This window comes from Sphingomonas aliaeris (assembly GCF_016743815.1).
GTDB lineage: Bacteria > Pseudomonadota > Alphaproteobacteria > Sphingomonadales > Sphingomonadaceae > Sphingomonas > Sphingomonas aliaeris.
This window is the reverse complement of record NZ_CP061035.1, coordinates 808817-1731562: the sequence shown is the minus strand read 5'-3', so window position 1 is coordinate 1731562 and position 922746 is coordinate 808817. Positions and strand designations below refer to the sequence as shown.

Here is a 922746-nt window from a genome sequence, read left to right as displayed (position 1 = left end):
CCACGCCGTCCGGGACCTTCATCAACGACGATGCCGGGACGTTGCGCGCGGTTGAATAGGCGCCGTGCGTCGGGCCGAACGTGCCGACGCGATCGCCGACCGCGAGCGTATCGACGCCCTCCCCCACCGCCTCGACCACGCCGACGGCCTCCGAGCCCAGACCGGTGGGCAGTTGCGCGGGATACAGGCCAGTGCGGAAATAGACGTCTATGTAATTCAGCCCGACCGCAGTGTTCCGCATCCGCACTTCACCCGGTGAAGGATCGGGCAGATCGACATCGACCCATTCGATCACCTCCGGGCCACCGGTCTTCGTGATGCGGGCTGCGCGGTCCATCGGTCGATCTCCTGAAGCTGTCGGATGAACGTAGGCTTCGCGTTTCAGGTTGCAACCGATCCCGCCCCGCGCCATCTATTCGTCCAAGCGTACCGCATCTTCGAAAAAACATGGAGACGATCATGAAGAGCTATCTCAAGCACTATATCGACGGCGCGTGGGTAGAGAGCGAGGGCGGGACGCGGCACGAGGTAATCGATCCGTCGACGGAACAGCCCGTCAGCGAGATCACGCTGGGTAGCCCGGCGGATGTCGACAAGGCGGTGGCCGCCGCCAAGAAAGCGTTCCGGAGCTATTCGCGAACATCGGTCGAGGAGCGGGTGGCGCTGCTGGAGCGCGTCATCGCCGAATATAAGGCACGGATGCCCGATCTTGCCGCGGCGACCAGCGAGGAAATGGGGGCGCCGATCGGCTTCGCCAATGCGGCACAGGCTCCCGCTGGTCTCGGCTACTTCATGGGCACGCTCAAGGCGTTGCAGGAGTTCGAATTTTCGGAGCGGATCGGCAAGAATCGCGCGGTGCACGAGCCGCTCGGCGTCGTCGCGATGATCACGCCGTGGAACTGGCCGCTCAATCAGATTTGCGCGAAAGTCGCCCCTGCACTGGCCGCCGGCGACACGATGATCCTTAAGCCGTCGGAAGAGGCGCCGGGGTGCGCGGTCATTCTGGCGGAAATTCTGGACAAGGCGGGCGTTCCGGCGGGCGTGTTCAACCTGGTCAATGGCGACGGTCCGGGCGTGGGCGCGGCGCTGTCCACGCATCGCGACGTGGACATGGTGAGCTTCACCGGGTCGACGCGCGCCGGAATCGCGGTCGCGCAGGCGGCCGCCGCGACGGTCAAGCGCGTGCATCAGGAACTGGGTGGCAAGGCACCGAACCTCGTCCTCGAAGGCGCGGACCTTGCCACGGTGCTGCCGCCGACGGTGGCGGGCGTGCTCGTCAATAGCGGACAAAGCTGCATCGCGCCGACGCGGCTGCTGGTCCATAAGAGCCAGACCGCGGAGGCGACCGAGATCGTCAAGTCGATCATGGAAAAGACGCAGGTGGACGGCGCGAGCGTGATGGGCGCGCATATCGGCCCGGTCGTCAACAAGGCGCAATATGAGAAGATCCAGGGCCTGATCCAGTCCGCGATCGACGAGGGCGCCACGCTCGTCACGGGTGGGACTGGCCGTCCGGATGGGCGCAATTCCGGCTTCTTCGTCCGGCCAACCCTGTTCGCGGACGTGACGCCCGAGATGCGCATCTACCGCGAGGAAGTGTTCGGCCCGGTGGCGACGATCACCAGCTATGACGATGGCGAACAGGCGGTCGAGATGGCCAACGACACCGATTACGGCCTGTCCGCGACGATCTCCGGCGACCCGGCGGAAGCGGCGAAGGTCGCGCCGTTGCTGCGCGCGGGGATGGTGACGATCAACGCCTGGGGCGGCGGCGGCGGAACGCCGTTCGGCGGCTACAAGCAGTCGGGCAATGGCCGCGAAGGCGGCAAATACGGGCTGGCCGACTTCATGGAATTGAAGGCGATCGTCGGCGAGCCTGCCTGATCCGGACTACGGGGGGCGCATTGACCCTGACAATCCGCCCCCTAGCCTTTCCGTATTATGTCGAAGTCGATCACCTATCGCAGCTATCTGGGGCTGCCCGAACTGCTCGCCTGCCAGCGCCCGCTGACCGAGGCGCATGACGAGCTGTTGTTCATATCGATCCACCAGGCGTCGGAGATCTGGCTGAAGCTGGCGCTGCACGAACTCCGTGCGGCGCGGCGGCAGATCGTATCCGACGATCTTGCGCCCGCGTTCAAGATGATGGCGCGTGTGTCTCGCATCCAGGCGCAGATGATCCAGAGCTGGGAAGTCCTCGCGACGATGACGCCGGCGGACTATACGGTGATGCGCGGGCGGCTGGGCACCAGTTCCGGGTTCCAGTCGGACCAGTATCGCGAGATCGAGTTCATGCTGGGCAACAAGAATGCCGCGATGGCCGACCTGCACCTGGACGAGCCGGAGGTGCATGAGCGCTTGTCGCAGGAACTGAACGCGCCGAGCCTGTATGACGAAGCGCTGCGGTTGCTGGCGCGGCGGGGGTTTGCGATGCCCGCGGATCGGCTGGAGCGCGATTTCACCCTACCCTATATCGCTTCGCCCGAAGTCGAGGCGGCGTGGGTCGCGGTGTATGCCGAACCGCAAAAGCATTGGGATCTGTACGAACTGGCCGAGAAACTGGTGGATATCGAATATCACGTCCAGTTGTGGCGTTTCGGGCATCTGAAGACCGTCGAGCGCGTGATCGGGTTCAAGACGGGGACCGGCGGAACGGCAGGGGTGCAGTATCTGGCGAAGGTGCTGGAGACGACGTTCTTCCCGGAATTGCTGAGCGTGCGGACGCGGCTTTAGGTTTTTGCCTTGGGGCGCGGGGGTGGTCGCTTGTTTCTCGACTTCGCTCGAGACGAACGGTGGGCGGTGGTGGCGGGGTGGCACGAGTAGCCGGTGGTTATTGACCGCAAATCCTGATCCAAAACCGTTCGTGCTGAGCCTGTCGAAGCACCTGTCCTGCGCTACCCGCCCTTCGACAAGCTTGTCTGTCTGGAATGGTGTAATCGGCAAGGTGCCTGAGCCGGGTGGCCACCCGGCTCAGGCGGCGGATGTGAGGCCGTTCGACAAGCCGGTCGACAAAGACCGTTCCTGAGCAGGGCCACATCCGTCTTCCCAAACCCCGGACAGTTGCCTGGGGCCGTGCTTACGGACCCCGCATGACAAGCTTGGGAGACCGGATCATGTCACACTCCGACCTCTTTGTCGGCATCGATGTTGCCAAGGACGAACTCGTTATCCACGCTCATCCGGCAGGAATGCTCTGGCGGGTACCCAATACCAAGACCGGCATTGCCGCACTCGGCCGCAAGCTTGTCCGGCTTGCCGGTACGGCGTGCCTGCGGATCGGCTTCGAGGCATCGGGCGGTTACGAGCGCAAGCTCGCCATCCTGCTCGATCGGATGGACGTTACAGCCTATCTCCTCGATCCGGCACGCGTGCGCAGTTTCGCCCGTGCCGAGCGACAACTCGCGAAAACCGACCCACTCGATGCGGCCGTCATCGCGCGGTGTCTGGCAGCACTGCATCCCGAACTGACGCCCTATGTCCATGATCCCGAGGCCGTGAGGCTGGCCGAGCATGTCCGCATGCGCGATCTTGCCGTCGCCCAGGCGGTCCAGTTCGGCAATCAGTTGGAGAGCATCGCCGATCCCGCCATGCGCCGCCTCGTCGTCGCGCAGGTCGCACGGCTCAAGGCCCTGGTTCTGCGCATCGAAAAAGCCATTGCCAGCGTCATCGCCGCCTCGCCCGATCTGGCCGCTCGCGAAGCCCTGCTCCGCACAGCACCCGGCGTCGGGCCGGTCGTTGCCGCATGCCTGCTGGCACGCATGCCAGAACTCGGACGCCTCTCCAGTCGACAGGTCGCAGCGCTTGCTGGCCTCGCCCCCTTCGATCGCCAAAGCGGCAAGACCAGCCGGCCGGGGCGATGCTCGGGCGGCAGGCCCAGCATCAGGCGTTGTCTCTATCTGGCCGCGCTCAGCATCGCGCGCTCGGGCAAGGGGCAACTCGCCGCTACCACCAACCGCCTGCGAGAGGCCGGCAAACCCTTCAAGCTTGCCATCGTCGCCACAATGCGAAAACTGCTCGTAACCCTCAACGCGATGGTCAAAAACAATACCGAATATCGCACCGCGTGAACACAGTTGCTCAGGACGAACGGGGGTTTGGGTGAGCATTTAACAGAAGCCCCTCCCCGTTCGTTTCGAGCGAAGTCGAGAAACCGTCGGTGGGTATTCGTGGCCGGTTTCTCGACTTCGCTCGAAACGAACGGGGCTGGGATGGCGGCGGGCGCGCTCCTCATGCGTCGGAGCAGACGCGAGCAAGATTTCCGGCCTATTATTGCTCCCTTCTCACCGCCAAGACGCTGGCGTGTCGCGGGAAACATCGTCACGGTCGCGCTTATGTCGATCGAAATGCTCATCGCCCGGTATGGGCTCGTCGCGGTGTTCCTCGGTGCGGGGATCGAGGGGGAGACGATGGTCGTGACGGGCGGTTTGCTGGCGCATGACGGGTTGATGCCGGTCGCGGGCGTGGCGATCGCGGCGGCGGCGGGGTCGTTCGTCGCGGATCAGGGATTCTTTGCCGCGGGTCGGCGGTTCCGCGATCATCCGCGGGTCAAGCGAATCGAGGCCAAGCCCCCATTCGCCAAGGCGATGGCGCTGTTCGAGCGGCATCCGACCGCGTTCGTCTTCGGATTCCGGTTCCTGTACGGGCTGCGCACCGTCAGCCCGATCGCGATCGGGACGACGAGCATCCGCACGCGCACTTTCGCCGCGATCAATGCGATGGCGGCGATCGTCTGGGCGGCGTTGTTCACGGGGATCGGTTTCGTCTTTGCCGACGGGATCGAGGAAATCTTCGGCCGGATCAAATCGATCGAGCATGTCGTGATCGGCGTCGGCGTGGCGGCGGCAGTGATATTCGGAACGGTGCAGTTGATCCGCTGGCGACGCGGCCGCGATCAATAATCCTTCGACACGCGGACGTTGGCGCTCTGGCGTCCGAGCGTCGAGATGCTGGACAGGAGCGATAGCCAGCGCGTGACCTGATATTCGACTTGCGTCGCGGAATAGCCCTGACCGTCGGTGATGATTTCCGCGAACAGGCGGCGCGTGACGTATTTGCCCGCCGCGACCGAGGTGCCCTGCCCGGTCTGCGGATCCGCCGGCAGAATGCGCAACCGGTCCAGCCCGGCCGCGCGGCGCACGGCGTTGATCGGGTTCAGCCCGCCGCTGCCATCCTGCAAGGCGGCGACCGCGGCGGCGAGCTGCAACGCCTCCGGCGCCGACAGGTTGGTGATCGAGGTGCCGAACAGCAGGCGCGAGAGCAGTTCGTCCTCCGGCAATGCGGGCACGCTGGAGAAGCTGATCTCGGGCTTCAACGCATTGCCGGTGACGCGGATCGTGGCGTTCAGCCCGGTCGTGCCTGCGTTTGCGGCGATATCCAGCGAAGGATTGGCGGGCACCGACCCGTCGAACAGGATGATCCCGCGTTCGAGATCGAATTCGCGTCCGGAAAATTCGTAATTGCCACGGATGAGGTCGGCGCGGCCGGTGATCGCGGGATTGTCCGGCACGCCACCAATCTTCAGGTCCGCCGACCATTCGCTGGCGAGACCCAGGCCGCTGACGCGCAACGCCTTGGTCGCGCGCGCGCGGACGTCGAGGCGCCAGGGCTTGCGGACCACATCGTCCGCGCCGTCCAGATCACCCGGTACGTTGATCTCGCGCAGGTTCAGTTTGGGCACTGCGCTGGCGACGGTCGCTCGGCCGAGCCGGTAGCGGCTGTCGTTCAGCCGCACATCGCCCGATATGACGCCTCCGGACCCGTCGGACTTGAAGCTGAGCGGGCCGGTGACGGTGGCGGCGATATCGTCGCGGTTGATCAACGCGGCGTGATCCGCCTGGACGTTCAGGTCGATCCCGAAGCCGTTCGCGGCGGACAGGTCGAACGTGCCGCTGCCCGTCACCTTGCCGCCCTTGCCCGCATCGGCAGTGAAGTTGGGGATGCTGAGCCGCGATCCGGCGAACTGACCGTTCGCCTGGACGTTGGTGAGGACGGTGCCGGTGGTGCCGCTCTCGATCTTCGCACCACGCGCCTGAACGACGCCGCGGATGCGCGGATCTTCCACCTTGCCGGTCAGATCGGCGGCGATCGCGACCGGCCCGGTCAGGTCGAACAATTCGATATTGGCGAGCCGCCACAGCGTATCCGCGGGGCCGGTATAGCGGAATTGCGCGAACAGATCGGCCTTGGTCAGCCGGGTGGCGAGATCGCCTGGGCCCAGCGGCATCAACCGTGCCTGCGCACGGCCCACCGTCTTGCCGCCACTCGCCATCACGGCGCGGGCGACGGCCTTGTCGGGTTGCAGCACGGCGGCGATGCCCACGTCGATCGGTTGCGACGACAGGACCAGCCCCGACCGAGTCAGGCCACGCACCGTCATGTCGACCCGGCCGGTCGGCGCCTGTCCCGCGCCTTGCGAGAAGGTGAGCTTGCCGGATGCGTTGCCGCCCAGGCCGAGCCCCGGATAGCCGATATCGAGAATGGCGAGCGGCATGCGTGTCAGGCTGGCGTCGATCGTGCTGGACGTCCCGGTGAAGCGGCCGCCGATTTCCGCCGTGCCGCCGGCGAAGCTAAGCTGTGTCGGTGCCACGCGCCAGCCATCGCCGTCGCGGGTGATGATAGCCGGCGTGAGCAGCTTGAGCGGGCGGCGATCGAGCGTGCCCTGTGCCGACACGCTATAGCTGTCCGGCGTGACCTGGGTCACCGACTGGATGTCGAACGCGCGACCACGATTGCCGGCGATCGATGCCGTCACCTGCCCGACGCCGCCGCGCAGCCGGGCATTGGCAGCGAAGCGACCGACGGTCAGCGCGCCGCGTCGCAGGCCGTTGCCGGTGATTGTCGCCTCGACCGAGGTGCCCGCGGGATCGAGCAAGGCGACCATATCGATCCGCCCGCGCCGGAGCGTGAGCATGTCCGCGAGCCGGGCCGAGCGTGCGTCGATATGCGCCTCGATCCGCTGGATATCGCCGACGGGCCGGAACAGAAGTTCGCCCGACAGCCCCCCGCCGGCCACGGCGAGCCGGCCGTCGAACCCGCCATCCACGACCTTCAGGGCGCCGTTCGCGCGCGTACCCGAAACGTCGAGCCGGGCGATCGCGATCGTCGCATCGCCGCCGCCGGGGGAAGCAGGATCTGGCCGTCGCCACTGAACGGCCCGAGCCGCGATTGCCCCTGTGCGACGAAGTCGAAGCCGGCGGGGGTCGGATCGAGGTGTGCGACAACGTTGCGCAGGCCCAGCGTGTCGTTCGGGCGTTCGAAGACGAGGTCTAGCGTCGGCTTTTCGATCCGCCCGTCCAGTTTCAACGTCAGCGAGCCATAGGTCGCCTGACGCCCGCCACCTTCGAAATGGAAGGTCCCGTCGCGACGCCGAAAACCGTTGCCTCTCAACTGGATTTGCGGGGCGGTCAACACCAGGTTCGAGAAATGCAGGACGCCGTCCGTGGTGCGTTCCAGCGCGGTGACGATGCGAGGCAGGCCGCCGGTGAGCGACCGGAAGAAGGCGTTGTCGAGCCGCACCATCTGCGCCATACCCGTACCAATGACGCGGGTGCCTTTGCCGTTGACGCCCGGCACGACGCGCAGCTTCGTCGTGACATCCACGACGCCGAGGCCGGGGATGAGGTAGCGGCCTAGGGCGCCGTTCAAGCCAACCTCGTACCGGCCGGTCTTCAGATCCAGTATGAGGTTGATGCGGCCCTTCAGCTTGTCCGACGACAGCTTCAGGTCTGTGCCGGTGAGTTCGGCCGCGGTGACTTTCAACACGCCGGATACGCTGAGATTGCGCAGGATGCCGCCCGCGACATCGCCGACGCCGGTGACGCGTTTCGCGACGAACACGATCGGCACGCTGACGGGCGCTTTCGAGAAGCGGCCCTTTCCGGCGGCATAAGCGGATTCGAACCCGGTATCGTCGAACGCGAACCGCTCGGCGGTGAGGCGGTAGTCGAAGCCGGCACTGTCGAACGCGCCGTCCAGGATCGCGCGCAGGGCGATCGCGCGGCCGGTCATATTGGGGAACAAGGCGGGCGGCTTGAGCAGGGTGGCGGCGATCCGGACGTTGCGAAACGCGCTGGCGCCGAGATCGACCGTGCCGGTCGTGTCGACCACCAGCGCAGCGGATCGCAGCGCGAGCTTGCCCTCAAGCCGGCGGTTGGCGAGCGTGGCATTGCCGTTGACCAGGACGCGCGGCGACGTCAAACGGGCGAGCTTGCCCTTGGTGAAGGGAGCCGGAGTCAGCGTGCCGCCAAGCATGTAGGCGCCGCTCTTCACACCCAGTTTCAAGTCGACCGCGCGGACGTCGCCTATATCCGCTTGCGCGGCGCCCTGCCACGCGGACCAGTTTCCGTCGCCCGAGACGTCGACCGCGATCGGGCGCTTTAGCCCCGACATGCCGGCCATGACGCCCTCCGCCGTTCCGCGCGCGCGGACGTCGAGATCGAAGCGGTTGCGGTCGGGTTCCGCATCCAGCTTGATCGCCAGCGTATCGGTGCCCTGCACGACGGCCGACAGGTCGACCAAGGCACGCCCGGCATGGATGTCGGCGCGACCGGCGATGCGTGCGGTCCGCGGCGTTCCGGCGACGGCCTTGCCGATCGTCAGGCGATCGACCTTCAGCATGCCGATGCGGATGTCGAAATCGGGAAGGATCGGGCGTTTCCGTCCGGTCTTGATCGTCAGCGGCACGCGCGCGAAAACCGCTCGGGGGATGATCAGGCGGCTGATGTCCAGCCGGTTCGACAGCCACGCGAACGGAGTCCAGTCGAGTTCGGCGCGCGGGGCGAAGAAGAACACGCCCTGCGGATCGCTGATCCGGACGTCGATCAGGACCGCCTTCGAATAGAGCGATCCGTCGATCCGTCCGACGTTGTAGCGCAAGCCGTTCGACGGGCGCTGCCCCGCAATCTGGTTCGCGACCCAGCGGTGCCCGACGCCGGTATCGAGGACGAGCAGGACGAGCGCGACCAACGCCGCCGCGCCGAGCAGGAGATAGAGCGGCCAGCGCCACCAGCGACGCGGGCGGCGGGACGCGGGGGTTGGCGTTTCGTCGGTCAAAACGCCTGGCCCAACGAGACGTAGACCGCGATGCGCGCGTCGCCCGGTTGCGGATTGAGCGGCGTACCGACGTCGACGCGGATCGGGCCGAAGTTGGAATAATAGCGCACGCCGAGACCCGCGCCGAAGCGGAATTCGCTGAATTTGGGCAGAGGCGAGGTGTAGATGTTGCCGCCGTCGATAAAGGGCACGACGCCGAAATTACCGAACGCCTTGACGCGCGCCTCGAGCGAGAATTCGGTCAGGCTGCGACCGCCGATCGGATCGTTGTTCGGATCGCGCGGGCCGATATCCTGATAGCCATAGCCGCGCACCGATGCGCCGCCACCGGCATAGAAGCGCCGCGACGGTGCGACCGCGTCGCGCGGGGCGCCGACGATCGTACCGAGCCGGACGCGGCCTGCGACGATCAGCGATGGCGTGACGGTCTGATACGCGCTGCCGTCGAACTGCACGCGGGTATAGCCGAACACCTTCCCCTGCAGCGACAGTTCGGGTGACAGCCGCCCGCCGAGCCGGAAGCCGCGCGTGGGATTCAGCAGGTCGTCGGATCCGTCATAGGTCAGGCTGGTGGGCAGCGCGCCGATGAAGAAGGTCCGCCGCCGCGCCGCGCCGGTATCAAGCAGCACGTCGCGTTCGTCTGTCGCGACCAGTTCGGCCCCCAGCGACCAGGTCCAGGTCTTCTGGAAGAAGATATTGGTCTGGCGTTCCAGCGTGCCGGACAGCGAGAAGCTGGTCGCCTGATAGGCATCGCGTTGCAGGTTGGAGGCGACTGCCTGGAACGTCAGCACCCGGTCGCGCGCCTTGAAGTTGTTGCGGCGGAAGACGACGCTGCCCAATTGCTCCTTCGTCCCCATCACGCCGCGCAGCGTCAGCGCGCCTTCGGGCGGGAACATGTTCCGATGCGTCCAGCTGACCTCAGCGCGGGCACCTTCGCCGGTGCCGTAGCCAAGTTCGCCCGCGATCGTCCGCGGGGGCGCCGGGGACAGCCCGACCGCAATGTCCACGACGCCCGGATCGGTCGCCGGGACAGGCTTGATATCCACGGTCGAGACCAAGCCGGTCTGGATCAGCGCGCGGCGAAGATCGGCGATCTGCGCATCGCTATACGGATCGCCGGGTGAGAACCGCGCGATCTCGGCGATATGGCGCGCGTCGAACACCTTGTTGGGCGGACTGGTGATCCGCCCGAAGCGCTTCTCCCCGCCGGGAACGACCGTCATGTCGAGCGTCGCGGTGCGGGCGGCGCGGTCCACGACGATCTCCGGATCGCCGACCTTGGCGAAGGGGAAACCCTCCTCCCCGATCCTGCGCGTCAAGTTCGTCTGGCCGGCGACGATCGTGTCCGCATTGACGGGATCGTCCGCCTTCACGCCGAACGCGCTGCGCAGGTCGTCGGTTTTCGCGCCGGCATCGGACAGGCCGTTGATCGTGACGCCGGCGAAGCGGTACAACGTGCCCGGTTCCGCCTCCAGCGTGACGAGCGGTTTGCCGCCGCGCGGTTCGATACGGCTCGTCACGCGCGCGTCGTAATAGCCTTCACCGCGCAAGAGTTCGGTGAGCAGTTCGACATCCTCGCCCGCTCGCCTGTCGAGTTGGGCCGCATTGGCGGGCGCATCGGCATGCTGCTTCAGGGTGGAAAGCTCGTCGAACCGTTGTTGCAGCAACGGGCTGGCGACCGCGTCTATCCCGCTCACCGCGTAGGAATAGCGTGCCTCCCCGACGAGTTCGAGCGAGGCGGCGGGGTCCGCGGGCTCGGCGGGGGCCTTGTCCAGGTCGGGCCAGTCGACGCCGAGATCTGGCAAGGGCGCGAGCGGTGCATTCGGATCGAGCTGCGTTTCGTCCGGAGCACCCTGCACGGCGACCTGCGGGCCGACTTGTGCCCGTGCGTCATTGGCCGTGACGGCAAGGAGAAACACGGCGGCACCATACATCGCGCCATGCCGTCCGACCGGAAGAGACATTTGCCCGTCCTAGCCGCAGTCTTTCCCCAGCGACAGGCCCCAAACGGCCGTTTTCGCGTGAGTCGTGTTAGTGGACCGTACCCACGGCACGATTGACCGACAGGAGGATGATCAGCCGCTCGATCTGGCGCCAACGGCAGAAGTGGACGTGGTTACCCACGTCGCGGCTGCGATCGGCACGCGCGGCCGCCTCGAATCCGGCATCGTCACCGAAGGTCGTCATCAGATCCGCCGCGTCGAAAACTTCGGCGCGATCGGCAAGGTACGGCAAATAGGACATCAGGTTTCCCGGCATGTTCAGCAGCTTAACTGCATCCGGCATGCCAGACCGGCAAAAACCAGCCGGTCGGCGGCAGACGAAGGTAAACGATTTTCGCAAGGCAGCCCCACCGGTCCCGGCGTGGGACGCTGGCGTGCCGGAGCGGGACATGGCAGGGGGTGTGAATGGCAAACCAGTCCCCCAATCGTACACCCGGCAGCCAGGCCGGTGGCTTCCTGATCGCCGTCGGCGCGCTGCTCGGCGCGTGCATCGGATTCCTGATCGGACAGGCGACGCCCGGCTTCCTGATCGGATCGGGGACGGGCATCGCGCTGGCCGTCGTGATCTGGCTGAGGGATCGGCGGCGGGGTTAGGCTCGGCAGGTTTTTGCCGGGCTTTGGTAGGTCGTGTCGGTTTCGTGCTTGCCATTACCGTTCGTCATCCCGGCACAGGCGGGGATGACGGCGTCCGCGAGGATGATGGCGTTTAGCGGGTGGTCACACCGACGTTCAACGCAATGCCCGGGAGAGCCAGACGACCTTGCCGATGATCTCGACCTCCGCCGCGTCGCGGTCGGGGATGGCGGGATAATCGGGATTGGCGCTGGAGATCGACAGCCGCGCGCCGGTCCGCGTCACCCGCTTGACCATCAGCACATTGTCCAGCCGGATGACGTAGATCGCGGCGCGAGGACCGACGCGACGATCGCCTTCGTCGACCATGATGCGGTCGCCATCCTCGATCACCGGGGCCATCGAGATCGCCCGCCGCGTCGATCATCGCCAACCTGGTCGACCGGATGCCGAGCGCCTCCAGCATCGCGCGATCGAACGGCACGGTCGCGGTCGATCGTTCCGCGTCGACCAGCCGGCCCGGCCCGGCCGACGCGGCGACGTCCAGCAGTCGCACCGGGATGGTCGGCGCAACCGGCGCGGTCGCGGGACCGCCCAATACAGCCTCATTCACACGGAAATACGCCGACAGGATCCGCCGGTCGCGTTCCGCCAGGACACGCGGCGTACCGCGCTTCACGAATTGCTGGAGATACGCTTCGTTCCGCCCGAGCATGCGCGACAGAGCGGCAAAGCTCTCCCCGGCCCCGTCGACCAGAGCCTCTAAAACATTGCGCGGATTGGATTGCTCCATTCCTGATCCATACCGCTAGGATTTTTCCTAGACAAGTTGGATATTGCGGAACATTTCGGGAACATCATCGAGACTCGAGACGGAGGAGAGACGTGATGTCGCTGATGAGTAAGATCGAGGCCTATCTGCGCACCCGGAAAATGAAGGAGACGCGCTTCGGCCGTCTTGTGGCGAACGACCCGCGGCTGGTGCGCGACATGCGCAACGGGCGAGAACCGGGCGTGCGGATGTGCAACCGGATCGAGAACTTCATGTCCGACTGGAAACCGCGATGAGCCGGGGGCCGGATATCGGCACGTTGCTGGTGCGGACAATCTACCGCGATTCCATAGCAAAAAAGTGCCCGGTCGAGATCATGTCGTCGGACTGGGTTCGCTGGGCGAGCGCGACGTTCGTCGGTGCGCGACATGCGATGACGTGGACCGGATCGCCCTCTCCTGCGCTGGACGCGTGGATAGCCGGGCTGTCCGATGCGCAATTCGACCTGCGCGGCCATCTGCTGGCGGACCTGACGATCCGCGCCGTCAGCCGCACCGCGACGAGCGTGGGGATCGAAGTCGAGGCGTTGACGGTGGAGGCCTGACGCCTCAGCGCGCGGCCAGCTTGCGGAGTGTCGACAAAGCCTCCTGAAGCGAATCGTGAGGCGGCGGCGGCGGTGCCTTTCCGTCCGGCCCAGGCTCGCGCTGGGCGACGCTCTTTTCGAGGCGGTCGAGCAGGGAGTGGATCGTCGCGGATGCGTCCGTATCCGGTCGCGCGCGATCCGATCTCGGGACGGCGGGGCGGAGTTCGAATGTCTCGAACCGCTCGGTCGGCGCGAAGGTCTGCGGACGGTCATGCTGAAGCGGGGCGGACTGGACGGTGGGCGCCATGGGGATGAACCATTCGAGCGGTTCGTCCGGAATGGCATGCGGGTCGAAATTGGCGAGCGGCTGATCGAGGTCGGTGGGCAGGTCGGCTTCGATTGGCGGAAGAGCGGGGACCCGCGGAAGAACGGCGACTTCCATCGGTTTCGGATCGGGGACAAGTTCCTCTTCGGCGGCGGAATCGGGCGCGGCTTCCAGCGTCAGGGCGACCGGCGCGCGCACGTCGAGGAACGGCGTACCTAGATCGCTTTTCGCAAAAAGAGGCCGGCGCGCGGGGGCGTCGGGATGGGCATCGGCACGACGCAGCACCGGAATATCGGCGGTCAGCATCCTGTCGCGCTTGCCGAACAGCCGAACCCTGCGCGGCCCGATCAGCAGATACAGGCCGTACCATAACGCCAGCCCGGAGCCGCCGCCGGCCGCCAGCATTAGCGCAAGCCGGGCCGTCAAGCCGAGCGGTGGTTCGGCCGCCGGGATCAACGCGGCGATACCGCTGTCCGAGACCAGAGTGTCCAGCACGTCGTCGGGCAGGATACCGAAAAAGGCTGCGACGGTGACGGCCACGCCCGCCGCGATCAGCGGCGCGGCGGGAACGGTCAGGCGTTTGCGACGGAGGATTTCGACCATGTTCCGGATGCTACGCCAGCGTCCGTGAGTTTTTGGTAAACGGGCGCGTAACGCGCTACGTTAACCGACCAGTTGCGTTCGTTTTCCACGAAGGCGCGGCCACGTTCGCGGCGGGCCTCCCAGACGTGGCGGTCCGCCAACAGGGTGCCGAGCGCGCGCGCCATCGCGGCGGGATCGTCCGGCGGAAACAACGTCCCCGTCTCCCCGTCGCGGATCAGTTCGCGGTGGCCGCCGACATCGGATGCCGCGACCAGCCGGCGCTGTGCCATCGCCTCCAGCGGTTTCAGCGGGGTGACGAGGTCCGTCAGCCGCATGTTCTTGCGCGGATAGGCGAGTATGTCGATCAGGCTGTAATAGCGGTCGACCTCGGCATGCGGGACGCGCCCGACGAAGCGGATATGATCCGCGACGGGCGATGCGGCGGCCTGCGCGCGCAAAGCGGGTTCCATCGGTCCGCCGCCGACCAGCACGAGATGCGCCTCCGGCCGCGACGCGACGAGCATCGGCATCGCGGCGATCAGATCGTCCAGCCCTTCATAATCGTAGAAGCTGCCGATAAAGCCGATCACGTCCTTGCCCGTCAGCCCGAGCGACAGCGCAAGCGGTGCGTCATAGTCGAGCGGCGCGCCGAACATCTCCAGATCGACGCCGTTGGGTGATACGAGGATCTTGTCCGCCGACACGCCTCGTTCGACCAGATCGCGACGCAGTCCTTCGCAGATCACCGCGACTCCGTCCGCCTTGTTGACCGCCCAGGTCTCCAGCGCGCGGATCGACTTGTATTTCAGGGATCCCTCCGTTCCAGTGCCGTTGCCGACGGCGGCATCTTCCCAGAAAGCGCGGATTTCGTAGAGCAGGGGCAGACCGCGAGTCTTCGCCACCCGCAGCGCCGCCAGCGCATCGAGCACCGGCGAATGGGCGTGGAGGATATCCGGGCGGAACGTGTCGATCGCCTTTTCGATACGCCGGGCAAAGGCGGAGATTTCCTGCAATTCGCCCAACGGGCTGGGCAAGGCGCGCCTGGCCGGGGTGCGGTGGAAATCGATTCCGTCGATCGTCTCCATATCCGCATCGTATGCGCCGTGCCGCGGGCCGGTGACGGCAGCGACCTGCCACCCGCGCCGCATCTGGCTTTTAAGGATCGCACGTGTGCGAAAGGTGTAGCCGCTCTGCAGGGGCAAGCCGTGATCGAGGATATGGAGGATGCGCATCGTGATCCTGTCCTGCCACGCCAAGGTTTAACGGCGCGTCAACCCGGCGGGCGTAATAGTCCTGCCTCAACCGACAGGAACCGGGCCGCTTAATGATCGACAATCTCGCGCTTGCGATCAGCCATGGCCTGATGCTGCTTGCGGCGTGGCTGCTGCTCAAGCGCCCCGATCTCGACAAGGATGACGCCCCGCGCACCCCGCCGGCCAAGCCGCCGGTCCGAAAGGGTCGCCGGGGTGCGTGATCTCGTCTTCGTTGCTTTCCTCGCCGCGTTCTTCGCGTGCGGGTTCAAGCGGCCGTTCATCTTCGTCCTGTCGTACGTCTATATCGACATCGTCAGTCCGCAGCGGCTGACCTATGTGCTGTTGAACAGCGTGCCGATCTCGCTGATCGCGGTGGGACTGGCGGTCGGCGGCTGGGCATTGACCGACAAGAAGACTGACGTCCGCGTCGCACCGCGACAGGTGCTGATCGGCGTGCTGCTCGGCTATTGCTACCTGACGACGATCAGCGCCGACTTTCCGATGGAGGCGCGCGAGAAGTGGGACTGGGTGTGGAAGGCGCTGGCCTTCGCCGCGTTCCTGCCGCTGACGCTGCGCACGCGGTTGCGGATCGAATCGCTGTTGCTGTTCATGATCCTGGCGGCGGCGTCGATCATCATCGTCGGCGGTATCAAGACGATCGCCTCGGGCGGCGGGGGATACGGCCAGCTCGACCTGATGGTCTCCAACAATTCCGGCCTGTACGAAGGCAGCACGATCAGCACCGTCGCGATCGCGATCATTCCGCTGATCCTGTGGTTCACGAAATACGGGACGGTCTTTCCGCCGGACTGGAAGGTCAAGGCGTTCTCTTACGGGCTGGTCTTTGCGTGCCTGCTGATCCCGGTCGGCACGTCGACGCGCACCGGGCTGCTGTGCATCGGCCTGCTCGCGGTGCTGATGTTCCGCGATACGAAGCGCAAGGTGCTGTATCTCGGCATCGTGGCGCTGCTGGGCGTGGCGGCGATCCCGTTCCTGCCGAGTACGTTCACCGACCGGATGAGCACGATCAAAACGTATAAGGGCGACGAATCCGCCTCCACCCGCCTGGCGGTGTGGAAGTGGACCTGGGCCTATGTGCAGGATCATCCGCTGGGCGGCGGGTTCGAAATGTACCGGCAGAACCAGATACGGTACGAAACCGATCTGCTGGAACGCGGCGACGACGGCCAGCAGCGGATCGTCCACAAGGTGCTGGTCGACAAGGCGCGCGCATTCCACAGCGCCTATTTCGAGACGCTGGGCGAACAGGGTTTCCCCGGTCTGATCCTGTGGCTGATCATAAACCTGACCGGGCTGGTGCGGATGGAAGTAATCCGGCACCGCTATCGCAAGCCCGAAGAGGGCGAGGAATGGATCGCGCCGCTGGCGGGCGCGCTGCAGGGTGCGCAGCTCTGCTACCTGCTGGGTGCGACGTTCATCGCGATCGCGTTCCAGCCGTTCATCTACATGCTGCTCGGCGCGCAGATCGGGCTGGACACTTATCTTACTCGCAAGCGCAAGGCGGCGAGTTATCGCCCGATGCGCAAGGTGCGGCCGGCGCCGCCCCGGGCGGTACCCGCATGAGCGCACGCCCCGAATTGCGCGCGTTGACCAGCGTGCGCGGGCTGGCGGCGTGGTTCGTCGTGCTGTTCCACATTCGCGGGTCGATCGCCGGCCTGCCCCCGATCGCGGCGGCGGCGCTCGCCAAGGGATATCTGGCGGTCGATTTCTTCTTCATGCTGTCGGGTTTCGTCATCTGGCTGAGCTGGAGCGACACATTGCGCAGCGGCGGATTGGCCGCGGTGCCGGGGTTCCTGCACAAGAGGATCGCGCGCATCTGGCCTTTGCACCTGTTCGTACTGGGCTGCACGGTCGGCCTGGTGACGGTGCTGCTGGCGAGCGGGCGACATGACGGAGCGGAATATCCGTTCGACCTGCTGCCGCTGCATGTCCTGCTGATGCACAATTGGGGGTTTACGGATCGACTGGCGTGGAACGACCCAAGCTGGTCGATCAGCGCGGAGATGGGCGCGTATCTGCTGTTCCCGCTGTTGACGATGGCGATCGACTGGCGACGCGTGCCGACCGCGGCGATCCTCGGCACGGTCGTGGCGCTTGCAATCATCCTGAACGCGGTGTTCGCGGCTTCCGGCTTCGAGACGCTGGGGGCGGACATCGCTCGGTTCGGGTTGATCAGGTGCCTGATCGAATTCAGCATCGGAACTGCCATCTGCGCGCTGTACCTTCGGTGGCGCGACCGCTCTGCCCGACCGGCGATCGTGGCCGCCGTCATTGGTGTGGGCTTCGGATTGCTGTCGTATGCGGGGCTGCCCGAACCGCTGGCGTTACCGTTGGCGTTCGCATCACTGCTGCTCGCACTGGCGCTGACATCTGGCATGCGTGCCAACCCGCTGGAGGGGAAAGCGCTGCATTATCTGGGCGAGATTTCCTATGCGACGTATCTCGGACATTTCGTCCTGTTCGTCGTGTTCAAACTCGTCTTTGTCCGTGATGTGGACGACATACCGGTCCCATTGATCGGATCGTACCTGCTGCTCGTCCTGATCACTTCTATCCTGCTATATCACGGGGTCGAGCGCCCCGCACAACGCTTCGTCAACGCCCTCGCCTTGCCCGTATTCCGGAGCAAGGCGAGGCCGGTGTCGCGCTAGGCGATCAGGCTTCCGCAGGCACCTTTTCGAGCGCCGCGATCAGCGCCTTGCTGAATGCGGGAATGTCGTCGGGCTTGCGGCTGGTGATGAACTGGCCATCGACCACCACTTCCTCGTCTACGACGTCGGCGCCCGCATTGGCGAGATCGGTGCGGAGCGACGGCCAGCTGGTCATGCGTGCGCCGTCAACGACGTCGGCCTCGATCAGCAACCACGGTGCGTGGCAGATGGCGGCAACCGTCTTCCCGTCATCGACGAATTCCTGAACGATCTCGACCGCGCGATCCTCCATGCGCAGCGCGTCGGGGTTCGCGACGCCGCCGGGCAGCAGCAAAGCGGTATAGTCGTCGGTATCCACGTCGTCCAACGTGATGTCCGGCGTGATCGTCTTGCCCTTTTCGTCATGCTCCATGCCCTGGATCGGGTCGGTCGCGATCGAGGCCAGCGTCACCTTGACGCCGGCGTCGAGCAGGGCCTGGCGGGGATCGAACAGTTCGGATTGCTCGAACCCATCGGTCGCGAGGATCAGGACATGGGCGTTCGAAAGATCGGCCATAGATAATTCCTTGGATTCATTGGGATGAGAGCAGCCCGAACACCTGCCGAACGCCCGCGGTTCCGGGCAATTCCGGAACGAAGCGACCAGCCGCGCATTTCCCAAGACGATGAGCGCACGCATTATCTATCACGACGATTCCGAACCCGGCATCACCCGCAAGAAGATGTCGCATGGCTGGGGCTATTTCGCCCCCGACGGCAGCCGCATCACCGATCGCGACGAGATCGACCGGCTGAATGCGATCGGCCTGCCCCCCGCTTACCGCGACGCGTGGTTCTGTCCCAACCCGAATGGCCATATCCAGGCGGTCGGATGGGATGAAAAGGGCCGCAAGCAATATCGCTATCACCTCGGTTTCCGTGAAAAGCGCGATCTGGAGAAATACGATCTGTGCGCGCCGTTCGGGCGGGCGTTGCCCAAACTTCGGGCGCGGGTCGAAAAGGATCTGAAACGGCGCGGGCTTGGCAAGGCCGCCGCCGTCGCCGCGATCGTCCGGTTGCTCGACCTGGGCCATGTTCGCGTCGGGAACGAAGGATATGTGAAGGAAAACAAGAGCTATGGCGCGACCACGCTGCGCAAGCGGCACGCCAAGCTGAAGGGCCAGACGCTGAAGCTGCAATATAAGGCGAAATCGGGGAAGCTGCGCACGCTGACCATTACCGACGGATCGCTCAGCCGGTTCGTCAAGAAATGCTCGGACCTGAACTGCCAGCATCTGTTCAGCTGGGTCGACGACACGGGCGGGTGCCATCCGGTCACGTCATCCGACGTCAACGACTATATCCGCGAGGCGATGGGCGAAGATTACACCGCCAAGCATTTCCGCACCTGGAGCGCCAGTGCGATCGCATTCGAGACGCTCGCCATTGCCGATCACGACATCGGCCTGAAGATGCTGCTGGAGCCGGTTACCGAAGCGCTCGGCAACACGCCGGCCATCGCGCGCAAGTCGTACGTTCACCCTATGCTCATCGCGCTCGTGAAAGAGGGACAGTCCGAATTCCGCATGGGCCTAAAGCTGCCGCGGCGGTCGCAATATCTCTCCCGCGCGGAACGGGGTCTGATCGATTTCCTCGAGCGCGCCAAACCGGTGCGTACCGCCAAGGCCGCCTGAAAGACTTTCGAGTATCCCTATGACCAATACGACCGCGAACAGCACAGCGGCGAAGCCGATCATCCCGGATGCGGATATCGGCACGCAGGCGCAAAGCCTGCTGAATGTCAGCTTCGCCTGGATCCAGACGCACTGGTTGCAGATATTGATCGCCGGCGCGGCCGGGACCGCCATCTTCCTGGCGCTGCATACCGCGCGAAAGTTCGGCGAACGGATCGGCGAACGAAGCAAGTCGCACGAAGGCTGGGGCCGCGTGATCGGGCGCGCGATCGGAAAGACCGGCAACTTCTTCATGCTGATGGTCGCGATAAAGCTCGTCACCGGCTATTCCGACCCTCCCCCGGAAGTGGTGACGACGGTCAACTTCCTGTTCACCGTCGCCGCCGTTTTCCAGGCGGCCTATTGGGCGCGCGAGATCATCCTGGGTGCGATCGGGCACCGCACCGCGTCGGAACATTATTCGGGCGAGGCGCTGGGCAGCGCAATGAGCATCATCCGGTTGCTCGTGACGTTCGCGGTCTTCGCGATCGCGCTGATCGTGGTGCTCGACAATCTGGGCGTGAACGTCACCGGGCTGATCGCCGGCCTCGGCGTCGGCGGCATCGCGATCGGTCTGGCGGCGCAGGGCATATTCGGCGACCTGTTCGCGGCGATCGCGATCATCTTCGACCGGCCGTTCCGCAAGGGCGACGCGATCACGTTCGGTACGTCGTCCGGGTCGGTCGAGGCGATCGGCGTCAAATCCACCCGCATTCGCGCGCCGAGCGGGGAGGAACTGATCATCGCCAACCGGCTGCTGCTGGACAAGGAGATCGTCAACAATACGCGGCGCGAATATCGCCGGATCAAGTTCACGCTGGGGCTGGTGCAATGGACCCCGGTCGAGGTGATGGACCGGCTGCACGATATCCTGAAGGAAGAGATCGAGCGGTGCGGCGTGAAGTTCGTCCGTGCGGGCTTCCTGAATTTCGGGGCGAGCAGTTACGATTTCGACGTCGAGTTCGATTCGGAGACGGCGGCGTTCCAGGACTTCTTCGATGCGCGCCATCTGGTCGGACTGGCGATCATCCGCCGGTTCAATGCGGAGGGGATCGAGCTTGCGTATCAGACTCAGACGACCTTCACCGCCGCGCCGCAAGGCGGGATGATCATGCCCTATGCCGCCCGGCCGCCAAAGGACCGGGCACAGCCGGAGGTGGACGAGCCCGCCCCAACGCCGCGGCCCCGCTCGTCTGATCGCTCCGCCGTCGACGGTTGATCGTCGCATCGATCGCTACGAATCGGGGTTTTCGAATATCGGGTCCGGTCATGGTGCGCTGCACCCCTCTCGTATAACGGGTGGAGAACGGTACGGGATGCTGATGCTTCCAGCTTTCGGTCGGGCCGGGCTTGCGTCGCGGCGGTCGGGATGTCATTTGCGCGCAGACCAGCGACAGATGAGGAACACGCATCGTGACGACGATCACCGCACAGGAAATGGCCGGCCGCATCGGCCAGGAAAGCGTTTCCGAATGGGTCGAGGTGACGCAGGAGATGATCAACAAGTTCGCCGATGCGACGGGCGATCACCAGTTCATCCATATCGATCCCGAAAAGGCCGCGATGACGCCGTTCGGCGGCACGATCGCGCATGGCTTCCTGACCCTGTCGCTAATGCCGTTGCTGTCGTCCAAGATCATCGATCCCGTCACCGTCTCCGGCGTGAAGATGGGCGTCAATTACGGCGGCAACAAAGTCCGTTTCCTGACCCCGGTTCGTTCCGGCAAGCGGGTTCGCGGCCGGTTCAAGCTTCTGGAATTCGCCGAAAAGCGCCCCGGCCAGTGGCAGCAGACGAACGAATTCTCGGTCGAGATCGAAGGCGAGGACAAGCCGGCAATGATCGCCGAATGGATCAGCCAGATCTTCGTGTGACCTGATTTCCCGGATCGGCGTCTTGCAACGCCGCTCCCACCCCCTCCCCGCCTCCGCCGAAAACGGTGGAGCGCACGACAAGAAGGACCAAACAATGCGTTCAGCCGTCATCGTTTCCACCGCCCGTACCCCGATCGGCCGCGCTTATCGCGGTGCGTTCAACAACACGCCGTCGCCGACCCTGGCATCGCATTCGATCAAGGCCGCGGTCGAGCGCGCCGGGATCGAGGGCGGCGAAGTCGACGACGTCGTGTTCGGCTGCGCGCTGCAACAGGGCCATCAGGCCGGCAACATCGCGCGCACCTCGCTGCTGCGCGCCGGCCTGCCGGTCACCGTGTCGGGCATGTCGGTCGACCGCCAGTGCGCATCGGGCCTGATGGCGATCGCCACCGCCGCCAAGCAGATCGTCACTGACAACATGGACATCACGATCGGCGGCGGCGTCGAGAGCATCTCGCTCGTCCAGACCCCGCAGATGCGCGTCGCGCCCGATCCCGAACTGATCGCGATGCACAAGGACGTGTACATGCCGATGCTGGGCACCGCGGAAGTCGTTGCCAAGCGCTATGGCATCAGCCGCGATGCGTGCGACGAATATGCGTTCCAGTCGCAGATGCGCACCGCCGCCGCGCAGGCCGCCGGCTATTACGACAAGGAAATCGTGCCGGTTACCGCGAACATGGCGATCGTCAACAAGGAGACCAAGGAGGTTTCCTACAAGGAAGTGACGCTGTCGAAGGACGAGGGCAACCGTCCCGAGACCACGCTGGAAGGCCTGAAGGCGCTTCAGCCGGTCATGGGCCCGGGCATGAACGTCACCGCCGGTAACGCATCGCAGCTGTCGGACGGATCGTCCGCATCGGTCCTGATGGAGGAATCGCTGGCATCGAAGCGCGGCCTGCAGCCGCTGGGCCGCTATATCGGCATGGCCGTCGGCGGTACGGAGCCGGACGAAATGGGGATCGGCCCGGTCGTCGCCATCCCGTTGCTGCTCAAGCGTTTCGGCCTGAAAATGGACGATATCGGCCTGTGGGAACTGAACGAGGCATTCGCCGTGCAGGTGCTGTATTGCCGCGACAAGCTCGGCATTCCGGACGAGCTGCTGAACGTCAGCGGCGGCGCGATCTCGATCGGCCACCCCTACGGCATGACCGGCGCGCGCGCGACCGGCCACGCGCTGATCGAAGGCAAGCGTCGCGGCGCGAAGCATGTCGTCGTGACGATGTGCATCGGCGGCGGCATGGGCGCGGCCGGTTTGTTCGAGGTGCTTTGAGGCAATCTTGAATTTTCAGCTCAATACGATATGTATTGAGAAGGCGACGTCATAGGCGCCTTTCTGTGAGCCCCGGTTGTGTCAGCGACCGGGGTTCACTCGTTTCAGGGCGGGAGTTGAGAGCCTGCCCCCCCTTTCCGTTCGTTTCGAGCGAAGTCGAGAAACCTAGGCGTTGGCATCGAGGCATGTTTCTCGACGGCGCTCGAAACGAACGGGCGCTGGGGGGCCCTTTCTGCGATCGTTACGCCCCCGAGGAAACCCTTTGGCTCCTGCGCGTTGTCCTCCCGAACCCGTTCGAGGAGCACCCCGTGACCGATACCGCAAAGATCAAGCAAGACCTGTGGGACAAGATGGCCGACAGCCCGTACGTGATGGTCGGCCTGACTGGATCGGGCGAACATAGCGAGCCGCTGACCGCGCAGCTCGACAAGGATCTGGTTGACACGTTGTTCTTCTTCGTGGGCAAGGATAACCGGCTCGCCAAGGGCGGCGACGCGATGGCGCAGTTCGTGTCGAAGGGGCACGATTTCTTCGCCTGCATGAGCGGGAGCGCCAAGATCGACAACGATTTCGCGATGATCGAGAAGCTTTGGAACAAGCAGGTTGAAGCCTGGTTTCCGGGCGGCAAGAACGACCCGAACCTGGCCTTGTTGCGCTTCGATATCGACAGCGCGGAATTGTGGGAGGCGGACGTGTCGCTGACCGGTCGTCTCAAGATGCTGTTCGGCGGCGATATCAAGCCGAGCGAAGCGGGCAGCCACGCGAAGGTCGACACCACCGCTGCCTGATTTTATTGAGGCACGCGACAGGCTGGGAAGGTCGGCGGGGTAAAAACCTCCCGACGTTCCCGGCTTTTTTAGTATCCGCCAAAGATGGGGGTTTGTTTGTCCCGGCGGATATCGGCCATCCCGCCCGCCTTTGGCAATCGGGCAGGGTTACCAGCCGTTCGTGCTGAGCGTGTCGAAGCACCTGTCCGTTTCTACCCGCCCTTCGACAAGCTCAGGACGAACAGGTGGAAGCGGGTTGGCGTGGAGCAATAACTCTCCAACCCCAACCCGTCAGGCGTTGGTTTCCATCCATTTTTCCAGCACGGGGGCGATGCGGTCGCGCCATTTGCTGCCGTTGAAGATGCCGTAATGCCCGGCACCTTCGGCCATGTAATACTTCTTCTTGGCCGCGGGCAGCTTCGTCGCGATCGTCAGCGCGGCCTGCGTCTGGCCCAGACCTGAAATATCGTCTTTCTCGCCCTCGATCGCCAAGATCGCGATATCGGTGATCGCGGCGGGATCGACGCGACGACCGCGGTGCATCATCTCGCCCTTGGGCAAGGCATGATCCTGGAACACGACGTCGATCGTCTGGAGATAGAATTCCGCCGTCATGTCGCAGACCGAGCGATATTCCTCGTAGAAATCCTTCGACATATCAGCGCTGTCGCCGTCACCTTGGACAAGGTGTTTGAACATCTCGTAATGCGACATCATGTGATTGCCGAGGTTCATCGACATGAAACCGGCAAGCTGCAGGAAGCCCGGATAGACGCGGCGGCCGGCGCCCGGATAGGATGCCGGGATCGTCGCGATGACGTTTTGGCTGAACCAGCTGTGCGGGCGTTCCGTCGCCAGCGTGTTGACCGCAGTCGGTGCCTCGCGCGTGTCGACCGGGCCGCCCATCAGCGTCAGCGTCTTGGGACGGTTGGGGTGCTTGTCCGCGCTCATCAGGCAAATGGCGGCGTAGCACGGAACCGATGGCTGGCAGACGGCGAGCATGTTCGGGCGCTGGCCCTTCGCATCGCCGTCCCCGCCCTTGCCGATCACGTCGAGGAATTCGATCACGTAATCGACATAGTCGTCCAGATCGAACTTGCCGTCCGATAGCGGCACCAGCTTCGCGTCGCGCCAGTCGGTGATGTAGACGTCCGCGACCGGCAGCATCCGTTCGACCGTACCGCGCAACAGGGTCGCGTAATGGCCGGACATCGGGGCCACGATCAGCAGCTTCGGCCCACCGGTGACGCCTTCGCGCTTGAAGCGCTTCAACTGACCGAACGGCTTGCGCAGCACGATCTCCTCGACAACCGGGACGTCGCGCCCGTCAATCGTCGTGCTGTCGAGACCGAAGGCCGGCTTGCCGCGCGGCGCGGCGGCGTGCGCGAACACCTCCAGTGCGGAGGCCATGACGGTGCCGCCGCCCATGTAGGAGAAGGGATTTGTCGGATTGTTCAGCCAGCCAGCGCCGAAATCGGCCATCGCGCTCGCACCGGCGAGCATGGATTTCTGAATTTCGTAAGCATTATAAAGCATTACATACCCAACTTTTGAAAACGGGTTATTTCGCACCTGCGGCATAAACCTGTCTGACAGCGCTTGCAATGCGCACTTGGTTCCCGGGGATGGCCCGTTGAGGGACTGCGCGCACCCTGCTAGCGCGAGCGGATGGCCGACACACAGACCGCATCGCTCCCGTCATCCGCACCGGCGGCCGATCCTGCGCCGAAGCGCCGCCTCAGCGATCTGGCGATGGTGTGGCGGCATGCCAGTAAATATCCGCGCCAGATCGCGACCGCCGGGCTTGCGCTGATCTTCACGTCGGCGGCGACGATCGGGATCCCGTACGGCTTCAAGCGCGTGATCGATCGCGGGTTCGGCCCGGGCGAGAATGGCGCGGTGGATTCGTCGTTCCATTATCTGCTGATGATCGTCGTGGTGCTCGCACTCGCAACGGCGGTGCGCTTCTATTACGTCTCCTGGCTCGGCGAACGCGTCGTCGCGGACATTCGCACGTCGGTTCAGGCGCACCTGCTGACGCTGACCCCGCGCTTCTTCGAGGAGAACCGCCCGTCGGAAATCGCCTCGCGACTGACCTCCGACACGACGTTGATCGAACAGGTCGTCGGCACGACGGTGTCGGTCGCCCTGCGCAACAGCTTCACCGGCGTCGGCGGATTGATCTACCTGTTCGCGATCTCTCCAAAACTTGCCGGGATGCTGATGCTCGGTATTCCCGTGATCATCCTGCCGATGGCGTTGCTCGGCCGGCGCGTCCGCAACCAGTCGCGGCAATCGCAGGACCGGGTCGCCGATCTCGGATCGATCGCGGTCGAGACTTTGGGTGCGATGAAGATCGTGCAGGCGTTCGGGCAGGAAAGCCGCGAGGCGAAGCGCTTTTCGGACGCGGTGGCCGAGACGTTTGCCGCCGCCCGCCGTCGTATCGCGCTGCGGTCGGTGATGACCGCGATCGTCATCGGGCTGATCTTCGGATCGATCACGCTGGTGCTGTGGGAAGGCGCGGTCGATGTCGCGGCTGGCCGGATCAGCGGCGGATCGATCGCCGCATTCGTGCTGACCGGCGGTATCGTCGCGGGCGCGTTCGGGGCGTTGACCGAAGTCTATGGCGACTTGCTTCGCGGCGCGGGCGCAGCGAGCCGGTTGGCGCAGTTGCTCGCCGAGCAGCCCGAGATCGCGCCGCCCGCCAATCCGGTTCCCCTGCCCGTCCCCGCGCGTGGCAGTGTGTCGTTCGATCATGTCGAATTCCGCTATCCGACGCGGCTCGACATGCCCGCCCTGCACGATTTCTCGCTCGACATCGCGCCCGGTGAGACGGTCGCGGTGGTCGGGCCTTCAGGCGCGGGCAAGACGACGTTGTTCCAATTGATCCAGCGTTTCTACGACCCTGCCAGCGGCGAGATCCGGATGGACGGCGTCGCGCTCCGCGATGCGGACCCGGCGGAGATCCGCCAGCGGATCGCGATGGTCCCGCAGGAAACGGTGATCTTCGGCGCCTCGGCGCGCGACAATCTACGCTATGGCAAATGGGACGCGAGCGACGACGCGCTCTGGGCCGCGGCCGAGGCTGCAAACGCCGCGGAATTCCTTCGCAAGCTGCCCGACGGGCTGGACACGTTCCTGGGCGAAGGCGGCGCACGACTGTCCGGCGGCCAGCGTCAGCGCGTCGCGATCGCGCGTGCGCTGCTGCGCGATGCGCCGATCCTGCTGCTCGACGAGGCGACCAGCGCGCTGGATGCGGAGAGCGAACGGCTGGTGCAGCAGGCGCTGGAACGGCTGATGCAGGACCGCACGACGATCGTCATCGCCCACCGCCTCGCGACGGTGCGCGCGGCGCAACGGATCATCGTGATGAGCGACGGGCGCATCGTGGAATCGGGGAGCCACGCCAACCTCATCGGGCAGAACGGCCTGTATGCGCGTCTCGCCAGCTTGCAGTTCAACGACGCCGCTTAGAGCGCACACGCCCCTTAAACTCCCCTCCCGCTTGCGGGAGGGGCTGGGGGAGGGCATGACTGCACCATACCGCGCGCGATGAGCCTCCCCGGCCCGTCCCGCAAGCGGCAGGGGAGCGAACATGGCAAAAGACTTCGACATCATCGTTTACGGCGCCACCGGCTTTACCGGTCGCCTCGTCGCGGAATATCTCGTCCAGACGGGCGCGACGCGCTGGGCGATGGCGGGACGTTCGCTCACCAAGCTGCAGGAGGTTCGCGACGAGATCGGCGCGCCTGCCGACACGCCGCTGATCGTGGCGAATAGCGATGACCCCGCGTCGCTGAAGACGATGTGCGAACGCACGCAGGTCGTGCTCACCACGGTCGGCCCCTATCAATTGTACGGCAACGATCTGGTCGCCGCCTGCGCGGAAACGGGTACGGCCTATGTCGACCTGTGCGGCGAGCCCGCCTGGATGCGCAAGATGATCGACGCGCATCACGAGACGGCCAAGCGGACCGGCGCACGTATCGTGTTCAGTTGCGGGTTCGATTCCATCCCGTTCGATCTGGGCGTACTGACGCTGCAGGAGGCGGCGAAGGAAAAGTTCGGTCAAGCCGCCCCGCGCGTCAAATGCCGTGTCCGCAAGATGCAGGGTACGTTCTCCGGCGGCACCGCGGCGAGTTTGAAGGCGACGCTTGCCGCCGCCGCGCGCGAGCCGAGCATCCTCGGCCTGTTGATCGATCCCTTCGCGCTCGCCCCCGGCTTCAGCGGCCCGAGCCAGCCCAAGGGGATGCTCCCCGAATATGACAGCACGATCGGCGCGTGGGTCGCGCCGTTCATCATGGCGCCGATCAACACCAAGAACGTCCACCGCACCAATTTCCTGCTCGGCCAGACCTATGGCGCGGATTTTGTCTATGACGAGATGATGGTCGCACCCGGCATCGGCGACATGGGCAAGGCCGCGGCGGAAGCGATCGCGCGGATCAATCCGATGACCAGCGACAAGGGCCCGAAGCCCGGCGAAGGCCCGTCGAAGGAAGAGCGCGACGCCGGCTTCTACGACCTGCTGTTCATCGGTGAATTGCCCGACGGCCGCCGCATCGATGCGGTCGTCACGGGCGACCGCGACCCCGGATACGGATCGACCAGCAAGATGATCGCCGAAGCGGCCCTGTGCCTCGTCCACGACGTGCAGGCCGAGGGCGGAATCTGGACGCCGGGCGCGATAATGGCCGCGCCTTTACGCAAGCGGTTGATCGACAATGCCGGGCTGACGTTCACGGCGGGGTGAGACGCGAGTCCTCCCCGGCGTGGGGAGGTGGCGCGCGAAGTGCGACGGAGGGGGCTTTCCGCGGACAAGCCGCTTGTGGAGCCCCCTCCACCCCTCGGCTGAAGAAGCCGAGCGGTCCCCCTCCCCGTGCCGGGGAGGATTAATTACCGCACGGCTGCGGCAGCGCGCTTGAGATACGGTTTCACATCCACCAGCCCATATCCCGGCACCGTCGAGGCGAAATGCCTCAGCCAATATCCGTGACCTGCGCCGTAGACGACCAGCACCCGGTCACCCGGTTTCGCGACGTTCATCAGCTTGGCGAAGATCTTCGCATTGCGCAGATACCACATCGCATTGAGATCCGCCCCCGGCTGGCGTTCGCCGTCGCCGAACCCGAGCATGCCGTAGGAAACCTGCTGCCCCCCGGTCGGGGTCGTGTCGTCATTGTAATGCAGAAGCAGTTGCGGGATCGTCTCCGTCCGCTGTCGCGCCTCGGCGGCTTTCGCTTCGACCTTCAGCGGCGCGAAGATCGCATCCAGCCGCGCTTCCTCGCCCTTGCTCTTGGCATAGACCTGAACCTTGTCGAACGGGAAATAATCCGGTTCGTCGCCGGTCGGCTGTTCGTCGATACCCTGAACGGACTTCAAACCGGCGCGCGCGGCGATGCGGAAACCGAGCTGAACCGTCTCGTCGGCATCCTTCGCCAGCAACGCCGGGGTGAAGTTGGCATAGTCCTTCACCTCGAAACCGGGGCCGGGCCGCTGCCGTTCGACCATCACCCGCGTCGGACGGAACGTCGCGATCGCATCCGCCAGCGCAGCGAGTTCGCGCTGCCGCTTCGGGGTGCGGACATCGTCGGCCTTGATGTTCACGACGTCGCGGCCGGGATTGTCGAAATGATAGCTGCCCAGGACCATCACCTGCACGGGAGCCGGCGGGGGTGCAGCGGCCGGTTGCGCCACCACCGCCGCTGCGGCCATCACTATCGCGATCATTTCATTCTCCCAGGTGTTCTACACTAGTAATACACATGGTGAGCGTCATGTCGAGCTTCATAGTAGGCTGATACGGTTGGGAGATGACCCGGTTCGCCAAAGTCGACCGACCCTACCGCTTCTTCCCCTGGTGCCGGATATTCGCCGGTCGCCCCCGCCGCTTGATAACCCGCGCAGGCTTGACCCCGGTGTCGCGTTCGGGCCGTTCCGCCTTGCCGTCGACCATCTCGAAGCGCAGCCCGCCGGTCACCGGATTCGCCTCGGCCAGCCGCAGTTGCAGCCGCTGTCCGCTGGCGAAGGTCGTGCCGGAATGCTCGCCGATCAGCGTGCGCGCCTTTTCATCGAAGCGGAAATACTCGCCGCCGATATCGCGGACCGGCATCAACCCGTCGCCGCCGATCCCCTCGACCGTCGCGAAGAAGCCGAAGTTCGTCACGCCGGTGATCCGCGCATCGACCACGTCGCCGACCCGCTCGGCGAGATAGGCGGCGACATAGCGGTCGATCGTGTCGCGTTCCGCCTCCATCGCGCGGCGTTCCAGCGCTGATATGCCTTCGCCGATCCGCTCCATCGCCGCGGCCTCGCCGTCGGTCAGCCCGCCCGGCCCGAGCTTGAAGGTCGCGACCAGCGAGCGATGCACGATCAGATCGGCATAGCGCCGGATCGGCGACGTGAAGTGCCCGTAGCTACCGAGCGCGAGCCCGAAATGGCCAAGATTGGCAGGCGCGTAATAGGCCTGGGTCTGCGTTCGCAGCACCTGTTCCATGATCTGCGGGCGGAAGTCCACGTCTCCGACCCGGTCGAGGACATGGTTGAACGTTCGCGGCTGGATCACCTGCCCCAGCGCGAATTCGACGCCGAAGGTCTTGAGGTAATCCTTCAGCGCGACCAGTTTCTCGCGGCTTGGCGGTTCGTGAACGCGGTACATGACCGGTGCCTTCTTCGCCTCCAGCGCCTTCGCCGCCGCGACATTGGCGGCGATCATATAATCCTCGATCAGCTTGTGCGCATCCAGCCGCTCACGCGGCGCGACCGACATGATCCGCCCCTTCTCGTCGAGCACGACGCGCCGTTCGGGCAGGTCGAGATCGAGCGGACCACGCTTTTCGCGCGCCTTGTACATCGCCTGCCAGCACGCCCAGAGCGGGGTGAGCATGGGTAGCAAATCCCCCTCCCGCTTGCGGGAGGGGTTAGGGAGGGGATTTCAGCGGGCTCTGCTCTCTCTTCCGACGCCCCTCCCCGGCCCCTCCCGCAGGCGGGAGGGGAGCAGAGGCGGCATCGATCGCCGCTTGCGCGTCCTCGTACGCAATATTAGCCGCCAGCCGCACGACCGCACGCGTGAAGCGCCAGCTTTTCAGCTCGCCATTCTTACCGACCTGCAAATGACAGGCGAGTGCCGCGCGATCGACGCCCTCCTTCAACGAACAGACGTCGGCGGACAGGATTTCGGGCAGCATCGGCACGACGCGATCGGGGAAGTAAACCGAATTGCCGCGCCGCCGCGCCTCGCGGTCGAGATCGGAGCCGGGGCGCACGTAGAAACTGACGTCGGCGATCGCGACGATCGCCTTCCATCCGCCTTCGTTGCCGGGATCGTCATCCTCCGCCGCCCAGACCGCATCGTCGTGATCGCGTGCATCGGCGGGGTCGATCGCGACGATCGGGATCGCGCGCAGATCCTCACGATCGTCGCCCAAAGCCTGCGCGGCCATCCGCGTCGCCTCGGCCAACGTCTCGGGCGTGAAGACCGTGGGAATGCCCAGCTTGTGGATCGCGATCAGCGAGAAACTGCGCGGCGCGAACGGATCACCCAGCACTTCCGTCACGCGAACGGTGATGCGCGGTGGGCGCCCGCCTTTCTCCGCCAGCACCAGATCGCCGGCCTCGCCATCGCCTGCGTCCGCGACCAGATATTCGCTACGGTCGCGCTTCTCGACGCCGGTCAGCCACATCTTGCCGCCTTCCTGGCGCAACACGCCGAGCACCAGCTCCTCGCCCTTGGCGAGCGCCTTCATCGGATGCGCGATCCAGCCGTTCCCCGCTTCCTCGGTCCGCGCGAGGATGCGGTCGCCGATGCCCAGCGCGCCACGCCGCCCCTTTTCCCGGACACGCAGCTTGGGCGGCGGCGTCTCCGCCTGCCAGTTCTCCGGCACCGCCCAGATATTGCCGCCATCGTCCGCATCGACGATGCGCAGCACCGTCACCTTGGGAACGCCGCCCATCTTGTGGAACGATCGCCCCGGTGCGCTGTCGATCAGGCCTTCGTCGGCCATGTCCTTCAACAGCGCCTTCAGCGCGATCTTCTGCTGCGCGGTCAGGCCGAACGCCTTGGCGATCTCGCGCTTGCCCGCGGCGGTCTTGGATGTGGCGATGAAATCGAGGATCTGTTCGCGGGTCGGCAGGTGGGGCGTGGGTTTAGGCATGAACCGAGCCTAGAGCCTCACGCCGCCCGCGTCATCCGATCAGTTCCTTTGAACACACCGACCCAGATCAGCCGGATCAGATCACCCTTGGGCGACCAGATCCTGCCGCCGCTTCAGGATCACGCCCGCGCGCCAGTAATGGAAGATCGCCCACGGCGTTGCGCCGACCGCAACGATCAGCGCCCAGCGCAGCGATTCCGCCTTGCCGACATAGGGGACGAACAGGTCGCTCAGGATACCGATCGACGTCGGCCCCAGGCCCAGCCCGACCAGGTTGATCACCAGCAGCGTGATCGCCGCCCACATCGCGCGCATCCGCAACGGCGCCAACCCCTGCAACATCGCAAAGGTCGGGCCGAGATACGAATTGGCGAACACCATGTTGAACGCATACGCGCCGATCGCCACCGCCGGGACATCCGTCGTGAAGAACAGGATCGTGAACGGCAGCGCCGCGCATTTCAGCAGCCCGACCATCCAGCTTTGCGCGTGGATGCCCCAACGCTTCGCGGCCCAATCCGCCACGCGCCCGCCGGCGACGCCCGATACGGTGCCCAGAACCGCCGCGATCGGCGCGACGATCAAAGCGACCTGCCCGACCGTAAAGCCAAGCGATCGTTGCAGATAACTCGGTCCCCAATAGGTCGTCGCATAGCCGATCAGCGAGGTCAGCGTGACCGCCAGCACCAGATGCCGCGCCGCCGCGTCGCGCCACATATCGGTGAAGGCGGACCAGACGCGCGGCATTTCCCCCGCATCCGCCGCGCGCGACGCATCGGACAGGCCACGGCGCGGCTCGACCACGAACAGGCGCACGATAATCGCCAGGATGATGCCGGGAATACCGATCGCGATGATCGCGAAGCGCCAGCCATATTGGCTCGCCAGCCACCCGCCGATCATCGTGCCGAACCCGCCGCCCAGCACGACACCCAGCGAATAGATCGCCATCGCACTCGCACGCTTTTCGACCGGATACAGATCGGCGATGATCGAATGGCTCGGCGGGCTGGACCCCGCCTCCCCCACCCCGACGCCGATCCGCGCCGCGAGCAGCTGAAAGAAGTTCTGCGCCAGCCCGCACAGCGCCGTCATCAGGCTCCACAAGGCGAGCGACACGGCGATGATGTTGCGCCGGTTGGACTTGTCCGCAAAGCGCGCGACCGGAATGCCCAGCCCGGCATAGAATACCGCGAAGGCCAACCCGCCGAGCATCCCCATCTGCGTATCAGACAGCTTCAGGTCGGCCTTGATCAGCTCAACCAGGATCGAGAGGATCTGCCGGTCCATATAGCTGAAGAAATACACCATCGTGAGCAGCGCCAGCGTCATCGTCCGACGCTTTATCGCCAGCGTATCGGCGATCTCGGGATGCGTTCCGGCAAGGGTCATGCGGTCACTCTCTTTTACGCCAAAGAAAAAGCCCGCTGTTCGGGGTTACCGAACAGCGGGCTAACATTTACCTTAATTCCAGCTTGTTACCAGCCGGCGTTCGAACACGATCAGAACTTCCCACGCACCGTCACACCGTAGGTCCGCGGCTCCGCCAGGAATTGCGAGAAGATCTGGCGACCGCCGGGATATTGCGGATCGGCAAATGCGGTGGTGGTCGAGACACCGCCCTCCTGGAAGGGCGAGTTGAAGGCGACCTGCGCATATTGCTTGTTGAACACGTTCTGGCCCCAGAATTCGAGCGCCCACGCATCGTCCGCACCGCGAATACCGACGCGGGCGTTAACGAGCGCGAAGCCGTCCTGGCCCTTTTGCGGGAACAGATCGGACCCGGTGTTATAGTCGCTCGACATGCGGGTATCGACATAGAACAGGCCGGAAAGCCCGCTGCTGCCGATGTCCGGGGTCCAGGCCGCCGAACCGGTCACCACCACTTGCGGCGCGTTCGACAGATTGTCGCCCGGCAGCTTGCGGAGCGACTGGTTGAGTGGGCCGCCTGCATTGTTGCCGACCAGATTGTCGCGATACTTGGTGTCGGCATAGGTCAGACCGGCGCTGACGCGGAAGTTGCGTGCCGGAACCAGCGAGGCTTCGAGTTCGACGCCCTGCGAGACGACGCCATAGCCGACCTTGCCCTGCGCACAGGTACCTGTCGCCGCCGCGGCAGCATTGTAGTTCGGCGCGCCCGTGAACTTGCTCTGGTCACGGTCACCGCCATTCAGGCTGTCGCCGCAACCGTTGATGTTCTGCACGATGAACACCGTGCCGTCGAAGGTGTTCAGCTGGAAGCTGCTGAATTCCTGACGGAAACCGGCAACCGACAGGCTGAACGGGCCGGTCGCGTATTTCGCGCCGATCTCGAAGGCGTTCACCTTTTCCGGATCGAACTGCAGGTTGCCGACCAAAGCCTGCGCACCTGCGGCGCTGTTGCCCCCGCCGAAGCTCGCGAAGCTCTGGATCGGGCCCTTCAGTGCCGAACGGTCGAAGTTGAAACCGCCGGCCTTATAGCCGCGCGAATAGCTGCCATAGACGAGCAGATCGTCGATCGGCTTCCACGAAATGATCGCGGTTCCGGTCAACTGGTCTTCCTTGCGACGATCGGCAATGCTGATGCCGTTCAGTTCGGAGGTCGAGTTGCCCTGGCACGTCAGGCTGATGATGCCGCCAGCCGTGCCGGCCAGCGCGGTCGACAGGAACGGTGCCAGAGCAGCCTGCTGCGCCGGGCACGCGGTATTGTCGTTGCCGAACGTCGCGGAGAACTTCTTCTTCTCGCTGGTGTAGCGCAGGCCCAGCGTGACATCGAGCGTGTCGGTCAGATGCACGATGTTATGCGTGAACGCAGCGAAACTGCGGCTGTTCTGATTGTAGAAATCGACCGTGCTGCCCTTGTCGCTGATCGAGGCAAGGCGATCGAATGCGCCCAGCAGGATCGCGCCACTCGCGGCCGATCCGGTGACGGCGCCACTGGCGACCGCACCGCGACCTGTGGCGGAAAGGCAGCCGGCCGTCGTCGGCGAATAGAAGGCGGCGAGGCCGCCCCCCGATACCGCGCGGCAAGCGGCAAACTGGCCGTATTGCCGGTCGAAACGCGAATTGCTCTTTCCGCGGAACTTCTCGTTCGAGAAGAAGCCACCGACCAACCAGTCGAGTTTGTCGTTGAACAGGCTGCCCTGAAAGCGCAGTTCCTGCGTGAACGTCTTGAACGCACGCCGGTTATTGCCGTCGGCCGCGCTGTAGAGGATGTCGACCGAGCTATAGTCGGTGTCGGACCCCTGCGCGTTGTAATAGTCGCGGTACGCCGTGATCGAGGTCAGGTTGACCCCACCAAGCGCCCAGTCGATCTGGCCGGACACGCCCCAATCCTGTGTCTTGCCGTCGAACGACCGCCCACGGGATACAGAGATATCGCGCGAATAGCCCTGGTTGAACGCGCCGATATTCTGACCGAGATCGCGCATGACGTTGATGATGTTGTTGCTGGTGCCGTTCAGCACGATGCCGCCGGTCGCGGTCTGCGGCGCGGGATCGTTCAGATTGCCGACATAGGGATTGACGCTCCGGTCGACATACGTCGCCGCACAGCATGCTTCCTTGCGCTTGCTATAGTCGCCGATCAGCCGGATCTTCAGGTCCGACGATGGCTCGAACAGCAACTGGCCGCGCACGAAATAGCGATTGCGGTTGTTCACGTCGACATTGTTGGTCGTGTCGCGATAGAAGCCGTCGCGCTTGAAATAGACGCCATCGACGCGCGCCGCGACCGTTTCGCCCAAGGGCACGTTGACGTTGGCGGCCAGACGGATGGCATCGAAATTACCATAGGTCGCTTCGCCGCCGGCACTGAGCCCGGTGAAGCTCGGCGACTTGCTGACGATGCTGATCAGACCGGCGGTCGAGTTGCGTCCGCCGAGCGTTCCCTGAGGCCCGCGCAGCACTTCGATCCGGTCGATCTCGCCGAGTTCGTTCAGGCCGATGCCGGCACGCGAGCGATACACGCCGTCGATGAACACCACGACCGAGCTTTCGAGGCCGGGATTGTCACCGACCGTGCCGATGCCGCGAATGCGTGGCGAACCGTTCGCTTCGTTGCCCGTGGAGGAGACGAGCAACGACGGCGCAACCTGGTTCAGCTGGCGGATGTCGTTCGCGCCGGAATTCTGCAGCGTCTCGCTGGTCACGGCGGAAATGGCGACCGGAACGTCTGCCAACGCCTGTGAACGGCCCTGTGCGGTGACGACGATGTTGCCCTGATCGGACGCGTCGTCGGCCTGAACGTCGGCGGCGGCGGGTGCCGGCGAGGTGGTCGAGGCCACCTGCGCATATGCCGGCGACGCCAGACCCAGAGCAAGGACCGTAATGGCGCACGCCGACATGTATTGCTTCTTGAGCATCACTCTCTCCCATTTTGGTCAAAGCGCTAGTTGGCTCCGTACCTCATCCTCGAAATGGCAGGGTGACACCCTAGGCGTCAAGCAGAACTAACGTTTCGAAACGCTACGGATAGAGGCGTGTTGCCTAAAAGTCATAGTCAGGAAACAACCGGTCCGGCCAGAACGCACATTCGAAACGCGTCCCGGCCGAATTATTGGATTGCCGCAGTGCATCAATATCCGTTGAGCCGGGCGAATCGTTCGCGGTGGAAGGCCGCATTGCCCCACATCGTTTCAAGCACGTAGGCGCGTTTCAGGTACAGGCCGGCATCATGTTCGTCGGTCATGCCGATGCCGCCATGCAGCTGCACCATCTCCCGGCTGACCAGATGCAGCGTATCGCTGGCGATCGCCTTGGCGAGGCTGACGGCCTGATCCACGTCGCTTCGTCCGGCGTCGATCGCCTCCAGTGCCCCCTCGACCGCGGACCGCATCAATTCCAGTTCGGTGAACATCTTCGCCATCCGGTGCTGCAACGCCTGGAACGTCGACAAGGCCTGTCCGAACTGGACACGAGTCTTCAGATAGTCGTTGGTCACGGCGAACGCCTGTTCCGCCATACCTAGCATCTCCGCCGACAGCGCCGCCGTCGCCAGATCGACGACCTTGGCGGTGAGTTCCGGCCCGCCCAGCTTCTCTGCCTTGGCACCGTCGAACCGGACCTGCGCATGGCTGCGCGAATCCGCCATGCGTCGCGTGGACCGTGTCACGCCTTCGTCGCCCGTCACCAGGTACAGGCCGCCGACCGCGGCCACGACGAAGACCTGCGCGGTATCGCCTTCCGCGACGAATTCCTTCGTTCCCGTCAGCACGCCGCCCGATACGCTGGCCGCGATCTTCGACGGGTCGTGATTGGGGCCCTCATCGATCGCGAGCGTCGCGATGACTTCGCCCGCCGCGATCTTCGGCAGCCAGTCGGCCTTTGCCGCGTTCGATCCGCCGAGCGCGATCGCGCTGGCCGCCGCAGCGGTCGATGCGAGCGGAGACGCCGTCAGGTTGCGTCCCAGTTGCTCCAGCACCAGCCCGAGCGACAGATATCCGAAGGCCGATCCGCCGAATTCCTCCGGCACGACGATGCCGCCCCAGCCCATCTGGCCCATTTCGCCCCACGCCGCGCGATCGAACCCCTCGATCGCGCCGGCATTGCGAACTTTGCGAAACGCCGTGACGGGCGCTTCGTTATCGGCCCATTCGCGCGCCATATCGCGCAACATCGTCTGTTCTTCGTTCAACGCCGCCATTGTATATTCCTTCTCCCCGCCGGATCGTGGATCGGGGAAACGGAGTGTCGTCCACTCCTTTCCGTGCGACCGGTCCTGGCGTCGTTCGTCTGTCCGCCCTCCCCCCGCCGGGGAGAGGGCCATGCCTTACTGGTGGTCCAGCATCCCCAGGATGCGCTTGGCGATTACGTTGTTCTGGATCTCGCTCGACCCGCCATAGATCGAGACCGCCTTGCCCCACAGCCAGGTACGGGTCTGGTTCAGCTCCGCCTCGGTAAAGCCTTCGCCTTCCCAGCCGAGCCCGTTCATGCCCATGATCTCGATGCTCAGTTCCGCGCGGTCCTGCGTGATGCGGGCGCCGACATTCTTCATGATCGAGGTCGCGGCCGACGGCCCCTGATTGGATTTCGCTTCCATCGCCGCACGCCGCAGCGTCAGCGCGAAGGCGCGCGAATCCATTTCGTGCCGTACGATCCGCATACGCAGGTCGCTGTCGCTGACACGCCCCTGCTCGTCGGTGCCGCGATAATCCTTCGCCAGCGCGCCCATCGGCTTGCCCGCGAACATCCGCGCGGTCGATCCGCCGCCGGACAGGCTGGAACGCTCATGCTGCAACAGCCGCTTGCCGATCGTCCAGCCTTCGCCCTCGCGCCCGACCAGATTGCCCTTCGGCACGCTGACGTTGGTGAAGAACGTCTCGCAGAACGGCGAGGAGCCGGAGATCAGCCGGATCGGCTTCACCTCGACGCCGGGGCTGTGCATGTCGATCAGCAGGAAGCTGATGCCTTCATGCTTCTTCGTCTTGTCGGTGCGGACCAGCGCAAAGCACTTGTCCGCCCACTGCCCGCCCGACGTCCAGGTCTTCTGGCCGTTGACGATGTAGTGATCGCCCTTATCCTCGGCGAACATCTGCAGGCTGGCGAGATCGGACCCGGCGCCCGGCTCCGAATATCCCTGGCACCAGCGGATCTCGCCGCGCGCGATCGGGGGAATATGCTCCTGCTTCTGCTCTTCCGTGCCATATTCCAGCAAGGTCGGGCCGAACATCATCACGCCCATGCCGCCGATCGGGTTCCACGCCCCGATCCGCCCCATCTCTTCCTGCAATACGCGGATCTCGGCCTTGCTCAGACCACCGCCGCCATATTGCTTCGGCCAGCCGGGCACGCCCCAGCCCTTTTCGCCGACCGCCGCCTTCCACGCCGCCTCGTCCGGAGACAGGTCGGTCGGCCCGTCGATCGCTGACATGGCATTGTCCTTGCCCTTCAGCGCGGGCGGGAAGTTCGCGGCAAGCCAGTCGCGCGCGTCCTTGCGGAAAGTATCGATCGGGCTGGCGGGAGCGTCGAGTTCGGCAGCAAAAGCCATAATCCTCATCCTCGTTCTAAAATCTGAATATCGGGTATGGCGCCGGGATGACACAAAATGCCGCCATTGCAAAGCCAAGGTTGTGAATCCGCCCGATGACCGGCGCGCCGGGAAGCGATTGGCTCTGCCAGAGCGCGAACACGCTCCTTCGTCAGTGTCGCGCAGGTGGCGATCGATAGTCGATTCGATGATCGCACGAGGACCAGCGCCGGGATGATGGTCGCCTTCGCCCTCGCACAAATCTTGTACGGTCCGGACGTTCGGACCAGGCTTCATGATCAGCGCCGCTCTCGAGGGCGAATGCGCGCTTGAGATTGGCCCCCGCCCTTGCCAGTGCGATCCTGATCAACGTCCGCAATCACGCACCGCGGCTTGGGAACCCGGCGGATGAGGCGGGTTCTGTGTCGGCAACATAAGCGTCAGGACCAGCCGACCCGGCATAGAAAACAAAAGCCGCATCATGCCACTTTCACGCGAACCCCTACATTTCCCGTGCTGGTCGCCGCGACAATCCCACGTCGAGATGCGCGCCGGCATCGATCAGCATCGTCTCGCCGGTGATCGCGCGAGCGTCTGGGCCGAGCAGCATGACGATCGGGCCGGCGATATCGTCCGGGCCCGCAGCGAGGCCGAGCGGGGTCTTGCTTGCGATTGAGGCGTTGAGCGCGGCGAAACCGTCCTCGCCCAGCCGTTTCTCGAACCAGCCCGTGCCGACATAGCCGGGCGCGACGGCGTTGACGCGAATTGCGGGGGCCAGCGCACGGCCCAGGCTTTTCGTCATCGTCACCAGTGCGCCTTTCGAGGCGGCATAGGCGACCGACGATCCGTTACCGAACACGCCCGCGACCGACGCGACGTTGACGACCGCCCCCGCGCCGTTCCCGGCCTCGAACCCGGCCTGCATGGCGGCCGTGCAGGCGCGCACCATCTGGAACGGCCCGATCGTGTTGAGCCGGTAGATGTGGATGAAGTCCTCCGCAGTCAGGTCATCCATCGCCTCGTGATTGGCGAATTTCGTCCGCCCGGCATTGTTGACCAGATAGTCGATCCGTCCGAACGCCTCGACCGCCGCCGCCGCCAGCGCGCGGCAGGCGGCATCGTCCGCGACATCCGCCTGCACCGCGATCGACCCGTTGCCGACCGCCGCCGCCAGTGCTTCCGCCTCGTCACGGCTGGAGGCGTAGTTGACGACGCAGCGCACGCCGCGGGCCGCAAGCTTGCGCACCACCGACGCGCCGATCCCCGTACCGCCGCCGGTTACGATCGCGACCTTGTCCTGCATCATGCCGTCCCACTCCCTCGATTCCGTTTTTCGAACATCGCGTATGGCATTTCATCCCGCGCTGGCCTAGCGATCTCGACCTATGGCAACCGACCCCGACACCTTTTCGCCCGATGCTGCCACGATGCTGGCCAGCGACTTCGCCACTCTGCCCGACCTGATCCGTGCGCACGCACGCGGCCAGGGCGACAAGATCGCACTGGCGGAGGCGGGCGGCGAACTCGATTATGCCGGGCTCGACGCGCTGATGGACCGCGTCGCCGCCGGCCTGCAACGCGACGGCATCGCGCAAGGATCGCCCGTCGCGATCATCGCCGCCGCGAGCATCGAATATGCCGCCGTCTTTCTTGGCGCGCTGAGGGCCGGATGCGTCGCCACCCCGCTGGCGCCGTCATCGACCGGGGAAGCGCTGGTCGCGATGGTCGCCGATTGCGGCGCGGCGATCACCTTCATCGACGCGGACGCCGCGACCACGCTCGCCGGGCAACACGTGCCGGGCAAGCTGGTGCATCTGAAGTCGCTGGCGACATGGCTCGCGCCCGAAGGCAGCGTCCCGGCCCCGGTGACGATCGCGCCGCAGGACGGGTTCAACATCATCTATTCGTCCGGCACGACCGGCACGCCCAAGGGCATCGTACAGAGCCACGCGATGCGCTGGGCCCATATCGCGCGCAACGCCGCCGCCGGGTTCGACAGCGCGGTGACGATGATCGCCACGCCGCTCTATTCGAACACGACGTTGGTCAGCTTCCTGCCGACGCTCGGCTGGGGCGGCACGGTCGTGCTGATGAAAAAGTTCGATGCGCGCGGCTATCTGCAACTCGCCGAACGTCACCGCGCCACCCACACGATGCTGGTGCCGGTGCAATATCACCGCATCATGGCGCTGCCCGATTTCGACAGTTTCGACCTGTCGAGCTTCCGGTTGAAGACCAGCACCAGCGCACCCTTCTCCGCGGCGCTAAAGGCGGATGTCGTGGCGCGCTGGCCGGGCATGCTGCTGGAATATTACGGCATGACCGAGGGCGGCGCCTCCACCGGCCTCAACGCCACCGCGCACCCGGACAAGCTGCACACGGTCGGCGTGCCGCTGCCCGGTCACGAAATCCGCCTGATCGACGATGAGGGCAACGAAGTCGCGCCGGGCGAAATGGGCGAAGTGGTCGGTCGCAGCCCGACGATGATGACCGGCTATCACGGCCGCAGCGAAGCCACCGCCGCCGCCGAGTGGCACGATGCGGATGGCAACCGCTACATCCGCCACGGCGATGTCGGACGCTTCGACGAAGACGGTTTCCTGATCCTGATGGACCGCAAGAAGGACCTGATCATCTCTGGCGGGTTCAACATCTATCCGACCGATCTGGAAGTCGTCCTTCGGCAACACCCGGCGGTGTCGGATTGCAGCGTCATCGGCGTGCCGTCCGAAGCCTGGGGCGAGACGCCGGTCGGTTTCTACGTCCTCGATACCGGCGTCGCGGCGAGCGCGGAGGAAATCCGCCAGTGGGTCAATACGCAGCTCGGCAAGACGCAGCGTTTGTCCGAACTGCACGCGATCGAGGAACTGCCGCGCAGTGCGATCGGCAAGGTGCTGAAGCGCGAATTGCGCGATCGTCTCGCGGGAGAGGATGCATGACGTCGCTGATCGAAATCCTTGCCGCCGCCGCGCCGACCGAAACCGGCTTCACCGCGACGATCCCCGCCAACTGGCTGCAGGGGCGCACCGCTTATGGCGGCCTGTCCAGCGCGCTCGCTCTGCATGCGGCGCAAGCCTGCGAGTCCGACCTTCCCCCGCTCCGCTCCGCGCAAGTGTCATTCATCGGTCCGCTGGCGGGCGACGTGACCGTGACCGCGACCAAGCTGCGCCGCGGTCGCAACGCCGCCTTCATCCAGTCGGACATCACGTCCGAGGCGGGTCTGGGCTACCGCGCGATGTTCGTGTTCATGGCGCCGCAATCGTCGCGCATCGACCTCGACCGCGCCACGCCCGCGGCGCTTAAGCCGCCCGAAGCGGATACCAAATTCTATGTCGGGCCAGAGGGATTCTTCACCGGCAATTTCGAATTCCTCGACCAGAAGGAAGGGCTTGGCGACGCGGAATGGCTGCGCTGGGCGCGGTTGCGGGATCGCGACGGGCTGGACCCGATGGTCGAGGTTATGACGATCGGCGACGCATTGCCCCCGGCGGCGCTGAAGCTGTTCGGCAAGGATTTCGTGCCGTTGTCGTCGTTGACCTGGATCGTCAACCTGCTCACGCCCGCCCCCACGACGACGGATGGCTGGTGGCTGCTCACCGCTAAATCCGATTTCGCGCGGAACGGCTGTTCCAGCCAGACGATGGCGGTGTGGAATGCGGACGGCGTCAAGGTGGCGGAGGGCATGCAGAGCGTCGCGATCTTCGGGTAAGTAGCAACTTACGCCCCTTCCTACTTCTTACTCCCCTCCCTGGAAGGGAGGGGTTGGGGGTGGGTGGATGACCGCGTTACGGCTGCGATAAGCCTGTCGCTCCGGTACGCCCGGACGCCACCCACCCCCTGCCCCTCCCTGAGAGGGAGGGGGGAAGAAGTGGTTCTCTGCGACAAGCTGGGACCTCCGGATAGGCAGTCGACTTAGGCCTCCCACCTTCCTGCTCCCATCCCTTCCAGGGAGGGGATCAGTGCCACCTGCGACAAGTTGCGACACTTTTCCCCACCCGCTGACACATGCCAGTGACACCCCTGCGGCATTACGCTTCCAGGACGCGGATTGGCCGCGTTGCCCAACAGGAAGTCCAGGGTCATGAAGAAGCTTATCCTCGCCGCCGCTCTTGCCGGAACGATCGTCTCCGGTGCCGCCATCGCCGCGCAAAACGCCCCCGCCGCCCAGTCCGCGCAAAAGCCCGGCCGCATGGCACAGGCGGATACGAATGCCGACGGCACGATCACCCGCGCAGAATTCCTGGCCCAGGCCGGAACGCGCTTCGATGCGCGTGATGCCAACAGGGACGGAACGATCGCCGGCGACGAACTCGTCGGCCGTAACGGGCAGGCCCGCCCCGACGCCAAGCCGATGAGCCGCGCCGCCGCGATGGAACGCGCTGCCACGATGTTCGACCGGCTGGACACCAGCAAGGACGGCAAGCTCGACGCCACCGAACGCCAGGCGATGCGCGGCCGGATGGGCGCCAACCGCCGCGGCGGGCCGGATGGCCAGCACGCGATGCGTGGGGGCCATCACGGTATTCGCCTCGCCAAGGTCGATGCGAACAAGGACGGCCGCATCAGCCAGGACGAGATGCGCGCCCGCGCCGACAAGCGCTTCGCCCGGCTGGATGCCAACAAGGACGGCTTCATCGACAAGGCGGAAATCGCCACCGTTCGCGCGAAGATGAAGCATCGCGCGCCGGGTGCCGCCGCGCCGCGCCAGTCCGCCACCAACGGCTGATCGACCGACCGGGCCGGGCGGGACCATCCCGCCCGGCCCTTCCCTGCGGATCCCCCGCCTTTCCTGCTGGAAATATCATGCTAAGCCCCGATGCCATGGGAGACCTGCCACACCTGCTGCTCGTCGATGACGAACGCTCGATCCGCGAACCGCTCGCCACCTATTTCGGCAAGCAGGGGTTTCGCGTGACACAGGCGGCGGATGCGGAAACGGCACGGACGCGGCTTGCCGCCTACGCCATCGACCTCGTCGTGCTCGACATCATGATGCCGGGCGAGGACGGGCTCAGCCTGACGCGACACATTCGCGAGAATGGCGAGATACCCGTCATCCTGCTCACCGCACGCAGCGAGGAGACGGACCGTATCGTCGGGCTGGAAATGGGCGCCGACGATTATGTCGTGAAGCCGTTCTCGCCGCGCGAACTCGCCGCGCGGATCAAGGTGATCCTGCGCCGCGCCGCCGCCGGTGGCACGCGGCAGCACGCGCCCGACAGTGGGTCGTTCGCCTTTGCCGGCTGGGTCCTCAAATCCGGCGAACGGGCGCTGGTGGACCGCGAGGGCGTATCCGTCCCGCTGTCGACCGGTGAATATAATCTGCTGCACGCGCTGGTCACGCGCCCGCGCCAGGTGCTGACGCGCGATCAGTTGCTCGATCTGACGCAGGGGCGTGAAGCCGCCGCGTTCGACCGCGCGATCGACAATCAGGTCAGTCGGTTGCGGCGCAAGATCGAGGCGGATCCGAAGAACCCCGATCTGATCAAGACCGTGTGGGGCGGCGGCTATACGCTCGCGGCCGAAGTGACGCGGCTTTGATGCTGGTGTCGCAACGGGCGATCCGCGCATGATCCGCCGCCTGTGGCCGCGCAGCCTGGCCGGGCAGATGGCGCTGATCATCGCCGTCGCTTTGTTCTTTGCGCAGGCGATCAACTTCGCTCTACTGCTGCAGGAACGGAAGAATTTCCGCTACGAACAGGCGACCGGCCCCGCCGTCGCGCGGATCGTCGATGCGGTCGAACGCGCCAATGCGGGTGCGACGCTCGCGCGCAACAATGGTCGTGTCCGCGTGATGGACGCATCCCCGATCAAGCCGGGCGCCGAACATCGCGCGGAAATCGAACAGGGCGTGCGCGAGGCGTTGACCGAGGCCGGACTGTCGGTCGGGCGAATCCAGACCGGCGTTCGCGATATCCGCCCGGGCAGTCCCAGGTTGAAGGGTGTCAGTCCCCGCGTTGCGCAACGCATGGTCCGGCGCGGCGGCGAACTCGTCATCGCGGTCGAGCAGCCCGACGGTCGCTGGCTCGTCCTCAGCTCGCCCTGGCCGCGCGCCGATATGGAGATGGTGTGGCGCACGATCGCGCAGACGCTGATCCTCTACGGCATCGTGCTGATCCCCGTCCTTTGGATCGGCCGTCGCATCTCGCGCCCATTGCGCAGCCTCGCGGTCGCCGCGCGGGAATTTTACGCCCGGCGATGTCGACACGCCGATCGTGGAAGACGGGCCGCAGGACCTGCGCGACGTGGTCAGCGCGTTCAATGCGTTGCGGCTGCGCGTCACGGCGATGCTGGACGAGAAGGACCGCATGCTGGGCGCGATCGGCCACGATCTCCGCACGCCGCTCGCCGCACTGCGTGTCCGGATCGAATCGGTCGAGGACGATGCCGACCGTACCAAGATGGCCGACACGATCATGGAAATGGATCGCACGCTCGACGATATCCTGAGCCTCGCCCGGCTGGGCTGCCCGAGCGAAAAGATGACTGAGGTCGATCTTGCCGCTTTGGTCGATGCCGTGGTCGAGGATTTCCGCGATCTCGGCGCCGACGTTTCGTTCGACGAGGATACGCCGCGACTTCAGATGCGCCTGCGCCCGTCGCTGATGCGCCGTGCGGTCCGCAATCTGATCGAGAATGCCGTGAAGTACGGCACGTCCGCCGCGGTCACGATCGTCGCCGCGCCCGGCAAGGTCGAGATCGTCGTGGCCGATCAGGGGCCGGGCATACCGGAGGACCGTCTGGGCGACGTGTTCGATCCGTTCACGCGACTGGAGACGTCGCGCAACCGCGACACGGGCGGTATCGGCCTCGGCCTTGCTTTGGCGCGCGCGATCGTCGGCGATGCGGGTGGCGAGATCCTGCTACAGAACCGCACCGGCGGCGGGCTGAACGCGATCATCGCTCTGCCGCGGTGACTGGCCTGTATCTGAAAAATGTGGTGCGGGCGGTCGGAATCGAACCGACACTCCTTTCGGAACCGGATTTTGAGTCCGGCGCGTCTACCAGTTCCACCACGCCCGCATCGGCCAGGACGGAAGAGCGTTGCCGCTCCCGTAATCGCGAGCGGCGCAGATGGCATATCTCGCCGCGCCGCGTCCAGCCCCCTTTCGCCACGATCGCACGCTCGTCGGCTTTGACCGCAGGATCTGGAATGCGTGGTGCGGGTTATTCGCGCTATCCGACGTGGTAAGGAGGATCGTCCGATGACCTATGCCTACACGAAGATGCCGTCCCTGGTCGGCGAGCTGACCCTGATCGCCAGCGACACCGGCCTGACCGCGATCCTCTGGCCGAACGATCCCCCGTCACGCGTCCCCGCGCGCGACTCGGTCGAGGCCGACGACCATCCCGTACTGACCGAAGCCAAAAGCCAGCTAACCGCCTATTTCGCCGGCGAACTGAAGGTCTTCACCATCCCGCTCGACATGATCGGCACCGATTTCCAGAAGAGCGTCTGGGCCGCTTTACTCACGATCCCGCACGGCGAGACCCGAAGCTATGCCGACATAGCCCGCCAGATCGGCCGCCCCACCGCCACCCGAGCCGTCGGCGCCGCCAACGGCCGCAATCCCCCTCTCGATCATAGCCCCCTGCCACCGCGTCATCGGCAAAAACGGCAGCCTGACCGGGTTTGCCGGCGGACTGGAGGCGAAGGAGATGTTGTTGGCACTGGAGGGGCGGCGGCTGGTTTAGGGTTCGGAACGGTGGAATGAGAAGGTCTGCTTCTGACCAATAGTGGACGTCCGCGAATTAGGCGATTAACGGAAGCAACGGGGAGTTCCTTTGAATGCTACGTAGAATTACCGAACTTGTGGATAGAGACGTAGCGGAAAATTCCAAGCCAATCTCGATGGTCGGGGTAATCATCCCGTTTCTTCCGTTCATGATCTTTGTCGATGGGGCGCCTCTCGACAGCCATCCGATATTGGGAAGCTTAGCGTTCGCGGCAAGTATATGTTGGTTGCTGTTCGTGATGTGGCGGTATTTGAGGCACACACGGAGTAAGCTGGAAGGCTATGGAATCGTGATCGGTTCTCTACGTTTTTGGCGTCTGGTAATCGGGACGGGACTGCTCATCTCGTTCGTCACTGCCGGGATAATGTGGTTCGATAAAGATTAGGCTGACATGTTGGTATAGGCCGGTCCGCCGTCCGCTCTCCACAACCTCCCGACATCCCCCTCAACTCCGCGGAGCCTGTCGCCGGTAGCTGAGCGCCTCCGCCACGTGTAGCCGCCCTACCCCGTCACTCCCCGCCAGATCGGCGATCGTCCGGGCCACCCGCAGGATCCTCGTATAGCCCCGCGCCGACAATCGCATCGCCTCGCTCGCCTGCGCCAGCAGCTTGCGGCCGGCCTCGTCCGGCGTCGCCACCGCCTCCAGCAACGCGCCGTCGATCTCGGCATTGCTGCGCACCGGGTGATCCGAATACCGACCAGTCTGGATCGCGCGCGCCGCCATGACGCGCGCGCGGACCTCGGCCGACCCCTCCGCAGGCGGCGGCAGGACGAGGTCGGCGGCGCTCACCGCCTGCACGTCGATGTGCAGATCGATCCGGTCCAAAAGCGGCCCCGAAACCTTCGCCTGATAATCCGCCGCGCATTTCGGCGCGCGTGAGCACGCCAGAGCCGCATCGCCCAGATGCCCGCAACGGCACGGGTTCATCGCCGCGACCAGCTGCACCCGCGCCGGGAACGTCACATGCGCATTCGCCCGCGCGACGCTCACCGTTCCCGTCTCCAGCGGCTGGCGCAACGAATCGAGCACGGCGCGCTGGAATTCGGGAAGTTCGTCGAGAAACAGCACGCCGAGATGCGCGAGGCTGACCTCGCCCGGCTTCACCTTCAGCCCGCCACCGACCAAAGCCGCCATCGATGCGGAATGATGCGGGCTGCGATACGGGCGCGTTCGCGTCAGCCGGCCGTTCTGCAAATTACCCGCGACGCTCGCCACCATCGACACTTCCAGCGCATCGGCGGCGTCGAGCGGCGGCAATATGCCCGGCAGACACGCCGCCATCAGCGACTTTCCCGCGCCCGGCGGCCCGACCATCAACAGGTTGTGCCCACCCGCCGCCGCAATCTCCAGCGCGCGCTTGGCGGTCTCCTGCCCCTTCACCTGCCGCAGATCGGGTCCGGAAAATGCCTCCTCGGCATCGCCCGGTTGCGGCGGCGAGAGCAATCCGTGGCCCTTGAAGTGATTGAGCAACGACAGCAAATCCGGCGCCGCGATCACCTCGACCGATCCGGCCCATGCCGCCTCCGACCCCTGCGCCGCCGGACAGATCAACCCCTTCCCCTCCGCCGACGCATGCAACGCCGCAAGCAAAACCCCCGCCGACGGCGCGATCCGCGCGTCCAGCCCGAGTTCGCCCACCGCGACATATCCGCTCAGCGTCTCGGCATCGACCACGCCCATCGCCCCCAGCAGGGCGAGCGCGATCGGCAGGTCGTAATGCGATCCTTCCTTCGGCAGGTCGGCGGGCGACAAATTGACCGATATCCGCTTGGGCGGCAGCGCGAGCCCCATCGCCGCGATTGCGCCGCGCACCCGCTCGCGGCTTTCCGCCACGGCCTTGTCGGCCAACCCGACGACGATGAAATTCGGCAATCCGGGCGCGAGCGAAACCTGCACCTCGACGCTGCGCGCCTCCAGTCCGAGGTAGGCGACAGTCGATACGATCGCGACCATCCGCTTCATTCTCCCCCCGAAACGACTCGGTCTTTAGCTGTATTTTGCGAGGTGGGAAGACGTGTTCGCCCAAGCGCCGGCCAGCCAATTATACGCTTCGGGAAAAGCCCTTCTTTCTCAACGCAGTCGCGATCGCATTGCAACGCTGTCTTGTACAAACAAGACACCTGCACCACATGCCGCAGCGTGACCGAAGCGCCTTACACCCCCGGACGACCGGTCCAGCGCCATCCCGTGCGGCGACAGGCGGAACTGATCGGCGGCATCCTGCTCGTCATCTTCACGCCCGCGGTCGCGATCCTTCCCGGCCCCGGCGGCACGTTGGTCTTCGCCGGCGGAATGGTCCTGATCCTGCGCAACTCGCGCCTGGCGCGAAGGCGCTGGGCCCGCATCAAGCGCGGCTATCCGCGGATCGGCGGCTTCGTCGATCGCATGATGCGCCGGGGCAGCGCGTTACGGCGCCGCGCACGCGATAAAGCGTTGCAGGAAGGGGCGGCTGCGAATTGACTTTCACCCCGCCCTTGCCTAATGGCACCGCGATCAAGGCCGTCCCCGGGGCGGCCGTTTTTATTAAGAATACCCCCCAGGGTAAGAATTCTAGGGAATGACCGATGAAGCGGACCTTTCAACCGAGCAACCTGGTGCGCGCACGTCGCCACGGCTTCCGCGCACGTTCGGCAACTCCGGGCGGTCGCAACGTCCTGCGCGCTCGCCGCAACCGCGGCCGGAAGAAGCTGTCCGCCTAACTGATCCTGCCGGTTCCGTGCCCGTCACGGCGCCTGCGGAACCTGCCAACCTGACGACCCTCGCCGTCCGCCGCGATTTTCTCGCGGCGAATGCAGGCAAGCGTGCACCGATGCCGGGTTTCGTCCTGCTGGTGCGCGATCGTCAGGACGGTTCGCCCGATATGCGAATCGGCTACACCGTCACCAAGAAGATCGGCAACGCCGTCGTCCGTAACCGGATGAAGCGGCGGCTCCGAGAACTTGCGCGCGATCTGCTCCCGACCAACGGCATTCGCGGCGCGGATCACGTGCTGATCGGCCGCAACGGCGGTATCGAACGCGATTATGCGCTGCTGCGGACGGAACTCGCCAAGGCGCTGGCGAAGGTGATGCGGTGAGACGTCTCCACTCGCCCCACAACCCGTCCGTGCCGAGCCTGTCGAAGCACTGCCTTCCTTGTCCCGCTTCGATAGAAGAACGATCCTTCGGCGGGCTCGGGACATGCGGAGCCCGGGTCGGCGTCTGATGCTAGCTCGCCTCCTCATCCTCGTTGCGCGCGCGTGGCAGCTCGGCCCCTCGGTCGTCCTTCCACCCACGTGCCGATACGCGCCAAGCTGTTCGGCCTATGCAATCGAGGCACTTCGCCGCTATGGCGCGCTCAAGGGGGGTGGCTCGCGCTGCGCCGTATCGGGCGCTGCCACCCTTGGGGCGGCTCCGGCTACGATCCGGTTCCCCACCATCCCGGCGCATGCCGACCGCACGATGACGACAGGATTTCCGACCGGTGAAAGACGACAAGCAGAATTTCATCCTGTTCGCGGTAATCGCGGCGCTCATCCTGTTCGGCTGGCCGTATGTGCAGGGCAAGTTCTTCCCGACCGCCAATCCGCCGGTGACGCAGATCGTCGACGGCAAGGCGAAGGTCGTGCCGAATCCGGCCGCCGATCCCGCCGCGGACAGCCCTGCGGCGACGCGCGACCGCCAGCTTGTGCTCGCCGAAACCCCGCGCATCCGCATCGCCACGCCCACGCTCAGCGGCTCGATCAACCTGAAGGGCGCGCGGATCGACGATCTCGTGCTGACCCGGTACAAGGAAACGATCGCAAAGGATTCCGCGCCGATCCGCCTCTTGTCGCCGGCCGGATCGCCCGACGCCTATTTCGCCGGTTTCGGCTGGCAGGATAACGGGTTGAAACCACCCGCAAAGGATGCCGTCTGGACCGCGACGGGCGATGTGCTCGCGCCCGGCAAGCCCGTCCGCCTCGACGCCGCCAACGCGCAGGGCCAGCGCTTCCGCATCGAACTCGCTGTCGACAGCGGCTATATGTTCACGATCCGCCAGACGGTTCTCAACACCTCGGCTAATGCAGTGCCGGTGGCGAGCTATGCGCTGGTGAACCGCTCGGGCCATTCGAAGGACCCGACGTCCTGGACGACGCATGTCGGCCCGATGTCGGTGCATGACGGCGGCGCGCATTACGGTCCCAACTTCACCGATCTGGACGAGACGGCCGACCCCGGCTTCTCCGTGAAGGGCGGCTGGCTCGGCTTCACCGACAAATACTGGCTGACCGCCTTGATCCCGGATCAGGGTCAGCAGGTGTCGGCGCAGTTCCAGAAGGGCGGCAACAACACCTATCAGGGCAATTTCGCCAGCACGCCGCGTCTGCTCGGTTCCGGACAGGCGCTGACCCAGACGAGCCGTTTCTTCGCCGGTGCGAAGGAAGTGAAGCTGCTCCAGACGTACGAGAATGACGGCAAGATCCTCATGCTCGACAAGGCGATCGACTGGGGCTGGTTCGAGATCGTGGAGAAGCCGATCTTCACCTATCTCGACTGGCTGTTCCGGATGGTCGGCAATTTCGGCGTCGCCATCATCCTGCTCACGCTCACGATCCGCGGCCTGATGTTCCCGATCGCGCAGAAGCAGTTCAAGTCGATGGCCGCGATGAAGCTGTTGCAGCCCAAGATGAAGGCGCTGCAGGAACGCTACAAGGACGACAAGCCGCGCCAGCAGCAGGAGATCATGGCGCTCTACAAGACGGAAAAGGTCAATCCCCTCGCCGGCTGCCTGCCTACGCTTCTGCAGATCCCGATCTTCTACGCGCTGTACAAGGTGTTGCTGCTGACGATCGAAATGCGTCACCAGCCGTTCGTGCTGTGGATCAAGGATCTGTCCGCGCCCGATCCCGCGACGATCCTCAACGCGTTCGGCTATCTCAACTTCACCCCGCCGCACTTCCTGGCCATCGGTATCGTCCCCGTCCTGCTCGGCATCAGCATGTACTTCCAGTTCAAGCTGAACCCGGCACCGATGGACGATACGCAAAAGCAGATCTTCGCGATCATGCCGTGGGTGCTGATGTTCGTGATGGCGCCGTTCGCAGTCGGCCTGCAGGTCTACTGGATCACGTCCAACTGCCTGACGATCCTGCAGCAACGCCTGCTCTACGCACGCCATCCCGGCATGCGTGATCCGGTGGTGAAGTAAGCGACGCAGTATTCGCCAACGTCATCCCCGCGAAGGCGGGGATCCATAAACTCCGCCCGGAATGTGGATCGAAAAGACAGCCAGTATGGATTCCCGCCTTCGCGGGAATGACGTGTATGGGTCGGAAGCGATAAGCGCCGAATTGAACGGACCGAAACGATGACCGACGACCAGACCCCAGAAGCCCCCACCCCGGAAGCCCCCGCAGCCGAAACGGAAAAGTTCACCCCCGAACTGCTCGAACGGTCGCGCAAGATCTTCTCCGGGCCGGTCACCTTCCTGAAATCCGCGCCGAAACTGGAATTCCTGCCCGACGCGCATGTCTCCGAAATCGCCTTTGCCGGTCGCTCCAACGTCGGAAAATCGTCGCTGCTCAACGCGCTTACCGGACGCAAGGCGCTCGCCCGCACCTCGGTCACGCCGGGACGTACGCAGGAACTGAACTTCTTCGACGTGGGCGAACCGCTCGCCTTCCGGCTGGTCGACATGCCGGGCTATGGCTTCGCCAAGGCGCCCAAGAATATTGTCAAGCAGTGGCGGTTCCTGGTGAACGACTTCCTGCGCGGTCGCCAGGAATTGAAGCGCGTCCTCGTCCTCATCGACAGCCGCCACGGCATCAAGGATGTCGATCGCGAGATACTGGAAATGCTCGACAAGGCCGCCGTCAGCTATCGAATGGTCCTGACCAAGGCCGACAAGATCAAGGCCAGCGAACTGGCCGACGTCTATCGCCGCACACAGGAAGAAGCCCGCAAGCGCCCCGCCGCGCACCCCGACATCCTGCAAACCTCCAGCGAAACCGGCCTCGGCATCCCCGAACTCCGGGCGGCGGTGATCGAGGCGATCGGGTAGCGCGGCCGACCCCTCGTCATTCCCGCGAAGGCGGGAATGTGGATTCACGTTTGAAGTGCACCGTTTGAGAGAGCGATGAATGCCTCGGCGGGTGTCTGGAAGTCGAGGCATTTTCTGGGGGTATTGTTGAGGCGCTCGGCATAGGCACGGAGTTGCCGGTGGGTGATCGTGTCGAGGTCGGTCTTGCGGGGCAGGACGCGGCGCAGCCGGCCGATGGTATTTTCGACCCCGCCTTTTTGCCAGGGGCTGCGGACATCGCAGAAGAAGGTGGCGACGCCGAGACGATCGTGCAGGCGATAATGCTCGGCGAACTCGGTGCCGTTATCGAAGCTGATGGTGCGCCGCATGTCGCGGGGGATGGCGCGCAGGTGCGCTGCGATACGGCTGGCGGTCAAGGCGCCTTTGCGGTGCGGTGGCTTGTCGAGGATGGTGAAGCGGGTTGTCGTTCGTGCATGACGAGGATGTTGTGGCCGTATCGGGCGAACAGCATGTAGTCGGCCTCCCAGTGGCCCGGCTGGTCGCGCCGGTCGGCCTCTGCGGGCCGTTCGGACAGGGGTATACGGTGCTGGATGAAGCTGGCCGGACTGCCGCCGCGGCGTGCATATCGCCCGCGCCTGAACTTCGCGCGGGGCAGCAGGCGGTGCCAATGGTCTTTCTGCGCCGAGCGGTGATAGACGTAGCGATAGATTGACTCATGGCTGATCACGGTGCGACCAGCATCACGCGCCAGCCGGCCGGCGATCTGTTCGGGGGAATGTCCCATCGCAAGGCCTTTCCTCACGATCTCTCGCAGGTCCGGCTGGCGTACCAGCTTGAAGCGGCCGTCCCAGCGCCGCCGCCGTGCCGCCAGCGCATGCGCCCGCGCCGGGGCATAGCCCCCATCCCAGACCTTCGTCCGCTGGCTGTTGCGCCGCCGCTCGCGACCGATCGTCGTATGATCCCGGCCGATCGCCGCCGCTATCGCACGATCCGACAGCCCGGCGGCATGCAACCGCGCAATCTCGATCCGCTCGTCTAGGCTGAGCTGCCTGTATCTTCGCCCCATCGCACTACCACCCTAGCAGTGGTGCACTTCTTTCGTGAGTCCAGGGATTCCATACTGGCGAACCTCCCGAATATAATCGAAATCTCAGCGATTATAGATTCCCGCCTGCGCGGGAATGACGAGGATTCGGCCAATTCGACGGAAGGTAAAAGACCTCCGACCGCCTGCGGCTTGGCCCCGACTGTCCTACAATGGCCGCCTGGGCTAGGTGAGGGGCAGTCAACCCGAACCCCACCGGACCCCCGTCGCGACCCCAGCCCCGCCCGCGCATATCCCCCAATACCGTGTGACCTTGTGTGAACTTCGGCCCCGCCCCCTCCCTTGAGAAGCCCGGCCCCAGGCGATAGGGCTGAGCGATGAAGCTCATCATCGGCAACAAGGCCTATTCGTCCTGGTCCCTGCGCGGCTGGCTCGCCTGCAAGCAATCCGGCCTGCTCTTCGAGGAAGTCGTCGTCCCGCTCTACGACGAGGAATGGGACCGGGTGCGCGAGGGCGACGAATTCGCGCCATCCTCGGGCAAGGTGCCGATCCTGTGGGATGGCGACGCGGTGGTGTGGGACAGCCTCGCCATCGTCGAATATCTCGCCGAAAGGACGCAGCGCGACCTGTTCTGGCCGGAAGACCCCGCCGCCCGTGCGATGGCGCGATCGATGGCGGCGGAGATGCATTCCAGCTTCACGGCCCTGCGCCGCACGCACAGCATGAACGTGCGCCAGATCTTCCCCCAAACCCCCGGCGCAGGATGTCGTTGCAGACCTCACCCGCATCATGGAATTATGGGCTCAGGCCCGCGCCCGCTTCGGCGGCGACGGCGATTTCCTGTTCGGCGCGTTCGGCGCGGCGGACATCATGTACGCGCCGGTCGTCACGCGCATCATCACCTACAGCCTGCCGATCGCCCGCTTCGCCACCGGCTATATGGACGCGGTCATCCATCACCCCTTCATGCAGGACTGGATCGCCGCTGCGCAGGAAGAGGAATGGGTGATCGAAAAGTTCGAGACGCCCGTCGCGTGACCGCAGTGCAACCGGACGTCGTAGAACTCGCCAGTGCGCTGATCGCCTGCGACAGCGTGACGCCCGCCACCGGCGCGGTGTTCGATGTGCTGGAGGCGGCGCTGGTGCCGCTTGGTTTCCACGTCGATCGCTTCATCATGGGGGAAGCCCCGGACGGCCCGGTCGAGAACATGCTGGCGACCCGCGGTACGTCGGGCCGGCACTTCGCCTTTGCCGGGCATCTCGACGTCGTGCCGCCCGGTTCCGGTTGGACCAGCGGCGCGTTCGTGCCGGAGGTGCGGGACGGCCTGCTCCACGGCCGGGGCGCAGTGGACATGAAGGGCGCGATCGCCGCCTTCGTCGCCGCAATCCCGCCTGCCTCCGATGGCATGATCAGCCTGATCATCACCGGCGACGAGGAAGGCCCTGCAACCTACGGCACCCCGGTCATCATAGACCGCATGGCAGCGCGCGGGATCAGGCCGGACCTGTGCCTTGTCGGCGAACCAACCTCGGCCAAACATCTGGGTGATATGATCAAGATCGGGCGGCGCGGCTCGGTCAATATCTGGATCGACGTTCCCGGTCGCCAGGGTCATGTCGCCTACCCACACCTTGCCGACAACCCGATCCCGCGCCTCGTCGCCGCACTTTCCGAGATCGATGCGATCGTTCTCGATGAAGGGAACGCCTGGTTCCAGCCGTCGAACATCGAGGTGACGGATATCACGGTCGGCAATCCCGCAACCAACGTCATTCCCGCACACGCCTCCGCCCGGCTCAGCATCCGCTTCAACGACGAACATACGGGCGCAGACCTCGCCGCGCGCATCGAAGCGGTGGTTCACCGTCATGCGCCGGAGGCGAAGGTCGTGGCGCGCATATCGGGCGAGGCATTCCTGACCCCGCCCGGCGCATTCTCCGCGATGATCGCCGATGCGATCACCGCCCGCACGGGGCTGATACCAGACTTGTCCACCACCGGCGGCACGTCCGACGCGCGCTTCCTGTCGGCGCTGTGCCCCGTAGTGGAGTTCGGCCTGCTCAACGCCACGATGCATAAGCTGGACGAGGCCGTCGCCGTCGAGGACCTGCGCAGCCTCCGCGATATCTACGCCGACATCCTGGCGCGCGCCCTCGCCTGACGGCGCGCGTCAGAAGTCCTTCGAATACCGCACGCTCACGTTCGATCCGCCGAACGATCCCGCCTGCGACAGCAACGACAGGCTCTTCGTCAGCGCGATCTGCAGTTGCGTCGCGGTGAAGCCACGCGAGTCGGTGATGATCTCGACATAGATATTGTCGGTCAGATACTTGCCCGCCGCCAACGATGTCCCCCGCCCGGTCGCCTCATCGGCGCCGAGGATGCGCAGTCGATCGAAGCCGGTCGCCGAGCGCAGCTTGCCGAGCGGGTTGAGCCCGCCGCCGCTGGACCCACGCAGCGAATTCAGCGCCGCCGCCAACTGGATCGCCTCGGTCGCGGACAGGTTCGTCACCGACGATCCGAACAGCAACCGGCTGAGCACCTCGTCCTGCGGCAGCGACGGGGTAGACGTGAAGGCGATGCGTGGGTTCTGGCCCGTGCCGGTGATGTTGATATTGACGGTGATGCCGTTGGTCGTCGTGCTCGCGGCGATCGCGATCTGCGGATCGGTCAGCGCGCCGCCATCGAAGCGGATATCGCCACTGGTGATCTCGAACCGCTTGCCCGAGAAGCTATAGGTGCCGCGCACGATCTGGATACGCCCGACCACCTTAGGCGCAGCGGACGTCCCGCCGACCTGCATGTCCATCTCCCATTCGGACTCCAGCCCCATGCCGCTGACGTACAGTTGGTTGTTCGCCCGCACCCGCAGGTCCAGCTTGAACAGCCCGGCGGGCGTCGCCGCGGGACGATCCGTCGGTCGCGTCACCAGATCGCTCTTGCGCCGCACGCCCGTCAATTCTGGTACTTCCGCCTGTCCCTGCGTCACGATTGCGTAGCGAGCTTCCGGGATGATCAGGTCGCCCTTGATCAAACCGCCGTCGCGCGCCGAATTGGTGATTGCGATCGTGCCGGTAGCCGTCGCACTCAGGTCATCGCTGCGCGCCAACCGCGCATTGTTCAGCCGCGCCTGGATGCTGATCGGGAAGCCTTCTGCCGCAGCGAACCCGACCGAACCCTGCGCCTGAACCGTCCCCTCACCCGCATTTGCCTGCAACTGCGTGATCTGGAGCCGGGTATTATCGAAACGCCCGGCCAGCTTCATGTTGGTCAGCCGCGTGCCATAGACTTCGTTCTCGTACGTCAGCTTGTCCGCACGCAGCACGCCGTTCAGCGTCGGCGCATCCACGCGACCGCCGAAATCCGCTGCCACGGCAATGCCGCCCGTCAATTGCTGGCGCGCTTGCCCCGCGAGGCTGAACAGCACGCCGGCCGGGCCGTTATACCGGATACCGCCCGAAAGTGGCCCCGCCATGAGCCGTTCCGACCAGGACGCGCCGGCACCCGGACGCACCGTCGCCACCATCCGACCGACCGTGGTCGGACCGCGCTTGACCAAGGCACGCGCATCGCCGCCGCCATTCGCCAAACGTCCGGCGAATTCAATGTTCACTGGTTCGGACACGGCAGCAAGGCTGGACCGGGTGAAGTTGGTGATCGTCATCCGCGCATCCGCTGTCGGCGCGGCGGCACCGGCGGCCTGCGCGAAATCCAGACTACCCGTCGCCGATCCGCCCAGGCCGAGGTTCGGCACCAGCGCATTGGCGATCGACAGGTCCAGCTTATCCAGCCGCGCTTGCAGCGTCATGCCCCGCCCATACGTTCCCGCAACCCGCGCGGTCCCCTGATCGAAGTCGATCCGCGTCGGCAGCAATCGATATTCAGGGCCAGCAATCTGGATCCGGGCAGGATTGCCAGTCCGAAAACCGATCCCGTTCGCGCGCCCCTGCGCCGCCACCAGCCACAGATTGGGGCTGAGCCGCGAATTGACCGCGATATTGAAGGGTACGCCGTTGGACCCGGTCGCGACCGCCTGTGCCGTGCCGCTGCCACCCGCATAGTTGATCTTCGCGCGTGCCGAGGACAGCACGGTCGGACCATAGCGGAGGTCCGCGACCTGCACGTCGGCCCTGACCGCTGGCTTGTCGTACAGGACTACGTTCGCGGCGATGATCGCGCGGCCGATCGTGAAATCTACGTTGCCTGGTATCTTCGCTGCATAGGCCCGCGCGGCGATCTCGGCCCGCTGGTACTTGCCCTGTGCGCCCAGATTGGCGGCGCCGGTGATGCCCGATCCGGCGAACTGGATCCGCCCGGCGAACGGCCCGGCGGGTAGTTGCTGTACGCGACCGCTGAAATTGACGCCGGCGAACCGCGCGGTTCGGATATCGACCGCCAGCACCGCGCTCGGCCGGACCAAGACATCGGCGGAGAACGGCCCGTAAGTCGTCCCGCCGGTCGCGACGATGGCGTAGGACGTTCCGTTTCCGCGAACGCGTGCTTCCAGGTTGACCAGTCCGACGCCGACGCCGGGCCGGGGTGCGCGCAGCAGTACCACTGGTTGGGTCGCGCTCCCCGTGATGCGAGCGGCCAACGGTCCGTATTGCGTCGAATAGGCGTCCGCATTGACCAGCAATGCTCCGGTCGGATCGTAGCGACCCGAGCCGTTCTTGACGCGGAACTGCGGAGCGCTGAGCCGCAGATTGCGGAACGTAATGATGCCCTCGGGATCGTATCCGATATCCGTCCGCACGATCGCATTGCCGCCGAGGAAGTTGGCGACGCCGGAATTGAAGATCTGCGATGTGCGTGCGACGACACGACCGGTGATACCGAAGCCACCCTGTGGTGCGGCGACTAGCTTGGCGTCGGTCTGCAGGTTGATGATGCCGATGCTCTCGACGCGGAAATTGTTCACGCGCCCGTTCAGGCCACCGGTATATCGACCGGTCTGCATATTCGCCGCGATGATGGCGGTCGCATCGATCCGCTTCGACCGGATGCGCAGATTGTCCGACAAGATATTGACGCCCGAGATCGCGAGGTCGCCCTCGATCGCCACGTTATCGAGCAGGTCGCCCGCCGCCGCCGGCAATCCGGCGATCCGCCGCGCCCGCGCCTTGATCGGCACCAGGATGTGCTTCGAATCGACCTTCGCCAGCCCCGATGCATAGAGATCATCGACCCGCGTCTCACCGAAGCCAAGCGCGCGCGCCTGAACGACGTAATTGACGGTCGGCGTCGCAAACGCGCCATCCAGAACGACGCTGGCGGCGACGTCACTTCCGTTGAGGTTCGGCAAGATCGCGCCCGGCGTGAGCAGGCGCGCATCGACCTTCAACTGCCCGAAACGGCTCGTCGCGAGATCCACCAGCCCTTGGCCGGCTACCGCAAGCGCGTCGGACTTCAGGCGGAATTGCGTATTCACCTTTCGCTGATCGAGCGTCGCATCGATCGCTAGCTCGAGCTGCGGCGCGGTAATCGCGGCGAGCGGATTCGTCGCATCGGGCTGTTGCTGACGGCCCGCGCGGACCTGCGCGACGCCTTCGGCAGGCGTGTCTGCGTACAGGGCCGGATGTGCATTACCGCGGATTTTGAACTTGCCGTCGTTCGCAGCCAGGTCGAGATCGGCAAGCGACTTGCCCCCCAGGCTGGCAATCGCCTTGCCACGCCAGGCCTTCCAACTGCCCTGCCCGGTCACGGTAGCATCCAGCGCCTGCTTCAACCCGCCCATCGTCGCGACCACGCCGTCGGCAGGTGCCGTCAGCCGGGCATCGAGGTCCAGCTTGTTCTGGTCCGGCACCGCGTCGAGCTTCAGCGTCAACCGGTCACCGCCGGCAATCCCAGGGCCGGTCAGCGCCATCGCATTCGCGGTCAGCTGCGCGCGCGCGTCCGCGATATGTACGCCGCTGTCGAACCGGACGATATGCGGCTGGCCCGAAACCGCCTTGCTGACGACAAAGCGATCGACGGTCAGGCGGCCGATATCGATGTCGAGATCGGGCAGCAGCGGCGCATTGGGGTCGCTCGGCGTCTGCTTGAGTTCCGGAGACCGTTGCAGCGTGATCAGCTTGGCCCCGGCCGATCGGACGTCGACATGGTTCTTCAGGAACGCGAATGGCCGCCAGTCCACGTCGAGCCGCGGCGACGTCAGGAACACGCCCCTCGGATCGCTGACGCGTACGTCGGTCAGTACCATCTTGCCGTAGATCGATCCGTCGATCCGCCCGACCTTGATGTTCAGGCCGGACGCCGTTTCATATCCGCCGATATAGTTCGCGATGATCCGACGGCCGGGCGACGTGTTCACCCCGAGCAACAGCAACGCCGCCAGCACCAGCAGGCCGAGGATCGTCAGCGCGATCCATTTCAGGATGCGGGCCCATATCGGCCGCTTCTCGGTCACGACGGTCTTAGAGCCGCGATCCATTTCCATCTCGCCGGTCATCAGAACGCCTGTCCGATCGAGATGTACAGGGCGACCTTGCCGTCGCCCGGCCTTGGATTGAGCGGGGTTGCGACATCGACGCGCATCGGGCCGAAGTTGGTATAAAACCGTCCGCCGATGCCCGCGCCGTAGCGCAGGTCGCTGCCCTTGGGCGTGATCCCCTCATACGCGTTGCCGCCGTCGATGAACGGCACGATGCCGAAATTGCCGAAGCGGTAGCGTGCCTCGAGCGAGAATTCGTTGATGCTGCGTCCTCCGACCGGATCGCCGTTGGGGTCGAACGGCCCAAGCCGCTGATAGCCATAGCCACGGACCGATCCGCCACCGCCGCCGTAGAAACGACGCGATGGCGCGAGATCGTCACGCGCGATACCGGGGATGGTGCCGGCGCGGATACGCCCGGCCAGAACGATGCTTTCGGAGACGGGCTGGTAGATGCTGCCTTCGACCAGGACGCGGGCATAGGGCCGTACGCCGCCGCTCACCGAGGCTTCTGGGCTCAGGCTGAACTTCAGGCGATACCCCTTCGTGGGGTTCAGCAGGCTATCGGACGTGTCGAACTGCACCTGCGACGGCAAGGCGGCGATGCCGTAGGTCCGCCGGGCATCGCGACCGAGGCCGAAATCGTAGACGCTTTCGTTCGTGCCGACGAGTTCGACACCGAATGCGTAGGTGAACTTCTTCTGCCAGATCGGCGTGGAATCGTAGCTGATGCGCGCCGACAGCGTACCGGTGAACGCGTTGAACGCGTCGTAATTGCTGTGGTTCGCCGCCGCCGTGATCGTCACCGTCCGGTCGCGCTTGCCCGCATTGGACCTGCGGAACGTACCGCTCAGCCCCTGCTCCTGCGTTCCCGCGATGACCGTGCCGATCAGAGCACCTTCGGGCGGGAAGACGTTGCGATGCGTGAACGACCCCTCGACCTTGATCCCCTCACCCGTTGAATAGCCCGCCGTCGCGGCCAGCGAGCGCGGTGGCCCGGCCTCCTGCCGGACGAGCAGATCGACTTTCTCGGTACCATCGGCTGCGATCACGCCGGTACGTCGCGGCTCGACCGATACCGTAGAGAACAAGCCGGTCGCGACGAGCGCATCGCGCAGGTCGTCGACCTTGCGATTGTCGTACAGTTCGCCGTCCTTGAAACGCGCAAGCACGCCGACATGCTTCGCGTCGAACGCCAGCTTGCCCTCGGTCGAGTAGGTGCCGAACGACGATCGGGGTCCGGTATCCACAGGCAACGTATAGTCCCCGGTCCATTTGGCATCGTCGAGCAGGATGTCGCGCTGCCCCACCGCGACGAACGGATAGCCTTGCTGCGGTAATTTCAGGGCGAGATTGGCCTCGGCGCCCTGGATCCGATCCGCTTCGATACGATCGCCGATCTTCAGCGGCAGTTCGCGGATCAGCAGGTCCGGCGGCAATACCGGTCCGGCATCGATCTTGACCGACGACAGCGTGTAGACGTTGCCCGGCGTCGCGCTGACGATGGCGCGGATCGGATCGCCGGCGTTCGCTGGCGGCTGTTCGATCGTCGAGATCGCCGTGCCGTCATAATAGCCCTTGGACTTCATCAACCGGACGGCCAGCGCCTCGTCCTCTCGGGCGCGCGCCGTGATCATCGCAGCATTCGCCGCCTTTCCGCCGCCTTCCTTCAGCGCGGAAAGTCCGTTGAACTGGCCGGTCAGGTCGAGATCGTCCAGCCCCCGGACAACGGTCGTGTAGCGAATGACGACATCCTTGTCGTCGATATCGGCCACTTCCGTGGGCGGCGTCGAATCGAAGGTTCCGAGCGGCGGAAGCGGTGCGGTCAGTTCGGGCGTCTCAGCCATGACCGGCGCCAGCGCTTCGTTGGCGCCGGTGGGTTGCACGTTACCGGACGGGGCCGCGCCCGGTGCCGCAGGCATCGGTTCGAGCGGCGCGTTGATGTCGTCGCTGAGTACCGGCAGCGCGGAATCGAATTGCGGATCGGACACGATCGGCTTGTCCGCCTGCGGATCGACCGGTTGAGCCTGCACCGGAGCGGACGGCTGCTGAACCTGACCCGCATTGGACTGCTGCACCTGACCCGCCAGTGCCAGGACCAACCAACTCGACGTAAACCACAAACCAGTCAAAACGCACGCTTCCCCTTTGGGGAGCGGCCTAACGGCCGTCTGGTCCCCACCTTTTCAACCTTACGCACGGTATTCCGAATGGTTCCGCGGATTCCGCGTCGAGATTGACCCAGGTTAGCGATCAGCCGGACGCCTTCAGACGCAGCCGGAATTCATGCAGCAATGGCTCCGTGTACCCGCTCGGCTGCTCGACGCCCTGAAACACCAATGCACGCGCCGCCTGATAGGCGAGGCTCGCATTCTCATTACCGGACATCGGGCGATAGAGCGGATCGCCTTCGTTCTGACCATCGACCTTCTTCGCCATCCGCCGGAGCGCCGCGTCGACATCCGCCTCGGTCGCGACCCCGTGCAGCAGCCAGTTGGCCATGTGCTGCGACGATATTCGCAGCGTGGCGCGATCCTCCATCAGTCCGATATCGTGGATATCCGGCACCTTGGAACATCCGACGCCCTGATCGATCCAGCGCACGACATAGCCCAATATGCCTTGCGCATTGTTGTCCAACTCCGCGCGGACTTCCTCCGCCGTCCAGTTGCGGCCACCCGCGACGGGAACGTTCAGCAGACGATCCAGTCCGGGCACAGGCTCGGAGGCGATCGCCTTTTGCGCGGCGAAAACATCGACGTCGTGATAGTGCATCGCGTGCAGCGTGGCCGCCGTCGGCGACGGCACCCAGGCGGTGTTCGCACCCGATTTCGGATGTGCGATCTTCTGCTCCATCATATCGGCCATCCGGTCCGGCGCGGCCCACATGCCCTTGCCGATCTGCGCCCTGCCGCTCAGTCCGGCAGCAAGGCCGATGCGGACGTTGCGATCCTCATACGCCTTGATCCAGTCGCTGGACTTCATCTCTGCCTTGGGGATCATCGGCCCCGCACGCATCGCGGTATGCATCTCGTCGCCCGTCCGATCGAGGAAGCCGGTGTTGATGAACACGATCCGGTCCTTCACCGCCGCGATGCATGCGGCGAGGTTCGCAGACGTCCGCCGCTCCTCGTCCATCACGCCGATCTTGACGGTATGCCGATCCAGCCCAATGAGATCCTCGACCGCATCGAACAGGGCATTGGCGAACGCACATTCCTTCGGCCCATGCATCTTGGGCTTCACGATGTAGATCGAGCCTGCGCGGCTGTTCCTGAACCGACCGAGACTCCTGAGATCATACAGACCGATCGTGGACGTCAGGATCGCGTCCAGGATGCCCTCGGGCGCTTCGCCGCCGCCTGGCAGGGTTACCGCCGGCGTGGTCATCAGATGGCCGACGTTGCGCACGAACAACAGGCTGCGCCCGGCGATCGTCACCGTGCCGCCTTCCGGCGAGACATAGTCGCGATCCGCCTCCAGCTTCCGGACGATCGTCCGGCCACCCTTTCGAAGCTTTCCTCGAGATCGCCGCGCATCAGGCCCAGCCAGTTGGTATAAGCGGCAACCTTGTCGTTCGCGTCGACCGCGGCAACCGAATCCTCCAGATCGACGATCGTGCTCAACGCCGATTCCAGCAGCACGTCGGCGATACCGGCCGGATCGTCACGCCCGACCGACGAAGCGCGATCGATTACGATCTCGACGTGCAGTCCGTTATGCTTAAGCAGCACCGATGCGGGGTTGGCCGGATCGCCGCGATATCCGGCGAGAGCCGCGGGATCGGCAAGCGCCGACGCACCCTGAACGGTCAACTCGCCCTGCACGATCGCAAGTCCGGACACGTCGCTCCACGACCCCGACGCGAGCGGCACCGCTTTGTCGAGAAACGCCTTCGCCGCCACGACGACCTGAGCGCCCCGTTCGGTATCGTATCCGCCCGCCCGTGCTTTCCCCGGCAGCGCGTCGGTTCCGTAAAAGGCGTCGTACAGACTGCCCCAGCGCGCGTTCGCCGCGTTCAGGACGAAGCGCGCATTCAGGATCGGCACCACCAACTGCGCGCCGGCCATCGTCGCCACTTCGGCGTCGACATGCTCCGTGCCGATCGTGAACGGGGCAGGCTCGGGCACAAGATAGCCGATCTCGCGCAGGAACGCCTCGTCCGCCGCACCGCCAGCGGTATATTGCGCGTCGATTTTCGACTGTAGCGCTTCGCGCTCGGCCAGCAATTGGCGGTTTTCCGGCGTGAACCGCTCGAATATCCCCGCAACGCCCCGCCACCAGCCATCGGCAGTAATACCGAGGTCCGGCAGCACCTTGTCCTCGACGAAACGCACCAGCGGCTCGGCAACGGATAATCCGGCGCGGTCGATCATGTCGGGCATTCAGTCCTCCTTGGAATATGGTCGTGCATGCCTGGGGAGGGCCTGGCGCATCGCCTAACCGGCGGATACGATTCCCGCAACGTCCATGTCGTTGGTCAATGACCGCTATTCGGGATCCATCTCTGCCGCGGAAGCCTCCAGCCGATCGAGCAAAGTTCGAAACGCCGTCAGTTCCTTCGCGGAAAAACCGCTGAAGACCTGCGCTTCCAGCTCCAGCGCCTTGGGGGCCACGTTATTGTAAAGCGCCCGCCCCGCCGCCGTCAGGGACAAAAGGTGCGAGCGCTGGTCCTGGGCGTTGGGTTGACGCGCAACCAGGCCGCGATCGACCAGCGCGATCGCCGCGCGGCTGACCGTTACCTTGTCCATCCGCGTCGCCAGCCCCAGCGCCTGCTGCGTCATCCCGTCGCCTTCCGCGATGACCGCGATCAAGCGCCACTCGGCGATCTTCAGGCCGAACAGGGATTGATAGGCGGTCGCGACGACCGAGGACACACGGTTGGAAGCGATCGACAATCGATAGGGGAGGAACTCGTCGAGTTTCAGCGTCGCCATATTCGGCGTCTTATCGCTACGACCTGTCGCCGTCATGCCCCGAAAGCACGACGAAGACGCGGAGAGATGCTGGACGCACCCGTAATCGCTCGATATAGTATCATCCGAAACCACTTCCCGGAGAGCGATCATGTCCGCAGTCCAAGAATCGACCGTCGAGAACCCGATGGGCCTGAACGGCTTCGAATTCGTCGAGTTCACCTCGCCCGATCCGGAGGCGCTGGCGGACCTGTTCGTGAAGATGGGCTTCACGCATGTCGGCAATCACAAGTCGAAGAACGTCCGCCGTTATGCGCAGGGCGACATCAATTTCCTTCTGAACATGGACGAAGCAGGCCAGGTCGCCGGCTTCCGCAACGCCCACGGCCCCAGCGCCAATGCGATGGCGTTCCGTGTCGCGGACGGCGAACAGGCGCTGAAGCTCGCGCTCGATCGCGGCGCGGCGGCGGTAAAGGGCGAACACGGACCGGGCGAACTCGATATTCCGGCGATCGAGGGTATCGGCGGCGCCAACCTGTATCTCGTCGATGAAAAGTCGAAGATTTACGAAACCGATTTCGAGCCTGTCGCAGGCACATCGCCCGACGATCACAGCGTCGGCCTGCACACGCTCGACCACCTCACCCACAATCTCCAGCGCGGCCGGATGGATTATTGGGCGAACTATTACGAGAGCATCTTCAACTTCCGCCAGATCCGCTATTTCGACATCGAGGGTCAGGCGACCGGCCTGTTCAGCAAGGCGATGACCGCGCCCGACGACAAGATCCGTATCCCGCTGAACGAAAGCCAGGACGAGCATTCGCAGATCGAGGAATTTATCAAGGATTACAAGGGCGAAGGCATTCAGCATCTGGCGCTGGCGACCGATGACATCTTTGCAACCGTCGATCAGTTGCGCGCGAACGGCGTCAAGTTCCAGACGACGCCGCAAACCTATTTCGACCTGATCGACAAGCGTCTGCCGGGCCACGATCACGACGTCGAGGAAATGCGCAAGCGCGACATCCTGATCGACGGCGCACCTGAAACGGGTGGCGGTCTGCTGTTGCAGATCTTCACCGAGAATATGGTCGGTCCGATCTTCTTCGAGATCATCCAGCGGAAGGGCAATGACGGCTTCGGCGAAGGCAACTTCAAGGCCCTGTTCGAAAGCATCGAACTGGACCAGATCCGTCGCGGCGTCGTTCCCGGCGCGGTCGAGGCCTGAACGACCCGGTCGTGCTGAGCTTGCCGAAGCACGTGGCCATCAACACGTCCTTCGACGAGCGAAGCATGAACGGAGTTTGATATGTCCGATCACGACTACATGACCGGGTTCGGCAATCACTTCGCGACGGAGGCAGTGGCCGGCGCACTGCCGGCCGGACGCAACTCCCCGCAGAAACCGCCGTTCGGCCTGTATGCCGAACAGCTGAGCGGGACGGCATTCACCGCGCCTCGTCACGAAAACCGGCGGTCATGGCTCTACCGGTTGCGACCAAGTGCCGCGCACCCGGCTTTCATCCGCTATGATGGGGCCTCGCTGTTCGCGCCCGGGACAAGCGAGGCGCCACTTGCGCCCAACCGTCTCCGTTGGGGGCCGCTGGAGATTGGCCCGCAGGACTGGCTCGACAGCCTGACGACGATGGTCGTCGCGGGTGAAGGGCCGGCGACGCAGACCGGCGTCGCTATCCACATCTATCGCGCGCAGAAAGACATGGAGAATCGCGCGTTCGTCAGCGGCGACGGCGAGATGTTGATCCTGCCCGAACATGGCGCGTTGACGATACTGACAGAACTAGGCCGGTTGGATATCAAGCCGGGCGAGGTCGCGCTGATACCGCGCGGCGTTCGTTTCCGCGTGACGCTGCCGGATGGCGAAGCACGCGGATATGTCGCCGAAAACCACGGCGCGCCGTTCCGCTTGCCCGACCTCGGGCCGATCGGATCGAACGGTCTGGGCAACCCGCGCGACTTCGAAACGCCTGTAGCGTGGTTCGAGGATGTCGAGGGCGAGTACCAGCTCGTCCAGAAGTTCATGGGCCATCTGTGGGCGACCGATCTCGGCCGCTCGCCCCTGGATGTCGTCGCCTGGCACGGCAATTATGCGCCGTGGAAATATGATCTTTCCCGGTTCAACACGATCGGCAGCATAAGTTTCGATCATCCCGATCCCAGCATCTTCACCGTGCTCACCAGCCCGTCCGATATGCCGGGCACCGCGAATGTCGATTTCGTGATCTTCCCGCCGCGTTGGATGGTGGCGGAGGACACGTTCCGCCCGCCCTGGTTCCATCGCAACACGATGAGCGAGTGCATGGGCCTGATCACTGGCCAGTATGATGCGAAGGCTGACGGCTTCCGCCCCGGCGCATTGTCACTGCACAATCAGATGAGCGGTCACGGTCCCGACGTGGCCAGTTGGCAGGGCGCGACGGCGGTGGACCTTAAGCCGCACAAGATCGACGGTACGATGGCATTCATGATCGAGAGCCGCTGGATTTTCCAGCCGACCGATTTCGCGCTGAGAACGAGCGCGCTGGACGAGGATTACGATCAGGCCTGGACCGGGTTTCCCAAGGCAAAGCTGCCTGACTAACTCAGATCAGTCGCATTTCGGGGAACGTCTGCAGCGGCTTGGACGTCTTCCCGCGACATGCCAGCACCCGCTACCCCTCTTTTCAAATGGCAGCACGACGCTCAGGCTCAGCTTGAAGCGATGATGCATGACCATGTCGCCGATCCTGCATTCCCCTGTGTCGGCGCCAAGGCGGCACTCGCCAAGGGAACGCTCCACGTCCTCGCGTGCAACCGCATCGATAGCGGCTGGGACGATCTCCGGATCCATGACGGCTTGCTTCGGTTCGCCGAGGCGTATCGCGAGGATCCGTCGCTGTTCCGCAGCTTCGCCGTGATCTTCGAAGGCCCAGACGATCTGTCCGAGAAAGCATTCGAGGCTCTGTTATGGAAGCGCGTCCAGTCGCTGTCCGACAAGGACGTCTGGCGTGGGCAATCCTATGACGAAGCGGTCAGCCCGGACCCTGAAAACCCGCATTTCTCGCTTAGCTTCGGTGGCGAGGCTTTCTTCATCGTCGGGCTGCATCCGCAGGCCAGCCGTCCTGCGCGCCGTTTTCCGCGTCCTGTGATGGTTTTCAATTTGCACGACCAGTTCGAGATCCTGCGTGCGCAGGGTAAGTATGAGAATATGCGAGAGAAGATCATGGTGCGCGACGAGGCGCTCGCGGGCACCCGCAACCCGATGCTGCAGCGTCACGGCGAGGGGAGCGAGGCGCGGCAATATTCCGGTCGCGAAGTCGGCGACGGCTGGAAGTGCCCCTTCAGCTATTCCGGATCCGCAAAGTGACCGACGCCATCGAAATTCCGGAACGCAGTGGGACAGCCTTCACGCTGAAACAGGGCGACACGCTCGTCGTGATCGATCCGCGTGGTGAGCAGGTCGCCGATCTGCTGGCATTCAATGCCGAGGACCTGAACGAGGTCATCTCGTCGGGCCGGACGCTTGACTATGCCGAGACGATATACCTGACGACCGATCACATCCTCTATTCCAACCGCAGCCGGCCGATGTTGACGATCGTGGACGATACGGTCGGACGGCATGACTTCCTGCTTACGCCGTGCTCGTTCGACACGTTTCACCACTTCTACCCGGATTTGCCCCCGCACCGCGGATGTTTCGGCAACCTCGCCACCGCGCTCGAGCCGTTCGGCGTTCAACCCGATCGCATCCCGACCGCGTTCAATTGCTTCATGAATGTCCCGATCGATGGCGAAACCGGCAGGCTGAAGGTTCTGCCGCCGATCAGCAAGGCGGGAGACCACGTCACGTTTCGCGCCGAGATGGACCTGATCATCGGCCTGACCGCCTGCTCGGCGCCGGACAGTAATGGGGGCACGTTCAAGCCGATACACTATCGGATCGAAGCCGCCTGCAGCCCGGTCACTACGCGCGTAGCAACACAGACCGACACTAGAAAATCGCGGTGAGTTCGCCTACATGCGCGACTTCTCATGGCAACGATACTCCCTCCCCGCCGAAGATCGGCATGGTTTCGCTCGGCTGTCCGAAGAACCTGGTCGACAGCGAACGTATCCTGACGAAGCTCCGGTCGGACGGCTATGCCATGTCCGCCGATTATGCCGGCGCGGATGTCGTGCTGGTCAACACGTGCGGCTTTCTCGATTCCGCCAAGGAGGAATCGCTCGAGGCGATCGGCGAGGCGATTGCGGAGAACGGCCGCGTCATCGTCACCGGTTGCATGGGCAAGGAAGCGGAGATGATCCGCGATCGGTTCCCCAACGTTCTCGCGGTCACCGGCGCGCATCAATATGAAGAGGTCGTCGGCGCGGTGCACAATGCCGCCCCGATGCCGCCCAGCGCGTTCCTCAATCTCGTTCCCGACAGCGGCCTGAAGCTGACACCGCGGCATTACAGCTATCTGAAGATCAGTGAGGGGTGCAATCACCGCTGTTCGTTCTGCATCATTCCGTCGTTGCGCGGCGATCTGGTCAGCCGCCGTCCCGACGCCATCCTTCGCGAGGCGGAGAAGCTGATCGAGGCCGGCACGCGCGAATTGCTGGTCATCAGCCAGGACACGTCGGCATACGGCGTCGATATCAAGCATCACCCCCGCATGTGGCACGGCAACGAAGTACGCGCGCACATGACCGATCTGTCGCGCGAACTCGGCAAGCTGGGTGCATGGGTGCGCCTGCATTACGTCTATCCCTATCCACACGTCGATCAGGTCATCCCGCTGATGGCGGAAGGGCTGATCCTTCCCTATCTTGATATCCCGTTCCAGCATGCCAGCCGGAACGTCTTGAAGCTGATGCGCCGGCCCGCGAACGAAGCGAAGGTGCTGGAGCGGATCAAGAACTGGCGGACCATCGCACCGGATATCGCGATCCGGTCGACCTTTGTCGTCGGCTTCCCCGGCGAGACGGAAGACGATTTCCGGTATCTGATGGATTGGCTGGAAGAGGCGCAATTGGACCGGGTCGGCGCGTTCCGCTTCGAACCGGTCGAGGGTGCCGCTGCCAACGATCTGCCAGACGCTGTGCCGGAAGAGATCAAGGAGGAGCGCTACGCCCGCCTGATGGAACTGACCGCGCGCATTTCCGCCGAGAAACTGCAGGCCAAGATCGGTCGCACGCTGGATGTGATAGTCGATGCGGTCGATGAGGAAGGCGGCGCGACCGGCCGGTCCAAGGCCGATGCACCCGAAATCGACGGAGAGGTTTTCCTGCGCGATGCCGGGCATCTGAAGCAGGGCGATATAGTGGCCGTCGAGATCGAGGATGCGGACGATCACGACCTGTACGGCGTGCCCGTCTGACGCGATTGCAAGACGCCGCCGCTCGGCACATTCCGGAGATGCCCGCATCGATGACCGATTTCGCCACACTGCTCCAGCCCGATCGTGGACAAAGCGCACGCACGATCCATGTCGTCCATCCCGACGCCTATGACGCGTGGCTGGCAAAGCAGCCTGCCCGCACGCGCACCACGGTCGCAGCGCACCGCCTGACCGGAAAGGCCGGAAATCGCGCGGTTCTTCCGGCAGACGCTGCCGACGACTGGTCGATGCTGCTGGTCTGCAACGAAAGCGTCGAATCACCCTGGCGTATCGCGTCGCTCGGCGAACAGCTACCGGCCGGAACCTACCGTCTGGCGGATGGCGAACCCGGAGCCGCGATGCTCGGCTGGGCGCTCGCCCAATATCGCTTCGATGCGTATCGCAAGGGCGACGATGTTGGCCCACGCGTCCTGCTGACCGGCGAACCGGCGAAGATCGAGGAAACGGTGAGGCTTGCCACCGCGACGGCGCTGGTCCGCGATCTGGTCAACACCCCCGCCTCCGACATGGGCCCGGCCGATCTGGAGCGACACGCCGACCTGCTGGCCAAAGCACACGGTGCGACGCTGACGGTGACGAAGGGCGAGGCACTCGCCAAGGGTTATCCGATGATCCACGCGGTCGGACGCGCCGCGGCGCAGGATCGCGCGCCCCGGCTGATCGAGGTCGAATGGGGCGATCCGAAACATCCCCGCATCGCGATCCTCGGCAAGGGCGTGGCGTTCGACACGGGCGGGCTGAACGTCAAGCCCGGCGGCGGCATGGCGCTGATGAAGAAGGATATGGGCGGCGCGGCGCATGCGCTGGCGCTGGCGAGCCTCGTCATGGCGGCCCGGCTGAAAGTGCGGTTGCATCTGCTGATCCCGGCCGTCGAGAACAGCATTTCGGGGAACGCGTTCCGGCCGGGTGACGTGCTGAAATCCCGCAAGGGGCTGACCGTCGAGAACACCAACACCGATGCGGAGGGTCGGCTCGTCCTGGGCGATGCGCTGACCAAGGCGGGCGAGGATTCACCGGAACTAATCATCGATTATGCCACGCTGACCGGGGCCGCGCGTGTCGCTTTGGGTCCGGACCTGCCCGCTACGTTCAGCAATGACGACGCGTTGGCCGACGAACTTCTCAAGGCCGGCATCGCCATCGGCGACCCGTTGTGGCGCCTGCCCCTATGGGACGGCTATGACGACATGCTCAAATCCGACATTGCCGACATGGTGAATTCGGCGGAGGGCGGCTATGCCGGCGCGTCGACCGCCGCCTTGTTCCTCCGCCGCTTCATACCGAAACATGTCGCATGGGCCCATTTCGACACGTTCGCGTGGCGGCCCACTGCGAAGCCGGGGCGGCCAAAGGGTGGCGATGCCCTTGGCCTACGCGCGGCATGGGCCGTGCTGAAGGAGCGGTACGGCTGACCCGACGGATTAAAGACGCGCGCCGGCCTCCACGATCGGTACGAACTTCGCGGCGGTGAGGCTTGCGCCACCGACGAGCGCGCCATCGACATCGGATGCGCCGAGCAGTTCTGTGGCGTTATCCCCCGTCACCGAACCGCCGTACAGCAGGCGCATCGCATCGGCTTCGGCACCGATCAGTTCGCGCAGCTTGGTCCGGATCGCTTCGTGCATCGCCGCAACATCCGATACGGTCGGCGTCCGTCCGGTTCCGATCGCCCATACCGGTTCGTATGCGATCGACAGCCAGTCCGCCGCCGCACCCTCTGGCACGCTCGCCGCCAATTGGCCGGTAACGACCGCGACTGCCTGCCCCGCATCGCGCTCGTCCAGCGTCTCGCCGACGCACAGGATCGCATCCAGCCCACCCGCGTGCAGCGCCTCCGCCTTGGACTTTACCTGCGCATCCGTCTCGCCGTTATCCGCGCGGCGCTCGCTGTGGCCTATGATCGAAAATTCCGCCTTGGCCTCCGCGATCATCGCAACCGAGATGCACCCCGTGTGTGCGCCCTTGGCGGACCAATGAACGTCCTGCGCCCCGATGCTCAGCCCTGGCGCGGCGGCGATCGCGGGCGCGATCAACGTCGCCGGCACGGCGATCGCGACGTCGATGCCGGGTGCATTCTGCGCCGCGATCGCGATACCGCCCAGTTCGGCGAGCGATGCCAGATCACCGTTCATCTTCCAATTGCCTGCAATCAGCTTGCGTCGCGTCATCACCGCCCCCGAAATTCCATAAGTGTTACGCACAGACCGTTAGAGCGCCGCCCCCGGTACACACAAGCCCGTCCGCACAACCCTGGCCAGACATGCTTGAAGCCGCCGGGTCCTGCCCGTAAAGCGGCTGCTTCTTGCTTTTCCGGCAATCAACAGATCGGTTCTCCATGCTCAGCGTCATCCGCGGTATCATTCACTCGAAGGTCGGGATCGTCATCGCCTTCGCGCTGCTGGCGATGCTCGTCCTTTCCTTTGCAAGCGGCGATATCAACAATCTGGTCAACAGCGGCGGCGACGCGAAGTCGGATACCGTAGCGACGGTCGGCAAGGAGAAGGTCACCGTCCCGGCCCTGACGCAGGAATTGCAGGCGCAGGTGCAAAACTACGCTCAGCAGCAGCCAGGTCTGGATATGATCAAGTTCGTGTCCGGCGGCGGGTTCGAACCGACGCTCGATCGTAGCATCACCGAACTCGCGCTCCAGCAATTCGGCGAGAAGCAGGGACTGGTCGTCAGCAAAAAGCTGATCGACGGACAGATTGCGAGCATCCCGGCTTTGCAGGGGCCGGACGGCAAGTTCAGCCAGGCGGCGTACGAATCGCTCCTGTCGCAGCAGGGCCTGACCGATCGCGAGGTCCGCCTTGGCTTGATGCGTCAGTTGATCGGTCGGCAATTGGTGTTGCCGATCCTGCCCGCCGCGCAAGTATCGCAGGGGCTTGCGCTGCCTTATGCGTCGCTGTTGCTGGAAAAGCGTCAGGGCGAGCTTGCCTTCATTCCGACCCGCGCGATGGGTGAAGGCGCGCCCGCCACCGATGCGGAAGTGAAGGCGTGGTACAAGCGCAACCTCGCGCGCTACATGATCCCGGAACGTCGGGTGATCCGCTACGCGATGGTCACTGCCGACCAGATCAAGGCACAGACCGTGCCGACCGAGGCCGAACTCGCCGCCGCCTATAAGGCGCAGGCGCGCACCTATGCCGCGACCGAGAAGCGCGATCTGTTGCAGGTCATCGTGGTGGATCAGGCGGCGGCCAACGCCTTGCTCGCCAAGGTGAAGAGCGGCACGGCGCTGGACGTCGCAGCCCGCGCCGCCGGTCTGGAACCGACGATGCTGAGCGCGCTCGACAAGATCGGCTATGCCGCGCAAAGCTCACCTGCCGCGGCGGATGCGGTATTCGGCGCGGCCAAGGGTGCGCTGGTCGGGCCGGTCCGGTCCACGATCGGGTTCGCCATCGTTCGCGTGGACAAGGTCGAGCAGAGCGCGGGCAAGACGTTCGAACAGGCCAAGCCGGAACTGGTCGCCGCTGCCACCAAGACCAAGACGCTGGAAGTGCTCGGCCGCATCCACGATGCGATGGATGACAACATCGGCAACAACCGCGCCACTTTCGACGACGTCATCGCCCAACAGAAGCTCTCGGCCACCGCCACGCCGCCACTGTTGTCCGATGGTCGCGACCCGAACGATCCGTCGAAAAAGGCCGCAGCCGACTTCATGCCGATCGTCGCCGCTGCCTTTGCCGCCGCACCCAACGATCCGCCGCAGATGGTTCAGGTCGATCCGACCGGCGGCTTCGCGGTCGTCGCTCTGGGTCAGGTCGTGCCCGCCGCCGCTCCCCCGGTGGCGCAGATTCGTGCCGCCGTCGCGCGCGACTTCCAGCTCGACCGTGCCCGCCGCGCCGCCCGCACCGTCGCGAACGATGTCGTCGCGAAAGTGGGCAAGGGTCAGCCTTTGGCCTCGCTGATCGCGGCCAGCGGCGTCAAGGCGCCGCCGGTCGAACCGCTCGCATCGTCGCGCGCGCAGATGGCCGCCAATCCGCGGGGCGCGCCACCGCCGCTGGTGCTAATGTTCAGCATGACCGAAAACAGCGCCAAACTGCTTGAAGCGCCGAACAACGAAGGCTGGTTCATCGTCAAGCTGAACAAGATCGACCGAGGCAACGCAGCGGGCAATGCCGCCGTGATCCGCGCGACGCAGGACGATCTCGGCAAGCTCGCCGGCCGTGAATATGCCGAACAATTCACCAATGCGGTGAAGTCGATCGTCGGCGTCAAGAAGAACGCAGCCCGGATCAACGCGCTGAAAGCGCAGTTGCTCGGCCAGGCTGCAGCAAACTGACGCAGGTGAGCGAACCGAACGGTCCTATCGATCCGCTGGCGGAACTGGCGGCGGATCGCCCCGCGCTGGTCTGGCGCCGGCAGATCGCCGACACGGAAACGCCCGTTGCGGCGGCGCTGAAGCTTATCGAACCGGGTCGCGGCGATTTCCTGCTCGAGATCGGTCGAGGGCGGGGCGACCCGTGGGCGCCACAGCCTGATCGGTCTCGCCCCGGATCTTGTTTTTCGCGCGCAGGGGAATGCCGCCGAAATCAATTACGATTGGTTGACCGACCGCGAGGCTTTCTCCCCCTGCGAAGCACCGACGCTGGACGCGCTGCGCGCGCTGGTAGCGGATTGTCGCATGGCCGTTCCCACGGAACTGCCTCGCGCGCTCGCCTGCCTCGTCGGCTATTTCGGCTATGAGACGATCGGGCTGGTCGAGCGCCTGCCGGAACAGGATAGCGACCCGCTCGGACTGCCGGACATGATCTTCGTGCGCCCGACCGTCGTACTGATCTTCGATCGCCTCGCCGACGCGCTGTTCCTGGTCGCGCCAGTCTGGCCCGACGAGACGCGCGATCCGACCGCAATCGTTGCGCAGGCGGAAGAGCGTATCGATGCGGTAGCGGCACGACTCGCGACCGCCGGCCTTCCCGCCCCCGCGCGCTTGCCCGACGCGCACGACGTCGCCCTGACGCCCGCGCTGCCGGCCGGCCGATATGGCGAGATGGTCGCACGGGCGAAGGACTATATCGTCGCCGGGGACATCTTTCAGGTCGTCCTCGCGCAACGTTTCACGGTTCCGTTCCCGCTACCCCCGATCGAGCTTTACCGCGCACTCCGCCGTATCAACCCGTCGCCGTTCCTTTATCATCTCGATCTGCCCGGCTTCACGCTGACCGGCTCAAGTCCCGAGATCCTCGTCCGTGTGCGCGACGGCGACGTAACGATCCGCCCGATCGCCGGCACCCGCCCACGCGGGAAGACGCCGGCCGAGGATGAGGCGAACCGCGCGAGTCTGCTCGCCGATCCGAAGGAACGCGCCGAACATCTGATGTTGCTCGATCTCGGCCGCAACGATGTCGGACGGGTGTCGTCGGCCGGCACGGTTACGGTGACGGACAGCTACACGGTCGAATTCTACAGCCACGTCATGCACATCGTGTCCAACGTCGTCGGCCGCCTAGACACCCCGCACGACGCGGTCGACGCGCTGCTTGCCGGATTCCCGGCCGGCACCGTCAGCGGTGCACCGAAAGTGCGGGCCTGTGGAATCATCGCCGAACTCGAATCTGAAAAACGCGGCGCCTATGCCGGCGGCGTCGGCTATTTCTCCCCTGACGGATCGATGGATTCGTGCATCGTCCTGCGCACCGCGGTCGTGAAGGACGGGACGATGCATATACAGGCCGGAGCCGGCATCGTAGCCGACAGCAACCCGGCCTATGAGCAGCGGGAGTGCGAGGCGAAGGCCGGAGCGCTCCTGGCGGCCGCCCGCGAGGCGATCGCCCGCGCCACCGAAAGTCGCTTCGGACAATAGATCGGCGTGGCAGCGCCGATCGGACGAGCTCGTCAGGGGACGGTTGTCGCCTTGCGCCGCTCTTCCAGCTTTTCCGCCGTATATTCGCGGATCAGACGCTGGTTGCAGCCGGTCTGGCCACCGGTACCGACCGAAGAGCATGTATCCGGTAAGCCTCCCGCCACGCGCCCGACCTCGTCGATCGTCGCCGCCCGGTTCACCCAACTCTGGGTCGCCGCGCTGGGTTTGGTCTCGCGCAAAGTCTTCGGAATCCGATACGGCTCCTCCAGCGTGCCGCACACCACGATCTCGTCCGCCGCGCCTTTGGGACAGGGTTCGCCGGCCTTCAACTGAACGTTGCGGATGCGCTGCACCGGCGCGCTTCCGTCCGCCGCAGTCCCCGCCGCCGGAGCCGTCTGCGCGAATGCCGGTGCCGCCAGGGCTAGCAAGGCGGTAGCGGTGATGAGACGGATCATGGTGGGGACCTCCTGGGGGCTAAGCTGGATAAACGTCCGATGCCGCCGATTGCTCCACGCTGAATGACGGACGATGGAGCCCGAAACAAGGCACCGGAAAGGCACGAGCCGCGGCGTGGTTGCGCTGCCCCGCCCATCGGCTATGGCGCGCTGATGATACTCGTGATCGACAATTACGACAGCTTCACCTGGAACCTTGTCCATTACCTGATGGAACTGGGGGCAGAAGTGAAAGTCGTGCGAAACGATGCGCTGACCGCGCGGGATGCGATCGCCAGCAATGCGCAGGCGTTCCTGATCTCGCCGGGGCCGTGCACCCCAACCGAGGCGGGAATCAGCCTGGATCTCGTCGCCGCCTGCGCGGATCAGGGGAAACCGCTGCTCGGCGTTTGCCTCGGCCACCAGGCGATCGGGCAGCATTTCGGCGGCAACGTCGTTCGCGGCGGGCTGATGCACGGCAAAACATCCCCAGTGGAACATGACGGTACCGGTCTGTTCGAAGGCCTGCCCTCGCCCTTCACTGCGACGCGCTATCACTCGCTGATCGTCGAGGATATTCCTGCGGACCTGATCGTCAACGCGCGCAGTTCCGATGGATCGGTCATGGGCGTGCGCCATGCAAGCCTGCCGATCCACGGCGTGCAGTTTCATCCCGAAAGCATCGCGACCGAACATGGGCATGCGATGCTGGCGAATTTCCTGCGCATCGCTGGTCTGCTGGTGACATCTTCTCCCCGCCCGCTCGCGGGAGGCGCCGGGGGAGGGCAGTCAGCCCTATCGCCCGCGCTTGGGATTGCGTCCCCTACCTTAACCCCTCCCGCAGGCGGGCGGGTAATAGAGTGACTGCCCTCCCCGATCCGATCAGCCCGCTGTCGCGCGAAAGCGCAGCACAGGCTTTCGCGGACATTCTCGATGCCCGCACGTCCGAGGAGGCGATCGCCGACTTCCTGCTCGCTCTGTCCGATCGCGGCGAAACCAGCATCGAGATCGCCGAGGCCGCCCGCGCACTGCGCGCCCGCTTCATCCCGATCGATGCGCCCGCCAATGCGATCGACGTATGCGGTACGGGCGGGGACGGGCATCACACGCTGAACGTGTCCACCGCCGTCAGCCTCGTCGTGGCGTCTTGCGGCGTACCTGTCGCCAAGCATGGCAACCGCGCCGCATCGTCCAAGGCGGGTGCGGCGGATACGCTGGAGGCGCTCGGTCTCGACATGGAACGCGCGGGCGCGATGGCGCAGCAGACGCTGGACGATCTCGGCATCTGTTTTTTGTTCGCCGCCAATCATCACCCGGTGATGCGGCGTATTACCCCGATCCGGCGTCGCATCGGCAAGCGCACGATCTTCAACCTTATGGGGCCGCTCGCCAACCCGGCGCGCGTGACGCGCCAGCTGATCGGCATCGCAAGGCCCGATTACACCGGACTGTATGCCGAGGCGCTGGAACAACTCGGCACGGAAGCGGCGATCGTTGTGTCGGGCGAGGAAGGGTTGGACGAACTGTCGGGTGCGGGGCCCAGCGTCGTCGTCAATGTCGGGACCGCCGACCTGCAACGCCGCATCGTACCAGAGGATGCCGGCCTGCCCCGCCACCCGATCGCTGCGATCCACGGAGGCGACCCTGCATATAACGCGCTCGCGCTTCGCCGCCTGTTGAAGGGTGAATCCGGCGGGTACCGCGACGCCGTCCTGCTAAACGCCGCCGCCGCGCTTGTCGTCGCGGGCCACAGCCCTGCCCTGACCGAAGGTGCCGCCGTCGCCGCCGAAGCGATCGACTCCGGGCTGGCGAATGCATTGCTCGATCGATGGATCGCTTATTCATGACCGATATTCTCGAACGCATCCTCGAAACCAAGCGCGCGGATGTTACCGTGCGCAAGGCGACGACAAAATTGTCCGATCTCGACGCTCTGGTTGCGGAACAGAGCGCCCCGCGTGGCTTTCGCGCCGCACTCGATGCGAAGGCCGCGACCGGGCATGCGTTAATCGCCGAGATCAAGAAGGCCAGTCCCTCCAAGGGCCTGATCCGCGAGGATTTCGATCCTCCCGCACATGCTCGCGCCTATCAGGCCGGTGGTGCAGCATGCTTGTCGGTGCTGACCGACGAACGCTGGTTCCAGGGCGCCGACCAGTACCTCGTGGAGGCGCGCGCGGCCTGCTCACTGCCGGTGATCCGCAAGGATTTCATGGTCGATCCGTGGCAGGTGCCGGAATCGCGCAGCCTGGGTGCAGACGCGATCCTGCTGATCATGTCGGCATTGGACGACCACCTTCTGGCGGAGATCGAGGCGAGCGCGATCGAATACGGAATGGACGTGTTGGTCGAGGTCCACGGTCAGAAGGAACTCGATCGCGCGATGAAGCTGAAATCGCGGCTGATCGGTGTCAACAACCGCAACCTACGCGATTTCTCCGTCGATTTCGCGCGCACTTACGAACTGGTTGCGAAGGCGCCCAAGGGCTGCACGTTCGTCGCGGAAAGCGGGCTGACCGTGCGCGCGGATCTGGACGCAATGGCCGAACACGGTGTCCGATGCTTCCTGATCGGCGAAGCGTTGATGCGACAGGACGATGTCGAGGCTGCGACACGGGCGCTGGTGGGATAGCCCCCTCTCTCCGGTCGTTTCAAGCGAAGTCGAGGAACTGGCGCCGGGTACGATCCTTCGCGCGAAATAAACGGATAGGTCCAGATATGACGACCCTCACCCACCTCGACTCCGCCGGCGCCGCCCACATGGTCGACGTGTCCGACAAGCAAGTCACCGCCCGCGAGGCCGTCGCAGAGGGGCGCATATCGATGTCACGCGAGGCCGCAACCGCGATCCGCAGTGGCGCAGCGGTCAAGGGCGACGTGCTCGCGGTCGCACGCATCGCCGGGATCATGGCAGCCAAGCGCACCAGCGACTTGATTCCCTTGTGCCATCCGCTTCCGCTCACCCGCGTCGCGATCGATCTGAGTGCCGACGATACCGGCGTCACCGCCACCGCAACCGCCCGCACCGACGGAAAAACCGGGGTCGAAATGGAGGCGCTGACCGCCGTGTCGATCACGCTGCTGACGATCTACGACATGGGAAAGGCGATCGACAAAGCCATGACGATCGACGGCATACGCTTGATCACCAAGACCGGCGGCAAGTCGGGCGACTATCGCGCCTGACTTCGCGGGATCGAGTGCGGTCGCACTCACGCCCGATTTACAAAAAGGGGCGGCGTACCGAAGCACGCCACCCCTTCAACCATGCGATAAGCCGAAAGGCCCGGATCAGAACTTGCCGTTCAGCGACACGCCGATCACGCGCGGTTCGTTGAACACCGCTGCGGTGAAGTTCTCAATCACACCCTTGAGGTTCTTTTCATTGGTGATGTTCCGCGCGAACGCGGCGATCTCGTACTTCTTGTCCGGCGTGGTGTAGCCGACCTTCAGCCCGCCCTCGAAATTGCCGTCGGCGTAGAATTCAGCCGTTTTGTAGAGCACGAGGTTGGTATAGCCCTGCACGTTCCAGTCCGTTGCGACGAACATGTTGCCGCCGGTCCACAACGGAATGTCGTAACGGATCGCCGCGTCCAGCTGCCACTTCGGTGCATTCGGCAACGGGTTGCCATCGATCTGCGCGAACGTGGTCGGGGTGCCGAACACCGTGCGGACGATCGTCGGATCCTGAACCGTGCACGTCACGAACGACCCGATTGCGCAGACCTGCGCGAAGACGTTCTTGTCCTTGATCTCGGTATGAAGCGCGCTGCCGCCCAGCGAAATGCTGATGTTGCGGATCGGGCGCCATTCCAGTTCGGCTTCGAAGCCGTACGCATTGGCATGATCGGCATTGAACAGCACGCCATTGCCGTTGGCGTCGTTGCCGTTCAGCTGGATGTCCTTCACCTTGTAGGTGAACCCCGTGACGTTGAACGTCATGTTGCTGAACGGACGGGTCTTCAGACCGGCTTCGTACGACATCACCGTTTCCGAATCCGCCGTGGTGAAGGCCGAACCGAACACGGCCGAGCGGCCCTGGATCGTCGGGCCGCGGAAGCCGCGGGCGACGCGGCCGTACAGGCTGACATCAGGATTCACTTCGTACAGCGCGGACACGTCGAAGCTCGGCTCCTTGCCCTTCAGGCGAACGTCGCGCGGCGCGGTGGCGGGGAAGTTGACCGCCCCAGCCTGCGTGAAGGCCGGCGTGACGAGTACGGTGCGCTTCTTATCCTCGGTATAGCGACCGCCGGCCGTCAGCGTCAGCTTGTCGCCGATCTTGTAGCTTGCCTGGCCGAACACCGCCCACGACGTGTTGACGTCGCGAAGCTGGACGAAATTGCGCGCATTATAGGCCGTGTTCGTCGGCAGAAGCAGCGACGCACGTTGCTGGAACTCGGTCAGGTCGCGCTGGTCGAAGTAAAAACCCCCGATCTGCCACCGGAAGGCGCCGGTGCCGTTGCTGGCAAGGCGGACCTCCTGCGTCCACTGGTCGAGATCGCGGATACGGCCCTGGCTCTGGCCGGGATTGCCGAAGCCGGGGAAGTTGACCGCGGCACCGCCATCCGTGTCGCCACGGCTGTAACCCTTGGTCGTCTCATAGGCGGTGATCGAGTTCAACGTCACGCCGCCGAAATCCCATGCGGCATTCACCGATGCGCCATACGTCTTGTACGCCTGCGGGTTGCCGACGGCTTCGTCGAGCGATACGCTGTCGCGCGGCTCGCGCTGTACGTTGTTCGATCCGCGAACGAGCGCCGCGCGGTGGAAGATCGTCGACGTGCCCTTGTAATCGCGCGCATGGCCGGAAACGTTGATCGACAAGTCGCTGGTCGGCGTGAACAGCAATTGCAGCCGCACGTCCTTCTCGTCGAACCCGCCGAGCGCGTTCTTACCGCCCCGCGTGCCGTCCGGGCCGGTGCCGTCGAAGGTGTTGTCGACCCAGTCGTCGCGATGCTGGTACAAACCGGAGATGCGGAAAGCGAGCGTGTCGGCGATGATCGGCCCGCCCACGCCGACATCGGCCGTCACCGTGTTGAAGCTGCCATAGGATGCCGATCCGCGGCCCTGGAACACCTGGCTCGGGCGGATCGTGTCGAACTTGATGATGCCTGCAGTCGTGTTGCGGCCGAACAGCGACCCCTGCGGCCCGCGCAGCACCTCCACCTGGTTGACGTCGAACACCGGGTTCGACTTCAGCACGACATGTTCGAGCACGACATCGTCCTGGATGATCGACACCGGCTGCGATGCGCCGAGGTAGAAATCGATATTGCCGAGACCACGAATGTAGAAACGCGGGAAGATGCGTCCGGTCGTGCTTTCGGCATATAGGCCGGGCACGCGACCGGCGAGCGACAGGATGTCCTCGCCGCCCGACTGGATCGTACGCAGCGCTTCGCCCCCGACGACCGCGACCGATACCGGCACGCGCTGCAGGTTCTCGCTACGGCGCTCCGCGGTCACGACGATCTCGCCGATTTCCTCGCCCGCGCCGTCGCCTGAAGTCTGCGCGACGGGTGCCGCCCCCGCGTCCTGCGCAAAGGCCGCTGCCGGGATCATCATCGCGCCGATTGCCGTGCCGACCAGCAAGGCGGATTTCGCGAAAGTCGTGTTCAACATCATGTGTCCTTGGATAAAAATTCGATTCGACCGCGTCCTTCACGTGCGGCGACGGGCTTCCCGGTAAATCCGGATGCCCTCGTCTCGTCACATGCTTTCGGCCGATCCCCGCCCGCGACCGGCGCCTATGATCCGATTGAGACCGAATCGTGACACCGGTCGTTCCGGCTTGCGAATTGCCGCGGTGTGTGACGTCTTGGACACACTTCAGAAACAATTGATCGCAGGGTCTTAGCCTGTTTTCCGAACACCCCCTGTCGCCACGACTAGGTTCGTGACACTGGTTCATCGATGCACCCCACCCTCCTCCCCGTTGCCGAAGCCCAGACGCGGCTGTTCGCGCTCGCCCGCCCGCTCTCGACCGAAACCGTGCCGTTGGCCGGGGCCGCGGGGCGCTGGACCGCGGAGGCCGTGGACGCGAACCGTACGCAGCCGGACAGCGATCTCTCCGCAATGGACGGATACGCCATCCGTCATGCGGACCTGCCAGGGCCATTCGCGCTGATCGGCGAGAGCGCCGCGGGGCACGCCTTCAGCGGCACCGTCGGGCTGGGGCAGACCACCCGCATCTTCACGGGGGCCGCGATGCCCGGCGGGACCGATTGCGTCCTTGTACAGGAAGATGCGGAACGCCAAGATCTCACGATCCGGCTGTCAGGCGAAGGACCGCCGCGCGTCGGCAGCAACGTCCGCCCGCGCGGGCTGGATTTCTCGACCGGTGACGCCCTGATCGAGAAGGGCCAACGCCTCACACCGGCCGGCCTCGCCCTCGCCGCGATCGCCGGACACGCGACCCTGCCCGTCGCGCGCCGCCTGACGGTCGCGATCGCCGCGACCGGCGACGAGCTCGCGCCGCCCGGCACGCAGGACCCGGGCAAGTTGCCCGAAACCAACGGCCTCATGATCGCCGCGATGCTTCGCGACTTGCCGGTCGAGATCGTCGACCTCGGCATCATACCGGACGACCTGCCGACGATGACTGCCGCCTTCGCCGCCGTCCGCGCCGACATATTGGTCACGACGGGCGGCGCGTCGGTCGGCGATCACGACCTCGTCCGCCCGGCGCTGTCGGCGGCAGGCGGGTCGATCGATTTCTGGCGCATCGCCTTGCGTCCGGGCAAGCCGATGATGGCCGGGCGGCTGGGCGATGCCGTCGTCCTGGGCCTGCCGGGCAATCCGGTCTCCGCATTCGTGACCGCGCACCTGTTCCTTCGCCCGCTGATCGCCGCCATGTCCGGCGCGACCGATCCGCTGCCGCGGCCCTTCCCCGCACGGCTCGGCGAACCGATCCGCGCGAACGACCACCGGCAGGACTATCTGCGCGCCGAATTGCGTGACGGACTGGTCTTCGCATCGACGGTGCAGGACAGTTCGATGCTGCGGACGCTCGCCCGCGCGAACTGCCTTCTCGTCCGCGATCCGCATGCGGCGGCCGGCCAGATCGGCGATGCGGTGGAGATCCTGCCGATCGCTTGACTTCCCTACAAGTGTTCCATAAAAGTTCCGCGTCTGTTCTGACGGAGGAACGCGAATGCTCACGCGTAAGCAGCATGAACTTATCTGCTTCATCAACGATCGGCTCGAGGAGTCCGGTGTCTCGCCCTCGTTCGAGGAGATGAAGGAGGCGCTCGATCTGAAGTCGAAGTCCGGCGTCCACCGCCTGATCAGCGCTCTGGAGGAACGCAAGTTCATCCGCCGCTTGCCGAACCGCGCCCGCGCGCTCGAGGTATTGAAGATGCCGGAGCGCGGCGAGGTCACCGCAAAGGTCAAGCTGGAAACAGCCGAGCCGTCGAACCTCCGTCCGCTGCCGCAGCCCGCTAACGACGTGATCGAAATCCCGCTGCACGGCCGGATCGCCGCCGGTGTGCCGATCGAGGCATTCGAGGGCAGCGCGATGCTGGCCGTGCCTGCCGCCCTGCTCGGCGGCGGCGAGCATTATGCGCTGGAGGTTTCGGGGGATTCGATGGTCGAGGCCGGGATTCTCGACGGCGACTATGCGCTGATCCGCCGTGCCGACACCGCGCGTGACGGCGAGATCGTCGTCGCTTTGATCGAGGATAGCGAGGCGACGCTGAAATACTTCCGCCGCGAAGGCGCTATGATCCGGCTGGATCCCGCAAACCGCGCCTATGATCCGCAGCGTTACGCCCCGCAGCAGGTTCGCGTGCAGGGTAAGCTCGCCGGTCTGCTCCGCCGCTATGTCTGAAATCCTGCGCTCCGGGGACCGGTATCCGCCACGGATGCCGGTCCCCGGTTTGCATCACCGTGACGACCTTTTGCCGCGACAGGGTGATCGCGACCCCACCCGTTTCCGAAAGCGCTGGCCGGTCCAGCTTCAGCCATCGGGGTTTGCACGGTCCCGGCAAGCGCCGTTCGCTGACCACGATGTCCGCCGTCGCGCAGGCCGCGACAAGCTCCTGCACCGGCATCAGGTAGATGCTGCGAGTTGCGAGTATCCGCCATGTGCGGCCTCCCGCCGTCCGGTCGATCGCGCATAGGTCCCGGTTGCATCGCGCATCCCGCTGTTCCGACAGGAGAAGCGGCACGCCATCCATGCCGCCATTCTCGGCCAACATGCTCGACGTATAGTCGCCGGCCCGGTCTCGCAACATGGCCAGCCCGCCGTTCGTCATGCGCACCGCAAGATGTCGCCCGTCGCCCGTGACCAGAAGATCCGGCGCCGGTGTCGCCAGCGCCCAGACGAGCCCCGCCCCAAGCGGTATCACGCCCAGACGCCGCCACCGCGTCCGCCACAATGCGATCCACAATCCACCGATCACCATCGCGGCAAACGCCCCGCCCGGCATCGCCGGAAGTGCGGCAACCGAACCCGGCGCTTCAGCGGTCGTCCGCGCGATCCACAGCAACACGGCCAATGCCTTGCCCGTCAGCCACCAGAACGGTGCGCCAAGACCAACCGCATCGAACGCAAGGGCGAGCGCTTCGAGCGGCATGATGACGAACGTCGTCAGCGGGATCGCCACGATATTCGCCGCCACGCCGTACAATCCCGCCTTGTGGAAATGGTACAGGCCAATCGGCAGCAACGCGATCTCGACCGCGAGCCCTGTCACCACCAGCGCCCCGATCGCGCGCGCGAACCGTCTCCATCGCGCCTCTTCGCGCGCGGATATCAACGCCTTCACCCCCGGATGCTCGTTCAGAGCGACGATCGCGGTGATCGCGGCGAACGACAATTGGAAGCTCGGCCCCGCCAGCGCTTCCGGCCACATCAGCAGCACGACGACGGCTCCCGCCGCGATCAGCCGCAGCGTCATCGCCTCCCGCCCCATCGCCAGCGCAACCAGCACCAGCAACGCCGCGACGCACGACCGGATCGTCGGCACCTGCGATCCGGTCAGCAACGTATAGCCGATCGCCGCCCCTGCCCCGGCCGCCGCGGCGATCAACGGCAGCCTGAACCGCAAGGCGAGCCAGGGGCTGAGTGCCAGCAGGCGCAGGACGATCATCATCGTCGCCGCCACCACCGCCGTGATATGCAAGCCGCTGACCGACAACAGGTGCGCCAGCCCGGAGCGGCGCATTGTCTCCGCGTCCGCCTCCGAGATCGCGCCCTCGTCCCCTGTCGCCAGTGCGCTCGCGATCCCGCCTGCGCTTCCGCCGAGACTGTGCTCAATATGCTCCGACAGCCGCTGCCTGAGTCCCGGACCATTGCTGTCACCGCCCGAGAGTATGCGAACCGGTGCGAACCCGCGCCCGGTGCCACTGATCCGGTCGAACCACGCCACGCGGGCATAATCATAGGCGCCCGGCACGGCGGGTTGCGGCGGCGGCATCAATCGCGCCCTCAATGCGATGATCGAACCGGTCGAAAGACCCGCGGGGACATCGGCCAGTGCCAGATTGACCCGAATAAACGCGGGCAACACTGTCAACCGGGCGCGGACACGCGAACCGCTCGCGCCCGCATCGATCACCCGCGTCGGTGCCAGCCGCAATCGCACCAGTTCGCGCGCCGGAAGCGGCTCCAGCCGTTCCACTTTCGCTTCGAACGCCACGATCGTCGGCCGCGTCAGAACAGCGCCGCCCGCCCTTTCCGCGCGCGCCCACACCGACGCCAGCCCGATTAGAAACGCCAGTGCCGCGATGAGGACCGCGCGCGATGCACGATCGCCCCGCCCGATCGCCGCCGCGCCCAATGCCACCGCGCCCGCCAGCAACATCGCGACGATCCACGCGGCTTCATCGGGCAAAAGGAACCACGCCGCGATCCCCGCGCCCAGCATCACCGGCAGCCACAGGATCAACTGGTCCCGTTCCGCCTCCAGCCAATCCGCAACGCTGCGGCGCCGTGGAACCCGATGACGCGCGACGATTTGAAGCGGCCATGGTCGCATGCTAGGGGGCTGTGCGGCTGTACTGGCCATCACATTCAAGTCTGGGAGCAAGCGCGGTTGGGCGCAACACAAGAAGCAGGGGCCGCCGATCTGGCGACGCCCCCGGCCAAGAAGGTCGTCACCCGGTTTGCGCCTTCGCCGACCGGTTTCCTGCATATCGGCGGGGCCCGTACGGCGCTGTTCAACTGGCTGTACGCTCGGCACACCGGCGGCGATTTTCTGTTGCGGATCGAGGATACGGATCGCGCGCGCTCGACCCAGCCTGCGATCGACGCGATCCTCGATTCGATGTCGTGGCTCGGTCTCGATTGGGATGGCGAGACGGTCTATCAGTTCGCCCGTGCCACGCGTCATGCGGAGGTCGCCAACGAGCTTCTGGCCGCCGGCAACGCCTATAAATGCTATGCCACGCCCGAGGAACTGACGGCGCTGCGTGAGTCGCAAAAGGCCGCCAAGCAGCCGATGCGCTACGACGGCCGATGGCGCGATCGTGCGCCCGAGGACGCACCCGAAGGTGCGCCTTTCGTCGTCCGCATCAAGGCCCCGAAGGACGGTGCCACGACGATCGACGACAAGGTGCAGGGTCCGGTTACGGTCCAGAATGCCGAACTGGACGATTTCGTCCTGCTGCGTTCGGACGGAACGCCGACCTATATGCTCGCGGTCGTCGTCGACGATCATGACATGGGCGTGACGCACGTCATTCGCGGCGACGATCATCTGAACAACGCGTTTCGTCAGCTTGCGGTCATTCGCGGCATGGGCTGGGAAGAACCGGTCTACGCGCACATTCCGCTGATTCACGGCACGGACGGCGCGAAACTGAGCAAGCGTCACGGCGCGGTCGGGGTCGATTCGTACCGCGACGAACTCGGCATCCTGCCGGAGGCGCTCGGCAACTATCTGCTCCGGCTCGGCTGGGGCCACGGCGATGACGAAGTGATCAGCCGCGACCAGGCGATCGAGTGGTTCGATCTGCCGGGCGTCGGCAAATCGCCGTCTCGCTTCGACCTGAAAAAGCTGGAGAACCTCAACGGCCAGTATATTCGCGAAGCCGATGACGCCCGGCTGGCCGATCTCGTCGCAGGCAAGCTGGACCCCGCGCCTTCGCAGGCGCAGCACGACCTGCTCGTCCGGGCGATGCCGTCGCTGAAGCCCCGCGCGGCGAACCTCAACGAACTGGCCGCCGCTACCGCCTTCCTGTTTGCGGTACGGCCTCTTCCGATCGATCCGGCGGCGGCCGATCTCATAACGGGCAGCGCGCCCGCCATTCTCGCAACTGCACACAGCGCGCTTGACGCGCTGGACGGCTGGGATACGGAGAAACTCGAAGACGCGGTTCGGCATGTTGCCGAACAATCCGGGGTCAAACTCGGCCAGGTTGCGCAGCCCCTGCGGGTCGCTCTGACTGGCAAGAAGACCTCGCCGGGAATTTTCGATGTGCTCGTATTGCTCGGGCGCGAGGAAAGCCTGGCCCGGATCGCCGATCACATGAACGCCTGAACGGGCCCCGCGAGGAAAAGGACGTAGTATGAGCGACACCGCAAAGCTGCCCGCAACCCTGAATGTCGAAGGCAAGGACATCGACTGCGCAGTCATGTCCGGCACCGTCGGCCCCGACGTTATCGACATCCGCAAACTGTATGCCCAGACGGGCAAGTTCACCTACGATCCGGGATTCACCTCGACCGCGTCGTGCGACAGCGCGATCACCTATATCGATGGCGACGAAGGCGTTCTGCTGCACCGCGGCTATCCGATCGGTCAGCTTGCCGAGGATTCGAGCTTCATGGAGGTATCGTACCTCCTGTTGAACGGCGAACTTCCCTCGAAGGACGAACTCGAGGCGTTCAGCCACACGATCAGCCGCCACACGATGCTGCACGAACAGCTTGCGACTTTCTATCGCGGCTTCCGTCGCGACGCGCATCCGATGGCGATCATGTGCGGCGTCGTCGGCGCGCTCAGCGCCTTCTACCATGATTCGACCGACATTACCGATCCGCAGCAGCGCATGATCGCCAGCCATCGCCTGATCGCGAAAATGCCGACGATCGCTGCGATGGCGTACAAGTACAGCGTCGGTCAGCCGTTCCTGTATCCGGACAACAACCTGTCCTACACCGGCAACTTCCTGCGCATGACGTTCGGCGTTCCGGCCGAGGAATATGTCGTCAATCCGATCGTCGAAAAGGCGATGGACCGCATCTTCATCCTGCATGCCGATCACGAACAGAATGCATCCACCTCGACCGTGCGTCTCGCCGGCTCGTCGGGTGCGAACCCGTTCGCCTGCATCGCGGCTGGCATCGCCTGCCTGTGGGGCCCGGCGCATGGCGGCGCGAACGAGGCCGCGCTCAACATGCTGCGCGAAATCGGCACGGTGGACCGCATTCCTGAATATATCGCCCGTGCGAAGGACAAGAACGATCCGTTCCGCCTGATGGGATTCGGCCACCGCGTGTACAAGAATTACGATCCGCGCGCGACCGTGATGCAGCAGACCGTCCGCGAAGTGCTCGGCGAACTGGGCGTGACCGATCCGGTCTTCGACGTCGCGCTGAAGCTCGAGGAAATGGCGCTGAGCGATCCATATTTCGTCGAGAAGAAGCTGTTCCCCAACGTCGATTTCTATTCGGGCGTCATCCTGTCGGCGATCGGTTTCCCGACGACCATGTTCACCGTCCTCTTCGCGCTCGCCCGCACCGTCGGCTGGGTCGCGCAGTGGAACGAGATGATCAGCGATCCGGCGCAGAAGATTGGCCGTCCGCGGCAGTTGTACACCGGCCCGACGCAGCGCGACTACGTCCCCGTCGGCGAGCGATAAGACATGCGCGTCACTCAGGTTCTGGTCCTGATCGCGGGCATCGCCGCGGTCCTGATGGGGCTGCTCTGGATCGGCCAGGGCCTGGGCTACGTACATTGGCCGGCGAAGGGCAATTTCATGCTCGATCAGCGCGAATGGGCGGTCAAGGGCGCGCTGCTGGCGGCGATCGGCGTCGGGGCGATCTGGTGGTCGCGGCGGCGATAGTTCGGCCGGCGCATAGGCCACAGGTGCGGTTTGCTACCCTTGATACGGTAGCGTGAAGACGAACCGTGCGCCATCCCCCGGGGCGCTGTCGACCGTGATGTCCCCGCCCATCGCCCGCGCCAGCCGGCGCGCGATGTACAGGCCGAGCCCGCTCCCGCCCGGCTCGCCCGGATCGACCCGTTCGAACTTGTCGAAGATCCGCTCCTGATCCTGGATCGCGATACCCTTGCCCTGATCGGCGACGATCACCATTGCAGCCTCGCCCGCGCGCTCCGTATGGATCCGCACGATCCCGCCCGCCGGGGAATATCGCACCGCATTGCCGATCAAATTGACCAATACCTGCAACGCGCGGCGGAATTCGCCATGCGCGGGCGCCACGTCATCGGTCTCCGATCGGTCGATCGATACGAGGGACGCGCTAGCCCGCACTGCCAGCAACCCGGCCGCTCGGCGCGCGACGTCGCCCAGGTCGATGGCTTCAGTCGTGACGGCAAAGTCCGGCCGTTCGATCGCCTGCAAATCGACCAGATCGTCGATCAACCCCATCAGATGCCGCCCCGCGCTTGCGATATCGGCGGCATAATCGACGTAATCCTGACGCAGCGGTCCCTCCGACTGCGCGTTGATGCTGTCCGCATTAGCGATGATCCGCCCCAGCGGCGTACGCAAGGCGGCATCCAGTCGAACCGCGAAGGAGCCGGGCAGCCCGCCCGATGGAACGATGTCCGGCTCGGCCTGACGCTCCGACGGGACGACGCTCGCCAAGACGTGAACGGCGCCGATAAAGCCTGCGAATCCGCCCATCCGGTCGGTACGCGGCGTCGCGGTCAGCCGGACGTCCTGACCGGTCGGACGAAGGATCGCCCGTTGATCCTCGAACCGCTGCCGTTTCGCCAGGCCGTTGAGAATGGGAAACGCCCCCTCCCCGTCCTCGCCCAGCGCGAACAGTCCGGTCAGCGGTTGCCCCATCAGCGCCGTAGGATCGAAGCCATGACGCGTACCCGCGCCGGCAGACACATACGTCAAACGAAGCGCGGCATCCGTCTCCCACAGCCAATCCGCCTTGCTGCGAACGAAATCGCCGTCGCGATTGCCGGCCGATACACCGGGAATCCACGCCGTGCGCAATTGCCATCCCGTGATTTCAAGCTGCACGCCATCCGACGTCGGATCCGCCTTCACCCACAGTTCGAGGTCGCCATCGGCATCGCCCGCAATGACGGCGCGCGTCACGGGAATACCCAACCGCTTTGCCAGCCGGGCGACGCTAGCGATCTGCGGCACCGCCACGCTTTGGCCGATCGCCCCGCCGGCGCGCACGTTCAGTTCGTCCAGGCGTGTATCGGCCTCCCGCAACCGCCCATCGGGATCGATCAACCCGCGGACGGCGGCAAAATCGACCTCGCTCATCGGTATGCTTGCGCCCCGTGCATCAGAGCGGAAAGCGCCGCGCGATAGTCCGGATGCAGTTTCATCGGAGCCAGCGCCTGCCGGGCACGCGTCGGCGAAACGTCCGCAATGTCGTCCAGCGAATCGGCGAAATCCTCCAGATCGCGTCGCGCATCGGCTTCGCACAGCGCCAGACCGATCCGCGCGATCGTCCGCCGGTCACAGTCCAAAGCGCGCAACACGAGCCACAAGCGGCCCGTATCCGGATCGCACACGATCTCACGACCCTGTTCGTAATCGAGCCCCACCGCCTGTGAGAGGAAGGCGGTGAACAGCGCAATCCTCCGGTCGCCGATCGCCTCGATCAGCAATGACGGCAGTTCCTGCGGTCCGGCTTCGAACGCGACCGCCAGCCGCATCGCCACCGCTTCCAGCCGGTCGCGATCGTCATGTGCGGACAGACTGTGCAGCGCCGCTTCGGCAAGCGCCGCATCCAGCACCGCCACCTCCTGCCCCGATGCATCGCATCTTTCGCGTACTGCCGCCGCCACCCACCAGACCAATCGCTGGTGCAATCCGGCGGGTAGGTCCTTCTGCGAGATGCACTCGATGACGCCACGGCGGCGACTTTCCGCCATGAACAACCCGGTGGAGGCTTCCGCCACGATACGGTCGGGATGGTTGGCAAGGCGCGCCAGCAGGCTCGGCGAGATCGAGTTCCGCCGGGCTGGTGGCGGGCAGTGCATCGCCGATCGCTTCCATCCGGACGCGCGCGATCACTTCGCTCATCAACTCGCTGTCCCGCAACAGTCCGGCGCCGACGAGCCGCTCCAGAATGGCGCGTGTTCCGCCCGTCAGCCGCATCGCAAGTTCGGGTTCCTCACGCGCCACGAGCAAGCGGGCGGTATGCTGGATCAACGCCGCCTCGACCCCGGCAACCAGGCCCGTCAGAGCATCCGCGATTCCGCTCCGCATCCGGTCGTCGAGCCGGGCGACGTCGGGCAGGAAGAAGTCCTCGATCGCCGCGGAGACACGCATCCGGCCGTGGACATCGGCGGTCGCAGCCTGCGTGATCAGCGCGCCGGCAGCGCTTCCGCGCATATCATTCATTTCGCGAACATCGGTCGACATGCGGCCGTTCTAGGCACGTGTCGTTAAAACGAGCCTAAGGCTTTTCGCGGAAGCCCTCGATCGCCGCGGACAGGGTCGCGGTGGCGTAGATCGCCGCCAGCGACAAGCCGATCAGCGGTAATTCGGCCACGGCAAAGGGCAATATCGTCAGCAGATAGGCGACCGGACTGCCCCACCAACGCCGGCGCGTACCGGGACGGGCCGCGCGCTGCGTCAGCGCTCCGGCTACGACCAGCGCGATTCCGAGCGTCCAGCCCGTCGCGGTGCCCAGCGCGATACTCGTCACGTGTCCGATGGTCAGCGCGACCGAAGCCGCCAGTCCCGGGATCGCAACCGTCTGAAACTGCGCCAGACCCTCCTCGTCGCGCAACCAGGCGAGCGCCGCTCCGATCGTGAAGACCAGGCTTGCGCCGATCGCCACCACGATCCCCGCCCAGTCCTGATCGAACAGAATGGCCGCGATCGCGATCAGTCCGAGCAGCACGCCCGCCGCGCTGACTGCCCAGCTCGGCACGACCCGCGCCATCAGGTGCGGCAAGGCCAAACGGGCGAGCGGCGCCAGGATGTATCGGTCCGCCCATTCGATCGGCTTCGAAACCAGCGCCGCCAGAATGATATTGCCGCGTTCGGCCAGCGTCCGCAGAATCGCGTTCGATGCCGTGGGCGCCGCCCGCCGCCCCCGGCAACAGCGCGATATGCTGTGCCCGCGCCTGCGCCGCCACACGCAGCAGCGTCGACTGAAAATCATAATCCTTCGGCATCGCCGCCACCTCGGCGATCCGCTTCGCCTCAAGCCGCGCGAGCCCGGCCCAGGCGGTTTCCGCCCCGACCCGCTCGAACCCCGGCGACGCCTCGCGTTCCGATACGGTCAGCAACGCATCGCCGCCATCCTTGGACAGGACGGCGATCACATCGCCCGTCGTGACCAGTCCGTCAGCGACGACCAGCACGCGCGCCAGCGGATGCAATTTCTCCGCCGCCTCGCTGGCGGATCGCACGACATCCACCGATGCCCCGCGCCGACCGACGCGCGCGATCGCACCGAGCAATTCCGGCGTCAGCCGGGCGACGACGACGATGATCTGGCTGACCCCGGCGGAAACCAGCAAACGCGCCTGAAATTCGATCAGCGTCAGCCCGCCGAACGGCAGGGTCGCCGCCAGCATGCCCGGCCGATCATCGGCATCGTCCGTCGCGAAAATCAGTCCAGCAAGCATTTGTCAGGCTGTTAGGCGGTCGGGCCGGAATTGGCAAAGGCTCCGCACCACGATCGGTACGGAGCCTGCGAAAAGCGATCGGTCCGGAGCAACGCCGAAACCGTCGCGTGCTGATCAATGCGCCTTGGCGATATCCGCAGTAACTTCGGCCATCGCCTCGTCTATCCCCTTCAGCGCCTCGGAACGCGCTTCGCTAGACATATCGCGATTGTTCTCGATCGATGCGCGCGCGCTGCGCAGTCCCGCCATCGCGGATCGCAGGGCGTTGCGTTCGATATCCGCGCTGTTGGCGGCGACCTTCGTACCCTCGGCAACGGCCTGCTCGATCCGGTTGGTGCAGATGATGATATGCTTCTTCTGACCGCGTTGCTCGTTGATCACCATCTGCTTGGCATCACCCTTGGGGCAGTTGGCGGAGGTGACCTCGGGCATATTGCGCAGTTCGTCCATCCCGCGCCAATCCTCGGTGATGACCTTACCGTCCTTGCCACGCGTAATGACCTTGACGCGCTTCACCACCTTGCCATCCGTGACGGTCGTGGACGACTGTATATTCCGGTCCTCGCCCGGTCCGGGTGGCGGCAGGTTCAGCGCCTCGGGCTGTTCCGGCGGCGCGGGCGGTGCGGGCATCTCCGCGACCTGCGCTTCGGTATAGGGCGCCGGCTCGGCAGGCGTGACGGTTTCGAACTGGGCCAGGTTCACGCCCGTCACCGTCTCGACTTTCGAACGCACGGTCTCTGCCGCCTGCGTACCCGACGCGGTCAGGCCCAGCCCCGCCACCCCGATCGCCGCGATCGCCGCCGCGCCGCCGATAAGGCGAGACCGGCTGGTCTTGTTGGTCGTCAGAATCTTCAGTCTCCCTTTGAGGTCGTTGATCGTGTGGAGGTGGCAGGCGGCCGACACCGCGCCGCCATGCGCCGATTTGACGATCGCGCAGGCATAGGCATGCCGCGCCATCGGACTGAGTCCCGCAAGCACGCGCGCATCGTTGGCGATTTCCTGATCGGCGCGGAACGCCCGGAACGCGCGCCACGCCACCGGATTGAACCAGTGCAGCGCAAGTACGGCGAGCGCGAACCAGTTCGCCGCAAGATCGTGCCGGGCATGATGTCCAAGCTCATGCGCCAGCGCCAGATCGCGCTCGTCCTGATCGTAGCGCGAGACGAAATCGCGCGGAAAGGCGACGTATTTGCGCAGCACGCCGAAGGCCAGTGGGCCGTTCGCCGCGTCGGTCTCGATCAGGTGGATTCCGCCTTCCATCTGCGTGCCGCGCACCTGTTCGTCGAGCATGCGGCGGCAAAACGCGCAAATGCTGGACCGCGTGCCAGCCGAGAAACACCGCCGCGCCCACGATCCACAATCCCGCCATGATCGGCCCGAACATCGCGAAGTGATCGACGGACGAGGACACAGCTTTACCCCCGCTGAACGGCTCGACCACATAGACGGTGATCGTATTGCTCGCTGCGGCGATCGGCGCAGTCGCCGCTTCGCGCCACGACACCGGCAAAGGCGGCAATATCATCCGCAGCGCGGGCAATGCCCATAAGGCATAGGCGACGTCGGGGCCGAACGCCCGGCGCACCGGCCCGCGCAGCATCAGGACCAGCGCCATCAGCAGGGTCGATGCGATCAGCGTCTCGATCCCCCAGCCGATAAACCCGGCGCTCACGATTTCAGCCCCTTCAGCAGCGCCTCGATCTCGGCAATGTCGGTCGCGGTCAGTTCGTCCCGCTCGGCCAGATGCGCAACCAGCGGCGTCAGCTTGCCGCCGAACAACCGGTCCATCAGCTTGCGGCTTTCCCCGGCGACGTAATCGCCCCGCGCGACGAGCGGGCGGTACAGGTACCGCCGCCCCTCTTCCTCATGCGCGATGATGTTCTTGGCGAGCAAACGGCCGAGCAATGTCTTCACCGTATTCGCGCTCCAGTCGCGGGTCGACGGGATGCGCTCGGCCACGTCCTGCGCGGTCAGTGGGCTTTCGTCCCACAGTACCTCCATCACCGTATGCTCCGCATCGCTGATCCGTTCGGCCATTCGACTCGCTCCCGTACTGACTACGCCTGTAATCGCAGTGATTACGGTTGTAGTCAAGTCGATAGGTAAGGCTGGTCAAAATGATCGCGTCGCATAGACTGCGGGAAAAACAGGAGAGCTCGATGAACCAGTTGACCACGATCGCCACCGGCCTGCGTTTTCCCGAAGGCCCGGTAGCGATGCCGGACGGCAGCATCATCCTCGTGGAGATCGCGGCGGGCCGCATCACCCGCATCCTGCCCGATGGCGGGAAGCAGATTGTTGCCGAACCGGGCGGTGGACCCAACGGCCTCGCGATCGGACCGGATGGCAAGTTGTACTGCTGCAACAATGGCGGCTTCGAATATCTCGACCGGAACGGCCTGCTGATCCCGCACGGGCAGGCACGGGACTATTCCGGTGGCCGGATCGAGCGGATCGATCTGGAAACGGGCGCGATCGAAACCTTGTACAAGGACGGTGATTTCGGCTGCACTCTGCGCGGTCCGAACGACATCGTGTTCGATGCGCATGGCGGCTTCTGGTTCACCGATCACGGCAAGACCCGCCAGCGCGAACGCGACGTCACCGGCATCTTCTACGCCAAGGCCGATGGCAGCTTCCTGCAAGAAGTCGTTTTCCCCAGCGAGAACCCCAACGGCATCGGCCTCTCGCCCGACGGCAACACGCTGTACGCCGCCGAGACCTATACCTGCCGGCTGATGGCGTTCCGCGTCACCGCGCCGGGCAAGGTCGATCAGACCGCGGGCCTGGGTGGCGCGGGCATCCCGCTCTATCGGCCCGCCGGGTACAAGTTCTTCGACTCGCTGGGCGTGGACTCCGCCGGCAACATCTGCGTCGCGACGATCGGGGAAAGCGGCATTTCAGTCATCTCGCCCACCGGCGAGTTGGTCGACTTCGTCGCGACGCCCGATCCCTTCACGACAAATATCTGTTGGGGCGGCCCGGATCTGCGCACCGCTTATATCACGCTATCCGGCACCGGGCAGCTGGTCAGCATGGACTGGCCGCGCCCTGGGTTGAAGCTGAACCACTGACCTTCGACCGACGCGCATTGACCAGCCCCGCCCCGCGTGGCTATCCGCGCTGGCAACATCCTCCCGGAGTCTCGCGCCGATGAAGAAGCTCTATCCCGATGCCGCCGCCGCGCTCGACGGCGTCCTGTTCGACGGCATGACGATCTGCGCGGGCGGGTTCGGCCTCAGCGGCATTCCCGAACGCCTGATCGATGCGATCCAGGCAGCGGGGACGAAGGACCTGACGATCGCCAGCAACAATGCCGGCATCGACGGAGAAGGTCTGGGCAAGCTGCTCCGCACGCGTCAGGTGAAGAAGATGATCTCGTCCTATGTCGGCGAGAACAAGGAGTTCGAGCGGCAATATCTGTCCGGCGAACTCGAGGTCGAATTCTGCCCGCAAGGCACGCTCGCCGAACGCTGCCGCGCGGGCGGCGCAGGCATCCCCGGATTCTACACCAAGACGGGCGTCGGTACGCTCGTTGCCGATGGCAAGGAGGTGAAGACCTTCGACGGAGAGGACTATATCCTGGAACGCGGCATCCGCGCCGATCTTGCGATCATCAAGGGCTGGAAAGCGGACGAAAGCGGCAACCTCATCTTCCGCAAGACGGCGCGCAACTTCAATGCGCCGATGGCCACCGCGGGCAAAATCTGCGTCGCCGAAGTCGAGGAGATCGTGCCCGTCGGCAGCCTCGATCCGGACTGCATCCACCTGCCCGGGGTCTATGTGAACCGGCTCGTCATGGGCGGCCCGTACGACAAGAAGATCGAATTCCGCATGACCCGGACCCGCGCCGAGGCATGAGCCGCACCGCCATCCTGACGGCTGCGCTCGCGCTGGCGTGTGGGTCGACAGCGTCTGCCCGGACCGCGGCGCAAGCCGCGCCGATTGCGGTTCCCGATTTGCCGCGGCCGTCGCCCGGCATCCCGGCGCCCGCACCGATGCAGTATCTGTACGGATCGGGAGAGGCCGCAGCGAACACTCGGGCGATCTGGCGGGGTCTGGTCGATTACGTCCGCGCGAACCGGCGCAATCCGCGCTCGGTCGTCCTCGCGGATGGCGCGTCGCTCGACGCACCGCGCTGGTCGGATTGCGGCAAACGTCCGCAAGCGGTGATCTTCGACGTTGACGAAACCGTACTGCTTAACGCCGGCTTTGAATATGATGCTGCAATGGGCGCGCCATACAGCGACAAACGCTGGCAGGAATGGGAATATCACGGCACCAATAAACCCGTCGCTACGCCGGGTGCGGTCGCCGCTTTGAACCAGCTTCGCGCGATAGGCGTCCGCGTGATCTTCAATTCCAACCGCCTGACCGCTTTCGCGGATCGCAGCAAGATCGCGATCGAGCAGGCCGGGCTCGGCACCGCCGATTACCAGTCCGACCCCACACGCTGGGCGGATCAGACGCTGTATCTCGCCGAAGGCACCGGCGAGGACCAAAAGAAAAAGGATGCCCGTCGCGCAGCAGTCGCGGCGCACTACTGTGTCGTTGCGATGGGCGGCGACCAGTTGGGCGACTTTAGCGATCTCTTTAACACCGGCCGCAAGCCGCAGGATCGCCGTGCGCTGGCCGACCTTCCCGGCATCGCCGACCTTTGGGGCGCCGGCTGGTTCGTCTTTCCCAATCCCGTTTACGGATCGGCGCTGAAGGGCACCGCGCAGGACGTGTTCCCAGTTTCCGTACGGTGGCCCGATACGCCCGCCGATACCGCCCAGGAGAAGAAGTGATGTCCGACGAAAAGACCGGCTGGACCCGCGACCAGATGGCCGCCCGTGCGGCGCAGGAATTGCAGGACGGTTTCTACGTCAATCTCGGCATCGGCATCCCGACGCTCGTCGCAAACCATATTCCGGAGGGCGTCACCGTCACGCTCCAGTCCGAAAACGGCATGCTCGGCATCGGCCCCTTCCCGTATGAAGGCGAGGAGGATGCCGACCTGATCAACGCCGGCAAGCAGACGATCAGCGAACTGCCCCAGTCCGCTTATTTCGGGTCCGACCAGAGCTTCGCGATGATCCGCGGCGGGCATATCGACCTGACCGTCCTCGGCGCGATGGAGATCAGCGAGAAGGGCGACATCGCCAACTGGATGATCCCGGGCAAGATGATCAAGGGCATGGGCGGCGCGATGGACCTGGTCGCCGGCGTGAAGAAGATCATCGTCGTGATGGAGCAAAACTCCAAGGCGGGTGATCCGAAGTTCATTCCCGAATGCACCCTGCCGCTGACCGGCAAGAACGTCGTGGACATGATCATCACCGAACTCTGCGTCTTCCAGCGCCCCGATCACGAGAGTCCCTTCAGGCTGATCGAATGCGCGCCCGGCATCACCCCGGAAGACGTCGCCGCCCGCACGACGGCGCATTACGTCAGCTGACGCCATGCCCTTCACCCTGATCACCGCGAACCGCAATTACAGCAGTTGGTCGCTGCGGCCGTGGCTGTTGATGAAGGCGCTGGGCATCCCGTTCGACGATCGGATCGAGCCGTTCGCGGCGGCGGACAATTTCGAAGCGTTTCGCGCCTTCTCGCCGACCGGACAGGTTCCCGTCCTGATCGACGGCGATCGCACGATCTGGGACTCGCTCGGCATCGCGCTGTATCTCGCCGAGCGGTTCGAGGGCGTCTGGCCGAAGGACGAAGCCGCGCGCGCCTGGGCGATGAGCGCGACGGCGGAGATGCATGGCGGCTTCTCCGCGCTGCGCAACGATTGCACGATGAACGTCGGCGTTCGCGTCACGCCGAAGCCCGCCTCTGCCGCGCTCGGACGCAACATCGCGCGACTGGCGGAACTGTGGGCGGAGGGGGTCGACCGCTTTGGTGGCCCCTGGCTCGCCGGCCCAGAATTCAGCGCGGTCGACGCCTTTTACGCACCCGTCGCCTTCCGCGTCCGCACCTACGGCCTCGACGTCGGTCCGGCGGGCGCCGCCTGGGTCGCGCACATCCTTCAGCATCCGGCAATGCGCGATTGGGAAGCCGCCGCGCTCACCGAGACGTGGCGCGAGGCCGAGCATGAGACGGAACTCGCCGCGGCCGGCACGATCACGGCCGATTACCGGGCGGAATGATGCGCGTACTGCTGACCGGATCCAGCGGTTGGCTAGGACGCTACCTCGCACCTCGCCTGCATGCGGAAGGTCACACCGTCATCGGGCTGGACGTCGCCCCCGGCCCGCACACCCGCATCATCGGGTCCGTTGCCGACCGCACACTGGTCGATCGGACGTTCGACGATCACGGTATCGATGCCGTCGTCCATGCCGGTGCGCTGCACAAGCCCTACATCGTCCGCTATCCGCGCCAGGCCTTTATCGACGTCAACACGAGCGGCACGCTCAACCTGCTGGAGGCCGCGGTCGCAGCGAATGCGTCCCGCTTCGTCTTCACCTCGACCACATCCTTGATGATCTCCACCGCGATCCGTGAAGCCCGCGGCGACACGGCGGTCTGGATCGACGAGGATATGGCTCCGCTCGAACCGCGTAACATCTACGGCATAACGAAACTGTCCGCCGAGCATATCTGCCGCTTGATCCATGCCGAACACGGCATGCCAATCGTGATCTTGCGAACCTCCCGCTTCTTCCCGGAGGACGACGATACGCATCGCGCCCTGTCCGGCGAGAATATGAAGGCCAACGAACTGCTGCACCGCCGCCTGACCGTCGAGGATGCCGTGGAAGCGCATGTCGTCGCGCTCGCCCGTGCGCCGGAAATCGGCTTCGGCACGTTCATCGTCTCCGCGCCGACGCCCTTTACGCGCACAGATGTCGCAGACCTCAAGCGCGACGCCCCCGCCGTCATCGCCCGCCTGTATCCCGATGCGCGGGAGCTATACGCCCGCGTGGGCTGGTCGCTGCCTGCCAGCATCGACCGCATTTACGACGCCGGTCTTGCCGATCGCGTGCTCGGTTTCCGCTGCCAGACAGACTTCGCAGAGGTCTTGAGAGCACTTCGGGAGGGCCGGACTTCACCTGTGGCGCATGATCCCTCCTATGTCTCGCCAAAGGAAAGCCATTAGCGCCAAGCCTTGCGAGCACGCGCAATAAGCGTAAAGCGCGTTACATTATGGCCAGCCGACCACTCACCTTGTACGAAAAGATCTGGGCAGACCATGTCGTGGAGCGTCGCGACGATGGCACCTGCCTGATCTATATCGATCGCCATCTCGTCCACGAAGTGACCAGTCCTCAGGCGTTCGAAGGCCTGCGTGTCACCGATCGCAAGGTCCGCCGCCCCGATCTCACGCTCGCCGTACCGGACCACAATCTACCGACCAGCGCGCGCGTCGACGAACAGGGCCGCGAACTGCCGATCGCCGACCGCGAAAGCGCCGCGCAACTCGACGCACTGCGGCGTAACACGAGCGAGTTCGGCATCGACTATATCGACGCCATTTCGATCAATCAGGGTATCGTCCACGTCGTAGGCCCGGAACAGGGCTTCACCCTCCCCGGCACGACCCTGGTTTGCGGCGACAGCCACACCTCGGCGCACGGCGCACTCGGCGCGCTGGCCTTCGGCATCGGCACCAGCGAGGTCGAACATGTTCTCGCGACGCAGACGTTGCTGCTCGGTCAATCGAAGACGATGGAAGTACGCGTCGATGGCACGCTCGGCTTCGGCGTGTCGGCGAAGGACGTCATCCTCAGCATCATCGGCAAGATCGGCGCGGCGGGCGGCACCGGTTATGTCATCGAATTCACGGGTGAAGTCATCCGCGCGCTGTCGATCGAGGGTCGCCTGACGATCGCCAACATGTCGATCGAGGGCGGCGCCCGCGCCGGCCTGATCGCGCCCGACCAGACGACGTTCGACTATACCAGGGGACGCCCGATGGCCCCGAAGGGCGCCGACTGGGACAAGGCCGTCGCCTATTGGAAGACGCTGCCGAGCGATGCGAACGCGACCTACGATCGCACCGTCACGCTCAACGGCTCTGATATCGCTCCGGCGTTGACGTGGGGCACCAGCCCGGAGGACGTCGTGTCGATTACCGGCCACGTCCCCGATCCGGAAAGCTTCGCCGATCCCGCGAAGCGCGTCGCGGCACAGAAGTCGCTCGATTACATGGGCCTGACGCCGGGCACCGCGATGCAGGATATCGGGGTCGACTACGTCTTCATCGGCAGCTGCACCAACAGCCGGATCGAGGATATGCGCGCCGCCGCCGCCGTCGCCAACGGTCGCTCCGTCGCCGACGGCGTCCGTGCGCTGGTCGTACCCGGTTCCGGCCTCGTCAAGCGACAGGCGGAGGCGGAGGGGCTGGACCGCATCTTCGTTGCCGCCGGCTTCGAATGGCGCGAACCCGGCTGTTCGATGTGCCTCGCGATGAACCCCGATAAAGTACCGCCCGGCCTCAGATGCGCTTCCACTTCCAACCGGAACTTCGTAGGACGCCAGGGTCCGGGCGCACGTACGCATCTGGTATCGCCCGCAATGGCGGCCGCGGCGGCCGTGACCGGGCGGTTAAGCGATGTCCGCGACCTGATGGGCGCGGCATAATGGGGGCATCAAAATGAAGCGCGTTCTGGCTCTGCTCGTCGTCGGCACCGTGATCAGCGGTATCGCCGCCTATGCCGCGACCGCGCGCACCCTTCCCGCGCCCAGGGTTTCCGCAACCCGATAACAGTCTGGCCGGAAGTGCCGGTCGCCGTCCGAGAGGCCTCCAGATGAACCCCGTCAAACAGGTTTCCGGCCGCGCCTATCCGTGGGGCGCGAAGAATATCGACACGGACGTGATCATCCCGGCGCATTGGCTGAAGACGATCACCCGCTCCGGCCTCGGCAAGGGCGCGTTCGAAACGGTTCGCGCGGTCGAGGGGAATATCTTCGACGATCCGCGTTATGCCGGCGCACCGATCCTGATCGCGGGCGACAATTTCGGTTGCGGGTCCAGCCGTGAACACGCCGCCTGGGCGCTGGCCGACATGGGTATCGTCGCGGTGCTGGCGCCCAGTTTCTCGGATATCTTTTCCGGTAACGCGTTCAAGAACGGAATCATTCCGGTCGTCCTGCCGCAAGAGGCGATCGATCGACTGGTCGAGGTCGCGCAGACCGATACGGTCACCGTCGATCTCGAGACGATGACCGTCACCACCCCCTATCAGGATCGCTTCACCTTCGAACTCGATGCCTTCCGTCGCCAGTGCCTCATGGAAGGGCTGGACGAGATCGGCCTGACGCTGGCAAGGGATACCCAGATTTCGAAATACGAAGCCGGGGTAAACGAACACCGGCCGTGGATGAGCGGAGAACGGGCACATGCGAGCACTTCTGTCGACAGCGCCGGGCGGACCTGAAACACTAGTGATGGACGAACTGCCCGATCCGGTCGCCGGTCCGGGTCAGGTCGTGGTGGCCGTGAAGGCCTGTTCGATCAACTATCCCGACGTCCTGATCATCGAGGACAAGTACCAGTTCAAACCGGCGCGCCCGTTCGCACCCGGCGGTGAAATCGCCGGCCTGGTCGAAAGCGTCGGCGACGGCGTGACCGAATGGCAAATCGGTGACCGCGTGATCGGCATGGTCGGTCATGGCGGGCTGGTCGAAAAGGTCGTGGTCGATGCGTCCAAGCTGTATGCGCTGCCCGAAGGCCGAAGCTTCGCCGAGGGCGCGGCCCTGATCCTGACGTACGGCACGACGATCCACGCCTTGCTCGATCGCGGTCACATCACTGAGGGACAGACGCTGCTCGTGCTCGGTGCGGCGGGCGGCGTCGGGCTTGCCGCGATCGAACTCGGCAAGGCGTTCGGCGCGCGCGTCGTGGCGGCCGTCTCGTCGGACGAAAAGGCGGCGGTCGCGAAGGACGGCGGCGCCGACGAAACCATCGTCTACGCCCGCGCGCCGTTCGACCGTGATCAGTCCAAGGCGCTCGCCGAACAGTTCAAGGCGGCTGGCGGCAAGGCGGGCTATGACGTGATCTACGATCCGGTGGGCGGCGACTATGCCGAACCCGCGCTCCGCTCGATCGGCTGGGAAGGCCGCTATCTGGTCGTCGGCTTCCCTGCCGGCATCCCGAAGCTGCCGCTCAACCTGACCCTGCTGAAGTCCTGCGACGTCTGCGGCGTGTTCTGGGGCGCGTTCGCCGCGCGCGATCCGAAGGCGAATGCTGCGCATGTCGCACGCCTGTTCGACCTGTGGAAAGACGGCAAGATCGCGCCGCGCGTCACCGAAACCTTCGCGTTCGAGGATGGCGGCAAGGCGATCGCCAAGATGGCCGCCCGCGCCGCGATCGGGAAACTCGTGGTCGAAGTCGGCTGAGCCGACCATGATAGCCCGGCCGTCATCACGCGATGACGGTCGGGACCGCCCTCCCCACCCGCAGGTTGCGCGTCCGCCCTGCCCGCCCTATCTCATCGGACGATAGACAAGGCCCGAGGGGAAGAGCCACATGACCACGTTCGACGACCGCGAGCGCGCATTCGAAACCAAATATGCCCGTGACGAGGAAATGCAGTTCCGCGTCACCGTGCGTCGTAACCGGTTGCTCGGGCAATGGGCCGCCGAGAAGATGAAGCTGACCGCCGAAGAGACAGACGCCTATGCGAAGGCCGTCGTTCAGGCCGATTTCGAAGAAGCCGGTGACGAGGACGTGATCCGCAAGCTGGTCAGCGATCTGACTGCCGCCGGCGTAGAGGTCGACGAAAGCGTCGTCCGTCGCGCGATCGAGGATCATACGGTCGAGGCGCGCCGTCAGTTGATGCAGGCGGAATAATCATGGCGATGGCAGCGGACGAGATCGAGGCGTTGATCGTCGGCGGCATTCCCGGCGCGCGCGTCGAGATCACCGATCTGGCGGGCGATGGCGATCATTACGCCGCCCGTGTCGTATCCGAAAGTTTCCGCGGGCTTCCCCGTATCAAGCAGCACCAGGCGGTCTATGCGGCCTTGGGGGGCCGGATGGGCGGCGTGCTGCACGCCCTGCAATTGACCACTGCCGTACCCGAGTAAGGACACGAAGATGACTGACGATACACAGGCCCGCATTGCCGATCTGGTCGCGAAGAACGACGTCTTGCTGTTCATGAAGGGCAGCCCGCTTTTCCCGCAATGTGGTTTCAGCAGCCGCGCGATCGCCATCCTTAACCACCTCAACGCCGAATTCGATAGCGTCGATGTGTTGCAGGATCAGGGCATCCGTCAGGGGATCAAGGAATTCTCCGACTGGCCGACCATTCCGCAGCTGTACGTGAAGGGCGAATTCGTCGGCGGTTCGGACATCATGATGGAAATGTACAGATCGGGCGAACTCGCCAAGCTGTTCGAAGACGAAGGCGTCGTCCGCGCCGCGTAATGCCTGGGCGGGGAGCCGCACTCCCCGTCCGTCTCGGGCTATGCCCCTCCGTTCGTTTTCGCGCCATAACTCCCCCGTTCGTTTCGAGCGAAGTCGAGAAACCGGTTAGCGGGACGATCGGTCCGCGACGTGATCCAAGGAAAAAGCCGGGTGCGGGCGGGCCAGCGGAACATTCTCCGCGGCCCGCCCTGCTGAAGCGTGGAAACGCTCGGCTGCCTGTAGTGTAGCACAGCGCGTGCCACTTTCCAGCGCCCACGTATTTCCGCACCACGCGATGGTAAACGAAAATTTCCGGCAGCGAAAATTGTCAGGAATCCCGACACTCCGCCCCCCTGTTCAGCATTCACGACCGGCGCTAGACCAGCGGGCATGACCGAAAAACGTACCGGCGGCCGCATCCTGGTCGATCAGCTCGTCTCGCAGGGTTGCGATCGTATCTTCACCGTTCCCGGCGAAAGCTTCCTCGCGGTGCTGGACGCCCTGCACGACACGCCGGAAATCGATCTCGTCGTCTGCCGGCAGGAAGGCGGCGTCGGGTTCATGGCATGCGCGGACGGCGCCTTGACGGGCCGTCCCGGCATCGCCTTCGTCACGCGCGGTCCCGGCGCGACCAACGCCTCGATCGGCGTCCATGTCGCGCGTCAGGACAGTCAACCGATGATCCTGTTCATCGGCGACGTCGATCGCGGCACGAAGGACCGCGAGGCATTCCAGGAAATCGATTTCGCAGCGATGTTCGGGCCGCTATGCAAATGGGCGGCGAAGATCAACGATGCGCGCCGCATTCCCGAATATGTCGCGCGGGCCTATGCCACCGCGATGAACGGACGGCCCGGCCCGGTCGTGCTCGCCTTGCCGGAGGACATGCTGCTCGAAGCGGTCGAGGCGATCGACCGCCCCCGCGTTGCTCGTGTCGAACAGGACGCTTTGGTCGAAGCGGCCAGCACCGCGAACGATATGTTGAAGGCGGCGAAGCGCCCAGTCGCGATCATCGGCGGCGCAGGATGGTCGCCGCACACCGCCGCTGCGGTCGAGGCGTTCGGTGCCTCGTCAGGCGTCCCTCTGGCGGCAGCGTTCCGGCGTCAGGATGCGATTGCGAACGCTTGCTCCGCCTATGCCGGCAATCTCGGTTACGGTCCCAATCCGAAGCTCGTCGCGCGTATCCGGGACGCCGACCTGTTGATCGTGCTTGGTGCGCGCCTCGGGGAAGCGACGACCGATGGCTATACCTTGATAACGCCCGACCATCCCGGTCAGTCGCTGATCCACGTCCATCCCGACCCGGAGGAACTGAACAGCACGTTCCGCGCCGATCTTGCCATCTGTGCCGATGTCGAACGGTTCGCGAATCTGATGGAGTTGCTCGGTGCCGAGGACACGCCGATCCCGGCGGGTGCTGAGGCGCATGCCGACTATCTCGAATGGTCCACGCCCGCCCCGCGCGATCTTGCGCTCGATCTTGGCCCCTGCGTCGCAGCGATGCGCGAAAAGCTCCCTGCCGACAGCATCATCTGCAACGGCGCCGGAAATTATTCGGGCTGGTGGCACCGGTATTGGCACTACGCCAGCCAACCTAGCCAGCTGGCTCCGACCGCCGGAGCGATGGGCTATGGGGTGCCCGCCGCCACGGCCGCAGCCTTGCGCTTTCCCGACCGCATGGTCGTGGCGCTCGCAGGGGACGGCTGCTTCCTGATGAACGGTCAGGAAATCGCCACCGCCGTCGCCCACGGTGCGAACATGCTCGTACTTGTCGTAGACAATGGCTGGTACGGCACGATCCGCATGCATCAGGAACGCGAATTCCCCGGACGCGTCACTGGCACCCGCCTGCACAATCCGGACTTCGCCGCGCTCGCAAGGGCTTACGGCTGCTGGGCCGAGACGATCGAAAGCACGGCGCAGTTCGAACCGGCACTCGACCGGGCGATGACTCAAACCGGTGTCCGGCTGCTCCACCTCAAGACGGATGTGGAGGCGATCACCGCCGGAACCACGCTCAGCGAGGTTCGCGGCGACTAAGGTGCCGTCATGGCGGCGATCTAACGATCAGATATCGTCGCCAAGCATCCCCTTCAAATTGCCTTTCAGCTGCTCGCCCTTGCCGCGCGTCTCCTGCCTCGCGCCGTCGTCGCGGGTCGCCGGATCGGCGCTTTGCTCTTTCACCTTGCCAACGGCTTCGTTGACGTTGCCTTTGATCTTGTCGGTCAGCTCGCCCATCTCGCTTATCCTCATCCACCCGCAATAGCGCCGGGAATCGTCGCCTTGGGGGCTTGGGTAAAAACGGATGGAGCCACCCGCCGGTTCCGGCTTGGCGTGGCCCATCCGTCCTCGATCGTGATCACATCGGCTTGGCGCCCGGCGTCTTGCAGCTCGCAAACTTGCCGTTCAAACGGCATTTCGTCGGTTTGGGTGGGCATTTCGTGAACTTGCCCTTCGCATCCTTGCACGGCGCGGCAACGGCCGGCGCTGCACTGGCGACGAAGGCGAGCGCCGTGGCGGCGATGATCAGTGAACGCATAACCAGTCTCCCAAGCCCCCGAACAGGGCCGGAGCAGACGCTAGACCCCTCAACCACCACGTCAAATGTCAAATCGTTCACGTAACCACCTCATGACGTTGGCTTTACCTGGGGAAAGAACACGCCCCTTTCGCCCCGACGGTTTCTTCCGGTACAGCGGGCGTCATGACATCGCCGATCGCCATCGCCATCAAACGCCTGCCGCATGGCGCGGGCCTCCCCCATCCCGCTTATGCCACTGATGGCGCGGCTGGAATGGACGTCGTCGCCGCCGAAGACATGACCCTCGCCCCCGGCCAGCGTGCCGCGATCGCAACCGGCTTCGCCGTCGCGATACCCGCCGGCTACGAGATCCAGGTCCGCCCCCGTTCCGGTCTCGCGCTTAAATTCGGCATCACCTGCCTCAACTCGCCCGGCACGATCGACAGCGATTATCGCGGGGAGATCAAAGTCATACTCGCGAACCTCGGGCAGGAACCGTTCGCCGTCGTGCGTGGCGAGCGTATCGCCCAACTCGTTCCCGCCCCGGTCCAGCGCGCAACGTTGGACGAGGTCGAATCGCTCGACGATACCGCCCGCGGACACGGAGGATTTGGGTCTACGGGCCGATGATGCTGAATCTACTACTTCTTTTGCAAGCGGCTGCGCAGCCGCCCCAGGTGCCGCCACCACCGGTCGCCGGACACGTCCCGACCGACTGGGCAGCCTTGGCGCCGGTGCCCTACATCAAGCCGCCCGAGATGACGCCCGGCCTGTCCGGCTTCGTCGCGGGGGAGATCGCCGCGGGACGCTGCCCGGTGTCGCGCCCGGCAGATGGCCATTACGTCGTCAAACTCGACATCGCGACTTTGGTCGATGCCGACGGCACTGTCCGACGCACCGTGCCGCGCGCCATCCAGTGCCCGACGGTCGAGCAATATGGCGCCGGCCTCGTCATCAGCTTCGCGCGCGCCAACCTCCGCGCCGGCGCGGCAGGCGACCGATGGTATCGCGCCACCATCGTATTCGATTGGCAGGGATGATCCTCTCCAGCACAGAACTCGAGCGCTATGCGCGTCACATCGTGTTGCAGGATATCGGCGGCAGCGGACAGACGCGCCTGAAGGCCGCGCGGGTGGTGGTGATCGGAGCCGGCGGCATCGGCAGCCCGGCGATCCAGTATCTTGCCGCCGCGGGAGTCGGCCGTCTCGTGCTGATCGACGACGATGTGGTCGATCTCTCCAATCTCCAGCGCCAGACGATCTTCGGCACGGACGATCTCGGCCAGCGCAAGGTCGCCGCCGCCGCGATCGCCGTCAGCCGGCTCAACCCCAATGTCGATGTCGAGATGAATGCCGTCCGCATCGACGCGACCAATGCCGCCGATCTGATCGCCGGGGCCGACGTCGTGCTCGACGGCTGTGATAACTTCGCCACCCGGCTCGCGGTCGCGGACGCCGCGCACGCCGGGCGAATCCCTTTGGTCTCCGCCGCGGTCGGACAGTTCGAAGGCCAGCTCGCCACATTTCGCGGCTGGGAAAAGGACAAACCCTGCTACCGTTGCTTTGTCGGCAACGATCCCGACCGTGCCGATGCAAGCTGCGCGGATCAGGGCGTACTCGGCGCGATGACCGGCGTGCTCGGCAGCCTCGCCGCGCTGGAAACGATCCGCGCGATCACCGGCTTCGGGGACGACGTCGCCGGCAAGCTGCTGCTCATCGACGCCCTCGCCTTCCGCTTCCGCACGATTACCTTGCCCAAGGACCCCGGCTGCTCGTGCCGATAAACGCTTTCTGAAATACGACGCGGTTAGCCCCGCCTTAAACCATTGCCGTTACCCAGTACGGCATGACCGCCCCCGCACCCCGCAAAATCCTCGTCGTCTTCGGCACCCGTCCGGAAGCGATCAAGCTTTTCCCCGTCGTCGCTGCGCTGAAGGCAACGCCCGGCCTCGACGTGCGCACCTGCGTCACCGCTCAGCATCGCGGGTTGCTCGATCAGGTGCTGTCCATCGCCGGCCTGACGCCCGACGTGGATCTCGACATCATGGAGCCGGGCCAGAGCCTCGACCGCCTCACCGCCCGACTCCTGACGGCACTTGGCGAGGTGATGGACAGGGAAAAGCCGGATCGCGTCATCGTGCAGGGCGACACGGCGACCGCTATGGTCGGCGCACTGACGGCCTATTACCGCAAGATCCCGGTCAGCCATGTCGAGGCGGGGCTTCGGTCCGGCAACATATACCAGCCCTGGCCGGAGGAAGTGAACCGCCGCATCGTCGCGCCGATTGCGGACCAGCATTTCGCCCCGACCGAAACCTCCGCGGATGCCCTGAAGCGCGAGAATATCGATCCGTCGACTATCCACGTCACGGGAAACACGGTGATCGACGCATTGTACGCGACCCAGGCCAAGCTCGCCGCCGATCCGACACTTGCCGCAGGCCTGGACGATATCGCGGCGCGCTTCGCCGACAAAAGCATCATCCTCGTAACCACGCATCGGCGTGAAAATTTCGGCGACGGCATGGCCAATATCGCTCGCGCGATCCAGCAGATCGCCGATCGCCCCGATACCGCGATCCTGTTCCCCGTCCATCCCAACCCCAATGTGGTGTCCGTAATGGACGAAATGCTCGGCGACCGCCCCAACGTCGCCCGCGTCGATCCGCTCGATTACCCGCATTTCGTCCGCGCGCTCGGCCTGTGCCACATCGCATTGACCGATTCCGGCGGCGTGCAGGAGGAAGCACCCGCGCTCGGCAAGCCGGTTCTCGTCATGCGTGAGACGACGGAAAGGCCGGAAGGCGTGACCGCGGGCACCGCGAAGCTGATCGGTACCGATTCCGCCCGCATCGTTACCGAAATTTCAACTCTCCTGGACGATACGGATGCCTATTCGGCCATGGCCCGCGCCCACAATCCGTTCGGCGACGGCCATGCGTCCGCAAGAATTGCAGGGGTGATTGCCGATGGTTTCGGATGCTGAACTGAACGTCGTGGTCGTGGGCCTTGGCTATATCGGCCTGCCCACCGCCGCCGTCATCGCCCGCACCGGCGCGCAGGTGCTCGGCATCGACGTCACCCAGTCCGTGGTGGACACGGTCAATTCCGGCAAGGTCCATATCGAGGAAGTCGATCTGGATGGCCTCGTCTCCGGCGTTGTCGCACGCGGCAATCTGCGCGCGTCGATGCAGATCGCACCCGCCGATGTGTTCGTCATCGCCGTGCCCACGCCCTTCGCCGACGATCACGCGCCGAACATCGGCTATGTCCTGCGCGCGGCAACGACGATCGCCACCGTGCTCAAGGCCGGCGACGTCGTCATTCTGGAATCCACCTCGCCCGTCGGTACGACCGAAAAGGTCCGCGATCTGCTCGCCGAGCTTCGCCCCGACTTGAAGGTCCCCGGTCGCACCACCGAGATCCCCGACATCGCGATCGCCTATTGCCCCGAGCGCGTCCTGCCGGGGCGGATCCTCGTCGAACTGATCGACAATGATCGCGTCATCGGCGGCATCACACCGCGCTGCGCCCGCAAGGCGCTCGGCTTCTACCGTCGCTTCGTGCGCGGTGCCTGCGTCACCACCACGTCGCGAGCGGCGGAAATGACCAAGCTGACCGAGAACGCCTTTCGCGACGTCAACATCGCCTTCGCCAACGAACTCAGCCGCGTCGCCGATACGATGGACGTCGATGTCTGGGATGTGATCCGTCTCGCCAATCGCCACCCGCGCGTCAACATCCTGTCGCCCGGCCCCGGCGTCGGCGGGCATTGCATCGCGGTCGATCCGTGGTTCCTGGTCCATGCCGATCGCGACAACACGCCACTGATCCGCACCGCGCGGGAAGTGAACGACGCGAAGTGCGATTATACCGTAGATCGCGCCGCGGACCTCATCGCGGCCAATCCGAACCTGCCGGTCGCCTGCCTCGGCCTCGCGTTCAAGGCGAACATCGACGATTTCCGGGAAAGCCCCGCGCTGAAGGTCGCGACCGAACTCGCGCGCCGATTCGGTGATCGTATCCATGTCGTCGAACCGTATGCGGCGGCGTTGCCGAGCGAATTCGACGGTACCGGAGCGAAACTGACCGATATCGATACCGCGATCGAAAGCTGCGGCATCATGATCGTGCTGGTCGATCACGACGTGTTCAAATCGGTTCCGGTCGACGAACGTGCGGACAAACTCGTCTACGACACGCGTGGCATCTGGCCGGATCAACCACGGTCAGTGGTCCGACCGGAACCGCTACGGCTCGTCGTCTGAGTGCTACATTGCGCTATGGGATCATAGCCGTACCAAAGATAAGAACGACGACGACATCTGGCCCAACGGGGGTTTGGCCATTTTCCAGGGGGCGGGTCCGACATCATGAACGCTGCGCACGGCAATGCTGACACTCGACCGGCTTCCCTGAACGTCGCGCTACCCCCTTGCGCGCTCGTGCTGTGTCTCGCACTTGCCGCATGTGGCGGCGGGGGAGGCGGCGGCGTCAACAGTACGCCGACTCTGATCGCCGCCCCCCGGCGACACCGGTGCCCAATCCCGCACCCAGCCCCGCCCCATCGCCGTCGCCGACCACGATCAATTACGACACGTCCGAATATCGCGCCACGGTTGGCGCGGTGTCGATGAATGCCCTCGCGGCCTATCAACGGAACGCGACGGGCGCCGGGATCACCGTCGGCGTGATCGATACGGGTTTGGACACCGGCAGCGAGGAATTTCCCGGCCGCATTTCCAGCGCGTCCGCCAATGTCGCGGGCGGCACCGGCACGGACGACGATGACGGGCACGGCACGGCCGTCGCTTTCACGCTGGCCGGCCGACGGAACGGCACCGGCGCCCATGGCGTAGCCTTCGACGCGTCGCTGCTCGTCCTGCGCGCCGACACGCCGGGCACCTGCGCGACCGGAGGTTCCGAAGCGGACTGCTCGTTCACCGACAATGCCATAGCCCGCGGCGTGGACCTTGCCGTCACCAGCAAGGCGCGCGTCATCAATATGTCGCTGGGCGGTTCGGGCGCGAACGCCACCCTTCTCGCGGCAATCAATCGCGCGACGGCGGCGGGGATCATCGTCGTCATTTCCGCCGGCAACGAATTCGACACCGATCCGGCCGGCGCGGTGAATCCGGATGCCTTCGCCCAGATAGCCAATAACAGCGCCGCGCGCGGCCTCGTCATCGTCGCAGGGGCCGTCAACACCAACGGAACCATCTCCGCCTTCAGCAACCGCGCCGGCAACACTGCCAGCCATTACCTGACGGCAGTCGGCGAACAGGTTCGCGCACCCTGCGAGAACAGCAGCATCTGCCTGTGGTCCGGAACATCCTTTGCCGCACCACAGATTTCCGGAGCGGTCGCCTTGCTGGCCCAGGCCTTCCCGAACCTCAGCGGAAGCCAGATCGTCAGCATCCTCTTCTCGTCCGCGCGCGACGCCGGAACGACCGGAGTGGATGTGACCTATGGCGGCGGCATACTGGACCTCACGCGAGCGTTCCAGCCGATCGGGACCGCATCCGTGGCGGGTGCTGCCATGCCCATCTCGCTCGACGCGAACGCGACGCTTTCCGCGCCAATGGGGGACGCGAAGCAGGGCGTACTGGGTGCGGTGATCCTCGATCGATACGATCGCGCCTTCGCGATCGATCTGGCCCGCACGGTCAACCGCACCGGACTCTCGCGCGGCTTCGTCAACTCGCTGCAATCCACCACGCGCAACATCGCGACGGCGACGAAGGACATGGCAGTGGAGGTAACGCTCGCCGCCCGATCCGGCGCGTTCCGATCCGACGACCGGACGCTCCTTCCCGGTCAGGACGGCGTGCGAGCGCGGCCAGTCGCCGGGCTGGTCACCCAGCGCCTCGGCGCCGACGCGCAATTCGCGATGGGTTTCGCACAGGGCGGCGGCACGCTGTCCGCACGTCTGGCCGGCCGCCGCGAACCAGCATTCCTGGTCGCCCGCGAGCCGTTGTCCGAACAGGGTTTCGACGGCCGGATCAAGGGTTCCGCGGCGTTGCGCAACCGCCTTGGCTCGTGGGGCGTCACCGCCGCGATGGAAAGCGGAACGGTCGTGAATTTCGCCGAAACCGGGCCCCTGCCCGGCGCTCGTCCGGCATACCTGCGCTCGGCCTATGACCGTAGTTCGCTGACGGTCGATCGGCAGGACGGCGCGCTCGTTTCCGCCATATCCTTCTCTCGACTCGGTGAAGGCGACAGCGTTCTCGGTGCGCATTTCGGCAATGCGTTCGGTGCGAGCCGTGCCACAAGCTGGTTCGTCGATGCGGTCGCCCGGCTCGATGCCGGCGGTGGCTGGTATCTCGGCGGATCGACGCGTCAGGGATGGACGATGGCCGACGTCCGCGGGGGGCTGTCAGGTTCGGGACTGATCCGCACGATGGCCTTCGCTGCCGATCTCGGCCGTGACGGCCTGTTCGCCCGCGACGACAGCTTCGGGCTGCGTCTTGCCCAACCGCTTCGGGTCGCCAGCGGCGGGATCGACCTGCGCCTGCCGGTCAATTACGACTATGCGACCGGCGCACCCGATGCGTGGCTGACGCAGCGCTTCAACCTGGCGCCCGATGGCCGGGAAGTCGACATCGAGGCGCGCTACAGCATCGGGCTGGGCGGCGGCGTGCTGCAGACCAACCTGTTCTGGCGTCGGCAGCCCGGCAATTACGCCGCTCTTCCCGCCGATCGCGGCGGCGCCATCCGTTTTGCCCTCGGCTTCTGATGCCGGCTGGCGGGCGGACAGCATTTGTCAGGAAACGGCGGATAAAACTTCAATTCACCAAGCGCGACGGCAAATACGACGCGCTCGTCATCGAACGCGACGACGGCACCACCGAATCGATCGCGTGCCCGAAGCAGGGCATCATCCCGCACGACATGGTGCACTATGCCGTCGAGAGCGTGCTGCACCATAGCGGCTTCCTGTCGCTCGCCGGCAAGGAAAGGACGAGCGCGCCGCCATTGGTGCGGATAGCGAGGAAGCGATCGAGCGTCTCGTCGAGACATTCCAGGCAGAGATGTGGGGCGGGCAGGTCCCGGCCGCCGATCTGATCGCGACCTACGAACACGCGTGCGAAGCGCGACGGCACACCGCGTTACCAGTTTCAGAATTCGACATCGATAAGATCCGTAAGCGTTTAGAAACACTCACGAATCAATGATCTGCGGTATCGATCAACCAGACCCTGACGCTGGAATTCCCTCTGCACTGAATAGCGGTCCAATGCTGAACAGCGGAGCAGATCGACACCAGGCGAGGTCGGCCGTTAGCCTTCGGCAAGCCAAAAGCGTTTACTAAGGTCACACTAGGGTCACACTATCTGCGTCTTACCGTGATGAGTATGGGCAGGTGTTCCAGCGATGTGAAATAGCGCTGATAAGCCTACCCGGCCCGGGCCATGTAGGACAGCGGCGCCACATCGTGACCGGACCGGACTGTAGCCGATCCAGCCGCGGTCAAAGGCTATGTCCGGTCAAAACGACCAGCCAGAGCCAGTCGTCTTACTGTCCCGGAGCCGGAGTTGCCGCGCCCGGCATCCCGCCCGGAGCGCCGCCCTGCTGCTGCATCATCTGCTGCTGCATCTGCATGCGACGAACGGTTTCGACCGGCAGGAATTCGACCAGCTCGACGTCGAACGTCAGTACGTTCTTGGCCAGCTTCTCCATCTGCGGATCCATCGGCGGCGCACCCTCGGGGCGCGGCGCGCCGTATCCCAGCGTCGGCTTGATCCAGAAGCGGTACTTCGCACCCTTGTTCATCAGCTTCAGCGCTTCGGAGAAGCCCGGAACGACGCCGGTCACCGGCATCGGCGTCGGCTGCTGCGACTTGTCGAACGTCGTACCGTCGGGCAGCTTGCCCTCGTAATTGACGAGCGTCACGTCGGTATCGGTCGGGCTCGGCCCGACGCCCGGCGCGATGATCTTGTACTGGAGGCCCGATGGCGTTTCGACCACGCCCTTCTGGCGCTTGTTCTTCGCCAGGAAGTCGACGACCGGATCGCCGGGAGCCGCGGCGGCGAGCAGGAACGCGGCACCGATCACGGCGACCAATCCCACCCACAGGGCCATGATCACGCCGCGCTTGGTCGGCTGCAACGGAACTGCGGTAACGGTCGACATGTCGGGCTGCTTTCGCATCGACGGCATAGTGCCGGTCGGTATTCGGGAAAAATCGGTAACACGGCGCTGCGGGCGGCGTGATCGCCACCCGCACCACCGGAGATAGGCTTACCGTGCGCCGTCACGCTCCAGGCGCTTGCGCTCCAGCTTACGGGCGCGACGGACAGCGGCCGCACGCTCACGTGCACGCTTTTCCGACGGCTTCTCGTAATGCCGGCGCAACTTCATCTCGCGATAAACACCTTCGCGCTGCAGCTTCTTCTTGAGGGCGCGCAGCGCCTGATCGACGTTGTTGTCGCGAACGATGATTTGCATGTTGTGTAGACGCTCCGATCAATAGCTATTATCGTCGCAGACAGATGCCAGCGCCGGGAAGGCGTGCGCCCTAGCAGCGACCGTCGGCGGTTTCAAGCATTAGTGCCCCACGCCCGGCGCTTACGCCGCCTGCCCCGGGGCGGCGGGCGTTTGCACCGCCGCCTCAGCCCGCTATGGCGTGCGCCATGACCGCCACGCCCCTCACGCTCTATAACAGCCTCAGCCGCAGCCTGGAGACATTCGTCCCGCTCGATCCCGCCGACGTGCGAGTCTATTCCTGCGGGCCGACCGTCTACAATTACGCGCATATCGGCAATCTGCGCGCCTATGTCTTCACCGACACGCTCAGCCGCGTGCTGACGTGGAAGGGCTATCCGCTCACCCATATCATCAACATCACCGATGTCGGCCACCTGACGTCGGATGCGGATGCGGGCGACGACAAGATGGAAGCCGCCGCGCGCGCGCAGTCGATGAGCATCTGGGATATCGCCGCGCATTACACGACGGCCTTCAAACAGAATCTGAAGGACCTCAACATCCGCGAGCCGAGCCGCTTCCCGCTCGCCACCGATCATATCGAGGAGATGATCGCGTTCGGCGTGAAGATCGCCGCGAATTGCTACGAACTCGACAGCGGCCTGTATTTCGATACCGGCACCGTCCCCGATTACGGTCGCCTCGCCGGTACGCGCGAGGATGATCGCGAAGGCCGGATCGATCCCGTCGCGGGCAAGCGCAACCCGCAGGATTTCGCGATCTGGCGCAAGAGCGAACCCGGCGAGAACCGCCAGATGGAATGGGATTCCCCCTGGGGCCGCGGCGCACCCGGCTGGCATCTCGAATGCTCGGTAATGAGCCAGAAGTATCTCGGTGCGAATTTCGACATCCATACCGGTGGCATCGATCATCGCGAGATCCACCACCCGAACGAGATCGCGCAGAACCAGGCGCATTGCGGCTGTGCGGATACCGGCGCGACCTTCTGGATGCACAACAATTTTCTGGTCGAACGCTCGGGCAAGATGAGCAAATCGGGCGGCGGTTTCAGGACGTTGCAGAGCCTGATCGATCTCGGTGTCCACCCGCTCGCCTATCGCCTGATGTGCCTCAGCGCGCATTATCGCAGCGAACTCGAATTTTCGCTTGAAAACCTGATGACGGCTTTAACTAGGCTGAAGCGCTTAATCGGCATGATCGAGAAATTAAAGCCCGATGACAACTTTGATAAATGGCTAGAATTTTTAAGTGGAAAGCCCTCGTTTCAACAGCAGCTTGATCAAATTCTTCCAATACCGAGTTACGCTAAGGACTGCCTCTTCTTTTTTGATGATTATATGTCCAAGGACCTCGGAACCGTTGGCGCACTAACATTTTTAGATGCTCTGTTAGGTGACCGCGAAATGCCTGACGGCTTGAAATTAAAGGCGGTCGGTATGATGGACACTGTTCTGGGGTTACGATTAACAGAACTGACACGTCATGATCTCCGCCTTCGCCCCAAATCAGCCGGGATCGACGAGGCGGAGATCGAAGCCCGTCTCGCCGAACGTCGCGAGGCTCGTGCGGCGAAGGACTTCGCCAGGTCCGATGCGATTCGTGACGAACTTGCAACACTTGGCGTAGAAGTGATGGACGGCGACCCGCTCGGCTGGGATTGGCGCCTTTCGCTATAGAAGAGTAATGGATCCTTCTGATACGCCTTAGTAACGAATTGCCGGATCACGCGGCGATCGTGGAAGAGCGGATGCCCGGAAACTGAACCGGGGGATTTTTACTGATGCTCGTCTACACTGCACGTTCGTTCGCTCGTTCCCGTCGCCTTGCCATCGGCGCTTCCGTCCTTGCGATCATGTGTGCAGCCACGCCCGCGATCGCTGCCGATCCGGACCCGGTACAGGCGGAGGTATCGCCCGACGAAATCACCGTCACCGCCAGCCGCCGCAGCGAAGCCAGCAAGGACGTGCCCGTCGCCGTCAGCGTGATCGGGGGCGAAAAGCTCGACGTGCTCAACTCCAGCGGCCTCGACATCCGCTTTCTCTCCGGCCGCACGCCCAGCCTGTTGGTCGGATCCTCGTTCGGCCGCACTTTCCCGCGTTTCTATATCCGCGGCCTCGGCAATACCGATTTCGACCCGACCTCGGCGCAGCCCGTCTCCGTCGTCTATGACGACGTCGCGCTCGAAAACCCGATGCTGAAATCCTTCCCCGTATTCGATCTCGCCAGCGTGCAGGTGTTGCGCGGGCCGCAAGGCACGTTGTTCGGCCGCAACACCCCCGCCGGCGTGATCAAGCTGGACTCGCAGAAGCCGGGCGACGTCCTGTCGGGCCATGCGAGCCTGTCCTGGGCCACGTTCAACACCGTCAATGCGGAGGCCGCGATCGGCGGCCCGCTGGGCGGCGGCTTCGGCCTGCGCGTCTCGGGCATCCTGCAACGGCGTGACGACTGGGTTACCAACACCGCCACGACGACACTCGGCAGCCGCAAGCTGGAGGGGTATCGCGACGTCGCAGGACGCGTCCTGCTCAGCTACGAGAGCGGCGATTTCGATGCGCTGCTGAACGTGCATGCACGCGATCTCGACGGCTCGCCCCGCGTCTTCCGCGCCGGCATCTTCCGGAAGGGCAGCAACGATTTTGTCCCCGGCTTCGACATCAAGAAGGTCGCGCTGGACGGCCTGACCAGCCAGAGCCTGAACTCGTTCGGCACCAATCTGAAGCTCAACTACACGTTCGACGGCGTCGGCACGCTCCACTCCATCACCGCCTATGAAAAGGGCAAGGTGGAGAGCACCGGCGATGTCGACGGCGCCAGCTGCTACGCCTTCATTCCCGGCTGCACCCTCGGCAACATCAATGTCGGTGGCTTCCCCGTGAACACCGGCGGCACGACCAAGCCGAAGGAGTTCAGCCAGGAGCTGCGCTTCGAAACCGCGCAGATGGGCGCATTCCGCGGACAGGTAGGCGCCTATTTCTTCCACCAGAAGCTGACCTATGACGAACTCGCCTATGACGGCGCGGGCGCGGTCACGCAGAACGTGCTGCACGATAACAAGAACGAGAATTTCGGCCTGTTCGCCTCGGGCGAATATGCCGCGAACGCCGACCTGACCCTGCGCGCCGGCGTCCGCTATTCCAACGATCGCAAGGACGATTTCGTCGGCGGTCTCGCGAGTTTCCCCGGCAGGCCCTTGCCGATCCGCACGAAAGCGAAGGGTGACAACGTCTCGTGGGATATCGGCGCGACCTACCGGATCGATCCTTCGGTCAATCTCTACGCCCGCTTTGCCACCGGCTATCTCGGCCCGTCGATCTCGGACCGCGTCAACTTCGGTGACTTTCCGACCACCGCGCCCAAGCAGACGACGATCTCGGGCGAGGGCGGGATCAAGACCGAACTGCTCGCCAACGTGCTGCGCTTCGACCTGTCCGGCTATTACTTCCGGACGAAGGATTTCCAGGCGACGGCAGTCGGCGGCGTCAACAATTCGGCGCAATTGCTGACGATCGACAAGGTCGTCGGTTACGGTCTGGAGGCGGAACTGAACGCCCGCCCCATGCCGTCGCTCGTTCTCACCGCCGGTCTCAGCTACAACTTCACCGAAATCCGCGATCCCTCGCAATCGATCGCGGTGTGCGGCGGCGGCTGCACGGTCACCAACCCGCTGAACGCGGCTGGTCGCGCGATACTGAACGGCAACGATTTGCCACAGGCTCCGCGCCTGATCGCCAACTGGACGGTGCGGTACGCCGTGCCGCTGGGCGACGGCGAACTGTTCGCCTTCACCGACTGGGCATATCGCAGCAAGGTGAACTACTTCCTCTACACCGCGGCCGAATTCCGCGGAAAATCCCTGCTCGAAGGCGGTTTGCGCGGCGGATACAAGTTCGATTCCGGGCTGGAGGTCGCGGCGTTCGCCCGCAACATCACGAACCAGATCCGGGCGGTCAGCGCGATCGACTTCAACAATCTGACCGGCATGGTCAACGAACCGCGCATCATCGGCGGCGAAGTGAAGTTCCGGTTCTGACCTGACCGACACAGGCGGCGGCCTTCCGGCCGTCGCCTGTTCACCCCGGCATCTGTACGACGCGCGTTCCCAGACGCTCCGCTTCACCCGCGTCATGGGTCACCATCAGCACGGGCAGGCGCACGACGTCGCGCAAGTGTTCGATCACCCGAATGATCTCTTCGCGCCGCGCCGCATCCAGCGACGATAGGGGCTCGTCCAGCAACAGGAATGCCGGGTCGCTCAGCAGTGCGCGCCCGATCGACACGCGCCGCGCTTCGCCACCGGACAGGCTAAGCGGCCACCGGTCGAGCAGGTGTGCGATATCCAGAAACGCGATCGCCTCGTGGTCCAGGCCCCTCGCCCCCGCTCCGTAGGTCAGGTTCGCGCGGACCTTCAGGTGCGGGAAAAGCCGCGCCTCCTGAAAGACGTAACCCGCCCGCCGCCGCTCGACCGGCACGTCGATCATCAACGCGGCATCGAACAGCGTCTCGCCGCCCACGCGGATCGTCCCGGCATCGGGCCGCAACAGCCCGGCGACCATGTTCAGCACGCTCGTCTTGCCCGCCCCGGACGGCCCGAACAGGATCGTCACGCCCTCGCCCGCCGTGAGGTCCAGCGCGATCCGGGTGTCGCCCAACCGTTTCGAGACGGAGATATCAAAGGACATGCAGCCTCCGGCCGCTGCGCCGCGCGAGCATCTCCGACGCGACCAAAGCCGCCAGCGACAGCGCGACCGAAATCGCCGCCAGCCGCAGCACCATCGCCTCCCCGTCGGGCCGCTGCAACGCGCTATAGATCGCCAGCGGCAACGTCTGCGTCTGTCCCGGCACGTTCGCGACGAAGGTGATCGTCGCGCCGAATTCCCCGATTCCGCGCGCGAACCCCAATACCGCCCCGGCCAGCACACCCGGCAGGCTGAGCGGCAAGGTGATCGTCGCGAAGATACGCCACCGCCCCGCGCCCAACGTCGCCGCGGCATTCTCCAACCGCCGGTCCACCGCCTCGATCGACAGCCGCATCGCCCGCACCATCAGTGGCAGGGCCATCACGCCCGATGCGATCGCCGCGCCGGTCCAGCGGAACAGCACGCTCGTCCCGAACACCGCCTGGATCGCCGATCCCGCCAGACCCGAGGGTGCGAAAGCGACCAGCAGCAGCCACCCGGTCACGACGGGCGGCACCACCAGCGGCAGGTGAACCGCGGCGTCGAGCAGCAGCTTGCCCGGAAAGCGGACCCGCGCCAGCACCCAGGCCAACGCAAAGGCGATCGGCAGCGTCACCAGCAACGCCACCCCGCCGACCCGCAGCGTCAACGCGACGATGCCCCATTCCTCCGGGGTCAGCACCGCGCGCCGCCCGTCACCGCGCGGAGAAGCCGAACTTCACGAAAATCGCCTTGCCTTCGCGCGACACGAGGAACCGGCGGAAGGCCTCCCCCCCCCGCGTTGGTCGATTTTGCCAGCCGCGCGATGGGATAGACGATCGGCGGATGGCTGGCCTGTGGGAAGACGCCCGCCACGCGCACGGCGTGCGACGCCCGCGCATCGGTGGCATAGACGATCCCGAACGGCGCCGCGCCCCGCTCGACCAGTGCCAAGGCCGCGCGGACATTCTCCGCCTGCACGACCCGCGGCGCGACCGCTGGCCATGCGCCGAGCCGCTCCAGCGCGGCCTTGCCGTATTTTCCCGCCGGAACGCCGCTCGTATCCGCCATTGCCAGCGCACCACCGCCAAGCACGCGCGCCAGCGCGGCCGCCGGGCGCAGCGGGATCCGCGAACGTCGCTCGCGCGGTTCGATCACGACCAGCCGGTTGCCGAGGAAATCGCTCCGCGTTCCGGCGACGATCAGCCGTTTCGCCGCCAGCGCGTCCATCCATTCCTCGTCCGCCGATACGAACAGGTCCGCCGCGCCGCCCGCCAACACTTGCCGCGCCAACGCCGAAGACGCCGCGAAGGAGATAACCGGCCTGGGGTGCCCCTTCTTCGCCCAGACGGCAGCGGCGGCGGTCATCGATTCCTGCAGGCTCGCCGCAGCCAGCACCAGCGGCGGTTGCGCCTGCGCCGACGCGATCCCGGGCGTCAGGCACAACAGCGCCAGCATACCGCCGATCATCCGGATCATCCGCATCCCTACACCCCCACCCGCGAAGCGCGTCAGCCGTCGTCACCCATCCGCAGGGCCGCGATGAACGCCTCCTGCGGAATGCTGACGCTGCCATATTCGCGCATCTTCAGCTTGCCCTTCTTCTGCTTGTCCAGCAGCTTGCGCTTGCGGCTGGCGTCGCCGCCATAGCATTTCGCGGTCACGTCCTTGCGCATCGCGCTGATCGTCTCGCGCGCGATCACCTTGCCGCCGATCGCCGCCTGGATCGGGATCTTGAACAGATGGCGCGGGATCAGTTCCTTCAGCCGTTCGACCATCCCGCGACCGCGCACTTCCGCCGTTCCGCGGTGGACGATCATCGACAGTGCATCGACCGGCTCTTCGTTGACCAGAATGCTCATCTTGACGAGATCGCCCTCACGGTAGCCGATCTGGTTATAGTCGAAGCTGGCATAGCCCTTGGACAGCGATTTCAGCCGGTCGTAGAAATCGAACACCACTTCGTTCAGCGGCAATTCGTACGTCGCCTGCGCACGACCGCCGACATAGGTCAGGTTCTTCTGGATACCGCGACGATCCTGGCACAGCTTCAGGATCGACCCGAGATATTCGTCCGGCACATAGATGACCGCCTCGATCCACGGCTCGCTGATCACCGCGATCTTGTTGGGTTCCGGCATATCGGCCGGGTTGTGCAGTTCGATATGCGTCGTGCCGGCGGGGTCGGGATGCGTCAGCTCGATCTCGTACACCACCGACGGCGCGGTCGTGATCAGGTCGAGATCGTATTCGCGCGTCAGCCGCTCCTGGATGATCTCCAGATGCAGCAGCCCCAGGAACCCGCAGCGGAAGCCGAAACCCAATGCAGCGCTCGTCTCCATCTCGAACGAGAAGGAGGCATCGTTCAGCCGCAGCTTGGAAATGCTCTCACGCAGTTTCTCGAAGTCGTTGGCATCGACCGGGAACAGCCCGCAGAACACCACCGGCTGCACTTCCTTGAAGCCCGGCAAAGCCTCGGTGGCGGGACGCTTCACATCGGTGATCGTGTCGCCGACGCGGGTCTGCGCGACCTCCTTGATCTGCGCGGTGATGAAGCCGATCTCGCCGACGCCCAGCTCGGTCAGCTGTTCGATCCGGGGCCGGAAACAGCCGACCCGATCGATCAGATGCTGCGTACCGGTCGCCATGAACTTGATTGCCTGACCCTTTTTCAGGGTCCCCGCCACGACGCGGACGAGGATGACGACGCCGAGATACGGATCGTACCAGCTGTCGACCAGCATCGCCTTCAACGGCGCATCGGGATCGCCCTTCGGCGGCGGAATGCGCGTGACGACCGCCTCCAGCACCTCGCGAATGCCGATGCCCGATTTGGCCGAGGTCAGCACCGCCTGCGACGCGTCCAGCCCGATCACTTCCTCGATCTCCGCCTTGACCTTCTCGGCGTCGGCGGCGGGCAAGTCGATCTTGTTGATGACGGGCACGATCTCATGATCATGCTCGATCGACTGATAGACGTTGGCGAGCGTCTGCGCCTCGACGCCCTGCGCCGCATCGACGACCAGCAACGCACCCTCACACGCCGCCAGCGACCGCGACACTTCATATGCGAAGTCGACGTGACCCGGCGTATCCATCAGGTTCAGCGTATACGTCTGACCATCATCCGCCGTGTAGGCCAGGCGCACCGTCTGCGCCTTGATGGTGATGCCGCGCTCCTTCTCGATGTCCATATTGTCGAGCACCTGCTCCGACATCTCCCGCGCGGACAGCCCGCCCGTCTCCTGGATCAGGCGATCGGCAAGCGTCGACTTGCCATGATCGATATGAGCGATGATCGAAAAATTACGAATGAGTGCGAGCGGCGTGGACACAGGCAGGGATGAACCTTCGAAAACGGGATGCGCGCCGTTAGCACCGATCGTTGCCGATGCCAAAGGCGGGACGCATGTCGCTGATCGGTCGCACGGGCGTGACGTTCGACATGGCAGCAGGCAAAAATCGCCGGATCCGACCCGGCGCGCCTGCCATCACCTATACAGTGATGGAGCAGTGGCCGCGCTGGCCGAACCGCAAGCTACAATTGGTGTCGGACAGTGCTCCATTCGGCCCAGTAAGGATGCACCATGATCCTCGGCACCTTCGTTTCACCCGACCCATCACTCGAAGCGATCTCCGATCTCGCGACGCACCTCGGCGTAAAGATCAATTCCGGATATCGCGCGCTGCCAAACGCGCAGGAATTCAAGGGTCGCAACCGATTCTTCGATTTGATAGCGGATCGGTCCAGCACGATCGAGCTCGACTGCGAAGATCAATGCTCAGCGAAATATTATTTCGACCTGGTACAAACCCTACGCGATCTCAACGGCGAATTCGGTCGCGTCGTCGAAGTCGGCGTCTATATGGGCGGGGCGTCGAGCGTGATCGCGGGCTGTATCGAACATTTCCATTTCGATCTGGACCTGATCGATACTCATCTTCCGCATCTACTCTTCGCATATGAACGGATCCGGCGGCTCTATCCCGAGTCGATCGGGCGCGTCCGGCTTTTCCATGGCGACCTGCCGTCTTATGTTCGCCACGTTCTGGACGAACGCAGCGATAAGTACGTCATCCATCACGATGGATCCCACAACTTCGAGCAGGTCGTTCGCGACATGGCGTCGTTGTCGTTCATACAACAACGGCTATGCGCTATAATTGCGCAGGATACTCATCTGCGCGGTGCCGTGAAGTACATGAGTTTCGTCGATATGGCGATGTACGCGGTTTTCGGTCTGGATCTGAAGTACGCACCGATCGGCACTGCCTATGCGGCCCATGACTCCCGTACCGACCCGAACCAGTATGAGGGCAACTATTTCATGCCGGACGCACCGGAAGGCTTTGTGCTACCGATGGCCGTAAACCGGTTCCAATATCCTCATCCCACGATGGATATGGACCAGTTTCTGCCCCCTAAAGTTATTCTGCCGCTTGCCGTTGCGGCCTGACGCGAGGCTTCGATGTCAAAATTGTCACGGCCAGTCCTGCAGTGATGATCGGCAAAGTCACCGTTGGGGAGTTCCGGCGCGGGCTGGTTTTGCGTTCCGAAACCCATTGCGGGTAAAGCCGAGTTACCTGCATTCCCCATATTCGACGGCGGCTGCATCCCTTATTGTTGCAGCACCGAATCGAACAGGGGGATGCAAGATGTTGAAAACGACCGTTCAGCTGGCGACCGCGCTTGCCGTGATCGCCGGCACGCCCGTCGCGGCACAGGCGCAGGCCAGGAAATCCGGCGGGCAGCGCATGCAGGAGGCGGCGCAGAACGATGTCCCCCGCTGCACGCGCAAGCTCGGCACGCTGTCGATTGTCGATGGCGACGATCCCTCGGGCTGGACGCAGAACAGCCTCGCGCCGCCGCAGAAGCTGCTCCGCGCGCTGGTGCAGCGTTCGGGCTGCTTCAATCTGGTCGATCGCGGTTCGGGGCTGAACGCGGCGCAGCTCGAGCGCAACATCGGCGGCAATCTGGGGCTGCAACGCCGCTCGAACGTCGGCCAGGGGCAAATCAAGGCGGCGGACTACGTCCTGGTCGCGGAAATCGCCGGCGCGAACAGCAATGTCAGCGGCAGCGGCATTGCGGGCGGTGTCGGTGGCCTGCTCGGCGGGCGCGTCGGCGGGCTGCTCGGTGGGTTGAAGAGCAAGAAGATGGAGGCGAACACCGTTCTTTCGCTGACCAACGTGCGCACGACGGAAACGATCGCGGTCGAGGAAGGCTATGCGGTGAAGAACAACCTGTCGTTCGGCGCGGGCGGCTTCTTCGCGGTCGGCGGCGCGGTCGGCGGCGGCTACGACAATACCGATATCGGCCGCATGGTGACGCTGTCCTTCATCCAGGCCTATACGAAAATGGTCACCAGCCTCGGCCTGGTCAATCCGGGCGATGCGGGCACGGCGGAAGCGGCCCCGGCCAAGACCTTCACCGCGCAGGGCCCGGTCGCGATGCGCACCACCGCCGCCGCGACCGGCCGGGTGATGCGGACGCTCCCCGTCGGATCGATCGTCTACCCGACCGGCAAGCAGGCCGGCATGTGGTGGGAAGTCGCCGACGAGAACGACAATGTCGGCTGGGTGCTGAATTCGAAGCTCGCGCCCTCGCGCTGAACGAGCAAGCCGCGGAAAGCCTTGCGAAAGAGGGGCCGGGTATCGATCGCCCGGCCCCTTCCCGCCGCCCCCCGCGCAGTATAGGGTAGGTTTTCACACCCGGAGACCTGCCATGAAGCGCCTTTCCCTTCTCGCCGCCTGCGCCGCCCTTTTCATCGGCGGTGCCGCGTCGGCAGCGCTTCCGGTCGGCGCCACTGCGCCCGACATCGTCACCAAGGCGGCACGCGGCGGCAAGATGTTCGATTTCGCGCTCAAATCGGCGCTGAAGAAGGGGCCCGTAGTGCTCTATTTCTTCCCGGCCGCCTTCACCAGCGGCTGCACCGTCGAGGCGCATGCCTTTGCCGAGGCCGCTGCCGAGTTCCAGAAGAACGGCGCGACGTTGATCGGCCTGACCGGCGGCAATGTCGAACGCATCGCGGAATTCTCCAAATCCGAATGCCGCGACAAATTCCCGGTCGGCGCAGCGACCCCGGCGGTCGTTTCCGGTTATAACGTGTCGCTTGCGGCCAAGGCCGGCTGGACCGATCGCACCAGCTACGTCATCGCGCCCAACGGCAAGATCATCTACGTTCTCAGCCAGATGAGCCCGGCCGGTCATGTCGAGGGCACGCTGGACGCTGTGCGCAAATACAAGCTCGCCCACAAGTAAGGGGCGCATCCGACCCGGCCATTCGTGCGTTATGCGCGAATGGCCGAGACGATCGAAGATGTACGCCTCGCGATGGAGGCCGCCGCCGATGCGCAGGATTTCGCGCTCGCGGCGTCGCTTCGCGACAGGATCAGCATAATGCGAGGCCAGGCCGCCGATGCGGATACCGGCCCGATCGATCCAAGCGGGCTGACCCGCCAGCAACCCGGCAAGATGGGCATCGGGACCAGCCGTCAGCGCGTGACCCCGCCCCCAGGTTGGAAACCCCCGCCGAAGCCTGACCTGATGACCAGCGGCATCACCCGGCCACGCAAACGCGACTAATTCGCGACCGAACCGGCGACGTTTAGTGTCAGGCCAGACCGGCCGCCTTCACCGCCGCCATCGCATTGGCGAACCGGGCGTCCCCCTGCCCCGCGACTAATGCCCAGGCGACACCTCGCCGTTCCAGTTCCGCCCTCGACAGGTCGAAGAAGCGCCGCCGATCGTCGACGGATCCGAACATCCGCGTGCCATCCTCGACCCAGGGCAGGTCGATATCCAGCAGTAGATACAGGTCGGCCGTGCCCGTCCACGCATCGAACCACGGGTCCCGCTTCCCGAACAGCATGTCCGCCCACACCGCCGTCATCAGCGGATCGGTATCCAGGATCAGCGGATCGATCCCGCCCGCGGCCATCGCGCGCGTGATACCGTCGTGCGTTTCGGCGATCGTCACGAGATCGTTCATAGTGAATTCCAGGCCATTCGCCTCTGCGAAGGTGCGGCCATACTCATCCACCACCGCGCCCCCCAACGCCCGTGCCAATCGCGGCGCGAGCGTCGATTTTCCGGTGCTTTCAGGCCCATGAAGGCAGATCGTACGTATCATTGAACTTCCGATCTTCGCCAATCCAGCAACCCCCACACCGATATCGCCAGCAACAGAATGTAGAGGATGGTCGTCGGCCACAGGCCCTTGGCGGCATACAGGCCGATCGCGACGATATCGACCGCGATCCACAGCACCCAGTTTTCCAGTTTCTGCCGCGACAGCAATATCTGCGCCGCGACACTCGTCATGGCGATCCCCGCATCGACGAAGGGAAAGGATGCATCGGTAAGCCGGTGCATCAGTGTCCCCCACGCCAAAGTCGCGAAAGCTATCCCGAAAAGCCAGCCGCCCCGCGCCGCCGCGCTCAATCGCCCGACCCGGACTTCCCCCGCCGTGGCGATCCCGTGCGACCATTGACGCCAGCCATAGAGGTTCACGATGACGAAAAACAGTTGCAGCCCCGTGTCGCTATACAGTCGGGCCTCGAAGAACACCCAGCCGTAGATCGCGGTACCGGCGATCGCGAACGCATAGTTCCAGATGCTGCGCCGTGCGACGAGCACGACGTTGGCGACGATCAACAGGGAGGCAAGCACTTCTAAAGAGAACACCGCTTGCCCATAGCAAAGCCGCCCCGAACGTCGAGCAGCAAGACGTACAAAACGGGTGGGCCGGGCGACCGGCGATGCGCATAGGCTATTTTACGGGGTAACGGCGTCGGGCGGCCGTTCGGTGCGATATCGGGGATATCGCTGCAATGGTCGGGGCGATAGGATCTGAACCTACGACCCCTGGACCCCGAGACCAGTGCGCTACCAGACTGCGCCACGCCCCGACACATTGCAGGGGGAGCGCCTAGCTGTCCGTCCCGGTGCGATCAAGTCAAAAGTAGCGGCGTACCTCATTTCGCTGCGCAACCGGCGCGCTGCACCGGAACTGCACATACCCCGCACCGAAGCGACACGGCCAACCCGGCCAGCCCCGCACGACGCCGCGCCATACCGCCCGTATCGGATCGGGAAGGAACGGCGTGATGACGACAAGACATGGGTTCGGCGCGAAAGTCGCCGCGATCATAGTATTGATCGCGTTGGCCGACACGCTGGCGTTCGACGGATGGGGCGCGATACCGGGCATCTTTGCGGTCGCATGGTCGATCGTCCTGCTCATGACGGTAAAACCGTTCCGGCACCGCGCCGGACTCGCCGCATCGGTCGCGGCCGTAAGCTTCGCCGTAATCCTGCTGGAGGATCCAAGCCTGCTGGCTTGGACGATGTTCTGGACGTCGCTTTCGCTTGCCGCCTTGCTGACGCGCCATCGCTTCGACGATGCATGGCGCTGGACCCAGCGGCTGGTGCTGCACATCGTCTGCGGCATCGTCACACCGTTTCGCGACATCCGCCGGCTGGCGAGCGTCAGGCGGCCAGCCGGACGGCTCGATGTGCCTGCGATCGCAAAAACACTCGTCATTCCGGTCATCGGCAGCGTGCTGTTTTTCACCCTGTTCGCCGGCGCCAATCCGCTGATCGGTGCCGCGCTCGCTCGGCTGGAACTTCCGTCCTTCGCCATACTCCTGTTTCACGCACTGCTGTGGGTCTTCGTCATGTTTGTCGTCTGGCCGAGCCTGCGTCCCCACCCGCGTGCCACGCGCCTGCCGCTGCTACGGCCAGCGCCCCGGATCACCGACCTTCCGGTTGGCACGCTCATCCTGTCGCTGATCGCGTTCAACCTCGTCTTCGCGTTGCAGAACGGTCTCGACCTCGCATTCCTGTGGAGCGGCGCGGAGTTGCCGAAGGGCGTCTCGACGGTCGAATACGTCCATCGCGGCGCCTACACATTGATCGCGACAGCCATTCTGGCCGGGCTCTTCGTCCTGATCGCACTCCGGCCAGACAGCGCGGCGGCGCGTAGCCCAGTCGTCCGTCGCTTGCTCGTGATATGGGTGGCGCAGAACTTCATTCTCGTCGCCTCCAGCGTCCTGCGCGTGCTGGACTATATCGAGACCTCGATGCTGACCGTGCTGCGGATATCGGCGCTGGCATGGATGGGACTGGTGGCGACCGGGCTGGCGCTGATCTGCTGGCGACTACTCGCCAACCGCAGCAGCGCGTGGCTGATCAACGCCAACGCGCTCGCCGCGACGATCGTCCTGACGACGGCCAGCGTGGTCGATCTGGGCGCGGGCGCGGCGGACTGGAACGTGCGGCACGCCCGGACGGGAAAGCATCTCGACCTTTGCTACCTTCGCGAACTCGGCCCGTCCGCATTGCTGCCGCTGATCGCGCTGGAGCGTCGCGCGACGGGGGCCGCATTCAAGGACCGCGTCGCCTTCGTTCGCGAGCAAGCTTACGACAAGTTGTCCTTCGCCCAATCCACTCCGAAGCTAGCTACATGGCGCGGTGCCCGGCGGCTCGAAACGGCGAAACGCCTGCTCGGGCCCACCCGGCTCAAGTCCCGCGGATCAAGCGTTGGCCGATCCTGCGACGGCACGATCATCCCGCCGCCGCCCGCGCCGCCCCCGCCCCCCGCAGCCGTACAGACGACCGCCCCGTTGACCTCGGCTACCGAACAATGATCCAATGCCCCATGCCCAAAACGATCCTGGTCGTGGATGACGACGCGCATATCCGTCAGTTGCTCGTCTTCGCGCTCGGCAAGGCCGGTCTCGACACGATCGAGGCGACCGACGGGGAGGCGGCGCTGGCGGCGGTGGAGCGCAGCGCGCCCGATCTGGTCGTGCTCGACATCAACATGCCCCGGATGGACGGGCTCGAAGTCTGCCGCCGCCTCCGTGCGGCCGGCGACACGCCGATCCTGTTCCTCTCCTCGCGAGACGACGAGATCGATCGCGTGCTCGGCATCGAACTCGGCGCGGACGATTATGTCGTCAAACCCTTCTCTCCGCGCGAAGTCGTCGCGCGGGTGATGGCGATTCTCCGCCGCACCGCGGGTCGCCCGCCAGAGGTTGAACGGTCAGGCGCTGGCATCGCGCACAATCATCTGTCGCTCGACACGGACGGCTGGCGCGCAAGCTGGGCGGGGACGGACGTTCCGCTGACCGTCACCGAATTCTCGATCTTGCGCACGCTCGCGTCGATGCCCGCCAAGGTGTTCAGCCGCGACGCGATCATCGACCGGCTGCACGGCCCCGGCTTCGCCGTCACCGACCGCACGATCGACAGCCACATCCGCAACCTGCGCCACAAATTCGCGGAAGCCGGCGGCGTGGACCTGATCGAGACGCGCGCGGGCATCGGCTATCGTCTAGGTGCCTGTTGCGGCGGATGAAATCATGGCTGAAGGCGCACTGGCCCCGCCTCCGGCTGCGCACGTTGCTGTTCGCCACGCTCTTTCTAGTCGCCGCACTGCCCGGCTTCGGGGCGGTATTCCTCCGCGTTTATGAGAACACCCTCGTCCGCCAGACCGAGGCGGAGTTGATCGCGCAAGGGGCGGCGCTGTCCGCCTCGGCCGCCGCGTCCTGGCCAGGCGCGGTTCCCGTCATGCCGTCGCCGACCGATTTCCGCCCCGAACTGCCGCGCATCGACCTGAACGCCACCCCTGTGCTGCCCGAACGCCCCGATCCCGTCGGACCGGCGACGCCCGTCGATCGCGAAGCACAGGCCGCGAGCGCCCGCATACTGCCGGTCATAGCCAACACCCGCCGCACCACGCTGGCCGCCATCCTGCTGCTCGACTCGAAAGGCCGCGCCGTCAGCGGGGACACTGCGGGGTTCAGCTATGCCGCTCTGCCCGAGGTGAGCGCCGCGCTCGCCGGACGACCGATGACGGTGCTGCGCCGTAATGCCGAGTACCGCGCGACCTATGCGTTCGAATGGCTCTCGCGCGCCGCAACGATCCGCGTGCACCTCGCCCGGCCGATCGTCGCCGACGGCCGCGTGGTCGGCGTCCTGCTGCTGTCCCGCTCGGCCCGTGCCCTGTTTCGCGGCATGTACGAGGATCGGGGGAAGATCGCGATCGGCGTAGTGGCCATCTTTTCGCTGTTGATCGTCCTCAGCGGGCTGTTGTCGCGCGGGATCGCCCGGCCGATCGAGGCGCTGGGAGCCGCCACGCGCGAAGTGGCTACCGGACGCGGCAACATCCCCCCGATCCCGCAGACCGCGACGATCGAGATACAGGGCCTCTATGCCGACTTCGCCGCGATGGCGGTCGCGATCGACCACCGGTCCCGCTACCTCCGCGACTTCGCGCATGCCGTCAGCCACGAATTCAAGACGCCGCTGGCGGGCATCAAGGGCGTGCTCGAACTGCTCGCCGACCACGGCGACGAGATGAGCGAGGACGAGCGCGCCCGCTTCCTCGCCAATGCCGATGCCGATGCGGGGCGGCTGAGCCTGTTGGTCACGCGCCTGCTCGACCTTGCCCGTGCCGACATGACCGCTGGCGACGCCAATGCGGTGACCCCCATCGGCCCGGTATTGGCCCGGATCGCGGACGCATACCGCGCGCCCGGCTTTGACGTCATTCTGTCCGCGGCGCCGCATTGCCTCGTACGGTCGACCGAAGCCACGCTCGAAACCGTAATTGGAACGCTGCTGGACAACAGCCGTCAGGCGGGGTCGAGCCGCGCCGACATCGCGGTAGCCAGCGACGACGGCGTTGTCGGTATCACCGTATCGGATGACGGTCCGGGCATCCCGCCGGCCGACCGCGACCGGATCTTCGAACCCTTTTTCACCACCCGGCGCGCCGACAACGGCACCGGTCTAGGCCTGCCCATCATCCGTTCGCTGCTCGCGACATCGGGCGGCACGATCGTGCTCGGCCGTTCAAATCGCGGCGCCTGTTTCGAGGTCACGCTCGCGAAAGCCTAGTACCGGCAGCGCCTTACGCCTATGATGTTCCCGAAATGTCCCAGACCGAGTCTCCCCAGCGCAAGGTCATCCATGTCGACATGGACGCGTTCTACGCGAGCGTCGAACAGCGCGACAATCCCAGTCTCAGGGGCCGTCCGGTCGCGGTCGGCGGGTCGAAGGCGCGCGGCGTGGTCGCCGCCGCCAGTTATGAGGCGCGGACGTTCGGGGTGAAGTCCGCCATGCCGTCCGTTACCGCGTCACGGCGCTGCCCGGATCTGGTCTTCGTATCCCCGCGCTTCGACGTCTATCAGGCGGTCAGCCGGCAGATCCGGGCGATCTTCGCCGATTATACGGATCTCATCGAACCATTATCGCTGGACGAAGCCTATCTGGACGTCACCCAGGACATTCGCGAACTCGGGTCCGCGCGCGCGATCGCCGAGGAAATCCGCGCACGGATCAAGGCGGATACCGGGCTCACCGCATCGGCCGGCGTGTCCTACAACAAGTTCATCGCCAAACTGGCGTCCGATCAGAACAAGCCGGACGGGCTGTGCGTGATCCCGCCGCACAAAGGCGCGGCGTTCGTCGCGAGCCTGCCGGTCCGCCGGTTCCACGGCGTCGGACCGGTCACCGCGGCCAGGATGGAGCGGCTCGGCATCCTGACCGGGGCCGACCTGCGCGCGCAATCGATCGACATGTTGCGCGCCAACTTCCGCAGCAGCGCAGAATATCTGTTCAATGCCGCGCGGGGCGTGGACAACCGCCCCGTGCGCGTCAACCGCGCGAGCAAGTCTGTCGGCGCGGAACGCACGTTCGATCGCGACTATTCGGACCGTGAGGACCTCGTCGCGCAACTCGACCGGGTGGCGGATGCGGCGTGGGTCCGGATCGATCGCCATCGCGTGCGAGGACGGACGGTAACGCTGAAGATGCGCTATTCCGATTTCCACACCATCACGCGGGCGCGATCCTTTTCCGCGCCCGTGGCCGACAAGGCCGCCTTCCTTGCGGCCGGAATCGGCCTGCTGGAGACGCAATTGCCGGTGGACAGCGGCATCCGGCTGCTTGGCCTGACCCTGTCGGGTATTTCGGACGAGGACGAGATCGAAGCCGTCGATCAGCCCGCTTTGCCGCTATAGCCTATCCAGGCCCAGCGCCCGCCGTCCCAGCACGATCGCCCCCAACGGGCCTGCGCTGTTTCCCAAGGCCGCCGGAACGACATAGGCTTCCACCGGAGCGATATCGCCCGATGCGCCATATCCGCCCAGGCTCTCGACCAGCCGGGTGCGGATCATCGGGAGCAGGTGCGGCATCCCGGTCATCACCCCGCCCCCCATCACGACGCGGCGCGGGATGCCCGTCAGGACCAGGGTGTGCAGCAATTGCGCCAGCGTATGCGCGACATTCGCCCATGCGGAATGGTCCGTCGGCACGTCGGGTGCCGGTATCCCGGTACGCCGTTCGATCGCGGGCCCCGACGCCATTCCCTCCACGCAGTCGCCATGGAACGTGCAGATCCCAGGCCAGTCGTCGCCCGCCACCCGCGTGGTGCGGAGGTGGCCAAGTTCCGGATGCGTCATCCCGCTGGTCGGCTCCCCGCGCATGACGAGGCCAACGCCCACACCGGTGCCGACCGTGATATAGGCGTGGTCGGCCAAGCCCTGCGCCGCGCCCCACTTGCCCTCACCCAGCGCCGCGCCCGCCACGTCACTGTTGAACCCGGTCGGAACGCCCATGCGCGAGGACAGCCGCACCGCGACGTCGGTGTTCGTCCACCCCGCCTTGGGCGTAGCGGTGATGAAGCCATAGGTGCCTGAATCACCGTCGATCGACACCGGCCCGAAGCTGCCGATTCCAAGCGCATCGAACCCCTTCCAGCGATCCAGCACCTGCTCGATTGCCGACAAGGTTTGCTCCGGTGTCGTCGTCGGAATGCGCACCTCGTCGCGTATATCGTCCGGCCCGGTGGCGAGGATGCAGTTGCACTTCGTCCCACCCAGTTCGACTCCCGCGATCAGTGGCGCGCTCACACCAGCTCCTTCAGCACTTCGTTCGTATCCGCCAGGCGCGCCGGATCGGGTGAAGATCCCGCCAGCACCAGCGACCGCCCCTGCACGTAATCCCGCGTCGCATTGACGCAATCCAGCGCGATGACGTGACCGCCGCGCAGATAGACCAGCGAAAAACTGCGCTGTGCCGGATCGCCGCGCAGCACGGTCTGATCATAGCCGATCGACAGCCCGACCGTCTGCAACTTCAGGTCGTACTGGTTCGACCAGAACCAGGGGACGGCATGATAGGGCTGCGGTTCATCGGTATCGCCGGCGACGATCATCTTCGCCGCGCACGTCGCCTGATCGTTGGCATTCTGCACCGACTCCAGCCGGATCGGCGCACCATCGGCGAAATCGTTGGCGTGGAATGCGCAATCGCCGACCGCGAAGACGTCGGGCAGGCTCGTGCGGCAATGACGATCGACATTCACGCCGTTCCCGCCTTCCGCGCCCGCCGCGATCAACGCCGCGACCTCGGGCACGATGCCGATGCCGACGATCACCATATCCGCGGGCACGATCTCGTCGTCGATCAGGCGCACGCCGGTGACGCGTTCCCCCTCCCCTTCGATGGCCGCGACCATCACGCCAAGCCGCACATCGACACCGTGCGCCCGATGTTCCGCCTCATAGAAACGGGACAATGGCTCGCCCGCCACACGCGCCAGAACCCGATCCTGCGCCTCCAGCACGGTCACGTGCTTGCCGAGCTTCGTCAGCACCGCCGCCGCCTCGAGCCCGATATACCCGCCGCCGATCACCACGACCTGTCGTGTCGCGGCGAGTTCGCCCATCATCGCATCGACGTCGGCCCGCGTTCGGACGGAATGGACGCCGGAATAGTGATGCCCGTCGCACGTCAGCCGACGCGGACTGCCACCTCCCGCCCAGATCAGATGGCCGTATCCGATGGCGTCCGCGCCGATCGATACGGTATGTGCTTCCGCATCGACCGCTGTCACCCGTTGCCCAAGCAGCATGACGACATCGCGCTCGGTCCAGAACGCGGCAGGGCGGATCAACAACCGCTCGAACGGCTTCTCGCCGGCAAGATAATCTTTCGACAGCGGGGGGCGTTCGTATGGCAGGTCTGGCTCGTCGCCGATCACCGCGATGCTGCCGGTGAACTTGGCTTGGCGCAATGCGATCGCCGCCTGCGCGCCGGCATGGCCCGCCCCTACGATCACCACGTCGTATCGGTTCATCTGCCCCCCGCTCCCAAGCCGCTCCGCATGCCACTTGACGTGATCCGCCATGAACGTCGAGATGAAATAATAGCTGTGATCGTATCCCGGCTGCATCCGTAGCGTCAGGTCGATACCCGCCGTGTCGCATGCCGCTTTGAGTAATTCCGGTTTCAATTGTTCGCTCAGGAACTGGTCCGCATCACCCTGATCGACGAGCAAAGCCGCCACGCGGGCGCCGTCCTCGATCAGGGCGCATGCATCATATGCCCGCCATGCGTAGCGATCGGCGCCGAGATACCCCGTCAGCGCCTTCTCACCCCAGGCGCAATTCAGCGGTGATACGATCGGCGCGAAAGCCGAGATCGACCTGAACCGGTCTGGATTCCGCAAACCGATCGTCAGCGCGCCGTGGCCACCCATCGAATGGCCGGTGATCCCGTGCCGCGTCATATCCGCCACGGGGAACGCCGCAGCGATCACCTCCGGCAATTCCTGCTCGACATAGGATCGCATGCGAAAGTTCGTCGCCCACGGCGCTTCCGTCGCATCGACGTAAAAGCCGGCGCCCTTCCCGAAATCGTACGCATCGTCGTCCGGCACGTCGTCACCCCGCGGTGAGGTATCCGGCGCGACGAAGATCACGCCATTCTCGGCACAAGCGCGGCGATAATCGCCCTTGTCCGTGACGTTTGCATGCGTGCAGGTCAGGCCCGACAGATACCAGAGGACCGGCAATGTCGCGCCGTCCTCGTGCGGCGGCACGAAGACAGAGAAGATCATGTCGGTGCCGGTCGACCGCGACGAATGCCGGTACACGCCTTGCGTGCCGCCATAGGCCTGATGCGATTCGACCAGATCGAGCGATTTTTCGGATATCACGTCCATCTCCTCAGGATCGTTCGCGACGCAGGCGATCGCGCAGCAACATGAACGGGCGCAACGGTAAACGCAGCCAGCCCAATCCCGGCGGCAAACCGTTCGCGTCGAAGGTCCGGGGCGCCAGAACCAGCAGCTTGATCAGGTCGCGACGATATCGCCAGCTGCGCGCCATCGTGAACTGCACGGGCACCTTTTGCAAAATCGAACCGATCGGCGGAGCAGAAGCATGTTCGGCAGGCGCGACCAGCGCCTTCAGCGAAAGCCTTACTATTCCGTGTCCCGCACGCCGGTCCGCGATCGGGACCGTCCCGGCTATGCCGAACACATGGTCGACAAGGTCGATCGCGCTGATGAAGATCCCCTCTGCCCCGGTTTCCCGCGCCCGCGCGATCGCCTGTGGTGCGATCTCCGGATATGCGGGCAGCGTCACGATACGCGCGATATCCTCAAGCCATTTCAGCCGGAACCACAGGTGCTGCGCTCCGTGCGCGCAGAGATATAGAAACGTATCGGCCATCGACAGCGCGGGGACGGCGACGGCCCCCAGCATCACCGTCTCGCGCCGCGCCCATACCGCTTCGAACGACAGCGGAAGCAGCGCCTCGACGTCCAGCAGGCGGGTATGCATCTCCACCTCCACGCCGTGACCGAAAAACGTCCGGTGCTTGTTGTCCGCTTCCGTATCGCCCCTGCCCGTCTCGGTGCCGGTTTCGATAAAGCCTATCGAGCCGAGGATCGCCGCAGCATCGCCGATCGCGGCGGGATCGACCAGCAGGTCGAGGTCCTTGCTGTCCCGCGCACCGACATCGCCGTAGATCTGTTGCGCCAGTACCGGCCCCTTGACGCCCAAATGCCGGATGTTTGCGGCGGCGAGCCGCTGCGATATCGTCACCATCCGGTCGGTCCTGCCGAGAGCCGCGAAGCCGCGATCGCGCGCCCGTACCGTCAACCGTTCGGATAGCACCGGATCCCGATCGCGAAGCGCAATTCCCAGTACTGCGATAGCGCGCGTCGAGATGCGATGCCGGCGCACCATCGCGAAAATCGCGGCCGGGTCCGCCGGATCGAGCGCAGCCACCGGCTGGTCCGACGCGACCCTGCCACAGACCGCCGCGACGTACCGAAACGCGCGTTTGTCGCGTTCCTGATGATCGTCCGTGTCGCGCATGGGACCGTAATGTAGCGCCCTGCGCGCCCGCGCAAGCGTTCGCCCGCCGCTTGCCGTATGTCACTTTCCCGGTAAAGGGGCCGGAAATGGATAAGTTAAGGACGCCGGTAATGGCCGAAGGCAAGAATGTCGTAGTGGTCGGACTCGGATATGTCGGGTTGCCGCTCGCCGTCGCGCTCGCCAGGTCCGCCGCGACATGGGGCCTGGACGTCGATTCAGGGCGCATCGCGGAACTGCACGACGGTCATGACCGGACCGGCGAAATCGATCGCGACCGCCTCACCGCTTCGACGCTTCGCCTGACTACCGATCCCGCCGAATGCCCCGATGCCGATTTCTACATCGTCACCGTCCCGACTCCGGTCGATGCGGACAACAAGCCCGATCTGTCGATCGTCATGGCCGCAACACGAACCGTCGGGGGCATGTTGAAAGCGGGCCGGAAATCGATCGTCGTTTATGAAAGCACCGTCTATCCCGGCGTCACCGAAGACATGTGCGGTCCCGAACTCGAGCGGATAAGCGGGCTAGTTTGCGGGGAGGATTTCTTCCTCGGCTACTCGCCCGAACGGATCAATCCCGGCGACCGCGAACATACCGTCGATCGCATCACGAAGGTCGTATCCGGACAGACGCCGGAGGTGCTGGACCAGGTGGCCCAACTGTACGGCCAGGTGACGACCGGCGGCGTATTCCGCGCCGCCTCGATCAAGGCGGCGGAAGCGGCGAAAGTGATCGAAAACGCGCAGCGCGACATCAACATCGCGTTCGTGAACGAGATCACGCAGATCTTCGCGCGGATGGACCTGTCGGTCTACGACGTCCTCGCCGCCGCCGGCACGAAATGGAACTTCCTGAAGTTCGAACCTGGCCTCGTCGGCGGGCACTGTATCGGCGTGGACCCCTATTACCTCGCGCACCGCGCCACGGAACTGGGCTGCGATCCGCGCATCATCCTCGCCGGTCGTGACACCAATGACGGCATGGCGAACTGGGTGGCGGAGCAGGTCCACGCCTGGAACGGCGCACGCGCCGGCCGCGTTCTGGTGCTCGGCCTCGCCTTCAAGCAGGACGTGCCCGATTTGCGGAACTCCAAGGTCGCCGAATTGGTCGCCGCCTTTGCAGGGCTGGGCCACACGGTCGACGTCCACGACCCGCTCGTCTCTGCGCCCGAAGCGCAGCACGAATATGGCATCGACCTTCTCGACACGCCCGAAGGCCCGTACGATCTCGTCATCTTGGCCGTACCGCATCAGGAACTGCTGGCCGGCTTCGGACGCTTCACCGCGATGGTCGCACCGGAAGGCGGCATCGTCGATCTGAAGAACGCGCTGGCGGCTTCCGGAAACGTACCGGGCGACATACGGGTATGGACGCTGTAAGCGCCGCACCTACATCATGGCGAGGCGAGCAAACCCGCCGCCAGTATGTGTGCGTTGTGGTCGAGGTCCGTTTGTTCAAGAATCTGTTTCGTAAAATCTCGGCGAATATGGCGGCACCGGACTATGCGGGGCCGGAGGGACAGCGTGTCTATGCAGTCGGCGACATTCACGGCCGGCTCGACCTGGTCGATGATTTATTGGGCCAGATCGAGGACGATATCATCGCTCGCCCGCTCCCGACGATCGGCCTGTGTTTCCTGGGCGACCTGATCGATCGCGGCCCGGATTCGGCCGGCGTCATCGAACGCCTTCTCTCGCTTGGATCTTTTCCCGCCAAGACCTTGTTCCTGATGGGTAATCATGAGGAAGTGCTGCTCCGTGTCCTAAATGCCGAGCCGCACCTCGCTTATGACTGGCTGGGCTTTGGCGGCGATGCCTGCGCCGAGAGCTACGGCGTATCAGCCAGCGCGCTACAGGCGATGAACGAGGATCGCGTCGCCGAAGCATTGCGCGCCGCCATGCCGCCGGCTCATATCCGCTTTCTCCAGGATATGGGCGATACGTTCGGCTTCGGCGACTATCTGTTCGTTCACGCCGGTATTCGGCCGGGCGTCAAGATCGAGGAACAGCAGCCGCAGGATCTACGCTGGATCAGACAGCCATTCCTGTCCGACGGGCACGACCACGGGTGCATGGTCGTTCACGGTCACACGATCAGCGAAGGGGTCGAGCGGCGGGCGAACCGGATCGGTATCGACACCGGCGCATATCGTACTGGAATACTTACCGCGGCGGTGATCGAAGGCACCGATCTCCGCTTTATGACGACCGCCCGATAGGCGCACGGGTTGCGACACGAGACCGTTGATTGTAAGAGTTAGACCCGCATCGGGTAGGATGCGACGTGATTGCAGGGCTATTTGGTATGACGTGGCGCAGATTGATTGTCCCGATCACTGTGGTTGGTCTGGCTTTGCAGCTGGCCGCCTGTGCCGGCAGCCGTGGCGGGGCAATTCCGTATAATGTAAGTAATTTCGGAACGCCGGATGCGCCGAAAGTTGCTGCCGCGGACGATCTGTACAAGCTTGCTCCATTGGATACGATCACCGTCAGTGTATTTCAGGTCGCCGACATCAGCCGCGATTACGCCGTCGATCAAAGCGGACGCATCACCATGCCGCTCGTCGGCCGGCTGGACGCGGTCGGGCTGAGCACCGGACAGCTTGCGGGAGTCATCGAACGCAAGCTTGGCGAGAAATATCTGCGTAACCCGAACGTCACGGTCACGCTGAAGGAATCGGCAAGCCGCGTCGTCACGGTGGACGGATCGGTGCGTCAACCGGGCATCTTCCCTGCCGTCGGCTCCCTCACCCTGATCCAGGCGGTGGCGTTGGCGCGCGGTACGGACGACCTGGCCAATCCTAAGCGCGTGGCGATATTCCGGACGATCGACGGCAAGCGCATGGCCGCGGCCTTCGACCTGACCCGCATCCGGCGCGGGATCGAGGAGGATCCGCAAATCTATCCGGGCGACACCGTCGTCGTGGACGGATCGGCGATCAAGAAGGCGCAGCGCGACGTGTTGCAGGCCCTGCCGCTGACGACGCTGTTCCTCGCCTTCTGACCTTCGAATTCTGATTTAGACTCTAGGACTTCCTTTACATGGCAAGCATCGGGCCGACGGCCCCGACGAATCTGACGGTCGGCCGCGAACAATCGCGCGATCTGGCCCTTCCGAGCGCAGGCGCCGGTTACGGCAGCTACGGCTCGGCCAAGGGCGGCCGCGAATTGTCGCTGGCGCTGATCTGGCGGGTGCTCGTCGAATGGCGCTGGTTGATCCTCGCCGCGATCGGCGTGGGCGTCGCGGGCGCCGTGCTGGTCACGTTGCTGACGCCGCTGAAATACCGGTCGACCGCGACGATCGAACTTACGCCGCCAGAAGTGGAAGTTATCTCCGGCGAAGGAAGCAAAGGCGGCCGTCAGACGTCGGCGATGCGCGACACGAACTTCATCGGCACGCAATTGGGCCTGCTCAACAGCCGCGCGCTGGCCGAGCGCGTGGCACAGGATCTCAATCTCGCCAGCGATCCGACAATCGCCGGAAAGAGTGGCGACCGCACGGCTAATACCAAAGTAGCCGCGAACGCCGTGCAGAACGGTACGAAGGTCAAACTGCGCCCGCAAAGCCAGTTGGTGGACATCAACTTCGTCGCACGGGATCCGCAGCTTGCGGCTCGCGTCGTCAACGGCATCACCGATGCCTATGTCTCGACCAATCTGGAGCGGCGGTACGCCTCGTCGTCCTATGCACGCGATTTCCTCCAGCGCCAGATCGTCAACACCCGCCGCGATCTTGAAAAGTCGGAACGCGAACTGACGGCCTATGCCCAAAAGCAGGGCCTGATCACCACCGGCAGCACTGAGACCGGCGGCGATACAAACTCGCTGACGGGCAGCACGCTCGTCGCGCTCAACGGCGCGCTTGCCACGACGCAAGCGAAGCGGATCGCGGCCGAACAGCGGTATCGCGAAGCAGTGCTTGGCGGCGCGACGACGGAAGGCAGCGAAAACGCGGCACCGCTGCGTGGGCAAATCGCCGCCTTGGACGCGGAATATCAGCAGAAGCTGCAGACCTTCCGCCCCGATTATCCTGACATGGTTGCGCTGCGTGCGCGCATTGATGCGCTGAAATCCTCGGTGATCAGCGAAACGCGCACCGCCAAAAGCGATCGCGTAGGGACGCTGCGTCAGGAATATCAGGCGGCGCAAGGCGAGGAAAATCGCCTGCGCGCGCAGGTGGCAGGGCTCAGCTCGTCCGTGCTCGACCAGCGCGGCCGTCGCATCCAGTATACGATCCTGCAACGCGACGTGGACACGAACCGCTCGCTCTACGACGCGCTGCTGCAGCGCTACAAGGAAATCGGTGTCGCCAGCGGCATCGGCACCGCCGTGGCATCCGTGGTCGATCGCGGTCAGGTTCCGGGCGGGGCCTTCTCGCCGAACCTGTATCTCAACCTGATCATCGGCGCTGCCTTGGGCCTCGTCGCAGGTATTCTCGCCGCGATCGCGCTGGAATTCATTAACGATACGATCAAGACGCCGGACGACGTGCGCGACAAGATGCAATTGCCCTTCCTCGGCGGCATCCCGAACGCAAAACAGGCCAAGCCGATCGAGGAACTGAAAGATACGCTGTCCCCGGTGACAGAGGCATATCTCTCGACCGCGACTGCGTTGCAGTTCGTCGCGGAAGGCGGCGCGCCGAAGACCTTGTTGATGACCAGCACGCGACCCGCCGAGGGCAAGTCGACCTCCGCCTGGGCGCTGGCGCAAAGCTTCACACGTTTGGGCAAAACGGTGTTGCTGATCGACGCCGACATGCGTCGCCCTGCATTCGTCACCGGGAAGGATGAGGTCGGTCTGTCGCACATCCTGACCAACGCCAGTTCGCTCAGCGAGCATGTGTTGCGGACCGAGGTCGAGGGTTTGTGGATCATGCCCGCCGGCACCGTGCCTCCAAGCCCGCCGGAACTTATCGCCTCCGCGCGTTTCGCGTCGCTGTTGGCGGACGCGGCCGCGACGTTCGATCATGTTGTGATCGACGGCCCGCCGATCCTTGGCCTTGCCGACTCGCCGTTGCTGTCGACGATGGTGCAGGCAACGCTGATGGTCGTCGGATCTGGGCGCACGCGCACCCGCGCAGTGGTCGAGGCGCAAAACCGCCTGCGCACTGCCGGTGCGCACGTCATAGGCGCGATCCTTACCCGCTATCAGGCGCAGGCGTCGTACGGCTACGGTTACGGCTATGGCTACGGCCAAAAGAACACCGAGTATCGTTACGTTGCGGACAGCAACGACAAGAAGCGCCGGATCATGTTGAACACGTCGCATGAGGAGTAACGTGCCGTCGCGCGCGCGTGGGTTGGTGACCGCGCTGATCATTGCAGTCATCGGTATCGCGATTACCTGGGCATGCGTTCGATCGGCGATGGTGCGCTTGCTTCCGCCCGCGACCCCGGCTTTGGCGACCCTGGCCCCGCAGGATCCCAATATCGTATTGACCCGGGCAACGGTGGCTTTGGTCAGGCAGCGCGGAATCCTGCCGCCCGAAACGCTCGCCGCTGTCCGCCGCGCTGCACAGGATGCTCCGCTGGATGCGCGTGCATTCGTCATCCTCGGCCACCAGCAATTGCTCGACGAGCAGCCGCAACGTGCGGTCAAAACGCTGGAGGCCGGACAACGGCTCGATCCGCGCGAGTCCCTCGTTCATCTCTTGCTGCTCGATCGGTATCTTCGCACCGGTCGATACGCCGATGCTGCAGCACAATTCTCGGTCGCATCGCGATTGGTCGGCCCCGCGCAGGGTGCCATCGCCACGGCGTTGGCCCAGATGAGTCTCGATCCTGAAACAAGCGTCGCGGTCCGCCGCACGCTACAGACTGATCCCGCATTGGAGCGGGCCGTGCTGACCACGCTTGCCAAGTCCCCGACGGCGCCCGCCACCATCTTCGCCCTTGCCAGTGCTGCTGCGCGCCGCGACGCCGGCAATGAGGGTAATTGGGGCCCTACACTCGTCAACCGTCTTATCGAAGAGCAGCGTTTCGCGACCGCGCGATCGGTGTGGCAGACGATCTATCGCGTCCCCGCCGCACAGGCCGCCGCGCCGATCTTCGATGCCGGGTTTAAGGAAGTTCCGGCTTCGGCACCGTTCAACTGGACGCTTATTGCGGGAAGTTTGGGTGCCGCGGACATGCGCGATGGCGCGCTGTCGATCAATTATTACGGTCGCGAGAATGGCGATCTGGCGAGCCAGTTGCTCGTGCTCGCGCCCGGTGCGTATCGTCTCGCCTTCACCGTAGAGGGTAGCAAGACCGGTACCGGTCCGTCACTCGCATGGACACTGAAGTGCGTGACCGGCGGCAAGGCGGAACTGCTCAACGTCGCCGCCACCGCGACCGGCACGCCCAATCGCATTGCCGCCGCGTTCACCGTTCCATCCGGCTGTCCTGCGCAGCAATTGACCCTGACCGGAAGCGGCGGAGAGTTTCCCGCACCGATCACGCTGACGCTGCGCGATCTCGATCTGCGCGCCGCAGGAGCCACGCGATGAACCGCATGACCGTGCGCCACGGGCTCGTTCCCGCCTATCTTCTGCTCTGCCTCGTGCTGGGTGGAGCGAGTGCGGCGGGGCTAGTCGCCAATCTTGTCTTGCAAATCATCGCACTGCCGCTGATCGGCTGGGCAGTCTGGCAGTTGCTCCAGACGGGTCCGGCACCACAATTGCGCAGTGCCGTGATCCTGCTCGGCCTGCTCGTCGGGGCCGCGTTGCTGCAACTCATACCGCTTCCGCCGGCCCTGTGGACGCTCTTGCCCGGCCGCGGCCCGGTTGCCGAAGGGTATGCGCTTATCGGCGTTCCCCTGCCCTGGCTGCCGCTGTCGCTCGCGCCGCACAACAGCGTCTACAGCCTGTTATGGCTGTTGCCGGCCTTTGCCGTATTCCTCTGCATCATCGCACTCGGTGCCTTTCGGGCTCGCTGGGTCGCAACCGTGATCGTCGCGGTGACGCTGCTCGCGGTCACCGTCGGCGCGTTGCAGGTGATCGGTGGAGAAAGCGCGTACTTCTATGAAGTGACGAATTTTGGCGTGGCGGTTGGCTTCTTTGCCAACAGCAATCACAATGCCACCTTGCTGCTGGTGTGCATTCCATTCCTGGCCGCGCTCCAGGCGACGTTGCTCCGGCGCAGCGGGTCGGCGCGCAATGCTTCCGCAGCCCGGTTTCTTGTCGGTGCGCTTTATGCGGTGACCTTCGTCGGATTGCTGATCAACTCGTCGCTCGCGGGCATCGGTCTTTCCGTTCCGGTCGCGCTCGGGACCTGGCTGACGTTCGGGCGGCAAAAACCGGCCTTGCGCCGCACTCTGTTGATCGGAACGATCGTCGCATCGGCGGCGGCCATACTGCTGATCGCGGTGGGTCCGTTCGGCAACAATCTGTTCGGTCACCAGACCGCCAATGTCGAGCAATCCCGCCAGACATCGTTCGCATTGACCTTCAAAGCTGCGCTCGAATACTTCCCGATCGGATCTGGTCTCGGCTCGTTCCAATCTATTTATCATACCCAGGAACCGCTCGGGTCTGTGACCGGCACGTTCATGAACCACGCGCATAGTGACTGGCTCGAACTGCTGCTCGAGACCGGGCTGCCCGGATTGGCTCTCATTGCTGCATTCCTGTACTGGGGAATGCGTCGCGCGCGTGCCATCTGGGCCGCGGAAGACCGGGATCCGTTCGCTCAGGCTGCGGTAATCGCCGTAACGGCGATGTTGTTGCACAGTTTCGTAGACTATCCGCTACGCACGGCGGCACTATCCGCCGTGTTCGCGGCCTGCGTCGCATTGATCGCAGGCGCCCGCCCCTATGCTCGTCCTCGCTCGGCCAAATCGACCGCTAGACATCTGAATCTGTGATTGAAATGCCTGCCCGGGCGATCGCATCGAGATAGCGCGCCTCGACCACGGATACGTCGAATTCCCGCTCCGCGATCGCCCGCCCCCGCGCGCCCATCTCCTCCCGTTCGGCATGCGTCAGCGAAACCATCGACAACATAGCCTCCGCCAGCGATTCCGCATCCCGCACGCGGCACAGGATCGCATTCTCCCCTGCGCGCGCAATCTCTGTGCAACCGGGCACGTCCGTCGCGATCAACGGCCGGGCCATTGCCGCCGCTTCCAGCAACGACCGCGGCATCCCCTCGCGGTACGACGGCAGCACCACCGCTGTCGCTCGGGCCAGATGCGGCCGTACGTCCGACGCGGCCCCAAGATAGCGCACGACGCCTTCCGCTTCCCAGCGCTCGACTTCGGACCGGCTGATCGCAGTGCGATTCTCGACGTCCAGAAACCCAAGCAGATGGAACTCCACATCCGGGTGCGTTGTCCGGACGATCCTTGCCGCCTCTACGAATTCGATCACACCCTTGTCGCGCAACAAACGTGCGACCATCAGGAACACCAACGGCTGATGCTCGGGATTGGCGCTGACCGCAGCGGGTTTGAATTGCGCAAGGTCGATCCCGGAACCGGGCAGCAGCTTCGTGATTGCAGCCGGCACCAGACGCTGGCCGACGAACAGATCGCGGTCCTCGCGGTTCTGGAAAAACACCGTCGTCGATCGCGACAGAGCGGTCCGATACAATCGCCGCACGATCCGCGTCAAAAGGTTGACCTTGATGAATGCGGTTCCGAGCCCGGATATGTTGTTGATCACCGGAATGCCAAGCACATGGGCCGCCAGCGACCCGTATACGTTCGGCTTGATCGTCCAGCCGAGAAACGCGACCGGTTGCAAGCGCCGGAGTATCCGCCAGTATTGAAGCGCTAGCGTGAGATCGCCCACGGGAGACACACCCTTCGGATCCACGTCGATCGGAACGTGCCGCACGCCAAGTGCGGCGAGCGCCGTGACATGTGCATCGTTCGGAGAGATCGCAACGATGTCGAACCCCTCGCTAAGGAGGCGGGCGATCAAATTGCTTCGAAAATTGACGAGGTTCCAACTCGAGTTGATCGACAGAACGATTGTCTTGCGCATACGGCTCCATCGGCGACCACCACCGCCCCGCGCTTTATGCGCTGGACCCCGCCGTGACGAGGGCTATATCGTCGCCTGCCTATCCGGCTTGTCGGGCCGGCCGATCTCGACAGGAGCTGTGTTTGTTACCTTACTGGCTGCTGTTCGCGCTATGGGCCGTAGGTGCGGTTCAGGCTGAAAGGCGATCCAACCAGACGCTGCAACCGATATTTTTTATTGCAGCATGCGTTCTCACCACCTTGATGATCGGTCTACGCCTCGAAGTCGGCGGCGACTGGGGTGCCTATCAGCGCATGTACGAGGATATCTATTTCCTCGCGCTTCCGGAAGCATTGGGCACGACGGACCCGGGCTATGCGATGGTCAACTGGCTCGGCGTGCAATTCGGCCTCGGAATCGGTTTCGTTAATACCGTTTGCGCTACCATTTTCATGGTCGGGGTGGGTCGATTGGCTTGGAAACAGCCTAATCCGTCACTCGCGATGCTTATTGCCGTACCGTATTTGGTCATTGTCGTGGCGATGGGTTATACGAGACAAGCTGCCGCTATCGGGCTGATCTGTCTTGCCGTGGCCGATGCATCGGAAACCAAAATCCTGAGATTGGTGTTCTTGTCTGCGTTCGCAGCTCTTTTCCATAAAACCGCGATTTTGATCCTTCCGCTGCTGCTTGTACCGGTACTCCGCCGCAATATCGTATACGGCGCGATAGGCGCGCTCGCGTTCATCGCCGTGTTCGTAATCCTGCTGCGGGATGCTTCCGACGAACTGATCACCAATTACGTCAACAGCACCTACGATTCCCAAAGGGGCGGCGATAAGAGTGGCCATGACCATTGTCCCCGGCATACTCTTCCTGATTTTGCGCGAGAAATTCGTAGTCCCCGATTTCCAAAAGAGTTTTTGGACCGTATCGGCGTTTGCGTCAGTCCTTCTGGTCGCCGCGTTGGCAGCATCGGCTGCATCTTCGGGCGTTGATCGAATGTCACTATACTTCATCCCGTTACAGTTTTTCGTTTACTGTCGGCTGCCTTACATTTTCGGGCAGGATGACAAAGCGTTGCCTTCCGTTTTGCTCGGAGTGATCGCTTATTGCGTTCTCATCCAATTCGTGTGGCTGAACTACGCCGACAACGCGAACTACTGGATGCCATATCAGCTTAACGTCTGATCGTCGGGTCGATCATGATGTGATCGACCGCAAAACCGGGTTCCCATCGGTTAATCACGCGTCGCTTGGATTCCGCCGTAAGTACGGTCGGGCACTTCGCCGCGCTCTGGACCGATAGGCTTATGAGCGGGTTGAGTTTCCTGCTCTCCCCCTGCTAAGCGGCCCCGGCGCATGCCGATCCGGCCGCGCTTGATCGAGCAAGGGCGAAAATGAAGACGATCATTGATGAGAAGGCCGCAACCGTTACCGTGACGGACGACACGGGACGGGATGAGACCTTCCCGATGGCCAGTGCAGAAGGCTTCAAGGCTGCGTCAGACGCGTGGTTGCGGGTCGGCTGGGACGCCAAGCATGTCTATTCATTTACCTGGATGGGTCGCCCGATCATCCAGTTGCCGGAGGATATGGTCCGTCTTCAAGAAGTCATCTGGACGTTGAAGCCCGACGTGGTAATCGAGACCGGCGTCGCTCACGGCGGGTCTCTTATTTATTACGCTTCGCTTTTCGAGGCGATGGGACATGGCCGAGTCATCGGCATCGATATCGAAATCCGCGCGCACAACCGTACCGCGATCGAGGCGCATCCGATGTTCAAGCGCATCGACCTCGTCGAAGGATCGTCGACGGCACCCGAGATCGTCGAGCAGGTTAGGGGCCTGATGGACGGACAGGAACGTGCGCTCGTCATCCTCGATTCCAATCACACTTACGCACACGTGCTGGATGAACTGCGCGCCTATGCCGACATGGTTCCGGTCGGCAGTTACATCGTCTCTACCGACGGTATCATGCAGCAAGTTGTCGGCGCGCCGCGCAGTCAGGACGATTGGGGCACCAACAACCCGCAGCAAGCCGCTCGCGATTTTGTCGCAGAAGATAGCCGGTTCGCGATCGAGGAGCCCGAGTGGCTGTTCAATGAAAGCACCGTGACCGAACGCGTTACGTACTGGCCGTCATGCTTCGTCAAGCGCGTTCGCTGACGCCAGGCTGAATCGGGAGACGGCGCGTGAAAGTGGTGCTTCTTGCAGGCGGGCTCGGCTCGCGGCTTTCCGAGGAGACTCATCTTCGGCCGAAGCCAATGGTGGAGATCGGCGGCAATCCCATCCTGTGGCACATCATGATGATGTATGCTCGGCACGGGTTCGACGACTTCATCGTCTGCCTCGGCTACAAGGGATATTTCATCAAGGAATATTTCGCCAACTTCGTGCTGCATCGCTCCGATCTGACGGTCGACCTTGCAGATGGGTCGATCACCTACGCGCGTGGCGACGACGTGCCGAAGTGGAAGGTGACACTGGTCGATACCGGCGCCGAAACGATGACTGGCGGCCGGTTGAAGCGCATCCGTCACCTGTTGCCGGAAGATGAGCCTTTCTGCATGACGTATGGCGACGGTGTGTCCGATGTCGATATCGGCAAGCTGGTCGGCTTTCATAAGGCGCATGAGCTCGACGCGACGGTCACCGCCGTCCGGCCCCCGGGCCGTTACGGGGCAACCGTGATCGAAAACGACCGCGTGCTGCGTTTTGAGGAAAAGCCGGCCGGTGACGGCGGACGCATTAATGGCGGTTTTTTCGTGCTCGAACCGAGAGTCCTGGACCGCGTAACGAACGATGCGATGCCGTTCGAAGCCGAGCCGCTGACCGGACTGGCAGCGGACGGGCAACTCGCCGCCTTCCTCCACGACGGCTTCTGGCAGCCGATGGATACGTTGCGCGACCGCAGCCAGCTTGAGGAGTTGTGGGCTGGCGGCAGCCCGCCCTGGAAGACATGGTGACATCCGACGGATCGATCGATCCCACGTTCTGGCAAGGCCGCCGAATATTGTTGACCGGCCATACCGGGTTCAAGGGCGCCTGGGCCGCCTTGTGGCTCAAGCGGCTCGGCGCCGACGTTCACGGCTATGCGCTTGGACCGGAAACAGATCCTGCCTTGTGGCCGCTTCTCGGAAGGAACCTGGTATCCAGCGAGACGATCGCCGACATCACGGATCGCGATAGCGTCGCGCGAGCGGTTCAGACTGCGCGTCCCGAGATCGTCCTGCATCTCGCGGCACAGGCGCTTGTGCGCCGCAGCTACGCCGATCCGCTGGGTACGATCGCCAGCAACACGATGGGCACGGCCTCCCTGCTTGATGCGCTGCGCGAATGCCGGGAATTGAAGGCGGTCGTCGTCGTCACGACGGATAAGGTTTATGCCAATAATGACAGCGGCCGTGATTTCGTCGAAGACGATCCTCTTGGCGGTCACGATCCCTATTCCGCATCCAAGGCCGCGGCAGAACTGGTGACGCGAAGCTATGCCGCCTCCTATTTCGACAAAGCGGGCGTCGCGGTCGGGACGGCGCGGGCCGGCAACGTGATCGGCGGTGGCGACTGGTCAGCGGACCGGCTGATCCCCGATATCTGGCGTGCAATGAAGGCGGAGCGCCCGCTGGAACTTCGCTATCCCGACGCGACGCGGCCGTGGCAGCACGTTCTCGAGCCGATCCGCGGCTATCTGCTTTACGCGCAGGCGTTGGCCGAAAACGCGAACGCACCGCGTGCGCTGAACTTCGGGCCAGTTCCGGGTAATCCAATGACGGTCGCGGCCGTTGCCGATACGATCACCGCAGAGATGCAGTTGCAGCGCGCTTGGCAACGATCCAGCGGAGACCATCCGCCCGAAATGAAATTGCTGTCGCTCGATCCGGGCTTGGCGATGCGCACGCTGGGCTGGCAGCCTCGGCTGGATGACGTCGCAGGGGTTGCGTGGACTGCACATTGGTATTCGGATTTCGCCGCCGGGGGCGACGCCCGTGCGCTTTGTGATGCGCAGATTGATCAGTACGAGGCTTTAGCATGACGACCGATACACTCCCGGCTTGCCAAGGCTGCGGCGCTCCACTTTCGCGGACGCTCGTCGATTTGGGCATGCAGCCGCTGGCCAACAGCTATATCCCGATCGATCGCGGTGATGCGCCGGAACCAATCTATCCGCTCCACGCCCGCGTGTGCGACGTCTGCCTGCTGGTTCAGGTCGATGACGTGGTGCCGGCGGAGGACATCTTCGATAAGGACTATGCCTATTTCTCTTCCTTCTCGGAAAGCTGGCTGGCCCATTGCAAACGCTACGCTGAGGATATGGCCGCAAGGTTCGAGTTGGACGCGGATTCACGCGTCGTGGAGATCGCGAGCAACGACGGATACATGCTGCAATACTTCGTAGCGATGGGCGTGCCGGTGATGGGCATCGAGCCTGCTGCGAACGTTGCGGCAACTGCCGTCGCAAAGGGAGTGCCGACGGAAGTCGCATTTTTCGGAGAAGCCACCGCGCGCCGCATGGTAGCGGAAGGTTGGGCAGCGGACTTGCTGGCCGCCAAGAACGTGTTGGCGCATGTCCCCGATATCAACGATTTTGTCGCCGGCGTGCGCGAGATCGTGAAGCCCGAGGGTGTCTTTACCGTCGAATTCCCGCATCTCCTGAACCTCATCGAACAGGTTCAGTTCGACACGATCTATCACGAGCATTTCACCTATCTGTCGCTACTGGCGGTGAAGACCATTGCCGAACGGCAGGGCTTGCGTATCTTCGACGTGACGAAGCAGCCGACGCATGGTGGTTCGTTGCGCGTATTCATGGCCCGTCCGGATAGTTCCCACGCGATCACGCCCAATGTGCAATCGGTGCTGGACGAAGAGATCGCGGCCGGACTGGATCGGCCAGCCGGTTACGAGGGATTCGACGAACGCGTCCGCGCCGTGCGGTCGGGCCTGTTGGAATTCCTCGCATCGGCGAAGGAAGCCGGCAAGCGCGTGGTAGCGTATGGCGCCGCAGCAAAAGGCAATACTTTGCTGAACTATTGCGGCGTGACCGCCGCCGACATCGATTTCGCCGTGGATCGGAACCCGGCGAAGCAGAATACCCTGCTGCCGGGAAGTCACATCCCCGTCCGGACCGTCGACACTTTGATCGCGGCGCAGCCCGATCACGTGCTGATCCTGCCTTGGAATATCAAGAACGAGGTGATGCGCCAGTTGCTCGAAGTTGCGGGCTGGGGCGGCGATTTTGTAATCGCTGTGCCAAATATCCAGGTTGCGACCGGTGCGGTTTGAGCCCACCCGAATTCCAGGCGTCGTCCTGATCCGGCTGGACGTGAAGACTGACGCGCGCGGAGCATTCGCGCGCACGTTTTGCGCTGATGAAATGGCGGCGGCCGGACTTCCCTTCACCGTGGTTCAGGCAAACCTCTCTCGGAACACCGCGCAACACACATTGCGCGGGCTGCACTATCAGCGTGAACCTCATGGCGAGCCGAAAATCGTCTCATGCCCTCGCGGCAGCATCTGGGACGTGGCCGTAGATATGCGACCGGATTCGCCCGCCTACCGCCAATGGCTGGCGTTCGAGCTATCCCCCATGAGCGACACTGTTCTTCACCTGCCGACCGGTGTTGCGCATGGCTTCATGACGTTGGAGCCGGACAGCGAGGTTCATTACCTGATGGGTGCCGCGTACGTTCCCGGTGCCGCAACCGGTGTGCGCTGGGACGAACCCGCACTGGGCATCGACTGGCCGGCGATACCATCCGTCGTTTCAGATGCCGACCGGCATTATGCTCTTCTGGGGGCCGCGTGAGCGCCGTTCCGACCGTCGTGATCGGGGCGGCGGGCTTCGTTGGAAGCGCGCTTGTCCGTAGATTGCGGGACGACGGACGGAACGTTATGGAGGTAAATCGTGGCGATCCCCTGCCGCGGGTTGCTGGCGATGTATATCAATGCGCTGGGCTAACGGCCGACTTTCGAACCCGACCGTACGATACCGTCGTTGCACATGTTAGCTTGGTCAACGAATTGCTGTCACGATGCGATTTCAGCTCGCTTACTTATCTGTCTTCGACGCGCGTCTATCAAAAAGTTTCTTCCGGGCGTGAGGACGCAAGCTTATCGGTCGATCCAAACGATCCCTCGGATTTATACAATCTGTCGAAATTGACCGGTGAAGCGGCCTGCCTGACGGATTCGCGAGAAACCGTGAGAGTCGCGCGATTATCGAACGTTTTCGGGCCGAACGCGGGCAGCGACAACTTTCTAGACTCCGTATTGCTTGAGGCACAGCGCGACGGGCGTGCAATCATTCGCTCCGGCGCAGCAACCGCGAAGGATTATGTAGCATTGTCCGACGTCATCGGCGCACTCGTCCGATTTCCCTCGCACGCGAAAAGTCGTCTTATAAACGTTGCTAGCGGAGTAAATACGACCAACGCCCAAATCGCCACACTAATTGAAGGTGCCCTCGGAACTCCCGTCACGTTTGCAAGCGATGATCCTGGTACGCGTTTCCCGAATATCGAAATTGCCCGGATGACTAGCGAGCTTGGAATCGTGCCCCGCCCTTTTCAGACGGCTTTCACGGAATGGATCAATTCATGAGTGACTCTCTTTCGATTCATGAATCCGCCTGGGTTAGCGAGGATGCGAGGATATTCCCTTCGGTGAGAGGGACCCGGATCGTTATCGGAGCGAACAGCAATATCTTCGAATTTGTCGTAATCCGCTGCGTCGGAGGTTCCGGCGATATCGTTATCGGGGACCGAGTGAATATTAACCCGCATTGCGTGCTGTATAGCGGGAACGGCATCACGATAGGCGATGACACATTGATAGCAGCAGGTGTCAGCATCGTCCCCGCCAACCACGCAATCACCGATCGCACGCGCCCCATCCGCGAACAGGGTTTCGCGCCAAGCAAGGGCGGCGTCACGATCGGTCGCGATGTCTGGATAGGGTGCAACGTGACCATACTCGACGGAGTAACTATCGGAGATGGCGCGGTTATCGCTGCCGGCGCTGTTGTCACTCACTGCATCGACCCACATGAGATATGGGCAGGCGTTCCCGCGCGAAGCATTGCCGTTCGCTAAATATCTCCCAACAGGCCCAGCGAGTTTATTGATGATCCTAAATCTCGGAAGCCCTGCTTTGCGTCGACCCCACGATTGCCATGTTTGAAAGTTAAACCAGCTCGAATGACACAACGCCCATCGAAGATTTGGCGCGACGTATTGGTGACCTACGGCGCCCAGGCCTGGATTGCGGTCATGGCTATCGCGTTCGTCCCGATTTACATCCAATATCTCGGGATTGAAGCTTACGGCTTGATCGGACTATTCGCAACATTGCAAGGCATCCTGATCGTTCTGGACCTCGGAATGACGCCAACGGTAATGCGCGAAATCGCGCGGTTCACCGGGGGCGAACGACACGTTACAGATGTGCGCGATCTGCTGCGCAGCATAGAGATCGCATCAGTCTCCATCGCCATCTTCACCATGTTAGCCATTTGGGCGTCATCTGATTGGCTTGCGCACTCCTGGTTCCGATCGCAATCCATACCCGCGAGCGAGGTTGCCAGGGTGCTGATCATCATGGGGTTCGTTTCTGCGTTACGTTTCGTGGAAGGTATTTTTCGCGGTGCCATCCTCGGATTGCAGCAACAGGTCCTGTACAATGTCATAGCTGCAACGATGGCCACACTGCGTGCGATCGGAGCGATCGCAGTGCTTGCTGGGCTGTCGAGAACTCTGCACGCTTTCTTCATTTGGCAGGGCATCATATCGCTCGTGTCCTTAACGGCCCTGGGTATCGCCACATATCGTGCGCTGCCGCGAGGTGAACGCGGAGGAAGGTTTTCGATCGCGGTGTTGAGGGACATCCGGCGCTTTGCCGCTGGCATGATCGGGATTTCGGTGCTCGCGATGTTGCTGACGCAAATCGACAAAATTCTCCTGTCACGATTGCTCGGCCTTACCGAGTTCGCACACTATATGCTCGCGACAGTGATCGCCATCGCGCTGGAAACGATCGTTGCCCCAGTATTCCAGGCTGTTTCGCCTAGGTTATCGCGACTACACGCGGCGGGCGACGAGGCAGGCTTTATCGACCTCTATCACGGCGCAGCCCAATTGGTTTCCGTCACGGCTGGAACGGCCGCGTTCGTGTTAATCGGTTTTTCGGAAATCGTGCTGCTCGCGTGGACCGGCGACGCGGCCCTTTCGAAAGAGGTCGCGCCGCTATTGAAGCTGCTGGCCCTTGGATATCTATGCAATATATTGATGTGGATGCCTTATCAGGCACAACTTGCTTTCCGCTGGACGGGTCTGACCCTGCGCATGAACATGGTTGCCGTCGTCGTCATTGTCCCATCCTTGCTGTGGGCCGTTCCTCGCTATGGCGCTATCAGCGCGGCGTTCGCATGGGTGACTTTCAATTTCAGCTATGTCGTAATCGGCATCTATTTGATGCATCGACGTATTTTGAAAAGTGAGAAATGGCGCTGGTATCTCGGCGATGTCGCGGCGCCGCTAGCAAGTGCTGCCCTAGTTCTATTAGTTTCGGGCTGGCTTTTCTCTTCATTGGCTACCAATCGGCTGGGCCAGATCGCATTTCTCGTTGTTTCGGGAATACTCGCCCTTATCGGCGCGGCGGTCGCCGCCCCCACTCTGCGAAGCCACGGCTACCAGATGGTACTTCAGCGGCGCACTCGGAGAGCTGGCGTCGAAGTGCCTCGCATTTAGGTCCGCACTATCCGCTGACGTATCCTGCGCAATGTCCAAAGCATTTTCGTAAGAAACGACCCCCGTCGAACCGGGAGATAATACCGCAACGTCAATTGCAAAAGTCGCCGCAGTCGCTTGGCGTCTGGGCGATCGCCAAGCAACGCGGCAAATGCGATATCATATTCCCGCGCGAACGCCGTCCAGTCCTCTGCTGCGTCAGCCCGGCCCGTCAGTCGCTCCATATAAGGATTTCGCTCGACGCGATCGGCGAATGTCCGCCGCATGTAGAGGATATCCGGAAAGGTAGCGAAGGGGCCACGAAAAGCCAGGTGGGACAAAAGGATACGGTCGGTGCCGACCACGTCGGTGAACCTGCAGTTGCCCAGCATAGACCGACGTATCACGCTGTTAGCGGCGATGTTGTTCAGGTTTCGTCCGATGGATCGGAGATAGCGTTCGGCATCGTCCCTACCCCCGCCGTCGAGCGCGCCGTCCTCGATCCGCTCGACTAACCGGTCTTCCGTATCTATCCAGGCATGCGCCGACTGCGAGACGCTGACTTCCGATCGCGACTCGAGCAATGCTATGTGACGTTCAAGCATACTCCGCTCGATCAGATCGTGCGCGCCCATCCACAATAAATACTTGCTATTAGTATGATCGGCAACGAAATTGAAGTTTCGACTTGATCCGATGTTGATTGGCTGCCGGTGGTAGTGAAAGCGACTGTCGCGCTTACAAAAATCCCGTGCTATATCTCCAGTACCGTCGGTCGATGCATTGTCGCTGATCAGGACTGCGAAATCCGAATAACTTTGACTCGCCAATGATTGCAAAGTCCGCTCAAGAAAACCTGCCTCATTATAACAGGGCACGCCGATGATTAGCAGCGGATGAGTTAGCAAAATCGCTCCTTGAGATTCACCGCTCTGCGCCTGAAGCATCATCATTGTTCCTTCATGCCTTACGTCCGCGGCCTGTCCGGGTTTCCGTATCAGATGGAACAGAAATTGCCCATGTGCTCTTTACAGTGTCGGTTTTGACTGACAACCGGTCCCGACATGACAATCTCGCGCCGCCCTTCTGCCAAGCCCCTGCTGTTCATCAGCCCCTCGCTTGGAGACGTTTCGGGTGGTCGCGCCATGCTGACCCATCTCCACAAAGGTGTTTTGGGCGATTTGCTCGGGGAGGATGTCACCTATCTCCCCCTTGATGGACGTGATGTTCGCGGTTTCCGTCGGCTCACTGGATACATCGATGGCGTATCGCCGGCGGGTATCGCACATGCTCTCGAAGCGATTGACAGACACAAGACGAAAACGGTTTGGCTGGACGGTTCGAATCTTGGACGGTTGGCGCAAGTGTTGCGACAGCGGCGGCCGAATCTGCGTATCATAACCTTCTGTCACAACGTGGAAGCCCGCTTCTTCCTCGGCGCGCTTCGCCGATCGCCCGGCGCGCGAGCGGCCGGGGTACTTATGGCGAACTATGTCGCAGAGCGCCTTTCCATGCGTCACAGCAGCGAGATCATTACGCTTAGCAGTCGCGACAGTGCCGGGTTGAAACGGCTATACGGCCGCAGCGCGGACCACATCCTGCCGATGGCGCTGACCGACCAACTGGACGTGCCCCCCGCCCCGATACAGAATAGAGATATCGCTCCGTTACTTTTCGTCGGGGGCTCATTCTACGCGAACCGGGCGGGCATCGAATGGTTCGCCCGTGAAGTTGCACCGCGAATCAATACCCCCACGCAGGTTGTTGGCCAAGGGATGGACGACATGCGCGACACACTTGAGCGCGTGAAGAATGTGCAAGTTTTGGGTGCGGTGGATCGCCTCGCTCCGCTGTATAACGAGGCCCGGCTCGTCATTGCCCCGATCTTCGATGGATCTGGCATGAAAACCAAAGTCGCCGAAGCGCTGATGTTCGGCAAGCATGTCGCAGGAACGGCGGAGGCTTTTTCGGGATATGCCGCCGATGTCGTCGCGTCGAACAGTCTCTGCAACACGGCCGACAATTTCGTGGCGGCAGTGAAGGCCCCTGCCCCACCAGCCTACGATCCTGCAATGCGGGCGCTTTACGAGCGAGATCACTCGCCCGAGGCTACGCGCCGGCGGCTCGCTTTAATCCTCGGGATCGATCAGACGAGTTCGGCGTAAATCGCGGCGACCTGCCTCGCCAACACGTCGAAACCGAAATCACGCACGCGCGCATCGCCGAACCGGCGCTGACGCTCGCGCTCGCCGGCGTCGCGCCACACATGCGCGATCGCCGTCGCCGCCGCCTGCGCATCGTCAACCGGGAAGTACACTCCTGTGCCCTGCGTCAACTCACGGAAAACGGGCGTGTCGGCCAATACCATGGGCTTGCCCGCCGCCATCGCCTCCAGGATCGGAATGCCGAATCCTTCGTATCGCGACGGAAACGCCAGCAGGTCACACCCGGCATAAAGCGCACGCACGGTCGTATCGTCCGCACCGTGGATCATCGTGACGAAATCGCCCAGACCCAAGTCAGCGATCCGGTCTTCGATTGCGTGCTGCTGCCCGCCATCATTACCGACAATCACCAACGGCCGTGGCGTGTCTGCGTCTCGCAAAACACCGATTGCGTCCACAAGCAAACCGAGGTTCTTGCGCGCTTCTAGATGGCCGATAGCCAGCACATACCGATCCGGTACCCCGTACCGCGTCCGCACCTCGTCGACGGCAGCCGAACCCGGTGAAACAAAGCCGTCCGGGTCGACGCCATTATAGACGGTGGACACCATAGCAGATGGGTGAAACGCGAGGATTTCGTCTTTCACCGCGTTCGAAACGGCAATGATGCGGTCGGCCCGCCCGAACGCGCGGTGCATGATAGACCGAGCGATGCGGCTTCGTAAAAAAGGCTCATCGGGGGACAACGGCCTCAGATCGTGGATTGTTAGGATCGTCGGACATTCCGCTGCCTCGACGAGCGGCAGGTGAAACGCCTCGAACACGTCAAGCCGGTCGGCCCGCAATTGCTGCCGCCAATAGCCAAATCCGGCGCGAACCCGTGCCAGGCGTCCGACGCTCGGCAACGGCGTGCGTCGGACGCTGACGTTGGCCGCCCCGCAAAACCAGTCTGCGATGCTTTGATCGGCAGGCTCGTATATAACGAACTCAATATCCGGACGCTGCCGGATCAGCGTTCCGTAGATAGCCCGAAAACGCTGGTTGGCGCCCGACGGCCGGGTGTTGAAACACGTGGCATTCAGGCCGACTCGCATGATCAGGCAGCGATCCCAAGCAGTTCGAAGTGCCGTCGGATCACGACGTCCTGATGGAACGGGCGCACACCCTCGGCAAGAATTTCGGGCGCGATCGGGTGATCCAGCGCCCGCGCGATTCCAGCCGCCAGATCAGCCGGATCTTTCATCCGGGTCAAATATCCGTAACGCCCTTCCTGCAAAACCTCGCGCGGACCGGTCGGACAATCAACCGATACCGGCGTGCATCCCGCCATCATCGCCTCGACAAGGACATTGGGAAGCCCCTCGACATGCGATGACAAGGCGAAGACATCGGCGCGGGCGAAATGCGCCAGGGGATTGTCCGTCCGTCCGGGCATGCGAACATATTGCTCCACCTCGAGTTCGCGGACCAACGCCTCAAGCGCAGGCCGCGAGCCACCTTCTCCCAGGATCACCAGCCGCACGGGCTTTCCTCCCTTGATCAGGATATGCACCGCGCGGATCAGATCGTCGAAGCCCTTCCACGGCATCAGGCTGCCTGCGCCGACGATCAGCGGCAGGGACTTATCGTTGAACCAGGGATCCGCGACGGGCAGTCCTATTTTCGCGCGCGCGGACGGCTGGTCGACGATGTTATAGACGCAGACGTGTTTGCTACCCGGGAACACGTGTCGGTATTGGTCGACCATGTCGTGGGATACGCAGGTCAGCGCATCGGCCCGCCATGCGACCATCCTCGCCATGATCTTGAGCAACCAGCGTTTCGTGAATACCTTGTTCGAATAGGTGTCGTAGGGCGTGACGCGCGACGAACCGCTGATCTTTGCTTTCGAGCCCGTCAGGATCGCGGCAACAAGCACGATCGTATTCAGATGGTCCTCGGCCGAAAACACCACGTCGGGCTTATCGCGCCGAAAATACCGTAAAAGATACGCGAACATGCCACGGGTCTGTCCGCTGCCCAGTACGGACAGACGTACTCCGGCCGAGGGGGGAACGTGTAGGTTCGGGTCGCATCGCCCAATGATGAGATCGACGTCGTGGCCGATAGCGGCAAGGGCCGCCGCGAAACGCCACTGCGCCAGGGGCACCCCCGATACCGCATAGCGCGGCGTGACAACCGCGATCTTCAGACGCTTCATCGACCGAGAATATCCCGATACCGACCGGCTGAAATATGGCGGCCCGCAAGGAATAGGAAGTTGTTGAAATACTGTCGGCTTTTGTTTTCAAAATCCGCAATGACCTGATGGCGTTGCGGATCGAATTCTGCCAGCGGCGCCAACTTGCCCGATCGCAAAAAGAAACCATCATAGCCGAGCGATGTGATGCGCGCGAACGACTCTCCGATCGGCCGCGTAAGATGCCGTTGTTCGATTTCGATCAGCAAGGCCGGGGCGGATGCGGCTATCGTCTCGAGCGCGCCTTCGATAACGCTCAGTTCATGCCCCTCGACATCGATCTTTATCAGTGATGCGTCGCGGAAACCGAAACTGTCGAGCGTAGCGATCGGAACGGTCTCGAGCCGTACGTCGGCTCCGACACCGTGTTCGATCGACGCCGACGCGTCGTGCTCCACACCAGCGGCGTCGATCGGAATGGCAAGTTCGGCGGTGCCACTGCTGGCCGATAGAGCCACCGCATGCACATTGACCGAACTGCGGTGCGTGGCCCAATCGCGCAGTACGCGTAAGCAGACCGGATTGGGCTCGAACACTTCGACGCGCGCACCGAGCGTGTCGAAGCGATATGCGTATGTGCCGCGATTACCGCCCACGTCTATGACGCGATCTCCCGAAGCCACCAACGCCGGCAACAGCGCCATTTCCGGTTCCAACTCATGGCGCAGGCGTCCGTAATGATACTTGACCGGCACTTGCAGCCTGAGCGGCAACATGTCGCGAACGACGCCCTTTAAACCTAGCATTCTAGTTCCTCGTGAGAAGCGGCAGCCGTTAGCTTATAAACGGCCCCGCCCGATAGTCTGGATGCGCCGCCATGCGGCCGCGTGTCTGGACTTTCAGTCTTTATTCGGCTTTCGCACAGTAGATACGAAATCGCTAGTTGGGTCAGGGATGGCCTGCCGACAGCAGCTTCAAGGTAATATGTATGTGCGGCATCGCCGGTTTCTGGAGCACGACGGATCAGGCGGTCGATGCGAAGCCGATGGCGGATGCCCTGCTGCACCGGGGCCCCGACGCCGGCGGCGCCTGGTCGGACGAAGCTGCGGGCATCGCGCTGGCGCACCGGAGGCTGGCGATCATCGACCTGTCGCCAGCCGGCGCCCAGCCGATGACATCGCCGGAGGGGCGCTACGTGATCGTCTATAATGGCGAGATATATAATCATCTGGACCTGCGCGCGGAATTGGAATCCACCGGGCCGATCGCTTGGAATGGCCATTCCGATACCGAGACTTTGGTACATGGCATCGCTCGCTGGGGGCTGGACGCGACGCTGAAGCGGGCGGTCGGGATGTTTGCGATCGCAGTTTGGGACCGGCAGGATCGCACTCTGTCGCTTGCGCGCGATCGCATGGGCGAGAAGCCGCTTTTCTATGGTTGGGGCAAAACCGGGCTGATGTTCGGATCTGAATTGAAGGCGCTTCGGCAGGCGCCCGGGTTCGACAACCCGGTCAATCCCGACGTGCTGTCACTGTATCTCCGCTTTAATTACGTGCCTTCGCCCTGGTCGATCCTGCATGGCATTTTCAAGTTGGAACCGGGCGTGATCGCTACGTTTGACCGGTCCGCACTGGAGGGGCCGCCCGCAGCGCCGCTGACCGCCGATGGCCCGCAACCGCGCGGAATGATCTGCCGGCGATATTGGTCGCTCGACGCCATAGTTGCGAAGGGCGCGGATGCCGGCATGACCGAAGCGGATGCACTGTCCGGACTGGAGCAGCGCCTGACGGAAGCGGTTCGGCAACAGGCGATCGCCGACGTGCCCGTCGGCGCGTTCCTGTCGGGCGGGGTCGATTCGTCCGCGATCGTCGCGTTGATGCGCAACGTTACGAATGCGGAGGTAAAGACGTTCACGATCGGCTTCGCTGAAACCGGTTTCGACGAGGCGCCACATGCGCGCGCAGTCGCAGAGCATCTCGGCACCGATCATCACGAGATGTACGTCGATGCGGAGGATGTCCGCGCCGTCATCCCGGACCTGGCGCGCATCTATGACGAACCGTTCGCCGATTCGTCGCAGATTCCGACGGTATTGCTCAGCCGGCTGACGCGCCGTTCGGTGACGGTCGCGCTGTCGGGCGACGCGGGGGACGAACTCTTTTGCGGGTATAATCGTTACCTGGTCTCGCGGGGCACATGGGATGGTATCGCGCGTATTCCGGCGCCGGTACGGGGCGGGATCGGCAAGGCGCTGACCTCCGTGTCGCCGTCGACTTGGGACAAGCTCGCGGGTGTCCCGCTGGTGCCGAAGATCTCGATGCTGGGGGACAAAGTCCACAAGCTCGGCCGGATGCTGCAGAACCCGCTCTCCACGGCCGATATCTATCGCGCGTCGAGCGAGGAATGGGCGGGCCGTCTGCCACTGTCATCCACGCGCCGGCTTCAAGCCGGTATCGATCCGCCCGCCACACTGCGGAACACGGCGCAAGAGCAGATGATGCATTGGGATATGCAATCCTATCTGCCGAACGACATCCTGACGAAGGTCGATCGCGCGGCGATGTCCGCCAGCCTGGAAACGCGCGTGCCGTTGCTGGACCACCGCGTCGTAGAGCAGGCATGGCGCACCCCGTTGCAATTCAAAATGCGCGACGGGCAAGGAAAGTGGGCGCTGCGACAAATCCTCTATCGCTACGTTCCCAAGGCGCTGATCGAGCGCCCGAAAGCTGGCTTCGCCATACCGATCGGGGCGTGGCTGCGCGGTCCATTGCGCGACTGGGCGGAAGGACTCTTGTCGGAGGCTGCCCTCGCCGAGCAACCCGCGCTGGATGCTCCGGCGATCCGCGGCGCGTGGGCGCAACACCTCGCCGGCACGCACGATCGCACCGCCTCGCTGTGGGGCGTGCTGATGTTCCAGGCGTGGTCGCGCGAATGGGGTGCACGCTGAACAAGACACGCCCCATCCCCCCTTGCCGCCCCGCACCGTCTATCTCTAGGAAACAGCCGACCACAGGAGTGTCCCCATGAGAGTTCTCGTTACCGGCGCCGCCGGCTTCATCGGCTTCAACGTTTCGCGACATCTGCTGGCGCGCGGCGAACAGGTCCTCGGTATCGACAGTCTGAACGACTATTACGATGTCAGGCTCAAGCATGACCGGCTTGCCGAACTCGCCAAGGCGGGCGGTGCGTTCCGTTTCGCGCAGGTGGACTTCGCAGACGACGCCGCACTCGACGCGGTTCTGGACGGCCAGCAATTCGACCGGATCGTGCATCTCGGCGCGCAGGCAGGGGTACGCTATTCGATCGAGAATCCGCGTGCCTATCTGCGCTCCAATCTCGCCGGCCATCTCAACCTGCTCGAGGTCGCGCGGCACCGGCAGGTCGAGCATATGGTCTATGCCTCATCCTCCTCGGTCTATGGCGGCAACGACACACTGCCCTTCCGCGTCGAGGACCGGGTCGATCAGCCGCTATCGCTCTATGCCGCCACGAAGAAAGCCGACGAATTGATGAGCGAGACCTACGCCCATCTCTACCGCCTGCCGCAAACCGGATTGCGCTTCTTCACCGTCTACGGACCCTGGGGCCGTCCGGACATGGCGATGTGGCTATTCACCAAGGCGATCTTCGAGAACCGTCCGATCAACGTGTTCGGCGAGGGGCAGATGCGCCGCGACTTCACGTATATCGACGATATCGTCGCCGGGATCGTCGCCTGTCTCGACAATCCGCCCGCCGATGACGGCACGCCAAAGGCCGGGGGCAGCATCAGCCCGCACCGGCTCTACAACATTGGAAACAACAGGTCGGAAGAGCTCGGCGAGATGATCTCGCTGATCGAGAAGGCGTGCGGCCGCCCCGCCGAACGCAATCTGATGCCGATGCAAGCCGGCGACGTGCGCGATACCTTCGCCGATATCAGCGCGATCCAGCGCGACCTCGGTTTCGAGCCCCGCACGACGATCGCGGAGGGTGTGCCTCGGTTCGTGGACTGGTACCGGACCTATCACGAACGCTGAGATAATTGGTCAATTGTGGCGCAGATGTCACACACCGGAATGATACTATTTGCCCACGCGCCAATCGGAACCTAAGCGATGAGGGCGAGTTTGGGCTTTGGTAACCTACGCTCGCTAGTTTAGTACGGACGTAAGCGTTTTGGGGTGGACAGATTAAGCTTCGATACGCTACATCAACAATGAGATTCTGGAGCTGAAGGGCTCTGAAAGGGAGAAGCAAAGTGAAGTTTAAAGGTCTCTACACGGCAATGACGGCAGCATCGCTGCTGGCAGCCCCTACCCTAGCATCGGCCGCACCGGTCGCTACACCGCTCACGCAGCCTGCTGCTGAGAAGGTCAGCGGCGATAACTCGGCTGTTGAAGGTTCGTCGCTGATTATCGCACTTGCCGCTGTGGCTGCTATCGGTCTCGGCATTTATGTCGCGGTCGACAAGGACGACACGAAGGCAACCGGCCCGACGCCGCCGAACCCCGTCAGCCCGTAAGCTGAGTTAAAGGTTAGATAGAAGAGGTCGTCCGAGCATTTGGGCGGCCTTTTTTATTGCCTGCGCGCTTCTGGCGAGTAGCAGGGTATATGCGCTTTCAGGTTTCCTTCTTGTTGCTGTCCAGCTTGACGATCACGTCAGCCATAATCCCAACGGCATTGGTGGCGGCCCCGAATCTCATCGCTGATGGCGCAAAAGACCGCCCGGCGCATTCGTCGTCCGCAACATCACTCCCTGATCCGTATCTGGAAGGCCGCGCTGAGGACGCGCGCGTAGCTCGTATCAGCTACCGTCTGACGACGGTCGGAGCGAAACGCTGCCTTATGCTAGAACCGAACATCGGTCTGGTTCTCCAGCATCTCTCCCAGTTCGAGCAGAAAGATCGGGCCGAGATAATAGCGGCATTGCCGCTGGATCGCGGTCCGGGCGTGATTGCTATCGTTTTAGGCGGCCCCGCCGCCGAAGCTGGAATACATCCCGGCGACATACTACTGGACGTAAACGGAGTGCCGATCCCATCGGAGCCCGGTCTATCGCAGCCCTTTGACGCCGGTCGCGCACATCGCCGTAACGACACCGTCACCGACCTGCTGGAAAAAGCGCGGATGATCACCGTCTTGCGAGAAGGTGCCGCCCGTACCCTGACGATCGCACCCGTTCCCGCTTGCCTCTCCAGGGTCCATCTGGCCCGATCGGGACAGCGAAACGCCTTTGCGGATGGTCGTCATGTTTTCCTGACCACCGGCATTCTCGCCTTGCTCCGCAACGACCACGAACTCGCCTTCTTCATCGCGCACGAAATGGCGCACAATATACTTGGGCATGCCGCGGCGATGCGTAGCGGCGCGGTGGAAAGTCGCAAAGCTGTGCGACAGATCGAAAGCACAGCAGATCTTCTCGCCGGCAATCTGATGATCGATTCGGGGTACGATCCGGTAGTTGGTGCCGCAGCCCTCAAGCGCGTGGGGGCACCGATCTCGGCCTGCGACTGTTCGCCAAGCACGAGCCAGCCGCGACGCGAATCGCTGCCATGCGCGCGCTCGCTCAACGGCGACGCGCCCAATGACGCAACGCAATTACTACCAGATTCTCGGGGTCCGCCCCGATGCGACACAGGTCGATATTCGCGCGGCGTTCGTCCGCCTTACCAAGCTGCATCATCCCGATATCGTCGGTGATGACGGTGATTTACCGTGGCGCTTGCAGGACGTGCAGCAAGCCTATCGCTGCCTGTCGGTCAGCGCGTCCCGCGATGCCCATGACGCGGTTCTGGCAGAAGCGGAACGCCTGCACTTCGCCCGTCAGCGCGTCGTGCAGTCTCGCCTGAAGCGGTACGACCGGCGACATCCTCACGCCCTGCCCCGTCGATATCGTCGCCGTCGATGGCCTTTGATACTCTTGATCCTGATCGGAGTAGGCGGGCTGGTCAGCCTTCACCTGCTCGCCTGACCTATTTGGCACCGAATCCGGTCAGCACAATACCGACTGTCCTGAGGGCGATTAGCAGGTCGAGCCAGGATGAGAAGAACTTGATGTAATAGAAATCGTAGTGAAGCTTCACCAACACGTCGTCCAGGCCAGCCACATGCCCCTGATTGACTTGCGCCCAGCCGGTGATCCCCGGCCGAACGATGTGGCGATAGGCGTAGAACGGCAGTTCGCTTTCATACCATGCGCTGAGCGGTACCGCCTCGGGCCGCGGTCCGATCCAGCTCATCTCGCCGCGCAGGATGTTGATGATCTGAGGGAGCTCGTCGATCCGCGTCCGCCGAAGGAACCGGCCGATGCGGGTGATCCGGTCGTCGCTGTCCTGCGTGATTGCGGATTGGCGGACGGCATTGTCGTCGTTTCCGTGATCGTGCTGAACCATCGTGCGGAACTTCAGCACGTCGAACGGGATGCCCCGATATCCCATGCGCCGCTGACGAAATAGTATTGGGCCGGGCGAGCTCAGCCTGACCATTAGCGCTACGCCGAGCAGCGGGAGAATCAGGATTGGCAACAAGACGATGCTCGCCCCGATATCGATGGTGCGTTTGATCCCGCGATACCCGAGCGCCGGTAGAAGCGAACCGAAACTGTTTTCCGAAAGATGCTCGATCTGCACTCGCCCGGTCAGGGATTCGCGCAACTGCTTGGTATGATAGACCGGAATGCCGGCGATCGCGGCCTGTGCCAGCATCCGCTCCCATTCCGGCGAATGCGTGGTGCGCAAATCGGCGACGATCGATACGTTTGGATCGCTCGGCACGGTCGGCGAGTCCAGCCTGACCCACTCGATTTCCGACGCGTCGGTGACGATGCCGATATTGCCAGCGGGAACGTAATACATTCTTCGCGGTGCCGCACGCTGCCCGAAATATCCGAGCAGAAACGTCACTCCTACCGACGCGATATAGCCTGTCAGCAACATGGCGCCGCTATAATCTTCGCGAGAGAAAAGCAGGATCGCAGCGGCCAATCCGAACGTCGTCGAAAAGGCCGGCAGGATGAAACCGAACGCACGCGTACCCGGATAGATCGTAACACGCCGGTACAGGAACAGCGCCGTCACTGCGGAAATTAACGAGGCGATCTGCGTATTAATTGTACCGGGCAGGGTCTGGGCAAGCGTACCGAATGTTACGAGCGGCGCCAGAAGCGGGACGAAATAGGCCGTCAAAGCAACCGCCAGCAACGACCGCAACGCGCGTCCCAAGGCATGACTTGCCCGGCTGGACCCTCCAAGATCGCTTGTTATTAGCAAGAAAGCCCCTCAATACAGGGCTAAAGCCCAAACTACTCAACCCGCGCAGATCCGTGGCAATACCGGCCTGTCAGCGGCTGCCTTTACCCTGCGATCCGGGGATTCGGCAAGCCGCGGCGGAATTGCGTCGGCCCGGCCGACGCCCGCGTATCCAACGCTGGACGCCTGCACGCGAAACCAGCATGGGCACCGGATGTTCTTTGTCATCCTCGATTGGGAAAACTTCAAGGTGTGGCTGTCGGCACATTCCGGGCTGTCGCATCACGACTTTCATCTCATCCTCGGGCTGGTGCTGACGTTCGGCATCACGTGGGTATTGCGCCGTCCGCTCGGGTCGTGGCTTCCCCTCGGTATCGTTCTCGCGCTCGAACTGATCAATGAGGCGTTCGACCTGATCCGCAACATCGTGCCCGGATGGCCGCTGCTATGGGGCGAGGCACTGATCGATATCGCGATCACCATCGTGCCGCCGCTGCTCATCGTTCTGACCGCGCGGTGGAACTCACGCCACTACTATCGTTTTCGCCGCCGCGATACGATCGTCAACCGAACGGTCCGCACCTGAGCCCGGCGATCCGTCACTCGACGGTGACGGATTTCGCCAGATTGCGGGGCTGATCGACGTCGGTGCCCTTAATCACGGCAACGTGGTACGCCAGCAACTGCACGGGCACCGCATAAACCAAAGGTGCGATCAGCGGGTGGACCTTCGGCATCGTGATCGTCGCCATGCAGCCTTCGCCGGCCGCCTGAATACCGTCATAATCGCTGATCAGGACGACGCGGCCACCACGTGCCTGCACTTCCTGCATGTTGCTGACCGTCTTCTCGAACAGCGGCCCTGATGGAGCGATGACGATGACGGGCACGTTCTCGTCGATCAGCGCGATCGGGCCATGCTTCATCTCGCCCGCAGCATAACCTTCGGCATGGATGTAGCTGATTTCCTTCAGTTTCAACGCGCCTTCCAGCGCCAGCGGGTAATCGGTGCCGCGGCCGAGGTACAGCACGTCGCGGGCGCCTGCGATGTTGTGCGCCATCGCCTCGATCGCCTCGTCATAAGCGAGCGCGCCGTTCAGCGCCGCTGGCGCCTCCGCCAGATGCTTGACGATCGCTTTCTCGGCGGATGCATCCAGCTTGCCTTTCGCGCGCGCGAGGTTCGCGGCAAGCGCGGCCAGGACCGCCAGCTGGCATGTAAACGCCTTGGTCGATGCCACGCCGATTTCCGGACCGGCATGCGTCGGCAGCAGGATATCTGCCTCGCGCGCCATGCTGCTGGTGGGGACGTTGACGACTACCGCGATCGTTTGACCCTCGGACTTTGCATGTCGCAGTGCCGCCAGTGTGTCCGCCGTCTCGCCCGACTGGCTGATGAACAGAGCGAGCCCTCCCTCCTCCATCACCGGCTCGCGGTACCGAAACTCGGATGCAACATCCAGGTCGACCGGCACGCGCGCGAATTGCTCGAACCAGTATTTCGCGACCATGCCGGCGTAGAAGCTGGTGCCGCATGCCACGATCGTGACACGCTTTATCTTCGACAGATCGAATTCGGGGATAGGCAGCGTGACGCGCTCTTCCATCCGCTGCAGGTATGAACGCAGCGTCTGCGCGACGACGATCGGCTGCTCGTATATCTCCTTCAACATATAGTGCCGATGGTTCCCCTTCGACACCAGATCGCCGGTCACGCCTGATATCGTGATCGCGCGTTCGACCGGCTGATTATCGCGATCGTAGATTTCCGCGCCTTCCCGCGTCAGGACGACCCAGTCTCCCTCGTCCAGATACGCGATCCGCTGCGTCAGCGGGGCAAGCGCCAGCGCATCGGACCCCAGATACATCTCACCTTCGCCATGCCCGACGACGAGCGGCGAACCCAGTCGCGCGCCGATCAGCAGATCGGGATGCTGACGGAACAGAATCGCCAGGGCGAATGCGCCGTGCAGCCGGGGCAACACGTCACGCACCGCATCCTGCGGCGCCATTCCGGCCTCCACCTTCTCGCTGATCAGGTGGGCGACGACTTCGGTATCGGTCTCGCTCGTAAACGTCCGGCCCCGTGCGATCAACTCGTCGCGCAGCGGTTTGAAATTTTCGATGATGCCGTTGTGCACGACCGCGACTTCGCCGGTCGCATGCGGATGCGCGTTGTTCGTGGTCGGCCCGCCATGCGTCGCCCATCGCGTATGCGCGATACCGGTGCGGCCGGGCAAAGGATGCGCGGCCAATTCCCTGGCGAGGTTGATCAGCTTCCCCGACGCGCGCCGCCGTTCGATCTGCCCGCCGTGATCCGTCGCGATTCCGGCGGAATCATAGCCGCGATACTCAAGGCGCTTAAGTCCGTCGAGCAAACGATCGGCCACGTCTTCCATGCTCAGGATGCCAACGATTCCACACATTTGCTTCGTCTCCGTGCCCGCGGGCCTTCAGTTCTTGGCAACTTTCTTGACAAGCATCGCATTACGAAAACGCTTTGCCCAACCCGGCTTCGATACCTGTACCGGTCGAACGAGACACAGCGCATCGGCTTCGACGTCCGCCGTCACGACCGATCCGGCGGCGACGATCGCTCCTGCGCCGATCGATACCGGAGCGACCAGCGCGCTGTTCGACCCGATAAAAGCACCCTCGCCAATGACGGTCTTTGCCTTGAAGAAGCCGTCATAGTTGCATGTGATCGTACCCGCGCCGATGTTCGCGCCCGCGCCGACCTCCGCGTCTCCGAGATACGACAGATGGTTGGCTTTTGCGCCTTCACCCAGAACCGCCTTCTTCATCTCGACGAAATTGCCGACCTTCGACTTATCGCCCATCACGGCACCTGGCCGCAGTCGCGCATAGGGGCCAACCTCAGCCTTCGCGCCGACGGTCGCGCCCTCGATATGGCAGAATGCCCGGATCGTCGCGCCATCCGCGATGGCCACGCCGGGACCGAAAAACACGTTTGGTTCGATCAGTACGTCGCGGCCGATCACGGTGTCATGCGCGAACCAGACGGTATCCGGCGCAATCAGCGTGGCGCCCCCGGCCATTGCCTCGGCTCTCCGACGCACCTGCCACGACGCGTCGACCGCCGCCAGCTCGGCGCGGCTGTTTACGCCTGCGACTTCGTCCGCGTCCGTTTCCGTGACCACGGCGAAACCGCCCTCGGCCTGCGCGAGCATCACGACGTCGGGAAGGTAATATTCGCCGGCCGCATTGTCGTTGCCGACGCGCGACAGCAATCGGAACAGATCGGCGGAACGCACGGCCATCAGTCCGGAATTGCACAGCGTTTCCGACAGTTCCTCGGGCGTCGCGTCCTTCGCCTCCACCATCTTGATGATCCGTCCGTCCGGCCCGGCTATGATCCGGCCATATGCACCGGGCACGTCCGGGCGGAAGCCAAGCACGACAGCCGTCGGCGCATCTTCGGACTGCAGCATATCCAGCATCCGACGCATCGTTCTTGACGTCACTAGCGGGACATCGCCGTAAAGGATCAAGACGTCACCGTCGAAACCGGACAGCGCGCTTTCCGCCTGCGCCACCGCATGCGCCGTGCCGAGTTGCTCCGACTGTACCGCGGTCGCGATTCCAAGCGGCGCCACCGCTGCCTCCACCTGCTCGCGTCCGGCGCCCGTCACGACGATCGTGCGCTGCGCCCCAAGATCGGCGACCGCCTGCGTAAGATGCAGGAGCATCGGCCGCCCGGCTATGGGATGCAGCACTTTGTGCAGATCGGACTTCATGCGCGTGCCTTTGCCGGCGGCAAGCACGATGGCGGCGATTGGCTGAGTCATCGCAGCGCCCTGCCACGACGATATTGCTAATTCCATAGCGATGCTGTCAGGCATGCCGATCATGACACACTTTTCATTCGATATCGTCGGCTTCGATCTGGACGGAACCTTCATCGACACGAGCGGGGACCTGACCGCGGCGGTCAACGAAACGCTAGCGTTCGCCGGTCGCCCCATCCTGACGGTGGAGCAGGTCAAGCCGATGATTGGCGGCGGGGCCAAGCATATGCTGACGCTTGGGCTGGAGGCGACCGGCGGCTGCGAACCGGATGAATTCCGCGCGCTCTACAAACGTATGCTGGGATATTACGAGGCGCACATTTCCATTCACTCGCACCCCTATCCCGGCGCGATGGAGGTGCTCGACCGGTTTGACATGATGGGCGTGAAGGCAGCGATCGTCACCAACAAGTTCGAGAGCTTTGCCGAGAAACTTCTCGGCGAGTTGGGCCTCCGGGACCGGTTCGCGACGCTGATCGGCGGCGACACGATGGGGCCGGGATTGTCGAAACCACATCGCGCGCCGATCGACGAAATGATTCGCCGATGCAGCGCAGACGGCAGCGGCACGCGCGCTGCGTTTATCGGAGATTCCATTTACGACATCATGGCCGCAAAGAACGCTGAGATCCCGGCCGTTGCGGTAAGCTTCGGCTTCATGATGCAGCCCGTCGAAGAACTCGGGGCGGATGCGGTCATCGACGGATATGCCGAACTGATACCAGCGTTGGAGCGACTTGGCGGTCGTCGACAGGACTGAGGTATGCTTGGTAAGCCGCCAGAACGACCGCGCAAAAAATGAGGCGTCCGAATTACCGGACGCCCCACATTTATACACACCAAATACGCGGTACAGCTTACACGCCAGATAAGCGGCAAAAACGTTCGCTGGACGACAGGCTTACTTGTTGTCGTCCTTGACGCCCACGACCGGTACGTCGATCGTCTTGGTTTCGGTCTCGACCTTCGGCACTTCGACCTTTGCCTTGCTCGTGCCAACGACGACTTCCTTGGAATCGACATCGACCTTCGGCATTTCACCGCCCTTGACCGACACGTCCGGCAATGCCCCTTCCTTCACGTCGGCGCTCCAGAACCCCGTCGCGAACAGCAAGCCAACGATGACCAGCGCGGCCACGACGATGACGGCGATCACGGTTCCGCCGCTGCGGCGCTTGACGACGACGGTATCGCGGTCCGTGCTACGATAATCCGACATGTGAACTCTCCCTCTGTTTGTAACGGAGCAGAAACATTACGGTAAGATTATTGTTCCGTAAGTTCCTGCTGTGCCAAAATTTTCGCAGGGGCTTTGAACTCGCGGGGCTTGGTCAGCCCCAGCATCTGCATGCGGGCGCGCGTCGCCTCCTGCGACCGCATCATGCCGTGCGCGATTTCGCGGACGGTGCGTCCCGCGGCAACCTGCTCGCGCAGATCCGCAACGTCTTCCTCAGTCCATCGTCTATTGGCCATGACACGACCCTTCCTACTATTGTTCGTAGGCCGGTTTTAGGCGGGGAGCAGTTACGACGTGCTGAACCCGTTAGTCAGCTTAGTGAAATGAAATACTTCAGGCGCTGCCACGATCTGCCGCGCCCTTGCGCCACTTCGTCCAGAGATGCCGGGCCAGCATCGTCGGCGGCATGCGTATCCAATGCGAGCGGATGTAGAATGCCTGTCGGACGAGCATGCGCCGGGGCCGGCCCCAGCCATCTCGAGCGGTCATACGCCGTAGATATAGCCAATCGACCGGCGATACTCCTTCGGCATCTCCGTAAAGGGCGCTCGCCAGTCGCAGTGCGCGCTTCATTTCGCGACCGAGGCCATGCTGCTGCGCACGTACCATGAGACCATCGCTGCCATATTCTTCGATAAGGCAATGCACATCCCACAGGTTCCGCATACCGCCGGCGAGATCACCGTCGGCAAACAGATGCGCCGCCGCATGCACCAGCATGTCGTTCGGTGAGAGCGTCCGGACGCCCGGCGCGATCTCCACGCTATCGTCCAGCAGAGCGTCCGCGTCCGGGGTGATGCGCGCGGTCAGCGGCAGTATTGTGTGATGGACGTCGATCATCCGATCCCGGTCGCGGTGGATCAGCGGCGGCAGTTCATGCATCCATCGCCGGTAATACGCATCGTCATACGGATCCGGCTTGACCCATTCCCACCCGTTGCGAAGCAACGCCTTTTCGACCGCATCGATGGCTGCGCGTGGCACGAGGATATCGAGATCGCCGATCGACCGGCCCTGCCCTGCCTTGAGACCGGCGGCGACGAATGCGGTTCCCTTCAAAAGAACGACCGGTACGCCCAGCGGAGCCAGCACCCGGCGGGCGACTTCCGCCTCCCAAAGAGCAGCCACGCGCCCCTGCTCGGCGGAGGCGCGCGCGTCGGTCAGGATACGCTGCACCGAACCTGGCAGTTCGAGCGCGTTCAACCGGTGCGCCAACGTTCCGATCATCTGCTCGGCTCGTGCGATCGCGAGCAGGTCAGTCCAGGCGCCGGCGTCCAGTTCCAGGGTCTGGCCGGGCGAACGAAGTGCACGAGCGAGCAGCCAGCCGTCACTCATGCCGCGCACCCCGCGGCCCCGGCGTTTGCCCAGGCATCCTCGACCAAAGCCACTGCGGTGTCGGTGTCGGGATAATCGATCGCCAGCGACGGGACGCGCTTGACCAGATCGGTCAGGGCGGAGAACCCCCGCTCCCCCATTGCCACATAGTTGGTCGAGGCCTGGGTCAACCGAACGAACGACTCGATCTGCGGTATCTGGCGCGTTGCCGGCGCGTATCCGTAGCTCGGGAACAGGATCAGCGCCGGCCGGGCCGGGACTGACATCGCGGCGATCGCAGCTGGATCCGGCACGAGATGCCGGATGTCGCCCTTCGGGGTGCCGGCCATCAGTGGCCCGAAGCGGTGGCCCGCCGCGGCGCGTTCGACCACGCCTATCGCCTTGTTCTTGAGGCTGACGAGCCGCGGAAAGGCGTGAACCATGCCTGTCGCCGGATCGAGCAATGCGAATTCGTCCCCCATCAACCGCCAACCACGCAAGGACAACAAGGCGGCAAGCGTCGATTTCCCCGCCCCCGACACGCCCGTCATCAAGAGTGCGCGCCCGTCCCGTTCGACCGCCGACGCATGCAGCAACAGATAGCGCCGCTGGCCCAGCGCCATTTGCAGGTTCATGCCCATTTCGGCCGCGAGCAAACCCTGCGCCAAGGGGAGCGGCGCGGCATCCGGCAGCATGAAATCTCCACCGATCGTCACCGCCGGGCGGATGAATCGCCGCCACGGCCGCGCCGCGAACAATCGAACGTTGAAATCGGCAACGCCGTCATCGGGCGGCGGATAATCGCGATAGAGGTCCGCAAGCTGGTCGATCGGCGCTCGCCAGTCCGATCCGACGCGAAAACCGACCGGCCCGATCCTGACCGAGAAAGCGTGCCTCATTCCGCGAGCACCAGTCCGGCGGATGCCAGTTCGTCCAGCCTTGCGGACAGCGCCTCGACATCCAGATCGGGCAAGTCAAATTCCACGGCGAGCGCGCCCGCCAGCGCGTCGAGCGTCATGCCCGCCTCGCCCAATGCCGCCAATATCTCCGGTGCCGGGGCGTTCAGCAGATGCGTGATGCCGGACGCGCGATGATAGACAAGGGTGAAATCGTCGAGAAAGGCGATCCGCAACGTCTCGGCGCGGACGCTGCGGAACAGGCGTTCGGCCAAGGCCTCAGCCGCGCGGCATCTGTAGCGAGGCGAAGCAGGTAAAGCCGCTGGTGCCCGACTGCAGCTTGCGGATGTAACGCATATAGGCGCGGCTGGTATCGTAATCGGTGCCCGGCAACTGACCGCCGGACATGGCACGCTTCACGTCGGCGGCCTTGAACACGCGGCCATTGGCGGCGAACGATCCCGGCGTGCCCGAAGGGACCACGGATCCGTCGGCAGCGATCGCGGAGCCGGCGCGCGCCGGATCGGGGATCGGTATCTCGCACGCCATGACGGAGGCACTGGTCTGGGCAAGAGCCGGGCGGATCGAGATGATCGCCGACGCGCCCACTGCGCCAAGCATCAGCGCGCGGCGGCGCGTCGTACCTGCATCGGCTTCGTTCTGGACCTTGTCGTCGCTCATGAAGCCAGCCCTTTCACAATCGTACGGCCCACGCAAGCGGGCCTATCCGGGTTAACCACGTTTGCGCTAAGGCGTCCCATAATGGTTCAGGGGTTCGGCATCCGCACAGCATTCGCGATCGGCATCGTCGCCGTGGCGGCGATCGCCGTTTTCCTGCTGGGACAGGACATACAGCCGACGCTGGTGACGCTGATCGGCGGGATCGCGGCGGTTCTCGCCGCCGCCGGGACGAGCGAGGTCGCAGGCGAACCAGTGCCGCCCCTTTCCGTCGCCGAAGCACCACCGCCGGGGCTTGAGGACGTGCTGGAAGCGATCGTCGAGCCCATCCTGATCGTAACGGAAGGCCGGGTGACGCATGCGAACGCCCCGGCCAGGGCGCTGCTCGGCGGGCATATCGTCGGGCAGAACGTCCGCCTCGCCATCCGTCATCCCGCCGCCGCCGAACGGCTCGTCGGGCCGCTGGTGCCAGGCAAGACGGAGCCGATCGACCTGGTCGGGCTCGGCACGCTGGACCAGCGCTGGCAGATGCGCGTCGCGTCCGGCGCGGCGGGCCAGCGCATCGTGCATCTGATCGACCAGACGGGCAACTATGCGGCCGAGCGGATGCGTGTCGATTTCGTCGCCAATGCCAGTCACGAACTGCGCACCCCGCTGGCATCGATCCTCGGCTATATCGAGACGTTGCGCGACGAAGCTGGCGAGGACGCCGCGGTGCGCGGCCGGTTCCTCAAGATCATGGACGATGAGGCGCGCCGGATGCAGCGGCTGGTCGAGGACCTCATCTCGCTGAGCCGCATCGAGGCCGAAAAGTACCGCCTTCCCGATCGTGCCGTCGATCTCGCCGGCCTGATCGGCGAGGTCCGGGCCGAGATTACCAAAGGGGACGTCGTGCTGGATCTGGCCGAGCATGTCCCGCCCGTCGCAGGAGACCGCGTGCAGCTGAGCCAGGTTCTCCACAATCTGATCGGCAACGCGATCAAATACGGTCGCACCGACTCGGCGGTGACGGTGAAGCTGTGGAAGGATGCGGGCAACATGGTCCGCCTGAGCGTCGCGGACAAAGGCGACGGGATCGCGGCGGAACATATCCCCCGCCTCACCGAGCGATTCTACCGCGTCGATCCCGGCCGTAGCCGTGCGGGCGGCGGAACCGGCCTCGGCCTCGCGATCGTCAAGCACATCGTCGAGCGCCACCGCGGACGGCTGGACATCTCCAGCATCGTCGGCACGGGTACCACCGTCTCGATCGTCCTGCCGGCGCATGAGGCGAAGGGCTGACTCACCGCCGGAAGTTTACGCATAAGGTCACACTAGGGTCACACTGTCGCGATGGTGCGGAAGAGCGCCGAAGTTCACAGAAAGTCACACGGTATCGGGGCTGATGCGGGCTTAATGACGCGGGCAGGGTCAAGAAATTCGATGGTGTCAAAGAGCATCAACGCGCGTAGCGGGTTTGGAGCGAGTAGGACATCACAACGTTGTGTCGGTGACTTGCAAACGTAAGGGTTAGGGTGATCATCTGGCAGCACCTCTGATAATGATTGGTCAAACCACGATGCCGGCAACCCTTGCCTTCAGCCTTTATGGGTTGCTCGCTATGACGGCGGTGATATCGCCCGGCCAGTCTTACCGAATTGCGGAAACTTTTGCTTCGGCACCTCGCACTTGTGCGATCTTGCAAGCGGCATACACCAAGGCCATTGGCGGTACGGCGACAGCATATCCAAACGACGTGCGCTCGTCTTCCCGAAGACTGGAACTTGTTAAAATAGTGCCCGAATATCGCGTCAAGATGGGATTATCTAAGAAGGAGTATGACGACCTTATAGTTCAGGAGGCTTCTTACGGCTCGGCGGACTTCAGACCGAGTTGCAGTTGGAAAGGTATTGCCGGCCCGGCACAAGACGCCGAGGGACATGCGACCTTTGTGTCATTCACCACCCCGATTTTCTCTACGAATGGCCGTTTGGCCGTAGTGGAGACGTCATTTCTTGAAAGAAAGGATTTCGGCCACGGTTTAGTCTGCATTGTCCGCCTGAAGGACAAGAACTGGACTGCACGATGCTTGCCAGGTTGGATTTCCTAAACGGCAACCTGCAGGTGGCACGACAAAAACATTTTTTCATGTCCGTCATATGGAGCATCGGCCGCCGTTCCCCATGTCATAAAACGGCAACCGAACTGTCACACAGCCGCAGGAGCGGCGAGCTAGGGCGAGAGTCGCCGGGCCGATCGTCGCCTTCGCTGGAGACGTTTCACACGTGCCGAGACTGCTGCCTTTTCTGCTCGTCCCGCTCGCGCTTTCGCTGGCGGCGTGCGAGGATCAGGCGAGCGGCGGGGGTGCGGGCTCTCGCGATCATATCACCGTGGTGGGGTCTTCCACGGTGTATCCGTTCACCACGACCGCGGCGGAACAGTTCGTCAATTCCGCGCCCGGCATCAAGGCGCCGGTGATCGAGGCGACCGGTACGGGGCCCGGGATGAAGCTGTTCTGCGCCGGGGTCGGCGCGGCGCATCCGGATATCGTCGATGCATCGCGCCGAATGAAGGCGTCGGAATATGCGATCTGCGCCAGAAACGGCGTGCGGGACATTCTGGAAATCCAGATCGGGCTGGACGGGATCGCTTTCGCGGAGGCGAAGAACGGCCCGCGAATGCAATTGACCCCGGCCGACCTGTACAAGGCGCTTGCTGCGACACCGGGCGGCCGGCGCAATACCGCGCGCATTTGGTCGGATGTGAATCCGGCGCTGCCCCCCTCCCCGATCCAGGTCTACGGCCCGCCCGCGACCAGCGGAACGCGCGACGCGCTGACCGAACTGATCCTCGACAAGGGGTGCGAGACTGTCTCCCCCGCCGCACATGCGATGAAGGAGACGGACAAGGACGGCTATGCCGCCCTTTGCACGCGGATACGCGACGACGGCGCCTATATCGACGCGGGCGAGAACGACAATCTGATCGTCCAGAAACTGCAATCGAACCCGAATGCGATCGGTATCTTCGGCTATTCCTATCTCGAGGAAAACCGCGACAATGTGAACGGCGTTCCGCTGAACGGGGTCGCGCCGACCTATGCGACGATCGCGGACAATGCCTATCCCGGATCGCGCCCGTTATATCTGTACGTCAAGGCGGCGCATCTGACCGCGATCCCGGGTCTTGCCGATTTCCTGAAGATCTATGCCGGGTTGTGGCAACCGAACGGCCCGTTGACCGCCAAGGGGCTGATCGCCTCGCCCCCTGCCGGCCGCGCGCAGGCGGCGGCGGTGGTGGCCGGGCGGACGCGGATGAACCCCGCGGACCTGCACTGATGTCGGCACCGACGCTTCTATTCCTGATCGCGGGGCTGGGCCTGATCGGCTGGCTCGCGGCGCGGGCGCGAGCGGCGACGTTCCGGCGGACGAGCGGCGCGCGGTTCAGCTCTCTGCCGTCGCACCACGGCACCTATGTCGCTTTGTGGACGCTGCTGCCCGCGATGCTGTTCATCGCGATCTGGGCGTTCACGTCGCCGGCACTCGTCACCGATCGCGTGCTGACGGTGCCGGCCGCGCAGCAACTGCCGCCAAAGGGTTTCGAACGCGCCGCGATCTTGTCGGAAGCGCGCAATCTCGCGAATGGCCGAGGGTTCGGCGCATTCCATCCGCTCAGCGAGACGCTCGCGCCTGCCTATGACGAGGCACAATCCCGGTATGACTGGATCGGCAGCGCGGTGGCTTTGCTGCTGGCGTTTGCGAGCGGGGCATGGGCGTATCTCAGGATCAAGGCGGGGTTTCGTGCGCGTACCCGGATCGAGCGCGTCGCGATGCTGATGCTGCTGGCGGCGTCGCTGATCGCCATTCTGACGACGATCGGCATCGTCGTGTCGCTGGTGTTCGAAAGCGCGCGCTTCTTCCGCATCGTGCCGATCACCGACTTCCTGTTTGGAACGCACTGGAGCCCACAGGTCATATCCGCGCGGGATCCGGGCGCGTCGCTGGGCGCGGTGCCGCTGTTCTGGGGGACGTTCTTCATCGGCGCGGTGATCGCGATGATCGTGGCGATCCCGTTCGGGCTGATGAGCGCGATCTACCTGACGCAATATGCGAAGCCCGCCGTGCGCAAATGGATGAAGCCGATCCTGGAGATGCTCGCGGGCGTGCCGACCGTCGTCTACGGCTATTTCGCCGCACTGACGGTTGCCCCGGCGGTGCGCGATTTCGCGGTGTGGATCGGGGTCAGCTGGGCGAGTTCGGAAAGCGCGCTGGCCGCGGGGCTCGTCATGGGGGTGATGATCATCCCGTTCGTATCCTCGATGGCGGACGATTCGATCGCCGCCGTGCCCGCGGCGATGCGCGACGGCAGTCTGGCGATGGGCGCGACCAGTTCGGAGACGATCCGCAAGGTGCTGCTGCCCGCCGCGTTGCCTGGCGTGGTCGGCGGCGTATTGCTGGCGATCAGCCGCGCGATCGGGGAGACGATGATCGTCGTGATGGCGGCATCGGGCGTCGCGACGCTGACGCTGAATCCCTTTGCCAGCACGACGACGGTGACGAAGCAGATCGTTGACCTGCTGACCGGCGAGGCCGAGTTCGACAGCGCCAAGACGCTTGCCGCCTTCGCCCTGGGGCTGACCCTGTTCGTGGTGACGCTGATCCTCAACATCGTCGCGCTGGGCGTCGTCAAACGGTACCGGGAGGCGTATGACTGACAGCCTCGTTGCCGGTCTGCCGACTGGTCCCGCACCTCTGCCGGAACGCGCGCCGACCGACTGGCGCACGCAGGCGATGCAGGCGCGCATCCGCAAGCGCTATGCCGCCGAACGCCGGTTCCGGCTGCTTGGGCTGATGGCGGTCGTAATGTCCGCGGGGTTCCTCGCGTTTCTGCTGATTACGATGCTTATCAACGGTTTAGGCGGATTTTCGCAGACGGAGTTGAAGCTGCGGATCGATTTTCCGCGCGCCGGGCTGACGATCGATCCGGCGCGGTTGAGTGGACCGGGGGCCGACTTCGCGCTGGCCGCCGCCGGGATCGAGCGCGCCACCGATGCGGCGGCGAACGCGCAGTTCGGTGCCGAGGGCTACAAGCTCCTGTCGGATGGCGCGTGGCTCCGCGTGCGCGCGGCGGTGAAGGCCGATCCGTCGCTGCTGCGCCATGCCGCGATCGTTCCGGTTCCCGCGTCCGACGCGATCGACCTCGCCGCCAAGTCGGAGGGATCGCCCGCGGCGGAGGCGATCGTCACGCGGATGAAGGCACAAGGGCTGATCTCGACCCGCTTCAACCCGAACTTCCTGACCTCGGCAGATTCGACCGATCCGACGATGGTCGGCATCTGGGGCGCGCTAAAGGGATCGCTGTTCACGATGGTCGTGACGTTGCTGATCGCGTTTCCGGTCGGTGTCCTGTCCGCGCTGTATCTCGAGGAATATGCGCCGAAGAACCGCTGGACCGACCTGATCGAAGTGTCGATCAACAACCTTGCCGCGGTGCCGTCGATCATCTTCGGATTGCTCGGGCTGGCGGTGTTTCTCGGCACGTTCGGGCTGCCCCGGTCGGCGGCTTTGGTCGGGGGGCTGACGCTCGCGCTGATGACGATGCCGGTGATCGTCATTGCCGGGCGCAACGCGATCAAGTCCGTCCCGCCGTCAATCCGCGACGCCGCGCTCGCGGTCGGAGCCAGCCCGATCCAGGTCGTGTTCCACCACGTCCTGCCGCTTGCGTTGCCCGGTATCCTGACGGGTACGATCATCGGCATGGCGCGTGCGCTGGGCGAGACCGCGCCGCTGCTGATGATCGGGATGCGCGCGTTCATGGTCGCCCCGCCCGACCGCATCACCGATCCCGCCACGGTCCTGCCGGTGCAGATCTTCCTGTGGTCCGACCAGGTCAATCGCGGCTTCGTCGAGAAGACCAGCGCGGCAATCATCGTGCTACTCGTCTTCCTGCTCGCGATGAACGGGCTGGCCATCTACCTCCGCAATAGATTCGAGACCCGCTGGTCATGACCACCAAGATGTCCGCCCATAACGTCAACGTCTTCTATGGCGCGAAACAGGCGATCAACGACGTTTCGATCGATGTCGACCGCGACAATGTCACCGCGTTCATCGGGCCGTCCGGCTGCGGCAAATCCACGTTCCTGCGCACGCTGAACCGAATGAACGACACGGTCGCAAATGCCCGCGTTTCCGGCGACATCCGGCTGGATGGCGAGGATATCTATGCGCCCGACATGGACGTGGTGCAGTTGCGCGCCCGCGTCGGCATGGTGTTCCAGAAGCCCAATCCGTTCCCCAAGTCGATCTTCGAGAACGTCGCCTATGGCCCGCGCATCCACGGGCTGGCGGCGAACAAGACCGATCTTGCGGGGATCGTCGAGAAATCGCTGAAACGCGCCGGGCTGTGGGAAGAGGTGAAGGATCGGCTGACCGAAAGCGGCACGGCCCTGTCCGGCGGGCAGCAGCAGCGACTGTGCATCGCGCGGGCGATCGCGGTCGATCCGGAAGTCATCCTGATGGACGAGCCCTGTTCCGCACTGGACCCGATCGCGACCGCACGGATCGAGGAACTGATCCACGAGCTGAAGGGCCGGTACGCGATCGTGATCGTCACGCACAACATGCAGCAGGCGGCGCGCGTGTCGCAACGCACAGCCTTTTTTCACCTCGGAACGCTGGTCGAATATGGCGCGACGTCGGAGATCTTCACAAATCCCCGCGCCGAACGGACCAAGGATTACATCACCGGCCGCTACGGCTGACAGGATCACGGACATGCATACCCACACAGTCAAGGCATTCGACGAGGAGATCGGCGATCTGCGCGCACTGATCGCGCAGATGGGCGGGATGGCCGAGGAGGCGATCCGTGCCGCGGTCGTGGCGTTGCGCCGACACGATCTGGCCGGCGCGGCGGCGATCGTCGCTGGGGACAAGGCAATCGACGCGCTCGAGATGGAGGTCGAGCAACTCGCGATCCGCATCATCGCCCTGCGTGCGCCGATGGCCGACGACCTGCGCGAGGTGGTCGCCGCGCTGAAGATTGCAGGCGTGATCGAACGGATCGGCGACTATGCCAAGAACATCGCCAAGCGCGTTCCGCTGATCGATGCGCAGGGCGATATCGAGCCGCTGTCGGTGTTGCCCGCAATGGCCAATCTGGCGATCGCGATGGTCCATGACGTGCTGGATGCGTTCGCCGCGCGCGATGCCGAGGCGGCGCTCGACGTGTGCGAGCGGGACCGGCAGGTCGACGATTTCTACAACAGCCTGTTCCGCGTGCTCGTCACGCACATGATGGAAAACCCCAAGACCATCGGCCAGATGGCGCACGTATTGTTCATCGCCAAGAACCTGGAACGGGTCGGCGACCACGCGACCAACGTCGCGGAAATGGTCTATTATGCAGCGACCGGCAAACACATGGCCGAGCGCGATCGCTCTTCATTCAAGATGACGGAGGCCTGACATGGCACGCGCGAAGATGTTGCTGGTGGAGGACGATGCCGCCCTTGCCGAACTGCTGGTCTATCATTTCAAGCGCGAGGATTTCGAGATCGCGCACACGCCCGACGGCGAGGAAGCCTTGCTGCTCGCCAAGGAGAATACGCCCGACATCGTCCTGCTCGACTGGATGGTCGAAGGCCTGTCTGGAATCGAGGTGTGCCGCCGCCTGCGCCGCATGCCCGAGACGCAGAACGTGCCGATCATCATGCTGACCGCGCGTGGTGAAGAGGAAGATCGGGTTCGTGGCCTGGAAACGGGTGCGGACGATTACGTCACGAAGCCGTTTTCGCCGCGCGAACTGGTCGCGCGTGTCGGCGCGGTGCTTCGCCGCGTCCGCCCTGCGCTGGCCGGCGAACAGCTGACCTATTCCGATATCGAGATGGATACGGTCGGCCACAAGGTTCGGCGCGGCGGCGAGTTCATTCCGCTGGGGCCGACCGAATTCCGCCTGTTGAAGCATTTCCTGGAACATCCCGGCTGGGTGTTCAGCCGCGAACGCCTGCTCGACGCGGTATGGGGGCATGACAGCGATATCGAGGCGCGGACGGTCGACGTGCACATCCGCCGCCTGCGCAAGGCGATCAACGGCGAGGACCGGCCGGACATCATCCGTACGGTACGATCGGCGGGTTATGCACTGGATACGGGTGCGTAGGCGAAACGATCCGGCCGGGCGTGCGTTGGAGGCGGCGGAATACACGACAGGAGAATTCCGATGAAGACGATATTGTTCGCTGCTGCTGCACTGATCGCAATGCCCGCTCTGGCCCAGACCGCCCCGCCGCCGCCCGCCGATGCGGCGCCGATGCAGACTGCCCCGGCCGCACCGGACGCAGCGACCCCCGCGCCGGGCGCCCCCGATGCGGCAATGCCCGCCCCGGCTGCCCCAGACGCGGCGATGCCCGCACCGGCGGCCCCGCCAGCGTCCGAAGCCACGATGCCGAGCCAGCCGACCGCCGCGGCGCCGATGTCATCGGCACCGATGCCTTCGACGAAGACGTATCCGTTGTGCTCGAAGACGGTGACCGATTCCTGCCGCCAGCGCGGCGGTCGCTGATAGACTGCCAGGAGGGGGCGGTGTCGTCGCGACACCGCCCTTCCCGAACCAACTGCCGAACAGCCAGCGGGCGGCCGTGGCTCCGCGACAACTAGCCGGGCCGTTCAGCCCCCGCATCGCTCGCGACATATCCGAACCGCAGAAAAAGCTGGTACGACAAGCGCATACCGTACGGCGGTCGCCGAAAGTTTCCGGCCGCTTGCCGTAACGGCAAGCGCGGCGGTCTCCAAACCTCCGCTTGCCAGCGCCAAATCACGGCCTAGGAAAGCGCTCACCATTTTCACGGGAGCGCTTTTCCATGTCTATCCGCTTCGACGATAAAGTCGCCATCGTAACCGGCGCAGGCGGAGGCCTAGGCCGCGCCTATGCGCTCGAACTCGCCAAGCGCGGCGCGAAGGTAGTCGTCAACGATCTGGGCGCGTCGCGTGATGGCACCGGCCATAGCGACGCCGCGTTGAAGGTCGTCGAGGAGATCAAGGCGGCGGGCGGCACTGCCATGTCGAATGGCGGCAGCGTGACCGAATATGAGCAGATGGTCGAGATGGTCGCCAAGGCCAAGGAAGCCTGGGGCGGCGTGCATATCGTCATCAACAATGCCGGCGTGTTGCGCGACAAGAGCTTCGCCAAGATGGAACCGGCCGATTTCAAGTTCGTCGTCGACGTTCATCTCAACGGATCGGCCAACGTCACCAAAGCGGTCTGGGAAATCATGCGCGCGCAGAATTACGGCCGCCTGCTGATGACCGCGTCGTCCACCGGGCTGTATGGCAATTTCGGCCAGGCCAATTACGGCGCGGCCAAACTCGGCCTTGCAGGACTGACCAAGACGCTGGCGATCGAGGGTGCGAAGAACAACATCAAGGTCAACACGATCGCGCCGACCGCCGGCACGCGCATGACCGAAGATCTGTTCCCGGCCGAAGCATTCGCCGCCTTCTCGCCCGACAAGGTCGCACCGGCGGCACTGTTCCTCGTTTCAGAAGACGCGCCGACCAACATGATCGTCGGCGCAGGTGCCGGCGTCTTCCAGGCGGCCTATGTCACGCTGACCCAGGGCAAGTTGCTGACAGGCGACGACCTCTCGCCCGAAGGTATCGCCGCCAATTGGGCCGCGATCACGGACCGGACCGGCGAAATGACCCCGCAATCGGGTTCGGAACAGTCGATCAGCATTCTCGGCAAGCTGCAGGGCGGCTGACGAGTTCGTGACGGGGCCGGCAGACGCCGGCTCCCATGTCCCGATTTGAAACTTCAACCTGATTGATACTTTCCCGTAATAAGCTTAACACCTTGTTATCACTATCCGCAGGGGACAGGCGGATGGAAATGTAACAGGGGAGTATCCATGAAAAAGCTGATGATTGCGGCCGCGACGTTCGCCGCAGCACTGACGTCGAATATCGGCCATGCCGAGACGATCAACGTGACCAACTGGTCGTGGAATCCGGGATTGGTCGTTGGCGACATCCGCAATCTGACGCCGGCTGCGCCCGACTATCTCGCGCTCAATAATCTGGGGATCGGCCGGTTCGAACTCACCGGCACGTCTTCGTTCAACATGCCCGTCGATCTGTTCAGCTACTGCATCGATCTCTATACCCCGATGTCGACCGGCACGTATACGTACGTCACCGGATCGACCCTGATCCCGGACGCCGCGCGTCGGGACCTGCTGGGTACGTTGCTATCCAATTCGGCTGGCCTGCTCGCGGGTGCCTCCGGCAATCAGGCGAAAGTGATTTCGGCTGCAACGCAGATGGCGGTGTGGGAGATCGTCTACGAATCGGCGACAACCCCGTTCAACGTCACCGGCGGCGACTTCCGCGTCGGTAATTTCCAGACCGGGCCCGGTGACACGAACATGGCGGCAACCCAATCGCTCGCCAATACCTATCTGTCGAACACCACCAACGGTCAGTGGCAGTCCGCCGCCGGTTCGCAATTGAAGTACCTGTTCGGCAACAATGCCCGCCAGAGCCAGGTCTATGTCGCCGCAGTGCCGGAACCGGCAACCTGGGGCATGATGATCCTGGGCTTCGGCTTGCTCGGCGGCCTGCTGCGTCGCGGTTACAAGGCGATCAAGGGTCAGCTTCTGCTGCGCTGGACCCCCGCCCTGCCCGCCGCCTGAACCGTCCCGCAACGACCTGACCGTCCCGCCGATATAGTGTGTTGTAACAACAATACACTCATGATACACTCCTCCCGGGCAACAGGAGGATCCATCAATGTATAGCGAAAGCGATATCGACGGGGCGGTAACGGCCGGGGCGATCAGCCCCCAGGCCGCAGCCGCGCTGCGCAACCACATCGCCGCAGGCCGCGCGGCACCCGCCGTCGATGAGGAAAGCTTCCGGCTGCTCACCGGCTTCAACGACATCTTCGTTTCGATCGCTGCGGTCGCGGTGCTGCTGGGTATCGGCTGGCTGGGCCAATCCGTCGCCTATGCGGTAGGCGGCATCGCTGTTGCCGTGGCGAGCTGGGGCCTGGCAGAGTATTTCACGCGACGTCGTCGCATGGCGCTCCCCTCCATCATCCTGCTGATCGGCTTTATCGGCGGCGTGGCGGGCGCGTTGCTTGGCATCGTCGCGGCCAATGCGGACGCGCTGGCATCGTTCGTCAAGACCTCGCTGGGTGGGCATGAGGAACCGCTGGTCGGGGCGATCGGCGCGATCGTCGCAGCCGTAACCGCAGGCGCGGCCTGGCTGCACTGGCGCCGGTTCATGGTGCCGATCACCGTCGCGGCCGGGGCAGTCGCGGTCGTCGGCACGGTGATGGCGCTGGTCGTCGGGTTCATCCCCGCCGCGCGCGATGCCTTGTTCTGGCTGGTGCTTGCCGCTGGAGTCGCGATGTTCGCTTTCGCGATGCACTGGGACATGAGCGACCGCGAACGCCGCACCCGCCGTTCCGACGTCGCCTTCTGGCTGCACCTCGCCGCCGCGCCGATGATCGCGCACGCTTTGTTCAACATTCTTGGCGTGTTTCAGGGGCAGATCGGGATCGGCATGGCCGGAATGGTCATCGCCCTGTATCTGCTGTTCGGCTTCGTCGCGCTCGCGGTGGACCGCCGCGCCTTGCTCGTCTCCAGCCTCGCTTATGTCCTCTACGCATTGTCTTCGCTGTTCGAGACGGCGGGCGCGGTGGAATTGGCCTGGGCGTTCACGGCATTGGTCATCGGTTCGGCGCTGCTGACGCTCTCCGCCTTCTGGCACCCGATGCGACGGCTGGTGGTCGGGACGCTGGGCGAGATCGGAAGTCGCCTGCCACCGGTCGGGACGCTGGTGCCTGCTGCTGCTTGAGCGCAACGGATGAAGCCCTGGCGGAACACAGTTCCCTCAGGGCTTTATGCGTCCGGCGTCTCGTCAAAACGGCCGATTGATCGCGGTCGTCCTCGCTGGAGTGATCGTAGTCCGGGTGGAAGCAAGAGCAGACGTTAGTCGTACCGGGCTGTGGACGAGATTCGTCCCCGACATCCGATCGTCAGTCCGCGACCAGCTTCATCAACCGCCGCTCGACGGGTGCTAACACAGGCGCCAGTTCGTGCCCGCGGCGCAGCACCGCTCCCGCTTCGCCGATCAGTGCCCACATGCCCTGTCGGTTGCGCAGCGCAGGGCGTTTCTCGATGCGGAATTCGGGGCGCTCGGCGGTGCGGCGGAAGGCGGAGAAGACCGCGGCGTCGCGGCCGAGGTCCATCGCATAATCCTTCCAGTGCCCGGCGGCGACCATCCGGCCGTACAGATCGAGGATGCGCATCAATTCGGCGCGTTCGAAACCGACCTGAACCGCGCCCGGTTTCTGCGGAGTCGGAAATGGCGTGACGACACCCATCAGTCGGCGATCATCCGCTTACGCACGATCGCGTGCCGCAGGCAGGTCGACATCCTGCTTTTCCGCCAGCAGCGCGTCGAGCCGCTTGCGCATCGTTTCCAACTCGCAGCGGAGAAGCTCGACCTTCTGCGTCTGTGGATCGAACATGTCGCTGCACGGCGTGCCGTACGCAAGGAAGCCCGGCTCCTTCTGGCCGCCCTCGACCATCGTGGCGCGGGCCGGGATTCCGACCATCACGGCGCCCTCGGGCACTTCCTTCGTCACGACGGCGTTCGCGCCGACGCGTGCGCCCTTGCCGACGAGGATCGGCCCCAGCACCTGTGCGCCGGACCCAATGATCACGCCCTCCGCCAGCGTGGGGTGGCGTTTGCCCGCCACGCCATTATCGGGGCTGGTGCCGCCCAGTGTAACGCATTGATAGATCGTGACGTTGTCGCCGATCTCCGCCGTCTCTCCGATCACGACGAAACCGTGATCGATGAAGAAATTGCGACCGATCGTCGCGCCCGGATGGATATCGATCGCGGTGAACATTCGCGACCAGTGATTGACCAGACGGGCGAGGAAGAACAATCGTGCCTTGAACAGGCGGTGCGCGACGCGATGATATCCGAGCGCCCAGACGCCCGGATAGGTCAGGATTTCCCACCGCGACCGCGGCGCCGGATCGCGTAGCTTGATCGAATCGAGATAGGCGAACAGCCGCAATATCATCGTCAGTCCCCTTGTTCTCGCGTCCAATCTAGTCGTTCGCATCGCCGAATTAAAGAACCGTCCCATCCTAACTTTCCGGGTGCAAACCCTATCTTCCTTGTAGGAGATGGGAGCTTGGGCGATCCATAGTGCGTTAGGCCGGGGGTACCGGGTCCGCATGCGGGCCCAAACGTGGGAAATGCTTTGCAAGATTTTCTGTCGATCACGACGCTGGAAGCCCTTTTGCCGTTCATCGCCGTGGGCTTCGCCGCGCAGATGGTCGATGGCGCGCTGGGCATGGCGTTCGGGGTGATCTCCAATTCGCTTCTGCTGTTCATGGGCGTGCCCCCAGCCGCGGCGTCGGCCGGCGTGCATACGGTGGAGACGTTCACCACCGCGGTGTCCGGCATCAGCCATGCGATCCACCGAAACGTGAACTGGAAGATGTTCTTCCGCTTGATGATCCCGGGCGTGATCGGCGGCGTGCTGGGCGCGTATGTCCTGTCCAACGTGGATGCCGGGACCGCAAAGCCGTTTATCCTCGTCTATCTGAGCTGTATCGGCGTGTACCTGCTGTTCCGCGCGCTCCGGTATCCGCCACGTGAGCGTGAGCCGAAGATCGTCGAGCCGCTGGGTCTGGTGGGCGGTTTTCTCGATGCGGCGGGCGGCGGCGGCTGGGGGCCGGTGGTGACGAGCAATCTGCTGGTGCAGGGCGCCTCGCCGCGCATGACGGTCGGCACGGTCAACACTGCGGAATTCTTCCTGACGTCGACCATTTCGGCGACGTTCATTACGCAATTGGGCTGGGCCGCGTTTACGCAGGCAACCGTCGGGCTGCTGATCGGAGGCGTGATTGCTGCACCGTTCGGCGCGTTGCTGGCGCGTCGCGTGCCTGCCAAGACGCTGATGTTCCTGGTCGGCATCATCCTGACGCTTACCAGCCTGTTCAACCTGTATCTGGCGCTTGCCCGGTGAAGGACACCCGCTGGCGTGAAAGACGCCAGCGGGTGTCGGCAGGTCAGTTCACCGCAGCGTGGACGGTAGCGACGGCCTTCATGACAGCACCGATCCGGACCGAGGTCTGGATCGCCTCGGCGCTGACTCCGGCCTTTTTCAGAGATCTGTTCGTGGCTGTCGATGCACATGCCGCAGCCGTTCATCGCCGATACCGCGAGGCTGAACAGTTCGAAATCAACCTTGTCGATCCCCGGCTGCCCGATCACGTTCATCCGCAGCTTGGCCGGCATGCGGCTATATTCCTCGTTCCCCGCGAGGTGCGTGAAGCGATAATAGACGTTGTTCATCGCCATGACCGCGGCCGCGGCGCGCGCCGCATTGGCCGCTTCCGGCGTCAGCTTCGGCGCACATTCGGCTTCCGCTGCGTCGACCAAAGGCTTGTAGCCCGAACCGTGCGCGCAGGTGAGCAACAGGCCGTATTTCTGCTGATCCGGCAGATGCGCCTCGTTCAGCAGCGACCCGACGTTGAGGCGGATATCCTTGGCGAAATCCGGGAGCGTCCCGGCAAAATCCTTGAGCGACATGGGGTACCTTTCTTCGCCCTCCGCGCGGTGCGGAGGGCCTGAAACAAAAGGAGGGCGGTCCATGTGGACACGCCCTCCCCTAGCCCCTCCCGCGTGCGGGGGGGAATCGTGCTTTTACGCCGCCAGCTGGAGGACGTCGTCGCCCTTGTTCCAGTTGCATGGGCACAGCTCGTCGGTCTGCAGGGCGTCGAGCACGCGCAGCGTTTCCGCCGGGTTGCGGCCGACGTTCAGGCCGTTGACCTGCACCGCCTGGATGACGTTGTCCGGATCGATGATGAACGTCGCGCGGAATGCGACATGCTCATCCTTGTCCAGAATGCCGAGCGCCGATGCCAGCTTGGCGCCATTGTCGGCGATCCACGGGAAGTCTGCTGCCGCCAGATCCGGGTCGGACTTGCGCCATGCGAGGTGGACGTGCGCGGTGTCGGTCGATGCGCCGATCAGCACGGCGTCGCGGTCCGCAAAATCTTCCTTCAGGTTCGCATAGCCGACGATCTCGGTCGGGCAGACGAAGGTGAAATCCTTCGGCCAGTAGAACAGCACCTTCCACTTGCCGGGGAACGAATCGTGGCTGAGCGTCTCGCCGGCCGGAAGCGCGTTGGTACCCTGCTGAACGGGAACGGTGAATTCGGGGAGCTTGTCGCCGATGGTGAGCATTGGAATGGCCTTCCTTCTTGAAAAAGTCGGCCTTCGCAGTGCATCCTCGTGGTTGCGGGCGCTTCGTGGCGCCATCGTCGTTACCGGCCATATATAGGATAGCCTTTGATCGATCCAATAGGTTATTTTGCGTATCGTGATCGACTGGAGCGATTGATGGCCACCTACCTACCGACGTTGAAACAGTTGCAATATCTCGTCGCGCTGAAGGATCACGGACATTTCGGCCGTGCGGCGGAGGCGTGTTTCGTCACGCAATCCACGCTGTCCGCGGGCATCCGCGAGCTGGAAACGCTGATCGGCGTGGTGCTGGTTGAACGGACGCGCCGGGTCGTCCGTTTTACCCCGCTCGGCGAACGAATCGCCGACAAGGCGCGTCGCGTCCTGCGCGAGGCGGAGGAACTGGGCGATCTGGCGCGCGCCGCCGGGCGGCCATTGTCGGGCGACATGCGGATGAGCGTTATCCCGACGATCGCGCCCTTCATGCTCCCCCGCATCCTGCCGCGACTGCGCACCGACTATCCAGACCTGAAGCTGTTTCTGCGCGAGGAACCCAGCGGTGCCGCGTGCGAGGGATTGCATAACGGGCGCACGGATTGCGTGCTGCTCGCGCTGCCCTATGCGTGCGGCGAGATATCGAGCGCATTGCTGTTCGAGGACCGGCTGTTCGTCGCGGGGCCCGAGGCGGAACTGGGATCGCCGCCGACGATCCGCGCGGCCGATATCGACGAAACGCGGTTGCTTTTGCTTGAGGACGGGCATTGCCTGAAGGATCATGCACTGGCGGCGTGCAACCGTCCCGAGATGCGCGCCGAGGCGACGATGATGGGCACGTCGCTGCACACGATCGTGCAGATGGTGGACAATGGTCTGGGTGTCACAATGCTCCCGGAAATGGCTCTAAAAGCTGGAATTCTTGACCATACCGGCCTTACCGCAAGGCCATTGGAAGCCGATGCCCCATCGCGCCAGATCGCCCTGGTCTGGCGTCGGGCTTCACCCCGGGAGAAGGACTTCCTGCTGCTTGCCGACGTCCTGGCCGAAGCGCGCTGACGGAACCCAAAGCTCGGCTGGATCGTATTTCCGGTGTGCGCCCGCCTGGCGCAACCCATCGATCCGGAGAGAAAAATGACTTTCACAGCCAAACTTCCGCTGGTCGCGCTCGTCGGCGCCCTTGCCATCGCGCCCGCCGTTTCGGCACAGACCGCGACGCCTGCCGCCCCGACGAACACGGCACCCGGCCGCACGTCGACGGCGCCGGCGCAGACCGCGCCGGCTCAGACCGCGCCCGGCCAGACCGCTCCCGCAGCAGGCGCACCGGCAGCACCTGCATCCACCGCGCCGAATCCGGCGGTCGGCGGCGCAGCGATGGACGCGAGCAAGACGATCGTCGCCAATGCCGCAACGGCACCAAACCTGACGACGCTCGTGTCGGCGGTGAAGGCGGCAGGCCTTGCCGAGACGCTGTCCGGCGCCGGCCCGTTCACCGTCTTCGCGCCGACCAACGATGCGTTCAGCCGCTTGGCGCCCGGTACGGTCGATACGTTGCTGAAGCCCGAGAACAAGGCCACGTTGACCAAGGTGCTGACCTACCACGTCGTGGCGGGAACGATCACCGCGGCCGACTTGATTTCGCGCATCGACGCCGGTGGCGGGAAGGCCGTGCTGACCACGGTCGAGGGCGAGCCGCTGACTGCCGCCAAGGAAGGCCAGGCCGTGTCGCTGACCGACGTCAACGGCAACAAGAGCTATATCGAGGTGCCGGATGTCCGCCAGTCGAACGGCGTCGTGCACGTCGTGAACGGCGTGGTGCTGCCGAAGCTGAACTAATCGTATGACGGGCATCGCGGCATTCCCGCGATGTCCGCAAGAGATGAAGCTGCCGCCGTCCCGGACCTGACCGGGGCGGCGGTTCTTTATGCGGGAAGGTCGCTCCACCGCGCCGAGGCGGCATCGTCGGTCTCGCGCGGTTCGACCCATGTCGCCTTGTCGTGGCGAGTCTCCCGCTTCCAGAACGGCGCGTCCGTCTTCAGGCGATCGATCAGGAACGCGCATGCCTCCAGTGCCGCCGATCGGTGCGCGGCCGATACGCCGACGAAGACGATCCGTTCACCCGGCCGCATCACGCCAACCCGGTGTACGATCGTTGCGGAGAACAGGTGCCAGCGCGCGACAGCGGTCTCGGCCAGCGCGTTCAACGCCGCCTCGGTCGCGCCGGGATAATGTTCCAGTTCGAGCGACCCGACGCCGTCGTCTGCGCGCACCAGTCCGGTGAAGCTCGCCACCGCGCCGACCCCGTCTCGTTCCAACGCCGTCAATTCGATTGCCGTGTCGATCACGTCACCATTGACGAAGATGCGGATCATCCGCCGGTGACCGGGGGAAGATCGCAATCTCGCGTGCCTGTCCGAGCGGGGTATCGAGCCCGACGAACACCTGATCCACCGCCGCGCGCAACCGCCCACGATCAGCGAAAGCGTGCGCGTGGCGCTCGCTCGTCGCGCTCAGCCAGTCGATCAGGTCGGACACCGTGCGGACCTCCGCCGGGGGATCGACTTGCTCCTGCCCGGCGCCGACACGCTCGCGAACCCAGGCGAAATACAGCATCTCGATCGCCATCGTGCGGTTTAGTCCATGTGCTTCACACCGACGCGCAGGTAATCCCAGCCGGTGATGAGAGTCAGGATCGCCGCACCCCACAAAGCCACCAGTGCGACATCGTGGAGCATGGGGAATGCGGGGAGCCCGCCTGCGAGGATCAATCCCCCCAGTGCGACGAGCTGCAACGTCGTCTTCCATTTGGCGAGTTTGGAGACCGGGACGGACACGGACAATTGCGCCAGGAACTCCCGCAAGCCCGACACCGCGATCTCCCGCAACAGGATGACCAACGCCGCAATCTGGTGGATGCCGGGGATCAACGCCGGCTCACTGTCACGCGTGCCGACCAGCAGGAGGATGACCGCCGCGACCATGATCTTGTCGGCGATCGGGTCCAGAAACACGCCGAGCTTCGACACCGCGCCCTGCGCCCGTGCGAGATAACCGTCGAAATAGTCCGTAATGCCCATCGCGCAGTACAGGACGAACCCGAACAGATAGCCGTCGGCCCAGCTTGGCCACCACAGCAAGGCCGCCAGCAACGGCACCGCGACGATTCGCGATAGGGTCAAAACATTAGGCAACGTCCACATACCGTTGCTCTAGACGCCTGCTCCGACATGCGAAAGCCCGACGCGGCGGACACCGCTTGAACCGGACGCGGCTGATCGACGTCAAAGACGAGCGCTGGTGTGTTGGTTGCACCTCCGGTCGTATCCGAAGATGCCACGGCCCTTCGCGACCAACCGGGGTGCCCAAAGCTTAAATAGGATAAGCAGTTGCCGCACGCACGGGCGCTCGGCTATGTCCCCGCCACGCTTTTGCCACTTCCGGGGCCATTTTCGACTATGCTCAACGCGCTCGGCCTACTCAAAGAGCGCCGGTTCCTGCCATTGTTCACCACCCAGTTCCTGGGCGCGTTCAACGACAATCTGTTCAAGCAGGCGATGGTGCTGTTCGCCACCTACAGCATCTTTCAGGACGCCAAGGCGGAACAGGGGTTCAACGCACTGGCGACCGGCCTGTCGACGCTGCCGTTCATCCTCTTTTCCGGACTGGCCGGACAGCTTGCCGATACGCACGACAAGGCGAGGATCATCCGCATCGTCAAGACGGCGGAAATCTTCATCATGCTGGTGGGCGCGGCCGGGCTGCTGATGGCGAAATCGGGATATACCCAAACGGGTATCGTTCTGATGCTCGGCACGATCTTCCTGCTCGGCATGCATTCGACATTTCTCGGGCCGATCAAATACGCCATTCTGCCGCAACATCTGGACGGGCCCAACGTGCTGGGCGGCACCGGCCTTGTCGAGGCCGGTACCTATATCGCGATCCTGATGGGGACGATCCTCGCCGGCTACATCTCGATCGAGGCAGCGGCAGTGGGGGTACTCATCGTCGCGGCGATCGGTTGGTTCAGCGGGCGCGAAGTGCCCCCGCCCCGCGCGAGGGCGCGGTGCTTCAGATCAACTGGAATCCTTTCACCTCGTCCTGGCGGCTGATCAACCAGACGATGCACATCCCGCGGCTGTTCCTGGCGATCTGCTCGATCAGCTTCTTCTGGACGATCGGCGCGGTGCTGATCATCATCTTCCCGCCACTGGTGAAAAATCTGCTGACGACCACGCAGGAGGTCGCGAGCCTTTTCACCGCGACGCTTTCGGTCGGCATCGCGATCGGATCGGTCGTCATCAACACGCTGCTGAAGGGCAACATTTCCGCCAAATACGGCCCCGTGTCAGTGATCGCGATGGGCGTATGCGTCGTGATCTTTTCGACCCTGGTGCGCGCCTGGACGCCCGCCGCGGCGGGGCATTTCTACGACTGGAAGGACTTCATCGCGGAGCCGCTGGCGATCCCGCTGATGCTTAGCCTGCTGGCGATCGCGGTGACCGGGGGCATGTTCGTCGTGCCGCTTTATGCGTTCCTGACGACCACCGTGACCAAGGACCAGACGGCGCGGACCGTTGCGGCGAACAATGTCGTGAACTGCGCGGCGATGACGATCGGCGCGGTCGCGGTGATCTTCATCTCGTCGCTGGGCGTCACGCCGGAGAACATGCTCCTGCTGGTCGCCGCAATGTGTCTCGTCGCAGCGTGGCTAGCGCAGAAGCTGCATCGGGCTTGTGACTGAAGAAGACTCAGAAGATGAGTGTGTAGATACAGATGAAGAAGGCGGTGAAGCTGAGGGCGAAGAGCTTCAGGTCGCTGTCGTCCGGATTGGCGGCGCGGGCGCGCGGGGGGGCGATCAGGCGGGCGCGGAGCGGGTGGCGGGGCGCGCGGTCGGAGCGGAGAGTCTGGCTTGGCATGGCGACGAGTTAACGCGCTTTTAACGGTTCCGGCCACAGGCAAATCATGGTTATCAAAGTCCTAACGCGGGACAGTGTACGCGCAGAGATCGCAGGACCGGCCCCGACCGGCCACCCACAGCATTTCGGCCCGACGAGCGCGTTAACCCTTGCCCCTGCCCGCCCCCCATCGGCCACACGGTCGCGCATGACGGTGCGCGTGGACATGGGGATGGATTCGGGGGGCGCCTCCGTATCCATGGACCTCGAGGAGTTGCTGGCGACGCGCCTGCTCGTCCAGGGAAATTCGGGCTCCGGCAAGTCGCACCTGCTGCGTCGCCTGCTGGAACGCAGCGCGGGCCACGTGCAGCAGATCATCATCGATCCCGAGGGCGATTTCGTAACCCTCGCAGGCCCTTACGGCCATGTCGTCGTAGAAGCTGTGAACTATTCGGCGAACGAGATCGTCCGCTTCGCGCAACGCTGCCGGGAAGCGCGGGCGTCGGTCGTGCTCGATCTGGAAGGGTTGGATGCGGAGGGGCAGATGCGTTGTGCCGCGGCGTTCCTGGGCGCGCTGTTCGATGCCCCGCGCGAGCATTGGTATCCGGCGCTGGTCGTCGTCGACGAGGCCCAGGTCTTCGCGCCGTCCGTCGCGGGCGATGTCGCCGAAGACGTGCGCAAGGCGTCCCTGGCCGCGATGACGAACCTGATGTGCCGCGGGCGCAAGCGCGGGCTGGCCGGGGTGATCGCGACCCAGCGTCTCGCCAAACTCGCAAAGAACGTTGCGGCGGAAGCCTCCAACTTCCTGATGGGACGCACGTTCCTGGATATCGACATGGCGCGCGCGGCCGATCTGCTCGGCATGGAACGGCGGCAGGCGGAGGCGATTCGCGATCTGGCGCGCGGGACGTTCCTCGCGCTCGGTCCGGCGGTTTCGCGGCGGCCGGTGGCGATCCGCATCGGTTCGGTCCAAACCTCCGCTCGCAGCAGCAGCCCGGTGCTGGTGCCGTTGCCGCAACAGGGCGGGCGCGACATGCAGGAGATGCTGTTCGCGGAGGTCGAGCAACCGCAATTCATCATGCCTGCCGCTGCCCCGCGCCCGGTCGCGGCGGACCGCGTGATGCAGGATCTGGATCGCGAGGACACGCCGCCGGAGCGCGCGCGCCCCGAACTCCCGGAGATCGATCCCGCGCCCGTCATCACCGACGTGTTGCGCGCGATCGTCGAGGACCCCGAATCCGCGACGCGCCCCGCCGCCGTGCTGTTCCAGGATTTCCAGGTCCGGTGCCGGATGGCGGGCGTCACGCGTCCACCGCTCGACCTGTCCGCATTCTCCCGTCGGCTCGCCGCCGCGCGCGCGGGGATATTGGAAGGGCTGGAGGACGAATGGGCGCCGGTGATCGACGCGGCGCACGATCTTCCCGACGATATGCTCGGCGCGTTCCTGCTGATCGCGCGGGCGGCGCGCGAAGGCGAGCCGTGTCCGTCGGACGAGGACGTCGCCCGGATCTACGGCACGAGTTCACTCGGCCGGGCGCGGCGCGTGATGAGCTATATCGAGGGACGGAACATGTTCGTTACCCGTGTGGACCTGTCGGGCAAACGTTCGATCACGATCCCGCGGCTTGGCTGGACGACCCAACCTGCGGACGCTGCCTGAGGGCGGGTTTAAGGTGTGGCGGGATGATCAAGGGGTCTTGCGCTTGGCCGATGCGGGTTTGCTTCGCGCCCCCTGCCCGTCCGTTCGTTTCGAGCGAAGTCGAGGAACTGGTTTTCCGACCCTGCCATCATTCGTCACCCCGGACTTGTTCCGGGGTCCACGGTACACCGACTTCATCGCTTTGAGCCTGTCAGCGATCCGCTTGCTGCCCGGTGGACCCCGGAACAAGTCCGGGGTGACGGGGGGATGTCCGGTATTTGGTCTCTGGCCGGGGGGGATGGGGGACGCGGGCGGACGAGCCACGGGTTGCGGACCACGGGGCCGGTTTCTCGACTACGCTCGAAATGAACGGTGAGAGCAGAACCGAACGGTGAGAGCGGGGAAAGATTGGGGGGCCGGTGTGCCCGGCGAGGCGTCGATTCTCTTCCCCTTCGTCCTGAGCTCGTCGGAGGGCAGGGTGAAGGACAGGTGCTTCGACAAGCTCAGCACGAACGGGGGAGACATCGGCAGGTCCGGACCACCTGGCCGGTTTCTCGACTACGCTCGAAACGAACGGGGGTCGGGGGAAGCTACAACGGACGGGCTGATGCGGAGGCTCGAAACGGACCGGCTGTGTGGAATCTCGAAACGAACGGAGGGCGGATGCCACCGCCGGCCTTCGCGTCGGGCGGATACAGGGTAACTTTCGAAACGAGAAGGACCGCCCTTCCCCTCACGGCGAACCAGAGGGGAAAAGACGGTCCTGTCGTCCGTCCCGCCAACGCGGGAACGGTCAGCGGATCAGAAGGCGGCGGTTACCGAGAAGACGACTTTGCCCGACGAGATGCTCTTGCCGTCCACGGCGGAGAAGTTCGGCTGGAGGTATGCGCCGTCGGCCTTGCTGATGTCGGTGTCGACATAGGCGGCGCCGAAGGTGACGGGACCGAGCACGAGATCGGCGCCGAGCATCCAGTCCCAATATTTGCCGGTCGGCGCGACGCTGGTGCCGTTCGGGCCGAGGCCGGGATTGCCGTCCGAATAGCCGATATGCGCCTTCAGCGTGACCGGCGTGTTCGGTATGCCGGCGTTGGCGTCGCCCCAGAGGTACAGATTGTCTTCCTTGTCGCCGGGCTTGTCGTACGCGCCACCGGCAAGCACCGCCTGCGCATTGGCGCCGGTGAACGACCAGTTGCCCAACGCCTGCTGCTTCGGCGCATAGGCGACACCGGCGACCAGGTTGAGCGGGCCGGCCGTGCCGGACAGCTTCACATAAGGCTCGGCAAAGTCGGTCTTATCCGCGCCGCCCGGATACATGTACCACGTCAGGCCGACGTCCAGCGCACCGCCTTCGCCGATCGGCATCTTGTAGCCGCCGACCAGATCAAGTTCGAGATTGGCGCCGCCGAACGTACCCCAGCCCGCGAGGTTCGAGGCCCAGACCGCGGCGTAGAGACCGCTCTTGTGAGTCGCGGTGATGCCGCCCTGCAAGGCGAGGTCGTTGTCCGACTGCGAAACGCCGCGGAAGCGATAATCGGTGACGAGTGCCACGGATCCGGAAACGACCAGATCCTTCGGCGGATCGGTCTGGTCCTGCGCCAATGCCGGCGTGGCAAACAGCATGGCAGCCAAACCGGCAGCGGTGAGAGACGTTTTCATGAAACCTCCGAGTAGAAAAAGGAGAGAGGTTCCATCCTGCTGTCGGCTCGCCACCGCCTCTTCCGACCACATCTGGCGGAGGGCAACGATCAATCCGGACCGCTGCAAATTATTCGAAACGCCTTTTTGTCGATCCGTCTTTTGTAACGAAACATTGCTGAGGGTCACTCGGGGTTCAAATCCGGGCTGGTATCGACGCCGGGATCTTTCGGCCTTCCCAAATATCGCCTGAGGTTTCTCCAATAGTTTCAATGGATAAGTAGCGATGACCGCGACACCCACGTGATCTTCATCGCCAAAGTGTCACGAAAGACACGCTCGAACGAAAAAGGGCCGCGCTGTGAACGCGGCCCCCATTCCTCTGCGTCGATACCGCGAAACTAGGCGGCGGCTTCCAGCGCGGGGAGATCGGCCGCACGCCGCGCACCGGCGGGCAGCGCGACCGGCAGCGGCTGATCCTCGACCATCGGGACGAAGCGGCCGGTGGTGCCGTCCAGACCAAGCGTCACGCCGTGATGGATGTCGAAGAACCAGCCGTGCAGCGACAGCTTGCCCTGACCGATCGCCGCCGAAACCGACGGGTGCGTCCGGATATTGGCGATCTGCGCGACGACGTTTTCCATGCTGGCGACGCGAACCGCATCGCCATTGTGGAGATCGGGATAGCAGGTATCGACGACCGAACGCGCGGCGGCGCTGTGCTTCAGCCAGGCGGCGACGTTCGGCATGTTCGCCAGCATGTCCGGATTCATCAGCGCCTTCATCGCGCCGCAGTCCGAATGACCGCAGATGATGATGTCGCTGACGCCCAGCGCCATGACGGCATATTCGACCGTCGAGGACACGCCCCCGGTCATGTTCGAATAAGGCGGAACGATGTTGCCCGCATTGCGGCAGACGAACAGATCGCCCGGTGCGGCCTGCAGCAGATGTTCGGGCACCACACGCGAATCCGCGCAGGAAATGATCAAAGCCTTGGGGCTCTGCCCCTCGCCGGCCAGCTTGGCGTACAAGGCGCTCTGGTTCGGGAAAACCTGCTTTTCGAAGCTGATCACCCGGCCGATAAGTTCATTCACGCCTGTATGGTCTGTCACGATTGTCTCCTGTCATGCTCCGCGCGTCGTGGCGCGGTTGTGCATTCAGGATATAGCTGCCGGCCTTTGCTGCGGTCCGGCATGTTCGTAAAGATTCATGTCTGTCATTCGTGGCAGCAGGATTGCGGCACGCAGGCCGTGCGGCGAACGGTTCGACAAGATCAGCCGGCCACCGATCGTTTCCAGCGTGCGCACCACGATCGGCAAGCCCAGCCCGAAGCCGACCGTATCGCGGCCGCGCGCATCGTCCAGCCTTACGAACGGCTCCAGCACGCGCGACAGGTCGCGTTCCGGGATGCCCGGACCGTCATCCTCGACCGCGATCGTGACGTCGCCATCGTCCTGCGACACGCGCACCCAGACTTTCTCGCCGTATCGGACCGCATTGCCGGTGAGGTTGTTGATCGCGCGCTTCAGCGACATGGGCTTGATCGTCAGTTCCAGATGATCGGGGCCTTCATACCGCACGTCATGGCCCGCATCGCACAATGCATCCACGATCGTTTCCGCGGTCACGGCGAGATCGATGCGCACGGGCCGTTCGGGATCGTCATTGCCGCCGAGGAAGGCCAGCAGCGAATCGACCATCGCGCTCATTTCCGCGACATCGCCTTCCATCGCCTGACGCAGGGCTGCGTCCTGGATCCCGTCGGCGCGCAGCTTCAGCCGGGCAAGCGGCGTGCGCAGATCGTGGCCGACCGCCGCCAGCGCCTGCGTCTGATCCGAGATGAGGCGGCGGATGCGTTGCTGCATGCGGTTGAACGCGGCGGTGACGCGGCGCACGTCGCCCGGCCCGGCCTCGGGCACCTCGTCCACGTTCGCCGCGCCGAAATCGTCCGCCGCCGCCGCCAGTCGCCTGAGCGGGAACAGCATGCGCCGGACGAGCAGGATGGCGACGATCATCATCGCGATGGCGGGGATCAGGGTCAGCAAGATGCGTTCGAACGCCAGGTTGACCGTGACGAGCGGTTCGATCGTGCGGAAATACAGCCAGCTGCCATCGGGCAGTTTCAGCCCGCCGGTGACATAGGGATTGCGCCCCGGCGACACGAGCTGGACGCGCAGGTCCGACCGTTCCAGCGCGGGTTCCCATGCCAGGATCTGCGCGCGCATGCTATCGAGCGAGGGCGAGATGGGCGGCGGCGGCGGCAAGGCGCGTTCCCAGCGCAGGGCATAGCGATCGGTGGTGAGTTCGGCCGCCTCGTCCGCGCGCTTCTCGGGCGGTTCGTCGGCGATCAGCTTGCGGCTGATGACCAGATGTTCGGCGAGCCGGTGCGCCTCGTCCTCGCGCACGGCGAAGCGGCTCGCGCGTTCGTACAGCAGGGTGCTGACCCCGAATTCGAGCAATAGCGTCAGGAGCAATATGGCGACGATCCGACCGGCAATGCCGATCGAGGGCCGCATCAGGCGCTTCAACTGCGGTTGACCGCGACGTTCAACATATAGCCGACGCCGCGCACCGTGACGATCGGCGCGGGCTTGCCGTCATGGCTGAGCTTGCGGCGCAGGCGGCTGACGAGCACGTCGACGCTGCGGTCTGAACTGTCGCCCAGCCGCGTGCGCGACAGTTCGATCAACCGTTCGCGCGCGATGACGCGGCCGGCATGGTCGAGCAGGCTGATCAACAGGTCGAATTCCGCCCCCGTCAGTTCGACCTGCGCGCCCGATGGCGACAGCAGTTCGCGCCGCGACAGGATCGCCTGCCACCCGTCGAAGGTCAGGATGCCCTGTTCCGGCCGGCCGTGGCGCCGGTCGAGGGCACCACGCCGCAGCACAGCGCGCACCCGGGCGACGAGTTCGGACGTGCCGAACGGCTTGGCGATATAATCGTCCGCGCCCAGTTCCAGCCCGACGACGCGGTCCGTCTCGCTGCCCTTCGCGCTGATGAAGATGATCGGGACGTCGCTTTTCTGGCGCAGCGCGCGGCACAGGTCGATACCGTTGGTGCCGGGCAGCATGATGTCGAGCAGGACGAGATCGGTCGGACCGGCCTCCAGCGCCTGCCACATCTCCGGCGCGGAACAGGCCGGGCGCACGACATAGCCGTTCTGCTGCAGGGCGCGCGTCGTCAGCGTGCGCAGCGCGGGATCATCCTCGACCAGAACGATCGAGGACGGGCTTTCCGGGGTGTCGAGATGTGGAGTCATTATCGACAGGAGGTAAGGGTGGGGCCGCTTCGGGTCAACTTTTGCCGCCCGCCGACGAATTTTCCGGCAACATTTCGTCACATAGACGCGTCACGCGAGACACCGAACCGCTGTATCGATGGTCGTCGTCGGGAGCCCTCTCCTGACAAGTCCTGGCCACGTTCGCCGTTGCGCGTCACCCCGACGCGCTCCGGTGTGCAGGGCCGTTCGGTGCGTCGGCGCTTCCCGCGTCGGTGTCGGATGGTCCGGACAGGATGACTTCTCTCGGAAACGTTCCTGGCCGATCCGGGAACGACCTTCCGGAGACACGTCCCCCCGAACTATGCGGCTCCTTCCCGAACGGGCGGGGGCCGCTTTTTTTGGGCGCGGCTCGCGGTCGGTTACGGTGCTGGCGAAGGTGACATCGCATCTCTACCACGGTGGCTCCAGATCATCGCAGGATGCCGCCATGTTCACCGCCGCTTTCGCCGCCTTGCTGCTCGCACAGACGACACCCATCCAGGACATGCCGAAGGGCACCGGCCTGCCGCCCCCGGCACGGACGAGGCGTCGGTCATGGCGCCGGTCAACGCGCTTTTCGCCGGCATCGCGGCGGCAGATCCAGCGGCGATCGCACGGACGTTGCGGGAGGGCGGCAGCGCGACGGCGGTGGACGAAAAGGCGGATGGCACACGCACCGTGCGCCGGATCGACTTCGCCACCCTGCCCTCCCGGTTCCAGCCGGGCGGGCCGCGCATGGAGGAACGAATGTCCGACCCGGCGATCGAGGTGGACGGCGACATTGCGATGGTGTGGGGACCCTACGTCTTCCTGACCGACGGGAAGCTGCACCATTGCGGCGTCGATCACTTCGATCTGGTCCGCGAGAATGGCAGCTGGAAGATCGCCAATCTCACCTGGTCGTCGCGCACGACGGGCTGCCAGTGACGGGCGCGATCTTCCGGGTCGCGATGCGCGAGGATCTGGAAGCGATCGTCGCGTTGCTGGACGATGACGAAAGCAGCAAGGGTCGCGAGGATCCGGGGCTACCGCTCGATCCGCGCTATATCGCGGCGTTCGAGGCGATCCATGCCGACCCCAATCAGGAAAGCATCGTCGCAGAGCTGGACGGCCGGCTCGTCGGTACGATGCAGTTGACCTACATTCCCGGCATCGCGTTCCGCGGGTCGTGGCGCGGTTTGATCGAAGCGGTTCGGGTTTCCGGCGATATGCGCGGGCACGGCATTGGCGGGCAGATGATCGACTGGGCGGTCGAGCGCTTCCGGGCCCGGGGATGTTCGTTCGTGCAGTTGATGTCGATGCGCACGCGGGAGGATGCGCACCGCTTCTACGAACGGCTCGGCTGGACGAAGAGCCATTACGGATTCAAGCTGGCGTTATAGGGTCCGCCTCAGACGGTGAAGCTTTCCCCGCAGCCGCATGCGCCCTTGGCGTTCGGATTGGCGAAGACGAACCCGGCGGCGAAATCGTCCTCGACCCAATCCATCGTGCTGCCGATCAGGTACAGGATCGATCCGCCGTCCACGAACAGCGTCCCGCCCGCGGTGTCGATCCGCTCGTCGAACGGCTTGGCTTCAGTGACGTAGTCGACCGAATAGGCCAGGCCAGAACAGCCGCGACGCGGGGTGGACAGCTTCACGCCGATCGCCTCGGCGGGCGCCTTGCCCATCAACTCGGCGATGCGCGCTTCGGCCGATGCCGTCAGGATCAGCGCGGCGGGGCGTGGTCGTGCGATCGTCGCCATTACAGCATCCCCAATTCGAGCTTCGCCTCGTCGCTCATCTTCTGCGGATCCCATGCCGGATCCCAGACAAGGTTGACCTCGGACGATCCGACGCCGGGAACCGCGCCGACGCGCAGTTCGACCTCCATCGGCATGGATTCCGCGACCGGGCAGTTCGGCGTCGTCAGCGTCATCGTGACGACGGCATGGCCTTCGGTCGTGACATCGACGCCGTAGATCAGGCCGAGATCGTAGATGTTGACCGGAATTTCGGGATCGTAGATTTCCTTCAGCGCCTCGACCACCGCCTCGTACAGAGCGCCGCCCGGCTCGCCCGGCGCATCGCCGACGGGCTTCTGCGCGAGGAACCCTTCGAGATAGTCGCGCTTACGCTCTGCCGGCGCTGGTGTCGTATCGACGCGCGCCTTGGGTGGCGCCTCGACCGACGTCACTTCCTCGACTACGAACCTGTGTTCTTCGTTCATCCGAAGATCCTCGTTACCCGCTGAATGCCTGAGACGAGCGCATCGACGTCCGCCGCCCCGTTATATACGCCAAAACTCGCCCGCGCGGTCGCATCCACGCCGAGCATCTCCATCAGTGGCTGCGCGCAATGATGGCCGGCGCGGATGGCGACCCGTGCCTCGTCCAAGATGGTGCCGACGTCGTGCGGATGCACCCCTGGATCGAAAAACTGACGATCCCGGCCGCATCTTCCGGCCCGAACAGGCGCACCGAATTGATCTGCGCCAGCGCATCGCGCGTCTTCGCGACCAATGCGGTCTCGTGCGCATGGATCGCGTCCAGCCCGATACCCTCGACATAATCGATCGCGGCGTGCAGCCCGAGCACCCCAACGATATGCGGCGTCCCCGCCTCGAACCGGCCCGGCGGCGGCGCATAAGTCGTCTTCGCGAACGTGACGCGGTCGATCATCGCGCCGCCCCCCTGATAGGGCGGCATCGCGTCGAGCAGGTCGGCCCGGCCCCACAACACGCCGATCCCGGTCGGACCGTAAAGCTTGTGGCCCGAAAAGACGTAAAAGTCGCAACCGATCGCGGCGACATCGACACGCATGCGCGGCACGGCCTGGCATCCGTCGATCAGAATCTTCGCGCCGACCGAATGCGCGATCTCGGTCGCCTTCGCCGCATCCAGCACCGATCCCAGCACGTTGGAAACGTGCGCCAGTGCGACCAGCTTATGCGCAGGCGTGATCATCGCGCGCATCGCGTCCAGATCGATACGGTGATCGGCAGTCAGCGGGATTACGTCGATCGCGGCGCCGACGCGTTCCGCCACCATCTGCCACGGCACGATATTGCTGTGATGTTCCAGCATCGACAACAGGATGCGGTCGCCCGCCTTCAACTGCGTGCCGGCCCAGCACTCTGCGACCAGATTGATCCCCTCGGTCGCGCCGCGCACGAAGACGATCTCGTCGGGCGTCGTCGCGCCGATGAAGCTAGCGACCCGACGGCGCGCCGCCTCATAGGCCAGGGTCATGTCGGCAGAGCGCTGATACACGCCGCGATGCACGGTGGCATAGGTCGTGTCGTAGCCGCGCGTGATCGCGTCGATCACCGGCTGCGGCTTTTGCGACGTGGCCGCGGTGTCGAGATAGGCCCAGCCCTCCGGGATCGCCGGGAAGTCCGCGACGACGTCGAGGGGGCGGGTATCCTGCATCACGCTCACTGACTCCCCTCCCTGCAAGGGAGGGGTTGGGGGTGGGTGGAAGCCTGGCGATACGGCTGGGTCGGGCTTGCCCTATCGGTATCGCACGACGCGACCCACCCCGGCCCCTCCCTTGCAGGGAGGGGAGAAGACCATGCTCGGTCACAACATCCGCTCCAGCGCCGCAAGCGCAGCGGCCTCTACCGTCGCGCGTTCGCCCTCGTCCGCGATCTCCGCGAACGCGCCCGCGACGAATGCCTGCAACAACAACACCTTGGCCTCAGCCGGCGCGATGCCGCGTGAGGCGAGGTAGAACAACGCCATCGCGTCCATTTCACCGACCGTTGCACCATGCGCGCACTTCACGTCGTCGGCGAAGATTTCGAGTTCGGGCTTGGCGTTGGCGGTTGCCGTGCGCGTCAGCAGCATCGCCTTGACGCTTTGCGAGGCATCGGTTTTCTGCGCGGCGCGCGACACCGCGACCTTCCCGAGATACGATCCGGTCGCGCGCCCGCCCAGCACCGAGCGGACGACCTGATTGCTCGTCGCATTCGGCTCGATATGGTTGAGCGTGGTGACGATCTCCAGCGTCTGTTCACCACCACCGAGCATCGCGCCGCCGAGTTCGAAATGCGATCCCTCATGGCAGGTCACGTCGATCGTCACGCGCCCCAGCTTGCCGCCGGTGTTCAGCACATGGAACGTCGCGGTCGCGCCCTTGTGCAGCACGACGCGGTAATCGCGGATCGCGACGGCATCGAGGGCGGCGTCCTGCACGATTACGCGCGAGACGTGTTTGCCGGCCGGCACCTCGACCAGTTCGGCGGCGGGAACGGGCCAGACCGAGGCGACAGCCTCCAGATCGCTATAGCGCCAGGATTCGTCACGACGGGTCGGAAGCGCGGTCATCGGCGATCCTCCCCGGCACGGGGAGGGGGACCATTCGCCCCTTCCGGCGAATGGTGGAGGGGAGCGCCGCGGGCGAAACGCTTGTGGAGAACCCCTCCACCGCTTCGCGGTCCCCCTCCCCGTTCCGGGGAGGATCTGCACGGCGCTCATGCGGCGACTGCCCCATAGCCTTCGGCTTCGAGTTCCAGCGCGAGTTCAGGCCCGCCGGAACGGATGATCCGGCCGGCGGCGAGGACGTGGACGAAGTCCGGCTTCACATAGTCGAGCAGCCGCTGATAGTGCGTGATGAGGATCACCGCCTTGTCGGGCTTGCGCATGATGCGGTTGATGCCGTCGCCGACGACGCGCAGCGCATCGATGTCCAGCCCGCTGTCCGTCTCGTCGAGGATTGCCAGCTTCGGGTCGATGATGCCCATCTGCACCATCTCGTTGCGCTTCTTCTCGCCGCCCGAGAAGCCGACGTTCACCGGACGCTTGAGCATCTCCTGATCCATCGACAGCGCATCGGCCTGCGCGCGCGCGAGCTTGAGGAATTCACCACCCGACAGCGGCTTTTCCTCGCGGCCCTTGCGCTGCGCGTTGAGCGCCTCGCGCAGGAACTGAACGTTGGACACGCCGGGGATTTCGACCGGGTATTGGAAGCCGAGGAACAGGCCGGCAGCGGCGCGTTCGTGCGGTTCGAGTTCGAGCAGGTCGGTGTCGTCGAACGCGACCGATCCGCCGGTCACTTCGTATCCGGGGCGACCACCGAGGACATAACCGAGCGTGGACTTGCCCGCGCCGTTCGGCCCCATGATCGCGTGGATTTCACCCGCATTGACGGTGAGGGACAGGCCCTTGAGGATTTCCTTACCGTCGATTTCGGCGTGGAGGTTTTCGATTTTAAGCATAGTCATCCTTCTAGCCCCTCCCCTTCAGGGGAGGGGTTGGGGTGGGGCCTCGCCCAGCGGGCCGGTGCCGCGTTCAGCGCCGCGACAATAGCAGCGGCGACCCCGTCCAAATTTCGCACCACGTCCTGATTGGTCACCCGCAATACGCGATACCCCTGCCCCGCCAGCACATCGTCCCGCAGCCGGTCCTTGGCATCATCATGCGTATCGCCGTCCACCTCGATTATCAGTGCTTTTTCCGGGCAGAGGAAATCGGCGATGAAACGGTCGATCACGGCCTGACGGCGAAACTTATGGCCTTGCAACTGACGGTTGGACAAAACGCGCCAGAGGCGTTTCTCCGGCTCAGTAGGAACACGACGCATTTCGGCGGCCCGCTGGTGCAACAGCGCCAAATACTCTGCGGAGAGTCCCCACCCCCGGCCCCTCCCCTGAAGGGGAGGGGAGTCAGTGCGCCGGTCGGTATCTTGCGGCGTCAGATTCACCCCACGCTCCCCTCAAGCGAGATTCCCAGCAGCTTCTGCGCTTCCACCGCGAATTCCATCGGCAATTGCTGCAAAACCTCGCGCGCAAACCCATTCACGATCAGCGCCACTGCGCTCTCCGAATCCAGCCCGCGCTGCATAGCGTAGAACATCTGGTCGTCGCTGATCTTGGACGTGGTCGCTTCATGCTCGATCTGCGCGGACGGGTTGCGCACCTCGATATACGGCACGGTGTGTGCGCCGCACTGGTCGCCGAGCAGCAGGCTGTCGCACTGCGTGAAGTTGCGCACGCCCTCCGCGGTCGGCGCGACGCGGACGAGGCCGCGATAGGTGTTGTCCGAGCGGCCGGCCGAAATCCCCTTCGACACGATCGTCGAACGCGATCCCTTGCCGAGGTGGATCATCTTCGTGCCGGTATCCGCCTGCTGGCGATTGTTCGTGACGGCGACCGAGTAGAACTCGCCGACGCTGTTTTCGCCCGAAAGAACGCAGGACGGGTATTTCCACGTTATCGCGCTGCCGGTCTCGACTTGGGTCCAGCTGACCTTGCTGTTCTTGCCGGAGCAGAGCGCGCGCTTGGTGACGAAATTGTAGATCCCGCCCTTGCCGTTCTCGTCGCCCGGATACCAATTCTGCACGGTCGAATATTTGATCTCGGCATCGTCCAGCGCGACCAGTTCGACCACGGCGGCGTGCAACTGGTTCTCGTCGCGCATCGGCGCGGTGCAGCCTTCGAGATAGGAGACGTACGACCCCTTGTCCGCGACGATCAACGTCCGTTCGAACTGTCCGGTATTCTCCGCATTGATGCGGAAATAGGTGCTGAGCTCCATCGGGCAGCGCACGCCTTCGGGAATGTAGACAAACGTGCCGTCGCTGAAGACCGCGCAGTTCAAGGCAGCGAAATAATTGTCATGCGCGGGCACGACCTTGCCGAGCCATTTGCGAACCAGATCGGGATATTCCTTGATCGCCTCGCTGATCGACCGGAAGATGACGCCGGCCGCCTCCAGTTCCTTGCGGAACGTTGTCGCGACGGAGACGCTGTCGAACACCGCGTCCACCGCGACGCGGCGCGCGCCCTCGACCCCGGCGAGCATCTTCTGCTCCTCGATCGGGATGCCTAGTTTTTCGTAGACGCGCAGGATCTCGGGATCGACCTCGTCCAGCGAGCCGAGTTTCGGCTTCACCTTCGGCTCGGCGTAATAATAGGCGTCCTGATAATCGATCGGGTCGAGTTGCAGCTTCGCCCAGTTCGGCGCCTCCAGCGTCAACCACAGGCGATATGCCTTCAGCCGCCAGTCCAGCATCCATTCCGGCTCGCCCTTCTTGGCCGAGATGAAACGGACGGTATCCTCGCTCAATCCCTTGGGCGCGAATTCCTGTTCGATGTCCGAATGGAAACCCCATTCGTACGTCTTGTTCGCGGCGGCATGCGCCTCGGCATTCTTCGTGGCCATCAGTTCATCACCCCGGCGGCATGCGCCATTTCGCTGGCGCCAGGCGCCATTTCAATTTTCGGCGGCGAGGACAGGCGCGCCAAGGACACCCCGGCCAGTGCGCCGCGCATCGCTTCGTTCACGGCGTTCCAGTGCGGCCGGACCTGGCACTTTACCTCGTGTACGCAGTCGTTCCGCCCGCTTTCGACGCACGATGTGAGCGCGATCGGCCCTTCGACCGCCTCGATAATATCGGCGAGCGAGATCGCCGCCGCCGGGCGCGACAAACGGAAACCGCCGCCGGTGCCGCGCGTGCTCTCGATCAGGCCCGCGGACGAGAGGCGGCTGACCAGCTTCTGCACGGTCGGCAGCGGAACGCCCGTCTCGCCCGCCAGCGTCGTCGCGTTCAGCCGCGCCGAGCCGCCGCAATGGCGCGCGGCGGCGGACATCATCACCACGGCATAGTCGGCAAGACTGGATAAGCGCATTGTTGCGAGTGACTCTCAAATCGGATCAATTCCGTCCGATTGCATGTGGGGGCACCGGCCCTCGCGGTCAAGCCGCGCGATGACGATCAGGCATCATGCGTCGGCGGGTGGCCCTGTCCGCCCAGCGCGGCACGTTGCGTTATCGTCAGATGTCGCAGGATCGTCGGTTGCGCGCGCAATTGCCGCGGTGTCAGCCCGGTGAACTGCTTCACCTCGCGGATCAGGTGCGACTGGTCGTAGAGATCCACGCGCGATGACGTCGTCGATCGCGATCCCGTCCAGCGTCAGGACGGACGCCGCGCGCAAGGCCCGGTACTTTCGCGCCAGCAGCTTCGGCGGGGCGCCATACGCCGCCTTGCAGCGCCGCTCGACCTGTCGGCGCGACAGGCCCGTCGCGGCGATCAGATCCTCGATATCCGGCGATGGCGATCCGGCCAGCCAATCCTCGATCTGGCGGATGAGATCGGACACGCCCGGATGCCCGTTGCGCACCAAATCCCGCACCAGCGCCTCGCCGATCGCCACGCTTTCCGCCAGATCGGTCGTCCGTTTCAGCGCCTTCGTCGCCGCCCGCAATCGCGCCGCGCCGAAGATCGTGTTGGCATCGATCACGCGGTTCAGCGCCGACGACGCCTCGCTGCCGATCATCGCGGTCCAGCCCGCCGCGGTCAGGCCCATGCCGAACACCCGTGCCGGTCCGACGACGCTGGATCGGACCGGTCCGCTGGTCGGTCCGATCACATGCGCGGGTGCCGGACAATGCACCGAACCGTCGAAGAATTCGTAGCGAGTCGCGCCATCGGACAGCCGGAACCGCAATTGCGCGTTATACGGCCGCTCGGCATCCTCGAATAACGGCACGTCCGCCGAAAAGCTGTAGAACAGGGTTACGTAATCGGACAGATCCGCGGCCGGCAGTACGTAATCCAACTGTATCTCTGCCAAGATCGCGCCCCCGCTGTTCTTTCGACTCGAGCGGTATCCGCAGGGTCCCGGAAAGAAAAGTGGCCCGGACGGTAAACCGGCCGGGCCAAAGGTAAAGAACCCCCTGTTGCGAAAGGATTCTTTGGGTCGCAGCGCGTATAAAGCACCGATTCGGCCTTTTGTATTGTACGAAAGCGCCATTCCACCCGGTATGGCTTCGATCAGACCCGCTTTGACCGGATCGCGTCGCGGTGCCATTGCCTCGCCATGCTTTTCCCGCTCGCCCGCCCCGTTCTTTTCGCCCTCGACGCCGAACGTGCGCACGGGCTGACGATTCGCATGTTGTCGACCTGGGGAAGCAGCGGCACGCCGTTCGCGCGCGTGGTGGACGATGCCCGCCTGCGATCCACGGTGGCGGGGCTGGATTTCGCCAATCCGGTCGGGCTGGCAGCGGGCGTCGACAAGGACGGACATGCGATCGACGGATTTTTCGGGCTCGGCTTCGGCAGCGTCGAGATCGGGACGCTGACTCCCCCTGCCCCAGCCGGGCAACCCGAAGCCGCGGATATTCCGGCTGGTTCAGGATCGCGCGATCATCAACCGGCTGGGCTTCAACAATGGCGGCATCCAGGCGGCGATGCCGCGCGCGCAAGCTGCGAGGCGGAACGGCATTCTGGGGGTCAATGTGGGCGCCAACAAGGATGCGGCCGACCGGATCCTCGACTATCGCATCGGCGTGGAAACGGCGGCGCAGGTCGCGGATTACATCACGATCAACATCTCCTCGCCCAACACGCCGGGCCTGCGCGATCTGCAACACGGCGCGGCGCTGGCCGAATTGCTCGCGGCCGCCGATGCCGCGCGACACGTGCCCGTCCGACGGCCGCTGTTCCTGAAGGTCGCGCCCGATCTGAACGCGCACGAGATCGACGGCATCGCCCGCGCCGCGATCGATCACGGCATCGACGCGCTGATCGTCAGCAACACCACGTTGTCGCGGCCGGCGCTGAAATCGGACAATGCCAAGGAGACGGGTGGCCTGTCCGGCGCCCCGCTCGCCAAGCTGGCACGCGCGCGTCTGGCCGATTTCCGCAAGGCGACCGGCGGCGCGATCCCGCTGATTTCCGTCGGAGGGATCGACAGCGCCGGGGAAGCCTATGCCCGCCTTCGCGCCGGGGCGAGCCTCGTCCAGCTCTATTCGGCGCTGGTGTTCGCGGGGCCGGGTTTGCCGCACCGGATCGTCACCGGGCTGGCCGCCTTGCTGGAACGCGACGGGTTCGCGTCGGTGGCGGATGCGGTTGGGGTGGACGGGTAAAGCCCGCCCCCCGTTCGTTTCGAGCGTAGTCGAGAAACTGGCCCAGCGGACAATCGCGAGGGTTTCTCGACTTCGCTCGAAACGAACGGGAAAGGGGATTTTGCGGCTCCGCTGCTAGAGTACCGCCACTCTACCGGGCGGGCGCAGCCTCGATCAGGAACCGGCCCTCGCGCCGCGGATCATAGCCGCCATCGACCACGCCGCTGCGTACGATGACGCCCTGCAATCCCGAATCCTCACCCTGCCCCGGCCGCAACTCGATGCCCAACGCACGCAGCCCGCTGAGCAAGGCCGGGGAGAACTTCGTTACCTCGCCCTGGAACGATGAACCGCGCGCGACGAGATTCGGCAGCGCCAGCGCGTCCTGCATCGGCAATCCCCAATCGACCGCACCGACCATCGACTTGCCGACATAAGCGAGGATCGAATTGCCACCCGCAGAGCCGAGCGCGCCCGCGAACCCGCCCTGCGCATCCAGCATGATCAGCGGCGTCATCGACGATCGCGGGCGTTTTCCGGCGGCGACCGCATTCGCCATCGGCCGGCCCTGCGCATCGCGGGGCGCGAACGAGAAATCGGTCATCTGGTTGTTGAGGAAGAAGCCGTCGACCATCCGCCCCGTGCCGAAGATCGATTCGACCGTCGTCGTCATCGACACGACATTGCCCTGCGCATCGCCGACGACGAAGTGCGACGTGCCCATCGGCTCCAGCGTCCGGTCGCGCCCCGCGACGGTCGCACCGGCGGGCTGGCCCGCAGGCGGCGCGGCACCGGCGCGATCGCCGATCAGTTTCGCGCGCGCATCGACATAGGCCGGGTCGATCATCCCCTTCACGGGCACCGACACGAACGCTGGATCGCCGACATATTGGTCGCGGTCCGCATACATCAGCCGGCTCGCCTCCGCGAACAGCATCCACGCCCTGGGATCGGTCGGCCCACGACTTGCGATGTCCGTGCGTTCCAGGAGCATCAGCAATTGCAGCATACCGACCCCGCTGGACGGCGGCGGCGGAACGCACACGACATAGACCCGGTACCGGCCGCACAGCGCCTCACGCTCGATCGGGCGATAGGCCGCCAGATCGGCCAGCGTCATAGTGCTCGCCAATTCGCCTTCGTGGACCTTCGCGACGATCCGGCGTGCGGTCTCGCCCGTATACAGCGCATCCGGACCCTCCGCCGCCAACCGCCCCAGAAATTCGGCGAAGGCAGGATTGCGCAGGCGATCGCCGGGGCGCAGCAACCCGCCGCCCTGCCGCGCGAAATACTTCAGCACGTCGGGCGCGTTGCTTTCCGGGAAAGCGCCGCTGGCCAGGAACCGGCCCAGTCGCGGCGACACGATGAAGCCGTCGCGCGCGGTGCGTTCCGCATCCCCGAACAACGTCCGCCACGGCAATACGCCATGCTTCGAATGCGCCAGTGCCAGCATCTTCACCGCGCCGAGCACACCCGTCGCGCGCCCACTCAACACCGCCTGAGCATAGGTCAACGGTTTCCCGGAATCGTCCAGAAACATGTCCGGTGTGGCACCCGCCGGTGCCGTCTCGCGCCCGTCGAAGATCGACACGCGCTTCGTCTTGCCGTCATAATAAGTGAGAAACGCGCCCCCGCCGATACCCGAGCTTTGCGGTTCGGCGAGCGACAGCATCGCCTGCATCGCGATCGCCGCATCCACCGCGCTGCCGCCCCGCCGCAGGACCGCCATGCCCGCTTCGGTCGCCAGCGGATTTGCGGCCACGGCGAAGATCTTCGCATCGCTTTTCGGTGCCGCAGCGATCGGGGCGTCCGCCCGGCGCTCGACCGAAACGCAGGAGGCCAGCGACAGCGATACGCAGGCCGTCAGGAGTGTCCGAACCAACTTCATGCAACTTCTCCCGCAGGCCAGCCGCCGGGCGATACCGCGCCGCCGCGAGGTCGTCCACGGCCTTAAGACTGGCGGACCAGAACCACTCACCGTAAGACCTTCACAAACAACAGTCGCCCGACGCAGAATTGGGCATCCCAGGAAGAGGCCCATGCGCACGCTCGAACATTTCCCCAACCTTGTGACGATGTTCTTCACGCGGGCGGCGTCGGAAGGCGGCAAACCGTTCCTGTGGCACAAGGCGGGCGGGAACTGGGTGTCGCTAAGCTGGGCGGACGCGGCGACGCAGGTGGCGAGCCTTGCCGCCGGGCTGCGCGCGATCGGGCTGGAGCGCGGCGACCGCGTCATGCTGGTCAGCGAAAACCGGCCGGAATGGTGCATCAGCGATCTGGCGATCATGGCCGCGGGGTGCGTCACCGTCCCCACCTATGTCACCAACACCGAACGCGATCATGCGCACATCATCGAGAATTCGGGCGCGCGCGCGATCATCGTGTCGAATTCGAAGCTGGCGAAGACGTTGCTGCCCGCCGCGATCCGGTCCTCCGCGGCGAAGATCGTCATCGGCATCGACGAAATCCGTCCGACCCAGGGGCTGGAATGCCATGTCTGGGCGCGGCTGATCGAACAGCATCCCGCCACCGCCGCGGATGCCGCCGCGCAGGCCGATTTCAAGCGCGAGGATCTGGCCTGCATCATCTACACCAGCGGCACCGGCGGCGCGCCGCGCGGCGTGATGCAGCATCACGGCGCGATCCTGCACAACGTGAAGGGATGCGCGGCGGTCATTTCCGAGGATTTCGGCTGGGACGACGAGGTCTTCCTCTCCTTCCTGCCGCTGTCGCACGCTTATGAACATACCGGCGGGCAGCATTTCCCGATCGGGCTTGGCGGGCAGATCTATTATGCCGAGAGCCTCGACAAGCTGGCCGCGAATATCGAGGAGGTGCGCCCGACGATCATGTTCGTCGTCCCCCGCCTGTTCGAAGTTCTCCGCACCCGGATCAGCAAGGCGATCGAGAAACAGGGCGGTATGGCGTCCTACCTGCTCGACAAGGCGCTGGAGATCGGTGCGAAGGAAAGCGAAGGCCGCGTCGGGCTGATGGACCGTCCGGCGCAGCTGATGGTGCGGACTTTGTTCAAGCCGAAGATCGCGAAGAAGTTCGGCGGGCGGATGAAGGCTATGGTGTCCGGCGGCGCGCCGCTGACACCGGAAGTCGGGCTGTTCTTCCAGTCGCTTGGTGTCACCTTTCTCCAGGGGTACGGCCAGACCGAGGCTGCGCCGGTCATCTCCTGCAACCGGCCCAAGGCGGGGATCCGGATGGATTCGGTGGGTCCGGTGCTGGTCGATACCGAAGTGCGCATCGCCGAGGATGGCGAGATCCTGGTGCGCGGCGAACTGGTGATGCACGGTTACTGGCGCAACGAGGCGGAAACCGCGCGCGTGCTGAAGGACGGCTGGCTGCACACCGGCGATATCGGGCTGATCGACGAGAACGGCCGGATCAAGATCACCGATCGCAAGAAGGACATCATCGTCAACGACAAGGGCGACAATGTCGCGCCGCAAAAGGTCGAGGGCATGCTGACGCTGCAGAACGAGATCGTGCAGGCGATGATCTACGGCGATCGCAAGCCGTATATGGTCGCGGTGCTGGTCCCCGATCCCGACTGGACGCAGGAATGGTGCGCGCGGGAAGGCGCCACGTGCAATTTCAGCCGGCTCGCGGAGAACCCCGAATATCGCGCGGCGCTGACCGCGGCGGTCGAGCGCGTCAACAAGGACCTGTCGGTGATCGAGCGCGTCCGCCGCTTCATCCTGGCGGACGAAGGCTTCACGATCGAGAACGAGCAACTGACCCCGTCGCTGAAGATCCGCCGCCATGTGCTGCGCGAAGTGTATGCCACGCGGCTGGACGCTTTGTATAAGGGGTAGTCTGCTTAAAAGCCCCTCCCCTTCAGGGGAGGGGTTGGGGTGGGGCAGTGCGGCTAGACCAACGCTGCGGGAGGGACGAGACCTTCGCCAAGATCGCCTCGAGCACGCCGTCCATGTTCTGCATCACGTCGAGATTGGAAACGCGAAACGTCGTGAGACCGAGGCGTGCCAGTCGGGCATCCCGTCTCGCATCGGCGGACGGGTCGTGCGTGTCCCCGTCGATTTCCACTGCCAGACCTAATGCCGGGCAGAAGAAATCGACGATCGCCTGCGCTTCATACACGACATGCTGGCGGCGGAACTTGAAGCCCGCGAGTTGCGAGTTCGAGAGCCGGCGCCAGAGCCGTTTTTCGGGCTCGGTCGGGTTTCTGCGCATCTCTATTGCGCGCGCGTTTAGTTCGGCTTCTGTTGCCATCTGGACGCCCCCACCCCAACCCCTCCCCTGAAGGGGAGGGGCTTTAGAAAGAGATCAGCGCCCCTCTACGCGCTTCTTCACCCCGACGGCCGGCTTGGCCTTTACCGGCGTCGTGGCGGCGGGGGCCACGGTAGCGGGCGCGGGCGCCAGCGCGACCGCCTTGCCGTCCGGTCCGCGCGGTACGACGGCCATCGTCCAGTCGACGTCGGGCTTCAGGTATTTTTGGGCCACGACCTGCAACATCGCCGAATTCGCGCCGCCCAGATCGCGGAACATCTGGCGCAGGCCCTCGACGCGCCGGTCGTCATAGGTGCCGTTCTCGACCTGATTGATCCAGAACGTATTGCCCGTCGCCTGACGCAGGACGAGCTGCTTCATCGGTTCGATCGTGCGCTTCATCTCGTCGTCGCTGATCGGATTGGCGTACAGGTCCGACGCGATCTCGCGGGACATCTTGAAGAACAGGTTGACGTTGGCGGGCGTGACCTGACCGATCGCGAACAGACGACCGCCGGATGCAAGACCGTCGGGCCACTGGCTCTGCACGCTCGGCGAATAACTTGCGCCCGCCTCGCTGCGCAGCCGGTCGAACAGCCGGTCGCTGAACACCTGCGCCAGGATGTCCAGGTACGTGCTGTCGGACTGGTTCTCCATCCCGCCGCCGGTCGGCCAGACGATCACGGCAACCGCCTGATTGTCCGGCCCCCCATGCGTCTCGATCAACGGAGTGGCATTGTGCGCGGGGAAGCGGACTGGCGGCGCGGCGGTCGGCGGCGGGCTACGCTTCGGCAGCGCGCCGATGCTGGCGGCGACCGCGCGGATCGTCGCCTCGGCATCGATATCGCCGAACACCTGCACCTCGACCGGTCCCTGCTGGAGTAACGGTTCCCACAGCTTGCGGGAATCGGCCGCGGTCGTCGCGGTCACTTCCTCGCGCGTCGGCGTGCCCCAGCGCGGGTCGCCATCGTGCAACAGCCCTTCCAGATCGCGCGCCAGGACACCGCTGGGCGACGAATCATAGCCGGCATATTGCGCGAGCGTGACCGACTTGATCCGCGCGAGCGGGTTCGGATCCCAGCCCGGCGCGGACATATAGCCCGCCATCAGCTTCAACTGGTTCGCCAGATCGGTCGGCGAGGTCATCGCCGAGAAGACGAACGCGTCGTCGTCGATCCCGAAATCAAGCCCGATCCGGCGTCCGGCGGTCATCTGGTCGATATCGCCCTGACGCAGCTTGCCGACGCCGCCGCCGACGATCGCGCCGTCCGCCGCCCAGATCGGCGAGCGCCGATCCGCCGGCAGCGAATTATACCCGCCGCCGAAGCGCACGCGGACATAGACGCGCGTCTCCTCCGCCGGGCTGACGCGCAGCATCAGGCGGACGCCGTTGGAAAAGACCACCTTCTCCATCTCGAAATCGTCGATCTTTTCGCGGCTGACGACCGTCGCCGGCTTGCCGAGCTTCGGAAGCTTGGAGAAGTCGACCTTGCCCTGCCGCGTGCGCTTCCCCGCGAGACCCGACACGTCTTCCTGCAACACGGCGGCCAGCTTGGTCACCGCGCCATCCTCGGGCGTGGGCGTGTTCAGCAAGGCGCGCTGCGCGGTGCCGGTGAAGATGCGCTGCGTCGATTCCAGCACCGTCTTCGGCGTGAACATCTTCTTCTGGATCGCGTCGCGCAATACGGCGTAGATCGTCGCGGGCGCGGTCGTCGTCTCGCGGATATCGACCGCCTGCACCATGTCGTCGGCCTGCGCCGCGCCGGCCTCCGCCTTCGCCGTCTCGACCGACGTGCGCATGATCGTGTCGATGTCGGACAGTTCGCGATCGATCTCGGCCTGGCTCGGTGGATTGACCTTCGCGTCCTCGATCACCGCGCGGACATCCTTCAGCGCCGCCGCCCAGTCGTTGCCGATCGGCACGATCGAGACATAGGTGATGTCCGCACTGCGCGATTCGTTCGACGTGTTGACGGATGCGCTGATGAAGCTGCCCCCCGCCCGCGCCCGCGTTTCCAGCCGGCGGCTGATCACCGAACCGGCGACCGAATCCACAAGTCGCTTCTGGTTCATCAGGATCGTATCGTCCTGATATTTCCACGGACGCAGCACGGCGAACCCGACGATCGCAGGCAGGCTGGGTTCTGATACGACGGCGGTCGACGGCTTGGACGGGTCGGGCTTGCCGAAATCGGGTTCGGCCGGCTTCGGGCCGACACCCTTCCAGTCGGAGAAGTTCTTCGCGACCAGCCGTTCGAACACCGCCGGATCGAAATCGCCGGAGATGACGACGACGGCGCGCTCCGGGCGATACCAGCGATCGTGGAACGCGCGGACGCTTTCGGGGGTCGCACCGTTCAGCTTGTCGATCGTGCCAATGGGCGAGCGGTCGGCGAGCGGCTGTCCGGCGAAGAACGTCGCCAGCCGCGCGTCGCTGAAGCGGACCTGCGGCCCCGGCGCCTCGCGCTGCTCGGCCAGCACCGCGGGACGTTCGGCGTTCAGCGCCGCTGCCGTGATGCTGGGGTTATCGACCATGCCCGCCAGGATCTTCAGGCTTTCGTCCAGCCCGGCCTCGGTCGCGCTGGGCAGGTCGAGCTTGTAGGTCGTGCCCGTCGGCGTCGTCTGCGCGTTGGTGTCCGACCCGAAGGTCGTGCCCATACGCTGCCAGATCCGCTTCGCCTCGCCATCCGGGACATATTCGGAACCGCGGAAGGTGAGATGCTCGACGAGATGGGCGAAGCCGCGCTCGTTATCGTTTTCCATCAGCGATCCGGCATCGATCCGGACGCGTACCGCGACCTGCCCGGGGGGAACGCCGTTGCGGCGGACGGCATAACGGACGCCGTTGGGCAGCGTGCCGTAGTGCCAGGCCGGATCGGGCGTGATGTCGCTGCCGACATAGAGCCAATTGGTCCGGTCGATCTTGTCCGCAGCAGCCGCCGCTGCGGAACCCTGCGGGGCGGCGGGCACGACATTCTGTCCGCTGGCCGGCAGCGTCAAAGCGAGCAGGAGGGAAAGGATCAGCGGACGGCGCACGGCGCGCGAAGAAACATGCATGGCGCGACTGATAGCGCCCTTCACCTGAACCCGCCAGTAACCGCGGGCCGTTTGCCCCCGCCTGAATCGCGCCCCTTCACGCCATGTTTTGGACCCATAGGATCGATACGGTCGTTCTTGCACGATGCGGGGGCGCGGGCCGCCGGAACGTGAGGATTACGGAAAAATGCCCGGCGGCGTCATGTTGCCGGGAACGAAGGCAGGAACCGACGTGACACTGCAAACCACCGCATCGTCCGAAATGTGTCGGGATTCGGGCAACGCGTCCGCCCAGGGCACGATCCGCGTCCCCGATCTGAATGTGATTTCCGGTGCGCCCGCCCCCGGTGCCCGCATGGAGGCGGAACGCAACCGCCCGTTCCTGATCAAATACGGTAAGCACCTGCGCAGTTTCTTCGACCGGCTGATCGCATCGTCGTCGCTGGTACCGAACGATCCCGTCCTCGACGTGCGTGAGTTCGCCTGGACCGCGATCCTGCGCGACAATTGGCAGGTGATCCGCGACGAGGCCGTCCGCGTCGCCATGCAGGGCGAAGCCGCACCCAGCCTCGCGACGATCTCCCCCGATCACCGCTCGATCGCGGAAATGAACAAATGGCGGTCCTTCTTCCTGTGGGGTTATGGCTTCCCGATCCACGACAACCTGGAACGCTGCCCCGAGACCGCGAAGATCGTCGAGCGGATCCCCGGCCTGAACAGCGCCTTCTTCTCGATCCTCGCGCCCGGTACGCATATCCCCGATCACCGCGGCGTGACGAAGGGCCTGATCACCTGTCATCTGGGCCTGATCGTTCCGCGCGACGGCGACGTCCGCATGCGCGTCGATACCCGCATCGTCCGCTGGGCGGAGGGCGAGACCCTGGTGTTCGACGATACGTACCAACACGAAGTGTGGAACGACACGTCCGGCACCCGCGTCGTCCTGCTGGTGCAATTCGAACGTCCCTTACGCAATCCGGGCAAGGCGATCGCCGGCTTCTTCCTGCGCGTCGTGCGCAAGTCGGCCTTCGTGCAGGAAGCGCGCAGCAACATCTCCAAGTGGAACGACGCGATGAAGGCGCTCGACGCTTAAAGCGTGCTATTGAGCCCCTCCCCTTCAGGGGGAGGGGTTGGGGTGGGGCAGTGCAATCTCATCGAGACAGCCGTTAGTTGATGCTGCACGGCCCCACCCCAACCCCTCCCCTAAATGGCAGGGGCTTTAAGGCACCACATAAACCGACCGTTTCCGCTCGAAACCTTGCGCACGCGCCCCGCCCGCGCCACATGCGGTCGCATGCTGATCGAAACTGAAACCACGCCCAATCCCGCCACGCTGAAGTTCCTGCCGGGCCGCACCGTCATGGATGCGGGCACCCGCGACTTCGCCACGCCGGAGGAGGCCGAGGCCAGCCCGCTCGCCGAGCAGTTGTTCAACCTTGGCGACGTGACCGGCGTATTCTTCGGTAGCGATTTCGTATCGGTCACGGCCGCGCCGGGCACCGACTGGGCGTTCCTGAAGGGCGACGTGCTTGCCACGTTGCTGGATCACTTTTCCGCCGGCATGCCATTGTTCAAGCCGAGCAACGCCGCCGGTTTCAGCGTCCCGACCGAAAGCGAGACCTTCGCCGAAAACCCGGAGGATGCCGACATCGTCGCGCAGATCAAGGATCTGATTGAGACACGCGTGCGTCCGGCGGTGGCGAATGACGGTGGCGACATCGTCTATCGCGGCTTCGATCAGGGCAAGGTGTATCTGAAGATGCAGGGCGCATGCGCCGGGTGCCCGTCGTCCAGCGCGACGTTGAAGAACGGCATCGAACAGCTGCTGAAATATTACGTGCCGGAAGTCACCGAAGTCCGCGCCGTCTGATCCCCACCGACTTCATTTCCGAGGTATAGCCATGACCGAGAAGCTGTCCGACGCGGCGCTCGATACGATCTTCCGTACCGCGCGCTCCTATAACGGCTATACCGATCAACCCGTCGCGGACTCCGACCTGCACGCGATCTGGGACCTGATGAGATGGGGGCCGACCTCCGCCAACCAGATGCCCGCGCGCCTCATCTGGGTCGTCAGCGACGAGGCGAAGCAGAAGCTGGCCGATTGCACCAGCGCGCAGAACGCGCCCAAGATCCTGAAGGCGCCGGTCAGCGTGATCATCGGCATGGATACCGAGTTTCACGAATACCTTCCCGAACTTTTCCCGCACACGGACGCCAAGGCGTGGTTCGACGGGAATGCGGAACTGCGCGCGGTATCCGCGATGCGCAATTCGACGTTGCAGGGGGCGTATTTCATCATCGCCGCGCGGGCGCTTGGGCTGGATACCGGGCCGATGTCGGGGTTCGACAATGGCAAGGTCGATGCGGCGTTCTTCTCCGAAACGCCGTCGGTGCGCAGCAACTTCATCTCCACGCTCGGCTATGGCGATCCGTCGTCTATCTACGAGCGCCTGCCGCGTCCGGATTTCGCGAAGTTCAACACGATCGCATGATCATGGGCGTCGGCGGTGCGCTTGTCGCGGCGCCGATCTGCGGTAAGGACGGCGCGAAGCCGGCACATGCCGGCCACGAACGGCTGGTGACAATTTCACGATGAAAATCCTGGTCATCGAAACCTCGACCGCCGCCTGTTCGGTCGCCCTGATCGGATCCGGCGCCGTGATCGCACGCCGGCACGAAGTCGTCGGACGCGGCCATGCCGAACGGCTCATCCCGATGATCGCCGAACTGCCGGATGGCGGGCGCGCCGACCATATCCTCGTCGATTGCGGCCCCGGCAGCTTCACCGGCGTGCGCGTCGGTATCGCCGCCGCTCGCGCGCTCGCGTTCGGATGGGGCGCGGAAGTCCGCGGCTATTCCACGCTTCCGCTGATCGCCGCTGCCGCCTTTGCCGAGCGGCCGGACCTGTCGGCGCTTGCCGTAATCATGGTGGGCGGGCACGGCGAGGTCTTCATGCAGGCGTTCACCAAAACCCCATTCGCCGCGACTGGGCCGTTCGCCTCGCTGCGTCCCGATGCCGCTTTGGCCGCATTGGAAGGCCGCGCCGCGTTCGGGACTGGCGTGCGTCATCTCGAATCGCTGGCGCCGGGCCTGGACGCCTTCGAAATGCTGCCCGACGCCGCGACTGCGATCCTGCTGGACGGCGATTTCGCGACCCTGCCCGCGCGTCCGATTTATGGTCGCGCACCCGACGCCAAACCGCCCGCCCCGCGGATGGGAGTTCCCGCATGAGCACCGTGCTGAACGTGATCGAGCTGCGCACCGGATCGACGTCCGATCTCGCTTTGGTCGAATCGCTGATGGCCGAATCGTTCGACCCCCGGTTCGGCGAAGCTTGGACGCGCGGCCAGTGCCTCGGCATCATGGCGCTACCGGGCGTGTGGCTGACGATCGCCTCGATTCAGGGTCAGCCGGCCGGCTTCGCTTTGTCGCGCCTGACCGTCGACGAGGTCGAACTGCTGTTGCTCGCCACCGCCCCGGCGATGCGGCGGCGTGGCGTCGCCGCGGCGTTGCTGCGCTCGGTCATCGGCGATGCGCAGGACAAGCGCGCGGTCGCGCTGCATCTGGAGGTTCGTGACGGTAACGAAGCGATCAAATTGTATCGCAATGCCGGCTTCGCCAAGGTGGGACAGCGGCGCGCATACTATCGCGGCACAAGCGGCTTAGTTTCCGATGCCTTCACCTATCGCCGCGAGCTTTGATGAGACCTGTATTCTTATCTTTTGTTACTTGCGTGGCCCGACCCATCGGCCGATAGGCTTGGTCACGGCTGCGCACGCAATGCAGCCGATAAAAAATGGGTCGAAGGAATTATAATGGATATGCATACCGATCTGCAGGATACGCTTATCGCGTTGACTGCCGATATCGTTGCGGCACACGTCAGCAACAACAGCGTCGCCGTCGCTGATCTCCCTGTTCTCATCTCGAATGTTCATGGTGCGCTGACCGGTCTCGGCAGCCCGACCGAGCAGCCCGAACTGCGTCAGGAACCTGCCGTTTCGGTGCGTTCGTCGATTAAGCCGGACTTCATCGTCTGTCTCGAGGATGGCAAGAAGTTGAAGATGCTGAAGCGTCACCTGATGACTCACTATCAGATGACCCCGGAGCAGTACCGCGCCAAGTGGAACCTGCCCGCCGACTATCCGATGGTCGCACCGAACTATGCCGAGCAGCGTCGCACCCTGGCCAAGAAGATCGGCCTGGGCACCACGCGTCGCAAGGCTACGCGCTGAGACGGATCCGCCCTTCCCCGGATGCGGGGAAGGGCGATACGGCGCTTATTGCGAATCACTCTTCGCTTTATCAATAAGCTCGAAGCGCCTACACGGGGGCATGGCCCGCAAAATCGATCTCGAAGCCCTTTGCAACGAAAAGGGTCTGCGCATCACCGAGCAGCGCCGCGTCATCGCGCGCGTGCTATCCGAAGCCGAAGACCATCCTGATGTGGAAAAGGTCTACGAACGCGCCAGCGCGATCGATCCCGGCATCTCGATCGCCACCGTCTACCGCACTGTCCGCCTGTTCGAGGAAGCGGGCATCCTGGACCGGCATGATTTCGGCGATGGCCGCGCGCGGTACGAACCCGCGCCCGAGGCGCATCACGATCACCTGATCGATGTCGAGACCGGCAAGGTGATCGAATTCGTCGATCCGGAGTTGGAACAGTTGCAGAAGGCGATTGCGGAACGTCTCGGCTTCCGGCTGGTCGATCACCGCATGGAATTGTACGGCGTGGCGCTCGATCGCAAGCCTTGATCCCGTGCCGCATGTCCGTCCGCGCGCCGCTCGGTCGGCGCACGTGACATGACCCTGCCCCCTGAGCAGCGCGCAGCGATCGCCGCCGGGACGCCGCTGCCGATCGATGCCGCCGGAACGTTCCGTCTCGTCATCCGCGCGACCGGCCTGCTGCTCGCGCTGATGCTGACCGTTCCGCTGCATTTCCTCTGGCGGCTGCTGCGAATGTCATCACCTTGGCCGAGGATATTCCTCCGCTGGACCGGACGGCTCGCGGGTGCGCGGGTGTCGCGAGTCGGGGTGCCGTTGCGGCGCGACGTCTTCTATATCTCCAACCATATCAGCTGGATCGATATCCTCGCCATCGCCGGGCAAAGCGGCAGCGCGTTCGTCGCCAAGCAGGAGATTCGCGAGGCCCCCGTGGTCGGCTGGCTCTCGACGCTCAACCGCACGGTGTTCATCAAGCGCGAGAACCGGCTGGGCGTGGCGGAGCAGATCAACACATTGCGCGACGCGCTGGAGGATAACTGGTCGGTCACCGTCTTCCCCGAAGGCACGACGACCGACGGGCATTCGCTGCTGCCGTTCAAGACGCCGATGCTGCGCGTTCTGGAGCCGCCCCCGCCCGGCGTGATGGTCCAGCCGGTGCTGCTGGATTATGGCCGCGCGGCGGAGGAGATCGGCTGGGTCGGCGACGAAACGGGCATCGACAATGCGAAACGGATCATGGCGCGCAAGGGCAATTTTCCGGTCCGCGTGCATTTCCTCGAACCCTTCTCCCCCGCCGACTTTCCCGGCCGAAAGGCAATCGCTGCGGAAAGCCGCCGGCGTATCGAGCAGGCGTTGGTCGCGACGCTAGGCAAACCGCTCCGCCCGTTCGCCTATCTGCCGGTCGATCCTCCCCGGCACGGGGAGGTGGCAGCCAAAGGCTGACGGAGGGGCCTCTCCCCAAACGTAAAGCTCGCGTCACGCCCCCCTCCACCATTCGCCGAAAGAGGCGAATGGTCCCCTCCCCGTACCGGGGAGGATTTGCTACAGGCCCCGCATGAAATCCTCTCCCAAGACCTTTGCCGTCAAATCCTTCGGTTGCCAGATGAACGTCTATGACGGCGATCGCATGGCGGAACTGATGGCCGCGCAGGGCCTGACCCCCGCCGACGCCGCCGACGCCGATCTGGTCGTGCTCAACACCTGCCACATCCGAGAGAAGGCGACGGAAAAGGTCTATTCGGACATCGGCCGCATCCGCAAGGACGCGGGCAAGCAGGGCCGCGCGCCGATGATCGCGATCGCCGGATGCGTCGCGCAGGCGGAAGGCGCGGAGATCGTCCGGCGCGCCAAGGTTGACGTCGTGGTCGGGCCGCAAGCCTATCACAACCTGCCCGATCTGGTCGCGAAGGCCGCGCGCGGCGAGGCTGCGCTGGACACAGACATGCCGGTCGAAACCAAGTTTGGCCACCTGCCCGCACGCCGTCGCGTGCCGCCATCGGCGTTCCTGACCGTGCAGGAAGGATGCGACAAGTTCTGCACCTATTGCGTCGTCCCCTATACCCGCGGCGCGGAAGTCAGCCGTCCGTGGGGCGCGATCGTCGACGAGGCGCAGGCGCTGGTCGATGCCGGCGCGCGCGAGATCACGTTGCTTGGCCAAAACGTCAACGCCTGGACCGGCACCGATGCCAGGGGCCGGGACGGCGGGCTGGATGCGCTGATCCGTGAACTGGACACGGTGCTCGGCCTCGCGCGGATCCGCTACACGACCAGCCATCCCAACGATATGACGCAAAAGCTGATCGACGCGCATGCCGATGTCGAGAAGCTGATGCCGTTCCTGCACCTGCCCGTACAGGCGGGCAGCGACCGCATCCTGAAGGCGATGAACCGCAGCCACAGCCGCGATTCCTACCTGCGCATTCTCGATCGCGTCCGGGCCGCCCGTCCGGATATCGCGCTGTCGGGCGACTTCATCGTCGGTTTCCCCGGCGAGACGGACGCCGATTTCGCCGAAACGCTCAGCCTGGTGGACGCGGTCGGCTATGCCCAGGCGTTCAGTTTCAAATACAGCCCCCGCCCCGGCACCCCCGCCGCCGGCATGGACGACCAGATCGCGCCGGAGGTGATGGACGACCGCCTGCAACGCCTGCAGGCCGCGCTCAATCGCGATCAATCCGCGTTCAATGCCGGCGTCGTCGGGCGGACGTGCGACGTGCTGATCGAACGCAAGGGCAAGCTGCCCGGCCAGATGCTCGGCAAGTCGCCCTGGCTGCAATCGGTGCACCTGATCACCGACGCGGGGGTCGGCGACATGGTCGAGGTCGATATCGTCCGCGCCGATCCGAATTCGCTGGCGGGTATGGAACGGGTCAAGATCGCGGCCTGAGCGCTCCCGCCTCCCACATCCTCTCTCCGTTGGCAGAACGGTAGATCCGCGCCATCTTGAAGTCCCCCTCCCGCTCCCCAAATATTCACCGGCGCCACCAAATCGCGCTGTCCTACTTGCCGCCCCTCTGTCACACTCATCGGTGGATGCAGCCGACTCGTCTCTCCAGCCAGATGCGCGGAACCGACCGCAGCGATTGCCCGTTCCGATGGGGCAACAGGGCCGTACGTAGCGTCAACTTCGTCAACTTGAACACTTCCGCGACTCGCGTCGCCACCCCCGTCCTGCCTTCAGAAGGAACCGCATGAGCCGCAAGCCAGTCCCCGCCCAATCCGGTGAACGCAGTCGCGCGGAACTGGTCTTCGATCGACCCCAGCTCATGTCCCAGCTTTTCGGCGAGTTCGACCAGAACCTGCTGCAACTCGAAAGCCGGTTGGGCGTCTACATCACCGCACGCGGCAACAAGGTCGGCCTCGAAGGCCGGGCCGAGGCGGTGGCCGAGGCGCGCGACGTATTGCAGGGACTCTACAACCGCATCTCGCGCGGCGAGCGGGTCGATCAGGGCATGGTCGACGCGGTGATCGCCATGTCGGTCGAACCGACGCTTGCGGGGATCATCGCGGCGGATTCCGGCGCGCCCAGCGTCATGATCCGCACGCGCAAGAAGACGATCGTGCCGCGCACGCTCGCCCAGGCGCATTACATGCGCGAACTGGTCAATAACGACGTGATCTTCGCGCTCGGGCCGGCAGGTACGGGCAAGACCTATATCGCCGTCGCTCAGGCCGTGTCGCAGCTGATCACCGGGAGCGTGCAGCGATTGATCCTGTCGCGCCCGGCGGTCGAGGCGGGCGAAAAGCTCGGCTTCCTGCCCGGCGACATGAAGGAGAAGGTCGATCCGTATCTTCGTCCGCTCTACGACGCGCTGAACGACTGCCTGCCCGCCGAACAGGTCGAACGCCGCATCATGTCGGGCGAAATTGAGATCGCGCCGATCGCCTTCATGCGCGGCCGCACGCTGGCCGACGCTTTCATCATCCTGGACGAGGCGCAGAACACCACGCCCGCGCAGATGAAGATGTTCCTGACTCGCTTCGGCGAGAACAGCCGCATGGTCGTGTGCGGCGATCCGAAGCAGACCGATCTGCCCGGCGGCATGAACGCATCCGGCCTCAACGACGCGGTCGTCCGGCTGGACGGCGTCGAGGGAATCTCGATGTGCCGCTTCGGTTCGGGCGACGTCGTGCGTCATCCGATCGTCGGTCGCATCGTCGAAGCCTATGAGGGCGTCGATGCTTGAGACCGCCTTGTCGATCGAACCCGTCTGGCCGGATACGACCGATTGGGAGGCGCTCGCCTTGCGGGCCGCGTCGGCCGCGCTGGAGCGAACGACGCACGGCGAATGGCTGACGCTGCCGGTCGGGATCGAGATATCGATCCGACTGACCACGGACGACGAGGTCCAGACGCTCAACGCGCAATATCGGCAGAAGGACAAGCCGACCAACGTGCTGAGTTTCCCGATGGTGCAGCCCGACCTGCTCGACGGAATCGCCAATACCGATGATGGCGAAGTGCTGCTCGGCGACATCGCGCTGGCCCGCGGCGTGTGCGAACGCGAGGCGGCGGAGAAGGGAATTTCGGTCGAGGATCATGCGACGCATCTGATCGTGCATGGCACGCTGCACCTTTTGGGCTATGACCATCTGGAGGATGGGGAAGCCGATGCGATGGAAGCGATCGAGATCGATGCGCTGGCCGCGCTCGGCCTTTCCGATCCGTATCTGATACGTGAGGACTGAAACGGTATATGCCCGAGGGGGACAGTAGCAGCTTCGCTGCGGAGGGGTCGAACGAGACCAGTATATGGCGCGGCCTGAAGGCGATGATCTTCGGCCAGCCCGGCGACGAATCGCTCCGGCATCAGCTGGAAGAAGCGATCGACGCGCATGAGGACGATCCGGCGCCCGACGCGAAGGGCGATCTGTCGCCGATCGAACGCACTATGGTGCGCAACCTGCTTCATTTCGGCGAACGCGATGCGGGCGATGTCGGCGTGCCCCGCGCCGATATCGTCGCGATCGAGGAAAAGACGCCCTTTGCCGATCTGGTGAAGATCTTCGCCGAGGCGGGGCACAGCCGCCTGCCCGTCTATCGCGAGAAGCTCGATACGATCATCGGCATGGTCCATATCAAGGACGTGTTTGCGATCCTCGCGACCGGTGCCGCGCATCCCGAAACGCTGGATGCACTGATCCGGCAGCCCTTGTTCGTACCGATGTCGCGCGGCGTGCTCGACCTGCTTGCCGACATGCGCGCCAGCCGGGTCCATCTGGCCGTGGTCCTCGACGAATATTTCGGCACCGAAGGCCTGGTGACGATCGAGGATCTGATCGAGGAAATCGTCGGCGATATCGAGGACGAGCATGACGACGCCCCGACCGCGTTGCTGATCCCGCTGGACGGTGGTGCGTGGGACGCCGATGCCCGCGTCGAACTGGAAGATGTCGGCGAAACCGTCGACCCGCGACTGGCCGAGGTCGATGAAGATATCGACACGCTGGGTGGTCTCGCCGCGCTGCTGGCCGGGCATGTGCCCCAGCCGGGCGAATGTCTCGATCACAAAAGCGGCTGGAAATTGGAAGTGACGGAGGCGGATACGCGCCGTGTTCATCGCCTCCGCCTGCATCCGCCTGTTCCCGAACCGGAATCGGAGGATTGACCGCCACTGATCGATTTTGCCGCTATCTGCGATCACTTTAACTCATGGTGTAAATCAATGCCCGATGAGGCATGGTCTTTCCAAGAGATTGCAGAGCGGCCCCAGCCGCCCGAGCGATTCACGAGACCCGCCCCCCTTTCAAGGAGCCAGGATGATGGACGCAATTACCGAAGGCAGCCCGCTTAGCGATCCGAACAAGGAGCCGGCCGCGCTGCGCACGTTGCTCGGCCGCACCAATCGCGACTGGTGGCCGAACCAGTTGAGCCTCGAAATTCTCCAGCAGAACGGCCTGTCGGGCAATCCGATGGGCGACGACTTCGATTATGCCGAGGCGTTCAAGTCGCTCGATTACGACGCCGTGAAGCAGGATCTGGTCGCGCTGATGACCGACAGCCAGCCGTGGTGGCCAGCCGATTACGGCAATTACGGTCCGTTCTTCATCCGCATGGCGTGGCACTCGGCCGGCACGTATCGCACCGGCGACGGCCGCGGCGGTTCCTCGTCCGGCTCGCAGCGGTTTGCGCCGCTCAACAGCTGGCCGGATAACGGCAACCTCGACAAGGCGCGCCGCCTGCTCTGGCCGATCAAGTCCAAGTACGGGCAGAAGCTGAGCTGGGCCGATCTGTTCATCATGGCCGGCAACGTCGCGATCGAAAGCATGGGCGGCCCGGTGTTCGGCTTCGGCGGCGGTCGTCAGGACGTGTTCGAGCCGCTGAAGGACATCTACTGGGGCACCGAGGAGGAATGGCTCGGCGCGACGCGTATCGACGAGGAAGCCAGCAAGGCGCTGGAAAACCCGCTCGCCGCGATCCAGCTCGGTCTCATCTACGTCAATCCCGAAGGTCCGGGCGGCTGCCCCAACCCGCTCGGCTCGGCACGCGACATGCGCGAGACGTTTGCGCGCATGGGCATGAACGACGAGGAAACCGTCGCACTGACCGCTGGTGGCCATACGTTCGGCAAGGCGCACGGTGCGGGTGATGCCTCTTTGGTCGGTGTCGAGCCGGAAGGCGCGGACATTGCGACGCAGGGCCTCGGCTGGGTCTCCAGCCATGAGAGCGGCATGGGCGATCACACGATCACCAGCGGCATCGAAGGTGCATGGACGCCGACGCCGACGACGTGGGACAACACCTATTGGGACATGCTGCTCGATCACGAATACGAACTCGTGAAGAGCCCCGCCGGCGCGCATCAGTGGCAGCCGGTCGGCAATCCCGAAGAGACGCTCGCGCCCAAGGCGCACACGCCCGGCGTCAAGGTGCCGACGATGATGACCACCGCCGACATGGCCCTGAAGAAGGACCCCGCATACCTCGAAATCAGCAAGCGCTTCCGCGACAATCCCGACCAGTTCGCGGATGCCTTCGCCCGGGCATGGTTCAAGCTGACGCACCGCGACATGGGTCCCCGTGCGCGGTATCTCGGCCCCGAAGTTCCGGCGGAAGACCTGATCTGGCAGGATCCGATCCCGGCGGCGGACTATCCGCAGATCGACGCGGGCGACGTACCGGGTCTGAAGCAGGCGATCGCCAATTCGGGCCTGTCGGTCGCGGAACTGGTGACGACCGCTTGGGCGTCTGCCTCGACCTATCGCCAGTCGGATCACCGTGGCGGCGCGAACGGCGGACGCATCCGGCTCGCCCCGCAAAAGGATTGGGAAGTCAACCGTCCCGATCAGCTTGCCAAGGTGCTGGGTGTCTATGAAGGCATCAAGGCGGACTTCGACGGCCAGGGTGCGAAGAAGGTTTCGATCGCCGATCTGATCGTGCTCGGCGGATCGGTCGGGATCGAGGCGGCGGCGAAGGCGGCCGGTTCGTCGATCGAAGTGCCCTTCACCCCGGGTCGCACCGATGCGAGCGCCGAACAGACCGATGCCGAAAGCTTCGACGTGCTCGAACCCAAAGCGGACGGTTTCCGCAATTACCTGTCGGTCAAGTTCAGCGTGCCGACCGAGGAATTGCTGGTCGATCGCTCGCAGTTGCTCGGGCTTAGCTCGCCCGAGATGACGGTACTCGTCGGTGGTCTTCGCGTTCTGGGCGCGAACCATCCGAAGGCAGAGAAGCACGGTGTGTTCACCGATCGTCCAGGCCAGTTGACCAACGACTATTTCGTCAACCTGCTCGATATGCAGACCGCGTGGAAGCAGCTGAGCGACGATAGCGACGAAGAGTATCTCGGCACGCTGCGCGAAACCGGCGAGGAGAAGTGGACCGCATCGCGCACCGATCTGGTGTTCGGCGCGAATTCGCAGCTTCGTGCATTGGCAGAGGTCTATGCAAGCGGCGATGCCGGCGACAAGTTCGTCAAGGATTTCGTCGCCGCCTGGACGAAAGTGATGAATGCCGACCGGTTCGACATAGCGTCGGGCCACGTTCGCGGCGAAGCTGCCGTAGCGTAAGGCGATGTCCCACCGTCACCCCGGCCCGGCCGGGGTGACGGATACGGGCCACGCCCCATTGCCGCTTATCCCTGCGCGACTTAGGTAGGGACAATGCGCAAACATATCCTCATCATCCTCGCCATCCTGATCGTGATAGCCGGAGGCGTGATCTTCTATCTGACCCGCCCGGACGTCGCGCAGGTCGATTTCGCCGCCGTCACCGGTGCGCAGCCGAAGCTGGTCCAGCCCCGCGCGCAATTGCTGCCGACCGTCAAGGTTGCCGACGCGATCGGGTGGAAGGACGGACAGAAGCCGATCGCCGCCGCCGGATTGAGCGTGGCGCCGTTCGTCACCGGCCTGGATCATCCGCGCTGGCTGTACCGCCTGCCCAATGGCGACGTGCTGGTTGCCGAGAGCAATTCGCCACCGCGCAAGGGCGGCGGGATCACCGGTTGGGTAATGGGCGTGCTGATGGGGAAAGCCGGCGCCGGCGTGCCGTCCGCCAACCGAATCACGCTCGTTCGCGACAGCAATGGCGACGGGGTTGCCGAGAGCAAGTCGACCTTCATGATGGGCCTCAACTCGCCATTCGGCATGGCGCTGATGGGCGACTGGCTGTACATCGGCAACACCGACGCGCTCGTCCGCGTACCGTACAAGACCGGCGATACGGCAATCACGGCCAAGCCCGAGCTGGTGGTGAAGCTGCAGGGCGGCGGCAATCACTGGGCGCGCAACGTCATCGCCGATCCCGATGGCAAGACGCTGTACGTGACGGTCGGTTCGTCGAGCAATATCGGCGAAAACGGCATGGACCGCGAGAAATATCGCGCCAACATCCTTCAGGTCTATCCTGACGCGAAGACGTTCCGCGTCTACGCGGCGGGCCTGCGCAATCCCAACGGCCTCGCCTTCGAACCCCACAGCAAGCAGCTTTGGACCACGGTCAACGAACGCGACATGATCGGATCCGATCTCGCGCCGGACTATATGAGCCAGATCGAACTGGGCGATCACTTCGGCTGGCCGTGGTATTATTGGGGCGGCTATCCCGACAAGCGCGTCGAGCCCACCAATCCCGCCTTGCAGGAATATTCGAAGCGCCCGGACTACGCCCTCGGCCCGCACGTCGCGGCGCTCGGCCTGGCATTTGCGGGCGATGCGAAGCTCGGTGCGAACTTCGCGAACGGTGCGTTCGTCGGCGAACACGGATCTTGGAACCGGTCGCCGGTATCGGGCTACAAGGTCGTTTACATCCCGTTCGGCGCCAATGGCTTCCCGGCGAAGGGTGCCAAGCCGGTTGATGTGCTGACCGGATTCCTGAACACGGCGGGCGACGCGCAGGGAAGGCCAGTCGGCGTGATCACCGACGCGAGCGGCGCGCTGCTCGTGGCGGACGATGTCGGCAACGTGATCTGGCGGGTGACGCAGGCCCGGTAGTCACCTCTCCTGGCCGTTCTCCCTGAGCCTTCCCAAATGGCAGGCTCAGGGCGAACGGAGACGGTTCCTACTCCAGCAACTTAGGAGCGTCCTTGGCGAGTTTCGCGCGGATCTTGTCGGCGAACAGCGCCAGGAACGGCGGCAGGTCCACCACCGCGTGCACACGGTCTTCGAAAACCTCCACGCTGCTTGCAACGCGCTGACCCATTCCTTCGATCGTGAAGTGCAGCGTGTCCCCATCCCAACGGTGATCCGCAACGACGCCGCCCGGAACGACCCCGGCGATCTTGCCCACGCCCCGGTCCAGCTTGGCCCGTACCGCGTCGCGCCCTTGCTTGTGCGGTATGTCCATCGTGATCGGCTCGGTCATCAGGTGTCCTTCATGTCGCAAACAGCATCGCGTCATCCGCAAACGCCTTGAACTCCAAGGCGTTGCCCGATGGGTCGCGAAAGAACATCGTCGCCTGCTCGCCCGGCTGCCCCTTGAAGCGGATATGCGGCGCGATGCCGAACGTTATGCCCGCCGCCTCCACTCGTGCCGCCAGCGCCTGCCAGTCCGGCATCGTCAGCACGACCCCGAAATGCGGCACGGGCACATCGTGTCCGTCGACCGGATTCGACACGACGACGGACTGCGCCTGCGGATCGAGATGCGCGACGATCTGATGGCCGAACAGATCGAAGTCGATCCAGCGCTCGCTGCTCCTGCCCTCCGCACACCCCATCACGCCGCCGTAAAAGGCGCGCGCCGCGGCGAGATCGTGGACGGGAAAGGCGAGGTGGAATGGGCGTATCATCCCGCAGGAATAGCGGTCGCACCGCCGCACGTCACCCCGCACTTGTCGCGCTGACCCACGCACCGCATATGCGGTCCCGATGCCGATGATGCCGTTCGCGCAAACCGGCAATGTGTAAGGAAGACCTTGGTCGATACGAATTCGAGCGCCGCGACACGCTTCGCTCCTCTCCTGTCGCTCGCACTCGGCGCGCTGTCGGCGACCGGGTTTGCGCCGCTCGACTGGTGGCCCGTCACGCTCGTCTGCCTCGGCGCCTGGTTGTGGCTGGTCTATGATGCGCGCACCCTGCGGCAGGCGCTGTTTCGCGGCTGGCTGTTCGGCGTCGGCCAATTCACAATCGGCAATGTGTGGATCCAGCGGGCGTTCACGTTCCAGGATACGATGCCGCACTGGCTGGGCTATGGCGCGGTCCTCCTGCTCGCTTTGTATCTTGCGGTCTATCCGTTGCTTGCGGCGGGCTTTGCATGGCGACTGGCAAGTCCGCGTTCGGCCGGGGACGTCGGGACCCCGCCCGGCGCTGCGTTCGCGCTGGTATTCGGCGCGGGCTGGGCCGTTACCGAGTGGCTGCGCGGAACGATGTTCACCGGCTATCCGTGGAATCCGCTAGGGATCATCTGGCTGCCGGTAACGGGCGTCGCCAACGTGGCCGCCTGGGTCGGCACCTACGCTTTGTCCGGCCTCACGATTGCCGCCGCAGGACTGATCCTGCCGCTCCTATGGAGGCGGTGGAAGCCCGCGCTTCTCGCGATCGTGCCGCTCGCTTTGCTTGCGGTTGTCGGTCTTGCCAATTCACCGGTGCCGACGGCTTCCACCGCCGCCACGCCGCGCGTTCGCGTCGTCCAGCCGGATCTCGATCAGGAGGAACGCCCGCAGGACGACTATGCCGAGATGAACCTGCAGGCGCTGCTCCGGCTGAACGGCAAGCCCGGCCCCGCGCCCCGCCTGATCGTCTGGCCAGAGGGCGCCGTGCGCTTCATGCTGGAGGACGGCTATCCGCCCGAAGCCTATTGGCAAGGCTATGCCGCAACCGCGCGTCGCCGGATCGCCGCTTTGCTCGGCCCGAGCGACGTCGTGCTCACCGGCGGCAACGCGATCCAGTTCGACCGCCGCGGAGAGATGGTATCGGCAACCAATTCCGTCTTCGCGATCGACCGGTCGGCACGCATCCTCGGCCGCTACGACAAGGCGCATCTGGTGCCCTATGGCGAATACCTTCCGGCCCGCCCCTTGCTCTCCCGCATCGGCCTCAACCGCCTCGTCCCCGGCGACACGGATTTCATCGACGGTCCGGGCCCGCGCGGGCTGACCCTGCCCGCCTTCGGGACGATCGGCATGCAGATCTGCTACGAGATCATCTTCTCGGGCGAGGTCGTGGACCTGGCAAAGCGCCCGGCGATGCTGTTCAATCCGTCGAACGATTCCTGGTACGGCCCGTCCGGCCCGCCGCAATTCCTCGCGCAGGCACGATTGCGGGCGATCGAGGAAGGACTGCCGATCATACGCTCCACGCCCACGGGCATATCCGCGATCATCGCCGCCGACGGCCGGCTGCTCGCGACGGTGCCGAGCGACACATCGGGCGCGATTGAACTGCCGATGCCCGCCGCGCTTCCGCCGACAGTGTTCGCACGCGCCGGTAACTGGATGGTGCTCGTCGTAGCGGCCATGCTGATGTCGTTCGCAATTGCCTTCCGTCGCCGGCGAGGCTAGTGCCGGTCATATAAGGAAAGCTTTATATGCGGCGCCGGCCCCGATCGGCCCGCGTCCAGCCAAGGGTTATCAGATGCGCGCTTCGTTTCTCTTTACCTCCGAATCGGTTTCCGAGGGTCATCCGGACAAGGTCGCGGACCAGATCAGCGACACGATCGTCGATCTGTTTCTGGCCAAGGACCCGCAGGCGCGCATCGCCTGCGAAACGCTGACGACCACCCAACTCGTCGTGCTGGCCGGCGAAATCCGCGGCAAGGGCATTTACGAGAATGGCGAATGGGCACCGGGCGTGCTCGAAGAGATCGAAGCTGCCGTCCGCAACACCGTGAAGGAAATCGGTTACGAACAAACCGGCTTCCACTGGAACAGCTTCCGTTTCGAAAACAATCTGCACGGCCAGTCCGCGGAAATCGCGATGGGCGTGGACGAAGGTGCCAACAAGGATGAAGGCGCAGGCGATCAGGGTATCATGTTCGGCTACGCGACTGACGAAACGCCGGGCCTGATGCCGGCCACCCTGTATTACAGCCACAAGATCCTCGAGCGGATGGCGGCCGATCGCCATTCGGGTGCGGCACCGTTCCTGGAACCGGACGCAAAGAGCCAGGTCACGCTGGAATATAAGGACGAGAAGCCGGTTCGCGCGACCGCGCTGGTCGTCTCTACGCAGCACAAGCCGGGCTATTGCCTGCAAGGCGACAACGCCAATCCGGAACTGTATCAGGAACTGCACGCCTATGTGACGAAGGTCCTGACCGAGACGCTCCCGGACGGCTTCGTGACCGAAGAGACCAAGACGTACATCAACCCGACCGGCGCATTCGAGATCGGCGGGCCGGACGGTGATGCGGGCGTCACGGGTCGCAAGATCATCGTCGACACGTACGGCGGGGCAGCTCCGCACGGCGGCGGCGCGTTTTCGGGCAAGGATCCGACGAAGGTCGATCGCTCGGCCGCCTATGTCGCGCGATATCTCGCGAAGAACGTCGTCGCGGCGGGGCTCGCCAAGCGTGTGACGATCCAGCTTTCCTACGCGATCGGCATTGCCGAGCCGCTGTCCGTCTATGTCGATACGCACGGCACCGGCACGGTCGCCGAAGCGAAGCTGGAGGAAGTGCTGCCGCAGCTCGTTCGCCTGACCCCGAAGGGTATCCGCGAACACCTGAAGCTCAACCAGCCGATCTACAAGCGCACCGCAGCCTATGGCCATTTCGGGCGCGATCCCGAGGGTGAAGGCTTCACCTGGGAAAAGACCGATCTGGTCGATGCGCTGAAGGCCGCAGTCGCCTGAAGGCTTCGCTTTGAACGATCCGACGACGATCCGGCGGCTTTACGGTCGCCGACAGGGACATAAGCTTCGCCTCGGCCAGTCCGCACTGGTCGAGGAGTTGCTGCCGCGGATCAGCGTGCCTGAAACGGGCGCGCTCGATCCGCATACGCTGTTCGGCGACGATCGCCCGTTGCAGGTGGAAATCGGTTTCGGCGCCGGCGAGCATCTCGCCGGACAAGCGAGCGCGAACCCCGATACCGGTTTCATCGGGTGCGAACCGTTCCTGAACGGCGTCGTCGGTGCGTTGGGGCACGTCCGTGATGGCGACCTGACCAACGTCCGCATTCATATGGGCGATGCGCTCGAAGTCGTCGAACGGCTTCCCGACGCCAGTCTCGACCGGCTGTACCTTCTGCATCCGGATCCCTGGCGGAAAGCACGGCATGCCAAGCGGCGGATGATCAATCACGGCCCGCTGGATCTGATCGCATCCAAGCTGAAGACCGGCGGGATGTTCCGCCTCGGTACGGACGATCCGACCTATTGCCGCTGGTCGATGATGATCATGAACGCGCGTCGAGACTTCGTCTGGCAGGCACGCAACCCGCAGGACTTCTTGAACCGGCCGGACGACTGGCCCGAGACGAGATACGAGCGCAAGGCGCGCCGACAAGGTCGCGAAGTCTGGTACTTTGAGTACGTTAAAGCAGAATCCTAATAGTTTCGGGATATCATCAGCCGACACCGCCGTCGAAACATTGTCGAAATACTGTAACGCACAACAAACTTATCGCGACGGCACAAGAATGTGTCGCTGCTGCTTACATACATATTAGCGTAAATTTAATTTTGTCTGAAAACTGCGAGTGGCACGGTTTGTGCAACTCTCGTTGCGAGTATCTGTGACCAACTTGGGAATAGTCCCAGACAATGAAGAGAGAGCTCCGCCATGAGTTTCATGTCCAAGATCACGACCACACTCGCAGTTGCAGCATTTTCGGCAGCCGCAATTCCGGCCAGCGCTGCAGTTGTCTACAGCGTCACCGGCGACACCAGCGGCGGCCCCGTCTACAACCGTCCTATCGCGGATACCCCGCCCACGCAGATATCGGGCACGGGTACCAGCGTTGCGTACAACACGTTCCTGTTCTCGCCGATTGCCACCGGCAGCTACACGTTCCTGCTGACCAGCACGAACACAGCCTACGATCCGTTCCTAGTTCTCTACGCTTCGCCGTTCAACCCGGCCTTGCCGCTGACCAATGTGATCGCCGCTAACGACGACCTCCAAGGCAGCCTTGCTTTGTCGGGCTTCACGCAGACGCTGCTGGCCGGCACGGTGTACACCGCGGTCATCACCGGCTTCAACAACTTCGATTTCGGCACGTACCAGCTGACGATTTCGAACGCGGCAGCCGTTCCGGAGCCGGCAACCTGGGGCATGATGCTCGCAGGCTTCGGCATGGTCGGCTTCGGCATGCGCCGTCGCGCAAAGCCTTCGGTACGCGTTACCTACGCCTGAACCAATGGCTTAAAACCAAATTTGGCCTCCGCCTCGAAAGAGGCGGAGACCATTTTTGTTTGGCCGGTCCTTGCTGATAGAAACAAGATACCGCCACTGACGGTCAGTGCGTGACTTTCTGCGTCTGTCCGCTCCGTTCCCAGATACGACGGAGCGTCCGGCCAAGCATCGCCGGTACGCGCGGCCGGATGAGCAGCCAGTCGCGGATCGCCTGGCCACGTTCGGCGCCGATCGTCTGCTTATAGCCGCTATCCCCCGCACCCCAGTCGACGCGATGGATACCGTCGGTGCGGGCCCGGACCAGATTCCGGTGATAGAGGAGCTTGCCCGGCGACGATTTCGCAAAGGCCGGATCGAAGCTGTTGGCGATCGCGTACTTCAGGCCCGGCACGTTGATATCGAACGAGAATGCCGCCGCCTTGCCACCGACGCGCAGGACAGCGGCCCATAGCATCCCGGCAAGAACGGGGTCGGTCGCGACGCTTCGCCAGAACGCGCCGTGTCCGGTCGCGGTAAATTTGGCGTCGGCTCCATTGGTTCGCGCCGCTATCCAGCTGGACGCCTCCACCGCCGCCATCGCATCGAACGCGGCGGAATCGATCGTCTGCCCCGTCAGGAACTGCCAGTCGAGCGTACCGTGTTCCGCCAACGTCTTTTCGTGGTACCGGTTCTTGCGCAACGTCGATGTGCGCGGCTGCCCGCCTTTGCCGGGGCCATCCATGTCGAGCACATAGGTGTCGGCGATGAACCGATCCAGCACGGCCCACCCCCTGCCCGCGCGGCCTGGATCAATCTCATGGCCGACGGATCATCGTCATGGATTGGCCCGATCCGGAGAACGTTGACGTCGCCGCACAGCCGTTCGAGCAACGCATCATACGCGCCGGCCCCCGCATCGATGTCCGCCGGAAAGCTGCGGAACGGCCAATAGCTTCCGGGCACGGCCGCACACCGGGCGAGGGCCGGCCCGAACCGCACCATCGGCAGCGTGATCACGGGTTCGCCACCCGCCTCCACGACGATCGTGCGAGCGCGACCGCCATAGGCAGACAGCGCAGCGGCGTACCACTGATAGCGGAGGAAGCGATGGGTGGGCGCGCTGCGCTCGGCGACGTGATCGATCAGACCCGACAGCCCTTCTAACGTCACGGCGCGCACCACCGGCGACAGCGTCTGAAACTGGGAAGGCATGATCGGCGCATTCATAACGACTTGCGGTAATCGCTATGGGTTACCAACCGGTTCGCGCTTGACCATGCGGTCGGCACCCCGCCACAACCACACCTATGTTCTCCATCCCCGCCGTCACCACCATCGCGCAGACGATTCAGCTTTCGCTCAGCCCCGTTTTCATGCTGGCCGGTATCGGCGCGCTGCTGAACGTGCTGGCGGGTCGCTTGTCCCGCGTCGTAGATCGGGCGCGGGCGGTAGAGCAACTCCATCCGCGCTCGACCGGGCCGGAGCACGACCGTCACGTGTGGGAATTGCGGCTGTTGAACAAGCGCATTTCGGTCATCAACGCCTCGCTGGTGCTGGCGGTGTCCAGCGCGGTGATGACCTGCCTCGTCGTCGCGTTGCTGTTCGTATCCGAACTGATCAAGCTGCATATCGGGACGATCGTGGCCCTGTCCTTCATCCTGGCGATGATGCTGCTGATCGCTTCGCTGGCGTCGTTCCTGCTGGAAGTCCGCATGTCGCTGAACGCAATCCGCATCCGGCCGGAATTGCTGGAACGTGATCAAGCCTAGCGACGTCCGTCCAGCCCCTGCCCTGCATCGGCGACCGGCAGATATCGCGGCGGAACGCGCGATTTGCTCGCCTGTTCGTACGCATAGCCGGCGTTCAGCACGCGCTGATCGTCGAACGCCGTGGCGATGAACGACAGCCCGACGGGCAATCCCTTCGCCAGCCCCATCGGCACGGTGAGATGGGGATAGCCGGCCACCGCAGGCATCTCGCTAGCACTGGGGCCGGTCGATCGATCTCCGGACACGGTATCGCTCAGCCACGGCAGGCCATAGGTCGGCGCGACGAGGCTCGCTGCATTCGCGGTCTTCAACATCGCGTCGATCCCCTCTGGTCCGGACAGGCGCAGCGACTTAGCCCGCAGGCCGAGATACTCGGCATCGGCCAGCCCTCGGGTCTCGGCCGCCATCTGGAAGATCTCCTGCCCGAAAAACGACATCTCGCTTCCCGCATTGGCGGCATTGTAGGCGATGACCTGATCCAGCGACCGCGTCTTCACGCTTGCCGGGGTCGTCGCAAGATACGCATCGAGATCGGCCTTCAACTCGGTCTTCAGAACGTCGAACTCGGCATCCCCGAGCCCGTCGGCCTTCGGCGCCCCGACGTCGATCAGGATGGCGCCCGCTTTCTTCAGATCGGCGAGCGCCGCGTCGTACACCGGCTTCATCGCCGCCGGCATGTCCGGGCGAAGTACCGCGACACGAACGCCACGAAGCGCGTTGGTCGACAGAGTCCTGGTGTAATCATGCGCATATCGCCCGGCGCCGGCGGTGGAAGGGTCGGCCGGATCCGCCCCTATCATCGCCGAGAACAGCAGCGCGACGTCGCGAACGTTGCGCGCCATCGGTCCCGGCGTATCCTGGCTATGGCTGATCGGAACGACATGCGTGCGGCTGACCAGCCCGATCGTCGGTTTCAGCCCGACCAGCCCGTTCATGGCCGACGGACAAACGACCGAGCCATCGGTCTCCGTTCCCAGCGCAGCGGCGGCGAAACTGGCGGCAATCGCTGCGCCGGATCCGCTGGACGATCCGCACGCCGTGCGGTCCAGCGCATAGGGGTTGCGCACCAAGCCACCGACGGCGCTCCACCCGCTGATCGAGGCGGTGGATCGGATGTTGGCCCATTCGCTGAGATTGGTCTTGCCAAGGATCACCGCGCCAGCCGCGCGCAGGCCCGCGACGACGGGCGCATCGCGGTGCGTGATATTGTCCTTCAGGGCGAGACTGCCCGCAGTGGTCGCGACTGGATCCAGCGTTTCGATATTGTCCTTGATCAGGATCGGAACGCCGTCCAGCGGCCCCAGAGACTTGCGCGCGCGGCGCCGGGCATCGCTGGCCTTTGCCTGTGCCAGCGCATCGGGATTGATCGCGATGATCGAGCGAAGCGTCGGCCCCGTGCGATCCATCGCAGCGATGCGGCCGAGATAGGCGCGCGTGATCGCCTCGCTGCTCGAAGTCTTCCCCATCATCGTCTGCAGGTCGGTGATCGACCGTTCCTCGACCGACACCTGTGCCTGCGCCGGAGCGGCACCAATGGCAGTCGTAAGCAACAGGATGGGGGCGATGCGCATATGTCGGCCTTGCATTCGTCGGCGGAACGGAACCGTCCGCCGGATGCGCCAGAGTGAAACAGGCAGAAGGGGTCGGCAAGAACGAATATCCGGCAAACCGCGCTACGGAAGATGATCGACCGTCGCGATCATCCCGTCGACCGGAACCGACAAAAAACATGGTTACGCATCGTTAACGATATTTCCCGTAAGTCGGTCACATGGCGAAAACCGACGATCAGATGCTGGTTGAAATCGCCCGTGCCGAGCAGGCGCGGATGAAGGCGGCCCTGTCGAAGCTGCAGCCGGGCGGCGCCATGCGTGTCGAACGCGAACAATTCCTGATGCTGGCCAATCTGATCGATCGCCTGGCGACTCGTACCGCCTGTGCGGGGGAAGGATGTTTCCACGAGCCGATCGACGGCATCCGCTGGTGGGTCCCCCTTCCCGAATTCGAACGCGCCCGCGCGGCCGTGGACGATGCAAGACTGGGAACCGGCGATCGTGAGCAATTGGCCGTCGCTCGGGGCCTTTACTGACCGGCGCCTTAGTGACCGGCGCGATCATCGGACTGAATCGGGAACACCATCGCCAGGCCCAGAAATGAAAAGAGGCTGCCGGGGTCTCTCGACGCCCCGGCAACCTCCTGACATGGTCAGCGGCCGGAAGCTCCAGCTTGGAGGACCATGCGAACAGCTAAGCTCCGATAGGCGGGGGCGTTGGCTGGGGGAGAATACCCCCGTCCCGCTATCGATGGGTTTCCCCGTAGAGCTTAAGCGTGCGTCCCCCGAACGAACTGAACCGACCCCTTTGCTGAACCATGAGACATCGGATCACCTCCTTTCGCATTGTTAAAACGGCGTACCCTGCGTTGGGTACGATGCGAATGTGAGTCATTCGGCCGCGCGATACAAGTCTTGTATTTCGGCAGCATTTCCGCGACATTCTTGCCCCTGCCGGAGTCGCCGCAGACACGCCGACCGGCTTCGATCGCCGCAGCCCTTCGACGAAATTTACCGGCGACAATCCTCGACCACGCGACCGATTTCCGCCCAACTCGGCAGGACGAGAGTGGTCGCGCCCGCCTGTTGCACGACGAACCGTCCGCGGCTGAACGCGATCGCATCCAGAACGGTATCGCGAGGCGTCACCACCGCCGCCACATAGGACGACGTCCCGCCCGTCGGTTGGGCCGCCAGCGATCGTAGCAGCGTCGACGTCCGCACTTGCAGCGGGGCGTTCGCGGCGCCGGCGCGGGACAGATAGATCGCGCCGGCCTGCCGATCGCACCGAATCGTGAACTGCGCATCGGCGCCCGGCACACCGAACAGCGCGATCGAACCACGTGCATCCTGCCGATACACCCAGTCGCCCGGCGTATAGGGCCAGTCGCGCCAGTCGTCGGCCAAAGGCTTCGGCTGCGGCAGGGAAACGGCTGGCGGAGGAGCCGGGGGTTGCACCGGCCGCGCGGGTTTTGGTGCAGATACACAGCCACTTAACCCCGCCAGGACGGCAAGCGATACTGTCATGAAGGGGACGGTGGAAGCAGAAGCCAGGGTAAAACGCATCCTCATCCTATGCGCGAAGCGACCGGCCCGCTCAACCGCGTAGCGACGATTCCGCTTCACATGCAGGCCGAGGTGCGCGACGAACGCGGCCAAGGGGGCTGTCGTCGCCGCCCCGGGGGATTTGCGATGGACACGAAACGGCTGAAATCGATCGTCGGCGGATCCGCCGGCAACCTGGTCGAATGGTACGACTGGTATGCCTATTCGTCCTTGTCCCTCGTGTTCGCCGCGACATTCTTCCCCAACGGCGACCTGACGGCGCAATTGCTCGGCACGGCTGCCGTCTTCGCCGTCGGCTTCCTGATGCGGCCGATCGGCGCCTACGTCATGGGGCGCTATGCCGACACGCACGGCCGCAAGGCCGGCCTCGCTCTGTCCGTAGGGCTGATGTTCGCGGGATCGATGATGATCGCGGTGGTGCCGGGCTACGCCACGATCGGCATCGCCGCGCCCGCCATCCTGCTGCTCGCCCGCATGTTGCAGGGTCTGTCGGTCGGCGGCGAATATGGCGCGAGCGCGACCTATCTTTCGGAAATGGCCACCCGGAAAAATCGCGGTTTCTGGTCGAGCTTCCAGTACGTCACGCTGATCGGCGGGCAATTGTGCGCCTTGGCCGTCACGCTGACGCTCCAGGCGGTGTTGAGCAAGCAGGACATGGCGTCCTGGGGCTGGCGTATCGCATTCGTCATCGGCGCGGTCTTGGCGCTGGTCGTGTACATCATGCGGCGCAACCTGTCGGAAACGGCATCGTTCAAGAATATGGCGAAGGATCGGCCCAAGTCGGGTTTCCTGGCGCTGTGGAAAGCGCATCCACGCGAATTCATGCTGGTCGTCGCGATCAGTGCGGGCGGCGGCCTCGCCTTCTACGCCTACACGACGTACCTCCAGAAATTTCTCGTCAATACCAGCGGTTTTCCGGTGCAGACCGCGACCCAAATCATGACCGCTGCCTTGGTCGTGTTCATGCTCAGCCAGCCCTTGTTCGGCCACCTCGCCGACCGTTTCGGGCGAAAGCCGATGCTGCTGACGTTCGGTATTGGGGGAATGATCGTGTCCGTCCCCGTGTTCAGCCTGCTCGCGGTCGAAACGAGCGCAATCACCGCGTTCTTCACCATCATGCTGCCGTTGATGCTGCTCGGCTGCTACACGTCGATCAGCGCGCTGGTGAAGGCGGAACTGTTCCCGGCCCATATCCGCGCTCTCGGGGTCGCCTTCCCTTATGCGATCGGCAACGCCGCGTTCGGCGGGACCGCGGAATATGCGGCCTTGTGGTTCAAGAAGGCGGGGATCGAGGCCGGGTTCTACTGGTACGTCACCGGCTTCCTCGGCATCGCGACGATCGCGTTCCTGCTGCTGCCGGAAACCAAGCATACGAGCAGAATCGAGGAAGACTAGGAACCTCGTGGCGGGCCGGCTGTTTCGATCCCGACACAAAGGAACCCAGATCATGTCCAGCCCCGCAGAACCGACCCAGCTCCTCATCCAGTCCAACAAGGCGGACACGATGCCGGTGCGGAGCCGCGACGGCGACAAGCTGGGCTATGTCTATGCGTTCATGGTCAACAAGCGCACCGGCCAAGCGATGTATGCCGTGCTGACGATCGGCGGCTTTCTGGGCATGGGGAAAGCCTATTATCCCCTGCCCTTCGCGCTGTTGCAATTCGACGCGACCGCCGACGCCTATGTCGTCACGATCGACCGCCGCGTGCTCGAAGGCGGCCCGAGCTGGGCCGCGAACGCCCCGGTCTTCGACCAGGCCTATGCCGACCGCGTCGCGAGCTATTACGGCGTAGGCCGCGAAGACCTGTCGCTTGAAGCATTCGCGTCCGAAGCGCCGCGCCCGTCCGCTTACTGATCTGCCGACCGGATGCCGGCGGGTCTAGACCCGCCGGTTGCTCTTGAATTTCTGGCTCTTGCCGTAGCGCGTCTTGCGCGTGCCCGGCTTGCCCTCGTTGCTCCGCCCCATGATCGGCAGCTTCTGCTGATCGACCGGCAGGCCAAGCTCTTCCTGCTCCAGCGCGCGGATCTCGTCGCGCAATCGCCCGGCGGTCTCGAATTCCAGGTCGGCCGCGGCGGCGCGCATCTGCTTTTCGAGGTCCTCGATATAGACGCGCAGGTTGTGACCGACCATGTGCGGCCGGTCCTCGTCGATCTCGACCGTGACCTGATCGCGGCTGGCCACATCCTTGATGATGTCGCCGATGTTGCGCTTGATCGTCGTCGGAGTGATGCCGTGCGCCTCGTTATACGCACGCTGTTTCTCGCGACGACGCTCCGTCTCGTTCATCGCGCGTTCCATCGATCCCGTGATGCGGTCCGCATACAGGATCACGCGTCCGTCGACGTTGCGCGCCGCACGGCCAATCGTCTGGATCAGCGAGGTTTCGCTGCGCAGGAACCCCTCCTTGTCGGCATCGAGGATCGCGACCAGCCCGCATTCCGGGATGTCCAGCCCCTCGCGCAGCAGGTTGATGCCAATCAGCACGTCGTACACGCCCAGCCGCAAGTCGCGGATCAGCTCGATACGCTCCAGCGTTTCCACGTCGCTATGCATGTAGCGGACCTTGAGGCCCGCCTCGTGCATGAACTCGGTCAGATCCTCCGCCATCCGCTTGGTCAGCGTCGTGACGAGCGTGCGATACCCCGCCTCGGCCGTCTTGCGCGCTTCGACGATCAGGTCCTGCACCTGTTCCTCGACCGGCTTGATCTCGATCGGCGGATCGATCAGCCCGGTCGGGCGGATGACCTGTTCGGCGAACACGCCGCCGGTCTGCTCCATCTCCCACGTGCCGGGGGTCGCCGACACATAGGTCGTCTGCGGCCGCATCGCGTCCCATTCGTTGAAGCGCAACGGCCGGTTGTCGATCGCGCTGGGCAGGCGGAACCCGTATTCGGCCAGCGTCAGTTTGCGGCGATGATCCCCGCGCGACATGCCATTGATCTGGCCGATCGTCTGATGGCTTTCATCGACGAACAGCAACGCATTTTCGGGGAGATATTCGAACAGGGTCGGCGGCGGCTCGCCCGGCATGCGGCCGGTGAGGAAGCGGCTGTAATTCTCGATCCCCGCGCACGATCCGGTCGCGGCGATCATCTCCAGGTCGAAGTTCGTACGTTGCTCCAGCCGCTGCGCCTCCAGCAGCTTGCCCTCCGGCACCAGTTCCTTGAGGCGTTCGGCGAGCTCGAACTTGATCGCTTCCATCGCCTGCTTCAGCGTCGGTCCGGGCGTGACGTAGTGCGAGTTGGCGAACACGCGGACGAAATCCAGGCTGGCGACCTTCTTGCCGGTCAGCGGATCGAACTCCACGATCTCCTCGATATCGTCGCCAAAGAACGATACGCGCCACGCCGTATCCTCGTAATGCGACGGGAATATCTCGATATTGTCGCCCTTCACGCGGAAATTGCCGCGCTGGAACGCCGCGTCGTTGCGCTTGTACTGGAGCGCAACGAGCTTGCGGACGATCTCCCGCTGATCGACCACCTGACCTTTTTGAGGTCGAAGATCATCGCGGAATAGGTTTCGACCGATCCGATACCGTAGAGGCAGGATACGGATGCGACGATGATCACGTCGTCGCGTTCCAGCAGGGACCGGGTCGCGGAGTGGCGCATCCGGTCGATCGATTCGTTGGTCGAGGATTCCTTCTCGATATAGGTGTCGGACCGCGCGACGTACGCCTCGGGCTGGTAATAATCGTAATAGGATACGAAATATTCGACGGCATTGTCGGGGAAGAACGACTTCATCTCGCCATAAAGCTGCGCGGCGAGGATCTTGTTCGGCGCGAGGATCAGTGCCGGGCGCTGGACCGCCTCGATCACTTTCGCCATCGTGAACGTCTTGCCCGATCCGGTGACGCCGAGCAGCACCTGATCGCGTTCGCCCGCTTCGGTCTGCGCGACGAGTTCCGCGATCGCGGTCGGCTGATCGCCCGCCGGGGTGTAGTCGCTGACGATCTTGAACGGACGGCCGCCTTCCGACTTGCTCGGGCGGTTGGGGCGATGGGGTACGAAAGTCTGACCGGTTTCCGGTTCGTCGAGCGTGGTACGTATCTGAATGACCATCGCCCGAATATGGGGCTGGGGCCGGGATGAAGCAACGCCGGAACGCTGGGGATTTTAGGGTTATGAATCCGTGCCTTCGCAGGAACGCCTTGACCCCGGGGGCACACGCCCCAGTTGAGAATACATCGCAATAACGCGTCAGGTGCGGGTATGCCGTAACAGTCGGAACGATGGCCAACTATCTCGCACATGCAGCAAATCTTGCGCGGCCACGTCTTGCATCGACCGCGTCACATCGTGCAGGGACACCCCCATGAATATCCACGCCCGCCCGCCGGTCCTGATTCCGGATCTTAGTGCATTCTCCACCGCCAACGTGCTGTGGGTAAAACACTGGAACGAGCATCTGTTCAGCTTCGCGATCACGCGGCCGCCGAGCTTCCGTTTCCGTTCGGGCGAGTTCGTGATGCTCGGCCTGCCGACGGAAGGTGGCAAGCCGATCATGCGCGCCTATTCGATCGCCAGCCCGGATTATGCCGAGGAACTGGAATTCCTGTCGATCAAGGTGCCCGACGGCCCGCTGACCGAGCGGCTGCAGACGATCGTCACTGGCGATCAGGTGTATCTGGGCAAGAAGCCCGTTGGTACTTTGGTGTGCGACGCGTTGCTGCCGGGCAAGCGGTTGTTCTTCTTCTCGACAGGCACAGGACTGGCGCCGTTTCTCAGCCTGGCGCGCGATCCGGCGGTGTACGACATGTTCGAAGAGGTCGTGCTGGTGCATTGCGTGCGCCGCGTGAGCGACTTGGCCTATCATGACGAGCTTGCCGGGCAGCTTGCGGACGATCCGTTGGTGGCCGATCAGGCGCAGGAGCAATTCCACTACATCCCCACCGTCACGCGCGAGGACTTCCGCACGACGGGCCGGATCGGCGCGCTGATCGAGGATGGCCGGTTGTTCCTGCCGCCCGTCACGGGCGAGGCTGCGCTTAACCCGGAGACCGACCGGATCATGATGTGCGGCAGCATGGCGATGATCCGCGATCTCGGCGCCATGCTGGAGTCGCAGGGGTTCATCGAAGGATCGAACTCCAATCCGGGGCAGTACGTGATCGAGCGCGCCTTCGTCGACTGACGGAACGACGGTTCCAGCGCTTTGCGGGTTGCCAATTTTCGCGCGAGGATCGAAGGGTCGCCCATTCAACTGGGGATCAATCTTATGCGCACGTTCATCGCCCTGGCGGGCACCGCCCTGCTCGTCACCGCCTGCGGCACCGGAGACACCGGCCCGGTAAAGCGTCAGGCCGGCAGCTGGAGCCAGAAGATCGAGATTCTGGAATTCGCCGGACCGGGGATCAAGCCGGAGCAGAAGGCGCAGATGCAACAGATGATGAACATGATGGCCGGCGCATCGGTGTGCATCACGCCCGAGCTGGCGGCGCAGGAAGATCCGGAAAAGAACCTGACCGCGATGGGCGGCGCGCAGGATAATTGCAAAGTCGCCAACAAGGACTTTTCCGGCGGCAAGATCGCCTTCACCGCGAATTGCACCCAGCCGGGCAAGACGGTCAAGCTGACCGCCGATGGCAACACGACCGCCACCGAGCAGAACATCAAGATGACGGTGGAATCGACCGGCGCAGGAAACGACGGCGGCAAGCTGGTGATGAATGTGACCGCGAAGCGCGATGGCGACTGCAAGCCGGGCGAGTTCACCCCGCCCGTACCGAAGCCTGCGCCTTCGGCTACCGCCAAGTCGTGAGGCAATCCGGCGTCCTCCAGTTTGCTGGGGGACGCCCGGGTGCGACGATAGGCAGCTTCTACCACCCCCGGCCATCTTCCGAACGGGGGATCGGGCGCTGAACATAGCGTCCGGCCGCTACGCACTCTATCAGACGCGCCGTCTTCCATCGACGCCCCCATGCGCGCATAGCGCGCCCCGATGATCACTGCTCAAGCGCAAACTAACGACGCCTCCCCAGCAGCACCTGCTAGCGAGCCAGCACCGCCGCTCGCGCTCTACGTGCACTGGCCATTCTGTGTTTCGAAATGCCCGTATTGCGACTTCAACAGTCATGTCCGCGACTCCGTCGATCAGGCGGCGTGGCGGGCGGCGCTGCTGACGGATCTGGCGCATGAGGCTCGATTGACGCCGGGGCGCCGGTTGGGATCGATCTTCTTCGGCGGCGGCACACCGTCCCTGATGCCGCCCGAGACGACTGCGGCCATCATTCGTGCGGCGGGGGATGCGTGGGGATTCACCGACGATATCGAAATCACGCTGGAGGCCAATCCGTCTTCGGTCGAGGCCGCACGCTTCGCCGATATCGCCCGCGCGGGCGTAAACCGCGTGTCGCTGGGGCTACAGGCGCTGGACGATGACGCGCTGCGGTTCCTGGGACGGGCGCACGGCGTGGACGAGGGACTGGCGGCGCTGGACACTGCACAGGCGGCGTTTGCGCGAGTCAGTTTCGACCTGATCTATGCGCGACCCGGCCAGACGCTGGCGGCCTGGGATGCGGAACTGGCGCGGGCTTTGTCGTTCGGGACCGAACATCTGTCGCTGTATCAACTGACGATAGAGCCGGGCACCCGCTTCGCGACCGAGGCGGCGGCGGGCCGTATCGTCATCCCGGACGGCGACAGCGCAGCCGACCTTTTCGAGGCGACAAGAGCCGCGACCGCGGCGGCGGGGTTGCCTGCTTATGAAATCTCGAACCATGCGCGGATCGGTTCCGAAAGCCGCCACAACCTCGTCTATTGGCGGTATCAGGACTATCTCGGCATCGGACCTGGCGCACATGGGCGACGCGGCGGTCTGGCGACGGTGCGTCGCAAGAAGCCGGAAAACTGGATGGCCGCGATCGCGCGCAACCAGCACGGCATGCAAGTAGAGGAACCGCTCGCGCCGCATACCCGCGCGACCGAGGCGTTGCTGATGGGTCTGCGGCTGCGTGAAGGCGTTGATCTTGCGAGGATCGCGCGGATCGGTCGGACGCGCATTCCGGATCTGGTCGATCTGCCGGCGCTGGCGAAGCTTGCCGATCAGGGGCTGGCGGTGCGCGACGGCGATCGGCTGGCGGTCACCGAAGCGGGTATGATCCTGCTCGATGCGATCCTGCCGATCGTGGTGCGGACGCCGCCGACCGAGTGACCCCGGCCACGCGGCCTATTTCGCGAAGCCGGTCGGGGCGGGCGAAACGACCACAGTCGCTCCGCCGCGGATTTCCTGAACTTCCAGCGCCCGCTCGGCGATATTGTCCCGACCGAAGCGGAATGCGCCGTCGATCCCGCCGAACCCGCCACGATCCTTCAGCCGGTCTTCCGGGAAGGCCGTGCCGACGGTCCAATCGCGAGCGATGCGAACGGTCAGCAACACCGCGTCATAGCCGAGGCTCGACAGGCGGAATGGTGCGCTGCCGAAGCGCGCGCGATATTTGGCGGCATATTGGCGATAGAGATTGTCGGGCACGCTGGCGAACCACGCGCCGTTCATCGCCGGCTTGCCATTGATCGACGCATCCGAATTCCACAATTCGGTGCCAAGCACGCGCGCGGAACCCCCACCATTCCTGCGCAACAGCGGAACGGCCGCCGCTGCGTTGTTCGCGCCATCCGCGATGAGTACGGCCTGATAGGGCGAGGTCTGCCCCATGCGTGTGATCGCGGCGCTGATCGATCCCGGCGCGCGATCGTAGGTCTGTAGCGCGACCACCTGTCCGCCCGCACCCTCGACCGCGCGAAGGAAGGACGTGGATGCGCGTTCGCCGTACAGACCGTTCGGGACGAGGCCCGCGAAACTCGACATGCCCTGCCCCCGCGCATAATCGACGACCCGCGTGATCGACTGGCCCGGGACATAGCCCATCAGATAGGCGCCATTCCCCGCCGCGCTCGCATCGTTGGAGAAGCTGACCACCGGCACGCCGGATCGCCGTGCGACGGGAGACACCGCCTTGACGTCCTCCGCCAGCAACGGCCCCAGGATCAGGCGATTGCCATCGTCGATGGCCCGCTGCGCCGCATTGGCAGCACCGAGCGCCGCCGTATCGTAGGTCGTGATACGGAGACGTTCGTTATTGGTGTCGAGCAAGGCAAGCTGCGTCGCGTTCGAAATGCTCTGTCCCACGCCCGCGTTCGATCCGGTCAACGGAACCAGCAAGGCGATGCGGTGGCGCGCGGTGTCCGTCGGGATACCGGGATCGATCCGCGCGGGTCCGCTCTGCTGCGGACGCGTCGGTTGCGGACCGACGGACGGCGCGGGTCCGCGCGGAACCACGGTCTGGCAAGCGCCCAGAACCAGAGCCGCCGCGACCGGCATCAGCCGAATGAAACTCACGCGGCCGATCATGCCCCGTTGCGGTATCGATAAGCCCTCTGCCATGACACTTCCCATGATTAACGCCGAACTCGTGCCCGGTCTTGCACCCGGCCTGTATATCGTCGCCACCCCGATCGGCAATCTCGGCGATCTCTCGCCGCGCGCCGCCGAGGTGCTCTCCGGTGCTGCCGTGATCGCGGTAGAGGATAGCCGGGTGACCGCCAAGCTATTGAATCACATCGGTATCAAGCGGCCGATGACTCCGTATCACGATCACAATGCCGAAAGCGTGCGCCCCGGCCTGATCGCGCGCATGAGCCGCGAGGCGGTGGCTTTGGTATCGGATGCCGGAACCCCCTTGATCTCCGATCCGGGCTATAAGCTGGTCCGCGATGCACGCGCGGCCGGGCATCTGGTGGTGACGATCCCTGGGCCCTGTGCAGCGATCGCGGCGCTGACATTGGCGGGGCTGCCGACCGACCGCTTCCTGTATCTCGGTTTCCTGCCCCCGAAGGCGGCGGCGAAGGCAACGGCCATTCGCGAAGTCGCAGGCGTGCGGGCGACGTTGGTTTTGTACGAATCCGGACCCCGTCTGGGTGCCACGCTCGCCACGCTGGCCGCGGAACTCGGCGATCGCGATGCCGCCGTGACCCGCGAGATCACCAAGCGGTTCGAGGAAGCGGTAACGGGTTCGCTATCCGATCTGGCGGCGCGCTACGCCGACGCGCCGCCCAGGGGAGAGATCGTCATCGTCATTGCCCCGCCCGGTGAGCCGGAAGCGGCGAGCGCGGACGATGCCGATACCGCGCTGGCCGAGGCTCTGACACGATTGTCGACCGGTCAGGCGGCAAGCGAAGTGGCGAAGAAACTCGGGGTGGATCGCAAGGCGCTGTACGCCCGCGCGCTGGAGTTGAAGGGGAGCGGGCAAAGCTGAAAACAAAACTCCCCTCCCTGCAAGGGAGGGGCTGGGGGTGGGTCGCGTCCGGGCGATACGGTAAGCTCAGGGTGTTCGGCACCAGTATGGCCCGGTCTCCACCCACTTCCCGACCCCTCCCTTACAGGGAGGGGAGCAGAATACGGCGTGGTAGCAACCGACTGAACGATCATTACGCTTGCGGATCGACCGCCACATCAGCAATCAGGCTGGCATGCCAAGCCCCACCCGGAGTACCGCACAACGCCGCGTTGCCGAAGCCACCGGACGCCGGGGTGAGCGGCTCGCCGGATGGTGGCTGCGACTGAAAGGCTGGCGCATCCTCGATCGCCGCGTGCGTACTCCTGCGGGCGAGGTCGACCTGATCGCCCGCAAGGGGAATCTGGTCGCATTCGTCGAGGTAAAAACGCGCAAGACCGCCGCCGAACTGGATTTTGCGATCGACGAACGACGTCTCGCGCGCGTGGCCGCGGCGGCAGAGATATTGATGCCGGTCTATGCCGGACCCGGCGACGACATCCGCGTCGACGTGATCCTGATCGCGCCGGGCGTCCGCCCGCGACACATAGAGAATGCCTGGATCGGATAGGGCAAACGGCCCAAGCGACGTGACAATCCCCCTGCCCGTCCCTACCTCCGCCTCAACAACCGAGGACATTTCCATGCCGCTGACCGTCGCCGTCCAGATGGATCCAATCGAGTCGATCAACATCGCAGGCGATTCCACGTTCGCGCTGATGCTGTCCGCACAGGCGCGCGGGCACCGGCTGTACCATTACGCCGCGGAAGACCTGAACTACGCCGATGGCCGGGTATGGGCGAAGGCGTATCCGGTTACCGTTCAGCGCGTCGTGGGCGATCATTTCTCGTTCGGCGAAGCTGTCAGTCTCGATCTCGGCGACGAGGCGGATGTCGTGCTGATGCGGCAGGACCCGCCCTTTGATCTCGGCTATATCACCGCGACGCATCTGCTCGAACGGATCGCGCACAAGACATTAGTCGTCAACGATCCCGCCAGCGTCCGGAACGCGCCGGAGAAGGTCTTCGTCCTCGACTATCCGCAATTCATGCCGCCGACCCTGGTGACCCGCAGTCTCGAAGAGGCTCGTGCGTTCCTGGCGAAGCACGGCGAGATCGTGATCAAGCCGCTGCACGGCAATGGCGGCAAGGCGATCTTCAAAATCGGGGCGGACGGCGCGAACCTGTCCGCACTGATCGAGGTGTTCAACATGACGTGGCGTGAGCCGCACATGATCCAGGCTTTCCTTCCCGATGTCGCGATGGGCGACAAGCGCATCGTGCTGGTCGATGGCGCAGTGGTGGGCGCGATCAATCGGCTGCCCGGCGAAGGCGAAATCCGGTCCAACCTCGCGGTCGGTGGTTCGGCGGTTAAGACCGAACTGACGGAAGACGAACGCAACATCTGCGCCGTGCTTGGCCCGGAACTGAAGAAGCGCGGGCTACTGTTCGTCGGGATCGACGTGATCGGTGGCAAATGGCTGACGGAAATCAACGTCACCTCGCCCACCGGACTGGTGGCGATCGACCGGTTCGACGGCGTTGATACCGCGGCGATGATCTGGGAGGCGATCGAGGGGAAGGTCGATCGGTAAGGGACCGGTCTTCGGACTGCGGTGGGGCCAGGCGCCGAAGTCGCGGGACCTCCTTCGGGTGACCCCCGGAACGAGTCCGAAGGGACGGTGTTTGATGCGATACGCGTCTCGCGCGTAGTCGTTGTCATCGCGAGCCTTCTTCCGCTTCCAGCCCGCGGCCTGCACGCCCCACGATCGAACGGACCCATGACCGACATCATCGTCAACTTCATCGCATGGGGCGGCTACTTCGGTATTTTCCTATTGATGGCGGTCGAGAATATTCTTCCGCCCATACCGTCCGAAGTGATCATGGGGCTTGGCGGAATAGCCGTTGCGCGCGGACAGATGGAGATCTTTCCGTTGATCGCCGCGGGGACGATCGGGACCGTCGGAGGCAACTTCTTTTGGTATGAACTTGGCCGACGCGTCGGATATAAGAGGTTCAAGCCGCTGGTCGATCGATACGGCCGCTGGGCCGCTGTCGAGTGGGCGGATGTCGAGCATATCCACGACTTCTTCCGGCGCCGCGGGCAATGGGTGATCTTCGTGTTCCGCTTCATGCCGGCATTCCGGACGATCATCTCGCTACCGGCCGGCATGGCGCATATGCCCCGGTGGAAATTCGCTGTCTGGACGGCGGGCGGCAGTACGATCTGGAACTGCGTGCTGGTCGGCGCGGGCTATTATCTCGGCAGCAATTTCCAGCAGCTCGACCGTTATGTCGGTCCCGCCTCGATCGCGGTTATCGTGCTGATGCTGGGCCTGTACGGCTGGCGCGTGCTTACGTGGAAACCACGCGACCAGAGGTAAATGAATCGAGTTCGCGCGCTATCGTGCGGGCGAAACCGTCGATCGCATCGCGTACCTTGCTGAGGCTCGTTTCGCGCGGCGCCGGGTCGATCGCGCATAAGGTGCCGAAAAAGCTGCCGTCCTCCCGAATGATCGGCACCGAGATATAGCTTTTGAAGCCGTACATGATCGGCGTCGGGTGTGTGTTCCACGCCGGTTCCTGCCCGACATTGTCGATCAGCACCCCTTTGTGGTCGGACCGTATCTCGTCGCAGATGGTCGTCCGAACTTCCAGTTCGTCGCCGGCATCCAGGCCGAACCCGATATCGTCCTGCACCTGGCATGCGATCCACCGGTCCTCGGTCACGCGCGCGACGGCCGCGAAGCCCATGCCGGTCAGGCGGCAGACGTCGGAGAGAAGGGCTTTTATCGTATCGATACGTTGCACGCGGGCGATGTCGGCAAGCAGATCGGGATCGAGCGGGAGAGAAGAGGTCACGATCTCACCTTTCACCCGCAAATCGTTACGGCGTCAACCGATCCTTGGCGGGGGTCAGGCTCGCGGATGCGCGTTGCGATAGACGTCCATCAGGAGCGCAGCGTCCACCGCGGTGTAGATCTGCGTCGAGCTGAGCGAGGCATGACCGAGCAATTCCTGAAGCGACCGCAGATCGGCACCGCGTCCGAGCAGGTGAGTCGCAAAGCTGTGGCGCAAGGCGTGCGGCGTCGTGCGCTCCGCGAGCCCCAGCCGCCCGCGCGCCGCCCGAACAGACCGCCGTATGATCGCGGCATCCAGCACGCCGCCCTTCGCCCCCCGAAACAGCGGATCGGTACGCGTGATCGGCCAGGGGCATAGTCGCACATACGCTTCGATCCCGTTGCGAACCTGCGGCAATAACGGGACAATGCGGGTCTTCGCACGCTTGCCGGTGACGCTGAGTGTTTGCCCAAGCGGCAGGATTGATCCGGTTAACGCCAACGCCTCGCCAATACGAAGGCCCGCGCCGTACAGCAGCATCAACACCGCCCAATCGCGTGCGGCGATCCAGGGTTCGGCTGCGACATCGGCGATATCCTCCGTCAGCGCGACGGCTTCGTCCGGCGAGATCGGCCGCGGTACGCCCTTCTTGACGCGCGGCCCCTTCAGCCGCGGCGTCGCGCCCTCGCCTGCTGCGAATCCGAGAAAATTGCGCACCGCCGAAAGTTCGCGCGCCGCGGATGAATTGCCCAGCCCCCCTGCGCGCCGAAACGCCAGATAGGCACGCAAGTCGCTCGCATCGATACGGCCGAGCCGATCCGCTACGACCGCCTCGCCCCAATGTTCGCCGAGGAACGCGGCGAGACGGTGCGCCGTCGCCACATAAGCGCGCACGGTATGCGCCGAACGCCGGCGATTTTGCGCAAGGTGATCTGCCCAGGCGAGGATAAGTGTCTGCATCGCCCATTCCTCCTAACGAGCCGGACCGATGGAAGCGAGGACCTACGCCCAGCCGAAGCAACGCCGTTCGGCCAATCGGAATTTTTTCAAAATCCTGCGTTAAGCCGTTCTAGCTTGATACAGATAAAGACGAGTTGTTAATGCGGTTCGCTTATCACCCTGGCATGACCCCGCTGACTGAAATGCCCCCGCTTCATCCCACCGACGAGGATCGCCGCCTTGCCGCCTTGCAGGCGATTACGCTGCTCGACTCGGAACCCGAAGGTGCCTTCGATGCGCTGGTCGCCCTGACCGCGCAGCGTTTTGATTGCCCGGTTTCGATGCTGAACCTGATCGATCGGGACCGCCAATGGGTGAAGGCGAAGGTCGGGACCGACATCACCGAAACCGACCGCGAGGTGGCGTTCTGCGATCATACGATCCGGGGCAGCGAACCGATGGTCATCGAAGATGCGACGCTCGACACCCGGTTCGCGGCGAACCCGCTGGTCACGGGCGGCCCCAAGATACGTTTTTATGCCGGTGCGCCGATCCACGTTACGGACGATCATGGCCGGCACGCGATCGGTACCTTGTGCCTGATCGATGCCAAGCCGCGCACGATGACGCAGGAGCAGGTCGATGCGCTGGCGCATGTCGCCATCATCATCGAAACATTGATTTCCTCGCGTGCGGCGGCGCTCGAGGCGATTGCGATCGCCGAAGCCGTACAGGCGCAGGCGCGGCAGCTGCGCCGGCAGGAAACCGTCTTCCGGCAGGTCGAGCGGATGACAATGATCGGATCGTGGCGGCTCGACTTGCAGACCGAGTCCGTCACCTGGTCGGACGGGGTTTACCGCATCCACGAACTGGGCCCGGGGGAACAGCCCAACCTGCATGGGGCACTGGACTTCTATCCGCCACGCGACCGGGCGGCGATAACGGAAGCGCTGACCGGGACGATCGAGACCGGGACACCCTATGAGATCGAAGTCGATTTCATCACCGCGAAGGGCAAGCGCCGCCGCGTCCGCAGCCGTGGCGAACTGGAAATCGATAACGGTAGCGCCGTGGCGGTGGTCGGCGTCTTCCAGGACGTCACAGATCGGCACCGCGTGGAACGCAAGCTGCGCGAATCCGCTAGTACCGACGAGGTGACCCAAATTGCCAACCGCGCCGAGTTCAACCGCGTGCTTGAGGCAGAATTGCAGGCCGCGCGCAGGGGCAAACCCGTCGTGTTGGCGTTGATCGACCTGGACGATTTCAAGACCACGAACGACACGTTCGGACACGTCGCCGGCGACGACGTTCTTCGCGCAGTCGGCCAGCGGCTACGCGCGCCTTATCTGAAAGGCAGCTTCGCCGCACGGCTGGGCGGCGACGAATTCGCTCTGCTGCTGACCGATCCGGAACTGGTCGCTGACGCTCCCGCCGTTATCGGTACGTTGCTTGAACTGCTGAAGACGCCGGTCCAGTCACGCGACGTGCTGCTTCCGGTGTCCGGAACGATCGGGTCGGCCCGCCCCGGTCCGGGAGCGGAAACGGTACGCGACCTGATGCACGCCGCTGATATTGCCTTGTACACCGCCAAACGAAACCGTCGCGGTACGGCGCACGCCTATGTTCCGCCTGCTTTGGCTGCGGGCTGAGACGTGATCGAAGAGGTATCGATCTCGGCCAAAGGGTCAACCTCCCTTTCCTCTAGGCGTGTGCGCCGCCATATGCACGCTCATGTCCTCCCGCGCCCGTGTCCTGGTGATGAACTCCGCGCTCGGCCCGCTCGATTACCGCGTGCCGCACGGCATGGCCGTCGAGCCGGGGTCGATCGTCGTCGCGCCACTGGGGCCGCGCCAGTTGATGGGCGTGGTTTGGGAAGCGGATCGGATGCCGTCCGATGCGGAAGTCGGCGACAATCGGCTGCGCAACCTGATGGGCGTCATCGACACGCCGCCTATCGCCAAGCCGCTGCGCCGGCTGGTCGAATGGACGGCCGACTATTACCTCGCGCCGCCCGCCGCCGTGGTACGCATGGCCATGCCGTCAAACTCAGCGCTGGAGGGCACCAAGACGATCACCGAGTATCGCGCAACAGGTGAGGTTCCGGCGCGCCTGACGCCGCAACGGGAGCAGGCGCTGGAGCGGATCGGCGTGCGACAGGGGTTGATCCGCGAACTCGCCGCAGTTGCCGACGTGTCCGACGCGGTGATCCGCGGTCTCGTAAAAGCGGGTGCGCTGGAGGCGGTCCAGGTCGATATCGACAGCCCCTATCCCATGCCCGACCCCAAGTTTGCGCAGCCCGCCCTTTCCCCGGATCAGCGCGCGGCGGCGAGCGTGCTCGTCGCCAACGTCGCGGCGCATGAGTTCCAGCCGACTTTGCTCGACGGCGTGACCGGTTCGGGCAAGACCGAAGTGTATTTCGAGGCGGTGGCGGAGGCGATCCGGCAAGGTCGCCAGACTTTAGTCCTGCTACCCGAGATCGCGCTGACCGAACCGTTCCTGCAGCGCTTCACCGCGCGCTTCGGCTGTGCGCCGGTCGCGTGGCATTCGGGCCTTCGCCAGTCGGAGCGCCGCCGGGCGTGGCGCGCGATCGCCACCGGACAAGCGTTGGTCACGGTGGGGGCGCGGTCCGCATTGTTCCTGCCCTATGCCAATCTGGGGCTGATCGTGATCGACGAGGCGCACGAGACTAGCTTCAAACAGGAAGACGGCGTCCATTATCACGCTCGCGACGTGGCGGTGATGCGCGGCAAGTTCGAGCGCGTGCCGGTCATCCTCGCCTCCGCCACACCGGCGATCGAGACGCGGCAGCAGGTCGCGAGCGGGCGCTATGCCGAACTGAAGCTGCCCGGTCGCTGGGGCGCGGCGGAGATGCCCGCGATCGAGGCGATCGACCTGATCCAGGATCCGCCGGAGCGTGGCCGGTGGATCGCCCCCCGGCTGGTCAAGGCGATGGGCGAGACGCTGGAGCGGCGCGAGCAGGTCCTGCTGTTTCTCAACCGGCGCGGCTATGCCCCGCTCACCCTGTGCCGGACGTGCGGGCATCGGTTCCAGTGTCCGAACTGCACCGCCTGGATGGTCGAGCACCGGCTGATCGCGCACATCACCTGCCACCATTGCGGCCATGCCGAACCTACGCCACGAGCTTGCCCCGAATGCGCGAACGAGGATACTTTGGTCGCGGTCGGGCCGGGGGTGGAACGCATCGCCGACGAGGTGAAATTGCTGTTCCCGGAAGCGAAGACCGCGGTCGTCACGTCCGATACGATCTGGTCGCCGGCAAAGGCTGCGGAGTTCGTCGCGCGAATGGAGGCGCATGATATCGACATCGTCGTCGGCACGCAGTTGATCACTAAGGGCTATCACTTCCCGAACCTGACCCTGGTCGGCGTGATCGACGCCGATCTGGGGCTGAACGGCGGCGATCTGCGCGCAAGCGAGCGGACATTCCAGCAGATCATGCAGGTCGCCGGGCGCGCCGGGCGCGGCGAGAAGCCGGGGCATGTCTATATCCAGACGCACAGTCCGGACGCGCCCGTGATGCGCGCGTTGATCACCGGCGACGCCGATGCATTCTACGCCGCCGAAACCGAAAGCCGACGGGAAGCCAATGCCCCGCCTTTCGGGCGCTTCGCCGGCATCGTCGTGTCTTCGGAGGACAAGGCCGCAGCGTATGAAACCGCGCTGGCGATCGGGCGCTCCGCCCCGCAGGTGGAAGGGATGGAAGTCTATGGCCCCGCCCCCGCCCCGCTCGCCATGCTGCGTGGTCGTCACCGCTTCCGCCTGCTGGTCCACGCCAGGCGCGCACTCGACGTGCAGGACGTGATCCGGGCGTGGCTCGGCCAACTCGATTGGCCCGGCAAAGTCCGCGTCGCGGTGGATGTCGACCCGTACAGCTTCGTTTAGGATGGCGCGGGCGGACGGGAGGGCGATATGCCGTACTTGCCCGTTAATTGGCCGATCGCTAGCGATGATACGATGACCCGTCTGCTCCTTTCGCTCCTGCTGCTCCTCGGCAGTATCTGCCCTGCCTATGCCGACGACATATCCGCCTCCGCGCGTAGCGTCGTGCGGGTCGTGACGGTGGCGGTGGTGGATGACGAGGTCGTCGGCTTCGGGCATGGCAGCGGCTTCGCGGTCGCGCCGAACCGGATCGTGACCAATGCGCATGTCGTCGACCTCGCAGCGCGCTATCCCGACAATGTCGTGATCGGCATCGTGCCGTCGGAAGGCAGCCGGTCGTATCAGGGCAAGGTAATTGCGATCGACACGCAGCGCGATCTGGCGCTGATCGAATTCAGCGGCGTCAGGCTGCCGATGCTCGCTCTCTATACCGGGCCGGTCGATGAAGGCAGTTCTGTGACCGCGCTTGGTTATCCTGGGAATGTCGACATGGCCACGGCACGGTCGGCGGCGGACTATATCAGGCCCTTGTCGCCGATCCGGTCGGAAGGCGTATTTTCCGGGCGGCGCACGCTGTCGGATGTCGAGGTTCTGCTGCACACGGCAGGGATCGCGCGAGGCAATTCCGGCGGCCCTTTGCTCGATCCCTGCGGCCGTGTCGTCGGGGTCAACTCTGCACTGACGCGGGGAGAGGACGGGGACACGAGTTTCGGCTTCGCGATCGCGGATACGGAATTGGCGTCATTCCTGCGCAACGCTAAACAGACGTTCGCCGGGGTGGGCACGGCGTGCACGAGCATTGCCGAGCAATTGAAGCTGGACAGCGACGCGGATGCGCTTGCCGCAGCGGATGCGCAGAAAGCGAAGCTGGAGGCGACAAGCCTCGCCGCTACGGCCCGCGACAAGGCGATGGTCGCGGCGCGTGACCGGGCACAGCGCGCGCGCGAGAACTTTATCGCGGTGTCGGTCGGATTGCTCGTCCTCGGCATGCTTGCGGCGGGCGGTGCGGCAATGCTGGAACTGCGCGGCTTGCGCCCTTGGGCGTTCGGCGTCGCGGCGGTCGGGGCGATCGCTCTGGTCGGTGCACTCGTCGTATTCGTGATGCGGCCGGCGGGCGAGCCGGTCCTCCCGCCGGTGATCCCCGAACCCACCACCTCCGCCGTCAGCAGCACCTCCGCCATCGGACCGATGGTCTGCACGGTCGTGCCCAATCGCAGCCGCATCACCGTATCCTCGCTGGAGGATGTGAAACTCGACTGGGGCACCGCGGGCTGCATGAACCGGCGGACGCAATATGCGGAGAATGGCAGCAAGTGGGACCGCATCCTCGTACCCGCCGAAGAGCAGACCGTGTCCGTCCTGCAATTCGATCCGGCGACGCGGATCTACTCCGTCGCGCGCTATCTGTTGTCCGCAGCCCAGATGGAAGCCGTGCGCAAGGTACGGTCGCAAGTGTCGTTGAAGGCATGTTCCTCGGACATTGCTGCGCGTGCGAACCTGTCATCGCAGCAGGCGGCCATTCGCGCGACGCTGCCCCCGCTGCCGAACGAGAAGATCGTCTATTCGTGCAAGCCAGCGCCCTGATCCGCGATGCGACTGGTGGAGTAGCGTCGGCGGATCACTCGCCTTTCTCTCGCAGCAGCAACGCCGACTTGCGATCGGTACCATAAGCATAGCCACCCGTGCTGCCGTCGCCGCGCAACACGCGATGACACGGCACGGCCACCGCGACGGGGTTGGCAGCGCAGGCGCTGCCCGCCGCGCGCACCGCACCGGGTTTGCCGATTGCCGCGGCGAGTTCGGCATAGGATCGCGTCTCGCCCGAAGGGATGCGGCGGAGCGCCTGCCAGATCGCCTCCTGAAATGCCGTACCCTGAACGTCGATCGGCAAGTCGCGGTCACGTGAGGGAGATTCTACGCTCGCTACGACGCGTCCTGCCAGATCCGCGAGCGCTTCGCCGCCCGGCACGATATCGGCCTTGGGGAAGCGCGAGCGTAACGCGGTTTCGTCCTCATCGAAAGATACCCGGCATAGCCCCTTGTCCGTCGCCGCGATCAGCATCGGGCCGAGACTGGTCGTAGCAATCGTCCAGCGGATCGTGACGCCCGCCCCGCCATTCCGCCACACGCCCGGAGTCATCCCGAGACGCCTGGCGCCGTCCTCGTAGAAACGGCTTGGCGCGGAATAGCCCGCTTCGTAGATCGCCGCCGTCACGCTGATGTCGCCATCCAGCGCGGTGGCGGCGCTGCGTGCTTTTAGGCCACGGGCATATTCCGCGGGCGTGACTCCCGTAGCGCGTTTGAACAGACGGTGGAAATGGTGCGGGGCGTATCCCACTGCCGCGGCCAGCGCGTTCAGCCCGATCACATCCTTCGCCGTCTTAAGCATTTCGACTGCGCGCGCGACCGCGACCCGGTCCCGCCCGACCTCATCCGGCTTGCAGCGCAGGCAAGCGCGATACCCGGCCGCGCGTGCCGCCGTCGGATCGGCATGAAAGGACACGTTCTCGCGCTTCGGGTGCCGCGCCGGGCAACTTGGCTTGCAGTAAATTCCGGTGGTTCGAACCCCGACGATAAACCGACCGTCGAAGCTTCGGTCACGCGCCTCGAACGCGGCCCAGGCGATATCCGCGTCGATGTCAGTGTCGGGATGTTCGATCATGTCCCGGTCCTAGTCGTGCCGCTCGCCCTCAGCATCCCGCGCTTTGCGGCCAAAAGCGATCAGCCGCCATTGGCCCGAAACAACTCCAGCGTCCGCGCCTTGGCAAGGTCGCAGCTTTCCTCGTGGAAATCCTTGCGCCGGTCCGAATTGAACCCGTGTCCCGCCTCGTAGACATAGACGGTGGCGTTCGGATGATCGGCCGCGATCACCTTCTCGACGCCCTCCATCGGGATGCCGGTATCGTGCTGCCCGAAATGCAGGATGACGGGGACTTTCGGCACTTCATCGGCCGCGCCCGGGACAAGGCTGCCATAATAGCTGCTCGCCGCCGCTACACCGTGGAGGCGCGTCGCCGCGAACCAGGCGACCGACCCGCCATAGCAATAGCCGACCACGAACACCGGACCCTTTGACTGCAATGAATCGACGCAGGTCTGAACATCCTTGAGGCTCAGATCGAAGGGATGAATCTCTCTTGCGAGTTCGACGGCGCGCGCGAAATCAGGGCCGGTATAGCCGGCTTCGAACCCCGGATGCTCGCGATCGAACAGCGCGGGCGCCAATACCTCATACTCGTCGGCCGCATATTCCTCCGCCATCTCGCGGATGTGGTCAGTTACGCCGAAGATTTCCTGCACCAGCACAACGCCACCGCGCCGCTGGCCTTCGGGTTGCGCGTGATAGACCGAAACTTCGGCTCCGTCCGACATCGTCATCGTTTCGAATGCGCCAGCCATGCCTCTCTCCTCTTATACTGCGCTTGGCTAACGGGCGGGCGGACGCCCGGCAAGCTTGGCCAGCGCCGATTCCAGTACGGCACGTTCGCGACTCGACAGTCTCGCAAACAGTGCGGCATCGCTCTCCGCCCCCGTTTTCGCCAGTTCGGGCACGAGCAGCGCGCCGGTGCCCGTCAGCCCGATGATCTGGATACGCCGATCGCCGCCCCCGCCCCGGCCGCGCACCAGTAACCGCTTCGCCACCAGCCGATCGACGAGTTTTGATACGGCGCCGCGGGTGAGGCCCAACCGTTCGGCAAGGCGGGTCTGCGGCACCGCGCCTGCCGCATGGAGATCGCGCAACAACAGCCATTCCGCCGCGGTCACACCCTGCGAGGCGACCGCACGCGTTAGCGACTGATGCGCGACGCTGGCAGCCAGCCGAAGGTCATGGGCGAGATCCGCATCGGACGAGGCAGGCATAGTGGCTTCCGCTGCTGGAAATACCTCCAATGCACCCTGACATGTTTCCAAGTCAACCAACGGCCCGTCCCGGCTTGCATCTCGGGCGGCCCGATGCTAACCGCCCGGCAACCCATCGGGAGGTGCTGTACCGGCGCCTCTTTTTCATATGGGCATCTGTTTGGTTTACGGGGAATTGGATCGCGTGGAGACTTCCAGCGGTAATATCGGCGGCGCCAATTTGGGCAGCGGCATCCAGGCCAGCTTGAGCGGCCGTTATGCCACCGCGCTGTTCGAACTTGCCGCCGATGCGCATGCGATCGACATGGTCGAGGCCAGCCTGACCCGCGTCCGCGCCGCGATCGACCAGTCGGACGAGTTCGCCGCGCTGATTGCAAGCCCGGTCGTCTCGCGGGCCGACGCGGCCAAGGCGGTCGCCGCCGCTGCCGAGATGATCGACGTGGACGACACGACCACGAAGTTCCTTGGCGTCCTGGCGCAGAACCGCCGCCTGTCGGAATTGCCAGCGATCATCCGCGCGTTCCGTGCGCTCGCCGCCAATCACCGTGGCGAGACGACCGCCGAGATCGTTTCCGCACACCCACTGACCGACGATCAGGTCGATGCGCTGAAGCAGCAGCTTCGCGCTCGCGTCGGTCGTGAAGTCGCCGTCGACCTTTCGGTCGACCCCTCCCTGCTTGGCGGGCTGGTCGTGAAGATCGGTTCGCAGATGATCGATTCGTCGATCAAGACCCGTTTGAACTCCCTCGCGCACGCGATGAAAGGCTGAAGGCTAGAATCATGGATATCCGCGCCGCTGAAATCTCGAAGGTCATCAAGGACCAGATCGCTTCGTTCGGTTCCGAGGCCCAGGTCTCCGAAACGGGCCAGGTGCTGTCGGTCGGCGACGGCATCGCGCGCATTCACGGACTGGACAACGTCCAGGCCGGCGAAATGGTCGAATTCGCCAATGGCGTTCAGGGCATGGCGCTGAACCTCGAAGCCGATAACGTCGGCGTCGTGATCTTCGGATCGGACAGCGAGATCAAGGAAGGTGACGTCGTCAAGCGCACCGGCACGATCGTCGACGTTCCCGTCGGCAAGGGCCTGCTCGGCCGCGTCGTTGATGGCCTTGGCAACCCGATCGACGGCAAGGGCCCGATCGTTTCGGATCAGCGCAGCCGCGTCGAAGTCAAGGCCCCGGGTATCATCCCGCGCCAGTCGGTGTCGGAGCCGATGCAGTCGGGCCTCAAGGCGATCGACGCACTCGTTCCCGTCGGCCGCGGCCAGCGCGAACTGATCATCGGCGATCGCCAGACCGGCAAGTCCGCCGTCGCGATCGACACGTTCATCAACCAGAAGACGGCCAACCAGGGCACGGACGAATCGAAGAAGCTGTATTGCGTGTATGTCGCAGTCGGCCAGAAGCGCTCGACCGTCGCACAGCTCGTCCGCACGCTGGAAGAGAATGGCGCGATGGAGTATTCCATCGTCGTCGCCGCTACCGCTTCGGAGCCCGCTCCCTTGCAGTTCCTCGCGCCCTACACCGGTACTGCGATGGGCGAATATTTCCGTGACAACGGCATGCACGCCCTGATCGTGTTTGACGATCTGTCTAAGCAGGCCGTTGCCTACCGCCAGATGTCGCTGTTGCTGCGTCGTCCGCCGGGTCGCGAAGCTTATCCGGGCGACGTCTTCTATCTCCACTCGCGCCTGCTGGAGCGTGCGGCGAAGATGTCGGACGCGAACGGCGGCGGATCGCTGACCGCACTGCCGATCATCGAAACGCAGGCCGGCGACGTGTCGGCCTACATTCCGACCAACGTGATTTCCATCACCGACGGCCAGATCTTCCTTGAAACCGATCTGTTCTTCGCCGGCATCCGTCCCGCGATCAACGTCGGCCTGTCGGTCTCGCGCGTCGGTTCGGCGGCACAGACCAAGGCGATGAAGAAGGTGTCCGGCTCGATCAAGCTGGAGCTGGCCCAGTATCGCGAAATGGCTGCGTTCGCGCAGTTCGGATCGGATCTCGATGCCTCGACGCAGAAGCTGCTCAACCGCGGCGCACGCCTGACGGAACTGCTCAAGCAGGCCCAGTTCTCGCCGATGCCGTTCGAAGAGCAGACCGCTTCGATCTTCGCCGGTACGCAGGGTTATCTGGATGACGTGCCCGTCGACGCCGTCGTTCGCTACGAGCAGGCGATGCTGGCCGATCTGCGCGCAAACCATTCGGGCGTACTCACCAAGATCCGCGACACGCGCGATCTGGGCGACGAAGCGAAGTCCGGTCTGAAGGCGGCACTCGACGCGTTCGCCAAGACCTTCGCGTAATTAAGGGCGTTCGATGGCCAGCCTGAAGGCACTCAAGGTACGGATCAACTCGGTCAAATCGACCCAGAAGATCACCAAGGCGATGAAGATGGTCGCCGCCGCGAAGCTGCGCCGTGCGCAGGAAGCGGCGGTCGCCGGCCGTCCCTATGCCGAGCGTCTGGAAGCGGTGATGGCATCGCTCGCGTCCAAGGTCAGCGTTTCCGAATCCTCGCCCAAGCTGCTTGCGGGTACGGGTCGGGACCAGACGCATCTGATCATCGTCGCGACGTCCGAGCGCGGCCTTGCGGGTGCGTTCAATTCGAACATCGTCCGCGCGGCGCGCAAGAAGGCGGTCGAGTTGGAAGCGCAGGGCAAGACGGTGAAGTTCTATATCGCCGGCAAGAAGGGCCGCGTGCTGAAGCGCTTCTACCCGACCCAGATCGCACACGATCACGAGATGAGCCAGATCAAGAAGCTGGCCTTCAGCGACGCGCGCGAGATCGCCGACGACGTGGCACAGCGTTTCTTCGCCGGTGAATTCGACATCGCGCATCTGTTCTACGCGCGCTTCCAGTCGGCTTTGGTCCAGGAACCGGTTGGTCGCCAGATCATCCCGGTCGCGATCTCGGCCAATGCCGAAACGTCGCAGAAGACAGGCGCCGAAGCGGCCGTGACGTACGAGCCAGACGAGGAATCGATCCTGGCTGATCTGTTGCCGCGGAACATCGCGATCCAGATCTTCCGTGCGCTGCTGGAAAACGCCGCCTCGGAACAGGGCAGCCGCATGACCGCGATGGATAATGCGACGCGCAATGCCGGTGACATGATCAAGCGGTTGAGCATCCAGTACAACCGTGCTCGCCAGGCCGCGATCACGACCGAACTGGTAGAAATCATCTCGGGCGCCGAAGCGCTCTAAACACATCCTGCGCGTCAGCGCGTTAGATATTCGAAGCAAGGACAAGCACATGGCAACCGAAGCCCCGATTGCAGAAAAGCCCGCCCGCAAGCCACGCGCTGCCAAGCCCGCCGCCGGCGACACCTCGCCCGCGCTGGTGACGTCGAACAATGTCGGCCGCATCAGTCAGGTCATCGGCGCCGTCGTCGACGTGACCTTCAACCAGGGCCAGCTGCCGGCGATTCTCGCGGCGCTGGAAACCAGCAACAACGGCGCCAAGCTGGTACTCGAAGTCGCGCAGCATCTGGGCGAGAACACGGTTCGCACGATCGCGATGGACTCGACCGAGGGCCTGACCCGCGGCCAGACCGTCACCGATACGGGTTCGCAGATCCGCGTACCGGTCGGCCCGATGACGCTGGGCCGCATCCTGAACGTCATCGGCGAGCCGATCGACGAGCGTGGCCCGGTCGGTCACACCGACACCGCGCCGATCCACGCATCGGCTCCCGCCTTTGTCGACCAGTCGACCGAGAGCGCGATCCTGGTCACCGGCATCAAGGTCATCGACCTGCTCGCGCCGTATGCGCGCGGCGGTAAGATCGGCCTGTTCGGCGGCGCGGGCGTCGGCAAGACGGTTCTGATTCAGGAGCTGATCAACAACATCGCAAAGGGTCACGGCGGCGTGTCAGTGTTCGCCGGCGTCGGCGAGCGTACCCGCGAAGGTAACGATCTGTATCACGAATTCCTCGATGCCGGCGTCATCGCGAAGGATGCGGACGGCAACCCGACCCCCGAGGGTTCGAAGGTGGCGTTGGTATTCGGCCAGATGAACGAGCCGCCCGGCGCCCGCGCACGCGTCGCGCTGTCGGGTCTGACGATGGCGGAATATTTCCGCGACGTCGAAGGCCAGGACGTGCTGTTCTTCGTCGACAACATCTTCCGCTTCACGCAGGCGGGCGCGGAAGTTTCGGCACTGCTCGGCCGTATTCCGTCGGCCGTGGGCTATCAGCCGACGCTGTCGACCGACATGGGCGCGCTGCAGGAACGCATCACCTCGACGAACAAGGGCTCGATCACCTCGGTTCAGGCCGTGTACGTTCCGGCCGACGATCTTACCGATCCGGCGCCTGCAACGTCCTTCGCCCACTTGGACGCGACGACCGTTCTCAACCGCGCGATTTCGGAGCTGGGCATTTACCCGGCGGTCGATCCGCTCGATTCGACGTCGCGCGTTCTGACGCCGGCCGTTGTTGGGCAGGAGCATTATGACACGGCACGCCGCGTTCAGGAAACGCTGCAGAAGTACAAGGCGCTGCAGGACATCATCGCCATTCTCGGCATGGACGAGTTGAGCGAGGAAGATAAGCTTACCGTCACGCGCGCGCGCAAGATCCAGCGCTTCCTGTCGCAGCCGTTCCACGTCGCCGAAGTCTTCACCGGCATCAGCGGCAAGTTCGTTGCGATCGAAGACACTGTGAAGTCGTTCAAGGCCGTCGTGGACGGCGAATATGACCACCTGCCGGAAAGCGCGTTCTACATGGTCGGCGGCATCGACGAAGCCGTCGCCAAGGCCGAGAAGATGGCGCAGGACGCCTGAGTTCAATCCCCCTCCCGCTTGCGGGAGGGGTTAGGGAAGGGACAGTCCGGACCGGATGATCTTCTTCCTGATAAGGCCCTCCCCCGACCCCTCCCGCAACCAGGAGGGGAGAGAGAATTGAAATGCTACACTTCGAACTCGTCACGCCAGAAAAGCTTGTCCGCAGCGAGGACGTGTACATGGTCGTCGTTCCGGGAACCGAAGGCGACTTCGGCGTGCTGGAAGGCCATGCCCCTTTGATGTCCACCGTCCGCGACGGCGCACTTTCGATCTATCGCAGCGAAAAGGGCGAGCCCGAGACGATCGTCATCATCGGCGGCTTTGCCGAGGTCAGTGAAACGGGGCTGACTGTCTTGGCGGAAAGCATCGGCTAACGAAGCCGATGCACGCGGGCGGACCTGACTCCACCTCGCGGATTATAGACAGAATTATCCTTAACTGAACGCTAACCGGGGCGCCGCCATAGATGCGGTGATGACGGTACAGTATACAGATTGGACGCCCGCTGCTTCCCGGGGTCCCCTTTCCGGCGTGGTCCGGCGCGAGTGGGTCTCTGCAGCCGGACTATTGCTTGCCGCCGCATTCTTTCTGCGGGGCTGGGAATTCGGCAATTCCATCAAGGGGCTGGACGAGCAATTCTACCTGCTGATCGGCGACCGCATGTGGTCGGGTGCCGTTCCCTATGTCGATATCTGGGATCGAAAGCCGATCGGCCTGTTCCTGCTGTTTGCCGGAATCCGGATGCTGGGCGGCAACGGCATCGTACAGGCCCAGATCGTAGCGACAGTATTCGCCGCGACGACCGCCTTCATCGTCTATCGTATCGCCCGACGGCATGTAGATAGCCTACCGGCGATTCTCGGCGGGATGACGTATCTTATCGGCGCGCACCTGCTTTGGGGCGGCAACACCCAGACGCCGGTCTTCTACAATCTCTTCATTGCTACCGCGGCGTGGCTCGTGCTGCAGACGGCACCAAGCCTGAACGCGCCCGGTGACCGCGGGCGCGCGACTGCCGCGATGCTGCTCGCCGGGCTGGCTATTCAGATAAAAACGAACGCCGCGTTCGAGGGCGGCTTTTTCGGCGTCTGGCTAGTTTGGCGCCTCTATCGCGCCGGCGCTCCGTTACCGCGAATTGCAACAATCGGAAGCTCGCTTGCGCTGACCGGGCTGTTTCCCACTCTAATCGCAGGCGCAAGTTACGCCGCGATCGGACATTTCGACGCCTGGTGGTTCGCCAATGCGGTATCGCAGCTTATCAAACACACAGATCATCACGCCGCGATGCTCCGGCTGGGCGAAACCACTGCGCTGGTCGCGCCCGTCATTCTTCTGGTCGCAATCGGCCTGTTACGGATGACCGACCAATTCAGCCGCTGGTCGTCCGACGCGCTTTTCCTCGGCGCATGGGCCGGCGTCTGCATGGTCGATGGCCTCGCGCTCGGTGGCTTCTGGGCGCATTACATGCTCCCACTGGTCATACCGGCGGCGATCCTTTCCGCGAGCGCCTATGCCACGCCCCGCTTCGGACTGCTCGGCTTCGCGATCTTCTCTACCTATCCGATCGTCGATGCCACCTTGCTCGATCACATCTCCGCGACAGACGAACGCGCCCATGCCGAAGCGACTGTCGCCGCAATCCCCGATGACGTCACGACCGAATGCATGTTCATCTATCAAGGTCCGGTCATCTATTATCATCTGAAGCACGCATGTGCGGTCACGAAGTTCATGTTCTCCGACCACCTGCGTTCCGCCGCGGAGGCCGATGCGCTTGGGGAAGACGCCTCAACGGCTTTGCGGTCGGCCCTGGCGAAGCGACCGGGCGTAATCCTCGATGTCGAGAATTCGCTGTGGAAGGAGCCGAACCGCACCAACAATGCGATCCTCGCGGCAGAACTGCGCCGCAACTACACCGCGACCGCGAGGCTCCCGCAAGAGCATCATCTTTCCGGCAAGGAATGGCTGATCGTTTGGCGTCGTAACGATCTGGTCTCGCGCGGTAATCGTCCGCGGAATGGTTAGTCAATTATCAAGCCTTCGGCCGTATCGCTTTGCGAAGAGTATGAGGAAATCAGCGGCATGAGTGCATTTGGGCGTCGACCCGGGGCCACGTCGGGGCTTGGAAACAGGCCCGCGTTCGGCGTTGCGCGCCCGATGCAGGGTGGCGGGACGATGCGCCCGGCCGAGCCCGAAGCAGGCGGCGAACAGTTTCCACCATTGCCGGTGCCGGGCGAAAGTTCTAACCCCCTCCCCCCGCCGCCGGGCAATACCGCCGGTGGTGCCAATCAGGATGCGCTGCAACGATTGCAGGATCGTCAGGCCACGTCTGGCGACGCCGGCAGTTCGAAGGTCGAGGGTTTCGAAAGCTCCGTTCACAAGATCAAGGAACAGGTGCTCCCGCGCCTGCTGGAGCGGGTCGATCCAGAGGCCGCCGCCACGCTCGACAAGGACGAACTGGCAGAAGAATTTCGCCCGATCATCGGCGAAGTTCTCGCCGAGCTGAAGCTGACGCTGAACCGCCGCGAACAGTTCGCGCTGGAAAAGGTGCTGGTCGATGAACTGCTCGGGCTTGGACCGTTGGAAGAATTGCTCAGCGATCCGACGATCACCGACATCATGGTCAACGGCCCCGACCAGACCTATGTCGAGCGCAAGGGCCAGCTCGTGCTCGCGCCAATCCAGTTCCGCGACGAGGAGCACCTGTTCCAGATCGCACAGCGTATCTGCAATTCGGTCGGTCGCCGCGTCGACCAGACCACGCCGCTGGCCGACGCCCGTCTGAAGGACGGATCCCGCGTCAACGTGATCGTGCCACCGCTGTCGCTTCGGGGCACGGCGATCTCGATTCTGTAAATTCTCCGACAAGCCGATCACGCTCGATATGATGGCGGGCTTCGGATCGATGAGCCCGAAGATGGCCACCGCGCTGAAGATTGCGGGCGCAAGCCGTTTCAACGTCGTCATTTCGGGCGGTACGGGTTCGGGCAAGACGACGATGCTGAATGCGCTGTCGAAGATGATCGACCCGGGCGAGCGCGTGCTGACGATCGAGGACGCGGCCGAACTCCGCCTGCAACAGCCGCACTGGCTGCCGTTGGAAACGCGACCCGCCAACCTCGAAGGTCAGGGCGAGGTCAGCATCCGTGATCTCGTCAAGAACGCTCTACGTATGCGTCCGGACCGTATCATCCTGGGCGAAATTCGTGGCTCCGAATGTTTCGACATGCTCGCGGCCATGAATACCGGTCATGACGGATCGATGTGTACGCTCCACGCCAACTCTCCCCGCGAGGCGCTCGCGCGTATGGAGAACATGGTGATGATGTCGGACATCAAAGTGCCGAAGGAAGCTATCTCTCGTCAGATCGCCGACTCGGTGGAACTGATCATCCAGGTGAAGCGCCTGCGTGACGGCTCTCGCCGGGTCACCAACGTCACCGAAGTCATCGGCATGGAAGGCCCGGTGATCGTCACACAGGAATTGTTCAAATTCGAATATCTGGACGAGGGTGCCGACGGAAAGATCATCGGCGAGTACCGCTCGATGGGTCTTCGCCCTTATACGCTGGAGAAGACCCGCCAGTTCGGGTTCGATCAGGCGTTCTTGGAAGCGTGCCTGTGAAGTAGCTTGGCACCCGGCACGCGTGCCCTACAGGCCGCGCGTGCCGTAGAACCGCCGTCACTAGGGACGCAGGGCGGTATCGTCGCGATCGGCGATTTCTTCGTCATCGACGTCGCCATCCTCGAAATCTTCCTGAAGGTCGTCTTCGTCGTCGTCATCCTCGTCGGCAACGTCTTCGTCGTCATCGACGCCGATCTCGTCGCTTTCCATTTCAAGGTCGTCCTCATCGCCATCTTCATCGTCGCCGACGTCTGGCGTCAGGTCCGTCAGGATCGTACCATCGGTGGGGCCGTCACGCGTGACCTCGAGTATCTCCGCGCGCTGGCTCTCGTCATAGCCATCCTCGTCGAAACCGTCGTCGCCCGTACCTTCGCCGGGGATTTGATAGCCGCCCATTACCATCGATCATCTCCATGCCCCGCCTGATCGCGGGGTTTCACGGACTCGAACACCGCGTGGTGCGTGGCGGTTCCGCCACGCTCCAACGATTCCGGCTATGCCGATCGAAACAGCCTGCCGCGTTCCGCCACCGCGACGATCAGGATGGCGATGCTGCCTGCAACGAAGAAGCCGACATAGAGTGGAACGGTCGTGCCGTCGAAGCTCTGACCGATCAGCGCGCCGATCAGCGCGCCGCCGGTGACGGTGATGAAGCCCTGAACGCTGGAAGCCGTTCCCGCGATATGCCCCATATTCTCCATTGCCATTGCGCCGAAGTTCGAAGTCGCCAGACCAAAGCAGCCCATCAACAGCGCCTGCAGGATCGCGAACGTCCATAACGTCTCGAATCCGCTCAGCGTCACGACGAGATGCACGGCGGCGAGCGCGATAAGCGCGATGAGAGCGGTATGCGAAATCCGGCGCGTGCCGACGCTGACGACGATGCGGGAATTGAGCAGATTGGCCACCGCCATCGTTCCCGCGGTGATCGCGAAAACCGGAACGAGCAGAGTGGGCCGGTGAAACGTATCGGCCAGGATCTGCTGGATCGAGTTGATATAGCCATACAGACCGCCGAGGAGGCAAGTCGATGCCAGCGTGTATCCGATCGACCAGCGATCGGTCAGCGCCAGCCGCATCCCCGATAACAGGAGCCCCGCGGACAGGGGCTGGCGATCCTCAACATGCTGCGTTTCCGGCATGCGGATCCAGAACCAGATCAGGATCACGGCGCTGACCCCGGCGATGCCCCAGAAGATCAATCGCCAGTTGCCGAACTGGAGAACCGCCATCCCGAAGGCTGGAGCGATGATGGGTGCCGCCATGAAGACGATGAAGGCGAGGCTCATCACGCGCGCCATTGCGCGTCCGGAATAACAATCGCGAACCAGCGCAACCGTAACGACGCGCGACGCGGCGATCGCGGTGCCGCCAACGAACCTCGCGATCAGCAACAGGACGAAGCTGCCGGAAAAAGCGGCGACGACGTTCGCGACGACATAAGCGGCGAGTGCTATTCCCAGCACGGGCTTGCGACCGAAACGGTCGGCGAGTGGCCCGTGCACGAGCTGCGCGACCCCGAAGCCGATCAGGAACGCGGTGATCACGAACTGGCGTTCGTTGGCCGTAATGACATTCAACGAATGGCCGATGGCCGGCAGTGCGGGCAGCATGGAGTCGATGCCGAGCGCGGTCAGCGCCATCAGCGCCGCGATAAGCGCAACGAATTCGCGAAAGCCGAGTGGAGGCGTATCTTTGGGGCGGTCGTCGATTTGGGGGGCGGGGTGGTCATGTCATGGCGCTCTTCGCAGATGCAGCACGGGCCGTCACCCCTCTACAGTGTCGGGGCTCGAGCGTCGCGGGAACGTACCGGGTTGCCAACGATTACAGCTACCCACAACAAAGGAGACGGACGATGAGCGTATTCGGCGCGATCAAAGATGCGATTTTCGGTAGCGACGACAAGCCGGCAGCGACCCCTTCGGCCGCTTCTCCCGCACCCGCACCAACGGCAGCAGCACCCGCCGCCCCTACCGCCGCCCCCGCTCCGGCACCGGCCGCGCGGCCCGCGCCAACCCGAGAAGCAATCGAGGCCGTGCTCGAGGATCGTGCAAAGGCGCGCGGCGAGACGTTGAACTACAAGACTTCGATCGTCGACCTGATGAAGGCGCTGGGCACCGATTCCAGCCTGGAAAACCGCAAGAAGCTGGCGGGTGAACTTGGCTATACCGGAGATACGAACGACAGCGCGGCGATGAACATTTGGCTGCACGAGAAGACGATGGAACGTCTGCTACGTCCTTGATGAGCCGGTGAGTTCCTAATTCGATCGACTTCCAGCCGGATGTCGATCGATTTCCCGGACCTATCAGAAAATCGAAATGCTGAAGATCACCGTGGACGCTGAAAATTTTATATGATCGGCGTCCACCTTTATCCCGGATCTATCGTCAGCGGGATGACCATGATTGCTGCAGAATGCGGCGCTCTTGGGGAAACAGCCGCCTAGTTAAGCTGGCTTAGGAGGCCCGCCCGGACGTCGTCCGTACTTAGTCTTCGACGCCAGGGTGACATCGGGGTTCAAACCGCAGAGAACGGGTCAAGCGGAACGCGTATAGAAAAGATATCGAGCTGGATTGCGCACTCGTCGGCGACGGTAAGTCAAAGAACAGGGACACGGATACGAACAAACGAGGTTTGTCGCACCCTGCACGTCTTCACATCGTCAGTCGCGATCGCGATCTCGGCTCAGGCTTTCGACCTCGCCCATGATCGTATCGAGCGCGGTCATTCCCGGTTCGTTGCTGTGCGTGCGACGCGACGGTAGCGAACCGTCCCCGAGAATGGTTTCCAGCGCAACACGACCACGCGCGACGCGGCTTTTGATCGTGCCGACCGCGACCCCGCAAATCTCTGCCGCCTCTTCATAGGCAAAGCCGCCCGCCCCGACGAGGATCAACGCCTCGCGTTGCGGCTGTGGCAGATGCAACAGCGCACGCTGCATATCGCCCAGTTCGACATGCCGGTCCTGACTCGCCGGAGCGGCTAGAATCTTGTCGGCAACAAGATCGTCCCATTCGCCTTTGAACCGCGCGCGGCGCATCTGGCTGAGATACAGGTTGCGGAGGATGATGAAGGTCCAGGCGCGCATGTTCGTGCCGGCCTGAAAGCGCTGGCGGGCGGCCCACGCCTTCATCAGCGTTTCCTGGACGAGATCATCGGCCAAATCGCGATTACCGGACAAAGAGCGGCCGAACGCACGCAGATGTGGAATGACCTGCGCGAGTTCCTTTTTGAACTCGGGATCAGACAAAGCGACGTGCTCGACGACTTCCTCGCCGACGTCCTCGTCGCTCGTTTCGATTTCAGTCATGAACACCCGCTTTTCGCCTTGGCCGGTTCCGAACATAGTGACTGCGCTGACGTTATGCCAGCGCACCCGAAATATCGGACGCTTGGAAACCTATTCCATGAACAGATAGGCGAAGGCCAAGATCACCAGGATAAGAGAGATGGCCAGAATATACCGCGTGATATGCGGGGTAGCGCCGGCTCTCGCATCCTGGGCAGAGACATGGATCTTTTCGTTTGGATCGGTCATGTCGGCTAAACCCGCGAAAACCGTTTTGGGTCCGTATCGTTGGGAACTTTCGATCAGACGATCGACATTTTCCCCGGCCTCCGTGCTGCTCCCGCCTCTGGATGATGAAGCGGAAGCAGTCGGATCGATGATTAGAGCGCGGGGACGGTGGCAGAGTCGAAGAACAGCGCCTGTGCGATGGCAGCCTTCACCGTCGAACGCTGGAACGGTTTCGTGATCAGGAAAGTCGGCTCGGGACGCTCGCCGGTCAGCAGGCGTTCCGGGAAGGCGGTAATGAAGATTACCGGCACCTGGAATTCCGCGAGGATGTCCTTCACCGCGTCGATACCCGAACTGTCGTCCGCCAACTGGATGTCGGCGAGGACCAGACCCGGCCGGTCGTCCATAGCCAGCGCGACCGCCTCGTCCCGCGTCACGGCGACACCCGTGACGTCATGACCGAGATCACGAACGATCGTCTCGATGTCCATTGCGATCAACGGTTCGTCCTCGATAATCAGCACGCGGGCGCGAGTCTGCTTCTCGATCTCGGCCAATGCTTCGGCGACGAGCGAATCGACTTCCGACACTTCGACCTCGATCAGGTACGCCGCGTCCTCGGGCGTGAACCCCTCCATAGCCGTCAGGAGCAATGCCTGACGCGACAGCGGGGTCATCCGGGCCAGACGGGCGCGCGCGATCGATTCCTGGTCGTCGCCGTCGCTCGCCGAGGCATTTTCCATCGTTTCGTCGTAGTTCGTCGAGTTCCAGATCGCCTGGAACATGCGGTACAGACCCAGCCGGGGATCGACATCGCGCGGAAATTCCGTCGGCGCGGCGACGATCGCTTCCAGTGTCGCACGAACATAGCGGTCGCCATGCGTCTGGCTACCGGTGAGCGCCCGGCCATAGCGGCGCAGGAAGGGGAGATGGGGGGCAAGCTGCTGTCCAAGCGACATGGCTGTCGGGGTCTCCTGACGTAAAAATTCGCCGTCCTTGTGGAAGCGGCTCGGGCTGTTTGCAATGCGATTCAATACCGTGGATTTATTCGCATCGCAGGTGGAACAATCGGGGCGCTATTTGGTTTCATGCACTCGTCGCACGCTGTACGTGCGGTCTATCGGCATGTCTTGCAGGCGTGACGTTTTAACCCGACCGGTTTACCGGTATGTCATTTCGTACCCGGCAGCCGCCGGAATTTTCAGGGGGACGGCTTTGCGTTCGGGCGACGAGTCTTCGAAGTCTTTGAAAAAACCGGGTTCGGCCGGAAAGACCAATGTACAGAGCAAGGATCGCGACATGGGCGCGGCTCTTCGTACCGTATATCAGAAGACGGTCGAGGAAGACGTTCCTTCCGATCTACTCGACCTCCTGGGTAAACTCGATTGACCGAGTAGTGACAGACACGACCAAAGGTTCTCCAGCCAAATCACTGCCTGCCCATACGTCCGGTGCGGATTCGCCCGACGGGTCGCTCCCCAAGAAAGCCAGTCGCGCCTCGATCTGGCTGACGCAGATACCGACCGGCGCGAAGGTTTTCCTCATCCTCAGTGCGGCTTTGCTGCCGCTCGCCGTTATCGCCTTCTTCGCAACGCTGAATACGGCCCGCAATGCCAGCGCCGATGCTCGGGCACGTGTTCGGGTCGCGTCCTCGGAAAGCGCGCGAAAGATCGCGATCGAGATGATCGGCGACATGACCGCACTTCGCGTCGCGTTGAACGCGCTCGGCAGCGATGCCGGCGACGCGCCGAGCTGCGCGCGTGCGCAAGGCGTCTTCGCCCAACAGGCGGCCAGCGGCGCGCGATTCGCCATTGTCGACGCCAATCGACGCGTGCTGTGCGGCACGGCATTGCCGCGCGATCTCGTCTTGCTCCCCCCCCCAGCGATGAGCCTATCGCTGCGCGCGTGGTGCCGGGACGCGGCGTCGTGATGGCGATCAGTGGGGGAGTAGCGGCGCCAGCGCCAACGCTTTCTTCCCGACACGCTTTCTCGCCGAAATCGGGCAGCCAAGCGGATTTCCGATTCCCGTTCGAGACCAGGCTGGAAGATGGCGACGACGAACTCGTCCTGACCCCCCTGCCCGATCGGGCCGCGCTGGAACGGCGGGAGACGCAGCGGGTCGCACTCGGCGTCGGCAACCTCGATCTCGAAATGACGATCCGCAGCCAGCCGATTACCCCCCTGTGCTCATCGCGATGCTGTTCCCGATCCTGATGTGGTTCGCGGCCGCCAGTATCGGTTGGTTCATCGTCGATCGACTGCTGATCCGCCCGCTGCGTCAGCTGCGCACGGCCGTCGCTGCTTATGTCCCCGGCGAAGAGATCGATCCGGACGAGGTCCGCGCGCTTCCCGCGCAGGAGATACGCGAACTCGGCGACACCTTCCGGACCATCAGCCGCACCGTGGCGGCGCACGAGGCCGGACTCGCCGAGGGTTTGGTCCGGCAGACGCGGTTGACGCGCGAGGTGCACCACCGGGTGAAGAACAATCTGCAGGTCATTTCCAGCCTGATCAACTTTCACGCACGGAGTGCAAAGTCCGTCGAAGCGAGCGCCGCCTATGCCGGGATCCAGCGCCGCGTGGATGCGCTCGCCGTCGTTCATCGGCATCACTTTGCCGAGATGGAAGAACATCGCGGCCTTTCGCTTCGCTCGGTGATCGGCGAGCTCGCCTCGAACATTCGCGCTACCGCGCCCGAGGGGTCTTCCGGTCTGGGCATCTTGCTCGACGTGGAACCCTGGCTGGTCAATCAGGATGTCGGAATCGCGATCGCTTTCCTGATTACCGAGATCGTCGAGCTGGCCATGAGCTGCAATCCGGAAGCGCAGATACGTATTACCGTAAAACCGGGAGATACAAGCGATCGTGCGGTGTTGCGGGTCAGTTCGCCGTCTTTGGTCGATTGCGACGCTTTCCAGTCCGCGGTCCGGGATCGCTACGGACGCGTGATGGAAGGCCTCTCCCGCCAGTTGCGATCCAAACTGCATCACGATCCGCTGATCGGTGCCTATGAGATCAGTATCGCAGTCACGGGCCGCGATTGAGCCAGCAGTCCCGACATTTTCGGAAAATGTCAGATTTATCCAAAAAGTCGGGAACCGAATAAACGGTAGGCCGTTTTGAATTTCGGATAGCGAATTTATGCCCCCCGCTCTCGCTATCCAGAACATGGGCCCGGAAGCGTCTACCCCTCCCCCCCGGAGGCGCTTCCGGGCCCAATAATTTTTCAGATATATTGGTTGCCAGTGTTCACCCGTCGGTGAGACAGGAATGTCTTTCGTGCGTGTAAAACCGCGTCGAGGCCGGAACGAACCGGTGGCCCGATCATTTCCTCGTCAGGTATCCGCGACGCTTGCCGCCCCGGACCGATGTTTCACACCCAAGGAGAATTCGAATGCGCAAGATCGTAGGACTCGCCGTCGTCACCGCCGCACTGATGGTCAGCGCATGCAACACGATCGAAGGCGCCGGCAAGGACGTCTCGTCCGCCGGTAAGACGGTCGCAAAGACCGCCGACGACGCGAAGTAAGTCCAGCTTTCGTTGGATCTTCAAAGGCCCTCTCCCGAACCGGGAGGGGCCTTTTTCGTATCAGGCGACTTCCTGCGTATTAGCCGCGATCTTCGCGCGCTTTCGCTCCGTGAACCAGATGCCGATCAATGCCATCTCGTACAGGAATACCAAAGGTATCGCGAGCAGCAGCTGCGATCCCACGTCTGGCGGGGTCAGCACCGCCGCGATTGCGAAGGCGGCGACGATCGCATAGCGCCGTGCCGCTACCAATTGCGTGCGGGTGACGATCCCCGCCCGCTCCAGCAACATCAGCAACACTGGCAGCAGAAACGACAGCCCAAACGCAAACAGGAATTGCATCACGAAGGACAGATAGCTGGTGACCGTCGGCAGCGCCTCTTGGCGAATCCCACCTAGATCGCCCTGATAGGAAAGCAGGAACTTCAGCGCCATCGGCACAGCGATGAAATACGCCATCGAAGCACCCGCGATGAACAGGACAGGGGTGGCGAGCAGGAACGGCAGCAACGCCCGTTTCTCCTGCCGGTACAGGCCGGGCGCGACGAATTGCCAAAGCTGGTTGGCGATGACCGGGAACGACATCATCATCGCGGCAAAGAATGCCACCTTCACCTGCACGATGAACCCGCCGAAGACCTCGGTCGAGATGATCGTCTTCTGGCCCGCCATCACCAGCGGGTGGACCAGAAAAGCGAAGATCGGGCGCGAGAAATAGAATCCGACGAAGAACGTCAGCAGGATGGCGATCGCGCAATACAGCAATCGCCGACGCAACTCGATCAGATGGTCGAGAAGCGGTGCGCGCGATGCGTCGATCTCGCTGCCATCGTCGCTCACGATGCGGCTTTCGGATCGGTGCTGTTCGTATCGGCTGCCTTCGCGCGGGATTTGCGCGGTTTGGTCGCTTTCGGCGCAGGCGGTACCGTGTCGGGTTCAAGCGCGAATTCGAGCTCGGCTGCTGCGACGACGGCGGGGTGCTCGATCATCACGGGCTGAGACACCATCACAGGAGGCGCATCATCGGCGGCATGATCGTCGGACGACGTTGTGGCATGCGGCGCCGATCTGAACGGTGCGGCGTGCTCGCGCATGATCCGCTCATTCTCCGCCGCCCACTTCTTTTCCATCTCCTGCAGTTCAGCCTCGCGCACCATCGTATCGAAGCCGGAGCGGAACTGGCCCATGACCGCGCGACCCTTGGCGACCCAATGCCCCACGAAGCGCATTGCCTTCGGGAGATCTTTCGGTCCGATGACGACCAGGGCCACGACCGCGACGAGCATCAATTCGGTTGGCGCAATGTCGAACATTCTGGCGGTCTACTATTCTACGACAGGATGAATGGAACGGTCGGCCCGGCCCCGGCATATCCGCTCGTCGCGAAACCGGGGTGTACGCGACCGACGCATCGATGAGGTGCAGGCAGGGCGGCCGAGGGGCAAACTCCACCCCGCGCCCGCTCGAACCCGACGACCTCGTTAGATGCTCAGCGCTCCTCGCGCAGCTTTTCGCCGTCGCGGTCGAACGCGGGATCGGCAGCGGGCTTGGCGTCGATCCGCGAAGGCTCAGGCTTAACGTCTTCCTCCGCCATGCCCTTCTTGAACTGCTTGATGCCCTTAGCGACGTCTCCCATCATATTGGAAAAGCGGCCGCCGCCAAGGACGAGCACCATAACGACGCCCAACACCAGCCAATGCACGAGGCTGAAACTACCCATGAAAATTCTCCTTGGAGTTACCCCCTATCTAATCCTCATCGGCCTCATATGCCACCTCAAGTTGTTCCCCACGCTGATCGAGCGCCAAATCGACCGGATCGAGTAGACCTGCGGCCTTCAGGTCGTCGAGGCCGGGCAGGTCGCGTCGGCTCGTCAGCCCGAAATGAGCGAGGAATTCCGGCGTCGTAGCATAGAGCAAGGGCCGCCCGGGCGCCTCGCGCCGCCCCGCCGGACGAACCCAGCCTGCCTCCATCAGCACGTCGATCGTGCCTTTCGATATCTGGACACCGCGAATCGACTCGATCTCGGCACGGGTCGCGGGTTCGTGATAGGCGATGATCGCCAGCGTCTCGATGCCCGCCCGGCTGAGTTTGCGGGACTCTTCCCTGTCGCGGCGAAGCAGATGCGCCATGTCCGGCGCGGTCTGGAAATGCCACCGGTCTCCGCGCATGACCAGTTCGACCCCGCGGCCGATATAGTCCGCCTGCAATCGGTTCAGCGCTTCGCGAATGCCCGTGGCATGATTCAGATGCGCGGCGATTGTGGCGGACGTCATAGGCTCCGGCGCGGCGAACAAGACCGCTTCCACCGCACGCATGATATCGTCCGGCGGCGTCACGCCGGCGCGCGCAGATATAATGGCGCGAATGGACCTTTCTGGCGCAACTCGACCCGCCCCTGCCGCGCGAGTTCGAGCGCCGCGAGAAAACTGCTGGCCAGTGCCGACTTGCGGAACGCGCCGGCGGTCTCCGGCAGGAAGGTTTCGATGGCAGCCCATTCCACGGTTATGCCCAACAACCGCGAGACGCGCTCCAGCGCCGCTTCGAGCGTCATGACGTGACGATCGGCGACGACGTGCATCACCGGGCGCGATCGCGCGGTAATACGGCCATAGGCGGCGATCAAATCGAATATTTCCGCCTGCCACAACGCCTTGCGGATGGTCCGCAATCCCTCCGGCGCACCGCGGGTAAAAACGTCGCGACCGATCCGGTCCCGCGCCACCAGTCGCGCGCCGGCATCGCGCATCGCGTTCAGCCGCTCCAGCCGCAACTGCAACCGCAGCGCAAGCTCCTCGGGATCAGGCTGTGCTTCCGGATCTCGCGGCAACAGCAAGGCGGATTTGAGATATGCGAGCCACGCGGCCATCACGAGATAATCCGCCGCAAGCTCCAGTTTGATCGCTCGCGCTTCTTCCACGTAGCGAAGGTACTGATCCACCAGCGCTAGGATCGATATCTCGCGCAGGTCGACCTTTTGCCGTCGCGCCAGATCCAGCAGGAGGTCGAGCGGACCTTCCCACCCTTCCAGATCGAGCGTCAATTGTTCGGGTTCTTGGGTCACCAACGGATCATAGCCGATCCAGGATGGCGAGGGGAGGATCGTTCAAACTACGGCGAGAAGCGCGTCCCGCTTCGCGATCAATTCCGCGAGATCGCCCTGCGGAACGACGTCGGCAATCGTCGCCATCGCCCGGTCCAACCTTGCCCGCGCTATATCCGAAATTCCACCGACGCGTCCGGCGATATCTTCCATCTCCGTCATCCGGGCCCAGCAATCGAGCACCACATCGCAGCCGGCCGACAAGGCACCCGCCGCCTTGTCGCCCGCGCTGCCCGTCAGCGCCTTCATGTCGATATCGTCCGTCATCAGGAGACCGTCGAACCCTATCCGGGTACGAATGATGTCGTTGATCACGATCGGGGACAGTGTCGCTGGCCGTTCCGGGTCCCACGCCTCGAATACGATGTGGGACGTCATGCCCATCGGCGCGTTTTTCAGAGCAATGAACGGCGCGAGATCGACCTCGAGTTCCGTCTCGGTCGCGGTGACGGTGGGCAGATGGTAATGCGTATCGACGATCGCGCGGCCGTGGCCCGGCATATGCTTCACCACGCCGACGACGCCGCCACGCTGTAATCCTTCAAGGATCGACCGACCCATCGCCGCGACCCGCTTCGGCTCGCTGCCGAGCGCGCGAGTGGTGATAGCCGCCGTCGTATCGGGCTGCGAAACGTCGAGCAGCGGGAGGCAATCGACCGTGATCCCGACCTCAGACAGCATCAGCGCGATGCCCTGAGCGTTGACCCGCGCCGCCTCTATCGCGGATATCGGGGCGCGCTCGTACAGCGCGTCGAACGCCGGGCCTGCCGGGAATTCCGGCCATTCCGGCGCCCGCATCCGGGCGACACTACCCCCTCCTGATCGATCAGGATAGGCAGGTCGTCGCGCCCCGACAGCGCGCGCAATTCGTCGGTCAGCGCCCGCACCTGTGCGCGGTTCTCGATATTGCGTTTAAACAGAATGTAGCCCGCCGGCGCGACGCTTGCGAAGAAGCTGCGTTCCGCGGGGGTGACGGTGAGGCCGGACAGGCCGAAGATTACGGGGATCATGATCCCTGCCCTAACAAGCTCGAACCGTCCTGAGTAGGGGGAGCGTCCCCGCCAACCCGCTGGCCCGTCAGTCGTTGGGTATGAAGCACGCCTCGCCCGCGACCTTCAGCTTGCCGCACAATGCGTTCGCCTGCCCCGCGCTGCCGGCGTTGACGCGAAGGCGATATACCGTCCGCCCGTTGACTTCTGCCTTCTGGACCGATTTGCCCAGCGGAGCGAGATAAGTGAAGCGCTTCGAGGATCTCGTCCACACACCGTTCGCCTCCGCCTCGCTGGCGAAGGATCCCAACTGAACGAGCGATCCACCGGACGTGCCACTGGCGATCGCGATCGCAGGACCAGTGGGTGCCGCCTTCAGCTTTCCACCGGAGGCCGGGACAGCCGCCACCGTCTTGACGGCTCCGGCGGTCGGCACCGGAACTGGCGCCGCTGCGGCACTGGTCTTGATCCCCTCGACCGGGGCTTCCGGAGACGCGTTCAGGTTGATCACGCCGTTGCTGCCGCTCGCCCCGTCGCTCGTCGCGATCGCGGCATCGCCCTCGCCCTTCACCTTTAAGCCGCCGGGATCGTCCGGCTTGACCTTGTAATCGCCTTCCTGCGCCTCGATCAGAGCACCGTTTCCGTCGGCACCGCGGTTCTGCTTGTACTGATGGTAGCCGAAGATAGCGGCAGCGATCACGGCCAGTCCGATCACGATTATCCCGATGATCCGCGCGATGCTGGGACCGTGATCATAATCCTCCTCGACCGTCTCCAGCCAGGGCAGCCGATCCTCGTCACGCGGCGCGTGGGTGTCGGAGGTTGCCATCACTTCATCTCCTGGACCGCCTGCACCCCCATGATGCCAAGTCCGTTACGGATGATCTGCCCGATTGCGTCGGCCAAGAAAAAGACGGGCGCACGTCACGCCGGGTTCCTCGACGATCAGGAAACGGCGCGACGGATCATCGTTTCCGGCATTCCACAGCGCGTGGAAAGCCGCCGCCAAGTCATAGAGATAGAAGGCAATTCTGTGCGGCTCACGCGCTGCGGCGGCGGTATCGACGACGCGCGGGAACTGCGCCGCCAGTTTCACCAGCGCGAGATCCTCCGTTTCAAGCTGGGACAGGTCGATCCCGACACAGGCGATTTCCGCCTCCTTCGCCCGGCGGTGCAGCGACATGATGCGCGCATGGGCGTACTGCACGTAGAAGACCGGATTGTCCTTCGACGCCTCGACGACCTTCGCAAAGTCGAAATCCATCTGCGCATCGGCTTTCCGCGTGAGCATCGTGAATCTCACCACATCCTTGCCGACTTCGTTGACGACATCGGCAAGCGTCACGAAGTTACCGGAACGCTTGGACATTTTCACCGGCTCGCCCGCCCGAAGCAGCCGTACCATCTGCACCAGCTTCACATCGAACTTCGTCTTCCCTCCAGTAAGCGCCTGCACCGCCGCCACGATCCGCTTTACCGTGCCGGCGTGATCCGCGCCCCAGATATCGATCAACGCGTCGGCCGACTGCGCCTTCTGATAATGATAGGCTAGATCGGCACCGAAATACGTCCAGGCGCCGGTCGACTTGCGGATCGGACGGTCCTGATCGTCCCCGAACTGGGTCGAGCGGAACAGCGGCAGGACGACGGGTTCCCAATCCTCCGGTGTCTCGCCCTTCGGTGCCTCGAGCACGCCGTCATAGATCAGTCCCCGCGCGCGCAACTCTGCTTCGGCCGCTTCCGGCTTTCCGGCAGCCTGTAATTCAGCTTCCGACGAAAACAGGTCGTGATGGATGCCGAGCAACGCCAGATCGGCCTTGATCAGCACCAGCATCGAAGCGACGGCACTCTTGCGGAACAGCGGCAGCCACTCGGTCTCCGGCGCATCGACATATCGGTCGCCGAATTCCTGTGCCAACGCCTGACCGACCGGGATCAGATAATCGCCCGGATACAGGCCTTCCGGAATCTCGACCGTAGCGCCCAGCGCCTCGCGGTAGCGCAGGTGAACCGACCGCGCGAGGACATCGACCTGCCCTCCGGCGTCATTGACATAATATTCGCGGATCACCGTATTGCCGGCGAATTCCAGCAGGCTGGCCAGCGCGTCGCCGACGACCGCGCCGCGGCAATGCCCCATATGCATCGGCCCGGTCGGGTTGGCCGAGACATATTCGATATTGACCGTCGTGCCGCGTCCCCGCGCCGAACGACCGTAATCCGCGCCCCCGTCAGTAATCGCCGCGAGTTCCGCGCGCCACGTATCCTCGGTCAGCGTCATGTTGATAAAGCCGGGTCCTGCCACCGACACCGCCTCGACCTCGTCCAGTTTCTCGAGTCCGGCTGCGATTTTTTCGGCCAGCGCGCGCGGGTTCGTCCCCGCCGGCTTGGCGAGCACCATCGCCGCATTGGTGGCCAGGTCCCCGTGCGTCGCGTCGCGCGGCGGTTCGACCGTTACTGCGGCCCGGTTCAGCCCCTCTGGCAAGTCGCCCGATGCGACCAGCGTATCGAGAGCCGCATCCAGATGCGCGGCAAAGCGGGTATAAAGCGTCATGAAAAGGTCCGAACCTGATAAGAAGCGCGCGCCTTAGCGGAATGCATGCGGTGACTCAAACGACGCGAGGGAATTAGCAGTCGGCACCGTCGCGCGACTGCGTTTCGTGCAATTGGTCGCGCAATCTTTGCGATTGGCATCATGCTGCAGTGCAATACGATCGCTGCAACAAGATCGTACCGGCAAATTTGACAGGGACAGGATGCTGATCCGGCTTCGCAATTCGAAGGGATTAGACAATGACCAAGCTTTTCGCCGTAGCCGCCTTGATCGCATCCATCGCCGCGCCCGCATTTGCCAAAGATGCTCCGCAGCAGAAGACTTTCACGCGTGACGGTGAGACGTTCACCTACGTCGCGACGGAAAAGAACGATGCGACCATTCTTACCGGTCGCAGCGCATCCGGCCGCGATTTCCACCTCGTCGTTCGGAACGGCTATGTCCACGGTTTCTCGGGCAATGTCCCCGTCTCTTTCAGCGTTCCAAAGGCGACCGCACGGCCGAGCGTCGAACTGGCCGCTCGCTGATCCAACCTGACTTATACCGGGTCCTCCCCGCTTTGGGGGACCCGGTGGCAGGACGGCGTGCATACATCGCCACAAGTCTTGCCAGCGTAATAATCCTGCCTTAGCGACAGCAGATGATAAACGCCTCCACTATCGTCGCCGAACTCGACACCCTGTACCGTGCATCGGTCGACCGGCTTCAGGCTGCGCTTACTGCCTATATCGCCGACGGCACCATCCCGGATCCAGCATCGCGCCGCGACGGCAGTTTTGCCTATCCCGAAATCCGCCTGACCTACCGCGGCGGCAGCGACCGGCCCGCCCCGATGCGATCCTTCGGCCGTCTGGTGACGGAAGGCGAGTATAAGATCAGCGTTACCAAGCCCGCGATCTTCGCCGACTATCTGATCGAACAGCTGACGCTGTTGATCGAGGATTACGATGTCGAGGTCGAGGCGGTCGCCGGACGTCAGGAAATCCCGTTTCCCTATGTGATCGATCCGGGTCACGCGCTTAGCCTCGACGAGGTTTCCGCCTCCGAACTTGCCCGCTTCTTCCCGGCCACCGAACTTGCACATATCGGCGACGAGATTGCGGACGGTCTGTGGGTGGCGCATGACGATACGCAACCGCTCGCGTTATTTGACGGCCTGCGGACCGATTTCAGCCTCGCCCGGTTGCGCCACTACATGGGCACGCCGGCCGAACACGCACAGCGCTATGTGCTGTTCACCAACTATCACCGCTATGTGGACGAGTTCGTACGCTGGGCCGCGAGCCAACTTGGCCCGGATGCGGAAGGGAATCCCAGCCGCTTCACCGGACTGTCAGGCGCTGGCGGAATCATGATCCATGCCGGCGACGACGCGGACAAGATCGTCAGCGACAGCGCGTGGCGGCGCCATCAGATGCCCGCTTACCATCTGATGGCGGAGGATGGCACCGGCATCACGCTCGTCAATATCGGGGTTGGACCATCCAATGCGAAGACGATCACCGATCACCTTGCGGTGCTGCGGCCCGAGGCGTGGTTGATGATCGGCCATTGCGGTGGGCTGCGGCCAAGCCAGCGGATCGGCGATTATGTCCTGGCGCATGCCTATCTGCGCGATGACCACGTACTCGACGACGTCCTGCCGCCGGAAATCCCGGTGCCGGCGATCGCCGAAGTGCAGGTCGCGATGGCACGCGCCGCTGAAACGATCTCGGGGCAATCGGGTGAGGAACTCAAGCGGCGCCTGCGCACGGGAACGATCGTCACGACGGACGATCGCAACTGGGAGTTGCGCTACAGCCGCTCCGCGCTGCGCTTCTCGCTCAGCCGCGCGGTCGGCATCGATATGGAGTCTGCGACGATCGCGGCGCAAGGCTATCGCTTCCGCGTGCCGTATGGCACATTGCTGTGCGTGTCGGACAAGCCGCTGCACGGGGAATTGAAGCTTCCCGGCCAAGCCAACCGCTTTTACGAACGCGCGATCAACGAACACATGCGGATCGGGATCGAAACGTGCGAGGAATTGCGGCGTGAGGGCGAACGCCTGCACAGTCGTAAGCTACGGGCCTTCAACGAGCCTCCCTTCCGATAAATTCGTCCGCCGGCAGCTACGAATATGCGTGCCAGGGAAACCACGAGCGAGTTATGCGTTACGCTCGCTCAACGAGTTTCCATTATTTCTGAGGAGTTCCTCGCGATGGCCACCCCGCCGAAAAAGCCGACCGACGGCACCAGCAAGCCGCCTGCGCCGCGTAAGCCGGCAACGCCTCGCAAAACCGCGGTTCGTAAGACCGCCGCAAGTTCGACGCCGAAACCCGCCGCACGCAAGACCGCTGCCGCCGCCACGCCCGCCGCAGAGAAACCGGCAGCTGCCCCTGCCCCACGTAAGACAACCGCAAGAACGACGAAGGCATCCGCCGGCAAGTCGGTGACGGCGAAAGCGCTCGGCTCGGCCAAGGCTGCTGTCACCGGCAACAATCGGAACTGGGGCATCGCCGCGCTGGTCGGAACCGTAGGTGCCGCCGTGACGGCCGGCGTTCTCGCGCTTCGGGGCAGCACCCCGGCCAACGATGTCGCCGAGCCGAACAAAGGCAAGAAGGCGCATCAGGCCAATGGGCAGGATTCGTCCAAATCCTTCCAGGCCGGCATCGCCGACGAGGGCACGATCCCGGAATAACACGCGCAGAAGGATCCTCCGGGAAGGCGTCGCAACGTCTCCGGGCGGATAGTCTTTGTCGCGCCTCTAGTAGCAAGGGGACTTGGAAGCCCGCCGCTGTAGCAATGACGGGTCGCGCCACATCGACATGATAATCCGCGCTAAAGGCCGTCGGCGTTGCCGACGGCCCTCACGATCACCAGCCGGTCGGCTTTCCCTTATTCTGCGTGTCCAGCCACTTCTTCAGCGGCGCGAAATACGAAACCATGGCTTTGCCAGACATCTGACGGCTGCCGGTGAACGCCTGCAGCGCGTCGGGCCACGGTTTGGACTGGCCCATTTCGAGCATGGCGTTCAGCTTATCGCCTACCGCCGTGTTGCCGTAGAAGGAGCAGCGATGCAGCGGGCCTTTCCAGCCGGACTGCTTGCACGCTGCTTCGTAGAACTGGAATTGCAGCAACCGGGCGAGGAAGTATCGCGTGTACGGAACGCTCGCCGGAACGTGGTATTTCGCACCGGGGTCGAACCGGGTCTCGTCGCGTTCGACCGGCGGAACGATGCCCTGATACTTCAGGCGCAGGTCGTTCCAGCCCTTTTCATACCCAGTCGCGGGGATCTCACCCGAAAAGACGCCCCAGCGCCATTTGTCGATCAACAGCCCAAACGGCAGGAACGCGACCTTGTCCATCGCTTGACGCAGTAGCAGCCCGATATCCTTGTCCGCGCTCGGCACCTTCGCCTTGTCGAGCAAACCGATCTGAACGAGGTAATCGGGCGTGATAGACAATGCGACGAAGTCACCGATGGCTTCGTGGAACCCGTCGTTCGCACCGTTCATATATAGCATCGGCTGCTTCTGATACGCGCGCTGATAGTAATTGTGGCCGAGCTCGTGGTGGATCGTGACGAAATCGTCGCCATTCACCTTGGTGCACATCTTGATGCGCACATCGTCCTTGTTATCCAGATCCCAGGCGGAGGCGTGGCAGATGACTTCGCGATCCGCGGGCTTGGTGATCTGCGACCGGGCCCAGAACGTATCCGGCAAGGGCTTGAAGCCGAGCGAGGAATAGAAGCCCTCGCCGGCCTTCACCATCTTCAACGGGTCATAGCCCTTCTGTTTCAGCAGGTCGGTCGTATCGAAACCGAGATCGCCCGCCCCCTTCGGCGCGACGATATCGTAGATGTTTCCCCATTCCTGCGCCCACATATTGCCGAGCAGATCGCTGCGGATCGCGCCGGTCTTCGGCTGCACCGCATCGCCGTATTTCTCGTTCAGCTTCCATCGCACATAGGTGTGCAGGGACTTGTACAACGGCTCGACCTCCAGCCAGAGCTTGTCGGTCAGCTTGGCGAACTCTTCCGGGCTCATATCGTAGCCCGATCGCCACATCGCACCGACGTCTTTGTAACCGAGCTCGACCGCGCCCTTGTTGGCGATGTCGACCGTCGTCGCATAATCCGTACGCATCGGGGCGCCGACATTGTCGTGCCAGCTGACCCACATCTCCTTCAGCTTTGCAGGATCACGTTCGGTGCCCATCGCGGCCTCGATATCGCTCCCGTTGATTGGCTTGCCGTCCAGCGTGCCTTTGCCCTTGCCGTAGGAGGACGACATCTTCGTCACCAGGGTGGACAATTCCGTCGCCGCACCGGGCGTCGTCGGCGCGGGCAGCGTGATACTGCCGCGAAGCAGATCGAGCTTACGCCGCGTGTCGGGCGCCAGGCCCGCGACCTTGTCGTACTTTGCCGCCTCGAGCGCGAGCTTGACCGCGATCTCGGTTCCCTGCGCATTGATCCGGGAGGCCATCGCGTCCGTATCGTCGGTGATGTAGGTCGCGTTGACCCAGTTGATCTGGTTCGATTGCAGCGTGAAATCGAAATAGGTCTTTTCCGACTGCGCGATGAAGGCGTCGGCGTCGGCAGGCGTTGGTGCCGCATTTTGTGCGGAAACGGGCGTCGACGCCATCGCAAGCGACAGCGCCACAATCGAAATACCGGTGCGGATCATGATTACCCCTGGGCAGTTTTGCTTATGCCCAAGACTGCGCCGGTACCCGCCGCGTGGTCAAGCGCGCGGCGTCAATTGCCAAGGAAATCCGCAATCTCGCGGCCAAGTTCGGGCTTCACCACCGCGCTCATATGACCGCCGGGCACCGCCCGATAGAGACCGTTCGGCAACAGTTCCGCCAGTTCGGGCGCCGGGCCGTTATCCTCATCCTCCTCGCCCGACACTACGAGCACGGGTTGAGTGATAGCCGCAACCGTTTCGCGGGGCGTATCCACGAACGTGTCCAGCACACGGACCAGCGCCTCGGGATCACCGCTGGTCGTCTTCAGGAATGCCTCGGTCAGCCATTCCAGCGTGCCCCGTTCGAAGGTGCCCAGATTGGTCAGGATGCGTCGGAAATACCCGCCCCGCCCCTCGGTATCGGTCAGGCCGCGCAGACCCATGCCCGACAGGACGACGCGCTTCGGGCTGGCGCCGTTCGCGAGCATCCGCACCGTCGTTCGCGCACCAAGCGAATAGCCGCCAAGGTCGTAATCCGTGAGTCCGAGATGCTCGATCAGTGCGAAGCCGTCGCGCATCAGCACGTCGGGCGGATAGCTGGCGTCGTCGTGCGGCCGGGCGCTGTCACCGTGTCCGCGAAGGTCCGGCATGATGACCCGGAAGCCCTTGGCCGCGACCGCCTCCGCATGGCCGTAGCGGATCCAGTTCGTCTGCGCGTTGGAGAAGTACCCGTGGATCAGGACGACGGGGCGCCCTTCGCCGAGTTCGTGATAGGCCAGCCTGGTTCCGTCGAAGCTGTCGAGGAAGCGCGGTTCAATCGGGGAGTTTGCCAAGCTTTTCCATCCAGCGGTCAACGGTCGAAGGATTATCGGCCACCCGCGTAGCAGGCAAATGCCGCGTGTCGAGCCATTCGGCATGCCATGTCTCGGGCGAGAAATGATGCGTCGGCTTGAAGTGATAGGGATCGTCGAAACTGCCGACGGTGACGTCCATGCTGTCGCTGCCTTCGAGGAATTCGAACGTCAGCGGTGTGCCGCAGGCGGAACAGAACCCACGAAGCGCGATCGGCGAGGATTGGTAGCGATCGGGCTCCTGCTGCCACGTCACGTCCGCGCGCTTCATGCTGCGGAACGCGATCGATACCCCGCCGGTGGCGCGCTGGCACATCCGGCAATGGCAGAGATATGCCTCATCGCTATCGACTTCAGCCACGTAACGGATACGCCCGCACTGGCACCCGCCGGTCATCTGGGTCATGCCATTAATTCCATGCGCTGCCCATGTTCGCCTGATGCAACGGTATCGAAGAACTTTCGATCCGCGGTGAGCAGGGCGCAGTCCCGATCGATCGCAAGAGCGAGATACAGGCAGTCGTAGACGGCGTGACGTAAGCCGATCGACAACCTCAAGGCGGCGGGCAGAAGCGGCAAGGTCGGCGTAAGGTCGGGAATGATCATCGGCAGGGCCGCCAGATACTTTTCCGCGACATCGGCCGGCAGACCCGCATAGCGGACCTTCTTCGACAGCGCGCTGGCAATCTCAACCGAAAGCCAGTCCGGGCCGATACGTTCCGGTTCGAGCGCCAGCCGATCGGTGGCGAGATCCGAGCCGACCTCCTCCGTCAGCACTTTGACGACGACGCTGGCGTCGATCACCAGCATCAGCGTTCGTCGCGGTCGGCTCGAATCAGATCGGTGCTGTCCGTACCTCTCGCAGATTGCGGCGTCATCGCCCGGAGGCTCTTCGAAAAGGATACGAACCGCTCGCCGGACATCGTCGCCTTGGGGCGGGCGCTGGCAAGGACATCGCGCAACTCCGCCTCCAATGACCTGCCCTTCGCCTTGGCCGCTTCCCGATACTCGGTCAGCAACGCGTCATCGAGATTGCGGATAAGAACCTGTCCCATCCGCAATCTGATATCACGATGCTATCAGCCCCTCAATCAGCCTTTTTCAGATGGCGACGACCGAGCAATTCGGCGATCTGCACCGCGTTCAGCGCTGCGCCCTTGCGTAGGTTGTCCGACACGCACCACAGGTTCAGGCCGTTCTCGATCGTCGAATCCTCGCGGACGCGGCTGATGAAGGTGGCGAATTCGCCGACGCATTCGATGGGCGTGATATAGCCGCCATCTTCGCGCTTATCGTACAACATGATGCCGGGCGCCTCACGCAGGATGTCCTGCGCTTCCTTGGCCGAAATCTCGCGTTCGAACTCGATGTTGATCGCTTCGGAATGGCCGACGAACACGGGTACGCGAACGCAGGTCGCGGTCACCTTGATCTTGGGATCGAGGATCTTTTTCGTCTCGACGACCATCTTCCACTCTTCCTTGGTCGAACCGTCGTCCAGGAAGCTGTCGATATGCGGAATGACGTTGAAGGCGATCTGCTTGGTGAACTTCTTGGGCTCGGCGCTATCGCCGACGAAGATGTTGCGGCTCTGTTCGAACAGTTCGTCCATACCCTGCTTGCCGGCACCGGAAACGGACTGGTAGGTCGAGACGACGACGCGCTTGATCTTCGCGGCATCGTGCAGTGGCTTCAGCGCGACGACCATCTGCGCGGTCGAGCAGTTTGGATTGGCGATGATGTTGCGTGCCTTATAGCCGTCGATCGCCTCCGGATTCACTTCGGGCACGATCAGCGGCACGTCGGGCTCCATGCGATAGAGCGACGAATTGTCGATCACCGTGCAACCGGCGGCGGCGGCGACGGGGGCGTATTTGGCGGTCGCTTCGGAGCCGATCGCGAACAGCGCCATGTCCCAGCCGGTCCAGTCGAAATGTTCGATATTCTGAACCTTGAACTGCTTGCCGGTGTCGCCGTAATCGACCGTCAGCCCCTGGCTGCGCGACGAGGCGACGACGGCGATCTCGTCCGCCGGGAATTCACGCTCCGCCAGGATATTGAGCATCTCGCGCCCGACATTCCCGGTCGCACCCGCGACGACGATTCTGTAGCCCATGTCATATCCCCGTAATCAGTGTCGTCGCGCGCGATAGCAGAACCGGGCGTGCGGGGAAGATAGCTTTGCTATCGAATGCAGCGTCGAAGTTCACACAAAGTCACACGGTATTGGGTTTTCCGAGTACGTCACATGCGCGACGAGGGAGGCAGCGATCGGACATCAGCAGATAGGGACATGATGAAACGCGCATCGTGGCCGTATCGCACTACTCACGGCGTGTAGGACAGCGGCAGGCGATCGACCGTCGGCATTTCCGCCTGTCGCTATCGGCGGGCTTCGGTCAAAATTCTGATCCCCAGTTCCGTTCCGCGTTCCCCGTTCCCTGCTCGCGGAATGGTTCGGGGTCCGGGACGGGCGGTTTGAAAAGGCGCGGCGGAGCAGTATCCCTGCCCCGCCGCAGCCGATCAGTATTTCACGCGCAGGCGGGTGTAGTAGAAGCCGCCGTTGAAGCCGAACGGTCCGCCGTTACGTGGATAGACCTGACCATCGATCGCGCTGCCGGTCAGCGGGTAGATCGGGATCGTAGCGGTCGGGGCCAGACGATCGGGACGTTCGTCGGTGAAGTTCTGCGCACCCACCGCCAGCGTGAAATGTTCCGCGAACGTATAGCTGAGTTCCAGATCGGTGGTGAACTTCCCGCCGAACCGCTGATTCGGCACACCGTTCGTCTGCCCGTAGTCCTGAGCGCTGGTGAAGGAGCTGTAATAGTTCTCGCGAACGTTGAAAGTCAGGTTATCCAGCGACCAGCTCGCGTTGAAGACGACGCGATGCTTCGGCGCGAGGTTTTCGGCATCGATCAACTGCGCGACACTTATGACGCGAGCGTTCGAGGACAGCACCTTCGTCTCGTTGTAATTGTAGGCCAGCGAGAAGTTGAGCAAGGCCTCGCTGAGCCGCGTGCGCCACGTGCCGACGACGTCGATGCCCCGTGTCCGGGTTTTGAAACCGTTGGTGAAATATTGGACCTGGCCACCGAGTCCAACCGGTAGCAGGGCCGATTGCGCCACGAGATCGGCCGCGGTGACAGTGAAGGGCGACGTGACCCCGATCCGGTTGCGCAGGTTGATCTGATAGCCATCGACGGTGATCGTCATGCCCTTGACCGGCTGGACGATGAAGCCGAGCCCGTAATTGGTCGATTTTTCCGGGGTCAGGTCTGTAGCGCCGTAATAGCGCGCGACAGCCGTGTTCGTTGGAAACGTGCCGCTTTGTCGTGCGAGACCTGCGATGAAGGCGGTCGTGACGATCGAAACGTTGGATTGGCCCGGCGATGGCGCATGGAAACCGGTGCCGATGCTGCCGCGGACCGAGAAGGCATCGGCAAGCTTGTAAAGTGCGTTGACCTTGCCGACCCAGGCGTCGCCGAACGTGTTGTAATGTTCGTAACGTCCCGCCGCGCCGACGGTCAGCGCGTCGGTAAGATCTGTTTCCAGCCCGACATAGGCGCTGTAAGCTTTCTGGCTGAACTTACCCGCGGTCGCCACGCTGGTGCCGGCATATCCACTGGCACCCACGCCCTGGGCGGCGGTGGTACCGGAGGCGGTGTACACGCCGGGCGCAGTCAGCGTGTACAGGTTCTGGGCGACGGAATAAGGGCCTGCGCCATAGGATTGCGGATCGCCAGCCGTCTGTTCGTAGGTTTCCTTGCGGAATTCACCGCCCGCCGAAATAGTCAAAGGCGAGGCGAGGCCAAGTTCGGCTGCATAGGTGAAGTCGGCGTTGAAGTTGAGTTCGCGCTGGATCAGGTCTCCGAAGTCGAAGCTGGTTTGCGTGGTCGGGCCGTAGGAAAAATTGGCCGAGTTATACATCGATAACGACAGCTTGTTCCGCGCCATCGTGCCCGACACGTCGTACGTGAAGTCGCCGCTCGTGCCCTTGAACCCAAGTACGCCATAGATCTGCTGGGTTTCACCCACGAAACGCGGCGTGAAGCCGGCTGGATAGAGGGTCGCGAAGCGGAACGTGTTGGTATCCTGCACGAACCCGCCGGCAGGGCAGGTGGCGTTGCCCGTCGGGCAAGGCGTCAGGAAGAAGGTGTTGTTATACACCGCATTGGCGTTCTGCGCGCGCACGACGCCGTTCGTATCGACCGCGGTGCTCGAGACGGAGGGGCGATACTGGAAGCTTTGGTCGCCCTTGCTTTGTGCGTAATTGGCGAATGCGTAGATCTTGCTGTTATCGCTGACATTGATCGCCGCGTTCACGACCGATTTGAAACCGTGCGAGGGTGAATTGCCCCAGAACTGCACTGGTCCCGGCGCGTTAGGCAGTTGCGATGCGAGCGCCGGGAAAGCCTGAGCGAAGTTGACTGCCGAAGGACGGGTGGCGCCACGGCTGGTCTGTGCTTCGTCGACATATTCGCCGGTCACGTTGAGGAAGCCCCAGGGTCCCTCGATCCCGGCATTGCCCGCGATCTGATAACTTTCGCCGTCGCCCGCATAATATTGCCCGGTCCGGCCGACCAGTTCGATGCCCTGGTCCTGCCGCAAGCCATAGTTGAGCACGCCGGCAATCGCATCCGAACCATATTGCGCGGTCGCGCCCTCGCGCAGAACCTGCAGGCTGCCGATGGCGAGCGACGGGATTGCGGAAATATCGGGACCCTGCGCACCACGGCCGAGGCCGGTATCGCTGCCACCGTAAACCTGAACCAGAGCGGAGCGGTTGTACCGCTTGCCATTGATCATCACGAGCACTTGATCGCCGGACAGGCCGCGCAGCGAGGGCGAGCGGACGAAGGTCGAGGCGTCGGAAATCGAGTTCTGGCCGGCATAGAAGGACGGCACGATGTTTTTGAGCTGGTCTATCATGTTGGCGGCAGGCTGCGTGGTCAACTCCGCGGCGCTGATGACATCCACCGGCGACGCGGAGTTGGTCAACGTGCGGTCGGTGCGACGCGTGCCGAGAACGACGATCTCGCCGGCCGGCTCTTCAGCCGCGACCGGGGCCGCGTCCTGCGGTGTTTCGGTCGGGGATGTCGCGACCATGTCGGCGATCAGCGGGTCTGGCTGTGCGGCGGCGTGTGCGGCGGTTCCGGAAAGGAACGCGAATACCAGCGCGATAGTCGAAGTCGTGTATTTGATCATGTGAGCCCCCGTGGAAAGTAGCTCTCAGGCCCTGCCCCGTAAGTCTCTGTATCCGGCCGTCAATTGAGCAAGGCGCGCCGGGTGGACTGTTCATGTTTCCTGCTAATACGACGACGTCGTTATTCGCGTCGTGTTGCGCACCTAATGGCGCAACTAAAACCGTGGTGGCAAGCGTGCGTATGAAATTAAATTATGCTTGAGCCACAATGCGGCGTATTATCCAATAATACCAAATCGGTGTCACAATAAGTTCATAAGTTTTACTTGTTGTAGAACGCGATGCCTGGTGCGCCGGTTTTCTACGGAGCTATCGGTCGGCAAACACTGAACCAGCGAAAAAGGCCCGGGGATTGCTCCCCGGGCCTCTCGCATCCTCTCCGCAAGGACGTTACGGCTTTTGCCGTTTTGGTAGATCGCGTCGGGACCGAACCGCGTTGCCTCGAGCCTTCCGGGTCTCGCCCCGGAGTGCGCAACCAGCGCCAGACCGACCGCGTTACGCCGCGAACTGGTTCATCGTGTTATGCGCGCCGCCAGCCTTGAGCGCTGCCTCTCCGGCGAAATATTCCTTATGATCGTCGCCGAGATCCGAACCGGACATGTTCTGGTGCTTCACGCAGGCGATGCCCTCGCGGATTTCCTTGCGCTGGACGCCCTTGACGTAGCCGAGCATGCCCTGGTCGCCGAAATATTCCTTGGCCAGATTGTCCGTGGACAAAGCCGCGGTGTGATAGGTCGGCAGCGTGATAAGGTGATGGAAGATACCGGCGCGGGCCGCCGCGTCCTTCTGGAAGGTGCGGATGCGTTCGTCGGCTTCGTCCGCCAGTTCGGTGCCGTCATAATCGACCGACATCAGCCGCGCACGATCGAATGCGGACACGTCCTTGCCGGCTTCCGCCCATGCATCATAGACTTGCTGGCGGAAGTTGAGCGTCCAGTTGAAGCTGGGGCTGTTATTGTACACCAGCTTCGCGTTCGGCACGACTTCGCGGATGCGATCGACCATGCTCGCGATCTGCTCGATATGCGGCTTCTCGGTCTCGATCCACAACAGGTCCGCACCGTTCTGCAACGAGGCGATGCAGTCCATCACGCAGCGATCCGCACCGGTACCTTCGCGGAACTGGAACAGGTTCGACGGCAGGCGCTTCGGGCGCAACAGCTTGCCGTCGCGGTTGAGGATGACGTCCCCATTGCGCGCGGTCGTCGGGTCGATCTCCTCGCAATCGAGGTAGCTGTTATACTGGTCGCCGAGATCGCCCGGGGTCGTGCTGACCGCGATCTGCTTCGTCAGGCCGGCACCCAGCGAGTCGGTGCGCGTGACGATGATGCCGTCCTCGACGCCGAGTTCGAGGAAAGCGTAGCGGCAGGCGCGGACCTTCGCGAGGAAGTCCTCGTGCGGCACGGTGACCTTGCCGTCCTGATGACCGCACTGCTTTTCGTCGGACACCTGATTCTCGATCTGGAGCGCGCAGGCACCGGCCTCGATCATCTTGCGGGCGAGCAGGTACGTCGCCTCGGCATTGCCGAAGCCTGCGTCGATATCGGCGATGATCGGCACGACGTGCGTCTGGTGGTTCTCGATCGCGTTAAGCAGGCGCACTGCCTCGATCTCGTTATTGCCTTCGCGGGCATGATCGAGTTCGCGGAACATCATGCCCAGCTCGCGCGCATCGGCCTGGCGCAGGAACGTGTAGAGTTCTTCGATCAACGCGGGGACGCTGGTCTTCTCGTGCATCGACTGATCCGGCAGCGGGCCGAATTCGCTGCGCAGTGCAGCGACCATCCAGCCCGACAGGTACAGATAGCGGCGATCGGTCGTGCCGAAATGCTTCTTGATGCTGATCATCTTCTGCTGGCCGATGAAACCGTGCCAGCAGCCCAGCGACTGCGTGTAGTTGGCGGGATCGAGATCGTAGGCGGCCATGTCCTTGCGCATGATCGCGGCGGTGTAGCGCGCAATGTCGAGACCAGTCTGGAAACGATTCTGCAACCGCATGCGGGCGACCGCCTCCGCGTCGATGCCGTCCCACGTGCCGTTATGGCTGCGGATCAGATCCGTCGTCTGGGCGATATGCGTCTGGTAGGTCATCGGTCGGCTCCTGCGAATTGGATGCCGTCTAGCTATACAAATTTACACCGGCTGACAGAGGCGGTGACCACATCGCAGGGTAATCCTGTGGCCATAGTGGTAGTTAACGCTGTCGGGTTGCAAATTATTTACAACGGAATGTGATGACTCCGAGCGCGATACGCTTGCGCCCGATCTCGTCAGAAGGCGCCGGGTACCTCGCGCTGGACGGTGCTGGGGCGATCGGGCTGCAGAAGTTCGACACGGTTGCGGACCGCAAGCGTGCGCTGGCCGGAGGATTGCCCGATCGGCGTACAACTGCGCCCCGCGATGAAGTCGAGCGCCTGGCGGGTCGACCCTTCCTGGGGATCGCCCATCGGCTTGCTCAGATCGTCGGGCGCCTGGCAGCTCGCCTCCACCGTATTGGCAAGGCCGTCATAATAGGCACCCTGGCGGGCGGCGTTCTGTAGCGAGAATGCGATCACGCGGAGCCGATCGCCGCAGCCGGTATTGTCGCGCGCGATCTGTCCGACGGGCTTGCCATAGGTGTTTGTGCCGATCAGGGCCGCGTTGCCGTGGAGGTACGGGATCATCGCCGCGATCACCAGTTCGCTGGCCGACGCGCTTGCCCCCGTACCGATGAACGCGACTTTCATCGGTGCGATCGATTGCGATTGCGGCGCGAAGGTCCGGGTCGAATTGTTTGCAGATTTCTCACTGCGATAGGTCACATAGTCGAACACTTCGGATGTCGAACGATTGGCGCCGAGCAGGTCGCCCATCAGTTCGGCGATCGATAGCAACCCGCCGCCATTGTAGCGGAAATCGACGATAACGTTCGTCACGCCCTGCGCGCGGAAGGACGCGAAAGCGCTGCGCAATGCCGGGTCGGCGGTACTGATGAACGTGCGCAGATTGACGTAGCCGACCTTGCGACCGTCATCGTCGATCACCTTCGCGCCGTAGCGGGAGGAAACGGGCGTCAGGGTATAATCCGCCTTCGCGATCGTCACGTCGCGCGTCGTGCCGCCACTCGACACCCGCAGGACGCGCGTGGTGCCGGCCGTGCTTGGGCCGAGCGCGTCGGTGACCGCTGCCGAGCCGCCGGCGGCGATGATCGCGGAAACCGTGCGCAAGTCGTTGGCACTGGTGCCGATCGCCAGGATTTCGGCACCGCGGTCGATACCCGCCGCCAGCGCGGGAGCCCCTTCGAATGCCTCAGAGATATAGGCGCGTCCGGCGGGAGCATCGACGGACAGGCGCACGCCGAATCCGGCGCTGGACCCCGAATTGTAGAACGCCTCCTCCTCGGCAATCGACGTCAGATAGGTGAAGAAGCGATCCTTGCGCTGCGCCCGCGCGGTCGCCGTGAGCGCATCCAGGAATGTGTCGACACTGGTGTAGGGCATCGGATCGAGGCTGGCGGGCAAGGTATCGGGGAAGAGATACCATTCGCGCATCTGGCCTGCGACCCAGTCCTGCCGTGCACGGAGCGAACAACCGGACGCGGTCGGGGTGGTCGGCGTCGCGGGTGCCGCCGCGGACGTCGAGCCGGCACCGGAGTCGCCGCCGCCGCCGCATGCAGACAAGGTGGCAGCCAGCGCGAGCAGGCATGCCAAGGGGCGGCGTGTGGCGGATGTGGTCATGCGCGCACCATAGCGCGTGGCAGGGCCGGTGTCGCCGGGGATCGAAGGCGTGCTTCGGGCGCTAGGGGGCGCTGAGTGGTGCTATCGTCGGGACGCCAAAGGTCTTACGGTGCAGGATGCGTTCAATACCTCCAGCGCTTGCGGCGCCCATACTCGCTTTGTCTCTCCTGATGCCGGTGCCTGTCATGAGCTTGCCTGTCGATGCGCCTACCCTTCTGACCTGGCCTGACCTGACGAAGCGGGAGCAGCCGAAACCGGATGCGACGATCGCGTACGGCCCGGACGGAATGCAAAAAGTGGATGTCTGGTTGCCCGCCGCCCGTCCCGCGGCCGGCAAGCGCTTTCCGACGGTGCTGATGGTACATGGCGGGTGCTGGACGACGAGCATCGCGGATCGCAGCCTGATGAACTGGATTGCGGACGATCTGCGCAAGGCCGGTTATGCGGTGTGGAACATCGACTATCGTGGCGTCGACCGGATAGGCGGTGGTTATCCGGGGACGTTCCTGGACGCGGGCATGGCGGCGGATGCACTGCGGAGCCACGCCGCGGCCTATCATCTGGATATCAAGCGGATCGTCGCGGTGGGGCATTCGGCGGGCGGTCATCTCGCCTTGTGGCTGGCGGCGCGCGGCAAGCTGCCGACATCCAGCCCGCTACATGCCACCAAGCCGCTGAAGATCGCGCATGTCATCAGCCTGGGCGGTCTTCCCGATCTGGAAGCGGCCGCCGCCAGCCCGGACAATGGTTGTGGCGTCGAGGTTATCAGAAAGCTGGTGGGGCCGACGGGTGCGACACGGGCGGACGTCTATGCCGACACGTCGGTGCCAAGGCTTCTTCCGATCGGCGTGCCGCAGGATCTCGTCAATGGAGTGGAGGATCGCATAATTCCGATGCGACTGGCGACGGGATATGAGATGCAGGCGCGGTCGGCGGGCGACCGGGTTTCGCTGCATGTGGTTCCGGCGACCGGACATGTCGAGTTGGTCGCGCCGGAAAGTGCCGCCTGGGCCGAAACGAAACGCCTGATCCGGGCGGCACTGGACCAGAGATAAACGCTGTCGGGGCGCGCGACGCCTAAAGGGCAGCGGGCGGGATGAAGCGCCAGCGGAGCGGAAGAGCCCGCTGCCATAACGCCGCATCACGCTGTTCGGGCGTCATCCCCTCGGTCAGCACGGCAATCTGCCGCCGGGTCAGGCCGGAGCGTTCGCAGAAATAGGGACGCTGCGGCCTTTTCGCGAAATAACTGAAGAACAGGGCCGCCCGGTCCTGTTTCGTCGCGGGTTTGCCGCGGTGGAAATAGCGTGCGGTATCGGCGAAGACGATTGTCCCGGCCGCCCCCTCGCAACTGACCGGTGGCGCGGCGCGAAGATCGGCATCGGCCTTTTCGCGGAGGTAGAAATTACCGTCCGCGCGTTCCCCGGGAAGCAATTGGAACGGCCCGCCCGCTTCGTCGACATCGTTGAGGTAGATGGCCAGCTTGACCATCCGCCGGTCTTCGCGATCGCGGTGCCAGTCGCGGGTCGAGACTTCCCGGCCATCGGCCATGGTGTACTGAACGGTCACGCCGTCATACGCGACCGGCAGGCCGATATGTGCCTCCGCCAATCGCAACAGGACGGGATTCAGACCGAAGCGGAAGATTTCGGGGCGGGCGGCGATTTCCGTCGCGGGTACCATCAGAAAATCCATCCCGGCCTGCGCTTGCGACCGGAGCCTCGGGCGCCAGTCGTCGATCAACGCCGAAGCCGATGCGAACATCGCGTCCGCCCCGGGAAGAGCCAGCGCGCCGAGCGCGGACTGTGCGATACCCCGGTCCCGAAGCATGATGGCGATCGCATTCCACGAATCGTCCAGCACCGGCAGCGAGGGCTGGTGGTGCCGAAGCGAGCGATCGTAGCGGCGCTGGCTAACGCCAGATACCAGGGGGTTCGGGAAACATAGTCAACGGCTTGCCACGGCACGGCGCGCACCCGGCGGGTGACGCCATGCCACAATCTGCCATTCAGGATCGATCCGTTCCGAATGCCATTACTCGCATTGCCAGCGCCAGGGAGTCTCCACCGTATCATAAGACCGCATTCCGCCGTGCGACCAGAGACACGTTGCCGGAATGTTGCCAGCAATCGCGATCGTCGTCCTTCATTTAGGTAAGATCGATTGACCGATGCGAACGGACGGCTCACGATCTCCTACTGGCGCGATGGGCATTGGAGACGATGATATGCGGACGATCTGGGTTTCGCTGTTCCTGCTCCTCGGTGCGTGCAGTCGATCCGCCGAGGTGGCCTCGGAGCCTTCTAGGGAGGAACAAGCACCATCCGGACCTGGGATCGCGGTCACGGCCGCACCCGGCGTCGCTTTTGCCTATGCCTATGCGTTCAGCCTGCCGCCGACGCGCATCGCCGCAGCCCAGGAGACGCATGCCGCCGCGTGTGAAAGGCTGGGGGTTGCGCGGTGCCGGATCACGGGCATGCGATACCAGTTGGTTGGCGAGAACGACATAAGGGGGATGCTGGCCTTCAAGCTGGATCCGACGCTGGCACGCGCTTTCGGCAAATCGGGAATCGCGGCGATCGAAGCCGCGGACGGTCGGCTGGTCGATGCCGAGATTAGCGGCACCGACGCCGGTTCGGCGATCCGAAGCCTCGAAGCGGGCAAGGCCGCGGCGCGGGAAGAGCTGTCGCGGATCGACCGCGAACTGGCGCGCACGAACCTGCCCGCTAGGGAACGGGCCGAGTTGCAGCGACAGCGCGCCGACGTCGTCGCGAGTATCGCGCAGACGAATGCTGGTACCGCCGAACAGCGCGAAACGCTGGCGAGCACGCCGATGACGTTCGATTATCGGTCCGGCAATGCGGTTCGCGGGTTCGACCCGAGCGCCCCGCTGAAAAGCGCGCTGGATACCGCGATCGCTTCGGCACAGACGACGCTGGCGATCCTGCTGGGCGGGCTGGCGATCTTCGGGCCGCCCGCAATCCTGCTGTTCCTGTTGTGGCTTGGGTGGCGGCGCGTGCGTCACCTTTTGCCCAGGAGGAAAGCGAGCACCGTTGACCCCGTCGCGTAATTGCGCAGCGCACGGGCTTTCGATATAGCGCGGCTCTTCCCGCCCCGGCCCTGCGAATCCCGCGTGGCCGGGGCGCTTCTTATCAAGGGGTAATGCCGCATGGCTCGCCGCCGCCAGATCTACGAAGGCAAGGCCAAGATCCTGTACGAGGGTCCGGAGCCGGGAACGCTGATCCAGTATTTCAAGGATGATGCGACCGCCTTCAACGCGCAGAAGAAGGGCACGATCAGCGGCAAGGGCGTGCTGAACAACCGCATCAGCGAGCATGTCTTCACGCTGCTGGGGCTGATCGGCGTTCCGACGCACTTCATCCGCCGCCTTAACATGCGCGAGCAGTTGATCCGTCAGGTCGAGATCATCCCGATCGAGGTCGTGATCCGCAACGTCGCGGCGGGATCGCTCAGCACGCGCCTCGGCATCGAGGAAGGCACGCAGCTGCCGCGCACGATCATCGAATATTATTACAAGGACGATGCGCTCGGCGATCCGATGATCACCGACGAACATATCGCCGCCTTCGGCTGGGCCAGCCAGGAGGAGATGCACGACATCGCCGACCTGGCGATCCGCGTGAACGATTTCCTGTGCGGCATGTTCGCGGCCGTCGGCATCCGGTTGATCGACTTCAAGCTGGAATTCGGCCGGCTGTGGGACAATGATTATGCCCGCATCATCCTGGCCGACGAGATCAGCCCGGACGGTTGCCGCCTGTGGGACATGCAGACCAACGAAAAGCTCGACAAGGACCGGTTCCGCCGCGACCTGGGCGGCGAAGTGGAGGCCTATCAGGAGGTCGCACGGCGTCTCGGCCTGTTGCCGGAGGGTGCGGACAGCGCCGTTCTGGATCTCGAAAAGCACCGCAAGAGCAAGGGCAAGTAAGCCATGAAACTGCGCATCATCGTCACGCTGAAGCCCGGCGTTCTCGACCCGCAGGGCAAGGCGATCCACAAGGCGCTGGAAGGCCTGGGCTTTGCCGGTGTCGAGGACGTCCGGCAGGGCAAGCTGATCGAACTCGACGTCGCCGACGACACGAAAGATGCGAGCATCGACGAAATGTGCCGCAAGCTGCTCGCGAATACCGTGATCGAGAATTATCGGGTGGAACGCGCATGAAAGCGGCCGTCATCGTCTTTCCGGGGTCGAACTGCGACCGGGATCTCGCGGTGGCGATCCGCGATATCGGCGGTATCGCGCCAGCGATGGTGTGGCACGGCGATAGCGAGTTGCCCGAGGGCCTCGACCTGATCGGCGTGCCGGGCGGGTTTTCCTATGGCGACTATCTGCGATCCGGCGCGATGGCGGCGCGGTCCCCGATCATGCGCGCGGTGGCGGATGCGGCGGAGCGCGGTGTCGCTGTGCTGGGTGTCTGCAACGGGTTCCAGGTGCTGACCGAAGCGGGGATGCTGCCAGGCGCGCTGATGCGCAATGCGGGGATCGATTTCGTCTGCCGCGACGTGCCTTTGGTGGTCGAGAATGCCGACAGCATGTTCACGGGGCGCTATGCCAAGGGACAGACGATCTCCGTGCCGGTCGCGCATCACGACGGCAATTACTTCGCCGACGATGCGACGCTCGACCGGCTGGAAGGCGAAGGCCGCGTTGCGTTTCGTTATGGCGAGCCGGTCAACGGATCGGCGCGCAACATTGCGGGCGTGCTGAACGCGAAGGGCAATGTGCTGGGCATGATGCCGCACCCGGAGCGCCGGATCGAGACCGCGCATGGCGGAGCCGACGGGCGTGGGCTGTTCGAGGGGTTGCTGGGACTGGTTTCGGCCTAAGTCCTGTCCCACCGGTCGCGCCCATCCGTGCAGGCGCCCGTTCGCAATCTGGGGCAAACGGCGAAAGCGTGATCCGGCGTAACGGCTTATCGACCTAGCGCCCGCCGAACAGCTTGGTCCTGCGCGCGAGCAACAGGATAACGCTCGGCCAGAACAGAGTATTCCAGACATCATGCAGGTTCGCGCCGTAATTCTGCGGTATGTGGCCCGAATGACGGTCGCTGATATCCCATAGTTCACCGGCCACCGCCGCCACGGCGACGACCAGCCAGGGACCCCAACTGCGCAGGCGCCATCCGAACAGCAGCGCAGACCCGAAGAACAAGGTCAGCGCGACATAGATGTGCAGCGCATCCTTGGCGAGGTGCATGTGCTGGACCAGCCACAGCTTGACCGTCTGGAGCGCGCTCACACCTGCGTCCGGAACGGCGTGAAATCGGTGCCTTCGTCATAGACGTCGAGGCCCTCGCGGCGCTTCAGGAAGCCGACGACGATATAGGTCAGCGGCGTCAGCAACACTTCCCAGCCGACCTTCAGCACCCATTGCGTGACCAGCACCTTCAGCACGAGGTCGGTGGTCCAGCCATCGGCATAGAGGAAGGCGAGCGGGTAGAAGATCAGGCTGTCGACGCCCTGCCCCGCGATCGTCGACCCGATCGTGCGGCTCCACAGATGCTTGCCGCCGGTCCACAGCTTCATCCGGGCGAGAACGTAGGAGTTGACGAACTCGCCCGCCCAGAAGGCGCAGAGCGAGGCGAAGACGATGCGCGGCACCTGTCCGAAGATCGTCTCGTACGCCGCCTGATTGCCCCAGTCGGGCGCGGGCGGCAGTTCGACCACGACCCATGACATGAATGCCATGAACAGCACCGCGATCGACCCGGCCCAGATGACGCGGCGTGCGCGGGCATAGCCATAGACTTCGGTCAGGACGTCGCCGATGACGTAGGAAACGGGGAAGAAGAGTATGCCCGCGCCGAACGGCCAGTATCCAATTCCGGGGAGCCAGATTTGCGCGACCTTGCCCGCACCGATGACGTTCGACAGAAGGATGATCGCGACGAACGCGGCCATGACGAAATCGAAATAGCGCAGATTGGCGGTCGCCAGATGGCGCGCGTTGATCGGTGCCGGCACGTCCGCTTCCCCCGTGGTCTTCGAAAGCGACTATGAAGCCGGTTTCGCGCGCCCGCAATCCGCGCTAAACGAGCATCCGTGCGCGCCCGTAGCTCAGTTGGATAGAGCAAGGAGCTTCTACCTCCTCGGTCGGGGGTTCGACTCCCTCCGGGCGCGCCATTCCTTTCCGCTTTCAGGAGGCCGTTGCCGATGAGGATTCCGCTTTCGATCGCCGCGATGTCGATCATCGCGATTTCACCCGCGCAGGCGAAGCTGTCCGCGCCCGAGGCGGTGATGGCGAAGACGGTGGATGCCGAATATGGGCGGTCGGTGGCGTTGTTGCAGCGACTGGTGGACCAGAATTCGGGATCGATGAATTTCGCGGGGGTCGAGGCGGTCGGACGGATGGTGCGGGCGGAACTGGAACCGTTGGGCTTCACCGTCGTGTGGAAGCCGATGGCGGCGGCGAAGCGGTCGGGACACATCATCGCGACGCGGACCGGCAAAGCGGGCGCCAAGCGGCTGTTGCTGATCGGGCATCTGGACACGGTGTTCGAGAAGGATTCGCCGTTCCAGAAATTCGTCCGGCGCGGCGAGGAAGCGGAAGGCCCGGGTGCCGGCGACGACAAGGGCGGGATGGTCGTGATGATCTCCGCCCTGCGTGCGATGAAGGCGGCGGGAACGCTGGATGCGGCGAACTTCGAGATCGTGCTGACCGGCGACGAGGAGGATTCGGGCGATCCGATCGACGTGGCGCGCGCGGACCTGATCGCAGCGGGCAAAAGGGCCGACGCGGCGCTCGATTTCGAAGGGCTGTTCGTCGAGGATGGCAAGGACATGGGGTCGATCGCTCGGCGATCCTCGAACAGCTGGACACTGACGACCAAGGGCAAGACGGGCCATTCGTCGCTGATCTTCAACGCGACGTACGGCGACGGGGCGATCAACGAACTGGCGCGCATCCTGGGCGCGTTCCGGAACGAATTGCCGGAGCCGAACCTGACGTTCAACACGGGCATCGTCGCCGGTGGCGCGACCGCTGCGCTGGACGCGGACGGCGTTCGCGCGACGGCGACGGGCAAGAGCAACGTCATTCCGTCCACCGGCATCGCGCGCGGCGATTTCCGTACGCTGTCGGAGGAGCAGACCGCGCGCGTCAAGGCGAAGATGACCGCGATCGTCGCGAAGCACGCGCCCGGCACGGATGCTGAGATCGTGTTCGAGCAAGGCGGCTATCCGGCGATGGCGCCGACTGCGGGTAATCGCGCGTTGCTGGCCAAGCTGAACGGGGTGAATGCCGATCTGGGCTTGGCGGAGATGCAACCGCTGGACCCGTTGCGGCGTGGCGCGGGCGACATTTCGTTCGTGGCGAACGACGTGGACGGGCTGATCGGGCTTGGGCCAGCAAGCCGCGGCGATCATGCGCCGGGCGAGACGGTGGATCTGTCGAGCATCAGGCGGCAGGCGAAGCGTGCGGCGATCCTGATGACGCGGCTGGGCAGCGGGCGCTGATCGCGGGCTGACGGATCCGGGGCGAACGGAACCGGGGCGGGTTGATCCAGGCGGATGACTCGCCTGTTTCGGCGCGCTAGACCCGGTGCATGGCCAAGACACACACGTTCCATTCGATCCACAGCCACGGCCTGATCCGCGTCGGCGCCTGCACGCCGCAGGCCAGCGTCGGGGATTGCGCCGCCAATGCCGCCGCGACGATCGCGCTTGCGGAACGTGGGCATGAGGCGGGTGCGGACCTGCTAGTCTTTCCCGAACTGAACCTGACTTCCTATGCGATCGACGACCTGCACCTGCAGACCGCGCAACATCAGGCGACCGAGGCGGCGATCGAAGCCGTTGTCACCGCCAGCGCGAAGCTGAAGCCGGTATTGCTGGTGGGCGCCGCGCTGCCGAGGAACGGGCGGCTGTACAATTGCTGCGTGGTGATCGCGCGCGGGCGCATCCTGGGCGTCGTTCCCAAGACGTTCCTGCCCAATTACCGCGAATATTACGAGAAACGCTGGTTCGCATCCGGCGCGGAGATTGCCGGGGAAACGATCACCGTCGCGGGCCGGACCGCGCCGTTCGGCATCGACCTGCTGTTCGCGGCGGACGACCTGAAGCAGTTCATATTCCATGCCGAAATCTGCGAGGATTATTGGGCCCCCACCCCGCCATCGACGATGGGTGCGCTGGCGGGGGCGCTGATCTGCTGCAACCTGTCGGCATCGAACGTGACGGTCGGCAAGTCGCGCGAGCGCATGATGCTGTCGGCGTCGCAAAGCGCGCGCGCGACATGCGCCTATGTCTATGCCGCCGCAGGTCCGGGGGAGAGCACGACCGACCTGGCATGGGACGGGCAAGGCACGATCCACGAACTGGGTGAATTGATCGCCGATCGAATCGCTTCGGACACGACCCCGAGATCATATCGGCCGACGTGGATGTCGAGCGGATCGAGCAGGAGCGGATGCGCAACGGCACGTTCAACGACGCCGCCCGGATTGCTGGCCATCCAGAAAAGGCGTTCCGGCGGATCGCGTTCGAGCATCAGCCGGACTTTGCGGATACCGGCTTGCTTCGTGAGATCCGCCGCTTTCCGTTCGTGCCCAACACGCCGGAAAAGCTGGACGAGGATTGTTACGAGGCGTTCAATATCCAGGTCGAAGGATTGTTGAAGCGCTTCGTCGCGGCCCGCGCGGAACGGCTGGTGATCGGAGTATCCGGCGGGCTCGACTCGACGCATGCGCTGATCGTCGCGGCGAAGGTGATGGACCGGCTGGGGCGGCCGCGCGATCATATCCTGGGCTTCACGATGCCCGGATTCGCGACCGGCGACGATACCAAGGGCAATGCTTGGAAATTGATGCGCGCGCTCGGAATTGCGGGCGACGAGATCGATATCCGCCCGGCCGCGCGGCAGATGCTGGGCGATATGAGCCACCCGTTCGCGGCGGGCGAGCCGACCTATGACGTGACGTTCGAGAATGTTCAGGCGGGGTTGCGGACGGACTATCTGTTCCGGCTGGCCAACCAGCGCGGCGGGCTGGTGGTGGGCACCGGGGACCTGTCGGAGCTGGGCCTTGGCTGGTGTACGTATGGCGTCGGCGACCAGATGAGCCACTACGCCGTGAACGCAGGCGTGCCCAAGACGCTGATCCAGTTCCTGATCCGCTGGTGCGTCCAGACCGACCAGTTCGACCGCGAGACGGATGCGGTGCTGGAAGCGATCCTAGGCACCGAGATTTCTCCCGAACTGGTGCCGGCGGGGGCGGACGGCGCAATCCAGAGTACGGAGAGCAAGATCGGCCCGTATGCGCTGAACGATTTCTTCCTGCACTATACGATCCGGCATGGGCTGGCGCCGTCGAAGATCGCGTTCCTCGCCTGGCATGCATGGTCGGATGCGGCGGCGGGGCGCTGGCCGAAGAATTTCCCGGCAGCGGCGCGGGCGGAATATGATCTGCCGACGATCGTGTCGTGGCTGGAGAAGTTTCTGGTGCGGTTCTTCGTCACCAGCCAGTTCAAGCGGTCGGCTATACCGAACGGACCGAAAGTGTCGGCGGGCGGCGCCTTGTCCCCCCGCGGTGACTGGCGTGCTCCGTCCGACGGGACGGCGGCGGTGTTTCTGGAGGAGTTGCGGCGGAACGTGCCGTGATGGGCGTACGATTATGCCTATACGACGCCTGAAGAGGCAATCGCACCACTGTTCCCAACCGTTCACGCTGAGCTTGTCGAAGCGCGTGCCCTGGGCCTGTCCTTCGACAAGCTCAGGACGAACGGGATAAACATATCAGCGGTTCCTGCTGCCGACGATCAGGTCGGCCCAGAACCGATCAGCGCTTCGCCTTGCGGGCGGCGTAGCGGGCGTCGCGGGCGGCCTTGGCGGCGATGTCTGCGTCGATCAGGCGCTGCTTCTCGGCTTCGATCGCAGCGGCGGCGGCTTCGGCCTTGGCGATCTTGTCCAAACGGGCCTGCTCGATCGCAGCGGCCTTTTCCTCACGCTTCTTGACGAGGGCGGCTTCTTTGGCCTCGCGCGCGGCGGCGCGCGCGGCGGCGACAGCCGGATCGACCGGCGGCTTCGCCTTCAGCTTCTCGATCGCCTTCTGCTTCGCCTGGGCGGCGAGCGCCGCGCGATCCTGGAAGGTCGGTTCCTTATACGCCATTCGTCTTGGGGCCTTTCGGGCACTGTTCTTCAATCGATACCGTGGCGGAGAGGGTGGGATTCGAACCCACGGTACCCGTGAGGGCACGCCGCATTTCGAGTGCGGTACATTCGACCACTCTGCCACCTCTCCGCGAGGTCATAAGATGCAGCCAAGGACATGATCCTGCGGCCGGCACCGGTCGATGAAGGCGGGCGTCTAATGAACTATCCCGGCCCTTGCAACCCCGCCATTCACATCGCAGGCAACTCGCATCGAGCGTGGCGCGCCACGAAACTTGTGCCGCGCGGAAAGCGCATTAGATTACGCGCATGTCCCGTGCCCATATCCCAATGACCCCCGCGTCCACCGAAATCCCCCTGCCCCCGGTCGCCACCGCGCAATTCGGCATCGGTGAAGTCGTGCGGCATCGCATGTTCGATTTCCGCGGCGTGATCTTCGACGTCGATCCGATCTTCGCCAATACCGAGGAATGGTATGACGCGATCCCGCTCGACCTGCGCCCGCGCAAGGACCAGCCTTTCTATCACCTGCTCGCGGAGAACATGGAGTCGACCTATGTCGCCTATGTCAGCCAGCAGAGATCTGATTCCCGACGATAGCGACGAGCCGGTCGATCATCCCGCGATATCCGGGCTGTTCATGGATTATGCCGACGGACGGTATACTTTGCGGCCACAGCACAAGCATTGAAGGCGGATGCGATCGATCGATTTGCGTCGCTTTCGTGACGTGAATCGGTTGACAGCGACGCCCCCCCTTGCATAGGTGGCGCTTCTTTCCCGCGCCGGGTTCGCTCGACGTGGGGTTCGTTATTTTGAAAGTGATGTAAGGCCATGTTCGCAGTCGTGCGCACAGGCGGCAAGCAATACCGCGTCGCCGCCGGAGACAAGATCGTCGTCGAGAAGCTCGATGGCGAAGCAGGTTCGTCCATCTCGTTCAGCGACATTCTGCTCGCTGGCGAAGGCGCCGAACTGAAGTCGGTCGAGGGGCTGACCGTCTCCGCCGAGATCATCGCCCAGGCGAAAGCCGACAAGATCGTCGTCTTCAAGAAGAAGCGCCGGCATAACTATCGCCGCAAGAACGGCCATCGCCAGCAGCACACGATCCTGAAGATCACGGCGATCGGTTCGGAAGAGAAGAAGAAGGCCGCCCCCAAGAAGGCCGCAACCGAAGCGACGGGCGCAGAAGCCCCGGCCGCTCAGGCGTAAGGAGTAGTTCGAGATGGCACATAAGAAAGCAGGCGGTTCATCGCGCAACGGTCGCGATTCGGCCGGTCGTCGCCTTGGCGTCAAGAAGTTCGGTGGCGAATCGGTCGTTCCGGGCAACATTCTCGTGCGTCAGCGCGGCACCAAATTCTATCCCGGCACCAATGTCGGCATTGGCAAGGATCACACCCTGTTCGCGCTGACCGAAGGTCGCGTGACGTTCAAGCAGGGCAAGCTTGGCCGAAAGTTCTGCTCGGTCGAGATGCCGGCAGCGATTGCCGCCGAATAACATCGGGTAACCGGACGGGTTGCCCACCAGGGTGACCCGGGTCCGCGCAAGCGGTCCGAACAAGGGAGACGGGTCCACCCCGGCTCCCTTTTTTATTGCTCCCTCCCCTGCCCTGTCGCCGGTTCGTCACATCGACGTGCTTAGGCGGCGTCGCGACGAGGAGAGTAGACAATGTTCGCTCGCACGAAGAGATTGACGTTACGGCCGGGCTGGCCGGAAGATGCCGCCGCACTGACCCGCGCGATCGGGCATGCCGACGTGGCGGACAAGCTTGCGCGCGTTCCCTGGCCTTATGGGCTTGGCGATGCGGAGGCGTTCCTGTCCCGGGCACGTCCGTTCGACGCCCCCGGTTTCCTGATGTTCGAATCGCCGACCGTCGCGCCGCGGCTCGTTGGCGGGATCGGGTTGCAGCCGGGCGAGACGCTCGGCCAGTATGATCTCGGCTATTGGGTCACGCCCGACGCATGGGGGCGCGGTTACGCCACCGAGGCGGGCCGGCAGGTGATCGAGATCGCGCGCCATGCATTGCGGCTGAAGCGGCTCACGGCGTTCCATTTCGTCGACAATCCGGCGTCCGGTCGTGTTCTCGAGAAGCTTGGCTTCCGGCCGACGGGGCGTGTCGAGCCGCGTCCTTCGCTCGCGCGGGGCGGGTTGGCGCCATCGGTGATGATGGAGCTCGATCTTGAGGTCGAGCGATGCTGCGAGGAACTGCTGGCGGCTTGAGGCTGGGTGGCCGGGGTGCTTGGCAGCTGCTCGGCGAGCGCCTGTCGAGGCTGCGTTTCCTGTGATCGTCATTCCCGCGCAGGCGGGAATCCATAGTGGCTAACATTTCGCTTCAAGGCGAGACAGCGTGCTTATGGATCCCCGCCTGCGCGGGGATGACGGGGGGATGAGGGCCCGCGGGTGCGCCGCCTTGCACGCCCTCCCCGACGACCATCAGGCCGGTACGGGCGTCTTCGCCGCACGCGGCAGTATAGCCGCGGCATAATCGCTTTCCGCCAGACCGATCAGTTCGCGGTCGTCATGCTTCCACGGGTGGAAGCCGGGCAGAAAGAAAGCGATCCACGCGCCGAGGATCTTGCGCGCCATGCCGGGGTTGCCGAACGCATACCACGCCATCCGCGCCCAGACCTTCGGACCGGTCAGGCCGTCCTGGCGCAACAGTTCGATCATGCCGCGGCGACGGCCCTGGAAGAACTTGAACGTCGTCGCCACCATGACGATCGACTTGATCTTCCAGCGTTTCCAACGGGTCCAGTCCCTCGTCGCGTGCATCCACGTGTCGTAGGCGACGCCCTTATGCTCGATTTCCTCGGCGGCGTGCCAGCGCCACAAAGCCGCTGCCTGTTCGTCGCCGCCGGCGAGATGCTTCGGATTGGCGATCAATTCGTGGGCCAGCATTGCGGTAAAATGTTCCAGCGCCATCGTCGCAGCGAGGCTTGCAATCTGCGGCTTGCCCTTAGTGAGCGCGAGCGCGCGATCGACATCGCGTTCCAGCGGCGCGACGTCATAGCCCTGGTCGACGACATGGCGGTTGAACGCGACGTGTTCACGGGTGTGGATCACTTCCTGCTTGATGAAAGCCTGGATTTCGGCCTGCAGGCGGGGCGGCGTTCCTTCACGAAAATTACGAACGCTATCGACGAAAAAGCCCTCACCCTTCGGAAAAGTGACCGACAAGGCATTGTAGAAGGCGGTCGCGATAGGATCGTCGTTGAGCCACCAGCGCCGAATCGCAGAGCCGCGCCCGAAGCGCAGATCGCGGGGCGTGATCGTCAGATCGGCGGGAGTAGTTGCTTTCGCCACGGAAACCTCCAGAAAGGACTATCGATCGTTTAACTTACAATGATGTAAATAGGCTCTACTGACAAAAGTGTCAACAATTCGCAAACGCCTGTCCCCCGAACAGTCCCGCGATGCCGCGATCGAGGCGGCGCGTGCGCTGCTGGTCGAAAGCGGCCCGCAGGCCGTCACGCTGAAGGCGGTCGCCGCACGGATCGGTCGCACGCACGCCAACCTGCTCCACCATTTCGGGTCGGCGGCTGACCTGCAGAAGGCGCTGATCACGCACCTGGCGGATACGATCACCGCGCAGATCGGCGAGGCGGCGAAACGCGCGCGCGCGGGCGACCAGAACCCGCGAGAAGTGGTCGACATGACGTTCGACGCCTTTGCGCGGGGCGCTGGCGCGATGGCGAGCTGGATGATCCTGAGCGGCAACCAGGACGCGCTAGACCCGATTCTCGAAGCGATCCATCGGTTGGTCGATGATCTGTCGGAGGGGCACGAGCCGGGGCGGTCTTCGATACACGAGGAGACGTTGCAACTCGTGTTGACCGCGCTGGGCGATGCGTTGCTCGGCGGGCCGATGGCCAAGGCGCTGGGATTACCGCGCGAGACGGCGCGAGAACTGGCGTTGAAGTCGCTGGTGATGTCGCATCTGAGTTCGCCGGCGGTTTAGGCAGGGGCGCGCAGCGCGCTTCGGTCTCGCTTTAGCCGCGCTAAAGCGGTAGGCAGCGCCATGCATTTTCTCGACCAAGCAAAGATCTTCGTTCGATCGGGCGCGGGTGGCCCCGGGGCCGTCAGTTTCCGGCGCGAAAAGTTCATCGAATATGGCGGGCCGAACGGCGGCAATGGCGGCAAGGGCGGCGACATCGTGTTCGTCGCGGTACCCGGCCTGAATACGCTGATCGATTTCCGTTATACGCAGCATTTCCGCGCGCCGCGCGGACATGGCGGCGCGGGATCGAACATGACCGGCGCGGGTGGCGACGATCTGGTGATCCAGGTTCCTATCGGCACGCAGGTGCTGAGCGAAGACAAGGACGAGGTCCTTGCCGACTTCACCGAGGCGGGCGAACGTGTCGTGTTCCTGCGCGGTGGTGATGGCGGGCGCGGCAATGCGAGCTACAAGACTAGCACCAATCGCACGCCGCGCCAGCATGGTACGGGCTGGCCTTCACAGGAAATGTGGGTCTGGCTGCGGCTGAAGCTGCTCGCCGATGCCGGGCTGGTCGGGCTTCCCAATGCGGGCAAATCGACGTTCATCAACGCGGTCACCAATGCACAGGCGAAGGTCGGCGAATATGCCTTCACGACCACGCGTCCGCAGCTTGGCGTCGTGCGGCACAAGAATAACGAGTTCGTCGTCGCGGACATTCCCGGCCTGATCGAGGGCGCCTCCGAAGGGGCCGGAATCGGCGACCGGTTCCTTGGACATATCGAGCGGTGCCGCGTGCTGCTGCACTTGGTCGATGCGAACGACGAGGATGTGGCCGAAAGCTACCGCATCGTGCGCGACGAACTGGAAGCGTATGGCGGGGGGCTGATCGACAAGCCGGTGGTCGTCGCGCTCAACAAGATCGATACGCTGGACGACGAGCTGATCGCAGCGCTGTCCGCCGAACTGGAAGAGGCGAGCGGTGCGGAGGTCATTCCGATCTCGGGCGCGGCCGGAACGGGCGTGGACTGGGTGCTCGATCGGTTGCTGGAAGCGATCGGGCCGAAGGGCGGCGTGGTGGGTCCCGACGACGAAGGCGAGGACGAGATCGCTTGGTCGCCGGTCTGATCGGTTTGCGTCCGGGCGCGTGGTCGCGCCGCCGCCCTTGCGGATCCGTGGGGCAGCGAGTGGCACGACTGGCGCCCACGCGCTACCGCATCGTCTGATGTCGCTCTTCCCGCCCGAATCCTGTCCGCGGCTGATCGTGAAGATCGGGTCGGCGCTGCTTGTCGATCCCGACGGCGGCGTGCGGCGCGACTGGTTGGCCGGGATCGCCGCCGACATCGCTGCGCGCGCGCGAGCCGGTCAGCAGGTTGCGGTCGTCTCTTCGGGCGCTATCGCGCTTGGCGCGCGCCGCCTTGGGCTCGCAAAGGGCGGACGGGCGAGCCTCGAGGATGCGCAAGCTGCCGCCGCGGTGGGCCAGATCGCTTTGAGTCAAGTCTGGGCAGAAACGCTCGGCGCCGAAGAACTGACGGCGGCGCAGATACTGGTCACCCTGGACGATCTGGAGGACCGTCGCCGGTATTTGAATGCAGCCGCGACGCTGGACCGGCTGTTGGGGCTGCGTGTGGTGCCCGTGCTGAACGAAAATGACAGCGTCGCGACCGAGGAAATCCGCTTTGGCGACAATGACCGCCTGGCGGCTCGGGTAGCGCAGGCGGCGGGCGCGCAGGGTGTCGTTTTGTTGAGCGACGTGGACGGATTGTACGACCGCAACCCCGCGCTGCCGGATGCACAGCATATCGGCCGGATCCAGCGGATCGACGGCACCATCGAGGCGATGGCGGATCGTGGATCGGCGTCCGGCATGGGATCGGGCGGGATGGTGTCGAAGATCGCGGCGGCGCGCATCGCGAATGCGGCAGGCGCGCATCTTGCGATCGCCAGCGGACGAATCGATCGACCGCTATCGACTGCCGCGCGGCACACGCTGTTCGTCGCGGAAAAATCCGCACCGGCGCGCAAGGCGTGGCTGGCGGGCGGACTGACCGCTCGCGGCACGGTGCATATCGATGCTGGCGCGGTCGCGGCGTTGCGTGCAGGCAACAGCCTGCTGGCGGCAGGCGCCACGCGGATCGAGGGCAGCTTCGCGCGCGGCGACCTGGTTGCGGTGGCGGGTCCGGACGGCGCAGTGCTCGCACGCGGGCTTGCGGAATACGATGCGGCGGATGCGGTTCGCATTACGGGACAGCGGAGCGGCGCGCTGGCAGAGATACTCGGCTATGCGCCGCGGGGTGCGCTGGTGCATCGCAACCATATGGCGATGCTGTGACCATGCTGGCGATCACCGGTGGCACGGGCTTCATCGGCAAGCGGCTGATCGATCTCGCCTTGGCGCGCGGTTACGGCGTGCGAGCGTTGACCCGCCGCCCCCAACCGGACGCGAATGGCATTGCTTGGGTCGAGGGTAGCCTCGACGATACCGAAAGCCTCGCGCGGCTGGTGGAAGGCGCGGACGCCGTCGTGCATGTCGCAGGGGTGGTCAACGCCCCCAGCCTGCCCGATTTCCTGCGCGGCAATGCGGGTGGAACGGCCAATATGGTTGCGGCGGCGGAGCAGGCCGGGGTGCGCCGGTTCGTGCACGTATCCTCGCTGTCAGCGCGCAAGCCTTTGCTTTCCCATTACGGACAATCGAAGCAACTTGCCGAGGCTGAGGTCCGGGCATCGAAACTGGATTGGACGATCGTCCGGCCTCCGGCGATCTATGGTCCCGGCGACATGGAGATGCGCGACGTGTTCCGCATGGCGCGGCTGGGGCTTGCCCTGCTTCCGCCGCCGGGCCGAATGTCGATCGTCCATGTCGACGATCTCGCACGGCTGCTGATCGCCTTGGTCGATCACGATCCGGGCCGCATCATCCTGGATCCCGACGACGGCGTCCCCGGCGGCTGGTCGCACGAGGACTTCGCCCGCGCGGTGGGCGCGGCGGTCGGACGCAAGGTGATGCCGTTCGCGCTGCCGACCAAGGCACTGTCGATCGCCGCGCGGATCGACAGGATGGTGCGGGGTGCGAAAGCGAAACTGACGCCTGATCGGGTGGGCTATATGGTGCATCCGGACTGGACGATCGACCCTGCGCACCGGCCCGACAAGGCTTTGTGGACGCCGGAAATTCCGACGCGCGCCGGGCTCGCCGCGACCGCCGACTGGTACCGGGCGAACGGCCTGCTCGGCTGACCCCGCCCCCTTCCCGCCGCAATCCCTTGGCAAGGCCGGGGGCAAGCCGATAAGGACTTTGCATGACCGACCGCACCGCCATCTTCGACACCGTCGCCGCCCAGATCGAACCCTTCGACAAGAAGGGCGTCGAGATTACCGATGCTACCACGTTCCAGGGCAATCTGGAATGGGACAGCCTGACCGTGATGGATTTCGTCGCTGCGATCGAAGACGAGTTCGACATTATCATAACGATGAACATGCAGGCGGAGATCGAAACGGTCGGCCAGTTGGTCGATGCGGTCGCCAAGCTGAAGGGTTGAGCGGATGACCGACGCCGGACTTGTGACCGAGAAGCTGCCCGTCGACCCCGTGGCCGTGCCCCCAGAAACCGACCTGATGTCGAAGTTCGATGCGTTGATCGCCGAGCGCAAGGCGCTGATCGATACCGGCGTGACGGACCCGTTCGCGATCGTGATGGAACGGGTCAAGTCGCCGACCGAAGCGGTAATCGCGGGCCGCGACACGATCCTGCTGGGCACGTACAATTACATGGGCATGACGTTCGACGAGGACGTCATCAAGGCGGGGAAGGATGCGCTCGACCAGTTCGGATCGGGCACCAACGGCAGCCGGATGCTGAACGGCACGTTCCGAGACCATATGGACGTCGAGGAGGCTTTGCGCGACTTTTACGGCGTGTCCGGCGCCATTGTGTTCTCGACCGGATACATGGCCAATCTCGGCATGATATCTACATTGGTCGGCAAGGGCGAATACGTCATTCTCGACGCCGACAGCCACGCGTCGATCTATGATGGATGCCAGCAGGGCAATGCCGAGATCGTGCGGTTCCGGCACAACAGCGTCGAGGATCTCGACAAGAGGCTTGGCCGGTTGCCGAAGGAACCGGGCAAGCTGGTCGTGCTGGAGGGCGTCTATTCGATGCTCGGCGATATCGCGCCGCTGAGGGAGATGGTCGCCGTCGCGAAGAAGCACAATGCGATGGTGCTGAGCGACGAAGCGCACTCGATGGGCTTTTACGGCCCGAACGGACGCGGCGTGTATGAGGATCAGGGCTGCGACGTCGATTTCATCGTCGGCACCTTCTCCAAGTCGGTCGGGACGGTCGGCGGCTTCTGCGTGTCGAATCATCCGAAGTTCGAGGCGATCCGGCTTGCGTGCCGTCCGTACATCTTCACCGCATCGCTGCCGCCATCGGTCGTCGCGACGGCGGCGATGTCGATCTGCAAGCTGATGACCGCGACGAAGAAGCGCGAGCAACTGTGGGATAACGCCCGCAAACTGCACGGCGGACTGAAGTCGCTCGGGTTCCGCCTGGGGACGGAAAAGCCGGACAGCGCGATCATCGCGATCATCCTGGAGGACCAGGAACAGGCGGTCACGATGTGGCAGGCGCTGCTGGACGGCGGGCTGTACGTCAACATGGCGCGCCCGCCCGCGACGCCCGCCGGCACGTACCTGTTGCGCTGCTCGCTATGTGCGGAACATACGCCCGCCCAGATCGACACGGTGCTCGGCATGTTCGAGTCCGCGGGCAAGGCCGTAGGCGTCATCGGCTAGACCGTTTGCGCGTCTTTCCACGAGTCGCGGGAGCGTGTATACGGCCTGAACGATGAGGGGGATCGAGGGCGACATCTCTGCTCCTGGGGAGCGCAAGACCGCATGGCGGACCAGGATGCTGGTCGTGATGGCAGTGTCGGGTGCCGCCGTGCTGTTTGCCCTGACGCTTACGCTCGGCGAGGCCAATCGTCAGCGCGACCGGGCGCTGCGGCTACAGTCGCACAGCTACGAAGTGATGATCCTCGCGCGGACGCTGTCGAGCACGATCGCGCAATCCGAAGCATCGCTCGGCCGCTACGTGATCAGCACGGACAAGCAATTGGGGCGGTTGTATTCGGAGGAGTGGAAGAAGGCAGGGAATCTGATAGGGAAGCTGGACCGGGTTACTCGGGATAATGGCGTCCAAAATCAGTCGGTTGCGCAGCTTCTTGAAGCTTATGACGCGCGCGGGTCGGAATTGTCGGATACGGCACTCAGCACCAATTACGGCAAGAACGACATGGCGCTGAAGCGCTTCTACCGCGCGGGGACGGCGGTGTCGCTCGTCAGAATCAACGAGCTGCTCGACAGGATCATCGCACAGGAACGCAGCCTGCTGGACCAGCGGACCAGCAGCGCGATGCAATCGGCCGAGCGATCGAACCGGTCCGCGGCGGTGCTGGCGGTGTTCGGCATGCTGATCGTGTTCGGCGCGATCGTGCTCGGATGGCTGACGGTCAACGCCTTGGGCGAGCGGGCCGCGGCGCGCGCCGAAGCGGACCAGGAACGCGAGCGGTCGCACGAACTGCAATCCGCGGTCGAGCGCGCGACGAACGAATTGCGCAAACAGGAAAGCAAACTGCGCCAGGTCCAGAAGATGGAGGCCGTGGGCCAGTTGACCGGCGGCATAGCGCACGATTTCAACAACATGCTGGCCGTGGTTCTGGGCGGACTGGAACTCGCCAAACGCAGCCTGGACAAGGATCCCGAGGCGGCGCCGCGTCACATCGACAATGCGATGGAGGGCGCGAACCGCGCCGCCGCGCTGACGCGCCAGTTGCTGGCGTTCAGCCGCGAGGAAACGCTGAAACTGGAGCCGATCGCGGCGGGCGAACTGATCACGGGCATGTCCGACCTGCTGGATCGCACGCTGGGCGATGCGATCACCGTGGAAGCACGCGATCGTGGCCGCGAATGGCTGACCTGCGCCGACCGGCATCAGCTGGAGAACGTGATCCTGAACCTAGCCGTCAATGCACGCGATGCGATGAAGGGTCGTGGGCGGCTGACGATCGTGACGGCGGGCACCCATCTGGCGGAACATGCGGTCGGACGCTGCCCGGCGGGGCAATATGTCACGATCGCAGTGACGGACACGGGCCACGGCATGACCCCCGAAGTGATGGAGCGCGTGTTCGAACCGTTCTTCACGACCAAGCCGATCGGTCAGGGCACGGGCCTTGGCCTGAGCCAGATCTTCGCCTTCGTCCGGCAGGCGCAGGGCGAGATCGGGCTGCAATCGCGGCCCGGCAAGGGAACGACGGTGACGTTGTACCTGCCCCGCCACATCGCGCAGCCGCAGGAGATTGCGGACAGCCCCGCCCCCCTGCCCGACGTCCGCCCGGCCACCGCGCTCGACATCCTGGTGGTCGAGGACGATCCGCGCGTGCTGACCGCGACGATGGGCGCGCTGGAGGATCTGGGGCATCGCCCGATCGCGTGCAACGACCCGCGCGAGGCCCCGGCGATGCTGGCGACGGCGGGCCCGGTGGACCTGATCGTGTCGGACGTGCTGATGCCGGGCCAGACCGGACCCGAACTGATCGCCGAGGTGACGCAGGATTACCCGCAGGTCGCGGTGCTGTTCGTCACCGGATATGCGGGCGAAGCGGGTGGCGAGGCGGAATTCGGCGGACACCATGTGTTGCGCAAACCGTTCACGATCGCCGGGCTGGAACGTGCGGTCGGCATGGCGATGGCGGCCGAACGGCCTGCGCCGGAATCGCTCCGGCCCCTGCCGATCGATAGCGTCGCGGCCGAATAGGCCATTTAGCGGCTGACGTGGCCGTATCGCACCGATATAGCGGCCTTCCCGCCCCCTCCCGTCCCCCTCCCGCATCATCCTGCGCCCCAGCCGAAAGCCTCGCACAGCCCCATGAAGTCGATCGATCGCTACATGGTCCGGCTGATCCTGGTGCCGCTGCTGTCGACGCTGGTCATTTCGGCGATGCTGCTGGTGCTGGACCGCATGTTGCGGCTGTTCGACTTCGTCGCGACGGAGGGCGGACCGGTGACGGTGGTGTGGAAGATGCTCGCCAATCTGCTGCCGGAATATCTGGGCCTCGGCATTCCGATCGGGCTGCTGCTGGGGGTACTGCTGGCGTTCCGCAAGCTGGCGACGAGTTCCGAACTGGACGTGATGCGCGGCGTGGGGATCAGCTATTGGCGGCTGCTGCGCGTGCCGTACATGTTCGCGATCGTGCTGGCGCTGGCCAATCTGGCGATCGTCGGGTTCATCCAGCCAAAGGCGCGCTACGCCTATGAAGGGCTGCGGTTCGAGCTGCGCACGGGCGCGCTGGGTGCGTCGATAAAGGTCGGCGAATTCACGCATTTCGGCGAGAAGATGACGATCCGCATCGAACGGAGCCGCGAGGAAGGCCGCAAGCTGTCGGGCATCTTCGTTCAGGCGGTGGGCAAGGACGGCACGTCGTTCGCCGTGACGGCGGAAAGCGGCAAGTTCCTTGCGACGGACAATCCGGACGAGATCGTGTTCCAGCTGACCAACGGCGTACTGATCAGCCAGGCGCCGAACATCCCGACCCCGCGCGTGCTGACGTTCACGACGCATAACCTGCCGATCCCGCTGCCGAAATACGGCAATTTCCGGCAGCGCGGCGAAGGCAACATGGAACTGACGCTGCCCGAACTGGTGCGGATCGGCAGCAATCCCGCGACCAGCGAGGAAGTGCGCGACACCAGCCGATCCGCCTTCCACTTCCGCGTGGTGGAGATTGCGACGATGTTCCTGCTGCCGATGCTGGCGCTGGCGCTGGGCATACCGCCGAAGCGATCGACCTCCGCGCTGGGCGTTTTCCTGGCGATCGTGATGGTCGTCACCTATCACAAGATCAACCAATATGCCGAAGCGATCGGGGGCCTGGGCAAGATCGACCCGCTGATCGCATTGTGGGCGCCGTTCGCGGTGTTTGCGGGGCTGGTCGGCTGGATGTATTATACGATCGCATATGTTCCCGACGGCCAGCCGATCGGCGCGCTGGAACGCGTGTTCGGCAAGATCGGCAAGTGGATCGTCCGTCGACTGCCCGGCCGTCGCCGCGATCCGATCGCGGACGAACAGGCGGCTTCCACCGGGGCAAGCGCGGTATGAACTTCTTCCCGTCCCGCGTCGTCGCGATCTACATGGCGCGCCTGTTCGTCGTCCGCACCTTTGCAGTGATGGCGGGGCTGGTGCTGGTGTTGCAGGCGCTGGACCTGCTGGGCCAGTCGGGCAACATCCTGGCCTATCCCGGCAACGGCGACGCGCAGGTGTGGCATTATATGAGCCTGCGCGCGCCGCAGATCATATCGTTCGTGCTGCCGTTCTCCGTGCTGCTCGGCACGATCCTGACGCTGACGCAGATGAACCAGAATAGCGAGATCATCGCGCTGAAGGCGTCGGGCCTGTCGGCGCATCAGGTGCTGGCGCCACTGATGCTGGCGAGCTTCGTTGTCGCGATCATCTCCTTCACGTTCAACGACCGGATCGTCGCGCGCGCGACATCGGCGCTGAACCAGTGGCAGCAGGTCAATTACGGGCCGATGCCGATCGATCGCGGGGATCGGTCCAACGTGTGGGTGCGCGACGGCGACGATCTGATCCAGGTGGACCAGATCAAGGGCCGGGGCGATGCGGCACAGCTTGGCGGGGTGACGCTGTACGATCGCGAGAACGGCAATCTGGTCGGGATCATCGAGGCGAAGCGCGGGCGCTATGCCGCGCCGGGCTGGCAGATCTTCGGTGCGACGCGGTTCGACGTGAAGAGCGGGAAGCGGTCGGCGATCGGCAATCCGGTGGTCGCGAAGAGCGTGCGGCCCGACCAGTTCACGCTGGCGAAGGTCGAGGCGGAATCGCTGTCGTTCGGGGCGTTGCGCAGTGCGATCGGCGATCTTGCCGATGCGGGGCGCCCGACGAAATCGCTGGAGGGGGCGGCGTGGCACAAATTGTCGGGGCCGCTGTCGTCGATCCTGATGCCGCTGCTGGGGGCGGTCGCCGCGTTCGGGCTGGCGCGATCTGGCAAGCTGTTCCTGCGCGCGGCGATCGGGATGGGGCTGGGCTTTACGTATTTCGTCGCCGACAACTTCGCCTTGGCGATGGGCAATCTGGGGGCGTATCCGCCGTTTCTGGCAGCCTGGGCGCCGTTTTTGCTGTTCTTTTTGATTGGTGAAGCGGTTTTGGTTCGGACTGAGGAATAGCGCGCGGGGCGGGGTGATGTGGCCGCTTGCGGCCGGTTGACGGCATCCGTCGCCGAGTTCGTGATTTCCGAGAGCGGTCGGCCGGGGCGTTGCAAAAGGTGTCCCTTTCACACCCGTATCCTGAATGCCCTGATCCGGTGGAAGCCGACGCGAACTGGCGTGCGGTAAACGCAAAAAGAGCCGCCAGCCGGATGGTGGCTGACGGCTCTTCCGATCTCGAAATGCCTGATTTCGCTTAAGCGAAGCTGACCTTCGTGCTGATGCGACGACGACGCAACACGCAGCCGGTCAGGCCAAAGCCGACGATCATCATCGCCCATGTGGCAGGTTCTGGCACGGCCGCCGCCGATGCCAACGAGTCCACGCTGATCGAGTAAACCGCGAGATCGTTGATCGTCATGACGTAGGATTCAAAAGGCAGACGGTGCGTTGGATTCCAGAGCAGTCCATGTGGATAGCCCGAATAAGACAATGAATCCGAAAAGGTATCCATATAGGACTCAGCGTAGCCAGGCCGCTCTGATAACACCAAATCGCTTCCGGCGTAAACGTTCGATACGCGCTGGTCCTCAGAGTAAAATGGGTAAAACTCTGGCCTTAAGATACGATCGGTCGTGAAATTGAAAATGAAGGAATCATAGCTGTCCTCGCCAGCATTGCCACCGGCAGCGGTTACGCCGTTGAGTGGGTTATACCATCCCACGACGGCGCTAACTTGCATGCTAGCCGACGTGACATGCATAATGGTGAAGGTTGGCCCCTTGCCCGAGACGATCGCGTTTAGTTCGGAGGGATAGGGCCAAAAGCGTTTCTCTCCTGTTTCCGCGTAGTGCTTGTTGCCCCAAAGGCCCAAGTCAAAAATGCTGGTGAGCGTCAGAGACCCTTTTCCAAGCCATCCGGTGAGTTGGTTGGTGTAAATGCCCGGCTGACTGGCCTCCGCAGCGGCGAATCGATCGAAGGGGCTGTCGGTAATGACCTTGGTGGCCTGCGCACCGGTAGCGGCGGTCAACAGGCAGACGCCCAAAGCCAACTTCGCAGCAACCCGATTGATCTTTTTCATAAACCCCAGCCCTAATTCCAGCGGCCGCATAGCCCCCGCTTTCGCGTGACGCGCAGTAGCAGCACTTACTCGCAAGCGCTGTAGGTCAATGACCTACAAGACCGGGTCTCTCCTGGGCATTGTGTCCCCGATCGGGTCACTGCGCCGTTGCCCGGACGACGGTGACGCGCTGCCGGAAGGCTGTTCCCGACACACGGATCGACCACCCGGCGTCAGTTCCGTCGCACAGGGGTTCGCTTTTGCACGATCACCGACCAGCCGAAAAATCAGTGACTTGACTGTTGCAAAAGGCTGTCGCGGAATGCCCGCTTCGCTATGGGACGTCCCCAGAGGCCGCCAGTCCGCTTGCGCCGAAAACGGACCCTACCCCTGACTCAGCGGGCGACCATCGTGCTGCGGGCGATCTTGGCGACCAGCCCCGGCAGGCCGGGATAGCTCGCCTTGTGATAGGGCGATTCCTGCTCCAGCGCGGCGGAGATGCGGCGGTGGGCCTCTCCGAGGGCATGATAGGGCAGGCCCGGCAGCAGATGGTGCAGCGCATGATAGCGCAGGCCGACCGGCGCCCACAGCATCGGCAGCAATGCCGGCGGGGGCACGTTGACGGTGTCGAGATATTGCGCGGTGACGGTCATCGCCTCGCCCTCATTCTCCCACAGATGCGCGACGAGCGTGCGGACCTGATTGATGACCATGACGGCGGACGCGATGCCGAGGCCGATCAGGAAGGTGCGGAGCGGAACCGTGCCGGTCGCGACCATCACGACGATCGCGATCGCCCATACGCTGGCCAGCACTTCCTGCCACAGCCATTGCGTGCGCGCGGCTCCTTCGGGTGCACGGCGGCGGAAGCCGGGGTTGATCGACAGCGACGAATAGCGCTCGATCACCAGACGGCGCACGGCGGGGATGATCGACAGCGGCGTCAGCACGGCGAAGCGGAACACCAAGGCGACCGGACCGAGCGCCGAGATCACGATGAACAGCGGCAGCGTCCACGGCTTCATCAGCGCGAGCGGGAGATATTCGGGATCCTCCGCGGTGCCGTAGCGCGTGCGGGCGTGGTGGAGATTGTGCACCCCTTCGTACATGAAGCTGGGCACGAGCAAGGGGATGCCGGCGATCAGGTTCCACGCGACGTGGAAGCCGGGCACCGCCGATGGCTTGAAGTGCGTCAGTTCGTGGATGAACGATCCGGCGCGGTAGAGTGCCAGGACGGACACGATCGCGGCGAGGATCGCCCACGCGCCGGGTGCGATCACGGCCGCGGCGAAGGCGGCGTACCCGACGACGGCCGAGGCGATCAGGTCTGTCCAGTAGATCGCCGGGCGATGCGCGAGGATATCGCGGGTCAGATCGGCGGCGGCGCGGAGCATCGCGCGATCGTCGGCGATCCGTTCCCGGGTGGCGCGCGCCTCTATGGCTGGAGCCGGGCGCGAGCGGCGATCGAGGGCGACAGAGCTTTCCATAAGGCGTTCCATTAGCCCTAGATAGTGGCGGCACCGTGGCAGCAACAGGGGTGCGGTGGCGCTGCGACCCGGCACGCTTGACAGCGGGGCGCGCACGCGGGACTGACACGGCCAGTTTTCGCATCCCGTCCTTCGCATGAGGCGCGCCTTGACCGACCCACTGCTCACCATCCGTCCGATCAGCAGCAAGGCCGATCGGAAGGCGTTCATCGATCTCGCATTCCGGCTGAATGCGGACGATCCGAACTGGGTGCCGCCGCTGAAGGGCGAGGCGCTGGGGCTGATCACGCCGGAGAAGAACGGGTGGTTCAGCCATGCCGAGGCGCAACTGTATTTGGCCGAACGCGGCGGGAAGGTCGTGGGGCGGATTTCGGCGCATATCGATACGCTGGCGCTGACGCTGCCGCCGGAACAGGGGTTCGGGCCGGGGGTCGGCTGTTGGGGACTGCTGGAGGCGGAGGATCGCGCGCTGGCGCACACGCTGATCGCGACGGCGGAGGAGTGGTTGCGCGGCAAGGGGATGGTGCGTGCGCTGGGGCCGATCAGCATGTCCGTCTGGGAGGAGCCCGGGCTGCTGGTGGAGGGGTTCGATCATCCGCCGACCGTGATGATGGGGCATCACAAGCCGCATTATCAGGAATGGATCGAATCTGCCGGCTATCACGTCGTGAAGACGCTGTTCACGTACGAGCTGGATATCACGAAGGAGTTTCCACCGATCTGCGGGCGGATCATCGCGAGCGGAGAGAAGAATCCGCGGATCCGTATCCGGAAGGTCGACAAGTCGAAGTTCGACGAGGAGGCGCGAATCATCCTGTCGATCCTGAACGATGCATGGTCGGACAATTGGGGCTATGTCCCGCTGACCGAACCGGAAATCGCGGACGTCGGGGTGAAGCTGAAGCCGATCGTCTATGAGGATCTGATCCGCATCGCGGAGGTGGATGGCGAACCGGTCGCGTTCATGATCACGCTGCCCGACCTGAACGAGGCGATCGCGCCGCTGAACGGCAGCCTGTTCCCGTTCGGCTGGGCGAAGATCCTGTGGTGGTTGCGCAAGCCGAAGGTGCGGACGATGCGCGTGCCGCTGATGGGCGTCGTCAAGCGGCTGCAATCGTCGCGGTTGGCGAGCCAGCTGGCGCTGATGATGATCGAATATATCCGCCGCGCATCGGTGAAGGATTATGGCGCGTCGCGGGGCGAGATCGGCTGGATCCTCGAAGATAATCAGGGGATGCGGTCGATCGCCGATATCATCGAATGCACGGTGAACAAGAAGTACGAGATTTACGAACGGACGCTCTGACGGAGCGATGCCCGCGGCGGGCGAAACCACCGCGGGCCGATCGGATCATTTGGCGAGCGGATCGAAGCCCTGTGCAAGCCAGTCTGCGCGGGTCTGGCAATGCTTCACCGGGATGCGCGAACCGGTGAACGTCTCGATCACGCAGTAGCGGACCGGCTTGGCGGCACGGGCGGCGGGGGCCGGGGCGGCTTCGGTCTGCTCCGTGGCGGGTTCCGGCGCGGTCTTGGCGGGTTCTGCAAAGGCGGCGGGGGCGACGCTCATCAGGGCGGCGGTCAGGGCGAAAGCGGCGGTCTTGATCATGGTGTCCTCCATCGATCGATCCGGCTTCATGCCGGTCGTAACCGTGTTAGTGCATTAGTCATGCCAAACACCTGAACCGTGCTAGATCAATGGCTTAGCCGATTTTGACCGCCGGAAAGGGCGTGTGGCGTGCGAAGATCGAGGACTGGACGCCAACGTTCGGGAAATTTTTCAGAAGTGCTTCGACACGCCGAGATAAAGTTCGAGATCGGGCGAATTGTGGTTCAGTCCGGCATTCGCGCCCGCATCGAATTGCAGCGTCTTGCCGACCATCGAGGCGAGCGACAGCCCGGCGAGTGCCTGCGTCGTCCCACCGGTCGGATCGTCGTCACGCGAAACCTGAAGTTCGGCGGTGGCGGTCAGCGTCTTGCTGAGCGCCCAGGCGAGGCCGGCGGTCTCGCTATAGGCCAAGTGGCGGCCGTGCCCGTCCTGATCGACGGCAGCATCGACCTCCGACGTGGCCTCCAGATTGAGCGCGTCGTTCAGATCGTAGGTGACGGGCACGAGCATGCCCGCGCCCCAATCCCCTGCCCCGACCGGCTGGCGGCCGACCGGAAGCGTCGCGAACGGCTGTAGCGCGACGGACAGGCCATTGCCGTCCGGATTGCGCAGATTGAGCTTGGCCCCCAACAGCGCATCGCCGACGCGGTTGGCGCGATCCACATCGCCGCTGGCCTTGTCCCGCGACCGCATATGGCCGAACGGCGTGAACCCCGCCTGCAATTCCACCGCGTTACCGACGCCGATCCGCACCAGGGTGTCGCCGATCAGGACGGTATCGCTGCGCTGATCGGAATTGTCGTCGCGGGTCCAGTCGCCGAGCGCAGTTTCGACCGAGACATGGCCCGGCGCAATCGTGCAGGCGGGCGTGCCCAGCCCGGATCGATTGGGGCAGTAATCCCGATCCTGCGCCAGCGCGGGCGTGGCCGAGGCGATGAGAAGTCCGGCCAGCATCCAACGCATGTTCATGTCCTTACGAGCGCAGTTTGACCCAGGTGGGGGCATGGTCGCTGGCCTTTTCGCGACCGCGATAGTCCTTGTCGACACCGGCGTCGGCCAGCCGATCGGCGGCGACGGGCGACAGGAGCAGATGATCGATGCGGAACCCGGCATCCCGCTGCCACGCACCCGCCTGATAATCCCAGAACGTCCACACCCCGCCCTTCGGGTAGCGCGTGCGCAAGGCATCGGTCCAACCCTGTGCGACGAGACGACGAAACCCTTCGCGGCTTTCGGGCTGCATCAGTGCATCGTCGGACATGGCGCGGACCGAAAACGTATCATCGTCGTTCGGGATGACGTTGTAATCACCCGCCAGCACGACGGGCTTTTCCTCCGCGAGCAGGACGCGGGCACGATCGGCAAGCCGATCGATCCAGCGCAATTTGTAATCGAACTTCGGACCCGGCTGCGGATTGCCGTTGGGCAGATAGATGGAGGCGACGACGGTGCCGTCGATGTCGCATTCCAGATAGCGGCTATGTTCGTCCTCCGGTTCGCCGTCCAGACCGCGCTTGCGCTCGACCGGGTCGGCGCCCTTGGCAAGCACGGCCACGCCGTTCCAGCTTTTCTGTCCGTGCCAGACCGCGCCATAGCCCGCGGCGCGGATGTCCGCTTCGGGGAAGGTTTCGTCGCTGGTCTTCAATTCCTGCAGGCACACCACATCGGGTTGCTGCTCGGCAAGATACTCGACCAGACGCGGCAGCCGCGCCTTGATACCGTTGATGTTGTAGGTGACGATCTTCACGTAGCGGCGCGATCAGACCGAAAAGCTGGAGCCGCAGCCGCAACCGGACGCGGCGTTGGGATTTTCCACGCGAAACGCCGCGCCGCCGAGCGATCCGACGTAATCGACGGCACAGCCGCGAACGAGATCGAGGCTGATCGAATCGACAACCAATCTTACCGCCCCGGTTTCCGCGACGACATCGTCATCCGCGACCGTGTCGGCGAGCTCGAACTTGTACTGGAAGCCGGAGCAGCCGCCGCCATCGACAGCAAGACGCAGAATGGCGGGCTTGCCCTGCCGCTCGGCAATCGCCGCGACGCGAGCGGCAGCGGACGGGGTCAGCGATACGGGAGCGGGAGCGATGGTGGCCATAGGGTGGAGATAGGCCGTCGCGCGGGGATCGGCAACCGGGGCCGATCCCTGACGATCAGTCAGCGGAAGCGACCGCCGGACCGCCCATTGCGACCGGGGTCATCTTCACGCCGTTCTGCGTGTTGTTCAGATAATCGGCGGTCTGCAGGAATGGGATCGGATTGACCGCGTGACCGTCGATGCGGACTTCGTAATGGAGGTGCGGGCCGGTCGAACGGCCGGTCGAGCCCATCAATGCGATCAACTGGCCGCGCTTCACGCGCGTGAAGGGTGCGACGAGGATCTTGGACAGATGGCAGTGGCGCGTCTGGATACCCTTGCCGTGATCGATCTCGACCAGATTGCCATAGCCGCCCGAACGCTCGGCGCGATCGACATAGCCGTCGGCCGTCGCATAGATCGGGGTACCGACGGGACCGGGGATATCCACGCCGGCGTGCATTGCAGCGGTGCCGCGGAACGGATCGGAGCGGACGCCGTAATTGCTGGTGAAGCTGAGCCGTTCCACCGGCTGTGCCGACGGAATGGCGATGACGGTCTGTTCGAGCGTGTCGAGTTTCTTCCAGGTCATGAACAGCGAGCGGAACTGCTGGTCGGCCTGAAGATCGATGCTGGCTTCGTTGCTGTCGGCGGCTTCGAACGGACCACCCACCGCGACGGTCTTCGCTGCGACGATGCCGGTGGAGGCTGCAGCGCCTGCCGGGGCGTTGGGGACGGCATGGGCAACGCCGCAAGCCGATACGCTCATTGTGACGGCTGCGATCATGTTCCGGGCGGTGAACCAGGCCCGGCCTTGCGCGAACGTACCAGCGGCATTTTCCGCGGTATCCGCGATAGAAATCTTGGTCATTAATCCCCGGCGATCTTGCTAGGGACACCGGAATATCCGGCATCCGAACCTTGAAGTGTCGAGATCGCAGCCCCTCCGCGTTCTGACGCAGCCTTTCTGACCCGCGAAGTAGTTAACTAACAACCCTGTCGGTTGGAATGAGCGGCCAACCGCAGGACTTAAGCGGTGAGTCGTTAAATCGTGGGTGAACGTTTCGCGAACTTCATGATGCGCCGCAAAATCTTCATGGGCAGGATCGGTCGTTTCGTTCGACCGATTTGCGACGTTCGCGGTGGTTAATCGCGCGTCAGGCGGATGCGCGCGCGACGTCCAGAACGGCCGCGGCGTGACCCGGCACCTTCACCTTGCGCCACGACCGGACGAGCGTTCCGGCGGCATCGAACAGCCATGTCGACCGGTCGATGCCCATATAGGTCTTCCCGTACAATTGCTTCTCGCCCCAGACGCCGAACGCCTCCGTCACCGTGCCGTCCATATCGCTGGCGAGCGGTACGGCGAGATCGTATTTCGCGGCGAATTTCACATGCTTGGCTGGCGTGTCCTTCGATACGCCGAGCAGTTCGAACCCAAGTGCCCGGAACTCCGGATAGAGCGCACCGAATTCCTGCGCTTCCTTGGTGCAGCCCGGCGTGTCGTCCTTCGGATAGAAATACAGCACCAGCGGCTTGCCGATGAACGTGCGCAGCGCGAGGTCCGTCCCGTCCGGTCGGACGAGCGTGACGTCCGGCATCGTATCACCCGTTTCGATCGTCATCGCCACCTCCGACATCCGCCCAGAATTGCATAACCTCCTGCCGTGTGCGGTCGAACGCGGCAAGCGTCGCGGGCCAGTCGGGAAGCCCGACGGCACGCGCGACCAGCGCCTGCGTGGTCCGTTCGGGCACCTGCGCGTCGGGGGCGACGAGCCTGAGGGTCACGATCAATCGTGTGAGCAGGTCGTGGCAGGCCCGCATGTCCGGCGGCGCATGCCCGGCGGCGATCAACGCGTCGATCGCACGACCCAGATTAGGGTCGAAGCCGGTGCGATGCGTGAGCTGCGCGAGATGCGTGGCGAATTCGAGATCGACCAGTCCACCGGGGGACAGCTTGGCATCCAGCGGACCGGCGGGCGGCTTGTGCGCGGCCATGTCGGCGCGCATCTTGGTGCCGTCGGCAATCAGGTCGCGCTCCGGACGGTCGCCGTTCAGTACCGCGTCGATCACGCGGATCGTTTCCGCGCGCGCCGATGTGGAGCCGAAAACGGGGCGTGCCCGCGTCAAGGCCATATGCTCCCACGTCCATGCGCTTTCCCGCTGATACCGCGCGAAACCGTCGAGCGAGACGGCGAGCGGCCCCTGCGTGCCCGATGGGCGGAGGCGGGTATCGACCTCGTACAGCGGACCGGAGGCGGTGGCGACGGACAGCGCGCCCGTCAGGCGCTGTGCGAGGCGGTTATAGTATAGCACTGCACCGAGGCGTTTTTCGCCGTCGGACTCCGCAGCGAAATCGCCGGTGAAGAGATAGATCAGGTCGAGATCGGAAGCGTGCGTCAGGGCGCCCCCGCCCATCCGTCCAAGTGCCAGCACGACGAGTTCGCTGTCCGCCACACGCCCGTGTTTCGATGCGAATTCGGCGACCGTCGCCTCGGCCAGCACGCGGATCGCCGCCTCCGCCACGCGCGCATAGCCGGCCGATACGTCTAGCGGATCGGAGACGCCGGCAACGATCTGCGCGCCCAGGGCGAAGCGCTTTTCGCCAACGACCTTGCGCACGTGATCGAGCCGCGCCTGATAGTCCGCCCCCTCCCCCATTTCGGCGGCGAGCGCGTCGATCGATCCGACCGCCTCCAGCGCGGTCGCGTCGATCAGGCCGTCGAGCAGTTCGGCGCGGCGGCCGAGTGCGTCCGCCAACGGCTCGGCATGGCTGAGGATCGCGCCGAGCAACCGCGCGAGCGCGGGGCGCGCCTCAAGCAGGCGCAGGAAGTTGATCGCGCTGGGCAGGCGCGCGAGCATCGCGTCCAGCCGCAGGATCGCGGCGTGCGGATCGGGCGCGGTGCCGAGCGCGTCGATCAGGCCGGGCAGCACCGCCTCCAGCGCCTGCAACGCCGCCGGGCTGCGCAACGCGGCATAGGAGCCCGCGCGCCACTGTTCGATCCGCTGTACCGCGCCGGTCGTGTCGGCAAATCCGGCAGCGGCGAGCTGATCGGCCAGCCGCGCGGCATCGTGCGACAGCCCGTCGGTTTCGCCAGGTTCGATCGAGATCGTAGATGCGGGCGGTGCCGGCGACGTGCGGGCGCAACAGATCGAGCAAGGCGGGCCCGTCCGGCAGGCCGTGCAACCGCGCGACGCCGTCCAGCGCCGGACCGGTCGGCAGGCGATGCGTCTGGCGGTCGTCGATCATCTGCACGCGGTGTTCGATCGTGCGCATGATCGTGTAGCTGTCGGCCATCGCCCTTGCTTCGTCCGCGCCGATCCATCCGGCGCCGGCGAGCGCCGACAGTGCGTCGCGAGTGGCCGGGGCGCGCAGGGCGGGATCGCGGCCGCCGTGGATCAACTGATGGATCTGCGCGAAGAACTCGACTTCGCGGATGCCGCCGCGCCCGCGCTTGAGATCGAAGCCGGGGCCGAACGCCTGGCCCTGCGCGTGATGATCCCGGATGCGGCGCGAGATGCCGCGGATTTCGCCGATCGCGCCGAAATCGAGCGCGCGGCGCCAGACGAACGGGCGGATCGTGTCGAGGAAACGCCGCCCGAGCGCGACATCACCGGCGGCGGCGCGGGCGCGGATGAAGGCGGCGCGCTCCCACGGCAGCGCCTGCGATTCGTAATAGCCGATCGCGGCGTCGATCGGCAGCGCGAGCGGCGTGGCTTCCGGAGACGGGCGCAGGCGCAGGTCGACGCGCAGGACATAGCCGTCGCCGTCGCGCGCCTGGAGCAGTTCGACGACGCGCTTGCCGATGCGTATCGCCGCTTCCTGCGCATCCTCGCGCGGGCGGCGGGGCAAGGTCAACGGATCGAACAAGAGGATCGGATCGATGTCCGACGAGTAATTGAGTTCGTGGCTGCCCTGCTTGCCGAGTGCGATCGCGGTGAAGCCGACGGGCTCGGCACCCGGCGTGCGTTCCTCGATCGCGGTGCGGATCGCGAGATCGAGCGCGCGGTCGGCAAAGTCGCTGAGCGCGCGGGTGACCGCGGTCAGATCGAGCAGCCCGGCGAGATCGCCGATCGCCACCAGTACCGAAATACGGCGTCGCGCGAGCCGCAACGTGCGGGATACAGGCTGATCGTCCGCGATCGGGAGGGGCAGGTCGAACGGCGGAAGGTGGCCGGCTTCGAGGTCGGCGGCGAGATCGGTTTCGCGGCCCAATGCCATCGCCAGGAACGGCGATTCCGCCCGCGCCCGTGCGAGGGCTTCGATGATCCGGGGGTCTGGCGAGCGGCTGTTCATGCGACGAAGCATTGCATCGGCGCTCCCGCTGCCGGTTGGCAAGCAACAAATGGCCTTTTCGGCCGTTTTAACGTGCATGATGTCTCACGGCCAAACCATATCGACATACGACGCCGCGGAGGGCTCAGTGCTTGTCGCGACGCCTTATGCCGGGGACGTCGTGTCCGGCGCGCTGCATTGCGCCTATGACGGGCGAGACGAGCTGCCGGACGATTGGATGTCGCTGCTGGACTGCCTCGACCGGATCGATTGATCGACATATTTCCGTTCCGCATGCGTCGCTAACGCCGCTCTGTTCGTAGCGCCGTCGAGACGATATGCTGCGTCATCATTTCGAAACGGATCATGTAAGATGCTCGACACACCAGCCGCCCAGGTTCCCGCTTTATCGTTGAAGGACGAGGCCGCCGACCCGGCCGCCTTCGCCGCGGCGCTGGGCGGATCGTTCGAGCGGTTCGGGTTTGCGGTGGTCTCCGATCACGGTATTTCCGATGATCTGATCGCGCGGGCCTGGGAAGAAACGAAGGAGCTGTTCGCGCTGCCGGATGAGGAGAAGCGCAGCTACTACACCGCCGCCGGCGGCGGGCAGCGGGGCTATACGCCGTTCAAGACCGAAATCGCCAAGGGCGCGAGCGCGGTCGATCTGAAGGAATTCTGGCATGTCGGGCGCGGCCTGCCCGAGGGGCATAGATATTCCGACGTGATGCCGCCCAACATCTGGCCTTCGCGGCCAGAGGGGTTCCGCCCGGTGTTCGAGGAATTGTTCGCGGCGTTCGATACGGCGGGCGACCGGCTGTTGTCGGCGATCGCACGGCATCTGAAGCTGGACGCACACTGGTTCGACCCGGCGGTGAAGGACGGCAATTCGATCCTGCGGCTGCTCCATTATCCGCCGATTCCCGTGGATGCCGAGGGCGTGCGGGCGGGCGCGCATGAGGACATCAACCTGATCACGCTGCTGCTGGGTGCGGAAGAGGCGGGACTGGAACTGCTCGGCAGCGACGGCATGTGGTTGCCGATCAAGCCGCCGGAAGGTGCGATGGTCGTCAATGTCGGCGACATGCTGCAACGGCTGACCAATCACGTCCTGCCATCGACTACGCACCGCGTCGTCAACCCGCCGCCGGAACGCCGCGGACATTCGCGCTATTCGATGCCGTTCTTCCTGCATCCCGCACCCGATTTCCTGATCGAGACGCTGCCGTCGTGCATCACGCCGGACAATCCCAACCGCTATCCCGAGCCGATCACTGCGCACGATTATCTGCACGAACGGCTGGTCGAGATCGGGCTGGTGAAAAAGTAGCGGAGCTTCACGCTTGCGGAACTGCCCCACCCCAACCCCTCCCCTGAAGGGGAGGGGCTTTTCAGGGGTGGGCTGCCTCGCTTAGGGCATCGGCTTGAATTCGGGGGTATGGCCATGACAACACCTTTACGCATCGCGCTTGCCGGTCTGGGCACGGTCGGCGGCGGCGTCGTTCGCTTGCTGGATGCCAATGCCGCGCTGATCGCGCGTCGCGCGGGTAGGCCAATCGAGATCGTCGCGGTGTCCGCGCGCGACCGGTCGAAGGATCGCGGCGTTGACCTGTCGCGTTTCGAATGGGTCGACGACACGAGCGCGCTGGCGAGCCATGCGCAAGCCGATGTCGTGGTCGAACTGATCGGTGGATCGGATGGCCCTGCCCTGACGCTGGCGCGCGCGACGTTGAAGTCGGGCAAGGGGTTCGTCAGCGCGAACAAGGCGATGATCGCGCATCACGGGCTGGAACTCGCGCGCACGGCGGAAGAGTCCAAAGCGGCGCTGAAGTTCGAGGCGGCGGTGGCGGGCGGCATTCCCGTGATCAAGGGGCTGCGCGAAGGCGCCGCGGCGAACGAGATCGCGCGGGTCTACGGCATCCTGAACGGCACGTGCAATTTCATCCTGTCGAAAATGGAAGCGGAAGGCCGCGATTTTGCGGAAGTGCTGAGCGAGGCGCAGGCGCTGGGCTATGCCGAATCCGACCCGACGTTCGACATCGACGGCATCGATGCGGCACACAAGCTTGCGATCCTGTCGAGCATCTCGTTCGGTACGCAACCGGCTTTCGGCGGCGTGGTCGCGAACGGCATCCGCCACGTAATCGCAGCGGATATCGCGGAGGCGGCGGCGCTCGGCTATCGCATCCGCCTGCTCGGCATCGCGGAGGATGGCCCGCACGGATTGTTCCAGCGCGTGCATCCGCATCTCGTCCCCGTCAGCCATCCGCTGGCGCATGTCACCGGCGCGACTAACGCGGTGGTGGCGGAAGGGAATTTCGTCGGCCGCCTGCTGTTCCAGGGGGCGGGTGCCGGTGACGGGCCGACCGCATCCGCCGTCGTCGCGGACCTGATCGACATTGCGCGTGGGGAATATGGCCCCGCCTTCGCGATGCCGGCCGATTCTGCTAGTCGAGCAGAAACCCGCCGACGCGGGCGAGCGCCGCGGCCGTGCGTACGTCCGCTTCACCGTGGCGGACAAGGTCGGCGTGCTGGCGGAGATCGCCGCAGCGATGCGCGACGCGGGCGTGTCGATCGAAAGCCTGATCCAGCGCGGATCGGGCAGCGAGGATGGCAGCGTGCTGGTCGCGATCGTGACGCATGAGGGGCCGGAACGCTCCGTCGCGCAGGCGCTGGAGAAGCTGCGCGGATCGCAGAGCCTGCTGGGCCAGCCGGTATGGATGCATATTCTGGGGTAGGATCGGGGTCGCTGGCTGTGAGCCTGAGATTGCCCCACCTTTTCCGTTCGTTTCGAGCGTAGTCAAAAAAGCTGTTCCGCGTGCCCGCCGGGCCTGTTTCTCGACTTCGCTCGAAACGAACGGATCAGGATGGATTGTTCGAACGGGCCGGGAGATGGACGCTGCGCTCGAAACGAACGGAGGGGCGAATGGATTGTCCGAACGGACCTAAGGATGGGTGCAGAATGTGCTCTTATCGGCGGCTTGTCAGCGGTGGGCTAAGCGGCGTTGGCTTGAGCGGCATCGATCAGGCCGCATAGAGCGTCGCGGCGTCAGGGCAGGATCACGCTGGCCGGCATCGGCGCGTCGAGATCGATCGGTACGCGGCCAGTCTTATCCGGTTTCTTCGCGAAGGCCCGTTTGGCGAGATCGACCGCGCCGGCGATGATCGGCACGATGGGTGGGCCGAAACCGACCGTGCACCCCCTCATCTGCGTGGTGCAGGGCGCGTTTTCCGCGTTCATCGCGGTGGTCGCGCGCATGTCGGGATTTGACGGCTTTGGCCCTTTGGGGATCACCTCGTTCGGATAGGGCAAGGTCTGCGACGGCAGGGGCTGGCCGCAGACGATGATGTCCTGGTCCTTTTCGACGGTGGAGCTTGCCGGACGGCACGGCTCGTTTCCGACCGGCTCCAGGATCGACCAGGACTCGCCCTTGGGGTTGTCGGCGCCGGATGCCGTTGCGGCTTGCGCCAGAAGGATCGCCATTAGCATGACCGGAGGATGCGCGGCAATCGTGGCGAGATTCAGGCGTCGGCCGGAACCCTAGCGACGCCGAGCGCCGGGATGTCGATCGCCGGGCAGCGGTTCATCACGACCTGCAGGCCCGCCGCCTCGGCTCGTGCCGCCGCATCCTCGTTGACGACGCCGAGCTGCATCCAGACCGCCTTCGCGCCGGCTGCGATCGCCTGATCGACCGCGTCGCCCGCCGCTGCCGAATTGCGGAAGATATCGACGATATCGATCGGGTCGCCGAGTTGTTCGAGATCGCGGAAGACGAATTCGCCGTGAATATGTTCGCCGGTGATCTGCGGATTGACCGGGATGACGCGGTAGCCGTGGTCCTGCAGCGCCTGCATCACGCGGTAGGATGGGCGGTCGGGGCGGTCCGATGCGCCGACCATCGCGATGGTGCGGGCGTTTTCGAGCAGCGTCTTGATCTCTGCGTCGGATGTCAGGGGCATCGTGAAATCTCCTATCGGTCCGGCGGGAGCGCGGGCATCAGCCCAGCCACGTGTCCACCTTGGCCGCCACTTGCCTGAACGCAGTCGCTTCCGCCCCGTTCCCCGACACCGGGGGGACGCCCGCATCCGAGGCCATCCGAATCGCGATGTCTAGCGGAATGCGGCCAAGGAACGGGATGCCCAGCACGCCGGCCGCCGCCTCGGCTCCGCCATTGCCGAACGGGTCCGATATCTCGCCGCAATGCGGACAGGCATAGCCGGCCATATTCTCGACCAGCCCGATGATCGGTACGCCGGCCTTGACGAAGAAGTCGATCGCGCGCTTCGCATCGATCAGCGACAGGTCCTGCGGGGTGGAGACGATCACCGCGCCCGCCGGACGGTGTTTCTGCACCATCGTCAACTGCACGTCGCCGGTGCCGGGCGGCAGATCGACCACGATCACGTCCTGGTTGCTCCAATTGGCATCGAGCATCTGGCCGAGCGCCCCCGCCGCCATCGGCCCGCGCCACGCGACCGCCTGATCCGCGGCGACCAATTGCCCCATCGACAGGATCGGCACGCCGTATGGCGTCGAGACGGGTTGCAACTGCTTGTCGTGCGCGGTCGGCTTCGTGCCTTCCACACCCATCAGCATCGGCTGGGACGGGCCGTAAATGTCAGCATCGACCAGCCCGACGCGCCGTCCGAGCGCGTGCAGACCGAGTGCGAGATTGGTCGAGACGGTGGATTTGCCGACCCCGCCCTTCCCGCTCGCCACCGCGACGATCCGGCGCGTGGTGCGCTGGCTCGTCTGCGCGACGCGGACGGTCGCGACGCCCGGAACGGCGAGCGCGGCGGTGCGGACATCGGCTTCCAGTGCTTCACGTTGCGGCTCGTCCAACCCGGTGACGTCGAGGATGATGCTCGCGCGGTCATCGTCCATCCGTACGGTCGCGCGGGTTCCTGCAATGCGTTCAAGAGCATCGGCGATTGTAATATTCTGTGCCATCGCCGCGCAGATAGGACCGTTAAGGGTGCTTGCCACTGTTTTTCGTAAACACGCACCCCTATAAAGACTGCATGACGATCCTTACCGGCTGGCTCCAGCGCTTCAATATCCACTTCTCCGATGCGCCGAAAAGCCCCTGGGGTAATGGCAATGGCGGTAGCAACAACACCGGCGGCGACGGCGGTGGGCCGCGCAATCCGTGGGCGGTTCCGCCCGGCGGCGCGCGGGGCAGCAAGCCGACCGCACTCGACGAATTCCTGCGTCGTGCGCGCGGAACCGACGGCGGCGGCGGTGGCGGCGGTTTTTCCGGCATGCCCGGCACGCCCGGCGCGCGGAACCTGTGGCTGATCGGTGCGGGTCTGATCCTGCTGGCGTGGATACTGCTGACCAGCGTGTGGCAGATCGGGCCGCAGCAGCGCGGCGTCGTGACCAGCCTGGGCCGGTATTCGGGTACGCTGGAACCGGGTATCCGCCTGACCCTCCCCGCGCCGTTCGCGAACGTGTTCAAGGTGGACGTCCAGAACATCCAGACCGACGATTTCCCGAGTGGTTCGGGTGGCGAGAATCTGGTCCTGACCGCAGACCAGAACATCATCGATCTCGCTTATTCGGTGCGCTGGGACATTTCGAACCCGCAGGATTTCGTGTTCCAGATCGCCGATCCGAAGGAAACCGTGCGTGCGACCGCCGAGAGCGCGATGCGCGCGGTGATCGCGACGACGCCGCTGGACGATGCGATCGGTTCCGGGCGCGGCGTGGTGGAGGCGCGTGTCCAGCAGCTGATGCAGGAAGTGCTCGACAGCTATAATTCCGGCGTCCGCATCCGCGGTGTCGCGATCCGCCAGTCGCAGGCGCCGAACGCGGTGATCGACGACTTCAAGGCGGTGTCCGCCGCGCAACAGGCGGCACAGAGCAACATCAACCTTGCGCGCGGTTATGCGCAGCAGACGTTGGCCTTCGCACAGGGTGAAGCGACGTCGTTCGACAAGGTGTACGAACAGTATCGCCTGGCCCCCGAAGTGACTCGCCGCCGTATGTATTACGAGACGATGGAGGCCGTGCTGGCCAAGAGCGACAAGACGATCGTGGAAGCGCCCGGCGTGGTGCCGTATCTGCCGCTGCCGGGGGCTGCGCGCAGCCTGCCCGACGCGGCGCCCGCCCCTGCCCCGGCCAAGCCGACGCCCGCGCCGACGACGGGAGCCGCCCAGTGAACGCCTTTCCCCGCAATCCGATCGTCGCGGTCGCCATCGCGCTGCTGGTCCTGATCCTGATCGCCAGCACGATCAGCATCGTTCCGGAAACCAAGCAGGTCGTCGTGCTGCGCTTCGAACAGCCGTATCGCACGGTCAATCGCTGGCAGCCGAACCAGCCGTTCGGGCGGACTGGCGCGGGCGTCGTATTCCGCCTGCCGTTCGCGGATCGTCTGGTCTGGGTCGACAAGCGCATCCTCGATGTCGAACAGGGCGATACGCAGGTTCTCTCGACCGATCAGCTGCGTCTGTCGGTCGATGCGTTCGCGCGGTTCCGGGTGGTCGATCCGCTGAAGGCGGTCGTCTCCACCGGCAGCACGAGCAATACCGAGGAACGCATCATCGCGCAGCTCAGCCCGCTGCTCGGCTCGGCGCTACGTAACGAACTCGGCAAGCGGCCGTTCGCGGCACTGCTGAGCCCGGAACGTGGTCAGGTGATGGATAATATCCAGGCGGGATTGCAGCGTCAGGCGAGCCAGTACGGCGTGCAGATCGTCGACGTGCGGATCAAGCGTGCGGATCTTCCGGACGGCAGCCCGCTGGAAAGCGCGTTGCAGCGCATGCGGACGGCGCGTCAGCAGGAATCGGCGACGATCACCGCGCGCGGCCAGCAACAGGCGCAGATCATCCGCGCCGAAGCGGATGCGGGTGCGGCGAAGATTTATGCCGAGGCGTTCAACAAGGATGCGGATTTTTACGACTTCTACCGCGCTATGCAGTCCTATCGTTATACGTTCGGGGCAAATAACGACGGCAAGCCGCGTGGGAATACTTCGTTGGTCTTGTCCCCGAACAATGCCTACCTACGTGAATTCCAGGGCCGTGGTCGATAATCGGCAAGCTGTCGGTCCGTTCACATTCAATCTCCGTTCAGCAACCACCGGCGAAAGGTCCGGATGTTGCCATCCGGCAGTCGAGAGGAAATGACCCACGTGCGTTATGCTTACGCTATCACCGGTGCACTGCTCCTGAGCGGCACCGCCGCGACGATGATCTACAACCCGACCGCGTCCGCGCAGGTCGCCCAGAACGAACCCGGCACGATCCAGGCCGCCGCACCCAAGCCGGGAGCTCCGATGAGCTTCGCCGACATGGTGGCGAAGCTGCAGCCGGCGGTGGTCAACATCTCCACCACGCAGAAGATCACGCAACAGGCGCAGCCCAACCCGTTCCAGGGCACGCCGCTGGGTGAATTGTTCGGCCAGATGAACGGCGGCCAGGGCGGCCCGGTGACGCGCGAGGCCAGTTCGCTGGGGTCGGGCTTCATCATCTCGCCCGACGGTTATGTCGTGACGAACAACCACGTCATCGCGCCGGGCGCGAAGGGCGCGACGGTCGAATCGATCAAGGTGATCATGATCGATCGCAAGGAATATACCGCCAAGCTGATCGGCCGCGATCCTGCATCCGATCTGGCGCTGCTGAAGATCGACGGTGCCAATTTGCCGTTCGTGAAGTTCGGTGAGTCGGCGTCGGCGCGCGTCGGCGACTGGGTGCTGGCGATCGGCAATCCGTTCGGGCTGGGTTCGACCGTCACCGCAGGTATCGTCTCCGCATTGCATCGCGCGACCGGCGCTGCGGGCGCCTATGACCGCTTCATCCAGACGGATGCGTCGATCAACCAGGGCAATTCCGGCGGCCCGATGTTCGACCTGAACGGCAACGTGATCGGCATCAACAGCCAGATCATCTCGCCGACCGGCGGGAGCGTGGGCATCGGCTTCGCTATTCCCGCCGAGGACGCCAAGCCGGTGATCGATACGCTGCGCAGGGGCGTGGCGGTCAAGCGCGGGTATCTGGGAATCGGTATCCAGCCGATGACGGCGGATATCGCGGCGGCACTGGGACTTCCCAAGGATCGCGGCGAAATCGTCTCGCGGGTCGAGCCGGGCGAAGGTGCGGCGAAGGCCGGGCTCAAGCAGGGCGACGTCGTCGTCCGCGTCGCGGGCAAGGACGTCACGCCCGACCAGACGCTCAGCTATCTGGTCGCCAATCTGACGCCGGGCAGCTCGGCCAAGCTGGACGTGATCCGCGACGGCAAGCCGGTGGCGCTGAATGCGACGATCGGCACGCGTCCGACCGAGGATCAACTCGCGGCGCTGAACGGCGGCGGTGACGATGACGGCTTGCCAGACACCGACGACGAACAGAGCGGCCAGGCAGCCGGCGCGAACGCGCTTGGCCTGCAGGTCGTCCCGCTGACGCCCGCGATCGCGCGCAGCCTTCAGCTGGAAGCAACGGTGCAGGGCGTGGTCGTCGCGGCGGTCGATCCGTCGAGCGACGCCGCGACCAAGGGCCTGAAGCGTGGCGACGTGATCGTCTCGGTCAACCGGGTGCCGACGCGCACTGCCAACGACGTGGCATCGGCGATCGCCGCCGCCAAGTCGGCCGGTCGCGATCAGGTGCTGGTGTTCGTCCAGCGGCCACGTGGCGCAGGCGGCTTCATCCCGCTGAAGATCAAGAAGTAATCGTGCGCGGGAGGGGCTTGCCCCTCCCGATGCATTTGCCGGGCCGGCGGTCGAGCGACGGATCGCCCTCCCGCATTTTAGTTTCCCTCCCTCGCCAAACGCGCGATAACCCACGTCAAGTATAGCGTGGGGATTAATTATGGCGGACGGACCTATCTTCATCGGCAGCGGCCCCGGCGGCGTCGATCCCCAGAATCTGGAACTCAAGCGCGCCAACCGGCACGGGCTGATCGCGGGCGCGACCGGCACCGGTAAGACGGTAACGTTGCAAGGCATCATCGAGGGCTTTTCGGCACGCGGCGTGCCGTGCTTCGTCGCCGACGTGAAGGGCGACCTGTCTGGGCTGGCCATGGCCGGCTCCCCTACTGCCAAGACGCATGCCATCTTCGCCGCGCGCGCCGCGGAGATCGGGCAGACCGACTGGACGTATAGCGACAATCCCGTGCAATTCTGGGATCTGTACGGCGAACAGGGCCATCCGATCCGCACCACCGTCAGCGAGATGGGGCCGCTGCTGCTGTCGCGGCTGCTCGATCTGAACGAGGTGCAGGAAGGCGTGCTGAACATCGCATTCCATGTCGCCGACAAGGACGGACTGCTGATCCTAGACCTGGACGATCTGCAGTCGATGCTGGTCCATTGCGGCGAGCGTGCGGATGAACTGACCACGACGTACGGCAATGTCAGCAAGGTGAGCCTCGGCACGATCCAGCGGTCGCTGCTGCAATTGCGCAGCCAGGGCGGCGACCATTTCTTCGGCGAGCCTGCGCTCGACATGGACGATTTTATCGGGGTGGACGATACCGGTCGCGGCATCGTCAACATCCTCGCCGCCGACAAACTGATGGCGTCGCCCAAACTGTATTCGACGTTCCTGCTGTGGCTGATGAGCGAGTTGTTCGAGCATCTCCCCGAGATCGGCGATCCCGACAAGCCGACCCTGTGCTTCTTCTTCGACGAGGCGCATCTGCTGTTCGACGAGGCCCCCAAGGCGTTGCTCGACAAGATCGAACAGGTGGTTCGCCTGATCCGGTCGAAGGGCGTGGGGGTCTATTTCATCACGCAGAACCCGATCGACATTCCCGATACGGTCGCGGGCCAGCTCGGCAACCGCGTGCAGCATGCGTTGCGCGCCTTTACCCCGCGCGATCAGGCGGCGGTGAAGTCCGCCGCGACGACGTTCCGTGCCAACCCCGACATCGATGTCGCGACCGCGATCACCGAACTGAAGGTCGGCGAGGCTTTGGTGTCGCTGTTGCTGCCCGACGGATCGCCCTCCCCCGTCCAGCGCACGCTGATCAAGGCACCGCGTTCGCGCGTCGGTCCCGTCACCGCGGTCGAACGCGGGGTGCTGATCCAGACCGATCCGATCGGCAGCAAATACGACACGCTGATCGATCGCGAGTCCGCCGAGGAAATCCTCGCCGCGAAGACGAGCGAGGCAGCAGCCGCCGCCGCGGAAGCCAAGGCGAAGACCGAGGCGGACAAGGCCGCCGCGGTGCAGGCGAAGGCGGATGCGGTGGCCGCGAAGGAAGCGGAACGGAAACGCGTCGCCGATCAGCGCGAGGCGGATCGCCAGGCGAAGCTGGCCGCGCAACAGCAGAAGGCCGCCGAACGCGAGGCCGCGAACAGCCCGTGGAATCGCGCCGTCACGTCGGCCACTCGGAGCGCGTCCTCCGCGGTCGGCCGAACCGTGGCCAACGAAGTATCCAAGGCGGTTTTCGGATCATCGCGCAGCGCGGGCTCCGGAATCGTCGGCGGTCTCGTCCGCGGCATTCTCGGCGGGTTGTTCAAGGGACGGTGACGGCGCCGTCATCCTGATCCGACATAGGGTTACATCCGGGCGGCGCAGGGTATAGCTTTGCACCATCAGCAGAAACCGAGCCCCCGGAGCCTTATGAACGACATCACCGCAGAAAGCCGCACCGACTGGACCGCCGTCGGCGAAGCGCAACTCGCCGATGCCGTCGCATTGCGGCGCGCGATCCATGCCGATCCGGAAATCGGGCTGCAATGCCCGCGCACGACGGACAAGATCAAGGCGGCGCTGGCCGGCCTGCCGCTGGAGATCCGGGACAGCACGTCCACGACCGGCTTCGTCGCCATCCTTCGCGGTGGGCGGGATAATGGCCGGACCGTTCTTCTTCGGGGCGACCACGACGCATTGCCGATGCAGGAGGAAACCGGACTGCCCTTCGCCAGCACCGTGCCGGGCGCGATGCATGCGTGCGGGCACGATCTGCACACCGCGATGCTGGTCGGCGCGGCGCGGGCGCTGTGCGCGCGGGCGGCCGATTTGCCGGGAACGATCGTGTTCATGTTCCAGCCGGGCGAGGAAGGGTATCACGGCGCACGCTTCATGATCGAGGATGGGCTGCTCGCCGATCCGAAGCCGGAGGCGGCGTTCGCCTTGCACATTTCGCCCAACATGCGATCCGGCGTGTTCGTCAGCCGTGCGGGGGCGCTGCTGGCCTCCACCGACGCGATCAACATCACGGTGCGCGGCGCGGGCGCGCATGCCGCCATGCCGCAGGACGGAATCGACCCGATCCCGGTGGCATGCGAGATCGTCACCGCATTGTCGACCTTCGTCGCGCGGCAGATTGCGGTTACCGACCCCGCCGTCCTGTCGATCACGAAGATCACGGCGGGTTCCGCCTACAATATCGTGCCGGATGAGGTGCAGATGATCGGCACGCTGCGCACGCTGTCCAACGCGACGCGGACCAAGGCGAAGGCCGGGTTGCAGCGGATCGTGGAGCATGTCGCGGCGGCGCATAATTGTGTCGGCGAATTGCGCATCGACGAGGGGTATCCGGTGACGCAGAACGATCCGCGCGCGGTCGCGATGATCCGCGACATCGCGGTCCGGCTTGGCGGCGACGGCAGCTATGTCACGATGCCCGCGCCGATGATGGGCGGCGAGGATTTCTCGTACGTGCTGCGCGACATACCCGGTGCGATGGCATTCGTGGGCGTGGCGCCGGAGGGCACCGATCCCAACACCAACCCGCCGCTGCACAATACGAAGATGACGATCGACGAGCGCGTGATGGCCAAGGGTGTCGCGATGCATTGCGCGTTGGCGGAGGCGTTCCTGAACGACGGGCTGGGCGACTGAACGCGCGGGGAACGGCGAATTGAGGCTGTTCCCTACCCCGCCGCCGTGCAACGGTGGCGTAATGACCGATACGCGATCCGCCCCCGCCGCCAGCGCACACCCGCTTGCCGAACTTACGATCCGGGGCGTCGTTCTCGGCGCGTTGATCACGGTGCTGTTCACCGCGGCGAACGTCTATCTCGGACTGAAGATCGGGCTGACCTTCGCGACGTCGATCCCCGCGGCGGTGATCTCGATGGCGATCCTGCGTTTCCTGCCCAATTCGAACATCCTGGAAAACAACATCGTCCAGACGATCGCGAGCGCAGCGGGCACGCTGGCGGCGATCATCTTCGTGTTGCCGGGCCTGATCTTGGTCGGCTGGTGGAGCGGATTTCCGTTCTGGACGACGGCGTTCGTCTGCATGGTCGGCGGCATCCTGGGCGTGATGTTCTCCGTACCGCTCAGGCGGGCATTGGTCACCGGATCCGACCTGCCCTACCCCGAAGGCGTCGCGGCGGCGGAAGTGCTGAAGGTGGGGACGGAGTCCGCGGGCGGCGATGTCGAGAATGCCAAGGGGCTGCGCGTGATCATCTTCGGATCGATCGTGTCGGCTGGCTATGCGCTGCTCGCCGCGATGAAGCTTGTCGTGGCGGAGGCGACGAAGAACTTCCGCTTCGGCGGCAGCGCGAGCGGGATTTCGGGCAGCTATTCCATGGCGTTGATCGGCGTGGGGCATCTGGTTGGCCTATCGGTGGGCCTGGCGATGTTCGTCGGGCTGCTGATCGCGTGGGTCGGGCTCGTGCCGTATCTGACCGCGGGCAATGCCTTTACCGAACCGCTGGATACGATCGTCAGCGGCGTGTTCCGTGGGCAGGTGCGCTTCATCGGCGCGGGGACGATCGGCGTGGCGGCGATCTGGTCGTTGCTGCGCATCGTCGGGCCGATCTTCGGCGGATTGAAGTCGGCGATGGCGGCATCGCGGGCGCGCGCGGCGGGGTCTACGCTGGACGTGACGGAACGCGACCTGCCGATCGGCATCGTGGCGGGTGCGGTGTTGCTGACGCTGCCGCCGATCGCGTGGCTGCTATGGAATTTCTCCGCCGGTGGGCCGGTGCACGAAGCACCGTTCGCGGTGATCGGCGGGACACTGGTCTTCATCCTCATCGCCGGCGTGCTGATCGCAGCGGTGTGCGGATATATGGCGGGCCTGATCGGTGCGTCGAATTCGCCCGTATCGGGGGTCGGCATCCTCGCGGTGCTGGGCGCGTCATTGCTGCTCGTCGCGGTGTTTGGCCACGGTACCGATCCGTCGCGCGCCAATGCGCTGGTCGCCTATGCATTGTTCACGACCGCTATTGTGTTTTCGGTGGCGACGATATCGAACGACAATCTGCAGGATCTGAAGACCGGGCAGCTGGTGGGGGCGACGCCGTGGAAGCAGCAAGTCGCCCTGGTGCTGGGCGTCGTCTTCGGGTCGCTGGTGATCCCGTTGGTGCTGAACCTGTTGAAGGATACGTTGGGTTTCGTCGGTATGCCCGGTGCAGGGCCGAACGCACTGTCGGCGCCCCAGGCAGCGTTGATCTCCAGCCTGGCCAAGGGGGTGTTGGGCGGCGATCTGGACTGGACGCTGATCGGGTCGGGTGCGCTGATCGGCGTATTGGTCGTCGCGGTCGACGAGATGCTTGGACGCACTGGTAAGATGCGCCTGCCCCCGCTTGCGGTCGGCATGGGCATCTATCTGCCGATGTCCTTGACATTGCTGATCCCGATCGGGGCGGTGATCGGGTACTACTACAATCGCTGGGCAGAACGGTCGCGCAATCCGGAGTTCGCGGAGCGGATGGGCGTGCTGGCCGCGACCGGGCTGATCGTCGGCGAGAGCCTGTTCGGGGTGGCGTTCGCCGGCATCGTCGCCTGGGTCAACCGAAGCGGGCCGGTGCCGGCCATCGATGCGCCGTTGGCCGTGGTGGGCGCAGATTTCGAACATGTCGCGCTGTATGTCGCGCCGGTGTTGTTCGTGGCGCTGATCGGCTGGCTGTATTCGCGGACGCGCAAGCTGGCAGGGTGACGACCGCAGACTGATATAGGCCGGGTTACGTGATCCGACCCGAACCCACCGTTCGTCCTGAGATTGTCAAAGGGCGGGCCACCGGTACAGGTGCTTCGACAGGCTCAGCACGAACGGGTTAGAGTGAGGTCGCCGACCTCAAGGACGTCGACACCGGCTGCCTCGACACGGGGTGATCCACCACCCCAACCGATCACTCGCGTGCCATTTCCGCCAGCATCGTGCTGATCGGGATGAACGCGAAGGCGACGGAACTGTCGGCCACGCCATACGGCACGAACAAGGTGTCACCGTGGCGGATCGCGCCGCAGGTGTAGACGACGTTCGGGACATAGCCCTCGCGGTCCTGATCGGCGGCGGCGAGGATCGGCTGGATCGTGCGGCCGATGACCTTCGACGGATCGTTCTTGTCGAGCAGGACTGCGCCGATCGAATATTTGCGCATCGCGCCGACGCCGTGCGTCAGCAGCAGCCACCCTTCCTCCAGTTCGATGGGGGGCCGCAATTGCCGATCTGGACCAGTTCCCAAGGATATTTGGGTTCGAGCAGGCGCGTGCCCTCTTCCCAATGCGTCAGCGTGTCGGATTCGAGCAGGAACAGGTTTTCGCCGTCCTGACGGCCGATCATCAGATACTTGCCGTTCACCTTCTTGGGGAACAGCGCCATGCCCTTGTTGCGGCTTGCCGGGCCGGACATCGGGACGAGATCGAACGCGCGGAAATCCTTGGTGCGCATCAGTTCGGACTGGATCTGCGAGCCGTTGTAGGCGGTGTAGGTGCCAAGCCATTCGACGGCGCCGTCCTCATGCGTGAACTGGACGAGGCGGAGATCCTCGAGCCCTTTCGACTGCGCCGCGGTGATCGGGAAGATCACCGTGCCCGACAGCGTGGAATCGCGGTGGCGATAGACGGTGATCGGACCGACGGGGAGCTCGTCCTCTTCCTTGCCGACCGCGTCGGTGGCGGTGGCGAAGGGTGGCTCGGGCGCGAGTTTCAGCTGGTTCTGGTCGGTGATAATGCCTTCGCGGAAGGCGACGGACGAGATGTGTCCCTCGCCCACCGCGCGCAGGCTCATGAGTATACGGAGCGATCCAGGCGGCATGCCCGACTGGTCGAAATGCGGTGTGGCGCTGGGGTTCATCAACGCGGCGGCAGCGTAGGAATATTCGTGGCAGAAATATGCGCCGATCAGCTGACGCTTCTCGTCGCCGATCTCGCTGCCGTCGAGATCGAGCATCGCCTCTATCTCGTCATAGCGCGTCATGAATACGCGGCGGGTCTGCCAGTGCCGCGCCTCGAAATCCTTCAGAACGACTTCCAGCTCCGCTCGGGTCTGCTGGATGTCCATCTCGAGCACCTCGCGGACCAGCCGTTCGGTTCTGCTGCCGCCGTTGCCCGCCCATGCGAGATGGAACGGGCGGACGACGACGCGAGAAGGATCGGCATGAAGCCGCAATGCGTGGTGGAACAGCTCTGACACAGACTTCCTCGCTTCAACGCCCCGGTAGCGGCGTCGGTAGCGAGGCTAGGCGACGGCGCTAGATGGTCCTGCCACGCTTTCGACGCGCTTTGAAAGCCCAGAAATGGCGCAAGAGGCCAATTGCAGCGCCAGAATCGACTCGGCGCCCTGATTCCGGTTCAAACCGGTCGGCATCAGGCCGTCGAAACAGCCCCCGTCCGACATGGTCGCCAGCGGCATGTCGAGATCGTTCTGTCCGAGATACCAGAGATAGGCCCGGTTCGCTTCATCGAACCAACGTACGTCGGCGGTCGCATCATAGGCCGCGACGCACGCATCCACGGTCGCCTGCGCTTCCAGCGGCTGCTGGTCGAAGGGCAAGGGATCCGCATAGACGCGGCCGAAGCTTTCCGTACCGACCGCGCGGAAGCGTCCCTCGGGCGAAGTCTGCTTGGCGATGATCCAGTCGAGCGTGTCCAGGCCCGACTTGACCAGGTCGGCGCGCTTCAACGCCGTGCCGGCGCGGATCATCGCTTCCGGCAGACGGGCATTGTCGTAGGCCAGGACGATTTCGAACCATTCCCATTCCGGACGGCGCGCTTCCGCAAGCAGGGCGAGCAGTTCGTCGGAGAAACGGGCGAGGATCTGTTGCGCCATGACGTGGCCCGGATGCGCATCGAGAACAGCGGCGGCGCCGAGCATGCAAAAAGCGTGCGCGCGGGGGCTGCCGAGATCGAGCGCGAGCGATGCCGTCATGTCGAACATCGACATCGCCCAATCGCGATGCTTCGCCTGCTTCGCATCGCGGGCCGTAACGCCGAGCGACCAGAGCGTGCGGCCGTTCGAATCCTCCGACCCGAACTCCTCGCACCATGTGCGGTCGAAATTCATGAAATTGCGGAAGCGGCGCACGTCCGGGTTCCACGCATATTGGATGAACGACTGATAGATCGTCATCCACTTGTCGCGCGTCACTTCGTCGAGATCGTCCATCCGCGTGAGCAGCATCAGCGCTCGGACGTTGTCATCGATGCAATATCCGTGACGGCGGTCGGGGATGGAATAGATCGAATGCTGCAACATACCGGTCGAATCGCTCATGCGTTCAACCGCGGAAAAATCCGGCTTCAGGACCGCGACGGTGTTGCTCTTGGGCAGACGGCGCGGTTTGGACGCGATCATCCCGACGATCTCGCGCATCGCGGTTTCGACGAGAACGGGCCAGATCATCGTCCGGCCGCGATCATACGCACGCTGCGACAGACGCTGGCGGTTGCGATCACTTCCGAGCAACAGATTGATCTCACGGGCGAATGCCGCGCTGTCGCCGAAATCGACCAGCACACCGTGCCCGTCCGCGAGAATTTCGGTCGCGTGGACGTACGGCGTCGATACCACCGCCTTGCCGACGCCGACGGCGTAGCTGAGCGTGCCCGACGTGATCTGAGCCGGGTTGTTATAGGGTGTCGCGTAGATGTCCGCGCCCTGCAGATAATCGATCAGTTCCTCATGCTCGAGGAACTGGTCGATGAACTCGACATTCGCGCCGACGCCGAGGTTCGCCGCCAACGTCTTCAGGCGATCACGATACTTCTCGCCCTCATGCGCAACGAGGTTCGGGTGGGTGGCACCGAGCACCGCGTAAAGCACGTCGGGATGTTCTGCGACGATGGCGGGCATTGCCTCGATCAAAGTCTCGATGCCCTTGTTGGGGGCGAGAAGGCCGAACGTCAGGACGACCTTACGGCCTTCCCAGCCGAACTTCGATTTGAGCGTTTCGGGGTCCACCAGTGCACGGTCCGGAACGCCATGCGGGATCATGACGATCAAACGGCCGCTCGCACCATAGACGCGCTCCAGAATCTCGCGACCGCGCTCGGCCATGACGATGACGCGCGATGCCCGGCGCAGCAGGCCCTCCATCACGCGACGCTCATCGGCGCTCGGCTTTTCGAGGATCGTGTGCAGCGTGACGATGACCGGGATCGACACGCGGTCGAGCAGGGAGAGAATGAGCTCCCCCGCCGCACCGCCGAAAATGCCGTATTCGTGCTGAAGCCAGATCGCCTTCGCACCGCTCGCCTCGATCGCGCGGGCGGCGGAAAGATAGGCCGTCCGATCCTTGTCCGGGATGCTCATCGTCACTTCGGAGGGATAGTCGTATCGGCCGGGATGGTCGTCCATCGCATAGACGTCGACCTGCATTTCCGGGAACCGATCCTTCAAGGCGGTGAAGGTATCTGTCGTATATGTTGCAAGGCCGCATTTGCGCGGCAGGAAATTGCCGATCAGTGCGATGTGATCGATGCCGGAACCTACTTCTGTCGCGAGCGCCATCGAATTACCTCAACATGAAATGGGGGCTGGGAGCCCCGACTCTGCCTCCCTCGAACGGCTTCATGAGAATATGGTTGCAATCATGTTGCAGCGCAACGTGCGAATCTCGATAGTTCGCATCGTTGCTGCGATGAAATTTTGAAATATTGATTGAAATCAACCACGTCCCCGGTAGCCGGGAACGTCCTGCGGCGGCAGCCAAAGTCCTTCCGGCGGCATTCCCGATTGCCAGAAGACGTCGATGGGAATGCCCCCGCGCGGATACCAGTATCCGCCGATCCGCAACCATAGAGGTTGCATCTCGGAAAAGAGGCGTTCGCCTATTCCGACGGTGCAATCCTCGTGAAATGCCTGGTGGTTTCGGAAGCTGCCAAGGAACAGCTTGAGCGACTTGGATTCGACGATCGTTGCTGCAGGTGCGTAATCGATCACGAGATGCGCAAAATCGGGTTGTGCGGTGACCGGGCATAGCGACGTGAATTCGGGCGCGGTGAAGCGCACGAGATAGGGCCGTCCGGTCCGCGGATTGGGGACGTAATCGAGGATCGCTTCCTCGGGCGATGCGGGGAGCGCGCTGGTCTTGCCCAGATGGGCCATTGTGTCTGGAACGGTCATGCGCGCCTATCTAGGAAATGCGGCGCATAATTGGAACCGACGCCGGACCGACGCGCCCGGTCGGCTCCAGTCGCGGCAGTGCCCGAGCCCGATCTTCCGCCGACGCCCTCACTCGACGGGACGTGCGGCACTGGCTAGGGAAGGCGGGAACGGAATTTGGAGAGACGGCATGGACTCGCTGGTAACGACGGAATGGCTGGCAGGCGAATTGGGCGCAAACGACCTGCGCGTCGTGGACGCGACGTATTTCGCCGGCTTCGGGGACCGCGATGCCGCGGCCGAATATGAGAAGGCGCATATTCCAGGCGCGGTGTTCATGGATCTGGGCGAGATCGCCGATACGTCGAGCGATCTGCCGTCGATGCTGCCCGCCCCCGAAAAGTTCGCCAGCCGCATGCAGTCGCTGGGGCTCGGCGATGGCAGCCGGATCGTGCTGTATGATAACTCGCCCTATCACACGGCGGCGCGCGCCTGGTTCATGCTCCGCACATTCGGCGCGCACGATGTCGCGATCCTGGATGGCGGCTTCGCGAAATGGCAGGCCGAGGGGCGCGACGTCGCCAGCGGCAAGGAGCAGCTGCGCCACCGCCACTTCACCGTCTGGGCCGACGACAAGGGCGTCCGCACCAAGGACCAGCTGAAGGCGAATATTGACAGCAAGGCGGAGCAGGTGGTCGATGCCCGTTCCGCTGCCCGCTTCACCGGCGAGGAACCCGATCCGCGCCCCGCGACGCATGCCGGCCACATTCCGGGTTCGAAGAACCTGCCGGTCGGCCAGTTGTTCAACGATGACGGCACGTACAAGACGGGCGACGCATTGAAGGCGGAATTCGAGGGCGCGGGGATCGACGTCGCCAAGCCGCTCGTCACGACCTGCGGTTCGGGCATCACCGCGTCGGTGCTGGCGTTCGGCGCGCACCTGCTCGGCAACGAAGCCGCCGTCTATGACGGTAGCTGGTCCGAATGGGGCGCCGCGAGCGACACGCCGAAGGCTACCGGCGCGGCGTGAGCCGCGATAGCGACCGGCCCGTCAGCGACGCGACACGCGTCGTATCGGCGGGCCGGCGTCCGGAATGGACGCAGGGGATTGTCAGCCCGCCGGTATGGCGCGCCTCGACGATCCTGTATGACGATGTGGCGAGCCTGCGCGAGCGCGGCTCGAACACGCATCACCGTCTGTTTTACGGCCGCAAGGGCACGCCGACGCAGTGGGCGCTCGCCGATCCGCTGACCGAACTGGAACCGGGGGCTGAGGGCACGTTCCTCTATTGCTCGGGCGTGGCGGCGGTGGCGGCGGCATTGCTGTCCGTCCTGTCGCCCGGCGACGAATTACTGCTGCCCGACAGCGCCTATGATCCGACGCGCGGTCTAGCGCTCGGACTGCTCAAGCGGATGGGCATCCGGACGCGGTTTTACGACCCGATGATCGGCGCGGGCATTGCCGACTTGATCGGCGACCAGACCAGGGCGATCCTGCTGGAAAGCCCCGGCAGCCTGACGTTCGAGGTGCAGGACGTGCCCGCGATCGTCGCCGCCGCGAAGGCCCGCGGCGTCACCACGCTGATCGACAATACCTGGGCCACCCCCTGCTGTTCTCGGCAATCGCGTCGGGCGTCGACCTGACGATCCTTGCCTGCACCAAATATGTCGTCGGGCATTCGGACGTGATGCTGGGCTCCGTCACCGCGGCACCCGGCCATTTCGGACGCCTGCAGGATACCAGCTTCCAACTCGGGCAGGTCGCGAGTCCGGACGATTGCTGGCTGGGATCGCGCGGCTTGCGCACGATGTCGGTGCGGTTGAAGCAGCACGAGGCGAGCGCGCTGAAGATCGCTCGCTGGCTGGCGGAACAGCCGCAGGTCTCGACCGTGTTGCATCCCGCTTTGCCCTCCTGCCCCGGCCACGAGTTTTTCGTGCGCGATTTCAAGGGATCGTCGGGGCTGTTCTCGTTCGTGCTGAATGGCGGCGGAGAGGCCGAGCGCGCGGCGTTGATCGACGGGCTGGCGCTGTTCGGCATCGGCTATAGCTGGGGCGGATTCGAAAGCCTTGCGCTACCGGTCGATCCGCAACGGTATCGCAGCGTCACGCGGCGGACCGATGCTGGGCCGATCGTTCGTTTACAGATCGGGCTGGAAGATCCGGACGACCTGATCGCGGATCTGGCGGCCGGACTGGAAAGGTTCGGGGCTGCCCTTGGGTAAGGCTTGCGACCTTCGGACGGTGCTACTCACATACATCCGTTCGTTTCGAGCGTAGTCGAGAAACTCGGGGTGGCCCGTTAGCCGGTTTCTCGACTTCGCTCGAAACGAACGGGTGGGTGAGTAGGGCCGTGTCAGAAACTCGGGCGACATCGGACGCCTGAGGCCATTCCAACCCAACGAAAAAGGGGCCGCCTCGCCGGCAGCCCCTCTACACATTTGGGTAGCCGAACAGACCGGAGCCAGTCCGCCCGAACCGTTCAGTTCTTCGGCGTCGCGCTTGCCCGCGCATCCTGTCCGTCGCCTTCCGGCGCGGCGACGATGTCGCGCGTGGTGCCGGCCTTATCGACGACGACGGTGCCCGGATCGCCGGCGTCGGAACGGATACCGTCCGCAGTCGCATCGCCGCCGGCCGCATCGACGACTGCGGTTTCGGACGCGCTACGCGCCGAGGTGCCGCCGAACAGCGCGTCGAGCGCCTGCGCGTTGGGGTTGCCGGCCGTCGTCGCCGCCGCGCCGGGCGTGGGGGGACGAGCGAGAAATCGGGCGGGATGACCAGCGGGGCCTGACGCGCGACGGCGAATTCGTCCGGGCGTGCGCGGTCATAGCCACGCTTGCCGCAGGCGGAGAGCGATGCGACCAGCGCGAGGCCAGTGGCGACGATAACGAATTTACGCATTAGAATTCTCCACTGGCGCCTTGCCGGCGTCCTGCACGTCGCTTGAATTGGTCTTGTCTGTATCGCGGATCAGAAGCGCGCGCACCAGCAAGATGATGACGCCGATCGTAATCGCGGCGTCGGCAAGATTGAAGACCAGAAATGGTCGCCAGTTCCCGATGTGGAAATCCGCGAAATCGACGACGTAGCCGAACCTGATCCGGTCGAGGATATTGCCCAGCGCGCCGCCCAGAACCAAGCCCAGCGCCATCTGATCGTAGCGGTTGCGTTCGCGCGTCATCCAGATCGCGACACCGATCGCGATCACCGCGGTCAGCGCGACCAAGGCCCAGCGCGTCGTATCGCTGTTCGCCTGAAGGAGCCCGAGCGAGATGCCGATGTTCGGCACAAAACGCAGGTCGAAGAAGGACACGATCTCGCGATACTGGCCGAGCCGGTCGATGCCGAGCGGCCCGACGACGATCGCCTTCGACACCTGATCCGCGACGAACAGCGACACGGCGGCGATCACGCCGGCTTTCGGCATCCCGTTTTGTGGCAGGCCGCTCATGCGACGACTTTCGTGCAGCGATCGCAGAGCAAGCCGTCTGTATCCACCTCGGGAAGGTGGCGCCAGCAGCGGCCGCATTTGTGATAGTCGGTCGGGGTCACGCCGATGCCATCGGCGGTCGAGACTTTCGCGACGATGAACAGTTCGGCCAATGCTTCCTCGGACAGGATCGCATTCGGCACGGTCACTTCCGCCTCGAGGCTGGAGCGGACGCGCTTTTCGCGGCGGAGCGGCTCGATCGCTTCCGTCACCTGGACACGCAAGGCACGGACGTCGCTCCACTGCGTCGACACGGCATCGTCGCCCGGTAGCGCGGGCAGTTCCGGCCATTCGAGATAATGCACCGATCCGTCCTCGCTCGGAAAGCGCGCCTGCCACGTTTCCTCGGCGGTGAAGCAGAGGATGGGCGCGGCGTAGCGGACCAGTGCGTGGAACAGGATGTCCAGCACCGTGCGATACGAGCGGCGTTTGATGTCGTCCGGCGCGTCGCAATAGAGCGAATCCTTGCGGATATCGAAGAAGAAGGCCGACAGGTCCTCCTGCGCGAAATCGGTCAGCAAGCGCAGGTAGCGATTGAACTCGTATCCGGTCGCCGCCGCACGCAGTTCGACGTCGATCATGCCCAGCCGGTGGAGAACGTATTTCTCCAGATCGAGCATATGCTTCACCGCGACCTTTTCGGCATCGGTAAAGCCGTCCAGCGCGCCGAGCAGATAGCGGAACGTGTTGCGCAGCTTGCGATACGCATCGCCCGCCGTGCCAAGCACTTCCTTGCCGATCTTCACGTCGTCGAAATAATCGGTCGACGCGACCCACATGCGCAGGATGTCGGCACCCGATTCCTGGATGATCTTGAGCGGATCGACCACGTTGCCGAGAGATTTGGACATCTTGCGCCCCTGCCCGTCCAGCGCGAAACCGTGCGTCAGGACCGCGTCATACGGTGCCCGCCCGCGCGTTCCGGACGATTCGAGCAATGACGACTGGAACCAGCCGCGATGCTGGTCGGACCCTTCGAGATACAGGTTGGCGCGGACGCCCTCGCCGTAGCGCGCCTCGATCACGAAGGCATGCGTCGATCCGCTGTCGAACCAGACGTCGAGAATGTCGTTGATCACCTCATACTCGGCGAGATCATAATCGGCACCGAGCAACTGCTGGTGATCGGCGGCGAACCACGCGTCTGCGCCGCCGGCCCTGAATGCGTCGAGAATGCGCGCGTTCACCGCAGGATCGTTCAGATATTCGCCCGTCGCGCGATTGACGTACAATGCGATCGGCACGCCCCAGGCGCGCTGGCGGCTGATCACCCAATCCGGGCGCCCCTCGACCATCGCGCGGATGCGGTTTTCGCTGCGCGCCGGGACCCAGCGCGTGCGGGCGATCGCGTCGAGCGCGACCTCTCGTAACGTCGCGCCGTTGCCGGGGCCGGTATCCTCGAAGGCCGGAACATCGACGTTCGTCGGCGATCCCTCTGGACCGGACAGGGCCGCGCCGGGCAGCGCCTGACCGGTACCGGCCGTATCGCGGTCCATGGGGATGAACCATTGCGGCGTGGCGCGGAAGATGACCTTCGCCTTGGACCGCCAGCTGTGCGGATAGGAATGCGGGAAATCGTCGCTGGCCGCGAGCAACGCGCCCTTCGCGCGCAGGTCCGTGCAGATCGGGCCATCCGCAGCCACGAACTTCTTGTTGATCACGCTGCCCTGACCGCCGAGCCACGCCCAGTCGGCGCGGTACATGCCAGCGCCGTCGACCGCGAAGACCGGATCGATGCCATATCGCTTGCACAGCAGGAAGTCGTCCTCGCCGTGGTCAGGCGCCATGTGAACGAGGCCGGTGCCGGCGTCGGTCGTGACGAAATCGCCCGGCAGGAACGGGCGCGGCTTCTCAAAGAAGCCGCCGAGTTCGTGCATCGGGTGACGGGCGGTCGCACCTTCGAGTTGCGAACCCTTGCCCCGCCATGTCACGTTTTCAATGCTTGAAAACTCTTCGTCGCCGAACAGCGGCAGACCCAACGGACTGTTGGCTCGCAGACGAGCAAGAAACGGACGCCACAACTCCGGGCTGATTAAGTATCTGCCCCGGCTTCCACTCTCGAAGCGAACTTCGACAACAGCGTATTCAATATCCGGCCCATAACTCAGCGCCTGATTGACCGGAATCGTCCACGGCGTCGTAGTCCAGATCACCGCATGCGCGCCGACCAGTTCGGGCGCGTTCGGCGCGTCCGTGATCTCGAACGCGACGTCGATCTGCGTCGATACGACGTCCTCATATTCGACCTCTGCCTCGGCCAAAGCGGTCTTCTCGACCGGGGACCACATCACGGGCTTCGCGCCGCGATACAGTTGGCCGCTTTCGGCGAACTTGAGTAGTTCGCCAACGATCGATGCCTCGGCGTCGTATTTCATCGTCAGGTAGGGATCGGCCCAGTCGCCCATCACGCCCAGCCGCTGGAACTGTTCGCGCTGCACTGCGACCCATTTCTCGGCATAGGCGCGGCATTCGGCGCGGAACTGCGCGACGGGCATCTCGTCCTTGTTCAGCTTCTTCGCGCGATACGCTTCCTCGACCTTCCATTCGATCGGCAGGCCGTGGCAATCCCAGCCCGGAACGTAAGGCGCATCCTTGCCCATCAACGATTGGCTGCGGACGATGATGTCCTTCAGCACCTTGTTCATCGCATGGCCCATATGGATGTCGCCATTGGCGTAAGGCGGGCCATCATGCAGGATGAAGCGTTCGCGGCCTTTGCGCTGTTCGCGCAGCCGATCGTAAATGCCGAGTGCCGCCCAGCGCGCCAGGATCGCGGGTTCCTTTGCGGCAAGACCCGCCTTCATGGGGAAATCGGTCTTCGGCAGGAAGACGGTGTCGCGCCAATCGGCTTGGCTGTCGGTGCTGTCGGTCATAAGTGCTGCGGCTTTAGCGCGGGATATACCGCGCGTCATCTATTCCGTAACGGTCCGGAAACGCCGTCTTACGCGGCGCCGTCCGTCAGGATCGCGCGCGCGCGGTCGCAATCGGCATCCATCTGGGAGGTCAGCGCGTCCAGCGTATCGAACTTCGCCTCCGGCCGCAGGAATTCGATCAACTCGACCTCGATCTCCTGCCCGTACAGATCCTCCGCAAAGTCGAAGAAATACGGTTCGAGCAATTCCTTGGGCGGGTCGAAGGTCGGGCGAATGCCGAGATTGGCCGCGCCATTCACCACGCGTCCGTCGGGCAGCCGCCCGCGGACCGCATAGATGCCGTAAGCGGGGCGAAGGTACTTGCCCATGTCGACGTTGGCGGTCGGGTATCCGATCGTGCGGCCCAGCTTGTCGCCATGCTGCACCGGTCCGCGAATCGCGAAGGGGCGGGTCAACAGACGCGCCGCCTCGCGCGGGTTGCCGGCGACGAGCGCCTGCCGGACCAATGTCGAGGACACAGCGGTCCCGTCCAAGGTCACGGCGCCGACCGTTTCCGCGGAGAAGCCGAAGTCTGCACCGAATTCGGCAAGCGTTTGGACATTGCCCTGCTTGCCCTTGCCGAAGGTGAAGTCCTCTCCCGTCACCACGCCGCCGACATCCAGGCAGGCGATCAGCCGATCGGTGACGAACTGTTCGGCGGTCAGTTCGGCAAAGGCGGCGTCGAACCCGAACACGACCATCGCATCCGCGCCGGCCGCCGCGAACAGTTCCTGCCGCTGGTCGAGCGTGGTCAGGCGGAACGGCGGGGTATCGGGGCGGAAATAGCGCACGGGATGCGGATCGAACGTCGCGACGATCGCCGGGCGACCCTCGGCCCGCGCACGGTCCACGGCACGACCGACCACCGCCTGATGGCCAAGATGAAATCCGTCGAAATTGCCGAGCGCGACGATGCCGCCTGCGAAATGCGAAGGGACCGCCGCGCTGCCGTCCAGCCGCTGCATAGTCGCGCTATAGGGTGGCGGATTGCGGCGCGCCAGACTCTCCGTACCGGGTACCGTGCTCAGTCAGGGCCGGGGCGCGATCCCGGCGCGGATCACGCGCAGCACGTTGCCGCCCATCACCTTCGCAATGTCGCCGCGCGCAAAACCACGGTCCATCAACGCCTGCGTCACCGCGGCCAGCTTGCTCGTATCACACCCCGTCGTCACCGCGCCGTCGAAATCGGACCCCAGACCGACATGATCGATCCCGCCAACATTGCGGGCATGCGCGATCGCATCGGCGATCTTCGCAGGCGACGTGCCACAGACCGCGCCGTCCCAATAGCCGATACCGACGACTCCGCCGGTCGCCGCGACACCGCGGATCTCGTCGTCGGTCAGGTTGCGGTTGACCTTGCACGTCGCCTGCACGCCGCCGTGGCTGGCGACGACGGGACGCGTTGCGATCTTCAGGATCTCGGCGACTGTTTCGTGGCTGGAATGCGCGATATCGACGATCATCCCGATCTTCTCCATCCGGGCGATCACCTGTCGACCGAGCGGGGTCAGCCCGCCCTTGCGCTCGCCATGCATCGATCCCGCAACTTCGTTGTCGAAGAAATGCGCCATGCCGGCCATGCGGAACCCGGCCTTGTACAGCGTATCGAGATTGGCGAGGTTGCCCTCGATATCCTGCAAGCCCTCGATCGACAGCATACCGCCGGTGATCTTGGCCCCTTTTGCGCGTTCGGCGAGCAATGTGTCGAGGTCGCCGGGCGAACGGATTACACGCAATGCACCGTTCGAGGCGGCGGCGAAGCGATCGAGCTTGGTCGCATGCCACAGGGATCGCTGGAGCAAGGAATTCCAGGTACGGATCGGCTGGAGATCGGCGATTGCGAGGGTGGTGATGTTATCCGTGTCGGCGGAATTCGAGTCGTAATTCTGCCCCTTGGGCGTCTTGGTGACCGAGGAGAATATCTGGAGCGCGACATTGCCGTCCTGCAGCCGCGGCAGATCGACCTGTCCTCGCGTCGATCGTTCCAGCAGGTCGCGCTTCCACAGCAGCGTGTCGGCATGCATGTCGGCAATGTCGAGGCCGAGATGCACCTGCCGTGCCGCCGGGGTGATCTTCAGCGCCACAGGCACGACCTTGTTCATCGATCGCTCGGCAATACCGGGTGCAAAGATCAGGAACGCAGCGAGCGCAACGACGACTAGCGCCACGATACCGTACAGCCACTTCCGCATGCATTCCCCCGTGTGTCAGCCGCGCCCCAGCGTTACGAAGCTGTAAGCGGGCCGATCTCCTTCGGCGGGCATATCCTGCCGTACGACTTCGTGCCAGCCTTCGAACGCGGGGACCAGCGCATCGCCCTCGGGCGTCGCATGTACCTCCGTCACTTCGATACGATCCGCACGATCGAGGAACAGCGCATAGACTTCCGCGCCGCCAATCACGCTGACATCCCCCCTCCCTGCCAGTTCCAGCGCCTCTTCGACGGACTGCGCCGGCTCCGCGCCCGGAGCCGACCAGTCGGAATCGCGCGTGAGCACGATATGCCGCCGTCCGGGCAGCGGCGCCGGGAAGCTGTCGAACGTCTTGCGGCCCATGATCATCGGCTTGCCGGCGGTCAGCGCCTTGAAGCGTTTCAAGTCGGCCGGGAGGTGCCAGGGCAGCTTTCCGTCACGACCGATCACACCGTTTTCGGCACGGGCAAGGATGAAGGTTATCATACCGCTTCATGCCCCGGGCGCCGGACGAAGGCGAGCCTTCCGTCGATCAGGCGGCGTGCTTCTTCACATAATCGTCGGGGTCCTTGTCGACGACCTTGACGCCGTTCAGATGCTGCGCCTCGAACGTCGCGAACTGCACGGCCAGCTCATGGCGTTCCTCCAGCGTCGCGTGCTGGCGGAAGTCGGTCAGGCCCTGACGTTCCTCCTCGGCCATATGATCGCTGTTCGCCTTGTTGCATTCGCCGACCGCTGCGAACCATTCCGGCGACCCGACCGGGTGCTTCTGTACCGCCTCGCCGGTATCGCGGATGTCGTTATGATCCTCGATCGCGTCCTCGGTTTCTTCCGCCGCGGAAGGCGCGTCGTTTCCGCCCGTGCCGATCTTCATCAGACGCGGGTAGAAGAAGCGTTCCTCCGCCTCCGCATGCGAATCCAGCAGGTTCTTCAGGCGACCCCAGATGGCGGTGAGCGCCTCGACATTTTTTGGATCGATGCTGTCGATCTGCGCGAACAGGCTGCGCTGCTGGGCGTGTTCGTCCAGGATGAGTTGGGTGATGTCCATGATTGCCCTTCCGTAACGGTTCGGGCGGTCAACCGCGAGTGATGTCGCACGGTTCCTATTGCGATCTCGCTTTCGTTTCGCAGGGGCCAGGAAGCGTGGCAGTGGCAAAGGGGCGTAGATCGCAAGTTGCGGCCCGGCGGGAGCAGGTCCCCCGCCGGACCGCCGCAGGTTCAGATCATCGCTTCCATGCCCATGGCGGTGAGAACGCCATTCTGGATCGGCGCGACGGCGGCGTTGATCTGCTCCACGCCGAAGTCCATTCCATCCGGCATCACTACGGTGCGCAGCGGCCGGCGATCCGTCGCATCGACCAACGTGGCAATCGCGTCGGCAACCAGTTGCGGGCGCGGCGGGTTAGCGGGATCGAACTGCTGGTCCGAATGTTCGCGAATCTGCCCGGGGACGGCGGCCACGTCGCCATAGGCTTCGAGCACTTTTGCATCCGATGGCTGCGGGCTGGACGAGATCAGGTTGCTCGGGAACGGACCCGGCTCGACGATCACGGAGTCGATGCCGAAGCTACGCAGTTCGTAGCGGTAGGTTTCAGCTAGCGCCTCCAGCGCGAACTTGCTGGCCGCATAGACACCGAAGAACGGGACCGTGAAGCGCCCCATCAGCGACGTCACCTGCACCAGCAACCCGCTGCCCGCGGCGCGCATGTAGGGCAGGACGGCGCGATCTGTACGGACGGCGCCGAATACGTTGACCGCGAACAGGCGTTCGACGTCCGCGACCGTATACGCTTCCGTCACGCCGATCGGCATCAAACCGGCATTGTTGACCAATACATCGATCCGACCGTGCTGCGCGATGACGGCATTGATGGCCGACTGTACCGACGCGTCGTCCGCGACGTCCATTTCCAGCACATGCAACGGATTGCCGTCCGCCTTCGCGGTGTCGAGCAACTCGTCGCAAATCGCGCTGTTCCGTCCGTCGGCATCCCGCATCGTCGCCACGACGGTATGTCCGCGTCGTGCGAGTTCCAGCACCGTAAGCTTTCCGAAGCCGCTGCTCGCGCCGGTTACGACCACCACTTTGTTGCTCATGTGGACTTTCCGTTCATTCGTTGAAGAATGACGACGGAGTAGACAGACCTGTCTACTCTTGCAATAGCAATCGTCGGAAGGCTCGGGCGGCGTGCGTTGCGTCACCCGAGCGATGCGGAGTAGACAGCGCGACATGCAGGACTTGATCGATTTGGAGGCCCCGCCGCTCGCGACGCTGCCGGCCCGCGAGCGCATACTGAGGACCGCGTCCGACCTGTTCTATCGGTACAGCGTCCACACGATCGGCATCGACCGGATCATCGCCGAAAGCGGCGTCGCGAAGATGACGTTCTACAAATACTTTCCATCGAAAGCGCAGCTGGTCGCCGATTATCTGCGACATAAGACGGTCGGCTGGCTGGGTATGCTTGCCGCCGCGGCGGACCAGCCCGGTCTTTCGCCCATCGCGAGGGTCGAGGCCATTTTCGATGCCCTGGACGGGCCGTTCCGGACGCCACCGTTTCGCGGCTGTCCCTTCGTAAAAGGGCTTGCCGAGTTCGGCCCCGAGGCGGATTCTCCGGACGTGAAAGCGACGATCGCGACGTATTTCGAAAAGTTGCACGCGCTCGTCGCCGGGGTGATCGCTCCGTTAAGTTTGGCCGAACCGGAGAAAGCGGTGTTGCAGGTCCTGACGCTGGTAAACGGATCGATCGTGTTGGCGCAGGCGACGGCGGACCCGGGGATCGCCAGTGCCTGCAAGGACGCGGCCAGGACCTTGCTCGAGGCGGCACCGAAACGGTAGGACGAAGGCCGTTGGCCGGATTTCCCTCGTTCAGCCGAGCGCGCCGGCGAAATACAATATCGCGCCTGCTGCCGATGCGCCGAGCAACGTCACGATAACGTTCGCGCGCAGGACGAACACCGCGATCACCGCTCCGAACGCCAGTATCCCCGCCCACGGATCGATAGTGGACAGGACCGGCGCGTCGAAGCGGATCGGCCCGATCGCCAGCGCGCTGGTCTGGCGAAACAGCGTGTGGAGCGCGAACCAGACCGCGAGGTTGAGCACGACGCCGACGACCGCCGCCGTGATTGCGGAAAGCGTAGCGGCGACAGCTAAGTTATTGCGGAGGCGTTCGATTATGGGGGCGCCAAGGAAGATCCAAAGGAAGCAGGGTGTGAAGGTGACCCAGGTTGCGAGCAGGCCGCCGAGAGTGGCGGCGAGCAAGGGGGACATGCCGCCGGGGTCGCGGTAAGCACCGAGAAAGCCGACGAATTGTAGCACCATGATCAGCGGCCCGGGCGTCGTTTCCGCCATGCCGAGACCGTCAAGCATCTCACGCGGGGCGAGCCATCCGTACTGCTCGACCGCTTGCTGAGCGACATATGCAAGCACCGCATATGCACCCCCGAACGTCACCATCGCCATCGTAGAGAAGAAGGTCGCGATGCGGCTGAAGACATGGTCGGGACCGAGCGCGATCAGCAGGGCGGCGACCGGCACAAGCCACAAGGCGAGCCAGACCAGCGCGGTCCGCACTGTCTCTCGCCAGCCGGGCCGGGCATGTGCCGGCAGGTCCTCGCCCAGCAGCGTGTCGGTATCGGCGACGCCCCCGCCCTTTGCTCCGCCATGTCCACCGCCGCGAAAGGCCGCATATCCCATGCGACCCGACCACCAGCCGATCAGGCCGGCACCAAGGACGATCAACGGGAAAGGCGCGCCGAGGAAGAAGATGAGGACGAACGCCGCCGCCGCAAGCAGTCGTGCGGGCGTGGTGGTGAGCGCGCGGCCGCCGATCCGCACTACCGCCTGCAGCACGATCGCGAGCACGGCGGCTTTAAGGCCGAAGAACAATGCGGAGACGATGCCGACGCGGCCATACAGCACGTACACCCAACTGAGCGCCATGATCGAAACCACGCCGGGAACGATGAACAGCACGCCGGCGACGATGCCGCCCCTGGTTCGATGGATCAGCCAGCCGATATAGGTGGCGAGTTGCTGCGCCTCGGGGCCGGGCAAGAGCATGCAATAGTTGAGCGCGTGCAGGAATCGCTGTTCGCCGATCCAGCGTTTCTCATCGACCAGGATCCGGTGCATCACGGCGATCTGTCCGGCCGGCCCGCCGAACGACAGCAAAGCGATGCGCAACCACACCCAGAAAGCCTGGCCGAGCGTGACCGGTTCGGGCCGCGAAGCAGCGACGGCCGGTGCGATCGTCGCGGCGGTCATGCGGACACCTTTGCGCGCGGCGGCTGATGCGAGGTCCAGTTGTGCGTTTCGCCCTGCGCATCGCGGCACCATCGGTACAGCGCATCATAGATCGCCATGCCGGCGTCGAGCTGGGCATGATCGTCGCCATGCAATCGCGACAGGCCGAGCGAGATCGCCAACAGGCCGGCCGCTTCGGGCGCGACGTCCAGCCGGTCCGTGTCCGCCCCGCGCACGATTGCAGCAAGGCGGACCAGCGGCTCATGCGTTGCCAGGCCGAACGCATCGACCATGACGTCGAACGTGCAAAGATCGCCACGATGGCTCCAGAACACGCCGTCGTCGGCAATGTCGAACGGTTCGGCATCCCGTTGCCGCGCGACCGCCAGCACCTCGCCCGGCGGGACGAACAGGAAGCGCGCGTCGGGATCGACGAAGCGGCGGATCAGCCACGGACAGGCGATCCGATCGACCTTGGGCCGCGCCCGCGTTACCCACCACGTTCGGCCATCGTCATGCCGTGCCGGTAGATGCTCCAGCGACATCGTCGGGAGCCCAGCCGCCGTCCAGCCGGAAAAGCCGCCGACCAGTATCTCCGCGGCGCGCCCGTCACTGCGCAGGATCGCAGCGGTCGCGACCGCCTGCGCCCCGCCGTCGTGATCGACGACCACGATCGACCGGTCGGGGTGCGTTGCCCATCCCGCCGGTAGACCCGAGGCAGCGAAGCGCGATGCGGGGATCGCCGTCTCGCTTTCACCACGCAGATCGAGGATGCGCGGCGCATCGGGCGCGGCCAGAAGGCGGGCGAGTTTATCGGGCGTGATGGCGTTCAGAGCAGGCATGGCGCGTCCTTGGCATATCGGGCTGGACGCGATTCTTCGGCTGACGCCTCGTGGGGAGATCGCGGTCCCCATGGCGATAATCAGCCACGATCGGAACGGCGTGTCAATATTCGTCCGTCTGCGGTCGAAGAGGCGCGAGCGGCCGCCGCAACGGACGCTTCGATATCAGACGGCGACGTCCGCCTTGATCGCGGGATGCGGGTCGTATCCCTCCACCACGAAATCGCCGATGCGATAATCGTCGATGCTGTCGGCGTGCCTGATCAGGCGCATCGTCGGGAAGGCACGCGGTTCGCGCGATAGCTGTTCGCGCGCCTGATCCAGATGATTGAGGTACAGATGCGCGTCGCCGGCAACCCAGACGAGTTCGCCGGGGGTCAAGCCCGCTTGCTGAGCGAGCATCAGTTGCAGCGCGGTCGCGCCGACGAAGTTGAACGGGGCGCCGAGCAGCAGGTCCACGGATCGCTGGAAGAGCAGGCAATTCAGGCGGCCGTCCGACGTTACGTGATACTGGTAGACCATATGGCAGGGCGGCAGCGCCATCTGACCGAGTTCCGCGACGTTCCAGCCGTGGAATAGCATGCGGCGGCTTGCCGGATTGGTTTTCAGCGTATCGACGAGCGTAGCAATCTGGTCATGTTCGCTGCCGTCGGACCCGAGCCAGCGGCGCCATTGCTTGCCGTAAACGGGGCCGAGATCGCCCCACCGCGCCGCAAAAGCGTCGTCTTCCACGATGCGCTGTTCGAACGTGAGCTGATCAATCTGCTCGCCCGTCTCCCGCCGATAGGTCGCAAGCGGCCAATCGCTCCAGATGCGGACGTCCTCACGAAGGAGCGACTGGATATTGGTGTCGCCGGTCAGGAACCACAGCATCTCCTTGACCGCCGGTTTCCAGTAGACTCGCTTCGTGGTCAGGATCGGCACCTGCCCTTTCGACAGATCGAAGCGGGTCATCGCCCCAAACAGGGACCGCGTACCGACCCCGGTGCGATCGATCCGCTCATCGCCGCGGTCGAGTACATCCGCAACCAGATCGAGATACTGGAATTCCTGAGTCCGCATTCCACGGCTTTGGCATCGGCCGGATGCCGACGCAATCCGGGGATTGCCGGCAGAGGTTAGCGCAGCAATGGACCGGGCTGCGCTTTACCCGCGACACCGGCGTCGCCCAGCCTTGAGTCGTGGCCAGCGCGCACATCATTTCGACGCAAATCCGCCACGTGCGCGATGCCGAAAGCGCCCGCGCGCTGTTCGCGACGATCGCCGCACTGTCGTATGAGATGGTCGCCCTGGCCTATCTTGATCCGGATCGGAGGTTGTTGGGCATGCGGCATGCGTTGCCGGGTGATGAGGCGGCCGCCGAGGTTCCGGTGCGCCTGATCCTGCGCGACGCGCTAGGGATGGATGCGGCGAGCGTCGTGATGGCGCATAATCATCCGGGCGGCGACCCGACCCCTAGCACCGCCGACCGCGCAGTCACGCGCCGGGTGGCGCGCGCGCTGGGCATGGTGGACATTACGCTGATGGATCACATCGTGCTGGCCGCGCAGGGATCGTTCAGCTTTCGCGCGATGGGTTTGTTGTAGGTGGCGTCGGTCGGTTTCGGGCGCGCGAGATGGCTGTCGAAGGGTTGCCCGGCCCGCCCTTCGACAAGCTCAGGACGAACGGGGAGGGGCGACGGCAAAGAAAGACGCCGCGAAAGGAGCGTTGTGTCGGGACCCGCGATGACACGGTGACTCGTCGTCGGAGCGAGCGCATGAGCGTCTTACGCCCGTTCGTGCTGAGCTTGTCGAAGCGCCTGTCCCTTCTTCCCGCCCTTCGACAATCGGAAGGACCGGGGGGTGCCCGTCGCGGTGATGGTGGCGTTAGCGTTGTCGGCACACCACCGCCGCGGCGTCAGGTCGCGACGAGCTTGCAGGGCCGGATCGAGCGGGGATCGGGGCGCTGCCCTTCGACGCGGAACGTGGCCATGTAGCCGCCGGCGGATGGCATGTTCGTGGTATCGACCAGCGCATAACCGACCGCAGCGAATTCGCATTTCAGCAATTCGGGCGGCGTGCCGTGATCCTGCGTGCGGCGATCGGCATCGACCACGACGACTAGCCCGCCGGGACGGAGCGAGGGACGCATGCGCCACAGGAATTCGTAGGGCTGCTCGATCTCATGATACATGTGGACCATGAAGATGCGGTCGAAACTGTTGTCCGGCAGTTTCGGGTTGGACGGTTCGCCCAGGCGCACACTGACATTATCGAGCCGCTCACGGGCGACGCGTTCGGCAAGCGTATCGCGAACACTGGCGACGATATCCTCCGCCAGGACGCGACCGTCCTTGCCGACACGCTGCGCCAGGCGGATCGTGTAATAGCCCTCGCCGGCGCCGATATCCGCCACGGTCATGCCCTTGGTGATGCCGGATTTCGCCATCACCTGCCCCGCTTCGTTGAGGCGATCGCGCGCCTCCTCGGTCGACCAGCGCGACGACACGATATGGGCGACGGGCCGATCGGCGGCCGGGAACGGGCCGACCTTGTCCTTGACGGGCTTGATGACCGGCGCCGCCTCGCACGCCGCGAGCAGCGCCAGCGTAGCCGTCATCCCGAAGGCCGCGAGCCGCCGCACGATCAATCCACGTCCTCGATCTCTACGGCTTCGCCCGTCACCCGCTGCGAAAGGGCCGCGGCCATAAACGCATCCAGATCGCCGTCGAGCACGTCCGACGGTGCGGTGGACGTGACGCCGGTGCGCAGGTCCTTCACCATCTGATACGGTTGCAGGACGTAGCTGCGGATCTGATGCCCCCAGCCGATATCCGTCTTGGAGGCGTTTTCGGCATTGGCGGCCTGTTCACGGATCGCGAGTTCACGTTCGTACAGGCGCGCGCGCAACTGATTATACGCTTCCGCCTTGTTCTTGTGCTGCGACCGCTGGTTCTGGCACTGCACGACGATACCGGTCGGGATGTGCGTGATGCGCACCGCGGAATCGGTGGTGTTGATGTGCTGACCGCCGGCGCCCGACGCGCGATACGTGTCGATGCGCAGGTCGCTTTCGTTATAGTCGACCTCGATATTCTCATCGACCACGGGATAGACCCAGACGGACGCGAACGACGTGTGACGACGCGCCGCGCTGTCATACGGGCTGATGCGAACGAGGCGGTGCACGCCGCTTTCGGTCTTGGCATAGCCGTACGCGTTCTCGCCCTTCAGCAGCAACGTGGCCGATTTAATCCCGGCCTGCTCGCCCGAATGCTGATCGACCAGTTCGACCTTCAGGCCGTGGCGTTCGCCCCAGCGCTGATACATGCGGCTCAGCATTCCGGCCCAGTCCTGGCTTTCCGTGCCGCCAGCACCGGCGTTGATCTCGACATAGGTGTCGTTGCCGTCGGCCTCGCCCGCGAGCAGCGCCTTGACCTTGTCCTTGTCGGCACGCGAGGCAAGTTCGGCGAGCGCGGCGACGCCGTCCGCCTCCATCTCGGTATCGCCTTCGGCCTCCGCCATCTCGATCAGCTCGACCGTATCGCTAAGCTCGCTCTGGATCGCGCGGGTCGCGGTGATCGCCTCGTCCAGGCGACGGCGTTCGCGCATCACTTCCTGCGCGGCCTTCGGATCGCTCCACAGAGCCTGATCCTCGACGCGGGCGTTGAGTTCGTCCAGGCGGCGGAGCGCGCGGTCCCAATCGAGGAAGCGACGCAGCAGCGCCAGCGCCTCGTTGATCGTATCGACATGTGCCTGCGCTTCGGCGCGCATGGGTATTCTCCAGTATCCATCCCGGCATGGGCCGGGGCCTTTTGCGGCATGTGCCGCGCTGTTTTGTCGCGCCGGTGCCGGACGCTGTTTAGTCGCGCCGGTGCCGGCCGATGCCGGTGCGCGTCGCTTAATGGGAGGCGCTAGTAGATTCCGCCCTCTCTCTGCAAGAAATCGCTGTCGCGGCGTTGTTCGATGCGGGCGGCGGCGGCCTTTTCCTCGCGCGCCTTGGCAGCGGCGACGGCGGCGGCAGGATCGGCCAGCACGCCCGGACGGCGGATTGCGCGACGCGGTTCGCTTTCCGGCTTGAACGCTTCCCAGATCACCGCGGCCTTCGGATCGGACGTGGGCCAGGCACCGAAAACGGGCTTCCCGCTTTGACGATCAATGCGCACCATGCGGACGCCGGGCGGCGCGCGGAAGGGCAGCTTGTCCATCCCCTCATAGGCCTTGATCGCCCATTGCTTGAAGATCGGCGCGGCGATCGTCCCGCCCTGCGCATAGCCGCCGAGCGACCGGGGCGTATCGTATCCGATATAGACGCCCGCCACCATCTGCGGCGTGCCGCCGATGAACCAGACGTCGGTCGGGCCGGTATTGGTGCCGGTCTTGCCGAACATCGGGCGGTCGAGATCGCGCAGGACGGTCGCGGTGCCGCGCTGGATCACGCCTTCCGCAATGTGCACCATCTGATAGGCGCTGATCGCGTCGAGCACCTGCTTGCCGCGGATCACCGGGCGCGGCATCGCCTTGCCGTTCCAGTCGGCCGCATTGCAATTGTCGCAGGCGCGCCAGTTGGCCGGCCAGACGACCTTGCCGTGGCGATCCTGCACGAAGTCGATCAACGTATAGGGATGCGCGCGCCCCTGATTGGCGAGGATGGCATAGGCGTTGACCATGCGCGACACGGTCGTCTCACCGGCGCCGAGCGCGAAGGACAGATAGGGCGCGTATTTGCCGACGCCGATCTGGTCCATCAGCGACACGACCTTGTCCATGCCGGTCTGGCTGGCGGCGCGGACCGTCATCAGATTGCGCGACTGTTCGACGCCCCAGCGCATCGTGTGCGCGCCGGAGCCGCCGCCGCCGAAGTTGCGGAAGCACTTCTGCCCGAGCCGCGCGCCCTGATAGACGCAGAACGGGCCGTCGACGATGCTGGACGCAGGCGTCATGCCACCGGCGAGTGCGGCGGCGTAGACGATCGGCTTGATCGTGGAGCCGGGCTGGCGCTGCGCCTGGGTGGCGCGGTTGAAGCTCTGGATGCGACTGTCGAACCCGCCCTGCATCGCGAGCACGCGACCGGTGGCCGGTTCCTCGACGACGAAGCCGCCGGAGATCTTCGGGATGGCGCGCAGCGCGAACCCCGACCCCTCGGGTGCGACGGCGATGATGTCGCCGGCCTTCAGCGCATTGAACGCATTGCCGCCCTTGCCGCGGACCGGCATCTGCGCGCCCCAGCGCGGCAGATCGCCGGTCTGGCCGTTGGAGAAGCCGATCCGTGCCGCGCCGCCATCGCGCGAGATGACGATCGCCGCGCGCCAGTCGCGATAATCGAGCCCGATATTCGTGTTGAGCATCGCCGACTGCCAATTCTCGCTGTCGATCTCGACATGACGGATCGGGCCGGACCAGCCGCGGCCGCGGTCGAAGCGGAGCAGGCCGTCCTGCAATGCTTCCTGCGCATATTCCTGCTGCTTCGCGTCGAACGAGGTGCGCACCCACAGGCCGCCGCCATAGACGCTGAACGGGTTGCGGCCGTCGTCGGAATTCTCGCCGAACTTGTCGATCAGCTGGCGGCGCACTTCCTCGACGAAATAGCCCGAACCGGCAACCTCGGCCTTGGGCGTCTGGCGCGGGACGGTGCCGAGCGGCTGGGCATTGGCTTCGGCGAACTGCGCCTGCGTGATGAAGTTGTTCTTGACCATCTCCCGCAGCACATAGGACCGGCGGGTGAGCGCGCGTTCGGTGTGGCGGATCGGATCGTAATTGGACGGCCCCTTGGGCAGGATGGCGAGATAGGCGATCTGCGCGAGATCCAGCTGGCTCAGTTCCTTGCCGAAATAGGCGTAGCTCGCCGCCTCCACGCCGAACGCGTTGCGACCCAGCGCGATCTGGTTGAGGTACAGCTCCAGGATCTGCGGCTTGGTCAGCGTATCCTCGATCCGGTAGGCGAGGATCGCCTCCTTCAGCTTGCGGCTATAGCTGGGCGCGTTGCCGATCAGCAGGTTCTTCGCGACCTGCTGCGTGATGGTCGAGGCACCGGCGGGGCGCTTGCCACTGCGGAAGTTGTTGATCGCCGCGCCGACGATGCCGGGATAATCGACGCCGTGATGTTCGAAGAACGTCTTGTCCTCCGCCGCGAGGAACGCCTGCACGACCAGCTTCGGATATTCGGCATAGCTCAACTCGACGCGGCGTTCGCGGGCGTAGGAATAGATGGGCGTGCCGTCGATGCCGCGGACGTTGGTCGGCAGCGGCGGTTCGTAGGCGCGCAATTTGTCGACCGAGGGGAGATCGCGCGCGAACAGCAGCCAGATCAGCAGCACACCGAGCAGCCCGAGGCCGATCAGGATCGCGATCCCCTTCACCCACCAGCGCCGCCACAGGCGGGTCAGGAAAGACGCTTCCTCCTCCCGGCGAATACGGACTTCGAAATTGGGGGAGTCGGGTTGGGCCATACAGGCCCCAGCCTCTAGCAAGTTTCGCGAGGCTTGCCAGCCGCCGATTGGTCGCGGGCGGGCCGGCCCCAGGCAGACAAAGAAAGGGCGGCACCCACCGGGGGTACCGCCCTTCCCTTCAGAGACTTAGAGTCTGGTCAGAACCTTAACGGCCCGTCCCCTTCTTAACGGCAACGCGTGTCGTTATTGCCCTTGTCGATCGCCTTGCCGCCGAGCGCACCCGCGGCGCCGCCGATCAGCGCGCCGAGCAGGCCCGAGCCACCCGGAGCGATCGCCGCGCCCAGCGCGCCACCGGCCACGCCACCGACGATCAGGCCGGTCGTGCCGTCGTTGCGGCGGCAGTAATAGCGGCCGTCATTGCCGCGATAGACCCGGTCGTTCGACGACAGGCGACGCTCGCGATAGCGGCGGTTGTCCTCGCGGTAATAGCGGCCCGCATCGTAGCCGCCGTACGCGGGATCGGGGCTGTTATAATCGTAGCGGCTATAGTCGCTGGCATAGCCCGGACGGCCGCTGCCGTAATCGTTGCAGCCCGCCAGCAGAGTGGAAACGGCGAGGACGCCGATGGTCAGAGCGCGCATAAGAGGTCTCCCTGTTGAGTGATGCCCGTTTAGCAGTGAAGGCCCAATGCACGGGGTGGGCAATTCGTTGCGTAACCGGATGAGCGAGATCAGTTAGACGCGCCGGTCTGCGAATTCATCTCGCCCTGTTCGGCGACGAGCGAGGGTGCGGGACCAGTGGCGGGCCGCAACGCCTCGCGCTCCGCCTCCGACATCGGCGCGTCCATGTTGGGGCGGAAATCGAGCGGCGCGCGATCGTTTTCGGTCGGGTGCGGCTTGTCGGCGGCGAGATCGGGCGTGGCATGTTCCGCCGTGTCGTTGGCGGCGGCTTTGGTCTTGAGGCTGGAGACCTCGTTCGAAATCTTCGCCGCACCATCCGTGGCCCAGGCCGCGATCTGGCGGCGTGCGAGGAACCCGGCAATCCCCGCCCCGATCGCCAGCACCGCCGCCCCGGCGGACAGCGCGCGGTTGTTGGTGGACTTGGGGCTAGCCTTGCGCGGCGGGGCGCGGCGGTTGGCGGGTTTGCGGGGTGTGGTGGATTTTGGGGCGGTGGTGGCCATTGGGGGGCTCCGATGATTGGGGTTGCATCGGTAACCAGCGGGAAACGTGGGCGTTCCGGCGCAGGGCGTATAAAGTCACACTAGGGTCACACTATGCGGGGTGTTCCGTGGGGCTTGGCGGGTGCCGAAGTTCATAGAAGTTCACACGCTATGGGGTGTTCCTTGGGGCTTGGGTGGATAACGAAGTTCACAGAAGTTCACGCCCTACAGAGTGTTTCGTCAGGCATGCCAAGCCGGGATGGGGAGGACGGCGACACGAGCCGCGACATTGGCCTGCCGTTGAAGAACGCGTCTGCCGCTACCACGCGGAGCGCGCTGGCTAGGCGTTGCGACGACCGGTGGCGAAGCGGCGGCGTGGGTGGTTTGGTCGGGATGGTCTGGCAAGTTAGGCATCCGGTCTGGAAGGGAAACGGATCAGATATGCCGGATCGGAACGTGTAGGACAGGCCTGTTACGCGATAAACGAGCGCAGGACGTTCCGAGGGGGCCAGCACCGCGGCTGCAGGTGTTGCTTGCATTTGTCTTGGCGCTAACCTTGCGCTGCGGAGCGCGGCGGGTGGCGGGCTTGGGGGTCGTGGTGGACTTGGGGGCGGTGTTTGGCCCTTGGGGTGCTCCGATGATTGGGGTTTCATCGGCAACCAGCGGAGCGTGGGCGTTCCGGGTGGGGCCAGGAAAAGTCACGTAAGTTCACGCCCTACAGGAACCAGCATCCCCTTTGCCGAAAACGGTCATGTAAACTGACAGGCTACCCGAAGCGTCATCACGCAATTACTGGGACCGAAGGTCGCAAGATCACGCTGTACACCGAGCGCCGTCAGCCCCACGGGAGCCTGACTGTGTTCGGATGGAACGACGGATCATGGTGATCACCTTTCGTCCGGACCGGAAAATTGATATGTCCCGCCTCCAGCGTGGGCCATGAGGCAAACCAAATATCCCGGATCGAGCGTGAGGACAGTCCCGCGGATAACCTTTACGCAGCAAATTGGGAGCTTATCAGCCCCAACGACCGTTACGATCAAAATTTAATAACTATTATGCGACGATGACCCTATCTCAAGTCTAACAGCCACAATCACGTTCAATTCTCGAATTTGGTTCAAACTTTGATCGAAACATCAACCGTGATTATATTTTACTCGATCGTTGCGACAAAGTCTCTGATGTTTGGCTTCTGCACATCTAGCTGAGTCTGATTAACGGTAATTTGTCTTCCAAGTAAATTTCTAGATCCCGACAATAATCGCATAATTGGAATCCCCAACGCACCCGACATTACAGATGCCGTATTGGCGTCTCTAATCTCAGCTTGAAACATCCGCTTAAATTCTAATCGCGATCTCGGGGCGGGCGCACCTGAGGGATGGACCGCAAAAAGAGATGGATTAGAAGTCCATACCGAATAAATTTCTGCACCAATCTCGTTTACAACAGTGCGAAATGCACTCGCGGTACTTAGATTCGCTGATGTCAATCTGTTACCGACATAACTATATATTTCAGGCACAGACATTCTAAATCTTTGGGAATTGAGATAATATTCCGACTGCCCCCCAGCACCCAATCTACGCACTCCATATAGCAACGCTAAAACTGCCCTCACAGCGCGCTTAGAAGAACCATCTGCCGAAAATGGTATAATAAGTCGGTCAGATGCCGACATCGCTAATTCGGTATAAATCGAGAAACTTGGATTACAATCAATAAAAACAGTACTGTTTTCAACGTTCCAAGATCGACGAATGTCCGCAATTAGATCCGATATCCAAAGGTGTACAATTCGCCAAGCCTCGCCTGGCCCAGGATTAGTTGCCCCCTGCACTCGGGACGCTAGGACTTCAAGCTCTTCATCACCAACAACGAGATGAAGATTGCTCGGTATCCATTGGTTGAAATCGCTAACCCTTTGCGCATATTGCGATCCGACATTTGGATTTACATACGGACTCAGAATTCGCTCGGCGATGTATCCAGCAATGGTGCGTTTTGGCGACCCGCTAGCCAGCTCGTTGAGCACCCTTTCACCACCCTCAATCCCACCAAGCAGCATGCTAGAGGAATTAGCCTGTGGGCACAGATCGATCACAAGCACGTTTTCTGAAGGATGCGTACGGGCATATTCCGCCGCAATCTGGAACGTGAGGTAGCTTTTACCCACGCCGCCTTTGTTGTTCCAGAGTGCATAAACCGCCACTTGAGTCTCCCTCGTAATCTGAATTGATCAATGGCAGAGATCAAAGTGCTAGTGTTAGTTTTTTTACGTCGCTATGGGCGATCGGGTTAATGCCGCCCCCAACAGCGGCTTCAAATACCGCCCAGTAAAGCTCGCCTCCACCTTCACGACATCCTCCGGCGTGCCCTGTGCGACGATCTCGCCGCCCTTCACGCCGCCTTCGGGGCCGAGGTCCAGCACCCAGTCGGCGGTCTTGATGACATCCAGATTGTGTTCGATTACCACGACGGTGTTGCCCTGTTCGACCAGTTGGTGGAGGACTTCGAGCAGCTTGCGGACATCCTCGAAATGCAGGCCGGTCGTGGGTTCGTCGAGGATGTAGAGCGTCTGGCCGGTGGCGCGGCGGGACAGTTCCTTGGCGAGTTTGACGCGTTGCGCCTCGCCGCCGGACAGGGTGGTGGCCTGTTGCCCGACCTTTACATAGCCCAGGCCCACCTCGACCAGCATCGCCATCTTGTCGCGGATCGGGGGGACGGCCTTGAAGAATTCGACCGCGTCCTCGACCGTCATGTCGAGCACGTCGGCGATGCTCTTGCCCTTGAACTTCACCTCCAGCGTCTCGCGATTGTAGCGTGCGCCGTGGCAGACGTCGCAGGTGACGTAGACGTCGGGGAGGAAGTGCATCTCGATCTTGAGCAGGCCGTCGCCCTGGCACGCCTCGCACCGGCCGCCCTTGACGTTGAAGCTGAACCGGCCGGGCTTGTAGCCGCGCGCGGCGCTTTCCGGCAGGCCGGCGAACCAGTCGCGGATCTGCGTGAAAGCGCCGGTATAGGTGGCGGGGTTGCTGCGCGGGGTGCGGCCGATCGGCGACTGATCGATGTCGATCACCTTGTCGAGATATTGCAGCCCGGTGATCTTGTCGTGCTTGCCCTGCACGATGCGCGCGCCGTTCAGTTCGCGCGCGGCGGCGGCGTAGAGCGTGTCGATCGTGAAGCTGGACTTGCCCGACCCGGACACGCCGGTGATGCAGGTGAAGGTGCCGAGCGGCAGGCTGGCCGTGACGCCGCGCAGGTTGTTGGCGACGGCGTTGTGGACGGTGATCTTCTTGCCGTTGCCCTTGCGGCGCGTCTTGGGCACGGCGACCTCGCGCGTGCCGTTGAGGTAATCCGCGGTGATGCTGCCCTTGGTCTTGAGGACCTGTTTCAGCGTGCCCTTGGCGACGATCTCCCCGCCGTGGACGCCCGCGCCCGGCCCCATGTCGATGACGTAGTCGGCGGTGCGGATCGCATCCTCGTCATGCTCCACGACAAGCACGGTGTTGCCGAGATCGCGCAGGCGGCGCAGCGTCTTGAGCAGCATGTCGTTATCACGCTGGTGCAGGCCGATGCTGGGTTCGTCGAGCACGTAGAGGACGCCCGACAGGCCTGATCCGATCTGCGACGCGAGGCGGATGCGCTGGCTCTCGCCGCCGGACAGCGTGCCGCTGGTGCGGTCGAGGTTGAGATAGTCCAACCCAACATTGTTGAGGAAGCCCAGGCGTTCGAGGATCTCCTTCAGGATGCGTTCGGCGATCGCATTCTGCTGGTCGCCGAGTTCGGCGGGGATGTTCTGGAACCAGGTCAGCGCATCGACCACCGACAGGCGGGTGACGCTGGAAATGTCGCGCATGCCGACCTTGACCGCCAGCGCCTCGGGCTTGAGGCGGGCGCCGTGGCATACCTCGCACGCGGCGCTCGACTGGTACTTGCTCAGTTCCTCGCGCATCCAGGCGGATTCGGTCTGCATCAGGCGGCGGTTGAGGTTACCGATGACGCCTTCGAACGGCTTCTTCACGTCGTACGACTTCTTGCCGTCGACGAAGGTGAGCGTGACGGGTTTGCCGCGCGTTCCGTGCAGGATCATGTCCTGTATGTCGGCGGAAAGGTCAGCCCAGGGGGTTTCGAGGCCGAAGCCGAATTCGCGCGCCAGGCTGCCCAGCACCTGCATGTAATAGGGGCTGGGCGGGTTGGACTTGGCCCAGGGGAAGACGGCGCCCTTCTTGATGCTGAGCGCGTGGTTGGGGACGACCAGATCGTCGTCGAACAGCATCTTCTCGCCAAGGCCGTCACAGGCCGGGCATGCGCCTTGCGGGGCATTGAAGGAGAAGAGGCGCGGCTCGATCTCGGCGATGGTGAAGCCGCTGACGGGGCAGGCGAATTTCTCGCTGAAGACGATGCGGCCGGGGGCGCATGATCGCCCAGCACCGCGCTGCTCGGCGTGTGCGGTTCGACGGGATCGGCGGGGTCGACATAGGCCAGCCCCTCGGCGAGCTTCAACGCGGCCTCGAAGCTTTCGGCGAGGCGGGTGGCGACGCCCTCCCCCACCACGAGGCGATCGACGACGACCTCGATATCGTGCTTGTACTTCTTGTCGAGCGCGGGGGCCTCGTCGATCTCATGCACCGTGCCGTCGATGCGGACGCGGGTGAAGCCGGCCTTCTGCCACTCCAGCATCTCCTTCTTATACTCGCCCTTGCGCGCGCGGACGACGGGGGCGAGCAGGTACAGCCGCGTCCCCTCGGGCAGCGCCATGACGCGATCGACCATCTGGCTGACGGTCTGCGCGGCGATCGGCTCCCCGGTGGCGGGCGAATAGGGAATGCCGACGCGCGCCCAGAGCAGGCGCATGTAGTCGTAGATTTCGGTCACGGTCGCGACGGTCGAGCGCGGGTTGCGCGACGTCGTCTTCTGTTCGATCGAGATGGCGGGCGACAGGCCCTCGATATGATCGACGTCGGGCTTCTGCATCAGTTCCAGGAACTGGCGAGCATAGGCTGACAGGGACTCGACGTAGCGCCGCTGGCCCTCGGCATAGATGGTGTCGAAGGCGAGGCTGGATTTGCCCGATCCGGACAGGCCGGTGATCACCGTCAACGTGTCGCGCGGAATGTCCACGGAGACATCCTTGAGGTTGTGTTCCCGCGCGCCGCGGACGGATATGTGAGTCAGCATGGGGCGTCGTGTTCCATATTTGTTCGGATCGGGCAAGCGCTTGCGGCGATGTGTGCAGATGGGTTCGGGGGGCGGGCAAGGCAAGGTTGGATCATGATGCTGGCCATTGCAGCAACGCGAGCCTGCATTGGACAAGGTCGGTCCAAGCCTTCATGTTTGTCGCCTGGCGATAGGTGTATCGCCGCGGGGTACCGAACATGTCTAACATCGCACTTATCGTCGCAATCGCGGTCACCGGCCTTCAGGTGGCGACGCCGAACGAATCCTCCAAAGACGTAGCCTGGAAGCCCTCGGGACCGTGGTTCGTCGAATACGCCGACAATATGTGCGTGCTGAACAGGAATTATGGAACGGGTCGCGAACGGTTGCTGTTGGGGTTCCGACCATCCCCGATGGGCGAGCGGATGGAAGTCGTTACGATCACTTCCGAGGCGCGGGGCGTTACGATGCGGGGAACCGGCAAGGTAGATATCCTGCCCGACGGTCGATCCGTGCCATCGGATTTCGTGTCATGGCGTCCGAAGGACCGGCCCGACACCCGAGTGACAATGTTCGAGCTGTCGGAGAAAGACATCAACGACGTGCTTTCGGCGGGCCAATTCAAAATGAGCGGCGCCGGTCTGAAGACCGTTCAAGTCGCACTGAAAGGCACGACCGCGGCGCGAGACGCGCTGCGGAAATGTTCGGACGACCTCCTGCAAAGCTGGAAGATCGATCCTGCGGAGCGTAGCCTTATGGCCCAACGCCCGCTTGCACTTGGCATGGCGAGTTGGGTTAGGGACAACGATTACCCGATAGCAGCCCTGAAAGCCGGTGCACAAGGTACCACCTCAATCATCTGGCGGGTCGGCATTGACGGCAGGGTTACGGATTGCAGGGTGGTGCGCAGCAGCGGGCATGCCCTTCTGGATGAGACTGCCTGCAAGCTCGCCGTAAAATACTCGCGGTACAAGCCGGCGGTCGGCAAGGACGGAAAGCCGATGGCCGCGCATGTCTCGCTGAACTTCACTTGGATGCTCTAGCGCTGCAGAGGTCAGGAACGAGCCACAAAGTGCTTGCCAAGCCCGTATTACTTGCTTAACACACCATGACGACTACAAGCGTAGTCGTCTGGATTGGGTGGTGTGATGCAGCAGGAGATGATGGCGACGTTCGGTCGAGGGCTTGGCCTGACGATCGGTGCGATCGGGGCGCTGGCGTCTCCGGCGGAGGCGCAGATCACGGGTGCGCCGGTAGTCGCCGAGCAGCCGTCTCAAGATGCCGCCCTGCCCGGTCCGACCAACGCCCGGCGAAGCTATGACGCGGCATATTTCGCGAAGTACGCGCCCGCCACGGCGTTGCAGATGGTGGAGCGCGTGCCGGGATCTCGTGATCGAATCGGTCGATCCATCGGTGCGCGGGTTCGGGCAGACGGCGGGTAACATCGTCATCAACGGGCAGCGGCCAAGCGCCAAGGGCGAGACGCTGCAGACATTGCTGTCGCGCATCCCCGCTAGCCGGGTGGCGAAGATCGAGGTTGGGCCGGGCGACCTGTTCGGCGCGGACTATACCGGCAAGTCGCAGGTGTTGAACCTGACCCTTATCGCGGGCGGCGGGCTGGCGGGAACGGTCGAGGCGTCGGCATCGCGAGACTTCACGGGCAAGATCCGTCCGGCGGGCAGCGCATCGGCGTTGATCAAGCGCGGCAAGTCCACGTTCAATGCGTCGGTCACCGTCGAGAATAGCCAGACGACGGAAGAAGGCACGGACCGTGTGGTTTCCGTGCCCGATGGCCGATTGCTGGAATTCCGCCGCAAGGTGAACACGACCGACGAGCCAAACATCGCGGTTGCCGGATCGTGGGAGCATAACGATGGCGCGAACAAGACGGCGCATTTGAACGCCCGCGTGTTCGTCGATCGGTTCCGGCTGACGCAATCGAACATCGTGACACCACTGGCGGGGCCGGTGCGCAACGATCCGCTGACTCAGCGGCTGAATTACGACAGTTACGAGTTCGGCGGCGAGGTTACGCGTCCGCTGGCGGGGGGCGGGCTGAAGCTGATCGGGCTCACGACCCGGCGCGACAGGTTGAGTCGGGATGCGTCGTACAACCGCGTCGGTGACGCCACGATCGGTGGGTTCACGCAGCAGTTGAAGGACCGGCTGACCGAGACGCTGGCACGCGCGGTGTGGAGCCGGCCGAACCTATTCGGCTGGTCCGTGGATATCGGCGCGGAAGGTGTGATCAATCGGCTGACCAGCAAGGTCGACCTGTCGGTAATCGATGGCAGTGGGGTAGCGACGCCGATCGCGTTGCCCGTGGACGATGCGGTGGTGAAAGAAGTTCGTGGCGAGGCCTTCATCAATGCCGGGCGCGCGATCAATTCGAAGCTGCGGATCGATCTGGGCCTGACGCAGGAGATGTCGCGCATCACGGTGACGGGCGATGCGAAGGCGGAACGATCGCTGAGCTTCCTGAAGCCCAAGGTTACCATCGACTGGCGACCCGACCAGCAATGGCGCGCGCAGTTGTCCGTGCAGCGAACCGTCGCGCAGTTGCAGTTCGAGGATTTCATCAGCGGGGCCGAATTGTCGAACAACCGCGTCAATGGTGGCAATGTCGATCTGCTGCCGCAGCGGTCATGGGAAACGCTGCTCACTGTCGAGCGGAAGCTGCTCGGCGACGGACTGTACAAGCTGGAACTTGGCTACAACAAGGTGTCGCTGGTGCAGGACCGGGTGCCTACGCCGGAAGGGTTCGACGCGCCCGGCAATCTGGGCAACGGCCACGTCTTCATATTCCGCAACCGGATCGACGCGCCGCTCGGCAAATTGGGTATCAAGGGCGGGCGACTGACACTGCTTGCGTCCTATGTTTCTACGTCGGTGATCGATCCGTACACACTGCGCTCGCGACCCTTTTCCGGCAATTCCGCCTTTGTCGGCGAGGCCAACTTTCGACAGGATTTTCGGAAATTCGCCTGGGGGTTCGGGCTGAGCGGTGGAACGTCCGGGACGTTCTACCGGCTGGACGAGACCGATCGCAATTTTCAGGAGGTGCCGCAGGTGACCGTTTTCGGCGAATGGCGGCCGGATGCGCGGACAACCGTGAACCTGAGCATCAACAATCTGACCAACCGGGCCGGTCGCCGGGTGCGGACCTTCTATCTGCCGGACCGGCGCAATCCGAGCGCCTCATCGATCGAGTATCGGGATCGCAACTCGCACGTCGTGCCGCTGCTGACGTTCAAGCGTAGCTTGGGGTAGTTTCCGACGTTTTGAGTCGGTTTCGAAGGTGCAGCATTGCCGTTCGAGGAAGCCGGTTGGAGCCGGGAACAGCGGGCTTATGGATCCCCGCCCTCGCGGGGATGACAAAGTTGATTTACGCCCCTCCCCGTTCGTTTCGAGCGTAGTCGAGAAACCGTTTCCGGGTTTGGGGGCTTGTTTCTCGACTTCGCTCGAAACGAACGGCGGAGAGGGTACGAATTTCAGTTTGGGTTTTGCCGCGGCGGCTGATGTCGGCGGGATTTGACCGGCGACAGGGCTGACGGACGGCACGGCCGCCGGACGGCCCGCATCCGCGAGCCGTCCGGTCGATCCGTCGATCAGGCCTGGAGTTGCAGCTCGGGCGTGGGCATCTTGCCCTGCGTTACCTGCATGCCGAAAATCTCGCGCATCAGCGACAGCGAGAACAGGTGTGCGTACAGGAGCGGCAGCATGCCATTCTTGTGGATCTTGCGAAGCTGGTCACCGCGCAGGTCGTTCAGCTTCTCTTCGTTGACCATCTGGAAACCGCGATAGATGAACGGCTGCTCGTTACCTTCCTGCTGGATGGTGACTTCGCCGTCCATCAACAGGCCCATTTCCTCAAGGTCCTTCATGAAGTTGCCGGTACGTGCGCCGGCTTCCTCGAAGGTTTCGTTGAACTTGAGCACCGAAGTGACGAACTCGCTGGGCTTGCCATCCTCGAACAGCGGCTCGCCTTCCTCGAACGCGCCGATCAGGTCGGTGGTCGGATCGAAGCAAAGCGACAATTCCTGCGCATCGGGATGCAGCTTGGCGAGCATGAAGGGATAGCGGCGGATATAGGCCGGGATGTACATGCCGTTCTGGGCGAAGCCGCCTTCGTTATCGACGAAGACGTTGACGCCTTCGTTCATCCCCATCAGGCCGATCGGAACGGGATTTTCGCCGACAGTGAAGACGATCGGCATATAGCGCTGAACCAGCGTGAATTCGTCCACCGTGAGCGGAATGGCATGCTGGCCGACGACGAACTTGGCCTTGTCCGCCGGACGCAGCTTGTAGTTCGCGTGCGCCTCCGACGAAAGCGGCTCGAGCGCCTGATAGAAGAGGGGAAGCTGGGACTGCGGCGCGCTGGCCATTATGTTCTCCATCGAAGTCGACAAACTGCCGCGCGGCCCTCCCCCACGGCGAATGGCCGTTGGCTCTATGGCTTGGGGGCATCCGGCGCAAGAGCAACGAGCTTCCCCGGGTTCATCAGGCCGAGCGGATCGAGCCCTGATTTGATCGCGCGTAACGCGGCCAGCCGCGCAGGGGCGGAGAGGCGTTCGAGTTCGCCGCGCTTCATCTGGCCGATGCCGTGTTCCGCCGAGATCGATCCGCCCGCCGCGACTACCAGATCGTGGACGAAGCGTGTCACGACCGGCGCCTGGTCGGCATACCAGATCGCGGGATCGGTGCCGGGCGAGGCGCGGACATGGAAATGAACGTTGCCATCGCCCAGATGCCCGAAACCACTGGCGTGCGTGCCGGGAAACGCGGCGTCGCAAGCGGCGGCGGCCTCGATCATGAAACGCGGCATGACCGCGACCGGCACCGAGATGTCATGTTGCGCGGCGGGGCCGAGCGCACGTTCGGAGGCCGAGATCGAGTCCCGGATGCGCCAGAAAGCCTCCGCCTGCGCCTCGGTCGTCGCGATGGTCGCGTCCGCGATCAGTCCGGTGTTCAACGCGGGGGCGAGTAGACGTTCGAGCAAGGCGGCCGGCGGCTCCTGCTGCGCATCGGTTGCCACCGCCTCGATCAGGACGTGCCACGGATGCGCACCCGATAGCGGTGATCGCGTTTGCGGCACGTGAGCGAAAACCGCGGCGAGCGATTCTGGCCGGCAGCAGTTCGAAACTCTCGATCGCCCGGGTCTGTGCCTCCATCTGCCGGAGCAGGCGGAGCGCATCGTCCGGACTGGCCAGTCCGACCCAGGCGACCGCGCGGGCGGCGATCGCCGGCGCGAGCCGCAGCGTCGCGGCGGTGATGATGCCGAGCGTCCCCTCCGCCCCGATCAGCAGCTGGTCGAGGTCATAGCCGCGATTGTCCTTTTTCAGCGCGGACAGGCCGTCATGCACCTGCCCGTCGGGCAGCACCGCCTCGATCCCGGCGATCAGCGCGCGCATCGTGCCGAAGCGCAGCACTTGCGTTCCGCCGGCATTGGTCGAGGCAAGCCCGCCGATCGTCGCGCTTCCCTTCGCGCCGAGCGTCAGCGGGAAGCGGCGGCCGTGCGCGATCGCCGCGTCGTGCAGATCGGCCAGGATGACGCCCGCCTCCGCCACCGCGAGATTGTCCAGCGGATCGATCGAACGGATGCGGTTCATCCGGCGCAGGGACAGGATCAACGCGCTGCCATCCGCAGGCGGCGTCGCACCGCCAACCATCGACGTATTGCCCCCTTGCGGAACGAGCGGAACGCGGTGTTCGGCGGCGAGCCTGACGATCGTCGCGACACCTGCCGTATCGGCAGGGGACAGGATTGCGGGCGAAACGCCGTCATACCGCCCGCGCCAGTCATGCAGCCACGGATCGATCGCCGCGGGATCGGTCGTGACGGCCTTGTCGCCGAGCGCGGCGCGGACCGCATCGATCAAACAGGATTGAGGTGAAACCATGTTCCGGCGGTATCATGGCGCGCAGGGGCCGACAATTGTGGCACCCGTCGCCACAATTCATGCACCGTTCAAGCGAATGGGGTAACACCGGCGGATCGATGCCGAATCCCTTTCTCCCTTCCGTTGTGATGTTGCTTACCCTGCCCGGAGCCGCCCTGGCGCCGGTCGAGGATATGGACGGCTTGGAAATCGCGCAATTGACGATCCGGCAGCGCATCGTGATCCGTATTCCGACCCCGCCCGCCCGCGCCCAGTCCTTGCCGATCCCGCGCCCGGTGCGTCCCGAAATGGAGGAGCATAAGGGCCCGCGCTGTGTCGCGATCGACACGCTGGCCGGATCGGGCGTCGCGCGTACCGACAGCGTCGATCTGGCGATGACGGACGGCAAGCTGCTGCGCGCGAAGCTGGCCGACAATTGCCCGGCGCTCGATTTCTACGCCGGCGTCTATGTGAAGCCGGCGCCCGACGGGTCGCTTTGCGCCAAGCGCGATGTGATCCGTGCGCGATCGGGGCGCGCCTGTGCGATTTCGTCGTTCAAGAAATTGAAGCTGAAACGCTGAATATAGCCGCTGTTTGGTGAGTAAAACTTGACATTCGCGCCCTTCTGCGCAAGCGCGTGGCGGCTGGCCCGGCCACGTTGCCCAGGCCCTTTATTTCCGGATACTGCATGACCTTCGCCGATCTCGGCCTTTCCGACCAGCTTCTAAAAGCCATTGGCGAATCCGGCTATACGGAGCCGACTCCGATCCAGGCGAGCGCGATACCATCCGTCCTGATGATGAAGGACCTGGTCGCGATTGCGCAGACCGGAACGGGCAAGACCGCCGCGTTCGTGCTGCCGATGATCGACATCCTGGGCGAGGGCCGCAGCCGTGCGCGCATGCCGCGATCGCTGATCCTTGAGCCGACGCGCGAACTTGCTGCGCAGGTCGCCGAGAATTTCGAGAAATACGGCAAGTATCACAAGCTTTCGATGGCGCTGCTGATTGGCGGCGTATCGATGGGCGACCAGCAGAAGGCGCTGGAAAAGGGCGTCGACGTGCTGATCGCGACGCCGGGCCGCCTGATGGACCTGTTCCAGCGTGGCAAGATCCTGCTGACCGGTTGCGACCTGCTGGTGATCGACGAGGCGGACCGGATGCTCGACATGGGGTTCATCCCGGATATCGAGGAAATCTGCACGAAACTGCCCAAGTCGCGCCAGACATTGCTCTTCTCCGCGACGATGCCGCCACCGATCAAGAAACTGGCGGACAAGTTCCTGAACAATCCCAAGACGATCGAGGTCGCCCGCCCGGCCACCGCGAACGTCAACATCAAGCAGTGGGTCGTGCCCGTCACTTCGGCGAAGAAGCGCGACAAGCTGATGGGCCTGCTGCGCGCGGAACAGGTAAAGACGGGGATCATCTTCTCTAACCGCAAGACGACGGTGCGCGAACTGAACAAGGCGCTGCAACGTGCGGGCTTCGCGTCGGGCGAGATTCACGGCGACATGGAGCAATCGCAGCGCATTGCCGAACTGGAGCGCTTCAAGAAGGGCGATATCAACCTGCTCGTCGCGTCCGACGTCGCGGCGCGCGGGATCGACATCAAGGGTGTCAGCCACGTCTTCAACTTCGATGCGCCGTGGCATCCGGACGATTACGTCCACCGCATCGGCCGCACGGGTCGCGCGGGCGCGACGGGCATCGCATTCACGTTCGTGACGCCGGACGATGCCGAGAATATCGAGAATATCGAGAAACTGACCGGCATGAAGATCGAGCGCTACGGTGCCGATACGGCGCCGGATGCGGACGAAATCGCCGAAGCGGCGCCAGAGGCGCGAGAGGAAAGCCGTCCGCGTCGTGGACGTGGCCGGTCGACCGCCAAGGCTGCGGTCGAGACGGTAGCGGTCAAGGACGACGTCGCCCCGCGAGAGTCGCGCGAACCGCGGGTGCCGCGCGAGGATCGGCCGGCGCGCGAAGACCGCCCCGCCCGCCAGGCTCGCGAAAACCGTCCGGCACGTGAAGAGCGGGCCCCGCGCGAAGAACGTCCGGCACGCGAAGACCGTCCGGCGCGTGATAGCCGTCCGCCGCGCAACGAGCGGTATGACGACCGTTCGGCTCGTGGTTCGCGTGCGCCGCAGATGGAGAGCGAAAGCGATGACGCCAGCGGCTGGAACGGCCCGGTGCCGAGCTTCCTGAGCGCGAAGCTGACGACAGACTGATCGCACGTCGAATGGACGATGACGATCCGTTCGAACGCGTACCTGTCGTCGCGATTGCCAGCCCGTGCGTGAACCGGTGCGAGTTGGACGATGCGCGCAATCTGTGTCTCGGCTGCGCGCGGACGATCGACGAGATCGGCGGCTGGAGTTCAGGTAGCCCCGAATGGCGGGCCGATGTGATGGCGGCTCTGCCCGCGCGGCTGGCTGCGCTTGAGGATCGTTGACGGCAGGACCGGTCTAAAGTAGATCGGGTGCGACGGTGCTTCGACAGGCTCGGCCCGAACGGTTGGGTGTTAGATCATTGAAATGGGCCTGTTTCTCGACTTAGCTCGAAACGAACGGGGTGGAAGGGATAGCAAACGAGAGCGAGCTAAGCTGCTGGCCACCCACTTACGTTCACCCTGAGCGTTTCGAGACTCCGGCCTTTTATCTCAGTCGGTCAAAGCGACTTTTCGAACAGGGCGAGCATGCGGCCCCATGCGCGGTCGGCCTGCGCGGCATTGTAGACCTTGCTGTCGGGCGGGCACCAGCCGTGCATCGTCCCGGCATAGACCTCGATTTCGGCGGGCAGGTTCGCTGCGGCGAAGGCCTCGCGGACCTTGTCCTTTTCGGTCGGATTGCGCGCGTCGTCATTCTCCGCCACCGCGAACAAAAACGCCGCCTTCATCTTCGGCACCATCAGGTGCGGACTATCCGGCTTGTCCGTCGCCAGACCGCCGCCGTGGAAAGAGCCACCGGCGCGCACCCGATCGGGGCGCAGCGCGGCGGTGATCATCGTCATCGGGCCGCCCATGCAATAGCCGGTGCTGGCCATACCGCGTTTGGTATCGACCGATTTTTGCTGGTCGAGAAAATCGGTGAACGCCTGCGCGTCGCGTGTCGTCGCCTCGGTCGTCAGCAATGCGCGCCACGGCATGATCTTGGCCCGCACTTCGGGCTGGTCGAAACTTTCGCCCGGTTTCAGGAACGGCGCCTTGGTCGAGCGGTAGAATTGGTTGACGACGAGTACCGCATAGCCGGATTCGGCGAGACGCTTCCCCATCTGCTGAAAAGCGGGGCGAACGCCCATGATGTCCGGCCAGATCAGGACAGCGGGGTGCTTTCCGCTGCTAGGGGCGACGAACCAGCAATCCGCAACGCCATCGGGGGTCTTGATCGATACCGATTTGCCGCGCACGACGGCGGCATTGGCGGGGCTTGGCAGGAGCATCGCGATACCGGCCGCGCCGGCAGCGGCTCCGAATTGGCGACGCGACAAACCCGACAGAAACTGCGCGTTATCTTCGGCGGTATGCTCGTCGCACATTCTACTCTCCTGACGATTCGCCGAGGCGGCGTTGATCGCAGGCTAGCGGGTCGGGACCGGATCGTCACCCCGTGCGGGCGTGGTATCGATCAGCTGCGGGGATGAAGCATCGCGATCGTTGGGCCTGCGACAACCGTGGGTTCGAGCGCATTATTCCGGTCGAGCAAGTGGATATACTGAAGCAACGTCTGTTCCTGATCGGTCCCAGCCGCCGAACGGTTGCTGGGATGACCGGCCTCAGGCGCGCCGATATCGACAAAACGGCTGCCCCAGCGATCGGCGAGCGCGAGGACCTGTTCCACATACGGAGTCACTTCGCTCGCCACGATCGACGCGAACGGCAAGGCTTGCGTCGGGCCGGTACTCGCGCTGGCGGCGATCGGCGCCTGACCGAACCCTACATGAAGGGGGGAACGGAAGACCGCGCCCTGAACCGACCGCAAGTAGCTGCGTGGGGAAAGCTGCGCCCACCAGGCGACGGCGAGACAGGCGACGCCGTGCGCGAGGATCACAGCAGGCGCAGACCGCCTCGCGAACGCTTCGTCCAGTTGCAACGCCCAGCGGCCGTTGGGAAATTTGGACAAGTCGAGTTCGATACGGGAGGCGGTCGCCGACTGAATGAGCGGCTGATACGTATCCCCCGCTACGGTAACGAAGACCGGGTCGGCGCGTTCTATCGAAGTATCGTGAACCAGGTCCATGACTGCTCTCCCATGCCCTTATGCGGGTGCGGCGTGCTGCATCGGCACACCGATTCTTGTGATGCGATAACGCGAGACTATTCCCATCGGATCCATAGACAATGCACATTCGCCGGAAAGCGGCGACGAAACGCCGAAGCGATCGGAAGAACCGGGAAAAGAAAACGGGTCCGGCGCGAAGGCCGAACCCGTAGGTTACGCTTGGGAGCTTACCCGGCGTGTCTCGTTACCGCCGTTAGGAGGAAATCTTAAAGGGCATTGCCGGCCGCGACGGCGTTGTCTGCCGTCATGTTGTCGACGGCGGGATCCAAGGGGGTCGCGGCGTTCGCGTCGAGGGCATCGGCATCGTTGCCAAAACCGTTCTCGGTCGCTGCGGTCTCGTCGTTCAATGCGACATCGCTGACGGTCAGATTGTTGCCCGCGTCTCCCTTGGGCGAGCAGGCGGCAACGGCAAGCATGGCGGCAAGGGCTGACGGGACCGCCAGATTGATCTTCTTCATGGATACTCCTTCTTGGGTTGAAATCGTTGAGCGCGAGAGAGTTATTGGCAGGCGGAAGAGGTTCGAAGCGACGTTCCGACCAGCGAGAAGAAGGCTCGACTCTGCGCCGAGCGATCCACATCCCATTCGGGATGCCACTGCACTCCCAGCACATCCGCACCGCACGGGCGGGCCGAAACCGCCTCGATCAAGCCGTCATCCGCTGCGACCGCCTCGACTGACAGGCCGCCGCCGAGCCGGTCGATGCCCTGTTCGTGGACCGAATTCACGGACATGCGGTGCCGACCCGTGGCGGTGGCGAGTAACCCGGCGTCATTCAGTTCGACATCGTGGCAATGGCCGAACAGGTCCTCGAAGCATCCGTCCCACGACCCGCGATGGTGCCGTCCGTGACAAGCTTCGGTCGACAGCGTACCGCCGAACAGGACATTGATCTCCTGCAAGCCACGACAGATGCCAAAGACGGGCTTGCCCGCCTTGATCATGCGATCGGCCAGCGCGAGCGCGACGGCGTCCCGCTGCGGATCGACCTGTTGGCCCGCAGGCAAAGGCGGGCCGCCATATCGATCGGGCGAGACGTTGGACCGCGAACCGGTCAGCAACAGTCCGTCGAGGATCAGTGCCATCGATGCGATATCGACCGCCTCCGTCACCGCCGGAACGAGCACGACGGTAGCATCCGAAAAGCGCGACAGCGGCGCGACGAAGCGCGTAGCGACGGACTGGATCGGGCGATCGATCGCCTCGTTGCAGCACAAGACGCCGACGACCGGGCGCGGACCTATCATTCCGCCGCCGCCCGCAGCAGCACATCGCGTAAGGCGAGCCCAGCTTCGGCATCCAGCCGCTGCGCCTCGGGCTGAACGAGCACGCTGTCCTCCGGTACGTCCGACAACAGCCAGACATTGCCACCGATCGTCGTCCGCGCACCGATGGTAACCCGACCGAGAATCGTCGCACCGGCATAGATGACGACGTCGTCGCCGACGATCGGGTGGCGGGCATGCCGTTCGCGCACGTCGTCGCGCGCGGCGCCGGCGGGGCTGCGGGCGCCCAGCGTGACATGCTGGTACAATCGGACCCGCGCCCCGATGATCGCGGTTTCGCCGATCACGACGCCGGTTCCGTGATCGATGAAGAAGCTTTCACCGATCGTCGCACCTGGGTGGATGTCGATCCCGGTGCGCTCGTTTGCGATTTCCGAGATGAGCCGCGCGACGATCGGCGCACCGAGATCGTACAGTTCGTGCGCGATGCGGTAGTGCAGGCTGGCGATCGCGCCGGGATAGCAGACCAGTATTTCGTCGACACTGCGCGCCGCGGGATCGCCGAGGAACGCCGCCTCGACATCGCTGTCGACCAGCCGCCGGATGTCACCGAGCGTGGCGGCGAACAATCGGACGATCGTCGACGCCTGATCGCTATCGAAAAGGCCTGCTTCCGGCTGCCAATAGCCGAGTTCATTGCCGATCTCGCGCTCCAGATCTGTGCTTGCGGCGAGCAGCTTGGCGGCGACGAAATTGTCTTCCTCCGCCGGTCCGCCACGAAACTGTCCAAGACGGCGGGGATACAGGGCAGCGGCCAGTTGGGCGACTACTTGTTCCAGTGCGGATCGCGAGGGGAAGCTGACGACGTCGCGGGATTCGTCCTGACGCTCCCGCCATGCCGACCGTGCCGCGCGGAGATCGGCGATCGCATCGCCGATCGTGAACGACCCGCGCGATGCGCCGGACAGGTCCCGATCGGTCTTCAATGGGTATGCGCTCATGGCTAACCTCCGACCACGAGCATATCCTATCGGAGCGGTGGGAATTGAAAGAAATGCTTCGATGAAGGGAAGCGGGCCTTTATGGATGGGCTTTCCGCCTCACTATCCGCCATCGCCCGTTCGTTTCGAGCGTAGCCCTTCCCCATACGTACCGATCGTCTACACCGACGCGCTGGGGGCAAGATGATCGATCTGAGCAACATCGTGGCGGACATCGCGGCCGAAATGGCCGCCGCGCCGGATCGTGGCGAAGTGGCCAGCTATATCCCGCCTCTTGCCGCGATCGATCCCGCCCGGTTCGGCATGGCGATCGTGACGTCCGATGGAGAGTGCTACGAGGCCGGCGATGCGGGATCCCCATTCTCGATCCAAAGCGTATCGAAAGTGTTCGGGCTGACGATGGCGCTCGGTCAACATGGCGAGGCTTTGTGGCGGAGGATCGGGCGCGAGCCGTCAGGCAGCGCGTTCAACTCGATCGTCCAACTAGAGTCCGAACACGGGATTCCGCGCAACCCGTTCATCAATGCCGGGGCGATCGTCGTCGCGGACCTGTTGCTGGGGCGGAGCGAGCCAGGCGAAGTACTGGGTGAAGTGTTACGCTTCGTGCGAACACTGGCGGGGGACGACGCGATCTTCATCGACGACACGGTGGCTGAGGCGGAACGGGCGACGGGGTTCCGCAACGTCGCGCTGGCGAATTACATGAAGGCGTTCGGCAATCTGAACAATTCCGTCGATCGCGTGCTGGGCGTCTATTTCAACCAATGCGCGATCGCGATGACGTGCCGGCAACTGGCGCAAGCCGGCGCGTATCTGATGCTGGGCGGACGCAATCCCGAGACCGATCGCAACGTAGTATCAGTGCAGCGCGCACGACGGATCAACGCGCTGATGATGACGTGCGGCCATTATGACGGGTCGGGCGAATTCGCATTCCGCGTCGGTCTGCCGGCCAAATCGGGGGTCGGCGGCGGCATATTGGCGATCGTGCCGGGCACGGCGAGCATCGCAGTCTGGTCGCCGGGTTTGAACGATCGCGGCAATTCGCAACTCGGTTCGCTCGCACTGGAGCGGCTGGTTCAGCGGACCGGCTGGTCGGTGTTCGATCCGCCGGCCTGCTGACGGAGGTCAGTCGCCCGCGCCGATCTGGAGCAGTTCTGCCATCGCGCGGGCGATATTCTCGAGCGTGTAGGGTTTTTGCACGACGATGCGGTTGCGATGCTCCCTCGGCAGCTGCGCCTGCTCGCCATAGCCGGTCGCGAACACGAACGGGATGCCGAGCTCCAGCAGACGATCCGCGATCGGCAGGCTGTTGCGGTCGCCCAGATTGATGTCGAGCATCGCAACGTCCGGGCGCGCCGCGTCGATCAGTTCAAGCGCGGCATCCACAGTTGCAGCGGTGGAAATCGTATCCGCGCCGAGCCGTCCGACGATATCCTCCGCGTCGAGCGCGATGATCAGGCTGTCCTCGACGACCAGGACGTCATGGCCCGCCAACATGCGCGGCGGTGGGGTCTGCGGATGGCCGATCGACGGGCGCGTGAACTTAATCGCCGGGCCAGCAAACGATTTGGGTTCGGACACGTGTCTCGCAGGGATACGGAAGCTCGCCTCCACCCCGGTGCCGAGATAGTCGACGGTCGCGGTGCCGCCGAGATCATAGGGAACGGAGCGATGTATGATCGTCGTGCCAAAACCCTTGCGGGTCGGCTTGCGAACCAGCGGCCCGCCGCTTTCGCACCAGCGCAGCAGCAGGTCCCCGGCCTCGTTGCGGGTCCAGTCCAGCTTCACGCGGCCTTCCGGGACCGAAAGGCTGCCATATTTGGTTGAGTTCGTCACCAGTTCGTGCAGCACCAGCGCCATCGTCGAGAAGGCCTGCGGGTTAAGCAGAACGGGTGCGCCATCCGTTTCCACGCGGTCCTTCTCGTTCACGAAGGCCGCGGTCTCCGCATCGATAAGGGCCTGCATCGGTGCGGGGCCCCAATGATCGTCGGTGATCTGGTTATGCGCGCGGGCCAGCGCGTGGACGCGCCCGTCGATGACCTTGACGAAATCCTTCACCGCTTCCTCGCTTGGCTGCGACTGACGGATCAGTCCGCGGATCACGCCCAGGATGTTGCGGACGCGGTGGTTGAGTTCGGCGATCAGCAATTCCTGACGGGCGCTGGATTGCTGACGCTCCGCCGACGCCTCGTCCGCCAGGCGCAGCACGACCTCGATCAGCGTCGCACGCAGCGTTTCGGCGACACGCACTTCCGACGGCGTGAAGGGTTGCGAGCGGCCCTGCACCAGTTCCTTCCACTCGGCAAAGCTTTCGCGGGGGGTAAGGCGCGGACCATTGGGACCGAGCACCGCCGGCTTGTGTGGATCGCCGCCCCAACGCACCGACCGCACCAGTTCGGACCGGAACAGGACGACATAGTCGCGCGGCGACCGGGAAATCGGGATCGCCAGCATGCCGGCCGCGTCGGAGGCGAAGCTTTCGGCGTTGGATACGATGCCTGCGATATGATCCGTCGCATACACCTTGCCCGCGGCGGTACCGTTCAGCGCGCGGACGATGCGCCGAAAATCCTCCAGCGGCGGGGTGACGCCCGAAAACGCGCTGTTGCCCGCGATCCAGACCGCGACGCCGTCCGCCGGAATGGCGTGCGTCAGGATATCGCCCAACCAGTCCGGATCCTTCAGCAGCGTTTCGTCCGATGCCACCGCGCCGAGCAGTTGGTCCGAAATGTCGCGCGCGCGGCGTTCATATTCGACGGTTTGTTGGCGCTCGCGGCTTTCCAGCCGCATCGCGAACATCTGCGCGAACAACTCGCTGACCGATCGCCGTTCGAACGTCGGACAACGCGGGGCGTAATGGTGGCAGGCGAACAGGCCCCAAAGCTTGCCTTCAACGATGATCGAGATCGACATCGACGCCTCGACGCCCATGTTCTTTAGATACTCGATATGGATCGGGGACACTGATCGCAGCACCGACAGCGACAGGTCCAGCGGTGCATTCATCTCGTCACGCTGCGGCACGATCGGGACCGGCACGGCATTAACGTCGGTGATGATGCGCAACAGGTTGCGACGATAGAGTTCGCGCGCTTGCGCCGGAATATCGCTGGCCGGATAGCGCAGCCCCATGAACTTGCCGAGCCCGGCCCGCACCGCCTCCGCCACGACTTCGCCCGATTGGTCGGGGGCGAAGCGGTAGACCATGACGCGGTCAAACCCGATCAAGGCGCGGACCTGACGTGCGCCTTCCTTGAAAAAGGCCGGCATGTCCGCGCACTGGTCGAGACGCGTGATCATCGATCGGACCATGCCGCCCGCATCGCCATGCTCGCCCGACGCAGGTTCGGCTTCGATAACGATCTGCCCGCCGGACAGATGGACCGCGATGTCGTAGCATCGTCCATCGCCCTGCAGGTCGAAGTTGAAGACACGCTCGACCGAGTCCGGACCGCGCAGCATAGCGGTGCGATTGCGAAGATCGTGCACCGTGGCGCTTGGCCAGATTTCGGACAGTGGTTTTCCGATGACTTCTTCGGGCGACCGATCGATGAATTCGGCGATGTTCGCCGATACGCGCGCCACCAGCCAGTCGGCGGTCAATGCGACGAGGAAGCCGATCGGCTGGATCGCGCCGAGGATGTGGATCGGCTCGCGATCGCAATTGGTCAGATCGACCTTGGGAATTCCGTCCGCCACCTACTCTACCCTCATACTCGCCCGGCCAGCGCGTTCGAACATGCCGAACACCTGCCGTGCCGCCGCTACCGCTTCGTCGATCTCGATCGCAGCCACCAGATCGCGGTCGATCACCTGCATCAGAGTGCGCCACGACCCGGGCAATGATGCACCCAAAAACTTTCGCGGCAGTGAACCGGGCACCGATCGCACCAGCATCGCGCCGCCAAGCCGAGATCCTTCAAGCACATAGATGGCGCCGAGGATTTCCGATGCAGTTCGAAACGACGGTTCCGCCCTCAAACCGCCGCTGTCCGACGCAGATATGTTCGATCCGATCTTACGCAAGTCGTCGCGCAATAGGTCGGCGCGGCGGCGCAATGGCCAATCGGGCAGGATGCGCTCCGCCTGCGCGCAATCCAGGGCCACTTCACACGGCAGGTGCGCCGCCGCCTGTGCCATGAGAAACGCGGCATAGTCGTCATGCGTATCGAGCCGAAACGTCGAATAAACCGAATCGACGGCGTCGTGCAGGTCGCGAGTTTCCCGCCGTAAAACGTCCCTCGCGCCGGTCATGCGTGCAGCGGATCGTCCAAGCGGCGCGCAGATCCCGAGGTGTCGGCCACACCGGCCGACACCGGCAGGCCACCGCCCTTACGACATTGATCGGGCAATATGATGAATATGCGACCGGTTGCCATCTCTACGGGCGGGTCCGGAGGCCGAGCCAGGCCCGATTTGAAGTCAAATGCATGAGGGCGGGTTAGCAGCGCGGGCAAGCGACGACATCATTTTTTATGTTTATCGAACGTTTCTGGAACGTCGGACATACAATCGGTTGTCGGAACCATTGCATGTTTTGGTACACGAGGAGGCGTTCGGTAGCTCGTGCGGCATGCGTCGAACTTCGATTTCGTGCGTTGCGGCTGTCTTAACTTCTGTCAGGAACTTCAATTGATGATCTCGAACAAGGCCATACTCGCTATCGTCGCGCTCAGTCTCTCGGTGTCCGTGCAGGCGCAGGAGAAGAAGAATACGGCCGATGTCGCCGGTGACATCGCCAGCCAGCCTGTGCGTGACGTGGGTATCGCCAAGACGTCCATACCGCCGATCCTGAAGTCCGCGGCGGCCGCGCCATATGCATCGATCAAGGGCTGTTCGCAGATCAACGCGGCGATCCGCGACCTCACCCGCGTTCTTGGACCCGATCTGGATTCGGGGAGCAGCGCGCCACGTGCCGGGATCGCCGAAGTCGGTGGTCGTGCGGTCGTGAATTCGCTGATCCCGTTCCGGGGCGTCGTGCGCGAAGTTTCTGGTGCGGCCGGGGCGCAACGGCGGCTCGATTCGGCAATCAGCGCCGGCTATGCGCGCCGCGGATATCTGCGCGGGCTGAAAAGCGTTCGCGGCTGCCGCTGATCCGCGGATGAACGTTTAGGCTGCGCTTTCATTGTTCGTCATCCCCGACAGACGGGGATGACGAACAATGCTTTTGGGATCAGATCAACCCGCTAAGAGGGCTTGATGGGTCGGCGTACATTCGCTTGCCCATACGGCCTGCAAGATAGGCCAGCCGCCCCGCCTCGACCCCGGCCTTCATCGCGGCGGCCATCAGGATCGGGTCCTTCGCTTCGGCGATCGCGGTATTCATCAGCACGCCGTCGCAACCGAGTTCCATCGCCGCTGCCGCTTCCGACGCAGTGCCTACGCCCGCATCGACGAGCACGGGCACGGTGGCGCCTTCCACGATGAGACGGATCGTCACCCTGTTCTGGATACCGAGACCCGAACCGATCGGCGCGCCGAGCGGCATGATCGCCACCGCGCCGACGTTTTCCAGCCGCTTCGCGGCGATCGGATCATCGACGCAATAGACCATCGGCTTGAAGCCTTCCTTGGCCAGGATCTCGCACGCACGGAGAGTCTCGACCATGTCGGGATACAAGGTGCGCGCTTCGCCCAGTACCTCCAGCTTGACCAGATCCCAGCCGCCGGCCTCGCGCGCCAATCGCAGCGTGCGGATCGCGGATTCGGCGTCGAAGCATCCAGCGGTATTCGGGAGATAGGTGATCTTCTTCGGATCGATGAAGTCGGTCAGCATCGGCGCGTTGCGATCCGATACGTTGACCCGGCGTACGGCGACGGTGACGATCTCCGCCCCGCTCGCTTCGACCGCCGCAGCATTCTGGGCGAAATCCTTGTACTTGCCGGTGCCGACAATCAGGCGCGAGGTGAAGGTGCGGCCCGCCACCGTCCAGCTATCGGGCTTCACACCGGTGCCATGATCGCCGCCGCCGACGAAGTGCACGATCTCCAGTTCATCGCCATCCTCGACGATGACGTCTCCCAGCGTCGAGCGCGGTACGATCTCGAGATTGCGTTCGACCGCGACCTTCTCCGGCACAAGGCCGAGATCGGCGGCGAGTTGCGCGATCGTCAGGCCGGCGGCGATACGGCGGTGTTCGCCATTGACGCGGATCGATACGGTGTCGTCGGAATGCATCTCTAATCCTTGCCGTTCGGTTCGAGCGAAGCCGGGAAGCCAGCCCCCCGAAGCCCGTATCTCGACTTCGCGCGATACGAACGGGTATGGGGAGGCAGACGCGATATAGGCCCTGGGGCTATCGTCGCAACCGAAAGGCCCGGAAACTTGCCCGATACCGTCCCCGCCGCCACATCCCCGACGATCTATGTCCTGAACGGACCGAACCTAAACCTGCTCGGTATCCGGGAGCCGGAAATCTACGGACATGACACGCTAGACGATATCGCCGGCATGCTGGAGGATCGGGCGCGCGAGATGAACCTGAAGATCGACATGCGCCAGTCGAACCACGAGGGTCACATCGTCGACTGGCTGCACGAGGCACAGGCCGAGGGGGCGAAGGCGGTGATCCTGAACGCCGGTGCCTATACGCACACGTCGGTCGCGATCCTGGATGCGATGAAAGGGATCGTTACGCCGGTAATCGAGGTTCATCTGTCGAACCCGCATATGCGCGAAAGCTTCCGCCATCACAGCTATATTAGCAAGGCGGCTAAGGGAACGATCGCAGGGTTCGGCGCGCTTTCCTACGTCCTTGCGCTTGAAGCCGCCGCGCGTCTCTGACAGGACGCGGCCAGTATAAGGGATGTCTATCCCGTAGAAGGAGTTCAGGGTCGAATGACCGACGCAAATTCAACTGAGGCGATGCGGATCGATGTCGATCTCGTTCGCCAGCTCGCGCAACTGCTCGACGATACCTCGTTGACCGAGATCGAGGTCGAGGATGGCGGGCGCAAGATCCGTATCGCACGCAAGGCGGCTGCCCTCGCTGCGCAACCGGTTCAGTATGCGGCACCGCCCGCCGCGGCTCCGGCTGCGTCCGCAACCGCGCCAGCCGCCGCCGAAGTCGGTGCATCCGCCCCCGCAAGCACGGCGGATGCGGTCAAGTCGCCGATGGTCGGCACGGTGTATCTTTCGTCCGATCCGACCGCCAAGCCGTTCATCGCGGTGGGCGACACGGTCGCGGCCGGTGCGACGCTGCTGATCGTCGAGGCGATGAAGGTGATGAACCCGATCGTCGCTCCGAGCGCGGGCACGGTGAAGGCGATCCTGGTGCAGGACAAGCAGCCGGTCGAATTCGACCAGCCGCTGGTCGTGGTCGAGTAACCAGCCTTGCCCCAGATCAAGAAACTGCTGATTGCCAATCGCGGCGAGATCGCATTGCGCATCCACCGCGCGTGCCACGAAATGGGTATCCAGACGGTTGCGGTGCATTCCACCGCCGACGCCGATGCGATGCATGTTCGGCTGGCCGACCAGGCGATCTGCATCGGTCCGCCGTCCGCGACCGATCCTACCTGAACATCGCCAATATCATTTCCGCTGCCGAAATCAGCGGCGCGGATGCGATCCATCCCGGCTATGGCTTCCTGAGCGAGAATGCGAAGTTCGCCGAGATCGTCGAGGCGCACGGCATCATCTTCGTCGGGCCGAAGCCCGAACATATCGTCACGATGGGCGACAAGGTGGAGGCGAAACGAACGGCGGGTGCGCTCGGCCTTCCGCTGGTCCCCGGATCGGACGGTGCGATCAGCGATATCGATGAGGCGAAGGAAATCGCCAATCGCATCGGCTATCCCGTCATCATCAAGGCGGCATCGGGCGGCGGCGGGCGCGGCATGAAAGTGTGCGCGTCCGAGGACATGCTGGAAACGCTGATGAGCCAGGCGGGCAGCGAGGCCAAGGCGGCCTTCGGCGACGCGACCGTCTATATGGAAAAGTATCTCGGCAACCCGAGGCACATCGAGTTCCAGGTGTTCGGCGACGGCAATGGCAATGCGATCCACCTGGGTGAGCGCGATTGCTCGTTGCAGCGGCGTCACCAGAAGGTGCTGGAAGAGGCCCCCTCGCCCGTGCTCGGCGAGGCGGATCGCGAGCGGATGGGCGCGGTGTGCAGCAAGGCGATGGCCGATATGGGCTATCGCGGCGCTGGCACGATCGAATTCCTCTGGGAAGACGGCGAGTTCTATTTCATCGAAATGAACACCCGGCTGCAGGTCGAGCATCCGGTAACGGAGATGATCACCGGTCTGGATCTCGTGCGCGAGCAGATCCAGATTGCCGAGGGTCGCCCGCTGACGCTTCGGCAGCAGGACGTGGTGTTCCGCGGCCATGCGATCGAATGCCGCATCAATGCCGAGGATCCGCGAACCTTCGCCCCCCCCCCGGCCTGGTGAAGATGTTCCACGCGCCGGGCGGGATGCACGTTCGCGTCGATAGCGGCTTGTATGCCGGATACCGCGTGCCGCCTTATTACGATCCGATGATCGCCAAGCTGATCGTGTACGGAACCACTCGCAACGGTGCGCTGCGTCGGTTGCGCCGGGCGCTGGAAGAGTTCGTCATCGAAGGACCGACGACGACGATTCCGTTGCATCAGGCGCTGCTGGACGATCCCGATTTCCAGGCTGGCGACTATACGATCAAGTGGCTGGAGGAATGGCTGGCGAAACAGGACGTCGCCGGGTGAAGGCGACGATCTGGCACAATCCTCGCTGTTCCAAATCGCGCGAAACGCTCGCGATCCTGAACGGGACGGCGGGGCTTGAGGTCGAGGTGATCGAGTATCTGAAGCACCCGCCGACACGCGAGCGACTGGCGGACTTGTACGCCCGCGCGGGCCTTTCCCCGCGTGACGGGCTGCGCAGGGGCGAGGCGGCCGCAAAGCCGTTGACCGACGCAAGCGACGACACGGTGCTCGACGCGATGGCCGCCGACCCGATCCTGATCGAACGGCCGCTGGTGGAAACCGACAAGGGCGTGCGGCTCGGGAGGCCCCCGCAAGCGGTGTGCGAAATCCTGTGAGTCCGCTCGAACCGGGGCGCAATTGCTGGCGGATCGAGGCGGCGACGCGCGCAACGGTGATCATCGATGCCGACCGCTACTTCAAGGCGGCGCGCGCGGCGATGCTGAAGGCGCGACACCAGATACTGCTTGTCGGCTGGGATTTCGACGCGCGGATCGACCTGACGCCCGATGGCGATCCCGGCGACGGTGCACCGCGCACGATCGGCGATTTCATCATGTACTTGGTCGAGCGAAATCCGGACCTCGACGTCTACACGCTGCGCTGGGACACGGGCGCGCTGAAGACGCTGGCGCGCGGATCGACGATCATTACCGTCGCCAAATGGATGATGCACAAGAACATCCATACCAAGCTGGATGGCTATCATCCGGTCGGCGCCTCGCATCACCAGAAGATCGTCGTGATCGACGACTGTCTCGCCTTTGCCGGTGGAATCGACATGACGTCGGAACGCTGGGACACGCGCGACCATCTGGACGACCAGCCGTTCCGTACCCCGCCGGGCGGGCGCAAACAGTATAAGCCGTGGCACGATGCGACGACGGCGTTGGCCGGTCCGGTCGCCGCCGCGCTTGGCGAACTGTGCCGCGATCGGTGGGTGCTGGCGGGCGGAAAGCCGATTCAAGCGCCGAAACCGGTGCACGAATGCTGGCCCGACGATCTCGACGTGGATTTCCAGGATATCCGCGTCGCTATATCGCGGTCGGAACCCGAGATGCCAGATCATAAGCCGGTGACCGAGATCGAGAACCTCTATCTCGATCTGATTGCCAGCGCCGAGCGGCATATCTACGCGGAGAGCCAGTATTTCGCTTCGCGTCGTATCGCCGAGGCGATCGCCAAGCGATTGGACGAGCCGAACGGCCCCGAAATCGTCATCATCAATCCGACGACCGCACAGGGCTGGCTGGAACCGATCGCGATGGATACGGCGCGCGCTCGGCTGTTCGAGGCGCTGAAGCATCGCGACACGCATGGTCGCCTGCGCATGTATCATCCGGTGACCAAAGGCGGCGAACCGATCTACGTCCACGCCAAGATCTTGGTGATCGACGACCGGATCCTGCGGGTGGGGTCATCGAATTTCAACAACCGTTCGATGCGGCTCGACACCGAATGCGATGTTACGATCTCGGTCGCTGGCGGCGCCGATCCGGCCTGTATCATCGCGATTCGAGATGGCCTGATCGCCGAGCATCTTGCCGCCGAACCCAAGGCGGTGGCGGCTGCGATAGCGGAAACGGGTTCGTTGATCACGACGATCGATCGCCTGCGCGCTGCCGGACGAACGCTGATCGACTATGAGGTTCCCGACCTGAATGATGTCGAGGCCTGGCTGGCGGATAACGAAGTGCTCGATCCGGAAGGACCCGCCGAGGTGTTCGAAGTGCTCAGCAAGCGCGGGCTGTTCCGGCGCATGCATTTGTGGCGCCGGCGAAAAGCGTAACGGAGGGGTCGGACTGGCGCAGCACAGGATGCGGCCACCCTACCCACCCATTTCCGCCGTGATATCCTGCTTCGTGCCGTACAGCATTACCGCGCGGCCGTTCCGCTTCTGCACGTCGGCGTTCAATCGCATCCAGCGAAGCCCGCCATCGACCCGCCGGATCTGCGCCTCGAAAGTGAAGCTGCCGCACGTTTCCAGCGCCTCGGTTCGCAGGCGTTCGAGCAAGCGTCGCGATTCAGGCACATAGAATTCCAGCGTCGACCGGCGATCGATCGTGGAGCCGCTGGGGAGACCGAACAGGTCGAACACGCCCGTCGACCAGCTCAGTTTCTCGCTCGCCAAGTCGCATTGCCACGCCGCGGGCAATGCCGGCAGGGTCGAAGGCTCCTCATCTGTCGGTAACGTCAGCACAGCGGCCGGCGCGCAGGCCTGACGGATCCAATGACGTTCCTGATGCAAGCTCATCCCTCCCCTTCGCCGGTCGTGCGTTAAAGCGAGGTTAGCCAGTGCGTCGATTTCTGCCGCGCCGCGCATCACGACCGTCAACCACGGGGTGACGAATTGAACCGGCGTCGCTAAAGCGCGGACATGAGCGAAACCAGCCCGCAGATCACCGCCGCGATCGTCGCCGAACACGGCCTGTCCCCGGAAGAATATGAGCGCGTCCTGCACGCAATGGGGCGCGAACCGAATCTGACCGAACTGGGCATCTTCTCGGTCATGTGGTCCGAACATTGTTCGTACAAATCCAGCCGCATCCATTTGAAGAAGCTTCCCACAACCGGGCCCCAGGTGATCTGTGGACCGGGCGAGAATGCCGGGGTGATCGACATTGGCGACGGGCAGGCGGCGATCTTCAAGATGGAGAGCCACAATCATCCGTCCTATATCGAGCCCTATCAGGGCGCGGCGACGGGGGTCGGCGGCATCCTGCGCGATGTGTTCACGATGGGCGCGCGGCCGGTCGCAAACCTGAACGCGTTGCGGTTCGGTTCGCCCGATCACCCCAAGATGAAGCATCTGATCGCGGGCGTCGTTCACGGCATTGGCGGGTACGGCAATTGCGTCGGCGTGCCGACCGTCGGTGGCGAGGTGAATTTCCACCCGGCCTATGACGGCAACATCCTCGTCAACGCGATGACCGTGGGCGTCGCGGATCAGGACAAGATCTTCTACTCGGCCGCCAGCGGTGTAGGCAATTCGATCGTCTATGTCGGCGCGAAGACCGGCCGCGACGGCATTCATGGGGCAACGATGGCGTCGGCTGACTTCGGCGAGGATGCGGATGCGAAGCGCCCGACGGTGCAGGTCGGCGATCCGTTCACCGAGAAATTGCTGATCGAGGCGTGTCTGGAGCTAATGTCGAGCGACGCGATCGTCGCGATTCAGGACATGGGCGCGGCGGGACTGACATCTTCATCCGTCGAGATGGCGAGCAAGGGCGGCGTCGGGATCGAACTGATCATGGACGACGTGCCGCAGCGCGAAACCGGCATGACGCCGTACGAGATGATGCTCTCCGAATCGCAGGAGCGCATGCTGATGGTGCTGAAGCCCGGTCGGGAGGATTTCGCAGAGGCGATCTTCCGCAAGTGGGAACTGGACTTTGCGGTCATAGGGCATGTCACCGAAACCGGGCGAATGGTGCTGAAATGGAAGGGGAACGTCGTCGCGGACATTCCGCTCGCACCGCTTGCCGACGAAGCGCCGCTATACGATCGTCCGCATGTGCCGACGCCACCGGCAAAGGCGCTCGTCGATGTGCCGGAAAGCAAGGATATTGCCGCCGACCTCGTCAAGCTGCTGGGATCGCCGGATATCGCCTCGCGTCGCTGGATCTGGGAGCAATACGACCACATGGTCGGTGGAGACACCGTGCAGCGGCCCGGTGGCGATGCAGCGGTTGTGCGCGTTCACGGTACGCCCAAGGGGCTGGCAATGACGACGGACTGCACGCCGCGATATTGCTTCGCCGATCCGTATGAAGGCGGAAAGCAGGCGGTGGCGGAGGCATGGCGCAATCTGAGCGCAGTCGGTGCGAAGCCGCTGGCCGTCACCAACTGCCTCAATTTCGCCAACCCGCAGCGTCCGGAGATAATGGGTCAGATCGTCGGGTGCCTGGAGGGGATGAGCGACGCCTGCCGCGCTCTCGACTTCCCGATCGTGTCAGGCAACGTCTCGCTATACAACGAATCCAAGGCGACGGGCGGCGGCTCCGCGATCCTGCCGACGCCGGCGATCGGGGGCGTCGGCCTGTTGGCGGATTGGTCGAAGAGCGCGACGATCGCGTTCAAGGGCAGCGGCGATATCATTCTGGCAGTCGGAACGCGACGCGGCGATCTCGGCCAGTCCTTATGGCTGCGCGAATGTCACGCCCGCGAGGAAGGGCCGCCGCCGCGTGTCGACCTCGACCTCGAGCGGAAGGCGGGCGACCTGATCCGCGAAGGCGTGACCAAGGGACAGCTGACGTCGGTACACGACGTGTCCGACGGCGGTATCGCGGTCACGATCGCCGAGATGGCGCTTGCCGGAAACATCGGGGCGATGATCGACCGCAAGCAACCGTTCGATTGCGCGCACAGCTTCTTCGCAGAGGATCAGGGCGTGTATATCGTCACGGTCGAGGACAGCGCCCTGATGGATTTCCTGGGAGCAGCGCACGCGGCCGGGGTGGAAGCCGAGCCGATGGGTCGGACAGGCGGCAAACGTTTGATCTTCGAACGCCCGAATCGCGATGATGTCGTGACACTTGAGACGTTGCGAAGCGCGCATGAGGGATTCTTCCCGACACTGATGGGGTCGGCTGCCGCCTGATCCGGGAGCAGATGAATGTCTCTGGCATTCATCCAATACCGAACGGTCGCCAGGGTATCGACCGGTCATAATGCGAGTCATGCGCAAAAGCGCTTGCGATCAATTCGCATTAGCCCTAGTTTGCTCCGCGAGAGGTGGAGCATCACATGGTCGTTTGCGTCTGTAATGCGATTAAGGAAACGCAGGTTCGCGAGGCGGCCCGCAACGGCGCGACCAGCGCGTGCCAAGCTTATCGCAGTCTAGGACGGCAGCCGAAATGTGGTCAATGCGTGCCGTTCGCGCGATCCATTATCGATGCGGAACGTGCTGCTGCGTAGCGTTCTCACTCGCTAAAAACCGCGGAAATCCGCCATTTTTTGGCTGGGCGGGACAGGTGAATTGAGCTATTCGTCTCCGTAACGAACGGAGACATAACATGCGCGGCGATCCCAAGGTTATCGATTATCTGAACGAGGTGCTCAAGAATGAGCTGACGGCCATCAATCAGTATTGGCTGCATTATCGGCTCTACGATCACTGGGGCGTTCGGAAGCTGGCCGAATTCGAGAAGCACGAATCGATCGACGAAATGAAGCACGCGGATATGGTTGCCGAGCGCATCCTGTTTCTCGACGGCCTGCCGAATTTCCAGCTGCTCGGTCGTTTGCGTATCGGGGAGTCCGTACAGGAAGTGCTGCAAGCGGATCTGGACCTCGAACTGGAGGCCCTGCCCCCGTTGCGCGACGCGATCGAGCATTGCGAAAAGGTCCGTGACTATGTCAGCCGTGATCTGTTCCGCCGGATCCTCGACAGCGAGGAAGAGCATGTCGACACGCTGGAGCGCCAGTTCGAGATGATCGGCCGAATGGGCATCGAGAATTACGTCCAGCTGCAAAGCAGGCCTGCGAACGAAGAGATTTAAGCTTTGCCATGATGTCACTGTGACGTGGGGCTGGTGCGATGCGCCGGCCCCTTTTCTTTGTGCCGTTTTACGATCCTAAACCGGGGCAAACCCTTCGATGTCGACGGTCTTCTTATAAACCACCCGGAGGTCGTGATCGCGCCCGGCACACCAATCGAACGCTGGTGCCTGAGCGCGACCGACATCGATCGTATGAGAGCGATTGCGGCTTTGCCGATGATTGCCGGTGTCGGCGCGATTTGGGCAAGCACAGAAACGAAAGCGATCGAAGCCGCCGGCATACTAAGCGCGGCGCACGGCTTGGGCATCCAAGTTGCCGAAGACCTTGGCGAGAACGACCGGACTAGCACCGGATTTCTGCCACCGTCCGAATTCGAACGCGCGGCGGACGCATTTTTCGCGCAGCCCGAAACCAGCGTTCGTGGCTGGGAACGCGCTGTCGACGCCCAGGCGCGCGTGCACCGCGCGGTAAGCCGGATCGCCTCCAGTCATGTGAACGGCGATCTTGCGATCGTTGCCCACGGGGCTGTCGGCACATTGCTGTTTTGTATGCTGGCAGGAAGCCTGATCAATCGATCGTTCGATCAACCGTTTCAGGGCCATTTCTGGCGGGCGTCCTTGCCCGACCTGCGCCCCATCGAGGGCTGGAAGCCGATCGCGCCCCGGGCTTAGGAGCTCACACCGAAGCGAGCCACGAACCCGGCTTAGAGGGTGCGGCGTCCAAAGCCGGTGCCGGGACGGCGCGGCACCAACGGATTGGCTTCGCGTTCCAGCAATGCCAAAGTCTGTTCGAACATCGGGCGCAGCTGGACGACATGCTCCAGCGCCTCATCGGGAGTGTCGTGATTTTCGACACAATCGCGTGCGATCGATCTCGATCACCTCTGCGAGCGCACCGAGCGGTTCGGCACCGAACTGACGCGCCTCCCCTTTCAGAGTATGCGCCGGGATAACGAGAGCGGCCGCATTGTTCGCGCGCATCGCAGTCTCGATCGTCGCGACGGACTTTACGCCGTCCTCCCGGAAATATCCCAGGATACGAACGAACCCTGCGCCAAGCTCGGCGCGGGAACGCTGAAAGGCGGCCCAATCCACCAAAGTGCTGCCTTCGAACGACACCGGTATCTCCTCCATTGGCACGACATGCCGTTGAGATCACCCGATCCTTCTATCGTCGGCGAGTAAACGTAAGGTTGACGTCCGGCATCTTTCGACCGCTGCGAATACCGGCCCAAGCAATTGATACTTGAGAAGCTTTATTACGCAGACGGTCAACAGCCTACCGGTCGAACGGGTTCTTGGGCGCGCGCAACGTCAGGCGCACCGGAACCGCCCCGAAGCCGAGATCTCGCCGAATTCCGTTGATCAGATAGCGCTGATAACTCGTCGGTAATTGATCGACGCGTGTGCCGAAAAGGATGAAGCCGGGGGGCCGGGTTTTGGCCTGGGTGAGGTAGCGCAGCTTGATCCGCTTACCGCCGGGTGCGGGCGGCGGATTGGCCTCGACCGCCTTTTCGAACCAGCGGTTGAGCTCACCGGTCCCGATCCGCTTCGACCACGCCTCGCGCGTTTCGAACGCGACCTTGATCAGCATGTCGAGGCCCTTGCCCGTCGCCGCCGAGACCGTGAGCACCGGCACGCCCTTGACCTGGCTAAGCCCCTCTTCGAGCGCCGCCTTGACGCCGTTGAACAGCGAACTGGCATGTTCCGCCACGTCCCACTTGTTGAGTGCGACGACCAGCGCGCGCCCTTCTTCGAGCGCGGCAGAGGCGATGCGTAAATCCTGCGCCTCCAGCCCACGAGTCGCGTCCAACAGAAGTACGACGACCTCCGCGAAATCGATCGCGTGCAGTGCGTCCGCAACGGAGAGCTTTTCCAGCTTGTCCTGTACGTTCGCGCGCTTTCGCATGCCGGCGGTATCGATCAGCCGGACGGCGCGCGGTTCACCGTCCTCGTCGTGCCACGTCCAGTCGACTGCGATAGAATCGCGCGTGATGCCGGCCTCTGGCCCGGTGATCAGCCGTTCCTCACCCAGCATGCGATTGATGAGCGTCGACTTGCCGGCATTGGGTCGTCCGACGATTGCCAGCTTCAACGGTGCACTGAGGTCGTCCTCGCCATATTCCGGCTCCTCCTCAACATCCTCGCGGTCGATATAAGGAAGCAAAGCCTCGAATAGGTCGCCCATGCCCTCGCCGTGCTCAGCCGAGAGCTGGACCGGGTCGCCATAGCCAAGCGCGAGCGATTCGAGGATGCCGGCCTCGCCTGCCTTGCCCTCGGCCTTGTTCGCGACAAGTACGATCGGGGTGTCGGAACCGCGCAGCCAGCGGGAAATCTCCTCCTCCAGCGGTACGACGCCAACGCGCGCATCGATCATGAACAGGGCGACATCGGCCTGCGCGACGGCGGCCTCGGTCTGCTGGCGCATGCGGCCGGGCAGCGTGGCGGCGTCCTCGTCTTCATAACCCGCGGTGTCGATCACGCGGAAATCGACGCCGACGAGCGTCGCATCGCCCTCGCGCCGATCGCGCGTCACGCCGGGGCGATCGTCGACCAAAGCGAGCTTCTTGCCGACGAGGCGATTGAATAGAGTCGACTTGCCGACATTGGGACGGCCGATAATCGCGACCACGGGGAGCTTGGACATGCGCGCGCCTTAGCCCGGTTGGCACAAAAGGTCACGCGGTGTGACGTCCGTATTACCAAGGGGGTGGCCCGCACCGTGAGGTGCGGGCACCGATCGCTTACCGGTAGGTGGCGATCCGCCCCTTCATGTCCAGCACGTACAACGTATTGTTTGCAACGATCGGGGCAAGATTGAACGGAGCGCCCGACTTTACGACGGTGCCCGGTTCACCTGTCGTGACCGCGACGGAAACGATCTCGCCCTCCGAATTCGTCAGGATCAGACGACCGCCGGCGAGCACCGGGCCGAACCAGGTGATCGTGCCCGAACGCTTCTTCTCGTTGGTGAACGCCCGCAACTGGCTGATCCAACGGACCTTGCCCGTCGCACGCGACAGACAGACCAGACGGGCATCGTCGGTGACGAGAAACAGCCATTCGCCCGCGATCCACGGCGTGGAAATGCCGGCAAAATTCTGTGCCCAGACGCGGCGACCTGTGGCGATATCGATCGCGACGGTACGACCGCCCTGCCCGACCGCATAAACGCGACCCTGATCGATTACCGGCGACGCATCAATGTCCGACAGCGACGAAACCGAGGTGGAAATTGCGGAGCGCGACAGTGCGTCCTGCCACAGAGCACGACCATTTTCGTAGCGATACGCGTTGAGTTCGCCCGACGAGAAGCCGGCAACGACCGACCCCGATCCCGCGGCCGGGGCGGCAACACCGAACACGCCTTGCGATTCGAGGCTGCCCGAGGACTGCCATGCCGTTTTGCCGTCCGACTGGTTGAGCGCAAAAAGCTGGTTGTCCTGGCTCAACACATAGACGTTGCCGTTGGAAATAGTCGGCGCACCGCGCAACGGGCCACCGGGCTTGCTGCGCCACAATTCCTTGCCGTCCGCCGCATTCAGCGCGACGACGTCGCCAAGGCCGTCCGTCGCAAAAACCTTGCTATCGTCGAAGCTTACGCCGCCGCCGAAACGGGCTTCCTGATTCTTCTTGCCGCTGGTCAGCGTGACCGACCAGACGCGCGCGCCGGTGTCGGCTGCGAAAGCGTGGACCGTCGCACTGACGTCCATCGCGTAAAGCCGCCCCTCGCCTACGACGGGCGGCGAAGCGAGACGCTGGCGATTGCTGCCGCCGTCGATCTGCGCGGTCCAGCCGCGCGACAACGTTTGGCCGAGCGCCAACTGGCCCATCGACTTGGCCGCGTTACCGCCCGGCTGCGTCCATTCGGTATTTACCTCGGGCGCCGGCAGCAGGACTTCGACCGCGGCAATCGTCTTGTCTGCCTCAACCGGCGCTTCGGACAGCAGGATCGGCACGCGATCGCCCAGGACGGGAGTCTTCTTCCCGCCGCCCTTGAAGATGCCGCAGGCGCTGAGCGCCATCAGCGCCGCGATAGCGAGCGACGCCCTGGTCCGTGTCATCATGGTGCTTTCGTTTCCTTAACGGTATCGACCGCGTCGATCCCCAATACCCCGGCCATCTGAACCGCGCGTTGACGGATCGTTGCGGGGACGGCCTCGTCCTTCGCGATCTGCGCAAACATCGGCCCGGCAAGATCGTTGCGGTTCATGCGCAGATAGGCGGCGCCGACCAGTTCGCCGGCACTTCCGAACCACGGGTTGCCTTTGACTACCAGTGGCTTGAGCCGCGTCACGACGACATCGGGCTTCAACGTATCGAATTCGGCCGAAGTCTGCCGGATCAGCCCGAGATCACGGAATGGCTGCGCCAGGGACTCGTCTGCGGCGATCTCGCCGAACTTGGCAGCGGCACCCTTCAGATCGTTCTTCTGCAGCAGGATGTTACCCTGGCTGAACTTTGCCGACGCGCGCACGCCATCGACGTCCGATGCAGCCAGCTTCGCGAGCGAACCTGAAGCGGCATCGACCCGCTGAGCGGTCAGATCGTCCAAAGCGGCGGTCAGTTGCTCTCCGGCGACGCCGGCCGCTTCGGTCTGACGGTGATTCCAGTATAACGCGCCGCCGAACAGCGCGAGCGCGATCACGATACCGCCGACGAGCCAGCGCCCGTAACGCGTCCAGAAACTGGTCAGCTGATCGCGGCGGAGTTCTTCATCGACCTCACGCAGGAAAGCTTCGTCGGTGTGCGGCGTGACGGCCAAGGCAGGCTCCAGATCGGGTCGGGGAATGGGAAGGCGCGGACCTTAGCGATGCGCGCCCGTCAGGGAAAGGGGCGCGGGCGCAAGCTGTTTGCGGGTCGGCCCGAGCAACTCAGTTTTTGGGTTGATAGGTTTGTTCCGGCCCCGGAAAGGATCGCGACCGGACGTCCGTTGCATAGGTCTCGACCGCGGCAGAAATACGACCAGCCATATCGTCGAATTTCTTCACGAACCGCGCCGTGCGTTCGAACAGGCCGAGCATGTCTTCGGTGACCAGAACCTGACCATCGCAATCGGCCGATGCTCCGATCCCGATCACGGGGCAGGATACTTCCGCCACGATCGCACGGGCGAGTGGTTCGATCACGCCTTCCGCGACGATCGCGAACGCACCCGCCTCCGCAATGGCCTTGGCATCGGCGATGATCTTCGCATGTTCGGGAGCGCTACGGCCGCGCGCGCCATATCCGCCGAGCGCGTTCACCGCCTGCGGCGTGAGGCCGATATGGCCCATGACCGGAATGCCGCGCGCCGACAGGAACGCGACGGTCGGGGCCATCGCCGCGCCGCCCTCCATCTTGATCGCCGCTGCGCCGGTTTCGGCCATGACGCGCGATGCGGACAGGAACGCCTGTTCAGGGCTCGCCTCGTAACTGCCGAATGGCATGTCGATGACGACGACCGAATGGTACGATCCGCGGACGACTGCCGCCCCGTGCGCGCACATCATGTCGAGCGTCACCGGCAACGTGGATGGCAGGCCGTAAATCACCTGACCCAGACTGTCGCCGACGAGCAGCAGGTCGCAATGCGGATCGAGCAGTTGCGCCATCCGCACCGTATAGGCCGTCAGCATTACCAGCGGTTCCTTCCCCTTGCGGGCCAGGATAGCGGGAACGGTCAGGCGCTTCATCGGCGCGGGCGTGGGGTTGGCACGGCTGGTCGACGTGTCGATCGTGAAGGTCGTAGACATTGCCGTCGGTTAGCCCATCGCCGGAGTTGACGCCAGCCGCACGCCGCTCACGATGTCCACCCTCGTCGGCGTGCCAACCCGGCGAACCAGATCTGGAATATCGCGATAGCGGCGATCAGGATGGGGAACAGAGCCGCAGTTGCGAACCCCTTGACGGCGATCAGGTCCGTAACCGCAAAGATGTATCCGAACATCACGACGATCAGGACGAGTGACAACACGAACAGGGGGCGACCCAGGCCGGACCGCAGCAGCAGGGCAATCGTGCCGATGAGCCCGCTCCACACTGCCGCACCGTAAACCCAGATGAACCAAGAAGGGCGACTGGCCAGCAACGCACGATCATATGCGCTGAGGCGCGCCAGTTGCTCGGGCGTCGCGGAAACGTCCTGATAGAAAGCGACGACGCCCATCACGCCCCAGAAGAGCAGCAGGAAGCCGACCAGCCAGAACCACAGGGGTGCCCTGTTGCGTCGCATCGTCATCGCACTCCCCTCCCGTTTATCTGGCGGCAGAGTGCGCTGACGATTGGAGAAATGCAAATCCGTGCGCGGATGACCGGCAACGGGTCAGCCGACCTCGACCCCCTTCCAGAAGGCGAACCGGCCCTTGATCTCCGCAGCCGCAGCTTTGGGATCGGCATAATACCAGGCGGCATTCGGGTTCCGCTCGCCATCCACGACGATCGTCTTGTAGCTGGCATCGCCCTTCCACGGGCAGTGCGTGTGCGTATCGCTATCCTCGAACAAGGAGGCATCCACGCTGTCCGCCGGAAAATAGTGGTTGCCTTCGACCACGACCGTATCGTCCGATTGTGCGATCACTGCGCCATTCCATCGTGCCGTCGTCATACAGAAGGTCCTATCAGCTTATGCCGGATTCCAGATAGGTATCCGGCTTGAACCCTGCCAGCAGCACGTACCCGGATTGCAGGATCGGGCGTTTGATCATCGACGGCTGCGCGACCATCAAGGCGATCGCCTTGTCTTCGTTCATATCGTTACGGTCGGCATCGGGCAGTTTACGGAACGTCGTACCCTGTCGGTTGAGCACAGTTTCCCAGCCAAGAACGCCACACCACTGTCGCAACGTCTCCGCGTCGATCCCGGCTTTCTTATAGTCGTGGAACGCATAGGCGACCTGGTGGTCGTCCAGCCATGTGCGGGCCTTCTTCATCGTGTCGCAGTTTGGAATGCCGTGCAGCGTCACGGTCATTTGGCGGTCCTCTGCTTGGCGAAGTCGGTCGCGAAGGCCGCGCGGGCGTCCCGGACCATCTTTGGGAGAACCGCCCGATCGATCAGGGTGTTGCTGGCTACGCGGCTCAGCAGATCGACGGACTCCGGGTGGAACGGCAACACGATATCGGCCTTCATCGCGCCGAGCCGGTCGAAGCTTTTGCGGAAATCTGCGACGATGCCCGGATATCGCCGGTTCCCAACCAAGCAGTTGCCAGCAACGGTAAGGCTGCATGCGAACAGCACGTCGAGCGGCCGCCGGTTCTGGACGATGCGCACCGACCAACTCGTGCAGCCGGGCGTGTGACCTGGCGTTGACACGGCGCGCAACGTGACGTCGCCGAGGGTCACGCGATCACCGTCGCGTACCGCACGATCCACCGGGACGGCGGGGAAGCGGATTACGCCATAGCTCGTCTCGCCCGGTGGTATGCCGCTCTCCAGCGCGGCGCGGTCGCCGGCACCGGCGACCAGCTTCGCGCCCGTCATCCGCCTCAGCGCCGCGATCGCCGCGACGTGATCGAAATGCGCATGGCTGGCGAGAATCAGCTTAACGTCGCGCAGCTTGACGCCACGCGCCGCGATGTTGCGCGCAACGACGGGGGCGTTCTCCTCCATCGTGCCGTCGATCAGGATCGCACCGCCGGACGTGTGGATGAGATAGGCCGCGAGCCCTTCGGTGCCGACATAATCGATCGGCCCGATCACGCGGAACGGCGCGATCGGACGCGTCCAGGCAGGTGGATTCTTCGCCACTGCCGGCTCGGCCAGGGCGGCGACCGCAACGATCGCGAGACCGATCCGCCCGATCATCGCCGCGTCATTCCCACTCGATCGTGCCCGGCGGCTTCGACGTATAATCGTAAGTGACGCGGTTGATGCCGTTCACCTCGTTGACGATCCGCGTCGCGACACGAGGCAGGAAATCGCCGGGGAACTGGAACGCCTGCGCGGTCATACCGTCGGTCGATGTCACTGCGCGCAGGGCAAGCACGAAATCATAAGTCCGCCCGTCGCCCATCACGCCGACCGTGCGCACCGGGAGCAGCACGGCGAACGCCTGCCAGATCGCGTCGTACAGGCCTGCGTTGCGGATTTCCTCAAGGTAGATCGCGTCGGCCTTGCGCAGGATATCGCAGCGCTCCTTGGTCACCTCGCCCGGAATACGGATCGCGAGGCCCGGTCCGGGGAATGGGTGCCGCCCGACGAACGCCTCGTTCAGCCCGAGTTCGCGGCCGAGCACGCGCACCTCGTCCTTGAACAGTTCGCGCAAGGGCTCGACCAGCTTCATGTTCATGCGTTCGGGCAGACCGCCGACATTGTGGTGGCTCTTGATCGTTACGGACGGACCACCGGTGAAGCTGACGCTCTCGATCACGTCGGGGTAGAGCGTACCCTGCGCGAGGAACTCCGCGCCGCCGATCTTCTTCGCCTCGGCTTCGAACACATCGATGAAGGTCGCGCCGATGAACTTCCGTTTCGCTTCCGGATCCGTGATGCCGGCGAGCCCGTTCATGAACAGGTCCTGCGCCTGAACATGGACAAGCGGGATGTTGTAGTGGTTGCGGAACAGGCCGACGACCTGCTCGGCCTCGCCAGCGCGCAATATGCCGCCGTCGACGAATACGCAGGTCAGCTGATCGCCGATCGCTTCGTGGATCAGCAGGGCCGCAACCGAGGAGTCAACACCGCCGGACAGGCCGCAGATTACCCGGCCCGTACCCACCTGCTTGCGGATTTCCTCGATCTTGGCGGCGCGGAAGCCGGCCATCGTCCAATCGCCTTCCAGCCCGCAGACGTGGCGGACGAAGTTGCAGATCAGCTTGGCTCCGTCCGGCGTGTGGACGACCTCCGGGTGGAACTGCATCGCGTAATAATGCCGGTCGTCGTCGGCGATGACGGCGAAGGGGGCGCCGGGGCTGGCGGCGACGGGACGGAAGCCGGGGGCAAGCGCGGTGACCTTGTCGCCGTGGCTCATCCAGACCTGATGATTTTCCTGTGTCGTCCACAGCCCGTCGAACAAAGCGCAGTCGTCGGTCACCTCGATCACGGCGTGACCGAATTCGCCGCTGTCGCCGAGCGTTACGGTACCGCCCAATTGATGCATCAGCACCTGCTGCCCATAGCAGATGCCGAGGATCGGCAGTCCGCTGTCGAGGATCGCCTGGGGCACACGGGGGGAGCCGTCGTCGAGCACCGAGGCCGGGCTGCCCGACAGGATCACGCCCTTCGGCTTCATCCGGTCGAACGCTTCGGCGGCATTCTGGAACGGGGCGATCTCGCTATAGACCCCCGCCTCGCGGACGCGCCTGGCGATGAGCTGGGTCACCTGGCTGCCGAAATCTACGATGAGGATGGAGTCGGGATGCTGGATCATGGCGCCAGATAGCGGGAGCCGGCGCGAGATGCCAGCCCACGCCCTTCCCGGCGTGCAGGGAAGAGCGTGGGGGCGGTTCGGTTACTGGACGGGCTTCACCTGCAAGCCGGTCCATTTGGCGGCGAAGGCCCAGTTATCGGCGGCTTCCTCGATCACCTTGTCGGTCGGTTTGCCGCTGCCGTGGCCGGCGCGGGTCTCGATGCGGGCAAGGTGCGGTTTGTCGCCGATATCCGCCGCCTGCAGCGCGGCGGTGTATTTGAAGCTGTGGCCGGGGACGACGCGATCGTCCGTATCGGCCGTCGCGACGAGGATCGCGGGATACGCGCGACCGCCCTTGATGTTGTGATAGGGCGAGTAGCTGTACAGCGTACGGAAGTCGGCCTCCTTCGACGGGTAGCCGTAGTCATCGACCCAGTAGCGGCCCGCCGTGAAGCGGTCGAAGCGCAGCATGTCCATGACGCCGACCGCAGGCAGTGCTGCGGCGAACAGATCGGGCCGCTGGTTGGTGACCGCACCGACGAGCAGGCCGCCATTCGATCCGCCCTGGATCGCGAGACCGTCCTTCGTCGTGATCCCCTGCGCCTTCAGATACTCGCCCGCCGCGATGAAGTCGTCGAACACGTTCTGTTTATTGGCGAGGCGTCCGCCGTCGTGCCACGTCTTGCCATATTCGCCACCGCCGCGAATGTTCGCGACCGCGAGCACGCCGCCCTGTTCCATCCAAACCAGCCGGGTGGCGGAGAAGCTGGGGGTGGTCGAGATGTTGAACCCACCATAAGCGTAGAGCAGGGTCGGCGCAGGACCCTTCAGCGATTTCTTGCGGACGACGAACATCGGCACCTTCGTTCCGTCCTTCGACGGATAGAAGACCTGCGAGACGTCATAGGCTGCGGGGTCGAACGCGACCTTGGGCTTGGCGAATTCCTCGACCCGGTTGGTCTTCGCATCGTAGCGCAGGATCCAGGCCGGATAGTTGAAGCTGCTGAACGCGAAGAAGGTTTCGGAATCGGTGCCGTCACCGCCGAAGCCTGAGGTCGTACCGATCGCGGGCAATGGCACCTTGCCTTCCGCCTTGCCATCGAGCGAATAGCGGCGGACTTCGCTCTTCACGTCGACCAGATAGGTCGCGATCAGCTTCCCGCCGATGATGCTGGCACCTTCGAGCACCGCCTTGTCCTCCGGAACGATGTCGGTGACCGGCGGGCTGGCCGAGCGGGCGAACAGGTTCATCATCACGATCTTCTGCCGTGGTGCGTCCTTGTTCGTCATCCAGTAGAAATTGCCGCCGACATTACCGGCCAGCGACCATTCGTTCTCCAGACCCTTCACGATCGTCCGCGGCGCGGGCGTCGGTGCGGTCAGGTCGATGACGGTGATCTGGTAGCGGTTGTCGGTACCCTGCGTCGTCGTGATGACCAGCCATTTGCCGTCGTCCGTCACCTGCACCTGATGCCCGTATTTCGGGTTTTCCGGCGTGGCGTAGACCATCGTATCGGCGGACTGCACGGTGCCCAGCGTGTGGAAGAATACCTGCTGGTTTTCGTTCAGCGCCTGGAACTTGGCGCCTTCCGCGGGGGCGGCGAAGCGCGAGTAATAGAAGCCGGACCCGTCCTTCGCCCAGGCAATGTTCGAGAATTTGACCCACTCGATGGTGTCGGTCGCGACCGTGCCGGTAGCGACGTCGAGCACCTTGACCGTGCGCCAGTCGGTGCCGCCGTCCTGGATCGCATAAGCGAGCTTCTTGCCGTCGTCACTGGGCGCCCATTCGGCGAGTGCGGTGGCGCCGTCCTTCGCCCAAGCATTCGGATCGATCAGTAGGCGCCCCTCGCCGCGCAGCGTATCGCGGACGTAGAGCGCGGCTTGATTCTGCAGACCGCTGTTCCGGCTGTAGAAATAGCGGCCGCCCTTCTTCACCGGAACGCCGAAGCGTTCGTAATCGAGCAGCTGCTTGATCCGCGCCTTGAAGATGTCGCGGCCGGGCAATGTCGCGAGATAGGCATTGGTGACAGCATTTTCGGACGCGACCCAGGCGGCGACTTCCTTGTCGGTTCGGACGTCGTTTTCCAGCCAGCGATAGGGATCGGCTACCTTTACGCCGAATTGCTCGTCGACCTGATCGACCTTGCGGGTTTCGGGATATTGCATCGGGAAGGCCTTGATCGGGGTGGGAGACGCCTGGGAGAATGCGGGTGGTGCAATGGCGATCAGGGCAATCAACGGAACTACGCGGCGCATCCAAGACTCCAGACATGCAAAAGGAGCCGCACTCTATCGAGTACGGCTCCTTTTGGAAGGCTTGTCCTGGCGGTGACCGGGTGCCGAGAGCGGATCGCCCGCGGTGGGCCCCCTCCACCACTCGGCTGAAGGAGCCGAGCGGTCCCCCTCCCCGTACCGGGGAGGATCAGGAATTATGCCGCTTCGTTGTAATCGTCGTCCGAATAGACTGGGCCCGAATCCTGGCCCTTGGCATCGACGTCGCGATCGACGAATTCGATGACCGCCATCGGCGAGGCGTCGGACAGGCGGATGCCGGCCTTGATGATGCGGGTATAGCCGCCGTTACGGCCGGCATAGCGATCGGCCAGAACGTCGAACAGCTTCACGAGCTGCGCATCGTCGAGCAGGCGGGCATGCGCGAGGCGACGGTTGGACAGGCCACCCTTCTTCGCCAGCGTGATCAGCTTTTCGACGTACGGACGCAGTTCCTTCGCCTTGGCGACGGTCGTGGTGATCTGTTCGTGCTTGATGAGCGCTGCCGACATATTACGGAACAGGGCTGTACGATGGGCCGAGGTACGCTGAAGCTTACGGCCGCCTACGCGATGACGCATGTTTTATGTCCTTCTTCGTTCGTTATGGGGCCGTTTGACGGAACCCCGTACCAGGCGGTGCGAAACGGGCCACCGCCCAAAACCCTTGGAAGTTAACGGAAGGTCACACGGTATGAGCCGTGCCGTCTTCCGAAGTTCACAGAAAGTCACACGGTATCGACCACTGTGACTTCCGGTGTTGCCGGGCCGCCGTGGCAAAGCCACGTCGTCGGATGGAGCCTTCGGCACCACCGGCCGGGCTGGTTTCGTCTCCGGCGCAGCTTTCGCTGCGCCGGTGCGAAATCAGCCCATGATTTCCTGTTCGAGCTTCTTGGCCATCTCTTCGATGTTTTCCGGCGGCCAGCCCGGAATTTCCATCCCGAGGCGGAGACCCATCGACGAGAGGACTTCCTTGATTTCGTTGAGCGACTTGCGGCCGAAATTCGGCGTGCGCAGCATCTCGGCCTCGGTCTTCTGAACCAGATCGCCGATATAGATGATGTTGTCGTTTTTCAGGCAGTTGGCCGAGCGAACCGACAGTTCGAGCTCGTCGACCTTCTTGAGCAGGTAACGGTTGATCTGCTGCGTATCGCCAGCCACTTCGCCCGTCGATGCCGGAGCAGCGTGGCCGATCGGTGCCGAACGTGCGACGCTGGAATCGTCGAAGTGGACGAACAGAGCGAGCTGGTCCTGAAGGATGCGACCGGCATAGCCGACTGCGTCTTCCGGGGTGACGGTGCCGTCGGTTTCGATCGTCAGCGTCAGCTTGTCGTAATCAAGTTCCTGCCCGACGCGGGTATTCTCGACCTTGTAGCTAACCTGCTTGACCGGCGAATACAGCGCGTCGACCGGGATCAGGCCGATCGGCGCATCGGCCGGACGGTTGGCGACCGCAGCGACATAGCCCTTACCAACATCGGCGGTTAGTTCCATGTTGAGCGTCGCGCCATCGTCCAGATGGCAGATGACCAGAGCCGGGTTCATCACTTCGATGTCGCCCGACACGGCGATGTCACCGGCAGTGACGGTTGCAGGACCGGTCGCCGACAGCTGGAGACGCTTCGGGCCTTCGCCCTGCATGCGCAGTGCGATCTGCTTCACGTTCAGGACGATGTCGGTCACGTCTTCACGAACGCCGGCGAGCGACGAGAATTCGTGCAGCACGTTCTCGATCTTGATCGAGGTCACCGCAGCACCCTGCAGCGACGACAGCAGGACGCGGCGCAGCGCGTTGCCGAGCGTCAGGCCGAAACCACGCTCCAGCGGCTCGGCAACGAAGGTCGCCTTGCGCTTGCCGTCTCCCGACTTCTTCTCGAGACCGTTGGGCTTCTTGAGTTCCTGCCAATTCTTTGCATTGACGGACATGGGCTTCCCCTTGGTTTTGGACCGGTGCGGGCGGGCCCCGGCCATGAGAGAATCGGCTGCGCGGCGTGATCAACCGCGCGCAGCCGAGAAACGAAGATCAGACGCGACGACGCTTCGAAGGGCGCACGCCGTTGTGCGGGATCGAGGTGACGTCGCGGATCGAGGTGATCTGGAAACCGACAGCCTGGAGCGCGCGCAGTGCCGATTCACGACCCGAACCCGGGCCCTTCACTTCGACTTCAAGCGTGCGGACGCCGTGTTCGGCGGCCTTCTTGCCAGCGTCTTCCGCTGCGACCTGCGCAGCATACGGGGTCGACTTGCGCGAGCCCTTGAAGCCCATCATGCCGGCCGAGGACCACGAGATCGCGTTGCCCTGGGCATCGGTGATCGTGATCATGGTGTTGTTGAAAGACGCATTCACATGGGCGACGCCCGAAGTGATGTTCTTGCGCTCACGCCGCTTAATGCGTTGCGGTTCACGTGCCATTTTAAATTCCTAATCCCTGATAAAGGTAAGCGAGCCGCCGCAAGACGCGACGGCTGCGAGCTTACTTCTTCTTGCCGGCGATCGGCTTTGCCTTGCCCTTGCGGGTACGGGCGTTCGTGTGCGTACGCTGACCGCGGACCGGCAGGCCCTTACGGTGACGCAGACCACGATAGCAGGCGAGATCCATCAGGCGCTTGATGTTCATCGCGACCTGACGACGGAGATCACCCTCGACGGTGTAATCGGCGTCGATCGTTTCGCGAATCTGCAGCACTTCCTGATCGGTCAGGTCCTGCACGCGACGCTCTGGCGCAATGCCCAGCTTTTCGGTGATCGCCTTGGCATGCGTGTTACCGATGCCGTGGATGTAGGTGAGCGCGATGACGACGCGCTTGTTGGTCGGGATATTTACCCCGGCGATACGAGCCATGAATTAAATTCTCCTGCTCCACGGGGCAGCATGGCTGCAGCCCCATCTCATAGCGTTGATGCACATCCCTAAACGCAAGAACGCGGCGCACGCAAACAGCGCCGCCGGGACCGGTGTTTCGGAATGATCGCCAGATAAGGTTGCGACACGCACGAGTCAAGCGATGGGTTCCACCCCATTCCGCAATTCGATGCGGCGCAGTTTAAGCCATTTGTTGAACGCGACCGCGGTCCAGGCAAGTTCGACGAGCCCGAACGGCCAAGCCCCCTGCAAAAAGCCGTAGGCCGACCCCATCAGGCACCCGGCGGCGAAGGCGAGCGTCCACCAATGGCTGCCCGCCTCCTTCATATAGCAGACCAGCATGAAGGTGACGGCAAACAGGCCGAACAGGGTCAGTGCGTCCATTCCGTCCCCATGCCCCGTGCGGATCGCCCCGCCAAGTCCGAGCCGCGACCGGACCACGAAAATTCCACCCATAATACACGTCGATCGGGTACAAAATCATCCGATCCGGTTCACTTACTTTCGATTAACCCCGAGACGGAAGAATGGCCGTCCAAGAAGGGACGACAATGCATTCTATCGTGAATAACGTGAAGCTGGGCTTTATCGAGGTGACCGTCGAGGGTCTATGGACCGAACATCATTTCGAGCAGTTCGCCGCCGATCTTCGGGCCGCGATCGTCGCCTTTCCCGATATCGGCTGCCCGCCAATGACGCTGTACAACTATACCGGCGCATCGATCCAGACCCAGTCGATCGTCGCGCGGATGCAGGCGCTGGCGCACCACCCCGCGATGATCGACCGTCGCGTCGCGATGTACACGGAAGGCTGCCTCGCCCGCCAGCAGGCCAAGCGCGTCGCGGGCAATCGCACCAACATGCGCGTATTCGATTCCCGCGAGTGCGCGTTGGCGTTCCTCGCCGAAGGGTTCAACCCGGCAATGCCCGATATCGCGCATCATGCCGGCGCGGCGACGCAGGTTGTGCAGAGCGCCACCGGCTGATCATCGCGGCACGACGATCGCGGCTATCAGTCCGGGCGCATTGTCGCCGAGTTCCAGCCTGCCGCCATGCAACCGCGCAACCGCGGCGACGAGCGACAGTCCCAGCCCCGCCCCGGGAATCGTCCGCGCGCTGTCGAGACGGCCGAAGCGGCTGAGCGCCTGTTCGCGGTCCGCCTCCGCTATACCGGAACCGCGATCCTCGACTTGTAGACGGATTTCATTCGTCCCGGGCACGAACGCGGCCCGCAAGGTGATCTGTCCGCTCTTTCCGGCGTGACGCAGCGCATTGTCGATCAGGTTGGTGATCGCCTGCGTCATCAGTTCACGATGCATGACGATATCCGGCAGGTTAGGTTCGACTTCTGCCGTAAGGACTATCCCGGCATCTTCGGCCACGGGTTCGTAGAGTTCAGCGATCTCCTCGATCAGCGCGGCGGGCGCGATCGTCGTGAAGCGATTGCGCGAGACCGATTGCGAGCGCGTGATCTCCAATAAGGTCGACAGCATCCGCATCACGAGATCGGTTTCGACCAGCAATCCGGACAGCGCCACATCGCGCTGCACCGGATCGGTGACGAGGATCGCGGTCTCGGTCTTCGCGCGCAGTCGGGCGATCGGGGAGCGGAGGTCGTGCGCGAGACTGTCAGTGACGATGCGCAGTTCGCCCATCAGCCGTTCGACCTTGTCGAGCATCGCGTCCAACCGGATCGACAGGCGATCGAATGCGTCGCCGCCGCCCGCGACCGAGCCGACCCGTTTGGTCAAATCCCCCTGCCCCACCCCCTCGATCACCGCGGCGATCGCGTTCAGCCGGCGTCCGACGTAACGGGCGACGACCAGCCCGCCGCCGATCCCGAACATCAGCGACAGCGCCGTCGCGAGCAACAAGGCCCGTTCGATCCCGCGCCTTTCCTGCTGCCAATCGTCCATGAGATGCCCGCTTACGAGACGATAGGCGCCGATCCGTCGGACGGTATACCCCGCCTCCTGCCCCGCCCACGGCTCTTCGTCACCCAGCGCGCCGACGCGGAAACCATCCCGGCGCGGTGTTTCGATCGACAGATGGTCTGGGCCGATACCGCTGCGCTTGCGGCCTGTGTCGTCGATGACGAGTGCGATGAGCGAGGTGTCGGACGACCGGGCAGCGTCGTCGATCGCTGCGATCAAGGCGGGCATGCCGCCCGATCGATATACCGAAAGGAACGCATCGGATTGTTCTGTCGTGTCGCGGCGCACCGCCTCGACCGCGTCGCTATGGATCTGTTGCCACAGGAAGGCGGCGAGGACGAGGTTGGTGGCCATCGCCAGCGCGATCGCCAGCAGCGCGATCCGCGCGGTGACGGAAAGGCGGAGTGCGCGGGTGCGGTTCAAGCGTCGAGCGAAAGGCGATAGCCCGCCCCGCGCACGGTGTGCAGGATAGGCTGGGCAAAACCGTCCTCCAGCTTGCGGCGCAGGCGGCCGATATGCACGTCGACCACGTTCGATCCCGGATCGAAGTGATAGTTCCAGATCTTCTCCAGCATCATCGTGCGCGTGACGACCTGCCCCGCGTGACGGGCAAGATATTCGAGCAGGTTGAATTCCCGCGCGCCGAGCGGGATAGCCCGCCCCTGCCGTACGACGGTGCGGGCGAGCAGATCGATCTCGAGATCGCCGACGCCGAGCCGCGTGGTCTGCGCCGACGCTTGCGGGCGCTCGAAACGGCGCAACAACGCCTCCACGCGCGCTGACAGTTCCGCGAAGGAGAAGGGTTTGACCAGATAGTCGTCGGCGCCCGCATGCAACCCGTCGACGCGATCATCGACCGTAGCGAGCGCGGACAGGACCAGCGCCGGCGTACTGACACCAGCGGCGCGGACGGCGTTGATCATCGACAGACCGTCCAGGCCGGGAAGCATGCGATCCGCGATGATGAGGTCGAAGATCCCCTCGCTCGCCAGGAACAAACCGTCACGTCCGTCGCCGCACGTTTCCACGGCGAAACCCGCCTCGGCGAGGCCCTTGGCGAGGTAGGCCGCGGTGGCGGTGTCGTCTTCGACGATCAGGATCTTGCGCGTCATGAGGCGTATCCGGCTGGACCCTGTGTGTAGAATAGGAAGAGGCCGGCGGAAAGCGTGCACTTTCCGCCGGCCTTCGGCACGCCCAGGGGTCGCGTTCGCGCCGAAGTCGCTATGCCTGCACCTTCCGGGCGATGCATTACCGGAAGACGGGGAGTCGGCAGTCGCTGCCTCTGTCGACCGGTGTACCCGTTCGGCCTTGCCGGATCGGTGACGCGCCGATGAAAAAACCGTCATGTGGAAAGGTTCGACGTGTCGATAAGACGTCGAACTCAGCCCGCCCGAAGCCCTAGCCGCAGGCTGATCGCGCCACGTTAGTGCTTTTGGTAATTATCGGGACGGGGCGGTCCCCCCGCCGCTTACTTTGCGTCGAGGATCGTTACGATCGCGGCTGTCACCTGATCGATATCCGCCATGCCATCGACACGACTGACCAATCCGCGCGCTTCGTAGATCGGCAGGATCGGCGCAGTCTTGCCGCGATATTCCTCCATGCGCGTCCGCACGGTTTCCTCGTTGTCGTCCGGGCGGCGCTTGAACTCTGTGCCCCCGCACGTGTCGCAGACGCCAGCGACCTGCGGCTTGTGGAACTCGTCGTGATACCCTGCACCGCAATTGCCGCAGGTATACCGGCCAACGATCCGTGCGACGAGCGCATCCTCGTCGACTTCGAGTTCGATCACGTGATCGAGCGTCCGACCGCGATCCTGCAACAGCGTGTCGAGCTGCTGCGCCTGCGCTGCGGTGCGGGGATAGCCGTCGAAGATCACGCCGCCGACCGTATCCGCCTCGTCCAGTCGTTCGCCGATGATGCCGGAAACGATGTCGTCCGACACCAGTCCGCCCGATTCCATGACCGACTTCGCCTTCAAGCCGGTCGGTGTGCCGGCCTTGACCGCGGCGCGCAGCATGTCGCCGGTCGAAAGCTGCACCATGCCGTAGCGCGTCATCAGCCGTGCGGCCTGCGTGCCTTTGCCGGCACCCGGAGGGCCAAGAAGGATGATATTCACGACAGCATTCCCCTCACGTCGTCACGTTCGATCCGCTTAGCGGAGCCGCCCGCCCTTCAGCTTCGCCTTCTTGATCAGATCGCCATACTGGTGTGCCAGCAAATGCGACTGGATCTGCGTCACCGTATCCATCGTTACGTTGACCACGATCAACAGGCTAGTCCCACCCAGGTAGAACGGGATGCTGAGCGCCGATACCAGATATTCCGGCAGCAGGCAGATCACCGTCAGATAGGCCGCACCGATCACGGTGATGCGCGTCAGGACGTAATCGAAATACGTCTCGGTATTCTTGCCGGGGCGAATACCGGGAACGAAGCCGCCATAGCGCTTCAGGTTGTCCGCGGTTTCTTCCGGGTTGAACACGACCGCGGTGTAGAAGAACGAGAAGAAGATGATGCCGGCGCCGTACAGCAGCATGTACACCGGGCTGCCGTGCTGCAGATACTGGTTCAGACTGATCACGAAATCGCCCCAGCGGGATTCACCGGCAACGCGCTGGCCCGCAAACTGGCTGATGGTCAGCGGCATGAGCAGCAGCGACGATGCGAAGATCGGAGGGATCACGCCCGCGGTGTTGATCTTGAGCGGCAGATGGCTGCGATCGGCCTGCATGCCGCGCTGCGTCTGGCGCTTGGGATACTGAATCAGGATGCGGCGCTGCGCGCGCTCCATGAAGCAGATGAAGAGCACGAGCATCACGACCGCGGCGATGATCGCGATCAACGTGCCGCCGCCCATGCTGCCCGAACGTCCGCCCTCGAACAGGTTGAACAAGGTCGTCGGCAGGCTGGCGACGATGCCGGCCATGATGATCAACGACATGCCGTTGCCGATGCCGCGTGCGGTGATCTGCTCACCCAGCCACATCAGGAACATGGTACCGCCGACCAGGCTGACCACCGCGACGATGCGGAACAGCATGCCCGGATCGACCACAGCCCCGCCCGCTTCATACCCGACGGCGAGGAAATAGCCCTGCACCGCGGTGAGCGCGACCGTCCCGTAGCGCGTGTATTGGTTGAGCCGCTTACGACCGCTTTCCCCGTCCTTCTTGATCGCGGCGAGCGCGGGCGACAGCGAGGTCGCGAGCTGCACAACGATCGACGCGGTGATATAGGGCATGACGCCCAGCGCGATCAGACTGGCGCGACCGAGCGAACCGCCCGAAAACATGTTGAAGAAATCGAGCACGCCGCCGCTGGTGCGGTTGGCGAGGTTGACCAGCTTGACCGCGTCAATCCCCGGCAACGGCACATAGGACAGCATCCGGAACACGATCAGCACGCCGATGGTGAACCACAGGCGCTTCTTGAGATCGGTCGCCTGCGCGAATTTCGAGAGACTGAGGCCTTGGGCCATCTGGTCGGCTGCGGATGCCATTCTGATCTATCGTCCCAAATACCAGCCCGATCTACCGGGCCGGGAAACAAAAGCGGCGGGAAACGTTATCCGCCCCCGCCGCCCATATAGTCACGCTTCGAGGCTTGTCTAACCTTCCGGGAAATTAGTTCCCCTCAGGCATTCGCCGAGGTACGCCCGAAAGACTTTACCGGACGGATAGTCGCGCCAGACCGGCGCGATCCGTCCAACCGTTCCCCGACTCGCGTCGGGGACGGCGATCAGGCCTTGAACGATGCCTTATGCGCCTTGCGCTCGGCGTACTTCGTGCCCTTCTTCGCGGCAGCCTTGTCGGCAGCTGCGACGACTTCGATCACCGAAACCGAACCGCCAGCCTTCTCGACCGCTTCGATCGCGCCCTTCGACGCGCCGGCGACGGTGAAGGTCAGCTTCGACGACAATTCGCCCTTGCCGAGCAGACGGACGCCGTCCTTGCCACCACGTGCCAGGCCAGCAGCCTTCAGCGCGTCATGGTCAAGCGAGGCGCCAGCCTCGATCTTGCCGGCGTCGATCGCCTTCTGGATCGCGCCGAGGTTCACTTCGGCATAATCCTTGGCGAAGATGTTGTTGAAGCCGCGCTTCGGCAGACGCATGTGAAGCGGCATCTGGCCGCCTTCGAAGCCGGCGATGCTGACGCCCTCGCGGCTCGTCTGACCCTTGATACCGCGACCCGAGGTCTTGCCCTTGCCAGAACCGATACCACGGCCGACGCGCATGCGGGACTTACGGGCACCTTGATTATCGCGGAGATCGTTCAACTTCATGATATGCACTCGCTTTCGCTTTTTTCGCGCTGATGGGATGATTTGGAAGCGGCGCGGTTAGCGGACCAGGCCGAGCCTGTCACGCGCCAAATGGCCGCATCCGGGGCAGTCCGCAGACCATGCCCCAAAACCGCAACCCTCCCCCGCCGGAGCGGGAGAGGGTCAGGGATCTTACTTTTCGACGCTCAACATGTGCGAGACCTTGCGGATCATGCCCCGGACTTCCGGAGTATCCTCGAGTTCACGCGTCTTGTGCATCTTGTTCAGGCCGAGACCGATCAGCGTCGCGCGCTGGTCCTTCTCGCGGCGAATCGGCGAACCGGTCTGCGTCACTTTGATGGTAGCCATTGTCGTTTACTCCACGATCGCTTCGGCGTCGGCCTGCGGCGCATCAGCGCCACCACGACCGAGCAGGTCCGCGATCTTTTTGCCACGACGCTGCGCGACCGACTTCGGCGAGACCTGTGCAGTCAGCGCTTCGAAGGTCGCACGGATCATGTTGTACGGGTTGGACGTGCCGACCGACTTGGTCACCACATCGCCCACGCCCAGCGATTCGAACACGGCGCGCATCGGGCCACCGGCGATGATGCCGGTACCGGCAGGAGCCGAGCGAACCGTGACGAGACCGGCACCGAAGTGACCGCGACCGTCATGATGCAGCGTACGTCCGTCCTTGAGCGGAACGCGGATCATGGCCTTCTTCGCGGCCGCAGTGGCCTTGGAGATGGCTTCAGGAACTTCGCGTGCCTTGCCGTGACCGAAGCCGACGCGGCCCTTGCCGTCGCCGACGACGACGAGTGCTGCGAAGCCGAAGCGCTTACCGCCCTTCACCGTCTTCGAGACGCGGTTGATGTGGACCAGCTTCTCGATCAGCTCTTCGCCGCCATCGTCGCTGCCGGGACGGCCGCCACGATTGTCACGACCGCCGCGATTGTCGCGACCGCCACGATTCTGGCCACCGCCACCGGGACCGCCACGACCACGGCCGCCGCGGGGTGCGCCGCCGGGACCACGGTTTTCCTGGGGAACCGGCGCACCGTCTGGCGAAGCTGCTGCTTCGGTCGGAATGATGTCGTCAGCCATGTCTTAGAACTCCAATCCGGCAGCGCGGGCGGCTTCCGCCAGCGCCTTGACGCGACCGTGGAACAGGAAACCGCCGCGGTCGAACACGACCTGCGTCACGCCTGCCGCCTTGGCCGCTTCGGCAACGCGGGTACCGACCGAAGTCGCCGCGTCGATCGTCGCGCCGGTCGTGCCGCGCACGTCCTTTTCCAGCGTCGACGCCGAGGCCAGGGTCTTGCCCTGTGCGTCGTCGATCACCTGGGCGTAGATGTGGCGACCCGAACGGTGGATCGACAACCGCGGGCGGGTGCCGCCACGCGAACGAAGCGCGGTGCGAACGCGAAGACGGCGCTTCGCGAAGAGGGAGAGACCTTTGGTGCTCATTACTTCTTCTTCCCTTCCTTGCGGAAGATGAACTCGCCGTCGTACTTGATGCCCTTGCCCTTGTACGGCTCGGGCTTACGCCAGCGACGGATTTCCGCGGCCAGCTGACCGACCTTCTGCTTGTCCGACCCCGAAATCTCGATCGTCGTGTTGTCCGGCGTCTTCACCTCGATGCCTTCCGGCACGTCGATGTTGACGTCGTGGCTGTAGCCGAGCTTCAGGTTCAGGTTACGACCCTGCGCTGCCGCACGATAGCCGACGCCGGTGATCAGCAGCTTCTTGGTGAAGCCATCCGACACGCCGGTGATCAGGTTCTGGACCATCGTCCGCTGCATGCCCCAGAAGGCACGCGCACGCTTGGTCTCGTTGGCCGGCTGCACCGAGATGCCGCCTTCTTCCATCGTGTAGCTGATCTCGTCGCGGAGCGGCATGGTCAGGGTGCCCTTGGGGCCCCTCACGCTGAGAACCGCGCCTTCGATGTTCGCCGTCACGCCCGATGGGATCGTGACCGGCTTCTTGCCGATGCGGCTCATCAGAATACCTCCGCCAGGACTTCGCCGCCGACATTCTGTTCGCGCGCTTCGGCGTCGGACAGAACGCCGCGAGGCGTCGATACGATGGTGATGCCCAGGCCGTTCATGACGCGGGGCAGTTCGGTCGAACCCGAATAGACGCGGCGACCCGGCTTCGAGACGCGGGCGACATGCTTGATCGCGGGCTGGCCCTCGAAATACTTCAGCTCGATGCGGATGCCGGCCGCGGGGCCCATCTGCTCTTCGCTATAGCCACGGATATAGCCTTCGCGCTGCAGCACGTCGAGCACGCGGGCCCGAAGCTTGCTGCCCGGAGTCAGGACGGAGTCCTTCTTCGCGCGCTGGCCGTTGCGGATGCGGGTGAGCATATCACCCAGTGGATCGGTCAATGCCATCTTCGGATCCTTACCAGCTCGACTTCGTAACGCCCGGGATCATGCCCTTGTTGGCGAGATCACGAAGCTGAATACGGCAGAGGCGGAACTTGCGGTAATATGCACGCGGACGACCGGTCGTCTCGCAACGGTTGCGAATACGCGTCGGATTACCGTTGCGGGGAATCTCGGCCATCTTCAGACGGGCTTCGATCCGCTCGCCGTCCGACAGCGACTTGTCGCCGGCGATCGCCTTGAGCTTCGCGTACTTCGGCGCGTACTTCTTGACGAGCTTCTTGCGAAGTTCGTTCTTGTTGATGGAGCTTACCTTAGCCATCTTATGCCGCCTTCTTTTCGTCTGCGGATTCTTCCTGCGGGAACGGGAAACCGAACAAGCGGAGCAATTCGCGTGCTTCCTCGTCGGTCTTCGCGGTCGTCGCAACGATCACGTCCATGCCGCGGATCTGATCGACCTGGTCATAGCTGATTTCCGGAAAGATCAGCTGTTCCTTCAGACCGCAGGCATAGTTGCCACGGCCGTCGAACGACTTGGGGTTCAGACCACGGAAATCGCGGACGCGCGGGAGAGCGATCGTGATGAAGCGATCGAGAAACTCGTACATCCGCTCACGACGCAGCGTAACCTTCACGCCGATCGGCATGCCTTCGCGCAGCTTGAACTGAGCGATCGACTTCTTCGCCTTGGTGACGACGGGCTTCTGACCTGCGATCAGCTCCATCTCGCCAGCGGCCTTGTCGACCTTCTTCTTGTCCTGCGTGGCTTCGCCGACGCCCATGTTCAGCACGATCTTGTCGATGCGCGGAATTTCCATGACGTTCTTGTAGCCGAACTTGTCGGTCATCGCTTTGATGATCGTGTCGTCGTACATCTGCCGCATGCGCGGCTTCGCGTTGGTTGCCTCAGCCACCGACTTTCTCCCCGGTCTTGACGGCCACACGGACCTTCTTGCCGTCCTGGGTCTCGAAACGGACGCGGGTCGGCTTGCCATCGGCAGTCACGTGAGCGACCTTCGAGACGTGCATCGGCGCTTCCGAACGGACCAGGCCACCCTGCGGGTCGCCCTGGGTCGGCTTGGTGTGACGAACGGCGACGTTGACGCCCGACACGACGACCTTGCCGTCGCGCGGCAGGGCCTGGGTCACTTCGCCGGTCTTGCCCTTGTCCTTGCCGGACAGGACGATGACGCGGTCACCCTTCTTGATCTTCGCAGCGGCCATTACAGCACCTCCGGCGCGAGACTGATGATCTTCATGTGCTTCTTGCCGCGCAGTTCGCGCACGACCGGGCCAAAGATACGGGTGCCGATCGGCTCCTCGTTCTTGTTGACCAGCACGGCTGCGTTACCGTCGAAACGGATAACGGTGCCATCGGCCCGGCGAATGTCCTTCGCCGTACGCACGATGACGGCACGGTGCACGTCGCCCTTCTTCACGCGGCCACGGGGGGCAGCTTCCTTGACGCTGACGACGATGATGTCGCCCACGCCTGCAACACGACGCTTGGAACCGCCAAGCACCTTGATGCACTGAACCCGCTTCGCGCCGCTATTGTCAGCGACGTCGAGATTGGATTGCATCTGGATCATCGATCCGCTTCCTTCTCACTATGACACCGATTCCGACCGGTGCCGCCTACACATGGCCTTGCGGCCGTTGCGTGCTTCGGGCCGTTAGGCCGAAGCGTCTACATCGACCCGTTCCGGCGTCGCATGGGTGTTAACCCGATCGATCACCTTCCAGGTCTTCAGCTTGGAGATCGGCGCCGTCTCTTCGATGCGCACCGTTTCACCCTGCTTGTATTCGTTGCCCTCGTCATGGGCATGATACTTCTTCGAACGACGGATGATCTTGCCGTACAGCGCGTGCTTTACCTTGCGCTCCACGTTCACAACCACCGTCTTGTCGCCCTTGTCGGAGACGATCAGCCCCGTTAGCACGCGCTTCGGCATGTCTAAATCCTTACTTGGCAGCCGCGTCGCGCGAGCGAGCGGTTTGCAGCGTCTTGATGCGAGCGATGTCGCGGCGGACTTCGCGAACCCGGCTCGGCTTTTCGAGCTGGTTGGTCGCGGCCTGGAAACGGAGGTTGAACGCCTCGCGCTTCAGGTTGCCGAGTTCTTCACCCAGCTGGTCCTCGGTCTTCGCCTTGAGGTCGTCGATGCGGGCCATGTTATGCAACTCCCAGATGCGAGGTGTCGCCGAGACGGGCAACGACCTTCACCTTGATCGGCAGCTTCATCGCTGCGCGGCTGAACGCCATTGCAGCGATATCGCCCGGCACGCCGTCCAGTTCGAACAGGATGCGGCCTGGCTTGACGCGGGCCGCCCAATATTCCGGCGAACCCTTGCCCTTACCCATGCGGACTTCGGCAGGCTTGCCGGTGACGGGCAGATCAGGGAACACGCGGATCCACAAACGACCCTGACGCTTGATGTGACGCGTGATCGCGCGGCGAGCCGCCTCGATCTGACGCGCGGTCAAACGCTCCGGTTCCATCGCCTTCAGGCCATACGACCCGAAGTTCAGCGTGGTGCCACCCTTGGCATCGCCATGGATCTTGCCCTTGAACGCCTTGCGGAACTTTGTCTTTTTCGGTTGAAGCATCTCTTCAGTCCTTAGCGGCGGTCATCGCGCGCCGGGCGCACGCCGGAGGTCTGAGCCTCCATCATGATCCGGTCGGTCGCCATCGGGTCGTGACCCAGGATTTCGCCCTTGAAGATCCACACCTTCACGCCGCACACGCCATAAGCGGTGTGGGCCGAGGCTTCGGCATAATCGACGTTCGCACGCAGCGTATGCAGCGGAACGCGACCTTCGCGATACCATTCCGACCGTGCGATTTCAGCACCGCCAAGACGGCCGCCGCAGTTGATCCGGATGCCTTCGGCACCCAAACGCATGGCCGACTGAACCGCACGCTTCATAGCGCGACGGAAAGCGATACGACGCTCGAGCTGATCGGCGATACCCTGTGCGACGAGCTTGGCATCGACTTCCGGCTTGCGGATCTCGACGATGTTCAGGCTGACATCCGACGAGGTCATCTTGCCGAGGGTACGGCGAAGCTTCTCGATGTCCGCGCCCTTCTTACCGATAATCACGCCGGGGCGTGCGGCATAGATGGACACGCGGCACAACTTCGCCGGACGCTCGATCACGACCTTGGAGATCGCGGCCTGCGGCAGCGTCTTCATGATGTACGCGCGCATCTTGAGGTCTTCGAGAAGGAGACGACCATAGTCGGCGCCTTCCGCATACCAGCGGCTGTCCCAGGTGCGGTTGATCTGCAGGCGCAGACCGATGGGGTTCGATTTCTGACCCATTACGCTTCTTCTTCTTGCTGTTCGCGAACGACGATGCGCAGGCGGCTGAAGGGCTTGAGGATGCGCGTCGACTTGCCGCGACCGCGCGTGGCGAACCGCTTCATCGTGATCGACTTGCCGACCGATGCCTCGGCGACGACGAGCGCGTCGACATCAAGGTTATGGTTGTTCTCGGCATTGGCGATCGCCGATGCGAGCACCTTGCGTGCGTCGACGGCCATGCCCTTGGTCGAGAACTGAAGGATGTTCAGCGCGTCGCCGGCCTTCTTGCCGCGGATCAGCGCGGCAACCAGGCCGAGCTTCTGCGCGGAACCGCGGATCTGCGTGCCGACCGACAACGCTTCGTTATCGGCCACCTTGCGAGGGGATTTAGGCTTGGACATCAGCGCTTGCCCTTCTTGTCGGCGGCGTGGCCTGGGAAATAGCGCGTGGGCGCGAATTCACCGAGTTTCATGCCCACCATGTCCTCGTTCACCGTGACGGGAACGAACTTGCGGCCATTGTAGACGCTGAACGTCAGACCAACGAACTGAGGCAGGATCGTCGAACGACGCGACCAGGTCTTGATCGCACCGCGCGCATTGGTTTCCTGCGCGGTCTCTGCCTTCTTCAGCAGATGCAGGTCCACGAACGGACCCTTCCAAATGGAGCGAGCCATTTACTTCTTCCTCGCGTGGCGCGAACGGATGATCATCTTATCCGTCGACTTGTTATGACGAGTGCGGGCACCCTTGGTCGGCTTGCCCCATGGCGTGACCGGATGACGGCCGCCCGAGGTCCGGCCTTCACCACCGCCGTGCGGATGGTCGACCGGGTTCTTCGCGACACCGCGGGTCAGCGGGCGGATGCCCTTCCAGCGGTTGCGACCAGCCTTGGCGAGGTTGGTGTTGCCGTTGTCCGGGTTGGACACGGCACCGACCGTCGCCATGCAGTTCGCATGGATGTAGCGCTGCTCGCCCGAGTTCAGGCGGACCATCACCATGCCCTTGTCGCGACCGACGACCTGCACGTACGTGCCGGCGGAACGGGCGATCTGGCCACCCTTGCCCGGCTTCATCTCCACGTTGTGGACGATCGTGCCGACCGGCATCTGGCCCAGTTCCATGGCGTTGCCCGGCTTAACGTCGGTCTTCTTGCCTGCGATGATCTTGTCACCGACGGCGAGACGCTGCGGCGCGATGATGTACGCGACGTTGGGCTTGCCCTCGTCCGTGTCACCATAGTTGATCAGCGCGATGAACGCGGTGCGGTTCGGATCGTATTCGATCCGCTCGACCGTGCCTTCGACGTCCCAGACGCGACGCTTGAAATCGATGATACGATAGCGCTGCTTGTGACCGCCGGCGATACCGCGCGACGTGACGTGACCCTTGTTGTTACGGCCACCGGTCTTGCGCTTGCCTTCGGTCAGCGCCTTGACGGGGCCGCCCTTGTGCAGGCCGGACCGGTCGACGAGGATAAGACCGCGTCGTGCCGGGCTGGTCGGATTATAATGCTTGAGTGCCATTACGCGCTGACCCCCTGCGTCACGTCGATCGACTGGCCATCGGCCAGCGTGACGATCGCCTTCTTGATGTCGGACTTGGTGTAGGGAACGCCCTTCCACCGCTTGGTCTTGCCCTTCTGGACGATCGTGTTGACCCCCAGAACCTTGACCGAGAACAGCGCCTCGACGGCAGCCTTGATCTCGGGCTTGGTCGCGTCGTTGCTGACGCGGAACACGACGGCGTTATTCTCGCTGAGCAAGGTCGCCTTCTCGGTGATGTGCGGCGCAACGATCACGTCGTAATGACGCAGATCGATATCGCCTTTCTGCTTCTTAGCCATTGAAGCGCGCCTCCAGCATTTCGACGGCAGCGCGGGTCAGAACCAGCGTGTCGTGCTTCAGGATATCATAAACGTTGGCACCGGCAGCGGGCATCACGTTGATCGTGTGGACGTTGCCCGCAGCCAGCGCGAAGCTCTGCTCGACCATGTCGCCGTCGATGACCAGCGCGGTCTTGCCCGCACCGAGGTTGGCCCAGTTCGCCAGCAGCGTCTTGGTCTTGTTCTCGGCAACGGTCAGGCTGTCCATGACGACCAGGGTACCGGCCGCAGCATGGCTCGAAAGCGCCATCTTGAGACCGAGCGCACGAACCTTCTTGTTCAGCGACGGGTTGAAGTCACGAACGCGAGCGCCGTGTGCCTTACCACCACCGATGAACACCGGAGCGCGGCGATCGCCGTGACGAGCCGTACCGCCGCCCTTCTGGCGACCGAACTTCTTGCCCGTGCGAGCCACGTCGGCGCGCTCACGCGTGCCGCGTGCGGTCGCACGACGCTTTTCGAGCTGCCAGGTGACGACCCGGTGCAGGATATCCGGACGGGGCTCGATACCGAACACCTCGTCGTTGAGTTCGATGTCCGCGCCCTTGGCGTTCGCATCGAAGGACTGAATGGTGACCTTCATGTTCAGCCCTCCTGGCCTTCGGTCGCTTCGACGGTCGAGGTGTCCTCGGCAGGCGTGTCAGCGGCGGTGTTAGTGTTCGCGGCCTGCTTCAGGCCAGCGGGGTAAGGCGCGTCCGCATGGCGGGCGACCTTGACCGAATCCTTGACGAGCAGATAGCCGCCCTTCGAACCGGGGACCGAGCCCTTTACGAAGATCAGGCCACGCTCGACGTCGGTCGATACTATTTCGAGATTCTGCTGGGTGCGGTTCTTGTTACCCATCTGGCCGGCCATCTTCTTGTTCTTGAAGACCTTGCCCGGATCCTGACGCTGACCGGTCGAACCGAGCGAACGGTGCGAAACGGAAACGCCGTGGGTAGCGCGCAGACCGCCGAAGCCCCAACGCTTCATGCCGCCTGCGAAGCCCTTACCCTGGGTCACGCCCTGGATATCGACGATCTGGCCAGCGACATAATGATCGGCCGAGATAGTTGCACCGACTTCGAGGAGCGCATCCTCGGCGACGCGGAATTCCGCGACCTTCGCCTTGGGTTCGACTTCGGCCTTGCCGAAATGGCCACGCTGCGGCTTGGCGACGTTCTTGGCCTTGGCCGAACCTGCACCCAGCTGTACTGCGGTGTAACCATCACGGTCGGCCTCGCGAACGGCCACGACCTGCAGATTTTCCAGTGCAAGGACAGTGACGGGCACGTGGCGCCCATCATCCTTGAACAAGCGGGTCATCCCCATTTTCTTCGCGATCACGCCAGTGCGCATGATCATGCTCCTTCTACAGAGGCACCCCGGAACCATTTCCGAAGGTGCGTGCGGAACCCCGGCGAAGGCAAATGCCGCGCCAGGAACCCCTGGTGGCTCCCCGATCGAAGTGAACTTCGACTAGTTTACCGTCAGCCCAACAATTTTATACTGCCGCCCCGACCCGGGCTGGTGCCTCCCTCGGGAGGCGTGTCGGGGGACGCAGACCCGGGCTAGCCCGGCGGTATCCCTATCTGATTCGCCCTGCGGCCGAACCGAATCTCGTTTGAGAGCGCCGCTTTTAGGCCAGCTTGATCTCTACGTCAACGCCGGCAGCCAGGTCGAGCTTCATCAAAGCGTCCACGGTCTGCGGGGTCGGCTGGACGATATCCAGCATGCGCTTGTACGTGCGAACTTCGAACTGCTCGCGCGACTTCTTGTCGATGTGCGGGCCACGGTTGACCGTGAACTTCTCGATGCGCGTCGGCAAAGGGATAGGACCGCGGATCAGTGCGCCGGTGCGACGGGCAGTATCGGCGATGTCGCCGGTTGCCTGATCGAGCACGCGATGATCGAATGCCTTCAGACGAATCCGAATGTTCTGCGTTTCCATAGTCCCTACCGATGCGAAAGAGCGGGCCGTCTGTGACGGCGCTGGTTGTTCGAAAAGTTGAGCGGCACCTGAAAGATGCAGCCCTCATAAAATAGCAACCGCCCGATCCCCTGCCCCGCGAGGGGACAGGGAATCGGGCGGTGGCGGCGTCTATATTACGCGGTAATGCCGCTGACAATCCCCGAACCAACGGTACGGCCACCTTCGCGGATCGTGAAGCGCTGGCCCACGTCCATTGCGATCGGTGCGATCAGCTTCACGCCAAGTGCAACGTTGTCGCCAGGCATGACCATTTCCGTGCCCTCAGGCAGTTCGACGGTGCCGGTCACGTCCGTGGTGCGGAAGTAGAACTGCGGGCGGTAGTTGGCGAAGAACGGCGTGTGACGGCCACCTTCGTCCTTCGACAGCACGTACACTTCCGACTGGAAATCGGTATGCGGCTTGATCGAACCCGGCTTGCAGAGAACCTGGCCACGCTCGACTTCTTCACGGCCAACGCCGCGGATCAGCGCGCCGATGTTGTCGCCAGCCTGGCCCTGATCGAGCAGCTTGCGGAACATTTCGACGCCCGTGACGGTGGTCTTGCGAACCGCAGGCTGGATGCCGACGATTTCGACTTCCTCACCGACCTTGACGATACCGGTTTCGACGCGGCCCGTGACGACCGTACCGCGACCCGAGATCGAGAACACGTCTTCGATCGGCATCATGAACGGCTTGTCGAGCGGACGCTCCGGCTGCGGCAGGTACGTGTCGACGGCCTGCATCAGCTTCAGGACGGCGTCATGGCCAATTTCCGGGGTCTTGTCTTCGAGAGCGGCAACAGCCGAACCCTGGATGACCGGGATGTTATCGCCGTCGAAGTCATACGACGACAGCAATTCGCGGATTTCCAGCTCGACCAGCTCGAGGATCTCGGCGTCGTCGACCAGATCGACCTTGTTCATGAACACGACCATCGTCGGCACGCCGACCTGGCGTGCGAGCAGGATGTGCTCGCGGGTCTGCGGCATCGGGCCGTCGGTCGCCGAAACCACCAGGATCGCGCCGTCCATCTGAGCGGCGCCGGTGATCATGTTCTTCACATAATCGGCGTGGCCGGGGCAATCGACGTGTGCGTAGTGACGGGCTTCCGTCTCATACTCGACGTGTGCGGTCGAGATCGTGATGCCGCGCTCGCGCTCTTCCGGAGCCTTATCGATGTTGGCGTAGCTGGTGAACGTGGCGCCACCGGTTTCTGCCAGCACCTTGGTGATCGCTGCGGTCAGCGACGTCTTGCCATGGTCGACGTGACCGATGGTGCCGATGTTGAGATGCGGCTTGTTCCGCTCGAACTTTGCTTTTGCCATTTTCGCCTCTTCTTGATTCAGATTCGCGGCCATGGGGCACCACGCGAATGGCGCCCCTTAACGACCTAGTTTCGATTACACCAGCCCAATGGCACCCCTATTCGAAAACAGGGGCGCGGATCAGGCAAGCTTTGCCTTCACTTCGTCGGCCACGTTCGACGGAACTTCGTCGTAATGGCTGAACTGCATGCTGTACTGCGCGCGACCCTGCGTGAACGAGCGCAGCGCGTTGACGTAGCCGAACATGTTGGCCAGCGGCACCATCGCCTCGACCGTCTGCGCGTTGCCGCGGCTGTCGGTGCCCTGGATCTGGCCACGACGGCTGTTCATGTCGCCGATCACGTCGCCCAGATAATCCTCCGGGGTGACGACCTCGACCTTCATGATCGGCTCGAGCAGGGTGATGCCCGACTTCTGCGCCGCTTCGCGCATTGCGCCGCGCGCACAGATTTCGAACGCCAGCGCCGACGAGTCGACGTCGTGATAGGCGCCGTCATACAGGTTGATCTCGAAATCGATGATCGGGAAGCCGACCAGCGAGCCCGTGGCAGCCGTTTCGCGGAAGCCCTTTTCGATCGCGGGGATATATTCCTTCGGAATGTTACCGCCCTTGATCTCGTCCTTGAAGACGATGCCCGACCCGCGCTCGCCCGGCGTCAACTTCACCTTGACGCGACCGAACTGACCCGTGCCGCCCGACTGCTTCTTGTGCGTGTAATCGATGTCGACCGGCTTCTTCAGGTATTCGCGATAGGCGACCTGCGGCGCGCCGACGTTCGCCTCGACCTTGAACTCACGCTTCATGCGATCGACCAGGATCTCGAGATGGAGCTCGCCCATGCCCTTGATGATGGTCTGGCCGCTTTCCGCATCCGAGGTCACGCGGAACGAAGGATCCTCGCGCGCCAGGCGATTGAGCGCGACGCCCATCTTTTCCTGGTCGGCCTTGGTCTTCGGCTCCACCGACAGCTCGATCACCGGCTCGGGGAATTCCATCCGCTCGAGGATGATCGGAGCGTTCATCGCGCACAGCGTGTCGCCCGTCGTCGTGTCCTTCAGGCCCGCCAGAGCGACGATATCGCCGGCATAGGCCACCTGGATGTCCTCGCGCTCGTTCGCATGCATCAACAGCATGCGGCCGACCTTTTCCTTCTTGTCCTTGACCGAGTTGGTAACCTGCGACGCGGTCTCCAGCTTGCCCGAATAGATGCGGGCGAAGGTCAGCGTACCGACAAACGGATCGTTCATGATCTTGAACGCCAGTGCCGAGAACGGAACGTCGTCTGAGGACGGACGCTCGTCCGGCGTCACGCCGTCGAGCTTCAGACCCTGGATCGCGGGAACGTCGAGCGGCGAAGGCAGATAATCGACCACGGCGTCGAGCAGGGGCTGGACGCCCTTGTTCTTGAACGCCGAACCGCAAACGACCGGGACGAACGCCATCTCCAGCGTACCCTTGCGGATCAGCTTCTTGAGATCGGCCGTGCTCGGCTCGTTGCCCTCAAGATACGCTTCCATCAGGTCGTCGTCCTGCTCGACGGCCATCTCGATCAGCTCGCTGCGATACTTGGCGGCCTTCTCGGCCATGTCCTCGGGGATGTCCTGATAGACGAACTTCGCACCCAGGCTCTCCTCGAGCCAGATAATCGCACGGTTCTCGACCAGATCGACGAGACCCTTGAACCCGCCCTCGATACCGATCGGGAGATACAGGACGGCCGGACGCGCGCCCAGACGATCGATGATCGAATTGACGCAGAAATAGAAGTCGGCGCCGGTACGGTCGAGCTTATTGACGAAGCACATGCGCGGCACGCCGTACTTGTCGGCCTGACGCCACACGGTCTCCGACTGCGGCTCGACGCCGGCAACGCCGTCGAAGCAAGCGACGGCACCGTCGAGCACACGCAGCGAACGCTCGACTTCGATCGTGAAGTCGACGTGGCCGGGCGTGTCGATGATGTTGATCAGATGTTCTTCGCCCTTGCCCTCTTCGGCGCGCCATTTGCACGTCGTAGCGGCGGACGTGATCGTGATCCCGCGCTCCTGCTCCTGCTCCATCCAGTCCATCGTCGCCGTGCCTTCATGCACTTCGCCGATCTTGTAGGACTTGCCGGTGTAATAAAGGATACGCTCGGTCGTCGTCGTCTTGCCGGCGTCGATGTGCGCCATGATGCCGATGTTGCGGTAACGGTCGAGCGGATGGCTGCGGGCCATGATCGTTGTTCCTTGAAGATATGGGGAGCCGGCCGAGGCCAGCTCCCCATTATATAGGGTTGGATGTTACAGGTGAAAGTCCACCGGTAGCATGATTACCAGCGGTAGTGGCTGAACGCACGGTTGGCTTCCGCCATACGGTGCGTGTCTTCCCGCTTCTTGACCGCGTTGCCACGGTTGTTGGCGGCATCCATCAGCTCACCCGACAGACGGGCGGCCATTGTGTTCTCGCTGCGCGACCGTGCGGCCGAGATCAGCCAGCGGATCGCCAAAGCCTGCGAACGTTCGAAGCGGACTTCGACCGGGACCTGATAGGTCGCACCACCGACGCGGCGGCTGCGCACTTCGATGTTCGGCTTCACGTTGTTCAGCGCGTCGTGAAACACGCTGAGCGGATCCTTCTTCGCACGGGCTTCGACGGTTTCGAGCGCACCGTACACGATCAGTTCGGCGACGGACTTCTTGCCGTCGAGCATGACCGAATTCATGAACTTCGAGAGAACCTCATCACCGTACTTAGGATCGGGGAGGATGATACGCTTTTCTGGGCGACGACGACGTGCCATTTCAATTTCCTTCTAAACTTCAGCCATCTGGGATCGGCCAATTTGGCCGACCGGCTTACTTCGGACGCTTGGCGCCGTACTTGGAACGCGACTGGCGGCGGTCCTTCACGCCCTGTGTATCGAGCACGCCGCGAAGGACGTGGTAACGAACACCGGGAAGATCGCGCACACGGCCGCCACGGATCAGGACCACCGAGTGCTCCTGCAGATTGTGGCCTTCACCCGGAATGTACGAAATCACTTCGCGCTGGTTGGTCAGGCGAACCTTGGCCACCTTGCGCAGAGCCGAGTTCGGCTTCTTCGGGGTCGTCGTGTACACGCGCGTGCAGACACCGCGCTTCTGCGGGTTCTGTTCCATCGCAGGGACCTTGGACTTGGCCTTCTGCGGATCGCGGCCCTTGCGGACCAGCTGGTTAATCGTCGGCATTGAAGCCTTCACCTTTCAAATGGTTACTTTGCTGGAGCCTTTGAGGGCGCCTAGGAATACAAAAAGGACCGCTAGGAACGGAAATGTCCCCCGGGCCCTGGAATGCATCCAGCAATGTTCAAGCTTGCCCAGGGGGGACGGAGGTCCACCGAAGCAGCGGCGCATATATACGCCGACTCACTACGGGTCAATGTGGATACGTCATCCAGTTCGCGCGCAAGTTGGGCCGGCACGCTTTTATCCACAGGCGGGTGGTTATGCCCCCGCCCCTCCGCTACATGACAACGGTGACTTACGATATCCTGATCATCGGCGGCGGCATCAACGGCTGCGCCATCGCGCGCGAAGCGTCCCTGCTGGGCCTGAAGGTCATGCTGGTGGAGCGCGACGACCTGGCCGGTCACACCTCGTCTGCATCGACCAAGCTGATCCACGGCGGCCTGCGCTATCTGGAATATTACGACTTCAAGCTGGTCGCGGAAGCGCTGCGCGAACGCGAACGGCTGGTGAAAGCGGCGCCGCACATCATCCGGCCGATGCAGTTCGTATTGCCGCACGAAAATGCCGTGCGGCCCTGGTGGATGGTGCGGATCGGCCTGTATCTGTACGACTTCCTGGGCGGAAAGATGAGCCTTCCCCGCTCGCGCGGCCTGCGCAAGAGCGACACCCTGTACGCCGCGCCGCTGAAGCATGGCGGCAGCGGGTTCGTCTATTCGGATGCGTTCGTGGACGACTCCCGTCTCACCGTGCTCAACGCGATCGACGCGGCGGATAATGGTGCAGACGTCGCCGTGGGCGTCGCGGTCGAGTCGGCGCGTCGCGAGGGCGGCATATGGCGCGCGACCCTGTCCGACTGGCGCACGGTCGAGGCGCGCGCGATCGTCAACGCCGCCGGCCCTTGGGTCCACCAGATGCTGGGCAGCCTGGGCGTCAATGCCAGCAGCAACGTCCGCCTCGTCAAGGGCAGCCATATCGTCGTGCCAAAGCTGTTCGAGGGCTCGCACAGCTATATCCTTCAGCAGCCCGACCGCCGCATTGTCTTCGCCATTCCCTATCAAGGCGACTTCACCGAGATCGGGACGACGGACGTGCCCGTCGATGCGCCCGAAGATGCACGGATCGATGATGACGAGATCGCCTATCTTTGCGAGGCGGTGAATCGGCATTTTACCACGCAGATCACGACCGCCGACGTCACGTCCACCTGGTCCGGTGTGCGGCCGCTCTATGACGACGGCGCGAGCGAGGCCAAGGCGGTGACGCGCGACTATGTGCTGGAACTCGACGCCAATGGCCCTGCTTTGCTGTCGATCTTCGGTGGAAAGATCACCACCGCCCGTCACCTCGCGGAAGAGGCGATGGAAAAGCTTGCCCCTTCAATGGGCTTCAGGGCCCATCCGGTCAGCCGCGCGCGCGTCTTTCCCGGTGGCGCGATCGCTGATTTCGATACGTTCCACGCTCAGGTCGTCGCGACGTGGCCGTTCCTTGGCGAGGCGCGCAGCCTGCGCATGGCGCACGCTTACGGCCAGATGCTGGCCGAGATGCTCGGCGGCATTACCGACGAAGCAGCGCTTGGTCCGAATCTGGGCGGCGGGGTGACCGAAGTCGAGGCGCGGTGGCTCCACGATCGCGAATGGGCACGCACCGCGGACGACGTCCTGAAACGCCGTAGCAAGGTCGGCCTGCATCTGAGCGCCGCGGAAACCGCGGCGTTCGAAGCGCGCTGGAATGCGATGTTTCCGCGCGAACCGTCCTACGCCTGAGCATTTGACGACAGATGATGGCGTCCTACCTTTGACGGACACCCCGCATATCCTCTAGCGAGCCGCCATGCCCCCCGCTCCCATCCGTGTCGCTGCACTGTATCGTTTCGCGCGCTTCGAAAACCCCGCCTCCATGCGCGGATCATTGCTGGATGCCTGCGTCGCAAACGCGATCAAGGGGACGCTGCTGCTCGCGCGCGAAGGCATCAACGGCACGATCGCCGGCACGCCGGATGCGATCGACGCGATTTTGGCGCACATCCGCGCACTGCCCGACTGTGCGGGTCTGGAGGTGAAATTCAGCGCCGCGGACACCCTGCCGTTCCACCGGATGAAAGTGCGCATCAAGCGCGAGGTCGTGACGATGGGCGAGCCCGATATCGATCCGCTGAAAGGCACCGGGCATTACGTGAAACCCGCCGACTGGAACGCGCTGATCGACGATCCGGACACCATCGTCATCGATACGCGCAATGATTACGAGGTGAAGGTGGGCACGTTCGCGGGCGCGATCGATCCGCAAACGCATAGCTTCAGCGAGTTCCCCGACTGGTTCCGCGCGCACCGCGACGAACTGTCAGGCAAACGGATCGCGATGTTCTGTACCGGCGGTATCCGGTGTGAAAAATCCACCGCCTTCCTCAAATCCGAAGGGATCGAGGACGTCCATCATCTGGAAGGCGGCATCCTGAAGTATCTGGAACAGGTTCCTGCCGCCGAAAGCCGTTGGGAAGGCGAGTGCTTCGTCTTCGACCAGCGCGTCGCAGTCGGTCATGGGCTGGAGATCGGAACGCACGGCCTGTGCCACGCCTGCCGCATGCCGGTCAGTACGGAGGATCGCGCATCGCCGCTCTACGAGGAGGGCATTAGTTGCCCTGCCTGTCACGATTCGCGCGACGACGCGCAGCGTGCGGGCTATGCCGAACGGCACCGGCAAGTCGTGCTCGCCGAGGCGCGCGGTCAGGCGCATGTCGGCGCGGTGCGATCGGAACAGCGCGGCTCCTAGTTCAAAGGCTTACCTGAGTTTCACAGCATCCAGACGAGCACGTTCCCCAGCAGAACCAGCGACATCACGAGCAACAACACGCCTTTCTTCCGATCCCGCTTCGTCGCGATGAGATAAATGCCGCCGGCGATGCAGGCGAACATGCCCAGCATCGCGACGGCGGGGGCGGCGGCGCCTATGCCGGTCAAGGTTTGCGTGTTCATTGCCGTCCATTACTCGCTGGTTTCGATCGAAGTCGAGCAACAGGTTCGACTGGCTCGTTCGGGCTTTGCCGTCTCAGTCGTCGCCCGCCAACACCCGGCCATAAGCCTCGCGATCGACGTTACCGCCGGACAGCAGCACAAGAGTCCCCGCACTCGCATCCGCTTTCCCCGCGAGCAACGACGCCAGTGCCACCGCGCCGCCGGGTTCCACGACCAAGCGCAGGCGCTCCGCCGCCCAGCGCTGCGCGGTGCGTATCTCCGCCTCGCTGACCGCGACCCCTCGCACGCCGCGCCGCGACAGCACATCGAACGTCAGCGGCGACACACGCATGGTCTGCAGCGCATCGCACGCCGTCGGGGGAGGGTTCGCCCCGACCTCCTCGATCCACCGGGCGTCCAGCGACCGGCCCATATCGTCCCACCCTTCCGGCTCGACGACCGTAATCGTCGCATCTGGCAGGCCCAGCGCGATCCCTGCGGCAAGTCCGCCGCCGCCACATGGCACCAGCGCCTGCACGACCGGACCCAGCCCCATCGCCTCCATCTGTACGGCGGCCTCCAGCCCCGCGCTCCCCTGCCCCTCGATCACCCAGGGATCGTCGAAGCTCGGCACCAGCACCGCGCCGCGCGCCTCGGCCAGACGTGCCGCGATCGACTCGCGACTCTCGGTGCGCCTGTCGTACGAGACGATCTCCGCGCCGAGCGCCAGCGTGCCGTCGCGCTTCGATTTCGGCGCATCGGCCGGCATCACGATTGTCGCGGGCATTCCCAATCGCTTAGCTGCCCACGCCACGCCTTGCGCGTGATTGCCGGACGAGAAGGCGACGACGCCGCGATGACGCAGGTCGGGATCGATCGCGGTCAGCCGATGCCATGCGCCACGCAGCTTGAACGCGCCCATCGGCTGGAGTGACTCCGCCTTGAAAGCGATTGAAACTCCACGAATCTCAGACACGAACAAAGGCGATGGGGCCACCACTTCGGCGATCTTCGCCGCGGCATCGCGGACCCCGGCGCGGGTGGGCTGTCGCACAAACGTCACACTTCATCTCCGCAGCGGGGTCGGGGGGTCCAATACCGCTTTACATCGCAGAAACACGACCCTATTTCGCGCTTCCGCTGCCCCATGGGACTTCCAACCGCAAGGCAGTGTTTCGTGAACTTGTCTTCGGACATTGGAGGTCCCTTGAATTGCACAAGCATCATAACGCGCTGGGGTTAGCGACCACCCGTCAGACTGCCGTATCCGCAGCCGACATCGCTAAATCTCGACCGGTCCAGCCGGTCACGCTCATTCGCCCGCATGCCGCGGCGCGTGCCGCCCGATTCTTCGTGGAGAAGTTTCCGGGTCGCTCGCTTTATGCGGTAAAGGCGATCCGTCGCCGGATCTGATCCAGATCCTGTGGGACAGCGGCATCACGCATTACGACGTAGCCTCGATCGCGGAGGTGCGACTGGTCGCGCGTCTGCTTCCGGAAGCGACATTGTGCTTCATGCATCCGGTCAAGGCACCGGAGGCGATTGCCGAGGCGTATTTCACGCACGGTTGCCGCACCTTCAGCCTCGACTCGATCGAGGAACTGGACAAGATCCTGGAGGCGACGCGCCATGCGACGGACCTGACCTTGTGCGTTCGCCTGCGCGTTTCGTCCGAGCATTCGAAGCTCAGCCTCGCATCGAAGTTCGGCGCCGCGCCCCATGAGGCGAAGGAATTGCTGTTCCGTGCCCGTCAGGCGGCGGATGCTCTGGGCATCTGCTTCCATGTCGGATCGCAGGCGATGACGCCGGAGGCTTATGCCAATGCGCTGGAACGCGTTCGCGCAGCCATCGTCGAGGCGGCCGTCACGGTCGACGTGATCGATGTCGGCGGCGGCTTCCCCAGCGTCTATCCGGGCATGGAGCCTCCCCCGCTGGAACGCTATTTCGAGACGATCCACCGTGCGTTCAGATCGCTGCCCGTCAGCTATTCGTCCGAACTGTGGGCCGAACCGGGCCGGGCATTGTGCGCGGAATACAGCTCGCTGATCGTTCGCGTAGAGCGTCGTCGCGGCGACGAACTCTATATCAACGACGGTGCATATGGCGCGCTGTTCGATGCGGCGCATGTCGGCTGGCGTTTCCCGGTGCAATTGCTCCGCGAACCGGACAGCCGCGCCAAGGACATGGAGTTCAGCTTCTACGGTCCGACCTGCGACGACATGGACCACATGGCCGGTCCGTTCATGCTGCCTGCCGACGCGCAGGCCGGCGACTATATCGAGATCGGCATGCTCGGTGCCTATGGCTGCGCGATGCGCACCGCGTTCAATGGCTTCGGCTCGGACGAAACGGTGATCATGGACGACGAACCGATGGCATCGCTCTACGTCGAGGCCGACGAGATGGTCGCGTCGAACGTCGTCACGCTGTAATAGACTAAAAGTATCGCGCTCTTCTTCCCCCCTCCCGCTTGCGGGAGGGGTCGGGGGAGGGCTTGAACATTCGGGAGCGGCACGACTGCCCTCCCCTAACCCCTCCCGCAAGCGGGAGGGGAAGAAGGAAGAAAAATGACCGAACCCCTTAACACTAACCGCAAGGCGGAACTGCTTTCGACGACGGTCGAGCATATCGACATCACCAAGTTCGACGCCCGCCCCATTGTCGACGCGATGAAGAAGATGAGCTTCACCAGCCGCGACCTCGGCCGCGCGACGGACATCTACAACCAGATGCTCGCCGATCCGGATTGCTCGATCTTCCTCGTCATCGCCGGCTCGACATCGGCCGGCGGGTGCATGGACCTGTATGCGGAACTGCTGCGCAACAACATGATCGACGGCGTGGTCGCCACCGGAGCGACGATCGTCGACATGGATTTCTTCGAAGGCCTTGGCCACAAGCATTACCAAGCGCTGGAAGTGCCGGACGACGACACGCTGCGTTCGCTGCTGATCGATCGCATCTACGACACGTATATCGACGAAGAGCAGTTGCAGCACGTCGATCACACCATCTTCGAGATCGCAGAGACGCTGGAGCCGCGGCCCTATTCCAGCCGCGAGTTCATCCGCGAGATGGGCAAGTATCTGGTCGAGCATGGCAAGAAGGACAACAGCCTGGTCAAGCTCGCCTATGAGCATGACGTGCCGATCTTCTGCCCGGCGTTCGTCGATTCTTCGGCGGGCTTCGGCCTGGTCAAGCATCAGGTGGACCGCGCCAAAGCCGGCAAGCCGTACATGGTCCTCGACGCGATCGCCGACTTCCGCGAACTGACCGACATCAAGATCAAGGCCGGCACCACCGGCCTGCTGATGATCGGCGGCGGCGTGCCGAAGAACTTCATTCAGGATACTGTCGTCTGCGCCGAGATCCTGGGCCATGACGACGTGCAGGTGCACAAGTATGCGGTACAGATTACCGTCGCCGATGTGCGTGACGGCGCCTGCTCATCCTCGACGCTGCAGGAAGCGGCGTCGTGGGGCAAGGTGAACACCGGCATCGAACAGATGGTGTTCGCCGAGGCGGGGTCGGTCATGCCGCTGCTGGCATCCGACGCCTATCATCGCGGCCTGTGGAAGGACCGTGCGAAGCGTCGCTGGGGCGCCAGCTTCGACTAAGACGCGCGCGCAGCCCGACGATTTCGGGCTGCGCGGCGACGAATCTTTACGCCCCAGCACGATTGGTCACCGCATCACGCTCCAGACGGTCCGGTTGCGGTGGCACCGCGAATAAGGCACCTCCCCTGACAAACAGGGGGAGGTTTTTCATGCATAGCGAGATTCTGCAGCCGATCGTCGTGCTCGTCGGCTGGACGATGGTCATGTGGGCGTACATGGTCGCGACCCGTCTCCCGGCGATGAAAGCCGCCGGCATCGATCTCTCGAAAGTGAGCGGCAGCAAGCCGGGCCAGCTTGATGCGATTCTGCCGCCCAAGGCGCAGTGGCCGGCGCACAATTATATGCACCTGATGGAACAGCCGACGGTGTTCTACGCCTCCGCGCTGGTCCTCGCCGTGGCTGGCGTCGGCAACGGCATCAATGCGTGGATCGCCTGGGCCTATGTGGCTTTCCGCATCGTCCACAGCATCGTGCAGGTCACGTCGAACAAGATCAGCATCCGGTTCGTGTTGTTCGTGCTATCCAGCCTCACGCTGATTGCGCAGGTGCTCCATGCGGCGATTGCCGTGTTCCACTAACTGGACCCCGCCTTGGAGCGGGCAAGCGCCAGTGCCTAGCCGAATATCCGCTGCATCGATCGTTCCAGCATGACCAATTGCCACAAGGTGCGGCCATGATCCGCACGCCCGGCGCGATGGTCGGCGGCGAGCTTGGCGATCGGGGCGGGATCGAACCAGTTTGCCAGCACGCGCGATTTGGCGAGCCGGCCAGCCTCGTCCGCCAGCGCGCCGTGGAACCACGCCGCGATCGGCGTGACGAAGCCCATTTTCGGCCGGTAGAGGATATCCTTCGGCAGATAGCGCTCCATCGATCGCTTCATCAGCCACTTCCCCTGCCCACCGCGCAGCCGCATCGAGACCGGCAGCGACGCGGCGAATTCCACCAGCCGGTAATCCAGCAACGGCTCGCGCGCCTCCAGACCGACGGCCATGCTGGTACGGTCGGTCTTGGTCAGGATGTCGCCCGGCAGCCAGTGCTGGAAGTCGGCATATTGCGCACGGTCGATCGGATCGCGCGCGGGGGCATCGCGCATCGACCGGACGTAGCGATCCTCCGCCCGGTGTCCGCCGAGCTCGCGCTTCGCCGCGGCCGAAAATAACGTCGCGCGCAGCGCGGGCGTGGTGACGCCGACGGCGCGGGCATAGGCCTCGGCACCATCCTCGCCGAGCGCCAGCAACGTCGTCTTGGCGCGCAGCGGCCGGGGCGCCCAATCCGCCTTTGGATAGTAGCGCCCAAGCGTGCCGAACACCTGCGTGCGCAAATGCGACGGCAACAGGCCGCGCACGCGTTCCTCCGCCGCCTGGAACTTGTAGCGGCGATACCCGGCCATCGCCTCGTCTGCGCCGTCGCCGGACAGTGCGACCGTCACCCGCTCCCGCGCCAATTCGCAGACGCGATACGTGGCGAGCGCCGAAGCGTCCGCAAACGGCTCGTCGAAGGCCGCGACCAATGTGTCGATCAGTGCGAAATCGTCTGCCGCGACGACGCGCTCCCGGTGATCGGTGGCAAAGCGTTCCGCGATCGTCTTGGCATAGGACCGCTCGTCATGCCCAGCCTCGTCGAAACCGATCGTGCAGGTCTGTACCGCGCGTCCCGTCGTCTCCGCCATCAGCGCAACGACGGCTGAACTGTCCACGCCCCCCGACAGGAAAGCCCCCCAGCGGCACGTCCGACACCATCCGCGACCGAACCGCCTCCCGCATCAGGGAGACGAGTTGTTCCTCCAGCGCCTTGACCGAGCCCGTCGCTCGATTCGAAAAGTCGACTTGCCACCACCGCGACGGCGCGGGCACGGGCTTGCCGCGTTCGATCAGGAGCGAATGGCCGGCAGGCAGTTTGCGTACCCCGCTGACGATGCAGGCGTCGTCGGGCACGTAGCCGAACGCCATATAATCCTCGATCGCGGAAACGTCCGGCTCGCGACGCAACAGGGGATGGGCGAGCAGGCCTTTCAATTCGGAGGCGAAGGCCACGCCACCGTCCGACAGTTCGGCATAATGGAGCGGCTTCACGCCGAGCCGGTCGCGGGCGAGGAACAGGCATTGCCGCCGCGCGTCATGCAGCGCAAAGGCAAACATGCCGTTCAATCGGTCCAGCATGGCCGGGCCCCATTCGGCCCAGCCGTGCAGCAACACTTCGGTATCGCCCGACGTCAAGAACACCGCGCCCCGTGCCTGCAATTCCGCGCGCAACTCCGCGAAATTATAGATCTCGCCATTATAGGTGACGGTCAGCGCGCCATCCGCGCTCGCCATCGGCTGCGGCGATCCCGCCACGTCGATGATCGACAGCCGTCGGTGGCCCAGTCCCACGCCCGGCCCGGTCCACACGCCCGATCCATCCATCCCGCGATGCGCCTGCGCATCTGCCATCGCACGAATGCGCGCCGGATCGACGGGCTTGGGCGTCGCTGGATAATAGAGGCCGGCAATACCGCACATGACTTCAAACCACCGTTCGTTCGCGGCCTGTTGGCGGACCGTCCGCCCCGATAACAGAACAGATCGGACTGGTGGAGGGCGTCACCACACGAAACCTATACAAGCAGCTTATTGGTGCAGGGACGGCGGCGTACCGACGATTCGATCCACCAGTCGATCGAGCGGACCGAGTGTCGCGACGAACCGGGCCATTGCGGCGCGCGCATCCATTCCCGGCACGAATTCCGACGAGACGTGCACCGCAACGGCGCGTTGCGGGCCGCCGAGCAGTTTCGCCCTCAACGTTTCCAGCTTCACGACGCGTTCGTCCTGCGTGACGACAGTGCCGATCACATACCATGTGGCGACCTGCCGCTCGACCGGGCCGGGCGCAGTGATGCGCATGGTCGACCCGCCAGCCAGATCGGGCAGGTCCGCAACCCGCAGCCAGATGTCGTCCTGACGCAGCACACCGGTGCCGAAGGAGACTAGTTCCTTGCCCTCCCGCTGATCGCCATAGACGGCGATCGCAAGATCGACCGCGCTACCACTTACGTCACCGTAGCGACCGATCAGGAAATGATCAGCGCCGGGATAATATGGCGACCAGGGGGCGCGGGTGCTCATCGGCATGCGGTGCCAACCCGCTATCTGCGGCAGCTTTATTGCACGTGGCAAAACCTGCGCGCGGCTTGCGACGATGCCGCCCCATGCAGGGAATATTGCCGCAACCGTCAGGGTCAGGGCGGCGGCAAGCAGCAGGTCGGTTCGCCGCACAGGCACGGCCCCCGCTCTTGCCGGATCGAAAGCGGGATCGTCCGGCGCGCGATCGAACCAGCGCCAGCCGATACCGATCACTGCCGCCATGACCAGCCCGAAGAATATCCAGCCATAGACGATGTGGTCGAGCCCCGTCGCGCGCTCGACCGATGTCAGGTGGGCGGCATAGATCGTACCGAAGGCGCGAAGGCCGTTGGCGATCACCGGAACCACAAGCGCCACGACCATGAAGACCGCCCGCCGCCGCCACGACACGAAGCAGACGTTCGCGACGAGCGTCCCATAGGCGATCATCGCGATGACGAACTTCGCGCCCGAACATGCTTCCGCGACCTCGAAATAGCCGTTCGGGATCGTGATCAGCACGCCGTCCACGGTGGCGGGCACGTCGAAAAGGTGGAGCAGCGGCATCGTCATGCCGACGGTGATCGTCTGCAACGGCGATTCCAGCCCTTCCCCGAAAGGCACCATGAAAATGGCGTAACAGAGTGGAAAGAGCAGACCGCGTGCGACGATCGGTCCGAGGATCGTCAACACCGCCCCCTGAAGCATCAGGACGAGTCCCAGATGCCTGGCCAGTGCGACACTTGCGGCATCGCCGAGAAGCCAGCCGAACCCACCCACGGCGACTAATATGACGCCGGGCCACCAGGACGTCGGCTTCAGTTCCGCGAGTTGCGCGCGACGCTGCCAGACGAGCCAGCCGATAACCGGCGCGACGAACAGGCAGTGCCCGAACGTCGTGCTGGTCCACCAGATATGAGTCAGGTCACCCACATCCCTGCGGAACAGCAGCAGCAGGATCATCGTCGTGCCAGCCAATACGGCCAAGTGACGCTGCCAATTTGTCACCGTCCGGGAAACGGCGAACCTATCCGCCGGGAGAGCGATCGTCATGCGGCGTCGCGGTGCGCGCGCGGCCCGATCGCCTGGGCGAGCAGCGCAGTCAACGGCGAAAGCCGCGCGTCCCAGCCATAACGCTGCATCACCTGCCGCCGCGCGGCCATACCGCGAACTCGGGCCGCATCGGGATCGGATAGTATGGCGATGATCTGGGTCGCAATTTCCTCTGCGGTTTCGCCGACGGCGATCGTATCCGCATGGTCAATGCCTTCCGCCGCCGGGGCGGACGCCACGATCGGACGTGCCATCGCCATCGCCTCCAGCACCTTGTTCTGGACACCGCGCGCAAGTTTCAGCGGCGCGACGATTGCCGCGGCCGCCGCGAGCCAGCCGCGAACGTCAGTCACTTCGCCAGTGACGAGGATGCCGGGACGCTTGCCCAGCGCCTTGACCGCGTCGGTCGGCGCGCGACCGACGATCGCGAAGCCGGCATCGGGATAGCTCTTGCGGACCAGAGGCAAGATCTCATCGGCGAACCACGTCACCGCTTCGACATTGGGACGGTAATCCATCTGTCCCGTGAAAACGATCGTACGCGGCGGCAGGTCGATCGGCACGAAGCTGGCATCGGGATCGAAGGTGTCGGTATCGATCCCGTTTTCGATCGCGAAGACCCTCTCCGCTCCGGTCTGGTCGCGGAACAACGCTGCTTCCGCGTCGCTGACGAACAGGCTGGCATCCGCTCGTGCAGCGACCTTTGCCTCATAGGTACCGAGCAGCCGCCCCTCGCGTCGCATCAGCCAGCCCATCGGCCCCGCCTGGGTACGGCCGTAACCGGCGAATTTGGCGGAATCCATATCGACGAAATCCATGACGACGCGCGCTGTCGTATCGGTTGGCACGTATTGCGCCATCTGGCTGGAGAAGACGTAGATCGTGTCGATGTCGTGTGTCGTCAGCACCGTCGAAACCGCCGCGCGGACCGCGTCGTCGTCGAATGCCGCGAGCGAGACCGGTCGGTTGGTCAGCATCGCCTGCAACGCGGCCACGGCACGCGATTTTCCTCGCCAGATGATACTGGTGTGATCGGTCAGCCCGCTGTCGCTACCCATGTCCCGGCGATCGTCGGCGAACGCGACGAGGTGCACGCGTTTGCGCGCCGCCAGGAACTTCAGGACGTTGAAGCCGCGGATCTTGTCGCCCCGATCGGGCGGATAGGGCACCCGGTGGGCAAGGAAGAGAATATCACTCATCGGACGGCCTCAGCCGAGGCCCTTTGCGATATGCGGCCCGACCGCGTTGGCCACCCATAAGGGCAGTTTCTTCCATGCCGCGATCTTCAACGCGTAGCGTGGGTCGAGCGGATTGATCTCTCTCGGGGCCTGTCCAGCCGCGGCGCGCTTCGCATAGCTCAGCGGGGTACCGGCAAAACCCCAGTTCTTCTTGTACGCGGCGGGTCCGGTGCCGACTTTCGACCGCCCGAAGTCGAAGCGGGTGCAGCCGCGCGCCCGGGCATGGCTCATCAAGGCGAAATACATGCGGTCATTGGCACGCAGGGACCGCGCATCGGATGTCCCGCCGCCCCAATAGGGATATGCGGTGCCATTGAAGTATAACGTCAGGACGCTTGCGTGTGGCGTGCCGTTCGCCTTGACCGTCAGGATGTCCGCATCCTCGCCGAACTCGGAGAGCACCTCGCGGAACAGTTGTGCGGGAAAGACGGGTGTGCCCAGATTGCGAACAGACTGCGCGTATACGGCGTAATGGGCGCGTGCCGCCGCGGCGTCGCGGCCGACCGTTACTTCCAGGTCGGAGGCGAGACTCTTGCGAACTTCGGCGCGCTGCTTGCGGGGAACGGCGAGCAGTTCCGTATCGTCGTTGGCCGCAAGGTCGCGGACGAAACCAAGGTAATTGCCTTCGTCCCGCAACCACTCCGTGCCCTCCGCCGGGCCGCCGCGCAGTTCGAGCGTGGGGCAGCGCAGTTCCTGCGCCAGCGCCCACGCCGCTTCGCCCAACTGGCGGATCGCATTCGGCTCCGTCGTCAGGATACCGCCATCGACTGCAAACCCGTTCGACACCAAGGCGCGGCCGAAAAGAGGGGACGATATTTCGGTCATCGGCAGCAGCCCCGCGAGGCTGTTGTCCGAGCGTTCTGCGATCAGCGTATGGCTGATGTGGCCGCATGCACGCGCAACTGCGACACTCCATGCCGGGAGGTGGAAAGGAGTCGCGCCTGCTTGTGCGCGCACCCAGGCGTCGATCCGCGCGCGTTCGCCGTCGCAATTCAGATCCGCGAACCGCAACGTCAATGGAACGTCCAGATGCATCATGTTCATTGCAGACGCGACCGGGCGGCAGCGACGACGTCATCCATCCGGCCCCAGTCGTGGCGACGGATAAGCTCGCGCAGCTTGCCCGACATCGCCCCCAAGCGGCTGTAGTGCCGCACCTTCGATCGCAGGGGCGCGTTGAGGACACGCGGCTGGCCCGGATCGATCTCCCACGGATGAAAATAGAACACTGCCGGCTGGCCGTCGCCGGACACCTGTCCCACCGCGAAGTTCATCAGCGCGGATGGCAGGAGGCGGAAAAAACCGCCCCCGGTCGCCATACGACGCCCCGCCAGATCGGCGACCGTCACCGGCACCTCCAGCAGATCGGCGTCGGCCAGCGGGCGGAACGCATAGCGCGGTGCCTCGGGCCAGCCATAATGATCATGCTTGAGCGGGGCGACGCTGGACGAATAGGTATAGCCGGCCTCGGCCAGTTCGACATGCGCCCAGGGCGTTCGCGCGTCGATCGAGAAGCTTGGCGCGCGGTAGCCGGTCACCGCCTGCCCGCCCGCATCCTCCAGCACCTTGCGCGCCCGCGCCAGATCGGCCCGGAACGTCGCCGCGTCCATCGTGAAGACGCGCTGGTGATCCCAACCGTGGCTGGCGATTTCGTGTCCTGCGTCCGCGATCCGGCGGATCAGCGCGGGATGACGTTCCGCGACCCAGCCCAGGGTGAAGAACGTCGCCTTGACGCCGGTCTCGCTGAACAGTCCAAGCACCGCGTCGGTATTGCGCTCCACGCGCCGTTCCAGCGTTTCCCAATCGGCCTTGTCGATGACCTTTTCGAAGGCGCCGACCTGGAACCAGTCCTCGACATCCACGGAGAGCGCATGGCGCATCGGGGGATCAGCCGGCCATCGCGACGAAAGCGGTTTCGCTGCGCGGATCATGTTCGACCCAATCGACCAGCAACGTCAGGACACGCCGCAGCGCTTCTTCCTGATTTTCTATCCGTGCTTCCAGCGCCGCGATACGTCCCGTGGGCGAGAATTCCTGATATACCACGCTCGTTCCATCCTCGCTCTCCACTGACTCAGGTTGGCCGTCGGCGACGATGGCGGGTTCGTTCTCGACGATCGTAGCAGACCGGCTTTGCAGCGGTTCGACCTCGCGCAGATTAGACGTCGGCAGGATCACATTCTGGGTCGTGGATGGCGTATCGGCCGCCATATCCGCGAGTACCTCGGCTACGACTTCGTGATCGATTGTGCCGAGTTGCTCGATCGCACCGAACAGCAGGACGCGGCCAGCCAACTGGTTCAGCCGGCGCGGGACGCCATCGGTCGCATCGTACAGCGCACGGAACGCATCCGGCGTGAACCGCGGATTGCCGGCCCAGCCGACCAGCGACAGGCGGTGAACCATATAGGGCTCGACCTCTTCCGCGCCCATCGGATCGAGATGATGCATCGCAATCACGCGCTGACGAAGCTGCTCCAGTCGGTCGGAGCCATGAAGCCGCTCGCGAAATTCGGGCTGGCCGAGCAGGAATATCTGCAACAGCGCATGCCCGCCCGCCTGGAAGTTGGACAGCATCCGCAACTCTTCCAGCGAGGAGACCGGCAGCGCCTGTGATTCATCGACGATCAGCAGCGTGCGCTTGCCCGCACGCGCCGTCGCGTGCAGCCCACGTTCGATCGCGGTGAGCAGTTGCGCCTTGGCCAGACCATCGGAATCAATGTTCAGCCCGTCCGCCACCAGCCGCAGCAGATCGTCTGCCTCGATCTGCGTCGAGACGATCTTGATGACGTTCAGCCGTTCGCGATCGACCGTCGCCATGAGGTGCCCGACCAGCGTCGTCTTGCCCGCCCCGACATCGCCGGTGATGACGATAAAGCCCTCGCCCTGCGACAGGCCGTAGCCGAGATACGCCATCGCCTTGCGGTGCGTCGCGGTCTCGAACCAGAAACGCGGATCGGGCGTCAATTGAAACGGTCGTCCGGTCAGGCCATAATGGTCGTCGTACATCGTCACCACCTCAACGGGCGCAGGATTTATCTACGCCACCAAGTCTATCCGCAATCGGTTAACCGATTGGTCACTGCCCATTGGTGCCGGATATTGCGGCACTCCATGATCGTCAGAAGCTGTATCGCACTCCAACCTGAGCCTGTCCGGAGGTCTGGTCGTCCAGACCTTCCTGACTGAAATTATAAAGGCCCGCGGTCAGCGTCGTGCCGACGCGCCCGAAATTCCGGTAATAACTTGCCGTCGCGCCCGTCGAGAAGACCGCCGGGGCATCGGGCAACCCGCTTTGATAATAGTTCAGGAACAGGTTGCCGCTGATCCCGGAATTCCGATCGAGCGTCAGACTGGCGAATCCCTGGCCATAAAAGCTTTCGTCATCCGCGCCGTCGACGGTGAAGCCGACTCCACCTGGCGCGTAGAGCTTGCGGCTGGCATAGCCCGCGCCGATACCGAAGCTGAGCGGACCGCGATTGGCTGAGATCACCGCATCCACGCCGCGCGCCCGGTAGCTGGCGGTCGAGATCGACTGGAGCACGCCGTTCAGGCAACTGCCCGCGGCGATGTTCGACTGACCGAATGTACAGCCGGAAAATTGTTGGCTGAACGCGTCGCGCTGGTCGATGAAATTTGCCGGAAGGGCACTGATGCCGTTCCGCAACTGGCGCCCGAACGTATCCACGCTGTCATAGACGTTGATCTGGATACCGATCGACCGGCTCGCGGCATAGCTGAGCGACCCCGTATAAGTCATCCCGCCATAGCGTTTCCCGATGCGAGTCTGCAGCGTCGTGCGGGGGGACGGCTTCCACACCAGTCCCGCGTCGTAGATCAGCCCGTCCGTCTCGTAGGCGATGCGCCTAGGCGATGCGGGGTCGGTCACGAAACGGTTGTTGGCATCGACCACCGGCTGTCCGGTCGCAGAGTCGGTCAGCGGGTCCTTCTGCGAGACGGTGATCTTTTCGTATCCTGCACCCGCGGTCAGCGCGAGGCTTCGCGTGACCGGAACGAGGACGTCGCCGCGGACGAAATTGCCTTCGTACCGCTGCTTGAGCTGGCTCGCATCGTCTCGTTCGTAGGCGCCCGAGACCGTGAGCCCGACCGGTAGCCCCTGCCCCGGCCCGACCCCGATCGACGCCTGAACCAGGTGGTTCGTGGAGTCGTCGAACGCATCGAGACGCGGGCTGTTGGGGGCCACGCCGGTCGCCCCAGGTGCCTCGACCTTGGTATAGCCGAAGCGATAGCTGGCCTTCAGGTTCGCCGCCCCGACCCGCGTCGCGACGCTCGGCCCGACATAGGCGGAATATATTTGCGTCACATTGTCCTGCGAGCCGACCAGAAGAGCCGGCGCGGCACCGCGGATATCGGACCGCGCCCGTGTCGCCAGTGCGCCGCCCTCAATGCTCAGTCCGGGCGCGACGCGCACGGTGGCGCGGGCCAACCCCGAATTCACATCGTCGTCACCATAACGATCGTCCCAGGAGAAGTTGTGCTGGTAGTTGTAACTCAGCTGCACTTCGATGTTGCGCGTGCTGACCACCGCATCGACCCCCGCCGACGCCGTGGAATAGGTGAGGACGTCGCCCGTCTGGAGATTACCGGTAAGCACCTGCCCCAGTTCGATATAGGGCGTGATCGACGTGCGCGGCCCCGCCACTGCCGGACTGGCAACGATCAGCATCATGCTACCTGCCGCCAACAGGGATGCGCGGATCACTTGGCCTCGCCCTGCGCGTAATAATCGCCGTAGCGGCGGCCGCCGGGATTGAACGACACTGCATTCAGGATCAGTTGGATATGCTCGCATGCATCCAGTTCGGCGACCGCTTCGCGCAGATCGCCGTCGACCGTGCTGTCGGCGCGAACGACGATCAACACCTGTCCGACCTCGGCCGCGAGGACGGAGGCGGGCGACGCGGCCAAAGCGGGTGGCGAGTCGAAGATCAGGATCCGGCGCGGATCGGCGGCGAGCAGTTGCACGATCAACTCGCGCGTCCGGTCGCTGGCGAGCAATTCCGTGTCCTGGTTGGTCTTCGTACCGGCCGGCAACAGGCTGAGCTGAGGGATATCCGTCCGCACGACGCAGCTTTCGACGTCGATCCGCGGATCGCCCAGCGCATCCAGCAATCCGACGCTATCGCGCAAGCCGAGCCGCTTCATGACGTCGGGCTTGGCGAAATCGGCATCGATCAACAGCACTTCGGTGTCGCGTTCCGCCGCCATCGAGATCGCCAGATTGACCGCACAATAGGTCTTGCCCTCGTCCGGCTTCGCAGAGCAGATGAGGATCGTACGCGCGAGATCGTGCGCGCCCTCGGCATCGCCCGACCGAACGGCGCGTGCCGTGTTGAGCATCTGACGCTTCACCTGGCGAAACTCTTCCGCCAGCGCACCAATTGCGGCGCCCGGAACAAGCAAGCCCTTGTCTTCGAGCATGGCCCGATCGATCGCGACCCCGCCGGACGCGCGGAGGGGCGATGGTGCAGCGAAGACCACAGGCGGAACTGGCGAAGGTTCACCATCGAACACAGTGCCGATCACCGACCCGTCGGAGCCTGGAACGCCCGGCACGCGCAGATGAGCATCGAAGTCGTAGACCTCTGCCGCGCGTTCGAGCAGCGAAGACTTGATCTTGCGCATCTCGTTCACGCCGCAAGCCCCCGCGAAACCATCTCGACGCCGAGCAGCGCCACATAGGCGGCACCGAGCGCCGCCGCGCCGCCACCGAAATACATCAGGTTGCGACGACGGGCCGCGATCTGCACCTGCGTGACGGCTTCGCCGATCGATCCGATCACCGTCATCCCGGTCGCGCGTTCCAGCCGGGCGGCCGTCGCGAACGTCGTTCGCAACTGGCCGAGAGCGAAGGCGGCGCCGATCCCCCCGCCGATCGCGACGATCAATACGCCCGTCAGCAGCATCGGGCGGTTTGGCGCGCTAGGCACACGCGGCGCGCTGGGCGGGTCGATGACCGTGAACTTGATCGAGTCCGTCTGCGTCTGCGCTTGCCCGCGCAGCTTGATGTCCTCGCGATCGGCGAGCAACTTGTCGTACTGATCCTTCAGCACGGCATAGTTGCGTTCGATCTGCCCCTGTTCGGCAGCAACCGCAGGATCGCCAGCCAGCTTCGAGTTGATCGTGTCCAGATCGCCCTGCAACTGCGCCTTGCGCATCGAAAGCGCGGCGACCTGCGCCTGCTTGTCGGCCTGCATCGATCGGAACGACAGATACAAGGGATTTGCCGAAGCGCCGCCCGCCCCCGCGGACCCAGCCGGTTCGTTGCGCGCAGCGGCGGTCGCCGCGACCAACTGGCTTTTCAGTGCGATCATGTCGGGATGATTGTCGGTAAAGCCCCGCGAACGGGCATCGGCGATCTGGCCCTGGATCGCAGACAACCGCGCACGTGCCGGACCGCTGGTCACCGTGCCCGGCGCGCCGGCGATCGTCGGCGATGTTCCCGCCATCTGCCCGTTCACTGCGGCGAGGCTCGATTGTGCGGCGGCGAGATCGCTTTCGACCTGGGCCATCGCACTGCGGGCCGTGCCCATGCGATCGGTCAGCGACCCCGTGCCGGGCAGCGACCCGAGATAGCGGTTCTGGAAGTCGGTGCGCTTGGATTCGGCATCCTGCAATTGCTTCTGCCGTTGCTCCAATTGCGCATCGAGAAAGCGCAGTGATTGGCTGGTCTCGTCACGGTCGCCCGCCAAATTCTCCTCGACGAAGATATCGATAAGCTTCTGGACGATGGCACGTGTGATCTTCGGGCTTCCGCCCCTGGCCGTGATCTCGAACAGATTGTCCTGCTGCGCGGTGATCGTGATCGCCTTTTGCAGCCCGGCCACTCGGTCCGCGACGTCACGATCTGTCTGGACCGTCGCGGCCAGATCGGTGCCGCGCACGACCTTTTCCAGATTGACGGCGGACGTCAGAGTCTGACGAACACGATCGACATCCTTCTGCTGGTCGGCAGTGGTGATGCCGACCGCCGATGGCAGGATCGACTGCATCTGGACGACGACGCGCGCCGTCGATTCGTATGTATTGGGTATCTGCGAAACGAACAGCCAGCCGACGATCGCGATCGCCCATGCGACCGCCATTGCCAGCCAGCGCCGTCGCCAGATCGCGTGCAGCATCACGCGAACCTCGTCGTAAATACCGCTCATCTCAGAACATGCTTTCCGGGATGATGATCACGTCACCCGGTGCGAGCCGGACGTTCGCCCGCGAGTCCCCGCTCTTCAACAGGCTGGAAAGCTTGAGATTATATTCGACCTGCTTGCCGGTACCACGATCGTAGCGGACGAGCCGCGCCTTGTTGCCCGCGGCATATTGGCTGAGACCGCCGACGGCGATCATCGCGTCCAGCACGGTCATATTGGCGCGGTACGGGATCGATGCCGGCTTCTCCGTGGCGCCGACGATGCGCACCTGTTGGCTGAACGTCCCGCTGAAATTCTTGACGATCACCGATACGATCGGATCCTTGATATACTCGCCCAGCGCGATCTTCAGGTCGTCCGCGAGCATCGCCGGGGTCTTGCCGACGGCTGGCATATCGCTGATCAACGGGGTGGTGATACGTCCGTCCGGCCGCACCTGGACGTCGGACGACAGTTCCGGATTGCGCCACACAAAGACCTGCAACTGGTCGAGCGGGCCGATGACATACTCCTCGCCCGGCTGTTCCTGAGTCGCTACGAAGCTGGCGGGCGGAAGCTCGGTACGACCGCCACTGCTGGCGCATGCCGACAAGGTGGTGGCGGCCATAAATGCCACGCTCAACGCCCTGATACCCAAACCCACACGCATCGTACTGATCTCCTGCCGTTTCCGGCGGAGACGTCTCTCCACACGGGTCACGGGTTGCGACCGCTGCTATGCGTTCCGGCAGGTAAAAATAGCGTTAGGACTGACGCAGATTGGCGAGCAGCTCGGCTGGCAGGGGGTGGCCGAGAAAGGCGGTGGGGCTGGCCGAGCGCCCATAGGCGCCGGCCATGAACACCGCGACGATATCGCCTACGCCCGCAATCGGCAGGGTAACGCGATCGGCGAGCCGGTCCAGCGGCGTGCACAGGCAGCCGACCACGCTGACGGTTTCGGTGGGGGCGCCCGGCGCGCCCGTGGCGATCGCGACCGGATAATTGCGTTTCACGACAGTGCCGAAATTACCCGAGGCGGCGAGTTGATGATGCAGTCCGCCATCGACGATAAGGAAGGTCTCGCCGCGACTTTCCTTCCGTTCGATCACGCGGGTGAGGTAAACGCCGCATTCCCCTGAGATAAAGCGCCCGAGTTCGATCGCGAACCCAGATTCGGCGAGGGTATCAGGGCGGTGATCGAGTTGCGCCGACAGGGCATTGCCGATCAGCGGAAGGTCGATCGGGGTATCGCCGTTGAAATAGGGAATTCCGAACCCACCGCCCAAATTGACCAGTGGCGGCGCGACGCCGATCTCGTCCGCCAGCTTTCCGGCCAGCGCGATCGTCGCGGCCTGCGTTTCAATGATCGCCGACGAATCCAGCGCCTGCGATCCTGCGAAGATGTGGAAACCGCGCCAGTCCGCACCAGCCGCGCGCAGGCGAGCGACGACATTCGTCGCGTCAAGGATGTCGATGCCGAACGGCGAAGCGCGTCCCCCCATCTTCATCCCCGACCCACGCAACTCAAAGTCGGGGTTCACCCGCACGGCGAGGCGCGGCGTGATCCCCAGTCGCTCGCCGATCGCCAGCGCCCGGTCGCATTCGCCGGAGGATTCCAGGTTGATCGTCGCCCCCGCGCGGATCGCAGCCTCCAGTTCGCCGTCGCGCTTGCCCGGCCCGGCAAAGCTGATCGCGGATGCGGGCTTGCTGTCCAGAGCCACCGCCAATTCGCCCGATGACGCGACGTCGAGGCCGTCGAACAGGGGCGACACGGCGGCAACGAAGGCAGGCAGCGGATTAGCCTTGATCGCATAATGTATGTCGAGGGTTTTCGGCAGCGACGACCGCAAAGCCGCCGCCCGCGCGCGGACGATGTCGATGTCGTAGACGAACAGCGGGGTGTTCCCCTCACCGGCCCATTGTTCCGCCGACTTGCCGCCAATTTCCAACGGGTTCGCCATGCCGAATTCCGGAGGGATCGGGCCCATCGGCTTCATGACAAGAACTCTTTCTTCAACGCTGCACGATCCAGCTTTCCGTTGGCATTCCGCGGCAATTCGTCGCGCCAGATATACTGTTGGGGTTGCATGAAGCCGGGAAGATCGGTGCGAAGCCTGGCCCGCAATTTCGGTTCGGCATCGCCATCACCGCGCAGGACGACCATGATCGCCTGCCCGAGACGGTCGTCGGGGAGACCGAACGCGACCGCTTCGGTCGCCTCGCCGCCCGACAGGATCGCGTCCTCGATCTCGTTCGGGCTGATCCGGTTTCCGGCCGATTTGATCATCTCGTCGTCGCGTCCGACGAACCGGAACAAGCCATCCGCGCCCTCGATGACCGTGTCGCCCGACCAGACCGCCTTTCCGCCGGCGTCCGCCCAGTCGGGCGCATCGCGAAACCGGTGTGCCGTCCGTTCGGCGTCGCCCCAATAGCCCTGCGCGACGAGTGGCCCCGCATGCACCAGTTCCCCCGCCTCCCCCGGGGCGGCGCGAGAGCCATCGGCACGCGCCACGCGGACTTCGGCGAACGGTATCGCGCGCCCCATCGCGTCGGGATGTGCGTCGACCAGATCGGGCGGCAGATAGGTCGATCGGAACGCCTCGGTCAGTCCGTACATCGGATACAGGTCCGCTTCGGGGAACTGCCTGCGCAGCGCCCGGACGAGCCGCGGGGTCAGAGCGCCCCCGGAATTCGTCAGCCGCTTCACCTTCGCGGCGATCTCGGGCGGCCATTCCGCCTCCAGCAACTGGACCCAGAGTGGCGGCACGCCTGCGATCGTGGTCGCGCCAACGCGATCGACCGCTTTCACGACATCCCGCGCAGTCAGGTAATCGAGCGGCGCATAGGCGCCACCCGCTGCCCAGGTCGAAAAAAGCTGGTTCTGCCCGTAATCGAAGCTGAGCGGCAGCACGCCGAGCACGCGATCGGCGGGCGATATGTTCAGGTAATGCGCGACGGAAATCGCGCCGAGCCATAAATTCGCATGGCTCAGCATCACGCCCTTCGGCTTCCCGGTCGATCCAGAGGTATACAGGATCGCGGCGAGATCGTCGGGGCGGGCATCGGACGGCGGCAGGACGTCGTCCGCGGTAAGTTCATCCTCGATGACGATCCTGCACTCCGCCGGTACATCCCCCGCCACGAGCGTCGAAGCGCGTGCCGCCTGCGTCACCAGCAAACGCGCACCGCTGTCGTGCAGGATATGCGAGACCTGCGCGTGCTTCAGCCCGGGATTGATCGGAACGTGCACCATGCCCGCCCGCGGCGCGACCATCGGCATAACGCAGGCAGTGCGCGTCTTGGGCAACCAACTCGCCACGCGATCCCCAGGCGCCAGCCCGACTGCAGAGATGGCCGCCGCGAGGCGCCCGGTAAGCCCTTCCAGTTCCTCGAAACTCAACGCGCCGTCACGGGCGATCAATGCCACGTCGTGCCGGCCCCCGCGCGATGGCAGAATGTCGATCGGATACGGCGTGGGATCGAGCGGGATCATGGCCCCTGATACGCAGCGCGGTCTCGACTGCAAAGGGCCGCACTTGGCATCGGGCGCCCCAACCTCTAACGGGCGTGCCTGAATGATGGGGTTCGACCGTGCTGCCAGACGATATCGATCAGATCGACTTGACCGTTCGCGCGACGTTACGCGACATACTCGGCCTGAGCCAGGAGCGCGTCGACGCGTTTCGCAGCGAAACGCCGCTGTTCGGTGCGTTGCCCGAACTCGATTCGATGGCGGTGGCCGGACTGTTGACCGAGTTGGAAGAACGGCTCGGCATCCTGATCGAGGATGACGAGGTCGACGGCGAAATGCTCGAAACGTTCGGCGCGCTGGTCCGCTTCGCCACCTCGAAGATCATCGTTTGAATAACATCAGGTGAGGATCGGTCGGTACGATTGGTCCGGCGGGTCGGAGGCGATGTTGCGGTTCGGGCCGGAAACGGGTCCGGTCGTGATCGCGTCCCTTCCGTTTTTCGAAGAGGCCAATCGTACCCGCGCATTCACGGTGTCGATCCTGCGTCGTCTCGCCGAACTGGGCGTTGCATCTATCCTGCCCGATTATCCCGGGACGGGGGACAGCCTGATCCCCACCCGCGCGCTATCGCTGCACGATATCCAGCAGGCATACACAAGCGTCGTGAGAATAATCGTATCCGAAGGCCGCAACGCTTATGCGCTGGGTCTGCGGAGCAGCGCTCTCATCGATCGCGAAGCAACCCTGAGCGGTCGCTGGCACCTTGCCCCGCAATCGGGCGCCGAACTGATCCGGGACCTCAATCGCGTCCGGATCGCTCAACTGGACGATCCGCGTGGGCGTTCCGATTCCGGACTGCGTCCAGCGCCGGGCCAGGACCATGTCATCGTCGCGGGGAATGCGATCCCGGCCAGCTTCCTAGCCGAACTCGAAAGCTGCGAACCCTCACCGCGACAGGACACCCGCCACCGGATCGCACGACTGAGTACGGATACGAAAACCGCAGACGTGAAGCTGGGCGGGATCGCGCTGTGGCGACGGTCGGAACCAGATAGCGACATCCCGTTCGCCCAGGACGTTGCCGACGACGTCGCAAGCTGGATCGCAAGATGCGGCGGGTGATCGCGTTCGAATGCGCGGGCGAGACGCTTGTCGGTACGCTGGACGAAGCGGATGCGACGACCGGGCTGCTGATCGTCTCCGGCGGAAACGAGATTCGCGCAGGCGCGCACCGCAGTATGGCGGCGCTCGCACAGCGTCTCGCCAAAACTGGTATCCCCGTCTTTCGCTACGATCGCCGCGGCGTCGGCGATTCCACCGGAGCGAATGCCGGCTTCGAACTTGCCGCGGACGATCTGACCGCCGCGGTGAAGGCATTCAAGAGCCTTTGCCCTCACGTCACGCATATCGTCGGGTTCGGCAATTGCGACGCAGCGACGACGCTGGCCCTGTTCCACCGTCAGGCGGGGATCGATTCTCTCGTGCTGGCAAATCCGTGGACGATCGAAACGCCCGATGCGCTTCCCCCCGCCGCCGCGATCCGGGCGCGGTATGTCGAACGCCTTCGCGATCCTGCGACCTACGTCCGGCTGTTGCGGGGCGGCATCGACCTTCGCAAACTGGCAAAGGGCCTCGGCAAACTTTCCAAGACGCCCGATAATTCGAGCAACAATCTGGCAGTTCGCCTGGGCCGGTCACTCGTATCGACCGACACCCCCGCCCGGATCGTCCTCGCAAGAGGCGATGCGACCGCCATCGCGTTCGGGGCATCCGCCGCCGGGGGCGTGCTTCCAGCCGACTTTATCGAAACCAACAGCCACAGTTTCGCCGCGCCGGAGGATCAGGTTGCGCTCGAATCCTTGCTGCGTTCCGCCCTCGCCGCGGCGTAGCCGCTACCGGCTTACTCCGCGGCCTCGGCCATTTCGAACTCCGCCTCGGCCAGGAACCGTTCCGCATCCAGCGCCGCCATGCAACCCGTTCCGGCTGCGGTGACCGCCTGGCGATAGACCTTGTCCATAACGTCGCCGCACGCGAATACGCCCGGCACGTTGGTCCGGGTGCTGCCCGTCTCCACGGCGATATAACCGTCGCTGTCCAGATCCAGATGGCCGCGGAACAGTTCGGTCGCCGGGTGATGCCCGATCGCGACGAACCCGCCCTCGACGTCCAGCCGGGACATTTCACCCGTCACCGTGTCGCGAAGCTCCAGCGCGACTAGGCCGGTGTTGCCGCCGCCATCCACGAACTGCGCGACTTCCTTGTTCCACAACACGCTGACGCTTTTGTGCGCGAACAGCCGCTCCTGCAGGATCTTTTCCGCGCGGAAGCTGTCGCGGCGGTGGATAAGCGTAACGTCCGGCGAGTGATTGGTGAGGTACAGCGCTTCCTCGACCGCAGTGTTGCCGCCGCCGATCACCGCCACTTTCTTGCCGCGATAGAAGAAGCCGTCGCACGTCGCGCACGCGCTGACGCCCTTGCCCTTCAACGCTTCCTCGCTGTCGAGCCCGAGCCATTTGGCCTGCGCACCCGTCGCGATCACAAGCACGTCGCCTTCATACACATCGCCGCCGTCGCCGATCAGCCGGAACGGACGGCGGGTCAGGTCGACCTCGACGATCGTGTCCCACATCAGCCGCGTACCGACATGCTCGGCCTGCGCCTGCATCTGTTCCATCAGCCAGGGACCCTGCACCACATCCTTGAAGCCGGGATAATTCTCGACGTCGGTCGTCGTGGTCAGCTGCCCGCCCGGCTGGATGCCCTGCACCACGATCGGCGCCATTCCGGCGCGCGCGCCGTAAATCGCTGCGGACAGGCCGGCGGGGCCGGAGCCGAGGATGAGCATCTTGGTCGTGTGCGTCGTCATGAAATGCGGTCCGTCTTTGGGTTCGGCGCTTCTAGGGGGCGCGGGGTCAGGGATGCAACATGGGAGGCCACGACCGCGCATGAAAGGCGAGCGATTCTTGTGGATGGCGTAGTCGCGATTTGCGACGCTGTAGCGGATTGAGGAGAGACTGATGGTTCCGATGATTCTTGCCGTGATGTTGGCGGCACAGGGCGTTACGGCCCCGACGGCGCTCCCCGCACCTATGCCAACACCGGGACCTGCGCCCGCCCCCACCCCGGCAACCGTCCGCGTCGCGCTGGAGACGACGGAAGGCCGGATCGTGATCGATCTTGAAAAGGAGCGTGCGCCGATCACGACCGCGAACTTCTTGCGGTATATCGACCAGAAGCGACTGGATGGCATCGGTTTCTACCGGACGGCAAAGGCCGGGCCGCGCTTCGGCTTCATCCAGTTCGGCGTACAGAATGCTCCGAAACGCGTACTGCCCGCAATCAAGCACGAACCCACGACCATGACCGGATTGAAGCATATCGACGGAACGCTCTCGATCGCCCGCTATGCGCCCGGGACCGCGAATGGCGATTTCACGATCATGGTCGGCGATCAGCCGAGCCTCGATGCCAACCCGGCGGCACCGGGCGACAATCAGGGCTATGCCGCGTTCGGTCACGTCGTCGAGGGGATGGACGTGGTCCACAAGATCTTCGACTCGCCGACGTCCGCGACGCTGGGGGAAGGCGTGATGAAAGGGCAGATGATCGCGCCGCCGATCCTGATCAAGGCGGCGCGGCGTGTTCCCGTAACTGCACCAAAGATGTGAAGGGAAACCGCGAGTGGTAGCGAAGGAGGGACTTGAACCCCCGACCCCAGGATTATGATTCCCGTGCTCTAACCAGCTGAGCTACTTCGCCGTAACCGGAGCGTTCCGGCAACGCGTTTCCACTCGCGAGGCGCGGGCTATAGGAACCGCGTCGTTGGTGGTCAAGCGAACATGTGACGTGAAAGCGGCTCCCACGGTCCGCCACGATAATACCAAGACGCCAGACCCGCGATTGCCACCGGGCGTGGGCGGAAATCCGCCTCCAAGGCGACTTGCAGCGCCTTGGCCTGATACGGCTCAACCTTGTTCTGCACCGTGACGTGCGGACGCCAGCCCGCCGCATCCTGCGGCGTCAGCATCGAAGAGAAGGCGTCCGCCAGCCGATCGCGGATGTCGGCAAGTTCGGACGATTCGATCCGGAATGCAACGCCGCGCCCCAACGACATGAGCCCCGCGATCCGCGCCGATGGCATCGGCACGCCACGAGTCTCGTTCGACAGGCGCTGTTTCAACTCCGCCTCCAGCAACGGCGACAGGTGATGAAACATTGTCAGGTGCGCCGACAGGTGATTGCGTTCGGGCGGGAAATGCTCGCGCCGGAGCGTATCGAAATAGGCCGCGTCCGACTTTCCGAACACGGCGGTCACGATGATGGGAGCTGGGCCCGACGATTCGGTCAAATTTCGACCTGGCTGCCGAGCTCGACCACGCGGTTGGTCGGCAGGCGGAAGAATTCCATCGCGCTTTCGGCGTTTCGCAGCATCCAAGCGAACAGCTTCTCGCGCCACAGCATCATTCCAGGCCGCGCGGAGGCTAGGAGGGTTTGGCGGGAAAGGAAGAAGCTGGTGTCCATCATGCGGAAGTCGGCACCGCATTGGTGAATCCGTGACAGCGCCGTCGGGACGTCCGGTTCCTGCATGAAGCCGTATTTCAGGACCATGCGATGGAAGCCCTGGTCGAGGTCCTCCAGATGACAGCGCCCGTCGTCCGGTTGATACGGCACGTCCGTGATCTTCACCGTCAGCAGGATGATACGTTCGTGCAACACCTTGTTATGCTTGAGGTTGTGCAGCAACGCGTGCGGCACGCCTTCGGGCGAGGAGGTCATGAACACCGCGGTTCCGGGCACGCGCGTGGCGGAGGTGGCGGCGGACTGGATGAACACCTTGATCGGCATCGCGGCCTCTCGCATCCGCTCGATCATCAATTGCCGGCCCTTCGACCAGGTCGTCAGGAACGTGAAGATCACCAAGCCTGCCAGCAGCGGGAACCAGCCGCCCGCGGGCACCTTCGTGAGATCTCGCGGCGAAGTACGCCCCGTCGACGATGAAGAACAACGTGAGAAGCGGAATCGCGTAGCGGCGCTTCCAGCCCCACAGCTTGAACAGCACGACCGACAACAGGCAGGTGTCGATCAGCATCGCCCCCGTCACCGCGATCCCGTAAGCGGAGGTCAGGTTGGACGACGTGCGGAAGAACATGACGAGCAGCAGCACCATCGTCAGCAACATCCAGTTGATCAACGGGATGTAGATCTGCCCCGCCGTCGCGGCGCTGGTATGTTCGATGCGCAGGCGTGGCATGAAGCCCAATTGTATCGCCTGCTGCGTCACCGAAAACGCGCCCGAAATCACCGCCTGCGACGCGATGACCGCGGCGCAGGTAGCCAGGATGACGAGCGGCAATTGCAGGTTTTCGGGTGCCAGCATGTAGAATGGGCTGACCAGAGCGGCGGCACCCTCGCGCGACAGCAACGCCCCCTGCCCCATGTAATTCGCCATGAGCGCCGGCAGAACGAAATAGAGCCACGACACGCGGATCGGGTTGCGCCCGAAATGCCCCATGTCGGCATACAGCGCCTCCGCGCCCGTTACCGCCAGGACGACGGACCCGAGCGCCAGGAACGCGCGGATCGGATCGAGGTAGAAGAATTCCAGCGCGTAATGCGGTGAGAAAGCCCAGAGTATTTCCGGCGTCTTGAGCACGCTGATCACGCCCAGGGTCGCGATCACGGCGAAATAGGTCAGCATGATCGGGCCGAAGAACAGGCCGACCTTCGACGTGCCGCTACGCTGGATCGAGAACAGCCCGATGATGATGACGACCGCGATCGGCAGGACGAGGCCGCTGAACGCCGGCGCCGCGACCGCAATGCCCTCCACCGCCGACAAGACTGACACCGCCGGGGTGATCATGCTGTCGCCGTAGAACAGGGCGGTGGCGAACACGCCGAGCAAGACGATGCCGCGCGACCAGCGCTTCATCTGCGTCCGCCCGGAGATCAGCGCCAGCAGGGCAAGGCTGCCCCCCTCGCCCTTATTGTCGGCGCGCATGATGATCGTGACGTATTTCAGCGTCACGACGACCATCATCGACCAGAACATCAGGCTCACGACGCCCATGATGTGCGCCTGGTCCAGCGTGAGCGGATGATGGCCGTGGAAAGTCTCGCGGAATGCGTAGAGCGGACTCGTGCCGATATCGCCGAACACGACACCGATCGCGCCGAGCGCGAGCCGCACGATTCCGTCCTTGTGATGGGGATGGTCGCCGGCATGCGGCACCACGGTCGCGGGTTGATCCACGACGGGTTCGCTGCTGTTCACAGCGACAGCGATCTTTTCCGGGACTTCAATGGATTGTTCATCGTAATGATCGCAACGCGCCCCCTGGGCCCAAGGTTGCGCGCTCTACACGCGTGCGCATGGCCTCGCAACGGGGACCTCATGATGCCGCGCCGAACAGCGCATCCGCCTCGCCCCGTGTCGGGACGGCGCGCAGGACGAAACTGCTGCTGATCGTGTTGACGCCGGGCAGTCGGCCGAGATGTTCGCGGTGCAGGCGTTCGTAATCGTCGAGGTCGCGACACACGATCTTCAAGCGGTAATCCTGCGCGCCTGATACCAGCGCACATTCGACGATCCCGTCGATCGCCGCAACCGCCGCCTCGAACTGGGCAAGATCCTCCCCGACCTGCGTACCGAGCGTGATATCGACCAAGGCGGTCACTCGAAATCCGAGTCGGCGGTGTCCGAGATGCGCGCCGTAGCCCAGAATATGGCCTGACGACTCCAGCGCCTGTATTCGACGGGTACAGGCGGATTGCGACAGACCGACGCGGGTGGCGATTACGCTGACGGGTGATCGCGCATCTCCCGCGAGATGCTGCAGTATTGCGGTGTCGATCCGATCTATTTGCATGCAATCTTCGCCGTACTGCCGCCTCACGCTGAAGCTATGCGTTTAATAGCCGTTTCGCCACATCATTTTGCAGGGATTTTCAACCGCCGTTCGATTAGTGTCCGGTATCGTTTGTTACGAGGAGAACCCCAATGCGTGTCGGTGTCCCCAAGGAAATTAAGAACCACGAATATCGCGTCGGGCTGACCCCGCCGTCGGTGGTCGAACTCGTCGCGCAGGGCCATTCGGTCGCGGTGCAGACCGGCGCCGGGCTGGGGATCGATTTCGAGGATCAGGACTATATCGACGCCGGCGCGACGATCATGCCGGACGCGGCGAGCGTTTTCGCCGCCAGCGACATGATCGTGAAGGTCAAGGAGCCGCAGCCAAGCGAGATTGCCTTGCTCGAGTCGCGCCACCTGCTGTTCACCTATCTTCATCTCGCCGCCGACAAACCGCAGGCCGAGGGGCTGATGAAGTCCGGCGCGACCTGCATCGCCTATGAAACGGTGACCGCAAACGATCGCTCGCTGCCGTTGCTCAAGCCGATGTCCGAAGTCGCTGGCCGCATGTCGATCCAGGTCGGCGCGCATTATCTGGAGAAGGAACAGGGCGGACGCGGCGTTCTGCTCGGTGGCGTACCCGGTGTGGCCCCGGCGCGCGTTGCGATCCTCGGTGGTGGCGTATCCGGCGTCAACGCGGCGCAGATGGCGGTCGGCATGCGCGCCGACGTGACGATCTACGACATCTCCAACGCGCGCCTTGCCGAACTCGACATGTTCTTCTCCAGCCAGATCAAGACGGCGTATGCATCCAAGGCGGCGATCGCCGCGGCGGTGAAGAACGCGCATCTCGTCATCGGCGCGGTGCTGGTGCCCGGTGCCGCCGCGCCCAAGCTCGTCACGCGCGAGATGCTGAAGACGATGAAGCGCGGTTCGGTGCTGGTCGATATTGCGATCGACCAGGGCGGCTGTTTCGAGACCAGCCACGCCACGACGCACGAAGATCCCGTGTTCGAAGTGGATGGCGTGATCCATTATTGCGTCGCCAACATGCCGGGCGCGGTGGCGCGGACCAGCACGTTCGCGCTCAACAATGCGACGCTGCCGTTCGTGCTGAAGCTCGCCAATCTGGGCGCGGAGGGTGCGATGAAGGCCGATCCGCATCTTGCCAACGGGCTGAACGTCTACAAGGGCAAGATCGCGTTCAAGGCGGTCGCCGACGATCTCGATCTGCCGTTCGAAGCCTGGTCGGCCTAAGCGGAACATTCTGGGAACACGAGGGTTTGGTCGATCGAAGGAGAATTCCGATGACCGACCAAGCCAACCCCAAGGACCACCCGACCGGCAATGCCGAAAAGAACCCCGACGACTGGACGACGGGCGACGAGGCGATGACCGGCGCGCAGGCCAGCTATCTCAAGACGTTGAGCGAAGAGGCGCATGAAGAGTTCGACGATACGCTGACCAAGGCGGATGCCTCGAAGCGGATCGACGAATTGCAGTCGAAGACCGGTCGCGGCACGAACTGAATCGAGAACGGGGGTTTTAGGGCCCCCGTTTTTTGTACCACCCACTCATTCATTTGGCGCGCCGTTAAGAAACTTAGCCGCGCCTGCGTGGCGTCGGTTTCTCCACTTCGCTCGAAAAGAACGGGGTTAGGACTTTTCCGGCGATCCTACCTTTGCACGCCGCTGCAGCTCCAACGCAGACAGGAACCGATCGAGCAGCGCCAGCCGACCCGCCAGTTCCGGATAATAGGACATCGTCTTCGGCGTCAGCGCTACCGCCTTCGCCCAATAGGGCCGCGCTTTGGCGAACTCGCCAGCCTGGACGTAAGCGAGGCCGGTGAAGAATGGAGGTGCGGGTTGCTGCGGGGCAAGCCGTGCCGCCTGCTGGAAGGCGAACGCCGCAGTCGGCGACATGCGATTGCCGTCATGCGCGATCATCGACATGCCAAGCCCGGTCCATAACGCATAACTTTGCGGGTATTTATTGATCCCCGCCAATATCCACTGCACCGCGCTGCCCGTCGCACCGATCCGAGTCATGCCGTCCGCCGCGATCAGATATGCGCCGTCGCCCGTGAATCTTCCGGTCATCGCATCGCGGAGCGCGATCAGGTCCGGATCGAGCGGGATCGGATCGGCATCGGCCTTGACCGGATGGCCGGCGAGCGTCGGATTACCCTGAAGTGCATAGCCCGTCGCGCCGAGCATCAGTGCGGACCCGACGAAGGTCCACAACCCGCGCGGCAGACCGATGCGCCAGAGTACGGCACTTGCCAGCGCCGCGATCGCGATCAGCATTACCCAACCCATCAGCCGCGCCTCCGCCGGAACGACCCGCGGGCCAGCCACGTGCCGATGCCCGCGAGGACCAACGGCATCAGCCACAACGGCGCGGTCAGCCAGTTGAAGGGCGGGTCGTAGCTGACATACTCGCCATAACTGGAAACCAGCGATTCGCGGATCGCGTCGGGGCTTTCGCCGGCCAATATCCTTTTGCGTACCAGCGAGCGCATATCGCCCGCCATCTCCGCGTCGCTGTCGGCGATCGACTGACCCTGACAGACGAGGCATCGCAGCGTGCCCATCAGGTCCTTCGCGCGCGCCTCCTGATCGGGATCGCGCAACTGGACGTTAGCATAGTCGGCCGGCGGGAGCGGACTGTCGGCGATCGCGGGCGTGGCGATCGCGAGCATCGTCGCGAGACCGAACATGCTTGGGCGCATCACTTCGCACGCTCCAGCGCGGCCATGATCTCGGGCAGATCGTCTTCCCGGATGTCACCGACATGCTGCAGGACGATCCGGCCCTTTCCATCGATCACGAACGTCTCGGGCACGCCGGACGAGCCCAGAGCGACCTGCACCGCGCTTTGCCGGTCGTCGCCGATCCGCTGATACGGATCGCCGTTACGCGTCAGGAAATCGCGGATTGCCGTCGGCGTATCGCGGATCGCCAGCGCGTCGATGCGGACGCCCGACTGCTTCAGCCGCAAAAGCATCGGTGCCTCGGCGATGCACGGAATGCACCAACTGGCGAAGACGTTGAGCAGCCGGGGCTTGCCGTCCGTAAAGTCAGTGTTGCTCAACCCCGAACGGTCCGGCAGCATCGGGGGGACGGTGAAGATCGGCAGCGGCTTTCCGATCATCGCGGATCGCACCGTCCGATCGGCCGGCCAGAAGAGGGCGTAGACGATCAGCGCGAAAACCAGAGCGAAGCCGGCGAGCGGCAGCCACACCACACCCCGCCTCATGCATACCCCTCACGATAAGCGGGTTTGCGTTCGCGGCGGATGCGGCCAATCATCGACAGCGCGCCACCCAGCGCGATCAAGCCGCCACCAAGCCAGATCAACGTCACGAATGGCTTCCACCACAAGCGGAGCTGCCATCGCCCCTGCCCGTCCGATGCGCCGAGCACGGTATATAGCTGGCCGTCGAGCATCGTCGCGATCGCGGACTCGCTGGTTACGGTCGGCGGGGACGAGAAATAGCGCGATTGGGGGCGAAGGACGAACCAGTCGCCGTGCTCCCCGCGCCTCACGCTCAGATGCGCCTGTAAAGCCGACCAATTCGATCCGACCGCTGGCGAGATACCGTCCAGCCGAACGGTAAAGGGGCCGACGCGATGCGGTTCGCCGACGCGCGCGGCGACCAGCGTTTCCTTCGTGAAGGCGCTTTCCGATGCCATGCCGGCGAGGCTGACGGCGATACCGAGATGCGCGATCACCATTCCCCAGGTGAAGAGGGGCGTGCGGCGCAGGTTGCGCTTCCACAGCGGCGCGACGCTCGCCGCGGCAAGCCCGGCCGCGAGTGCGATGCCCAGGAACGGCAGGATCGCGATGCCCCCGGTCGCGATGAACACCCCCGCCCCGGCCAGCGCCGCCACCGCGATCGGCAGCATCATCCGCTCGATCAGGTCGTTGCCGTCGTCGCGACGCCAGCGCAGCAGCGGCCCCGCGCCCATGATCGCCACCAGCACAAGGGCGACCGGCCCCGCCGCCTTGTTGAAGAACGGCGGTCCCACCGACAATTGTACGCCAAACGATGCGGCGACGATCGGATACAACGTACCGATCAACACGATGCCGAGGATCACCGAGAGGAGCAGGTTGTTGGCGACCAAAGCGCCTTCGCGGCTGATCAGGTCGAACGTCCGCCCCTGCCGCACGGTCCCGATGCGCAGGGCGAACAGCACGAGCGCGCCGCCGATATACAGCGCCAGCAGCGCGAGGATGAAGCTTCCGCGCTCCGGATCGACCGCGAATGCATGCACGCTGGTCAGTATACCCGACCGGACGAGAAACGTGCCGACCATCGACATCGAGAACGCCACCACCGCCAGCATCACCGTCCACGCGCGCAGGCCGTCGCGCGTTGCCAGTACGCTGACCGAATGAAGCAATGCCGTCGCTGCCAGCCACGGCATCAGTGACGCATTTTCGACAGGATCCCAGAACCACCAGCCGCCCCAGCCAAGTTCGTAATAAGCCCAGTAGCTGCCCGCGGTAATGCCGAGCGTCAGGAACACCCAAGCGCCGAGTACCCACGGCCGCATCGCGCGCGCGAAGGCGGGGCCGACGTCGCGCGTCACGAGCGCCCCGACCGCGAAGGAGAAGGCGACCGAAATCCCGACATAGCCGATGTACAAAGTTGGCGGGTGGAACGCCAAGCCCGGGTCCTGCAACAAAGGGTTCAATCCCGCCCCGTCCGGCGCCGCGGGGTCAAGCCGCGCGAACGGGTTGGAGGACATCAGCAGGAACGCATAGAAGCCGAGCGCGATCACCGCCTGCGCGCCCAACGTCGCGATCAGTGCCGGCTTCGGCAGATTGTGCTCCAGCATCGCCACCGCCGCACCGGCCGCGCCCAGGATCGTGACCCATAGCAGCATCGACCCTTCGTGGTTTCCCCAAGCGCCCGCGATCTTGTACATCAACGGTTTGTCCGAATGGCTGTTCTGCGCGACGAGCAGGACAGACATATCGGATTGCACGAACAGCGTGATAAGCAGGGCCAGCGCCAGCAGCGTGAGCAGTCCCTGCACGAACGCGACCGGGCGCACCGCGGCCATGATGTCGTCCCGCGCCTGTGCGATGCCGATCCACGCCATCGCGAACTGCAACGCGGCGAATGCGGCGGCCATCCACAATGCGCCGAGACCGGCCTCCGCGATCATCGTTCCAGCGTCTTCGTCTCGTGCATAGTGCCGCCTGCCGCCTTGACGGCCTGCGGCGGCATGTAGCGTTCGTCATGCTTGGCGAGCAGGTTGCTGGCGGTAAAGCTGCGGTCGGCGTTGAATTGCCCCTCCGCCACCACGCCCGATCCCTCGCGGAACAGGTCCGGCGTCACGCCGCGGAACGTGACGGGCACGGTCGCGGCGCCGTCCGTGACGACGAACGCGATCGATACGCCGTCCGGCTGGCGCTTGATCGACCCCTGCTGCACCATCCCGCCCAGACGCACGCCGCGCCCGACCGGCGGCGCGGCCTTCGCGACGTCACCGGGGGCGTAGAAGAACGCCGCCTGATCCTTCAGCGCGGACAAAGCGAGCAGCCCCGCACCGATCACCGCGGCGACCGCGAGCAGGGCCAGCGTCAGGCGCTGGTGCTTAGCCTTCACCGCCGTTCCGCCCGGCGCATCGCCAGATAGCTGACCAAGGCGAGGATGCCGCCGCCGCCCAACGTGACGATGTAAGCGGCGATGATGAAGGGCCAGTGGTTCATGCGCCGACCCATTCGCTCGCGGCCATCCGGCGCATCCGCGCCTCCGCCTTCGCCACCGCCAGCATCGCGCGCATTCGCATCAGCACCACTGCACCGAAGAACAGGCTGAACCCGGCGAGCGTGAACCATAGCGGCCACAGGATCGACGGATCGATCGACGAACTGGTCAGTCCGATGCTCGGCCCCTGATGCAGCGTATTCCACCACACCACCGAATAGCGGATGATCGGCAGCAGCACCGATCCCGCGACGCCGTAGATTGCGGGTATACGACCGTCGCCACCGCGATCCGCCTCCGCCCGCGCGAGCGCCATGTATCCCAGATAGACGAAGAACAGCAGCAACATCGACGTCAGCCGCCCGTCCCACTGCCACCAGGTGCCCCAGGTGGGACGGCCCCAGATCGCACCGGTGATCAGGCACAAGGCGGCGAACACGGCGCCGGGCAGCGCGATCGCGCGGGCTGCGACGCCCGCAAGCGGATGACGCCAGACGAGAAAGACGATGCTCGACACCGCAATACCGGTCCAGCCGCCCATGCCGAGCCAGGCGGTCGGCACGTGGATGTACATGATACGCACCGAATCGCGCTGCAGGAAGTCGGGCGGCGTCTGCGTCAGCCCCGCCCACGCTCCGAACGCGATCAGCGCCACGCCGGCCCAGAAGAGGATCGGCGTCAACGGCCGCGCGATCTTCAGGAATCGGGCAGGATTGGCGAGGATGTGGAGGCTGGGCACTATGCGCTGCGTCTAGAGCGTGTTGCCGTGCTACTCAACCGACCAGAAGCGCCCGAAGTGTCGGCCATGCGACCTTATCGTCGCTGATCGGTTTAGCCCCCGACCCTTCGCCACCCAAAAGGCCATTTCCACATGAAGAAACTCGTCGCCTTCGATCTCGACGGAACGCTCGCGGAGAGCAAGCAGGCGATCCAGCCCGACATGGCGGCATTGCTCGCGCAGATGACGCAACATGTGCCGCTCGCGGTGATATCGGGGGGCGACTGGCCGCAATTCGAGAAGCAGATCGTTGCCCGCCTGCCCGCCGACGCGAAGCTCGAAAACCTGTTCATCATGCCGACGACGGGGACGAAGCTGTATCGCTACGACGGCGAATGGAAGTCGATCTACGCAGATGTTTTTTCGCCCGACGAACACGACCGCATCCTGAAAGCGCTGGACGACGCGATGCGCACGGCCGGGTTCGCGGATCAGCAGACCTGGGGCGAGAAAATCGAGGATCGTGGTAGCCAGATCACATTTTCGGGGCTCGGGCAGGATGCGCCGATCGATGCCAAGAAAGCCTGGGATCCGGATTTCGCCAAGCGCAAGAAGCTGCAGCAGATCCTGCAAGGCGAATTGAAGGGGTTCGCGATCAATGTCGGCGGATCGACGTCGATCGACATCACGCGGGAGGGTACGGACAAGGCCACCGCGATGACCAAGCTGGCCGACCATTCCGGCATCTCGACAGCGGACATGATCTTCCTAGGCGATGCAATCTATCCAGGCGGGAATGACGATCCAGTCCGCGCGGCGGGGATCGACACGATCAAGGTTCGCGACCCGGAGGAAACGATGACGGCGCTTCGCGGAATGCTGGCGTTTATGGGGTAGGATTGTCGCGCCACCGATTGCGATACGTAAACATGTGCCAAACGCGTCATCCCCGCGCAGGCGGGGATGGGGATTCACGTTTGAAGTGCACCGTTTGAGAGAGCGAGGAATGCCTCGGCGGGTGTCTGGAAGTCGAGGCATTTTCTGGGGGTATTGTTGAGGCGTTCGGCATAGGCACAAAGTTGGCGGTGGGTGATCGTATTGAGATCGGTCTTGCGGGGCAGGACGCGGCGCAGCCGTCCGATGGTATTTTCGACCCCGCCTTTTTGCCAGGGGCTGCGGACATCGCAGAAGAAGGTGGCGACGCCGAGACGATCGTGCAGGCGATAATGCTCGGCGAACTCGGTGCCGTTATCGAAGCTGATGGTGCGCCGCATGTCGCGGGGGGATGGCGCGCAGGTGCGCTGCGATACGGCTGGCGGTCAAGGCGCCTTTGCGGTGCGGTGGCTTGTCGAGGATGGTGAAGCGGGTTGTCGTTCGTGCATGACGAGGATGTTGTGGCCGTATCGGGCGAACAGCATGTAGTCGGCCTCCCAGTGGCCCGGCTGGTCGCGCCGGTCGGCCTCTGCGGGCCGTTCGGACAGGGGTATACGGTGCTGGATGAAGCTGGCCGGACTGCCGCCGCGGCGTGCATATCGCCCGCGCCTGAACTTCGCGCGGGGCAGCAGGCGGTGCCAATGGTCTTTCTGCGCCGAGCGGTGATAGACGTAGCGATAGATTGACTCATGGCTGATCACGGTGCGACCAGCGTCACGCGCCAGCCGGCCGGCGATCTGTTCGGGGGAATGTCCCATCGCAAGGCCTTTCCTCACGATCTCTCGCAGGTCCGGCTGGCGTACCAGCTTGAAGCGGCCGTCCCAGCGCCGCCGCCGTGCCGCCAGCGCATGCGCCCGCGCCGGGGCATAGCCCCCGTCCCAGACCTTCGTCCGCTGGCTATTGCGCCGCCGCTCGCGACCGATCGTCGTATGATCCCGGCCGATCGCCGCCGCTATCGCACGATCCGACAGCCCGGCGGCATGCAGCCGCGCGATCTCGATCCGCTCGTCTAGGCTGAGCTGCCTGTATCTTCGCCCCATCGCACTACCACCCCTAGCAGCGGTGCACTTCTTTCGTGAGTCCAGGGGATCCATAATCTCCGACGTTTACGTGCAACTTACAGGCGCCAGCCAGTACGGATTCCCGCGTTCGCGGGAATGACGGGGTTGATAAGAGCGACAGAATGCCCGGTTCAGCTCCGGCCGATCAGCCGGCGAGCGAGCATGTCGGCAACGTCGGAACTTGGCGAACCGCTGCGATCGGCCTCATCCCAGACCTCGATCAACCGCGTGGGGATACGTTCGATCCGCGCGGTGACTTCGGCTTCGTCCCCCTGCCCGAGATATTCGAGCGCCACGTTGATGATCCCGCCCGCATTGATGACGTAATCGGGCGCGTACAGGATACCGCGTTCCGCCAGCCGCGCGCCGTCTTCGCGCGTTTCGAGCTGGTTGTTCGCGCCGCCTGCGATCACCTTGGTCTTCAGCGCATCGATCGACTGCTCGGTCAGGATCGCGCCCAAGGCGTTCGGGCTGACCACGTCCGCCTCGACGCCGAGGATCGCCTCGGCCCCAGCCGTCGCCGCGCCCAGTTCGTCCGCAAGCGCCTGAGCCCGCCCGGCATTGACGTCTGCCAGCGTCAGCCGCGCGCCGTCCTTGGCGAGCAACTTGGCCAGCCCGCCGCCGACGCTGCCCACGCCCTGGATCGCGACATGCACGCCCTTCATCGAATCCACGCCGAGACCACGCTTCGCCGCTGCCTTCACGCCCAGATACACGCCATAGGCCGTATACGGTCCGGGATCGCCACCCGCGCTGCCCGCCGCGACCGGCAGTCCGGACACGTGGCGCGTCTGCGTCGCGATGATCTTCATGCTCGCTTCGGACATGCCGACATCCTCGGCCGTCACATATTTACCGCCGAGCGACTCGACCGCGCGGCCGAAGGCCTCAAGCTGCGCCTGCGTGATCGTATCCCCAGGATTCGACGCCAGAACGACGCCCTTGCCGCCGCCCATCGGCAGGCCGGCCATCGCATTCTTGAAACTCATGCCGCGCGACAGGCGCAGCGCGTCCGTGATCGCCCGGTCGCTATCGGCATAATGCCAGAAGCGCACGCCGCCCGCCGCAGGGCCGAGATGCGTGGAATGCACCGCGATCACCGCCTGAAGCCCGCTCGCCGCATCGGTGAACAGGTGTACGCCTTCATGCGCATCGAAATCGGGGAAACCCCAGTTGCTGATCATGACATGCTCTCGGGGAAGAAAGGGGGATACGGCGTGGTTCAACCGAACCGGGGATGCCGGTATTCCGTTGCCCGAAGCCAAGGAAACTCTGGGGCGACCGACGGGACTTGAACCCGCAACATCCGGCATCACAAGCCGACGCTCTAACCAATTGAACTACGATCGCCGCAGAGCCAGCGCCCCTAGCGGCTGGCGGGTGGATGCGTCAAGATTGCTGATCGCCTTTATGAACGACGAAGCGCGACAAGTTCGCCTCTCCGCAGATCGCGCCCGGCGTCAGAGCGTGCCCTCGACCGCCAGCGTATAGCCCTGCGGCGTTTGCTGAAACCCGCTCGTCACCAATCGCGGAGCATCGGCGGGGTCCGCCACCCTGATCGTCAGTTCGGCGCGGAACCGGCCGCTCGGCCACAGGCGGATCGCCGCCAGTTCGTTGCCTGACTGGCTCGCCAGCGGAAGCAGCAGCGCGCCCGATCCGCACTTCGCCGTCCCGCTCAACCCCTGCGCCAATGCGAGGCCGCCGACATCGCCCGACAGCATGGCTTTCACCCGGCCCTCTGCGCGCTCACACGTTCCGTCCTTGAAGCGCGCCGTCACCGCATCGAGGTCGATCCCGGTGACCGGTACCGGTGCGAACACGGTACCGGCGGACAAGGCGCCCGTAACGTCGTCCAACCCGAAACTGTGGCGGCTGACGATGATCGCGCCGTTCAGCGTGCGCGCGTCGCCACGACTGTCGATCGAAACTTTCGCGCGGCCCAGCAGCAACTGGAACGGCGATAGTCCCGCATCCAGATCGCCCACCGCAAGATCGCCGAACCGTGCCTCGGTCAGCGTGCCCCACCAGACGCTGCCGTCGACGGACCGCGCGGCCATCCCCTGATCGCCCAGCCCGATCCAGCCGAGCACCAGTCGCATCGGCAAGAATGCGATCAAGGCGACGACGAAGGCGGCGCCGAATAACAGGCCGGGGCCAGTCGCGAGACGAATCCGTCTCATTGCCCGCGCGCTTTCAATGTCATCTGCACCGCCACCGTCTTGTCGCCATTATCGGTGACGTTCAGCGTATCGACGAGGATGCCTGCCCCCTCCAGATCGGCGATCCAAGATAGCAAAGCCGCCGGCCGTGCCGAATTGATCGCGATCTGAACGCGGCCATTATCAACCGGTGTAGCGGCCGACAGCGGGAAACCCGCCTGTTCCGCCCGCGTCCTGACGTTCGCTTCCAGCGGGCCGGACAGTGCGGCGGGGCGGTTCTGTTGCAGCGCCTGAACCGCCGCCACGCGCGCCTGCGTATTGCCGAGTCGAACGACGGCACCGGCATAGCGTTCGCGCGCGGACGACAGGCCATCGGTCACCGGGCGGATGATGCCGCCCCAGACGAGCGTCAGGATCGCGAGCGCGCCCATAACGAGGATCAACCGTTTTTCGCGCAACGACCGCGCATCGAACCAGGTTTTCAGACCGGCCATCATTTCGCGCTCACGGTGATCTGACCTGTGACCCGCCCACCGGACGATGCCAGCGTGCTGAGCCGCGCAGTGAAGCCCTGTGCCTCGACCCGGAGACGAACGTCGGTCGCCTGCCCTTCACGCTCGGTAGACAATGTCGCGCGAACATCGCCGTTCGGATCGAAGGCGAGCGTGGATATCTCCGCACCCGGTACGGCCCGAACGGCGGAAAACAGCGCCGCGCCGGTGCGCGTGAAGCCCAGTCCGGCGCCACGTAGCCGCGACAGGCGCTCGTCCAACTGCCGATCGGCATTGTTGACCGTTTCGCCGCGCGGCAGACCCTGGCGCGCGAGTAGGTCCGTCCGCTGTTCGACCGCATCCGCGGCGAAGCTGTATTTCAGCAGGGATACGAGCGAGATACACAAGGTCACCGCAAGGATTGCGGCGGAAAGCCATCCAAGCCGGCGCACCAGCGCCCAATCGATCGCGAACCTGCGGCGACGGGCGAACACGCCCTGCCGCAGGTCGAGCGGGGGATTGGCCACCGCCGCGACGATCGCCGCCTCCAGTTCGTCGCGCCCCAAAATGACGGGTGCAGCGCCCCTGGTGACGAGTTCGGTCAGCCGCGCCTCGTCCGCAAACCCGCTGGTCGGGCCGCGCACTACGCCCTCCCCGCCCAGATCGGCGCGCAGGAAACCCTCGTCGGGCCGCGGCAACAGCATCGGTGCGGGCAGGATCGCGGCGGGATCGACGCCGTTGGCCGCAAGCGTCGCGAGCCATCCCGCCATCTCACGCATGCCGACCACACCGATCGGACGTTCGACCACGTCGCCTTCCCGGCCGACCGCGACGTGCAGGTCGGCGATCGGCGATGCGCTGGCATCGGCGGCGAGGATGCGCGCTGCCGTCACCGACTGCGCAACGGACCGATCCGGCAATTCCGCCCAATGCAGCGTCACCGCATCGGCGGGGGCAATGGCGATCGGTGGCGGCGCGTCCAGGTCGATGGAATCAGGAAAGCCTTCGCCCCGCGCCTGCACGACATCGCCCGCGATGCGCAGCCAACGCCACGGAAGCTCTTCTCCCGGCAGGAACAGGACAAGCGTATCGTTCAAGACGGTTCGCCCCACGACCTTGAAACGAGGCGCGCGGGCAAGCGTGTCGCGTCGATCATCGACCGCTCCTGCAACTCCGCCCCGCCGGTCGTGACATCGACTTGCAGCGCGAACCACTTGGTCGTGATCGCGGTCTGCGCCACCGCATCGGGTGCGGCAGTGATCGCATTCTGCGCCGGGATCGCCCAGAAAGCGCTGGTGCTTTCGAAACCCTGTGGCGGGCGCTTCAGCAGGATCTGCCGAGCGGCGTCGACGCCGAGCGTGTCGGGGAGCAGCATTGCGAACAAGGGGGCCTGCTCCGGCAAAAGCGTGTTGACGTTGATCACCGACGGCTTTGCCACCGGCAGCGTGCAGAGCCAAGGGCGCAGCTTCGTATATATTTCCGGCGTCACCCCGTTCACCGCACGCAATTCGCTGATATCGGTCATCAGCGTGCCCGACGTGCGATACGGGGTCGCAGCCCCCGTGTAAGCACCATCCTCCGCGCCGCCGGGCAATGGTTCGTTGTCGGTGTCGATCCAGTCTGACGCCGCATCCGCGATCCCGGCGGTGACCGATGTAGGAACATCCACCAGCCGCATCAGCCGTGCGAACTGGACGCGCGCCGCCTGGTTGGTGACGTAGATACCCGACGCCTCCTCGGTCACCAGGCCGTTGAGATTGAAGCAATTGCCGCCGTCCGTCACGCGCGCGGTCGCAACGCCGTTCGGGACGGGCAGGCTGAAGGGACGCCCGCTCCAGTCGCCGGCCAAGGTCACGCGCTGCTGCGACCGGCCAAGCAGATCGCTGACGCGCGACAGGGCCAGCGTCTCCGCGGCATAACCGTAAGCGCGGGCCTGTTCCCCCGATACGGCATTGCCGGCGAGCCGAGTCGACAGGCGAAGTTTCTCCAGCGCGGTCGCCGCCAGCACGGCGATGACCGACACGAGCAGCAAGACGGTGAGCAGCGCCGCACCGCGCTCCTGCGGGCGATCACCGGGGGACATCGACGGCATCCGCTGGAGTCGGGCGATATCCGGTGCCGACAAGGAAAAGCTGGCGAAACTCCCGACCATCGGTACGGACGAGGCGCATCTCGACCAGTTGTGGCAGCGGGTTGGTCGGCGGTCCCTGCCAACGATCGCTCCACGCCCCGTCCGTGCGATAGCGCAGCGCGACCTGCCGGACATCGGTCAGCAGCACGGCGGGCGGAAGGGCCTGCGCACCGTCGAGCATTGGAAAGGCAACCCGCTGCAGCGCACCGTCGGTCAGGCGATATTCGACCTTCTGCTCGCCGGCGCGGGGGCGGCATCCAGATTGCTCCAACCGCCACGCACCAGTCTCAACATCGGCGCGGCCCCGGAGCCTGCCTCTCCCGTAAATGCGGGCAACGGGTCGCCCGCCTCGTTGCGCGTCCGGCGATCGCGGGCCTGCGCGAAATCGGCGGACATGACGGCGGACAGGCGGGCCAGTGTGGACACGTCGTCCAGCTTCGCGCCGGTCGCCCCTTGCGCGCGGACACTGAACGCAAGCAACGCCACGCCCGCCGCCGACAACATTCCGAAGATCAGCAGCGAGATCATCACCTCGATCAACGTGAAGCCGTGTTCGCCTGAACGTTTCGACGGAGTGAAGCCGTGTCGGGCGGAACGTTTCGAAGGTGTGAAGCCGTGTTCTGCGGGTTGCGGCTTCATGACGTGGCCGCCGGACGGACGACAGTCAGCCGCCCCTGAACATTGCCCACAGCATCGGCGACCGCGACATCGATGCGCAGGATGCGCGCGTCGCCGGTCGCCTGCGTCTCGCGCGTCCATGACCAGACACGGCCACCATTCTGCTCCGTGCCACGGGCCTGTCCCAGCGTCGGCGGACGCGCGTCGGTCATCGCCTCGAACGCGACGTTCCGCGCGACCATTTGCGCCACGAACGTCGAATCGAGCAGGCCAGCACCGCGAATGGTCGCGCTTTCCAGACGGATCAGGGCCAGCGCCGCAAGACTGAAGACAGCAAGCGCCACCATGATCTCGATAAGCGTGAAGCCGCTCTCGCGCGTCGAGGTCCGCGGGTCAGCCACCGACGCGCACCGACCCGTCCATGTCGATCTGCACCGATGCGGTGTCGCCCTCGCGCGTCAGCCGCAGGTCGAATGCCCGGTCCGCCAGCCCGGTCGTGTCGAACACCAGTCGGTCGCGCGCGGTCGTCAGCGACGGGCGCACGCCCTTGCCCCACGTGGCCACGCGCAACGGCTTTTCCCCGATCGCACGCCATTGTCCGCCACTGCGTTCGTCGAAGCCATAGCCACCGGGCGACACCCACAGGCTGACCGGTCGCGCCTCGACGATCGCGGTGTCGTGCGCCGCCCGCGCGCGTGCGGCGAAGGTTGTCGCTTCGTCCAGCAACCGGCCACGCGGATCGGGAAGTGCCCACATAACCGCCGCCGACGCGACCCCGATGATCGCAATGACGACCATCAGTTCGATCAACGTGAAGCCGTCTTCGGCGGAACGTCGCACGTGCGTGAAGCCGTGTTCGGCGGACCGCTTCAGGGAAGCCTTACTGCCAGTTGGTGACATCGGCATCGCCGCCCTCGCCGCCTTCCTTGCCGTCCGCACCATAGGTCCAGATATCGACGTCGCCATGCGTACCGGGCGCCGCGTACAGATAGGGGCGATTCCACGGGTCGATCGGCAGTTTCTTGATATAGCCGCCGCGTTGGTATTTCGTCGCGTCCGATCCCGCAGGCGCGGTGACCAGCGCCTCCAGCCCTTGCGAGGTGCTCGGGTAGCTATCGTTCTGGAGCTTGTACATGTCGAGCGCTCCCTCGATCGTCGCGATATCCGATTTCGCGCGAACGGACTTCGCCTTGTCACCCTGTGGAATGACATTGATCGCGACGATCGTCGCGAGCAATCCGAGAATGACGATGACGACCATCAGTTCGACCAGAGTGAAGCCGTGTTCGGCGGAACGTCTCACAGGCGTAAATCCGTTCTCGGAGGAACGCCTCATGGGCGTGAAGCCGTCTTCGGCGGAACGCTCTGGAACAGGACTGGCGTTATTCGAACGCATGGACATCAAAAACCTCATTGGCCGGCAAGGGTGTTGAGTTGCAGGATCGGCAGCAGGATCGACAGCACGATCGTCGCGACGACGCCACCCATCACGACGATGATCGCGGGTTCGAGCAGGGAAAGTGCCGTCGCGGTGAAGCGGTCGAATTCGCGTTCCAGATATTCCGCCGCACGTTCCAGCATCTCGTCCAGCCGCCCCGCCGCCTCGCCGCTTGCGGTCAGATACGTCAGCAGCGGCGGAAAGACGCCCGTCCGCCGCATCGCCGCGGACAGGCTGCCGCCGCCGCGGATCGCATCCACGATCTCATCCGATGCGACGCGCAACCGGCGGTTATGGATCGTCCCCGCCGTCAGCGTCAGCCCTTCCAGTAGCGGCAGGCGGCTGGCGACCATCGTGGACAGCGTGCGCGCCATCCGCGCCGCATGCAGGTCGCGCAGCAACCGCCCAAGCAGAGGGACGCGCAGGACCCAGCTGTCGAACGCAAGCCGGATCGGCGGCTGTTTCAGCGCCTGCCAAGCAAGCAGCCCCGCGGCCAGCAGGACCAGCAGCATCACCCACCAATAGGATACGAGAAAGTCCGACAGGCCGATCACGATCCGCGTCAACAACGGCAATTCCTGACCCACCGTGTCGAATTGTTCGACCACCTGCGGCACGACGAACACCATCAACGCCGTGACGACGCCGATCGCGACGACCGACAGGATCGCGGGATAGGCCAACGTAGTGACGATCTTGCCGTTGATCTCCGCCTGCCGCTCCAGCAGCACCGACAGGCGGTCGAGTATCACTGGCAGGGATCCGGACCGTTCGCCCGCGGACACCATCGCACGGTACAATGGCGGAAAGCTTTTTGGCTCGCGCCCCATTGCCTCGGCCAGCCGCCGCCCCTCCATCACGCCGGCATGCACCGTCGCGACGATCTCCCGCACGCTTTCCTGCTCAGTCTGGCGCGTGATCGTCCGCAGCGACTCCTCGAGCGGCGACACCTGGTTCAACGTCGCAAGCTGGCGCGTGAACAGGGTCAGTTGCTTGACGCTCATCTTGCGCCGGGTGAGCGACAGCCCGGTGACGAGCGACTTCGCCCGCGGCGGCGCGCCGGAGCCGGGTTCGATCCGGACGACATACATCTTGCGCCGGTCCAGTGCGACGCGGGCGGCATCGATCGTGTCGGCAGCGATATGCCCGCGCTGCTCGCGCCCGGCCGTATCGATGACGAGGTAATCGAAGTCAGCCACCGCCCGCCCCGTCGGCCACCATCGGCGCCTCGATATCGGCCATGTCCCGGCGCGACACGCGGACCGCTTCTTCCGGCGTGGTAAGGCCGTCACGCACCAATTGTCGTGCGGCGGAACCGAGGTTTGGCGAATGCAGGAAGGCGTGACGTGCGATGATCGATTCGTCGCCGCCGTCGTTGATCAGGCGTCGGATCGTATCGTCGATGCGAATCGCCTCGAACACGCCGATCCGCCCCTTGAATCCCGTCTGCGCGCAATGTTCGCAACCGACCGCTTCGTATACCACGGTGCCCGGATCGAATCCGAGCAAGGCGGAGACGGATCCCGTCGCCTGGACGGGGCGGCGGCAATGTTTGCAAAGTTGCCGCACGAGGCGCTGTGCGATGACCGCGCGGAGGGTGGAGGCGAGGAGAAACGGCTCGATTTTCATGTCGCGCATGCGTGTAATCGCGCCGACTGCGTCGTTCGTATGCACGGTAGAGAGCACGAGATGCCCCGTTAGCGACGCCTGCACGGCGATTTCGGCCGTTTCGCGGTCGCGGATTTCGCCGACCATCACGACGTCCGGATCCTGTCGCAGGATCGCGCGGAGCCCGGCGGCGAACGTCAGCCCGACCTTCGCATTCACCTGGGTCTGGCCGACGCCTTCCATCGCATATTCGACCGGATCCTCGACCGTCAGGATGTTGCTGCTGCCGTCGTTCAGCAGGCGAAGGGCGGCATACAATGTCGTCGTCTTGCCCGACCCCGTCGGCCCGGTGACGAGGATGATGCCGTTCGGTTCGCTCAACGCCTGTTTCAGCATCGTGTTGATCGCCGGGGTCAGGCCCAGCACGTCCATGTCGATGCCGGCATTGTCCTTGTCGAGGATACGCAGCACGACCCGCTCCCCCGCGCGGCTCGGCAAGGTCGAGACGCGAACGTCGAGCAATTTCCCGCCCAGCGTCAGGCCGATGCGGCCGTCCTGCGGCACGCGACGTTCCGCGATGTCCAGCCGCGCCATCACCTTGATACGGCTGACCACGACCGGCGCGACATGCGGCGGCATGCGCAGCGTTTCGCGCAGCACGCCGTCGATCCGCATCCGCACGACAAGCCCGGTTTCATAGGGCTCGACATGGATATCCGACACGCCGTTGCGCGCGGCGTCGGCGATGATGCCGTTGATCAGCCGGATCGCCGGCGCATCGTCTGCCGTGTCGAGCAGATCGTCCGCGGTCGGCATGTCGCCGGCGAGCATGTCGAGTTCATCGCCCAGCCCCAGCGTCCCCGCCGCGACCGCCGCCGCCTGCCCATCCATCGCGTACCGGTCCGACAAGAGCCGGTCGAACGCGTCGGTCGCGACGAACTCGACGTCGAACGGCCGCGCCAGATGACGGCGCAGTTCCAGCAGCACCTTCGGGTCGGAGCCCTCGCGCATCGCGATCTGCGCGTGCGTGCCTTCGCCCCCTGCAGCACGACGCCGAACCGGCGGGCGAACGCGTAGGGAATACCGACCATTTCCATGATTTCTCCCCGCACGTTTGCGGGAGAGACCGGGGAAGGGTCGTGGCGAGCACGACGCCATCCCCCGACGCGCCCTCCCCTAGCCCCTCCCGCAAGCGGGAGGGGGGATTGTTCGCCCTCGATGCCCGCGCGGATTTGCATCAGTCGCCCTTCTTCCGGATGATACGGGTGGACTGGCGTTGCACCGGAACGGCGATGCGCGGATCCTCGATACTGCCGTCCTTCCCCGCCACCGGCAACGGCGCCGCGGCCCCCAGATAGTCGCGGACGAGCTGGTCGATGCTCGGTTCCGCATCGGGATTCTGCCCCGCCTGTTGCAGGCGTAGATAGCCGTAGCGCTGCTCCGTGACACGACGCTGGTCCTCCGGCGTGCGCAGGATCGTCGGGCGGATGAAGATCATCAGATTGGTCTTGGTCCGCTGGCGCGCTTTCGAGCGGAACAGCTGCCCGATCGCCGGTATGTCGCCGAGCAACGGGATCTTCTCGATCGTCCGGCGTTCGTCGTCGCTGAGCAAGCCGCCGATCACCGCGATCTGGCCATCATCGACCGTCAGCGTCGTCTCCACCTCGCGCTTGTTGAGGATCAGGTCGCTATTGTCGCCGCTCACCGGGCCGGCGATGCTGCTGACCTGCTGATGCAGGAACAGCTTGATCGCGCCGGAGGAATTGACCTGCGGCTTGACCTCCAGCTGGATGCCGACATTCTCACGCTGCACGGTGCGGAAGGCATTGTCGAAATTGGTACTGAGCGCCTGACCGGTCGTGATCGGGATTTCCTGGCCGACCAGGATACGCGCTTCCTGATTGTCCAGCGTGGTCAGGCTAGGCGCCTGGAGCAGGTTCGACGTCGTGTCGCTCTTCACCGCGTTGATGATCGCGCCGAACACCGCATCCTTGCCGATGTTGAACGCGCCGCCGCCGAACCCGCCGGTCGCGCCCAGGATCGATCCGATCGCGGACTGCGCAAGCGAATCGCTGACGGCCGAATTGGTGCTGGTGGTGACGGTCGCCCCGTTGATCGTCGTGGTCGTCGTATTCAACGACCGCGCGCCGATCGCCCCGGCGATCTGCAACAGGTTCGGCGCTGCGTTGCTGTACGTCGACGCGAAGCTGGGGATGCCGCTGCCGGGCAGACCGGCAAGGAGGAACTGTACGCCCAGCCGGCTGGCGGTCGCGTCCGAAACCTCCGCCACGATCGCCTCGACCAGCACCTGTTCGCGGCGCGTATCCAACTGGCGGATCACCTCGGACAATTGACGCTGCACTTCGGCCGGGGCGGCGATGACGATCGCATTCGCCCCGGCGAAGCGCGTGACGACGGATGCGGTCCGGCCACCCTCGGCGACGATCGCCGCTTGGCCCGGTGTCGCCCCGCTGGCGATCTGCGGCGCCGGCTGCTGCACTTGCGGCTGGTTGACGGTGTTGCCGTTGTTCGCGTTCGTGCCGCCGAAGTTCGAGCGCGACAGCGTATTGCCACTGGTCGTCGGCTGGGTCGGCGTCTGACCGACAAGCTGTTGCAACACCGGGAGCAATTGCTCGGCATCGGCATTTTCGAGGAACTGGACCTTGATCTCGGTCCCGTTCTTCGCGCGCGCATCCAGATCCAGCGCGACCGCGGCGAGCCGGGCGACGGACGCAGCATCACCCCGCAAAGCGACCGAGTTCGAACTCGTCACCGCGACGACGCTGACGCCGCCGGTGGCATTGCCCTGCCCACCCGCCTGCCCGGCGGTGAGCGCGTTCAGCGCGGTCGCGATCTCGCGCGCACCGGCATTCCTTAAAGCAATGACGCGCGTGGCGGCATTGTCGGTATCGATCCGGCGCAGCACCTCGCGAACGCGGCGGACGTTATCGGCGAAATCCACCACGACCAGGCTGTTACCGGTGCGATTGGCGCTGACCGATCCCTGCGCGCTGACCAAAGGTCGGACCGTCTCCAGCGCGGACTGCGCATCGACGGATCGCAGCCGGACGATCTCGGTCACGAGGCTGTTGCGATTGGCACCCGCCACACCGACGCGGCTTGGCTGGCTCGCGGCATTGTCGACCGGCTGGACGCGGAAGGCGCCGCCCGCCGTCGGCACCGCGACCAGCCCGTTGGCGCGAAGCGTGGAGAGAAACACCTCGAAATATTCGGACCGGCTGAGCGGACGATCGGTGACGACGGTCACCTTTCCGGCCACGCGGCTGTCGATGATGAAGGTCCGCCCGGTGACTTTCGCCGCATCGGCGATGAACGCACGGATATCGGCATCGCGCACGTTGAGCGTCGTCTGCGCCACGACCGGTGCGGCGAGCATCAGCGCGATCGCAGCCATCATCGTCGGCGCGAGGATCGGTTTTTTCATTGGCCCGCAATCGTGATGGACAGAGGAATCGTATCGGTACCGCGCTCTACAGTCAGCGGCAGCGTGCCGCCATTACCATATTGCGCGGCAAGACGATCCAGATCGCCTTGTCCGGTCACCGGTCGGCCGCCGATCGCGGTGACGATATCGCCTTCGCGCAAGCCGATCTCGCGGAAGGCCGCGCCGCTGCCCTGCGATCGCACGACCAGACCGCTGACGCGTCCGGCATCGACGCGCGGAATGAAGCCTATGTCCGCCTGGACCTGGCTCAAACGCAACCCGCTCGCCCCCGCCAGTGGCCGCCCCGATACCGCCGGGCCCAGCGTCACGCCAGGCGGCGCATCGGACGGGACCGCAGGCGGGACTGCACCGGACTGATCGATGAACAGATCCTCGTCCGCCGCCCCGCGCGAGATCGTGACATGATCGAACGCGACCGATTTGAGCCGGACGCCCGGGCTGATCTCGTCGCCGACCGCAACGCTCGTCTGCACGCCGTCCGGCCCGGCGATGATCGCCGAACCGCCACCGGTCGCATCGTCGATCCGCGTGCCGAACAAAGTGAGTTGCAGCGACGTCACCACGGCGGGGGCGGCATCGCCCGTGCTCAGCCGAAAGAATGGATCGAAGCCGCGCAGGATCGCCGCGGGCGACCCCGAGACACCCGGCTCCGTCGGTCGCCAGTTGCCCAACGGCGTGACCGGCGTCACGATCACCCATACCAGCCGCGCGCACTGCACCGCCAACGCAGCGAGCAGGATCAGCTCCAGCGCGGAGTACAGGTTGGTGCGCGGCAACCGCCGTAGCAGGCGGCGCGCGCGGGCGTCGAATTCGAGGCGCATCGATAATCCCCTGGGATTCCACTCTGCTAGGGCGCCCGTGTTACAGTCGGATGTCGATGTTGTGAACTGATTGTGACAGTCGGACGCGCTATTGGCTCCGGTCCTGTACCGCAGGACGGTATAAAACGCATGCGCACGTCCCGGCTACCCGGCCAAACGATCACCGCATAGGCCGGATGTTTGCAATGTACGCGACCTGGGGGTGAGCCGTTGAGCCTCACCCCCTGCCCCGCGTCAGAACGTGGTGCTCACCCCGACCGAGAACGTCCGGCCGACCGCATAGCGGTTCGTGAACACCTCGTTTCCGCCGGCGAACGTCTGCCCTTCCTGATAGCGCGTGCCGGTCAGGTTACGCGCCTCCAGCTTCAATTCCCACTCGCCGCCGACGACCTTGAACCCCTGCCGCGCGACGAGATCGAGCCGTATACCGGGCTTTTCGATCACGTCCGGCTGGAAGCCCACGCCGCTCAGGTTCGACGGCCCGCGATTGGTGACGCGGTTGCTGGCATAGTTGAACAGCAAGGTGACCTGCGACAGCGATGCCTTGTCCTCGATCCCAAGCTGGACGTTGACGAGGTGATCCGACTGACCGGTCAATGGTGCGCCGTCGCGGAATTGCAGCCCGGCCGGGCCGAAGCCGGGCTGGCAGCCGCCCAGCGTCTGGCCGAGCACGTTCGGAGCGCACTCACTGCCGGCGGAGATCGACGATTTCGAGTAGGTATAGTTCGCGATCACCAGCGCGCGGCGCGACGCGAAGAAGTCGCCGGACAGGAAATCGAGCGGGAAGTATTTCTGCAATTCAACTTCGCCGCCGTACAGCTTGGCCTTTGGCAGGTTTGTGAAGCCCGTCTGCAGGCGATCGTCCGCGCCGGTGTAGAAGCCGACCTGTTCGACCGGATTCTTGATGTTCTTGTAGAAGCCGCCGAGCGTGAAGCGCTGGTCGCGAGCGAAGAACCATTCGTAACGCGCCTCGAAGTTATACAATTCCGAATCGCTCAGCAGCGGGTTGCCGAAGAACAGGCGATCCGATTCGGGGTCGCGGAACTGCTGCGGCGCGAGTTCGCGGAACTGCGGGCGCGAGATCGTCTTCGACCCGCTGGCGCGCAACTGCATGTCGCGGGCGAAATTCCACGTCGCGGTCAGCGCGGGCAGGAAATAGTCGTTCTTCAACCGGGTGGTCGCCGAAGCCACGGGCGTGACACGCTCGTCCGCCGTTTCGTATCGCACGCCGATCGTCGCGCGAACGCCGTCGAGCAATTCCGCCTCCGCCTGGCCATAGCCGGCATGGATCCGCAGCCGCGCGTCATACGCATAGGCGCCGAGCGGGGTGCTGAACTGCAACTGGATCTGGTTGGCGAGGATCGAGTCGATCGACAGCAGATAATCCGGCCGCAGCAGATTGTACGGGAAGCCGGGTGCCGTGCCGCCACCGTTCGCGGTCTGGTAGTTGAATTGCAGACGCTCCGAATAACGCTCCGTATCCGAATGATAATAGCCCGCCGACAGCGTAACCGGACGGCCCAGATCCAGCTTGTAGGTCATATCCGCCTGACCGCTGTACAGATTCTCGTTCAGCCGGCTGAAGATGATCGAGGCGAAGGGCGAGAAGCGCTGCGTCACCTGATACGCGCCGTTGCACTGGAAGCCGCCGACATCCGGGCCGGGATCGGTGATCGTGATCGGCAGGCCGGTTGTCGTGGCAGGCGCGCAGAGATAGTCGAACTGCCGTTCATACGGCGCATTGCGCTTGGAATTGGCATACGCGCCGCGCACGTCGAGATGCAGGTCGTCGGTCAGCTTGAACTCGCCGACCAACTGCCCTTCCACCAACTGGCGTTCGAACCAGTTGGTGTTCTGCTGGAAACGCAGGCCGCTGGCATTGTTGTACAGGATCGCCGCCGAGCCGCGGCCCTGCTTCAGCGTGTCGTGGATGTAGACGCCCGTCGCACGGATCGTATTGGGCCCAAATTCATAGCCCATGCCGAGCAGGGCATTCGCGACGACGCGATTGTCGGTCAGCAACGTGCGATAATCGTTACGCAGCGTACCGTCGGGGGAAACGCTGTCCTGCTGCATCGTCTCGCGCGTGCGGAACGTGTTGCTGCCGCTGACCGACGCGATCAGGCCGAGCCGGTCGCCGCCCAGATCGAACACCGCGCCACCGCTGACTTCACCCGACCAGTTGACCGGCAGATTGTCGTTGCGCTGAAGCAGGGTCGTCTTCGCGTTCGTCAGCTGCGCGACGTCGTTGCTGCCGATTATGCCCGAACCCTTGGGCGCGTTGCTGATGAAATCGGGCACCTTGCGCGCGCCGCTGTCATACCCGCTCCAGTCGCTCTTGCTGCCGCGATAGGTGTAGCCGAGCCCGCCGGTCGTCACCGTGTCGCCCGAGATCGAGGCGCCGGCGGTCAGGAAGTTCTTGGTCGGGATCGCCTTGGTCGTCAGGTTGATGATACCGCCGCCGAATTCGCCGGGATAGTTCACCGAATAGGTCTTCTGCACCAGCGCCGACCCGACGATGCTGGTCGGGAAGATGTCGAGCGGCACCGAACGGCGAAGCGGCTCCGGGCTCGGCAAGGGCGACCCGTTGAGCATCGACGACGAATAGCGGTCGCCCAGGCCGCGGACATAGACGAAGCCGTTGCCCACGACGCTGAGGCCGGTGACGCGCGACAGGGCACCCGCGATATCGCCCTCGCCGGTCCGCGCGATGTCCGCGCCGGACAGGATCGACACGACCTGCGGGGTCGCCTTCACGACGTTCGGGATATTGCGGCCGACGACGACGATCTCGTCGCCCGCATCGGCGCTTACGCCCGGCGCCGAAATCTCGACCTGCTGCTGCGGATCGCCCGCCTGATCGGTGGTCGCGGCCGGCGTGTCAGCGGGCGCGGTCTGAGCGGCGGACGGCGGCGGGGCCGAAGGGGCGGGCGCAGGCGTGCCTTGCGCAAGCGCGGCGGGCGCGGTCAGCGTGGTGGTAAGGAGAAGAAGCGTTCCGAACGCGCGGCGGCTCTGCATGGCCTGGATCCCTGAGTCGATTGTCATAGGCGAAAGCCGGGGCGGCGCGAAAGCGGCCACCCCGGCATCGTGCGCATTGAAGCGGCGGACCGCCTCAGCGGCCCTGGCAGCTGAAGTAGACCGAGTTGAACACCGGCGGACCGACGTCCTGCAGCGCGGCGTCCGCGGGACGAACCGTGGTGCGGCCGCCGGCAGTCTGCTGGCCAGCGATGATGTTGACGCAACCGACGGTCGCCGGGGTCTTCACGATCCCGTTGACGAAGGTCATGTCCGCACCGCCGCGAAGGCGGATGGCAGCGGGTGCGAGCGCCGTCTGGATGAAGGTGAAGTTCGCGTACCGGCCGAACGTGCGCGGGAAGAGATCTTCGGCATTGTTCGAGTCGATCTCGGTCGAGAAGGAATCCGCAGTCGCACCGGTGCTCTTCTGCGCGGTGATCATGAACTGGATGAAACCGCGATAACCGTTGTCGATATCGAACCCGTCATCGTCCGCGCCGGTCATCACCATATATTTCATGTTGGTGGTGCCGCCAAAAATCTCGACGCCGTCATCGGACGAATTGTGGCTCTGCACGTGATCGATGACCGTACCCGAACCGGTGCCGCCAAGCGTCAGGCCCTGCAATTCGTTACCGTCGCTGATCGCTATGCCGCTGAAGCGGATCTGGACGTACTGGAAATTGCCGCTGCTGTCCGCGGCGGTCGGACCGCCATAAAAGCGTCCGGTGACGCCCTCGATCGCCTGCTGGCAGGTGGTGCTGGTTCCGGCGGCATTGTTCGGCCCGGTGCCGGCTGCGCAGACGCCGACCGGCGCACGGCCGAGCAGGATCACCCCGCCCCACTGCCCCTGCACTGCGTCGCTAACCCCGTTTGTGATCAAATTCGCTTGCGCAGTGAAGATGATCGGGTTGGCGACGGTGCCGACCGCGTTGATCTTTGCGCCGCGGTTGACGAGCAGCAGATCGCTGGTCGGTTCGGTGGAATCCGCAGCGATGACGACGCCAGGTTCGATATTCAGCACTGCGCCCGAGTCCGCGCCGGTCGTCCCGACATCCGTGCCCACTTCGGTCTGGCCGCGCAGACGATAGAACACACCGGCAATCTTCGGCAGGTTCAGCGTGCCGGTAATGACCGTCGGCAGACGACAGGCTTTGAATCCGGTGCTGGCAGTCCCGTTCATCAGGACGCCGTCGTCGATCGTGCCGGTCGGGCACACCGCCGTCGCACCGCCCGAACCGATCGCCGGAACCGAGGTGCATCGCGCACCCGACCCGCCGAAGTCGGCCGTGGTCGAATTGCAGGTCCAGCCCTGGAACGCCGTATCGGTCGGGCCGTTCAGCGCACCGACGAAGTTGGTGCTGGTGAAGAAAGCGTTGATCGTCGACGGGTCCATCGCCGGGGTCAGCGAGGTCGCGACGGTCGGGTACACGCCGTTCAGCATGTTCGTGCCATTGACGTTGTTGTTCGTGCCCGCATTGACCAGCGCAAGCTGTTCCTCGGCAGTGATCGTGATATCGTTCACGGTGGTGGCCGCAGCGAACTGCGCGGCTGTGATCGCGGTCGGCGTCGTCGGGGTCGTCGGCGGCGTGGTCGGCGTGGTCGGCACGTTGATTACGACCGAACCGGCACCCGGCGAGGCGACGTCGCTGGCGCCGCTGCAACCGTTGAGCGCGAGGGCCGCACTGCTGCTCATCAGGACGAGGCCGAACCGCTTGAAGCTAGACATGAATTTCTCCGATCCGGCTGTTTCGCCGGGTTGCACCTGGCGGGCACGCTGCCCGGCAACACGACTCGGATCATCCCCCTGCCGGCTGCAGGACGCGACTAGGGGCGCGGTGTGACGGCAGGACGCGGTTTCGAAGACGGAGAGATGACGTCGGCATGACGGAATTGTTACGGTTGTTACGGGGGTGTGACGGTTCGGCGGGTAAGGTGCCGGACTCGGACGGTTGGCAGGCGGTTTCTGGCATGCGGCCTGTCGATAATCTTCGGATCTGTTCCGTAACCGCCCCCTCCCGTTCGTTTCGAGCGCAGTCGAGAAACCATCCGGCATCCCATTGGACGGTTTCTCGACTGCGCTCGAAACGAACGGCGGGGGGCTGAAAGTTGGATGGTTTGGAAAGAAGGCAGATGCCGCCTTGATCGTGCGACAAACACGACAGCGAAAACGCAAAAGCCCGCCGGTCGCGAACGACCGGCGGGCTTTGTCGGATGGTGGGCGCGACAGGGATTGAACCTGTGACCCCACCCGTGTGAAGGGTGTGCTCTACCGCTGAGCTACGCGCCCATCCGTTGCACCGTTCGGGCCGCGCATCATTCGATACGAGGCCCGGAACGGAACAGGGCGACGTTGCCGCCGCCCTGATGAAAACGCCTTAGTGCCTGCGCGGCGGATTTGTCCAGCCCCGCATGCACGTCCGATCGATCAGTTCACCGCGTCCTTCAGGCCCTTGCCAGCCTTGAACTTCGGCTGGGTCGATGCCTTGATCGTCATCGGCTCGCCGGTGCGCGGGTTGCGCCCGGTCGACGCCTTGCGCTTGCTGACGGAAAACGTACCGAAACCGACGAGGCGCACTTCGTCGCCCTTCTTGAGCGAGGCAGAGATCGCATCGAAGACCGCCTCGACGGCCTTGCTTGCGTCGCCCTTGCTCAGGCCCGACGTATCGGCCACCGATCCGATCAATTCCTGCTTGTTCATGCCAAAATGCCCCCGCTAACGATACTGAGAATGATTCCCGGCCCGAAGCCGGTGGCGCAATAAGGCCGTTCGTAACGGGGCTGTCAAAACAAAATGACGGGGCCCCGTACGCTTGATCGCACAAATGCGGCGCGCCGTGGTCGACGCGCCGCAGTGTTTATCAGTGGTGGAGTTCCCCGCCGGCCGGCGCGACACCCGCCGGCGGCAACGCCGCCAGCTCGTCCGCATCGGTCCAGTCGATCGCCGTCAACGTCTCGGTCAGGGCCAGCTTGAGCACTTCATCGACATGCTTGACCGGAATAATCGTCAGCCCGTTCAGGATGTTAGCGGGGATGTCCGCCAAATCCTTCTCGTTTTCCGCCGGGATCAGCACTGTCTTGATACCGCCACGAAGCGCCGCGAGCAGCTTCTCCTTCAGCCCGCCGATCGGCAGCACGCGACCACGCAGGGTCACCTCGCCGGTCATCGCGATCTCGCGACGCACCGCGATTCCCGTCAAAGTGGAAACGATCGCCGTTACCATGCCGATACCCGCGGATGGCCCATCCTTGGGCACCGCACCTTCGGGAAGATGGATGTGTATGTCCTTGCGATTGAGGAGACTCGGCTTGATTCCATAGCTCGGAGCGCGCGCCTTGACGAAGCTGAGCGCGGTGTCGATCGACTCCTTCATCACGTCGCCCAGCTTGCCGGTGACCTTCGCATGGCCCTTGCCCGGCACGGTCACGCTCTCGATCGTCAACAACTCGCCGCCGACCTCGGTCCAGGCCAGCCCCGTGACGGCACCGATCTGGTTCTCCTCCTCGCCAAGTTCGTGGCGGAATTTCTTCACGCCGGCGAACTCGGACAGGTTGTCGGGCGTGATCGTCACGCTCTTCGTCTTGCCCTCCAGGATCTGGCGCAACGCCTTGCGCGCCAGCTTGGCGATCTCGCGCTCCAGCGTGCGAACGCCGGCTTCACGGGTGTAGAACTGGATGAGCGCGCGCAGACCTTCCTTGGTCAGCTCGAACTCGCCTTTCTTCAGTCCGTGCGCCTCGATCTGCTTTTCCAACAGATGCCGTTCCGCGATCTCGACCTTCTCGTCTTCGGTATAGCCCTCCAGCCGGATGATCTCCATGCGGTCGAGCAACGCCTGCGGCAGGTTCAGCGAGTTCGCCGTGCACACGAACATCACGTCCGACAGGTCGTAATCGACCTCCAGATAGTGATCCTGGAACTTTGCATTCTGTTCCGGATCCAGCACTTCGAGCAGAGCCGAAGCGGGATCGCCGCGGAAATCCTGACCCAGCTTGTCGATCTCGTCGAGCAGGAACAGCGGGTTCGACGTACCGGCCTTTTTCAGGTTGGTGACGATCTTGCCCGGAAGCGATCCGATATAGGTCCGGCGATGGCCGCGAATCTCGGCCTCGTCGCGCACGCCGCCCAGCGACTGGCGGATGAACTCGCGCCCGGTCGCCTTGGCGATGCTCTTGCCCAGCGACGTCTTGCCCACGCCCGGCGGGCCGACGAGGCACAGGATCGGCCCCTTCAGCTTGTTGGTGCGCGCCTGGACCGCAAGATATTCGACGATCCGGTCCTTGACCTTCTCCAGCGCATAATGGTCCTGATCCAGCACCGCCTGCGCCGCCGCAATGTCCTTCTTGACCTTGGACTTCTTGGCCCAGGGCAAGCCGAGCAACACGTCGAGGTAATTGCGGATCACCGTCGCCTCGGCGCTCATCGGCGCCATCGTCTTCAGCTTCTTGAGTTCGCCCGTCGCCTTGGTGCGCGCTTCCTTGCTCAGCTTCAGCGTCGCGATCTTCTGGGTCAGCTCGGCGATCTCGTCGCCTTCGCCTTCCTCGCTCTCGTTACCGAGTTCGCGCTGGATCGCCTTCAACTGTTCGTTGAGGTAATATTCGCGCTGCGTCTTCTCCATCTGGCGCTTGACGCGGCTCTTGATCTTCTTTTCGACCTGAAGAACGCCAAGTTCGCCTTCCATGAAGCCGAACACCATCTCCAGCCGGCGCGCAGGATCCATCTCGGTCAGCAGCGACTGCTTGTCGGCGACCTTGACGGAGATGTTCGCGGCGACCGCATCGGCGAGCCGCGACGCATCGTCGATCTCGTTCAGCTGCACCGCGGTTTCCGCCGGCAACTTGCGGTTCAGCTTCGCATAATTCTCGAACTGGTCGACGACCGACCGCATCAGCGCGGCAAGTTCATTGCTCATCGAATCGGCGGCGGCGTCGAGTTCCTCCGCGCCGTCATCGCCGTCCAGTGTCTCGACGGACGCGGTCAGGAACGCATCACCCTCGACCAGACTATCCAGACGCGCGCGACGCTTGCCCTCCACGAGCACGCGAACGGTGCCGTCCGGCAGCTTGAGCAATTGCAGCACGGTGGCGGTCACGCCCAGGTCGTACAGATCGTCGCGCGAGGGATCGTCCTCGGCCGGATCCAGCTGGGCGACGAGGAAGATTTCCTTGTCGGCATTCATTGCCGATTCCAGCGCGGCGACGGACTTGTCGCGTCCGACGAACAACGGCACGATCATGTGCGGGAAAACAACGATGTCACGTAATGGCAAGACAGGATAGGATTGGGTCATGCATACTCCGGTGCGCCCAACGGGGCGCTTTACGTATCTTATATGGTGATGGTTGCCGATCCATCAATCTCGCTTCGCATTCGCCGTGCGATGCTGGCGGTGTCCGCCGCGACGCTGGTGACGACGCTTCCCGCCGCCCCGGGATCGGCCGAGCGCGGCAAGCCCGACATCACACCGCAGACGCAGAAGTCCGGCGGCCCGGTCAATCCGGAACAGATGCGGCAACAGCTGGACAGCGTCGATCTCGCGATCGAAATCATGCCCGAGACGGAGACGATCGGGGCGGTCGGCACGCTGAATTTCACCGCCCGCGCGCCGCTGTCGCGCCTGATCGTCGATCTGGACCGCAACCTGCCCGTCGACGGTATCGATATCGATGGTGTCGCCCTGCCGTTCAAGGCGTGGAGCAACCCGGACGGCGTGCTGACGATCAAGCTGCCCCGTCGCGTCGCCGCCGGCGGGAAAGTCACCGCGCGGATCAGCTATGGCGGGCGCCCGCATGTCGCCGTGCGTGCGCCGTGGGACGGCGGCTTCGTCTGGTCGCATACGCCGGACGGGTCCCCCTGGGTCGCGACCGCGGTGCAGGGCGAGGGATGCGACCTGTTCTGGCCGTGCATGGACACGCCGACCGCAGAGCCGGGGGTGATGGACCTGCACATCACCGTGCCGAAGGGCCTGAAGGCGCCATCGAACGGCGTGTTCCTGGGCATGTCGACCTTGCCCGATGGGCGCACGACGTGGAACTGGCGCGTCAAGAATCCGAACGCCTATGCGCCCGCCCTTAATGTCGGGCCGTATGAGGTGATCGAGGGCGGCTACAAAAGCCGTTTCGGCAACACGATCCCGATGTTCTACTGGTATCTGCCGGGCGAACGAAAACAGGCCGAGGCGCTGTTCGCGGAATTCGCCCCGACGCTCGATTTCTTCGAAAGCGCGGTGGGCCCCTATCCGTTCGGCGACGAGAAGGTCGGCGTCGTCGAAACCCCGCACAAGGGCATGGAACACCAGACGATCAACGCCTACGGCAACGACTATGCCAAGGCGGCGGAGGGGTTCGACTGGCTGTTCCAGCACGAATTCGCGCATGAATGGTTCGCCAACCAGATGACCGTCGCCGACTGGGACGATATGTGGCTGCACGAAGGATATGCGTCCTACATGCAGCCGGCCTACGGCAAATGGCGCGAGGGCGATGCGCGCTATCTCGCGATGCTCCAGAAATCGCGCGAAACGGTGCTGAACCTCGCCCCGCTCGTCTCCGGCAAGCCGCGGACCGAGGAAGACGTCTATACCACCGATCGCGGCGGGCCGGGTGGCGATATCTACGTCAAGGGATCGTGGCTGCTGCACACGTTGCGCAACCTGATCGGCGACAAGGACTTTTTCGACGTCACGCGGCTGGCGGTCTATGGCCGGACCGATCCGCGACCCGGCAACTTCACACCCCGCTTCACCAATTCGCGCGAATATGAGCGGTACGTCGCGAAAGTGACCGGCAAGGACTATCGCTGGTTCTTCGACGTCTATCTGCGTCAGGCGGCGCTGCCGGAGCTGATCGAGACACGCAGCGGGGAACGCTGACGCTCTCATGGAAGACGCCGAACGCCCTGCCCTTCCCCATGCCGATCGAGATCGAAGTCGACGGCCGCGTGCAGCGGCTGGCCATGACGGGCGGCAGGGACAGCGTGTCCATCGCTCCGGACGCGCATGTCGTCATCGACCCGATGGCGCGCGTGTTGCGGCGATCCGTCGCGATCGAAGGCATGCAGGCGTGGCAAGCGGCGCAAAAAACCAAGCCGAAGGATGGCCAATGATCAGCCGCACATTCCCCGTCGAACGCTGCGCACCGGGGTTTGCCTGACATGGCGAAGGCAGACCGGCTCGAACAACTCGATCTCCGCCGCGAGGCCGAGGAACAGGAATATCGCGCGCTTCTGATCACTGCGCTGGAGGATTGCGCGCGCGGGCGCTGGGGCTTGTTCGGCCATACCAGGGACAAGCAGATGGCGGCGCGCGTCGCCCCCGTGCTTACCGAGCTGGACGATCTGGCCGGGTCGATCGACAAGATGCGCGGACAATTGGGGATCGAACCGTTCGCCCTTCACCCCGCCTTTCTCGCGTCACGCGGCCGTGCGGATGCCAGCGCGGTCGGCGAGCCGAAACAGGCGAAGGCGTGGCTGGAGCGGCTGGCGGCACAAGGCAGCCCCGACTAGCTGCGTCGGGGGCTCACGGCACGATCGTGGTGAACAGATACGCCGCGAAGATCACCAGATGCACCACGCCTTGCAGCACCGTCGTCCGCCCCGTTCCCAGCGACAGGATCGACACCATAAGCGACAGCGCGAGCAGCGTGATCCCCTTCGAATCGATCCCCAACGTCAACGGCAGATCGAGGATGAGCGAAACGGCGGCCACGCTCGGAATCGTCAGCCCGATCGTCGCGAGAGCCGATCCGAGCGCGAGGTTCAGGCTGGTCTGGAGCCGGTTACGTTTCGCCGCGCGGTAAGCCGCAAGGCTCTCGGGCGCCAACACCAGGGCCGCGATGGCGACACCGACGAGGGTCAGAGGCAAGCCCGCCCCGCGCACCCCGGCTTCCAGCGTCGGCGCGAGACCCTTAGCCAACAGCACGACGGCGACCAGCGCGACCAGCAACAGGCCGAACGCCACCCATGCGGTGTTCGCCGATGGCTGGTCCGCATGCGCGTCCCGCGGCAATGCCCCGGTGGTCGAGGGCAGGAAATAGTCGCGGTGCCGCACCGTCTGGACCAGCACGAACGTGCCGTAGAGCAATAATGACGTGATCGCGACGAACACCAACTGGCTGTTCGAATAGACCGGCCCCGGCACCGTCCAGGTGAAGTTCGGCAGGATCAGCGACAGCACCGCCATCGCGGCGAGGACCGCCAGCGTCGCGCTCACCCCGCGCTGCACGAAACGCTGTTCGTGATGTCGCGCCGCGCCCGCCAGCAGGCACAGGCCGACGATGCCGTTCAGGATGATCATGATCGCGGCGAACACCGTATCCCGTGCCAGCGTCGTGCCCTGCGCGCCTTCCGCAAGCATCAACGACACGATCAGCGACACCTCGATCACCGTCACCGATACCGCCAGGACCAGCGTCCCGAACGGCTCGCCGACGCGGTGTGCGACGACCTCGGCATGATGGACCGCGGCGAGCACCGATCCGATCAGGATCAACGCCGCCGCCGCAACGCCGATCGCTCCCATCGACCCCAGCGACAGGAACACCGCCAGAACGCCGAGCGGCGGCAAGGCGAGGGACCAGATCGGCTGTAAGGGCGAACGATTCATGACGCGAAACCTAGCATAGTGAACGGCGATACGAACGCGACCCGATTGGAGTCGCGAATGTAAGACAAACGACGATGAGCAAAAAAGACCCGCGCCGACCACATGGTCGACGCGGGTCCGGTATGGCGTTGGAGGGCTGGCGGGGATCAGGCCGCGCCGCTCTTTTCCTTCTTGGCATAGACGCGGATCGGCTCCTTGCGGCCCTCGATTACGTCGCCGTCGATCATCACCTCGTCGACCGAATCCATCCCGGGCAGGTCGAACATCGTGTCGAGCAGAATGCCTTCCAGGATCGAACGCAGGCCGCGCGCACCAGTCTTGCGATCGATCGCCTTCTTGGCGACCGTGACCAAGGCGTCGTCGGTGAAGCCGAGCTTCACATCCTCCATGTCGAACAGCTTTTGATACTGCTTGACCAGGGCGTTCTTCGGCTCGGTCAGGATCGTCACGAGCGCAGGCACGTCGAGATCCTCCAGCGTCGCGATGACCGGCAGACGACCGACGAACTCCGGGATCAACCCGAACTTCAGCAGATCCTCCGGCTCGACCGACTTGAGCACTTCGCCCGTGCGACGTTCTTCTGGAGTCGCGACATAAGCCCCGAACCCGATCGACTTGCCCTGCTGACGATCCGCGATGATCTTCTCGAGACCCGAGAATGCACCGCCGCAGATGAACAGGATGTTCGTCGTGTCGACCTGCAGGAATTCCTGCTGCGGATGCTTGCGGCCACCCTGCGGCGGGACGCTCGCGGTGGTGCCTTCCATCAGCTTCAGCAACGCCTGCTGCACGCCTTCGCCCGAAACATCGCGCGTGATCGACGGGTTTTCGGCCTTACGGCTGATCTTGTCGATCTCATCGATATACACGATGCCGCGCTGGGCACGCTCGACGTTGTAATCCGACGCCTGCAACAGCTTTAGGATGATGTTCTCGACATCCTCGCCGACATAGCCGGCCTCGGTCAATGTCGTCGCATCGGCCATCGTGAACGGCACGTCGAGGATGCGGGCCAGCGTCTGCGCCAGCAGCGTCTTGCCGCAGCCCGTCGGCCCGACAAGCAGGATGTTCGACTTGGCAAGCTCGACGTCCGCGCCCTTCTGGCCGTGGTTCAGGCGCTTATAGTGGTTGTGCACCGCCACCGACAGCACGCGCTTGGCGCGCTTCTGGCCGATGACATAATCGTCCAGCACGTCGCAGATTTCCTGCGGCGTCGGAACGCCACCGTCCTTTTTGCTGACGAGAGCCGATTTGGTCTCCTCACGGATGATGTCGTTGCACAGCTCGACGCATTCATCGCAGATAAACACGGTCGGGCCGGCGATCAGCTTGCGCACCTCGTGCTGCGACTTGCCGCAGAACGAGCAATAAAGCGTACTTTTCGAATCGCCGCCGCTCAACTTGGTCATTCAATCCATCCTTCGCGCGAATTTCCGCGCGCTAGTGCGGGCAGCCATCTTAGGCCGCCCGCCTTCGATCGTACAATAGCAATAACGGTCTTAAAAATCAGCGCCTTACGTCGATGGAAGGGCCGGCGTGCTGCCGCTGTCGTCCGCGACGGCAGGACGCTTGTCGAACACCTCGTCGATCAGGCCGAAGGCCTTGGCCTCGGCTGCTTCCAGGAACGTGTCGCGATCCATCGCCTTCTCGATCTCCTCGATCGGCTTGCCGGTATATTGCGCGTACAGCGAATTCATCCGGTTCTTGATGCGCTGGATTTCCTGCGCCTGGATCTGGATGTCGCTGGCCATTCCCTGCGCACCGCCCGAAGGCTGGTGGATCATGATGCGGGCGTTGGTCAGCGCGACGCGCATCCCCGGCTCGCCCGCAGCCAGCAGGAAACTGCCCATCGACGCGGCCTGCCCGATGCACACCGTGCCGACGCGCGGACGGATGTACTGCATCGTGTCATGGATCGCCATGCCGGCCGTCACCACGCCGCCCGGCGAGTTGATGTACATGAAGATGTCCTTCTTGGGGTTTTCGGACTCCAGGAAGAGCAACTGTGCCGTGATCACGGAGGCCATATGGTCCTCCACGCCGCCGGTCACGAAAATGATGCGTTCGCGCAGCAGGCGCGAATAGATGTCGAAGCTACGCTCGCCGCGGTTCGATTGCTCGATCACGATCGGCACGAGGCCGCCGGTGATAGGATCTGCGCGGAACCCCGGAGGTGCGAAATTACCGGTTTCGAACGGATTATGCATGGAGAGTTTCAGTCCTTATGCCCCAAAGGTGCCATAACGGCGAAACGCATACATCGGCCTTGGCGGAAACGAGTTCAAGTCCTGCGGTCGACACCACCCGGCGCGCGGTGCGACAGATAGGCCAGCCGGCGCATTTCCCGCCGCCCCCGCACCACCGTGTCCAGGATCAGCCCGGCAAAGATGTTGAGCGCCGCCAGAATGCCGAGCCCGGTGATCAGGATAGCGGTGGGGAACCGCGGTACCTGCCCTATGTCCATATAGGTCAGAATCAGCGGTATCGACAGGATCAGCGCGACGGCCGCGAAAATTGCGGCGATGACGCCGAAGAACAGCACCGGCCGTTCGATCCGGTACAAAGTGGCGATCGTGCGCAGGATGCGGAAGCCGTCGGAATAGGTGCTCAGTTTCGACACGGACCCCTCGGGCCGGGCGAAATACGGCGTCTCGATCTCGCCCGTCGGCATCTTCAGTTCCAGCGCGTGCACGCTGATCTCCGTCTCGATCTCGAACCCGGCCGACAGCACCGGGAAGCTCTTGACGAAGCGGCGCGAAAATACGCGATATCCAGAAAAGATGTCGGTGAAACTGCGACCGAACAGTTGCGCGAGCAGCCCGGTCATCGCGCGGTTGCCCAGTTGGTGTCCGCGCCGATATGCCGCCGTCTCCTGCGTGACGCGCGAGCCCACCACCATGTCTAGCTGCTCGTCCAGCATCCGCGCGATCATCGCCGGCGCCGCCGTCGCGTCATAGGTCGCGTCGCCATCCGCCATGATGTAGATATCCGCATCGACATCGGCGAACATCCGCCGGACGACGGCGCCCTTGCCCTGGATCCGCTCCAGCCGGACGATCGCCCCGGCCTCCCGCGCGACCTGCATCGTCCGATCGCGGCTGTTATTGTCGTAAACATAGATGTCGGCCGTCGGCAGGACCGACCGAAACCCCGCCACCGTTTGCGCGATGGCGGCTTCCTCATTGTAGCAGGGAAGCAGGACGGCGATCCGGGGCGGGGCAATCATATCGTTGGTCACCCCGGCCCTCGTCGCTCCGACCGGCGGGGCGCATCTGAAATCAGTCGATTACGCAAGCGTAACCGGAAGGTCTCAAGATGTCCCTGCCTGTGAGATTTATGGCCGTATTCAGCCCTTGTCTGCCGCCGGCTTCTTCGCGCGTGGCTTCTTTACCGGGGCGTCGGCGGCTTCGGTGCCTTCCGCGGCCTCGGCCGCGACCGGCGACGATGTCGTCAGTTCGGTCGCGACATCGGCCGGAGCTACTGCTGGCGCCTTTTTGGTAGCCGCCTTCTTCTTCGGTGCGGCCTCGACCAGCTCGTCGCCAGGTGCGGCGGGCTCGATATCGGCCGCTTCGGTCTTCTTGGCTGCGGCCTTCTTGGCCGGCTTGGCCTTCGCTTCGGTCGGTGCGTCGGCACCGGCGTCCGCTGCGGCTTCGCCCTCGGCAGGCTCGGCCTTCTTCGCCTTCTTGCCCTTCGGCTTGTGATTGTCGTGATCGTGCGTGTGCGTGCCGGACGAGAAACCCTCTTCCGATTCGATCGCCGCTTCCAGCTCTTCGCGCGTCACTTCGCGGTCGCTGATCTCTGCCTTCTCGAACAGGAAATCGACGACTTTGTCCTCATACAACGGTGCGCGAAGCTGCGCGGCCGCCATCGGCTCCTGCTGGACGTATTCGATGAAGCGCTTGCGATCTTCCGGGCCGTATTGCTGCGCGGCCTGCGCGATCAGGCGGTTCATTTCCTGCGAGGAAACCTCGATCCCGTTCGCCTGGCCGATCTCGGACAGGAGCAGGCCCAGGCGCACGCGGCGCTCGGCGATCTTGCGGTAATCGTCGCGCTCGCCTTCCATCTCGGCCAGCGCAGCTTCCGGATCTTCTTCATGCGTCGCTTCATGCTCAAGCTGCGACCAGATCTGCGAAAATTCGGCCTCGACCATCGACGGCGGCACCGGGAAATCGTGACCCTCGGCCAGCTGGTCGAGCAGCTTGCGCTTCATGTACGTGCGCGTGAGGCCGTTCAGCTCCTGCTCGATCTGGCCCTTCAGCAAGCCCGAAAGCTGTTCGAGGCTTTCGAGTCCCAGCGACGTCGCCAGCGTATCGTCGATCTTGGTGTCGCCGGCGGTCTTCACCGACTTGACGACCAGATCGAACGTCGCGGGCTTACCGGCGAGGTCCTTCGCCTGATATTCTTCCGGGAATGTCACAGAAATCTGCTTCTCGTCGCCAGCCTTCACACCGACGACCTGATCCTCGAAACCCGGGATCAGACGGCCCTGCCCGATCTCGATCGCCATGTCGGAACCGGTGCCGCCCTCGAACGCGACGCCGTCCATCGTCTTGCCGACGAAATCGACCGTGACGAGATCGCCCGTCTTGGCTTCGTAGCCGGCGTCGGCATCATCCCACGACTTCTGCTGGTCGGCGAACTTCTGCAACTGCGACTGGACCGAAGCCTCGTCCGCCGGCACCGTCAGGCGCTCCAGCTTCAGACCGTCGATCGAAGGAGTCGGCACGTCCGGCAGGACTTCCATCTCTACCTTCACCGCGGCGTCCTGGCCCGGTTCATAGTCGTCGAGGCTGACCGAAGGCTGCATCGCGGGGCGGATGCGCTGTTCGGCGATCAGCGTCTGAATGCCTTCCTGGATCGAGCTGTTGAGCGCATCCTGCATCAGCGACGGCCCGTGCATCTTGCGCACAAGGTTCGCCGGCACCTTGCCGGGGCGGAAGCCGGGCATACGCACTTGCGGCGCGACGCGCTTCAGTTCGGCATCGACCTTCGAATCGATATCCTTGGCGGTGATCGTCAGGGTGTAGGCGCGCTTCAGGCCTTCGTTCAACGTCTCGACAGTCTGCATTTCAACTCTCACGCCTTTTCAGGAATATTTCTTGCGCGGCATCCTTCGCCCATAACGCGAAGGACTGGTGCGGGCGAAGGGACTCGAACCCCCACATCTTGCGATACTTGGACCTAAACCAAGCGCGTCTACCAGTTCCGCCACGCCCGCACATAGGACACCGCAGGTCGGCGGCGTCTATAGCAACAGGTGGGCCGGGGGCAAGCTGCATCGCGCATTGGCCTTTTCCCCACCGTGCGGCCCTGCTTTCGCCGCCCTCGGCAACCCTCCCCGCCGCGGTGCGTTGGGTGCGCAGAGGAGACGATCATGGCCACCACGCCCCCGACCGAATTGCCCCCGTTCCCGACCCAGCCGGCCCAGCCCGATCCTGCTCCGACCGAGCTGCCGTCTCCGCAACCGGACATCGACGTGCCCGACGCGACACCCGATGCCAACCCCGGCGTGGCCCCCGCACAGCCCTATGACGAAGCGCCCTTCGCGCCCAACGCCTGAGGAACGGACATGACCGAAGACTCCAACCAGCCGACCGACAGCGCGGACGACCGCAGCGACCTGCAACAGATGGTTGATGCCCGGAAGGATGCGGTGGAACGCGGCGAAGGCGGCAAGGAACCCGACGCCTTCACCTCACCCGGCGATTTCGACGGCGTTGGCGGAACCGGCGGCGTCGTCAAGAACCAGGACGACGACGCGCAGTAATTGAAAAGGAGCCATCAGCCAGATGGCTCCCTTTTATGATCCTGTCGTAAGATCGATCATCCGGTCGCGATCATAGCGAAACACCCCCGACATCTCGGGAATCCGCGTGATCGTCAGCCCGAAATAGTTCGGCAGTTTGCCCACCGGCATGAATTTGGCTGCAACGACGGTCTGGTTAATTATTCGCGGATCAAGCGTTTCGCCAGGCCCTGCCGACCGGAACAGCGGTTTCTCCCCGATCAGTACCGGCTGTGACGAATCGCCCGAAACCTTCTCGACCTTGTCCGCCTTATCAATCACGCCGAGGTCAACGATCTTACCGGCTGGGGCATCGAACTTTACGCTGCCCATGCAGAAGCAACTACCTCCAGCTGTGCCGTTCATCACCAGCATTTGACCATATACGCGGTATGTCCCCGGCGTAACTTCCTGCAGATAGGTCGATACATCCTTCGATTTCGAAAGTCGGTTGGTAGGGCCGATACCAACACTGGCCAACATCTCAAACGGAACGAATTCGAAGTTCGCGTCGGTCGGCTCGACCGGTTCTTCGGGAACGCTCAAACCCGGTGTCTTCACCGCCTCGGCTTTCGCCTTCAGATAGCTCGCCTGCTTTTTCTCGTACTTCTGGCGCGCCTCGACAAAAGCTGCAGCGCGGGTTTTATCATAAAGCGCCTGATCCTCCGCAGTCGGCACCTTCATCAGGTACAGCGGTACCGGATTATCGCTGCGCAATAAAATATAGGCCTTGGCAGGATCGATCGTCACGACCGGCTTGTCCTTCACCGGCGCAGTGACGACGAAGACAGGCGGCTTTTCTTTTGCGAACGCCGGGGTGACGGTAGAAACCGCCGCGATCGCGGCAAGCATGATGATCTTCACAGGCCCAACACCTTTCCCTGAAGATTGCCTGACGAGGCGACCATCGCCTGCTGCTTCAGATACATATATCGCTTCTTCTCGGTGACGCTGCCGATCCCCTCTTCGAAATTGAATTTGTCCCAGACGTCCTTGGACAGACCATATCGGTTATAGCCCTTGAAGTGCATGCAGGTGCGCATGTTGACCCGCCGCAGTCGACGTTTTTCGGCCGATCCGAAGATCAGAACAGCCATCGCATTGCCGATCGCGCCGCCGACTGCCCCCGCCATCGTCCCGACATAAGGGTATGGCGTCGCAACATACCCGATCCCGCTCTGCAATCCGCGCGCGTAGCTGTCGCACTCCGCGATATCGGCATAAGCCGTTTTGAAGTCGGTATTGGCACGCCGGAAAGCGTAATATTTGTCGAAATTGGCATCGGTCGTCACGTCCGCCTTGAAGGCCAGATCGGGCATCGCAATTTTGGCATCGTCATCAGCCGCTGGCGGCGGTCCGAACGGCGAAGCACTATCCGCAAGATAGGTCGCTGTCCCGCCAACAGTCCCGGCCTTTTGCGCCGTCACCGACGCCTCACCCAGCACGAGCGTCGCAGCCGCAAACGCGGCCGAGTAATTCCGGATCCTCATTGAAATCCCCCTATTGCGCAAACACGATTCGTGCGCCCCGGGGATCAGAATAATGCCGCGCGCGGGCGCCGCAAGAGGATCGAAACTCTCGTCCTGCTGATACCGGCCTTATCCCAAGGCAGTCTTCAGCAAGTCGTTGACGACGCCCGGATTGGCCTTGCCGCCCATCGCCTTCATCGTCTGGCCGACGAAGAATCCGAACAGTTTGTCCTTCCCGCCGCGGTAATCGGCGACCTTGTCGGCGTTTGCGGCCATCACGTTGGCGATCACCTTTTCGATCTCGCCCGTATCGCTGGTCTGTTTCAGGCCGCGCTCCTCGACCACGGCACCGGCGCCCTGCCCGGTCTCCAGCATGATCTCGAACACCTGCTTGGCGAGACTGCCCGACAACGTGCCGTCCGCAACCAGGGCGAGCAGTTCCGCCGCGCCGTCGGGCGTGATCGGGGAGCTGCCGATATCCTTCCCCAGCCGGTTGAGCGCGCCGAACAGTTCGGACGTGACCCAGTTCGCCGCGGCGACCGGCTTCGCGCCCGTTTCCAGCAGACTGTCGAACCAGCGCGCATTCTCGACCTCCGCGGTCAGCACTGCGGCATGATAGGGCGTGACGCCCAGCGCCTCGTACCGCGCACGCTTGGCATCGGGCAGTTCGGGCAGGCTCGCGCGGCATTCGTCCAGAAACGCCTGGTCGAGTTCCAGCGGCAACAGGTCGGGATCGGGGAAGTAGCGGTAATCGTGCGCGTCTTCCTTCGACCGCATCGACCGCGTCTCGTTGCGATCGGGATCGTACAGACGCGTTTCTTGAACGATCTTGCCGCCATCCTCGATCACTTCGATCTGGCGCTTGGCCTCCTGCTCGACCACCGCCATGACGAAGCGCACCGAATTGACGTTCTTCGTCTCGGTCCGTGTGCCCAGCGGCTCGCCCGGACGACGCACGCTGACATTAACGTCGGCGCGCATCGACCCCTCTTCCATATTGCCGTCGCACGACCCGACATAACGCAGGATGGCGCGCAGCTTGCGCAGATATGCCCCCGCCTCGGCCGGCGAGGCCAGATCCGGCTTCGACACGATTTCCATCAGTGCCACGCCCGACCGGTTGAGATCGACATAGGAGCGGGTCGGATGCTGGTCGTGCATCAGCTTGCCGGCATCCTGCTCGACATGGATGCGTTCGACGCCGATGCGCTTGCCACTGGCATCGGGGTTCTTCTCGTCCAGGCTGATGTCGATCGCGCCCTCGCCCACCAGCGGATGATAGAGCTGGCTGATCTGATAGCCCTGCGGAAGATCGGCGTAGAAATAGTTCTTCCGGTCGAAGCGGGACCAGGTGTTGATCTGCGCATCGATCGCCATGCCGGTCCGCACCGCCTGCCGGATGCACTCGCGGTTCGGCACCGGAAGCATGCCGGGCATTGCCGCATCGACGAGGCTGACCTGCGTATTCGGCTCTGCCCCGAATTCGGTCGCCGCGCCCGAAAACAGCTTGGCGTTGGACGTGACCTGCGCATGGACTTCGAGGCCGACCACGACCTCCCAATCGCCGGTATTGCCGCGAAGAGTATATGCGCTCACCACCAAGCCTCCGCCCGCGCGGTAAACCCGGCGCGTTCTTCCAGTGCCAGTCCGGCGTTCAGCACGCCCTGTTCGTCCAGTGCCTTGCCGATGATCTGCAGCCCCAGCGGCAAGCCATTCGAATCCAGCCCGCCCGGCACGCTCATCGCGGGCAGGCCGGCGAGCGAGGACGGCACGGTGAAGACGTCGTTCAGATACATGGCGATCGGGTCCGCACTCTTCTCTCCCAGCGCGAAGGCGGCGCTTGGTGCGGTCGGGGTCAGCAGCAGGTCGCACTGTTCCCATGCCCGGTCGAAATCGCGCGCGATGAGCGCCCGGACCTTCGACGCCTGCGTGAAATATGCGTCGTAGAAGCCCGCGGACAACACGTAGGTGCCGATCATGATGCGGCGCTTCACCTCCGGTCCGAAGCCAGCGGCGCGCGTTGCGGCGTACATGTCCTGCAACCCCGCCCCCTCTGGCAGGTCGCGCAGGCCGTAGCGCACGCCGTCATAGCGCGCGAGGTTGGACGACGCCTCGGCCGGGGCGATGATGTAATAGGCCGGCAGCGCATATTTGGTGTGCGGCAGGGAGACCTCGACGATCTCCGCGCCCGCATCCTTTGCCCAGGCGATCCCCTGCTGCCACAGCGCGTCGATCTCGGCGGGCATGTTGTCGACGCGGTATTCCTTGGGGATACCGATCCGCTTGCCGCGAAGGTCGCCCGACAATCCCGCTTCCCATTTGGGCACGGCGAGATCCAGTGACGTTGCGTCCTTCGGATCGAACCCGGACATCGCCTCCAGCATGATCGCGCAATCGCGCACGTCGCGCGCCATCGGCCCCGCCTGGTCGAGCGACGATGCGAACGCCACGACGCCCCAGCGCGAGCAGCGGCCATAGGTCGGCTTGATCCCGGAAATCCCGACGAATGCCGCCGGCTGGCGGATCGAGCCGCCCGTATCGGTGCCGGTCGCCGCGGGGCACAACCGCGCAGCGATCGCGGCGGAAGACCCGCCCGACGATCCACCCGGCGCCAGTGCGGCATTACCGCCATCGTTGCGCCGCCACGGCGAGATGACGTTGCCGAACGCCGACGTCTCGTTCGACGATCCCATCGCGAACTGGTCCATGTTCAGCTTGCCGAGCATCCCCGCGCCCGCGTCCCACAGCTTGCCGGAAACGGTCGATTCATAGGGCGGGGTAAAGCCCTCCAAAATCAGGCTCGCCGCGGTCGAGGGGACGCCCTTGGTGCAGAACAGGTCCTTCATCCCGATCGGCACGCCCGCCAGCGGCTTCGGCGTTTCGCCAGCGGCACGTGCGGCGTCGGCGGCATCGGCGGCGGCAAGCGCGTGGTCCGGCGTCTCGACCAGAAACGCGTTCAGCACCTTCGCCTTGGCGACGTTCGCGTTGAATGCCTCCGCCACTTCCCGCGCGGAGAACGTTCCCTCGCGCACGCCGTCGCGGATCGCGGCGACGCCCAGATTTGTCAGTTCGGTCATTATTCGATCACCTTCGGCACGGTGAAGAAGCCGTGTTCGGCTTGGGGCGCGTTGGACAGGACGGCATCGCGGACGCCGCCATCGGTGACGACATCGTCGCGCAGCCGCAGATGGTTCGGGATCACCGCGGTCATCGGCGCGACGTCGGACGTGTCCACCTCGCCCAATTGCTCGATCCAGCCCATGATGTTGTCGAGTTCCGGCGCAATCCGCGCGGCCTCTTCCTCGGTGATCGCGATGCGGGCAAGGCTCGCGATCTTCTTCACGGTTGCGATATCTACTGACATGACGCGCGGCTAGCAGAGCGCGCCGCGCCCGCGCAACCTATTCGAACGCTTCCGCCCGCCGGAACCCGCCGCCCGTTCCGGATTGCAAGGCCCGCAGCGATGCGGCACGGATTTCGCCGCATGCCGCGCAACCGTATCGCCGCGCCGCATCATGGAGTTCGACGGTGGCCCGCAAGTTCCTCTATGTCTTCGCATGTCTCGTCGTGCTGACGATCGCCGGCGCCTTCGCCTACCGTCTCTACGGCGTGGAGATCATCCGCTGGTGGGCGGTGCCCTCCGCGCAGTTCGGATCGCAGGCTCCGGTCGCGGCCAATGCCTATGCCGATCCGAAGATGTGGCCCGCTTACCCTCGCCGCGCGACCGATGCGGCGCGCTGGACGCCGCCGGGGTACAAGCCGGATCCAAAGGCGCCGGCCGCGGTCTTCTACATCCACCCGACATCGTTTCTTGGCACGAAGCACTGGAATGCGAAGCTGGACGATGCGGAGACGAATGCCCGCGCGGAACTGTTCCTGCGTGGTCAGGCGACTGCGTTCAACGGCAGCGGCGCGATCTGGTCGCCGCGCTATCGCCAGGCGACGTTCGGCGCGTTCCTGACCGATGCCGCCGCCGCCAATCAGGCGCTCGACCTTGCATATGGCGACATATCCGCCGCGTTCGACCAGTTCGTGAAGGAAGCGGGCGATCGCCCGATCATCCTTGCCGGACACAGCCAGGGCGCGCTCCACCTTACCCGCCTGCTTCGCCAGAAGATTGCCGGCACCCCTTTGGCGAAGCGCATCGTCGCGGCCTATGTCGTCGGCTGGCCGGTGTCGCGCACCACCGATCTGACCGCGCTGGGCCTGCCCGAATGCGCGCGGGCGGATCAGGCCGGCTGCATCCTGTCCTGGCAAAGCTTCGCCGAGCCCGCCGATCCGAAGATGATCCTCGACACATACGACCGCACGACCGGCTTCGACGGCCGATCGCGCCGCGGCACGCCGATGGTCTGCACCAACCCGCTGACCGGAACCGCCAATGCCAAGGCTCCGGCACAGGCGAACCTCGGCACACTCATTCCATCCGCGAAGCTGGACACCGCGCAGGTACAGGCGGGTGCGGTGCCGGCGCGCTGCGATCCGCGTGGCTTCCTGCTGATCGGGGAGCCGCCCGCGATGGGCAATTACGTGCTGCCCGGCAACAACTACCACGTCTACGATTACAGCCTGTTCTGGGTGAACGTCCGCGCCGACGTCGCACGGCGGCTGGCGGCGTTCGAGGCGGCCCGGTGATCACGACGGATCGCCTCGCCTTCCACGCCGCGCTGCCCAACGCCGGGCGGCTGATCGGATTGGACGTCGGCACGAAGACGATCGGCACGGCCTTGTGCGATGCCGGCTGGAGCTTCGCCTCCCCCGCTTTGCTCATCCGCCGGACCAAGTTCCAGAAGGACAAGACCGCCCTCGCGCAACTGATCGCGGAGCAGCGCGTGACCGGCATCGTCATCGGCCTGCCGCTCCACCTCGACGGCAGCGAAAGCCCGCGCAGCCAGTCGAGCCGCGCCTTTGCCCGCAACATGGAGGATCTGAACCTGCCGATCCTGATGTGGGACGAACGCTGGTCCACCCAGGCCGTCACCCGCACGCTGATCGAACAGGACGCCTCCCGCGCGAAGCGTGCCGAACTGGTCGACAAGATGGCCGCCGCTTACATCCTGCAAGGCGCGATCGATGCGCTGGTGACGATCGGCTGAGCGCACTGCCCCCCACCCCGCACCTTGCGCGCCAGCCCCGCCGCCGTTACCGCGCAGGCTTAATGTCAGCATCGGATCACAGCCCCGCGACGCTCCTTCCGGGCAGCGCCGTTTTCCCGCACCGGCATCTGACCGGCATTGCCGGCCTGATGCCGCATGAGATCACCTTCCTGCTCGACGAGGCGGAACACTGGGTCGAGATCGAACCGGTCGACCAAAAAGAACGACAAGCGCCTGCGCGGTCTCACGCAGATCAACGCCTTTTTCGAAAACAGCACGCGCACCCTGCTGTCGTTCGAGATCGCCGGCAAACGCCTGCGCGCCGATGTCGTCAACATGCATGCCGCCCAATCCAGCGTGAAGAAGGGCGAGACGCTGATCGACACCGCGATGACGCTGAACGCGATGCGCGCCGACGTGATCGTCATCCGGCACGGATCGTCGGGCGCAGTCCGGCTGATCGCGGACAAGGTCGATTGCCCGGTGTTGAACGCAGGCGACGGATCGCACGAACATCCGACCCAGGCATTGCTCGATGCGCTGACGATCCGCCGCCGCCGGGGCAGCGTGCACAACCAGCGCGTGGTGATTTGCGGCGACGTACTGCACAGCCGCGTTGCCCGGTCGAACATTCTGGCGCTTACTGCGCTCGCCGCGGATGTCCGCGTCTGCGCGCCTTCAACATTGATGCCTGCCGGGATCGAGCGGATGGGCGTCACGCCCTTCACCGATTTCGACGCCGCGCTGGAGGGGGCGGACGTCGTCATGATGCTGCGGCTGCAGAACGAGCGGATGGCGGGTGGCTTCGTGCCTTCGAACCGCGAATTCCACATGCGCTACGGCCTGACGCTCAAGCGCCTCGACAAGGCGAAACCCGGCGCGCTCGTCATGCATCCCGGGCCGATGAATCGCGGGGTCGAGATCGATTCCGCCGTCGCCGATCATGCCGAACAGTCCGCGATCACCGAACAGGTGGAGATGGGCGTCGCCGTCCGCATGGCCTGCCTCGACGTATTGACCCGCCGGGCGCGCGGCGTGGAGGGCTGGGCATGAGCCGCGATGTCGCGCTGCTGAACGCAGAACTCGTCTGTCCTGCAGCAGGAACCAGCCGGGGCGGCGTGCTCGTCCGCAATGGCGAGATCGTGGCGACCGGCACGTTCGAAATTCCTGGCGACGTCCCGACGATCGATTGCCGGGGCAAGACACTGGCGCCCGCGATCATCGATCTGGGCGTCTTCACGATCGACATTCCCGCCTTCCACGCCGGCGGCATCGTCCGCGTCGGGCTGATGCCGGACCAGACGCCGGTGCTGGACGAACCGGGCGTGGTGCAGCGTGCCGCGTTGATCGGCCGCCCCGGGCTATGGATCCACCCGATCGCGGGCGCCACCCGCGGTCTGGCCGGCAAGGATCTGGCCGAAATGGCGATGAACGCAGCCGCCGGCGCGAAGGCGGTCGGCACCGGCGAACGCTGGATTGCGGATTCGGGCGTGATGCGCAAAGTGCTGGCCTATGCCGGCGATCTTGGCCTGACCGTCGTCGCACAGGCGGAAGATGGCGGCATCATCGGCACCGCCGTCGCCACGGCAGGCGAAACCGCGACCCGGATGGGTCTGCCCTCCGCGCCCGCGCTGGCCGAACCGCTCGCCATCGCGCGCGACCTGATGCTGGCGGAGGATACCGGCGCAAGACTGCACTTCCGTCAGGTCACCACGGCGGCGGGCTTCGATCTGATCCGCGCGGCCAAGCGGCGCGGCGTTCACGTCTCGTGCGGAATCACGCCCGCGCATTTGCTGCTGTCGGATATCGCGATGACGGATTTCCGCACCTTCACGCATCTGTCGCCGCCGCTGCGAGACGAAGCCGATCGTCAGGCGTGCCTTGCCGCATTGGCGGACGGGACGATCGATATCCTGTGTTCGGGCCACGACCCGCGGGGTCCGGAGGAAAAGCGCCTGCCCTTCGCCGATTCGGCCAACGGCATGGCTGGGGCCGAGACATTGCTCGCGCTGTCGCTCGGTATGGTGCGGGACGGTGTGATCACGCTGGAACGGCTGGTGACGATGCTGTCCGCCACCCCCGCGCGCATCCTCGGGCTAGAAACCGGGACGCTTGGCGTCGGCATGCCCGCCGATCTGATGCTGTTCGACGCGGGCGCACCGTGGCTGGTCGATGGCGACAAGATGGTTGCGTTGGCCGGAAACACGCCGTTCGACGGCCTGCCGGTGCAGGGCAAGGTGCTGCGGCTGTGGAAAGGCGGGACCGCTTTGGTCTGACCGCCCGTGCCGGTCAGCCCTTTCGGCTGCCCTTCGATCCCGACGTACCAGCCACCATGGCCGGACGCTTGAGCGTCGCCACAGGCGCCTTTAGCCACGCCGCGGCGCTGTCGCCCGCCCCGGCGCGGACGAAGCATTTGCCGCCCTTCGCACGATAGGTCCGGCACATTGCATCCGCTTCGCCGCGTGCGAAGCCGCCGACCGACAAGCGATAGAATGTGCCCGTCTTGCTTGCGAAGTTCACACCCGACGGCGCCTGTCCACCGAAGGTCGCAACGCGGCGTGCCCGGACCCACGCATCCTTTGCGACGGCGGCATTCTCGAACGCACCAAGCTGAACGAAATAACCGCCCTTGGCCGGGGCTACTGTAGCGCCCGGCGCAAACTTGGGCTTTGCAACGACGAAGGCGGCCGCCGCTGACTTCGACCGTGCGATGATCGCATCCGCAGACGTCGGCTGGATCTTCGCCGCGACACTGTTCACCGCCCGCGCCGGTAGCATCTGCACCACCTCGCGACGCGGCGCGAAGCTGACGCTGGATACCGATGCCATGACCGGCTCGGACGTTTCGGGAACCGGCCCGGTCTGTTCCGCCGCGACGGTCATCGCTTCGGGCTGGGCTTTTGCTTCGGGCTGGGCCTTCGGCATGAATGTATCGACCGGTACCGCAGCGGCGAGCGCGACGTTCCGGTCGCCCGCCGGAGCCAGTGCCAGCGCGACCGGCTGGCCCGGATCGACCACGGGAACGACGCCCAGAAGCGATGCGACCTGATCCGACGCCGATGTCGGGTTGGCGAACGCCGCCCATTGCAGGATGCGGGCGTCCAGTTGATCCGGGGCGACGTCCATCGCGGCGACGGTCTTTGCGTCCTGCCACCGACCGGCCAGGGCCAGCGCAAGGGCGAAATTCTGTCGCGTCTTCGCGTCTGCGTCGGGTGCCCGGACCGCGGTGCCGAGCAATTCGACCGCGCGCGCAGGGTCACCCGCCAGTGCGATCGCCAGGCCACGGTCCCGGACCGGGATCGTCGCGGCATGCGCATCCAGCGTCCGCCGCGCGCCGTCCCAGTCGCCCACGGCAATCTCGGCCAGCGCCAGGTTCAGCGCCGCCTTGCCATTGGTCGGTTCCAGTACCAGCGCATCGCCGAACGCTGCGCGGGCGGATACGAACCGGCCGGCCTTCAGATACGCCTGGCCCAGCATCACGCGATAGCCGACCATGCCCGGATCGTACGTCACCGCCGCCTCGCCGAACGTCACCGCCGCCTCCGCATCGCCGCGCGCCAGAGCCTTGCGCGCAAGGTCGTTCTTCTGCTGCGCCATCTTGGTCGGGTCCGACGCACCGGCAAAGGCGCTGCCTTCGCCGAATGCCGCCATCGATCCCGCAAAGGCGAGGGTGGACAGACCGAGGGTTAGGAATGCGCGGGTCTTCATCTGAAATTCCCTGACTGTATCGTCGGTTCGGGTCGTCGGGTGATCACTTCGCCGCGCGGGTCGGAACCTGGCTGGCAAGCTCGGCCACATCGGGCAAAGTGCTTAGGAAAGCGTCCAATGCGTCGGTGACGAGCATCTGCGCGGACCGGTTCTCCAGCGCGCTGGCGAGCCGAAGCAGCAGATGCCGGTCGGCGTCCAGACGCAGCGTGAATGCCGATTTCGCATCCTTCTTATGCCGTGCGCGCGTTTCCTTCCCGATTCGCGTCGCGGTGGCGACGGACACCGACTTGCGCGGTGCTACCGGCGCCGCCTGCACGAGCGGCGTGGCGACGACCGCCGGGGCCTCGGCTTCGATCACCGGCTGGGACTGAGGCGCGGGAACGGGAACGGTTTGAGCCACGGGCCCCGCGAATTCCTCGTGCAACGCCTCGCGCTGCACAAGTACCGGCGGAACGGGCGCGGCGACGGGCGGCGGCGCGAAGTCCGGATCTCCCATATCGTTCCAGCCGAGATCGTCATGCACGCCCTGCGGCGCACCGAAGCCGCCGAATCCCTGCGGCCGCATTGCGGGACGGGCAGTGCCCTTCCGCGCGAGCAACGTGGAGGACAAGGACGCGAGTGGTTTTTGCGTTGCTGCCATCACCCCCTCCTCAGCTCACGACCCGGCGGCCGAAGCCGCCAGAGGCGGTGCGCTGCGGAACGTATCCGCCCGCACCCGGTGCTGCGAACACGGTACGGCGGAAATTCTTCTCCAGCCGGTCCGAAATGTACGACCACAAGGCCTGTACCTCGCCGGCCGAACGGCTCTTGGGATCGCATTCCATCACAGTGCGCCCGTCGATCATCGATGCCGCGAAATCGGTGCGGTGATGCAGCGTCACCGGTGCCACCGTGCCGTGCTGCGACAGCGCGACCGCGGCTTCGCTGGTGATCTTGGCCTTGGGCGTCGCGCCGTTGACGACGAACAGCAACGGCTTCCCCGCGCGTTCGCACAGGTCGACCGTCGCGCCGACGGCGCGCAGATCGTGCGGGCTGGGACGGGTTGGGATGACGATCAGTTCCGCCACCGCTATGACGCTCTGGATCGCCATCGTGATGGCCGGGGGCGTGTCGATCATCGCCAGCTTGAAGCCCTGCTGACGCAGCACCTCTAGGTCCGACGCGAGCCGCGCGACGGTAGTTTGCGCGAAGGCGGGATATTCCGCACCCCGCTCGTTCCACCAGTCGGACAGCGACCCTTGCGGATCGATATCGATCAGCACGACCGGGCCCGCCCCCGCCAGTTGAGCCTGTACGGCAAGATGCCCGGATAGCGTGGTCTTTCCAGACCCGCCTTTCTGTGATGCCATCGCGAGAACGCGCATGTGTCCCAACAACTCCCCAATTCGCAGGGTGTTGAATGCCACGGCACCTCTCAAGAAGCCGTTAACGGCACACGCTAAGTATCCGGGATTCCGCGGTTCGGGTAACGATGCATTTACCACATTCGCGTAGGCAGACGGCCGTGGTCGGAAGTCTGTCGATAGGAATGTCATGCGCACTCGCCCGTTGATGGCGCTCGCCCTGCTCGCCGCGGCGATACCCGCGTCCGCCTTCGCCGACGTCAAGCACGGCATCGACCTGTGGAATGCCGGCGACTATCGCACCGCGATCGACGAATGGCGTCCCGCCGCGATCGCCGGCGATCCGCAGGCGCAGTTCAACCTCGCCCAGGCCTACAAGCTCGGACGCGGCGTGCAGACCGACATGAGCCTCGCCGAAAGCTGGTATCGCAAGGCCGCCGTGCAGGGCCTGCCCCAGGCCGAGGTCAATTACGGACTAGCATTGTTCGACCGCGGAGACCGCGACGCAGCGCTGCCGTGGCTGGAAAAAGCCGTCGCCTGCGGCGAACCGCGCGCGCAACTCGTGCTCGGCACGATGCTGTTCAACGGCGACGGCGTCACTCGCGATTATCCCCGCGCCTATGCGCTCATCCTTCGCTCCTCCGCCGCCGACATCGCCAAGGCATCGCAGGTCCTGTCGCAGATGGACCAGTATATTCCGCAGGAGGATCGCCGCGCGGGGATGCTTCTCGCCCGCCAATATGAGGCGGACTCCCGCCGCACCGAACTGCCCCCGCTCGAACTGGCGGACCAGGCCGAACCGCGCGCCGTCGCCTCGACGACCGCATCCCGCCCGGTCGCGGCAAAGACCGCAGCAGCCCCGGCAAAATTACGCGTCGCGGCAAAACCCGCTGCGAAGATCGTCCCCGCAACGGGCCGCTGGCGTGTCCAGCTCGGCGCGTTCGGCGATCCGGCGAACGCCCGCAAGCTCTGGTCGCAGGTCGCCGCCCGCTTCCCCGGCCGGTCCGCATCCTACGTCAAGGCCGGCCCGGTCACGCGCCTGCTGGTCGGCCCCTATCCGACGAAATCGGATGCCGACCGGGCCTGCGCACCGCTCAAAGCCTGCGTCCCGTCGGAACGTTGACCGCTACGGAAGCCGGAGGAGTCAGTAACTCCGCCCCACCAGCACCCGCTCCACCGCCGGGTCGCCGGTGAACACGCATGGGCCATCGACCGCCTGCTGATCCATCGGAGCATTGCGCAACGTCAGCTTCAACGCCTTCAGCTTCTCCACCACCGCGTCCAGCCCGGCGCCGGTCGGCTTCGACCATTGCACTTCCAGCCAGCCTGGGTTCTTCCGGCCATCCGTGAAATGCGCCTCGACGCTCGCGAAATCGGATGCCGGGACGATATTCGCCTCCAGCCGCGCCCGCGCCTCCGCGTGCAGCGACTCCTGGATTCCGGCCAGCATCGCCGCCGCGCCGCCGACGAAATCCGTCTTCGCCACCACCGCGCTGTCCAGCTTGCCGTCCTCGCGGTACAGCCGGTCGCGGCGAATGACGGAGACGTTGCCCCCCGCCACGTCGCGCCCGCCGACCTCGACAATCACCGGCGCGCCCTTCTTCACCCAGCCCCAGCGCTTGGTCGCTGCCTTGCCGAACTTCAGGTCGAGCAACGCACGCACCGGTTCGCTGAGGGCCGATTGCTTGGCCAGTTCCGCCTGCAACGTCTTGCAATAGGCGATGATCTCTTCGTCCTCGGGCTGGTCGCGCAGCATCGGCACGATCACCACCTGCCACGGCGCGATCACTGGCGGCACGCGCAGCCCGTCATCGTCGCCATGCACCATGATGACCCCCCGATCATCCGCGTCGAAACGCCCCAGCTCGTCGTATTGGCGAATTCCAGCTCGCCCGCCGCATTCTGGAACCGGATGTTCTGCGCGTGTGCGAAATTGGTGCCCAGGAAGTGCGACGTGCCCGCCTGCAGCGCCTTGCCATCCTGCATCATCGCTTCGATCGAATAGGTCGCGACGGCCCCCGGAAAGCGCTCATTCTCGGGCTTCTCGCCCGCCACGACGGGCAGCGCGAGGCAGTCCTCGGCGAAGCTGCGATAGACTTCCAGCATCTTCAGCGTCTCTTCGCGCGCCTCGTCTGCGGTCGCGTGCGCGGTATGCCCTTCCTGCCACAGGAATTCCGACGTGCGCAGGAACATCCGCGTGCGCATTTCCCAGCGTACCACGTTCGCCCACTGGTTGATCAGCACGGGCAGGTCGCGCCACGACTGCACCCAGCGCGAGAATGCGATCCCGATTACGGTCTCCGACGTGGGCCGGACGACCAGGGGTTCCTCCAGCTTGGCGGTCGGGTCCGGTGTCAGTCCGCCCTTTCCGTCCGACACAAGCCGGTGATGCGTGACGACCGCCATTTCCTTGGCGAACCCCTCGACATGCTCCGCTTCCTTCTCGAAATAGGATAGCGGGATGAACAGCGGGAAATAGCAATTCTCATGCCCGGTCGCCTTGATGCGATCGTCCAGCAACCGCTGGATCCGCTCCCAGATGCCATAGCCCCACGGCCGGATGACCATGCATCCGCGCACGCCGCTTTCCTCGGCCAGATCGGCCTCGGTGATGACGGATTGATACCAGGCGGCGAAATCGGCTTCGCGGGTGACAGGGAGTGCGCGTTTGATCATGCGCGCAGGCACTAAGCCCGTCCGCACTATCCGGCAAGGATCGGCGATGTCACGTTCGCCGGGTGCTGGTTGATGGCGGAACGATCGCCCCAAGCCATCCCCGGACGCGATCCCCCACTCCCCGCTGCCAATCGCCCAGCCAATGTGTAGAAGCGGCGCGACCAGCCCAGTGCACCCTGCAACGGTGCTGGAGGAACGAAAGGCCGTGATGGCGACCGCATCCCCCGACCGGATCCCGCTTGCCGTCGCGTTGCGCCTGACGTCCGTCCTCCTGTTCGCCGGGATGAACACGCTGATCAAACTCAGCGAGGCGGCGGGCGCGTCGCTTGGCGAAATCCTGTTCTTTCGTCAGGCGGGCGCTGCGGCGCTGATGGTCGTGGTCATCTCGTCCGGGCCGGGAATGCGGTCCGTGGCGACCAGACGAATGCCCGCGCATATCCTGCGCGCGGTGATCGGCCTGTCCGCAATGGCGCTCACCTTCACCACGATCCTCGCCCTGCCGCTCGCCGAATCGACGACGATCGGCTTCACCATGCCGATCTTCGCGACGATCCTCGGCGCGATCGTCCTGCGTGAACCGACCGGCTGGCATCGCTGGGGCGCGGTATTGATGGGCTTTGCCGGCGTGCTGATCGTCGCGCAGCCGGGCACCGGACACTTCCCGCTGATCGGCGCGATAACCGGATTGAGCGCCGCGTTCCTGACCGCCAGCGTATCGATCCTGTTGCGGAAATTATCCCGCTCCGAAAGCACGACGACCACCGTCTTCTGGTTCTCCACACTGTCGCTCATCCCGCTCGGGATCGTCTATGCGATCGTCGCGCAGATGCATGCCCCGCTCGTGTGGCTGCTGCTGGCAGGCGTCGGTTTGCTGGGCGGGGCTGCGCAACTCGCGATGACCGGCGCGCTTCGCTTCGGACCGGTGTCGGTGGTCGTACCGATGGATTATTCCAGCCTGTTATGGGCGACGATGTTCGGCTGGCTGGTGTTCGGCGTCCTGCCCGATGCCTGGACTTGGGTCGGCGCGCCGGTGATCATCGCCAGTGGATTGTACATCGTCTGGCGCGAACATGTCCGCCGCCGTGTCGAAACCGCACAAGCCGTGGTGGAGGGCTGATCAGACCGCAGGCGTCTCGCGCGATGCGCCGCCTCGCCGTGCCGCATCCAGAAGGCGTTTCGCACGCAGGTACATTTCCAGCCGCGTGGCGGAAAACAGCCCCAGTGCGAGCGCGATCAGCACATCCGTCACGACCATCGCGTTGAGATGAAAACCGTATCCGCCGCCGTCCGCCAGGATGCTCTTGGCGCCGAAGCGGATTACGATCAGCGCGACGATGAACAGCAACACCGCGGGCGACCCTTTCTGGTTCAGCCGGTGCGTCTCGGGATCGACATGGATTTCCATCATCTTGCCGCGTTGCCAGCCGATCGCCGCGCCGGCGAGCAAAGCGACCGCGCACACCGCCCACGCAATACCCGTCGGGGGAATTCATAGAACATCACGCTGGCGAAGATCAAATAGAGCACGGGGACGATCCACAACGTCTCCAGCCGCAACGGTTTCATCCTGCGCATCCCACGCAACCGCAGCGCCATGACGACGACGATGACGACCGCCGTGATCGCGAAGCTGATCCATTCACTCGATTGGCCCGTTTGCCCCTGCATGCGCGTTCCCCGTCACGAAAGGGCGCATAATACCATATCCCGGGCTGAAAGGGAGGGGCCGGGTACGGGCGACCCTCGTTGAAGGATCGCCCGCCTCCCAGCCTCGTACGCTATTCCGCCGCCTCGGCGAGCGGCGCGTCCTTCCACACCAGCACCGGCTTGCGCGCCGCTAGCGTTTCATCCAGCCGCGACCGGGGGCGAAATGCGGAGCGCTCTTCAACGCCGTGTCGCCCGCCTTGGCGCGTTCCGCCACCGATCGCAGCGCGCCGATGAACTGGTCCAGCGCCGCCTTGCTCTCCGTCTCGGTCGGCTCGATCAGCATCGCGCCGTGGACAACCAGCGGGAAGTACATCGTCATCGGGTGATACCCCTCGTCGATCAGCCCCTTGGCCACGTCGATCGTGGAGAAACCATCGGCAAGGTTGTCGTCGCTGAACAATGCCTCGTGCATGCACGGCCCCGACGCACCGAACGGGGCGACCAGCGTCTTGTCCAGACTGCGAAGCACGTAGTTCGCGTTCAGCACCGCATCCTCGGCGACCTGACGCAAGCCGTCCGCGCCGTGGCTTAAAATGTAGGTCAGCGCACGCGTGAACATGCCCATCTGGCCGTGAAACGCGGTCATCCGGCCGAAGCTGTCGAGCTTGCCTTCGAAATGCTCGTCCGAAAATTCCTCGGCGCGCTCTTCCTCGATCAGGTGAACATGGCCGTCGGCCGTTCGCGCCGTATAGGGTAGCGGCGCAAACGGGCTCAGCGCTTCCGACAGCACGACCGGGCCGGAACCCGGACCGCCACCGCCATGCGGGGTCGAGAAGGTCTTGTGCAGGTTGATGTGCATCGCATCGACGCCCAGATCGCCCGGCCGCACCCGGCCGACGATCGCGTTGAAGTTCGCGCCGTCGCAATAGACGTATCCGCCGGCGTCATGCACCGCGTCCGAAATCTCCTTCAGGTCGCGCTCGAACAGGCCGCAGGTGTTCGGGTTGGTGATCATCACCGCCGCCACGTCCGGCCCCAGCCGCGCCTTCAGCGCCGCCGTGTCGACCCGGCCATCGGCATCGGCGGGGATATCCTCGACCTTGAAGCCTGCGAACGCCGCCGTTGCCGGGTTGGTGCCATGCGCGCTCTCCGGCACCAGCACGATCTTGCGATGCCCCTCGCCGCGCTTCTCAAGCGCCGCCTTGATGCACAGGATGCCGCAAAGCTCACCATGCGCGCCCGCCTTGGGACTCATCGCCACGCCGTGCATCCCGGTCAGCTTGATCAGCCACGTTGCGAGTTCGTTGATGACCTCCAGCGCACCCTGCACCGTATCGACCGGCTGGAGTGGATGGACGTCGGCAAAGCCCGGCAAGCGCGCCATCTTCTCGTTCAGCCGCGGATTGTGCTTCATCGTGCAGCTGCCGAGCGGGAACAGGCCCAGGTCGATCGCGTAATTCTGCCGACTAAGACGCGTATAATGCCGCACCGTCTCCGGTTCCGACAGCCCCGGCAGGCCGATCGCCGTGTCGCGCGCCAGCCCGCCCAGTCGCGACTTTACCTCGACCGGTGCGGCAACCTCGACCCCTGTCGTCGTCGTGTCGCCAATCTCGAAGATCAGCGCCTCTTCCAGCATCAGCGCCTTGTTACCGGTAAATGTCGGGGCGGCGCTATTGCCCTGCTGCGGCGCTTCCGGGCGCCATCCGCTTGCGTTGATGCTCATGCCAGAACCTCCTGCAATGCGGCGGCAAGGGTATCGACATCCTCTGCCGTCGTCGTTTCCGTCACCGCTACGACCAGCCCGTTCGCCAGCGCGTCCTCACCCGGATACAGCCGCCCGAGCGACACGCCCGCCAGCACGCCCCTGTCGGCCAAAGCGCGGACGATCGGCCGCGCTTCCTGCCCCAAGTCCAGCGTAAATTCGTTGAAGAATGCGGGCGTCACCAGCTTCACGCCCGGAACCTGCTCCAGCCGTTCCGCCGCCGCCACCGCACCTGCATGGTTGGTCGCCGCCAGCGCGCGCAACCCCGCCTCGCCGAGCAGCGTCATGTGGACCGAGAACGCCAGCGCGCACAGGCCAGAATTGGTGCAGATGTTCGACGTCGCCTTCTCGCGGCGGATATGCTGCTCGCGCGTCGACAGCGTCAGCACGAACCCGCGCCGGCCATCCGCGTCCTGCGTCTCCCCGCATAGTCGGCCCGGCATCTGGCGAACATATTTCTCCTTGCACCCGAACAGCCCGACATACGGTCCGCCGAACTGCAGGCCAACGCCGATCGACTGCCCTTCGCCCACAACAATGTCGGCGCCCATCTCACCCGGCGAACGGATCGCGCCCAGCGCCACCGGTTCGGTGACGACCGCGATCAGCAGCGCCTTCTTCGCCTGGCACGCCGCCGCAAGCTCGGAAAGGTCGACGATACGGCCCAGAATGTCGGGATACTGCACGACGACACACGACGTGTCTCCGTCGATCGCCGCGATCAATTCCGAAATGTCGCCCTCAGCCGAAAGCTTAGGTGCCGATGTTTCCAGCACGTCCCCAGTGAATTTCGCCATCGTCTCGGCAACCGCGACATAATGCGGATGCACCCCTGACGACAGGATCGCCTTCGCGCGCTTCGTCACGCGCCGCGCCATGCCGATCGCCTCCCAGCATGCCGTCGATCCGTCGTACATCGACGCATTCGCCACGTCGGTGCCGAGCAGACGCGCGACCTGCGTCTGGAATTCGAACAGCATCTGCAACGTGCCCTGCGCGATTTCCGGCTGGTACGGCGTATAGGCGGTCAGGAACTCGCCGCGCTGGATCAGGTGATCGACGCTAGCGGGTACATGATGCCGGTAGGCCCCGCATCCGAGGAAGAACGGCCCATCCCCCGCCGCGATATTCTTGCGGGCAAGCGCAGTCATGTGGCGTTCGACCGCCAGTTCGCTGGCATGCATCGGCAGGTCATGGATCGGTCCGTCGAGACGCGCCGCTTCGGGCACATCGACGAACAGATCGTCGATCGAGGACGCGCCGATCACGGACAGCATGTCGGCACGGTCGGTATCGGTCAGGGGCAGATAGCGCATTCAGACGACTCCTCCCCTCCCGTCGGCGGGAGGGGCTGGGGGAGGGAATGTCCCACGATACGATCGGCGGATGGCAGGACGGGCCGTCCCCCGACCCCTCCCGCATGCGGGAGGGGAGATAAACTTACAGCTTCGACACGAACGCCGCGTAGGCGGTCTCGTCCATCAGGCTTTCGAGTTCGCTCGGGTCGCTCAGCGTAATCTTGTAGAACCAGCCATCGCCTTCCGGATCTTCGTTCACCAGTCCGGGCGTCGCAGTCAGGTCGTCATTGCTTTCGACCACCGTGCCGCTGGCCGGCGAGTAGACGTCGGACGCGGCCTTGACCGATCTGACCACCGCGGCCTCATCGCCCTTGGTCAGCTCCTTGCCATCTTCGGGCACGTCGACGAAAACGATGTCGCCAAGCTGACCCTGCGCATATTCGCTGATCCCGACGGTGCCGACATCGCCATCGACGTCGATCCATTCATGGTCTTCGGTGAAATAGCGGCTCATTTCACGACTCTCCTGCTTATTTCGCTGCGCGCACGTAGCGGTGGGGAATGAAAGGCATCGCGGTGACGGTGCCGGTGTGCACCTTGCCGCGCTGCGAAAGCTGAATGACGGTGCCGATCTCTTCCATCGCCAGCGGAACATAGGCCATCGCGATCGGCGCACCCAAACTTGGCGCGAAGCCACCGCTGGTGACCTTGCCGACTTGCGTGCCATGCTCGTCGACCACGGCGGCGCCTTCGCGGACCGGCTGGCGACCGTCGATCACCAGCCCGACACGCTTGCTGGCCGGACCCGATCTCGCGCTCCTGCAGGATTCGCGTCGCACCGGGGAAATTAGCCTCCTCGCGGCGTCGCTTGCTCGCCACCGCAAAACCCAGGGCCGCCATGATCGGCGTCGTTTCCGTATCCAGATCGTGGCCATACAGCGGCAAGTCCGCCTCGAGCCGCAGCGAATCGCGCGCGCCGAGGCCGATTGGCTTGACCTCCGGTTCGACGCACAGCGCATCCGCGAACCCCGCGACGTCCTCAGCGGGAATCGAAATCTCGAAACCGTCCTCGCCGGTATATCCAGACCGGCTGATCCAGATCGACTGGTGCCGCCAGGTGAACCGGCCACCGGTCATGAACACCAGATCCTGCACCCCCGGAACGAGCCGCGACAGGGCATCGACCGCCTTCGGCCCCTGCAACGCGAGGAGCGCCTGATCCGACATATGGTTGATCGTGATGTCGTCGGGCAGATGATCCAGAAGATGCGTGATGTCGTCATACTTCACTGCGCCGTTGACGACCATGTACAGGCCGCTTTCCCAGCGCGTGAACATCAGATCGTCCAGGATGCCGCCGGCGTCGTTCAGCAGCAGGGAGTATTTCTGCGCGTTGAGTTTCAGGCTTTTCACATCCGCCGGAATCAGCGCCTCGATCGCCTCGTCCAACCCGTCGCCAGACAGGTACAGCTGCCCCATGTGCGACACGTCGAACAGCCCGGCATTCTCGCGCACCCACAGATGCTCGGCCATGATGCCTTCGTACTGGACCGGCATCTCATAGCCCGCGAACGGAACCATCCGTCCGCCCTTGGCCCTATGCCACGTGTCCAGCGGCAACAGTTCGTTCTGAATTTCGGGCCCGTCTTCCCCGCCATCATGTTGGGCGCCAGTGTTATAGTCGCTCATCGATCGGTCTCCGTCCGGGGTGCAACGAATCGCCAGCGCCTATGCGCCATCGCATCGCTGCCCCCTCTGTCACGGAACCTGAGAGCTTTGACCACGCGAAAGCCGCGCGGCTTACCCCTTCGGTGGCTTCCACTGGCGCGGAAGCGCTTTCCAGAGTGTCGTTAAGCCCGCGCGGTCCGGTTGCCTGAGAGATTCCGGGGCGGTTGCTCCTTCGGCGGCGGGTCGATCCTGAAAGAACCGCCCGCGCTCTCCCGCGCGTGCCCATGCCGGTTGCCCGCCATCGACGCAGAACGTCTGACGCCGCGCAGCATGCGAGTCAATCGGTTTGGATCGCGCGCTCACCACATCCGCAAATTAGCGCGTGGCGTTATACTTCAACTGCTCGTCGGTCAGCTGGAACCCGACCAGCGCCTCGAAGCTCGCGCTCTTCACCGCCTGGCGGATTTCCGGCAGGCTCAGCGGATCGACCGCGGCGTCGGTGTCACCCGCCTTGCGCTTCTCGGTCAGTTTCTTTCGCACGTCCTCTGGCAAAGTCGCGGCGGATCGCGCGATGCTCGACGTCACCTGGCCGGTCGTCGATGCCCGCAACTGCGCGGCGTCGAAATGTAGCGTAACGCGACCGATCCGCTTGGCGGTCACGGCCGTTCCGCCACGAACGATGGCGATAAAGTACGGCAGCGTCACGTCGCGCGCCGCACCGGCATTAATCCGGCTCGCGCGGATTTCGAACGTCACGTCGGTCTGGATGTCGGCACCGACATCGTTGCACGTCGATCGCACGTTCGTCATCACCGCCGTCACGTCGATCGCGGCTGCGTCGCGGCTGGCCGGCGGATCGAACAAGGTGATGTCGCCGGTCGATGCCGGAATACCGACATTGGGGCAGGCGGACCGGACCGACGTGATGCCGACACCGCCAGCCAGATCGATCTCGCCCTTCGATGAGCAACCGGCCAGCAGAACCGCCATACCGGATGCAATGATGGCGGGCGCCCGGAAAACGGGAAGACGGGAAGTCCGGGTTGTCACGGGTAAAGGCACCTTAACTCAAGGGTTGGGAGCCGGATGCACGTCGCACTGCCCCGCGGGAATGGCGCGCACCATAGGAACCGGCTTTCGCCCGCGCAAGCAATCGCGTAGTGCGAGCGCCATGGCCAACGCTTCAAAACCACCGCTCGAATTGCTGATCGCCGCTCCGCGCGGCTTCTGCGCCGGGGTGGATCGCGCGATCCGGATCGTCGAACTGGCGATCGAGAAACACGGCGCGCCGGTCTATGTCCGGCATGAGATCGTCCACAATAAATACGTCGTGGACACGCTGCGCTCGAAAGGCGCCGTCTTCGTCGAGGATCTGGACGCCGTGCCGCAGGGCGTGCCGGTGGTGTTCTCGGCCCACGGCGTGCCCAAATCGGTGCCCGCCGCCGCCGAGGATCGCGGCCTAACCTATCTCGACGCGACGTGTCCCCTAGTGTCGAAGGTGCATCGCCAGGCCGAGCGTCTGGTCGCGCAGGGCAAGCATATCGTCTTCATCGGACATGCAGGCCATCCCGAAGTCATTGGCACCTTCGGTCAGGTTCCGCCTGGCGCGATGACGCTGATCGAAACGCCAGCGGATGCAGAGAAGTTCGTACCGACCGATCCGAACAACATCGCTTTTCTGACGCAGACGACGCTGTCGGTCGACGACACGGCCGAGGTTGTCGCCACGCTGCAACGGCGTTTCAGCGCGATCCAGGCGCCGCGTCCCGACGATATCTGCTACGCCACGTCGAACCGTCAGACCGCGGTAAAGGCGATCGCCGCCATGTGCGACGCGATGCTGGTGATCGGCGCGCCGAACTCGTCCAACTCCGTCCGGCTGGTGGAAGTGGCGGAACGCGAGGGCACGCGCGCGATCCTGATCCAGCGCGCCGACGTGCTCGACCTGTCCTTCCTGGATGGCGTCAAGACACTCGGCATCACCGCGGGCGCGTCCGCCCCCGAAATATTGGTCCGCGAAGTCGTCGCACGCCTGTCGGAGCATTTCGACGTCACCGAACGCGAGGTCGAAACCAACCGTGAAACGATCTCCTTCAAGCTGCCCCGCGGCCTGGAAGCCGCCGCGGCCTGATCGTTGCACCTTATGCCTGCCTTGCCGTCATCCCCGCGAAGGCGGGGATCCATAATCGCATCGGCATGCTTTAGACCGAAAGTGACTGCCGGTATGGATTCTCGCAGTTGCGGGAATGACGGATACATGAGGCTTATCGATGTCACGACGACGGACAGAAACTGATGGCCGTCTACACCCACGTTTCCGCCGAAGCCCTGTCTACATTCCTCACTCGCTACGATGTCGGCGACCTCGTCTCCGCAAAGGGCATCGCCGAGGGCGTGGAGAACAGCAATTACCTCGTCGATACGACCAAGGGCCGCTTCATCTTGACGCTGTACGAAAAGCGCGTCGATACCGGCGACCTGCCCTTCTTCTTCTCGTTGCTTGATCATCTGGCCGATCGTGGCAACCCCGTTCCGCCTGCGATCAAGGATCGCGAGGGCGTGACGATCCAGACGCTCGAAGGCCGCTCCGCCTGCCTTATCAAATTCTTGCCCGGCATATCGCTGTCGCATCCGACACCGGCGCAGGCGCTGTCGGCCGGCGCGGCTATGGGACGGATGCACGATGCTTTGCGTGATTTCCCGCTCGAACGGCCCAATTCGATGGGCGTCGAAACGTGGCAACCTCTGTTTGAACGCTGCGGTCACAGCCTGAACGAAATCGCGCCTGGCCTGTACGACGATCTCGGCCGAGCGGTCGACGGCGTTACGCGGCGCTGGGATGCCGACGCGCACGATTGCTCCGTCATCCACGCCGATCTGTTTCCCGACAACGTGCTGATGCTTGGAGACGAGGTCGGTGGCCTGATCGACTTCTATTTCGCCTGCACCGACATCCGCGTCTACGATCTTGCGATCATGCACAGTGCTTGGTCGTTCGACGCCAAAGGTCATGGCTATGACGCCGCCGTCGGCGACGCGCTCGTCGCGGGTTATGAACGCAATTTCCCACTCAGCGACTTCGAGCGTGCGCAATTCCCCCTGCTCGCCGGCGGATCGTGTTTGCGATTCGCTTTGTCGCGCGCCTGGGATTGGCTCAACACGCCGGCCGATGCGCTGGTGACGCGCAAGGATCCGCTCGCTTACTGGCGACGGCTTGCCCATTACGATCCGGAACTGACGACCAAATGACCGAACTCTCCAAAGTCGAAATCGCGACCGATGGCGCCTGCAAGGGCAATCCCGGCCCCGGCGGCTGGGGCGCGCTGATCCGCGCGGGGGACAAGGAAAAGGAATTGTCGGGCGGCGAACGGCTGACGACCAACAACCGCATGGAACTTACCGCAGCGATCGAGGGGCTGAACGCACTCAAGCGTCCCTGCCGCGTCACCCTGTCTACCGACAGCCGCTACGTCATGGATGGGCTGACGAAGTGGATTAAGGGGTGGCAGAAGAATGGATGGAAGACAGCTGCGAAGCAGCCGGTGAAAAATGCTGATCTTTGGCAGGCTTTGCTCGATGCGGCCGCGCCGCACCGGATCGACTGGGTTTGGGTGAAAGGCCATGCCGGACACCCGGATAACGAACGCGTCGACAAACTCGCCAGCGACGCCGCGGTGGCTGCAGGACGCTAATTCCAGCGATCGGGTGCGTAGGTCGTCGGATCGATCCCTGCCAATCCTTCGTCGGGGGCGACGCCCAGCAGCAGCGCGGCGGCAAGCGACGCGGCGGCGGGTGCGGTCTGGATGCCGAATCCGCCCTGTCCCGCGCACCAGAAGAAGCCCGGCATGTCGCGGTCGAACCCATAAACCGGCAGCCGATCGGGCGCGAAGCTCCTGAGGCCCGCCCAGCGCCGCTCGACCGCCGTCACGCGCCAGTCCACCACGCCCTCGAACCGGTCGATCGCCACCGCGACGTCGTACTCCTCCGCCTGCACGTCATGCGGATCGACCGGCGTTTCGTCATGCGGGCTGAGCCACAGCCGCCCGCCCGCTTCCTGCTTGAAGTAGAAGCCGCCATTGATGTCGGCGACAAGCGGAAAGCCGTCCGGCGCCGGAGGATCGGTGCGAAGCTGCACCATCGTCCGGCGGTACGCCTGGATACCGATCGCGCGCACGCCGGCGAATCGCGCGACGGAATCCGCCCACGCCCCGGCCGCATCGACGATCACGCCTGCTTCGAACGCGCCCGCCTGCGTAGCCAGCCGCCAGCCATTGCCGACCCGTTCTGCCGCGAGCAAAGCCGCACCCGACACAAGCACCACCCCCGCCCGCTTCGCCCGCGCGAGACTGTCGGCATGCAAGGCGGCGACGTCGATATACGCGCTGCTCCCCTCCATCACGCCGAGCGTCCATTCCGCGCGCAGGCCCGACACGAAGTCCGCCGGATCGACTAGCTCAAGCGAAACGCCGGTTCCCGCAAACTCGGCCCGAAACGCCTCGACCGCAGCCCGATCCTCGCTGCGCCCGACATGCAGCGTCCTCATCTGCCGCAGGAAGCCGCCGTCTCGAAGCACTGGCCCGGACGCGGTCGTCAGCGGCTGGATTCCCGGTCCGCCATAAGTCTCCGACCAGAAGGCCGCCGACCGCCCGGTCGCGTGATAGCCGGGCGTATCCTCCGCCTCCAGCAGCAGCACCGATGCCCGCCCGTCGATCGCGGCGGCAAGGCTTGCGCCCGCAATCCCAGCCCCCACGATCGCCACGTCGTATCTCATCGCGCGGCGCGTCCGTCGGGCGCAGCGCGCGCCAGAAATGCATCGATCGCGGCCAGCGCCCGGTCGCGCACCCCGTCCGCCTCGCGCAGAACCTCGTGCGCCGACTCGGTCCCGAAGCGGAGCACTTCGGCATGCGGCAGCCATTTTGCGATCGCCAGCGCCGCCGCCGGGTCGACCAGTTTGTCGGCTTCCGCCACGATCAGCAGCGTTGGGACCGTCATCGCCGCCAGCCGCGGATCCGCTCGCGATACCCGCGTCGATGCGAACGCCTCGATAAGCCAGGTCCAGCTTGGCGGCCCGAGTACGATTTCCGGCACCGTCTCGTGCCAGAACAATTCGTCCCGGTACCGATCCGGATCATGCGTCAGCAACGCCTCGCGCGAGGTGATCGTCGCCGGCCGCTCATTCCCCTTCCAGGCTGCACGCGCCGGATCGCCTATCCCCCGACGATCCGCGCCAGCCGCTCGCCCAGTCGCGCGCCAAGCGGAGAATGCAGCCCCAGCATCGGAGCGATCAGCACGGCCGCATCGGGCTTCGCGGCGCGCTCCGCCATGCCGCGCAAGGCAAGATGCCCGCCCATCGAATGCCCCATCAGTACATGCGGACCGGGTGTGTTCGCCTGCCATTCCGGCCAGAACGCCGCGAGATCGGCGATATAGGTTTCGAAATGGTCGATGTGGCCGACATGCCGGTCTGGGGACATCCGGCCCGAACCGCCCTGCCCGCGCCAGTCGAGCGCGCTGACCGACCAGCCGGCATCGTGCCACCGGGCGAACGCTTCCAGATATTTCTCGAAGATATCGCCCCGTCCGGTCTGAAACAGGATGCTGCCCCGTGCCGTCCTCGCGTCGATCTCCCCGCCCGTACCCGCCGGCCAATCGAAACGCCGCATCGTCCAGCCGTCCGGTGCCTGCCACGTGGTGATCGCCGCATCGGCAGGGATCAGGCGGCGATAGTGTTCGGGCGGAAAGGACATTGTCTGATGGTTACTTTTTGGAAAGGCAGATAGTCTAGGAAATTCCCCGATGGACTGGGAAAATCCAATCTTTTTTGCTGCTCGGCACGTTGGTGCTGCTTCTGGTTTCGGCCGGGATCCAGGACGCACGCGTCCGGGAAATCGCGAACTGGAAGAATGCGGCCATCGCGCTGCTCGCCCCCTTGTGGTGGTTAGCAAGCGGCCTGTCACCCTGGCCCGACATGGCAGTCCAGATCGGCCTCGCGCTGATCGTATTCTCCCTGTTCTGCTGCGCCTTCCACTTCGGGTGGATGGGCGGCGGCGACGTGAAGATGATCGGGGCACTCGCTTTGTGGTTTCCCTTTACGCAATTGTCGTCGCTGTTGGTCGTCATGTCGCTGGTCGGCGGCGTGCTGACGATCGTGATGATGATCCACCACGCGGTGTCGAAAAAGGCCGGAAATATTGAAGTGCCGTACGGCGTGGCGATTGCAATCGCTGCCTTATTTTCGATCCGCGAACCGATTTTTAATCAATTTACGTGAGTGATTAACGCGGGATCAACCGATCCGCGTCCGAGAGGTACGAAGCGTCATGGATACCCGTAAGATCGTCCTGCTGGTGGGTGCGCTGTTGATTGCAGCCGTCACCGCGTTCATGGCCAGAAGCCTGATCGCAGGCAGCGCCGCGCCACAGGCGAATGCGGCGGCCCCCGGTGTTCCGATCGACGGACCGGAGGTCCTCGTCGCGACCCGCGCACTGCCGGTCGGCACCATTCTGGATGCCACGGCGCTGAAGTTTCAGCCCTGGCCGAAGGATCTGGTCGAGAACGCCTATTATCTGAAGGCCGGCACCGATCTGAAGGCATTGCAGGGCACGGTGGTTCGCGCCGCAATCACTGCAGGCCAGCCGCTGACGCAGGGATCACTGGTCAAGCCGGGCGATCGTGGCTTCCTCGCCGCCGCGCTCGGGCCGGGCATGCGCGCCGTGACGATCCCGATCTCCTCGCAGGCGGGCGTTGCAGGGTTCGTCTTTCCGGGCGACCGGATCGACTTGATCCTGACGCAGACGGTGAATGGCGGTGGCGATGGCCCCCCGCTCAAGGCGTCGGAAACGATCATGCGCAATCTGCGCGTACTCGCAACGGACCAGCGTACGGACAATACCGTCGGCGAAGACGGCAAGACCGTGGTCCGCGGCTTCTCGAACGTTACGATCGAAGCCTCGCCGAAACTCGCGGAACAGATCGCCGTCGCCCAGACGCTCGGCAACCTGTCGCTTTCGCTGCGCTCGATCGCGGACAATACGTCCGAACTCGAACAGGCGATCGCCAGCGGCGATATCAAGGTGCCCGAGGGTAACGATCCAAAGGCCGAAAAGGCCATGCTCGATCGTCTCGCCAGCCAACCGTCGACCGGCAACAACACCTATGCAGTCGGCGCAGACGTCTCGCGCTTCCAGCGCCGCACGGTGCCCGGCAAGAGCGCAGCACCCGCAATGTCGGCACCGACGGGCGCACCCGTCGCGGTCGTCGCCTATCCGGGCGGAGCGGTGTCGACAGGGCCCACAGTGCGCATCGCGCGCGGCAATAGCGTGACCGAAGTTGCGGTCGGGGGAAGAAGTAATGCGTATCGCGAACATGGCCGCAGGCTGGCCGCTCGCCGCCACCCTGATGGCGGCAACCATCGCCGGCACGGCATCGCAGGCCCCGGCGCAAACCGCCGCCGCAGCACCCGTGCTCCAGGTCAATACCGGTCGCGGCCGGCTGATCACCCTGCCCCGCCCGATTACCGATATCTTCGTCGCCAGCGATGCAGTCGCAGACGTCCAGGTAAAGTCGCCGACGCAAATCTACGTGTTCGGCAAGGCGACCGGGGAAACGTCCATTTCGGCCACCGGACGCGGCGGCGCGGTGGTCTATTCGGCGACGGTCCGGGTCGGCAACAATCTCGACTCGATCCAGCAAATGCTCAATCTGGCGATGCCGGAATCGCAGATCACCGCCACCCCGATGAACGGTCTGGTGCTGCTGACCGGTGTCGTCCTGTCGCCGTCCGATGCGGAAGAGGCCGCGCGACTCGTCCAGGCCTATGTCGGCGACAGCACGAAAGTCCTCAGCCGCCTGAAGACCGCGACGCCGCTTCAGGTAAACCTGCAGGTCAAGTTCGCCGAGGTCAGCCGCAGCTTCATCAAGAATATCGGCACGAACTTCTCCACCGTCGATCGCACCGGCGGCACAACCAAGTTCGGCGCGACCCGCGGCACACCGGGCAGCACGTTCGTACCGGGCGGACCGCTCGGCGTCGGCTTCTCGGAAGTCCCCTCTGGAGCCAGTCAGGTCAAAAGCGGCGCAGGCACCGTGCTGGGGCTTGCCGGCAAGGTGCTGGGCCTCGACCTTCTAGGCTCGCTCGATCTAGGTGAGACGGTCGGACAGGTCTCGACACTGGCGACCCCGAATCTGACCGCATTGTCCGGCGAAACGGGTACGTTCTTGGTCGGCGGGGAGGTTCCGATCCTGATCAGCCAGGGCCAGGGCGCCGTTTCGGTCGAATACAAGCCGTACGGTATCAGCCTGACCTACACGCCGACCGTATTGGCCGACGGCCGAATTTCGCTGCGCCTGCGCGCCGAAGTGTCCCAGCTGACGGCGGCGGGTTCGGTGCAGCTCAACAATACCGTGATCCAGGGCATCAGCACGCGGCGCACCGAAACCACCGTCGAACTCGGTTCGGGCCAAAGTTTCATGACTGCCGGATTGCTTCAGAACAGCCACGACAATTCGATCGACAAGACGCCGGGCCTTGGCGACCTGCCGATCCTGGGTGCGCTGTTCCGCTCGAACGGTTTCCGGCGCAACGAGACGGAACTCGTCATCGTCGTGACGCCGTATCTCGTGAAGCCGGTCAACGCGAACGACATCGTGCTGCCGACCGACGGTATCGAGGCCCCGACCGATCTGGAACGCGTGCTGCTCGGCAAGCTGGGCGGCGGGAAGACCGGTGGCGATCGTCCGAAGCCGACAATGGCACCGCCCACGACAGCGACCCCAGCCTTCGGCGCCGTGGCTCCGACGCTGCCCGCCCCGAAGGCGGACGTCCGCCGCGAGGAAAAGGCCGAGCCGTCCAAGTCGAAAAAGGGCGCGGCTCCCGCACCCGGATTCTCGTTCAATTGACCGCCGTCAGCAGGAAGAAACCCATGATCTCGCCCAAGTCAAAGCGCAGCATCCTGATCGCTTCCGCTCTTGCCCCGGCCTTGTTGCTGGGTGCATGCGGCACGCCGAACAGGGGTCTCGAAACGGTGCATCAGCCCGTCGTTGCCCGCACCGATTACGTCTTCGACGTCGGCAGTGCCGGCAATCGCCTGGCACCGGGTGAGGCGCAACGCCTCGCCGGCTGGATGGCCGGGCTGCGGCTCGGCTACGGCGATCGGGTTTCGGTGGACGATCCGTCCGGGCCGGGCAGTGGCGTGCGAGACGACGTGCAGACGCAGCTTGCCCGTTACGGCCTGCTGGTCTCCGAAACGGCACCGCCGACCAACGCTCCGATCGCACCGGGCATGATCCGCGTCGTCGTCAGCCGCATGAAGGCGACGGTACCGGGCTGCCCCGATTTCAGCCGCGTGTCCGGCATCGAATATGAAGGCAACATGTCGTCGAACCAGGGGTGCGCGACGAATGCGAATTTCGCCGCGATGGTCGCCAATCCGGCCGATCTGGTGCTGGGCCAGGTGGGCGCCGATTCCCCGGACACCGCGGTCGCGACCAAAGCCGTCGATTCGTACCGCAAGGCCACGCCCAAGGGGGGCAAATAAGCCATGAACGCACCCTTCAACCCTGGCAAGCTCGGCAACCGCGACCCGTTCGTCGCCTTCGTTTGCGATGAGACGACGGCCGAGGCATTGCGCCCGGTCGTCGGCGAAATGGGCTGGGCACCGGAAAAGGTGAACAAGGGCGGGCTGCGCAACGCGGTCCAGTCCCTATCCGTCTCCGCCTCGCCGCAGATCCTGTTCGTGGATTTGTCGGAAAGCGGTGATCCGCTGAACGACATCAACGCGCTGGCCGAGGTCTGCGAACCTGGTACCGTCGTGATCGCCGCCGGCCAGATCAACGACGTCCGCCTGTACCGCGATCTCGTCGTCAGCGGTATCCAGGATTATCTGCTCAAGCCGCTCAGCCCGGACATGCTGCGCGAGGCGTTTACGCATGCGCAAACGATCCTGAACGCACCGAAGGCCGCCGACGCCAGTGTCGAGCGCCCGCATTGCTCTACCGCGATCATTGGTGCGCGTGGCGGTGTCGGTGCGTCGACCGTCGCGACCTCGATCGCCTGGCTGCTCAGCGACAGGGGCAAGCGCACCACCGCTTTGCTCGATCTCGACGTGCATTTCGGCACCGGTGCGCTGGCGCTCGATCTCGAACCGGGCCGCGGCCTGACCGATGCGATCGACAATCCCAGCCGCATCGACGGCCTGTTCATCGAACGCGCGATGGTACGCTCCAGCGATATGCTGTCCGTGCTGTCGGCGGAGGCGCCGATCAACTCGCCGATCATGACGGACGGCAGCGCTTTCTATCAGCTGCAGGAGGAGATGCGCGCCGCGTTCGAATGTACCGTGGTCGATCTGCCGCGCGGCATGCTGGTCCAGCATCCGCACCTGATCGCGGACGTGCAGATCGCCGTCCTGGTGACGGAGCTGACGCTGGCCGCCGCGCGCGATACGATCCGCATCCTGTCGTGGCTGAAATCGAATGCTCCGCAGACGCAGGTGTTCGTGCTGGCGAACCGCGTGCATGCCGGTCAGTTGGAGATCACGCGCAAGGATTTCGAAGGCTCGATCGAGCGCAAGATCGATCACGTCGTGCCCTTCGATCAGAAGCTGGCGGCGCAGGCGGCCAAGCTCGGCAAGCCGATGGCCGAAGCGGGCAAGGGCTCGAAGACGGTCGCTGCGCTCGGCGACCTCGCCACGCAGTTGATGGCGTCCGGCGACGCGGCCAGCGAGGACGCTCCGCCGCGCAAGGGCGCTGCGAAGCAAGGCGGGTCGTTGATCGGGAAGTTCGACCTGAAGGCGATGCTGTCCAAGAAGCCGAAGAAGTAGAATTTCGCCGCCTGGTGCAGGTCGCGCGACGTCGATTGACGCCGCGGTAACGAAACGGAGCGCATGATACCGCGATGGAAATGATGCCGTTCATGATGTTGGTCGGGGGCGCGGGCGCCGTGCTCCTGCTGCTCGTTCTGGCCTTTTCGGGGCCATCGGCGCAGCGTGCGCAAGCGCGCCGTCTCACGTCGCTCCGCGCGCGCCACAGCGATGTAGAAAACGTCGTCGAGGCGCAGATGGCACGGCGGATCTCCGCGGCGCGCGCCAATCGGATGGACGGATATGCGTCGCAGTTCCTGCCGCGGCCCGCCGAACTGAAAAAGCGTCTGGCGAAAACCGGGAAGCCGTGGACCGTCGGGCAATATGGCCTCGCGACGCTTGGCATCATTGTCGTGGTTGCTGGGCTCGGATGGCTGAAGGGGCTGCCGATATTGCTGGCCCTGCTCGTCGGCGTGATGCTGGGCGCTGGCATCCCGCACTTCGCGGTCGGGTTCTTCATCAAGCGCCGGGTTGCGCAATTCACCACGAAATTGCCGGACGCGATCGAATTGCTGGTGCGCGGGCTGCGGTCCGGCCTGCCGATCACCGAGACGATCGGCGTGGTCGGCAGCGAGATGAAGGGGCCGGTCGGTGTGGAATTCCGCACCGTCACCGACAAGATGAAGATCGGCCGCACGATGGATGCGGCATTGCAGGACACGGCCGACCGGCTCGGCACGCCCGAATTCCAGTTCTTCGTCATCTCCATCGCGATCCAGCGGGAGACGGGCGGCAATCTCGCCGAGACGCTCGCCAACCTTGCGACCGTATTGCGCATGCGCGGTCAGATGAAGCTGAAGATCAAGGCCATGTCGTCGGAATCCAAGGCATCGGCGTACATCATCGGATCGCTGCCATTCATCGTGTTCGGCATGATCTGGATGATCAATTCCAGCTACATGCAGACGTTCTTCATCGATCAGCGACTGATGGTCGCAGGCGGCGGCGGGCTGTGCTGGATGGGCATCGGGGCCTTCATCATGGCCAAGATGATCAATTTCGAAATCTGAACAGGGCAGCGGGTAACGATCATGGGCGAAGGCGCCGGACCTAAGATCCTCGGGGTCGATGTGATGATGGTGGCGACGTTGCTCGCCGGTGTCGCCGCGTTCGCCGTGCTGCTGGCGATTTACGCCGCGACGACGGTACGCGACCCGATGACCAAGCGCGTCAAGGCGCTGAACGAGCGGCGCGAGCAATTGAAGGCGGGCATTACCGCCTCCACCAAACGCCGTGCCAAACTGGTCACGAAGAACGAGACGACCGACCGGATCAAGTCGCTGCTGTCGGGCATGAAGGTGCTGCAGGACAGCCAGGTGAAGGCCGCGCAGATCAAGCTGATGCAGGCCGGCATCCGGTCGAAGGAATATGCGGTCGCGGTCATCTTCGGTCGCCTGGTGCTGCCGATCGTGTTCGGCGCGCTGGCGATCTACCTCGTCTATATCGCCGAGATGTTCCCGGAGTACGGGTCGCTGAAGCGCTACGGTATTGTCGCGGGTACGTTCATCCTCGCCTACAAGGCGCCCGACATCTTCCTGAAGAACAAGATCAGCAAGCGATCGGATGCGATCCGCAAGGGGTTGCCCGATGCGCTGGATCTGCTCGTCATCTGCGCGGAAGCGGGCCTGACGGTCGATGCGGCATTCCAGCGCGTGGCCCGCGAACTGGGCCGCGCCTATCCCGAACTCGGCGACGAATTCACGCTGACTGCGATCGAACTCGGCTTTCTGGCGGAGCGGCGGCAGGCATTCGAGAACCTCGCGATGCGCGTCAACCTGGATGCGGTGAAGGGCGTCGTCACGACGATGGTGCAGACGGAAAAATACGGTACGCCGCTTGCGTCCGCGTTACGCGTCCTCTCGGCCGAGTTCCGTAACGAACGAATGATGCGCGCCGAGGAAAAGGCTGCGCGGTTGCCGGCGATCATGACGGTGCCGCTAATCCTGTTCATCCTGCCGGTGTTGTTCGTGGTCATTCTGGGTCCGGCGGCATGCTCGATCTCCGACGCGTTCAAGGGCGGGATCTAACCCGCCTGCTGAACGGTTGAGCGCGCGAGGACCCGGCCAGAGGATCGGGACCGCGCGCCGGACGATCTCCGGCTGATCGGGCCGGAGCGACCATGATGCTGTTCACCACCTTACCGCAATTGATCGCGCTAATCGTCCTGTTCGCGGCGGGGCTGTTCCTGGGATTGGGACTGCATCCCGGCGGACGGAAGTGGAAGACACGGTACAAGGAGGAAAGCGACAATTACGCTGCGTTCCGCCGCGAGGCCGACGCGACGCAGCGGAATTCGAACCAGCGTATCAAGGATCTGGAGACGGAGCTCGCCACGGCGCGCGAACAGGCGGCGAACCGACCGGATGGACGTCGCGCCGATCCGACCACCTACGTCACGACGGCGGCGCCCGTCGCGGCCGCATCGGCGGCGGCGTCGGCACGAGCAACGACCGATCTTGATAGCCGCGACCTGACGCGGATCCGGGGCATCGACGTGCCTTTGGCGCGCCGGCTGAACGACCTCGGCGTGACCCGCTACGAGGACGTCGAATCGTTCAACGATGAAGATGAAATGGCGCTGGAAGAACGACTTGGCTTGCCGGCAGGCTATATCAAGCGTGAGCGGTGGCAGGAGCAGGCACACTTGCTGCGCACGGGCCGCGACGGCGAGCATTCCGAGCGCTTCGTGAACCGGTAATTACCGCGCCGTCATCCCGGGCCGGACCGGGATGACGGCACATCGGGTGACTTACTTCTTGCTGGCGAGCGCTGCCTGCGCCGCCGCAAGCCGGGCGATCGGCACGCGGTAGGGCGAGGCGGAGACGTAATCGAGGCCCGTGGCTTCGCAGAACGCGATGCTGGCCGGATCGCCGCCATGTTCCCCGCAGATGCCGAGCTTGATACCGGGGCGCGATGCCCGGCCGCGTTCGGCGGCGAGTTCGATCAACTGGCCGACGCCCTCGACGTCGAGGCTGACGAACGGGTCCTTGGCGTAGATGCCGCGTTCGACATAAGTGGTCAGGAAGCGCGCGGCGTCGTCGCGGCTGACGCCCAAGGTGGTCTGCGTCAGATCGTTCGTACCGAAGCTGAAAAACTCCCCGATTTCGGCGATCTCACCGGCCATCAGCGCGGCGCGGGGCAGTTCGATCATCGTGCCGACGAGATATTCGATCGTCCTGCCCATGTCGGCGAAGACCGCCTGTGCGGCCTTGTCGACGACCTGCTTCATCAGTTCCAGTTCGCGGCGCGTGCCGACGAGCGGGATCATAACTTCCGGAATGGGTGCGTCACCGGATTTCGCCGCGACCTCGACCGCCGCCTCGAAGATCGCTCTCGCCTGCATCTCGTAGATTTCGGGATAGGTCACGCCGAGGCGGCAACCGCGATGGCCGAGCATCGGGTTGAATTCGTGCAGTTCCGCGGCCCGCCGCTTGAGCACGTCGACATCCACGCCCGCCGCCTTGGCGACTTCGGCGAATTCGGCTTCCTCATGCGGCAGGAATTCGTGCAGCGGGGGATCGAGCAGGCGAATGGTGACCGGCAGGCCGGCCATCACCTCGAACAGCTGGATGAAATCGGCGCGCTGTTCGGGGAGCAGGCGATCGAGCGCGACGCGGCGGCCGGCCTCGTCCTCCGCGAGGATCATCTGGCGAACCGCGGTGATCCGCGCGGCATCGAAGAACATGTGTTCGGTACGGCAGAGACCAATGCCCTCCGCGCCGAACTCGCGTGCGACCTTCGCATCCAATGGCGTTTCCGCATTGGCGCGCACCTTGAGCCGGCGGACACCGTCGGCCCAGGTCATCAACGTGCCGAAATCGCCCGACAATTCGGGCTGCACGGTCGGCACCGCACCGGCCATCACCTCGCCCGTCGTGCCGTCAATCGTGACGATATGGCCGGCGCGGATCTCGCGACCGGCGACGCGCATCACGCCCGCCTTGGCATCGATCGCGATCGAACCGGCACCCGAGACGCAGGGGCGGCCCATGCCGCGGGCGACGACCGCCGCGTGGCTGGTCATGCCACCGCGCGCGGTGAGGATGCCCTTTGCCGCGTGCATGCCGTGAATATCCTCCGGGGAGGTTTCGGTGCGGATCAGGATGACCGATTCGCCCGCCGCCGCGCGCTTTTCCGCAGTGTCGCTGTCGAACACCGCCATGCCGGATGCGGCACCCGGCGATGCGGGCAGGCCCTTGGTCAGCACGTCGCGGATCGCCTTGGGATCCAGCGTCGGGTGCAGCAACTGGTCCAGCGCCTGAGGCTCGACGCGCGACACGGCTTCCTCGCGCGTGATCAGCCCTTCCTCGGCCATGTCGACCGCGATCTTCAGCGCAGCCTTCGCGGTGCGCTTGCCCGATCGGGTCTGCAGCATCCACAGCTTGCCCTGCTGCACGGTGAATTCGATATCCTGCATGTCGCGGTAATGCGTTTCCAGCAGGTCGAACACCTTGGCGAGTTCGCCATACACTTCCGGCATCGCCTCTTCCATCGAGGCGGGCTTGGCCCCTGCCGCCTCGCGCGCGGCGACGGTCAGATATTGCGGCGTGCGGATGCCGGCAACGACGTCTTCACCCTGCGCGTTGATGAGGAATTCGCCGTAATAAGCGCGGTCGCCCTTGGCCGGATCGCGCGTGAAGGCGACGCCGGTGGCCGACGTATCGCCCATATTGCCGAACACCATCGCCTGCACGTTAACTGCGGTGCCCCATGCGGCAGGGATGTCGTTGAGGCGGCGATAGACCTTCGCGCGCTCCGACTGCCACGATCCGAACACCGCACCGACCGCGCCCCAGAGCTGATCGTGCACGTCCTGAGGGAACGGCTTGTCCCACTGCTTTTCGACCAGGGCCTTATATTCGGCGACCAGCGCCTGAAGATCGTCGGCGGTCAGTTCGGTATCGAGATAATAGCCCCGATCTTCCTTCGCGATCTCCAGCGCTTCCTCGAACGCGCCGTGATCCAGTTCGAGCACGACATCCGAATACATCTGGATGAAGCGGCGATAGCTGTCCCAGGCGAAGCGCGCGTCGCCGGACGTTTCGGCAAGGCCCTTCACGGTTTCGTCGTTGAGGCCGAGGTTGAGGACGGTGTCCATCATGCCCGGCATCGAGGCGCGTGCCCCGGAGCGGACCGAGACGAGCAACGGATCGGCGGCGTCGCCGAACGTCTTGCCGGTGATCCCCTCGATATGCGCGATGCCCTTGGCGACCTCGTCGCGCAGCCCCTGCGGGAAGGCGCGGCCCTCGTCATAATAGACCTGGCAGAATTCGGTCGAGATGGTGAAGCCCGGCGGGACCGGCAGGCCGATCGACGCCATCTCCGCCAGGTTCGCGCCCTTGCCGCCCAGCAGGTTCTTGTCGCCCTTGCCCCCGTCCGAGACGCCGCCACCGAAGCGATATACGTACTGACTCATCTTGATCCCCGTTTGTATCGCCGGGCATACCCGGTATTCTGAAATTGACTAAGTTGACAACACGTATGGCTTGTTCAGCCCCCCTCGATCTTCGAAAAGTCCGCAACGGCGTGCACGGCAGCACGCACGCGGGCGAGCAGCGCAAGCCGCGCCTCGCGCTTTGCGGGATCGGGGTCGTTCACGATCACGGTGTCAAAGAACGCATCGATCGGCGCGCGGAGGCTGGCCAATGCCGCCATCGCGCCTTCGAAATCCTCCGCCTCGACGGCTGCCTGCGCACGGGGGCCGGCGTCGTAGAGGGCGGCGATGAGGGCAGCTTCGGCTATTTCGGGCGTGTAGGACAGGGACTTCTCCTCCCTCTCCCCGCTTGCGGGGAGAGGGTCGGGGAGAGGGGCAGTCTCGGAAGACGGCGCTTGTGACTGCCCCTCTCCCCTGCCCTCCCCCGCAAGCGGGGAGAGGGAGTATTGCCTTCCTTTTTCAGGATGTTGGCGGCGCGTTTGTAGCCGGCGAGGAGGTTGGTGCCGTCAGGGGTGCCGACGAACGCCTGCAGCGCGTGGACGCGGGCGAGCAGACGGACGAGATCGTCCTCCTCGCCGAGCGCGAAGACTGCGTCGATCAGGTCGTGGCGAACGCCGGCTTCGCGTTGCTGGACTTTCAGGCGGTCGGCGAAGAAGTCGAAAAGTTGATCGGGGGTATCGTCGCTACCGACCTTATTGTCCCAAAACCCCGAGACCTCATGACGTCCGATGACATCAATCAATCCAGCTCGCAGATTATTCCTGACGATCAGCGATACGATGCCTAAAGCTTGCCTGCGAAGCGCAAACGGATCCTTAGACCCTGTGGGGCGCTCATTTGCAGCGAAAAAGGCGATCACTGAGTCCAGCTTGTCGGCCAGCGACACGGCCACCGTTACCGGAGCGGTCGGAACGTCATCGCCCTGCCCGACCGGTTTGTAGTGGTCGCGGATGGCTTCGGCGACTTCGGGGTCTTCGCCTTGGGCGAGGGCGTAATAGCCGCCCATCAGGCCCTGGAGTTCAGGGAATTCCCCGACCATTCCGGTGACGAGGTCCGCCTTGGCGAGGCGGGCTGCGCGTTCGGCTTGGTCGGCGAGCTTCTTGCTCCCCTCCCGCTCGCGGGAGGGGTTGGGGGAGGGCGTGGCCGCGAGGGGGGCGCTTTGGGTTGGCGCCCCTCCCCGGCCCCTCCCGCAAGCGGGAGGGGAGAAGAATAAGCGACCCCTTCCGCCAGCGGGACAACGATGCCTTCTTCGACCAGCCATCTTGCCAGCTTGGCGACGCGATCGACCTTGTCGGCGACGGTGCCCAGTTTTTCGTGGAAGACGATCTGGCTTAGCTTCTTCGCCTGTTCCTCCAAATCGACCTTCAAATCGGTGTCGTAGAAGAACTTCGCGTCGGACAGGCGTGCGGCGAGGACCTTGCGGTTGCCTTCGACGATCTTGGCGCCGCCGTCGGCCGCGACGATGTTGGCCGTGCAGATGAAGGCGTTGGCGAGTTTTCCGTCGGCGGAGCGGCAGACGAAATACTTCTGGTTCACGCGCGCGGTGAGCTGGATGACCTCGGGCGGTACGTCGAGGAAGGCGGCGTCGAAGCGGCCGAGCAACGGTACCGGCCATTCGGTGAGGCCGGCATTCTCCGCGACCAGGCCTTCGTCCTCGATCAGTTCCAGCCCTGCCTCAGCGGCGAGCGCGGTGGCGGCGTCGCGGATGATCTGGCGGCGTTCGTCCTGATCGACGATGACGTGGCAGGCGCGCAGTTTCTCGGCATAGTCCGCCGCCGATCCGATTGTGATGATGCCCGGATGGTGGAAGCGGTGGCCGACGGTCGCGGCGGAGCTTTTGATGGTCGCATCGGCGGACGGAAAACCGGTTCCCGCTTTTCCTGCCGATGCTCCGGCGGCGATCTCGAACGGCACGATATCCTCGCCGAGCAGGGCGACGAGGCCTTGCAGCGGGCGGACCCATTTCAGGCTTTCGGTCGAGGCGCTGGCGGCACCCCAGCGCATCGATTTCGGCCAGGGGAAAGCGCGAACGATCGCGGGGATCGCTTCGGCCAGCACATCGGCGGTGGCGCGGCCGGGTTTGTCGATGACGGCGAACAGGATGCCGTCCCGCTCGACCAGTTGCTCGCGGGTCAGGCCGGTCTTGCGCAGGAAGCCTTCGAGCGCCTGGGGCGGGGCGCTGGTCTTGGGGCCCTTGGTTTCCTCGGCGGTCGCGGCTGTTTCGGCGGGCAGGTCGCGCGCGATCAGCGTCAGGCGGCGCGGGGTCGCGTAGGTGGTAATAGCGGGCGCGGCGATGCCGGCCTTGCCGAGTTCGGCGACGAACAAGCGGGCAAGATCCTCCCGCGCCTTGTCCTGCATCCGCGCGGGAATTTCTTCGGAGCGAAGCTCGAGCAGGAAATCGGTCATGAGTCAGTTCCTCCCCGGCACGGGGAGGTGGCGCGCGAGGCGTGACGGAGGGGGCGTGCCAGCAGCGTGACGCTCGCGGAGAGGCCCCTCCACCCTTCGCGTGAAGGACGCGAACGGTCCCCCTCCCCGTTCCGGGGAGGATCTGAACGAAGACCCATCATGCGGCCCACCCCGGATACTTTGCCTGCCAGCCTTCGCTATTGTGGTCGATCCACGCCTGGCAGCTGCCTTTCGCGAGATCGCGGACGCGGCCCATATAGGCCTGGCGTTCGGCGACGGAGATGACGCCGCGGGCTTGCAGCAGGTTGAAGACGTGGCTGGCCTTGATCGCCTGTTCGTAGGCGGGAATCGGGAGTTTCGCGTCGAGGCTGTTCTCGCATTCCGCGACATGCTTGCGGAACAGGTCGAACAGGGCATCGGTGTTCGCGACCTCGAAATTCCATTTCGACATCTGCTTCTCGTTTTCGAGGAAAACGTCGCCGTAGCTGACGCCCGCATCATTGAAGGCGAGATCGTAGATGCTGTCCTTGTTCTGGATATACATGGCGAGGCGTTCGAGGCCGTAGGTGAGTTCGCCGGCTACTGGCTTGCAGTCGAAGCCGCCCATCTGCTGGAAATAGGTGAACTGCGTGACTTCCATCCCGTCGCACCACACTTCCCAGCCGAGGCCCCAGGCGCCGAGCGTGGGCGATTCCCAGTCGTCCTCAACGAAGCGGATGTCGTGGACGGTGGAGTCGATGCCGATCGCGGCCAGCGAGCCGAGGTACAATTCCTGCAGATCGGGGGGCTGGGCTTCAGGATGACCTGATACTGATAATAATGTTGCAGGCGGTTGGGATTCTCGCCGTAACGGCCGTCCGTGGGGCGTCGGCACGGCTGGACGAAGGCCGCATTCCACGGTTCCGGGCCGAGCGCGCGCAGAGTCGTGGCGGTGTGAAACGTGCCCGCGCCCATCTCCATATCGTACGGTTGCAGGATCAGGCAGCCGCGTTCGCTCCAATAGTCGTGGAGCTTCAGGATCATGCGCTGGAAGCTGAGCGGCTGGCTCAAAAGTAAAACCCCGTAAAAGACGCGTTCGCAACTGCGAGATGACAAGCGCCGACGCTTTGGCGCAACGCCGATACAGGGTCAACCGGCGCACGGTGAAGGAACTGGATGACCTTCTATGGTTAAAAGCCGTGCGTTGCATCCGCGGGGCGGACGGGTAGAGATCGGCGCATGACCCTACGCCATTCGCTGACCGCCATCGCCCTGCTGTTTTCCGCGCCGTCGGTCGCGCAGACGGCCGCTCCTGCCCCTGCCGTCGCGCCCGCGTCCACCGTCACGCCGATACCGGCGGACCCGGCCTTGTGGGTGGTGAAGGATGCGGACACGACGATCTATCTGTTCGGGACGATCCACGTGCTGAAGCCCGGCGTGCAGTGGTTCGACGAGGCGGTGAAGACGGCGTTCGACGCCAGCCAGCAACTGGTGCTGGAGATGGTCGCGCCGGAACCCGCGGCGATGCAAGCGCTGGTGATGAAGCTGGGCGTGTCCCCCACCGGCCCGACGCTGACCGAACGATTGCCGGCGAAGGACCGCCCCGCCTTCACCAAGGCGGTGACGGACATGGGCATCCCCGCGGGCGCGTTCGACCGGTATCAGCCGTGGCTGGCGGCGACGAACCTGACGCTGCTGCCGATCCTGAAGATGGGGTACGACCCGACCAACGGCCCGGAGACGGTGCTGACTGCGGCGGCGAAGAGCGCGGGCAAGACCGTGACGGGGCTGGAAACGGCGGAACAGCAGCTCGGCTATTTCGCGAGCCTGCCGCCGAAGGTTCAGGTGAAGTTCCTGACCAGCACGGTGCGCGACCTGCCGCAGGTCGAGCCGAAGCTGAACGAGATGGTGACCAACTGGACGCATGGCGAACCGAAGGCGCTGGCCGATTCTGATGAATGCGGACATGAAGGACAGTCCGGAGGTCGCCAAGGTGCTGCTGCTGGACCGTAACAAGCGCTGGGCGGACTGGATCCGGAACCGGCTCGACCAGCCGGGCACGGTGTTCGTCGCGGTCGGTGCGGGGCATCTGGCGGGCAAGGGCAGCGTGATCGAGGAACTGAACAAGCGCCGCGTCCCGTCTGCGCGCATCGCATATTGATCGGGTGCGCGCGCTGGCTGCTGCTGGCGCTCGCGCTGACGGGCTGCGGCACGTTGGCGATCGAGGCGCGCCCGGCGATGTGGCGGGTGAGCGACGCGGATACCGAGATCTGGCTGCTGGGCACGATCCATGCGCTGCCCGGCAACGTTCATTGGGAAACGCCGGCCGTGTCGCGCGCGATCGCGGCGGCCGATACGCTGGTGACGGAGATCGCACCGTCGTCGCCCGACGAGGCGGGGGCGGTGTTTGCGCGATATGCGGCAGCGCAAGGGTTGCCGCCGATATCGGAGCGGGTCGATCCGGCACGTCATCGGGCGCTGAGCGAGGCGGCGGAGGCTGCGGGTGTATCGATCGCGGCGTTGAACGGGCTACGGACCTGGGCGGTGGCGGTGACGCTGGCGGCGGGGCAGATCCGGGCGGCGGGGGCCTCCACCGATCACGGGGTGGAGGCGACGCTGGCGGAGACGTTCGCGGGGCGGCGGCGGGTCGCGCTGGAGACGCAGGCGGAGCAACTGGCGATCTTCAACGCGCTGCCCGAATCGGCGCAACGGATGATGCTGGAGCGGGCGCTGGCCGATCGGGATGCGTTCGCGGTGACGATGCGGGCGTGGGAGGCCGGCGACGTGCGCGCGCTGACGGCGAGCCTGGAACCGGGGGATCGCGAGGCGCCGGAGTCGCACCGGACGCTGGTGACGGAGCGGAACGCGCGCTGGGCGGGCTGGATCGCGCGGCGGATGCGGGCGCCGGGCCGGGTGCTGGTGGCGGTGGGCGCGGGGCATCTGGTGGGGCGGGATTCGGTGGTGGCTATGCTTGGTGCGCGTGGGGTGAAGGTGGAGCGGGTTCAGTAGGGGTTTTGAGGCCGGTCGCTTGCTTCTCACCTCCTTGAAAGGAAAGGTCTTCGCCTTCTCCCCTCCCTGGAAGGGAGGGGTCGGGGGTGGGTCGCGTCCTGGCGATACGGTGGGTTTGGGGTTTGGGTTGGCGGTATCGCCTGGCCTCCACCCACCCCCAGCCCCTCCCTTCCAGGGAGGGGAGTCAGAGGGGCAGCCCCTCCCTTCTAGGTAGCGGAGTCAGCAAGGAGTGCCCCGCCTTGCTTATTCCGGTCGTTTCCTCTAGAGGCGCGCGCTTCCGTGTCAGGGTCATCCCTGGAGGCCTGGGGCGGAATTTGAACCTGCATTTCGGAGCATTATGATGAGCGAACAACTGACGCTCGCAGCCGAGACGCGCGAACAGGTTGGCAAGGGAGCCTCCCGTTCGTTGCGCCGCGAAGGCCGCGTACCCGCCGTGATCTACGGCAACAAGCAAGACCCGATCTCGATTCACCTCGAAGAAAAAGAGCTGATGCGCGCTCTGATGACCGGGCATTTCATGAATTCCACGGTGTCGATCACGGTCGGCGGCAAGGCCACGCTGACGCTGCCGAAGGACGTTTCGTTCCATGCGGTGACCGATCGCCCCGTTCACGTCGATTTCCTGCGCATCGGCGAGCACACCACGGTGCACGTATCCGTGCCGGTCGTGTTCACCGACGAGGAAGAGTCGCCGGGCATCACCAAGGGCAACGGCGTCCTGAACATCGTCAAGCACGAGATCGAACTGGTGTGCGACGCGTCGCAGATCCCGGGTGAGATCACGGTGTCGCTGAAGGGCCGCGAGATTGGCGATTCGATCCACATTTCGAACATCGACCTGCCCAAGGGCGTCGAGCCGGCGATCACCGACCGCGACTTCACCATCGCGACGATCGTCCCGCCGACCGTTCCGACCGCGGAAGACGAAGCGCTGGACGCCGAAGTCGCCGAGACTCAGGCTGCCGAAGCTGCTGAAGCGGCCGAGGAAGCCGAAGCCGAAGCTGCCGACGACGCCGAAGGCGACAAGGCCGAGTGATGTAAGGCCCCTCTCCTTCGGGAGGGGGGTTGGGGTGGGAAAGTCACGAACGTCTTCGTTCCGGACTTCCCCTCCCCCAGCCCCTCCCCGAGGGGGAGGGGAGTTTTAGCGATGCAACTTTGGGTTGGCCTGGGGAATCCCGGCACGCAATACGCGCTCAACCGGCACAATGTCGGTTTCATGGCGGCGGATACGATCGCCGACCTGTACGGCTTCTCTCCCGTCAAGAAGCAGTTCCTCGGCTGGACGCAGGAAGGCCGCGTCGGCAACCAGAAGGTGCTGCTGCTGAAGCCCGGTACGTTCATGAACGAAAGCGGCCGATCCGTCGGCGAGGCGTTGCGCTTCTACAAGCTGGACGTCGATGCGCTGACCGTCTTTCACGACGAACTCGATCTCGCGCCGTTCAAGGTGAAGGTGAAGACCGGCGGTGGCACCGCGGGGCATAACGGCCTGCGATCGATCGACCAGCATCTGGGACCGGATTTCCGGCGCGTGCGGCTGGGCATCGGGCATCCGGGGCATAAGGATCGCGTGCACGGCTATGTGCTGGGCAATTATGCGAAGGCGGAGATGGACCCGCTCGCCGATCTGCTGGGGGCGGTCGCCGCCGAGGCGCCGTGGCTCGCCGCGGGGGACGATGGCCGGTTCATGAGCGACGTCGCCGTGCGGCTGGCCTGAACGACGCACGCGCTACGCCTGCACGACGCCCGCGCCGGGCGGGGTGACCGGTGCGCGATCGCCTGATAAGGCGCACCCGATGACCATAAGATCGCTGTTCGCCACCCGCCTGTATGAAGCCCCGCTGGGCGACGATGCCCTGATCGCCGATCTGGATCGCGCCTGCCGATCGCTGTCGCAGGAGGATCATGCCGGACGCGCGTGGTCGAAAGAGCATGGCTATCGCGGATACACCTCCTACGCCTCGCTGGACGACCTTCCGTACCGCGACCCCGCGTTCGGCGATCTGGTGCGCCAGTTGAACAAGCATGTCGCCGCCTTTGCGCGCGACTGTGCATTCGACCTGCGCGGCAAGAAGCTGAAGCTGGATAGCCTGTGGGTCAACGTCATGAAGCCCAAGGGCGCGCATAGCGGGCACATCCATCCGCATTCCGCGGTGTCCGGCACGATCTACATCGCGCTGCCCGACCGCGCCGCCGGCCTGAAGCTGGAAGATCCGCGCCTGCCGATGATGATGGCCGCGCCGACCCGGACCGACGACGCGCCGGAGGACCTGCAAAGCTTCGTCTACGTGACCCCCGAGCAAGGCACGATCCTGTTGTGGGAAAGCTGGCTACGTCACGAAGTGCCCGCAGGCGACGGCAAGGAAGACCGGATCAGCATCAGCTTCAACTATCGATGAGCCGCGTCTGATCGACATCAAGGCGAAGCAGGCCCCCGCCTCGTAAGATCGCGCGCCATGCTGAAAGGCCCGCTTGATGTCGATCTTCTATTTCAATCTCAGCGATCACACGGTCGATCCGGATGATGAAGGCACCGAGTTGCAGTCCGTCGCGGAGGCGCGTGCACAGGCGATCATGTTCGCCGGCAACTATCTCGGCGATAATCCCGACCTTCTGGATGAGGGCGCGACATTCAAGGTCCAGGTGACCGATGCGGACAGGAAGCCGTTATTCTCCGTCGTGATCACCATAGATGAAGCTGGACCCATATGACTATGTTTGGAACATAAGTTGTGAGAGATCGTTCTTCAGTTATCGTCGTTACGCGTTCATAGGCCACGACGACTGAGAGACGTGGTTGCGCTCCCGCCTTTGGAGGGAATATGCACCGGTACTTCTTCCACCTAATAGAGCGAGGACAGTTCATCGAGGATCTCGAGGGACTGATGCTCGCGGACGAAGAATCCGCGATCGAAGAAGCCAAGCGCAATGCGCGCGGCATCGTGGCGCATGAGATTCGCGACACCGGAACCGCATCGCTGGATCGTGCGATCGAGATCGTCGCCGAGACCGGCGATTTCCGCTTCCGGGTGCCGTTCGACGCGGCATTGTCCATTCGATCCTGAAGCAGCGCAACATATGTTGTGGTGTTGCATTATCGTCCAAATCAACGACCGGACCGTGCACATGAATTAGCTTTGATAGCTACGGAATTGCCGGCTCTGCTGCGGAGCCAGCCGCCTCTTCCGGACAGGAAGGAAGACTGTGGCCAACAAAACGCCCCTCGAGATATTGTACAAACGACTGAATTCCAATTTCAAGTTGGGCGCGACCGAACAGAAGGCGTTAAGCGCACTGGAAATGTCGGTTCGGGAGTTCGAGCCGGGGCAATATATCCTGCGCGAGGGGGATCGCCCGCGTTATTGTGCCTATCTGACCGACGGATATGTTTACCGGCACAAGATCGTCGGCGATGGCGGGCGCCAGATCGTGTCGATTCATGTCCCCAGCGATTTCGTCGACGTGCAGAACATTCTGCTCGATTATGCCGACCATAATATCCAGGCGCTGACCGCGACCACGCTGATCACCGTCCCGGTCGACGATCTGATGAAGGTCGCGATGGAACATGGTTCGGTCAACCGCGCGCTGTGGCGCGAGACTTTGGTCGAGGCGTCGATCATGCGCGAATGGATCGCCAATATCGGGCGGCGCGACGCGCGCAGCCGTACCGCGCACATGCTGTGCGAGGTGGCGCTGCGGCGCGAGAAAGCGGGCCTTGGCGCCCGCGAGACGTTCGACCTGCCGATGACTCAGGAACAGCTTGGCGATGCGCTTGGGCTGACGGCGGTCCACGTCAATCGCACGCTGAAATCGCTGGAGAATGACGGGCTGATCGTCCGCAGCAAGCGGTCGGTGACGGTCGCGGACTGGAACGGGCTGCAATCGGTCGGAGACTTCACGTCCAACTATCTGCATTTCCCACCGTCCGCGTAATAACCGCCTGAAAAATAAGGGTTTTATTTACCGATGTCGCGGCACACTTAAACGGATCAATGCACGGGCATGATCCGCTGCCTATTCTTGTCCTGCCAATAAGGACAACGATCATGCGAGAGGAAGACCTGACCTATCATCACCGCCGGTCGACGATGCAGCGCACGCTTGCCGAGCGCGCGGACAGCCCGGCGATCGCCAAGCTTCATCGCGAGCTTGCCCGGCTGCATGACGATTGCGTGCTGGAGCCGATCGGGCGACGCCGCACGCTGAAGATCGTGGTGCCGACCTGATCCCGATCGTTCCGGCCGCGCCGATATAGACGTGAGGCTGGCTTTGACGGGCGGAACCCCTTATCGGGCTGGCGCAATCGCCGGCGTGGCCGGCAGCACTGATTGCAAGGCGACAAGATGGGTTTTCGTTGTGGTATCGTCGGCCTGCCGAATGTCGGCAAATCGACCCTTTTCAATGCATTGACGGAGACGGCGGCGGCGCAGGCGGCGAATTACCCGTTCTGCACGATCGAACCGAATGTCGGTAACGTCGCGGTCCCCGATCCCCGGCTGGAAAAGCTGGCGGCGATCGCCGGATCGCAGAAGATCATCGAGACGCAGCTGGGCTTTGTCGATATCGCCGGGCTGGTCCGCGGCGCGTCGAAGGGCGAAGGGCTGGGCAACCAGTTCCTGGGGAATATCCGTGAAGTGGATGCGATCGTCCACGTGCTGCGCTGCTTCACCGAGACGGACGTGACGCATGTCGAGGGCAAGGTGGATCCGATCGCGGATGCCGAGACGGTCGAGACCGAATTGATGCTGTCGGACCTGGAGTCGCTCGAAAAGCGCGTTCCGGCATTCCAGAAGAAGGCGACGCAGGGCGACAAGGAAGCGAAGGTCGCGGCCTCTGTCCTTGGCCAAGCGCTGGAATTGCTGCGCGACGGGAAGCCGGCGCGACTGACGCAACCGAAGGACGAGGACGAGGCGCGCGTGTTCGCACAGGCGCAATTGCTGACCAGCAAGCCGGTCCTGTACGTCTGCAACGTCGACGAGGGCGATGCGGCGAACGGCAACGAGCTGTCCGCACGCGTGTTCGAGAAGGCGAAGGCGGAGGGTGCGCAGGCGGTTGTCGTATCGGCGGCGATCGAGGCCGAGATCGCGACGATGGCACCGGAGGAACGCGGCGAGTTCCTGGGCGAGCTGGGGCTGGAGGAAACGGGGCTCGCGCGCGTCATCACCGCCGGCTATTCGCTGCTCCAATTGCTGACCTTCTTCACGGTCGGGCCGAAGGAGACGCGGGCCTGGACAACCCATGTCGGCGCGACCGCGCCACAGGCGGCAGGCGAGATCCACAGCGATTTCGAGAAGGGCTTCATCCGCGCCGAGACGATCGCGTTCGACGATTTCGTCACGCTGGGCGGCGAATCCCGCGCGCGCGAGGCGGGCAAGCTGCGTGCCGAGGGCAAGACGTATGTGGTGCAGGACGGCGACGTCATGCACTTCCTGCACAGCTGAGTGGCGGACATCTGCCCTTCATCTGCCCTGTATCTCCCGACTGCGGGTTAGGCTAAGCATCCCGCGATGCTCGCCCGCCTGATCCTTGCGCTGCTGCTGGCCGCCTTTGCGCTGCCGGCGATGGCGGTCGTGCCGTGCCACGACCAGCAGGGTGCGATGCGCGATATGCCGGCGGGGATGACGATGCGTCACGATGCTCCGGCGTCGATGCCGGAGCATTACCGGAATGCGATCGCGGTCCATGCCTGTGTCGGGTGTATTCCGCCGGTGAGCATCGCGCATCCGGTGTTCGCCGCGCCGCTGCGTCCCGAGGCGATGCTGCGCGCGCCGTCGCTTGCCCGGTTCGACGCGGGCCGATCCACGCCGCCCGCGACGCCGCCGCCACGCCGGGACGCCTGACCGACGGGGAGTGCGCTCCCCGATGTTCGACGTCCTTGCGTGAAAGTATTAATCATGAAGACCCTTATGGTCGCGGCCGGTGCCGCGGCGATCCTGTTGCCCGTGCCCGTTCTGGCGCAGGCGATGGACCATTCGATGCACGGCATGAAGATGCCCGCCCCGCCAGCCGCCAAGCCGAAGCCGAAACCGAAACCGGCAGCGAAGAAGGCGAAACCGGCGGCACGGGCAGTGCCTGCCCCTACCCGTTCACAGACACTGATCGCGCCGCCGGTTGTGTTCATACCTCCGATACAGGCCCCTGCCCCTGCTCCCGTTCCTGCGGAGACCATCCCGCCGCAGGCAGCGCCTGTAGACCATTCCACGATGGATCGCGGCGCCATGAACCACGCGCCAGACTCCGGCGGGATGCAGGGCGGCATGATGATGGGCATGGGCGGCACCGATTATGCGGAAGGGTCGGGCACGTCGCGCCTGCCCGCGCGCGAGGGGATGATGCGCGGCGTGCATGTGATGACGGGCGACTGGATGCTGATGGCGCACGGCTATGCCTGGGGTTCGTATACCGACCAGGGCGGGCCGCGCGGCGCGAACGAGGCGTTCGTCCAGTCGATGGCGATGGTCACCGCGGAACGGCCGCTGGGTGACGGCCTGCACCTGAAACTGCAGACGATGCTGAGTCTGGAGCCGCTGATGGGCGCGCGGGGATATCCCAATTTGCTCGCGACTGGCGAGGTCGCGAACGGTCAGGCGCTGGTCGACCGGCAGCATCCGCACGATCTGTTCATGGAATTGTCCGGGCGGATCGACGTGGATGTCGACGCGGACAGCAGCGTGTTCCTGTATGGCGGTCCGGTCGGCGAACCGGCGCTAGGGCCATCGGCGTTCATGCATCGCAAATCCGCGCAATATCAGCCGCTCGCGCCGATCACGCACCATTGGTTCGACAGCACGCACATCACCTATGGCGTGATCACCGCGGGCTATTCCGCGCCGAAGTTCCAGATCGAGGCGTCTGCATTCAGGGGACGCGAACCGGACGAGCGGCGCTGGAACATCGAAACACCGCGGCTCGATTCGTGGAGCGTCCGGGGCACGTGGACGCCTTCGCCAAGCTGGGCGCTGCAGGTCAGCCACGGACGATTGAAGGAACCGGAGGAACTGGAGCCGGGCGTAAACGAGCAGCGCACCACCGCCAGCGTCCATTATGCGACGGGTCCGCTGACCACGACGCTCGCCTTCTCCGCCAAGAACAAGAATCCGGGGCGCGTGCTGACGGCGTGGCTGGGCGAGGTGAATTACGACCTGGATACGCATCACAGCGTGTTCGGGCGGTTCGAGAGCGTCGCGAACGACGAGTTGTTCCGCGATCCGACAAGCCCGCTGCACGATCGCAAATTCCGCGTCGGCAAGATCGAGGGCGGATATGCGTACCGCATGCCGATCGCCGGGCCGCTGGGGCTCGCGGTCGGCGGGACGGTCGGGACCTATGCGATTCCGGGCGCGCTGAAGGAAGCGTATGGCAAGATGCCGGTCAGCTTCACGCTGTTCGCCAAGCTGGCACTCGGTAACTGACGAACGACGCATGCCGCTCGGCCGGGCTTGTTCCGGCATCCATCGTACCGCAGAGACGATCGCGAGATCGCGGGCGGGTGGATGCCGGGCGGGCCTGAACATGGCCCGTTGGCCCATCGTCACGATGCTGTCGCAGATCGAAGCGAAGGAACGGTGATGCACTGGATTCGACATATCGCCGCGCTCGCCGTCTGCGCCGGGCTTACCGCTTGCACCACCCCGTCCGCATCGCCCCCGCGCACCGCCAGCACGATAGAGGCGCGCGCCCCGGTGACGATCCTGGTGTCGATCGACGGGTTCCGACCGGATTATCTGCGCCGGGGGTATACGCCCAATCTCGACGCGATGGCGGCGGGCGGGGTGCAGGGCGAGATGCGGCCGAGCTTCCCCTCGCTTACCTTTCCCAATCACGAGGCGATGATCACCGGCCTGTACCCAGATCATAACGGAATCGTGTCCAACACGATGTACGACGTGCGGCGGCCGGACGCGAAGTTCACGATCAGCGACGCGCCTCAGGCGACCGATCCGTTCTGGTGGGATGGCGGCGAGCCGTTGTGGATCGCCGCGGAAAAGGCGGGGATCCGGACGGGGGTGATGTTCTGGCCCGGCGTGGAGGCGGCGTTCGATGGACAGCGCCCCAGCGAATGGTCGCGATACGATGCGAACTTTCTGGGCGACCAGCGCGTCCGGACCATGCTGGACTGGATGCGCCGGCCGGCGGCGATCCGGCCGAAGCTGGCGATCGCCTATTTCGATCTGGTCGACAAGATCAGCCACAAGAAAGGCCCGATGGCGCCCGGAACGTTCGCGGCGGTGCGGACCACGGACGAATGGATCGGCGAACTCGTCGCGGGGCTGAAGGACCTGGGCCAGCCCGCCAATATCGTCATCGTTTCCGACCATGGCATGCGCGAGGTTGATCCGGCGCGATCGGTGCTGATCGGCAGCATGCTTCCGAAGGGCAGCTATCGCTGGGCGCAATGGGGGCCATTCGGCGGGATCGATGCGATGCCGGGATATGAGGCGCAGGTCGCCGCCGCGTTGCTGAAGCCCAATCCGCTGATGCAATGCTGGCGCAAGAGCGAGCTGCCCGCGCGTTTCCATTACGGCACGCATCCACGCGTCGCGCAGTTCATATGCCTGGCGCAGCCGGGGGCCGAAGTGGTGGACACGCCCCCGACCAACCATGGCGACCACGGTTACGACCCGGACGATCCCGACATGGCGGCGACGTTCATCGCGAACGGACCGGCGATCCGCGCGGGTGCACCGGCGCCCGCAAAGTTCGACAATGTCGACATATATCCGTTGATGCGCCGCTTGATCGGATTGCCGCCTGCCGCCAAGATCGACGGGAGCGACGCGCCGTTCCGCGGCGTCCTGAAGGAATGACGATGCAGTATTTCGAGGACATCACGGTCGGCACGAAAAGCGCGTTCGGCAGCTATACGGTGACGCGCGAGGAAGTGATCGCGTTCGCCGAACGGTACGATCCGCAAGCGTTCCACCTGTCCGACGAAGCCGCGGCGGAGACCCATTTCGGCCGGTTGTCGGCCAGTGGCTGGCACACCTGCGCGATGACGATGTCGATGCTCGTCGGTCATTTGAAGGCCAGCGAGCAGGCGGGGCTCGGGTCCCCCGGACTGGACGAGTTGCGCTGGCTGAAACCGGTCTATCCGGGCGACACGCTGCGGTGCGAGACGGAGGTGCTGGACAAGCGCGCGTCGAACAGCCGGCCGGAAATGGGGAGTTTCCGCAGCCGGATGACGGTGTTCAATCAGGATGACGTGGCGGTGCTGACGTTCATTTCGATCGGGTTGATCCGTACGCGGGGGGCGTGATGGCTGGATTGCGGGGTTGGTACGGGACAGGTTTCTCGACTTCGCTCGAAACGAACGGTGGACGGGGATGAGGGCGAATCCGTTACCTGCCCGTTCGTTTCGAGCGTAGTCGAGAAACCTTGGCGTCGGTCTCCGCTATCGATTGCCTAGGCGTCGCACGTGGGACAGGTTTTAGGCTTCGCTCGAGACGAACGGAGCGGGGTGGTGTCGCCTTACCCCGCCCGTTCAAGCACTCAGTCCGAACTAGGCCGGCGACCACCGCCACGGCCGCCTGTCTCCTGCGGCCGCCCCTGGAAGGACCGCTGGCCCATGCCTTGACGGTTCTCGCGCTGGAATTGCGGGCGCGCAGTCTGGCCGGGTTGGAAAGCTTGCCCGTTACCGCGCCAGCCCTGCCGACCCGCCGTCCGATCCCGGCCACGATCGCCGCCGACATTGCCGGTGAAGGCGGGACGGTCGGGACGATTGCCACGATCGAAGCCGGGCCGGTTGCGGCCGTCATTTCCGTTCAGGCCCGGACGGTTGCGATCGCGATCGAAGCCCTGCCAGTTCGGGCGGCCCTGACCATTGCCCCAGTTGCGGTTCGGGCCACGACGCCCTTCCCAATAGCGGCGCTGCTGATCGTTCCAGCGATAGGCGCGGCGATCGCGGCCGTAGACGTAATAGCCCGAGCCGGGATAATAATAGTCGCCGTGCCAGCCGTAATAGCCGCCGCCGAACCCGGCGGGATAGAAGCCACCCGCGCCGTAGCCGCCATAATAGCCGTCGCCATATCCGTCATAATAGCCGCCGCTGTTATAGCCGACATTGACGCCGCTATAGCCGTAGCCGTCGGTACAGCCGCCCAGCCCCACCGCGGCAATGAGACCGAGGGCGGCGAGCTTCAATTTCGTGGCGACCATTTCACATCTCCCAAACGCGGAGAGCAGCGTCATCGACGCCGCGTACCTGCGAGACAAAACAGGGGGCGGAACGTTTTCGTTCCGCCCCCTGGCTGTACTCTACGTCTTGAGATCAGGTCTGAATCCTGGTCCGCCCGCAGGCGGATCAATGCTTAACGTTACGCCAGACGTTCTGATACGCGCCATAAGCGAGGAAGCAGAAGACCAGCAGGAACAGCATCGCCGCGAAGCCAACCGTGTGGCGCGCCTGCAACTTCGGTTCCGCAGTCCAGGACAGGAACGCCGCGACGTCCTTCGCCATCTGGTCCACCGTCGACTTTGTGCCGTCCGTATAGGTGACCTGTCCATCCGCAGTCAGCGGCGGGGCCATCGCGATGTTGAGGTTCGCGAAATACGGATTGTAGTGAAGGCCCGCCGGGGTCTTGGCGTCCGGGAACTCCTTCAGCAGCTTTGCAGGCTGGTTCTGGTAACCGGTCAACAGCGAGTAGATATAGGCCGGGCCCTCGTGGCGCGCCTTGGCCATCAGCGACAGGTCTGGCGGCAGCGCGTTGTTGTTGGCGGCGCGCGCGGCGACTTCGTTCGCGAAGGGCGACGGGAAGCGATCCGAGGGAACACCCTTGCGCGTCGCGGCTTCGCCCGTGTCCGGGTTGATCGACGGGATGTTGTCGTAGCTGGCGGCGAATGCCTTCACCTGGCCATCGCTATAGCCCATGTCCTTGATGTCGCGGAACGACACCAGACGCAGCGAGTGGCAGGCGGAGCAGACTTCCTTGTACACCTGCATGCCGCGCTGGACCTGGCGCATGTCGAACTTGCCGAGCGGACCATCGCTGGCCAGCTCCAAATCCCTCGGATGCTTGTGGAATTCATGCTCGGCGGTGGGCGGCGGCGGTTCGGTGATGACCCCCGAAATGCTGCCGAACAGCGCGATCGCGAGAACGCCGGCAAAGGCGATCCCCACGAGCATTGCGATAAAGCGAACCATGTCGATACCCCTCTTGTTCGCTTACGACTGCGTCGACAGCGCGGTCTGCGCCGGGCTGGTCCCGCCGTGCTTCGCCAGCACCGCTTCGGTGATCGAATTGGGCAGCGGCAACGGCCGTTCCGAGCGCGAGATCATCGGCAGGATGATCAGGAAATGCGCGAAATAGTAGATGGACGCGATCTGGCTGGCGATGACGTAGGCCGGATCCGCCGGCGAACCGCCGCAATAGCCGAGCACGAGCACGTCGAGCACCAGGATCCAGAACGCGATCCGCGCCTTTGGCCGGAAGTTGTTCGAACGAACCGGCGAGCTGTCCAGCCATGGAAGGAAGAACAGCAGCAGGATCGAGCCGAACATCGCGAGCACGCCCCACAGCTTCGCCGGAAGGATGAAGTCCGCGGTGAAGGCGCGCAGGATTGCGTAGAACGGCCAGAAATACCATTCCGGAACGATGTGCGCAGGCGTCGAGAGCGCGTTGGCCGGAATGTAATTGTCCGGATGGCCGAGATAATTCGGATAGAAGAACAGCAGGCCGGCGAACACGAGCAGGAAGATGCCGAGCCCGAAGCCGTCCTTCGCGGTATAGTACGGATGGAACGGGACGGTGTCCTGTTCGCCCTTCACTTCGACGCCGGTCGGGTTGTTCGATCCCGGAATGTGCAGCGCCCAGATGTGCAGGATGATCACCGCGGCGATCACGAACGGCAGGACGTAGTGCAGCGAGAAGAAGCGGTTCAGCGCGGCATCGTCCGGCGCGAAACCGCCGAGCAGCCAGACGCGGATCGTCTCGCCGACGCCGGGTATGGCGGAGAAGAAGCCGGTGATGACCTGCGCACCCCAGAAGCTCATCTGGCCCCAGGGCAGCACGTAGCCCATGAACGCGGTGGCCATCATGAGCAGGAATATCACGACGCCGAGCAGCCACACCATCTCTCGCGGGGCCTTGTAGGAGCCGTAATAGAGGCCGCGGAAGATGTGCAGGTACACGACGATGAAGAACATCGACGCGCCGTTGGCGTGCGCATAGCGCAGGAACCAGCCCGCATTGACGTCGCGCATGATGTGTTCGACTGAATCGAACGCCACGCCGCCATTCGCCGCATAATGCATCGCCAGCACGATGCCGGTGATGATCTGGATACCGAGCGCCGCGCCCGCGAGCACGCCGAAGTTCCAGAAATAGTTGAGGTTGCGCGGCACGGGATAGCCCGCGCCGACGGCGTTGTAGACGAGACGCGGAACGGGCAACCGTTCGTCCATCCACTTCATCAGCGGATTGGTCGGTGCGTAATGCTTGGCCCAGGGAAAGCTCATATCTGGATCCTCAACCGACGGTCACGGTCGTGTCTGACGAAAACGTATAGTCCGGCACGTGCAGATTGGTCGGCGCCGGGCCTTTGCGGATGCGCGCCGCGGTATCGTAGGCCGATCCGTGGCACGGGCAGAAATACCCGCCGAACGGGCCGCGATTCTCGCCCTCGCCCGCGCCCAGCGGGACGCAGCCGAGATGGGTGCAGACGCCCATCGTGATCAGCCAGTTCTTCTTGCCTTCCTTCGTCCGCTCGGCGAGCGACTGGGGATCGCGCAACTCGCTGAGCGGCACGGCATCCGCCGCGGCGATTTCCGCCGGGGTCAGGTTGCGCACGAACAGCGGCTGCTTGCGGAAGCTGGTCTTGATCGCCTGGCCGACCGCGATCTTCGACAGATCGATCTCGGTCGTGGCCTGCGCCAGCACGTCGGCGCTCGGATTCATCTGGTTGATGAGCGGCAGCACGACGGCGGCACCGCCGACGCCGATCCAGGCGACGGCTGCGATATTAATGAAATCCCGACGACGGGGGTCGGAGACCTCCTCGTGATACGGGGCCGGATCTTCACCGGGGGGTACAGCGGTATCCACACTTGCCATGCACTTGCCCTTGCAACTTAACCGGCGATTCATCGGAGCCGCATATGCGACGAAAAGATACGCGTCCCCGATCCTCCGTTCCCGCGGAGGCTGGCGTGCTGATAGACGCGGGAGTGCGGCTTTGCCAACAGCATTTTAGCCGGGTTGTTACAGGTATGTCGCATGTGCGAGTGGTTCGCAGATGCGCATCGCCCTGTACCAGCCCGATATTGCCGGCAATGTCGGCGCCATCCTCCGCACCGCGGCCTGTCTCGGGCTGGGGGTCGACCTGATCGAACCGATGGGGTTTGCGTGGAGCGACAAGGCGTTGGCGCGCTCCGGAATGGACTATGTCGGGTCGGTGAACGTGGTGCGGCATGCCGACTGGGACTCGTTCGTCGCGCAGGTTTCGGGGCGGATCGTGCTGCTGACGACCAAGGGCGCGGTGCGGCTGCACGACGCGAAGTTCCGCGCAGACGATATCCTGCTGATGGGCAGCGAAGGTGCGGGCGTTCCGGACGAGGTTCATGCCCGATCGGACGTGCGGGTGGTGATCCCGATGCGTGCGGGAATGCGGTCGCTGAACATTTCCGTTTCGGCGGGAATCGTGGCGGCTGAGGCTTTGCGGCAGACGGGTGGCTGGCCCGCCTGATCATAGCCCCCGCTCTGTCCGTTCGTGTCGAGCGTAGTCGAGACACCATAATATGGCAGGCGGCTCCGCGACAACGAACCCAGCGACGGGTCGGCACGAGTTCTCGACTTCGCTCGAACCGAACGGATAAGGAGCGGGTATGACCGCGAATCTTTTGCTCGACCAAGAACAGACCATTGCCCGCACCTGGTTCAGATCCCTGCGCGACCAGATCTGCGCCGAATTCGTCGCGATCGAGCGCGAGGCGGGGTCCGATGCCGACTTCACCTACATTCCGTGGGACCGGACCGACCCGTCGGGCGAGCCCGGGGGGGCGGCGTGCGCGGCGTGATGAAGGGCAAGGTGTTCGAAAAGGTCGGCGTCAACGTCTCGACGGTCGGTGGCACGTTCGAAGGGGATTTTGCCAAGTCGATCCACGGGGCGGCGGAAAACCCCGCTTTTTTCGCCACCGGCATCAGCCTGGTCGCGCACATGGCTAATCCGCATGTTCCCGCGGTGCACATGAACTGCCGCTTCCTTGTTACGACGAAGCGCTGGTTCGGGGGCGGCGCGGACCTGAACCCGCCGCTGCCGCGCGACGAGGATACCGGCGATTTCCACGCGACGCTGAAGGCGGCGTGCGACGCGCATCCGGTCGGGGACTATGCGCGCTTCAGCAAATGGGCCGACGATTACTTCTACATCCCCCACCGCCAGGTGCATCGCGGCGTCGGCGGGATCTTCTTCGATCATCTGGAGGGCGATTTCGCGCAGAACTTCGTCTTCACGCAGGACGTCGGACGATCGTTCCTGGCCGCCTATCCGCGAATCGTCCGGCGCCGGATGAACGAACCGTTCGACGAAGCCGATCTCGCCGCGATGCGGGCGTGGCGCGGGCGTTATGCCGAGTTCAACCTGGTCTATGATCGGGGCACGCTGTTCGGGCTGAAGACGGGCGGCAATATCGACGCGATTCTGATGAGTCTGCCGCCGGTCGCGACGTGGGATTGATCGACGCGAAATGACTTTGCTCCAACCCGTTCGTGCTGAGCCTGTCGAAGCACCCGTCCTCAGCTCACGTCCTTCGACAAGCTCAGGACGAACGGTTGAGTGTGGGTGGTTGCAGTCTCACGTTGGAGCCGAGGGATAAAATGGCGCTGATTCCCGTAGAGCCCGAACAGGTGGCGACGATCGTCACCACGCTGGAGATGACCCGGCGTCCCCCGGCCCGGCCGATCCCCGATTCGCGGTTGCGGCTGAACCGGTGGGAGGCACCCGCGCCCGACAAATATCGCGCGCTGTTCCGTCGGGTCGGTGCGCCGTGGCTGTGGTTTTCACGGCTGGTGATGGACGATGCGAAGCTCGTATCGATCATCCACGATCCGCTAGTGCGCGTGTTCGCCGTCACCGACCCGGCAGGGATCGAGGTCGGGATGCTGGAACTCGACGACCGTAACGCCGGCGCGTGTGAATTGTCCTATGTCGGGTTGATACCGGAACTGACCGGACAGGGTCATGGCCGCTGGCTGATGGCGCAGGCGCTGATGCTCGCGTGGGGCACGGGGGCAAAGGGGGGCAAGGGGGTCGAGCGGGTATGGGTGCACACCTGTACGCTGGACCATCCTGGCGCGCTCGGCTTCTATCGCGCATCGGGATTCACCGCGATATCGCGCACGATCGAGACGTTCGCCGATCCGCGGCTGACCGGGGCGTTGCCCGCCGACGCCGCGCCTCAGATCCCGTCCTTCACCCCCAACCGCCGATAGGTCGCGACCTGGATCAGGATCGCGGCGAGCAGGCTTGCCGCGACCGCCGCCGCGGCGCCGATATCGACCATCGTGATCGCGACCGGATTGGGTGCGGTGGCGCGCAGAGCCCTGTCGATCATGATGAAGGGCGCACCCAGCAGGACGCCGCCCAGCACGCTGATCGACGCCAGCGCTGTGACGGCAAGGCCGTTGCCCTTGGTCAATTGCCAGCTGCGCGCGATCGCCGCACGCACGCCGACGGGTGCCCCGGTGGAGGCTTCGGCAAGGATCGGCGCGGTCAACATCAGCCGCCCGACGAGATACAGAGCGGGGATCAACAGCAAGGTAGCGAACAACCCGACGCCGAGCGGCAGGCCGACGATGATCATTGCGAGCAGGAAGCGGGGAAACGGGCGACTGCGCCGGCCATCGCCGTCCTGACGTCCGGCCGGTCGCGCCGCAAATACAGCGCGAGCAGGGCCAGCGTACCGAACTGCACCAATATCGTCGCGGCGAGATGCCAGCCGCCGTTCGCCGCGATCCAGTCCGCCAGCACCTGCGCCAGCGCGCGCTGCTCCGTCTCGGTCATGTCCGCCGTCAGCACGATCGAGGGCATCGGCGGGACGATCAGCAGCAAAGCGAGCTGCGGAATGAACATGAAGACGGACGCGATGCGGATCAGCAGATCGGCATCACCGCGAAACAGCGCCCAGGCATCGTTCAGAACTCTGATGACGTTGAGTTTCATGCCGATTCGGCGGCCGGCTGATGCAGCGCGCTTTCAGCCGGATCGCGTGCGTCGCGTACCGCAAGATACAGTTGCGCGCAGAAAGCGGACGCCAGTACGACGAAGATCGCCTGCACGATCGCCAGCACGACAGCCGTGAGCACGGTGGCGGGCGTGATCAGCCCCTCCCCGCCCAGCACGATCCGCAACACCGATCCGAACACCGTCCGCGCGGCCATCATCGCGACGAGCACGACGATTCCGTACAGGATCGTCACGCCGATGATCTTCCACACCATTCCACGCGTGAGCGCGAACGACCGGCGGATCACACCAATTCCGCGCCGTTCCGCGACGATGACGGAGGTCAGCAGCAGCAATCGCGCGGTGACGAAGATCATCAGCGGTATAAGAACGATGAGATAGACCGTGATGAACCATCCCGCGGACGGGGACACCGTGGGCTGCGGGTTGATCATCGCGGCGCGCATATCGAATCCGGTGGCGATCAGGGCGATCGGCACCGGCAGCATCAGCGCGAAGACGGCGAGCATCAGAATGACGATGATGCCGATCAGTGGCAGCAAGCGGGAGCCGGCGACCCGCATCGCCGCGCCGCGGCCCGCGCCCGGCTGCAAAGCGAGCGCGACGACGAATAACTGCCCCCAGATACCGACGATGCCGAGGATCAGCGCGGCGAGATTGACCATCACCGCAGCCGACGCGCCGGCCCGCGCCACAGGCTCGATCAGCGTGGACAAAGCGGAGGGAAGGACGATCGCCAGCAGCGCGACGGGCACGATCGTGGACAGGTGATCGCCGAGAAATTCCGTCGTGCGGTCCCAGACATTGCCCATGCTGATACTGATCTTCACGAACTTCCCCATTTCACCTCGGCCCAGCGCGTCGAGACGCCACCGCAAGGCCTACTTCAGGCCATAAGGCGCGTTAGACCATGACGAATGCGCTTGCCAGTGGTTCGGGGCGGGGCCGGCGGGGCGGCCGCGACTTGCGTCCCCGGCCGCGCATGCGCACATGCGGGTTTGTATATGCCCCACACATCCGGACCCCGCGCTTGACGCCCCGCCCCGCCCCCGAATGGTGCATATCGCCAGGATTGACGGACTATGCGTCCGCGTTGGCCGAGATGGAGGCGCGCGCCGCCGCCGTTGCCGCGGGGGACGCCGGGGAGCTTATGTGGATGCTGGAACATCCGCCGGTCTACACTGCGGGGACGAGCGCCGCGCCGGACGAGCTGATCGATCCGCGCTTCCCCGTCGTCTCGGCCGGGCGTGGTGGGCGCTATACCTATCATGGCCCGGGGCAGCGGATCGGGTATCTGGTGCTCGACCTGAATGCGCGCGGCCGCGACGTTCGACATTTCGTGCATAGCCTGGAGGGATGGGTGATCGCGGCGCTGGGCGAAATCGGGATCGCGGCGTTCCGTGCGCCGGGGCGGATCGGCATCTGGACGATCGACCGCGGGCAGGAGGCGAAGATCGGTGCGATCGGCGTGCGGGTCAAACGCTGGATCACGATGCACGGCTTTTCGGTCAACCTGTCCCCCGATCTCGCGCATTTCGGGGGCATAGTGCCCTGCGGCATAGCGGACTTCGGCGTGACCAGCGCGGCGTCGCTTGGCCAACCAACTGATTTTGCAACCTTTGATGCCGCACTCGCGTTTCATCGCGATGCGTTTCTTGAAACAGTTTCTTGTGGCGCACAAAACTCCGCTTGAGGCGGATTCGTAATCAGACTAAACGTTACAGTCGGTTTGGGTATCAATAAGCCAGCAGGCGTTTCCAAATCCGTTATCTAGGGAGCTTTCCAAATGCGTGCACTCATCTCCAAGGTCCTCACCGGTTCCATGATCGCCGGCGCAGCACTGATGGTTTCGGCCTGCGGCCCGAAGACCGACACGGCCACCGAAAACACGATGGTCACCGATCTCAATGCAACCGAAGGCATGGACACGATGTCCGACAACATGACCGCCGTCGACGGCGCCATGGACAACGGTGCGGCGATGACCAACGACACGATGATGTCGAACGACACCATGATGTCGAACTCGATGTCGAACACGATGTCGAACACCACGATGTAATCAGCCCGTTCGGGACTGATATATCGATGGGGCCGTCCGGGCGACCGGGCGGCCCCTTTCGATTCCGTAGTTCCGGGCGAATCCGCCGTGGATCGGGCGGGCGGCGGCGGTTCGTCGTATTACTGTTGAGAAACCATAAAATGGTTGGGTAGATACGCGAAAGGCCCTAATCGGGCGGCGCGGTTGCGATTTGGTGAGGGTGTTTCGAGATGACAGTGTTGCGTTCCGTTTTGGCATTTTCGATCGCCGCGGCGACGCTTGCCGCTAGCCCGGCATCGGCCCAATTTTTCATGAAATCCCATGACTTCAGCGGCGCACCCGTGCGCGGCGACGAACCGGGCATCGGGCTGGACCTGCCCGATGCGACCGAGGCGGAGCTGACCGCCGGCCTCGTCTGGAACCTGCGCGCGGCGCTGAACATCGCGGCTTTGCAATGCCAGTTCGAGCCGACGCTGCTGACCGTACCGCAATATAATGCGATGATGCTGGATCATGCGGGCGAACTGAAGACGACCTATGCAACGCTGACGAAGTATTTCGCGCGCAAGAACAAGGCGCCCCGCGCCGCGCAGAACGCGCTCGATCAGTTCGGCACGCGCATCTATGGCGGTTTCTCGACGACGGCGGCGCAGTTCGGCTTCTGCCAGGTCGCATCCAGCATCGGGCGCGACGCGATCTTCATGCCGCGCGGCTCGCTTCACCTGCTCGCCAAGCAGCGGATGCGCGAATTGCGCAACTCGCTGGTGCCGTGGGGCGAACAGCGTTTCCCGCGCGGCATCGGTTTCGATCGTACCGTACTGCTTCCGCGCATGGACAAGAAATGCTGGAAGAAGGACGAGTGGAACGTCAAGGCCTGCGGCCCCGTGCAATGGGTTGCGGGCTGAACGGGCTTGATATCGGGGGGGGCCGCTGACCCGCCCCCTCAACCGATCGACTTTAGGTTAGCGCAGGCCGAGCAGCTTGTGCGTCTGGATCGTCAGGCGCCATTTGGGCCGCGCCATCACGACATCGATCGCGGCTTCATGGTTGGCCTCGGCACGCGCATCGTCCATCGGCTGGAGCAGGAAGTTCGCGAAGTCCCACTGCTCCATCGCGTCGATATCGCTGCCGGGTTGGGGCCAGACCAGCTTGAGTTCGTGACCCGAGCGCTGCACCACTTCGCTGCCGGCCTTCGGGCTGATGCACACCCAGTCGATGCCGGGATGGACCGGCAGGGTGCCGTTGCTTTCGATCGCGATCTCGAAGCCGCGATCGTGCAGCGCATCGACGATCGCATCGTCCACCTGCAGCATCGGCTCGCCGCCGGTCAGGACGACGAAACGGTTGTCGGCCCCCTCGCCCCAATATACCGCCGCTTCATCCGCCAAAGCGACCGCATCGGCGAACTTGCCGCCGCCCAGCCCGCCCGTGCCGACGAAATCCGTGTCGCAGAAACGGCAAATGGCGGTCGCCCGATCCTGTTCGCGGCCCGACCACAGGTTGCAGCCGGCGAAGCGCACGAACACCGCGCGGCGCCCGGCATTGACGCCTTCCCCCTGCAAGGTGAGGAACATTTCCTTGACCGCATAGCTCATCGTCAGGCGGCGTAGACCGTCGGATCGGGCAGGCCCGCATCCTCGAACCCCTTGGACCGCAACCGGCAACTGTCGCACTGCCCGCAATGGACCGATCCCGGCGCCGGATCGTAGCACGACCAGCTGACCCCGGCATCCAGCCCGAGCCGCGCCGCTTCGCGCACGATATCGGCCTTGGTCATATCCTGCAGCGGCGCGTGGATCTTGAACGGATGGCCTTCGACGCCCGCCTTGGTCGCCAGTTCGGCGAGCTTTTCGAATTCCGCGATGAATTCCGGGCGGCAATCGGGATAGCCCGAATAATCGAGCGCATTCACCCCGATATACAGGTCGCGCGCGCCCATCGCCTCGCCCCAGCCGAGCGCGAGGCTGAGGAAGATCGTATTGCGTGCGGGGACGTAGGTGACGGGTATGCCGCCACCATCTTCGGTGCCGATGCCGTCCTTGGGCACGTCGATATCGGCGGTCAGCGCGGAGCCGCCGAAGGCCGACAGATCGAGCGGCAGGACGATGTGACGTTCGGCGCCGAGCATCGTCGCGATGCGGCGTGCGGCGGCCAGTTCGACCTGATGGCGCTGATTATAATCGATCGACAAGGCGAGGACGCGGAATCCGTCCTCCCTGGCGCGGGCGGCGGAAACCATCGAATCCAGGCCGCCCGAGACGAGGACGACCGCAAGGGGTGCAGGAGATGTCATGATGCACGCGCGCTAGGCCGATGCCGCGCGGATCGCAACCCCGCCAAGGCACAGGCGTGGCACGGACAAAAAAACGGGCCGCCCATAAGGCGACCCAGGAGTGGCTTGTTCAGCCGTGATAAGGGAGAAATCCGTGCCCATGACGACACCGGACCTGTGTAGCCAAAGGTCCTAAACAAAGGATTAACAGAAGCGCTCAGTTGCACGTTCCGATGCGACGCCCCTCATATTCCGCGTCGAATGGAGCCCCGTCCGCGATACCCTGCGTGCGCAGCCTGATCAGCCGGGGGCCTTCGACCGAAATGTCGGTGCGACCGTGGCCCGCACCCGGGCAAGTGTAATGCACCGTCGCCAATCGGGGTTTATCCTCGACCACGAAGCGCGAGCATTGCGCGCCGGGGTGGCGGAGGTGGATCAACGCGCGCGGGTCGGCGACGCACAGCAGCGTCTTGTCCGTCCCGCCAATCTCTCGCAGCGCCCATTGGCCGGGCTCGATCCGGTTCAGTGCGACGAGCGAGGGTGCCTGTGCCGGCGCCGCGACGGCGCACACGGCGATTGCGGACACCAGCCCCGATAACAGAATACGCAATTGCATCGCCCCCGCCCCCGGATGCCACCGACGGCGCGTCCGATCGCGCGCGTCGTCAGGCACCGACCGGACACTATTTGGGAACGCCAACCTCGATCGACAATAACGGTTACGAAACGACGTCGGCGACCGGGACGGGAAACTTGCTGGCGCAGAACTGGCAATCGACCACGATCATCCCGTTTTCGTCCGCCATCTCGCGCTGTTCCTCGGGCGGAAACTGGCCCAGCACCTGCGCGATGTATTCGGGCGAGCAACGGCAGCCACGCGACATGCCGACCTGCGCCAGCAGCCGAACCTCATCCTCCTCGTTGAACAGGCGCCAGACGAGCGTCTCGAGCGTGAGGACCGGATCGGCGAGTTCGTCAGCACCCATCGTCTGCCCGAGGATCGCGACATGCTCCCATTCAGGATGATCCAGCCGCACGTGCAGCCGTTCGCGCCCGTCCTCCCCCTCCGGCAGATGCTGGAGGAACAGGCCACCGGCGACATGCCGACCGTCTGGCTGACGTTGGATGCCCAGCTTCAGCAAGGTCGGGATCTGCTCAGACTGCACGAAATAGCTTTGCGCGGCATCCGCCAACGTATCGCCATCCAGCGGGACGATGCCCTGATAGCGTTCCTTCGTCGCGGCCTGATCGAACGTGATCGCGAGATATCCCGCGCCGAACAAAGCGAACAGGCTCGGATCCTCGGGGCCTGCGGCGAGGCGATCGGCGTCATACTGCACGTAACCGCGCAGTTCGCCGCCCTTATAGTCGCACACCAGCAGCTTGACGATGCCGTTATCCGTCTGCGCCTGAAGCGTCAGTTGCCCGCCCGCATCCTTGAGCGTCGACCCGATCAACGCGGCGAGCGTCAGCGCCTCCGCAAGCAACGCCTCGATCGGCGGCGGATAGGCGTGCGCGGCCAGGATCGTATCGAGCGTGGGCCCCAGCCTCACGATTCGGCCCCGCGCGTGGCGGGCGGGAATGGTGAAGCCGAGCGCGCGGTCGGTATCGTTCAGTTTTGGGTCTTCCATCATCTTTTCCACCGCCTGCCCCCGTTCGTTTCGAGCACCGTCGAGAAACCGGCCGAACGGAAATGCGGACGGTATTTCTCGACTGCGCTCGAAACGAACGGGTGGAGGCGTATTGAGCAAGACGGAGATGTGGGAATTCGGGACGCCCCGATCAACCGATCCGCCCGAAGCACCACAAGAGGATCGATTTCTGGCCGTAGAGGCGGTTGGCAGCTTCCTGCCAGATCAGCGACTGTGGACCGTCGATCACGGCTTCCGACACTTCCTCGCCGCGATGCGCGGGCAGGCAATGGAGGAACTTCGCATCCGGCTTCGCGATCGCCATCAAATTATCGTTGACCTGATACGGCCACATCGCGGCCAGCTTGGTTTCGGCATGCGCCTGTCCCATCGATATCCAGGTGTCGGTGACGACGACGTCCGCGCCCTCCACCGCCTCGCGAGCGGTGCCGACGATGCGCGCGCGACCCGCGCCGCGTGCGACATCCAGGTCGGAGGGCATGAACCCCTGCGGACAAGCGGCGACGACGTCGAACTGCATTAGTCCCGCCGCCTCCATGATCGAGGCGAGGACGTTATTGCCGTCCCCTAGCCACGCGACTTTCAGGCCGGGCAGCGCCTTGCCGCTTTCGATGATGGTCAGCAGATCGGCGATGATCTGGCTGGGGTGCGACGCGTCGGTCAGGCCGTTGATAACCGGTACGGTCGCGTAATGCGCCATTTCCTCGATCTTGCCGTGATCGTCGGTGCGGATCATGATCGCGTCGCAATAGCCAGACAGGACGCGTGCCGTATCCGCGATCGTCTCGCCCCGGCCGAGTTGGGTGGTCCCGGCATCCAGAACGATCGATGATCCGCCGAGCTGCCGCATCGCCATGTCGTAGGACACGCGAGTGCGGGTGGAATTCTTCTCGAACACCATGCCAAGGACATGGCCGGCGAGCGGCGCGTCCGCATCCGCTTTACCCTTCGGCCAGCCGGCCCGCAGCGCCTTGCGGTCGAGCGCGTCGGCGATCATCGCGGCGATACCGTCGGCGCCGGCATCGGACAGGTCGAGGAAATGGCGATAGGTCATGAGATCCTCCCCGGTACGGGGAGGTGGCGCGCGAAGCGTGACGGAGGGGGCTCTCCCCCAGCGTCCCGCTCGCGGCACGCCCCCTCCACCACTACGTGGTCCCGCTCCCCCGTTCCGGGGAGGATCGAATGCGGCGGCACGCGAAGCCCGTGTCACTCGGCGATCACCGGAACATAGGTGCGCGCGGCGTCGCTCAGGCGTTCCACGAACTCGGCGACATGGCTTTCCTCGATCACCAGCGGCGGCAGGATGCGGACGACGTTCTCGCCTGCCGCAACCGTCAGCAGGCCGTGATTGTCGCGCGCATGCGCCACGAATTCGCGCGCCACCGCGTCGTCCTTCAGCTTGATGCCGGTCATCAGCCCACGTCCGCGCACGCTGTCGAACACCGTATCGTGATTGGGGATCAACTGTTCCAGCGCGGAACGGAGACGTTCGCCCATCGACGCGACATGATCGAGGAAGCCGTCCTTCGTGATCACGTCCAGCACCGCCTCGCCCGCGGCCATTGCAAGCGGGTTGCCGCCATAGGTTGACCCGTGCGTGCCGGCGATCATGCCATTGGCCGCTTCCTCGGTAGCGAGGCAGGCGCCGAGCGGGAATCCGCCGCCGATTCCCTTTGCCACGGACATGATGTCGGGCGTGATGCCGGCATGTTCGTACGCCCACATCTTGCCCGTGCGACCGTAACCGCACTGCACTTCGTCGAGGATCAGCAGCAGGCCGTGTTCGTCGCACGCCTTGCGCAGCCCCTGGAGGAACTCGTCCGTCCCCGCCGTTACGCCGCCCTCGCCCTGGATCGTCTCGACCAGGAAGCCTGCGGTCGTGTCGTCGACCAGCGCCAGTGCCGCCGCCAGATCGTTGAACGGCGCATATCTGAAGCCCGGCAACAACGGTTCGAAACCGTCGCGCATCTTGGGCTGGTTGGTCGCGCTGATCGTGCCGATCGTGCGGCCGTGAAAGGCGTTGTTGAACGTGATCAACGTATGCCGCTGCGGATTGCCGTTGGCGAAATGATGGCGCCGCGCGGTCTTGATCGCGCATTCGACCGCCTCAGCCCCCGAATTGGTGAAAAACACCGTATCGGCGAAGCTGTTGTCGACCAGCCGCTGCGCGAACTGCTCGCCTTGCGGGCTGCCATACAGGTTCGACACGTGCATCAGAGTCGCGGCCTGCTTGGCGATCGCCTCGACCAGTTTGGGATGGCCGTGACCGAGGCAGTTGACTGCGATACCGCTGGCGAAATCGAGGTATTTCTCGCCATGTTCGCCGAACAGGTACACGCCCTCGCCTCGCACCGGGCGTACGCCGCAACGCGGGTACACGGGCATCAGGGGGGTGATCGGCACGAGAGGTCTCCCGAAAAAGCAAAGGGCGACCCAATCGGTCGCCCGACCCGCTTTTTACGAGCCCGCCGCCGTCAGCGCAACACCGGCGTCGCGCGGCTCAATTCTTGATCTTCCAGCCCGAGCGCAGCAGCAGATAGCAGGCGACCGCAAGGACCGCGTCGATCGCGAAGATCACGATGCTGCCGACGAGGATCGGCGAATCGGCGGTGCCGAGGAAGCCGTAGCGGAAGCCGGAGATGATGTAGAAGAACGGATTGGCATGGCTGAACGCGCGGAAGGCCGGAGCGAGCTTGTCGACCGAATAGAAGGTGCCCGACAACAGGCCGAGCGGCGTGACGATGAAATTCGTCACCGCCGCCGCGTGATCGAACTTGTCCGCCCAGATCGACGTCATCACGCCGAGCAGGGCGAGGAACAACGTGCCCATGAAGCCGAACCACAGAACCGCCCAGAAATGCACCGGGACGAGGTGGACGCCGTACAGCATCATCGCCGCCCAGACGACGACGCCGACGACGAGTGCGCGGGTCATCGCCCCGCCGACCAAAGCCGCGAGCAATTCCATCGTCGACAGTGGCGGCTGCAGATAATCGACGATCGTTCCCTGGATCTTGCCGACCATCAGCGAAAAGCTGGCATTGGCGAAGGCGGGGCCCATCATCCCCTGGCTGATGATCAGGCCGGGCGCGATGAATTCGGCGAATGGAATTTCGACTCCGCCGACATGGACGGGCAGTTTCGCGCCGGTCGCGATGCTGAAAACGATCAGGAACAGCAATGTCGTGATCGCCGGCGCCCACACGGTTTGCAGGTGGACCTTGAAGAAACGCCGCACCTCCTTGATATAGAGCGTACGAAGACCGCCCCAATTGACGTTCCTGATCACGGGAACGCCGGGGGCATTCATCACGGCGCGCTGCGTGCCGGTCGTATTTTGGCCGATTGGGGGCTGGCTGCTCATGCTGCACGCGCTAAAGCGTGTCGGCACGGCCCGCAACCCGGCATGGGCATTTGAGGATCTGAGTATGAGCTGGACGGACGAGCGTATCGATACGCTGCGCAAGATGTGGGAAGGCGGCAGCACCGCCAGCCAGATCGCCGAGGAACTTGGCGGCGTCAGCCGTAACGCCGTGATCGGCAAGGCGCACCGCCTTGGCCTGCAATCGCGTCCGTCGCCGGTGAAGCCGAACGACCCGAACGCGGTGAAGGCGGAGAAGCCGGCGCCCGTCGCGGCAGCAGCCCCGCCCGTTGCCGCCGCACCCGCGCCGGTCGAGGCGAAGGCACCTCCCGCTCCGAAGACCGCCCCCGCGCCGAAGCCGGTCGAGCGCGTTGCCGCACCGGCCCCTGCGCCAGAGCCGGAAATCGAGGACGAGGATGAGGACGAGATCGATGCAGCGCCCGCCGCCGCCGCGACTCCGGCCGCGCCACCACAGCCGATCATGCGCTCGGTTGGTCCGGGTGGTTTCCTGCGTCAGGCACCCGGCGAGCAGCAGGCACCGATCACGCCCGCACCACCGCGCCGGCTGGTGCCCGCCAAGCCGTCGCCCGAAATGGCGAACAAGACGAGCCTGCTCGATCTGAACGACAAGGTCTGCAAATGGCCTTTGGGCCATCCGGGCGAGCCGGACTTCCACTTTTGCGGCGACAAGGTGAATCCGGGCTTCCCGTATTGCGTCGCGCACTGCGGTCACGCCTATCAGGCGCAGCTGCCGCGTCGTGATCGCCGCCCGCCGCCGCCGCTCCCGTTCGGTGGCGCGCGCGTCCGCTGAACGATCCCATCGCTCGGTAGAATGAAAAACCCCGCTGCGGAACCTGTCCGCAGCGGGGTTTTTCGTGTCGATCCTCGCGGGCAACGGAAAGCTAGATTGCTGTCCGAGCCAAAACCCGGTGCGGCCGCGCGATCGAGCGCCCCGACCATCCGGCCGGGGCACCTTCACGTTCTCAGAAGCGGAACTGTGCCGTGGCACGGACGCTGTGGAAACGGAACTTGTCGTCGCTGCGCACGAAATCGGTGCCCGATGCGCTGCCGCCATTGGCTGCGTTCGTGAACGGCGTTCCCGCCGGGCCTGAAAGACGCAGCTCGCTGTCGTCCTTGTACTGCGTGTACAGATATTCCAGGCCGATGGAGAAGTTGCGGCCCAGCTTCTGCTCGATACCGCCGCCTGCGACATAACCCCAGACGTCACGATCGCCGGTGAAGCTCGCGGTGTTCGTCACGTTCGAGCTGGAATAGCTGCGATCGAGCTTGGCATAGGCGCCGCCGCCCGTTGCGTAGAACAACGTGGTGTTTGCGGCATAGCCGAGACGCAGACGTGCGTTCGCGTTATAATCGATCTCGCGCGTCAGCGTGTAGTTTGCAGGCGTCGTGCTGAAAGCGCTGACGCTGTCGCGGATCTGTGACTTGCCGAATTCGCCGACTGCACCGAACACGATGTTGCCGAACTGCTTGTCGAAGCCGATCCGTGCCGAATAGCTGATATTGTCCTTGTCGTTGCGGCAGCCGGTGCTGCCGGTCGAAACGGCGCGGCCGTTGCAGAAACCTGCGCCCGGCTGTGCGGTCGTCGCTGCAAATGCGTTCTGGCCGAGGCCGTTCAGAACGGTGTCGCCATAGGTGCCGTCGAGGTTGCGGTCGAACAATACGCGTTCGCCCACGTCGTTCGGCTGGGCATCAAAACCGATCGTGCCACCGACATAGATGCCGCTGAAAGGTGCTTCTTCGACGTCCTGCGCGAAAGCAGGAGCAGCGAAGGACAGCGCGGCGGTGCCGGCTGCGAGGGTAACGAGAAACTGGCGGCGCATCGTGATCTCCAAATGTGCGTTGCAGGGCAGGAACGATGCGGACCGCGTTTGGGTGCACTGCAATAAACATTTGCCGGAACTGTCACATTATGGCCACAGCGGACCGAATTGCCGGGGGCGAAACGATCATCCCACGCGCTTGATCGTCGCGCTTTGCACCTCCGCGAACGTGGCCCTATAGCCAGGACATGGCCGAAGACCTGTTCGCTTCCAAATCCACCGTCGGTACCGATTACGATGCATCCTCGATCGAGGTGCTGGAGGGGCTGGAACCCGTCAGGCGTCGTCCCGGCATGTATATCGGCGGGACGGACGAACGCGCGCTGCATCACCTTGCCGCCGAAGTGCTCGACAATGCGATGGACGAAGCGGTCGCGGGCCATGCGACGCGGATCGAATTGTATCTGGAACCCGGCAACCGGCTGACCGTGGTGGACAATGGGCGGGGCATCCCGGTCGATCCGCATCCGAAATTCCCGGACAAGAGCGCGCTGGAGGTGATCCTGTCCACGCTGCACTCGGGCGGCAAGTTTGACGGCAAGGCCTATGCGACCAGCGGTGGCCTGCACGGCGTCGGGGTGTCCGTGGTCAACGCACTATCTTCCGACACGGTGGTCGAGGTCGCGCGGAACAAGACGGTCTATCAGCAGCGTTTCTCGCGCGGCCAGACGCTCGGCCCGCTGGAGGCGCTGGGCCCCACGCCCAACCGACGTGGAACCTCCGTCAGTTTCGTGCCCGATGTCGAGATTTTCGGCCCGGAACTGCATTTCAAGCCGTCCCGCCTTTATAAGCTCGCGCGGTCGAAGGCATATCTGTTCGCCGGGGTCGAGATCCGCTGGAAATGCGCGCCGGACCTGATCACCGACGACACGCCGGCGGAGGCCGTGTTCCAGTTCCCCGGCGGACTGGCCGATCATCTGAAGGACCAGATCGCCGGTCGCGAATGCGCGACGGCCGATTTTTTCGCCGGATCGCAGGACTTTCCGGGCGAGAACCAGGGTCGCGCCGAATGGGCGGTCGCGTGGCCGCTATGGAGCGACGGCTCATACAGCTGGTATTGCAACACGATCCCGACGCCGGACGGTGGCACGCACGAGGCCGGACTGCGTGCGGCACTGGTGCGGGGGTTGCGCAGCTTCGGCGATCTCGTCGGAAACAAGAAGGCGAAGGACATCACCGCCGACGACGTGATGATCGGCAGCGAATTGATGCTGAGCGTCTTCATCCGCGAACCGCAATTCCAGAGCCAGACCAAGGATCGCCTGACCAGCCCGGAGGCGGCGTTAATGGTCGAACGGGCGATGCGCGATCATTTCGATCACTGGCTGAGCCGCAACATGGACCGCGGCAAGGCGCTGCTCGGCTATATCCTGGAACGGATGGACGAACGCCTGCGGCGCAAGGCGGAGCGCGAGGTCAAGCGCAAGACCGCGACCAGTGCGCGCAAGCTGCGCCTGCCCGGCAAGCTGACGGATTGCTCGTCGGACGATCCCAAGGGCACGGAATTGTTCATCGTCGAGGGCGACAGCGCCGGCGGCAGCGCGAAACAGGCGCGCGATCGCAAGACGCAGGCGATCCTGCCCATTCGCGGGAAGATCCTGAACGTCGCCTCCGCGACATTGCAGAAGATCGCCGCCAATTCGGAGATCGCCGACCTGATCCTGGCGCTCGGCTGCGGCACGCGGAAGGACTGCGTGGCGGACAATCTTCGCTACGAGCGGGTCGTCATCATGACCGACGCAGATGTCGACGGCGCGCATATCGCGACGTTGCTGATGACATTCTTTTTCCAGGAAATGCCGGAACTGGTGCGGCGCGGACATCTGTATCTCGCGCAGCCGCCTCTGTACCGGCTGACCGCTGGAACCAAGTCGCTCTACGCGATGGACGATGCCGATCGGTTGCGGATCGAAAAGGGTCCGTTCAAGGGCAAGAAGGTCGACGTCGCACGCTTCAAGGGGCTGGGCGAGATGAACCCGATGCAGCTTCGCGAAACGACGATGGATCCGAAGACACGCAGCATGCTGCGCATCACGTTACCACAGGAATATGAGGAACGCGCGGGCGTGAAGGATCTGGTCGATCGGCTGATGGGCAACAATCCGGCGCACCGCTTCGCCTTCATCCAGGAAAATGCCGCGCGGATAGACGAGGATGCGATCGACGCATAGATCAAGGGCACGCCAGCCACCGCTCCTCCAGCAGCAATGGGTCAGAAGGACAGGATAATGCGTTCGGTTTCGGGTATCATCCTCGCGCTTATAGCGGCAACACCAGTTGCGGCTCAAACGACTGCCACGGCGCCGCCGACGGCCAGCGGCCCGGCGCAGCCCTCCCCTGAGTTCAGGCAGCGTCTCGAGGAGATCGTTCCGCTGTTGAACGGTGGCGGCGAATACAGTGCGACGTTCGCTCCTGCCTTCGTCGCAGCCGTGCCGAAGGCTGCGTTCGACGGCTTCAATACGCAATTCGCGACGACCGGTGGCAAAGCCTTGCGGATCAAGAGCGTAATGCCGGTGACGCCGTGGAGCGCGAATATAGTCATCGCTTACGAACGTGGCGACGCGACTGCCCAGATCATCGTCGATCCGCAAGGTACCCATCAGGTCACGGGGTTGCGCATCACGGGTATGTCGGCACGTGAAGCATCCCTGTCGGAGATCGATGCACAGCTTGCAAAGCTTCCTGGCCGGACCGGTTTCGCGCTGGCCAGGCTGGATACGACGGGGCCTCGGTTGCTCACCGCCCGGGGCAGCGATGCGACCTTCGCGATCGGATCGGAGTTCAAGCTCGTGATCTTGGCGGAACTGATCCGTCAGATAGAGAGCGGCGCGCGGCACTGGACCGATACGATCAGCCTCGATGGACGCCCGCTTCCCGGCGGCGCGTATACGGCGGCAGCGCTGGGGACCGCGATATCGTTGTATGACGTCGCGGAAAAAATGATCTCGGTGAGCGACAACAGCGCCACCGACATCCTGTTGCGGACGCTTGGCCGCGACAAGGTGGAAGCGATGCTGAAGGTTGTCGGCATCAGGGATCCGAAGGGAATGCAGCCGTTTCTCGGTCCGCTGGAAGTGTTCAAGCTGAAGGGAAGCCCGCTCGGTGCGCGGTGGGGCGCACTGGACATCAAGGCGCGGCGTGCATTGCTCGACGGCGAGATCGCGGCGATGCCGAACGACGCGATCGACAAGAAGCTCTTCGTGGACGGCAAACCGGTGCTCATCGAGACGCTCGAATGGTATGCCTCGCCCGCAGATATGATCCGCGTGATGGACTGGTTGAGACGACATACCGAAACGGGGCCCGCCGCGCGTGCACGTGCGCTGCTGGCCAAGAACCCCGGGGCCGGTGCCGACGCGTCTGCACGCTGGGCCTATCTCGGTTATAAAGGCGGATCGGAACCGGGCGTGATCGCGATGACGTTTCTCGGTCAGGCGAAGGACGGCAACTGGTATGCCATGTCGGCAAGTTGGAACGATCCGACGGCAGCGGTCGATGACCTCCGCTTCAGCAGCTTGATGTCACGTGCCGTGGAACTCGCCGCGCCGCAGTGATCGCGCGCGGCGACGTGCCGCTACCCGATCACGCCACGTCCTGACCCTGATCCCCCTTCATCCGGCGTGCGTGATACAGCGTGCGGAAGGCCATGCCGGCAACCATGTTGAACGCGCCCAATGCGAGCGCGGCCGCGGGGATGGCGATCGGCATGACCGGCCACCAGATCAGCCGCGCGACGACCAGCAGGACACCCAGAATGGCGAAGGCCAGCCCGGCAAACCGCAGCGGGCGCGCGACGTAGCGCAATTCGCGGCGATAGGCAGCCAACTGTGCGGGATCGTTCAGATCGGGTGGCGTCATCGGTCGGTCCATTCCTTTGCGAGCAGGCCCCACAGGATCGTATCCCGTACGCCGATATGCGTTTCCCATTCGGCGCGCAAATAGCCTTCCCGGCGGAAGCCGAGCGTCTCCAGCAGCGTATTGGAGGCGACATTGTCGGGATCGGTATCGGCGAACACCCGCCGATTGCCTTCGTCGCGCACCAGCAGGTCGATCAGCCGCGAAACCGCTTCACGCGCATAGCCCCGCCCCCAGGCCGAACGAACGAGCAGATAGCCGATCTCGACCACGGCGGCGCGACGCTGACCCGCGGATACCGTTCCGATCACGCGGTCGCTTTGGCGCTCAGTTATACTCCAGGTTCGCCAATCACTTCTATCGACGCGGGGTGCCATATAGGCCCGCGTTTCCTCCAGATCGGCGTGCGGGCCGCTGGACCAGTAGCGCATCAGTTCCGTGTCGCCATAGGCTTCGAACAAAGCCTCGGCATCATCCAGCCGCTGCAGACGCATCGTCAGCCGCGCGCTTTAGAACGTCTGGCTCACACCCCGCCGGTGGCCCCGGCAAGTGCATCGACCAGCGCCCTGACCTTCTTCTGCCGCCATTGCGGCAACGGCGCGACCAGCCAATAGCCTTTGGCGGAGGGTGTCGCCTCGCCCACCATCGTGACACGCCCGGCGGCGATGTCCGCCGCGGCGAGGAGTTCGGGTACGGTCGCGCGGCCCAGTCCTTCGGCGGCGGCATCCAGCGCGAGACCGGCATCGCCGACCCGCACCAAGGACACCGAATCGTCGTTCAGGCAGCCGGGCCATGAAATGCGCGTGTCGATCCCGCCGCCGGGCCTTTCGACCGTCACCATCCCTTCGGATTCCAGTGCCTCGCCCTCATGCGTGCCCGGCCCGTCGCCCCAGCGGATCGCGAGATCCAGATTGGCTTCGGTGAAGTCGATATCCTCGTCCGCGGAAACGAGCGCGAAACGCAACTCGCCGTCACCGCGCGCGATTTCCGCCAGACGCGGCATCAGCCATTTTTCGGTCAGGTCGCGCGGCGCGGCGATCGTCAGCGACTTGGATGTCTGGCCCGCCTGCATCGCGCGAACCGCTTCCTCGAATTCCAGGAAGCCCTGTCGCAACGGGCCCAATCCCGCCTCGCCCTCGGGGGTCAGTTCCAGCCCCTTGGTCGTGCGGCGGAACAGGACGACGCCCAGCGTATCCTCCAGCGCGCGGATCTGTTGCCCGACTGCGGCCGGCGTCACCGCCAGTTCGTCCGCGGCGCGGGTGAAGGACAGATGCCGGGCCGCGGCGTCCAGCACGCGTAGACCGTTGAGCGGGAGATGAGTGCGTTTCACTTGCTCCCCTCCCGCGTGCGGGAAGGGTTGGGCGAGGGCAACGCCGCAGGCCTACGGTTCGAAAGGGAGAAGTTCCCTCCCCTAGCCCCCCCGCGAGCGGGAGGGGGATGAAGATAGCGCTCACGCGCCGACCGCCGGCGCGAGCAGCGCGAATTTGGGAATCTCCACCTCGAACGCCGCGCCGTCTTCGCCGATCATGTGATAGGCGCCCTGCATCGCACCGCTCGGCGTCGCGAGCGGGCAGCCGGAGACATAATCGAAGCTGGCGCCCGGCGAGATCATCGGCTGTTCGCCGACCACGCCTTCGCCTTCGACGGTATGGCGGGCACCGCGGCCGTCGGTGATGATCCAGTGGCGGGTGAGCAGTTGCACCGCCTGCCGCCCCTCATTCTCGATCCGAACGTGATACGCCCAGAACCAGCGCCCGCGCTGCGGTTCGGATTGTTCCGGCAGGTAGCTGACCGACACCCGCACGACGATCCCCCGCGTCTCCGCGACGTTGGGGAACAGCGCCTTCACTTGCGGCCCCCGGTCACAGGCCGACCTTCGTCAATGCCTGGTCGAGATCGGCGATCACGTCCTCCGGATCCTCCAGCCCGACGTTCAGCCGCAACAGATTCTCCGTCACGCCCATCTCGATCCGCTTATCCTCCGCGACGCCGTAATGCGTGGTCGAGGACGGATGCGTCATCAGCGACCGCGAATCACCGATATTGTTCGAGATATCGACCAGTTCCAGCGCGTCGAGCAGCCCATGCGCCTGTGCGCGGCCACCCTCCACCTCGAACGCGAAGATCGGGCCGCAAGCGCTCATCTGGCGCATCGCGAGGTCGTGCTGTGGATGACTGGGAAGCCCGGGGTGCAGGATGCGGGGCACGCGCTTTTCCAGAAAACGGCCGACCTTCAGCGAATTTTCGCTCTGGCGGTTGATGCGGAGGTCGAGCGTTTCCAGACCCTTCAGCACCACCCACGCATTGAACGCGCTGAGCGTGGGACCGGTGTTGCGCGTGAAGGGCAACAGCACGTCGTTAATGAATGTGGCCGTCCCGCACACCGCTCCAGCCAGGACACGCCCCTGCCCGTCCATCATCTTGGTCGCGCTATAGGCGGTGACATCCGCGCCGAATTCCATCGGGCGCTGCAAGGCCGGGGTGGCGAAGGCATTGTCCACGACGGTGGTGATGCCGTGCCTTTTGGCGATGTCGCAGATCGCGGCCATGTCGGCTATATCCATCGTCGGATTGGCCGGGGTTTCGAAGAAGAAGACCTTCGTCTTCGGCTGCACCGCGTCCGCGAACGCCTGCGGATCGCGCGCATCGACGATCGTCGTTTGTATGCCGAACTTGGGCAACAGCGTGTCGGTGAGCCAGCGGCACGACCCGAACGCAGCACGCCCGCCGACCAGATGATCGCCCTGTTCCAGCTGACAGAGCAGAACCGCCGTCATCGCCGCCATGCCCGTGGCCATAGACCGGCACGCCTCCGCCCCTTCGAGCAACGCGATACGATCTTCGAGCATCTGCACGGTCGGGTTCTGCAGCCGCGAATAGGTCATCCCGACCTGTTCGCCGGCAAACCGCGCCGCGGCGTCGGCAGCACAATCATAGGCGTAGCCCGACGTCAGGAAGAGCGCTTCCGACGTCTCGCCGAATTCGCTGCGCGCGGTGCCGCCGCGGACGGCCTGCGTCGCGGGGCGCCAGGTGCGGGTGATGTCGGGATTCTGTCCGGTGCGGCGTTTCATGGCGCACGCTTTGCCGGGAGGGGGAGGCCACGTCAACCTCTACCGGGTTGGCGGTCCACGCCGCCGCCACGTCATCCCGCGGCGAACCGTGGGCGTCGGGCGCGGTGGAAGACGACCAAAGCTTGTAAGACGGCGGGTAAGCAGGAATAGCGGGACGATGGCTGCCCCCCGACCCCGCCCGATCATGATCGCGACGGCGATCGGCGCAGCGGCGCAATTCCTGTTCACGCTCAACATATCGCGTCCGAGCATCCTGCTGTTCGACGAAGTGCATTACGTTCGTGCGGCTCGTATCCTGATGACGCTCGACGGGCCGGCGAACATCGAACATCCTATGCTCGGCAAGTCGCTGATCGCGCTCGGCATCCGGCTGTTGGGCGACAATCAATATGGCTGGCGGCTCCTGTCGAGCGTCGCGGCGACGGCGGTGGTGCTGGGGGTCTTCTGGATCCTTTGGGAACTGTTCCACCGCGTCCGGCCGGCGGCCATCGGGGCGTTGCTGGTCGTGCTGAACGGCACGGTCTTCGTCCAGGCGCGGATCGGCATGCTGGACGGGTTCATGGCTGCGTTTCTCATCCTCGGCATGCTCGCGCTGATACGATCCGCTTTTGCGCCACCGGATCGGGCGTGGCGCCACTGGATATTGGGCAGCGTGCTGTTGGGGCTGGCGGTCGGGGTAAAGTGGACGGCCGCGCCCGATATCGCGTTTGCGGGCATCGGTTTCCTGCTTGTCCGCCGGTATGACGCATCCCGCGGCGGGGTGCATTGGCAGGGGATGCGACCGATCCCGGCGCTTGCGACGCTCGGTCTGGTCAGCGTCGTGACCTATCTGCTGACGTTCGCGCCGGCGTTCTTCTACGCGCGCGATCCGCTGACGCCGTCCACGCTGCTGCCGTTCCAATGGACGATGTACCTGCAACAGACCCAGGTCCTGCCGGCGCACACCTATCAATCGAGTTGGTGGACGTGGCCGCTGATGATCCGCCCGATCTGGTATCTCTACGAGCTGGTCGACGGGGCGCAGCGCGGCGTGCTGCTGATCGGCAATCCGGCGGTGATGTGGGGCGGCCTGGTCGCTGTCGCCTATTGCTTATGGGCGGGGTGGCGGCGCCGGTCGGTGACGCTGCTGGGCATCGGATCGGTCTGGGTCGCGTCGCTGGCGATCTGGGCGATTATCCCGAAGTCGTTGGGATTCTATTATTATTACTATCCGTCGTCGATCTTCCTGTGCCTGGCATTGGCTGCGGCGCTTGACGATCCGCGAGGCCGCGGCAGGCATTGGGATACGGCGTCCGTGGCCGTATCCGCGGTGCTGTTCGTGTATTTCTACCCGATCCTGTCCGCGGCGGCGCTTCCCGATGCGGAGGCGTTCCGCCGCTGGATGTGGTTCCCGACCTGGCCTTAAGGGCGTGATGGCCCGTCGCGAACGGGTCGGGGAGAGCCTAACGTCGCCCGATGATCAGTATCGGCCCCATGTAAACCGCGACGACAGCGCGTAATTCCACACCGCGCTGACCGCGATCCCGGCCAGTGCCGATACCGCCCAGGTGTCCGCCTTGGCATCGTACAGGAATGCCGCAACGCCGATATTCGCGACCGCGCCGACCGAGCAGACGAGGCAGAAGGTCAGCCAGCCGTCGAGCAACTGTCGCGCGCCCTTCAGGCGGCTGTCGCGGTACGTCAAAGCGTTGTTGAGGAAGAAGTTGAACGTCATCGCGACCATCGTGGCGACGATCGTCGCACCGAGGAAGCTCATGCCGAATTCCTTGAACAATGGGCCGAGCACGATGAAATGGACCAGGGCACCCAGCGCGCCGATCGCGGAGAACATCGCGAAGCGCACGGGGATGATCCGCCCGAACATCCGGTCGTAGATCGCGATGAGATATTCCATCGCGACGACGTGATCGAGCTTGCTCTCACCCTCGGTACGGACACGGAAGGTGTAGGGCAGCTCAAGGAATTTGAGCGGGCGCGGCGACCCGGTCATCAGGTCGAGCAAAATCTTGAACCCGATCGCGTTCAGGTGCGGCGTGAGTTCGCGGACGATTTCCGTGCGGATCATGAAGAAACCGCTCATCGGGTCGCTGAGATCGGCCTTCAGCACCTGGCGCGACAGCTTCGTCGCGAAGGCGGACTTGGCGACGCGGTCGCTGTCCCAATCGCCGGTGCCGCCGCCCGACACGAAACGCGACCCGATCACCACGTCGAGCGCCGCGTCGGCCTGCAACGCGTCGAGCATCGCAGGCAGGATCGTCTCGTCATGCTGAAGATCGCCATCGATCACCGCGACGACGGGGGCGGCGGTCGCGCACATCCCCTCGATACACGCGGACGACAGACCGCGCCGGCCGATCCGCTGGATCACGCGAACGCGTGGATCGCGCCGCCCGATCTCGCGCGCGGCATCGGCCGTGCCGTCGGGGCTGTTGTCGTCGACGAAGATCGCTTCCCAGTTGCGTCCCGCCAGCGCCGCATCCAGCTTCGCCACGAGCAGGGGTACGTTCTTCGATCTCGTTGAAGGTCGGGATGACGACCGATAGTTCCAGCGTATCGCTCATGCCTTTAGCCCCTCAAGCGCGGCCAGCACCGCGTCGCCCATTGCCCGCGTCGACAGCGAGCCCCCCAGATCCGCAGTCCGTGCACCATCAGTCAGCGCCTTGCCGACCGCAGCCTCGATCCTGTCCGCCGCCGCATCAAGTCCGAGCGAGTGGCGCAACAGCATCGCCGCCGACAGAATTGTTGCGCAGGGATTGGCCTTGCCCTGTCCTGCAATGTCCGGCGCGCTGCCGTGGATCGGTTCATACAGCCCCTTGCCGTTCGCATCCAGCGAGGCGGAGGGTAGCATGCCGATCGATCCGGCGCACATGCTTGCCTGATCGGACAGGATGTCGCCGAACAGATTGCCGGTGACGATCACGTCGAACTGGCCCGGGTTGCGCACCAGCTGCATCGCGGCATTGTCGACATACATGTGAGTCAGTGCGACGTCGGGGTACAGCGCCGAAACCTCGATCACCACGTCGCGCCACAGCTGCGACGTTTCCAGAACGTTGGCCTTATCGACGGAACAGAGTTTGCCGCCGCGTTTCTGCGCGGTGCGGAAGCCGACATGCGCGATGCGCAGCACCTCCGCCTCGTCATAGGACATGACGTCATAGCCTTCGCGATTGCCCGCCGCGTTCGTCCGAAAGCCCTTTTCGCCGAAATAGACGTCGCCGTTCAGTTCGCGCACGATCACCATGTCGATCGCCGCCGCCACCTCCGGTTTCAGCGCAGACGCGTCCTCCAGCCCCGGGAACAGCTTGGCCGGGCGCAGGTTCGCGAACAAGGCGAGTTCCTTGCGCAATCCCAGAATCGCCTGTTCGGGCCGCAGCGACCGTTCCAGCGCGTCGCAACTCGGATCGCCAACGGCGCCGAACAGGATCGCATCGGCGCGCTTGGCCAGATCGAGCGTTTCAGCCGGAAGAGGATGGCCGGTCGCGTGATACGCCGCCCCCCCGACCAAAGCCTCCTCGAACGTCAGGTCGAGCGACAGCGCGTCGAGCACGCGCACAGCCTCGGCAGTCACCTCGGGGCCGATCCCGTCACCGGGCAGAATCGCGATCAAAGCCATGTGAGTGCCCCCGAAACAATATGCCGTGCCTTTGCCCAGCCCTCGCCCCTCACGCAACCGCCCTTTTCAGCCGTTCGATCAGGCGCGCGCGTCCGCTCAGCGTCTCCGCGCGCCGGTCGGTCAGGATATCCGCCTCCAAACCGGCGCCCGTCACCTTCAGTGCGGCCATGATATCGGCCCATCCCGCCTCGCCCCCGGTGCGCAATATCTCCGGCAAATCATCCATTTCCGGGCCATAGCCGAGTTCCGCGAGCATCAGCAGTTCGTACCGCGCCAGCGCCACCGCCCAGCCACGCGCTGCCGGAGCCGCTTCGATCGCGCCGATCACACCGTCGAGTGCGGCATAAAGACGGGGATAGGGCAGCCCCTCCGGCAAAGCCGTCGCGGTCAGCGCGGTGACCCATTCGAGCGCCGCGGCCGGCAGGGGCTCGGCATACAGCGGAGCGCGGCTGTGGATCAGCTCCACGGTCAGCCCGGCCAATTGCTCTTCGGTCCGTGCGCGCCACTCGCCCAGCACCAGGTTGGCGGGCTGCAGGATCGGCCGGATCCGCCGCGACCGCCCGCCGCGAACATAGCCCGCCTGTAGACCATGCGCCGCGGTCAGGGCGCGGACGATGGCGTGATTCTCCCCGTGCTGACGGATCGACAGGATCAGGGCTTCGGCGCGCAGGTGCATGCCGTCGTCCTATACCAGCAACAGCGATCACGCGCGCCGGATCTTCCGCACCAGACCGCCCAGATCGTGCTTTCGAACCACGCGCTTGGCAAACGCCGTGCCGCGGTCGAACGAGCCGATCGCCAGCATCGTCGCGCGATTGGCGATCGACGGTCGCAACAGCAGCAGATCGACGCAGGCGACACCCCCGGTCGAAAGCTGGCGCTTGTGCTGTCCCTCGCCTTCCGTGAAATCAAAGCGGGTCAGCCCTCCCTCGTCGTGCAGGTCTCGCATCGCCGCCAGATGCAGCACGCTCCCCGGCGACAGGTCGGCGAAGACCGGATCATGCCCGACGAACTGATAGATAACCGTACCATCATGAATCGGACAGTATAAGTACGCTGCCGGCTTTCCGCCGATGTATAGCAGCCACGCGCGGATGCGATCCGCCGCCGCCATCTCGTACATCCGCCGGACAAAGCCGGCATCGTCGGGCAGGCCGGAACCGAGCAGCTTTTCCTGATAGGTCGTGGCGGAGATACCGCGCGCGATCACATGGAACTCGCCCATATCCTCTGTGGCACGGAACCGCCGTACGCAAAGCTCTCCGCCCGAAAGCCCGGCGATCTTCTTCGTCTTGCGCTTCAGCCCGCCGCGCGTGTTCCCCGACAGCTTCGCCAGATAGGCGTCGTGGCCGATCGACAGGTCGGCATGGTAGCGAACATACCGTTGCCGGACGAAGGCGATCTTCCCGCTGCCGACGAAGCGCATCGCGTCCAGCCGGTCCTCCGGCAACGACGTGATCAGATATCCGTCCGCCGATGCGTCCAGCGGCGGCAGCATCGGCAAGCGGCCGTCCAGCACATCCGCCAGATCGAGCGGAACGCGCACCAGCCTTCTCGGGATCGAGCCTAGCGTCCGCGCCCCGATCTGGAACCTCAGCGGAAGCGGCACGGCTCCGGGGGCGACCCCGGTCACGCGGCGCGTTCCTCGATCACGTTCGACCATAATTGTTCGGCGTGCCGCCAGCTCGCGCGCAACGGATTGGGGCCGAGCGGCTCGTCCGCGCTGTCCAGGCGCAGGTCCGCATCGGCGAAATGGGTCGTCGGCAGCCGGGCGGTGCGCTGCGCCAACATGGCGCACAGCCCCTCGAACCGGCGTACATGTACGCTGTTCGCACGTGTGCCCGACCGGTTGGCGAGTTCGAAACTGTGGCTGACGATCGTCACCGCGGCATGATCGTGATCCACCGCATGATCCAGCGCGGCCAGCATCTCGCCGCTCGACAAGGCACATATCTGGAAGTTTCGCAGTGAACCGGGCCGGTCCTCGATCACCGTCACCGGAACTTCGACGACACCCTGATGCGCGACAGGCGCGATTTGACGCAGCGGCAGGTCGATCAGGCTGGGCCAGGGATGTTCGGCGCCGTTATGGCTGCTGTCATAGCGCAAGCCGTTGCGATGCAGCGCCCGCAATGTCGCGTCGTTCGCGGCATAGCTGCCGCTGCGATACGCCACCGGCGCTTCCGCGCCCGCCGCCATCAGCAGATCACGCGCGCCGGCGATCAACGCCGCCTGGTCGCCTTCGTCATATTCGACCATCTCGAAACGGGCATGCGCCGCCCCGCGATCGCCCCTCTTCGCGCCCGTCCAATTGGGATGCAGATGCAACTGAACTTCCTGGCCCGCATCGCGGATCATGCCGACCAGTCGCTTGAACGGCTCCAGCCCGAACAACAAAGCGGGCATCGGATCGACGAAGAAGCACGCCTTCAGCCCATACCGATTGAGCATGCCCAATTGGTACGTGACGCCGACCCCTGCGGGTTCGATCGATCGCTCGAACAGGGTCGGCATTTCGAGCCCCGCGACGTGATGTCGCCACGCAATTTCGGTGTCGATGGTCAGGAAGACGGAGGCCATTCCACGGGGCGTAATCCCGCGAGGTGAAGATTCTCCGAACGACTCCTACGGTGCGATGCCGAACCGTGCATAATCGCGATCGACCGACGGGCGGATCAGCCGCGCCGCCGCCAGATCGACTTCGGCATTTTTCGCATCGCCCTGCTTCTTGCGGATCACCCCGCGCATGAACAGGCTGGCGGACAGACTTGGATCCTGTTCCAGAGCGGCATTCAAATCGGACAAAGCATCATCCATCTGGCCCATCCGGAAATAGACCAGAGCGCGGCTGTCCAGTACCTTCTCCGCCGAGTCCGCCAGCGCGATCGCCTTGGTGCAATCCTTCAGCGCGGTATCCAGCATCACGTTCATCGTGCCTTTCAGCCAGCACCGGCTGTTGAGCAGATCGGGATCGCCGGGTTTGGACGCGATCGCCGCATCGATCGTCATGAGCGCATCGTCGGTGCGGCCCGACAGCCCAAGCAGCTCCGCCTTGCCGATCATGAAGCTGGCCTTGTCCTTGCCGCCCTCCTCGATCCGGGCATCCAGCATTGCCAGACCTTTGTCATATTCCTTGCGGTCGCCGTACAGGAAGGCGAGCCGCTGGATCACGGAATCGGATGCCGGATCGATCTTGCGCGCCTCCAGCATATCGGCCAGCGCCTTGTCCATCTCGCCGATGCTCCAATACAAGCGGCCACGCCACAGGTGGCTGTCCGCCGTCGGATCGATCGCGATCGCGCGGCCGATGTCGTCGATCGCCGGACGCCATTCGTAAATACGCTCCAGGAACCAGGCGCGGTTGGTGAACGGCTCCGCTTTTTCCGGCTGATCGGCAATGCCTGCTTTGTAGACCGACAGGATCGCGTCGAAACGGTGCGCGGGCTTGCCTGCCCGCACGACCTCCCATGGCGCGGGATAATTCGCCGGCGCGACCAAGCGGATCAATTGCTGCTTGGTCTGGGCCAGCTTCTGCCGAGCCGCCGGAATGTCGGCGGCTGCGATCTCCCCGCCGTCGGTCTTGATCGCGATGTCGCTGGTCACCCAGCCGTCGGCTAGCGTCGCGGTCCGATCGACTTGCCCGCCCGCAAGGATCGCGGACAGCTTCGGATTGCCTTCCATCGCGAAGCCCTTGCCACCATCCGGCAGGCGAACCTTGGCATGAAGGACGATATTGGCCTTTTCACCGGTGCTGAGCGGGATGTCGCGCCACGCTACCCGGCTCCGGTCCGCCTCCAGCTTCATCGATTTGAGCCCGAAATCCATCGTGGTGCGATAGCGTTCGTTCTCGCGGTCCCAGTTCGGATAGGTCACCCCGGCGATCGTCATCGTCGCCGTTCCCGCAGCCGGATCGAAGACCAGCGCGCGGCTTACGTTGGTGGAGGAACCGACATAGGTTTCGCCCAGCTTCGCCGCCATTCCGGCCAACTGGTCCTTGCTCATCTGACCCTGCGCGGCGCGCAGCACCTGCGCCAACTGCCCCCGAAACGTTATCGCGAGCGTGAACGGCGCGGGGAAGCCGACGCCCGCGCTTTCGTCGCGCGTCAGTGTCGTGGCGAAATCGGGCCGGCTGTTGAAGCTGAGCGGAACGGCGATCAGGCCGGAGCCGGCGGCCTTCAACGGCAGGACGTTGCGGAACGGCGGGATGTCGCGAATGTCGGCGAGCAGAGAACCGCTGCCCGTACCGTCGAGCCACAGGCTGTCCGCCCCGATCGTGGCACGGACGAGGACATGATCGAACGCGCCGGGCGAGGGCAGACGCTGCGGCACCCAGTCACCGAACTGACTGTTGGCGAGCACCGCCTCCGCCTCGATCCCCAGGCCGCGCAGCATCGCGAGCAGCAACAGCGTCTTCGCCTTGCAGTCGCCGTAGCGCACCGTCCATGTCTGCGTCGGCGTTTGAGGGACGTAATTGCCGCCGTCCATGCCTTTGAACAGATAGCGGACCTTGTCCTGCACGAGTTCCAGCGCCAGTGCGGCGCGCTTGACCGGATCGGGCGTCGCGGCGGCAATCTTCGCGACTTCGCCCGCAAGGGGGCTACCCGCAACGATCAGGCCCGTCGTGTCGTACAAGGGCGCCATTACGCGGGAGACGCCCGCCCAGTCCGTAAAGCTTGTCGCTTCCAACAGGGGCAGATGCCGATAACGCGACGGCGAATCCCCCGGCATTTCGGGCTGCTTGGCCAGCGGTACCGTGATCGTCAGGTCCGAAAAGCCGCCGGCCTTTGTCACCACGGGCGTAACGCCCGCCGCATCCGCTTTCCACTTCACGTCGCGATTGACGGGCCAGATCATCCGCACGCGACCGAAATCGGCACGGAACGGATCGGCGGCGAGCTGCGCAAAGGCCTGCACCTCTCCCTTCAGCGCCGCATCCTTCTGCGTCGTCGAATAGCGCAGGTGCAGCACGTCGCCGACGCGCAGGCCCTCGACCGGCATCGTCGCGGTCAGCAGGCCGTTCAGCATGCGCTGTTCCAGTTGCGCCTCGCGCCGCAGGACGGAGAAGCGCTCGCCCGTCTTCAACAGGTCGATCCGCTCGTTCCCGCGCACGATCTCGGCGGTATGGATGATCAGGTCGCCCTTGTCCGGCTGCCACGGCAGCGTGACCGTACCGAGCGAATCCAGCACCTGCGTGGACGCGACCCGCGCCGCGGTTTCGGCATAGACCGTCACCTCGTCGCCCTGCAGCCGCTGCTGGCTGTCCATGATCAGGAAGATGGGGGTGTCGTCCTTGATCTTGGACGTATCGATCGGCGGCGCCGGCTTCACCCAGTCGGGCGCAGGCGCGTAAAGCGGCTTGTCCCCCGCCTGCGCAGCCCCCGCCGATGCGAGCAGCGCGAAGAACATCATATGCCGAACCATGAAACGACCCCCGTCTATGTCGCCAGTCTACAGCCGAGCCGGGGGCGGCAAGCAGGCAGGCGAAAGAAATAGCACGTGTGGGACTGTTGGGGTGGCGTCTCGCTGAGGTGGCTAGTTCCTCTGAAACCCCCGCCGAGAGGTAGAGGGCACTCCCTTTCTTGCTCCCCTCCCTGAAAGGGAGGGGTTGGGGGTGGGTAGCGTCCTGGCGATACGGAGGGGCCTGGTCTGGACTGGCGGTATCGCCAAGCCTCGACGCACCCCCGACCCCTCCCTTTCAGGGAGGGGAGCAAGGAGGATCAGCGCGCCACCTTCCGGAACAGCCAGCCCGACGCGAGCCAGATACTCACGAACACCAGCGTCGCCGCGACAACCTCCGGTCGGAGCAGCGTCTCGCGGGCGCCCGGGATCGCGTTATAGGCGATCACAGGAACCAGCGCCTGCGCCACCGCCATTGCCGTCATCACGCGGCGCATCCCCGCCGCGCGAAACCGCGTGAGGGTCGATCCGACAAGCCCGACCGCAAGTACCGCCGCGAACAGCAGGTTCGCATCGTCGCGTTCGTCCCCGATGATGCCGACTGCGCCGTTGATCACGAGCAGCGCCACGCATCCGCCCAGCGCGAGCGCCATCGCGGCGCGATAGGCCCGGTCATCCGTCACCCGAACCAGTATCTCCATCGCGAGCCCCGCGCCGCCCAGCAGCACGCCCATCAGGGCGAAATCCGACAGCGTCCACGCCACTTGCTGAGTGAACTGATTCGCCACTAAGGGAACTGCCAGCGCCACCCCGATGATCGCCCAGCCCGCGATCCGCCAACCATTGCCGCCACCGATCAATCCAGCCCGTTCCATCCGTCCGCTCCACCGTTTCGATGCGGACAGGCTAGATCAGACGGTGAGGAACGCCAGTGTTGCTTCGGCACGATGCCGGTGCAGATCCGGTGCAGATGCGCATCAGCGGCCGTGGTAAAAGTCGTACACCTGCTGCGCCACCGCCGCCGAAACGCCGGGCGCCTGTTGCAGGTCCTGAAGGCTGGCATTCCGCACCGCACGCCCCGTACCGAAATGCATCAGCAACGCCTTCTTCCGCGCCGGGCCGATACCCGGCACTTCGTCCAGTGGGCTCGCGCCGATCGCCTTGGCACGCTTGGCCCGGTGCGCGCCGATCGCGAACCGGTGAACCTCGTCGCGCAACCGCTGGAGATAGAACAAGACCGGCGCGTTGACCGGCAACTGGAACTCGCGCCCGTCCAGCATGTGGAACACCTCGCGCCCGTCCCGTCCGTGATGCGGCCCCTTGGCGATGCCGACCAGACACACGTCCTCAATCCCCAGATCCTCCAGCACCCCGCGCGCCGCGTTCAACTGCCCGCGCCCGCCATCGATCAACACGAGGTCCGGCCAGTCGCCCGAATCGCGATCCGGATCCTCGCTCTGCGCGCGCGCGAAACGGCGCTGGAACACCTCGCGCATCATTGCGAAGTCATCGCCGGGCTTGGTGTCCGGGTTCTTGATGTTGAACTTGCGATACTGGCCCTTGCGGAACCCTTCCGGCCCCGCGACGACCATCGCGCCCAGCGCGTTCGTCCCCTGGATATGGCTGTTGTCGTAGATCTCGATCCGGTCCGGCGGTTCGGGCAGGTCGAACAGGTCCGCCACCTCGCGCAGCAACTTTGCCTGGGTCGTACTCTCCGCCAGCCGCCGCTCCAGCGCCTCGACCGCGTTGCGCTGCGCCTGTTCCAGCAAGCGCCGCCGCGTGCCTCGTTGCGGCACCGACAGGCTGACCTTGAACCCCACCGCACCGCCCAAAGCCTCGCCCAGCAGATCCGCCTCGGGCAGATCGCGGTCGAGCAGGATCGTCCGCGGGGGCGGCACCTCCTCGTAGAATTGCATCAGGAAACTGGTCAGCACCTCGTCTTCCGCGACGTCGTTCGTATGCTGCGGGAAGAAGCTGCGATGCCCCCAATTCTGCCCGCCGCGAATGAAGAACGCCTGGATGCCCATCACGCCGTTGCTGCACGCCAGCGCGAAGATATCTGCATCGCCCACGCCCTCCGCATTGATCGCCTGCGTTCCCTGGATGAACGTCAGCGCGCGCAACCGGTCGCGCAGGATCGCCGCGAGTTCGAAGTCCATCGCCGCCGCCGCGGCTTCCATCTGCTTGCCGAGTTTCGCCTGCACCTGCGTCGATTTCCCGCCCAGAAACGCCTTCGCGTCGTTGTTCAGTTCCGCATAATCCTCCTTCGAGATGCGACCGACGCAGGGCGCCGAGCAGCGCTTGATCTGGTACAGCAGGCACGGCCGGTCGCGCGTCTTGAAGAAACCATCGGTGCAGGATCGCAGCAGGAACAGCTTCTGCAACGCGTTCAGCGTGTTGTTCACCGATCCCGCGCTGGCGAACGGGCCGTAATAATTGCCTTTCGCCCGCCGCGCGCCGCGATGCTTCTGGATGCGCGGAAAGTCGTGGTCGCCGCGCAGCAGGATGAACGGGAAGCTTTTATCGTCGCGCAACAACACGTTGTACGGCGGGCGATACCGCTTGATCAGTTGCGCCTCTAGCAGTAGCGCCTCGGCTTCATTGTTCGTCGTGACGATTGTCATCGACCGGGTCTGCGCGACCATCCGCTGCAGCCGCTTCGACAGCCGATCGATCTGCGTATAGTTCGTCACGCGGTTCTTCAGCGCCCGCGCCTTGCCGACGTACAACACGTCGCCACGCGCATCCTGCATCCGGTAGACACCCGGCCGCGTCGGCAATGTCGCCAGCACGTTGCGGATCGCAGCTACGCCCGCCTCGATATCCGGCGCATCGCCCCCGCCACGCACGGCGAAAGCGGACTTTTCCTCGTTGAACCGATCGGGGAATTGGGCGCGGACATCTCAATCGATCTAGGGACTCCGGGCCGTTCAAACCACCCGTATCCGGGCCCCCGTCCACGAGAATTTCGTGTCGCACGCGGCCGGCGACGCGCCCGGCCCGACCGCGCCTGCAAAGCCCGGCACGTGATCCGCGCGGTCTATTACAGGCTTAGCCGGCGTGGATCACTTCACCGCCGCAAGATCGGTCTTCACCTTCGCCAGAACATCCGGAGTCAGTTTGTCGGCTGCCATCGGCGCGATCTGGCTCAGGCTCATGCCCTTGAACTGATCGTACATCGGATGGGTCGTCGTACCCGGCAGATCCTTGTCGATGATCGCCTTGCCGGCGGGATCTGCGACGATCGTCTCCAGTGGCGTATCGAGCGTGAACTTCGCGGCCGGTATCGTCGTCGGCGCAGGCGCCGCCGGAGCAGTTTGCGCCGCCACGGGGGCTGCGGACAGGATCATCGCGATACCGATAGTGACCGACTTCATAAGGCAAACTCTTCAAAGGGCGGCGTGATTGGCCGCATTGGCCGGAACGTAGCGCGGTTCTTTTGGTTGCCAAATCAATTTGGTTTGGAGGGGAGATGTAGGCCGGGATTGAGACAGCCGGTCTATCAGCCGTCATAAGCGCCCCTAGCGCGGAAACCCCTGCTAAGCTCCCCTCCCTGGAAGGGAGGGGCTGGGGGTGGGTGGCGTCCAGGCAGCCCCGGCAGTCTAGGTGAGCACGCGCCGTATCGTGGAGCCGCCAAGTTAAATCGGGCCGTGTGTCGCACTGCCCATTATCGTTTCCGACGGCTCCGGGGATTCCAGCCCACGCTTTGATATACGTATACCAAATATCAGGCAGCGAAATTCGTATGAGCACGCGACCCACCCCGGCCCCTCCCTTTCAGGGAGGGGAGCAGCTGGGCGCGACTATGCGAGCGATATCGGGTCGATAAGATAGCGGAAAGGTTGGCGTGGCTCCGGCACCATAATTGGCCAGCCACTCGGCTAACAGCATAATTTGAAACGGCCGCCTCGACGCTAAAGCCGAACATCCGTTACCAACTAACCCGAAGCCATCCCTCCGAGCCAGCCTGCCCGGCCCAGCCGGCCAAGTGCAGCACTCAGTTCAGGCGACCAAGCCCGGCAATCGTGCGGTCCACAACCGCCTTGTCCGCCGCGGCGTCATGCTTCTCCGCGATGATCGAAGCAGCGGCCTTTGCGGCTGCGTCCGCTGCATGGGCGCGCACCTCGGCGATAGCGAGCCGTTCCGCGGCCGAAATCTTGTCCTCGGCCATCTTGCCGCGCCGGGCGACCAGTTCAGCCGCATCGGCTTCGGCCTTGGCGAGCATTGCCTTCGCCTCGGCTTCGGCATGCGCGACGATCGCGGCGGCATCGCCGGCACTTGCTGCGTTGCGCGTCTTGGCCTCTGCCAGCTGCGTTTCCGCCTCGGCACGCAGCTTCGCAGCCTCGTCGAGATCATGGCGGATCGTGGCGATCTTGGCGTCGAGCATGCGCCCGATCATCGCCGGGACCTTCTTCCACAGGATCAGCGCGATAACGACCAGCATCGACAAAGCGACATAGCCCGGTGCGCTGATGCCGAACGCCGCCGGCTCGTGATGCATCTCGACCACGCCCGTCTGCGCGACCGCCTCGATGGGATGACCTTCAGCCATGCGCCAGTTCCGCCTTCACTTTCTGCTCGACCGATGCGCGATCGACCTGCACGCCGGACAGCTTCGCGACGATGTCTTGCACCGCCTCGACCGTCGCCGTCTGGATTTCCGAAGCCGCCGTGGCTTTCGCCGCGTCGATCCGGATCATGGCCGCGGCGGTATTCGCCGCCGCCGCTTCGTCGCCGGCCTTTACGGTAGCCTCGGCGCGGCCGGTCGCCTGCGCCTTGGCTTCTGCCGCCGCCTTGAACGCCTGGGCGCGAGCCGTGTCGAGACCGGCCTGATAGCTGGTCTCGAGCCCGGTCGCGGCCTGGTGTGCCGCCTCCGCCTTGGCGAGGTCACCCGAGACGCGCGCGGTACGATCTTCGATCGTCCGTTCGATCTTGGGCACCATCGCCTTGCCGATCCCGAAATAGATCAGCGCGAATACGATCGCGAGCCAGAACAGCTGCGAGGCGTAGATTTCACCGATCTGGGAAAGCTGCGGCATTGGGGGATGCTCTCTTTGTTGTCGTTCAAGTCGTCAGAATTACTTGACGACGAACAGGATCAGGATCGCGACGACGAAAGCGATCAGGCCCAACAGTTCCGACGCGGCGAAACCGATGAACAGACGACCCTGCTGGCCATCGGCAGCGCCCGGATTGCGCAGCGCGCCTTCAAGGAAAGAACCGAAGACGTTACCCACGCCCAGTGCCGCCATGCCGACGCCGATCGCTGCGAGGCCGGCACCGATGTACATCAAACCCGTATCAGTCATGTCAAAACTCCCTAGTCAATTCAGTATGGTTGTTAGAAAATCGTACCCAGATCCTAGTGCAGGTGCACCGCATCGTGGAGGTAAAGCGAGGTCAACAGCGCGAAGACATATGCCTGGATCGCGCAGACCAGCAATTCCAGCGCGCTGACGCCGATGATCATGACGAAGCTGAGCGCGCTGACCAGCCAGCCGAGCGGACCGCCCGCATTCAGGCCCTGCACCACGAAGCTGCCGAACACTTCGAGCAGGATGTGGCCGGCGGTCATCGCGACGAACAGTCGCAACGCCAGCGAGAACGGGCGGACCATGAACGACACGAATTCGACCGGGATGATGACGGGCATCAACCAACCGGGCGCACCGTGCGGCACGAACAGCGAGAAGAACTTGAAGCCATGCTTCGCCAGGCCGACGATCAGCACGATCGCGAACGACACGAACGCCAGGACGGCGGTGACCGTGATGTGGCTGGTGACCGCGAAGGTGTGCAGCCCCGGCACGATGGCCAGGGGCAGGACGCCGACGAGGTTGGCGAACAAGATGAAGAAGAAGAGCGAGAAGATGTACGGGGCGAATTTCTTGCCGCCGGAGCCGATGCTGGTCGACACCATGTTGTCGATGAAGCTGACGGCGCCTTCGGCCATCACCTGCCACCGGCCCGGAATCAACTGACGGCGCAGCCCGCCCGACATGAACACCGCCAGCGCGATGAACACGACGATCATGAACAATGCCGAGTTGGTGAAGGACACGTCGTAGCCGAACAGCTCGATGTGACGGCCGAGCACCGGCTCGACCATGAACTGTTCCATCGGATCGATTTTGCCGGCGCTCACTCTGCGCGCTCCTTCGACATCTTGATGATATTCATGAAAGCCCCGATTACCGCCAGCGTCAGCACGATCAGCAAGGCCCAGGGAGACGTCCCCAGCCACTGGTCGAGCGCCCAGCCCATTACACCGCCACCGAACAACGCGCCCAGCAACGTCGCCAGCACGCGCGACCCTTGCGAGTAGCCCTTGGCCGGCTTGCCCAGCCTAGAGTCTCCCGCCCGCGCCTGTTCATTCGCACGCGCTTTCGCGATGCGGCTGTTAAGGTCATCGTTCGGGCGATCTTCAGCCAACGCGTTCAAGGTCCTGATAAGAAAACGCCGCCACACCAGAGGCGCAGCGACGAGGGACTTGGGAGCGGATGCCCCCGTTGCGGCGCCCGTTTAGAAAAGGGGTGTCACCGAGTCAACCGCTGTGGGACCCGGTGTTTGGGTAATGCAGATCTGCCGCCGTGCCCGCGACGGGCGAACGGCCAATGAAATCTCCCCTCCCTGCAAGGGAGGGGAGCAGAAAGGTCTTAGACGCAGCTTGGGCTGCGTTCCGGGGCGGCGGCGGTGCGTGTCTTCCAGCTGCCGTCGGGCGCCTTGTACTTCTCGCCCGGCTGCGTCTGTGCGATCAGGTTGCAGCCGAACGTCACGCCGTAATCGTTGATCGTCACGCCGGACGCCTGCGCCTTCTCGGCATAGGTCGCTTTCCGCTGGATATTGATCTTGTCGACGATCGCCTGCACGTCCGGGCCGCCGCTGACTACGCCGAGATAGCCGTTGGGCTGTTCGCCGATCTTGCCCGCCGCGCGCGCCGCGGCATAGGCCGGATCACGCTGCGCGAACGCCGTACCCGTGACGGCTGCGATCATCACCGCGCCCGCGATCCAAAATCTACCTTGCTTCGTCATCAGAAAATTCCCGGATTCGCTTTGATGGTCGATTTCGCCTCACCATCGAGACGATATACGACTTCCTGCTTCACGTTGATATTCAGATTGATCTCGATCGGCTTGTCCGGCGCGCTGACATTGACGCAGCCCGAACTCATCCCGATCCCGATCACTCCTGCCATCGCCACGAGGCGTCTTCTCCACGGTTCTGATGCGGTCATGGCACGGTCTCGCTTTCTTGAGGCTGAACGGATGGCGGTTTCAGGCGTCGGTCGCGCTCTTCGATCAACGCCGGAAGGTTGCGCTCGATCAGACGGGCAGGCTCGTAGAACGAGCGCGCCGAATCGAACAATCCGCGGAATGGCGCCTTGATCTTGACGTTGAAGACGAACGGCAGCCGTTGCAGCCGCCGGATCAGGAAATTGCTCTTGGCGCCCTCGCCCTGATTCAAGCCGGCAAAGCGCGCCTCGGTGATCATCTCGCCCGATAGCGGCCCGTTCATGACGAGGTTGAGTTCGCGATAGCGCAGGGACCGCAGCGCCTGGAACGCCAGATTGCCCCACACGCCAAGATTTTCCTTCGACACCTCACCCAGATAGGCGATCGTCCCGCCGCCGGCCCGCGCCTTCAGCGTGCCGTTCTCGATCCGCCCGCCGGTAAAGTCGAAGATCATCGGCAATTGCCCGTCGAACACGCCCGTCGCCGCCAGATTGTCGAATTCGAACTGTTGCAGGAACTTCGCCGCCTCCATGCCCGTGACGGTCAACGTCATGCGCCGTTCCTGCTTGTCGGAGAAATCGAGCAAGGTCGGCTCCAGCACCAGATCGCCACCCGCAAACGGCCAGCGCCCGCGTTCGATGCGAACCCGCGCATTCGGCAGGGTCTGATATCGGATGACGCCGTCATTCACGACGATGCCGGTATTGATCGCCTTGATCGTCGCCACCTGACCCGGCGCACTTTCCAGCCCGAGCAGGTCGGTGAACCGGATCTCGGTCGTGATTCCCGTTACGGGGCCAAGCGCGGCGGCAAGGTTCATGCCGGTGGTGCGGAACACGCCGTCGCTCGTCACCCGCTCCGGCGACCAAAGTATATGCCCCTCGCCCGTCACCGTGCCGACCACGTTCGCGATGACGCCTTCGGTCAGTCGCGTCAGGTCGTCGGGCTGCAACCCCTTGTCGGCAAAGGACAGGCCCGGCACCGTCAGATCCGCGCTTCCGGTCCCGGTCGAAAGTTCGTGCCGGATCGCGACGGTCGCGACCATCGCCGGGCTATCGGGGTGGAAGAGTGTTCCCGTCGCACCGATCACGCCGCGCTTCAGGCCCAGAGAAACGGTTCGCGCGGCAAGCGGATTGAATCGCGGAACCTCCGCCGCATCGCTGACCGTCATCGCGCCCGTCAGCCCGAGATCGCCGTCGAAGTCCCACACGCCCGTCGCCGCGGACAGGACCAGCGGAACCGCGCCGATCTGCCCGCCACCGCCGGTGAAGCTGCCGGACACGCCCTTGGCCGATCGCTTGCCTTGCAACGCCGCGAAATCGAGCCGCGTGACGCGGTCCTGCGCGCCCATCCGCACCGCGACGTCGCGCAATTCGAAGCCGAGGGTTCGCAAAGACAACACCGCGTCTGTCGCGCCCAGCGTAACGGGCGAGTTGCCCAAAGTTCCCGCAAGGCGCGGCGCGGCGAGTTTCAAACCGCCGCCCGGCCTGCCGTTCGTCAGCGTCAGCATCGCACCGTCGACCGGACACGCGCGCAGGCTGGTGGTGCGGAGGTTCAGGCTGGAAATCGTCAGTCTTTCCCAGCCGATCGCCGCACAATCCGGGTTCACGACCAGCCGCCCGCCCCCGTTCCAGATCCCCTGCACCGGCACCGTCAGACCGTCGATCCGCCCACCCGATCCAAGCGGCCCGGACATCGTGATGCGCGTCGCGAACCGGCTGTTGCCGCGCGGGGTCATGCCGAATCGCAGCGGCGTGAAAGCGAGACTTGCCCCGCCTGCGGCATAAGGCCGACGCAAGCTGACCGATCCCGTCATCGCGCCACCCGCTACGGCTTGCGACAGGCGGAAATCGGCTTCCGGCATGCCGCCCCCGCCGATCGCTCCCGCGCCCGCGACCTTCAACGTGCCGCCGTTCGGATCGTAGGCGATATCCGCATCGTTGATTGCACCCCTGACGCCTGATGCGCTCGATACGACGATCTGCCCGATCCGAACCGGTCCGCCGCTCTGCCAGCCTAACCGGACATCGCCGCTGAAGTCCCGTGCCGCTGTCACGCTCGCGCGTGCCAGTGCGGCGACGAGCGGCGCGACCGGAGTCCCCGCGCCCGCCGCCCCCAGCGCGCTCAACGATGCCAGCCGCGCCGAAGCGAGGCGCGCATGTGCCACGCTCACATAGCTGCCCGGCATGATCGTGAGTGTCCGTCCGATCGTAGCCTGCCCGGCGAGTTCGACCGATGCGCCCGAAATGTCGGCACTGGAGAAGCGGCCGGACGCCAGCTTCGTATCCACCCGGGTCACCGCCTTCGTCCCGTCGAACCAGATTTGCCCGGCGATCGATTCGGTCCGCACGATCGCGCGTCGCGCCGCGCCGGTGGCGATCCGCGCCTGCCCTTTCCACCGGTCCAGCCCCGCCCCGAGCGCAAGGTCGAGATCGGCGCCAACGGTCGCGACCGTCGCACCGGCGCACGCCACCGATCCCGCCCGCACCGGGCCACGGAGCGACGGGGCGGCCTTGTCCACGCCGATCGTCATGACCGCGGTCACTGCCTCGGCCACGCAATCCCCGGTGGTCAGCCGATCGGACACCGCCGCCAGGCTTCCACGAAAACCGTCGTCCAGCCGTCCGCGCCCCGAGAGTTTCAGCCCCACCACACCCTGCGGCGTTTCCAGTCGCATCCGTGCATCGGCGACGTCCAGGTTCAGTTTCGGCAAGGTGAACGGCTTGCCGCTCGGCGCGGGCATCAACCTGTCGAGCGCGCCCAACGACAGGACGCTGCCGACCAGTTTGCCGCGCAATCGCACCGCCCCCGCCTTCACCGCGAGCACGCTGGCGCCCGACAGCCCGACATCGGTACGCAACTCGACCCAGTCGGCGACCAGATCGGGCCGCGCGGGATCGCCGATCACGACGTTCACCAACCGCTGACGCCCCAGCCCCAATTCGGTGATGTCGTAGGTTGCGGGCACGCCGTTCGCCGCGAGATACCGGTCGACATAGCCGCTCGCGATCGGTTTCCGCTGCGTCCACAGGCCGACCAGCACGATCAGCAGCACGATCGCCACACCCACCACGATCCGCGCGCCCCGCCCCAATTCCGGCAGGCGGCGACGTCGCCTCACACTGTCATCGCCCTCCGCCGTCACGCCGTCTCTTGCTCCAAATCAACGCCAGCATAGGGGCGGAGCCGCGGCATGCAATTGCGCGCGACGCGATGCGTGCGTAATCCTGCGCGCCGATGGCCGTTCCAGACCCCGACCCGATCGCCGCGATCGCGCCCGATACGGCCGGCCACCGTGCCAGGTTGCGCGGCCGGTTGCTGGACAATGGCGGCGACGCCTTGCTCGATCACGAACTGATCGAATATCTGCTCGCGCTGGCCATACCGCGGCGCGACACCAAACCGCTGGCCAAGCTGTTGTTGCGGGAATTCGGAGGAATCGGGGGATTGCTGACGGCCGATCCCCGGGCGCTCGCGCGCGTGCCGGGCATGGGCGACACGTCGATCGCCGCGCTGAAGATCGCGCATGCCGCCGCGATCCGGCTGGTCAAGGCGGAGATCGTGGATCGGCCCGTCCTCGCCAACTGGCAGGCGCTGCTCGACTATCTGCGTGCCGACATGGCGCATCATCCGATCGAGCGGGTGCGCGTGCTGCATCTGAACACGCGCAACATGCTGATCCGCGACGAATTGATGAACGAGGGGTCGATCGATCAGGCCGCGGTTCACATCCGCGAAGTGATCCGCCGGGCGATCGATCTCGGATCCGCAGCGATCATCCTCGTCCACAATCATCCGAGTGGAGACCCCGCCCCGAGCCGCGCGGATATCGACCTGACGCGCAACATCATCGAAGCCGGAAAGCGACTCAACATCGCGGTCCACGATCATATCATCATCGGAACCGGTGGCTATTCCAGCCTGCGCGCGATGGGGCTGATGTAGCGAATCGCGCCTTCGTCGCGCGACCGTTTGAAGCCGCGCGCCGTCCCTGCTAACGCGCCCTCGCATCGCGGCGTTCCTTTTCGGATGCCGCGCCCGGTCCACCAGCCCCGAACCTTGAGGAACCCGCATGGTCCCCCGCTATTCCCGCCCTGACATGGCCGCGCTCTGGACGCCGGAAGCGCGCTTCCGCATCTGGTTCGAGATCGAGGCGCATGCCACCGACGCGCTGGCGGAACTGGGCGTGGTGCCGAGGGAAGCGGCGCAAGCATTGTGGGCGTGGTGGAATACCAATCCGGCGATCGACGTCGCCGCGATCGACGCGATCGAGGCGGTCACAAAGCATGACGTGATCGCGTTCCTGACCTGGGTCGCGGACAATGTCGGCGATCAGGCGCGCTTCATGCATCAGGGCATGACCTCGTCCGACGTGCTCGACACCTGCCTGTCGGTGCAGTTGGCGCAGGCGAGCGACCTATTGATCGCCGATCTCGATGCGCTGCTCGTCGTGCTGGAACGCAAGGCGCGCGAGCACAAACTGACGCCGACGATCGGCCGCAGCCACGGCATCCATGCGGAGCCGGTGACGTTCGGGCTGAAACTCGCCCAGGCTTATGCCGAATTCGCCCGCAACCGCGCGCGCCTCGTCGCCGCACGCGCGGACATCGCCACCTGCGCGATCTCGGGCGCCGTCGGCACGTTCGCCAATATCGACCCGGCGGTCGAGGCGCATGTCGCGGAGAAGATGGGCCTGTCGATCGAACCCGTCTCGACGCAGGTCATCCCGCGCGACCGGCACGCCATGTATTTCGCGACCCTCGGCGTGATCGCCTCGTCGATCGAGCGGCTCGCGACCGAAGTACGCCACTTGCAGCGCACCGAAGTTCTGGAGGCGGAGGAGTTCTTCTCGCCCGGCCAGAAGGGGTCGTCCGCCATGCCGCACAAGCGCAATCCGGTGCTGACGGAGAATCTGACGGGTCTGGCGCGCATGGTGCGCGGTTATGTCACGCCTGCGCTGGAGAACGTCGCTCTGTGGCACGAACGCGACATCAGCCATTCGTCGGTCGAACGCTATATCGGTCCGGATGCGACGATCACCCTGGATTTCGCGCTCGGCCGGCTGACGGGCGTGATCGACAAGCTCGTCGTCTATCCGGCGCGCATGGAGAAGAACCTCAACAAGATGGGAGGCCTAGTCCATTCGCAGCGCGTGCTGCTCGCGTTGACCCAGGCCGGCGTGTCGCGCGAGGATTCCTATCGCCTTGTGCAGCGCAACGCGATGAAGGTGTGGGATTCTGGATGGCGAACTGTCGCTGCTGGAATTGCTGAAGGCGGACCCCGAAGTCACGGCGGCGCTGTCGGTGCAGGAGATCGAGGACAAGTTCGATCTTGGCTATCACCTGAAGCATGTCGACACGATCTTCGACCGGGTGTTCGGCGCCGCCTGACACCCGCCATCGCTGGTGGTCTGTAAGCGACCAGCGTCAATCGTTTGTTAACCGTAACAAAAGTGCAAAAATTGCATTCGCGATTGCGCGCAACAATATTGCGTGGAAGGGAAATATTCCTATTTGAGCCGTACCGGACTTATCCGGCACTCTCGGAGACTATCGATGCGTAATTTTGAAGCCGTCGTCAGCGCTATGCTGGCCCTTGCGGCTCAATCGCTGGTGGTCGGGGCGCTCTTCGCCTTCTGATCCATCGGCCAAGGCCGCCCTTTTCGACAAACCGGAAGGGGCGGACACGGCCTCCGTCTCCACGATATTCCTGCACGTTACGCCAATCCCGATTGGCTCGCTGTCGGCGACCCAGCCGCATCTTAAACGCGGCAATTATATTCAAGACCGTTCGTGCCGAGCATGTCGAAGCACCTGTCCCGGTTTTCCCGCCCCGTCGACAAGCTCAGGACGAACGGTGGGTGCCGGTCGAACCGCGCCGGCGCTCAGCCAGACGCGGCTCCGGGCATCACCCCCAGGCGCTCTTCATCTTTTGGAAGAAGCCTTCGCTCTGCGGATTGCACTCGCCGGTTTCCGTTTCGCGGAACTGTTCCAGCAGCGCCTTCTGCTTGGCGCTCAGCTTGGTCGGCGTCTCCACTTCGATCCTGACGACCAGATCGCCGCGGCCGCGGCCTTGCAGGACGGGCATGCCCGCACCGCGCTGGCGCAGTTCGCGACCGCTCTGCGTGCCGGCCGGAATCTTGATCTGGTGATTGACGCCATCAGGTCCGGGGATGTGGATTTCCCCACCCAGCGACGCGGTCGTGAAGCTGATCGGCGCGCGCGCGTACAATGTCGTGCCTTCGCGTTCGAAGATCGGATGCCGCGCGACGTGCAGGAAGATGTACAGGTCGCCCGGAGGTGCGCCCCGCGCACCTGCCTCGCCCTCACCGGTCAGGCGAACGCGCGTCCCCTCGTCAACGCCCGGCGGGATGTTGACGGTCAGCGTCTTGGTCTTCTCGACCCGGCCTTCACCGTGACAATTGCCGCAAGGATCGGCGATCACCTGACCCGCGCCGTGGCAGGTGGGGCACGTCCGCTCGACGACGAAAAAGCCCTGCTGCGCGCGAACCTTGCCGTGCCCGGCGCAGGTCGCGCAATGCTTGGCGCTGGTGCCCGGCTTCGCACCGGTGCCGTGGCAGGAGTCGCACTGCGCAGAGACGTCGACGGTGATCTCGCTCGACTTGCCCTGGAACGCGTCCTCCAGCGTGATTTCCATGTCGTAGCGCAGGTCCGCGCCGCGACGGGGGCCACGCTGCTGGCCACGTTGCCCGCCCATGAATTCGCCGAAAATGTTCTCGAAAATGTCGCCGAAATCGCCGAAGCCGGCACCCTGGCCGCCACCACCGCCGCCGCCATTGCGGAACGCGTCGTGGCCGAACCGGTCATAGGCCGCGCGCTTCTGCGGATCCTTCAGGCAATCATAGGCTTCGCTGATCGCCTTGAAGCGACCTTCGCTATCCTTGCACCCGGCATTCTTGTCCGGGTGATACTTCATCGCAAGCTTGCGGTAGGACGACTTGATCGTCGCATCGTCCGCGGTGCGCTCGATTTCGAGCAGTTCGTAGAAATCGACTTCGCTTGTCATATCCGGCCCTTAAGCCCTCTCCCACAGGGGAAGAGAATTGGAAAAGGGGCAGCGGGCAGTTCGATATGTGCCACTACCCCTCTCCTGCCTTCGCTTGGTTCGACCGCCCTCCCCGGATCCGGGGAGGGCGAATGTCTTACGACTTCTGGTTGTCGTCGACTTCCGAGAATTCGGCGTCGACCACGTCTTCCTTCGGCGCTTCCGCACCGGCATCGGCATCCGGAGACGCTTCGGCCTGCGCCTGCTTCTCGTAGATCGCCTGACCCAGCTTCATCGCGACCTGTGCGAGCGCGTCGGACTTCGTCTTCATCGCCTCCGGATCGTTGCTTTCGACCGCGGTCTTGGCTTCGGCGATTGCCACCTCGATCTCGGCTTTCAGGCTCGCATCGACCTTGTCCCCATTGTCGGCCAGCTGACGCTCGGTCGTGTGGATCAGGCTGTCGGCGTTATTCTTCGCCTCGGCCGCCGCACGGCGCTTCTTGTCGTCCTCGGCGAACTGCTCGGCGTCGCGGACCATCTGGTCGATGTCCTTGTCGCTGAGACCGCCCGAAGCCTGGATGCGGATCTGTTGTTCCTTGCCCGTGCCCTTGTCGCGCGCCGACACGTTGACGATGCCGTTGGCGTCGATGTCGAACGTGACCTCGATCTGCGGCACGCCGCGCGGTGCCGGCGGAATGCCGACCAGATCGAACTGGCCGAGCATCTTGTTGTCCGCCGCCATCTCGCGCTCGCCCTGGAACACGCGGATCGTCACCGCGCCCTGGTTGTCGTCGGCGGTCGAATAGGTCTGGCTCTTCTTGGTCGGGATCGTCGTGTTGCGATCGATCATGCGGGTGAACACGCCACCCAGCGTCTCGATGCCCAGCGACAGCGGCGTCACGTCGAGCAGCAGCACATCCTTGACGTCGCCCTGCAACACGCCCGCCTGGATCGCGGCGCCCATCGCCACGACTTCATCCGGATTGACGCCCGAATGCGGTTCCTTGCCGAAAAAGTCCTTCACGACCTGACGCACCTTGGGCATGCGCGTCATGCCGCCGACAAGCACCACTTCGCTGATGTCGCTGGCCTTGACGCCCGCATCCGCAAGGGCCTTCTTGCACGGTTCCAGCGTACGCTGGATCAGCGTTTCGACCAGCCGCTCCAGATCGGCGCGGGTGATCTGCTTGACGAGATGCTTCGGGCCGTTCTGGTCGGCGGTGATGAAGGGCAGGTTCACTTCCGTCGTCGCGGCGGACGACAGTTCGATCTTCGCCTTCTCGGCCGCTTCCTTCCAGACGCTGCAGCGCCAGCTTGTCCTTGGTCAGGTCGATGCCTTCGGCCTTCTGGAAATCGCTCGCCAGGAAGTTAAGCAAGGTGTTGTCGAAATCCTCGCCGCCCAGGAACGTATCGCCGTTGGTCGCCTTCACTTCGAACACGCCGTCGCCGATCTCCAGGATCGAGATGTCGAACGTACCGCCGCCAAGGTCATAGACCGCGATCGTCTTGTTCGTGTCCTTGTCGAGACCATAGGCGAGCGCCGCCGCCGTTGGCTCGTTGATGATGCGCAGCACTTCCAGACCCGCAATCTGCCCGGCATCCTTGGTCGCCTGGCGCTGCGCGTCGTTGAAATAGGCCGGTACGGTGATGACCGCCTGCGTCACCGTCTCACCGAGATAGGCCTCGGCGGTTTCCTTCATCTTCTGAAGCGTGAAGGCGCTGATCTGCGACGGCGAATAATCCTTGCCGCCGGCCTGTACCCATGCGTCGCCATTCTGGCCCTTGACAATGTGGTAAGGAACCAGCTCCGTATCCTTCTTGGTGATCGGATCGTCGAAGCGACGGCCGATCAGCCGCTTCACCGCGAACACCGTATTTTCCGGATTGGTCACCGCCTGGCGCTTCGCCGGCTGGCCGACCAGCCGCTCGCCATCCTTGGCGAACGCAACGATCGACGGCGTGGTGCGTGCGCCCTCGGCATTCTCGATGACCTTGGGCTTGCCGCCCTCCATCACCGAAACGCAGGAGTTCGTCGTGCCGAGATCGATACCGATAACTTTAGCCATGGTCCTGTTTGGTCCCCGTCTCTTTAAAAAATTACATCGCGGCCACGGAACCTTTTCACGGGGCCGCGGCACTTCACTGAAGGCGATATAGGGCGGCTTCCGCTTGCCGCAAGATTGTCCCGACCGTAGAGTCGCTTGAAGCTTCCCCCCAAACCATCCCAAAGCGGGAGACGATCACCGTGCGCGTCCCATTGCCCCCGACGTTCGCGTCAGCCCTGACGATCGCCGCGCTCGCGCTCGCCGGATGCAGCCCGCCTGCGGTCGTTTCCGTTGACAATGCCTATGTCCGCCTGCCCGCGGTCTCGCGCGGTGCCGCCGCCGGTTACTTCACGCTGAACGGCGGCGCGACGGACGCCACGTTGCTCAGCGTCCAGAGCAATGTCGCGATCCGTGCGGAAATGCATGAATCGATGAAGTCCGGCGGCATGATGGCGATGAAGCCGCTCGCCTCCGTCCCCCTGCCCGCGCATGGCGAGGTGAAATTCGCACCCGGCGGCAAGCACGTCATGCTGTTCGATATGAACCCAGGTATCAAACGCGGGTCGAAAGTGCCGCTGCTGCTGACTTTCGCCGATGGCCTGCGCGTCCGCACCAACGCCGTCGCGATCGCCGCCGGCGACCCCGTACCGGAGGAATGACGGCCCGTCCGCTCACCCCCGGCGAGACCGAGCTCGCGCGTGGCATGTTCGGTGCCGCGATCGATTACGCGCCCGTCCGCATCATCCAGAAGAAATGGGCCTTCTTCCAGCCGCGCGATACGGTGATGGCGCCGACAGGCAACATCCACTTCCACCCGCACGGAACCCTCTACCGCGACGATTTCGCCGTCGCCGACCGCGCGATCCAGGCGCTGTTCCTGCACGAGATGACGCATATCTGGCAGCATCAGAAGGGTATCTTCCTGCCGCTGAAACGTCATCCCTTCTGCCGCTACGATTATGCGATCCGCCCGGGACTGCCGCTTCATCGCTACGGGCTGGAACAGCAGGCCGAGATCGTCCGCCACGCCTTCCTGCTCCGCTGCGGCTGCACCGTCCCCGGCGCACCGGCGCTTCAGCAGTACGAAACGATCCTGCCGTTCACGCGCGGCGGCTGACGGAGCGAAATACGACATTGATCGGTTAATGGTCGCCGCAGGAGAACGCTCATGCTGAAAGACAAAACGTCATCCGCCATCGTCGCTGTCCGTGACCTTGCGACAGCGCGCCGTTTTTATGGCGACACGCTGGGGCTGACGCATACCAGCGCCAGCGACCACGTCGTCCAGTATGATACCGGCGGCACCACGCTCGTCGTCTATGTCTCCGACCAGGCCGGAACGAACCGCGCCAATTCCGTGGTCTGGGACGTGGGCGACGATATCGAGCGTATCGCGGCGGAACTTGCCACGAAGGGCGTGACGTTCGAGCGCTACGGCATGCCCGACACGACGTTCGCAGACGGCGTCCACCGCACCGGCAATTTCAGGATGGTGTGGTTCAAGGATCCCGATGGCAACATCCTGCACCTCAACAGCGGTTGAGGACGCCGATCACAACGCCGCCAGATCGATCTCCGTATGCCGGTCGACCTTCGCATTCGCCGGCGGCATCGGGTATTTGAGCCCCGTCGCACAGTTGAACAGCACCGCGCTCTCATCCTCGTCGATCCAGCCGAGCCGCAGCGCCTCGCGGTACGCCGCCAACGTCGCACCGCCTTCGGGACACAGCAACAGCCCGTCCTTCTTCGCCGCGTCGTCCACCGCCTGCAGGATCGCCGGATCGCCCACCGCCATCGCCTTGCCGCCGCTTTCGCGCACCGCACGCAGGATGAGGAAATCGCCGACCGCCTTTGGCACGCGAATGCCTGCCGCGACGGTCGCTGCATCCTCCCACCGTTCTGCATGTTCGACGCCCTCGTCGAACGCGCGGACGATCGGCGCGCAGCCGCTCGCCTGCACCGCATACATGCGGGGCCGCTCCGGCCCGATCCAGCCGAGTTGCTCGAGTTCGTCGAACGCCTTCCACATCCCGATCAGTCCGGTGCCGCCGCCGGTCGGATAGAAGATCGCCTGCGGCAGCTGCCAGCCGAACTGCGCGGCCAGCTCCAGCCCCATCGTCTTCTTGCCCTCGATCCGGTACGGCTCCTTCAGCGTCGAGAAATCGAACCACAGGCCCTGCGCCGCGCCGCGGCCGACGATCGCGCCGCAATCGTCGATCAGCCCGTTCACGCGGTACACCCGCGCCCCCTGCACCGCGATCTCGCGCACGTTGATCTCGGGCGTGTCGTCCGGACAGAAGACGATCGTCTCGATCCCGCACCGCGTCGCATAGGCCGCGAGCGCCGCGCCCGCATTGCCGTTGGTCGGCATCGCGATCTTCGTCACGCCCAGCGCCTTGGCCATCGCCACCGCCATCACCAGCCCGCGCGCCTTGAAGCTGCCGGTCGGCAAGCGCCCCTCGTCCTTGACCAGCACGTTCGGGCCGCCGGACCGGGTCAGCGGTATCAGCGGAGTCTCGATCTCGCCCAGACTAACGATATCGCTCGTCCGTCGCACCGGCAGCAGCTCGCGCCACCGCCATAGATCGGTCGGCCTCGCCTCCAGCATCGCCTTGGGCAGGGACGCCTTGATCGCCGGCAGGTCGTAGCGGACGAGTAAGGGGCGCCCGGCACTGGACAGGCCATGCAGCCGGTCGGCCTCGTACCGCTCACCCGTCAGCGAACATTCGAGATGCGTGACGAACGTCGGGCGATCGGTGGTGAGGTTTGGATTGAGCATAGCCGGACTCACTACCATGCACCTGTTTGTTCGAGCGCCTTCAGCAAGGCGCGTTTGCTCTCCGTGCCATACCTCCCGGAGTTGCGCGGTATTTCGACCGGACCTACCACTTCCCTACGACACGCCATTTCCGATGCATATTCCGCAAACGGGATCGCCCCGGATTCCGTCGAACATTCAATCATAGTTCATGTCTTCCTTGGCGAACGTCGTTCGCGACATCCCCGATTAAACCGATCAAGGCATGCGGCATTTCGGTCAAATCCGCCGTTGAACGGGATCGGGGATAATAGCGATCCACCGCAAAACCAATGCCTAAGCCGGCTAGCATGATCTTTCCCTCGGCCTCGACGCAATCGATGACGGACATCAGATGTCGATCCAGCAGGCTTGGCCCGTTATGGGTCAGTGTAGCATCGTCGACCGGCGCGCCATCGGACAACATAACGATCAGCTTGTGCGGTTCGGGGCGATCCGCAATCACCGAAACCGCCCATTCGAGCGCCTCGCCATCGACGTTTTCGCGAAGTAGATCGGGGTGGGTCATCACTTCCCAATCCTGCTCGGACAGCGTTTCTCCGAACGTCTGATATTCAATATGCAGCAAGGCGCACAATCTACCCGGGCGCCTCGGCTGCTCCTGCCACAACCAATCCTGTCGCGCCCGGCCGCCTTTCCACCCAACGGTGGAGAAGCCCAGCACCGCCACTTTGGTGCCTGCGGCGACTAGCGCATCGGACACCCCGCGTGCCGTCGCCGCTGTGTAGATGATTGGGTCGTCGCGCATCGATCCGGAATGATCGATCAGCAGGCAGATAGCCCAGTCGTCCGCTTTGGTGTCACGGAACATCTCCGCGATATCGCCTGCCAGGGATGCCGAGAAAGAATGCGATATCTCGCGAGCCATATTCGCTTTTCGTTGCCAGATCGCCTGATCCTGCAACACCCAGCCTTTAGCGACGAGATACTCGTCCGTTGCGAGCGTGCGCGGCACATCCCGCGCACGCAATGTCAGGTCGTGGGCTGTGGTGTATCGCCGATAGGGTTCGTCCTTTCGGCTGTCCTGAACACTCCGTTTATGGCCCTTGCGACGAGCAAAGGCCCAAAACAGCCAACCGAAGAACCCCGTGGTCAGGACGATCTGGCCAAGACCTCCCCAATAAATTTCGTTGGGACTCAACCCGCCTTGGCCACGCCCACCAATGCCGGACGCAGCAGGCGGTCCTTGATCATATAGCCAGCCTGCATCTCCTGGACTACCGTGCCGGGCTTCTCGTCGCTCGGCAGTTCGAACATCGCCTGGTGGCGGTTCGGATCGAGCGTTTCGCCCATCACGGTCATCTTGGTGATGCCGTGCCGCGCGAACACCGAATCCAGTTCGCGGCCGGTCGCTTCCAGCCCGGCGACCAGACCCTTCATCTTTTCGTCGCCACGCAATTCGGCCGGAATGGCTTCCAGGCCACGTGCGAGATTGTCCGCGACCGACAACAGGTCGCGCGCGAACGCCGTCGCGGCATAAGCGCGCGCGTCCTGCGCTTCCTTCTCGGCGCGGCGGCGGATGTTCTGCGCCTCGGCATGGGCATAAAGCAGCGACTGCTTGGTCTCGGCCAATTCGCCTTCCAGTTCCTTCACGCGGTCGTGCTGCGCCACTTCGGGTGCCGCTTCGGCGGTTTCCTCGCGCAGGTCCGCGCCGTCTGTCGCAATCTTGTCGTCTTCGATCATCGTGCTCTTCCGAAATCCCAAAATCTAAGCGCCGCGGCCCACCAGTCTGGCGAGCGTCGCGGCCGTGAAATCCACCATGGGCACGACGCGGGCATAGTTCAACCGCGTCGGCCCGATCACGCCGACAACGCCGACCACCCGGCCGTCCAGTCCGCGGAACGGTTTCGCGATCACCGACGATCCGGACAGGGAGAATAATTTGTTCTCCGCGCCGATGAATATGCGCGTCGCGTCCCCCGCGCTCGCACTGTCCAGCAGTTCGGCAATCTCCTGCTTGCCCTCCAGATCGTCGAGCAATTCGGTGATCCGCTGCAACTGCACCGCATCCGCCGCGTCGATCAACCGCCCCTGACCGCGTACGATCAACACCGGACGGCGATCGCCATCCTCGCTCCACACCGCCAGCCCACGCTCGATCAGCGTGCGCGCGGCATCGTCCAGCATCGCACGCTCCTCGCCGATCTCCCGCCCGATCTTCTCGCGCGCCTCGGACAAAGTCAGGCCCGACAGCATCGCCGTCATGTAGTTGCCGGCCTGCACCAGGACGGACGGATCGACGCCATGTGCCAGGTCGATCACGCGATTCTCGACGGCACCTTCCTCGCTTACCAGCACCGCGAGCGCCTTGTCCTGCGATAGCGGGACGAAGCTCATCTGCCGCAGGACGAGTTCGCGCTTCGGCACCATCACCAGTCCGGCACAGGCGGACAGGCCCGACAGTGCCGCCGTGGTCGCGGCCAGCGCCGCCTCGACGGGGCCGGGCTGCGTCACCTGCCGCTCGATCGCGGACCGTTCTTCCGCATTGGGCTCCAGCGCCTGCATCATTCCGTCGACGAACAGCCGCAGCCCGGATTCGGTCGGCAACCGCCCCGCGCTGGTGTGCGGTGCCGCGATCAGGCCCAGTTCCTCCAGATCCTGCATCACGTTGCGGATCGACGCCGGCGACAGGTTCAGCCCCGACCGCTGCGCGATCGTCCGCGACCCTGTCGGCGCACCGGTGTGCAGGTAACTCTCCACCACCACGCGAAACACGTCGCGGGCGCGGTCGTTCAGGTCGCTGATCGGTGGAACGGGCATGCCGATGATATGGGGGAGATCGTCGGCAGGCTCAACGGCACATCTCCCGCGCGATGTCGCCGGCCGACGATGGCCGAGTGGACTTGCAATGTTGGTAAATCGTTGAAACGGTACTGCGCGGTCCAACGAGTGCTGTGGCTCGCTGGATGCGTTGGAGAGGACCGATACCGTGTGACTTTCTGTGAACTTCGCCGGCTGCTCCGTGGGGTGACCCGGGGGTGACACGGTCAACGGCACCCACTACGGCACGGCCAAACTATTGCCTACGGAGATATATCATGCGCCCATCCGGCCGCACGCCCGACCAAATGCGCAGCATCACGATCGAACCGCGCTTCACCAAGCATGCCGAGGGGTCGGTGCTGATCGGCTTCGGCGATACCAAGGTGCTGGTCACAGCTTCCGTCGAGGAAAAGGTGCCGCCTTTCATGCGTGGCAAGGGCGAAGGCTGGGTTACGGCGGAATATGGCATGCTGCCGCGCGCAACGAATACGCGCAACAATCGCGAAGCGGCGAAGGGCAAGCAGTCCGGCCGGACGCAGGAAATCCAGCGGCTGATCGGCAGGTCGCTGCGCGCCGTCACCGATATGAAGCTGCTCGGCGAACGCCAGATCGTGCTCGATTGCGACGTGATCCAGGCGGACGGCGGCACGCGGACCGCGTCGATCTCGGGCGCATGGGTCGCCTTGCGGCTCGCCATCGACGGACTGCTCGCCAGCGGCAAGCTGACCGCCGATCCGCTGACGCAGAAGGTCGCGGCGATCAGTTGCGGCATCTATCAGGGCACGCCGGTGCTCGACCTCGATTATATCGAGGATCTCGTCTGCGGATGCCGACGCCAATTTCGTATTGCTCGAAAACGGCAACATCGCGGAGGCTCAGGCGACCGCAGAGGGCGCGACCTATGACGAGGAAGCTCTTTTGCGCCTGCTGCGTTTGGCTCGTATCGGCTGCGCGGATATCTTCGCGGCACAAGCGAAGGCAGTGGCAAAATGAGCGCAAGCGATGGTTCTCTGGGTGACATCCCGCAGGCGATCCGAAAGCTGAAACCCGGCAAGCTGGTGATCGCCAGCCACAATGCGGGCAAGGTTCGCGAGATCCGCGAACTGCTCGGCCCCTTCGGGATCGAACCTGTTTCAGCGGCCGAACTCGATCTGCCCGAACCCGAGGAAACCGGCACCACGTTCGTCGCAAATGCCGAACTGAAGGCGATGCAGGCGGCCGACCTGTCGGGCCTTCCCGCGCTTGCCGACGATAGCGGCCTGTGCGTCGACGCGCTGAACGGCGACCCCGGCGTCTATACCGCCAACTGGGCCGAAACGCCCGATGGCACACGCGACTGGATGTTGGCGATGGGCAAGGTCGAGGACAAACTGGCCGCCTTGGGTCCCGATATCAGCCGCCGGGCGCATTTTGTCAGCGTGCTCGCGCTCGCCTGGCCGGACGGTCACGTCGAATGGTTTGAAGGACGCGCAGATGGCATGCTGACCTGGCCGCCCCGTGGCGATCTGGGCTTCGGCTATGATCCGGTATTCGTGCCGGATGGGCAGGCCCAGACCTTCGCGGAGATGGATCAGGCGGCGAAGCAGGCGATCAGCCACCGCGCAGAGGCGTTCAAGCAGTTGGTAGCCGCCGTACTCTAGGCGGTCGCGGGGGCGACGCTACAGCGCCCCCGCCAAGGCCAGCACGACCCCGATCGCGACCAGGATCAATCCCACGCCTTCGCTGCGTGCCATCCGCTCGCCCAAATAGAAATGCGCGAACGCCATCGTGAACGCGATCTCGACCTGTCCGACGATCCGGACCAGCGCGACCGGTGCCGATGCGAAGGCCGTGAACCAGCACGCAGATCCAAGCGACGACATCAAGCCGACCTGTCCGGCGACGCGCCAGTTGGCGAATACCAAGGCGACCTGATCGCGTTCGCGCCACACCAGATAGCCGCCCTGCAAGACCGTCTGGATCAGCACCGTCGCAGCCAGCGTGAGCACGCCGGCGCGGATATGGTCGTCCGTCCCGATCTCCATCGTCGCGCGCCGGATACCGATCGTCGTCAAGGCGAAGAAAAGCCCCGACGCGATGCCGTAGATTGCGCATCTCTGACCGATTGCGCGAAACAGCTCACGCGGCCCCATCCGCTTGCCCCCGGTCGACAGGATCATCACCCCGGCCACACCGCTCGCGATTCCGAGCCAGACCAAGGGGGCAAGCCGGTCACCCAGCAGGACGACCGACAGCAACGCGCTCTGCACCGCCTCGGTCTTCGAATAGGCCGTACCCACGACGAAGTTCCGTTCCTCGAACGCCATCAGCAACAGGTTGGTCGCGATGATCTGCGCGATCCCCCCGGCGGCGCAGAATAGCAGGAAGTGGCTGCCGATACTTGGGAAGTGCGGCAGCGGCGCGATCACCCATTGATATGTTCCGGCGATCGCGACGGCAAACGGCAGGCCGTACAGATAACGTACGAGCCCCGCCGCATTGACCGACATGCCCTTGCTGACACGGCGCTGCACCGCCGTCCGCCATGCCTGCAAAGCCCCGGCGAACAGGGTCGCCGGGACCCAGATCATCACGCCCGCTCGAGCAACCGCTCGCGCGCGATCTTCTCCTTCCACACAAGCGGCGCCAGTTGATGAACATTCTGGCCTTCACTATCGACCGCCACCGTCACCGGAAAATCCCGAACCTCGAATTCGTAGATCGCTTCCATGCCGAGGTCGGCAAAGCCCACGACCTTGCTGCCCTTGATTGCGCGAGCGACGAGATAGGCGGCGCCGCCGACAGCCATCAGATAAGCAGATTTCGCTTCGGCGATCGCATTGGTCGCATCCGCGCCGCGTTCCGCCTTGCCGACCATCGCCAGCAGCCCCTGACCGAGCATCATCCGGGTGAACTTGTCCATACGGGTCGCCGTCGTGGGACCGGCCGGTCCGACCACTTCTTCGCCTACCGGATCGACCGGACCGACATAGTAGATCACGCGGCCGGCGAACTCGACCGGCAGCGGCTCGCCCGCATCCAGCATGTCCTTGATCCGCTTGTGCGCCGCATCGCGTCCGGTGAGCATCTTGCCATTCAACAACAAACGGTCGCCCTGCTTCCAGGTGGCGACGATCTCAGGCGTCAATGCGTCCAGATCGACGCGGATCGCTGCCTGATCGGGCTTCCAGTCGACCTTCGGCCATTCGTTCAAATCAGGCGCTTCGAGTAAAGCAGGACCCGAACCGTCCAGCGTAAAGTGCGCGTGTCGGGTCGCGGCGCAATTGGGGATCATCGCGACCGGCTTGCCCGCGGCATGACACGGCGCATCCAGAATCTTGACATCCAGGATCGTCGAAAGCCCGCCTAGCCCCTGTGCGCCGATGCCGAGTGCGTTCACCTTGTCGAATATCTCGATGCGCAGCGCCTCGATATCGGTCTTCGGTCCGCGCGCCTTGAGCGGCCCCATGTCGATCGGCTCCATCAGCGCCTGCTTGGCCAGCAACACGCAATGTTCCGCCGTGCCGCCGATGCCGATGCCAAGCATGCCGGGCGGGCACCAGCCGGCCCCCATCTGCGGCAACATCTCCAGCACCCAATCGACGATGGAGTCGCTGGGATTCATCATCTTGAACTTCGACTTGTTCTCGCTCCCGCCGCCCTTCGCCGCAACGTCCACCGAGACGGTGGCGCCGGGAACCATCTCGACGTGGAGGACGCAGGGGGTGTTGTCCTTCGTGTTGCGCCGCGTGAATGCCGGATCCGCCAGAACAGATGCGCGCAGCTTGTTCTCGGGATTGAGGTAGGCGAGCCGCACGCCTTGATCGACGATCTCCTGCAACGACCGGCTCGTGTCGTCGAAGCGGCAATCCATACCCCATTTGACGAATACGTTTACGATGCCGGTATCCTGGCAAATCGGTCGATGCCCCTCCGCGCACATGCGGCTGTTGGTGAGGATCTGCGCGATCGCGTCCTTGGCGGCGGGCGATTGCTCGGCTTCATACGCCTCGCCGAGCGCGCGGATGTAATCCATCGGATGGAAATAACTGATAAACTGCAACGCGTCGGCGACGCTTTCGATCAAGTCGGCTTCACGGATGATGGTCGTCATGGATAGTCCTCGGGCGTACGGATCGACGTCTCCATATGCGGGAGCGGCGGCGGGGCCAAGTATTTCACCCGTTTTGGTGGCGTAACTTCCTTTTAACCAGACCCGGAAAGCATTTCCCAAACCTGTTTCGTTACGCCAACGGATAGATGCGCAGCCTCCCATCCCCATCATCGATCCCTCTCATCGCCAAGAAGGTGTGGAGCGACCTGATGCTCGGCGCCGACGAGGAGCGCATATCGGAAACGCAACAGCACCAATTCGCGCAATTCGGCGGTGGATGGCCGGCCGCACTGATCGCCCAAGGTCTTGCCAGTGCGCTGATGCTGTGGACGGCGGCGCAGCAACGGGACGAGCAAGCCACGCTTCTGCTCAGCCTCTATGCCGCCATAACGCTGATCCTGGGGATCGCGGCGCTGGCGGTCGCGAAGATCGGGGCGGTCCGCCTTGCGCCACATCTGCAGGTGAGGCTGGTCGCGGCAGCGGGAGCCGGGCTCGGCGCCGGGCTGTTCGCGATGCTGTGGATGGCGGCCGATATCGACATCGTGATCTGGCAACTGGCGAACTTCATCGCGGTGTTCGGCGCCATCGTCGTGACGATCACGGTTATGCAATCCGTTCGCGCGGCCTTGCTGAGCTTTGCTGCGGCGATGGTCGTCGGGATCATGGTTGCGGTCGGTATCGGAGTGATGAGCGGTATCGCCATCACCTTCTTCGGTTGTCTCGCATTCACGATCGCGGGGATGGCGCGGCTGGATCATATCAAGGCGGCGGCGCGTGCTGCGCAGAGCAATCAGGACGCGTTGGCGCGGCGGCTGGTCCATGAATTCGAGGATCACGGCAGCGGCTGGTTCTGGCAGACCGATCGCCACGGGCGTCTCGTCTATCTGTCGACCAAGGTGGCAGAGGAAGTGGCGGCCAACGGCGCGTCCGCGATCGGGCAGTTGCTGACCGCGGTCTTCAAAGTGGATAGCGCGTCCCCCGACACGGAACGGACGCTGGGGTTCCATCTGTCGTCGCGCACGTCGTTTGCGGACTATTCCGTGCGACCGGTCGCCGACGTTGCGGAGCGGTGGTGGTCGATTTCGGGCCGACCGATGATGGACGCGATGAACCGCTTCCAGGGCTTTGTCGGCAGCGGCAGCGACCTGACTCAGAAGCGGCAGTCGGAAGCGGAGATTACCCGCCTCGCCTTGTTCGACGGGTTGACCGGGCTGGCCAACCGTCAGCGCATGCGGCTGTCGCTGGACCAGACGCTGGCAGCGCCGCAATCGGGAACGCGCGCGACGTCCCTGTTCCTGCTCGATCTCGATAGGTTCAAGGCGGTGAACGATACGCTTGGCCATCAGACGGGCGACACGTTGTTGAAACAGGTGGGACAGCGATTGCAACGCAGCGTCGGCGATGCGGGGCTGGTCGGGCGACTGGGCGGCGACGAATTCAAGGTCGTGCTGCCGCGCGAAGCCAATCGTGATCGGCTGGCGGAACTGGCACGGACGATCATCGCGTCGTTGTCGCAGCCGTATTTCATCGATGGATCGTCGATCACGATCGGCTGTTCGATCGGCATCGCGATCGCGCCGGAGGATGGAGCGGATTCGGAGACGCTGGTTCGCAATGCGGATCTGGCCCTTTACGCGGCGAAGGCGGATGGGCGCGGGATCCACCGTTTCTATCGTGCCGAACTGTTGCTGGGCGCGCAGAAACGGAAGCAGCTGGAGGACGACCTGCGCAAGGCGCTGGCGCAGGACGAGTTCCATGTCGCGTATCAGCCGGTCGTCTGCACGCGGAGCGAACGGATCGTCGGGTATGAAGCGCTGCTGCGGTGGGATCATCCGACGCGCGGTGCGGTATCGCCGGCGGACTTCATCCCGGTCGCGGAGGATTGCGGGCTGATCGAGGCGATCGGCGAATGGGTGCTGCGGACGGCCTGCGAGGATGCGGCGACATGGCCGAACGGGATCCGCGTCGCGGTGAATGTATCGCCGATCCAGTTCGCCAATCCGGCATTGCCGGCGATCGTCACGAGCGCGCTGGCGCGGTCGGGCATTCCCGCCGAACGGCTGGAACTGGAGATCACCGAAGGCGTGTTCCTGAACGAGAGCGCATCGTCGGACAACATGTTCAGGGCGCTGAAGGGGATCGGCGTGCGGTTGGCGCTGGACGATTTCGGGACCGGATATTCGTCGCTCGGCTATCTGAAGAAGGCGCCGTTCGACAAGATCAAGATCGACCAGAGCTTCGTCAAGGGCGCGGCGATCGCGGGCAACCGCAATGCGGCGATCATCAAGGCGATCGTCACGCTGGCCGATACGCTGGGGATGGAGACGACCGCCGAGGGCGTCGAGGTGCAGGACGAGATCCAGCTGATCCGCGACCTGGGGTGCAGCCATATCCAGGGCTATGTGTATGGCAAGGCGGCGCGCGCGGCGGTGGTGATCGAGCATCTGCAGGCGACGGGCGGGATGGCGACGGCGGTCGGATTCCGGGCGAGCCGCAGCCCGCGATCGTCGATGCTGCGCAGCGCGCGGATCACCACCGAGGGGGCGGAGGGCGAAGTGCGGATCCGCAACATGTCGGCGACGGGCGCGATGATCGACGGGATCGAGATCGACGGCGACGCGGCGGGGATCGATATCCTGATCGAATTGCTGGAGGACCAGATGTTCCCGGCGAAGCTGCGCTGGGCGGCGGATGGCAAGGCGGGGATCGAATTCGCCCAGAACTTCAACATGGAGCGGCTGAGCCAGCCCGCCCCCGCCGCCGCCGCGATCCGCCGATCCGCCTGACCCCCGCCCGCGTCAGCCGCGCGGCCGGGGCTTGATGTCGGCGGATTGAAGATGCCAGCTCTGGTCCGCCTTCACGTCGCTGACGCCGGGGACGACGCGGTGGAGCACCACGGTGCCGAGCATGTAGACCGGCTTCGCATCCGCCTTCAGCCGGCCATAGACCTGCACCGGGACGGTCACGCGGCGCTGGCTCATGCCCGAATCGATGCGGCCGGGGGCGCCGACATTGGCGTGATATTCGCTGTATTTGTCGAAGCTTGCGGCGAAGGCGTCGGCGGACATGCCCGAATCCCTGCCGCCATTGCCCCACAAGGCCCAGGCCTGGCGGTACTTCTTCTCGCCCAGCAGCGCGTAATAGGTCTGGACGACGTTCGCCGCGCCCTGCGCGCTGTCCGGGGTGAAGGGCGCTTCGGAGATCGGCGTGCGATCATCGGGCAGGCCGCCGGGCGTGCCGGGCGCGGGCGGATCGAGCGGGGCGAGGCTGGCGGCGGGCGTCGGCCGGGGTCCCGTCGGCGCGACGGGCGCGGCCTGGTTCAGACCGGGTGCCGACGGGGCGATCGCATTGACGGGCACGCTGTCTTGCCCGGTGGCGGGCGTGGTCGCGGCGTAATTGTCGATGCTGGTCTGCGCCTGCTCGGCGGCGGTTTCGATATCGACGCTGCTATTGGACGAACTGCCCTGGGACGAGCAGCCGCCGAGCAACAGGATCGCGGCCGGCATGACCACCGGCAGGAGCGCGGGAACGATGCGCATGGGGGAAACCTCAATTCAAATCAGGAAGTTGGCCATCTTAACGCAAGGCAAGCCGCCGTCGTTCCACCCGCCGCACACTCCGCCCACCGCGACCGGGGATCATTTCGCCTGCTGCTCCAGTGGGACGGGGGTAAGTTCGTAGACCGTCAGCAACGCGGTGGCGTCGGCGGGCGCGAGCGTCAGACGCCAGCGGAACGGCGCGACGCGTTCGACCAGGCCGAGCGCATTGCGCGCGCCGGGCGCCCCGTATGACGGCGCCTTCACGTCGCCGCGCGCATAGGTGCCGAGGAAGACGTAGCGATCGCCATCGGGATAGAGCCAGCCGACCGGACGTTCGTCGCCGGTCTGCTTGCTGAAGGACAGGTTCGCCCCCTCCCCCGGACATAGCAGAAGCCGGGCGGGAAGGTGCGGAACGCGGCGAGCCGACGCGGGCCGCCGAGCTTCACGACGCGGCAGCGATAGGAGCCGGGCGGCAGCGCGACGTGATCCAGCGTGACGGCCGGATCGAGCAACGCCCCCTCCTTCGCCAGCGCGGCGGCGTAGCGCGGGCGCGCGGCGGCGAGCGCGGGCGTCCATTGCGCGGCGAAGCCGGTGAGCCGCGCGGCATCGGCGGGCAGGATGACGCCCTGCCACGCCTTGTCGGGCACGACCTCGCTCGACACGCTGGGGCGCGATTCGGTCGTCGTGGCGCAGCCGGAAAGCCCCGCAAGCGCGAGCCCGGCGAGCATGAGCGGAACGGCCCGCCGCGCGTGGCGAAAGTTGATCCCAAACAGCATGGATTTCCCCCAAGAAATTCCCGGTGCGGCGCTGGTGGCCAAGTCCTTAACCGAGCTACCGGTCGAGAGGTTAACAGAAGGTAAACGATTCGGCTGCCCCGGCGGGGATGGTCGAAGCGCGGGACGAAGCGAACGTGGAGGTTCGTCGCCTGCCCGATCCGGTCGGTGGCGTCGGGTGTCGTCGGATGGTGGATGGTGCCGCAGGATGGCGTGATCGGGCGGCGGGCGGAGGCTTCTGCGCGAGGCGAAGTTGACGAACTTGACGCTACGTCCCGCCCTTTGCCGGCCCCTTGCGTGCGCCGGCGGGGGATCGGCATCGTGTGAGGGTTCGCCGGGGTGGAGCAGCGGCGTGCCGGCGTCCGTTCCGGATTCCCGGCGGACCTGCGCCTCCCATTCCTCGCGCTCGATCGCGGACCATGCGTCCTCATCGTCCTCCGCGCGCAGTTCGGCGTCGATCGCATCGCCCTCGACCGCCTGAAGCGCAACGTCGAGATCCTGCGCGGCCTCGTCCAGATCTGGTTTCGGCATCTGGCTGTCGCGCGCGCGGCCGTAATAATGCGTGTCGCGGTATCGCATCAGGAACATGACGAGCCGTTCGTCGTGCCGGACGCGTTCGCCGACCTGTTCGCCCTGGAAGAAGATCGGGGTGACGACGCCGTTCAGCGCGCGCGAATAGGCATTGTCGGCGATGCGCCGGATCGCGACGGTCAGCGCGCGTTCCCAGGCGAGGCGAAAACTGGCGGCGCGCGGATCGGTGCGCAGGCGGTACGCCGCCTGCCGCGACTTGCCGACCGCCGCGCATGCCTCCGTCACGCAGCCCGATTGCGCGAGCGCCTCGATAAAGGCGACCTGCCGCTCGGGCGTCCACCCGTCGCTGCGCTGGCACCCGGGGACGGGCACGAAGGCGCGGGGTTGCACCGGCTTGCGCGGTTTCGGTGCGCGACGACGTCTGGCCATGCTTCGCTCCCCTCGGGCGGTGGAGGGGCGGGGTTTAACCAGATGGGTTGGTGTAGGACAGGGGTGTGGTGTGGGGGTTAGGCGGGGTTTGTGCGGGTGGGTGGTGGCAAGGGTGCGGGTGAGTGTGTGCGGGCGGGTGTGTCGCCTCCCCACCACCGATCATGCTGAGCTTGTCGAAGCATCGTCTTTCTCGTTGCGCAACCGGGATGCGTGGCACGAAGGAAGGCAGTCCTTCGACAGGCTCAGGACGAACGGGGTGTGGTTGGGGCGGCTTACTTCCCCGCATTAGATATCCAAGAAGAGCAAACTACCCGCTTCTAGGTGGATTTTAAACCCACCCAACGCCGAAATTTAATTTCATCAAGATAGAAGGTATATTCGAGACATTCGGGACCACAACTTAGGCACTCGGCCCCTGTACTAACATAGCAAGATGCCCCATAAAGCTATTGACTGCTCTAAATGCTTCGACGGCCTGCTCCTCAGAATAGGTTTTTTTCGGATGCATCGTCCCGTTACGCCACGCTTGCTTTACGTGATAAAGATGAACATGACTTTCAGACCATTTGTCCTTATTTTCTCCCTTAGGCAGATCTTTTATCTTGGATTCCATAGCACTTAGCAGCTTCCCCCAATCAAGGTCCACGTTTACGATATCTAGATGTCTGCATAGAACCTTTACCGCCCCCTCCATGCCTCTCATCAGGTGAAAAACCGACGCTGTGAACCTGCCAAAGGCCAAGCACTTTGACGCTTCCTCCAAATCTTCAATGGTCTGCGGGAAGGCGTCTTGAATAGACTTTTTTATCTCAGGAGAAAACATTCTCGCCTCGTCGCCCGATAGAAGAATAATACTTCTCGAACTGATCTCATCCTGCAGCCTTGAGGTAACCTGTCCCAGCCATAGTGCCAAGGTTGCGGCATCGGGAATCGCGACGTAATCGCAAATCTTGATCAGCTCATCTAATGCACCAATAGTAGCCGGAACGTTAGCATGCAGCAGATGCTTGCGCAGTATAACCGAGGTCTGCTTTATAGCTGCCAACCCAGATTTATTCATCTTGACATCTTTGCCTATCATAAAGCACCCCTCTAATCGGGCAATATATGAAAGCGTCGATATGAACCACTTACCGCTGGAATTAAGCATACATTGAAGCCTAATCTTTATTACATCGACGATATCGCCGCTATTATCGGCTAGCGTCGAGCGTCATTCAAAAAATATCAAAACTCTTGAGCGAGCCTCGCGCCAAGCTAAACTTTAGCGTCTGGATTTTTTCGGGCGGCAACTAAAGCCGGCATTGAGAAAGTGTAAAGAAGTACAGCTCGGCAAAATTGATGAATAGCGACTACATCCTCTCGAGTCTCAGGATCATTACCGTGAACGGACTCGTTGCCGTCGATACGAACCTCGTGGGCCCACGCGGCTAAATCAGACGTAAGCCTTCCGCTTTCACGAAGGAGATTAATCCTTTGAGACAAATTCTTATTTGAAAAGGAAGGGTCTATTATCTTAGTTCCCACGTCCAGCGCCTTTCTAAACATGGCACCTGCGGCGTCCCAATGTTCGGCACGCTCATTATTCGTTCCCTGCTCGAAAAATTTTGCAACATTATCTGGCAAATCGGGAGGAGTATCTCCTCCCGTTGACGGCCAAATATCGGCTATTGCAAATCTATCTCCCGGGAAATCCGTCTCAAATTTCGTCAAGTCTTTCCCGACGCCAAGACTAGAATACTTGAAATCAAAGCAACGGTATAAAGACGGAAAGTCACAAACTCCGCATATCGCAATAACAAAGTTTATAGCTTTATCTGAACGTAAAACATGCTGAGCCATGACACGAAAGCCCGCGCGTCTGGTGCTACAATGCGGACAATCGTGCTGAAAAGACGTACTCACTCAGCCGCCACGCCAGCGCGCGAGAACATATCCCCCTCGCCGCTCGTCGGATCCTCGTTAGCGGCAGGCCCAGCCTTCGCCTTCTGGCGCTTGTCGAAGCCGTCCCAGACTTCGTTCCAGTTGCCCTTGGTCGCGGCCTTCGAATATTCGGTGGCGCGTTGTTCGAAGAAGTTGGCGTGTTCGACGCCGTTGAGCATCGGGGCGAGCCAGGGCAGCGGGTGTTCGTCGACCATGTAGATCGGCTTCAGGCCCAATTGGTTGAGGCGCCAGTCCGCGATGTAGCGGATGTACTTCTTGATCTCCTTGGGCGTCATGCCGTTGACCGGGCCCATTTCGAACGCGAGGTCGATGAAATTGTCCTCGAGATGGACGGTGTGCTGGCACATCTCGCGAATGTCGGACTTGACCGATTTGGTGAAGCAGTCGCGTTCCTTGCAGAAGGCGTGGAACAGCTTGATGATGCCTTCGCAGTGCAGGCTTTCGTCGCGGATCGACCAGGTGACGATCTGGCCCATGCCCTTCATCTTGTTGAAGCGGGGGAAGTTCATCAGCATGGCGAAGCTGGCGAACAGCTGCAGCCCTTCGGTGAAGCCGCCGAACATGGCGAGCGTCTTTGCGATATCCTCGTCGCTGTCGACGCCGAATGTCTGAAGATAATCGTGCTTGTCCTTCATCTCGCTATATTCGAGGAAGGCGCCATATTCGCTTTCGGGCATGCCGATCGTGTCGAGCAGATGGCTGTACGCGGCGATGTGTACCGTTTCCATGTTGCTGAACGCGGCGAGCATCATCTTGATCTCGGTCGGCTTGAAGATGCGGCCGTATTTCTCGTGATAGCAATCCTGCACCTCGACATCCGCCTGGGTGAAGAAGCGGAAGATCTGCGTGAGCAGATTGCGTTCGTGATCGCTGAGCTTCTGCGCCCAGTCGCGGCAATCCTCGCCCAGCGGCACTTCCTCCGGCATCCAGTGGATCTGCTGCTGACGCTTCCAGAAATCGAACGCCCAGGGGTATTCGAACGGCTTGTACTGCTTGCGGGCTTCGGTGAGGGACATGGGGGTTACTCCGAGAGAAGGTGGGAAAAGGTTGTTTTACCGCTGAACAGGAGCGCGGCGTTGAGGATGGCGATTGATAGTAGGAACAGGCCGGTAAGGAGATAGCTGACCCGCCTCATCTCTGCGTCGTAGAAGCTACCCAGCAACACCAGCAGACCTCCGCCGCCGAAGATCAGCGCGGCAATCGCACGCACAGTCTTCGTTGCGGGTGGTGTCGTCCTAACCCAATCGCCAAAGCCGGTAAGAGAAGACACCAGATGAAACGATCCGAGGATCGCGAGGAAAATTCCGGCTGAACGTAGTCGAGGCCACGCGCGCATCACGACGGCGTGCTCCAGTCCCACATCGCGAAGGCGGACATGGCGAGGACGATGCCGCCGGACAGCGCCATGATGCCGACCATGCGGTAGACATAGACCTTGGCCGGGCCGGCCGGGCGGGTGAGCGAGAGGAGCAGGCCGGCGCCGACCAGCGCCAGCACCGCGCCGACCGCGAACATGATGATGACCTGCCAGCTCATGCGGCGGCTCCGCTGCGCGCGGCGTATCGGTTGGCGCGACCGGGGCCGGATCCGGGGTAAAATCCGCGATGCCTCATGACCGTGCATCCAAACCGGCGGGCGCGCGTTCAGATGCCGCAACCGTAACGAAGGAGCTACGACGATGGCCGATCTGAGCGCAATCAAGGAACATATGGAAGTCATCGGCGCGGACGGCGTGCATGTCGGCACCGTCGACCATGTCGAGGGAGACCGCATCAAGCTGACCAAGAAGGACAGCGGTGCCGAGGTCTCCGAAGGATCGGGATCGCATGAGGGGCATCACCATTACATCTCGGGCGGCCTCGTCGCCGGCGTCGAGGGTGACCAGGTGCGTTTGAGCGCCAACGCGGACGTCGCGGTGGGTTTCGAAGAAGAAGCCTGAGCCGATCCGTCCTGCGCCCCGGCGCGCAGGGGTACAGGCCCCGGTCCGCACCATGCGGGCCGGGGCTTTTGGCGTCAGGGGACCCGCCTTACTGACAGGCGAGGCATTCATCGTAATCCTTCGATTCGACTTCGAACTTCGGCGCGTCGATCGTGTTGTCGGCTTCGACGCCACCGGCGAAACCGGCGCGTTGGACGGACTTCGAGCGGAGGTAATAGAGCGACTTGATGCCCAGTTCCCAGGCGCGGAAGTGGAGCATGAGCAGGTCCCACTTCTCGACGTCCGCCGGGATGAACAGGTTCAGCGACTGCGCCTGATCGATATAGGGCGTGCGATCGCCGGCGAGTTCGAGCAGCCAGCGCTGGTCGATCTCGAAGCTGGTCTTGTAGCAATCCTTTTCCTCCTGGCTGAGGAAATCGAGATGCTGGACGCTGCCGCCCTGTTCGAGGATCGTGTTCCACACCGCGTCGCTGTTCTTCGATTTCTCGCTGAGCAGCTTTTCGAGATACGGGTTCTTGACCGAGAAGCTGCCCGACAGCGTCTTGTGCGTGTAGATGTTGGCCGGGATCGGTTCGATGCACGCGCTGGTGCCGCCGCAGATGATCGAGATGGAGGCGGTCGGCGCGATCGCCATCTTGCAGCTGAAGCGTTCCATCACGCCCATGTCGGCGGCGTCCGGGCACGGCCCGCGTTCGACCGCGAGCTGCATCGAAGCCTCATCGACCTGCGCGCGGATGTGCTTGAACATGCGCATGTTCCACGATTTGGCCATCGCGCCTTCGAACGGCAGGCCGCGCGCCTGGAGGAAGGAGTGGAAGCCCATCACGCCCAGCCCGACCGAGCGTTCGCGCGCGGCGGAGTAAGCGGCGCGTTCCATGCCGGGTTCGGCGCGCGCGATGAAATCCTCCAGCACGTTGTCGAGGAAGCGCATCACGTCCTCCACGAAGCCCTTCTGGTCCTTCCACTGGTCCCACGTCTCGAGGTTGAGCGAGGACAGGCAGCAGACCGCGGTGCGTTCGTTGCCGAGATGATCCTTGCCGGTCGGCAGGGTGATTTCGCTGCACAGGTTCGAGGTCGACACCTTGAGCCCGAGATCGCGGTGATGCTTCGGCATCGCCTTGTTCACGTGATCCGCGAAGACGATATACGGCTCACCCGTGGCGAGGCGGGTTTCGACCAGTTTCTGGAACAGCGACCGCGCATCGACCGTAGCGCGCACGGTCTGGTCCTTCGGGCTGAGCAGATTCCATTCTGTGCCGTCGCGAACCGCCTCCATGAAGGCATCGGTCAGCAGCACGCCGTGGTGCAGGTTGAGCGCCTTGCGATTGAAATCGCCCGAGGGTTTGCGGATTTCGAGGAATTCCTCGATCTCCGGATGGCTGATGTCGAGATAGCAGGCGGCCGATCCGCGGCGCAGCGAGCCTTGAGAAATGGCGAGCGTCAGCGAATCCATCACGCGGACGAACGGGATGATGCCGCTGGTCTTGCCGTTCAGGCCGACCGGTTCGCCGATGCCGCGGACATTGCCCCAATAGGTGCCGATGCCGCCGCCGCGCGAGGCGAGCCAGACGTTTTCATTCCAGGTGTCGACGATGCCGTTGAGGCTGTCCGGCACGGAATTGAGGAAGCACGAGATCGGCAGGCCGCGACCGGTGCCGCCGTTCGACAGGACCGGCGTCGCGGGCATGAACCAGAGCTGCGAAATGGCGTCATACAGACGCTGCGCATGCGCGGCATCGTCGGCATAAGCGGAGGCGACGCGGACGAACAGGTCCTGGAAGCGTTCACCCGGCAACAGGTACCGATCGGTCAGCGTGTCCTTGCCGAAATCGGTGAGCAATGCGTCACGCGAATGATCGACCTCGACCGGGTAAAGTTGCGGCTTCACTTCCTTGGAGATCGCCGCGCGTTTCCAGCTTGCGATCAGCGCCGCCCTTATCGCCCAGCAGCGCCGCACCGGCCGCCGCGACCATCGTCTGCACCGCTTCCATCGTCTCGCCCATCGTATCGCCTGCCATCTGTCCGCTCGCTTCCTGGCTGTCCCTGAAATCCATCGCTCACGTCCTCACTGAAACCGTATCAGCGGATCGGTGTTCCCGATCCGTTCGAATCAGGGGCGAACCCCTTTGCTACCATTTGCGGGTCATATCCAAGCACGAATTCTGACCCTGTCCGGGGACCCGGCGACGGCGCGGTGCTTCCCCCGCAACATGGTGATGCGGGTTGGTCCATACCAGTCCTTGGGTCCGCCCCCGAACTCAACCCCAACAGATTGTGCCCATTCGACAGCCGATGCAAGCCGGTAAATGAATGGTTAACGGATCGGTTCGTCGCTGGAAGGCGTCGGTCCACGGCGCTCGATGGATGCTGTGGCGCAGCGACGCGTGGTCAAAGCTGGCTTTGCGCGAACGCAAGACTCCGACGCCGATTTTGAAATTTATTTTGCACCTCAAAACGGCCCTAAAATATCAGGCCGGCCAGTCCGGTGATCGTGTCGGCGCGGTAATCCCAGGATTGTTCGAAGTCCGCATCGGGCGCGCGTGCCCCGCCATATTCCATCGGTCGATCGACATAGGCGGTCATCAACCCGGCGGCGCGCGCGGCGGCAAGATCGCTGTGGTGCGCGGCGACGAGGCAGAGGTCTGACGGCGCGATCCCGAGAATGTCGGCGGTTCCCAGATAGCTGTCGCGCAACGGCTTGTAGATACCGGTCGCCTCCGCACCGAGGATAGCGTCCCACGGCAGCCCGGCGCGGCGCGCCATCGCCATCGTCAGCGCGATATTGCCGTTGGACAGGGTGACGATCGGTACATGCGCCTTGAGCCGGACGAGTCCCTCCACCGCATCGGGCCAGGGATCGAGCCGACGCCAGGCAAAGGCGAGGTCGTCCAGCCTGTCGTCGCCGATCGCGGCGGGATCAATGCCGTGCCGACGGAGCAGTTGGTCGAGCGTTTCGCGGTTGAGGATATCGAGCCGCGTATAGGGGCGGCGGCCGGACCGACATTCCTCCATCGCCGGCTGGTAGAGGCCGCGCCATTCGTCGGCGAAGACGTGCGGATCGAGATCGCCGCGCCCGATCTCCGCCAGAAACGGCGCGGCATCGCGCGCGATGCCGGATCGCCAGTCGACCACAGTGCCGAAGACGTCGAAGGCGAGCACTTTCGGCACGGTCATGATTGACTTCTCCCTACCGTGTTCGCTGCGTGCATCGGCCGATGGTCCACCGGAGTCGCCCGCGCGCCGCCTGTCGGTCGAACGCCGATGGCCGATCCGGACGGGTTAGCCGGCCGGTCAGAGGTCGCTGGACGCCTTCGGACTGCGCGTCTGCGTGCGGGCTTCGCGCGCGGCGTCGGCGATGGCGGTGGCGGACTTGGCCGCGGCATCGGGGGTCAGCGACACGGCCAGCCCGTCCGGACCGTCGAGCATCACTTCGCCCGCTTCGGCGCAGGCGGAAGTCGGCGTATTGTGCGGCGTTCGTGACATTCGCTTTTCCCGGTGTATTGAAGTGGTCCAACGCGCCGTTCGACGGGTGCGTTCCGGCGATGGCCGGTCAGTTTTTCGCAGAGAGGTTCGCTTCAGTCCTATGGTCATGCGCTTGTTCCTGCAGACGCACCGGAAGCCGGTCCTGTCGGACGACGATATCGCGAGTCTGGAGGCGGCGGCGGGGAAGACGGTCGATTACGCCGCGAAGCGCGTGATCGTTCGCGAGAACGTGCCGTTGACGCAATGCACGCTGTTGATGAGCGGCTTCGTCGAGCGGTTCAAGGATACGCCCGACGGACGACGGCAGATCCTGGCGATCCACGTGCCGGGCGATTTTGTCGATCTGCATTCCTATCCGTTGAAACGGCTGGAACATTCGGTCGCGGCGCTGACCCCGGTGACGGTCGTGAACTTTCCGCACGCCGACATACGCGCGCTGACCGCGAAATCGGCGACGCTGACCGAGTTGCTGTGGCGATCGACGCTGATCGATGCGGCGATCAATCGCGAATGGATCGTATCGGTCGGCGCGCGCGGCGCATCGGTGCGGCTGGCGCATCTGATGTGCGAGATGTTCGTGCGGCTGGAACGGATCGGGCTGACGCGCGGCGAGGAATTCGATTTTCCGGTGACCCAGATCGACCTGGCGGATGCGACCGGGCTGACCGCGGTGCACGCGAACCGCATGCTGCGCCAGTTGCGCGAGCGCGGGCTGGTGGAGTTCCGCCAGGGTCTGGTGAAGATCCTCGACTGGCCGGCGTTGAAGGATTTTGCCGGGTTCGATCCGCGATACCTGTTCCTGGATTGACCATGCAGCCAGCCAAGCTGTCGGCGCTGGCGGTGATGCTGGCCTGTAGCGCGGCGATGGCAGCGCCCGCCCGCACGGTCTCCCCTACCCGGCCGACACCTACCGACGTGCTCGCGCCGGATGCAGAGGGTCGCTGGGTGCCCTTCGACCTGACGCCCGGCAACCAGATCCGCTTCACGCTGGACGTGGACGGCGTGGCGGTGACCGCGATCCTGGATACCGGCGTGAGTTTCAGCGTGCTGTCGCGCGCGTTCGTCGATGCGCGGCGGCTGAAGGTGCGCAGCGGCGGCACGGCGAGCGCGGTCGGCGGATCGGTGCCGATCGGGTGGATCGATACGAAGACGATCCGCTTGGGCGGGCTGACGCGGCAGGGCGGCAGCATCGGCGTCACCGCTTTGCCCGCGACCGCGACGGGCAGCGCGCGGCCGATCGAGATGCTGGTCGGGCGCGACCTGACCGAAGGCTATGCGCTGGACGTGGACTATGCCGCGCGGCGGTTCCGGCTGATCGCCTCCGGGCGGATGCCGTTCACCGGGGCGATCGCGCCGCTGACGGTGTCGCGCGACCGTTTGGTCTATTCGGGCGAGATCGTGCTGAACGGGCGGCGGCTGCGCCCGCTGATCGTCGATACGGGGGACGGCAATGCGGTGACGCTTTCGGCCGAAAGCTGGGCGACGGCGCGGCTGATCCCGCCGGCGCGGACGACGACGATCTCGTTCGGGCTGGGCGGTGCGATCGTCACCGATCTGGTCGTGCTGGACGAGATGACGACCGGCAGCCTGACCGCGCGGAACGTGGAGTTGCAGATCGAGCCGGCGGGCGGTTTCTCGCAGCGGATGGGGATGGCCGGGCGGATCGGATCGGGTTTCCTGCAACGATACCGCGTGTTGCTGGACCCCAAAGCCGGGCGGATGGTGTTGCAGCCCGGGCCGGACGCCGATGCGCCGCCGGTCAAGTCGACCAGCGGCGTGCTGGTGGCGGCGGAGAAGGACCGGCTGCGCGTGCTGCACGTGATGCGCGGCAGCCCCGCCGAGCGCGCCGGATGGCAGAGCGGCGAGACGATCTGCATGATCGACGGCACCCCGATCCCCGCCGACTATCCGGGCAGCGCGCTGTCGGGCTGGTCGATCGGCGCGACCGGGCGGGTGGTGGCGTTCGACATGTGCGACGGGACGCGCCGGACGCTGGCTTTGCGGCCGTTTTATTGAGGGTTGGGTTGGGGTTTTGCCCCTGACCTTGCCCTCCTTCCCTGCCTTACCCGTTCGTTTCGAGCGTAGTCGAGAAACGGGCCGCGTGGACCTCCGCGCCTGTTTCTCGACTTCGCTCGAAACGAACGGAGGCGGGGAGGTGTGGAACTGGGAAGGGACGCCGCTGCGCATCTATCCCTGACCGTTCGTTTCAAGGCGGATCTTTACCCCTTCCGTTCGTGCTGAGCTTGTCGAAGCACCTGTCCCATGGGCACGCCCTTCGACAGGCTCAGGGCGAACGGGGACGAGGTGGGCACGCCCTTCGACATGCTCGAAACGAACGGATTGGGGGTAGTGGCGCGCGGTTGGACGCGGGGCGAACCCGCGCCCCCGCGTCAGACGTGCCAGGCGATGATGCCGAAGATCGCGACCGCGATGAGCGCGGCCATCTGGACGGTGGGCCAGTCGACCCAGCCGACGCGGTCGAGATCGACGCGGCGTTTGCGGCGGCGTTCGCCGAGGCCGGCCAGCACGGCGACGGCGAACGCGACGGTGCCGGCGATCAGCCAGGGCATCGCCGCTTCGCCGACCGGCAAGCCCAGCGGGTTACTGATTCAGCTTCTCGATCTTGTCGTTGAGCTTGGTGAGTTCGGCCTTCAGTGCGGCGATCTCGTCATCCTTGGTGGATGGCGTAGCAGGGGTCGCGGCGGAGGTTGCGGCGGGGGTGCCGTCCGCCGCACCGGGGACGGAGCCGGGTTTGAATGCTGCAGTCGCGGCCTCGAACATGGCGAGGTTGCGCTTGGCGATTTCGGCGAAGGGCGAGTTGGCGAACGCGCCCTCGACCGCCGACTTGAACTGTTCGTGGTTGCGGCGGAAGCTGTCCATCGACGCCTCCAGATAGCCCGGGACCATCGCCTGCATCGAATCGCCGTACATCGCGATCAACTGGCGCAGGAACGGCACGGGCAGCATCGTCTGGCCGCGCGATTCCTCCTCCATGATGATCTGCGTTAGTACGTTATGCGTAATGTCGTCGTCGGTCTTCGCATCGACGACCTTGAAGTCGCGCCCTTCGCGAGTCATCGCCGCGAGATGTTCGAGCGTGATGTAAGACGACGTCTCCGTGTTATAGAGCCTGCGGTTGGCGTATTTCTTGATGACGACCGGGCCGTCGCCCGCGCTCTGCTTTTTCACCACGAAAGGCTCCCCTGATCTTGCTTGATCCGCGTCTATCACCCTTTCATGCCGCACCGCAACACGGGCCGCGACCTTTACCGTTGTTTCTCGACATGTTGCGCAGCGAAACCGCAACATCGCCCGAACGGCGCGCGGCCGCGCTGGCGGGATTGCGCGCGTATCAGGATGCGCCGCGTGACCGCGTGCGAAAACCCGCACCCGCGCGATATCGCAAGGGCCGGGCGCGGTTGCGCGATTACGGGACGAAGGGCGACGGCAAGCGGCCGGTGGTGTTCGTGCCGTCGCTGATCAATCCGCCGCACATCCTGGACCTGATGCCCGACGTGTCGCTGCTGCGCTGGATCGCGGCTGAGGGGTTCCACCCGTATCTGCTGGACTGGGGATCGCCCAAGGCGGCGGACCGGGGGATGGACCTGACGGCGCATGTCGAGCGCGTGCTGGTGCCGTTGATCGCCAAGCTGGACGCGCCGCCGGTGCTGGCGGGATATTGCCTGGGCGGTACGCTGGCGCTGGCGGCGGCGAGCGTCGCGCCGGTCGCGGGCCTCGCGCTGATCGCCGCGCCGTGGACGTTCGACGGGTTCGGCGCGCGCGCAAGGAGCGAGATCGCCGATCTGTGGAGCGCGGCGAAACCGATGTGCGCGGCGATGGGGATGGTGCCGATGGAAGTGCTGCAATCCGGCTTCTGGCGGCTGGACCCGGCGCGGACGATCGCCAAATACGAAGCGTTCGCGGCGATGGAGCCCGGCAGTCGCGAGGCGCGGCTGTTCGTCGCGATGGAGGATTGGGCGAATGCGGGCGCGGCTTTGCCCTATGCCGCGGGCGAGCAATTGTTCGACTTCATCGCGTCGAACCCGACAGGCAAAGGCGACTGGCGCGTCGGCGGGCGGATCGTCGACCCGAAGGCGCTGCCCTGCCCCGCGATCGATTTCGTGTCGCTATCCGACCGGATCGTGCCCGCCGCCAGCGCCGCAGACCTGCCCGACCGGCGCAACCTGGGCGCCGGGCATGTCGGGATGATCGTCGGGCGCGGCGCGCGCGCGCAATTGTGGGAACCGCTCGCCCACTGGATAAGCGGGCTGCCAGGGGCTAGATGACAGGCGACATTCTTACGCCCCCGATCAAGGAGCCCGATCCATGGACATCGTCATCACCGCCGCGAAGCGCACGCCCGTCGGCAGCTTCATGGGCGCGTTCGCCGCGACCCCCGCGCACGAGCTTGGCCGGATCGCGATCGAGGCGGCGCTGGAGCAGGCGGGCGTCGACGGCGCGGACGTCTCCGAAGTGATCATGGGCCAGGTGCTGACCGCGGCGCAGGGCCAGAACCCGGCGCGGCAGGCATCGATGGCGGCGGGCGTGCCGAAAGAGATCCCGGCCTGGGGCGTCAACCAGGTGTGCGGATCCGGCCTGCGCGCGGTGGCGCTGGCGTGCCAGGCGATCCAGGCGGGCGATTCTGACGATCGTCGTGGCGGGCGGGCAGGAATCCATGTCGCTGTCCGCGCATGCGCAAAACCTGCGCGGCGGCACCAAGATGGGCGAGGTCAGCCTGGTCGACACGATGGTGAAGGATGGCCTGACCGACGTGTTCAACGGCTATCACATGGGCATCACCGCGGAAAACCTGGCCGAGCAATATCAGGTGACGCGCGCGGACCAGGACGATTTCTCCGTCCGGTCGCAGAATCTGGCAGATGCGGCGCGGTCGTCGGGCCGGTTCAAGGACGAGATCGCGACCGTGACGGTCAAGGGCCGCAAGGGCGACACGATCGTCGCGGACGACGAATATATCCGCGCAGGCGTGACGATCGACAGCGTGTCGGGCGTGCGCCCCGCGTTCAAGAAGGACGGCACGGTGACCGCCGCCAATGCAAGCGGCCTGAACGACGGTGCCGCCGCCTTGGTGATCATGAGCCGCGAGGAAGCCGAGAAACGCGGCAGCCCGATCCTCGCCACGATCAAGAGCTGGGCGAGCGCAGGCGTCGATCCGTCGATCATGGGCATCGGCCCCGTCCCCGCCACCCGCCGTGCGCTGGAGAAAGCCGGCTGGACGATCGCCGACCTGGACCTGATCGAGGCCAACGAAGCGTTCGCCGCGCAGGCGCTGTCGGTCGGCAAGGAACTCGGCTGGGACGCGGACAAGGTCAACGTCAATGGCGGCGCGATCGCCATCGGCCACCCGATCGGCGCGAGCGGCGCACGCGTGCTGACCACGTTGATCTACGAAATGCAGAAGCGCGATGCGAAGAAGGGCCTGGCGACGTTGTGCATTGGCGGCGGCATGGGCATCGCGATGTGTTTGGAGCGGTAAGAACCGACCCCAAGATCCCGGTTATGTTGCATTTTCGCTACAACGAAACTGAAAACAGCCCGACCGCCCCATGAACCTTAGATTAATATTTGTAGAAATTCCCCGGCGCGCCAATAGCGAGGCAGCCGCACAGGAAATCTGTGCAAATTCTAGGGGATGTAACTCATGCTTAAGACCCGCCTCTTGGCGGCCACCGCGTTGGCCGTCGGCGTCACCATGTTGCCCGCAACGGCGTTCGCGCAAGTTCCGGCCACGCCCGATGGCGGCAAGGTTGCGCAGGATTCCGCCACGCCGCTGAGCGATGCCGCGGACGACACGGTCACGCGCCCGAAGAATACCACGAATACGAACGATGAGGACGGCGACATCGTCGTCGTCGGCTCGCGCATCCGCCGTGCATCGAACTATAACAGCTCGGAGCCGATCACGGTGATCACGCGTGAAGAGGCGACGCTCGCCGGCTTCAATTCGACGACCGACGCCCTGCAGAGCACGGGTGTGACCGGCGGCGCTGCGCAGATCAACAACGCGTTTGGCGGGTTCGTGACCAACGGCGGCCCGGGCGCCAACACGCTGTCGTTGCGTGGCCTCGGTGCGGAACGTACGCTTGTGTTGCTCAACGGTCGTCGCGTCGCACCCGCAGGGTCGCGCGGCTCGGTCGGATCGGCGGATTTGAACGTCCTTCCGACGTCGATGATCGATCGTGTCGAAATCCTGAAGTCGGGCGCGTCGTCGGTATACGGTTCCGACGCCGTGGGCGGCGTAGTCAACATCATCACCCGCAACAAGGTCGATGGCCTGACGCTTGAGGGGCAGCATAACATCACGCAGGATGGCGGCGGCGAATCCCGGCGTTATTCGGCAGTTGCCGGGTTCAACAGCGATCGTTTCCATGTTTCCGGATCGATCGAGTACCTGCGCCGCGAGGAGTTGACCCTAGGTGATCGCGATTTCACGCGCTGCCAGACCGACTATCGTCGCACCGCGGCGAACCGGACGCCCGGTTCGGGCGACTTCATCGATCCGCTGACGGGTCGGTCGAAATGCTATCCGATCACCGGCACGGGCGATAACGGCGTTACGATCAACACGATCAGCCTTTCGACGTTGAACGCCCTTGGCAACCCGACCGTGCTGGTTCCCGCCGTCGGCGCCGCCGGTTCGGTTGGAACTGCCTTCAACCGGTTCCGCCCGAACGCGGCGGTAACGACCGGGGTGGTCGGCTTCGAGGGCGTTGGCGGGGGCGCGAACAACCTCAACGTTCGCGATACGCTGGACCCGCGTATCTATAACACGTCGCTCATCTCGCCAGTCGAGATCTTTACCGGGTACCTGCAAGGCAGCTACGAGACGGAAGTGCTCGGCGGTGCCGAGATATACGGTGAGCTGTTGCTGAACCGTCGCAAATCCAGTCAGGTCGGCTTTCGGCAGCTCAGCCTGGATTATATCAAGGGTAGCCCGCTGATCCCGGCCAACCTTCAGTTCAGCACGGTTGGACTGCCAGGATTCTCGCTGAGCAATCCGACAGCAACCGTCGGGGTGCGCGCATTCATCGGTCTGGGCAACTACAACAGCAACCAGGAAGTCGATTTCGCAAAAGCGGGCGGCGGCGTTCGCGGCGATTTCAACCTCCTGTCCGGCTGGCGGTACGATGCGTATTTCAGCCGCACATGGTCCGACTCGACGTACACCAGCGACCAGGTTCTTGCCGATCGCCTTGGCAACAGCCTTCAGGTCGTCTCGAACGGTAGCGGTGGGTTCAACTGCGCCAACCCGGTCGGCGGTTGCGTCGCGGCGCCTGCCCTGACGCCAGCCGTCATCGGAGGCAATCTGCCTGCCGCGTTCGTGAACTACATCCAGGTTCCGGACACCGGTTCGACGAAGTTCCGTGAAACGGTCGTCAACGTCGCGTTCAACGGTCCGTTGTTCAACCTGCCGGGCGGCCCTGCCCAGATGGTCATCGGCGGCGAATTCCGTCGCTCGACGATCGACGATACGCCTTCGGTAAACAGCCAGTCGGGCAATCTGTACAACTTCAGTGCCTCGCTTCCGACGCGCGGTAGCGACCAGGTGTACGAAGCGTTCGGTGAATTGGAGCTTCCACTCATCCGCAACGTCGCCGGCATTTACGATCTGACGCTGTCGGGTTCGGCTCGTTACACCCACTATCGTTCCTATGGTGGCCAAGAAACGTATAAGTTGGGCGGGGTATATTCGCCGTTCCGCGCGCTCTCCATTCGCGGCAGCTATGGCACGTCGTACCGCGCACCCGCGCTGTTCGAGCAGTTCCTGGGTGCGACCAGCGGCTTCCTCAACCAGAGTGGCGATCCGTGCAACAACTACGATGCGCCGGACGTCAATCCAACGCGTGCCACCAATTGCGCGAGCGAAGGCCTCCCTGCGGGGTTCCAAGCCAATACCGGCATTCGCAACCTTGCAGGTGGCGGTGCTGCTACGGGCCTGGGCGCCGAAACGTCACGCAGCTGGACTGCCGGCGCGGTGTTCCAGCCCAAGCTGGGCTCCTTCGGTGACATTTCGCTTGCTGCGGATTACTTCGATACGACGGTGAAGAACGGCGTTGCGCGTGCGGGCGCGGGTGCCATCCTTCAACTATGCTATGACGACCCGCAGTTCCGGTCGGGCGGCGGCTTCTGCAACCTGGTATCCCGCAATGCCTCGACGGGTGCGCTCACCGTCAACGACAACTACGTCAACCTTTCGGAAGACAATGTCCGCGGCATCGATATCACCGGTCGTTACAGCATCAAGGTGTCGAACGACACGACGTTCCGTCTCGGCGCGCAGCTGACCAAGTATTTCGAGCAGTCCAATCGCCTGTTCGAGACAGATCCGCTGGACGAATATAACGGTAGCCTGAATACGCCGGAATGGACCGGTACGTTCGAGGCTGCGATCCAGAGCAAAGGGTTCCTCCTGCGCTATGGCCTGGAATGGATAAAGGGTACCGAGAGCTACACCTTGTATGGTCTCAATAGCGCGACAACTCCATTTTATCTGGAAGTTCCCGATTACTACCTCCACTCGTTGTCCGCGCAGATTCCGGCGGGCGATCGGTTCGGACTCACGGTCGGCGTGCGTAATCTCCTCGACAAGGAGCCGCCGCAGATTTCGTCCGGTGTCTACAACCGTGTCGGCAACGCTCCGTTGTACAGCGGCTACGATTACCTTGGCCGTCAGTTCTTCGTGAACGTAAGCGCGAAGTTCTGATCGACCGTTCGGGCTGAAGCTCGAAGGGCCTAACGAAAAGCCCGCGTCCTACCCGGACGCGGGCTTTTTTGATGTGCGAGCCATGACACGGAGGTGATCCTGTCGCGCGTCGGACAGCTTAGATCGTAAAGCGCGTGATCGTAAAAGCGTGCGGGAAAGGCTGTCGCGCCGGGTCAGCCCCACCACCGCGCATACCGGCCACCAAGGCCGGTCAGCAGTTCGTATTGCGACAGGCCTGAGCGTGCGCTGGCTTCTGGCAATGCATAGTCGATCGGGAGCCAGTCGCCTTCCTGCAGGTGCGGCGCGGCGGAGATGTCCAGCGCGACGAGGTCCATCGAGACGCGGCCGATGACGGGGACGGTGCCGCCGCACGCGGTGCCGCGATCGGAGAAGGTGCGGAGGTAGCCGTCGGCATAGCCCAGGTTGACGATCGCGACGTCGGTGTCGGCGGGGGCGGTCCAGGTGGCATTGTAGCCGACCGTCTGGCCGGCGGCGACGCGGCGGCGCTGGAGGATCTGGGCTTCGGGGGTGACGACCTGCCGCAGCATCCCTGCAAATTGGGCGCGCGGGATGCCGCCGTATAGCGCAAGGCCGGGACGGGTGAGATCGAAGGCGTAATCCGGGCCGAGCGCGATCGCGGCGGAGTTGGCGAGGCTCATGCGGGCGGCGGTCGTCCGTCCCGCCAGCGCGGCGAAGGCGGAACGCTGGTCGGCGTTCATCGGCACGTCCTCGTCCGCGCAGGCCAGGTGGCTCATCAGCGTGTGGATATCGAGACCGTCCAGCAGCGCGAGATCGTCCGCCGACAGGCCGAGACGGTTCATGCCGGTATCGATCATCACGTCGCACGGGCCCCCGCCCGCCTGCTTCCACCGGGCGACCTGGACCGGCGTGTTGAGCACGGGGCGCGCGATGCCGGTGGCGGCGGCGGGCATGTCCTCCGCGCGGACGCCGTGCAGGACGGAGACGGACAGGCCGAGCGGCGCCAGCGCGGATGCCTCAGCCCAGGTGGCGACGAAGAAATCGCGGCATCCCGCATCGGCGAGGCGGCGCGCGACTTCGGGTGCGCCGAGCCCGTAGCCGTTCGCCTTGACCGCCGCGCCGCACGCGGCAGTGCCGCTCATCCGGGCGAGCGTGCGCCAATTGTCGGTCAGCGCGGCTGTATCGAGGCGGAGGCGGCTGGGGGCGATCACGCTCAAGCGGTTAGCGGTGCGCGGCGGGCTCCGCCAGCCCCAGAGCGCGGCGACCTATGTATCCGTTCGTGCCGGGCCTGTCGAAGCACCTGTCCTTTTCCGCCCGCCCTTCGACACGCTCAGGACGAACGGTCGGGGGGTCGGACGGCTTCAAGTCACCCAGCCCTAGTCGGCATAGGACCGGCCCGGTTTCGGCTCCTTCAGCCCGATCAGCGTCACGACCAGCGCCATCGCGACGACGCCCCAGGTGTACCACAGGCCTGCATAGGGATCACCGCTGCGCGCGACGATATACTGGCTGATAAAGGGCAGGAAACCGCCGAAATAGCCGGTGCCGATATGATAGGGGATCGACATCGAGCTGTAGCGGATGCGCGGCGGGAACATCTCCGCCAGCAAGGCCGCGACCGGCCCGAAGGTAGCGCCCGACAGCGCGCCGAGCACGAGGATGGCGAGCAGAATGACCGCGATGTTGAGCGGCGGCGGCACGACCTTTTCGAGCTGATAGCCCGCCGCGGTGAGCGCTGCGTCGAGGCCCGCCGGGCTGGTGTCCGTCACGACGTCGCCGCCGATCGCGACGATCGTGGCGGGGGTGCGGCCCTTGGTATAGGGTACGCCTTTCTTCGAGAAGTGATCGAGCAACTGGCCGCAGCGATCCGCCTGTTTCGCGGCGAACGGATCATAGGCGCAGTGCGGGCCGGAGACGAAGACGGGCGCCTGCCGTGCCGCGCGGGCCATTTGCGGGTTCGCCGCGCCGCCCATCGCCCAGAAGACCGGGAAGAGCAGCACCAAAGTGGCGAGATATCCGACGACGATCGGTATCTTGCGCCCGATGCGATCGGACAGGCGGCCGAACATGACGAACCAGAACAGGCCCGATGCGGCGCCGACGCCGACGATCAGTTGCGCGGCGGTTTCCTGCACGCGCATCGTCTGTTGCAGGAACGACAGGACGGTGAACATCGCGGTGTACCAGATCACCGTCAGGCCGGCGGCGATGCCGAACAAGGCGACGAACAGGCGCTTCAGGTTACCGGGATAGGTGAAGCTTTCGGTGAAGGGATTGCGCGCGGTCTCGCCCGCCGCCTTCATCCGCTTGAACACCGGGCTTTCGGATAGTTTCAGGCGCATCCAGAGCGAGACGGCGAGCAGGACGAGCGAGAAGACGAACGGCAGGCGCCAGCCCCAATCCTCCCACACCGCGGTCGGCAACAGGCCCTTGGTGGTGAGCACGACGACGAGGCTGAGGATGAACCCGCCGACGACGCTGGCCTGGATGAAGCTGGTGAAGAAGCCGGATTTTCCGGGCGGCGAATGTTCCGCGACATAGATCGCCGCACCGCCATATTCGCCGCCGAGCGCCAGTCCCTGCAGGATGCGCAGGAAGATGAGGATGAACGGCGCGGCCAGCCCGATCGACGCGGCGGACGGGACGAAGCCCATCCCCGCGGTCGCGATGCCCATCAGCGTGATCGTGACGAGGAACGTGTATTTGCGCCCCAATCGATCGCCGAGAAAGCCGAACAGAACGGCGCCCAAAGGCCGGAAGCCGAAGCCGACAGCAAAGCCCGCCCAGGCGAACAGCGTCTGGAGCAATTCCGACCCGCCGGGGAAGAAGGTGCGACCGATAATGCCGGACGCGGCGAGCGTGCCGTAGATGAAGAAGTCGTACCATTCGAACGCCGTGCCGAGCGACGATGCGGTGATGACGAGCTGGATTTCCTTGCGCGTCGGTGCGGGTGCGGCGTCGTCGGCATCGGTCATCGTCTTCTCCCCTTGGCGAAGAGGTTTAGCGCGATTGACCGGGGCGGCAAGCGGAGTGGTGCGACCGGCGGCGCATGGCGTGCGCGAATCCGGTCCGGCAAAGCAGGGTGGCATGAAACTGCCACGGAACCGTCACGGCTGCGTAACGGGAGGCCGTTAACCGGCCGTTAACTCAACGGGGGGACTGTTTTCATGCGTTCATTCATTCTGGCGGCCTTGTCGGCGACGAGCGTCTTCGCTTCTATCCCTGCGCAGGCGATCGAATTCGTCAACGCGCTGCGGATCCAGAACGTCGTGACCGGCGCGAACGACGCCAACCGGTTCGGCGGCTTCGGATCGGATCTGGTCTACAACGCAACCGACGGCCTGTATTACGGCCTGACCGATCGTGGCCCCGGCGGCGGCCTGCTCGATTATGCCCCGCGCATCCAGTCCTTCTCCCTGAACGTCGCGACCAGCGGCGCGGTCTCCAATTTCGCGGCACGGGCGCCGATCGTCTTCACGCGCGACGGAGTCGCATTCAGCGGCCAGAATCCCGGACTGCTCGCCGGTGACAAGAGCGTTCTGGGGCGGTCGTTCGATCCCGAGGGGCTGGCGATCCGCAGCAACGGCAATTTCATCGTGTCCGACGAATATGGGCCGTCGATCTACGAATTCGACAGCCAAGGCCGCTATGTCCGCGACTTCACCGTTCCGGCCAACCTGCTGCCCAAGCAATCCAATGGCACGCCGAATTACGTCGATGGCCGCCCGACGATCACCGGGGGCCGTCAGGACAATCGCGGGTTCGAGGGGCTGACGCTGTCGAACGACGGGACCAAGGCCTATGCGATCCTGCAGGATCCGCTGGTCAACGAAGGGCCGGTCAATGGCGGCGAGGCGCAGGGACGGCGCGGGCAGAATCTGCGGATCGTGGAGTTCGACGTCGCGACGGGCACGGCGACGGCGCAGTTCGCCTATACGCTGGAGCGGAATGCCGACATCAACGCGCGCATCCCGGGCACGGCGAACGATTTCACCGCCACGCAGCAGGGCCGGTCGATCGGAGTATCGTCGATCACGCAACTGCCCGATGGCCGTTTCCTGGTGATCGAGCGCGACAATCGCGGCTGGGGCGTGGACGACAGCGCCAACCGCCTGCCGGTCGGATCGAAGCGCGTCTATATCGTCGACAAGACCGGCGCGACCGATATCAGCAACCTTTCGCTCGCCGGGCTTTCCGTTCTGCCGCAGGGGGTTACCGCGGTGAGCAAGGGCAGCCAGCCGTTCCTCGACATCCAGGCGCTGCTCGTCGCCGCGGGCGTCCCGATCGCCGAGAAGCTGGAGGGGCTGTCGTTCAGCCCGGTGCTTGCGGATGGCGGCCGCGCATTGTTCGTGATCAGCGACAACGATTTCTCCGTCACGCAGTTCGACGGGAGCAGCACGCAGTTCGAATATTGCACCTCCGGCCCGGAGGCGAATGCGGTGTCCTTCACCCCGGCGCTCGGCACGCCCTGCCCCGCCGGCACGTCGCTGATCCCGACCTTCCTCTATTCGTTCAAGCTGAGCGCAACGGAAGCGGCGGCGCTGGGCTTTGCGACGTCGGCGGTGCCGGAGCCGGCAAGCTGGGCGATGATGATCGGCGGGTTCGGGCTGGTCGGCGGTGCGATGCGGCGCCGGCGGCGGACGACGGTCCGCTACGCCTGACCCGGACGGCGTGCCACCTGCGCCGGGGCGGTCGACCCCGGCGTGGGGATGGCGCATGTCCGTTTGGGCGGAGTTGACCGGCCCGGGAGGCCTGGCTAGCTGAAAGCCAGTACTTCAAGGTTATGCGATGCTGCCGCCCACGACGACGATCTTCCACGCGCTCGGCGATCCGACGCGGCGTACGCTGTTCGAAACGCTGACTCGCGACGGCGAGCGCAACGTTCGCGCGCTGACCGTGACGGCGGGCGTGTCGCAGCCGATGGTATCGCGCCACCTGGCGATCCTGACCAAGGCGGGATTGGTCGTGGCGCGGCGGGCCGGGCGCGAGACGCATTTCACCGCGCGGCCGGAAGGGCTGGTGCCGCTCGCCGGGTGGATGACGCGACAAGGCGGGTTCTGGAACGTGCGGATGGACGCGCTGGAAGGGTTTACCGACGAGCGCGACTAGACCGCGCTAGGGCGTATCGAGATTCACGCGTGCCCCTCCGGCGAAGGCCGGAGCCCAGTCGCGGGAAGTATGTAACGAGCTACAGCCCCTCAATACGGCAGCTTTCCTAACTGGGCCCCGGCCTCCGCCGGGGTGGTGTGGAGGCGCAACTGCCTTCCGCAGTTGAATGTCGACCGATCCTAGATCACTTCGTCCGGGAGCAGTTCCGTGTCGATCTGCGCCTGCATCGCTGGGGGATAGCGGTTGCCGGAGACCGCGCCGGACGCGAAGATCGCATCGACGTCGGCCAGAGTGGCGGGATCGAACGTCATCGTGGCGGCGGCCATATTCTCCTCCAGATGCGCGATATTGCCGGTGCCGGGGATCGGCACGATATTCGCACCGCGCGACAGCACCCAGCCGAGTGACAATTGCGCCGGGGTGCAGCCGGCGCTTGCGGCGAGCGCATCGAACCGCCTGGCGAGCGCGAGATTGTACGACAGCGCGGGTTCGACGAAGCGCGGCATCGTCGCGCGGACGTCGCCCTTGGCATAATTCGGCCCGTTGATCGCGCCCGCGAGGAACCCGCGCGCGACGGGGGAGAAAGCGACGAAGCCGACGCCCAGATCACGGCAAGCGTCGAGCACCGCGACTTCCGGATTGCGCACCCAGGGCGAATATTCGGTCTGCATCGCGGTGATGGGATGCACGGCGTGCGCGCGGCGCAGCGTGTCGGCGGACATTTCGCTGAGGCCCAGCGCGCGGATCTTTCCCGCTTCCTTCGCACGCGCGAGCGCGCCGACCGACTCCTCGATCGGCACTTTCCGGTCGAGGCGGTGGAGATAATAGAGGTCGATATGATCCGTGCCGAGCCGCAGCAGCGCCGCATCCAGCGTGCGCGCGATCGATTCCGGGCGACCGTCCAGCACGCGCTGTCCATCGACCGCGTCGAGCACGCATTTGCTCGCCAGCGTGAATTCGGCGCGCCGGTGCATCACCGCCTTGCCGAGCAGCCGTTCGTTCGCGCCCATCCCGTACAGCGCCGCGGTGTCGAGGAACGTGCAGCCGAGATCGAGCGCGCGATTGAGCAGGCGGGCGCCCTCCTCCTCCCCCGGCGGCGTGCCATAGGCGTGGTTGAGGTTCATGCAGCCGAGGCCAATCGCGGACACGGAAAAGGGGCCGATCTGACGCGTGGGTAAGGTCAAGGCTGATCTCGCAAAGTTGGGAAGAACGATACCGATATAGCGCGATGCGGCGCGGGCGGAAGGACGCGCGCAAAACGGCCGTCCGATCTGCGCAAACGTTTTGCTTATCAACAGGAGACGCGAACAATTCCCGCCGATGACTTGGGGCGGTGCAAGGGATGTCGTTCAGTCCAATAGCGGGTGGCTTGCGGACCCGACCGGGGGGACGATGGCCCTGATCTGTTGCCAGGAAGAGCGGCAGATACATGGGATCGTATTGTCGGGATACGAACCGGCGCGTCGTTTATACCGAATTCCGAATATCGCTATCGAATTTGGCGTATTTTTTGTACGTAATGAACTATACGATTTCGAATTAATCCACTATGTGAGGCTCGTCGGGGGTCGACGTTCAGTTTTTGTAAAATGAAGGTAGAGCTACATGTCCGACGAAGCACCCTGGAACGCCGTGGAATTGGCGACCGAACTGACGATCGCCTGGCTCGGAAACCCGAACAACCGCGCATCGTCGGACGAAGTGCCCAACTTCCTGCGGGCGATGCATGCGACGGTCAGCGAACTCGGCAATTCGACCGGAACCGAACAGGCCGGCACCCCCGCCGCCAGTGAGGAATATGTCCCCGCCGTCTCGGTCCGCCGCTCGCTCGCGTCGAAGGATCACATCCTGTCGATGATCGACGGCAAGCCCTACAAGGCGCTGCGCCGCCACCTGACGACCAACGGCCTGACGCCGGACCAGTATCGCGAACGCTATGGCCTGCGGTCGGACTATCCGATGGTGTCGGAAAACTATTCGGCGGCGCGTCGCGACATGGCGTTGCGCATCGGCCTGGGATCGAAGGGCCGCAAGGCGAAGGCCGAGGGCGGCAGCACGCCGGCCGCCGCGCCGAAGCGTCCGGGCCGCAAGCCGAAGGCGCCGGAATAAGATCCAGCCCGATCACGGTCTGAAATAGAAGAAGCCGCCGATCGCAGGATCGGCGGCTTTCTTATTCCTGTCATCTAATGCCGCTATTCCGAACCAGACAGAGGCGGTTTCGCCGCTGGCTGCGGATCAACGAATCGGATTTTTAAAAAACGATCAGCGGCACGATGACGAAGCCGGCCCACATCACAGTGGAGATCAGCCCGGCGGCCACGATGCCGCGAGCGATGCCAACGCCTGATTTATCAGGGATAAATTGCTGCACGACCCATCTCCTAATCTTATTTTATTAACGTTATAACGCCGTTGGCGCATTTAAGTTGCGCTCTTGTCCACACCCTTGCCTTGGTTAATGGAGTACGTCAAATAAATCGGCGGGTGGGTGGAACAATAATGCGATTCGCATTTCTGACATTGGCTGCGTGTGTGCTGGCGAGTTCCGCAACGGAAGCGCGGGTCGCACCGTATTCCGCGACCGTCACGGCGCCGTCGCGCGACGCTGTCCGGCTTCGCGCGGTGATGCTGGACATGCATAATCAGGCGCGGATCAGGGTCGGCGAACGGCCGCTCGCGTGGGACCCGCAGCTTGCCGCCTCCGCCGCCAGCTATGCCGACTGGCTCCGGCGCAGCGGCCGGTTCGAACATTCGGAACAGTCGACGAGCGACGATGCGCAAGGCGAAAATCTGTGGATGGGCACGCGCGGCGCCTTCAGTTTCGAACAGATGGCCGATGGCTGGATCGAAGAGCAACGCCATTACCGCCCCGCCCCCGTGCCCGCATCGAGCACGACCGGCCGCTGGTCCGACGTCGCGCATTACACGCAGGTCGTGTGGCAGGATGCGACCGCAATGGGCTGCGCCATCGCCAGCACCGACGAAGACGACATACTGGTATGCCGTTACTCGCCGCCCGGTAACGTCGTAGGCGAAATGCCGTACCGCTGAGCGCGAGACTCGCTATTTCGGGACGGTAATGTGGAATAAAGGCGAGACCTGCGGTCGATCGCAGATTGCCTTATACCATAGGTCTATTAGATCACGGTAACGATGCCGGCGCGTGCATGAGATACCAAGGGGGCTGACGTGGTTTACGTATCGACGATGGACAAGGCGACCGGCTTCATGCCGCCGATGGGCGATCAGGCCATCGGAACCGAGCTGACCCAGACGTATAACGAGGGATCGCCCTTCCCCCATATCGTCATCGACGATTTCCTGCCGCCCGAGGTGCTGGAGACGGTGCTGGCGCATTGTGACGACCTGCAGATGAACGAAGACGCGTTCGAGTTCGACCGCGCGCAGGAGCGGTTCAAGCGCAGCTATCAGCCGGACAGCCTGCCCGACCCGCTGCGCACCCTGTTCTATTCGTTCAACTCGCGCCCGTTTATCAAGATGCTGGAGAATATCACCGGCATCAAGGGACTGATCCCCGACCCCTATTTCCTGGGCGCGGGTATCCACGAGATCCGGCAGGGCGGCCATTTGTCGGTCCATGCCGATTTCAATCATCACAAGATCATGAACCTGGAACGCCGGATCAACGTGTTGATCTATCTCAACAAGGACTGGAAGGCCGACTATGGCGGCAGTCTGGAATTGTGGGACGAGGCGATGACCACGCGCGAGCAGGACGTCGTGCCCGAATTCAACCGCTGCGTGATCTTCAACACGACGTCGAACAGCCAGCACGGCAATCCGCAACCGATCAATCACCCCGCTGGCATTTCGCGGAAGTCGATCGCGCTGTATTACTACACCTCGACCTGGGACGGGACGAAGCGGGCGCACACGACGCAGTTCCAGGTGCGGCCGAAGTCTGGCGACGAACGCGACTGGCGGACGCGGGTTGACGAATTGCGCGACGACCTGCTCCCGCCGTTCATTGCACGACTGGTGAAGCGGGTCTTCTAATCCGCTCCGTCCGTCGTTTCAGGCGACGGCGGGCCGCCCGCTTCTGGTATCGAACATAGAAAAGCCGCCGGCCTTTCGGCCGGCGGCTTTGCAGTGGCCGCAGGATGAACCTTAGGCGAAGCTGACCTTCGTGCTGCGACGACGCGAACGCATCCCGGCGCCCATCATGCCGAAGCCCGTGATCATCATGCCCCAGGTCGCCGTTTCCGGAACCGCGGCAGAAGCCACGAAGTCACCCACACCGGTGAAGTTTGCGGTCACCGGGTTGCCGTTCAGCGTCAGCGTGAACGTCGAATTGTCGGTCGAGATGAAGTCACCGGTTTCGTTGTCGAAACGGATGACGTTCGAATTGATGCCGTTGGCGAAACCCGAATAGCCCGCCGAAGCGCTGGTGTAATAGTTGAAGCCGGTGCCGGTGAAGATGAACGTGTTTCCGAGCGATACGACTTTCAGGCCTTCCAGCAGATAGACGTCGAAGAAATTGGTCCCCGCGTTGTTGACCGGCGCGTCCTGCGCGCTGACCCCAGTGAAGGTCGCTAGCTGCGGACCATAAGGATCGCCGTTGTAGAGGCCCCGGACTTCACCCGTTACGGTGATGGTCGTCGCCGCCATTGCAGGCGAAGCAGTGAGAGCAGTGGCAGCGAGAGCCGCCAGCATGATGTTACGCATATTCGTATCAGACCTTATGTATAGAGTGGAGACAAGACGTATGGCTTCAGGAAAAAGCCACGCTTCGACCCGATCGATGAGCGATTCTTCGCTTCGCTATTAAGTTCCTGTTAATCTTGTACTTCGAAAGAATCCATCGATTTTTTAATGATTTGGAGATGTATTCTCAATTTCGGACATTTACGACACTGCTGTTCGGCGTAATCGCCCGCCATCAACCAACATTTGTTGCTCTTACTTGCGGGATGCTGGCAGTCTGCCGCGGTATCAAAGCTCGTCGACAGCCGGTACTTCCACGCCGTCAGCGACGGCGACGCCTTGATCGCTCCGCACGAGTTATTTCCAAGTAGGCAGACTTGGCGAACAGCGTCCCGGCGATCAGGACGGTGGCAATTCCGATACATACGGTTACGTTTTCCATCGGACATCTCGATTGCGTTCTGAAGAAGAGCCGGCCTTTTTCTTCGGCTGGCGAGCGTAGTTCACAAGGCGTCTCGTGAATCAGATCAGGCGACTGAAATCCTCGCGACATTGTCGGGACGGCGCAAGATCGCTGCACCAGCAGGACCGAACACGGACAGTATCGCAAACGCTGCCGGTAGCGCGCCCGTCATGATCGTCATGTAGATCCCCGATCCTATCTTAAGTTCTTCATCGGCTTTTAGGCGTCCAAACGCTCAACCTTCCGAAGAACATCGCGCTGTTAGCGTATGGTTATCGATCCGTCTTACGTTATTTTTTACAAAACCGTTTTTCTTCACGACCTTACAAAACGGCTTTGTAACGATCGAGTGATTGGCCCGGTATGTGGCGGAGGGCTGCACGGCGCCGGGAAGTCGCTGCTCATTGAAGATTCAGGGACCGAACCGCCCCGGCTGCGGAATGACTTCCCCGGGTGCCGGAAGCGGCCGCCGCGGACATATCGTTACCGGATTGTTTACCTTGTTCGGCGAAAAGGAGGCCAGCCACCTTTTCGCGACGGACCGATCCATGAAGATTCCCGAGGATATCGAACAGAAGCTGCACGAGGCGTTTGGCGGTACCGGCAGCGCCGATGACGCGCCCGCAACGCCGCCGCAGGACGATAGCGGCGTGGTGGCGCTGGCATTGCTGCTGTCGATCCACCAGACATCGGTCGATGCGGTGCAGCTTCGTCACGAACTGGGCCATTCCAATCCGCTGACGTCCGCCGATATCGTGCGGCTTGCACGCCGTCAGACCGGCGTGCGTGCGAAATCGGTCGCGGTCGCGCCGGGGCGCCTGTCGGGCCAGCCCCTGCCCGCTTTGGCCAGCGGCCCGGACGGCTGGTTCATCATCGGCCGGCTGGTCGAGGACGGCGTGCTGGTGCAGCGCCCCGGCCGCCCGGTGGAGAAGGTCGGCCGCGCCGACCTTGATGCGATGTGGGACGGCAGCCTGGTCCTGATCACGACGCGCGAATCGCGTGGCGCGACGGGCAAGCGTTTCGACCTGACCTGGTTCATCCCGCAGATGGTGCGGTATCGCCGGTTGATCGGCGAAGTGCTGCTGATCACCTTCACGCTGAACCTGCTGGGCCTTGCCGCGCCGTTGCTGTTCCAGAACGTGATCGACAAGGTGCTGGCGCACAATGCGCTGTCCACGCTGAACGTGCTCGCCTTCGGCTTCGTCGCGATCTCGCTGTGGGAGACGATGTTCGGCTGGATCCGCAGCCGTCTGTATTCGGAGACGAGCCAGAAGATCGACGTCGAACTGGGCGCGCGACTGTTCCGCCACCTGCTCGCGCTGCCGCTCAGCTATTTCGAGAAACGCCGCGTCGGCGACACGGTGACGCGGGTTCGCCAGCTGGAAACGGTGCGCGAATTCCTGACCACCGCGTCGCTGACCGTTTTGGTCGATCCGCTGTTCACGATCGTCTTCATGATCGCGATGGTGATCTATTCGCCGCCTTTGTTCGCGATCGTCGCGGTCAGCCTGGTCGGTTATGTCGCCGTATCCCTGTTCGTCACGCGTCCGTTGCGCGCGCGGATCGAGGAGAAGTTCGAACGCGGCGCGGCGAGCAACGCGCTGCTGGTCGAGAGCGTCACCGGGATCCAGACCGTCAAGGCGTCCGCCGTCGAGCCGCAATGGCAGGACCGGTGGGAGCGTCAGTTGGCCGCATACAGCGCGTCGGCGCTGCGCGTGACCAATCTGGGCACGACGGGCAGCCAGGCGGTCGAGCTAATCTCCAAACTGTCCTTTGCCGCGATCCTGTTCTTCGGGGCGAAGTCCGTCATTGCGGGCACGCTGACGGTCGGCGGGCTGGTCGCGTTCAACATGTTCGCACAGCGCGTGTCGGGCCCGGTGATCCGCATGGCGCAGCTGTGGCAGGACTTCCAGCAGGTGCGCATCTCGGTCGAGCGGCTGGGCGACATCCTGAATCATCCGGCCGAACCGCAGTCGCCGTCCAAGCTGGACATGCCGGCGATGAAGGGCGCGGTGACGTTCGAGAAGGTGCGCTTCCGCTACGCGCCCGACCAGCCACCGGCGGTCGAGGAAGTTTCGCTGTCGATCGCGCCGGGCCAGTCGATCGGCATCGTCGGATCGTCCGGATCGGGCAAGTCGACGCTGACCAAGTTGTTGCAGAAACTGTATATCGCGGAAAGCGGGCGCGTATTGGTCGACGGGATCGACGTCGCGCAGCTGGACCCCACCTGGCTCCGCCGCCAGATCGGTGTCGTGTTGCAGGAGAATATCCTGTTCAACCGGTCGATCCGCGAGAATATCGCCTTGGTCAGCCCGGCCATGCCGTTCGAACGCGTGATGAAGGCCGCCCGGCTTGCCGGTGCGCACGAATTCATCCTGCAACAGCCGCAGGGGTATGACACGCCGATCGTCGAGCGCGGCGTCAACCTGTCCGGTGGCCAGCGCCAGCGGATCGCGATCGCCCGCGCGCTCGTCACCGATCCGCGCATTCTGATCCTCGACGAAGCGACGTCCGCGCTGGATGCCGAAAGCGAGGAGATCATCCGCCGCAACCTGAAGGCGATATCGAAGGGGCGCACCGTATTGGTCATCGCGCACCGCCTGTCCGCCGTGCGCGATTGCGACCGGATCATCGCGATCGAGAAGGGACGGATCGTCGAATCGGGGTCGCATAACGAACTGATCGCCCTGGGCGGTCGCTATGCCGAACTTCATCGCCGCCAGTCGGGCGTGCAGGGAATTGCCGCATGAACGCGTTGACCACCAACTGGGCCGTGATCCGCGCGACCCTGGCCGAAGAGAAGAAGCGCGACCTGGGTCGCCTGCGCGTCGAGGAAACGGGTTTCCTGCCCGCCGCGCTGGAAGTGATCGAGCGTCCCGTCTCCCCCACTGCGCGCGTCACCGCCAAGGTGTTGATGGGCGGCGTCGCTTTGCTTGGCCTGTGGCTGACGTTCGGGCGGACGGATATCGTCGCCTCCGCGCCGGGCCGGATCGTGCCGACCGGCGCGGTGCAGCTGGTGCAGCCGGCCGAGGCGGGCGTCGTTCGCCGCATCCTGGTGCATGACGGCGATCACGTCACCAAGGGGCAAGTGCTCGTTCTGCTCGACCCGACCGTTTCCTCCGCCGAAGCGACGCAGGCGCGCAAGGCGTATGAGGCGGCGGCGTTCGCGGTGGCGCGCACCCGCGCGGTGATCGACGGGCTGGACGGCAAGGGCTTCGTCTTCACGCCCCCGGCCGGTGCGGATGCGGCGACCGTCGCGGCGCAGCGTGCGCTGGCACAGGCGCGGCTGGCCGACGTGCAGGCCTCGATTTCGGCGCAGGTCGCCAGCGGGCAGATCGCGCAATCCGATATCGCGACGGCGCGGGTCGAGGTCGCCAAGCTGACCGAGACGCTGCCGTTGCTGGACGAACAGATCGCGGCGAACGAGCAATTGCTCGCCAAGGGATTCGTGTCGAAGCTGAAGGTGATCGAGATGCGCCGCCAGCGGCTGGCGCAGGCGCGCGACCGCGAATCCGCGCTGCAATCGATCCGTCGTGCCAGTGCGCAATCGGCCGGTGCCGCCAGCACGCTGACCAAGGCGCGGACCGAAGTGCGCGCGGCGTTGTTCGACGAACTGGTGAAAGCGAATGCCGACATGCAGTTGCGGCAGGAGGAACTGGCCAAGACGCAGACCCGCGCCAACTTCCAGGAATTGCGTGCGCCGGTCAGCGGCACGATCGGGCAATTGTCGGTGCATACCGAGGGCGGCGTGGTCGAGGCGGCGAAACCGATCATGACGGTGGTGCCGGCGGACGGCAAACTGGTCGCCGAGGTCAAGTTGCTCAACCGCGACGCGGGCTTCGTGTCGGTCGGGCAGAAGGTCGACGTCAAGCTGGAGGCATTCCCCTTCGCACGATACGGATCGATCCCGGGCAAGGTGATCGCGATCAGCCCCGATGCGGTGGACGACGAGAAACTTGGGCCCGTCTATGTCGTGCGCGTCGCGCTGGACCGCACGCGCATCGACCGCGGCGATCGCAGCGTGCCGGTTACCCCCGGCATGTCGACCGTCGCCGACATCGTGACGGGCGACCGCAGCTTCCTCAGCTATCTTACCAGCCCGATCGACGAGGCGAAGGGCAGCGCGCTGCGCGAGCGGTAGGCGATGGGGGGTGACCGGCCGCAGAGCCGACGATCGGGTGGTGGCGTCGACCGGATTTGCGCCTTACACGACGGCGGAAGACCGCTACGCTCCGACGGACCGGTCCCGCCCGAATGAAGGACGCATCGTCGTGACGAACAACCCCGAGACGATCTTGATCGTGCTTCCGGTGCCGCTCTATTCGGTCGATGGGACGCTGTTCTACGATACGCAGGCGTGCAACGGCCTGCGACTCTGGCTCGAGAATTTCGATCGCGTCATCCTGTGCAATCCCGTCCTCACCGCGAGTACGCCGCCAGAATCGACGCGCGACATCGTCGCGATGTTTAAGGACGCCAATCTGGACCTGCGTCCGTTACCGACGGCGTGGACGCCGGTCGAATTCGCGCGGAAGCTGCCCGCCACGCGCGCCTTGCTGCGAACCCTGATCCGCCAGGCTACGCATCTGCAATTCGCCATCGGCGGATTATGGGGCGACTGGGGCGCGGTCGCCGCGATCCTGGCCGCGAATGACGGACGCAAGGCCGCGATCTGGACGGATCGGGTGGAATCAAACGTCATGCGATTCCAGGCGGCGGAATATTCGGGCGCACGGCGCGCCTATCGTACGGTAACCGCGTGGCTCGCGTCCCGGCTGGAGCATTACGTCATCAGGCGATCGTCGATGGGCCTGTTCCACGGCATGGACACGTACCGGGCCTACGCCCCGTCGAGCCGCTCGGCGCATCTGGTCCACAATATCCATCTGGGTCCGGAAGCGCGGATCTCGGCAGATGATCTTGCCGCGAAGATGGCACGCGGGCCGGATCGGACGGTGCGCATCGTCTATGCCGGGCGGGTGCATCGCGACAAGGGCGTATCCGACTGGATCGACACGCTGGCGCTGCTGGCCGACCGCAAGATACCGATCGAGGCGACATGGTATGGCGACGGGCCGGAACTGGCCTTTGCGCGCGACAAGGTCCGCGATCTGGCGCTGGAGAGCGCGATACGGTTCGTCGGATCGGTCAACGATCGCGACACGCTGATGCGGGCGTTTCGCGACGCCGATATATTCCTGTTCTGCCACAAGACGCTGGAGTCGCCGCGCTGTCTGATCGAGGCTTTGCTCTCCGGTACGCCGATCGTCGGGTATGACAGCCCCTACCCCCGCGACCTGATCCAGGCGCATGGCGGCGGCGTTCTGGTCGCGGGCGAGCCGGTGGCTCTTGCCGACGCCGTGACGGGGATCATCGAGCAACCTAGGCGGTTGGCGGAACTGGCCGAGGCTGCGGCGCGCGACGGGCATCCGTTGATCGACGAGGAAGTGTTCCGCCACCGGTCGGATTTGATCAAATCGCTGCTGGCGCCATCCGTCGCGGCGGCGTGACGCCGATCACCGTCGGCTTGCGGCCATCCGGGTGATCGACGCGTCGTAATATCCGAACGTGCGCGCAGCCGCTGCCTCGCGCCACGATCCGGTTGCGCTTATCTCGGTCTGGACCGGCGAGCGATCGAATGACGGGCATGCGCCGCGCAGGCACTGGCCGAGATCGCTGTAACGCCGCGGCATGATCTCTACGACGACGATGTTCGCATAGCCCGACAGCGTGCTCCACGGCTGGACCGCCCCGTCCGGCAGGCGCCGGACGCCGCCGCCCTGCGCCAGCCATTGGTTGGCGCGGCGCTGGCTCAGGTAGACGGTTGGGAAATAGCCATAGGCGTATGTGTCGGCGCCGACATAGACGATCGGCGTGTCGGCGGGCAGGCCCTGTCGCGCGGTGGCGATCGCGTTCGCCGGGCCGTGCACGTACCAGTCCGCGCGAAGGAGGAAGATCGCGGTCGATATCGCCGCGCCGAGCGCCAGCGCTGCGACCGACGGTTGGACTCCGCGCCTGATCCACACGCCCCGCTTTGCATTCAGGCCCGCACCCGAGCCCGCGCCGGACCGGGCCGCATAGCGCGCGCCCGATGCCATGATCAGCGCGAGGACGGGCAGCAACCAGATGCTGTAGCTTGGCTTCAGCGTATCGAACGAGTGGATGAAGAAATGCGGCAGGACCGTTGCACCGACCCCGAGCAGGGCCACGACGACCATGTGATCGACGGGTTCGGTCCGTCGCGCCGCCAGCCGCATCGCCGCGCCGATCACGCCCAGCGACAGCAATACGAGACAACCGGCTATGAACAGCGCACCGGCGACCGGCAAGACGAGATAGGCCGACCCGGCGAACAGTTGCAGGACGTACTGGACGGGGCTGGTGCCGATGACCGGAACATTCGACAAAGCGGTCGCGCCGGTGACGAAGGGTTTCAACCCCAGCGTCGGGATCATCGTCGCCACGCCGGCAATGACGATCCGTGCCGGCGAGGTGCGCAGGAACCGGAGCAGCAGCGCGCCGAAATAGGCGCAGGTCGCGACGACACCGAAGAAATGGATGAAGCATGTCGCGATGCATACCAGGCCGAAAATGACGAGCAACCGCGTCGTCGGGGCAGTGCGCGCGGCAACCATCCGCAGGAACAGCGTTGCCTGGATGCAGGCCATGGCGAACAGCATCGGATATGCGCGCAATTCCACCGCCAGCTGGATCGTCTTCGGCGACACGACGAGAAAGATCAGACCGATAACGGCCCAACGCCCGCCGAGATAGGTCCGCTCGACCCATGCGAACAGGCCGAGCGCCGCGACGACCAATGCGCCGTGGAACAGTCGCAAGCCGGTGACGGACTGGGAGACGCCGTTCCACCATGCCGAATCGATCAGATAGCCGAGCGGCGGCATGCGGTCGCCGGGCACGCCGAACCGGCTCGTATCCGCACCGGCGAGCCACTGCAGCAATGCACCCGGCGACAGCGTGATGCCCGACAATTGGGTCGATTCATCGATCCAGATATTCTGACGCGGGGCGAACCACAGGCAGGCCAGGGCGAAGCAGAGGATCAGCGCGATGGATATCCACGGCGGGGTCACGCCGCGCGAACGTCTGTCGATCACTGGAACCCCCGTCGTCCGCCGACCCAATGTGCGGCGTTTAGCGTCTAGGCGGTGCAACGGGATGCTGGCAAGCGTGTCGGCCTACTGTACTTTCGTCGCGGGATGTGGCGATGGGCAGGACACAGGTTTAATTTCCGGGGTGCGCACCAGGTATGATTTCCGCCGAGACGCCCGATTGGAGCCGAGAACGCGGCACGGGATGGAATCCTGGTCGCGCACTGCTTGCCAGCATTCGTGATTACCAGCGCGCGGCCGGACGGTCAGGGCCGTTTGCGCGCTTCGCGAAGCTCAGGGCGGTCGCCAGGTATAGGTTCTGGTCTGCCGTGTCGGGCGCGGACATCCCGTTGGTCGCCAATATAGGGGGTGGCCTGCTGATGCCGCACCCTAACGGCATCGTTATCCATCCCAACGCGGTCATCGGGCCTAATTGCATGATCCTTCAACAGGTTACGCTGGCCATCAAGAACGGCGGCGCCCCCGGATCGGCGGGCATGTCGATATCGGAGCAGGCGCGAAACTGCTCGGCCCGATTCATATCGGCGCGCATGCGAGGATCGGCGCGAACGCCGTCGTCCTGTGCGACGTCCCCGAAGGCGCAACCGCCGTGGGAAACCCGGCACGGATCGTGCGCTAGCGGCTTCCGATATATGGGAGCGACTGTCTCTCAGGCCTTTTGAATCATGCCGACGTGAAGCATCGCGGCCGGAGTCGCGAAGAGGGCGACGTTCGTCGCCAGGTTCAGCTGCACCGGTGTTGAATATCCGGCGGACCGATGGGTCCGCCGGATGGTTCGCCTGGCAGGCCGGATCCGCCTTAGAGGATGAAGTCGCGTGGCAGCAGCGGCGTGCTGCCCGCGTTTACGGTAATGCTGAAGTCGGCGACACCGTCGCCATTCGTATCGCCCGTCACGTCCCAATATCCGCCGCTGAACTGGATCCGCAACTCGCCGGCCGTGCGCGTGAAAGCGGACTGACCGATAAAGTTGAATGCGTCGCGCGATGCCGTCGAAGTGCGAGCGTCCATGTTGGACAGGTCGATCACATCGCCCTCATTACTGTAGAAGTAGATGAGATCCGCATTCGCGCGCGTATTACCGGTATCACCCGCATAAAAGACAAAACGATCCGCGCCGGCGTTGCCATCCAGCGTGTCCTTGCCCGCGCCGCCGACCAGGATATCGTTACCCGCCCCGCCCGAGAGCCTGTCGGTGCCCGCTCCACCATAGATCAGGTCCGCTCCATCGCCGCCGTTCAGCACGTCGTTTCCGATATCCCCGTACAGCGTATCGTTGCCGCCGCCGCCCGAAAGCCAATCGTCGCCGGCAAAGCCCCGCAGGATATTGTTGGCGTCGTTACCAGTGATCTGATTGTTCAACTCGTTTCCGGAGCCGTTCAACGCAGCGGTACCTTTCAGCAGCAGATTTTCCACGTTGGCGGTCAACGTGTAATCGATGATGCTGCCGACGGTATCAGTTCCGAGATTGGCACCTTCGACCACCACGTCACCGACATTATCGACCTCGAAACGATCGTCGCCGCCGCCGCCGTTCATCAGATCGGCGCCCAGTCCCCCATCCAGGAAATCGTTGCCACCACGACCGTAAAGCGTGTCGTTGCCCGCATTGCCGTACATCGTGTCATTGCTCATTCCGCCGGTAATGAAATTATCGAGCGCGTTGCCGGATCCGTAGAAAGTGCCCAACCCGGTGAACGTGAGATTTTCGACGTTATTGGCGATGCCCGAACGGGCAAGCGATGTCCGGATCGTGTCCACGCCCTCACCGGCCAGTTCGGTCACGATGTCACCGGCATTATCGACAATGTAGGTATCATTGCCCTGCCCACCGCGCATCGCGTCGGCACCGGCGCCGCCATCGAGCATATCGGCGCTGGCCGACCCGACCAATCGATCGTCCCCGTCACCGCCATAAAGCGTTGCCGGCCCGCCCGTCGCCGTCAGGACGTTGGCCAGTTCGTTACCGGTCCCGACGAGCGTCCCGGCGCCCGTAAACGTCAGGTTTTCGACATTCGCCGATAGAATGTAGCTGCTCAACGAGGTTCGGACCTCGTCGACGCCACCTTTCGACAGTTCGACCACGGCGTCACCGACATTGTCGACGGTATAGATATCGTCGCCGTCACCGCCGATCATTAGATCCGCCCCGAGGCCGCCATCGATCGTGTCGTTGCGCGTGCCGCCGAGGATGGTATCGCTACCAGCACCGCCATACAGCATATTGAACGAATTTCCGCCGACGATGGTGTTGGCGAGATCGTTACCGCGCCCGTTGAACCCGCCCGTACCGGTATAGGCCAGCGTCAGCTGGTTCGCCGCGAGCGTGTACGTCGCGGCACCCGTCCGCACGTTTACCTGCGTCGCGTCCACGCCGACCGCCTGGCTTGCCTTCGCCGCCTGCGATGCGGCAACAAGCGCGTCATAGCGGGGGCTCGACTTGTCATAAATGCTGTCCAGCGTGCCCCAATTGCCCCATTTCGACGACGGCACCGCATCGGAAAACGCCACCAGTCCGGATCCGCCGGACTTCGCGAACTCGTCCACCATTCTGGTGTAGAGCGCGCCCATGCGCGGATCTTTCGCCAACACGTCGAAGAAGGCGGTAACTGCCGCCTGGTCGGCTTCGGGGAATGCGGCGGACGTGACGTGCAGTCCACCTTCATACGCCGCCAATGCAAGGCCGTTGCGGGCGGCTACGCCTTGCTGATACGCATAAATCTGTAGCGCACGATCAAGGTCAGCGGACATTTCGGCGAATGCCGCATCGACGCCCGCCTGCCCCGATCGAGCCCACGCCGTTACCGCAGCCTTTCCGGGGCGGTCCAATCCGAAATATGTGGTGACCGCATAGGTGTCGAACAACGATTCGACACTCCCCAAGTTGGCCTTCTGGACGCCTTTCAGGACATACTGTTCCTGTCCGAGATAGCTTGTCTGGCTCGAGATGACGTTCTGAAGCCTGCCGGTCTCAGTGTTCGCGAACACGTCATTGGCGATCGCGGCGATCTGGGCGGAGCGATAGCCGTAATATTGCAGGTATCCGCCGGTTAGCTCTTCACTGGTATTGAAATCGATCCGTCCGTTGCCGTTAAGGTCCGTTCCCCACAACGCCGCAGCTTTATCGCGGGCGGATCCTGTCTGCTGGAACCCCCAGTTCCAAACCTCGTTCGAATATTCTACCTTGACGCTGAGCCCCGACGCGAGGTTATCGCGCACATAGGCCAGGGTATTGCGAACATAAGTGTCGTCGGCTTCGGCCGGGATATTGATCCACATGTCCGTGCCGGTCTTGTTCGCCAGCGCGACCATGATTTCGATAGGAACGCTAGCCGTCGGCGAAATTCCGTTCCAGGATCCGCTATCTACGCGTGTGCGCTGATCCCAGGACACCAGCTTGTTGTTATTGGTATAGCCCCAGTCCATGTATCGCAGTTCGGACCATTGCGACGCCTTTTCGATAAAGGCGGGATTGAAGATCTCCCCGCTCTTATAAAGAGCCACCTGATCTTCGCGAACGATGTGCATCTCTGTAACCGGGTCGGCCGGGTTCACGTTCCTCATGCTGACGTTGGTCCCATGGCCGGTGCCGGTGTACCGAAACACCACCCGACCGGGTTCCGACGACAGGATTGTACCGTTCAACACGCTGATAGTGGCAGTGCCTTTGTAGGTAATGACGTAGACATCCGGCATGTCCAGAGCGACAGGATCCAACGCGAAAGCCGCGTACATATTCGACGCTCCCGCCGGCATTCCTACGGGAAACCCATTCGCATCTACCGGAATGGCATTCGTCTGCAGTCCGTTGGGAAACTGCGCTACCCATTTGGTCGACGTCTTGAACCTGTCGAGGAATGGATGTTGCGTGCTGTAAGAGCTTACGCCCGCCAGGTTCATCCCGATGTCCATCGTATTCACGCTGCCCGTGGCACCCAGCGCGGTTCCGGTCACCGTTGTCGTTGTCAACGGCTGCGTGGATGAAACGCCCGCGACACTGGCCGTTCCTGTATCGGCCGTGTCGACCTTGACGACCGAAACCGCGGCGGTCCCCTTGTCGGCGGCGATCCCGGTCGGTTCGGAGGTCGTGGAGACGACCTTATCGGTGACGGGCGTCGTGGCCGGAACGACGGGCTTCGACGCCGTCTCGGATACTGCGGCTACGGGCGCCGCAGCGGTCGGCGCGACAACCGCCGTGCCGACGTTGGTCATCGTGCCGACAAACCTCGCCGTGTTTGTTTTTGCCAACACCTCGCTGTCGGTCGGGTCGCCAGAAAAAATGCTCAAAATCTGAATTTTTGCCATGATTGTCCCGCTCAATAGTTGAGACGGTCTTAGTCATTGACGTTCTTACCGAGTCCGAAAACTATTGGTAAATTTGGCCTTAAGCATTGTTTTTTAGGCAAATTCTGACCAGCCGGACGGCATGCTCACGGTGCGGACGGCGTCTCGACGGGCAGGCTTCGGCGTAACCGAAGTTTCGTGTTCAGAAATTTGCGAGAGGGCAGTTCGACCAGCCGATAAGTGAGATAAGAAACCGCCAGCACACATGAAAAGAAAACGGGAATGTACATTGCCGGGCGCAACGTGATGAACGGTGCGGCGCGGCTCGCGAACAATCCCCAGAACGGTGTCACGAGGATCAGAAGGCAAGCGTGATTGAGGTATACGGAATATGAAAGTTCGCCCAGAAATTGAAGCGGCCTCGTCCCTGTAAGCCAGCCGAGCAGCCCGCGATCCCATATGGTCGACATGACCAGCAGGACAAACGCCGGGATGATCAACACGTCGTTCGATCTGACGTGCTGCAGAGATGCCGCGGCAGGATCGTCCTTCGCCGTTATCCTACTGCCGGAACCTTGATCGGTTCGACCGCTAGATTAGGCGACCGTGCCGATCCAGCGCGTGTCGCTGACTTCCGTCGGTGTCCAGCTAGCGCGAGCAACGGCCCAGTCATAGCGAGACCGATTGTCGGCCACACGAGCGCGCGGACGGTTGTTGAGGTAAATATCAGCCCAATCATACTTACGACCAATATCGTCTCAGGCACAATCTGAAGGCCGGACGCCGTGTCACGACCTACCGGTGCCCCGCGTTTCCATGATGCAGCGAACGGTGTCCCCCAGATCAAAATCCAGACTGCAAGCCCGACCAACCCACTGGTGAGTGCGACGTAGAGATGAGCGTTCACAAAATCGAGAATACCCTGCCCCTGGATAAGGTGGCTCATGCTCACGTACAAATCCGTAACCGATTGTCCAAAAACGGGATGCAACTTGATCTGCCCTATTCCAGATTCCAGCAACAGTCCGCGATAATCGGCGGTTCCGGCAGCAGCGCCAGAGCGTCCAAGACTTTCCGCCAGCCGACCGTTTTCCGGCAGAATATATTGAGCGACGAAATACACTACCACCGCGCCAAGCAACGCGCCGATCGCTCGCGTCCTGAGCCCCCTATACGCCCAACACGCGCAATATCCGGCAGCACATGCGATCCAACCGCCTCGCGACTGCGTGGACAACAGACCCAACAGCAACAGCGCGGTAAGCGCATGATAACCAGCCTTGTGGAAATATGACCGGACTCCCCACAGGCCGGCGGGTAGAACCGCGAGGAAAAGCGCGAATGCGGTAGGATTGAGCAGGGGGCCGCCCGACCGCATGAAACCAGCCCTGATATTCAGAACCGAGATGCCCTGCATTGCGACATTGAAGTGTGCTGGAATAACGTCGTACAATGCCCAATGACGGCTCGCTTCGAAGATCGCGATAATTGCCGCAAGAGCGCCGGCAAGGTAGAGGCGCGAGATCACCGAGCGTGCGTCTTGCTCGCTCCCGATGCTGCGGGATACGACGATATACGGCGCGCCTACGGAAAGTCCGTTGTCGATAAATGCGCGAAGGAAGGTCGTCGCAGGCATTCCATGCGCCGTCATGATCGTCAGCAGAAACACGAGTGCGAGCGCCGCCAAATCATACTTGCCCGTGTGCAGCTTCGTCGTACGACGGGTCCATATCAAACCGAGCAGCGCACCTACGGCCATCGCCAAGGTGGTCGATAATTCAGTGATATAGACACCGCCGACGCTGTATTCCACGCCGAGTTCGGGCACCATCGCGAGCATCAGGAGATAGCCTGCGCACAATTCCGGCCTGCTCGGCGCGAGCATCACGATAATCGCCACACAGGCATAGGCCATTTCGATTTTCGGTACGATCATCAGCAGCGCGGGAACGAGCAGTACGATCGCGATCATGCGGCCATTGACGAGGCCTTTCAGCCGACTGGCGAGCGCCCAGCGGAAAAACAGCAGCCCGAGGGCGAGCAGTCCATCGAGATAGATCAGGCTTTTCAAGGTCAGGATCACGGGCAAAACGCTTCTGTTCGCGATTGCGGCGATGGCATTCGCAGGATCGAAAAGGCTCCAGCGCGCAGGCTTGCCCCCGGAAGATGATGTCGGCACCTACCCAAAATAGCAAGGCGAAAGCTGCGCGTTCGGGTGGGACACATGACGATGCGCGCTTCAGTATTGCTTATCCTGTTGCTTGCCGGCGCCGGCATCGGCGTGTCGTCCTGCACCATAACAAGGATGCGAAGCCCGCGACGTTATGGTCCCCGGCAATGGCCGAACATCCTGCGCCCGCCGTGATCCGGAACTCCGTGACGCCGGTCCTCGCCCGACCGAACCTCGGCGCCGCAATTCCGCGGTTTATGACGCGACCGAAGCCCTATGCTGGCCGGTTTTGCTCGTCGTATGACGTGTCTTGCCGAGGCCGAGCTTGACCTCCAACCCGTAACGGCCCGCGATCTTCGCGATTATGACCGGAATCAGCAACCCTCCGACGACGCAGGTTATCAGCAGGATCAGCGGATCCTCAACGCCCGCGCGGGCCAGAATGGTTCGCAGCAACGCCGCGATGATGGTGTGCAGCACGAAAATCGCCATCGAGACTTCGCCCAGGGCCGTGAGCCATGGCATGCGCGACCCGATCATCCGGGAGAGCATGACAACGCCTGCAATTCCAAGCCATGCCCGCACCTGAATAATGAATGCGAAGTCGGTCGGCGGGAAATACGTCAACCAGACCAGGGCGATCAAAGCCGCAGTCGCGCCCGCGTAATGCAGAGTCGCGCTCCGACGCGATGGGCCCACAGCGCCACTTCCGGCGGAGGATAATAACATTTTCGAGGCCAGCATGCCGACCACGAAGAACGGGAACGCCATCGCAAATTGCTTGATCATCGGATAGTCGAACGGCAGCGGTGCGATGATCATGACCAGTGCGAGGATGACGTTGACCGCGAAGACACGGCCGAAAGCCGCCGCGACGATATGGCAGAAGAACAGGACGTACAGGAACCAAAATTGCAGGATGGGCTGATAGACAATCGAGATCAAACTTTCGAGGCCCAGGGGATTGTTGACGTATTTGCCCGCCGACGCCGAAAGACACCAGGACGCGATCGACCACAGGAAATACGGATAGGCGATGGTCAGAAGCTTGTCCCGGAGATTGGTCTGGAAGGACCGCCCCCGGATCGCCTTTACCGAAACGATGCCCGAGATGAAGAAGAATAGCGGCATGTGAAACGCGTAGATCAGCGCATCCTGGAACGGCCCGTCCCAGGACACAGGCACGAGGCCGCGCGTAGCCTGCGCCCTCATCTGGTGCGCGTAGACGACCAGGATGATGCCGATCCCGCGGGCGGTATCCAGCCAGGCGAAGCGGCGGTTCGGCGCGTCTGCCGCTATGGTCGTGTGTTCGGTCAACCGATCAACCTCATGCCAACCGCGTTGACCGCCAGACCAAGGCCGTAGCCGCCCAGCGCGACGAACAGGAACATCGCTTCCTTGACGACGCTTAGGATCCGCATCTGCGCGAGGACCACCCAGCAATAGAGCTGTGCGACGATCTCGACCGCGACGAGGCCGTATACCATCCCGATCGCGCCGAAGGTCAGGAACCCGACGGTAAGCCCGATGGCGAACGTCACCGCACGCACGATGTTGAGATACAGCAAGCGGCGTGCATCGTGCGTGCTCAGGATCGCCTGGCTCGCGATGATGATCGACAGGCGGAAAACCGCCGTCATCGCCAGCAGACCGAGGAAGACGTCGGCGCCGTGATAGCGCGCATCGTAGAGGGTATGGATGATCAACGGCGCGCAGGCGACGAACCCGCCGCACAGGAACATGTACCCCATGCGGATCGTCCAGCCGCACCGGTAATAGACCTGCGCGAGCATTGCCGGATCTTCGTTATAGGCCCGGCAGAATTCCGGATAGACGATCCGATCGCCATACGAGCCGGTGAACAACTGCATGACGTTGGCGATGTTGTACGCGAGGACGTAGGTCGCGAAGAGCTGCAGCCCCATGTAGCGCGAGAAGGCCACCTTGTCCGCCTGGGTGATCAGCAGGAAGAGCAAGGTCGATCCCGCGACGTAACGGCCGTAGCGCCAGACATCCTTCGCCCGCGGTGCGCTCCACCGCCAGTTCCGTCGCGTCTTTTCGAACATGACGTAGCTGATCACGGCGCGCACCACCCCGCTCAGGACCATCGCCCAGACCAGAGCCCAGTAGGAGCGGAGGTACAATGCCAGGAGGATCGCCAATGCTACTTGCGAGATTGCCGGGATGAGATCGAGCAGCGAAATGCGCGCGATCTGGCCGCGCTTCGCCGCCGTGGCGAACGACATAGACGAGCAGCCGTCGATGATGACGACCAGCGAGGACACCATGATCGCGGGTACCAGATCGGGCTGTTGGACATAGGCGGCGAGAATCGGGGACAGGGCGATGATCACGCCGGTGATGACGACCGACCGCAGCAGTCGCAGCGTCCAAATCTCGTCCAGCATCTCCTCGGTTTCGTTCGCCTGGCGCACGACATACGAGAAGAAGCCGAGATCGGTCATCTGGACGAAAATGATGTTGATCGTCGTCAGAAAGCCCATGATGCCGAACGACTTCACGTCCAGCAGCCGGGTCAGGATAACGGAACTGACGAGCCTGATCGCGGCCATGAGGATATTGTTGCCGAACACCAGCACCGATTTCCGGCGCGCAAAACCAGCCGCGAGCGCGATCGCCGATCGCACAGCGCCGGGTTTTCCGGAAAGGGTTGATTCGGAATCCATTCGTGCGACCTGTTATGCTTTTGGCTGATGTGTATCAGCTTTTGGTTTCGACCAGCGAGCCACGAGCAGAAATATTTTCGGACCCTCGATCAGATAGCGTCGGGCGAGCCGCCGGGGGTCACTCGCCAGGCGCCACGCCCATTCAATTCCAGCACGTTGCACGACTTTTCGGCGCGCGGCGCTGTGCGCCGACGATGAAGTCTATCGACGCCCCGATGCACAAGGCGGTGCCGGAAACCGTACCGTCCTGCGCCATTTCACGGGCGAGCATTTCCTGCTGCGGCGCGCCGACGGCGAGCAGGATGACGCGCGCATTCGCCGCTGCCGCCGCTCTCACCGCTTCCGCGCGCGCTCCTGCATCGCGGCGCAGACCCATCGGGGGGCATGATGAACCTGGTCGAGATCCGGATATTTCGCGCGCAGCCGTTTCGCCAGCTCATCGCTGCCGCCGATCAGGCAATAGCGGTCGCCCGGCGCCAGCACGCGGTCGAACAGCGCGACAACCAGATCGCTGCCCGGCACGACGGGCAAGTCGATCCCGCGCAATTTCGCAAGCTTTGCCAGCACCCTGCTGTCGCACAGGCGGAGCGTGGCGTCGTCGTACAGGGGACGCAGATTGACCGGATCCCCGGCGATCTGGACGATGTGATCGACGTTCGGCGTCACGACATAGGCGAAGCGGTCGCCCGCGCGGCGCCGTTCCAACCATGCGACCATCGCCTCGAAATCAAGGCGATCAAAGGCCATATCGAGGAAGATCGCTTGTCCAGCCGAACCCGTGGTCGCCGATGATCCGGTCATGAAATCGCTTGCCCCGCCGAACCCATATCGTCCCTGCCCTTCGCGATCCGCCGGACCTGGTGGAAACGGCCTGCCCCTTTAGAGGGCAAATGCCGCAGTGCAACCAATTGACAACCGCCTATGTGTCACACCTATGAACGACGTCCAGCGAAAGTGAGTTAATTGCCGCACCACGAAGAGAATCGGCGTCATGAACAGGATCGGCTGGGTATCGTCGTGATCGGGCGCAACGAAGGCGACCGGCTTGTGCGGTGCCTCGATTCCCTGCCCGAGGGCGTGTCGTGCGTCTATGTCGACTCCGCATCGTCGGACGACAGTGTCGCCATGACGATGTCGCGCGGCGTGCATGCGATCGAGTTGACCGCCCCGCCCCGCCTGTCCGCCGCCCGCGCACGCAATGCCGGATTGGCCTATCTGGTCGCGCAAAACCCGGCACTGGAATACGTCCAGATGGTGGATGGCGATTGCGAGATGCAGCCGGGCTGGCTCGAGGCCGGCATGGCAGCGCTGGACCGCGATCCCGCATTGGCGCTGGTGTTCGGCCGCCGCCGCGAACGCTATCCCGACCGCTCCATCTACAACGCCTTCTGCAACGACGAATGGAACGTGCCGGTCGGGCCGGCATCGGCCTGTGGCGGCGACGTGCTGTGCCGGGTCGCGCCGTTGCAGGCGATCGGCGGCTATGATGCCGGAATGATCGCCGGTGAGGACCCCGACATGGCGGCGCGGCTGCGCGCAGGGGGATGGCGGCTGGAGCGGATCGACAGCGAAATGACGCTGCACGATGCCGCGATCCTGCACTTCGGGCAATGGTGGATGCGGTGCAAGCGCGCCGGGCATGCCTTTGCCGAACTGGCCAGCCGCCACCCGGAACTGCGCGATCCCGATTATCGTCGCAATTGCCGCCGCATCCTGATCTGGGGATTGGCGATGCCGGTACTTTTCATCGTCGCTTTGCTTGCCGCAATCCTCTCGGGCAGCGTCGTGGCGTGGCTTGCCGCGGCGGCGCTGTTGCTCGTGTGGCCCGCGAAGATGGCGCAGATCGCGCTCGCCAAGTCCCGCACGCTGCCGCCGCGCATCGCGGTGGCGAGCGGCATCTTCCTGATGCTGGGCAAGTTCCCCGAGTTGCTCGGCCTGCTCCGATTCCGGCGCGACCATGCCGGTGGCAGGAAATCCGAACTGATCGAGTACAAGCAGGCGGCGAGCCGATGAACGCCGACCTGCCCCTGTTCGCGCAGATTCGCGAAGACTGGATCGCGCATGGCCGCGACTGGACCAAGCCCGGATTTCGGGCCGTGGCCGTGCATCGCTTCGGCGTGTGGCGGATGAGCGTGCGCCCCAAGTTGCTCCGCGCGCCGCTCAGCATACTGTATCGCGCGCTCTTCCGCCGGTGCCGGGACGTCTATGGCATCGAACTGCCCTATTCGGTCGTGCTCGGCCGGAACGTGGTCGTCGAACATCAGGGGGGCATCGTCGTTCACGGCGATACGGTGATCGGCGACGATTGCATCATCCGGCAGAATTGCACGCTGGGCATCCGTCGGCTCGACGCACTGAACGACGCGCCGGTGCTGGGGCGCGGCGTGCAGCTTGGCGCGGGATCTGTCGTGCTCGGCAAGATTACGCTTGGCGACGGTGCGATCGTTGGGGCAAACGCAGTCGTGTTGGTCGATGTGCCGGCGCGGGCGCTGGCGATCGGTGTTCCGGCCACGATCACGATGCGCGGGGAACCAACGTCTTGATCATGCCTGAAGCGCGAACCGGGGCGACATCCGTCGCCGCGGTCATGGTGAATTTCCGCACGCCGGTTCTCGCGCTGGACGCGGCCCGAGCGCTGGCGAGCGCGCGGGCTGAGTTCCCCGACCTGCGGCTGGTGATTGCGGACGGCTTTTCGAACGACGACTCGGTCGAGCGGCTGGAGGCGGGGGTTGCGGGAAGCGACCTTGCGGATTGGGTTACGGTGCTGCCGCTGGCGGTGAATGGCGGGTTCGGCTGGGCCAACAACCAGGCGATGCTGCGGTTGATGCAGTCCGACAGTCCGCCGGATTATATCTATCTGCTCAACCCCGACACGCAAGTAACGCCGGGCGCGGTTTCGGCGCTGGTCGAGACGCTGGACCGGTATCCGCGCTGCGCGGCGGTGGGCAGCCTGTTGCTGAACGACGATGGCAGCCCGTCCGGTTCCGCTTTCCGCTTTCCATCGGTCGGCCGCGAATTGTTGCGCGGTGCCCGGACCGGGGGAATCGGGCGTTTGCTCGGGATCGAGCCGATCGTGTTCGACGACGGGCATGCGGGCGAGGTCGATTGGGTGACGGGCGCAAGCATGATGTTCCGCGCCGCAGCGTTGAAGCAGACCGGATTGTTCGACACCGCCTTCTTCCTGTATTTCGAGGAAGTCGAACTGACGCACCGGCTGCGCAAGGCGGGCTGGACCGTCCGCCACGAACCGGCGAGCAAGGTCCACCATATCGGCGGCGCATCGACCGGGATGGCGTATAATCGCAAGGACCTGACGATCGGGCCGCCCTTGCCGCGATATTGGTTCAGATCGCGCCGGCGCTGTTTCTCGCTGATCGGTGGGCGCAGCACGGCGATCGCGGCGAACCTCGCCTGGATCACGGGCCATGCCTTCTACATGACGCGCCGGATGATCGGGCGGGGCGGGTATCACATCCTGAACCGTCGCGAGGGGCGCGATCTTATCGGCTGCGGGGTCCTGCCGAGCCGGGCGGACGTGACATCCGATCATACCGCATGGGACGAACCGTTCGACCGGACGCCGGCATGGATGCAGCGGTCAAAGAGTATTTGATCGGTGTCTCAGGCCAATCCAAACCCCAGAATAGCCAGCGTTTCGGGAGCAGTTCGATGAGCGATATACTGGCCAGGTTCGATAGCGTGCGGATCATCAATCTGCCCGAGCGGACGGATCGTCGGCGCGAGATGACGAGGGAGCTTGAGCGCGTCGGTGCGAATGGAAATCCGCGGATCGCGTTTTTCGACGCGGTGCGGCCAACCGATCCTGCGGATTTCCCGAGCCTCGGCGCGCGGGGATGTTTCATGAGCCATCTGGAGATCCTTCGTGAGGCGCGCGCCGACGGGGTCCAGACCGTCCTTATACTGGAGGACGATCTCAACTTTTCGGGTGATTTCCAGTCCGAGGGGCGCTCACAGCTCGATCGCCTGTTCGGCGGGGACTGGGACATCTTCTACGGGGCGTATCGATTGCACGCGCCCCATCCCGGGGGCGCGGATACGCCGTTGCCGGCCGAGCAGGCAGTCGAAACGACGCCGTTCGTTGCGTTCAATGGCCGCGTGATACCGCGCGTTATCGACTTTCTGGAGGGCATTCTCACCCGCCCCGCAGGATCGCCCGACTACGGTCCGATGCATGTCGATGGTGCATATTCGGTGTTCCGGATGCTGCATCCCGATGTCGTTACCTATGCCGCATCGCCCAAGCTTGGCTATCAACGATCGTCGCGGTCCGATATCTCGGATACGCAACCGATGATCGACCGGATCCCGGTGCTGCGGACCTTCGCCAATATTGCGCGACGGTTGCGGTCAATCCTGGAACCGTCGCGCGACTGAAGCTTCAGGGGCGGTCGACCCGTTCCGTGCGGACCCAGGCGACGGAGCGTTTTCCCCCAAGAATGCGGGCGTAGAGCGCGAGTTTCCAGGCGATGTAGAATGGCAGGCGGATCAGCGTCATACCGCTAATATGGCGGCGGCCTTCCACCGCCCATGCGGCGGCGACCGCGACGATCAGCGCCCACAGCAATCCGCCGCCGATGAGGAGCGGCGTAACCATTCCGGTGCCGAGTGCGAGCAGCGCCGCGAGCAGCGTTACAACGACGTTCGCAAGCAGCAGCAGCGTCAGCGGGGGAACGAGCAAATGTGCGCCCATCCAGATCTTGGACCAACGCCGCTGGATCAGTCCCGTCCCGAGCAGACGCGGTGCGACGCTGCGTGCCGTGGCGAGGAAGCCGCCCTCCCAGCGGGCGCGCTGCGTTTCGGTGCCCGAATCGCCGCTGCTGTCGGACCATACCGTCGCGCCGGGTTCGAATACGGGCGGCAGGCCGCGTTCGATCAGTTCGATCCCCATGACGAGATCCTCAACGACATTTCCCGTCGCGAGATCGAGCGCGGCGAACGTGCTCCACGGGAAGGCCATGCCGGATCCGGTCAGGATTGCCGGGCCGCCGAGCCGCGCGATCCCCCGCTGGCGGACTATGTTCTTCGTCGCAAACGCGAAATTGGAGATCTGCACCGCCGCCGATGCATGCAGTGCGGGGCGGAAGACATAGGCGGCCTGGACGACGCGATCGGTGATCGTCGCGCGCTGGACGATCCGGGTCAAAGCGGCCCGGTCGATCGCGCAATCCGCGTCCAGTATGACGACGATATCGGGCGCCGATTTCGCCAGTTCGTCGCGCCCGAAGGCGAGCGCATAGCCCTTGCCACGCCGGTCGGGATCGGTGCGCTCGACCACCTCGAGCCCAGCCTCCCTCGCCGTTCGTGCCGTACCGTCGGTGCAATTGTCCGCGACCAAAAGGACGCGCGCGCCGCTCGACTTCAGGTCCAGCAGGCCGGGCAGCATCGCGGGCAGACTGGCCTCTTCGTCATGCGCCGGGATCAACAGCGCGACGGACGATCTGGGCGCCGCACGCATCGGTTTTACGCTGCCCGCGAGACCGAAGAGGATTTCGCTGAGGAAAACGGTATCGATGACGATGATCGGTACGAGCAGGACGATCGCCAGTATCTGCAGCACACCGGTCATGCCACGTCCTGCAAAAGAGCCGCGAGATCGGCACCGATCTTTCCGGATTCGTGCCGCTCCAGCACGCGTGCACGCCCCGTCCGCCCTTTCGCGGCGAGCGTTGCGGTATCGCAGTCGAGTGCGTCGTCCATCGCCTGGACCAGCGCGGGAACCGACCCTGCCGGTATGACCCAGCCGCAGTCTTCGGTGACCAGTTCCGGCACGCCGGCGATCGCCGTGACGATCACCGGCGTTTCCAGCGCCAAGGCTTCCATGATGACCACCGGCAGCCCTTCGGCAAAACTGGGCAGGACCATCGCGCGGCTGGACAGCAAGATGTCGCGGACCTGCGCTGCCCCGACAAAGCCGGTGATCGAGACGATTTCCGACAGGCCGCGGTCCACGATCATGCGCTCGATCTCCGCGCGCATCTCGCCATCGCCGACCAGGACGAGGCGGAAGTCGGATCGTCTGGAGGCAAGCTCCGTGACCGCCTCGATAAGGAGCGGAATACCCTTTTGCGCGCTCAACCGGGCGACGCAGCACAATGTCTTTCCGTAATCGGCACGCGGCGCGTTTGCTTCGGTGAACACCCGGTCCACGCCGCACGGCACGACCGCGATTTTCGACCAATGACCGGGATCGCTCCAGCGCATCAGCTGGCTGCGGCCATAGGAGCTGATCGCCATGACGTGCCGTGCGTCCGCGATCTTGCCGGCGATATCTAACGCGCCCGGCGCGTCGAATTCGTCGGGCCCGTGAACGGTGAAACTGTACGGAATGCCGGTCAGCGCGCCGATCAATCGCGCGACTGCGGCGGGATTGGTGCCGAAATGTGCGTGGAGATGATCGACGCCGCGTAGCTTCCGGGCGAGCCAGCATGCCTCGACGAGATAGAATAACTGGCGCCAACCACGGCGCGGTTCGTCGGCGAACGCTTTGAGCGCGATACGCAAGGCATGGAAGAAGCGGGCGGGACTGGTTATCAGCATCTTCAGCGTCGCGGCGAACAACGCCGCGATACCCTGGCTTACCACCACTTGGGTGCGGTCCGCTTCCGCCCGGTCCGCCGGATCCGGGAGGTTCTGGTCGAAGGGCCGGATAGAGAAGCGCTCGACCGACGCGCCCGCAGCCTCCAGCGCCAGGATTTCCCGGCGGATGAAGCTGTGGCTAACCGCTGGATAGCGATTGATCAGATACGCTATCTTCATTGCCGCAATTCCATGCATGCGCGGGACGACACCGTGACCGGGTCACCCGGATCGACCGATCGCCCGCGCCTTAAGCCCGATGTGTTACGTCAGGAATAATAGGCGTCGTAATAGCGTTGAGTCCCGTAGCCGAAGCCATAATCGTCCCCGCCGATCCCACCACGATAGCGGTTCAGGACGGTCCCGAGGCACGGTGCCGGCTTCAGCAATTCGATGGCATCGCGCACCTGATGCGCGGTCGTCATGCCCTCTTCCACGACGAACAGATAGCCGTCGATCTCGCGGAGAACGATGGCGGTATCGTCATTCGCGAAAGCGGGCGGAAGATCGCAGATGCAGATCACGTTTTCAGACAGCCCGCGCATCGCCTTAACCAACGTCTTCAGGCGGCTGCCCGACAGCAGTTCCGCCGAGGAATCGTCGGTGGGGAACGATGGAAAGATCGTGAGGTTGGTCCCCTGAATGTCATAGGCGGCCGCATCGAGGGAATCGATCTCCCCCGACAGGAAGGAGTTGATCCCCGGACCTTCGGGAATGTCGAACGTCTTCGCAATCGACCCGCGGCGCAGATCGAGATCGAACAGCAAGGTCCGCGTGCCCGGGATGCGCGACATGGATGCCGCCAGGTTGCTCGCCATGAACGATTTGCCGACGCGCGGCGTGGCGGAGGTCATGCCGATGATCTTGTAGTTGTTCGCCGTCATCAGCTTCGAAACCTGCGCGCGCAGCAGGTTGAACGGCCGCGAGCGGCGGTCGCGACTGTTGAATCCGAACACGCCGCGCTTGGTCGAATCGAACCGCTCCAGCGATTCGGTCGATTCACTGCGTCGAAGTACCGACGCGGGCGAGACCGGCCGGTCGCCGGTACCAGAGTCCCATTCGCTTGCCTGGGTCACGCGTATTGGCCCTCTTCTTCGAGCTTTTGTTCGGTCGGCTTCTTCTTGCGCGAGAACCAGGCCCACCGGCCCCCGGTCTTCGGACGCTTGTGCGACAGCACGGGAACGACCGCGAGCGGGGGTGCGCCGGTGAGCGCCGTCAGCGTTGCAGCGCTGCGGATCGGACGAAGGACGAGCTCGATCAGGAAGGCGAGCACGAAGCCCAGCCCCAGTCCGGCCGCGATCCCGCCAAGGATCAATGCGGGACGATTGGGCTTGGTCGGCCGATCCGGCGTGTTCGGCGGATCGATCAGCGTCAGACGTTCGCCGCGCTGCTCCTCGGTCAGCTTGGCGAGCGACCGGGCGTTGAGCAGGTTGGACGTCACCTTGCCGAGGTCGTTGCGGATCTGGTCGGCACGCGCCTGCAATTGCGACACCTGCTGCGCGACGACCGGACCGCGAGCCTGCGCCGCCGCCATCTGCATCGCGCGGCTCTGCGACTGGCCACGTGCGCTGTTCAGGTCAGAGATCGCCTTGTTGTTCGCCGCGATCTGCTGCTGGATGGTTCCCGCGACATTGTTGGTCTGGAACTGCGATGCGGCGGTCTTGGCAGCCGCCAGGCGTGTCTCCGCCAGCTTCACATCGGGATGATCGTCCGAATATTGCGCCCGCACGGCCGCGAGCTGCGCCTCGGCGGCAACCACGCCGGGATCGCGGCCGACACCTGTCTTGCCAAGTTGCGCCTGCAATTGCAGGTTTTCACGACGAAGGGATGCGATCTGTCCTTCGAAATCGCCACCACCGGTGCTGATCATGCCCATGTTCGCGCCGCTCGAAAGCGCCGCGCCGTTCTGGCCCGTGACGCGATTGACCTGCTGCTCGACCGCATCGACCTGCGCCTGGAGGCTGCTCTGCTGATCTTCGAGGAAGCGGACGTTGGTCTGTGCCTGCGACTGCGATTCGGATGCATCCAGCTTCAGGAGGCGATCGACGAAGGTCTGGGCGACCAATTGCGCCTCGGCCGCGCGCGGATAATCGAAGGTCAGCGAGAAGGCGATCGATCCCTGGCCACCCTGCGCACCGCGCGTGATGTTCGCATCCACCGCACTGATGTTGGTTGCGGCGCGCATCTTCTCGACAAGCGCCGACAGCGGTTCGGACCGATCGGAGGCGTTGTAGAGATTGTTGTTCTGGATCAGCTCGACCAGATCGGGACGCGCGAGAATCTGCTGACGGATCTTTGCGATGCGGCGATCGATCACGTCGTCGGCCGGCCCGGCGGTCGTGCCGCCCGGCAGGTTCTGCGACTCGACCAGCAAAACGGCGCTCGACTGATAGCTGCGCGGCAACAGGAAAGCCGCAGCCGTCGCCGCGATCGCGACGATAACAGCCGGAATGATGACGAACCATTTCCGCTGCCACAGGATCAGTGGCAAACTACCCATAATGCCAGAAGATTGTTCCTCCTGGCCGGCGGGATATCCCGCGCTGTCCGTCATCTAGCATCCCCGATCTTGTACGTCACGCCAACCTGGCCGCCATAATCCGCCCCACGATTGCCGCCGAAGCCGAAAACGTCGCGGTACCGCGTATTGGCTGTCATACGCAGCCGTTCGTTGATGGAACGTTCATATCCGACTGTCGCAGAAATATATTCGTTGCCGCCGAACAGCAGCAGCGGGTTGTTGTTGTCGTTCTTCGAATAGGCCGCGTTCGCGAAGATCGTTCCGCGTTCGGAAATACGGTTCGAGTAATTCAGCCCGATCGACGTCTGGGTCAGCGTGCCGGCAAAGCCCGATGGAACCACAGAGCGGATAAAAGACAAGCAAAGGTTGGACAGTTCCGACAATCGGCAAAGATTGACGTTCCCGGACAAGGTCGCGCGCGAACCGCGTGTCTGCTCGTCGATGAAGGACACGCCGATGGCGCCGTTTACCTTCCAGCGAGGGCTGAACGTATACGACCCGGTTCCGCGCACGCTGTAGACGGTGGAGTCACCCGCCAGCCCTTGATAATCGTATTTGGACGCGGACCCCTGCAAACCGAGCTGGAGACGCTCCGACACCTGCCGTGAATATGCGAGCGTGCCACCATATCCGTCATAATTGCCCTGCGAGAAGCGGCGATAGCGGGACCGGACGAAATAGGCGCTGGGAGTGATCGTATCGCGCGGCGACAGGACGAAATTCAGGTCGCCATTGACGCCGATGGTGGACCGTCGATCGCGCGTCCCGAACAACGCGAGATCCGATCCGATGACCGGGGGAATTTCCGGCTGCGTCGGATCGAACGGGCCAACAAATCCCCGGTTCGAACCGAGGATGGAATTATCATACGTTACGCCGAGATGCGTCGTGAGATGCTCGCTCGGCGTGCCACTGTAATCCAGCGCCACCAGATAATTCTGCGCATCGTTGTAGCGGCGGAAATACTTCTGATATTGCGCCGAGCCGGAAAGTACGATGACGCTGCGTTCGCCTCGCAAGGTCGCGCGCGGACGCACCTGAATATCGGCGACACCGCTGCCGGTATCGTCGCCGATCTCCGTGAACGGGTTGGTCGAATAGCCGATATTGCCGGCGACGTCCGCCGCAAGCTCGATATCGCTCTGAGCATAAGCGACGCCCGGCAGCGTCGAGAGGACACTCGCCAGGACAAGATGCCGACGCGTACGCTGCCCGCGCGTCATGGTACGATCACCGTATCACCGCTTTCCAGCTGCGGGATGCCCGCCAGGTCGCGATCCGTCGGATTGCCCTTCAGCACATCCGTCAACCGCACCTTGATCGCCGACAGCCGGCCGCCCGACTTGCGCAGGATCGTGACTTCGGAGAGATTGGCGAAGTCGGCGGGGCCACCGGCCATCGTCAGCGCTTCCAGCACGTTGATGTAGCGACCCGGCGTGAACGCGCCCGGGCTCCGCACCTTGCCGGCGACACTGAACTGCAGGCCAGTCGCGGAACGGACCGAGATCGTGACCTTTGGCACCGTATCGCGATACTGGGTCTTCAGGCCGTTCGAGACTTCAGCCTCGACGTCCTTCGGAAGCTTGTTCAGCGCATCGATCTGCCCCACGAGCGGGAACGAAAAGGTGCCGTCCGGCAGGATCTTGACCGTACGCTGCAGGCGTTCTTCACCCCAGACATAGACCTCGATCTCGTCGCCCGGATTGATGCGATATGCGCGCAGCGGGGCCGTCGGGCCGTTCACCAGAATGCCGCCCGACTGCGCACTGGCCGAGGCCCCTGCGGTCAAGCCACCAATCGCGATGGCACAAGCCGCCAGAGTAGCGGATAAGCGCATTTTAAGCCCCCTAATGTTTAATCGCCACGGCCTTAACCCATCACGCGACCGCTGTGCTAGGCGAAAAGAGAGTAAACTCGCGGAGATGCGCAATTATCGGACGGGCCGTGACGTCGTGCAGCGATGGAAATCGCGTTGCACGTTCGGCCATGTGCCGCGAAACTTATAGATTATTACCGATTTCGAGTATGTCGAGCTTCATGCAGTATAAACGCCGACTGATCCCCGCAGTCCTGACCACCCTCGTCATCGCCGGCGCGATGGCCGGCTGTACGTCGCCGGACAAGACCGCCGCCAAGGCCGCAGCCGAGGCGGACATCGCGTTCCAGCAGGGCCGGACGCAGGACGCGCTACGGCTGGCCCATCAGGCGGTGGCGGCGCGTGACGACGTCGGCGACTACTGGCTTCTGCTTGGCCGGATAAGCCTGGCTGCGGGGGATTACGGTGGCGCGTTCAACGCTTATGAAAACGTGATCCAGTTCGATCGCGGCAATGTCGAGGCATTGCGCCTGCTAGGCCAATTGGGCCTGTCTGCGAAGCAACCCGACAAGGTCGACAAATATGCCGACCAGTTGCTGCTGCTGACCCCCGGAGATATTCTCCCGCTGGTCATGAAGGGCGGAGCGGCGCTTCAGCGGGGTGAGAAGGACGAGGCGCTCGCATTTGCGGAGCAAGCCCTGGCCAAGCAGCCGACCGATCTCGGCGCGCAGATCCTGAAGGCGCGCGTGCTTGCGGCGCGGGCGCATTTCAAGGAAGCGGCGGAACTGATCGAGGGATCGCTGAAAGTGACGGCGGACGCGACTCTACGGCTGGCCTTCCTGAAGGACCTGTACGGCCAGTCGCTCGATCGTCCGAACTATATGGCGACGTTGAAGCGGCTGACCGCGGCGACGCCGGACGATTTCGACATCCAACTGGAATATGCCGACATGTTGTTTCAGGACGGGCAACAGGCGGCGGCGAACCAGATCATCCGGACGGTGATGGAGGAGCGGCCGAAAGACATCGCACTGGCAGGGACCATTCTCGAATTATTCCTGGCCCAGGGTGGATCTGCGATCCCGTTGGACACGATCGCGTCGCAGGCGGCGAACGTCACGCTGGAGATGAAGTCGGTCTATGCCCAATATGCCAGCGAAGTCGGCCGCCCGGATATTGCGGTCGCGATCCTGAACGGCGCGATCGACGGGCCGGTATCGTCGGAGAATGCCGATGCAAAGGCCGCCTATGCCTACGCCGTGGGACTGCAGGGCAGACGCGCCGATGCCATGTCGCGATTGAACGAGATCATCGCGTTCGACCCCAACAACCCACGCGCGCTGATCGCACGCGCCAGGTTCCTGGCCAAGGACGGCAAGGCGACCGAAGCGATTACCGACGCACGCACTGTGGTGACCGGCGATCCGCAAAACGCGACCGCCCGCCTGACCTTGGCAAACGTGCTGACGGCGCGCGGCGATCTGGATCTCGCCCTTGCTGCACTGCGTGAAGGCGTTCGTGCGAATCCGGGCGATACGCGGCTGAACGCGCGGCTTGCCCGGACGCTGATCGGGACCGGGCGCCGCGATGCCGCCAACGACGCATTACGGGATATGACCCGCGCGGTGCCAAACAATCTGCGCGCGCGGCGCCTGCGCCTGTCGATCGACCCCACAGCGGTACCCGAGAAGCCGAAGACACCGGAACCGATGCCTGCGCCATCCAAACCGGTGGCAACGACTCCGGCGGCGGCAAAGGCGACGACAGGGACCTGAAGGCGCTAAGCCGCCTCGCACGGCTTAGCGCCGGCATTCCGATTTTGGCACCGACGGTTTGGGGGCGGGTTGCGATATCCCCGCGATGCGATCGTTACGATCGCATTCGCTTGCCCAATCCATTGAAAACCCGGCGATACTGATATCGCCGGGTTCCTAAATCAGGCCTTCGGGGCGGCCCCGGCTGCAGGGGCGCCGGGCTTGACCCCGGCGGGCGGCGCGAAGCCGGGCTGGTATTCGATCTTGGCGGTCGAGCGCGACTTCGCGACCTGCTTGCGCATCGCCTCGGCCAGCGCCTGCTGACGCAGCACGTTGAGCGCGGCGGGCTTCGCCTGATCTTCGGGCGTCGCGACCGCTTCCGCAGACTTGATCACGCTGGCGACCAACCGTCCATTGTCCGGGATCAGGAACGGCTCTCCGGCGGGAAGCGCGGCGATACGCGACGCGACGTCCGGCGGCAGCATGCCCGAATCGACCTGACCGTTGCCGCGCTGGAACTGGATGCCCTTCGCGGTCAAAATCTGGGCGATGGCTTCGAGCGAGTGAGCCGGCTGAAGGTCCTTGATCACCGTCATGTCGGTCGGCTGCGGGAAGACGATCTGGTCGAGCATGTAGCGCTTGCGGCCGGCGAACATCGTCGGGTTGCCCGCGATGAAGTTCGACACAGCGGAATTGTCCGGCAACGAGATGTTCTTCGCCATCTTGCCCGCGAGCATGTTCACGAGCAGCGATTCCTGCTGGCGACGCGCCTGCTCCAGATAGGCCGGCGACTGGTCGAGACCGTCAGCCTTGGCCTGCTGTACCAACAGCGTGCGATCGACGACGCGCTGCAGAAGCTGCGCCATGATCGCCTTCTTGTCCGCGCCGGGCTGCAATTGCGCGCCGTTCAACTCCGCATTGAGCTGCTGCTGGGTGATTTCCTCGCCATTGACGACCGCGACCACCTGGCCGCCGACCTTCTTTTCGCAACCCGACAGCAGCACGAGCATCGCTGCGGTCCCGGCCACGAACTTCAATTTCCTGTTCACCCTAGTTTCTCCCTGTGACGCCCGCACGGTCGCGGACGTAAGACCGATCGACGAATCGTTTAGCGCGGCCCGACGAGCACGCTTCGCATGGTAGTTCCAACCGATGCGTAAAGATCGCGTGCGAAGGCATCCAGATCGGCCGCACCGACATCGGGCGAGACGCTGGAGATGCGCACAAGCAATCCATCGGGGATATTCCCCTCCAGATTCTGCTCAAACACGGCCAGACGCTGTTCCGACCATTGCCGCGGGAACGCCGTGCCCAATCGCGTCCAATAGATGATCTGTTCCCGGCGCATGCCGGTTTCGGCGACGATGAAGCGCGACGGCAGCGTGATATCTTTCGCGATCGGGATCGCATGCTCGTCGATCTGGGTCAGCTTGAACCCGCCGGCGGGGTAGCAGACCTCCGGGCGATGCACCTGGACGACGCCGTCCTGCGATCCGTTATACGCGATCAGCAACATCATCTGCACGCCGCGCGGGTTGGTGTAGGTGCGGGTCAGCAGCTGGCTGTACAGCTGTTTTTCCAGCTGATCTTCGGGCGGCAGGACCAGACCGCTGGCCGCGACGAAGCTCCAGTCGCCGATCGTGTTGGGCACCAAGGTCTCGATATTGCCTTTGCCCAGCATGTTCAACTGGTTGCGCGGCTTCATGGCAAGTGCGGTCGCCGCAGCGACCAGGAAGCCGCCGCCGATCAGCAGCTCGCGTCGCGATCCGACGAACCCGGGCCGCGAGGCGGTCCGGCGCGTGCCGCCGACGCCGGTCTTCACCACCGTATCGCTCATTTCGCACGCCCCTTCGCGGCCAGCCTGTGGCGCAGTGGGGTACCGAGCCAGTCGATGAAGAAGATAGCGATGAGCGCGGAGGCGAACATGCTGAGACCGGCCAATTCATGGAAGAAGCCCTGCCCCGCCGCTTCGCCGAAATGATAGGTTATGAGTAGCAGCAACAGCACGCGCACCAGGTTCGCGACGACCGCGATCGGCAGGATGAAACAGATCAGCGCCAGCATGTACGGGAAGTTCGAGCTGTGCCGGATATAGCTGTAGAACATGCCCAGCGCCGTCAGGCTGAGCAGCGAATTGAGACCCGCACACGCGGCGGCGACCAGCATCTGATACTGCCCGATCTGGATCATCACGCCCGATCCGGCGATCGGATAGCCCAGCGTGTGGAGCAACGACACCGCGGTCTGCGAGATGAAGATCTTGAGCGGCTGCGTCATCATCGCGAACAGGGTGTCCGGCGGCGGGAACACGAACAGCATGTAGACGAGCGGGAACCACACCGCGCGCAACACCGCGCCGCCCCAGATGCCGTATGCGGCGATGATCAGCCCGGCATACATCGTGAATCCCTCGATTTCGATGATGCCGGAAATGCGGGCGAGCGTGTACACGATCAGGCAGGGGACCAGCAGCGCGAACGTCAGCAGCCCGTTGCCACGACGCATACGGGGCCGCGACGCGCGAAGTTCGCGCACCAGCAACCAGATACCGGTCAGCAGAACGATCGGACCATGCGCGCCCTGTTCCGTCGACCAACTGATCCGCGCGACGTCGAACATCGTCGGACCGGCGAAGCAGACTGCCGCCAGCGCAATCAACAGGCCCGGTCTGGGCATGGCTGGCGAATCGATACGTCGATCCATGACCAGTGGACTTTGAACGTTAATCGTACGTCTCCTGATCACGCCGGATCATCATCACTCTCGCATACGCCGATAGACCTGCCGCCATCTTTATACGTGGCGCACGCTAATAGCGTATTACTATGCCTTCGAATAGCGGGCGCGCGGCGGCGATTATCGCGGGCCCCCGCTTGACGCTTGTTATTTCTTCCAGTGCTCCAGCGGCTTGAGCACGTACCATACATAGATACCGATCCCGGCGATCGCCAGCCAGGCGAGCACGTGCTGCTCGTGATTGCCCAGATAGTTGGCGACCGCGCAGCCGATCGCGGCAGGAAAATACTGCCACATCTTGTCTTTCGGTTCGTCCGCGCTCGACCGTTGCAGGAACAAGGTGATCAACCCGCCGAAGATGGCGACGGTCAACCAGTCGTATACAGTTTCCAAAACCCCGTCCCCCGAACCTAAACTAAACGTCGACTGTTCCGACGGCGTAACGGGCTTTTGTTAAATACCGGTATCGCCAGACACTCGATATCCTAAAAAAAGCCCCAAACGATATACTTGCAGCCACTAATCAAAACGCGTTGGGATGCACAAGTACCCGAATCGTGGCCGCAAGGATCGCGAAGTCGCGCCATAGCGTCCATTGGTTCAGATATTCCAAATCGGCCTGCAAACGCCGGACGAGATCTTCGCGCTCATGGGTCGCGCCGCGAAGCCCCGGACCTGCGCCAGCCCGGTGATGCCGGGCTTCAACGAATGCCGGTGCCAGTAGCGCTGATCGACTTCCCAGAAATGTTCGTAGCCCGCAAGCGAGCCCAAAGCGTGCGGACGTGGCCCGACCAGGCTCATGTCCCCGTGCAGGACGTTCAGCAATTGCGGCAGTTCGTCGATGCTCGTCGCGCGGATCAGCCGCCCCACGCGCGTGATCCGGCGATCGTCGCGGGTCGCCGATTGCTTGCCGTCGGCGTCCGAATCCTCGACCCGCATCGAGCGGAACTTGTAGACGGAAAACAGCCGGTTGCCGCGACCCATGCGCTGCTGACGGAAGAAGACCGGCCCGCGCGTTTCCAACTTGATAGCGATCGCGACCAGCAGCAGCAGTGGGGACAGGAAGACGATCGCGGGGATCGTCATCGACAGGTCCATGCCGCGCTTCAGCATGCGACTGCGCAGGTCGAGCGGACCGGATGCGACCTGCATCACGCACTGCCCATGATACCGGCTCAGGCTGTTCGCGCCGACCTCGTCGAATTCGGGCGCAAGCAAATGCCCCTGCACGTCGGTGCCCTTCAGCAGCAGCGACCAGGCCGCACGATCTTCCACCGGGCAGCAGACGAGCACGTAATCCGCGCCGAGCACCGCGTTGCCCAACCGATCGAGCATCTTGGGATCGCGCAGATTGGGACGCAGGCCATATGCCGCAGCGTCGATCACGCGGGCATCGCCGAAATCGAACGGTTCGCAATTGTCGACGATGACCAGTTCGGCGCGCAGGTGCTGGTCGCTGGTCTTGTTGACGACTTTCTTGAAGGCATAGCGCCCGGCGACCAGGAAGATCGCCCCGCTGATCGAGCCGACGCCGTAGACGACGCGCGAGAAGTCCAGCGAAGACCGTGCATAGAATGCGACGAACAATACCGCGACGACGGCAAGCACAAAAGCCATCATGGCCTTGCTCAACCCCTGCTTCCAGTCGATCAGCACCTGATAACCGTACGCTTGGCTATTGAATGCGAACAACAGGAAGATCGGGGTGATCAGCGCGGCAAGATAAACGCCATTAGCGCCGAAGACCGCGCCATTGCGCAGCAGCCCGGCCAGAAGATAGGCGAAGACGATGCAAACCGTATCGACGACCGCCAGAAGTGCATAGAGCTTGAACCGGTGAGCTTGCTTGGACATCGCATAGCCGAGGGCGGAAAAACGCTGATAGGCATCCCCCTCGCCATCACCATCCACTAAGTCCATACTACCATCCTCGATGGACAAAACAGGTGTCTAATTCCGGATTGCCGGAATACCGATGGCGCCGACGCGGCGAAACCAGAGACGAATCAACCTGCGTTCGGCAACATGTCGGAAGGATTAATGGCTCGTTCGCCATCTTTCAATTCGACGACGTGCACCTATCACGGATTGCCGATTTTGGAGCCGCTATTTCTTACAAAAAGAGGAATAAACCGCCGCCTGCCGCAGCAAAACCGGCCAGCAGACCGATATAGCCGCAAGCGACCGAAATAGTGTGGAAAACGTCGGTCGGCGCTTCGGGCAACTGCACCGACACGGATGGCGCGGCGAGACGAGAGTCCGTAGGCCCGACCAGACCGCTGTAACTCAATACCTTAGCTTCGAACGCAATTGGCGCTGCGCCGTTCGCAAGGGGCTTTTTCGCTGCTGCAGACCCGCCAACCATGCCGACATCCTCTGATTTCGAGTCAGGGATTAGGGCGGCATTGGTTTATTAATCGTCAACAAGCCGCGTCGTTGTCGAAAAGGCCGGTATGCGCTTTAGCCCGCGCGGATCAGCCCTTGGGTATGCCGTAACTGTTCATCAGATCGTAGAGCATCGGCCGCGAGATATCGAGGTCGCGCGCCACGGCGGACAGGTTGCCGTCGTTCGCCGCAATCGCTTCCGCAATGGCGAGCCGGTCGGCGCGCTCTCGGGCGATGCGCAACTCGGCGCGCTTGGCGGGCAATTCCGGATCGCCGAGATCGAGATCGCGCGCGGTGATCATCGGGCCGTCGGCCATGATCGTCGCCCGCTTCACGCGGTTCTCCAGTTCGCGGACGTTGCCAGTCCACGGCCATGCCGTGATCGCGGCGATCGCATCGGGGGTGAAGCCCTTCGCCTTGGTGCGCTTCGCATCGCGGTAATGTTGCAGGAAATGCCGCGCGAGCAGCAAGGCGTCGCCGTCACGCTCGGCCAGTGTCGGAACCTTTACCACCAGCTCGGCCAGCCGGAAGTAGAGATCCTCGCGAAACTCGCCCTCGCGCATCATCCGTTCGAGATTCTGGTGCGTCGCGGTCACCACGCGCGCGTCGATGGGGATCGCCTTGCGACCACCGATCCGTTCGATCACGCGTTCCTGCAAGAACCGCAACAACTTGACCTGCGTCTGTGCCGGCACATCGCCGATTTCGTCCAGGAACAGCGTGCCGCCCTGCGCCATCTCGATCTTTCCGACCGTCATCTTGACCGCGCCGGTGAAGGCCCCGCGTTCGTGCCCGAACAGCTCGGCCTCCAGCAGCGTATCAGGGATCGCGGCACAGTTGATCGCGACGAAATTCCCCTTTGCGCGCGAGCTTTTCGCGTGGATCGCCTTGGCGAGCAATTCCTTGCCCGTGCCCGATGCACCGAGCAGCATGACCGTGGCGTCGGCATCCGCGACCTTGTCGATGGTTCGCAGCACGTCCATCATCGCGGCGGACCCGGTGATGATGCCGTTGGCCGATGTCGCCGCCGCCGGCCCCTTCTGGTTCTCCGCCTCCAGCGCATGGATGTGGAATGCGCGCGCGACGATCAGCCCCAGATCGGCGATGTTGATCGGTTTGGCGTAGAAATCGTGGGCACCCAGAGCGATCGCGGTCTGCGCACTTTCCCGCGCTTCATGGCCGGACGCGACGATCACCTTCGTCTCAGGGCTGATCGCAACGATCTCGCGCAGCGTTTCCAGACCCTCCGTCGCGCCGTCGGGATCGGGCGGCAGGCCCAGGTCGAGCGTCACGACCGGCGGCTTGTGGTTGCGTATCGCCATGAGCGCCGCCTTGCGATCCCCCGCGACGATGACGTCATAGGCCTCGAAAGCCCATTCGAGCTGACTCTGGAGGCCGACATCGTCCTCCACGATCAACAATTTCTGCTTTGCCACCCGTTATATCCCGATCAAATACCGTCATCGTCCGATGAACGAAGCAGGGGAAATCTTAGCGCGAAGCGGCTTCCCGAACCCTTAACGCTGATAACTTCCATATCCCCGCCCATCGCGATCACCAAGGACCGTGCCTCCGCAGCGCCGATGCCGAAGCCATTCTTCTTCGTCGACGCGAACGGCTTGAACAGTTCCTTGCGGATGAACTCCGGCGTCATGCCCTCGCCTTTGTCCTCGACGGCGATCACCACCACGCCGTCCCAGATCGTCAGCGATACCGCGACCGTGGCGTTCGGCGGGCTGGCCTCGATCGCATTGGTGATCAGATGTTCGATGGCGATCGATAACTGTTCCGCATCCGCAAGGATCACGCAATCCTGCTCGATCGACAATATCACGACCCCCGGCGCGTAGCTGTGCTGGGCGACACCGGTCAGTAGCCGGGTAAGATCGACCTCGACCATTTGCGGCTCGGCAATCGATCGCTCGGTCGACAGGCGCGACAGCATCGTCGTCATCTTGCCGGTCGCATTCTCAAGCGTCTTGGCCATCGCGGCTTGGAACTTGGGATTCGCGCCGTGTTGCGCCGCGTTGCTCGACACGAGCGACAATTGGCTCACCACGTTTTTCAGGTCGTGGATGATGAAGCCGAAACGCCGGTTGAACTCCTCGAACCGGCGCGCTTCGTCGAGTTCGGCCTGATTCTGTGCATCGGTCAGATGCACCGCGACCTGCTGGCTGATGACGCGCAACAGATCGAAATCCTCCCAGTCGAGATCGCGATCGAGTTGCGGACGGCCGAGCACGATAATGCCCACCAATCGCCCGGACCGCGCGAGGGGAACGACGACCCAGGCCTTGTTCTCGCGCAACAGCCAGTCGGGCACCATCCGATCCTCGTCGGTCGATCCCCCGGTCTCGCGAATCTCGTCGAGATTCAGAATACGCCCGCTATGCGCAAGATCGTCCAGCCATTGCGCCTCGACCGGGAGAGCGTGCGAAAACGGATCGGACGTATACCATTGCCAGCACCCGGCGAGCGCCATCCGCTCCCCCCGTTCCGCGAACAGAAGCACCCCGCCAAGCGATTCCGTGACATCCGCCACGGACCGGATCGCGCGCTCCTCCGCCGAAAGGTTGGGCATCGTCCTGTCCGCAATCGTTGCGCTGAACCTCAGCCATTCGCTGCGATAATCGTAACGATGTTCGAACAGATGGCGGACGAACATCGCCTTCACCCGCGCGCGCAATTTGGGCAGCAGACCGATCGCCAATATCGTCAGTGCAAGGATGACCGCGGCGAGCAAACGCGCAAGATCCGCGCCGTGCCCCCCCGCCCAGATCAGCGCACGCGTCGCGGCGGAGATGACCACGAAATAGCTGCCGATGGCGACGAAGAGCAACGACCGGGTGGTCGCCTGACGCGAAAGCGTGACCTTCCACCGCTCCTTTCGCCGCGCCGCCAAAGCGAGCGCCGGCACAAGCCCCAGTGCCAGCACGCCCATGCCCTGCAGCAGCAGGACCGCCAGCGGATAGCCGAGCAGCATCAACGTGTAGAGATTGAGGTTGTATGCCCACAACACGCCCAGCGCGATGACGATGAGGCGAAATCCCGAAGCCGAGGCGGAAGCGGACGCGCGATAAAGAAAATGCGCAAAGGCCACGCCCACCAGCGCGAAGACCCAATGCGCCGAAAACATGGCGATGGTCAGGTCGACCGCCGCGAAATATGCTAGGCCGCCCTGCGCGATCAGCAGCGACAGTGCGGTCCTGACGACGATAAGCACGCCGAGGCTGATGCAGAACCGACGGATCGTCCTACGCGCCTCGTCATCCTGTTCGAACGTGCGCGTCGTCAATACGATGTAAGCGAGCCATCCCGCATCCCGCATCGGTTCGCTGACCACCATCCAGGCCGACACCCCCGACAGCATGGATGCGGACCACAAGGCCATACCAGTGAAGGCCAGACCGAGATGCAGCGCGCGCGGGTGACGCCGAGTGATCAGCAGGCGCCAGATGGCGAGCCCGGCATAGAAAATCGTAGAGAGTACGACGCTCCAGAAACTCAGCGACGGCATTCGGCGCCTCGTCCGGAAGCGGCTGTGCGCACGGTCGGTCGGCAGCCGTATCCGTCCCCGTCGTCGTTCATGATCCCCCGCCCCTCCGTTCGCGCCGCTTTATATCACAATCGGGTGGGTAAAAACCTTAATCCTTTCGCCCGTATGACCGCGGTGGCGGGTAAGATTGTCCGATCCGTCGGAGTGATCGCGGGCAGAACCACCAATTCATTGCAAATCGGTTTTTTCTGGACGGCTATCTCGATCAAGACTTTGCGAACCTCTATCAGGACTGTGAAAGCCGGATGAAGCACGTCGTTTTCGGTACTTGAAATCTTGATATCGCCTCCGTATAGGAATTTTTGAAGGGTTCGCTCCTTAGTCATCAGACGTTTTCGTCGCGCAATTGCTGCATGTGCGAAGACAACCAGTGATCATCGTGCATCTCCGGATAAAGTATTTCGCACTTTTGAACGCAATCGCACCATGCATGGATACGCAGCATGACGATCTTGGATCGTGAACACTCTAGCTCGCGACTGACCGCGCAGGTCTATCTGGACAGCCGTGCCGCCCCGCGATTGCAGGCCGATCGCCAGGTCACGATCCGCACCGATCGCGAGGAACCGGTCGACGCGCTGATCGAGGATCTGTCGCTGACCGGCTTCGGCATGTCGACGATGGCCGACCTGCCCGTGGGGTCGGTCGTCGGCCTTAGCATCGGTGGTGCGCTCCGCCGCCGCGTGAAGATCGTGCGGCGCGCCGGTCTTGCCTACGGTTGCGAGTTCCTGGCCCCGCTCAGCGACATGGAAGTGAGTTCCGCGCTTCGGTCCGGGGATGTCGTCGCGGCCAATTTCGTCACCGAACCACGGATGGAAAAGGTCGCGAAGCCCGGCGGCAGGCGCTTGTCGTATCTGGCGAAACTCTATGTTCTGGTCGGCATCCTGGTCACGCTTTGGGCGATCGTTATCTACGGCGTCGTTCACCTCCGCTGACTCAACGGTGGCCGATAGGTGGGCTGGGCCCGGTTGGCGTGGTGCCGCCGTCTGAACGGATAGAGTAGCGGTCGAACGAGGTAGCGACGCGAGCTTGGCGCCGAGAGGCTGCGCAGTACGCGTTTATATACGCCGCTTCGTGTCAGCAGATCGCCTCAGAAAGGACGCCCGCTGGGCAGGTTCGGTTGGCGGCCCGCGCTCGTTAAGTCGCAAGTTAACGCGATCCGCTGTACCGTGAACTGCGTGCAGGATCGCAAGTCCTGACGACACCCCCGCCCTCGCGATGATAGCCGGCGCGTTCGAGCGCTGAATTTCGCATTCAAAAGCCGCTGCATCCACATCTGGCCGGCGTGCCGATGCGATCTCCGCAAGACTATCGATTTCTGCAATTGAAACGGGAGCGGTTTCAAAATAAGTATCGTCGAGGGTCGTAGAGTATTGCCGTAACGCTCGCGAGTTTAGCCGTCGTCCGCACCGAATACGGTCATCCCACCGTCAAGTATAGGCGTAGGGGGCTGAAAGGGCCCTCGTTCCTATAAGGCCGACCGAACGGATGCGGCAAGGACATACGACCGACGGGCCCCTGAAAGAGACCGTGCAACGCACTGACCGGTATCGAAAAAAGGATATGCCGGGATACTTCGCGGCCCGGGGGTCGCGTTTCTCTTGCCAGCATCCTCACCTCGATCGTTATCGATCAATCATGTTGCACATGCTTAACGCATGTTGCGTGCCAATTGCCTATCATATTGAAATGTAGTCATATTATTTTTTAGCGTCACAAGAGTGTAATCCTATCCGACAGGTGCAGGGCGTCGGACGCCCGTGGCGTCCGACGTGCCGTGCCGTAAAACCGACGCTATCCGCGTCGACCGATAAAATGCCCGGCCAGCATGGGCCGGTCGTCAGATAGCCCCCGTGCCGCCGTTCGCGCCGAAGATGCTTCCGCTGGTGAAGCTGCTGCCCGGATCCGCGAGCGTGACGTACAAGGATGCGAGTTCGCCCGGCTGACCAGCACGACCCAGGGGCGTGTCCTGTCCGAATTCGCCCATCTTGCCGGGCAATTGCCCGCCAGCCACCTGCAACGGCGTCCAGACCGGACCCGGAGCGACGCCGTTGACCCGTATGCCCTTCTTTCCCAGCTGCTTTGCCAGGCCCTTGGTGAAGATCGCGATAGCACCCTTCGTCGTGGCATAATCGAGCAATTCCTCGCCGGGATTGACCGAGTTCACGCTTGCCGTGTTGATGATGCTGGAGCCGGGCTTCATCAGCGGCACTGCCGCCTTGGTCAGCCAGAACATCGCATAGACATTGGTCTTCATCGTACGGTCGAACTGCTCGTGCGTGATATCCGCGATCGATGCCTTGGATTGCTGATAGGCGGCATTGTTGACCAGGATATCGAGACCGCCCAGCTGGCGGTTGGCATCCGCGATCAGCTTCGTGCAGAACTTCTCGTCGGTCAGATCGCCCGGCAGCAGCACGATCTTATGCCCTTCGGCGCGCAGCAGCTTCGCGACGTCCTGCGCGTCAGGCTCCTCGGTGGGGTAATAGTTGATCGCGACGTCCGCGCCCTCGCGCGCGAACGCGATGACGGCGGCGCGACCGATCCCGGAATCGCCGCCGGTGACGAGCGCCTTACGACCGCGCAGCCGGCCCGATCCACGATAGCTGCGTTCGCCGGAATCCGGGACCGGCTTCATATCGCGCTGAAGCGCAGGCCATTTCTGCCGCTGCTCGGGGAAGGGCGCGGTGGTGAACTTGTTTTGCGGATCGTCCAGTACGGGCGTGGCCGTCTGCGCCATGGCCGGGGCCGCGGCGATCGTTCCGGCGACGGCGGTTGCTTTCAGGACGTCACGACGATTTGCATCGGCCATTGCGAATTCTCCAATCAGTGTCGGATGGACAACTCATTGAACTCGCAACGGTTTCAGTAAATTACAGGCAGCCGTGAAGTTGCCCGTCTCACGTCAGTCACCGAGCTTCTTCGCATTGCGGTCGGCCCAGGCCTTCCCCTCGTCACCACCCCATAACAGCCATGCAATGAAACCGGCGGAGGGATCGTCATCGGAATCCCACCGGTGCGCCTTCCCGTCCTTGTCGACCGCATGACGCGCGAAATAACTGTGCATCGCCTTCAGATCCTCGACCGTCACATCGCCGCGATCGGCGAGCTGATGCGCGCGCTTCACGCCGACATCGGTGCCGCCGCGATTGAACTTCTCGCGCAGTTTCAGCCCGCGCTTTGCATTCGCTGCCATTTTCAGCGTCGGTTTGAAGACCTGTTCAGCCACGGCGTCGCATCCTTTGTTACTCTCGGCTGCAACGCCCTGCCCGCGTTCGGGTTCAACCGAGGACGGGCAACAACGGGTAGGATCGGCATCCTTCGCCATCGACCGTGATCCACCGGTCGGCAGTCAGAAGGGCGCGCATCGTGTGCGATCGCTGGTCGGCGAGAATCTCGATTTCGCCCGCGGCCGTATGCCGGGCCTTCAGGACGACGGTCGTATCCGGCCGTGGCGGCAGATCGATCGCAACCGGAATGCCCATTTCCGGCGGCAAGCCGAACATGGCGCGGATCGCTGCCATCACGAGGAAGCGGAATCCCAGCGCCGCCGCCACCGGGTTGCCCGGCAAGCCAAAATACAGCGCGCCATTCGGCAAGGTCGCGAACATCACCGGCTTGCCGGGGCGCATCGTGACGCCGTGGAAATGGACCTTGCCGCCGAGTTCCGCGACGATGCGTGGGATATGATCGTGATCGCCCACCGATACGCCACCGGTCGAGATCAGGATCGCAGCCGGTGTGGCGGCAGCATGCGACAGGATAGTGCGGATCGAGGCGGGATCGTCACCTACGCTGAACCGGTCGGGCGCGTTCATCCCCAGCGCCCGGACCATCGCAGCGATCATCACGCCGTTCGCATCGTGGATCGCATTCGGCCCGGACAGTTCGTCGCCTGTGGAGATGATGCGGATGGCCGGCAATCGTGCCGCATCGATTATGGTCACGCCGTAACAGGCAAGCGCCCCGACGATCATGGGCGTGATGACGCGCCCCGCGGGCAACACGATATCGCCGCGCTGCGCATCTTCGCCGCGTTTCCGGATGTTTCGTCCGGCAGCGACCGTCTGGGTCAGGAGCAAAGTATCGCCTTCGATCGTCAGATATTCGCGGGCGATCACCGCGTCGTAGCCGGTCGGGATCACGGCGCCGGTGCTGATGCGACACGCCGCACCGGTGGATACGATCGGAACGGCCGCCCCCGCCCGCGCCTCCCCCCGCAACGGCAGATCGACGGGGGTTTCCGGCGACGCCATGAGACTGTCGGCCGCCGCCAAGGCCACCCCGTCCATCGCTGCCATATCGGCCAGCGGATAGTCGGCCACCGCCACTACGTCCGCGCCAGCTACCCTGCCCAGCGCCTGGTCGAGGTCGATCCGTTCGGACGGCGCGCGGGGCGTCACCGCGGCCACGATCCGCAACGCCTCGTCGAAAGCCGGGCGTTTCCGTCGCGTATCGTCAGTCACGCTCGCGGATCCGCAGCGCATCCAGATCCTCGGGTCGGTTGAGGTTCGGGATCGACACACCCGCATGAATGACACGCGCCCCCATCGTGTCCGCCCAGCGCCGGATCGATCGGTCCTCACTCGTCTCGAGATGCGCCAGCAACGGGCGTGCCAGAGCGATCGGCCAATGCCCGATGATCGGCGCTTCGACGAGATATGCCGGCCCGGCCTCGCCAAGCAGGCGTTCGATCACAGCGCGATCAAGCCGCGGCGTATCGCACCCGATCGACAATAGGGCATCGTATCCGAGCCGCTCGGCATGGAGCAATGCACCGCAGAGCCCGCCCAACGGTCCCAGGTCACGTCGCGGCACGTCGGGCACTGTCGTCCGCCCCGGAATACCGCGATCATGCCCGGCGATGACGACGTCGTCGCAGACCGCGCCGAGGATATCGATCGCATGCGACAACAGGCTTCGACCGTGCAGCTCCGCCATCGCCTTGTCGCTGCCGAACCGGACGGACCGCCCGCCGGCCAGAACGACGCCAAGCAAAGTCACGCCCCTGCCGCCGTTCCGGCGTCGAGCATCGCATCGGACCGGGCGAGCACGATCAATCGCAGACCGCAGGCTTGTGCCCGGTCGATCGCGAGGTCCGTCGGCGCGGATACGGTCACCAGCGTCGGGCACCCGGCCAGCGACGCCTTTTCCACGAGTTCGTAGGAGCAGCGCGACGACAGGAGCGCGAAGCCCCCGTCCCAGTTCGCACGCTCGCGACGCATGGCCCCGATCAGCTTGTCGAACGCATTATGCCGCCCGACATCCTCCCGCACCTGGGCGATGCTGCCATCCGCCCGGCAACGGGCCGCGGCATGGACCGCACCCGTCAGCCGATTGAGCGGCTGATGATCGCGCAGGTCGGCGAGCGCTCGGAACAGCGAAGCCGTTTGCGGTGCCGGCCCCGCCTCCACCATCGGCAGGGCGCGCAGGGCCTGATCCAGATTTTCTATCCCGCACAGCCCGCACGACGATCCCGACACGCGGTGGCGGGCGCGGTCGAACACACGCTCCGCACAATCCGGGGACAGGGTCACGCGAAGGACGTCGCCGCGGTCGGTCGCATGCCGGTCGATATCGATCACCGAGTCCGCATCCGTGATCAGCCGTTCGCTCAATGCGAAGCCGACCGCGAAATCATCCAGATCGGTGGGCGTCGCCATCATCACGGCATAGCCGATGCCGTTGAATTCGATCGCGATCGGACGCTCTATTGCCACAGGTCGATTGCGCGCGGATCGGGTGCTATCGGGCAGGATGCTGTCGAATGAAAAGGTCCGCGTGGCATCGTCTGGACTGGCATCGGGCATGCCCCCTCCCTGCACCAACGCCCCCCGCCCGGCAATCGCCGGTCCGGATATCCTGACGCTCCGATTACCGGTCGACCTGCTGATCTGGATCAGTGAAGTATCTGTAATCGCTTCGGAAACGACCGGAACATCCACGACGATCAAGCGATTGGCCTCCGACTTCGCAATCGGAGGAAGGACGTGTCTCACCAGGAACAGACCGACGATGCACCGCTTTCGGCATCGAAACGCGCGGATGCAGTGGATGAAGCGACGGGATCGCTGATCGAACCGAAAGGGGACCAGCTGTTCGGCCGATCGGTGACGATCAATCGCCCGGTGGCCGAGCTTTATGCGTATTGGCGCGACTTCGGAAACCTCGCGACATTCATGGACAATATCGTCGAGATATCGGCGATCGACGACAAGCGTTCGCACTGGGTGGTGAAGGCGCCGGGCGGGCGCGTGGTAGAGTGGGACGCGGTCGTCACCGAAGAGCGCGAGAACGAATATATCGCCTGGGCTTCGGAAGAGGGCGCCGACGTCCCAAACAGCGGCCGGATCGACTTCCGCGATGCCGGAACGCGCGGGACCGTCGTGACCGCGACGATCCTGTACGATCCGCCCGCGGGCGTGGTCGGGAAGGTCATCGCCAAGCTGTTCCAGCGCGAACCGGCGATCCAGGCGCGTCGCGACCTGCGCCGGTTCAAGCAACTGATGGAAACAGGCGAGATCGCCACGTCGTCCTTCACCCGCAAACAACTGGAAGAGGAGCAGGCCTGATGCGCGCGCTCACATGGCACGGTAAACACGACGTCCGCGTCGATACGGTCGACGATCCCGAAATCCTGAACCCGCGCGACTGCATCATCAAGGTGACGTCCACCGCGATCTGCGGGTCCGATCTCCATCTGTACGACGGCTATATCCCGACGATGCAGGCGGGCGACATATTGGGCCACGAATTCATGGGCGAAGTGGTCGAGACCGGCCCCAAATCCACGCTGAAGAAGGGCCAGCGCGTCGTCGTGCCGTTCACGATTTCGTGCGGCAGCTGCTACCATTGCGGCAAGCACCAATATTCGGCGTGCGAGAACGGCCTGCCTGCGGACAACCAGGATATCGCGCAGGAATTGTACGGCCATCCGATGGCCGGCCTGTTCGGCTACAGCCACATGACCGGCGGCTATGCCGGGGGCCAGGCGGAATATGTCCGCGTGCCGTTCAGCGATATCGGCCCGATCGTCATTCCGGAGGGCGTGTCCGACGACAAGGTCCTGTTCCTTTCGGACATCCTGCCGACGGGGTGGATGGCGGCGGAGAATGCCGACATCGAACCGGGCGACACGGTGGCGGTGTGGGGTTGTGGCCCGGTCGGCCTGTTCGCGGTGCAATCGGCGTTCCTGATGGGTGCCGAACGCGTCATCGCGATCGACCATTTCCCGCGCCGTCTGGAACTGGCGAAGAAGTTCGGGGCCGAGACGATAAACTTCGAGGAAACGGCGACCTATGAGGCGCTGATGGAAATGACCGGCGGGATCGGGCCGGATGCGGTCATCGATGCGGTCGGACTGGAGGCACATGGCCTGTTCGTCGACAACGTGGTCGACCAGATCAAGGCATCGACGTTCCTCGGGACGGATCGTCCGCATTCGATACGGCAGGCGATCATCGCCTGCCGCAAGGGCGGGCGTGTGTCGATGCCGGCGGTATATGGCGGCTTCGTCGACAAATTCCCGCTCGGCGCCTTCATGCAGAAGGGTCTGACGCTGAAGACCGGGCAGACGCACGTGCAGCATTATATGCCTGCGCTGCTCAACGCGATCATGGAAGACGAGATCGATACCGAGTTCCTGATCTCGCACCGCATGGCACTGGAGGATGCCCCGAAGGGGTACAAGATGTTCCACGACGATCAGAACGAGGTGACGAAGGTCGTTTTGAAGACCGACTTCGAACGCGCCTGAGGAGAAGACCGGACATGGCTGACCAATTCGCGATCATCACGGGCGCTTCGAGCGGTATCGGCGCCGAACTGGCCAAGCTTGCGGCAAAGGACAATTACGACCTGTTGCTGGTCGCGGACACGCCGTTCGCCGACGGTGCCGCCGATCTGCAGGGCGACGGTATCGCCGTTCAGACGCTGGAGGTCGATCTTTCCACGTTGGACGGCGTCGATCGCCTGATCGCCACCGCCGGCGGGCGGCAGGTCGATCTGCTCTGCGCCAATGCCGGACATGGTCTGGGCCGCGCGTTCCTCGATCAGGATCCCGCCGACTGGAAGCATGTCGTGGATACCAACATCACCGGAACGATCTATCTGCTGCAGAAGGTCCTGCCGCAGATGGTGGCGCGTGATGCCGGCAAGGTGCTGGTGACGGGTTCGATCGCGGGATACATCCCCGGTGCGTTCCAAGCGGTCTATAACGGAACCAAGGCGTTCGTGGACAGCTTCACCGCGGCGCTGCGCAACGAAATCAAGGACTCGAAGGGCGTCACGCTGACGACGTTGATGCCGGGTCCGGTCGATACCGAATTCTTCGAACGCGGGGACATGATGGACACGTCCGTCGGCACCGATCCGAACAAGAGCGATCCCGTCGATGTCGCGAAGGATGGCTGGGATGCCGTGATGGCCGGTAAGGCGTCGATCTTCTCCGGTTGGAAGACGAAGCTGCAGGGCGTCATGACCAATGTCACGCCCGATGCCGTCCTGGCGGAGCAGCATCGCAAGATGGCGGAACCGGGCACGGCGGAGAGCTAAGCGGCCCTCAAAGAGCGGCGAACCAATCGGCATATGGCGTATTGCGCGCCATGTGCCGATTAAGGTCCGGCGCGCCGTCGTCCCACCAGACCGGCCCGCGTTCGCCCAGCAGGCGCTTTACGACATCCACCTCGGCGTGCGCCGCTGCTTCGGCCGATGGATCGTCGGCGTGTTTCGCCTGCTTCACTGATCGCCGCGCGGTCATCAGGCGTTTGACGAGCGCATCCCGCTGCGTCTCCGAAAGCGACGGGTCGGACAGGCGCCAGAGCCGCCCCCGCACCACGAAATAGCGCCCGTCCGGCGTGACAGGATGGTCGACCGACATCACTCGCCGATCAGGTGCAACGCCACAGTTCGCCGATGGGGACGACGGCGGTGTTCGAACAGGTAGATCCCCTGCCACGTTCCCAGCATCAACTGGCCGCCGAACAAGGGGATCGACAGGTGCGTGTCGGTCAGCGCCGTGCGGATATGCGCCGGCATATCGTCCGGTCCTTCGTCGTCATGGTCGTACGCATTGCGGTCTTCGGGTGCGATCCGCTCGAAATAAGCCGCCAGATCGTCACGCACCTCGGGTGCGGCATTTTCCTGGATCAGCAAGGAGGCGGAGGTGTGCCGGCAAAAGATCGTCAGCAGCCCCTCGGCCATGCCCTGTTCGGCGACCCACGATGCGGCGCGGTCGGTCCACTCCACCAGCCCCTTGCCGCTTGTCTCTATCGTGATCGAGCCGCTGGCCTGCCTCATCGGTCGCTCCCTGCATTCACCTTCCACGCCAACGCACGCGTCGGTCGCGCGATCCCGCATCGGTGCGAGGTCCAGGCAGGGCTGCTGATGTCGATCAGCACCCTTGTCGGCAACGAAAGCTGGCACCGAACATTATGAATTCATTGGCCTTCTAATCAGTTTCCGATCCGATATCGACGTCTGTGGGATAGCAATCGTGCCGCAATTCTTCCTTCACCTCCACGAATGTGGCCGAGTCACGCGAGACGAAGAAGGGTTTGAATTTGCCAGCGTGGACGACGCCCGCCAGGAAGCGATCCGATCCGCCCGCGATATCATGTGCGGAACGATGCATGACGGTACCCTTTGCCTTGGCTGTCATATAGAAGTCCAGGACGCCCGGGGCGGTCCGTCCTTCGTCGTGCCATTTCGGGAAGCGGTGCGCGTTTCGGAGGATTGATGCGGGAAGGATAGCGCATCACGGAACATCGGGCATGTCGAAACGCTGAACGTCAGATCGACACTATCAGACGGATATCATGAACGAAGCACGTACCGGCTTATCCCTTTGGCTCGATCGTCTCACGTTGCGATCGGCGCTGGGTTCGGAAGAACGCGAAGCGGTGCTGGGCCTACCCGGCGAGATCGAGACCATCCGCGCGAACCGCGACTTCGTTCGCTTGGGCGAGGAGGTGACCCGGTCCTGCCTCATCCTGTCCGGCATGGCCGGGCGTTTCGGCCAGGCGCGGAGCGGAGAACGATTGACGACTGCGATCCACATCGCCGGCGACATGGCCGATCTTCACTCCGCCGTGCTTCCGAAAGCGGCGTCGGCGCTCCAAAGCCTTGGCGAGACCGTCATTTATCGCGTCCCGCACGACGCCCTGATGGAGGCATCCGAACGCTATCCGGCATTGGCTCAGGCGTTCTGGCGTGATTGCACGGTCGATGCGGCAATCCTGTCGCAATGGTCACTGACGAATGCGCGACAACCCGCGATGGAACGTATCGCGCATCTGTTCGCCGAATTGAGCATCCGGTTCGACATTGGCGAGACGCGCGAAGGGACCGATTTCGAATTCCCGCTAACGCAGGTTCAACTCGGCGACGCGACCAATCTGACCGCAGTCCATGTCAACCGCATGCTGCGTGCGCTGCGCGAGACCGGCGTGGTCGACGTCCGAAACAAACGGGTTCGGGTACTGGATTGGAAGAAATTGTGTTCGGTCGCGGATTTCGACCCCACATACCTGCACCTGCGCAAAGGCGGATGACGACTGCACGGCGACTCATTCGAATATCGTAGGGCGCGGGCTTTTGTGAAGCCCGCGCCTTTCGATCAGGCCGGTTCGGTAACCGCTTCGGCCTTTGCGTTCAGCTTCGACTTCGCCATCGCGGTCAGCTTGTCGTCGGTGGCATATTCCTCGTCCAGCGTCTGCTGGAGGATGCCCGCAATGTCGCTACGCCCGAGCTGTTCGGCCCAGGTGACCAACGTGCCGTAGCGCGTGATCTCGTAATGCTCGACCGCCTGCGCGGCCGCGATCAGCGCGGCGTCGAGCACGGCCTTGTCCGAAATCTCGCCGGCAACCTCATTCGCTTCCTTGATAATGCCGTCGATCGCCGGGCAGGTAACGGCCTTCGCCTTTTCCCCGAGCAGGTCGAACACCTGTTCCAGCCGCTTGATCTGTCCCTCGGTCTCGCTGAGATGCGTCTGGAAGCCGGCCTTCAGCCCGCCGTCCGTCGCCTTTTCGATCATCTTGGGCAGCGCCTTGGTGATCTGATTCTCGGCGTAATAGACATCCTGCAGTTGATGCAGGAACAGGTCGTCGAATGTCGCGATATCCTTCGTGAACAAGCCCATAGCTGCCTCCGTTATGTCATGTGAAATGGTCGCCGAACGCATGGATTCGCGCCCGGCGTGTCTCACCAACGGACTGCAACCCCGGCGGTTGCGTACCGCCGGCGAATATCGTCGTAACTTCGATCAGGTTTAGCGCACGGTCAAAGCGTTTGCGATCGACCCTAAGCGCTAAGCCGAGCCTTCCGGTCGAGCATCGGGCTTCGAACCCTCATTGCCCAACCCGGCATCCGGATGGAGCGTTTCGTTTATCTTGGCCGATTTTGGAGAAAGGTAGCGCTTCAGTTTCAAGCAGTGCTTTTCGACGCCGTGCCAAGAGAGTGCCGCAAAGAGCGCAGTCGCAGCCAGGGCCGCAGGGGCGGCAAAGACCAGGCTCGTTTTGAGCGCGGGTATCGCTGTCACGAGTGCTTGGGTGACCGGATATCCGTACAGATATATGCCATACGAATAATCCCCGGTTTTTAAGAGCTTGAACTGCCTCATCGGGAAAAGGCCGATAAAAACCGTCATATATGTTAGAAGCAAAGGATAGATGAAAACGGTTCTTGGCGACATCATCAGGATGTAGCAGACTATGGCGCACGCAACGAATATCGCCTCGTGGAAAATAATCTTTTCTCGCCACAGGAAAAACATCATGCCGGCCAAAAAGTAATATATAAGCATGAACCCGCTTAAATGCGCAGGAACAACCTGGAATTCAATTGAAAAGCTGAGGACAAGAGACACCACGGTGACGCAAAGAAACATCACTGTTAATATTATTCTATTTCCAAGTAGCCCGGCCACGATAACGAGCGACATAGCCAGATAGCAATAAAATTCCCATGGCAGTGTCCACAAGTTTGCGTTTACTATCGTCGATCTATTCTGCTCGAAAACGCCGGGCAAATGAAACTGGACATGCCCTACGATGTTCCAGAAATAATTCCAGAAACCTGCCGACGAATAGTAAGCCGAAAGATCCAATGTCGTAAATACCGCCCCGAGAATTACAGCGGAAAGCGCAACCTCTACGAAAAGGGCTGGCAGCAGGCGAAGAACACGCAGTCCTAAAAAAGGCAGCAACTTGCGCGTGCGGAGGGCACTCCCAGTCACAAGAAATCCGCTCAGGGCGAAAAACATCGGCAAGTAGGATAGCGTGATTGGACGCCCCAGTCCGGTCAATCCATAAGGTTCATGTCCTGGCGTAGCGACAGCGGTCGCATTGATTGTGGCAGCAGAAGCGATCTTGGCGGCACTGTCGCCATCGATCTGGAATATCCAGTTCATAATCGCGGTGATCGTACCGTTCGTTCCGATGATGCCGGAGGTATGACTCAGCAGAATAAGAACTGCGAGGCCCAGACGAATGACGTCGAATCCAAGGCCCATGCCACGGTTCAGGTCCAAAATGTCCTTGAACGATTTACCGCGAAAATTGGATAAGCTCATCGGCTTCAAGACTTCGCTCATGATCGCTTATGCACCCCGCCCAACTATAAAAGGACCAAGAACCAATACCGACCGGGAAGTTAATCTCGCCTAAATCAAACTTGACCGAAAATCGTCCCGCTGGCCCGGCAACGGGTTGATCGCAGAACCAGTTCGTTTCCGCGTCGAATCATCGCCCCCAAGCTTGGCGATAAGGACGAACCGATCGAAACACAATCCGGTGATGGATGATATCGCGGTCGCGGATACGTCGGCTGACCGTCTGCGTCTTACGAACTTGGCCAGGCGTCGATATTCCGCGCTTTGATCCCGACCCACATCGTTCGCGCATCGATAGAACAAGATCGATGGAAGAGGTAAGTCCGCGGGATGCGGATGTAGCCGATATTGTTTCGCGATCACCAGGTCGTAAGCACCTACAAATTTGCGTTTGTTCGGGCGGGCTTTGCCTTGCCCTTGATCGGCGCGCCCAGATGCTGCCTGAACCAGCCGACCACGCGATCGATGACCGGCGCCTGATACCAGGGGAGGTCGCCATGCCCGGCGCCTTCGACCAGCACGTATTCGACGAAATTGTTGCCCGCTTTCAGCGCCTCGTAGAGATGCGCGCTTTGCATAGGCGACACCAAAGTGTCCGCGGTGCCGTGCATGATGAGGAAGGGTGGCTTTTTTCCCTTCACGTGCCCGATCGAACTCGCGGCGAGCGCCTTTTCGGGCGTGCTGGTCACCGATGCACCGACGAAGCGGCCGAACGCCGGGCCATTCAGGAGCAGGGCTTCGGTTACGGCGAGCGACTGGTGGACCTTTTGTACGTCCTCCGGGAAACCTTCGCCGATGCTGCGGAGGTCGGAGATGCCGTATAGCGAAACCGCGGCCTGCACATCCGACGATTTGTCGAGGAACACACCCTGGTCGAATTCCCGCTCGCCATTGGTCGTACCGACCATCTGCGCGACGTATCCGCCGGCGGAATCCCCGATCACCCCGATCCGCGCGGGGTCGATGCCATATTCCTCGGCATGTTCGCGGAGATAGCGGACGGCAGCTTTCCCATCCTGAACCAGCGCAGGAAACTTGTCCGGTACGACGCGATATTCCGCCGCGGCGACGATGTAACCGGCCTTGGCCAGCGCCGTGCGCATTTCGGAGTATTTCTCGTAATCCGCCGAGGTGAAGCCGCCGCCGGGGAAATAGACGATGGCGGGCTTCAGGTCGTCGTTTCGGGGCACGAGCAGCGTCATCCGAAGCTGTCGAATGGCGCGCTGGGACTTGATCTGTGAATAGATCACGCCGCCGATCGTGTCGATTTGCCCACCCGTGACCTCGACGCGCATAATCTGCGCGCCCTCGGTATAGCCGGGCACGGTGGATTGCGCCGATGCGACGCCGGTGGTCGACACACTCATCAGTAGAACTCCAGCCGTCAGCAACCGAGTCGCTTTCATCTTCATTCCCTTCAAAATCACCCGGATAAGCCCTTATCTTGAGAAGTTATCCTGCCCGGCGACGTTGTTTTCGGCCGGCGATACATGCCAGTCTTTAGCAGATGCGACGGAAAAGCGCGCTTTTTTGGCCTTCGGATTCTCACTCCGCGAGTTCCCGCATCACCTTGATAAGATCGGACTTGCCCTCGAAACCGATGCCGGGAAGTTCGAGCATGGTGATGTGGCCGTCGATCACCTTCACCCCGTCCGAGAACCCGCCATAGGGCTGGAACAGGTCGGGATAGCTCTCATTGCCGCCCAGCCCCAGACCGGCGGCGATGTTGAGCGACATCTGGTGCCCGCCATGCGGAATGCAGCGCGACGGCGACCAGCCGAACTGCTTGAGCACCTCCAGCGTGCGAAGATATTCGACCAGCCCGTAGGACAGGGCACAGTCGAATTGCAGCCAGTCGCGATCGGGCCGCATGCCTCCATGGCGCAAGAGGTTGCGCGCGTCCTGATGCGAGAACAGGTTTTCGCCGGTCGCCATCGGACCCGGATAATATTCGGAAATCGCCGCCTGCAACGAATAGTCGAGTGGATCGCCGATCTCCTCGTACCAGAACAAGGGATATTCGCGGAGCATCTTGGCGTAGGCGATGCCGGTTTCGAGGTCGAAGCGGCCGTTTGCATCGACCGCCAGTTGCGCCTGCGACCCGATCTCGTTCAGCACCGCCTCGATCCGGCCGCGATCCTCCTTGATCGACGCGCCGCCGATCTTCATCTTCACGACGTTGTAGCCGCGATCCAAGTAGCCGCGCATTTCCGCACACAGCGCGCTGTTGTCCTTGCCGGGATAGTAATAGCCGCCGGCGGCATAGACGAACACGCGCGGGTTCGCGATGCGGTCGTGCCGCTCGGCGAGCAAGCGGAACAGCGGCTTGCCCTCGATCTTCGCAACGGCGTCCCAGATCGCCATGTCTAGCGTGCCGACCGCGACCGAGCGTTCTCCGTGCCCGCCCGGCTTCTCATTGGTCATCATCGCCACCCAGATCTTGTGCGGATCCAAATTTTCGCGTTCGTCGTCCAGCAGGCTTTCCGACGCCGCTTCGAGGATCCTGTCGCGGAACCTCTCCCGGATCAGGCCGCCCTGGCCGTAGCGGCCGTTCGAGTTGAAGCCGTAGCCGACGACGCGCCGTCCGTCGCGCACCACGTCGGTGACGACCGCGACGAGGCTGGCGGTCATCTTGCTGAAGTCGATATAGGCATTGCGGATGGGGGACGAGATGGGCTGCGTGATCTCGCAGACGTCGATGATGCGCATGATGGCTCCTTCTGGATCGCGGTAATGCGTGCTTTTCCGATCCGTGATCGGTCCTCGATAGGGGTGCTTGCCGCGCGCCATCAAATGCCGATAACGAGTCCATCGGTGCCGGATCGGCATAAAGATGTAGGCGACTATCGGGGTCGGTCGCACAACGAGCGGGGTTCCAAGGCGATGCAACTGGAGTGGCTCGAAGACTTCCTGATGCTTGCGGACGAGCGCAACTTCTCGCGCGCAGCCGAACAGCGCAACGTCACGCAGCCGGCATTCGGCCGCCGCATTCGATCGCTAGAACAGTGGGTGGGCACGCCCCTGTTCATCCGGACGAAATCCGGCACCGACCTGAGTGCCGCCCGCCAGCACTTCCGTGGATAAGTTCAAGGTTCAGTTCGCGACCTGTATCGCGCCCGAAGCGTGGCACTGGAGGTGGCATCGCAAGGCGACGCGGTCCTTGCCATCGCCGCGACGCATGCGTTGTCCTTCAGCTTCTTTCCGCAATGGATCGTCGATCATGCGCCGCATGAGGCGATTAACCTCAAATCGGACAGCTTGACGGCGTGCGAACAGATGATGCGGCACGGCGAGGCATCGTTCCTGCTGTCGCATCATCATCCGCTTATGACGACGACGCTGGACACGAAGGATTTCATCCGCGTGGAGGTCGGACAGGACCTGCTCGTGCCCATCTGTCGGCCAAACGACGCCGGGGAGCCGCGATGGACGCTGGAGCAGGACGATGTGCCGTATCTCGCCTATAGCCTCGAATCGGGGCTGGGCCGGATCCTGGCGGCGGACTGGGCATCGCGCGAGTTGGAACCGCGACTGACGGTCGTGTTGCAATCGCGGCTCGCGGCGGCTTTGCTGTCGATGGCGATCGACGGGCGGGGCGTCGCATGGGTGCCGCAATCGCTCGCGGCATCCGCGTTGGCGGCCGGCCGGATCGTCTACGCCGCTCCGCAAGCCTATTGCACATCTGTCTCGATCACGCTCGTGCGGCCGGCCGGTGCCTTGTCGAAGGTATCGGAGACGTTGTGGTCCGCGGTCGCGGAACGAACAAGGCCGGCGGTGTCGGTCGATCGGGGGCAGTAGGAGTTTCGCCACGACATCGGCACGCGTTTCGGAATTGCCGGCGTTCTACAGGCGTAGGAAACAAAAAAGCCCTGGTAGCCGGTCGGCTACCAGGGCTTTCCATGGTGGGCGTGGCAAGGATTGAACTTGCGACCCCTGCGATGTCAACACAGAGCCTATTCGCTAAGCGTTGAGAATAATGGCATTTTCCGCCAACTCGCCACTCGAACGAACCGGGAATAAAACCAGAATATCAGCCGTTTACACCGGAGCTACACCGGAGCTGGAGCGGCTGCGCTTTCCTGAGAAGGTCCGCGTGGAAGACCCGTCAGATACGGCATGATTCCGATGGCAGGCGACGCCGAGCGGTTGACCATGCTGTTGGGGCGGCTGCCCTATATCCACCGTAATGCCGGCTGTACGCTCGTCGCCGACTAACCGCTGTGCACTCTGTCAGTCAGGCCGATTCGCGAGAACCGCCTCGAGCAGACCGGGGAACCGCTGATCGAAATCGGAGCGTCGCAGCGTGTTTATCATCTCACGCCCCGCCTGTGTGGTCTCTATCAGCCCCGCTGATCGCAAGAGCTTGAGATGGTTCGACAGCGTACTCTTAGGGATCGTCTCGCAAGGAGCCGCGTCCGTGCAGCTTAGCCGCTCGGTCGCGGCCAGTCGCGCGACCATGCCGAGGCGGTTCGGATCGGCCAAGGCGTGCAACGCTAGATCGAGCGGCACATCCTCGAGCCTGGGATGGGTGAAACGTGGCATAACCAAGATATAGGGAGACGAGCATCATTTTAATAGTTCGGGATTGTTGAACCATTGCCGAGGCGCCCCATCTTCCTGTCTGCCAACAGCGCATGAAGGCGTGACCGCAGGGCACATTTTGGAGATACGATATGTCACTTCAGGGCAAGAAGGCGCTCGTCACTGGCGGGTCGCGTGGTATTGGCGCAGCGATCGCCAAAAGACTGGCCGCTGATGGAGCATCCGTTGCGATCACCTACGCCGGAAACAAGGCCGCCGCGGACGCTACCGTAGCGGCGATCGAAAGCGCGGGCGGCACTGCCTTTGCATTCCAAGCCGATGCTTCTGACCCAGCTTCCCAGCGCGCAGGAGTCGAGCAGGCGGCGGCAGCGCTCGGCACGATCGACATCCTGGTTCACAATGCCGGAGTGGCCGAGTTCTCCGTCGTTGCCGAGGACACCGACGAGACCTTCGACCGCCAGTTCGCGGTCAACGTGAAAGGGTTGCATGTTGGCACACGTGCGGCGCTTCCACACCTCAGCGATGGTGGGCGGATCATCCTGATAGGCAGTATCTCAGGCGAACTCGCCTTCCCGGCGACCTCGGTCTACAGCGCGACGAAGGCGGCGGTCGCGGCGCTGGCACGCGGCTGGGCAAAGGACCTCGCTCCGCGCAATATCCTCGTCAACACGGTACAGCCGGGCCCAATCGATACCGACCTGAATCCGGCCGACGGCGAGTTCGCGCAGCAGATGCTCGGCGCCATCCCGCTCGGCCGCTACGGGAATGTAGAAGAGATTGCTGGTGCCGTCTCCTTCCTTGCCGGGCCGGATGCCAGCTACATCACCGGCGCCACGCTCAACATCGATGGAGGTGCTGCGGCCTGAGCGACAGCGGGCGGCCCCTCCGGGAATGGAGGGGCCGATGCGATCGTCACCTCGCCGCCCACGGCGTATTCGCCTCGTCCGGGCATTTCGATGCGGTTGAAGCGGTCGCACGTCTTGGGGTGGCGGAGACTGGCGGGCTCCTGGAATCGGACTGGGTCATTTCATGCAGGCGTCATCAAAAGAGTGCGTTCTGGGCCGTAGCTTGGAAGCCAGAATTGGCTGGAGAGACAATGACCGAGGCACAGGGCGATACCTTTGGCAGCATCTGTGTACTCGTCAGCACGGGTCTCCTGCTGTGGGCGGTACACCTCGCAAGCGGCTCGAGTCATGCCCGCGCAGTAAGGTGCCTCATGGTTCTGAGCGTGGTCTTGTCTGTGTCGGGTGTTGCTATGGTCATTTATACGTAATCTATGGCTACTCTAATTCTTCTAAGAATAATCAGGCGGCTGCCTTCATCCGCCTCGGGGTAGTTCCTTAGGGCGAAGTGGCGGTCGGGCGCGCGCAAACTTTGCGTTTGTAAACTGATGAACCAACCACAACCGTCATCGGCATCTTTCCCCCATTCTCATGCGTGTACAACATTCAGAATAAGCGCTCTCAATTCGAGACTGCTGGGGCATTCGCGCGGATATGCTCGATGAAGGCTCGGAGGGGCGGCGGCAGCAAGCGGCGACCTGAATAATAGAGGTATGGGCCCGAGAACGCCTGCCACCACTCCGGCAGCACCGGTTCCAGCACACCGCGATCGATCGCCGGTCGAAGCCAGTCCTCGAACAGGGACACGATGCCGCTACCTCCGATCGCCATGTCGACCAACAGATCTGCCGCGCCGGCAACGCTCGCGATCAGGGGACCCTGCGGCTCCACCCTTACGATTTCACCATCGCGCTCGAACTCCCATGGGCTGGTCAGCGCGCCACTGGTGAATCGGCCTCGAAGACAGGCATGTGCGAGCAGGTCGCGGGGATGACCGGGACGTCCCCGCGCGTCCAGATAGGCGGGCGAAGCGGCCGTGGCGAAGCGCTGCACGCGCGGCCCGATCGGCATGGCGATCATGTCCTGTTCGAGCCGCTCGTCGTAGCGAATGCCAGCGTCGCATCCTGACGCTACCATGTCCACAAAGCCGTCGTCGGCAACGACTTCAATCTGAATGTCGGGATAGTCTGCAAGGAAGCCGGGCAGGATTGCTGGCAACACCAGTCGTGCCGCGCTGACTGGCACATTGAGTCGCAGCGTTCCCGCGGGACGGTCGCGGAACAGGTTGATCACATCGAGTGCCGCCTCGACTTCGTCCAGCGCCGGCCTCAAACGCTCTACCAGCCGCATGCCTGCTTCGGTCAGCTTGACGCTTCGCGTCGTACGGTGGAGCAGGCGGACCCCCAACCTGGTTTCCAACCGCCTCACGGCTTCGCTTAGGGTCGATGCACTTGATCCTACGTTGCGGGCCGCATCTCGGAACCCCCGAGCCTGCGCAACGGCAAGAAAGGCATTGAGGTCGCCAAGGTCAGCCTTCATCGTTCGGTTTTCCGTACAGCCCGTACGGATCACTCCGACTTATCTGAGTAATCCGCAACTCGTATCTACGCGTCATAACAGGAGACTGATGATGACGATTGAAACCGCCGGTACTTACTCACTGGCCGGGCGCAGCGTGAAGCGGATCGGGTATGGCGCGATGCAACTCGCTGGACCGGGCGTGTTTGGCCCGCCGCGCGACCACCAACAGGCGCTGGACGTTCTGCGGGCGGCAATTGCGGCCGGCGTCAACCATGTCGATACGAGCGATTTCTACGGTCCCCACGTCACCAATCAATTGATCCGGGAGGCGCTGTCGCCTTATCCCGACGACCTGCTGATCGTGACCAAGATCGGTGCACGCCGTGGGCACGACGCTTCGTGGCTGCCGGCGTTCGGGCCGGACGAGCTAAAGCGCGCGGTGGAGGACAATTTGACCAACCTTGGCCTCGAAACGCTCGATGTCGTCAACCTGCGGCTGATGTTCGACGTGCATGGCCCAGCAGAGGGTTCGCTCGCGGCTCCGCTGAGGGCTGTTGCCGATCTTCAACGCCAAGGACTGGTCCGCCATATCGGCCTGAGCAACATCACCCCTAGCCAGTTCGAGGAAGCCCGCGGCATTGCCGATATCGTCTGCGTCCAGAACCAGTACAACATCGCGCACCGCACTGACGATGCGTTTATCGAGAGACTGGCTGGCGAGGGCGTCGCCTATGTCCCGTTCTTCCCGCTTGGCGGTTTCAATCCGCTTCAATCGGCCGCGCTGTCGAAAGTCGCGGCGAGACTTCATGCAACGCCGATGCAGGTAGCTCTTGCCTGGCTGTTGCAGCACGCCCCTAACATCCTGCTCATTCCCGGCACGTCGTCCGTGGCGCATCTGCACGAGAACCTCGCCGTGGCATCGCTGACCTTGCCCGAAGATGCGATCGCTGAACTGAACTCGATTGGATAGTAAGATGGGTCTTGCCGCCATGCATAGGCGGGCAAGATCCACTTGCGATCACTCTGAGCTAATCTCGACACCCCTAAAAGCGGACATCCATTCATGGTTCCAGGCACGCTTGGCTTACCGACGTTCATGGAAGCGACGCCACGTCCTTGGGGTCGTTGACTCGCGATTGATGACGGGAATAAGTTCCATTCGAACGGCACTTCTTACGCTCGCTTACGTCCGAACACGGGCCGTGTGGCCATCTGTTCTGATCGATGCGCCGCTGTCAGCACAGCACGTTCTGTCAGGTACCTGCCCATTATTTCGTCAGCATCGAAGACCGAAGACGTTGCGGTAATATCCGGCGGCGATACGGCATCAAAGGCGGCGACTGACGCGGTCGAATGCCCTTGACCCTGGAGATGCAGAAAGCGCGACATCAGGCCGGCGAGCTCACGCTCGCCGAGTCCGAGCAAGTCGACGGGGATATACATCTTACGAGAGCCGCCGAGCCGGTTGCGATATCCCTCGACGACGAGGTTTCGGGTGGCCCCGCTGCTAAACAACACCTTGAAGTTGAAGGCCGAGGATTTGCGAACCTCGATGTCCGCGACATCGTCCCACAGGATGGTGTTCTGCCGAAGCAGCCCGCTGACCGTGATGCTTTCCCGATCGTACTTCAAGATTGTGCGGTCGCCTACAAGCCGGGCAACTATGAGCATTGCAAGCGAGAGGTACAGGATGCCGCCGATCGCGAACGGAAGCATGTATCCGATTGCACTGGTCGGAAACAACAGGATGGCGGGCACCGCCGCCTTCGCGGCCGCTCGCCCTGCCGCCCCCGGCGCCAGGTCGTAGCTTTCCGGCGAAATGCTGGTGATGTCGATACGAGAAGGCGTGGCCACGACATCCCGCCAGGCGCGATCACGCTTGTCCCGCCTGCTACGCCGCCAGACGAAGAAGGCGAAGATCCCGGCAAAGGCGAACAAAAGGCCCGCCGGTCCAGCGTGGCCGATCACGGACATGACAAAGCCAAACCCGAACATCACCATGACGGCACGTCCGAAGAACTGCGCCGTGCCACGCCCCACGCCGCGAGCACCCTCTATCGCAACAGCATGAACGTCACGAATGGTCGTAACGGTGCCGCTCTCGCGAAAATCGCGGGCGTCGGGCTTCCGGATCATCCTAGGCGGCCTTTGACGCCTGCTTCAGAGCAGCGAGCCGCTGCGCGACACTTGCATTCTTCTGCATCGCGTCGATCTCCGCAACGCTGTTCAGTGCCCCAACGTCGCCACGCGCAAATCCGACCCCACCTGCACCGCTCATCGCCCGATCGAACGCTGCTTCGGCCTGTTCGACCTTATGCTCGACATGCCGGGCCTGGCTGAAACCACCGTCGCCCCCCATCGATGCGTCAGCCCTGGCGATCTCGAAGGCGGCGAGTGCCTCCTGCATCTGCGCCTTGCGTCCGCGCAAAGCCGCGAGACTCTCGTCGAGCTTCGCTTCCTCCTCGCGTGCCAGATCCTGAACGTCGGCGAGATTGCTTGTTTGCTGTTCCAGGTCGATCTGACGCTTCAGCGCGCCCTCGGCAAGATCGTCGCGTCCGCCATCTACAGCAAAGCGCGCCTTCGCGGTCAGCTCCTCTACCTTGCGGGCGATCATCTCGGTCTGGCGGGCGGCCTGAAGCCGGCGTGTCATTGCGCGTTCCTGATCACCGCGAACGGCATCGATCGTGCGATCTACCTCGCGGATCGCTTCGCGCATCACGCCGTCGTTGTTCGCCCGCTCCATTGCATCAACGCTATCCTCGATACGCGCAGACAACAGTCGCCGCACTCGAACCAATATTGATTCCGCCACACGTACCTCCATCACTATTGCGATCAGCATCCGCCCCGCCCGTTAAAAAGACGTGAAGCCTGGCCGCGATAACGGCTTGTGAACCAACGGCCCTTACCCTTGGCGGCGATACCAAGCGGGAGCGTACGTGATGATACTCATATGGATCGTGCTGGGTCTTCTTGGATCGATCGCCGTCGCGCTCTGGTGGATCGTGCTGACCTACGCACGGACGAACAATACCCTGATCGCCCTCGACCAGAGGTGCGATACGGCATTTGCCGATATCGACGTTCATCTGAAGCACCGCCACAACATCATACCTGGTTTGGTAGAGGTCGTCCGCGGCGTCGCCGAGCACGAGCGCACCTTGATCCTCGGCGTAGCCGAGGCGCGAGCCACTGCTCTCGCCGCTGTGGCGCCTGGGGCAAGACTGAAGGCCGAACGCGACCTCAGCTTGAAAGTCAGCACGCTATTGGCCGGCGCGGAGGGCTATCCCGAGCTGCGTGCCGTACCCGAATTTGGACAGCTGCGGCAGCAACTCGTCGACTGTGAAAACCGGATCACTGCATCGCGCCGGTTCTTCAACCTGGCAGTCGAGGAATATAACGTCATGATGCGGCAGTTCCCGGGTAGCTACATCGCTTCCAAGCGTCGCATGAACAGCCGCCAGCCCTACGATCTGGGCATCGAGCGTGTGCTGGTGGACGAGCCAGTCTCCTTCGCGTTCTAACGGCGATGGGAGCGACAGGCCTGTATGGCTGGATCCAAAGCAATGATGGAAGATCCACCGGGCTCTTCCTCCTTTTTCTACTGGCGATACAGGTCATTGCGCCATTCGCGCTTATCCTGCCCCTCGTCATGCTCGACATCGATCATGCACCGCTCTTCAGCTGGTCCGGATACGCTTTGCGGTATGCACCCTTGGTGCTTGCAGCCTCCATCGTGTGGTTCGCAGCGCAATTGTGGTGGCACGTGGAGACCGTCAAACGTGCGGTGGGGTTTCAGTTCGTCGATGACGCCGATGAACCGCGACTGTGTCGCACAATCGAACCCCTCATCATTCTAGCCGGTTTGCCAACGCCATTTGTGGGCGTGATCGAAAGTGACGCGCGTAATGCCTTTGCCTGTGGCGTCGGGCACAAAAAGGCCGTCGTCGTGGTAACGCGCGGCCTGATCGATGCGCTTTCCGACGCGGAACTTGCCGGCGTCCTGGCGCACGAGCTCAGCCATGTGAAAAACGGCGACATCAGATTGATGGCGGCCGCCAACATCTTCATGTCGGCGCTTACCCGGTTGCACGCTCGCAATGCCCTGCGCTTCTCTCCGGTACACGGACTGGTCGCCTTGGCGATACCAGCGGTCCTACCGCTGTCGCTGGCAGCAACCCTGATCGGGCGCATCGCGCTGCGCGCTGGCCAGGTCTCGCGCCTCTTGATCGCATCGTCGCGTGAGTTCGTTGCCGATGCACAGGCCGCGGGGTGGACAAAGGATCCAGCCGCTCTCGCCTCGGCGCTGCTCAAGGTTGATGAGCGTTACCGGATCGACAGCTCACGGGCCGAGGACGATGCGATGATGATCGCGGGGGAAAGCAGTGGAACCGGCGCAACCCACCCTACGGTCTCTCAGCGTGTGGCGGCCTTGGCACGTGTCACCGGCTCGATGGTCTGGAACGCCCCTGCGAGCCCGACCGACAGAGACTGGACCGCCAACACGACGCCCGCCACGGTTGCACGAGCACGGTTTGGTCGGCGGGGACGTGCGATACAGGCTATCGGGCGGGTACGGCAGGGCGACCGCGAGAACTTTCTGGGCCTGACCTCCTGGAATACCTTTGCCCTGGTGCTGACCGTAGGAGCACTGATCGGGATACATTGGCCTCAAATCGGCGACGCGCGCGCCATGGCGGCGAAGTTTGACCCGCGGCCGATTGGCACGATGATCGGCGCGCCGATGTCGTGCGAACTCAGTCCATTTTCCTCCACCTTTAAACGGCGGTGTAACGCTGGAATGACTGCGGGCGCGTATCGGGAATACGAAGGGCAGCAAGGAACTTTGGCCGGGTACATCGCGGACTGGAGCAAGGCGAGGCGCAATCGCGGCCTGATTAATGCCGATCTTTCGGTGGCAAGTTTCGGACATGATCACGTGCAGGAATCCTATCGGGGGCAAAGTGGGCGAATGGATCAGGCCACGGTGTTCAGAACCGGCGACGGCATGTACATCGACGCAGACGGTCATGAAACCTTTGCCCCGCCCGTCGACCTGATAATCGCCGAAACGACGAAGCTAGGCTGCTTTGTACGCGACCCGAGGCCGATCGAACGTGGTCCAGCTAAACCGCCCAACCGGAACGACATTGCAAGTATCGCATCCGACCTAAACCGTGCCGCATCCGAGACGGCCTCCGGCACACCGGATTTTGCGTCGATCTCCTATTATCTCGATCGCCGAGAAACCTTAATAGACCGCGCTTGGGCCCTCTACCGGCAGCCCGGGCTGGATGCGCTACGCGCGGCTCTTGACGACCAGCAGCAGAGTCGCGCTGTCGAGCGGGTCCGCGCCACGGTAGCTCAGCTAGGCTTCCCTGCGGATATGAAGCCAGTCGATCGTGCAAAGCTTCGCGAATTACTTCAAGACCCGGCCGCGTTCGTACCCTGCCGAAGCCTGCGAGCCACGTGACTTGGAGCAGCAATAGCGTGAATTTTAGCGAACAGCAGTTGTGGATGTAATCCAAACGGGAGTTGATCCCGCCACAGAATACATTGTTGTCCTGATGCCCCCTTCAGAGGTGCCGTGAAAGGTCGCCGTAAGCAGCAAAAACCCAATTTCACCTGCCAAACGCGCGCCTCCGGCCAATCGTCCCGCCATCCAGCTTTTTCCCTGAACCACACACCCATGTCAGCGCACCTATATGGTGGTGAGGCGAAACGGGAAGCTGGCAATGGCGGCCACGCTGGTGCTTGTGCCGACCGTCGCTCTCGATGCTGCGGCAACCCCATGGGAGCATCGGGCCGACGCTTGGACGCCGGCCCTCGAGATGCGTTGGGTTGCTGACCCGCCGGTGCCGCCGCAACCGCTGAAACTGCAGAGCGGCACGCTGTTCGATGCGCCTTTCCGCGAGTCCCTTATTGCTTCCTGAGCGTAAACTCGTCGGTTGTCCCGGCTTTCAGGTTGACCGCTTTCAAAGTCATCGTCGTCGCATCGACCGGCATATAGGTATATGTGCCAACGGCTTTGCCGCCGATATAGTCGGTCTCGACAAAGCCCCCGCCAGCCTTGGTCAGGGCGACCATCGCGTTTGCCTTGTCCCCTATGAAAGCGACCTTGGGTCCGTCTAGTGTAGCGGTGTAATGCTCACCGGTGCCTAGCTTCAGGGTGACCATGTTGCCCGACGTGGAAATTGCCGCAGTGAGGTTTTCTTCTGCGATCTGAGCGCCGTCATTGATGGCTAGCCAGGAGCCGCTGGCAGCGTGCCCGCCAGCTGGCGCCGCCCCAACCCGCTTCGACATGCTGCTGCTGGTCGTTGTTTTACCAGACGCGTTGTCCGCGGAGACAGACGTGAGATTCAACATGCTGCCGTCGCTCGACGCCGCGACTTTCGTAGTGCTGACCGGCGTGCCCTTACGATAGCGCTTCCACTCCAGCGTGTTGGCATCCAGGACGGCGACCGAGGCGGCGTCCCAATAGTCTCGACCAGCTACGGAATGAGGCTTTCCATCAGCAGCGATCTTATACGGAGGCGTGCACGAGGTGCAGTCGTATACGCCGTCCTTGACGACGAAAACGTCAGGCTTCGTCGATAGTTTAGCGGTCGCGGTGTCGGCCTTCCACGTTCCATCGATCTGGCCGGCGGCATGGGCCGGCACGGACGCAGCGAGTATCAGGGAGCTCAAAACGGCGTTGATGCGTTTCATTATAAATCCCCCTAAATAAATCAAAGACTCGATTCTTGGGCGACCCGCTGACGAAAATACTCTTAGATAGGCGACAGCGCAACCAGCCGTTTCACGGATCACGCACGCGAGTACTTGAAACTTTAATGGAACGGTGGGAAATCGACGTGAGGTAAAGCGCGGCTTACTTGTTAGTTCAAGACGATCTTCGGCTAGGCACCGGTTCGTCAGGCGAACGGCCGATACGCAAACCGGAGCCTCGACGCTTTAGGGATATCCCATCTTCCAAATCCATTCGCCAACGGCTGATCGCAGTTGTGGCGGCGGAGATTCTGTGTTTGTCCTTGAGCATTCGTCGAATGCCATCTCGACTGGGGATCATCGCGTGGCTTTGATGCATGGACGGGGCAAGGTGAAGCGGGCAATGAGGACATTGATCGGAGCAGCGGCGTTGTCCCTCGCATCCTGTACCGTCAGCTCACCGGTACCGGATCCTGTTCACGGGCGCCAAATCGCGCAGATCGAAGGTTGCATTAGCTGCCATGGCGACAGGCTTGACGGCCATCTGGTGGAGGAGGACGCTCAGTTCGCGATCGCCTGGAGCAGCAATCTGTCGCGTCTGATTCCACGGTGGGACGACGCGGCGGTCGAGCGGACGCTGCGCAGCGGCCGACGGCCGGATGGATCAGCGCTGTGGTTCATGCCGACCTATGTCCACGCGCGCCTGTCGCAGACCGATATGCGCGATCTGATCGCCTGGATGCGGACAGTCCCCGCGACGGGCGTGGACCACCCGCCGCTGAAGCGCGGCCCGCAGTTCGCAGTCGCGCTCGAGCACGAAATGCAGGACTCGGCGACGCAGGCGGCCCGTCTTGCCCCACGTGCGCCAGCCGCCGCCGGTGCCGATCATGCGCGCGGCCGCTACCTGGCACAGATAGCCTGCAGCGAATGTCACGGCCCGGACCTCCACGGCGCGCGCGACCCGGAACCCGGCCAGCCGCCGGACCTCGCCGCCGCCGCGGCCTACGACCCGGAGGCGTTCCGCACGTTGCTTCGCACTGGTCGCGGATTAGGCGGCCGCGATCTCGGCGAAATGACGCAGTACGGCCCCGAGAGGTTCGTCGGCCTTACCGACGTGGAGATCGACGAGATACACCACTACCTGGTTGCCCGCTCGCACATTCCGCGGCGATGAGCTCAATGTCTGCAGTAGTGAGGTTATCTTCGAGAGGGAGGACCGTTCGGGCTTCCCGAGGCCGGTTGGGCATCTGATTGTCGGGCATCCGTTCATATTCGTGAAGAAACGGTAGCGGGCACACCGCTCGTTCTACCGGCTTTGGAATTGGCCGATCGGTAAATCGGAATGCTCTGTCGGTGATCCTGAACGGACCTCTGGCCCCAAGACGGAACGGGCACCCCTTGATCGCCATTCGGCAGCGGTCGTTTCCCAGTTGCCGAATGGCATGCGTCCTCCCACGAATTCGCGATGACCCACTTCTATCAAGCGCATGCCTTCCCGTTCCGGCAGTCGGCGGGAGGGTATGTTGGCCATGGCCTTTGGTTCGCGCAGCAGAGGGAAGCCGAGCACGTCGGACCAGGAGTCCGTGGCGACGAACGGGCTTACAGGCACGGAAAACAGCGCGACGTATATCTTCCGCACCAACGCGACGGCCTTCAATAACATGGGCACCTTCGGTGTGATCGATGGCTCGACGCTTCAGGGGATGACCTTCCAGCCGATCACTGCAGTCCCTGAAACCGCAACTTGGGGCATGATGATCGCGGGCTTTGGCATGACGGGTGCAGCGATGCGCACGCGCCGTCGCAGCACGAAGGTCGCCTTCGCCTAAACAGATCGCTCTTCGGCGAACGGAAAGCCGCTGCCCTGACGGGTGGCGGCTTTTTGCTGTCCGCCCGATTACCCCCATGCAGGGGTTGTGCGCCATCTTTGAGGCGTGCCAAGTCATCACAAAGATTGAGCAAAGCATTCAAGTACTGCGAGAAGTAGCGCTCAACTTTGGGCGGTGTCGTAAGACATTAGATTGCGGATTGGATCTCCGGGAGGACCATGCCTAGTCTTGATGAGAAGCGTGATCTGGTCCGCGCGTTTTACATGATCGCGGAAACCATGAGCAGTCGGGCGGACGCTGAGATAGTTCGCACCTTCGCGAGCGAGCTTGAGCGTCAGCTCTCTGAACATCCCGCCCGACCGCGCCTGCGTGCGAACGTTCGGCCCTGAACCAGCGCGCCAGAAAATGGACAGGACGAGAGCCCGAGCCTCTTGTGAGTGAAGAGGCTCGTCAGCGTCGGAGCCTGATTACGCCAAGTTGTCGAACTTCCGGACCTCGACGAGGCTTTCCTCGAAATCGTCAAGCAATCGCGCATTGATGCCCATCTTGCCAAAATCCGTTCCGAGCGTCTGCCAATGCGTGCCGCAGCCGCACACCGGACAACGGTGAATGCCGATCATTTGATCGCCCCATACATAGGCGACCGTCTCGCCTGTGATGCCAACGTCGCTGGGCGGATAGTAAGCGGTGCGCCAAGCCGTCCGCCGACAAAGAGAGCAATTACAGTCTGCTACCCACGTCGGCGGCGCCGGCAGTTCGATGCGGACATTGCCGCAGTGGCAGCTTCCTTGGACGGGCATATCGACATGTAGTCACCGGGGGAAGCGTTTGCAACCTGGCTTGCCTGCCAATCGGCATGTGCTCACGCTGCGGCCAAGAACCGTCAACGCGGCACACCTGTGAGGCTATGGGCCTGCCGTCAAGGTGCCTTGCTGGATGATTAGTTGCCAGCGTCCGCGGCGATAAACGAGCACGTCGGTGAAGCGAATATACATTTCACCATAGCGCCCAAACGCAGTTCCACCGAGGTGGTCCACTCCCGTCACGACGGCGGTGTTCCCATAAACGGTGATGTCCAATGGGCCGTGATTGATGAACTTTGGCTTGATCTTGCCAGTCCGGAAGATGTCGATGTCTGCCTCACGCGACTGCAGCTTCCCGTCGATTCCCTGCATCCGGCTCTCCTCCGCATAGAGGCGCTCGAGAAAGCCTACATCGCCATCGATCCGCGCTTGTCGCCAGGCATCCTCGGCCGTTGTGATCTCCTGCCTGGCTGCATCCGTAGTTTGAGCAGCGGCCGACATGGTCATCGTCAGGGCTGCGACGATCGAACAGAGCATTGATAGAACGCGCATAGGACGCACCTCCGCTAGGCAGTTGACGGCTATTGCCTCGTACCGGCTAGGGTCGTTGATACCGATCGCCGGGCTAAGATCTGCCCGCGAAGATCGACCACCGAACCGAGGACGCTTTTCGCTATCAGCCGTGGTGCTGCCACCTTCGTTTGTTCCAAGCGCGCGACCTCACATCGTCCCCGAAACGCCAGAACCGCGTCCCCCGCACATTTGGACCGGCTCGCACCACCGTCCAGCATTCGCGTTGCGGCAGCTCGACGATGCGGTGGATGTGCTCGGCCGGCACCTTGTGCACAGTTCCGGGACTGCGGTGAACCAACTCGCTGCGCCAGCCGCCGCCGGGCACTATATGGAACACCTCTTCGACATAGCCCCCGGCAAGGATCTCCGTTTCAAAGCTCCACGGATGGTCGTGCGGATCTGCATGCGGCTCTCCCCTCCGGAACCGGTGGAGCGCCCGACCGTCGTCGAGGTGGTATTTAGTAAACGCGCGGGACATCCGCTCAACGCGCACGATCGTCGTGCATGGCGGGGCGTATCCCGCTGCAATCCGCGGGATCCGTGGGATCGTTTTCGACATCGCGTGGTATGAGCCTTTGCGGATAGTAATCCATTGCGGCCGTTGAAACAAACACCCGGTGGCACTGCGTTGAGGGGGAATGCCACCGGGCGAGGCTAGCTCGGAAGCCTGGGTCTACAGAATGACCCCTGAAGCGCCTCTTATCCGTTATCAGAGCTTCGCGTCCCAGCGAAAATTCTGAGCCGGCGGTAGCCGAGATGTACTCAGCTCATCACACCGCTACGACATCCGCAAGCGGGCCGCGGGTCCGCGGTTCAGCCGCGAGCCACCCGATAGCCGAGCTCCTCGCGGATTAGCCTGTCTAGTTCCTTGATGCGCGTGCTTATCGCGAGATGTTCGGCGCTGGCACGCACGCCGCTCGCCTCCAGCAAGTGAAGCGCAACGCGGAGCTCCACCCGCTCTTCGTCCCAGGCCGCCGTTGCCCTGCTCTTCGTTCTCGCCATGACCGGTCCCCTAGGCTACGAAATCAGCATAATTGCCTGACCGGGCAATGATCCAGATCAGCAAACGAAGCGGGCAGCCTAAAGGCTACCCACAGCGAACCGCCTTATAGATCTATGGCAAAGCCCAGAGATCTGGGTCCCCCTTGGAGGGCCAGGGATCTGAAGCTGGTCTTGGATTTTGCATGCTTGGGGAGGGTTCAGTGGCCGAGACTCGATGCGGTGGGTCTCTTCCTCGACCGGCTGAGCTCGCATAACTTTGTGGCGAACGATGACCGGGCTGCCTTTATGGGGCTTCGCGCACTCAGCCGCTACCATGAGCCTGCGAAGTACTTGCAGCGAGAGGGCGACCTCAATTCCGAGATGTTCTTTGTCATCGCGGAGAGGCACGCATTCGGGCAGAAGATCGCCGAGGACGGCAAGCGTCAGATTGTCTCCCTTTTGATGCCCGGAGACACGAGCGACGGACATAAGCTTTTCCTGCGATTGACTGACCACAACGTCCAGGCTCTTACACGATTGCAAACCGTTGAGATCAGTCGCGCGGACGTTCAACGGGTGGCGTTCGAGCGCCCCCGCGATCGGCCGTGCGCTATGGATGGACGCTTCGAAGAAGGCGGCGGTCATGCAGGAATGGCTGGTCAACGTAGCCTGTCGGCACGCCCGACATCGTTTTGCACGCCTACTCTGTGAGTTTGTCTGACGAGCGAGCGCTCGGGGAATAAGTGTAGGGGCTTATCATGAGTTCCTATGACCCAAGCCCAATTAGGGGACGCGACCGGGCTTGCCAGTGTCCATGTATGCCGTACGTTGAGGACATTCGCCGCTGAGGGGCTGATCATCTATCGCAAGCGACAGCTAAGGATATTCGACGTGACAGGCTTGGCAGCCATCGGCAGCTTCAGCCGAGCGTATCTTCATCTTCCCCTTGAGAACATACGGCCCGCGTTCTCGTCCTGATAGTAGGGATACCTAGTTCTTATTAGCAAACCGATGGCGGCCTCTCAAAGGCTCCGATTGATAGCATCACCGGAAAGCCGGTGGCCTTGACGCTTCCGCTCATACCGTTTGCCATATCAGTCGACCCCGCGACCACGTAGCTCTTTGCCGGCAGCGTCGCCCGATCGTCGCAGCGCTTCCAGATCGTCCGTGGACTTCGCCTCGATGCCGGCAACCTCGTTACGGGCGCCCTCCATCGAATATACCAACTCGTCCATCTTCAGGTGAAGCGCCTGCTCGCTCCGTCGCTGTCCATTCAGGACCATCTGCGTCAAGGTGATCGAGCAAACCGAGAGGATGAGGCTTAGAGTGTTCTCCCCGGCAGCGCCGGCGCGCAGATACCAACCGGCGCAGAACACCGCGGTGAGGATGATGGCGAGCGGCGCTCCCGCCATGTCGGCGGTCCGTCCCGCGACGCGTCCACCAACCTCGTTCAGTCGCTTCCACATGATTGCTACCTCTCAGGCACCGCGAGGATCGCTCGCCGCGCGTTCTTCGTGCTCAAAGATCCAGGCCGCGTCGATTGATCTCGGCAGCTAGCAGATCCGCTTCCTCGGCTTCGCCGTCGATTGCGTGCCAGTCGGCGAGCAATTCCTGATCCGACTGCAAGATTACCCACATGCGCGCGCACTGCCTCATCGCATCGTCGGCGTCGGCATCGCGACCCTCGGCTCGCATGCCCTCCACGAACGAACAGATCGTGTCGATATAAGAGGGCCCGTGTTCGTCGAGCAAAGCCCGGTCGAGTTCGTATTCATGCTGTTCGCTGAGTTTTCCGCGCATCAGCGTACGGTGCGCGCCAGCCGGGAGATCCGCAATCCTTGTATAGGCTAAGGCTGGCGCGCCTTGTCGACCGCCTCCCCGCGATCGATCAGCTGCTGCACGATCAGGCGATAGGGCAGGTGGCAACCGGTCCACGGATGCCGGGGCTGCGCAGTTGCGGCCGTCCAGAACTCGATCAGGGACGCGCTATCCTTCGTGAAGGGCCGTAGAACGTGCAGGGCGAGTCGGACCTCGACGGTTCCTACGCCTTCGGAGGATGATCGATGCGCGGCGTCTTGGAGGATCTGAAGCGCCAGATTGATCAAGGCAGTGCGGTGAGCAGTTCGGCGGGCGCGCTTCCTGCCGAAAGGTATTGGTGCCAGAACTATCAGCGGCGACGAGCATCGGTGCGGGCACTTGATCGTTAGGTGCGCTGCTCGCCACGCCGTATTGCCACCATTTTCGCGAACGTGGGCGATCAGCCTATCGAGATCCCAAATTTCGGTGGCCTTACAGCCGCGGCACGTTACGCGAACCTGCGCTTCCACGCGGTGCAGATCCGATAAGGACTTGGGTGCGCCAACCATGGCGCATGTGAACGAACCGGGAACGATTCGGATAGAGGGGACGAGCGCCGGCGCTGAAACATCGACTGGTCACGATTTCGATCGCCGGCTTATCGCCTTGCTCCAGTGAAGTCCCTGATGTCCGGGCGGATGCCAGACGACACGTAGCCCGGCCGGCAAGGGCGTCCACTCACATCCTGGCTGAAGGATCATTTCCGCGCGACAGCGTGAGCATCTTGCGAACTCGAGCTCCTCGTTGCGGATGCCGCCAGCCGGAGAATGCCCCCGTATCTTACAGATCCACGCCATGCGGCGCCGATACCACTATAAGCCTGAATTGCGACGTTCGGAATGAGCAGCATTCCGCTGAACTCGACTATTGCTCCAGGTTATTGGCGAACTCAGCCGACCCCCAGATAACCGGTTAGATGCCCTCTGACCTTCCCCTTTCTGGATCTCGTATCCTATTGGTTGAGCAGGACGGCTTCCTGTCGGACTATCTCACGTCGAGCCTGATCGAAGCGGGCGCTAGCATTGCTGGTCCTGCCCGATCTGTCGAACAGGCGAACAGCATGCTCGGCACTTTCACGGCCATGCCTGATGCGATTGTGTTCGATGCGCAGATTTATGAGTCGAAAGATTTCACCGGGCGGGATGCGATATCCGCTGCTGGCATACCGTTATTGCTGGTTACGAGAGGCGGTTACACACCGGTCTTCGCTACGTCAGACACCTTGCAGGCACCCTTTGCGGCATATCAGGTCGTCGACCACATCAAGGCTGTCGTCAGCCAATCGAACAGATCACATTCGACCAGCCCGCTCTGATCACAACCAATTGTCAGCCTCTATCAACCTGATACGGATTTTACCCGCCTCCGTCGGGCGCAGCGTCCTGAACATCGGAGCCGCCTCCTGAGAGCTTATGCTTCGCCGCATAAGCGGACGCCCCCCGAAACGCTTCTTCTCACGCCCGGAGGAAACTAACGGGCGTTCCTGATCGGACGTGATAGCTACCCGGAGGAAAGTGTTCGCCGTCCAGCACGAAGCCGAATGGCAGATCGACGTCGATTTGCGTGGCGTCCACCCGGTGGTATCCAAGCGCAGAAAGCGCTGTCCCCTCCCCGCCGGCAAGCAGAGTGAGCGTCGACGAGACGATGCGTCGTGGCGGGGCGTCGATCAGCAACGTCTTCATCCCGCTGCGCGTCGGCCCGAACGGGCGTAGTCCGAGCGGCATGCGCTCCAAGGTGGACGCAAGCATCAGGAAGCGGGCACCGTCCCGGTTCCGCCCCACCAGTTGGAGGGCGATGCCGCGCCGTCGAAGGCGTTCCCGAAACCACGGCTGGAAGCACGACTTAGTCTATTCGAGACGAAGTCTGCACCGTACGATCTGTGATTACGAAGCCGAGCTAAGACCTAAACATAAATTCGGAGATGGCCGGCGGTCGATGTTCGGTGGCGCAGCACCGAAGCCACACGCGGGCACTGATATACAAAATTCGAATGATGGATGTCGCTACTTGCCGCTCCGCTTGCCCAGAAGCGGAGTGCAGGCGTCCCACAGTTCCTGCTCGAGTGCTTCGAGTTCGATTTGATCGATGTCCTTGGCGTACGACCAGTAGTCGAATCTCATGGTCGCCGGCACTGCAGTCGCCCACTGAGCCAGTTTCATGGCGTAGGTTCCAGCGGCAGCCAAGCGCCCGAGATGACAACTAATTCGATCGGCGAACCTGCCGTTGCTCGATCCGACGTAGAGCGCACGTGGCGAAGCTGGCGCATTCATGCGGCTGTATCTTAGATCCTTGTCTCCGGTCTTCAGCGGCTTTCCATCGAACGCCTCAGTCAATTTGACGTAGGAGTCCGGTTCCAGCGCTTTGAAACGGTAGACAAACCGACTTTTGCCTTTCACCCACGCCTTCAGTTCACGGTCAATCTCTGATAGCTTCGCTGGTTCAGCAAGCCACCCGAGTTCGAAGTCGAGGCTCCCCACGCTCTTTGGGCGACGAGCACGTACGGTTTCCGCAAGGCGGTTCAGCCTTGCAGAAGCATCCGCAGCGAGGCCTTCGAACGGTTCCGCCACCGTCTGATCGTCCGGTCGTTGAAAATCCTGCACTAATCTATTGCCTCATCGCGAAAGACCAATCGGAGTGACGTAGATCCGATGCGTTGCCACCGTCGGCCCCGCCCCGGCAAAGCGGCCATAGCATCGTGTCGGCCGCCCGCCGAGCGCGAGCGGTCGCATGAGCGAGGCACCCGACGACCCCTAGGTCTGCGTTCCCTGAACCAGATGCCGTCATTCCGGCTCGATCTCATCGAATAATGCCGACACGTGTCTGCTATGGTTTATCGACAACCAAGGATACGCCCATGATCCGTCTTCCCGCCGGCAACCTCGTCGCAAGCGCGTCGTTGATCGGGGGCAGCTGCAAGTATCTCCAGGTCGGGCGGCGACAGGTCCGCGACCATGGGGCAGAGCTTGAAGTGAGCCTGGACCAGATGGCTGCGATCATTCAGGGCGCCACGGCGATGCGGGACGCCGCGGAAAGTCTCGGCATGGTGGCGTGCGCCGCCGCAGCGACTGATCTCAGCCACCTTTTCCAGAAATTTCCGCATCCAGAGAAGGGTCACCTCTCATTCGGCGAGCGGGAGTTGGACGAACTGATCGGCGGTCTCGACTATCTCCTCAGGACTTTCCGGGACGAGCTCGACGCGCGGCCACTGTTTGCACTGAGCCCCGGCAACGCGGGTCTTTACGATCAGGTCGACCCCCTGTTCGGCAGCGCAGTCGACGATGCGTTCCCGAGCAGCGCCGAGGACATCGTCGAAGCCGGCAAGAGCCTGGCTGTCGGCCGCTGGACCGGTGCGGTGATGCACCTGATGCGCGCGCTTGAAGCGCCGCTCGCTGCGCTTTCGGTCCACGTCGGCATTGCGGACGGCGCGAACTGGAACAAGCAGCTGAATCAGATCGAGAGTAGCCTCCGCGCGACCTCGAAGGCTTCAGACGGAGCCGACGAGGAGCAATGGGCAGCAGAGGCGGCATCGTACTTCCGAGCGATCAAGAACGCGTGGCGAAATCACGCGATGCACGGCCGAAGCTTCTACGATGAGGAACGTTCGAAGGAAATCTTCGACGCTGTGCGCGGACTGATGCGGCATTTGGCAGGGCGACTATCCGAGTAGCTCAGGAGCCAGACCTCGTCACGTCGGCTAGTTCTTCAGCGGATCGTGGTAGCTGGCGCAGCCGGTCAGGACCGCGAATTCCAGATCGTCGAAGGTGATGATCCTGCGGATGATTTCGGCCGGGATCGGAACGCGCGTACGATCGTGAGGTATGCCGGAACCTCTGCGGCCAGCGCGCCAGGCACAGAACTTCTCCGCCATGTCGATCTCGAGGCCAAGGCCGTCCACGAAGTAGCTGACTGGCAGTGCCGCCTCGACGACGGAAGGAATGCCCGTCGAACGAAGCGCTGGTCCCAGCTTCGGGTCCCGATCGATGGCAGCGTAGATCGCTTCCCCGCCCCAGAACCGGAAGAAGTCGGCTACGCCTTCGTCGTTGCAGGGGCGCGTGAACAGGAACCAGATGCGTCCGGTCCGGGTTGGCGAACCGCCTTGGTGTCGTCGTCGGAAGCCCTCCGCCACCGCAGGCGGAAACGCGCCTTCGGCCTGTGCTGCGTCAATCCGCATCATCAAGGTCTCGACCGTCGGCAGGAACATCCCTTCTGCCCGGATCACACCGGCCTCTCTCGCTGTCAGGCGCGTGCAATGCCAAGCGAGGATGTCGTGGGGGCGGATAACTTCCGCCAGTTCGCCGATGATCTGATCGAACTGATCTGGTGAAGCGAACTGCTGGTCACCAAGCCAGTCGCACAGAACCTCCAGATGTCCGCTCAGGAAGTCGACGACGTCCGCCGGCCATGTCTCAGGCCTATCAAAGTCGATCAGCACCGGGTTCCCCCTCACTGCGAAAGCGTGTCGGTACTGAAAGCGACAAAAGAGCGATATTTCCCATTCAACCCTTTCAACGGCGATCTCCGAAAGACGCCCCACATCGGCAGCTTCTGGCGACCCTCCGGGATCCCAATCGGCAGGATATACTAACGCGGCGCGGCTCTATCGGCGTTCTCATCCGACGGAGCGGCTTCACCCAAATCCGGCAAGTGTCGCGGCAGGGCTGAATGGATCGCCTAAGATCAGGTGCGGCAATGGCTGCCACACCGTCAATCAGCATGGCGATCGCAACTAACGCAAGACCAGTCGCAGCACGACTTCGATGTGCCAGTCAGTCTGCCTTTCGACGCACAGACCATATCAACGCCGCCAAGCTCGATACGACGGCGGCAACGGCCATTACCATCTGCGAATCGATATATATCATGACCACACTCCTCAAATCGTGGAAAGCGTAATCACCTATTTGGTTATATGTAGGACAGTGATTTTTTTCGTTCACCAATTGATCGGTACATTGTCCTGGTTTTACCGCCCTCCGAGCGCTTGAGCGAAACCTTCGTCGAATGATCGACCTGACGCATCGGCCTCATTCTTCCATGAAACACAGCCGTATCAAGGCACGGTCATGGCCATTCGGCTGGAACACCATCCAAGATAATCACGGGCGTTGTATCCGCAGCACCGCAGGGTAATGTCGCTGCCGAAACAACACGAAAGAGAGATTCCATGAATATCGGCGAACTGGTCAAGGGTGTGGCGGGAGCAACCGGGTCGAACGAGGCGGAGGCGAAGGCTGCCATCACGGCGGTCTTCGATCAGATCGCCGTCGCGGCGGCCAAGGGCGACGATGTTTCTATCCCGGGGTTTGGCAAGTTCGCGGTCAAGGATCGGCCTGAACGACAGGGTCGTAATCCTGCTAGCGGCGCAGCGATCACGATCGCTGCCTCCAAGAAGGTCACCTTCACCGCCGCCAAAGGCCTGAAGGACAAGCTCTGACAGATGGACGCCGGCGGGCCTGGCTTGCCGGCGTCCTCCCGGAGGATAAGCCGATGTGCAACCGGTACAGGCTCACCGCCAAGCAGGCCGAGATAGCAGCTACGTTCGGGGTACATTCCCCCTACGAGCCCGATGTCACGTTTCCCGTTCCCGACATCTTCCCAACGGGGAACAAGACCCAGTTCTACGGAACCGTCATCGTGCAGAACGGGAGGGCGCGCACCATCGAGCGAATGGAATGGGGCGTGCCGACGCAGGTTCCAAGCAAGCGCGACCCAGCGATCAAGCTGACCAAGTACGTAACGAACGTGCGCAACCTCAGCTCCGGCTTCTGGCGATCGATGCTGACGAACCCGGCAAGACGCTGCCTCGTGCCGGTCACGTCCTTCTCCGAGTTCGGCATCGCGCCGGGAGGGGATGGCAAGAAGCCACTGCACTGGTTTGAAGTTCCAAGCCGTCCGATCTTCGCGCTGGCCGGAATCTGGCGACCAACCGAACGGGGAAACGCCTACGGGTTCCTTACAACCGAGCCGAATGGCATCGTTGCGCCAATTCATCCAAAGGCCATGCCCGTGATGCTGGACGACGCCGACTACGAGGACTGGCTGACAGCGCCGTGGGAAGTGACGCAGAAACTAGTCGCACCCTATCCGTCACAGCTCATGCAGGTGTCGGCATGAAGCTAACCCAATAGGATGCACCGACCCGGTTCCCTCTGTTTAGTCCCGATCAGGCGCACCGAGTGGAAAGTACGAGCGGTATCTGCGACCTTCCTCTACGGCCCGGCAAAAGGAGGGACGCGCCAGAAGCCTTGCGCGATAGGCTCGCACCTTCGGGAAAATGCTGTCGATCGGATGCACCCAGTCGGCATAGAAAAGCGAAGGTGCCGCGGCACAGTCGGCGAGCGAGAAGAAATTACCTGCGGCCCATTCGCGGTCGGCAAGTCGACGCTCCAACCAAGAGTAGGCTCGCTCCAGCGCCGCTGCGGATGTCTGTTTCGCTTCGTCGAGCCGGTCTGCCGTTTGGCGCAACGACTCGTTCACCGCGACTTGCGCCGCGTTCATCACATGCTGATCGAAGAACCGGTCGAGTAGTCTTACCTCCAGCGCATCAATTGGATCTTCCGGGAGGAAGCGGACACTCCCGGGATGATAGTGGTCCAGATGCTCGATGATGATGCTGGTTTCAACGATGGTCGAGGAACCGTCGAGTAGCACCGGGAACTTTCCGATCGGCCATAGCTGGACCAATTCCTCTCCAGCCCCGGGTTCCTCCATGTGGCGGTAAGCGAAGGGCGTCCCGTTTTCCCAGAGCGCGATGAGAACCTTCTGGCTGTAGGAGGAAAAAGGATGGGCGTAGAGTGTCAGCGACATCGTAACTCCTCCGGCTCGTCAACCATTGCGGCGCCGGGCGGCCCGGCCCCCGAACTACCCGAGTTCACCATCACCGTTCGCGTACATGGCTCGACATCGATTGCGAGACCGAACCAATAGTTGGGAAGAAATTATACCAGTTCCTGAAAGACGCCAAGGTCGTGTTGTCCGTCGATAGCTGCGCACCGTCCTCGGCCTGAAGATGATGAGATGCTCGGCCGAAACCGCGGAGCGAACGACGTCCGGCAGTTCGATTGATACTGTCGGGTCGGCGTAGATAGGTGGAGCATGGCGATGACGGTATGATGGAATCCACCGGTTCCACCGCGTCTATACTGCGAACAACGCGGCGGGCCTCGTCGCCGCGCTGTACGCCCTCAAATCCAGTCCGACTACATCTTGTACGACAGCCGCAGGTAACCGAATTGCCCCGGGACGTCGTAGGTCGTCGGGTCGAAATTGTTCAGGCTGCAGCTGAAGCAGGCCGGCGGATCGGTGTTGAAGACGTTGTTCACGCCGATCGTGAACGACGCGCGGTTCTGAAGGAAGGACGGCGACAGGATGATCTGGGCGTCGCCGTAGAAGCGCTTGTCGAGACGGTTCGGCGTGCCGTCCGCTTTGATTTCCGTCACGCCCGAAATGTAGCGGCCGGTGAACGATGCGGCCACACCGCCCAGCGACCAGTCGATCGTGGCATTTCCCTTGAGCTTCGGGAAGGCCTGATCCGGGCTGCCGCGTTCGGTTCCTTCGCGGTTGATCATAACGAAGCCGTTCGAGGCGGACAGGCGGTACTTCAGCAGGCGCGTGGCGTTGATCGACAGGCCGAACGTACCGACCGAAGTGACGGGGGTGCGATAGTTCAGCACGGCGTCGATCCCGCGGGTGCGGATGCTGTCCAGATTTTGCAGCGTGCCATCGATTTCGTTGATGAAGCCGTTGCTGGTACGCACCGTCAGCGCGCAACTGGCGGCATCCGCCCGCAACGCGCAATTGTTAAGCGTCAGATTAGCATCGACTGCGGCAATCGCGTTGTCGACGCGGATGTCATAGTAGTTCGCCTCGAAGCTGAAGTTGCTCGCGAAGCCGCTCCTGCGCGCCCAGGCCGGCGAATAGACAGCACCAAACAGCATACTGCGCGACTTTTCCGGGCGCAGCTTCGAATTGCCCTGCGTGATGACCGGCAACTGGCCCGGATCCTCGGCATAGCTGCCACTCGCAGGAACGCCGTCCGCGGTGCAGTTCGCCCGGACGACCGCGCTGCTCTGATACGGCGAGCCTGCGATGTTCGAGCAGGGATCATTGATCGGGTTATCGAAGCGCGAGCGCCCACCGAACAACTCACCGATGCTGGGTGCACGGAAGCCCGTGGCGTACGACGCGCGCAGAAGCACGTCGGCGACCGGCTTCCACAGCGCCTGACCCGTGTAGGTCGTGCTGCCGCCGCTAATCGAATATTCGGCGTGGCGGACCGCTCCGTTAACCTCGAGCGAGTTGAAGAAGGGCTGGTCCTTCAGCAAGGGCACGCGCACCTCGCCGAAGAATTCGTCGGAATTGAACCCGCCGCTGGCGGGTTGCGCGGGGATGTCGGCACCAAGGCCTGCGGCGACGATCGGATCGGGATCGAAGCTGGCACGCTGCGCGCGGTGTTCGTAGCCGATCGCGAAGGCCAGCGGGCCAGCCGGAAGGTCGAACAGATCGCCGCTCAGGTTCGCGGTATAGTCGTAGAGCTGCTGGCTGCTCTTGTCGCGTTCGGTAAACGCGATGAAGGCAAGCTGAGCGGGCGTGATCGATCCAGCACCGCCGAACAGGTTGAGCGGAACGCATGCACCCGTGCACAAAGCGAGCGGCCCGACCGCCTGCGCGACGCGCGCCGCATTGACGTTTCCAGTGAAGCTCTGATGCGCATCGTTCAGACCGAACGTGGCATTGGCATCCCAATACCATTTATGGCTGCCGACGAGGAAGGAACCGTCCAATGTCGCGGTCGCGGACATCGTATCAACCCGCTGGTTGAACGTCCGCTGTCCGGCCTCGACAAGACGGCGCGCGATGAACGAATAGTTCGCTGGCGCCTCGCCCGGCTTGCCGGCCGAAAGCGTCACGCCGAACGGATTGAACGGGTTGGTCGCATCGATCGACAGGGTGTCGAACAGGCTGCCTGCCCCGTTGCCGGCATCCGGCCCGATGAACAGCGGTTCAAACGCGGCCTGGTTCTGTGACTTGCGGCGGTTGTACGATGCCTTGACGCGCAGGTTGATGTCGGAGGTGACTTCCTGCTTGTAGCTGAACCATGCGCCATAGCGCTCGGACGGCGTCAGGATGTAGTTGAACGGCGCGAAGTTGAAGCGGTCGGCAGCTGTGAAGGGGCGCAGTTCGCCGAGCGTCGGCGTCGCATCCGGCGCGTTGCGGATCGTCAAATTGCCGAAGAAGCCGAGGAAGCGCCCGTTCACCGCCGCGCTGGAACAGCCACCGATCGGATCAGTGCATGATCCCTGGCCGGGATTTGGGAATTGCGAGATGGCGCGGTTTGAAGACCGCACCGCTTCCTGCTTCACGTAGCTGGCGCCGAATACGAAATTGGTCGTCGGCCCCTTGATGCCGTAGCTGACGTTGTAGTCCTGAGTATGGCCGTCGCCCTGGCGGAACGTGCCGAACTGTGCGGAGGCGCGCAGGCCGACCTGCTGAGAAACGGTGATGATGTTGACCACGCCGGCGATCGCATCCGACCCATAGAGCGGCGAGGCACCGGATTGCAGCACCTCGACGCGCTCGACCATGTTGGTCGGGATCGTGTTGAGATCGACGGTGGCGGGAATCCCGCTTCCGCTCGTGCCGGGCACGAAGCGCAAACCATCGACCAGCACGAGTGTACGCTTGGAGCTGAGATAGCGCAGATCGATTTCTGCCGAACCCGCACCAACGCCGCCACCGTCTGGCGGATTGCCGAGGTTACCAGAGTTGTTGACCTTGCTGTTCAGGCCGCCACTGGCACTGGGCAGGCGCTGCAGTACATCGGCGACCGACGACAGGCCGGTGCGGGCGAGGGATGCCTGATCGACGACGACGACCGGACTTGCCTCGTTCAGTGGATCACGGCGGATGCGCGAACCGGTGACGACGATCTCGTCAGAGGGTGCAAGGTCCGAGGTCGCTGGCGTAGTGACCGATTGGGCAAGCGCCCCCCCGTATCGAGCAGGAACATGGCCGGCAGGACCGCGCTGCAGCGAAGCATCGTCTTGAGCGTCATTGTCTTCCCCCTGTGATGATTACGAAGGGAGGGTGACCCGAGTTGATCGTGGTGACAATCGCCGACCGACCTAAGCGTTACGCTATTGTTACGAACTGTTGCTGCAGTGCAACTATGAGAATCGACCCCGCCCGCTCATATACGTGGCGCGCGATATGATCTGTTCGTCCTGGCTCAGCGGTTGCTCATAGGCTCAACCAGCTACTTGGTCGGGTCTGCGATATTTCTCACGAAGGCTGCGCGAAGCCGTGCGCCTGCATAGACCTGTGCGGTCTTCGCTTCGGGCAAAAGCATGTCGCTTCCGAAGAACTCGTGCGTGACTCGCGGATATTCGCGTCGCTCGACGGTCACACCTGCAGCCCTAAGTCGTTCGGTGAGCATCTCGCCCTCGCTGCGCAACGGATCGATCTGCGCGGCGATGATCGTCACCGGTGGCAGCCCGGAGAGGTTTGCAGCGACCAGGTTGATGCGCGGATCGCTGGCATCCGCATCGGTGCGCAGCGTATGGTGCAGGAACCAGGCCATGGCCGCGCGGTTGAGCGGCATCGCGTTCGCGTTCTCCTGATAGGACGGCGTGTTGAGATCGCTGCCTGCAATCGGATAGATCGAGAGGATGTGGATCGGGGCAGGCAACCCTGCGTCGCGCGCGGCAATGGCGGTCGCAATCGCCAGGTTCCCACCGGCACTCTCGCCAGCGACCGCGATGCGTGCCGGGTCACCACCGATCGACGGGGCGTTCGCGACTGTCCAACGATAGCTTGCCAGCGCGTCGTCATGCTGAGCGGGGAACCTGAACTCGGGTGCGCGGCGATAGTCCACGGACAGCACCACCGCACTAGATTCACGAGCAAGCGCACGGGCCGACGCATCGTACACGTTGCGATCGGCGATGACCCAGCCGCCGCCGTGGAAATAGACGATGACGGGTAGTGGTACGCCAACTGGAGCATCAGTGGGCCGGTAGACGCGCGCCGGAATGGGACCGGCGGCTCCTGCGACCTGGATCTCGCGTGTGGCAATGCCAGACAAGATTGGCGGGGAACGTCCGGCGATCTGCGTCGCGGCAACCACCCCGTCGGCGAAGCTCGGCTGCAATCGCGCTTCGGAAGGGGCAAGCGTATAATACGGGCGCAGGCGCAGCGGCCCGGTCAGCGCATCCAGTACGGCCTGGTTCTCCGCAGTTGGCCGGACACCTGATGCCTCTTGTCCCGGCTAGCCGTTCGGCAGCGCGGCAACCGCGCCCGGCGTTACCGCGCGTCCGTCTGGTTGAGTGCATCCGCCTGCAGCCAACCCGAGAGCGGACACGATCAAAGCAACTCGCTTCGGGTTGATTAACATGCGTCAAGCTCCTGATTCGTCTCGATTTTCACTCCGGAACCAAAGTCTGCGGCGATTGGTTCCGGGGTGAAATGAAATCCACACGAGGTAGCCCGATGAAGTTGAGACTATTGTTGGCAGCCGCAGCGTTGCCCTTGGCGGTAGCATCACCCGCGCATGGGCAGCGTATTACGCAAGTGGCGGCGTTCGACCAGGAAGTGACGGGCGTTGCCGCGGCGCAGGATGGGCGAATGTTCGTCAACTTTCCGCGCTGGAACGCCGACGTGCCCATCTCCGTCGCCGAGGTTCGCCGCGACGGCTCAATCGCAGCCTACCCGAATGTTGAGTGGAACAGCTGGCGCAACTCCAGCAGCTCGCAGATCGATCCGCGCACTCACTTCGTGAACGTTCAGAGCGTGGTCGCTGACAAGAAGGGAAATCTGTGGGTCCTCGACCCTGGGGCGCCTAACGCGGAGAAGGTCCTGCCCGGTGCCGCGAAGCTCGTGCGGATCGATCTTGCGACCAATCAAGTAGCCCGAACCTATGCTTTCGACGAGACGGTCGCGCCAGCCGACAGCTACCTCAACGACATCCGGTTCACAGCCGATGGACGATATGCCTTCATGACCGACTCCGGGCGGGGGGCACTGGTGATGCTAGATATCGAGAGCGGTGTCGCGACACGCGTGCTCGACAGGCATCCGAGTACGATGATGGATCCGACCGTACTGGTCGCCACTGACGGCCGGCCGCTTCGTCGGCCCGACGGTCGTCAGCCGATGTTCCATGCCGACAGTATCGAGCTGTCTGCCGACGGCCAGTATCTTCTATGGCAGGCGCTTACCGGCAAGACGATCTACCGCGTGCCGGTGGCACAGCTTACCCGACCGGACGCCACCTCGGATTCCATCGCGCGATCAGTCGAGAAGGTCGCCGAGAACCGCGTTGCCGACGGGTACCTGCGTCTACGTGATGGAAGACTGCTGATAACTGCGCCAGAGGAGAATGCGGTGCGGGTGATGGGCCCTGACGGGACCGTCACTACGCTGGTGCAGGACCGTCGCCTACGCTGGCCCGACAGCATGGCGGAGCTGCCGGATGGCCAGGTGTTGCTGACGACGTCGCGAATTCAGGACAACGACTGGTTCAAGCCGGATAATCGTCCGGGTGTCGCGACCCAGCTATGGCGGGTGCGCCCATGATCGCGCGTCTCTGCCTTGCCGCACTTGCACTCGCCCCAGTGCCACTTTACGCTCAGACGACGACGTCCGCCGACGTCGCGACACCAGCCGCTCCTGACAACGATCGTGCAACCTCACCACGGGAGTTCACCCAAGCGCTAACGCCGCCGCCGCCCGCTGCCCCGCCGACTTCGATCGTCGCCAAGCCGTACCTGTTCCTCGCGGGAGAGAGCGACGTGTTCGAGATCAGCGCCAGCCAGGTCGCGCTACAGCGATCGCAGAACCCGGACGTGCGCCGTTACGCCGCAATGATGGTGGCGCATCATACGTTGACGACGAACCAGGCTCTTGCCGCTGCGAAGGCAGCAGGGATCGTTCCCCCACCTCCCGTTCTGCAGCCGGACAAGCGCGATATGATCACCCGCCTCCTCGCTATCGACGCTCCCGGTTTCGATCGCGAGTTCCTGACCCAGCAGGTCTCAGCGCACGAGGCCGCGCTCAGCCTTCATCAATCATACGCTGCGGGCGGCGACACCGCGCAACTCGTGACGGTGGCGCAGGGCGCGATTCCGATCGTCACCCGCCACCTCGAGGAGGCGCGTCGCATGTCCGGTACACAACCCTGAATACGTCATTGCGCTGGAGGGGAGCGGGCAAGATGCAGACCATGGCACCGGGATAACGGAGTGAGCAGCACGCGGAGGTTCACGACCGGTCTTCTCCAGCCCGGATGGCGCGAGTCCCATCGCGCGATCGACGGCGTGACGCTCCACGTCGTGGATGCCGGACCGGTGGACGGACCGGTCGTTATCCTGCTTCACGGCTTTCCGGAGTTCTGGTGGGCCTGGCGGTACCAGATCGATCCTTTAGCCGAGGCCGGCTACCGTGTCATCGTCCCGGACATGCGCGGCTATGGCGAGAGCGATCCGCCGCAGGACGTTGCGTCCTACACGCTGGATACGCTTGTGGCCGACGTAGTGGCGCTTGCCGATGCGTACGGGGCCGAGCGGATTCATCTCGTCGGTCATGACTGGGGCGCTGTCATCGGTTGGTGGCTTGCCGCTCGCCATCCCGATCGCCTGCGCCGCGTGGTGTTGATGGCCGGTCCACACCCGGATGTGTTGGCGAAGCAGGCGTTGACGCATCCGACACAGGCCCTGCGCAGCGCCTATGTCGCGTTTTTCCAGCTGCCGTTGCTTCCGGAAACGGCATTAGGCAGCTTCGATTTCCTAAGCCTCCGAACGATGATGCAGGCCAGCGGCAGGTCAGACACGTTCGAGCCGGGCGCACTCGACCACTATGTCGAGGCATGGCGACATTCCGGGTCGCTGACCGGGATGCTCAACTACTACCGCGCGCTACCACTGCGCTTCGCGGGGGGAACGCCCGCCAGGATATCACCGGCCACACTCATCCTCTGGGGAAGCGATGACCGCTTTCTCGAGCTTCACGTCGCGGAGGCGTCCCTTGACTTGTGTGACACGGGTCGGCTGCAAGTCCTCGAAGGTGCGAGCCATTGGCTCCACCTCGAACAGCCCGAGCGCGTAGCATCAGTCGTATCCGGTTGGTTGGCCACGACGTGATCACGATCGCGAGCATGTAGGATCTGCTGGGAGGCAAAAGTGCACCGAAAGTCCTACACCGAGCTTCCCGAGTTCCGATCACTAAGCCTCTTCGACACGTGCGTTGTCCGGTGAAAAGAAGTCCTGCGAAGGCAGCCGCTTTCGACGCCCGAAGTATCAGTTTGAGTTGAAACGGGCGCGCACTCCCCAGCGGACAGCTTTCCGAAGCACGCGTGAAAGCTGCTCGATCGAATATGGTTTGTGCAGGAGCTCGAAGCCGTGTGTGCCGTTCTGTGCCAGCACATGGCTGTAGCCGCTGGTGAGTATGACAGGGACGCCTGGATAGGCGCTGCGAACCCGCGAGGCGAGTTCCACCCCGTCGATCCCCGGCATCACGACGTCCGAGAAGACGACATGGAACCGTGTCGGGGACTGCTCGAGCATCTCGAGCGCCTCAGCGCCGTTGACCGCGAGGATGCTGTCATAGCCAAGTTCGCGGAGGGCATCGGTTGCGAAACGCCCAACGGCTTCGTTGTCCTCGACAACGAGTACGCAGACGCCGTCCCCGCCTACGCCCGCCTCGTACTCCTCGTGCTCAGCGCTGTCCGACATCTGCGATGCCCGTGGCAGATAGAGCGTGAAGGTCGTACCTGCACCGACCGTGCTTTCGACACGGATGTCACCTCCGGACTGCTTGGCGAAGCCAATGACCTGTGACAGGCCAAGGCCCGTCCCGGAGCCTACGGCCTTGGTCGTGAAGAACGGCTCGAACACGCGCTGGAGATCGTCAGCCTGGATGCCCGAGCCCGTGTCGGCCAGGGTCACGGCCACGAAACTGCCGACGACAGGCTCGTGGGCACGGATGGATGGTATGCCGGATACCGACCCGACACCGATGGAGAGGGTTCCTTCTCCAGCCATGGCGTCGCGCGCATTGATCGCCATGTTGACGATCGCGGTATCAAACTGCCCCCTGTCGGCGAGCACGCTGCACGGATCGGGCGGAAGGTTCAGCTTGAGCACGATCCTGGAGCCGGTCAGCGACTGCACCATGTCAAGGACCTTCCTTAGGCTCTCTCCGACGTCGAACACCTCAGGGGTGAGCGACTGACGGCGAGCGAATGCAAGCAGCTGCCCCGTCAGTTTGGAGGCGCGCTCGGCGGTCTCGCCGATCGCCTGGATATAGCGACGACGACGCGCGTCCGAGAGGTCATCGCGCTCAAGCAGTTCGACCGACCCGCGGATCACCGTGAGCAAATTGTTGAAGTCGTGGGCGACGCCGCCCGTCAACTGGCCGACTGCCTCCATCTTCTGGGCCTGGCGCAACTGGTCTTGGGCAGTTTCGAGGGCCGCGGCAGCCTCCTTGTCGGCAGTCACGTGCCGCCCGCTAGCATAGATCATCTCGCCTTCGGGTGCCGCGACCCAAGATATCCAGCGATATCCACCGTCCGCGTGCCGGTACCTGTTTTCATACGGCGCGAGCTCGTCGGCCGTGGCGATACCGAGCGCCTGCTGGCTCGATCGCTCATCTTCCGGATGGATGAAGTCGAGATAGCTCCGACCCACGACATCGCTCGCCGAATAACCCAGGATCGCCTGCCATGCGTCGTTCACTGCCTGAAACCGGCCGTCAGGACTGATGACCGCCTGAAGGTCGCGCGAGTTTTTCCACGCGCGGTCCCGCTCGCGCACGGCGCGGTCAACCCGCTCCTCGAGCGTAACGTTGAGCTCCGAAAGCGCATCGCTTGCTCTGCGCCGGTCCTCAATGTCGGTGTTGGTCCCGATCCAACGAGTGGTCGAGCCACCTTCATCGCGAAGCGGCACGGCGCGGGCGAGGTGCCAACGGTAGTGGCCCCCAGCATCGCGTAGTCTGAACTCGGCCTCGTAGGTGTCCCCAGTCTGGAGAGCGGAACGCCACTTCGACGTCGCGTCCTCGACATCTTCCGGATGCAACAGCGCGTCCCATCCACTGGACATCATCCGGACCTCGTCGACACCGACGAAGTCGCTTGTCCGCCGGTTCGCCCAGTCGAGGCTTCCGTCCGGTAGGGCCGACCAGACCTGGTTCGGTACGGCTTCGGTGAAGGCGCGGAACCTGGCCTCGCTGGCTGCAAGAGCTTCACTCGCCTCGCGCTGTGCCGTTATGTCTTGAACGACACCGACCATGCGGACGCGACGACCCTCGGCATCGTATTCGTACTCGGCGCGGCGCGAGACCCACCTCGTCTGACCGTCGTCGGGGCGAACGATCCGGTACTCCGTGATGAGTGGAGTATCACCGCTGGAGCGCGAGCCTTCGTCGGAGATGTTCCGCTCGTCTCCAGGAAAGATAAGTTGCTCGATGAGCCGTGCGGGCATCGTATTCTGGATGGGCACCCCGAAGATACGGCAGAACTCGGGCGTGACGGTGAGCAGGGACCCTTCGAGTTCAACTGAGAACACGCCAACGCCACCTGCTTCCTGAGCGCGCTGAAGCATCTCGTCGGAACGCCTTAGCGCTTCTTCGGCGACGTGCTCCTGCGTTCTGTCGCGAAGAACCTTCACGAAGCCGAGCGGCTGCCCGGCCTCGTCGCGGATCGGCGTCATCTCGCCGCTCGCCCAGAAGCGTTCGCCCGACTTGCGGACACGCCATCCCTCGCCACCGCCCCTGCCGTGGTCGAGTGCTGCCTTCATCTCCGCGGCAAGCGTGCCTGCGGCCTGCTCGTCTGCGGTGAATATAACCGATGCCGATTGACCAAGCATCTCGGCCTCGGTCCAGCCCAAAGTCCGCACCGCCCCGGCGTTCCACCGTGTCACGCGTCCGCCAAGGTCGAGGGCGATGATCGCGTGGTCAAGGGCGCCGTCCAGGATCTGACGGTTCCAGGTCTCGCTGCGACGGATCTTCTCCTGCGTCCGGCGTCGTTCGGTGACATCAACGCCTTCAAGGAAAATCGCGATAATCTCGCCGGAATCGTCGCGCACCGACTGACACACGAAGTCCAACCACCGATTGAGCGTGGTGCCGTCCGACCCCGCTGCGATGGCGGCCTGAACTTCCGTCCCGACATACGCCTGACCGGTTCCGTTCACGGCATCCAAGATTGCGCGCAGATCCAGATCGGTGACCGTGAGTACGCTCTCGAGCGTCGCACCTACCACGGACGCGCCATTGGCGAGTGTTGCAAAGGCTGGATTCACGGCGAGGAGCCGATGCTCCGGCCCTGAAACGATCGCCGCGAAGCTATGAGACTTCTCGAACATCGCGCGGAACCGCGTCAGCTGATTATCGCGCTGGATCCGCGCGCTATCCTTCCCCGCAGGCATGGTCATCGAAAGCGACATATCGTCGAAAGTTGGGACGGTCGAGGGCCGATGCCTGTAGTCGGCTTTAACGCCCGCAACTGATCCCGACATAGCTGGGTGAACCCTAACCACAGGCCACTGTAATCGCCTACCGCGGTCGAACGTTAGCCTAGATGCAGTGGCGATCAGGGTGCAAATTCGATGCAGCGGTCGACGGAGGCACACGGACTTCCGGAGCCAGAGCACCACAGCTTGCAGGCCTGCACAGTTCCGGTCATTCTTCGCCTAGAAGCAACGGGATGACGCCTCATGGTGAGCCTAGGCCTACATCGCAGGGATCGCCGGATCGTCGGCCGCCCCTTTTATCTCGTCATGTCCCTGGCCATGGCCGCGGTGATCGTCGGCGGCTTCGCACGTACCGTTCCCGGCGACTTCGCGGCGGATCCGGCGCTACCGCTGCTGCTCCACATTCACGGCGCGGTTTTCACGTTCTGGGTGATCCTTTTCGTCGCCCAACCCGCGTTCATCGCGCGAGGATCGATCGAGCTTCACAGGAGGATCGGATGGATCGGCGCAGCGACGGCGGCAGCGATGCTGGTCATGGGTGTCGCAGCCACCATCTACGCCGTCCGCTACGATCTCATCCCCGGCTTCTTTCCGCCACGCATCTTCCTCGTGATGAACCTCGTCGGCATCCTCGTCTTTGCCGGGCTGGTAGCAGGCGGCATCATGGCGCGCAGACGCTCCGAGTGGCACAAGCGGCTCATGCTCTGCGCGACGGTCTCCATCCTCGGACCTGGACTAGGCCGCCTGCTGCCGATGGATTCCTTTGGTGCCGCGGCGCCGCTCGTCATGTTCGCCGCCATCGCGGCGTTGCCTTGGCGGGTCCTATTGTTGATATGATCGTGAGGAAGAAGATCCATACTGCCTACTACTGGGGTGTAGCGGCCGTCCTGCTCAGCATGGTCATCATCCCGCCAGTCGCGTTCTCGCCTGTCGGCGGGTGGCTGCTAGAGGTCGTTCAATCGCGGTGATGGCCTGAAACCGATCGCCGAGGAAGGCGTTCCTTCCCTCGATCTCCGCAGGACGGACAAAGCCGTTGGCGTTCGGAACGCGTCGGAAAATCACGGGCTGAGAAGAGAAGGTACGAACATGACGGAAGCAACATGGGGTGACCAGTCCAACGCCTCCGAGATCGACTGGCGGATGAGCGCAGCGCTTGAGAATGTCCCCCGCGGCGAAGAGGACGTCGCGGAGGTAACCAGCCTGCTCGGCGCTGTGCACGAATGGATCGGGCTCGATCCGAAGCACAAGGCGGGCGCCACGCTGACGCTCGAACGCCCGGTGCTGATCGACGGAACCGCGCGGACGTCGTTCCAAGGCGAGGCTATCGCGATGCTAGCCGCTGCGCTCCCGGCAAAGGCGACACCCAGCCCGGTCTGAGAATGGTTCAAATCAAACAGATGTCGCGCCGTTGGCCAAACGGCCGGGTGGCATCTGCAGGTAACTGTCTGATCAGCCGTCGACGACGCGGGTCCTGAGGTCTGCGAACGCAATCTCCCGCTCCAGCCCGACGCCTGATGGCCTACCATGTAGCTCGTCGCCGCCGAACGTATCCATCCTCACCCGCGCCGGGCTCCCGACCTTGGCGGACGGATCGAAGTGGCGGCAGAACATGCCAGATAGACAGCTTTGCCATCGCCACCCGCGATCCGTATTGTAGGCCTCATGCCAACGCTTGCAGGAAAGCGAGCGATGGCATGAAGAAGTATTCTCCGCCCATCATTGTCACCGCCTGAGGCACGGCATCGACGGTCCGGTGGTGTGTGGCTCCCGAAGAATCGGCACCCCACCCAAGCGGGCACTCGACGTCGGGCCTCTTGCCATGTCCGATCACCAGGTCGAGACCCGCAGCCCTCCCGGAGGGCGTCGAAGGGAAGCCGGCGTTGTTCGCCCAGTTCTTCTGAACGAACTCGAACTGATCCACGAGGCTGGAATTGAATGCCATGAAGAGCAGTCCGACGCCGTGAGTCGGCTTGTTGTTCAGCTTTCCATCATTTGGATCATCAGTTCGGACACCGTAGGTCTGGCCCCGGCGCGCCATTATGTGCAGACGCTCGCGTTCGACGGTCTCGAAGCCGCCACTCCCCCGCGGATTCATCTTTCGAATGTGGGCGAAGAAGGGGCATTTACCACCTTCGGGATCGCTGTCGTAGGTGAAGTCGTTCTGGACGGGACTGTGCGCGCCGTCAGCGGACTGAATGGTGAGCGGAGTCCCATCCTCGAAGCGCCCGACCAGCATAGCGCCTGCGCGTTCGGCCGTGTCGCCAGCCAACCCGAGCGAGGTCGCGAACGCGGCCTCCTGCGTCTTGAACTTTCGGACGTCCTGTTCGAGTTTGCGGAACACGAAGTATGAGCCGAATTGCGTCTGCGGATCGGGAGCCGCGGCATCCGAGACGAGAACCCGGCCCAATCCGAACCCGGCATCCCAGTTCGTCGTCCCGTCCTCGCGAAGCTTCTCGGAAACGAGGTCCTCGTCGAGGAAGATTGGCTGACTGCGGCCATCGACATATCCGAAATGCTCGATGCCATCGCCGTTCCTGTTGTGCAGGCCGTTACCGGTCTGCTCGCCGAGGATCACGATGGACGGGCGGCTCGCGATCATGTCGCGAACCCGCCTCTCTGCGATGTCCCTTGTTTCAGCGAGTTGATCGCCGACCAGGATCACGGCATCCATCTTTTGAAGAAAATGACCTTCCCAACCATCGACGTCTGGGTCGCCGAGCGTGGCGACCGTCTCATTATTGGTCATTCCACGCCGGACGGAAGGATCCGAAGGCCAACCATGCTCCGGGATGCCGAGAGCGCGATAGCCATCGGCAGTGAGCCCGACGCCCACGTAGGGCGTGCCCTTTACGCCTTTGGAGTTGAAGGCGGCAACTTCCTCGAGATGACGTATTGCGGACTTCATCAGCGGAGGCACTATGCCATCCGTCGCGAGTTCGCTGAGGAGGGATGCGGCATCACCTGCATTCTGGAACTTCAGAAACAGGAGCGTGAGGAACTCGCGGGTATGCCCCTTCAAAATGTTCGGCTGGAGGCTCTCGAGCATCGCCTCGTCATCGCCCGTCGCACTCTTCCAGGACAGCGTGCTATCAAGTGACACCGGCATACATTCCTCCAAGTCCGAAGATACTTTTAGTAACGGCGAGCCGCGTATAACTCAAAACCAAGAATTCGTTACGAAACAAAGCATCCAGAATGGATGCATTACGCTCGGGATCTATGGCCCCTTCGAAGGGGACCATTCTGCAACGGCTGTCGTGAACTCCAGGATTACTCGCAGGGCTTTTTTAGGCGCCGAGCCGAGTGAAGGCGCACGTGCTCGGATCACGGGCAACCGTCACCACGATTTCGGGGTACGAGGAACATGGCGATATTCGGACGCACCACGACGATAGGATCCGCCAAGTTCACGTATGCAGGCTGGTTCCAGCCTGGACCAAGCAACGAAATAGACTGCGACCTGTGATGCCCGACGAATATGCCGACTTGCCACGGATAGAGCCGGCCCAGTCAGCGGGGCCAAGACCCATTTGATTTCGCGGTTGCAACAAATAAGCTGATCAGCACGTTCGACGCCGGAATCGAAGGCGCATGCGGTACGAAGCAGGTGTAGCGATCGAAGGGAGCGCAAGACGATGCCGGATGATGAAACCGCGAAGCGGACAATGGAACTGGTCGAGATGATCAGCCATGCGCTGTCGGTGGCTGATCAGGCGGACATGCCCCTCGTCGCTATCCATCTGGACGAGGCGCTGGCTGCGCTGAAGCGGATCAAGGCCTGCTAGACGTCCATATGCGAATTTAGAAATCTCTCCACCTTCGTCATTCCAATCGCGGTGAGCTGAGCAGAGTCCCCCGACCATCCGGACAGTTCGATGAGACCCTTCGTCTCCAGAACGCGAAGCCAACGTTCAGAGGCGGACTGCCGCAGTGTCAGGCCATCCATTATGCTCCGCAGGTCCGCTGGGCGGGCCTCCGCCTCGGCGATGTAGACATGCAGCAAGATCATCCACGGGTAGTCATTGAAAAGCTCGTCGGTGAACTCCGTCCGTCGTCGCTCCATCAGGACGCTTAGACGCCTGGCACATCTCCAGAGGGTTTCAGGGCCATCGCTCGGGGTCGGGGCGTCGATCAGCTGGATCGTGCCGACGAGTTTGCTCCCGTCATCCGCGTTCAATCTGGATACCTGTACGCTCGACCAGACCGATGATCCGTCCGGCCGGACATAGCGCTTCCGGATCGCCAATGGTCCATCCTGTATCCGCAGAGTCGTGAGCGCCGCGACGTTGCCGGCGATGTCATGGGGGTGAGTGATCGACTGGAACATCGTTCCCACCAGTTCGCGCTCCTCCCGGAGCATGATCTCACAAACCTCCGGATCCACGGCTAGTAGTCGTCCGTCAGCGGTCGCGAGCGAGTGTCCCGTCAGGGCCATGGATGGGGTACCTATCGAAAGAGCTGAAGCACACCCATCATAACATTTGTTACGATTCAACATGAAAAGGCTATTGGCCGTCCAACGGGAGGCCCACCCGCTTCGGTCGGGCAGCGCTCCGCAAGGCCGACCCGCACGCCTTCTGCGACACGGTCGGCATCTCTGGCTAATAGGTAGGTTGTCGTTGGTCCATTCTCCGCGCCCGGCAACCGTCCGGCATCTTGTCCGATCGGTCGCAAGCGCCCAAGGCGCCTACGACCGCGAGATCAGAACAAGGGAAGTCGAGATGCCGACGCTGTATGAGATATCCGTACCGATCTTCACCCGCGCGCTACGCAATCTCGACCATCTGCTGGAGAAGGCAGCCGGGAGCGGGATCGACGAGCAGTCTCTGCTGGAGGCGCGCCTTTCACCGGACATGCTGCCCCTCACGCGTCAGGTCCAGATAGCCTGCGACACAGCCAAGCTGGCAGTAACGCGCGTCGCGCAAACCGAACCGCGGCCGATGGAAGATACCGAAACGAATCTTACCGAGCTGCGGGACCGCATCGCGCGCACCCTCGCCTACCTCAACGACGCCGCACCGGCCGCGTTCGACGGCCGCGAGACGGCAGAGATCATCATGAAGTTTCCCAACTCGGAGATGAAGTTCACCGGGCAGAGCCTGCTCACGGATTTCAGCCTGCCGAACTTCTTCTTCCACGTGACCACAGCCTACGGACTGCTACGCATGAAGGGGGTTCCGATCGGAAAGATGGACTTCCTTGCTGGCGGTAGCGGCGGCAGCTGATCGGGAACGGCGCAACGGCGCTACCGCGAGGCGCTTTCGGCGTCGTTGGCGATGTGCGTCGCGTGCTCGCGTCCGGCGCACAGGCCGTCGCCAACTGCTTCAGTCGAGATGTTTGGTTGAAAGCGCTCGCCATCCATAATCGTAGTCCAAGGTTGGCCATGGCTCGCTGATTGCGCCCTAAGGGCTTAGTCCTTTTGGCGTTCGTGCAGGGTGGAGAGCTCCGCTGGCCGAAGCTCATGGATGAGCTGGTCCATGGTGCACTGGCAAGGCGCCTTGTCCGGCCGCCAGCGGCAAAGCCTGGTCCCATGCCGGAACCGATCGCCTGTCACCTGATCGTAGATAACCTCGACGACCAGTTCGGATCTGAGCGGTTCCCATTCGCTCTCCTGCCCATGGTTCCACCGGCTCGGTCCACCGGGAGCCTTTCCGGTGAAGCCCGGCGCATCAACCAGCGGATCGAGCTTGCCAAGCATCTCCGTACGTTCGGCCGCGGCGATCCCCGAAGTGAAACCGACGTGGTGGAGCAGCCCGGCATCATCGTAGAGGCCGAGCAGGAGCGAGGCGACCCCGCCGCCGTCCTTCGTCCGGCGGAAGCCGCCAACTACGAAGTCCGCGGACCTGTGCTGCTTCACCTTCAGCATGGCACGTTCGCCCGGGCGGTATGGTTCGCCCACCTGCTTGGCGACGACGCCGTCCAGCGCCCCGCCTCCGCGTTCGAGCCATGATCGCGCGACGCGGATGTCCATCGTCTTGTCCGACAGCAACATGGAACTGCCACCATGAGCCTTGTGGAAGGCTTCCAGCTGAACGCGACGCTCGCTCAACGGTTCGGCGATCATGTCGCGGCCATCGAGCATGAGGCAGTCGAACAGCATGATCTGCGCGGGCGTCTCACGCGAGAGCCGCTCGATGCGGCTGGCTGCCGGGTGAAGCCGTGCCTGCAACGCATCGAACGAAAGCACATCGCCGATCGGCAGGATAAGCTCGCCATCGAGCGTGAACTCGGCCCGATCGACCTTTCGAAGCGCCTCGATAATATCGGGGAAGTAGCGGCCCAGCGGCTTGCCCGACTTCGACATGATCTCGACGTCTGAGCCCGCTCGGAAGACAAGCGCGCGGAAACCGTCCCACTTGGGTTCGAACTGCCAGGATCCATCATCTGGCAGTTCGGAGACGAGCTTGGCCTCCATCGGAAGAAGATCGAATTTCGGCATAATGTTCTCCGGTTGTCGTTCCAACGCCCGCCGATAGTACGAACGCTCGACTGAAAAGCCCGTTCACGGTCTCGATCGGGGGCCGCGATCAGGTCAGGGACCGGCCGGAATTTTTGCCAGGTGCCTCGACAGCAGCAGGGCATCACCGAGCGCTGCCGACGACGCGGTATTGTCGAACATGCACCAGACTGGCGTTCCAGCCGACACCTCGCTGGTGATCAGCTCGGCGTATTGGCGCAGGCGCTCTTCTCCGTAGGCCGACCGATACATCACCGGCGAACCATGCAGGCGGAAGTAGCTGAGGCCACGCCAACCGCCGGGTTGCGCCGCCTGCGGGAATCCTTGCCGGGTCGGCGGCGACCCGCGCTATCCCGAGCCCGGCCAGCAGATCATCTGCCTGTGGAGAGAACCAGCTTCCATGACGTGGTTCGACCACGATGCTCGCCTTCGTCTTACTTGATGCCGAACGCAGAAATGCGCCCGCGACATCGCCGTCGAACTCCAAGCTCGGCGGAAGCTGTAGGAGGAGAATGGCCAGCTTGTCTCCGAGCCCGCCTGCCTCTTCGAGAAACCGGTCGAGCGGCGCGTCAACGTCCACAAGACGGCGAACATGGCTGATCTCCTTCGGGATCTTGGCGGCAAAGCGGAAGCTTTCCGGAACGTCTTTCGCCCAGCGTTCCCAGGTCGTCCGCCGGTGCGGCCCGTGAAAGGACGAGTTTACCTCGACACCGTTCAGCACCGAGGCATAGCGTTGCAGCGATGAGCCTTCATTTGGGAAGCGTGGCCTTTCAGCCGCCGCAATCGCCCAGCGCGCCGTTCCGATCACTGGTGCCACTCGCAACCTCCACCGCAATGATCTGCAGGACGCTTCCACGTGTAGCGCAGCTCGCTGACACGAGTTCCGGAACAAGATCTGCCATCCGTCGATTCTGAGGCGTGAAGGAGATGTGAGATGGCTGATGACAAGAACAATCGCGGCGGTCAGGATCGCGCACGGGTCGCAGGCGGCGAAGGCTACGAGGTCGACTACTTCGCGCGGAAGCACGATATCTCGACCGAACAGGCCGAGGAGCTGATCAGGAGCGTGGGCAATAGCCGCGAGAAACTGGACGAAGCGGCCGAGCGGCTGAAGAAGTAGATCCGGACAGCGCCATCCGGAACGGAACCCGATGTGCAGGAGTCTCTTGGTTGTATGTCCAAGAGGTGACCGGGTGGCGCGTCTCAAGCAGAACGAAGCATCGAGCAAGTCGATAGGCAGTTCGCCGGGTGGGGACACCAGCCCGTCGCCGCCCTTTCAGCCGGTGCAGCTCGCGACGCTCGTGGATCAGGTTCCGGAGGGCAACCGCTGGATCCATGAACTAAAGTTCGACGGCTACCGCTGCCTGCTCAGCGTCGGCGGCGCGTCAGCTCACGCGTTCACGCGGTCCGGGCTCGACTGGACCGACAAGTTCAAGGCGGTCGTGGAAGCGGCAAAGGCGCTGCCGGCATACTCCGCGCTGATCGATGGCGAAGTCGTCGTGATCGACGCCGATGGCCGCACGAACTTCCAGGCTCTCCAGTCGGCGATCAAGGGCGATCCCGCACGCCTCGAGTTCTACGCGTTCGATCTGCTGAGCCTCGACGGCGAGGATCTCACCGGCTTGCCACTGATTGACCGAAAAGAGCGCCTGGCAAAGCTGCTGGATGGAAGTACCGGTCCGATCCACTTCTCGGATCACATCGTCGGCAAGGGCGAGGCGCTGTTCGACAAGTTCTGTGGCGCCGGCCTGGAGGGCGTCATTTCGAAACGCGCCGATGCGCGCTACGTCGGGGCGCGTAGCGGCACTTGGCTCAAAACAAAGTGCATAAAGCGCCAGGAGTTCGTCGTCGTCGGTTGGACGACATCCGACAAAGGACGCGGTTTCCGTTCGCTGCTGCACGGCGTCCACGAGGACGGAAAGCTCCGCTACGCGGGCAAGGTCGGCACAGGGTTCAACAACGACGAGATCATGAGGCTTGGCGAACTGATGGAGCCGCTGTCCACAAAGGCCGCGCCGGTGGATGCGCCGCGCGCCGCCGTCAAAGGCGCGCGGTGGATCAGACCAGTGCTGGTCGCCGAGATCGCATATACGGAGATGACAAACGACGGCACGCTGCGGCATCCAAGCTATCTCGGCCTTCGCGCCGACAAGAAGGCGGAGGCCGTGGTACTCGAGACGGAGACGCCGGTCGCTTCCGTCGGCACCGACATTGCTTCGAATGTCACGATCACCAACCGCGACCGCGTGATCGATCCTGAGGGCGGCGTCACTAAGGGACAGCTCGCCGACCACTATACCGCGGTGGCTTCGATCATGCTGCCCTGGGTGGGCAGCAGGCCCATCAGCCTCGTCCGCTGTCCACAGGGGCGGGCAAAGAAGTGCTTCTTCCAGAAGCACGACGCCGGGACATTCGGTACGAACGTCCATCATGTCGCGATCCTTGAGAAGGATGGTCACGAGGAACCCTACCTCTACGTGGATACAGCGGACGGGCTGCTCACCTGCGTGCAGATGGGCACGATCGAGTTCCACGGCTGGGGCGCCCGCATCGAGGATGTCGAGAAGGCCGACAGACTGGTGTTCGACCTCGATCCCGACGAGGGCCTTGACTTCGAAGCGGTGCGACGTGCCGCCTTCCATTTCCGTGACATCCTGAAGCAGATCGGTCTCGAGACCTTCCCGATGGTCACCGGCGGCAAGGGTGTGCACGTGATCGCGCCGCTCACTCCGCAGGCCGAATGGCCCGAAGTGAAGGACTTCGCACACCGTCTCGCCATGGCGGTCGCGCAGAGCGATGCCGAGAACTTCACCGCCGCACTGCCGAAGGTGCAGCGCAAGGGCCGCATCTTCGTCGACTACCTTCGGAACCAGCGCGGCGCGACCGCGGTGATGCCCTATGCGGTCCGTGCACGCGCTGGCGCGCCTGTCGCCGTTCCGATCACCTGGAAGGAGATGGAGACGATCGACGGACCCGCCCACTGGCACGTCGGCGATGCCGCCGAGTTGCTGGAACGGGCTGCTTCAAGGCGCTGGTCGGCTGGGGCCGCGCCGACCAGGTCCTGCCGGATCTATGAGAGGATGAAGATCGCCACCTACAACGTGAACGGCGTTAACGGCCGGCTACCCGTGCTCCTGCGCTGGCTGGAGGAGGAGGAGCCGGACATCGTCTGCCTGCAGGAGCTGAAGGCGCCGCAGGACAAGTTCCCTGAAACGCCGATCCGGGATCTTGGGTACGACGCGCTATGGCATGGCCAGAAGAGCTGGAACGGCGTCGCCATCCTCAGTCGCGTCGGCGTGATCCACGAGACGAGGCGCGGGCTGCCGGATGATCCCGATCCGAGCCAGAGCCGCTACATCGAGGCCGCTGTGAACGGGATAATCGTCGGCGGCCTGTACCTGCCCAACGGCAACCCCCGCCCCGGTCCGAAGTTCGACTACAAGCTCGCTTGGTTCAAGAAGCTGATCTCGCATGCGGCCACCCTGGTGGAGAGCGGGCTGCCCGTCGTGCTTGCCGGCGACTTCAACGTCATGCCGACGGAAGCCGACGTCTACAAGCCGGAGCGCTGGACCGAGGACGCCCTGTTCGCGCCAGAGGTACGGGCACTGTATGCCCGGCTACTGGCCCAGGGTTGGATGGACTCGCTGCGCACGATCCATCCGGACGAGACCATCTACACCTTCTGGGACTACTTCCGGAACGCTTACGGCCGGAACGCTGGACTCCGGATCGACCATCTCCTGCTCAGCCCGTCTCTTGCCGGGCGACTGACGGACGCGCAGGTCGACCGTGACGTGCGCGGCTGGGAAAAGACGAGCGACCATGCGCCGACCTGGATACGTCTGGCAGACAAGGCGGCCGCGAAACCGGCTCGTGCCTCGCGACGCTCGTCATAGGCCGAAGCGAGCTGGAACCGGAACCCTTCGATGCTTGAGGACACCAGCTGTCGACGGCGACGAAGCGACTTTTGACAGGTCGACCAGCCACCCGCGCGCGCGCTTGGATACTGATCCAGTTGCCTTGAGGCCGGCTAGCTCGCGCTGAACACTCTGCCTCGTTACCCCAAGGTGACCCGCAAGATCGACCTGTGTGAATGGGATGTCGATCAGGTGAGTTCCGTCTGGCTGAAGAAAACCGGATTGCTCCGCCAAGTTTGAAAACAGAAGCTCCAATCGCGTATTCAGACGGACCAGCGATGAAGTCTCGCGAATCCTTACGGCACGGCGAACAGCATGCGCGAACTTGCGGCATAGAGCGTCCGGTATCTCTACATGCGAGCGATACAGGCTCCAGAAAGCATGGGTGGGAAGGCATTCGACTGAGCAGCCCCCATCGGGTGGTCCGGGTTGTTAGTTAGTGCATTGTCGTCTCCGCCGCCATGGCCGGTCGAAGGTGGAGCGAAGCGGAACCGGAGGCCGGCAATGGCGGTGTCGCCGCTTCCGGAGCTGGCGGCCGGTAGCCCAGGCTGCTGTGCGGCCGGACGGTGTTGTAGTGGCGCCGCCACGCCTCGATCAGCACCTTGGCCTCCGCGAGGCTGTAGAAGATCTCGCCGTTGAGCAGCTCGTCGCGCAGCGAACCGTTGAAGCTCTCGTTATAGCCGTTCTCCCAGGGCGAGCCCGGCGCGATGTAGAGGGTCTTGACGCCGACCTGCCCAAGCCACTTCTGGACGGCGGTCGCGATGAACTCGCTGCCGTTGTCCGACCTGATGTGCGCTGGCGGACCCCGGGCGATGAACAGCTCGGCCAGCGCCGCCAGCACGTCTTCGTGTTTCAACTGACGTGCGACGGTCAGCGCCAGGCATTCCCTGCTGGCTTCGTCGATGATGATAAGGATGCGGAACTTGCGCCCGTCGTGCGTCCGCGCTTCAACAAAGTCGTACGCCCAGACGTGCCCTGGATACTCCGGTCGCAGGCGGATGCACGAGCCATCGTTCAACCACAGCCGGCCGCGTTTTGGCTGCCGCTGGGGCACTTTCAGTCCCTCGCGCCGCCAGATCCGCTCCACCCGTTTATGGTTCACCGACCAGCCTGCCGCATGCAGCAGCGCGGTCACCCGGCGATAGCCGTAACGACCGTATTGCCCGGCCAGCGCGACGATGTCCTCGCTCAGTGCCTGTTCGTCATCTGCCCCGCACGGCACCTTACGCTGCGTCGACCGGTGCTGCCCGAGCACGCGGCACACCCGCCGCTCGGATACGTCCAGCACCTCTTTCACCTGGTCGATGCAGCGCCGGCGCCGCGCAGGGCTCAGAAGTTTCCCCGTGCAGCCTCCTGCAGGATGAGCTTGTCCAGCGTCAGGTCGGAGATCGCGCGGCGCAGCCGAAGGTTCTCCTTCTCCAGATCCTTCATCCGCCGAGCCTGATCCGTCTTCAGGCCACCATATTCCTTGCGCCAACGGTAGTAGGTTTGCTCACTGACCGCGATGCGCCGACACGCCTCCGCGGTCGGTCCGCCCTGGCCCAGCACGATCTCGACCTCACGCAGCTTGCCGATGATCTCCTCAGGCTTGTGCTTCTTTGCAGGCATTCGTCGTCCCTTCCTCGATCCAGACTGTCATAGTCGATGGACCACTCAGAAGGGGGCAGCTCACGAGGCCGATGGCGGGTTCGGCCTGTACCGGGAGCCGTGTGCGAAGGCGATCAGGCGGCCGGCAGCCAGCCCCTGCGCACGGATCTTCTCGGCCGCGCGCGCCGCGCGCCGCGCCATTGCTTCGCACAGCTCGGGTAGCGCGGTGACGGGCTCACCGAACTGCCGCGTTACCGCGGTCGCCTTGAGCGGTTCGGGGGCTACTTTGAAATCCTCGCATTCGGTCCCGCCCAGCTCGCGCACCAGACGTTCCAGCACGACGGTGCCGACATCACGCGCGACCGCGGGCGGCAATGCCACCAGGTCCGCGGTCGTTTTCACGCCCAACGGTCGTAGCCGCGCTTCGAGCGCGCCTCCGATCCCCCATACCTCACCGACCGGCCAGTGCTCGAACAGACGCCGGCGCAGCTCCACGTCGTGAAGGTCGACGACGCCGCCCCAAATTTTTTCGGTCGCTTTCGCGAGCGCGTTCGCGACCTTCGACAGCGTCCGGGTCGGGCCGAGCCCAATCCTGGTCGGCAAGCCGACCGATCGAGCGATGTCGTCGCGGACCTGGTGGGCCGTCCTCACGTCGCCGAGCCCATTCGGCAGCACGGGCAGGCGGAAGAAGCTCTCGTCGATCGAGTAGATTTCCACCGCATCGGAATGCTCGGCGATCACGGCGTTGAACCGCCGGTTCAGGTCGGAATACAACTCATAGTTGCTAGACCGGAGCTGGATGCCGTGCCGCTTGATCCGATCGCGGATCTTGAAGACCGGCTCGCCCATCGGGACGTGGAGCGCCTTCGCTTCCTCGCTTCGCGCTACCGCGCAGCCATCGTTGTTGGACAGGACGATGACGGGCACCCCCTGCAGGCTTGGATCGAACAGCCGCTCCGCGCTGACATAGAAGTTGGCGACGTCGACGATAGCCCACGACATCGTCTAGCGCCAGTAGTCGCGGACGCCGGTCCGCACGACGCCCCATATCTCGACCCCGTCTGCCGGGGTCGCCTCATAGCGTTGCTGACTATTGCGCGCTTCGAGAAACGCGGCGCCGCGCCGGTGGATGAGCTGGCGGCAGACGAACCCGCATCGACGATGGCGATCACGATGTGCCCTTCTGCAGGACGCATGTCGCGATCGACCACAACCACGTCGTTATCGTGGATGCCGGTCTCCAGCATGCTGCTGCCGCTGATCCGGAACACGAAACTCGCCGCCCGATCGAGCCGAAGCAGCTCGATCAGGCTTATCGCATCGTCCTCCCAATCCTGGGCGGGGCTTGGAAAGCCGGCTCCCGCTGCGCCGACGATGCGAAGGATGGTCCCCTGCGGTACGTCGACGAGCGGGACCGGCTGCATAAGTGGCAGCATTATGATTCCCTTCTCGTCCTTCTAACGTGCGATGGAACGTAAAGGGAACAGGACAGATCAACCGTTTAACGCATCGAGCCCCGGCGTCGCCGCTTGCACTGTCGGAGCGCTCAATGTGAGCGGGCCTCCACGCTCGGACCCAAGGCTTCGATCATCCTGCAATCGGCCACGGTGTTGCGGCTACAGGAGTCGATCAGCGCGTCCAGCTCGCCAGCGAGGGCCGTCAGATCGGCAATTTTCCGCGTAATCGCATCCCGGTGCTGGTTGGCGATCACGTCCACGGCCATGCAGGATTGTTCGCGACGATCGGCGAGCCCCATCAACTCGCGTACCTGATCGATCGAGAAGCCAAGATCGCGCGAGCGACGAATGAAGGACAAGCGCCGCAGATGCTCGCCCTCGTAGGTTCGATAGTTGCCGGCCGACCGCGCTGGTGCCGGCAGCAAGCCGATCTGTTCGTAATAGCGGATCGTCTCGACCTTGGTGCCCGTCGCCGAGGCCAGCTTCCCGATCGTCAGTTTCTCAGACATAGCGCTTGACCCTCTAGCGACTAGAGGGTGCATATAGGCTGCCAGATCGATTCTATCGAGGTGGCGAACATGGCCTGTACGAGCTGCGCGTCCGACAAGGCGGACACCCTCAACGACCCGAGGTGGCGGCGCGCGCTGTGGATCGCGCTCGTCATCAATGGCGGCATGTTCGCGATCGAGATCATCGCAGGGGTCACGGGTGGGTCGAAGGCGCTCCAGGCCGACGCACTCGACTTCTTCGGTGACGCCGCCAATTACGCGATCAGCCTTGGTGTCGTCGGAATGGCGATAACCTGGCGCGCGCGAGCAGCGATGCTGAAGGGAGCGACGCTTGCCCTGCTCGGGCTCTATGTCCTGCTCGCGGCGGGGTGGGGTGCGCTCAACGGCGCTGTGCCCCATGCCGAGGTTATGGGCGTCGTGGGAGTTGCGGCGCTGATCGCGAACGTCGTGGTCGCAGTAATGTTGTACCGGTTCCGCAGCGGCGACGCCAACATGCGTTCGGTGTGGATCTGCTCGCGCAACGACGCGATCGGCAATATTGCGGTCGTGCTGGCTGCACTCGGCGTGCTCGGTCTGAACAGCGCCTGGCCCGATCTTGCGGTGGCCACGTTGATGGCGGTGCTCGGTCTGTCGGGCGGCTTTCAGATCATGCGACAGGCGCGTGCCGAACTGCGGTCCGGTTTCACGCCTGCCCCTTCCACTTACAGGCAGCCGTTACATGGCAATCGGTAAGCTGCTAAGGCGAAGGCCGATGCACCGGGTCTCCGCCTTGTTCCTTTGTCTCATGCTCATGCTGTCGCTTGGGCTGGGATCGGTCGCGCACGCGACCGAAGGTGTGAGATGCGTCGATTCTACCTCCGCCAGCTCGCTCGAACATAGCGATGGTGACGGGGACCAGGTGCCGGCCGACGCCGACAAGGCATACCCGCACCATCATGGCGGATGCCACGGCCACCATATCGGCGTGCCGTTCGAGCCCAATCTTGCTGCTTCTCTGAGTGCCCTCCCTATGGCGCCGGTCGCATGGAACCACGATCCGATGGGACCAGTGCCTTCGGACCCAGCCCTGCGACCTCCCCAAGCCTGACGAGCGCCTAATCCGCCGGGAGCTTCCCGAGCGGCTTTCCAGGTTCGTCAGGAGTTCGTCACCATGTCCCGTATTATCGCGGCCTTATTGGCCGTGGCGTCGTGCGCATCGATCGCGCACGCGCAATCGTCCGAGCCAGCATCGACCAGTCCCCCACTCACGCTCGATCGGGCGTTGGCGCTCGCCGGTGCAACTGCCCCTAGCCTTGAAGCAGCCACGGCAGGGGTGCGGGCCGCCGAGGCGGGGCGTACCGTCGCAGGCTACCGCCCCAACCCGTCGATCGTCGCCGAGACCGAGAACATTGCGGGCAGCGGCCAATATCGGGGCCTCCGCAGTGCGGAGACAACAGCCGGCTTGGCGCTCCCGATCGAGCTTGGGGGCAAGCGCTCGGCACGGATCGCGGTCGCTGACGCGATTGGCAACCGTGCGCGGATCGGAACGGCGCTGGCCGAGGCCGATCTGCGGCTCGCCGTCACGCAGCTCTACATCCAGGCAGCATCGGCCGAACGCCGCCTCGTCACGGCCCGCGAACAGGCCGGCATCGCCCGGGAAGCGCTACGTGCAGCCGGTGTCCGCGTGCAGGCGGGACGTGCGTCACCGCTCGAACAGCAGCGTGCCGACGTGCTGCGCATCAACGCAGAGACGGCCGTGGAGCGTGCCCAGCGGCTTGCCGAGGTAGCGCGAGACAATCTCGCTCGTCGGATCGGCCAGCCCGTGACTGGCCCGCTGGACCTCGCATGGTATGATCGTGTCGAGGGCTTCGGACCGGCGAGGCCGATCGAACCCGCCGGCACGCTGGCGCTGGCCGCCGCCCGCGCCGACGCGACGACGGCCGAGGCACAGGTGCGGCTCGCTCGATCGCAGCGTGTTCCCGATGTGACGTTGAGCGCCAGCGCGCGACGGCTTGAGGCGACTAACGATGTCGCCGCGGTGTTTGGGGTGTCCATCCCCTTCCCCGTCTTCAACAACGGCAAGGCAGCCGTCGCCCAGGCGCGCGCGCAGAGCGATCAAGCGCAGGCCCTGCGGCGTGTTGCCGAGTTGGACGCGGCGCAGGACATTGCAAACGCGCAGGCGGAGGTGGCGAATGCCGCCACGTCCGCACGCAATGCGAGCGGTCCAGTGCTGGCATCGGCAGCCGAGGCCGCTCGCATCGCCCGGATCGGCTACCGCGAGGGCAAGTTCGGCCAGCTCGACTTGCTCGATGCCGAACGGACCCTGTCCGAGACCCGCACCGCCGCGATCGACGCGCTCGCCACCTACCACGACGCACAGGCACGCTTGGAACGGCTCGTTGCCGCCGCGCCCTCTCCTGAGGAAAACATTCAATGACGAAGATCATCATGGGGGGCGCTGGCGCCCGTGACCCTCGCCCTCATCCTTGCGGGATGCGGCGGGACCAGCAGCAGCAGCGAAGCCGGCGAGAAGGGCGGAGTCGAAAAGACGGAGGGTGCCGGTGCAAGCGAGGCCAAGGAAGGTCCGAAGGATGCCGTCACCTTGTCCGCGCAGCAGATCGCGGACGCCGGCATCGAGGTCACGCGGCCCACGGTAGGTGGCGTCGCCGGTGCGATCGAGCTTTCGGCAACGATCGAGGGCGATCCGCAGGGCGTGCAGGTAGTGTCGGCATCGGTGGGCGGGCGTCTCGTCTCGCTCACCCGCAATCTCGGCCAATCCGTTGGTCGAGGCGACCCGCTCGCCATCATCGAGAGCCGCGAAGCGGCGTCACTCAAGGCGGAGGTCGAGGCCGCTCGCGCGCGAGCGGCCCTTGCGCAATCGAACCTTCGTCGGGAGCAGCGCCTGTTCGCCGAACGCGTCTCGCCGGAACAGGATCTCGTCGCGGCGCGGACCGCGGCGACGGAAGCCAATATTGCGCTGCGCCTGGCACAGCAGCAATTGTCCGCGACCGGCAGCGGGGGCGGTGCGCTCAACCGTATCGCGGTACGCTCGCCGATCGCCGGTCAGGTCATCGCGCGCTCGGCCACGCTCGGACAGGCGGTCGCCGCCGACGCCGAGCTTTTCAGGGTCGCCAACCTTTCCAAGGTCACGGTTGCGACTTCGTTGGTGCCGAGCGATGCGGGCCGGGTGAAGCCCGGCGCGCGCGTCGAGGTCACAGCAGCGGGTCGCCGTCAGGAAGGGCGCGTCACCTTCGTCTCCCCCGTTCTGGACGAGACCACGCGCTTGGTGCCGGTGATCGTCACGCTCGACAATGCCGGCAGCACATGGCGCGTCGGCGAGACGGTCAATGTGTCGATACTGGTGCCCGCAAGCGGGGACCGCACCGTTGCGGTGCCATCGGCCGCGGTCCAGATGATCGAGGACAAGTCGTTCGTCTTCGTGCGGACTCCCACAGGGTTCCGGGCAACGCCGGTGACATTGGGGCGGACCAACGGCGGTCAGGTCGTCGTCACGTTCGGGCTCACAGGCTCGGAGCGGATCGCCTCCACCAACAGCTTCACGCTCAAGGCCGAACTCGGCAAGGGCGAAGGCGGGGACGAGGACTGAGCCATGATCGGTCGCATCGTCACCCTCTCCGTCGAGAAGCGCTGGCTTGTCCTGCTTTTCACGGTCGCCGCGGCTCTGCTCGGGATCGGCGCGCTGCGCCAGCTCCCGATCGACGCCGTTCCCGACATCACCAACAACCAGGTGCAGATCAACGTCGTCGCCCCTGCCCTCTCCCCCGATCAGATCGAGAAGCAGGTCGCGTTCACGGTCGAGACCGCGCTCGCCGGCATCCCCGGCCTTGAATATACTCGTTCGCTCAGCCGCAACGGGTTCGCCCAGGTCACGGCCGTCTTTAATGAAAAGACCGATATCTACTTTGCCCGACAGCAGGTGGCCGAGCGGCTGCGGACTGCGGAGGAAGACCTTCCCGAGGGCGTGAACCCCGAAATGGGGCCGATCGCGACCGGGCTCGGCGACATCTTCATGTGGACCGTCGAGTACCGCGAGCTGGATCAGGTTCGTCATCGCAACGGCGAGCCCGGGCTGCAACGAGACGGCAGCTACATCACGCCTGAAGGCGATCACCTTGTCAGCGAGGCCGACAAGGCGACCTACCTGCGCACAATCCAAGATTGGATCGTCACGCCTCAGCTCAAAAGCACGGAAGGACTGGCCGGGGTCGACTCCCTTGGTGGATACACCAAGGAATATCTCGTCGTTCCGGACGTACAGCGCATGGCTGCAATGCGACTGACGCTGCAGGATCTCACCACTGCGCTTGAGCGCAATAACACCAGCGCCGGCGCCGGGGTCGTCAATCGCAACGGCGAAGGACTGGCTGTCCGATCCGATGGGCGCGTGCGCAATGCCGACGAGCTTGCCCGCACCGTAGTCGCCACCCGCGAGGGTGTGCCGATCCTGCTCAACCAGATCGCGACCATTCGGACCGGTCAAGCACTGCGCATGGGCTCCGCGTCCGAGAACGGCCACGAAGTGGTGGTCGGGACGGCCGTTATGCGGATCGGCGAGAATAGCCGCACCGTTTCGACGGGGGTGGGCGAACGGCTGACGCAGATCGGGCGCTCGTTGCCGGTCGATGTGGTCGTGAAGCCCGTGATGAACCGGACCGAGCTGGTAAACTCCACCATATCGACGGTCGCCCGCAATCTCGCCGAAGGCGCGCTGCTGGTCATCGTCGTCCTGTTCGCCCTGCTCGGCAACTTCCGCGCGGCGCTGATCGCGGCTCTCGTCATCCCCATCACGATGCTGCTCACCAGCATCGGCATGTTGGAGGCGGGCGTCTCGGCCAATTTGATGAGCCTCGGCGCGCTCGATTTCGGCCTGATCGTGGACGGTGCCGTCATCATCGTCGAGAACGCGTTGCGGCGCCTCGCCGAAGCCCAGCATGGCCACGAGGGCGAGCTGACGATGGAACAGCGGCTTGGGCTGGTTGCGGCGTCCGCCCGCGAGATGATCCGGCCGTCCGTCTATGGGCAGGCGATCATCATCCTCGTTTATACGCCCTTGCTCACCTTCACTGGCGTCGAAGGCAAGATGTTCGAGCCGATGGCGCTCACCGTCATCATCGCGCTCGTGTTCGCCTTCATCCTGTCGCTGACCTTCGTGCCCGCGGCGATCGCCATCTGGCTCAGCAAGCGGGTAGAGGAGAAGGAAAGCCGGGCCGTGACGTTCCTCCGGCAGCGCTACGAACCGGGGCTCGACGCCGCGATGCGCCGCCCGACGCTCACCATCGGCGTCGCGATCGGCGCGCTGGCGCTTGCCGGCGTGGCCTTCACCACTTTGGGACAGGAGTTCCTGCCTCAACTCGACGAGGGCAACTTGCTTGTGCAGGCAGTTCGCGTTCCAGGCACATCGGTCGACCAAAGCCAGGCGATGCAGTTCCAGGTGGAAAAGGCGCTCGCCAAGGCACCCGAGGTTCGTTTCGCCTTCTCGCGCACGGGCACGTCCGAGATTGCTTCCGACCCGATGCCGGCAAATATCACGGATACGTTCGTCATCCTGAAGCCGAAGGCGGAGTGGCCCGATCCCGGTCTTTCCAAGGAGGAGCTGGTGGAGCGCCTGGAGAAGCGACTCTCCGCTCTTCCAGGCAACGCCTACGAGATCACCCAACCAATCCAGATGCGGTTCAACGAACTGATCGCGGGCGTGCGTGGCGATATCGCGATCAAGGTGTTTGGCGACGACTTCGGCGAGATGAATGCGACCGCCGATCGGATCGCCGGCATTCTGCGCCGGACCCAAGGTGCCGCAGACGTACGAGTAGAGCAGACCGAAGGCCTGCCGATGCTCGACATCCGGCCGAACCGCACCGCCATGTCGCGCGTCGGGGTAACGGCCGGCGACGTGCAGGACACCGTCGCCGCAGCCATCGGCGGCCGGCAGGCCGGCGTGATCTTCGAGGGGGATCGTCGCTTCCCCGTCGTGATCCGGATGGCGGAAAGCGCACGGTCGGACCTGACGGCAATCGCCCAAGTACCGGTGCCGACTGCCGCCGGCGGCTTCGTCCCGCTCTCGACCGTGGCAGATATCGCCGTCGTCGATGGTCCCAACCAGATCAGTCGCGAGAACGGCAAGCGGCGTGTCGTGGTGCAGGCGAACGTGCGCGACCGCGATGTGGCCGGCGTGGTGGCTGATGCCCGGGCGGCGATCGACGCCCAAGTGAAGCTACCGGCAGGGACCTACCTCGAATGGGGTGGTCAGTTCGAGAACCTCGCGTCTGCCCGTGACCGGCTGAGCGTCGTCGTCCCCATTTGCTTCATCGTCATCATGTTCCTGCTCTACGGTGCGCTCGGCTCTATCAGGGACGCGCTGATCGTGTTCACCGGCGTTCCGCTGGCGCTGGTGGGAGGCATTCTTGCGTTGGTGCTGAGAGGCATGCCCTTCTCCATTTCCGCGGCTGTCGGCTTCATCGCGCTTTCCGGCATCGCCGTCCTCAACGGGTTGGTCATGGTGACTTCCATCCATGACCTGATGCGGGATGGCATGGATCGCGCGCTTGCGGCCCATCGAGGTGCGCTGGTCCGGCTCAGGCCGGTCGCGATGACGGCGCTCGTCGCCTCGCTCGGCTTCGTACCCATGGCGCTGGGGCATGGCGCGGGCGCTGAGGTGCAAAAGCCGCTGGCGACGGTCGTCATCGGCGGCCTGATCTCTGCAACGCTGCTCACCTTGTTCGTACTGCCGACGCTCTACGCCCGCTTCGGAAGCCGCGAGCTGCCCGCACCGGCAGACGGACATGTCGCACTCCCGCCCCTCCCCCCGCATGCGTAATAAAGGCGCAATGATGCACGATTATGGAGCGAACGTGAGCCTGGCGGAGGCGGTCAGCTAATATGTTGTCAGTTAGCGATCCGGCCGGCTCATTTTGCGCAGAATCCAACCTAGGGTGCGCCCACCTGCCAAGACAGTCAGGAACCAAAAACTCAGCGTGGCAACAAACGGACCGGGGCGGAAAGTGTCCTCAGCCCCGACATCGTGGATGACCGAGGTACTTGGGTTGTCAGCCAGGAAGGGAGCGGGCCACCCCGCGACTTCGCGAGGCAACCAGTTATATTCTAGTGGGCCTTCATGTCCGTACATTGTCCTCTCGTCCGTAATCGGGTTAATCCAAGCGGTCGCGATGGATATCACCAGTGCGAGAAACAGTGACGAAAGCGTTTTGATCATCGTTGGCGAGCTCGGCTACCGGCTTGAAGGCGGGGCCGCCATGCCGGCGACGATGCCCTTCATTGCGCAAGCTTCATCTTGAGCCGAGCCGCCCGAGCCGGCGACCCCAACGGCTCCGACGTCTTCCTGATCAAACATGATCGGCAAGCCTCCGCCAAGCAGCAGCAGTGCATCAACGGTGTTCAGGTTGCGGGAAGTCGGATCCGCGTGAGCTCGCTCGGACAATACGCTGGTGCTCGTCTTGGTTGAGAGCGCCGTGAATGCCTTCTTCTGGGCGGCAATGGTGTTGTGAGGACCGACGTCGTCGCCACGCTGAAGTGTGACGAGATTGCCGCCACGATCGACTACGGCAACGACTGCAGACCGACCTCCGACACGGCAGGCTTCGATCGTCGCCGTCGCAATCCGGTCGGCAAGCACGAGTGATACGGTCCGTTGCTGACGGACCTGTGCTTCAGAGGCCGTGCTGGACGCGATCGTAATGATGGCGCTGGCGAAAACCAGGCATCCCGGACCTCCTAAGGATCCATTTATAAACCTCTCCAGACGCCTCTCGGAGGTGCCGGCCATGCTCAGTTGCCCCGGTAGGTCGAATAGCCGAACGGGCTGACGACGACGGGAACGTGGTAGTGACCGACCTTGTCAGCGACGGTGAACACGAGGTCAATTTCTGGGAAGAACGGCGTAGCTCCTGGTGAGGGGTAACGCGTCATATCGAACTGGAGCTTGTATGTGCCGCGATCGAAGTTTGTGGTCCCGAACGACCGGACACGTCCATTCTCGTCGGTCCGCGCGCGAGCGGCTTCGATCCATCGGCCGTCGTCTGCTTTCTTGAGCAGCACGACCGGAACATCTCGCCCACCGATGCCCCGGGCGAGATCGAGGACATGGGTCGATATTTCGGCCGCGGGGGCGGCTGTCGCCATCGCGCCGAGAGCGAGTGCGGTGGCAAGGACAAAGCGGTTCATGGTCATTCCTGAAATTCTGGGTTGAAGCGAAAAGGATTAGGATCAGCGGCGCGCGACGATGCTCTTGCCCGATGCCGATGTGAGAGTGAGCTTGCCGGTCCGGTCGATGCTGTAGCGCGTCACCATGCCGATGAGATCCACCAGCTTGCGCTCCTGGTCCATCAACGCGGGCGGGCACGCCATCATCGTCGTGCCGGCCGGGCTGATTGTCAGCCTGCTCCCCTCGACTGTGTAGTTGGCGATCAGGCGGTTGCAGCTTGCATTGCCCGACAGCCTGCCCTCCGGGCCGAACAGCAGCGTCGCCAGCGAATTGTCGATGACGCCCGCTCCTGCGATATTCTCGACCCGCCACTCGCCCGCCTGAAGCGCAGTGACGGAGGCCGTGTCAGCAGACGATGATCCGGAGCCGGTGGTGGCGCAGGCGGAAAGCATCAAGCCTGCCGTGATGGCGGCGGTCATCGGGGCACGGAGCATAGCTTAGACTTTCTTGAAAGGAGTTTGAGCACACCGGCAACGGTGCCGGATCGCCTCGCAATTAGATAAGACGGTTCAGGCGGCAGTAGGGTCCGGATGATCATCCGGCGAAACATCGGGAACATTGTCGTTTCGCGCCGCGAGGCCTCGCGATGACCGCCGCGATTGAAGTGCGGACGTCAGGATCGCCGCATTGCGTCTGCGGGGTTGTGACGGTCGCTTCTGCCCCGCTGGCGAGATCCGGGCGATCATATCGAGGAGCGATCCTTCGGTCGGATGGGTGGCGGTATGCACGCTGACGTGTTGCAGCTCACTGCAAGCGCGGGCCGCCTGCTCAGATATGCACCATAACGCGCCGCGCCAGCGGGCACCGCGCAGCATCGGGACGATGCGCTCGGCACCGCTGCGGGAATGCAAGACGATCGCACTGATCCGATCCATCGCGCCTGTCACAGGTACGAGCGCATGATCCTGGACCGGCACGGATTTGTAGACTGGCTGACGCGCGACGCGGCAGTCCCGGGCCGCTAGACGGTCGGCGACTATCGGGGAGGTGCTGTCGCCGCACAGGAGCAGGATGCGCGCGGCGGGTGGAAGCACATGGCCGATGAGATCCGACAGCATCTCGTCATCATTGCCCGTGGAAGTGACGGTCCCGTAGCCCGCCAGCGAGGCTGCATTCGCGACCGAGCCGGAGGCGGCGAACACCGGCACGGACGCGAGTTGATCGCGGCGCGCGAAATGGCGCACCGCGTGGACACTTGTGAAAACGATCGCATCGGGCAGCGACGTAATCGGTGGCTGGTAGCGGGCCACCGTCGTGATCACTGGCACCATCAGCGGGCGCTGCCCTAACGCGTGTAGTTCGCGTGCCGTGCGCAGGTTGTCGGGAGCCGATCGGGTAATCCAGACGGACATGGCTATGCTTGCCTGGCCTTGCGCTCACGGCCACCATCACGGGTAACGATCATGGCGGCAGGCGCGCAGTTGCAACGTCGCAGATCGCGGACAAGCAGCTCGCCCGTCGCAATGACCTCCAAGGCCCGGGCATGGATGTAGCGGACAGGCTCGCCGTTCAGCAGCGTCGCCCACGCCGCGCCGCGATGCTGGCGTGGCCCTGCTCCTCCTGGCGAAGTGAAGACATGACGGTGCTCGATCACGAACAAAGCCGTGCCGTCATCTCCGGTGCAGCGGTGACGAGCCAGTTCCCCGATCATAGCCTTAACCCTCTCCAGACGACGTCACGCTCACGATGCGCAGCATTCGATCATGTCCGTCGCGATCCGCCCGGCGGATTGAAGACCCGGCCATCATGCCGATCAGGCCCACGCCAATCGGCGTCAGGTTTGAAATCCGCCCTGCAGCTATGTCAGCGTCGCGGGGATAAACGAGTTGCACGGTGCGGCGTGAGCCGCCTCCTTCATCAATGAAGTCAACGCGTGAGTTCATCGCCACCGTCTGCTCCGGCAGTTCGCCCGGTTCGCACAGTTCGGCGCGATCGAGCTCGGCAAGGAGCACCGCCGAGGAATACGGGTGCCTGTGCTCGGCACTCAGAGCCAGTTCCGAAAGTGCGTCGCACTCGGGGGCAGCGAGATGGATAGCCGGACGGTCATCCGGCGAAACGGTGTGTTGTTCCATTGTAGCAGCTTTTCGCTATCCGAGATCGGAGGCCCCACCCGGGCACCTTCCTAAGGATCAGATCGAATAGGCCCGAACTCAGGCGGCAATGCCGTCCAAGCCCGGGCTACCGGCGCCCGGCGAGTTGCCCTGCGTGGTGGCGGAAGCGCCTGTATGTCGCGAAAACGTACATCTTTGGAAGATGATGCCTACAACAGATTCGTCAACCCCTGAGTCCTATCTGGAGCTGGCTGATCAATGTGTCCTGTAGGACAAACCCGGCTCGATACATCCAGTTTGGGCGCCGGTACTCAGGACGGAGCCGGGCTCTACATGACCTGCTCCCCGTTTTCAGGCCGCTGATAACTTAGCTTCGGTTTCCATATGCCCCTGGCGGGGGCGGTTCGTAAACTCGGCGGGTGCCATCCCGCCAAGACTGCTGTGCGGACGCACGGTGTTGTAGTCCGTCCGCCATGCCTCGATGATCCGTCTCGCCGCAGCCAGCGAGGGGAACAGGTGTTCGTTCAGACACTCGTCGCGCAAGCGACCATTGAACGATTCCACAAAGCCATTCTGCTGCGGCTTCCCCGGGGCGATGTAGTGCCACTCGACCCCGGTGTCTTGACACCAGGCGAGGACGGCATGACTAGTCAGCTCGGTGCCGTTGTCGCTGACCACCATGCACGGCAGCCCGCGACGCTCGGCGATGGCGCTCAGCTCGCGAACGACCCGCCGACCCGACAGCGAGGTGTCGACGATGCATCCCAAGCATTCCCGGCTGTAGTCGTCGATGACGTTGAGCATGCGGAACCGCCGGCCGCAGGCCAACGAGTCCGATACGAAGTCGAGCGACCAGCGCTGGTTGGATTCTTGCGGGATCGCCATCGGCGCCCGCGTGCCCAGCGCGCGCTTGCGACCGCCACGCTTGCGTACGGTCAGTCGCTCCTCGCGATACAGCCGATACACCTTCTTCAGGTTCATGCCCTTGCCCTCCCGCTTGAGCAGGATCGCCAGCCGTCGATAGCCGAAGCGACGACGTTCGTTCGCGATCTCGCGCATCCGCGCGCGGACAGCATCGTCCTTCCCGCGAAGCGGCTCATATTGCCACGCCGACCGGTTGACCCCGATCAGCCTGCAGGCGCGACGCTCGGAGAAGCTGTGGTCGGCCATCAGCTTCTCCACCGCAGCGTAGCGATCTCCAGACCGGGTCAATTTTTTCCCAGCAGATCCTTCAGCGCCGACACGTCGAGCATCGACTCCGCCAGCAGCTTCTTCAGCCGGCGGTTCTCGTCCTCGAGCGCCCGCAACCGCGCCGCCTCCGACACGGTCATCCCGCCGTACTTCGCCTTCCAGTTGTAGAACGTCGCGTCACTGATTCCATGCTTCCGGCACAAGTCGGCGGTCTTCACGCCGGCCTCATGCTCGCGCAGCACGCCAATGATCTGATCCTCGGTAAATCGGCCTCGCCGCATCACTCGTCTCCATCTGACGAGCTAACTTACCAATGGCATGAATTCTGGGGAGCAGGTCATACAATCCTCGCTCTTCGTTTGGTCGTCAGCGCTCTGGTACTACGAGGGTTGGCGCTCAAGAAAGCCACAGGAACGAATTTAAACACGAGACGCTCTAGAATGAAATAGGAGGCGAGGTCATGAAAGCTGTTGTTCTAATGGCGACGACGACGGTGCTGCTCATGGGCTGCGGCAACAACGAGGCAGCCAGGGCGGACTCTGCCACAGCCGCCAACTCCAGCGCACCTGCAGCCGCGCAGCAACCCACGATCGCTTTAGGGCTTACGAGGGAGCAGCTCGAAGACGCGGATATTCTCGACACGACCGGCCGCGAGATAGCGGAGGTTGAACAGGTCGTGATGGATTCATCCGGCAAGGTGACCGGGCTTTTGGTAGAGATCGATGACACCGATCCGGACCGCAACGTCACCATTCCGCTCGACGGCCTGGTGGTGGTCGTGCAGGGGCACGACCGCAACCTTCGTGGCCCGCTCACACGCGATCAGCTGCTTGCTAAGCCCGAGGCGGGCCGGTGATTTTCAGAATGTGGAAGGCGGGCATCTCGTTTCACTGAAGGCAGCTTCGCCGGTAGAGAAACGCCTTTCAAATCGTCCGCGCGGAGTGCGATCCGAGCAATGCCGGTGACAAACTGGTGCTGTTAAGCGGATTGCCTGCGATGTCGGCGCGGCATGATCACGCTACCATACCCAGGGGGCGAAGCAGGTAACGGCATTCGGGGTTACGACGTAAGATTGTCGAAGAAGTCCACCTCGCCCGTTGCCAGGCTATAATAGGCACCTACGATTCTGAGCTTACCTTCTGCCAAAGGGGATAGGAGGATCGGTGCGCTCGCTTCACGCAATCCGCGCACAACACGTCTGACGTTTGACCTTACGGCGTTCTCGGTTGGATCACCGCTTAGGCTCCTCGCCTCCAGGACAGCCGGAATGATGGGTTCCAGCATGGTGCCGATGGCTCCCGGAAAACGGGCATTGTTCTCAACCACCGACATGGCCGCCTTTACAGCGCCGCATGCCTGGTGACCCATTACGACGATCAGAGGCACATTGAGGACCGCCACAGCAAATTCAATCGAGCCTCTCGCGACGGTATCGATGGTGTTGCCGGCATTGCGAACGATGAACAGCTCACCCAGACCGCGCCCAAACAACAGCTCTGGAGGTACCCGGCTATCGGAGCACGTGACATAGGCGCAGAACGGAGACTGGCCCTGAGCGAGGCTCAACCGCCGGCTTGGGCCGATATCGGGAGCAGCCACATCACCGCGCAGGAATGCGGCGTTTCCGTCACGTAGAAGAGCGAAAGCTTCATCAGGTGTCATGTATGCGCTCCTCATTAGATCTGGGGCGAGCCGACGCCGGGGTTTTCATCCGCCAAGCTTCGACAGAATGAATGCTGCAAGAAAGCCTATGACGGCGATCAGACCCGAATAGTCATGGGTCGCCTCGGTCGCTTCGGGGATCATGGTGTCGACCAGCATGGCCAGAATGGCACCTGCCGCTACCGCTGTCACTGCGGCGATGAGCTCCGGACCGCTGCCGGCTAAGGCAACATTCCCGATCATTGCCGAGATAGCGGAAGCTATCGCGATCCCGCCCCAAACCCCGAAAGTGTAGCCGGGTCCCCTGCCTGCGGCCTTCATCCCTGCCGCGCTGGAGAGTCCCTCAGGAACATTGGAAAGGAAGACTGCAGCGACCGTAACGGCGCTCACTCCACCTCCGCTCAGCAGGCTAGCGCCGATCACCACCGATTCCGGGATACCATCGAGCAACGCACCGATAGCTATCGCCGCGCCGGAATTCGATTGCGCGCTAGGCTGACTCTCGTCCGGGTTGGATCCTGAGCGCTTGCGGTGACGCGCACCTCGCTGCGATACGATGATGTTAGCCGCGGTATAGACCACTGCCCCGCCGAGAAAGCCGAGCTCGGTGGAGTCAAAGCCCCCCTGTCGGAACGCCTCGTCCATCAGATCGAACGCGACTGCCGAGATCAGCACTCCTGACCCGATGGCCATGATTGATGCGATAAGCCGCTGCGGCAGCGTTACGAAATAGGCGACCAGGGCACCGAGGATCAGCGCCGATCCGCCAACGAACCCCCAAAAGCCTGCGACCCATACTCCGGTCACAACCTTACCCGCTGTTTCGCTCGCCCTTCAACTTCTCTGCGGCTTCGTCGAGTTTTGCCCGATCGTTGCCGACGCGCTTGATGAGGTCGCGAGCCTGCCCCTGGCTAAGGCCATGCTTGGAAGCGAAATACTCCACCTCATAAGGTTCGTTGCCAGCCACACGGATCCGATCCTGCTGCCCCTGTTTCGCTTTGTCGTCTGCCATTCTGATCCTCACTCTGTCGGAGATCGAACGTGTCCGGACGTAAATTGCTCCGGCAGACGGCTAGGGATGCAGTGATGTTGCGCTTTCGACCGGGAGCGGGTCCTGCCTGGCGACCGAGAAGAGCTCCAGGATATCGGCACGTTTTGCGAGGAGATCATCGAGCGTGTAGCGATCGAGCACGGCCATGAAGGCGGCGAGCGCCTCTCGAAGCACGCCGGTCAAACCGCACGCAGGCGCAATGATGCAGCGTCCGCAGTCCGCCAGATCGAAGCCGTCCTCCGTATGTCGGACAACGGCACCGACGCTGATTTCCTCAGCGGGTCGGCCAAGTCTGATTCCCCCGAACCGTCCTCGCGCCGTCGTGATATAGCCGGCCTTCCCGAGATCGTGGACCACCTTCATCAGGTGGTCCTTCGAGATACCATAGGCGCGGGAGATTTCCGCGATCGAGCATAGGCGATCGGGGCGTGCGCCGACGTAGAGCAGCACCCGCATGGCGTAGTCGGTGTAGCGCGTCAGCCGCACATGGCCTCCCGATCCAAGCCGTCATCGGCTGCTCCGCTTATATGTATTTCTGTTGCATCTTTCAAATCGGGAGAATAGATGCACTTGAAGTACATGATTGGAGCATGGCTCGTGGACGAGTTGGCGCAGATCGATGAGCAAGGGCTGAGGCGGCTCGTCGCCCTGTTCTACGCGCGGGTCCGCGCGGATGCCGATCTCGGACCGATCTTCAACGATGCCGTTGGCGACTGGTCCGAACATCTCGAGAAGCTCACCGCTTTCTGGTCATCAGTGATGCTGACCAGCGGCCGGTACAAAGGCAATCCGGTCGCCGCACATATCAAGCATCGTGAGCGCATCGACCCTGCGTTCTTCGAGCGTTGGCTGGCTCTGTGGGCGTGCACTACGGCTGAGGTAATGCCGCCGGAGACTGCGACTGCCCTTCAGGCAAAAGCTGCCCGTATTGCCGAGAGCCTGCAGCTGGCCATGTTCTTCAAGCTGCCGCCTTCGGGCCGAAAGGCCGCTTGAGATGAGCGCGGTTCCCTATCGGTCGACCCCGGTGTTCGACGAGGCGACGCTTCCGGCCGCCCTTCGGAACGAGCACCGTACTAAGGCCGGTGTATGGGGCGTGGTCCGCGTGATCGAAGGGCGATTGAAGCTCACCTATCTCGATCCACCCTCTGAGACGGTTGTCACGGCCGATTTGCCGGGTCTGATCCTACCCGAACAGCCGCATTTCGTGGAGCCGCTCGGCGCTGTGAAGATGCAGGTCGATTTCTACGACGAGCCGCCTGGCGACTGATCCTTTCCCAAACGGCCACCGGCCACATTCATCCAAAGGAGTCCTTTATGTCGCAGCCCCTCAGCGACCGCACAGTTGCGCTCGTCAAAGCCACTGTGCCCGCCCTTGAAGCCCATGGACTGGAGATCGTGCGTGTCATGTATGATCGCATGTTCCAGAACCCGATGATCCGCGATCTGTTCAACCAGTCGCACCATGGCGACTCCGGTTCGCAGCCCCGGGCATTGACCGCAGCCATTCTCGCCTACGCCAATAACATCGAGAATCTCGGCGCACTTGCGCCCGCTGTCGAGCGGATCGCGCAGAAGCATGTGGGGCTGCAAATCCTTCCCGAGCACTACCCCTATGTCGCCGAAGCGTTGCTGGCTGCGATCAAGGAGGTGCTCGGCGACGCTGCTACAGAAGAGGTACTGGCAGCTTGGGGTGAGGCTTACTGGTTCCTAGCCAACATCCTGATCGCGCGCGAGGATCATATCTATCATGATCTGGCTGCGGCCGAGGGTGGATGGAGTGGTTGGCGGACATTCGTCGTCGAGGAGGCCCGGCCAGAGAGCGCGATCATCACCTCCTTCGTGCTTCGACCGACCGATGGCCGACCCGTAGTGCGCCACAAGCCGGGCCAGTATCTTACCTTCTGGCTGGAGATCCCCGGTCATGCGCCGCTCAAGCGCAACTACAGCATCTCCGCTGCGCCGAACGGCGAGACCTACCGCATCTCCGTCAAGCGCGAGCCGGAGGGCGTCGCCTCGAGCTGGCTGCACAACGAGGCGAAGCCCGGCACTGTGCTGAAGGTCGCGCCCCCTGCCGGCGAGTTCTTCCTCGCCGATAACCCTGAGCGGCCGGTGGTGCTCCTGTCCGGTGGTGTTGGTCTGACTCCGATGGTGGCGATGCTGGAAGCGATCATCGAGAAGCATCCGGGACTTCCTGTCCATTATGCGCATGGCACGCTCGATGGCTCAACCCACGCGATGGGCGATCACGTGCGCCACCTTGCTGATGGACGACCAAATGTTCGAACTACGTTTTTCTATCAGCACCCGCGCGCCGAGGACGCGTCGGGCCGCGACTTCGACCGCAATGGGCTGATCGACGAGGCGTGGCTTCGGGCCGAGACGCCGATCGACGATGCGGATTATTTCCTGTGTGGCCCGCGCCCGATGTTGCGGACGCTGGTTTCCGCCCTTTCGATGGCAGGCCTTCCCGCCAACCGGATCCATTACGAGTTCTTTGGTCCTGCCGACGAGCTGCTGGCGGCCTGAAACAGGTAGTGGGACGAGGCGTCAGCTTAGGCTGATGCCTCGTCCTCGTGTCTGGTTCTAAGCTCCCAGCTCGTCTAGCACCCCCAGCTGACCTGAAGCTCGGCCCGTGCTTGCGGGGCTCCCTTTCTGCCGGAGCTCTGCCCCCATCGGCGCGTCCAATGCGGTCGAGGTCCTTGCTGCGAGGGTGATCACGAGCCGTCGCTCTCCCAAAGAGGGTCAAGGCACGGTCCTTGAAAGTCTCTTGTCCAATGAGCATCATAAGGGGATGCACACGGGATCATCTTCCCTTCCCGTAGCCGTGCCTGCGGGGAGCAGTACGGCGCGCCTGCACCCTTAGATCGCTTTCCGATCTAGAAGCGTCGGCTGCTGTGACGTTGCGTCCGGTGCCACGGAACCATTTATCTCAATTGCATCGACGCATGAGCAGCCCGTCGAGCGTTCGCGGGAGCCCACCCCTTGTTCCTAACTCGTTTCACCGTGCTCGGGGCCTGCCTCGTCGCTACCATTGTTGCCGGGGCCTACCTGCCTGCAGCCTGGGCGATTCCAGTCTTCGCCGTGAGTTTGTCGCTCTCGCTCGTCGGGCTCTACGATCTCGCGCAGCCGCTTCATTCCGTGCGCCGCAACTACCCGATCATCGGCCGCCTACGCTGGTTCTTCGAGGAAATTCGGCCGGAGATCCGCCAGTACCTAATCGAGGGCGACAACGACAAGACGCCCTTCTCCCGAGCGCAGCGCTCGCTTGTCTATGCACGGGCCAAGAACGAGAGCAGCGATCGCGCTTTCGGCACACTCGTTGATGTCTATCGCAATGGATACGAGTTCATCGGGCATTCGACGCGTCCGAAGCCTGCGGCGGACCCGGCCACGTTCCGCATACCCATCGGGGGCACGACGGCGCCCCGCCGTACATGGCTTCGATTTTCAACATATCGGCAATGAGCTTCGGGTCGCTCAGTGCCAACGCGATCCGGGCGCTGAACAAAGGCGCACGGATGGGTAGCTTTGCACACGATACTGGAGAGGGCGGAATCAGCCCGTACCACCGTGAACATGGTGGCGATCTCATTTGGGAAATCGGCAGCGGCTACTTCGGGTGTCGGACAGCAGACGGCAGGTTGGATCCGGGTCGCTTCGCGGATCAGGCGGCAGACCCCCAAATCAAGATGATCGAGGTGAAGCTGAGCCAGGGAGCGAAGCCAGGGCATGGTGGCATCCTGCCTGGCGAAAAGGTGACGCCCGAGATCGCCGCGACGCGCGGCGTGCCGGTCGGGGAGGACTGCATCTCGCCTGCACGGCATCGGGAATTCTCTACCCCCATCGAGCTCATGCGATTCTTGGCCGACCTGCGTCGCCTTTCGAAGGGGAAGCCGGTCGGCATGAAGCTCTGCATCGGTCAGCCCTGGGAATTCATGGGCATGGTCAAGGCGATGCGCGAAACCGGCATCCTTCCAGACTTCATCGTCATCGATGGGGCCGAAGGAGGGACCGGCGCCGCGCCGGTCGAATTCGCCGACAACCTCGGGATGCCGATGCGCGAGAGCTTGCTCTTTGCACACAACGCTCTTGTGGGCGCCGGCCTCCGAAGCAGGATCAAGGTGGGAGCTGCCGGCAAGATCGTGAGCGCGTTCGACATTGCGGCCGTCCTCGCGCTCGGCGCGGACTGGACCAATGCAGGGCGCGGATACATGTTCGCACTCGGCTGCATCCAGTCCCTTTCGTGCCATACCAACCGGTGTCCAGTCGGCGTCGCCACGCAAGACCCTATGCGGCAGCGAGCACTGGTTGTGCCCGACAAGGCGGAGCGCGTGTACAACTTCCATCGCAACACCATGAGGGCGCTTGCGGAGATGACCGCGGCGGCGGGTCTCGACCACCCCTCGATGCTTGGGCCCCACCACCTGGTACGGCGCGTATCTCTGACCGAGATCCGGCTGTTCTCACAGCTTCACATCTTTCTCGAGGACGGAGAACTGCTTACCAACTCCCATAATCGCGACTTCTACAGCGCCGCATGGAATCTCGCGCGGGCGGACAGCTTCGAACTGCCCGCATGATGATGCTATTCGGGTACCGCGCCTAGCTCTTGAGCTGGGTAGTGAAGACCGTCTGCTGCTTCGATGGCTCCTGGGGTCATCGAAGCAGCGCTCACCGTCGTCTCCGACATCAGGTGGAACACGCGTCTGCCCTCCTTGATAAGGTAATCGGCTACGATCCGGCGATGGCACCGCCACCAGACCGCTTCCGCGCACATGATGGCGGTACGGCGCTCCGCTGACACATGGAGGAGATGCGCCAGACCGGAACGGAACGGCTCTGAAAGGGCGTAATCCGCATAATTGTGGAAGCTCTGGTTGCGCCACAAGGCGTTCGCGTCCGCCGGCATTTCCGACTTCTTCCGGAGCCCACCGAGCTCCGCCAACCGCATATGGGCCACCTGGAACTCGGCCAAGGCATCGGGAAGGGCGTCCAGATTATATTGTGGATTGGTCCGCGATTTCGGGACGCTGCGAATATCCACGACAAGCTGCACGCCGCTAGTCTGCAGCAAGGCGGCGAACTCAACGATTGAGCGGGTCGAATGGCCGATTGTGAAAACCGGGAGCATCTCAGGCATCCGTGTGCCCCACAGAGTGCAGTACAGAGGAAGGCATCTCTCGACCTGTCACAGCGAGGAAACCACGTTGTCGAGCATCGGGCGCAGCCGTGCTAGCTCCGCGCGGTGCGCATTCGCCAGTGATGACAGTAGCGTCCGCCCCTCCGCGGTGAGCCGGATCCCAACTCGCCGCCGGTCGCTCCCTGACCTCAGCCGCTCAACCATGCCGATAGCCTCGAGCCGATTAAGTAGACCGCTCGTACTGTGCGGCTGAAGCAGCATCTGGTCTGCCAACTCGCCTACCGAAAGCTGGCAGTCCGGGGCTGCTCGCAGCGCAAGAAGCGCTTGGTATTGCTGCGCAGTGATGCCGGCTCCCTCGGCCGCAATTTCGCTGAAACGGAGAAAGCTGCGGAGGTTCTGGCGGAACGCAGCTAAAGTGGCATAATCGTCATCGCTGAGAAGCTCGCCGCTCGGATCGATGTCCGCTCTCATTTCCGGAGCCACAGACGCCGAAACGGTATCCCCTTCCTCCGGTAGAGGCAGGGTTCTGGGCGCAAGCGACACGTTGTGTTCAATGGACTCGGAGATCGGGCTTTCGCGTAGTGCCCGCTGGCGCAACGTCGACGAGTGCACATCGTCACGTTGGGGCATCCCCACCGCCACAAGTGCGACCTCGAGCGTTTGCCTGTGAAGCTCGCTGCCTCGCGTCACACTATCCCACCCGAGTGCACCTGGATGAGTTTCGCGCCAGATCCGGCTTGCAAGTCTGTCGATCTCACCGGCCGTCGGTGGGCGATCCCTGCCGATACAAGCTGCAAGCACCGGCCATTCTGAGCCTTGCACGTGCGCCATGCCACTTCTCCACCAATTCGGTCCGAGCCGGGCAGACACAAGCCGTATCACCCCACGGGCGTGCAAAAACCTATAGCCATGTCGGCGATATATCGCAACACGACACATTTGCCTTTCGCGAAGGAACACCTCAAGCGGGGAGACATTCACAACTTATGGACGGCGGAACTGCGGACGAACTAGAGCCTTTGATTGAGAGGGTGCGATCATGCAGCGCATGCGCGAGTTATCTCCCTCTTGGCCCACGACCTGTCCTGCAGCTGTCCAGAGGTGCCACCCTTCTGATCGCGAGTCAGGCGCCGGGAACCAAGGCACACGCGAGTGGCATCCCCTTCTCTGATGCGTCCGGCGACCAGCTGAGGCGCTGGATGGGCATCTCTGACGAGCAGTTCTACGACGCGGCACGGGTCGCGATCGTTCCGATGGCCCTATGCTACCCTGGGCGGGCCAACGCCGGCGGTGATGCGCCACCACGTCCTGAATGCTCGACACTTTGGCGGGGGCCGCTGCTCGCACAGCTTCCGCGCGTGAAGCTCACCCTACTCGTCGGGACCTACGCACAGGAACATGTGCTCGGTACGGGAAGGATGACCGATCGCGTGCGTCACTTCGATCGATATCTTCCCCGCCACTTTCCCTTGCCGCACCCGTCGTGGAGGTCGAGAGCATGGATGACGAAGAACCCTTGGTTCGAGGCAAACGTGCTTCCGGAACTGCGCCGGCAGGTGTCTCAGGCGCTGGAACAAGGCCACGCGGGGCTTAGCCCAGATGGAGCATGAAATCGCTCGGTTCAGGTGCATTGGCGATGACGAGACCCCGCTCACCGTTCTCGAGTATCATCACTCCGCAGTTGTCCGAGGCAAGACCGGCGCTCGCTTCCTGCGCGGCTCCCGCCGCCTCGCGCTCACTTCTGGCGAGGCGGTTCGGTACATCGACGACAATACGTTTGAGGTGGTGAAATCAGGCGAGCTCTTGCGGAGGCGATGAGCCTCAGGTGCGGGAGTCTTGGCGCCTTTCGTTTTCGCGGCGCGCGAGCTCCTCGTATCGGCAGAGCGGAGCCGCCTCGCTAACCGGCCCGAGCGCGCGCGACAGGTCGTCGATGAGATCGTCGGCATGCTCAAGGCCGATCGACAGCCGGATCAAATTGTCGCCGATCCCGGCCACGCGTCGCGCGTCCGCACCCATGTCGGCGTGGGTCATGGTTGCCGGGTGAGCGGCCAGACTCTCCACGCCTCCCAGCGACTCCGCCAGCGTGAAGACCTGCAGCGCCTCCAGGAAGGACTTGACGATCGGGGTCCCCCCATCGAATTCGAAGCTGAGCATCGCTCCAAAACCGCTCTGCTGTCGCGCGGCGACCGCATGCCCGGGATGCGTTGCCAAACCCGGGTAGTGGACCCGCTGAACGGCATCGTGCTCGGCCAGGAACTGAGCCACTCGCGCCGCAGTTGCCTGCTGTCGTTCCATACGGGCAAACAGGGTCCGCATACCCCGCAAGGTGAGCCAGGCGTCGAACGGGGAACCGGTCGTGCCGACCACATTCGCCCAAGCCCCTAGAGACGCTGCGTCCTCCGCATCTGCTGTCACCAGTGCACCTCCGATCACGTCGGAGTGGCCATTCAGATACTTGGTTGTGGAGTGGATGACGTAGTCGGCCCCGAGCGCGATTGGGCGCTGCAGCGCGGGGGAGAGGAAGGTATTGTCGACCGCGACCTTCGCTCCTGCTGCCTTGGCGCGCTGTGCGACAGCCGCAACGTCCACGATCCGCATCAGAGGGTTGCTGGGCGTCTCGATCAGCAAGAGCTCGGTCCCGGCCTGCAGCTCGACATCGAGGTTGTCGCTGTTGTTCAGGTCCACGATCGCAAGCTCGATCTGCGCCTTTGCCGCGCGGGCCTTCAACAGCCGAAGCGTGCCGCCGTAACAATCATGCGGGGCAACGATGCGGCCGCTCGGGCTCACGGTTGAAACCAGAAGGTCGATCGCTGCCATGCCCGAGCAGGTAATCACCGCGCCCGCACCGCCCTCGAGCCGAGCCAATGCTTCGGCAAGCATGGTCCTGTTTGGGTTGCCAGCGCGCCCATAATCGTATGCCCGAGCTTGCTCGTAGCCCTCGAACGCGAAGGTAGTGGACAGGTGGAGCGGCGGACTCACCGCGCCGAAGGCGCTGTCGCTGGCGACTCCATGAGCCGCAGCCACAGTTTCCGGTTTTAGAGTCTCAGCCATGCAAACCTCCTTGGCGCCACCTAACAGATCATCAGGGGAAAAGTGGCCCCAGCGTCGCTGAGATCAGCCCGCGCCGCTATAGCCTAACTTACCCGGACCGCCTCAACCGATCCCGGTGCTGAGCCGGCGAGGGCGTCAGCGGTTCTGCGGCCGGAAGATGGGCCGAGATGGAGGTCGGTGCATCTCAGTTGAGCATCATCTCCAAGCCTTTAGCGACTGCCTTCTGAGGTTCGCTTTGGCAATGTGTCTCGACTCCCGTGGACTCTTCGATCTGCTGGGCGACCAATGCGGTCAAAGCCGCTCCACCAGCCAAGGTGATCCCGTCTTCCAGAATATCCATTGCGAGATCAGGGTCTAACCGTGAGAGTGCAGCACGCACCGTTGTAGTCACTTCCGCCGCGTATTTCTGGATGACGGGCCGCAACTCCTCGACCGCCACGGAGAGCGTCCGAGGAAGGCCGGATCGTGTGTCTAGGCCCTTTACCTCGACGTGTGTTGCCGTTCGAGAAGCCAGCGCTGCCGACAGCGCGATCTTCAAGGTTTCAGCGGCTGAAGGACCAACCCGGAACTGCCGCTGCAGGTGCAAATGGTGCATCAAGGCGATCTCGACGGCGTCGCCGCCTCCACGGACCGACTGGGCCACGCATACACCACCAAGCGACAGTACGACGACATCAGTGACCCCCGCGCCGCAATCCACGATCATGCGGCCGCGAGCTGCGCCAATGTCCAGGCCGGACCCGAGGGCTGAAAGCAGTGGCTCGGGGAGAAGCAGCGGCTCGGCCAATCCCGCTTCATATGCAGCCTTGGTGAGTGCCCTGCGCTCCGCCTGCGTTGCATCGCTCGGTACGCCGATGATCGCACGCGCCCGTCGGAGACGCCGGCGGGCGGTCACAGGTCTGATCGCGAACTTCAGGAGCTCCGCAGCGGCAGAGACGTCCACTAAAACGCCTTGGCGCAACGGTCGGACCATCCGGAGCCGCTTCACCTCTCGACCTGCCATCTGCTTGGCCGCTATCCCTGCGGCGAAAAGCTCGGCTGCCGCTCCCAGGTCATCGTCGAAGCAGCAGATGGACGGCTGCTCGAACACAATGCCTGCCGCCCGTTCGACCACCAGAGTGTTGGCAGTGCCGAGGTCGATAGCGAGATCCGCTCTTTTCCCTGCCCACATAGGTGCGTTGTCGAACATCAATGCCTTTGGCTTGAGAATGCCGCCTGATACGGCCGGCACGCCCCCCAAGTCGAGCGATCAAACGCACTTACGCTGCGGACGGCGGTTCACCCTCGGGCTCGCCATCATCTTCATGCGAAGGAGCGTCGTTGTCATTGGCGGGAAGCCCAGAGCCCAGTCGGATGGAACGTACGGCGCAAGGAGGCACTGCCTGCATGCGCGCGCTTCCACCCTGACGGACTAAGTCCACCAGCGCTAGCTCTGTCGGCCTCGATGCGACGTCGATCGTAACGTTACGCACTCTGGCCAGCTTCTGCGCACATGCGTTCGATATGCACCAGATCTTCCCCGACCAGTCGGTCTTAGAGAGCACCTTCGCGACCCTTTCACCTGCGCGGGCCAGTGCACCATGATCCCATCGATGTTCGGAAGATCGGTCCTGACCTGCAGGAGCCAACGCAGAGCCACGGCGTCCGCGATATACACGATCTTCCTATCCACCAGATAACCGAACCTCCGAAGGTGGCCCTTCAGGTCGCCAGCAGGCTCCCGAGCACCAAAATGCACGATCCGACCAGGTGGTGGTAGCTCGTTGAGGATCAGCGTCTGTAGATCCCTGAGATCGCCGTTGGCAGATCGGACGTTCCGATAACCGGCACGGATGACCGCATCGGCAGTGCGATTGCCTACTGTAAATACGGGAAGGTCGAGCGCCTCGGGCCACATCGGGTGGTGTCGCACGCCATTGCCGCTGGTGAAGACGATCGCGTCAGGCAGCGAGCGGAGCGGATCGGCATCGATGCGACGCACGTTCAGTACCGGCACGCACACCACCTCATGGCCAAGCGCCTGTAAGCTCTCAACTGTCGATTGGTTTCCCGGTGTCGTCCTGGTCACCCAGATGCGCATGGAACGCTCCCGTGTTGCGGGATCTTCTCGAAGGCCCCGTCTACGCGCGCCCGGCCGTCTGCGACCTCAAGTGCATGCACTTCGACGAGCCTTCCATGCTCATGTGGCCAAAGAAGCGACTGGCCCGAACGCAGGCCCAGCAGGGCCGCGCCGAACCTTGTATCGACGCCGAGAAGCCCATCTTCCCGAGCGGAGCCGTGCACGAGCCGTGCACGATGTCGACGCCCTTGTACGGAGTAGAGCACTTCGCTGCCCCGTCTCACCAGATCGCCCATCGAGTGTGTGTTGCTTGGGGGCTTGGACATCGCCAGCTTGGCGGCAAGAAGCGCCGCCACCAGCTCATCATCCATCGCGTAGACCACGTGCTGGAGATAACGCCCCTCTGTCGGGTCCATCTCGACCGACAGGTCCTTGTGCAGAGCCCTCCAGATCCCGACAAGCGCGCCGATCGAGGAGGGACAAACCGTGTCCATGCCGGCGCTCCTAATGCAAAGTCTTGGCATGGGACGCCCTGCGTCGTGCACGCGCCAGCTCCGCGACGCTGCTCGCCAATCCTCTGGCGCGCCGGAACACCTTGCTGTCTAGCGAGCGAAAGTCTGGATCAGAACATACGAACTGGAACCCACCCGGGACGCGCACGGCGATTCCCACCGTTCTCCTGTCCGCCTCGACTACGAACCTGTCCATCACGCACCTCCTCGACGTGCGAAATGCCCGGCGGAATCAAGCTCCGCTGTGCTCTCGCGAATGTGGGAACCCGGCGCGTTAGCCGGGTGGAGGAAGCCCTAGGTCGGACGCCTATTCAGGAGTACCGCCCAGGGCATGCAGGCGCTCGGTGCTGCTGCCTGGGTGCACTTCGGCGTGTCGAACGGAGATCGTGACGCACATGCCATGAAACATGGCCCTTTGCCGTGAAAAGTCAAACTGGCGGCCGTACGCAACGCGCACCCTCCCCTGTTCGAATAGACCGCGACGCTGCTCACCTCTAAGCGCGACCGGATGCGCTGAGGCGCGGTGAGGTAAACGGGCGTCACAGGCCATTTCACACAACAAGCCGTCGTCCCCCGCGGTTGGAGCAGCAATGAAGCCGACATCGAACGTCCAATCGCCGGGACCCTTGGGAATGGCCAACCGTATTTGGACCGCGCCATACCTCCTGCTCACCTTCACGGCGTTGTTTTGGGCAGGCAACTCAATCGTGGCGCGGGCAGCCCGTGACCTCGTGCCCCCACTCGCGCTGTCGTTCTGGCGCTGGAGCCTCGCCCTGCTTTTGCTGTTGCCGCTCGCCTGGCCGCACCTGCGGCGCGACGCTGCCGAACTCCGTCGATCCTGGCGGACGCTGATCGTTCTTGGCGCTCTCGGGATCGGCGCCTTCAACACGCTGCTCTATACGGGACTTCAGACGACGAGCGCGGTTAACGGACTGCTCCTCCAGTCGCTTCAGCCCGGCCTGATTCTCCTGTTTGGCGCACTCCTCTTCGCCGAATCCACTCGACTGCTGCAGGTGCTGGGGATCATCCTGTCCGTGGCTGGCGCGCTGGTGATCATTTCCAAGGGAGATCCCGCATCGGTTATGACGCTACGGCTCAACATCGGAGACCTCGTGATCGGATGTGCCGTGATTATCTGGTCGCTCTACTCCGTCCTTCTGCGAAAGCGTCCTCAAGTGCATCCGCTGAGTTTCCTGGCCGCTACCCTGGCCATTGGTATTGCCGGCGTGCTTCCATTTTACGTGGCGGAGATGGCCAGTGGCCGGCTGATCGAAAGGGCAAACGAAAGCTGGCTGGCGATCGGCTATGTCTGCATCTTCCCTTCGCTGATAGCATACCTCTGTTACAATCGAGGCGTCGAACTTCTTGGCTCAGCGGCCGCAGGCCTCTACCTCAACATCATGCCGATCATGGGTGCTCTTCTCGCGGCCGTCTTCCTTGACGAGGCGATCCGGGGGTTTCATTTCGCAGGAGTGGCGCTGATCGCCCTAGGGATCATCTGTGCCACCGGGTGGGGGCCTAGGAAGGCCAACTTGCCCAAAACTTGACTTCCCAGAGACTTGGCTCATGCTGGTCATCGATGTTGATTGGCTGCTCTTTGATGGAAATGGTGCACGGGGGCAGTAGCACTCCGCGCCTGCACCCCTAGGCGTGCTTACCCGCGCCTAGGATCCCCGCCGGTCGCAGGGCGACCATACTCGGGCGCCGCTTCGGCATTGTACACTCCCTTACTATGTCGAGCGGCGCCTTTTTCGGAGGGCGCGATGCCTTCCCGACGAGGGAACTTCCGTTATGGAAAGGAACATCGGCTATTTCAGGACGCGGGCTCAGGCCCACGTGGAATTGGCCGCACAGGCTCAACCGGGCGTTGCCTGCATCCACAGACGCTTTGTCGAGCTTTATCTTCAGAGAGCCAAAAACGAGGCGGAATCTGCGAAGCGGACTACCGGCAGCAATCCCATGACTGGAGTGTAGATGAAGGCGAACTTTGTAGCGGCGTTGTTGATGCTTTCTGGTTGCGCGGACCTCCCTTGGGATCCTGAGGGTACGATGGAGCGCATCCAGGAATCGAAGGTGCTGCGAGTGGGCATCATCTCGTCCGGCAACGGGGCACCGGACGTGCCGCAACGTCGCTTTCTCAGCTCGGTCGCCAGCGAAACAGGCAGCAGGCCCCAGCTCGTGACGGGACCGGCCGAGCTGCTTCTTCCGAAGCTCGAGGAGGGCGAACTCGACATCGTCGTTGGCCACTTCGCGGCCGACACCCCCTGGAGCAAGCGAGTGACGTTTATGCCGACCCCGGGACAGAGGGGCGACAACGACGGCGAGCCCACATCAGCCGCGATAATCCGAAACGGCGAGAATGGTTGGATCACGCTCGTCCACAAGCATGCACCCATTCTGAAGGGAGCGAGCCGGTGAACCGCAACCTCCCCGGGCATGTCCGGCAGGACCTCGCCAAGGCGCGTCGCCTGGAGTGGTGGACCATCGGATGGATGTCGTCCATCATCGCCGTCATGTGGCTGGCGATGGGTTCCAGCCAAGCGATGAAGACGGCGCTGGTCGAGGACGTTTTGAGCCTGATCCCAGCGGTCGTCTTTCTCGTTGCCCTCCACTTTGAAGGGCGCAAGCCGACCGGCGCATTTCCGTTTGGCTTCGATCGCGTGCAAAGCCTCTCCTCGCTCATTGCGGCGGTTGCACTCTGCGGTGTGGGCGGAATCCTTATCTTCGACTCCGTGGCATCACTCCTATCCCAGGAGCATCCCACGATGCCGCCGGTCCGCCTCCTGGGTCAGGAGATCTGGCAAGGCTGGGTGATGATCGGCGGCCTGCTTTATTCGATCGTGCCTCCCGTGATTCTCGGCAGGCTCAAGCAGCCGATCGCTCGCCGGCTTCAAGATGAGGTGCTCGACACCGACGCGATGATGCAAAAGGCCGATTGGATGACGGGGCTCACCGGCATCATCGGTGTGCTGGGCGTCGGCTTCGGGTACTGGTGGACAGACGCTGCTGCAGGAGCGTTGATCTCCATAAGCATCCTCAAGGATGGCATCACTTCGCTGCGTGTCGCAACCGCCGAACTCGTGGATGGTACTCCACGGCGCCTGGGACAAATCGAACTTGCCGAGGATGCTCGAAAGCTGCGGGAAGCACTCGTGGAGCTGTACCCGAGCTCCACGGTCCGCCTGCGAGCTACCGGCCGCTACATTCACGCGGAAGTCTGTGGTCCTATACCGGACCGGATCCCGTCTCGCGATGAGGTGTGGCGCGGGGATCCCGACCGTGCCTGGAGGCTGGCGCAAGTGAGTTTCGTGCCTCAAACCGGATAAGGAAAGGTTCCGGCCGCCTGTCCACCATCTCGAAGGCCATTAGCTAAGAGCGTAGGGCGTGAACCTAAAGTTATGCTCGTCGCCCAATTGCGGAGAAATTGCGGGCGCTCAATTCATTATCGTAAGCGTGGCGCGCCGCTGCGAGTGCTCGGCGGGCTTGCAACAGCGCAACGCCCTGGCGTGTATCGCAAGCGCCGCTGATTGAAACGGCGGGACCGGTCAGAATGCTCATGATATCGCGCTTCGGAGGTGCAGGCTGGCGGTTTCTTGGATCGAGTTTGCCGTCGAACAGCTTGCCCCCGTGGATCAGCATCAGAACGCCTGCACTCGCCAGCATAAACGTCAGCAGCCCCACTCCCATCTCGGTGGCCTGTGCAGGACCGTGCCGGCCCGCCTCGTAGAGGGTGCGGTGGAGCAGCGTCGTGCAGCCCGACACTACGAGCAACAGGAGCCCGGCGATGCGGGGTGGAACCTTCATTGGCGTAACCATTACGGGCGCGCTCCTGGCAACCATCACCCGCTCGCACGACCGGCTCGGCACCAAGGCGCACGGCGGCCAAGCGAGCGGACCGCCCAATCTACCCGTTTCATTACCGAGAGGGCCGTTCAGGCGGCGCGTGCCGGCTGCTGTTGAACCTTGACGATCACGAGCCGTCGCTCATGCCCTTCTCGGTCCGGCCAAAGTATCGACTGGCCTTCGCGCAAGCCGATCAAGCCTGCGCCGATCGGCGTCAGGATAGAGATCCGCCCGGCGGAAATGTCGGCTTCGGGTGGGTACACGAGTTGGACCGTTCGCTGCGCACCCGTCCCCTCGTCCACAAATTCGACTAGCGCACCCATGGTCACGACATCCGGAGAGATACTTGCAGCGGCGTACAGCTTTGCCCTTGAGGTCTCACGGATCAAAAGCTCGCTGACCTGCGGAAACCGGTGCTCATTGCTGAGGGCCAAGCCGGAGAGGTTATCGGCCTCTTCCTCAATCATGTGAATTTGCGGCCGCGTTGCGGCCGCTCTCGTCGCGTTCATGCTAATCTCCTAGGCGTCCGCAACCGGAGGGCGGTTGACCTGCGTTGACGAATGGTGGCCCCGAGCTCTTCGGGACATGCCGTAGGAGAGCCCGGGGCTAAATGCCCGCGAGGAGTTGCCCCGCGTGGAGACGGCGTCGGAGATGGCGCACGCGAAGCTGCATCTCCTGATGATGTCGCTCCCGCTCTCCAGTGTCAAACGAGTTGTCGTCCGCCCTCTTGGATGGGAATGGGGGACATGGTCCATGTGGGCTTCTGGAACATCGCCTCCGGTGGGACGTAGACTGTTCGAAGGATGAGAACGCACTCGGTTGTGGTGCTGGGCCAACTTCGCAAGCGCAGCCGTTCGGGCAGCAGCACCGAACGGGCATGAGCCTAGGCGCTGATGGCGCCTAGGCCGAACCAAGCGCCCGCTCGGAGCCGTAGGCTCAGTGCGATCACCTTCCTCCGCGTCGCCCGATGGCGCGTCCACGAGATCACAGATGAAACACCTTCAAGCGCGCAGTCGAGACCTGTGTTGGACGCAACCTGACCACGGGCTTCAGACCGCTTTATGAGCGATCTTGTCCGGTCGCTGCTAGGTCTCGGATCCGAGGCCGAGGACCTCGGCGTGTTACAGATGGTCGTCCGCGCAGCAGTCGTTTACGCTGTAGCTCTGATCATCATCAGGTGCGGCAAGAAGCGGGCGCTGGGCGAGGCAACCCCCTTCGACGTCGTAACTGTGATCGTGATCGGCTCGATCGCGAGCCGCGCGGTCACGGGCAACGCTCCATTCGGGCCAGCGCTTGCGGCGTGCGCTACGTTTGTTGCGCTTCATTGGCTTCTTGCCGCAACAGCCATTCGGTGGAACGTCATCGAGCGCTGGATCAAGGGAAGCAACCGTCTGCTGGTGCAGGACGGCCGGATATTAGACGGCGCTGTGAGAGCGTCTGCACTGTCGCTCTCGGACATTGAAGAGGCCATGCGGGCGCGTGGTATCCGCTGCCTGGATGAGATTCGCGAAGCTCGGCTCAAGCGAAGTGGCCAGATCAGCTTCATCAAGACTGAGCAATGAGCCGCAATGCTGTCTCGCTGCTTCGGCCACCTTGCATACCTGCGGACTGCGGCTACCCTCGCCGTGTGAGCGACACTCTTCCCATTCACGGGGACCTCCCCTTGAAGTTCGGCCGCTAGGCCGGGCGCGCCTTAGGTCCCGCGCCCGGCTTCGAGCCGCGGTCACGCAGATGATGATCGTGGGAAGGCGGATTGGGCTGTCAGCGCGGACCGGCCCGCAGTGTTTTCGGAGTTCAAAAAATGGCACCTCGCCCCGAGAAGCGAGCGTCAGCGCTCGGACCGCGAAGGGAAAGACCCCGCCGTAGAAGCAATGAATTCAGCATTAGTGCCGCCGCCTATCCCGACGGCAGGATCGCTGTGCTCCTTTCCCGCTATCCCGAACTTTCCGACGCCGAGTTCAAGGAGGTGCTGGGGTTTATTAGGAAGGCACGCGCGTCCGAGCTTCGGCGCCTCCGCTCAAGCGGGCAGGTCGGCGTGAAGCTGGATCGCTTCCTCGTAGACTACCGTGATTTGCTGACGAGCCGGCGCGAGCGGTTCACCTGGACGGCCGTCGCCATTCTGATGCTGCTACTTATGAGCTGGCTCTTTTGGGACAGGAGACCACACCCGCTGTCGCAGCGGCCAACCAGCACATGGTCGAAGGAGGCTGCATCAAGCCTTGCGGTGACTCCGCATCGCAAAGCTGGAAGTGATCCGCGTAACGCCAGGCAGTCGTGACAGGACATCTCGGTGAAACTTTGCATAGTCCTCCATGCTGGAGATCTGGAGCCGTAGCAGATAGTCGCCGGCCCCGGTGAGTAGATACCATGCACGAATTTCCGCGTGCTTGCGCATGGCCGCCTCAAACCGGGCTAGAAACTCCTCAGTCTGCCGCTCCAGCTCGACCTGAACGATCGCGACCGTGCCATCATCAGGGTCGCTGCCCGAGATGATCGCTGTGTAACCTTGGATCACCCCGGACCGCTCAAGTAGCTTAACACGGCGTAGGCACGCGGATTCCGACATGCCCACCTCGCGAGCCAGCGCGTTATTCGTGATCCTTGCATTCAGTCGTAGCTGATTCACGATACGCCGATTGATGGCATCGAGTGCGCCCACTGGTTTCCTCCATAGCGTCGTAGACTCTGCGAAGATGGCCCCTTGCTAGCAGGTTTCGGCGCAGGATCGGTGACAAATTCGCACTGATGTACGCCATTATATGCGGATGGCGAAGTTCCGGTGCCCGACCTTTTCGAGCCAGCTCGTGATCGATCTCGACGCATTCGCGGCGAACTACCACGCGGTTCGCGACCATGTGTCTCCCTCTGGGTGCGGCGCAGTGGTGAAGGCTAACGCATATGGACTCGGAGCCCGCCGGCTAGCCTCGAGGCTTCACCGCGAAGGGTGCCGCACTTTCTTCGTGGCCCAGCTCTGTGAGGCGCTGGATCTACGTGCTGCGCTGCCTCCCGGATGCACCATCGTTATCCTCAACGGATTGGATCCTGGAGGCGAGCAAGCCTGCGCGGACTGGGGGTTCGTGCCGGTTCTGAACTCGGACAATCAGGTCCGGCGTTGGCGTTACACCGCCCGGCTCCGCGGCCGACCCCTTCCGGCTGGCCTCCAGCTAGACACCGGTATGTCGCGTCTCGGCCTCTCAAACGCGAGCGCTCTGGCACTCGCCCAGGACGGCTCTCTCTCGAGCGATATCGATCTTCGGTTCGTGATGACGCACCTCGCATGCGCGGACGAGCCAGACGCAGCGGCGAACGACGAGCAACTCCGGCGCTTCGAGCAACTGACAATGTCTTTCCCTGGCGTTCCCAGATCGATTGCAAACAGCAGCGGCACCACTCTATCGAGCAGCTATCATCTGGACTTCGTGCGAGCTGGGATCGCGCTATACGGTGTCCCAACTCGACCTCTATCCCTCAAAATATTTCCAGTCGTGAGGCTGTGCGCGCGCATCTTGCAGATCCGCGAACTCTCGCCCGGAACTGGCGTGGGCTACGGTCTGACTTATACCGCCTCCGGGCCGCAATACGTTGCGACGCTTGCGCTTGGCTATGCAGATGGATGGCCCCGCGGACGCGGGAATATTGGTGCGGCTTGGCACCGCGACGTTCGGCTGCCGATCGTCGGGCGCATTTCGATGGATAGCATGACGGTGGACATCTCCGGGGTACCCGGCGAGATCGCGGAAGGCGACTTTGTGGACCTTATCTGCCCCAATCAAACCCTCGACGACATTGCCGCTGGCGCCGACACCATCCCTTACGAGCTTCTCACGCGCCTTGGTGGTCGGCATGCCCGCGCCTACGTCGAGGACAACGTCACCACTCTCCATATGCCTGGAGAAGCATATTGAGGGTCATCGTACTTGGTGCCGGTGTCGTGGGCGTCACCGCGGCTCACTATCTGCATCGTGCCGGCCATGAGGTCGTCGTGGTCGACCGGCAGCCCGGGGCGGCGCTCGAGACCAGCTTTGCAAATGCCGGCGAAGTTTCGCCCGGCTACGCGTCGCCATGGGCCGCTCCCGGCATACCTGCGAAGGCGATCCGTTGGCTACTCATGCGGCACGCGCCGCTCATCCTTCGTCCCTCGTTTGATATGGCCATGCTGCGCTGGTTGGCCGCCATGCTCCGCAACTGCACCGAGGCGCGGTATGCCCTTAACAAAAGCCGCATGGTCGGGTTGGCGGAGTTCAGCCGCGACGAGCTGATCGCTTTGAGAGGGGAGCTGGGCATCGAGTATGACCAGCGTTCGCTTGGAACCCTTCAGCTCTTCCGCACCGCTAAGCAGGTGGATGCGAGTGCGAAGGACGTGGACGTATTGCGCTCTTACGGCGTTCCGTTCGAGCTACTAGACCGGGCTGGCTGCATTGACGCTGAGCCCGGTCTCGCTCTTTCAAACGGCAGCTTCGAGGGCGGCCTGCGGCTCCCAAACGACGAAACTGGCGACTGCCATCTGTTCACGAACAGGTTGGTGGACCGTCTGATGAGCAGCGGCGTCGAGTTCCGGTTTTGCACGAGAATCCTCGGTCTGGATGCCTCAGGTCGCGAGATTACCCGAGTCAGGACCGACGGAGGCGACGTGCGCGGAGACGCATATCTGCTGGCCCTAGGAAGTTATTCGCCAATATTGGTGCGCCCGCTCGGCATCCAACTCCCCGTGTATCCCGTGAAGGGCTACTCGATCACGGTCCCGATCGCAGACCCGGCGCAAGCCCCCGTGTCTACCTTGCTTGACGAAACGTACAAGATCGCCATCACGCGTCTTGGAGCTCGGATCCGCGTCGGGGGAATGGCAGAGATCTCCGGTTACAACAGATCGCTGCCAAAGCAGCGCGAGGCTACGCTTTTGCATTGCGTCAACGATCTGTTCCCGAAAGCAACCAGCGCGGGAGAGACGGGTTTCTGGAGCGGTCTGCGGCCAATGACGCCCGATGGCCCACCAATCCTTGGAGCTACGCGGGTATCTAACCTCTTCCTCAATACCGGACATGGAACACTTGGGTGGACCATGGCCTGCGGCTCCGCCGCTGTGACCGCTGCGATCATCTCCGGCGATCGTCCTCCGATCGACATCAAGGGTCTCGGCCTGGAGCGATACCGACAATGAGCGATAACCAAGGAGACCACATATGACGATCAAGCGCATCGAGTCAGGAGCACGGATGAGCCAAGCCGTTGTCCATGGTGGAATAGTGTACCTTGCTGGGCAGATCGGTGCGCCAGGTGAGGAAGCATCCGCCCAGACGCGTGCCGTTCTTGAATCCATCGATCGTTTACTATGCGAAGCGGGGACCGAGCGCTCTCGCATCCTCCAAGCGACGATCTGGCTGGCCGACATGGCCGACTTTGCAGCCATGAACGCTGTGTGGGAGGAATGGATTGGGGGTACTAATGCGCCAACCCGAGCTACGGGCGAGGTTCGGCTCGCGACCCCTGACTACCGGGTCGAGATCATCGTCACGGCAGCGCTGCCCGAGCAGCGCTCGTGAGCCCCGCACCGACCATCCGATTTGCTTGTCTACGCATTTGGCCTAAGCTCTCGTGATGCACGTGTTGAAACCGCATCGGAATTATCCTCTCAAGGTCGGCTTCTAAGCCGGGCGCGGTATCGGCCCCGCGCCCGGCAGCGGCGCAACTCTAAGTAAACCATGCTTGGTAGTGGGCGGACGCGTGATTGCGCGGGCCGAACCGCCGGATGTAGCATCCGGAGAGCTCCGATGATGGAAGTAGCTAGAGAGCGGCACCGCCCCTTTGGGCGGAAAGCGGATCGCTTTCGAGATCTGCTGCGCAGATACCCCGAGCTGACGACGTACCAATTAGATGAGATGGTCTCGATCTACGACCAACTCTCGACTTTGGAGGTAGCCCTTCTCTCGGCGGATGAGCGCGTGGCTGAGCAGTTTGACGCGTTCCTGCACAGCCATTCCGGCAGACTGCAAATGCTATGGCGAGATCACCTCGTTTTCGCACTCGCATTCATCGGTAGCTTCGCATCCATCGTGGGGTTGATTGTGGCTGTAATGCGCTAGCGGAGGTGGCGCCGATCGCCGCTCGGAACGGCAGGGCATCGCGTTATATGGGAAACGCGATGTCCGCGCGACCTTGCTGGTGCACACGGCGCGAACGCAATTGCACCGACCCGCTCAATCGCAAGCTCAACGGCATCCGTGTGGACCAAAGACCGTCAGGATGCCGACGAGCCAGAAATCTCGACGGAATCCCTGAACGCTACCCTCTCAAGGTTCCGGCCCTCGTTGTCGTTGATGTCGATATGACAAGACAAACATAAATGGCCGTGGCTGAGTTCGTAGCACATTATCGCCCTTGCGCTCTCAATCGCCGTTTCGCGCGCAACATCGATATCGGGCAGCTCCTGTCCCTCGGGGTCGCGGGTGACGCTCCCGCACTCATGAAGATCGAAAAAGTATCGGGCCATGCAGCTAAGTGCCTAACCTTTGTTGATGGTTGCAGGTTTTCATTCACGCTTGCTGCGGGGCAGCGCACTTTAAGAACGAACTGTCATGCTGCTTCATGTAGATACCCGGGATTGAAGTCAGCGATCGTCTGCAGTTTTTTCCAATCGGAGATCGTCAGTTGGCCGTTTTGATGAGCGAACGCTCCCTCATCGGTCAGCGCTCGCAGCATCCTGTTCACATGAACCGCCGTTAGCCCGGTCGCGTCCGCGATCTGCTCCTGCGTGAATGGCAAGGTCATCGAAAATGACGACAACGTGTCAAGGGTCTTTCGCCGCGCGATAAATTCACAAATCATATGCGCCACGCGGATCTTCGCGTCCCGACGGCCGATATTGAGAACCCATTCGCGGAAGATGGACGCGTCGATCAAAACGTCAATCGCGAACGCCTTTGCAATACAAGGGTGCTCACGACCAAGCTGCCGCAGTCTCTCGGTAGCGATCCAGCCCACCATCGCTTTCGTAGTGGTTTGCAGATTATCGTCCGCCTTGGACAACAAGATATGCTGGAGGTTAAGGATGTCGCCGGCCATGTAAAAGGCGACAATCTGCCGACCGCCTGCGCGCTCGACCTTGTGCCGACATGCATATCCGTTGATTACGATGCAGCATTGCGTAACTGTGTCGCCCTCTCGCACCAGATATGTGTGGGCCGGGACATACTCGATCCTGAATTGAAGAGCCGCGATGGCATCGCGTTCAATCGTTGTAAGGCCGATTAGGCGGTCCAGTTTTTCAGTGAGCCTTTGCGCTGCTTCTGCCGATGCCCCAATCATTCCGACCTCAATCCACGATACGACACGCCCAACGGCCAACGACCGAGAGGTATCCTATCAAGCATAAATTTGGTAGTTTTCACCCGCTCTAGTCTTCAAAGGCGCCTCAGTCGCGCGATCGTCAAGCGTGGACACACGCGATGTGCTCCGCCAGAGAAAGCGCACGGTTAATCAAACCGCTTTCCGCTTGAAAGCCAGGCGAGTTGCTGCGGCTCAGGATCCGCCGCAAGAGCTATGCGCCTTGCTTCCGCTATGTGTTGATCGGCGACGCGCAGTAGTAGTAGCATCGGGTCGATCGCAGGATCGCCAGCGCGTTCGACGAGCGCTGCGTATAGCGCGTCAAGCTCAACCTGTTTCCTTTCGACTTCTTCGAGACGGGTCATCTGCCGAAATTATCTTAGTTTCGGCCGGACGCAAGACTGTAGATTCCGGCTGGCGATGGTGATGCCAGAGCGAACCTGATCTATGTCGTGGCACGGCGTTCGGCGCCCGTTACAAAAGAAAACATGACAAATTACACTATCACAATCGTCAACGAACACTTCAGCTCCACAGCCGAGCAGGAAGCATCCGACAATATTCAGGCTTGGTCGCAAGCGATCTCAAGCGCAATTACGATCGCGGCAGAGCAGGTGTCACACGGCAATCCGTTTTTTGGGGCGGAGGTAAAGGTCACTCAGGGTAAGGAGGAGATCGGTCGTTATGTCGTTTCTGTGGGCGCCACCCCACTAAAGGACTAGCGAACCGGAAAGCGGCATTTCGTTACTCTTGGCCGAGTCTTCCCCGTTCGCTCACATGAGCATAGTCGGCGCTCCCAAGTCATCATCGGAATTGCACCGCGTGGGGGACGCAGGTCCGCGTCGAGTGCCGCGGCTGTAAGGCAATGGAGGTCTGGGATTTCAAAATGCGTTGACCGCCGGAATTCGCGACAACAACGGCAATACCGAATGGCGAGCGGCGCACCTAACGATCAAGTGCCCACACCGCTGTTAATCTCAGTTCATCGTCCTAAAGCCCATTTGACGTGATCCCCGCCTTTCATCCAGCGGCACCAGCGACTGACCGGTGATGTCGCGCATGAGCGCGGGTGATGCAACGGTCGGTGCAACCCCGTCCATTGCCGTTCGAGTTCGGCGGCGAACGCTGCCGGTGTCGCATAGCCGAGCAATAAGTGCGGTCGCTCGGTATTGTGATCGTGAGCCTAGCAGGCGAGGATCGCGCGGGCCTGACCGATCGTGAAGAACAGCGTCTCGTTAAGCAGTTCGAAGAGACGACGTAAAGGAAACCCGTTAATGATACTTGTAATATCCGAGGCATGTCCGACGACTGCGCCGCATAATGCTGGGTAATGCGCGACTGCGAAACCTGCTATTCGGCAGTCTCAAGAAGGAGACGTTCGAGCGCATCGAGCAGTACCGAGAATGTGAACGGCTTGCCAATTCTGGGCGACGACCGAAATTCAAGAGGTAGCGACCACTGGTCATAGCCAGTGAGGAATAGATAGGGCACGCCGCGTCGAGACAGTTCCTCAGCGATCGGATAGGAGGATGCACTGCCGAGGTTCACATCCAGCAGAGCCGCATCGAGCGGATCGCGCGCAGCGTAGGCCAGGCCTTCGTCCAGATTGCCGAAGGGGCCGACGATCGCCGCACCACACTTCGTCAGTGCCCGACGGATGTCGGAAGCTATGTAGTATTCATCCTCGACGACGAGGATGCGGCGACCTGCGAGGTTGTGACCCGGTATCATCTATCGCTCCAGCAGGGCGCTCGCGCGCTCGTCATCGTCGTCGAGGGGCATGGAGATGGTGCACTTCACCCCTCCGGGCCGGAACTCCAGGCACGTCTCCGCACCGAGGCGGTATGGAAGGGCCTCCTCGATCAGCTCCCGACCGAATCCTTCGCGGACCGGCGCAATGGGTACCGCCGGAACGCCGGTCTCGAGCCAAGTCAATTCCAGCTTCGCCGTCTGCCCTTGTTCTGCATGGACCCGCCAGTCGATGCGAAGCCCTGCGCCGTTGGCCCTAAGTGCGCCGTACTTCAGAGCATTGGTCGTCAGTTCGTGAATGGCCATCCCGATTGCCTCCGCGGCATTCGGATCCAGCATCACTTCCGGGCCATCGAGGGATACGCATGGTCCCTCGCCTGCCGCGACGCTCAGCAGTTCCTCCCGTATGAGGGAATTGAGATCGACCTTGCCGGATGGACTCCTGGTGACGATCACTTGAGTTCGCGCGAGCGAGTCGAGCCGCCCCGTGAAGTGGTCGACGAGCTGCCGCTGGTTCTCGCTCGCCTCGGCGGTTCGCGAGAATACGGATCGAACGACCGTGAGCATGTTCCGAACACGGTGCTGAAGTTCGGCGACGAGAACCTGCTGACGCTCCTGCAGCTGGCGGATCTCGTGCACGTCGGTGGATGCACCAAGCCACTCGACTATCTCGCCCCGATCGTCGCGGACCGGAGTCGCCCGCGTCTGCGTCCACCGGTATCCGCCGCTCGCTGCATTGTAGATTCGGTAGTGGGCTCCGAACGAGCCATCCTCGCTTGCCCCCGCCCACACGGCCCGCACCCGCTCGCGGTCGTCCGGGTGAACGCATGCGAGCCAGCCAGCCGCGAGGCTGGCGGCTTGCAACTGGCCGCTGTACTCGGTCCATTGCGGGCTGGCCCAGGTCCAGGCGCCATCGGCCTGCGCTCGCCACACCATCTGGGGAATCCCTCCAACAAGGTGCGCGTCCAGCGTTCGTTGTCTGCGAGGCGCCGTTCGGCGAGGCGGAAGCCGGTTAGGTCTTGCGCTACCCCCGCCATGCGGCGGATCCGTCCCGCTTCGTAGATTGGGAAGCCGCTGTCATGGATGTAGCGCACCTCGCCATCCGGGCGGACAATCCGGTACTCTATGCTGTGGCGCTCACCTGCGCGCAGCTTCGACAGCGCCGACAGCGCCGCTTCGCGGTCACCGGGGTGCAGGCGCTCGGCCCAGTGCCCGATGTCGGACATGGCAGCGTCACGGGGCTCACCCCAGGTGTTCTCGTAAGCCGGGCTGAGATATTCCAACTGCCCCGTTTCGGCGTTCACGATCCACAGCGTGTCGGTCGAGGTCTCGGCGAAGCTTCGAAAGCGCTCTTCGCTCTGCCGTAGTGCCCTCTCGGCGAGATAGGCATCGGTCACGTCGTGACCCTCCACGAAGATGCCCGTGACGGCACCCTTGTCGTCGGTCACCGGCGCGTAGATGTAGTCGATGTAGCGCAGGCGAAACCCATCGGACTCTTCCAGACGGATGGGCACATGGGCCGCGGTGAAAGGCTCTCCGCTTTGGTACACCCGGTCGAGGTGCTCGAAGAAGCCCTGCCCTTCGATCTCCGGGAAGGCCTCGCGCACAGGCAACCCCAAAACCGCACGACCCCCGCTCAGCCGCTCGTAGGCCCGGTTGGCGAACTCGAAGACGTGCCCTTCACCCCGAAGGATTGCGATGAAACCCGGAGCCTCCTCGAACAGTCGTTTCTGACGCTCCAGTTCCGCGCGCGAACGTTTCTCGGATATAATGGTCGGCGTGGTCTCGGTGCAGACCACGAGTACCCCGCCGACGCCGTGGAGTGCGAAGTCATCGCCGATCGGGCTGTAGCTGTAGGTCCAGTACACATCCTCGCGACGACCATTGCGGGTGATCGGTACGAGCTGGTTCTCGTGCCACGTCGGCCCTCCTCCGGACATCACCTGTTCGATCTGCGGCCCTATCGTTCCCCAGATCTCAGCCCAAACGCTTTGGGCAGGCTTCCCGAGCGAGGCGGGGTGCATTTCAGGCCCGATCGAGCGGCTGTATGCATCGTTGTAGATGCAGGTGAGGCCCGGTCCCCACCAGATGTACATCGGGTGACCGGTGTTCAGAAGGATCTGCACCACAGTGCGCAGGCCCTGCGGCCAGCCCGTGGGATTTCCAAGCGGGGTCGAGGTCCAGTCATACGCACGAATAATTTGGCCCATTGCCCCGCCCCCCGCGAGGAAGGACGCTGACGTAGGTTCGGGATGCTCGTTGCTCTCGCCGCCGTCGAGGGTGAGGGTTTCCATGGACTAGAGACGCCTCCCCGTTTGAGGGCCCCCTTAGATCGTGTATGGCGGCCTTCGGCAACAGGAAGGACACGGTATTGGAGGAAATTGCATTATAGGAAATCAAGTTCGGCCGTCATCCAGCGAGTTCAGCCGGCGAGCAAGGATTCATCGGATGTGTGGAGGCTTGTCTGTTGGCCAAGGAATAACGCCGGCGCTGCAATGGTAACGATCATCTTAGAAGCGCCCGCGCTGCCCGCGACAGCGTCAACACGAGCTCAGATGGACACGTTCATGTATTGCCGTTCGAAGGTGTTCGAACATCGCGGCAAGAAAAAGTTCTGATTTGTGTCCACCAGCGTGATCAGCGTGTTCATCTGCCCGACCGATCGTTTCCACATGCTATTGGCCTTGAGTGAATGGACAGTTTCACACAAATGTCGCCGCGAGATTGCAGATCGGGCAAGATAGAAGGCTTTACCAGTATGGCACTGACCGACCTGTTCTAGACCATCTAATAAAGCGCTTCGTACAGCGCGCCTTCCTGTACCGGTTGGCGCAAAAAACGACGTCCGGTATGTCCCTTCCGTCTAAGGCTAGCATGAAATTGGCCGGTCTCGATTGTTCAGAGTCTTCAATCAGGCTGGTTTTGTCAAAGTGGCAGGCTGGCGTCCCAGTGTCCGGTATACGGTCGGGCGAGAAATCGAGAACACTTCGGCAAGATCGGTGATCGAATAATCGTTGGTGTCGTACATGCGCCGAAGCTCTTTCTGCTGACGATCAGACAGCTTGGGTTTCTTTCCGCGCAGTTTTCCTTTAGCGCGCGCCACGGCCATGCCCTCGCGTGTTCGCATGCGGATCAGATCCGCTTCGAACTCGGCGAATGTGGCAAGGATGTTAAAGAATAGCTTACCCATCGGATCGGCCGGGTCGTGGACGATAGCTCCGAGCTGCAGCTTCACGCCGCGGACCGCCAGGCTGTCCCCAATCGCGCGAGCGTCAGGTACCGATCGGGCAAGCCGGTCGAGCTTGGGCACCACTAGCGTGTCCCCGCTGCGCACAGCGGCAAGCGCCTGGTCGAGGCCCGGCCGATCACGGTTCGTGCCCGTGAACCCCTTGTCGGTATAGATGCGATCGGCAGCGACGCCGAGCTTTAGCAGCGCGTCCTGTTGGGCAGCAAGGTCCTGCTTGTCAGTCGAGCAGCGGGCATAGCCAATCAGCGTGTACGTCATAGACGCGGTGTAACGTATAAGGCCCCATCAACGCAAAACATATGGTACCATCTTTGTGAGACTCGGATTTTGATGGTTTTCCGTGGGACGTGCGACCAGCTGATGACCGTCCGTTGATCGATCGTCATTCGGACAGGGGCATGGCTCTAGAATTTGTCAGCGAGGTAGAAAAGATGAACCATTGCATCGCAATGTTCGACCTCGACCATTTCAAATCGATCAACGATCGCTTCGGCCACATCTCGGCCGACGTCGTCCTCCGCACGTTTTCGGACCTTCTCCGGTCGACGCTCCGAACCTCCGATGTGGTGGCTCGGTATGGCGGCGAAGAATTTGTGGCTATCCTAGACGGTGCATCGCTGGAGCAGGCGGAACTGGTGTGCGAACGTGTTCGCGCGAGCTTCGCAGAGGCCCCCTGCACGGCAGATGACGGACGAACCATGCGTGTTACGGTGAGCGTCGGGATCGCAGCTGTTATACCCGGGACGACTGCGGATCAGCTACTTGGGGTCGCTAACCGGGCCTTGTACGATGCCAAGTGAATGGCCGAAACAGGTTGGTGCTGGCGGCGTAATCGCAACCAGTTGCGGCAACCGTGGAATACTCGTTTCGGAACTTGCTTGAGCGACTCCTCAGTCGCGACGGTTATCGCCCTCGCCATCTAGAACCTGACGAACCTTCACTGCGAGCTGATCGATCCCGAACGGTTTCGAGATGAACGCAACGCCTGGATCGAGCACGCCGTTATGGACGACTGCATTGCGGGTGTAGCCGGTCGTGAAGAGCACCTTGAGAGTGGATCGCTGCTCGCGGGCGGTGTCCGCCAACTCCCGTCCGTTCATGCCCGGCATGACGATATCCGAAAACAGCAGATCGACACGTGGCTGGATCGCGAGCACGGCGAGCGCCTGCATACCATCCGATGCCTGGACCACAGTGTAACCGAGGCTTCGCAGGGCGTCGACCGACATATGCCGCACGCGCTCCTCGTCCTCGACCACCAGCACGATCTCGCCGTCCCTCGCGCGGGGAATTTCAACGGTGCCAGCCCTTGCATCGGACAGCGTGCTTGCCGCGCCGAAGTGGCGGGGCATGTAGAGCTTTACCGTCGTTCCCTGATCGGGCTCCGAGTAGATCTTGATGTGACCACCCGACTGCTTGACGAACCCGAACACCTGGCTGAGCCCGAGCCCGGTGCCCTTGCCGACACCCTTGGTCGTGTAGAAGGGATCGAACGCGCGTTCGATGACGTGGGGTGGCATGCCCGTGCCGGTGTCGGTGATGCAGAGCACCACGTATTGACCTGCGGTGACCTCGTCATGCTCGGCGGCATAGCGTTCATCGAGATGCGTGTTGTTGGTTTCCAGCGTCAGCTTGCCGCCATCGGGCATGGCGTCGCGGGCATTGACGCACAGGTTCAGAACGGCGTTTTCGAGCTGTCCTGCGTCGATAAAGGCAGGCCATAGTCCCCCCGCCAGCACCGTTTCGATCGCGATATGCTCGCCGATGGTGCGTCGCAGCAGTTCCGACATTCCGCCGACCAACTTGTTGGTGTCGATCGCACGCGGTTCGAGGGGTTGCTGACGCGAGAAGGCTAGCAGCCGCGCGGTCAGTTGGGCGGCACGCCGAGCGCCATCTATGGCGTTGTCGATATAGGCCTTGGCCTTGGCGGGTGCTTCGTCGAACCGGCGCTGCGCCATGTCGAGCGAGCCGATCACGATCGCGAGCATGTTGTTGAAGTCGTGCGCGATGCCGCCGGTGAGCTGGCCGATGCTTTCCATCTTCTGCATCTGGCGGACCTGTCCCTCAGCCGAGGTGCGCTCCGCGACTTCGCTCTTCAGCCGTTCGTTGGCGATACCGAGTTCATCGCGTGCCACGATGGCTTCATGCAGGCGCTTGCGGGCATCACGGATTGCCAGAAGCGCAAGCAGCACGATGGCGATGCCGCTCGCCAGAAGCGCGAGCTTTACGAGGCGCGCTTGACGGTCGGCTGCTGCACCCCGCGCGGCAAGGAGCCTTTGCTCCTTGCGGTCCATCGCCGCCACGACAGATCGAAGCCGGTCCATCATGCGCTTCCCGCTGCCCTCGCGCACGATCGCAATCGCACCGCGCGCATCACCGAGCCGGTAGCGTTCGATCGTGGCGCGCAAGATATCCTGTCGCTGGTTGGAAACCGCGTTCAGGGTTTTGGCTCGCGCCAGTTGTTCGGGGTTGTCGGCGATCGCGGCGTCGAGCGCAATGAACTCTTTGCCCAGCCCGGCCAGCGCAGCCTCATAGGGTTCGAGATAAGCGATCTGGCCGGTAAGCAAATACCCGCGCTGCCCCGTCTCGGCATCCTGAAAGCGAGAAAGGATCATGCCGAGGCGCTTTTGCACCTCCAGCGTGTGGCGGACGGCCTCGAACGAGCGCTCCTGCCGATCCGCGAGCCACAAGCTGCCGAGGCCGGTCAGCGCAAGCAACGCGAACCCGATAATGAGGGGTAGAAGAGACCGATATCGAAGGCTCATGTGCATCGTCGCGTAATGCGAGGCGGCGGGGGCCGCCACAAGTCGCAAATCAACTTTAAAGGTGAGCCAAAACCGGTCGAGCGCGTTGAGCACCTGACAATTGTTACCAGATTTCCGCGTTTCCCGTAGGCATATCCATATGAATTATACCGAACCGACTGCGCCGCATCCCCGGCCGCATAGCGACAGAATCGCGCGCCTGGTTCTCGACAGTGCGACCGACTTTGCCATCATCTCGATCGATCTGGACGGCAATATCACCAGCTGGAACCCAGGCGCCGAGCATCTGCTCGGATGGAGCGAGGCTGAAATCATCGGCAAGAACGCCTGCATCTTCTTCACCGACGACGACAAGGTGAACGGGGTGTGCGATGCCGAGATGATTGGCGCAGCACGTGATGGCCGTGCGGAAGACGAGCGCTGGCACCAGCGCAAAGATGGCGGCCGTATTTGGGCGTCCGGTTTGATGATGCGCTTCGAGGCCGAGGATAGCGACCAACATATCGGCTATATCAAGATCCTGCGGGATCGCACCCCCCAGCACGAAGCCGAACAGCGCCTGCGCGACAGCCAGCGGCAACTGGCGACCGCGTTGGACGCGGGAAGGCTCGGCACCTGGCAACTCGACGCGGCAACCTTGCTCCTGAGCTGCGACGATGCGTGCAAGGCCAATTTCGGGCGTGGTGCCGACGATGCGTTTTCCTTCCACGCACTCCTGGATGCTGTTCATTCGGACCATCGCGACGAGGTCAGCGCCGGGATCGAGCACGCGTTGGAAAGTGGCGACACCTATGATGCTGACTATCCGATCCGCTGGCCCGATGGCAGCGAACACTGGATTCATTTACGCGGAACCGTGCAATGCGCAATCGATGGGACATCAATGACGATGACCGGCGTGACGCTTGAGGTCACCGACCGCAAGCGTACCGAGGAAGCGTTGAGCCAACTCGCACTCAAGCTCGAACATGCGGTCGACGAGCGGACTGCAGCCCTTCAAGCCGCAAACGACCAGCTTCGACGGGAAATTGCCGAGCGCCACCACACCGAAGAAACCTTGCGCCAGGCGCAGAAGATGGAGGCGGTCGGTCAACTTACCGGCGGGGTGGCGCATGATTTCAACAATCTGCTGACCATCATTCGCGGCAGCACTGATCTGTTGCAGCGCGACGATGTGACTGAGGAAAAGCGCAAGCGCTACATCAAGGCGATCTCCGAAACGGTCGATCGCGCAGCATCTCTCACCGGCCAATTGCTCGCGTTCGCGCGCCGGCAGCCGCTCAAGCCGCAGGTGTTCGAACCGAAAGCACGTCTAGCGTCGATCGACGATATGCTGCGCTCGACTGTCGGTTCGCAGATCACCATCGAGCGTGACGTCGCACCCGACGTTTGGCCGGTCCTTGCCGATCCCGCGCAGTTCGACACCGCCATGCTCAACCTGACGGTCAATGCGCGCGACGCCATGCCTGAAGGCGGGGTGCTCCGCTTTGTCGCGCGCAATGTCGATCAGATCCCGGCGCGGCGAGGCCATGAAGCGACGCTAGGCACGTTCGTTGCGATCGAGGTCAGCGACACCGGCACGGGTATCAGCGATGATCTGATCGACCGCATCTACGAACCCTTTTTCACGACCAAGGATGTCGGCAAGGGCACCGGCCTCGGCCTCAGCCAGGTGATCGGCTTCGCCAAGCAGACAGGCGGTGATATCGTGACCGCGAGCGATCCGGGCCAAGGGGCCCGGTTCACGCTGTATCTGCCTCGTGCGCATGACGAGATGTTGGCCGACAAACCAATAACCGCCGAGGAAGGCGTGAGCCTGAGGGGCCATGGCTGCATTCTGGTTGTCGAGGACAATGTGCAGGTCGGCGAGTTCGCGACCCAGATGCTGCACGATCTCGGGTTTGGAACGACGTGGGCCGCCAATGCGCAGGCGGCGCTCGACCTGATCAACCAGCACCCCGAAAAATTCGACGTGGTGTTTTCGGACGTGGTGATGCCCGGCATGAATGGAGTCGAGTTGGCGCAGCGGCTGCGCCGCGACCATCCCGCTCTCCCGGTCGTCCTCGCGAGCGGCTATAGCCAGGTCATAGCCGAGGAGGGCTCGCATGGCTTTGAGCTGCTTCAGAAACCCTATTCGGTCGACCGCGTGGCGAAGGTCCTCAACCGGCTGCTGGCAGCGCGACCGTGATAGCGTCATACCCGCTTCGGCTATCCCGTGAGGTGTTCGTAGCCAGTGACTTGCGCTTCAAGCTCGACGCCCGCTCGGTCCGGAGCGCGTAGGGTGAATAGCGACAAAAAAGAGTCTTCGATGTCCATGATGCGAGCTGCGCATTGGATATCGACCTTCATGCGCTCTCCCAAGAAGTCGGTGCGATGCAACTCGCTGCCGACCATATCTCGGACCCCGGCTACGCCTTTTTGGCTCAGCAGATTGCAAAGCTTTCTCAAAAGTCGTTCATGAAGATCGCTGATCGGCAGGGCGTCGTCGATAACCAGATCAGTTGGTGGCCTCGCATCAGCGACGACGAGCTACCGCCCCCTTAATTTGATCCTACGGTGATTCCCATCCATCATCTGAGAAGCTACATTCTGTACTCCCCGCCACTTACTCCGATTTAGCGTGAACGGCTCGCTATGCTGATCGCGTCGGCCGGCGCGTGCCGCCGGCCGCGCCTGTGATTCAACGCAACGTCTGCTCGTCATTGCTCCTTTGGTGACCACCACCTGCTTCGTTGCCGCTACTTGCGAAGTGGGTCTGGACGCTGTCCTTCCCGGCGCTGACCGCTTCGCCCGCAACCTGCTTGACGGCACCGGCCAAAGCGCCGCTTTTCAGGTCCGCCACCATCTCGCCGACGGGCTTATCGCCAGTGAGGCCGTGGGCTTCGGCACTGTCCTTCACGGCACCGAGCGACTCCGAAGCAACCCGCGTACCGCGATCGACGACATCCTGTGCGAGCTCGCGGCCAGCCGAACGCAGCTTTTCCGCGGTCGCGCCGAGCGCACGCTCTTCTTCCTCGGTCGTCGGGATCAGCGAGCCGGCAACGATCCCAACCAGGGCGGCGACCGCGCCAAGCGCGAAGGGGTTGCTGGTCGCCGAAACCAGCGTGTCGCGCGTCGATCGTGCTATGGATGTCATCCCTTCCTGAGTGGCGTATGCGTGATGCCGGGCGCGCTCGCCGATGCTGCCCGCAACGTGCGAGGTGCCGGTCGAGAGGTCGTGCGCAGTCTCGCGAACGCGCTGCGTCGCCGACGCGACCGCGTCCTTGATCCTCTCGCTGTAGCTGGTGTCGGTATCGGAGCTGTTCCGGGTGATCCCGAGCACGTGGCCACGGGCGTCATCAAGTCGGGCAGCGTGCACGTCGACATGCTCATCGGGCAACCGCACCGTCTGAGCCTCCGCGTCCCGCAATCGGCTGGTTAGGTCCGGTTGGTAAGAGCTCCTGCTCGAGGCCGCTGATTGGCGGCCGCTCGACGCCATGAGCCAGGCAAGCCCGACGCCGGTGAGAAGCGCCGGCAGCGGATTGGCCTTCAGCTTCGACACGACCTCCTGGGTGAAATCCGCTCCGTCGCCACCTTTGAAGTAGGCGAACGCGTCATTGACCAGCTGGCCCGGCGACAGCCGGTCCTGCAGCTCGTCGAGCCGATTATCCATGCGCGCTCGTGTTCTCGCCAGATCGCGCTCGATCTGGTCGGTCTCCGTCGTTTCCGACATTACAAATGCTCCTTGAGAATGCGGGCGTCCTTGCTGAGGCTCGCCGTCGTCCGATCCGGGGTGATGTTCTTCAGCGACAGCTTGGCAAGGCCGCCGCGGGCGATGAGCCCGCCGACTAGGATGATCACGGCACCGACGATCAGCAGCGCCGCCCAATCGGGGATCCACATCGCGAGGATGGCCGCACCGCCCTCGAGCAGTACGACCAGGCCAGCGAACGCTACGAGAGCGCCGCCCACGAGCGAGATGCCCCCACCCAGCAGCCCGTGCAGCTTCTCGTCGAACTCGGCGCGGGCGAGTGCCAGCTCCCCTTTGACGAGGTCCTGGACGTCCCCGGCGAGACCGCCGGCAATTTCGCCGAGCGTGTGAGGCGCGCGAGGGTCAGCGTTGCTCATGGCCCATCTCCGGCAAAGTGGGGAGGTCGTCGCGAGACACATCGGCGGCGACGATCTTGCCGAAGCGCGCCAGACCGAAGCCCGCCGCGAACATCGCCCCAATGAACACCGCCGGCTGTCGGCGGGCGAAGCTCTGCACCTGGCCGAACAGCGCCTGGACGTCATTCTCGCGCAGCGAACTAGCCAGCGTCGAGAGCTCGGTAGCGCCGCGCTCGACCGCGCCGGCGATCCAGTCCTGTTTCCCGTGGAGTTGCTCACCAGAGCGATGGACGCTCTCGGCGAGACTATCAAGCTGGTCGGCCAAGCCGGCCTTCTGCCCTTCCACCGCGCTCACCGCCTTGTCCTTGACCTGGCCGACCAGCGAGGAGGCCTTGTCCGCAGCTTGGCCGGCAACCTCCTTCGCCTGCTCGGCGGCGCCGCTGGCGGCGGAGGACGTGGAACCACCGGCCGCAGGCGCGCCGGCTGGCGGCTGAGTTCCAAGCTGCCCCCCGAAAGGCGGGCTGGCGGAAGGTTGGCTCGGTGGCATCGGATCGTTCATCATACTCTCCTTCGAGTTTGTTGGTCTGGACAGGTCTGAGGAGGCGCCAGCTTCAAACTGCCCGCGACAACGCCGCACCGAACACTGGCGCCGGCAACGGCCAGTGGGATGGTCGGATCCTTCAATTCGGTAGCCACCCGCATCAGATCGCTGGCACTCAGATGCGCCGGATCATTGTCGTTGGCGCGATACGCCTTGGCGGCACGGCCGAGCTGCTGGAGCTGGCCAACCGACAGATGGGACGACAGGTCCAAGCCTACGCATCCGGCACGCTGCGCGTCGAGGCCATAGCGGGTGAGCGCGGTCGCGATCTGGGTCGAGGGCGTCGCGCAGCCGGCAAGTGGCGTCAGCGCGCTCCCGACCAGTGCTGCCCGGGATAGGACCATGCTGCGTACCGCGATCACTTGCCGCGGATCGCATCGGCCTGCCGGTCGAGCGCCTTTCCGGTCTGCTTCGCGTCCTTGCGAATAGCGGCGGCTTGCTGTTCCAGCGCGTCGGCGCGCTGATCGGCCGCTGCGCGGACCTCGTCGGCGCGATCCTCCGTAGCATCCGCCTGCGCCTCGATCGCGCGGCTTTGATCGCGCGCAGTGCGATCCTGAGCCTCGCCGATACGCTCTTGCGGACCATCGCCGAGCGCTCCCCCGCTTGCATTGGCGGCGGCATCCGCCTTTTCACCGGCATTCTCGCGCGGACCATCGCAGCCGGCGACAAGAGCCAGCGCGAACCCGGCCGCCGCGAGGTGCAGCCGATGCCTCATGACTGCGGACCCTGGTTGGGCGGCGTGCCGGTGCCGGGGCGCAGCGTGGTGCTCATTGCCGGAGGGATGGACTCTCCACCGCTGGACCCGGCGAGCTTCTGCACCATCCTGGCAGCCGCATCCCGGCCGCCCAGCCCGAAGGCCAGGGCGAAGGCGACGGCGATGGCGCCTAGGATCAGACCGAACGCCAGGTTGATGATGTCATCGGCCAACCCCATGAAGCGCAGGCCGATCGCGGTCCCGAGTACGATGATGGCGATCTGGACAATTTTGGCGGTCAACTCCGCATTTGCTCCGCCGCTCGCCCGCACCACAGTCGCGACGAGCTTGGAGATCGCGACGGCAGCAGCGATGATGACAGCACCGAAGATCACCGACCCGAGCAGAGTAAGGATCTCGGCCATCATCTGCGAGCCGTAGGCGAAGTTCAGCTGACGGAACGCCTCCATCAGACCGAAGATGATGATGGCGACGAACACGGCATTGCCGAGCAGCTTGGACGGCACCAGCGCGGGCGTGGCCGACGCACCGGCAGAAGTCGGCGGCACGCCGGCGGCAGTAGTTGTGCCTGCGCTTGCCGACGGGAAGATGCCGAGCGCCGCGATTGTCCGGTCGAACCCGGTGCTGCTGAGGAACTGCGCGAGAAGCTGCGAGGCGAACCGCCCGATCACATAGGCCAGCGCCAGGATGATGGCAGCGGCGATGACGTGCGGGATGCTGTCGAGAATGATCCGGAGCATCGCCGTCGCCGGATCGGAGATCGCGCGGATGTTCAGTTGATCGAGCGCTGCGATCGCGACCGGGATGATGATGAGCGCGAAGACGATCCCGCCGAACATGCGGGGCAGGGTGGTCGGATCGGCCTTCGGCATACCGGCGCGTTCGGCGATCTGCTCGGTGCGTGCGGCGGTCAGTACCGCTTCGATCGCCTTCTTGGCGACGCTGGCGACGATATAGCCGACGAAGAAGATGAGCACCGCGCCGATGATGTTCGGGATGGCGGCGCCGAACCCGTTGAGCATGCGCCCGATCGGGCTGGTGGCGGCAGCGAGCCCGAGCGGCTGCGCTGCAAGGACGAGGGCGATCAGGATGACGATCCAGAAAGCGGCGTCACCGACCTGAGCGCCGACGCTTTTGGGGTGACGCCCGGCTGCCTCGGGTACGCCAGAGTGGCGATGGGCATGACGGGCCAGCGGCGTCTTGTTGACGAGCGCAGCGACGCCCCACTTGGCGGCCTTAGCCACCAGATAGCCGATAAGCAGGATGACGGCGGCCGCGAGGATACGCGGACCCCATTCCTGAGCATAGAGCATGGCGGTATCGCCGAGGTTGCGCGTACTGGCGATCATGCCGTCCGCGGTTACATAGTTCGGCTGCATCGCCAGCTCCCCGTTCATTCAAAAAGACCGTAGGCCTGCGCGGGCAAACCCGCGCAGGCCACCACCGACTTAGATACGCTTGTCGGTGGAACCGAAGGTCGAGCCCGTGCTCGTCTCGACATCGGTATCTCGATCGATCTCGACATCGGTCTTGCGGACCGTGTCCTCGACGTCCTCGACGTGGGTCTCGGCCGTCTTCGAGACGACGACCTCTTCGACCACGCGGGCGGTCTTGCCGACGACGGCCTCTTCGCCCGTCGCCGTCATGTCGATCGTCCGCTCGCGGAACGCGTCGGCATCGGCTGCCGACAGCGGCTGGTCGACGGTGCGGCGCTCGACGTTGATCTGCTCGTTGCGCAGCCGGATCTGCTCATGGACGGGCGTCTCCGTTACATAGGAGCGGACGCGGACGCCGCCACGGCTGACGTCGCGCTTGCCGACGACGAGCTGTTCCTCGACGACCGGGATCACCTCCTCGCGATTACCCACATCGCGGTCGGTGCGATCCGTCTCGCTCAGCGCACCCAGCCCGGCACCGGCGCCGGTCCCACCGGCATAATCCCAGCCCTTGGCCTTCCACTGGTTGGAACGGTCGTCGATATCGACTGTGTTGGCTTCCTCGAGCACCTTCACGGCCTCGTCGACGCAGTCGTCATCGACGTCGGCGGTGAGCAGCACGCCGCCGCGGCGGACGCCTTCCTCGTAGGTGTGGCGGTCCTCGTCGGGGACGAACGCGTTCTTGATCGAGTCCCAGAAACCCCGGTCTTGGTGCGTCGAGTAGCCGCTATCCTTGTAGCCGGTGCTCGACTTGTCGTGCAGATGGACGTGATCGGCGTCGACGCGGGCGCTCTTGAGGCGCTCCTTGGCGCGCTCGGCGTCCGCCCGCGTGTCAAACAGAGCAGTAATGGTGCTGGACATGGTCTTCACTCCTTCAGTTTGTGGTTGGTTCAGCGCGCCGTGACGACGAGCTCGGTGCGCCGGTTTTCGAAGCGGCCACCTGCGGACGCATTGGTGTCCACCGGATCGGACTCGCCGCCGGAGACAGTTTCGATGCGACCGGCATCGATGCCTTTAGCAACCAGCGCATTTTTGACGCTGTTAGCCCGGGCCTTGCCGAGCGCCATGTTAACCGGATCAGAGCCCCGCGAGTCAGCGTAGCCTGCGATCCGGATCTTAGCGGTGCCGTACTGCTTCAGCGTCGTGGCGACCTGGTCGATCTCGGCGGCGTCGGCGGCACGGATGTCGCTCTTGGCGGTGTCGAAGTTCAGCTTCTCGAACGTGAAGGTCCGCGGCAGCGCCTCGGTGCCGCCGAGATAGGCGCCAAGACCAGACGTGCCGACGAGCGCATTCGACCGAGCCGCATTCGGCGTGGCAGCGACGACTTCGGTGGGAGCAGCGGTCGGCGCGGGAGCTGGCGCGACCGCAACCGGCTCTTCGCGGTTGCAGCGGCTCAGCGCGAACAACAAAGCGAGCAGGCCAAGGCCAAGCAGCAGCCAAGGCAGCCAGTTGAACTTCTTGCCCTTCTCGATGTGGATGTGCCTCGGCGCTCCATCCTTGTGGTCGTTTGGTCCTGCCATCAAAGTCTCTCCTGTTATTACGGCTGAACGCTGTCCTGCTCGACAATGGCGCGCATCGTCTTGAGCGTGGTGGGAATGTGCACGTCTTCTGTGTGAGCGACGCGCCGGATCACGAGTTCTTCGATTACGAATAGCCGCTTCTCCACAACGAGCCGCTCTTCGACGACGGAGACGACAAGCGTGTCCCCTTCCTCGACGGGTGCAGGAGGAGTGGCTACCTCCCGCTCAACCTTGCGGCGCTCAACCAGCAGCTCTTCGCGGGAAAGGCGCGCGACGACATCGGTGTGCTTTTCCTCGACGACGGTGCGCACCCGGACGTGGTCGGTTTCAACTTCACGCCGCCCAATAACGGGCTGTTCTTCAATGACCGGGATAGTCCGCGTCTGATCTATGTTATCGCTCATCGCGACACCCAGACTCTTGCGAAGTCATTACCCTTGGCAATCATTTTATGTGAATAGGCAGGCGACATCGCACTTCCCGGATAAGTGTCTCGCCGTGCTCAACGTCGTCTTGGGTCGAAGGGTCCGTTGGGGAATACCGCTGGTTTCAACGGCCATAGTGCATTTGCATCAAAACGGGGGGTGCATCGCCAGCTCTGAAAGCTGGTGCTTTGGGGAACCATGTGCAGTGTAGGTTCTTCGGAATCCGGACTGTGCTTGGCTGTACAACGCGAAGGAGAAGGGATGGTGGCGCAGACAGTGGATGGGACAGAAGTGCCCCCGCCCCAGAACGCACCAGGTGCTGCGATCGCGGCGCTTCCTCATGTGATCTCGGGTAACACGCTGCACCACCTCGAGCAGCTGATCGAGGGGTTGAGCGGAGGGATTATCCTGACGGATCCCGCAGGCACCATCGTCTGGGCGAACAGGGCGGCGCTCGCGATGCACGGCGTGACCTCGATGGAGGAGCTTGGCCTAACGAGCGATGAGTTCTGTCGCCGCTTCCATCTGCGCGACGAGCGGCACCGCAGGCTGCAGACGCGGCACTACCCGATCATGCGCGCGCTGGCCGGCGAGCTGTTCGATAACCTCCTCGTCGAGGTGGCCGCGATCGGGACGGACGAGCCCCGCTGGGTTCATCAGGTGCGATCCGTCGCGCTGAGCGATCCTGACGGCGAACCCGACTGCATTGCTCTGGTCATTCAGGACGTAAGCGCGCGCTTCGAGGCGGAAGCGCGCTTTGAGGCCATGTTCCAAGCCAATCCCGCACCGGCAATGATCGCGAGGCTAGCCGATCAGCGCTTCGTCAAGGTCAACCAGGGCTTCCTCGAGCTTGCCGGGCTCGCCCGTGACCTCGTCATTGGAAAGAACCTCTACGAGTTCGACATCTTCTACAATGCAGAGCGGCGCGAGCTTGCCCAGGAGCGGCTTGCCGCCGGGCGGACCATACCGCAGATGGAGGCCGAGCTTCCGCTGCCCAAAGGGCACGGCAAGCTGGTGATCGTGGCGGGACAACCGATCGAACTCGCTGATGAGCCGTGCATGCTGTTCACGTTTGCGGACCTCGAGCCGAGGCGAAAGGCGGAGACCGCGCTCCGCGCCGGCGAGAAGCATTTCGCTACGGTCTTCAACATGGCTCCCGTCGCGATGGTCCTGACCTCGCTCGACGGGCACCGCATCATCGAAGCTAATGAGGCGTTCGCGCGTATGACTGGCTACCCCATCGCATCAAGCATCGGCCGCGCTCCGGACGAACTGGAGCTCTGGAATGACGCCGAGCAGCGCCTGCATGTCGAGGAGGAGATCGCGCATCACGGCGGCGTTCGTAACTGCGACGTTCGGTTGTTGCACAAGGAAGGCGATGCGATCGAATGCTTGCTCTCCGCCGAACGGATCAGCCTGCGCGACGAGAAATCTATCCTCTGGCTCTATCAAGACATCACTGCTCGGCGGCATACTGAGCTGGAGCTGATCGAAGCGATCGAAGCGGTGATGAAGGACACTAACTGGTTTAGCCGGTCGGTCATGGAGAAGCTCGCGAACCTGCGCGATCCACGCTCCGGTAAAGCGCCGCCGCCACAAGTCGCCGAATTGACGCAACGCGAACGAGAGGTTCTGGAGCTGATCTGCGAGGGTCTGGAGGACAAGGCGATTGCCGATCGGCTTTCCGTGTCGAACAACACCATCCGGAACCATGTGGCGAGAATCTACTCCAAGATCGGCGTCAACAGGCGCAGCGCCGCTGTTATCTGGGCGCGCGAGCGGGGCTTGTCCGGCGCCGGCGTGCAGTAGCAGCGTCGCGGCGGCATTTCGCCAGCCTAGCTTGCCGCGATTGCCTGCGACACCTAAGTCCCGACCGCTGCCTTATTGCGAAGCACATCTACCCGGTAGACGTGGGCGGGAGACGTGAGAATCTCATTCACGCGGGAGTTGTCGCGGAAGATATCGCCGCCTCCACCGACCACATGCGCGTCCCGGCCCGCGATGTTGGGGAACGCCTCGAAGATACCGAACGTCGTAGGGGAGTAGCGCACGCCGAACCAGGGGCCTGTCGCTGACTCGTCCAGTACGCACCCGTATATGTCACGCAGCATCTGCACGACATCATCTTCCTTACCCGGCCTGGCTTCGATGTGGATGTAGAACGCTTTGTGTCCGTCCTCGCCGTTTTCGCCGGTCACAATAACGCCCCGGTGAGGCTCGCTCGATGTTGTTCGGGGAACGGGATAGGTTTAGGAAGGGCGGCAAGGTCTTTGGGGCGGGTGAAGGCGGAGTGGCGTTCGTCAGGGCTACACCTTTGCAGACTGGCAGCCCTACTCGGCTCGCCGAAGCCATAAGGTAGGCTGTCGGTTAGCAACCACCAAACCCACGATAGCTTTAATGGTCGAGCATCGACATCACCGCCTTCCAAGATCAGAGCGCGCTGAGCGCGGACGTAGAGGAAGGGCGAAGCGTTGGTCCTGAGGCTTGGGTGACCCGATGCCTGCTCCGCGCTCCGCTTGGCGGTAGTTCGGGCGCGAACTCATCATCGACGGTTTCGAGATGAAGATAAGACAGTCGAAATCCGCAAAGAGCGCTCAGCGCCGCCCAGTCGTGGATCGTCGCCCGGCGATGCTGAACCGTGACGAGATTCATTGAACGCAGCGAGTGCAGCGTTCGATTGACATGCACGGAGGTCAAGCCGAGCGCGTCGGCGATTTGCTCCTGAGTGAGCGGCAGGTCATAGCTATGACCGCCAGCCTTCCCTACGATCACCAGCCGCACCAGCAGCTCGCATAGTAGATGCGCGACACGTTGCGACGCGGAGCGGCGGCCCATCGAGGCTGCCCATTCCGTTAGAATTGAGTTTTCTGCGAGCGCGAGCGACCAGAAGGCATCCGCGATGGCAGGATTGGTGGCGAACAGCGCGTCGGCGCGCTGGCGCGGTAGCACCGCGACAGTCCCGGCCGAGAGCATCGTCACGCCGTAGTCGAGCTGACCGAACCGCAGCGCGTCGAGATCGCATATATCGCCTGGCACCGCCAGCGCCGGAATGAAGCGGCTGCCGTCTTCCATGATCTTGTAGCGGGCAGCCCAGCCGTCGAGCAGGATATGCAGCGCGTTTGTAGGCGCGTCCTGGCGCAGGAGATCGGTTCCGGCGCTGACCGTCCGAATGTCACCGCACGCGCGGGCCAAGGCGTTGCGATCGGCCGCATCGAGATTGGCGGAAAGCCACGGCCTGGTGGCCTTCAGCCCCGGCAGGTTCCCAGCAGAAGCGGTGGTCACGTCCGTTGTCCAACGCCAGCGCGGGCGTCAGGCTGGAGCCTTTCCAGATAGGATTCGGCAAGCATGAAATGAGCTTTGACTACCTTGGGGTCGGTGGCACGCTGCGCCTGATCTAGCTCCGCTTCGGCGCGTCGCGTGAAATAGCTGCTATCGTCTTCCAACATCGAGCCCTCCTGATTTAGGTTCAGGAGTGATACATATTCCGGTTAAGACGTTTGGCGAGCCCTTCGACGGGAAGGGTCATCTAGGTTACAAACTGCTCGATCCCGAAAAGCTCGCAATTTCCGTTAGTTGATCTATATTAGGTCTATCGCTTGCATACGCCTAGGGCGCAGGCGGCTGAGAGACGCGACGCGCTCTTGCCCCAAATCCAAGGGGCGCACCTTGTCTTCGCTGACCTGCTCCCCGTTTTCAGGCCGCTGATAACTTAGCTTCGGTTTCCATATGCCCCTGGCGGGGGCGGTTCGTAAACTCGGCGGGTGCCATCCCGCCAAGACTGCTGTGCGGACGCACGGTGTTGTAGTCCGTCCGCCATGCCTCGATGATCCGTCTCGCCGCAGCCAGCGAGGGGAACAGGTGTTCGTTCAGACACTCGTCGCGCAAGCGACCATTGAACGATTCCACAAAGCCATTCTGCTGCGGCTTCCCCGGGGCGATGTAGTGCCACTCGACCCCGGTGTCTTGACACCAGGCGAGGACGGCATGACTAGTCAGCTCGGTGCCGTTGTCGCTGACCACCATGCACGGCAGCCCGCGACGCTCGGCGATGGCGCTCAGCTCGCGAACGACCCGCCGACCCGACAGCGAGGTGTCGACGATGCATCCCAAGCATTCCCGGCTGTAGTCGTCGATGACGTTGAGCATGCGGAACCGCCGGCCGCAGGCCAACGAGTCCGATACGAAGTCGAGCGACCAGCGCTGGTTGGATTCTTGCGGGATCGCCATCGGCGCCCGCGTGCCCAGCGCGCGCTTGCGACCGCCACGCTTGCGTACGGTCAGTCGCTCCTCGCGATACAGCCGATACACCTTCTTCAGGTTCATGCCCTTGCCCTCCCGCTTGAGCAGGATCGCCAGCCGTCGATAGCCGAAGCGACGACGTTCGTTCGCGATCTCGCGCATCCGCGCGCGGACAGCATCGTCCTTCCCGCGAAGCGGCTCATATTGCCACGCCGACCGGTTGACCCCGATCAGCCTGCAGGCGCGACGCTCGGAGAAGCTGTGGTCGGCCATCAGCTTCTCCACCGCAGCGTAGCGATCTCCAGACCGGGTCAATTTTTTCCCAGCAGATCCTTCAGCGCCGACACGTCGAGCATCGACTCCGCCAGCAGCTTCTTCAGCCGGCGGTTCTCGTCCTCGAGCGCCCGCAACCGCGCCGCCTCCGACACGGTCATCCCGCCGTACTTCGCCTTCCAGTTGTAGAACGTCGCGTCACTGATTCCATGCTTCCGGCACAAGTCGGCGGTCTTCACGCCGGCCTCATGCTCGCGCAGCACGCCAATGATCTGATCCTCGGTAAATCGGCCTCGCCGCATCACTCGTCTCCATCTGACGAGCTAACTTACCAATGGCATGAATTCTGGGGAGCAGGTCATCGCCAAGCCAATCCTTCTCGCGAAACTGGATCCTCTCGACAATGAGCGCGGACGACTACGGCCTGCTGCAACCGCAGCTTGAAAGTGTTGTCATGGAAAAGGACCTCGTACTTGAGGAGTGCGACCAGGCCACTGGCCACGTCTGGTTCCCTAACACCGGCCTTGGCTCGATCATGGCGTTCACGCCGCACGGGGACAAAGTTGAGGCTGGTCTTTTAGGTCGCGACGGTATGTCGGGAACCGCGCTATCGATGGGAGCCGAGCGCACGCCACTGAAGATAGTCATGCAGGTTGGCGGCGAAGGTCTCAGAATCCGAGCCGGTGCCTTCCGGCAGGCAATCGAGCAGAGCCGAACGCTCCACACACTCGTGCTCCGCTACGCCCAGTCCCTTGCGATCCAGACCGCCTATACCGCGCTCACCAATGTAACCCATCCAGTCGAAGTTCGGCTCGCGCGCTGGCTGTTGATGGCCCACGATCGCACCGATGGTGACGAGCTTGCGCTGACCCACGACTATATGGCGGTGATGCTTGCGGTGCGCCGGCCGAGCCTTACGACCTCTTTGCATGTGCTGGAGGGCAACAGGCTCATTCGCGGCACGCGCGGAGTGGTAACGGTCAGGGATCGAGCTGCTTTGGAGGAGTTTGCGGACGGCTCCTATGGCCGGCCCGAAATAGAATATGGTCGCCTGATCGGCCCCTTCTTCGCGTAACGGGAGGCCGGTCGTTCCCCGCTACTATTTCCACCATCGCACTCCAGCCGGGCTCATCATCGACCCGGACGGGAGCGAGTTGCCCGACCTTGAAGCCGCCCGCGCCGAGGCGATCACGGCTGCTCGCCACCTGTGGGCGGAGGCGATCGTCGCGGGCCGCTGAGCAGCCCCCATCGGGTGGTCCGGGTTGTTAGTTAGTGCATTGTCGTCTCCGCCGCCATGGCCGGTCGAAGGTGGAGCGAAGCGGAACCGGAGGCCGGCAATGGCGGTGTCGCCGCTTCCGGAGCTGGCGGCCGGTAGCCCAGGCTGCTGTGCGGCCGGACGGTGTTGTAGTGGCGCCGCCACGCCTCGATCAGCACCTTGGCCTCCGCGAGGCTGTAGAAGATCTCGCCGTTGAGCAGCTCGTCGCGCAGCGAACCGTTGAAGCTCTCGTTATAGCCGTTCTCCCAGGGCGAGCCCGGCGCGATGTAGAGGGTCTTGACGCCGACCTGCCCAAGCCACTTCTGGACGGCGGTCGCGATGAACTCGCTGCCGTTGTCCGACCTGATGTGCGCTGGCGGACCCCGGGCGATGAACAGCTCGGCCAGCGCCGCCAGCACGTCTTCGTGTTTCAACTGACGTGCGACGGTCAGCGCCAGGCATTCCCTGCTGGCTTCGTCGATGATGGTAAGGATGCGGAACTTGCGCCCGTCGTGCGTCCGCGCTTCAACAAAGTCGTACGCCCAGACGTGCCCTGGATACTCCGGTCGCAGGCGGATGCACGAGCCATCGTTCAACCACAGCCGGCCGCGTTTTGGCTGCCGCTGGGGCACTTTCAGTCCCTCGCGCCGCCAGATCCGCTCCACCCGTTTATGGTTCACCGACCAGCCTGCCGCATGCAGCAGCGCGGTCACCCGGCGATAGCCGTAACGACCGTATTGCCCGGCCAGCGCGACGATGTCCTCGCTCAGTGCCTGTTCGTCATCTGCCCCGCACGGCACCTTACGCTGCGTCGACCGGTGCTGCCCGAGCACGCGGCACACCCGCCGCTCGGATACGTCCAGCACCTCTTTCACCTGGTCGATGCAGCGCCGGCGCCGCGCAGGGCTCAGAAGTTTCCCCGTGCAGCCTCCTGCAGGATGAGCTTGTCCAGCGTCAGGTCGGAGATCGCGCGGCGCAGCCGAAGGTTCTCCTTCTCCAGATCCTTCATCCGCCGAGCCTGATCCGTCTTCAGGCCACCATATTCCTTGCGCCAACGGTAGTAGGTTTGCTCACTGACCGCGATGCGCCGACACGCCTCCGCGGTCGGTCCGCCCTGGCCCAGCACGATCTCGACCTCACGCAGCTTGCCGATGATCTCCTCAGGCTTGTGCTTCTTTGCAGGCATTCGTCGTCCCTTCCTCGATCCAGACTGTCATAGTCGATGGACCACTCAGAAGGGGGCAGCTCATGACGCCGATCGCGTTCGATCGAGACGACGCGCTGCTGCGACCACGATTGTTCCTCTTCAATCTCGCGCTGACGGTCGCGATCATCGTGCTGGCGATCCTTGGCCTGTTTCCTCTGCCACTGGTCTTCATGGCTGGTCTGGCGATCGCACTGGTCGCCAACTATCCGGCAGTGAAGGATCAGAGCGCCCGGCTGAAGGCGCATTCGGAGAACGCACTCCCGATCGTCCTGCTGATCCTTGCTGCCGGATCGTTCACTGGAGTGATGACCGGCACGGGCATGATCGATGCGATGGCCAAGGGTGCGGTCACTCTGGTGCCGCCGGCGCTCGGGCCCTGGCTTGGCGTTGTCACGGCCTTCCTTGCGATCCCCCTCACCTTCGTGCTGTCCAACGACGCCTTCTATTTCGGCGTAGTGCCGGTGATCGCCCAGACCGCCGCGCATTACGGTGTCGCACCGGAGCTGGTCGCACGCGCATCGCTGCTCGCCCTTCCGGTTCATGGGCTCAGTCCGCTGGTGGCAGCGATCTACCTGATCGCCGGGCTGCTTGGGGTCGAGGTCGGAGCGACGCAGCGTTTCGGGCTGAAGTGGGCGCTCATCCTGACGCTGGTGCTGATCAGCGCTGCCACCCTGTCGCGGGTCATATTGTGACACCGTTCTCAACCGTTCAACCGTATCGGGAGTATGAATATCATGGCTGATGATGGCTTCGAGCCGATCGTCGTACTGGTGCCCACGGGCTCCCTCGGTGCCGGCGCACGCGAGAGCGAAATCCGATATGGTATCGAGCAGGGCGCGCACGTCATCGCCACCGATGCGGGTTCGACCGACAGTGGCGCCGCCTATCTTGCGCTCGGCATTTCCAAGAACAACCGCGGGTCGGTGAAGCGCGATCTTACCCTTCTGATGAAGGCGGCATCCGACGCGGGCATCCCACTCGTCGTCGGCACCAGCGGCCAGGCTGGCGGAGACATGAACGTAAACTGGACGCGCGACGTCGCGATCGAGGTGGCGGGCGAACTCGGCATCCGTCCAAAGATTGCGCTGCTTTACTCGGAGCTGGGCAAGGACACCGTGAAGGCGAAGAATGCAGCCGGCCGCATCCGGCCGCTGCCGCCTCTCGGCACCCTGGAGGATGCGACGATCGACGCATGCGACCACATTGTCGCCGCGCTCGGGCCAGAGGCGTATATCGCGGCTCTCGAGGCGGGCGCGGACATCATCCTCGGTGGCCGGACAACCGACACAGCCGTGCTGGCGTGCTATCCGCTGTGGAAGGGCGCCGGAGCGGGCGCCAGCTGGCATGCAGGCAAGGTCGGCGAGTGCGGAGCGCAGTGCACCGTCAAGACCTCCGACGGAGCGGGTGCATTGCTGCGCATCGGTCACGACAGTTTCGAGGTCGAGCCGCTGAGCACTGTCAATTCCTGCACGACACACAGCGTGTCCGCCCACATGCTATATGAGAACAGCAATCCCTTTCTATTGACGGAACCCGGCGGCGTCCTCGATGTGACGCACGCGGTCTACGAGCAGGTCGATGCGCGCCGCGTGCGGGTCACCGGTTCGGTATGGGACGAGAAACCCTACACGCTGAAACTGGAAGGGGCCGGCGCAGGCAAATTTCAGACGGTGATGCTCGTCGGGATTCAGGACCCGATCGTGTTGAACGACATCGACGCGTTCCATGACCGCATGCTCGGCGTGCTGTACGACCGGGTGACGAACACGATGGGCGATGCGGCGGGCGACTTCCACATCTCCTTACGGCTCTACGGATGGAATGCCGTCTCGGGTGACAAGGTCCCCACGGACACGCCCGCGCCACGGGAGATCGGCGTGCTGTTCGTCGCCACCGCTGCGACACAGGCGATTGCGACGCAGATCGCGAAGGCCTGCAATCCCTATTTCTTCCACATGCATATGCCGCAGCACGAGGAGATGCCGAGCTACGGCTTCGCCTTCACCCCCGCCGACATCGAGCGAGGGCCGGTCTACGAGTTCCACTTGAACCACGTGGTGGAATGTGACGATCCGATGGAGCTGGTACGCACCGTCTGGATCGACCTCGCACTCGAGGAGGCAGCGTGATGACGACCGTGAACGACGTGTGCCATCTGGTGAGATCGAAGAACGCCGGTCCCTACTGGGTGACGTTCGACCTCTTCTTCAACAGCAAGGAATTGTTCGGCCGGTACGCCTCTTGCGAGGCATTAGGGCCCAATACCTTCGCGCGTCTTTTTGGCGCCGATCCAAGTCAGGTAAAGAGCAACCCCGTCGAGAGCCTCGACATGGTCAAGATCTCTTACGCGAGGTCTAGTCCACAGGGGGGAATGGTCGAGCGGGACATGCACTGCGGGCAGCAGTTCGTGCGGTTGCTGGGGGTCGAGCTAGACTGACTGCACGGCTGACACTGGAGATCGCGTAGGATCCTGCTCAAAATCATCAATGACGGACGAACCCGCTCCGTGCGGCCCACGGGCGCGGCAGCGGTCTGGTGTGAGCTCCCCGGCTCAATCGGTCCGAAATGCCGAGGAGATGCCGGAGCGCCGGCTCCGAGCTCTGCGACCGCCGAACATATTCGTCAACGTGCCGGCCACACCGCGTGCACGCCGGTAAGAGATCGCGTCCCAGTTCGATACCGACACACCATTCAAGTCGTGCTGGGACGCAGGCCAGCATCACGCCTGAGCCATCCCTCGATGCCGGATGGGGCGACGGAGCTGCACCGTGCGACGCAGATCTGTTCGTCTCTTCGAGAACGCGATGGAACGCGGAAGGCACTGAAGACATCCGTGAAACAGCCCTCCGCACACACCACACCATGCCCGTGGCGTCCAACACATGTCTCGGTTTTCGGGCAGAGGACACTTTCTCTGACTTTGCTGGGCCGTGGAAAGAACGATCTGCGCGGTGATCCAGCGCGGGCGTTGCCGGCGACCACATGCCCGTCTTCTCGCCGACCCTGAGGCCCGGCAAATCGCCGAGAGGCGGCCGACCGGCGCTCCGCCGCCCCCCGCGCGCGCCCGCGCTCGCCAAAGTGCCGCTGCAGCGGTGTCTTTGAGTTCAATGGTAGAGAGGAAAAGGTATTTAACTCTCAAGCTGCCGCCCAGCGGAGCGTACCCGCCTGGAAGTTAAGATTCCGTTTCGGCCGAAACGGTTTCGTAAGCGTCGGCCGCAGCCGACGCGGGTGCGACGGGGTCGCACCTTACCGCAGTCAGCGGTGATTTCGATAACAATTGGAAAGGGGAAAAAAGGTTCAAGCCTAGGATGGGCGCCAGGCATGGTGCGTCCATCTGCTCAGTTTTCTCATCTCCCGCCGACCTCGGCGGATTTCAAAATCAAACTCAATCTGGCGGTCATCGCCACTCAGACCCTGCAGGGAACATCGAATGAACGACAACGAACAGCTTATCACCGTCAAATCCCAGACGCTGGCCGCGAACTACGCCCGCGCCGTAGCCCAACTGCTGAGCGGGCAGGAAGGACGCCACGCCGAATTCCTGGACAAGGTTCAGCTGATCCTGAGCGGCGTCGAACCGCAAGCGGACGAACTCGAGGCGTTCTCCGAGCAGGTACGGCGAACGGGACGGCCCGTCCTTTGGTTCTGCGTCACTGCGGATACGCCATTCGTACCAACGATCGGGCTCGTCATGCACGATGACGACGCGGTGATCGTCGAGACCGAATGCGTCCTTTGGATGTCGCCGAAGGACAGATGCGCGACGCTTGTACCGAACTGCTTCAGCCGAGGAGCGTACAGCTTCGACAGTGAGCTGGCTCTTAAGCATGCGGCGGAAGCACCATCCAAAACCTATCGCCGAGCGGAATCTTCGGTAGTGCGTGCATGTTGGCGTCTGAGCGATATCGAGAGACGAGAGGCACGGCGCCAGGTATTCGGGCTCCCAGGCTTTGCAAAAGCGGCCTGAATTCATGCCGATCCGGGCGCCGTCGGAGCCCGGATCGGCATTATCCCATTCGGTCGATGTTGCAGCCATCGATCTACTTAAGAGGCGCTACGCCAACCGACCGAACCCCAGCCACAGACGCTGCAGCCGGAACGAATGATGGCGGACCCCGCTGGTATCGCAGACGACAGAAGGCTGTCGACAAGGCGCGATAGCCGCCGCTCGCAACAGGCGCCAAAAGCCGGTGCCATTGCATCTCCAGGTCAACCTCTGGCCGCCTCCCAAGACTGAATACCTATTGCTCTGCCACGGGCAGAACGACCCGTGCAGCGGCAGCTTGGATACCAGCTTGGCGACACTCCGAAACCGGAGCGCACACGCGAAGTGATCCCAGCTAAAAAAACAATGTCAGGTTGTTGCATCGTCTCAAACCTTCGATCCTAAAACCTCAAAATGCCGTTCGGGTCCCTTCCATTCCATCATCTCCACGTCGGTCGCGGCTCGCCTGCCTGCGGCCTGTCCAGCCCCGCATTTCACAGTCAGGAGAAATATCATGACCGATCTCAGCAGCGACCTGCTGTTCGGTGCGAACAGCATCGCGACCTTCGTCGGCGTGGAGCCCAGGAAGATCTACAACTGGATGGATCGGCGAAAGGCTGGGAAATCTGCTCCCCCGGTGTTCGACGCGGGTGGCGAGGTATGCGCCAGACGCTCGGAACTGAGCACATGGTTCACCGGATTTCGGGATTTGAGCAGTCCAGACACTCAGTCGGAAAGCCATGGACCTCCGGAAACTTAGGGAAAGTTCGTAAAATTCGAACGTCCGGTAATTCAAGCGAATTTTCGAAGTATTTCGTCTGCCAAGAACTGAGCAAATCAGGTCTCGCCGGGAATAATTGAAAGTATTTCCGGCTCCCAAAAAGTGCTCAGTTTCCAAGCTTCATATTCTTAACAGGTTTTCACAAGGATTACCTATGACCTATCGCGTCCAATATTACAATCCCGACGCAGTGGCAACGCCGCATTGGCGCGATCTGGCGGGTCGCAGGCTACCGTTGCCGGTAGGCTGGGCGTTCCTGGTCAATACCGAGACCGAGATTCCTCACATTGAGACGACCCTCTTTCTGGCGAAGGTAGCGAAAAAGGGGGCCCGGAAGCGGGGCGACGGTCAGAGCGGGAACACGTCCAACACATACGCCTCCGAACTCAAACCCTTTCTCGAATATCTCCAGTACTACGACATCGCCTGGTCTGATGCAGATCCGGAAGTGCTCTTCGGCTACGTGCAGGCTCTCAGCGAGCGGCGACACTGGTTCACTGGGGCCGAGATCGACGGCTTGACCCTCGAGCGGCGCGTCCGCCGCGTCATTCAAGCCTATCGCTACACCAATAGCCAGAACGTCTCCGACGTCGAGCTCGACGCGGAAGAGCTGATCGCCGAACTCGGCATCGCATCTAATCTCGACCCCAAGACCAATGCGTACCGCAGCTATCAGTCGAAGAAGCGCCGCCACATCTCAGACGCGGAATACGAACTCATTGCTGCCGAACTCGGGCCGCGCCCTAGCGATATCGCGGAGGACGCAGAGATGCCGTCATCCTGCCGCAACCGCCTCATGGGCGACCTCGGCATCACCACCGGCGTGCGAGGTGGCGAGCTCGCCAGCCTGCCTCTCGCACCGTTTCTCGCGGTCACCGTGACCGAAGCGAACCGATCGGCTTGGACGATCGTCCGCATCAAGGGCAAAGGTGGCAGGGAGCGCAACGTCTTCGTCGCGAACATCCTGGTAGCAGAAGTCCAGACCTATGCACGGCGGCTCCGTGCGAAGGCGATCACGGCCGCGGCCGCGAGGGGCTTCGCGGATCCCGGAACGGTGTTCGTCGCAGGGCACGACGCTGGCGAAAGCACGGGGAGACGGATGCGGGCGCAGCAGCTCTCCGAAATCTTCCGGGCGGCCGTTCGCAGGGCGCTGCCCTCCGACCCCATCACGATCGAAGACGAAGGGCGCACGTTCGAGTATTTGCCCGCCCGCTACCGGCTCCACGACCTGCGCCACTCGTTCGCCATGCGGTTGTTCCACAAGCTCGTCGCGCTCGGGAAGGATCCCTGGGACATCCTGCAGGCAAGGCTTGGCCACAAGACCGTCTCGGTGACCCGGGACGTCTATCTCGACATGTCGCGCAGCTTCGAACCCGAAGCCGCTGACCTCCTCGCAGCCGGATTGGACGCCCTGATCAATGCGTAACGCCGAACAAAAAACCGCGAGTGGCGCCGGCAAGCCCCGCGCCAAGCCGTCGCTGATGGAACGCCAGCTCGCCGGCAGAGACCGCGGCCCGCGTGCCGCCCGGATGCAGCGATTCCACATCGAGGAAGCGGATGGACGCGTCGTGGCCGTGATCTTTCCGGAAAAAAGAAGGACGGGACCGATCTCAGGATCGAGCTGGACGATCTGAACCTGCTGCCCGAGATGGCCAGCGGCCTCGCAGTCGGCTTTGGCAAGTTCGCGTGCGAAGTCAAAAAGGACAAGATCGTCAACCGGGCGAACACCCTTCTCGACTTCGTCCGTCTGACTGCGGGGACTGATCCCGATCTGGACTTCGCCGCAGTCAGACGGACGCACCTGACGGCATTCAGATCGTATCTCGACGGCCTGAACGCGTCGGGTGCGCGCGACCGTAGCAAGGTCATGCGGTCGGTCATGATCCACTGCGTGCAGCACATGCTGCGCAAGTCGGGGAAGTGCGATCACGTCAGCTTCATAAAGCGTCCGTACGCCTCGGTCGCGGGTCCCACGCTCAGATCCAACAACAAGCCGACCGCACGAAAAATCCCCACCACGGGAGAGCTGCGCAAGCTGCTCGTCGCAACCATCTCGGAAATGAGCGATACCATGACGCTCTGCAAGGCTTTCCGCGACCCGACACATCCGGCAAACGAGGACGAAAAGTTCGCGAAGACGATCAAGCTCGCGCGAGCCACCCACGCCAGATTTGGCTTCAACATTCCGGACAAGGACGCGGTAAACGCCTTGCTCCGGAGGGCGGGCCCCGGCCTCTCGATCATCCGGGCAATGTCCGCATACATGCCAACGACCCACCACATCGCGCCCTTCGCGATCATGCTCATGATCCAGTTGCGCCTAGATGGGTCCATGCTCGCGGAGCTCCGCCTGGGCAAGATCAGCTACCCCGAACGTCTCGGCGTCAAGCGGCTCGAAGTGGAAGTCTGGCGTGCGAAGGTCAAAGCCTGGAAGACCTGCAGCGCGGCGCTCACCAAACAGTGGCACAGCCCGGCAAACCTCATCGAGTTTCTCAAGGAATGGTCGGCGAACATCCGCGATAGGGTGAATGAGAAGGACGCCGACCGCCTGCTTCTCGCCATTATCATGGGACGCCACAGGAGAGTGACCGATCTGGTGGGCGGCGATATGCTGTCGACGCCGATCAACTACTTCTGCCGAGATCATGGCCTGACGCCGATCACCGGCTCGGTGCCGCGCAAGATCGCCATCGATATCGGCGATCTGCTGTCGCAGGGCGACCTGGCCATCAGGTCGGTGCTCGGCAACCACAGTCATGAGGTGGATGCGAAGTACTATGTCAGCGACGAAGCTGGCGCGCGCATGGACGAAGCCTTCGGCGTAGGCCTCATGGCGATCGGCGCCCACCGTCGCGAAGGCCGACGGATGGCCGACAAGCGGACGTTCCTTCCGCAGGAGGACGTGATGGCCGCAACGCCCGGCTGGTGGTGCAGCCAGCCGTTCGATGGTCCGATTCCGGGCCAGCCGCGCAACCAGCCCTGTACCGCCTACGGAATGTGCCCAACCTGCGAGCACGGCGAGCCCGACTTCGACGACCCTGTCTCCTGCCGGCGCGTCGATCTGCTGCTCGAGGCGATCCTGCGATCGGAGCCCAACATGGCTCCCGATTTGTGGGAGGGAATCTGGAAGCCCGTCGCTGATGAGCTCGTGTTCAAGTACCGCCCGATGTTCGAGACGCGCGCCGACGTAGTCGCGCGTGCCCGTGATCTCGACATCGGCCCAATGATGGAGGTCGTAAGTGCCCAACACATCTGAGATCGTTGCCGCCAGCCAGGCGTCATCGACGTCGCCGCCGCCCGCGCAGACGACATCGCAGTCAGCAGCCGGAGCACTTGGCTAGAGAACGAGTGGTGGCTCGATCTGCCCAACGCCGGGTATACGTCATTCAAGATCGACTTCCGCCGCATGCCGGACGGGTTCCAGGAGGTGGCCAAGGTACTCGTCTGGTCCCTCCTGGTGGACCCGAGGGGGGAGGCCACCCGCAATATCCAGAGCGTGTGCCTGAAGGTAACGGGTCTCGACCGGGTCCTAGCCTGGGTAGCCCGGACGGGCGGTGGGCTTGCCGACCTCGACGAGGAGCAGTTCGAATACTTCCTAGACGAGCTGGAAGATGAGATCGACGCCGGAAGACTTGACAGCAGCCGCTCTCAACGCCCGACCCAGGGGACCGTACGTGTGCTCATCGCGCCGTGGCACGTCCTGCGGGACCAGGCGCCGGCGATGGCCGAGGCGGGCGTCGACGCTCTCACCTTCGACCCGTTCGTGCATCAGAGCCCGACCTCGATCGTCATCTCAATGAGCGGCGATGGTCCCCGCAAAGGAGACCCCATACCCGACGAGGTCGCGGTCGCGGTGGTACAGGCCGCAACGGCCATGCTCGGCACCCCGGCGGACGAAGTCGAGAGCGCTCTACGCTCCTGCATGGAATTGCGCCGCACATACCAGGGTGGCCGCCACAAGGTTAAGTTTAAGGCCTCGCTTCCCGAGCGTTCGTTCTCGCCGCTGGCGGAGGACGGCGAACCATGGCTCGAGGTTCCGGCTGGCGCGCCGTGGAGGGTCTACGAGAGCATCATCGAGCATGGCCTCAGACGCGTCGTGGGAGCCTGTGCCACCCTGGTGTTCGCATGCGGTGGGCAGCGCAGCTCTGAGGTACTCGCCGTAGAAGCCGGCATCGACCCGCAGACCGGTCTGCCAGCATGCGTGGAGCGTTCGCGGTCGGACACGCACACGTTCGATCTCTACTGGCTGAACTCGACGAGGTTCAAGATGACCGATGGGGAGCCGGAGAAGGACCAGTGGCTCATCGGCTGCGCGACCGCCGGCGACACGGAACTTCCCGATGCCGTCCAGGCGATCGCCACGATCCATCAGGTTCTGGCCCCCTTCCGGGAGATCGCTGAAGGCGACGCATCGACACGACTGCTCATCAACCGCTACAACGGCTTCCGTAGTCTGCGCGGCGACCTGGTTCGTCCGATGAGCTACCATACGCTCCGAGACTGGATGCACGTCTTCCTGGCGGAGGCCATCGAATGGTCAGCCCTTCCCGACGTGGCGCGCGATGGTACCGACCTCACGACGTTCAAACGGCTCAAGGGAGCGAACATCAGCTCGCGCGGATGGAGGCGGACGCTCGTTCAGTTCCTGCTGAGGGTCGACGGACGCATGACGCTGCCGCTTGCGCGGAGGCTAAGGCACAAGATGCACAACGTCATCAACGGCGCCTACCAGTCGAACGACCCCGCGCTGATGGAGGAAGTGAACGACGCGATGGCACGGACGCTTGCCCGGACCATCGTGGGAATCTCCGATGGCAGCCGGCCCGTCACCGGTTGGCTCGGCGACCTCCTGACCACCCACATCGACGAGGTGCGCGAGCTCACATGCGGTCTCAGGGGCGAAGAGGCCGTGACGAAGGTGCAGGCGTGGGCGAGCAAACGCCAACTTGGGCTCTTCGAATCAGGTGCCGGCAAATGCGGCCTGCGGCTCATGCCGCGTCACGCCCTCTGCCATCTCGTGGCCGGAAGCGCCGGATGGTGGAGCCGCCAGCCCGCCGACAACCGCACCGACGAGAACTGCGCCAACTGCAAGCTGTGCGTGGTCGATAGCGAGCACCTGCACTTCTGGACGTCGCGCTACGCGGCAGCGCGCCGTCAGGTGCTCATCAGCCGCACGATCGGTCGCGAGGAAGAGGCCTGGGTCCACGCGGGTCAGGCCGCGACGGCGCGAAACATGCTGAAGAGGCTCGACGGCCGCATCCCGCCCGACAATGAACTGGAGGACTGAGAATGGACGAAGAGAAGATACTGAGTTCCATGGGTATCAGCGATGCCACGCCGCTCAGGAAGGTGGACGTGAGGCTGTGGCTTGCAATCGCGCGACTCAAGGACGGGACGCCTCGCGACCAGACGAACGTCCGGTTGCTGTCGGAGGGCCGGCTAGCCTTCACCGAACTGTCGCTGGCGCGCGAAGCCGCCTGCGCCCGCAACACGATCGCCTCCAACCGGGACCGGCTCGCCACCCTTCTTGAGGCGCTTTCCGATGCAGAGGATCGGCGACGTACCGTCCGTCGGGAGGCCGAGGCCGGCGAGCGCGCCGAACGTCGGGATTCCCGAGCCAAGGACCTGATCATCGAGCAGCAAGCCAGTCTGATCGCCCAGATGCAGGTGGCGCTACACGGCATGACGCGGCGGATAGCCGCAATGTCGGCACGGGCCGGAGCGGCTCCAGGCGCCGGACTGTCGCTCAGCGCGCGTCGTCCCGCACGCGCCAACGGGCGGCCGGATCGCGGCGCCAGCCGATAGCCTCGATCGCGGCGAGGACGTCGGCGTCGATGGCCAGTCCCGCAAGCGCGGGCGAGAGGGCGGCCACGTGACTGTTCCCGTGCATCGCGCAGACTATCGATCGGGCGCCTGCCACGCCGGCGGTCCAGCGGACCGTCGTCTCAGGATTGTACCAAGAGGTATGGGCCAGGGCGTCCATGAGGAGCGAAGCTCCGACGGGACCAGCCGCCAATGCCCGCGTACGCGGATCGGCGATGAGCGACGCGCCGAGATCGACCGCCACCGGCCCCCTCCACTCGACGTCACTCCCGGGAGCCTGCTCAACTCCGCCCGAGCCGGACACCCCCCTTTCCCATAGGCCATCCCCGACCGGCGCCAGCATCACTGCCGTGGTCATGCCATCGGCGAAGACGATGCGACGCCAGCCATCGGAGCGCGTCGACACCGGTGCCCCCCGGCGCGCCTGGCGGAGAAGCGATGCCCGTGCGTGACGAAGGCTTCTGATCGCCGCATCGACATAGATCGTAGCGTGCATGGCACCAGTGCCGACGAGCAGGGCCCGGGCGTCGCATGCGAGCTCGATCGCGGTCTCTATGTCGTTGCCGATCATCGTGCCGCGCTCACGCAGTCCTTGCGGACGCTGGCATCCGCAGAGACAGATGCGCGCCGGCGATCAGAGCGTCTCATCGAAACTCCCGTCACTTGCGCGGAGGCCATCCCTGAGCGCCCTGAGCGCGCCCGGATCGGAGTTTAGGTAGCCGAGCGGCGTCAGAGCAGCGGCGGCGTTGTAGCGCCGTAGCCAGAAGACCGCGTCGGCTCCGAATTCCGATGACAGACGTGTGCAGACCTCGGCCAGGTCGCGCATCCGGGTTTCCGAGACCACGTCCATAGGGGACCAGCGACCGACGATCGGCGGCGGCCACGCGCCCTTGCCAAGGCCCAAGAGCGCGGAGACCTCCTCGTTGGAGAAGCCGATATCGTAAGCCACGCGCTCAAGGCGAGCAATGGCGTGGAACAGCTCGAGCTCGTCTGCCCCGATCATCTCTCGCGCTCCCTGTCCGTCGCGGCCGCGGCTGGCGGCCAATCGAGTGGTCCGCGCACGGGGAGCGCGATGAGACCATCTAGCACGACGGACGACGCGATGCAGTCATCCGCATTGTATTCGAGGATACGCTTCAGCAGAGCCGGATCCCTGGTCTCCTGCCATTCGACGAACCAGCCGATGGAGCCCGCACCACTCGGGGCCTTGTCGCGCCAGTCGAAGCCAAGGTGCCGCGCGACCGCCTTCAGTCCCATCGATCCGATCGGCCACACGGTGGCGGGGAACACGGCATCGAAATACAGGTCGACGGACCGCGGCGACCTGAACAGCTCCTCCACGTCCGCCTCGCTCGCGATCTCGGGATAGCGGCGCTGGAGCAGCCGGTACGTCGTGCGCTCGAATGCGCTGTAGGTGGTCACGAGCGCAGTGGGATCGGCCGTGAGGTAGGCCCAGGCATCCGCAAAGGCATTGCGCTCGCTCTCCCGATCAGGAGCGAGGAAGTGAACGTAGCGTTCAACCGCGTCCGGTCCGGTCCCGATGCGCTCGTGGATGCCGTGCAGATATACGAGGTTGCCGTTCGTTGGATCGGTTTCGAGGTCCAGGTGGAGCTCGTGGTGCCGCCGCTCAAGTCCGAGCGGTCGCGTAGCGTAAGCGCCCGCATCGGGCTGATGCAGAAGCCGGGCACGCTCGACGAAGGTCGCCATGCGCTCGGGGCCGACACCCTTGACCTTTGGACCATCAGTCAGCGGCAGGGCCGCCAGTTCCGCGACCGTGCGCGCGACCGGTGCCAGTGCAGACCGCGCCGCCCTTCCCAGCCCTGCCACCAGGGTCGGGTCATCCGCTGCATACAGCATCGCGCTGCACGTCGATTTCCAAACGCACATGCCGCAAGCGGCGCTCGCCGCGGGAGTAGCGAGCACCGCACCGTCACGTATCACCCGGGCAAGGTCCGTCAGTTCCTCGACCATCCGGGCGATCGAGCGGCCTCCGCGCGACGCGGTCACACCCAGATCGAACCAGGCCGGCACCCCGTCGTCGCCGATCACGAATGCGCGGTCGCCGCTCCCAACACCCAGATCGGCCAGCAGTCCCGCATAGAAGCCGATCTGAGCTGCATAGGCGCTCTTCGCGTCGGTGCCGTTCGCGGCGAACGGCGTGCCGCTCTTGATGTCGCCAGCGTAGTGCGCCCCGTCCTCGAGCACGATGAGGTCCGGCATGCCGAAGCGGTCCCCAAGCTCGAGCCGGGCGCCGACGACAACCCGGGCTCCGGCCGACAGGGCCGCGAGCGTCGCGTTCATCCTCCCGGCGTGCGGAACCGCGCGCAGATCGACCACGTCGCTGCCCAGCTGCGCTATGATCTCGGCCTCGTGCCTGCTGCCGTTCCGCCACAGCAGTTCGACGAAGCCGTTCACCGGGTCGCGGTCGGCGGGATCGGCGAGCAGGTCGTTGTGGAAGCGACGCTCGCAGGCGTACAGGTCGGCGAGCGCCGAGCCCGTGATGGGCAGCAGCGGCTGGGCGGGCGACGACATGCCTTGGGTCGCGTTTTCCGGAATCAGCATGCCCCCTGCTCCGCCGCCAGAATTCGTCGCAGGATGGCGACCCCGTCCGGGTTGCTGAGCATGAAGCGGATCGGGGAGCATCCGAGCCCGACGTTCCTGTTCCGCAGCCAGAGGGCGGCGTCGGCACCGATCAGCCCGAGTGCTGCGGCGAACACGCCGCCGAGCGCCTCGACGCGCCTGGACTGCGCCTTCGTCGGCCACCACAGGGCGCGCACCGACGGCGACATCGGCCACAGGCCATCATGTACGCCGATCAGCCGTTCCATCTCCCATCCACGTACGCCCAGGTCGAGAGACATCGGCTCGAGCGCATCGACGATGCTCAGGATGCTCCGGCGGCTACACACGTTCGTCTGCATCACGCCGGCTCCCTTCCGTACGAATCCTCTGCGGACGTCGGTGTGGGCCAGGCCGCATGGCCCGTCTGAAACGTCAGCACCGTCGCGCCGCCGTCGTCGATCACGGCGACGACCGGCCAGGACGTCGTCTGCAGCCATGGGTGTTCCACGATCTGCGAGACCGGCCGTCCCGGCATGGCCGCGGCCAGGGTGGCCGGAATGCCCCATGGCACGCGCAGGCGCGCGCGGCCGTCGAGCGTGTCGAGCTGCAGCGGGCCAGCGACCACGGTCATCTCGATCGAATTCCCGACGATCCTCACGCCTATTACGTCTTTGTTCGCGGGATCCCATCGCACGATCAGTCCGGCTTTCCGATGGCGGCGGAGGATCGCCTTCGGGGTGAAGGAGAACTGGCGGTCGACGCTTTCCAGCGTCGCTAGTCCGGCGCCCTGCAGCGATCGGATCGGCCAGCCGGGAGGGGGCCGGATGTCGCACGCGACATCTGACAGCTCCAGCCCGGTCGCCTTCGCGACGATGTCGAGCAGCGGCGTGGCGCTCCGGACATTGAGCTCGATGTTGCGGCGGAAGAGCGCCTGCCTCGCACGACATACCGCGAGCGGAAACATCCGCATCTCCATAGCAAGCCGTGCCCCTTCGGGCGACATCCCGGGATCGGCATCGATGCCGACAACGCCGCTCATGCGACCGTCTCCGGGACGATCCATCCGATGGCCGAACGGCCGGCGAGCGGGAGCGTGACGCGGAAGACCGTGCCGGTCCCGCTGGTCTCGCACTCGATGCGGCCGTTCCCCATCCGGACGAGCCCCTCGACGATGCCGGCGCCAAGACCCGTACCGGCGGTCCCCGCCCCGTCGCGGATTCCCGGCCCGTCGTCCTCGACGATCAGCTTTACCTCGTCTCCCGTCTGGCTGACGTTGATGTCGAGGTGTCCCGACCGCCCGACGAGCGCATGGCGCATACCGTTGAAGATCAGCTCGCTCGCGATCAGGAGCAGCCGATACGCCGGACCACCGGGGATCGGCGCCGTGGTGACGGAGAGCCGGATCCGCGCGTCGTCCAGCCCGTCCCGGCCGGCGACCAGTCCACGACACAGGCGTTGGAGGCTCGCATCGACGTCGATCGTGCGCGCCGGTCGCGCAGCGAGCACGCCGTGCACCTTTCCGAATCCCTCGAGACGGTCGATCGCCCTGTCGAAGAGCGATACCCGCAGGCCACCCTGACCCGCCGTCCGCGCCAGCCGCATCGCCGCCAGCGCGCAGGCAACCTCGTTCGCCACGCGGTGCTGGAGATCGGCCAGCAGGAGTGGCGCCTCGCTCGCGTCCAAACCGACATGTTCCCAGTCAACGCCATCTCCATCTACCGGCATACGATCCCCTTCCATCATCAGTGGCCACCTGCTTAACTTTCACATTGTGGAAGTAAATGGCTTTAAGCGAAAAGGACAGCTTCATTATGGGACAGTCTCCCAGCAGGTTTGCAATCTCCGGCAGATCACGTGCCGGCCTCGTCGCGGAAGGGCTTGCGGTGGTCACCTCCGCAACATCGATCCGGGGCGGCACTGCGGCACCGACTGCCAATGGAGAGCAGCTGAATACCGGTTCACCGGTCACACCGGGACCTTCCCCGTGGCGGCTTACCGGTGACCCGGCAATCTGGCTGGGGTCTCTCGCAATGCTAGCCGCCCCACTGTCGTTGCCGTCAGGCGAACAGGGACTGGTCCAGACGACGATGCGCGCAATCGCTCCGCCATCAGTATTTGGAGACGCCAGCGAGAAGCCGCCTTCCGTCGCATCCAATGTGCCGGAAGCCAGGTCTCGGGGCGACAGCGGGGACAGCGGCGACCGTGTCCGGCCTGCCGGAGCGCAGTCGGCGGAACGTGCGCTCGACATCCTCGAGGCGATAGCGGAACACCCCATGTCGCTTGCCGATCTGGCGGCGCACGTCGGTCTCAGCTCTACCACGTGCTACCGGCTGACGAGCGCCCTAGTGGCACGCCGCCTCGTCGCGAACGCAGGCCGCCGCGGCTATAGCCTTGGCGAGCGGGTGAGCGAGCTTGCCCTTGCCGCCGCCGAGCAGCGGGCCATGCGCGGGCGCCATTGACGATACCCGGCCGCGCAGCCGATCACTACGACAACGAACCCCGGGCGCTAAATCAGGCTGGATGCCGTCCCGGCACAGGATGTCCATGGGTCACGCAACGAGCACTTCGGCGGGGACGAAGCGATCCGTTCGACGCGGCGCTTCGCTTCGCCGCAGGCCGCCCCGCCATGTCGAACGGTTTCCGGCATCGATAACCCAAAGGCTATCATTCCCATTGATCCGCGTTCGTTCAGCGGATCGTGCTGGCCGCCGATGCAGCGACCTTCACCGGGCGATCCCGTCGCGGCGTTCACGCGAACCGCGATTGGGACGCAGATCCAACGCCGTATGCAAGCGTATCGTTCGCGATCAGGCCGCTTTCGCCAGCCGACTCGATAGGCGGGCCTTGCGCTCGACGACCGGGACGGCGATTAGCGTTTTCAGGATGGGCGACGAGCACCCCGATACCGGATCGGAACCGGAGACGCGGCTGACCGGCGCCCAGGCGGTCGGACGTGCGCTCGACGTCCTCGACGCGATCGCGGAGCGGCCGATGCTGCTGGCGGAGCTGGCGACGCGGGTCGGCCTCAGCTCGACGACCTGCTACAGGCTCGCCAACGCGCTCGTTGCCCGCGGGCTGCTGTCTGCCGCGGGCCGTCGTGGCTACAGCCTCGGGAACCGCATAGCGGAACTCGGCGTAGCCCTGCGCGAGCAGCGCGAAAAGTCCGGGCAGGACTGATCTCCGGGTCCCCACCCTTCCGCTCGGGGCGGCTCAGTCACACGAACGTATAGATTACAGCGGGACGCTCCACGGGCATAGCTCGTCCGGCAGGGCAGCGGATCGTCGCCACCCCCGACGTGGCGGATCGCCGCGCGTCCATCCGTTCGGGCGCCGCCCGACAATCCGAGGAAGCTCCGCGATGACCGCTACAGACCAGGCCCTCCAGCATGCAGACTACTACGAGGATCCAGCTGTGGGATCACTTCCGACCACGGGCTTCGTGTTCCGGAGGGAGACCGCTGCACTGGTCGTCGTGGACCCACAGAACGACTTCCTGACGGAGGGCGGCGTAGCCTGGGGCCTCGTCGGAGAGAGCGTGGTGGAGAACGACACCGTCGCCAACATCGGACGCCTGTTCGCGGCGGCGAAGGATGCGGGCATCCCGGTCGCGATCTCGCCGCACTACTACTATCATAGCGACCACGACTGGAACTTCGGCGGCCCGTCCGAGCACCTCATGCACGAGATCGGCATGTTCGACCGGTCCGGGCCGCTCAGCCTCGAGGGCTTCGATCGGTCCGGTGCCGACTTCCTCGAGGTCTACAAGCCCTTCAAGCGGCATGGCAACGGCACTTCATCGACCGACCCAATTGGCTGAGGAACGCCGATTCTTCTTCGTCTTATCGATTGTGATCTTTGCGACGGCGATCGCGGGCTTCGGCTCCGACATCTTTGTCGGCCACGTCTGGTTCACCGACTTTCCGTGGCAGGTTCATGTCCACGCGGTGGTCTTCACCTCCTGGATGGTCCTGTACGTAGTGCAGAACTGGCTGGTGGTGGATGGCCAGAGCATCATATTGCACCGCCGGCTCGGCTGGCTGGGCGCTGGGATCGCGACAATCATGGTGCCGCTCGGCATCGCGGCGACGGTGATGGCGATTGCGCGCGGAAGTATCACGGGTATCTTTCCGCTCGGCCTTTTCCTGGTGATGGACATCCTCGGTATCCTCGGCTTCGCCGCGCTCACCTTTGTCGCGATCCGGATGCGCAATCATGCCGGATGGCACAAGCGGCTGATGCTGTGCGGGACGGTGCTGGTCATCGCGCCGGGGATTGGGCGGCTGGTAGGCCCGCTGCCGCTCGGGGATTTAACGCCCTTCGCGCTTTTCGCCGCTATCACGCTGTACATCCTGGTCGGCATCGGATTCGACCTGATCGTCCTGCGGCGCATCCATCCTGCCTACTGGTGGGGCGCCGGCACGGTGGCGCTGCTGCAGCTGCTAACTGGTCCTATCGGCTTCAGCCCGCCAGTCGTGGCCTTCGCAGAACGACTTGCCAACTGACCACAAGGCTGGTCACTGGCGCTCGGACGGCCTTTACGCAAGCATCGCGCGGGTTGACGAGCGAGAGCACGCCCTGATCCTGACGTCGCATGAGCCAACCGGCTGTACGCAACCATAGCCAAGCTAATTCTGCTTCCGGAAACTTGACTGGTCGATACGACCCAGAGCACGAAGCCGCTGCGCGGCAGTGGTGGTGGCGGTGAGGTAGCACAGCCGCGCTGAGGTTTGGTCCTGCGGCAGCGGCAGCAGACGATGGAGTTCCTTCAACGAGAGGAATTCCCCATGGCGATTCTACCAACCGAAACACCCGTTACGCCGCTGCGTCAGCGCATGCTCGACGACATGGCGATGCGCTCAATGCGGTCGCGTACCCAGCACGACTATGTTCGCCACGTTCGCGCCTTCGCCGCTTTCCTGCGACGCTCGCCTGAGACCGCGACCGCCGAGGACGTAAGACGTTTCCAGCTTCACCAGCGCGAGCACGGTGTCGGGGAGTCCGTCATCGGCGCCACAGTATCGGCGCTGCGGTTCCTGTTCGGCGTGACGCTCGACCGGCCCGACCTGTCGCGCAAGCTGGTCCTGGCGCCTCGTCCCCGCAAGCTACCCGACGTGCTGAGCGTCGAGGAGGTAGCGCGGCTGCTCGAGGCGGCGCCGGGCATCAAGTACCGCGCGGCGCTGGGGGTCGCGTACGGCGCCGGATTGCGGGTGTCCGAGGTCGCACACCTCAGAGCCGACGACATCGACAGCAAGCGCATGCTGATCCGCATCGAGGAAGGTAAAGGCCGCAAGGACCGTAACGCGATGCTGTCGCCGCAGCTGCTTGAACTGCTGCGGCTGTGGTGGCGCGAGGGCAAGCGGCGCAGCGTCCTGTTGCCGCACGGCTGGCTATTCCCGGGGCGCAGCTACACCGATCCGATCTCGACCAGACAGCTCCACCGCGCCGTTCATGAGGCTGCCGAGGCGGCCGGGATCCGCAAGCGCGTAAGCCCGCACACCCTGCGGCACAGTTTCGCCACCCACCTGCTCGAGCAGGACGTGGACATCCGCGTCATCCAGGTGCTGCTCGGGCACAGCAAGCTCGAGACGACCGCGCTCTATACCAAGGTCGCCACCCGCACGATCCATGCGGTGACGGGACCACTCGACCGGTTGATGGCGCTGATGGAGGGCAAGCCACCCGCCGGGTGAGCGCGCGATGCGCACCTCGCTCGAGGTCGCCGACATCTTCCGTGCTGCCGGCCCTGCGTACCGGATCGCCCACGCCGGGCATCTGAGCCTCGACCAGCTCAAAGTCATGTCGGCTGTCGAACATTGCCGCACCGCTGCGCTCGGCGGCCACACCGAGGCATGCACCGACTGCGGACACTGGCGGGTCGCCTATAACTCCTGTCGCAACCGGCACTGCCCGCGGTGCCAGGGTGCGGCCGCGCGCGCATGGCTTGCCGAGCGCGAGGCCGACCTGCTGCCGGTCGGCTATTTCCACGTCGTCTTCACCCTGCCGGCCGAGGTCGCCGACATCGCGTTCCACAACAAGGCACTGGTTTACAACCTTCTGTTCAAGGCAGCGTCCGAGACGATGACGACCATCGCCGCTGACCCGAAGCATCTCGGCGCCCGCATTGGCATCACCGCGGTCCTTCATACCTGGGGGTCGGCGATGACCCACCACCCGCACATCCATATGATCGTGCCGGGCGGTGGACTGTCGCCGGACGGCAGCCGCTGGGTGTCGTCACGCCCGGCGTTCCTGCTGCCGGTGCGCGTGCTCGGCAAGCTGTTCCGCCGCCTGTTCCTGACCCGGCTGATGGCGCTGTACGAGGCGGGGCGGCTCGGCTTCTTCGGCAGTCTCGCGGCACTCGCCGACCGCCGCGCCTTCCTGCGACACCTGTCCCCAGCCCGCAAAAAGAACTGGGTCGTCTATGCCAAACCGCCGTTCGCGGGACCGCAGGCGGTGCTCGCCTATCTATCGCGCTACACGCACCGCGTGGCGATCTCGAACAGCCGTCTCGTCCGCTTCGACGAGACCGGGGTGACATTACGCTACAAGAATTATCGCAACGATGTCGCCGACCGGCAGCAGCTGATGACGCTGGCCGCTGACGAGTTCATCCGCCGCTTCCTGATCCACGTTCTGCCGAAAGGCTTCCACCGCATCCGTCACTACGGCCTGCTCGCTGGCGCCACCCGCAAGGCTCACCTCGAACACGCCCGCCAACTGCTCGGGGTCGCCCCGCCCGTGTCTGCTGCCGCGGCGGTCGAACCCGAGGATGCCCGCCCGCCATGCCCATGCTGTGGCGGACGCATGCTCGTCATCGAGACCTTCGAACGCTGGCGCCAGCCCCGCGCACCGCCACGTGGCACCAACCCGACCGGGACCTCCGCGTCATGACCCGGCATCGCTCGCCTTCATCCCGCCGCGCGACCTATGCGCTTCCGGCCATGATGACGCTCGCGTTGACGATGCCGCTCCACGTGCCGACCCACATCTCACGCCTTCGTCAAAGCCGAAAGCCAAGCCAAACCCAGCACCGGACGATCTCGTTCCAGGCCACAGATGCCCGCCTGGGCGGCTGTTGCCCGCGCATCAAACCAGGGCGAAAACCGAAAACCCCATAGGCTAGCATCCGCGGCCCGCGGCTTCCTGCTTTGGAGGATATCGTACACCTCCCGGTGCCCGATTTCCTTCACAATTGCGGACGCTGAGGCACGTTCCTGCGCTTCCCAACTTCAGACACTCGTTCATAGATATCGCCAACTTCCGCCAGCAAGCAGCCGATAGGATCCTTTTCATGTGCAGGGTGATGAAGGTCTGATCGAGACTGGCTGTAAATGACCGGCCGCCGGGTCAGGCTGCGCCTCGACCTCAGCGTCGAACATCGAAAGATGCCGGAACGCTCCATCGTTTCATTCGTCCAGTTCCCCAAGCTCTTAGGAGACGGAAATGACGATCTTTAACAAAGACATGGTCGAACTCGCCGGCAGGAACGAGTTGTGGCAGAAGGAAGTCTATCGCGACGCCAAAGTCCAGATCGTCTTGATGAGCATCCCGGTGCACGAGGAGATCGGCATGGAGACGCATCCGGCCGATCAGACCACCTTCATCGTCCAAGGCGATGCGCAGATCGTGATCGATGGCCATCCGACCAAGGCCGGGCCGAACCACCTTATCGTGGTGCCCAAGGGATCCGAGCACAATATCATCAACAAGGGCTCGGGCGCACTGAAGCTGTTCTCGGTTTACGCCCCGCCGGCCGAACCGGAAGGCGCCGCCTTCAAGACCAAGGCGGAGGCCGAAGAGGCTGAAAAAGGCCTACTCGCCAAGGCGGCCGACGCGATCAAATCGGTCGTCGACCGATGACCGGGCCACTTCGCGTCGTCATCACCGGTGCGTCCAGTGGGATCGGCGGCGCCACCGCGATCGCCTTCGCGAAGGACGGCGCCCGCCTGGTGCTTGGCGCGCGCAGCGAAGCTGGGCTGGAGGATGTCGCAGGTCAGTGTCGCGATGCGGGCGGGGCGGCCGAAACGCGGACGGTCGACGTCACCGATGCCGCAGCGGTCGCGGCGTTTGCCGCCGATGCGCGCGAGACGCTTGGCGGGATCGATTTGTGGTTCAGCTGTGTAGGTGTCGGCGTCGTCGGGAAATATCACGACGTACCGATCGCCGACCATAAGCAGGTGATCGAAACCAATCTCGTCAGCCATATGAACGAGGCGCATGCCGTGCTGCCGATCTTCCTGGCGCAGGATCGCGGAACCTGGGTCAACATGATCTCGGTCGGCGGCTTCCTCGCCACGCCGTATGCGGCAGCTTATTCGGCGAGCAAGTTCGGGTTGCGCGGATTCAGCGAGGCGTTGCGGGGCGAATTGTCGAAGCGACAGCACATCCATGTCTGCGACCTCTATCCGACCTTCGTCGATACGCCCGGGATCGATCATGCCGGCAACTATACCGGCGCGAAACTGTCGCTGCCGCCGGGGGCGCTGGCGCCGGAAAGCGTCGCCAAAGCGGTCGTGCGGCTGGCGCATCGCCCAAGCAACACGACGATGGTCGGCGCGCCCGCGATCGCGATGAAGTTCGCTCAGTTCGCTGTGCCCAATCTCGGTGCCGCGGTCATGAACGGCTTCATGGACACATGGTCGGGCAAGGCCGATCCGGGGGACGATACGTCGGGCACGCTGTTCGATCCCCCGCCAAGGCCAGCGGCACCGATGGCGGCCGGCGCGATCCGGAGCGACGGCGCAAGGTCGCAGTGGCAGCGGGCGCGACAGCCGGGCTCGGCGCGGCGGCGATCGCCGCGTGGCTGTGGCGGCGTCGCGACTGAGGCGCGTTCGCTTCGGAGCCAATTGCCCGCGCCGACGGTTGGGCCGTCATGACACAACAGAAAAAGCGCAACCGGGTCGCACATGCGGATCACCGCATCAGCAGCAAGGTCAACGGAGAGCGCGATAGCCGGGTAATGAGGATGCTCGGCGCGGCGAGCGAGATCGGGGATCAACCGCAGATGCGGTTACTCTGCGCCGGTACGATCGCACTGGCGCTCGCGCGCCGGGATCGGGGTCTGGCCGCTACCGGGCTGAAGATGCTGGCCGCGCATACGCTCGCGACTTGGGGCAAGAGCGGCGTGAAGGCCGTCATCAACCGTACCCGACCGGAAAGCGGCGACGACCCGAAGGTCCGGCTCGGCTCGAGCGAGGAGCATGCCGAAAACTCGTTTCCGTCCGGTCACAGCGCCGGTGCGGTATCCGTGGCCGAAGCGTTCGCACGGGACTATCCGCAGCATGCCGTCGCGGCACGCCTCGCCGCGTTTGCGGTCTCGGCCATCCAGGTACCGCGCGGGACGCATTATGCCGGCGATGTCGCCGCCGGAATGCTGATCGGCCTCGCCGCCGAGCGCGCCAGCGACGGCGCTCTCCGGCGGGTCTCCCATCTACTGCCGGAAAGAGGCGTTCCCGACCGTCGGCTCGATCCCGCTAGGCGGTCTCAGTTGCTCGATGTCAGGAGGGAATGATGGACCACCCACCGGCATCGGTCAACGATGTCGTGGGCCCCGGCTCGTCACGCCCGGCGGCGGTTCATGATGACGGCGTCGCGCCGCCGATCCGATAAGGTCCGTTGCGGGTCGTCATAGACGTTCCTTTCCAGCTTAGCGTCACCCGTCCTTCCTTGAGAAGACTATCCATAGCGTCATGAACCAGCGGCATGGCGTCTCGCCAGCCGCTTGCGGAAGCGATCGCACGCGCCACTTCACTGGGGCATATCGTCGCGTTCGGCGATCTTCGTGCGAGAAGCGTCAGAGCCGTATCCCTGGCGCGCGCCGTCGTCGGATCTGGTGGAGGCTGGGTTTCCGGCATCAGACCGCCATCAGATACGGCCTGGCAGGATATACCGAGTTGGTCTCATATGTGATCCAGGACGGGTGCCGGGTCGGGAATTTGCCGTGCAGCCCGAAACGAGACCAGCCGGCTGGTCCCCTCGTCCCACAAAACCAGTTTCACGGATTGGAGGCTTTCTCTGATCGTGAGACGATTGATCTCCGCAAGCTCAGGTCGCGCGGCCAATGCTTCGGGGAGCCGGTAAAACGGGATATTGCTGCATAGATGGTGGAGGTGATGCATTCCGATATTGGCGGTGAACCAGCGCAGAACTCCGGGCAGCACATAGTGAGAGCTGCCATGTAACGCTGCGGGATGGAAAGCCCAATCCTCGCCTTTGCTCCAATGCGTGTCCTCGAATTGGTGCTGTACATAAAACAGCCATACGCCGACCGATGCTGCCAACAGCGTGATCGGCAACTGGATCGACAGGAACGCCGGCAGTCCCACGAGCAGAATGAGAAAGGTAGCGACTGATGCGATCGCAGCGTTCGTACCCATCGCGCTCGCCCATGGGCGCCAGCCTTCGCGCATGTGACCCAGAGGGAGGCGATACCGTAAGAAGAAAAGCCATGTAGGCCCGATACCGAACATGACCAGCGGACTTCGGTAGAGCCGATATCCCAGCCGGTTGAGAGAGTTGAGCGCCCTGAACTCCGCCACGGTGAGCGTATCGACATCGCCTATGCCGCGCCGGTCCAGATTGCCGGTTCCGGCATGGTGCGTCGCATGACCGCGGCGCCACAAATTGTAGGGGCTAAGAGTGAGCACCCCCATGCACCGGCCAACCCAGTCGTTGGCGTTACGTCCCTTGAAAAACGCTCCGTGCCCGCAATCATGCTGAATGAGAAACAGGCGCAGGAGAAACCCCGCTGCCGGAACAGCCAGGAGGAGCGTCAACGCATAGTGAATGTCCAGCGTTATCCACATGAGTACCCAAAGTGCGATCAGCGGAACGATGCTGACCAACAGTTCGAATGTTCCACGTGCGGCACTTGGTCGGCGGAAGGTCGCGAGTTGGCGAGCGGCGGCCTTCACATCCAAAGGTGAGACTTTCGACCCACTAACGCCTGCGGGAGCAGATTGATTCGATTGCATGATTACTCGAACACGGGGGAAGGGAGCCGGGAAGGTGAGTTCCCGGCTCGATTCATCATAAAGCCGTCATGCGTGGGCTGTTGACGCTATGTCCACCGTTACGACGAAGAATGTCCCGTACGGTCGCATTATCGACACCAGCGTCGCCGCTAACCGTGACCAAAACGCCGCCGCTGCTGAGACCATCGTTGTAATAGTCGGCATCTTCCTCGCTTACGCCGTGGCCCTTCAACGTTTCATTCAGCGTGCCCGCCACCGCGCCCGCCGCAGCCCCGATCGCGATAGCGCCAGGGACCGCCGACGCCGCGATGGCGCCCGCGGCGACGAGTGGCCCGACGCCCGGGATGGCCAAGGCAAGAACGCCCAGGCCAGCACCGAGGGCGCCGCCACCCAGTATCCCGCGGGCAAGGTCTTGATGATGCTCATCGGTGATGTCGCCATCGACACTGCGCGCCGTCGTCGTACCTCTGTTCTGCGCGATTACCGACAGCGCGCCGTCATGGACGCCCGCGCTACGAAGTTCGGCGACGGCACGCTGCGCTTCGTCCTCGCTATCGAACATCGCCGAGGCAAGGGCCTGCCCGCCATGGCCGGATCGATCGCCCGTCGCCGCCAAGCCGGCGCTGGTGCCCGCCAGCGCGTTCGCCGCGCGATCCAACGGCCCACGGTTGGGATCGTCGTTCTGGAACGCGGCCGAGACACCGCCGGTCCCACCGGTGATCGCATTCGCTGCCCGATCGAGGGGTCCACGGTTCGGATCGTCATGACCGGTCATCGCATTTTCAGCCCGGTCGAGTGGCCCGCGGTTGGGATCGTCGTGGCCTGACATCGCATTTTCAGTCCGGTCGAGCGGACCGCGATTGGGGTCGTCATGACCCGCCGCAGCCGACAAGCCACCGCTTCCTCCGGTTATGGCGTTCGCCGCGCGATCCAGCGGGCCACGGTTGGGATCGTCGCGGCCGTCGACCGCGTTCGCAGCGCGGTCGAGGGGGCCGCGATTAGGGTCGTCGTTACCAAAGCCGCTTCTGTTGCCGTCGGTCATCGATGCTCTCCTGACATACTCTTTTCCCTGACACGACGCCCCGTGATGTAGCCACGCGGCGTCTGCAGGAGTTGATGTCGAACAAGCGATGTAAGTTATTGTTCATATCTCATTTTTCGAAGTCGAACGTTCGATCTCCGCGTCCCCGACGGACGGTGACAATTTTAAGTTTGGGCCGATAAGGGTCTCGCAAGATTGATGAAATCCGACCTAGGGCTACCGTTATGATCGAGCGCCAAGATACTCCGAAAGCGATCGGCCGCAGCCTCACGGGTTCCTGGAGGCAAGGCCGTGCGCTCGATGCGGCGGGCCCCTGGATCATCGCGTCGATCGTTACGTTTGGCTTGTATGCGGGACGCTCGGTTCTGCTCCCGATCATTCTCGCGATCTTGCTGTCGTTCTTGCTGGCACCGATCGTTGCCGGATTTCGCAGGCTTCGTGTACCTCGGGCACCAGCAGTCCTCCTTGCGATCGTTCTGGCGCTGGGGGCCATCGGCACTACAAGCGCGATTCTGATAAGCCAGGCTGCGACGCTGTCGCGCGATGCCCCGGCCTATGCGGAGAGGATCACCGCAAAGGTCGCCGATCTGCGGACCGCGATCCACGAACGGTTCGGCTCGGTCCTCCGATCGAGCGGCGGAAGCAGCAGCAAGACCAGTCAAGACTCCCGTCGCGCAGGAGCGGCGTTGGCGGCCCGTCCGGAAGACAGCCGGGCGGTACCGGTCGAGATCCGTGAACCAATGCCGAGTGCGATGGACGAGATACGCAGTTATCTCCTCCCCGCGCTGGCACCGATCGAAACGACACTGATCGTTCTGATCGTGGCGATCTTCATCTTGTTTCAGAAGGAGGATCTGCGTGATCGGCTGATCCGGATCATGGGAACCGCAGACCTCCATCGTACGACGATCGCGTTGGACGAGGGCGCAAAGCGCCTGAGCCGGTATTTTCTGTCCCAATCCATCGTCAACTTCAGCTTCGGTACGGTCATTTGGGTGGGGCTATATTCCATCGGTATACCCTCACCCGGGCTATGGGGCGTTCTTGCCGGCCTTCTGCGGTTCATCCCCTATGTCGGTGTTCTGGTCGCCGGGGTGGGGCCACTCGCGCTTGCCGCTGCCGTCGACCCGGGTTGGTTGATGGTGGGATATGTCACCCTACTGTTTTTGATAGTAGAACCACTTGTGGGGTATGTCATAGAGCCCTTGCTGTACGGTCATTCGACCGGCCTGTCCCCGGTGTCGGTCGTCGTCGCAGCGTTATTCTGGACGTGGATCTGGGGGCCACTGGGCCTCGTTCTCTCGATGCCGCTTACCTTGATGCTCGTCGTATTAGGCCGACATATCCCTGCGTTCGAGATATTCGACGTCGTATTGGGCGACCGCCCGGCTCTTTCGCCAGCCCAGTCCTTCTATCAGCGGGTACTCGCCGGTCATCCGGAGGAAGCAATCGAATTGGCCGAGATCCAGCTCGAGACCATGACGCGAACGGCATATTACGATAGCGTGATTCTTTGTGGCCTGCGTCTCGCGGTGGCGGATCTCGACCGCGGCGCGATCGCACGCGACGCGCTGCACGCGGTCGGCGATGCTACGCTGGAAGTTCTGGAAGCGCTGGAAGACTATCCCGATCCGCCGACACGAAATGCGGAGCTGGCGCCTCTGGAGGATCCGAAGGCGCGGATTAGTACAGCATGCGCAGACCTGAACAGTTCCGTCCTGTGCGTGGCGGGGCGCGGTCCGCTCGACCCCGCGGTCGCCCGTATGGCAGCACAGCTCCTGCGGCGGGCGGGCTGCGACGTATCTGAGCAGGTGCGACCCTCTGGCACGGCGAATGTTCTCGCAAACATCGACGCCAGCGTCATCTGCATCCTTGGCTTGTTCGACGAACGAAGCTTTCGGCGAATGCAGCCTGTCATCACTAACCTGAAAAGCGCGGTGTCGAACGCCAGTGTGCTGGCCGGGATGACACGGGAACAGCGGGCCGACCCGACTTCTCACGAACTGCTGACCTCGATGGAATCACTTTGTCAGGCTGTCTCTTCAACCGGTTGACTGTGCGTCGGACGCAACAATTCACCGCGGGCCTTTATCCGTTCCAGACGGTAAGCTTATTCGCGATTGGGCCACAAGGAAGTTCAAATCTATGCGGTCCTTCAGAAACACTTAGGCAGATCTCTAAAACGGTCGTTCGGAAACTGGTCACCGACGGGTCAGGTTCTTAGACACGGAACAGTTGCACCAAGCACCCGTTGGTCGTCCTCCCAACACCGACGGAGCTGCAGTATGACCGACACAAGTCACGATATTCGTACACTGAATGGTTTGATCGCCACGACGCTGGACAGCGTGGACGGCTATGAGAGCGCCGCAAAGGACAGCGAAGACACGCGTTTTACGACCCGTTTCACCTCGCGTGCGGCCGAACGTCGTCGGGTCGTTTCCGACCTGCAGGCGGAGGTGGCGCGTCAGGGCGGCAATCCGGAAGATGATGGCACCACTCTCGCCGGCGCGCACCGGGTATTCCTGGATTTGAAAGCTGCGGTGACTGGTAAGAACGACAAGGCGATCGTCAACGAGGTTGAGCGGGGCGAAGACCATATCAAGGCGAAGTTTGAAGAGGCAATGCGGGACAGTGATCTTTCTGCGCAGACGCAGGCGGCTATCAACTCGGCGTGGAACTCCGTGAAGAACGGCCATGATGAAATGCGCGATCTGAAGCATTCGATGGAGTCATAAGTGCGTCGGGTCGGGGGTCCGTGACCTAGCCCCCGGCCCCTTTTCCTTCCAAAATGAGGCCTCATCACGGTCCTCGAACGTGACTGGCATGATTAGCGACTGGATTTGATATGACCCACACACCGCCCGTACCTGACGCGAACAAGTCCCCATATCCTCTTCGGGAAGCGCCGCACAAAACCCCTTCGGCCGCAAATCGGGAGACAGTAGACACTCGTGACGGCGAAAGCGTCGCGGCGTCGGCCGACGCTCTGGGTCCGACGTTCGATAAGGCCAAGGCATTCGCAAGCGATCGACCGTTCGCCACCGCTGCTTTGATAGGAACGATCGCAGTGGCGATCTTCACCACACTGCGAGGAAAGCGATCTTGATATCAATGTACGGAGCGCCTGAAAGACGCTCGGTGTGGATAACCACCGTCGCCATATTCGTATTTTAATACGACGGTGATCTGGCTGGTGCGGGGGGCGGCTTGCCGATGCCCCTCGCCCGCCCGCCGACAATTGCGTGCGCTTGGTCCGACAGAGCCGCTCCGGGGTATGCGCTTACCGCGCGCCTTGGCCCCCGGGCTGAATTGCGGCAGTTTACAGGTATGAAGGCATTTCTCGATTTTGAGGCGTCATCCCTATCGAAGAACAGCTACCCCATAGAGGTTGCTTGGGTGTTCCAGAGCGGGCGCTCGGAGCACCACCTGATCGCCCCGGCGACGGGCTGGGTTGATTGGGACGATGCGTCGGAAGCCATCCACGGGATCAGCCGTTCGACGCTCGAAGCTGAGGGGAAGTCGCACAACGAGGTCGCGAGCCGGATGATGGAAGCACTGACCGGGCATGACCTGTTCGCCAGCGCCCCCTCTTGGGACGGGAAATGGCTAAGCGTCTTGTTGCGGGGCGCGGGGCTACCGCGCCATGCCCTGAGGCTTCGCGACACCGATGAGGCGTTGCGAGAAAGCGCCACCGAAATCCTTCGGCCCGTTCTCACCGCCACCCGCATCGATGTCGCGGTTCATGAAATCGTCGCAAAGGCCAACTTGGCTAGGAACACGGAGCCAGCACATCGTGCGCTCGCCGACGCTATCGATGAATACGAGACCTGGCTTCGCGTCAGGCAGGCGGCTCGAGCGCTGGTGATGAGTCTCGCGTGAGCCGCCCTGCCCGCCCTCCGTCGAATGGGTTAACGGCGGTGGTCTGGATGGCGGCGGCGAAGCGAGCCGCGAGCACCTTGCACGCTACGACGGTCGGCCAGAGCCGAGCAAAGCATTCCGTTTATGTGGTGCTACTACATGACCCAGGATTTCCGGAACGCTGGGGACTGTATGTAGGCCAGACCTCCCGCGACCCGGACTGGCGGTTCGATCAACATAAGCTTGGATACAAGGCGAGCGGTGCGGTCAGACGGTTTGGCACTCAGCTGCTGCCGGATTTCGTCGATCATCTCAATCCTATGCGGCAGTGGGAATCACTCGAACTCGAGGCGGCGCTCGCCGACACGTTCCGTGAGGTAGGGGTGCCCTGGGTCGAGGGGGGCCATTAAGACCCAGAGCACGAAGCCGCTGCGCGGCAGTGGTGGTGGCGGTGAGGTAGCACAGCCGCGCTGAGGTTTGGTCCTGCGGCAGCGGCAGCAGACGATGGAGTTCCTTCAACGAGAGGAATTCCCCATGGTGATTCTACCAACCGAAACACCCGTTACGCCGCTGCGTCAGCGCATGCTCGACGACATGGCGATGCGCTCAATGCGGTCGCGTACCCAGCACGACTATGTTCGCCACGTTCGCGCCTTCGCCGCTTTCCTGCGACGCTCGCCTGAGACCGCGACCGCCGAGGACGTAAGACGTTTCCAGCTTCACCAGCGCGAGCACGGTGTCGGGGAGTCCGTCATCGGCGCCACAGTATCGGCGCTGCGGTTCCTGTTCGGCGTGACGCTCGACCGGCCCGACCTGTCGCGCAAGCTGGTCCTGGCGCCTCGTCCCCGCAAGCTACCCGACGTGCTGAGCGTCGAGGAGGTAGCGCGGCTGCTCGAGGCGGCGCCGGGCATCAAGTACCGCGCGGCGCTGGGGGTCGCGTACGGCGCCGGATTGCGGGTGTCCGAGGTCGCACACCTCAGAGCCGACGACATCGACAGCAAGCGCATGCTGATCCGCATCGAGGAAGGTAAAGGCCGCAAGGACCGTAACGCGATGCTGTCGCCGCAGCTGCTTGAACTGCTGCGGCTGTGGTGGCGCGAGGGCAAGCGGCGCAGCGTCCTGTTGCCGCACGGCTGGCTATTCCCGGGGCGCAGCTACACCGATCCGATCTCGACCAGACAGCTCCACCGCGCCGTTCATGAGGCTGCCGAGGCGGCCGGGATCCGCAAGCGCGTAAGCCCGCACACCCTGCGGCACAGTTTCGCCACCCACCTGCTCGAGCAGGACGTGGACATCCGCGTCATCCAGGTGCTGCTCGGGCACAGCAAGCTCGAGACGACCGCGCTCTATACCAAGGTCGCCACCCGCACGATCCATGCGGTGACGGGACCACTCGACCGGTTGATGGCGCTGATGGAGGGCAAGCCACCCGCCGGGTGAGCGCGCGATGCGCACCTCGCTCGAGGTCGCCGACATCTTCCGTGCTGCCGGCCCTGCGTACCGGATCGCCCACGCCGGGCATCTGAGCCTCGACCAGCTCAAAGTCATGTCGGCTGTCGAACATTGCCGCACCGCTGCGCTCGGCGGCCACACCGAGGCATGCACCGACTGCGGACACTGGCGGGTCGCCTATAACTCCTGTCGCAACCGGCACTGCCCGCGGTGCCAGGGTGCGGCCGCGCGCGCATGGCTTGCCGAGCGCGAGGCCGACCTGCTGCCGGTCGGCTATTTCCACGTCGTCTTCACCCTGCCGGCCGAGGTCGCCGACATCGCGTTCCACAACAAGGCACTGGTTTACAACCTTCTGTTCAAGGCAGCGTCCGAGACGATGACGACCATCGCCGCTGACCCGAAGCATCTCGGCGCCCGCATTGGCATCACCGCGGTCCTTCATACCTGGGGGTCGGCGATGACCCACCACCCGCACATCCATATGATCGTGCCGGGCGGTGGACTGTCGCCGGACGGCAGCCGCTGGGTGTCGTCACGCCCGGCGTTCCTGCTGCCGGTGCGCGTGCTCGGCAAGCTGTTCCGCCGCCTGTTCCTGACCCGGCTGATGGCGCTGTACGAGGCGGGGCGGCTCGGCTTCTTCGGCAGTCTCGCGGCACTCGCCGACCGCCGCGCCTTCCTGCGACACCTGTCCCCAGCCCGCAAAAAGAACTGGGTCGTCTATGCCAAACCGCCGTTCGCGGGACCGCAGGCGGTGCTCGCCTATCTATCGCGCTACACGCACCGCGTGGCGATCTCGAACAGCCGTCTCGTCCGCTTCGACGAGACCGGGGTGACATTACGCTACAAGAATTATCGCAACGATGTCGCCGACCGGCAGCAGCTGATGACGCTGGCCGCTGACGAGTTCATCCGCCGCTTCCTGATCCACGTTCTGCCGAAAGGCTTCCACCGCATCCGTCACTACGGCCTGCTCGCTGGCGCCACCCGCAAGGCTCACCTCGAACACGCCCGCCAACTGCTCGGGGTCGCCCCGCCCGTGTCTGCTGCCGCGGCGGTCGAACCCGAGGATGCCCGCCCGCCATGCCCATGCTGTGGCGGACGCATGCTCGTCATCGAGACCTTCGAACGCTGGCGCCAGCCCCGCGCACCGCCACGTGGCACCAACCCGACCGGGACCTCCGCGTCATGACCCGGCATCGCTCGCCTTCATCCCGCCGCGCGACCTATGCGCTTCCGGCCATGATGACGCTCGCGTTGACGATGCCGCTCCACGTGCCGACCCACATCTCACGCCTTCGTCAAAGCCGAAAGCCAAGCCAAACCCAGCACCGGACGATCTCGTTCCAGGCCACAGATGCCCGCCTGGGCGGCTGTTGCCCGCGCATCAAACCAGGGCGAAAACCGAAAACCCCATAGGCTAGCATCCGCGGCCCGCGGCTTCCTGCTTTGGAGGATATCGTACACCTCCCGGTGCCCGATTTCCTTCACACAAGACGACATTCATCCGTCGTCTCGCGCTCCCCAACTTCAGCCATCCATTCATGTTTGCCCGATGCATCGACAAGCGATTTCGAGAATGGCGAGAAGTGAGGACATTCCTGCCAGTCAGCTTTCAGGATTGGAACGGTCGAAAGCCGCCGGTACGTGGTGTCACAACCGTTCGGTTGTGACACTTAGGGGGCGAGCGGTTCAAGGGTCCCAAGCCATGCTACCAGCGCAAGAATAGCAATTATGCATCCCGTCTCGGCACCCAAGCTTCGGCGCAACGCGCCAAGCGCGCCGCGATGATCGCTCGCGGCGATCGACGCCTCGAACCGCGGCGTCAGGCGAAAGCGATTTAGCGCGGCAAGACCCAGCATGAGGGCGAACAGCGCCAGCTTGGCGAGCAGGAGCTGACCATAGAGCGTCGTCCCTAGCGCCCGGACGTTGCCGGGGCCAACCAGCAGCCAAGCGTTGATGAGGCCGGTGACGACCAGCGTGGTGACAACGATCGTCCCGACCGTGCCGAACCCGTGGAGAGCACGGTACGAGAGCGCGAGGTGCGTGGCATCGACCCGGCGCGCGGGCCGCGCCACCAGCAAGACCAATCCAAGCAGCGCACCAGTCCAGGCCCCCGCCGCGACCAGGTGGAGAATGTCGGCGGCCAGATGCACCCAGCCCACCGTTCCCTCATTCATCGCGGCATGCCCGGTCCAGGCGAGCGTCGCCAGCGACGCGCCCGAGGCGAGCGCGACCACCACCAGCCAAAGCCCGCGCCGAGCCGTGAATAGCGCCGCCAGCGCCGCCACGGCGAGCGCGGCCACCCGCAGCTTCCACGCTGTTCCTATTCCCGGCTGATCGAGCAGCATCCCGACCGTATCGCGATCGACCGGCCAAGGTGGCGTTCCCATCATCGCAGCAGCGAGCAGCGCGAGCGCGACGGCCGAGAGCAGGAGGCCGAGCACCGCACTCGCCACCAGCCAAGGCCGGAGCGCGAGCGCACTGACGCGCTCGCCAGCGCGTAGACCATAGAGGCTGAATGCCGACAAGCCGAACAGGCCGCCCAAAACGCCGTAGAGCGCGAAGCGGACGCCGATCAACGGCCAGTCGGCACCCACCTTACTTCACCGCGAAAGCGTAGTTTCCGGTGATCCGGTGTGTATCGGCCGAGACGACGTACCAGGCGACGCTATAGTTGCCGGCACCCAGCGGCGACTTCGGCGCAATGACCAGCGTGCGGCCATCGGCCGCCACCGTGGCGGCGCTCGCGACCTTCATGGGCGCGTGCTTCATGCCGTTCATTCCTGTCATCATCAGGTCCGCGCCCGAGAACTTCGGCATCAGCTTCTCGCTGAATCGCAGCGTGACGCGAGCGGGCGCGGCAACCGTCGCGTTCGGTGCGGGGGTTGCGGAGACGAGCTTGGGATGCGCGTTCGCGGCACCCGCAACGACGATAAGGGCGGCAGCGGCAGGAACAAACACACGACGCATGGAACACTCTCCAAAAAGGGGGCTACATCCATCTACGCGCCAAGGACGCCCACCCCTTACCATGCGCCGTGAGGGGTAGCGGGCGATCCCGCGTAACATGGAGCAAGGGGAGCGGAGGTGAACGACATGAACGATCTTGACGAGGCGCTGACCAGGCTCGCGCGAGCGCCGGTGCCCGAACTGGACGGACTGGAGGCGCGGGTTCTCGCGCAGATCGCGACGCCTCGCGCCACCCAGGCTGGACTTGGCATAGGCGCGATCATGGTCGCGGCGCTCGCGATCGGCATGATCGGGGCGGGCTTCCCGGCATCACCCAGCGCCGCGGCCTCGATATCCCCGTTAGGGGCAAACTCCCCGTTCGCGCCCTCGACCTTGCTTGTCGGGGCGCAATGAGCGCGCGCGCGCGGCTGATTTTGTGCGTGATCGCGGCGTTCGTCGCCGCGATCGGCGGCGTGTTCGTCGGGCGCGCGCTTTTGCCCGCCCCGGCTCAGCCAGGCGCGGAGCTGCACGACGTGCTGCATCATCGGCTCGCGCTCGACACGAACCAGGAGGCTCGACTGAAAGAGCTGGAGCAGCGGTTCGCGGTCGAACGCCGTGCGCTGGAGCTGGAATTGCGGGCCGACAATGCGCGGCTCGCCGAGGCGATAGAGGCCGAGCATGGCAACGGCCCCCGTGTAGCCGCAGCGGTCGATCGGAGCCACGCCGCGATGGGCGAGCTGCAAAAGGCGACGCTCGCGCATATTTTCGCGATGCGGCAGCTCTTGCGACCCGACCAGACCGCGCAGTTCGACCGGGCGGTGGTGAAGGCGCTCACCGACGACGCCCGTTGAGATCGGGGCGGTGAGCCTCGACTGGTCATCTCTTTCCGATGGAGAGCTGGCAACGCTCAGCCTTGCGGGGCGGCAGGCCGCGTTCGCCGAGATCATGCGCCGCCACGGGCAGGCGATCTTTCGGCTGTCCCGAGGGTGCATCGGCGATGCCGACGAGGCGCTGGACTTGTCCCAGGAGACGTTCGTCGCCGCGTATCGAGCGATTGGCCGCTATGACGGCGCGCGCCCGATGCGGACCTGGCTATCGGCGATCGCACTCAATAAATGCCGCGACTGGACCCGCAAACGAAAGGTGCGGCGGTTCCTGTCGTTCGCGGTCCCGATCGGCGCGGACGCCGAGGCCGTCGCCGATATCGGCGTGGCGGTCGATGACGCCGCAAGCGACCGGCAGGAGCTGGACCGGGTTCGCCGCGCCATTGCCGAGCTGCCGGCGACGTTGAAGGAACCCTTGGTGCTCCACACCATAGAGGGGCTTAGCCAGGCCGACACCGCGGCCGTCCTGTCCATCAGCGAAAAGGCAGTCGAAACCCGGCTTTACCGCGCCCGCGCGAAGCTGCGGGAAAAGCTGGACGCGAGGTAAGGGGTAACGACCAGGCCCGCGTATCATCGTTGACCACACCAACGCGTCCAATCGACCAGGAAGCCCATGACCCGGACCATCGACCGCCGCCAGCTTTTGCGCGGCGCAACCCTCGCAGGGGGCGGACTCGCTTTATCGGCCTACATGCCGGCATGGGCGCAGACGACTTCCGGCGGCATCGTCAAGCCGATGCCGACCGTCTCGGGCGACGACATCACCCTTCGCGTCGCGCACCAGATGATGATGATCGACGGGCGCGAGAGTCACGCGATCGGCATCAACGGCACCGCGCCCGCACCGCTGATCCGGTTGCGCGAAGGGCAGAACGCCCGGCTGACCCTCACCAACGCGCTGCCCGACGAGCAGACCTCGATCCACTGGCATGGGCTGATCCTGCCTTTCCAGATGGACGGCGTTCCCGGCATCAGCTTCCCCGGCGTCGATCCGGGCAAAAGCTTCACCTACGAGTTTCCGGTCAAGCAGGCCGGCACCTACTGGTATCACAGCCATTCCGGTTTGCAGGAGCAGATGGGGCATTACGGCCCGCTGGTGATCGATCCGGCCGGCGAAGACCCGATCGCGTCCGACCGCGAGCACGTCATCATGCTGTCCGACCACAGCCAGCTTCACCCGCATGTCATCTTCCGCAAGCTCAAGATGCAGGGCGGCTATTTCAACTATCAGAAGCAGACGCTTGGCGGGCTGCTACGCGGCGACGGCCAGTCCCCGAAGGAGCGCGCCGAGTGGGGCAAGATGCGGATGGACCCCACCGACGTCGCCGACGTGACCGGCTCGACCTACACCTATCTCGTCAACGGCCACGGTCCCAAGGACAACTGGACCGGGCTGTTCCGCCCAGGCGAGCGGGTGCGGCTTCGCGTCATCAACGCTTCCGCCATGACCACCTTCAATGTCCGCATCCCCGGCCTGAAAATGACCGTGGTGGCGTGCGACGGCCTGAATGTCCGGCCGGTGACGTTCGACGAGTTCCAGATCGGCGTCGCCGAAACCTATGACGTGATCGTCACCCCGACCGACGATCGCGCCTACACGCTTGTCGGCGAGAGCGTAGATCGCTCCGGCATGGCGCGCGCGACGCTCGCGCCGCGCGAGGGCATGGCCGCGGCCGTGCCGCCGCTTCGCAAGCGCCCGCTCGCCAGCATGAAGGACATGGGCATGGGCGGCATGGACATGAGCGGCGGTTCGATGGCCGGCATGGATCATGCCGCAATGGGCCATGCCATGCCCGCGACGGGTGCGGCGACTGGCGCGATGGCGGGCATGAACCACGGTGGCGCTCCCCAGGCGGGTGCGGCCGTCGATCACGCCGCTATGGGGCATACGATGCCCGCCGAGGGAGCAGCCGCAAGCGGCATGGCCGGAATGGATCACGGGGCCATGCAGGGCGGCGCTGGCGGACAGATGGCGGGTATGGACCACGGCGCGGGCGGCATGAATCACTCGATGCGCGACTTCTCGAATGCGCCGGGGGTCAAGAAGACCCCGACCGTGCAGACCATATCCCCGATGCCGATGGACCGTATGGGCGAACCGGGCCAGGGGCTGGAAAATGTCGGGCACAAGGTGCTGGTCTATCGCGAACTGATGGCAGTTGACCGCAACCCCGACGTACGCGCGCCGGATCGCGCGATGCAAATCCACCTCACCGGCAACATGGAACGCTATATGTGGGCGTTCGACGGCGAAAAGCTGTCGGAGGTCAAAGACCCGATCCCGTTCCTTGAGGGCGAGCGGGTGCGGGTGACGCTCGTCAACGACACGATGATGGGTCACCCGATCCATCTTCACGGCCACTTTTTCGAGCTGGTGACGGGCCACGGCGAGTTCGCGCCTCGCAAGCACACCGTCATGGTTCAGCCGGGCGGGACCGCGACGTTCGACCTTACGGCCGATGCCGTCGGTGATTGGGCGTTCCACTGCCACATGCTTTACCACATGCACGCCGGCATGATGCAGGTCGTGACCGTCCGGCCACGCGGGGAGACGCGGCATGAAGGCGCTTTCCGTACTCGTCGCCGCGGCCCCGATCGCGCTTGCGACCCCCGTCACCGCGCAGGATCACTCGATGCACAACATGCCGGGGATGACCATGCCGGCGAAGCCGGCAGCGAAGCCCCAGGCGAAGCCAACCGCCAAGCCGCGCCCCCCGCTCGCACGAAAGCAAAGCCCGCACCGAAAAAGCCGTCGCCAGCTCCGGCCGCGGCGGCCGACCCGCACGCGGGCCACACCATGCCCGGAATGACGATGCCTGACGCCCCGACCCAGGCAGATCCCCATGCCGGGCACGTCATGCCCGATAGCGCGGCGGTAGCGACGCCGGCCAATCCTCAGGCGGGCCATGACATGAGCGGCATGGCGGGCGGGATGAGCCACGATATGGGAACGGGGGGGAACCGCCCTTCCCCCCGGCAACGCACCCGCCCCGGCCGCGCCCAAGCCGAATTATGCCGATCGCGTTTATTCGCCGCAGGAGATGGCCGATGCCCGCGCCATTCTTCGCGGCGAGCATGGCGGCAGCACTTTCTGGCAGGTCAATTTCAACTTGGCCGAGGTGCAGATACGCGACGGGCGCGACAGCTTTCGCTGGGATGGCGAAGCGTGGTTCGGGGGCGACATCAACCGGCTGACCGTCAAGACCGAGGGTGAAGGCGAGTTCGGGCGCAGCGTTGACGATGCCGAGGTGCAGGCGCTCTACAGCCGCGCGATCGGCCCCTATTTCAATCTCCAGGCCGGCATTCGCTATGACTTCAAGCCGAACCCCTCGCGCACCTACGCCACGCTCGGATTCGAGGGACTGGCACCCTATTGGTTCGACGTGGAGGGCGCGCTGTTTCTGTCCGACAAGGGCGACGTGCTGGGGCGGCTTGAGGGCTATTACGACCAGCGCATCACCCAGCGACTTGTCCTGCAACCGCGCGCCGAGCTTAATTTCGCGGCGCAGGACGTGCCGGAGAACGGTATCGGTTCGGGCCTGAGCGACGTCGAGCTGGGGCTTCGCCTTCGTTACGAGATCAAGCGCGAGTTCGCGCCCTATATCGGCGTCTCCTACGATCGCCGTCTAGGCGACAGCGCCCGCTTCGCGCGCGCCGAGGGCGAGGGCGTTGGCGGACCCAGCTTTGTTGTCGGCGTTCGGACGTGGTTCTGAGGGGCCGGCGCGCGAGGCTTCACCAGCTAGCGAGCAAAACGCATAAATGGCTCGCGATCATTATCGGCATCCAGCTCCTCCTCTGGTTCACCAGTGGGACGGTGATGAGCTTCCTGCCGATCGACAAGGTGCATGGCGATCACCTCGTTGATCGGAAGACCGTCGCCCCTATACCGGCGGGCATGGCCTTGGCGTCGCCAGCGGACCTGACGAGAAGCGTCGGAACGCCCGTCACATCGCTCACCTATCGCATGTTGCTCGGGCGTCCCGTCGCCGAGCTGTCAACGGCCAAGGGCACCCGGCTTGCCGATGCGACCACGGGGGTGCTCCTGCCGGCTGCTAGCGCCGCCCAGGCCGAGGCCGTGGCACGCGCTGCTTGGCGAGGGGAAGGTCGACCGGTTGCTCGCGTGGAGCGGATCGAGCGTGCCGCACCCGAATATCGTGGCGCGCTCCCCGCATGGCGGATCGCGTTTGACGACCCCAACAACACCCGCGTCTTTGTCGCCGGTGACACAGGACGGATCACCGCTGTCAGGACAGGCACCTGGCGGCTTTACGATTTTTTCTGGGGTCTCCACATCATGGACTGGAAGAACCACGAGGACTTTAACACGCCTTGGCTGCTCGCTTTCGCGATCGGGGGGCTGGCGTTGTGGATAGGCGGCGCGGTTCTCCTGTGGATGCGCTGGCCCGTCCGGCGACGCCGCAGATCGCCGGGAAGCTGACCCAGAGCCAATCGCGTCCGACATGAGGGGTAGGTGCTCGCGCCGCGTAATTGACGTGAGAGGCATTTAACACCTCGCACCCCAGGAGATTGATGATGAAACTCGCACCCCTTTTCCTCGTCGCCGCGCTGGCGACCCCGGCTCTTGCACAGCAGGCGAACCACCAGGGCATGAACCACGGCAACATGGCCGGCATGAACCATGCGATGCCAGCGACCGCAGCCAACCCCTACGGTCCGGCCGAGATGAAAATGCACGAGAAGATGATGGCGGCGATGGGGCCCGACGCCGGCGAAACGTGGACGCGCAAGATGATCGAGCATCATCGTGGCGCGGTGGAAATGTCGCAGATCGCGCTTCGTAGCACGCAGAATGCCGAAGTTCGCCGCGAGGCGCAGAAGGCCATCGCCAGCCAGAATCGCGAGATCGCCATGTTGAACGCTATGCTTCGCAAGATGGGCAAGCCCGCTCAATAAATGCATGGCCCCGCTCCTAACCCGGCGGGGCCGCCAACCAGGCATCGACCATGACCAATATGCGCTACCTGTTTGCCGCCCTCGCGCTGAGCGTCCCCTCCGTCGCCGTCGCGGCCGATGCGATCCTCGTGCATCGCGACCCCGGATGCGGGTGTTGCGGCGAATGGGCGAAGATCGTGAAGGCGCAGTTCGGCCGCACGGTGCGGATTGTTGACGATGCGAACCGTCCCGCAATGATGAAGGCACGCGGCGTCCCCGCCGACCTTGCATCCTGTCACACCGCGATCATCGACGGGATGACCTTCGAGGGTCATGTCCCGATCGCCGATATGAAGGGCGCGCTCGCGCAGCGTCCAAAGGGTGTCAGCGGTCTAGCGGTCGCCGGAATGCCGCTTGGATCACCCGGAATGGACATGCCGGGACGAGCGGCGCAGTCTTTCGAGGTCGTCGCGTTCGGGCCGAACGGGCGCAGGGTTTTCGCGCGCCATTGAGACGAAGGGGAGGCGCGAACGCCTCCCCCGCCGACTTACTTCTTGGGCGCGCCCGGCATGTCGTGGCCGGCGTGGTCGCCGCCCTTCTTCATGTCCGCGCAGCAGTCCCCTTTGCCGTCCTTGCAGCAGTCCGCCCCCTCCTTGCAGCACGCCATGTCGGCGCAGCAGGAGCCGGCCGCGAACGCCGCGGTTGGGAGGGCTAGCGCCAGTGCGGCACCGATCAGTTTCAGCTTGGTCATCAGAAAATCTCCGTCGATCGAATATGTGAGGTTGTTGAAGCGTCACACGGTTCGAGGAGGCGGTGTCGCCGGCGGGATCGGAGAACCGGCCAGCCCGGTCAACGGGGCAGGCCAGGGCGCGACCGGAAGGCTGGCGATCGGCTCGACCCGCACCAGGGCTTCGCCGGGAACGGCCGTGCAAGGCGTGGCGCAGGTCGATAACGGAGCCTTTTTGTTGGGCGCTGGCGTGCCATCGCCATCGCACCCGACCATCGCCGACGCGATCGGTGCGGCTTGCGCCGCCGTTTCGCAAAACGGGCCGAGACGCACTAGCAGCAGCGCCGCGAGCACGATCAGGACGGTCGCGCGAAGCGTTCGGGCTAAGGCTGGTGCTCCCTTCGTCATCCCGGCTATCGGCACCGTCTCTGATCCAATGTCAACAAGCGTCAGTGCGCCCCGGCGATACCGATAGCGGCGGTGGCCATCCACAGCGCCATCGCCACCATCATCACGTTTTCGGTGAGCGAGATGAAGCCCAGGGGCACGTTGCTGTCCCCGCCCACGCACGCGCACTTCAGCTCGCGCTTGTCGATATAGACGGCCTTGAACACCGACACCGCCCCGATCGAGCCGATGAACAGCGCGACCGGCACCGACAGCCAGGTAAGCGCGCCCGCGATCATCAGCACGCCCGCTCCGCCTTCCGCGAACGGGTAGATATAGGAGTAGGGCACCCAGCGCTTGGCGAGCAGATCGTAGTTGAGGAACATGCTCGAAAAGCTCTCGATGTTCTGGAGCTTGAGCAGCGCCAGCACACACATCGAGAAGGCGATGAACCATTCGATCGCGCGAATTGTGAACGGCGTACCCAGCACCGCGTAGCTGGCGGCGAGCGCCATCAGCGCCGTCATCGTGAACAGCGCGATCACGGGCCGATAGGTAAGCGCCTTGGGGTCGCGGACGGTCTTGCCGAAAAACCGGCGCAGATCGTCATAGCCGCCTACCCGCTCGCCACCGATGAAGGTTTGCGGCGTCGTCTTGACCCCGTGCTTTGCTTTGAAGGCGTCCGTTTCGTCGCGCGTCGTCAGCCAGTGGTCATCGACCGCATAGCCTTGGCGACGCAGAAGGTCTTTCGCCTTCAGTCCATAGGGGCAGGTGTGTTCCGACATCACCATCCGGTAGATCGTCGCCTGTTTGGCGGGGGCAGTCGCCATTGTTCTTCTCCGATTACTTGCCACGCCTATATGGGGTCCGTACCATAGTCCGGAGTCAAGGCATGGCGAGCATGACGATCGCGGGGTTGGCGCGTGAGGGCGGCGTAGGCGTCGAGACGGTGCGATATTACCAGCGCCGCGGTTTGCTCGCCACGCCCGACCGGCCAGGCGCTTCCAGCGCGGGGGCGGTATCCGGCGCTACAGCGCCGCCGATGCGCGACGGCTGCGCTTCATCCGCTATGCCCAAGCCGCAGGGTTCACGCTTGAGCAGATCGGCGAGCTTCTGGCGCTGGACGCGACCGACGACCGCGCCCGCGCGCGTCAGCTCGCCAATGAGCGCATCGCAGCGCTGGATGCGAAGATCGAGGAGCTTGAAACGGCGCGTGCATCGCTACGGCGGCTTGCGCGGGAATGCGGTGCAGGGTCAGAAGGACCATGCCCTATCCTGACTGCGTTCGAGTCCGACTAGCGTTGTTGCGCGGCGGCAGTGGCGATGCTCGACAGATCGTTTGCCCGGTCGATCGGCACCCCAGCTTCCTTCCGCTCGGAATAACGATCGACAAGCTGGGCTGCATGGGGGCGCAGCAGCACCGTGAACCGCACCAGTTCCTCCATTACATCGACGATACGATCGTAATAGCTAGACGGCTTCATCCGATCGGCATCATCAAACTCGTTGAACGCCTTGGCGACACTCGACTGATTGGGGATCGTCACCATCCGCATCCAGCGGCCAAGGACGCGCAGCGTGTTCACGCTGTTGAACGACTGCGATCCCGCTGACACCTGCATGACGGCGAGCGTGCGGCCCTGCGTCGGGCGCATCCCGCCCATCGACAGCGGCAGGTGATCGACTTGCAGCTTCATGATCCCGGTGATCTGGCCATGCCGCTCGGGGCTGCACCACACATGCCCCTCCGACCACATCGACAGTTCCCGCAGCTCGTGGACGGCGGGATGATCGTCTCCCGTCACCTGATCGGGTAGCGGCAGCGTGGCGGGGTCAAAAATGCGCGTCTCGCAGCCGAAGAATTGCAGCAGGCGGGCGGCTTCCTCAACGCACAGGCGCGAATACGACCGCTCCCGCAGGGAGCCGTAGAGCAGCAGGATGCGCGGAGGCGGATCACCCGCGCCCAGTCCGAGGGCGGGACGGTCGAGCGCATAGCGGCGATCAAGCGCGGGCAGGTGATCGGGATCCGAGAGCGTGCGCAACGGCATTACAGACTAAGCCTTATCGCGAGTGCGGCGAGCGTCACCAGCAGCACCGGGATGGTGAGCGTTGCGCCGACCTTGAAGTAATAGCCCCAGCCGATCCGGATGCCTTTCTGCCCGAGGACGTGCAGCCACAGCAGCGTCGCGAGCGAGCCGATCGGCGTGATCTTCGGACCGAGGTCGCAACCGATGACATTGGCGTACATCATCGCTTCCTTGATCGCGCCCGTGGCGTGCGTCGCGTCGATCGACAGCGCCCCCACCAAGACGGTTGGCATATTGTTCATCACCGACGACAGCAGCGCGGCGATGATGCCGGTGCCGAACGCCGCGCCCCATACGCCGCCTTGCGCGGTGCGATCGAGCAGGCCGGCAAGGTGGTCGGTCAAGCCGGCATTTCGCAGGCCGTAGACGACCAGGTACATGCCGAGCGAGAAGATCACGACTTGCCACGGCGCGCCGGCCAATACCTTACGGGTCTGGATGACATGGCCGCGCGCGGCGATGACGAGCAGGAGGACCGCGCCGGCCGCGGCAACGGCGCTGACCGGCACGCCGATAGGTTCGAGCAGCAAGAAGCCGGCGAGCAGCAGGGCGAGGACGACCCAGCCCGCCTTAAACGTGGCATGGTCCCGGATCGCGTCAGCAGGTGCGCGGAGCTGCGCCACGTCATAGCTGCCCGGTATGTCGCGCCGGAAGAACAGTAGCAGCGCGACCAGTGTCGCGGCGATCGACGCCAGATCGACCGGACCCATCACCGAGGCATAATCGGCAAAGCCGATCCGAAAAAGTCGGCCGACACGATGTTGACGAGGTTGGAGACGATCAGCGGCAGACTGGCGGTATCGGCGATGAACCCCGCAGCCATCACGAACGCCAGCGTTGCCCTGTCCTTGTACCCCAGCGCCCGCAGCATCGCGATAACGATGGGCGTCAGGATCAGCGCCGCGCCATCATTAGCGAACAGCGCCGACACCGCCGCACCGAGCAGAACGATCAGCACGAACAGCCGGCGACCATGCCCCCGACCCCAGCGCGCGACGTGGAGCGCTGCCCATTCGAAGAACCCGGCTTCATCGAGCAATAGGCTGACGATGATGATCGCGACGAACGTCGCGGTAGCGTTCCAGACGATGCCCCAGACCACCGGCACGTCGGAGAGCGAGACGACCCCGGCGAGCAGTGCGACGGCCGCGCCGCCTAGCGCGCTCCAGCCGATGCCCAAGCCCTTGGGTTGCCAGATGACGAGCGCGATCGTGACGACGAAGATAGCGAGCGCGAGCAGCATCAGGCGATGCGCTGACCCGAGGCGTCCACGACCTGTTCGCCGTCTTCCTTGGCAAACGCTCCCTGTTGCGGTTCGGGCAGCAGATCGAGGACCGCTTCGGACGGTCGGCACAGCTTCACGCCGAGCGGCGAGACGACCAGCGGCCGGTTGATGAGGACCGGATGCGCCATCATCGCGTCCACCAGCGCATCGTCCGACAGCACCTCGTTACCAAGGCCCAACTCCGCATAGGGTGTCCCCTCCTCGCGCAGCAGATCGCGGGGCATCATGCTGGCGCGGTCGATCAGCTCGACCAGCAACGCGCGCGAGGGCGGGGTTTTCAGATATTCGACAACGTGCGGCTCAATGCCGGCATTGCGGATCATCGCCAGCGTATTGCGCGACGTGCCGCACTCGGGGATGTGATAGATCACGATATCGACGGCCACGGGGCGTCCTTTCAGCAGCAGGGGGTGAGTTCGGCTAGGAGCGGCGCGCACAGCTCGGGCGAGGCGGCGCAGCAGTCTTTGACGAGGAACAGCGTCAGCGCGCGCAGCCTGTCCAGATCGGCGCGGTAGATGATCGAACGGCTATGCCGTTCGGAACGGACCAGGCTGGCGCGGGCGAGAATGCCGAGGTGCGCTGACATGGTGTTCTGCGGCACGTCGAGCTGGCGGGCGATCTCGCCAGCCGCCATGCCATCCGGTTCATGCCGCACCAACAGGCGGAACACATCGAGCCGCGTGCTTTGCGCTAGCGCGCCCAATGCGGAGATAGCCGACTCATTTTCCATATATCCAGCTTAGAGGATATATGGAGTCTTGCCTACCTACACTCGACCGTCAGGTGCGCCAGTTCATGGACCGGCGCGAGGCGGGCGCGGATCGTGTCGCTGTTGAGCCCTTGTCGGCCAACGACACTGACAATCGCCGCGTGCGCTTCCGGGCCAACCCGCCAGACATGGAGGTCCGCAATCCGCGCATCCCCAGGCGTTTCGACCAGCTCGCGCACTTCGTCGGCAACGTGATTGTCGGTCGCATCCAGTAGCACCGAGGCCGTGTCGCGCATCAGTGTCCACGACCATCGCGCGATCACAACCGCGCCGACAATGCCCATCACCGGGTCCATCCATACCCAGCCGAGATAGCGCCCAGCCAATAGCGCTGCGATGGCGAGGACGGAGGTGAGCGCGTCGGCGAGGACGTGGACATAGGCCGAGCGCATGTTGTTATCGCCACCATGCGCGCCGTGAGCATGGCCGTGATCGTGCTCATGATGATGATCGTGCCCGTGGTGATGCCCAACTGAGAGCAGGAAGGCGCTGGCGATGTTCACGCCCAGGCCAACGACAGCGATGATCGTTGCTTCCCCGAAGGCAACCGTGATCGGCTGAAACAGGCGCAGGACGGATTCCACCGCGATCCCGAGCGCGATCAGCCCCAGAACCATCGCCGAGGCGAATCCGGCCAGGTCGCCCACCTTCCCCGTTCCGAAGCTGTAGGCGGGGTTGCGGGCGTGCCGTTTGGCGTATGCATAGGCGGCAGCGGCGACGCCGAGCGCGCCCGCATGTGTCGCCATATGGAACCCGTCCGCAAGCAGCGCCATCGAGCCGGTGAGGTATCCGGCGGCAATCTCGACCACCATCATCCCGGCAGTGAGTGCGACCACCCAGAGGGTGCGCCGGGCGTTCTCGTCATGCGAGGAGCCGAGGAAAACGTGATCGTGGGTATGACCCTCGATTGCGGGGAGCGTTGCCATAGATATTCCTATTTGGAGTAGCGGCGGATCGCAGCGATGAGCTGCTCCGCGCCAGCGGCCCGATCATCATCGGACAGATCTGGCCGGGCGACATGTTCGCGAACGTGCGATTCAATAATCGCATCCATGAGTCCGTTCATCGCGCCTCGCGTCGCCGCAGTCAGGTGAAGAGTGGTCGCGCAATCCTTCCCCGAGACCAGCGCGCGTTCGATCGCGGTGACTTGCCCGGCGATACGCCGGACGCGCTTAAGCAGCGCATCATCTGTTTGTAGGTGAGCCATAGCATACCCCCCTACCCTATTACGCACAGAATAGGCAATGCAGTGTCAAAACCGGTCGGTTTTGACGCTGGAGACCCGACTACGGTTTTCCAAGGGTTTGCGTGTGTCAGAACCCCGGTTCAGAATGTCAGCTTCCAAGACCGACAACTTGCCTTGGCTACGTCTGCCTTTGGGTCGCAATCCGCGGGGGCAGCTTAGTGGTACGATGACCCACATCTGGCCGTCCAGCGTGCCTGTGCCGTTCACCAGCTTCGGTCGTTCAGTCAGCTTGCAGTTGTCGGCTCGGTAAAGTGGTGAGGTCCATGTGAGATTACGGCAACGTGGGGCAACTAGCTTACACAGACGATGGTTTGTGCCCGTTCTGCGCGCAGGGGCGTTGAGGTCTTTCAGTCGCTTTTCCGATCCTGGCGGAGCTCCTGCTCACACGGAGAAAAATCATGCGCGCACTATGCTGGCACGGTAAGGGCGATGTTCGCGTCGATACCGTCGCGGATCCCGAGATCAAACACCCGCGCGATGCAATCATCAAGGTCACCGCCTGCGCGATCTGCGGATCGGACCTCCACCTGCTGGACGGCTACCAGCCCACCATGGAAGCCGGTGACATCCTAGGTCACGAGAATATGGGTGAGGTCGTCGCGCTCGGCTCGGAAGTGACCAACCTCAAGATCGGTGACCGCGTGGTAGTGCCGTTCACGATCAGCTGCGGCGACTGCTGGTTCTGTCGCAAGGGCCTATTCGCCGCCTGTGACCGCACCAACCCCAATGCCGAGATGGCCGCCAAGGCGATGGGCCATTCCCCCGCCGGCCTGTTCGGCTTCAGCCACATGCTTGGCGGCTATTGCGGCGGCCAGGCGGAGTATCTGCGGGTACCGATGGCCGACATTGGCCCGATCAAGATTCCCGACAACGTCACCGACGACCAGGCGCTGTTCCTCTCGGACATCTTTCCGACCGGCTACATGGCCGCCGAAAACGCGCAGATCGAACCGGGTGATACGGTCGCGATCTGGGGCTGCGGTCCGGTCGGCCAGTTCGCCATCCGCTCCGCGCTGATGATGGGTGCCGGCCGCGTGATCGCGATCGACGAGGTGCCCGAGCGTCTTGCCATGGCTGAAGCCGGCGGTGCCGAGACGATCAACTTTGCTGAGACGGACGTGTTTGACGAACTTCAGGCCCGTACCAAGGGACGCGGACCCGACAGCTGCATCGATGCGGTGGGTTGCGAGGCGGCCGGACACGGCGCGGCGGACGCCGTCATGGACAAGGTCAAAGCATCGATGTTCCTCGCGACCGATCGCGTCCACGTGCTGCGACAGGCGATCATGAGCTGCCGCAAGGGCGGCACTGTCTCGGTTCCGGGCGTCTACGTCGGCATGGGCGACAAGCTGCCGATCGGTGCGGCGATGAACAAGGGACTGACCATCAAGCTCGGCCAGACCCACGTCCAGCGCTACACCAAGCCGCTGCTGGAGAAGATCGTGGCCGGGGAGATCGACCCCAGCTTCGTCATCACGCATCCGGCCAGCCTTGAGGACGCTCCCGAAATGTACGCCAGGTTCCGCGACAAGGAAGACGGCGTCATCAAGGTGGTCATGCGCCCGCACGGCTGAGCTGCGCATCCTTCATCGTCGTGGCGGCGTGCGATCCCTCTTTGAGGGTCGAACGCCGCGACGACCGGCGCACGGCAGCTCACAAATTAACTGGCGCCATGCACGGACGGGCTCGTTGAGCCGTTCCGATTAAGCGAAATGGAATGAGATGCACCAAATCAACGTCGGCTCTGGCCGCAAACTGCTGCTTGTCCACGGGCTGGGTGGAAGCTCGCGATCATGGAGCCCCATTCTAAACTCGCTCGGAGCCAGTCGAACGGTGATCGCGATCGACCTGCCCGGACATGGCGAGACCCCGGCGGAACACAATAGCGGGACGTTCGACGGTCTGGTCGGCAGCGTTCAGCGCTACATCTTGGAGAAGGAGCTGACTGGGATCGACGTCGTCGGCAGCTCGATGGGTGCGCGGATAGTGCTCGAACTTGCCAGGCGTGGCGTCGTCGGCAACGTCGTCGCACTTGACCCGGGCGGGTTCTGGCGTGGTTGGGAGCGCACCTTCTTCAAGACCACGATCGGCGTCTCGGGCCGCTTGTTGCGGGCGATCCGACCCGCCCTGCCGACGCTAGCCGGTAACGCGGCCTCGCGCACTGCCCTGCTCGCCCAATTATCCGCTCATCCATGGGCGCTTGATCCGCAGATGGTGGCGACCGAGTTGACCGGTCTCAGTACGACACAGACGTTCGATGCGCTGGTCCATGACCTTGCGACCGGGCCCGAGCAGACCGGTCCTGCTGCCGACAGCATCGGCCGGATCGTGATCGGATGGGGCAGGCACGACAGGCTCTGCCTGCCGGGTCAGGCGGCGCGCGCAAAAGCTGCGTTCCCGTCCGCAGAGCTGCACTGGTTCGAGTCCAGCGGTCATTTTCCGATGTGGGACATGCCGGAGGAGACGGTCGAGGTGATCCTCAGAGCTACGCTGTGAAAGTAGCGGGGTATCGACGACCCAAAATGCGACGTTCCGAACGCCCCTTCAGCTCCCCGAAACCGGTCATCCATTCATCTGCCGCAACTGGCGGGGACGGCGAGGCATCGTAGCTGCCACAAGTACAGGCTTCCCGCCCCTATTCAGATCTCAAAAAAATCGAGGCGTGCGCGGTATCGCCCGACCTGAGTGGCCGAAGCGGGCCGGTCAGTAACGATAACGCAAATCGGCGCGACCGCCCGGCGGCAGGGTCGGCGACCAGGTGAGGGTCCCGTCGGTTCGGTTGAGCGCCTTGTCATCGGCCTCGATCGCCTGGCCCGCCGCCCCGATCGGGACGTCGAGCGTTGCCGGGAACGGGTTGGCGTTAGTCGCCGTCAGCACGACCTCTCGCGATATTGCAGCCCCCGACGCGGCTGCCAGCGCGGCGGACGCGACCATCGCTTGGGTCAGCGTCACCTGGCTGCTCACGCCGGCGGCCAGACGAATCGTCTCGCCAACCGTGCGGTCGGTGACTGCGCCCAATCCCAGCAGCAGGCGTCCGCCGGGCCGCTGGGCGTAGAGCGCGGTACTACCGGCGGGCAGCGGTACGCCCAGGCCGTCAGGTGTATCGTTCTTCATCACGAGCACGATCGACGTCGGCACGCCGTCGAGCTGTTGGCCAGGGTATACCGCGCGTCGGTAGCGACGCTCGACGGGCACCCCCTTTTGAAAGAGCAAAGCAACCTGCTTTTGCGCGCGTGCGGCGACGGTCGTCGGGGCAGGCACGCGATAAAGCTTGAGATCGCCCAGATCTTCGGGGGGCGCGGCGGCGCAGGTGGTGCCGATGGTGCAGGCGGTGGCGGCGGTGGCGGTGCCATCATACGCGATGCCGTCACCACGATCTCGTCGGCGGGTTCGAACTCCGTTTCTGGCAGGTCCGACGTCGTCGTGCCGAGCGGGTAGCAGATCAGCCGCAGCGCGCCCGCCGCCGTCGGAACCGTGGGCAACGCCACTCGATTGAGCCGGCCTGCGACTGCCTGCACCTCGGCCCTCGGGAACACTTCCGGGTTGCTGTTGGCGAGGGTCAGCCAAGCGAACAGGTCGACCGATCGCCCATTGGCGGCAAGCGTAGCGACGTAGCTCGCGCGCCAGTCGAACCCGGACGCGAGATAGGACAGACGCACCGTGACCGTGCGCGCCGCCGGGCTGATGGTCGTTACGCTCAGCACCGGCTTGCTCGACAGGCCGCCGGGGACGCCGGCAAACGCCAGCCGCTCCGCGAGACCCGAACAGCGTAAAGCCTCGATCGCCGTTGCCGTGCGGAGGATGACGCCCGGTGCGGGGCCGGCGACGATCGTCGCAGGCTCGCTGACCTCGCGTCCGGTCGCCTTGTCCGTGCGGGTCAGCGTCACCGCGCGACCGAGGGTGCCGTCGACAAGCGAGGCCGGCGACAGCAGGCGCGCGTCGCGGTTCTTCTCGATCGTGCCGCCGGGCAGGCCGTCGATGACTGCGCTGACCGGCACGATCCCTTCTGCCACGCCCTCGATCCGCAGAACCGCGGGTCCGCGTGGCAGCCGGACGCGACGCGTCTCCGTCACCAGGGCAAAGCCACCGAGATACTGGAGGGTCATCGCCCCGCGGCCATAAGGTGCCCGGTACACCGTGAGCGCGACGCGGTCGGGCGCGGAGGAGGTGACGGTCGTCTGCGCTTCCGCCCTGCCCGTCAGCAGCGCGACCGCCAGGAGCAGCAGAGGGCGCATCAGTAGCGGGTGTCGAAGGTCGCCGTCACCGTGGCGCTGCCATTGGCCGGCACCGATACCTGCCATGCCAGCGTGCCGGCGGTGCGCCGCTCGCCCTTGGCACTGTCCTCGACGACACGGACGTCGCCCCAGTCAAGCCCGCCCTGGATGAGCTCGACCGTTACCGGACGGGCGCGGGCGTTGGTCAGTTTGTACTGCATCGCCGTGCGCCAGCGGCTGTCGCCCTGCCGCGTCCGCGACACGGTGATGGGCTGTACCTTCACGTCAAACGCATCGCCGGTGGGGAGCGCGATGGTCGACCCTTGCGGGGTATGCTCGATCCGGTTTTCGCCGGTGAACTGCGGCTGCCCGCGCGCATCGCGGACATAGACCCGGACCACCCCCGCCGGCAGCGCGTCGCCCAGGCCTGCTGCGCCCGAGTTGCTGAACCGCAGCACCGACTGCGCACTGCGCGGTTCGTCCGAACTGCCGAGCCAGCCATTCTCGAACCGATAGCCCGCGCTCGCCGCCACGCCCTTGGCATCGAGGAAGCTCACCTGCTTGGTCTGCTTATCGGCGATCGTGGTGCGTTCGGCCAGCGGATAGAGATAGAAGTCGCCGAGCTGTTCGCGAGCGGCGCTCTCGGTGCCGGGCCGTGTCGTCGTCCGGCGGCGCGGACGTGGCGCATAGCCGCCGCTGCCGTCATCGTCGGTGCTGCCGACCTCGCCCGCGACCAGCAGCGTCCTGGCGTTGGCGAACGTCGTCCCGCTGCTATTCTTCAGCGTCACCCAGCCCTGGACATCGACCGTCCCGCTCTTATCGTCGAACAGCGCGACATAATCCGCGCTCCAGCCGAGCCCGCGGCTTAGGTAGGACAGCGTCGCCGGACGCGATCCTCCGCGCGTGCTGGCCAGCGTCACCGACAGCGTCGGGCGCGCGCGCAACGCGTCGGGCACCCTGTCGAACGCCGCGCGTACCGGCAGGCCGTCGTCGCGCAGCACCTCGACATGGCCGTTCACCTCGATGACCACGCCGCCGTTCACCGCCAGCACTTTCGCGCGATCGCGGGTTTCCGCGCCGGTGGCGGGATTGGTCCGCACAAGCGTGATCGTCTCGCCGACCGCCTTTTCCATCAGGCTCGACGGGCTGAGCAGGTCATAGTCGAAATTCTGTTCGACGATCGCGGCGTCGGGCACGGTCAACGACACAGTTTCCGGTCGGATCGCTGCGCTCACGTCGGGGAAATTCTGGCGAACCCGCCCGCTCGCCAGGTTCAGCGGACGGATGTCCTGCACCAGGGCGACGTCGTTGGTGTAGATGGTGACCGACACATCGCCCTGCGCCGTACCGGCGGTAGGTGAATCAGCAGGGGGCGGCAATTGCTGAGCGGCTACCGACGTCGACCCGAGCAGCATCGCCAAACCACACGCTCTCGAGATGCTTTTGCGCACGCCACTCTCCCCCGGTCCTCGCTATAATGGTGCGACCGCATCAGAAGAGCAATGCGACATTTTGCGCCGATTTTCTGACCCAAACAAAGGAGCTTGTTCGCTCTGATCGATGCGATGCGCCATTAAGGTTATGCTTCGTTGATCATAGCCAAAATGATGGTGTCCGCGAGAGCGACGGCGGAGAGGAAGTCCGTCGGTTATAGGTCGTAGCGGGTGGCGATACGCCGCCAGTCCTTGAAGCGCCCGAACATGATATCGATCCGGTAGACGCGGAGCTCGGCGACGCCTTTCGAGATCCGCAAAATATCACTTCCGGCCGGGCGTAGACCACGCAACGCCGCCCGAAACCGGAAGCTCGTTCGGTATTACCGACGGCTGATCAACCACATTTGCGAACCGCCAATTTACCGCCTCCGCGTATGCACAAACGGACGATCCGGCCCGATGGAGATAATCGATGGGTCACTCGCCGATGGACCCCGCCTTTCACGAACTGCGACCTTGGAACGAAGGCCGGCTTATCGGTGCGAAGCGGGCGCTCAAACAGCAACAGGTTTGGGCCATCCGCTTCTGGCTAGACCAGCATAGACGACTGCGCGACCGAGCGCTGTTCGACTTCGCAATCGACAGCAAGCTGCGCGGCTGTGATGTGGTCAGGGTGCGGATCGGCGATGTCGTTTCAGGCGGGCGCGTCCGTGACCGCGCGGTCGTGGTTCAGCAGAAGACCAAACGACCGGTCCAGTTCGAGTTGATGGACACGGCACGAAAGACCATGCGGGCATGGTTGGAGCGACGCGGCGGGACGCTCAATGACTTCGTCTTTCCGAGCCGAAACGACTACATGGCTCACATGAGCACGCGGCAATATGCCCGCCTCGTGCACGAGTGGGTAGTCGGCATCGGCCTCCCGGCCCAGGATTACGGGACGCACTCGCTTCGGCGCACGAAAGCATCGATCATCTACAGGGCGACTGGCAACCTCCGCGCCGTTCAGATTCTTCTCGGCCATGCCAAGATCGACAGCACGGTGCGCTACTTGGGCGTCGACGTGGAGGACGCTTTGGAACTGGCCGAACGCACTGAGGTCTGAGCAGACCCAATGCACGAAGCCGCTGCGCGGCAGTGGTGGTGGCGGTGAGGTAGCACAGCCGCGCTGAGGTTTGGTCCTGCGGCAGCGGCAGCAGACGATGGAGTTCCTTCAACGAGAGGAATTCCCCATGGCGATTCTACCAACCGAAACACCCGTTACGCCGCTGCGTCAGCGCATGCTCGACGACATGGCGATGCGCTCAATGCGGTCGCGTACCCAGCACGACTATGTTCGCCACGTTCGCGCCTTCGCCGCTTTCCTGCGACGCTCGCCTGAGACCGCGACCGCCGAGGACGTAAGACGTTTCCAGCTTCACCAGCGCGAGCACGGTGTCGGGGAGTCCGTCATCGGCGCCACAGTATCGGCGCTGCGGTTCCTGTTCGGCGTGACGCTCGACCGGCCCGACCTGTCGCGCAAGCTGGTCCTGGCGCCTCGTCCCCGCAAGCTACCCGACGTGCTGAGCGTCGAGGAGGTAGCGCGGCTGCTCGAGGCGGCGCCGGGCATCAAGTACCGCGCGGCGCTGGGGGTCGCGTACGGCGCCGGATTGCGGGTGTCCGAGGTCGCACACCTCAGAGCCGACGACATCGACAGCAAGCGCATGCTGATCCGCATCGAGGAAGGTAAAGGCCGCAAGGACCGTAACGCGATGCTGTCGCCGCAGCTGCTTGAACTGCTGCGGCTGTGGTGGCGCGAGGGCAAGCGGCGCAGCGTCCTGTTGCCGCACGGCTGGCTATTCCCGGGGCGCAGCTACACCGATCCGATCTCGACCAGACAGCTCCACCGCGCCGTTCATGAGGCTGCCGAGGCGGCCGGGATCCGCAAGCGCGTAAGCCCGCACACCCTGCGGCACAGTTTCGCCACCCACCTGCTCGAGCAGGACGTGGACATCCGCGTCATCCAGGTGCTGCTCGGGCACAGCAAGCTCGAGACGACCGCGCTCTATACCAAGGTCGCCACCCGCACGATCCATGCGGTGACGGGACCACTCGACCGGTTGATGGCGCTGATGGAGGGCAAGCCACCCGCCGGGTGAGCGCGCGATGCGCACCTCGCTCGAGGTCGCCGACATCTTCCGTGCTGCCGGCCCTGCGTACCGGATCGCCCACGCCGGGCATCTGAGCCTCGACCAGCTCAAAGTCATGTCGGCTGTCGAACATTGCCGCACCGCTGCGCTCGGCGGCCACACCGAGGCATGCACCGACTGCGGACACTGGCGGGTCGCCTATAACTCCTGTCGCAACCGGCACTGCCCGCGGTGCCAGGGTGCGGCCGCGCGCGCATGGCTTGCCGAGCGCGAGGCCGACCTGCTGCCGGTCGGCTATTTCCACGTCGTCTTCACCCTGCCGGCCGAGGTCGCCGACATCGCGTTCCACAACAAGGCACTGGTTTACAACCTTCTGTTCAAGGCAGCGTCCGAGACGATGACGACCATCGCCGCTGACCCGAAGCATCTCGGCGCCCGCATTGGCATCACCGCGGTCCTTCATACCTGGGGGTCGGCGATGACCCACCACCCGCACATCCATATGATCGTGCCGGGCGGTGGACTGTCGCCGGACGGCAGCCGCTGGGTGTCGTCACGCCCGGCGTTCCTGCTGCCGGTGCGCGTGCTCGGCAAGCTGTTCCGCCGCCTGTTCCTGACCCGGCTGATGGCGCTGTACGAGGCGGGGCGGCTCGGCTTCTTCGGCAGTCTCGCGGCACTCGCCGACCGCCGCGCCTTCCTGCGACACCTGTCCCCAGCCCGCAAAAAGAACTGGGTCGTCTATGCCAAACCGCCGTTCGCGGGACCGCAGGCGGTGCTCGCCTATCTATCGCGCTACACGCACCGCGTGGCGATCTCGAACAGCCGTCTCGTCCGCTTCGACGAGACCGGGGTGACATTACGCTACAAGAATTATCGCAACGATGTCGCCGACCGGCAGCAGCTGATGACGCTGGCCGCTGACGAGTTCATCCGCCGCTTCCTGATCCACGTTCTGCCGAAAGGCTTCCACCGCATCCGTCACTACGGCCTGCTCGCTGGCGCCACCCGCAAGGCTCACCTCGAACACGCCCGCCAATTGCTCGGGGTCGCCCCGCCCGTGTCTGCTGCCGCGGCGGTCGAACCCGAGGATGCCCGCCCGCCATGCCCATGCTGTGGCGGACGCATGCTCGTCATCGAGACCTTCGAACGCTGGCGCCAGCCCCGCGCACCGCCACGTGGCACCAACCCGACCGGGACCTCCGCGTCATGACCCGGCATCGCTCGCCTTCATCCCGCCGCGCGACCTATGCGCTTCCGGCCATGATGACGCTCGCGTTGACGATGCCGCTCCACGTGCCGACCCACATCTCACGCCTTCGTCAAAGCCGAAAGCCAAGCCAAACCCAGCACCGGACGATCTCGTTCCAGGCCACAGATGCCCGCCTGGGCGGCTGTTGCCCGCGCATCAAACCAGGGCGAAAACCGAAAACCCCATAGGCTAGCATCCGCGGCCCGCGGCTTCCTGCTTTGGAGGATATCGTACACCTCCCGGTGCCCGATTTCCTTCACAAAATCAGACATCCATGGTTACCTGCCCGCCCTCCCGGAAGCAGACGCTCGTTAATCGGGGCTCACCAACTCTAGCCGCCGCTTCGCCGAAGTTGCTGTCGTCACGCCCGCCCACCCTTGACTGGAGCTCGGTCGGCCGTTCAGCGCTTGCGCCGCCCTATCATTCGTTGACCGGACGACGGGCGTAAACGCCATAGAATAGTATGACCGCATAGCAGAGGGCGGGAAGCGTCAGCGCGATGGCGAGGCTGCCGCTCATGTCGGCCAGCGCTCCGGTCGCGAGTGGGACGACCGCGCCGCCGAAGATTGCGACATTGATGATGCCCGATCCGTCCGCTGCGCGACGTCCCAAGCCTTCCGACGCCAGACTGAAGATCGTCGGAAACATGATCGAGTTCATCAGCCCGATCGCGAGTAGGCTATAGCCCGACACTGCGCCCGTCGTGTTGGTCGACAGGAGGATCAAAGCGATCGCGCCGAACGCGACGGCGACCAGCAGCTTGCCCGGGCTGACGATGCGCAGCAGCACCGAACCGACGAAGCGCCCGACCATCGCGCCGCCCCAATAGAAACCGATGAGCTTGCCGGCCGCCTGCTCGGGCAGCGCGAGGACGCTGGACTGCATCACGTAGCTCACCACGAGCGAGCCGATCGAAACCTCGGCCCCGACATACAGGAAGATGCACAGCGCACCCCAGCCGAAACGCCCGCGGCCGAGCAGGTCGAGGCCGGCGAGCCCCGAACTGGGCTCGTGCCGCTCCTGCGGCAGCCGATTGCGGAACAGCCAGACCGCACCCGCAACGACGAACAGCGCGACGGCAATGCCGACATAGCCGCGGACGATCGCCTGGCTCTCCGCCGTACGATAGGCGTCGAGCGCTGCCCCCGAGAGCTGATCGGCGCTGACGCTGGCGAGACTGCCCAGGATCAGGATCGCACCGAGGACCGGGAAAATCGTCGTGCCGAGGGAATTGAACGCCTGGGCGAACGTCAGGCGGCTGTGTGCGGTTCGCGGCGCGCCGAGCATCGAAATCAGCGGATTAGCGACGACCTGGACGATGACGACGCCGCTGGCCAGCACGAACAATGCCAGCAGGAACAGGGCATACACCGCATTCTGCGACGCGGGGACGAACAGCAGGCAGCCGATCATCATGATCACCAGTCCGGCGACCGCGCCGCGCATATAGCCGATCTTCTTGACGAGCTTCGCGCCCGGAATGCCGATGACGAGATAGGCGGTGAAGAAACAGAACTGGATCAGCATCGCCTGCGTATAGTTGAGCGTGAACAGCTCTTTCAGCTTCGGGATGATGACGTCGTTTAGGCTGGTTATGCCCCCGAATATGAAAAAGAGCGCGAAGACGAAGATCTGGAGGTCGGGCGCATGGACGCCCTGCGCGGTGGCGTCGCCGTCACCCGGATCAGCCGGATACGCTCGGGCAGCGCCCGCGGCTGGGTCGATCGGGGTCATTGCCATCGGATCATGTCCCACTCTTCGGGCGGATATTAAGGTTGCGCCCTACAGATTGAAAGGTAGCCAGATCGGTAACTGGCAAGGCGTTGCCAAACCTAATGCGCGGCAAATGAATTCGCCTCCTTGTCGATCTGTTTCACCTACGGCCTGCCCAATGTTCTCTCTGCCGCATTGGGTCTGGAGCTAGGCTGATGCCGGATGCCATCCAAGCGAACCAGATTCTGGCTATTCTAACGGTGCCGGCTGTGTATTTGATCTGACCAAGCGTCGGCGAACGTCGCGACCCGCTATCGTCGGCGCGCCGCCTCGAGACGAATGGCATAGCCGCCGCCGGGCGCCATCGCGATGGTCAGGATATCGCCCTTGCGAATTGTGCGCCTCTCGATCGCCATCGCGTGGCGGGCGCTGGTGCGATAGTCAGCATTGTCGCCGTCGCGGTAGATGGTCGCGGTGTAGGTGCGACCTGCGTCGAGGAAATCGAGCTTCACGGGCACGGTGCGCGCCTGTTCGTCGGTCAGTGCGCCCAGGAACCAGTCGTCCGATGTCCGGTCCTTGCGGGCGACCGCGACATGATCCCCGACTTCGCCGGTCAATACGCGCGTATCCTGCCAGTCGACCGGTACGTCGCGGATGAACCGGAACGCCTTGGGATATTTCGCATAGCTCTCGGGCGTGTCGGCGGCCATCTGCACCGGGGAATAGAGCACGACGTAGAGCGCCAGCTGCTTGGCGATCGTCGACAATATGTCGCTATCGTCCTGTCCCTTCAGGCTCAGCAAACCGGGCGTGAAGTCCATCGGCCCCTCCAGCATCCGCGTGAAGACCAGGTTCACCTCATGCTCGGGCGGATTTTTGCCCCCCCAGGCGTTGTACTCCATCCCCCGCGAGCCCTCGCGCGCCATCCAGTTGGGATAGGTGCGCCGCAGTCCGGTATCCTTGATGGGCTCGTGCGCGTCGATCGACACCTTGTACTTCGCGGCGGCTTCCAGGACGCGGATGTGATGGTTCGCCATCCACTGGCCCTCATGCCATTCGCGGACGATCGTGCCGTCGGGCAGGCGACGCTCCAACTGGCCGGCGTCGGCCACATAGCCGGTCTTTACCACGCGTTCGCCGTGATCGGCGGCGAAGCGGAAGGCGGCGTCGAACTGATCCTCATAATGGCTGACCGCGCCACCGGTTTCGTGATGCCCGATCAGCGAGACGCCCTTGCGCTTGGCATAGGCGGTCAGTGCATCGGCATCGAAATCCTCGGTCGGCTGCGAGAAGTTCATGTTGTTGCCGTTGCCGAACCAGTCGCCGTCCCAACCGACGTTCCAACCCTCGACCAGCACGCCCGGGATGCGATTGCGCGCGGCGAAATCGATATACTGGCGGACGTGCGCGTTGGTCGCACCGTGCTTCGGCCCGCGCGCCCAGCTCCATGTCCCCTTGATCATGTTCCACCACACGCCGACGAACTTGCCGGGCTTGACCCAGCTGACGTCGCCCAGCTTGTTGGGCTCGTTGAGGTTGAGCATCAAATGGCTGTGATACAGGCCGGGCGCATCGTCGGCGACGATCAGCGTCCGCCACGGCGTGGTGAAGGCGCCCGTCTTGGTGACCTTGGGACCGTTCGATCCTGGCGTCAGTTGCGCCTTGAAGCCATTGGCCTGTTCGTTCCGCAGCAGCGCCATCGACGCGTAATCGACCAGCGCAGCCTCGTGCAGCGCGACATGCGTGCCGTCGTCGAACTTGACCGTCATCGGCGTCGCGGCGGTGCCGACTGCGGCGAGAGGCGTGCGGTTGTAGAGATACTCCTCGCGGTTCCAAAGGAACGCCGGCTTCCACCAGGCGGTGCCGGCTTGCGCGAAGTTGAACTCGGTCAGTTCCTCGGCGATGTTCGCCTTGGGCAGACTGGGCTGGGCGGGGAATTCGTAGCGGAAGCCGACGCCGTCATCCTGGACGCGGAACACCACCTCCATCACGCGGGCCAGCGCGGTGGTTTCCTGCAGGCGGACGCGGAGTTCGTTGTGGTGATTGCGGATGCTGCGCCATTCGCCCCACGGCTGTTCCCACGTCTCGTCCCTGGTGGCGCGCGTGACGGCGGCGATCTTCAGATTGCGCTCGATCTTGCGCGCATCGGTGAACAGGAAGCCGAGCCGCGACGGCGACACGATCGGCTTGCCGCGGCGCGTGACCGCGTAAAGCGCGCGCCCGTCGCCATCGGTGGTGACCGCCACCGCGATCGAACCGTCGGGCGACGTGACGGTCGCATCGGGCGCCGGCGGAGTCTGGGCGACGGCAGCGGTAGGGAGCAGCGCGGCGATCCCGAGAGCGAGCAGTTTCATCATGCGATCCTTTCGGCGACCAACGCGCCATAAGGTGGAAATTGCCAGTCGGCGGTGTCGTTGACGGCTTCGACCATGCGCACGTCGTCCGGACGCTCGGGCGACCACCAGGCCGGTTCGGCGGACAGGTTGAATGCGCACACCATGGTCTGTTCCGCGGTCCTTCGTTCGAAGACGAGCAGCGCGTCGCTGGCATGGACGACGGAGAAATCGCCCCAGCGCAGCGCCGGATGCTTGTTGCGCACTGCGATGAGACGTCGGGTCAGATGTAGCAGCGAGTCCGCATCTGCTTCCTGCCGGTCGATCGCTAATGTGCCGTGATCAGGCCCGACCGGCAGCCAAGGTTTGGCATCCGAAAAGCCGCGATGTGGTGCATCTGCGACCCACGGCATCGGCGTCCGCGCGCCATCGCGCGACAACGTCATCGGCCAGTTGGCGATCGCCTCGGGATCCCGCAGCCGATCGAACGGCACCGCGACCTGCGTCAGGCCGAGCTCCTCCCCGTAATATAGGAAGACACTGCCACGCAGGCACATCAGCAACAGCATCTTCGCGCGCGCGAATGCATCGGCATGCGCAGGATCGGCCCAGCGCGACACCGCGCGTGGCGCGTCATGATTCTCGAATGCCCAGCTCGGCCAGCCGCTATCCTCGTCTGCGGGCCACGCCGCGACCGCGTCGGCGACCAGCGCGGGCGTCAGCACGGACGCGTAGAGGAAGTCGAAGCCATAGGCGCTGTCGAGCCGCCGACCGGCATGCGTGAACGTCTTCATCTCGCGGAGTGCGTCGTCGCCGCCGACCTCCGCCACGGTGAAGCGACCGCCATAGCCGTCGAGCAGCCCACGCAACCGTTCCAGGAACAGCGGAATGTCGTGATGGCTCTGGTTGTAGCGCTTGATCTGAAAGTCGAACGGGCGCGAGCGCGGCGCGTTGCTGGCGGGCGCGGACGGATTGTCGTGCAGCCCTGGGTCATGCATCGCGAAATTGATCGCATCCAGGCGAAAGCCATCAACCCCGCGATCGAGCCAGAACCGCGCGGTATCGATCAGTTCGGCCTGCACCGCTGCATCATGGACGTGAAGCTGCGGCTGGCTGCTAAGGAAGTTGTGCAGATAATATTGCCCACGCCGCGCGTCCCAGGTCCAGGCGGGGCCGCCGAACACCGACTGCCAGTTGTTCGGCGGGGTGCCGTCGGCTCTGGGATCGGCCCAGACGTACCAGTCCGCACGGGCGTTGGTGCGGCTCGATCGGCTTTCGCGGAACCACGCATGCTCGTCCGACGTGTGGCTGTACACCTGGTCGATGATCACCCGCAGCCCCAGCTCATGCGCGCGGGCGATCAGCGCGTCGAAGTCGGCGAGCGTCCCGAACACCGGGTCGACGCCGCGATAATCCGCGACGTCGTACCCGAAATCCTTCATCGGCGACGTAAAGAAAGGCGACAGCCAGATCGCATCGACGCCGAGCGACGCGACATAGTCCAGCCGCTGCGTGATACCGGGCAGGTCGCCGACGCCGTCACCGTTCAGAATCGAGAAAACTGCGCGGATAGATCTGATAGGTGACCGCACCCTTCCACCAGGGCCGGCTCGCATCGGCCGCGCTCATTGCGCCGCGCAGACCGCATAGCCGAACCGCGGCAATGTCACGCGGACCGATCCGGGCGCGTTTGCCTGCGGCGCACAAGTATTCGCCAGCGCGATGAAGTTCGTCGAGCGGACATCAACTTCGACGGGCACATCGATCGCTTGCGCCGAGGTGTTGAACACCAGCAGGACCTCGCGCCCGGTCGTCGGATCGAAGCGGGAGACTGCGAGCAGCCCCGGCGCATCTCCCCAGGCGCGCAGCTGCTGGCGACCACGAGTCAGCGCCGGTGTCGTCGTGCGGATGCGGGCGAGCTTCGCGATCTCGCGATACACCGGGTGCGCGGTGTCGAAGCTGGCGGTGGCGGTCGTCTTTGTCGTTCCGATCAGCACGTTGTCGTTGTACGATGCCACCTTGCTCGCAAACAGATCCTCACGCGCGTCCTGGTCGTTGCCGTCACCGGTGAACCCTTGCTCGTCGCCCGAATATATGGTCGGCACACCACGCAGCGTCAGCAGCATCGCGTGCGCCAACACGTCGCGCGCGAGCAGTTCCCCGTCCAGCGCCTGCGGGTTGGCGCGGCGGATGAACCAGCCGATCCGCCCGACATCATGATTGCCCAGGAACGTCGGCAGTTGCCGCGCCATGGCCGCGCCGCCCTCGTACAGTGCATCGCCGCGGAACAGGCGGAACGCGTCGCTCGTCGGCTTGCTTTCCGCCACCATGCCGCCGACCGCCGCCTGGAATGCGAAGTCGAGGACGCTCGGCAGCCCGTCGACGCGGGTGTGCGAAGCGAGGCGGCCGGGATCGATATCGCCGGTCATCACTTCGCCGAAGATATGGAAATTGGGGATGCCACGCTGCTTCGCGCGCCACTGCATCGCGGGCACGAACGCGTGCCAGAATTCGGGATTGACGTGCTGCGCTGTGTCGATGCGGAAACCATCGATGCCGAACCGGTCGATCCAGTCGCCAAAGATGTCGATCATCCCGCGCAGGACCCGCGGATTCTCGGTCATCAGGTCGTCCAGCCCGGCGAAATCGCCCATCGTCGAACTCTCGCCGGAGAACGTCGAGTTGCCGCGATTATGATAGAGTTTGGGATCGTTCAGCCATGTCGGGACTTTCACATCACGCTCGGTCGGCGCGACATAGGGCGTGTAGGCATAGGCGGGATCGGTCAGCCGCGCGAAATTCTCGGTCGTCTGGACGCCGTCGCCGGCAAAGCCCGCATTGATCGCGGTCGCGCCCCGACGCTGATACGGATAGGCGCCGCGGCTGCGATATACGCACTCGGATGTGCCCGCACATTCGCGCATCCGGATCACGTCCGCGGTGTGGTTGACGATGATGTCCATGTAGACTTTCATGCCGCGCGCATGTGCTGCATCGACGAAGGCGCGCATGTCGGCCTCCGTCCCCAGATGCGGATCGACTGCGGTGAAGTCGGTGATCCAGTATCCGTGATACCCCGCCGATTCCTGGCCCGGTCGGCCCTGCACCGCCTTGTTCTTGAAAATCGGCCCGAGCCAGATCGCGGTCGCGCCGAGACCCTGGATATAGTCGAGCCGACGAGTCAGCCCTTTCAGGTCGCCGCCATGATAGAAGCCCTTTCGCGCGGGGTCGTATCCGGAGCGCAGATAGTCGCCCTTCAGACCACCGCGATCGTTCGCCGTATCGCCGTTCTCGAACCGGTCGGGCAGAACGAAGTAGATCACCTCTTCCTCGGGCGAACGGTCGCGATACTCGGTCGCCTGCGCCGCGGCGCCGGCAGGGGCGGCAATCAGTGCGGCGGCGAGAAGACAGGCCTTCATCGGCGATCCTGGCGGGTTTGCCTGTCGTGCGGTGACACGACAGGCATTGGGAAGGGTGCGCCCCACGAAGCGGAGCGCGAACTCATCAGAATTTCAGCGTCGCGCCGGCGAGATACCGTCGGCCATAGCGCTGGAACTCGTTGACGCGCAGCGAGCTCTGCGGCTCCTCGGTCACGAACGGCTCGTCGGTCAGGTTCTGGCCCTGGATATAGACCGATACCCCCTTCAGCGCCCCGGCCGTGAAGTCATAGCCGATCTGCCCGTCGATGATCAGTTCGTCGCGTGCCCGCCGGAAATCGCGGCTGGCACCGAAGCCGACCAGTTCGCCGAGGAAGGTCGAGCGGTACCGGGCCGAACCGCGCAGGTTGATCCCGTACTTCTCGAAGAACACAGTGCCATTCGCCACCCAGCGCGAATAGCCGGGGATGTCGGTCGCCGGCGCATCCGGGTTCGGGCGGATGCTCGTCCGGGTGTACGACGCACCGCCGGTGAAACCGAAGCCGTCGAGTGCAGGGACGATCTTGCCGAACGGCACCGTGCCGGCGACTTCGACGCCGTACAGCTTGCCGCCACCGATGTTGATCGGCTGGTTGAGTGTGCCCACCGACGTCGTCAGCAGGTTGGCGTTGATCGGCGGGGGAAGGTTCCCGAAATCGAACGCGACCTCCTGGTTGCGATAGATGAAGCTGGTCAGGTCCTTGTAGAAACCCTGGATCGCGATGTAGCCGGACTCACCGAAATACTTTTCGATCGTCGCGTCGAACGCGGTGGCGCGATACGGCCTGAGGTTGGCGTTGCCGGCGCTGCCGCGGATGATCGGCACGTTCACGCCATTCACCTGGTTGCCGGTATCGACACCGTAGCTGAGCGCGACGCGCAGATCGTCGAGCCGCGGTCGCGCGATCTCGCGGGCTGCCCCGACGCGGAAAACGAAATCGCTCGGCAGGCGCAGCGACAGGTTGAGGCTCGGCAGCGCGTCGACGTAATCGTCGCCCTGCGTCCGCGTCAGGTTGTTGCCGTCCGGCCCGAACACCAGCCCGGTGGATTTCTGCTCGGTCACAACGAACTGCACGCCGAAGTTTCCGGTCAGTTCCGATGCGCCGATCGCCTGGCGGATATTACCCTGCAGGTAACTGGTGATCACGTCTTCCTTGACGCTGAACGCCTTGGCCAGGATGTCCTGCGCACCGGTGCGCGGGAGCAGCGCCAGCACGCCGGCGTCGAGCAGCGCGAAGGGATCATAGGCGAGCGCACGGCCCACGCCGTTGAAGGCGTATCCGATGTCGAACGTGCCGAGCAGGAACTGCGACGGAATCTGCGCTTCCTGCGCACCGCCCGGCAGCGTCACGAACGCCTCGTCCGGGGTCAGCGTCTTTACGCGGCGGGTATAGTTCATGCCGAACCGCACGCTCGACAGGAACGATCCCTCGATGACCTTTTCGATCTCGGTGCGACCTTGGTAGATCTCGTCGGTCAGTCGGCGATCGTTGAAATATCCCGCCTGCACGACATTGTCGCCGCCGTATCCGGCAGGATCGGTCAGCAGGAACAGCGCCGGGTTGGTGTAATCGAACTGCGGCGTGAACACCGAACCCGTGTTGGTGGTGACGAAGCCGATAGTCTCGGTCGCGCCACGCGTACGACCGCGACCGGTGCCGGCGTAGCTTTCGAACGAGAATTCCGACCGGTTGGTGCGCGAATAGCTGAGGTCCAGCTGCGCGTTCCAGCCGTCGGCGCCCTTATAGGCATTGTTCCAGCCGACCGAATAGAGATCGGCGGTGTTGCGCTGCGCATCGTTGCGGACCAGCGCCTGAACGTTGTTGAAACTGCCCGATGTGACCACGCCGTCGGTGACGGTCGCACCCGCGCTGTTGAAGCTGGTGCCGAAGAAATCACCGACCGCAAAGCCCAGCGGAAGCTCGACGCCACGGCGGCTCTGGCTATCCTCGAAGTTCGAATAGAATGCGTCGAGCGTGCTGGTGAATTCGGGCACCGGCTTGAACTGGATCGTACCGGCCCCGCCGAACCGCTTCAGCCGGGTGGAGGTGCCGCGCGCAGTGGGAAAGCCCACCAGCGCCGCGCCGCCGGGCCCGCCATCGCTGTACCCGCCCGACCGATATTCGCGGAACTGATACGGCTCGTCGATGTAGCTGCCGGCCAGCGACACGCCGATCGTATCGCCGGCGAACTGGTCGACGTAGTTTGCGTTGACCCGGTATCCGTAACGCTTGGAATCGGGGTTGAACTTGTCGATGTCGGTGTAGGTGCCGCGGCCGCCGACCGAGATGACGCGCTTGCCGAAGTCGAGCGGGCGGATGGTCCGCAGATCGACCGTGCCGACCAGACCCTGGCCGATCAACGAGGCCTGCGGCGTCTTGTAGACCAGCACCTGGCTGACGACCTCGGACGGGTATTGGTCGAACTCGACCTGGCGGTTGTCGTTGGTCGAGGTCTGCTCGCGACCGTTCAGCAGCGTCGTCGAGAAATCGGGTCCGAACCCGCGGATCGAGATCGTCTGCGCGCGGCCCGAAACGCGTTGCCCGGCCAGGCCCGGCAGGCGGGCGATCGACTCCGCGATCGACGCATCGGGCAAGCGGCCGATATCCTCTGACGAGATCGATTCGACGACCTGGTCGCGGTTCTTCTTCTCAGCGACGGCATTTTCCAGCGAGCTGCGGAAACCGGTGACCACGATGTCGCCGTCGGTCGACTGCTCCGTCGTCGCGTCCTTCTGCTGCGGGGCGTCGCTGGGCACCGCCGGGTTGGCGGTGGTCTGCGCATCCGTGCTGGACGATGTGGCGGGCGTGCCGGCGGTCGATGTTTGAGCAAAGGCCGGTGCGGACACGAGCATGGCGGCGGTGAGCGCACCTGCGCTGCAACCGAACTTCAGCATGTCGCGGACGATGAATGGGCGGGCGCCGTGGATCATGAATAACCTCCCCTGGGTAGGGCCGCCCGTCGCAATTGCGCGGGTCCGCCTCGATTGCCCGTTCAAATGAACCCGCCGCACGATCTTGGAAACATAATGGCATACGTATTCACGAGCGTCGCAACGACCCTGTGGCCGACCGGCAACAGGTCGAGCGTTGACGGACCTGGGGATCTGGGCTCTTGTTTCGATCATCAGGTCCGCGCCCGACGGACGCCAGGAGAGCCAGACCCCCCACCGATGCAGCGCAAGCCGACCTCCTTCGACATCGCGCAGATGGCAGGCGTTTCGCAGTCGACGGTGTCGCGTGCGCTGCGGGGCAGTTCGACCGTCAGCGTCGGCACGCGCCAGCGGATCGAGGCCGTCGCCCGGCAGCTCAATTACACGGTCGATCGTGTCGCCTCCAACCTCCGGTCCGGGCGCACGCGCACGCTCGCGGTGCTGTTGTTCCAGGATCCGTCGCCCGACGAGTCCGGAGTGAACCCGTTCTTCCTCGCGATGCTGGGATCGATGATGCGCGCCTGTGCCGAACATGAGCACGATCTGCTGTTGTCGTTCCAGCAGATGCGCAGCGACTGGCACACCGAATATGAGAACAGCCACCGCGCCGATGGCCTGATCCTGCTCGGCTACGGCGATTATGCCGATTACAGCGCCAAGGTCGAACAGCTGGTCGCGCAGCAGACGCATTTCGTGCGCTGGGGATCGGTGCAGCCCAGCGATCCCGGGCTGACCGTCGGCTGCGACAATCGCGGTGGTGCGGCCGCGGCGACCCGCCATCTGCTGGAAAGCGGTTGCCGGCGCATCGCGTTCCTGGGCGACGCGACCGATCATTACCCCGAATTTCGCGATCGCCACCGCGGCTATGTCGATGCACTGGCAGCGGCGGGACTGACGCCGGACCCGGACCTGTGCGTTACCGCCCTGTCGAGCGGAGAGGACGGCGCGCGCGCCGCGCGCACATTGCTGGCGCGGGGCGCAGCGTTCGACGGAGTGGTCGCGGCGAGCGACTTGATCGCGCTGGCCGCGATGAGCGTCTTCGATGCCGCAGGGCTGCGCGTGCCCGACGACGTGAAACTGGTCGGGTTCGACGACATCCCTGCCGCCTCGCTCGCCAATCCGCCGCTGACGACGGTGGCGCAGGATGCAGGGGCAGCGGGACGCGCGCTGGTCGAGACGCTGCTCGATCGTATAGCCGCTCGCGCGGTGTCGAGCCGCATGCTGCCGACCCGCCTAATCGTTCGGCGATCCACGGAGGGACGACAGTGAGCGATCAGCCCCGCGCGACCAAGCCACGCCAGAGCTGGCCCGGCCTGTGGAACATCTCGTTCGGATTCTTCGGCATCCAGATCGGCTTCGCGCTTCAGAACGCGAATATGAGCCGCATCTTCCAGTCGCTCGGCACGTCGGTCGACGATCTGCCCGCGCTGTGGGTCGCGGCGCCGTTGACGGGACTCGTCATCCAGCCTGTCATCGGGCATCTCAGCGACCGGACCTGGTTCGGCCGGCTCGGGCGGCGGCGACCGTATTTCCTGGCGGGCGCGGTGCTCGGGGGCGCTAGCGCTGTTCGTCATGCCACTCGCGGGGAGTTTCGCAGCACCATTGCTGTTCGCCGCGACGATGCTGTGGGTGCTCGACGCCAACCTCAACATCTCGATGGAGCCGTTCCGCGCCTTCGTCGGCGACATGCTGGGGCGCGATCAGCACGCAGCGGGCTATTCGGTGCAGACCGCCTTCATCGGCGCGGGAGCAGTTGTGGGGTCGATCTTTCCCTATGCGCTCGAACGGTTGGGCGTATCGAACGCAGCGGCGGCGGGGACGATCCCGGATACGGTGCGCTACGCCTTTTGGTTCGGGGGCCTTGCGCTCTTTCTCGCGGTGCTGTGGACCGTGGTGACGACGCGCGAATTTTCGCCGGCGGAAATGGCCGAGTTCGACGGGCCGGCGCCACCCGACGCGGGCGCTTCGGCGCTTGCGCAGCGCGGTATCGCCTCCGGCGGTGCGTGGATCGCGGCCGGCGTCGCGGTCGCCGTGATTACCGGTGCCTTCGATCTCGAGAAGGAAGTGTATTTGCTCGGCGGTCTGCTCGGCGGGTACGGGCTGGCGAGCATGATCGCGATCACCCGGGCGCGGCGTGGGCACGCGCCCGGCATTCTCGGCCATATCGTCGGCGATTTCGCTGGCATGCCCGACCTGATGAAGCGGCTGGCCCTCGTTCAGTTCTTTTCCTGGTCCGCATTGTTCATCATGTGGATCAACACGACCCCGGTCGTCGCGCTTCATTTCTTCGGTGCGAGCGGTCCCGAGAGTCCGGCGTTCCAGACCGGTGCCAACTGGGTCAACGTGCTGTTCACGGTCTATAACGGCGTGGCGGCGGTCGCGGCGCTGACGCTGTTGCCGTGGCTGGCCAACTCGATCGGTCGCGTGCGCACGCACATCGCGGCGTTGCTGTGCGGCGCGGCGGGGTTCGCAAGCTTCTTCGTCATTCGTGATCCGCAGATGCTGATAGTGAGCGAGATCGGCGTCGGCATCGCCTGGGCCTCGATCCTCGCGATGCCCTATGCGATCCTTGCGTCCAGCCTGCCGCAGGGCAAGCTTGGCATCTACATGGGATTGTTCAACATATTCGTCGTCGTGCCGCAATTGCTCGTCGCGACCGTGATGGGCAGCATCACCAAATATTTCTTCCCGACCGAGCCGATCTATACGATGGCCTTCGCCGCCGTCGTCTTGATTGCGGCGTCACTCGCCATGCTCCGGGTGCCGCGAGCTTCGTAACGGTATTAATATTTGCTGAGTTTTCTTTCTTTTACCGACAGATAAGATATATAGATTTTATATGAAATATATTGCTAGATGTTTTATTCTCTAACCGCTTATAGATCAGTCAATCCTGTGGCAGGACTATATCTAACATATTAGATTGTATAGATACTGAAGTTACTTTAATGCAGCTATCCATCAATTGCAATTTTATTTAGCGCCTACTTTTGGAATAGGACTTACTAGAATATATTTTTTTTCACCAATCTCTATTGGTATTACTCGTCAAAACGCTGTATATTTTAATGTATCACTGTCTTAACACAGAGAATGATGTCAGTCGTTATCGAAAAACAGACTTTGCGCACTATGCCATTATCAATCAATCGATTACGCTCCTGCAACGTAAAGTGAACGAACGACTGCTTACCACAGTCGCTGCCTAAAAGCGGACACGCCGCTATCCACCACACTCTGACGTTCAGAACGCCTTCGGTTTCTCAAAAGTGGGCTGACTGCTTTCGTCCAACGCTAATCCTGAGTTAGGGCCGCTTCATGATCAGCAGCGGCCCCAGACTGGCCCGCGCCCCCGGACATCCCTTCGGTAGTCGAGAGCAGGCCTGGCGAACCTACTGGTACCGCCAGCTCAAAGTCAGCCCGTACGTCGCCGGCCTCCCGGTATAGCGGGCGCGCGTCCGATACGCGGCGCGATTATACAGAGGTGTGCACAGTGTCCTTTTGCCGACGCGTCAGACCGCAATCCCGCCGGAGACTGCTTGGCCGGCATGGACAGGCCTCTCGCCCTGTCCCGGCGAGCTCTCCCAGGTCCGCCTCTGCGATCAACATTCATCCTAACCGCGGTTTTGAAAGATCCCAGGAACCCAGCGTGAGATCTGACGAAGTAGATGGTGAGGTGAAAATGATAATCGGGAAGAGGATGGCCGGCGCTAGGCCACGACGAGTGCGGGTGCCCGCCTGGCGTATCCGAGGGGCGCGATATAGATCTGTCAGCCGACGCCCATTCCACGGGAGGGAAGGCGCCGTCGTGACCAGCGTCGGCATCGCCGCCATCCGACCATGCGGTTCGGGCTGCCGCGCACTGCAGTCCGACGGGCTTCGAACTGATCAGACGAGCAACCATAACCGATGCAGTTCAGGATGGCGAAACCGAAGCCGCCTGAACTCCCTGTCCAAATTCAAGTCGTCTGGTTCGTCGATGAAGGCACGGCTACGCGGCGCCTCGCCGCGCTCTATTCGGGAAAGCTGCGAAGCCGACAGGCCGCAGCGTTGCGAAAGGTCCCGTAGGCTTAGCCCTTCGAGCTTACGCCCCTCGCGGAGGTCGCCTCCAAGAGCCAACCTGAGATCCGCACGCGGATGAGCGTCCACGGGGCGGGAACGCCGTTCTGCTTCGCCCCGGACCGCAATCATGTCCCATGTGAGGTCGAGTTCCTCCATCAGCCTGTCGAGCGTACCAGGCCTGGGCCAGGCGGCGCCCATCTCGATAGCGGACAAGCTCGGCCTGGCGATGGAGACCGCATCCGCCAGTTCCTGCTGAGTGCCAAAGACCAACCGGCGACGGCGCCTGATTATGTCGCCCAGATCAGTCCTGAAGCCCGCATATCCACGAGGAAGCCTCGATCTGCTCGCGCGCGCCAAACGTATCCCCCCTGAATTGTCAGGTTGTTGCATATCAGCAGCACCATCAGCCTACAACCGCCGCATGACGATGGCCCACCGCTCCGACCTGCCTGCGACCTTCCTTCGAAAGTCGACGGCAAGAGGGCGCGACGGCTGTGAAACGAACCAACATCGGAGACCGACCTATGGTTGAGGACATTCCGGACCTCGCGCGCCGGTGGTCACGCGCGATCGAGCGCGGCCGGGGAATTCGCATCGAGGCCGCCGATCTCGACCTGCTCACAGACATCGGCGTGAACGACATCATACAGGCCGCCGCGGCCGAGAAACTGAAGGAACGGGCGAAATGGCGCGCAAACCAGCGAAGCGGGGGCTCTACGAGCGCGGCATATACTGGCTCGACTGGGACCGACGGTCCGACGGCAGTCTTCGATCCCCCCCACCTCACCATCTTCTGGTACGATCCAGAGCGAGGACGCACACGCTCTGCTGGCACGCGCACAGGAGACCTCGCAGCCGCCAAGAAGGCGCTAGATCGCCTCTATCTTGAGCAGACGGAGGGGGAACTGATCTGTCCTACATGCGGGCAGCGTCGGAACGCCGCTACCGACATGCTTGCCCTGCGGGCGATCATCGATTTCCTGACGACCCATGAGGATGCCCCCTCGATCAAGGCTATCCGTCCGCGTCTAAACCATGTGGTACGCTATATCGCGACGCTTGCCTCCCCGGAGATCCGCTGCTCGAAGATAGACGAGGCGTGGATAGCGAAGTTCCGAGATTGGCTCCTGAAGCAGCCGGTTGTCAGCAGCGCCGGAAACGAGCGCGATGCCCCGCGAACGCCCTCGGCCGTCGAGAACTCCGTGCTGCAGCTGGCGGCGGCGATCAATGCCGCCTATCGGCGGGGCGACATCTCCCGACCCGCGGCGTTCAAGCCGATTCCGACCAAGGAGCTCAACCAGACACCGCAGCGCCGGCTGTCGGTCAAGGAGCTTGCGGACGCGTTCAACTACGCGACCGATCCCCGCTATCCGACGAAGCGTCTGGGCCTCCACCGCTTCCTGATGCTGAGCGTCGGGACCGGAGCGAGGCCAGACGCCGTCCATGACTTCTCTACAGATCCGAAGCGCCGGCAGTGGAACTCCGATCGTCGGGTCATCGCGTTCAATCCGGCAGGCCGCCGCCAGACACGCAAGCGTCGCGCCACGGTGATAGCCCCGGCGCACCTCGCAGCCCGCATTGACGAGGTGGATGGATTCTTCGTGCCCTTCGTCTCGGTCAAGTCCGCCTGGGAGACCATGGTCCGTAAGCTCGGTTGGCCTGCGGACGGCGAGGGCGGGATGAAACTCATCCGACGCTCGGTCGGCCAGCTCCTCAGGGATGCAGGGACATCCCGGGCCTGGTCGGCCGAGTGGCAGGATCCTTCGCTCAAGGTCCCGGGTGAACAGATCGAGGTCCAGCTCGGGCACCGCGTCATCGACAGCGTGACCGACCTCTACGCCGGTTTCGATCCGGAGTATCAGGGTGCCGCGACATCGGCGCTCGAGGCAATAATGAACGCCATTGTAGAACTCTGTCCCAGGGCCTTCACTTCGCAAACCCTCCAGCCGGAAGGGACTACCGAGGACGACGACGGCGATTGATCCGCCTCACGCAGAGGATGCTTCGACCCTCATCATGCTTGCCGTCCAGAGCCGCCCGCCCCCCTCGCAGGAGCGCATCCAGAGCTCGGGTGAGTAGCTTCCGCGGCTTTGATCGAGCCATCGAAAGCTTCCCTCGCGAGCGACCGCCCGACATCCATGAAACGCGGGGCAAACGGTGGAAGAAGCAGTCAGCCCTGCTGCGGGGTCTGAGCTGACTTCTGCCACGGCCAGCGTACGTCGATCTCCACCTCGAGCGAGAAGCTGAGGAACGTTCTGATCAGAACGATGCCGGCGAGGATCACGAGGCTGCCCACCGTCGGCTCGATAGCTACCGTATTGATGATGTCCGCCGCCACGAGAAACTCGAGACCCAGAAGGATCGAGCGACCGAGGCTCGATCTGAAATCGGACACGAGCTGCGCGCGCGGCGACGAACGCCTGCAGAGATGCACAAGGAAGATCGCGAGCGAACCGAAGGCCCCCGCCACGATGATCATCGTGCCCACGATCTCCACGGCCGAAGTCGCGAGATGTATCCAGTACGCTTCGTTGTCTACCATGGCTCGAACTAACGGGAAGGGACTATCCAGTCAAAACCGATAGGGTCGCATACCTCCATCGACGCCGTCGGTTCATCGGCATAGGTTCTACCGCCTCTACACGTAGCGGTGAACGTCGCCCCTCATCGGCTAATCCCGCCTTCCTGCGGCGGACATACATCCAATCCGGTAGCAACTTTCGTTGACATCCCCGCCCCCGGCTTTGCCTATCGGACCCGCACGGCATTCAACTCAACCGAGGACAAAATGTGATGCGAGAACCGCCTCATCGAGCCGATCCGCCGGGGAACTCCGCCGACCATGGTCGCTCGCTCGCAGAGACAGCACTTCGAATGCTACGCGATCGGGAGGTCATTCGGCACAGCCTCCCGACCGGCTATGTCAACGAGGCGCCAACGACGATCCTTCTGTCGCTCTATCTCTCCACTGCAGCGCTGTCCGAGGCCGTCGTCGCCAGCGCCCTCGAAGCAGATGGATATCCGCGGGCGACCAAGCGGTGGTTCACCGTCATCGTGACCGACGGACTGGCTCGCAGGAAGGACGGGAAGATCGAGCTGACGGGGGCCGGCCTTGAGCTCGTCGAGCAAATCCTGGCGCAGCTCGGCGTAGAGTAAGGGCATCACCGCTAGGCGGGATGTCCGCTGGATTCAGACGAGCATACGCAAACCAGATCCAGACCGGAGGAAATCGCACGAGATGGTTCTACCGCGTGCCTAAGGTCCAACGGCTACAGATGGCCGGCGCGCGAGAGGCGTCCTGGGTCCACCAGCCTTGGCCGGCGGCAGATTCCGGGTGCGGGCAGCGTGACGCTAACGCTGCAGGCGAAGCCTCGGGCTCTATTCGTTCCCGCTGCGTTCGGTCGATACACCGGAGTGACACCGGGCCGATCTCGTCCGGCCAATCCTTGAGGGCACAAAAAAGCCCCGCAACCCATTAAGATTGCGGGGCTTTTTATGGTGGGCGTGGCAAGGATTGAACTTGCGACCCCTGCGATGTCAACACAGTGCTCTACCACTGAGCTACACGCCCACGAGGAGGGTGCCTCTAGCCGGGGTTTTGCGGGGACGCAAGGCAGTTACTGCGACTGCCCGCGAATTATCCGGGAACCCTTCAGAGACCGCCGTGCGCGCTCTCGGTTTCGAACATCCGATCGACCTCCAGCACCAGGTCGCGCAGGTGGAACGGCTTGGACAGCACACGGGCTTGCGGCATCTGCTTGCCGGCCTTCAATGTGACGGCAGCGAAGCCGGTAATGAACATGACCCGCAAGTCCGGCACCAACTCGCCCGCCTTCTGCGCGAGTTCGATCCCGTCCATCTCCGGCATCACGATATCGGTGAGCAGGAGATCGAAATGTTCGGTTTCCAGCAACGGAATCGCCGCCGTCCCCCGATCGACCGCGGCGACCGAATAGCCCGACCGTTCGAGCGCGCGCGTCAGATATTCGCGCATCACGCGATCGTCTTCGGCCAGCAGAATCCTGATCATGTAAACGCCACCCGGTTTTTCGTCCGCGATGCTTATGCGCAAACCCCTTAAGAAATTCCAGCCTCGACGCACCGCAATTGCGGCCGGAGCGGGAGGCGCATAGGTTGAATGGAATGGCGCCCTCCCCTTCCTTCGACATTCACGGCCCGTCGACGCCCGTCAGCCCCGTCATACTGTCCGTTCCGCATGGCGGGCGCGACTATCCGCTTGCGCTGCGCGCTGCGTTGCGCGTGCCGGTGGAGGCGTTGCTGCCGCTGGAGGACCGGCATGTCGATACGCTGGCGCTACAGGCGCTCGGCGGCGAAACCATGCTGGTGCAACGCCGTGCGCGCGCCTGGATCGACCTGAATCGCGCGGAAAACGAGCGCGATCCGCATATCGATGGCGGGGCGGACCGGCGCAGCCTCGGGCTCCAGTCCGCGAAGGTGCGGGGCGGAATCGGATTGATCCCGCGCCGCATAGCGTCGGCGGGCGAGATCTGGCGTCGGAAGCTGGACGGCGAAGAGGTGATGGCGCGGATCGCTCAGGATCATCGCCCTTATCATGCGGCGCTTGCGGCCGCGCTGTCCGCCGCCCGCGCGCGGTTCGGCGTGGCGGTGCTGCTCGACGTGCATTCGATGCCGTCGCTTGCCAGTGGCACGCAGATCGTACTGGGCGACCGCTTTTCCCGGTCGGCGGGGGGGCGGTTCGTTCACCGGCTGGAGGCGGAGGTGTACGCCGCCGGTTTATCCTGCGCGATCAACACGCCTTATGCCGGGGGCATATCCTGAACCTGCACGGGCATCCGGACCGTGGTGTCCATGCCGTGCAGGTGGAATTCGACCGCGCGCTGTACCTCGACCGCGCGGGTGACCAGCCAGGCGGCGGGATGGCCGCGATGGCGACATTGCTACGTAATATCATCACGGCACTGGCTGACGAAGCGCTAGCCGTCCCCACACCACTCGCCGCCGAATGACCGAAAAAAACCACCTCGCGCTAATGCACGAGGTGGCCAAGGTTCAGGGAGGAGGTACGCTAGAAGCGTACCGCAAGGTCCGCGAAAGGGGGGGACACGAACCTTGTGATGGCGATATAGGAAAGACGATTTGGGGCTTCAAGGCCTTTTGTGTCGCAAATTGTCGCGACGCGATTTCACCGAAAAGCTGCGCGAAAAACGTCGCCTGAAAAAGGTACGCCCCCGCGCACCGATGATGCCGCGCGCGATCCTATATACACCGACTTTCCCGCGGCATGTCTGGAGAAGGCCGCGGATCATCTCCGATCGGACGGTGGCTCCCTGCTGTTCCGAAGATGCGGCGGGCCGCGATCAGATGTGGATCGGCTTGCCCTGCACCGCCATCGCGGCTTCCTTGATGGCCTCGCTGTGCGTCGGATGCGCGTGGCAGGTATAGGCGATGTCTTCCGACGTAGCGCCGAATTCCATCGCCTGAGCCGCCTGCGCGATCATCGTGCCGCCGGGCACGGCGATGCACCACACGCCCAGCACCCGGTCGCTCTTGGCGTCCGCGATGATCTTCACGAAACCGTCCGGCTCGTGATTGGTCTTGGCACGGCTGTTCGCCATCATCGGGAACTTGCCGACCTTGACCTCACCCTTTTCGCGCGCGGCTTCCTCGGTCAGGCCGACGCCTGCGATTTCGGGCCAGGTATAGACGACCGACGGAATGATGTCGTGATTCACGATACCGGTCAGACCGGCGATATTCTCGGCAACCGCAATGCCTTCGTCCTCGGCCTTGTGCGCGAGCATCGGGCCGGGGATGACATCGCCGATAGCCCAGATGCCGGAAACGCTCGTCTCGAAGCGATGGCCGGTCTCGATCTGGCCACGTTGGTTGACGGAAAGCCCGGCATTTTCCAGCGCGAGGCCATCAGTATTCGGCTTGCGGCCGATCGACACCAATACGACATCGGCCTCCAGCGTCTCGGCAGCGCCACCGGCGGCGGGCTCCAGCGTCAACGTCGCCTTGTCACCGTTCACGGCAACGCCCGTCACCTTGGTCGACAGCTTGAACTCGATGCCCTGCTTCTTGAATATCTTGTTCGATTCCTTGCGAATCTCGCCATCGAAGCCGGGCAGGATCTGGTCGAGATATTCGACGCAGGTGACCTTTGCACCAAGACGACGCCACACGCTGCCCAGTTCCAGCCCGATCACGCCGCCGCCGATCACCACCATATGCTCGGGAACGCGTTCCAGCTCCAGCGCGCCGGTGCTGTCCACGATGATCTTCTGGTCGATCGTCACGCCGGGAAGCGCGGTGACGCTGGACCCGGTCGCGATCACGATGTCCTTGGCCGTAACGGTCCGCTCACCGACCTGAACGGTATGGGCGTCGACGAAAGCGCCGCGGCCCTTGATCCATTCGACCTTGTTCTTCTTGAATAGGAACGCGATGCCGCCCGTCAACTGCTTGACCGCATCGACGCGTTGCGCGTGCATCTGCGGCAGGTCGAGCTCCGGCGTCACCTTGATGCCCAGCTTGGCCATCGTGCCGTTGGCTGCATGATCGAACAGTTCGCTCGCATGCAGCATCGCCTTGGACGGGATGCAACCGACGTTGAGGCACGTGCCGCCGAGTGTCTCGCGGCTTTCGACGCATGCGGTGCGCAGGCCGAGCTGCGCCGCACGGATCGCCGCGACATAGCCGCCGGGGCCGGAGCCGATCACCAGAACGTCGAAATCGTATTCAGCCATCACACACTCCGTTCGCCCGGCGCTGTCGCGGGACTACACTTTCTTCCGCGACGAGAGGCACGGTGCCCCGACAAAACCGGCACGAACGGAAGATAGGGATTTACGCGTCGTATTACAGGTCGATCAAAATCCGCGTCGGGTCTTCGATCGCATTCTTCAGCGCGACGAGGAACGTCACCGCCTCGCGACCGTCGATCAGACGGTGATCGTAGCTGAGCGCCAGATACATCATCGGGCGGATCACGATCTGGCCGTTCACGACGACCGCGCGGTCCTCGATCCGGTGCAGGCCGAGTACGGCCGACTGCGGCGGGTTGATGATCGGGGTCGACATCAGCGAGCCGAATACGCCGCCGTTCGAGATGGTGAAGGTACCGCCCTTCATTTCTTCCATCTTCAGGCTGCCGTCCTTCGCCCGACGACCGAAATCGCCGATCGTCTTCTCGATCTGCGCGACCGACATCTGGTCGGCGTCGCGGATAACCGGAACGACCAGCCCGCCCGGGCCGGACACGGCGACCGAGATATCAGCGTAATCGTGGTAGACGATCTCATCGCCTTCGATCGACGCGTTAACGCTCGGCAGATCCTTCAGCGCCATGCATGCGGCCTTCGCGAAGAAGCCCATGAAGCCCAGACGGACGCCATGCTTCTTCTCGAACAGATCCTTGTACTTGGCACGTGCCTCGATGACCGCGGTCATGTCGACGTCGTTGAACGTCGTCAGCATCGCGGCAGTATTCTGCGCTTCCTTCAACCGCTTGGCGATCGTCTGGCGCAGGCGCGTCATCCGCACGCGCTCTTCCTTGCGACCCGACGCGGCAGCAACCGACGGCGCGACGGCCGGCTCGGGGGCAGCGGCCGGCGCTGCCGCGGGCTTGGCCGAGGCAGCGGCGGTCACGTCTTCCTTGGTGATGCGACCGTCCTTGCCCGTGCCCTTGACGGTCGCCGGATCGACGCCGAATTCCAGCACGGCGCGGCGGACGGAAGGGCTGAGCGCGGCGGGGCCGTTGTCGGACGGAGCGGCGGGCGCCTGCTGACCGGCGGGCGCAGACGGTGCCGCCTCAGCCGGCACAGGCGACGCCGTCACGGCCGGCTGCGGCGCAGTTGCGGCGGCGGGAGCGCCATCACCGGCATCGATCGTCGCGATCATCGCACCGACCTCGACCGTGTCGCCGACCTTGACCGCGTGCGCGCCCATGACGCCCGCAACCGGGCTGGGAACCTCCACCGAGACCTTGTCGGTTTCCAGGCTGGCGATCGGCTCATCGACCGCCACCGCGTCGCCCGGCTGCTTCAGCCATTCACCGAGCGTCGCTTCGGTGATCGATTCGCCCAGAACTGGGACTTTGACTTCGGTTGCCATCTTTTCGTTCCTCGAACCCGGCAAGCGGGCGTTAGTTCTTGCGGGTACGGCGGATTTCTTCGCGGACGCTATGGCCGAGCGCATCGGCAATGAGCGCGGCCTGTTCCATCTGGTGACGCTTCATCAGGCCAGTGGCCGGCGATGCCGACGCAGCGCGGCCGGCATAGCGTGGACGCTGCACCTGACCGCCGGCTTCGACCAGACAGTCCTCGATAAAGGGTTCGACGAAGGTCCACGCACCGTTGTTGCGCGGCTCTTCCTGCGCCCAGACGACTTCCTCAATATTGGTCATCCGCTTCAGGCGCGCGACCAGAGGCTCGCCCGGGAACGGATACAGCTGTTCGAGACGCACGATCGCGGTGCCCGTATCGCCAGCCGCATCGCGCGCTTCCATCAGGTCGTAGGCGACCTTGCCGGTGCACAGGACCAGACGCTTAACGTCCGCGTCCGCGGGTGCCGACGGGTCGCTCAGGATACGCATGAAGTGGCTGTCGCCCAGGAAGTCCGACGCCTTCGACACGGCCAGCTTGTGCCGCAGCAGCGACTTGGGGGTGAAGACGATCAGCGGCTTGCGGAAGCTGCGATGCATCTGCCGGCGCAGCAGGTGGAAATAGTTGGCCGGCGTCGTGCAGTTCGCGACCTGCATATTGTCTTGCGCGCACAGTTGCAGGAAGCGTTCGGGGCGTGCGGACGAATGCTCCGGACCCTGCCCTTCATAGCCGTGCGGCAGCAGCATGACGAGGCCGTTGGCGCGCAGCCACTTGGCTTCGCCGCTGGCGATGAACTGATCGATCATGATCTGCGCACCGTTCATGAAGTCGCCGAACTGCGCCTCCCACAGGACTAGCGTCTTCGGATCGGCCAGCGCATAGCCATATTCGAAGCCGAGCACGCCATACTCCGACAGCGGCAGAATCGAGCACTTCGAAACTGCCATGCTCGACCGTCCAGAGCGGGACGTACTTATGCTCGTCGGTCTGGTCGACCCACACCGCGTGACGCTGGCTGAACGTGCCGCGGCCCGAATCCTGGCCCGACAGACGGACGCCATATCCTTCGGACAGCAACGATCCGAACGCGAGCGCCTCGCCCGTCGCCCAGTCGAAGTTCGCGCCCGCGCGGAACATCTCGCGCTTGGCCTCCAGCACGCGGTTGAGCGTCTTGTGTACGGTCAGCCCTTCCGGAACAGTGGTCAGCGTACGCCCGAGCGAGTCGAACAACTTCTGCTCGATCCCGGTTTCTACGTTGCGCCGCGACTGATCGCCGTCGGCCGGGGCATGCAAGCCGGACCAGCGACCGGCGAACCAGTCCGCCTTGTTCGGCTTGTACGACGCGCCCGCTTCGAACTCGCCTTCCAGCAGCGTGGTGAACTGCTTGACGTTCTCGTCGATCCAGGCGCGATCGATGACCTTCTGCTCGATCAGCTTCTGGCCGTACACTTCGCTCACCGGAGGGTGCGACTTGATCCGGTCATACATCAGCGGCTGGGTGAAGCTCGGCTCGTCGCCCTCGTTGTGGCCGTTGCGGCGATAGCACCACATGTCGATCACCACGTCGCGGTGGAACGTCTGGCGATATTCGATTGCCATCTTGCAAGCGAAGGTCACGGCTTCGGGATCGTCGCCATTGACGTGGAAGATCGGCGCCTGAACGCCCTTCGCGACGTCGCTCGGATAGGGCGAACTGCGCGCGAATTGCGGGCTGGTGGTGAAGCCGATCTGGTTGTTGATGACGAAATGCAGGCAGCCGCCCGTATTGTAGCCGCGAATGCCCGAGAAACCGAGGCATTCCCACACGATCCCCTGCCCTGCAAAGGCTGCGTCGCCGTGGATCAGTACCGGCAGCGATGCCTTGTGCTCGCCCAGATCGCCCGCAATCGTCTGAATCGCGCGGACCTTGCCCAACACGACCGGATCCTCCGCCTCTAGATGGCTCGGGTTTGCGACCAGCGACATATGGACGCTGATGCCGTCGAACTCACGGTCTGTGCTGGTGCCCAGGTGATACTTCACGTCGCCCGAACCCGCGACATCGTCGGGGTTGTCCGATCCGCCGCCGAATTCGTGGAAGATGATCCGGTACGGCTTGGCCATCACGTTGGTCAGCACGTTGAGGCGGCCGCGATGTGCCATGCCGAACACGATCTCGTTGACGCCCAACTGGCCGCCATATTTGATCACGCTTTCCAGCGCCGGGATCATGCTCTCGCCGCCGTCCAGACCGAAGCGCTTCGTGCCGACATACTTCTTGCCGCAGAAACGCTCCCACTGCTCGGCTTCGATCACCTTGTTCAGGATCGCCTTCTTGCCCAGCGCGCTGAACTCGATCGCCTTGTCCTTGCCTTCCATGCGGTCCTGCAGGAAGCGGCGTTCCTCGACATCAGCGATATGCATGTATTCGAGGCCGACATTGCCGCAATAATTGGCGCGCAACGTGTCGACGAGTTCGCGGACCGTGGTCCATTGCAGACCCATCGTCCCGCCGAGATAGACCGGGCGATCAATGTCCGCTTCCGAAAAGCCGTGATATTCGGTGCGCAGATCGGCCGGCAATTCACGCGTCGCGTTCAGGCCGAGCGGATCGAGGTTTGCAGCGAGATGGCCGCGCACGCGGTAGGTGCGGATCAGCAGCATCGCACGGATCGGATCCGCCGCCGCCTTGACGATCGCATCCTGCGAGGGTGCGGCGGCAGGAGCCGCGGCCGGCTTCGCGCCGCCCTTGGCGGGCTTCGGCGCGGGTTCCATCTGGGTCGGATCGAGCGCGGAGGTCAGATCGTCCGTGCTGGTCAGCGGCCAGTTAGGCTGCTCCCAGCTCGGGCCCTGCGCGGTGCCTTCCAGCCCTTCGAACCACGAGCGCCACTGCGGCTCCACGCTGTCCGGCGATTCCTTGAAGCGCGCGTACAAAGTCTCGATGAACGCCGGGGAAACACCCCCGGCGATATCTGCGAAATCCTGGCCTTCATAGCCCATCGGCTGTTCCTCGGCGCATCCCTGGGGAGGTCAGGCGATGCTCTTTGTCCCGCCCTTAGGCAGGTAGTGATTAACCGTTCAGTACCGCGAGCAAGGTCTCACCCAGCTGCGATGGGCTTGCGGACACCTTGATGCCTGCGGCTTCCATCGCCGCGATCTTGCTTTCCGCATCGCCCTTGCCGCCCGAAACGATCGCACCGGCATGGCCCATGCGACGGCCCGGAGGCGCCGTGCGACCCGCGATGAAGCCGGCCATCGGCTTCTTGCGGCCACGCTTCGCCTCGTCGATCAGGAACTGCGCGGCCTGCTCCTCGGCATCGCCACCGATCTCGCCGATCATGATGATCGACTTGGTCGCTTCGTCCGCCAGGAACAGTTCGAGCACGTCGATGAAGTTCGTGCCGTTGACGGGATCGCCCCCGATGCCGACCGCGGTCGTCTGGCCGAGCCCTGCATTCGAGGTCTGGAACACAGCCTCATAGGTCAGCGTGCCCGAACGGCTGACGACGCCGACCGAACCTTCCTTGAAGATGCTGCCGGGCATGATCCCGATCTTGCACTGGTTCGGGGTCAGCACGCCCGGGCAGTTCGGGCCGATGAGGCGCGACTTGGAACCCGACAGCGAGCGCTTGACCTTGACCATGTCCAGCACCGGAACGCCTTCGGTGATGCAGACGATCAGCGGCACCTCGGCATCGATCGCCTCGAGGATCGAATCAGCGGCGAAGGGAGGCGGCACGTATATCACGCTGGCCGTCGCGCCGGTCGCGTGGACGGCTTCATGCACGGTGTTGAAGTTCGGCAGGCCGAGATGCTCCGTACCGCCCTTGCCCGGCGTGACGCCGCCGACCATCTGCGTGCCGTAAGCCAACGCCGCTTCGGTGTGGAAGCTGCCGGTCTTGCCGGTCATGCCCTGCGTGATGACCTTGGTGTTTTTGTCGACGAGGATGCTCATGCGAAGCCTTTTCCTTGGGGGAGAGTGCGAGGCATGAGCCCCACGTCAGAAGATTAGTTCAGCGAACCGTCGATCGCTTTGCACGCGACCAGCAATTCCTTGACCGCATCGACCGAAACGGTGAGGTTGCCCTTCGCTTCGTCGTCCAGCGCGATCTCGACGATCTGCTCGACGCCGCCCGCACCGATCACCACCGGAACACCGACGTACAGATTATCGATGCCGTACTGGCCGGTCAGGTGGGCGGCCGCAGGCAGGACACGCTTCTGGTCGTAGAGATAGGCTTCCGCCATCGCGATGCCGCTGGTCGCGGGAGCATAATAGGCCGAACCGGTCTTCAGCAGCGCGACGATCTCGCCACCGCCGCCGCGAGTGCGCTTGACGATCGCGTCGATCTTTTCCTGGCTCGACCTGCCCATCTCGATCAGATCGGGAACCGGGATGCCCGAGACGGTGGAATAGGAGATGACCGGGACCATCGTGTCGCCATGCCCGCCGAGCACGAAGCTGGTGACGTCCTTCACCGACACGTCGAATTCCTCGGCGAGGAAGTGGCTGAAGCGTGCCGAGTCGAGAACGCCGGCCATGCCGACCACCTTGTGATGCGGCAGGCCCGAAAATTCGCGCAGCGCCCAGACCATCGCGTCGAGCGGGTTGGTGATGCAGATGACGAACGCGTCGGGCGCGTTCGCGGCGATGCCTTCGCCGACCGCCTTCATGACCTTCAAGTTGATGCCGAGCAGATCGTCGCGGCTCATGCCCGGCTTGCGGGCGACACCGGCGGTGACGATGATGACGTCGGCGCCCGCGATATCGGCATAGTCGTTCGTGCCGGTGATCTTGCCCGAAAAGCCCTCGACCGGACCGCACTGGCTGAGATCCAGCGCCTTGCCCTGCGGCACGCCTTCGACCACGTCGAACAGGACGACATCACCCAAGTTCTTGAGAGCCGCGAGGTGCGCAAGCGTCCCGCCGATGTTACCGGCGCCGATCAGCGCGATCTTCTTGCGGGCCATCCAACGTCCTTTTCGATGTTTTCAAAGTTGCCGCGCCTTAGGCCTTTCGGGCGGAGGGGGCAACCGCTAATCCAACATAGTTATTGCGATTAGTTCGCAGTTGCAATAACGCCATGTCCAGCGGCGAGATACTCTTCCGACCGCATTTCCTCCAAGCGACTGACCGTGCGGTCGAATTCGAACCGGCCGTCGCCCGTTTCATAAAGCTGGTCGGGTTCGGCGTCCGCGGCGGCGAGCAATTTGACCTTATATTCATAGAGCGCGTCGATCAGACTCACGAAACGCGCGGCCTCGTTGCGTTTCTCAGGACCCAGTTTGGGGACGCCGACGAGGATCACGGTGTGAAACTTGCGCGCGATGGCGAGATAGTCCGCCGTGCCGCGATTGCTTTCGCACAAGCGTTTAAAGCTGAAGACCGCGACGCCCTTCAAGCTCTTGGGCACATGCAAGGTGCGCCCCTGGACGACGAGATCTTCGCTCGGCACATGCTCGCGATCCTCGACCGGAAAATCGGTCAGGCGGAAAAACGCGTCGGACAATTGCCGCGTCGCCTCCGGCCCGTTGGGGACGAGCCAGGTCGGCTGGTTGCCCAGGCGATCGCGCCGGTAATCGACCGGTCCGTTCAACGTCAGCACGTCGAGCCGGCTTTCCAGCAACGCGATGAAAGGCAGGAAATGTTCGCGGTTGAGCCCGTTCTTGTAAAGATCGGACGGGGCGCGATTCGACGTCGTGACGACCGTCACGCCGCGCGCCATCAATTCGGTGAACAGCCGCGACAGGATCATCGCGTCCGGGCTGTTCGTCACCATCATCTCGTCGAAGGCCAGCAAACGCGCCTCCTCCGCCAGCCCCGCCGCGACGGGCGGGATCGGATCGCCCAGTTCCTTGGCGCGCTCGGCCGCGATGCGCTGGTGAACCTCCAGCATGAATTCGCCGAAATGCACGCGGCGCTTGCGGTTGATGTCCAGGCACCCGAAAAACAGGTCCATCAGCATGGATTTGCCGCGCCCGACCCCGCCCCACATGTACAGGCCGCGCGGCGGTTCCGGCGTCTTGCCGAGCACTTTCCACAACAGGCTGCCGCGCTTCGGCGTCGCCTGCAACGCGGTCGCCAGCGCATCCAGCCGGTCGGCGGCGGCGGCCTGCTCGGGATCGGGCTTGAGTTCGCCGGACGCGATCAGCGCGTTATAACGGGCGAGAACCTTAGTCATGCATCATCCCCCGGATGCTGATAATCACGGCAGAGTCGGTGGCGTCGATTTCCGCAACGTACCGCTGAACCCGGCGATGGTGCCGACGTCCTCCTGAACGATCAGGCCGCGAAGGAAGAGCATGCGCTTCGTTTCGCGCAAGAGTTCGACCCGCGCCTCCAGCGGCACGCCGATCTTCCCGCCGCCGATGAATTGCGCCGACAGGTCGAGCGTCACCGCACCGCCCGCCGCGAGTACGCCCAGCCCGCGGGCAGCCGCAAACAGCGCGACATCCATGAACCCCAGCAGCGCGCCGCCATGCACCTGATTACGCATGTTCGAATGCTGGTGCAGCGGATGCATCCGCACGCGCGCAACACCGTCCTCCACGCGGACCAGCAGCGGTTCCAGGAAGCCGTTGAACCGGGTGGGATCGCGGAACCGCCAGTTCTTCCAGCCGGGTTCTGTCGGTTCGTCTTCGTAAGTGAAGGCGGGTGCCGGGGCGTCAGGCATTCGAGGACCCTTCGCTGCGAGCGCGTTTACGACGCGATGGCGACCGGGCCGCGAAGTCCGGCCCGGCCCGCAACGAACTATCAGCCGACAAGATCAGACGACCCGTTCGACTTCCATCTTCTTGATCTCGGCAATCGCCTTGGCCGGGTTCAACCCCTTGGGGCAGACGTTCGCGCAGTTCATGATCGTGTGGCAGCGATACAGGCGGAACGGATCCTCCAGCTCGTCCAGACGATCCCCGGTCATTTCGTCACGGCTGTCGGCGAGCCAGCGATAGGCCTGCAACAGGATCGCCGGGCCGAGGAACTTGTCGCTGTTCCACCAATAGCTGGGGCACGACGTCGAGCAGCATGCGCACAGGATGCATTCGTACAGGCCGTCCAGCTTCTCGCGGTCCTCCGGCGATTGCAGGCGCTCCTTGCCCGAGGGCGGCGGCGTGACGGTCTGCAACCACGGCTTGATCGAGGAATATTGCGCGTAGAAGTGCGTGAAATCCGGAACGAGATCCTTGATCACTTCCATGTGCGGCAGCGGCGTAATCGTCACGTCGCCCTTCACGTCCTCGATCGCCGTCGTGCAGGCGAGCCCGTTGCGACCGTCGATGTTCATCGAGCACGAACCGCAGATACCCTCACGGCACGAGCGGCGGAAGGTGAGCGACGAATCCTGTTCGGACTTCATCTTGATCAGCGCGTCGAGCACCATCGGGCCGCAATTCTCGGTATCGATCTCGAACGTGTCGTAGCGCGGATTCTCACCGCTATCTGGGTCGTACCGATAGACCTTGAAGTTCTTGATCGATTTCGCGTCCGCAGGCGCTTTATGGACCCGCGCGCCCTTCTTCGTGATTTGACTGTTCTTCGGCAGGGCAAACTCGGCCATCTGATCTGGTCCCTTGGCGGATCGCGTGTTGCGGTTCGGCTATGCCTTTCGCAGGCGCAGCGCAACCCCGCTTAGTGCCACGTGGGCTCAGATGACGTCGAGTACAAGGCCCAGATCGCGGGCTTCCTCTGCCTCGATATACCAGTTGCTCGGCGCCTTCTCGCGCAGGTCCTCGAAATCGACCTGGCTGTCCTTCACGATCGCGCGGAAGCCTTCCTCCTCGATCAGGATCGAATGCTCGACCTCGTGCAACGCCGCCTTGATCGACGCGACGACCATCCGCAGCGGACCGTTGAGGTTGATCGTCTTCTGGATCGTGCGCTCGTGGATCATCAGTCTCGTGTGCCGCGTCAGGAACCGCCGATCGACGGGGAACGCCGCCATGAACGTCGCGCCCGCCGAATAGACCGCGACCTTGCCAAGGAACAGGATCTCGCGTCCGTCATGATCTTCCAGCAAGCGGATATCGTCCGCCATCGTCCGCGCGACCTCCGGATCGCCGCCGAGGGTGGTGAGTGCGATGACGATCGTGCCACTGTCGGGACATTCGTCCAGCTGCTGTCGGAAGCTGGTGTACATGAACTGGTCCACCGGCCCGGACAGGCGGATATGTGGCTTGGCGAGAAGCGGATAGCGTGTTTCTTTGGACATGCGGCTGGGAACTGTTGCAGCGCAGCGAGGTTCCGGGGGACGGGAAAGAAAGCGTGGTTCGGGTGAGCGACGACGGTGATGCGCGACGCCTCTCTCCAACCGTTCGTTTCGAGCGTGGTCGATAAACTCCGGCTCGGTCCCGATGGCTGTTTCTCGACTTCGCTCGAAACGAACGGAGATAGGGATACCGTCCGCCACCGGTGGGACGCAGGAGCGCCGGCCAGCGGACGAACCCACTCCCACCCGTTCGTCCTGAGCTTGTCGAAGGGCGGGTAGAGCGGGCAGGTGCTTCGACAGGCTCAGCACGAACGGCTGGGGTTAGGCTCGGCACGAACGGCCGGATTTGGGCTCAGCATGAACGGATGGGGTTAGGCTCAGCACGACCGGCTGAGGTTGGGCTCGGCACGAACGGCTGGGCTTAGGCTCAGCACGAACGGAGTCGGGTGGGCCTTACCTCCCCTCCAGCAAAGACACAGCCGGCTTCCCCACCGGCGCGGTCACGTCCTTCGGCCGACGCCGGTCCAGCGCGTCCAGCCACAGGGCGGTGTTGGCCCCGATCGAGACTTGCGGCCGTGAGGGCGTCAGGTTGCCGCGCGCTTCCCATTCGCCGATCAGGCGGGTCGCCTCGGTGCCCGCGGCCGTGATGTCCTGCGGCTTGCGCAGCGCGTGGTTGATCAGCGCGTCGCCGAAGAAGGTCCAGTCGCTGTCCGCCTGGCAACCGAACGACGTGCGGTCGTCGGACGAGGCGGTGATGACCACGCTGTCGACGTTGGACAGCAACGGAACGAACACCCCGGAATAACAGGCGCTGACCAGCACCATGCGCCGCGCGATGCCGAGCTGCCCGAGCATCGTCCACAGACGCTGCGGCGAGATCATGCCGTATCCGTGATCGCCGTCATTATAGACGATGCCCATTGGGGCACCGTGGCTGGTCGTGTAGAGGATCAGCACGTCCTCGGATTTGTCCATCACCTCAGCGACGCGCGCGAGGGCGGCGGCGATATTCTCTGGGGCGCCGCGGGGCAGCGTGCTGTCGGCGCTTCCGTCGGTTCCGGCGAGGACGATCGTACGACCGGCGGCGTCGTAGCGGCGCGACAGGACCTTGCCCGCCTCCCGCGCCTCGCGGCCGAATACCGGATCGCTGTCCAGCGCGACCGCAACGACATAGGCATCGACGACGCCCTTGCGTTGGGGCTGCACGGCGGAGAGCGTGCGATCGAGGCGGCGATGTTCGGCCAAGGTCCAGGCCGGATCGCGATCCCGTTCCGACGTCAGCCCCATGTCGGACAGGATCGCCGCCTGATCCGGCGTTATGTTGCCGAAGAACGGAGGCCCCTGCGTATGTTCGGCAGGCTGATAGCGCTGCGCCGCCGCGCCGGCCGCGAGCAGCACGGCGAGGCCGAGCAGCCATTTCGCCACAAACGCATTCCGGCCCATCTTCACCCCCGTCCCGCACGATCTTTGATCGCGCACGGAGGAGTGTCAACGCCGCTGGGGCATATCGCGCGATATGTCCCGGAACGCCGGTTCCCGTCGGTACCGCATAGAACTGGCGCGGGCACGGGCGTGCGGGAAGAGCGACCGCACCGGAATCATTTTGATCCTGTAACGACCGGCTGCGGAGGACCCTGCCTATGATTGCAGGGGATGCGCGAGGGACGGCCATGAAAAACACTCGCTTATTGTGTTCGGTCGTCTCCGCGATGCCGTTCGCAATGGGTGCCGATGCCGCGGCACAGGTCGAGACGCCCACAATCGACGTTCAGGCGACCTATCAACTGGACGGTGTCGCCATTTCGGAGAAAGGCGCGGGGGAGCAGATATACGGTCTCGACAATCTGAGCCTGACGGCGACGATCGACCTGGACCGGCTGATCGGTATCGGCGGAATGACCGGTCATATCCACGTGCTCAACAATCTCGGCGGCAATCCGAACAACCGCGCGGAGACGCTTCAGGGCATCGACAATATCGAGGTCGGCAGCCAGCGCCTGCGCCTGCTGGAGGCGTGGATCGAACAGAGGATCGGGGACCGCACGACCGTGCGGGCCGGCCTGTACGATCTGAACAGCGAATTCTATTCCAATGAAGCCGCCAGTCTGCTGATCGCACCGGCGTTCGGGGTCGGATCAGAAATTGCGGCGACCGGGCCGAACGGGCTTTCGATCTTTCCGTCCACGGCCTTGTCGGTACGCGTCGACCGCCGCATCGGCAATTCCGGCTATGGGCGTATCGCGGTGCTGAACGCCAATGCGGGTACGATCGGCGACGCACAGGGAGTGAATCTGACGTTCGACGATGGCGCACTGCTGATCGGGGAGGCGGGGCTGGAGCGCGGTGGCAAGATCGCGGTCGGTGCATGGACGTATACGCGGCGGCAGGACGACGTGCGCGATGTGGACGGCGACGGGCGTCCGGTCCCCCGCAAAGCGCACGGGGCTTACCTTTTGGGCGAACTGCCGCTGATCGCGTCGGACTCCGGGCGGGCGGTCGCGGCCTTCGCGCGGATCGGCGTTTCCGATGGCAAGACAACGTCGTTCAGCGGCGGGTGGCAGGCCGGGCTGTCGATGCAGCGCACCTTTGCCGGGCGCGCGGACAGCACGGTTTCGATCGGATTGAACCAGGCCTATCTATCGCGCCGCTATCGCGCCAACCGGTCGGACGCGGGGATCGATACCGTCGGCGCGGAAACGGCGTTCGAAATCACCTATTCGGACCGCGTCCACCGGCATCTGCTCGTCCAGCCCGACTTTCAGATCGTGCTGCATCCGGCGGGCGAGCGCGCGCGCAAGCCGCTGCTGGTCGGCGGCTTGCGCATGACGGTGGAGATGTGAGGCCCCTCGCAGGGCGCCATCGCCAGAATCAGTAAACCCGCTTCTTCGGCTTGATATACTCGACCTCGTCGGTCAGCGTATATTCGTGGACCGGGCGGAAGCCGAGCGTCGTCGTACCGCCCTTGCCGCCCCAACCGTCGAAAGTCGCCGTGGTGTGCTTCATCCAGTTGGCGTCGTCGCGATCCGGGAAATCCTCGTGCATGTGTGCGCCGCGCGATTCCTTTCGGTTGGCGGCGCCCTTGATCGTCACGACACCCTGGCCGATGAGATTGTCGAGTTCCATCGTCTCGACCAGATCGGTGTTCCAGATCAACGAGCGATCCTGGATTCCGACATCCTCCATGCTCTTGTAGATCGCGTCCATCTTGGTGACGCCTTCGTCGAGCAACGCGGTGTCGCGGAACACGGCGCAATGCTTCTGCATAGTCTTCTGCATCTCCGCACGGATCCGCGCGGTCGGCGTACCGCCCTTCGCGTTGCGGAAATGGTCGAGCCGTTCCAGCGCGAGATCCGCCGAGTCCTTCGGCAGCGGATTGTGCGGGGTGTTGGGCTTCAACGTGTCCTTCAGGCGCAGGCCGGTCGCGCGGCCGAACACCACCAGATCGATCAGCGAGTTCGAGCCCAGGCGGTTGGCGCCGTGGACCGAGACGCAGGCCGCTTCGCCCACCGCGAACAGGCCGGGGACGACCGAGTCCGGATCGCCATCCTTCAACTGCACGACTTCGCCGTGGAAGTTGGTCGGGATGCCGCCCATATTGTAGTGCACGGTCGGCGTGACCGGCAGCGGCTGGCGCGTCAGATCGACATTGGCGAAGATCTTGCCCGTTTCGGTGATGCCGGGCAGGCGTTCGTGCAACACCTTCGGATCGATATGATCGAGGTGCAGGTAGATATGGTCCTTGTCCTTGCCGACGCCGCGCCCCTCGCGCATTTCCGCGGCCATCGAGCGCGCGACCACGTCGCGCGATGCCAGATCCTTGGCCGACGGAGCGTAGCGCTCCATGAAGCGCTCGCCCTCGGAATTGGTCAGGTATCCGCCCTCGCCGCGCGCACCCTCGGTGATGAGGACGCCCGCGCCGTAGATGCCGGTCGGGTGGAACTGGACGAATTCCATGTCCTGCAGCGGCAGGCCCGCGCGCAGTACCATGCCGTTGCCGTCTCCGGTGCAGGTGTGCGCCGACGTTGCCGACTGGTACACGCGCCCGCCGCCACCGGTCGCCAGAACGACGGCATGGCTGCGAAAGCGGTGGATCGATCCGTCTTCCATGCACAGGGCGATGACGCCGCGGCACTTGCCGTTTTCCATGATCAGGTCGAGCGCAAAATATTCGACGTAGAAGTCGGCGTCATACTTCAGGCTCTGCTGGTACAAAGCGTGCAGCATCGCATGGCCGGTACGATCGGCGGCGGCGCAGGTACGCTGGACCGGAGGGCCTTCACCCATATTCTGCATGTGCCCGCCGAACGGACGCTGGTAGATCGTGCCTTCCGGATTGCGGCTGAACGGCACGCCGGCATGTTCGAGTTCGTAAACCGCGGCCGGTGCCTCGCGCACCATATATTCGATCGCGTCCTGGTCGCCCAGCCAGTCCGATCCCTTGACGGTATCGAACATGTGCCACGTCCAGTGATCGGGCGAGTTGTTGCCCAGGCTGGCCGCGATGCCGCCCTGTGCGGCGACGGTGTGGCTGCGCGTCGGGAACACCTTGGTGATGCAGGCCGTCTTCAGCCCGCTTTCGGCGATGCCCATCGTCGCGCGCAGGCCGGATCCGCCGGCACCAACGACGACGGCGTCGTAGACATGGTCGATGATCTTATAGGCTTCAGCCATTACTTTGGCACCCCGGTGAAAGCGATCCGGAGGATCGAGAAGATCGCGGCCGCGGCGACGGCGGCGGTGAAGAAGTTGAGCAGGACCATCAGGATCACGCGCTGCGACCCGTGCTGGTAATCCTCGATCACGACCTGAAGGCCGAGCCGGAAGTGATAGCAGATCGACCCGATCAGCAGCACCAGCGGCACCGCGACCCAGGCGGAGGAGACCCACAGGCGGACGGTTTCGTAGTCATAGGCGTTCAAGCGTGCGACCGCGATCATGAACCACAGCATCAGGAACAGGTTGCTGCCCGCGGTCAGGCGCTGGTGCCACCAGTGATGCGCGCCTTCCTTGGCGCTGCCCAGGCCGCGAACGCGACCGAGTTCGGTACCCGTGCCCATCAGAGCTTCCCCATCATCAGATATGCCCAGAACAGGATCGTCGCGGTGGCGGACGCGGCGAAGGTCAGCCACGCGCTCATCCGGTTGCTCTTCAGTTCGTAATTCGCGCCGACGTCCAGGAAGAAGTGGCGGATGCCGCTCGCCATGTGCTGGAACAGCGACCAGGTCAGCCCGATCCCGATCAGATAGCCGAGCGCGTTCAACCGGCCATCGGCATAGGTGAACACGTCGACGAACACCGCATACGCTTCGGGGCCCGTCGCGAGCGCCGCGAGCCACCAGACCAGCAATGTCGCGCCGACCGTCGCCATTCCGCTGCCCAGGGCGCGGTGGATGATCGATACGACCATGTTGATCGGCCATTTGACGTGCATCAGATGCGGCGAAATGGGTCGGTTCGAAGCTTTGGTGGCCAAGGGGCTAGTCCTCATGCGGGCCCAAGGACGGGCATGGCGCCGTATTAGTCGGCGTACCGTGCGATGCAAGCGTTGCAGTGCACAACCGATCCAACGCGCGGATGTGCCCTTCTATCCCGACACGCGCATCACGGTCCTAACGGCCCCTTAACCAAATCGCGTTAGCCACGACCCATGCCGCTCGAAAAAGCGGCCCGGTCGCGTTCACAATGGAGTTTCAACCCTTGGTCATCACCGATATGCCCGTACCCGGATCGATCGCGGCGACCATAGATATTAGGGCGCGACTTCGTGCCTTCGACTTCGACAGCACGCTGGCCGAAGCCGCTCGCAACGTCTGGGCCATCATCGAGCCGGATGCGACCGCCGTGGCGAAGGCGTTCTGGGACCAGTGGAAGCGGGCCAGCCCCGGTGCGCGCGAATGGCATGCGCACGAGGAAGCCAAGATGCTCGAACTGGGCGTATCCTATCTTCGCAACCGCTTCTGCGACGTGACGGGCGTCGCGTGGATCGAATCCATGGAACGGTCCACCGCATCGGGGTATGCCGCCGGCGTATCGACGATGGCGCTGCTGTCGATGACCTGCGCCAGCGATCGCGCAGCGCTCGAAATCCTGTTGAAGCGGTGCAAGTTCGACGATCCGGCGCTGCCCGTGATGATCGACACGCTGATGCGCCTGTCCGCGCTGGAGGGTGAGATCACCGTCGAGATCTACAGCGCGTTCAGCCAGCATACCGCACGCCGCGAGCGAGACGCGCTGGCCGGCGACTTCCGCGAAGGCATCGCCCGGATGGTCGAGGACGCGACCGAGGAAAGCGCGGTCCTGCGGGGGCAATCGCTGCGCACCTCCAACTCCGCCCGCGGCATGCTGGGCAAGACATCCGAAGTCGCCGCGGCCGCCGAACAATCCGCGGTCGCGATGCGCGAGGCGGCACACACCGCCGCCGGCCTGATCCGCGCGATCGAGGACGCCCGGACCGAAGTGGAGGCCGCTCGCGAAATCGCTACCCGCGCCTCCACCCAAGCGGGCGTCGCTGTCGGCATGTCCGAAGCGCTGTCGGACCATGCGAAATCGATCGAGTCGATCCTGGGCCTGATCCGCGACATCGCCGGACAGACGAACCTGCTCGCGCTGAACGCGACGATCGAGGCGGCACGCGCCGGGGACGCAGGACGCGGCTTTGCCGTCGTCGCGCAGGAAGTGAAGAGCCTGGCCAACCAGACGGCACGAGCAACCGACGATATCGCGGCGAAGATCGCTGCCATCCAATCCGCCACCCGGTCGACCGTCGAGACCAACGCCAGCATCAAGGCGACGGTCACCGAGGTGCAGGAAAGCGCGAACCGCATTCGCTTCGCGATGGAAGCACAAGCGCAGACCGTCACTGCCATCACCGCCGCGGTGGACGAGACCGCACTCGCTGCCGACTCGATGTCCAATACGATCGCCGCGATCCGCGAGGATACCGAAAGCGTCGCGTCGGAGATCGATCTGGTCGGCCAGGGCTTCGATTCGCTCGAGGGACGGCTCGGTACGCTGAAGAACAGCGCCGGGGAATTCGTGACGAAGGTTGCTGCGTAAAGCTGCCCGAGTCCGGTGATATAGGATGATGGGAATGCAAAAATCCGGGTCTATACCCAATCCTGCCGGTTGGAGCGGCGCCGCCCGATCCCCGGCGGACCGCGTCGGCATTTATGACTGGGACGATTGCATCCGCCCCGGTTGCGCCGATATTTCGGAATTGATCGCCGGGTCCGAAGACGCGATCGCGACGGCCTTCTGGGACTATTACATCGCCCTGCCGATGACCGAACACCTCCGCCCGTTTTTCAACGAGGGGCAGCGGCTGAAGCGTTGTGCGCAAAGCGCGGAATATACCCGACTGAAATATCAGGATCCGTTTGGCGAGCGCTGGATCGCGCTGGCGTGCGGCCACGCCAAAGAAGCATATGAAACGGGCGCGCCCCTGCCCGCCCTGCTATCATCGCTCAGCTATGCGCATGATCGCACGCTCCAGATCATCGCCGGAAAGATCGGGGACGATTACGATCGCCGGCGCAGGATCGCCAAGGCTATCCAGCGCATGGCACTGGTCGAATCCGAGGTGATGGCAACGCATCTTGGCAAGTGCGACGCAGAACGAAGTCAGGAGGCACGACGCGAGCAGTCGAACCGCTTCAGCGAAAGCATCGCGCAATCGATCGAGGGGACCGCAACACTCGGCACGCGCATTCGCGGGCAGGCCCGTGGCACGTCGGCCTCGACGCGCGGCATGCTGGGCAAGACCTCCGAAGTCGCCGCCGCCGCCGAACAATCCGCCGTCGCGATGCGCGAAGCGGCGCAGACTTCCGCCGGGCTGATCAGCGCGATCGAGGATGCCCGCCGCGAAGTGGAGGCGGCCACCAGCATCGCCACGCGCGCCGCCGGGCAGGCACAGGACGCAGTCGGCATGTCCGAAGCGCTTTCCGACCATGCGAAATCGATCGAATCGATCCTGGGCCTGATCCGCGACATTGCCGGACAGACCAACCTGCTCGCGCTGAACGCCACGATCGAGGCGGCACGCGCCGGCGATGCGGGACGTGGCTTTGCCGTCGTCGCGCAGGAAGTGAAGAGCCTGGCCAACCAGACGGCGCGGGCGACGGACGACATCGCCGCGAAGATCGCCGCGATCCAGTCCGCCACCCGGTCGACCGTCGAAACCAATGCCAGCATCAAGGCGACCGTCACCGAAGTTCAGGAGAGCGCGACGCGGATTCGATACGCGATGGAGGCGCAGGCACAGACCGTCACCGCGATCACCGCCGCGGTGGACGAAACCGCGCTTGCCGCCGATTCCATGTCCAATACGATCGCGGCCATTCGCGAGGACACGGAAAGCGTCGCATCCGAGATCGATACGCTGGAACACGACTTCGCCGAAGTGAACGAGCGGCTGGAGACGCTGAAAGGCGCCGCCGACCGTTTCTCGCAAGACGCCGCGATGTAAGGCCGATCCGCCGTTCCGAACGCGTCGGGGGTGACGAGGCACCCCACGAACGGATAGGGAGGCGAGATGATCCATATTCTCCTGACCGGCAGCAGCCGCGGCATCGGTGCGGCGATCGCCGAGGCGCTCGATCGTCCCGACATCCGCGTGATCGGCCACGGTACCGCGAGCGGTATCCCGGCCGACTTCGCCCAACCCGGCGCGCCACAAGCGCTGTGGACTGAGGCGCTCGATCGGCTGGACGGCCGGATCGACGTGTTGATCAACAATGCCGGCGTCTTCGAAGCCAATCCGGTCGACCGTCCGCATGACGAATGGGTCGCGGATTGGGAGCGGACGATGCGCATCAACCTGACCGCCAGCGCCGAACTGTGCCGCCTCGCCGTGGCGCATTTCCAGCAGCGTGCGGGCGGCAAGGGCGGGCGGATCGTCAACATCGCGAGCCGCGCCGCCTATCGCGGCGATTCGCCGGCGCACTGGCATTATGCCGCGTCCAAGGCGGGGATGGTCGCGATGACGAAGAGCATCGCCCGGGGATATGCCGCGCAGAACATCCTCGCCTTCGCGATCTGCCCCGGTTTCACGATGACGGGGATGGCCGAGGATTATCTGGAGAGCCGCGGCGGCGACAAATTGCTCGCCGACATCCCGCTGGGTCGCGTCGCGCAGCCCGAAGAGGTGGCCATCGCGGCGCGGTTTCTGGCGCTGGAGGCTCCGCCATCGATGACCGGCGGCGTGATCGACGTGAACGGAGCAAGCTATGTCCGCTGACATCATCGACAGCTGGAAGACCACCCTGCCCTGCACCCGTGCCGAGGCGGAGGCGATCGACGCGGCGGACGATCTTGCGATCGATGCGGTCATCATGACGACCGAGACCGTTGAGGACGATGTCGAGACGTGGCGGCTCGACGCTTATACCGAGCATGAGCCGGGTCCGGATATGATCGCCGCGTTGAAGGCGCTGGTCCCGAGCGCCGCCGATATCGCGCCGCAGGTCGAGGCGCTGACGCCCGCCGACTGGGTCGCGATGAGCCAGGCCGGGCTGGAGCCGATCTGCGAGGGGCGCTTCGTCGTGCATACCAGCGCGCATCCGGTCGATCCGCCGCCCGGCGGCCGCGCGTTCCTGATCGACGCGGGCAACGCCTTCGGGACGGGGCATCACGCGACGACCAGCGGATGCCTTGCGATGCTCGACGGGCTGGCGGATCGCACGTTCGCCAACGTCATCGATGTCGGCACCGGCACGGGTCTGCTCGCCTTCGCCGCCGCGCATCTGTGGCCGGATGCCGCGATCATCGCGACCGATATCGACCCCGCCGCGGTCGAGGTTACCCGTGAGAATGCGGTGGAGAACGGCGTTCCGGGCATCGCACTGGTCACGGCCGACGGTGCGCTGGACGATGCGATCACGGCGCGCGCACCGTACGATCTGGTCATCGCCAACATCCTGGCCGGGCCGCTGGTGTCGATGGCGCCGGAACTTGCCGCAATTTCCGGCCCGAACGCGGTGATCGTCCTCGCCGGGCTGCTGGAGACACAGCGGCAGGCGGTGGTCGATGCCTTTGCCGAGTGTGGCGTGACGCTGGATGCGGTCGACCGTCGCGGCGACTGGACGATCCTGCGGCTGGCCGCGGGGGCCGAACGCTACATGCCGAGCAGGCCGTTCGATCCCAAGGGGCGAGACGGCTGGGCGCTGGATATCTGATTCAATCGCCTGCCTAGATCAGTAATGGAAGCGGCATTGCGCGATCTCGAGTTGCTGATCGGGGGACTTGCCGGACACACGATAGACCAGGCGATCCGCCCGGGTGATACGGCGTGACCACCAGCCCGCCAGATCGCCTTTCAGCGGTTCGGGTTTGCCGGTTCCCTTGAACGGCGTTCGTCGGGTTTCCACGATCAGCGCGTTCAATTTCGCGAAGACCTTCGGATCGGCATCGATCCAATATCGATATTGGTCCCAGGCGAGATCCGAGAAGACGAGCTTCAAGGTTCGATCAGCGTCCGCTCTGTGCCACCCCCGGCATCGAGCTGGGCGATCGAGGCACGCAGCGCGCCGGCATTGGCCGGCGTGGAAATGAGGTACATCGTTTCCCGGATGGAATTCCATTCATCCAGCGACATCATCACGACCGGCTTGCCGTTCTTCCGCGTTACGATGACCTCCTCATGGTCATCGACCACACGGTCCATAACGTCCTTTAGATTGGCCCTGGCGTCCGTATAGTTCACCACCTGCATCCGCCGTCTCCGCTGCCAAAACGTAATATGTACGCTTAACGGTACAGCTTCAATAGATTTCACCCAACAGCCTTGCCGTTCGCATAGTCCTGCGTGCCATGGGTGATCACTTCGTCGCCCGGCTCGATCTGCGCGACCGGGATATCCGGCTGGGCCTTCAATTCCTCGTATAGCGGGGCGAAATCGGTTTCGACGGTCAGGCGCAGCAGTTCGTCGAAGCTGGGGATGACGAAATAGTTCTGCTGGAAATCGTCGATCCGATATTCGGTACGCATCACCCGGGCCAGGTCGAGGACGATGCGGTTGGGGCTGGGATCGTCCAGCGCGAAGCGGCTTTCGGCGAAGCTGGAGACGATGCCCGACCCGTAGATGCGCAGGCCCTCCGGCTCCGCGATCAGGCCGAATTCGACGGTATACCAGTACAGGCGGCCGAGATATTTGAGCGCATCCAGCCCCAGCGCCCGCTGACCGCCGCGGCCATAAGCGGCGAGATAGTCCGCGAAGACCGGATCGGCGAGCATGGGTACGTGGCCGAACACGTCATGGAACACGTCCGGTTCCTGCAGATAATCGAGCTGATCGGGCCGGCGGATGAAGTTGCCGGCGACGAAGCGGCGATTGGCCATGTGATCGAAGAACACGTCGTCGGGCACCAGCCCGGGCACGGCGACGACCTGCCAGCCGGTCAGCTTCATCAGCCGTTCGCTCAATTCCTCGAAATCGGGAATGCCGGGCTTGCTGAGCTTGAGCACGTCCAGCCCGCGCAGCCAGGCATTGGAGGCGCGACCGGGCAGCAGCTTGGCCTGCCGTTCGAACAACGTGTCCCAGGTCGCATGATCCTCGGCGGTGTAATGGGACCAATCCTGCGGGATCGTCCAGTCGGTGGTGGCGCCCGCCGGGGGCTGTCCAGAACATGCGTATCGTCGGTCATCGAAATGCCATATCACAGGCACCATGCCGCAGGAAACGGGTGCGCCGTCCGATCTCTCGCTTTTACCGCCGTCCAAACTGCTTTGGGCGATGGAACTGCCACGTGCCTTTGCCGGCGTGCCGCAGCTGATCGCCGCGCGCCGACGGTTGATGGCGATGCCGCGCGGTGACGGGCGACCGGTGATGCTGTTGCCCGGGCTGGTAAATTCGGACCGGTCGAACGTGGTGCTGCGGCGCTATCTGAATGCGCTTGGCTATCGCGCCGAGGGCTGGGGACTGGGACGTAACTTCGGCGGCAAGGCGATCGGCGCGGAGGGCGAGATGCTGTTCGAGCGGATCCGCCGCCTGCATGCGGAGACGGGGGAGCAAGTGACGCTGATCGGCGTCAGCCTGGGCGGGATCATGGCGCGGCTGGCGGCGCACCGCGTGACGGATGCGGTGCGCGAGGTCATCACGATCAGTTCGCCTTATGCGGGCCATCCGCATGCTACCAATGTGTGGCGGGTGTTCGAGTTCGTCAGCGGCGAGAAGGTGGATGCGGATACCGTCGTGCGGCACCGCGCGGAAGTCCTTGCCCCCCTGCCCGTCCCGGCCACCGCGATCTGGAGCCGCAGCGATGGACTGGTCAACGGCATGATCTGTCGCGTCGAGAACGAACCCGGCTGCCGCGCGATCGAGGTCCGCAGCAGCCATTTGTGGGTCCAGATGCGCGCCGAAGTGCTGGAAGCGGTGGCGGGCGTGCTGGACGGGGTGCGGTAGCGGCGGGCCAGGCCGAAGTTCACACAAGGTCACACGGTATCGGGTGTTTCGCCGGCCACCGTCGCGGCGCGTCAGATCACGTTCGGGTCATGTCAAAGATCGGGGGTTGCCCGTGGCTTGCCGCCTAGCACAAACCGGCATGTGTAGGACATAGGCGGCGTTTAGAGCAGGAGACCTAAGGTCGATCCATCTCTACCGTTCGTCCTGAGCTTGTCGAAGGGCGGGCAGCCCGGGACAGGTGCTTCGACAGGCTCAGCACGAACGGGTCTTTTGAACGTCATCGCACTTTAGAGGCGCTCGTCGCTTGCGCGGAACCCGTCATACGGCCCGCACCCGTCGGGATTTTTACGGCACTTCTTTTCCCATTCGCGCCGCTCCTTGCCTTCGCGTTCCTCGGCCTTGCGCATCTTCTTTCCGTAGTTGCGGTCCGCTTCGCTCTGGCTGGTGGTGGCCCAGTCGACGCCCTTGCCGACGACGCGCACCGGCGCGGTCACGACGCTGGCGACGGTGCGCACGCAGCCGCCCGACAGGAGGGGCAACATGGCGACGAGGATGATCTTGCGCATGGTCATTGATCCGATCGTGATGCGGCGCGGGCCTCTACCCCGATTGCGGTGAAATCGGTGAAGAAACCGTCCACGCCCATGTCGATATACTTCCGGATTTCGTCGGGAAGACGGCCGTGCGCGCGCGGATTGACGCCGGACCACAAGGATGCGGGCAGGAAGTAATTCTCCGCCCGGAACGTCCAGGGATGGACGCGTAAGCCAACGGCATGCGCGTTCGCGACGAAGGCGGTGTCGACCATGTCCTTGTTCGGCCCGACGCCGTAAGCATAGGCGGCGACCGCCCGGAAACCCTCCGCCGTGGTCATCGCCGCATAGCTGGGCACGCCGCCGTCCGCGGGTGCGCCCTTCTTGTCCATCAACTGGATCAGGCGGATAGTGGTCATGCCGTGCAGCGCCTTCAGATTGTTCACCTCGAACGACTGGATGAACACCGGCGCCTTCGCATCGTCCCAGCCCGCCGCCTTCAGTTCGCGCACCAGTCGCGCCTCCATCGGGTGGCCGATCCCGGCGAAATAGCTGGGATGCTTGGTCTCGGGATAGATCCCGACGACGCGCCCGCCGACCGAATGCTTCTTCGCCAGCGCGATGATCTCGGCCAGCGTCGGAATGTCGAACTGGCCGTCGAATTTCGTATTGTCGGGGCGCAGCAGCGGCAGGCGTTCCTTTGCGCGCAACGTCTTCAGTTCGGCGAGCGTGAAATCCTCGGTAAACCAGCCGACATGCTTTTCGCCGTCGATCACCTTGGTCGTCTTGCGCGCGGCGAATTCGGGATGCGCGGCGACGTCGCTGGTCTCGGTGATGTCGTTTTCGTGCCGCGCGACGAACACGTCGTCCTTCGTCAGCACCAGATCGGGTTCGATGAAGTCCGCGCCCTGTTCGATCGCCAGCGTATAGGCGGCGATCGTATGTTCGGGCCGCAGGCCGCTGACCCCGCGATGCGCGATCACGATGACGGGGGAGAGCGGCATCTGTCTGGTCATCACCTGGTCCTTCGTACCCGCCTGTCCGTGCGCCGCGACGGCGGCGACGGCAAGGGCGGCGGCCGCGAGCAGCAAGGCCTTGCGCGGCAGCGTCTTAAAGTGCGTCATGCGGAAACGATCTCCAACCAGCGCGTTACTGCGCCATATGCCATAATGCGCGACGATGCATCGCCGTGATGACAGTATCGCGTCGTGATGCCCCATAGGTGGGGCTTGCGATATGGTTTCCCGCCTGACCGAGGATGACGATGGCCGATAACGATTCCGTGCTGAACGCGGCCGCCGCGTGGCAGGGCCAGCCGATGGCGATCGCGACGGTCGTCAGCACATGGGGATCCGCGCCACGCCCGCGCGGCAGCCATATGATCGTCCACGCCGATGGCCGGTTCGAAGGGTCCGTGTCGGGCGGCTGCGTGGAAAGCGACATCCTCGCCACCGCCGCCGACGTCATCGCGGGCGCGCCGTTCGCCGTGAAGACGTACGGCGTGGAGGATGCCGCCGCGTGGGAGGTCGGCCTGCCCTGCGGTGGCGAGATCGCCGTGATGGTGCAGCCGGTATCGGCGGAAGGGTTCGACCCGGAACTGTTCGCCGCGCTGGCGCAGGCGCGCGATGCGGGCAAGGCGCTGTCCGTGACGACCGATCTGGATACGGGCGCGAGCTCTTTGCGGCCGATGCAGGGGGCCGTGTTCGTCAACCGCTACGATCCGCCGCGCCGCCTGCTGATCGTCGGCGCGGTGCAGATCGCGCAGTCGCTTGCCGGGTTGGCGCGCGAACTGGGCATCGCGACGGTGGTGATCGATCCGCGCGCGCGTTTCCTGACGGAGGAACGGTTTCCGGGCATCACGCTGGACGATCGCTGGCCGGACGAGGCGGTTGCCGCCTATGCGCCCGGCCCGTCCACGGCGGTCGTCACGCTGAGCCATGATACGAAGATCGACGATCCCGCGCTGATCGCCGCTTTGGCGACCGACGCGGCCTATGTCGGCGCCTTGGGGTCGCGTCGCAGCCATGCCGCGCGGCGCGAACGGCTGGCGGCGGCGGGGGTGAGCGAGGACCGGATCGACCGGATCGACGGACCGGTGGGGCTGGATATCGGTGCGATCGGCCCGGCCGAGATCGCGCTGTCGATCGCCGCCGCGATGGTCGCTGCGTTCAATGCGCGGGAGGGCGTCAAGCAGCCCGCGCCCGCGATGCTGTCGGCGAACGCATGATTCCGGCGGAGCGCGTTGTCCTGATCCTGCTTGCGGCGGGGCGATCCGAGCGGTTCGGGGCGCGCGACAAGCTGACCGAGGATTTCCTGGGCAAGCCGCTCGCCTTCCACGTCGTGACCGCGCTGGAGGCGGTGCCGTTTCGCGAGCGGATCGTCGTGCAGAACGGCACGATGATGGATTTCGCGGCGCGCGGATACCGCGTGATCCATAACGAGCGGCCCGAGATCGGCATGTCCAATTCGGTGAAACTGGGCGTCGCGAGCGCGCGGGCGGGCGGAGCGGAAGCGGTGCTGATCGCGCTGGCGGACATGCCGCGCGTCACCGCGACGCACGTCTACCGCCTGCTGGACGGCGCGGACGGGCCGGACGCGGTGGTTGCCTCCAGTGACGGGACGAAGCCCTGCCCGCCTGCGCTGTTCGGCGCGGGGCGGTTCGACGCGTTGCTCGGGCTGGAAGGCGATGAGGGCGCGCGGGCGATGATCGCGGGGGGCAAGCATGTCGTGGCGGCGGCGCATGAGTTGCTGGATATCGACCGGCCGGAGGATCTGGAGCGGTTGCGGGCCTTGGCGTGAGGAAGAAGGTTGGTTCGCGCAGAGGCGCGGAGGGCGCAGAGAGGGAGAGAGGACGCGAAGCTTACCTTCCCTTTTATTCTTCGCGTCTTCGCGCCTTCGCGAGAACAAAACTTCTGGGCGTTAACCATGCTGAGCGAGAAAAAGGTTTTCACGCGAAGGCGCGAAGGCGCGAAGAAGGATTTTAGGAAAGCTGCCGCTTTCGGTTCTTGTTCTTCTCCGCGTTCTCAGCGCCTCTGCGCGAACGGACCTTCCCTATTCGTGCCGGAGCGCGTCGATCGGGTTCAGTCCCGCGGCGCGGCGGGCGGGGAAATAGCCGAAGACTACGCCGATCACCGCGGAGATCCCGAAGGCGAGCAGGTTGATTTCGGGGACGAAGATATATTCGACCTTGATCAGCGGGACGAGGCTGATGATCGCGACCTGTGCCAGCACCAGCCCGATCAGCCCGCCGAGGCACGACAGCGCCACCGCCTCGACGAGGAACTGCAACAGCACCTCGCGCGCGACGGCGCCGATCGCGAGGCGGATGCCGATCTCTCGCGTGCGCTCCGTCACCGATACCAGCATGATGTTCATGATGCCGATCCCGCCAACGATCAGGCTGATCGCCGCCACCGCGGTGACGATGCTGGTCAGCAGGGTCGTCGTGCTGCTCAGCGTATCCGAAATCTGCTTGGTATCGAAGATGTTGAAGTCGTCATCCTTCGACCCCGTGATGTTGCGCCGTTCGCGCAGCAGGGTCGGTGATCGCGGCCTGCACCGTCGCGGTCGAATACGCAGGATCGACTCCGACCAGCATCAGCCGGATATCGCGATTGCCGGTGAAGCGGCGTTGCACGGTCTTGATCGGCATGATCACGACGTCGTCCTGATCGCCGCCGAACCCGGCCTGCCCGCGCGTCGACAGGGTGCCGATCACATCGCACGACACCGACCCCAGACGGATGCGCCGCCCGACCGCCTGACCGCCGCGGAACAGGTTCTGGCTGACGGTGCTGCCGATGATGCAGACCGATTTGCCCGCCTGTTCCTCCGCCGGCATGAAGCTGCGTCCGGCGGTCAATGGCCAGGGCTGGACCTGGAAATAGGCGGAGGTGGTGCCGTTGATCGTGGTCGACCAGTTCGCGCCGTCATAGATGGCGGTGGTGGTCGCCTGCGCCTGCGGTGCGACCGCGCTGACGCCGGCAATCTGTTCGCGGATCGCCTCCGCATCCTCGGGCTTGAAGTCGGACGGGCGCGGCCCGCCGCCGCCGCGGCCGAAGCCTTGCCCCGGGCGCACCTGCAGGATGTTGCTGCCGAGCGATGAGATGGAGGATTGCACCGCCTTGGTCGTAGCGCGACCCAGAGTGACCATCGTCACCACCGCCGCGACGCCGATGATGATGCCGAGCGCGGTGAGCACCGAGCGCAATTTGTGCCGCATGATCGACCGCAAGGCGAGGGTGAGCGTGGTGCCGAACATCAGCTTTCTTCCCCCCTCCCGCTTGCGGGAGGGGTCGGGGGGAGGAACGCGCAGAGGGCAAGCGACGGTGTGGTAGCACGCGACGCCCCTCCCCGGCCCCTCCCGCGAGCGGGAGGGGAGTAGAAGAAAGAAGAAGAAGCCCGCTCACGCTTCCACCTCTTCGCCCTGGCGGTGCTGCGCCTCGATCCGTTCGACCAGACCGTCCTTGAAGTGAACCACGGTGCGCGCGAACGCGGCCATTTCGGGTTCATGCGTCACCATCAGCACGGTTATGCCGTTCTCGCGGTTGAGATCGGTCAGCAATTGCATGATCTCGACCGAGCGTTCGGAATCCAGATTGCCGGTCGGTTCGTCGGCAAGAAGCACCTGCGGAGAGGTGACGATCGCGCGGGCGATGGCGACGCGCTGCTGCTGACCGCCGGACAGTTCGGCGGGCGTGTGATCCCACCACTGCTTCAACCCGACCTTGTCGAGTGCGGCCATCGCCGCGTCGCGCCGCGCCTGCTTCGCATCGCCGCGATACAGCAGGGGCAGCTCGACATTCTCCAGCGCGGAAGTGCGGGCGAGCAGGTTGAACCCCTGGAACACGAAGCCGAGATATTTGCGGCGCAACAGCGCGCGCTGGTCGCGGTCGAGATCCTCGACATGATGGCCGCGAAACTCGAACGTCCCGCCGGTCGGCACGTCGAGACAGCCGAGGATGTTCATCGTCGTCGACTTGCCCGATCCGCTGGCCCCCATCACCGCGACGAAATCGCCCGACTGGATGTCCAGATCGACCCCCTTCAGCGCTTGGAACGCGGTCGCGCCCTGGCCGTACGTCTTGGTCACGCCGCGTAGCCGGATGATCGGCGTGGCGTCGGCGGTGCCTGAAGAGGGGGCGGCGTCAGTTGCCACTGCGCTGACCGCCGCCCGCGCCGCCACCGGCGGATCGGCGTCCACCGCCCGCACCGGGCTTGGCGTCGCCACCGCTCGCAAGCTGGCCGGTGATGACGTCCATGCCCGGTTTCAGATCGCCGCCGGTGACTTCGGTCAGCGATCCGTTGGTTTCGCCGGTGACGACGTTGATCGCCTTGGGCTTGCCCGCCGCATCCTTGATATAGACGGTCTGCGTCGCGCCGCGGCCGACCTTGGCGGTGCGTTCCTGACCGCCACGCCGTGGACGGAAGGTCAGCGATCCGGCAATGCCCCCGCCACTGCCCGACGCACCCGCCGCCGGATCGACCGGCTTGAAGCGGAGCGCGGCGTTCGGGACCAGCAGCACATTGCTCTTCGCGGTGGTGACGATATCGGCTGTCGCCGTCATGCCGGGGCGCAATTGCTGGTCCGCATTGGCGACGCTCAACGTCGCGGCATAGGAGACGACGGTGTTGGTCGCCGTGGTCGTCGTCGTCGCGGTCGAGCTTTGCGCGCTCAAATTCGAGCCGAGATCGACGCGCGTGATCTTCGCCGGGAACGTCTTGCCGGGAAAGGCATCGACGGTGAAGGTCGCCGCCTGTCCCTCGCGCACCGTGCCGACATCCGCCTCGTCGATCGCGACTTCCAGCTTCATCGCCGACAGGTCCTGCGCGATGACGAACAGGGTGGGCGTGCTGAACGATGCCGCGACGGTCTGGCCCGGTTCGATCTGGCGCGCCAGCACCACGCCGTTGACGGGCGACCGGATGACGGTGCGCAGCAACTGCGTCTCGTTGGAGGACAGGGTCGCGCGTGCGGCCTGCACGTTGGCCTGCGCCGCGCGGAGGTTCGCCACGCCGCGCGCGCGTTCCGCGATCGCGGTGTCCAGTTCGGTCTTGGCGGGGACGCGGCCGTTCGACAGGCGGCTGACTTCGCGGAAGCGCGCGAGCGTCGCATCCGCCTGCGACAGCGTCGCCTGCGCCTGCTGCACGGCGGCGACGTTTGCCGCGAGCGCCGCCTTGCTCTGGTTCACCGTATCCTGGAACCGCGCGGGATCGACCAATGCGAGCGGCTGCCCCGCGGTCACGCGGTCGTTGACGTCGACCACCACCTTGGTGACCAGACCGGACAGCTCGGAGCCGACATCCACCTGGTTGGTCGGCGCGAGCTTTCCGGTCGCCGAGACCGTCACCTGGAACGATCCGCGCGTGACCTTGTCGGTCGAATACTGGACCGCATCGCTGCCGCCGAAACAGCTTTTCAGGAGGAAAGCGAGCAGCACGACGCCGACTAACACTGCGACCCATTTCAGATATTTGCGCCACGCCGGCACCGGCTTCGTGCCGAGGAAATCGTCGATGTTACTATCGGCCATTCGAAACATCCCTTGGGGGGGCTTGCGGCGCACCGGCGGCGGCATCCCAGCCTCCGCCGAGCGCGAGATACAATTGGATCAGCGCCTGCGCGCGATCGGACTGCGCCTGCGACAGGCCGTTCCGCGCCGTCAGCAGGCTCGCCTCGGTCGTGTTCAGCGTGGTGAAATCGGTCAGGCCTGCCCGGTACTGGCTGCGCGACAGGATCGCGGAGGTGTTGGCCGCATCCAGCGCGATGGCGAATTCGGCGGCGCGGCGCTTTGCGGAATCCAGCGCAACAACGGCATTCTCGACATCCTCGAGCCCGGTCAGCACGGTGCCTTTATAGGCCGCGAACGCCGCATCCGCCGCCGCCTCGTTCGACCGCACCTGCGCGCGCAATCGCCCGCCGTTGAAGATCGCTTGTGTCAGCCCGGCGAACAATTGCCCCGTAACCTGTTCGAACAGATTGCCCACCGCGGTCGCATTGGTGCTGACCGAACCGCTGATCGCGAGCGCGGGATAGAGCGCCGCCTTCGCCACGCCGATCTGCGCGGTCGCGGCGGCAAGGTTGCGTTCGGCCGCGCGGACATCGGGGCGATTGCGCAGCGTGTCGGCGGGGATGCCGACCGCGACGTCCGCCGGCCCGGTCGGGATCGCCCGCGCCGCCGCCATTTCCTCCTTCAGCGCGCCCGGCGCCTGCCCCGTCAGCACGCCGATCCGCGAGACGGCCGTGTTGTAATTCTGTTCGATCGTCGGGATCGTCGCGGCGGTCTGCGCGCGCTGCGAGCGCGCCTGTTCGGCGTCCAGCGAAGACACTAGACCCGCCTGTACGCGGAAGCCGGCAATCTCCAGATTGTCGTCCTGGATCGCCAGCGAATTGCGCGCGTTCGCCAGTTGCGCCTGATACAGGCGGGCGAGGACGTAGTTTCGCGCCGCCTCGCTTTCCGCCGAAATCTGCACCGTCGCGAGGTCGTAGCCGGACGCGGCATATTGCGCGGACGTCGCCTCGACCGTGCGGCGCACCTCGCCGAACAGCCCCAGTTGGTAGGACGCATTTCCGCCGACCGAGAAGCTGTCGCCCGACCCGCGCGAGATCGTCGTTACCGTGCCGTCGGGCAACGTCACCGTACTCGCCCCGGTGAAATCGATCGCGCGCGTATAGCCGGCTGACCCCGATACGGAGGGCAGCAATTGCGCCCGCGACTGAACGAGGCTTTCGCGCGCCTGACGCAGCCGCGCGACGGCCTGCGCGATATCGAGATTGTTGGCGCGCGCCTGCTCGACGATGCGGGCGAGCAGCGGATCGTCGAAACCGGTCCACCAGGCCGAGATGTCCGTCGCGTTCCGGCTGTTCGCGGGGACGGAATAGGCGTCCGGCACGCCCAGTTCGGACGGGGCAGCGGGGCGATAGTCAGGCCCGACCGAACATGCCGCGAGCGGTGTCGAAACGAGAAGCGCCGTGAGTATGCGGGACCGTACCATCACGTACAGATGGCAAGCCGATCGAACGGCGTCCATCGCTTTATTGTCGCAACTTGTCGCCGTGATCAGGAAGGTCAGCGGGGTTGGCCGAGATGGAAGCCGCCGAGGAAAAGGTCGGCGTTATGCCATCCCGCTTCAATCCCATCCATTCGTGCCGAGCGTCAATCCTGAAACACTGGCGCGCGTTTGCCCATGTTGGCGGCGACGGCTTCCATCATGTTCGGCTTGCCGATCACCTTGATCTGTTCGTCCGTCTCCGCGACCAGCATCGCCCGGGGATCGGCGTCGTGCGCCATATTGCACAGCCGCTTGGCACCGCGGATCGCATGCGGGCTACGGCCGGCGATCGCGCGAGCGAGGTCCATCGCGGCAGCGTGGGGATCGTCGGCGATGCGGGTGACGAAGCCATGTGACAGCGCCTCCTCCGCCCCAAATTCGCGCGCGGTGTAGACGAGTTCGCGCAGCACGTCGTCGCGCACCAGCCCGCGCCAGATCGGGAAACCGGCCATGTCCGGCACGAGGCCCCAATAGGTCTCGCGGATCGCGAAAGCGGCTGCCGGGCGCGGCGATGCGGATGTCCGCGCCGCTCATGATCTGGAAACCACCACCCATCGCGACGCCGTGTACCGCCGCGATCACGGGCATCGGCAGGTTGCGCCAGCCCCAGGTGACGTGTTGCGGCAGGATGCTGCCCTGTTCGTTGCGCTCATGCCCGGTGCCGGATCCGCCCGCGGCCATGCTCGCCATGTCCAGCCCGGCGCAAAAGGCCCGCCCCTCGCCCGACAGGACGACGCAGCGCACGTCGGTGCGGGTCGCCAGTTCGTCGATCGCCGCGCCGATGCCTTCAAACATCGCCGGGTCGATCGCGTTCATCTTGTCGGCGCGGGTCAGCTTCACGTCGGCGATCTGGTCGGTGACGGTGATGGATACGCGGTCGTTCATGTCAGTCTCTCCACACGGCGCTTGATCTGTTTCTGGTCACACAATCCGACTGTCGCTCTCGCCCCAATAGCGATCGCGAAGCAAGCGCTTGTACAATTTGCCGGTCGGGTGGCGGGGCAGTTCGGCGGCGAAGTCAATCTGACGCGGAGTCTTCACGCCCGACAGTTCGGCCCGGCACCATGCGGTGAGTTCGGCCGCCAGCGCGTCGCCCGCTTCGGTCATGTCGACCGGCTGGACGACCGCGATGACTCGTTCGCCCATCTCCGCATCCGGCCCACCGATCACCGCGACATCGGCGACGCGCGGATGCGTGATCAGCCGGTTCTCGATCTCCTGCGGATAGATGTTCACCCCGCCCGAAATGATCATGAAACTCTTGCGATCGGTCAGATACAGGAAGCCGTCGGCATCGATCCGCCCGATATCGCCCAGCGTCGTCCAGCCTTTCGGATGGCGCGCCTCGGCGGTCTTGTCGGGATCGTTATGATATTCGAACGTGCCGCCATCGCCGAAATAGATCAGCCCTTCCTCGTCCGCGCCGAGTTCCTCGCCCGCCTCGTTACAGACGTGGAGCGCGCCGTACACCGCACGCCCGACCGATCCGGGGTGCGCGAGCCAGGCCGGCGAATCGATCGCGGTCAGGCCATTCCCTTCCGACCCGGCATAATATTCGAACAGCACCGGACCCCACCAGTCGATCATCGCATGCTTGACCGGCACGGGGCATGGCGCGGCGGCGTGGATCGCGACCTTCAGCGTGGACAGATCGTGTGCAGCACGAACCGCGGGATCGAGCTTCAGCATCCGCACGAAATGCGTCGGCACCCACTGGCTGGCGGTCACCTTGTAGCGTTGGATCGCGGCGAGCGCGGCCTCGGGATCGAAATGGCGCATCATCACCACCGTCCCGCCCAGCCGCATCACGGTCATCGACCAGCGCAGCGGCGCGGCATGATAGAGCGGCGCAGGGCTGAGATAGATCGTGTCCCCATTCAGTTTGTACAGCGCCTGCGCCAGTTGCATCAGCACGTTGGGCGCGGCGATCGCCGGATCCTCGGGCAGGGCGACGCGCACGCCCTTCGGCCGTCCCGTCGTGCCGGACGAATAGAGCATGTCGACACCGGCGCGTTCGTCCGCGATCGGCGTGTCCGGCATCGCGGCGACCGCGCTTCGCCAGTCGTCATACCCCGCCACCGGGCCGAGCGCGAAGCCGGTACAGTCGCCCAGATCGACCTGCGCCGCCACCGCCGAAAGCGCCTCGCCGGTGACGAGCAGCCTCGCACCGGAATCGCGCAGGATGTACTCGACTTCGGGTGCGGTCAGTTTCGACGGGATGCAGACGTAGAACAGCCCGCTGCGTTGTGCGCCCCAAACCAGGTCGAAATATTCGGGAACGTTGTCCAGGAAGATCGCGATCGTATCTCCCGCGGCCAGCCCGCGGTCGCGGAACAGGTGTGCGGCGCGGTTCGAACGGCGGTCGAGTTCGCCATAGCTGATCGTCTCTCCGCTATCCGCGACGATCAGGGCCGGCTTGTCCGCATAAGTCGCGGCATGGACGCTGGGATGCACCCGTCTCTCCTATCGGTTGTATTTTGCAACCGAAGCTAGGCTGCCTCTTCGCGGGCGGCAATATGGAAACCGATGCGCGGTCCCCGGGCCCCATTTGCCTCCCCGCGACGGATGTGTAGAGCCTGCGCGCATGACCACACCGCCAGCCTTCGTCTTTGATCCCCGACGCTTCCTGAAGAATGGCGCCGGTGGGCACGGCAGTCATTTGGGCATGAGCTATCATGCGCACGGTCCCGACTGGGCGGAGATGGCGATGCCTTATGATCCGCGACTGATCGGCGATCCGGAAAGCGGCGTGATCGCCAGCGGGCCGATCCTGTCGATGATGGACATGGTGACCAGCATGTCGGTGTGGCTGAAACTGAACGGGTTTCGCGCGCATGCGACGTTGGACCTGCGGGTGGATTATCTGCGTCCCGCGACTCCCGGCAAAACGGTGATCGGACACGGCGAATGCTACCGCGTCACGCGCTCGATCGCGTTCGTGCGCGGGCAGGCGCATGACGGCGATCCGGACGATCCGCTTGCGCATGTCGCGGGCACGTTCATGGCGCCGGAGGGCTATTTCTGATGCTGCCGCCCTATGCCGAAACACTCGGCCTCCGCATCGATCCTGACCATGAAGACGGCTGCACTTTGGTCATGCCCTATGCCGATGGCGTGCTCGGGCGGCCCGGCTTCCTGCATGGCGGCGCGATCAGCGGGCTGATGGAAATGGCGGCGATCGTCGCACTGCGCCGCGCGCTGGAGGAAGAGGGCGGCGGCCGGATCAAGCCGATCAACGTCACCGTCGATTTCATGCGCGGCGGGCGCGACAAGCTGACCTACAGTCGCGGCATCGTCACGCGGCTGGGCAAACGCGTCGCCAATGTCGAGGCGACGGCCTGGCAGGACGATCCCGCCAAGCCGATCGCCGCGGCGCGGATGAACTATCTGATCGTCCGCGACTGAGCGGTCATGTGCGCGGGGTCAGCTTGATCAGGCGACCTTGCGATCCATCCTTGCCATCCTCCAGCACGTAGATCGCGCCGTCGGGGCCTTGCTCGACCTCTCGGATGCGCGCGCCCATGTCCCACTGGTCGCCCTTCGCGGCGTTCGTACCGTTCAGGTCGACGCGGATCAGCGCCTGTGACGACAGGCCGCCGATAAAGGCATCGCCCTTCCACGCCGGGAACAGATTGCCCGAATAGATCATCAGCCCACCGGGCGAGATGACGGGGTTCCACGAGACTTTCGGTGCCTCGAATCCGTCGGACGGCGTGTGATCGGGAATGTCCCGCCCGTCATAATGGCTGCCGTTGGACGCCCTGGGCCAGCCGTAATTCTTGCCGGGCAGGATCAGGTTCACCTCGTCCCCGCCCTTCGGTCCCATTTCCTGCTCCCACAGATTGCCCTGCGCATCGAACGCGATGCCAAGCAGGTTGCGGTGGCCATAGGACCAGACGGCCGGGTGGAATCCCTGTGCCGCCAGCGGATTGCCCGGTGCCGGCTTGCCGTCGAGCGTCAGGCGGAGGACCTTGCCGAGCGTCGCCTTGGGATCCTGCGCGGGCTCGAATTTCTGACGCTCGCCCGCGGTGAAGAACAGATACTTGCCATCGGGCGAAAACGCGATCCGGCCGGAATAATGGCCGTTGCCCGGCACCAGCGGCGTGCCGTTGAATAGCGCCTCGATCTCGCCGAGCCGCTCGCCGCCCTTCCCGCCGCCATCGGGCCGCAACCGCCCGCGCGCGAGGATCACCGCCTTGCCGCCCGACTGTCCCTCGATCTGCGATGAGGAGTAACTGAAATACACGCGCTGGCTGGTCGCGAAATCGGGCGCGGGAACGATGTCCATCAAGCCGCCCTGCCCCGCCGAATCGACCGTGACGTTCGCGACGACCTCCCGCTTCTTGCCATCGGCGGAGACGAGCAGGATGCGGCCCTGCTTCTCCGTCACCAGCATGCTGCCATCGGGCAGGAACGTCATCGCCCAGGGCGCATCGAAATCGGCGACGACCGTTTGAGCGAACGGCTTGTCCAACACCGTCGCGGCCGGGTTGGCGGCGGTGGCGGTTGCCGCTTCCTGTGCGGCCGGCGCATTGCCGCTGCAGGCGATCAGGAGGACGGGCAAGGCAAGTGTAACTGGGCGCATGATAATTCCGTTTTCCATAGGGTCATGATGCTAACGCAGTTCGTCCCGGTTGGATGCTTGCCAGCGGCGCCGCTTGGGACTATATCGCCCTCACTCTCTACATCGTCAGGTGAAGAGGCTGGAGCCACCCGGTTCCGGCGCCGAACGCTCATGTCTGGAACTTAGTTGGTCGATACCGCGAAACTGACCGCATTGATCGCTCCCGAGGCCGAGGCCCTGGGCTTCGATCTCGTGCGTGTGAAGATGTTCGGCGGCGCGGGCGACCTGACGTTGCAGGTGATGGCCGAACGCCCCGATACGCGCCAGTTGACGATCGACGACTGCGCCGATCTGTCGCGCCGCATCTCGGACGTGATGGATGCCGAGGATCCGATCGAGAGCGAATATCGCCTCGAAGTGTCGTCGCCCGGCATCGATCGGCCGTTGACGCGACTGAAGGATTTCAGCGACTGGGCCGAACATGAGGCACGGATCCAGCTGACCGAACAGGTCGAGGGCCGCAAGGTCCTGACCGGCATGCTGAAAGGTGTGGACGGCGACCGGATCACGATCGACCTGCCCAAGCACGGCCTGATGACGATC

Annotated in this window: 862 protein-coding genes, 9 tRNA genes, 72 pseudogenes and 1 riboswitch (2 of these 944 only partly in view); of the genes and pseudogenes, 429 read left to right on the top strand and 514 right to left on the bottom strand. The window is 63.9% G+C overall.

Annotation, left to right across the window (positions count from 1 at the left end; genetic code table 11):
• On the bottom strand, positions 1-337 hold the start of the coding sequence (locus H5J25_RS08150; RefSeq protein WP_202095566.1) for a quinone oxidoreductase family protein. The gene continues 638 nt to the left of window position 1, outside the view; only the first 337 of its 975 coding nucleotides appear in the window; its start codon is at positions 335-337; its stop codon lies beyond the left edge, outside the window.
• A 122-nt stretch (positions 338-459) separates the two neighbouring features.
• Here H5J25_RS08150 and H5J25_RS08145 point away from each other — a divergent pair, with 122 nt between their 5' ends.
• The 4 genes from H5J25_RS08145 (at position 460) to H5J25_RS08130 (ending at position 4898) form a co-directional block, all read left to right on the top strand.
• Positions 460-1884, top strand: a complete 1425-nt coding sequence (locus tag H5J25_RS08145; protein WP_202095565.1) for an aldehyde dehydrogenase family protein — start codon at positions 460-462, stop codon at positions 1882-1884.
• A 57-nt stretch (positions 1885-1941) separates the two neighbouring features.
• Complete coding sequence (locus tag H5J25_RS08140) at positions 1942-2733, top strand: tryptophan 2,3-dioxygenase (protein ID WP_202095564.1); 792 nt, start codon at positions 1942-1944, stop codon at positions 2731-2733.
• Positions 2734-3113: 380 nt separating this feature from the next.
• Complete coding sequence (locus H5J25_RS08135; protein WP_202090443.1) at positions 3114-4067, top strand: IS110 family RNA-guided transposase; 954 nt, start codon at positions 3114-3116, stop codon at positions 4065-4067.
• A gap of 264 nt (positions 4068-4331) precedes the next feature.
• A complete protein-coding gene (locus H5J25_RS08130) occupies positions 4332-4898 on the top strand; it encodes a DedA family protein (RefSeq protein ID WP_202095563.1) in 567 nt (188 codons plus the stop codon).
• Here H5J25_RS08130 and H5J25_RS21805 read toward each other — a convergent pair.
• The 4 genes from H5J25_RS21805 to H5J25_RS08115 all read right to left on the bottom strand — a co-directional run bounded on the left by H5J25_RS21805 (position 4892) and on the right by H5J25_RS08115 (position 11295).
• Positions 4892-7042 (bottom strand): translocation/assembly module TamB domain-containing protein, encoded by a 2151-nt coding sequence (locus H5J25_RS21805; RefSeq protein WP_318781357.1) that lies wholly within the window; start codon positions 7040-7042, stop codon positions 4892-4894. The genes H5J25_RS08130 and H5J25_RS21805 overlap by 7 nt on opposite strands.
• A 5-nt stretch (positions 7043-7047) precedes the next feature.
• On the bottom strand, positions 7048-9051 hold the full coding sequence (locus H5J25_RS21800) for a hypothetical protein (RefSeq protein WP_318781356.1): 2004 nt from the start codon (positions 9049-9051) through the stop codon (positions 7048-7050).
• Positions 9048-11015 carry an autotransporter assembly complex protein TamA gene (locus tag H5J25_RS08120; protein ID WP_202095562.1) on the bottom strand — a complete coding sequence of 656 codons (1968 nt, stop codon included), beginning with the start codon at positions 11013-11015 and terminating at the stop codon, positions 9048-9050. Before H5J25_RS08120 ends, H5J25_RS21800 begins: the two co-directional genes overlap by 4 nt.
• 67 nt (positions 11016-11082) lie before the next feature.
• On the bottom strand, positions 11083-11295 hold the full coding sequence (locus tag H5J25_RS08115) for a hypothetical protein (protein WP_202096166.1): 213 nt from the start codon (positions 11293-11295) through the stop codon (positions 11083-11085).
• A 164-nt stretch (positions 11296-11459) separates the two neighbouring features.
• Here H5J25_RS08115 and H5J25_RS08110 point away from each other — a divergent pair, with 164 nt between their 5' ends.
• Complete coding sequence (locus H5J25_RS08110; protein WP_202095561.1) at positions 11460-11648, top strand: hypothetical protein; 189 nt, start codon at positions 11460-11462, stop codon at positions 11646-11648.
• Between the two features lie 135 nt (positions 11649-11783).
• Here H5J25_RS08110 and H5J25_RS20640 read toward each other — a convergent pair whose 3' ends face one another.
• Entirely contained in the window at positions 11784-12029 is a 246-nt protein-coding gene (locus H5J25_RS20640) for a S24 family peptidase (protein WP_225883440.1), read from the bottom strand.
• On the opposite strand from H5J25_RS20640, the gene H5J25_RS20635 reads away from it, so the two are divergent.
• From H5J25_RS20635 to H5J25_RS08095, 3 genes are all read left to right on the top strand, one after another.
• The gene (locus tag H5J25_RS20635; RefSeq protein WP_225883439.1) at positions 11998-12393 is read left to right on the top strand and encodes a hypothetical protein; all 396 of its coding nucleotides are present in this window, start codon (positions 11998-12000) and stop codon (positions 12391-12393) included. The genes H5J25_RS20640 and H5J25_RS20635 overlap by 32 nt on opposite strands.
• Positions 12394-12515: 122 nt before the next feature.
• Positions 12516-12695, top strand: coding sequence for a hypothetical protein (locus tag H5J25_RS08100; RefSeq protein ID WP_202095559.1), 180 nt, complete (start codon positions 12516-12518; stop codon positions 12693-12695).
• Entirely contained in the window at positions 12692-13003 is a 312-nt protein-coding gene (locus tag H5J25_RS08095; protein WP_202095557.1) for a hypothetical protein, read from the top strand. The genes H5J25_RS08100 and H5J25_RS08095 overlap by 4 nt, the downstream gene beginning before the upstream one ends.
• Before the next feature lie 4 nt (positions 13004-13007).
• On the opposite strand, the gene H5J25_RS08090 is transcribed toward H5J25_RS08095, so the two are convergent.
• Complete coding sequence (locus H5J25_RS08090; protein ID WP_202095556.1) at positions 13008-13910, bottom strand: hypothetical protein; 903 nt, start codon at positions 13908-13910, stop codon at positions 13008-13010.
• Positions 13880-15121: a TIGR04063 family PEP-CTERM/XrtA system glycosyltransferase gene (locus H5J25_RS08085; protein WP_202095555.1), complete on the bottom strand. Its 1242-nt coding sequence runs from the start codon at positions 15119-15121 to the stop codon at positions 13880-13882. Before H5J25_RS08085 ends, H5J25_RS08090 begins: the two co-directional genes overlap by 31 nt.
• 92 nt (positions 15122-15213) lie before the next feature.
• Here H5J25_RS08085 and H5J25_RS08080 point away from each other — a divergent pair, with 92 nt between their 5' ends.
• From H5J25_RS08080 to H5J25_RS08070, 3 genes are read left to right on the top strand one after another with little or no spacing between them, the layout of a single operon-like run.
• Positions 15214-15363 (top strand): hypothetical protein, encoded by a 150-nt coding sequence (locus tag H5J25_RS08080; RefSeq protein ID WP_202095554.1) that lies wholly within the window; start codon positions 15214-15216, stop codon positions 15361-15363.
• A complete protein-coding gene (locus H5J25_RS08075) occupies positions 15356-16726 on the top strand; it encodes a putative O-glycosylation ligase, exosortase A system-associated (protein ID WP_202095553.1) in 1371 nt (456 codons plus the stop codon). Before H5J25_RS08080 ends, H5J25_RS08075 begins: the two co-directional genes overlap by 8 nt.
• Positions 16723-17814 (top strand): acyltransferase family protein, encoded by a 1092-nt coding sequence (locus H5J25_RS08070; RefSeq protein WP_202095552.1) that lies wholly within the window; start codon positions 16723-16725, stop codon positions 17812-17814. Before H5J25_RS08075 ends, H5J25_RS08070 begins: the two co-directional genes overlap by 4 nt.
• Positions 17815-17818: 4 nt before the next feature.
• Here H5J25_RS08070 and H5J25_RS08065 read toward each other — a convergent pair whose 3' ends face one another.
• Positions 17819-18370 carry a type 1 glutamine amidotransferase domain-containing protein gene (locus tag H5J25_RS08065; protein WP_202095551.1) on the bottom strand — a complete coding sequence of 184 codons (552 nt, stop codon included), beginning with the start codon at positions 18368-18370 and terminating at the stop codon, positions 17819-17821.
• 109 nt (positions 18371-18479) lie between these two features.
• Here H5J25_RS08065 and H5J25_RS08060 point away from each other — a divergent pair, with 109 nt between their 5' ends.
• The 5 genes from H5J25_RS08060 to H5J25_RS08040 all read left to right on the top strand — a co-directional run bounded on the left by H5J25_RS08060 (position 18480) and on the right by H5J25_RS08040 (position 23459).
• Complete coding sequence (locus tag H5J25_RS08060) at positions 18480-19487, top strand: DNA topoisomerase IB (protein ID WP_202095550.1); 1008 nt, start codon at positions 18480-18482, stop codon at positions 19485-19487.
• A gap of 19 nt (positions 19488-19506) precedes the next feature.
• On the top strand, positions 19507-20745 hold the full coding sequence (locus H5J25_RS08055; RefSeq protein WP_202095548.1) for a mechanosensitive ion channel family protein: 1239 nt from the start codon (positions 19507-19509) through the stop codon (positions 20743-20745).
• A gap of 218 nt (positions 20746-20963) precedes the next feature.
• Positions 20964-21398, top strand: a complete 435-nt coding sequence (locus H5J25_RS08050) for a MaoC family dehydratase (protein ID WP_202096164.1) — start codon at positions 20964-20966, stop codon at positions 21396-21398.
• Positions 21399-21492: 94 nt separating this feature from the next.
• Positions 21493-22671, top strand: coding sequence for an acetyl-CoA C-acyltransferase (locus H5J25_RS08045; RefSeq protein WP_202095546.1), 1179 nt, complete (start codon positions 21493-21495; stop codon positions 22669-22671).
• Between the two features lie 308 nt (positions 22672-22979).
• Positions 22980-23459 carry a pyridoxamine 5'-phosphate oxidase family protein gene (locus H5J25_RS08040; protein WP_225883438.1) on the top strand — a complete coding sequence of 160 codons (480 nt, stop codon included), beginning with the start codon at positions 22980-22982 and terminating at the stop codon, positions 23457-23459.
• Between the two features lie 270 nt (positions 23460-23729).
• On the opposite strand, the gene H5J25_RS08035 is transcribed toward H5J25_RS08040, so the two are convergent.
• Positions 23730-24974 (bottom strand): polyhydroxyalkanoate depolymerase, encoded by a 1245-nt coding sequence (locus H5J25_RS08035; RefSeq protein WP_202095542.1) that lies wholly within the window; start codon positions 24972-24974, stop codon positions 23730-23732.
• 132 nt (positions 24975-25106) lie between these two features.
• Between H5J25_RS08035 and H5J25_RS08030 the strand changes: the two genes are divergently transcribed.
• Together H5J25_RS08030 and H5J25_RS08025 are read left to right on the top strand one after the other, a co-directional pair.
• Entirely contained in the window at positions 25107-26912 is a 1806-nt protein-coding gene (locus H5J25_RS08030) for an ABC transporter transmembrane domain-containing protein (RefSeq protein WP_202095540.1), read from the top strand.
• A 121-nt stretch (positions 26913-27033) separates the two neighbouring features.
• The gene (locus H5J25_RS08025) at positions 27034-28191 is read left to right on the top strand and encodes a saccharopine dehydrogenase family protein (RefSeq protein ID WP_202095536.1); all 1158 of its coding nucleotides are present in this window, start codon (positions 27034-27036) and stop codon (positions 28189-28191) included.
• Positions 28192-28334: 143 nt separating this feature from the next.
• Here the strand turns inward: H5J25_RS08025 and H5J25_RS08020 are convergent, their stop codons facing one another.
• The 7 genes and pseudogenes from H5J25_RS08020 to H5J25_RS07990 all read right to left on the bottom strand — a co-directional run bounded on the left by H5J25_RS08020 (position 28335) and on the right by H5J25_RS07990 (position 39843).
• Entirely contained in the window at positions 28335-29168 is an 834-nt protein-coding gene (locus H5J25_RS08020) for a DUF5694 domain-containing protein (RefSeq protein ID WP_202095535.1), read from the bottom strand.
• Positions 29169-29280: 112 nt separating this feature from the next.
• Positions 29281-31591 (bottom strand): annotated as a pseudogene (locus H5J25_RS08015) (ribonuclease R family protein).
• 81 nt (positions 31592-31672) lie between these two features.
• Positions 31673-32983, bottom strand: coding sequence for a spinster family MFS transporter (locus H5J25_RS08010; protein ID WP_202095532.1), 1311 nt, complete (start codon positions 32981-32983; stop codon positions 31673-31675).
• A 110-nt stretch (positions 32984-33093) separates the two neighbouring features.
• A complete protein-coding gene (locus H5J25_RS08005) occupies positions 33094-35934 on the bottom strand; it encodes a TonB-dependent receptor (protein ID WP_202095530.1) in 2841 nt (946 codons plus the stop codon).
• Between the two features lie 212 nt (positions 35935-36146).
• Positions 36147-37214, bottom strand: a complete 1068-nt coding sequence (locus H5J25_RS08000; RefSeq protein WP_202095528.1) for an acyl-CoA dehydrogenase family protein — start codon at positions 37212-37214, stop codon at positions 36147-36149.
• A gap of 126 nt (positions 37215-37340) precedes the next feature.
• Positions 37341-38558: an acyl-CoA dehydrogenase family protein gene (locus H5J25_RS07995; RefSeq protein ID WP_202095526.1), complete on the bottom strand. Its 1218-nt coding sequence runs from the start codon at positions 38556-38558 to the stop codon at positions 37341-37343.
• Positions 38559-39039: 481 nt separating this feature from the next.
• Positions 39040-39843 carry an SDR family NAD(P)-dependent oxidoreductase gene (locus tag H5J25_RS07990; protein WP_225883437.1) on the bottom strand — a complete coding sequence of 268 codons (804 nt, stop codon included), beginning with the start codon at positions 39841-39843 and terminating at the stop codon, positions 39040-39042.
• Positions 39844-39922: 79 nt separating this feature from the next.
• Between H5J25_RS07990 and H5J25_RS07985 the strand changes: the two genes are divergently transcribed.
• The 5 genes and pseudogenes from H5J25_RS07985 to H5J25_RS07965 all read left to right on the top strand — a co-directional run bounded on the left by H5J25_RS07985 (position 39923) and on the right by H5J25_RS07965 (position 45454).
• Positions 39923-41476: a class I adenylate-forming enzyme family protein gene (locus tag H5J25_RS07985; protein ID WP_202095524.1), complete on the top strand. Its 1554-nt coding sequence runs from the start codon at positions 39923-39925 to the stop codon at positions 41474-41476.
• Positions 41473-42246, top strand: coding sequence for a thioesterase family protein (locus H5J25_RS07980; RefSeq protein ID WP_202095515.1), 774 nt, complete (start codon positions 41473-41475; stop codon positions 42244-42246). The genes H5J25_RS07985 and H5J25_RS07980 overlap by 4 nt, the downstream gene beginning before the upstream one ends.
• A gap of 372 nt (positions 42247-42618) precedes the next feature.
• Entirely contained in the window at positions 42619-43263 is a 645-nt protein-coding gene (locus tag H5J25_RS07975) for a CREC-EF hand family protein (RefSeq protein ID WP_202095513.1), read from the top strand.
• A 95-nt stretch (positions 43264-43358) separates the two neighbouring features.
• Entirely contained in the window at positions 43359-44078 is a 720-nt protein-coding gene (locus H5J25_RS07970; RefSeq protein WP_202096160.1) for a response regulator, read from the top strand.
• A 67-nt stretch (positions 44079-44145) separates the two neighbouring features.
• Positions 44146-45454, top strand: a pseudogene (locus H5J25_RS07965) (HAMP domain-containing sensor histidine kinase).
• 21 nt (positions 45455-45475) lie between these two features.
• On the opposite strand, the gene H5J25_RS07960 reads toward H5J25_RS07965, so the two are convergent.
• Positions 45476-45560 (bottom strand) — tRNA-Leu (locus tag H5J25_RS07960).
• A gap of 182 nt (positions 45561-45742) precedes the next feature.
• Here H5J25_RS07960 and H5J25_RS07955 point away from each other — a divergent pair.
• A pseudogene (locus H5J25_RS07955) lies at positions 45743-46232 on the top strand (methylated-DNA--[protein]-cysteine S-methyltransferase).
• Positions 46233-46719: 487 nt separating this feature from the next.
• Here H5J25_RS07955 and H5J25_RS07950 read toward each other — a convergent pair.
• On the bottom strand, positions 46720-48228 hold the full coding sequence (locus H5J25_RS07950) for a YifB family Mg chelatase-like AAA ATPase (protein WP_202096154.1): 1509 nt from the start codon (positions 48226-48228) through the stop codon (positions 46720-46722).
• 186 nt (positions 48229-48414) lie between these two features.
• Here H5J25_RS07950 and H5J25_RS07945 point away from each other — a divergent pair, with 186 nt between their 5' ends.
• From H5J25_RS07945 to yihA, 6 genes and pseudogenes are all read left to right on the top strand, one after another.
• Complete coding sequence (locus H5J25_RS07945) at positions 48415-48735, top strand: hypothetical protein (protein ID WP_202095511.1); 321 nt, start codon at positions 48415-48417, stop codon at positions 48733-48735.
• A gap of 104 nt (positions 48736-48839) precedes the next feature.
• Positions 48840-48974, top strand: a complete 135-nt coding sequence (gene rpmH / locus H5J25_RS07940; protein ID WP_055781084.1) for a 50S ribosomal protein L34 — start codon at positions 48840-48842, stop codon at positions 48972-48974.
• A 50-nt stretch (positions 48975-49024) separates the two neighbouring features.
• Positions 49025-49351 (top strand): ribonuclease P protein component, encoded by a 327-nt coding sequence (rnpA, locus tag H5J25_RS07935; RefSeq protein ID WP_202096152.1) that lies wholly within the window; start codon positions 49025-49027, stop codon positions 49349-49351.
• Between the two features lie 127 nt (positions 49352-49478).
• Positions 49479-49741, top strand: a pseudogene (gene yidD, locus H5J25_RS07930) (membrane protein insertion efficiency factor YidD).
• Complete coding sequence (yidC, locus tag H5J25_RS07925) at positions 49738-51444, top strand: membrane protein insertase YidC (protein WP_202095509.1); 1707 nt, start codon at positions 49738-49740, stop codon at positions 51442-51444. Before yidD ends, yidC begins: the two are co-directional and overlap by 4 nt.
• A gap of 159 nt (positions 51445-51603) precedes the next feature.
• Positions 51604-52296: a ribosome biogenesis GTP-binding protein YihA/YsxC gene (yihA, locus tag H5J25_RS07920; RefSeq protein ID WP_202095507.1), complete on the top strand. Its 693-nt coding sequence runs from the start codon at positions 51604-51606 to the stop codon at positions 52294-52296.
• Positions 52297-52340: 44 nt separating this feature from the next.
• Here the strand turns inward: yihA and H5J25_RS07915 are convergent.
• Positions 52341-53341, bottom strand: a pseudogene (locus H5J25_RS07915) (IS30 family transposase).
• A gap of 356 nt (positions 53342-53697) precedes the next feature.
• On the opposite strand from H5J25_RS07915, the pseudogene H5J25_RS07910 reads away from it, so the two are divergent.
• Both H5J25_RS07910 and dapE read left to right on the top strand, forming a co-directional pair.
• A pseudogene (locus H5J25_RS07910) lies at positions 53698-54358 on the top strand (glutathione S-transferase family protein).
• Positions 54355-55482, top strand: a complete 1128-nt coding sequence (gene dapE, locus H5J25_RS07905) for a succinyl-diaminopimelate desuccinylase (protein ID WP_225883435.1) — start codon at positions 54355-54357, stop codon at positions 55480-55482. The pseudogene H5J25_RS07910 and the gene dapE overlap by 4 nt, the downstream one beginning before the upstream one ends.
• 9 nt (positions 55483-55491) lie before the next feature.
• Here the strand turns inward: dapE and H5J25_RS07900 are convergent, their stop codons facing one another.
• The 4 genes and pseudogenes from H5J25_RS07900 to H5J25_RS07885 all read right to left on the bottom strand — a co-directional run bounded on the left by H5J25_RS07900 (position 55492) and on the right by H5J25_RS07885 (position 64688).
• Positions 55492-59769, bottom strand: coding sequence for a translocation/assembly module TamB domain-containing protein (locus tag H5J25_RS07900; RefSeq protein ID WP_202095497.1), 4278 nt, complete (start codon positions 59767-59769; stop codon positions 55492-55494).
• The gene (locus H5J25_RS07895) at positions 59769-61853 is read right to left on the bottom strand and encodes an autotransporter assembly complex protein TamA (RefSeq protein ID WP_225883434.1); all 2085 of its coding nucleotides are present in this window, start codon (positions 61851-61853) and stop codon (positions 59769-59771) included. The genes H5J25_RS07900 and H5J25_RS07895 overlap by 1 nt, the downstream gene beginning before the upstream one ends.
• 151 nt (positions 61854-62004) lie before the next feature.
• Positions 62005-64136, bottom strand: a pseudogene (locus H5J25_RS07890) (malate synthase G).
• A gap of 105 nt (positions 64137-64241) precedes the next feature.
• Complete coding sequence (locus H5J25_RS07885) at positions 64242-64688, bottom strand: MarR family winged helix-turn-helix transcriptional regulator (protein WP_202095489.1); 447 nt, start codon at positions 64686-64688, stop codon at positions 64242-64244.
• A 130-nt stretch (positions 64689-64818) separates the two neighbouring features.
• Here H5J25_RS07885 and hppD point away from each other — a divergent pair, with 130 nt between their 5' ends.
• The 6 genes from hppD to H5J25_RS07855 all read left to right on the top strand — a co-directional run bounded on the left by hppD (position 64819) and on the right by H5J25_RS07855 (position 71463).
• Entirely contained in the window at positions 64819-65898 is a 1080-nt protein-coding gene (hppD, locus tag H5J25_RS07880; protein ID WP_225883433.1) for a 4-hydroxyphenylpyruvate dioxygenase, read from the top strand.
• An 81-nt stretch (positions 65899-65979) separates the two neighbouring features.
• Positions 65980-67269 carry a homogentisate 1,2-dioxygenase gene (hmgA, locus tag H5J25_RS07875; protein ID WP_202095487.1) on the top strand — a complete coding sequence of 430 codons (1290 nt, stop codon included), beginning with the start codon at positions 65980-65982 and terminating at the stop codon, positions 67267-67269.
• 57 nt (positions 67270-67326) lie between these two features.
• Positions 67327-68034 (top strand): guanitoxin biosynthesis heme-dependent pre-guanitoxin N-hydroxylase GntA, encoded by a 708-nt coding sequence (gene gntA / locus H5J25_RS07870; protein ID WP_202095485.1) that lies wholly within the window; start codon positions 67327-67329, stop codon positions 68032-68034.
• On the top strand, positions 68031-68678 hold the full coding sequence (locus H5J25_RS07865) for a DUF1989 domain-containing protein (protein WP_202095483.1): 648 nt from the start codon (positions 68031-68033) through the stop codon (positions 68676-68678). Before gntA ends, H5J25_RS07865 begins: the two co-directional genes overlap by 4 nt.
• A gap of 59 nt (positions 68679-68737) precedes the next feature.
• Positions 68738-70030 (top strand): 30S ribosomal protein S12 methylthiotransferase RimO, encoded by a 1293-nt coding sequence (gene rimO / locus H5J25_RS07860; RefSeq protein ID WP_202095481.1) that lies wholly within the window; start codon positions 68738-68740, stop codon positions 70028-70030.
• Between the two features lie 50 nt (positions 70031-70080).
• Positions 70081-71463, top strand: a complete 1383-nt coding sequence (locus H5J25_RS07855) for a leucyl aminopeptidase family protein (RefSeq protein WP_202096135.1) — start codon at positions 70081-70083, stop codon at positions 71461-71463.
• 9 nt (positions 71464-71472) lie between these two features.
• On the opposite strand, the gene tpiA is transcribed toward H5J25_RS07855, so the two are convergent.
• Positions 71473-72219, bottom strand: a complete 747-nt coding sequence (gene tpiA / locus H5J25_RS07850; RefSeq protein WP_202095479.1) for a triose-phosphate isomerase — start codon at positions 72217-72219, stop codon at positions 71473-71475.
• Positions 72220-72386: 167 nt separating this feature from the next.
• On the opposite strand from tpiA, the gene H5J25_RS07845 reads away from it, so the two are divergent.
• Entirely contained in the window at positions 72387-74336 is a 1950-nt protein-coding gene (locus H5J25_RS07845; RefSeq protein ID WP_202095477.1) for a peptidylprolyl isomerase, read from the top strand.
• A 26-nt stretch (positions 74337-74362) separates the two neighbouring features.
• Positions 74363-75857: pseudogene (trpE, locus tag H5J25_RS07840) on the top strand (anthranilate synthase component I).
• Positions 75858-75889: 32 nt separating this feature from the next.
• On the opposite strand, the gene H5J25_RS07835 reads toward trpE, so the two are convergent.
• Entirely contained in the window at positions 75890-76312 is a 423-nt protein-coding gene (locus H5J25_RS07835; RefSeq protein WP_202095475.1) for a hypothetical protein, read from the bottom strand.
• 153 nt (positions 76313-76465) lie between these two features.
• On the opposite strand from H5J25_RS07835, the pseudogene H5J25_RS07830 reads away from it, so the two are divergent.
• From H5J25_RS07830 to moaC, 4 genes and pseudogenes are all read left to right on the top strand, one after another.
• Positions 76466-77029 (top strand): annotated as a pseudogene (locus H5J25_RS07830) (anthranilate synthase component II); the annotation flags it as partial.
• 122 nt (positions 77030-77151) lie between these two features.
• Positions 77152-78138, top strand: a complete 987-nt coding sequence (gene trpD, locus H5J25_RS07825; protein WP_202095471.1) for an anthranilate phosphoribosyltransferase — start codon at positions 77152-77154, stop codon at positions 78136-78138.
• Entirely contained in the window at positions 78135-78920 is a 786-nt protein-coding gene (trpC, locus tag H5J25_RS07820) for an indole-3-glycerol phosphate synthase TrpC (protein WP_202095469.1), read from the top strand. The genes trpD and trpC overlap by 4 nt, the downstream gene beginning before the upstream one ends.
• Before the next feature lie 86 nt (positions 78921-79006).
• On the top strand, positions 79007-79474 hold the full coding sequence (gene moaC, locus H5J25_RS07815; protein WP_202095467.1) for a cyclic pyranopterin monophosphate synthase MoaC: 468 nt from the start codon (positions 79007-79009) through the stop codon (positions 79472-79474).
• Positions 79475-79579: 105 nt separating this feature from the next.
• On the opposite strand, the gene H5J25_RS07810 is transcribed toward moaC, so the two are convergent.
• Positions 79580-81910 (bottom strand): TonB-dependent receptor, encoded by a 2331-nt coding sequence (locus H5J25_RS07810; protein ID WP_202095466.1) that lies wholly within the window; start codon positions 81908-81910, stop codon positions 79580-79582.
• A 291-nt stretch (positions 81911-82201) separates the two neighbouring features.
• On the opposite strand from H5J25_RS07810, the gene H5J25_RS07805 reads away from it, so the two are divergent.
• Both H5J25_RS07805 and lexA read left to right on the top strand, forming a co-directional pair.
• On the top strand, positions 82202-83386 hold the full coding sequence (locus H5J25_RS07805; protein ID WP_202095462.1) for a molybdopterin molybdotransferase MoeA: 1185 nt from the start codon (positions 82202-82204) through the stop codon (positions 83384-83386).
• A 55-nt stretch (positions 83387-83441) separates the two neighbouring features.
• A complete protein-coding gene (lexA, locus tag H5J25_RS07800; protein WP_202095455.1) occupies positions 83442-84116 on the top strand; it encodes a transcriptional repressor LexA in 675 nt (224 codons plus the stop codon).
• On the opposite strand, the gene H5J25_RS07795 is transcribed toward lexA, so the two are convergent.
• Positions 84007-86268, bottom strand: coding sequence for a ComEC/Rec2 family competence protein (locus H5J25_RS07795; RefSeq protein ID WP_202095453.1), 2262 nt, complete (start codon positions 86266-86268; stop codon positions 84007-84009). The genes lexA and H5J25_RS07795 overlap by 110 nt on opposite strands.
• Positions 86269-86325: 57 nt before the next feature.
• Between H5J25_RS07795 and gltX the strand changes: the two genes are divergently transcribed.
• From gltX to H5J25_RS07780, 3 genes are read left to right on the top strand one after another with little or no spacing between them, the layout of a single operon-like run.
• Positions 86326-87771 (top strand): glutamate--tRNA ligase, encoded by a 1446-nt coding sequence (gene gltX / locus H5J25_RS07790; protein WP_225883432.1) that lies wholly within the window; start codon positions 86326-86328, stop codon positions 87769-87771.
• Positions 87772-87799: 28 nt separating this feature from the next.
• On the top strand, positions 87800-89095 hold the full coding sequence (locus tag H5J25_RS07785) for a citrate synthase (RefSeq protein WP_202095450.1): 1296 nt from the start codon (positions 87800-87802) through the stop codon (positions 89093-89095).
• A gap of 3 nt (positions 89096-89098) precedes the next feature.
• Positions 89099-89299 (top strand): hypothetical protein, encoded by a 201-nt coding sequence (locus H5J25_RS07780; protein WP_202095443.1) that lies wholly within the window; start codon positions 89099-89101, stop codon positions 89297-89299.
• A 33-nt stretch (positions 89300-89332) separates the two neighbouring features.
• Here the strand turns inward: H5J25_RS07780 and H5J25_RS07775 are convergent, their stop codons facing one another.
• Together H5J25_RS07775 and H5J25_RS07770 are read right to left on the bottom strand one after the other, a co-directional pair.
• Complete coding sequence (locus tag H5J25_RS07775) at positions 89333-90712, bottom strand: PAS domain-containing sensor histidine kinase (RefSeq protein WP_202095442.1); 1380 nt, start codon at positions 90710-90712, stop codon at positions 89333-89335.
• Entirely contained in the window at positions 90709-91437 is a 729-nt protein-coding gene (locus tag H5J25_RS07770; protein ID WP_225883431.1) for a DUF2336 domain-containing protein, read from the bottom strand. Before H5J25_RS07770 ends, H5J25_RS07775 begins: the two co-directional genes overlap by 4 nt.
• On the opposite strand from H5J25_RS07770, the gene H5J25_RS20630 reads away from it, so the two are divergent.
• Positions 91328-91849, top strand: a complete 522-nt coding sequence (locus H5J25_RS20630) for a hypothetical protein (protein ID WP_225883553.1) — start codon at positions 91328-91330, stop codon at positions 91847-91849. The genes H5J25_RS07770 and H5J25_RS20630 overlap by 110 nt on opposite strands.
• A 7-nt stretch (positions 91850-91856) precedes the next feature.
• Here H5J25_RS20630 and H5J25_RS20625 read toward each other — a convergent pair whose 3' ends face one another.
• Positions 91857-92570: a hypothetical protein gene (locus H5J25_RS20625; RefSeq protein WP_225883430.1), complete on the bottom strand. Its 714-nt coding sequence runs from the start codon at positions 92568-92570 to the stop codon at positions 91857-91859.
• Positions 92571-92743: 173 nt separating this feature from the next.
• On the opposite strand from H5J25_RS20625, the gene H5J25_RS20620 reads away from it, so the two are divergent.
• Positions 92744-92941, top strand: coding sequence for a hypothetical protein (locus H5J25_RS20620; protein ID WP_225883429.1), 198 nt, complete (start codon positions 92744-92746; stop codon positions 92939-92941).
• 212 nt (positions 92942-93153) lie between these two features.
• On the opposite strand, the gene H5J25_RS07760 is transcribed toward H5J25_RS20620, so the two are convergent.
• From H5J25_RS07760 to H5J25_RS07755, 3 genes and pseudogenes are all read right to left on the bottom strand, one after another.
• On the bottom strand, positions 93154-94329 hold the full coding sequence (locus tag H5J25_RS07760; protein WP_263973964.1) for a M56 family metallopeptidase: 1176 nt from the start codon (positions 94327-94329) through the stop codon (positions 93154-93156).
• Between the two features lie 85 nt (positions 94330-94414).
• Positions 94415-94639 (bottom strand): annotated as a pseudogene (locus H5J25_RS21120) (hypothetical protein); the annotation flags it as partial.
• Positions 94640-94707: 68 nt separating this feature from the next.
• Entirely contained in the window at positions 94708-95076 is a 369-nt protein-coding gene (locus H5J25_RS07755; RefSeq protein ID WP_202095441.1) for a BlaI/MecI/CopY family transcriptional regulator, read from the bottom strand.
• 122 nt (positions 95077-95198) lie between these two features.
• Between H5J25_RS07755 and H5J25_RS07750 the strand changes: the two genes are divergently transcribed.
• From H5J25_RS07750 to H5J25_RS07690, 13 genes are all read left to right on the top strand, one after another.
• Positions 95199-96113 carry an SMP-30/gluconolactonase/LRE family protein gene (locus H5J25_RS07750; RefSeq protein WP_404829596.1) on the top strand — a complete coding sequence of 305 codons (915 nt, stop codon included), beginning with the start codon at positions 95199-95201 and terminating at the stop codon, positions 96111-96113.
• 79 nt (positions 96114-96192) lie between these two features.
• Positions 96193-96900, top strand: a complete 708-nt coding sequence (locus H5J25_RS07745; RefSeq protein WP_202095440.1) for a CoA transferase subunit A — start codon at positions 96193-96195, stop codon at positions 96898-96900.
• Positions 96897-97829 (top strand): HAD family acid phosphatase, encoded by a 933-nt coding sequence (locus H5J25_RS07740; RefSeq protein WP_202095438.1) that lies wholly within the window; start codon positions 96897-96899, stop codon positions 97827-97829. Before H5J25_RS07745 ends, H5J25_RS07740 begins: the two co-directional genes overlap by 4 nt.
• Positions 97829-98479: a CoA transferase subunit B gene (locus tag H5J25_RS07735; RefSeq protein WP_202095436.1), complete on the top strand. Its 651-nt coding sequence runs from the start codon at positions 97829-97831 to the stop codon at positions 98477-98479. The genes H5J25_RS07740 and H5J25_RS07735 overlap by 1 nt, the downstream gene beginning before the upstream one ends.
• Positions 98480-98483: 4 nt before the next feature.
• Positions 98484-99170: a glutathione S-transferase family protein gene (locus H5J25_RS07730; protein ID WP_202095434.1), complete on the top strand. Its 687-nt coding sequence runs from the start codon at positions 98484-98486 to the stop codon at positions 99168-99170.
• Positions 99170-100123 (top strand): NAD-dependent epimerase/dehydratase family protein, encoded by a 954-nt coding sequence (locus H5J25_RS07725; RefSeq protein WP_202096131.1) that lies wholly within the window; start codon positions 99170-99172, stop codon positions 100121-100123. Before H5J25_RS07730 ends, H5J25_RS07725 begins: the two co-directional genes overlap by 1 nt.
• A gap of 47 nt (positions 100124-100170) precedes the next feature.
• Positions 100171-101607 (top strand): 3-isopropylmalate dehydratase large subunit, encoded by a 1437-nt coding sequence (leuC, locus tag H5J25_RS07720; RefSeq protein ID WP_202095433.1) that lies wholly within the window; start codon positions 100171-100173, stop codon positions 101605-101607.
• Between the two features lie 167 nt (positions 101608-101774).
• Entirely contained in the window at positions 101775-102404 is a 630-nt protein-coding gene (leuD, locus tag H5J25_RS07715; RefSeq protein ID WP_202095431.1) for a 3-isopropylmalate dehydratase small subunit, read from the top strand.
• Positions 102367-103365, top strand: coding sequence for an NADPH:quinone oxidoreductase family protein (locus H5J25_RS07710; RefSeq protein ID WP_202095429.1), 999 nt, complete (start codon positions 102367-102369; stop codon positions 103363-103365). Before leuD ends, H5J25_RS07710 begins: the two co-directional genes overlap by 38 nt.
• A gap of 130 nt (positions 103366-103495) precedes the next feature.
• Positions 103496-103819, top strand: a complete 324-nt coding sequence (locus H5J25_RS07705) for a DUF1476 domain-containing protein (RefSeq protein ID WP_202095427.1) — start codon at positions 103496-103498, stop codon at positions 103817-103819.
• 2 nt (positions 103820-103821) lie between these two features.
• Positions 103822-104055 (top strand): BolA family protein, encoded by a 234-nt coding sequence (locus H5J25_RS07700; protein WP_202095426.1) that lies wholly within the window; start codon positions 103822-103824, stop codon positions 104053-104055.
• A gap of 10 nt (positions 104056-104065) precedes the next feature.
• On the top strand, positions 104066-104398 hold the full coding sequence (gene grxD / locus H5J25_RS07695) for a Grx4 family monothiol glutaredoxin (RefSeq protein ID WP_202095425.1): 333 nt from the start codon (positions 104066-104068) through the stop codon (positions 104396-104398).
• Positions 104399-104767: 369 nt separating this feature from the next.
• Positions 104768-106417, top strand: coding sequence for a thiamine pyrophosphate-binding protein (locus H5J25_RS07690; RefSeq protein WP_202095424.1), 1650 nt, complete (start codon positions 104768-104770; stop codon positions 106415-106417).
• A 27-nt stretch (positions 106418-106444) separates the two neighbouring features.
• On the opposite strand, the gene H5J25_RS07685 is transcribed toward H5J25_RS07690, so the two are convergent.
• Positions 106445-106615 carry a CsbD family protein gene (locus tag H5J25_RS07685; RefSeq protein ID WP_202095423.1) on the bottom strand — a complete coding sequence of 57 codons (171 nt, stop codon included), beginning with the start codon at positions 106613-106615 and terminating at the stop codon, positions 106445-106447.
• Positions 106616-106736: 121 nt separating this feature from the next.
• Positions 106737-106916, bottom strand: a complete 180-nt coding sequence (locus H5J25_RS07680; RefSeq protein WP_202095422.1) for a hypothetical protein — start codon at positions 106914-106916, stop codon at positions 106737-106739.
• Positions 106917-107081: 165 nt separating this feature from the next.
• Between H5J25_RS07680 and dut the strand changes: the two genes are divergently transcribed.
• The 7 genes from dut to H5J25_RS07645 all read left to right on the top strand — a co-directional run bounded on the left by dut (position 107082) and on the right by H5J25_RS07645 (position 113962).
• Entirely contained in the window at positions 107082-107528 is a 447-nt protein-coding gene (gene dut, locus H5J25_RS07675) for a dUTP diphosphatase (protein WP_202095421.1), read from the top strand.
• Between the two features lie 47 nt (positions 107529-107575).
• A complete protein-coding gene (locus tag H5J25_RS07670; RefSeq protein WP_202095420.1) occupies positions 107576-107938 on the top strand; it encodes a hypothetical protein in 363 nt (120 codons plus the stop codon).
• Positions 107935-108681, top strand: a complete 747-nt coding sequence (locus H5J25_RS07665; RefSeq protein WP_202095419.1) for a HesA/MoeB/ThiF family protein — start codon at positions 107935-107937, stop codon at positions 108679-108681. Before H5J25_RS07670 ends, H5J25_RS07665 begins: the two co-directional genes overlap by 4 nt.
• 62 nt (positions 108682-108743) lie before the next feature.
• Positions 108744-109883, top strand: coding sequence for a non-hydrolyzing UDP-N-acetylglucosamine 2-epimerase (gene wecB / locus H5J25_RS07660; RefSeq protein ID WP_202095418.1), 1140 nt, complete (start codon positions 108744-108746; stop codon positions 109881-109883).
• Positions 109867-111165 carry a UDP-N-acetyl-D-mannosamine dehydrogenase gene (wecC, locus tag H5J25_RS07655; RefSeq protein WP_202095417.1) on the top strand — a complete coding sequence of 433 codons (1299 nt, stop codon included), beginning with the start codon at positions 109867-109869 and terminating at the stop codon, positions 111163-111165. Before wecB ends, wecC begins: the two co-directional genes overlap by 17 nt.
• 269 nt (positions 111166-111434) lie before the next feature.
• The gene (locus H5J25_RS07650) at positions 111435-113633 is read left to right on the top strand and encodes a S8 family peptidase (protein ID WP_225883428.1); all 2199 of its coding nucleotides are present in this window, start codon (positions 111435-111437) and stop codon (positions 113631-113633) included.
• A complete protein-coding gene (locus H5J25_RS07645; RefSeq protein ID WP_225883427.1) occupies positions 113633-113962 on the top strand; it encodes a hypothetical protein in 330 nt (109 codons plus the stop codon). Before H5J25_RS07650 ends, H5J25_RS07645 begins: the two co-directional genes overlap by 1 nt.
• Before the next feature lie 450 nt (positions 113963-114412).
• On the opposite strand, the gene H5J25_RS07640 is transcribed toward H5J25_RS07645, so the two are convergent.
• On the bottom strand, positions 114413-115030 hold the full coding sequence (locus H5J25_RS07640) for an FKBP-type peptidyl-prolyl cis-trans isomerase (protein WP_202095416.1): 618 nt from the start codon (positions 115028-115030) through the stop codon (positions 114413-114415).
• Between the two features lie 108 nt (positions 115031-115138).
• On the bottom strand, positions 115139-115345 hold the full coding sequence (gene rpsU, locus H5J25_RS07635; protein WP_034160206.1) for a 30S ribosomal protein S21: 207 nt from the start codon (positions 115343-115345) through the stop codon (positions 115139-115141).
• A 173-nt stretch (positions 115346-115518) separates the two neighbouring features.
• On the opposite strand from rpsU, the gene cysS reads away from it, so the two are divergent.
• The gene (gene cysS, locus H5J25_RS07630; protein WP_404829595.1) at positions 115519-117021 is read left to right on the top strand and encodes a cysteine--tRNA ligase; all 1503 of its coding nucleotides are present in this window, start codon (positions 115519-115521) and stop codon (positions 117019-117021) included.
• A gap of 176 nt (positions 117022-117197) precedes the next feature.
• Positions 117198-119375 (top strand): TonB-dependent receptor, encoded by a 2178-nt coding sequence (locus tag H5J25_RS07625; RefSeq protein ID WP_225883426.1) that lies wholly within the window; start codon positions 117198-117200, stop codon positions 119373-119375.
• Positions 119376-119415: 40 nt separating this feature from the next.
• Here H5J25_RS07625 and H5J25_RS07620 read toward each other — a convergent pair whose 3' ends face one another.
• The 4 genes and pseudogenes from H5J25_RS07620 to lepA form a co-directional block, all read right to left on the bottom strand.
• Positions 119416-120024, bottom strand: coding sequence for an ATP-binding cassette domain-containing protein (locus H5J25_RS07620; RefSeq protein WP_202095413.1), 609 nt, complete (start codon positions 120022-120024; stop codon positions 119416-119418).
• Entirely contained in the window at positions 120014-120703 is a 690-nt protein-coding gene (gene modB / locus H5J25_RS07615) for a molybdate ABC transporter permease subunit (protein WP_202095412.1), read from the bottom strand. The genes H5J25_RS07620 and modB overlap by 11 nt, the downstream gene beginning before the upstream one ends.
• 13 nt (positions 120704-120716) lie before the next feature.
• Positions 120717-121479 (bottom strand): annotated as a pseudogene (gene modA / locus H5J25_RS07610) (molybdate ABC transporter substrate-binding protein).
• Positions 121480-121511: 32 nt separating this feature from the next.
• Complete coding sequence (lepA, locus tag H5J25_RS07605) at positions 121512-123335, bottom strand: translation elongation factor 4 (protein WP_202095411.1); 1824 nt, start codon at positions 123333-123335, stop codon at positions 121512-121514.
• Between the two features lie 252 nt (positions 123336-123587).
• Between lepA and H5J25_RS07600 the strand changes: the two genes are divergently transcribed.
• From H5J25_RS07600 to H5J25_RS07585, 4 genes are all read left to right on the top strand, one after another.
• Positions 123588-124457 (top strand): class I SAM-dependent methyltransferase, encoded by an 870-nt coding sequence (locus H5J25_RS07600; RefSeq protein ID WP_202095410.1) that lies wholly within the window; start codon positions 123588-123590, stop codon positions 124455-124457.
• Between the two features lie 199 nt (positions 124458-124656).
• The gene (locus H5J25_RS07595; RefSeq protein WP_202095409.1) at positions 124657-125610 is read left to right on the top strand and encodes a CsgG/HfaB family protein; all 954 of its coding nucleotides are present in this window, start codon (positions 124657-124659) and stop codon (positions 125608-125610) included.
• 112 nt (positions 125611-125722) lie between these two features.
• Entirely contained in the window at positions 125723-126259 is a 537-nt protein-coding gene (locus H5J25_RS07590; RefSeq protein ID WP_202095408.1) for a redoxin domain-containing protein, read from the top strand.
• Between the two features lie 24 nt (positions 126260-126283).
• A complete protein-coding gene (locus H5J25_RS07585) occupies positions 126284-126583 on the top strand; it encodes a UvrB/UvrC motif-containing protein (RefSeq protein WP_404829593.1) in 300 nt (99 codons plus the stop codon).
• Positions 126584-126611: 28 nt separating this feature from the next.
• On the opposite strand, the gene H5J25_RS07580 is transcribed toward H5J25_RS07585, so the two are convergent.
• From H5J25_RS07580 to H5J25_RS07570, 3 genes are all read right to left on the bottom strand, one after another.
• Positions 126612-127130: an AAA family ATPase gene (locus tag H5J25_RS07580; protein ID WP_202095407.1), complete on the bottom strand. Its 519-nt coding sequence runs from the start codon at positions 127128-127130 to the stop codon at positions 126612-126614.
• Positions 127127-127669: a nicotinamide riboside transporter PnuC gene (gene pnuC, locus H5J25_RS07575; protein ID WP_404829607.1), complete on the bottom strand. Its 543-nt coding sequence runs from the start codon at positions 127667-127669 to the stop codon at positions 127127-127129. Before pnuC ends, H5J25_RS07580 begins: the two co-directional genes overlap by 4 nt.
• A 162-nt stretch (positions 127670-127831) precedes the next feature.
• Positions 127832-127908 (bottom strand) — tRNA-Pro (locus tag H5J25_RS07570).
• 198 nt (positions 127909-128106) lie between these two features.
• Here H5J25_RS07570 and H5J25_RS07565 point away from each other — a divergent pair.
• From H5J25_RS07565 to dinB, 4 genes are read left to right on the top strand one after another with little or no spacing between them, the layout of a single operon-like run.
• Positions 128107-129648 carry a DUF4153 domain-containing protein gene (locus H5J25_RS07565; protein WP_202095405.1) on the top strand — a complete coding sequence of 514 codons (1542 nt, stop codon included), beginning with the start codon at positions 128107-128109 and terminating at the stop codon, positions 129646-129648.
• 11 nt (positions 129649-129659) lie between these two features.
• Positions 129660-130361, top strand: a complete 702-nt coding sequence (locus H5J25_RS07560; RefSeq protein WP_225883425.1) for a response regulator transcription factor — start codon at positions 129660-129662, stop codon at positions 130359-130361.
• Entirely contained in the window at positions 130358-131905 is a 1548-nt protein-coding gene (locus tag H5J25_RS07555) for a sensor histidine kinase (protein WP_225883424.1), read from the top strand. Before H5J25_RS07560 ends, H5J25_RS07555 begins: the two co-directional genes overlap by 4 nt.
• A 35-nt stretch (positions 131906-131940) precedes the next feature.
• Positions 131941-133029 (top strand): DNA polymerase IV, encoded by a 1089-nt coding sequence (gene dinB, locus H5J25_RS07550; protein WP_202095403.1) that lies wholly within the window; start codon positions 131941-131943, stop codon positions 133027-133029.
• On the opposite strand, the gene H5J25_RS07545 is transcribed toward dinB, so the two are convergent.
• From H5J25_RS07545 to H5J25_RS07530, 4 genes and pseudogenes are all read right to left on the bottom strand, one after another.
• The gene (locus H5J25_RS07545) at positions 133024-133920 is read right to left on the bottom strand and encodes an ROK family protein (RefSeq protein ID WP_202095402.1); all 897 of its coding nucleotides are present in this window, start codon (positions 133918-133920) and stop codon (positions 133024-133026) included. The two genes, dinB and H5J25_RS07545, sit on opposite strands and share 6 nt — an antisense overlap.
• Entirely contained in the window at positions 133917-135149 is a 1233-nt protein-coding gene (locus H5J25_RS07540; RefSeq protein WP_202096125.1) for an NAD(P)/FAD-dependent oxidoreductase, read from the bottom strand. The genes H5J25_RS07545 and H5J25_RS07540 overlap by 4 nt, the downstream gene beginning before the upstream one ends.
• A 27-nt stretch (positions 135150-135176) precedes the next feature.
• Positions 135177-136016, bottom strand: a pseudogene (gene fghA / locus H5J25_RS07535) (S-formylglutathione hydrolase); the annotation flags it as partial.
• A 4-nt stretch (positions 136017-136020) separates the two neighbouring features.
• A complete protein-coding gene (locus H5J25_RS07530; RefSeq protein WP_202095401.1) occupies positions 136021-137178 on the bottom strand; it encodes a nucleotidyltransferase domain-containing protein in 1158 nt (385 codons plus the stop codon).
• A gap of 86 nt (positions 137179-137264) precedes the next feature.
• On the opposite strand from H5J25_RS07530, the gene H5J25_RS07525 reads away from it, so the two are divergent.
• The 6 genes from H5J25_RS07525 to H5J25_RS07500 all read left to right on the top strand — a co-directional run bounded on the left by H5J25_RS07525 (position 137265) and on the right by H5J25_RS07500 (position 145025).
• Complete coding sequence (locus H5J25_RS07525) at positions 137265-138560, top strand: nucleotide sugar dehydrogenase (RefSeq protein ID WP_225883423.1); 1296 nt, start codon at positions 137265-137267, stop codon at positions 138558-138560.
• Between the two features lie 107 nt (positions 138561-138667).
• Positions 138668-139399 (top strand): metallophosphoesterase family protein, encoded by a 732-nt coding sequence (locus H5J25_RS07520; RefSeq protein ID WP_225883422.1) that lies wholly within the window; start codon positions 138668-138670, stop codon positions 139397-139399.
• A 119-nt stretch (positions 139400-139518) separates the two neighbouring features.
• Entirely contained in the window at positions 139519-140184 is a 666-nt protein-coding gene (locus tag H5J25_RS07515; protein ID WP_202095399.1) for a polysaccharide biosynthesis/export family protein, read from the top strand.
• Positions 140185-140222: 38 nt separating this feature from the next.
• Positions 140223-142460 carry a GumC family protein gene (locus tag H5J25_RS07510; RefSeq protein ID WP_202095398.1) on the top strand — a complete coding sequence of 746 codons (2238 nt, stop codon included), beginning with the start codon at positions 140223-140225 and terminating at the stop codon, positions 142458-142460.
• A complete protein-coding gene (locus H5J25_RS07505) occupies positions 142450-143670 on the top strand; it encodes a tetratricopeptide repeat protein (RefSeq protein WP_202095397.1) in 1221 nt (406 codons plus the stop codon). Before H5J25_RS07510 ends, H5J25_RS07505 begins: the two co-directional genes overlap by 11 nt.
• Entirely contained in the window at positions 143667-145025 is a 1359-nt protein-coding gene (locus H5J25_RS07500; protein ID WP_225883421.1) for an O-antigen ligase family protein, read from the top strand. The genes H5J25_RS07505 and H5J25_RS07500 overlap by 4 nt, the downstream gene beginning before the upstream one ends.
• On the opposite strand, the gene H5J25_RS07495 is transcribed toward H5J25_RS07500, so the two are convergent.
• Entirely contained in the window at positions 145006-146148 is a 1143-nt protein-coding gene (locus H5J25_RS07495; protein ID WP_202095396.1) for a glycosyltransferase family 4 protein, read from the bottom strand. The two genes, H5J25_RS07500 and H5J25_RS07495, sit on opposite strands and share 20 nt — an antisense overlap.
• Positions 146149-146270: 122 nt before the next feature.
• Between H5J25_RS07495 and H5J25_RS07490 the strand changes: the two genes are divergently transcribed.
• From H5J25_RS07490 to H5J25_RS07450, 10 genes are all read left to right on the top strand, one after another.
• Positions 146271-147125, top strand: a complete 855-nt coding sequence (locus H5J25_RS07490) for an EpsG family protein (RefSeq protein ID WP_202095395.1) — start codon at positions 146271-146273, stop codon at positions 147123-147125.
• Positions 147010-147318, top strand: a complete 309-nt coding sequence (locus H5J25_RS21595; RefSeq protein ID WP_404829592.1) for an EpsG family protein — start codon at positions 147010-147012, stop codon at positions 147316-147318. Before H5J25_RS07490 ends, H5J25_RS21595 begins: the two co-directional genes overlap by 116 nt.
• 209 nt (positions 147319-147527) lie before the next feature.
• Positions 147528-148298: a cephalosporin hydroxylase family protein gene (locus tag H5J25_RS07485; protein WP_202095394.1), complete on the top strand. Its 771-nt coding sequence runs from the start codon at positions 147528-147530 to the stop codon at positions 148296-148298.
• Between the two features lie 26 nt (positions 148299-148324).
• Positions 148325-149098 (top strand): glucose-1-phosphate cytidylyltransferase, encoded by a 774-nt coding sequence (gene rfbF / locus H5J25_RS07480; RefSeq protein WP_202095393.1) that lies wholly within the window; start codon positions 148325-148327, stop codon positions 149096-149098.
• Positions 149092-150165 (top strand): CDP-glucose 4,6-dehydratase, encoded by a 1074-nt coding sequence (rfbG, locus tag H5J25_RS07475; protein ID WP_225883420.1) that lies wholly within the window; start codon positions 149092-149094, stop codon positions 150163-150165. Before rfbF ends, rfbG begins: the two co-directional genes overlap by 7 nt.
• On the top strand, positions 150162-151415 hold the full coding sequence (locus H5J25_RS07470; RefSeq protein ID WP_202095391.1) for a class I SAM-dependent methyltransferase: 1254 nt from the start codon (positions 150162-150164) through the stop codon (positions 151413-151415). The genes rfbG and H5J25_RS07470 overlap by 4 nt, the downstream gene beginning before the upstream one ends.
• Positions 151405-151938: a dTDP-4-dehydrorhamnose 3,5-epimerase family protein gene (locus H5J25_RS07465; RefSeq protein ID WP_202095390.1), complete on the top strand. Its 534-nt coding sequence runs from the start codon at positions 151405-151407 to the stop codon at positions 151936-151938. Before H5J25_RS07470 ends, H5J25_RS07465 begins: the two co-directional genes overlap by 11 nt.
• Entirely contained in the window at positions 151935-152732 is a 798-nt protein-coding gene (locus H5J25_RS07460; protein WP_404829591.1) for an NAD-dependent epimerase/dehydratase family protein, read from the top strand. The genes H5J25_RS07465 and H5J25_RS07460 overlap by 4 nt, the downstream gene beginning before the upstream one ends.
• Positions 152717-153223 carry an acyltransferase gene (locus tag H5J25_RS21590; RefSeq protein ID WP_404829590.1) on the top strand — a complete coding sequence of 169 codons (507 nt, stop codon included), beginning with the start codon at positions 152717-152719 and terminating at the stop codon, positions 153221-153223. Before H5J25_RS07460 ends, H5J25_RS21590 begins: the two co-directional genes overlap by 16 nt.
• A gap of 105 nt (positions 153224-153328) precedes the next feature.
• A complete protein-coding gene (locus H5J25_RS07450) occupies positions 153329-154876 on the top strand; it encodes an oligosaccharide flippase family protein (RefSeq protein WP_202095388.1) in 1548 nt (515 codons plus the stop codon).
• Here the strand turns inward: H5J25_RS07450 and H5J25_RS07445 are convergent.
• A complete protein-coding gene (locus H5J25_RS07445; RefSeq protein ID WP_202095387.1) occupies positions 154873-155808 on the bottom strand; it encodes a glycosyltransferase family 2 protein in 936 nt (311 codons plus the stop codon). The two genes, H5J25_RS07450 and H5J25_RS07445, sit on opposite strands and share 4 nt — an antisense overlap.
• Positions 155809-155919: 111 nt before the next feature.
• On the opposite strand from H5J25_RS07445, the gene H5J25_RS07440 reads away from it, so the two are divergent.
• Complete coding sequence (locus H5J25_RS07440; RefSeq protein WP_202095386.1) at positions 155920-157020, top strand: glycosyltransferase; 1101 nt, start codon at positions 155920-155922, stop codon at positions 157018-157020.
• Here the strand turns inward: H5J25_RS07440 and H5J25_RS07435 are convergent.
• From H5J25_RS07435 to H5J25_RS07425, 3 genes are read right to left on the bottom strand one after another with little or no spacing between them, the layout of a single operon-like run.
• On the bottom strand, positions 157002-158114 hold the full coding sequence (locus H5J25_RS07435; protein WP_202095385.1) for a glycosyltransferase family 4 protein: 1113 nt from the start codon (positions 158112-158114) through the stop codon (positions 157002-157004). The two genes, H5J25_RS07440 and H5J25_RS07435, sit on opposite strands and share 19 nt — an antisense overlap.
• A gap of 2 nt (positions 158115-158116) precedes the next feature.
• On the bottom strand, positions 158117-159220 hold the full coding sequence (locus tag H5J25_RS07430) for a glycosyltransferase (RefSeq protein ID WP_202095384.1): 1104 nt from the start codon (positions 159218-159220) through the stop codon (positions 158117-158119).
• Positions 159217-159975, bottom strand: coding sequence for an FkbM family methyltransferase (locus tag H5J25_RS07425; protein WP_202095383.1), 759 nt, complete (start codon positions 159973-159975; stop codon positions 159217-159219). The genes H5J25_RS07430 and H5J25_RS07425 overlap by 4 nt, the downstream gene beginning before the upstream one ends.
• Positions 159976-160187: 212 nt before the next feature.
• On the opposite strand from H5J25_RS07425, the gene asnB reads away from it, so the two are divergent.
• The 5 genes from asnB (at position 160188) to H5J25_RS21585 (ending at position 165155) form a co-directional block, all read left to right on the top strand.
• On the top strand, positions 160188-162149 hold the full coding sequence (gene asnB / locus H5J25_RS07420; RefSeq protein ID WP_202095382.1) for an asparagine synthase (glutamine-hydrolyzing): 1962 nt from the start codon (positions 160188-160190) through the stop codon (positions 162147-162149).
• Between the two features lie 76 nt (positions 162150-162225).
• Positions 162226-163221 (top strand): NAD-dependent epimerase/dehydratase family protein, encoded by a 996-nt coding sequence (locus tag H5J25_RS07415; protein WP_202095381.1) that lies wholly within the window; start codon positions 162226-162228, stop codon positions 163219-163221.
• A 221-nt stretch (positions 163222-163442) separates the two neighbouring features.
• Positions 163443-163706 carry a hypothetical protein gene (locus H5J25_RS07410; RefSeq protein ID WP_202095380.1) on the top strand — a complete coding sequence of 88 codons (264 nt, stop codon included), beginning with the start codon at positions 163443-163445 and terminating at the stop codon, positions 163704-163706.
• Between the two features lie 89 nt (positions 163707-163795).
• Positions 163796-164884, top strand: a complete 1089-nt coding sequence (locus tag H5J25_RS07405; RefSeq protein WP_202095379.1) for a M48 family metalloprotease — start codon at positions 163796-163798, stop codon at positions 164882-164884.
• Positions 164769-165155 (top strand): J domain-containing protein, encoded by a 387-nt coding sequence (locus tag H5J25_RS21585; protein WP_202095378.1) that lies wholly within the window; start codon positions 164769-164771, stop codon positions 165153-165155. The genes H5J25_RS07405 and H5J25_RS21585 overlap by 116 nt, the downstream gene beginning before the upstream one ends.
• 1 nt (position 165156) lies before the next feature.
• Here H5J25_RS21585 and H5J25_RS07395 read toward each other — a convergent pair whose 3' ends face one another.
• A complete protein-coding gene (locus H5J25_RS07395; RefSeq protein ID WP_225883419.1) occupies positions 165157-166452 on the bottom strand; it encodes a sugar transferase in 1296 nt (431 codons plus the stop codon).
• Between the two features lie 193 nt (positions 166453-166645).
• Between H5J25_RS07395 and H5J25_RS07390 the strand changes: the two genes are divergently transcribed.
• Entirely contained in the window at positions 166646-167017 is a 372-nt protein-coding gene (locus H5J25_RS07390; protein WP_202095377.1) for a hypothetical protein, read from the top strand.
• Between the two features lie 13 nt (positions 167018-167030).
• On the opposite strand, the gene glmS is transcribed toward H5J25_RS07390, so the two are convergent.
• Positions 167031-168854 (bottom strand): glutamine--fructose-6-phosphate transaminase (isomerizing), encoded by a 1824-nt coding sequence (gene glmS, locus H5J25_RS07385; protein ID WP_202095376.1) that lies wholly within the window; start codon positions 168852-168854, stop codon positions 167031-167033.
• Between the two features lie 27 nt (positions 168855-168881).
• Positions 168882-170237, bottom strand: a complete 1356-nt coding sequence (gene glmU, locus H5J25_RS07380) for a bifunctional UDP-N-acetylglucosamine diphosphorylase/glucosamine-1-phosphate N-acetyltransferase GlmU (protein ID WP_202095375.1) — start codon at positions 170235-170237, stop codon at positions 168882-168884.
• Positions 170238-170298: 61 nt separating this feature from the next.
• Here glmU and H5J25_RS07375 point away from each other — a divergent pair, with 61 nt between their 5' ends.
• The gene (locus H5J25_RS07375) at positions 170299-170997 is read left to right on the top strand and encodes an HAD hydrolase-like protein (RefSeq protein ID WP_202095374.1); all 699 of its coding nucleotides are present in this window, start codon (positions 170299-170301) and stop codon (positions 170995-170997) included.
• A 141-nt stretch (positions 170998-171138) separates the two neighbouring features.
• On the opposite strand, the gene H5J25_RS07370 is transcribed toward H5J25_RS07375, so the two are convergent.
• The 6 genes from H5J25_RS07370 to H5J25_RS07345 all read right to left on the bottom strand — a co-directional run bounded on the left by H5J25_RS07370 (position 171139) and on the right by H5J25_RS07345 (position 174365).
• A complete protein-coding gene (locus H5J25_RS07370; RefSeq protein ID WP_202095373.1) occupies positions 171139-171456 on the bottom strand; it encodes a hypothetical protein in 318 nt (105 codons plus the stop codon).
• A gap of 47 nt (positions 171457-171503) precedes the next feature.
• Positions 171504-171710: a hypothetical protein gene (locus tag H5J25_RS07365; RefSeq protein WP_202095372.1), complete on the bottom strand. Its 207-nt coding sequence runs from the start codon at positions 171708-171710 to the stop codon at positions 171504-171506.
• A gap of 97 nt (positions 171711-171807) precedes the next feature.
• A complete protein-coding gene (locus H5J25_RS07360; protein ID WP_202095371.1) occupies positions 171808-172809 on the bottom strand; it encodes a nucleotidyltransferase domain-containing protein in 1002 nt (333 codons plus the stop codon).
• On the bottom strand, positions 172806-173687 hold the full coding sequence (locus H5J25_RS07355; protein WP_202095370.1) for an HprK-related kinase A: 882 nt from the start codon (positions 173685-173687) through the stop codon (positions 172806-172808). Before H5J25_RS07355 ends, H5J25_RS07360 begins: the two co-directional genes overlap by 4 nt.
• Positions 173684-173959, bottom strand: coding sequence for an HPr-rel-A system PqqD family peptide chaperone (locus tag H5J25_RS07350; protein ID WP_225883418.1), 276 nt, complete (start codon positions 173957-173959; stop codon positions 173684-173686). Before H5J25_RS07350 ends, H5J25_RS07355 begins: the two co-directional genes overlap by 4 nt.
• A 4-nt stretch (positions 173960-173963) precedes the next feature.
• Positions 173964-174365: a hypothetical protein gene (locus H5J25_RS07345; protein WP_202095369.1), complete on the bottom strand. Its 402-nt coding sequence runs from the start codon at positions 174363-174365 to the stop codon at positions 173964-173966.
• A gap of 81 nt (positions 174366-174446) precedes the next feature.
• Between H5J25_RS07345 and H5J25_RS07340 the strand changes: the two genes are divergently transcribed.
• The 12 genes from H5J25_RS07340 (at position 174447) to H5J25_RS07285 (ending at position 186202) form a co-directional block, all read left to right on the top strand.
• Complete coding sequence (locus H5J25_RS07340; RefSeq protein ID WP_202095368.1) at positions 174447-175643, top strand: ATP-binding protein; 1197 nt, start codon at positions 174447-174449, stop codon at positions 175641-175643.
• Positions 175644-175920: 277 nt separating this feature from the next.
• Complete coding sequence (locus H5J25_RS07335) at positions 175921-176451, top strand: hypothetical protein (RefSeq protein ID WP_202095367.1); 531 nt, start codon at positions 175921-175923, stop codon at positions 176449-176451.
• Between the two features lie 175 nt (positions 176452-176626).
• Positions 176627-177679 carry a substrate-binding domain-containing protein gene (locus H5J25_RS07330; protein WP_404829589.1) on the top strand — a complete coding sequence of 351 codons (1053 nt, stop codon included), beginning with the start codon at positions 176627-176629 and terminating at the stop codon, positions 177677-177679.
• Positions 177679-179055 (top strand): phosphate ABC transporter permease subunit PstC, encoded by a 1377-nt coding sequence (gene pstC, locus H5J25_RS07325; protein ID WP_202095366.1) that lies wholly within the window; start codon positions 177679-177681, stop codon positions 179053-179055. The genes H5J25_RS07330 and pstC overlap by 1 nt, the downstream gene beginning before the upstream one ends.
• Complete coding sequence (gene pstA, locus H5J25_RS07320) at positions 179048-180349, top strand: phosphate ABC transporter permease PstA (RefSeq protein WP_202095365.1); 1302 nt, start codon at positions 179048-179050, stop codon at positions 180347-180349. Before pstC ends, pstA begins: the two co-directional genes overlap by 8 nt.
• Positions 180346-181104 carry a phosphate ABC transporter ATP-binding protein PstB gene (gene pstB, locus H5J25_RS07315; RefSeq protein ID WP_202095364.1) on the top strand — a complete coding sequence of 253 codons (759 nt, stop codon included), beginning with the start codon at positions 180346-180348 and terminating at the stop codon, positions 181102-181104. The genes pstA and pstB overlap by 4 nt, the downstream gene beginning before the upstream one ends.
• A 13-nt stretch (positions 181105-181117) precedes the next feature.
• Entirely contained in the window at positions 181118-181810 is a 693-nt protein-coding gene (phoU, locus tag H5J25_RS07310; RefSeq protein WP_202095363.1) for a phosphate signaling complex protein PhoU, read from the top strand.
• Position 181811: 1 nt separating this feature from the next.
• Positions 181812-182504, top strand: coding sequence for a phosphate regulon transcriptional regulator PhoB (gene phoB, locus H5J25_RS07305; RefSeq protein WP_202095362.1), 693 nt, complete (start codon positions 181812-181814; stop codon positions 182502-182504).
• Between the two features lie 60 nt (positions 182505-182564).
• Positions 182565-182906, top strand: a complete 342-nt coding sequence (locus H5J25_RS07300) for a hypothetical protein (protein WP_202095361.1) — start codon at positions 182565-182567, stop codon at positions 182904-182906.
• A gap of 298 nt (positions 182907-183204) precedes the next feature.
• Positions 183205-184104 carry an SDR family NAD(P)-dependent oxidoreductase gene (locus H5J25_RS07295; protein WP_202095360.1) on the top strand — a complete coding sequence of 300 codons (900 nt, stop codon included), beginning with the start codon at positions 183205-183207 and terminating at the stop codon, positions 184102-184104.
• 147 nt (positions 184105-184251) lie between these two features.
• Positions 184252-185034, top strand: coding sequence for a PEPxxWA-CTERM sorting domain-containing protein (locus H5J25_RS20610; RefSeq protein WP_225883417.1), 783 nt, complete (start codon positions 184252-184254; stop codon positions 185032-185034).
• A gap of 97 nt (positions 185035-185131) precedes the next feature.
• Positions 185132-186202 carry a hypothetical protein gene (locus H5J25_RS07285; RefSeq protein ID WP_202095359.1) on the top strand — a complete coding sequence of 357 codons (1071 nt, stop codon included), beginning with the start codon at positions 185132-185134 and terminating at the stop codon, positions 186200-186202.
• Between the two features lie 181 nt (positions 186203-186383).
• Here the strand turns inward: H5J25_RS07285 and H5J25_RS07280 are convergent, their stop codons facing one another.
• Together H5J25_RS07280 and epsC (H5J25_RS07275) are read right to left on the bottom strand one after the other, a co-directional pair.
• The gene (locus H5J25_RS07280) at positions 186384-186731 is read right to left on the bottom strand and encodes a DUF2794 domain-containing protein (protein ID WP_202095358.1); all 348 of its coding nucleotides are present in this window, start codon (positions 186729-186731) and stop codon (positions 186384-186386) included.
• Positions 186732-186749: 18 nt separating this feature from the next.
• Positions 186750-187445 carry a serine O-acetyltransferase EpsC gene (epsC, locus tag H5J25_RS07275; protein ID WP_202095357.1) on the bottom strand — a complete coding sequence of 232 codons (696 nt, stop codon included), beginning with the start codon at positions 187443-187445 and terminating at the stop codon, positions 186750-186752.
• A 183-nt stretch (positions 187446-187628) separates the two neighbouring features.
• Here epsC (H5J25_RS07275) and H5J25_RS07270 point away from each other — a divergent pair, with 183 nt between their 5' ends.
• A complete protein-coding gene (locus tag H5J25_RS07270) occupies positions 187629-188399 on the top strand; it encodes a sulfite exporter TauE/SafE family protein (RefSeq protein ID WP_225883416.1) in 771 nt (256 codons plus the stop codon).
• 43 nt (positions 188400-188442) lie between these two features.
• Here H5J25_RS07270 and H5J25_RS07265 read toward each other — a convergent pair.
• Both H5J25_RS07265 and H5J25_RS07260 read right to left on the bottom strand, forming a co-directional pair.
• Positions 188443-188965: pseudogene (locus H5J25_RS07265) on the bottom strand (carboxymuconolactone decarboxylase family protein).
• 114 nt (positions 188966-189079) lie between these two features.
• A complete protein-coding gene (locus tag H5J25_RS07260; protein ID WP_202095356.1) occupies positions 189080-189622 on the bottom strand; it encodes a peroxiredoxin in 543 nt (180 codons plus the stop codon).
• Between the two features lie 156 nt (positions 189623-189778).
• Here H5J25_RS07260 and H5J25_RS07255 point away from each other — a divergent pair, with 156 nt between their 5' ends.
• Positions 189779-190675 carry a hydrogen peroxide-inducible genes activator gene (locus H5J25_RS07255; protein ID WP_202095355.1) on the top strand — a complete coding sequence of 299 codons (897 nt, stop codon included), beginning with the start codon at positions 189779-189781 and terminating at the stop codon, positions 190673-190675.
• A 75-nt stretch (positions 190676-190750) separates the two neighbouring features.
• Entirely contained in the window at positions 190751-191452 is a 702-nt protein-coding gene (locus H5J25_RS07250; RefSeq protein ID WP_202095354.1) for a fasciclin domain-containing protein, read from the top strand.
• Positions 191453-191538: 86 nt separating this feature from the next.
• Here the strand turns inward: H5J25_RS07250 and H5J25_RS07245 are convergent, their stop codons facing one another.
• The 3 genes from H5J25_RS07245 to pgsA are packed head-to-tail and all read right to left on the bottom strand — an operon-like array spanning position 191539 to position 192816.
• A complete protein-coding gene (locus H5J25_RS07245) occupies positions 191539-191988 on the bottom strand; it encodes a molybdenum cofactor biosynthesis protein MoaE (protein ID WP_202095353.1) in 450 nt (149 codons plus the stop codon).
• The gene (locus H5J25_RS07240) at positions 191963-192241 is read right to left on the bottom strand and encodes a MoaD/ThiS family protein (protein WP_202095352.1); all 279 of its coding nucleotides are present in this window, start codon (positions 192239-192241) and stop codon (positions 191963-191965) included. The genes H5J25_RS07245 and H5J25_RS07240 overlap by 26 nt, the downstream gene beginning before the upstream one ends.
• An 8-nt stretch (positions 192242-192249) precedes the next feature.
• Positions 192250-192816: a CDP-diacylglycerol--glycerol-3-phosphate 3-phosphatidyltransferase gene (gene pgsA, locus H5J25_RS07235; protein ID WP_202095351.1), complete on the bottom strand. Its 567-nt coding sequence runs from the start codon at positions 192814-192816 to the stop codon at positions 192250-192252.
• Between the two features lie 255 nt (positions 192817-193071).
• On the opposite strand from pgsA, the pseudogene H5J25_RS07230 reads away from it, so the two are divergent.
• A pseudogene (locus H5J25_RS07230) lies at positions 193072-194360 on the top strand (MFS transporter).
• A gap of 7 nt (positions 194361-194367) precedes the next feature.
• Here the strand turns inward: H5J25_RS07230 and H5J25_RS07225 are convergent.
• A complete protein-coding gene (locus H5J25_RS07225; protein ID WP_202095350.1) occupies positions 194368-194535 on the bottom strand; it encodes a hypothetical protein in 168 nt (55 codons plus the stop codon).
• A 187-nt stretch (positions 194536-194722) separates the two neighbouring features.
• On the opposite strand from H5J25_RS07225, the gene H5J25_RS07220 reads away from it, so the two are divergent.
• Complete coding sequence (locus tag H5J25_RS07220; protein WP_202095349.1) at positions 194723-196174, top strand: ATP-binding protein; 1452 nt, start codon at positions 194723-194725, stop codon at positions 196172-196174.
• Positions 196175-196954: 780 nt separating this feature from the next.
• Here the strand turns inward: H5J25_RS07220 and H5J25_RS07215 are convergent.
• The 4 genes from H5J25_RS07215 to H5J25_RS07200 all read right to left on the bottom strand — a co-directional run bounded on the left by H5J25_RS07215 (position 196955) and on the right by H5J25_RS07200 (position 201050).
• Positions 196955-197809: a TorF family putative porin gene (locus H5J25_RS07215; RefSeq protein ID WP_202095348.1), complete on the bottom strand. Its 855-nt coding sequence runs from the start codon at positions 197807-197809 to the stop codon at positions 196955-196957.
• A gap of 380 nt (positions 197810-198189) precedes the next feature.
• Positions 198190-198885, bottom strand: a complete 696-nt coding sequence (locus H5J25_RS07210; protein ID WP_202096100.1) for a carbonic anhydrase — start codon at positions 198883-198885, stop codon at positions 198190-198192.
• Between the two features lie 63 nt (positions 198886-198948).
• Complete coding sequence (locus tag H5J25_RS07205; RefSeq protein WP_225883415.1) at positions 198949-200307, bottom strand: ATP-binding protein; 1359 nt, start codon at positions 200305-200307, stop codon at positions 198949-198951.
• Between the two features lie 8 nt (positions 200308-200315).
• Positions 200316-201050 (bottom strand): response regulator transcription factor, encoded by a 735-nt coding sequence (locus H5J25_RS07200; protein WP_202095346.1) that lies wholly within the window; start codon positions 201048-201050, stop codon positions 200316-200318.
• Between the two features lie 555 nt (positions 201051-201605).
• Between H5J25_RS07200 and H5J25_RS07195 the strand changes: the two genes are divergently transcribed.
• Together H5J25_RS07195 and H5J25_RS07190 are read left to right on the top strand one after the other, a co-directional pair.
• The gene (locus H5J25_RS07195; RefSeq protein ID WP_225883414.1) at positions 201606-201977 is read left to right on the top strand and encodes a nuclear transport factor 2 family protein; all 372 of its coding nucleotides are present in this window, start codon (positions 201606-201608) and stop codon (positions 201975-201977) included.
• Positions 201974-202432 carry a GNAT family N-acetyltransferase gene (locus tag H5J25_RS07190; RefSeq protein ID WP_225883413.1) on the top strand — a complete coding sequence of 153 codons (459 nt, stop codon included), beginning with the start codon at positions 201974-201976 and terminating at the stop codon, positions 202430-202432. The genes H5J25_RS07195 and H5J25_RS07190 overlap by 4 nt, the downstream gene beginning before the upstream one ends.
• Before the next feature lie 8 nt (positions 202433-202440).
• On the opposite strand, the gene H5J25_RS07185 is transcribed toward H5J25_RS07190, so the two are convergent.
• The 9 genes and pseudogenes from H5J25_RS07185 to H5J25_RS07145 all read right to left on the bottom strand — a co-directional run bounded on the left by H5J25_RS07185 (position 202441) and on the right by H5J25_RS07145 (position 209588).
• Positions 202441-202794: a HesB/IscA family protein gene (locus H5J25_RS07185; protein WP_202095345.1), complete on the bottom strand. Its 354-nt coding sequence runs from the start codon at positions 202792-202794 to the stop codon at positions 202441-202443.
• Positions 202794-203258 carry an SUF system Fe-S cluster assembly protein gene (locus H5J25_RS07180; RefSeq protein WP_202095344.1) on the bottom strand — a complete coding sequence of 155 codons (465 nt, stop codon included), beginning with the start codon at positions 203256-203258 and terminating at the stop codon, positions 202794-202796. Before H5J25_RS07180 ends, H5J25_RS07185 begins: the two co-directional genes overlap by 1 nt.
• A pseudogene (locus H5J25_RS07175) lies at positions 203255-204459 on the bottom strand (cysteine desulfurase). Before H5J25_RS07175 ends, H5J25_RS07180 begins: the two are co-directional and overlap by 4 nt.
• Before the next feature lie 150 nt (positions 204460-204609).
• Complete coding sequence (locus H5J25_RS07170) at positions 204610-205356, bottom strand: SufD family Fe-S cluster assembly protein (protein ID WP_202095343.1); 747 nt, start codon at positions 205354-205356, stop codon at positions 204610-204612.
• A gap of 146 nt (positions 205357-205502) precedes the next feature.
• Positions 205503-206252, bottom strand: coding sequence for a Fe-S cluster assembly ATPase SufC (gene sufC, locus H5J25_RS07165; protein WP_450097629.1), 750 nt, complete (start codon positions 206250-206252; stop codon positions 205503-205505).
• Complete coding sequence (locus H5J25_RS07160) at positions 206249-206641, bottom strand: endonuclease domain-containing protein (protein ID WP_225883412.1); 393 nt, start codon at positions 206639-206641, stop codon at positions 206249-206251. Before H5J25_RS07160 ends, sufC begins: the two co-directional genes overlap by 4 nt.
• An 86-nt stretch (positions 206642-206727) precedes the next feature.
• Positions 206728-208191: a Fe-S cluster assembly protein SufB gene (gene sufB, locus H5J25_RS07155; RefSeq protein ID WP_202095341.1), complete on the bottom strand. Its 1464-nt coding sequence runs from the start codon at positions 208189-208191 to the stop codon at positions 206728-206730.
• The gene (locus H5J25_RS07150; RefSeq protein WP_202095340.1) at positions 208191-208658 is read right to left on the bottom strand and encodes an SUF system Fe-S cluster assembly regulator; all 468 of its coding nucleotides are present in this window, start codon (positions 208656-208658) and stop codon (positions 208191-208193) included. Before H5J25_RS07150 ends, sufB begins: the two co-directional genes overlap by 1 nt.
• Positions 208659-208751: 93 nt before the next feature.
• Positions 208752-209588, bottom strand: coding sequence for a helix-turn-helix transcriptional regulator (locus H5J25_RS07145; RefSeq protein WP_225883411.1), 837 nt, complete (start codon positions 209586-209588; stop codon positions 208752-208754).
• 261 nt (positions 209589-209849) lie between these two features.
• On the opposite strand from H5J25_RS07145, the pseudogene H5J25_RS07140 reads away from it, so the two are divergent.
• Positions 209850-210897 (top strand): annotated as a pseudogene (locus H5J25_RS07140) (quinone-dependent dihydroorotate dehydrogenase).
• Positions 210898-211027: 130 nt separating this feature from the next.
• Here H5J25_RS07140 and H5J25_RS07135 read toward each other — a convergent pair.
• Complete coding sequence (locus H5J25_RS07135) at positions 211028-212764, bottom strand: gamma-glutamyltransferase family protein (RefSeq protein ID WP_202095339.1); 1737 nt, start codon at positions 212762-212764, stop codon at positions 211028-211030.
• A 151-nt stretch (positions 212765-212915) separates the two neighbouring features.
• On the opposite strand from H5J25_RS07135, the gene H5J25_RS07130 reads away from it, so the two are divergent.
• On the top strand, positions 212916-214700 hold the full coding sequence (locus tag H5J25_RS07130; protein WP_202095338.1) for an AMP-dependent synthetase/ligase: 1785 nt from the start codon (positions 212916-212918) through the stop codon (positions 214698-214700).
• A 22-nt stretch (positions 214701-214722) separates the two neighbouring features.
• On the opposite strand, the gene H5J25_RS07125 is transcribed toward H5J25_RS07130, so the two are convergent.
• Positions 214723-215076, bottom strand: a complete 354-nt coding sequence (locus H5J25_RS07125) for an endonuclease domain-containing protein (protein ID WP_263973962.1) — start codon at positions 215074-215076, stop codon at positions 214723-214725.
• Between the two features lie 93 nt (positions 215077-215169).
• Positions 215170-218193: a M16 family metallopeptidase gene (locus H5J25_RS07120; protein WP_225883410.1), complete on the bottom strand. Its 3024-nt coding sequence runs from the start codon at positions 218191-218193 to the stop codon at positions 215170-215172.
• A 100-nt stretch (positions 218194-218293) separates the two neighbouring features.
• Here H5J25_RS07120 and H5J25_RS07115 point away from each other — a divergent pair, with 100 nt between their 5' ends.
• The 14 genes from H5J25_RS07115 (at position 218294) to H5J25_RS07050 (ending at position 231810) form a co-directional block, all read left to right on the top strand.
• A complete protein-coding gene (locus tag H5J25_RS07115; RefSeq protein ID WP_225883409.1) occupies positions 218294-219241 on the top strand; it encodes an aspartyl/asparaginyl beta-hydroxylase domain-containing protein in 948 nt (315 codons plus the stop codon).
• A gap of 201 nt (positions 219242-219442) precedes the next feature.
• Positions 219443-220018 (top strand): NifU family protein, encoded by a 576-nt coding sequence (locus H5J25_RS07110; protein ID WP_202095335.1) that lies wholly within the window; start codon positions 219443-219445, stop codon positions 220016-220018.
• Positions 220019-220049: 31 nt separating this feature from the next.
• Complete coding sequence (locus H5J25_RS07105) at positions 220050-220643, top strand: malonic semialdehyde reductase (protein ID WP_202095334.1); 594 nt, start codon at positions 220050-220052, stop codon at positions 220641-220643.
• A 100-nt stretch (positions 220644-220743) separates the two neighbouring features.
• Entirely contained in the window at positions 220744-221382 is a 639-nt protein-coding gene (tsaB, locus tag H5J25_RS07100) for a tRNA (adenosine(37)-N6)-threonylcarbamoyltransferase complex dimerization subunit type 1 TsaB (RefSeq protein WP_202095333.1), read from the top strand.
• Positions 221379-221852 (top strand): GNAT family N-acetyltransferase, encoded by a 474-nt coding sequence (locus tag H5J25_RS07095; RefSeq protein ID WP_202095332.1) that lies wholly within the window; start codon positions 221379-221381, stop codon positions 221850-221852. The genes tsaB and H5J25_RS07095 overlap by 4 nt, the downstream gene beginning before the upstream one ends.
• A gap of 114 nt (positions 221853-221966) precedes the next feature.
• On the top strand, positions 221967-222386 hold the full coding sequence (locus H5J25_RS07090; RefSeq protein ID WP_202095331.1) for a MucR family transcriptional regulator: 420 nt from the start codon (positions 221967-221969) through the stop codon (positions 222384-222386).
• A gap of 100 nt (positions 222387-222486) precedes the next feature.
• Positions 222487-222909 carry a Fur family transcriptional regulator gene (locus H5J25_RS07085; protein WP_202095330.1) on the top strand — a complete coding sequence of 141 codons (423 nt, stop codon included), beginning with the start codon at positions 222487-222489 and terminating at the stop codon, positions 222907-222909.
• Between the two features lie 48 nt (positions 222910-222957).
• Positions 222958-223821, top strand: a complete 864-nt coding sequence (locus tag H5J25_RS07080; protein ID WP_202095329.1) for a lysophospholipid acyltransferase family protein — start codon at positions 222958-222960, stop codon at positions 223819-223821.
• Positions 223822-223933: 112 nt separating this feature from the next.
• Positions 223934-225265 (top strand): tRNA (N6-isopentenyl adenosine(37)-C2)-methylthiotransferase MiaB, encoded by a 1332-nt coding sequence (gene miaB / locus H5J25_RS07075; protein WP_202095328.1) that lies wholly within the window; start codon positions 223934-223936, stop codon positions 225263-225265.
• 304 nt (positions 225266-225569) lie between these two features.
• A complete protein-coding gene (locus tag H5J25_RS07070; protein ID WP_202095327.1) occupies positions 225570-226565 on the top strand; it encodes a PhoH family protein in 996 nt (331 codons plus the stop codon).
• Complete coding sequence (gene ybeY / locus H5J25_RS07065) at positions 226558-227067, top strand: rRNA maturation RNase YbeY (RefSeq protein ID WP_202095326.1); 510 nt, start codon at positions 226558-226560, stop codon at positions 227065-227067. The genes H5J25_RS07070 and ybeY overlap by 8 nt, the downstream gene beginning before the upstream one ends.
• A gap of 8 nt (positions 227068-227075) precedes the next feature.
• Positions 227076-227987, top strand: coding sequence for a hemolysin family protein (locus tag H5J25_RS07060; protein WP_202095325.1), 912 nt, complete (start codon positions 227076-227078; stop codon positions 227985-227987).
• Between the two features lie 154 nt (positions 227988-228141).
• Positions 228142-230388, top strand: coding sequence for a catalase/peroxidase HPI (katG, locus tag H5J25_RS07055; protein ID WP_202096093.1), 2247 nt, complete (start codon positions 228142-228144; stop codon positions 230386-230388).
• Positions 230389-230481: 93 nt separating this feature from the next.
• Positions 230482-231810, top strand: coding sequence for a PQQ-dependent sugar dehydrogenase (locus H5J25_RS07050; protein WP_202095324.1), 1329 nt, complete (start codon positions 230482-230484; stop codon positions 231808-231810).
• Positions 231811-231877: 67 nt separating this feature from the next.
• Here H5J25_RS07050 and H5J25_RS07045 read toward each other — a convergent pair whose 3' ends face one another.
• Together H5J25_RS07045 and H5J25_RS07040 are read right to left on the bottom strand one after the other, a co-directional pair.
• The gene (locus H5J25_RS07045; protein ID WP_202095323.1) at positions 231878-232180 is read right to left on the bottom strand and encodes a polyhydroxyalkanoic acid system family protein; all 303 of its coding nucleotides are present in this window, start codon (positions 232178-232180) and stop codon (positions 231878-231880) included.
• 10 nt (positions 232181-232190) lie between these two features.
• Positions 232191-232607: a VOC family protein gene (locus tag H5J25_RS07040; RefSeq protein ID WP_202095322.1), complete on the bottom strand. Its 417-nt coding sequence runs from the start codon at positions 232605-232607 to the stop codon at positions 232191-232193.
• Positions 232608-232733: 126 nt separating this feature from the next.
• Between H5J25_RS07040 and lnt the strand changes: the two genes are divergently transcribed.
• The 4 genes from lnt (at position 232734) to H5J25_RS07020 (ending at position 237109) form a co-directional block, all read left to right on the top strand.
• Complete coding sequence (gene lnt, locus H5J25_RS07035) at positions 232734-234317, top strand: apolipoprotein N-acyltransferase (protein WP_202095321.1); 1584 nt, start codon at positions 232734-232736, stop codon at positions 234315-234317.
• A 73-nt stretch (positions 234318-234390) separates the two neighbouring features.
• Positions 234391-235608 (top strand): methionine adenosyltransferase, encoded by a 1218-nt coding sequence (gene metK / locus H5J25_RS07030; RefSeq protein WP_202095320.1) that lies wholly within the window; start codon positions 234391-234393, stop codon positions 235606-235608.
• Positions 235609-235618: 10 nt separating this feature from the next.
• A complete protein-coding gene (trmB, locus tag H5J25_RS07025; RefSeq protein ID WP_202095319.1) occupies positions 235619-236305 on the top strand; it encodes a tRNA (guanosine(46)-N7)-methyltransferase TrmB in 687 nt (228 codons plus the stop codon).
• A 231-nt stretch (positions 236306-236536) separates the two neighbouring features.
• Positions 236537-237109, top strand: coding sequence for a PEPxxWA-CTERM sorting domain-containing protein (locus H5J25_RS07020; RefSeq protein ID WP_202095318.1), 573 nt, complete (start codon positions 236537-236539; stop codon positions 237107-237109).
• 103 nt (positions 237110-237212) lie between these two features.
• Here H5J25_RS07020 and H5J25_RS20605 read toward each other — a convergent pair whose 3' ends face one another.
• Positions 237213-237869, bottom strand: coding sequence for a GNAT family N-acetyltransferase (locus tag H5J25_RS20605; RefSeq protein WP_225883408.1), 657 nt, complete (start codon positions 237867-237869; stop codon positions 237213-237215).
• 56 nt (positions 237870-237925) lie between these two features.
• Here H5J25_RS20605 and H5J25_RS20600 point away from each other — a divergent pair, with 56 nt between their 5' ends.
• Both H5J25_RS20600 and H5J25_RS07010 read left to right on the top strand, forming a co-directional pair.
• A complete protein-coding gene (locus tag H5J25_RS20600; RefSeq protein ID WP_225883407.1) occupies positions 237926-238252 on the top strand; it encodes a hypothetical protein in 327 nt (108 codons plus the stop codon).
• A gap of 143 nt (positions 238253-238395) precedes the next feature.
• A complete protein-coding gene (locus tag H5J25_RS07010) occupies positions 238396-238857 on the top strand; it encodes a DUF2721 domain-containing protein (RefSeq protein WP_202095317.1) in 462 nt (153 codons plus the stop codon).
• Here H5J25_RS07010 and H5J25_RS07005 read toward each other — a convergent pair.
• Complete coding sequence (locus H5J25_RS07005; protein ID WP_404829588.1) at positions 238854-240428, bottom strand: amidase; 1575 nt, start codon at positions 240426-240428, stop codon at positions 238854-238856. The two genes, H5J25_RS07010 and H5J25_RS07005, sit on opposite strands and share 4 nt — an antisense overlap.
• 200 nt (positions 240429-240628) lie before the next feature.
• Here H5J25_RS07005 and H5J25_RS07000 point away from each other — a divergent pair, with 200 nt between their 5' ends.
• The gene (locus H5J25_RS07000) at positions 240629-240946 is read left to right on the top strand and encodes a hypothetical protein (protein ID WP_202095315.1); all 318 of its coding nucleotides are present in this window, start codon (positions 240629-240631) and stop codon (positions 240944-240946) included.
• 474 nt (positions 240947-241420) lie between these two features.
• Here the strand turns inward: H5J25_RS07000 and H5J25_RS06995 are convergent, their stop codons facing one another.
• The gene (locus H5J25_RS06995; RefSeq protein WP_225883406.1) at positions 241421-241816 is read right to left on the bottom strand and encodes a hypothetical protein; all 396 of its coding nucleotides are present in this window, start codon (positions 241814-241816) and stop codon (positions 241421-241423) included.
• Positions 241817-242101: 285 nt separating this feature from the next.
• Here H5J25_RS06995 and H5J25_RS06990 point away from each other — a divergent pair, with 285 nt between their 5' ends.
• Positions 242102-243370: an MFS transporter gene (locus H5J25_RS06990; RefSeq protein WP_202096086.1), complete on the top strand. Its 1269-nt coding sequence runs from the start codon at positions 242102-242104 to the stop codon at positions 243368-243370.
• A gap of 52 nt (positions 243371-243422) precedes the next feature.
• Positions 243423-243830 (top strand): PRC-barrel domain-containing protein, encoded by a 408-nt coding sequence (locus H5J25_RS06985; protein ID WP_202095313.1) that lies wholly within the window; start codon positions 243423-243425, stop codon positions 243828-243830.
• A 24-nt stretch (positions 243831-243854) separates the two neighbouring features.
• Here H5J25_RS06985 and uvrB read toward each other — a convergent pair.
• Positions 243855-246043 (bottom strand): annotated as a pseudogene (gene uvrB / locus H5J25_RS06980) (excinuclease ABC subunit UvrB).
• A gap of 253 nt (positions 246044-246296) precedes the next feature.
• Between uvrB and H5J25_RS06975 the strand changes: the two are divergent.
• From H5J25_RS06975 to hemW, 3 genes are all read left to right on the top strand, one after another.
• Positions 246297-247115 (top strand): ferredoxin--NADP reductase, encoded by an 819-nt coding sequence (locus tag H5J25_RS06975; RefSeq protein WP_202095312.1) that lies wholly within the window; start codon positions 246297-246299, stop codon positions 247113-247115.
• A gap of 84 nt (positions 247116-247199) precedes the next feature.
• Complete coding sequence (locus tag H5J25_RS06970) at positions 247200-247742, top strand: DUF3617 domain-containing protein (RefSeq protein ID WP_202095311.1); 543 nt, start codon at positions 247200-247202, stop codon at positions 247740-247742.
• Positions 247743-247922: 180 nt separating this feature from the next.
• Positions 247923-249134: a radical SAM family heme chaperone HemW gene (hemW, locus tag H5J25_RS06965; protein WP_202095310.1), complete on the top strand. Its 1212-nt coding sequence runs from the start codon at positions 247923-247925 to the stop codon at positions 249132-249134.
• Between the two features lie 15 nt (positions 249135-249149).
• On the opposite strand, the gene H5J25_RS06960 is transcribed toward hemW, so the two are convergent.
• On the bottom strand, positions 249150-250331 hold the full coding sequence (locus tag H5J25_RS06960) for a penicillin-binding protein activator (protein ID WP_225883405.1): 1182 nt from the start codon (positions 250329-250331) through the stop codon (positions 249150-249152).
• Positions 250332-250362: 31 nt separating this feature from the next.
• On the opposite strand from H5J25_RS06960, the gene rsmI reads away from it, so the two are divergent.
• The 4 genes from rsmI to H5J25_RS06940 all read left to right on the top strand — a co-directional run bounded on the left by rsmI (position 250363) and on the right by H5J25_RS06940 (position 253640).
• Entirely contained in the window at positions 250363-251235 is an 873-nt protein-coding gene (gene rsmI, locus H5J25_RS06955) for a 16S rRNA (cytidine(1402)-2'-O)-methyltransferase (protein WP_202095308.1), read from the top strand.
• A 214-nt stretch (positions 251236-251449) separates the two neighbouring features.
• Positions 251450-251824, top strand: coding sequence for a YraN family protein (locus tag H5J25_RS06950; RefSeq protein ID WP_202095307.1), 375 nt, complete (start codon positions 251450-251452; stop codon positions 251822-251824).
• A 73-nt stretch (positions 251825-251897) separates the two neighbouring features.
• Positions 251898-252848 (top strand): glutathione synthase, encoded by a 951-nt coding sequence (gshB, locus tag H5J25_RS06945; RefSeq protein ID WP_202095306.1) that lies wholly within the window; start codon positions 251898-251900, stop codon positions 252846-252848.
• A 186-nt stretch (positions 252849-253034) separates the two neighbouring features.
• On the top strand, positions 253035-253640 hold the full coding sequence (locus H5J25_RS06940) for a DedA family protein (protein WP_202095305.1): 606 nt from the start codon (positions 253035-253037) through the stop codon (positions 253638-253640).
• Here the strand turns inward: H5J25_RS06940 and H5J25_RS06935 are convergent.
• Together H5J25_RS06935 and H5J25_RS06930 are read right to left on the bottom strand one after the other, a co-directional pair.
• Positions 253612-254118: a GAF domain-containing protein gene (locus H5J25_RS06935; RefSeq protein WP_225883404.1), complete on the bottom strand. Its 507-nt coding sequence runs from the start codon at positions 254116-254118 to the stop codon at positions 253612-253614. The genes H5J25_RS06940 and H5J25_RS06935 overlap by 29 nt on opposite strands.
• A 54-nt stretch (positions 254119-254172) precedes the next feature.
• On the bottom strand, positions 254173-255057 hold the full coding sequence (locus H5J25_RS06930; protein WP_202095304.1) for a tyrosine recombinase XerC: 885 nt from the start codon (positions 255055-255057) through the stop codon (positions 254173-254175).
• 164 nt (positions 255058-255221) lie between these two features.
• Here H5J25_RS06930 and H5J25_RS06925 point away from each other — a divergent pair, with 164 nt between their 5' ends.
• From H5J25_RS06925 to H5J25_RS06915, 3 genes are all read left to right on the top strand, one after another.
• Positions 255222-256685, top strand: coding sequence for a diguanylate cyclase domain-containing protein (locus H5J25_RS06925; protein WP_202095303.1), 1464 nt, complete (start codon positions 255222-255224; stop codon positions 256683-256685).
• Between the two features lie 82 nt (positions 256686-256767).
• Positions 256768-258939 (top strand): primosomal protein N', encoded by a 2172-nt coding sequence (locus H5J25_RS06920; RefSeq protein ID WP_202095302.1) that lies wholly within the window; start codon positions 256768-256770, stop codon positions 258937-258939.
• Positions 258940-259011: 72 nt separating this feature from the next.
• Positions 259012-260520: a S1C family serine protease gene (locus H5J25_RS06915; protein WP_202095301.1), complete on the top strand. Its 1509-nt coding sequence runs from the start codon at positions 259012-259014 to the stop codon at positions 260518-260520.
• A gap of 34 nt (positions 260521-260554) precedes the next feature.
• Here H5J25_RS06915 and ada read toward each other — a convergent pair whose 3' ends face one another.
• Genes ada through H5J25_RS06900 form a run of 3 tightly spaced genes read right to left on the bottom strand, consistent with a single transcriptional unit; the run spans position 260555 to position 262797 of the window.
• Positions 260555-261598, bottom strand: a complete 1044-nt coding sequence (gene ada / locus H5J25_RS06910; protein ID WP_202095300.1) for a bifunctional DNA-binding transcriptional regulator/O6-methylguanine-DNA methyltransferase Ada — start codon at positions 261596-261598, stop codon at positions 260555-260557.
• Between the two features lie 59 nt (positions 261599-261657).
• Complete coding sequence (locus tag H5J25_RS06905; RefSeq protein ID WP_202095299.1) at positions 261658-262335, bottom strand: dienelactone hydrolase family protein; 678 nt, start codon at positions 262333-262335, stop codon at positions 261658-261660.
• 27 nt (positions 262336-262362) lie between these two features.
• The gene (locus H5J25_RS06900; protein WP_202095298.1) at positions 262363-262797 is read right to left on the bottom strand and encodes a MarR family winged helix-turn-helix transcriptional regulator; all 435 of its coding nucleotides are present in this window, start codon (positions 262795-262797) and stop codon (positions 262363-262365) included.
• A gap of 220 nt (positions 262798-263017) precedes the next feature.
• On the opposite strand from H5J25_RS06900, the gene H5J25_RS06895 reads away from it, so the two are divergent.
• From H5J25_RS06895 to H5J25_RS06865, 7 genes and pseudogenes are all read left to right on the top strand, one after another.
• Positions 263018-263566, top strand: a complete 549-nt coding sequence (locus H5J25_RS06895) for a F0F1 ATP synthase subunit delta (protein WP_225883501.1) — start codon at positions 263018-263020, stop codon at positions 263564-263566.
• 11 nt (positions 263567-263577) lie between these two features.
• Positions 263578-265107 (top strand): F0F1 ATP synthase subunit alpha, encoded by a 1530-nt coding sequence (gene atpA, locus H5J25_RS06890; RefSeq protein WP_202095296.1) that lies wholly within the window; start codon positions 263578-263580, stop codon positions 265105-265107.
• Positions 265108-265120: 13 nt separating this feature from the next.
• On the top strand, positions 265121-266005 hold the full coding sequence (locus H5J25_RS06885) for a F0F1 ATP synthase subunit gamma (RefSeq protein ID WP_202095295.1): 885 nt from the start codon (positions 265121-265123) through the stop codon (positions 266003-266005).
• 49 nt (positions 266006-266054) lie between these two features.
• Positions 266055-267584: a F0F1 ATP synthase subunit beta gene (atpD, locus tag H5J25_RS06880; protein ID WP_225883403.1), complete on the top strand. Its 1530-nt coding sequence runs from the start codon at positions 266055-266057 to the stop codon at positions 267582-267584.
• A 122-nt stretch (positions 267585-267706) separates the two neighbouring features.
• On the top strand, positions 267707-267958 hold the full coding sequence (locus tag H5J25_RS06875; protein ID WP_202095294.1) for an ATP synthase F1 subunit epsilon: 252 nt from the start codon (positions 267707-267709) through the stop codon (positions 267956-267958).
• Positions 267959-268115: 157 nt separating this feature from the next.
• Positions 268116-269609: an ArnT family glycosyltransferase gene (locus H5J25_RS06870; protein WP_202095293.1), complete on the top strand. Its 1494-nt coding sequence runs from the start codon at positions 268116-268118 to the stop codon at positions 269607-269609.
• Between the two features lie 57 nt (positions 269610-269666).
• A pseudogene (locus tag H5J25_RS06865) lies at positions 269667-271209 on the top strand (CpaF family protein).
• 60 nt (positions 271210-271269) lie between these two features.
• Here the strand turns inward: H5J25_RS06865 and H5J25_RS06860 are convergent.
• Positions 271270-271605 (bottom strand): DNA primase, encoded by a 336-nt coding sequence (locus H5J25_RS06860; RefSeq protein WP_202095292.1) that lies wholly within the window; start codon positions 271603-271605, stop codon positions 271270-271272.
• Between the two features lie 98 nt (positions 271606-271703).
• Entirely contained in the window at positions 271704-272864 is a 1161-nt protein-coding gene (locus H5J25_RS06855) for a multidrug effflux MFS transporter (protein WP_225883500.1), read from the bottom strand.
• 200 nt (positions 272865-273064) lie between these two features.
• Between H5J25_RS06855 and H5J25_RS06850 the strand changes: the two genes are divergently transcribed.
• Positions 273065-273454, top strand: coding sequence for a DUF3597 domain-containing protein (locus tag H5J25_RS06850; protein WP_202095290.1), 390 nt, complete (start codon positions 273065-273067; stop codon positions 273452-273454).
• A 420-nt stretch (positions 273455-273874) separates the two neighbouring features.
• Here H5J25_RS06850 and H5J25_RS06845 read toward each other — a convergent pair whose 3' ends face one another.
• The 3 genes from H5J25_RS06845 to H5J25_RS06835 form a co-directional block, all read right to left on the bottom strand.
• The gene (locus H5J25_RS06845; protein ID WP_202095289.1) at positions 273875-274522 is read right to left on the bottom strand and encodes a sigma-70 family RNA polymerase sigma factor; all 648 of its coding nucleotides are present in this window, start codon (positions 274520-274522) and stop codon (positions 273875-273877) included.
• Positions 274523-274612: 90 nt separating this feature from the next.
• Entirely contained in the window at positions 274613-274750 is a 138-nt protein-coding gene (locus H5J25_RS06840) for a hypothetical protein (protein ID WP_202095288.1), read from the bottom strand.
• A gap of 131 nt (positions 274751-274881) precedes the next feature.
• Positions 274882-275688: a response regulator gene (locus H5J25_RS06835; RefSeq protein ID WP_202095287.1), complete on the bottom strand. Its 807-nt coding sequence runs from the start codon at positions 275686-275688 to the stop codon at positions 274882-274884.
• 64 nt (positions 275689-275752) lie between these two features.
• On the opposite strand from H5J25_RS06835, the gene H5J25_RS20595 reads away from it, so the two are divergent.
• The 5 genes from H5J25_RS20595 to H5J25_RS06810 all read left to right on the top strand — a co-directional run bounded on the left by H5J25_RS20595 (position 275753) and on the right by H5J25_RS06810 (position 278258).
• Positions 275753-276118, top strand: a complete 366-nt coding sequence (locus H5J25_RS20595) for a NepR family anti-sigma factor (RefSeq protein WP_225883402.1) — start codon at positions 275753-275755, stop codon at positions 276116-276118.
• A 7-nt stretch (positions 276119-276125) separates the two neighbouring features.
• Positions 276126-276659 carry a hypothetical protein gene (locus H5J25_RS06825; RefSeq protein ID WP_202096503.1) on the top strand — a complete coding sequence of 178 codons (534 nt, stop codon included), beginning with the start codon at positions 276126-276128 and terminating at the stop codon, positions 276657-276659.
• Entirely contained in the window at positions 276659-276943 is a 285-nt protein-coding gene (locus H5J25_RS06820) for a hypothetical protein (RefSeq protein ID WP_202096502.1), read from the top strand. Before H5J25_RS06825 ends, H5J25_RS06820 begins: the two co-directional genes overlap by 1 nt.
• The gene (locus H5J25_RS06815) at positions 276913-277773 is read left to right on the top strand and encodes a sensor histidine kinase (RefSeq protein ID WP_202096501.1); all 861 of its coding nucleotides are present in this window, start codon (positions 276913-276915) and stop codon (positions 277771-277773) included. Before H5J25_RS06820 ends, H5J25_RS06815 begins: the two co-directional genes overlap by 31 nt.
• Before the next feature lie 350 nt (positions 277774-278123).
• Complete coding sequence (locus H5J25_RS06810) at positions 278124-278258, top strand: entericidin A/B family lipoprotein (RefSeq protein WP_202095286.1); 135 nt, start codon at positions 278124-278126, stop codon at positions 278256-278258.
• A gap of 60 nt (positions 278259-278318) precedes the next feature.
• Here the strand turns inward: H5J25_RS06810 and tatC are convergent, their stop codons facing one another.
• From tatC to argS, 8 genes and pseudogenes are all read right to left on the bottom strand, one after another.
• Entirely contained in the window at positions 278319-279098 is a 780-nt protein-coding gene (gene tatC / locus H5J25_RS06805; RefSeq protein WP_202095285.1) for a twin-arginine translocase subunit TatC, read from the bottom strand.
• A complete protein-coding gene (tatB, locus tag H5J25_RS06800; protein WP_202095284.1) occupies positions 279095-279571 on the bottom strand; it encodes a Sec-independent protein translocase protein TatB in 477 nt (158 codons plus the stop codon). Before tatB ends, tatC begins: the two co-directional genes overlap by 4 nt.
• A gap of 176 nt (positions 279572-279747) precedes the next feature.
• Entirely contained in the window at positions 279748-279978 is a 231-nt protein-coding gene (locus H5J25_RS06795; protein WP_202095283.1) for a twin-arginine translocase TatA/TatE family subunit, read from the bottom strand.
• Between the two features lie 28 nt (positions 279979-280006).
• Positions 280007-280597: an SMC-Scp complex subunit ScpB gene (scpB, locus tag H5J25_RS06790; protein WP_202095282.1), complete on the bottom strand. Its 591-nt coding sequence runs from the start codon at positions 280595-280597 to the stop codon at positions 280007-280009.
• Complete coding sequence (locus H5J25_RS06785) at positions 280594-281322, bottom strand: segregation and condensation protein A (protein ID WP_202095281.1); 729 nt, start codon at positions 281320-281322, stop codon at positions 280594-280596. The genes scpB and H5J25_RS06785 overlap by 4 nt, the downstream gene beginning before the upstream one ends.
• A gap of 42 nt (positions 281323-281364) precedes the next feature.
• Positions 281365-282371, bottom strand: a pseudogene (locus tag H5J25_RS06780) (glycoside hydrolase family 3 N-terminal domain-containing protein).
• Positions 282372-282438: 67 nt separating this feature from the next.
• Positions 282439-283179, bottom strand: a complete 741-nt coding sequence (locus tag H5J25_RS06775) for an SPOR domain-containing protein (protein ID WP_202095280.1) — start codon at positions 283177-283179, stop codon at positions 282439-282441.
• A pseudogene (argS, locus tag H5J25_RS06770) lies at positions 283179-284904 on the bottom strand (arginine--tRNA ligase). Before argS ends, H5J25_RS06775 begins: the two are co-directional and overlap by 1 nt.
• A gap of 239 nt (positions 284905-285143) precedes the next feature.
• Here argS and H5J25_RS06765 point away from each other — a divergent pair.
• From H5J25_RS06765 to H5J25_RS06755, 3 genes are all read left to right on the top strand, one after another.
• Positions 285144-285431 (top strand): hypothetical protein, encoded by a 288-nt coding sequence (locus tag H5J25_RS06765; RefSeq protein ID WP_202095279.1) that lies wholly within the window; start codon positions 285144-285146, stop codon positions 285429-285431.
• 113 nt (positions 285432-285544) lie between these two features.
• Complete coding sequence (locus H5J25_RS06760; RefSeq protein WP_202095278.1) at positions 285545-286996, top strand: AMP nucleosidase; 1452 nt, start codon at positions 285545-285547, stop codon at positions 286994-286996.
• Between the two features lie 24 nt (positions 286997-287020).
• Entirely contained in the window at positions 287021-287581 is a 561-nt protein-coding gene (locus tag H5J25_RS06755) for a hypothetical protein (RefSeq protein WP_225883401.1), read from the top strand.
• Between the two features lie 175 nt (positions 287582-287756).
• Here the strand turns inward: H5J25_RS06755 and H5J25_RS06750 are convergent, their stop codons facing one another.
• From H5J25_RS06750 to H5J25_RS06710, 9 genes are all read right to left on the bottom strand, one after another.
• Entirely contained in the window at positions 287757-289571 is a 1815-nt protein-coding gene (locus tag H5J25_RS06750) for a M2 family metallopeptidase (protein WP_202095276.1), read from the bottom strand.
• Between the two features lie 71 nt (positions 289572-289642).
• Complete coding sequence (locus tag H5J25_RS06745) at positions 289643-290404, bottom strand: alpha/beta fold hydrolase (protein ID WP_225883400.1); 762 nt, start codon at positions 290402-290404, stop codon at positions 289643-289645.
• Positions 290385-290828: a GFA family protein gene (locus tag H5J25_RS06740; protein WP_225883399.1), complete on the bottom strand. Its 444-nt coding sequence runs from the start codon at positions 290826-290828 to the stop codon at positions 290385-290387. Before H5J25_RS06740 ends, H5J25_RS06745 begins: the two co-directional genes overlap by 20 nt.
• On the bottom strand, positions 290825-291232 hold the full coding sequence (locus H5J25_RS06735) for a type II toxin-antitoxin system VapC family toxin (RefSeq protein ID WP_202095274.1): 408 nt from the start codon (positions 291230-291232) through the stop codon (positions 290825-290827). Before H5J25_RS06735 ends, H5J25_RS06740 begins: the two co-directional genes overlap by 4 nt.
• Positions 291232-291477: a FitA-like ribbon-helix-helix domain-containing protein gene (locus H5J25_RS06730; RefSeq protein ID WP_202095273.1), complete on the bottom strand. Its 246-nt coding sequence runs from the start codon at positions 291475-291477 to the stop codon at positions 291232-291234. Before H5J25_RS06730 ends, H5J25_RS06735 begins: the two co-directional genes overlap by 1 nt.
• A 32-nt stretch (positions 291478-291509) precedes the next feature.
• Positions 291510-292538 (bottom strand): aspartate-semialdehyde dehydrogenase, encoded by a 1029-nt coding sequence (locus H5J25_RS06725; RefSeq protein ID WP_202095272.1) that lies wholly within the window; start codon positions 292536-292538, stop codon positions 291510-291512.
• 407 nt (positions 292539-292945) lie between these two features.
• Positions 292946-295627, bottom strand: a complete 2682-nt coding sequence (locus tag H5J25_RS06720; RefSeq protein WP_202095271.1) for a TonB-dependent receptor plug domain-containing protein — start codon at positions 295625-295627, stop codon at positions 292946-292948.
• Positions 295628-296120: 493 nt separating this feature from the next.
• Complete coding sequence (locus tag H5J25_RS06715; RefSeq protein WP_202095270.1) at positions 296121-297716, bottom strand: isocitrate lyase; 1596 nt, start codon at positions 297714-297716, stop codon at positions 296121-296123.
• 179 nt (positions 297717-297895) lie between these two features.
• Positions 297896-299341 (bottom strand): S41 family peptidase, encoded by a 1446-nt coding sequence (locus tag H5J25_RS06710; protein ID WP_202095269.1) that lies wholly within the window; start codon positions 299339-299341, stop codon positions 297896-297898.
• A gap of 185 nt (positions 299342-299526) precedes the next feature.
• On the opposite strand from H5J25_RS06710, the gene H5J25_RS06705 reads away from it, so the two are divergent.
• The gene (locus H5J25_RS06705; RefSeq protein ID WP_202095268.1) at positions 299527-300396 is read left to right on the top strand and encodes an alpha/beta hydrolase family protein; all 870 of its coding nucleotides are present in this window, start codon (positions 299527-299529) and stop codon (positions 300394-300396) included.
• A gap of 22 nt (positions 300397-300418) precedes the next feature.
• Here H5J25_RS06705 and H5J25_RS06700 read toward each other — a convergent pair whose 3' ends face one another.
• Positions 300419-301201, bottom strand: coding sequence for a phytanoyl-CoA dioxygenase family protein (locus H5J25_RS06700; protein WP_225883398.1), 783 nt, complete (start codon positions 301199-301201; stop codon positions 300419-300421).
• Positions 301202-301565: 364 nt separating this feature from the next.
• On the opposite strand from H5J25_RS06700, the gene H5J25_RS06695 reads away from it, so the two are divergent.
• From H5J25_RS06695 to purQ, 4 genes are all read left to right on the top strand, one after another.
• Positions 301566-302408 carry a hypothetical protein gene (locus tag H5J25_RS06695; protein WP_202095267.1) on the top strand — a complete coding sequence of 281 codons (843 nt, stop codon included), beginning with the start codon at positions 301566-301568 and terminating at the stop codon, positions 302406-302408.
• Between the two features lie 99 nt (positions 302409-302507).
• Positions 302508-303287: a phosphoribosylaminoimidazolesuccinocarboxamide synthase gene (gene purC, locus H5J25_RS06690; protein WP_202095266.1), complete on the top strand. Its 780-nt coding sequence runs from the start codon at positions 302508-302510 to the stop codon at positions 303285-303287.
• Between the two features lie 3 nt (positions 303288-303290).
• The gene (gene purS / locus H5J25_RS06685) at positions 303291-303521 is read left to right on the top strand and encodes a phosphoribosylformylglycinamidine synthase subunit PurS (protein ID WP_202095265.1); all 231 of its coding nucleotides are present in this window, start codon (positions 303291-303293) and stop codon (positions 303519-303521) included.
• Positions 303518-304186 (top strand): phosphoribosylformylglycinamidine synthase subunit PurQ, encoded by a 669-nt coding sequence (gene purQ, locus H5J25_RS06680; RefSeq protein ID WP_202095264.1) that lies wholly within the window; start codon positions 303518-303520, stop codon positions 304184-304186. The genes purS and purQ overlap by 4 nt, the downstream gene beginning before the upstream one ends.
• Before the next feature lie 94 nt (positions 304187-304280).
• Here the strand turns inward: purQ and H5J25_RS06675 are convergent, their stop codons facing one another.
• Entirely contained in the window at positions 304281-304598 is a 318-nt protein-coding gene (locus H5J25_RS06675; protein ID WP_202095263.1) for a hypothetical protein, read from the bottom strand.
• On the bottom strand, positions 304595-305323 hold the full coding sequence (locus tag H5J25_RS06670) for a queuosine precursor transporter (RefSeq protein WP_225883397.1): 729 nt from the start codon (positions 305321-305323) through the stop codon (positions 304595-304597). Before H5J25_RS06670 ends, H5J25_RS06675 begins: the two co-directional genes overlap by 4 nt.
• A gap of 82 nt (positions 305324-305405) precedes the next feature.
• Between H5J25_RS06670 and H5J25_RS06665 the strand changes: the two genes are divergently transcribed.
• The 3 genes and pseudogenes from H5J25_RS06665 (at position 305406) to H5J25_RS06655 (ending at position 308954) form a co-directional block, all read left to right on the top strand.
• Positions 305406-305482 (top strand) — tRNA-Arg (locus H5J25_RS06665).
• A 30-nt stretch (positions 305483-305512) separates the two neighbouring features.
• Positions 305513-306814 carry a M20/M25/M40 family metallo-hydrolase gene (locus H5J25_RS06660; RefSeq protein ID WP_202095262.1) on the top strand — a complete coding sequence of 434 codons (1302 nt, stop codon included), beginning with the start codon at positions 305513-305515 and terminating at the stop codon, positions 306812-306814.
• A gap of 89 nt (positions 306815-306903) precedes the next feature.
• Positions 306904-308954 (top strand): annotated as a pseudogene (locus H5J25_RS06655) (NAD(+) synthase).
• Positions 308955-309132: 178 nt separating this feature from the next.
• Here the strand turns inward: H5J25_RS06655 and H5J25_RS06650 are convergent.
• Positions 309133-309462 (bottom strand): DUF6481 family protein, encoded by a 330-nt coding sequence (locus H5J25_RS06650; RefSeq protein ID WP_202095261.1) that lies wholly within the window; start codon positions 309460-309462, stop codon positions 309133-309135.
• Positions 309463-309504: 42 nt separating this feature from the next.
• A tRNA-Ser gene (locus tag H5J25_RS06645) sits at positions 309505-309594 on the bottom strand.
• A gap of 200 nt (positions 309595-309794) precedes the next feature.
• Between H5J25_RS06645 and hspQ the strand changes: the two are divergent.
• The 4 genes and pseudogenes from hspQ to H5J25_RS06625 all read left to right on the top strand — a co-directional run bounded on the left by hspQ (position 309795) and on the right by H5J25_RS06625 (position 311682).
• Positions 309795-310155: pseudogene (hspQ, locus tag H5J25_RS06640) on the top strand (heat shock protein HspQ).
• 143 nt (positions 310156-310298) lie between these two features.
• Positions 310299-310673, top strand: a complete 375-nt coding sequence (gene rplU / locus H5J25_RS06635; protein WP_202095260.1) for a 50S ribosomal protein L21 — start codon at positions 310299-310301, stop codon at positions 310671-310673.
• 13 nt (positions 310674-310686) lie between these two features.
• Complete coding sequence (gene rpmA, locus H5J25_RS06630; protein ID WP_202095259.1) at positions 310687-310959, top strand: 50S ribosomal protein L27; 273 nt, start codon at positions 310687-310689, stop codon at positions 310957-310959.
• A 171-nt stretch (positions 310960-311130) separates the two neighbouring features.
• Positions 311131-311682 carry a GNAT family N-acetyltransferase gene (locus H5J25_RS06625; protein ID WP_202095258.1) on the top strand — a complete coding sequence of 184 codons (552 nt, stop codon included), beginning with the start codon at positions 311131-311133 and terminating at the stop codon, positions 311680-311682.
• Between the two features lie 213 nt (positions 311683-311895).
• Here H5J25_RS06625 and H5J25_RS06620 read toward each other — a convergent pair whose 3' ends face one another.
• Complete coding sequence (locus tag H5J25_RS06620) at positions 311896-312765, bottom strand: metal-dependent hydrolase (protein ID WP_202095257.1); 870 nt, start codon at positions 312763-312765, stop codon at positions 311896-311898.
• Positions 312766-312832: 67 nt separating this feature from the next.
• Between H5J25_RS06620 and H5J25_RS06615 the strand changes: the two genes are divergently transcribed.
• The 9 genes from H5J25_RS06615 (at position 312833) to lptG (ending at position 322654) form a co-directional block, all read left to right on the top strand.
• On the top strand, positions 312833-313420 hold the full coding sequence (locus H5J25_RS06615) for a TetR/AcrR family transcriptional regulator (RefSeq protein ID WP_202095256.1): 588 nt from the start codon (positions 312833-312835) through the stop codon (positions 313418-313420).
• Positions 313421-313480: 60 nt separating this feature from the next.
• Positions 313481-314527, top strand: a complete 1047-nt coding sequence (gene obgE / locus H5J25_RS06610; protein ID WP_202095255.1) for a GTPase ObgE — start codon at positions 313481-313483, stop codon at positions 314525-314527.
• A gap of 97 nt (positions 314528-314624) precedes the next feature.
• The gene (proB, locus tag H5J25_RS06605; RefSeq protein WP_202095254.1) at positions 314625-315731 is read left to right on the top strand and encodes a glutamate 5-kinase; all 1107 of its coding nucleotides are present in this window, start codon (positions 314625-314627) and stop codon (positions 315729-315731) included.
• Positions 315732-315733: 2 nt separating this feature from the next.
• Positions 315734-316636, top strand: coding sequence for an NAD-dependent epimerase/dehydratase family protein (locus H5J25_RS06600; RefSeq protein ID WP_202095253.1), 903 nt, complete (start codon positions 315734-315736; stop codon positions 316634-316636).
• 62 nt (positions 316637-316698) lie between these two features.
• Positions 316699-316941 carry an acyl carrier protein gene (locus H5J25_RS06595; RefSeq protein WP_202095252.1) on the top strand — a complete coding sequence of 81 codons (243 nt, stop codon included), beginning with the start codon at positions 316699-316701 and terminating at the stop codon, positions 316939-316941.
• Between the two features lie 4 nt (positions 316942-316945).
• Positions 316946-318202, top strand: a complete 1257-nt coding sequence (gene spt, locus H5J25_RS06590) for a serine palmitoyltransferase (protein ID WP_202095251.1) — start codon at positions 316946-316948, stop codon at positions 318200-318202.
• Between the two features lie 52 nt (positions 318203-318254).
• Positions 318255-320225, top strand: coding sequence for an ATP-binding protein (locus H5J25_RS06585; protein ID WP_202095250.1), 1971 nt, complete (start codon positions 318255-318257; stop codon positions 320223-320225).
• Positions 320226-320336: 111 nt separating this feature from the next.
• Positions 320337-321569, top strand: a complete 1233-nt coding sequence (gene lptF / locus H5J25_RS06580; RefSeq protein WP_202095249.1) for an LPS export ABC transporter permease LptF — start codon at positions 320337-320339, stop codon at positions 321567-321569.
• Positions 321566-322654: an LPS export ABC transporter permease LptG gene (gene lptG / locus H5J25_RS06575; RefSeq protein ID WP_225883396.1), complete on the top strand. Its 1089-nt coding sequence runs from the start codon at positions 321566-321568 to the stop codon at positions 322652-322654. Before lptF ends, lptG begins: the two co-directional genes overlap by 4 nt.
• Positions 322655-322889: 235 nt before the next feature.
• Here lptG and H5J25_RS20590 read toward each other — a convergent pair whose 3' ends face one another.
• Together H5J25_RS20590 and H5J25_RS06565 are read right to left on the bottom strand one after the other, a co-directional pair.
• Positions 322890-323744 (bottom strand): PEPxxWA-CTERM sorting domain-containing protein, encoded by an 855-nt coding sequence (locus tag H5J25_RS20590; protein WP_225883395.1) that lies wholly within the window; start codon positions 323742-323744, stop codon positions 322890-322892.
• A gap of 344 nt (positions 323745-324088) precedes the next feature.
• Positions 324089-325180 (bottom strand): fatty acid desaturase family protein, encoded by a 1092-nt coding sequence (locus H5J25_RS06565; protein ID WP_202095248.1) that lies wholly within the window; start codon positions 325178-325180, stop codon positions 324089-324091.
• 136 nt (positions 325181-325316) lie between these two features.
• On the opposite strand from H5J25_RS06565, the gene H5J25_RS06560 reads away from it, so the two are divergent.
• The gene (locus tag H5J25_RS06560; protein ID WP_404829586.1) at positions 325317-326486 is read left to right on the top strand and encodes an N-acetyltransferase; all 1170 of its coding nucleotides are present in this window, start codon (positions 325317-325319) and stop codon (positions 326484-326486) included.
• Between the two features lie 45 nt (positions 326487-326531).
• On the opposite strand, the gene H5J25_RS06555 is transcribed toward H5J25_RS06560, so the two are convergent.
• The 7 genes and pseudogenes from H5J25_RS06555 to glnE all read right to left on the bottom strand — a co-directional run bounded on the left by H5J25_RS06555 (position 326532) and on the right by glnE (position 333163).
• A complete protein-coding gene (locus H5J25_RS06555) occupies positions 326532-326786 on the bottom strand; it encodes a hypothetical protein (RefSeq protein WP_202095246.1) in 255 nt (84 codons plus the stop codon).
• A 171-nt stretch (positions 326787-326957) separates the two neighbouring features.
• Complete coding sequence (locus H5J25_RS06550) at positions 326958-327749, bottom strand: transporter (RefSeq protein WP_202095245.1); 792 nt, start codon at positions 327747-327749, stop codon at positions 326958-326960.
• Positions 327750-327759: 10 nt separating this feature from the next.
• The gene (gene xth / locus H5J25_RS06545) at positions 327760-328533 is read right to left on the bottom strand and encodes an exodeoxyribonuclease III (protein ID WP_202095244.1); all 774 of its coding nucleotides are present in this window, start codon (positions 328531-328533) and stop codon (positions 327760-327762) included.
• A 12-nt stretch (positions 328534-328545) separates the two neighbouring features.
• On the bottom strand, positions 328546-328887 hold the full coding sequence (erpA, locus tag H5J25_RS06540) for an iron-sulfur cluster insertion protein ErpA (RefSeq protein WP_202095243.1): 342 nt from the start codon (positions 328885-328887) through the stop codon (positions 328546-328548).
• Positions 328888-328942: 55 nt separating this feature from the next.
• Complete coding sequence (locus H5J25_RS06535; protein WP_404829585.1) at positions 328943-329737, bottom strand: M23 family metallopeptidase; 795 nt, start codon at positions 329735-329737, stop codon at positions 328943-328945.
• A 286-nt stretch (positions 329738-330023) separates the two neighbouring features.
• Entirely contained in the window at positions 330024-330491 is a 468-nt protein-coding gene (locus tag H5J25_RS06530; RefSeq protein WP_202095242.1) for a peroxiredoxin, read from the bottom strand.
• A pseudogene (glnE, locus tag H5J25_RS06525) lies at positions 330472-333163 on the bottom strand (bifunctional [glutamate--ammonia ligase]-adenylyl-L-tyrosine phosphorylase/[glutamate--ammonia-ligase] adenylyltransferase). Before glnE ends, H5J25_RS06530 begins: the two are co-directional and overlap by 20 nt.
• Positions 333164-333290: 127 nt before the next feature.
• Between glnE and H5J25_RS21110 the strand changes: the two are divergent.
• The 3 genes and pseudogenes from H5J25_RS21110 (at position 333291) to H5J25_RS06515 (ending at position 335877) form a co-directional block, all read left to right on the top strand.
• Complete coding sequence (locus H5J25_RS21110; RefSeq protein ID WP_263973961.1) at positions 333291-333416, top strand: hypothetical protein; 126 nt, start codon at positions 333291-333293, stop codon at positions 333414-333416.
• Positions 333417-333515: 99 nt separating this feature from the next.
• Positions 333516-334469, top strand: a complete 954-nt coding sequence (locus H5J25_RS06520) for an isopenicillin N synthase family dioxygenase (RefSeq protein WP_202095241.1) — start codon at positions 333516-333518, stop codon at positions 334467-334469.
• Positions 334470-334583: 114 nt separating this feature from the next.
• Positions 334584-335877, top strand: a pseudogene (locus H5J25_RS06515) (homoserine dehydrogenase).
• A gap of 311 nt (positions 335878-336188) precedes the next feature.
• Here the strand turns inward: H5J25_RS06515 and H5J25_RS06510 are convergent.
• From H5J25_RS06510 to H5J25_RS06500, 3 genes are read right to left on the bottom strand one after another with little or no spacing between them, the layout of a single operon-like run.
• Positions 336189-336623, bottom strand: coding sequence for a hypothetical protein (locus H5J25_RS06510; protein WP_225883394.1), 435 nt, complete (start codon positions 336621-336623; stop codon positions 336189-336191).
• A gap of 38 nt (positions 336624-336661) precedes the next feature.
• Positions 336662-337099, bottom strand: coding sequence for a CoA-binding protein (locus H5J25_RS06505; RefSeq protein ID WP_202095239.1), 438 nt, complete (start codon positions 337097-337099; stop codon positions 336662-336664).
• 37 nt (positions 337100-337136) lie between these two features.
• The gene (locus H5J25_RS06500; protein ID WP_202095238.1) at positions 337137-338090 is read right to left on the bottom strand and encodes an Mrp/NBP35 family ATP-binding protein; all 954 of its coding nucleotides are present in this window, start codon (positions 338088-338090) and stop codon (positions 337137-337139) included.
• 71 nt (positions 338091-338161) lie between these two features.
• Between H5J25_RS06500 and hflK the strand changes: the two genes are divergently transcribed.
• The 6 genes from hflK to H5J25_RS06470 all read left to right on the top strand — a co-directional run bounded on the left by hflK (position 338162) and on the right by H5J25_RS06470 (position 346979).
• Positions 338162-339301 carry a protease modulator HflK gene (gene hflK / locus H5J25_RS06495; protein WP_202095237.1) on the top strand — a complete coding sequence of 380 codons (1140 nt, stop codon included), beginning with the start codon at positions 338162-338164 and terminating at the stop codon, positions 339299-339301.
• A complete protein-coding gene (gene hflC, locus H5J25_RS06490) occupies positions 339298-340173 on the top strand; it encodes a protease modulator HflC (protein WP_202095236.1) in 876 nt (291 codons plus the stop codon). Before hflK ends, hflC begins: the two co-directional genes overlap by 4 nt.
• 99 nt (positions 340174-340272) lie before the next feature.
• Positions 340273-341808, top strand: a complete 1536-nt coding sequence (locus H5J25_RS06485) for a Do family serine endopeptidase (protein WP_202095235.1) — start codon at positions 340273-340275, stop codon at positions 341806-341808.
• A 139-nt stretch (positions 341809-341947) separates the two neighbouring features.
• Positions 341948-343612 (top strand): helicase HerA-like domain-containing protein, encoded by a 1665-nt coding sequence (locus H5J25_RS06480; protein WP_202095234.1) that lies wholly within the window; start codon positions 341948-341950, stop codon positions 343610-343612.
• A gap of 93 nt (positions 343613-343705) precedes the next feature.
• Positions 343706-344929 carry a M20 metallopeptidase family protein gene (locus H5J25_RS06475; RefSeq protein ID WP_202095233.1) on the top strand — a complete coding sequence of 408 codons (1224 nt, stop codon included), beginning with the start codon at positions 343706-343708 and terminating at the stop codon, positions 344927-344929.
• A 61-nt stretch (positions 344930-344990) separates the two neighbouring features.
• On the top strand, positions 344991-346979 hold the full coding sequence (locus tag H5J25_RS06470) for an OPT family oligopeptide transporter (protein WP_202095232.1): 1989 nt from the start codon (positions 344991-344993) through the stop codon (positions 346977-346979).
• A gap of 193 nt (positions 346980-347172) precedes the next feature.
• On the opposite strand, the pseudogene H5J25_RS06465 reads toward H5J25_RS06470, so the two are convergent.
• The 3 genes and pseudogenes from H5J25_RS06465 to queF form a co-directional block, all read right to left on the bottom strand.
• Positions 347173-348458, bottom strand: a pseudogene (locus H5J25_RS06465) (glycoside hydrolase family 130 protein).
• A gap of 45 nt (positions 348459-348503) precedes the next feature.
• Entirely contained in the window at positions 348504-350774 is a 2271-nt protein-coding gene (locus H5J25_RS06460; RefSeq protein ID WP_202095231.1) for a glycosyltransferase family 4 protein, read from the bottom strand.
• A gap of 156 nt (positions 350775-350930) precedes the next feature.
• Positions 350931-351389, bottom strand: a complete 459-nt coding sequence (gene queF, locus H5J25_RS06455; RefSeq protein ID WP_202095230.1) for a preQ(1) synthase — start codon at positions 351387-351389, stop codon at positions 350931-350933.
• A 169-nt stretch (positions 351390-351558) separates the two neighbouring features.
• Between queF and sseA the strand changes: the two genes are divergently transcribed.
• Together sseA and metC are read left to right on the top strand one after the other, a co-directional pair.
• Positions 351559-352398, top strand: a complete 840-nt coding sequence (gene sseA / locus H5J25_RS06450; RefSeq protein ID WP_202095229.1) for a 3-mercaptopyruvate sulfurtransferase — start codon at positions 351559-351561, stop codon at positions 352396-352398.
• A pseudogene (gene metC, locus H5J25_RS06445) lies at positions 352395-353590 on the top strand (cystathionine beta-lyase). Before sseA ends, metC begins: the two are co-directional and overlap by 4 nt.
• A 257-nt stretch (positions 353591-353847) precedes the next feature.
• Here metC and H5J25_RS06440 read toward each other — a convergent pair.
• From H5J25_RS06440 to H5J25_RS06405, 8 genes and pseudogenes are all read right to left on the bottom strand, one after another.
• Positions 353848-354266, bottom strand: a pseudogene (locus tag H5J25_RS06440) (DUF3035 domain-containing protein).
• The gene (gene lspA / locus H5J25_RS06435; protein WP_202095228.1) at positions 354259-354816 is read right to left on the bottom strand and encodes a signal peptidase II; all 558 of its coding nucleotides are present in this window, start codon (positions 354814-354816) and stop codon (positions 354259-354261) included. The pseudogene H5J25_RS06440 and the gene lspA overlap by 8 nt, the downstream one beginning before the upstream one ends.
• The gene (gene ileS, locus H5J25_RS06430) at positions 354813-357728 is read right to left on the bottom strand and encodes an isoleucine--tRNA ligase (RefSeq protein ID WP_202095227.1); all 2916 of its coding nucleotides are present in this window, start codon (positions 357726-357728) and stop codon (positions 354813-354815) included. Before ileS ends, lspA begins: the two co-directional genes overlap by 4 nt.
• A gap of 68 nt (positions 357729-357796) precedes the next feature.
• Positions 357797-358732 carry a bifunctional riboflavin kinase/FAD synthetase gene (locus H5J25_RS06425; protein WP_202095226.1) on the bottom strand — a complete coding sequence of 312 codons (936 nt, stop codon included), beginning with the start codon at positions 358730-358732 and terminating at the stop codon, positions 357797-357799.
• Between the two features lie 63 nt (positions 358733-358795).
• A complete protein-coding gene (locus tag H5J25_RS06420; protein ID WP_202095225.1) occupies positions 358796-359962 on the bottom strand; it encodes a dipeptidase in 1167 nt (388 codons plus the stop codon).
• Between the two features lie 15 nt (positions 359963-359977).
• Positions 359978-360448 carry a dihydrofolate reductase gene (locus H5J25_RS06415; RefSeq protein ID WP_202095224.1) on the bottom strand — a complete coding sequence of 157 codons (471 nt, stop codon included), beginning with the start codon at positions 360446-360448 and terminating at the stop codon, positions 359978-359980.
• Between the two features lie 46 nt (positions 360449-360494).
• A complete protein-coding gene (locus H5J25_RS06410; RefSeq protein WP_202095223.1) occupies positions 360495-361010 on the bottom strand; it encodes a hemerythrin domain-containing protein in 516 nt (171 codons plus the stop codon).
• A gap of 170 nt (positions 361011-361180) precedes the next feature.
• The gene (locus tag H5J25_RS06405) at positions 361181-362164 is read right to left on the bottom strand and encodes an SDR family oxidoreductase (protein ID WP_202095222.1); all 984 of its coding nucleotides are present in this window, start codon (positions 362162-362164) and stop codon (positions 361181-361183) included.
• Here H5J25_RS06405 and H5J25_RS06400 point away from each other — a divergent pair.
• Positions 362151-362801 (top strand): TetR/AcrR family transcriptional regulator, encoded by a 651-nt coding sequence (locus H5J25_RS06400; protein WP_202095221.1) that lies wholly within the window; start codon positions 362151-362153, stop codon positions 362799-362801. The genes H5J25_RS06405 and H5J25_RS06400 overlap by 14 nt on opposite strands.
• A 30-nt stretch (positions 362802-362831) precedes the next feature.
• On the opposite strand, the gene chrA is transcribed toward H5J25_RS06400, so the two are convergent.
• The 3 genes from chrA to thyA form a co-directional block, all read right to left on the bottom strand.
• Entirely contained in the window at positions 362832-364232 is a 1401-nt protein-coding gene (gene chrA / locus H5J25_RS06395) for a chromate efflux transporter (RefSeq protein ID WP_202095220.1), read from the bottom strand.
• The gene (locus H5J25_RS06390; protein WP_202095219.1) at positions 364229-365053 is read right to left on the bottom strand and encodes a chromate resistance protein ChrB domain-containing protein; all 825 of its coding nucleotides are present in this window, start codon (positions 365051-365053) and stop codon (positions 364229-364231) included. The genes chrA and H5J25_RS06390 overlap by 4 nt, the downstream gene beginning before the upstream one ends.
• Before the next feature lie 165 nt (positions 365054-365218).
• A complete protein-coding gene (thyA, locus tag H5J25_RS06385; protein ID WP_202095218.1) occupies positions 365219-366115 on the bottom strand; it encodes a thymidylate synthase in 897 nt (298 codons plus the stop codon).
• Positions 366116-366273: 158 nt separating this feature from the next.
• On the opposite strand from thyA, the gene H5J25_RS06380 reads away from it, so the two are divergent.
• Entirely contained in the window at positions 366274-366639 is a 366-nt protein-coding gene (locus tag H5J25_RS06380) for a JAB domain-containing protein (protein ID WP_225883393.1), read from the top strand.
• A 310-nt stretch (positions 366640-366949) separates the two neighbouring features.
• Here H5J25_RS06380 and H5J25_RS06375 read toward each other — a convergent pair whose 3' ends face one another.
• The 7 genes and pseudogenes from H5J25_RS06375 to uvrA all read right to left on the bottom strand — a co-directional run bounded on the left by H5J25_RS06375 (position 366950) and on the right by uvrA (position 377763).
• Positions 366950-367651 (bottom strand): class I SAM-dependent methyltransferase, encoded by a 702-nt coding sequence (locus H5J25_RS06375; RefSeq protein WP_202096067.1) that lies wholly within the window; start codon positions 367649-367651, stop codon positions 366950-366952.
• 26 nt (positions 367652-367677) lie between these two features.
• Positions 367678-368805: a peptide chain release factor 2 gene (gene prfB, locus H5J25_RS06370; RefSeq protein ID WP_202095217.1), complete on the bottom strand. Its 1128-nt coding sequence runs from the start codon at positions 368803-368805 to the stop codon at positions 367678-367680.
• Positions 368806-368945: 140 nt separating this feature from the next.
• Positions 368946-371480, bottom strand: a complete 2535-nt coding sequence (locus tag H5J25_RS06365; protein WP_202095216.1) for a penicillin-binding protein 1A — start codon at positions 371478-371480, stop codon at positions 368946-368948.
• A gap of 164 nt (positions 371481-371644) precedes the next feature.
• Positions 371645-372061, bottom strand: coding sequence for a hypothetical protein (locus tag H5J25_RS06360; protein ID WP_202095215.1), 417 nt, complete (start codon positions 372059-372061; stop codon positions 371645-371647).
• A gap of 89 nt (positions 372062-372150) precedes the next feature.
• Positions 372151-372600 (bottom strand): hypothetical protein, encoded by a 450-nt coding sequence (locus tag H5J25_RS06355; RefSeq protein WP_225883392.1) that lies wholly within the window; start codon positions 372598-372600, stop codon positions 372151-372153.
• A gap of 1135 nt (positions 372601-373735) precedes the next feature.
• Positions 373736-374794, bottom strand: coding sequence for a ParA family protein (locus tag H5J25_RS06350; RefSeq protein WP_202095214.1), 1059 nt, complete (start codon positions 374792-374794; stop codon positions 373736-373738).
• 63 nt (positions 374795-374857) lie between these two features.
• Positions 374858-377763: pseudogene (gene uvrA, locus H5J25_RS06345) on the bottom strand (excinuclease ABC subunit UvrA).
• Between the two features lie 245 nt (positions 377764-378008).
• Here uvrA and H5J25_RS06340 point away from each other — a divergent pair.
• The 3 genes from H5J25_RS06340 to H5J25_RS06330 all read left to right on the top strand — a co-directional run bounded on the left by H5J25_RS06340 (position 378009) and on the right by H5J25_RS06330 (position 381012).
• Complete coding sequence (locus tag H5J25_RS06340; RefSeq protein WP_202095213.1) at positions 378009-378785, top strand: energy transducer TonB; 777 nt, start codon at positions 378009-378011, stop codon at positions 378783-378785.
• 105 nt (positions 378786-378890) lie between these two features.
• Positions 378891-379184 carry a hypothetical protein gene (locus H5J25_RS06335; protein ID WP_202095212.1) on the top strand — a complete coding sequence of 98 codons (294 nt, stop codon included), beginning with the start codon at positions 378891-378893 and terminating at the stop codon, positions 379182-379184.
• Positions 379132-381012 carry a TonB-dependent receptor domain-containing protein gene (locus H5J25_RS06330; RefSeq protein WP_202095211.1) on the top strand — a complete coding sequence of 627 codons (1881 nt, stop codon included), beginning with the start codon at positions 379132-379134 and terminating at the stop codon, positions 381010-381012. The genes H5J25_RS06335 and H5J25_RS06330 overlap by 53 nt, the downstream gene beginning before the upstream one ends.
• Positions 381013-381350: 338 nt before the next feature.
• On the opposite strand, the gene H5J25_RS06325 is transcribed toward H5J25_RS06330, so the two are convergent.
• Together H5J25_RS06325 and H5J25_RS06320 are read right to left on the bottom strand one after the other, a co-directional pair.
• Positions 381351-382130, bottom strand: a complete 780-nt coding sequence (locus tag H5J25_RS06325) for a SapC family protein (RefSeq protein ID WP_202095210.1) — start codon at positions 382128-382130, stop codon at positions 381351-381353.
• Positions 382131-382195: 65 nt separating this feature from the next.
• Positions 382196-383645, bottom strand: a pseudogene (locus tag H5J25_RS06320) (FAD-binding oxidoreductase).
• A gap of 128 nt (positions 383646-383773) precedes the next feature.
• On the opposite strand from H5J25_RS06320, the gene H5J25_RS06315 reads away from it, so the two are divergent.
• The 3 genes from H5J25_RS06315 to H5J25_RS06305 all read left to right on the top strand — a co-directional run bounded on the left by H5J25_RS06315 (position 383774) and on the right by H5J25_RS06305 (position 386078).
• On the top strand, positions 383774-384205 hold the full coding sequence (locus tag H5J25_RS06315; protein WP_225883391.1) for a hypothetical protein: 432 nt from the start codon (positions 383774-383776) through the stop codon (positions 384203-384205).
• Positions 384206-384312: 107 nt separating this feature from the next.
• On the top strand, positions 384313-385854 hold the full coding sequence (locus tag H5J25_RS06310; RefSeq protein WP_202095209.1) for a DEAD/DEAH box helicase: 1542 nt from the start codon (positions 384313-384315) through the stop codon (positions 385852-385854).
• A gap of 11 nt (positions 385855-385865) precedes the next feature.
• Positions 385866-386078 carry a DUF1289 domain-containing protein gene (locus tag H5J25_RS06305; protein ID WP_202095208.1) on the top strand — a complete coding sequence of 71 codons (213 nt, stop codon included), beginning with the start codon at positions 385866-385868 and terminating at the stop codon, positions 386076-386078.
• A gap of 215 nt (positions 386079-386293) precedes the next feature.
• On the opposite strand, the gene H5J25_RS06300 is transcribed toward H5J25_RS06305, so the two are convergent.
• From H5J25_RS06300 to epsC (H5J25_RS06280), 5 genes are all read right to left on the bottom strand, one after another.
• The gene (locus H5J25_RS06300; RefSeq protein WP_202095207.1) at positions 386294-387160 is read right to left on the bottom strand and encodes a dienelactone hydrolase family protein; all 867 of its coding nucleotides are present in this window, start codon (positions 387158-387160) and stop codon (positions 386294-386296) included.
• Positions 387161-387249: 89 nt separating this feature from the next.
• The gene (locus tag H5J25_RS06295; protein ID WP_202095206.1) at positions 387250-387861 is read right to left on the bottom strand and encodes an RBBP9/YdeN family alpha/beta hydrolase; all 612 of its coding nucleotides are present in this window, start codon (positions 387859-387861) and stop codon (positions 387250-387252) included.
• Between the two features lie 248 nt (positions 387862-388109).
• Positions 388110-388361, bottom strand: a complete 252-nt coding sequence (locus H5J25_RS06290; protein WP_202095205.1) for a hypothetical protein — start codon at positions 388359-388361, stop codon at positions 388110-388112.
• Positions 388362-388402: 41 nt separating this feature from the next.
• Positions 388403-389149: a gamma-glutamyl-gamma-aminobutyrate hydrolase family protein gene (locus H5J25_RS06285; protein ID WP_202095204.1), complete on the bottom strand. Its 747-nt coding sequence runs from the start codon at positions 389147-389149 to the stop codon at positions 388403-388405.
• Entirely contained in the window at positions 389146-390129 is a 984-nt protein-coding gene (epsC, locus tag H5J25_RS06280) for a serine O-acetyltransferase EpsC (protein ID WP_202095203.1), read from the bottom strand. Before epsC (H5J25_RS06280) ends, H5J25_RS06285 begins: the two co-directional genes overlap by 4 nt.
• Positions 390130-390312: 183 nt before the next feature.
• Here epsC (H5J25_RS06280) and H5J25_RS06275 point away from each other — a divergent pair, with 183 nt between their 5' ends.
• Complete coding sequence (locus tag H5J25_RS06275; protein WP_202095202.1) at positions 390313-391251, top strand: glutaminase; 939 nt, start codon at positions 390313-390315, stop codon at positions 391249-391251.
• Positions 391252-391257: 6 nt separating this feature from the next.
• On the opposite strand, the gene H5J25_RS06270 is transcribed toward H5J25_RS06275, so the two are convergent.
• Both H5J25_RS06270 and H5J25_RS06265 read right to left on the bottom strand, forming a co-directional pair.
• Positions 391258-393831: an HWE histidine kinase domain-containing protein gene (locus tag H5J25_RS06270; RefSeq protein ID WP_202095201.1), complete on the bottom strand. Its 2574-nt coding sequence runs from the start codon at positions 393829-393831 to the stop codon at positions 391258-391260.
• Positions 393832-394386, bottom strand: a complete 555-nt coding sequence (locus H5J25_RS06265) for a biliverdin-producing heme oxygenase (RefSeq protein ID WP_202095200.1) — start codon at positions 394384-394386, stop codon at positions 393832-393834. It lies immediately after the preceding gene.
• A 381-nt stretch (positions 394387-394767) separates the two neighbouring features.
• On the opposite strand from H5J25_RS06265, the gene H5J25_RS06260 reads away from it, so the two are divergent.
• Positions 394768-395226 carry a hypothetical protein gene (locus tag H5J25_RS06260; RefSeq protein WP_202095199.1) on the top strand — a complete coding sequence of 153 codons (459 nt, stop codon included), beginning with the start codon at positions 394768-394770 and terminating at the stop codon, positions 395224-395226.
• Positions 395227-395305: 79 nt separating this feature from the next.
• Here H5J25_RS06260 and thiS read toward each other — a convergent pair whose 3' ends face one another.
• Entirely contained in the window at positions 395306-396310 is a 1005-nt protein-coding gene (thiS, locus tag H5J25_RS06255) for a sulfur carrier protein ThiS (RefSeq protein ID WP_202095198.1), read from the bottom strand.
• A 147-nt stretch (positions 396311-396457) separates the two neighbouring features.
• On the opposite strand from thiS, the gene aroQ reads away from it, so the two are divergent.
• The 5 genes and pseudogenes from aroQ to H5J25_RS06230 all read left to right on the top strand — a co-directional run bounded on the left by aroQ (position 396458) and on the right by H5J25_RS06230 (position 400608).
• Positions 396458-396916 carry a type II 3-dehydroquinate dehydratase gene (aroQ, locus tag H5J25_RS06250; protein ID WP_202095197.1) on the top strand — a complete coding sequence of 153 codons (459 nt, stop codon included), beginning with the start codon at positions 396458-396460 and terminating at the stop codon, positions 396914-396916.
• A gap of 54 nt (positions 396917-396970) precedes the next feature.
• Positions 396971-397459, top strand: a complete 489-nt coding sequence (gene accB, locus H5J25_RS06245) for an acetyl-CoA carboxylase biotin carboxyl carrier protein (protein ID WP_202095196.1) — start codon at positions 396971-396973, stop codon at positions 397457-397459.
• 6 nt (positions 397460-397465) lie between these two features.
• Positions 397466-398822 (top strand): annotated as a pseudogene (gene accC, locus H5J25_RS06240) (acetyl-CoA carboxylase biotin carboxylase subunit).
• A complete protein-coding gene (arsC, locus tag H5J25_RS06235) occupies positions 398819-399157 on the top strand; it encodes an arsenate reductase (glutaredoxin) (protein WP_202095195.1) in 339 nt (112 codons plus the stop codon). The pseudogene accC and the gene arsC (H5J25_RS06235) overlap by 4 nt, the downstream one beginning before the upstream one ends.
• Entirely contained in the window at positions 399154-400608 is a 1455-nt protein-coding gene (locus H5J25_RS06230) for a phospholipase D-like domain-containing protein (RefSeq protein WP_225883390.1), read from the top strand. Before arsC (H5J25_RS06235) ends, H5J25_RS06230 begins: the two co-directional genes overlap by 4 nt.
• 39 nt (positions 400609-400647) lie before the next feature.
• On the opposite strand, the gene H5J25_RS06225 is transcribed toward H5J25_RS06230, so the two are convergent.
• On the bottom strand, positions 400648-401073 hold the full coding sequence (locus tag H5J25_RS06225; protein ID WP_202095194.1) for a PAS domain-containing protein: 426 nt from the start codon (positions 401071-401073) through the stop codon (positions 400648-400650).
• Between the two features lie 123 nt (positions 401074-401196).
• Between H5J25_RS06225 and purL the strand changes: the two genes are divergently transcribed.
• The 4 genes from purL to H5J25_RS06205 all read left to right on the top strand — a co-directional run bounded on the left by purL (position 401197) and on the right by H5J25_RS06205 (position 404995).
• On the top strand, positions 401197-403422 hold the full coding sequence (gene purL, locus H5J25_RS06220) for a phosphoribosylformylglycinamidine synthase subunit PurL (RefSeq protein WP_202095193.1): 2226 nt from the start codon (positions 401197-401199) through the stop codon (positions 403420-403422).
• A 146-nt stretch (positions 403423-403568) separates the two neighbouring features.
• On the top strand, positions 403569-403739 hold the full coding sequence (locus tag H5J25_RS06215) for a (2Fe-2S)-binding protein (RefSeq protein WP_202095192.1): 171 nt from the start codon (positions 403569-403571) through the stop codon (positions 403737-403739).
• A gap of 98 nt (positions 403740-403837) precedes the next feature.
• Positions 403838-404323, top strand: coding sequence for a bacterioferritin (gene bfr / locus H5J25_RS06210; protein ID WP_202095191.1), 486 nt, complete (start codon positions 403838-403840; stop codon positions 404321-404323).
• A gap of 24 nt (positions 404324-404347) precedes the next feature.
• Positions 404348-404995 (top strand): histidine phosphatase family protein, encoded by a 648-nt coding sequence (locus tag H5J25_RS06205; RefSeq protein ID WP_202095190.1) that lies wholly within the window; start codon positions 404348-404350, stop codon positions 404993-404995.
• A 32-nt stretch (positions 404996-405027) separates the two neighbouring features.
• On the opposite strand, the pseudogene H5J25_RS06200 reads toward H5J25_RS06205, so the two are convergent.
• The 16 genes and pseudogenes from H5J25_RS06200 to H5J25_RS06125 form a co-directional block, all read right to left on the bottom strand.
• Positions 405028-405457 (bottom strand): annotated as a pseudogene (locus H5J25_RS06200) (Hpt domain-containing protein).
• Between the two features lie 145 nt (positions 405458-405602).
• Entirely contained in the window at positions 405603-406970 is a 1368-nt protein-coding gene (gene der / locus H5J25_RS06195; protein ID WP_202095189.1) for a ribosome biogenesis GTPase Der, read from the bottom strand.
• A gap of 97 nt (positions 406971-407067) precedes the next feature.
• Positions 407068-408390 carry a PQQ-like beta-propeller repeat protein gene (locus H5J25_RS06190; protein WP_202095188.1) on the bottom strand — a complete coding sequence of 441 codons (1323 nt, stop codon included), beginning with the start codon at positions 408388-408390 and terminating at the stop codon, positions 407068-407070.
• Entirely contained in the window at positions 408387-409088 is a 702-nt protein-coding gene (locus H5J25_RS06185; RefSeq protein WP_202095187.1) for a tetratricopeptide repeat protein, read from the bottom strand. The genes H5J25_RS06190 and H5J25_RS06185 overlap by 4 nt, the downstream gene beginning before the upstream one ends.
• Before the next feature lie 109 nt (positions 409089-409197).
• A complete protein-coding gene (gene panB / locus H5J25_RS06180; protein WP_202095186.1) occupies positions 409198-410058 on the bottom strand; it encodes a 3-methyl-2-oxobutanoate hydroxymethyltransferase in 861 nt (286 codons plus the stop codon).
• A 47-nt stretch (positions 410059-410105) separates the two neighbouring features.
• Positions 410106-410543, bottom strand: a complete 438-nt coding sequence (locus H5J25_RS06175; RefSeq protein ID WP_225883389.1) for a hypothetical protein — start codon at positions 410541-410543, stop codon at positions 410106-410108.
• An 84-nt stretch (positions 410544-410627) separates the two neighbouring features.
• A complete protein-coding gene (locus tag H5J25_RS06170) occupies positions 410628-410909 on the bottom strand; it encodes a DUF427 domain-containing protein (protein ID WP_202095185.1) in 282 nt (93 codons plus the stop codon).
• 13 nt (positions 410910-410922) lie between these two features.
• Positions 410923-411273 (bottom strand): ArsC family reductase, encoded by a 351-nt coding sequence (locus H5J25_RS06165; protein ID WP_202095184.1) that lies wholly within the window; start codon positions 411271-411273, stop codon positions 410923-410925.
• Complete coding sequence (gene bla / locus H5J25_RS06160; RefSeq protein WP_202095183.1) at positions 411270-412106, bottom strand: subclass B3 metallo-beta-lactamase; 837 nt, start codon at positions 412104-412106, stop codon at positions 411270-411272. The genes H5J25_RS06165 and bla overlap by 4 nt, the downstream gene beginning before the upstream one ends.
• 7 nt (positions 412107-412113) lie before the next feature.
• Positions 412114-413670, bottom strand: coding sequence for a glutamine-hydrolyzing GMP synthase (gene guaA, locus H5J25_RS06155; RefSeq protein ID WP_202095182.1), 1557 nt, complete (start codon positions 413668-413670; stop codon positions 412114-412116).
• A gap of 81 nt (positions 413671-413751) precedes the next feature.
• Complete coding sequence (locus H5J25_RS06150) at positions 413752-415905, bottom strand: prolyl oligopeptidase family serine peptidase (RefSeq protein WP_202095181.1); 2154 nt, start codon at positions 415903-415905, stop codon at positions 413752-413754.
• Between the two features lie 173 nt (positions 415906-416078).
• Entirely contained in the window at positions 416079-416501 is a 423-nt protein-coding gene (rplQ, locus tag H5J25_RS06145) for a 50S ribosomal protein L17 (RefSeq protein WP_202095180.1), read from the bottom strand.
• A 282-nt stretch (positions 416502-416783) separates the two neighbouring features.
• A complete protein-coding gene (locus H5J25_RS06140; RefSeq protein ID WP_202095179.1) occupies positions 416784-417845 on the bottom strand; it encodes a DNA-directed RNA polymerase subunit alpha in 1062 nt (353 codons plus the stop codon).
• A gap of 97 nt (positions 417846-417942) precedes the next feature.
• Positions 417943-418332 carry a 30S ribosomal protein S11 gene (gene rpsK, locus H5J25_RS06135; protein ID WP_034161671.1) on the bottom strand — a complete coding sequence of 130 codons (390 nt, stop codon included), beginning with the start codon at positions 418330-418332 and terminating at the stop codon, positions 417943-417945.
• Between the two features lie 61 nt (positions 418333-418393).
• The gene (rpsM, locus tag H5J25_RS06130) at positions 418394-418762 is read right to left on the bottom strand and encodes a 30S ribosomal protein S13 (protein WP_202095178.1); all 369 of its coding nucleotides are present in this window, start codon (positions 418760-418762) and stop codon (positions 418394-418396) included.
• A gap of 156 nt (positions 418763-418918) precedes the next feature.
• Complete coding sequence (locus tag H5J25_RS06125) at positions 418919-419239, bottom strand: hypothetical protein (RefSeq protein WP_225883388.1); 321 nt, start codon at positions 419237-419239, stop codon at positions 418919-418921.
• 95 nt (positions 419240-419334) lie between these two features.
• On the opposite strand from H5J25_RS06125, the gene H5J25_RS06120 reads away from it, so the two are divergent.
• Positions 419335-419769, top strand: a complete 435-nt coding sequence (locus H5J25_RS06120) for a hypothetical protein (protein ID WP_202095177.1) — start codon at positions 419335-419337, stop codon at positions 419767-419769.
• On the opposite strand, the gene H5J25_RS06115 is transcribed toward H5J25_RS06120, so the two are convergent.
• From H5J25_RS06115 to rpsL, 29 genes are all read right to left on the bottom strand, one after another.
• Entirely contained in the window at positions 419770-421140 is a 1371-nt protein-coding gene (locus H5J25_RS06115; RefSeq protein ID WP_225883387.1) for a HAMP domain-containing sensor histidine kinase, read from the bottom strand.
• Positions 421137-421829 carry a winged helix-turn-helix domain-containing protein gene (locus tag H5J25_RS06110; protein ID WP_202095176.1) on the bottom strand — a complete coding sequence of 231 codons (693 nt, stop codon included), beginning with the start codon at positions 421827-421829 and terminating at the stop codon, positions 421137-421139. The genes H5J25_RS06115 and H5J25_RS06110 overlap by 4 nt, the downstream gene beginning before the upstream one ends.
• 356 nt (positions 421830-422185) lie before the next feature.
• Entirely contained in the window at positions 422186-422836 is a 651-nt protein-coding gene (locus H5J25_RS06105) for an adenylate kinase (RefSeq protein WP_202095175.1), read from the bottom strand.
• A gap of 36 nt (positions 422837-422872) precedes the next feature.
• Positions 422873-424219: a preprotein translocase subunit SecY gene (gene secY / locus H5J25_RS06100; RefSeq protein ID WP_202095174.1), complete on the bottom strand. Its 1347-nt coding sequence runs from the start codon at positions 424217-424219 to the stop codon at positions 422873-422875.
• Positions 424220-424458: 239 nt separating this feature from the next.
• Positions 424459-425001 carry a 50S ribosomal protein L15 gene (rplO, locus tag H5J25_RS06095; RefSeq protein WP_202095173.1) on the bottom strand — a complete coding sequence of 181 codons (543 nt, stop codon included), beginning with the start codon at positions 424999-425001 and terminating at the stop codon, positions 424459-424461.
• Positions 425002-425172: 171 nt separating this feature from the next.
• Complete coding sequence (rpmD, locus tag H5J25_RS06090; protein ID WP_055781256.1) at positions 425173-425349, bottom strand: 50S ribosomal protein L30; 177 nt, start codon at positions 425347-425349, stop codon at positions 425173-425175.
• Between the two features lie 6 nt (positions 425350-425355).
• Positions 425356-426087 (bottom strand): 30S ribosomal protein S5, encoded by a 732-nt coding sequence (gene rpsE / locus H5J25_RS06085; protein WP_225883386.1) that lies wholly within the window; start codon positions 426085-426087, stop codon positions 425356-425358.
• Between the two features lie 3 nt (positions 426088-426090).
• Positions 426091-426450: a 50S ribosomal protein L18 gene (gene rplR / locus H5J25_RS06080; RefSeq protein ID WP_202095172.1), complete on the bottom strand. Its 360-nt coding sequence runs from the start codon at positions 426448-426450 to the stop codon at positions 426091-426093.
• Complete coding sequence (gene rplF / locus H5J25_RS06075) at positions 426450-426983, bottom strand: 50S ribosomal protein L6 (RefSeq protein ID WP_202095171.1); 534 nt, start codon at positions 426981-426983, stop codon at positions 426450-426452. Before rplF ends, rplR begins: the two co-directional genes overlap by 1 nt.
• Positions 426983-427378: a 30S ribosomal protein S8 gene (gene rpsH, locus H5J25_RS06070; protein ID WP_055781266.1), complete on the bottom strand. Its 396-nt coding sequence runs from the start codon at positions 427376-427378 to the stop codon at positions 426983-426985. Before rpsH ends, rplF begins: the two co-directional genes overlap by 1 nt.
• Positions 427379-427388: 10 nt before the next feature.
• The gene (gene rpsN, locus H5J25_RS06065; protein WP_202095170.1) at positions 427389-427694 is read right to left on the bottom strand and encodes a 30S ribosomal protein S14; all 306 of its coding nucleotides are present in this window, start codon (positions 427692-427694) and stop codon (positions 427389-427391) included.
• A 1-nt stretch (position 427695) separates the two neighbouring features.
• Positions 427696-428256, bottom strand: coding sequence for a 50S ribosomal protein L5 (rplE, locus tag H5J25_RS06060; protein WP_202096052.1), 561 nt, complete (start codon positions 428254-428256; stop codon positions 427696-427698).
• Positions 428257-428278: 22 nt separating this feature from the next.
• A complete protein-coding gene (gene rplX, locus H5J25_RS06055; protein WP_202095169.1) occupies positions 428279-428596 on the bottom strand; it encodes a 50S ribosomal protein L24 in 318 nt (105 codons plus the stop codon).
• Complete coding sequence (gene rplN, locus H5J25_RS06050; RefSeq protein ID WP_202095168.1) at positions 428596-428964, bottom strand: 50S ribosomal protein L14; 369 nt, start codon at positions 428962-428964, stop codon at positions 428596-428598. The genes rplX and rplN overlap by 1 nt, the downstream gene beginning before the upstream one ends.
• Before the next feature lie 84 nt (positions 428965-429048).
• On the bottom strand, positions 429049-429327 hold the full coding sequence (gene rpsQ / locus H5J25_RS06045) for a 30S ribosomal protein S17 (RefSeq protein ID WP_202095167.1): 279 nt from the start codon (positions 429325-429327) through the stop codon (positions 429049-429051).
• 10 nt (positions 429328-429337) lie between these two features.
• Positions 429338-429544, bottom strand: coding sequence for a 50S ribosomal protein L29 (rpmC, locus tag H5J25_RS06040; RefSeq protein ID WP_183108979.1), 207 nt, complete (start codon positions 429542-429544; stop codon positions 429338-429340).
• A 1-nt stretch (position 429545) separates the two neighbouring features.
• Complete coding sequence (gene rplP / locus H5J25_RS06035; RefSeq protein ID WP_055781287.1) at positions 429546-429980, bottom strand: 50S ribosomal protein L16; 435 nt, start codon at positions 429978-429980, stop codon at positions 429546-429548.
• Between the two features lie 11 nt (positions 429981-429991).
• The gene (gene rpsC / locus H5J25_RS06030) at positions 429992-430699 is read right to left on the bottom strand and encodes a 30S ribosomal protein S3 (RefSeq protein ID WP_055781290.1); all 708 of its coding nucleotides are present in this window, start codon (positions 430697-430699) and stop codon (positions 429992-429994) included.
• Positions 430699-431082 (bottom strand): 50S ribosomal protein L22, encoded by a 384-nt coding sequence (rplV, locus tag H5J25_RS06025; RefSeq protein ID WP_202095166.1) that lies wholly within the window; start codon positions 431080-431082, stop codon positions 430699-430701. The genes rpsC and rplV overlap by 1 nt, the downstream gene beginning before the upstream one ends.
• A complete protein-coding gene (gene rpsS / locus H5J25_RS06020) occupies positions 431082-431357 on the bottom strand; it encodes a 30S ribosomal protein S19 (protein WP_055781296.1) in 276 nt (91 codons plus the stop codon). Before rpsS ends, rplV begins: the two co-directional genes overlap by 1 nt.
• Positions 431358-432206, bottom strand: coding sequence for a 50S ribosomal protein L2 (gene rplB, locus H5J25_RS06015; RefSeq protein ID WP_202095165.1), 849 nt, complete (start codon positions 432204-432206; stop codon positions 431358-431360).
• A complete protein-coding gene (locus H5J25_RS06010; protein WP_055781302.1) occupies positions 432206-432526 on the bottom strand; it encodes a 50S ribosomal protein L23 in 321 nt (106 codons plus the stop codon). Before H5J25_RS06010 ends, rplB begins: the two co-directional genes overlap by 1 nt.
• The gene (gene rplD / locus H5J25_RS06005) at positions 432519-433148 is read right to left on the bottom strand and encodes a 50S ribosomal protein L4 (RefSeq protein WP_202095164.1); all 630 of its coding nucleotides are present in this window, start codon (positions 433146-433148) and stop codon (positions 432519-432521) included. The genes H5J25_RS06010 and rplD overlap by 8 nt, the downstream gene beginning before the upstream one ends.
• A gap of 2 nt (positions 433149-433150) precedes the next feature.
• On the bottom strand, positions 433151-433903 hold the full coding sequence (gene rplC / locus H5J25_RS06000) for a 50S ribosomal protein L3 (protein ID WP_202095163.1): 753 nt from the start codon (positions 433901-433903) through the stop codon (positions 433151-433153).
• A 280-nt stretch (positions 433904-434183) separates the two neighbouring features.
• Entirely contained in the window at positions 434184-434495 is a 312-nt protein-coding gene (gene rpsJ / locus H5J25_RS05995; protein WP_034161642.1) for a 30S ribosomal protein S10, read from the bottom strand.
• A 155-nt stretch (positions 434496-434650) separates the two neighbouring features.
• Positions 434651-435844 (bottom strand): elongation factor Tu, encoded by a 1194-nt coding sequence (gene tuf, locus H5J25_RS05990; protein WP_202095162.1) that lies wholly within the window; start codon positions 435842-435844, stop codon positions 434651-434653.
• Positions 435845-435964: 120 nt separating this feature from the next.
• The gene (gene fusA, locus H5J25_RS05985; protein ID WP_202095161.1) at positions 435965-438061 is read right to left on the bottom strand and encodes an elongation factor G; all 2097 of its coding nucleotides are present in this window, start codon (positions 438059-438061) and stop codon (positions 435965-435967) included.
• Between the two features lie 95 nt (positions 438062-438156).
• Positions 438157-438627 carry a 30S ribosomal protein S7 gene (rpsG, locus tag H5J25_RS05980; RefSeq protein WP_202095160.1) on the bottom strand — a complete coding sequence of 157 codons (471 nt, stop codon included), beginning with the start codon at positions 438625-438627 and terminating at the stop codon, positions 438157-438159.
• Between the two features lie 55 nt (positions 438628-438682).
• On the bottom strand, positions 438683-439054 hold the full coding sequence (gene rpsL, locus H5J25_RS05975; protein ID WP_019516007.1) for a 30S ribosomal protein S12: 372 nt from the start codon (positions 439052-439054) through the stop codon (positions 438683-438685).
• 278 nt (positions 439055-439332) lie between these two features.
• Here rpsL and glpD point away from each other — a divergent pair, with 278 nt between their 5' ends.
• Both glpD and trhO read left to right on the top strand, forming a co-directional pair.
• On the top strand, positions 439333-440817 hold the full coding sequence (gene glpD, locus H5J25_RS05970) for a glycerol-3-phosphate dehydrogenase (protein ID WP_225883385.1): 1485 nt from the start codon (positions 439333-439335) through the stop codon (positions 440815-440817).
• A 67-nt stretch (positions 440818-440884) separates the two neighbouring features.
• Positions 440885-441823 (top strand): oxygen-dependent tRNA uridine(34) hydroxylase TrhO, encoded by a 939-nt coding sequence (trhO, locus tag H5J25_RS05965; RefSeq protein ID WP_202095159.1) that lies wholly within the window; start codon positions 440885-440887, stop codon positions 441821-441823.
• Between the two features lie 20 nt (positions 441824-441843).
• Here the strand turns inward: trhO and H5J25_RS05960 are convergent, their stop codons facing one another.
• Together H5J25_RS05960 and H5J25_RS05955 are read right to left on the bottom strand one after the other, a co-directional pair.
• Positions 441844-442026, bottom strand: coding sequence for a hypothetical protein (locus H5J25_RS05960; protein WP_202095158.1), 183 nt, complete (start codon positions 442024-442026; stop codon positions 441844-441846).
• A 73-nt stretch (positions 442027-442099) separates the two neighbouring features.
• Positions 442100-443068, bottom strand: coding sequence for a threonine ammonia-lyase (locus tag H5J25_RS05955; RefSeq protein WP_202095157.1), 969 nt, complete (start codon positions 443066-443068; stop codon positions 442100-442102).
• Positions 443069-443217: 149 nt separating this feature from the next.
• On the opposite strand from H5J25_RS05955, the pseudogene H5J25_RS05950 reads away from it, so the two are divergent.
• The 3 genes and pseudogenes from H5J25_RS05950 to H5J25_RS05940 all read left to right on the top strand — a co-directional run bounded on the left by H5J25_RS05950 (position 443218) and on the right by H5J25_RS05940 (position 446200).
• A pseudogene (locus tag H5J25_RS05950) lies at positions 443218-444437 on the top strand (type III PLP-dependent enzyme).
• A gap of 135 nt (positions 444438-444572) precedes the next feature.
• Positions 444573-445622, top strand: a complete 1050-nt coding sequence (locus tag H5J25_RS05945; RefSeq protein ID WP_202095156.1) for a 1,9-bis(guanidino)-5-aza-nonane synthase — start codon at positions 444573-444575, stop codon at positions 445620-445622.
• A gap of 149 nt (positions 445623-445771) precedes the next feature.
• Positions 445772-446200 carry an MAPEG family protein gene (locus H5J25_RS05940; RefSeq protein ID WP_202095155.1) on the top strand — a complete coding sequence of 143 codons (429 nt, stop codon included), beginning with the start codon at positions 445772-445774 and terminating at the stop codon, positions 446198-446200.
• A 35-nt stretch (positions 446201-446235) separates the two neighbouring features.
• Here H5J25_RS05940 and H5J25_RS05935 read toward each other — a convergent pair.
• The 12 genes and pseudogenes from H5J25_RS05935 to H5J25_RS05880 form a co-directional block, all read right to left on the bottom strand.
• Positions 446236-448123, bottom strand: a pseudogene (locus H5J25_RS05935) (XrtA/PEP-CTERM system amidotransferase).
• A 108-nt stretch (positions 448124-448231) separates the two neighbouring features.
• Positions 448232-449779, bottom strand: coding sequence for an exosortase A (gene xrtA / locus H5J25_RS05930; RefSeq protein WP_202095154.1), 1548 nt, complete (start codon positions 449777-449779; stop codon positions 448232-448234).
• Positions 449776-450978 (bottom strand): TIGR03087 family PEP-CTERM/XrtA system glycosyltransferase, encoded by a 1203-nt coding sequence (locus H5J25_RS05925; protein ID WP_202095153.1) that lies wholly within the window; start codon positions 450976-450978, stop codon positions 449776-449778. Before H5J25_RS05925 ends, xrtA begins: the two co-directional genes overlap by 4 nt.
• A gap of 9 nt (positions 450979-450987) precedes the next feature.
• The gene (locus H5J25_RS05920; RefSeq protein WP_202095152.1) at positions 450988-452061 is read right to left on the bottom strand and encodes a FemAB family XrtA/PEP-CTERM system-associated protein; all 1074 of its coding nucleotides are present in this window, start codon (positions 452059-452061) and stop codon (positions 450988-450990) included.
• Positions 452058-452897: an XrtA system polysaccharide deacetylase gene (locus H5J25_RS05915; RefSeq protein WP_202095151.1), complete on the bottom strand. Its 840-nt coding sequence runs from the start codon at positions 452895-452897 to the stop codon at positions 452058-452060. The genes H5J25_RS05920 and H5J25_RS05915 overlap by 4 nt, the downstream gene beginning before the upstream one ends.
• Positions 452898-452904: 7 nt before the next feature.
• The gene (locus tag H5J25_RS05910; RefSeq protein WP_202095150.1) at positions 452905-454026 is read right to left on the bottom strand and encodes an XrtA/PEP-CTERM system-associated ATPase; all 1122 of its coding nucleotides are present in this window, start codon (positions 454024-454026) and stop codon (positions 452905-452907) included.
• A 112-nt stretch (positions 454027-454138) separates the two neighbouring features.
• Positions 454139-455740, bottom strand: coding sequence for a hypothetical protein (locus tag H5J25_RS05905; protein WP_225883384.1), 1602 nt, complete (start codon positions 455738-455740; stop codon positions 454139-454141).
• Positions 455737-456663, bottom strand: a complete 927-nt coding sequence (locus H5J25_RS05900) for an AAA family ATPase (RefSeq protein ID WP_202096048.1) — start codon at positions 456661-456663, stop codon at positions 455737-455739. Before H5J25_RS05900 ends, H5J25_RS05905 begins: the two co-directional genes overlap by 4 nt.
• 5 nt (positions 456664-456668) lie before the next feature.
• Positions 456669-458189 carry an XrtA system polysaccharide chain length determinant gene (locus H5J25_RS05895; RefSeq protein ID WP_202095149.1) on the bottom strand — a complete coding sequence of 507 codons (1521 nt, stop codon included), beginning with the start codon at positions 458187-458189 and terminating at the stop codon, positions 456669-456671.
• A 1-nt stretch (position 458190) separates the two neighbouring features.
• Complete coding sequence (locus tag H5J25_RS05890; protein WP_225883496.1) at positions 458191-458793, bottom strand: XrtA/PEP-CTERM system exopolysaccharide export protein; 603 nt, start codon at positions 458791-458793, stop codon at positions 458191-458193.
• Between the two features lie 136 nt (positions 458794-458929).
• Positions 458930-460162, bottom strand: a complete 1233-nt coding sequence (locus H5J25_RS05885) for a pyridoxal-dependent decarboxylase, exosortase A system-associated (protein WP_202095147.1) — start codon at positions 460160-460162, stop codon at positions 458930-458932.
• Complete coding sequence (locus H5J25_RS05880) at positions 460159-461658, bottom strand: AMP-binding protein (RefSeq protein ID WP_202095146.1); 1500 nt, start codon at positions 461656-461658, stop codon at positions 460159-460161. Before H5J25_RS05880 ends, H5J25_RS05885 begins: the two co-directional genes overlap by 4 nt.
• 98 nt (positions 461659-461756) lie before the next feature.
• Here H5J25_RS05880 and H5J25_RS05875 point away from each other — a divergent pair, with 98 nt between their 5' ends.
• Genes H5J25_RS05875 through H5J25_RS05865 form a run of 3 tightly spaced genes read left to right on the top strand, consistent with a single transcriptional unit; the run spans position 461757 to position 463526 of the window.
• Positions 461757-462029: an acyl carrier protein gene (locus tag H5J25_RS05875; protein ID WP_202095145.1), complete on the top strand. Its 273-nt coding sequence runs from the start codon at positions 461757-461759 to the stop codon at positions 462027-462029.
• Between the two features lie 10 nt (positions 462030-462039).
• Complete coding sequence (locus tag H5J25_RS05870; RefSeq protein ID WP_225883383.1) at positions 462040-462759, top strand: hypothetical protein; 720 nt, start codon at positions 462040-462042, stop codon at positions 462757-462759.
• A complete protein-coding gene (locus H5J25_RS05865; protein WP_202095144.1) occupies positions 462747-463526 on the top strand; it encodes a hydrolase 1, exosortase A system-associated in 780 nt (259 codons plus the stop codon). Before H5J25_RS05870 ends, H5J25_RS05865 begins: the two co-directional genes overlap by 13 nt.
• Positions 463527-463537: 11 nt before the next feature.
• On the opposite strand, the gene trxB is transcribed toward H5J25_RS05865, so the two are convergent.
• The gene (gene trxB / locus H5J25_RS05860; RefSeq protein ID WP_202095143.1) at positions 463538-464503 is read right to left on the bottom strand and encodes a thioredoxin-disulfide reductase; all 966 of its coding nucleotides are present in this window, start codon (positions 464501-464503) and stop codon (positions 463538-463540) included.
• Positions 464504-464663: 160 nt separating this feature from the next.
• On the opposite strand from trxB, the gene H5J25_RS05855 reads away from it, so the two are divergent.
• Entirely contained in the window at positions 464664-465305 is a 642-nt protein-coding gene (locus H5J25_RS05855; RefSeq protein WP_202096046.1) for a peptidylprolyl isomerase, read from the top strand.
• A gap of 14 nt (positions 465306-465319) precedes the next feature.
• On the opposite strand, the gene H5J25_RS05850 is transcribed toward H5J25_RS05855, so the two are convergent.
• From H5J25_RS05850 to H5J25_RS05835, 4 genes and pseudogenes are all read right to left on the bottom strand, one after another.
• Positions 465320-465396 (bottom strand) — tRNA-Met (locus H5J25_RS05850).
• 70 nt (positions 465397-465466) lie between these two features.
• Positions 465467-465952: a 2'-5' RNA ligase family protein gene (locus H5J25_RS05845; protein ID WP_225883382.1), complete on the bottom strand. Its 486-nt coding sequence runs from the start codon at positions 465950-465952 to the stop codon at positions 465467-465469.
• Between the two features lie 29 nt (positions 465953-465981).
• Positions 465982-467872, bottom strand: a pseudogene (locus H5J25_RS05840) (potassium transporter Kup).
• Between the two features lie 157 nt (positions 467873-468029).
• Positions 468030-468506 carry an Lrp/AsnC family transcriptional regulator gene (locus tag H5J25_RS05835; RefSeq protein WP_225883381.1) on the bottom strand — a complete coding sequence of 159 codons (477 nt, stop codon included), beginning with the start codon at positions 468504-468506 and terminating at the stop codon, positions 468030-468032.
• Positions 468507-468637: 131 nt separating this feature from the next.
• Here H5J25_RS05835 and ald point away from each other — a divergent pair, with 131 nt between their 5' ends.
• Entirely contained in the window at positions 468638-469744 is a 1107-nt protein-coding gene (gene ald / locus H5J25_RS05830) for an alanine dehydrogenase (RefSeq protein ID WP_202095141.1), read from the top strand.
• A 50-nt stretch (positions 469745-469794) separates the two neighbouring features.
• A complete protein-coding gene (locus H5J25_RS05825; protein WP_202095140.1) occupies positions 469795-470016 on the top strand; it encodes a DUF3072 domain-containing protein in 222 nt (73 codons plus the stop codon).
• A 126-nt stretch (positions 470017-470142) separates the two neighbouring features.
• Here the strand turns inward: H5J25_RS05825 and H5J25_RS05820 are convergent, their stop codons facing one another.
• The 6 genes from H5J25_RS05820 to ccmC all read right to left on the bottom strand — a co-directional run bounded on the left by H5J25_RS05820 (position 470143) and on the right by ccmC (position 474951).
• Positions 470143-470844: a tetratricopeptide repeat protein gene (locus tag H5J25_RS05820; protein WP_225883380.1), complete on the bottom strand. Its 702-nt coding sequence runs from the start codon at positions 470842-470844 to the stop codon at positions 470143-470145.
• Complete coding sequence (locus tag H5J25_RS05815) at positions 470805-471218, bottom strand: cytochrome c-type biogenesis protein (protein WP_225883495.1); 414 nt, start codon at positions 471216-471218, stop codon at positions 470805-470807. Before H5J25_RS05815 ends, H5J25_RS05820 begins: the two co-directional genes overlap by 40 nt.
• Positions 471218-471745: a redoxin family protein gene (locus H5J25_RS05810; RefSeq protein ID WP_202095139.1), complete on the bottom strand. Its 528-nt coding sequence runs from the start codon at positions 471743-471745 to the stop codon at positions 471218-471220. Before H5J25_RS05810 ends, H5J25_RS05815 begins: the two co-directional genes overlap by 1 nt.
• A complete protein-coding gene (locus H5J25_RS05805; protein WP_202095138.1) occupies positions 471742-473667 on the bottom strand; it encodes a heme lyase CcmF/NrfE family subunit in 1926 nt (641 codons plus the stop codon). The genes H5J25_RS05810 and H5J25_RS05805 overlap by 4 nt, the downstream gene beginning before the upstream one ends.
• Positions 473664-474110, bottom strand: a complete 447-nt coding sequence (ccmE, locus tag H5J25_RS05800; RefSeq protein WP_202095137.1) for a cytochrome c maturation protein CcmE — start codon at positions 474108-474110, stop codon at positions 473664-473666. The genes H5J25_RS05805 and ccmE overlap by 4 nt, the downstream gene beginning before the upstream one ends.
• A gap of 100 nt (positions 474111-474210) precedes the next feature.
• The gene (ccmC, locus tag H5J25_RS05795; RefSeq protein WP_202095136.1) at positions 474211-474951 is read right to left on the bottom strand and encodes a heme ABC transporter permease CcmC; all 741 of its coding nucleotides are present in this window, start codon (positions 474949-474951) and stop codon (positions 474211-474213) included.
• A gap of 132 nt (positions 474952-475083) precedes the next feature.
• Between ccmC and H5J25_RS05790 the strand changes: the two genes are divergently transcribed.
• Positions 475084-475827 carry an HAD-IIB family hydrolase gene (locus tag H5J25_RS05790; RefSeq protein ID WP_202095135.1) on the top strand — a complete coding sequence of 248 codons (744 nt, stop codon included), beginning with the start codon at positions 475084-475086 and terminating at the stop codon, positions 475825-475827.
• Between the two features lie 74 nt (positions 475828-475901).
• On the opposite strand, the pseudogene H5J25_RS05780 reads toward H5J25_RS05790, so the two are convergent.
• The 20 genes and pseudogenes from H5J25_RS05780 to lon all read right to left on the bottom strand — a co-directional run bounded on the left by H5J25_RS05780 (position 475902) and on the right by lon (position 497959).
• Positions 475902-476903: pseudogene (locus H5J25_RS05780) on the bottom strand (IS30 family transposase).
• A 152-nt stretch (positions 476904-477055) separates the two neighbouring features.
• Positions 477056-478108, bottom strand: coding sequence for a Glu/Leu/Phe/Val family dehydrogenase (locus tag H5J25_RS05775; protein ID WP_202095133.1), 1053 nt, complete (start codon positions 478106-478108; stop codon positions 477056-477058).
• A gap of 89 nt (positions 478109-478197) precedes the next feature.
• Positions 478198-478274 (bottom strand) — tRNA-His (locus H5J25_RS05770).
• Positions 478275-478384: 110 nt separating this feature from the next.
• Positions 478385-479104: a type II secretion system protein N gene (gene gspN / locus H5J25_RS05765; protein WP_202095132.1), complete on the bottom strand. Its 720-nt coding sequence runs from the start codon at positions 479102-479104 to the stop codon at positions 478385-478387.
• Positions 479101-479577 carry a type II secretion system protein GspM gene (gene gspM / locus H5J25_RS05760; protein WP_202095131.1) on the bottom strand — a complete coding sequence of 159 codons (477 nt, stop codon included), beginning with the start codon at positions 479575-479577 and terminating at the stop codon, positions 479101-479103. The genes gspN and gspM overlap by 4 nt, the downstream gene beginning before the upstream one ends.
• On the bottom strand, positions 479577-480671 hold the full coding sequence (gene gspL, locus H5J25_RS05755; protein WP_202095130.1) for a type II secretion system protein GspL: 1095 nt from the start codon (positions 480669-480671) through the stop codon (positions 479577-479579). The genes gspM and gspL overlap by 1 nt, the downstream gene beginning before the upstream one ends.
• Positions 480668-481666: a type II secretion system minor pseudopilin GspK gene (gspK, locus tag H5J25_RS05750; RefSeq protein ID WP_225883379.1), complete on the bottom strand. Its 999-nt coding sequence runs from the start codon at positions 481664-481666 to the stop codon at positions 480668-480670. The genes gspL and gspK overlap by 4 nt, the downstream gene beginning before the upstream one ends.
• Positions 481644-482233: pseudogene (gene gspJ / locus H5J25_RS05745) on the bottom strand (type II secretion system minor pseudopilin GspJ). The gene gspK and the pseudogene gspJ overlap by 23 nt, the downstream one beginning before the upstream one ends.
• A 107-nt stretch (positions 482234-482340) precedes the next feature.
• A complete protein-coding gene (gene gspI, locus H5J25_RS05740) occupies positions 482341-482724 on the bottom strand; it encodes a type II secretion system minor pseudopilin GspI (RefSeq protein WP_225883378.1) in 384 nt (127 codons plus the stop codon).
• Positions 482717-483229 (bottom strand): GspH/FimT family pseudopilin, encoded by a 513-nt coding sequence (locus tag H5J25_RS05735; RefSeq protein ID WP_202095129.1) that lies wholly within the window; start codon positions 483227-483229, stop codon positions 482717-482719. Before H5J25_RS05735 ends, gspI begins: the two co-directional genes overlap by 8 nt.
• Positions 483204-483659, bottom strand: a complete 456-nt coding sequence (gspG, locus tag H5J25_RS05730; protein ID WP_202095128.1) for a type II secretion system major pseudopilin GspG — start codon at positions 483657-483659, stop codon at positions 483204-483206. Before gspG ends, H5J25_RS05735 begins: the two co-directional genes overlap by 26 nt.
• A 74-nt stretch (positions 483660-483733) precedes the next feature.
• Entirely contained in the window at positions 483734-484960 is a 1227-nt protein-coding gene (gene gspF, locus H5J25_RS05725; protein WP_202095127.1) for a type II secretion system inner membrane protein GspF, read from the bottom strand.
• A pseudogene (locus H5J25_RS05720) lies at positions 484953-486466 on the bottom strand (GspE/PulE family protein). Before H5J25_RS05720 ends, gspF begins: the two are co-directional and overlap by 8 nt.
• 140 nt (positions 486467-486606) lie before the next feature.
• Positions 486607-488814, bottom strand: a complete 2208-nt coding sequence (gene gspD / locus H5J25_RS05715) for a type II secretion system secretin GspD (RefSeq protein ID WP_202095126.1) — start codon at positions 488812-488814, stop codon at positions 486607-486609.
• Positions 488811-489656, bottom strand: a complete 846-nt coding sequence (locus H5J25_RS05710; protein ID WP_202095125.1) for a type II secretion system protein N — start codon at positions 489654-489656, stop codon at positions 488811-488813. The genes gspD and H5J25_RS05710 overlap by 4 nt, the downstream gene beginning before the upstream one ends.
• A gap of 234 nt (positions 489657-489890) precedes the next feature.
• Positions 489891-492701, bottom strand: a complete 2811-nt coding sequence (locus tag H5J25_RS05705) for a TonB-dependent receptor domain-containing protein (protein WP_450097627.1) — start codon at positions 492699-492701, stop codon at positions 489891-489893.
• A gap of 67 nt (positions 492702-492768) precedes the next feature.
• Positions 492769-494400 carry a hypothetical protein gene (locus H5J25_RS05700; protein WP_202095123.1) on the bottom strand — a complete coding sequence of 544 codons (1632 nt, stop codon included), beginning with the start codon at positions 494398-494400 and terminating at the stop codon, positions 492769-492771.
• Positions 494401-494886: 486 nt separating this feature from the next.
• A tRNA-Val gene (locus tag H5J25_RS05695) sits at positions 494887-494961 on the bottom strand.
• Positions 494962-495099: 138 nt separating this feature from the next.
• Positions 495100-495372, bottom strand: coding sequence for an HU family DNA-binding protein (locus H5J25_RS05690; protein WP_055783318.1), 273 nt, complete (start codon positions 495370-495372; stop codon positions 495100-495102).
• Between the two features lie 160 nt (positions 495373-495532).
• Positions 495533-497959: an endopeptidase La gene (gene lon, locus H5J25_RS05685; RefSeq protein WP_202095122.1), complete on the bottom strand. Its 2427-nt coding sequence runs from the start codon at positions 497957-497959 to the stop codon at positions 495533-495535.
• Between the two features lie 90 nt (positions 497960-498049).
• On the opposite strand from lon, the pseudogene H5J25_RS05680 reads away from it, so the two are divergent.
• Together H5J25_RS05680 and H5J25_RS05675 are read left to right on the top strand one after the other, a co-directional pair.
• Positions 498050-499773: pseudogene (locus H5J25_RS05680) on the top strand (M1 family metallopeptidase).
• Positions 499774-499821: 48 nt separating this feature from the next.
• Complete coding sequence (locus H5J25_RS05675; protein WP_202095121.1) at positions 499822-500172, top strand: hypothetical protein; 351 nt, start codon at positions 499822-499824, stop codon at positions 500170-500172.
• 13 nt (positions 500173-500185) lie between these two features.
• Here the strand turns inward: H5J25_RS05675 and H5J25_RS05670 are convergent, their stop codons facing one another.
• The 6 genes from H5J25_RS05670 to H5J25_RS05645 all read right to left on the bottom strand — a co-directional run bounded on the left by H5J25_RS05670 (position 500186) and on the right by H5J25_RS05645 (position 506489).
• The gene (locus H5J25_RS05670; protein ID WP_202095120.1) at positions 500186-501271 is read right to left on the bottom strand and encodes a calcium:proton antiporter; all 1086 of its coding nucleotides are present in this window, start codon (positions 501269-501271) and stop codon (positions 500186-500188) included.
• A 146-nt stretch (positions 501272-501417) separates the two neighbouring features.
• Entirely contained in the window at positions 501418-502680 is a 1263-nt protein-coding gene (gene clpX, locus H5J25_RS05665) for an ATP-dependent Clp protease ATP-binding subunit ClpX (RefSeq protein ID WP_202095119.1), read from the bottom strand.
• 105 nt (positions 502681-502785) lie between these two features.
• Complete coding sequence (locus H5J25_RS05660; RefSeq protein ID WP_225883377.1) at positions 502786-503478, bottom strand: ATP-dependent Clp protease proteolytic subunit; 693 nt, start codon at positions 503476-503478, stop codon at positions 502786-502788.
• Between the two features lie 74 nt (positions 503479-503552).
• Positions 503553-504497, bottom strand: coding sequence for a glycosyltransferase family 2 protein (locus H5J25_RS05655; RefSeq protein ID WP_202096038.1), 945 nt, complete (start codon positions 504495-504497; stop codon positions 503553-503555).
• A 120-nt stretch (positions 504498-504617) separates the two neighbouring features.
• The gene (gene tig, locus H5J25_RS05650) at positions 504618-506339 is read right to left on the bottom strand and encodes a trigger factor (RefSeq protein ID WP_202095118.1); all 1722 of its coding nucleotides are present in this window, start codon (positions 506337-506339) and stop codon (positions 504618-504620) included.
• A 65-nt stretch (positions 506340-506404) separates the two neighbouring features.
• A tRNA-Leu gene (locus H5J25_RS05645) sits at positions 506405-506489 on the bottom strand.
• 156 nt (positions 506490-506645) lie between these two features.
• Between H5J25_RS05645 and H5J25_RS05640 the strand changes: the two genes are divergently transcribed.
• Together H5J25_RS05640 and H5J25_RS05635 are read left to right on the top strand one after the other, a co-directional pair.
• Positions 506646-506831 (top strand): hypothetical protein, encoded by a 186-nt coding sequence (locus H5J25_RS05640; RefSeq protein ID WP_202095117.1) that lies wholly within the window; start codon positions 506646-506648, stop codon positions 506829-506831.
• 9 nt (positions 506832-506840) lie between these two features.
• A complete protein-coding gene (locus H5J25_RS05635) occupies positions 506841-507038 on the top strand; it encodes a hypothetical protein (RefSeq protein WP_202095116.1) in 198 nt (65 codons plus the stop codon).
• A gap of 33 nt (positions 507039-507071) precedes the next feature.
• On the opposite strand, the gene H5J25_RS05630 is transcribed toward H5J25_RS05635, so the two are convergent.
• The 5 genes from H5J25_RS05630 to gatC all read right to left on the bottom strand — a co-directional run bounded on the left by H5J25_RS05630 (position 507072) and on the right by gatC (position 511889).
• The gene (locus H5J25_RS05630; RefSeq protein ID WP_225883376.1) at positions 507072-507920 is read right to left on the bottom strand and encodes a hypothetical protein; all 849 of its coding nucleotides are present in this window, start codon (positions 507918-507920) and stop codon (positions 507072-507074) included.
• A complete protein-coding gene (locus tag H5J25_RS05625) occupies positions 507917-508546 on the bottom strand; it encodes a hypothetical protein (protein WP_202095115.1) in 630 nt (209 codons plus the stop codon). Before H5J25_RS05625 ends, H5J25_RS05630 begins: the two co-directional genes overlap by 4 nt.
• 108 nt (positions 508547-508654) lie before the next feature.
• Positions 508655-510127, bottom strand: a complete 1473-nt coding sequence (gene gatB / locus H5J25_RS05620; protein ID WP_404829583.1) for an Asp-tRNA(Asn)/Glu-tRNA(Gln) amidotransferase subunit GatB — start codon at positions 510125-510127, stop codon at positions 508655-508657.
• The gene (gene gatA, locus H5J25_RS05615; protein WP_202095113.1) at positions 510118-511602 is read right to left on the bottom strand and encodes an Asp-tRNA(Asn)/Glu-tRNA(Gln) amidotransferase subunit GatA; all 1485 of its coding nucleotides are present in this window, start codon (positions 511600-511602) and stop codon (positions 510118-510120) included. The genes gatB and gatA overlap by 10 nt, the downstream gene beginning before the upstream one ends.
• Positions 511602-511889: an Asp-tRNA(Asn)/Glu-tRNA(Gln) amidotransferase subunit GatC gene (gatC, locus tag H5J25_RS05610; protein WP_202095112.1), complete on the bottom strand. Its 288-nt coding sequence runs from the start codon at positions 511887-511889 to the stop codon at positions 511602-511604. Before gatC ends, gatA begins: the two co-directional genes overlap by 1 nt.
• Positions 511890-512053: 164 nt before the next feature.
• Here gatC and H5J25_RS05605 point away from each other — a divergent pair, with 164 nt between their 5' ends.
• The 4 genes and pseudogenes from H5J25_RS05605 to H5J25_RS05590 all read left to right on the top strand — a co-directional run bounded on the left by H5J25_RS05605 (position 512054) and on the right by H5J25_RS05590 (position 515897).
• The gene (locus tag H5J25_RS05605) at positions 512054-513160 is read left to right on the top strand and encodes a DUF3089 domain-containing protein (RefSeq protein ID WP_202095111.1); all 1107 of its coding nucleotides are present in this window, start codon (positions 512054-512056) and stop codon (positions 513158-513160) included.
• Positions 513157-513621: a Holliday junction resolvase RuvX gene (ruvX, locus tag H5J25_RS05600; RefSeq protein WP_202095110.1), complete on the top strand. Its 465-nt coding sequence runs from the start codon at positions 513157-513159 to the stop codon at positions 513619-513621. The genes H5J25_RS05605 and ruvX overlap by 4 nt, the downstream gene beginning before the upstream one ends.
• Before the next feature lie 62 nt (positions 513622-513683).
• Positions 513684-514674: pseudogene (locus H5J25_RS05595) on the top strand (aspartate carbamoyltransferase catalytic subunit).
• Positions 514671-515897, top strand: a complete 1227-nt coding sequence (locus H5J25_RS05590; RefSeq protein WP_202095109.1) for a dihydroorotase — start codon at positions 514671-514673, stop codon at positions 515895-515897. Before H5J25_RS05595 ends, H5J25_RS05590 begins: the two are co-directional and overlap by 4 nt.
• 13 nt (positions 515898-515910) lie before the next feature.
• On the opposite strand, the gene H5J25_RS05585 is transcribed toward H5J25_RS05590, so the two are convergent.
• The 3 genes from H5J25_RS05585 to H5J25_RS05575 are packed head-to-tail and all read right to left on the bottom strand — an operon-like array spanning position 515911 to position 518693.
• The gene (locus H5J25_RS05585) at positions 515911-517329 is read right to left on the bottom strand and encodes a tetratricopeptide repeat protein (protein ID WP_202095108.1); all 1419 of its coding nucleotides are present in this window, start codon (positions 517327-517329) and stop codon (positions 515911-515913) included.
• Between the two features lie 43 nt (positions 517330-517372).
• Positions 517373-517969: a hypothetical protein gene (locus tag H5J25_RS05580; protein WP_202095107.1), complete on the bottom strand. Its 597-nt coding sequence runs from the start codon at positions 517967-517969 to the stop codon at positions 517373-517375.
• A 10-nt stretch (positions 517970-517979) separates the two neighbouring features.
• On the bottom strand, positions 517980-518693 hold the full coding sequence (locus H5J25_RS05575; RefSeq protein WP_202095106.1) for a ParA family protein: 714 nt from the start codon (positions 518691-518693) through the stop codon (positions 517980-517982).
• Between the two features lie 169 nt (positions 518694-518862).
• Here H5J25_RS05575 and H5J25_RS05570 point away from each other — a divergent pair, with 169 nt between their 5' ends.
• Entirely contained in the window at positions 518863-519795 is a 933-nt protein-coding gene (locus tag H5J25_RS05570; RefSeq protein WP_202095105.1) for an SPOR domain-containing protein, read from the top strand.
• Positions 519796-519816: 21 nt separating this feature from the next.
• On the opposite strand, the pseudogene H5J25_RS05565 reads toward H5J25_RS05570, so the two are convergent.
• Positions 519817-521348, bottom strand: a pseudogene (locus H5J25_RS05565) (aminoacyl--tRNA ligase-related protein).
• 208 nt (positions 521349-521556) lie between these two features.
• Between H5J25_RS05565 and H5J25_RS05560 the strand changes: the two are divergent.
• Positions 521557-522465, top strand: a complete 909-nt coding sequence (locus H5J25_RS05560; protein WP_202096034.1) for a DMT family transporter — start codon at positions 521557-521559, stop codon at positions 522463-522465.
• On the opposite strand, the gene H5J25_RS20580 is transcribed toward H5J25_RS05560, so the two are convergent.
• The 7 genes and pseudogenes from H5J25_RS20580 to H5J25_RS05530 form a co-directional block, all read right to left on the bottom strand.
• Positions 522466-522810, bottom strand: a complete 345-nt coding sequence (locus H5J25_RS20580) for a cytochrome c biogenesis protein CcdC (protein WP_263973960.1) — start codon at positions 522808-522810, stop codon at positions 522466-522468.
• Positions 522753-523016, bottom strand: a complete 264-nt coding sequence (locus H5J25_RS20575; protein WP_225883375.1) for a hypothetical protein — start codon at positions 523014-523016, stop codon at positions 522753-522755. The genes H5J25_RS20580 and H5J25_RS20575 overlap by 58 nt, the downstream gene beginning before the upstream one ends.
• A 110-nt stretch (positions 523017-523126) precedes the next feature.
• A pseudogene (gene gcvPB / locus H5J25_RS05550) lies at positions 523127-524718 on the bottom strand (aminomethyl-transferring glycine dehydrogenase subunit GcvPB).
• Complete coding sequence (gene gcvPA / locus H5J25_RS05545) at positions 524715-526073, bottom strand: aminomethyl-transferring glycine dehydrogenase subunit GcvPA (RefSeq protein ID WP_202095104.1); 1359 nt, start codon at positions 526071-526073, stop codon at positions 524715-524717. Before gcvPA ends, gcvPB begins: the two are co-directional and overlap by 4 nt.
• Before the next feature lie 124 nt (positions 526074-526197).
• A complete protein-coding gene (gene gcvH / locus H5J25_RS05540) occupies positions 526198-526569 on the bottom strand; it encodes a glycine cleavage system protein GcvH (RefSeq protein WP_202095103.1) in 372 nt (123 codons plus the stop codon).
• A 16-nt stretch (positions 526570-526585) separates the two neighbouring features.
• A pseudogene (gene gcvT, locus H5J25_RS05535) lies at positions 526586-527744 on the bottom strand (glycine cleavage system aminomethyltransferase GcvT).
• A gap of 162 nt (positions 527745-527906) precedes the next feature.
• A riboswitch (glycine riboswitch) is annotated at positions 527907-528008 on the bottom strand.
• A gap of 90 nt (positions 528009-528098) precedes the next feature.
• Positions 528099-528713: a hypothetical protein gene (locus H5J25_RS05530; RefSeq protein ID WP_202095102.1), complete on the bottom strand. Its 615-nt coding sequence runs from the start codon at positions 528711-528713 to the stop codon at positions 528099-528101.
• A gap of 181 nt (positions 528714-528894) precedes the next feature.
• Here H5J25_RS05530 and ispH point away from each other — a divergent pair, with 181 nt between their 5' ends.
• The 3 genes from ispH to rnhA all read left to right on the top strand — a co-directional run bounded on the left by ispH (position 528895) and on the right by rnhA (position 531415).
• Entirely contained in the window at positions 528895-529854 is a 960-nt protein-coding gene (gene ispH / locus H5J25_RS05525; protein WP_202095101.1) for a 4-hydroxy-3-methylbut-2-enyl diphosphate reductase, read from the top strand.
• Positions 529855-530018: 164 nt separating this feature from the next.
• The gene (thrB, locus tag H5J25_RS05520; protein ID WP_202095100.1) at positions 530019-530972 is read left to right on the top strand and encodes a homoserine kinase; all 954 of its coding nucleotides are present in this window, start codon (positions 530019-530021) and stop codon (positions 530970-530972) included.
• Positions 530969-531415, top strand: coding sequence for a ribonuclease HI (rnhA, locus tag H5J25_RS05515; protein ID WP_202095099.1), 447 nt, complete (start codon positions 530969-530971; stop codon positions 531413-531415). Before thrB ends, rnhA begins: the two co-directional genes overlap by 4 nt.
• Here rnhA and H5J25_RS05510 read toward each other — a convergent pair.
• The 3 genes from H5J25_RS05510 to H5J25_RS21315 all read right to left on the bottom strand — a co-directional run bounded on the left by H5J25_RS05510 (position 531412) and on the right by H5J25_RS21315 (position 533470).
• Positions 531412-532494: an NAD(P)/FAD-dependent oxidoreductase gene (locus H5J25_RS05510; protein ID WP_202095098.1), complete on the bottom strand. Its 1083-nt coding sequence runs from the start codon at positions 532492-532494 to the stop codon at positions 531412-531414. The genes rnhA and H5J25_RS05510 overlap by 4 nt on opposite strands.
• Complete coding sequence (locus tag H5J25_RS21320) at positions 532491-532865, bottom strand: serine aminopeptidase domain-containing protein (RefSeq protein WP_318781352.1); 375 nt, start codon at positions 532863-532865, stop codon at positions 532491-532493. Before H5J25_RS21320 ends, H5J25_RS05510 begins: the two co-directional genes overlap by 4 nt.
• Before the next feature lie 65 nt (positions 532866-532930).
• Positions 532931-533470 (bottom strand): alpha/beta hydrolase, encoded by a 540-nt coding sequence (locus H5J25_RS21315; RefSeq protein WP_318781351.1) that lies wholly within the window; start codon positions 533468-533470, stop codon positions 532931-532933.
• A 74-nt stretch (positions 533471-533544) separates the two neighbouring features.
• On the opposite strand from H5J25_RS21315, the gene H5J25_RS05500 reads away from it, so the two are divergent.
• The 8 genes and pseudogenes from H5J25_RS05500 to H5J25_RS05465 all read left to right on the top strand — a co-directional run bounded on the left by H5J25_RS05500 (position 533545) and on the right by H5J25_RS05465 (position 541280).
• A complete protein-coding gene (locus H5J25_RS05500; protein WP_202095097.1) occupies positions 533545-533994 on the top strand; it encodes an A24 family peptidase in 450 nt (149 codons plus the stop codon).
• A 49-nt stretch (positions 533995-534043) separates the two neighbouring features.
• Positions 534044-535069: pseudogene (gene cpaB, locus H5J25_RS05495) on the top strand (Flp pilus assembly protein CpaB); the annotation flags it as partial.
• A gap of 4 nt (positions 535070-535073) precedes the next feature.
• Positions 535074-536621, top strand: coding sequence for a type II and III secretion system protein family protein (locus H5J25_RS05490; protein WP_202095096.1), 1548 nt, complete (start codon positions 535074-535076; stop codon positions 536619-536621).
• Between the two features lie 23 nt (positions 536622-536644).
• Positions 536645-537259, top strand: coding sequence for a CpaD family pilus assembly protein (locus tag H5J25_RS05485; RefSeq protein ID WP_202095095.1), 615 nt, complete (start codon positions 536645-536647; stop codon positions 537257-537259).
• Positions 537260-537262: 3 nt separating this feature from the next.
• Positions 537263-538543, top strand: coding sequence for an AAA family ATPase (locus H5J25_RS05480; RefSeq protein WP_202095094.1), 1281 nt, complete (start codon positions 537263-537265; stop codon positions 538541-538543).
• Positions 538544-538617: 74 nt separating this feature from the next.
• Entirely contained in the window at positions 538618-539592 is a 975-nt protein-coding gene (locus tag H5J25_RS05475; RefSeq protein ID WP_202095093.1) for a type II secretion system F family protein, read from the top strand.
• A 21-nt stretch (positions 539593-539613) separates the two neighbouring features.
• The gene (locus H5J25_RS05470) at positions 539614-540609 is read left to right on the top strand and encodes a type II secretion system F family protein (RefSeq protein ID WP_202095092.1); all 996 of its coding nucleotides are present in this window, start codon (positions 539614-539616) and stop codon (positions 540607-540609) included.
• 92 nt (positions 540610-540701) lie between these two features.
• The gene (locus H5J25_RS05465) at positions 540702-541280 is read left to right on the top strand and encodes a hypothetical protein (protein ID WP_202095091.1); all 579 of its coding nucleotides are present in this window, start codon (positions 540702-540704) and stop codon (positions 541278-541280) included.
• Between the two features lie 51 nt (positions 541281-541331).
• Here H5J25_RS05465 and ppdK read toward each other — a convergent pair whose 3' ends face one another.
• From ppdK to H5J25_RS05450, 3 genes and pseudogenes are all read right to left on the bottom strand, one after another.
• The gene (gene ppdK / locus H5J25_RS05460) at positions 541332-543998 is read right to left on the bottom strand and encodes a pyruvate, phosphate dikinase (protein ID WP_202095090.1); all 2667 of its coding nucleotides are present in this window, start codon (positions 543996-543998) and stop codon (positions 541332-541334) included.
• 74 nt (positions 543999-544072) lie between these two features.
• Positions 544073-546422 (bottom strand): annotated as a pseudogene (locus H5J25_RS05455) (glycine--tRNA ligase subunit beta); the annotation flags it as partial.
• A 157-nt stretch (positions 546423-546579) separates the two neighbouring features.
• Positions 546580-547445: pseudogene (locus H5J25_RS05450) on the bottom strand (glycine--tRNA ligase subunit alpha).
• A 195-nt stretch (positions 547446-547640) separates the two neighbouring features.
• Here H5J25_RS05450 and H5J25_RS05445 point away from each other — a divergent pair.
• From H5J25_RS05445 to H5J25_RS05375, 16 genes are all read left to right on the top strand, one after another.
• The gene (locus H5J25_RS05445) at positions 547641-548414 is read left to right on the top strand and encodes a TraB/GumN family protein (RefSeq protein ID WP_318781350.1); all 774 of its coding nucleotides are present in this window, start codon (positions 547641-547643) and stop codon (positions 548412-548414) included.
• Positions 548368-548562, top strand: coding sequence for a TraB/GumN family protein (locus H5J25_RS21310; protein ID WP_318781349.1), 195 nt, complete (start codon positions 548368-548370; stop codon positions 548560-548562). The genes H5J25_RS05445 and H5J25_RS21310 overlap by 47 nt, the downstream gene beginning before the upstream one ends.
• The gene (locus tag H5J25_RS05440) at positions 548559-549410 is read left to right on the top strand and encodes a TraB/GumN family protein (protein WP_225883374.1); all 852 of its coding nucleotides are present in this window, start codon (positions 548559-548561) and stop codon (positions 549408-549410) included. Before H5J25_RS21310 ends, H5J25_RS05440 begins: the two co-directional genes overlap by 4 nt.
• A 340-nt stretch (positions 549411-549750) precedes the next feature.
• Complete coding sequence (locus H5J25_RS05435; RefSeq protein ID WP_202095089.1) at positions 549751-550446, top strand: 50S ribosomal protein L25/general stress protein Ctc; 696 nt, start codon at positions 549751-549753, stop codon at positions 550444-550446.
• A 111-nt stretch (positions 550447-550557) separates the two neighbouring features.
• Positions 550558-551124, top strand: a complete 567-nt coding sequence (pth, locus tag H5J25_RS05430) for an aminoacyl-tRNA hydrolase (RefSeq protein WP_202095088.1) — start codon at positions 550558-550560, stop codon at positions 551122-551124.
• A 79-nt stretch (positions 551125-551203) separates the two neighbouring features.
• Complete coding sequence (locus tag H5J25_RS05425; protein WP_202095087.1) at positions 551204-551806, top strand: TIGR02466 family protein; 603 nt, start codon at positions 551204-551206, stop codon at positions 551804-551806.
• Between the two features lie 76 nt (positions 551807-551882).
• A complete protein-coding gene (locus H5J25_RS05420) occupies positions 551883-552119 on the top strand; it encodes a DUF6894 family protein (protein ID WP_202095086.1) in 237 nt (78 codons plus the stop codon).
• Positions 552120-552229: 110 nt separating this feature from the next.
• The gene (locus H5J25_RS05415; protein ID WP_202095085.1) at positions 552230-552472 is read left to right on the top strand and encodes a DUF6894 family protein; all 243 of its coding nucleotides are present in this window, start codon (positions 552230-552232) and stop codon (positions 552470-552472) included.
• Between the two features lie 139 nt (positions 552473-552611).
• The gene (locus H5J25_RS05410; protein ID WP_225883373.1) at positions 552612-553343 is read left to right on the top strand and encodes a Crp/Fnr family transcriptional regulator; all 732 of its coding nucleotides are present in this window, start codon (positions 552612-552614) and stop codon (positions 553341-553343) included.
• 113 nt (positions 553344-553456) lie between these two features.
• Positions 553457-553636 carry a hypothetical protein gene (locus H5J25_RS05405; RefSeq protein WP_202095084.1) on the top strand — a complete coding sequence of 60 codons (180 nt, stop codon included), beginning with the start codon at positions 553457-553459 and terminating at the stop codon, positions 553634-553636.
• Positions 553637-553753: 117 nt separating this feature from the next.
• The gene (ychF, locus tag H5J25_RS05400) at positions 553754-554851 is read left to right on the top strand and encodes a redox-regulated ATPase YchF (RefSeq protein ID WP_202095083.1); all 1098 of its coding nucleotides are present in this window, start codon (positions 553754-553756) and stop codon (positions 554849-554851) included.
• Between the two features lie 66 nt (positions 554852-554917).
• On the top strand, positions 554918-555250 hold the full coding sequence (locus H5J25_RS05395) for a hypothetical protein (RefSeq protein ID WP_202095082.1): 333 nt from the start codon (positions 554918-554920) through the stop codon (positions 555248-555250).
• Between the two features lie 54 nt (positions 555251-555304).
• Positions 555305-556822, top strand: a complete 1518-nt coding sequence (locus H5J25_RS05390; protein WP_225883372.1) for a hypothetical protein — start codon at positions 555305-555307, stop codon at positions 556820-556822.
• 10 nt (positions 556823-556832) lie between these two features.
• The gene (locus H5J25_RS05385; RefSeq protein WP_202095081.1) at positions 556833-556979 is read left to right on the top strand and encodes a hypothetical protein; all 147 of its coding nucleotides are present in this window, start codon (positions 556833-556835) and stop codon (positions 556977-556979) included.
• On the top strand, positions 556979-558217 hold the full coding sequence (locus H5J25_RS05380; protein ID WP_202095080.1) for an alkaline phosphatase family protein: 1239 nt from the start codon (positions 556979-556981) through the stop codon (positions 558215-558217). The genes H5J25_RS05385 and H5J25_RS05380 overlap by 1 nt, the downstream gene beginning before the upstream one ends.
• A gap of 2 nt (positions 558218-558219) precedes the next feature.
• Positions 558220-558666 carry a MaoC family dehydratase gene (locus H5J25_RS05375; RefSeq protein WP_202095079.1) on the top strand — a complete coding sequence of 149 codons (447 nt, stop codon included), beginning with the start codon at positions 558220-558222 and terminating at the stop codon, positions 558664-558666.
• A 233-nt stretch (positions 558667-558899) separates the two neighbouring features.
• Here H5J25_RS05375 and H5J25_RS05370 read toward each other — a convergent pair whose 3' ends face one another.
• The 4 genes from H5J25_RS05370 to petA all read right to left on the bottom strand — a co-directional run bounded on the left by H5J25_RS05370 (position 558900) and on the right by petA (position 562459).
• Complete coding sequence (locus H5J25_RS05370) at positions 558900-559565, bottom strand: hypothetical protein (protein WP_202095078.1); 666 nt, start codon at positions 559563-559565, stop codon at positions 558900-558902.
• A gap of 145 nt (positions 559566-559710) precedes the next feature.
• The gene (locus H5J25_RS05365; protein ID WP_202095077.1) at positions 559711-560550 is read right to left on the bottom strand and encodes a cytochrome c1; all 840 of its coding nucleotides are present in this window, start codon (positions 560548-560550) and stop codon (positions 559711-559713) included.
• Positions 560551-560571: 21 nt separating this feature from the next.
• Positions 560572-561864 (bottom strand): cytochrome b, encoded by a 1293-nt coding sequence (locus H5J25_RS05360; protein WP_202095076.1) that lies wholly within the window; start codon positions 561862-561864, stop codon positions 560572-560574.
• A 10-nt stretch (positions 561865-561874) separates the two neighbouring features.
• The gene (gene petA / locus H5J25_RS05355; RefSeq protein ID WP_202095075.1) at positions 561875-562459 is read right to left on the bottom strand and encodes a ubiquinol-cytochrome c reductase iron-sulfur subunit; all 585 of its coding nucleotides are present in this window, start codon (positions 562457-562459) and stop codon (positions 561875-561877) included.
• Between the two features lie 181 nt (positions 562460-562640).
• On the opposite strand from petA, the gene H5J25_RS05350 reads away from it, so the two are divergent.
• The 3 genes and pseudogenes from H5J25_RS05350 (at position 562641) to H5J25_RS05340 (ending at position 564835) form a co-directional block, all read left to right on the top strand.
• Positions 562641-563090 carry a tRNA (cytidine(34)-2'-O)-methyltransferase gene (locus H5J25_RS05350; protein WP_202095074.1) on the top strand — a complete coding sequence of 150 codons (450 nt, stop codon included), beginning with the start codon at positions 562641-562643 and terminating at the stop codon, positions 563088-563090.
• A 139-nt stretch (positions 563091-563229) separates the two neighbouring features.
• Positions 563230-564080, top strand: a pseudogene (gene hemF, locus H5J25_RS05345) (oxygen-dependent coproporphyrinogen oxidase).
• A gap of 140 nt (positions 564081-564220) precedes the next feature.
• Complete coding sequence (locus H5J25_RS05340) at positions 564221-564835, top strand: GNAT family N-acetyltransferase (protein ID WP_202095073.1); 615 nt, start codon at positions 564221-564223, stop codon at positions 564833-564835.
• On the opposite strand, the gene H5J25_RS05335 is transcribed toward H5J25_RS05340, so the two are convergent.
• The 3 genes from H5J25_RS05335 to H5J25_RS05325 are packed head-to-tail and all read right to left on the bottom strand — an operon-like array spanning position 564802 to position 566419.
• Positions 564802-565206 carry a hypothetical protein gene (locus H5J25_RS05335; protein WP_202095072.1) on the bottom strand — a complete coding sequence of 135 codons (405 nt, stop codon included), beginning with the start codon at positions 565204-565206 and terminating at the stop codon, positions 564802-564804. The genes H5J25_RS05340 and H5J25_RS05335 overlap by 34 nt on opposite strands.
• Positions 565203-565565: a hypothetical protein gene (locus H5J25_RS05330; RefSeq protein WP_202095071.1), complete on the bottom strand. Its 363-nt coding sequence runs from the start codon at positions 565563-565565 to the stop codon at positions 565203-565205. Before H5J25_RS05330 ends, H5J25_RS05335 begins: the two co-directional genes overlap by 4 nt.
• Positions 565562-566419 carry a hypothetical protein gene (locus H5J25_RS05325; RefSeq protein WP_202095070.1) on the bottom strand — a complete coding sequence of 286 codons (858 nt, stop codon included), beginning with the start codon at positions 566417-566419 and terminating at the stop codon, positions 565562-565564. The genes H5J25_RS05330 and H5J25_RS05325 overlap by 4 nt, the downstream gene beginning before the upstream one ends.
• Before the next feature lie 200 nt (positions 566420-566619).
• Between H5J25_RS05325 and lipB the strand changes: the two genes are divergently transcribed.
• The 3 genes from lipB to H5J25_RS05310 all read left to right on the top strand — a co-directional run bounded on the left by lipB (position 566620) and on the right by H5J25_RS05310 (position 568535).
• Positions 566620-567282 carry a lipoyl(octanoyl) transferase LipB gene (gene lipB, locus H5J25_RS05320; protein ID WP_225883371.1) on the top strand — a complete coding sequence of 221 codons (663 nt, stop codon included), beginning with the start codon at positions 566620-566622 and terminating at the stop codon, positions 567280-567282.
• Between the two features lie 93 nt (positions 567283-567375).
• Positions 567376-567651, top strand: a complete 276-nt coding sequence (locus H5J25_RS05315) for a hypothetical protein (RefSeq protein WP_202095068.1) — start codon at positions 567376-567378, stop codon at positions 567649-567651.
• Between the two features lie 290 nt (positions 567652-567941).
• Positions 567942-568535, top strand: a complete 594-nt coding sequence (locus H5J25_RS05310; RefSeq protein ID WP_318781348.1) for a hypothetical protein — start codon at positions 567942-567944, stop codon at positions 568533-568535.
• Positions 568536-568592: 57 nt separating this feature from the next.
• On the opposite strand, the gene queE is transcribed toward H5J25_RS05310, so the two are convergent.
• From queE to H5J25_RS05275, 7 genes are all read right to left on the bottom strand, one after another.
• The gene (queE, locus tag H5J25_RS05305; protein WP_202095066.1) at positions 568593-569225 is read right to left on the bottom strand and encodes a 7-carboxy-7-deazaguanine synthase; all 633 of its coding nucleotides are present in this window, start codon (positions 569223-569225) and stop codon (positions 568593-568595) included.
• A 2-nt stretch (positions 569226-569227) separates the two neighbouring features.
• Positions 569228-569923 carry a 7-cyano-7-deazaguanine synthase QueC gene (gene queC, locus H5J25_RS05300; RefSeq protein ID WP_202095065.1) on the bottom strand — a complete coding sequence of 232 codons (696 nt, stop codon included), beginning with the start codon at positions 569921-569923 and terminating at the stop codon, positions 569228-569230.
• Positions 569924-570119: 196 nt separating this feature from the next.
• Positions 570120-570518 carry a DUF3617 domain-containing protein gene (locus H5J25_RS05295; protein WP_202095064.1) on the bottom strand — a complete coding sequence of 133 codons (399 nt, stop codon included), beginning with the start codon at positions 570516-570518 and terminating at the stop codon, positions 570120-570122.
• 103 nt (positions 570519-570621) lie between these two features.
• Positions 570622-571536: an Hsp33 family molecular chaperone HslO gene (gene hslO / locus H5J25_RS05290; RefSeq protein ID WP_225883493.1), complete on the bottom strand. Its 915-nt coding sequence runs from the start codon at positions 571534-571536 to the stop codon at positions 570622-570624.
• Between the two features lie 148 nt (positions 571537-571684).
• The gene (gene argF / locus H5J25_RS05285; RefSeq protein WP_202095063.1) at positions 571685-572608 is read right to left on the bottom strand and encodes an ornithine carbamoyltransferase; all 924 of its coding nucleotides are present in this window, start codon (positions 572606-572608) and stop codon (positions 571685-571687) included.
• 152 nt (positions 572609-572760) lie between these two features.
• On the bottom strand, positions 572761-573957 hold the full coding sequence (locus tag H5J25_RS05280; RefSeq protein ID WP_225883370.1) for an aspartate aminotransferase family protein: 1197 nt from the start codon (positions 573955-573957) through the stop codon (positions 572761-572763).
• Positions 573958-574054: 97 nt separating this feature from the next.
• Positions 574055-574918, bottom strand: coding sequence for an ABC transporter permease (locus H5J25_RS05275; protein ID WP_202095062.1), 864 nt, complete (start codon positions 574916-574918; stop codon positions 574055-574057).
• Positions 574919-574982: 64 nt separating this feature from the next.
• Here H5J25_RS05275 and H5J25_RS05270 point away from each other — a divergent pair, with 64 nt between their 5' ends.
• Positions 574983-575726 (top strand): GcrA family cell cycle regulator, encoded by a 744-nt coding sequence (locus H5J25_RS05270; protein ID WP_202095061.1) that lies wholly within the window; start codon positions 574983-574985, stop codon positions 575724-575726.
• 172 nt (positions 575727-575898) lie between these two features.
• Here H5J25_RS05270 and H5J25_RS05265 read toward each other — a convergent pair whose 3' ends face one another.
• Entirely contained in the window at positions 575899-576756 is an 858-nt protein-coding gene (locus tag H5J25_RS05265) for an outer membrane protein (protein WP_202095060.1), read from the bottom strand.
• 188 nt (positions 576757-576944) lie between these two features.
• Between H5J25_RS05265 and parE the strand changes: the two genes are divergently transcribed.
• Complete coding sequence (gene parE / locus H5J25_RS05260) at positions 576945-578927, top strand: DNA topoisomerase IV subunit B (protein ID WP_202095059.1); 1983 nt, start codon at positions 576945-576947, stop codon at positions 578925-578927.
• Between the two features lie 57 nt (positions 578928-578984).
• Positions 578985-580310 (top strand): serine hydrolase, encoded by a 1326-nt coding sequence (locus tag H5J25_RS05255; RefSeq protein ID WP_202095058.1) that lies wholly within the window; start codon positions 578985-578987, stop codon positions 580308-580310.
• Positions 580311-580338: 28 nt separating this feature from the next.
• Here H5J25_RS05255 and H5J25_RS05250 read toward each other — a convergent pair whose 3' ends face one another.
• The 5 genes from H5J25_RS05250 to H5J25_RS05230 all read right to left on the bottom strand — a co-directional run bounded on the left by H5J25_RS05250 (position 580339) and on the right by H5J25_RS05230 (position 583682).
• Positions 580339-580614, bottom strand: a complete 276-nt coding sequence (locus H5J25_RS05250) for a hypothetical protein (protein ID WP_202095057.1) — start codon at positions 580612-580614, stop codon at positions 580339-580341.
• On the bottom strand, positions 580611-581105 hold the full coding sequence (locus tag H5J25_RS05245; RefSeq protein WP_202095056.1) for a GNAT family N-acetyltransferase: 495 nt from the start codon (positions 581103-581105) through the stop codon (positions 580611-580613). The genes H5J25_RS05250 and H5J25_RS05245 overlap by 4 nt, the downstream gene beginning before the upstream one ends.
• Positions 581106-581134: 29 nt before the next feature.
• The gene (locus H5J25_RS05240) at positions 581135-581941 is read right to left on the bottom strand and encodes a LysR family transcriptional regulator (protein WP_202095055.1); all 807 of its coding nucleotides are present in this window, start codon (positions 581939-581941) and stop codon (positions 581135-581137) included.
• Positions 581942-582061: 120 nt separating this feature from the next.
• Positions 582062-582460, bottom strand: coding sequence for a Co2+/Mg2+ efflux protein ApaG (gene apaG, locus H5J25_RS05235; RefSeq protein ID WP_202095054.1), 399 nt, complete (start codon positions 582458-582460; stop codon positions 582062-582064).
• Between the two features lie 13 nt (positions 582461-582473).
• Entirely contained in the window at positions 582474-583682 is a 1209-nt protein-coding gene (locus H5J25_RS05230) for a trans-sulfuration enzyme family protein (RefSeq protein WP_202095053.1), read from the bottom strand.
• 157 nt (positions 583683-583839) lie between these two features.
• On the opposite strand from H5J25_RS05230, the gene H5J25_RS05225 reads away from it, so the two are divergent.
• Complete coding sequence (locus H5J25_RS05225; RefSeq protein WP_202095052.1) at positions 583840-585087, top strand: phospholipid carrier-dependent glycosyltransferase; 1248 nt, start codon at positions 583840-583842, stop codon at positions 585085-585087.
• Positions 585088-585141: 54 nt separating this feature from the next.
• Here H5J25_RS05225 and H5J25_RS05220 read toward each other — a convergent pair.
• The 17 genes and pseudogenes from H5J25_RS05220 to H5J25_RS05140 form a co-directional block, all read right to left on the bottom strand.
• Positions 585142-586243 (bottom strand): annotated as a pseudogene (locus tag H5J25_RS05220) (glycosyltransferase family 2 protein).
• The gene (gene leuB / locus H5J25_RS05215) at positions 586240-587298 is read right to left on the bottom strand and encodes a 3-isopropylmalate dehydrogenase (RefSeq protein WP_202095051.1); all 1059 of its coding nucleotides are present in this window, start codon (positions 587296-587298) and stop codon (positions 586240-586242) included. The pseudogene H5J25_RS05220 and the gene leuB overlap by 4 nt, the downstream one beginning before the upstream one ends.
• A gap of 49 nt (positions 587299-587347) precedes the next feature.
• Entirely contained in the window at positions 587348-587974 is a 627-nt protein-coding gene (gene recO / locus H5J25_RS05210; protein WP_202095050.1) for a DNA repair protein RecO, read from the bottom strand.
• Positions 587975-588001: 27 nt separating this feature from the next.
• Positions 588002-588931 (bottom strand): GNAT family N-acetyltransferase, encoded by a 930-nt coding sequence (locus tag H5J25_RS05205; protein WP_225883369.1) that lies wholly within the window; start codon positions 588929-588931, stop codon positions 588002-588004.
• A complete protein-coding gene (locus H5J25_RS05200; RefSeq protein ID WP_202095048.1) occupies positions 588928-589878 on the bottom strand; it encodes a polysaccharide deacetylase family protein in 951 nt (316 codons plus the stop codon). Before H5J25_RS05200 ends, H5J25_RS05205 begins: the two co-directional genes overlap by 4 nt.
• A gap of 45 nt (positions 589879-589923) precedes the next feature.
• Positions 589924-592719 carry a DUF3857 domain-containing protein gene (locus H5J25_RS05195; RefSeq protein ID WP_202095047.1) on the bottom strand — a complete coding sequence of 932 codons (2796 nt, stop codon included), beginning with the start codon at positions 592717-592719 and terminating at the stop codon, positions 589924-589926.
• A 296-nt stretch (positions 592720-593015) separates the two neighbouring features.
• Positions 593016-593570, bottom strand: a complete 555-nt coding sequence (locus H5J25_RS05190) for a hypothetical protein (RefSeq protein WP_202095046.1) — start codon at positions 593568-593570, stop codon at positions 593016-593018.
• A gap of 102 nt (positions 593571-593672) precedes the next feature.
• Positions 593673-595544: an excinuclease ABC subunit UvrC gene (uvrC, locus tag H5J25_RS05185; RefSeq protein ID WP_202095045.1), complete on the bottom strand. Its 1872-nt coding sequence runs from the start codon at positions 595542-595544 to the stop codon at positions 593673-593675.
• Between the two features lie 216 nt (positions 595545-595760).
• Positions 595761-596072 (bottom strand): hypothetical protein, encoded by a 312-nt coding sequence (locus H5J25_RS05180; protein ID WP_202095044.1) that lies wholly within the window; start codon positions 596070-596072, stop codon positions 595761-595763.
• A gap of 620 nt (positions 596073-596692) precedes the next feature.
• Positions 596693-597247 carry a F0F1 ATP synthase subunit B family protein gene (locus H5J25_RS05175; RefSeq protein WP_202095043.1) on the bottom strand — a complete coding sequence of 185 codons (555 nt, stop codon included), beginning with the start codon at positions 597245-597247 and terminating at the stop codon, positions 596693-596695.
• Complete coding sequence (locus H5J25_RS05170; protein ID WP_202095042.1) at positions 597240-597734, bottom strand: F0F1 ATP synthase subunit B family protein; 495 nt, start codon at positions 597732-597734, stop codon at positions 597240-597242. The genes H5J25_RS05175 and H5J25_RS05170 overlap by 8 nt, the downstream gene beginning before the upstream one ends.
• Before the next feature lie 39 nt (positions 597735-597773).
• On the bottom strand, positions 597774-597986 hold the full coding sequence (locus H5J25_RS05165; RefSeq protein ID WP_055777096.1) for a F0F1 ATP synthase subunit C: 213 nt from the start codon (positions 597984-597986) through the stop codon (positions 597774-597776).
• Between the two features lie 71 nt (positions 597987-598057).
• The gene (locus H5J25_RS05160) at positions 598058-598816 is read right to left on the bottom strand and encodes a F0F1 ATP synthase subunit A (RefSeq protein ID WP_202096022.1); all 759 of its coding nucleotides are present in this window, start codon (positions 598814-598816) and stop codon (positions 598058-598060) included.
• 20 nt (positions 598817-598836) lie between these two features.
• The gene (locus H5J25_RS05155) at positions 598837-599127 is read right to left on the bottom strand and encodes an AtpZ/AtpI family protein (RefSeq protein WP_202095041.1); all 291 of its coding nucleotides are present in this window, start codon (positions 599125-599127) and stop codon (positions 598837-598839) included.
• A 224-nt stretch (positions 599128-599351) separates the two neighbouring features.
• Positions 599352-599729 (bottom strand): YdbL family protein, encoded by a 378-nt coding sequence (locus H5J25_RS05150; RefSeq protein ID WP_202095040.1) that lies wholly within the window; start codon positions 599727-599729, stop codon positions 599352-599354.
• Entirely contained in the window at positions 599729-599932 is a 204-nt protein-coding gene (locus H5J25_RS05145) for a YnbE family lipoprotein (RefSeq protein WP_404829582.1), read from the bottom strand. Before H5J25_RS05145 ends, H5J25_RS05150 begins: the two co-directional genes overlap by 1 nt.
• Positions 599929-603051 (bottom strand): YdbH domain-containing protein, encoded by a 3123-nt coding sequence (locus tag H5J25_RS05140; protein WP_225883368.1) that lies wholly within the window; start codon positions 603049-603051, stop codon positions 599929-599931. The genes H5J25_RS05145 and H5J25_RS05140 overlap by 4 nt, the downstream gene beginning before the upstream one ends.
• Before the next feature lie 116 nt (positions 603052-603167).
• Between H5J25_RS05140 and radC the strand changes: the two genes are divergently transcribed.
• Both radC and purB read left to right on the top strand, forming a co-directional pair.
• A complete protein-coding gene (radC, locus tag H5J25_RS05135; RefSeq protein WP_202095039.1) occupies positions 603168-603875 on the top strand; it encodes a RadC family protein in 708 nt (235 codons plus the stop codon).
• A 127-nt stretch (positions 603876-604002) separates the two neighbouring features.
• A pseudogene (gene purB / locus H5J25_RS05130) lies at positions 604003-605320 on the top strand (adenylosuccinate lyase).
• Between the two features lie 517 nt (positions 605321-605837).
• On the opposite strand, the gene dnaJ reads toward purB, so the two are convergent.
• The gene (dnaJ, locus tag H5J25_RS05125; RefSeq protein ID WP_202095038.1) at positions 605838-606956 is read right to left on the bottom strand and encodes a molecular chaperone DnaJ; all 1119 of its coding nucleotides are present in this window, start codon (positions 606954-606956) and stop codon (positions 605838-605840) included.
• Between the two features lie 136 nt (positions 606957-607092).
• A pseudogene (gene dnaK / locus H5J25_RS05120) lies at positions 607093-609001 on the bottom strand (molecular chaperone DnaK).
• Positions 609002-609180: 179 nt separating this feature from the next.
• On the opposite strand from dnaK, the gene H5J25_RS05115 reads away from it, so the two are divergent.
• From H5J25_RS05115 to H5J25_RS05105, 3 genes are read left to right on the top strand one after another with little or no spacing between them, the layout of a single operon-like run.
• Positions 609181-609639, top strand: coding sequence for a copper chaperone PCu(A)C (locus H5J25_RS05115; RefSeq protein ID WP_225883367.1), 459 nt, complete (start codon positions 609181-609183; stop codon positions 609637-609639).
• The gene (locus H5J25_RS05110; protein WP_202095037.1) at positions 609636-610097 is read left to right on the top strand and encodes a vgr related protein; all 462 of its coding nucleotides are present in this window, start codon (positions 609636-609638) and stop codon (positions 610095-610097) included. The genes H5J25_RS05115 and H5J25_RS05110 overlap by 4 nt, the downstream gene beginning before the upstream one ends.
• Before the next feature lie 51 nt (positions 610098-610148).
• A complete protein-coding gene (locus H5J25_RS05105; RefSeq protein ID WP_202095036.1) occupies positions 610149-610523 on the top strand; it encodes a VOC family protein in 375 nt (124 codons plus the stop codon).
• Positions 610524-610532: 9 nt separating this feature from the next.
• Here the strand turns inward: H5J25_RS05105 and H5J25_RS05100 are convergent, their stop codons facing one another.
• The 4 genes from H5J25_RS05100 to hrcA form a co-directional block, all read right to left on the bottom strand.
• Positions 610533-611759, bottom strand: a complete 1227-nt coding sequence (locus H5J25_RS05100) for a threonine synthase (protein ID WP_202095035.1) — start codon at positions 611757-611759, stop codon at positions 610533-610535.
• 181 nt (positions 611760-611940) lie between these two features.
• Positions 611941-612939: a cobaltochelatase CobT-related protein gene (locus H5J25_RS05095; protein WP_202095034.1), complete on the bottom strand. Its 999-nt coding sequence runs from the start codon at positions 612937-612939 to the stop codon at positions 611941-611943.
• A complete protein-coding gene (grpE, locus tag H5J25_RS05090) occupies positions 612936-613481 on the bottom strand; it encodes a nucleotide exchange factor GrpE (RefSeq protein WP_202095033.1) in 546 nt (181 codons plus the stop codon). The genes H5J25_RS05095 and grpE overlap by 4 nt, the downstream gene beginning before the upstream one ends.
• A gap of 24 nt (positions 613482-613505) precedes the next feature.
• Positions 613506-614558, bottom strand: coding sequence for a heat-inducible transcriptional repressor HrcA (gene hrcA / locus H5J25_RS05085; protein WP_202095032.1), 1053 nt, complete (start codon positions 614556-614558; stop codon positions 613506-613508).
• Between the two features lie 278 nt (positions 614559-614836).
• Here hrcA and rph point away from each other — a divergent pair.
• Positions 614837-615554 (top strand): annotated as a pseudogene (gene rph, locus H5J25_RS05080) (ribonuclease PH).
• A complete protein-coding gene (rdgB, locus tag H5J25_RS05075; RefSeq protein WP_202095031.1) occupies positions 615551-616201 on the top strand; it encodes an RdgB/HAM1 family non-canonical purine NTP pyrophosphatase in 651 nt (216 codons plus the stop codon). The pseudogene rph and the gene rdgB overlap by 4 nt, the downstream one beginning before the upstream one ends.
• An 18-nt stretch (positions 616202-616219) precedes the next feature.
• Here rdgB and H5J25_RS05070 read toward each other — a convergent pair whose 3' ends face one another.
• Both H5J25_RS05070 and H5J25_RS05065 read right to left on the bottom strand, forming a co-directional pair.
• On the bottom strand, positions 616220-617131 hold the full coding sequence (locus tag H5J25_RS05070) for a DMT family transporter (RefSeq protein ID WP_202095030.1): 912 nt from the start codon (positions 617129-617131) through the stop codon (positions 616220-616222).
• Positions 617131-618654 carry a fumarate hydratase gene (locus tag H5J25_RS05065; RefSeq protein ID WP_202095029.1) on the bottom strand — a complete coding sequence of 508 codons (1524 nt, stop codon included), beginning with the start codon at positions 618652-618654 and terminating at the stop codon, positions 617131-617133. Before H5J25_RS05065 ends, H5J25_RS05070 begins: the two co-directional genes overlap by 1 nt.
• A 146-nt stretch (positions 618655-618800) precedes the next feature.
• On the opposite strand from H5J25_RS05065, the gene H5J25_RS05060 reads away from it, so the two are divergent.
• Positions 618801-621440, top strand: a complete 2640-nt coding sequence (locus H5J25_RS05060) for a putative bifunctional diguanylate cyclase/phosphodiesterase (RefSeq protein ID WP_225883366.1) — start codon at positions 618801-618803, stop codon at positions 621438-621440.
• A 12-nt stretch (positions 621441-621452) separates the two neighbouring features.
• Here the strand turns inward: H5J25_RS05060 and H5J25_RS05055 are convergent, their stop codons facing one another.
• The 7 genes and pseudogenes from H5J25_RS05055 to H5J25_RS05020 form a co-directional block, all read right to left on the bottom strand.
• A complete protein-coding gene (locus H5J25_RS05055) occupies positions 621453-622193 on the bottom strand; it encodes a RodZ family helix-turn-helix domain-containing protein (RefSeq protein WP_225883552.1) in 741 nt (246 codons plus the stop codon).
• 99 nt (positions 622194-622292) lie between these two features.
• A pseudogene (locus H5J25_RS20570) lies at positions 622293-622921 on the bottom strand (DUF4893 domain-containing protein).
• Positions 622922-624326: 1405 nt separating this feature from the next.
• Entirely contained in the window at positions 624327-625007 is a 681-nt protein-coding gene (locus H5J25_RS05040) for a hypothetical protein (RefSeq protein WP_202095027.1), read from the bottom strand.
• A 176-nt stretch (positions 625008-625183) separates the two neighbouring features.
• Positions 625184-625768 carry a DUF4145 domain-containing protein gene (locus tag H5J25_RS05035; protein WP_202095026.1) on the bottom strand — a complete coding sequence of 195 codons (585 nt, stop codon included), beginning with the start codon at positions 625766-625768 and terminating at the stop codon, positions 625184-625186.
• Between the two features lie 59 nt (positions 625769-625827).
• Positions 625828-626886, bottom strand: coding sequence for a ribonucleotide-diphosphate reductase subunit beta (locus H5J25_RS05030; RefSeq protein ID WP_202095025.1), 1059 nt, complete (start codon positions 626884-626886; stop codon positions 625828-625830).
• A gap of 5 nt (positions 626887-626891) precedes the next feature.
• Positions 626892-627230, bottom strand: coding sequence for a hypothetical protein (locus H5J25_RS05025; protein ID WP_202095024.1), 339 nt, complete (start codon positions 627228-627230; stop codon positions 626892-626894).
• The gene (locus H5J25_RS05020; RefSeq protein ID WP_202095023.1) at positions 627206-627406 is read right to left on the bottom strand and encodes a hypothetical protein; all 201 of its coding nucleotides are present in this window, start codon (positions 627404-627406) and stop codon (positions 627206-627208) included. The genes H5J25_RS05025 and H5J25_RS05020 overlap by 25 nt, the downstream gene beginning before the upstream one ends.
• A 142-nt stretch (positions 627407-627548) precedes the next feature.
• Between H5J25_RS05020 and H5J25_RS05015 the strand changes: the two genes are divergently transcribed.
• Positions 627549-627809 (top strand): DUF2171 domain-containing protein, encoded by a 261-nt coding sequence (locus H5J25_RS05015; protein ID WP_202095022.1) that lies wholly within the window; start codon positions 627549-627551, stop codon positions 627807-627809.
• A gap of 88 nt (positions 627810-627897) precedes the next feature.
• On the opposite strand, the gene H5J25_RS05010 is transcribed toward H5J25_RS05015, so the two are convergent.
• The 4 genes from H5J25_RS05010 to H5J25_RS04995 form a co-directional block, all read right to left on the bottom strand.
• The gene (locus H5J25_RS05010; RefSeq protein ID WP_225883365.1) at positions 627898-629697 is read right to left on the bottom strand and encodes a ribonucleoside-diphosphate reductase subunit alpha; all 1800 of its coding nucleotides are present in this window, start codon (positions 629695-629697) and stop codon (positions 627898-627900) included.
• Entirely contained in the window at positions 629654-629863 is a 210-nt protein-coding gene (locus tag H5J25_RS05005) for a hypothetical protein (protein ID WP_202095021.1), read from the bottom strand. The genes H5J25_RS05010 and H5J25_RS05005 overlap by 44 nt, the downstream gene beginning before the upstream one ends.
• A 406-nt stretch (positions 629864-630269) precedes the next feature.
• On the bottom strand, positions 630270-630983 hold the full coding sequence (locus H5J25_RS05000) for a haloacid dehalogenase type II (protein WP_202095020.1): 714 nt from the start codon (positions 630981-630983) through the stop codon (positions 630270-630272).
• 117 nt (positions 630984-631100) lie between these two features.
• Positions 631101-631292 (bottom strand): hypothetical protein, encoded by a 192-nt coding sequence (locus tag H5J25_RS04995; RefSeq protein ID WP_202095019.1) that lies wholly within the window; start codon positions 631290-631292, stop codon positions 631101-631103.
• A 106-nt stretch (positions 631293-631398) separates the two neighbouring features.
• Between H5J25_RS04995 and H5J25_RS04990 the strand changes: the two genes are divergently transcribed.
• A complete protein-coding gene (locus H5J25_RS04990; protein ID WP_225883364.1) occupies positions 631399-632100 on the top strand; it encodes a Crp/Fnr family transcriptional regulator in 702 nt (233 codons plus the stop codon).
• Between the two features lie 2 nt (positions 632101-632102).
• Complete coding sequence (locus H5J25_RS04985) at positions 632103-633308, top strand: pepsin/retropepsin-like aspartic protease family protein (protein ID WP_202095017.1); 1206 nt, start codon at positions 632103-632105, stop codon at positions 633306-633308.
• A 374-nt stretch (positions 633309-633682) separates the two neighbouring features.
• Here the strand turns inward: H5J25_RS04985 and H5J25_RS04980 are convergent, their stop codons facing one another.
• On the bottom strand, positions 633683-633883 hold the full coding sequence (locus H5J25_RS04980) for a hypothetical protein (protein WP_225883363.1): 201 nt from the start codon (positions 633881-633883) through the stop codon (positions 633683-633685).
• A 10-nt stretch (positions 633884-633893) separates the two neighbouring features.
• The gene (gene phaR / locus H5J25_RS04975; protein WP_202095016.1) at positions 633894-634481 is read right to left on the bottom strand and encodes a polyhydroxyalkanoate synthesis repressor PhaR; all 588 of its coding nucleotides are present in this window, start codon (positions 634479-634481) and stop codon (positions 633894-633896) included.
• Between the two features lie 95 nt (positions 634482-634576).
• Here phaR and H5J25_RS04970 point away from each other — a divergent pair, with 95 nt between their 5' ends.
• The 3 genes and pseudogenes from H5J25_RS04970 (at position 634577) to H5J25_RS04960 (ending at position 640017) form a co-directional block, all read left to right on the top strand.
• The gene (locus H5J25_RS04970) at positions 634577-635578 is read left to right on the top strand and encodes an alpha/beta fold hydrolase (protein ID WP_202095015.1); all 1002 of its coding nucleotides are present in this window, start codon (positions 634577-634579) and stop codon (positions 635576-635578) included.
• Positions 635579-635618: 40 nt separating this feature from the next.
• Positions 635619-636789 (top strand): annotated as a pseudogene (locus tag H5J25_RS04965) (acetyl-CoA C-acetyltransferase).
• Between the two features lie 165 nt (positions 636790-636954).
• Entirely contained in the window at positions 636955-640017 is a 3063-nt protein-coding gene (locus H5J25_RS04960; RefSeq protein WP_202095014.1) for a TonB-dependent receptor plug domain-containing protein, read from the top strand.
• A gap of 173 nt (positions 640018-640190) precedes the next feature.
• Here the strand turns inward: H5J25_RS04960 and H5J25_RS04955 are convergent, their stop codons facing one another.
• Together H5J25_RS04955 and H5J25_RS04950 are read right to left on the bottom strand one after the other, a co-directional pair.
• Positions 640191-641207, bottom strand: coding sequence for an alanine racemase (locus H5J25_RS04955; RefSeq protein WP_202096008.1), 1017 nt, complete (start codon positions 641205-641207; stop codon positions 640191-640193).
• 165 nt (positions 641208-641372) lie between these two features.
• Positions 641373-642971 (bottom strand): MFS transporter, encoded by a 1599-nt coding sequence (locus H5J25_RS04950; protein WP_202095013.1) that lies wholly within the window; start codon positions 642969-642971, stop codon positions 641373-641375.
• Positions 642972-643163: 192 nt separating this feature from the next.
• Here H5J25_RS04950 and H5J25_RS20565 point away from each other — a divergent pair.
• From H5J25_RS20565 to H5J25_RS04940, 3 genes and pseudogenes are all read left to right on the top strand, one after another.
• Positions 643164-644354, top strand: a pseudogene (locus H5J25_RS20565) (esterase-like activity of phytase family protein); the annotation flags it as partial.
• A 198-nt stretch (positions 644355-644552) separates the two neighbouring features.
• Positions 644553-644657 (top strand): annotated as a pseudogene (locus tag H5J25_RS21580) (PEPxxWA-CTERM sorting domain-containing protein); the annotation flags it as partial.
• Between the two features lie 127 nt (positions 644658-644784).
• Positions 644785-645105, top strand: coding sequence for an ArsR/SmtB family transcription factor (locus H5J25_RS04940; protein ID WP_202095012.1), 321 nt, complete (start codon positions 644785-644787; stop codon positions 645103-645105).
• Positions 645106-645284: 179 nt separating this feature from the next.
• Here H5J25_RS04940 and H5J25_RS04935 read toward each other — a convergent pair whose 3' ends face one another.
• Positions 645285-646289, bottom strand: coding sequence for an aldo/keto reductase (locus H5J25_RS04935; RefSeq protein ID WP_263973959.1), 1005 nt, complete (start codon positions 646287-646289; stop codon positions 645285-645287).
• A gap of 421 nt (positions 646290-646710) precedes the next feature.
• Here H5J25_RS04935 and H5J25_RS04930 point away from each other — a divergent pair, with 421 nt between their 5' ends.
• From H5J25_RS04930 to H5J25_RS04920, 3 genes are all read left to right on the top strand, one after another.
• A complete protein-coding gene (locus H5J25_RS04930; protein WP_202095011.1) occupies positions 646711-647214 on the top strand; it encodes a MucR family transcriptional regulator in 504 nt (167 codons plus the stop codon).
• Between the two features lie 390 nt (positions 647215-647604).
• A complete protein-coding gene (locus H5J25_RS04925) occupies positions 647605-648156 on the top strand; it encodes a CAP domain-containing protein (protein WP_202095010.1) in 552 nt (183 codons plus the stop codon).
• Between the two features lie 138 nt (positions 648157-648294).
• On the top strand, positions 648295-649122 hold the full coding sequence (locus tag H5J25_RS04920; protein ID WP_202095009.1) for a 2OG-Fe(II) oxygenase: 828 nt from the start codon (positions 648295-648297) through the stop codon (positions 649120-649122).
• Positions 649123-649233: 111 nt separating this feature from the next.
• On the opposite strand, the gene H5J25_RS04915 is transcribed toward H5J25_RS04920, so the two are convergent.
• Complete coding sequence (locus tag H5J25_RS04915) at positions 649234-649791, bottom strand: hypothetical protein (protein WP_202095008.1); 558 nt, start codon at positions 649789-649791, stop codon at positions 649234-649236.
• A gap of 990 nt (positions 649792-650781) precedes the next feature.
• On the opposite strand from H5J25_RS04915, the gene H5J25_RS04910 reads away from it, so the two are divergent.
• From H5J25_RS04910 to H5J25_RS04900, 3 genes are read left to right on the top strand one after another with little or no spacing between them, the layout of a single operon-like run.
• On the top strand, positions 650782-652983 hold the full coding sequence (locus H5J25_RS04910; protein WP_202095007.1) for a type I secretion system permease/ATPase: 2202 nt from the start codon (positions 650782-650784) through the stop codon (positions 652981-652983).
• Positions 652980-654374, top strand: coding sequence for an HlyD family type I secretion periplasmic adaptor subunit (locus H5J25_RS04905; RefSeq protein ID WP_202095006.1), 1395 nt, complete (start codon positions 652980-652982; stop codon positions 654372-654374). The genes H5J25_RS04910 and H5J25_RS04905 overlap by 4 nt, the downstream gene beginning before the upstream one ends.
• A gap of 10 nt (positions 654375-654384) precedes the next feature.
• Positions 654385-655743 carry a glycosyltransferase gene (locus H5J25_RS04900; protein WP_225883360.1) on the top strand — a complete coding sequence of 453 codons (1359 nt, stop codon included), beginning with the start codon at positions 654385-654387 and terminating at the stop codon, positions 655741-655743.
• A gap of 6 nt (positions 655744-655749) precedes the next feature.
• Here the strand turns inward: H5J25_RS04900 and H5J25_RS04895 are convergent, their stop codons facing one another.
• The gene (locus tag H5J25_RS04895; RefSeq protein WP_202095005.1) at positions 655750-657351 is read right to left on the bottom strand and encodes a hypothetical protein; all 1602 of its coding nucleotides are present in this window, start codon (positions 657349-657351) and stop codon (positions 655750-655752) included.
• A gap of 499 nt (positions 657352-657850) precedes the next feature.
• On the opposite strand from H5J25_RS04895, the gene H5J25_RS21575 reads away from it, so the two are divergent.
• Positions 657851-657985: a hypothetical protein gene (locus tag H5J25_RS21575; protein WP_225883490.1), complete on the top strand. Its 135-nt coding sequence runs from the start codon at positions 657851-657853 to the stop codon at positions 657983-657985.
• 179 nt (positions 657986-658164) lie between these two features.
• On the opposite strand, the gene H5J25_RS04885 is transcribed toward H5J25_RS21575, so the two are convergent.
• A complete protein-coding gene (locus H5J25_RS04885) occupies positions 658165-661098 on the bottom strand; it encodes a calcium-binding protein (protein ID WP_225883359.1) in 2934 nt (977 codons plus the stop codon).
• A 169-nt stretch (positions 661099-661267) separates the two neighbouring features.
• On the opposite strand from H5J25_RS04885, the gene H5J25_RS04880 reads away from it, so the two are divergent.
• Positions 661268-661657, top strand: coding sequence for a hypothetical protein (locus H5J25_RS04880; protein WP_202095002.1), 390 nt, complete (start codon positions 661268-661270; stop codon positions 661655-661657).
• A 136-nt stretch (positions 661658-661793) separates the two neighbouring features.
• Here H5J25_RS04880 and H5J25_RS04875 read toward each other — a convergent pair whose 3' ends face one another.
• From H5J25_RS04875 to H5J25_RS20555, 6 genes are all read right to left on the bottom strand, one after another.
• Complete coding sequence (locus H5J25_RS04875; RefSeq protein ID WP_202095001.1) at positions 661794-662150, bottom strand: acyltransferase family protein; 357 nt, start codon at positions 662148-662150, stop codon at positions 661794-661796.
• A 53-nt stretch (positions 662151-662203) separates the two neighbouring features.
• Positions 662204-663718 carry an O-antigen ligase family protein gene (locus H5J25_RS04870; RefSeq protein WP_225883358.1) on the bottom strand — a complete coding sequence of 505 codons (1515 nt, stop codon included), beginning with the start codon at positions 663716-663718 and terminating at the stop codon, positions 662204-662206.
• A 354-nt stretch (positions 663719-664072) separates the two neighbouring features.
• Positions 664073-665134 (bottom strand): acyltransferase family protein, encoded by a 1062-nt coding sequence (locus tag H5J25_RS04865; protein ID WP_202094999.1) that lies wholly within the window; start codon positions 665132-665134, stop codon positions 664073-664075.
• Positions 665131-666417: an oligosaccharide flippase family protein gene (locus tag H5J25_RS04860; RefSeq protein WP_225883357.1), complete on the bottom strand. Its 1287-nt coding sequence runs from the start codon at positions 666415-666417 to the stop codon at positions 665131-665133. Before H5J25_RS04860 ends, H5J25_RS04865 begins: the two co-directional genes overlap by 4 nt.
• Before the next feature lie 229 nt (positions 666418-666646).
• The gene (locus tag H5J25_RS20560) at positions 666647-666841 is read right to left on the bottom strand and encodes a WecB/TagA/CpsF family glycosyltransferase (RefSeq protein ID WP_263973958.1); all 195 of its coding nucleotides are present in this window, start codon (positions 666839-666841) and stop codon (positions 666647-666649) included.
• Complete coding sequence (locus H5J25_RS20555; RefSeq protein ID WP_225883355.1) at positions 666838-667305, bottom strand: WecB/TagA/CpsF family glycosyltransferase; 468 nt, start codon at positions 667303-667305, stop codon at positions 666838-666840. The genes H5J25_RS20560 and H5J25_RS20555 overlap by 4 nt, the downstream gene beginning before the upstream one ends.
• Positions 667306-667467: 162 nt before the next feature.
• On the opposite strand from H5J25_RS20555, the gene H5J25_RS04850 reads away from it, so the two are divergent.
• The 4 genes from H5J25_RS04850 to H5J25_RS04835 are packed head-to-tail and all read left to right on the top strand — an operon-like array spanning position 667468 to position 670899.
• Positions 667468-668517 carry a glycosyltransferase gene (locus H5J25_RS04850; protein ID WP_202094997.1) on the top strand — a complete coding sequence of 350 codons (1050 nt, stop codon included), beginning with the start codon at positions 667468-667470 and terminating at the stop codon, positions 668515-668517.
• The gene (locus H5J25_RS04845) at positions 668514-669047 is read left to right on the top strand and encodes a serine O-acetyltransferase (RefSeq protein WP_202094996.1); all 534 of its coding nucleotides are present in this window, start codon (positions 668514-668516) and stop codon (positions 669045-669047) included. The genes H5J25_RS04850 and H5J25_RS04845 overlap by 4 nt, the downstream gene beginning before the upstream one ends.
• Before the next feature lie 2 nt (positions 669048-669049).
• Positions 669050-670117, top strand: a complete 1068-nt coding sequence (locus H5J25_RS04840; RefSeq protein WP_202094995.1) for a glycosyltransferase — start codon at positions 669050-669052, stop codon at positions 670115-670117.
• Positions 670118-670173: 56 nt separating this feature from the next.
• Entirely contained in the window at positions 670174-670899 is a 726-nt protein-coding gene (locus H5J25_RS04835) for a glycosyltransferase family 25 protein (RefSeq protein ID WP_202094994.1), read from the top strand.
• Positions 670900-670903: 4 nt separating this feature from the next.
• On the opposite strand, the gene H5J25_RS04830 is transcribed toward H5J25_RS04835, so the two are convergent.
• The 6 genes from H5J25_RS04830 to H5J25_RS04805 form a co-directional block, all read right to left on the bottom strand.
• Positions 670904-672091 (bottom strand): glycosyltransferase family 2 protein, encoded by a 1188-nt coding sequence (locus tag H5J25_RS04830; RefSeq protein WP_202094993.1) that lies wholly within the window; start codon positions 672089-672091, stop codon positions 670904-670906.
• On the bottom strand, positions 672088-673281 hold the full coding sequence (locus H5J25_RS04825; RefSeq protein WP_202094992.1) for a glycosyltransferase: 1194 nt from the start codon (positions 673279-673281) through the stop codon (positions 672088-672090). The genes H5J25_RS04830 and H5J25_RS04825 overlap by 4 nt, the downstream gene beginning before the upstream one ends.
• A gap of 89 nt (positions 673282-673370) precedes the next feature.
• Positions 673371-674177: a CpsD/CapB family tyrosine-protein kinase gene (locus H5J25_RS04820; protein WP_202094991.1), complete on the bottom strand. Its 807-nt coding sequence runs from the start codon at positions 674175-674177 to the stop codon at positions 673371-673373.
• Positions 674174-675655, bottom strand: a complete 1482-nt coding sequence (locus H5J25_RS04815) for a GumC family protein (RefSeq protein ID WP_202094990.1) — start codon at positions 675653-675655, stop codon at positions 674174-674176. The genes H5J25_RS04820 and H5J25_RS04815 overlap by 4 nt, the downstream gene beginning before the upstream one ends.
• Positions 675652-676845 (bottom strand): hypothetical protein, encoded by a 1194-nt coding sequence (locus H5J25_RS04810; protein WP_202094989.1) that lies wholly within the window; start codon positions 676843-676845, stop codon positions 675652-675654. Before H5J25_RS04810 ends, H5J25_RS04815 begins: the two co-directional genes overlap by 4 nt.
• Entirely contained in the window at positions 676842-677459 is a 618-nt protein-coding gene (locus tag H5J25_RS04805; RefSeq protein WP_202094988.1) for a polysaccharide biosynthesis/export family protein, read from the bottom strand. Before H5J25_RS04805 ends, H5J25_RS04810 begins: the two co-directional genes overlap by 4 nt.
• A 200-nt stretch (positions 677460-677659) precedes the next feature.
• Between H5J25_RS04805 and H5J25_RS04800 the strand changes: the two genes are divergently transcribed.
• Positions 677660-679213, top strand: coding sequence for a tetratricopeptide repeat protein (locus tag H5J25_RS04800; protein ID WP_202094987.1), 1554 nt, complete (start codon positions 677660-677662; stop codon positions 679211-679213).
• A 161-nt stretch (positions 679214-679374) separates the two neighbouring features.
• On the opposite strand, the gene H5J25_RS04795 is transcribed toward H5J25_RS04800, so the two are convergent.
• The 8 genes from H5J25_RS04795 to prsK all read right to left on the bottom strand — a co-directional run bounded on the left by H5J25_RS04795 (position 679375) and on the right by prsK (position 687830).
• Complete coding sequence (locus H5J25_RS04795; RefSeq protein ID WP_225883354.1) at positions 679375-680241, bottom strand: SurA N-terminal domain-containing protein; 867 nt, start codon at positions 680239-680241, stop codon at positions 679375-679377.
• A 59-nt stretch (positions 680242-680300) separates the two neighbouring features.
• Complete coding sequence (gene epsI, locus H5J25_RS04790) at positions 680301-681029, bottom strand: exosortase-associated protein EpsI, V-type (protein ID WP_202094986.1); 729 nt, start codon at positions 681027-681029, stop codon at positions 680301-680303.
• The gene (xrtV, locus tag H5J25_RS04785) at positions 681026-681868 is read right to left on the bottom strand and encodes an exosortase V (protein ID WP_225883353.1); all 843 of its coding nucleotides are present in this window, start codon (positions 681866-681868) and stop codon (positions 681026-681028) included. The genes epsI and xrtV overlap by 4 nt, the downstream gene beginning before the upstream one ends.
• Before the next feature lie 207 nt (positions 681869-682075).
• Positions 682076-682321 carry an XrtV sorting system accessory protein gene (locus tag H5J25_RS04780; RefSeq protein WP_202094984.1) on the bottom strand — a complete coding sequence of 82 codons (246 nt, stop codon included), beginning with the start codon at positions 682319-682321 and terminating at the stop codon, positions 682076-682078.
• Positions 682322-682528: 207 nt separating this feature from the next.
• Entirely contained in the window at positions 682529-683848 is a 1320-nt protein-coding gene (locus tag H5J25_RS21305) for a sugar transferase (protein ID WP_318781347.1), read from the bottom strand.
• A gap of 193 nt (positions 683849-684041) precedes the next feature.
• Entirely contained in the window at positions 684042-684293 is a 252-nt protein-coding gene (locus H5J25_RS04770) for a hypothetical protein (RefSeq protein WP_202094983.1), read from the bottom strand.
• Between the two features lie 109 nt (positions 684294-684402).
• Positions 684403-685749, bottom strand: a complete 1347-nt coding sequence (gene prsR, locus H5J25_RS04765; RefSeq protein ID WP_202094982.1) for a PEP-CTERM-box response regulator transcription factor — start codon at positions 685747-685749, stop codon at positions 684403-684405.
• Positions 685750-685763: 14 nt separating this feature from the next.
• The gene (prsK, locus tag H5J25_RS04760; protein WP_202094981.1) at positions 685764-687830 is read right to left on the bottom strand and encodes an XrtA/PEP-CTERM system histidine kinase PrsK; all 2067 of its coding nucleotides are present in this window, start codon (positions 687828-687830) and stop codon (positions 685764-685766) included.
• Positions 687831-688312: 482 nt separating this feature from the next.
• On the opposite strand from prsK, the gene H5J25_RS04755 reads away from it, so the two are divergent.
• Positions 688313-688804 carry a PilZ domain-containing protein gene (locus H5J25_RS04755; protein ID WP_202094980.1) on the top strand — a complete coding sequence of 164 codons (492 nt, stop codon included), beginning with the start codon at positions 688313-688315 and terminating at the stop codon, positions 688802-688804.
• A gap of 905 nt (positions 688805-689709) precedes the next feature.
• Here the strand turns inward: H5J25_RS04755 and H5J25_RS04750 are convergent.
• The 5 genes from H5J25_RS04750 to fdhD all read right to left on the bottom strand — a co-directional run bounded on the left by H5J25_RS04750 (position 689710) and on the right by fdhD (position 693679).
• Complete coding sequence (locus H5J25_RS04750; protein ID WP_202094979.1) at positions 689710-690681, bottom strand: SDR family oxidoreductase; 972 nt, start codon at positions 690679-690681, stop codon at positions 689710-689712.
• Positions 690682-690774: 93 nt separating this feature from the next.
• Entirely contained in the window at positions 690775-691098 is a 324-nt protein-coding gene (locus H5J25_RS04745; protein ID WP_202094978.1) for a hypothetical protein, read from the bottom strand.
• Between the two features lie 52 nt (positions 691099-691150).
• Positions 691151-692335, bottom strand: a complete 1185-nt coding sequence (locus tag H5J25_RS04740) for a molybdopterin molybdotransferase MoeA (protein ID WP_202094977.1) — start codon at positions 692333-692335, stop codon at positions 691151-691153.
• Positions 692328-692873 carry a molybdenum cofactor guanylyltransferase gene (locus H5J25_RS04735; protein WP_202094976.1) on the bottom strand — a complete coding sequence of 182 codons (546 nt, stop codon included), beginning with the start codon at positions 692871-692873 and terminating at the stop codon, positions 692328-692330. Before H5J25_RS04735 ends, H5J25_RS04740 begins: the two co-directional genes overlap by 8 nt.
• Positions 692870-693679 (bottom strand): formate dehydrogenase accessory sulfurtransferase FdhD, encoded by an 810-nt coding sequence (gene fdhD, locus H5J25_RS04730; RefSeq protein ID WP_202094975.1) that lies wholly within the window; start codon positions 693677-693679, stop codon positions 692870-692872. Before fdhD ends, H5J25_RS04735 begins: the two co-directional genes overlap by 4 nt.
• 180 nt (positions 693680-693859) lie before the next feature.
• Between fdhD and H5J25_RS04725 the strand changes: the two genes are divergently transcribed.
• The 3 genes from H5J25_RS04725 to H5J25_RS04715 are packed head-to-tail and all read left to right on the top strand — an operon-like array spanning position 693860 to position 696422.
• Positions 693860-694441, top strand: a complete 582-nt coding sequence (locus H5J25_RS04725) for an SRPBCC family protein (RefSeq protein WP_225883352.1) — start codon at positions 693860-693862, stop codon at positions 694439-694441.
• Positions 694441-695625, top strand: coding sequence for a zinc-dependent alcohol dehydrogenase (locus H5J25_RS04720; protein ID WP_202094974.1), 1185 nt, complete (start codon positions 694441-694443; stop codon positions 695623-695625). The genes H5J25_RS04725 and H5J25_RS04720 overlap by 1 nt, the downstream gene beginning before the upstream one ends.
• Positions 695626-695639: 14 nt before the next feature.
• Entirely contained in the window at positions 695640-696422 is a 783-nt protein-coding gene (locus H5J25_RS04715) for an SDR family NAD(P)-dependent oxidoreductase (RefSeq protein WP_202094973.1), read from the top strand.
• 7 nt (positions 696423-696429) lie between these two features.
• Here H5J25_RS04715 and H5J25_RS04710 read toward each other — a convergent pair whose 3' ends face one another.
• Both H5J25_RS04710 and H5J25_RS04705 read right to left on the bottom strand, forming a co-directional pair.
• On the bottom strand, positions 696430-696747 hold the full coding sequence (locus H5J25_RS04710) for a hypothetical protein (protein ID WP_202094972.1): 318 nt from the start codon (positions 696745-696747) through the stop codon (positions 696430-696432).
• Positions 696747-697166: a secondary thiamine-phosphate synthase enzyme YjbQ gene (locus H5J25_RS04705; protein ID WP_202094971.1), complete on the bottom strand. Its 420-nt coding sequence runs from the start codon at positions 697164-697166 to the stop codon at positions 696747-696749. Before H5J25_RS04705 ends, H5J25_RS04710 begins: the two co-directional genes overlap by 1 nt.
• 196 nt (positions 697167-697362) lie before the next feature.
• On the opposite strand from H5J25_RS04705, the gene H5J25_RS21570 reads away from it, so the two are divergent.
• Positions 697363-697605, top strand: a complete 243-nt coding sequence (locus tag H5J25_RS21570; protein ID WP_404829579.1) for a DUF6894 family protein — start codon at positions 697363-697365, stop codon at positions 697603-697605.
• A 79-nt stretch (positions 697606-697684) separates the two neighbouring features.
• Positions 697685-698419: a Crp/Fnr family transcriptional regulator gene (locus H5J25_RS04695; RefSeq protein ID WP_202094969.1), complete on the top strand. Its 735-nt coding sequence runs from the start codon at positions 697685-697687 to the stop codon at positions 698417-698419.
• A 65-nt stretch (positions 698420-698484) separates the two neighbouring features.
• Here the strand turns inward: H5J25_RS04695 and H5J25_RS04690 are convergent, their stop codons facing one another.
• The 4 genes from H5J25_RS04690 to H5J25_RS04675 form a co-directional block, all read right to left on the bottom strand.
• Complete coding sequence (locus H5J25_RS04690) at positions 698485-699006, bottom strand: YciE/YciF ferroxidase family protein (RefSeq protein ID WP_202094968.1); 522 nt, start codon at positions 699004-699006, stop codon at positions 698485-698487.
• Positions 699007-699174: 168 nt separating this feature from the next.
• Entirely contained in the window at positions 699175-700458 is a 1284-nt protein-coding gene (locus H5J25_RS04685; RefSeq protein ID WP_202094967.1) for an acyltransferase family protein, read from the bottom strand.
• A 395-nt stretch (positions 700459-700853) separates the two neighbouring features.
• The gene (locus tag H5J25_RS04680; protein WP_225883351.1) at positions 700854-701843 is read right to left on the bottom strand and encodes an alpha/beta hydrolase; all 990 of its coding nucleotides are present in this window, start codon (positions 701841-701843) and stop codon (positions 700854-700856) included.
• 178 nt (positions 701844-702021) lie between these two features.
• Positions 702022-703185, bottom strand: a complete 1164-nt coding sequence (locus H5J25_RS04675) for a mandelate racemase/muconate lactonizing enzyme family protein (protein WP_202094965.1) — start codon at positions 703183-703185, stop codon at positions 702022-702024.
• A gap of 24 nt (positions 703186-703209) precedes the next feature.
• On the opposite strand from H5J25_RS04675, the gene H5J25_RS04670 reads away from it, so the two are divergent.
• Entirely contained in the window at positions 703210-703560 is a 351-nt protein-coding gene (locus H5J25_RS04670) for a helix-turn-helix domain-containing protein (protein WP_202094964.1), read from the top strand.
• A 39-nt stretch (positions 703561-703599) separates the two neighbouring features.
• Positions 703600-704274, top strand: coding sequence for a LysR substrate-binding domain-containing protein (locus tag H5J25_RS04665; RefSeq protein WP_202094963.1), 675 nt, complete (start codon positions 703600-703602; stop codon positions 704272-704274).
• A 432-nt stretch (positions 704275-704706) separates the two neighbouring features.
• On the opposite strand, the gene H5J25_RS04660 is transcribed toward H5J25_RS04665, so the two are convergent.
• Complete coding sequence (locus H5J25_RS04660; RefSeq protein WP_404829578.1) at positions 704707-704958, bottom strand: ArsR/SmtB family transcription factor; 252 nt, start codon at positions 704956-704958, stop codon at positions 704707-704709.
• A gap of 191 nt (positions 704959-705149) precedes the next feature.
• On the opposite strand from H5J25_RS04660, the gene H5J25_RS04655 reads away from it, so the two are divergent.
• Entirely contained in the window at positions 705150-705884 is a 735-nt protein-coding gene (locus tag H5J25_RS04655; protein WP_202094961.1) for an SDR family oxidoreductase, read from the top strand.
• Positions 705885-706481: 597 nt separating this feature from the next.
• Here H5J25_RS04655 and H5J25_RS04650 read toward each other — a convergent pair.
• On the bottom strand, positions 706482-707153 hold the full coding sequence (locus tag H5J25_RS04650) for a LysR substrate-binding domain-containing protein (protein ID WP_225883488.1): 672 nt from the start codon (positions 707151-707153) through the stop codon (positions 706482-706484).
• 69 nt (positions 707154-707222) lie between these two features.
• A pseudogene (locus H5J25_RS20550) lies at positions 707223-707399 on the bottom strand (LysR family transcriptional regulator); the annotation flags it as partial.
• Between the two features lie 88 nt (positions 707400-707487).
• Between H5J25_RS20550 and H5J25_RS04645 the strand changes: the two are divergent.
• Entirely contained in the window at positions 707488-708351 is an 864-nt protein-coding gene (locus tag H5J25_RS04645; protein ID WP_202094959.1) for an aldo/keto reductase family oxidoreductase, read from the top strand.
• A gap of 203 nt (positions 708352-708554) precedes the next feature.
• Here the strand turns inward: H5J25_RS04645 and H5J25_RS04640 are convergent, their stop codons facing one another.
• Complete coding sequence (locus tag H5J25_RS04640) at positions 708555-709517, bottom strand: hypothetical protein (RefSeq protein ID WP_202094958.1); 963 nt, start codon at positions 709515-709517, stop codon at positions 708555-708557.
• Between the two features lies 1 nt (position 709518).
• Positions 709519-710205, bottom strand: coding sequence for a PspA/IM30 family protein (locus H5J25_RS04635; protein ID WP_225883487.1), 687 nt, complete (start codon positions 710203-710205; stop codon positions 709519-709521).
• 118 nt (positions 710206-710323) lie between these two features.
• Here H5J25_RS04635 and H5J25_RS04630 point away from each other — a divergent pair, with 118 nt between their 5' ends.
• From H5J25_RS04630 to H5J25_RS04620, 3 genes are all read left to right on the top strand, one after another.
• On the top strand, positions 710324-710905 hold the full coding sequence (locus H5J25_RS04630; RefSeq protein ID WP_202094956.1) for a LemA family protein: 582 nt from the start codon (positions 710324-710326) through the stop codon (positions 710903-710905).
• Between the two features lie 128 nt (positions 710906-711033).
• Positions 711034-712854 (top strand): M48 family metalloprotease, encoded by a 1821-nt coding sequence (locus tag H5J25_RS04625; RefSeq protein ID WP_202094955.1) that lies wholly within the window; start codon positions 711034-711036, stop codon positions 712852-712854.
• 262 nt (positions 712855-713116) lie between these two features.
• The gene (locus H5J25_RS04620) at positions 713117-713314 is read left to right on the top strand and encodes a hypothetical protein (protein WP_202094954.1); all 198 of its coding nucleotides are present in this window, start codon (positions 713117-713119) and stop codon (positions 713312-713314) included.
• Here the strand turns inward: H5J25_RS04620 and H5J25_RS04615 are convergent.
• Positions 713301-714089 carry a hypothetical protein gene (locus H5J25_RS04615; RefSeq protein ID WP_202094953.1) on the bottom strand — a complete coding sequence of 263 codons (789 nt, stop codon included), beginning with the start codon at positions 714087-714089 and terminating at the stop codon, positions 713301-713303. The genes H5J25_RS04620 and H5J25_RS04615 overlap by 14 nt on opposite strands.
• Positions 714090-714492: 403 nt before the next feature.
• Between H5J25_RS04615 and H5J25_RS04610 the strand changes: the two genes are divergently transcribed.
• Positions 714493-715263 (top strand): c-type cytochrome, encoded by a 771-nt coding sequence (locus H5J25_RS04610; protein WP_202094952.1) that lies wholly within the window; start codon positions 714493-714495, stop codon positions 715261-715263.
• Positions 715264-715609: 346 nt separating this feature from the next.
• Positions 715610-715918, top strand: a complete 309-nt coding sequence (locus H5J25_RS21565; RefSeq protein WP_404829577.1) for a PEPxxWA-CTERM sorting domain-containing protein — start codon at positions 715610-715612, stop codon at positions 715916-715918.
• Between the two features lie 467 nt (positions 715919-716385).
• On the opposite strand, the gene H5J25_RS21795 is transcribed toward H5J25_RS21565, so the two are convergent.
• The 4 genes from H5J25_RS21795 to H5J25_RS04585 all read right to left on the bottom strand — a co-directional run bounded on the left by H5J25_RS21795 (position 716386) and on the right by H5J25_RS04585 (position 718296).
• Positions 716386-716718: a GFA family protein gene (locus tag H5J25_RS21795; RefSeq protein ID WP_202094950.1), complete on the bottom strand. Its 333-nt coding sequence runs from the start codon at positions 716716-716718 to the stop codon at positions 716386-716388.
• Positions 716719-716823: 105 nt separating this feature from the next.
• A complete protein-coding gene (locus tag H5J25_RS04595; RefSeq protein WP_202094949.1) occupies positions 716824-717228 on the bottom strand; it encodes a nuclear transport factor 2 family protein in 405 nt (134 codons plus the stop codon).
• A 169-nt stretch (positions 717229-717397) separates the two neighbouring features.
• Positions 717398-717787, bottom strand: a complete 390-nt coding sequence (locus H5J25_RS04590) for a hypothetical protein (protein WP_225883349.1) — start codon at positions 717785-717787, stop codon at positions 717398-717400.
• Positions 717788-718107: 320 nt separating this feature from the next.
• Positions 718108-718296, bottom strand: coding sequence for a hypothetical protein (locus tag H5J25_RS04585; protein ID WP_202094947.1), 189 nt, complete (start codon positions 718294-718296; stop codon positions 718108-718110).
• A 219-nt stretch (positions 718297-718515) separates the two neighbouring features.
• Here H5J25_RS04585 and H5J25_RS04580 point away from each other — a divergent pair, with 219 nt between their 5' ends.
• Together H5J25_RS04580 and H5J25_RS21560 are read left to right on the top strand one after the other, a co-directional pair.
• Positions 718516-718986, top strand: a complete 471-nt coding sequence (locus H5J25_RS04580) for a cyclic nucleotide-binding domain-containing protein (protein ID WP_202094946.1) — start codon at positions 718516-718518, stop codon at positions 718984-718986.
• A gap of 57 nt (positions 718987-719043) precedes the next feature.
• Complete coding sequence (locus H5J25_RS21560) at positions 719044-719253, top strand: helix-turn-helix domain-containing protein (RefSeq protein WP_202094945.1); 210 nt, start codon at positions 719044-719046, stop codon at positions 719251-719253.
• Between the two features lie 116 nt (positions 719254-719369).
• Here H5J25_RS21560 and H5J25_RS04570 read toward each other — a convergent pair whose 3' ends face one another.
• The 3 genes from H5J25_RS04570 to H5J25_RS04560 are packed head-to-tail and all read right to left on the bottom strand — an operon-like array spanning position 719370 to position 720380.
• A complete protein-coding gene (locus H5J25_RS04570) occupies positions 719370-719741 on the bottom strand; it encodes a low affinity iron permease family protein (RefSeq protein WP_202094944.1) in 372 nt (123 codons plus the stop codon).
• 52 nt (positions 719742-719793) lie between these two features.
• Positions 719794-720075 (bottom strand): hypothetical protein, encoded by a 282-nt coding sequence (locus tag H5J25_RS04565; protein ID WP_202094943.1) that lies wholly within the window; start codon positions 720073-720075, stop codon positions 719794-719796.
• Positions 720076-720122: 47 nt separating this feature from the next.
• The gene (locus H5J25_RS04560; protein WP_202094942.1) at positions 720123-720380 is read right to left on the bottom strand and encodes a hypothetical protein; all 258 of its coding nucleotides are present in this window, start codon (positions 720378-720380) and stop codon (positions 720123-720125) included.
• A gap of 668 nt (positions 720381-721048) precedes the next feature.
• On the opposite strand from H5J25_RS04560, the gene H5J25_RS04555 reads away from it, so the two are divergent.
• Positions 721049-721447 (top strand): ANTAR domain-containing protein, encoded by a 399-nt coding sequence (locus tag H5J25_RS04555; protein WP_202094941.1) that lies wholly within the window; start codon positions 721049-721051, stop codon positions 721445-721447.
• Positions 721448-721586: 139 nt separating this feature from the next.
• On the opposite strand, the gene H5J25_RS04550 is transcribed toward H5J25_RS04555, so the two are convergent.
• Both H5J25_RS04550 and H5J25_RS04545 read right to left on the bottom strand, forming a co-directional pair.
• Positions 721587-721913 (bottom strand): hypothetical protein, encoded by a 327-nt coding sequence (locus H5J25_RS04550; protein WP_225883348.1) that lies wholly within the window; start codon positions 721911-721913, stop codon positions 721587-721589.
• A gap of 222 nt (positions 721914-722135) precedes the next feature.
• A complete protein-coding gene (locus H5J25_RS04545) occupies positions 722136-722732 on the bottom strand; it encodes a hypothetical protein (protein ID WP_202094939.1) in 597 nt (198 codons plus the stop codon).
• Positions 722733-723115: 383 nt separating this feature from the next.
• Here H5J25_RS04545 and H5J25_RS04540 point away from each other — a divergent pair, with 383 nt between their 5' ends.
• The gene (locus tag H5J25_RS04540) at positions 723116-723799 is read left to right on the top strand and encodes a hypothetical protein (protein WP_225883347.1); all 684 of its coding nucleotides are present in this window, start codon (positions 723116-723118) and stop codon (positions 723797-723799) included.
• Between the two features lie 27 nt (positions 723800-723826).
• Here the strand turns inward: H5J25_RS04540 and H5J25_RS04535 are convergent, their stop codons facing one another.
• Positions 723827-724564, bottom strand: coding sequence for a hypothetical protein (locus H5J25_RS04535; RefSeq protein ID WP_225883346.1), 738 nt, complete (start codon positions 724562-724564; stop codon positions 723827-723829).
• Between the two features lie 732 nt (positions 724565-725296).
• Between H5J25_RS04535 and H5J25_RS04530 the strand changes: the two genes are divergently transcribed.
• Together H5J25_RS04530 and H5J25_RS04525 are read left to right on the top strand one after the other, a co-directional pair.
• Positions 725297-725566 (top strand): HU family DNA-binding protein, encoded by a 270-nt coding sequence (locus H5J25_RS04530; protein ID WP_202094936.1) that lies wholly within the window; start codon positions 725297-725299, stop codon positions 725564-725566.
• A 53-nt stretch (positions 725567-725619) separates the two neighbouring features.
• The gene (locus tag H5J25_RS04525) at positions 725620-726246 is read left to right on the top strand and encodes an SOS response-associated peptidase (protein WP_202094935.1); all 627 of its coding nucleotides are present in this window, start codon (positions 725620-725622) and stop codon (positions 726244-726246) included.
• 39 nt (positions 726247-726285) lie between these two features.
• Here H5J25_RS04525 and H5J25_RS04520 read toward each other — a convergent pair whose 3' ends face one another.
• The 3 genes from H5J25_RS04520 to H5J25_RS04510 all read right to left on the bottom strand — a co-directional run bounded on the left by H5J25_RS04520 (position 726286) and on the right by H5J25_RS04510 (position 731215).
• Positions 726286-726939 carry a glutathione S-transferase family protein gene (locus H5J25_RS04520; RefSeq protein ID WP_202094934.1) on the bottom strand — a complete coding sequence of 218 codons (654 nt, stop codon included), beginning with the start codon at positions 726937-726939 and terminating at the stop codon, positions 726286-726288.
• Positions 726940-727331: 392 nt separating this feature from the next.
• Positions 727332-730163, bottom strand: a complete 2832-nt coding sequence (locus tag H5J25_RS04515) for a TonB-dependent receptor domain-containing protein (RefSeq protein WP_202095998.1) — start codon at positions 730161-730163, stop codon at positions 727332-727334.
• 224 nt (positions 730164-730387) lie between these two features.
• Positions 730388-731215: an alpha/beta hydrolase gene (locus H5J25_RS04510; RefSeq protein WP_202094933.1), complete on the bottom strand. Its 828-nt coding sequence runs from the start codon at positions 731213-731215 to the stop codon at positions 730388-730390.
• Between the two features lie 485 nt (positions 731216-731700).
• On the opposite strand from H5J25_RS04510, the gene H5J25_RS04505 reads away from it, so the two are divergent.
• From H5J25_RS04505 to H5J25_RS04495, 3 genes are all read left to right on the top strand, one after another.
• Complete coding sequence (locus H5J25_RS04505) at positions 731701-732705, top strand: major royal jelly family protein (RefSeq protein WP_225883345.1); 1005 nt, start codon at positions 731701-731703, stop codon at positions 732703-732705.
• Positions 732702-733310: a DUF4142 domain-containing protein gene (locus H5J25_RS04500; protein WP_202094931.1), complete on the top strand. Its 609-nt coding sequence runs from the start codon at positions 732702-732704 to the stop codon at positions 733308-733310. Before H5J25_RS04505 ends, H5J25_RS04500 begins: the two co-directional genes overlap by 4 nt.
• A 135-nt stretch (positions 733311-733445) precedes the next feature.
• The gene (locus H5J25_RS04495) at positions 733446-734267 is read left to right on the top strand and encodes an alpha/beta fold hydrolase (protein ID WP_225883344.1); all 822 of its coding nucleotides are present in this window, start codon (positions 733446-733448) and stop codon (positions 734265-734267) included.
• Positions 734268-734423: 156 nt separating this feature from the next.
• Here H5J25_RS04495 and H5J25_RS04490 read toward each other — a convergent pair whose 3' ends face one another.
• Positions 734424-737555: a PAS domain-containing hybrid sensor histidine kinase/response regulator gene (locus H5J25_RS04490; RefSeq protein WP_202094929.1), complete on the bottom strand. Its 3132-nt coding sequence runs from the start codon at positions 737553-737555 to the stop codon at positions 734424-734426.
• Positions 737556-737912: 357 nt separating this feature from the next.
• Between H5J25_RS04490 and H5J25_RS04485 the strand changes: the two genes are divergently transcribed.
• Positions 737913-738431 (top strand): hypothetical protein, encoded by a 519-nt coding sequence (locus H5J25_RS04485; protein WP_202094928.1) that lies wholly within the window; start codon positions 737913-737915, stop codon positions 738429-738431.
• Positions 738432-738680: 249 nt separating this feature from the next.
• On the top strand, positions 738681-738971 hold the full coding sequence (locus H5J25_RS04480) for a hypothetical protein (protein WP_202094927.1): 291 nt from the start codon (positions 738681-738683) through the stop codon (positions 738969-738971).
• A 283-nt stretch (positions 738972-739254) separates the two neighbouring features.
• Here H5J25_RS04480 and H5J25_RS04475 read toward each other — a convergent pair whose 3' ends face one another.
• A complete protein-coding gene (locus H5J25_RS04475; protein WP_202094926.1) occupies positions 739255-740700 on the bottom strand; it encodes a Dyp-type peroxidase in 1446 nt (481 codons plus the stop codon).
• A gap of 529 nt (positions 740701-741229) precedes the next feature.
• Between H5J25_RS04475 and H5J25_RS04470 the strand changes: the two genes are divergently transcribed.
• Entirely contained in the window at positions 741230-741379 is a 150-nt protein-coding gene (locus H5J25_RS04470; RefSeq protein WP_202094925.1) for a hypothetical protein, read from the top strand.
• Here the strand turns inward: H5J25_RS04470 and H5J25_RS04465 are convergent.
• Positions 741376-742029 carry a PAS domain S-box protein gene (locus H5J25_RS04465; RefSeq protein WP_202094924.1) on the bottom strand — a complete coding sequence of 218 codons (654 nt, stop codon included), beginning with the start codon at positions 742027-742029 and terminating at the stop codon, positions 741376-741378. The two genes, H5J25_RS04470 and H5J25_RS04465, sit on opposite strands and share 4 nt — an antisense overlap.
• A gap of 286 nt (positions 742030-742315) precedes the next feature.
• Here H5J25_RS04465 and H5J25_RS04460 point away from each other — a divergent pair, with 286 nt between their 5' ends.
• Positions 742316-742819: a DUF1993 domain-containing protein gene (locus tag H5J25_RS04460; RefSeq protein ID WP_202094923.1), complete on the top strand. Its 504-nt coding sequence runs from the start codon at positions 742316-742318 to the stop codon at positions 742817-742819.
• A 185-nt stretch (positions 742820-743004) separates the two neighbouring features.
• Here H5J25_RS04460 and H5J25_RS04455 read toward each other — a convergent pair whose 3' ends face one another.
• From H5J25_RS04455 to H5J25_RS21550, 3 genes and pseudogenes are all read right to left on the bottom strand, one after another.
• Positions 743005-744033, bottom strand: a complete 1029-nt coding sequence (locus H5J25_RS04455) for an ATP-dependent DNA ligase (RefSeq protein ID WP_202094922.1) — start codon at positions 744031-744033, stop codon at positions 743005-743007.
• Between the two features lie 93 nt (positions 744034-744126).
• Positions 744127-744303, bottom strand: coding sequence for a DUF72 domain-containing protein (locus H5J25_RS21555; protein WP_404829576.1), 177 nt, complete (start codon positions 744301-744303; stop codon positions 744127-744129).
• 118 nt (positions 744304-744421) lie between these two features.
• Positions 744422-744772, bottom strand: a pseudogene (locus H5J25_RS21550) (DUF72 domain-containing protein); the annotation flags it as partial.
• 213 nt (positions 744773-744985) lie between these two features.
• On the opposite strand from H5J25_RS21550, the gene H5J25_RS04445 reads away from it, so the two are divergent.
• The 3 genes and pseudogenes from H5J25_RS04445 to xth (H5J25_RS04435) all read left to right on the top strand — a co-directional run bounded on the left by H5J25_RS04445 (position 744986) and on the right by xth (H5J25_RS04435) (position 747947).
• On the top strand, positions 744986-745171 hold the full coding sequence (locus tag H5J25_RS04445) for a DUF3606 domain-containing protein (protein ID WP_202094920.1): 186 nt from the start codon (positions 744986-744988) through the stop codon (positions 745169-745171).
• Positions 745172-745202: 31 nt separating this feature from the next.
• Positions 745203-747011: pseudogene (ligD, locus tag H5J25_RS04440) on the top strand (DNA ligase D); the annotation flags it as partial.
• A gap of 120 nt (positions 747012-747131) precedes the next feature.
• The gene (gene xth, locus H5J25_RS04435) at positions 747132-747947 is read left to right on the top strand and encodes an exodeoxyribonuclease III (RefSeq protein WP_202094919.1); all 816 of its coding nucleotides are present in this window, start codon (positions 747132-747134) and stop codon (positions 747945-747947) included.
• Here xth (H5J25_RS04435) and H5J25_RS21545 read toward each other — a convergent pair.
• The 5 genes and pseudogenes from H5J25_RS21545 to H5J25_RS04410 form a co-directional block, all read right to left on the bottom strand.
• On the bottom strand, positions 747942-748202 hold the full coding sequence (locus H5J25_RS21545) for a helix-turn-helix domain-containing protein (RefSeq protein ID WP_225883486.1): 261 nt from the start codon (positions 748200-748202) through the stop codon (positions 747942-747944). The genes xth (H5J25_RS04435) and H5J25_RS21545 overlap by 6 nt on opposite strands.
• 202 nt (positions 748203-748404) lie before the next feature.
• A protein-coding gene (locus tag H5J25_RS04425; RefSeq protein ID WP_202094917.1) for an IS3 family transposase occupies positions 748405-749576 on the bottom strand; the annotation gives its coding sequence in 2 pieces (ribosomal slippage) (positions 748405-749312 and positions 749312-749576; 1173 coding nt in all).
• Positions 749577-749636: 60 nt separating this feature from the next.
• Complete coding sequence (locus tag H5J25_RS04420) at positions 749637-750557, bottom strand: Y-family DNA polymerase (protein WP_450097625.1); 921 nt, start codon at positions 750555-750557, stop codon at positions 749637-749639.
• A 3-nt stretch (positions 750558-750560) separates the two neighbouring features.
• Positions 750561-750994: pseudogene (locus tag H5J25_RS04415) on the bottom strand (LexA family protein).
• A gap of 107 nt (positions 750995-751101) precedes the next feature.
• Positions 751102-751521: a MerR family transcriptional regulator gene (locus tag H5J25_RS04410; RefSeq protein WP_202094916.1), complete on the bottom strand. Its 420-nt coding sequence runs from the start codon at positions 751519-751521 to the stop codon at positions 751102-751104.
• A 69-nt stretch (positions 751522-751590) separates the two neighbouring features.
• On the opposite strand from H5J25_RS04410, the gene H5J25_RS04405 reads away from it, so the two are divergent.
• The 4 genes from H5J25_RS04405 (at position 751591) to H5J25_RS04390 (ending at position 758335) form a co-directional block, all read left to right on the top strand.
• The gene (locus tag H5J25_RS04405; RefSeq protein ID WP_202094915.1) at positions 751591-752253 is read left to right on the top strand and encodes a cation transporter; all 663 of its coding nucleotides are present in this window, start codon (positions 751591-751593) and stop codon (positions 752251-752253) included.
• A 418-nt stretch (positions 752254-752671) separates the two neighbouring features.
• Entirely contained in the window at positions 752672-753937 is a 1266-nt protein-coding gene (locus H5J25_RS04400) for a TolC family protein (RefSeq protein ID WP_202094914.1), read from the top strand.
• A gap of 30 nt (positions 753938-753967) precedes the next feature.
• Entirely contained in the window at positions 753968-755107 is a 1140-nt protein-coding gene (locus H5J25_RS04395) for an efflux RND transporter periplasmic adaptor subunit (protein WP_225883343.1), read from the top strand.
• 3 nt (positions 755108-755110) lie between these two features.
• A complete protein-coding gene (locus H5J25_RS04390) occupies positions 755111-758335 on the top strand; it encodes an efflux RND transporter permease subunit (protein WP_202094913.1) in 3225 nt (1074 codons plus the stop codon).
• A 411-nt stretch (positions 758336-758746) separates the two neighbouring features.
• On the opposite strand, the gene H5J25_RS04385 is transcribed toward H5J25_RS04390, so the two are convergent.
• From H5J25_RS04385 to H5J25_RS04355, 7 genes are all read right to left on the bottom strand, one after another.
• Positions 758747-759301 carry a GlcG/HbpS family heme-binding protein gene (locus H5J25_RS04385; RefSeq protein ID WP_202094912.1) on the bottom strand — a complete coding sequence of 185 codons (555 nt, stop codon included), beginning with the start codon at positions 759299-759301 and terminating at the stop codon, positions 758747-758749.
• Between the two features lie 2 nt (positions 759302-759303).
• Positions 759304-759699 carry a hydroxyisourate hydrolase gene (uraH, locus tag H5J25_RS04380; protein WP_404829575.1) on the bottom strand — a complete coding sequence of 132 codons (396 nt, stop codon included), beginning with the start codon at positions 759697-759699 and terminating at the stop codon, positions 759304-759306.
• 42 nt (positions 759700-759741) lie between these two features.
• Positions 759742-760158 carry an META domain-containing protein gene (locus H5J25_RS04375; protein ID WP_202094910.1) on the bottom strand — a complete coding sequence of 139 codons (417 nt, stop codon included), beginning with the start codon at positions 760156-760158 and terminating at the stop codon, positions 759742-759744.
• Positions 760159-760248: 90 nt separating this feature from the next.
• Positions 760249-761091, bottom strand: a complete 843-nt coding sequence (locus H5J25_RS04370) for a uroporphyrinogen-III synthase (protein ID WP_202094909.1) — start codon at positions 761089-761091, stop codon at positions 760249-760251.
• A 2-nt stretch (positions 761092-761093) separates the two neighbouring features.
• The gene (locus tag H5J25_RS04365) at positions 761094-761390 is read right to left on the bottom strand and encodes a hypothetical protein (RefSeq protein ID WP_202094908.1); all 297 of its coding nucleotides are present in this window, start codon (positions 761388-761390) and stop codon (positions 761094-761096) included.
• Positions 761391-761394: 4 nt separating this feature from the next.
• On the bottom strand, positions 761395-761811 hold the full coding sequence (gene rnk, locus H5J25_RS04360) for a nucleoside diphosphate kinase regulator (RefSeq protein ID WP_202094907.1): 417 nt from the start codon (positions 761809-761811) through the stop codon (positions 761395-761397).
• A gap of 330 nt (positions 761812-762141) precedes the next feature.
• A protein-coding gene (locus H5J25_RS04355) for an IS3 family transposase (protein WP_202094116.1) occupies positions 762142-763262 on the bottom strand; the annotation gives its coding sequence in 2 pieces (ribosomal slippage) (positions 762142-763013 and positions 763013-763262; 1122 coding nt in all).
• 179 nt (positions 763263-763441) lie between these two features.
• Between H5J25_RS04355 and H5J25_RS04350 the strand changes: the two genes are divergently transcribed.
• The gene (locus H5J25_RS04350; protein ID WP_202094906.1) at positions 763442-763837 is read left to right on the top strand and encodes a PRC-barrel domain-containing protein; all 396 of its coding nucleotides are present in this window, start codon (positions 763442-763444) and stop codon (positions 763835-763837) included.
• Positions 763838-764040: 203 nt separating this feature from the next.
• On the opposite strand, the gene H5J25_RS04345 is transcribed toward H5J25_RS04350, so the two are convergent.
• The 4 genes from H5J25_RS04345 to H5J25_RS04330 are packed head-to-tail and all read right to left on the bottom strand — an operon-like array spanning position 764041 to position 766180.
• Entirely contained in the window at positions 764041-764643 is a 603-nt protein-coding gene (locus tag H5J25_RS04345) for a carbonic anhydrase (RefSeq protein WP_225883342.1), read from the bottom strand.
• Between the two features lie 45 nt (positions 764644-764688).
• Positions 764689-765450: a ZIP family metal transporter gene (locus tag H5J25_RS04340; protein WP_202094904.1), complete on the bottom strand. Its 762-nt coding sequence runs from the start codon at positions 765448-765450 to the stop codon at positions 764689-764691.
• A gap of 4 nt (positions 765451-765454) precedes the next feature.
• Positions 765455-765655 carry a DUF3606 domain-containing protein gene (locus H5J25_RS04335; protein WP_202094903.1) on the bottom strand — a complete coding sequence of 67 codons (201 nt, stop codon included), beginning with the start codon at positions 765653-765655 and terminating at the stop codon, positions 765455-765457.
• Positions 765656-765715: 60 nt separating this feature from the next.
• The gene (locus H5J25_RS04330; protein ID WP_202094902.1) at positions 765716-766180 is read right to left on the bottom strand and encodes an Rrf2 family transcriptional regulator; all 465 of its coding nucleotides are present in this window, start codon (positions 766178-766180) and stop codon (positions 765716-765718) included.
• A 93-nt stretch (positions 766181-766273) separates the two neighbouring features.
• Between H5J25_RS04330 and H5J25_RS04325 the strand changes: the two genes are divergently transcribed.
• The 4 genes and pseudogenes from H5J25_RS04325 to H5J25_RS04310 all read left to right on the top strand — a co-directional run bounded on the left by H5J25_RS04325 (position 766274) and on the right by H5J25_RS04310 (position 770274).
• A complete protein-coding gene (locus H5J25_RS04325) occupies positions 766274-766687 on the top strand; it encodes a group III truncated hemoglobin (RefSeq protein ID WP_404829606.1) in 414 nt (137 codons plus the stop codon).
• A 1-nt stretch (position 766688) separates the two neighbouring features.
• Complete coding sequence (locus tag H5J25_RS04320) at positions 766689-766961, top strand: DUF1971 domain-containing protein (RefSeq protein WP_202094900.1); 273 nt, start codon at positions 766689-766691, stop codon at positions 766959-766961.
• A 47-nt stretch (positions 766962-767008) separates the two neighbouring features.
• Positions 767009-768220, top strand: coding sequence for an NO-inducible flavohemoprotein (gene hmpA / locus H5J25_RS04315; RefSeq protein WP_202094899.1), 1212 nt, complete (start codon positions 767009-767011; stop codon positions 768218-768220).
• A 456-nt stretch (positions 768221-768676) separates the two neighbouring features.
• Positions 768677-770274 (top strand): annotated as a pseudogene (locus H5J25_RS04310) (FMN-binding glutamate synthase family protein).
• A gap of 5 nt (positions 770275-770279) precedes the next feature.
• Here the strand turns inward: H5J25_RS04310 and H5J25_RS04305 are convergent.
• Both H5J25_RS04305 and H5J25_RS20530 read right to left on the bottom strand, forming a co-directional pair.
• Positions 770280-770834 (bottom strand): DUF488 domain-containing protein, encoded by a 555-nt coding sequence (locus H5J25_RS04305; protein ID WP_202094898.1) that lies wholly within the window; start codon positions 770832-770834, stop codon positions 770280-770282.
• Between the two features lie 48 nt (positions 770835-770882).
• Complete coding sequence (locus tag H5J25_RS20530; RefSeq protein WP_225883339.1) at positions 770883-771665, bottom strand: MarR family winged helix-turn-helix transcriptional regulator; 783 nt, start codon at positions 771663-771665, stop codon at positions 770883-770885.
• A 155-nt stretch (positions 771666-771820) separates the two neighbouring features.
• Here H5J25_RS20530 and H5J25_RS04295 point away from each other — a divergent pair, with 155 nt between their 5' ends.
• Complete coding sequence (locus tag H5J25_RS04295; protein WP_202094897.1) at positions 771821-772444, top strand: uracil-DNA glycosylase family protein; 624 nt, start codon at positions 771821-771823, stop codon at positions 772442-772444.
• 211 nt (positions 772445-772655) lie between these two features.
• Here H5J25_RS04295 and metB read toward each other — a convergent pair whose 3' ends face one another.
• From metB to H5J25_RS04275, 4 genes are all read right to left on the bottom strand, one after another.
• A complete protein-coding gene (gene metB, locus H5J25_RS04290) occupies positions 772656-773885 on the bottom strand; it encodes a cystathionine gamma-synthase (RefSeq protein WP_202094896.1) in 1230 nt (409 codons plus the stop codon).
• 184 nt (positions 773886-774069) lie between these two features.
• Complete coding sequence (locus tag H5J25_RS04285) at positions 774070-775116, bottom strand: rod shape-determining protein (RefSeq protein WP_202094895.1); 1047 nt, start codon at positions 775114-775116, stop codon at positions 774070-774072.
• Positions 775117-775311: 195 nt separating this feature from the next.
• Positions 775312-775965, bottom strand: coding sequence for a uroporphyrinogen-III synthase (locus H5J25_RS21540; protein ID WP_202094894.1), 654 nt, complete (start codon positions 775963-775965; stop codon positions 775312-775314).
• On the bottom strand, positions 775950-776438 hold the full coding sequence (locus tag H5J25_RS04275; protein ID WP_202094893.1) for a hypothetical protein: 489 nt from the start codon (positions 776436-776438) through the stop codon (positions 775950-775952). Before H5J25_RS04275 ends, H5J25_RS21540 begins: the two co-directional genes overlap by 16 nt.
• Positions 776439-777088: 650 nt before the next feature.
• Between H5J25_RS04275 and H5J25_RS04270 the strand changes: the two genes are divergently transcribed.
• From H5J25_RS04270 to H5J25_RS04260, 3 genes are all read left to right on the top strand, one after another.
• The gene (locus H5J25_RS04270; protein WP_202094892.1) at positions 777089-778003 is read left to right on the top strand and encodes a DMT family transporter; all 915 of its coding nucleotides are present in this window, start codon (positions 777089-777091) and stop codon (positions 778001-778003) included.
• Positions 778004-778430: 427 nt separating this feature from the next.
• A complete protein-coding gene (locus tag H5J25_RS04265; protein WP_202094891.1) occupies positions 778431-778874 on the top strand; it encodes a transglycosylase SLT domain-containing protein in 444 nt (147 codons plus the stop codon).
• Positions 778871-779782, top strand: coding sequence for a cation diffusion facilitator family transporter (locus tag H5J25_RS04260; protein WP_225883338.1), 912 nt, complete (start codon positions 778871-778873; stop codon positions 779780-779782). Before H5J25_RS04265 ends, H5J25_RS04260 begins: the two co-directional genes overlap by 4 nt.
• 70 nt (positions 779783-779852) lie before the next feature.
• On the opposite strand, the gene H5J25_RS04255 is transcribed toward H5J25_RS04260, so the two are convergent.
• On the bottom strand, positions 779853-780272 hold the full coding sequence (locus H5J25_RS04255) for a hypothetical protein (protein ID WP_202094890.1): 420 nt from the start codon (positions 780270-780272) through the stop codon (positions 779853-779855).
• A 116-nt stretch (positions 780273-780388) separates the two neighbouring features.
• A complete protein-coding gene (gene rnk / locus H5J25_RS04250; protein ID WP_202094889.1) occupies positions 780389-780808 on the bottom strand; it encodes a nucleoside diphosphate kinase regulator in 420 nt (139 codons plus the stop codon).
• A gap of 552 nt (positions 780809-781360) precedes the next feature.
• On the opposite strand from rnk (H5J25_RS04250), the gene H5J25_RS04245 reads away from it, so the two are divergent.
• Positions 781361-781861, top strand: a complete 501-nt coding sequence (locus H5J25_RS04245) for a DUF421 domain-containing protein (RefSeq protein WP_202094888.1) — start codon at positions 781361-781363, stop codon at positions 781859-781861.
• A 650-nt stretch (positions 781862-782511) separates the two neighbouring features.
• On the opposite strand, the gene H5J25_RS04240 is transcribed toward H5J25_RS04245, so the two are convergent.
• The gene (locus tag H5J25_RS04240; protein ID WP_225883337.1) at positions 782512-782958 is read right to left on the bottom strand and encodes an Lrp/AsnC family transcriptional regulator; all 447 of its coding nucleotides are present in this window, start codon (positions 782956-782958) and stop codon (positions 782512-782514) included.
• A 100-nt stretch (positions 782959-783058) separates the two neighbouring features.
• Between H5J25_RS04240 and alr the strand changes: the two genes are divergently transcribed.
• The 4 genes from alr (at position 783059) to H5J25_RS04220 (ending at position 786379) form a co-directional block, all read left to right on the top strand.
• Complete coding sequence (alr, locus tag H5J25_RS04235; RefSeq protein WP_318781346.1) at positions 783059-784204, top strand: alanine racemase; 1146 nt, start codon at positions 783059-783061, stop codon at positions 784202-784204.
• Positions 784201-785457 (top strand): D-amino acid dehydrogenase, encoded by a 1257-nt coding sequence (locus H5J25_RS04230; RefSeq protein ID WP_202094886.1) that lies wholly within the window; start codon positions 784201-784203, stop codon positions 785455-785457. The genes alr and H5J25_RS04230 overlap by 4 nt, the downstream gene beginning before the upstream one ends.
• Before the next feature lie 22 nt (positions 785458-785479).
• Positions 785480-785839, top strand: coding sequence for a RidA family protein (locus H5J25_RS04225; RefSeq protein ID WP_202094885.1), 360 nt, complete (start codon positions 785480-785482; stop codon positions 785837-785839).
• Between the two features lie 228 nt (positions 785840-786067).
• Complete coding sequence (locus H5J25_RS04220) at positions 786068-786379, top strand: hypothetical protein (RefSeq protein WP_202094884.1); 312 nt, start codon at positions 786068-786070, stop codon at positions 786377-786379.
• A 155-nt stretch (positions 786380-786534) separates the two neighbouring features.
• On the opposite strand, the gene H5J25_RS21535 is transcribed toward H5J25_RS04220, so the two are convergent.
• From H5J25_RS21535 to H5J25_RS04205, 3 genes are all read right to left on the bottom strand, one after another.
• On the bottom strand, positions 786535-786786 hold the full coding sequence (locus tag H5J25_RS21535) for a DUF6894 family protein (protein ID WP_202094883.1): 252 nt from the start codon (positions 786784-786786) through the stop codon (positions 786535-786537).
• A gap of 83 nt (positions 786787-786869) precedes the next feature.
• A complete protein-coding gene (locus H5J25_RS04210; protein ID WP_202094882.1) occupies positions 786870-787601 on the bottom strand; it encodes a Crp/Fnr family transcriptional regulator in 732 nt (243 codons plus the stop codon).
• 167 nt (positions 787602-787768) lie between these two features.
• Positions 787769-787984 carry a hypothetical protein gene (locus H5J25_RS04205; RefSeq protein WP_202094881.1) on the bottom strand — a complete coding sequence of 72 codons (216 nt, stop codon included), beginning with the start codon at positions 787982-787984 and terminating at the stop codon, positions 787769-787771.
• Between the two features lie 87 nt (positions 787985-788071).
• On the opposite strand from H5J25_RS04205, the gene H5J25_RS04200 reads away from it, so the two are divergent.
• Positions 788072-788341 (top strand): hypothetical protein, encoded by a 270-nt coding sequence (locus tag H5J25_RS04200; protein WP_202094880.1) that lies wholly within the window; start codon positions 788072-788074, stop codon positions 788339-788341.
• Positions 788342-788969: 628 nt separating this feature from the next.
• On the opposite strand, the gene H5J25_RS04195 is transcribed toward H5J25_RS04200, so the two are convergent.
• From H5J25_RS04195 to H5J25_RS04180, 5 genes and pseudogenes are all read right to left on the bottom strand, one after another.
• Positions 788970-789350 (bottom strand): response regulator, encoded by a 381-nt coding sequence (locus tag H5J25_RS04195; protein ID WP_202094879.1) that lies wholly within the window; start codon positions 789348-789350, stop codon positions 788970-788972.
• Complete coding sequence (locus H5J25_RS20520) at positions 789351-790007, bottom strand: sensor histidine kinase (protein WP_263973957.1); 657 nt, start codon at positions 790005-790007, stop codon at positions 789351-789353. It lies immediately after the preceding gene.
• A gap of 30 nt (positions 790008-790037) precedes the next feature.
• Positions 790038-790304 (bottom strand): annotated as a pseudogene (locus tag H5J25_RS21530) (PAS domain-containing protein); the annotation flags it as partial.
• Positions 790305-790363: 59 nt separating this feature from the next.
• A pseudogene (locus tag H5J25_RS21525) lies at positions 790364-791308 on the bottom strand (PAS domain-containing protein); the annotation flags it as partial.
• A gap of 971 nt (positions 791309-792279) precedes the next feature.
• A complete protein-coding gene (locus H5J25_RS04180; protein ID WP_202094877.1) occupies positions 792280-792873 on the bottom strand; it encodes a recombinase family protein in 594 nt (197 codons plus the stop codon).
• A gap of 140 nt (positions 792874-793013) precedes the next feature.
• Here H5J25_RS04180 and H5J25_RS04175 point away from each other — a divergent pair, with 140 nt between their 5' ends.
• Positions 793014-793415, top strand: coding sequence for a GGDEF domain-containing protein (locus H5J25_RS04175; RefSeq protein WP_225883335.1), 402 nt, complete (start codon positions 793014-793016; stop codon positions 793413-793415).
• A gap of 90 nt (positions 793416-793505) precedes the next feature.
• Here H5J25_RS04175 and H5J25_RS04170 read toward each other — a convergent pair whose 3' ends face one another.
• Positions 793506-795380 carry a CHASE3 domain-containing protein gene (locus H5J25_RS04170; RefSeq protein ID WP_225883334.1) on the bottom strand — a complete coding sequence of 625 codons (1875 nt, stop codon included), beginning with the start codon at positions 795378-795380 and terminating at the stop codon, positions 793506-793508.
• A 139-nt stretch (positions 795381-795519) separates the two neighbouring features.
• On the opposite strand from H5J25_RS04170, the gene H5J25_RS04165 reads away from it, so the two are divergent.
• Entirely contained in the window at positions 795520-797568 is a 2049-nt protein-coding gene (locus tag H5J25_RS04165; protein WP_202094872.1) for a PAS domain S-box protein, read from the top strand.
• Between the two features lie 143 nt (positions 797569-797711).
• Positions 797712-797924 (top strand): hypothetical protein, encoded by a 213-nt coding sequence (locus H5J25_RS04160; protein WP_202094869.1) that lies wholly within the window; start codon positions 797712-797714, stop codon positions 797922-797924.
• A 136-nt stretch (positions 797925-798060) separates the two neighbouring features.
• Here the strand turns inward: H5J25_RS04160 and H5J25_RS04155 are convergent, their stop codons facing one another.
• The 9 genes from H5J25_RS04155 to H5J25_RS04115 form a co-directional block, all read right to left on the bottom strand.
• The gene (locus H5J25_RS04155; protein WP_202094867.1) at positions 798061-799092 is read right to left on the bottom strand and encodes a DUF3618 domain-containing protein; all 1032 of its coding nucleotides are present in this window, start codon (positions 799090-799092) and stop codon (positions 798061-798063) included.
• Complete coding sequence (locus H5J25_RS04150) at positions 799092-799487, bottom strand: phage holin family protein (protein ID WP_202094865.1); 396 nt, start codon at positions 799485-799487, stop codon at positions 799092-799094. The genes H5J25_RS04155 and H5J25_RS04150 overlap by 1 nt, the downstream gene beginning before the upstream one ends.
• Positions 799474-800025, bottom strand: coding sequence for a hypothetical protein (locus H5J25_RS04145; RefSeq protein ID WP_225883333.1), 552 nt, complete (start codon positions 800023-800025; stop codon positions 799474-799476). The genes H5J25_RS04150 and H5J25_RS04145 overlap by 14 nt, the downstream gene beginning before the upstream one ends.
• Positions 800025-800411, bottom strand: a complete 387-nt coding sequence (locus tag H5J25_RS04140; protein WP_202094862.1) for a hypothetical protein — start codon at positions 800409-800411, stop codon at positions 800025-800027. The genes H5J25_RS04145 and H5J25_RS04140 overlap by 1 nt, the downstream gene beginning before the upstream one ends.
• Before the next feature lie 14 nt (positions 800412-800425).
• Positions 800426-800782 carry a hypothetical protein gene (locus tag H5J25_RS04135; RefSeq protein WP_202094861.1) on the bottom strand — a complete coding sequence of 119 codons (357 nt, stop codon included), beginning with the start codon at positions 800780-800782 and terminating at the stop codon, positions 800426-800428.
• Positions 800779-802161 (bottom strand): mechanosensitive ion channel, encoded by a 1383-nt coding sequence (locus H5J25_RS04130; protein ID WP_202094859.1) that lies wholly within the window; start codon positions 802159-802161, stop codon positions 800779-800781. The genes H5J25_RS04135 and H5J25_RS04130 overlap by 4 nt, the downstream gene beginning before the upstream one ends.
• Positions 802162-802230: 69 nt before the next feature.
• On the bottom strand, positions 802231-803079 hold the full coding sequence (locus tag H5J25_RS04125) for a YsnF/AvaK domain-containing protein (RefSeq protein ID WP_202095979.1): 849 nt from the start codon (positions 803077-803079) through the stop codon (positions 802231-802233).
• 29 nt (positions 803080-803108) lie between these two features.
• Positions 803109-803738, bottom strand: a complete 630-nt coding sequence (locus H5J25_RS04120) for an OmpA family protein (RefSeq protein WP_225883332.1) — start codon at positions 803736-803738, stop codon at positions 803109-803111.
• A 17-nt stretch (positions 803739-803755) separates the two neighbouring features.
• Positions 803756-804142, bottom strand: a complete 387-nt coding sequence (locus tag H5J25_RS04115) for a YsnF/AvaK domain-containing protein (RefSeq protein ID WP_202094858.1) — start codon at positions 804140-804142, stop codon at positions 803756-803758.
• Between the two features lie 282 nt (positions 804143-804424).
• Here H5J25_RS04115 and H5J25_RS04110 point away from each other — a divergent pair, with 282 nt between their 5' ends.
• Positions 804425-805972: a helix-turn-helix transcriptional regulator gene (locus H5J25_RS04110; protein WP_202094857.1), complete on the top strand. Its 1548-nt coding sequence runs from the start codon at positions 804425-804427 to the stop codon at positions 805970-805972.
• A 53-nt stretch (positions 805973-806025) separates the two neighbouring features.
• Here H5J25_RS04110 and H5J25_RS04105 read toward each other — a convergent pair whose 3' ends face one another.
• The 4 genes from H5J25_RS04105 to H5J25_RS04090 all read right to left on the bottom strand — a co-directional run bounded on the left by H5J25_RS04105 (position 806026) and on the right by H5J25_RS04090 (position 808977).
• Positions 806026-806361 carry a putative quinol monooxygenase gene (locus H5J25_RS04105; RefSeq protein WP_202094856.1) on the bottom strand — a complete coding sequence of 112 codons (336 nt, stop codon included), beginning with the start codon at positions 806359-806361 and terminating at the stop codon, positions 806026-806028.
• Between the two features lie 232 nt (positions 806362-806593).
• Positions 806594-807445 carry a Crp/Fnr family transcriptional regulator gene (locus tag H5J25_RS04100; protein WP_202094855.1) on the bottom strand — a complete coding sequence of 284 codons (852 nt, stop codon included), beginning with the start codon at positions 807443-807445 and terminating at the stop codon, positions 806594-806596.
• Positions 807442-807609 carry a hypothetical protein gene (locus H5J25_RS04095; RefSeq protein WP_202094854.1) on the bottom strand — a complete coding sequence of 56 codons (168 nt, stop codon included), beginning with the start codon at positions 807607-807609 and terminating at the stop codon, positions 807442-807444. The genes H5J25_RS04100 and H5J25_RS04095 overlap by 4 nt, the downstream gene beginning before the upstream one ends.
• A gap of 247 nt (positions 807610-807856) precedes the next feature.
• A protein-coding gene (locus H5J25_RS04090; RefSeq protein ID WP_202094116.1) for an IS3 family transposase occupies positions 807857-808977 on the bottom strand; the annotation gives its coding sequence in 2 pieces (ribosomal slippage) (positions 807857-808728 and positions 808728-808977; 1122 coding nt in all).
• A gap of 101 nt (positions 808978-809078) precedes the next feature.
• On the opposite strand from H5J25_RS04090, the gene H5J25_RS04085 reads away from it, so the two are divergent.
• Positions 809079-809750: a Crp/Fnr family transcriptional regulator gene (locus H5J25_RS04085; RefSeq protein WP_202094853.1), complete on the top strand. Its 672-nt coding sequence runs from the start codon at positions 809079-809081 to the stop codon at positions 809748-809750.
• Positions 809751-809781: 31 nt separating this feature from the next.
• A pseudogene (locus H5J25_RS21520) lies at positions 809782-809913 on the top strand (DUF6894 family protein); the annotation flags it as partial.
• A 31-nt stretch (positions 809914-809944) separates the two neighbouring features.
• Here the strand turns inward: H5J25_RS21520 and H5J25_RS04080 are convergent.
• A protein-coding gene (locus H5J25_RS04080; protein ID WP_202094852.1) for an IS3 family transposase occupies positions 809945-811116 on the bottom strand; the annotation gives its coding sequence in 2 pieces (ribosomal slippage) (positions 809945-810852 and positions 810852-811116; 1173 coding nt in all).
• 62 nt (positions 811117-811178) lie between these two features.
• Between H5J25_RS04080 and H5J25_RS04075 the strand changes: the two genes are divergently transcribed.
• The 10 genes from H5J25_RS04075 (at position 811179) to H5J25_RS04030 (ending at position 821708) form a co-directional block, all read left to right on the top strand.
• The gene (locus H5J25_RS04075; RefSeq protein WP_202094851.1) at positions 811179-811829 is read left to right on the top strand and encodes an SLC13 family permease; all 651 of its coding nucleotides are present in this window, start codon (positions 811179-811181) and stop codon (positions 811827-811829) included.
• A gap of 42 nt (positions 811830-811871) precedes the next feature.
• The gene (locus H5J25_RS04070; protein WP_202094850.1) at positions 811872-813266 is read left to right on the top strand and encodes an acyclic terpene utilization AtuA family protein; all 1395 of its coding nucleotides are present in this window, start codon (positions 811872-811874) and stop codon (positions 813264-813266) included.
• Entirely contained in the window at positions 813266-813574 is a 309-nt protein-coding gene (locus H5J25_RS04065) for a DUF4387 domain-containing protein (RefSeq protein WP_202094849.1), read from the top strand. The genes H5J25_RS04070 and H5J25_RS04065 overlap by 1 nt, the downstream gene beginning before the upstream one ends.
• A gap of 993 nt (positions 813575-814567) precedes the next feature.
• Entirely contained in the window at positions 814568-815104 is a 537-nt protein-coding gene (locus tag H5J25_RS04060) for a hypothetical protein (RefSeq protein WP_202094848.1), read from the top strand.
• A gap of 532 nt (positions 815105-815636) precedes the next feature.
• On the top strand, positions 815637-815882 hold the full coding sequence (locus H5J25_RS04055) for a hypothetical protein (protein WP_202094847.1): 246 nt from the start codon (positions 815637-815639) through the stop codon (positions 815880-815882).
• Between the two features lie 175 nt (positions 815883-816057).
• The gene (locus H5J25_RS04050) at positions 816058-817329 is read left to right on the top strand and encodes a tyrosine-type recombinase/integrase (RefSeq protein WP_202094846.1); all 1272 of its coding nucleotides are present in this window, start codon (positions 816058-816060) and stop codon (positions 817327-817329) included.
• Entirely contained in the window at positions 817322-817537 is a 216-nt protein-coding gene (locus H5J25_RS04045; RefSeq protein WP_202094845.1) for a hypothetical protein, read from the top strand. The genes H5J25_RS04050 and H5J25_RS04045 overlap by 8 nt, the downstream gene beginning before the upstream one ends.
• A gap of 14 nt (positions 817538-817551) precedes the next feature.
• On the top strand, positions 817552-819159 hold the full coding sequence (locus H5J25_RS04040) for a hypothetical protein (RefSeq protein ID WP_202094844.1): 1608 nt from the start codon (positions 817552-817554) through the stop codon (positions 819157-819159).
• A gap of 150 nt (positions 819160-819309) precedes the next feature.
• Positions 819310-821190 carry a hypothetical protein gene (locus H5J25_RS04035; protein ID WP_202094843.1) on the top strand — a complete coding sequence of 627 codons (1881 nt, stop codon included), beginning with the start codon at positions 819310-819312 and terminating at the stop codon, positions 821188-821190.
• 2 nt (positions 821191-821192) lie between these two features.
• Entirely contained in the window at positions 821193-821708 is a 516-nt protein-coding gene (locus H5J25_RS04030; protein WP_202094842.1) for a hypothetical protein, read from the top strand.
• Here the strand turns inward: H5J25_RS04030 and H5J25_RS04025 are convergent.
• From H5J25_RS04025 to H5J25_RS04000, 6 genes are all read right to left on the bottom strand, one after another.
• Complete coding sequence (locus H5J25_RS04025; RefSeq protein ID WP_202094841.1) at positions 821650-822297, bottom strand: hypothetical protein; 648 nt, start codon at positions 822295-822297, stop codon at positions 821650-821652. The two genes, H5J25_RS04030 and H5J25_RS04025, sit on opposite strands and share 59 nt — an antisense overlap.
• Before the next feature lie 63 nt (positions 822298-822360).
• Positions 822361-822729 (bottom strand): hypothetical protein, encoded by a 369-nt coding sequence (locus H5J25_RS04020; RefSeq protein WP_202094840.1) that lies wholly within the window; start codon positions 822727-822729, stop codon positions 822361-822363.
• The gene (locus H5J25_RS04015; protein ID WP_202094839.1) at positions 822726-824288 is read right to left on the bottom strand and encodes a TM0106 family RecB-like putative nuclease; all 1563 of its coding nucleotides are present in this window, start codon (positions 824286-824288) and stop codon (positions 822726-822728) included. Before H5J25_RS04015 ends, H5J25_RS04020 begins: the two co-directional genes overlap by 4 nt.
• Positions 824282-824647 carry a hypothetical protein gene (locus H5J25_RS04010; protein ID WP_202094838.1) on the bottom strand — a complete coding sequence of 122 codons (366 nt, stop codon included), beginning with the start codon at positions 824645-824647 and terminating at the stop codon, positions 824282-824284. Before H5J25_RS04010 ends, H5J25_RS04015 begins: the two co-directional genes overlap by 7 nt.
• On the bottom strand, positions 824647-825327 hold the full coding sequence (locus H5J25_RS04005) for a hypothetical protein (protein ID WP_202094837.1): 681 nt from the start codon (positions 825325-825327) through the stop codon (positions 824647-824649). The genes H5J25_RS04010 and H5J25_RS04005 overlap by 1 nt, the downstream gene beginning before the upstream one ends.
• A complete protein-coding gene (locus tag H5J25_RS04000; protein WP_202094836.1) occupies positions 825324-826013 on the bottom strand; it encodes an ATP-binding protein in 690 nt (229 codons plus the stop codon). Before H5J25_RS04000 ends, H5J25_RS04005 begins: the two co-directional genes overlap by 4 nt.
• A 305-nt stretch (positions 826014-826318) precedes the next feature.
• Here H5J25_RS04000 and H5J25_RS03995 point away from each other — a divergent pair, with 305 nt between their 5' ends.
• The 9 genes from H5J25_RS03995 (at position 826319) to H5J25_RS03955 (ending at position 833799) form a co-directional block, all read left to right on the top strand.
• Positions 826319-826747, top strand: a complete 429-nt coding sequence (locus H5J25_RS03995; RefSeq protein WP_202094835.1) for a helix-turn-helix domain-containing protein — start codon at positions 826319-826321, stop codon at positions 826745-826747.
• 424 nt (positions 826748-827171) lie between these two features.
• Positions 827172-827465, top strand: coding sequence for a helix-turn-helix domain-containing protein (locus H5J25_RS03990; RefSeq protein ID WP_202094834.1), 294 nt, complete (start codon positions 827172-827174; stop codon positions 827463-827465).
• Between the two features lie 181 nt (positions 827466-827646).
• Positions 827647-828105 (top strand): cysteine hydrolase family protein, encoded by a 459-nt coding sequence (locus tag H5J25_RS03985; RefSeq protein WP_202094833.1) that lies wholly within the window; start codon positions 827647-827649, stop codon positions 828103-828105.
• Positions 828068-828790 carry a hypothetical protein gene (locus H5J25_RS03980; RefSeq protein WP_202094832.1) on the top strand — a complete coding sequence of 241 codons (723 nt, stop codon included), beginning with the start codon at positions 828068-828070 and terminating at the stop codon, positions 828788-828790. The genes H5J25_RS03985 and H5J25_RS03980 overlap by 38 nt, the downstream gene beginning before the upstream one ends.
• A 282-nt stretch (positions 828791-829072) precedes the next feature.
• Positions 829073-829978: a tyrosine-type recombinase/integrase gene (locus H5J25_RS03975; protein WP_202094282.1), complete on the top strand. Its 906-nt coding sequence runs from the start codon at positions 829073-829075 to the stop codon at positions 829976-829978.
• Between the two features lie 7 nt (positions 829979-829985).
• A complete protein-coding gene (locus H5J25_RS03970; RefSeq protein WP_202094283.1) occupies positions 829986-831179 on the top strand; it encodes an IS91 family transposase in 1194 nt (397 codons plus the stop codon).
• Between the two features lie 552 nt (positions 831180-831731).
• A complete protein-coding gene (locus tag H5J25_RS03965) occupies positions 831732-832148 on the top strand; it encodes a cupin domain-containing protein (RefSeq protein ID WP_202094831.1) in 417 nt (138 codons plus the stop codon).
• Positions 832145-833164 carry an SDR family oxidoreductase gene (locus H5J25_RS03960; RefSeq protein ID WP_225883331.1) on the top strand — a complete coding sequence of 340 codons (1020 nt, stop codon included), beginning with the start codon at positions 832145-832147 and terminating at the stop codon, positions 833162-833164. The genes H5J25_RS03965 and H5J25_RS03960 overlap by 4 nt, the downstream gene beginning before the upstream one ends.
• On the top strand, positions 833161-833799 hold the full coding sequence (locus H5J25_RS03955) for a phosphatase PAP2 family protein (RefSeq protein ID WP_202094830.1): 639 nt from the start codon (positions 833161-833163) through the stop codon (positions 833797-833799). The genes H5J25_RS03960 and H5J25_RS03955 overlap by 4 nt, the downstream gene beginning before the upstream one ends.
• A gap of 64 nt (positions 833800-833863) precedes the next feature.
• Here H5J25_RS03955 and H5J25_RS03950 read toward each other — a convergent pair whose 3' ends face one another.
• The 3 genes from H5J25_RS03950 to H5J25_RS03940 form a co-directional block, all read right to left on the bottom strand.
• Entirely contained in the window at positions 833864-834142 is a 279-nt protein-coding gene (locus tag H5J25_RS03950) for a DUF3253 domain-containing protein (RefSeq protein ID WP_202094829.1), read from the bottom strand.
• Between the two features lie 45 nt (positions 834143-834187).
• Positions 834188-835201, bottom strand: a complete 1014-nt coding sequence (locus tag H5J25_RS03945) for a fatty acid desaturase (protein WP_225883330.1) — start codon at positions 835199-835201, stop codon at positions 834188-834190.
• Positions 835202-835316: 115 nt separating this feature from the next.
• Positions 835317-836303 carry a hypothetical protein gene (locus H5J25_RS03940; protein ID WP_202094827.1) on the bottom strand — a complete coding sequence of 329 codons (987 nt, stop codon included), beginning with the start codon at positions 836301-836303 and terminating at the stop codon, positions 835317-835319.
• A 224-nt stretch (positions 836304-836527) separates the two neighbouring features.
• Between H5J25_RS03940 and H5J25_RS03935 the strand changes: the two genes are divergently transcribed.
• The 6 genes from H5J25_RS03935 to H5J25_RS03910 all read left to right on the top strand — a co-directional run bounded on the left by H5J25_RS03935 (position 836528) and on the right by H5J25_RS03910 (position 842805).
• Positions 836528-838357, top strand: coding sequence for an AI-2E family transporter (locus H5J25_RS03935; protein ID WP_202094826.1), 1830 nt, complete (start codon positions 836528-836530; stop codon positions 838355-838357).
• Positions 838358-838588: 231 nt separating this feature from the next.
• Positions 838589-839041 (top strand): PA2169 family four-helix-bundle protein, encoded by a 453-nt coding sequence (locus tag H5J25_RS03930; RefSeq protein WP_202094825.1) that lies wholly within the window; start codon positions 838589-838591, stop codon positions 839039-839041.
• 592 nt (positions 839042-839633) lie between these two features.
• On the top strand, positions 839634-840185 hold the full coding sequence (locus H5J25_RS03925) for a 3'-5' exonuclease (RefSeq protein WP_202094824.1): 552 nt from the start codon (positions 839634-839636) through the stop codon (positions 840183-840185).
• A gap of 47 nt (positions 840186-840232) precedes the next feature.
• Positions 840233-840574, top strand: a complete 342-nt coding sequence (locus H5J25_RS03920) for a hypothetical protein (protein WP_202094823.1) — start codon at positions 840233-840235, stop codon at positions 840572-840574.
• Between the two features lie 124 nt (positions 840575-840698).
• Positions 840699-841604, top strand: a complete 906-nt coding sequence (locus H5J25_RS03915) for a tyrosine-type recombinase/integrase (RefSeq protein WP_202094822.1) — start codon at positions 840699-840701, stop codon at positions 841602-841604.
• Between the two features lie 7 nt (positions 841605-841611).
• Positions 841612-842805, top strand: a complete 1194-nt coding sequence (locus H5J25_RS03910) for an IS91 family transposase (RefSeq protein WP_202094283.1) — start codon at positions 841612-841614, stop codon at positions 842803-842805.
• Between the two features lie 484 nt (positions 842806-843289).
• Here H5J25_RS03910 and copD read toward each other — a convergent pair whose 3' ends face one another.
• Together copD and copC are read right to left on the bottom strand one after the other, a co-directional pair.
• Positions 843290-844213 (bottom strand): copper homeostasis membrane protein CopD, encoded by a 924-nt coding sequence (copD, locus tag H5J25_RS03905; protein WP_202094821.1) that lies wholly within the window; start codon positions 844211-844213, stop codon positions 843290-843292.
• Between the two features lies 1 nt (position 844214).
• A complete protein-coding gene (gene copC, locus H5J25_RS03900) occupies positions 844215-844586 on the bottom strand; it encodes a copper homeostasis periplasmic binding protein CopC (protein WP_202094820.1) in 372 nt (123 codons plus the stop codon).
• A 126-nt stretch (positions 844587-844712) separates the two neighbouring features.
• Here copC and H5J25_RS03895 point away from each other — a divergent pair, with 126 nt between their 5' ends.
• The 8 genes and pseudogenes from H5J25_RS03895 to H5J25_RS03860 all read left to right on the top strand — a co-directional run bounded on the left by H5J25_RS03895 (position 844713) and on the right by H5J25_RS03860 (position 850854).
• Positions 844713-844979 (top strand): hypothetical protein, encoded by a 267-nt coding sequence (locus H5J25_RS03895; protein WP_202095975.1) that lies wholly within the window; start codon positions 844713-844715, stop codon positions 844977-844979.
• Positions 844976-845416, top strand: coding sequence for a periplasmic heavy metal sensor (locus H5J25_RS03890; protein ID WP_056399383.1), 441 nt, complete (start codon positions 844976-844978; stop codon positions 845414-845416). The genes H5J25_RS03895 and H5J25_RS03890 overlap by 4 nt, the downstream gene beginning before the upstream one ends.
• Before the next feature lie 10 nt (positions 845417-845426).
• Positions 845427-845996 carry an RNA polymerase sigma factor gene (locus H5J25_RS03885; RefSeq protein ID WP_202093666.1) on the top strand — a complete coding sequence of 190 codons (570 nt, stop codon included), beginning with the start codon at positions 845427-845429 and terminating at the stop codon, positions 845994-845996.
• A gap of 66 nt (positions 845997-846062) precedes the next feature.
• Positions 846063-848000, top strand: a pseudogene (locus H5J25_RS03880) (copper resistance system multicopper oxidase); the annotation flags it as partial.
• Positions 848001-848007: 7 nt separating this feature from the next.
• A pseudogene (locus tag H5J25_RS03875) lies at positions 848008-849162 on the top strand (copper resistance protein B).
• Positions 849153-849887, top strand: a complete 735-nt coding sequence (locus tag H5J25_RS03870; RefSeq protein WP_145150974.1) for a PepSY domain-containing protein — start codon at positions 849153-849155, stop codon at positions 849885-849887. The pseudogene H5J25_RS03875 and the gene H5J25_RS03870 overlap by 10 nt, the downstream one beginning before the upstream one ends.
• Positions 849888-849982: 95 nt before the next feature.
• Positions 849983-850363, top strand: a complete 381-nt coding sequence (locus H5J25_RS03865; RefSeq protein ID WP_202093664.1) for a DUF305 domain-containing protein — start codon at positions 849983-849985, stop codon at positions 850361-850363.
• A gap of 59 nt (positions 850364-850422) precedes the next feature.
• Positions 850423-850854 (top strand): DUF411 domain-containing protein, encoded by a 432-nt coding sequence (locus tag H5J25_RS03860; protein ID WP_202095828.1) that lies wholly within the window; start codon positions 850423-850425, stop codon positions 850852-850854.
• A 35-nt stretch (positions 850855-850889) separates the two neighbouring features.
• On the opposite strand, the gene H5J25_RS03855 is transcribed toward H5J25_RS03860, so the two are convergent.
• The 3 genes from H5J25_RS03855 to H5J25_RS03845 are packed head-to-tail and all read right to left on the bottom strand — an operon-like array spanning position 850890 to position 852286.
• Entirely contained in the window at positions 850890-851093 is a 204-nt protein-coding gene (locus H5J25_RS03855) for a hypothetical protein (RefSeq protein ID WP_055818803.1), read from the bottom strand.
• A 42-nt stretch (positions 851094-851135) separates the two neighbouring features.
• Entirely contained in the window at positions 851136-851477 is a 342-nt protein-coding gene (locus H5J25_RS03850) for a hypothetical protein (protein ID WP_202093663.1), read from the bottom strand.
• Positions 851478-851518: 41 nt separating this feature from the next.
• On the bottom strand, positions 851519-852286 hold the full coding sequence (locus tag H5J25_RS03845) for a MauE/DoxX family redox-associated membrane protein (protein ID WP_202093662.1): 768 nt from the start codon (positions 852284-852286) through the stop codon (positions 851519-851521).
• Positions 852287-852348: 62 nt separating this feature from the next.
• Between H5J25_RS03845 and H5J25_RS03840 the strand changes: the two are divergent.
• Positions 852349-852755: pseudogene (locus H5J25_RS03840) on the top strand (MerR family transcriptional regulator).
• On the opposite strand, the gene arsH reads toward H5J25_RS03840, so the two are convergent.
• The 6 genes and pseudogenes from arsH to H5J25_RS03810 form a co-directional block, all read right to left on the bottom strand.
• Entirely contained in the window at positions 852752-853504 is a 753-nt protein-coding gene (gene arsH, locus H5J25_RS03835; RefSeq protein ID WP_202093661.1) for an arsenical resistance protein ArsH, read from the bottom strand. The pseudogene H5J25_RS03840 and the gene arsH sit on opposite strands and share 4 nt — an antisense overlap.
• Positions 853504-854786, bottom strand: a pseudogene (locus tag H5J25_RS03830) (arsenic transporter). The gene arsH and the pseudogene H5J25_RS03830 overlap by 1 nt, the downstream one beginning before the upstream one ends.
• Complete coding sequence (gene arsC / locus H5J25_RS03825; RefSeq protein WP_202094819.1) at positions 854786-855214, bottom strand: arsenate reductase (glutaredoxin); 429 nt, start codon at positions 855212-855214, stop codon at positions 854786-854788. Before arsC (H5J25_RS03825) ends, H5J25_RS03830 begins: the two are co-directional and overlap by 1 nt.
• Before the next feature lie 11 nt (positions 855215-855225).
• Positions 855226-855558 (bottom strand): ArsR/SmtB family transcription factor, encoded by a 333-nt coding sequence (locus tag H5J25_RS03820; RefSeq protein ID WP_202094818.1) that lies wholly within the window; start codon positions 855556-855558, stop codon positions 855226-855228.
• Positions 855559-855590: 32 nt separating this feature from the next.
• Entirely contained in the window at positions 855591-856523 is a 933-nt protein-coding gene (dmeF, locus tag H5J25_RS03815; RefSeq protein ID WP_202093648.1) for a CDF family Co(II)/Ni(II) efflux transporter DmeF, read from the bottom strand.
• An 8-nt stretch (positions 856524-856531) separates the two neighbouring features.
• Positions 856532-856804: a metal/formaldehyde-sensitive transcriptional repressor gene (locus H5J25_RS03810; protein WP_202094817.1), complete on the bottom strand. Its 273-nt coding sequence runs from the start codon at positions 856802-856804 to the stop codon at positions 856532-856534.
• Positions 856805-857241: 437 nt separating this feature from the next.
• On the opposite strand from H5J25_RS03810, the gene H5J25_RS03805 reads away from it, so the two are divergent.
• On the top strand, positions 857242-858417 hold the full coding sequence (locus tag H5J25_RS03805; RefSeq protein ID WP_202094816.1) for a zinc-dependent alcohol dehydrogenase: 1176 nt from the start codon (positions 857242-857244) through the stop codon (positions 858415-858417).
• Between the two features lie 148 nt (positions 858418-858565).
• Positions 858566-859339: an alpha/beta fold hydrolase gene (locus H5J25_RS03800; RefSeq protein ID WP_202094815.1), complete on the top strand. Its 774-nt coding sequence runs from the start codon at positions 858566-858568 to the stop codon at positions 859337-859339.
• Positions 859340-859546: 207 nt separating this feature from the next.
• Here H5J25_RS03800 and H5J25_RS03795 read toward each other — a convergent pair whose 3' ends face one another.
• Genes H5J25_RS03795 through H5J25_RS03785 form a run of 3 tightly spaced genes read right to left on the bottom strand, consistent with a single transcriptional unit; the run spans position 859547 to position 862472 of the window.
• On the bottom strand, positions 859547-859957 hold the full coding sequence (locus H5J25_RS03795) for a hypothetical protein (protein WP_202094814.1): 411 nt from the start codon (positions 859955-859957) through the stop codon (positions 859547-859549).
• On the bottom strand, positions 859957-861078 hold the full coding sequence (locus tag H5J25_RS03790; protein ID WP_202094813.1) for a DUF4139 domain-containing protein: 1122 nt from the start codon (positions 861076-861078) through the stop codon (positions 859957-859959). The genes H5J25_RS03795 and H5J25_RS03790 overlap by 1 nt, the downstream gene beginning before the upstream one ends.
• Positions 861078-862472, bottom strand: a complete 1395-nt coding sequence (locus tag H5J25_RS03785; protein ID WP_202095974.1) for a DUF4139 domain-containing protein — start codon at positions 862470-862472, stop codon at positions 861078-861080. The genes H5J25_RS03790 and H5J25_RS03785 overlap by 1 nt, the downstream gene beginning before the upstream one ends.
• A 493-nt stretch (positions 862473-862965) precedes the next feature.
• Here H5J25_RS03785 and H5J25_RS03780 point away from each other — a divergent pair, with 493 nt between their 5' ends.
• The 3 genes from H5J25_RS03780 to H5J25_RS03770 all read left to right on the top strand — a co-directional run bounded on the left by H5J25_RS03780 (position 862966) and on the right by H5J25_RS03770 (position 865832).
• Entirely contained in the window at positions 862966-863598 is a 633-nt protein-coding gene (locus tag H5J25_RS03780; RefSeq protein ID WP_202094812.1) for a tyrosine-type recombinase/integrase, read from the top strand.
• A 127-nt stretch (positions 863599-863725) separates the two neighbouring features.
• Positions 863726-864631 (top strand): tyrosine-type recombinase/integrase, encoded by a 906-nt coding sequence (locus tag H5J25_RS03775; protein WP_202094282.1) that lies wholly within the window; start codon positions 863726-863728, stop codon positions 864629-864631.
• Between the two features lie 7 nt (positions 864632-864638).
• A complete protein-coding gene (locus tag H5J25_RS03770) occupies positions 864639-865832 on the top strand; it encodes an IS91 family transposase (protein WP_202094283.1) in 1194 nt (397 codons plus the stop codon).
• A gap of 459 nt (positions 865833-866291) precedes the next feature.
• Here the strand turns inward: H5J25_RS03770 and H5J25_RS03765 are convergent, their stop codons facing one another.
• From H5J25_RS03765 to H5J25_RS03745, 5 genes and pseudogenes are all read right to left on the bottom strand, one after another.
• Positions 866292-867611, bottom strand: a complete 1320-nt coding sequence (locus H5J25_RS03765; RefSeq protein ID WP_202094811.1) for a sugar MFS transporter — start codon at positions 867609-867611, stop codon at positions 866292-866294.
• Positions 867612-867895: 284 nt separating this feature from the next.
• Positions 867896-869941: a glycoside hydrolase family 97 protein gene (locus H5J25_RS03760; protein WP_202094810.1), complete on the bottom strand. Its 2046-nt coding sequence runs from the start codon at positions 869939-869941 to the stop codon at positions 867896-867898.
• Positions 869938-871546, bottom strand: a pseudogene (locus H5J25_RS03755) (alpha-glucosidase). Before H5J25_RS03755 ends, H5J25_RS03760 begins: the two are co-directional and overlap by 4 nt.
• Positions 871543-873336: an alpha-amylase family glycosyl hydrolase gene (locus tag H5J25_RS03750; RefSeq protein ID WP_202094809.1), complete on the bottom strand. Its 1794-nt coding sequence runs from the start codon at positions 873334-873336 to the stop codon at positions 871543-871545. The pseudogene H5J25_RS03755 and the gene H5J25_RS03750 overlap by 4 nt, the downstream one beginning before the upstream one ends.
• An 85-nt stretch (positions 873337-873421) precedes the next feature.
• Positions 873422-876265, bottom strand: a complete 2844-nt coding sequence (locus H5J25_RS03745; protein ID WP_225883329.1) for a TonB-dependent receptor — start codon at positions 876263-876265, stop codon at positions 873422-873424.
• Positions 876266-876505: 240 nt separating this feature from the next.
• Between H5J25_RS03745 and H5J25_RS03740 the strand changes: the two genes are divergently transcribed.
• Both H5J25_RS03740 and H5J25_RS03735 read left to right on the top strand, forming a co-directional pair.
• On the top strand, positions 876506-877534 hold the full coding sequence (locus H5J25_RS03740; protein WP_202094808.1) for a LacI family DNA-binding transcriptional regulator: 1029 nt from the start codon (positions 876506-876508) through the stop codon (positions 877532-877534).
• Positions 877531-879043 (top strand): annotated as a pseudogene (locus H5J25_RS03735) (MFS transporter). Before H5J25_RS03740 ends, H5J25_RS03735 begins: the two are co-directional and overlap by 4 nt.
• Positions 879044-880153: 1110 nt before the next feature.
• On the opposite strand, the gene H5J25_RS03730 reads toward H5J25_RS03735, so the two are convergent.
• Entirely contained in the window at positions 880154-880717 is a 564-nt protein-coding gene (locus H5J25_RS03730; RefSeq protein ID WP_225883328.1) for a helix-turn-helix domain-containing protein, read from the bottom strand.
• 134 nt (positions 880718-880851) lie between these two features.
• Here H5J25_RS03730 and H5J25_RS03725 point away from each other — a divergent pair, with 134 nt between their 5' ends.
• A complete protein-coding gene (locus H5J25_RS03725; protein WP_202094806.1) occupies positions 880852-882309 on the top strand; it encodes a phage integrase SAM-like domain-containing protein in 1458 nt (485 codons plus the stop codon).
• Between the two features lie 188 nt (positions 882310-882497).
• Here the strand turns inward: H5J25_RS03725 and H5J25_RS03720 are convergent, their stop codons facing one another.
• The gene (locus H5J25_RS03720; RefSeq protein WP_202094805.1) at positions 882498-882869 is read right to left on the bottom strand and encodes a DUF1622 domain-containing protein; all 372 of its coding nucleotides are present in this window, start codon (positions 882867-882869) and stop codon (positions 882498-882500) included.
• Between the two features lie 332 nt (positions 882870-883201).
• Between H5J25_RS03720 and H5J25_RS03715 the strand changes: the two genes are divergently transcribed.
• A complete protein-coding gene (locus H5J25_RS03715; RefSeq protein ID WP_202094804.1) occupies positions 883202-883483 on the top strand; it encodes a hypothetical protein in 282 nt (93 codons plus the stop codon).
• A 340-nt stretch (positions 883484-883823) separates the two neighbouring features.
• Here H5J25_RS03715 and H5J25_RS03710 read toward each other — a convergent pair.
• Together H5J25_RS03710 and cpdR are read right to left on the bottom strand one after the other, a co-directional pair.
• Positions 883824-883898 (bottom strand) — tRNA-Val (locus H5J25_RS03710).
• A gap of 81 nt (positions 883899-883979) precedes the next feature.
• Positions 883980-884357, bottom strand: coding sequence for a cell cycle two-component system response regulator CpdR (cpdR, locus tag H5J25_RS03705; protein WP_202094803.1), 378 nt, complete (start codon positions 884355-884357; stop codon positions 883980-883982).
• A 113-nt stretch (positions 884358-884470) separates the two neighbouring features.
• Between cpdR and H5J25_RS03700 the strand changes: the two genes are divergently transcribed.
• A complete protein-coding gene (locus tag H5J25_RS03700; RefSeq protein ID WP_404829572.1) occupies positions 884471-885127 on the top strand; it encodes an N-formylglutamate amidohydrolase in 657 nt (218 codons plus the stop codon).
• 35 nt (positions 885128-885162) lie between these two features.
• Positions 885163-885315, top strand: coding sequence for a hypothetical protein (locus H5J25_RS21515; RefSeq protein WP_404829571.1), 153 nt, complete (start codon positions 885163-885165; stop codon positions 885313-885315).
• Positions 885316-885666: 351 nt separating this feature from the next.
• Here H5J25_RS21515 and lpdA read toward each other — a convergent pair whose 3' ends face one another.
• From lpdA to H5J25_RS03650, 10 genes and pseudogenes are all read right to left on the bottom strand, one after another.
• Positions 885667-887058 (bottom strand): dihydrolipoyl dehydrogenase, encoded by a 1392-nt coding sequence (gene lpdA / locus H5J25_RS03695; RefSeq protein WP_202094802.1) that lies wholly within the window; start codon positions 887056-887058, stop codon positions 885667-885669.
• A 112-nt stretch (positions 887059-887170) separates the two neighbouring features.
• Positions 887171-888424, bottom strand: coding sequence for a 2-oxoglutarate dehydrogenase complex dihydrolipoyllysine-residue succinyltransferase (gene odhB / locus H5J25_RS03690; protein WP_202094801.1), 1254 nt, complete (start codon positions 888422-888424; stop codon positions 887171-887173).
• A 31-nt stretch (positions 888425-888455) separates the two neighbouring features.
• Positions 888456-891393, bottom strand: a pseudogene (locus H5J25_RS03685) (2-oxoglutarate dehydrogenase E1 component).
• Positions 891394-891463: 70 nt separating this feature from the next.
• On the bottom strand, positions 891464-892348 hold the full coding sequence (sucD, locus tag H5J25_RS03680; RefSeq protein ID WP_202094800.1) for a succinate--CoA ligase subunit alpha: 885 nt from the start codon (positions 892346-892348) through the stop codon (positions 891464-891466).
• 53 nt (positions 892349-892401) lie between these two features.
• The gene (gene mdh, locus H5J25_RS03675) at positions 892402-893364 is read right to left on the bottom strand and encodes a malate dehydrogenase (protein WP_202094799.1); all 963 of its coding nucleotides are present in this window, start codon (positions 893362-893364) and stop codon (positions 892402-892404) included.
• An 89-nt stretch (positions 893365-893453) separates the two neighbouring features.
• Positions 893454-894575 (bottom strand): cell division protein ZapE, encoded by a 1122-nt coding sequence (gene zapE, locus H5J25_RS03670; RefSeq protein WP_202094798.1) that lies wholly within the window; start codon positions 894573-894575, stop codon positions 893454-893456.
• Between the two features lie 24 nt (positions 894576-894599).
• Positions 894600-895067: a PaaI family thioesterase gene (locus H5J25_RS03665; RefSeq protein WP_202094797.1), complete on the bottom strand. Its 468-nt coding sequence runs from the start codon at positions 895065-895067 to the stop codon at positions 894600-894602.
• A gap of 93 nt (positions 895068-895160) precedes the next feature.
• On the bottom strand, positions 895161-895949 hold the full coding sequence (locus tag H5J25_RS03660) for a succinate dehydrogenase iron-sulfur subunit (RefSeq protein ID WP_202094796.1): 789 nt from the start codon (positions 895947-895949) through the stop codon (positions 895161-895163).
• 87 nt (positions 895950-896036) lie between these two features.
• Complete coding sequence (locus tag H5J25_RS03655; RefSeq protein ID WP_202094795.1) at positions 896037-896600, bottom strand: ClpP family protease; 564 nt, start codon at positions 896598-896600, stop codon at positions 896037-896039.
• 450 nt (positions 896601-897050) lie between these two features.
• A complete protein-coding gene (locus H5J25_RS03650) occupies positions 897051-898076 on the bottom strand; it encodes a C13 family peptidase (protein ID WP_225883327.1) in 1026 nt (341 codons plus the stop codon).
• 191 nt (positions 898077-898267) lie between these two features.
• Here H5J25_RS03650 and H5J25_RS03645 point away from each other — a divergent pair, with 191 nt between their 5' ends.
• On the top strand, positions 898268-899437 hold the full coding sequence (locus H5J25_RS03645) for a carbohydrate porin (protein WP_202094793.1): 1170 nt from the start codon (positions 898268-898270) through the stop codon (positions 899435-899437).
• A 28-nt stretch (positions 899438-899465) separates the two neighbouring features.
• Here H5J25_RS03645 and sdhA read toward each other — a convergent pair whose 3' ends face one another.
• The 3 genes from sdhA to sdhC are packed head-to-tail and all read right to left on the bottom strand — an operon-like array spanning position 899466 to position 902085.
• A complete protein-coding gene (gene sdhA / locus H5J25_RS03640; RefSeq protein WP_202094792.1) occupies positions 899466-901268 on the bottom strand; it encodes a succinate dehydrogenase flavoprotein subunit in 1803 nt (600 codons plus the stop codon).
• On the bottom strand, positions 901268-901654 hold the full coding sequence (sdhD, locus tag H5J25_RS03635) for a succinate dehydrogenase, hydrophobic membrane anchor protein (protein WP_202094791.1): 387 nt from the start codon (positions 901652-901654) through the stop codon (positions 901268-901270). The genes sdhA and sdhD overlap by 1 nt, the downstream gene beginning before the upstream one ends.
• Positions 901654-902085, bottom strand: a complete 432-nt coding sequence (gene sdhC, locus H5J25_RS03630) for a succinate dehydrogenase, cytochrome b556 subunit (RefSeq protein ID WP_202094790.1) — start codon at positions 902083-902085, stop codon at positions 901654-901656. The genes sdhD and sdhC overlap by 1 nt, the downstream gene beginning before the upstream one ends.
• Before the next feature lie 224 nt (positions 902086-902309).
• Between sdhC and H5J25_RS03625 the strand changes: the two genes are divergently transcribed.
• The 4 genes from H5J25_RS03625 (at position 902310) to H5J25_RS03610 (ending at position 906769) form a co-directional block, all read left to right on the top strand.
• The gene (locus H5J25_RS03625; protein WP_202095970.1) at positions 902310-903653 is read left to right on the top strand and encodes a methyl-accepting chemotaxis protein; all 1344 of its coding nucleotides are present in this window, start codon (positions 902310-902312) and stop codon (positions 903651-903653) included.
• Positions 903654-903687: 34 nt separating this feature from the next.
• On the top strand, positions 903688-905061 hold the full coding sequence (locus H5J25_RS03620; RefSeq protein WP_202094789.1) for a methyl-accepting chemotaxis protein: 1374 nt from the start codon (positions 903688-903690) through the stop codon (positions 905059-905061).
• Positions 905062-905127: 66 nt separating this feature from the next.
• Positions 905128-905832, top strand: a complete 705-nt coding sequence (locus H5J25_RS03615) for an SDR family NAD(P)-dependent oxidoreductase (protein WP_202094788.1) — start codon at positions 905128-905130, stop codon at positions 905830-905832.
• Entirely contained in the window at positions 905822-906769 is a 948-nt protein-coding gene (locus H5J25_RS03610) for a 50S ribosomal protein L11 methyltransferase (protein ID WP_202094787.1), read from the top strand. Before H5J25_RS03615 ends, H5J25_RS03610 begins: the two co-directional genes overlap by 11 nt.
• 18 nt (positions 906770-906787) lie before the next feature.
• Here the strand turns inward: H5J25_RS03610 and H5J25_RS03605 are convergent, their stop codons facing one another.
• The 3 genes and pseudogenes from H5J25_RS03605 to phhA all read right to left on the bottom strand — a co-directional run bounded on the left by H5J25_RS03605 (position 906788) and on the right by phhA (position 908236).
• Complete coding sequence (locus H5J25_RS03605) at positions 906788-907054, bottom strand: Txe/YoeB family addiction module toxin (protein WP_202094786.1); 267 nt, start codon at positions 907052-907054, stop codon at positions 906788-906790.
• Positions 907051-907305, bottom strand: a complete 255-nt coding sequence (locus tag H5J25_RS03600) for a type II toxin-antitoxin system Phd/YefM family antitoxin (RefSeq protein WP_202094785.1) — start codon at positions 907303-907305, stop codon at positions 907051-907053. The genes H5J25_RS03605 and H5J25_RS03600 overlap by 4 nt, the downstream gene beginning before the upstream one ends.
• 59 nt (positions 907306-907364) lie before the next feature.
• Positions 907365-908236 (bottom strand): annotated as a pseudogene (phhA, locus tag H5J25_RS03595) (phenylalanine 4-monooxygenase).
• A gap of 23 nt (positions 908237-908259) precedes the next feature.
• On the opposite strand from phhA, the gene H5J25_RS03590 reads away from it, so the two are divergent.
• Positions 908260-908994 (top strand): esterase/lipase family protein, encoded by a 735-nt coding sequence (locus H5J25_RS03590; protein WP_202094783.1) that lies wholly within the window; start codon positions 908260-908262, stop codon positions 908992-908994.
• Between the two features lie 287 nt (positions 908995-909281).
• Here the strand turns inward: H5J25_RS03590 and H5J25_RS03585 are convergent, their stop codons facing one another.
• Together H5J25_RS03585 and H5J25_RS03580 are read right to left on the bottom strand one after the other, a co-directional pair.
• Entirely contained in the window at positions 909282-909560 is a 279-nt protein-coding gene (locus H5J25_RS03585) for a hypothetical protein (protein WP_202094782.1), read from the bottom strand.
• Positions 909561-909562: 2 nt separating this feature from the next.
• The gene (locus H5J25_RS03580; RefSeq protein WP_404829570.1) at positions 909563-910651 is read right to left on the bottom strand and encodes a glycerophosphodiester phosphodiesterase; all 1089 of its coding nucleotides are present in this window, start codon (positions 910649-910651) and stop codon (positions 909563-909565) included.
• A gap of 140 nt (positions 910652-910791) precedes the next feature.
• Between H5J25_RS03580 and H5J25_RS03575 the strand changes: the two genes are divergently transcribed.
• Both H5J25_RS03575 and H5J25_RS03570 read left to right on the top strand, forming a co-directional pair.
• On the top strand, positions 910792-911754 hold the full coding sequence (locus tag H5J25_RS03575) for an XdhC family protein (protein ID WP_202094781.1): 963 nt from the start codon (positions 910792-910794) through the stop codon (positions 911752-911754).
• Positions 911751-912326: a nucleotidyltransferase family protein gene (locus tag H5J25_RS03570; RefSeq protein WP_202094780.1), complete on the top strand. Its 576-nt coding sequence runs from the start codon at positions 911751-911753 to the stop codon at positions 912324-912326. The genes H5J25_RS03575 and H5J25_RS03570 overlap by 4 nt, the downstream gene beginning before the upstream one ends.
• A gap of 252 nt (positions 912327-912578) precedes the next feature.
• Here H5J25_RS03570 and H5J25_RS03565 read toward each other — a convergent pair.
• The 6 genes and pseudogenes from H5J25_RS03565 to H5J25_RS03540 form a co-directional block, all read right to left on the bottom strand.
• A pseudogene (locus H5J25_RS03565) lies at positions 912579-913788 on the bottom strand (ABC transporter permease).
• 144 nt (positions 913789-913932) lie between these two features.
• Positions 913933-914685 carry an ABC transporter ATP-binding protein gene (locus H5J25_RS03560; RefSeq protein ID WP_202095966.1) on the bottom strand — a complete coding sequence of 251 codons (753 nt, stop codon included), beginning with the start codon at positions 914683-914685 and terminating at the stop codon, positions 913933-913935.
• Entirely contained in the window at positions 914675-916060 is a 1386-nt protein-coding gene (locus tag H5J25_RS03555; RefSeq protein ID WP_202094779.1) for an efflux RND transporter periplasmic adaptor subunit, read from the bottom strand. Before H5J25_RS03555 ends, H5J25_RS03560 begins: the two co-directional genes overlap by 11 nt.
• The gene (locus tag H5J25_RS03550) at positions 916050-917522 is read right to left on the bottom strand and encodes an efflux transporter outer membrane subunit (RefSeq protein WP_202094778.1); all 1473 of its coding nucleotides are present in this window, start codon (positions 917520-917522) and stop codon (positions 916050-916052) included. Before H5J25_RS03550 ends, H5J25_RS03555 begins: the two co-directional genes overlap by 11 nt.
• Positions 917523-917683: 161 nt before the next feature.
• Positions 917684-918464: pseudogene (locus tag H5J25_RS03545) on the bottom strand (crotonase/enoyl-CoA hydratase family protein).
• Positions 918465-918500: 36 nt separating this feature from the next.
• Positions 918501-920033 (bottom strand): acyl-CoA synthetase, encoded by a 1533-nt coding sequence (locus H5J25_RS03540; RefSeq protein WP_202094777.1) that lies wholly within the window; start codon positions 920031-920033, stop codon positions 918501-918503.
• 130 nt (positions 920034-920163) lie between these two features.
• Between H5J25_RS03540 and H5J25_RS03535 the strand changes: the two genes are divergently transcribed.
• Together H5J25_RS03535 and H5J25_RS03530 are read left to right on the top strand one after the other, a co-directional pair.
• Positions 920164-920604 carry a PaaI family thioesterase gene (locus H5J25_RS03535; protein WP_202094776.1) on the top strand — a complete coding sequence of 147 codons (441 nt, stop codon included), beginning with the start codon at positions 920164-920166 and terminating at the stop codon, positions 920602-920604.
• Positions 920604-920984 carry a PaaI family thioesterase gene (locus H5J25_RS03530; RefSeq protein ID WP_202094775.1) on the top strand — a complete coding sequence of 127 codons (381 nt, stop codon included), beginning with the start codon at positions 920604-920606 and terminating at the stop codon, positions 920982-920984. The genes H5J25_RS03535 and H5J25_RS03530 overlap by 1 nt, the downstream gene beginning before the upstream one ends.
• Positions 920985-920988: 4 nt before the next feature.
• On the opposite strand, the gene H5J25_RS03525 is transcribed toward H5J25_RS03530, so the two are convergent.
• The gene (locus tag H5J25_RS03525; protein WP_202094774.1) at positions 920989-922164 is read right to left on the bottom strand and encodes a PQQ-dependent sugar dehydrogenase; all 1176 of its coding nucleotides are present in this window, start codon (positions 922162-922164) and stop codon (positions 920989-920991) included.
• 165 nt (positions 922165-922329) lie between these two features.
• On the opposite strand from H5J25_RS03525, the gene rimP reads away from it, so the two are divergent.
• On the top strand, positions 922330-922746 hold the 5' portion of the coding sequence (gene rimP, locus H5J25_RS03520; protein WP_202094773.1) for a ribosome maturation protein RimP. The gene runs 144 nt beyond the window's last position; only the first 417 of its 561 coding nucleotides appear in the window; the start codon lies at positions 922330-922332; its stop codon lies beyond the right edge, outside the window.

Coding starts and splice junctions, on each gene's coding strand:
- H5J25_RS08145 (WP_202095565.1), top strand. CDS start 460: ATGAAGAGCTATCTCAAGCACTATATCGACGGCGCGTGGGTAGAGAGC.
- H5J25_RS08140 (WP_202095564.1), top strand. CDS start 1,942: ATGTCGAAGTCGATCACCTATCGCAGCTATCTGGGGCTGCCCGAACTG.
- H5J25_RS08135 (WP_202090443.1), top strand. CDS start 3,114: ATGTCACACTCCGACCTCTTTGTCGGCATCGATGTTGCCAAGGACGAA.
- H5J25_RS08130 (WP_202095563.1), top strand. CDS start 4,332: ATGTCGATCGAAATGCTCATCGCCCGGTATGGGCTCGTCGCGGTGTTC.
- H5J25_RS08120 (WP_202095562.1), bottom strand. CDS start 11,015: ATGTCTCTTCCGGTCGGACGGCATGGCGCGATGTATGGTGCCGCCGTG.
- H5J25_RS08115 (WP_202096166.1), bottom strand. CDS start 11,295: ATGTCCTATTTGCCGTACCTTGCCGATCGCGCCGAAGTTTTCGACGCG.
- H5J25_RS08110 (WP_202095561.1), top strand. CDS start 11,460: ATGGCAAACCAGTCCCCCAATCGTACACCCGGCAGCCAGGCCGGTGGC.
- H5J25_RS20635 (WP_225883439.1), top strand. CDS start 11,998: ATGCGGTCGCCATCCTCGATCACCGGGGCCATCGAGATCGCCCGCCGC.
- H5J25_RS20640 (WP_225883440.1), bottom strand. CDS start 12,029: ATGGCCCCGGTGATCGAGGATGGCGACCGCATCATGGTCGACGAAGGC.
- H5J25_RS08100 (WP_202095559.1), top strand. CDS start 12,516: ATGTCGCTGATGAGTAAGATCGAGGCCTATCTGCGCACCCGGAAAATG.
- H5J25_RS08095 (WP_202095557.1), top strand. CDS start 12,692: ATGAGCCGGGGGCCGGATATCGGCACGTTGCTGGTGCGGACAATCTAC.
- H5J25_RS08090 (WP_202095556.1), bottom strand. CDS start 13,910: ATGGTCGAAATCCTCCGTCGCAAACGCCTGACCGTTCCCGCCGCGCCG.
- H5J25_RS08085 (WP_202095555.1), bottom strand. CDS start 15,121: ATGCGCATCCTCCATATCCTCGATCACGGCTTGCCCCTGCAGAGCGGC.
- H5J25_RS08080 (WP_202095554.1), top strand. CDS start 15,214: ATGATCGACAATCTCGCGCTTGCGATCAGCCATGGCCTGATGCTGCTT.
- H5J25_RS08070 (WP_202095552.1), top strand. CDS start 16,723: ATGAGCGCACGCCCCGAATTGCGCGCGTTGACCAGCGTGCGCGGGCTG.
- H5J25_RS08065 (WP_202095551.1), bottom strand. CDS start 18,370: ATGGCCGATCTTTCGAACGCCCATGTCCTGATCCTCGCGACCGATGGG.
- H5J25_RS08060 (WP_202095550.1), top strand. CDS start 18,480: ATGAGCGCACGCATTATCTATCACGACGATTCCGAACCCGGCATCACC.
- H5J25_RS08055 (WP_202095548.1), top strand. CDS start 19,507: ATGACCAATACGACCGCGAACAGCACAGCGGCGAAGCCGATCATCCCG.
- H5J25_RS08050 (WP_202096164.1), top strand. CDS start 20,964: ATGGCCGGCCGCATCGGCCAGGAAAGCGTTTCCGAATGGGTCGAGGTG.
- H5J25_RS08045 (WP_202095546.1), top strand. CDS start 21,493: ATGCGTTCAGCCGTCATCGTTTCCACCGCCCGTACCCCGATCGGCCGC.
- H5J25_RS08035 (WP_202095542.1), bottom strand. CDS start 24,974: ATGCTTTATAATGCTTACGAAATTCAGAAATCCATGCTCGCCGGTGCG.
- H5J25_RS08030 (WP_202095540.1), top strand. CDS start 25,107: ATGGCCGACACACAGACCGCATCGCTCCCGTCATCCGCACCGGCGGCC.
- H5J25_RS08025 (WP_202095536.1), top strand. CDS start 27,034: ATGGCAAAAGACTTCGACATCATCGTTTACGGCGCCACCGGCTTTACC.
- H5J25_RS08020 (WP_202095535.1), bottom strand. CDS start 29,168: ATGATCGCGATAGTGATGGCCGCAGCGGCGGTGGTGGCGCAACCGGCC.
- H5J25_RS08010 (WP_202095532.1), bottom strand. CDS start 32,983: ATGACCCTTGCCGGAACGCATCCCGAGATCGCCGATACGCTGGCGATA.
- H5J25_RS08005 (WP_202095530.1), bottom strand. CDS start 35,934: ATGCTCAAGAAGCAATACATGTCGGCGTGCGCCATTACGGTCCTTGCT.
- H5J25_RS08000 (WP_202095528.1), bottom strand. CDS start 37,214: ATGGCGGCGTTGAACGAAGAACAGACGATGTTGCGCGATATGGCGCGC.
- H5J25_RS07995 (WP_202095526.1), bottom strand. CDS start 38,558: ATGGCTTTTGCTGCCGAACTCGACGCTCCCGCCAGCCCGATCGATACT.
- H5J25_RS07990 (WP_225883437.1), bottom strand. CDS start 39,843: ATGATGCAGGACAAGGTCGCGATCGTAACCGGCGGCGGTACGGGGATC.
- H5J25_RS07985 (WP_202095524.1), top strand. CDS start 39,923: ATGGCAACCGACCCCGACACCTTTTCGCCCGATGCTGCCACGATGCTG.
- H5J25_RS07980 (WP_202095515.1), top strand. CDS start 41,473: ATGACGTCGCTGATCGAAATCCTTGCCGCCGCCGCGCCGACCGAAACC.
- H5J25_RS07975 (WP_202095513.1), top strand. CDS start 42,619: ATGAAGAAGCTTATCCTCGCCGCCGCTCTTGCCGGAACGATCGTCTCC.
- H5J25_RS07970 (WP_202096160.1), top strand. CDS start 43,359: ATGGGAGACCTGCCACACCTGCTGCTCGTCGATGACGAACGCTCGATC.
- H5J25_RS07950 (WP_202096154.1), bottom strand. CDS start 48,228: ATGGTCGCGATCGTATCGACTGTCGCCTACCTCGGACTGGAGGCGCGC.
- rpmH (WP_055781084.1), top strand. CDS start 48,840: ATGAAGCGGACCTTTCAACCGAGCAACCTGGTGCGCGCACGTCGCCAC.
- yihA (WP_202095507.1), top strand. CDS start 51,604: ATGACCGACGACCAGACCCCAGAAGCCCCCACCCCGGAAGCCCCCGCA.
- H5J25_RS07900 (WP_202095497.1), bottom strand. CDS start 59,769: ATGACCGGCGAGATGGAAATGGATCGCGGCTCTAAGACCGTCGTGACC.
- H5J25_RS07885 (WP_202095489.1), bottom strand. CDS start 64,688: ATGGCGACGCTGAAACTCGACGAGTTCCTCCCCTATCGATTGTCGATC.
- hppD (WP_225883433.1), top strand. CDS start 64,819: ATGTCCGCAGTCCAAGAATCGACCGTCGAGAACCCGATGGGCCTGAAC.
- hmgA (WP_202095487.1), top strand. CDS start 65,980: ATGTCCGATCACGACTACATGACCGGGTTCGGCAATCACTTCGCGACG.
- gntA (WP_202095485.1), top strand. CDS start 67,327: ATGCCAGCACCCGCTACCCCTCTTTTCAAATGGCAGCACGACGCTCAG.
- rimO (WP_202095481.1), top strand. CDS start 68,738: ATGGTTTCGCTCGGCTGTCCGAAGAACCTGGTCGACAGCGAACGTATC.
- H5J25_RS07855 (WP_202096135.1), top strand. CDS start 70,081: ATGACCGATTTCGCCACACTGCTCCAGCCCGATCGTGGACAAAGCGCA.
- tpiA (WP_202095479.1), bottom strand. CDS start 72,219: ATGACGCGACGCAAGCTGATTGCAGGCAATTGGAAGATGAACGGTGAT.
- H5J25_RS07845 (WP_202095477.1), top strand. CDS start 72,387: ATGCTCAGCGTCATCCGCGGTATCATTCACTCGAAGGTCGGGATCGTC.
- H5J25_RS07835 (WP_202095475.1), bottom strand. CDS start 76,312: ATGATCCGTCTCATCACCGCTACCGCCTTGCTAGCCCTGGCGGCACCG.
- trpC (WP_202095469.1), top strand. CDS start 78,135: ATGACCGATATTCTCGAACGCATCCTCGAAACCAAGCGCGCGGATGTT.
- moaC (WP_202095467.1), top strand. CDS start 79,007: ATGACGACCCTCACCCACCTCGACTCCGCCGGCGCCGCCCACATGGTC.
- H5J25_RS07810 (WP_202095466.1), bottom strand. CDS start 81,910: ATGTTGAACACGACTTTCGCGAAATCCGCCTTGCTGGTCGGCACGGCA.
- H5J25_RS07805 (WP_202095462.1), top strand. CDS start 82,202: ATGCACCCCACCCTCCTCCCCGTTGCCGAAGCCCAGACGCGGCTGTTC.
- lexA (WP_202095455.1), top strand. CDS start 83,442: ATGCTCACGCGTAAGCAGCATGAACTTATCTGCTTCATCAACGATCGG.
- H5J25_RS07795 (WP_202095453.1), bottom strand. CDS start 86,268: ATGCGACCATGGCCGCTTCAAATCGTCGCGCGTCATCGGGTTCCACGG.
- H5J25_RS07785 (WP_202095450.1), top strand. CDS start 87,800: ATGAGCGACACCGCAAAGCTGCCCGCAACCCTGAATGTCGAAGGCAAG.
- H5J25_RS07780 (WP_202095443.1), top strand. CDS start 89,099: ATGCGCGTCACTCAGGTTCTGGTCCTGATCGCGGGCATCGCCGCGGTC.
- H5J25_RS07775 (WP_202095442.1), bottom strand. CDS start 90,712: ATGAGCGAGGTCGATTTTGCCGCCGTCCGCGGGTTGATCGATCCCGAT.
- H5J25_RS20630 (WP_225883553.1), top strand. CDS start 91,328: ATGAACAACCCGGTGGAGGCTTCCGCCACGATACGGTCGGGATGGTTG.
- H5J25_RS07770 (WP_225883431.1), bottom strand. CDS start 91,437: ATGCACTGCCCGCCACCAGCCCGGCGGAACTCGATCTCGCCGAGCCTG.
- H5J25_RS20625 (WP_225883430.1), bottom strand. CDS start 92,570: ATGATTTTCAGTCGACGCTGCTGCGTGTGGCGGCGCAGGCGCGGGCAC.
- H5J25_RS07760 (WP_263973964.1), bottom strand. CDS start 94,329: ATGCTCGACGAACAGGTGCGCGGCACGCAGATGGAAGGCGGAATCCAC.
- H5J25_RS07755 (WP_202095441.1), bottom strand. CDS start 95,076: ATGGCCGAACGGATCAGCGATGCGGAGCATACGGTGATGGAGGTACTG.
- H5J25_RS07750 (WP_404829596.1), top strand. CDS start 95,199: ATGAACCAGTTGACCACGATCGCCACCGGCCTGCGTTTTCCCGAAGGC.
- H5J25_RS07745 (WP_202095440.1), top strand. CDS start 96,193: ATGAAGAAGCTCTATCCCGATGCCGCCGCCGCGCTCGACGGCGTCCTG.
- H5J25_RS07740 (WP_202095438.1), top strand. CDS start 96,897: ATGAGCCGCACCGCCATCCTGACGGCTGCGCTCGCGCTGGCGTGTGGG.
- H5J25_RS07735 (WP_202095436.1), top strand. CDS start 97,829: ATGTCCGACGAAAAGACCGGCTGGACCCGCGACCAGATGGCCGCCCGT.
- H5J25_RS07730 (WP_202095434.1), top strand. CDS start 98,484: ATGCCCTTCACCCTGATCACCGCGAACCGCAATTACAGCAGTTGGTCG.
- H5J25_RS07725 (WP_202096131.1), top strand. CDS start 99,170: ATGCGCGTACTGCTGACCGGATCCAGCGGTTGGCTAGGACGCTACCTC.
- leuC (WP_202095433.1), top strand. CDS start 100,171: ATGGCCAGCCGACCACTCACCTTGTACGAAAAGATCTGGGCAGACCAT.
- leuD (WP_202095431.1), top strand. CDS start 101,775: ATGAACCCCGTCAAACAGGTTTCCGGCCGCGCCTATCCGTGGGGCGCG.
- H5J25_RS07710 (WP_202095429.1), top strand. CDS start 102,367: ATGCGAGCACTTCTGTCGACAGCGCCGGGCGGACCTGAAACACTAGTG.
- H5J25_RS07705 (WP_202095427.1), top strand. CDS start 103,496: ATGACCACGTTCGACGACCGCGAGCGCGCATTCGAAACCAAATATGCC.
- H5J25_RS07700 (WP_202095426.1), top strand. CDS start 103,822: ATGGCGATGGCAGCGGACGAGATCGAGGCGTTGATCGTCGGCGGCATT.
- grxD (WP_202095425.1), top strand. CDS start 104,066: ATGACTGACGATACACAGGCCCGCATTGCCGATCTGGTCGCGAAGAAC.
- H5J25_RS07690 (WP_202095424.1), top strand. CDS start 104,768: ATGACCGAAAAACGTACCGGCGGCCGCATCCTGGTCGATCAGCTCGTC.
- H5J25_RS07685 (WP_202095423.1), bottom strand. CDS start 106,615: ATGGGCGAGCTGACCGACAAGATCAAAGGCAACGTCAACGAAGCCGTT.
- H5J25_RS07680 (WP_202095422.1), bottom strand. CDS start 106,916: ATGCGTTCACTGATCATCGCCGCCACGGCGCTCGCCTTCGTCGCCAGT.
- dut (WP_202095421.1), top strand. CDS start 107,082: ATGACATCGCCGATCGCCATCGCCATCAAACGCCTGCCGCATGGCGCG.
- H5J25_RS07665 (WP_202095419.1), top strand. CDS start 107,935: ATGATCCTCTCCAGCACAGAACTCGAGCGCTATGCGCGTCACATCGTG.
- wecB (WP_202095418.1), top strand. CDS start 108,744: ATGACCGCCCCCGCACCCCGCAAAATCCTCGTCGTCTTCGGCACCCGT.
- wecC (WP_202095417.1), top strand. CDS start 109,867: ATGGTTTCGGATGCTGAACTGAACGTCGTGGTCGTGGGCCTTGGCTAT.
- H5J25_RS07645 (WP_225883427.1), top strand. CDS start 113,633: ATGCCGGCTGGCGGGCGGACAGCATTTGTCAGGAAACGGCGGATAAAA.
- H5J25_RS07640 (WP_202095416.1), bottom strand. CDS start 115,030: ATGTCGACCGTTACCGCAGTTCCGTTGCAGCCGACCAAGCGCGGCGTG.
- rpsU (WP_034160206.1), bottom strand. CDS start 115,345: ATGCAAATCATCGTTCGCGACAACAACGTCGATCAGGCGCTGCGCGCC.
- cysS (WP_404829595.1), top strand. CDS start 115,519: ATGGCGTGCGCCATGACCGCCACGCCCCTCACGCTCTATAACAGCCTC.
- H5J25_RS07625 (WP_225883426.1), top strand. CDS start 117,198: ATGTGTGCAGCCACGCCCGCGATCGCTGCCGATCCGGACCCGGTACAG.
- H5J25_RS07620 (WP_202095413.1), bottom strand. CDS start 120,024: ATGTCCTTTGATATCTCCGTCTCGAAACGGTTGGGCGACACCCGGATC.
- H5J25_RS07600 (WP_202095410.1), top strand. CDS start 123,588: ATGATCCTCGGCACCTTCGTTTCACCCGACCCATCACTCGAAGCGATC.
- H5J25_RS07595 (WP_202095409.1), top strand. CDS start 124,657: ATGTTGAAAACGACCGTTCAGCTGGCGACCGCGCTTGCCGTGATCGCC.
- H5J25_RS07590 (WP_202095408.1), top strand. CDS start 125,723: ATGAAGCGCCTTTCCCTTCTCGCCGCCTGCGCCGCCCTTTTCATCGGC.
- H5J25_RS07580 (WP_202095407.1), bottom strand. CDS start 127,130: ATGATACGTACGATCTGCCTTCATGGGCCTGAAAGCACCGGAAAATCG.
- H5J25_RS07565 (WP_202095405.1), top strand. CDS start 128,107: ATGACGACAAGACATGGGTTCGGCGCGAAAGTCGCCGCGATCATAGTA.
- H5J25_RS07560 (WP_225883425.1), top strand. CDS start 129,660: ATGCCCAAAACGATCCTGGTCGTGGATGACGACGCGCATATCCGTCAG.
- H5J25_RS07555 (WP_225883424.1), top strand. CDS start 130,358: ATGAAATCATGGCTGAAGGCGCACTGGCCCCGCCTCCGGCTGCGCACG.
- dinB (WP_202095403.1), top strand. CDS start 131,941: ATGTCCCAGACCGAGTCTCCCCAGCGCAAGGTCATCCATGTCGACATG.
- H5J25_RS07540 (WP_202096125.1), bottom strand. CDS start 135,149: ATGAACCGATACGACGTGGTGATCGTAGGGGCGGGCCATGCCGGCGCG.
- H5J25_RS07530 (WP_202095401.1), bottom strand. CDS start 137,178: ATGCGCGACACGGACGATCATCAGGAACGCGACAAACGCGCGTTTCGG.
- H5J25_RS07525 (WP_225883423.1), top strand. CDS start 137,265: ATGGATAAGTTAAGGACGCCGGTAATGGCCGAAGGCAAGAATGTCGTA.
- H5J25_RS07520 (WP_225883422.1), top strand. CDS start 138,668: ATGGCGGCACCGGACTATGCGGGGCCGGAGGGACAGCGTGTCTATGCA.
- H5J25_RS07510 (WP_202095398.1), top strand. CDS start 140,223: ATGGCAAGCATCGGGCCGACGGCCCCGACGAATCTGACGGTCGGCCGC.
- H5J25_RS07505 (WP_202095397.1), top strand. CDS start 142,450: ATGAGGAGTAACGTGCCGTCGCGCGCGCGTGGGTTGGTGACCGCGCTG.
- H5J25_RS07500 (WP_225883421.1), top strand. CDS start 143,667: ATGAACCGCATGACCGTGCGCCACGGGCTCGTTCCCGCCTATCTTCTG.
- H5J25_RS07495 (WP_202095396.1), bottom strand. CDS start 146,148: ATGCGCAAGACAATCGTTCTGTCGATCAACTCGAGTTGGAACCTCGTC.
- H5J25_RS07485 (WP_202095394.1), top strand. CDS start 147,528: ATGAAGACGATCATTGATGAGAAGGCCGCAACCGTTACCGTGACGGAC.
- rfbG (WP_225883420.1), top strand. CDS start 149,092: ATGGTGACATCCGACGGATCGATCGATCCCACGTTCTGGCAAGGCCGC.
- H5J25_RS07470 (WP_202095391.1), top strand. CDS start 150,162: ATGACGACCGATACACTCCCGGCTTGCCAAGGCTGCGGCGCTCCACTT.
- H5J25_RS21590 (WP_404829590.1), top strand. CDS start 152,717: ATGGATCAATTCATGAGTGACTCTCTTTCGATTCATGAATCCGCCTGG.
- H5J25_RS07450 (WP_202095388.1), top strand. CDS start 153,329: ATGACACAACGCCCATCGAAGATTTGGCGCGACGTATTGGTGACCTAC.
- H5J25_RS07445 (WP_202095387.1), bottom strand. CDS start 155,808: ATGATGATGCTTCAGGCGCAGAGCGGTGAATCTCAAGGAGCGATTTTG.
- H5J25_RS07440 (WP_202095386.1), top strand. CDS start 155,920: ATGACAATCTCGCGCCGCCCTTCTGCCAAGCCCCTGCTGTTCATCAGC.
- H5J25_RS07435 (WP_202095385.1), bottom strand. CDS start 158,114: ATGCGAGTCGGCCTGAATGCCACGTGTTTCAACACCCGGCCGTCGGGC.
- H5J25_RS07430 (WP_202095384.1), bottom strand. CDS start 159,220: ATGAAGCGTCTGAAGATCGCGGTTGTCACGCCGCGCTATGCGGTATCG.
- H5J25_RS07425 (WP_202095383.1), bottom strand. CDS start 159,975: ATGTTGCCGCTCAGGCTGCAAGTGCCGGTCAAGTATCATTACGGACGC.
- asnB (WP_202095382.1), top strand. CDS start 160,188: ATGTGCGGCATCGCCGGTTTCTGGAGCACGACGGATCAGGCGGTCGAT.
- H5J25_RS07415 (WP_202095381.1), top strand. CDS start 162,226: ATGAGAGTTCTCGTTACCGGCGCCGCCGGCTTCATCGGCTTCAACGTT.
- H5J25_RS07405 (WP_202095379.1), top strand. CDS start 163,796: ATGCGCTTTCAGGTTTCCTTCTTGTTGCTGTCCAGCTTGACGATCACG.
- H5J25_RS21585 (WP_202095378.1), top strand. CDS start 164,769: ATGACGCAACGCAATTACTACCAGATTCTCGGGGTCCGCCCCGATGCG.
- H5J25_RS07390 (WP_202095377.1), top strand. CDS start 166,646: ATGTTCTTTGTCATCCTCGATTGGGAAAACTTCAAGGTGTGGCTGTCG.
- glmS (WP_202095376.1), bottom strand. CDS start 168,854: ATGTGTGGAATCGTTGGCATCCTGAGCATGGAAGACGTGGCCGATCGT.
- glmU (WP_202095375.1), bottom strand. CDS start 170,237: ATGACTCAGCCAATCGCCGCCATCGTGCTTGCCGCCGGCAAAGGCACG.
- H5J25_RS07375 (WP_202095374.1), top strand. CDS start 170,299: ATGACACACTTTTCATTCGATATCGTCGGCTTCGATCTGGACGGAACC.
- H5J25_RS07370 (WP_202095373.1), bottom strand. CDS start 171,456: ATGTCGGATTATCGTAGCACGGACCGCGATACCGTCGTCGTCAAGCGC.
- H5J25_RS07365 (WP_202095372.1), bottom strand. CDS start 171,710: ATGGCCAATAGACGATGGACTGAGGAAGACGTTGCGGATCTGCGCGAG.
- H5J25_RS07360 (WP_202095371.1), bottom strand. CDS start 172,809: ATGAGTGACGGCTGGCTGCTCGCTCGTGCACTTCGTTCGCCCGGCCAG.
- H5J25_RS07355 (WP_202095370.1), bottom strand. CDS start 173,687: ATGAGGCACGCTTTCTCGGTCAGGATCGGGCCGGTCGGTTTTCGCGTC.
- H5J25_RS07345 (WP_202095369.1), bottom strand. CDS start 174,365: ATGAGCGACGACAAGGTCCAGAACGAAGCCGATGCAGGTACGACGCGC.
- H5J25_RS07340 (WP_202095368.1), top strand. CDS start 174,447: ATGGTTCAGGGGTTCGGCATCCGCACAGCATTCGCGATCGGCATCGTC.
- H5J25_RS07335 (WP_202095367.1), top strand. CDS start 175,921: ATGCCGGCAACCCTTGCCTTCAGCCTTTATGGGTTGCTCGCTATGACG.
- pstC (WP_202095366.1), top strand. CDS start 177,679: ATGTCGGCACCGACGCTTCTATTCCTGATCGCGGGGCTGGGCCTGATC.
- pstA (WP_202095365.1), top strand. CDS start 179,048: ATGACTGACAGCCTCGTTGCCGGTCTGCCGACTGGTCCCGCACCTCTG.
- pstB (WP_202095364.1), top strand. CDS start 180,346: ATGACCACCAAGATGTCCGCCCATAACGTCAACGTCTTCTATGGCGCG.
- phoU (WP_202095363.1), top strand. CDS start 181,118: ATGCATACCCACACAGTCAAGGCATTCGACGAGGAGATCGGCGATCTG.
- phoB (WP_202095362.1), top strand. CDS start 181,812: ATGGCACGCGCGAAGATGTTGCTGGTGGAGGACGATGCCGCCCTTGCC.
- H5J25_RS07300 (WP_202095361.1), top strand. CDS start 182,565: ATGAAGACGATATTGTTCGCTGCTGCTGCACTGATCGCAATGCCCGCT.
- H5J25_RS07295 (WP_202095360.1), top strand. CDS start 183,205: ATGTCTATCCGCTTCGACGATAAAGTCGCCATCGTAACCGGCGCAGGC.
- H5J25_RS20610 (WP_225883417.1), top strand. CDS start 184,252: ATGAAAAAGCTGATGATTGCGGCCGCGACGTTCGCCGCAGCACTGACG.
- H5J25_RS07285 (WP_202095359.1), top strand. CDS start 185,132: ATGTATAGCGAAAGCGATATCGACGGGGCGGTAACGGCCGGGGCGATC.
- H5J25_RS07280 (WP_202095358.1), bottom strand. CDS start 186,731: ATGGGTGTCGTCACGCCATTTCCGACTCCGCAGAAACCGGGCGCGGTT.
- epsC (WP_202095357.1), bottom strand. CDS start 187,445: ATGATATTGCGGCTGTTCGCCTATCTCGATTCGATCAAGCTACGCGAT.
- H5J25_RS07260 (WP_202095356.1), bottom strand. CDS start 189,622: ATGCTCACCATCGGCGACAAGCTCCCCGAATTCACCGTTCCCGTTCAG.
- H5J25_RS07255 (WP_202095355.1), top strand. CDS start 189,779: ATGGCCACCTACCTACCGACGTTGAAACAGTTGCAATATCTCGTCGCG.
- H5J25_RS07250 (WP_202095354.1), top strand. CDS start 190,751: ATGACTTTCACAGCCAAACTTCCGCTGGTCGCGCTCGTCGGCGCCCTT.
- H5J25_RS07245 (WP_202095353.1), bottom strand. CDS start 191,988: ATGATCCGCATCTTCGTCAATGGTGACGTGATCGACACGGCAATCGAA.
- H5J25_RS07240 (WP_202095352.1), bottom strand. CDS start 192,241: ATGGCGATCGAGATGCTGTATTTCGCCTGGGTTCGCGAGCGTGTCGGC.
- pgsA (WP_202095351.1), bottom strand. CDS start 192,816: ATGTGGACGTTGCCTAATGTTTTGACCCTATCGCGAATCGTCGCGGTG.
- H5J25_RS07225 (WP_202095350.1), bottom strand. CDS start 194,535: ATGCCAAGCCAGACTCTCCGCTCCGACCGCGCGCCCCGCCACCCGCTC.
- H5J25_RS07220 (WP_202095349.1), top strand. CDS start 194,723: ATGACGGTGCGCGTGGACATGGGGATGGATTCGGGGGGCGCCTCCGTA.
- H5J25_RS07215 (WP_202095348.1), bottom strand. CDS start 197,809: ATGAAAACGTCTCTCACCGCTGCCGGTTTGGCTGCCATGCTGTTTGCC.
- H5J25_RS07205 (WP_225883415.1), bottom strand. CDS start 200,307: ATGCGGCCCTCGATCGGCATTGCCGGTCGGATCGTCGCCATATTGCTC.
- H5J25_RS07200 (WP_202095346.1), bottom strand. CDS start 201,050: ATGACTCCACATCTCGACACCCCGGAAAGCCCGTCCTCGATCGTTCTG.
- H5J25_RS07195 (WP_225883414.1), top strand. CDS start 201,606: ATGGCGCCGGTCAACGCGCTTTTCGCCGGCATCGCGGCGGCAGATCCA.
- H5J25_RS07185 (WP_202095345.1), bottom strand. CDS start 202,794: ATGGCGACGATCGCACGACCACGCCCCGCCGCGCTGATCCTGACGGCA.
- H5J25_RS07180 (WP_202095344.1), bottom strand. CDS start 203,258: ATGAACGAAGAACACAGGTTCGTAGTCGAGGAAGTGACGTCGGTCGAG.
- H5J25_RS07170 (WP_202095343.1), bottom strand. CDS start 205,356: ATGACCGCGCTTCCGACCCGTCGTGACGAATCCTGGCGCTATAGCGAT.
- sufC (WP_450097629.1), bottom strand. CDS start 206,252: ATGACTATGCTTAAAATCGAAAACCTCCACGCCGAAATCGACGGTAAG.
- sufB (WP_202095341.1), bottom strand. CDS start 208,191: ATGGCCACGAAGAATGCCGAGGCGCATGCCGCCGCGAACAAGACGTAC.
- H5J25_RS07150 (WP_202095340.1), bottom strand. CDS start 208,658: ATGCGCTTATCCAGTCTTGCCGACTATGCCGTGGTGATGATGTCCGCC.
- H5J25_RS07135 (WP_202095339.1), bottom strand. CDS start 212,764: ATGAAGTTGGTTCGGACACTCCTGACGGCCTGCGTATCGCTGTCGCTG.
- H5J25_RS07130 (WP_202095338.1), top strand. CDS start 212,916: ATGCGCACGCTCGAACATTTCCCCAACCTTGTGACGATGTTCTTCACG.
- H5J25_RS07125 (WP_263973962.1), bottom strand. CDS start 215,076: ATGCGCAGAAACCCGACCGAGCCCGAAAAACGGCTCTGGCGCCGGCTC.
- H5J25_RS07115 (WP_225883409.1), top strand. CDS start 218,294: ATGCGGGGGCGCGGGCCGCCGGAACGTGAGGATTACGGAAAAATGCCC.
- H5J25_RS07110 (WP_202095335.1), top strand. CDS start 219,443: ATGCTGATCGAAACTGAAACCACGCCCAATCCCGCCACGCTGAAGTTC.
- H5J25_RS07105 (WP_202095334.1), top strand. CDS start 220,050: ATGACCGAGAAGCTGTCCGACGCGGCGCTCGATACGATCTTCCGTACC.
- tsaB (WP_202095333.1), top strand. CDS start 220,744: ATGAAAATCCTGGTCATCGAAACCTCGACCGCCGCCTGTTCGGTCGCC.
- H5J25_RS07095 (WP_202095332.1), top strand. CDS start 221,379: ATGAGCACCGTGCTGAACGTGATCGAGCTGCGCACCGGATCGACGTCC.
- H5J25_RS07090 (WP_202095331.1), top strand. CDS start 221,967: ATGGATATGCATACCGATCTGCAGGATACGCTTATCGCGTTGACTGCC.
- H5J25_RS07085 (WP_202095330.1), top strand. CDS start 222,487: ATGGCCCGCAAAATCGATCTCGAAGCCCTTTGCAACGAAAAGGGTCTG.
- H5J25_RS07080 (WP_202095329.1), top strand. CDS start 222,958: ATGACCCTGCCCCCTGAGCAGCGCGCAGCGATCGCCGCCGGGACGCCG.
- miaB (WP_202095328.1), top strand. CDS start 223,934: ATGAAATCCTCTCCCAAGACCTTTGCCGTCAAATCCTTCGGTTGCCAG.
- H5J25_RS07070 (WP_202095327.1), top strand. CDS start 225,570: ATGAGCCGCAAGCCAGTCCCCGCCCAATCCGGTGAACGCAGTCGCGCG.
- ybeY (WP_202095326.1), top strand. CDS start 226,558: ATGCTTGAGACCGCCTTGTCGATCGAACCCGTCTGGCCGGATACGACC.
- H5J25_RS07060 (WP_202095325.1), top strand. CDS start 227,076: ATGCCCGAGGGGGACAGTAGCAGCTTCGCTGCGGAGGGGTCGAACGAG.
- katG (WP_202096093.1), top strand. CDS start 228,142: ATGGACGCAATTACCGAAGGCAGCCCGCTTAGCGATCCGAACAAGGAG.
- H5J25_RS07050 (WP_202095324.1), top strand. CDS start 230,482: ATGCGCAAACATATCCTCATCATCCTCGCCATCCTGATCGTGATAGCC.
- H5J25_RS07045 (WP_202095323.1), bottom strand. CDS start 232,180: ATGACCGAGCCGATCACGATGGACATACCGCACAAGCAAGGGCGCGAC.
- H5J25_RS07040 (WP_202095322.1), bottom strand. CDS start 232,607: ATGATACGCCCATTCCACCTCGCCTTTCCCGTCCACGATCTCGCCGCG.
- metK (WP_202095320.1), top strand. CDS start 234,391: ATGCGCGCTTCGTTTCTCTTTACCTCCGAATCGGTTTCCGAGGGTCAT.
- H5J25_RS07020 (WP_202095318.1), top strand. CDS start 236,537: ATGAGTTTCATGTCCAAGATCACGACCACACTCGCAGTTGCAGCATTT.
- H5J25_RS20600 (WP_225883407.1), top strand. CDS start 237,926: ATGGATTGGCCCGATCCGGAGAACGTTGACGTCGCCGCACAGCCGTTC.
- H5J25_RS07010 (WP_202095317.1), top strand. CDS start 238,396: ATGTTCTCCATCCCCGCCGTCACCACCATCGCGCAGACGATTCAGCTT.
- H5J25_RS07005 (WP_404829588.1), bottom strand. CDS start 240,428: ATGCGCATCGCCCCCATCCTGTTGCTTACGACTGCCATTGGTGCCGCT.
- H5J25_RS07000 (WP_202095315.1), top strand. CDS start 240,629: ATGGCGAAAACCGACGATCAGATGCTGGTTGAAATCGCCCGTGCCGAG.
- H5J25_RS06990 (WP_202096086.1), top strand. CDS start 242,102: ATGGACACGAAACGGCTGAAATCGATCGTCGGCGGATCCGCCGGCAAC.
- H5J25_RS06985 (WP_202095313.1), top strand. CDS start 243,423: ATGTCCAGCCCCGCAGAACCGACCCAGCTCCTCATCCAGTCCAACAAG.
- H5J25_RS06975 (WP_202095312.1), top strand. CDS start 246,297: ATGAATATCCACGCCCGCCCGCCGGTCCTGATTCCGGATCTTAGTGCA.
- H5J25_RS06970 (WP_202095311.1), top strand. CDS start 247,200: ATGCGCACGTTCATCGCCCTGGCGGGCACCGCCCTGCTCGTCACCGCC.
- hemW (WP_202095310.1), top strand. CDS start 247,923: ATGATCACTGCTCAAGCGCAAACTAACGACGCCTCCCCAGCAGCACCT.
- H5J25_RS06960 (WP_225883405.1), bottom strand. CDS start 250,331: ATGATCGGCCGCGTGAGTTTCATTCGGCTGATGCCGGTCGCGGCGGCT.
- rsmI (WP_202095308.1), top strand. CDS start 250,363: ATGACACTTCCCATGATTAACGCCGAACTCGTGCCCGGTCTTGCACCC.
- H5J25_RS06950 (WP_202095307.1), top strand. CDS start 251,450: ATGCCAAGCCCCACCCGGAGTACCGCACAACGCCGCGTTGCCGAAGCC.
- gshB (WP_202095306.1), top strand. CDS start 251,898: ATGCCGCTGACCGTCGCCGTCCAGATGGATCCAATCGAGTCGATCAAC.
- H5J25_RS06940 (WP_202095305.1), top strand. CDS start 253,035: ATGACCGACATCATCGTCAACTTCATCGCATGGGGCGGCTACTTCGGT.
- H5J25_RS06930 (WP_202095304.1), bottom strand. CDS start 255,057: ATGCAGACACTTATCCTCGCCTGGGCAGATCACCTTGCGCAAAATCGC.
- H5J25_RS06925 (WP_202095303.1), top strand. CDS start 255,222: ATGACCCCGCTGACTGAAATGCCCCCGCTTCATCCCACCGACGAGGAT.
- H5J25_RS06920 (WP_202095302.1), top strand. CDS start 256,768: ATGTCCTCCCGCGCCCGTGTCCTGGTGATGAACTCCGCGCTCGGCCCG.
- H5J25_RS06915 (WP_202095301.1), top strand. CDS start 259,012: ATGACCCGTCTGCTCCTTTCGCTCCTGCTGCTCCTCGGCAGTATCTGC.
- ada (WP_202095300.1), bottom strand. CDS start 261,598: ATGATCGAACATCCCGACACTGACATCGACGCGGATATCGCCTGGGCC.
- H5J25_RS06905 (WP_202095299.1), bottom strand. CDS start 262,335: ATGGCTGGCGCATTCGAAACGATGACGATGTCGGACGGAGCCGAAGTT.
- H5J25_RS06900 (WP_202095298.1), bottom strand. CDS start 262,797: ATGCCTGCCTCGTCCGATGCGGATCTCGCCCATGACCTTCGGCTGGCT.
- atpA (WP_202095296.1), top strand. CDS start 263,578: ATGGATATCCGCGCCGCTGAAATCTCGAAGGTCATCAAGGACCAGATC.
- H5J25_RS06885 (WP_202095295.1), top strand. CDS start 265,121: ATGGCCAGCCTGAAGGCACTCAAGGTACGGATCAACTCGGTCAAATCG.
- atpD (WP_225883403.1), top strand. CDS start 266,055: ATGGCAACCGAAGCCCCGATTGCAGAAAAGCCCGCCCGCAAGCCACGC.
- H5J25_RS06875 (WP_202095294.1), top strand. CDS start 267,707: ATGCTACACTTCGAACTCGTCACGCCAGAAAAGCTTGTCCGCAGCGAG.
- H5J25_RS06860 (WP_202095292.1), bottom strand. CDS start 271,605: ATGGGCGGCTATCAAATCCCCGGCGAAGGTACGGGCGACGACGGTTTC.
- H5J25_RS06850 (WP_202095290.1), top strand. CDS start 273,065: ATGAGCGTATTCGGCGCGATCAAAGATGCGATTTTCGGTAGCGACGAC.
- H5J25_RS06845 (WP_202095289.1), bottom strand. CDS start 274,522: ATGACTGAAATCGAAACGAGCGACGAGGACGTCGGCGAGGAAGTCGTC.
- H5J25_RS06840 (WP_202095288.1), bottom strand. CDS start 274,750: ATGACCGATCCAAACGAAAAGATCCATGTCTCTGCCCAGGATGCGAGA.
- H5J25_RS06835 (WP_202095287.1), bottom strand. CDS start 275,688: ATGTCGCTTGGACAGCAGCTTGCCCCCCATCTCCCCTTCCTGCGCCGC.
- H5J25_RS20595 (WP_225883402.1), top strand. CDS start 275,753: ATGCGATTCAATACCGTGGATTTATTCGCATCGCAGGTGGAACAATCG.
- H5J25_RS06820 (WP_202096502.1), top strand. CDS start 276,659: ATGGCGATCAGTGGGGGAGTAGCGGCGCCAGCGCCAACGCTTTCTTCC.
- H5J25_RS06810 (WP_202095286.1), top strand. CDS start 278,124: ATGCGCAAGATCGTAGGACTCGCCGTCGTCACCGCCGCACTGATGGTC.
- tatB (WP_202095284.1), bottom strand. CDS start 279,571: ATGTTCGACATTGCGCCAACCGAATTGATGCTCGTCGCGGTCGTGGCC.
- H5J25_RS06795 (WP_202095283.1), bottom strand. CDS start 279,978: ATGGGTAGTTTCAGCCTCGTGCATTGGCTGGTGTTGGGCGTCGTTATG.
- H5J25_RS06775 (WP_202095280.1), bottom strand. CDS start 283,179: ATGGCAACCTCCGACACCCACGCGCCGCGTGACGAGGATCGGCTGCCC.
- H5J25_RS06765 (WP_202095279.1), top strand. CDS start 285,144: ATGACCAAGCTTTTCGCCGTAGCCGCCTTGATCGCATCCATCGCCGCG.
- H5J25_RS06760 (WP_202095278.1), top strand. CDS start 285,545: ATGATAAACGCCTCCACTATCGTCGCCGAACTCGACACCCTGTACCGT.
- H5J25_RS06755 (WP_225883401.1), top strand. CDS start 287,021: ATGCGTGCCAGGGAAACCACGAGCGAGTTATGCGTTACGCTCGCTCAA.
- H5J25_RS06750 (WP_202095276.1), bottom strand. CDS start 289,571: ATGATCCGCACCGGTATTTCGATTGTGGCGCTGTCGCTTGCGATGGCG.
- H5J25_RS06740 (WP_225883399.1), bottom strand. CDS start 290,828: ATGACCCAGATGACCGGCGGGTGCCAGTGCGGGCGTATCCGTTACGTG.
- H5J25_RS06735 (WP_202095274.1), bottom strand. CDS start 291,232: ATGCTGGTGATCGACGCCAGCGTCGTCGTCAAAGTGCTGACGGAGGAG.
- H5J25_RS06730 (WP_202095273.1), bottom strand. CDS start 291,477: ATGGGACAGGTTCTTATCCGCAATCTCGATGACGCGTTGCTGACCGAG.
- H5J25_RS06725 (WP_202095272.1), bottom strand. CDS start 292,538: ATGGGCTACAGAATCGTCGTCGCGGGTGCGACCGGGAATGTCGGGCGC.
- H5J25_RS06720 (WP_202095271.1), bottom strand. CDS start 295,627: ATGATCAAATACACGACTTCGACTATCGCGCTGGTATTCGCGTTCCTT.
- H5J25_RS06715 (WP_202095270.1), bottom strand. CDS start 297,716: ATGACCTACCAGACGCATATCGCCCAGACGACGGATCTGATCCGCAGC.
- H5J25_RS06710 (WP_202095269.1), bottom strand. CDS start 299,341: ATGACCACATCCGCCACACGCCGCCCCTTGGCATGCCTGCTCGCGCTG.
- H5J25_RS06705 (WP_202095268.1), top strand. CDS start 299,527: ATGAGCTTGCCTGTCGATGCGCCTACCCTTCTGACCTGGCCTGACCTG.
- H5J25_RS06695 (WP_202095267.1), top strand. CDS start 301,566: ATGCGGACGATCTGGGTTTCGCTGTTCCTGCTCCTCGGTGCGTGCAGT.
- purC (WP_202095266.1), top strand. CDS start 302,508: ATGGCTCGCCGCCGCCAGATCTACGAAGGCAAGGCCAAGATCCTGTAC.
- purS (WP_202095265.1), top strand. CDS start 303,291: ATGAAACTGCGCATCATCGTCACGCTGAAGCCCGGCGTTCTCGACCCG.
- purQ (WP_202095264.1), top strand. CDS start 303,518: ATGAAAGCGGCCGTCATCGTCTTTCCGGGGTCGAACTGCGACCGGGAT.
- H5J25_RS06660 (WP_202095262.1), top strand. CDS start 305,513: ATGAGGATTCCGCTTTCGATCGCCGCGATGTCGATCATCGCGATTTCA.
- H5J25_RS06650 (WP_202095261.1), bottom strand. CDS start 309,462: ATGGCGTATAAGGAACCGACCTTCCAGGATCGCGCGGCGCTCGCCGCC.
- rplU (WP_202095260.1), top strand. CDS start 310,299: ATGTTCGCAGTCGTGCGCACAGGCGGCAAGCAATACCGCGTCGCCGCC.
- rpmA (WP_202095259.1), top strand. CDS start 310,687: ATGGCACATAAGAAAGCAGGCGGTTCATCGCGCAACGGTCGCGATTCG.
- H5J25_RS06625 (WP_202095258.1), top strand. CDS start 311,131: ATGTTCGCTCGCACGAAGAGATTGACGTTACGGCCGGGCTGGCCGGAA.
- obgE (WP_202095255.1), top strand. CDS start 313,481: ATGCATTTTCTCGACCAAGCAAAGATCTTCGTTCGATCGGGCGCGGGT.
- proB (WP_202095254.1), top strand. CDS start 314,625: ATGTCGCTCTTCCCGCCCGAATCCTGTCCGCGGCTGATCGTGAAGATC.
- H5J25_RS06600 (WP_202095253.1), top strand. CDS start 315,734: ATGCTGGCGATCACCGGTGGCACGGGCTTCATCGGCAAGCGGCTGATC.
- H5J25_RS06595 (WP_202095252.1), top strand. CDS start 316,699: ATGACCGACCGCACCGCCATCTTCGACACCGTCGCCGCCCAGATCGAA.
- spt (WP_202095251.1), top strand. CDS start 316,946: ATGACCGACGCCGGACTTGTGACCGAGAAGCTGCCCGTCGACCCCGTG.
- H5J25_RS06585 (WP_202095250.1), top strand. CDS start 318,255: ATGAGGGGGATCGAGGGCGACATCTCTGCTCCTGGGGAGCGCAAGACC.
- lptF (WP_202095249.1), top strand. CDS start 320,337: ATGAAGTCGATCGATCGCTACATGGTCCGGCTGATCCTGGTGCCGCTG.
- lptG (WP_225883396.1), top strand. CDS start 321,566: ATGAACTTCTTCCCGTCCCGCGTCGTCGCGATCTACATGGCGCGCCTG.
- H5J25_RS20590 (WP_225883395.1), bottom strand. CDS start 323,744: ATGCGGCCGCTGGAATTAGGGCTGGGGTTTATGAAAAAGATCAATCGG.
- H5J25_RS06565 (WP_202095248.1), bottom strand. CDS start 325,180: ATGGAAAGCTCTGTCGCCCTCGATCGCCGCTCGCGCCCGGCTCCAGCC.
- H5J25_RS06560 (WP_404829586.1), top strand. CDS start 325,317: ATGAGGCGCGCCTTGACCGACCCACTGCTCACCATCCGTCCGATCAGC.
- H5J25_RS06555 (WP_202095246.1), bottom strand. CDS start 326,786: ATGATCAAGACCGCCGCTTTCGCCCTGACCGCCGCCCTGATGAGCGTC.
- H5J25_RS06550 (WP_202095245.1), bottom strand. CDS start 327,749: ATGCGTTGGATGCTGGCCGGACTTCTCATCGCCTCGGCCACGCCCGCG.
- erpA (WP_202095243.1), bottom strand. CDS start 328,887: ATGGCCACCATCGCTCCCGCTCCCGTATCGCTGACCCCGTCCGCTGCC.
- H5J25_RS06535 (WP_404829585.1), bottom strand. CDS start 329,737: ATGACCAAGATTTCTATCGCGGATACCGCGGAAAATGCCGCTGGTACG.
- H5J25_RS06530 (WP_202095242.1), bottom strand. CDS start 330,491: ATGACGATCGAAACGGGTGATACGATGCCGGACGTCACGCTCGTCCGA.
- H5J25_RS06520 (WP_202095241.1), top strand. CDS start 333,516: ATGCTCGACACACCAGCCGCCCAGGTTCCCGCTTTATCGTTGAAGGAC.
- H5J25_RS06510 (WP_225883394.1), bottom strand. CDS start 336,623: ATGGCGATCCTTCTGGCGCAAGCCGCAACGGCATCCGGCGCCGACAAC.
- H5J25_RS06505 (WP_202095239.1), bottom strand. CDS start 337,099: ATGCCCCTGACATCCGACGCAGAGATCAAGACGCTGCTCGAAAACGCC.
- H5J25_RS06500 (WP_202095238.1), bottom strand. CDS start 338,090: ATGGCACAGAATATTACAATCGCCGATGCTCTTGAACGCATTGCAGGA.
- hflK (WP_202095237.1), top strand. CDS start 338,162: ATGACGATCCTTACCGGCTGGCTCCAGCGCTTCAATATCCACTTCTCC.
- H5J25_RS06480 (WP_202095234.1), top strand. CDS start 341,948: ATGGCGGACGGACCTATCTTCATCGGCAGCGGCCCCGGCGGCGTCGAT.
- H5J25_RS06475 (WP_202095233.1), top strand. CDS start 343,706: ATGAACGACATCACCGCAGAAAGCCGCACCGACTGGACCGCCGTCGGC.
- H5J25_RS06470 (WP_202095232.1), top strand. CDS start 344,991: ATGACCGATACGCGATCCGCCCCCGCCGCCAGCGCACACCCGCTTGCC.
- H5J25_RS06460 (WP_202095231.1), bottom strand. CDS start 350,774: ATGGCGCTCGCGACAGAAGTAGGTTCCGGCATCGATCACATCGCACTG.
- queF (WP_202095230.1), bottom strand. CDS start 351,389: ATGACCGTTCCAGACACAATGGCCCATCTGGGCAAGACCAGCGCGCTC.
- sseA (WP_202095229.1), top strand. CDS start 351,559: ATGGACTCGCTGGTAACGACGGAATGGCTGGCAGGCGAATTGGGCGCA.
- lspA (WP_202095228.1), bottom strand. CDS start 354,816: ATGAGCGGCCTGCCACAAAACGGGATGCCGAAAGCCGGCGTGATCGCC.
- ileS (WP_202095227.1), bottom strand. CDS start 357,728: ATGACCGACAGCACCGACAGCCAAGCCGATTGGCGCGACACCGTCTTC.
- H5J25_RS06425 (WP_202095226.1), bottom strand. CDS start 358,732: ATGCAGCGGCTGGACGGCAGCGCGGCGGTCCCTTCGCATTTCGCAGGC.
- H5J25_RS06420 (WP_202095225.1), bottom strand. CDS start 359,962: ATGCGGAAGTGGCTGTACGGTATCGTGGCGCTAGTCGTCGTTGCGCTC.
- H5J25_RS06415 (WP_202095224.1), bottom strand. CDS start 360,448: ATGATAACCTTCATCCTTGCCCGTGCCGAAAACGGTGTGATCGGTCGT.
- H5J25_RS06410 (WP_202095223.1), bottom strand. CDS start 361,010: ATGGACATCACCCAACTCATCCTGGACGAACACGCCCAGCAGCGCAGC.
- chrA (WP_202095220.1), bottom strand. CDS start 364,232: ATGACCGCCGCGACGATCGCACCGGCCGTCGCTGCTTCGCGGCCCGAA.
- H5J25_RS06390 (WP_202095219.1), bottom strand. CDS start 365,053: ATGCCTGCTCTGAACGCCATCACGCCCGATAAACTCGCCCGCCTTCTG.
- thyA (WP_202095218.1), bottom strand. CDS start 366,115: ATGCGGACTCAGGAATTCCAGTATCTCGATCTGGTTGCGGATGTACTC.
- H5J25_RS06375 (WP_202096067.1), bottom strand. CDS start 367,651: ATGACGGCTACGCTGGCGCTGCTCGCGGCGTGCGAGGCGGCGCCGGTC.
- prfB (WP_202095217.1), bottom strand. CDS start 368,805: ATGCGCGCCGAAGCGCAGGCACATGTCGATACGATCAACGAGGCGCTG.
- H5J25_RS06365 (WP_202095216.1), bottom strand. CDS start 371,480: ATGGCCCAACCCGACTCCCCCAATTTCGAAGTCCGTATTCGCCGGGAG.
- H5J25_RS06360 (WP_202095215.1), bottom strand. CDS start 372,061: ATGCGCGCTCTGACCATCGGCGTCCTCGCCGTTTCCACTCTGCTGGCG.
- H5J25_RS06355 (WP_225883392.1), bottom strand. CDS start 372,600: ATGGCCACCACCGCCCCAAAATCCACCACACCCCGCAAACCCGCCAAC.
- H5J25_RS06335 (WP_202095212.1), top strand. CDS start 378,891: ATGCAGCAGGAGATGATGGCGACGTTCGGTCGAGGGCTTGGCCTGACG.
- H5J25_RS06325 (WP_202095210.1), bottom strand. CDS start 382,130: ATGGCCAGCGCGCCGCAGTCCCAGCTTCCCCTCTTCTATCAGGCGCTC.
- H5J25_RS06315 (WP_225883391.1), top strand. CDS start 383,774: ATGTTGCTTACCCTGCCCGGAGCCGCCCTGGCGCCGGTCGAGGATATG.
- H5J25_RS06310 (WP_202095209.1), top strand. CDS start 384,313: ATGACCTTCGCCGATCTCGGCCTTTCCGACCAGCTTCTAAAAGCCATT.
- H5J25_RS06305 (WP_202095208.1), top strand. CDS start 385,866: ATGGACGATGACGATCCGTTCGAACGCGTACCTGTCGTCGCGATTGCC.
- H5J25_RS06300 (WP_202095207.1), bottom strand. CDS start 387,160: ATGTGCGACGAGCATACCGCCGAAGATAACGCGCAGTTTCTGTCGGGT.
- H5J25_RS06295 (WP_202095206.1), bottom strand. CDS start 387,861: ATGGACCTGGTTCACGATACTTCGATAGAACGCGCCGACCCGGTCTTC.
- H5J25_RS06290 (WP_202095205.1), bottom strand. CDS start 388,361: ATGAAGAAGATCAATCTGGCGGTCCCGTCAGCCCTTGCCGCCATGCTT.
- H5J25_RS06285 (WP_202095204.1), bottom strand. CDS start 389,149: ATGATAGGTCCGCGCCCGGTCGTCGGCGTCTTGTGCTGCAACGAGGCG.
- epsC (WP_202095203.1), bottom strand. CDS start 390,129: ATGAGCGCATACCCATTGAAGACCGATCGGGACCTGTCCGGCGCATCG.
- H5J25_RS06275 (WP_202095202.1), top strand. CDS start 390,313: ATGATCGATCTGAGCAACATCGTGGCGGACATCGCGGCCGAAATGGCC.
- H5J25_RS06265 (WP_202095200.1), bottom strand. CDS start 394,386: ATGACCGGCGCGAGGGACGTTTTACGGCGGGAAACTCGCGACCTGCAC.
- H5J25_RS06260 (WP_202095199.1), top strand. CDS start 394,768: ATGATCTCGAACAAGGCCATACTCGCTATCGTCGCGCTCAGTCTCTCG.
- thiS (WP_202095198.1), bottom strand. CDS start 396,310: ATGCATTCCGACGACACCGTATCGATCCGCGTCAATGGCGAACACCGC.
- accB (WP_202095196.1), top strand. CDS start 396,971: ATGACCGACGCAAATTCAACTGAGGCGATGCGGATCGATGTCGATCTC.
- H5J25_RS06225 (WP_202095194.1), bottom strand. CDS start 401,073: ATGAGCTTGCATCAGGAACGTCATTGGATCCGTCAGGCCTGCGCGCCG.
- purL (WP_202095193.1), top strand. CDS start 401,197: ATGAGCGAAACCAGCCCGCAGATCACCGCCGCGATCGTCGCCGAACAC.
- H5J25_RS06215 (WP_202095192.1), top strand. CDS start 403,569: ATGGTCGTTTGCGTCTGTAATGCGATTAAGGAAACGCAGGTTCGCGAG.
- bfr (WP_202095191.1), top strand. CDS start 403,838: ATGCGCGGCGATCCCAAGGTTATCGATTATCTGAACGAGGTGCTCAAG.
- der (WP_202095189.1), bottom strand. CDS start 406,970: ATGTCCAAGCTCCCCGTGGTCGCGATTATCGGCCGTCCCAATGTCGGC.
- H5J25_RS06190 (WP_202095188.1), bottom strand. CDS start 408,390: ATGATGACACGGACCAGGGCGTCGCTCGCTATCGCGGCGCTGATGGCG.
- panB (WP_202095186.1), bottom strand. CDS start 410,058: ATGTCTACGACCTTCACGATCGACACGTCGACCAGCCGTGCCAACCCC.
- H5J25_RS06175 (WP_225883389.1), bottom strand. CDS start 410,543: ATGACGATGCGACGCAACAGGGCACCCCTGTGGTTCTGGCTGGTCGGC.
- H5J25_RS06170 (WP_202095185.1), bottom strand. CDS start 410,909: ATGACGACGGCACGATGGAATGGCGCAGTGATCGCACAATCGGACGAT.
- H5J25_RS06165 (WP_202095184.1), bottom strand. CDS start 411,273: ATGACCGTGACGCTGCACGGCATTCCAAACTGCGACACGATGAAGAAG.
- bla (WP_202095183.1), bottom strand. CDS start 412,106: ATGATCGGGCGGATCGGTCTCGCGATCGTTGCGGTCGCCGCCCTGGCC.
- guaA (WP_202095182.1), bottom strand. CDS start 413,670: ATGATCCAGCATCCCGACTCCATCCTCATCGTAGATTTCGGCAGCCAG.
- H5J25_RS06150 (WP_202095181.1), bottom strand. CDS start 415,905: ATGCGCCGCGTAGTTCCGTTGATTGCCCTGATCGCCATTGCACCACCC.
- rplQ (WP_202095180.1), bottom strand. CDS start 416,501: ATGCGTCATCGCGTAGGCGGCCGTAAGCTTCAGCGTACCTCGGCCCAT.
- H5J25_RS06140 (WP_202095179.1), bottom strand. CDS start 417,845: ATGTCCGTCAATGCAAAGAATTGGCAGGAACTCAAGAAGCCCAACGGT.
- rpsK (WP_034161671.1), bottom strand. CDS start 418,332: ATGGCACGTGAACCGCAACGCATTAAGCGGCGTGAGCGCAAGAACATC.
- rpsM (WP_202095178.1), bottom strand. CDS start 418,762: ATGGCTCGTATCGCCGGGGTAAATATCCCGACCAACAAGCGCGTCGTC.
- H5J25_RS06125 (WP_225883388.1), bottom strand. CDS start 419,239: ATGGGTGGAATTTTCGTGGTCCGGTCGCGGCTCGGACTTGGCGGGGCG.
- H5J25_RS06120 (WP_202095177.1), top strand. CDS start 419,335: ATGCATTCTATCGTGAATAACGTGAAGCTGGGCTTTATCGAGGTGACC.
- H5J25_RS06110 (WP_202095176.1), bottom strand. CDS start 421,829: ATGACGCGCAAGATCCTGATCGTCGAAGACGACACCGCCACCGCGGCC.
- secY (WP_202095174.1), bottom strand. CDS start 424,219: ATGGCATCCGCAGCCGACCAGATGGCCCAAGGCCTCAGTCTCTCGAAA.
- rplO (WP_202095173.1), bottom strand. CDS start 425,001: ATGAAGTTGAACGATCTCCGCGATAATCAAGGTGCCCGTAAGTCCCGC.
- rpmD (WP_055781256.1), bottom strand. CDS start 425,349: ATGGCTACCATCAAAGTGACGCAGACCGGTTCGCCGATTCGCCGCGAG.
- rpsE (WP_225883386.1), bottom strand. CDS start 426,087: ATGGCTGACGACATCATTCCGACCGAAGCAGCAGCTTCGCCAGACGGT.
- rplR (WP_202095172.1), bottom strand. CDS start 426,450: ATGAGCACCAAAGGTCTCTCCCTCTTCGCGAAGCGCCGTCTTCGCGTT.
- rplF (WP_202095171.1), bottom strand. CDS start 426,983: ATGAGCCGCATCGGCAAGAAGCCGGTCACGATCCCATCGGGCGTGACG.
- rpsH (WP_055781266.1), bottom strand. CDS start 427,378: ATGGCATTGACCGATCCACTGGGTGATATGCTCACCCGCATCCGCAAC.
- rpsN (WP_202095170.1), bottom strand. CDS start 427,694: ATGGCTAAGGTAAGCTCCATCAACAAGAACGAACTTCGCAAGAAGCTC.
- rplE (WP_202096052.1), bottom strand. CDS start 428,256: ATGCGGCAGATGTACGACGACACGATCATCAAAGCGATGACCGACAAG.
- rplX (WP_202095169.1), bottom strand. CDS start 428,596: ATGGCCGCTGCGAAGATCAAGAAGGGTGACCGCGTCATCGTCCTGTCC.
- rplN (WP_202095168.1), bottom strand. CDS start 428,964: ATGATCCAGATGCAATCCAATCTCGACGTCGCTGACAATAGCGGCGCG.
- rpsQ (WP_202095167.1), bottom strand. CDS start 429,327: ATGCCGAAGCGCGTGCTAACGGGGCTGATCGTCTCCGACAAGGGCGAC.
- rpmC (WP_183108979.1), bottom strand. CDS start 429,544: ATGGCCCGCATCGACGACCTCAAGGCGAAGACCGAGGACCAGCTGGGT.
- rplP (WP_055781287.1), bottom strand. CDS start 429,980: ATGCTTCAACCGAAAAAGACAAAGTTCCGCAAGGCGTTCAAGGGCAAG.
- rpsC (WP_055781290.1), bottom strand. CDS start 430,699: ATGGGTCAGAAATCGAACCCCATCGGTCTGCGCCTGCAGATCAACCGC.
- rplV (WP_202095166.1), bottom strand. CDS start 431,082: ATGTCCAAGCCTAAATCCCCTCGCAAGGTGGCCGATAACGAAGCGTTG.
- rpsS (WP_055781296.1), bottom strand. CDS start 431,357: ATGGCTCGCTCCATTTGGAAGGGTCCGTTCGTGGACCTGCATCTGCTG.
- rplB (WP_202095165.1), bottom strand. CDS start 432,206: ATGGCACTCAAGCATTATAATCCGACCAGCCCGGCACGACGCGGTCTT.
- H5J25_RS06010 (WP_055781302.1), bottom strand. CDS start 432,526: ATGGCTAAGAAGCAGAAAGGCGATATCGATCTGCGTCATTACGACGTG.
- rplD (WP_202095164.1), bottom strand. CDS start 433,148: ATGAAGGTCACCATTCAGTCCTTCGATGCGAACGCCAAGGGCGCGGAC.
- rplC (WP_202095163.1), bottom strand. CDS start 433,903: ATGCGCACTGGCGTGATCGCGAAGAAAATGGGGATGACCCGCTTGTTC.
- rpsJ (WP_034161642.1), bottom strand. CDS start 434,495: ATGGAAACGCAGAACATTCGGATTCGTCTGAAGGCATTCGATCATCGC.
- tuf (WP_202095162.1), bottom strand. CDS start 435,844: ATGGCAAAAGCAAAGTTCGAGCGGAACAAGCCGCATCTCAACATCGGC.
- fusA (WP_202095161.1), bottom strand. CDS start 438,061: ATGGCCCGCAGCCATCCGCTCGACCGTTACCGCAACATCGGCATCATG.
- rpsG (WP_202095160.1), bottom strand. CDS start 438,627: ATGGCACGTCGTCGTCGCCCAGAAAAGCGTATCATCCTCCCCGATCCT.
- rpsL (WP_019516007.1), bottom strand. CDS start 439,054: ATGCCGACGATTAACCAGCTGGTCCGCAAGGGCCGCGATCCGCAGAAG.
- glpD (WP_225883385.1), top strand. CDS start 439,333: ATGACAACGGTGACTTACGATATCCTGATCATCGGCGGCGGCATCAAC.
- trhO (WP_202095159.1), top strand. CDS start 440,885: ATGCCCCCCGCTCCCATCCGTGTCGCTGCACTGTATCGTTTCGCGCGC.
- H5J25_RS05960 (WP_202095158.1), bottom strand. CDS start 442,026: ATGAACACGCAAACCTTGACCGGCATAGGCGCCGCCGCCCCCGCCGTC.
- H5J25_RS05945 (WP_202095156.1), top strand. CDS start 444,573: ATGACCGAACCCCTTAACACTAACCGCAAGGCGGAACTGCTTTCGACG.
- H5J25_RS05940 (WP_202095155.1), top strand. CDS start 445,772: ATGCATAGCGAGATTCTGCAGCCGATCGTCGTGCTCGTCGGCTGGACG.
- xrtA (WP_202095154.1), bottom strand. CDS start 449,779: ATGACGATCGCTCTCCCGGCGGATAGGTTCGCCGTTTCCCGGACGGTG.
- H5J25_RS05925 (WP_202095153.1), bottom strand. CDS start 450,978: ATGAGTGATATTCTCTTCCTTGCCCACCGGGTGCCCTATCCGCCCGAT.
- H5J25_RS05920 (WP_202095152.1), bottom strand. CDS start 452,061: ATGAACATGATGCATCTGGACGTTCCATTGACGTTGCGGTTCGCGGAT.
- H5J25_RS05915 (WP_202095151.1), bottom strand. CDS start 452,897: ATGCGCCATGCGCTCTCCGTGGATGTCGAGGACTGGTTCCAGGTCGGC.
- H5J25_RS05910 (WP_202095150.1), bottom strand. CDS start 454,026: ATGTACGACGACCATTATGGCCTGACCGGACGACCGTTTCAATTGACG.
- H5J25_RS05900 (WP_202096048.1), bottom strand. CDS start 456,663: ATGCGCAAGATCAAGTCTTCGCTGCTCGAACGCGCGGCAGAGGTCTAC.
- H5J25_RS05895 (WP_202095149.1), bottom strand. CDS start 458,189: ATGAGCGGTATTTACGACGAGGTTCGCGTGATGCTGCACGCGATCTGG.
- H5J25_RS05890 (WP_225883496.1), bottom strand. CDS start 458,793: ATGGCCGCCACCACCTTGTCGGCATGCGCCAGCAGTGGCGGTCGTACC.
- H5J25_RS05885 (WP_202095147.1), bottom strand. CDS start 460,162: ATGAAGCCGATGGGCCCGATCCCTCCGGAATTCGGCATGGCGAACCCG.
- H5J25_RS05880 (WP_202095146.1), bottom strand. CDS start 461,658: ATGATCCCGCTCGATCCCACGCCGTATCCGATCGACATTCTGCCATCG.
- H5J25_RS05865 (WP_202095144.1), top strand. CDS start 462,747: ATGCGGCGGGTGATCGCGTTCGAATGCGCGGGCGAGACGCTTGTCGGT.
- trxB (WP_202095143.1), bottom strand. CDS start 464,503: ATGACGACGCACACGACCAAGATGCTCATCCTCGGCTCCGGCCCCGCC.
- H5J25_RS05855 (WP_202096046.1), top strand. CDS start 464,664: ATGATTCTTGCCGTGATGTTGGCGGCACAGGGCGTTACGGCCCCGACG.
- H5J25_RS05835 (WP_225883381.1), bottom strand. CDS start 468,506: ATGCAAATAGATCGGATCGACACCGCAATACTGCAGCATCTCGCGGGA.
- ald (WP_202095141.1), top strand. CDS start 468,638: ATGCGTGTCGGTGTCCCCAAGGAAATTAAGAACCACGAATATCGCGTC.
- H5J25_RS05825 (WP_202095140.1), top strand. CDS start 469,795: ATGACCGACCAAGCCAACCCCAAGGACCACCCGACCGGCAATGCCGAA.
- H5J25_RS05815 (WP_225883495.1), bottom strand. CDS start 471,218: ATGCGCCCAAGCATGTTCGGTCTCGCGACGATGCTCGCGATCGCCACG.
- H5J25_RS05810 (WP_202095139.1), bottom strand. CDS start 471,745: ATGAGGCGGGGTGTGGTGTGGCTGCCGCTCGCCGGCTTCGCTCTGGTT.
- H5J25_RS05805 (WP_202095138.1), bottom strand. CDS start 473,667: ATGATCGCGGAGGCCGGTCTCGGCGCATTGTGGATGGCCGCCGCATTC.
- H5J25_RS05790 (WP_202095135.1), top strand. CDS start 475,084: ATGAAGAAACTCGTCGCCTTCGATCTCGACGGAACGCTCGCGGAGAGC.
- H5J25_RS05775 (WP_202095133.1), bottom strand. CDS start 478,108: ATGATCAGCAACTGGGGTTTCCCCGATTTCGATGCGCATGAAGGCGTA.
- gspN (WP_202095132.1), bottom strand. CDS start 479,104: ATGAGACGGATTCGTCTCGCGACTGGCCCCGGCCTGTTATTCGGCGCC.
- gspM (WP_202095131.1), bottom strand. CDS start 479,577: ATGGCCGGTCTGAAAACCTGGTTCGATGCGCGGTCGTTGCGCGAAAAA.
- gspK (WP_225883379.1), bottom strand. CDS start 481,666: ATGCCGTCGATGTCCCCCGGTGATCGCCCGCAGGAGCGCGGTGCGGCG.
- H5J25_RS05735 (WP_202095129.1), bottom strand. CDS start 483,229: ATGCCGATGTCACCAACTGGCAGTAAGGCTTCCCTGAAGCGGTCCGCC.
- gspG (WP_202095128.1), bottom strand. CDS start 483,659: ATGAGGCGTTCCTCCGAGAACGGATTTACGCCTGTGAGACGTTCCGCC.
- gspD (WP_202095126.1), bottom strand. CDS start 488,814: ATGAAAAAACCGATCCTCGCGCCGACGATGATGGCTGCGATCGCGCTG.
- H5J25_RS05710 (WP_202095125.1), bottom strand. CDS start 489,656: ATGCGCCTCGAATTCGACGCCCGCGCGCGCCGCCTGCTACGGCGGTTG.
- H5J25_RS05705 (WP_450097627.1), bottom strand. CDS start 492,701: ATGACAATCGACTCAGGGATCCAGGCCATGCAGAGCCGCCGCGCGTTC.
- H5J25_RS05700 (WP_202095123.1), bottom strand. CDS start 494,400: ATGTCTAGCTTCAAGCGGTTCGGCCTCGTCCTGATGAGCAGCAGTGCG.
- H5J25_RS05690 (WP_055783318.1), bottom strand. CDS start 495,372: ATGAACAAGCAGGAATTGATCGGATCGGTGGCCGATACGTCGGGCCTG.
- lon (WP_202095122.1), bottom strand. CDS start 497,959: ATGACCCAATCCTATCCTGTCTTGCCATTACGTGACATCGTTGTTTTC.
- H5J25_RS05675 (WP_202095121.1), top strand. CDS start 499,822: ATGGCGAAGGCAGACCGGCTCGAACAACTCGATCTCCGCCGCGAGGCC.
- H5J25_RS05670 (WP_202095120.1), bottom strand. CDS start 501,271: ATGAATCGTTCGCCCTTACAGCCGATCTGGTCCCTCGCCTTGCCGCCG.
- clpX (WP_202095119.1), bottom strand. CDS start 502,680: ATGACCAAGTTGAGCGGCGGCGATTCGAAAAGTACGCTTTATTGCTCG.
- H5J25_RS05660 (WP_225883377.1), bottom strand. CDS start 503,478: ATGCATAATCCGTTCGAAACCGGTAATTTCGCACCTCCGGGGTTCCGC.
- H5J25_RS05655 (WP_202096038.1), bottom strand. CDS start 504,497: ATGATTGCCCCGCCCCGGATCGCCGTCCTGCTTCCCTGCTACAATGAG.
- tig (WP_202095118.1), bottom strand. CDS start 506,339: ATGCAGACTGTCGAGACGTTGAACGAAGGCCTGAAGCGCGCCTACACC.
- H5J25_RS05640 (WP_202095117.1), top strand. CDS start 506,646: ATGGCCACCACGCCCCCGACCGAATTGCCCCCGTTCCCGACCCAGCCG.
- H5J25_RS05635 (WP_202095116.1), top strand. CDS start 506,841: ATGACCGAAGACTCCAACCAGCCGACCGACAGCGCGGACGACCGCAGC.
- H5J25_RS05625 (WP_202095115.1), bottom strand. CDS start 508,546: ATGAGGATCCGGAATTACTCGGCCGCGTTTGCGGCTGCGACGCTCGTG.
- gatA (WP_202095113.1), bottom strand. CDS start 511,602: ATGACCGAACTGACAAATCTGGGCGTCGCCGCGATCCGCGACGGCGTG.
- gatC (WP_202095112.1), bottom strand. CDS start 511,889: ATGTCAGTAGATATCGCAACCGTGAAGAAGATCGCGAGCCTTGCCCGC.
- H5J25_RS05590 (WP_202095109.1), top strand. CDS start 514,671: ATGAGCCGCGATGTCGCGCTGCTGAACGCAGAACTCGTCTGTCCTGCA.
- H5J25_RS05585 (WP_202095108.1), bottom strand. CDS start 517,329: ATGAAGACCCGCGCATTCCTAACCCTCGGTCTGTCCACCCTCGCCTTT.
- H5J25_RS05580 (WP_202095107.1), bottom strand. CDS start 517,969: ATGGCAGCAACGCAAAAACCACTCGCGTCCTTGTCCTCCACGTTGCTC.
- H5J25_RS05575 (WP_202095106.1), bottom strand. CDS start 518,693: ATGCGCGTTCTCGCGATGGCATCACAGAAAGGCGGGTCTGGAAAGACC.
- H5J25_RS05570 (WP_202095105.1), top strand. CDS start 518,863: ATGCGCACTCGCCCGTTGATGGCGCTCGCCCTGCTCGCCGCGGCGATA.
- H5J25_RS05560 (WP_202096034.1), top strand. CDS start 521,557: ATGGCGACCGCATCCCCCGACCGGATCCCGCTTGCCGTCGCGTTGCGC.
- H5J25_RS20575 (WP_225883375.1), bottom strand. CDS start 523,016: ATGCAGGGGCAAACGGGCCAATCGAGTGAATGGATCAGCTTCGCGATC.
- gcvPA (WP_202095104.1), bottom strand. CDS start 526,073: ATGCGCTATCTGCCCCTGACCGATACCGACCGTGCCGACATGCTGTCC.
- gcvH (WP_202095103.1), bottom strand. CDS start 526,569: ATGAGCCGCTATTTCACCGAAGACCATGAATGGATCGACGTCGATGGC.
- H5J25_RS05530 (WP_202095102.1), bottom strand. CDS start 528,713: ATGGCGGTTCTGCTGGCCGGTTGCTCATCGAAGGGCGAGATCGATCTG.
- ispH (WP_202095101.1), top strand. CDS start 528,895: ATGGCCAACGCTTCAAAACCACCGCTCGAATTGCTGATCGCCGCTCCG.
- thrB (WP_202095100.1), top strand. CDS start 530,019: ATGGCCGTCTACACCCACGTTTCCGCCGAAGCCCTGTCTACATTCCTC.
- rnhA (WP_202095099.1), top strand. CDS start 530,969: ATGACCGAACTCTCCAAAGTCGAAATCGCGACCGATGGCGCCTGCAAG.
- H5J25_RS05510 (WP_202095098.1), bottom strand. CDS start 532,494: ATGAGATACGACGTGGCGATCGTGGGGGCTGGGATTGCGGGCGCAAGC.
- H5J25_RS21315 (WP_318781351.1), bottom strand. CDS start 533,470: ATGTCCTTTCCGCCCGAACACTATCGCCGCCTGATCCCTGCCGATGCG.
- H5J25_RS05490 (WP_202095096.1), top strand. CDS start 535,074: ATGCGTATCGCGAACATGGCCGCAGGCTGGCCGCTCGCCGCCACCCTG.
- H5J25_RS05485 (WP_202095095.1), top strand. CDS start 536,645: ATGATCTCGCCCAAGTCAAAGCGCAGCATCCTGATCGCTTCCGCTCTT.
- H5J25_RS05480 (WP_202095094.1), top strand. CDS start 537,263: ATGAACGCACCCTTCAACCCTGGCAAGCTCGGCAACCGCGACCCGTTC.
- H5J25_RS05475 (WP_202095093.1), top strand. CDS start 538,618: ATGGAAATGATGCCGTTCATGATGTTGGTCGGGGGCGCGGGCGCCGTG.
- H5J25_RS05470 (WP_202095092.1), top strand. CDS start 539,614: ATGGGCGAAGGCGCCGGACCTAAGATCCTCGGGGTCGATGTGATGATG.
- H5J25_RS05465 (WP_202095091.1), top strand. CDS start 540,702: ATGATGCTGTTCACCACCTTACCGCAATTGATCGCGCTAATCGTCCTG.
- ppdK (WP_202095090.1), bottom strand. CDS start 543,998: ATGAGTCAGTACGTATATCGCTTCGGTGGCGGCGTCTCGGACGGGGGC.
- H5J25_RS05445 (WP_318781350.1), top strand. CDS start 547,641: ATGACCCTACGCCATTCGCTGACCGCCATCGCCCTGCTGTTTTCCGCG.
- H5J25_RS21310 (WP_318781349.1), top strand. CDS start 548,368: ATGAAGGACAGTCCGGAGGTCGCCAAGGTGCTGCTGCTGGACCGTAAC.
- H5J25_RS05435 (WP_202095089.1), top strand. CDS start 549,751: ATGAGCGAACAACTGACGCTCGCAGCCGAGACGCGCGAACAGGTTGGC.
- pth (WP_202095088.1), top strand. CDS start 550,558: ATGCAACTTTGGGTTGGCCTGGGGAATCCCGGCACGCAATACGCGCTC.
- H5J25_RS05425 (WP_202095087.1), top strand. CDS start 551,204: ATGACCATAAGATCGCTGTTCGCCACCCGCCTGTATGAAGCCCCGCTG.
- H5J25_RS05420 (WP_202095086.1), top strand. CDS start 551,883: ATGTCGATCTTCTATTTCAATCTCAGCGATCACACGGTCGATCCGGAT.
- H5J25_RS05415 (WP_202095085.1), top strand. CDS start 552,230: ATGCACCGGTACTTCTTCCACCTAATAGAGCGAGGACAGTTCATCGAG.
- H5J25_RS05405 (WP_202095084.1), top strand. CDS start 553,457: ATGCGAGAGGAAGACCTGACCTATCATCACCGCCGGTCGACGATGCAG.
- ychF (WP_202095083.1), top strand. CDS start 553,754: ATGGGTTTTCGTTGTGGTATCGTCGGCCTGCCGAATGTCGGCAAATCG.
- H5J25_RS05395 (WP_202095082.1), top strand. CDS start 554,918: ATGCTCGCCCGCCTGATCCTTGCGCTGCTGCTGGCCGCCTTTGCGCTG.
- H5J25_RS05390 (WP_225883372.1), top strand. CDS start 555,305: ATGAAGACCCTTATGGTCGCGGCCGGTGCCGCGGCGATCCTGTTGCCC.
- H5J25_RS05385 (WP_202095081.1), top strand. CDS start 556,833: ATGCCGCTCGGCCGGGCTTGTTCCGGCATCCATCGTACCGCAGAGACG.
- H5J25_RS05380 (WP_202095080.1), top strand. CDS start 556,979: ATGCACTGGATTCGACATATCGCCGCGCTCGCCGTCTGCGCCGGGCTT.
- H5J25_RS05375 (WP_202095079.1), top strand. CDS start 558,220: ATGCAGTATTTCGAGGACATCACGGTCGGCACGAAAAGCGCGTTCGGC.
- H5J25_RS05370 (WP_202095078.1), bottom strand. CDS start 559,565: ATGGTCGCCACGAAATTGAAGCTCGCCGCCCTCGGTCTCATTGCCGCG.
- H5J25_RS05365 (WP_202095077.1), bottom strand. CDS start 560,550: ATGGTTCGCTTTATCGCAATGCTCGTGGGGATCGCCTTTGCCGGCGTT.
- H5J25_RS05360 (WP_202095076.1), bottom strand. CDS start 561,864: ATGAGCTTTCCCTGGGCCAAGCATTACGCACCGACCAATCCGCTGATG.
- petA (WP_202095075.1), bottom strand. CDS start 562,459: ATGGCAAGTGTGGATACCGCTGTACCCCCCGGTGAAGATCCGGCCCCG.
- H5J25_RS05350 (WP_202095074.1), top strand. CDS start 562,641: ATGCGCATCGCCCTGTACCAGCCCGATATTGCCGGCAATGTCGGCGCC.
- H5J25_RS05340 (WP_202095073.1), top strand. CDS start 564,221: ATGGCGCTGATTCCCGTAGAGCCCGAACAGGTGGCGACGATCGTCACC.
- H5J25_RS05335 (WP_202095072.1), bottom strand. CDS start 565,206: ATGATCATCGTCGGCCTGCCGCTCGGCGTCGGGTTGTTCGCTACCTTG.
- H5J25_RS05330 (WP_202095071.1), bottom strand. CDS start 565,565: ATGAAACTCAACGTCATCAGAGTTCTGAACGATGCCTGGGCGCTGTTT.
- H5J25_RS05315 (WP_202095068.1), top strand. CDS start 567,376: ATGCGTGCACTCATCTCCAAGGTCCTCACCGGTTCCATGATCGCCGGC.
- H5J25_RS05310 (WP_318781348.1), top strand. CDS start 567,942: ATGAAATCCCATGACTTCAGCGGCGCACCCGTGCGCGGCGACGAACCG.
- queE (WP_202095066.1), bottom strand. CDS start 569,225: ATGAGCTATGCGGTCAAGGAAATGTTCCTCACCTTGCAGGGGGAAGGC.
- queC (WP_202095065.1), bottom strand. CDS start 569,923: ATGACATCTCCTGCACCCCTTGCGGTCGTCCTCGTCTCGGGCGGCCTG.
- H5J25_RS05295 (WP_202095064.1), bottom strand. CDS start 570,518: ATGCAATTGCGTATTCTGTTATCGGGGCTGGTGTCCGCAATCGCCGTG.
- hslO (WP_225883493.1), bottom strand. CDS start 571,536: ATGATGGAAGACCCAAAACTGAACGATACCGACCGCGCGCTCGGCTTC.
- argF (WP_202095063.1), bottom strand. CDS start 572,608: ATGACCTATCGCCATTTCCTCGACCTGTCCGATGCCGGCGCCGACGGT.
- H5J25_RS05275 (WP_202095062.1), bottom strand. CDS start 574,918: ATGAGCAGCCAGCCCCCAATCGGCCAAAATACGACCGGCACGCAGCGC.
- H5J25_RS05270 (WP_202095061.1), top strand. CDS start 574,983: ATGAGCTGGACGGACGAGCGTATCGATACGCTGCGCAAGATGTGGGAA.
- H5J25_RS05265 (WP_202095060.1), bottom strand. CDS start 576,756: ATGCGCCGCCAGTTTCTCGTTACCCTCGCAGCCGGCACCGCCGCGCTG.
- parE (WP_202095059.1), top strand. CDS start 576,945: ATGGCCGAAGACCTGTTCGCTTCCAAATCCACCGTCGGTACCGATTAC.
- H5J25_RS05255 (WP_202095058.1), top strand. CDS start 578,985: ATGCGTTCGGTTTCGGGTATCATCCTCGCGCTTATAGCGGCAACACCA.
- H5J25_RS05250 (WP_202095057.1), bottom strand. CDS start 580,614: ATGACGCCACCCGATCTGAACGATCCCGCACAGTTGGCTGCCTATCGC.
- H5J25_RS05245 (WP_202095056.1), bottom strand. CDS start 581,105: ATGCGTCTGCAGCGGCTGGATGATGCCGAGGCTTTGTTCGAAGCCTAT.
- H5J25_RS05230 (WP_202095053.1), bottom strand. CDS start 583,682: ATGAAACGCCGCACCGGACAGAATCCCGACATCACCCGCACCTGGCGC.
- H5J25_RS05225 (WP_202095052.1), top strand. CDS start 583,840: ATGGCTGCCCCCCGACCCCGCCCGATCATGATCGCGACGGCGATCGGC.
- leuB (WP_202095051.1), bottom strand. CDS start 587,298: ATGGCTTTGATCGCGATTCTGCCCGGTGACGGGATCGGCCCCGAGGTG.
- recO (WP_202095050.1), bottom strand. CDS start 587,974: ATGCACCTGCGCGCCGAAGCCCTGATCCTGTCGATCCGTCAGCACGGG.
- H5J25_RS05200 (WP_202095048.1), bottom strand. CDS start 589,878: ATGGCCTCCGTCTTCCTGACCATCGACACCGAAATTGCGTGGCGACAT.
- H5J25_RS05195 (WP_202095047.1), bottom strand. CDS start 592,719: ATGGTTCGGCATATGATGTTCTTCGCGCTGCTCGCATCGGCGGGGGCT.
- H5J25_RS05190 (WP_202095046.1), bottom strand. CDS start 593,570: ATGGAACGGGCTGGATTGATCGGTGGCGGCAATGGTTGGCGGATCGCG.
- H5J25_RS05180 (WP_202095044.1), bottom strand. CDS start 596,072: ATGAAGTCGGTCACTATCGGTATCGCGATGATCCTGTCCGCAGCCCCC.
- H5J25_RS05175 (WP_202095043.1), bottom strand. CDS start 597,247: ATGGCTGAAGGTCATCCCATCGAGGCGGTCGCGCAGACGGGCGTGGTC.
- H5J25_RS05170 (WP_202095042.1), bottom strand. CDS start 597,734: ATGCCGCAGCTTTCCCAGATCGGTGAAATCTACGCCTCGCAGCTGTTC.
- H5J25_RS05165 (WP_055777096.1), bottom strand. CDS start 597,986: ATGTACATCGGTGCCGGCCTCGCAGCGATCGGCGTCGGCATGGCGGCA.
- H5J25_RS05160 (WP_202096022.1), bottom strand. CDS start 598,816: ATGGAACAGTTCATGGTCGAGCCGGTGCTCGGCCGTCACATCGAGCTG.
- H5J25_RS05150 (WP_202095040.1), bottom strand. CDS start 599,729: ATGACGAAGCAAGGTAGATTTTGGATCGCGGGCGCGGTGATGATCGCA.
- H5J25_RS05145 (WP_404829582.1), bottom strand. CDS start 599,932: ATGACCGCATCAGAACCGTGGAGAAGACGCCTCGTGGCGATGGCAGGA.
- radC (WP_202095039.1), top strand. CDS start 603,168: ATGGCCGTTCCAGACCCCGACCCGATCGCCGCGATCGCGCCCGATACG.
- dnaJ (WP_202095038.1), bottom strand. CDS start 606,956: ATGACAAGCGAAGTCGATTTCTACGAACTGCTCGAAATCGAGCGCACC.
- H5J25_RS05110 (WP_202095037.1), top strand. CDS start 609,636: ATGACGGCCCGTCCGCTCACCCCCGGCGAGACCGAGCTCGCGCGTGGC.
- H5J25_RS05105 (WP_202095036.1), top strand. CDS start 610,149: ATGCTGAAAGACAAAACGTCATCCGCCATCGTCGCTGTCCGTGACCTT.
- H5J25_RS05100 (WP_202095035.1), bottom strand. CDS start 611,759: ATGCTCAATCCAAACCTCACCACCGATCGCCCGACGTTCGTCACGCAT.
- grpE (WP_202095033.1), bottom strand. CDS start 613,481: ATGATCGAAGACGACAAGATTGCGACAGACGGCGCGGACCTGCGCGAG.
- hrcA (WP_202095032.1), bottom strand. CDS start 614,558: ATGCCCGTTCCACCGATCAGCGACCTGAACGACCGCGCCCGCGACGTG.
- rdgB (WP_202095031.1), top strand. CDS start 615,551: ATGAGCGCAAGCGATGGTTCTCTGGGTGACATCCCGCAGGCGATCCGA.
- H5J25_RS05070 (WP_202095030.1), bottom strand. CDS start 617,131: ATGATCTGGGTCCCGGCGACCCTGTTCGCCGGGGCTTTGCAGGCATGG.
- H5J25_RS05065 (WP_202095029.1), bottom strand. CDS start 618,654: ATGACGACCATCATCCGTGAAGCCGACTTGATCGAAAGCGTCGCCGAC.
- H5J25_RS05060 (WP_225883366.1), top strand. CDS start 618,801: ATGCGCAGCCTCCCATCCCCATCATCGATCCCTCTCATCGCCAAGAAG.
- H5J25_RS05055 (WP_225883552.1), bottom strand. CDS start 622,193: ATGCGCATCGTTCCCGCGCTCCTGCCGGTGGTCATGCCGGCCGCGATC.
- H5J25_RS05040 (WP_202095027.1), bottom strand. CDS start 625,007: ATGATAGGCAAAGATGTCAAGATGAATAAATCTGGGTTGGCAGCTATA.
- H5J25_RS05035 (WP_202095026.1), bottom strand. CDS start 625,768: ATGGCTCAGCATGTTTTACGTTCAGATAAAGCTATAAACTTTGTTATT.
- H5J25_RS05030 (WP_202095025.1), bottom strand. CDS start 626,886: ATGTCCCTCACCGAAGCCCGCAAGCAGTACAAGCCGTTCGAATACCCC.
- H5J25_RS05020 (WP_202095023.1), bottom strand. CDS start 627,406: ATGAGCTGGCAGGTCATCATCATGTTCGCGGTCGGCGCGGTGCTGGCG.
- H5J25_RS05015 (WP_202095022.1), top strand. CDS start 627,549: ATGGCCGATCTGAGCGCAATCAAGGAACATATGGAAGTCATCGGCGCG.
- H5J25_RS05005 (WP_202095021.1), bottom strand. CDS start 629,863: ATGGATTTCAGGGACAGCCAGGAAGCGAGCGGACAGATGGCAGGCGAT.
- H5J25_RS05000 (WP_202095020.1), bottom strand. CDS start 630,983: ATGACCGTGCCGAAAGTGCTCGCCTTCGACGTCTTCGGCACTGTGGTC.
- H5J25_RS04995 (WP_202095019.1), bottom strand. CDS start 631,292: ATGTCACGAACGCCGCACAATACGCCGACTTCCGCCTGCGCCGAAGCG.
- H5J25_RS04990 (WP_225883364.1), top strand. CDS start 631,399: ATGCGCTTGTTCCTGCAGACGCACCGGAAGCCGGTCCTGTCGGACGAC.
- H5J25_RS04985 (WP_202095017.1), top strand. CDS start 632,103: ATGCAGCCAGCCAAGCTGTCGGCGCTGGCGGTGATGCTGGCCTGTAGC.
- H5J25_RS04970 (WP_202095015.1), top strand. CDS start 634,577: ATGTTGCGCAGCGAAACCGCAACATCGCCCGAACGGCGCGCGGCCGCG.
- H5J25_RS04960 (WP_202095014.1), top strand. CDS start 636,955: ATGCTTAAGACCCGCCTCTTGGCGGCCACCGCGTTGGCCGTCGGCGTC.
- H5J25_RS04950 (WP_202095013.1), bottom strand. CDS start 642,971: ATGACCGATGCCGACGACGCCGCACCCGCACCGACGCGCAAGGAAATC.
- H5J25_RS04940 (WP_202095012.1), top strand. CDS start 644,785: ATGCTGCCGCCCACGACGACGATCTTCCACGCGCTCGGCGATCCGACG.
- H5J25_RS04930 (WP_202095011.1), top strand. CDS start 646,711: ATGTCCGACGAAGCACCCTGGAACGCCGTGGAATTGGCGACCGAACTG.
- H5J25_RS04925 (WP_202095010.1), top strand. CDS start 647,605: ATGCGATTCGCATTTCTGACATTGGCTGCGTGTGTGCTGGCGAGTTCC.
- H5J25_RS04915 (WP_202095008.1), bottom strand. CDS start 649,791: ATGCGTAACATCATGCTGGCGGCTCTCGCTGCCACTGCTCTCACTGCT.
- H5J25_RS04910 (WP_202095007.1), top strand. CDS start 650,782: ATGAAGATTCCCGAGGATATCGAACAGAAGCTGCACGAGGCGTTTGGC.
- H5J25_RS04905 (WP_202095006.1), top strand. CDS start 652,980: ATGAACGCGTTGACCACCAACTGGGCCGTGATCCGCGCGACCCTGGCC.
- H5J25_RS04885 (WP_225883359.1), bottom strand. CDS start 661,098: ATGTACGCGGCTTTCGCGTTGGATCCTGTCGCTCTGGACATGCCGGAT.
- H5J25_RS04880 (WP_202095002.1), top strand. CDS start 661,268: ATGTCCATCGTATTCACGCTGCCCGTGGCACCCAGCGCGGTTCCGGTC.
- H5J25_RS20555 (WP_225883355.1), bottom strand. CDS start 667,305: ATGACCGGATCATCGGCGACCACGGGTTCGGCTGGACAAGCGATCTTC.
- H5J25_RS04845 (WP_202094996.1), top strand. CDS start 668,514: ATGAACGCCGACCTGCCCCTGTTCGCGCAGATTCGCGAAGACTGGATC.
- H5J25_RS04840 (WP_202094995.1), top strand. CDS start 669,050: ATGCCTGAAGCGCGAACCGGGGCGACATCCGTCGCCGCGGTCATGGTG.
- H5J25_RS04835 (WP_202094994.1), top strand. CDS start 670,174: ATGAGCGATATACTGGCCAGGTTCGATAGCGTGCGGATCATCAATCTG.
- H5J25_RS04830 (WP_202094993.1), bottom strand. CDS start 672,091: ATGACCGGTGTGCTGCAGATACTGGCGATCGTCCTGCTCGTACCGATC.
- H5J25_RS04825 (WP_202094992.1), bottom strand. CDS start 673,281: ATGAAGATAGCGTATCTGATCAATCGCTATCCAGCGGTTAGCCACAGC.
- H5J25_RS04815 (WP_202094990.1), bottom strand. CDS start 675,655: ATGACGGACAGCGCGGGATATCCCGCCGGCCAGGAGGAACAATCTTCT.
- H5J25_RS04810 (WP_202094989.1), bottom strand. CDS start 676,845: ATGACGCGCGGGCAGCGTACGCGTCGGCATCTTGTCCTGGCGAGTGTC.
- H5J25_RS04805 (WP_202094988.1), bottom strand. CDS start 677,459: ATGCGCTTATCCGCTACTCTGGCGGCTTGTGCCATCGCGATTGGTGGC.
- H5J25_RS04800 (WP_202094987.1), top strand. CDS start 677,660: ATGCAGTATAAACGCCGACTGATCCCCGCAGTCCTGACCACCCTCGTC.
- epsI (WP_202094986.1), bottom strand. CDS start 681,029: ATGAGCGATACGGTGGTGAAGACCGGCGTCGGCGGCACGCGCCGGACC.
- xrtV (WP_225883353.1), bottom strand. CDS start 681,868: ATGCCCAGACCGGGCCTGTTGATTGCGCTGGCGGCAGTCTGCTTCGCC.
- H5J25_RS21305 (WP_318781347.1), bottom strand. CDS start 683,848: ATGGACTTAGTGGATGGTGATGGCGAGGGGGATGCCTATCAGCGTTTT.
- H5J25_RS04770 (WP_202094983.1), bottom strand. CDS start 684,293: ATGGTTGGCGGGTCTGCAGCAGCGAAAAAGCCCCTTGCGAACGGCGCA.
- prsK (WP_202094981.1), bottom strand. CDS start 687,830: ATGCCGTCGCTGAGTTTCTGGAGCGTCGTACTCTCTACGATTTTCTAT.
- H5J25_RS04755 (WP_202094980.1), top strand. CDS start 688,313: ATGACGATCTTGGATCGTGAACACTCTAGCTCGCGACTGACCGCGCAG.
- H5J25_RS04750 (WP_202094979.1), bottom strand. CDS start 690,681: ATGGCCGATGCAAATCGTCGTGACGTCCTGAAAGCAACCGCCGTCGCC.
- fdhD (WP_202094975.1), bottom strand. CDS start 693,679: ATGCCCGATGCCAGTCCAGACGATGCCACGCGGACCTTTTCATTCGAC.
- H5J25_RS04720 (WP_202094974.1), top strand. CDS start 694,441: ATGCGCGCGCTCACATGGCACGGTAAACACGACGTCCGCGTCGATACG.
- H5J25_RS04715 (WP_202094973.1), top strand. CDS start 695,640: ATGGCTGACCAATTCGCGATCATCACGGGCGCTTCGAGCGGTATCGGC.
- H5J25_RS04710 (WP_202094972.1), bottom strand. CDS start 696,747: ATGTCGGTCGACCATCCTGTCACGCCGGACGGGCGCTATTTCGTGGTG.
- H5J25_RS04705 (WP_202094971.1), bottom strand. CDS start 697,166: ATGAGGCAGGCCAGCGGCTCGATCACGATAGAGACAAGCGGCAAGGGG.
- H5J25_RS04695 (WP_202094969.1), top strand. CDS start 697,685: ATGAACGAAGCACGTACCGGCTTATCCCTTTGGCTCGATCGTCTCACG.
- H5J25_RS04690 (WP_202094968.1), bottom strand. CDS start 699,006: ATGGGCTTGTTCACGAAGGATATCGCGACATTCGACGACCTGTTCCTG.
- H5J25_RS04685 (WP_202094967.1), bottom strand. CDS start 700,458: ATGAGCGAAGTCTTGAAGCCGATGAGCTTATCCAATTTTCGCGGTAAA.
- H5J25_RS04680 (WP_225883351.1), bottom strand. CDS start 701,843: ATGAGTGTGTCGACCACCGGCGTCGCATCGGCGCAATCCACCGTGCCC.
- H5J25_RS04675 (WP_202094965.1), bottom strand. CDS start 703,185: ATGCGCATCATCGACGTCTGCGAGATCACGCAGCCCATCTCGTCCCCC.
- H5J25_RS04670 (WP_202094964.1), top strand. CDS start 703,210: ATGCGTGCTTTTCCGATCCGTGATCGGTCCTCGATAGGGGTGCTTGCC.
- H5J25_RS04655 (WP_202094961.1), top strand. CDS start 705,150: ATGTCACTTCAGGGCAAGAAGGCGCTCGTCACTGGCGGGTCGCGTGGT.
- H5J25_RS04645 (WP_202094959.1), top strand. CDS start 707,488: ATGATGACGATTGAAACCGCCGGTACTTACTCACTGGCCGGGCGCAGC.
- H5J25_RS04640 (WP_202094958.1), bottom strand. CDS start 709,517: ATGATCCGGAAGCCCGACGCCCGCGATTTTCGCGAGAGCGGCACCGTT.
- H5J25_RS04635 (WP_225883487.1), bottom strand. CDS start 710,205: ATGGAGGTACGTGTGGCGGAATCAATATTGGTTCGAGTGCGGCGACTG.
- H5J25_RS04630 (WP_202094956.1), top strand. CDS start 710,324: ATGATACTCATATGGATCGTGCTGGGTCTTCTTGGATCGATCGCCGTC.
- H5J25_RS04625 (WP_202094955.1), top strand. CDS start 711,034: ATGCTCGACATCGATCATGCACCGCTCTTCAGCTGGTCCGGATACGCT.
- H5J25_RS04620 (WP_202094954.1), top strand. CDS start 713,117: ATGGCGGCCACGCTGGTGCTTGTGCCGACCGTCGCTCTCGATGCTGCG.
- H5J25_RS04615 (WP_202094953.1), bottom strand. CDS start 714,089: ATGAAACGCATCAACGCCGTTTTGAGCTCCCTGATACTCGCTGCGTCC.
- H5J25_RS04610 (WP_202094952.1), top strand. CDS start 714,493: ATGAGGACATTGATCGGAGCAGCGGCGTTGTCCCTCGCATCCTGTACC.
- H5J25_RS21565 (WP_404829577.1), top strand. CDS start 715,610: ATGTTGGCCATGGCCTTTGGTTCGCGCAGCAGAGGGAAGCCGAGCACG.
- H5J25_RS21795 (WP_202094950.1), bottom strand. CDS start 716,718: ATGCCCGTCCAAGGAAGCTGCCACTGCGGCAATGTCCGCATCGAACTG.
- H5J25_RS04595 (WP_202094949.1), bottom strand. CDS start 717,228: ATGACCATGTCGGCCGCTGCTCAAACTACGGATGCAGCCAGGCAGGAG.
- H5J25_RS04585 (WP_202094947.1), bottom strand. CDS start 718,296: ATGGCGAGAACGAAGAGCAGGGCAACGGCGGCCTGGGACGAAGAGCGG.
- H5J25_RS21560 (WP_202094945.1), top strand. CDS start 719,044: ATGACCCAAGCCCAATTAGGGGACGCGACCGGGCTTGCCAGTGTCCAT.
- H5J25_RS04570 (WP_202094944.1), bottom strand. CDS start 719,741: ATGTGGAAGCGACTGAACGAGGTTGGTGGACGCGTCGCGGGACGGACC.
- H5J25_RS04565 (WP_202094943.1), bottom strand. CDS start 720,075: ATGCGCGGAAAACTCAGCGAACAGCATGAATACGAACTCGACCGGGCT.
- H5J25_RS04555 (WP_202094941.1), top strand. CDS start 721,049: ATGCCCTCTGACCTTCCCCTTTCTGGATCTCGTATCCTATTGGTTGAG.
- H5J25_RS04540 (WP_225883347.1), top strand. CDS start 723,116: ATGGCTGCGATCATTCAGGGCGCCACGGCGATGCGGGACGCCGCGGAA.
- H5J25_RS04530 (WP_202094936.1), top strand. CDS start 725,297: ATGAATATCGGCGAACTGGTCAAGGGTGTGGCGGGAGCAACCGGGTCG.
- H5J25_RS04525 (WP_202094935.1), top strand. CDS start 725,620: ATGTGCAACCGGTACAGGCTCACCGCCAAGCAGGCCGAGATAGCAGCT.
- H5J25_RS04520 (WP_202094934.1), bottom strand. CDS start 726,939: ATGTCGCTGACACTCTACGCCCATCCTTTTTCCTCCTACAGCCAGAAG.
- H5J25_RS04500 (WP_202094931.1), top strand. CDS start 732,702: ATGATCGCGCGTCTCTGCCTTGCCGCACTTGCACTCGCCCCAGTGCCA.
- H5J25_RS04490 (WP_202094929.1), bottom strand. CDS start 737,555: ATGACCATGCCTGCGGGGAAGGATAGCGCGCGGATCCAGCGCGATAAT.
- H5J25_RS04485 (WP_202094928.1), top strand. CDS start 737,913: ATGGCCGCGGTGATCGTCGGCGGCTTCGCACGTACCGTTCCCGGCGAC.
- H5J25_RS04480 (WP_202094927.1), top strand. CDS start 738,681: ATGACGGAAGCAACATGGGGTGACCAGTCCAACGCCTCCGAGATCGAC.
- H5J25_RS04475 (WP_202094926.1), bottom strand. CDS start 740,700: ATGCCGGTGTCACTTGATAGCACGCTGTCCTGGAAGAGTGCGACGGGC.
- H5J25_RS04470 (WP_202094925.1), top strand. CDS start 741,230: ATGCCGGATGATGAAACCGCGAAGCGGACAATGGAACTGGTCGAGATG.
- H5J25_RS04465 (WP_202094924.1), bottom strand. CDS start 742,029: ATGGCCCTGACGGGACACTCGCTCGCGACCGCTGACGGACGACTACTA.
- H5J25_RS04460 (WP_202094923.1), top strand. CDS start 742,316: ATGCCGACGCTGTATGAGATATCCGTACCGATCTTCACCCGCGCGCTA.
- H5J25_RS04455 (WP_202094922.1), bottom strand. CDS start 744,033: ATGCCGAAATTCGATCTTCTTCCGATGGAGGCCAAGCTCGTCTCCGAA.
- H5J25_RS21555 (WP_404829576.1), bottom strand. CDS start 744,303: ATGTATCGGTCGGCCTACGGAGAAGAGCGCCTGCGCCAATACGCCGAG.
- H5J25_RS04445 (WP_202094920.1), top strand. CDS start 744,986: ATGGCTGATGACAAGAACAATCGCGGCGGTCAGGATCGCGCACGGGTC.
- xth (WP_202094919.1), top strand. CDS start 747,132: ATGAAGATCGCCACCTACAACGTGAACGGCGTTAACGGCCGGCTACCC.
- H5J25_RS04420 (WP_450097625.1), bottom strand. CDS start 750,557: ATGTCGTGGGCTATCGTCGACGTCGCCAACTTCTATGTCAGCGCGGAG.
- H5J25_RS04410 (WP_202094916.1), bottom strand. CDS start 751,521: ATGTCTGAGAAACTGACGATCGGGAAGCTGGCCTCGGCGACGGGCACC.
- H5J25_RS04405 (WP_202094915.1), top strand. CDS start 751,591: ATGGCCTGTACGAGCTGCGCGTCCGACAAGGCGGACACCCTCAACGAC.
- H5J25_RS04400 (WP_202094914.1), top strand. CDS start 752,672: ATGTCCCGTATTATCGCGGCCTTATTGGCCGTGGCGTCGTGCGCATCG.
- H5J25_RS04390 (WP_202094913.1), top strand. CDS start 755,111: ATGATCGGTCGCATCGTCACCCTCTCCGTCGAGAAGCGCTGGCTTGTC.
- H5J25_RS04385 (WP_202094912.1), bottom strand. CDS start 759,301: ATGGCCGGCACCTCCGAGAGGCGTCTGGAGAGGTTTATAAATGGATCC.
- uraH (WP_404829575.1), bottom strand. CDS start 759,699: ATGAACCGCTTTGTCCTTGCCACCGCACTCGCTCTCGGCGCGATGGCG.
- H5J25_RS04375 (WP_202094910.1), bottom strand. CDS start 760,158: ATGACCGCCGCCATCACGGCAGGCTTGATGCTTTCCGCCTGCGCCACC.
- H5J25_RS04370 (WP_202094909.1), bottom strand. CDS start 761,091: ATGTCCGTCTGGATTACCCGATCGGCTCCCGACAACCTGCGCACGGCA.
- H5J25_RS04365 (WP_202094908.1), bottom strand. CDS start 761,390: ATGATCGGGGAACTGGCTCGTCACCGCTGCACCGGAGATGACGGCACG.
- rnk (WP_202094907.1), bottom strand. CDS start 761,811: ATGGAACAACACACCGTTTCGCCGGATGACCGTCCGGCTATCCATCTC.
- H5J25_RS04350 (WP_202094906.1), top strand. CDS start 763,442: ATGAAAGCTGTTGTTCTAATGGCGACGACGACGGTGCTGCTCATGGGC.
- H5J25_RS04345 (WP_225883342.1), bottom strand. CDS start 764,643: ATGACACCTGATGAAGCTTTCGCTCTTCTACGTGACGGAAACGCCGCA.
- H5J25_RS04335 (WP_202094903.1), bottom strand. CDS start 765,655: ATGGCAGACGACAAAGCGAAACAGGGGCAGCAGGATCGGATCCGTGTG.
- H5J25_RS04325 (WP_404829606.1), top strand. CDS start 766,274: ATGATTGGAGCATGGCTCGTGGACGAGTTGGCGCAGATCGATGAGCAA.
- H5J25_RS04320 (WP_202094900.1), top strand. CDS start 766,689: ATGAGCGCGGTTCCCTATCGGTCGACCCCGGTGTTCGACGAGGCGACG.
- hmpA (WP_202094899.1), top strand. CDS start 767,009: ATGTCGCAGCCCCTCAGCGACCGCACAGTTGCGCTCGTCAAAGCCACT.
- H5J25_RS04305 (WP_202094898.1), bottom strand. CDS start 770,834: ATGCCTGAGATGCTCCCGGTTTTCACAATCGGCCATTCGACCCGCTCA.
- H5J25_RS20530 (WP_225883339.1), bottom strand. CDS start 771,665: ATGGCGCACGTGCAAGGCTCAGAATGGCCGGTGCTTGCAGCTTGTATC.
- H5J25_RS04295 (WP_202094897.1), top strand. CDS start 771,821: ATGGACGGCGGAACTGCGGACGAACTAGAGCCTTTGATTGAGAGGGTG.
- metB (WP_202094896.1), bottom strand. CDS start 773,885: ATGGCTGAGACTCTAAAACCGGAAACTGTGGCTGCGGCTCATGGAGTC.
- H5J25_RS21540 (WP_202094894.1), bottom strand. CDS start 775,965: ATGCGCATCTGGGTGACCAGGACGACACCGGGAAACCAATCGACAGTT.
- H5J25_RS04275 (WP_202094893.1), bottom strand. CDS start 776,438: ATGGACACGGTTTGTCCCTCCTCGATCGGCGCGCTTGTCGGGATCTGG.
- H5J25_RS04270 (WP_202094892.1), top strand. CDS start 777,089: ATGGCCAACCGTATTTGGACCGCGCCATACCTCCTGCTCACCTTCACG.
- H5J25_RS04265 (WP_202094891.1), top strand. CDS start 778,431: ATGAAGGCGAACTTTGTAGCGGCGTTGTTGATGCTTTCTGGTTGCGCG.
- H5J25_RS04255 (WP_202094890.1), bottom strand. CDS start 780,272: ATGGTTACGCCAATGAAGGTTCCACCCCGCATCGCCGGGCTCCTGTTG.
- rnk (WP_202094889.1), bottom strand. CDS start 780,808: ATGAACGCGACGAGAGCGGCCGCAACGCGGCCGCAAATTCACATGATT.
- H5J25_RS04245 (WP_202094888.1), top strand. CDS start 781,361: ATGAGCGATCTTGTCCGGTCGCTGCTAGGTCTCGGATCCGAGGCCGAG.
- alr (WP_318781346.1), top strand. CDS start 783,059: ATGCGGATGGCGAAGTTCCGGTGCCCGACCTTTTCGAGCCAGCTCGTG.
- H5J25_RS04225 (WP_202094885.1), top strand. CDS start 785,480: ATGACGATCAAGCGCATCGAGTCAGGAGCACGGATGAGCCAAGCCGTT.
- H5J25_RS04220 (WP_202094884.1), top strand. CDS start 786,068: ATGATGGAAGTAGCTAGAGAGCGGCACCGCCCCTTTGGGCGGAAAGCG.
- H5J25_RS21535 (WP_202094883.1), bottom strand. CDS start 786,786: ATGGCCCGATACTTTTTCGATCTTCATGAGTGCGGGAGCGTCACCCGC.
- H5J25_RS04210 (WP_202094882.1), bottom strand. CDS start 787,601: ATGATTGGGGCATCGGCAGAAGCAGCGCAAAGGCTCACTGAAAAACTG.
- H5J25_RS04205 (WP_202094881.1), bottom strand. CDS start 787,984: ATGACCCGTCTCGAAGAAGTCGAAAGGAAACAGGTTGAGCTTGACGCG.
- H5J25_RS04195 (WP_202094879.1), bottom strand. CDS start 789,350: ATGATACCGGGTCACAACCTCGCAGGTCGCCGCATCCTCGTCGTCGAG.
- H5J25_RS04180 (WP_202094877.1), bottom strand. CDS start 792,873: ATGACGTACACGCTGATTGGCTATGCCCGCTGCTCGACTGACAAGCAG.
- H5J25_RS04175 (WP_225883335.1), top strand. CDS start 793,014: ATGGCTCTAGAATTTGTCAGCGAGGTAGAAAAGATGAACCATTGCATC.
- H5J25_RS04170 (WP_225883334.1), bottom strand. CDS start 795,380: ATGAGCCTTCGATATCGGTCTCTTCTACCCCTCATTATCGGGTTCGCG.
- H5J25_RS04165 (WP_202094872.1), top strand. CDS start 795,520: ATGAATTATACCGAACCGACTGCGCCGCATCCCCGGCCGCATAGCGAC.
- H5J25_RS04155 (WP_202094867.1), bottom strand. CDS start 799,092: ATGTCGGAAACGACGGAGACCGACCAGATCGAGCGCGATCTGGCGAGA.
- H5J25_RS04150 (WP_202094865.1), bottom strand. CDS start 799,487: ATGAGCAACGCTGACCCTCGCGCGCCTCACACGCTCGGCGAAATTGCC.
- H5J25_RS04145 (WP_225883333.1), bottom strand. CDS start 800,025: ATGAACGATCCGATGCCACCGAGCCAACCTTCCGCCAGCCCGCCTTTC.
- H5J25_RS04140 (WP_202094862.1), bottom strand. CDS start 800,411: ATGGTCCTATCCCGGGCAGCACTGGTCGGGAGCGCGCTGACGCCACTT.
- H5J25_RS04135 (WP_202094861.1), bottom strand. CDS start 800,782: ATGAGGCATCGGCTGCACCTCGCGGCGGCCGGGTTCGCGCTGGCTCTT.
- H5J25_RS04130 (WP_202094859.1), bottom strand. CDS start 802,161: ATGCAGCCGAACTATGTAACCGCGGACGGCATGATCGCCAGTACGCGC.
- H5J25_RS04125 (WP_202095979.1), bottom strand. CDS start 803,079: ATGTCCAGCACCATTACTGCTCTGTTTGACACGCGGGCGGACGCCGAG.
- H5J25_RS04120 (WP_225883332.1), bottom strand. CDS start 803,738: ATGGCAGGACCAAACGACCACAAGGATGGAGCGCCGAGGCACATCCAC.
- H5J25_RS04115 (WP_202094858.1), bottom strand. CDS start 804,142: ATGAGCGATAACATAGATCAGACGCGGACTATCCCGGTCATTGAAGAA.
- H5J25_RS04110 (WP_202094857.1), top strand. CDS start 804,425: ATGGTGGCGCAGACAGTGGATGGGACAGAAGTGCCCCCGCCCCAGAAC.
- H5J25_RS04095 (WP_202094854.1), bottom strand. CDS start 807,609: ATGTTGGAAGACGATAGCAGCTATTTCACGCGACGCGCCGAAGCGGAG.
- H5J25_RS04085 (WP_202094853.1), top strand. CDS start 809,079: ATGAGCGCGGACGACTACGGCCTGCTGCAACCGCAGCTTGAAAGTGTT.
- H5J25_RS04075 (WP_202094851.1), top strand. CDS start 811,179: ATGACGCCGATCGCGTTCGATCGAGACGACGCGCTGCTGCGACCACGA.
- H5J25_RS04070 (WP_202094850.1), top strand. CDS start 811,872: ATGGCTGATGATGGCTTCGAGCCGATCGTCGTACTGGTGCCCACGGGC.
- H5J25_RS04065 (WP_202094849.1), top strand. CDS start 813,266: ATGACGACCGTGAACGACGTGTGCCATCTGGTGAGATCGAAGAACGCC.
- H5J25_RS04060 (WP_202094848.1), top strand. CDS start 814,568: ATGAACGACAACGAACAGCTTATCACCGTCAAATCCCAGACGCTGGCC.
- H5J25_RS04055 (WP_202094847.1), top strand. CDS start 815,637: ATGACCGATCTCAGCAGCGACCTGCTGTTCGGTGCGAACAGCATCGCG.
- H5J25_RS04050 (WP_202094846.1), top strand. CDS start 816,058: ATGACCTATCGCGTCCAATATTACAATCCCGACGCAGTGGCAACGCCG.
- H5J25_RS04045 (WP_202094845.1), top strand. CDS start 817,322: ATGCGTAACGCCGAACAAAAAACCGCGAGTGGCGCCGGCAAGCCCCGC.
- H5J25_RS04040 (WP_202094844.1), top strand. CDS start 817,552: ATGGCCAGCGGCCTCGCAGTCGGCTTTGGCAAGTTCGCGTGCGAAGTC.
- H5J25_RS04035 (WP_202094843.1), top strand. CDS start 819,310: ATGCCGGACGGGTTCCAGGAGGTGGCCAAGGTACTCGTCTGGTCCCTC.
- H5J25_RS04030 (WP_202094842.1), top strand. CDS start 821,193: ATGGACGAAGAGAAGATACTGAGTTCCATGGGTATCAGCGATGCCACG.
- H5J25_RS04025 (WP_202094841.1), bottom strand. CDS start 822,297: ATGATCGGCAACGACATAGAGACCGCGATCGAGCTCGCATGCGACGCC.
- H5J25_RS04020 (WP_202094840.1), bottom strand. CDS start 822,729: ATGATCGGGGCAGACGAGCTCGAGCTGTTCCACGCCATTGCTCGCCTT.
- H5J25_RS04015 (WP_202094839.1), bottom strand. CDS start 824,288: ATGCTGATTCCGGAAAACGCGACCCAAGGCATGTCGTCGCCCGCCCAG.
- H5J25_RS04010 (WP_202094838.1), bottom strand. CDS start 824,647: ATGCAGACGAACGTGTGTAGCCGCCGGAGCATCCTGAGCATCGTCGAT.
- H5J25_RS04005 (WP_202094837.1), bottom strand. CDS start 825,327: ATGAGCGGCGTTGTCGGCATCGATGCCGATCCCGGGATGTCGCCCGAA.
- H5J25_RS04000 (WP_202094836.1), bottom strand. CDS start 826,013: ATGCCGGTAGATGGAGATGGCGTTGACTGGGAACATGTCGGTTTGGAC.
- H5J25_RS03995 (WP_202094835.1), top strand. CDS start 826,319: ATGCTAGCCGCCCCACTGTCGTTGCCGTCAGGCGAACAGGGACTGGTC.
- H5J25_RS03990 (WP_202094834.1), top strand. CDS start 827,172: ATGGGCGACGAGCACCCCGATACCGGATCGGAACCGGAGACGCGGCTG.
- H5J25_RS03985 (WP_202094833.1), top strand. CDS start 827,647: ATGACCGCTACAGACCAGGCCCTCCAGCATGCAGACTACTACGAGGAT.
- H5J25_RS03980 (WP_202094832.1), top strand. CDS start 828,068: ATGGCAACGGCACTTCATCGACCGACCCAATTGGCTGAGGAACGCCGA.
- H5J25_RS03975 (WP_202094282.1), top strand. CDS start 829,073: ATGGCGATTCTACCAACCGAAACACCCGTTACGCCGCTGCGTCAGCGC.
- H5J25_RS03970 (WP_202094283.1), top strand. CDS start 829,986: ATGCGCACCTCGCTCGAGGTCGCCGACATCTTCCGTGCTGCCGGCCCT.
- H5J25_RS03965 (WP_202094831.1), top strand. CDS start 831,732: ATGACGATCTTTAACAAAGACATGGTCGAACTCGCCGGCAGGAACGAG.
- H5J25_RS03960 (WP_225883331.1), top strand. CDS start 832,145: ATGACCGGGCCACTTCGCGTCGTCATCACCGGTGCGTCCAGTGGGATC.
- H5J25_RS03955 (WP_202094830.1), top strand. CDS start 833,161: ATGACACAACAGAAAAAGCGCAACCGGGTCGCACATGCGGATCACCGC.
- H5J25_RS03950 (WP_202094829.1), bottom strand. CDS start 834,142: ATGCCGGAAACCCAGCCTCCACCAGATCCGACGACGGCGCGCGCCAGG.
- H5J25_RS03940 (WP_202094827.1), bottom strand. CDS start 836,303: ATGACCGACGGCAACAGAAGCGGCTTTGGTAACGACGACCCTAATCGC.
- H5J25_RS03935 (WP_202094826.1), top strand. CDS start 836,528: ATGATCGAGCGCCAAGATACTCCGAAAGCGATCGGCCGCAGCCTCACG.
- H5J25_RS03930 (WP_202094825.1), top strand. CDS start 838,589: ATGACCGACACAAGTCACGATATTCGTACACTGAATGGTTTGATCGCC.
- H5J25_RS03925 (WP_202094824.1), top strand. CDS start 839,634: ATGAAGGCATTTCTCGATTTTGAGGCGTCATCCCTATCGAAGAACAGC.
- H5J25_RS03920 (WP_202094823.1), top strand. CDS start 840,233: ATGGCGGCGGCGAAGCGAGCCGCGAGCACCTTGCACGCTACGACGGTC.
- H5J25_RS03915 (WP_202094822.1), top strand. CDS start 840,699: ATGGTGATTCTACCAACCGAAACACCCGTTACGCCGCTGCGTCAGCGC.
- H5J25_RS03910 (WP_202094283.1), top strand. CDS start 841,612: ATGCGCACCTCGCTCGAGGTCGCCGACATCTTCCGTGCTGCCGGCCCT.
- copC (WP_202094820.1), bottom strand. CDS start 844,586: ATGCGTCGTGTGTTTGTTCCTGCCGCTGCCGCCCTTATCGTCGTTGCG.
- H5J25_RS03895 (WP_202095975.1), top strand. CDS start 844,713: ATGAACGATCTTGACGAGGCGCTGACCAGGCTCGCGCGAGCGCCGGTG.
- H5J25_RS03890 (WP_056399383.1), top strand. CDS start 844,976: ATGAGCGCGCGCGCGCGGCTGATTTTGTGCGTGATCGCGGCGTTCGTC.
- H5J25_RS03865 (WP_202093664.1), top strand. CDS start 849,983: ATGAAACTCGCACCCCTTTTCCTCGTCGCCGCGCTGGCGACCCCGGCT.
- H5J25_RS03860 (WP_202095828.1), top strand. CDS start 850,423: ATGCGCTACCTGTTTGCCGCCCTCGCGCTGAGCGTCCCCTCCGTCGCC.
- H5J25_RS03855 (WP_055818803.1), bottom strand. CDS start 851,093: ATGACCAAGCTGAAACTGATCGGTGCCGCACTGGCGCTAGCCCTCCCA.
- H5J25_RS03850 (WP_202093663.1), bottom strand. CDS start 851,477: ATGACGAAGGGAGCACCAGCCTTAGCCCGAACGCTTCGCGCGACCGTC.
- H5J25_RS03845 (WP_202093662.1), bottom strand. CDS start 852,286: ATGGCGACTGCCCCCGCCAAACAGGCGACGATCTACCGGATGGTGATG.
- arsH (WP_202093661.1), bottom strand. CDS start 853,504: ATGCCGTTGCGCACGCTCTCGGATCCCGATCACCTGCCCGCGCTTGAT.
- H5J25_RS03820 (WP_202094818.1), bottom strand. CDS start 855,558: ATGGAAAATGAGTCGGCTATCTCCGCATTGGGCGCGCTAGCGCAAAGC.
- dmeF (WP_202093648.1), bottom strand. CDS start 856,523: ATGGCAACGCTCCCCGCAATCGAGGGTCATACCCACGATCACGTTTTC.
- H5J25_RS03810 (WP_202094817.1), bottom strand. CDS start 856,804: ATGGCTCACCTACAAACAGATGATGCGCTGCTTAAGCGCGTCCGGCGT.
- H5J25_RS03805 (WP_202094816.1), top strand. CDS start 857,242: ATGCGCGCACTATGCTGGCACGGTAAGGGCGATGTTCGCGTCGATACC.
- H5J25_RS03800 (WP_202094815.1), top strand. CDS start 858,566: ATGCACCAAATCAACGTCGGCTCTGGCCGCAAACTGCTGCTTGTCCAC.
- H5J25_RS03795 (WP_202094814.1), bottom strand. CDS start 859,957: ATGAAGAACGATACACCTGACGGCCTGGGCGTACCGCTGCCCGCCGGT.
- H5J25_RS03790 (WP_202094813.1), bottom strand. CDS start 861,078: ATGCGCCCTCTGCTGCTCCTGGCGGTCGCGCTGCTGACGGGCAGGGCG.
- H5J25_RS03785 (WP_202095974.1), bottom strand. CDS start 862,472: ATGCTGCTCGGGTCGACGTCGGTAGCCGCTCAGCAATTGCCGCCCCCT.
- H5J25_RS03780 (WP_202094812.1), top strand. CDS start 862,966: ATGGGTCACTCGCCGATGGACCCCGCCTTTCACGAACTGCGACCTTGG.
- H5J25_RS03775 (WP_202094282.1), top strand. CDS start 863,726: ATGGCGATTCTACCAACCGAAACACCCGTTACGCCGCTGCGTCAGCGC.
- H5J25_RS03770 (WP_202094283.1), top strand. CDS start 864,639: ATGCGCACCTCGCTCGAGGTCGCCGACATCTTCCGTGCTGCCGGCCCT.
- H5J25_RS03765 (WP_202094811.1), bottom strand. CDS start 867,611: ATGGCAATGACCCCGATCGACCCAGCCGCGGGCGCTGCCCGAGCGTAT.
- H5J25_RS03760 (WP_202094810.1), bottom strand. CDS start 869,941: ATGATGAAACTGCTCGCTCTCGGGATCGCCGCGCTGCTCCCTACCGCT.
- H5J25_RS03750 (WP_202094809.1), bottom strand. CDS start 873,336: ATGAAGGCCTGTCTTCTCGCCGCCGCACTGATTGCCGCCCCTGCCGGC.
- H5J25_RS03745 (WP_225883329.1), bottom strand. CDS start 876,265: ATGATCCACGGCGCCCGCCCATTCATCGTCCGCGACATGCTGAAGTTC.
- H5J25_RS03740 (WP_202094808.1), top strand. CDS start 876,506: ATGCAGCGCAAGCCGACCTCCTTCGACATCGCGCAGATGGCAGGCGTT.
- H5J25_RS03730 (WP_225883328.1), bottom strand. CDS start 880,717: ATGCAACAACCTGACAATTCAGGGGGGATACGTTTGGCGCGCGCGAGC.
- H5J25_RS03725 (WP_202094806.1), top strand. CDS start 880,852: ATGGTTGAGGACATTCCGGACCTCGCGCGCCGGTGGTCACGCGCGATC.
- H5J25_RS03720 (WP_202094805.1), bottom strand. CDS start 882,869: ATGGTAGACAACGAAGCGTACTGGATACATCTCGCGACTTCGGCCGTG.
- H5J25_RS03715 (WP_202094804.1), top strand. CDS start 883,202: ATGCTACGCGATCGGGAGGTCATTCGGCACAGCCTCCCGACCGGCTAT.
- cpdR (WP_202094803.1), bottom strand. CDS start 884,357: ATGATCAGGATTCTGCTGGCCGAAGACGATCGCGTGATGCGCGAATAT.
- H5J25_RS03700 (WP_404829572.1), top strand. CDS start 884,471: ATGGCGCCCTCCCCTTCCTTCGACATTCACGGCCCGTCGACGCCCGTC.
- lpdA (WP_202094802.1), bottom strand. CDS start 887,058: ATGGCTGAATACGATTTCGACGTTCTGGTGATCGGCTCCGGCCCCGGC.
- odhB (WP_202094801.1), bottom strand. CDS start 888,424: ATGGCAACCGAAGTCAAAGTCCCAGTTCTGGGCGAATCGATCACCGAA.
- sucD (WP_202094800.1), bottom strand. CDS start 892,348: ATGAGCATCCTCGTCGACAAAAACACCAAGGTCATCACGCAGGGCATG.
- mdh (WP_202094799.1), bottom strand. CDS start 893,364: ATGGCCCGCAAGAAGATCGCGCTGATCGGCGCCGGTAACATCGGCGGG.
- zapE (WP_202094798.1), bottom strand. CDS start 894,575: ATGACTAAGGTTCTCGCCCGTTATAACGCGCTGATCGCGTCCGGCGAA.
- H5J25_RS03665 (WP_202094797.1), bottom strand. CDS start 895,067: ATGCCTGACGCCCCGGCACCCGCCTTCACTTACGAAGACGAACCGACA.
- H5J25_RS03660 (WP_202094796.1), bottom strand. CDS start 895,949: ATGGCCGAGTTTGCCCTGCCGAAGAACAGTCAAATCACGAAGAAGGGC.
- H5J25_RS03655 (WP_202094795.1), bottom strand. CDS start 896,600: ATGTCCAAAGAAACACGCTATCCGCTTCTCGCCAAGCCACATATCCGC.
- H5J25_RS03645 (WP_202094793.1), top strand. CDS start 898,268: ATGAAAAACACTCGCTTATTGTGTTCGGTCGTCTCCGCGATGCCGTTC.
- sdhA (WP_202094792.1), bottom strand. CDS start 901,268: ATGGCTGAAGCCTATAAGATCATCGACCATGTCTACGACGCCGTCGTC.
- sdhD (WP_202094791.1), bottom strand. CDS start 901,654: ATGGGCACGGGTACCGAACTCGGTCGCGTTCGCGGCCTGGGCAGCGCC.
- sdhC (WP_202094790.1), bottom strand. CDS start 902,085: ATGAGGACTAGCCCCTTGGCCACCAAAGCTTCGAACCGACCCATTTCG.
- H5J25_RS03625 (WP_202095970.1), top strand. CDS start 902,310: ATGCCCGTACCCGGATCGATCGCGGCGACCATAGATATTAGGGCGCGA.
- H5J25_RS03620 (WP_202094789.1), top strand. CDS start 903,688: ATGCAAAAATCCGGGTCTATACCCAATCCTGCCGGTTGGAGCGGCGCC.
- H5J25_RS03615 (WP_202094788.1), top strand. CDS start 905,128: ATGATCCATATTCTCCTGACCGGCAGCAGCCGCGGCATCGGTGCGGCG.
- H5J25_RS03610 (WP_202094787.1), top strand. CDS start 905,822: ATGTCCGCTGACATCATCGACAGCTGGAAGACCACCCTGCCCTGCACC.
- H5J25_RS03600 (WP_202094785.1), bottom strand. CDS start 907,305: ATGCAGGTGGTGAACTATACGGACGCCAGGGCCAATCTAAAGGACGTT.
- H5J25_RS03590 (WP_202094783.1), top strand. CDS start 908,260: ATGCCGCAGGAAACGGGTGCGCCGTCCGATCTCTCGCTTTTACCGCCG.
- H5J25_RS03585 (WP_202094782.1), bottom strand. CDS start 909,560: ATGCGCAAGATCATCCTCGTCGCCATGTTGCCCCTCCTGTCGGGCGGC.
- H5J25_RS03580 (WP_404829570.1), bottom strand. CDS start 910,651: ATGACGCACTTTAAGACGCTGCCGCGCAAGGCCTTGCTGCTCGCGGCC.
- H5J25_RS03575 (WP_202094781.1), top strand. CDS start 910,792: ATGGCCGATAACGATTCCGTGCTGAACGCGGCCGCCGCGTGGCAGGGC.
- H5J25_RS03570 (WP_202094780.1), top strand. CDS start 911,751: ATGATTCCGGCGGAGCGCGTTGTCCTGATCCTGCTTGCGGCGGGGCGA.
- H5J25_RS03555 (WP_202094779.1), bottom strand. CDS start 916,060: ATGGCCGATAGTAACATCGACGATTTCCTCGGCACGAAGCCGGTGCCG.
- H5J25_RS03550 (WP_202094778.1), bottom strand. CDS start 917,522: ATGGTACGGTCCCGCATACTCACGGCGCTTCTCGTTTCGACACCGCTC.
- H5J25_RS03535 (WP_202094776.1), top strand. CDS start 920,164: ATGACCACACCGCCAGCCTTCGTCTTTGATCCCCGACGCTTCCTGAAG.
- H5J25_RS03530 (WP_202094775.1), top strand. CDS start 920,604: ATGCTGCCGCCCTATGCCGAAACACTCGGCCTCCGCATCGATCCTGAC.
- H5J25_RS03525 (WP_202094774.1), bottom strand. CDS start 922,164: ATGCGCCCAGTTACACTTGCCTTGCCCGTCCTCCTGATCGCCTGCAGC.